The organism is Agrobacterium sp. ST15.16.024, from assembly GCF_027956545.1.
In the GTDB taxonomy this organism is placed as follows: Bacteria; Pseudomonadota; Alphaproteobacteria; order Rhizobiales; family Rhizobiaceae; genus Agrobacterium; species Agrobacterium cucumeris.
Genome location: NZ_JAQKGO010000001.1, coordinates 1025210 through 1742204, shown reverse-complemented (window position 1 = coordinate 1742204; position 716995 = coordinate 1025210). Strand labels below are relative to the sequence as shown.

Annotated in this window: 670 protein-coding genes, 14 tRNA genes, 3 pseudogenes, 4 riboswitches and 1 other annotated feature (1 of these 692 only partly in view); of the genes and pseudogenes, 340 read left to right on the top strand and 347 right to left on the bottom strand. The window is 59.0% G+C overall.

Going from position 1 to position 716995, the window contains the following annotated elements; genetic code table 11:
* Positions 1–271: 271 nt before the first annotated feature.
* Positions 272–616 carry a hypothetical protein gene (locus PL640_RS08515; RefSeq protein WP_271361416.1) on the bottom strand — a complete coding sequence of 115 codons (345 nt, stop codon included), beginning with the start codon at positions 614–616 and terminating at the stop codon, positions 272–274.
* Positions 617–898: 282 nt separating this feature from the next.
* Between PL640_RS08515 and PL640_RS08510 the strand changes: the two genes are divergently transcribed.
* On the top strand, positions 899–1498 hold the full coding sequence (locus PL640_RS08510; protein WP_271361415.1) for a recombinase family protein: 600 nt from the start codon (positions 899–901) through the stop codon (positions 1496–1498).
* Between the two features lie 48 nt (positions 1499–1546).
* Here the strand turns inward: PL640_RS08510 and PL640_RS08505 are convergent, their stop codons facing one another.
* The 4 genes from PL640_RS08505 to PL640_RS08490 form a co-directional block, all read right to left on the bottom strand.
* Entirely contained in the window at positions 1547–6142 is a 4596-nt protein-coding gene (locus tag PL640_RS08505) for a hypothetical protein (protein ID WP_271361414.1), read from the bottom strand.
* A gap of 296 nt (positions 6143–6438) precedes the next feature.
* Complete coding sequence (locus PL640_RS08500; RefSeq protein WP_271361413.1) at positions 6439–6591, bottom strand: hypothetical protein; 153 nt, start codon at positions 6589–6591, stop codon at positions 6439–6441.
* Positions 6591–6800, bottom strand: a complete 210-nt coding sequence (locus tag PL640_RS08495) for a hypothetical protein (protein ID WP_271361411.1) — start codon at positions 6798–6800, stop codon at positions 6591–6593. Before PL640_RS08495 ends, PL640_RS08500 begins: the two co-directional genes overlap by 1 nt.
* 707 nt (positions 6801–7507) lie before the next feature.
* Positions 7508–7654 carry a hypothetical protein gene (locus PL640_RS08490; RefSeq protein WP_271361410.1) on the bottom strand — a complete coding sequence of 49 codons (147 nt, stop codon included), beginning with the start codon at positions 7652–7654 and terminating at the stop codon, positions 7508–7510.
* Positions 7655–7828: 174 nt separating this feature from the next.
* On the opposite strand from PL640_RS08490, the gene PL640_RS08485 reads away from it, so the two are divergent.
* From PL640_RS08485 to PL640_RS08450, 8 genes are all read left to right on the top strand, one after another.
* Positions 7829–8704: a phage integrase N-terminal domain-containing protein gene (locus PL640_RS08485; protein WP_271361408.1), complete on the top strand. Its 876-nt coding sequence runs from the start codon at positions 7829–7831 to the stop codon at positions 8702–8704.
* A complete protein-coding gene (locus PL640_RS08480; protein WP_271361407.1) occupies positions 8701–9003 on the top strand; it encodes a hypothetical protein in 303 nt (100 codons plus the stop codon). The genes PL640_RS08485 and PL640_RS08480 overlap by 4 nt, the downstream gene beginning before the upstream one ends.
* Before the next feature lie 455 nt (positions 9004–9458).
* Complete coding sequence (locus PL640_RS08475; protein WP_271361406.1) at positions 9459–10103, top strand: hypothetical protein; 645 nt, start codon at positions 9459–9461, stop codon at positions 10101–10103.
* 39 nt (positions 10104–10142) lie between these two features.
* Positions 10143–11858, top strand: coding sequence for a type IV secretory system conjugative DNA transfer family protein (locus PL640_RS08470; protein ID WP_271361405.1), 1716 nt, complete (start codon positions 10143–10145; stop codon positions 11856–11858).
* Complete coding sequence (locus PL640_RS08465; protein ID WP_271361404.1) at positions 11833–12744, top strand: M48 family metalloprotease; 912 nt, start codon at positions 11833–11835, stop codon at positions 12742–12744. The genes PL640_RS08470 and PL640_RS08465 overlap by 26 nt, the downstream gene beginning before the upstream one ends.
* Positions 12745–12901: 157 nt before the next feature.
* Entirely contained in the window at positions 12902–13570 is a 669-nt protein-coding gene (locus tag PL640_RS08460; protein WP_271361403.1) for a hypothetical protein, read from the top strand.
* Between the two features lie 22 nt (positions 13571–13592).
* Positions 13593–13883 (top strand): hypothetical protein, encoded by a 291-nt coding sequence (locus PL640_RS08455; protein ID WP_271361402.1) that lies wholly within the window; start codon positions 13593–13595, stop codon positions 13881–13883.
* An 84-nt stretch (positions 13884–13967) separates the two neighbouring features.
* Positions 13968–14957 carry a restriction endonuclease gene (locus PL640_RS08450; protein ID WP_271361401.1) on the top strand — a complete coding sequence of 330 codons (990 nt, stop codon included), beginning with the start codon at positions 13968–13970 and terminating at the stop codon, positions 14955–14957.
* A gap of 32 nt (positions 14958–14989) precedes the next feature.
* Here the strand turns inward: PL640_RS08450 and mobQ are convergent, their stop codons facing one another.
* The 3 genes from mobQ to PL640_RS08435 form a co-directional block, all read right to left on the bottom strand.
* Complete coding sequence (mobQ, locus tag PL640_RS08445) at positions 14990–16048, bottom strand: MobQ family relaxase (protein ID WP_271361400.1); 1059 nt, start codon at positions 16046–16048, stop codon at positions 14990–14992.
* Positions 16049–16238: 190 nt separating this feature from the next.
* Positions 16239–17402 carry a tyrosine-type recombinase/integrase gene (locus PL640_RS08440; RefSeq protein WP_271361399.1) on the bottom strand — a complete coding sequence of 388 codons (1164 nt, stop codon included), beginning with the start codon at positions 17400–17402 and terminating at the stop codon, positions 16239–16241.
* Between the two features lie 86 nt (positions 17403–17488).
* Positions 17489–17564, bottom strand: a tRNA-Lys gene (locus tag PL640_RS08435).
* Positions 17565–17845: 281 nt separating this feature from the next.
* Here PL640_RS08435 and PL640_RS08430 point away from each other — a divergent pair.
* Together PL640_RS08430 and PL640_RS08425 are read left to right on the top strand one after the other, a co-directional pair.
* Positions 17846–18592, top strand: coding sequence for a cytochrome c biogenesis CcdA family protein (locus PL640_RS08430; protein ID WP_271361397.1), 747 nt, complete (start codon positions 17846–17848; stop codon positions 18590–18592).
* 129 nt (positions 18593–18721) lie between these two features.
* The gene (locus PL640_RS08425; protein ID WP_271361396.1) at positions 18722–19660 is read left to right on the top strand and encodes an AEC family transporter; all 939 of its coding nucleotides are present in this window, start codon (positions 18722–18724) and stop codon (positions 19658–19660) included.
* On the opposite strand, the gene PL640_RS08420 is transcribed toward PL640_RS08425, so the two are convergent.
* Entirely contained in the window at positions 19644–20852 is a 1209-nt protein-coding gene (locus PL640_RS08420) for a UbiH/UbiF family hydroxylase (RefSeq protein ID WP_271361395.1), read from the bottom strand. The genes PL640_RS08425 and PL640_RS08420 overlap by 17 nt on opposite strands.
* Positions 20853–21061: 209 nt before the next feature.
* On the opposite strand from PL640_RS08420, the gene pcsA reads away from it, so the two are divergent.
* The 12 genes from pcsA to PL640_RS08360 all read left to right on the top strand — a co-directional run bounded on the left by pcsA (position 21062) and on the right by PL640_RS08360 (position 32954).
* Positions 21062–21787 (top strand): phosphatidylcholine synthase, encoded by a 726-nt coding sequence (gene pcsA / locus PL640_RS08415; protein WP_174031711.1) that lies wholly within the window; start codon positions 21062–21064, stop codon positions 21785–21787.
* Between the two features lie 211 nt (positions 21788–21998).
* Complete coding sequence (locus PL640_RS08410; RefSeq protein ID WP_271361476.1) at positions 21999–23558, top strand: ABC transporter ATP-binding protein; 1560 nt, start codon at positions 21999–22001, stop codon at positions 23556–23558.
* Entirely contained in the window at positions 23548–24639 is a 1092-nt protein-coding gene (locus tag PL640_RS08405) for an ABC transporter permease (protein WP_110756991.1), read from the top strand. The genes PL640_RS08410 and PL640_RS08405 overlap by 11 nt, the downstream gene beginning before the upstream one ends.
* A complete protein-coding gene (locus PL640_RS08400) occupies positions 24639–25559 on the top strand; it encodes an ABC transporter permease (protein WP_052819852.1) in 921 nt (306 codons plus the stop codon). The genes PL640_RS08405 and PL640_RS08400 overlap by 1 nt, the downstream gene beginning before the upstream one ends.
* A gap of 38 nt (positions 25560–25597) precedes the next feature.
* Entirely contained in the window at positions 25598–26671 is a 1074-nt protein-coding gene (locus PL640_RS08395; RefSeq protein WP_142840078.1) for a BMP family ABC transporter substrate-binding protein, read from the top strand.
* A gap of 212 nt (positions 26672–26883) precedes the next feature.
* The gene (locus tag PL640_RS08390; RefSeq protein WP_142840659.1) at positions 26884–27618 is read left to right on the top strand and encodes a FadR/GntR family transcriptional regulator; all 735 of its coding nucleotides are present in this window, start codon (positions 26884–26886) and stop codon (positions 27616–27618) included.
* A 213-nt stretch (positions 27619–27831) separates the two neighbouring features.
* On the top strand, positions 27832–29193 hold the full coding sequence (gene glmU, locus PL640_RS08385) for a bifunctional UDP-N-acetylglucosamine diphosphorylase/glucosamine-1-phosphate N-acetyltransferase GlmU (protein WP_271361393.1): 1362 nt from the start codon (positions 27832–27834) through the stop codon (positions 29191–29193).
* Between the two features lie 102 nt (positions 29194–29295).
* Positions 29296–31122, top strand: a complete 1827-nt coding sequence (gene glmS, locus PL640_RS08380) for a glutamine--fructose-6-phosphate transaminase (isomerizing) (RefSeq protein ID WP_142840076.1) — start codon at positions 29296–29298, stop codon at positions 31120–31122.
* Positions 31119–31622 carry a GNAT family N-acetyltransferase gene (locus tag PL640_RS08375; protein WP_271361392.1) on the top strand — a complete coding sequence of 168 codons (504 nt, stop codon included), beginning with the start codon at positions 31119–31121 and terminating at the stop codon, positions 31620–31622. The genes glmS and PL640_RS08375 overlap by 4 nt, the downstream gene beginning before the upstream one ends.
* 13 nt (positions 31623–31635) lie before the next feature.
* Positions 31636–32304 carry a DUF502 domain-containing protein gene (locus PL640_RS08370; protein WP_142840074.1) on the top strand — a complete coding sequence of 223 codons (669 nt, stop codon included), beginning with the start codon at positions 31636–31638 and terminating at the stop codon, positions 32302–32304.
* 117 nt (positions 32305–32421) lie between these two features.
* Complete coding sequence (locus PL640_RS08365; protein WP_142840073.1) at positions 32422–32667, top strand: CopG family ribbon-helix-helix protein; 246 nt, start codon at positions 32422–32424, stop codon at positions 32665–32667.
* Positions 32664–32954, top strand: coding sequence for a type II toxin-antitoxin system RelE/ParE family toxin (locus PL640_RS08360; protein ID WP_142840072.1), 291 nt, complete (start codon positions 32664–32666; stop codon positions 32952–32954). The genes PL640_RS08365 and PL640_RS08360 overlap by 4 nt, the downstream gene beginning before the upstream one ends.
* Before the next feature lie 25 nt (positions 32955–32979).
* On the opposite strand, the gene PL640_RS08355 is transcribed toward PL640_RS08360, so the two are convergent.
* Positions 32980–33252, bottom strand: a complete 273-nt coding sequence (locus tag PL640_RS08355; RefSeq protein WP_271361391.1) for a hypothetical protein — start codon at positions 33250–33252, stop codon at positions 32980–32982.
* A gap of 14 nt (positions 33253–33266) precedes the next feature.
* Positions 33267–35372, bottom strand: coding sequence for an ATP-dependent DNA helicase RecG (gene recG / locus PL640_RS08350; RefSeq protein ID WP_271361389.1), 2106 nt, complete (start codon positions 35370–35372; stop codon positions 33267–33269).
* A gap of 189 nt (positions 35373–35561) precedes the next feature.
* Here recG and PL640_RS08345 point away from each other — a divergent pair, with 189 nt between their 5' ends.
* The 3 genes from PL640_RS08345 to PL640_RS08335 all read left to right on the top strand — a co-directional run bounded on the left by PL640_RS08345 (position 35562) and on the right by PL640_RS08335 (position 40175).
* A complete protein-coding gene (locus PL640_RS08345) occupies positions 35562–35873 on the top strand; it encodes an FAD assembly factor SdhE (protein WP_142840069.1) in 312 nt (103 codons plus the stop codon).
* A 3-nt stretch (positions 35874–35876) separates the two neighbouring features.
* Positions 35877–39374, top strand: a complete 3498-nt coding sequence (gene mfd / locus PL640_RS08340) for a transcription-repair coupling factor (RefSeq protein WP_271361387.1) — start codon at positions 35877–35879, stop codon at positions 39372–39374.
* Positions 39375–39836: 462 nt separating this feature from the next.
* Entirely contained in the window at positions 39837–40175 is a 339-nt protein-coding gene (locus PL640_RS08335) for a hypothetical protein (protein ID WP_142840067.1), read from the top strand.
* A 96-nt stretch (positions 40176–40271) separates the two neighbouring features.
* On the opposite strand, the gene PL640_RS08330 is transcribed toward PL640_RS08335, so the two are convergent.
* From PL640_RS08330 to PL640_RS08310, 5 genes and pseudogenes are all read right to left on the bottom strand, one after another.
* Positions 40272–41210: an AraC family transcriptional regulator gene (locus PL640_RS08330; protein ID WP_271361475.1), complete on the bottom strand. Its 939-nt coding sequence runs from the start codon at positions 41208–41210 to the stop codon at positions 40272–40274.
* Positions 41211–41295: 85 nt separating this feature from the next.
* The gene (locus tag PL640_RS08325) at positions 41296–42123 is read right to left on the bottom strand and encodes an oxidoreductase (protein ID WP_271361385.1); all 828 of its coding nucleotides are present in this window, start codon (positions 42121–42123) and stop codon (positions 41296–41298) included.
* A gap of 126 nt (positions 42124–42249) precedes the next feature.
* Positions 42250–43181 (bottom strand): annotated as a pseudogene (locus tag PL640_RS08320) (DMT family transporter).
* Between the two features lie 52 nt (positions 43182–43233).
* Positions 43234–43902, bottom strand: a complete 669-nt coding sequence (locus PL640_RS08315; protein ID WP_142840064.1) for a DsbA family oxidoreductase — start codon at positions 43900–43902, stop codon at positions 43234–43236.
* A gap of 27 nt (positions 43903–43929) precedes the next feature.
* Positions 43930–45777 (bottom strand): extracellular solute-binding protein, encoded by a 1848-nt coding sequence (locus PL640_RS08310; protein ID WP_271361384.1) that lies wholly within the window; start codon positions 45775–45777, stop codon positions 43930–43932.
* A gap of 327 nt (positions 45778–46104) precedes the next feature.
* Between PL640_RS08310 and PL640_RS08305 the strand changes: the two genes are divergently transcribed.
* Positions 46105–46761, top strand: a complete 657-nt coding sequence (locus PL640_RS08305) for an invasion associated locus B family protein (RefSeq protein WP_142840062.1) — start codon at positions 46105–46107, stop codon at positions 46759–46761.
* Positions 46762–46852: 91 nt separating this feature from the next.
* Here the strand turns inward: PL640_RS08305 and hspQ are convergent, their stop codons facing one another.
* From hspQ to PL640_RS08285, 4 genes are all read right to left on the bottom strand, one after another.
* The gene (gene hspQ, locus PL640_RS08300; RefSeq protein WP_046798283.1) at positions 46853–47182 is read right to left on the bottom strand and encodes a heat shock protein HspQ; all 330 of its coding nucleotides are present in this window, start codon (positions 47180–47182) and stop codon (positions 46853–46855) included.
* Between the two features lie 90 nt (positions 47183–47272).
* Positions 47273–48193, bottom strand: coding sequence for a DMT family transporter (locus PL640_RS08295; protein ID WP_052819741.1), 921 nt, complete (start codon positions 48191–48193; stop codon positions 47273–47275).
* A 95-nt stretch (positions 48194–48288) separates the two neighbouring features.
* Positions 48289–49698 carry a type I glutamate--ammonia ligase gene (gene glnA, locus PL640_RS08290; protein ID WP_080816817.1) on the bottom strand — a complete coding sequence of 470 codons (1410 nt, stop codon included), beginning with the start codon at positions 49696–49698 and terminating at the stop codon, positions 48289–48291.
* Positions 49699–49769: 71 nt separating this feature from the next.
* Positions 49770–50108 (bottom strand): P-II family nitrogen regulator, encoded by a 339-nt coding sequence (locus tag PL640_RS08285; protein WP_003508042.1) that lies wholly within the window; start codon positions 50106–50108, stop codon positions 49770–49772.
* Between the two features lie 89 nt (positions 50109–50197).
* Here PL640_RS08285 and PL640_RS08280 point away from each other — a divergent pair, with 89 nt between their 5' ends.
* Complete coding sequence (locus PL640_RS08280) at positions 50198–50470, top strand: hypothetical protein (RefSeq protein ID WP_269699739.1); 273 nt, start codon at positions 50198–50200, stop codon at positions 50468–50470.
* Positions 50467–51942, top strand: a complete 1476-nt coding sequence (locus PL640_RS08275; RefSeq protein WP_271361381.1) for an NAD(P)H-hydrate dehydratase — start codon at positions 50467–50469, stop codon at positions 51940–51942. Before PL640_RS08280 ends, PL640_RS08275 begins: the two co-directional genes overlap by 4 nt.
* A gap of 240 nt (positions 51943–52182) precedes the next feature.
* On the opposite strand, the gene PL640_RS08270 is transcribed toward PL640_RS08275, so the two are convergent.
* Positions 52183–53223, bottom strand: a complete 1041-nt coding sequence (locus tag PL640_RS08270) for a GlxA family transcriptional regulator (protein WP_142840059.1) — start codon at positions 53221–53223, stop codon at positions 52183–52185.
* Positions 53224–53494: 271 nt separating this feature from the next.
* Complete coding sequence (locus PL640_RS08265) at positions 53495–53713, bottom strand: hypothetical protein (RefSeq protein ID WP_269699737.1); 219 nt, start codon at positions 53711–53713, stop codon at positions 53495–53497.
* A gap of 240 nt (positions 53714–53953) precedes the next feature.
* Here PL640_RS08265 and PL640_RS08260 point away from each other — a divergent pair, with 240 nt between their 5' ends.
* Positions 53954–54892, top strand: coding sequence for a LysR family transcriptional regulator (locus PL640_RS08260; RefSeq protein WP_170979853.1), 939 nt, complete (start codon positions 53954–53956; stop codon positions 54890–54892).
* A gap of 50 nt (positions 54893–54942) precedes the next feature.
* Here the strand turns inward: PL640_RS08260 and PL640_RS08255 are convergent, their stop codons facing one another.
* Both PL640_RS08255 and PL640_RS08250 read right to left on the bottom strand, forming a co-directional pair.
* The gene (locus PL640_RS08255) at positions 54943–55863 is read right to left on the bottom strand and encodes a methylenetetrahydrofolate reductase (protein ID WP_271361380.1); all 921 of its coding nucleotides are present in this window, start codon (positions 55861–55863) and stop codon (positions 54943–54945) included.
* A gap of 88 nt (positions 55864–55951) precedes the next feature.
* Complete coding sequence (locus tag PL640_RS08250) at positions 55952–56728, bottom strand: formyl transferase (RefSeq protein ID WP_271361474.1); 777 nt, start codon at positions 56726–56728, stop codon at positions 55952–55954.
* A gap of 190 nt (positions 56729–56918) precedes the next feature.
* Between PL640_RS08250 and PL640_RS08245 the strand changes: the two genes are divergently transcribed.
* Together PL640_RS08245 and PL640_RS08240 are read left to right on the top strand one after the other, a co-directional pair.
* Positions 56919–57080, top strand: coding sequence for an entericidin A/B family lipoprotein (locus PL640_RS08245; protein WP_003495552.1), 162 nt, complete (start codon positions 56919–56921; stop codon positions 57078–57080).
* Between the two features lie 107 nt (positions 57081–57187).
* Positions 57188–57952, top strand: coding sequence for a phosphodiester glycosidase family protein (locus tag PL640_RS08240; RefSeq protein ID WP_271361379.1), 765 nt, complete (start codon positions 57188–57190; stop codon positions 57950–57952).
* Between the two features lie 324 nt (positions 57953–58276).
* Here PL640_RS08240 and PL640_RS08235 read toward each other — a convergent pair whose 3' ends face one another.
* Both PL640_RS08235 and PL640_RS08230 read right to left on the bottom strand, forming a co-directional pair.
* The gene (locus PL640_RS08235; RefSeq protein WP_271361377.1) at positions 58277–58627 is read right to left on the bottom strand and encodes a hypothetical protein; all 351 of its coding nucleotides are present in this window, start codon (positions 58625–58627) and stop codon (positions 58277–58279) included.
* A gap of 407 nt (positions 58628–59034) precedes the next feature.
* The gene (locus tag PL640_RS08230; RefSeq protein ID WP_271361477.1) at positions 59035–59340 is read right to left on the bottom strand and encodes a hypothetical protein; all 306 of its coding nucleotides are present in this window, start codon (positions 59338–59340) and stop codon (positions 59035–59037) included.
* On the opposite strand from PL640_RS08230, the gene PL640_RS08225 reads away from it, so the two are divergent.
* Positions 59339–60742 carry an L-serine ammonia-lyase gene (locus tag PL640_RS08225; protein ID WP_142840054.1) on the top strand — a complete coding sequence of 468 codons (1404 nt, stop codon included), beginning with the start codon at positions 59339–59341 and terminating at the stop codon, positions 60740–60742. The two genes, PL640_RS08230 and PL640_RS08225, sit on opposite strands and share 2 nt — an antisense overlap.
* A 65-nt stretch (positions 60743–60807) precedes the next feature.
* Entirely contained in the window at positions 60808–61245 is a 438-nt protein-coding gene (locus PL640_RS08220) for a DUF1489 family protein (protein ID WP_207134749.1), read from the top strand.
* Between the two features lie 89 nt (positions 61246–61334).
* On the opposite strand, the gene PL640_RS08215 is transcribed toward PL640_RS08220, so the two are convergent.
* From PL640_RS08215 to PL640_RS08200, 4 genes are all read right to left on the bottom strand, one after another.
* Positions 61335–61940, bottom strand: coding sequence for a transglutaminase-like cysteine peptidase (locus tag PL640_RS08215; protein WP_046798293.1), 606 nt, complete (start codon positions 61938–61940; stop codon positions 61335–61337).
* Between the two features lie 333 nt (positions 61941–62273).
* Positions 62274–62615: a hypothetical protein gene (locus PL640_RS08210; protein WP_142840052.1), complete on the bottom strand. Its 342-nt coding sequence runs from the start codon at positions 62613–62615 to the stop codon at positions 62274–62276.
* 100 nt (positions 62616–62715) lie between these two features.
* On the bottom strand, positions 62716–63333 hold the full coding sequence (locus tag PL640_RS08205) for a PilZ domain-containing protein (protein ID WP_271361376.1): 618 nt from the start codon (positions 63331–63333) through the stop codon (positions 62716–62718).
* A gap of 184 nt (positions 63334–63517) precedes the next feature.
* Positions 63518–64075 (bottom strand): PAS domain-containing protein, encoded by a 558-nt coding sequence (locus PL640_RS08200; RefSeq protein ID WP_271361375.1) that lies wholly within the window; start codon positions 64073–64075, stop codon positions 63518–63520.
* Positions 64076–64433: 358 nt separating this feature from the next.
* On the opposite strand from PL640_RS08200, the gene PL640_RS08195 reads away from it, so the two are divergent.
* The 3 genes from PL640_RS08195 (at position 64434) to PL640_RS08185 (ending at position 66406) form a co-directional block, all read left to right on the top strand.
* Positions 64434–65171 (top strand): rhomboid family intramembrane serine protease, encoded by a 738-nt coding sequence (locus PL640_RS08195; RefSeq protein ID WP_271361374.1) that lies wholly within the window; start codon positions 64434–64436, stop codon positions 65169–65171.
* A 200-nt stretch (positions 65172–65371) separates the two neighbouring features.
* Positions 65372–65806, top strand: coding sequence for a CBS domain-containing protein (locus PL640_RS08190; RefSeq protein ID WP_142840048.1), 435 nt, complete (start codon positions 65372–65374; stop codon positions 65804–65806).
* Positions 65807–65983: 177 nt separating this feature from the next.
* On the top strand, positions 65984–66406 hold the full coding sequence (locus tag PL640_RS08185; RefSeq protein WP_271361373.1) for a hypothetical protein: 423 nt from the start codon (positions 65984–65986) through the stop codon (positions 66404–66406).
* Between the two features lie 8 nt (positions 66407–66414).
* Here PL640_RS08185 and PL640_RS08180 read toward each other — a convergent pair whose 3' ends face one another.
* The 3 genes from PL640_RS08180 to folE all read right to left on the bottom strand — a co-directional run bounded on the left by PL640_RS08180 (position 66415) and on the right by folE (position 68652).
* Positions 66415–67350, bottom strand: a complete 936-nt coding sequence (locus PL640_RS08180; RefSeq protein ID WP_271361372.1) for a patatin-like phospholipase family protein — start codon at positions 67348–67350, stop codon at positions 66415–66417.
* Positions 67351–67444: 94 nt separating this feature from the next.
* The gene (gene hisI, locus PL640_RS08175; protein WP_271361371.1) at positions 67445–67897 is read right to left on the bottom strand and encodes a phosphoribosyl-AMP cyclohydrolase; all 453 of its coding nucleotides are present in this window, start codon (positions 67895–67897) and stop codon (positions 67445–67447) included.
* Positions 67898–68025: 128 nt separating this feature from the next.
* Positions 68026–68652, bottom strand: coding sequence for a GTP cyclohydrolase I FolE (folE, locus tag PL640_RS08170; RefSeq protein ID WP_142840045.1), 627 nt, complete (start codon positions 68650–68652; stop codon positions 68026–68028).
* Between the two features lie 281 nt (positions 68653–68933).
* Here folE and PL640_RS08165 point away from each other — a divergent pair, with 281 nt between their 5' ends.
* The 4 genes from PL640_RS08165 to thrS all read left to right on the top strand — a co-directional run bounded on the left by PL640_RS08165 (position 68934) and on the right by thrS (position 72394).
* Positions 68934–69380: an iron-sulfur cluster assembly scaffold protein gene (locus PL640_RS08165; RefSeq protein ID WP_142840044.1), complete on the top strand. Its 447-nt coding sequence runs from the start codon at positions 68934–68936 to the stop codon at positions 69378–69380.
* Between the two features lie 3 nt (positions 69381–69383).
* Complete coding sequence (gene yidD, locus PL640_RS08160) at positions 69384–69743, top strand: membrane protein insertion efficiency factor YidD (RefSeq protein WP_271361370.1); 360 nt, start codon at positions 69384–69386, stop codon at positions 69741–69743.
* Entirely contained in the window at positions 69740–70264 is a 525-nt protein-coding gene (locus tag PL640_RS08155; RefSeq protein ID WP_271361368.1) for a DUF1697 domain-containing protein, read from the top strand. The genes yidD and PL640_RS08155 overlap by 4 nt, the downstream gene beginning before the upstream one ends.
* 126 nt (positions 70265–70390) lie before the next feature.
* The gene (thrS, locus tag PL640_RS08150; RefSeq protein ID WP_271361367.1) at positions 70391–72394 is read left to right on the top strand and encodes a threonine--tRNA ligase; all 2004 of its coding nucleotides are present in this window, start codon (positions 70391–70393) and stop codon (positions 72392–72394) included.
* Between the two features lie 222 nt (positions 72395–72616).
* Here the strand turns inward: thrS and PL640_RS08145 are convergent, their stop codons facing one another.
* Entirely contained in the window at positions 72617–73609 is a 993-nt protein-coding gene (locus PL640_RS08145; protein WP_142840040.1) for a hypothetical protein, read from the bottom strand.
* A gap of 110 nt (positions 73610–73719) precedes the next feature.
* Between PL640_RS08145 and PL640_RS08140 the strand changes: the two genes are divergently transcribed.
* From PL640_RS08140 to PL640_RS08130, 3 genes are all read left to right on the top strand, one after another.
* Positions 73720–74301: a nitroreductase family protein gene (locus tag PL640_RS08140; RefSeq protein WP_271361366.1), complete on the top strand. Its 582-nt coding sequence runs from the start codon at positions 73720–73722 to the stop codon at positions 74299–74301.
* Entirely contained in the window at positions 74301–74912 is a 612-nt protein-coding gene (locus PL640_RS08135; RefSeq protein ID WP_142840038.1) for a flavin reductase family protein, read from the top strand. The genes PL640_RS08140 and PL640_RS08135 overlap by 1 nt, the downstream gene beginning before the upstream one ends.
* A gap of 112 nt (positions 74913–75024) precedes the next feature.
* Positions 75025–76179: a DUF2336 domain-containing protein gene (locus tag PL640_RS08130; RefSeq protein ID WP_271361364.1), complete on the top strand. Its 1155-nt coding sequence runs from the start codon at positions 75025–75027 to the stop codon at positions 76177–76179.
* Positions 76180–76316: 137 nt separating this feature from the next.
* On the opposite strand, the gene PL640_RS08125 is transcribed toward PL640_RS08130, so the two are convergent.
* Positions 76317–76742, bottom strand: a complete 426-nt coding sequence (locus PL640_RS08125; RefSeq protein ID WP_271361363.1) for a hypothetical protein — start codon at positions 76740–76742, stop codon at positions 76317–76319.
* A gap of 106 nt (positions 76743–76848) precedes the next feature.
* Between PL640_RS08125 and PL640_RS08120 the strand changes: the two genes are divergently transcribed.
* Positions 76849–77304 carry a GNAT family N-acetyltransferase gene (locus tag PL640_RS08120; protein ID WP_271361362.1) on the top strand — a complete coding sequence of 152 codons (456 nt, stop codon included), beginning with the start codon at positions 76849–76851 and terminating at the stop codon, positions 77302–77304.
* Between the two features lie 255 nt (positions 77305–77559).
* Here the strand turns inward: PL640_RS08120 and PL640_RS08115 are convergent, their stop codons facing one another.
* A complete protein-coding gene (locus tag PL640_RS08115) occupies positions 77560–78798 on the bottom strand; it encodes an AI-2E family transporter (protein ID WP_271361361.1) in 1239 nt (412 codons plus the stop codon).
* A gap of 231 nt (positions 78799–79029) precedes the next feature.
* Between PL640_RS08115 and PL640_RS08110 the strand changes: the two genes are divergently transcribed.
* Positions 79030–80763, top strand: coding sequence for an ABC transporter ATP-binding protein (locus PL640_RS08110; RefSeq protein ID WP_142840033.1), 1734 nt, complete (start codon positions 79030–79032; stop codon positions 80761–80763).
* 37 nt (positions 80764–80800) lie between these two features.
* Here PL640_RS08110 and PL640_RS08105 read toward each other — a convergent pair whose 3' ends face one another.
* Complete coding sequence (locus PL640_RS08105) at positions 80801–81028, bottom strand: hypothetical protein (RefSeq protein WP_142840032.1); 228 nt, start codon at positions 81026–81028, stop codon at positions 80801–80803.
* A 198-nt stretch (positions 81029–81226) separates the two neighbouring features.
* On the bottom strand, positions 81227–81742 hold the full coding sequence (locus PL640_RS08100) for a VOC family protein (protein ID WP_271361360.1): 516 nt from the start codon (positions 81740–81742) through the stop codon (positions 81227–81229).
* A gap of 172 nt (positions 81743–81914) precedes the next feature.
* Here PL640_RS08100 and PL640_RS08095 point away from each other — a divergent pair, with 172 nt between their 5' ends.
* Positions 81915–83240: an Nramp family divalent metal transporter gene (locus PL640_RS08095; protein WP_271361359.1), complete on the top strand. Its 1326-nt coding sequence runs from the start codon at positions 81915–81917 to the stop codon at positions 83238–83240.
* 49 nt (positions 83241–83289) lie between these two features.
* Here PL640_RS08095 and PL640_RS08090 read toward each other — a convergent pair whose 3' ends face one another.
* From PL640_RS08090 to PL640_RS08070, 5 genes are all read right to left on the bottom strand, one after another.
* A complete protein-coding gene (locus PL640_RS08090; RefSeq protein WP_271361358.1) occupies positions 83290–84633 on the bottom strand; it encodes an RNA-binding domain-containing protein in 1344 nt (447 codons plus the stop codon).
* Positions 84634–84837: 204 nt separating this feature from the next.
* A complete protein-coding gene (locus tag PL640_RS08085; RefSeq protein ID WP_271361356.1) occupies positions 84838–88656 on the bottom strand; it encodes a vitamin B12-dependent ribonucleotide reductase in 3819 nt (1272 codons plus the stop codon).
* An 840-nt stretch (positions 88657–89496) separates the two neighbouring features.
* Positions 89497–89994, bottom strand: coding sequence for a xanthine phosphoribosyltransferase (gene gpt, locus PL640_RS08080; RefSeq protein WP_046798460.1), 498 nt, complete (start codon positions 89992–89994; stop codon positions 89497–89499).
* A gap of 307 nt (positions 89995–90301) precedes the next feature.
* Complete coding sequence (locus tag PL640_RS08075) at positions 90302–91147, bottom strand: universal stress protein (RefSeq protein WP_142840027.1); 846 nt, start codon at positions 91145–91147, stop codon at positions 90302–90304.
* A gap of 206 nt (positions 91148–91353) precedes the next feature.
* Positions 91354–92145, bottom strand: coding sequence for a competence/damage-inducible protein A (locus PL640_RS08070; protein WP_271361472.1), 792 nt, complete (start codon positions 92143–92145; stop codon positions 91354–91356).
* A 277-nt stretch (positions 92146–92422) separates the two neighbouring features.
* On the opposite strand from PL640_RS08070, the gene wrbA reads away from it, so the two are divergent.
* On the top strand, positions 92423–93022 hold the full coding sequence (gene wrbA, locus PL640_RS08065) for an NAD(P)H:quinone oxidoreductase type IV (protein WP_142840026.1): 600 nt from the start codon (positions 92423–92425) through the stop codon (positions 93020–93022).
* Positions 93023–93537: 515 nt separating this feature from the next.
* Here wrbA and PL640_RS08060 read toward each other — a convergent pair.
* Positions 93538–93783, bottom strand: a complete 246-nt coding sequence (locus tag PL640_RS08060) for a DUF982 domain-containing protein (RefSeq protein WP_271361355.1) — start codon at positions 93781–93783, stop codon at positions 93538–93540.
* A gap of 83 nt (positions 93784–93866) precedes the next feature.
* Positions 93867–94172: a hypothetical protein gene (locus tag PL640_RS08055; protein ID WP_271361353.1), complete on the bottom strand. Its 306-nt coding sequence runs from the start codon at positions 94170–94172 to the stop codon at positions 93867–93869.
* A 719-nt stretch (positions 94173–94891) separates the two neighbouring features.
* Here PL640_RS08055 and PL640_RS08050 point away from each other — a divergent pair.
* From PL640_RS08050 to exoR, 9 genes are all read left to right on the top strand, one after another.
* Positions 94892–95044, top strand: coding sequence for a DUF3309 family protein (locus PL640_RS08050; protein ID WP_080824959.1), 153 nt, complete (start codon positions 94892–94894; stop codon positions 95042–95044).
* Between the two features lie 238 nt (positions 95045–95282).
* Positions 95283–95356 (top strand) — tRNA-Cys (locus PL640_RS08045).
* On the top strand, positions 95323–95988 hold the full coding sequence (locus PL640_RS08040; protein WP_271361351.1) for a hypothetical protein: 666 nt from the start codon (positions 95323–95325) through the stop codon (positions 95986–95988). The genes PL640_RS08045 and PL640_RS08040 overlap by 34 nt, the downstream gene beginning before the upstream one ends.
* Before the next feature lie 246 nt (positions 95989–96234).
* On the top strand, positions 96235–96906 hold the full coding sequence (locus PL640_RS08035; RefSeq protein WP_271361350.1) for a protein-L-isoaspartate O-methyltransferase family protein: 672 nt from the start codon (positions 96235–96237) through the stop codon (positions 96904–96906).
* 408 nt (positions 96907–97314) lie between these two features.
* Positions 97315–98274 (top strand): cell division protein PopZ, encoded by a 960-nt coding sequence (popZ, locus tag PL640_RS08030; RefSeq protein ID WP_271361349.1) that lies wholly within the window; start codon positions 97315–97317, stop codon positions 98272–98274.
* A gap of 222 nt (positions 98275–98496) precedes the next feature.
* The gene (locus PL640_RS08025; RefSeq protein ID WP_142840022.1) at positions 98497–101340 is read left to right on the top strand and encodes a valine--tRNA ligase; all 2844 of its coding nucleotides are present in this window, start codon (positions 98497–98499) and stop codon (positions 101338–101340) included.
* 454 nt (positions 101341–101794) lie between these two features.
* Positions 101795–103084 (top strand): OmpP1/FadL family transporter, encoded by a 1290-nt coding sequence (locus PL640_RS08020; protein WP_271361348.1) that lies wholly within the window; start codon positions 101795–101797, stop codon positions 103082–103084.
* A 259-nt stretch (positions 103085–103343) separates the two neighbouring features.
* On the top strand, positions 103344–103655 hold the full coding sequence (locus PL640_RS08015; protein WP_271361347.1) for a hypothetical protein: 312 nt from the start codon (positions 103344–103346) through the stop codon (positions 103653–103655).
* Positions 103649–104443, top strand: a complete 795-nt coding sequence (gene exoR / locus PL640_RS08010; protein WP_046798325.1) for an exopolysaccharide production regulator ExoR — start codon at positions 103649–103651, stop codon at positions 104441–104443. Before PL640_RS08015 ends, exoR begins: the two co-directional genes overlap by 7 nt.
* Before the next feature lie 44 nt (positions 104444–104487).
* Here the strand turns inward: exoR and xth are convergent, their stop codons facing one another.
* A complete protein-coding gene (gene xth, locus PL640_RS08005; protein WP_142840020.1) occupies positions 104488–105285 on the bottom strand; it encodes an exodeoxyribonuclease III in 798 nt (265 codons plus the stop codon).
* Positions 105286–105382: 97 nt separating this feature from the next.
* Positions 105383–105715 (bottom strand): iron-sulfur cluster insertion protein ErpA, encoded by a 333-nt coding sequence (erpA, locus tag PL640_RS08000; RefSeq protein WP_046798327.1) that lies wholly within the window; start codon positions 105713–105715, stop codon positions 105383–105385.
* Between the two features lie 226 nt (positions 105716–105941).
* Between erpA and PL640_RS07995 the strand changes: the two genes are divergently transcribed.
* The 13 genes from PL640_RS07995 (at position 105942) to PL640_RS07935 (ending at position 121822) form a co-directional block, all read left to right on the top strand.
* Positions 105942–107159 carry a deoxyguanosinetriphosphate triphosphohydrolase gene (locus tag PL640_RS07995; protein WP_271361346.1) on the top strand — a complete coding sequence of 406 codons (1218 nt, stop codon included), beginning with the start codon at positions 105942–105944 and terminating at the stop codon, positions 107157–107159.
* Between the two features lie 75 nt (positions 107160–107234).
* The gene (argS, locus tag PL640_RS07990) at positions 107235–108992 is read left to right on the top strand and encodes an arginine--tRNA ligase (RefSeq protein WP_142840018.1); all 1758 of its coding nucleotides are present in this window, start codon (positions 107235–107237) and stop codon (positions 108990–108992) included.
* A gap of 66 nt (positions 108993–109058) precedes the next feature.
* The gene (locus PL640_RS07985) at positions 109059–112097 is read left to right on the top strand and encodes an SPOR domain-containing protein (RefSeq protein ID WP_271361345.1); all 3039 of its coding nucleotides are present in this window, start codon (positions 109059–109061) and stop codon (positions 112095–112097) included.
* Between the two features lie 263 nt (positions 112098–112360).
* The gene (gene nagZ / locus PL640_RS07980) at positions 112361–113377 is read left to right on the top strand and encodes a beta-N-acetylhexosaminidase (RefSeq protein WP_271361344.1); all 1017 of its coding nucleotides are present in this window, start codon (positions 112361–112363) and stop codon (positions 113375–113377) included.
* Positions 113378–113435: 58 nt separating this feature from the next.
* Positions 113436–114284 (top strand): segregation and condensation protein A, encoded by an 849-nt coding sequence (locus PL640_RS07975; RefSeq protein WP_142840015.1) that lies wholly within the window; start codon positions 113436–113438, stop codon positions 114282–114284.
* 22 nt (positions 114285–114306) lie between these two features.
* Positions 114307–115011 carry an SMC-Scp complex subunit ScpB gene (scpB, locus tag PL640_RS07970; protein ID WP_405049201.1) on the top strand — a complete coding sequence of 235 codons (705 nt, stop codon included), beginning with the start codon at positions 114307–114309 and terminating at the stop codon, positions 115009–115011.
* A 130-nt stretch (positions 115012–115141) separates the two neighbouring features.
* Entirely contained in the window at positions 115142–115348 is a 207-nt protein-coding gene (locus PL640_RS07965) for a twin-arginine translocase TatA/TatE family subunit (RefSeq protein ID WP_046798332.1), read from the top strand.
* Between the two features lie 53 nt (positions 115349–115401).
* Positions 115402–116133: a Sec-independent protein translocase protein TatB gene (tatB, locus tag PL640_RS07960; protein WP_271361342.1), complete on the top strand. Its 732-nt coding sequence runs from the start codon at positions 115402–115404 to the stop codon at positions 116131–116133.
* A complete protein-coding gene (gene tatC, locus PL640_RS07955; RefSeq protein WP_271361341.1) occupies positions 116130–116933 on the top strand; it encodes a twin-arginine translocase subunit TatC in 804 nt (267 codons plus the stop codon). The genes tatB and tatC overlap by 4 nt, the downstream gene beginning before the upstream one ends.
* Before the next feature lie 96 nt (positions 116934–117029).
* A complete protein-coding gene (serS, locus tag PL640_RS07950; RefSeq protein WP_271361340.1) occupies positions 117030–118313 on the top strand; it encodes a serine--tRNA ligase in 1284 nt (427 codons plus the stop codon).
* A 174-nt stretch (positions 118314–118487) separates the two neighbouring features.
* On the top strand, positions 118488–119258 hold the full coding sequence (surE, locus tag PL640_RS07945; protein WP_065115839.1) for a 5'/3'-nucleotidase SurE: 771 nt from the start codon (positions 118488–118490) through the stop codon (positions 119256–119258).
* Positions 119255–119908 (top strand): protein-L-isoaspartate(D-aspartate) O-methyltransferase, encoded by a 654-nt coding sequence (locus tag PL640_RS07940; RefSeq protein ID WP_162936635.1) that lies wholly within the window; start codon positions 119255–119257, stop codon positions 119906–119908. The genes surE and PL640_RS07940 overlap by 4 nt, the downstream gene beginning before the upstream one ends.
* 345 nt (positions 119909–120253) lie before the next feature.
* The gene (locus tag PL640_RS07935) at positions 120254–121822 is read left to right on the top strand and encodes a peptidoglycan DD-metalloendopeptidase family protein (protein ID WP_271361339.1); all 1569 of its coding nucleotides are present in this window, start codon (positions 120254–120256) and stop codon (positions 121820–121822) included.
* A 278-nt stretch (positions 121823–122100) separates the two neighbouring features.
* On the opposite strand, the gene mobB is transcribed toward PL640_RS07935, so the two are convergent.
* The 5 genes from mobB to moaA all read right to left on the bottom strand — a co-directional run bounded on the left by mobB (position 122101) and on the right by moaA (position 126680).
* A complete protein-coding gene (mobB, locus tag PL640_RS07930; protein ID WP_271361338.1) occupies positions 122101–122616 on the bottom strand; it encodes a molybdopterin-guanine dinucleotide biosynthesis protein B in 516 nt (171 codons plus the stop codon).
* Positions 122617–122652: 36 nt separating this feature from the next.
* Positions 122653–123291: a molybdenum cofactor guanylyltransferase MobA gene (mobA, locus tag PL640_RS07925; protein ID WP_174031580.1), complete on the bottom strand. Its 639-nt coding sequence runs from the start codon at positions 123289–123291 to the stop codon at positions 122653–122655.
* On the bottom strand, positions 123288–124487 hold the full coding sequence (locus PL640_RS07920; RefSeq protein ID WP_142840007.1) for a multidrug effflux MFS transporter: 1200 nt from the start codon (positions 124485–124487) through the stop codon (positions 123288–123290). The genes mobA and PL640_RS07920 overlap by 4 nt, the downstream gene beginning before the upstream one ends.
* Before the next feature lies 1 nt (position 124488).
* Positions 124489–125457, bottom strand: coding sequence for a DMT family transporter (locus PL640_RS07915; RefSeq protein ID WP_065115833.1), 969 nt, complete (start codon positions 125455–125457; stop codon positions 124489–124491).
* A 173-nt stretch (positions 125458–125630) separates the two neighbouring features.
* Positions 125631–126680: a GTP 3',8-cyclase MoaA gene (gene moaA, locus PL640_RS07910; protein ID WP_271361337.1), complete on the bottom strand. Its 1050-nt coding sequence runs from the start codon at positions 126678–126680 to the stop codon at positions 125631–125633.
* 107 nt (positions 126681–126787) lie between these two features.
* On the opposite strand from moaA, the gene PL640_RS07905 reads away from it, so the two are divergent.
* The 3 genes from PL640_RS07905 to PL640_RS07895 all read left to right on the top strand — a co-directional run bounded on the left by PL640_RS07905 (position 126788) and on the right by PL640_RS07895 (position 129900).
* Positions 126788–127156 (top strand): DUF971 domain-containing protein, encoded by a 369-nt coding sequence (locus tag PL640_RS07905; RefSeq protein ID WP_269699695.1) that lies wholly within the window; start codon positions 126788–126790, stop codon positions 127154–127156.
* Between the two features lie 279 nt (positions 127157–127435).
* Positions 127436–129247, top strand: a complete 1812-nt coding sequence (locus tag PL640_RS07900) for a monovalent cation:proton antiporter-2 (CPA2) family protein (protein WP_271361336.1) — start codon at positions 127436–127438, stop codon at positions 129245–129247.
* Positions 129248–129291: 44 nt separating this feature from the next.
* Positions 129292–129900: a pyridoxamine 5'-phosphate oxidase family protein gene (locus PL640_RS07895; RefSeq protein ID WP_271361335.1), complete on the top strand. Its 609-nt coding sequence runs from the start codon at positions 129292–129294 to the stop codon at positions 129898–129900.
* A gap of 225 nt (positions 129901–130125) precedes the next feature.
* Here the strand turns inward: PL640_RS07895 and PL640_RS07890 are convergent, their stop codons facing one another.
* The 8 genes from PL640_RS07890 to PL640_RS07855 all read right to left on the bottom strand — a co-directional run bounded on the left by PL640_RS07890 (position 130126) and on the right by PL640_RS07855 (position 137808).
* Positions 130126–131196 (bottom strand): GGDEF domain-containing protein, encoded by a 1071-nt coding sequence (locus tag PL640_RS07890; RefSeq protein WP_271361334.1) that lies wholly within the window; start codon positions 131194–131196, stop codon positions 130126–130128.
* Between the two features lie 491 nt (positions 131197–131687).
* A complete protein-coding gene (locus PL640_RS07885; RefSeq protein WP_271361333.1) occupies positions 131688–132905 on the bottom strand; it encodes a molybdopterin molybdotransferase MoeA in 1218 nt (405 codons plus the stop codon).
* A complete protein-coding gene (gene moaC, locus PL640_RS07880) occupies positions 132906–133397 on the bottom strand; it encodes a cyclic pyranopterin monophosphate synthase MoaC (protein ID WP_271361332.1) in 492 nt (163 codons plus the stop codon).
* 7 nt (positions 133398–133404) lie between these two features.
* Positions 133405–134220 carry an indole-3-glycerol phosphate synthase TrpC gene (gene trpC / locus PL640_RS07875; protein ID WP_269699690.1) on the bottom strand — a complete coding sequence of 272 codons (816 nt, stop codon included), beginning with the start codon at positions 134218–134220 and terminating at the stop codon, positions 133405–133407.
* Positions 134221–134230: 10 nt separating this feature from the next.
* Positions 134231–135274: an anthranilate phosphoribosyltransferase gene (gene trpD / locus PL640_RS07870; protein ID WP_271361331.1), complete on the bottom strand. Its 1044-nt coding sequence runs from the start codon at positions 135272–135274 to the stop codon at positions 134231–134233.
* A gap of 16 nt (positions 135275–135290) precedes the next feature.
* Entirely contained in the window at positions 135291–137183 is a 1893-nt protein-coding gene (locus tag PL640_RS07865) for a peptidyl-prolyl cis-trans isomerase (RefSeq protein ID WP_271361330.1), read from the bottom strand.
* 270 nt (positions 137184–137453) lie between these two features.
* Positions 137454–137588 carry a hypothetical protein gene (locus tag PL640_RS07860; protein ID WP_256367998.1) on the bottom strand — a complete coding sequence of 45 codons (135 nt, stop codon included), beginning with the start codon at positions 137586–137588 and terminating at the stop codon, positions 137454–137456.
* Between the two features lie 40 nt (positions 137589–137628).
* The gene (locus PL640_RS07855) at positions 137629–137808 is read right to left on the bottom strand and encodes a hypothetical protein (RefSeq protein ID WP_046798466.1); all 180 of its coding nucleotides are present in this window, start codon (positions 137806–137808) and stop codon (positions 137629–137631) included.
* A gap of 437 nt (positions 137809–138245) precedes the next feature.
* Here PL640_RS07855 and coaD point away from each other — a divergent pair, with 437 nt between their 5' ends.
* The 6 genes from coaD (at position 138246) to PL640_RS07825 (ending at position 143530) form a co-directional block, all read left to right on the top strand.
* Positions 138246–138740 (top strand): pantetheine-phosphate adenylyltransferase, encoded by a 495-nt coding sequence (coaD, locus tag PL640_RS07850; RefSeq protein WP_142839995.1) that lies wholly within the window; start codon positions 138246–138248, stop codon positions 138738–138740.
* 29 nt (positions 138741–138769) lie between these two features.
* Complete coding sequence (locus tag PL640_RS07845) at positions 138770–139339, top strand: peptidylprolyl isomerase (RefSeq protein WP_142839994.1); 570 nt, start codon at positions 138770–138772, stop codon at positions 139337–139339.
* Positions 139340–139375: 36 nt separating this feature from the next.
* Positions 139376–139885, top strand: coding sequence for a peptidylprolyl isomerase (locus tag PL640_RS07840; protein WP_065115822.1), 510 nt, complete (start codon positions 139376–139378; stop codon positions 139883–139885).
* Positions 139886–140122: 237 nt separating this feature from the next.
* The gene (gene queA, locus PL640_RS07835) at positions 140123–141205 is read left to right on the top strand and encodes a tRNA preQ1(34) S-adenosylmethionine ribosyltransferase-isomerase QueA (RefSeq protein WP_271361329.1); all 1083 of its coding nucleotides are present in this window, start codon (positions 140123–140125) and stop codon (positions 141203–141205) included.
* Complete coding sequence (gene tgt, locus PL640_RS07830; RefSeq protein WP_271361328.1) at positions 141205–142335, top strand: tRNA guanosine(34) transglycosylase Tgt; 1131 nt, start codon at positions 141205–141207, stop codon at positions 142333–142335. The genes queA and tgt overlap by 1 nt, the downstream gene beginning before the upstream one ends.
* 37 nt (positions 142336–142372) lie before the next feature.
* Complete coding sequence (locus tag PL640_RS07825; RefSeq protein WP_271361327.1) at positions 142373–143530, top strand: aminodeoxychorismate synthase component I; 1158 nt, start codon at positions 142373–142375, stop codon at positions 143528–143530.
* Here PL640_RS07825 and PL640_RS07820 read toward each other — a convergent pair whose 3' ends face one another.
* The 5 genes from PL640_RS07820 to PL640_RS07800 form a co-directional block, all read right to left on the bottom strand.
* Entirely contained in the window at positions 143531–144808 is a 1278-nt protein-coding gene (locus PL640_RS07820; RefSeq protein ID WP_271361325.1) for a type III PLP-dependent enzyme, read from the bottom strand.
* A complete protein-coding gene (locus tag PL640_RS07815; RefSeq protein WP_271361324.1) occupies positions 144792–146324 on the bottom strand; it encodes an AMP-binding protein in 1533 nt (510 codons plus the stop codon). Before PL640_RS07815 ends, PL640_RS07820 begins: the two co-directional genes overlap by 17 nt.
* Positions 146321–146584: an acyl carrier protein gene (locus tag PL640_RS07810; protein WP_142839990.1), complete on the bottom strand. Its 264-nt coding sequence runs from the start codon at positions 146582–146584 to the stop codon at positions 146321–146323. Before PL640_RS07810 ends, PL640_RS07815 begins: the two co-directional genes overlap by 4 nt.
* Before the next feature lie 106 nt (positions 146585–146690).
* Positions 146691–147431: a hypothetical protein gene (locus tag PL640_RS07805; RefSeq protein ID WP_309578139.1), complete on the bottom strand. Its 741-nt coding sequence runs from the start codon at positions 147429–147431 to the stop codon at positions 146691–146693.
* A 286-nt stretch (positions 147432–147717) separates the two neighbouring features.
* Positions 147718–148845 carry an S-(hydroxymethyl)glutathione dehydrogenase/class III alcohol dehydrogenase gene (locus PL640_RS07800; RefSeq protein ID WP_271361322.1) on the bottom strand — a complete coding sequence of 376 codons (1128 nt, stop codon included), beginning with the start codon at positions 148843–148845 and terminating at the stop codon, positions 147718–147720.
* 634 nt (positions 148846–149479) lie between these two features.
* Between PL640_RS07800 and PL640_RS07795 the strand changes: the two genes are divergently transcribed.
* The 3 genes from PL640_RS07795 to PL640_RS07785 are packed head-to-tail and all read left to right on the top strand — an operon-like array spanning position 149480 to position 151741.
* On the top strand, positions 149480–150643 hold the full coding sequence (locus PL640_RS07795) for a pilus assembly protein (protein WP_271361321.1): 1164 nt from the start codon (positions 149480–149482) through the stop codon (positions 150641–150643).
* Positions 150624–151166: a TadE/TadG family type IV pilus assembly protein gene (locus PL640_RS07790; RefSeq protein WP_271361320.1), complete on the top strand. Its 543-nt coding sequence runs from the start codon at positions 150624–150626 to the stop codon at positions 151164–151166. The genes PL640_RS07795 and PL640_RS07790 overlap by 20 nt, the downstream gene beginning before the upstream one ends.
* The gene (locus PL640_RS07785; RefSeq protein ID WP_271361318.1) at positions 151163–151741 is read left to right on the top strand and encodes a TadE/TadG family type IV pilus assembly protein; all 579 of its coding nucleotides are present in this window, start codon (positions 151163–151165) and stop codon (positions 151739–151741) included. Before PL640_RS07790 ends, PL640_RS07785 begins: the two co-directional genes overlap by 4 nt.
* Before the next feature lie 43 nt (positions 151742–151784).
* On the opposite strand, the gene trmFO is transcribed toward PL640_RS07785, so the two are convergent.
* From trmFO to PL640_RS07770, 3 genes are all read right to left on the bottom strand, one after another.
* Positions 151785–153242 carry a methylenetetrahydrofolate--tRNA-(uracil(54)-C(5))-methyltransferase (FADH(2)-oxidizing) TrmFO gene (trmFO, locus tag PL640_RS07780; protein ID WP_271361316.1) on the bottom strand — a complete coding sequence of 486 codons (1458 nt, stop codon included), beginning with the start codon at positions 153240–153242 and terminating at the stop codon, positions 151785–151787.
* Between the two features lie 826 nt (positions 153243–154068).
* Positions 154069–154212: a DUF1127 domain-containing protein gene (locus PL640_RS07775; RefSeq protein WP_003495735.1), complete on the bottom strand. Its 144-nt coding sequence runs from the start codon at positions 154210–154212 to the stop codon at positions 154069–154071.
* A 484-nt stretch (positions 154213–154696) separates the two neighbouring features.
* Positions 154697–154843 (bottom strand): DUF1127 domain-containing protein, encoded by a 147-nt coding sequence (locus PL640_RS07770; RefSeq protein ID WP_013636249.1) that lies wholly within the window; start codon positions 154841–154843, stop codon positions 154697–154699.
* A 650-nt stretch (positions 154844–155493) separates the two neighbouring features.
* On the opposite strand from PL640_RS07770, the gene PL640_RS07765 reads away from it, so the two are divergent.
* Positions 155494–155576, top strand: a tRNA-Leu gene (locus tag PL640_RS07765).
* Positions 155577–155816: 240 nt separating this feature from the next.
* Positions 155817–157295, top strand: coding sequence for a trigger factor (tig, locus tag PL640_RS07760; RefSeq protein ID WP_271361313.1), 1479 nt, complete (start codon positions 155817–155819; stop codon positions 157293–157295).
* A 122-nt stretch (positions 157296–157417) separates the two neighbouring features.
* Here the strand turns inward: tig and PL640_RS07755 are convergent, their stop codons facing one another.
* Positions 157418–157891 (bottom strand): GNAT family N-acetyltransferase, encoded by a 474-nt coding sequence (locus PL640_RS07755; RefSeq protein WP_271361312.1) that lies wholly within the window; start codon positions 157889–157891, stop codon positions 157418–157420.
* Positions 157888–158289 (bottom strand): rhodanese-like domain-containing protein, encoded by a 402-nt coding sequence (locus PL640_RS07750; protein ID WP_142839898.1) that lies wholly within the window; start codon positions 158287–158289, stop codon positions 157888–157890. Before PL640_RS07750 ends, PL640_RS07755 begins: the two co-directional genes overlap by 4 nt.
* 86 nt (positions 158290–158375) lie before the next feature.
* Here PL640_RS07750 and ftrA point away from each other — a divergent pair, with 86 nt between their 5' ends.
* Positions 158376–159344: a transcriptional regulator FtrA gene (ftrA, locus tag PL640_RS07745; protein WP_271361311.1), complete on the top strand. Its 969-nt coding sequence runs from the start codon at positions 158376–158378 to the stop codon at positions 159342–159344.
* 328 nt (positions 159345–159672) lie between these two features.
* On the top strand, positions 159673–160290 hold the full coding sequence (locus tag PL640_RS07740; protein ID WP_309578172.1) for a hypothetical protein: 618 nt from the start codon (positions 159673–159675) through the stop codon (positions 160288–160290).
* 204 nt (positions 160291–160494) lie between these two features.
* Here PL640_RS07740 and PL640_RS07735 read toward each other — a convergent pair whose 3' ends face one another.
* The 4 genes from PL640_RS07735 to PL640_RS07720 form a co-directional block, all read right to left on the bottom strand.
* Positions 160495–161436 (bottom strand): IS110 family transposase, encoded by a 942-nt coding sequence (locus PL640_RS07735; RefSeq protein ID WP_271361308.1) that lies wholly within the window; start codon positions 161434–161436, stop codon positions 160495–160497.
* A 286-nt stretch (positions 161437–161722) separates the two neighbouring features.
* Positions 161723–163126, bottom strand: coding sequence for a Si-specific NAD(P)(+) transhydrogenase (sthA, locus tag PL640_RS07730; protein ID WP_142839859.1), 1404 nt, complete (start codon positions 163124–163126; stop codon positions 161723–161725).
* 758 nt (positions 163127–163884) lie between these two features.
* Positions 163885–164418: a DUF1003 domain-containing protein gene (locus PL640_RS07725; protein ID WP_269699672.1), complete on the bottom strand. Its 534-nt coding sequence runs from the start codon at positions 164416–164418 to the stop codon at positions 163885–163887.
* A gap of 115 nt (positions 164419–164533) precedes the next feature.
* Complete coding sequence (locus PL640_RS07720; protein ID WP_271361306.1) at positions 164534–166474, bottom strand: LTA synthase family protein; 1941 nt, start codon at positions 166472–166474, stop codon at positions 164534–164536.
* 221 nt (positions 166475–166695) lie between these two features.
* Here PL640_RS07720 and PL640_RS07715 point away from each other — a divergent pair, with 221 nt between their 5' ends.
* Complete coding sequence (locus tag PL640_RS07715; protein ID WP_271361304.1) at positions 166696–168375, top strand: NAD+ synthase; 1680 nt, start codon at positions 166696–166698, stop codon at positions 168373–168375.
* 280 nt (positions 168376–168655) lie between these two features.
* On the opposite strand, the gene PL640_RS07710 is transcribed toward PL640_RS07715, so the two are convergent.
* Positions 168656–169033, bottom strand: a complete 378-nt coding sequence (locus tag PL640_RS07710; protein WP_142839856.1) for a glyoxalase superfamily protein — start codon at positions 169031–169033, stop codon at positions 168656–168658.
* 192 nt (positions 169034–169225) lie between these two features.
* Here PL640_RS07710 and PL640_RS07705 point away from each other — a divergent pair, with 192 nt between their 5' ends.
* Both PL640_RS07705 and bluB read left to right on the top strand, forming a co-directional pair.
* On the top strand, positions 169226–170056 hold the full coding sequence (locus PL640_RS07705; protein WP_271361302.1) for a TolB family protein: 831 nt from the start codon (positions 169226–169228) through the stop codon (positions 170054–170056).
* Between the two features lie 73 nt (positions 170057–170129).
* Positions 170130–170312: riboswitch (cobalamin riboswitch) on the top strand.
* A gap of 97 nt (positions 170313–170409) precedes the next feature.
* The gene (bluB, locus tag PL640_RS07700; protein WP_271361301.1) at positions 170410–171126 is read left to right on the top strand and encodes a 5,6-dimethylbenzimidazole synthase; all 717 of its coding nucleotides are present in this window, start codon (positions 170410–170412) and stop codon (positions 171124–171126) included.
* A 210-nt stretch (positions 171127–171336) separates the two neighbouring features.
* Here bluB and PL640_RS07695 read toward each other — a convergent pair whose 3' ends face one another.
* Both PL640_RS07695 and PL640_RS07690 read right to left on the bottom strand, forming a co-directional pair.
* A complete protein-coding gene (locus PL640_RS07695) occupies positions 171337–172440 on the bottom strand; it encodes a DUF2865 domain-containing protein (RefSeq protein WP_271361300.1) in 1104 nt (367 codons plus the stop codon).
* Between the two features lie 138 nt (positions 172441–172578).
* Positions 172579–174894: an NADP-dependent malic enzyme gene (locus tag PL640_RS07690; RefSeq protein WP_142839854.1), complete on the bottom strand. Its 2316-nt coding sequence runs from the start codon at positions 174892–174894 to the stop codon at positions 172579–172581.
* 228 nt (positions 174895–175122) lie between these two features.
* On the opposite strand from PL640_RS07690, the gene PL640_RS07685 reads away from it, so the two are divergent.
* A complete protein-coding gene (locus tag PL640_RS07685) occupies positions 175123–175962 on the top strand; it encodes a UDP-2,3-diacylglucosamine diphosphatase (protein WP_046798379.1) in 840 nt (279 codons plus the stop codon).
* 520 nt (positions 175963–176482) lie between these two features.
* On the opposite strand, the gene dgcA is transcribed toward PL640_RS07685, so the two are convergent.
* Positions 176483–177466, bottom strand: coding sequence for an N-acetyl-D-Glu racemase DgcA (gene dgcA / locus PL640_RS07680; RefSeq protein WP_271361299.1), 984 nt, complete (start codon positions 177464–177466; stop codon positions 176483–176485).
* A 143-nt stretch (positions 177467–177609) separates the two neighbouring features.
* On the opposite strand from dgcA, the gene PL640_RS07675 reads away from it, so the two are divergent.
* The 5 genes from PL640_RS07675 to PL640_RS07655 all read left to right on the top strand — a co-directional run bounded on the left by PL640_RS07675 (position 177610) and on the right by PL640_RS07655 (position 182689).
* Complete coding sequence (locus tag PL640_RS07675) at positions 177610–178770, top strand: ABC transporter permease (protein WP_271361298.1); 1161 nt, start codon at positions 177610–177612, stop codon at positions 178768–178770.
* Positions 178771–178780: 10 nt separating this feature from the next.
* On the top strand, positions 178781–179617 hold the full coding sequence (locus PL640_RS07670; RefSeq protein WP_269699664.1) for an ABC transporter ATP-binding protein: 837 nt from the start codon (positions 178781–178783) through the stop codon (positions 179615–179617).
* Positions 179618–179624: 7 nt separating this feature from the next.
* On the top strand, positions 179625–180995 hold the full coding sequence (locus tag PL640_RS07665; protein WP_065115797.1) for an MlaD family protein: 1371 nt from the start codon (positions 179625–179627) through the stop codon (positions 180993–180995).
* Positions 180996–181010: 15 nt separating this feature from the next.
* Positions 181011–181616, top strand: a complete 606-nt coding sequence (locus PL640_RS07660) for an ABC-type transport auxiliary lipoprotein family protein (RefSeq protein WP_046798384.1) — start codon at positions 181011–181013, stop codon at positions 181614–181616.
* Between the two features lie 104 nt (positions 181617–181720).
* A complete protein-coding gene (locus PL640_RS07655) occupies positions 181721–182689 on the top strand; it encodes an alpha/beta hydrolase family protein (RefSeq protein WP_271361296.1) in 969 nt (322 codons plus the stop codon).
* A 30-nt stretch (positions 182690–182719) separates the two neighbouring features.
* Here the strand turns inward: PL640_RS07655 and PL640_RS07650 are convergent, their stop codons facing one another.
* Positions 182720–183154 carry a PACE efflux transporter gene (locus PL640_RS07650; RefSeq protein ID WP_271361295.1) on the bottom strand — a complete coding sequence of 145 codons (435 nt, stop codon included), beginning with the start codon at positions 183152–183154 and terminating at the stop codon, positions 182720–182722.
* 360 nt (positions 183155–183514) lie between these two features.
* Between PL640_RS07650 and PL640_RS07645 the strand changes: the two genes are divergently transcribed.
* Both PL640_RS07645 and PL640_RS07640 read left to right on the top strand, forming a co-directional pair.
* A complete protein-coding gene (locus tag PL640_RS07645; RefSeq protein ID WP_193559498.1) occupies positions 183515–183673 on the top strand; it encodes a hypothetical protein in 159 nt (52 codons plus the stop codon).
* A 151-nt stretch (positions 183674–183824) separates the two neighbouring features.
* Positions 183825–184076, top strand: coding sequence for a hypothetical protein (locus PL640_RS07640; protein ID WP_046798386.1), 252 nt, complete (start codon positions 183825–183827; stop codon positions 184074–184076).
* A gap of 190 nt (positions 184077–184266) precedes the next feature.
* Here PL640_RS07640 and PL640_RS07635 read toward each other — a convergent pair whose 3' ends face one another.
* From PL640_RS07635 to PL640_RS07620, 4 genes are all read right to left on the bottom strand, one after another.
* Positions 184267–184452 (bottom strand): hypothetical protein, encoded by a 186-nt coding sequence (locus PL640_RS07635; RefSeq protein ID WP_161991197.1) that lies wholly within the window; start codon positions 184450–184452, stop codon positions 184267–184269.
* Positions 184453–184743: 291 nt separating this feature from the next.
* Complete coding sequence (locus PL640_RS07630; protein WP_142839849.1) at positions 184744–184974, bottom strand: hypothetical protein; 231 nt, start codon at positions 184972–184974, stop codon at positions 184744–184746.
* Positions 184975–185175: 201 nt separating this feature from the next.
* Positions 185176–185427, bottom strand: a complete 252-nt coding sequence (locus PL640_RS07625; RefSeq protein WP_271361293.1) for a hypothetical protein — start codon at positions 185425–185427, stop codon at positions 185176–185178.
* A 124-nt stretch (positions 185428–185551) separates the two neighbouring features.
* Complete coding sequence (locus PL640_RS07620; RefSeq protein WP_046798390.1) at positions 185552–185884, bottom strand: hypothetical protein; 333 nt, start codon at positions 185882–185884, stop codon at positions 185552–185554.
* Between the two features lie 432 nt (positions 185885–186316).
* On the opposite strand from PL640_RS07620, the gene PL640_RS07615 reads away from it, so the two are divergent.
* On the top strand, positions 186317–186757 hold the full coding sequence (locus tag PL640_RS07615) for a hypothetical protein (RefSeq protein WP_271361292.1): 441 nt from the start codon (positions 186317–186319) through the stop codon (positions 186755–186757).
* 166 nt (positions 186758–186923) lie between these two features.
* Here the strand turns inward: PL640_RS07615 and PL640_RS07610 are convergent.
* Positions 186924–186999 (bottom strand) — tRNA-Lys (locus tag PL640_RS07610).
* A 155-nt stretch (positions 187000–187154) separates the two neighbouring features.
* On the bottom strand, positions 187155–187409 hold the full coding sequence (locus tag PL640_RS07605) for a GlsB/YeaQ/YmgE family stress response membrane protein (protein ID WP_003524764.1): 255 nt from the start codon (positions 187407–187409) through the stop codon (positions 187155–187157).
* Between the two features lie 147 nt (positions 187410–187556).
* On the opposite strand from PL640_RS07605, the gene PL640_RS07600 reads away from it, so the two are divergent.
* The 6 genes from PL640_RS07600 to PL640_RS07575 all read left to right on the top strand — a co-directional run bounded on the left by PL640_RS07600 (position 187557) and on the right by PL640_RS07575 (position 195872).
* Positions 187557–190205: a mechanosensitive ion channel family protein gene (locus PL640_RS07600; protein WP_271361291.1), complete on the top strand. Its 2649-nt coding sequence runs from the start codon at positions 187557–187559 to the stop codon at positions 190203–190205.
* 272 nt (positions 190206–190477) lie between these two features.
* Positions 190478–190636, top strand: coding sequence for a hypothetical protein (locus PL640_RS07595; RefSeq protein ID WP_271361290.1), 159 nt, complete (start codon positions 190478–190480; stop codon positions 190634–190636).
* Positions 190637–190674: 38 nt separating this feature from the next.
* Complete coding sequence (locus tag PL640_RS07590; RefSeq protein ID WP_271361289.1) at positions 190675–191787, top strand: hypothetical protein; 1113 nt, start codon at positions 190675–190677, stop codon at positions 191785–191787.
* Positions 191784–192098: a hypothetical protein gene (locus tag PL640_RS07585; protein ID WP_271361288.1), complete on the top strand. Its 315-nt coding sequence runs from the start codon at positions 191784–191786 to the stop codon at positions 192096–192098. Before PL640_RS07590 ends, PL640_RS07585 begins: the two co-directional genes overlap by 4 nt.
* Before the next feature lie 268 nt (positions 192099–192366).
* Entirely contained in the window at positions 192367–194880 is a 2514-nt protein-coding gene (locus PL640_RS07580) for a GcvT family protein (RefSeq protein ID WP_142839846.1), read from the top strand.
* Positions 194881–195038: 158 nt separating this feature from the next.
* Complete coding sequence (locus tag PL640_RS07575) at positions 195039–195872, top strand: response regulator (protein WP_271361287.1); 834 nt, start codon at positions 195039–195041, stop codon at positions 195870–195872.
* A gap of 16 nt (positions 195873–195888) precedes the next feature.
* Here PL640_RS07575 and PL640_RS07570 read toward each other — a convergent pair whose 3' ends face one another.
* Positions 195889–197445 (bottom strand): phospholipase D family protein, encoded by a 1557-nt coding sequence (locus tag PL640_RS07570; RefSeq protein ID WP_271361286.1) that lies wholly within the window; start codon positions 197443–197445, stop codon positions 195889–195891.
* A gap of 156 nt (positions 197446–197601) precedes the next feature.
* Here PL640_RS07570 and PL640_RS07565 point away from each other — a divergent pair, with 156 nt between their 5' ends.
* The 3 genes from PL640_RS07565 to PL640_RS07555 are packed head-to-tail and all read left to right on the top strand — an operon-like array spanning position 197602 to position 198919.
* Positions 197602–197916, top strand: a complete 315-nt coding sequence (locus tag PL640_RS07565; protein WP_052819817.1) for an ArsR/SmtB family transcription factor — start codon at positions 197602–197604, stop codon at positions 197914–197916.
* On the top strand, positions 197913–198269 hold the full coding sequence (locus PL640_RS07560) for an SRPBCC family protein (RefSeq protein ID WP_271361285.1): 357 nt from the start codon (positions 197913–197915) through the stop codon (positions 198267–198269). Before PL640_RS07565 ends, PL640_RS07560 begins: the two co-directional genes overlap by 4 nt.
* Before the next feature lie 41 nt (positions 198270–198310).
* Positions 198311–198919 (top strand): ATP-dependent Clp protease proteolytic subunit, encoded by a 609-nt coding sequence (locus PL640_RS07555; RefSeq protein WP_271361284.1) that lies wholly within the window; start codon positions 198311–198313, stop codon positions 198917–198919.
* Positions 198920–198928: 9 nt separating this feature from the next.
* Here PL640_RS07555 and PL640_RS07550 read toward each other — a convergent pair whose 3' ends face one another.
* Together PL640_RS07550 and parE are read right to left on the bottom strand one after the other, a co-directional pair.
* Positions 198929–199819, bottom strand: a complete 891-nt coding sequence (locus PL640_RS07550) for an NAD-dependent epimerase/dehydratase family protein (protein WP_271361283.1) — start codon at positions 199817–199819, stop codon at positions 198929–198931.
* 67 nt (positions 199820–199886) lie between these two features.
* Positions 199887–202007 (bottom strand): DNA topoisomerase IV subunit B, encoded by a 2121-nt coding sequence (parE, locus tag PL640_RS07545; RefSeq protein ID WP_269699646.1) that lies wholly within the window; start codon positions 202005–202007, stop codon positions 199887–199889.
* 208 nt (positions 202008–202215) lie between these two features.
* Between parE and PL640_RS07540 the strand changes: the two genes are divergently transcribed.
* The 4 genes from PL640_RS07540 (at position 202216) to PL640_RS07525 (ending at position 206440) form a co-directional block, all read left to right on the top strand.
* Positions 202216–203097 carry an alpha/beta fold hydrolase gene (locus tag PL640_RS07540; RefSeq protein WP_271361282.1) on the top strand — a complete coding sequence of 294 codons (882 nt, stop codon included), beginning with the start codon at positions 202216–202218 and terminating at the stop codon, positions 203095–203097.
* A gap of 216 nt (positions 203098–203313) precedes the next feature.
* On the top strand, positions 203314–204084 hold the full coding sequence (gene tpiA / locus PL640_RS07535; protein ID WP_052818385.1) for a triose-phosphate isomerase: 771 nt from the start codon (positions 203314–203316) through the stop codon (positions 204082–204084).
* A 115-nt stretch (positions 204085–204199) separates the two neighbouring features.
* On the top strand, positions 204200–204652 hold the full coding sequence (gene secG, locus PL640_RS07530; RefSeq protein WP_142839840.1) for a preprotein translocase subunit SecG: 453 nt from the start codon (positions 204200–204202) through the stop codon (positions 204650–204652).
* A gap of 159 nt (positions 204653–204811) precedes the next feature.
* Positions 204812–206440: a CTP synthase gene (locus PL640_RS07525; protein ID WP_161991195.1), complete on the top strand. Its 1629-nt coding sequence runs from the start codon at positions 204812–204814 to the stop codon at positions 206438–206440.
* A 176-nt stretch (positions 206441–206616) separates the two neighbouring features.
* On the opposite strand, the gene PL640_RS07520 is transcribed toward PL640_RS07525, so the two are convergent.
* Positions 206617–207549: an alpha/beta hydrolase gene (locus PL640_RS07520; RefSeq protein ID WP_271361471.1), complete on the bottom strand. Its 933-nt coding sequence runs from the start codon at positions 207547–207549 to the stop codon at positions 206617–206619.
* Positions 207550–207754: 205 nt separating this feature from the next.
* On the bottom strand, positions 207755–209146 hold the full coding sequence (gene fumC / locus PL640_RS07515; RefSeq protein WP_142839837.1) for a class II fumarate hydratase: 1392 nt from the start codon (positions 209144–209146) through the stop codon (positions 207755–207757).
* 500 nt (positions 209147–209646) lie between these two features.
* Here fumC and PL640_RS07510 point away from each other — a divergent pair, with 500 nt between their 5' ends.
* Positions 209647–211503 carry a L,D-transpeptidase family protein gene (locus PL640_RS07510; RefSeq protein ID WP_271361470.1) on the top strand — a complete coding sequence of 619 codons (1857 nt, stop codon included), beginning with the start codon at positions 209647–209649 and terminating at the stop codon, positions 211501–211503.
* A gap of 53 nt (positions 211504–211556) precedes the next feature.
* On the opposite strand, the gene PL640_RS07505 is transcribed toward PL640_RS07510, so the two are convergent.
* Both PL640_RS07505 and PL640_RS07500 read right to left on the bottom strand, forming a co-directional pair.
* A complete protein-coding gene (locus PL640_RS07505) occupies positions 211557–212132 on the bottom strand; it encodes a hypothetical protein (RefSeq protein ID WP_271361281.1) in 576 nt (191 codons plus the stop codon).
* 26 nt (positions 212133–212158) lie between these two features.
* A complete protein-coding gene (locus PL640_RS07500; RefSeq protein ID WP_271361280.1) occupies positions 212159–212860 on the bottom strand; it encodes an HAD family hydrolase in 702 nt (233 codons plus the stop codon).
* A gap of 190 nt (positions 212861–213050) precedes the next feature.
* On the opposite strand from PL640_RS07500, the gene rpiA reads away from it, so the two are divergent.
* The 4 genes from rpiA to PL640_RS07480 all read left to right on the top strand — a co-directional run bounded on the left by rpiA (position 213051) and on the right by PL640_RS07480 (position 217496).
* A complete protein-coding gene (gene rpiA, locus PL640_RS07495; RefSeq protein ID WP_003502924.1) occupies positions 213051–213746 on the top strand; it encodes a ribose-5-phosphate isomerase RpiA in 696 nt (231 codons plus the stop codon).
* Between the two features lie 16 nt (positions 213747–213762).
* The gene (locus PL640_RS07490) at positions 213763–214332 is read left to right on the top strand and encodes a DUF2059 domain-containing protein (protein ID WP_046800065.1); all 570 of its coding nucleotides are present in this window, start codon (positions 213763–213765) and stop codon (positions 214330–214332) included.
* Positions 214333–214479: 147 nt separating this feature from the next.
* Positions 214480–215868 (top strand): glutathione-disulfide reductase, encoded by a 1389-nt coding sequence (gor, locus tag PL640_RS07485; protein WP_271361279.1) that lies wholly within the window; start codon positions 214480–214482, stop codon positions 215866–215868.
* 251 nt (positions 215869–216119) lie between these two features.
* Positions 216120–217496 carry a class II 3-deoxy-7-phosphoheptulonate synthase gene (locus tag PL640_RS07480; RefSeq protein ID WP_142839833.1) on the top strand — a complete coding sequence of 459 codons (1377 nt, stop codon included), beginning with the start codon at positions 216120–216122 and terminating at the stop codon, positions 217494–217496.
* Between the two features lie 69 nt (positions 217497–217565).
* Here the strand turns inward: PL640_RS07480 and PL640_RS07475 are convergent, their stop codons facing one another.
* The 6 genes from PL640_RS07475 to PL640_RS07450 all read right to left on the bottom strand — a co-directional run bounded on the left by PL640_RS07475 (position 217566) and on the right by PL640_RS07450 (position 224204).
* Positions 217566–219305 (bottom strand): TadG family pilus assembly protein, encoded by a 1740-nt coding sequence (locus tag PL640_RS07475; protein ID WP_271361278.1) that lies wholly within the window; start codon positions 219303–219305, stop codon positions 217566–217568.
* Between the two features lies 1 nt (position 219306).
* Positions 219307–219729, bottom strand: coding sequence for a TadE/TadG family type IV pilus assembly protein (locus PL640_RS07470; protein ID WP_142839831.1), 423 nt, complete (start codon positions 219727–219729; stop codon positions 219307–219309).
* Positions 219730–219877: 148 nt separating this feature from the next.
* Positions 219878–220714 carry a RadC family protein gene (gene radC, locus PL640_RS07465; protein WP_271361277.1) on the bottom strand — a complete coding sequence of 279 codons (837 nt, stop codon included), beginning with the start codon at positions 220712–220714 and terminating at the stop codon, positions 219878–219880.
* Between the two features lie 13 nt (positions 220715–220727).
* A complete protein-coding gene (gene map, locus PL640_RS07460) occupies positions 220728–221561 on the bottom strand; it encodes a type I methionyl aminopeptidase (protein WP_046800109.1) in 834 nt (277 codons plus the stop codon).
* Positions 221562–221592: 31 nt separating this feature from the next.
* Entirely contained in the window at positions 221593–222312 is a 720-nt protein-coding gene (gene sfsA / locus PL640_RS07455) for a DNA/RNA nuclease SfsA (RefSeq protein ID WP_271361276.1), read from the bottom strand.
* A 32-nt stretch (positions 222313–222344) separates the two neighbouring features.
* Entirely contained in the window at positions 222345–224204 is a 1860-nt protein-coding gene (locus PL640_RS07450) for a PHA/PHB synthase family protein (RefSeq protein ID WP_271361275.1), read from the bottom strand.
* Between the two features lie 140 nt (positions 224205–224344).
* On the opposite strand from PL640_RS07450, the gene PL640_RS07445 reads away from it, so the two are divergent.
* Positions 224345–224770, top strand: coding sequence for a hypothetical protein (locus PL640_RS07445; protein ID WP_237681352.1), 426 nt, complete (start codon positions 224345–224347; stop codon positions 224768–224770).
* A 567-nt stretch (positions 224771–225337) separates the two neighbouring features.
* Here the strand turns inward: PL640_RS07445 and fnrN are convergent.
* Complete coding sequence (gene fnrN / locus PL640_RS07440; protein ID WP_269699636.1) at positions 225338–226063, bottom strand: transcriptional regulator FnrN; 726 nt, start codon at positions 226061–226063, stop codon at positions 225338–225340.
* 213 nt (positions 226064–226276) lie between these two features.
* Here fnrN and hemN point away from each other — a divergent pair, with 213 nt between their 5' ends.
* The 9 genes from hemN (at position 226277) to PL640_RS07395 (ending at position 234393) form a co-directional block, all read left to right on the top strand.
* Positions 226277–227626, top strand: coding sequence for an oxygen-independent coproporphyrinogen III oxidase (gene hemN, locus PL640_RS07435; protein WP_271361274.1), 1350 nt, complete (start codon positions 226277–226279; stop codon positions 227624–227626).
* Positions 227627–227740: 114 nt separating this feature from the next.
* Entirely contained in the window at positions 227741–228025 is a 285-nt protein-coding gene (locus PL640_RS07430) for an acyl carrier protein (RefSeq protein ID WP_003495848.1), read from the top strand.
* A gap of 91 nt (positions 228026–228116) precedes the next feature.
* Positions 228117–228596 carry a 3-hydroxyacyl-ACP dehydratase FabZ family protein gene (locus PL640_RS07425; RefSeq protein ID WP_271361273.1) on the top strand — a complete coding sequence of 160 codons (480 nt, stop codon included), beginning with the start codon at positions 228117–228119 and terminating at the stop codon, positions 228594–228596.
* 51 nt (positions 228597–228647) lie between these two features.
* Positions 228648–228809 carry a hypothetical protein gene (locus tag PL640_RS07420; RefSeq protein WP_193559497.1) on the top strand — a complete coding sequence of 54 codons (162 nt, stop codon included), beginning with the start codon at positions 228648–228650 and terminating at the stop codon, positions 228807–228809.
* The gene (locus PL640_RS07415; protein WP_271361272.1) at positions 228806–230002 is read left to right on the top strand and encodes a beta-ketoacyl-ACP synthase; all 1197 of its coding nucleotides are present in this window, start codon (positions 228806–228808) and stop codon (positions 230000–230002) included. Before PL640_RS07420 ends, PL640_RS07415 begins: the two co-directional genes overlap by 4 nt.
* A gap of 12 nt (positions 230003–230014) precedes the next feature.
* Positions 230015–231298: a beta-ketoacyl-ACP synthase gene (locus tag PL640_RS07410; protein ID WP_142839823.1), complete on the top strand. Its 1284-nt coding sequence runs from the start codon at positions 230015–230017 to the stop codon at positions 231296–231298.
* Positions 231299–231450: 152 nt separating this feature from the next.
* The gene (locus PL640_RS07405; protein ID WP_035242478.1) at positions 231451–232479 is read left to right on the top strand and encodes a zinc-binding dehydrogenase; all 1029 of its coding nucleotides are present in this window, start codon (positions 231451–231453) and stop codon (positions 232477–232479) included.
* A 5-nt stretch (positions 232480–232484) separates the two neighbouring features.
* Positions 232485–233414, top strand: a complete 930-nt coding sequence (locus PL640_RS07400) for a lipid A biosynthesis lauroyl acyltransferase (RefSeq protein ID WP_405049139.1) — start codon at positions 232485–232487, stop codon at positions 233412–233414.
* A gap of 280 nt (positions 233415–233694) precedes the next feature.
* Positions 233695–234393, top strand: a complete 699-nt coding sequence (locus PL640_RS07395; RefSeq protein WP_142839821.1) for a hypothetical protein — start codon at positions 233695–233697, stop codon at positions 234391–234393.
* A 56-nt stretch (positions 234394–234449) separates the two neighbouring features.
* Here the strand turns inward: PL640_RS07395 and PL640_RS07390 are convergent, their stop codons facing one another.
* Complete coding sequence (locus PL640_RS07390; protein WP_142839820.1) at positions 234450–235253, bottom strand: TSUP family transporter; 804 nt, start codon at positions 235251–235253, stop codon at positions 234450–234452.
* A 184-nt stretch (positions 235254–235437) separates the two neighbouring features.
* Between PL640_RS07390 and PL640_RS07385 the strand changes: the two genes are divergently transcribed.
* From PL640_RS07385 to recJ, 5 genes are all read left to right on the top strand, one after another.
* Positions 235438–236397 (top strand): nucleoside hydrolase, encoded by a 960-nt coding sequence (locus tag PL640_RS07385; protein WP_271361271.1) that lies wholly within the window; start codon positions 235438–235440, stop codon positions 236395–236397.
* Between the two features lie 301 nt (positions 236398–236698).
* Positions 236699–237919: an LL-diaminopimelate aminotransferase gene (locus PL640_RS07380; RefSeq protein WP_271361270.1), complete on the top strand. Its 1221-nt coding sequence runs from the start codon at positions 236699–236701 to the stop codon at positions 237917–237919.
* Positions 237920–237980: 61 nt separating this feature from the next.
* Entirely contained in the window at positions 237981–239291 is a 1311-nt protein-coding gene (locus PL640_RS07375; protein ID WP_269699630.1) for a homoserine dehydrogenase, read from the top strand.
* Between the two features lie 211 nt (positions 239292–239502).
* Positions 239503–239727, top strand: coding sequence for a hypothetical protein (locus PL640_RS07370; protein ID WP_046800083.1), 225 nt, complete (start codon positions 239503–239505; stop codon positions 239725–239727).
* A gap of 103 nt (positions 239728–239830) precedes the next feature.
* Entirely contained in the window at positions 239831–241639 is a 1809-nt protein-coding gene (gene recJ / locus PL640_RS07365) for a single-stranded-DNA-specific exonuclease RecJ (protein ID WP_271361468.1), read from the top strand.
* A 128-nt stretch (positions 241640–241767) separates the two neighbouring features.
* Here recJ and PL640_RS07360 read toward each other — a convergent pair.
* The 6 genes from PL640_RS07360 to PL640_RS07335 form a co-directional block, all read right to left on the bottom strand.
* A tRNA-Glu gene (locus tag PL640_RS07360) sits at positions 241768–241842 on the bottom strand.
* A gap of 449 nt (positions 241843–242291) precedes the next feature.
* A tRNA-Glu gene (locus PL640_RS07355) sits at positions 242292–242366 on the bottom strand.
* Between the two features lie 377 nt (positions 242367–242743).
* The gene (locus PL640_RS07350; RefSeq protein ID WP_046800084.1) at positions 242744–243517 is read right to left on the bottom strand and encodes an amino acid ABC transporter ATP-binding protein; all 774 of its coding nucleotides are present in this window, start codon (positions 243515–243517) and stop codon (positions 242744–242746) included.
* 12 nt (positions 243518–243529) lie between these two features.
* A complete protein-coding gene (locus PL640_RS07345; RefSeq protein ID WP_142839816.1) occupies positions 243530–244687 on the bottom strand; it encodes an amino acid ABC transporter permease in 1158 nt (385 codons plus the stop codon).
* A gap of 3 nt (positions 244688–244690) precedes the next feature.
* The gene (locus tag PL640_RS07340; protein WP_269699627.1) at positions 244691–245887 is read right to left on the bottom strand and encodes an amino acid ABC transporter permease; all 1197 of its coding nucleotides are present in this window, start codon (positions 245885–245887) and stop codon (positions 244691–244693) included.
* A gap of 108 nt (positions 245888–245995) precedes the next feature.
* Positions 245996–247018, bottom strand: coding sequence for an amino acid ABC transporter substrate-binding protein (locus PL640_RS07335; RefSeq protein ID WP_161991193.1), 1023 nt, complete (start codon positions 247016–247018; stop codon positions 245996–245998).
* A 375-nt stretch (positions 247019–247393) separates the two neighbouring features.
* On the opposite strand from PL640_RS07335, the gene PL640_RS07330 reads away from it, so the two are divergent.
* Positions 247394–248581, top strand: a complete 1188-nt coding sequence (locus tag PL640_RS07330) for a cystathionine beta-lyase (protein ID WP_271361269.1) — start codon at positions 247394–247396, stop codon at positions 248579–248581.
* Between the two features lie 28 nt (positions 248582–248609).
* Here the strand turns inward: PL640_RS07330 and PL640_RS07325 are convergent, their stop codons facing one another.
* Both PL640_RS07325 and PL640_RS07320 read right to left on the bottom strand, forming a co-directional pair.
* Positions 248610–249791, bottom strand: coding sequence for an FAD-dependent monooxygenase (locus PL640_RS07325; protein ID WP_271361268.1), 1182 nt, complete (start codon positions 249789–249791; stop codon positions 248610–248612).
* A gap of 28 nt (positions 249792–249819) precedes the next feature.
* Positions 249820–250065, bottom strand: coding sequence for a zinc-finger domain-containing protein (locus PL640_RS07320; RefSeq protein ID WP_046800090.1), 246 nt, complete (start codon positions 250063–250065; stop codon positions 249820–249822).
* Between the two features lie 169 nt (positions 250066–250234).
* On the opposite strand from PL640_RS07320, the gene PL640_RS07315 reads away from it, so the two are divergent.
* The 3 genes from PL640_RS07315 (at position 250235) to PL640_RS07300 (ending at position 252350) form a co-directional block, all read left to right on the top strand.
* Positions 250235–251011, top strand: coding sequence for an alpha/beta fold hydrolase (locus PL640_RS07315; RefSeq protein WP_271361267.1), 777 nt, complete (start codon positions 250235–250237; stop codon positions 251009–251011).
* 191 nt (positions 251012–251202) lie between these two features.
* Positions 251203–252027, top strand: a complete 825-nt coding sequence (gene cysE, locus PL640_RS07310; RefSeq protein ID WP_046800091.1) for a serine O-acetyltransferase — start codon at positions 251203–251205, stop codon at positions 252025–252027.
* A 119-nt stretch (positions 252028–252146) separates the two neighbouring features.
* Entirely contained in the window at positions 252147–252350 is a 204-nt protein-coding gene (locus tag PL640_RS07300; RefSeq protein ID WP_003502851.1) for a DUF3126 family protein, read from the top strand.
* Between the two features lie 69 nt (positions 252351–252419).
* Here the strand turns inward: PL640_RS07300 and PL640_RS07295 are convergent, their stop codons facing one another.
* Entirely contained in the window at positions 252420–253793 is a 1374-nt protein-coding gene (locus PL640_RS07295; protein ID WP_271361266.1) for a cytochrome P450, read from the bottom strand.
* Positions 253794–253904: 111 nt separating this feature from the next.
* On the opposite strand from PL640_RS07295, the gene PL640_RS07290 reads away from it, so the two are divergent.
* Positions 253905–254564 (top strand): TetR/AcrR family transcriptional regulator, encoded by a 660-nt coding sequence (locus PL640_RS07290; protein ID WP_271361265.1) that lies wholly within the window; start codon positions 253905–253907, stop codon positions 254562–254564.
* Between the two features lie 93 nt (positions 254565–254657).
* Here PL640_RS07290 and fdhA read toward each other — a convergent pair whose 3' ends face one another.
* Positions 254658–255848, bottom strand: coding sequence for a formaldehyde dehydrogenase, glutathione-independent (fdhA, locus tag PL640_RS07285; protein ID WP_046800115.1), 1191 nt, complete (start codon positions 255846–255848; stop codon positions 254658–254660).
* 341 nt (positions 255849–256189) lie between these two features.
* Positions 256190–257062 carry an ATP-binding protein gene (locus tag PL640_RS07280; RefSeq protein WP_271361264.1) on the bottom strand — a complete coding sequence of 291 codons (873 nt, stop codon included), beginning with the start codon at positions 257060–257062 and terminating at the stop codon, positions 256190–256192.
* Between the two features lie 207 nt (positions 257063–257269).
* Here PL640_RS07280 and yajC point away from each other — a divergent pair, with 207 nt between their 5' ends.
* The 5 genes from yajC (at position 257270) to PL640_RS07255 (ending at position 262112) form a co-directional block, all read left to right on the top strand.
* The gene (gene yajC, locus PL640_RS07275; RefSeq protein ID WP_003495911.1) at positions 257270–257617 is read left to right on the top strand and encodes a preprotein translocase subunit YajC; all 348 of its coding nucleotides are present in this window, start codon (positions 257270–257272) and stop codon (positions 257615–257617) included.
* Positions 257618–257699: 82 nt separating this feature from the next.
* Entirely contained in the window at positions 257700–260264 is a 2565-nt protein-coding gene (gene secDF, locus PL640_RS07270; RefSeq protein ID WP_269699621.1) for a protein translocase subunit SecDF, read from the top strand.
* Positions 260264–260656, top strand: a complete 393-nt coding sequence (locus PL640_RS07265) for an Mth938-like domain-containing protein (protein ID WP_269699620.1) — start codon at positions 260264–260266, stop codon at positions 260654–260656. Before secDF ends, PL640_RS07265 begins: the two co-directional genes overlap by 1 nt.
* Before the next feature lie 23 nt (positions 260657–260679).
* Positions 260680–261525 carry a phytoene/squalene synthase family protein gene (locus PL640_RS07260; RefSeq protein ID WP_269699619.1) on the top strand — a complete coding sequence of 282 codons (846 nt, stop codon included), beginning with the start codon at positions 260680–260682 and terminating at the stop codon, positions 261523–261525.
* Positions 261526–261653: 128 nt separating this feature from the next.
* The gene (locus PL640_RS07255; protein ID WP_046800099.1) at positions 261654–262112 is read left to right on the top strand and encodes a hypothetical protein; all 459 of its coding nucleotides are present in this window, start codon (positions 261654–261656) and stop codon (positions 262110–262112) included.
* 16 nt (positions 262113–262128) lie between these two features.
* Here the strand turns inward: PL640_RS07255 and PL640_RS07250 are convergent, their stop codons facing one another.
* From PL640_RS07250 to lipB, 3 genes are all read right to left on the bottom strand, one after another.
* Complete coding sequence (locus PL640_RS07250; RefSeq protein WP_269699618.1) at positions 262129–263064, bottom strand: DMT family transporter; 936 nt, start codon at positions 263062–263064, stop codon at positions 262129–262131.
* Positions 263065–263136: 72 nt separating this feature from the next.
* Positions 263137–264204: an NAD(P)-dependent alcohol dehydrogenase gene (locus PL640_RS07245; protein WP_271361263.1), complete on the bottom strand. Its 1068-nt coding sequence runs from the start codon at positions 264202–264204 to the stop codon at positions 263137–263139.
* Positions 264205–264270: 66 nt separating this feature from the next.
* Positions 264271–265002: a lipoyl(octanoyl) transferase LipB gene (gene lipB / locus PL640_RS07240; protein WP_271361262.1), complete on the bottom strand. Its 732-nt coding sequence runs from the start codon at positions 265000–265002 to the stop codon at positions 264271–264273.
* A 189-nt stretch (positions 265003–265191) separates the two neighbouring features.
* Between lipB and PL640_RS07235 the strand changes: the two genes are divergently transcribed.
* A tRNA-Leu gene (locus tag PL640_RS07235) sits at positions 265192–265276 on the top strand.
* Between the two features lie 198 nt (positions 265277–265474).
* Here PL640_RS07235 and PL640_RS07230 read toward each other — a convergent pair.
* Positions 265475–265636, bottom strand: a complete 162-nt coding sequence (locus tag PL640_RS07230) for a hypothetical protein (RefSeq protein WP_271361261.1) — start codon at positions 265634–265636, stop codon at positions 265475–265477.
* 198 nt (positions 265637–265834) lie between these two features.
* On the opposite strand from PL640_RS07230, the gene PL640_RS07225 reads away from it, so the two are divergent.
* On the top strand, positions 265835–266260 hold the full coding sequence (locus PL640_RS07225) for a PAS domain-containing protein (RefSeq protein ID WP_142839802.1): 426 nt from the start codon (positions 265835–265837) through the stop codon (positions 266258–266260).
* A gap of 66 nt (positions 266261–266326) precedes the next feature.
* Here PL640_RS07225 and PL640_RS07220 read toward each other — a convergent pair whose 3' ends face one another.
* Positions 266327–266494, bottom strand: a complete 168-nt coding sequence (locus PL640_RS07220) for a Thivi_2564 family membrane protein (protein WP_003495928.1) — start codon at positions 266492–266494, stop codon at positions 266327–266329.
* A gap of 123 nt (positions 266495–266617) precedes the next feature.
* On the opposite strand from PL640_RS07220, the gene PL640_RS07215 reads away from it, so the two are divergent.
* Positions 266618–267106 (top strand): OsmC family protein, encoded by a 489-nt coding sequence (locus tag PL640_RS07215; RefSeq protein ID WP_271361260.1) that lies wholly within the window; start codon positions 266618–266620, stop codon positions 267104–267106.
* Here the strand turns inward: PL640_RS07215 and PL640_RS07210 are convergent.
* The 3 genes from PL640_RS07210 to PL640_RS07200 are packed head-to-tail and all read right to left on the bottom strand — an operon-like array spanning position 267050 to position 270161.
* Positions 267050–267544: a peptide deformylase gene (locus tag PL640_RS07210; RefSeq protein WP_271361259.1), complete on the bottom strand. Its 495-nt coding sequence runs from the start codon at positions 267542–267544 to the stop codon at positions 267050–267052. The two genes, PL640_RS07215 and PL640_RS07210, sit on opposite strands and share 57 nt — an antisense overlap.
* Before the next feature lie 17 nt (positions 267545–267561).
* A complete protein-coding gene (locus tag PL640_RS07205) occupies positions 267562–267861 on the bottom strand; it encodes a hypothetical protein (RefSeq protein WP_271361258.1) in 300 nt (99 codons plus the stop codon).
* A complete protein-coding gene (locus PL640_RS07200) occupies positions 267861–270161 on the bottom strand; it encodes an FdhF/YdeP family oxidoreductase (RefSeq protein WP_271361257.1) in 2301 nt (766 codons plus the stop codon). The genes PL640_RS07205 and PL640_RS07200 overlap by 1 nt, the downstream gene beginning before the upstream one ends.
* A gap of 327 nt (positions 270162–270488) precedes the next feature.
* Between PL640_RS07200 and mgtE the strand changes: the two genes are divergently transcribed.
* On the top strand, positions 270489–271916 hold the full coding sequence (gene mgtE / locus PL640_RS07195) for a magnesium transporter (RefSeq protein WP_271361256.1): 1428 nt from the start codon (positions 270489–270491) through the stop codon (positions 271914–271916).
* A gap of 69 nt (positions 271917–271985) precedes the next feature.
* Positions 271986–272372, top strand: a complete 387-nt coding sequence (locus PL640_RS07190; RefSeq protein WP_046800119.1) for a MerR family transcriptional regulator — start codon at positions 271986–271988, stop codon at positions 272370–272372.
* A 300-nt stretch (positions 272373–272672) separates the two neighbouring features.
* Here the strand turns inward: PL640_RS07190 and PL640_RS07185 are convergent, their stop codons facing one another.
* Together PL640_RS07185 and PL640_RS07180 are read right to left on the bottom strand one after the other, a co-directional pair.
* Complete coding sequence (locus PL640_RS07185; RefSeq protein WP_271361255.1) at positions 272673–273638, bottom strand: heparan-alpha-glucosaminide N-acetyltransferase; 966 nt, start codon at positions 273636–273638, stop codon at positions 272673–272675.
* 60 nt (positions 273639–273698) lie between these two features.
* Positions 273699–274391: a DUF599 domain-containing protein gene (locus PL640_RS07180; RefSeq protein ID WP_271361467.1), complete on the bottom strand. Its 693-nt coding sequence runs from the start codon at positions 274389–274391 to the stop codon at positions 273699–273701.
* Between the two features lie 502 nt (positions 274392–274893).
* Between PL640_RS07180 and cobU the strand changes: the two genes are divergently transcribed.
* The 5 genes from cobU (at position 274894) to ccoP (ending at position 279051) form a co-directional block, all read left to right on the top strand.
* Entirely contained in the window at positions 274894–275415 is a 522-nt protein-coding gene (gene cobU / locus PL640_RS07175; RefSeq protein ID WP_271361254.1) for a bifunctional adenosylcobinamide kinase/adenosylcobinamide-phosphate guanylyltransferase, read from the top strand.
* Between the two features lie 239 nt (positions 275416–275654).
* Entirely contained in the window at positions 275655–277277 is a 1623-nt protein-coding gene (ccoN, locus tag PL640_RS07170) for a cytochrome-c oxidase, cbb3-type subunit I (protein ID WP_052818410.1), read from the top strand.
* A gap of 10 nt (positions 277278–277287) precedes the next feature.
* Entirely contained in the window at positions 277288–278019 is a 732-nt protein-coding gene (ccoO, locus tag PL640_RS07165) for a cytochrome-c oxidase, cbb3-type subunit II (RefSeq protein ID WP_137003548.1), read from the top strand.
* Positions 278020–278031: 12 nt separating this feature from the next.
* Positions 278032–278184, top strand: coding sequence for a CcoQ/FixQ family Cbb3-type cytochrome c oxidase assembly chaperone (locus PL640_RS07160; RefSeq protein WP_003502810.1), 153 nt, complete (start codon positions 278032–278034; stop codon positions 278182–278184).
* Positions 278185–278187: 3 nt separating this feature from the next.
* On the top strand, positions 278188–279051 hold the full coding sequence (ccoP, locus tag PL640_RS07155; protein ID WP_137003547.1) for a cytochrome-c oxidase, cbb3-type subunit III: 864 nt from the start codon (positions 278188–278190) through the stop codon (positions 279049–279051).
* 55 nt (positions 279052–279106) lie between these two features.
* Here ccoP and PL640_RS07150 read toward each other — a convergent pair whose 3' ends face one another.
* Genes PL640_RS07150 through PL640_RS07140 form a run of 3 tightly spaced genes read right to left on the bottom strand, consistent with a single transcriptional unit; the run spans position 279107 to position 280342 of the window.
* The gene (locus PL640_RS07150; RefSeq protein ID WP_271361253.1) at positions 279107–279553 is read right to left on the bottom strand and encodes a VOC family protein; all 447 of its coding nucleotides are present in this window, start codon (positions 279551–279553) and stop codon (positions 279107–279109) included.
* A gap of 16 nt (positions 279554–279569) precedes the next feature.
* Positions 279570–279926 (bottom strand): VOC family protein, encoded by a 357-nt coding sequence (locus PL640_RS07145; protein ID WP_271361252.1) that lies wholly within the window; start codon positions 279924–279926, stop codon positions 279570–279572.
* 11 nt (positions 279927–279937) lie between these two features.
* Positions 279938–280342, bottom strand: a complete 405-nt coding sequence (locus PL640_RS07140; protein WP_271361251.1) for an SRPBCC family protein — start codon at positions 280340–280342, stop codon at positions 279938–279940.
* A 119-nt stretch (positions 280343–280461) separates the two neighbouring features.
* Between PL640_RS07140 and ccoG the strand changes: the two genes are divergently transcribed.
* The 5 genes from ccoG to gndA all read left to right on the top strand — a co-directional run bounded on the left by ccoG (position 280462) and on the right by gndA (position 286579).
* Positions 280462–282045, top strand: coding sequence for a cytochrome c oxidase accessory protein CcoG (gene ccoG / locus PL640_RS07135; RefSeq protein ID WP_271361250.1), 1584 nt, complete (start codon positions 280462–280464; stop codon positions 282043–282045).
* Positions 282042–282542 (top strand): FixH family protein, encoded by a 501-nt coding sequence (locus PL640_RS07130; protein WP_271361249.1) that lies wholly within the window; start codon positions 282042–282044, stop codon positions 282540–282542. Before ccoG ends, PL640_RS07130 begins: the two co-directional genes overlap by 4 nt.
* Positions 282539–284830: a cation-translocating P-type ATPase gene (locus PL640_RS07125; RefSeq protein ID WP_271361248.1), complete on the top strand. Its 2292-nt coding sequence runs from the start codon at positions 282539–282541 to the stop codon at positions 284828–284830. Before PL640_RS07130 ends, PL640_RS07125 begins: the two co-directional genes overlap by 4 nt.
* Positions 284827–284985 (top strand): cbb3-type cytochrome oxidase assembly protein CcoS, encoded by a 159-nt coding sequence (ccoS, locus tag PL640_RS07120; RefSeq protein ID WP_035223387.1) that lies wholly within the window; start codon positions 284827–284829, stop codon positions 284983–284985. Before PL640_RS07125 ends, ccoS begins: the two co-directional genes overlap by 4 nt.
* 163 nt (positions 284986–285148) lie before the next feature.
* On the top strand, positions 285149–286579 hold the full coding sequence (gndA, locus tag PL640_RS07115) for an NADP-dependent phosphogluconate dehydrogenase (protein WP_271361247.1): 1431 nt from the start codon (positions 285149–285151) through the stop codon (positions 286577–286579).
* 66 nt (positions 286580–286645) lie between these two features.
* Here the strand turns inward: gndA and PL640_RS07110 are convergent, their stop codons facing one another.
* The 3 genes from PL640_RS07110 to PL640_RS07100 form a co-directional block, all read right to left on the bottom strand.
* Positions 286646–286972, bottom strand: coding sequence for an RcnB family protein (locus PL640_RS07110; RefSeq protein WP_003525025.1), 327 nt, complete (start codon positions 286970–286972; stop codon positions 286646–286648).
* A 190-nt stretch (positions 286973–287162) separates the two neighbouring features.
* Positions 287163–288194, bottom strand: a complete 1032-nt coding sequence (mgrA, locus tag PL640_RS07105; protein ID WP_127756005.1) for an L-glyceraldehyde 3-phosphate reductase — start codon at positions 288192–288194, stop codon at positions 287163–287165.
* 103 nt (positions 288195–288297) lie between these two features.
* Complete coding sequence (locus tag PL640_RS07100; protein WP_271361246.1) at positions 288298–290796, bottom strand: beta-mannosidase; 2499 nt, start codon at positions 290794–290796, stop codon at positions 288298–288300.
* 489 nt (positions 290797–291285) lie between these two features.
* On the opposite strand from PL640_RS07100, the gene PL640_RS07095 reads away from it, so the two are divergent.
* Positions 291286–292338, top strand: a complete 1053-nt coding sequence (locus tag PL640_RS07095) for a LacI family transcriptional regulator (RefSeq protein ID WP_271361245.1) — start codon at positions 291286–291288, stop codon at positions 292336–292338.
* 191 nt (positions 292339–292529) lie between these two features.
* On the opposite strand, the gene znuA is transcribed toward PL640_RS07095, so the two are convergent.
* Positions 292530–293513 carry a zinc ABC transporter substrate-binding protein ZnuA gene (gene znuA / locus PL640_RS07090; RefSeq protein WP_271361244.1) on the bottom strand — a complete coding sequence of 328 codons (984 nt, stop codon included), beginning with the start codon at positions 293511–293513 and terminating at the stop codon, positions 292530–292532.
* A gap of 104 nt (positions 293514–293617) precedes the next feature.
* On the opposite strand from znuA, the gene znuC reads away from it, so the two are divergent.
* Genes znuC through zur form a run of 3 tightly spaced genes read left to right on the top strand, consistent with a single transcriptional unit; the run spans position 293618 to position 295762 of the window.
* Positions 293618–294541, top strand: a complete 924-nt coding sequence (gene znuC / locus PL640_RS07085; protein ID WP_271361243.1) for a zinc ABC transporter ATP-binding protein ZnuC — start codon at positions 293618–293620, stop codon at positions 294539–294541.
* Positions 294534–295352, top strand: coding sequence for a zinc ABC transporter permease subunit ZnuB (znuB, locus tag PL640_RS07080; RefSeq protein ID WP_271361242.1), 819 nt, complete (start codon positions 294534–294536; stop codon positions 295350–295352). The genes znuC and znuB overlap by 8 nt, the downstream gene beginning before the upstream one ends.
* A complete protein-coding gene (gene zur, locus PL640_RS07075; RefSeq protein WP_065115613.1) occupies positions 295349–295762 on the top strand; it encodes a zinc uptake transcriptional repressor Zur in 414 nt (137 codons plus the stop codon). The genes znuB and zur overlap by 4 nt, the downstream gene beginning before the upstream one ends.
* A gap of 38 nt (positions 295763–295800) precedes the next feature.
* On the opposite strand, the gene PL640_RS07070 is transcribed toward zur, so the two are convergent.
* Positions 295801–296334 carry a gamma carbonic anhydrase family protein gene (locus PL640_RS07070; protein WP_142839780.1) on the bottom strand — a complete coding sequence of 178 codons (534 nt, stop codon included), beginning with the start codon at positions 296332–296334 and terminating at the stop codon, positions 295801–295803.
* A gap of 35 nt (positions 296335–296369) precedes the next feature.
* Positions 296370–297059 carry a fumarylacetoacetate hydrolase family protein gene (locus PL640_RS07065; RefSeq protein WP_271361241.1) on the bottom strand — a complete coding sequence of 230 codons (690 nt, stop codon included), beginning with the start codon at positions 297057–297059 and terminating at the stop codon, positions 296370–296372.
* Between the two features lie 138 nt (positions 297060–297197).
* Between PL640_RS07065 and dusA the strand changes: the two genes are divergently transcribed.
* On the top strand, positions 297198–298208 hold the full coding sequence (gene dusA / locus PL640_RS07060; protein WP_271361240.1) for a tRNA dihydrouridine(20/20a) synthase DusA: 1011 nt from the start codon (positions 297198–297200) through the stop codon (positions 298206–298208).
* A 164-nt stretch (positions 298209–298372) separates the two neighbouring features.
* Here the strand turns inward: dusA and PL640_RS07055 are convergent, their stop codons facing one another.
* The 3 genes from PL640_RS07055 to uvrA form a co-directional block, all read right to left on the bottom strand.
* The gene (locus tag PL640_RS07055) at positions 298373–298921 is read right to left on the bottom strand and encodes a GNAT family N-acetyltransferase (RefSeq protein WP_271361239.1); all 549 of its coding nucleotides are present in this window, start codon (positions 298919–298921) and stop codon (positions 298373–298375) included.
* Between the two features lie 184 nt (positions 298922–299105).
* Entirely contained in the window at positions 299106–299906 is an 801-nt protein-coding gene (locus PL640_RS07050) for a DUF72 domain-containing protein (protein ID WP_271361238.1), read from the bottom strand.
* A gap of 57 nt (positions 299907–299963) precedes the next feature.
* A complete protein-coding gene (gene uvrA, locus PL640_RS07045; RefSeq protein ID WP_271361237.1) occupies positions 299964–302885 on the bottom strand; it encodes an excinuclease ABC subunit UvrA in 2922 nt (973 codons plus the stop codon).
* 277 nt (positions 302886–303162) lie between these two features.
* On the opposite strand from uvrA, the gene PL640_RS07040 reads away from it, so the two are divergent.
* Together PL640_RS07040 and PL640_RS07035 are read left to right on the top strand one after the other, a co-directional pair.
* Positions 303163–303756 carry a single-stranded DNA-binding protein gene (locus PL640_RS07040; RefSeq protein WP_052760243.1) on the top strand — a complete coding sequence of 198 codons (594 nt, stop codon included), beginning with the start codon at positions 303163–303165 and terminating at the stop codon, positions 303754–303756.
* A 39-nt stretch (positions 303757–303795) separates the two neighbouring features.
* Complete coding sequence (locus PL640_RS07035; protein ID WP_269699592.1) at positions 303796–304065, top strand: hypothetical protein; 270 nt, start codon at positions 303796–303798, stop codon at positions 304063–304065.
* A 53-nt stretch (positions 304066–304118) separates the two neighbouring features.
* On the opposite strand, the gene PL640_RS07030 is transcribed toward PL640_RS07035, so the two are convergent.
* On the bottom strand, positions 304119–305267 hold the full coding sequence (locus PL640_RS07030; RefSeq protein WP_142839773.1) for a CBS domain-containing protein: 1149 nt from the start codon (positions 305265–305267) through the stop codon (positions 304119–304121).
* Positions 305268–305399: 132 nt separating this feature from the next.
* Positions 305400–306029 carry a MarC family protein gene (locus tag PL640_RS07025; protein ID WP_271361232.1) on the bottom strand — a complete coding sequence of 210 codons (630 nt, stop codon included), beginning with the start codon at positions 306027–306029 and terminating at the stop codon, positions 305400–305402.
* Positions 306030–306246: 217 nt separating this feature from the next.
* On the opposite strand from PL640_RS07025, the gene gyrA reads away from it, so the two are divergent.
* Complete coding sequence (gyrA, locus tag PL640_RS07020; RefSeq protein WP_271361231.1) at positions 306247–309039, top strand: DNA gyrase subunit A; 2793 nt, start codon at positions 306247–306249, stop codon at positions 309037–309039.
* A 96-nt stretch (positions 309040–309135) separates the two neighbouring features.
* Here gyrA and PL640_RS07015 read toward each other — a convergent pair whose 3' ends face one another.
* From PL640_RS07015 to PL640_RS07005, 3 genes are all read right to left on the bottom strand, one after another.
* Positions 309136–309396: a hypothetical protein gene (locus PL640_RS07015; RefSeq protein WP_046800148.1), complete on the bottom strand. Its 261-nt coding sequence runs from the start codon at positions 309394–309396 to the stop codon at positions 309136–309138.
* A gap of 82 nt (positions 309397–309478) precedes the next feature.
* A complete protein-coding gene (locus PL640_RS07010; RefSeq protein ID WP_271361229.1) occupies positions 309479–310960 on the bottom strand; it encodes a D-alanyl-D-alanine carboxypeptidase family protein in 1482 nt (493 codons plus the stop codon).
* 139 nt (positions 310961–311099) lie between these two features.
* Entirely contained in the window at positions 311100–311819 is a 720-nt protein-coding gene (locus PL640_RS07005) for a hypothetical protein (RefSeq protein WP_271361228.1), read from the bottom strand.
* Between the two features lie 137 nt (positions 311820–311956).
* Between PL640_RS07005 and PL640_RS07000 the strand changes: the two genes are divergently transcribed.
* From PL640_RS07000 to PL640_RS06985, 4 genes are all read left to right on the top strand, one after another.
* Positions 311957–312220 carry a hypothetical protein gene (locus PL640_RS07000; protein WP_046800151.1) on the top strand — a complete coding sequence of 88 codons (264 nt, stop codon included), beginning with the start codon at positions 311957–311959 and terminating at the stop codon, positions 312218–312220.
* Positions 312221–312234: 14 nt separating this feature from the next.
* Positions 312235–312462 carry a hypothetical protein gene (locus PL640_RS06995; RefSeq protein ID WP_271361227.1) on the top strand — a complete coding sequence of 76 codons (228 nt, stop codon included), beginning with the start codon at positions 312235–312237 and terminating at the stop codon, positions 312460–312462.
* 356 nt (positions 312463–312818) lie between these two features.
* Positions 312819–312971 (top strand): hypothetical protein, encoded by a 153-nt coding sequence (locus tag PL640_RS06990; protein ID WP_193559496.1) that lies wholly within the window; start codon positions 312819–312821, stop codon positions 312969–312971.
* A 90-nt stretch (positions 312972–313061) separates the two neighbouring features.
* A tRNA-Ser gene (locus PL640_RS06985) sits at positions 313062–313151 on the top strand.
* Positions 313152–313296: 145 nt separating this feature from the next.
* On the opposite strand, the gene PL640_RS06980 is transcribed toward PL640_RS06985, so the two are convergent.
* Positions 313297–313641 (bottom strand): hypothetical protein, encoded by a 345-nt coding sequence (locus PL640_RS06980; protein WP_271361226.1) that lies wholly within the window; start codon positions 313639–313641, stop codon positions 313297–313299.
* A gap of 319 nt (positions 313642–313960) precedes the next feature.
* Here PL640_RS06980 and PL640_RS06975 point away from each other — a divergent pair, with 319 nt between their 5' ends.
* The 20 genes from PL640_RS06975 to PL640_RS06880 all read left to right on the top strand — a co-directional run bounded on the left by PL640_RS06975 (position 313961) and on the right by PL640_RS06880 (position 348626).
* Positions 313961–315049 carry a septal ring lytic transglycosylase RlpA family protein gene (locus PL640_RS06975; RefSeq protein WP_271361225.1) on the top strand — a complete coding sequence of 363 codons (1089 nt, stop codon included), beginning with the start codon at positions 313961–313963 and terminating at the stop codon, positions 315047–315049.
* A 72-nt stretch (positions 315050–315121) separates the two neighbouring features.
* Positions 315122–316288 (top strand): D-alanyl-D-alanine carboxypeptidase family protein, encoded by a 1167-nt coding sequence (locus PL640_RS06970; protein ID WP_271361224.1) that lies wholly within the window; start codon positions 315122–315124, stop codon positions 316286–316288.
* A 136-nt stretch (positions 316289–316424) separates the two neighbouring features.
* Complete coding sequence (gene tmk / locus PL640_RS06965; RefSeq protein ID WP_271361223.1) at positions 316425–317099, top strand: dTMP kinase; 675 nt, start codon at positions 316425–316427, stop codon at positions 317097–317099.
* Positions 317092–318117 (top strand): DNA polymerase III subunit delta', encoded by a 1026-nt coding sequence (locus PL640_RS06960; protein WP_271361222.1) that lies wholly within the window; start codon positions 317092–317094, stop codon positions 318115–318117. The genes tmk and PL640_RS06960 overlap by 8 nt, the downstream gene beginning before the upstream one ends.
* A 111-nt stretch (positions 318118–318228) precedes the next feature.
* Positions 318229–319779, top strand: a complete 1551-nt coding sequence (metG, locus tag PL640_RS06955; RefSeq protein ID WP_271361220.1) for a methionine--tRNA ligase — start codon at positions 318229–318231, stop codon at positions 319777–319779.
* 11 nt (positions 319780–319790) lie between these two features.
* A complete protein-coding gene (locus tag PL640_RS06950) occupies positions 319791–320573 on the top strand; it encodes a TatD family hydrolase (protein WP_271361219.1) in 783 nt (260 codons plus the stop codon).
* Position 320574: 1 nt separating this feature from the next.
* Complete coding sequence (locus PL640_RS06945) at positions 320575–321399, top strand: MBL fold metallo-hydrolase (protein WP_271361218.1); 825 nt, start codon at positions 320575–320577, stop codon at positions 321397–321399.
* Positions 321400–321499: 100 nt separating this feature from the next.
* Positions 321500–323281, top strand: coding sequence for a chloride channel protein (locus tag PL640_RS06940; protein WP_271361216.1), 1782 nt, complete (start codon positions 321500–321502; stop codon positions 323279–323281).
* Positions 323282–323704: 423 nt separating this feature from the next.
* Positions 323705–325006, top strand: a complete 1302-nt coding sequence (locus PL640_RS06935) for an MFS transporter (protein ID WP_271361215.1) — start codon at positions 323705–323707, stop codon at positions 325004–325006.
* Positions 325007–325065: 59 nt separating this feature from the next.
* On the top strand, positions 325066–326313 hold the full coding sequence (locus tag PL640_RS06930; protein WP_271361214.1) for an efflux RND transporter periplasmic adaptor subunit: 1248 nt from the start codon (positions 325066–325068) through the stop codon (positions 326311–326313).
* Positions 326313–329432, top strand: coding sequence for an efflux RND transporter permease subunit (locus PL640_RS06925; protein ID WP_271361213.1), 3120 nt, complete (start codon positions 326313–326315; stop codon positions 329430–329432). Before PL640_RS06930 ends, PL640_RS06925 begins: the two co-directional genes overlap by 1 nt.
* Complete coding sequence (locus tag PL640_RS06920) at positions 329429–330196, top strand: 4'-phosphopantetheinyl transferase family protein (RefSeq protein WP_271361212.1); 768 nt, start codon at positions 329429–329431, stop codon at positions 330194–330196. The genes PL640_RS06925 and PL640_RS06920 overlap by 4 nt, the downstream gene beginning before the upstream one ends.
* 24 nt (positions 330197–330220) lie before the next feature.
* Positions 330221–331000 (top strand): amidohydrolase, encoded by a 780-nt coding sequence (locus PL640_RS06915; protein ID WP_271361211.1) that lies wholly within the window; start codon positions 330221–330223, stop codon positions 330998–331000.
* Positions 331001–331095: 95 nt separating this feature from the next.
* Positions 331096–331752 carry a TetR/AcrR family transcriptional regulator gene (locus PL640_RS06910; protein ID WP_142839751.1) on the top strand — a complete coding sequence of 219 codons (657 nt, stop codon included), beginning with the start codon at positions 331096–331098 and terminating at the stop codon, positions 331750–331752.
* A 412-nt stretch (positions 331753–332164) separates the two neighbouring features.
* Positions 332165–339268: a type I polyketide synthase gene (locus tag PL640_RS06905; RefSeq protein ID WP_271361210.1), complete on the top strand. Its 7104-nt coding sequence runs from the start codon at positions 332165–332167 to the stop codon at positions 339266–339268.
* 132 nt (positions 339269–339400) lie between these two features.
* The gene (locus PL640_RS06900; protein WP_271361208.1) at positions 339401–343564 is read left to right on the top strand and encodes a hotdog fold thioesterase; all 4164 of its coding nucleotides are present in this window, start codon (positions 339401–339403) and stop codon (positions 343562–343564) included.
* A complete protein-coding gene (locus PL640_RS06895; protein WP_271361207.1) occupies positions 343561–345258 on the top strand; it encodes a PfaD family polyunsaturated fatty acid/polyketide biosynthesis protein in 1698 nt (565 codons plus the stop codon). The genes PL640_RS06900 and PL640_RS06895 overlap by 4 nt, the downstream gene beginning before the upstream one ends.
* On the top strand, positions 345255–346619 hold the full coding sequence (locus PL640_RS06890) for an aspartate aminotransferase family protein (RefSeq protein WP_205125313.1): 1365 nt from the start codon (positions 345255–345257) through the stop codon (positions 346617–346619). Before PL640_RS06895 ends, PL640_RS06890 begins: the two co-directional genes overlap by 4 nt.
* A complete protein-coding gene (locus tag PL640_RS06885) occupies positions 346616–347383 on the top strand; it encodes an SDR family NAD(P)-dependent oxidoreductase (protein WP_271361205.1) in 768 nt (255 codons plus the stop codon). Before PL640_RS06890 ends, PL640_RS06885 begins: the two co-directional genes overlap by 4 nt.
* A 13-nt stretch (positions 347384–347396) precedes the next feature.
* Positions 347397–348626 (top strand): thioester reductase domain-containing protein, encoded by a 1230-nt coding sequence (locus PL640_RS06880; RefSeq protein WP_271361204.1) that lies wholly within the window; start codon positions 347397–347399, stop codon positions 348624–348626.
* Positions 348627–348664: 38 nt separating this feature from the next.
* Here PL640_RS06880 and PL640_RS06875 read toward each other — a convergent pair whose 3' ends face one another.
* On the bottom strand, positions 348665–348859 hold the full coding sequence (locus PL640_RS06875; protein WP_271361203.1) for a hypothetical protein: 195 nt from the start codon (positions 348857–348859) through the stop codon (positions 348665–348667).
* Between the two features lie 120 nt (positions 348860–348979).
* Here PL640_RS06875 and PL640_RS06870 point away from each other — a divergent pair, with 120 nt between their 5' ends.
* From PL640_RS06870 to PL640_RS06795, 16 genes are all read left to right on the top strand, one after another.
* Positions 348980–349867: a LysR family transcriptional regulator gene (locus PL640_RS06870; RefSeq protein ID WP_271361202.1), complete on the top strand. Its 888-nt coding sequence runs from the start codon at positions 348980–348982 to the stop codon at positions 349865–349867.
* A 208-nt stretch (positions 349868–350075) separates the two neighbouring features.
* A riboswitch (cobalamin riboswitch) is annotated at positions 350076–350269 on the top strand.
* Positions 350270–350359: 90 nt separating this feature from the next.
* Entirely contained in the window at positions 350360–351151 is a 792-nt protein-coding gene (locus PL640_RS06865) for a (2Fe-2S) ferredoxin domain-containing protein (RefSeq protein WP_271361201.1), read from the top strand.
* A 16-nt stretch (positions 351152–351167) separates the two neighbouring features.
* Entirely contained in the window at positions 351168–352664 is a 1497-nt protein-coding gene (locus PL640_RS06860) for an ABC transporter substrate-binding protein (RefSeq protein WP_271361200.1), read from the top strand.
* A 6-nt stretch (positions 352665–352670) separates the two neighbouring features.
* Entirely contained in the window at positions 352671–353585 is a 915-nt protein-coding gene (locus tag PL640_RS06855) for an ABC transporter permease (RefSeq protein ID WP_271361199.1), read from the top strand.
* A complete protein-coding gene (locus tag PL640_RS06850; protein WP_271361198.1) occupies positions 353585–354346 on the top strand; it encodes an ABC transporter permease in 762 nt (253 codons plus the stop codon). Before PL640_RS06855 ends, PL640_RS06850 begins: the two co-directional genes overlap by 1 nt.
* A 44-nt stretch (positions 354347–354390) precedes the next feature.
* Entirely contained in the window at positions 354391–355164 is a 774-nt protein-coding gene (locus PL640_RS06845; RefSeq protein WP_271361465.1) for a class I SAM-dependent methyltransferase, read from the top strand.
* Positions 355165–355256: 92 nt separating this feature from the next.
* On the top strand, positions 355257–355478 hold the full coding sequence (locus PL640_RS06840; protein WP_271361197.1) for a hypothetical protein: 222 nt from the start codon (positions 355257–355259) through the stop codon (positions 355476–355478).
* Positions 355479–355574: 96 nt separating this feature from the next.
* On the top strand, positions 355575–356327 hold the full coding sequence (locus PL640_RS06835; RefSeq protein WP_271361196.1) for a hypothetical protein: 753 nt from the start codon (positions 355575–355577) through the stop codon (positions 356325–356327).
* A gap of 204 nt (positions 356328–356531) precedes the next feature.
* The gene (locus tag PL640_RS06830) at positions 356532–358202 is read left to right on the top strand and encodes a hypothetical protein (protein ID WP_271361195.1); all 1671 of its coding nucleotides are present in this window, start codon (positions 356532–356534) and stop codon (positions 358200–358202) included.
* Between the two features lie 4 nt (positions 358203–358206).
* Complete coding sequence (locus PL640_RS06825) at positions 358207–358848, top strand: hypothetical protein (protein WP_271361194.1); 642 nt, start codon at positions 358207–358209, stop codon at positions 358846–358848.
* Between the two features lie 31 nt (positions 358849–358879).
* A complete protein-coding gene (locus PL640_RS06820) occupies positions 358880–359314 on the top strand; it encodes a M15 family metallopeptidase (RefSeq protein WP_271361193.1) in 435 nt (144 codons plus the stop codon).
* A 171-nt stretch (positions 359315–359485) separates the two neighbouring features.
* Complete coding sequence (locus tag PL640_RS06815) at positions 359486–360553, top strand: rolling circle replication-associated protein (RefSeq protein ID WP_271361192.1); 1068 nt, start codon at positions 359486–359488, stop codon at positions 360551–360553.
* 831 nt (positions 360554–361384) lie between these two features.
* Positions 361385–362134 carry a L,D-transpeptidase gene (locus PL640_RS06810; RefSeq protein WP_271361191.1) on the top strand — a complete coding sequence of 250 codons (750 nt, stop codon included), beginning with the start codon at positions 361385–361387 and terminating at the stop codon, positions 362132–362134.
* Positions 362135–362305: 171 nt separating this feature from the next.
* Positions 362306–362399: riboswitch (glycine riboswitch) on the top strand.
* Between the two features lie 449 nt (positions 362400–362848).
* Positions 362849–363700: a LysR family transcriptional regulator gene (locus tag PL640_RS06805; RefSeq protein ID WP_271361189.1), complete on the top strand. Its 852-nt coding sequence runs from the start codon at positions 362849–362851 to the stop codon at positions 363698–363700.
* Positions 363701–363857: 157 nt separating this feature from the next.
* Entirely contained in the window at positions 363858–365594 is a 1737-nt protein-coding gene (locus PL640_RS06800) for a peptidoglycan D,D-transpeptidase FtsI family protein (RefSeq protein WP_442867052.1), read from the top strand.
* 51 nt (positions 365595–365645) lie between these two features.
* Positions 365646–366284 (top strand): trimeric intracellular cation channel family protein, encoded by a 639-nt coding sequence (locus tag PL640_RS06795; protein ID WP_271361187.1) that lies wholly within the window; start codon positions 365646–365648, stop codon positions 366282–366284.
* Positions 366285–366293: 9 nt separating this feature from the next.
* On the opposite strand, the pseudogene PL640_RS06790 reads toward PL640_RS06795, so the two are convergent.
* Positions 366294–366383 (bottom strand): annotated as a pseudogene (locus PL640_RS06790) (3-oxoacyl-ACP reductase); the annotation flags it as partial.
* 86 nt (positions 366384–366469) lie between these two features.
* Here PL640_RS06790 and PL640_RS06785 point away from each other — a divergent pair.
* A complete protein-coding gene (locus PL640_RS06785) occupies positions 366470–366901 on the top strand; it encodes a GNAT family N-acetyltransferase (protein WP_405048897.1) in 432 nt (143 codons plus the stop codon).
* 5 nt (positions 366902–366906) lie between these two features.
* Here the strand turns inward: PL640_RS06785 and PL640_RS06780 are convergent, their stop codons facing one another.
* Positions 366907–367557, bottom strand: a complete 651-nt coding sequence (locus tag PL640_RS06780) for a glutathione S-transferase family protein (protein ID WP_271361183.1) — start codon at positions 367555–367557, stop codon at positions 366907–366909.
* 91 nt (positions 367558–367648) lie between these two features.
* Positions 367649–368863 carry an MFS transporter gene (locus PL640_RS06775; RefSeq protein ID WP_271361181.1) on the bottom strand — a complete coding sequence of 405 codons (1215 nt, stop codon included), beginning with the start codon at positions 368861–368863 and terminating at the stop codon, positions 367649–367651.
* A 476-nt stretch (positions 368864–369339) separates the two neighbouring features.
* Between PL640_RS06775 and PL640_RS06770 the strand changes: the two genes are divergently transcribed.
* Positions 369340–369996 (top strand): peroxiredoxin, encoded by a 657-nt coding sequence (locus tag PL640_RS06770; protein WP_271361180.1) that lies wholly within the window; start codon positions 369340–369342, stop codon positions 369994–369996.
* 77 nt (positions 369997–370073) lie between these two features.
* Here the strand turns inward: PL640_RS06770 and PL640_RS06765 are convergent, their stop codons facing one another.
* On the bottom strand, positions 370074–370526 hold the full coding sequence (locus tag PL640_RS06765; protein WP_271361179.1) for a DUF5680 domain-containing protein: 453 nt from the start codon (positions 370524–370526) through the stop codon (positions 370074–370076).
* Positions 370527–370691: 165 nt separating this feature from the next.
* On the opposite strand from PL640_RS06765, the gene PL640_RS06760 reads away from it, so the two are divergent.
* Genes PL640_RS06760 through PL640_RS06745 form a run of 4 tightly spaced genes read left to right on the top strand, consistent with a single transcriptional unit; the run spans position 370692 to position 373511 of the window.
* Positions 370692–371147 carry a YaiI/YqxD family protein gene (locus PL640_RS06760; protein ID WP_142839737.1) on the top strand — a complete coding sequence of 152 codons (456 nt, stop codon included), beginning with the start codon at positions 370692–370694 and terminating at the stop codon, positions 371145–371147.
* 25 nt (positions 371148–371172) lie between these two features.
* Complete coding sequence (locus tag PL640_RS06755; protein ID WP_142839736.1) at positions 371173–371850, top strand: DUF1345 domain-containing protein; 678 nt, start codon at positions 371173–371175, stop codon at positions 371848–371850.
* 31 nt (positions 371851–371881) lie between these two features.
* Positions 371882–372715, top strand: coding sequence for an S-formylglutathione hydrolase (fghA, locus tag PL640_RS06750; protein WP_271361178.1), 834 nt, complete (start codon positions 371882–371884; stop codon positions 372713–372715).
* Positions 372716–372752: 37 nt separating this feature from the next.
* Positions 372753–373511 (top strand): DUF3658 domain-containing protein, encoded by a 759-nt coding sequence (locus PL640_RS06745; RefSeq protein ID WP_271361177.1) that lies wholly within the window; start codon positions 372753–372755, stop codon positions 373509–373511.
* Between the two features lie 24 nt (positions 373512–373535).
* On the opposite strand, the gene PL640_RS06740 is transcribed toward PL640_RS06745, so the two are convergent.
* From PL640_RS06740 to crcB, 5 genes are all read right to left on the bottom strand, one after another.
* A complete protein-coding gene (locus PL640_RS06740; RefSeq protein ID WP_142839733.1) occupies positions 373536–374024 on the bottom strand; it encodes a hypothetical protein in 489 nt (162 codons plus the stop codon).
* 60 nt (positions 374025–374084) lie between these two features.
* A complete protein-coding gene (locus PL640_RS06735) occupies positions 374085–374879 on the bottom strand; it encodes an ATP12 family chaperone protein (RefSeq protein WP_269699554.1) in 795 nt (264 codons plus the stop codon).
* 32 nt (positions 374880–374911) lie between these two features.
* Positions 374912–375574 carry an HAD family hydrolase gene (locus PL640_RS06730; RefSeq protein ID WP_142839731.1) on the bottom strand — a complete coding sequence of 221 codons (663 nt, stop codon included), beginning with the start codon at positions 375572–375574 and terminating at the stop codon, positions 374912–374914.
* Between the two features lie 6 nt (positions 375575–375580).
* Positions 375581–376570, bottom strand: coding sequence for an RluA family pseudouridine synthase (locus PL640_RS06725; RefSeq protein ID WP_142839730.1), 990 nt, complete (start codon positions 376568–376570; stop codon positions 375581–375583).
* Between the two features lie 66 nt (positions 376571–376636).
* Positions 376637–377014 (bottom strand): fluoride efflux transporter CrcB, encoded by a 378-nt coding sequence (gene crcB / locus PL640_RS06720; protein ID WP_142839729.1) that lies wholly within the window; start codon positions 377012–377014, stop codon positions 376637–376639.
* 202 nt (positions 377015–377216) lie between these two features.
* Between crcB and PL640_RS06715 the strand changes: the two genes are divergently transcribed.
* Positions 377217–377537, top strand: a complete 321-nt coding sequence (locus PL640_RS06715) for a hypothetical protein (protein WP_271361176.1) — start codon at positions 377217–377219, stop codon at positions 377535–377537.
* Positions 377538–377761: 224 nt separating this feature from the next.
* Here the strand turns inward: PL640_RS06715 and PL640_RS06710 are convergent, their stop codons facing one another.
* Complete coding sequence (locus tag PL640_RS06710) at positions 377762–378742, bottom strand: copper chaperone PCu(A)C (RefSeq protein WP_271361174.1); 981 nt, start codon at positions 378740–378742, stop codon at positions 377762–377764.
* Positions 378743–378831: 89 nt separating this feature from the next.
* The gene (locus PL640_RS06705) at positions 378832–379221 is read right to left on the bottom strand and encodes a hypothetical protein (RefSeq protein WP_405049186.1); all 390 of its coding nucleotides are present in this window, start codon (positions 379219–379221) and stop codon (positions 378832–378834) included.
* A 165-nt stretch (positions 379222–379386) separates the two neighbouring features.
* Here PL640_RS06705 and PL640_RS06700 point away from each other — a divergent pair, with 165 nt between their 5' ends.
* From PL640_RS06700 to PL640_RS06675, 6 genes are all read left to right on the top strand, one after another.
* Positions 379387–379572, top strand: a complete 186-nt coding sequence (locus PL640_RS06700; RefSeq protein WP_142839725.1) for a DUF3008 family protein — start codon at positions 379387–379389, stop codon at positions 379570–379572.
* Between the two features lie 124 nt (positions 379573–379696).
* Positions 379697–379784: riboswitch (glycine riboswitch) on the top strand.
* A 152-nt stretch (positions 379785–379936) separates the two neighbouring features.
* Positions 379937–381076 (top strand): glycine cleavage system aminomethyltransferase GcvT, encoded by a 1140-nt coding sequence (gcvT, locus tag PL640_RS06695; protein ID WP_271361172.1) that lies wholly within the window; start codon positions 379937–379939, stop codon positions 381074–381076.
* A 27-nt stretch (positions 381077–381103) separates the two neighbouring features.
* Positions 381104–381466: a glycine cleavage system protein GcvH gene (gcvH, locus tag PL640_RS06690; protein ID WP_006315335.1), complete on the top strand. Its 363-nt coding sequence runs from the start codon at positions 381104–381106 to the stop codon at positions 381464–381466.
* A complete protein-coding gene (gene gcvP, locus PL640_RS06685; RefSeq protein WP_271361171.1) occupies positions 381466–384330 on the top strand; it encodes an aminomethyl-transferring glycine dehydrogenase in 2865 nt (954 codons plus the stop codon). The genes gcvH and gcvP overlap by 1 nt, the downstream gene beginning before the upstream one ends.
* A gap of 218 nt (positions 384331–384548) precedes the next feature.
* Positions 384549–385106 (top strand): fasciclin domain-containing protein, encoded by a 558-nt coding sequence (locus PL640_RS06680; protein ID WP_271361170.1) that lies wholly within the window; start codon positions 384549–384551, stop codon positions 385104–385106.
* A gap of 186 nt (positions 385107–385292) precedes the next feature.
* On the top strand, positions 385293–386096 hold the full coding sequence (locus PL640_RS06675; RefSeq protein WP_271361169.1) for an endonuclease/exonuclease/phosphatase family protein: 804 nt from the start codon (positions 385293–385295) through the stop codon (positions 386094–386096).
* Between the two features lie 29 nt (positions 386097–386125).
* On the opposite strand, the gene PL640_RS06670 is transcribed toward PL640_RS06675, so the two are convergent.
* Positions 386126–386629 carry a hypothetical protein gene (locus PL640_RS06670; RefSeq protein WP_142839721.1) on the bottom strand — a complete coding sequence of 168 codons (504 nt, stop codon included), beginning with the start codon at positions 386627–386629 and terminating at the stop codon, positions 386126–386128.
* A gap of 196 nt (positions 386630–386825) precedes the next feature.
* Between PL640_RS06670 and PL640_RS06665 the strand changes: the two genes are divergently transcribed.
* Complete coding sequence (locus PL640_RS06665; protein WP_271361168.1) at positions 386826–388103, top strand: MFS transporter; 1278 nt, start codon at positions 386826–386828, stop codon at positions 388101–388103.
* 65 nt (positions 388104–388168) lie between these two features.
* Here PL640_RS06665 and PL640_RS06660 read toward each other — a convergent pair whose 3' ends face one another.
* The 5 genes from PL640_RS06660 to cysG form a co-directional block, all read right to left on the bottom strand.
* Entirely contained in the window at positions 388169–388981 is an 813-nt protein-coding gene (locus tag PL640_RS06660; protein WP_142839719.1) for a ferredoxin--NADP reductase, read from the bottom strand.
* Positions 388982–389129: 148 nt separating this feature from the next.
* Positions 389130–389636 (bottom strand): DUF934 domain-containing protein, encoded by a 507-nt coding sequence (locus PL640_RS06655; protein WP_271361167.1) that lies wholly within the window; start codon positions 389634–389636, stop codon positions 389130–389132.
* A 10-nt stretch (positions 389637–389646) separates the two neighbouring features.
* The gene (locus PL640_RS06650) at positions 389647–391317 is read right to left on the bottom strand and encodes a nitrite/sulfite reductase (protein WP_271361166.1); all 1671 of its coding nucleotides are present in this window, start codon (positions 391315–391317) and stop codon (positions 389647–389649) included.
* An 8-nt stretch (positions 391318–391325) separates the two neighbouring features.
* Positions 391326–391640 carry a DUF2849 domain-containing protein gene (locus tag PL640_RS06645; protein ID WP_046800199.1) on the bottom strand — a complete coding sequence of 105 codons (315 nt, stop codon included), beginning with the start codon at positions 391638–391640 and terminating at the stop codon, positions 391326–391328.
* Entirely contained in the window at positions 391633–393096 is a 1464-nt protein-coding gene (gene cysG, locus PL640_RS06640) for a siroheme synthase CysG (RefSeq protein ID WP_271361164.1), read from the bottom strand. Before cysG ends, PL640_RS06645 begins: the two co-directional genes overlap by 8 nt.
* Positions 393097–393358: 262 nt before the next feature.
* On the opposite strand from cysG, the gene PL640_RS06635 reads away from it, so the two are divergent.
* On the top strand, positions 393359–393946 hold the full coding sequence (locus PL640_RS06635; RefSeq protein ID WP_271361163.1) for a deaminase: 588 nt from the start codon (positions 393359–393361) through the stop codon (positions 393944–393946).
* A gap of 69 nt (positions 393947–394015) precedes the next feature.
* A complete protein-coding gene (mazG, locus tag PL640_RS06630; RefSeq protein WP_271361162.1) occupies positions 394016–394861 on the top strand; it encodes a nucleoside triphosphate pyrophosphohydrolase in 846 nt (281 codons plus the stop codon).
* Between the two features lie 153 nt (positions 394862–395014).
* Here mazG and hflX read toward each other — a convergent pair whose 3' ends face one another.
* The 8 genes from hflX to dusB all read right to left on the bottom strand — a co-directional run bounded on the left by hflX (position 395015) and on the right by dusB (position 405771).
* Positions 395015–396436, bottom strand: a complete 1422-nt coding sequence (gene hflX / locus PL640_RS06625) for a GTPase HflX (RefSeq protein WP_193559495.1) — start codon at positions 396434–396436, stop codon at positions 395015–395017.
* A gap of 108 nt (positions 396437–396544) precedes the next feature.
* Positions 396545–396787, bottom strand: a complete 243-nt coding sequence (gene hfq / locus PL640_RS06620) for an RNA chaperone Hfq (protein WP_003496145.1) — start codon at positions 396785–396787, stop codon at positions 396545–396547.
* Positions 396788–396971: 184 nt separating this feature from the next.
* Positions 396972–398369: a Trk system potassium transporter TrkA gene (gene trkA / locus PL640_RS06615; RefSeq protein ID WP_269699830.1), complete on the bottom strand. Its 1398-nt coding sequence runs from the start codon at positions 398367–398369 to the stop codon at positions 396972–396974.
* Between the two features lie 26 nt (positions 398370–398395).
* On the bottom strand, positions 398396–399760 hold the full coding sequence (ntrX, locus tag PL640_RS06610; RefSeq protein WP_035217431.1) for a nitrogen assimilation response regulator NtrX: 1365 nt from the start codon (positions 399758–399760) through the stop codon (positions 398396–398398).
* Positions 399750–402011, bottom strand: coding sequence for a sensor histidine kinase NtrY-like (locus tag PL640_RS06605; RefSeq protein ID WP_271361161.1), 2262 nt, complete (start codon positions 402009–402011; stop codon positions 399750–399752). The genes ntrX and PL640_RS06605 overlap by 11 nt, the downstream gene beginning before the upstream one ends.
* 150 nt (positions 402012–402161) lie before the next feature.
* Entirely contained in the window at positions 402162–403613 is a 1452-nt protein-coding gene (ntrC, locus tag PL640_RS06600) for a nitrogen regulation protein NR(I) (RefSeq protein ID WP_046800205.1), read from the bottom strand.
* The gene (locus PL640_RS06595; RefSeq protein WP_046800206.1) at positions 403610–404758 is read right to left on the bottom strand and encodes a two-component system sensor histidine kinase NtrB; all 1149 of its coding nucleotides are present in this window, start codon (positions 404756–404758) and stop codon (positions 403610–403612) included. The genes ntrC and PL640_RS06595 overlap by 4 nt, the downstream gene beginning before the upstream one ends.
* Entirely contained in the window at positions 404755–405771 is a 1017-nt protein-coding gene (gene dusB, locus PL640_RS06590; RefSeq protein ID WP_271361160.1) for a tRNA dihydrouridine synthase DusB, read from the bottom strand. Before dusB ends, PL640_RS06595 begins: the two co-directional genes overlap by 4 nt.
* 275 nt (positions 405772–406046) lie before the next feature.
* Here dusB and PL640_RS06585 point away from each other — a divergent pair, with 275 nt between their 5' ends.
* Positions 406047–407234 (top strand): bifunctional 2-C-methyl-D-erythritol 4-phosphate cytidylyltransferase/2-C-methyl-D-erythritol 2,4-cyclodiphosphate synthase, encoded by a 1188-nt coding sequence (locus tag PL640_RS06585; protein ID WP_271361159.1) that lies wholly within the window; start codon positions 406047–406049, stop codon positions 407232–407234.
* Positions 407231–407740: a CinA family protein gene (locus tag PL640_RS06580; RefSeq protein WP_271361158.1), complete on the top strand. Its 510-nt coding sequence runs from the start codon at positions 407231–407233 to the stop codon at positions 407738–407740. Before PL640_RS06585 ends, PL640_RS06580 begins: the two co-directional genes overlap by 4 nt.
* Here the strand turns inward: PL640_RS06580 and PL640_RS06575 are convergent.
* Entirely contained in the window at positions 407722–408177 is a 456-nt protein-coding gene (locus PL640_RS06575; RefSeq protein WP_271361157.1) for a type II toxin-antitoxin system RatA family toxin, read from the bottom strand. The two genes, PL640_RS06580 and PL640_RS06575, sit on opposite strands and share 19 nt — an antisense overlap.
* Before the next feature lie 9 nt (positions 408178–408186).
* Positions 408187–408756, bottom strand: a complete 570-nt coding sequence (locus PL640_RS06570) for an AAA family ATPase (RefSeq protein WP_269699536.1) — start codon at positions 408754–408756, stop codon at positions 408187–408189.
* A 247-nt stretch (positions 408757–409003) separates the two neighbouring features.
* Between PL640_RS06570 and PL640_RS06565 the strand changes: the two genes are divergently transcribed.
* The 3 genes from PL640_RS06565 (at position 409004) to PL640_RS06555 (ending at position 411334) form a co-directional block, all read left to right on the top strand.
* The gene (locus PL640_RS06565) at positions 409004–409180 is read left to right on the top strand and encodes a hypothetical protein (RefSeq protein ID WP_003496171.1); all 177 of its coding nucleotides are present in this window, start codon (positions 409004–409006) and stop codon (positions 409178–409180) included.
* 128 nt (positions 409181–409308) lie between these two features.
* Positions 409309–410043, top strand: coding sequence for a helix-turn-helix transcriptional regulator (locus PL640_RS06560; RefSeq protein WP_271361156.1), 735 nt, complete (start codon positions 409309–409311; stop codon positions 410041–410043).
* A 358-nt stretch (positions 410044–410401) separates the two neighbouring features.
* Positions 410402–411334: a DMT family transporter gene (locus PL640_RS06555; protein WP_271361155.1), complete on the top strand. Its 933-nt coding sequence runs from the start codon at positions 410402–410404 to the stop codon at positions 411332–411334.
* A 170-nt stretch (positions 411335–411504) separates the two neighbouring features.
* Here the strand turns inward: PL640_RS06555 and lipA are convergent, their stop codons facing one another.
* The 12 genes from lipA to PL640_RS06495 form a co-directional block, all read right to left on the bottom strand.
* Positions 411505–412476, bottom strand: coding sequence for a lipoyl synthase (gene lipA, locus PL640_RS06550; RefSeq protein ID WP_142839703.1), 972 nt, complete (start codon positions 412474–412476; stop codon positions 411505–411507).
* 104 nt (positions 412477–412580) lie between these two features.
* Complete coding sequence (locus tag PL640_RS06545) at positions 412581–412829, bottom strand: GlsB/YeaQ/YmgE family stress response membrane protein (RefSeq protein ID WP_271361154.1); 249 nt, start codon at positions 412827–412829, stop codon at positions 412581–412583.
* Between the two features lie 96 nt (positions 412830–412925).
* The gene (lpdA, locus tag PL640_RS06540) at positions 412926–414371 is read right to left on the bottom strand and encodes a dihydrolipoyl dehydrogenase (RefSeq protein ID WP_271361153.1); all 1446 of its coding nucleotides are present in this window, start codon (positions 414369–414371) and stop codon (positions 412926–412928) included.
* Positions 414372–414431: 60 nt separating this feature from the next.
* Positions 414432–415076: an SGNH/GDSL hydrolase family protein gene (locus PL640_RS06535; RefSeq protein WP_052818476.1), complete on the bottom strand. Its 645-nt coding sequence runs from the start codon at positions 415074–415076 to the stop codon at positions 414432–414434.
* Between the two features lie 12 nt (positions 415077–415088).
* Positions 415089–416447 (bottom strand): pyruvate dehydrogenase complex dihydrolipoamide acetyltransferase, encoded by a 1359-nt coding sequence (locus PL640_RS06530; RefSeq protein WP_271361152.1) that lies wholly within the window; start codon positions 416445–416447, stop codon positions 415089–415091.
* A 2-nt stretch (positions 416448–416449) separates the two neighbouring features.
* Positions 416450–416737: a hypothetical protein gene (locus PL640_RS06525; RefSeq protein ID WP_271361151.1), complete on the bottom strand. Its 288-nt coding sequence runs from the start codon at positions 416735–416737 to the stop codon at positions 416450–416452.
* Positions 416738–416749: 12 nt separating this feature from the next.
* On the bottom strand, positions 416750–418171 hold the full coding sequence (locus PL640_RS06520; RefSeq protein WP_269710360.1) for a pyruvate dehydrogenase complex E1 component subunit beta: 1422 nt from the start codon (positions 418169–418171) through the stop codon (positions 416750–416752).
* Between the two features lie 17 nt (positions 418172–418188).
* Positions 418189–419232, bottom strand: coding sequence for a pyruvate dehydrogenase (acetyl-transferring) E1 component subunit alpha (gene pdhA, locus PL640_RS06515; protein ID WP_046800221.1), 1044 nt, complete (start codon positions 419230–419232; stop codon positions 418189–418191).
* Between the two features lie 153 nt (positions 419233–419385).
* Complete coding sequence (locus tag PL640_RS06510; protein ID WP_003512872.1) at positions 419386–419703, bottom strand: FtsB family cell division protein; 318 nt, start codon at positions 419701–419703, stop codon at positions 419386–419388.
* Between the two features lie 345 nt (positions 419704–420048).
* Positions 420049–421323, bottom strand: coding sequence for a phosphopyruvate hydratase (gene eno / locus PL640_RS06505; protein WP_003512870.1), 1275 nt, complete (start codon positions 421321–421323; stop codon positions 420049–420051).
* A 137-nt stretch (positions 421324–421460) separates the two neighbouring features.
* The gene (gene kdsA, locus PL640_RS06500) at positions 421461–422306 is read right to left on the bottom strand and encodes a 3-deoxy-8-phosphooctulonate synthase (RefSeq protein WP_142839698.1); all 846 of its coding nucleotides are present in this window, start codon (positions 422304–422306) and stop codon (positions 421461–421463) included.
* Positions 422306–423187, bottom strand: a complete 882-nt coding sequence (locus PL640_RS06495; protein WP_271361150.1) for a VOC family protein — start codon at positions 423185–423187, stop codon at positions 422306–422308. The genes kdsA and PL640_RS06495 overlap by 1 nt, the downstream gene beginning before the upstream one ends.
* A gap of 212 nt (positions 423188–423399) precedes the next feature.
* On the opposite strand from PL640_RS06495, the gene lexA reads away from it, so the two are divergent.
* Positions 423400–424122: a transcriptional repressor LexA gene (gene lexA / locus PL640_RS06490; protein ID WP_142839696.1), complete on the top strand. Its 723-nt coding sequence runs from the start codon at positions 423400–423402 to the stop codon at positions 424120–424122.
* A gap of 413 nt (positions 424123–424535) precedes the next feature.
* Complete coding sequence (locus tag PL640_RS06485; RefSeq protein ID WP_271361149.1) at positions 424536–425213, top strand: glutathione S-transferase family protein; 678 nt, start codon at positions 424536–424538, stop codon at positions 425211–425213.
* Between the two features lie 19 nt (positions 425214–425232).
* Here the strand turns inward: PL640_RS06485 and PL640_RS06480 are convergent, their stop codons facing one another.
* Positions 425233–427668: a ComEC/Rec2 family competence protein gene (locus PL640_RS06480; protein ID WP_271361148.1), complete on the bottom strand. Its 2436-nt coding sequence runs from the start codon at positions 427666–427668 to the stop codon at positions 425233–425235.
* A gap of 307 nt (positions 427669–427975) precedes the next feature.
* Between PL640_RS06480 and gltA the strand changes: the two genes are divergently transcribed.
* The gene (gene gltA, locus PL640_RS06475) at positions 427976–429265 is read left to right on the top strand and encodes a citrate synthase (protein WP_006312523.1); all 1290 of its coding nucleotides are present in this window, start codon (positions 427976–427978) and stop codon (positions 429263–429265) included.
* Between the two features lie 112 nt (positions 429266–429377).
* On the opposite strand, the gene lpxB is transcribed toward gltA, so the two are convergent.
* The 14 genes from lpxB to PL640_RS06405 form a co-directional block, all read right to left on the bottom strand.
* Positions 429378–430559, bottom strand: coding sequence for a lipid-A-disaccharide synthase (lpxB, locus tag PL640_RS06470; protein ID WP_271361147.1), 1182 nt, complete (start codon positions 430557–430559; stop codon positions 429378–429380).
* Between the two features lie 4 nt (positions 430560–430563).
* On the bottom strand, positions 430564–431436 hold the full coding sequence (locus PL640_RS06465; RefSeq protein ID WP_271361146.1) for an LpxI family protein: 873 nt from the start codon (positions 431434–431436) through the stop codon (positions 430564–430566).
* A gap of 3 nt (positions 431437–431439) precedes the next feature.
* The gene (gene lpxA / locus PL640_RS06460) at positions 431440–432255 is read right to left on the bottom strand and encodes an acyl-ACP--UDP-N-acetylglucosamine O-acyltransferase (RefSeq protein ID WP_271361145.1); all 816 of its coding nucleotides are present in this window, start codon (positions 432253–432255) and stop codon (positions 431440–431442) included.
* Complete coding sequence (fabZ, locus tag PL640_RS06455; RefSeq protein ID WP_004441570.1) at positions 432252–432719, bottom strand: 3-hydroxyacyl-ACP dehydratase FabZ; 468 nt, start codon at positions 432717–432719, stop codon at positions 432252–432254. Before fabZ ends, lpxA begins: the two co-directional genes overlap by 4 nt.
* Positions 432712–433779 (bottom strand): UDP-3-O-(3-hydroxymyristoyl)glucosamine N-acyltransferase, encoded by a 1068-nt coding sequence (gene lpxD, locus PL640_RS06450; RefSeq protein ID WP_271361144.1) that lies wholly within the window; start codon positions 433777–433779, stop codon positions 432712–432714. The genes fabZ and lpxD overlap by 8 nt, the downstream gene beginning before the upstream one ends.
* A gap of 49 nt (positions 433780–433828) precedes the next feature.
* Complete coding sequence (gene bamA / locus PL640_RS06445) at positions 433829–436153, bottom strand: outer membrane protein assembly factor BamA (RefSeq protein ID WP_271361143.1); 2325 nt, start codon at positions 436151–436153, stop codon at positions 433829–433831.
* A 199-nt stretch (positions 436154–436352) separates the two neighbouring features.
* Positions 436353–437474: an RIP metalloprotease RseP gene (gene rseP / locus PL640_RS06440; RefSeq protein WP_161991216.1), complete on the bottom strand. Its 1122-nt coding sequence runs from the start codon at positions 437472–437474 to the stop codon at positions 436353–436355.
* A 49-nt stretch (positions 437475–437523) separates the two neighbouring features.
* A complete protein-coding gene (locus PL640_RS06435; RefSeq protein WP_142839688.1) occupies positions 437524–438357 on the bottom strand; it encodes a phosphatidate cytidylyltransferase in 834 nt (277 codons plus the stop codon).
* Entirely contained in the window at positions 438357–439100 is a 744-nt protein-coding gene (locus PL640_RS06430) for an isoprenyl transferase (protein ID WP_269697892.1), read from the bottom strand. Before PL640_RS06430 ends, PL640_RS06435 begins: the two co-directional genes overlap by 1 nt.
* A gap of 64 nt (positions 439101–439164) precedes the next feature.
* Positions 439165–439722, bottom strand: coding sequence for a ribosome recycling factor (frr, locus tag PL640_RS06425; protein WP_046800234.1), 558 nt, complete (start codon positions 439720–439722; stop codon positions 439165–439167).
* Between the two features lie 66 nt (positions 439723–439788).
* On the bottom strand, positions 439789–440511 hold the full coding sequence (gene pyrH / locus PL640_RS06420; protein WP_003502561.1) for a UMP kinase: 723 nt from the start codon (positions 440509–440511) through the stop codon (positions 439789–439791).
* A 97-nt stretch (positions 440512–440608) separates the two neighbouring features.
* A complete protein-coding gene (gene tsf / locus PL640_RS06415) occupies positions 440609–441535 on the bottom strand; it encodes a translation elongation factor Ts (protein ID WP_142839686.1) in 927 nt (308 codons plus the stop codon).
* A gap of 363 nt (positions 441536–441898) precedes the next feature.
* Positions 441899–442666, bottom strand: a complete 768-nt coding sequence (gene rpsB, locus PL640_RS06410) for a 30S ribosomal protein S2 (protein ID WP_046800236.1) — start codon at positions 442664–442666, stop codon at positions 441899–441901.
* Between the two features lie 192 nt (positions 442667–442858).
* A complete protein-coding gene (locus tag PL640_RS06405) occupies positions 442859–443701 on the bottom strand; it encodes a cell envelope integrity EipB family protein (RefSeq protein WP_142839685.1) in 843 nt (280 codons plus the stop codon).
* Positions 443702–443817: 116 nt separating this feature from the next.
* Between PL640_RS06405 and PL640_RS06400 the strand changes: the two genes are divergently transcribed.
* Genes PL640_RS06400 through PL640_RS06385 form a run of 4 tightly spaced genes read left to right on the top strand, consistent with a single transcriptional unit; the run spans position 443818 to position 446669 of the window.
* The gene (locus tag PL640_RS06400; protein ID WP_271361141.1) at positions 443818–444288 is read left to right on the top strand and encodes a RidA family protein; all 471 of its coding nucleotides are present in this window, start codon (positions 443818–443820) and stop codon (positions 444286–444288) included.
* The gene (locus PL640_RS06395) at positions 444285–445025 is read left to right on the top strand and encodes a glycerophosphodiester phosphodiesterase (RefSeq protein ID WP_161991184.1); all 741 of its coding nucleotides are present in this window, start codon (positions 444285–444287) and stop codon (positions 445023–445025) included. Before PL640_RS06400 ends, PL640_RS06395 begins: the two co-directional genes overlap by 4 nt.
* Complete coding sequence (locus PL640_RS06390; protein ID WP_271361139.1) at positions 445022–446215, top strand: GNAT family N-acetyltransferase; 1194 nt, start codon at positions 445022–445024, stop codon at positions 446213–446215. Before PL640_RS06395 ends, PL640_RS06390 begins: the two co-directional genes overlap by 4 nt.
* Positions 446216–446237: 22 nt before the next feature.
* Positions 446238–446669, top strand: coding sequence for an HIT family protein (locus tag PL640_RS06385; protein ID WP_271361138.1), 432 nt, complete (start codon positions 446238–446240; stop codon positions 446667–446669).
* Between the two features lie 178 nt (positions 446670–446847).
* On the opposite strand, the gene PL640_RS06380 is transcribed toward PL640_RS06385, so the two are convergent.
* Positions 446848–447699 carry an urea carboxylase-associated family protein gene (locus PL640_RS06380; RefSeq protein ID WP_271361137.1) on the bottom strand — a complete coding sequence of 284 codons (852 nt, stop codon included), beginning with the start codon at positions 447697–447699 and terminating at the stop codon, positions 446848–446850.
* A 109-nt stretch (positions 447700–447808) separates the two neighbouring features.
* On the opposite strand from PL640_RS06380, the gene PL640_RS06375 reads away from it, so the two are divergent.
* Positions 447809–448699, top strand: a complete 891-nt coding sequence (locus tag PL640_RS06375) for a LysR family transcriptional regulator (RefSeq protein ID WP_271361136.1) — start codon at positions 447809–447811, stop codon at positions 448697–448699.
* Here PL640_RS06375 and PL640_RS06370 read toward each other — a convergent pair.
* The 6 genes from PL640_RS06370 to cckA all read right to left on the bottom strand — a co-directional run bounded on the left by PL640_RS06370 (position 448678) and on the right by cckA (position 456650).
* On the bottom strand, positions 448678–449628 hold the full coding sequence (locus PL640_RS06370; protein ID WP_271361463.1) for a phosphatase PAP2 family protein: 951 nt from the start codon (positions 449626–449628) through the stop codon (positions 448678–448680). The genes PL640_RS06375 and PL640_RS06370 overlap by 22 nt on opposite strands.
* Positions 449629–449698: 70 nt before the next feature.
* A complete protein-coding gene (locus tag PL640_RS06365; protein WP_271361135.1) occupies positions 449699–450043 on the bottom strand; it encodes an AzlD domain-containing protein in 345 nt (114 codons plus the stop codon).
* Entirely contained in the window at positions 450040–450798 is a 759-nt protein-coding gene (locus PL640_RS06360; RefSeq protein WP_142839680.1) for an AzlC family ABC transporter permease, read from the bottom strand. Before PL640_RS06360 ends, PL640_RS06365 begins: the two co-directional genes overlap by 4 nt.
* A 68-nt stretch (positions 450799–450866) precedes the next feature.
* The gene (gene clpA / locus PL640_RS06355) at positions 450867–453383 is read right to left on the bottom strand and encodes an ATP-dependent Clp protease ATP-binding subunit ClpA (RefSeq protein ID WP_142839679.1); all 2517 of its coding nucleotides are present in this window, start codon (positions 453381–453383) and stop codon (positions 450867–450869) included.
* A 10-nt stretch (positions 453384–453393) separates the two neighbouring features.
* Positions 453394–453747 (bottom strand): ATP-dependent Clp protease adapter ClpS, encoded by a 354-nt coding sequence (clpS, locus tag PL640_RS06350; RefSeq protein ID WP_142839678.1) that lies wholly within the window; start codon positions 453745–453747, stop codon positions 453394–453396.
* A 317-nt stretch (positions 453748–454064) separates the two neighbouring features.
* Entirely contained in the window at positions 454065–456650 is a 2586-nt protein-coding gene (gene cckA, locus PL640_RS06345; protein WP_271361134.1) for a cell cycle histidine kinase CckA, read from the bottom strand.
* A 332-nt stretch (positions 456651–456982) separates the two neighbouring features.
* On the opposite strand from cckA, the gene PL640_RS06340 reads away from it, so the two are divergent.
* The gene (locus PL640_RS06340) at positions 456983–458266 is read left to right on the top strand and encodes a flagellar biosynthetic protein FliO (RefSeq protein WP_271361133.1); all 1284 of its coding nucleotides are present in this window, start codon (positions 456983–456985) and stop codon (positions 458264–458266) included.
* Positions 458267–458379: 113 nt separating this feature from the next.
* Here the strand turns inward: PL640_RS06340 and dksA are convergent, their stop codons facing one another.
* Positions 458380–458799, bottom strand: coding sequence for an RNA polymerase-binding protein DksA (gene dksA / locus PL640_RS06335; protein ID WP_046800250.1), 420 nt, complete (start codon positions 458797–458799; stop codon positions 458380–458382).
* Positions 458800–459101: 302 nt separating this feature from the next.
* Here dksA and PL640_RS06330 point away from each other — a divergent pair, with 302 nt between their 5' ends.
* The 4 genes from PL640_RS06330 (at position 459102) to PL640_RS06315 (ending at position 462953) form a co-directional block, all read left to right on the top strand.
* A complete protein-coding gene (locus PL640_RS06330) occupies positions 459102–459578 on the top strand; it encodes a SixA phosphatase family protein (protein ID WP_237681348.1) in 477 nt (158 codons plus the stop codon).
* 130 nt (positions 459579–459708) lie between these two features.
* Positions 459709–461187, top strand: coding sequence for a YcjX family protein (locus PL640_RS06325; RefSeq protein WP_271361132.1), 1479 nt, complete (start codon positions 459709–459711; stop codon positions 461185–461187).
* Positions 461184–462263: a YcjF family protein gene (locus PL640_RS06320; RefSeq protein ID WP_271361131.1), complete on the top strand. Its 1080-nt coding sequence runs from the start codon at positions 461184–461186 to the stop codon at positions 462261–462263. Before PL640_RS06325 ends, PL640_RS06320 begins: the two co-directional genes overlap by 4 nt.
* A gap of 129 nt (positions 462264–462392) precedes the next feature.
* Positions 462393–462953: a hypothetical protein gene (locus tag PL640_RS06315; RefSeq protein WP_142839672.1), complete on the top strand. Its 561-nt coding sequence runs from the start codon at positions 462393–462395 to the stop codon at positions 462951–462953.
* A gap of 14 nt (positions 462954–462967) precedes the next feature.
* On the opposite strand, the gene folK is transcribed toward PL640_RS06315, so the two are convergent.
* The 3 genes from folK to folP all read right to left on the bottom strand — a co-directional run bounded on the left by folK (position 462968) and on the right by folP (position 464792).
* Complete coding sequence (folK, locus tag PL640_RS06310) at positions 462968–463483, bottom strand: 2-amino-4-hydroxy-6-hydroxymethyldihydropteridine diphosphokinase (protein ID WP_271361462.1); 516 nt, start codon at positions 463481–463483, stop codon at positions 462968–462970.
* A 4-nt stretch (positions 463484–463487) separates the two neighbouring features.
* Entirely contained in the window at positions 463488–463853 is a 366-nt protein-coding gene (folB, locus tag PL640_RS06305; protein ID WP_142839671.1) for a dihydroneopterin aldolase, read from the bottom strand.
* Positions 463854–463931: 78 nt separating this feature from the next.
* Positions 463932–464792 carry a dihydropteroate synthase gene (folP, locus tag PL640_RS06300; RefSeq protein WP_442867051.1) on the bottom strand — a complete coding sequence of 287 codons (861 nt, stop codon included), beginning with the start codon at positions 464790–464792 and terminating at the stop codon, positions 463932–463934.
* A gap of 104 nt (positions 464793–464896) precedes the next feature.
* On the opposite strand from folP, the gene PL640_RS06295 reads away from it, so the two are divergent.
* Positions 464897–465523: a DUF922 domain-containing Zn-dependent protease gene (locus PL640_RS06295; RefSeq protein WP_142839670.1), complete on the top strand. Its 627-nt coding sequence runs from the start codon at positions 464897–464899 to the stop codon at positions 465521–465523.
* A 309-nt stretch (positions 465524–465832) separates the two neighbouring features.
* On the opposite strand, the gene PL640_RS06290 is transcribed toward PL640_RS06295, so the two are convergent.
* Complete coding sequence (locus tag PL640_RS06290; RefSeq protein WP_142839669.1) at positions 465833–466153, bottom strand: 2Fe-2S iron-sulfur cluster-binding protein; 321 nt, start codon at positions 466151–466153, stop codon at positions 465833–465835.
* A gap of 130 nt (positions 466154–466283) precedes the next feature.
* Positions 466284–466652: an Hpt domain-containing protein gene (locus PL640_RS06285; RefSeq protein ID WP_142839668.1), complete on the bottom strand. Its 369-nt coding sequence runs from the start codon at positions 466650–466652 to the stop codon at positions 466284–466286.
* A 480-nt stretch (positions 466653–467132) separates the two neighbouring features.
* Here PL640_RS06285 and PL640_RS06280 point away from each other — a divergent pair, with 480 nt between their 5' ends.
* Positions 467133–473513, top strand: coding sequence for a hypothetical protein (locus PL640_RS06280; protein ID WP_271361130.1), 6381 nt, complete (start codon positions 467133–467135; stop codon positions 473511–473513).
* A gap of 110 nt (positions 473514–473623) precedes the next feature.
* Here PL640_RS06280 and PL640_RS06275 read toward each other — a convergent pair whose 3' ends face one another.
* Positions 473624–474541: a PhzF family phenazine biosynthesis protein gene (locus PL640_RS06275; protein ID WP_271361129.1), complete on the bottom strand. Its 918-nt coding sequence runs from the start codon at positions 474539–474541 to the stop codon at positions 473624–473626.
* Positions 474542–474849: 308 nt separating this feature from the next.
* Here PL640_RS06275 and PL640_RS06270 point away from each other — a divergent pair, with 308 nt between their 5' ends.
* Together PL640_RS06270 and PL640_RS06265 are read left to right on the top strand one after the other, a co-directional pair.
* On the top strand, positions 474850–475623 hold the full coding sequence (locus tag PL640_RS06270; RefSeq protein ID WP_142839663.1) for an NAD kinase: 774 nt from the start codon (positions 474850–474852) through the stop codon (positions 475621–475623).
* A 21-nt stretch (positions 475624–475644) separates the two neighbouring features.
* A complete protein-coding gene (locus tag PL640_RS06265; RefSeq protein ID WP_271361128.1) occupies positions 475645–476145 on the top strand; it encodes a hypothetical protein in 501 nt (166 codons plus the stop codon).
* On the opposite strand, the gene PL640_RS06260 is transcribed toward PL640_RS06265, so the two are convergent.
* The 4 genes from PL640_RS06260 to PL640_RS06245 form a co-directional block, all read right to left on the bottom strand.
* Positions 476137–476619, bottom strand: coding sequence for a cysteine hydrolase family protein (locus tag PL640_RS06260; protein ID WP_271361127.1), 483 nt, complete (start codon positions 476617–476619; stop codon positions 476137–476139). The genes PL640_RS06265 and PL640_RS06260 overlap by 9 nt on opposite strands.
* 71 nt (positions 476620–476690) lie before the next feature.
* Positions 476691–477822 (bottom strand): peptide chain release factor 2 gene (gene prfB / locus PL640_RS06255; protein WP_142839658.1). Its coding sequence is split into 2 segments (ribosomal slippage): positions 476691–477752 and positions 477754–477822, totalling 1131 coding nucleotides; the frame shifts between segments, so codons are not numbered across the junction.
* A 98-nt stretch (positions 477823–477920) separates the two neighbouring features.
* Positions 477921–480368 (bottom strand): penicillin-binding protein 1A, encoded by a 2448-nt coding sequence (locus PL640_RS06250; RefSeq protein ID WP_271361126.1) that lies wholly within the window; start codon positions 480366–480368, stop codon positions 477921–477923.
* 327 nt (positions 480369–480695) lie between these two features.
* Positions 480696–481967, bottom strand: a complete 1272-nt coding sequence (locus tag PL640_RS06245) for an N-acetylmuramoyl-L-alanine amidase (protein WP_271361125.1) — start codon at positions 481965–481967, stop codon at positions 480696–480698.
* Between the two features lie 645 nt (positions 481968–482612).
* Between PL640_RS06245 and PL640_RS06240 the strand changes: the two genes are divergently transcribed.
* Positions 482613–485540: an Rne/Rng family ribonuclease gene (locus PL640_RS06240; protein WP_271361124.1), complete on the top strand. Its 2928-nt coding sequence runs from the start codon at positions 482613–482615 to the stop codon at positions 485538–485540.
* Positions 485541–485784: 244 nt separating this feature from the next.
* Here the strand turns inward: PL640_RS06240 and PL640_RS06235 are convergent, their stop codons facing one another.
* The 3 genes from PL640_RS06235 to PL640_RS06225 form a co-directional block, all read right to left on the bottom strand.
* Positions 485785–486489 carry an SDR family oxidoreductase gene (locus PL640_RS06235; protein ID WP_271361123.1) on the bottom strand — a complete coding sequence of 235 codons (705 nt, stop codon included), beginning with the start codon at positions 486487–486489 and terminating at the stop codon, positions 485785–485787.
* 145 nt (positions 486490–486634) lie between these two features.
* Positions 486635–487000: an antibiotic biosynthesis monooxygenase family protein gene (locus PL640_RS06230; RefSeq protein ID WP_271361121.1), complete on the bottom strand. Its 366-nt coding sequence runs from the start codon at positions 486998–487000 to the stop codon at positions 486635–486637.
* Positions 486997–487323, bottom strand: coding sequence for an NIPSNAP family protein (locus PL640_RS06225; protein WP_271361120.1), 327 nt, complete (start codon positions 487321–487323; stop codon positions 486997–486999). Before PL640_RS06225 ends, PL640_RS06230 begins: the two co-directional genes overlap by 4 nt.
* 73 nt (positions 487324–487396) lie before the next feature.
* Between PL640_RS06225 and PL640_RS06220 the strand changes: the two genes are divergently transcribed.
* Positions 487397–488080, top strand: a complete 684-nt coding sequence (locus tag PL640_RS06220) for an ArsR/SmtB family transcription factor (protein WP_271361119.1) — start codon at positions 487397–487399, stop codon at positions 488078–488080.
* Between the two features lie 25 nt (positions 488081–488105).
* Here PL640_RS06220 and PL640_RS06215 read toward each other — a convergent pair whose 3' ends face one another.
* Positions 488106–489263, bottom strand: a complete 1158-nt coding sequence (locus PL640_RS06215; protein ID WP_269698825.1) for a pyridoxal phosphate-dependent aminotransferase — start codon at positions 489261–489263, stop codon at positions 488106–488108.
* A gap of 173 nt (positions 489264–489436) precedes the next feature.
* Between PL640_RS06215 and PL640_RS06210 the strand changes: the two genes are divergently transcribed.
* From PL640_RS06210 to PL640_RS06185, 6 genes are all read left to right on the top strand, one after another.
* Positions 489437–490204: a DsbA family protein gene (locus tag PL640_RS06210; RefSeq protein WP_271361118.1), complete on the top strand. Its 768-nt coding sequence runs from the start codon at positions 489437–489439 to the stop codon at positions 490202–490204.
* Between the two features lie 225 nt (positions 490205–490429).
* A complete protein-coding gene (aroQ, locus tag PL640_RS06205) occupies positions 490430–490867 on the top strand; it encodes a type II 3-dehydroquinate dehydratase (RefSeq protein ID WP_020012378.1) in 438 nt (145 codons plus the stop codon).
* Positions 490868–490892: 25 nt separating this feature from the next.
* On the top strand, positions 490893–491378 hold the full coding sequence (gene accB, locus PL640_RS06200; RefSeq protein ID WP_142839647.1) for an acetyl-CoA carboxylase biotin carboxyl carrier protein: 486 nt from the start codon (positions 490893–490895) through the stop codon (positions 491376–491378).
* A 12-nt stretch (positions 491379–491390) separates the two neighbouring features.
* The gene (gene accC, locus PL640_RS06195; RefSeq protein ID WP_080834223.1) at positions 491391–492737 is read left to right on the top strand and encodes an acetyl-CoA carboxylase biotin carboxylase subunit; all 1347 of its coding nucleotides are present in this window, start codon (positions 491391–491393) and stop codon (positions 492735–492737) included.
* 6 nt (positions 492738–492743) lie between these two features.
* Positions 492744–493388, top strand: a complete 645-nt coding sequence (aat, locus tag PL640_RS06190; RefSeq protein ID WP_271361116.1) for a leucyl/phenylalanyl-tRNA--protein transferase — start codon at positions 492744–492746, stop codon at positions 493386–493388.
* A gap of 79 nt (positions 493389–493467) precedes the next feature.
* Positions 493468–493911: a hypothetical protein gene (locus PL640_RS06185; RefSeq protein WP_271361114.1), complete on the top strand. Its 444-nt coding sequence runs from the start codon at positions 493468–493470 to the stop codon at positions 493909–493911.
* A gap of 18 nt (positions 493912–493929) precedes the next feature.
* Here the strand turns inward: PL640_RS06185 and PL640_RS06180 are convergent, their stop codons facing one another.
* From PL640_RS06180 to gatB, 5 genes are all read right to left on the bottom strand, one after another.
* A complete protein-coding gene (locus tag PL640_RS06180; protein ID WP_271361113.1) occupies positions 493930–494367 on the bottom strand; it encodes a DUF2155 domain-containing protein in 438 nt (145 codons plus the stop codon).
* 132 nt (positions 494368–494499) lie between these two features.
* Positions 494500–494898, bottom strand: coding sequence for an NADH:ubiquinone oxidoreductase subunit NDUFA12 (locus tag PL640_RS06175; protein WP_046800275.1), 399 nt, complete (start codon positions 494896–494898; stop codon positions 494500–494502).
* A 110-nt stretch (positions 494899–495008) separates the two neighbouring features.
* Positions 495009–495482 (bottom strand): GNAT family N-acetyltransferase, encoded by a 474-nt coding sequence (locus tag PL640_RS06170; RefSeq protein ID WP_271361111.1) that lies wholly within the window; start codon positions 495480–495482, stop codon positions 495009–495011.
* Positions 495479–495976, bottom strand: a complete 498-nt coding sequence (locus PL640_RS06165; RefSeq protein ID WP_142839643.1) for a GNAT family N-acetyltransferase — start codon at positions 495974–495976, stop codon at positions 495479–495481. Before PL640_RS06165 ends, PL640_RS06170 begins: the two co-directional genes overlap by 4 nt.
* Positions 495977–496257: 281 nt before the next feature.
* On the bottom strand, positions 496258–497763 hold the full coding sequence (gene gatB, locus PL640_RS06160) for an Asp-tRNA(Asn)/Glu-tRNA(Gln) amidotransferase subunit GatB (RefSeq protein ID WP_142839642.1): 1506 nt from the start codon (positions 497761–497763) through the stop codon (positions 496258–496260).
* 150 nt (positions 497764–497913) lie between these two features.
* On the opposite strand from gatB, the gene PL640_RS06155 reads away from it, so the two are divergent.
* The gene (locus PL640_RS06155; RefSeq protein ID WP_271361109.1) at positions 497914–498246 is read left to right on the top strand and encodes a DUF1294 domain-containing protein; all 333 of its coding nucleotides are present in this window, start codon (positions 497914–497916) and stop codon (positions 498244–498246) included.
* Here PL640_RS06155 and PL640_RS06150 read toward each other — a convergent pair.
* Complete coding sequence (locus PL640_RS06150; protein ID WP_271361108.1) at positions 498228–498737, bottom strand: GNAT family N-acetyltransferase; 510 nt, start codon at positions 498735–498737, stop codon at positions 498228–498230. The genes PL640_RS06155 and PL640_RS06150 overlap by 19 nt on opposite strands.
* Before the next feature lie 274 nt (positions 498738–499011).
* Here PL640_RS06150 and PL640_RS06145 point away from each other — a divergent pair, with 274 nt between their 5' ends.
* Complete coding sequence (locus tag PL640_RS06145) at positions 499012–499269, top strand: YjhX family toxin (RefSeq protein ID WP_142839639.1); 258 nt, start codon at positions 499012–499014, stop codon at positions 499267–499269.
* A gap of 73 nt (positions 499270–499342) precedes the next feature.
* On the opposite strand, the gene PL640_RS06140 is transcribed toward PL640_RS06145, so the two are convergent.
* The 4 genes from PL640_RS06140 to PL640_RS06125 all read right to left on the bottom strand — a co-directional run bounded on the left by PL640_RS06140 (position 499343) and on the right by PL640_RS06125 (position 502485).
* Positions 499343–499840: a GNAT family N-acetyltransferase gene (locus PL640_RS06140; RefSeq protein WP_271361106.1), complete on the bottom strand. Its 498-nt coding sequence runs from the start codon at positions 499838–499840 to the stop codon at positions 499343–499345.
* Complete coding sequence (gene gatA, locus PL640_RS06135; protein ID WP_271361105.1) at positions 499831–501312, bottom strand: Asp-tRNA(Asn)/Glu-tRNA(Gln) amidotransferase subunit GatA; 1482 nt, start codon at positions 501310–501312, stop codon at positions 499831–499833. Before gatA ends, PL640_RS06140 begins: the two co-directional genes overlap by 10 nt.
* A gap of 55 nt (positions 501313–501367) precedes the next feature.
* Positions 501368–501655 (bottom strand): Asp-tRNA(Asn)/Glu-tRNA(Gln) amidotransferase subunit GatC, encoded by a 288-nt coding sequence (gatC, locus tag PL640_RS06130; RefSeq protein ID WP_271361104.1) that lies wholly within the window; start codon positions 501653–501655, stop codon positions 501368–501370.
* Between the two features lie 125 nt (positions 501656–501780).
* On the bottom strand, positions 501781–502485 hold the full coding sequence (locus PL640_RS06125; protein WP_271361103.1) for a metal-dependent hydrolase: 705 nt from the start codon (positions 502483–502485) through the stop codon (positions 501781–501783).
* Positions 502486–502672: 187 nt separating this feature from the next.
* Between PL640_RS06125 and PL640_RS06120 the strand changes: the two genes are divergently transcribed.
* Together PL640_RS06120 and ruvX are read left to right on the top strand one after the other, a co-directional pair.
* A complete protein-coding gene (locus PL640_RS06120; protein ID WP_142839634.1) occupies positions 502673–502975 on the top strand; it encodes an alkylphosphonate utilization protein in 303 nt (100 codons plus the stop codon).
* Positions 502976–502989: 14 nt separating this feature from the next.
* Positions 502990–503469, top strand: coding sequence for a Holliday junction resolvase RuvX (gene ruvX, locus PL640_RS06115; RefSeq protein WP_142839633.1), 480 nt, complete (start codon positions 502990–502992; stop codon positions 503467–503469).
* Here the strand turns inward: ruvX and PL640_RS06110 are convergent.
* From PL640_RS06110 to PL640_RS06085, 6 genes are all read right to left on the bottom strand, one after another.
* Positions 503421–503738: a DUF6105 family protein gene (locus tag PL640_RS06110; RefSeq protein ID WP_271361102.1), complete on the bottom strand. Its 318-nt coding sequence runs from the start codon at positions 503736–503738 to the stop codon at positions 503421–503423. The genes ruvX and PL640_RS06110 overlap by 49 nt on opposite strands.
* Positions 503735–503896, bottom strand: coding sequence for a hypothetical protein (locus tag PL640_RS06105; RefSeq protein ID WP_156393988.1), 162 nt, complete (start codon positions 503894–503896; stop codon positions 503735–503737). Before PL640_RS06105 ends, PL640_RS06110 begins: the two co-directional genes overlap by 4 nt.
* A gap of 251 nt (positions 503897–504147) precedes the next feature.
* Positions 504148–504792, bottom strand: coding sequence for a TetR/AcrR family transcriptional regulator (locus PL640_RS06100; protein WP_142839631.1), 645 nt, complete (start codon positions 504790–504792; stop codon positions 504148–504150).
* A 154-nt stretch (positions 504793–504946) separates the two neighbouring features.
* A complete protein-coding gene (locus PL640_RS06095) occupies positions 504947–505558 on the bottom strand; it encodes a GNAT family N-acetyltransferase (protein ID WP_271361100.1) in 612 nt (203 codons plus the stop codon).
* Between the two features lie 136 nt (positions 505559–505694).
* On the bottom strand, positions 505695–507347 hold the full coding sequence (locus tag PL640_RS06090) for an acyl-CoA dehydrogenase family protein (RefSeq protein ID WP_271361099.1): 1653 nt from the start codon (positions 507345–507347) through the stop codon (positions 505695–505697).
* Between the two features lie 136 nt (positions 507348–507483).
* Entirely contained in the window at positions 507484–508062 is a 579-nt protein-coding gene (locus PL640_RS06085) for a LysE family translocator (RefSeq protein WP_269697993.1), read from the bottom strand.
* A 259-nt stretch (positions 508063–508321) separates the two neighbouring features.
* Between PL640_RS06085 and PL640_RS06080 the strand changes: the two genes are divergently transcribed.
* The 5 genes from PL640_RS06080 to dprA all read left to right on the top strand — a co-directional run bounded on the left by PL640_RS06080 (position 508322) and on the right by dprA (position 513062).
* Complete coding sequence (locus PL640_RS06080; protein ID WP_271361098.1) at positions 508322–508753, top strand: nuclear transport factor 2 family protein; 432 nt, start codon at positions 508322–508324, stop codon at positions 508751–508753.
* A 251-nt stretch (positions 508754–509004) separates the two neighbouring features.
* Complete coding sequence (locus tag PL640_RS06075) at positions 509005–509946, top strand: aspartate carbamoyltransferase catalytic subunit (RefSeq protein WP_003502441.1); 942 nt, start codon at positions 509005–509007, stop codon at positions 509944–509946.
* The gene (locus PL640_RS06070) at positions 509943–511235 is read left to right on the top strand and encodes a dihydroorotase (RefSeq protein ID WP_271361097.1); all 1293 of its coding nucleotides are present in this window, start codon (positions 509943–509945) and stop codon (positions 511233–511235) included. The genes PL640_RS06075 and PL640_RS06070 overlap by 4 nt, the downstream gene beginning before the upstream one ends.
* Positions 511236–511283: 48 nt before the next feature.
* A complete protein-coding gene (gene plsY, locus PL640_RS06065) occupies positions 511284–511901 on the top strand; it encodes a glycerol-3-phosphate 1-O-acyltransferase PlsY (protein ID WP_161991179.1) in 618 nt (205 codons plus the stop codon).
* Between the two features lie 21 nt (positions 511902–511922).
* On the top strand, positions 511923–513062 hold the full coding sequence (dprA, locus tag PL640_RS06060) for a DNA-processing protein DprA (protein WP_271361096.1): 1140 nt from the start codon (positions 511923–511925) through the stop codon (positions 513060–513062).
* Here dprA and PL640_RS06055 read toward each other — a convergent pair.
* Positions 513018–513248, bottom strand: a complete 231-nt coding sequence (locus PL640_RS06055) for a hypothetical protein (RefSeq protein ID WP_046800292.1) — start codon at positions 513246–513248, stop codon at positions 513018–513020. The genes dprA and PL640_RS06055 overlap by 45 nt on opposite strands.
* A gap of 258 nt (positions 513249–513506) precedes the next feature.
* Here PL640_RS06055 and topA point away from each other — a divergent pair, with 258 nt between their 5' ends.
* The 6 genes from topA to rpmG all read left to right on the top strand — a co-directional run bounded on the left by topA (position 513507) and on the right by rpmG (position 521158).
* On the top strand, positions 513507–516188 hold the full coding sequence (gene topA, locus PL640_RS06050) for a type I DNA topoisomerase (RefSeq protein ID WP_271361095.1): 2682 nt from the start codon (positions 513507–513509) through the stop codon (positions 516186–516188).
* Positions 516185–518539 (top strand): ribonuclease R, encoded by a 2355-nt coding sequence (rnr, locus tag PL640_RS06045; RefSeq protein ID WP_271361094.1) that lies wholly within the window; start codon positions 516185–516187, stop codon positions 518537–518539. Before topA ends, rnr begins: the two co-directional genes overlap by 4 nt.
* A gap of 45 nt (positions 518540–518584) precedes the next feature.
* On the top strand, positions 518585–519028 hold the full coding sequence (locus PL640_RS06040) for a DUF983 domain-containing protein (RefSeq protein WP_046800295.1): 444 nt from the start codon (positions 518585–518587) through the stop codon (positions 519026–519028).
* 62 nt (positions 519029–519090) lie between these two features.
* Positions 519091–519717 carry an NUDIX domain-containing protein gene (locus tag PL640_RS06035; protein WP_405049188.1) on the top strand — a complete coding sequence of 209 codons (627 nt, stop codon included), beginning with the start codon at positions 519091–519093 and terminating at the stop codon, positions 519715–519717.
* A 17-nt stretch (positions 519718–519734) separates the two neighbouring features.
* Positions 519735–520901 carry an MFS transporter gene (locus PL640_RS06030; protein ID WP_269698826.1) on the top strand — a complete coding sequence of 389 codons (1167 nt, stop codon included), beginning with the start codon at positions 519735–519737 and terminating at the stop codon, positions 520899–520901.
* Positions 520902–520990: 89 nt separating this feature from the next.
* Positions 520991–521158 carry a 50S ribosomal protein L33 gene (rpmG, locus tag PL640_RS06025; protein ID WP_003496403.1) on the top strand — a complete coding sequence of 56 codons (168 nt, stop codon included), beginning with the start codon at positions 520991–520993 and terminating at the stop codon, positions 521156–521158.
* Between the two features lie 831 nt (positions 521159–521989).
* On the opposite strand, the gene PL640_RS06020 is transcribed toward rpmG, so the two are convergent.
* Together PL640_RS06020 and PL640_RS06015 are read right to left on the bottom strand one after the other, a co-directional pair.
* Entirely contained in the window at positions 521990–523360 is a 1371-nt protein-coding gene (locus PL640_RS06020) for a PleD family two-component system response regulator (protein ID WP_271361092.1), read from the bottom strand.
* Positions 523361–523378: 18 nt separating this feature from the next.
* Entirely contained in the window at positions 523379–523750 is a 372-nt protein-coding gene (locus tag PL640_RS06015) for a response regulator (RefSeq protein WP_003496409.1), read from the bottom strand.
* A gap of 131 nt (positions 523751–523881) precedes the next feature.
* Here PL640_RS06015 and PL640_RS06010 point away from each other — a divergent pair, with 131 nt between their 5' ends.
* From PL640_RS06010 to PL640_RS06000, 3 genes are all read left to right on the top strand, one after another.
* Positions 523882–524190, top strand: a complete 309-nt coding sequence (locus PL640_RS06010) for a DUF3572 domain-containing protein (protein WP_271361091.1) — start codon at positions 523882–523884, stop codon at positions 524188–524190.
* Between the two features lie 69 nt (positions 524191–524259).
* Positions 524260–525543, top strand: a complete 1284-nt coding sequence (locus tag PL640_RS06005) for a DNA polymerase IV (protein WP_271361090.1) — start codon at positions 524260–524262, stop codon at positions 525541–525543.
* A gap of 171 nt (positions 525544–525714) precedes the next feature.
* On the top strand, positions 525715–526953 hold the full coding sequence (locus tag PL640_RS06000; protein WP_271361089.1) for a L,D-transpeptidase family protein: 1239 nt from the start codon (positions 525715–525717) through the stop codon (positions 526951–526953).
* Positions 526954–526975: 22 nt separating this feature from the next.
* Here PL640_RS06000 and dnaE read toward each other — a convergent pair whose 3' ends face one another.
* From dnaE to PL640_RS05870, 26 genes are all read right to left on the bottom strand, one after another.
* Positions 526976–530479 carry a DNA polymerase III subunit alpha gene (gene dnaE, locus PL640_RS05995; RefSeq protein ID WP_271361088.1) on the bottom strand — a complete coding sequence of 1168 codons (3504 nt, stop codon included), beginning with the start codon at positions 530477–530479 and terminating at the stop codon, positions 526976–526978.
* Positions 530480–530947: 468 nt separating this feature from the next.
* The gene (locus tag PL640_RS05990; RefSeq protein WP_046800302.1) at positions 530948–531631 is read right to left on the bottom strand and encodes an ABC transporter ATP-binding protein; all 684 of its coding nucleotides are present in this window, start codon (positions 531629–531631) and stop codon (positions 530948–530950) included.
* A 15-nt stretch (positions 531632–531646) separates the two neighbouring features.
* Positions 531647–532954, bottom strand: coding sequence for a lipoprotein-releasing ABC transporter permease subunit (locus PL640_RS05985; RefSeq protein WP_142839616.1), 1308 nt, complete (start codon positions 532952–532954; stop codon positions 531647–531649).
* Positions 532955–533081: 127 nt separating this feature from the next.
* Positions 533082–534404 (bottom strand): proline--tRNA ligase, encoded by a 1323-nt coding sequence (gene proS, locus PL640_RS05980; RefSeq protein WP_271361087.1) that lies wholly within the window; start codon positions 534402–534404, stop codon positions 533082–533084.
* A gap of 702 nt (positions 534405–535106) precedes the next feature.
* A complete protein-coding gene (locus tag PL640_RS05975; protein WP_271361086.1) occupies positions 535107–535412 on the bottom strand; it encodes a DUF1467 family protein in 306 nt (101 codons plus the stop codon).
* A 351-nt stretch (positions 535413–535763) separates the two neighbouring features.
* Complete coding sequence (locus tag PL640_RS05970) at positions 535764–537431, bottom strand: ribonuclease J (RefSeq protein ID WP_271361085.1); 1668 nt, start codon at positions 537429–537431, stop codon at positions 535764–535766.
* Positions 537432–537638: 207 nt separating this feature from the next.
* Complete coding sequence (locus PL640_RS05965; RefSeq protein ID WP_271361084.1) at positions 537639–538379, bottom strand: biotin--[acetyl-CoA-carboxylase] ligase; 741 nt, start codon at positions 538377–538379, stop codon at positions 537639–537641.
* 26 nt (positions 538380–538405) lie between these two features.
* On the bottom strand, positions 538406–539848 hold the full coding sequence (gene nuoN, locus PL640_RS05960; RefSeq protein ID WP_142839612.1) for an NADH-quinone oxidoreductase subunit NuoN: 1443 nt from the start codon (positions 539846–539848) through the stop codon (positions 538406–538408).
* A gap of 18 nt (positions 539849–539866) precedes the next feature.
* The gene (locus PL640_RS05955; protein WP_142839611.1) at positions 539867–541378 is read right to left on the bottom strand and encodes an NADH-quinone oxidoreductase subunit M; all 1512 of its coding nucleotides are present in this window, start codon (positions 541376–541378) and stop codon (positions 539867–539869) included.
* The gene (gene nuoL / locus PL640_RS05950; RefSeq protein ID WP_142839610.1) at positions 541378–543375 is read right to left on the bottom strand and encodes an NADH-quinone oxidoreductase subunit L; all 1998 of its coding nucleotides are present in this window, start codon (positions 543373–543375) and stop codon (positions 541378–541380) included. Before nuoL ends, PL640_RS05955 begins: the two co-directional genes overlap by 1 nt.
* 7 nt (positions 543376–543382) lie before the next feature.
* Positions 543383–543691 carry an NADH-quinone oxidoreductase subunit NuoK gene (gene nuoK / locus PL640_RS05945; RefSeq protein WP_003521516.1) on the bottom strand — a complete coding sequence of 103 codons (309 nt, stop codon included), beginning with the start codon at positions 543689–543691 and terminating at the stop codon, positions 543383–543385.
* A 27-nt stretch (positions 543692–543718) separates the two neighbouring features.
* On the bottom strand, positions 543719–544333 hold the full coding sequence (locus tag PL640_RS05940; RefSeq protein WP_052818538.1) for an NADH-quinone oxidoreductase subunit J: 615 nt from the start codon (positions 544331–544333) through the stop codon (positions 543719–543721).
* Positions 544334–544470: 137 nt separating this feature from the next.
* On the bottom strand, positions 544471–544962 hold the full coding sequence (gene nuoI / locus PL640_RS05935; RefSeq protein ID WP_142839609.1) for an NADH-quinone oxidoreductase subunit NuoI: 492 nt from the start codon (positions 544960–544962) through the stop codon (positions 544471–544473).
* Positions 544963–544998: 36 nt separating this feature from the next.
* Positions 544999–546045, bottom strand: coding sequence for an NADH-quinone oxidoreductase subunit NuoH (nuoH, locus tag PL640_RS05930; protein WP_006312706.1), 1047 nt, complete (start codon positions 546043–546045; stop codon positions 544999–545001).
* A 13-nt stretch (positions 546046–546058) separates the two neighbouring features.
* The gene (nuoG, locus tag PL640_RS05925) at positions 546059–548140 is read right to left on the bottom strand and encodes an NADH-quinone oxidoreductase subunit NuoG (protein ID WP_271361083.1); all 2082 of its coding nucleotides are present in this window, start codon (positions 548138–548140) and stop codon (positions 546059–546061) included.
* Between the two features lie 149 nt (positions 548141–548289).
* Positions 548290–549594, bottom strand: a complete 1305-nt coding sequence (gene nuoF / locus PL640_RS05920) for an NADH-quinone oxidoreductase subunit NuoF (RefSeq protein ID WP_080817174.1) — start codon at positions 549592–549594, stop codon at positions 548290–548292.
* Between the two features lie 10 nt (positions 549595–549604).
* Positions 549605–550711, bottom strand: coding sequence for an NADH-quinone oxidoreductase subunit E (locus PL640_RS05915; RefSeq protein WP_269710453.1), 1107 nt, complete (start codon positions 550709–550711; stop codon positions 549605–549607).
* Between the two features lie 16 nt (positions 550712–550727).
* Positions 550728–550988, bottom strand: a complete 261-nt coding sequence (locus PL640_RS05910) for a hypothetical protein (protein WP_020012327.1) — start codon at positions 550986–550988, stop codon at positions 550728–550730.
* Entirely contained in the window at positions 550988–552178 is a 1191-nt protein-coding gene (locus tag PL640_RS05905; protein WP_020012326.1) for an NADH-quinone oxidoreductase subunit D, read from the bottom strand. Before PL640_RS05905 ends, PL640_RS05910 begins: the two co-directional genes overlap by 1 nt.
* A gap of 1 nt (position 552179) precedes the next feature.
* A complete protein-coding gene (locus PL640_RS05900; protein WP_269698065.1) occupies positions 552180–552608 on the bottom strand; it encodes a GFA family protein in 429 nt (142 codons plus the stop codon).
* On the bottom strand, positions 552605–553207 hold the full coding sequence (locus PL640_RS05895; RefSeq protein WP_046800314.1) for an NADH-quinone oxidoreductase subunit C: 603 nt from the start codon (positions 553205–553207) through the stop codon (positions 552605–552607). Before PL640_RS05895 ends, PL640_RS05900 begins: the two co-directional genes overlap by 4 nt.
* A gap of 20 nt (positions 553208–553227) precedes the next feature.
* Positions 553228–553812: a NuoB/complex I 20 kDa subunit family protein gene (locus PL640_RS05890; protein WP_003496467.1), complete on the bottom strand. Its 585-nt coding sequence runs from the start codon at positions 553810–553812 to the stop codon at positions 553228–553230.
* Positions 553803–554168, bottom strand: coding sequence for an NADH-quinone oxidoreductase subunit A (locus tag PL640_RS05885; RefSeq protein ID WP_046800315.1), 366 nt, complete (start codon positions 554166–554168; stop codon positions 553803–553805). Before PL640_RS05885 ends, PL640_RS05890 begins: the two co-directional genes overlap by 10 nt.
* A gap of 436 nt (positions 554169–554604) precedes the next feature.
* Positions 554605–554681 (bottom strand) — tRNA-Asp (locus tag PL640_RS05880).
* 42 nt (positions 554682–554723) lie between these two features.
* Positions 554724–554800, bottom strand: a tRNA-Asp gene (locus tag PL640_RS05875).
* 88 nt (positions 554801–554888) lie between these two features.
* Positions 554889–555026 carry a hypothetical protein gene (locus tag PL640_RS05870; RefSeq protein ID WP_271361081.1) on the bottom strand — a complete coding sequence of 46 codons (138 nt, stop codon included), beginning with the start codon at positions 555024–555026 and terminating at the stop codon, positions 554889–554891.
* Positions 555027–555245: 219 nt separating this feature from the next.
* On the opposite strand from PL640_RS05870, the gene PL640_RS05865 reads away from it, so the two are divergent.
* Positions 555246–555321: transfer RNA gene (locus tag PL640_RS05865), tRNA-Val, on the top strand.
* Between the two features lie 323 nt (positions 555322–555644).
* Entirely contained in the window at positions 555645–555767 is a 123-nt protein-coding gene (locus tag PL640_RS05860; RefSeq protein WP_269698071.1) for a hypothetical protein, read from the top strand.
* 202 nt (positions 555768–555969) lie between these two features.
* Here the strand turns inward: PL640_RS05860 and PL640_RS05855 are convergent, their stop codons facing one another.
* The 6 genes from PL640_RS05855 to clpP all read right to left on the bottom strand — a co-directional run bounded on the left by PL640_RS05855 (position 555970) and on the right by clpP (position 564650).
* Positions 555970–558168: an esterase-like activity of phytase family protein gene (locus PL640_RS05855; RefSeq protein WP_271361080.1), complete on the bottom strand. Its 2199-nt coding sequence runs from the start codon at positions 558166–558168 to the stop codon at positions 555970–555972.
* A gap of 349 nt (positions 558169–558517) precedes the next feature.
* A complete protein-coding gene (gene hupB / locus PL640_RS05850; RefSeq protein WP_003496481.1) occupies positions 558518–558793 on the bottom strand; it encodes a DNA-binding protein HupB in 276 nt (91 codons plus the stop codon).
* 288 nt (positions 558794–559081) lie between these two features.
* On the bottom strand, positions 559082–561499 hold the full coding sequence (lon, locus tag PL640_RS05845; protein ID WP_142839604.1) for an endopeptidase La: 2418 nt from the start codon (positions 561497–561499) through the stop codon (positions 559082–559084).
* A gap of 382 nt (positions 561500–561881) precedes the next feature.
* Positions 561882–562250 (bottom strand): VOC family protein, encoded by a 369-nt coding sequence (locus PL640_RS05840; RefSeq protein WP_271361079.1) that lies wholly within the window; start codon positions 562248–562250, stop codon positions 561882–561884.
* A gap of 197 nt (positions 562251–562447) precedes the next feature.
* The gene (gene clpX, locus PL640_RS05835) at positions 562448–563725 is read right to left on the bottom strand and encodes an ATP-dependent Clp protease ATP-binding subunit ClpX (RefSeq protein ID WP_003521528.1); all 1278 of its coding nucleotides are present in this window, start codon (positions 563723–563725) and stop codon (positions 562448–562450) included.
* 292 nt (positions 563726–564017) lie between these two features.
* Complete coding sequence (clpP, locus tag PL640_RS05830; protein ID WP_046800320.1) at positions 564018–564650, bottom strand: ATP-dependent Clp endopeptidase proteolytic subunit ClpP; 633 nt, start codon at positions 564648–564650, stop codon at positions 564018–564020.
* A 454-nt stretch (positions 564651–565104) separates the two neighbouring features.
* On the opposite strand from clpP, the gene PL640_RS05825 reads away from it, so the two are divergent.
* Positions 565105–566352 (top strand): GGDEF domain-containing protein, encoded by a 1248-nt coding sequence (locus PL640_RS05825; RefSeq protein WP_271361077.1) that lies wholly within the window; start codon positions 565105–565107, stop codon positions 566350–566352.
* An 89-nt stretch (positions 566353–566441) separates the two neighbouring features.
* Positions 566442–567689, top strand: coding sequence for a cytochrome P450 (locus PL640_RS05820; protein ID WP_271361076.1), 1248 nt, complete (start codon positions 566442–566444; stop codon positions 567687–567689).
* Between the two features lie 35 nt (positions 567690–567724).
* Here the strand turns inward: PL640_RS05820 and PL640_RS05815 are convergent, their stop codons facing one another.
* The 3 genes from PL640_RS05815 to PL640_RS05805 all read right to left on the bottom strand — a co-directional run bounded on the left by PL640_RS05815 (position 567725) and on the right by PL640_RS05805 (position 569873).
* Positions 567725–568066: a cupin domain-containing protein gene (locus PL640_RS05815; RefSeq protein WP_271361075.1), complete on the bottom strand. Its 342-nt coding sequence runs from the start codon at positions 568064–568066 to the stop codon at positions 567725–567727.
* 14 nt (positions 568067–568080) lie between these two features.
* The gene (locus PL640_RS05810; RefSeq protein ID WP_271361074.1) at positions 568081–569364 is read right to left on the bottom strand and encodes an O-acetylhomoserine aminocarboxypropyltransferase; all 1284 of its coding nucleotides are present in this window, start codon (positions 569362–569364) and stop codon (positions 568081–568083) included.
* A gap of 74 nt (positions 569365–569438) precedes the next feature.
* Positions 569439–569873 carry a CoA-binding protein gene (locus tag PL640_RS05805; RefSeq protein ID WP_271361073.1) on the bottom strand — a complete coding sequence of 145 codons (435 nt, stop codon included), beginning with the start codon at positions 569871–569873 and terminating at the stop codon, positions 569439–569441.
* Positions 569874–570800: 927 nt separating this feature from the next.
* Between PL640_RS05805 and PL640_RS05800 the strand changes: the two genes are divergently transcribed.
* The 8 genes from PL640_RS05800 to PL640_RS05765 all read left to right on the top strand — a co-directional run bounded on the left by PL640_RS05800 (position 570801) and on the right by PL640_RS05765 (position 576442).
* Positions 570801–571637 carry an EamA family transporter gene (locus tag PL640_RS05800; RefSeq protein ID WP_271361072.1) on the top strand — a complete coding sequence of 279 codons (837 nt, stop codon included), beginning with the start codon at positions 570801–570803 and terminating at the stop codon, positions 571635–571637.
* Positions 571638–571891: 254 nt separating this feature from the next.
* On the top strand, positions 571892–572356 hold the full coding sequence (rplM, locus tag PL640_RS05795; protein ID WP_035242586.1) for a 50S ribosomal protein L13: 465 nt from the start codon (positions 571892–571894) through the stop codon (positions 572354–572356).
* 2 nt (positions 572357–572358) lie between these two features.
* Positions 572359–572826, top strand: coding sequence for a 30S ribosomal protein S9 (gene rpsI / locus PL640_RS05790; protein WP_271361071.1), 468 nt, complete (start codon positions 572359–572361; stop codon positions 572824–572826).
* A 117-nt stretch (positions 572827–572943) separates the two neighbouring features.
* On the top strand, positions 572944–573309 hold the full coding sequence (locus PL640_RS05785) for a type II toxin-antitoxin system RelE/ParE family toxin (RefSeq protein ID WP_271361070.1): 366 nt from the start codon (positions 572944–572946) through the stop codon (positions 573307–573309).
* Positions 573299–573631 carry an XRE family transcriptional regulator gene (locus PL640_RS05780; protein ID WP_271361069.1) on the top strand — a complete coding sequence of 111 codons (333 nt, stop codon included), beginning with the start codon at positions 573299–573301 and terminating at the stop codon, positions 573629–573631. Before PL640_RS05785 ends, PL640_RS05780 begins: the two co-directional genes overlap by 11 nt.
* On the top strand, positions 573631–574584 hold the full coding sequence (gene speB, locus PL640_RS05775; RefSeq protein ID WP_271361068.1) for an agmatinase: 954 nt from the start codon (positions 573631–573633) through the stop codon (positions 574582–574584). Before PL640_RS05780 ends, speB begins: the two co-directional genes overlap by 1 nt.
* 69 nt (positions 574585–574653) lie before the next feature.
* Positions 574654–575586, top strand: a complete 933-nt coding sequence (argC, locus tag PL640_RS05770) for an N-acetyl-gamma-glutamyl-phosphate reductase (protein WP_142839595.1) — start codon at positions 574654–574656, stop codon at positions 575584–575586.
* Positions 575587–575596: 10 nt separating this feature from the next.
* Entirely contained in the window at positions 575597–576442 is an 846-nt protein-coding gene (locus tag PL640_RS05765; protein ID WP_271361067.1) for an aminoglycoside phosphotransferase family protein, read from the top strand.
* 6 nt (positions 576443–576448) lie between these two features.
* Here PL640_RS05765 and PL640_RS05760 read toward each other — a convergent pair whose 3' ends face one another.
* Positions 576449–577567 (bottom strand): COX15/CtaA family protein, encoded by a 1119-nt coding sequence (locus PL640_RS05760; RefSeq protein ID WP_142839593.1) that lies wholly within the window; start codon positions 577565–577567, stop codon positions 576449–576451.
* A 228-nt stretch (positions 577568–577795) separates the two neighbouring features.
* Between PL640_RS05760 and PL640_RS05755 the strand changes: the two genes are divergently transcribed.
* Together PL640_RS05755 and uppA are read left to right on the top strand one after the other, a co-directional pair.
* A complete protein-coding gene (locus PL640_RS05755) occupies positions 577796–578008 on the top strand; it encodes a DUF2842 domain-containing protein (protein WP_142839953.1) in 213 nt (70 codons plus the stop codon).
* A 97-nt stretch (positions 578009–578105) separates the two neighbouring features.
* Entirely contained in the window at positions 578106–579338 is a 1233-nt protein-coding gene (gene uppA, locus PL640_RS05750) for a polysaccharide biosynthesis GNAT family N-acetyltransferase UppA (protein ID WP_271361065.1), read from the top strand.
* 16 nt (positions 579339–579354) lie between these two features.
* On the opposite strand, the gene uppB is transcribed toward uppA, so the two are convergent.
* Entirely contained in the window at positions 579355–581634 is a 2280-nt protein-coding gene (uppB, locus tag PL640_RS05745; protein WP_271361064.1) for a polysaccharide biosynthesis protein UppB, read from the bottom strand.
* Positions 581635–581844: 210 nt separating this feature from the next.
* On the opposite strand from uppB, the gene uppC reads away from it, so the two are divergent.
* From uppC to PL640_RS05715, 6 genes are all read left to right on the top strand, one after another.
* Positions 581845–582417 carry a polysaccharide export protein UppC gene (uppC, locus tag PL640_RS05740; RefSeq protein WP_046800338.1) on the top strand — a complete coding sequence of 191 codons (573 nt, stop codon included), beginning with the start codon at positions 581845–581847 and terminating at the stop codon, positions 582415–582417.
* 16 nt (positions 582418–582433) lie between these two features.
* Positions 582434–583576: a polysaccharide biosynthesis type 4 glycosyltransferase UppD gene (uppD, locus tag PL640_RS05735; protein WP_271361063.1), complete on the top strand. Its 1143-nt coding sequence runs from the start codon at positions 582434–582436 to the stop codon at positions 583574–583576.
* A 240-nt stretch (positions 583577–583816) separates the two neighbouring features.
* Positions 583817–585370 carry a polysaccharide biosynthesis glycosyltransferase UppE gene (uppE, locus tag PL640_RS05730; RefSeq protein WP_271361062.1) on the top strand — a complete coding sequence of 518 codons (1554 nt, stop codon included), beginning with the start codon at positions 583817–583819 and terminating at the stop codon, positions 585368–585370.
* Entirely contained in the window at positions 585367–586608 is a 1242-nt protein-coding gene (gene uppF / locus PL640_RS05725; RefSeq protein ID WP_142839588.1) for a polysaccharide biosynthesis O-antigen ligase family protein UppF, read from the top strand. The genes uppE and uppF overlap by 4 nt, the downstream gene beginning before the upstream one ends.
* Before the next feature lie 78 nt (positions 586609–586686).
* Entirely contained in the window at positions 586687–586836 is a 150-nt protein-coding gene (locus tag PL640_RS05720; protein ID WP_003496532.1) for a hypothetical protein, read from the top strand.
* 174 nt (positions 586837–587010) lie between these two features.
* Positions 587011–587655 (top strand): hypothetical protein, encoded by a 645-nt coding sequence (locus tag PL640_RS05715; protein ID WP_271361060.1) that lies wholly within the window; start codon positions 587011–587013, stop codon positions 587653–587655.
* Positions 587656–587725: 70 nt separating this feature from the next.
* Here the strand turns inward: PL640_RS05715 and PL640_RS05710 are convergent, their stop codons facing one another.
* Positions 587726–588262, bottom strand: coding sequence for a DUF1269 domain-containing protein (locus tag PL640_RS05710; RefSeq protein ID WP_142839586.1), 537 nt, complete (start codon positions 588260–588262; stop codon positions 587726–587728).
* Positions 588263–588490: 228 nt separating this feature from the next.
* On the opposite strand from PL640_RS05710, the gene PL640_RS05705 reads away from it, so the two are divergent.
* Both PL640_RS05705 and PL640_RS05700 read left to right on the top strand, forming a co-directional pair.
* A tRNA-Pro gene (locus PL640_RS05705) sits at positions 588491–588567 on the top strand.
* Between the two features lie 273 nt (positions 588568–588840).
* Positions 588841–589101, top strand: coding sequence for a hypothetical protein (locus PL640_RS05700; RefSeq protein ID WP_153513569.1), 261 nt, complete (start codon positions 588841–588843; stop codon positions 589099–589101).
* Between the two features lie 390 nt (positions 589102–589491).
* Here the strand turns inward: PL640_RS05700 and PL640_RS05695 are convergent, their stop codons facing one another.
* Entirely contained in the window at positions 589492–589632 is a 141-nt protein-coding gene (locus PL640_RS05695) for a hypothetical protein (RefSeq protein ID WP_137002497.1), read from the bottom strand.
* Between the two features lie 353 nt (positions 589633–589985).
* On the opposite strand from PL640_RS05695, the gene PL640_RS05690 reads away from it, so the two are divergent.
* Positions 589986–590189 (top strand): hypothetical protein, encoded by a 204-nt coding sequence (locus tag PL640_RS05690; RefSeq protein WP_142839585.1) that lies wholly within the window; start codon positions 589986–589988, stop codon positions 590187–590189.
* A gap of 323 nt (positions 590190–590512) precedes the next feature.
* Here the strand turns inward: PL640_RS05690 and PL640_RS05685 are convergent, their stop codons facing one another.
* Entirely contained in the window at positions 590513–591067 is a 555-nt protein-coding gene (locus PL640_RS05685; protein ID WP_271361058.1) for a dual specificity protein phosphatase family protein, read from the bottom strand.
* 138 nt (positions 591068–591205) lie between these two features.
* Positions 591206–591793: a YqaA family protein gene (locus PL640_RS05680; protein ID WP_142839583.1), complete on the bottom strand. Its 588-nt coding sequence runs from the start codon at positions 591791–591793 to the stop codon at positions 591206–591208.
* A 520-nt stretch (positions 591794–592313) separates the two neighbouring features.
* On the opposite strand from PL640_RS05680, the gene PL640_RS05675 reads away from it, so the two are divergent.
* Entirely contained in the window at positions 592314–592958 is a 645-nt protein-coding gene (locus PL640_RS05675) for an exopolysaccharide biosynthesis protein (RefSeq protein ID WP_046800349.1), read from the top strand.
* Between the two features lie 4 nt (positions 592959–592962).
* Here the strand turns inward: PL640_RS05675 and PL640_RS05670 are convergent, their stop codons facing one another.
* A complete protein-coding gene (locus PL640_RS05670; RefSeq protein WP_142839582.1) occupies positions 592963–593241 on the bottom strand; it encodes a hypothetical protein in 279 nt (92 codons plus the stop codon).
* Between the two features lie 176 nt (positions 593242–593417).
* Between PL640_RS05670 and PL640_RS05665 the strand changes: the two genes are divergently transcribed.
* Positions 593418–593492 (top strand) — tRNA-Asn (locus PL640_RS05665).
* A gap of 100 nt (positions 593493–593592) precedes the next feature.
* Here PL640_RS05665 and PL640_RS05660 read toward each other — a convergent pair.
* A complete protein-coding gene (locus PL640_RS05660) occupies positions 593593–594012 on the bottom strand; it encodes a DUF2934 domain-containing protein (protein WP_271361057.1) in 420 nt (139 codons plus the stop codon).
* Between the two features lie 171 nt (positions 594013–594183).
* Here PL640_RS05660 and PL640_RS05655 point away from each other — a divergent pair, with 171 nt between their 5' ends.
* Positions 594184–594423, top strand: coding sequence for a hypothetical protein (locus tag PL640_RS05655; protein ID WP_269698123.1), 240 nt, complete (start codon positions 594184–594186; stop codon positions 594421–594423).
* 63 nt (positions 594424–594486) lie between these two features.
* Here the strand turns inward: PL640_RS05655 and PL640_RS05650 are convergent, their stop codons facing one another.
* The 3 genes from PL640_RS05650 to PL640_RS05640 all read right to left on the bottom strand — a co-directional run bounded on the left by PL640_RS05650 (position 594487) and on the right by PL640_RS05640 (position 596018).
* Complete coding sequence (locus PL640_RS05650; protein WP_142839579.1) at positions 594487–594930, bottom strand: TIGR02594 family protein; 444 nt, start codon at positions 594928–594930, stop codon at positions 594487–594489.
* Positions 594931–595043: 113 nt separating this feature from the next.
* Positions 595044–595601, bottom strand: coding sequence for a methylated-DNA--[protein]-cysteine S-methyltransferase (locus PL640_RS05645; RefSeq protein ID WP_271361459.1), 558 nt, complete (start codon positions 595599–595601; stop codon positions 595044–595046).
* Positions 595602–595736: 135 nt separating this feature from the next.
* Positions 595737–596018, bottom strand: coding sequence for a DUF982 domain-containing protein (locus tag PL640_RS05640; protein ID WP_046798901.1), 282 nt, complete (start codon positions 596016–596018; stop codon positions 595737–595739).
* 188 nt (positions 596019–596206) lie between these two features.
* On the opposite strand from PL640_RS05640, the gene PL640_RS05635 reads away from it, so the two are divergent.
* The 4 genes from PL640_RS05635 (at position 596207) to sseA (ending at position 600994) form a co-directional block, all read left to right on the top strand.
* The gene (locus PL640_RS05635; protein ID WP_271361056.1) at positions 596207–597646 is read left to right on the top strand and encodes a cryptochrome/photolyase family protein; all 1440 of its coding nucleotides are present in this window, start codon (positions 596207–596209) and stop codon (positions 597644–597646) included.
* 122 nt (positions 597647–597768) lie between these two features.
* The gene (locus tag PL640_RS05630; RefSeq protein ID WP_269698126.1) at positions 597769–598806 is read left to right on the top strand and encodes a cysteine synthase A; all 1038 of its coding nucleotides are present in this window, start codon (positions 597769–597771) and stop codon (positions 598804–598806) included.
* Between the two features lie 12 nt (positions 598807–598818).
* Entirely contained in the window at positions 598819–599556 is a 738-nt protein-coding gene (locus PL640_RS05625) for an alanyl-tRNA editing protein (RefSeq protein WP_271361055.1), read from the top strand.
* 16 nt (positions 599557–599572) lie between these two features.
* The gene (gene sseA / locus PL640_RS05620) at positions 599573–600994 is read left to right on the top strand and encodes a 3-mercaptopyruvate sulfurtransferase (protein ID WP_271361054.1); all 1422 of its coding nucleotides are present in this window, start codon (positions 599573–599575) and stop codon (positions 600992–600994) included.
* 245 nt (positions 600995–601239) lie between these two features.
* On the opposite strand, the gene PL640_RS05615 is transcribed toward sseA, so the two are convergent.
* Entirely contained in the window at positions 601240–601884 is a 645-nt protein-coding gene (locus PL640_RS05615) for a dihydrofolate reductase family protein (protein WP_271361053.1), read from the bottom strand.
* A gap of 52 nt (positions 601885–601936) precedes the next feature.
* Entirely contained in the window at positions 601937–602815 is an 879-nt protein-coding gene (locus tag PL640_RS05610; RefSeq protein WP_271361052.1) for a DUF4344 domain-containing metallopeptidase, read from the bottom strand.
* Between the two features lie 163 nt (positions 602816–602978).
* On the opposite strand from PL640_RS05610, the gene PL640_RS05605 reads away from it, so the two are divergent.
* The 3 genes from PL640_RS05605 to PL640_RS05595 all read left to right on the top strand — a co-directional run bounded on the left by PL640_RS05605 (position 602979) and on the right by PL640_RS05595 (position 606086).
* Positions 602979–603446 (top strand): DUF1203 domain-containing protein, encoded by a 468-nt coding sequence (locus PL640_RS05605; RefSeq protein WP_271361051.1) that lies wholly within the window; start codon positions 602979–602981, stop codon positions 603444–603446.
* Positions 603447–603545: 99 nt separating this feature from the next.
* Complete coding sequence (locus PL640_RS05600; protein ID WP_046798894.1) at positions 603546–603881, top strand: PilZ domain-containing protein; 336 nt, start codon at positions 603546–603548, stop codon at positions 603879–603881.
* A gap of 216 nt (positions 603882–604097) precedes the next feature.
* Entirely contained in the window at positions 604098–606086 is a 1989-nt protein-coding gene (locus tag PL640_RS05595; protein ID WP_271361049.1) for a bifunctional 2',3'-cyclic-nucleotide 2'-phosphodiesterase/3'-nucleotidase, read from the top strand.
* 187 nt (positions 606087–606273) lie between these two features.
* On the opposite strand, the gene PL640_RS05590 is transcribed toward PL640_RS05595, so the two are convergent.
* Complete coding sequence (locus tag PL640_RS05590) at positions 606274–606816, bottom strand: DUF2087 domain-containing protein (RefSeq protein WP_271361048.1); 543 nt, start codon at positions 606814–606816, stop codon at positions 606274–606276.
* Between the two features lie 378 nt (positions 606817–607194).
* Positions 607195–608163 carry a LysR family transcriptional regulator gene (locus tag PL640_RS05585; RefSeq protein ID WP_271361047.1) on the bottom strand — a complete coding sequence of 323 codons (969 nt, stop codon included), beginning with the start codon at positions 608161–608163 and terminating at the stop codon, positions 607195–607197.
* Between the two features lie 151 nt (positions 608164–608314).
* Between PL640_RS05585 and PL640_RS05580 the strand changes: the two genes are divergently transcribed.
* Complete coding sequence (locus PL640_RS05580; protein ID WP_271361046.1) at positions 608315–608932, top strand: FMN-dependent NADH-azoreductase; 618 nt, start codon at positions 608315–608317, stop codon at positions 608930–608932.
* Between the two features lie 42 nt (positions 608933–608974).
* Here the strand turns inward: PL640_RS05580 and PL640_RS05575 are convergent, their stop codons facing one another.
* From PL640_RS05575 to ilvA, 3 genes are all read right to left on the bottom strand, one after another.
* Positions 608975–610240, bottom strand: coding sequence for a GGDEF domain-containing protein (locus tag PL640_RS05575; RefSeq protein WP_142839567.1), 1266 nt, complete (start codon positions 610238–610240; stop codon positions 608975–608977).
* A 117-nt stretch (positions 610241–610357) separates the two neighbouring features.
* Entirely contained in the window at positions 610358–610666 is a 309-nt protein-coding gene (locus PL640_RS05570; RefSeq protein WP_142839566.1) for an HlyU family transcriptional regulator, read from the bottom strand.
* A gap of 73 nt (positions 610667–610739) precedes the next feature.
* Entirely contained in the window at positions 610740–612014 is a 1275-nt protein-coding gene (ilvA, locus tag PL640_RS05565; protein WP_142839565.1) for a threonine ammonia-lyase, read from the bottom strand.
* 80 nt (positions 612015–612094) lie between these two features.
* Here ilvA and PL640_RS05560 point away from each other — a divergent pair, with 80 nt between their 5' ends.
* Positions 612095–613552 carry a TrkH family potassium uptake protein gene (locus tag PL640_RS05560; protein WP_271361045.1) on the top strand — a complete coding sequence of 486 codons (1458 nt, stop codon included), beginning with the start codon at positions 612095–612097 and terminating at the stop codon, positions 613550–613552.
* Positions 613553–613647: 95 nt separating this feature from the next.
* On the top strand, positions 613648–613905 hold the full coding sequence (locus PL640_RS05555; RefSeq protein ID WP_271361044.1) for a heavy-metal-associated domain-containing protein: 258 nt from the start codon (positions 613648–613650) through the stop codon (positions 613903–613905).
* Positions 613906–614035: 130 nt separating this feature from the next.
* Here the strand turns inward: PL640_RS05555 and PL640_RS05550 are convergent, their stop codons facing one another.
* From PL640_RS05550 to PL640_RS05460, 19 genes are all read right to left on the bottom strand, one after another.
* Positions 614036–614719: a hypothetical protein gene (locus PL640_RS05550; protein WP_271361043.1), complete on the bottom strand. Its 684-nt coding sequence runs from the start codon at positions 614717–614719 to the stop codon at positions 614036–614038.
* 142 nt (positions 614720–614861) lie between these two features.
* Positions 614862–616355 (bottom strand): ABC transporter substrate-binding protein, encoded by a 1494-nt coding sequence (locus tag PL640_RS05545; protein ID WP_271361042.1) that lies wholly within the window; start codon positions 616353–616355, stop codon positions 614862–614864.
* 238 nt (positions 616356–616593) lie between these two features.
* A complete protein-coding gene (locus PL640_RS05540; RefSeq protein WP_271361041.1) occupies positions 616594–617604 on the bottom strand; it encodes an ABC transporter ATP-binding protein in 1011 nt (336 codons plus the stop codon).
* Positions 617605–617615: 11 nt separating this feature from the next.
* Positions 617616–618680: an ABC transporter ATP-binding protein gene (locus PL640_RS05535; RefSeq protein ID WP_142839561.1), complete on the bottom strand. Its 1065-nt coding sequence runs from the start codon at positions 618678–618680 to the stop codon at positions 617616–617618.
* Positions 618681–618819: 139 nt separating this feature from the next.
* A complete protein-coding gene (locus PL640_RS05530; protein WP_271361039.1) occupies positions 618820–619758 on the bottom strand; it encodes an ABC transporter permease in 939 nt (312 codons plus the stop codon).
* Positions 619748–620692: an ABC transporter permease gene (locus PL640_RS05525; protein ID WP_142839559.1), complete on the bottom strand. Its 945-nt coding sequence runs from the start codon at positions 620690–620692 to the stop codon at positions 619748–619750. Before PL640_RS05525 ends, PL640_RS05530 begins: the two co-directional genes overlap by 11 nt.
* Before the next feature lie 69 nt (positions 620693–620761).
* A complete protein-coding gene (gene cueR, locus PL640_RS05520; RefSeq protein ID WP_142839558.1) occupies positions 620762–621250 on the bottom strand; it encodes a Cu(I)-responsive transcriptional regulator in 489 nt (162 codons plus the stop codon).
* An 11-nt stretch (positions 621251–621261) separates the two neighbouring features.
* Positions 621262–622284: a 2Fe-2S iron-sulfur cluster-binding protein gene (locus tag PL640_RS05515; protein ID WP_271361457.1), complete on the bottom strand. Its 1023-nt coding sequence runs from the start codon at positions 622282–622284 to the stop codon at positions 621262–621264.
* A gap of 13 nt (positions 622285–622297) precedes the next feature.
* Positions 622298–624802: a heavy metal translocating P-type ATPase gene (locus PL640_RS05510; protein WP_271361038.1), complete on the bottom strand. Its 2505-nt coding sequence runs from the start codon at positions 624800–624802 to the stop codon at positions 622298–622300.
* 349 nt (positions 624803–625151) lie between these two features.
* Complete coding sequence (locus tag PL640_RS05505) at positions 625152–625664, bottom strand: hypothetical protein (protein ID WP_271361037.1); 513 nt, start codon at positions 625662–625664, stop codon at positions 625152–625154.
* A gap of 5 nt (positions 625665–625669) precedes the next feature.
* Positions 625670–626296 (bottom strand): DUF5343 domain-containing protein, encoded by a 627-nt coding sequence (locus PL640_RS05500; protein WP_271361036.1) that lies wholly within the window; start codon positions 626294–626296, stop codon positions 625670–625672.
* A gap of 263 nt (positions 626297–626559) precedes the next feature.
* Positions 626560–626645 (bottom strand) — tRNA-Leu (locus tag PL640_RS05495).
* Positions 626646–626783: 138 nt separating this feature from the next.
* Entirely contained in the window at positions 626784–627512 is a 729-nt protein-coding gene (locus PL640_RS05490; protein WP_271361035.1) for a nuclease, read from the bottom strand.
* 187 nt (positions 627513–627699) lie between these two features.
* Positions 627700–628233: a MerR family transcriptional regulator gene (locus PL640_RS05485; protein ID WP_046798879.1), complete on the bottom strand. Its 534-nt coding sequence runs from the start codon at positions 628231–628233 to the stop codon at positions 627700–627702.
* Positions 628234–628499: 266 nt separating this feature from the next.
* On the bottom strand, positions 628500–628838 hold the full coding sequence (locus PL640_RS05480; RefSeq protein ID WP_003502236.1) for an integration host factor subunit alpha: 339 nt from the start codon (positions 628836–628838) through the stop codon (positions 628500–628502).
* A gap of 242 nt (positions 628839–629080) precedes the next feature.
* Positions 629081–630052 (bottom strand): beta-ketoacyl-ACP synthase III, encoded by a 972-nt coding sequence (locus PL640_RS05475; RefSeq protein ID WP_269698161.1) that lies wholly within the window; start codon positions 630050–630052, stop codon positions 629081–629083.
* Positions 630053–630056: 4 nt separating this feature from the next.
* A complete protein-coding gene (plsX, locus tag PL640_RS05470; protein WP_003496661.1) occupies positions 630057–631118 on the bottom strand; it encodes a phosphate acyltransferase PlsX in 1062 nt (353 codons plus the stop codon).
* A gap of 100 nt (positions 631119–631218) precedes the next feature.
* Positions 631219–631782: a YceD family protein gene (locus tag PL640_RS05465; protein ID WP_269698163.1), complete on the bottom strand. Its 564-nt coding sequence runs from the start codon at positions 631780–631782 to the stop codon at positions 631219–631221.
* An 8-nt stretch (positions 631783–631790) separates the two neighbouring features.
* Positions 631791–632330 (bottom strand): ubiquinol-cytochrome C chaperone family protein, encoded by a 540-nt coding sequence (locus PL640_RS05460; protein WP_271361034.1) that lies wholly within the window; start codon positions 632328–632330, stop codon positions 631791–631793.
* A gap of 270 nt (positions 632331–632600) precedes the next feature.
* On the opposite strand from PL640_RS05460, the gene PL640_RS05455 reads away from it, so the two are divergent.
* Positions 632601–633131 carry an outer membrane protein assembly factor BamE gene (locus PL640_RS05455; RefSeq protein WP_046798876.1) on the top strand — a complete coding sequence of 177 codons (531 nt, stop codon included), beginning with the start codon at positions 632601–632603 and terminating at the stop codon, positions 633129–633131.
* Positions 633132–633211: 80 nt separating this feature from the next.
* On the opposite strand, the gene PL640_RS05450 is transcribed toward PL640_RS05455, so the two are convergent.
* From PL640_RS05450 to PL640_RS05395, 12 genes are all read right to left on the bottom strand, one after another.
* The gene (locus PL640_RS05450) at positions 633212–635350 is read right to left on the bottom strand and encodes a sodium-translocating pyrophosphatase (RefSeq protein WP_142839552.1); all 2139 of its coding nucleotides are present in this window, start codon (positions 635348–635350) and stop codon (positions 633212–633214) included.
* Between the two features lie 220 nt (positions 635351–635570).
* A complete protein-coding gene (locus tag PL640_RS05445) occupies positions 635571–636794 on the bottom strand; it encodes an MFS transporter (RefSeq protein ID WP_271361033.1) in 1224 nt (407 codons plus the stop codon).
* Positions 636795–636815: 21 nt separating this feature from the next.
* On the bottom strand, positions 636816–637313 hold the full coding sequence (nusB, locus tag PL640_RS05440; protein WP_046798873.1) for a transcription antitermination factor NusB: 498 nt from the start codon (positions 637311–637313) through the stop codon (positions 636816–636818).
* A gap of 4 nt (positions 637314–637317) precedes the next feature.
* Positions 637318–637764: a 6,7-dimethyl-8-ribityllumazine synthase gene (locus tag PL640_RS05435; RefSeq protein ID WP_020809943.1), complete on the bottom strand. Its 447-nt coding sequence runs from the start codon at positions 637762–637764 to the stop codon at positions 637318–637320.
* A gap of 175 nt (positions 637765–637939) precedes the next feature.
* A complete protein-coding gene (locus tag PL640_RS05430) occupies positions 637940–638572 on the bottom strand; it encodes a LysE family translocator (RefSeq protein ID WP_065115375.1) in 633 nt (210 codons plus the stop codon).
* A gap of 295 nt (positions 638573–638867) precedes the next feature.
* Positions 638868–639479 carry a riboflavin synthase gene (locus PL640_RS05425; RefSeq protein ID WP_110759266.1) on the bottom strand — a complete coding sequence of 204 codons (612 nt, stop codon included), beginning with the start codon at positions 639477–639479 and terminating at the stop codon, positions 638868–638870.
* Complete coding sequence (gene ribD, locus PL640_RS05420; RefSeq protein ID WP_271361032.1) at positions 639479–640723, bottom strand: bifunctional diaminohydroxyphosphoribosylaminopyrimidine deaminase/5-amino-6-(5-phosphoribosylamino)uracil reductase RibD; 1245 nt, start codon at positions 640721–640723, stop codon at positions 639479–639481. The genes PL640_RS05425 and ribD overlap by 1 nt, the downstream gene beginning before the upstream one ends.
* 2 nt (positions 640724–640725) lie before the next feature.
* Positions 640726–641205, bottom strand: coding sequence for a transcriptional regulator NrdR (gene nrdR, locus PL640_RS05415; protein ID WP_006312828.1), 480 nt, complete (start codon positions 641203–641205; stop codon positions 640726–640728).
* Between the two features lie 12 nt (positions 641206–641217).
* Positions 641218–642507, bottom strand: coding sequence for a serine hydroxymethyltransferase (gene glyA, locus PL640_RS05410; protein ID WP_271361031.1), 1290 nt, complete (start codon positions 642505–642507; stop codon positions 641218–641220).
* 188 nt (positions 642508–642695) lie between these two features.
* The gene (locus PL640_RS05405) at positions 642696–644027 is read right to left on the bottom strand and encodes a L,D-transpeptidase family protein (protein ID WP_142839547.1); all 1332 of its coding nucleotides are present in this window, start codon (positions 644025–644027) and stop codon (positions 642696–642698) included.
* Between the two features lie 374 nt (positions 644028–644401).
* Positions 644402–644911, bottom strand: coding sequence for a transcriptional regulator LdtR (gene ldtR, locus PL640_RS05400; RefSeq protein WP_169539083.1), 510 nt, complete (start codon positions 644909–644911; stop codon positions 644402–644404).
* A 234-nt stretch (positions 644912–645145) separates the two neighbouring features.
* Positions 645146–645583: a DUF6163 family protein gene (locus PL640_RS05395; RefSeq protein ID WP_046798867.1), complete on the bottom strand. Its 438-nt coding sequence runs from the start codon at positions 645581–645583 to the stop codon at positions 645146–645148.
* Between the two features lie 184 nt (positions 645584–645767).
* Here PL640_RS05395 and hemB point away from each other — a divergent pair, with 184 nt between their 5' ends.
* From hemB to PL640_RS05380, 3 genes are all read left to right on the top strand, one after another.
* Complete coding sequence (gene hemB / locus PL640_RS05390) at positions 645768–646781, top strand: porphobilinogen synthase (RefSeq protein WP_046798866.1); 1014 nt, start codon at positions 645768–645770, stop codon at positions 646779–646781.
* Between the two features lie 98 nt (positions 646782–646879).
* Positions 646880–647338 carry an RDD family protein gene (locus tag PL640_RS05385; protein ID WP_046798865.1) on the top strand — a complete coding sequence of 153 codons (459 nt, stop codon included), beginning with the start codon at positions 646880–646882 and terminating at the stop codon, positions 647336–647338.
* 178 nt (positions 647339–647516) lie between these two features.
* The gene (locus tag PL640_RS05380; RefSeq protein WP_271361030.1) at positions 647517–648275 is read left to right on the top strand and encodes an arginyltransferase; all 759 of its coding nucleotides are present in this window, start codon (positions 647517–647519) and stop codon (positions 648273–648275) included.
* An 84-nt stretch (positions 648276–648359) separates the two neighbouring features.
* Here the strand turns inward: PL640_RS05380 and parC are convergent, their stop codons facing one another.
* Complete coding sequence (gene parC, locus PL640_RS05375; protein ID WP_142839542.1) at positions 648360–650612, bottom strand: DNA topoisomerase IV subunit A; 2253 nt, start codon at positions 650610–650612, stop codon at positions 648360–648362.
* A gap of 229 nt (positions 650613–650841) precedes the next feature.
* Here parC and PL640_RS05370 point away from each other — a divergent pair, with 229 nt between their 5' ends.
* On the top strand, positions 650842–652032 hold the full coding sequence (locus PL640_RS05370) for a hypothetical protein (protein WP_142839541.1): 1191 nt from the start codon (positions 650842–650844) through the stop codon (positions 652030–652032).
* A 40-nt stretch (positions 652033–652072) separates the two neighbouring features.
* Here the strand turns inward: PL640_RS05370 and PL640_RS05365 are convergent, their stop codons facing one another.
* From PL640_RS05365 to aspS, 4 genes are all read right to left on the bottom strand, one after another.
* Positions 652073–653554: a SulP family inorganic anion transporter gene (locus PL640_RS05365; protein ID WP_271361029.1), complete on the bottom strand. Its 1482-nt coding sequence runs from the start codon at positions 653552–653554 to the stop codon at positions 652073–652075.
* 74 nt (positions 653555–653628) lie between these two features.
* Positions 653629–653684 (bottom strand) — a sequence feature (sul1 is cis-regulatory element that is thought to sense ions involved in sulfur or methionine metabolism; They are found in Alphaproteobacteria).
* A gap of 78 nt (positions 653685–653762) precedes the next feature.
* A complete protein-coding gene (locus PL640_RS05360) occupies positions 653763–655868 on the bottom strand; it encodes a methyl-accepting chemotaxis protein (RefSeq protein ID WP_271361028.1) in 2106 nt (701 codons plus the stop codon).
* Positions 655869–656181: 313 nt separating this feature from the next.
* Entirely contained in the window at positions 656182–657627 is a 1446-nt protein-coding gene (gene creD, locus PL640_RS05355; RefSeq protein ID WP_271361027.1) for a cell envelope integrity protein CreD, read from the bottom strand.
* A 254-nt stretch (positions 657628–657881) separates the two neighbouring features.
* Positions 657882–659669 (bottom strand): aspartate--tRNA ligase, encoded by a 1788-nt coding sequence (aspS, locus tag PL640_RS05350; protein WP_271361026.1) that lies wholly within the window; start codon positions 659667–659669, stop codon positions 657882–657884.
* 180 nt (positions 659670–659849) lie between these two features.
* Here aspS and PL640_RS05345 point away from each other — a divergent pair, with 180 nt between their 5' ends.
* The 6 genes from PL640_RS05345 to PL640_RS05320 all read left to right on the top strand — a co-directional run bounded on the left by PL640_RS05345 (position 659850) and on the right by PL640_RS05320 (position 666301).
* Positions 659850–661121: an MFS transporter gene (locus PL640_RS05345; RefSeq protein ID WP_142839536.1), complete on the top strand. Its 1272-nt coding sequence runs from the start codon at positions 659850–659852 to the stop codon at positions 661119–661121.
* A gap of 82 nt (positions 661122–661203) precedes the next feature.
* Positions 661204–662364 carry a ribonuclease D gene (gene rnd / locus PL640_RS05340; protein WP_142839535.1) on the top strand — a complete coding sequence of 387 codons (1161 nt, stop codon included), beginning with the start codon at positions 661204–661206 and terminating at the stop codon, positions 662362–662364.
* Positions 662365–662441: 77 nt separating this feature from the next.
* On the top strand, positions 662442–663050 hold the full coding sequence (locus PL640_RS05335; protein WP_161991172.1) for a hypothetical protein: 609 nt from the start codon (positions 662442–662444) through the stop codon (positions 663048–663050).
* A 205-nt stretch (positions 663051–663255) separates the two neighbouring features.
* On the top strand, positions 663256–664284 hold the full coding sequence (locus PL640_RS05330; RefSeq protein WP_052820378.1) for an adenylate/guanylate cyclase domain-containing protein: 1029 nt from the start codon (positions 663256–663258) through the stop codon (positions 664282–664284).
* 152 nt (positions 664285–664436) lie between these two features.
* Entirely contained in the window at positions 664437–665795 is a 1359-nt protein-coding gene (locus PL640_RS05325) for an esterase-like activity of phytase family protein (protein WP_271361025.1), read from the top strand.
* 158 nt (positions 665796–665953) lie between these two features.
* On the top strand, positions 665954–666301 hold the full coding sequence (locus tag PL640_RS05320) for a YunG family protein (RefSeq protein WP_046798852.1): 348 nt from the start codon (positions 665954–665956) through the stop codon (positions 666299–666301).
* A gap of 127 nt (positions 666302–666428) precedes the next feature.
* Here the strand turns inward: PL640_RS05320 and PL640_RS05315 are convergent, their stop codons facing one another.
* The 5 genes from PL640_RS05315 to PL640_RS05295 form a co-directional block, all read right to left on the bottom strand.
* Entirely contained in the window at positions 666429–667352 is a 924-nt protein-coding gene (locus PL640_RS05315; protein ID WP_271361024.1) for a hypothetical protein, read from the bottom strand.
* Positions 667353–667575: 223 nt separating this feature from the next.
* Positions 667576–669099, bottom strand: a complete 1524-nt coding sequence (gene ppx / locus PL640_RS05310) for an exopolyphosphatase (RefSeq protein WP_046798850.1) — start codon at positions 669097–669099, stop codon at positions 667576–667578.
* The gene (locus PL640_RS05305; protein ID WP_161991213.1) at positions 669096–671342 is read right to left on the bottom strand and encodes an RNA degradosome polyphosphate kinase; all 2247 of its coding nucleotides are present in this window, start codon (positions 671340–671342) and stop codon (positions 669096–669098) included. The genes ppx and PL640_RS05305 overlap by 4 nt, the downstream gene beginning before the upstream one ends.
* Positions 671343–671398: 56 nt before the next feature.
* Entirely contained in the window at positions 671399–672127 is a 729-nt protein-coding gene (gene hdaA, locus PL640_RS05300; protein ID WP_271361023.1) for a DnaA regulatory inactivator HdaA, read from the bottom strand.
* A gap of 2 nt (positions 672128–672129) precedes the next feature.
* A complete protein-coding gene (locus PL640_RS05295) occupies positions 672130–673287 on the bottom strand; it encodes an AI-2E family transporter (protein WP_271361022.1) in 1158 nt (385 codons plus the stop codon).
* Between the two features lie 275 nt (positions 673288–673562).
* Here PL640_RS05295 and PL640_RS05290 point away from each other — a divergent pair, with 275 nt between their 5' ends.
* From PL640_RS05290 to PL640_RS05275, 4 genes and pseudogenes are all read left to right on the top strand, one after another.
* Entirely contained in the window at positions 673563–674357 is a 795-nt protein-coding gene (locus PL640_RS05290; protein ID WP_271361021.1) for a class I SAM-dependent DNA methyltransferase, read from the top strand.
* A 123-nt stretch (positions 674358–674480) separates the two neighbouring features.
* On the top strand, positions 674481–675554 hold the full coding sequence (gene purM, locus PL640_RS05285; protein ID WP_271361020.1) for a phosphoribosylformylglycinamidine cyclo-ligase: 1074 nt from the start codon (positions 674481–674483) through the stop codon (positions 675552–675554).
* Positions 675551–676225: a phosphoribosylglycinamide formyltransferase gene (gene purN, locus PL640_RS05280; protein ID WP_271361019.1), complete on the top strand. Its 675-nt coding sequence runs from the start codon at positions 675551–675553 to the stop codon at positions 676223–676225. Before purM ends, purN begins: the two co-directional genes overlap by 4 nt.
* A 131-nt stretch (positions 676226–676356) precedes the next feature.
* Positions 676357–677291, top strand: a pseudogene (locus tag PL640_RS05275) (omptin family outer membrane protease).
* Between the two features lie 80 nt (positions 677292–677371).
* Here the strand turns inward: PL640_RS05275 and PL640_RS05270 are convergent.
* From PL640_RS05270 to PL640_RS05255, 4 genes are all read right to left on the bottom strand, one after another.
* Complete coding sequence (locus PL640_RS05270) at positions 677372–678325, bottom strand: peptidoglycan-binding domain-containing protein (protein ID WP_271361018.1); 954 nt, start codon at positions 678323–678325, stop codon at positions 677372–677374.
* Between the two features lie 144 nt (positions 678326–678469).
* Entirely contained in the window at positions 678470–679081 is a 612-nt protein-coding gene (locus PL640_RS05265; RefSeq protein WP_142839523.1) for an NUDIX domain-containing protein, read from the bottom strand.
* A gap of 22 nt (positions 679082–679103) precedes the next feature.
* The gene (locus PL640_RS05260; protein ID WP_269698202.1) at positions 679104–679700 is read right to left on the bottom strand and encodes an NUDIX domain-containing protein; all 597 of its coding nucleotides are present in this window, start codon (positions 679698–679700) and stop codon (positions 679104–679106) included.
* An 11-nt stretch (positions 679701–679711) separates the two neighbouring features.
* Positions 679712–681916 (bottom strand): molybdopterin-containing oxidoreductase family protein, encoded by a 2205-nt coding sequence (locus PL640_RS05255; protein WP_271361017.1) that lies wholly within the window; start codon positions 681914–681916, stop codon positions 679712–679714.
* Between the two features lie 28 nt (positions 681917–681944).
* Here PL640_RS05255 and PL640_RS05250 point away from each other — a divergent pair, with 28 nt between their 5' ends.
* Positions 681945–682808, top strand: coding sequence for a 23S rRNA (adenine(2030)-N(6))-methyltransferase RlmJ (locus PL640_RS05250; protein ID WP_271361016.1), 864 nt, complete (start codon positions 681945–681947; stop codon positions 682806–682808).
* Positions 682809–682811: 3 nt separating this feature from the next.
* On the opposite strand, the gene PL640_RS05245 is transcribed toward PL640_RS05250, so the two are convergent.
* The gene (locus PL640_RS05245) at positions 682812–683759 is read right to left on the bottom strand and encodes a lysylphosphatidylglycerol synthase domain-containing protein (protein WP_142839520.1); all 948 of its coding nucleotides are present in this window, start codon (positions 683757–683759) and stop codon (positions 682812–682814) included.
* 261 nt (positions 683760–684020) lie between these two features.
* Here PL640_RS05245 and PL640_RS05240 point away from each other — a divergent pair, with 261 nt between their 5' ends.
* From PL640_RS05240 to PL640_RS05225, 4 genes are all read left to right on the top strand, one after another.
* Positions 684021–684206 (top strand): type II toxin-antitoxin system HicA family toxin, encoded by a 186-nt coding sequence (locus PL640_RS05240; protein WP_271361015.1) that lies wholly within the window; start codon positions 684021–684023, stop codon positions 684204–684206.
* A 48-nt stretch (positions 684207–684254) separates the two neighbouring features.
* A complete protein-coding gene (locus tag PL640_RS05235) occupies positions 684255–684644 on the top strand; it encodes a type II toxin-antitoxin system HicB family antitoxin (RefSeq protein ID WP_271361014.1) in 390 nt (129 codons plus the stop codon).
* A 125-nt stretch (positions 684645–684769) separates the two neighbouring features.
* Entirely contained in the window at positions 684770–685537 is a 768-nt protein-coding gene (locus PL640_RS05230; protein ID WP_271361013.1) for a ribonuclease T2 family protein, read from the top strand.
* A 22-nt stretch (positions 685538–685559) separates the two neighbouring features.
* A complete protein-coding gene (locus PL640_RS05225) occupies positions 685560–686156 on the top strand; it encodes a glutathione S-transferase (RefSeq protein ID WP_271361012.1) in 597 nt (198 codons plus the stop codon).
* Positions 686157–686271: 115 nt separating this feature from the next.
* On the opposite strand, the gene PL640_RS05220 is transcribed toward PL640_RS05225, so the two are convergent.
* On the bottom strand, positions 686272–686928 hold the full coding sequence (locus PL640_RS05220; RefSeq protein ID WP_142839515.1) for an outer membrane protein: 657 nt from the start codon (positions 686926–686928) through the stop codon (positions 686272–686274).
* Positions 686929–687278: 350 nt separating this feature from the next.
* Here PL640_RS05220 and PL640_RS05215 point away from each other — a divergent pair, with 350 nt between their 5' ends.
* The 5 genes from PL640_RS05215 to PL640_RS05195 all read left to right on the top strand — a co-directional run bounded on the left by PL640_RS05215 (position 687279) and on the right by PL640_RS05195 (position 691526).
* Positions 687279–688067 carry an SDR family oxidoreductase gene (locus PL640_RS05215; RefSeq protein WP_271361011.1) on the top strand — a complete coding sequence of 263 codons (789 nt, stop codon included), beginning with the start codon at positions 687279–687281 and terminating at the stop codon, positions 688065–688067.
* On the top strand, positions 688064–690109 hold the full coding sequence (gene uvrC / locus PL640_RS05210; protein ID WP_271361010.1) for an excinuclease ABC subunit UvrC: 2046 nt from the start codon (positions 688064–688066) through the stop codon (positions 690107–690109). The genes PL640_RS05215 and uvrC overlap by 4 nt, the downstream gene beginning before the upstream one ends.
* A gap of 103 nt (positions 690110–690212) precedes the next feature.
* A complete protein-coding gene (gene pgsA, locus PL640_RS05205) occupies positions 690213–690800 on the top strand; it encodes a CDP-diacylglycerol--glycerol-3-phosphate 3-phosphatidyltransferase (RefSeq protein WP_046798832.1) in 588 nt (195 codons plus the stop codon).
* Entirely contained in the window at positions 690800–691054 is a 255-nt protein-coding gene (gene moaD, locus PL640_RS05200) for a molybdopterin converting factor subunit 1 (protein ID WP_142839513.1), read from the top strand. Before pgsA ends, moaD begins: the two co-directional genes overlap by 1 nt.
* 4 nt (positions 691055–691058) lie before the next feature.
* Positions 691059–691526 (top strand): molybdenum cofactor biosynthesis protein MoaE, encoded by a 468-nt coding sequence (locus tag PL640_RS05195; RefSeq protein WP_142839512.1) that lies wholly within the window; start codon positions 691059–691061, stop codon positions 691524–691526.
* Positions 691527–691587: 61 nt separating this feature from the next.
* Here PL640_RS05195 and PL640_RS05190 read toward each other — a convergent pair whose 3' ends face one another.
* Positions 691588–692484 carry a branched-chain amino acid ABC transporter permease gene (locus tag PL640_RS05190; RefSeq protein WP_269698210.1) on the bottom strand — a complete coding sequence of 299 codons (897 nt, stop codon included), beginning with the start codon at positions 692482–692484 and terminating at the stop codon, positions 691588–691590.
* 61 nt (positions 692485–692545) lie between these two features.
* On the opposite strand from PL640_RS05190, the gene PL640_RS05185 reads away from it, so the two are divergent.
* Entirely contained in the window at positions 692546–693097 is a 552-nt protein-coding gene (locus PL640_RS05185; RefSeq protein WP_271361009.1) for a CGNR zinc finger domain-containing protein, read from the top strand.
* Positions 693094–693606 carry a hypothetical protein gene (locus PL640_RS05180; RefSeq protein WP_271361008.1) on the top strand — a complete coding sequence of 171 codons (513 nt, stop codon included), beginning with the start codon at positions 693094–693096 and terminating at the stop codon, positions 693604–693606. The genes PL640_RS05185 and PL640_RS05180 overlap by 4 nt, the downstream gene beginning before the upstream one ends.
* 255 nt (positions 693607–693861) lie before the next feature.
* Here PL640_RS05180 and ndk read toward each other — a convergent pair whose 3' ends face one another.
* Together ndk and PL640_RS05170 are read right to left on the bottom strand one after the other, a co-directional pair.
* Positions 693862–694284 (bottom strand): nucleoside-diphosphate kinase, encoded by a 423-nt coding sequence (ndk, locus tag PL640_RS05175; RefSeq protein WP_003502118.1) that lies wholly within the window; start codon positions 694282–694284, stop codon positions 693862–693864.
* 103 nt (positions 694285–694387) lie between these two features.
* Entirely contained in the window at positions 694388–695083 is a 696-nt protein-coding gene (locus PL640_RS05170) for a glutathione S-transferase family protein (protein WP_052820359.1), read from the bottom strand.
* 247 nt (positions 695084–695330) lie between these two features.
* Between PL640_RS05170 and PL640_RS05165 the strand changes: the two genes are divergently transcribed.
* Together PL640_RS05165 and PL640_RS05160 are read left to right on the top strand one after the other, a co-directional pair.
* Positions 695331–696377 carry a GGDEF domain-containing protein gene (locus tag PL640_RS05165; protein ID WP_271361007.1) on the top strand — a complete coding sequence of 349 codons (1047 nt, stop codon included), beginning with the start codon at positions 695331–695333 and terminating at the stop codon, positions 696375–696377.
* Between the two features lie 172 nt (positions 696378–696549).
* On the top strand, positions 696550–698433 hold the full coding sequence (locus tag PL640_RS05160) for an ABC-F family ATP-binding cassette domain-containing protein (RefSeq protein ID WP_142839507.1): 1884 nt from the start codon (positions 696550–696552) through the stop codon (positions 698431–698433).
* Positions 698434–698498: 65 nt separating this feature from the next.
* Here the strand turns inward: PL640_RS05160 and PL640_RS05155 are convergent, their stop codons facing one another.
* The 5 genes from PL640_RS05155 to PL640_RS05135 form a co-directional block, all read right to left on the bottom strand.
* The gene (locus PL640_RS05155; protein ID WP_142839506.1) at positions 698499–698981 is read right to left on the bottom strand and encodes a GlcG/HbpS family heme-binding protein; all 483 of its coding nucleotides are present in this window, start codon (positions 698979–698981) and stop codon (positions 698499–698501) included.
* An 89-nt stretch (positions 698982–699070) separates the two neighbouring features.
* Positions 699071–699679, bottom strand: coding sequence for a response regulator transcription factor (locus PL640_RS05150; protein WP_271361006.1), 609 nt, complete (start codon positions 699677–699679; stop codon positions 699071–699073).
* A complete protein-coding gene (locus PL640_RS05145) occupies positions 699676–701352 on the bottom strand; it encodes a sensor histidine kinase (protein WP_271361005.1) in 1677 nt (558 codons plus the stop codon). Before PL640_RS05145 ends, PL640_RS05150 begins: the two co-directional genes overlap by 4 nt.
* 163 nt (positions 701353–701515) lie before the next feature.
* Positions 701516–703456, bottom strand: coding sequence for an EAL domain-containing protein (locus tag PL640_RS05140; RefSeq protein WP_271361004.1), 1941 nt, complete (start codon positions 703454–703456; stop codon positions 701516–701518).
* Between the two features lie 54 nt (positions 703457–703510).
* The gene (locus tag PL640_RS05135; protein WP_271361003.1) at positions 703511–703780 is read right to left on the bottom strand and encodes a hypothetical protein; all 270 of its coding nucleotides are present in this window, start codon (positions 703778–703780) and stop codon (positions 703511–703513) included.
* Between the two features lie 404 nt (positions 703781–704184).
* Between PL640_RS05135 and PL640_RS05130 the strand changes: the two genes are divergently transcribed.
* On the top strand, positions 704185–705111 hold the full coding sequence (locus PL640_RS05130) for a Gfo/Idh/MocA family protein (protein ID WP_269698244.1): 927 nt from the start codon (positions 704185–704187) through the stop codon (positions 705109–705111).
* A gap of 24 nt (positions 705112–705135) precedes the next feature.
* On the opposite strand, the gene PL640_RS05125 is transcribed toward PL640_RS05130, so the two are convergent.
* The 3 genes from PL640_RS05125 to PL640_RS05115 all read right to left on the bottom strand — a co-directional run bounded on the left by PL640_RS05125 (position 705136) and on the right by PL640_RS05115 (position 708274).
* The gene (locus PL640_RS05125) at positions 705136–706164 is read right to left on the bottom strand and encodes a sensor domain-containing diguanylate cyclase (protein WP_271361001.1); all 1029 of its coding nucleotides are present in this window, start codon (positions 706162–706164) and stop codon (positions 705136–705138) included.
* A gap of 141 nt (positions 706165–706305) precedes the next feature.
* Positions 706306–706755: a DNA polymerase III subunit chi gene (locus tag PL640_RS05120; protein ID WP_271361000.1), complete on the bottom strand. Its 450-nt coding sequence runs from the start codon at positions 706753–706755 to the stop codon at positions 706306–706308.
* 25 nt (positions 706756–706780) lie between these two features.
* Entirely contained in the window at positions 706781–708274 is a 1494-nt protein-coding gene (locus PL640_RS05115; RefSeq protein ID WP_271361456.1) for a leucyl aminopeptidase, read from the bottom strand.
* Between the two features lie 331 nt (positions 708275–708605).
* Here PL640_RS05115 and lptF point away from each other — a divergent pair, with 331 nt between their 5' ends.
* The 6 genes from lptF (at position 708606) to rsmA (ending at position 716367) form a co-directional block, all read left to right on the top strand.
* Positions 708606–709775: an LPS export ABC transporter permease LptF gene (lptF, locus tag PL640_RS05110; protein WP_271360999.1), complete on the top strand. Its 1170-nt coding sequence runs from the start codon at positions 708606–708608 to the stop codon at positions 709773–709775.
* Positions 709772–710860 (top strand): LPS export ABC transporter permease LptG, encoded by a 1089-nt coding sequence (gene lptG, locus PL640_RS05105; RefSeq protein ID WP_271360998.1) that lies wholly within the window; start codon positions 709772–709774, stop codon positions 710858–710860. Before lptF ends, lptG begins: the two co-directional genes overlap by 4 nt.
* Positions 710860–713241, top strand: a complete 2382-nt coding sequence (locus PL640_RS05100) for an LPS-assembly protein LptD (protein ID WP_271360997.1) — start codon at positions 710860–710862, stop codon at positions 713239–713241. Before lptG ends, PL640_RS05100 begins: the two co-directional genes overlap by 1 nt.
* 299 nt (positions 713242–713540) lie before the next feature.
* Positions 713541–714488 (top strand): SurA N-terminal domain-containing protein, encoded by a 948-nt coding sequence (locus PL640_RS05095; RefSeq protein ID WP_269698249.1) that lies wholly within the window; start codon positions 713541–713543, stop codon positions 714486–714488.
* A gap of 26 nt (positions 714489–714514) precedes the next feature.
* Positions 714515–715537, top strand: a complete 1023-nt coding sequence (pdxA, locus tag PL640_RS05090; RefSeq protein WP_271360996.1) for a 4-hydroxythreonine-4-phosphate dehydrogenase PdxA — start codon at positions 714515–714517, stop codon at positions 715535–715537.
* Complete coding sequence (gene rsmA / locus PL640_RS05085; protein ID WP_271360994.1) at positions 715537–716367, top strand: 16S rRNA (adenine(1518)-N(6)/adenine(1519)-N(6))-dimethyltransferase RsmA; 831 nt, start codon at positions 715537–715539, stop codon at positions 716365–716367. The genes pdxA and rsmA overlap by 1 nt, the downstream gene beginning before the upstream one ends.
* A gap of 18 nt (positions 716368–716385) precedes the next feature.
* Here rsmA and PL640_RS05080 read toward each other — a convergent pair whose 3' ends face one another.
* On the bottom strand, positions 716386–716995 hold the 3' portion of the coding sequence (locus PL640_RS05080; protein WP_271360993.1) for a DUF2268 domain-containing putative Zn-dependent protease. Its footprint extends 53 nt past the window's final position; the window shows 610 of its 663 coding nt (coding positions 54–663); its start codon lies off the right edge, out of view; its stop codon occupies positions 716386–716388.

Below are 716995 nucleotides of genomic sequence, written 5' to 3'. Positions count from 1 at the left end.
TGCAACCCCGGCCAGCGCCGGGCAGGCCAAGCGCTGATCGCTTACAGGGGGGTGAATATTGGACGCCGATAAGGGGTCAACATTCCGAGCCGATTGACATCTTTCTTTTGTCAGCCACCTTTGTAAATAGGTGCTCGTCGTCAGCAAGGCGAAAATGAGCGGTGGCGACGGGACCGGCGCTTACGGGCGCAGCGACAGACAATGAAATGAAAGCGGCGGTAATCAGTCTTGCTGGCATATCAATCTCCTCAGTTCATGGCTTCATAAGGCGCTAAATCCGGGGATAGATACCTTCCAGCGGGCAATTAAGAAGGTAAATTCTGTTAGGACCATAGGGGAATTGGAAGCCACATGTGAAACCGGCTCCTGTGCTTCCATCCACCTTAAAAACTATTTTTTCGTCGCCTACGTTCTTCCACGTACCGGTCCGTGCACCGCTTTCCAGCGTGAGCATCCAATCGCCGCCCTTGTTTATTTCAAGGCGTTGAGTGCCGACCTTGTATTTACCCACTTCCTTTGAGCCATTCAGTATATCTCCGGAAAACACGTACGAACCCGCCAGCACGGCGATTACAGCAAGCGATGCAAATACCGCCTTCTTCCAACTTTTAGGCATCATAAGCTCCATGGACCGCAACAGAATGTGAGCTCTAGCGCTATTCAAAAATCACGACTTTTGACGCGCTCAGCCGTCCTGCATCCCAATAGATGCCGCTTGTAAATGAAGATGAGAATCACAATAGATTCAGTATTGCTAAAGTTTAGGTGGTGCCGCAAATTGTGAATATAGCCTACTTGCAAAAGTCGTAACTTTTGACGCGTAGTAAATATTCAGCATCCCTTAAGCAACTTTTTGAATGCCCGAGGTCTTCAAGGGATTTAGTCAGGAGACCTAGGTATGCCCCACAATCCCGTTACGCCGCGATTCGTCGGTTACGCCCGTGTCAGCACCGAAGCCCAAGGCCTCGGCTATCAGATCGACCGACTGACGAAGGCGGGCTGCACAGAGATTTTTTACGAAAAGCGCAGCGGCAAGAACTGCAGCGACCGTCCCGAACTTGCAAGACTTCTAGGCCGCCTTCAGCCGGGCGACGTGATGCTGGCCACCGCGATCGATCGGGTGGCACGTGACCCACTAGACCTCGTGAATATTCTCAAGACGGTGAAGGATGCGGGCGCAGGGCTGCGGTTACTGGATGAGCCGTTTATCGACACCACGTCGGAGATGGCGGACTTGATTGCGTTCTTGGTGGGGTGGGCGGCCCGATGGCAGCGGCGGCGGATACTCGAAAACACCGCACAGGGCAGGGAAGCGGCACGTCTACGCGGTGTTAAGTTTGGGCGGCCCCGAAAGCTCCATTTGTCAGAATGTAAGAACATTGCAAAACAACGAGCCGATGGAGAGACTTATTGCAAAATCGCTATGTATTATGGTGTGAGCCAGAGTACGATCCGTAGATGTAACCGGCATATCGGGCCGATTGAAATCGATGAATAATGGCCGTTTGCTGAACCTAGAACCAAGGAAAATGGGCAGGACTCATTTTCATGATTTCAAAAATAGGTCGATGGGTGGTGGTTTTTCGCCAAAAAGCGTGTCTTTACGATTCTTTTGATACTTCTGAATTCTTCGCTCTATTTCACGTTTTATTGTGAATAAAAAACTCGTGGATATTGCACTTTGTTTTTCGGTGGCCTCCGACCAGATGTCGAAGCGAGCATCTACGATCTTTATCAGCATTACTGATGCTTGCCAAAATTCATGCGCAGCGTTGGCCTCAAGCAATTTCCCATACCAATGTTTTGCCCAGCGATTTTTTTCATAAGCGGTTTTAGCCGCTAGATAAGCAGTTCCAACAAATCCATCGGCTTCTTGAAATTTTTCAATGACTTTCCAAGCACGAGAATTGGGCTCAGAAAAACCCGCCAGTGTGATAGCAAGGCAAATATCTGCGGGCTCACCTCGAAGGATCAACTCATCGATAACAGTTACCACAATATCGTATTTGCCGTAGATCGAGGCAGCCAAAACCTCGATGCAAATATCGGAATCGCGGCGGCGCGTAACGAGCCGTTTCTTACATATATTTGCTATCGAGATTGTATCAGCGTTTTCCCATAGCATCGATACTTCGGATGGAATCTTGGCTGTTCCACTAACTCTTCGAATAGTGGGAATTATATCTATCGTCCTCTCGAGTAATTCTGTTGCTCTTCCCTTGTTCAAAACAAGCATCGCTATAGCTAATTGCAGTGCGACGTGATGAAGATGACGTAGTTGCATATCACTGGCGTCATTTAAAACTTGGAGCCACCGCTCACCTGCTGTTGGATCCGCCGCAATCATCGCTTTGACCCCATCAATAGTGAGGTCTTCCAGCACTAATTTCGCATCAGCAGTGGTCAAACGCTCGGAGAACGCCCTAAATGCGTCCATAATCTTTTTTTGCCGCTCATCAAACCGAGCTGTTGACTCGCCTACGCGTCGCCATTGTTCTTCCTGGCTTTGTGGCGGAGTATCGCTCAGCGATACAAGCGAAGGTCCTAAGTTTGTGTAGTCTGGAACAGTGGTTACCATTTCCGGTAAATTCGACGTCTGCTCGTATTGTAGTGAAGCTTGAAGAGCAACATCGACACGAGCCGCTATAGCGCGTGCGGCTACGGGCCCAAGCTCTTGTGCAGCAAACCCGTAATGATTTAGATGTATTCGATCTAGTGCGTTTTCTATTTCTAAGAAACCGGCTTTGGCAGCTTGTAAGATTGCTGATGACCCATGCCATTGTTCAAATGTGTCGTTATCGAACGCTAACGCTCTGGTATCCCATTTGGCTGTAGCGCTCTTTAATAGCTCGACATCACCGGCGAAGGCCGCAATGGCAAGCGCCTGAGCGCGAACGATTGCAATTTGGGATCTGCAAAGATCTGCGATAATCTCTAGTACTCGCGGTGAAAGTGAAGGCTTTGAATACTGAATAGCCCCCAGAACCGCTGATAAATTATTAGATGCGTTGTTCAATAATGTTCGCTCAAGAACCTCCTCCACTTTTGATTCAGACGCTGGGCGAATGGCAGCGAAGATATCCAAGATCACGATATCTCCTTGAATATTTGCGATAGCGTCTAGTTGATCATCTGGGTCAAGGTGAGCAATACCTAGCATGATCGAATACTGTGCTGTCAGCCATTGGTCTTTCTCAGCACGATCATCATTTTTGTAGCAAGCGACGCTGGCTTGGCCCGCGTGAAGAAAGCGGAGAGCCTGCTCGCGGGTTAATGCGGCACTATGTTCTAATAGTTTTAGAACGCCTTCCCTCCGAGGGAGGCCATTTCGCGCTAACACATCTTCTGCAAATTTTTGGTGGGTGTGCACAGCCGTTTTCAGATGAAATCGACTAACTCCGCAGCGTGCTGAGTCAAAAAAATGGTCGCCTCGGTTGCTACCCATCGTGTTGGCCAGCGATGATGGGGCAATATCGCGGTATTCATCTGCCGTACTATCTACATTTTCTGGCTTAGTAGAAAGGGGATCACAGGGATCCACGGAACAGTATTTTTCCCGCAATGAGAAGCCTTCAAATCGTTCCTTATCTCGGGTAAGCCAACTCGCTAGCGTTTCAGCGTCCTTTGCGTCGTCAACGGAACCTGTGGCACGTAAAACTCCGACACGTGCCCACTTTCCGACATCTGAAGTCGTATCGTTTTTGAGGCGCTCTAAATCTACTAAGAGTGATTCTCTTGTTTCTCGCCAGTCCACGCGGTTAAAGCGAACTAGGTGGCGGAAATCTTTAATTGGAGCGTAGATTGCAGGACCTATTGAATCGGAGAAACTCCATCGTATGAAATACGGTGCAAACTCTTTGAGCTCCTTGCCCGCGAGAAGGGAAAATGCGGTCTTGTGGAGAGTGTCAAATGCCCAATCATCTGTTTTGAGAAGATTACCTTCTATGAACTGGTGTTCTTCGGGAGTGAGTTTTGTAACTGTTTCTTCAATTTTTTGCCGCCGTTCTTCACGTTCTTTAGAGACTTCTTCTATCGGGTCGCGGCCAATAGACTTGAACATCATACGTTCAGGGGCATCAGAATATAGTGAAAGCCAGCTTTTCACGTGATTAGCAATATTCAACCACACTTCAGGATCGTCGCGGTGTTTAAGTAGCGCGTAGAGAAGCCACTCAGCATTTTGGTAATGAATAGTTGAACAATGGACATTTTTTGTTGCGCTGAGAATGGTTGAGGCGTTCGTTTTCGCCAGCCTCGCGAACGCATCCGCATCTTCCGTTGGGAGATTTTGAAGGGATACTAAATGTTGAATGAGGGTGACTCGAACAGTTTCACTCGAATCCTCCTCAATGCATGCAATTTGGGTAGCTATCAGAACAACTTTAGCAACTTCATCAAGTGCGGCAATCGGTTCTAGAATAGTTTCGAGTTGCTCGCTCGGGCTACGATGGTTCCGATGTTCACGCTCCAACGAACTGATTAGGAAAAGCGCCAATCCGAGATTAAGTCCTTCAGACTTAATCTCATATTGCAAGCGAGCGCCTGGAACGGGGGCAAAAAATCGGGAAGTTGCAACAGATTGGAGCTCCTTACTAGTTGCTGAATCAAAAACGCGAAGATCATCAGCCTCCTGCCTGTTCCTGCGCGCAATGATTTCTTCACCAAGCTTTTTCAGGAGCTCGGCGAACTCGGTTCCAGACATTGGGGCAGCGCCCGTAGTTTCGGCTTTCCGCATATGTTCGAAGATGAGACGACCAACACTTAGCTCACTTATTTGTTCTATATGTTTGGCTTCAAGAAGGTCGACCGCGATACTAAACAATCGGGGATTACGAAGAGACTCTAGAACGTGTGCGCCGACTTTCTCAGGGTCAATGTTTCGGCTTTTGAGGAGGGCTTTTACCTCGGACACTGACCAAATATCTATTTTTACCGTCGTAATATTCGCAGTAAGCGAGGTTCGTAATTGATTCCAATGCGCAGTACGCGTGGTAACAACACAACAACCACCCAGAGACTGCACTTCGACGGCGGCTCTATTTAGCCACCGAGACCAATCGTTTTTAAGCGGTTGATTGAGGCCATCGATAAGCAGGGTTATACGGACGTGGGCGGGGTTCGGATTAGCTTTCCAGCCTTTTAACCGTCGCCGCCATCGGTTTAACAACCGTTCAGAGTGATGCTCCCCTGTTTGAGCAATGAGCTTGTGAATTAAAAAGGTATCAAAATCGTTCGTGGCTTGTGGACTCAGCAACTCATCTGCTGGACAGAGAACGAGCAAAGATGACGGATTGGCATCCAACCACGTATTGGCGCAGATCCATGACTTGCCAGCGCCTTCTTCTCCGATTACCGAATACAGTTCGCTTTTTGGCTTTCCAGTGAATGCGCTTAAGAGCTCAGACATCTGCTTTCTTGGTACCGCTGCCATCCCTGAACTATCAAGAGGTGCAAGGGGTTGGCCGAATTCTGCACGGGCTAAAGCTTTATTTGAAAAACTCTTCTCCATCCATGCGCGGTTTAGAGGATGCGCCTGTCCGAGGCCTGCGTCATCAAGTCGAAGAGCACCACGTAGGCTAGTGAGGCGTTCCGGCAAATCAGGGTGGATTTTAAAATAATCGATAGCTGCCAATGCGTCATTTGTGAGCTTCGAATTATTGGTCTTTTTCAACCCTTCCACAATGAATGATTTTGCTTCGTCATCTGCAGCAACTGTGGCCAAAAGCAAGGCGCCAAGATCGTTATTCGACCAATCAAGTGCAATGATCCCTATTCCGCTTCTAGCGGCAAAACTTCTTGCATCGGCTATCGTTTGCGCTGCAACTTCGCAAGTTGCCCCAAGAATCCACAAATCCACTTGGCCTTCGTCATCAATGGCGAGGTCTCCTAACTTTGCGAAAATCTCCTTTTTATCAGGGCTTGTTTCATAGCGTTTCCCCTCAAAGTAAGTCGCCCCACCGTCGAATGCAGAGTCGCCATCACGCCCACGCTGAGTACCTGACTTCGCGAGACGAAAAGTTTGGCCCGTTAGTCGCCCAAGTACGATAGACAAAAAACCTTCGAAGCCGTCAGGGCCTGAGTGGTAAAGGCTATGCAGAGCTTGGCGGAGATTTTCAGCGTGCTGCTTGTCGATAATGTTCATTTCTAAAGTAATATCTCAATTTTAGCGTGTGAACAAAAAAAGAGAGGCTATCCAAGTAGAATTCGACATGCTTTCCACTACTTTCTCAGCAGTCAGTATTTAGGGGAAGCGTGATTATATGCGTTTCCCACACCTCAACCGGTTGCTGGGTCGCAGAGAGCTTATTGGCGCGTAAAATAACCGCCCATACCTGACTTCTGCTCGACCAAATTTGTCAGCGGTTCACGCCGACTCCAACTAGTCGGCTGGGTGTCTTTTACACTGGTACGGTCCTTCTGATCAATATAATAGCGCATTTACAGCGGATCGTCGGTCAGCGCGAAGTCCACGCTCTCGGCGGGCAGTCCGGCCATGACGGAGATACAGTCGCCATGGATGACCGAGTTTTCAGGAACGGCCACCGTGTCAAAGACGAGATGGCCGTTTTGCGCGGTGTAGGCGGGGCGCATTATTTGCGCCCCTTGGCGGTGAGTTCCTCAGCGGACTTGACGCTGCGAACGACCACACGACCGTCGAGCGGGATCGCATTCAGTGTCATGTTGAACCCTTTGCCGTCGGCATGCTGCCATGCGGCTCCGATCTTGGTCCAGAAGGCGTTGGTGCCTTCGCCGTCCACCACGAAGACGTGATGGGTGGGGGTGGTGGTAGGTGTGCTCATGTCGGGTTCTCCCGTTGGTTTCTCCGGTCACGTCCTTCGCGATCCGGTCGGGGTGCCCCAAGGCCCTGATGAGAGAACCGCAAGGAGGCTCCGGCCGAGGTTCCCTCGGGATACGGCTGGATGCCTTGCGGTACGATCCGCAGAGCCTAACCACGACCTCTGCCGGTCGCGGGCGTGACCGTGCCAACGAGCACCGACGCACACGCCACGTCCAACATTATCAGCAACGAGATGACGCCGAAGGCTCCGCACTGGGCCTCCGTCGCCCGCGCTCCCGCGTGAGCGGAGCAGGGGCAGGATGTGCCACTTGAGAAGGGTCAACATATGGCCCCGAGAGCCCTGTCGTATCCGGCGTTCCGCCAGCCTGTGCTCGGGAGACCGCTTGCGGCGGCACACGGCTTGCGGGTTGGCGGAGACAGGGCAGGGTGCCATCGTCTGCTGACCTTTCTCGGGGCACGATCCCGCCGGGCGGAGCGAGAACGCGGGACAGGTCGGATGTGTAACATCCGACCGTGCGGGCGACGGCGGTCCGTCACTCCCTTATTTATTAGGGAGTGACGGACCGCCACCAAACCCAGAGCCGCAGCTACTTGCCCGCAAAGGATGCCACATGACACCGCAATGACAGCGCGCTTGGCGCTCCGCTTCGCTGATCATTTTCAGCGCAGGACGCTGGAAATTATGAACCGGCGGCGTTCATTATCCCGTCAGATCACGCCTAACGCTGATCCATCTTCCTCACCGTTTTCCCAGCCAAAGGAGGGCTTCCATGCCTGCTTCATATATTCGCGCGCCGCCGCAGCGGCATCCGTTCCCGACACCTGTTCCTCACCCGAACCCGTGCCGGTGCCCAACAGGGCACACCACACAGACCAGCCACCCGGCTGGTTCGGGAGGCTTTTACCACGAAAGGACCACTGACTGACGCATTCCGGCGCTCGCCGCGAATGACCTTCGCGGGGTGACCTGATCCAAGGACAGGCCATCAGCCATCAACACTCACCGACCTCACTAGGAAGGAGACTTTGATGGACAACCTGACCATGGATCTCGTGCGCCTGACGCAACGTAACAAAGACGGCTCGTTCGGCACGCAGACCAACCGCAAACGCGGCCTGACCGCAATGGCCAACGATCTCAGCGACCTCGGCTATAAATTGCCGTCCGCTGCTTCACTCAAACCCAAACATATTGAAGCACTGGTTGAAAAGTGGCTCGACACCGACACCACGGACGCCAGCATCCGCAACCGGCTGACCTGGCTGCGTTGGTGGGCAGAGAAGGCCAATAAGGCTAACGTGGTCAACCGTGACAACGCCGCCTATGGGGTGGCTGAACGGGGCGAAGTGACCCGCAACCGCGCCCAGACCCTCGACCCTGCCAAGTTCAAAGGCGTTGAATGCCCCTACATCCAAGCCTCGCTGCTGCTGCAAGCGGCCTTCGGCCTACGCCGCGAAGAAGCGATGAAATTCCAGCCGCAGGCCGCGATACGTGGTGACCATATCACGCTGCAAGCAAGCTGGACCAAAGGCGGCAGGGCACGCACGGTGCCGATCACGACCCTGGAGCAACGTCACGTCCTCCAACATGTCATGAAACTCGTGCCCGGTCGCGGCTCGCTGATCCCCGCGCAGCTCAGCTACGTTGAACACCTCAAGCGGTTCGAATACCAGACCCTTAAGGTCAACCTGCGTAATACGCACGGCTACCGTCATGCCTATGCCCAGAACCGCTACAAAGTCCTGACCGGCCAGGCCTGCCCGCTTAACGGCGGTAAGGACTGGGCGACGATGACGCAAAAAGAACGCGAGAGCGATCGCGCCGCACGACGACAGGTTTCCGCTGAGCTCGGGCATGGCCGCCTCAAGATCACCGATATCTATCTGGGGAGTGCCTTCCAGTGAAGCGGGCCGAAGGCAACTGTATGATGGCAGTCAGCTATCGTGCCAAGTATGCCAAAAAGCTATTCAATCCTGCCACAATCGCCACGGCTATCGACGCCGTGGCGTTCGAAGGCCATCGACAGTATCGGATTGTCCAGGAGCTTCCATTCGATCTATCTGGGACAGCCGCTGCCCGCGCGCTCGAAGCTTGGCTGGATCAAGAACAATTCACCTATACGTGGCGGCCGCGTTTTCTCGAACAGGATGCGTTCAGGCCGTCGATTGTGACGGAGCATCCCGAGTTGGTGATTTCTTGGTAAACTTTAGCGAGAAAATATAAACGCCCTCAATAAATGAGGGCGTTTCTCGTTTTGTTCACTTGAAAGATTCAATCCAAAGAAGATAGCCTTCTCTTAGAGTAAAACCCAAGCAGGTAATGAGGTATGTGACAATTAATATCGAACCAATTGGTGCTGCTGAGATGCTGTAAAACATTATGTTTCAGGGTCGCCACTACCCTGCCTCCAAAGGAAGGGTCATTGATTGACGCTTACAACTACACATAGGGATATACTTAGTTTCTTACGAAAAAAAACAGCCTTCGATTTGAAGGCTATCTCTTTGCTTTATTCGCGATAATCACACCATAGCTGATAGCCCTCGTAGGCCATAAAACCGAGGAATAATGTGAAGGCGACTAATATTGAAGTGATGTAAAAAGAGAACATGGTGTTTTCAGAGTCGTTCGCGACTCTGCCTCTGTTAGGAATGAGTCATGAACGCTGAATCTATTGATAATATAAGTAATAGACAGGAAATTATCAATCTATATTTTGGAATATCGAAAGATTGGTGGGAGGTTGCTTATTATATTGGGCAGGGGATCGCTGTAGTATCTCTTTTTATTGGTATAATTCTCACGGTTTCCAATTTAAGGCTGTCAAGAAGAGCATTGAATCATATCGAGCATACAAACGAGAAAAACAATCTGATTCAGGAGCGCTACGTTTTGCAGTCGCGTTTGACAGAGCTGTCGCATGAATGGAATTCAAAACCATTTGTCGAAGCTCGCAATCGTGCGGCCTTGATATTCGAGGTAGAGTTTTTAGGAAAATTTGAGCAAATTAGAACAAGTCTTTTTACGAAAGAACGCATAGAGGATTGGATATGCATATCAACTGTAGCTCATTTCTTTGTAAGGCTGAGCTATATTCAGGAAACCAATCAGATTTATTTCGAACATGCATGTGCTGAATTTAGTGAAGCGATTGGTTATTGGCGTAAGTTTTTAATTGCGGCATATGGGAATGATCCGGAAGAAGAGCGCCTCAGAGTTCAATTGATAAAACTAGATAGACTTTACAATGGCTCATCAACGAACGGCATCGAGCCAGACCGGTCCAGTGAAATGTCCATTTAGGGTTGTTATGCGTGCCTGATTTCGGCTGGGGGCAGTCACATGAGCAAATTCGATCCATTCGGCAATTGGTCACGGGATGCCTCATGGGCGTGGAAGCTAACCAAGTTCGGCTTCAATGCGAGCCGCAACCTCAAAGCCCGCTCGGCAAGGCAGCAGGTCGAAGAACTCTACGGTCCCGAAGTTGCCGACGCGGTGGAAGCCGCCATTCGTGACGGACGCAACCCACAACCCATCATCGAGCGGGCCAAACGTGACCTTGAAGCCCGTCAGGAGCGAGAGCGCCAGCTTGCCAACCCTCCGCCACTTTATGGTTCTGCCCGCTGGCCCACCTCGACAGACCTTAAACGCTACTTGCGCGCCAAAGATGCCTTTAACGATCCCCGCTCCCTCCTGCTCGGTAGTTTTAACGATGAAGGCCAGACCAAACCCGCCGGGTATGTCCACTGGGACGGAGACGGCCATCTGCTGACGATTGCGCCAACGCGTACCGGCAAAGGGCTGACGACTATCATTCCTAATCTTCTGCGCTATCAGGGCAGTTGTATTGTGATTGACCCGAAAGGCGAGCTATTTGAGACGACCTCGCAGTGGCGCAGTACGCTCGGCCCAGTCTACCGCATAGCACCGCTGGACGAAGGTTCCGGCAAGCCAATTCACCGCTTCGATCCCGTAAGCCGCGTACGGCGCGAAGCTGATGCGCGTGCCATTGCACAACAGATGTTTCCCCGCGATCCAAAATCAGCGTCCTTCTTTGCCGACGATGCGGTGGGATTCATGACGGCTGTCATCATGTACGTCCGCTATAAGGCTCCACCCCATCGTCGGACATTGGCCACGGTGTGCCAGATGGCCATGCTCAAGGGTGCCAGATTGCTCAGCGTTGCCCGACAGATGGAGGCCTTCCCGCCATCGGCGGATGCCGCCCGCGCCGTTCTTGAAAAAGACCCGCACCGCAGCCTCAAGGTTTTGCAGGAAACCCTCACAAGTAAGCTTTACGAATGGAAAGACGCAGATATCCAGCGCAGCGTCAGCGGCTGCGATTTCAGCTTTGAAAGCCTGAAAGACCAGACAGCCACGGTCTATATCGAAATGCCGTTCGATATGATGAAGACATTTTCAGGCTGGCTGCGCGTAGTCCTCAAGACCGCACTGGACGCCATGCTGGCAAATCGCAACATACCCGAAATTCCGGTGCTGTTCGTGCTGGACGAGTTTTTGAACATCGGCCCGTTTCCCGAATATCGCGATGCGATCCGAACCCACGCAGGTGCGGGCATCCGGCTTTGGTTTTTCTTTCAGGACATTCACTCCATAGAGGAACATTACCCCGGCAATAGCTGGCGACCGTTCCTCAACTGTGCGGTCAAGCAGTTCTTTGGCATCAACGACGACGACACGGCGCGAATGATCGGTGGCTATCTCGGTCACAAGACTCACGCCATCCGCAACGTCAGTTCCAGCGCGCATGTGTCGTCGCACGTTACCGGCTGGGACGGCGGTTCCTCGACCAATACCGGCTTCTCCATGACGGAAACCATCCAGTTTCTCGGCCGCCCGCTGCTCATGCCGGACGAGGTTCAGGAATTGCTCGGCGGCTGGCAGGGCGACGGCTGGCGTTACGGTATAACGGACATCGCGGGCACCCGCCCGTTCAAGACGCAGCTCGTCGTTCACGAGAAAAGCGAGAATTGCAGGCAAAGGGTCGGCATGATGGCAGGGGGACACAGCCATGACACAGGTGAAAGCACTTCATAACAGTACACTCCCGACCTGGCTGGGCCTCGTCGCCGGCAGCTGGGCCGGTCTGGCGTGGGGGAGTCTGATATCCGCGCCGGTGGGGATCGGCTTCGGCGTAGCTGCTGGCAGCGCCTTTGGCGGTTTTCTTGCCGTGCCGCTCTGGGGCACGGTCTGGGGGCTCGTTGGTCTGGGCCGTCAGCGTGAAAACGCCCTCCGGGACCACGGCATCACCCTCCTGAAAGAGGGCGATCCTCTCGCGCAACGCGTCCACGCACTTGCGGCAAGACTCGGACTGCGCACCCGGCCATGGGTCGGTGTCATGCCCCATAATAATGCGTACGCTATCGGCTCCAGCGCCGACAGCGCAATGGTGGTCATCGGCCAGCCGCTGCTCGATCACCTGACCGAGGCGGAGGTGGACGCCATTATCGGCCACGAGCTTGGCCATGTTGCGAATAACGACATGCGCCGCTTGGGGCTGACCCGCTCGTTTCAGAACTCTTTGGTATGGTATCTCGGGTTTTCAGATACCCTTCAACGCTGGGGCCGTTGGCTTCTGACATGGGTATCGGAACTGTTTGTCCTGCGTCTGTCCCGCAACCGCGAATACTGGGCCGATGCAGTCGGCGCGGCGCTTACCAGCAAGGACGACATGATTGCGGCGCTGGACAAGCTTCATAACGGTCCGGAGTTAAGTGATTTCGAGCGCAGCCACGCCCGCCTGATGTGCCGGGGGCTAGCCGCAGGTTCGCTGCTATCGACACATCCGACCCTAGAGGAGCGGCGAGGGGCTCTTCAGCGGGAAACGTATCTGCGTAGGATTCCCGTCCGGCAGCTCAGCCCCGAGACCCATGCGGCGACGGTTTTGCCGAAGGCGGAAGATATTGCGTACGCACGACGATAGAAAGTGATCTCAACCGACGTTCTTAGTAATCAAGCAACCCGATTAGCCAACGGAGACGGTTTTGCGAATTAAACATGTGTGCAGTTTCCTTTTTTCCTTCGCCACGGTTCTCTCATCACCAGCCTTCGCCTCTGACGCCGTCTACAGAATTGTTACGATGGTTTCCGACGAAGGCGGTTGTTCTTATTCAATTGAAGAGGAGGACTGGACCGCGTCCCTCGAAACTGTTCTGAGAGATTGGATCGGTGAATGGATTCACGGGGTAGATATAAAAGACACAGGTGATGTAATCATATCGAGTATCGATAAATTCAGAGTGGTTTTCGATAAAAAATACGAACTATATTCAGACGACGGTCACGGAAAGAAGGTTCTTTATAAAGTCGTTACCTTGAGCGGCATTGCTGTATCCGCGCCAGAATCTATTTTTGTTAAAGTAAACAAGAGCGATATTGGCGGGAACAACATAAATCAGCCAGTCAGACTGATAAAATGCAAATCGGCTGAGGACGACAGTCTGACTTCCGAAGAACGAATTCGAGTCCTTCAAGAGCACGAAAGTCAGCGACTAAGAGAACTGGAAAACCGTCTTGGCGACACGCTCGATGATGCGGCCGTTGGTGGGATCACGACAGTCCTCGGTAGAGCAACGCCGCTCGGTGGAGCAGCTGACGCTGCCATTGGTTCTGCGTTTGATAAGGCAACACAAGAGAGAAATAGCAATGTCAACAACCGCGCGGATACCTATCTTGAAGAGGCCAACAAGAGGTCAATATTGGCGACGGAAATGTGTAATACCTTTATTGGCGCTGATAGCTGTCGTTAGTTTTGCGACTGGCGCATATGCCATGGATGACGCAAGGCTCAAATGCCTGTCCTACACGGTCTGGGTCGCGCAAGTCGCTTACCGCGCAGATGTTGATCCGGTTGATGACATGATTGCAATGTGCGAATTAACCGATGATTCCTATGCCGAGGTATCGGAGTTCTACGAGGTAGTAACCGCGAAAGACCCCTGGATTTTCAAGCAGGTTTACGGCGAAAAAGCGTTTGAGACATTCAAGGAAGTTAGTGCTGAGGCCGTCAAACGCACACAACTTTACGAAGCCAAGACGCTTCGCGACATACCGATGAAGTAGTCATGAGAGGCATCAGCTGGTGGCAAAATACGGTCGCCTGCGCAAATTCGTTGGCGTCGTTATCGAAGGAATACCGAGGGAATAATGACCGACAAACCTGACGATCTGGAAAGACTGATCCACGATACTCTCGAAGAGCTTGGCTGGGAAGCTAACGCGAGAGAGGTAGCCGAGCGGGTACGGCGACTGGATATTGGCCTGCCTGTCGAGGATGAGTTTGCGGTATTGTGCTCGTGGTTGGGGAAATGTGATCTCATCCACAAGCTTGATCAGCACCAGATGCCAAGGGCGTCGCGACAGCACTATCAGGTTCCCGATATGATAGCGCATTTTGCCACGCAAAACGACGAGCGGCCTGTCTTGATCGAAGTGAAAAGCAAGGCGAGCCAGACGCTCTCATTTCGGCCTGACTACTTCGAAAAGCTACAAAATTACGCCAATATGATCGGTGCCCCCCTGCTTATCGCATGGAAGTTTCACTCCCTGTGGATATTGTTCGAAGCGCGGCACATGAAAAAGGCCAAAGCTAATTTCAATATTCGATTTGATGCGGCCATGAAGGAGAACCTGTTGAGTGTACTCGCAGGCGACATTGCTTACAGGATTGGTGCTGGTGCGGGAATACATCTCAAATTTAACAAGGAGAAACTCGTCGCGGTAGATGAAAGCGATGGCGAGAAGCAAGAAACCTGGAAAATGCGGGTATCTGAAGTCGTGTTTACCTCTCAAACCGGAGAAAGGCTCACGAAGGTATCCTCGGACGTCCAGTCGCTGTTCACGACGTGGGATCTGGACACACACGAAAGCCATCACGACGATCATGTTTGGGTGCGCAATACGGCTTCGGGAGACGGCATGCAGTTCGCACACGGTGCGCTGGTTCGATTGCTGGATTGGCAGAAACCTGAGGGTCAGAAGATGTCATGGCGTCGCGAAGCCCGCAAAGAAAAGCTTAATACAATTGAGAATTTCCGCGCCGTGGTGTTGAAGGCTCTCGATCTCAAGGTCGTTCAATATGTATTTGATATTCAACCGCATTCGTTACCTGATTTTCTTTCAGCGAAGCATCCGTAGGGCAATTTGCAGGAATTTCCTGTACTATGCTTCTAGCGATCACGTTCTGGTCTGAGAGATCTATCCGGTTCATCGTCGCGCGCCGTCTTAAAATCATCTCTCTCAAGCCAGTCGAGATGGTTTTCCGAATGCTCCAGAACCGCGTCTTCCTGGACTGGTAGAGGCGCACTCAACCAGTCCAGCATATCTTCCGGTGCTAGCCGGTAAGCGGCGGCGTCAAGGTCGCTCATCTCGCGGCTGTTTTGCCGCTCAATCTCCTGCCGTGCGGCAGCAGGATCGCCGTTCGGCTCTTGAAAGGCGGGAGGTTCCTCCCTATGGACTTCGTCCAGCATGCGCCGTTCGGCGGCATGTAGTTCACTCGGGGCGATGGGCGACCCATCCGGGTCGGGTACGGGGTAATCATCCTCAGGGTCACGCTGCATAGTCTGCTCCCTCTTGCGCTGGCGCTGCCTGCGCGAGCGCCGTTCCTCTTTGTCCGGTCCACGATGCTGGCCGGGTGTTCGGTCAAGTTTGCGTTTTGCATAGCTGCGGCTGTCGACGGCGGCGGCCACGCCCGCCGTCTTCAAGGCGGCGTTGGCAATACGCTCCCAGGTTAGTCGCGCCTCGCTGATAAACTGTCGCCCATCGGCACTGCGGATTTTCGGGCCAAACCCCTCTGGCGTGATGACGCGCGTGGTCAGCAGGATATGGACGTGCGGATTATGCTGGGTGCCATCGTCGTGGATGGCAAAGTCAGCCACAAAGCCCTGCGCCGTGTAGGCGTCGGCCATGGCGTGGGCAACGGTCAGCCACGCGGTGCGTGACAGTTCGCGGGGCAGGGCGAACTCGATCTCTTTGGCGAGCCGTGCGTCCTGACGCTTTTCGGCCAGCTCGACCGCATTCCACAGAGTGGTGCGGTCGGCCATCCAGTCCGGCGCACCGGCTGGCAGGCGAATGCCGCAGGCAATCACATCCCGTCGCCCGCCGAAATCTGACAGCTTTTCCTCGGCATCGTTCGGTAGAACCTCACCCGCACGATACGCGGCAGCAGCGACAACGGAGCGCCCGTCGCCCCGGCTGATGTTCTTGACGTTCAGGTGATAGATAGCCATTCACCTTGCTCCGGCACGGACGGGGTTCAGGGGTGTCCCCTGGCGCACCTGCCGGTTTTCTCCAGACGCCCGCGCGGCTGGTTAGAAAACCGTGCAGAGCATCGCCTCCGCTTCAATGCGTACACATTGGGCGATGCGTAGGTGCGCTGTTACGCATTGATACATGCCGACCACGAATGTTCAAGATGGGCTAGGCTTCAGCGGCCACGACCTTCTTCACCTTTTTCTTCACGTTGATGGCCTTGGCATCCAGCGTGTTCTTGAGATGCACGGCGTAGTGCTTCTCAATCATCTCTACGCTCGTCCGGCAGTTCTTGGCGATCTGATAGATGTCGGCACCTTCCAGCAGGCGCAGGCAGATATAGGTATGGCGCAGGCTGTAAGCCGAACGCTTGTTACCTTCACGGTCAGTCTTGAACCCGCAATCAGTCATGGCACGGTTGAACTGCTTCTTATGGTCCTGCGGGAACACCAGATCGGTCGGCTTTGGGTTATTTCGCTTCACCAGCCTATCAAACGGGTGCACAGCTCCCGTGGTGCTCTTGCAGTAGCCGAAGCCCCGTTTGCCGCGTACCTCGATCAAGAGGATGCGCTCGTCGCTCTCCTCGTCCTTCTCAATGGTCACGTCGCGGTACTCAAGCCGGTTGGCCTCGTCGGGCCGCAAGCCGGTGTTGGCCATGAAGAGGATGTAGTCATGGAACTGCTCGGCGGCGTAGTGCCAGTTAAGCCCAACAGCGGATTTGGCGCGCTCACGGGTGTAGGTGTAGAGCTGTTTGTATTCCTCGGGAGAGAACCATGCCCGGTGCGTGATCTTTCCCGACGCCTTGTAGGGCGCGGAGAAGTCCGGCAAGTGGCTGATCCAGCCATGGCGTAGGGCGGTCTTCATGACCTGTCGCAGGGTGACGGTCTCGTGGTGGAGGGTGCTACGTGTGGGCACCTTGCCGGTCTCGGAGTGCGGCTGGAGCCGCATGACGCGGAATTCCTGCACCTTGCCCGCTGTGACGGCACTAAGCGCCATCTTGCCGAAGTAGGGAAGGAGGTGGTTGTTGATTCGCGCCTCGTGGTCCTTCACGTAGCGCGGATTGCGCTCGCCGTTGGTGAGGGGGACATATTCCTGAAGGAACTGTTTGGCGGCGTCGGCAAAGGTGCGCTCGGTTTTCAACTGGCCGATACGGCTCTTACCGCGAAGCTCCAGATACCAGTCTTCAGCAAACTCTTTGGCGAGCGCCAAAACATCGGTTTTTGTGCTGACGCGCCACTCCTTGCCCTCAAGGTAGGTGGAGCATTGCCAGAGCGTGCTATTGGCCCGGCGGTAGACGCGGACCTTGTCGCCAAAGACGGTATGCGAGGCCATTTCACCCTCTCAAACTGTGCGAGACATGTGTGAGGGTGATTCTAGCTGAAATTAGGCTGGTTTCAATGCTAAGTGTTTGATTTTTATGGTGAGAGCGCAGGGATTCGAACCCTGGACCTACTGATTAAAAGTCAGTTGCTCTACCGGCTGAGCTACGCTCTCCCGTGTCGGGGCTGATTTGCCCTTCGGAAGTGCGCGGAACATATGTAGAGCGATCCGTTCGGTCAACCCAAAAAAAGCGCTTTCGACAATCAATCTGGTTTTTTTTGTCGCACCCCCAAAAAGGTGATTGGAGAGAGGGGGCGGCTGGGGATAAAACCGGCTTCAGGCGTGTCGGGCAAACGGGTGAAATCGTTTTGCAGCAATGACATGCGCGAAAATGAAGCGTGAAGTGCCGGCGAATCTTCAAAATCGCGGCGGCTTTGCGGGATGCGGAGTTCCTCTTGTCGATTGCCGATATTTCCCTGTTCACCGCGCTCCTGGCCGGCGCTCTTTCGTTTCTGTCACCCTGTGTGCTGCCGCTGGTGCCACCCTATCTCTGTTATATGGCCGGTGTTTCCGTCGAGCAGTTCAGGACGGAGGAGACGGCGCCGCGGCCGGAGATTCGCAGGGCCGTGATGTTTTCGGCTTTCTTCTTCACCCTCGGTTTTGCCACTGTTTTTGTGGCGCTCGGGGCAGGTGCCTCGACGATCGGCACCTTGCTGCGCCAGAACCTCGATATTCTCGCCAAGATCGGTGGTTTCATCATTATCCTCATGGGCCTGAATTTTCTCGGCGTCTTCCGCATCGGCCTGTTTTCGCGCGAGGCGCGGTTTCAGGGGGCGGGCAAACCGGCAACGCTTTCCGGTGCCTATATCATGGGCCTTGCCTTCGCCTTCGGCTGGACACCCTGCATCGGTCCGGTTCTGGGGGCCATTCTCGGGGTTGCCGCCTCGCGTGAGACGGTTGGCGACGGCGCGATGCTGCTTGCCGTCTATTCGCTTGGTCTTGCGGTGCCGTTCTGGATTGCAGCGGCGTTTTCCGGTTCCTTCATGCGTTTCCTCGTGCGCTTCCGCCGCCATCTCGGTCTCGTCGAAAAGGTGATGGGTGTGCTTCTGGTGCTTACCGGTATCGCTTTCATGTCCGGTTTTATCACCAATGTGGCGATCTGGTTCCAGGAGACCTTTCCGATCCTGATGAAAATCGGCTAAGCCTCTCGCGGACTTGGAGCATTTCCGTTTTTCCCCGAAACGCGAAAACGCTCTGCCTCTTTGTTTTACGCATTTTCCGGACGTAAAACCGCTACGCACTTTTACTGGAAATGCTGTTGAGGAACGACCGTGGCTGATATCGTTGGACTGCTGTTGCCGTTTTTCGGCCTGATCTTCATCGGTTACGGTGCGGCGCGCATCACCAGGCAGCCGGTCGAGGCGATGGGCTGGCTGAACACCTTCATCATCTATGCGGCCTTACCGGCGCTGTTTTTCAAGCTGGTGTCGAAAACGCCGGTGGAAGAGCTGGCGCGGATGGATTTCGTTGCCGCCAGCCTTGCCTGCACCTATGGCATTTTTCTGCTGGTGTTCCTGATCGGCCGGTTTGTCCGCAAGAACAGCCTCGCCGAAACCACGATCCAGAGTTTCGCGGCAAGTTACGGCAATATTGGTTACATGGGGCCAGGGCTTGCGCTTCTGGCGCTTGGCGAAAAGGCGGCGGTGCCGGTGGCGCTGATCGTCTGCCTTGAAAACGCCGCGCATTTCATCGTCGCACCGGCGATGATGGCGGTTGCGGGCGGCGACAAGCGCTCGGCTGGAAGGCTTGCGCTGGATGTGGCGCGCAAGGTCATCACTCACCCGTTCATCGTCTCGGTGATTGCCGGATTTCTCGCCGCTTCGCTGTCATGGCAGCCTCCGGAGGCGGTGCAGCGGCTGGTGGATTATCTGGCGCAATCGGCAGCTCCCTGCGCGCTGTTTGCCATGGGCGTGACGCTGGCGCTGCGGCCCATGAAGCGGGTGCCGGTGGAGATCAGCTATATCGTGCCGGCCAAGCTGATATTGCATCCGCTTGCCGCTTATCTCGTCCTGTCGTCGCTCGGGCGGTTCGAACCGGTGTGGATTTATTCCGCCGTGCTATTGGCGGCGCTGCCGACCGCGACGAATGTCTTCGTCATCGGCCAGCAATATCATGTCTGGCAGGAGCGGGCGTCGGCGACGATCCTGATTTCGACGGTGCTGTCGGTCTTCACGCTGACCGGCGTGGTGTATTTCATCCAGCCTTTTTGAAGCTGCCGAACAGCAGCGAGGGCAGGGCCTTCAGCCCACGGCCCGGCTCGATGCCTTCGCGCATGACCATGCTTCTGAGCGTGCCGATGCCGGAGAGCACATGCAGGCCCGCCGCGCGCACCATCTGCACCGGCAGGAAATCCGAAAGCAGCGAGCGGTTCAGGAGATCGACGCTCAGGGTGCGGCTATAAACATCCGCCCGCCGTTTGCGGTCGAAGCTGCTGCCGGCATCCGCCGCGATCGGCCGGTCGGAGACGGCGCCCAGCAGTTCCGTCAGCACGATGATGTCGCGCAGGCTGAGGTTCAGTCCCTGCGCGCCGATGGGCGGAAAACCATGCGCGGCCTCGCCGATCAGCGCCACGCGGCCCTTGCCGAAGCGGTGCGCCGTCATGGAAGACAGCGGCCATGCCTGCACACTATTTTCGACGGTAACCGCACCAAGCATGGATTGCATGCGTTCCTCGACCTTCAGGCTCAAGGCTTCCAGCGGCAGCGCCGTCAGTTCCTCGGCCTGCTGTGGCGTGACGACCCAGACGAGGCTGGAACGGTTGCCGGGCAGGGGAACCTGGGTGAAAGGCCCGGTGGGCGTGTGGAATTCCGTCGAGACATTGCCGTGCGGCCGACTATGGCCAAAGTTCAGGACGATGGCGGTCTGCGGGTATGACCAGGATTTGACACCGATACCGGCCGCGTCCCGCACCATCGATTTCCTGCCATCGGCGCCGATCAGAAAATCGGCCGATAGCGTTTCGCCATTCGCCAGCGCCACCGTTATGCGATCGTTACCGATGTCGATCGTTTCGGCGAAAGTGTCGAGACGGGTAATATTGTGTTCCTGTTCGACTGCTTCCGAGAGAACACCGAGCAGCGCCTCATTGGGAATATTCCAGCCGAAAGCATCAAGCCCGATTTCGGAGGAGCGGAACTGCACCGTCGGCGCGCGCAGCAGGCGGTCGGTGCCGTCGATGATCTGCATGGTGGAAAGACGTGCGGCGGCAGGCGCGATGCGTGACCACAGGCCGAGACGATCCATGAAACGGATCGACTGGTCCATCAGCGCCGTGGTGCGCTGGTCCTTCTTCTCGCTTGAAGGAGCAACGAGCGCCACGTGGCGGCCGGCCCGGGCGAGTGCTATCGCGGCGATCTGGCCCGCAAGTCCCGCACCGGTGATGGCGATATCGAAGTGTCTCATGGTCCTGATCCGTTGTTATTTCCAGAGCATCATAGAGGCTTTGCGCAGGTAAATCCACTTGGACGCCGGAACATCCGGGCGCAAACATTCGTTGGTTGCGCCACTATATTAGTCTTAGGATAAGCGGATTGAGCCGGTTGCAAAGCGTGGTGAATGGCCGCATACCGGAATGAACAGGGCGGATGAAAAGCGGGGCGCAGACGCTGACCATGAAAATTTTCAACTACAAGCGTGTTCCCTACGCGGAAATCCGCGCCTTTTCCGTGCATATGCTCACGGCGTCCGGTTCGTTCCTGGCTTTTCTCGGCGTCGTCGCCGCTGCCGAGCATCGTTTCGTCGATATGTTCTGGTGGCTGGGGCTTGCGCTTCTGGTCGACGGTATCGACGGACCCATCGCCCGCAAGGTACGGGTGAAGGAAGTTCTGCCCAACTGGTCCGGCGATACGCTCGACAATATCATCGACTACGTCACCTATGTGCTGTTGCCCGCCTTTGCGCTTTACCAGAGCGGCATGATCGGCGAGCCGCTGTCCTTTGTGGCCGCAGGCATGATCGTGGTCTCGAGTGCCATTTATTATGCCGATATGGGCATGAAGACGGATGAATATTTCTTCTCTGGCTTTCCGGTCGTGTGGAACATGGTGGTTTTCACGCTGTTCGTCATGGATGCGAGCGCAACCACGGCCATGACCGTCGTCACCGTTTCGGTTTTCCTGACATTCCTGCCGATCAACTTCCTGCATCCGGTACGGGTGAAGAGGTTGCGTCCGCTCAATCTGGCCGTCGTGTTCGTCTGGTGCGCGCTTGGCGGTTATGCGCTGCTGGCGCATTTCGAAACGCCGACATGGGCGGTGATCGCATTCGTTGTGAGCGGCATCTATCTTTATTGCATCGGTGGAATCTTGCAGTTCTTCCCCTCGCTCGGCGCGAAGTAAGAAAAATCTAAAGCCGTTTATTGCTTGTGCAAATTGCATTTAAGCAGTTTCTTTTTCTGTTGTGCGCAGCAGCAAAACGGTTATCAATAAATCATGGTCCCGTAGCATTGCATACGCATTGCCGCCGGATTGGGAACAATGACCACTGTTGTTGAAATGCTTCGAAGAAAGCGTGGACAGCCGGTGAAAGAGGGGATCAGTGACTGGAAATCTGGCGCCAGAGGCCACGCCTCTCCTGTCGGTTCGCAAGCTGACAAAGCTGTTCGGCAATTTCGCCGCCTGCAACGGTATCGATCTCGATATTGCGCCGGGCGAAATCCATGCGCTTCTGGGTGAAAACGGTGCCGGCAAGTCGACGCTGGTCAAGATGCTGTTCGGCGTCCTTGCGCCGACGGAAGGCGACATCATCTGGCAGGGCCAGCCGGTTTCCGTGGGCTCGCCCAGCGAGGCCCGCAAGCTCGGTATCGGCATGGTGTTCCAGCATTTCTCGCTGTTCGAGGCGCTGACGGTCGCTGAAAACATTGCCCTGTCGCTCGACCCGAAAATTTCGCTGAAGGAAATTGCCAAAGAGGCGGAAACGTTGTCGCGGGCCTATGGCCTGCCGCTTGATCCCAATGCGCATGTGGCCGATCTTTCGGTCGGTGAGCGCCAGCGCATCGAGATCGTCCGCGCTTTGTTGCAGAACCCGCGTCTGATCATTCTCGACGAGCCGACCTCGGTTTTAACGCCGCAGGAGGCCGACAAGCTGTTCGAGACGCTGGAGAAGCTGAAGGCCGAAGGGCGCTCGGTGCTTTATATCAGCCATCGCCTCGAAGAGGTGCAGCGCATCTGTGATCGCGCCACCGTCCTGCGCCACGGCAAGGTGACGGGGGCGTGTGATCCGCGCAAGGAAACGCCGGCATCGCTGGCGCGCATGATGGTTGGCAGCGATGTCGCAAGCGTTTCGCGGGCGACGGGCGAAGCGCTTGGCGCGCCGCAGATCGAGGTCATGGCGCTTTCGGTTGCGCCGCGCACGCCTTTTGCCGTGGCCTTGAAATCGATTTCAATGAATGTGCGCGCCGGTGAAGTGCTGGCGATTGCCGGTGTGGCCGGCAACGGGCAGGGCGAGCTGTTCGATGCACTTTCGGGCGAATATCCCGTTTATAATAATGACGCCATCCATCTGCGTGGCAAGCCGGTTGGCCGCATCGGCATCAATGGCCGGCGGCTGATGGGTGCCGGTTTCGTGCCGGAGGAGCGCCACGGTCACGCTGCGGTTCCCGGCATGAGCCTTTCCGACAATCTGTTGCTGGCGCGGGCGCGTTCCGACCGCAAGGCGTTTCTGACCGGCGGTTTCCTGCGTATCATCCGCGGCTCGGCCATCCGGGCGGCGGCACGGCGTATTTCGGAAACCATGGATGTGCGCAAGAGCGGTGCAGATCCGCTGGCGGGATCGCTTTCCGGCGGCAATCTCCAGAAGTTTATCGTTGGGCGCGAGCTTGACCGTCAGCCGGCGGTGCTTGTTGTCAATCAGCCGACCTGGGGGGTGGATGCGGGTGCCGCAAGCCGTATCCGCCAGGCGCTGGTCGATCTTGCCAAGGCTGGCTCGGCCGTCATCGTCATCAGCCAGGATCTCGATGAAATCTTCGAGGTCGCCACCAATATCGCGGTCATTTCCGATGGCAAGCTCTCCGATGCCCATCCGGTGGAAGAGATGACGCTTGAAAAGATCGGCCTTTTGATGGGCGGCATTCACACGTCACATTCGGGAGCCGCCCAGCATGCGCATTGAGCTTGAAAAACGCGCGGGGGTCTCGAAGCTTTTCACCCTGCTTTCGCCGCTTCTGGCGCTGGTGCTGACGCTGCTTGTCGGCGCTGTCATGTTCGCCATGCTCGGTAAAAATCCGGCCCATGCGCTTTACGCCTTTTTCGTCGAGCCGCTGCTGGAGGTCTGGTCGCTGCATGAGCTGGCGATCAAGGCTGCGCCGCTGATCCTGATCGGCGTCGGCCTGTCGATCTGTTATCGCTCCAATAACTGGAATATCGGCGCGGAGGGGCAATTCACCATCGGCGCGATTACCGGTTCCATCCTGCCGGTGCTTTATCCGGACTGGCACTCGCCGCTCATCCTGCCGCTGATGATGGTGATGGGCGCTGTCGGCGGCGCGCTTTATGCCGGTATTCCGGCGCTGTTGAAAACGAAGTTCAACACCAATGAAATCCTCGTCAGCCTGATGCTGGTCTATGTCGCGCAGCTTTTCCTCGACTGGCTGACGCGTGGCATCTGGCGCGATCCCGGCGGCTACAATTTCCCGCAGACCAAGCCCTTCAACGACAGCGCCGTGCTGCCGGAAATGCTGGCCTCGGGCCGGGCGCATTGGGGTTTCGTGTTCGCCATCGTCGCAGCCATCGCGCTGTGGTTCATGATGCGCTACATGCTCAAGGGCTTTGAAGTTACCGTACTTGGCCAATCGGCGCGGGCAGGGCGTTTTGCCGGTTTTTCCTCCAGCCGTATGGTGTGGTTTTCGCTGCTGTTATCGGGTGCACTGGCCGGGCTTGCGGGCATTTCGGAAGCTTCCGGTTCCATCGGCCATCTCCAGCCCAGCATATCGCCGGGTTATGGTTTCACCGCCATCATCGTCGCCTTTCTCGGCCGCCTCAATCCGCTTGGCATCATCCTTTCCGGGCTGGTGCTGGCGCTGACCTATCTCGGTGGCGAGGCGGCGCAGCTTTCGATTGGTGTCTCCGACAAGGTGACACGGGTATTTCAGGGGCTGATGCTGTTCTTCGTATTGTCCTGCGATACGTTGATCTTCTATCGCATCCGGGTGGTCTTTGCCGGCAAGACACATCGTAAAGAAGGAGCGGCATGATGGATATGCTTCAGGCCATTCTTCTCACCGTCATCACCGCTGCCACCCCGCTTGTCATCGCCGCTTCGGGCGAGCTTGTGGCGGAACGTTCAGGCGTGCTCAATCTCGGCGTTGAGGGCATGATGATCATGGGCGCGGTCTGTGCTTTCGCCGCCACGCATATGACGGGTTCACCCTATCTCGGCATTCTGGCCGGCATTGCCTCGGGCGCGGTGTTTTCGCTGCTCTTCGGCTTCCTGACGCTGACGCTTGTCACCAATCAGGTGGCAACGGGTCTTGCGCTTACCATTCTCGGCCTCGGCGTCTCCGGCATGCTGGGCGAGAGTTTCGTCGGCCTGCCTGGTATCAAGCTGCAGCCGATCGTCTTTCCTGTCTTGTCGGAGATTCCGTTTTTTGGTCCGCTGCTGTTCCGGCAGGACCTGATCTTCTACATGTCCATCGCGCTGGTGTTCGGCATCAGCTGGTTCCTGTTCAAAAGCCGCACGGGCCTGAAAATCCGTGCCATCGGTGACAATCACGCCTCGGCCCATGCGCTTGGCATCAACGTCATCCGCACGCGGTATCTGGCGGTCATGTTCGGCGGCGCCTGCGCCGGCCTTGCGGGCGCACAGCTGTCGCTGGTCTATACGCCGCAATGGGTGGAAAACATGTCGGCCGGGCGCGGCTGGATTGCGCTGGCGCTTGTCGTCTTCGCCTCCTGGCGTCCATGGCGCCTGCTGGCGGGCGGTTATCTGTTCGGCGCCGTCACCATCGGCCAGTTGCATGCGCAGGCCTTCGGCATCGGCGTGCCGTCGCAGCTGCTTTCGGCGATGCCTTATCTCGCAACTATTGTCGTGCTGGTCATCATCTCGCATAATCGCCGCACGACCTTGATCAACACACCGGCATCTTTGGGCAAATCCTTCGTGCCGGACAGGTGAAGAAGAATCCTCAAGTCTCCAAACCAACAGGGGTAAAAATGAAAAAACTGGTCATCGCACTTGCCGCGTCCGTCGCGGCGCTCGGCGGCGTCGTTTCCTCGGCGGAAGCCGCCGACGCCAAGAAGGTCTGCTTCATCTATGTCGGCAGCCGCACCGATGGCGGCTGGACACAGGCGCATGAAATCGGCCGCGAAGAGCTGCAAAAGCACTTCGGCGACAAGATCGAAACGCCGTTCCTTGAAAGCGTTCCGGAAGGCCCGGATGCCGAACGCGCCATCGAGCGTATGGCCCGTTCCGGCTGCGAACTGGTGTTCACCACCTCCTTCGGCTTCATGGATGCGACCGTGAAGGTTGCCCAGAAGTTCCCCAAGGTGAAGTTCGAGCACGCCACCGGCTTCAAGACCGCTGAAAACGTCGCAACCTATAATGCGCGCTTCTATGAAGGCCGTTACATTCAGGGCCAGATCGCCGCGAAGATGTCGAAGAAGGGTCTCGCCGGCTACATCGCGTCCTTCCCGATCCCGGAAGTGGTGATGGGCATTGACGCCTTCGTGCTCGGCGCACAGTCGGTCAACCCGGACTTCAAGCTCAAGGTCGTCTGGGCGAATACCTGGTTCGACCCCGGCAAGGAAGCCGATGCCGCCAAGGCGCTGATCGACCAGGGCGTTGATATCCTGACGCAGCACACCGACACGACGGCTCCGATGCAGGTTGCCGCCGAGCGTGGCATCAAGGCCTTCGGTCAGGCTTCCGACATGATCGCCGCCGGTCCGCAGACCCAGCTCACCGCCATCAAGGACACCTGGGGTGCTTATTACATCAAGCGCACGCAGGCTTTGCTTGACGGCACCTGGAAGTCTGAATCCATCTGGGATGGCCTGAAGGACGGTATCCTGACCATGGCGCCCTACACCAACATGCCTGACGACGTGAAGAAGATGGCTGAGGAAACCGAAGCCAAGATCAAGTCGGGCGAGCTGCATCCCTTCACCGGCCCGGTGAAGAAGCAGGACGGCTCGGAATGGCTGAAGGCTGGCGAAAAGGCTGAGGACAAGGTTCTGCTCGGCCTCAACTTCTACGTTGCCGGCGTGGACGACAAGCTGCCGCAATAATGCGGATTATCTATCGCTACTGAAGCAAGGCCGCACATGAGAAATGTGCGGCCTTGCTTATTTTCATGCGTTTTACTGCATGGATGCAGTTTACCTTTGCTTTTCATGCGACTTGATGTTTTTCACTATAATCTGACTTGAGATACACACGTCTGGCGCGATTTTTTTAAGGTCGCCAACCGAACGGAAGGACATGGCACTTGCAGCGCGGAATGCTCGATGCGGCGATTGGTTTTCGAAAGCTGCGGACAAATCATGCACAGGTCGTTCACAAGCTCGGTCTCGATATCGTCTCCGGTACTTTCAGGACGGGTGAGATATTGCCTGGGGATGCCGAGCTGATGGAGCGGCTGAAAGTATCTCGCACGGTGCTGCGCGAAGCAATGAAAACGCTGACCGCCAAGGGCATGATTTCCCCTAAGGCGCGCATCGGCACAAGGGTGACGGAGCGCGAAAGCTGGAACATGTTCGACAGCGAAGTGCTTCTCTGGCACTTCGAGGCAGGTGTCAGCGACGAGTTCCTGCTGCATCTCTATGATATCCGTCAGGCTTTCGAACCCTATGGCGCGGGGCTTGCCGCGCTCAGGGCAAAAGACGCCGATATCGCCAAGCTCGCTGCTTACGCCAACGAGATGGGCAATACGGCTTATTCCAAGGAAAAACGGGCGCTGGCGGATATGAATTTCCATGTGCTCATCACCGAAATGTCCGGCAATCCGTTCATGCGCACCGTCGGTTCGCTGATCAAGGCGGCGCTGGCGGGCATTTTCCGGATGAGCAATCCGGAAGCCGATCCCAACGAGATTTCCGACGTGTCCGCCTCTCACTTGAGGCTTGTCGAGGCGTTTCGTCTGCGTGATGAGGCCGCGGCGCGCCGCGAAATGGGCAGGCTGATTGAAAATGGTCGTCAGCAGGTCCTGCAATTCACCGCCCGTCACCCGCGCTGAATAAATCACTTCTTCCCGCCGCTGATCACGTTTGATGAAAATCGGTGCGGAAATTTTGGTGCGGATTTGCATGGTTTCTTAAGTGGGCCGCCGTTATAGCAATGCCGGAACGCAATTACCGATGCGCCTGTCTGTTCAACCGGCTGGCGTTAAGTCAAACACATGCCACTGTCCCGGCCGCCCTGCGGCCGGTAACGGGGTGTTGGAGGTCTTATGGAGCGCAGCTCTCTAGCCGTTATTCTCGCTGCGGGCGACAGCACGCGCATGAAGTCGTCGAAATCCAAGGTGCTGCACACGGTTGCCGGGCGGTCGATGATTGCGCATGTGGTGGAGGCTGTGGCTGGATCTGGTGTTGGTGCAGTGGCGCTGGTGGTCGGGCGCGATGCTGACAATGTTGCCGCGGCTGCCAACCTCAGGGGTCTTGAGGTCGAGGCTTTCGTGCAGACGGAGCGCAAAGGCACCGGCCATGCGGTTCTTGCCGCACGCGCAGCCATCGAGCGCGGTTTCGATGACCTGATCGTCGCTTATGGCGACGTACCGCTCATCACGTCGGCGACGCTTGATCGGGCGCGCGAGGCGATTGCCGCCGGTGCCGATGTGGCCGTAATCGGCTTCCACACTGAGCGTCCGACAGGTTATGGCCGATTGTTGGTTGAGAATGGCGAGCTTGTGGCGATCCGCGAGGAAAAGGATGCAACCGACGAAGAGCGCAAGGTAACCTGGTGCAATAGCGGCCTGATGGCGATCAACGGCCGTAATGCCCTTGATCTGCTCGACCGGATCGGCAACAGCAACGTTAAAGGCGAATATTACCTCACCGACATCGTTGAAATCGCCCGTTCGCTCGGCCGTCGCGCCGTGGCCATCGATGCGCCTGAAACCGAGCTGGTTGGCTGCAACAACCGTGCCGAACTGGCTTTTATCGAGAAGCTGTGGCAGGAGCGCCGCCGCCATGAGCTGATGGTGGACGGCGTTTCGATGATCGCGCCCGAGACGGTTTTCCTCTCCTTCGATACGAAGATCGGCCAGGATGCCCTGATCGAGCCGAATGTCGTGTTCGGTCCCGGCGTGACGATCGAGCCGGGTGCCGTCATCCATGCGTTCTCGCATCTGGAAGGCGCTCATGTTGCGGAAGGTGCGACCGTCGGTCCCTATGCGCGGTTGCGTCCAGGCGCCAACCTGCATGCCAATTCCAAGGTCGGCAATTTCTGTGAGGTCAAGAAGGCCGAAATCGGCGAGGGCGCCAAGGTCAACCATCTGACCTATATCGGAGATGCCTTCATTGGTGCCGGCAGCAATATTGGTGCGGGCACCATCACCTGCAATTACGACGGTTACAACAAGGCTGAAACGCGGATCGGCGCGAACAGTTTTGTCGGCTCAAACTCGTCGCTGGTTGCGCCCGTGACGATTGGAGAAGGCGCTTACATAGCATCCGGCAGCGTGATTACCGATGACGTTCCCGATGATGCGCTGGCTTTCGGGCGCGCGCGCCAGGAAGTGAAACCGGGCCGGGCAACCGTGGTGCGCGAGCGGGCGAAAGCGCTGAAAGAAGCCAAGAAAAAGGCCTCTTGAAAGACGTTACCGAGCGATACCGAAAGTGACCGGCGGGATAATTGCTGATTTCGGAGAAACGGTTAGTAGTTTCGGCGAAGAGATCGCCGTCTGGAGAAATATATGTGCGGAATTGTCGGAATAGTCGGAACCCAGCCTGTTGCTGAACGGCTTGTCGATGCGCTGAAGCGTCTCGAATATCGAGGTTACGATTCGGCTGGTGTCGCCACCATCGACAATGGCGCGATGGACCGCCGCCGGGCGGAAGGCAAGCTGTTCAACCTGGAAAAGCTGGTTTCGGAAAAGCCGCTGCCGGGCGTGGTGGGTATTGCCCACACCCGCTGGGCGACGCATGGCGTACCGAACGAGACTAACGCCCACCCGCATTTCGTTGAAGGCGTTGCCGTTGTCCATAACGGCATCATCGAAAACTTCTCCGAACTGCGTGAAGAACTGACCGCCGAGGGCGCGACCTTCACCACCCAGACGGACACCGAAGTGGTGGCACAGCTTCTGGCGAAATATACCCGCGAAGGGCTTGGCCATCGCGAAGCGATGCTGAAGATGCTGAACCGCGTTACCGGCGCCTATGCGCTGGTCGTCATGTTTCAGGATGATCCCGGCACGTTGCTTTCGGCGCGCTCCGGCCCGCCGCTTGCCGTCGGTTATGGCCGCGGTGAAATGTTCCTCGGTTCGGATGCCATCGCGCTGTCGCCCTTCACCAACGAGATCACCTATCTGGTGGATGGCGATTGCGCCATCGTGACCCGACAGGGTGCTGAGATCATCGATTTTTCCGGCAAGCCTGTGAAGCGCGAGCGGCAGATTTCTCAGGCGACGGCCTATGTGGTCGACAAGGGCAACCACCGCCACTTCATGGAAAAGGAAATCTACGAGCAGCCGGAAGTCATTTCCCATGCGCTCAGCCACTACGTGGATTTCGCCTCCAAGACGGTGAAGGATGCCGACAAGGCCATCGACTTTTCCAAGCTTTCCGGCCTTGCCATTTCCGCCTGCGGCACGGCTTATCTGTCGGGTCTGATCGGTAAATACTGGTTCGAGCGTTATGCGCGCCTGCCGGTGGAAATCGATGTCGCCTCGGAATTCCGTTACCGCGAGATCCCGCTCGTTCCCACGCAGGCGGCGCTGTTCATTTCGCAATCGGGCGAAACCGCCGATACGCTGGCGGCCCTGCGCTATTGCCAGCAGGAGGGGCTGAAGATCGGCGCCGTCGTCAACACGCGCGAATCGACCATGGCCCGGGAATCGGATGCGATCTTTCCGATCCTCGCCGGTCCGGAAATCGGCGTTGCTTCCACCAAGGCCTTCACCTGCCAGCTTGCCGTGCTCGCTTCGCTGGCCGTTGCCGCCGGCAAGGCGCGCGGCACGATCACGCCTCAGCAGGAAACCGAACTGGTTCGCCATCTGACCGAGATGCCTCGCATCATGAGCAAGGTTCTCAACAGCATCCAGCCGCAGATCGAGGCGCTGTCGCGTGATCTGTCGCGCTTCAAGGATGTGCTTTATCTCGGCCGCGGCACCAGCTTCCCGCTGGCGCTGGAAGGTGCGCTGAAGCTCAAGGAAATCTCCTATATCCACGCCGAAGGTTATGCCGCCGGCGAGTTGAAGCACGGGCCGATCGCGCTGATTGACGAGAACATGCCTGTTATCGTCATTGCGCCGCATGACCGCTTCTTCGAAAAGACCGTGTCGAATATGCAGGAAGTCGCCGCGCGCGGGGGCAGAATCATCTTCATCACCGACGAGAAGGGGGCTGCCGCCTCCAAGCTCGACACCATGGCGACGATCACCCTGCCGACTGTTGATGAACTCATCGCACCGATGGTCTTCTCGCTGCCGATCCAGCTGCTCGCCTACCACACCGCGGTCTTCATGGGCACGGATGTCGACCAGCCGCGCAATCTGGCGAAATCGGTGACCGTGGAATGATCATCCGGCCGGAACGGCAGGGTGATGAACGGGCAATTGCCCACGTTACGGAAGATGCCTTCCGTGACGTCGAGTACAGCGACAGGACCGAACATCTGATCGTTGCGCGGCTGCGCGCCGCCGGCGCTCTGGTGGTTTCGCTGGTGGCGGAAGACAGCGAAGGCATTATCGGCCATGTCGGTTTTTCACCGGTCACGCTGAGCAGCGGTGAGAGCGGCTGGTTCTGCCTTGCGCCGCTCTCCGTGGCACCGGAGAGGCAGGGGCAGGGCGTCGGTTCACGGCTGGTGCAAGAAGGGCTTGCTGCACTGGACCGGCTGAGTGCCTCGGGCTGCGTTGTTGCGGGTGATCCGGATTATTATGGACGCTTCGGTTTTCGCCACCTCGAAGGCTTGAGTGCGGCGGGGATTCCTGACGAATATTTCACAGTTCTTCGCTTGCATGGCGGAACTCCATCCGGCATTGTCGGTTTTCATCCGGGTTTCGATGGCGAAAACGCTTAATTCCGAACGGTAAATGACTGAAATTCCAGTAAAAATATCCTTCGCAGCCCGTCTGCGCAACAGCTTTCTCACGGGCGTTCTCATTCTCGCGCCCGTCACCATCACCATGTGGCTGGTGTGGAGCTTCCTGCAATGGGCGGATAGCTGGGTGAAACCCTATATCCCCGCCCGTTACGATCCCGAGCAATATTTCGATGTGGCGATCCCCGGCTTCGGGCTGCTGATCGCCGTCGTTGGTATCACCCTCATCGGTTTTCTCGGCAATAACCTCATCGGCAAGTGGATCGTCGGCGTTGGCGAATCCATTCTCAACCGCATGCCGCTGGTGCGGCCGATCTACAAGAGCATCAAGCAGCTGTTCGAATCCGTTCTGAAGGAGCATGCGAACTCCTTCAAGAAGGTCGGCCTGATCGAGTTTCCATCCCCCGGCACCTGGGCAATGGTCTTCGTTGCCTCCGAGGCCAAGGGCGAGCTTGCCCACCGGTTCAACGAGATGGGCCAGGAGATGGTCGCCGTCTTCCTGCCACCGACCCCTGTGCCGACGGCGGGCTTCCTGCTGTTCGTGCCGAAGGACAAGATCGTGATGCTGGACATGACGCCGGAAGATGCGGCGAAACTGCTGATATCAGGTGGTCTGGTGGCGCCGGATTTCACGCCGCCGAAGGCGATTGCGCCGGTTTGATGATATTCGCGCCTATCCGATCCCTTGCTCCATTGTCACTCAGGGGTGAAATGTCGCGCGGTTGACGAACCAATGTGGTTCACCAATAATCATAGTGAACCGAAAGAGGCTGCACCCATGACTGCGTTTACAGTACGCCTGCCGGACGAGGTTGCTGACAAGCTTGATCAGCTGGCAGAAAAGCTCGATCGCTCGCGGTCCTACATGGCGGCGCGGGCGATTGAGGACTATGTTGCCCGTGAGGAGTGGCAGCTAGCCGAGATTGAGGCCGGTTTGGCGGAAGCGGATCGCGGCGAGTTTGGCACACCCGAAGATCTCGCAAACATTGTCGGAAAATACGTCAAGTCCGCCCGGCCGTCATGAGCGACCGGAGAATTCGTTGGACTTTGCGGGCGCTGCGACGGCTCGATGAAATTGGTGCGCATATCGAAAAGGATAATCCAGCGGCTGCGGCCCGGGTAATTTCCCGCATTGTTTCTGCCGTAGATATGTTGATGGACCAGCCGGCAATGGGACGGGTCGGGCGGATCAGGGGAACACGGGAAGCCGTGCTATCCGACATTTCCTACATTATTGCCTATCGTGTCAGCGGTGATATCGAAATTCTGACGATCATCCACACATCGCAGCGATGGCCTTCGTCGCTCTGACTAAACAACGCTCCTAGAGTGCTGATCAATCCTCGTCATCCAGATCCTCCACCTCCGTGCCCGTCGTCGTGGCGTGAAACACCGGAACGAAAAGCCGCAAATAGACCAGCCGCACGCTCCAGCCTTCTTCCAGCGCCTGGCTCCAGGCTTTCTTGCGGCCGGGTTTCTTGAAGGCCTTGCCGATCGCCTTTTTTGGGCTTTTTGCAAAGGTCTCAGGCTGCAGGATATTTTGCGGCGAGCAGAGCGCGTAGCCCTTGCGGAAGGCGGGTGGTGGGCGGCGTGGGTCGATCATGTTCATTATGGTCAAAACTTTCAGCCGGCGTGCAGGAAGCGGATCGCTTCGTCGCGGCGGTGCAGATAGAGCAGGGTGCGCAGGCTTTCGCCGCGCGGACCTGTCAGTTCGGGGTCGCGCTCTATGACATAGGCCGCGTCCTTGCGGGCGATTTCCAGAAGGTCGGAATGGGCTTCGAGGCTGGCGATGCGGAAACCGGGCGTGCCGGACTGCCGGGTGCCGAGCAGTTCGCCTTCGCCGCGCAGCTTCAAGTCCTCTTCCGCGATCAGGAAGCCGTCCTCGCTATCGCGCAGGATGGAGAGCCGGGCGCGCCCGTTTTCACTGAGCGGCCCCTTGTAGAGCAGAATGCAGGTGGAGGCCTCGTCACCGCGCCCGACGCGGCCGCGCAGCTGGTGCAGCTGGGCGAGGCCGAAACGTTCGGCATGTTCGATGACCATGATCGTCGCGTCCGGCACGTCGACGCCGACTTCCACCACCGTCGTTGCCACCAGCAGCCGGGTTTCACCGCTCTTGAAGGCGAGCATGGCGGCGTCTTTTTCCGGGCCGCTCATGCGGCCATGGATAAGGCCGATATTGGCGCTGAGCATCTGCGACAAAACCGCGTGGCGTTCCTCCGCAGACATCAGGTCGGACTCTTCCGTTTCTTCCACCAGCGGGCAGATCCAGTAGGCCTTTTTGCCGTCCTTCAGCGCGGCACGCAGCCGCTCGACAATGTCGCCGATGCGTTCGGTGGGGATTGTCACGGTCTGGATGGGTTTGCGGCCGGCAGGCTTTTCGGTGAGCTTGGAAACATCCATGTCGCCAAAGGCGGCCAGAACCAGCGTGCGCGGAATGGGCGTGGCGGTCATGACCAGCATATGTGGCGTGATGCCCTTGGCGGTGAGACGCAGGCGCTGGTGCACGCCGAAACGATGCTGTTCGTCCACTACGGCCAGCACGAGGTTTTTGTAACTCACGCTATCCTGAAACAGCGCATGCGTGCCGATGACGATCTGCGCTTCGCCTGACGCCACGCGTTCTTCGATCTCGCGGCGCTCCTTGCCCTTGGTGCGTCCGGTGAGAACCTCGACGGTGATGCCCGCCGCATTGGCGAGTTTGGAGATAGTGGCGAAATGCTGGCGGGCGAGGATTTCGGTCGGGGCCATCAGCACCGCCTGTCCGCCGGCCTCCACTGCGGTCGCCATGGCCATCAGCGCCACCAATGTCTTGCCCGCGCCGACATCGCCCTGCAGCAGCCGCAACATGCGGTCTTCGCCGGCCATGTCGCTGAGGATATCCTTCACCGCAGCACTCTGGCTTGCGGTCAGCGAGAAGGGCAGCTGCGACAGGATTTTTGCGGCGATATCACCCTTGGCACGGATCGGCTGGCCAGCCACCTTGCGCAGCCGCTGGCGCACCAGTGCCAGTGACAGCTGTCCGGCAAGGAATTCGTCATAGGCCAGCCGCCTGCGCGCCGGAGCTTGCGGATCGATATCGGCGCTGTCGCGCGGGTCGTGCAATTCGCGGAAGCTTGAGGCGACATCGCCGAAGCCCTGCCTCGTCTTCAGTGTCTCGTCGATCCATTCGGGAAAGACCGGCAGCTTTGAAAGCCCGCCTTCGATTGCCTTGCGCAGCACCTTGGCAGACAGCCCGGCGGTCATGGGATAAACGGCTTCCACCAAAGGCAGGTTTTCCGCCTCTGATAGCTTCACCATGAAATCCGGATGCACCATCGAGGCGCGGCCGTTAAACCAGTCCACCTTGCCGCTGACGAGAACCTCTTCGTCCACTGGCAGGGCCTTGGACAGCCAGTCACCCTTGGCGCGGAAGAAGGTCAGCGCCAGTTCGCCGGTCTCGTCATGCATGAAGACGCGATAGGGCGCGTTGCGGTTTCCCGGTGGCGGCGGCTGATGGCGGTCAACGCGTCCCTGAATGGTGACAATGGCGCCGGGGGCCGCCAGCGCAATGCCGGGGCGATTGCGTCGGTCGATGACGTTGGATGGCGCGTGAAAAAGGAGATCGATGACGCGGGTGTCGTCGGCGCTTTCCCGGCTCAATAGCTTGGCCAGAAGATCGGCAAGCTTCGGCCCCACACCGGCAAGGGTGGAGACGGAGGCAAACAGCGGATCGAGAATGGCCGGGCGCATGGGTCAGCAAAATCGGGGAAGGGGACGCGTTATGCAAGACTTGGGGGCTGACAAAGGCGGGTTATCACCGGCAGATTTTCACTGCCGTGGCATTATTTCGATAAAAACCGGTTCCCAAGCGTTCGCCTCCTGTTCTATAGGAGGTCGCAGTCAACATCCTGTTGAATAGCCAACCGAAAGGTGAATGCGATGACTGGACTGGTGCGCACGAGTGCCGACCTTGATCCGAGACGCCGGCGGATACTTTACCGCTGCTGGCACCGGGGCATTCGCGAGATGGATCTGGTGCTCGGGCAATTCGCGGAAGACAATATTGCCGGGCTTTCCGATGATCAGCTCGACGAACTCGAGATCATCATGGCGGAAGAGGATAACGACCTCGTCCAGATGGTGACAGGCGCGCAGCCGGTGCCGGAAAAATTCCGCACACCGTTGTTTGAAAAGATCGCCTCCTACCGTCCCGATTTCGATCTCGTCACCGCCGAAACCCTGAAGGCCTGAAACATGATAGCCGGATTCGATGCAAAGCTGGTGATGTCGGCCGATACGCCGCTGACCATCGGAAATGTGCCTTCCGGCATGGAAGCCCTTTTGCTTGCCGACATGGCGCGGGCAGGCACATCGGTGGCTTACGTGATGTCGGATGGCCAGCGGGTCGCCGATCTCGAACAGATTCTCGGTTTCGTCGCACCTGATATTCCGGTCATGACGCTGCCGGCCTGGGACTGTTTGCCCTATGACCGCGTGTCACCGAGCGCCGACACTTCGGCGCGCCGGCTGGCGGCGCTCTCCGGCCTCATCGCCCACGCGAAAAAGCCGCATCCGGCCATCGTGCTCGTCACCGTCAACGCCATGCTGCAGAAGATGGCGCCGCGGGATATTATCGGCAGCCTCGGCTTCTCGGCGAAGCCCGGCAACCAGATACGCATGGAAGAGATTGCCGCGCGGCTGGAACGCAACGGTTTCGACCGGGTGGCGACGGTGCGTGAAGTGGGCGAATTTGCCGTGCGCGGCGGTATTCTCGATGTTTTCGTTCCCGGTACGGAAGAGCCGGTGCGGCTCGATTTCTTCGGCGATACGCTGGAGAGCATCCGCACCTTCGATCCGGCCAGCCAGCGCACCATTGCCCAGGCGCGTTCGCTCGACTTGAACCCGATGAGCGAAGTGACGCTGACGCCGGATACGATCGGCCGGTTCCGCAAGAACTACCTGTCGCTGTTTGGCGCTGCGACCCGTGACGATGCGCTTTATCAGGCCGTCTCCGAAGGCCGCCGATATGCCGGCATGGAGCATTGGCTGCCGCTGTTTTACGAGAAGCTGGAAACCGCTTTCGACTACCTCGAAGGTTTCCGCATCGTCACCGACCACACAGCAAGGGAAGCCGCGAAGGAACGCTCCAAGCTGGTGCTTGATTATTACGAGGCGCGCCGGGCTTCCGGTGAAACCAAGGGTTCGACGCAGGGCGCGCCCTACAAGCCGGTATCGCCGGGACAGCTTTATCTCGATGGCAAGAGCTTCGATGCCCTGCTCGCCGGCGTCAATGCGGTGCGGCTGACGCCCTTCAATGAACACGATAGCGAAGGCCACCCCGTCGCAACGCTCGATGCCCATGTCGGGCCGCGCTGGGCGCGTCCGCCAACCGAAGGCGAGAGCGAAGAACGGGTCAATGTTTTCGATCTGGCGGTAAAGCATATTGCGGATCGCCGCGCCAAGGGCTGGAAGGTGCTGATAACAGGCTGGTCGGAAGGTTCGCTCGACCGGTTGTTGCAGGTTTTGAACGAACACGGGCTTGAGAACATCAAGCCGGTGACATCGCTGAAAGAGGTGGAAAAGCTCGGCAAGGGTGAGGCGGCCGCAACGGTTCTGAGCCTCGAAGCCGGGTTTGAAACCGGAACGTTGGCGGTCATCGGCGAGCAGGATATTCTCGGCGACCGCATGGTGCGGCGCTCGAAACGCCGCAAGCGCGGCGCGGATTTCATTTCCGAAGTGGCGGGTCTGGACGAGGGGTCGCTGGTTGTTCACGCCGAACACGGCATCGGCCGTTTCGTCGGCTTGCAGACCATCGAGGCGGCGGGTGCGCCGCGTGCATGTCTCGAACTGCATTATGCCGACGACGCCAAGCTGTTCCTGCCGGTCGAAAACATCGATCTTCTTTCCCGTTACGGTTCCGATGCGGCGGAAGCGACGCTCGACAAGCTGGGCGGCGGCGCATGGCAGATGCGCAAGGCCAAGCTCAAGAAGCGCCTGCTCGACATGGCCGATGAGCTCATCCGCATCGCGGCCGCGCGTCTGGTGCGTCATGCGCCGGCCTTGATTGCGCCGGACGGGCTTTACGACGAATTTGCCGCCCGTTTCCCCTATGACGAGACCGAAGACCAGCTGAACGCCATCGAGGCGGTGCGCGAGGATCTCGGTGCTGGCCGGCCGATGGATCGCCTCATCTGCGGTGACGTTGGTTTCGGCAAGACCGAAGTGGCGCTGCGCGCCGCCTTCCTTGCCGCCATGAACGGCGTACAGGTGGCGGTGGTGGTGCCGACCACGCTGCTTTCCCGCCAGCATTTCCGCACGTTTTCCGAGCGGTTTCGTGGATTGCCGATCCGGGTGCAGCAGGCCTCGCGCCTCGTCGGGTCGAAGGAACTGACGCTGACGAAAAAGGAAGTGGCCGATGGCAAGACGGATATCGTCGTCGGCACCCATGCGCTGCTTGGCGCGGGCATCAGCTTCGCCAATCTTGGCCTGCTGATCATCGACGAAGAGCAGCATTTCGGCGTCAAGCACAAGGAACGGCTGAAGGAACTCAAAAGCGACGTGCATGTGCTGACGCTGTCAGCCACGCCCATTCCGCGCACGCTGCAACTGGCGATGACAGGTGTGCGTGAGCTGTCGCTCATCACCACGCCGCCTGTCGATCGCATGGCGGTACGCACCTTCATTTCGCCCTTCGATCCGCTGGTGATCCGCGAAACGCTGATGCGCGAACATTATCGTGGCGGCCAGAGCTTTTATGTCTGCCCGCGGCTTGCCGATCTCGCCGATATCCATGCTTTCCTGCAATCGGATGTGCCGGAGCTGAAAGTGGCCGTGGCGCATGGCCAGATGGCGGCGGGCGAACTCGAAGACATCATGAACGCCTTTTACGACGGCAAATATGATGTGCTGCTGTCGACCACCATCGTCGAATCCGGCCTCGACGTGCCGACCGCCAATACGCTGATCGTGCACCGCGCCGATATGTTCGGTCTCGCACAGCTTTACCAGCTGCGTGGCCGTGTTGGCCGCTCCAAGGTGCGCGCCTTCGCGCTGTTTACCCTGCCGGTCAACAAGGTGCTGACGACGATGGCGGAACGGCGGCTGAAGGTGCTGCAATCGCTCGATACGCTGGGGGCCGGTTTCCAGCTGGCGAGCCACGATCTCGATATTCGCGGTGCGGGCAATCTGCTCGGTGAGGAACAGTCCGGCCATATCAAGGAAGTCGGCTTCGAGCTTTACCAGCAGATGCTGGAAGAGGCCGTTGCCGAGGTGAAGGGCGACGAAGAGGTACGCGACAGCGGCTGGTCGCCGCAGATATCGGTCGGCACCTCCGTGATGATCCCGGAAGATTACGTTCCTGACCTGCATCTGCGCATGGGCCTTTACCGCCGTCTCGGCGAGCTTGCCGATATCAGCGAGATCGACGGTTTCGGCGCGGAGATGATCGACCGTTTCGGCCCGTTGCCGAAAGAGGTGCAGCATCTCCTCAAGATCGTCTACATCAAGTCGCTCTGCCGTGTTGCCAATGTCGAGAAGGTGGATGCCGGGCCGAAGGGCGTGGTGCTGCAATTCCGCCACAAGGAATTCCCGAACCCGGCGGCACTCGTGTCCTATATCGGCAAGCAGGGCTCCATGGCAAAGATCCGGCCCGACCACAGCCTGTTCCTGACCCGCGATCTGCCGACGCCGGAAAAGCGTCTGGCGGGCGCGGCGATGATCATGACGCAGCTGGCGGAGCTGGCGCGGTCGTAGATTTGAGCTTTCCGGGGCGGGCATTGGTCATACGGCGTGTGTCGCTTTACCCCCCTCTGCCCTGCCGGGCATCTCCCCCTCAAGGGGGGAGATCGATCTGCGGCTAGGTTTCGACCATCACAACGGTCGAGGATGAGGTGGCGCGAGAGCGTCTTGCCGATCTCCCCCCTTGAGGGGGAGATGCCCGGCAGGGCAGAGGGGGGTAAGTCCCAAGCATCTTCGGTCCGCCGTCAATCAACAAGCTCCCGAAAGCCAACACCTAAAGCACATCCAGACAAACCAACATCGAAACCTCCGACATCCATCTGCTTTATGAACCTCCCAGCCCCGGAGGCTCCGCAAACATTACCGGGATGTAATGAAACGGACATGCGCCGGTAGCTTCGGCGGGCGTAGTCTTGTTTTCATCTCCTGCATTACGCTCAATATGATGCGTGAGTGGGAAGACGAAGGAGCAAGACAATGTGGACCAGGATGAACAGGTTCGCCTCCGCAGGTCTGGTTGCTTTGACAATTGCGGGCACCACAATTGCCACCACCAACCAGGCGGAAGCACGCAACCACTTTGGACACGGGCATGGCGGCGGCGGCATTGCCGCAGGTATCGCCGGAGCGATTATCGGTGGCGCCATCGTCGCCGGGGCGCGGCATTCCTATGGCGGCCCGTATTATGGAGAGCCTTTTTACGGCCCGCCGGTTTATGGCCCGCCGGTGATCTATCAGCCGGCCTATCCGCGCTGCCACGTCGTCTGGCGACAGAATGGCTGGGGCGACATGTATCGGGCCAGGGTCTGCGACTAGGTCGTGAAATCCGACAGGCGCAATGACCCACGCGACGCGGAAAGCGAGAGGCAGCTTCCGGCCTTTGGCCGGTAGCCGACGACGCTCTGTTCAATGTCAGTGTCTCCCTCTCCACTGGGCTGGCGTCACACCTTCCCAGCTTCGAAACGCCCGATAGAACGAGCCGGTGTCCTGGAAACCCAGCAGGAAGGCTATCTCTTCAATTCCATTACGCTTGTCTGAAAGCAGGTCGCGGCCGAGTTCCTGCCGTGCCTGCTCAATGAGCGCTCGATAGTTCGATCCCTGTTCGGTAATACGACGCTGCAGGGTTCTTTCGCTCATGCCGAGTTCACGCGCCACCTCGGAAATCTCCGGCTTGCCGCTTGCGATGCGGCGTTTGATCAGAATCTTGACCTGCTCCGGCAACGAGGATTGCGCCTCGATCTCGCCAAGGGAGGCCGCAAGTGCGGGCTCCAGTATAGCCAGCAGTTCTGGATTATGCCCGGCAAAGGGAAGATCGAGATCGTCGCGTTTCAGCACCATGGCATTCTGCGGACAGCCGGTGCGGATGGGTGCATTGAAATAACTCCGATGGACGTCGGAAACAGGTGCACGGCGAATCATCTCCACTCGAACCGGGGTGACGTGTCTGCCGGTGCCCCGCCGCCCCAGTTCGAGAAGGGCGGCGAAAGTGACGTCGGCCGCAGCATCCGGCTCGGCCTCGTCGGTGTGCAACCATCTTACGGCGATCCGGGCCTCGCCGCCGCTTTCCGTTACCGAAAGCTCTTCAGGGGTGCAAAGTCGCTTGAAGCGGGCCAGCCGGCGCAGCCCGTCGCGATAGTCGCGGGCGAAGAAGGCTGACATGGTGGCGGGTGGATGCATCGCTGTGTCTGTCTCGACCGTCATCCGGAGGCCGATGGCCGAATCCTGCGACAGGGCCTCGACCGCCCGCCACAGGTCGAAATATTGCGCCGTGGTCAACCATGCATCCGGGGCGATGTGCAGCGTTGCGGGAAGCTTCGCCTGCCGCAGCAGGGCCGGAGCTGGCAGCCCCATCCGCTCCGCCGCCCGCCAGAAAGCCTGGGGCAGCCTGCACCTGTCGCTCAAATCCCTGCTCATGATCCGACCTCCGACCTTCTTTCTACATCTGGCTTCTGATCAGTCTGTCGAAGGCCCGGTCTCCGAACCATTTGCGCACGCCGATCATCAGCCGGGCGTATTTGCCGGCCGCATAACGTGTCTTCGGGCGGGCGGACCTGACCGCCTTGCTCACCACGTCGGCAATGACCTCGGGATCGGTGCCCATACCCTTACCGTAGCTTCGGTCCATGGAAGCCGCAACGCTCTGCGCCATCTTCGCATAAGGGCCGTTTGCCGAGCGTTCGAGGAGACCCTGCGCTGCGGCCGCACCGAAACCGGTCTCGATCAGGCCCGGTTCGATCACCACGACGCGGATGCCGAATGGCTCGGCTTCCAGCCGCAGACTGTCCGACCAGCCTTCCAGCGCGTGTTTGGTCGCGTGATACCAGGCACCCAGAACGGTGTAGATCTTGCCGCCCATCGAGGTGATGTTGACGATCGTGCCTTTGCCCCTTGCGCGCATGGCCGGCATAAGGAGCTGTGTCAGACGGGCGGTGCCAAAGACGTTGACCTCGAACTGGTAGCGCGCCTCGTCGAGCGGGATCTCCTCGACCGGGCCGTAGAGCCCGTAGCCTGCGTTGTTCACCAGCACGTCGACGCCACCGGATCGTGCGGTAATCGCGGCGACAGCGGCGACGATGTCCTCGTCGCTTGAGATGTCCATGCGCAGCGCAATCGCGCCAAGCTTTTCCAGGTCCGTCATCCTGTCGATGCTGCGCGCGGCGACATAGACGAGATAGCCATCGGCGACCAGGCGTTTGGCGATGCTTTTGCCCATGCCGGATGATGCGCCGGTAACGAGGGCGGTCGGTTGGGTTCGTATGTTCATGTCGGCACCTCTTGCTCTTGGAGAGTGCCAACATAAGTCGCGCATCGTGCCATCGCAGTGGCGGAACACGCCATATTTATGGTGCAAGCCGCCAGGTCTCGTCTTTCAAACCTATGAGGGGCAAACTTATGAGGGATTTTCCGGCGTGATGCCAACGGCAACGTTCTGGTCGGTGGCAGCGATCGAAGCGGGCAGCGGCACCTTTCTCTGCTTCTCGCGGATCAGCGTCAACAGGCCGGAGCCGACGATGAGGGCTATGCCGACGAGCATCCATCCGTCGATACGGTCGCCGAAAATCAGGTAACCGAACAGGATGGCCCAGAGCATCTGGCTATATTGCGTCGGGCCGATCATGGCAGCGGGCGCATATTGGGCGGCATACATGACCAGTACGTTGCCAAGCGCGCCGAGCAGGCCATATCCCGCCAGCAGCAGCCATTGCTCGCCGGCTGGCATGACAAAAGTCGGCACCATGGCGATGCCGCTTATGGTGAGACAGCCGAGCACACCGGCACCATAAAGCGAGACATTCTTTTCCGACGGTCCCATGGCGCGGAAGATGACGATGCTGAGTGCACCGCTGAAGCCGCCGATGATGGCGCCGAGATGGCCGATGCCGAGTTCGCGGAAGCCCGGCCGCAGGATGACCAGCACGCCGAGGAAACCGATGATGACGGCTGACCAGCGCTTGATGCCCACCTGTTCCTTCAGGAATACCACCGACATGATGGTGACGAAGGAAGGGAGCAGGAAGATCAACGCAAAGGCTTCCGCCATGGAAAGATGGGTGAAGGCGGTCACGCTGCCGACTGCGCCGGTGCCGGCGGCAAAAAGCGGATGATCCACAAGGGGCGGTTCGTCGTTCTGACGATATCCACCCAGCGGTCGTTGCGCTTGCGGATGAAGGGCAGGGCGGCAAAGCCGAACAGGGCGCCGAAGAAGGCCGATTCGATCGGCGAAATCTGGCCTTCTATGAGTTTAACGCTCGCATCGCTCCATGCGTAAGCAGCGAAGGCGGCAAAGGCAAGCAGAATGCCTTTCAGGGTCTGGTCGGACACGGGAAAACACCAACAGTTTATCGGTTAGGGTAAGCTGCCGGTGGTTCGACCGTCAGTTCATCGACTTATGCTCGTCCGCCTTGATTTTTGCAATATCCCGCAGTGCAGCAATCAGGACATCAGGCGTTTGCGCACCGCTGATGGCGTATTTCTGGTCGAGGATGAAAAACGGCACGCCGGCGACGCCCATTTGCTGCGCCGCATCAATTTCGGCGACAACCGTATCCTTGTCCGCATCGGATGCCAGAAGCCGCGCCACCACCTTGGCGTCCATGCCCGCCTTTTCGGCGATATCGGTCAGCACGGCGTGATCGCCGATGTTGCGGCCTTCCTCGAAATTCGCCTTGAACAGACCGGTGACGATCTTTTCCTGAACGTCGCGGCCTTCCGAATGGGCCCAGAGCGACAGGCGGTGCGCATCGAGCGTGTTCGGGCCGATCTTGATCGCATCGAAATCATAGTGGATGCCGACTTCCTTGCCGAGCTGCACCAGCGTGACATGCGCCTGCTCCAGACGCTCCTTGCCGAGCTTTTCCTCAAGGGCGGCCTTCTGGTCGACGCCCTCAGGCGGATAATCCGGATTGAGGCGATAAGGACGCCAGTTCACGTCGACGCTGATCTCGTCCTGCACCTCGGCAATGGCAAGATCGAGCCTTGCCTTGCCAAGATAACACCAGGGGCAGACCATATCCGATACGACGTCGATAACGATGCGTTCCATGGTTTCATCTTCCCTTGTCTGGACCGGTTATTGCGCCCGCGCATCCCACCAGGTCTGTTTCTGATTGCCTGATATCGGGGTGATATCCGGGCGGTCGATATATTTCCAGCGGGCGATCCATTGCGCACCGATGTAATAGAGCGGAATGACGTAGTGACCGGCAACCAGCAAACGGTCGTAGCCGCGCACGGCTGCCTGGAAATCTTCCGTCGAACGGGCCTGCAGCAGGGCCTCGATCATCCGGTCTATATCGGGACTGGCGACCCCCGCATAGTTGAAGCTGCCCTGCGCGTCGCGTGACAGCGAACTCCAGCGATTGAGCTGCTCCGCCCCGGGCGAAAGCGAGGAGGGCAGGGAGCGGATGATCATGTCATAATCGAAACTGTTCGAACGGGCCTGATATTGACCGTCATCGACCGAGCGGATGCCCATGGCGACGCCGATGAGGTTGAGCGAGCGTTGATAGGCAAGCGCGATGCGCTCCTGCGCCGGGTTCTGCGTCATGATCTCGAAGGCGAGCTGACGGCCATTGGCATCGGACATTTTTCCGTTCTTGATGCTGTATCCGGCCTCTTTCAGCTTATCGACGGCCAGTTTCAGCACCTTGCGGTCCGCACCGGTGCCATCGGTGGTGGGCATGGCGTAGGTTCCCGCCAAAAGCTCCGGCGGCATGGTTTTCGCCGCATCGCCCAGCAGTGCAAGCTCGCGCGCATCTGCGGCATTGCCGAAGGCGCCGAGCGGCGAATTCTGCCAGTAGCTCTGCGTGCGCTTGAAGGCGCCACCGAGGATATTGCGGTTCATCCATTCGAAATCGAGGACATAGGACAGGCCCTCGCGCACCTTTTCATCGGCAAAGACGGCGCGGCGGGTGTTGAACACCAGGCCGAACATGCCGGAAGGCAGCTGCGGCTGGAACACATCCTTGACGATATCGCCACGATGCACGGCCGGGAAATTGTAAGCCTGCCCCCAATGCGAGGTATCGGAGGTGCCGTTGATGGCGTCGCCTTCCGGGTAAATGTCGATATCGCCCTTCTTGAAGGCCTCGAACATGGTGGTGACCTGAAGGAAATAGGTGACGGTTATCTCGTCATAATTCTCAAAGCCAACCTTGCTCGGAATATCCTTGCCCCAATAGTCCGGGTTCCGCTCCCAGGTGATTCGTTCTCCCGGCCGCAGGGTCTTGATTCGGTATGGACCCGAGCCGACGACCGGCCCGAGACCCGCCTGTTCGAATTTTTCCGGATCGATCGCATGTTTCGGCAAAATGGGGGTTGAGGAGGCGAGAATAAGCGGCGTTTCGCGGTTTGCCTTCTCATTGAAGGTGAAACGCACGCCGTGATCGCCGACTTTTTCCAGCTTCGCCACGCCGTCCAGACGGCTGTTGAAGGGCGGGCGGCCTTTTTCCTTCAGGAGATTGAATGTGAAGATCACGTCGTCAGGCGTTACCGGCTCGCCATCCGACCATTTCGCCTTCGGATTGATGTTGAACTGGATGAAGCTGCGCTCCTCGTCCCACTCTGCCGTTTCAGCCAGCAGGCCGTAGAGACTGAAGGGTTCGTCGGTGGAGCGCTGCATCAGCGGTTCGTAGAGCAGGTTGCCGAATTCCGGGTCCCAGACGCCGCGCGCGGTGGTGCGCATTCCCTTGAGAACGAAGGGATTGAGGCTGTCGAAGGTGCCGACGACGCCATAGGAGATGCGGCCGCCTTTTTTGACGTCCGGATTGACGTAAGGGAAGTGCCGGAAATCAGCCGGCAGTGCCGGTGTGCCGTGCATGGAAATGCCGTGAAGCGGCTGCGCCTGGGCGCTCCCGGCGGGAAGCAGGGATGAGCCCAAAAGAAACAATGCGGGGATGAGGGCCGCAAGGTTGCGCATGTTATTATCCTGTCTCAACTGTCCGTCCGATTTGTCATGATGATCGGTTTATCGTCATGATTTGGCTTTTTCGTTATGATTCTGGCAAATATGTAGCACAGGCCCTTGGCGGGACCCATGCGAGGGTGGGAAATCTTGGCCCACCTCAAGAAAAAGTTAAAGAAGTGCTGGATATCGCCGCGATCGGCATGTAACAGGGTGGCCGGAAGAGACGGGTCACGCATTTGCCTCATTTAAACGACAGTTGAACGGGCAGAAGGATACCGCCATCGGCGAACAGGATCTTAGCGGTTCTGTTCTGGCAGACATTCAGGAGACGGAACTCTTATGATGCAAAAGGCAAACACATTCACCCGGACGGCTCTGTCCGCTCTGGTCCTTTCTCTCGGCGCAGTGTCCGCTCCGGCCATCTCGCAGGCACAGGATGCTGCTCCCGCCGCTCAGGGCGCCGGCGCTCCGCCGCTCGGCTGGTTCAAGACCTGCTCCAAGCAGGAAGACAACGATGTCTGCGTCGTGCAGAACGTGGTTCTTGCCCAGAACGGCCAGATGATCACCGCTGTCGGCCTCATCACCGTTGAAGGCAAGGTCAACCGCAAGCTGCTGCAGGTTTCCGTTCCGACCGCGCGTCTCGTTCCTCCGGGCGTGATGATGCAGATCGATGGCGGCAAGGGCCAGAAGCTCGATTACGCCGTTTGCCTTCCCGACAAGTGCACGGCTGAAGTGCCGCTGACGGATGCCATGATCGCTTCCCTGAAGAAGGGTAGCGAGGTGGTCTTCACCTCCATCAACTTCCGCCGCGCGCCGAACCCGATCAAGATCGCACTCTCCGGTTTCACCGGTGCTTACGACGGTGCTGCCATCACCCAGTCGCAGCTGGCCGAAAGCCAGCGCAGCCTGCAGGAAGGCATGCAGAAGAAGGCCGAAGAGGCTCGCAAGAAGCTGGAAGCCGCTCAGGACGCCGCCAAGACCGCGCCGAAGCCCTGATCGCTTCACCAGCGTCAAGAATGACAAAACCGGTCTGGCGACAGACCGGTTTTTTTTATGCCCTGGGAGGGGTGGGTATTTCAGGCTTGCGTCAATGCGCCGTCGACATCTTCGGACGCCATTCGCCGTTCGGCGCCTTGTCAAAGATGCGGCCGATATTGGGATTTCTAAGCGGCGTCTCGTTTTCGTCGTGGACGAGGTTCTGCTCGGAAACATAGGCGACATATTCCGTCTCCTCGTTTTCGGCCAGAAGATGATAGAAGGGCTGGTCGCGATCCGGCCTGATATCGGCGGGAATGGCGTTCCACCATTCTTCGGTATTGGCATATTCCGGGTCCACGTCGATGACCACGCCGCGGAACGGAAACACCTTGTGGCGGACGATCTCGCCAAGCGTGAATTTTGCGTCTCTTTGTTTCATGGCATGAACTTCCTTTCCCACTAATAGTTGGGGGCGGAATGCGAAATATCAAGGGCTAGGGGTATCCCGCCCGTATTGCCGTCCCGCCGCTCACGCCCTTCGCCCGATTGGCGCGGTGGCGATGACCACACCGCCGGTGACCAGCACGATGCCGATGGCGTGATAGGTCTCGAAGCTCTCCCCAAGGAAAAACGTTGCCATGATGATCGAGACCGGCGGCATCATATAAAGTGTGATGCCGGCCGTGGCCGGGCCGAAAACGCGCACCGTATGGGTGAAGCAATAAAAGGCGAGCAGCGAGGCGAAAAGAATGATGCCGCCGATCTTCGCCCAGGCCATCGGTGTCGCCGGCAGCATTCCGCCCTGCGCCAGTTCGAGAGCCGCCGGCGGCAGCAGCACCAGCGCGCCGGACAGCGCAATCAGGCCGAAAAGGCTGAAGGAGGCCATCTGCCGGGCTGCCGGATCGCGCAGCAGCAGCGAATAGATCGCAAAGGCGATGGCTGCCGTGAGGATCGCGAAATCACCGATGTTGAAATTCATGTGCCACAGAGCGGACATATCACCCTTGAGCACGATGGCCGCCACGCCGGCAAAGGCGATGATCATGCCTGCCACTTCGAGCTTTCTGATGCGCCGGCCCTGAAAGATGCGCTGGAACAGGATGATGAACAGCGACGATGTCGTGTAGATCAGCGTACCGTTGGCAGCCGTCGTCATGGTCAGGCCCCAATAGACCACGCCGCCGCAGATGCCCATGCCGAGAATGCCGAGAACGAGCCACAGCAGCGTTTTGTGGCGCAGGAACGCTAGGCAGTTGCGCCAGTCGGCAATCATGAAGGGCGCGATGATGAGGGTCGATCCGATCCAGCGGATGAAGGCGGCGATGAAGGGTGAGACCTCGCCGACGACGCCGCGACCGAAAATGACGTTGCTGGAGAAAAAGAACGGCACAGCCAGAAAGATGAGCCAGTCCGTAAGGCGGGTTTGCTGAGAGGCTGGCTTGTTCGACATCGTTCGCGATATGGCTGGGCTTCAAAAGAAAACGGCGGCCTCCGGAGAGGCCGCCAGACTGGAGTGGACACCTTGCAGAGCGTCCGGATTACGACTTAGGCCGAGTAGTACATGTCGAATTCGACCGGATGCGGGGTCATTTCGAAACGCATGACTTCCTGCATCTTCAGTTCGATGAACGAGTCGATCTGGTCGTCGTCGAATACGCCGCCGGCGGTCAGGAACTTGCGATCCTTGTCGAGGCTTTCCAGCGCTTCGCGCAGCGAACCGCAGACGGTCGGGATCTTCTTCAGTTCCTTGGCGGGAAGGTCGTAAAGGTCCTTGTCCATCGGCTTGCCGGGGTGGATCTTGTTCTTGATGCCGTCAAGGCCGGCCATCAGCATGGCCGCAAAACCGAGATAGGGGTTCTGGGTCGGATCCGGGAAGCGGACTTCGACGCGCTTTGCCTTCGGGTTGGAGCCGAAGGGGATACGGCAGGAGGCCGAACGGTTGCGGGCGGAATAGGCCAGCAGAACCGGCGCTTCATAACCCGGCACCAGACGCTTGTAGGAGTTGGTGGTGGGGTTGGTGAAGGCGTTGATGGCCTTGGCGTGCTTGATGATGCCGCCGATGTAGAAGAGGCAGTTTTCAGACAGGCCGGCATATTCGTCACCAGCGAAGGTCGGCTTGCCGCCCTTCCAGATCGACTGGTGCACGTGCATGCCCGAGCCGTTATCGCCGAAGATCGGCTTCGGCATGAAGGTTGCCGTCTTGCCATAGGCATTGGCGACCTGGTGCACGACGTACTTGTAGATCTGCATCTTGTCGGCGCTGGAGACCAGCGTATCGAACTTCACGCCCAGTTCGTGCTGCGCTGCAGCCACTTCGTGGTGGTGCTTTTCAACAACGACGCCCATTTCAGCCAGAACCGTCAGCATTTCTGAGCGCATGTCCTGCAGGCTGTCGATCGGCGGAACCGGGAAGTAGCCGCCCTTGACGCGCGGACGATGGCCGAGGTTGCCGGTTTCGTAATCCGTGTCGTCGTTGGACGGCAGTTCGGACGAATCCAGCTTGAAACCGGTATTGTAGGGGTCTGCCTTGTACTTCACGTCGTCGAAGACGAAGAATTCAGGCTCGGGGCCGACGAAAACGGTGTCGCCGATGCCGGATGCCTTGAGGTAAGCTTCGGCCTTCTTGGCTGTGCCGCGCGGGTCGCGGTTATAGGCTTCGCCCGAGACCGGGTCGAGAATGTCGCAAAGGACGACCAGGGTGGACTGGGCAAAGAACGGGTCGATGTGGGCGGTAGCCGGATCGGGCATCAGCACCATGTCGGACTCGTTGATGGCCTTCCAGCCGGCGATCGAGGAGCCGTCGAACATGACGCCATCGGCGAACATGTCTTCGTCCACGCACACCACATCCATGGTGACGTGCTGCAGCTTGCCCTTGGGGTCGGTAAAGCGCAGGTCCACGAACTTGATGTCGTTATCCTTGATCTGCTTCAAGATATCGTTTGCGGTCGTCATTTAAACGTTTTCCTTGAGTGTGATGATGACGAGGTGAAAACCCAAGCCTCCCCGGCCCGGGACCTTCTTGATTATATGGCGTCCACGCCTGTTTCACCGGTACGGATGCGGATGACTTCCTCGATATTGGAAACGAAAATCTTTCCGTCGCCGATACGTCCGGTCTGGGCCGCATTGCGGATCGCCTCAATGACGGCTTCCGCATTTTCGTCCGCCAATACGACTTCGACTTTCACTTTCGGCAGAAAGTCCACGACGTACTCCGCACCGCGGTAAAGTTCCGTGTGGCCCTTCTGACGACCAAAGCCTTTTGCTTCCGTGACCGTGATTCCCTGAAGTCCGACTTCCTGAAGGGCTTCCTTCACTTCATCGAGCTTGAAAGGCTTAATGATCGCTTCGATCTTTTTCATGAGAAAATATCTCTCCGCTTCTCCCGTTAAAGCAGGTAACTCCCGCTCTGCCACAAGAATGCACGTATTGTGCCAGATCGGAAGCGGGCTTGAAGAAAAAACTTCGCCCGCTCGGCTTTCCGGCACAAAATGCATTCGCTTTTGGCGGTTTTCCGGCGAATTTCTCTCGAAAATCCGAAAAATCCATCTGCATTTCTGTTGATTTGTATTATTTTAGCGATCTCTTATATTTTGAGTTTCAGTACGCGTGTTTTGCTGGTCTGTTTATATTTTATGCATTTGACTATTATTCGGTCAGCGCGATCTGCTTATTTTTGTATCGATTGCCTTTCCGGCGTTTTGAAGGGATGATCGGTCCATGACATCCCTTTCGCAGCTCTTCCTGATCGACCCGGTTGTGATGGCCCGCATCGATGCGGCGGCCGGGCAGTCCGGCATTCCACTATATGACCTGATGGAGCGGGCGGGGCAGGCGGTTGCCGCCTCGGCCCTGCGCCATTATCCACAGGCGCTGCGTTTCGTCGTGCTTTGTGGTGGCGGCAATAATGGCGGAGATGGTTATGTGGCGGCGCGGGTGCTTTTGCGGAGTGGCGCGGCCGTTGCGATTTATCATCTTGGCGATACGGCGGCGCTCAGGGGCGATGCGCGAATGGCATTCGAGCGGAGCGGGGTGACGCCACTGCCGCTTGGCGATTATGTGCCTGTTGGCGGCGACATGGTGATCGACGCGGTTTTCGGGGCTGGCCTGTCGCGTGATATTCCAGGCGAACTTGCCGATGTGATCGCGGCGGTGGCAAAGTCGGGCGTGCCTGTGCTTGCCGTTGATCTGCCCTCGGGCCTCTGCGGCCGGCGTGGCGTGCCTCTCGGTGCATCCTTCAGGGCAGATCGAACCGTGACTTTCATGGCGCGCAAGCCCGGTCATCTGCTGATGCCGGGGCGCGAGCTGTGCGGGGTGCTTGAGGTTTTCGATATCGGCATTCCCGCCCGCATCCTCGCTGCCCATGCGGGTTCAATTTCGGAAAACGATCCACTTGTCTGGCGGCATGCCTTGCCGCGCGCCGATATGGAAACGCATAAATTCCGCCGCGGGCATTTGACGGTCTTTGCTGGACCGGCGCATGCGACCGGGGCAAGCCGCATGGCGGCGCTTGCAGCGTTGAAGGCGGGGGCGGGGATCGTGACCGTCGCTGCCCCGCGTGCAGCGCTGGACGTGTTATCGATGACGCTGACGGCGGTTATGAACTCGCCTTTGGACGATGCCGATGATCTGCGGCTGTGGCTGGATGACCGGCGTCACGGTACTTTCGTTCTTGGCCCGGGTTTCGGCGATTTAGAAAAGGCGCGGCAGTTCGTGTCTCTGCTTGGAGACAGGGCGGTCGTGCTGGATGCCGATGTGATCACTGCTTTCAGGGATTGCCCGGAGACCCTGTTCGAGCAGGTTACATCCGGTACGGGCAAATTCGTGCTGACGCCGCATGAGGGCGAGTTTGCGCGGCTGTTTCCCGATCTCGCCGCAGATGCCGGATTGAGCAAGGTCGAGAAGGCGCAGGTTGCTTCGGCGCGCAGCGGTGCGGTGCTGGTCTATAAGGGCGCGGACACGGTGATCGCCGCACCCGACGGCCGGGCGCTGGTCAACACCAATGCGCCGGCGAGCCTTGCGACGGCGGGCTCCGGCGATGTGTTGGCCGGTATTATCGGCGCACTGCTGGCGCAGGGGACCCCCGCCTTTGAGGCCGCTGCCGCCGGTGTCTGGTTGCATGGCGAAGCGGGCCACCGGGCGGGAGACGGCTTGACGGCGGAGGACCTTGCCCATGCGGTCCGGCCGTTTGGGTGAATTTGTCTGATTGTGTTTGCTAGCCGCTGACAGATTCGGTGGTTTAGCAAAGTTCCATCATCCCCACTCCGTCACCCCGGACTTGATCCGGGGTCCAGCGCGATCAAGTCCTTGATCGCGAAAGACTCTTCTCACGGCGCAGACGCGCCGTGGCTGGATGCCGGATCAAGTCCGGCATGACGGAGGAGAGGTTTTTGCTCTGAAACAAGCTCCGTCGCGTTTGCGGCATTCAGCCCGCATTCAATGGGCGGCTTTGCCACCCTGGCTCGCCATTGCCATTCGCGAGGCACTGATCAGCAGCTTGCGTTCGGCGCGTTCCTGCTGCGGTGTGCGATTGTAGATTTCGCGATAACACTTGGAGAAATGCGAGGCCGAGACGAAACCGCAGGCGACGGCGACTTCGACCACCGGCATGGCCGATTGCACGAGTAGGTGACGGGCGCGGTCGAGACGGATTTCGAGGTAATAGCGGGCGGGCGAGCGGCCCATTTCCTGACGGAACAGGCGCTCCACCTGCCGGCGTGACAGATCCGCGGCATCGGCTATGTCAAGCAGCGACAGCGGCTCGGCGAGATTGCCTTCCATCAATTCGATAATCGACAGGACCTTGCTGTTCTGCACGCCGAGGCGGGCGCGCAGCGGCAGGCGCTGGCGGTCGTTGGGGCTGCGCACCCGGTCGGTCAATTGCTGTTCGCAAACGCGGTTGACGAGATTTTCGCCAAAATCCTGGCCGATCAGGCTCAGCATCATGTCCAGCGAGGCCGTGCCGCCGGCGCAGGTGTAGATGTTGCTGTCGACTTCGAAGAGATCGGCATAAACTTCCACCTGCGGAAAGGCTTCGGAAAAACCCGGCAGATTTTCCCAGTGGATCGCACAGCGCTTGCCGTTCAGCAGGCCTGCTTGTGCAAGGATATGGGCGGCGGTACAGAGGCTGCCGATGGCGATGCCGCGATTATAGGCTTCGCGCAGCCAGGCATTGACGGACTTGTTGATGTGCTGGTCCACATCGATGCCCGAACAGATGATGGCCATTTCTGCGCGGTTCTCGCCGCTCACATACCGCCGCTCATCGGCGAGACAGGTGTCGACCTCGAGACAGATGCCGCTTGAAGACATGACCTTCTGGCCATCGAGCGAAGCGATGCGCCATTCATAGGCCTGATAGCCCAACATTCGGTTGGCGATGCGAAGCGTTTCAACCGCTGCGGCGAACGGCAGCATGGTAAATTGCGGAATGAGAAAAAAGACGATTGAGCGTTTCTTCTGGGAGTTTTTGCTCATTTGCCCGTGCTCCGTTGCGAATACGCAATTCCTCCCTTGGAATCGGTCTTCTGGATGTCCTGTTTCCGACATCTTTAACGAAAAATACGCCGTGGAATCGGGCCTGTCAAAAAATCGCTTTTGAAATATGCAAAATTTGCGACAAGCCTTTTAAAAAGGCGTCGTGTCGCATGTAAAACAGGCAGGCTTTTTTACGCCGTTGCCGGAGCGTATTGGCACGGGAAGAGATGGCTCGCAAGTCTCAAAATGGCTGCGAGCCACCGGTCAGAGATCATTTGCGAATGGCACTTGTGCGATAATTGTCTGTGGTCGGCCATCCGATATCCTTCAATGTTTCAGGCGGCAATGCCTCAAGTGCACGCAACATCCGTGCACGACGCCATGATCTGTAGAGAGCAGAAACGTGGCCTGACAGGCGATGAAGCCAGCCACCGGAAGAGGGACGATGCGGAGAGCGGTTCGCCGCCGGGAGATAGTGTATCATGGTCATGTCCTTGATCCTTTCCTGAACCACGATTGATTTGCGCCGTCGATATGCGCCTGGATGTTTCATCAAACAAGAGAATGAATTTCATATCATTCATCAATTATCGGAATGACTGACGGATCGCCTGCCGGCTGCGCCTGGATCCCATAAGGGCAGTTCGGCGCTTCATCACAGCAGAACTTTTTTCCGCCCTGTCATTCGATATCCGGATGGTGCGCGCTTGTTGACATTCAATCAAACGAAATGATATCCATCTATAAATCAAAATATTTGAAGGTGCGTGCCATGACCGTGACTTTCCGCCAACCGCTGCCGTTGCTGGATAACGACATATTGAGAACCTTCGTCGCGATTGCGGAAACGGGAAATTTCTCCACCGCCGCGGAAGTGGTGTTCAGGACGCCCTCGGCCGTTTCCATGCAGATCAAGAAGCTTGAGGAACAGTTGAAGACGACATTGTTCCTGCGCGATGCCCGCTCGGTAACATTGACCGCGCATGGCGAGACGCTGCTGACCTATGCGCGCCGCATGATCGCGCTCTCCAATGAAGCCGTGTCGCGTTTCGTCATGCCCGAGCTCTCCGGTGTGGTGCGTCTCGGCGCGCCGGAGGATATCGGCGAGCGTGGCCTGCTGCCAGGCATTCTCAAGCGCTTTGCCGAGGCTTTCCCCGGCATCATGATCGACGTCACCATCGATTCCAGTTCCAATCTCTACAAGCGCATGGACGAGCAACGGCTTGATCTGGCCCTCGTCAACTGCGCCTCGCATCCGCTCAGGGATACGGGCGAGGTGCTTATGCGCGAACGCCTCGTCTGGGCGGGTGCGAAATGCGGCACGGCTTATCTGCGCGATCCGCTGCCGATTTCGATCTGGGAAGAAGGCTGCATCTGGCGTTCGGAGGCGATCAATTCGCTTGAGAGGCGCGGGCGCAATTTCCGGGTGGCTTATCTCAGCGGTCATACGATGGCGCAGCGCGCGGCGATTGCCGCCGATCTTGCCATCGCGCCTTTGCCGCGATCCTATGTGTTGAACGACATGGTCATTCTGGGCGACAAGGAAGGCCTGCCGGAACTTGGCTGTTTCGATATCCGCCTGATCATGGGCGACAAGGCGTCACGTCCGGTGCTTGCTGTGGCGGAGAGCATTCGCAGCGCCTTTGTCGAGGTTGCCAAGGCGGCGTGACATGGCCAGGCCTGCGCGGTCTCAAAGCCGGGCGCGCGGGCAGGCATGTTTCAGACCGCGACGGAATCCGGTGATGCCGAACGGTCTGCAACGCCCGTTTGCCAGCTTCCGCGATTGACCAGCCAGTCGGCCGAATTCTGCAGGCCACCAAACGGAAAGACGTGAATTTGCCGGATCGGCCCTTGCGGATTGGCCTGCCAGTGCCGCTCGATCGGTCCGACGACGCTTTCCGGCGAATGGCCCTTGGCCAGCGTCGTGAGCGAGAGCGCGTTTTTCTTCAGATAGGCGATGGAATTGCCGACACCGCAAAGTGCTGCATATTTCAACAGCGTCGTGATCTTCGCCGGGCCGGAAACGCCGATATGCACCGGCAGATCGATGCCTGATGCGGCAAGCCCTTCCGCCCAGGCGATGAAACGGGCTGCATCGAAACCGAACTGGGTGACGATGCGCATCGTCGCATCGCTTCTTTGCGCAAAATCACGCTTCAGCCGCAGCGCGGCAATTGCCGTCTCCTCGCTGAAATCCGGGCTGCCTTCGGGATGGCCGGCGATGGCGATCTGGCTTATTCCATAACGGTCGAAAATGCCGGTGGACAGCATATCCATGCTGGACGCGAAGGGGCCGGCCGGCCTGTCGACGCCGCCGCCGACAACCAGCACATCCGATACGCCGGCTTCGCCCGCCAGCCGCTTCACCTGCTCTTCAAACTCTGCGCGTGACGGGATGCGTCGCGCCGCAAGATGCGGCACGGGCTCATAACCGAGATCGCGCAGATGTCTTGCTGCATCGACAAGCTTCACCTGCGAGGCTGTGCCGGTGTCGGTCAGATAGACGCGCACGCCCTGCGGAAAGAGACCGGCAAGACTTGCCGGGCCAAGCACCTGTGCGGGTGAGGCTTCGATGGAGGCGGGGATGATGGAGGAGGCGGAAATGTCGGGCAATTTGTGCATGGTCCTTTTAATTATCATGCATCTTTTTTTCGGTGCCGTCTGTGCCTGATGCGGCAATACAGCCCTGCATCTGCGACGAAGCTTCGCAACACGGCGCAGCGCGGGATCACCAGACCCGTTTTGTCAGGCCGTTCCACAGCCAGGTCCAGATCGTCGGCGGAAAGCGCAGTACCGATTTTCCGGGGGAGGGCGGCTGTGGTGCGAGGCTGCCGGATAATGCGTCTTCGACGGCGTTGACGGCGATATCCACCGAGGCTGCGGTGAGAAGCAGCGGATAGGTGGCAATCGTATCTGAGGGCGAGGGTTTCAGCCGTTTTTCGTAAAGCGTGGCGCCGGTATCCACGCCCTTGTCAACCAGATGTACGGTTGCACCGAAGTTGCCGCGGTCTTTTTCCACCAGCGCCCAATACCCGCCCATCTGGCCGCGATAGGCGGGATTGATGCCGGCGTGGAAATTGATGACCGGGCATTGCAGGGCCTGCAGCGTCGCGGGCTTCAAAAGCCGGCAGGAAATGGTGAAAATCGCCGCCGGCTTCAGCAGATTGGCGGCCCTGTGGCATTCCTCGTCGTTCAGCGAGGCAAATTGCGTGACGGGAACGGTATCGCCAAGTTCGGCGGAGAGGCCGTGCTCGGCGATGATCTGATGGCTTCTTTTAACCGTGAAGCGTTTGCCGAGCCGGGAGGCGACCATCGTCGCCAGCTGGCCGGCGGCGACAAACCAGCCGAGCCGACGCGCCCGCCGCCTGAGAATAACCGATTTGCTTTCGGGTTGTTCGACAAAGACGTGAATATCCGGGAAACGGTCGGCCAGCGCGTTGATCATGATATTGGGGTTCACGCCGCCTGCCGTCATCACCAGAAGCCGATTGTTGATGTCAGTCATATCACCCACGGTATTTTCCTCAGCCATGATCCAGGTGTGGAGTTTCCCTCGTGAACTTCAACACCCTGTTAATTTTCATCGACGGGATTTTTTGAAATGCCGCTGGAACCGATTTTCGGGACTCACGTTATTGTGACGCATATCACATCGGCGCTTGCCTTGGACGGCAAGTCATAGGGGAGTTATTTCAATGATTACACGCATTCTTTCGACCGTTTTCGTGGCTCTGTTGACCGTCGTGACGCTCAGCTCTTGCGGCAACACCATTCGTGGCATGGGCCGGGATACGGCGAATGCCGTTGATGCGACGCAGGACGCCGGCCGCAATGTGGACCGCGCTGCCCGCCGCTAAAGGCACTCCCCTTAAATGTTGCGGCGTCACCCTGAAACAGGGGTGACGCCTTTTCTTTGACTGAATTTCCCTGCGAATGTTCCCCTGACGAGAATCACGGGGTGGGCATGAACAGATCGATGAAAAGACTGGCGAAGCTGCTGTTGCCATTGTTGCTGCCGTTTTCGGCGCAGGCTGGCGGGCAGGCGGATTTTTGCAAAAGCATGGACCATGCGGGCGGTCGCTACACTGTGTGCAGTTTCGATCCGGGAAAGAACACCATCCGGATCTATGATCGCGATCACGTTTCCGGGCAGGGATATCGCTCCTTCGCCGACCTGTCCTCCGCGCTCTGGCGGCAGCATATGTTCAGCATCTTCGCCATGAATGGCGGCATGTATCATTCCGACTATTCGCCGGTTGGTCTGTTTGTCGAAAATGGCGTGGAACGTTCGTCGATCAGCACCCGCGGCGGCTGGGGCAATTTTCACCTTCTGCCGAATGGCGTGTTTTATCTGAAAGACACGACGGCCGCCGTGCTGGAGACTGAGGCCTATCTGGCGGCAGACCCCAAGCCGGATTTCGCCACCCAGTCAGGGCCGATGCTGGTGATCGACGGCAAACTGCATCCGCGATTTCTGCCCGACAGCGACAGCCTGAAGCGACGCAACGGCGTCGGCGTCTCCCGCGATGGCATGGTGCATTTCGCCATTTCGGAAAATTCCGTGCGCTTCTACGATTTTGCCACACTGTTTCGGGATGTGCTGGATGCGCCGAACGCACTTTATCTCGACGGCACGATTTCGAGCGTCGACATTCCCGCAATGAAGCGACGCGACACGCTGTTTCCCATGGGGCCGATCATCGCCGTTGTTGACCGGGTGCCGGATTAGATGTTCGCTTTCAGGAGGTTGTCCATTGGCAGCGGACCCGAGGTGCGTGGGGCTCTACCCCCCTCTGTCCTGCCGGACATCTCCCCCTCAAGGGGGGAGATCGGCAAGCGGCATTACCACTGCTTCATTCGCCGAAGATGAGATAGGCGAGACCTTGCCGCAGATCGATCTCCCCCCTTGAGGGGGAGATGTCCGGCAGGACAGAGGGGGGTAAAGCCCTACGCACCTCCGGTCCGTTGCCAATGGAAAACCTCTCGAACGATCACAGCTAGAGCGGGTTTTCGCCCGAAATCCCGCTCCAATCATCATGCTCCAGCCGGAAGATCAGATCGGCGCTTTAGGGTAGGCCTTTTCAAGACCCGCCGATGCGGTCAGCCCTTTGCGGAAGGCCAGATAAGCGGGGTGCTGGCTGGTTTTGGCGGCTTCCGCGAGGCGAATCTGCAGGCGGGCAGGGGCGTTGGTACCGAGCCATTCACCGGCGGCTTCCAGTTTCAGGCTGTTGAGGAAGCGGGCATTGGCCTGCTGGTCGAGATATAGATTGAGGCCGGCCAGCAGGTTTTCATCCTGCAAGGCGTTTTCCATCAGCAACGACACCCATGCCTTGTCCTCGCTTGCAAGCGACGTCAGTTTCGAAGCGACCGTTTCGCGATCGGGAAAAGAGGATGCCTGCTGCATGGAGTGAGTCCCGTTGTCGTTATCCGTCGTCGTTAAAGCAGAGGTGTTGTGCTTTCAAGGCGCGGCGACCGCGGAATAAATTCGACTTTGCCGTGCCGGCGACCAAGGTTTTCAACAGGTGTTTGTACGAAAGCTTTAAATAACGGTTACACTTTAGCCTAAATTGAGGCGAAGGCCGAAATGCCGGTTTTGGAAGCCGCGCTCTAACACCTTGTTTTTTCATGCACCTATGCGCGGGGCGAATGGCAGCCCGGCGAAAAAGCCTTCATTTAGCCGCTTTTTGCATTTGCGTTCGTCGCCGGATTTTAATAAATGCTTCTTCCAACGGGCCGGGTCTTGAAGATCCCCCGGAGAGTGAATAGCTGGAGTAATCATGGAAGAAACCGCTCAGAAATCTTGCTGGGGCGTTACCTTGCGCGCACTTGCAGGCTTTGCCGCTTTTCTCGCATTGACGTACATTTTTGGCAGCCCATAAGCACTTCTCCTGAATTGACGGGTTTTGAAAACGGCGCGGTTTCCTCTGGAAACCGTGCTGTTTTCGTTTCAGCGACCTGCATGTCGCAGCCGCAAAAGCCGGTGACGCTCTTCGTTCTTGCCGAAGCGCCGGATTTCTCCGAAAATCCCGACAGATTTTGCATCCGACGCTGTGGTGGCGATCCGTCGCAGCTTTGGATATGATGATGGTGGAATCCATCAGTCAGGAAAAACTTCATGTTTCTTTCGGTCTTTGACGTCTTCAAGATCGGTATTGGTCCTTCAAGTTCCCACACGATGGGTCCAATGACGGCGGCCAACCGCTTTCTGGCACTGATCCTCAGCGATGAGTGGCCGCGCCCGGCCGGCGCCAGCGTTTCGCGGCTGAAGGTCAGCCTGCATGGTTCGCTTGCCTTTACCGGCATTGGCCACGGCACCGGGCGTGCCGTCATTCTCGGCCTGACCGGCGAGCGGCCGGACCTTGTTGATCCCGACGCCATGGATGCGATCATCGAGACGGTGGAAAAGGCCGGCACGGTCACGCCGCCTGGACACCCGACCTACGAATTCCGGGCTGCCGAGGATCTGGTGTTCGACAAGAAGAACCCGCTGCCCGGCCATGCCAATGGCATGACCTTTTCCGCCTTCGACAATCAGGGCAGGCTGCTGGTCAAGCGCATCTATTATTCGGTCGGTGGCGGTTTCGTCGTGACCGATACCGAGTTGGAGGCAATCAAGCAGCGCGGCAAGACCATCGATAATGGTCCGCGCGTGCCCTATCCGTTCGCCTCGGCAAAGGAAATGCTGGAAATGGCGACCCGTTCCGGCCGCACTATCGCCCAGATGAAACGGGCGAATGAGGAGACGGTGGTTTCCCGCGACGAGTTGAACGACAGGCTCGACCAGATCTGGGAAGCGATGGACGGCTGTATCGAGCGCGGGCTGAAAGTCGACGGCATCATGCCGGGCGGCCTGAAGGTGCGCCGTCGTGCCCGTTCCATTTACGAAAAGCTGAATGCGGAATGGCGCAGCAACCGGTTCAATCCCGTCATGGCAAATGACTGGCTGAGCGTCTATGCCATGGCCGTCAACGAAGAAAATGCCGCCGGTGGCCGGGTGGTCACCGCGCCGACCAATGGTGCGGCGGGCGTCGTGCCGGCCACTGTCCGATATTTCCGGCATTTCCATGAGGATGCAACGGTTGACGACGTGCGTGACTTCCTGCTGACGGCGGCGGCGATTGGCGGCATCATCAAGCACAATGCCTCGATTTCCGGCGCGGAAGTGGGCTGTCAGGGCGAAGTTGGATCGGCGGCGGCCATGGCGGCGGCAGGTCTGGCGGCCGTCATGGGCGGCTCGCCCGAACAAATCGAAAATGCCGCTGAAATTGCTCTCGAACATCATCTTGGCATGACCTGTGACCCGATTGCCGGGCTGGTGCAGGTGCCCTGCATCGAGCGCAATGCGCTGGGGGCCGTGAAAGCTGTAACGGCGGCGTCGCTGGCGCTGAAGGGTGACGGCCAGCATTTCGTGCCCCTCGACGCCTGCATCGAAACCATGCGTCAGACTGGCAACGACATGAGCGAGAAATACAAGGAAACCTCCACCGGCGGCCTTGCCGTCAACGTTGTGGAGTGCTGAGCGGGCAGGGCGGCCGGCATCGTCCAGATGCTTGACGCCTGCCGCAAAAAGGCATTGATAGGGATATGCCTTTACATCTCATCAAACTTTGCGTTGGCGCGGATTCACTCCAGGATTTGAGAGACTGGGTCGCGCAGCGCTCGCTGACCGCGATGGCCGCAGGTCTGGAACCGCACAGCGTGCACACCACCCGCATGATCCCCAAAAGGGCCGAGGAATTGCTGGAAGGCGGCTCGCTCTACTGGGTGATCAAGGGGCAGGTGCAGGCGCGGCAGAAGCTTCTCGATCTCCGTTCCTTCAAGGGCGATGACGGGATTACCCGCTGCGATCTCATTCTCGGCCCCGAAGTGATTGAGACCTCACCCGCGCCGAAGCGGCCGTTTCAGGGCTGGCGTTATCTCAAGGACGACGAAGCACCCCGCGATCTCGGTGGCGGTGGTTTCGGCGGTGAGGACATGCCATCCGATCTGAGACGCGAACTTGCCGAGCTTGGACTGCTCTGACACTTGTAGCTCTTTACGACAATGAAAAAGCCGGCCTCCCTGCGGAGCCGGCTTTTTCATTTGGGGAGACTTTAGTGGGGTGGCTGGTGTTAGCGGATGCCGCCAACCGCATTGGTGGCGCGGCCATCCTGAATTTTCACCCAGCGACCCGGATTGGCGGTGTCCTGACGCTTCAGGTAGGTATATTCGGTTTCCGACCAGTTCATGACCTTGTTGCGCATGTTGTCGAGTACGAAATCGCCGCGATCGGTACGAACGGTCAGAACGGCATGGCCTTCGCCATTCGGCTGCAGAACGACGGTGATAAGCAGGTTGGAAGCGGAGAAGCCCTTGTTCATCAGCATCTTGCGCTTCAGAAGCACGAAATCTTCGCAATCGCCAACCGTGGTGGGGTATGCCCAGCGCTCTTCAACGCCGTAGATTTCCATGTCGGTCATCGGCGTGATCGTGGTGTTGGCGGTGTAGTTGACGTCGAGCATCGCCTTCCAGCGCTCTTCGGTCAGCTTCATCGGGCCGGTATCAACCGAGGTCGCCTGGCACTCGCTCTGGTAGGTCTGGCAAAATTCATAGTGGCCGATCGGCGGATTGGCCTTGCCGATGACGCGCATGACGGCAGCCGGCGATGCGCTGGCCTGCTGGGCGAAGGCGCTGACGATGAATGCGATCAGGACGAAAACGATACGGTTGTTGTTCATTGCTTGTCTCCCCGTGTTGAGGAGACATTCGCAGGTATATTTTGATCCGGCGGAAATTTGCGAGAGGCAATTTGAGCTTAAATTTCAGCAAATTAGCCGTTGTTTTGAATTGTATTTGAGTCAAATTTTACGGGTATTCGAAGCAAATTTTACTACAATTTTATGGATCGCGGCCTTAGGTTTTTGGTAGCCATTTATGCCGCTGTATTGACAGCGATTTTCTGGGCGGGGCGATTTTCACAGCCGCGTGAAGTCTTCAGGAGAAGCCGGGCGGGGGAGCGGATTTCCCGTTTTGGGATGGATGTTTCAGGTTGGGACGCCATGGAAAAGCGGCTAAAAAAACTTCAAAAAAACTGCTTTTTTTGCGGAAAAATGTTTTGAGCGAGCGCTTTGCGTTTCGATCTGCGCCATTGCCGAGCCGGAATTGAAGAGTTTGGTGTGCCACCACCGCGCATCCAAAGGGATGGGAAGTGGGGGCTGGGACGGCATCCCGCGCTGAAGTGTTTCAATTTCGCGGCGTCGTCCTTGCATCGGAAGCCCGTCGAAGCGGGTTGACGCGACGGGGGGGACTTCTCCGAGATCAAGGGTTTGGCTGGCTGGATTCTGGCGTAAGGTCGGACGGCGGAAAAGAAAAGCCGCACAGATGCCCATCAACACCGGGCGCACAGCCGTCACACATTCAGCGTGACGGAAGTGGGCTTGCCAGGAATGTTGGGCATTCCTGACGTCATGGATTTTCGGCTGTTAATGGCTGCGCAGGTGTCGCGGCGGCGACTTAGAGAAATTCGATCAGCGCGTCGGGAGACTGGACGCGGTCGAATTCGACTGCGACGCCTTCCATGAAGTGGCGCACGATCTTGCCGCTCATGTTCTTGCCGAGCTGGACCCGGCTGCCAAGCGGCGGACGGTTTTCGACTTCGATAGCCGCACCGGACAGGGAAAGGTCGATCAGCCGGCAGGAGACGAGCACGCCATCTTCCAGAACCAGATGCGCCTTGGCATTGCGCGGCGTCAGTCGGTCGTGGCGGCGGTCTTCCGGCAGGCCGAGAAGCTGGCGCTTGGCGATCCATGCCAGCTGGGCGGCGAGCTTTTCCCGCTTGCGCTCCGGCGCATTGATGCTGATGACGAAGCCGGAGGCGGTGAGTGACGTTACCGAGCCTTCGATCCGGCCGATATGCTGGAGATAAGCGATGACGCGGTCACCATTGCGGGCCATGCCCGAGCAGGTGAACTGCGCTCTTTCGGCGGTCATCTCGGTTGCGGTGCAATCATATTCTTCATGGTCGGGCAACATGAGGCGGCCGAAAAAGGACACGGCGACGGCGTCGTCAAGCGGAACCTCTTCAACCGGACGCAGGATTTGGGCAGTGTTGACCGAACGAGATGAAAACATGGACAGCGCAATTGTAACGGATGATGATGACAAATCTCTACTCTGCGCGGGTTAACAGACTGTATTACTTGATATCTACAATTCTTACGATCGGCGATATCGTTACAGCTTTGACCTATTTTCAGCAAAGATTCCGGGTTGCAGGGCGCCATCCGTCCTCACATTGAAGGAGGAATGGGCCCCATCAACAGCTCCCCGCGAATGGTGTGAAAGCCGTATGCGTGTTTTCCGAATGTTGCGTCTGCGCGATATCCATCTGCAGCAGGCGGCTGCTCTTCATCCAAAGGCAATTGATGGGGGTGGCGAATTCGTGACGCGGATGTGCCGGAAGCAAGGCGCCGAGCAGCCGTGGGGCGGTACCTTCGTCCGGACGCAGCGGCAGCAGCAGCATTTCGAATGCCAGCGGTGCTGCGCCATGGTCATCCTCCGCCTCGACATCGAAGACGACGGGCAATTGATGTTGCAGGATACCGCGCGCGACGCGGCAGGGGAAAACGGCTTTTGCCGCCGGCCATAGTTCCGAAAACGGGCGGTCGCGCAGTTCCCGGCCAAACAGGTCACAGATGCGCGTGCCGGCGAGGCGGAAGAAAGGCGCTTCCTCTCCCTTTTCCGTCAGGATGAAGAGATCACCGAGATGATGTTTCAACTTTGCGGGATCGATGTCTTCGCGACGGGGTGCGGGCCTGTTGCCGCGCAACTCGTCCCAATAGTTATATATGTCCAGTCCGGCCATGCTTTTCATAGCGCCGTTCTCCATGTTCGCTTTTGGGACATCATGTCCATTCGAACGCCTGTATGGGGAGGTGTAGCGATTTTCGTGCCAGCCGGTTTTGTTAAGGTTAACAAAGAGTTGATATTGCGCTGCGACGAAGCCCGTGGCATCGGTGCGGCCATGTCGGGGGGCAAACTCCGGTCAGCACAATTGATGGCAGCGCCCGTGATTTTTCGGCGTAGCCACAGGCCGGACTGCCTTTGGCGGCGGCGCTTGAACCGACCCCGGTTTTGGCGTCAGCTGCGGGAAAGGCAGGACGGCTTTTTTTTCGTCCGGGCTTCCTATATTGCTCGGAAGATAGAAATTTCGACAAGACAGGGATGCGATCATGTCCTACGGGGACGGCGAACAGCCGCCGGTTTCGGAAACGCCGGAGCCGAAAGACGACACGAACAATCCCGTCTTCAACCTGCCGCCGCTTCTCGTCGGCATATTGGCGGCGCTCCTGGTTGCCTATGTGGTTCCTGCCTATCTCCTGTCGGAGGATGGCAACAGCTGGTTCATCTTCACCTTCGGCTTCATTCCACTGCGTTATGCCGTGCCTTTCTCCCAGCAGGGTCTGGAATGGCTCTGGACGCCGGTCAGTTATTCTTTCCTGCATGGCGGCATCGAACATATTCTGTTTAATGGATTGTGGCTGATGGCCTTTGGCGCACCGGTTCTGCGCCGGATCGGAACATTACGCTTCGTGCTGTTATGGTGCATTTCCGCCGCCGTTTCGGCCTTCGGCCATGCGGCGTTGAACTGGGGCGATGTCACGGTGCTGATTGGCGCGTCCGGTGTTGTTTCGGCACTGATGGGAGCCGCCTGCCGTTTCGTTTTTCCCGCCCGTGGTGGCTACAACGCCTCTTTCGGCCATCTGATGCCGCGGCAGGGCATTCTGGAGGCGCTTTCCAACCGCACCGTGCTGATCTTCACGCTCATGTGGCTGTTCGGCAATGTGCTTATCGCGGTCGGCATACCGCTGTTCGGCGATGTCGGTGGTGAAATCGCCTGGGACGCGCATGTTTTCGGCTTTCTGCTGGGCTTCCTGTTCTTCGGCCTGTTTGATCGCCCGCTGCGCTAAAGCGGGCCCGGCAGAGGCGCGCCACGGTTTGTGGCGGCGCATCGAAGCGATCACGCTCCTTGTCGGCCATGGCGCAAATTTGCTTGGGCGCGTCCCATCCGGGATTGCATTCACACGGGCCTCAGCGCACCATGCTTCATGATTTGCAACCGCCGAGGGAGACTGCGGCGTGCTGTGATCGCTGAAAAGAGGAGGAAGGCATGCCAACATTCGTAAAGGATCTTCTCGACCGCAAGGGCCGGGATGTCGTGACCGTGGGGCCGGAGGTCAGCATCGGCGAGGCAGCGGGAACGCTGCATGCGCACAAGATCGGTTCGGTCGTCGTGACGGATGCCGATGGTGTCGTTCTCGGCATTTTCACGGAACGTGATCTGGTGAAGGCCGTGGCGGGCCAGGGCGCTGCTTCCCTGCTGCAATCCGTCTCCGTGGCCATGACCAAAAACGTCATCCGCTGTCATCACAATTCTACCACCGACGAGCTGATGGAAATCATGACCGGCGGGCGTTTCCGCCATATTCCGGTCGAGGAAAACGGCCGCCTTGCCGGTATTATCTCCATCGGTGACGTGGTGAAGGCGCGGATCGGCGAGATCGAGGCCGAGGCGGAGCACATCAAGGCCTATATCGCCGGCTGAAGTTTTGCGCAGGGGGCAGGGCATTTCCGGTAAAAGTACGTATCGGTTTTATGTCGGGATAACGGCTAAAACGAAGAGATGGAGCACTCCGAACGATTCCGTTCAGACGGGGCGTGCCCTACGCCGGGTTGACAAAGTTCTGCTCCCAATGCGACTCGTGGCGTCAAGGGGAACACTGTGACGACACTTAGAATTTACGATCTCAAACAGCACGTCCTTGCTCTTGATCTGAGGGACTTGCTGCGGCTTTTGGCACCTGGCTCGTTCGAAGCAAATTGGGTTGTTTCGACCGTCAAGTCGTCCAAACCAGGGCACGAATGGTTTGAGGCCACAGGTGAAGGTGGCGAGCAGTTGGAAGAATTAGCGCGGCACAATGCCCAGCTTTTGGGCTCTGAATTAGCAGCCTTGGCAGAGAATACGCGGCAGGTTATCTGGGGTGAGTTTGTCGGTTCGGAACCAACGCAGTCGGACAAGACTTGGGTTACAATCCGAGCCGTCGACAGTACGTTTTACGAGATCGATACAGACGATGAAGCGGTGCTGAGTAAAATCAATTCAATTTACAAAGACGTACGAACCGGAGAGGCTCCGGGTACGTAGGACTTTCCTTAGCGCCGGAACGCCTGCTGCATGCGCTCCAGTTCGGGAATGCGCGCACGCGTTTCCTGATATCCCCTGTCGATGGCTTCGCTGGCGCGATGGAATTCCGACAGGCCGATATCGTTGATGCGCGGATGCAGCATGAGGTCGGGCGGATCGCCGGCGAGGCGCGAGCGTGAAATCCGGTCCTGAATGATGTTGAAGGCTTGTACCATAACGCCCGGCAGGCCGGGGCGTGGTGTGCTTTCCACGGCCGGAGCGGAACCTGAATGTGGTGAGGCTGCATGCTTGACCACGGCGGAACGGCCAAACAGATCGTAATTGAGATTGACGGCAACGACCAGCGCCTGCTCATAAGCCCGGCAAACCGAAACCGGCACGGGATTGACCAGCGCGCCATCGATCAAAGTGCGGCCATTGCATTGCACCGGTTCGAAAATTCCCGGCAGCGCATAGGATGAACGAAGCGCCGTGACGAGATCGCCCTGATGGATCCAGACCTCATGGCCGGTGCGCAGTTCCGTGGCGACGGCGATGAAGGGATGTTCGAGGTTTTCGACGCGCAGGCCTTCCAGATGTTCCTGCATGCGTTTGGTCAGCCGCATGCCGCCAAACAGGCCGCCGCCGCCGATCGTCAGGTCGAGCAGGCCGGCAATGCGGCGCATGGTCAGCGAACGGGCGAATTCTTCCAGCTCATCGAGCTTGCCGGCCAGATAACACCCGCCGACCAGAGCGCCGATCGAGGTGCCGGCAATCATGCCGATCTTCACGCCTGCCTCGTCCAGCGCCCGCAGGACGCCGATATGGGCCCAGCCGCGTGCGGCCCCGCCACCGAGCGCCAGCGCGATGCGGCGCGTATCAACGCGCTCGCTGACGATGGGCGGCTCCATGTCTTCGGGGTTTCCAGCCGCGAGCTGATTGCGACGATTTCCCCATCCCAACATGATCGCACTCCCTGCCAGTTCCGTGAGGCTCCGTCCTATCCCCGGAACCTGCTATATTGGTAGCAAATTGGTGCGGCCGATGGAAGCCGGCCGTTTAGGTGCCGGAATAGGTGGTCGCCGGATCGAAATGGCGGGTATCATCGGTGATTTTGGTCACGGCTTTGCCATCAGACATTTCCACGGTGCGATAAAAGCAGGAGCGGCGGCCGGTATGGCAGGTGGCATCATGGCCAGCGACGGAGACTTTCAGCCATACGGCGTCCTGATCACAATCGGTGCGGAATTCCTTCACCGTCTGCAGGTTGCCGGATGTTTCGCCCTTCTTCCAGATTTTGTCGCGAGAGCGGCTGTAATAGTGCGCGATGCCCGTTTCCAGCGTTAGCGACAGGGCTTCGGCATTCATATGGGCGACCATCAGCAATTCGCCGTCGCGAGCGTCAGTGACCACGACGGTGACGAGGCCGTGGGCATCGAATTTCGGCGAAAAAAGGCCTGCGTTTTCGAGCACTTCCTTATCCGCTGGCGCGGATGGAAAGGGAATGGACATGGTAACCCCGGAAACTGAACTGGCGGAACGATCAGAGCGGCGAAAGAACGTAAATCGATTCCGCCACTCCAGGTCTTATCTGATCACCGGATTTTCCGAAAACCGCGCTGTGCGATTCGGTCCGATGCCTAGCGGTTCCGCACCATGGTCATGAAGCGGACCTGCTCGGCCGGGTCGTTCTTGAACGAGCCGGTGAAGCTGGTGGTCAGCGTCGTCGACCCCTGCTTGTTTACGCCGCGCATGGACATGCACATATGTTCGGCATCGATCATGACGGCCACGCCGCGCGGTTTCAGCGTTTCCTCAATGGATCTGGCGATCTGCGCGGTCATGTTTTCCTGCGTCTGCAGGCGGCGGCCGAAGATTTCGACAACGCGGGCAATCTTCGACAGACCAAGCACGCGGCCAGCCGGAAGATAGGCGACATGCGCCTTGCCGACGATCGGCACCATATGGTGTTCGCAATGGGAGAAGAACGGGATGTCGCGCACCAGCACCACATCGTCATAACCGCCGACTTCTTCGAAGGTCGTGCCGAGCACGTCCTGAACATTCAGCTCATAACCGGCGAAGAGTTCGCGATAGGCCTTGGCGACACGCTTCGGTGTATCCAGAAGTCCTTCACGGGCAGGATTTTCTCCCGCCCAGCGCAGAAGAACGCGTACTGCTTCTTCAGCTTCCGCCTGGCTTGGGCGAGCCTCGGCCACGTCGGGTTTTGTGCCAGCGCCGGGGAAATTCTTCACGATCGCATCCATTTCGTCTCTCCCGATGCGGGTAAAGGCCGCACCTGAACTCGTTTTTCATCGCGAACTCATGTTCGCAGTTGCTGCTATCTGGTTGTTTTACAGCATTTTGGCAAGGCCGCTGCTGATAATTCGGTATCGAAGCCGTTAATTTCATCATGGCTTGATGTCCAGAAAGCTCGTTAGCATATAATGAGAATGAAGGGCAGGAAAGCTTCACTGCGACAAACGCTGTGTTTGAAAAATCTGACCTGTCCCGTTTTGGGCATTTTGAGCGCGCCGGACACCTGACGATGGATGACATCTACAATAACCGCATTCTGGACTTTGCCGGGAATATTCCGCTGATCGGTGTTCTTGAGGATGCCGATGCCAGCGCCGAAAAACACTCCCGGCTGTGCGGCTCGAAGCTCAAGGTCTATCTGAAGGTGAAAGACGGCATCGTGACCGGATTTTCGCACGAGGTTCGTGCCTGCGCGCTCGGTCAGGCGTCTTCTTCCATCATGGCGCATCATGTCATCGGCGCTTCCAGCGGTGAAATCCGCCAGGCGCGGGAAGATATGCTGGCCATGCTGAAACAGGGCGGCGAGGGGCCGACGGGCCGTTTTGAGGATATGCGGGTGCTTTCCCCCGTCCGGGACTTCAAAGCGCGCCACGCCTCCACCATGCTGACTTTCGAAGCGGTGGTCGATGCGCTCGACCAGATCGAAGGCCGGCCGGTTCTGAACGCTGCGGGTTAGACGATGTGCGGCGAACCGGGCTGCCGGCACCAGCAGACAGCGGTGAAAGCCGGACGATCCCGCAACTGGGCTGGCGCTTTCGCCAAAACACCGGGGCGGCTTTTCGGCGTCGGTTTTATCAGGCTGTATCAGCTCACACTTTCCGGTTTCATCGGCAATTCCTGCCGCCATATCCCCACCTGTTCCGAATATGGTTATGAGGCGATTGCCCGCCACGGGCTCTGGGCAGGCGGCTGGATGACGCTGTTTCGCGTGGCGCGCTGCGGCCCGGGCGGCACCAGCGGGCTGGACCCGGTGCCGGAAACGCTCGGTGAAAGGCGACGCTGGTGGGCACCCTGGCGTTACTGGAGCCTGCGCAGATGAGTGAGTATGTGGCGCTGCTGCATAGCATCGTTCTTGGTGCCGGCAAGCGGCTGGTGATGGCCGATCTGCGGGCGATGGCTGGGGAACTGGGATTTCAGGACTGCAGAACGCTGGTTGCCACCGGAAATCTGGTCTTTCGTGGTGAGGCAGCTCCCGTTTGCGAGATCGAGTACAGGCTTGAGCGCGCTTTTGAGGCGCGGTTCGGCAAACATGTCGATATACTCGTTCGCGCGGGTGGCGACTGGTTGAGGCTGGCGTCAGACAATCCGTTTCCGCATGGCAATTCTCCTGACGTCTGCATTCGGGTGATGCGGGAGCCGCTTGGCGAGGACGTTCTTGGATCACTCGAGAAATATCGTCAGCAGGAAAAGATCGCCGTGGTCGGCGGCGACCTTTGGATCGATTTTCAAGGCAAGCCGAGCGAGAGCCGGTTGCTGTCAGTCCTGACCACGAAAAGGCTTGGCATAGGCACGACCCGTAATGCCAATACCGTCAACGGGCTGGCGAAAATGCTCGGCTGAAATGCCCTTCGCCTTTGACTGCAATGGCAAAAGCCTTTATCAGCCTGCCTGTTCGCTTATCGCGGGCAAATCATTATTCCAACACCACCCGCATTCGTTGGCGGGACTGGACAGGAGCACTAGACGATGTCTGAAGCCATTTCCCTTACATTTCCCGATGGATCCGTGCGCAGCTACCCCGCCGGTACGACCGGCCGTGAGGTCGCCGAATCCATCTCCAAATCGCTTGCCAAGAAGGCTGTCGCCATTGCGCTTGATGGCACCGTGCGCGATTTGTCCGAGACCATCACCGATGGCAAAATCGAGATCGTCACGCGTGAAGACGGGCGTGCGCTGGAGCTCATCCGCCACGATGCCGCGCACGTGATGGCTGAGGCCGTGCAGGAGCTGTGGCCCGGCACGCAGGTGACGATCGGTCCGGTGATCGAAAACGGCTTTTATTACGACTTCGCCAAGAACGAACCTTTCACGCCGGAAGATCTGCCGAAGATTGAAAAGCGGATGAAGGAAATCATCCAGCGCAACAAGTCGTTTACCCGCGAAATCTGGTCGCGCGAAAAGGCCAAGGAAGTTTTTGCCGCCAAGGGCGAGAACTACAAGGTCGAGCTGGTCGATGCCATTCCCGAAGGTCAGGACCTGAAGATCTATTATCAGGGTGACTGGTTCGATCTTTGCCGTGGCCCGCATATGGCCTCCACGGGGCAGATCGGTACGGCCTTCAAGCTGATGAAGGTGGCCGGCGCCTATTGGCGCGGTGACAGCAACAATGCAATGCTGTCGCGCATCTATGGCACCGCCTGGGCGACGCAGGAAGAACTGGACAATTATCTCCACATTCTGGCCGAAGCTGAAAAGCGCGACCACCGCCGCCTCGGCCGCGAAATGGACCTGTTCCATTTCCAGGAAGAGGGTCCGGGCGTCGTGTTCTGGCACGGCAAGGGCTGGCGCATGTTCCAGACACTGACGGCTTATATGCGCCGCCGGCTCGCCAATACCTATCAGGAAGTCAACGCTCCACAGGTGCTGGACAAATCGCTGTGGGAAACGTCCGGTCACTGGGGCTGGTATCAGGAAAACATGTTCGCGGTGAAATCCGCCCATGCCTTTACCCATCCCGATGACGAGGAAGCCGATCAGCGCGTCTTCGCATTGAAGCCGATGAACTGCCCCGGTCACGTTCAGATCTTCAAGCATGGCTTGAAGTCTTACCGCGAAATGCCGGTTCGCCTTGCGGAATTCGGCAATGTCCATCGCTACGAGGCATCGGGCGCGCTGCATGGCCTGATGCGCGTGCGTGGCTTCACGCAGGACGATGCGCATGTCTTCTGCACGGAAGAGCAGATGGCGGCGGAATGCCTGCGCATCAACGACCTGATCCTCTCGGTCTATGAGGATTTCGGTTTCAGCGAGATTGTCGTCAAGCTGTCCACGCGCCCGGAAAAGCGCGTCGGTTCCGACGATCTGTGGGACCGCGCCGAAAGCGTGATGCTGGATGTTCTGAAGACCATCGAGGAGCAGTCCGAAGGCCGCATCAAGACCGGCATCCTGCCGGGCGAGGGCGCTTTCTACGGGCCGAAGTTCGAATATACGTTGAAGGACGCCATCGGCCGTGAATGGCAGTGCGGCACGACGCAGGTGGACTTCAACCTGCCGGAACGTTTCGGCGCGTTTTATATCGACCAGAACTCCGAAAAGACGCAGCCGGTGATGATCCATCGCGCCATCTGCGGTTCGATGGAGCGCTTCCTCGGTATCCTGATCGAGAACTTCGCCGGTCACATGCCGCTGTGGTTCGCACCGTTGCAGGTCGTTGTCGCCACCATCACCTCGGATGCGGACGATTACGGCCGCGAAGTGGCCGAAGCGCTGCGCGAGGCGGGCATGGTGGTCGAAACCGACTTCCGCAATGAGAAGATCAACTACAAGGTCCGCGAACATTCGGTGACCAAGGTTCCGGTCATCATCGTTTGCGGCCGCAAGGAAGCGGAAGAGCGCACCGTCAACATCCGCCGCCTCGGTTCGCAGAACCAGACGCCGATGTCGCTGGAAGACGCGATTACCAGCCTCGTGGACGAGGCAACGCCGCCGGATGTCAAGCGCAAGCTTGCGGCGAAGAAGCAGGTTGCCTGATGAAGATGACGGCCCCTTCGGGGGCCGTTTTCGTTTGTGGGTGATATAAAAGTGGTAGTGATATCAGTGGTAGGCGGAGCATCCACACTCCGTCACCCCGGACTTGATCCGGGGTCCATCGCGATCAAGTCCTTGATCGCAAAAGACTCTTCGCACGGCGCAGACGCGCCGTGGCTGGATGCCGGATCAAGTCCGGCATGACGGTTGAGATGTAGGTGACGCCTACTCAAAATCCCCGGTCATATCTTCCGGCGCCTGATCCTTCATCAGCACTTCCACATCGGAATCCCGACCGGACGTAACCTTGAAGTTGCGCTGGAAGACCTTGTCCTTGTTGCGGGCGATGGCGGTATATTCGCCTTCCGCCAGCACCATGGTCGAAAAAGCGCTCACACTTTCATTCACCACATCGCCGCCGCCGTTCAGCACCGACCAGGCCGTATCGGCGATCGCTTCGCCGCCTTCTTCGGAGACGAGCTTGAGGGTGATCTGCGCTGCCTGGTGCTGCAGGGTCGCTTCGGTGAGCTTGCCGGCTTCCACCTGGATATCGGCGCGCACCACTGCATTGACGTTGCCGTATTCGGAAACCACGTGATAGGTGCCGGCGTTGAGGCGAACGACGGTATTGGGCTTGATGTCGGCCATCACCAGGCCGCGCTCGCCATCCGGGCGGGCATCGGAGGAGTAGACCGAGAATTTCAGCTGGTTGCCGGAGATCTGCTTGTCGGACCCCGCAACTGCATTCAGCACGAAACCGCCGGCATCGAGAATCAGCACCTGCTTCTGGACGTTGCCTGATGTCGGAATATTGAGTTTCTTGGTGACGCCGGCGCGGCCGAAGGCGACGTTGACGAAATATTCGCCGGGCACCAGATGGAATTCCGCCGAGCCGCCCTCCGAGCTTGCCAGCATCGGCAATTTGCCATCGGCACCCGGAATGGGGCTGAAGACGCGCCAGGACAGACCTTCCTTCACGGCTTCGCCGCCGCTCGTCAGCTTGGCTTCCATGGCGATATCGCGGGCGGTGCTTTCCGGGGCGTTGGGTGCTGTCGGTGCGGTGAAAGCGTTGAGCTTCGGCATTTTCGGCGTGCCGCCGAGCTGCTTGAAGTCTTTAAAGGCGTCCTGCGAAAAAGCGGCTTGTGATAAAACGCCGAGCGCGGCGCACGCAATGGCCAGACGTGTCGCGAATTTCGCCGCGAATTTGATTGCCGACATTTTCGATACCGATTGACTTCTTGATTTTCCCGGATCACTTCAAAACCAATGCCATGGCTATTTCAAGGCCCATAATTTCGCGATGACAGCAGAATGGAAGATTTTTGATCATGACTAGCGATATCAAGCTCCTCGACTACCTCAAGGTTCGCCGCTCCACGCCCGCTTTGCAGCTTGCCGAGCCGGGGCCTTCCAAGGGGCAAATCGAGGAAATCCTGCGCCTTGCCGTGCGCGTGCCTGACCATGGCAAACTCGCCCCCTGGCGTTTCGTGGTTTATCGCGGTGAAGATCGTGTGCGTCTCGGTGAGACCGCGCTCAGGATCGCGCTTGAGAAAAACCCGGAGCTGGACTTGCAGCAGCAGGATGCCGAGCGCACCCGCTTTACCCGCGCGCCCGTCGTCATTGCCGTCATCAGCACCGCCAAGCCGCATTTCAAGATTCCGGAATGGGAACAGGTCATGTCGGCCGGCGCTGTCTGCCTCAATGTCATCTTTGCCGCCAATGCCAACGGTTTCGCCGCGAACTGGCTGACAGAATGGCTTGCCTTCGACACGGCTTTTCTGACTGAAATCGGGGTCAGCGCGGAAGAGAAGGTGGCGGGTTATATCCATATCGGCTCGACGACATTCCCGCCGGTGGAGCGGCCGCGTCCGGAGCTTGCCGATATCGTCACCTGGGTTGGGGACGTCTGATGTTCTACACCACCGACACCAACCGGCATGGCCTGCCGCATGACCCGTTCAAGGCCATCGTTGCGCCGCGGCCAATCGGCTGGATCGGCTCGAAGGGCAGGGAGGGCGTCCTGAACCTCTCGCCCTATTCCTTCTTCAACGCGATTTCGGACCGGCCGAAGCTTGTGATGTTTTCCTCCAGCGGCCGGAAGGACAGCCTGCGCAATGTCGAGGAGACCGGTGTTTTCACCGCCAACCTCGTCAGCCGACATTTGATCGACCGGATGAATGCATCTTCTGCAGCGGTTGCTTACGATGTGGATGAATTCGCCCTTGCCGGGTTGACTGCCGTTGATGGGCAGGTGGTGGATGCGCCCTTTGTGGGCGAGGCGCTGGCGGCGCTTGAATGCCGCGTGACCCAGATTCAGCAGCTGAACGATATCGACGGAAAGCCATCGGAGTCGTGGATGGTGATCGGTCAGGTCATGGCGATCCATATTGATGATGCGATCATTGTTGATGGCCGCATCGACATGGGGCTTGCGCGCCCCGTGGCGCGCATGGGTTATATGGACTACTGCGATGGCGGCAGCGATGTATTCCAGCTGCAGCGTCCCTCTACTGCGCCGTAAATATATTCTTTCGCCGGCAAGGGTTAAATTTTATGGTGAACCAAACGTAAACCATTTGCGCCTAGAGTTTTATACATGGTGGCGGCGATGATGCCGTCATCCATTGTTGCGAATGTGTTTCGAGGCTCAGGTGATCGTACAGGCATTTCTTCGCTGGTCTGAAAAGGCTGGATCGACCGAGCGGGCGAAAGCCGCCAATGCTCTTGGTCGTGCCTATCTGCATTCCGACATGGCGCGGGAAAACCGCGATGCTGCTTATATGGCGATGACCTATCTGCTCGACGACCCGTCGCCGCGTGTGCGGCTGGCGCTTGCCGAGGCGCTGGCGGATGCCGATGACGCGCCGCGCGCCATTCTCGTTTCACTTGCCGAAGACCAGCCGGAGATCGCCTGCACGGTGATTGCCCGTTCGCCGGTCCTCACCGAGGCCGATCTGGTCGACCTTGCCGGGCGCGGCGAGAGCCTGACGCGGGCCCTCATCGCCGCAAGGCCGGGCCTGCAACGCGGGGTCTGCGCGGCGCTTGCCGAAGTCGGCGATCTCCCGGAAACCATCATTCTTCTCGAGAATAACGACGCCCTCATCACGCCGTTCTCGCTGCGGCGCATTGCCGAGCGCCATGGCTGCGACGCCGATATTCGCGATCTCTTGCTTTGCCGTGAGGCGCTGCCCGCTGATGCGCGGCACCTGTTGATGGCGCGAGTCAGCGAAGCTCTGGCGGGCTCGGCGCTGGTTCATGCGCTCATCGCACGCAACCGCGCCGACAGTATCTTCCGCGAGGCGGAGGATTCCGCCACCATCCTCATTGCGGCAGCCGTTTCGTCGCCCGAATTGCCGGCGCTGGTGGAGCATCTGCGCCAGAGGCTGGAATTGACCCCGGCGCTGCTCATCCATGCCGTCTGCTCGGGCCGGCTGGAATTCTTCACGGCGGCTATCGTCAACCTCTCCGGTCTCGAAGACCGCAAGGTGCGCGCCATCCTGGCAACCGGGCGGCCGCATGCGTTGAAGGCCCTGTTCCAGTCGATCGGCCTTTTCGGTGACGCCGTCGATGTCTTCATCGAGGCGACGCTGATGTGGCGGCGCGCCGCCCGCTCGCAGCTTTCAGAGGCGGCCGCTTCCGTCTCTGCCGAGTTGCTGGCGCATTTCCGCAATGTCAACGGTTCCGAAACGTTGTTCGAACTGCTGCATGCCGTGCGCAAGCTGGCGATTGCCGAAGAACGGCAGAAGGCCCGGTATTATGCCGAGGCGCTGACGGTTGAGGCTGCGTAACGTCCGGTTTTCCGCGGGTGCATCCTCTCATCCTCATTCCTGTGACAAGCACAGGAATGAGGGCAGTGGGCGCTTTCCTCTCACAGGAAACCTCTGCATTGCAGCTGGAAAGAAAGCGGACGTGACATTTCCCGCAATCACTTATCGAACCGCTTTGCGATCCATGAATAGCTGTTTTCAACCATCCTCACCGGTGTTCCCAGGAAATGCTTTATGCCTTCGGTGGAGGGCAGGATACGGCCGACGCGGCTGATTGCCTGTTTGGTGAGGCTTTCCTCTTCCTTCGGCGTAACCGCTGCCGTTGCCTGCGGTGTCGTATCAGCCGGTGCCGTCGCTGCAGGGGGCTGCGTGCCGGCCGTCTGTGGCGTCTGTTCGCCCGGTGTCTGGCAAACGGCCACCACGACCGGGTATGAGGCGTTGGCGTAGCGCTCCAACTCCTTTTCCGAGACCGCGTCGCAAAGCTCGATGCTTGTCCAGCGCTGCTGCGAGGTGGCAAGGTAGTGGCAGTCGGTGGCGCTGTCGTCACAGCCAAGGAAGGTCATGAGAACGAGGGCTGTTTTCATGGGATGTGTTGCCTCTGTCGGGAATAATGCTCTAGAAACTCATCTATCGGGATTGCAGTGACATTACGACGAAATACGCATTTTTTGAGAGAAAGCAGGCATCGCATTGGCCACCGAAATCAAACTTGAAACACCCCGGCAGGAAGCGGTTCTGCGCCTTATTGATCTTTCCAATGCCTATATGGCCTCACTTTATCCCGCCGAGAGCAATCATCTGGTCGATATCGGCCTGCTGGAGAAGGACAACGCCTCGTTTTTTGTGGCGCGCCATGAGGGGCGTGTTGTCGGATGTGGTGCGCTGGTGGAGGCGGGCGATGGCACGGCGGAAGTGAAGCGCATGTTCGTTGATCCCGACGCGCGGGGATTGCGGATCGGCAAGCTGATCATGGATACGCTTGTTGCGCGTGGAGTCGAACTTGGCCTTACCGCCATCCGGCTCGAAACCGGCATCAGCCAGCCGGAAGCGATCGGTCTATACCGCAAGGCGGGGTTTGTGGAAATCGAGGCCTTTGCGCCCTACAGGCCGGATCCGCTCAGCATGTTCATGGAAAAAGCGCTTTAGGGCGAAGGCATGGATTTGCCGGATGGACTGGCGATGGTGACGTTTAAGACGTCGCCATAGCATCCGCCCACGTCACCCCCGATTAGATCCGTGGTCCAGTGCGATCAAGGACTTGATCGCGATAGACGCTTTTCACGGCGCATATGCGCCGTGACTGGATGCCGGATCAGGTCCGGCATGGCGGAGGAGATGTGAACGATCTTCGTCTGCCATCTGGCGTTTCAGGCAATCGCCCTTCGCCGCAGCGTTCTGCAATCAAAACGCCGCTTTTCGAAATGCCGTCGTTTCATCGCTTTCGTCTTCACGCGAGATGGCATCCGCGATCGGGTCGTCCTGTGTGGGCGGTGGGGGCGGGGTCTCGGTGCTTACGGCGGCGGAGATTTCCACTTCACGCACCCATTCGCGCCAGATTGCCACCAGCAGCGCCATCAGCACCGGGCCGATGAACAGGCCGAGGAAACCCATGGTCTTGACGCCGCCGACGAGGCCGAAAAAGGTCGGCAGGAAAGGCAGCTTGATCGGCCCGCCCACCAGCTTCGGGCGAATGGTCTTGTCGACGATGAAAAGTTCGACCGAACCCCAGACGAACAGCGCCAGACCGTAAGCCGGAGAGCCGCTGGCAACCAGATAGATCGACACCAGCGTAAATGAGAGCGGCGCGCCGCCCGGAATGAGGGCCATGACGCCTGTCAGTACGCCGAGCGTGACGGGCGAGGGCACGCCGGCGATCCAGTAGGCGATGCCGAGGATGATGCCTTCGCCGATGGCGATCAGCGTCATGCCCGTGACGGTGGAGCTGATCGTGGCGGGCACGACGCGGGAGATGCGCTCCCAGCGTGTCGGCAGGATGCGTTCACCGACGAGATCGACCTGGCGGGAGAAGCCGGCGCCATTGCGATAAACGAAGAACAGCGCGATCAGCATGAACAGCAGGGTAAGGACAAGGTGGAAGGCGCCGTTGCCGGCGGCAAGGATCGCCCTATAGATATTGCCGATATTGGCGCCGCTGACGAGCTGTATGACTTCACCGATGGCGCCCGGCGTGCCGATATATTTCACCCATTGTTCGCTGAGCCACGGGCCTATGCCGGGCAGCGCGGCGATCCAGTCTGGCACGGGAGCGCCCGCCTTGTTGACGTGCACCGCCCAGCCGAACCATTCGCGGATTTCGCTTGCCGTATAGGAGGCGGCGATAAAGATCGGCACCACGAGAAAGGTAAGGATGAGGACGATGGCGATGGATGCGCCGAGCGTGGTGTTGCCGCCCACCTGCCGCAGAAGCCGCGTATAGACCGGCCAGCTGGCAAAACCGATGACGAGGGCGGCGAGAACCGGAACCAGAAAGCCGTGGAAGAAATAGGTGCCCGCAAGGGCAACGAGAACGAGCAGCCAGCGCGCAGCCGAGATGGGCGGGATCAGGGCGATCCGCGTCGGACTGGCGGGACCAAGCCATCTCGGTTCGCCACTCTGCTTACGACTGTCATTGTTACTCACGGCAGGCTCTTTCTCGCATTCTCCCCCGAAGGGATGCATTCACTCTGTCACACCGATACATATAAGTGCAATATAACCCGATCACATTACCGTTGTGTGTTTATTGCCGAAGCTATTGAACGATTTTGGTAAAAATAGAACATCGGTCTTGGCGCGCGCATTGAAATATGACAATTGAACTCCCGTTTTCCGCGGCGCAAATTTTGCCGCACCCGCTCTCCAGGTCGTGCCATGCTTCGCCGTTTCTTCGCCTATTATCGTCCCTATCGCGGTCTCTTCATCCTCGATTTTTCCTGCGCGGTCCTGTCCGGCGTGCTCGAACTCGGTTTTCCCATGGCGGTGAAGGCCTTTGTTGACGTGCTTTTGCCGGGCGGGGAATGGGCGATCATTCTTGCAGCCTCCGTGGGCCTGCTGGTCATTTACGTGCTGAATACCGGGTTGATGGCGACAGTCACCTATTGGGGACATATGCTCGGCATCAATATCGAGACCGACATGCGGCGTCTGGCCTTCGATCACCTGCAAAAGCTCTCCTTCCGTTATTTTGACAACCAGAAGACCGGCCATCTGGTCGGGCGGCTGACCAAGGATCTGGAAGAGATCGGCGAGGTGGCCCATCACGGGCCTGAGGATCTGTTCATCGCCATCATGACCTTCATCGGCGCGTTCCTGCTGATGATGTCGGTCAATGTGCAGCTGGCGCTTATCACCGCCGCCGTCGTGCCCGTCACCGCCTGGGTGACCAGCCGTTACGGTGGCCGCATGACGCAGAATTTTCGCGCGCTTTACGGCCGGGTGGGGGATTTCAACGCTCGCATCGAGGAAAATGTCGGCGGCATGCGGGTGGTGCAGGCCTTTGCCAATGAGGACCACGAGCGCGCGCTGTTCGAGAAGGACAACCAGAAATACCGTCGCACCAAGCTCGACGCTTACAAGATCATGGCCGCCAGCACCTCGCTTAGCTATATGAGCATGCGCCTGACGCAGATGATCGTAATGATCTGCGGTGCCTGGTTCGTGCTGACGGGCAGCCTGACGGAAGGCGGTTTCGTTGGCTTCCTGCTGCTGGTCGGCGTGTTTTTCCGCCCGGTGGAAAAGATCAATTCGGTCATCGAGACCTATCCGAAGGGCATTGCCGGTTTCCGCCGCTTCACCGAACTTCTGGACACGGCGCCGGATATTGTCGATGCGCCCGACGCAATCGAGGCGCCAGCACTTTCCGGCAGCATCGAATATCGCCATGTCGGTTTCGCTTATGCCGAGGGCAAACAGGTGCTCGCCAATATCGACCTGAAGATCAGCGCCGGCGAGACGGTTGCCTTCGTCGGGCCTTCGGGGGCGGGAAAGACGACGCTTTGCTCGCTTCTGCCGCGCTTTTACGACGTCTCCAGCGGTGCGATCACCATTGACGGCATTGATATCCGCAAGATGAAGCTTGCCTCGCTGCGCAACCAGATCGGCATCGTCCAGCAGGATGTCTTCCTGTTCGGTGGCACGATCCGCGAGAATATCGAATATGGCCGGCTTGGCGCCTCTGACGAGGAGATCATGGATGCGGCGCGGCGTGCGCGGCTGGATGGCGTGATCGAGGCCATGCCGCTCGGGCTCGACACCGTCATCGGCGAACGCGGCGTCAAATTGTCCGGTGGCCAGAAACAGCGTCTCGCCATTGCCCGCATGTTCCTCAAGAACCCGCCGATCCTTATTCTGGACGAAGCGACCTCGGCGCTCGATACGGAAACGGAGCGGGCCATCCAGCAATCGCTGACGGAGCTTGCCAAGGGGCGCACGACACTCGTCATCGCCCACCGGCTGGCAACGATCCGTGATGCCTCGCGCATTGTGGTGGTGGACCAGACCGGCATCGCCGAAACCGGCGCCCATGCCGAACTTCTGGCTGCCAAGGGCCATTACAGCCGGCTGCATGAGGCGCAGTTCAGCGGACACCTTGCGGGCCTCAGCTGAGCTGATTGCGAGCGGCGCTTCCCTGCGCCGCCGACGCCTATCCGCCGTTTTCCGCTGCCTGCTCCTCGACGATGCCGGGATTGGGTTCCGGCTTGCCGGGATGGCTGGTGACGAGATAACCCATGGCGACCGCGGCGGCGACCACGAACAGCAGCACGATGCCGCTGATTGTCATCAGCCAGTCGCGCGGCCTTCTATGTGCCATGATATATCTGGGCCATCGCCTCGGATGGTTCACCAGGCTGAATTTGCTGCCGTCTCGCATGAACTTCCCCGGAATTGGATTGCTTCTCCGGAGATCAACGCAGGCGCGTGTGCCGCTGTTCCGTAACGGCAGGGGCAGGGGTGATGACAAGGCCGTGAGGGCCGTTACCTGAACGGCATACCTTCGTCATCGAGGGCCGGGCATCGAAGACGGAGTGATGCGCCGGCCATTCTTCAATTTACAACGGAGACTGCCGGGTCAGGCGGATTGCACCGCGATGCGGTTTCCTTCGCTATCGGAAATTTCCGCGACGAAGAGATTGTCATCGACCGGCGTTTTGGGAAACAGGATTTCGCTGCCCTGCTGCACGGCTCTCTCAAGCACATCGTCAATGTTTTTCACGCCGAGATAGATGATCGCCCCGTCTTTCGTCGGAACATAGGTCTCACCCTCGGCAAGCGCGCCGCTTGCGCCATCCTTGCCTTCCTCGAAGGGGAAATAGGCCATCCTGTTGTCGTGGATCGTGACGATTTCCGCAAAGCTCACATCAAAAACGGCGCTGTAGAAACGCATCGCCCTTTCAATATCAAGCACGGGAATTTCGACATGGGCAATCAGGTTCACGCGGTTGCTCCTTCTGGAATATCTCTGACCGGTATCGGCGATCTGTGTACACGCTACGACATCGATGCTGTCAATGGTCAGGTGCAATCCGGCCGCCTGGCCGCCTGACGGCCGGCCCCTCAAGGCGCGGCTGATGCTGTTGGCTTTCATGCCGCGGCTTCCCCTCGATACGAAGGCGTCCAGCTTGGCGATCCCGACGACGCAATACCCGGCAATCTTTCGCGACGGCGCAGGCGCCTAAAAGCCCGCTTGCCAGCCCATTCCGTTTATGCGAATGATTTGCAATTGCATAAACAGAATCTCCCAATTGAAAGTTCTTGGAATGGACAAGCCAGTCTTTGGATGGCGGCGGAATGGCGACGATCTGTCGTTGTCCGACGTACACGGTTCGATCAAGGTCAAGCCGAATGCCGGCACGTTTCGCCGGGCGATGGCCTTTTTCGGGCCGGGATATCTCGTTGCCGTCGGTTATATGGATCCCGGAAACTGGGCGACATCGCTCGCCGGCGGCTCCAAATTCGGCTATACGCTGCTCACCGTTGCACTGGTTTCCAACATCATGGCGATTGTCCTGCAATCGCTCTGCGCCCGTCTGGCGATTGCTTCCGGCCGCGATCTCGCCCAGGCCTGCCGTGATGCCTATCCGAAGCCCGTGGCGATGCTGCTGTGGGTGCTGGCCGAAATCGCCATTATCGCCACCGATATTGCCGAGGTTATCGGCACGGCGATTGGCCTCAACCTGATTTTCGGCATTCCGCTTGAACTCGGCGTTCTCATCACCGCGCTTGATGTGTTCCTGATCCTTTATCTGCAGAAGCTCGGTTTCCGCTGGGTGGAGGCGATGGTCATCACGCTGCTTGGCGTCATCGCCGTGTGTTTCGCCATTCAGGTGGCGCTTGCCGACCCTGACTGGGGGCAGGTGATCCTCGGTTTTGCGCCGACGACCGAGATCGTCACCAATCCGGACATGCTGTATCTGGCGCTCGGCATTCTTGGCGCCACCGTCATGCCGCATAATCTCTATCTGCATTCGGGCATCGTGCAGACCCGCGAAATCGGTGAAACAATTGCCGAAAAGCGCGAGGCGCTGAAATTCGCGACGCTCGATTCCACCATCGCGCTGATGTTCGCCCTCACCATCAACGCTTCGATCCTCATCCTTGCGGCAGCGACCTTTCACAAGACGGGGCAGACCAGTGTCGCCGAACTTGGCGAAGCGCATAATCTGCTCGCGCCGCTTTTGGGTCTTGCCATTGCGCCGACGCTGTTCGGCGTGGCGCTGTTATGCTGCGGCATCAATTCCACCGTCACGGCAACACTTGCCGGCCAGATCGTGATGGAAGGGTTTCTGAAGATGCAGCTCGCCCCCTGGCTGCGTCGCCTCATCACCCGCGGCATCGCCATCATCCCGGCCGCCGGCGTGACCATTTTTTACGGCGACAGCGGGACGGCGGAACTCCTGATCCTGACGCAGGTGGTGCTCAGCCTGCAACTCTCCTTCGCCGTCTTCCCGCTCGTGATGTTCACATCCGACAAGGCCAAGATGGGTGCACTGAAAGCGCCGCTCTGGCTCTCGGCTTTTGCGTGGCTGATTGCGGTGGTGATCGCGGCGCTGAATGTGAAGCTGCTGTTGGATTTTATGGGGTGAGGCGGGTCAGGCCGCGCTTTTACGGAGCGCGGCCGCCGTTGTCATGCATTCAGAAGCGGCTAGACCGCAACCGGCTGACTTCTTCGTCTACCATTGCTTTTGACAACTGTTTAAAACTGAAAAGTGCGTATAGGGGCCGAAGAAATTCATATAAGATTTCCGGCAAATTTTCCTGTATCGTAGACGGATCAAGCGTGACCGTTCTTTCAAAGTCGTTTTCGTTGGCCACTTGATCCGGACGAACGCTTCTGCTCCCCTCAACGTGCGTTAACTCTCGTCCTCGCAGACCATTCCACTTAACGGCAAAAATGAGCTGAGAAGATTCCTTATCTAATAGCGCTGCGAAGGCAGCTGCTTGTAGTAGGCACTCACCTATTCGCCATATAGGTAGCGTGATGTCGAACTTCAGCCCGGGCGTTAAGCGATCTGGATGAGAATCTTCATCGTAGCCTCGAACCAGCATAGCTTTGCCGTCGGGGGTTACTCTCCAAAAGTCCTGATGTGCTGGATCAGCGACATACTCCCGTCCGGTTTCATCCAAGTTGCATTCGATCGCTTGGTTACGAATGGTAGGTTTGATACCTTTTCGTGTTGGAACCCACCACGGTGACCATCCCGTATGCCGGATAGTCGCCTTATCGATTTTACTTAAAAGGTCTGGGTAATCGAGAGGTGCGAAGTCGCCTAGAACCCAATATGTGACGCAGTAATATCCAAGGGGCTCCGGTGCATTAACGCCTGCTTCCAACTGGGTATTTCGCCAAGCAACAAGGCCCTCGTTCCGCCAAGCCAATAGAGTTTCTAGGCTAGTTTCCTTTGAAACGTCAGAGGTAAGTGCGCCTCCGCCTAAAATACCTCGAATGGCGTTTAAAAGATCGTCCCTTCCAGCTTGGACACAACGATCAAGTAACTCGCGCCATTCGATGGCTGTCCCCGGTTCAGCGCTTTCAGGAGTTGGCCTCCTGATATACACCCTGCCAACTAGAAGACTTTTCTGATCAGGGCTTCCTTTTTTAGCTTGAATAGGAACGCGATGGTCTCCTGGAACCATGATCACCGGATGAAGGTACCCATCAGTTGTACGTCTCACATGCGAGACTTGGACCTGGAAACTAGGTTCTGCATAACTTGATACGATTCTTGCTATCGTGTCTTGGCCATACGCATTTAGCGATGAAGGCGCCGGTAAGGTTGTTTCGAAAGATCCGTCGGGACGCTCACTGAAACCAAGAAGAATATAACCTCCACCATGATTAGCCAGCGCTATCGCCGCTTTGGCTAAAATAGCCATTCCTGCCTTGCTGGTGAGATCAAGCCAGTTTTTAATTTCGACATTAAGTGTTTCGCGTGGAGCATCGACAAGCTGCTCAAGTTCCCTATTGATTGATGCCATTGAAACCTCCTCGAATGCATTTTCCACTATGAGGTGCTCAAGCATCAATTAATTAAAAATGAATAGCTAATTTCTCATAGCAAGATTGAAAAATGTCGCGATAGGTATATTTATAAAGTATATCTAATTTATGTCCTTATGTATATTGCTCTCCGCTAGCTGAAATATTAGCGGAGAGCATTAATTTCCTTAATTTTCGCTATCTTAGCTGCAACCGCTCGTAGCCCCACAAGTATCGCACTTCTCGCAAGTGCCGTTCCGCACCATCGTGAAGTTCTGGCATTCCGAGCACATGTTGCCCGTATAGCCCTGAGCGATCGAGCGCATGCGGCGTTCGTTTTCCACCTTCTTGGCTTCCGCCTTGGCCGATGCAGCGTCTGCGGCGGCCTTGTCGGAGAAGAGGGCGGTGGCGGTCTGCTGGGATTCCTGAACCACCTCGTCGATCACTTCTTCGGCGATCTCTTCGGCCAGTTCCTTGGCGCGCTCTTCATAGTCCCGCTTGAAGGAGACGATTTCGGAGGTTGCGATGGCGACCGTCGGTTCCAGCTTGCGGGCGGCGGAGCCGGCAAAGGAGGTGACGTTGGCGGAGCCACGGGCGGGGGTGGCCGTTGCCGAGCCCTTCGGCTCGGAAGACGAACGTTCGCCGCCATTGCTGGAAACCAGCGTCGGCTTGTAACCGCGGGTCCAGCCGGTGGAAACGAGGTTGGTCTTGCCTTCCTGGATGCCCTTGCCGAGTGCCGTGTTGGAGAAATCCGACGTATCGACATGGGCCAGATCGTGGCGGCCGAGATAGGAGACGGCGAGTTCGCGGAACACGTAGTCGAGGATCGACGTGGCGTTCTTGATGGCGTCGTTGCCCTGCACCATGCCGGCCGGTTCGAACTTGGTGAAGGTGAAGGCCTCCACATATTCTTCCAGCGGCACGCCATATTGCAGGCCGAGCGAAATGGCGATGGCGAAGTTGTTCATCATCGCACGGAAGGCGGCACCTTCCTTGTGCATGTCGATGAAGATTTCGCCGATGCGGCCGTCACCGAATTCGCCGGTGCGCAGATAGACCTTGTGACCGCCAACGGTTGCCTTCTGGGTGTAACCCTGACGGCGGTTCGGCAGCTTTTCACGCTCGCGCGAGACACGCTCGATGACGCGTTCGACGATCTTTTCGGTGATCGTCACGGCCTGCTGGGCGAGCGGCTGCTGGATCAGTTCTTCGACGAAATCTTCTTCGTCGTCATCTTCCACCAGCGAAGCGTTGAGCGGCTGGGAAAGCTTGGAACCATCGCGGTAAAGGGCGTTGGCCTTCAGCGCCAGCTTCCAGGAGAGCATGTAGGCTGCGCCGCAATCTTCCACCGTCGCATCATTCGGCATGTTGATCGTCTTGGAGATCGCACCTGATATGAAGGGCTGTGCGGCCGCCATCATGCGGATGTGCGATTCGACCGAGAGATAACGCTTGCCGATCTTGCCGCAGGGGTTGGCGCAATCGAAGACGGGCAGGTGTTCGGCCTTCAGGAACGGTGCGCCTTCCAGCGTCATCGCGCCGCAGACGTGCACGTTCGCTGCTTCGATGTCCTTCTTGCTGAAGCCGAGATGCTCGAGCAGGTTGAAGCTCATGTCAGAGAGCTGCTCGTCGGAAACCTTCAGCGTGCCCTTCAGGAAGTCGGCACCCAGCGTCCACTGGTTGAAGACGAACTTGATGTCGAAGGCGCTTTTCAGCGCGGCGTTGACGGCTTCGATCTTCTCATCGGTGAAGCCCTTGGCCTTCAGCGTCGAGGGGTTGATGGCCGGCGCCTGGTTGAGATTGCCATGGCCGACGGCATAGGCTTCGATCTCGGCGATCTGGCTTTCGGAATACCCAAGCGAACGCAGTGCATCCGGAACCGCGCGGTTGATGATCTTGAAATAACCGCCACCGGCAAGCTTCTTGAACTTCACCAGCGCGAAGTCAGGCTCGATGCCGGTCGTGTCGCAATCCATGACGAGGCCAATCGTGCCTGTCGGCGCGATGACGGTGGTCTGGGCGTTGCGGTAGCCGTGCTGTTCGCCAAGCGCCAGCGCCTTGTCCCAGGCGGCTGTTGCGTGGGCGATGAGGTCCTGATCCGTGCAATCGGCATGGATGAGTGCCACCGGGTTAACCGACAGGCCCTCATAACCATCCGACAGGCCATGGGCGGCGCGGCGGTGGTTGCGGATGACGCGCAACATGTTGTCGCGGTTCGGTGCAAAGCTCGGGAACGGGCCAAGCTCGCCGGCCATTTCAGCCGAGGTTGCATAGGAAACACCGGTCATGATGGCGGTCAGCGCACCTGCAATGGCGCGGCCCTCATCGCTGTCATAGGGAATGCCAGACGACATCAGGAGGCCGCCGATATTGGCGTAACCGAGGCCGAGCGTGCGGTATTCATAGGAGCGCTCGGCGATCTGGCGCGACGGGAACTGCGCCATCATCACGGAGACTTCGAGCACGACGGTCCACAGGCGCACGGCATGTTCGTAATCGGCGATATCGATGCGCTTCGTCTTGGCGTCCTTGAACTGAAGCAGGTTCAGCGAGGCAAGGTTGCAGGCCGTGTCGTCAAGGAACATATATTCCGAGCACGGGTTGGAAGCGCGGATCGGGCCTTCGGCCGGCGAGGTGTGCCAGTCGTTCATGGTGGTGTTGAAGTGCAGGCCCGGATCGGCGGACGCCCAGGCGGCATGGGAAATCTTTTCCCAGAGATCGCGGGCCTTCAGCGTCTTCATGACCTTGCCGTCCTTGCGGGCGGTGAGGTTCCAGTCGCCGTCATTTTCGACAGCGCGCAGGAAGTCATCCTTCAGCGAGACGGAGTTGTTGGAGTTCTGGCCCGAAACCGTGAGGTAGGCTTCCGAATCCCAATCCGTGTCGTAGGTCTTGAACTGGATGTCCTTGTAACCCTGTTCGGCGAACTGGATGACGCGCTTGACGTAGTTTTCCGGCACCATGTCCTTCTTGGCAGCGCGGATTTCGCGCTTCAGGGCAGGGTTCTTGGCCGGGTCGAAGCAGTCACCATTGTCGGCTTCGCAGTTGACGCAGGCCTTCATGATGGCCTTCAGGTGCTTGGCGACGATCTTGGAGCCGGTCACGAGGGCGGCAACCTTCTGCTCCTCGTTCACCTTCCAGTCGATATAGGCTTCGATGTCGGGGTGATCGGCATCAACGACGACCATCTTCGCTGCGCGACGGGTCGTCCCGCCGGACTTGATGGCGCCGGCTGCGCGGTCGCCGATCTTGAGGAAACTCATCAGGCCTGACGACTTGCCGCCGCCGGAAAGCTTTTCGCCTTCGCCACGCAGATAGGAGAAGTTGGAGCCGGTGCCGGAGCCGTATTTGAACAGGCGCGCTTCACGCACCCACAGGTCCATGATGCCGCCTTCATTAACCAGATCGTCTTCAACGGACTGGATGAAGCAGGCATGCGGCTGCGGATGTTCGTAAGCGGATTTGGACTTGGTCAGCTTGCCGGTGAAGGGGTCGACATAGAAATGGCCCTGGCCCGGACCATCAATGCCATAGGCCCAGTGCAGGCCGGTGTTGAACCATTGCGGGGAGTTAGGGGCAACGCGCTGGGTGGCGAGCATGTAGGCAAGCTCGTCGCGGAAGGCGAGCGCATCTTCTTCGGTGGAGAAATATTTGCCCTTCCAGCCCCAATAGGCCCAGGTGCCGGCCAGACGGTCGAAAACCTGGCGCGCATCGGTCTCGGAGCCGTAACGTTCGGCTTCGGGCACGTCCTTCAGGGCTTTCTCATCGGCAACCGAGCGCCACAGGAAGGAAGGAACGTCGTTCTCCTCGACCTTTTTCAGCACCTTCGGCACACCGGCCTTGCGGAAATATTTCTGCGCCAGAACGTCGGTCGCCACCTGGCTGAACTGCGCGGGAACGTCGATATCCGCCAGACGGAACACGATGGAACCGTCGGGGTTCTTGATTTCACTGACGGCCTTGCGGAAGTCGATCTCCGCATAAGGCGATTGGCCGGGCTTCGTGAAGCGACGTTCAATGCGCATGGTTTCCTGTCCTCGTCCATTGGGCGCCCGGCAAAGGGCGCAAAAATCCGGTCCAGCCGTGCGATGTCTTCGCGCAGCCGGTTGTTGCCGATCTGAAAGGGATGTTCATCCTTGGATGTGATCCCTGTATCTCGTGGCTTATTCGGCTGCAAGCATAGTGTGGAATACTAAATATAGTATCAACAGCTTCCTGCCGCCAGTCCCCGCGTCATGTTTTTGGCGGTTCCCGAAGGCGCGCAGAAACCCACCGGCAAACCGCCCCCTGATGGCCGGGACGCCGCGTCTGGATTAGCGAGCTGAGATTGAAAGGAACCGGCCTCGTTACTTTCCGGTCCGTTGCCGCCGCAACATAACTGTCACTTTCCTCTTGCGGCATAGATTCGTCAAGCCATAGATTGAAACGCATTTTTAACCACAAGATATTGTGTGAAGTGCCTGTGGAAAACGGGGAAAGCAAAAGCTTTCAAAAGAATCAGTCACTTGGCGGGGAAATCTCAAGCCTGTGCGGGGCTGGTTTCCGCAGCGGAAAGCCAAAAACCAGCATTTCCGGGGTGAGGCATAAAGGCGACACTGCGGTTTTTCCGTGTTTTTCCGCTGTCGGCAAAAAGGCCGTTTCACACAAAAAAGCCGCCCCGGGTGGGACGGCGAAAGAGTGGATATTGCTGGGGGAAGTCTTGCGCGGTTGGTGCATCCGCACTCCGTCACCCCGGACCAGATCCGGGGTCCAGCGCGATCAAGTCCTTGATCGCGAGAGACTCTTCTCACGGCGCAGACGCGCCGTGGCTGGATTCCGGCTCAAGGCCGGAATGACGGATGAGAAATGGGTTCCCCTGTGGGCAATCAGCCGCGCGATCCCTTGGCGATCGGCTCCTGATAGGTGAAGCCCATGTCCCAGGGAAAATAGATCCAGGTGTCCTGGCTGACTTCGGTGACGAAGGTGTCAATGGTCGGCACGCCCTTCGGCTTGGCGTAAACACAGGCAAAATGGGCTCTCGGCAGCATTTCGCGCACTTCCAGCGCTGTCTTGCCGGTATCGGTCAGATCGTCAAGCACGAGCACGCCTTCGCCGCCATCCGCCGCCAGTTTCGGGTCGACGCCCTTCAGCAGCACCGTATCGCCCTGATTGACATAGTCATGACGGGTGGCGATGCAGACCGTGTCGATCAGGCGGATGTTCAGCTCGCGGGAAATGATCGCCGCCGGCACAAGGCCACCGCGGGTGATACAGACGATTGCCCGGAACTCTTTATCGAGGCCGGCAAGACGCCAGGCAAGCGCACGGGCATCGCGGTGGAACTGGTCCCAGGAGACGGGAAAGGCTTTATCGGGAAGGGACATGTCGTCTACCATCTGGTCAAAATTGTCGATGGCTTTGGCTAATAGCCGCAAGACCGGCAAAAAGGCAAGCTTTCCGCGTGAGGCGTGTTGTTTGGACCGGGAGATTGCCGCCTGTTTCTTCTCCCCGCCGGGGGGAAGGTGGCCTGAAGGGTCGGAGGAGGGGGCAACGTAGCCGAATATCTCTACCCTTGCCCCCTCATCCCGCTGCCGCGGACTTCTCCCCGGCGGGGAGAAGAAATATGCGGCACTCGCTCGATCCATGCGGAATGCCGAGGGGGCGGCGGAACTGTTTGCGCCGCTTCCATATTTAGCGCGAGAGCAGCGTCATCGCCGTCATGGAATCGAGCAGGGTGCGCGTGACGCCGCCGAACAGCAGTTCCCACCAGCGGGAATGGCCATAGGCGCCCATGACCAGAAGGTCGATGCTGTTATCCGACAGACGGTTTTCGATGGCCGCCTGCGGTGAAACGCCGGCGATCTTTTCCTGCGAGGTCACTGTGACGTTGACACCGTGGCGGGCAAGCGTTGCGGCCAGTTCAGTGCCGGCGAGACCGGCGGACTGTGTTTCACTCTCTGCCTGGTCGACGGAGAAGATCTCGACGCTTTCGGCGGCTTTCAGGAAAGGCAGGGCGTCGAAGGTGGCGCGTGTGGCCTCCCGCGAGCCATTCCAGGCGATGAGGACGCGCTTGATCGGCTTGGCGACGGTCAGCACATGCGGCACCAGGAGAACGGGACGGCCACTTTCATAAAGGAAACCGTCAATATCCGAGCGGCTGTCTGACAGTGCCGAGGAGCTGCTCTGGCGGGCGACGATCAAATCGGCGCAACGGGCGCTGTCGATGGCGGATGCGGAGGCGTAACCGACCGATGTGACGAAGCTGCGCCATTCATGCGAGACGCCGTTGGCAGACAGCGTGCGTTCGAAAAGGGTTCCGACATCGGTGGTTTCCTTGTGCGCCACATCCTGCAAAGCCTGCACGGTGGCGGGATCGGGAATTTCCATCGGTGCGACGAGCGGAACGGCGGCCAGCGTTTCCATGTGCAGGCCGATCACATGTGAGGAAAACTGGTCGGCAAGGCTTACCACGAATTCGCCGAGCTTCTGCGTGTTCGAAACATTGTCGACCACTGCCAGTATCGTTTTGTAACCCATTTTTCTCTCCTCGGTGACATGTCGTTTTCAGATCGTTCTGGCTTTTTCTTCGAATCGCCGGAGCGATCTCAGTCTCTGTTTTACGTATTGTCCGGACGGAAAAGCTGTTCCGCTTTTCCTGGAAATGCTCAGGGGGGAGAGTGGCCGCCTTTACAGACCGCCACCTTGATTTTGGTCAAACCTTTTCGTTTCAGGCCTTTTCCTTCTCAGGCGGTTGCATCGCCCTTGCTGGCGGCCAGTTGCTTCTCCTGGCCGATGGTTTCGATCATGGCCGCAACCGCCTCGGTTGCCGCCTTCAGCACGCCGGCGTCGCGGGCGCGCACGACGATCTCCGTCGAAAAACGCTGTCCGTCATATTTCGGGTAGGAGCCGATGCTGGTTTCGGGATGAGCCTTCTGGATGGCCGTCAGCGGCGTGCCGATATCGCCTTCGCCATAGGGGGAGCGCACCGCCTGCGACATGACCTTTGCACCGGTGCGCAAGGTCGGCATGACATTGTCGAGCATGGCCTGGAACACCTGCGGTACGCCGGCCATGACATAAACATTGCCGATGACGAAGCCAGGGGCGACGGAAACCGGATTGGCGATGTGTGCGGCACCTCTTGGCATGCGCGCCATGCGCTTGCGCGCCTCGGTGAATTCCATCTCGCGGACGCGGTACATGTCGCCCAGCAGGCGCAGCGCCTCGGCATCGTGCTCGCAGGGCAGGCCGAATGCCACTGACACCGCATCCGCGGTTATATCGTCATGGGTCGGGCCGATGCCACCTGACGTAAAGACATAATCATAACGGCCGCGCAGCGCATTCAGCGCCTCGACGATCTGCTCCTCCTCGTCGGCGACGATGCGCACTTCCTTGAGGTCAATGCCGGACATGGTGAGGACATCTGCAAGATGGCCGATATTCTTGTCCTTGGTGCGGCCCGACAGCAATTCGTCGCCGATGGCGAGCATGGCGGCGGTGACAACGGAGGAGGTGGAGGAGGGATTGGACATGGTTGCACTCGTCATCTGTTTCCCCTGACGTTAGCCCTGCTCCCGATGAATGCAAAGCAGTTTTGAAAAAATGTCCTTTTGTAAATGGTTGACATTCCGGTTTTCCGTTCACTCATGGTGAACAGTGCGTATGCCAATCCCCGGCTGGCGGGAGGAGGGGCCGTGGGCTAGGTTTTCGTCACATACATTTGACGGGTCAACGCCGATGATCATCCAGTTTTTGAAAAAGCTTCTGGCCGGTACGCCGGAAAAAATTCCAGCAAAGGAAACAAAGAGAATGACGAAGGTTTTGGTACTTTATTACTCCGCTTACGGCCATATCGAGACGATGGCCTATGCGGTCGCCGAAGGCGTCAAGTCCACCGGCGCGGAAGCCGTGGTGAAGCGCGTTCCCGAACTGGTGCCGGAAGAGGTCGCCAAGGCCTCCCATTTCAAGATGGATCAGTCGGCCCCGGTGGCGACGGTGGAAGAACTGGCTGAATACGACGCCATCATCGTCGGCGCCGGCACGCGCTTCGGTACGGTCGCCTCGCAGATGCGCAATTTCTGGGATCAGACCGGCGGTCTGTGGTTCAACGGCAAGCTGGTCGGCAAGGTTGGCTCGGCCTTTACCTCTTCCGCGACCCAGCATGGCGGTCAGGAATCGACCATTCTCGGTTTCATTCCCACCTTCCTGCATCACGGCATGGCCGTTGTCGGTCTGCCCTATGCTTTCCAGGGCCAGATGGGCGTCGATGAAATCAAGGGCGGTTCGCCCTATGGTGCTTCCACCATCACCGATGGCGACGGCTCGCGCCAGCCTTCCGAAATCGAACTCGAAGGCGCACGCTTCCAGGGCGCGCATGTGGCAAAAATCGCTGCCAAGCTCTCTGCCTGATTTTTAAGGTTCTTTGAAAAAGAATGCGGCCCAAAAGGCCGCATTTTCTGTTCCGGCATTTTTAGTCGCCGGCATCCTCAGCAAAGGATTTTTTGAGGCGGGTCAGATCGGCAGGTTGACCATGAAAAGGCAGCTTGCGACCACGAAGCCGAGCATCGAGATTTCTAGAAAACCGTTCAATCCGTCACGCATTTCAATCCTCCTTGTGTCGGGCGAAAAGAGAACGGACAGAGCCTATTGCGGTTCCATAACAGAAGAATGAAATTTAGAGATTTTTAATGCCTTGCCATTCCGCGTGTGGCGAAGGCGATCTGGGCGCTTCAGCCCGTGACGACGAAGGCGACGACGAGATGGCCGATGAGGCCGATTGCGAGGCAGGAGAGAAGAAAGATGAACAGGGCTTTTTTCATGTTTCCGGAAGCTTCCATTGGTTTTTATCCATCGAACCTGTTGTCTTGAAAATTCAGCGCCGCAGGGCAAATCGCATCGTCCTGCGGCAGGCGAGCCAGTTCCCGTCAGGCCTTGAAATCGAGGCCCGCTTCGATGGCGGCGGCGAGGAAAGCCTTGCGCGCATCTTCCGGCTTTTTCCGCCCGGCATCAACGGCGGCGCAGACGAGCAGCGCCTTGTCCAGCGCATCGCCATCTTCGATCGGCCAATCTTCGATCAGCGCCCAGGAGGCTGCCTGCGTGGTTTCGATGCTCGTATATTCGCCCGGCGTTTCGAACGCGATCAGGACGGGTTTTTGCCAGCGCGTGTTCATCGCCTATCCGTATTGTTTGTCGTGCCCGGCTCTAACCGAAGCGGCCTGAATGCGCAATCCGTTTCGGCCCCGGTGCGGTGCGGTCAGTCGTCGCGTCCGAACAGCCAGTCGCGAATGATGCGCCGGTCGATGAGTTCCAGCGAGCGGTCGGGCGCGATGCGGTAGGTTTCCACCGCCCTTGTGCTGCCATCGATACGGAATTCGTGGCTGAAGGTACTGCCGATCGGCGATTTCGTCAGCTTGGTGCGCGGCTGGCCTCTATAGGTAATGCTGCCGGGGATCGGTGCGACATAGGGCGCCGGTCCAGTATAAGGGGGCGGTCCGACCGTGGTGCATCCCGCCAGCGCCAATGGGAGCGCTATAATGGCCGATGATAGGAGCGTTTTCATCCTGTCCTCCGAAGTGCCTCTGCGAAAACGATATGGAGGCGCAGCGGTTCCCGGCAGGCAAGAAGATCAAGGCTTATTCGTCCTGCCTATTTGCTTTTCGGATTCTGAATGTCGCGCGCGACCCAGCGGAAGAAAGCGTAGACGAGGAGGCCAAAGATGAAAAGCGGGATGAGGTTCGCAAAACCGGACATATGATTCTCGTTTCTCCCTCCCGGTCCGGGGTCTAGCCGGAGTGAAACCGGCAAGGCAAGAGAAGCGCCTGTCACCGCCAGTAAAATATCCGTGTGCCGCAAGGGGGAGATTTGTTGCTGCCCGGGGAGGGCGGGAGAGATCTGGCGCACTGCCAGTGATGCCAGATCTCTCTGTCTCCCGCCAGTTTCAGGGTACGGGGGACTTGTTATAGTATAACGAATAACCACCAATGGACATAGGCCGAAAAATTACCACGAATAAATCGCTGCCATCGCCGGTCATCGAAGCCCCTGACGTTTGGCCTCGAGACCCGCGCCATTTCAATGCCTGCGGGCGAAGACGTTTATCCGGCAAATTATTTCACCCAACGGAAGCAGACACGGGCTCATCGCAGATAGCGCTTTAACCCGTTGAAACGGCTACGATGCTTTTTGGGAAGCAGGCCGCAGCGCGGGGACTGAAGGGAACCTTTTTTATGCTGCGTCATTGAATCAGGCACAAGACATGCCAATAGCGGAGGGTTAAACATGCTCGGCACCATCCTCGTCATCCTGCTTATTCTGTTCCTGATCGGCGCGCTGCCCAGCTGGGGTTACCATAATTACGGTTATGGCCCGTCGGGCGGTCTCGGACTGGTTCTGGTTATCGTCCTGATCCTGGTTCTGATTGGGCGGATTTGACGACCACCCTTGAGACTGGGCCACCGCCCGCACTGCCGCAATTGCGGCGGATGCGGGCGTTGTTTCTTCTGGAATATGAGGAAGATACGAAAAACCACGCAATCTTAACCCCTTAGACCGTGGGCGACTGCATGGCGCCTATCGGGCCTGAAAAAACACCACATTCGGAACGAACCCTCTTGCGCCCAAAATGGATTCGTTCTAAATGCCCGCCATCGCTCGAATGAAGAGCGTGTGAGGCCTCGTGGCGGAGTGGTGACGCAGAGGACTGCAAATCCTTGTACCCCGGTTCAATTCCGGGCGAGGCCTCCAAAATTTATTTTCTCAACCTGATAATCAGAATCGTGTGTAATATTACACGCCTTTCTGTGCTTTATTCCCAGCTCATTCCAGATAAACGGTTGAGTGTTTGTATGGTTACTTTCAAACGACTCTGCGGTTTGCCTGCCTATGGTGAGATGGCAATCAGCTTCCCAAAACCTGGCAGTTTTCGGGAAGGCGTTGTTTTTGAATTCACAATGTCAGGCGGCAATAGCTGGGTCGGCAATTTCGATCCCGGGTATCGAACGTCATCTGTAGCAACCGGTGTTTACCCCGAGTTGGGAGCAGGAGCGGTTTTTGTTCTTGCAGATGGGCGCGCCTATAAAATCAATGCCGTAACCAAAGAATTGATTGAAGAAATCTCCAGATATGTTGTCTGGATAGGATACTTCGCCCCCTTGGAAATTATGGTTGTCTGTGACGATCTCGAGGTCGTAGCGTATACAAGAGCCGGGGTGTTTTGGCGGAGCGAACGCGTTTCTTGGGATGGAATCGAGTATGTTTCCATTAGAAACGATAGGTTGTTCGGCCAAGCCTATGACCCAATGGATGATCGATGGCTTCCGTTTGAGATTGATCTGGCAACAGGCCTCATCACAGGTGGCTCTTACTTGGCGAATTAAACGGCTGTTTTTCATCTGACGATGACATCTCAGGTAAAAACGTGTCGCACCGTTTGAAATGTCTCCGAATAGCATCCTTATTTCAGAGGCGTATCGCTTTTTCCCGCACATCCCACTCACCACGCTTGAAAGCGCGCGCCTTGGCAATTATGAGATTATCCAAAGGTGAGGGGAGGCCCGCGCCGTTTTGAGCTTTTGGAGCCGAGGCTTCCCGACCGGCATCCGTGAAATTGAGGCGATAAGGACATGATGGATTTCGAAACCGCGCGCGCCAATATGGTCGACAGCCAGCTGCGCACGACTGACGTGACTTCGCATTCGGTGCTGAAGGCGTTTTTGAGCGTGCCGCGCGAGGCTTTCGTGCCGGCGGGCGTGCGGCAGATTGCCTATGCGGATGAGGATATGCAGATCTGTCCGGCCCGTGACGGCCGCCCGGCGCGCTATGTCATGAAGGCTTCGCCGCTGGCGAAACTGCTGCAGCTTGCCGCCGTCTCCAAGGAAGATGTGGTGCTGGAAGTCGGCGGTGGTGCCGGTTACGCGGCAGCCATCCTTTCCCAACTGGCCGGTTCGGTGGTGTCGCTTGAATGTGACGAAGCGCTGGCGGCGCAGGCAACCGAGACGCTGGCATCGCTCGGATATGACAATGTCGCCGTCGTGACCGGCGATCTTGAAAAGGGTTATGCAAGCGAAGCGCCCTATGATCTGGTTTTCGTCAACGGTTCCGTCGAGGAAGTGCCGGCGGCGCTGACGGACCAGCTGCGCGACGGCGGACGTCTGGTCGTTGTTGTCGGATATGGCAATGCCGCAAAGGCCACCGTCTATCGCCGTGATGGCAACAGCACATCGGCTGCAAGCTCTTTCAACGCCTCCATCAAGCCTCTGCCCGGTTTTGCCAAGGCGGCAGAATTCGTTTTCTGATCCATCGACATATTCGTTGCCGTTTACGCCGGGGTGGACCTTCCGCCCCGGCGTTTGCTTTTGTATGGTCTGCATGCTTCCCCGGTTGTCCGCGGCGGTGCCTTGACAGCCTGTTCTCACAAAGCTGTGCATCACCGTGAAACTTGTCGAATCAGTGATTTAGTTCCTGACTATGCTGCCCTAGACTAAGGGTGATTCGGGGTGTGCGTATTTCTGCCCCGCATGACCCTGCGACAGGGACGGCAAAAACGCCCGGCGGTTTTGTCCGAACATGTTTCAGAACATCGGCGCGGCAGCCGGCTTCGGCTGTCACGGACGCGATGTAAGAATTGAACAGGTGCAAAGCGCCATGTCCGGTATCCGGAGGGATACGGCCTGCGCGCTCAAGAGTGGAAACCGGGGATTGATATGGCTCAGCCAAGCGTAGCGCGTGAACCGTCCATGGAAGAGATTCTGGCGTCGATACGCCGGATCATCGAGAGCAACGAGCCGGGACCTGCCGGTGCGTTTTCCGGACAGTTGCCGCCGGTCTATGACGATGAAGACGATGCCGCCGGTGAAGCGGCCTTCGTGACGGAGCCCGTCAGCCCGCCGGCCCGCGTTCCTCCCGCCGCAAACCAGGCCTATGGTGCGCGGCCCGCGCAGGATTATTCGTCGGCTTCCGAAAGGCCGATGCCGGAACAGCCGGAAATCTCCGCCGAGAAGACGATGTCGCTGGCCGACGTTGCAGCCCGTGTTCGCGCCGCCGCCGACCGTAACGCCGCGATGGGACCACAGGCATTTGCAGCGCAGGCGCAGCGTGTGGCAACGGAGCCCGCACCGGCCGCGCCCGCCCCATCGTCTTCAAGCGCAATACCGGCTGAACGTCCGGCGCCGCAGCGTCCGACGGATGTGCGGCCGCTGATGGCGGCAACCGCTGCTGCTGCCAGCGAACAGCCCGTGCCTTTCGCTACCGAGGATCGCGCCGCCGCCGCTGCCATCGAAAATGCGCCTTTTGCCGAGAACCCTTTTGAGCAGCTTGCGTTGCGTGGCGCGATCGAAACGCCGCTCCCCAAGGAGCATTTTGAAATCGAAGTGCACCAGCCGGCCGTCGAGATGCCGAAATTCGATCTGGCCGAGCCCGAGGTGGAAGCCGAGAGCGCTTTGTCGCTCAATCTCATTTCCGCTGCCGCCGGTGCCCAGATCGCCCGTTCCTTCAGCGAACTTGCTGATGTGTTCGATGGCGTAGAGCGCCGCTCGATCGAGGATCTGGCTGCCGAGATGCTGCGCCCGATGTTGCAAGACTGGCTGGAGGACAATCTGCCGACTTTGGTGGAGCGTCTCGTGCGCGAGGAAATCGAGCGCGTCGCACGCGGTTCGCGCCGTTAAGTTCTCTCTGGCCGCCTGTCTCAAATGCGCCAGGCCGTGACGAAACAGGGGCCGCTCCGCCATCGGGGCGGCTTTTTTGTTGAAGATGAAGGCGTTATCGGGGCATAGTCATATGCAGGGTCGCCCCATCGGCGGCTTAAGCAGGTCGGTTTCTGTTGACTCTCGACCATCCATCCTTATTTAAAAAAATCCACACAAGAACTCTAAAATTCAGGTCAGGAAATGCTCGAGAAGACCTACGATTCCGCAGCCGTCGAACCGAAGATCGCCAAAGCATGGGACGAGGCGAATGCTTTCCGTGCCGGCGCCAACGCCAAGCCGGGCGCGGAAACCTTCACCATCGTCATCCCGCCGCCGAATGTGACGGGCTCCCTGCATATGGGCCATGCGCTCAACAACACGCTGCAGGACATATTGGTCCGCTTCGAGCGTATGCGCGGCAAGGATGTGCTGTGGCAGCCGGGCATGGACCATGCCGGCATTGCCACCCAGATGGTTGTGGAGCGCAAGCTGATGGAACAGCAGCTTCCGGGCCGCCGCGACATGGGCCGTGAGGCCTTCGTGGAGAAGGTCTGGGAATGGAAGGCCGAATCCGGTGGCTTGATCTTCAACCAGCTGAAACGCCTCGGCGCATCCTGTGACTGGTCGCGTGAGCGCTTCACCATGGACGAGGGTCTCTCCGAGGCTGTCCTCGAAGTCTTCGTCACGCTCTACAAGCAGAACCTGATCTACAAGGACAAGCGTCTCGTCAACTGGGACCCCAAGCTGCAGACCGCGATTTCCGACATGGAAGTCGAGCAGATCGAGATGAAGGGCAATCTCTGGCACTTCCGTTATCCGCTGGAAAAGGGCGTGACCTACCAACATCCGGTCGCCTTCGACGAGGAGGGCAAGCCCACCGAGTTCGAAACCCGCGACTACATCGTCGTCGCCACGACCCGTCCCGAAACGATGCTCGGCGATACCGGTGTTGCGGTTAACCCGGAGGACGAGCGTTACAAGGGCATTGTCGGCAAGCATGTCATCCTGCCGATCGTCGGCCGCAAGATCCCGATCGTTGCCGACGACTATGCCGATCCGACGGCCGGCACCGGCGCAGTCAAAATCACGCCCGCGCATGATTTCAACGACTTCGAAGTCGGCAAGCGCTGTGGCCTGCGCGCCATCAATGTCATGAATATCGATGGCACCATCTCCATCAAGGAGAATGAGGATTTCCTCGAGGGCCTCAGCCATCCGGCCGCCCTGCATGGCGCATGGGATCGTCTGGAGGGACAGGACCGCTTCTTTGCGCGCAAGGTCATCGTTGAAATCTTCGAGGAAGCCGGTCTGCTCGACAAGATCGAGCCGCACAAGCACGTCGTGCCGCATGGCGACCGTGGCGGCGTGCCGATTGAGCCGCGTCTGACCGATCAATGGTGGGTGGACAACAAGACGCTGGCCCAGCCGGCGATTGCCTCGGTTCGCGAAGGCCGCACCAATTTCGTGCCGAAGAACTGGGAAAACACCTATTTCCAGTGGATGGAGAACATCCAGCCCTGGTGTATCTCGCGGCAATTGTGGTGGGGACACCAGATTCCCGCATGGTACGGCCCGGATGGGCAGGTCTTCGTCGAAAAGACCGAGGAAGAGGCGCTGCAGGCGGCCATACAGCATTACATCGCCCATGAAGGTCCGTGGAAGGCCTGGGTCGAGGAGAAGCTTGAGAATTTCAAGCCGGGCGAAATCCTGACACGTGACGAAGACGTGCTCGACACCTGGTTCTCGTCGGCGCTCTGGCCGTTTTCGACACTGGGCTGGCCGGAAGAGACACCGGAACTGGCGCGTTATTACCCGACCAATGTGCTCGTCACCGGCTTTGACATCATCCCGTTCTGGGTGGTGCGCATGATGCAGATGGGCCTGCATTTCATGAAGGACGATGCCGGCAACCCGGTTGAGCCGTTCAGCACGGTCTATATTCACGCGCTGGTTCGCGACAAGAACGGCCAGAAGATGTCGAAGTCCAAGGGCAACGTCATCGATCCCCTGGAACTGATCGACGAATATGGTGCGGATGCGCTGCGCTTCACGCTCGCCATCATGGCGGCGCAGGGCCGCGACGTTAAGCTCGATCCCGCGCGTATCGCCGGTTATCGCAACTTCGGCACCAAGTTGTGGAACGCCACGCGTTTTGCCGAGATGAACGGCGTGAAGCGCGATCCGCACTTCCTGCCCGAAACCGCCTCGCTGACGATCAACCGCTGGATCCTGACCGAGCTTGCCAATACAGCGCGTGATGTGACGGCTTCGCTTGAGAATTTCCGTTTCAACGATGCCTCCGGCATTCTCTATCGTTTCGTCTGGAACCAGTTCTGCGACTGGTATCTGGAACTGCTGAAGCCGGTCTTCGGCGGTGAAGACGAAAAGGCGAAGACGGAATCGCAGGCCTGTGCGGCCTATGTTCTGGATGAGATCTACAAGCTGCTGCATCCCTTCATGCCGTTCATGACGGAAGAGCTGTGGGCGCATACGGCCGGCGAGGGCGAGGAGCGCGATGATCTGCTCTGCCTCACCGACTGGCCGGTGCCGGAATTCCGCGACGACGCTTCGGCTGCGGAAATCAACTGGCTGATCGATCTCGTATCGGGCATCCGCTCGACACGCGCCGAGATGAATGTGCCGCCGGGTGCGACAGCGTCGCTGGTGGTCGTCGGCGCCAACACCTCCACCGAAGCGCGGCTTGATCGCCACGCCGCCGCCATCCGGCGCTTAGCGCGGGCCGATGAAATCCGCGGCGGTGATGTTGCGCCGAAGGGTTCGGCCCAGATCATCATCGGTGAAGCCACGGTCTGCCTGCCGCTCGGCAACCTTGTCGATCTCTCAGCTGAAAAGGCCCGTCTTGAAAAGGCGATCGGCAAGGTGGATGCGGAAATGGAACGTATCGACAAGAAGCTCTCGAACGAAAAATTCGTGGCCAATGCCGATCCGGAGGTTGTGGCCACTGAACGCGAACGCAAGGCGGAACTCGAGGTGCAGCTGACAAGCCTGAAGACCGCCATGCAGCGGGTGAACGAGGCGGGATAACCCGCCCTTGCCGTTCCAACAGCAAAACGCCCCGTTAATGCGGGGCGTTTTTTTGCCTTTTGTCAGGTTTCATTTCTTTTCATTGCTGCGTTGCAGCGGCGAATCATTTCCGGGAAACAGTGCGATTATTTCATCGCGAAATTCGTCCGGATCATCCGGAAAAGCGGAAAAAAACCAATAAAAACGGTCTGATAAGCGGGTTTCTTCGGGAAAATGCGACTGTGGTTATTTGGCGACATTTCCTGTTGGCTTTGGCAATTTGTTTCGTTTCGCGTCAGTTTTTCCGAACGGATTAGAAAAATAGCCTAAAATGATTATATAAGAGGGCAGACATAAAATTCTTACGTAAAAAAATCGCCGCATTTGTGCGACAGCCGGAAACTGCGGCAGATTGTCATTTGCCCTTTGGCGTTTCACTCTATCATCGATCACATTGCCTTGATTGGGGAGAGAGATGGCAAAAACTGCAATTTTTCGCGGCGCGGTATGTTTCGTAGCCAGCATCGCGGCGGTCACGCCTTCACTGGCCGGCGGCCTGGAGCGCGGCGGTTATAATATCGACCTGCTGTTCGATCCGTCCGATTATGTTCTCGATAGTTCGACAACTTTTGTCGCGCCGCAGCGCAAGGTCGAGAATGCACGGGACAATCCGCTGAAGAGCGGTCCCTTGCCTGCCTCGTGGTCTACCAGCGCGGACGACTCGGAGAACTTCTGGTCTACCCGTATCGGCGCCAAAGCAGCGATCGGCGATTTCGGCGACTGCATGTTCGATTATTCGCAGCCCTGGGGCGCGCATCTCAATCCCGGCATCTGGCAGGGATCGAGCTACAATATCGAAACCAAGGTCAAGTCGCACAATTATGCCACCACCTGCCGCGTGAAGTTCGATCTTGGCAAGGGTGACTTCTCGATCATCGGCGGTGGATTCTATCAGGAAATCAGCGGTTATAAATACCGTCAAGTGCTTGGACCGGCCGTTCTCGGCTTGAATCCCGCATGGTCCAGCTTCAGCGGTGTCGGCAAACTGGAGATGGAAGGTGATGGCTGGGGCTGGCGTGCTGGCGTGGCCTATGAAATTCCTGAAATCGCTTTCCGCACAAGCCTTGTTTACAACAGCTCTGTCGATCACGACCTGACTGGCTTTGCCGATGTGAGATCGATCCCGCAGACACCGCCGTCCATATCCCCAACGTTGGCGAAGTATGGCGGCAAGCTCGTGCCGGTCTATGGGTCTATTTCTATGCCCGACAGTATCGAGCTCAAATTCCAATCAGGCATTGCACCTGACTGGCTTGCCTTTGGTTCGGTAAAATGGACTGATTGGAGTCAGATTCAGGTCATTCCTTTCTGCGCTGCTGGCACATCGCCGTGTGTTCCGAGCGGGACAGACACGTTGAACACGCTTGACCTGTATTATCGCGATGGCTGGACTATCTCTGGCGGCGTTGGTCATAAGTTTAACGAGCAATGGAGCGGCGCTGTCAGCGTGACTTGGGATCGCGGGACGTCCACGATTATCGGCACGCAGACCGACACCTGGACTCTCGGCACGCAGATCGTTTATTCGCCTAACAAGAATATCGAATTCAAGATTGCCGGTGCTCTTGGCCTTTTGACCTCGGGAAGCTCCTCGATCAACGGCGGACCCTGCGGGGCAGGCTTCACGTGCGGCAACGAGGCTGGCTATGACTTCGGCAACGATCTCGTGGCTGCCATTTCGACGGGCGTGAAGGTCAAGTTCTGACGCCCCACTTCCATTGATGCTAAAATAAAGGTCCGGTTTACCAACCGGGCCTTTTTTCATGCCCGACTATGATTCCTTCTCGATAAAATCTTCCAGGCCGAAAGTTTTGTGACGATTTGGCAACACTTTTCTGCAAGCGTGGAGCCGCGTTGGAATGTGAGCATATCTGTCCATTTCCCGCCACAAACAGAGTGCTTGGCTTATGTTTATGGACGCGGGAATGAAAGAACATGCGGGCGTTTGATGTGGATCTCTGGAATTGCAGAAAGTGAAAACGGGTTTGGATTCAGGGTTTAAGCAAGTAATACGGGAATTTGGTCCGGCTTTCTTGTTTGGCGCTGACCGGCAGATGGTGAAACGCCGTTATATTGCCGGAAATTATGCCTATATCTGTTTCACTGAAAATTTGGAGCAATTACCGCAAGAGACCACCGGCGGTGCGCTGGGAAGTGCTGCCGGAAAGACGCAGTGTGTTCGAAAAATCGCGACCCGGCGGGGTTCGGCTTTGCAGTATTCCGCAAGTATTGGCTATATGCCGGGAAGAGTTATGAGAAGTTCGCCGAAATGCTGAAATGTGAAGCCAACGTTTTAAAGCCGCTCCTTATGGGCATGTTGCTTGCGTCGCTCGCAATGCCTGCCGCGGCTTTTGACATCAATGCGGGCGTGACCAAGGAATCCGGCCCCTTCGACCTGTTCAAGTTCGGCTTCAAGGCCTACAAGAACGGCAACAAGGGTGAAGCCGTCGAGGCCTATCGCTACGCGGCTGAAAAGGGCCATACTGGTTCGCGCTGGGCGCTTGCCAATATGTATGCCTTTGGCGATGGCGTCGCCAAGAACGACTTCGAAGCTTTCAAGATTTACAGCGAAATCGCCAGCCAGGGCGTCGAGCCGGGTTCCGAAGATACCGGCTTTTTCGTCAACGCGCTTCTTTCCCTTGCTGATTATTACCGGCACGGCATTCCCGGCAGCCCGGTGAAAATGGACCTTTCACAGGCCCGCCAGCTTTATTTCCAGGTGGCTTCCACCTTCGGTGTGGCTGAAGCGCAGTTCCGGCTGGCGGAAATGATCCTGGCCGGCGAGGGCGGCCGGGCGGATGTGCAGCAGGCCAAGAAGTGGCTCAACCAGGCGCGCAAGCACGGCCATGCCGGCGCCATGTCGATCTTCGGCAATCTGATCTTCCAGGAAGGCCAGACGGCGCAGGGGCTGGCTTTCATGACGGCGGCGCTGGACAAATGCACGGCGATAGACTGTACGTGGATCCAGAACCTGCAGGAGCAGGCTTTTTCGCTGGCTGGCGAAAATGATCGACGCGCGGCCATCGCGATGGCGCAGAACATGCAGATCGACGATTCCAATTGAGATGATGCCGGTCGAGGCGATTTCGCCCGTCTGACGCGAGCCGGTCAGCCGACCGGCTGGAAATCGAAATAACCGCAGACCGGAACGTGGTCGGACGGTTTTTCCCAAGCCCGCACATGTTTTTCGATGTTGACGGATTGCAGCCTGTCGGCCGCCTCCGCCGAGAGCATCAGGTGATCGATGCGGATGCCGTTATTTTTCGGCCATGCGCCGGCCTGATAATCCCAGAAGGAATATAGTCCTGCCTCATCGGTGGTTGCGCGGGCGGCATCGGTAAAGCCCAGATGTTCCAGCTTGCGGAATGCAACGCGTGTTTGCGGCAGGAACAAAGCATCGCCTTCCCACACGCGTGGGTCGTGGCAATCAAAGGGCTCGGGAATGACGTTGTAATCGCCCGCCAGAATGAGCGGTTCCTCAAGCGCAAGACGATCTTCGGCAAAGCGCCGCAGCCGTTCCATCCAGGCGAGCTTGTAGGGATATTTGACCGGATCGTCAGGCGGATTGCCATTTGGCAGGTAAAGCGAGCAGACGCGGATCGCGCCGCCATCGACAGAAAACACGCCTTCGATGAAACGCGCCTGTTCATCGGCGTCATCGCCCGGCAGGCCGCGATTGATCTCGTCCGGCTTCATCTTCGACAGCAGGGCGACGCCGTTGAAACCCTTCTGGCCGTGGGTCTCGACGTGATAACCGAGCGCTTCCAGCTCAAGGCGGGGAAAGCCCTCGTCAACCGACTTTATTTCCTGAAGGCAGACGATATCAGGCGATGAATCCTTCAGCCACTGGCAGAGGTTTTCGATACGCGCCTTGACGCCATTGATGTTCCAGGTGGCAATCTTCATCGGAGTTTCCCTTTTGTGGGGGTACTTTTACCCGATGCAAAGGCGATTGCCACCGTTTTTGGAACGCGGTGGTGAGGATGTGGTGGATAGAATGGTGTCAGATCGAGAAGCTCGTCCCACAGCCGCAGCTTGCGACCGCATTAGGGTTCTTGATCTGGAAGGACTGGCCAAGCAGATTATCGACGAAGTCGATTTCGGAGCCGGCCATGTAGATGACCGACATGCTGTCGATCAGCACCTTGGCGTCGCCGCGGGCAATCACGATGTCGTCATCGGCGGGGTCTTCCGCCAGATCGAACTTGTAGGAGAAGCCCGAGCAGCCGCCGCCTTCCACCGAAACGCGCAATGCGTGCTTGCCCGCATCGGCTGCGACGATCTGGGCGATTCGCTTTGCTGCGGCTTCCGAAAGGGTAATGTCGCTGTTTTCCATGTCGTTCCTCCTGCCGGGGTCAAGAACCGGAGAGCAAAAATCTCGTTGTCACTATTATAAACCGGTCAAATTAACGGTCTATAGCCTGTGTGAAGGCGGTCTGCGCGGCGATGATGCTTTGCGCCAACCTCTGCGATAGGTATGAAGGGTGAATGAAAAGGTCAATGGCCGAGGCGAAAAGGACGTCATAGCCTAGGTCATGGCGGCGAAGACAACAGGTGGATGCATGATCATAGACCAGCGCGCATTGGGTTTCGGAAGCGGCGAGAGGGCGGTTTTCGCCTCGGATCCATGGACCACGCGCGGGCGTCTTTTTCCCGAAGAAGGCAGCCTGACGCGTTCCGAATTCCAGCGTGACCGGGACCGCATCGTCCATACCACAGCCTTTCGCCGCCTGAAGCACAAGACGCAGGTGTTCATCAGCCCGGACGGAGACCATTACCGTACCCGTCTTACCCATACGATCGAGGTGGCGCAGATCGCCCGGGCGCTCGCTCGCGCGCTGAAACTCGACGAGGATCTGGCGGAAGGCGTGGCGCTGGTGCATGATTTCGGCCACACGCCCTTCGGTCATACCGGCGAGGATGCGCTGGATGCGGTGCTGTTGCCCTATGGCGGTTTCGACCACAATGCCCAGTCGCTGCGCATCGTCACCAAGCTGGAGCGCCGTTACGCCGAATATGATGGCATCAACCTGACATGGGAAACGCTCGAAGGGCTGGTGAAGCACAATGGCCCACTGGTGAATGCAAGCGGCGAGGGGGTCAAGGCGCCGGTTCCGCTGCCCATCCTCGAATATTGCGAGCTGCAGGATCTGGAGATTGGCAGCTATGCCAGCCTTGAGGCGCAGATGGCGGCGATTGCCGATGACATCGCCTATAATACCCATGATATAGATGACGGCCTGCGCGCCGGCTATCTCACTTTCGAGATGCTGGAGGAGGTGCCGTTCCTGAGCGACCTGATGGCCGAGGTACGTGGCAAATATCCAGTGCTCGACAAGGAGCGTTTTGCCAACGAGATCATGCGCCGGCAGATCACCCACATGGTGGAAGATGTGATCGGCGTGGCGCAGCAGAATCTTGCCCGCCTGAAACCGCAGAGTGCGGCGGATATCCGCGCCGCCGATTTTACCGTCGCGACATTTTCGCCCGAGATGGCCGAGACTGACCGGCAGATCAAGAAGCTGCTATTCGGCCATATCTACCGTCATCCGGAAATCATGCGCATCCGGGCTGGCGCTACGCAGATCGTCACCGACCTTTTCCACCGTTATATGGAAACGCCGGCGGAGATGCAGAGCCACTACTGGGTGGACAGCATTTCCGGCATGAGCGAGGCGGCGAAAGCCCGGCATGTGGGCGATTATCTGGCCGGCATGACCGACAGTTATGCACTGCGCGCTCACCAGCGGCTGTTTGACCACACCCCCGATTTGCGATAGGGCAGCGGGCGATCGCGAAGCCGACCCGGTTATGACGGCCGGACTAAACAGAAGCCCTTCGCGCAGGTTGGAACGATGAACATTTTTGCCGATTTCGATACCAGGATCAAAAACGCGCTCGAAACTCTCGATCTCGTCAAAGAGAACCGCGAAAAGGTCGATTTCAGTCGAATTACCGTCGAATCCCCGCGTGATCTGAGCCATGGCGACGTTGCAACCAATGCGGCGATGGTGCTGGCGAAGCCGCTCGGCACCAATCCGCGCGCGCTCGCCGAACTCATCGTGCCCGCCCTTCAGGCGGATGGCGATGTCGACAGCGTCAATGTTGCCGGTCCCGGCTTCATCAATCTCAAGGTCTCCGTCGGTTACTGGCAGCGTCTGCTGGCCGACATGATCGGCCAGGGCATCGATTTCGGCCGTTCGACGATGGGCGCCGGCCAGAAGATCAATGTCGAATATGTCTCCGCCAATCCTACCGGCCCGATGCATGTCGGTCATTGCCGTGGCGCCGTTGTCGGCGACACGCTGGCGAACCTGCTCGCATTTGCAGGTTATGGAGTTACCAAGGAGTATTACATCAACGATGCCGGCTCGCAGATCGATGTGCTGGCGCGTTCGGTCTTCCTGCGTTACCGCGAAGCTCTGGGTGAGGATATCGGCGCCATTCCATCGGGCTTCTACCCCGGCGATTACCTCGTTCCTGTCGGCCAGGCGCTGGCGGATGAATATGGCATCAAGCTGCGGGCCATGCCCGAGGAAAAGTGGATGCCGATCGTCAAGGACAAGGCAATCGCTGCGATGATGGCGATGATCCGCGAAGATCTGGAGACGCTGAACGTCAAGCACGACGTGTTCTTCTCGGAGCGCACGCTGCATGAGGGCAATGGCGGACCAATCCTCTCGGCCATCAACGATCTGACCTTCAAGGGTCACGTCTACAAGGGCACGCTGCCGCCGCCGAAGGGCGAATTGCCTGACGACTGGGAAGATCGCGAGCAGACGCTTTTCCGTTCCACCGAAGTGGGCGATGACATGGACCGTGCGCTGATGAAATCGGACGGCTCCTACACCTATTTCGCCGCCGACGTTGCCTATTTCAAGAACAAGTTCGATCGCGGTTTCTCCGAGATGATCTATGTGCTCGGCGCTGACCATGGCGGTTACGTGAAGCGTCTGGAAGCGGTTGCGCGCGCCGTCTCCGAGGGCAAGTCGAAGCTGACGGTGCTTCTGTGCCAGCTCGTCAAACTGTTCCGTGATGGCGAGCCGGTGAAGATGTCGAAACGCTCCGGCGACTTCGTCACGTTGCGCGATGTTGTCGACGAAGTGGGTCGCGATCCCGTGCGATTCATGATGCTCTATCGGAAGAATTCCGAGCCGCTGGACTTCGATTTTGCGAAAGTGACCGAACAATCGAAGGATAATCCGGTCTTTTACGTGCAATATGCGCATGCCCGCTCACAGTCGATCTTCCGGCAGGCGCAGGAAGCGTTTCCGGGGCTTGCTCCGTCTGCGGAAGAGATGGCGGCATCTGTTGCTTTGATCAGCGATATCAACGAGTTGCAGCTGGTTGCAAAGCTCGCCGAATATCCGCGCCTGATCGAATCCGCGGCCCTTTCGCATGAGCCGCACCGTCTTGCTTTTTACCTCTATGATCTCGCCAGTTCCTTCCATGGACACTGGAACAAGGGCAAAGACCAACCGGAATTACGTTTTATTAACGATAAAAACCGAGAATTGAGCATTGCCAGACTTGGGCTGGTGAATGCTGTCGCGAATGTTTTGAAGTCTGGCCTTACGCTTTTGGGAGCGGACGCACCTGACGAAATGCGATAACATATCACCATTATTTGCTCACAATACGCTGGCAAGAGCTGCAATGCGTAGATGGTGGAACACGTAATGGTCGAAAAAAATGTCGCGTATAACCGGGACGCCCGGTCCGAAGGGTTCGCTGACAACGATCCTCTGGCAGAACTGGCGCGTATCGTCGGCTTCGAAGATCGTCCTTCGCATGCGGGTTCCGAGGCTCAGCCATCGGTGACCCGTCGCGAACCCGAATTTAACCTCGAAGATGAGCTTCTGAGGGAATTCGAGATTTACGATGCGCCGCACGCTGATCCGGTCGTTCTTGATCCGGCGAACGATGTTCGTGCGGGCATCCACCCCAACGACTTTATGCAGCGTGTCGAATCGGTTTTCGCCCGCCGCGAGCCAGAGCTTGCACCTGCACCTGCACCCGAGGTGAGGGAAGAGCCGCTTCCCGAGGTCGATCAGGCCTATATCCATAATTACGTGGAAACATCCGCTCGGCAGGATATCCGTTCGGATTTTCGTGATGACGCCGGCGCTGTCGCTGAAGTTTTCGATGTGCATTCCCGCCAGCCACGCGCCGCCGAGCCGGTGGTTTACCAGCCGCCCGCCCAGCAGGTCGCATGGGAAGAGCCGCAGGCCGTTGAAACGGCCGAGCCGGAATGGCACGCCATGCCGGAGCTTCCGGCTGATGTTTCGAGCAATGTTGCTTTTGCCGGTCAGGCCTATGCGCCGGAACCGCAGGCTTTCGATCTTGCCGATGAGGTAGAGATCGCGGTTGCCGAAGAAGCGCCCGCGCCGGTTTCCGTGCGTCCGCCTTCGCATGGCGGTCGTTCTTCGCTCGAATTCTCCAGCCTGCGCCTGCCGCTTGCCAATTTTGGTGCGCGCCGCGATGTTTCCGCTGTCGATCCGAGAAGGGTCGAGCCGCGCTCCGAGCAGCCGCCTGTCGTGGCCCGGATGGAGCCGCAGATCGAGCCACAGATCGAGCCTACGCCGGCACCTGCCGTCATTCAGGCGGAAGAGACAGCACCTGTCTTTGCGCCTTCGGTTGCGGAAAGCTTCACGCCTGCTGAACAGCCTGTGACGCCTCCGGTTGCTCAGAGGCCGGTCGCGACCAATCTGTCGCCGATGGACGAGCTGATCTACGACGTTGCGAAATATTCCATTCCCGGTCGTGGCGAAGAACCCGTCGTACAGTCCGCGCCTGTCGTTCAGGCTGCAAAAATCGAGCCGCCGGTGGTTGCCGCAACGCCAGTTGCTGCGGTGCCTGAGCGGGTGACGCCGGTTGCCCCTGCCGTATCGCAGGCTCCTCTTCAGGAGCCGGATTTCACGGATTTTGCCGGTTTCAACGATGATGATTTCGAGCTGGCGCTCGATGATCTCGATCTTGATATCGACCTGTCGGAAATTGCCGAAGCGGAGGTTGCTCCTGCGCCCGCGCCGCAACCCGTTCGCCAGCAGCCGGTCGCTCCGGTGGTGGCGGCCGCGCCGCAGCCGGTGAGGGAACAGCCTGTTCCGCAACCGCGCGCCGCAACCGTTGCCGCCCCCATCGTGGCAGCAGCTGCACCCGTTCAGCCGCGCCCGGCCGTCGCTGCGCCGCAGCCGGCAGTGCCGCAGACGCTGGAAAGCCTGCCTTTCGATCCTTCGCAGATCGGTGAAACGGAAGAACACCCGGAAACCATTATCGAGATGGATGTTCCGGAACTGCCGGTCGGGGTTTTCGAACCCAAGCCCGCGCCGCGCCGTCACGAAGAAGATCTCGATATCGATACAGAGCTTGCGACGCTGTTTGCGCCTGCCGTTGCCGGCGGTCTCGACCGCCATAAACATGCGGAAAACCGCGCTGCGGCCCCGCAGGCGCGTGCCGCGCAGGCTCCCGATGACGCCGATGAATTCGAGCGGGCCCTGGAAGAGGACTTCCGCCGCTCCATGCAGGAGGCTGCGGCTTCCCGTGGTAATGCGTCGCGCGATGCCGAGAATACCTATGTCGATCATCAGGCGGCCTATCGTGAGGAAGATGAACGTGGCGGTCGCCGCTGGATCATGCCGGTGGCAGCTGCCATCGGTCTGGTGCTTGTCGGTGGTGGCGTTTACGCGCTGATATCAGGCGGTTCTTCCAGCACCGGCTCCAATGGCGCGCCGGTCATCATCTCCGCGGATAACGACCCGATGAAGGTCGTGCCGGAAAATCCGGGCGGCCGCGTCGTGCCCAATCAGGACAAGGCGGTTTATGACCGCGTTGCCGGTGGCAGCGCTGCCGATCCGAAGCAGCCGGCGCTGATTTCCAGCAACGAACAGCCGGTGGATGTGGTTCAGCGTACGCTGATCCCGGAACAATTGCCGCTGGAAGGCGAAAACGACGGAGATATGGAAGCGACCGGCACGCCGGTTGGCGAGACCGAAGATCCGCGCCTGCTTTCGCCGGAAGAAAAGGCCGCTCAGAACGAAGGTTCTGGCGCGACCGGTGTTTCGCCGCGCAAGGTCCGTACAATGATCGTCAAGCCTGACGGTACGTTGGTCGCCCAGGAAGTGGACGCACCGGCAGCCCAGCCGCCGAAGGCGGACAAGGTTGCCGAGCTTGCCGCACCGCAGACCGCCAAGCCGGGTGAGGGCGCTCCTGCCGTCATCGCTGCTTCGCGGGTTCCGGTGGCGCCCGAGCAGGCTGCAAAGCCGCAGGCCAACACGCCTGCTGCCGCTTCCACGCCGGCTGCGCAGTCTGCAGCACCGCTTCCTTCGGCGCGCCCGTCTGCCCAGCCCGCCAATGTGGTGGCAACCGTGACCAATCAGGGTAATGTCCGCCCGACGACGGCCGCTCCGGCCCAGCCGCCGGCCGCGCAGCAGCAGACGGCTGCCGCAACACCTGCTGCAACCAGCACGCCTTCTGCCGGTGGTTATTACATCCAGATCGCCTCGCTGCCGAGCCAGGCTGAGGCCCAGAAGTCCTACCAGAACATGTCGGCCAAGTTCGGCTCGGTCATCGGTGGACGCGGCGTCGACATCAAGGCGGCTGAAATTGCCGGCAAGGGCACCTTCTACCGCGTCCGCATCCCGGCTGGTGACAAGAATGAAGCCGTGGCGCTGTGCGAGAAGTTCCGCTCGGCCGGTGGCAGCTGCCTGGTGGCACGGTGAAGAGATGCGCCGGGGAACGCCCCGGCGCTGATTGTCTGATGTATCTAACGGACTGACGGAGCACCTGTTCTCCGTCATGCCGGACTTGATCCGGCATCCAGCCACGGCGCGTCTGCGCTGTGAAAGAGTCTCTCGCGATCAAGGACTTGATCGCGCTGGACCCCGGATCAAGTCCGGGGTGACGTTTGTTTATGTTGCCGTCTCCCTCAAGGGTTGAGAGTTTGGCAACGTTCTTCCCTCTTTATTCCTGCGAGCGTGACACCATGACCGATTGCAAAGCTATGATCCTCGGATGCAGTGGGCTTGCGCTGACCGCCGACGAGATCGCCCTTTACCGCGACCAGCAGCCGTGGGGCTTCATCCTGTTCGGCCGCAATATCGGCGAGCCGCAGCAGATCACCGATCTCGTCGCATCCATGCGCGATGCCGTCGGGCGGCCGGACGCGCCGGTGCTGATCGATCAGGAAGGCGGACGGGTTCAGCGTATCAAGCCGCCGATCCTGCAAGCCTATCCGAATGCCCGCATTCTTGGCGAAATCTACGAGCGTGACCGCGAGGAAGGCCTGCGCGCCGCCTGGCTGATGTCGCGCCTGCATGCCTTTGACCTGATGAAATTCGGTATCAATGTCGATTGCCTGCCGGTGCTCGATGTGCCGGTGGAAGGCGCCAGCAATGTCATTGGCAACCGCGCTTATGGCTATTCGCCGACCATGGTGGCGCAGATGGGCCAGGCGGCTGCCGATGGCCTGAAGGCCGGTGGCATGTTGCCCGTCATGAAACATATGCCGGGTCACGGTCGCGGCATGGTCGATTCGCACCATGAGCTGCCTGTTGTCGATGTGCCGCTTGATGAGCTGGACGCCCATGATTTCGTGCCGTTCCGCGCGCTTAACCGCGAATTGATGGCGATGAGCGCACATCTGGTGTTCAACGCCGTTGACCGCGAACGACCAGCGACCACCTCGGCAAAGGTGATCGAGGAGATCATTCGCGGCCGCATCGGCTTTGACGGGCTGCTGATGTCCGACGACAGTTCCATGAATGCGCTGAAGGGCACACTTGGCGAGCGGGCTGCGAATATTGTTGCGGGTGGTTGCGATATAGTCTTGCATTGCAACGGCGTGATGGGTGAAATGCTTGAGGTTGTGAAGGAAGTTCCCGTTCTTTCCGGCCGTTCGCTGGAGCGGGTGCGGGCCGTGGAGGCGGGTTTCCCCGCTGCTGACGCCTCCGACGAAGCCGAACTGAGAGCTGAATTCAACGCCATGTGGGCCGTTTCCTGACGATCGGGCGGCGGTCGCCCACTCGGGATCACAGGCCGGATGCCCGGCGGATGGAACAATGGCCGCAGACAAGTCTCGCAATTCAACGCCGATGGACAAGCTCTGGCAGGATGTGACGCCGGAGCGGTTGACGGGCGAGGCCGGGCTGGTCATCGATGTCGCGGGTTTCGAAGGCCCGCTCGATCTCCTCCTGCATCTTGCCCGCACGCAGAAGGTCGATCTGTCGCGCATTTCGGTGCTGGCGCTTGCCGAGCAATATCTGCAATTCGTGGAAAGCGCGCGCCGTGTGCGCATTGAGCTGGCCGCCGATTATCTTGTCATGGCGGCCTGGCTTGCCTTCCTGAAGTCCAAACTGCTGATCCCGCAGCAATCGAAGGATGACGGGCCTTCGGGTGAGGAAATGGCCGCGACGCTGGCCTTCCGGCTGAAACGCCTGGAAGCGATGCGCGAGGCGGCCGAAAGGCTCGTCAACCGCGCCCAGCTTGGCCGCGATGTTTTTGCCCGGGGTGCACCGGAGCATATTCCGCATATCAACCGTTCGGCTTACGAGGCGAACCTCTACGATCTCCTGAGCGCCTACGCCAATCTGCGGCAGAGGCAGGCCATCACCCAGGTCACCATCGAAAAGCGGCAGGTGTGGTCGCTGGTGGAGGCGCGGGAGCTTCTCAACAGTCTCCTCGGTGATGTCGGTGAATGGACGGTGCTCGATCAATATCTGCTGCAATATGTGCCGGATCCCGCCATGCGGGTGACGGCCATCGCCAGCGCCTTTGCCGCCTCGCTGGAGCTGGTGCGCGAGGGATCGCTGCAAATCCGGCAGGAGGGGGCTTTTCAGCCCATCTATATGCGCCGTGGCACAAGGGACGAGCGTGCAGCCCAAGCCGGGGAGACCGATAATGACAAATGATGATGATGAGACCGGCGAGGCGATGATCGTGACAGACGGGATGGCCCCCGAATCCACTGTTTTTTCCGAACGTCAGCTGAAGGAGGCCGAGCGGATCACCGAAGCGCTGGTTTTCGCCTCTGCCGAGCCGGTTTCCATCGGTTTCATCGCCGAGCGTCTGCCGCGCGGCATGGATGTCGTTGCCATCCTGCACCGGCTTAAGGCCGCCTATGGCGACCGTGGTGTCAATCTCGTGCAGGTGGGTGGGCAATGGGCGTTCCGCACGGCCGGCGACCTTTCCTTTGTCATCCGCACGGAGGAGAAGGAACCGAAGAAGCTGTCGCGCGCAGCGCTGGAGGTTTTGGCGATTATCGCGTATCATCAGCCGGTGACACGCGCCGAAATCGAGGAAATCCGCGGCGTGCAGACCTCGCGTGGTACGCTCGACGTGCTGATGGAGGCGGGATGGGTGCGTTTCCGCGGTCGCAGGCGCACGCCGGGCCGGCCTGTGACGATCGGCACGACGGTGGAGTTTCTCGATCATTTCGGCCTTGAGGAATTACGGGATCTGCCGGGCCTTGAGGAACTGAAGGGGGCGGGGCTGCTTTCGGGCCGCATTCCGTCCAATTTCGGCGTGCCTCTGCCGATGATGAGCGACGAGTTGCGCGAGGATGAAGACCCGATCACGCAGCTCGATCTGGAGGAACTGGGCCTGCTTGCGCCGGGTGGGGGCGATGGTGACGATTGATATCGTCATGAGCCTGCGTGATACACGCGAAAAGTTTATGGGCACGGCCCGTCCCAGCGACGATTTGTCGTTTGAAAAAGCCTTTCAAACGTCTTACATCGTCTGAAAGCGAAATTCAGGAGTTGCAGTTATGGGTTCTTTTAGTGTGTGGCATTGGCTCATCGTGCTGGTGATCGTTCTCGTCCTTTTCGGACGCGGCAAGATCCCCGAACTGATGGGTGATGTCGCGAAGGGCATCAAGAGCTTCAAGAAGGGCATGGCTGACGAAGACCAGACGCCGCCGCCGGCAGATGCCAATGCGAAGACTGTCGACCACAAGGCTGACGAGATCAAGTAAGCGGCTCGTGTCGTTTGGTTTGAGACCGGCGCTAGGGTCTCGGGAGCGTATTGATGTTTGATATCGGCTGGAGCGAGCTTCTGGTGATTGCGGTCGTGCTGATCGTGGTCGTCGGACCGAAAGACTTGCCGCCCATGATCCGCGCCTTCGGCAAGACGATGGCCGGCCTTCGCAAGATGGCCGGGGATTTCCGCACGCAGTTCGATGAGGCCCTGAAAGAGGCCGATATGGACGATGTGCGCCAGACGATTTCCGATGTCCGCAATCTCAACCCGACAAATTCGCTGCGCGATGCGATGAACCCGCTGCGCCAGCTCGGCAATGAGATCAAATCCGACCTGCAGAAGGCAACGGCTGCGCCCGATGGGCTGTCCTCCACTGCCGCACCCGCAACGAGCGAGCCGGTTGCCCCGCTCGTGAGCACGCCGGAGCCGGAAATGAAGCTGCCGGATACGCCGCCCGTCGTCGCGGCAGCAGCACCGGTTGCTGCCGCTGCGGCAGAAAAGCCAAAGCGCGCCCGTGCGAAATCGGTTGCGACCGTCGAAGCCGAAGCGGTTGCCGCCAAGCCGAAGCGCGCCGCGCGTACCAAAGTGGCCGCAACGCCGGACGCTGCCGCTTCCGCGACAACGGGCGAGCCCGCCGTTTCGAAGACACCCGTGAAGGCAGTTGTCAAAAAGACGGCCGTCAAGAAGACCGCGGCTGACACGACGACGGCCGTGGCTGACGCCAAACCGGCCAGAGCGGCAAAAACAAAGGCTGTGAAGCCGAAAAAGGATGAAGCATGAGCGGGGATACCGAAGATAAGCCACAGCCGCTTATCGAGCACCTCATGGAGTTGCGCACCCGGCTGATCTGGTCGCTCGGTGCATTCTTCATCGCCTTCATTGCCTGTTTTGCGGTTGCCAAGCACCTCTTCAACCTGCTTGTCATTCCCTATAAGTGGGCAGTGCTCTGGGCGGGTCTCGATGTGACGAAATCGTCGCTGATCTATACCGCGCCGCAGGAATTCTTCTTCACACAGATCAAGGTCGCGATGTTCGGCGCGATGGTCATCTCCTTTCCGGTGATCGCCTCGCAGCTCTATAAATTCGTCGCACCCGGTCTCTACAAGAACGAACGCGCCGCCTTCCTGCCGTTCCTCGTCGCCTCGCCTATCCTTTTCCTCATCGGTGCGGCGCTGGTCTATTTCTTCTTCACGCCGATGGTCATGTGGTTCTTCCTCGCCATGCAGCAATTGCCCGAGGATGGCGAGGTGGCGATTTCGCTGATGCCGAAGGTGTCGGAATATCTGAGCCTCATCATGACGCTGGTGCTGTCTTTCGGTCTGGTGTTCCAGCTGCCGGTCGTCACCACGCTTCTGGCGCGCGTCGGGCTTCTGACCAGCGACTGGCTGCGTGAAAAGCGCAAGTTCGCCATCGTCATGGCCTTCGTGGTCGCGGCCGTCCTGACGCCGCCCGATCCCATGTCCCAGATCGGTCTTGCGCTGCCTGCGATCATTCTCTACGAGATTTCCATCTACATGGCTCGACTCGTGGAGAGGAAACGTGCGGCGGAATCCAAAAGCACGGAGCTGGAAGAGACCTGAGCCTTTGCCAAGGTTTCCCCCGCTCACAAATCTCTTCGCGCCGGGCCTTTGCCCGGCGTTTTGCTGAGGGCAATGCAACAACGGTCTGGAACGACGATGCACGACATTAAATGGATACGCGAAAACCCCGAAGCCTTCGATGCGGCTCTTGCACGCCGTGGCGCTGAGCCTGCTGCCAGCGGCCTGATCGCCCTTGATGAAAAGCGCCGTTCCGTCATCCAGTCCCTGCAGGACATGCAGTCCCGCCGCAATGCCGCCTCCAAGGAAATCGGCGCCGCCATGGCGCAGAAGAACATGGAGCTTGCGGAAAAACTTAAAGCCGAAGTCGCCGACATCAAGGAAAACATGCCGCGCGCCGAGGAGGAGGACCGTCAGGTCACCGCCGAGCTGAACGACGCTTTGTCGCGCCTGCCGAACATGCCCTTCGACGATGTGCCCGACGGCAAGGACGAGCATGACAATGTGGTCACCCGCGTTGTGGGCCAGAAGCCCGGCTGGAACCATGCAGCCAAGGAACACTTCGAGATCGGCGAAGCGCTCGGCTACATGGATTTCGAGCGCGCCGCCAAGCTTTCGGGTTCGCGTTTTACCGTTCTGACCAGCCAGCTGGCGCGGCTGGAGCGGGCGCTCGGCCAGTTCATGATCGACCTGCACACGACGGAACACGGTTACACTGAAGTGTCTTCGCCGCTGATGGTGCGTGACGAGGCGATGTTCGGCACCGGGCAATTGCCGAAGTTTTCCGAAGACCTGTTCAAGACCACCGATGGCCGCTGGCTGATCCCGACGGCGGAGGTGACGCTGACCAACCTCGTGTCCGGGGAAATTCTCGAGCAGGAAAAACTGCCGCTGCGTTTCACTGCGCTCACACCGTCCTTCCGTTCGGAAGCGGGTTCGGCCGGCCGCGATACGCGTGGCATGCTGCGCCAGCACCAGTTCTGGAAATGCGAACTCGTCTCCATCACCGATGCGGAAAGCGCTGTTGCCGAGCATGAGCGCATGACAGCCTGCGCCGAAGAAGTGCTGAAGCGTCTCGGCCTGCATTTCCGCACCATGACGCTCTGCACCGGCGACATGGGTTTTGGCGCACGCAAGACCTACGATCTGGAAGTGTGGCTGCCGGGCCAGGACACCTATCGCGAAATTTCGTCCTGCTCGGTCTGCGGCGATTTCCAGGGCCGGCGCATGAATGCGCGTTATCGCGGCAAGGACGACAAGGCGACGAAGTTCGTTCATACGCTGAACGGTTCCGGCACGGCCGTCGGCCGCTGCCTGATCGCGGTTCTCGAAAATTATCTGAACGACGACGGTTCCGTCACAATTCCAGACGTGCTGCTGCCCTATATGGGCGGTCTGACGCGCATCGAGAAGGCGGCTTGAGAATTACACGACCGTCGTGCCGGATTTGATCCGGCATCCAGCCAGCCCAAATCCTTGGGCTGAAAAGAGTGCTTCCCGCCGCGCAGACGCGCGTCGGCTGGATGCCGGATCAGTTCCGGCATGACGGAGAAGAGGATGCTTCGTCCCCCTGCGACATGAAAGCGGAGAGAAAACATGCGGATTTTGCTGACGAATGATGACGGTATCCACGCCGAGGGTCTGGCCGTGCTGGAGCGTATCGCCCGCACGCTGTCCGACGATGTCTGGATCGTCGCGCCCGAGACCGACCAGAGTGGCCTTGCTCATTCGCTGACGCTTTCCGAACCGCTGCGCCTGCGAAAAGTTTCCGACAAACATTATGCGCTGCGCGGCACACCGACCGATTGCGTCATCATGGGCATTCGCGAAGTTCTGCCTGAGAAGCCCGACCTTGTGTTGTCAGGCGTTAATGCCGGCGCCAACATGGCCGATGACGTGACCTATTCCGGCACCATTGCCGGCGCCATCGAGGGCACGCTGCAGGGCGTGCGTTCCTTCGCGCTCAGCCAGGCCTTCAGCCATGCCGACGGCCGTGTCGTGCCCTGGGAAGTCGCCGAAACCTATGCGCCGGATCTTCTGCGCAAGCTGATGAATGTCGATCTGCCTGATGGCACGTTCCTCAATCTCAATTTCCCCAATTGCGCGCCCAAGGATGTGCAGGGCGTTTCCGTGACCGGGCAGGGCAAGCTCGATTTCGGCCTCACCGTTGAAGAACGACAGGACGGCCGCGGTTTCCCCTATTACTGGCTGCGCTTCGGCGAACGCCTTGGCACCTTCCGCGAAGGCACCGATATCCATGCCCTGAAGCACGGCAAGATTTCGGTCACGCCGCTTAAGCTTGACCTGACGGACTACACGGTGAAGGATCGGGTTGCGCAAGCACTTGGATTCGGAGTCGCCGATTGAAATCCGCAATGGTCGAAAAGGAAGGTTTTGCCGCTCTCGTTCTCCGCTTAAGGGGCGAGGGGATTTCCGACCTTGATCTTTTGACGGCGGTCGAGCAGACGCCCCGCTCCAAATTCGTGCCGCCGCAATTTGCGGCCGATGCCTATTCCAGCCGAACGATCCCGATCGACTGCGGCGCCTTCATGGAAGGCGCCGACATGGCGGTGAAGATCCTTGCCCGTCTGCAGCTGAAACCCGGCCAGCGCGTGCTGGAAATCGGCACCGGCAGCGGTTTCATGACGGCGATCATTGCCCGCCGGGTCGAACGGGTGTTTTCGCTGGAGCGTTATAAGACGCTGGTGCAGCAGGCGCAGAACTGTCTCGATGATCTTTCCATCCGCAATGTCGTCATCCGCCAGGCGGATGGCAGCAACGGGCTTGTGGGCGAGGGCACCTTCGACCGGATTGTTTCCACCGCCGCCTTCACCACCATGCCGCGCTTCTTTGCCGAGCAGATCGTTTCGGGTGGAATGATGATCGCGCCGATCATCATCGAGGGTGATCGTTGCGTGATGACCCGCTTCTCCAAGACTGGCAGCCGCTTCGAAAAGGAAGAGCTGTTTGAGGCGCCTTATCTGCCGCTCAGCACCCATATTGCCCGGCATTTGTGACGAAATGAAAATTTTGAAGGCAATTCATTTTTGTCTTCTAATGTTCTGAATTGTCGCAACTATTTGATTTTCAATATCATTATTGTCCCAACATGACGCATCCGGTTTTCGTCATGGTTATCGAAGTGTCAAAAAAGCGCCAAACGGCTTAACGTTTTAACGGCGTGGTAACACTAACGCGCTTTAATCATAAACATCGACGCATGGTTTTCCCCACCTCGGGAAATGGGCCTTGCAAGAAGTGAAATTTGTGCCGGATCGGTCTCGATGCGGCGGGTTGGCGTCAGTGTAGATCGAGTCATGCGTATGAGACATTCGTCTAAAATCGGAAAATCAGTCGCAAAAATGTTCGCAGCGGCATTGCTGGCAAGCGTCGCAACGGGCTGTAGCTCGGATGCAACGCGGTTCGGCGGCCTCTTTTCCAGTGGACCGGATCAGATGACCACGGCGTCAATTCCAGCCCGGCAGGGTGGCGGTGCTTATGCACAGGCCCCGGTTCCGCAGGGCGACATGAATGGCGGTTACGCCTCTGCCGCGCCGCAGGGCGGTTACGCCAACCAGAACATGGCGGGTAATTCCTATCCGCAGTCCGGTGGTTACGGCGGCGGCATTCAGCCTTCCACGGCCCGCTCGGCTTCGGCCTCGCCGGTGCAGCGCTCCGAACTGTCGGCGCCTTCGGTAGTGGCAAGTCGCGATCCGTCGACCCGCAACGAAGCCATGGCTCAGCCTTTCCCGTCGGCGCAGCGACAGGCCGCTCCGTCTCTGGCGGCACCCGCCCGCCAGGCCGCAGCACCCGTTACCGACAATCTGACGACTGCAACCGTCCGTTCCGACAAGAATGGCTGGCATACGGATGGTGCTTCTTCCGTGACGTTGCGTCCGGGCGAAAGCATCACCACCATTTCCAACCGCTACGGCGTTCCGGAAAAGGAACTGCTGCGCGTCAACGGCCTGAAGTCCGCGTCTTCGGCGCAGGCCGGCCAGTCGATCCTCATTCCGAAATTCGGCCAGGTGCGCAACGCCGCCAAGGATGCGGCCGGCAATATCGCGCTGAACCGCAATGGCGACCAGCCGACGCCGCTGCGCAGCCCCGAGGGCAATGTGGCCGTTCTGCCGTCGCAGGCCGCCGCTCGCGACAAGGTTTCCTCCGAGGCCGGCAAGCTGACACCTCCCGGTGGCAAGCCGTTGCCGCCGACCGGTGGCTACAAGGTTCAGCCGGGCGACAGCCTTGCGAAGATCGCCCGTGAAAACGGCGTCTCGGTTGCCGCGCTGAAGGCTGCCAACGGTCTTTCCAACGAAAGCATCCGTGTCGGCCAGACACTTTCCATGCCGGGTGCCGGCACTGACAACGTCAAGACAGCCTCCGTTCCCGCCAAGGAAGCGGCCAAGGCAGTCGAGACCGCATCCGCCAAGCCCGAGCCCTACAAGGCCCCTGCCGCTGCTGCCGCGACTATCCCGGCCGCGCCTGCCGCTACGGCAAGCGTCAGCGACATCGAAAAGAAGTCCGACATGGCGTCCCTTGCTCCGGAATCCACCGGCATCGGCAAATATCGCTGGCCGGTTCGCGGCGCGGTCATCAACAATTTCGGCGACAACGTCGAAGGCAGCCGCAATGACGGCATCAACATCTCGGTTCCCGAGGGTACGCCGATCAAGGCCGCTGAAAACGGTGTGGTCATCTATGCCGGCAACGGTCTGAAGCAGCTCGGCAACACGGTGCTGGTGCGCCATGACGATGGCAAGGTCACTGTTTACGGCAACGCCGCCAATCTCGACGTACAGCGCGGCCAGAAGGTCCAGCGTGGCCAGACCATCGCCACCTCGGGCATGACGGGCAGCGCCAAGCGTCCGCAGGTTCACTTCGAAGTTCGCAAGGATGCGACACCGGTGAACCCATCAGGTTTCCTTGAATAGGTATTGCGTCTCAAGGAATGATGAAGCCGGGTGAAGAGCCCGGCTTTTTCATTTTTGGGGGTTATGCGCAGGACAAGTACGTTTGGTGGTTACCGGCTCAGGCACTTCGTCCTCCGTCATGCCGGACCTGATCCGGCATCCAGCCGACGCGCGTCGGCGCGGCGAGAAGGACTCCTTTCAGCCCAAGGACTTGGGCTGGCTGGATACCGGCTCAGGGGCCGGTATGACGGAAGTGGGGATGCAGTCCGCTCGGAAATCGTCCCCGGTTCCAGGGGCAGTTACCCTCTCACCAACCCCACCGTCTTCTCGATGAAATCCGCAATCCTCGCGGTATCATCGAGATCGAAAACCGGCAGCGCCGTGTCCGTCACCTCATGATCAGCGGCAATTGCGATGATATGCGGATCGAGCGGCGCAAGCGGTTCGGTTTTCATCGCTTCCAGCCGGCGCGCCTCGATCTTCGGCACGGGCTCATATTTGTAACCTTCGATCAGCACGAGATCGCAGGGGGCGAGGCGGGAGAGGATGTGCTCGAAGGATGGTTCCGGTTCGCCGCGCAATTCATGCATGATGGCGAAACGGGTGCCGGAAACGATGGTGACCTCATGCGCGCCGGCCTGCCGGTGACGCCAGCTGTCGGCGCCGACCTTGTCGATATCGAAATCATGATGGGCGTGCTTGATGGTGGAGACGCGGTAGCCGCGCGCCGTCAGTTCGGTGACGACGCGCACCGCAAGGCCGGTCTTGCCCGAATTTTTCCAGCCGGCAATGCCAAAGACCTTTTGTGTCGTCATGGTTGCAGCTCCATCTCTTTGTTTCAACGCATTATCCTACTGGAAATGCTCCAGATAGCTACGCGCCAGCGCCAGCTCGTCCGGGGTGTTGATGTTGAAGAATGGATCGAGGCTGCCCTTTGCTGTTTCCACCGGCGGGAAGGCCACGCCGATGGTGACATGCCGGGCAAGATAAGCCCGGATACGGCGGTTGGCATCGTTCTTCAGCCACGCCTCGAGATCGTCGGCAAGCGCCACCGGCCACAGCGCGAAGACGGGGTGAAGCTGGCCACTGGAGGCAGCGATGACGATCGTATTATCCGATATGTGTTCGCACAGCCGGGCGACGAGATCGTCTGGAAAGAACGGGCTGTCGGCAGGTGCCGTCAGGAAATGGCTGCCGGTGGCCTCGCGATTGCGGAAATGCCGCATGCCGGCCAGAACACCTGCAAGCGGCCCGGCATGGCCGTTCAGCGTATCGGGCAACAGCGGCAGGCCGAAACTGTCCGCCCAGCCGCCCCTGTCATTGGTGGCGGCATTGATGGTGACATCCGAGACCTGTGGCGCGATGCGGCGCACGACGTGAGAAAGCAGCGGTGCATCGCCCAGCGTCACCATCGCCTTGTTGCTGCCCATGCGCCGCGACAGGCCGCCGGCGAGCACGAGACCGGGTATCTCAAGGGGAAGGGTGCTCATTGCCGCTGTTCCTGCAGCCTTACGACATAGGTGGTGAGAAGGGCGACAAGGCCGGTCGCCAGCATCACCATGAGGAGCGGCCAGGTTCCGTCCTCCTTCGACAGGACCGAGGAGGCGAGTACCGAAAGGGCGGCACCGCCGCCGATGGTCATCGCGCCGCCAAGACCGGAGGCCGAGCCGGCCAGATGCGGCTGAACGCTGACCATGCCGGCATTGGCGCTGGGAAGTGTCACGCCATTGCCGACGCCGATCAGGGCAAGCGGCACGAAGAACGCATAGGCGCTTTCCGCCCCGCCGGTGATCAGCACAATGGTGGTGACGATACCGGCAATGGCGATGACATTGCCCGAGAGCATCATGCGGGTGATGCCGATCTGGCTGGCATAACGGCCGGAGACGAAATTGCCGAGCATGTAACCGCTGGCCATGAAGAAGAATTGCAGGCCGAGCATGGCCGGGGCAAGCCCATAAAGCACGCTGCCGACGAAGGGCGCGCCACCGAGGAAGGAAAAGAACATGCCTGACGAGAAGGTCGAGGTCAGCGCATAACCCCAGAACAGCGGCGAGCGCAGAAGTTCGGGCCAGGCGTGGAACTGCTGTGAAAAACTCGCCGACTTATTGTGGTTGGTTTCGCCGAGATCGAACCAGGCGAGTACCAGAATGCCGACGCCGAGCAGGGCAAGGAGCGCAAAGCTCGACTGCCAGCCGGAAATGTCGTTGAGCAACCCGCCAACCGTTGGGCCAACCATCGGCACCACGGACATGCCCATGGTCACATAGCCGATCATCGAGGCGGCCTGTTCCATCGGCACCATGTCGCGCACGATGGCGCGGGCCAGCACGAAGCCGGAAACGACGGCCGCCTGTGCGACGCGCCCGATCATGAAGACGGTGATATTCGGCGCCAGCATGCAGACCAGCGTGGCGGCAATCATGATCGCGATGCTGGCAAGCATGACCGGCCGGCGGCCGAAGAGATCGGAAAGCGGGCCGATAAGCAGTTGCAGGCAGGCGGTGGCGGCGAGGTAGCCTGAAACGGCAAATTGCATTACCGCGTAATCGGTCTCGAAATAGAGCGCCATGGCCGCAAGCGAGGGCAGGAACACATTCATGCACAGCGCCGCGACGCCGGCGATGACGACCAGCGTGATGATGTGGGGCGGAGTGGTCCGGTCGAGAAAACGGCCGCTTTTCATCTCACTCTCCCGCCTCTTCCGTGACGGCAGTTTTCGTTACGGAAGCCGGCCGCACCGTGGTCGCGGCCGTTGGTGTCGCGGCTGCGCGCTTGGCCATCTGCGAACGCTTGCGCAGGCTTTCGCGGTAGAAGGTATAAAGGCCTGAACCGATGACGATCATGGCGCCGATGATGGTGAAACTGTCGATCTTTTCGTTGAAGAAGAACACACCGATCATGAAACCCCAGAGCAGGCCGGTATAACGGAACGGTGCGACGAAGGAGATTTCGCCTGATCTCATCGCGAGAATGATCGCCTGATAACCGACCAGCACCAGAATGGCCGAAGCGGCGAGATGCGAGACGATCGTGACGTTCATCGGCTGCCAGCCGCCGAAAGGCACGATCAGCAGGCCGCCCACCGCCATGTTGACGAAGGCGGTGATGACGGTGATGGCGAGCGAGGGCACATCGGCATACATTTTCCGGGTCAGGAGATCGCGTGCGGCGGTGACGGCCAGTGATGCGACGACCAGCAATGCACCGGGCGTGAAACCTTCCGGGCCGGGCCTGATGATGACGAGCACGCCGATGAAACCGACGATGATGGCCACCCAGCGCCGCCAGCCGACCGGTTCGCGCAGGAACAGCGCCGCACCCAGCGTCACCACCAGCGGCAGCGACTGCAATATGGCCGAAGCATTGGAAAATTCGATAAGGCCCAGCGCCGTCAGATAAAGCACGGCCGCAGTCACTTCGCAGAGACAGCGCAGGATGATGATGGGGCGCAGCAGGGTTTTCAACGGCCGGAGCGCGCCGAAATGCCGGGCGGCGATATAGATCAGCACCACGGTCATGATGCCGCGCACGAACATGATCTGGCCGGTGTTGATGTAGGGTGTGACGGATTTCGTCAGGGCGTCGTTGGCCGTGAAGCTTGCCATGGCGAGCGCCATGAAAAGCGCGCCGCGCGTATTGTCCGTCAATGCCATTCCATACGATCCCAGACCATGCGCAGTTTTACCCTGGTCGCCCTTTCAGACGGTTTCGGGCGGCCTCGCGGGCGCGACGGCGCATTCCTCCATGTAAAGAGACGTGACACGGCCAAGCCGGCAATTCAACCGTTTATATGGGTGGGTGGACGAGAAAGAGGTTCAGCCGTCAATCAGCCGCCCGTCACGCTCATATGGCGGGCGACGGCGGGGCGTTTATGGGTGCGGTCGATGATGAAATCATGCCCTTTCGGCTTGCGCAGAAGGGCTTCATCGATGGCGCTGGACAGATAGGCGTCGCTGTCGGAAGCGCGCAGCGCCGTGCGCAGGTCGGCGGCATCGTCCTGGCCCAGACACATGTAGAGCGTGCCGGTGCAGGTGAGGCGGACACGGTTGCAACTTTCGCAGAAATTATGGGTCATCGGCGTAATGAAACCGAGCCGGCCGCCGGTTTCCTTCACCGTTACGTAACGTGCGGGGCCGCCGGTCTGGTAATCGCTGTCGATGAGCGTGAAGTTCTGTTCCAGATCGGCGCGCAGCTGCGACAGCGGCAGGTAGCGGTCGGTACGGTCTTCCTCGATCTCGCCCATCGGCATGGTTTCGATGACCGTCAAGTCCATGCCGCGACCATGGGCGAAACGCATAATCTCGGCAATCTCGGTGTCGTTGAAATCCTTCAGCGCCACGGCGTTGAGCTTGACCTTGATGCCGGCTGCCTGTGCGGCATCCAGCCCTTCCATGACCCGGCCGATATCGCCCCAGCGGGTGATCTGGCGAAATTTATCGCGGTCGAGCGTGTCCAGCGAGACGTTGATGCGCTTGACGCCGCAATCGGCAAGTTCGGCGGCGAATTTGGCCAGCTGCGAGCCATTCGTGGTCAGCGTCAGTTCTTCCAGCGCGCCGGTGTGAATATGGCGGCCGAGGTTCCTCACCAGCGACATGATGTTCTTGCGCACCAGCGGCTCGCCGCCGGTGAGCCTGAGCTTGCGCACGCCGCGCGTTATGAAGACGGAACAGAGCCGGTCGAGCTCTTCCAGCGTCAGAAGGTCTTTCTTCGGCAGGAAGGTCATGTGCTCGGACATGCAATAGGTGCAGCGGAAATCGCAGCGGTCGGTGACTGAAACGCGCAGATAGGTGATGGCGCGGCCGAAGGGGTCAATCATCGGTGCGTTGTTTTCCGTCAGGAATTGCGCTTTTTCAAGCGATCCGGGGAAACTGTTCACATCTCCATCCTCGTTGCGCGATGCGCCTTTCAAATGATGTAGTGGCTTGCCTATCGTGAGGCAAGTCCGTAATTTTGACGCATATTATGAGCGTACGGAAGTGAAAAATGAGTGATGTCTGGCCGACCGAGCTGCTGGTGTCGAAAGACCGGCGGGAATTGACCGTTTCCTTTGACGATGGAAGCGTTTACCGGCTCCCCGCCGAGATGTTGCGGGTGCTTTCGCCCTCGGCGGAAGTACAGGGCCACGGTCCGGGACAAAAGGTCACGGTACCCGGCAAACGCAATGTCGCCATCCGTTCAATGATCGCCACCGGCAATTATGCGGTTCGCATCGTTTTCGACGACGGCCATGACAGCGGTATCTACACCTGGAAATATCTGAGGGAACTGGGCGAAACCGGCGACGCACTGTTTGACGATTATCAACGGCAGCTTGCTGAAAAGGGCTTGAGCAGGGAGCCGCTATCCCGGTAGAGAAAATGTGGAGGGAGATGCCCTCGCGATGATGATGACAAAGACTTGAGAAACCCGTGCGTTTGGCAAAATGGTGGCATCCGCACTTCGTCACCCCGGACTTGGATGCCGGGGTCCAGCGCGATCAAGTCTTTGATCGCAAAAGACTCGTTTTTCACGGCGCAGACGCGCCGTGGCTGGATGCCGGATCAAGTCCGGCGTGACGGAGGAAGGTTCTTACGCTTTGCCGGCAATCTGGCGAGGGGCACTCTCGTTTTATAAACTTCAGCGGGGTGGCGTGTGGCTGTCGAAGCGAACGGAAATGATCTGGCCCAGGTGGTCGTGTTGTTGGCGGCAGGCGTTGTCGCTGCGCCGATTTTCAAGCGCATCGGCCTTGGCTCGGTGCTGGGTTATCTGGCCGCCGGCCTGGTGATCGGGCCTTACGGGCTCGGCTTCTTTTCCGATCCGCAGGCCATCCTGCATATTGCCGAACTGGGCGTGGTGATGTTCCTGTTCATCATCGGCCTTGAAATGCAGCCGTCGCGACTGTGGTCGATGCGGCAGGATATTTTCGGGTTGGGGGCGCTGCAGGTGCTGGTCTGTATGGCCGGCCTGACGTTGATCGGTGTCGGTCTTGGCTTTCCGGTCATCATGTCCTTCGTCGCCGGCACGGGTTTCGTGTTGACCTCGACGGCGATCGTCATGCAGATGCTGCAGGAACGCAACAGCATGTCCAGCCTCAAGGGCCAGCGCATCATCGCCATCCTGCTGTTTGAGGATCTGGCCATCGTGCCGCTTCTGGCGCTTGTCGCCTTTCTCGGCTCGGGCGGCGAACATGTGACGCCCTCGGAGCGCTGGATTTCCGTGGGCATCGCGCTTGCCGCCGTCGGTGCGCTCATTCTTGCCGGGCGTTATCTTCTCAACCCGTTCTTCCGGCTGCTGGCGGCTTCCGGGGCGCGTGAGGTGATGACGGCGGCTGCCCTGCTGGTGGTGCTGGGGTCTGCGCTGCTGATGCAGGTCAGCGGGCTTTCCATGGCCATGGGCGCGTTTCTGGCTGGCGTGCTTTTGTCGGAATCGTCCTTCCGCCACCAGCTTGAAGCGGATATCGAGCCGTTTCGCGGCATTCTACTCGGCCTGTTTTTCCTTGGCGTCGGCATGGCGATTGATCTTGCCGTCATCGGATCCAACTGGCAGCTGGTGGTCGTCAGCGTCGCGGGCTACATGCTGCTCAAGGGTTTTCTCATCTATGGCGTGGCACGGGCGCTCGGCACCACCAGGCGTGAAAGCCTGGAACGGGCGGTGCTGATGGCGCAGGGCGGCGAATTCGCCTTCGTGCTTTATTCCGCCGCCGTCAGCGCTGGCATTCTCGACCGGGAAGCCAACGCCATCCTGACGGCGACCATCATCATTTCGATGGTGCTGACGCCGCTGATGGTCATTCTGCATGACCGGCTGGTGCCGGCGGCGGTTCCCAATACCGACGATCTCGATGTGCCCGAGAATGTCGAAGGCAGCATTCTGCTGATCGGCTTCGGGCGTTTCGGGCAGATCGTCAGCCAGCCGCTGCTGGCGCGGGGTTACACGCTGTCGCTCATCGACAAGGACGCCGAATTCGTGCGTGATGCGGCGGAGTTCGGTTTCAAGGTCTATTATGGCGACGGATCGCGGGCGGAAATCCTGCATGCGGCTGGCGCCAGCACGGCGCGCGCCGTTCTCATCTGTGTCGACGACAAGGACGCGGCGGTGCGGATCGCGGAGATCGTCAAGCACGAATTCCCGCTGGTTCCGGTTCTTGCCCGCGCCTATGACCGTGGCCATGCGATCGATCTTCTCAAGGCAGGCGTGGATTACCAGATCCGCGAGACGCTGGAATCGGCGCTGAATTTCAGCGAGGAAGTGCTGGGCGCCATGGGCGAGGAGCGCGAAGACGCTGCCCGTCTGGTGGAGGAATTCCGCGACCGTGACGAGGAACGTTTCGCCATGGAAGTCGTCGGCGGCATCTATGCCGGCCGTTCGCTGATCCGCGGCAATGCCCAGCCGGCCGACCTCGTCGCCGCACGCACCGCACGCGAGCGGGCGGAACGGGAAAAGGCGGAACTGGCGGAAGAGTAGGGCCCGCTTAGCAGTGAAGCAGATTTCGAGGGATTGAGGCGAATATGACGATCATTCGTACTGTTGAAGAACTGAAGGCCATCTATGACGGCACGAGCGAAGCCTCGGTCGCGAAGGTGACAGCGAAGCTGACGGCGGAATACCGGCTGATGATTGAGGCATCACCCTTTCTGGCGCTGGCGACGGTGGGGCCGGAGGGAATGGACTGTTCGCCGCGTGGTGACAGGGGCGGTGTGGTGCGGGTGGCGGATGAAAAGACCGTGCTGCTGCCGGACTGGCGCGGCAATAACCGCGTCGACTCGCTTTTGAACATCGTGCGCGATCCGCGGGTGGCGCTGATGTTCCTGATCCCCGGCTCGAATACGACGATGCGCATCAACGGCCGTGCGGTTGTTTCGGTTGATGCGGAACTGCTGCAAAGCTTCGAGATGGATGGCAAACATCCGCGCACCGTCATCGTGGTGACGATCGATGAGGTTTATTTCCAGTGTGCCCGGGCACTGATGCGCTCGGAACTGTGGAACCCGGAACACTTCGTCGAACCGGCGTCGCTACCCACGCCGGGCGTGCTGCTGAAAGCCGCGAAAGGGGAGTTCGATCAGGAAACCTATGACCGCGAATGGGCGGCGCGGGCGGCGGCCACGATGTGGTGAGGGGGTTGTCGCCAAGATTGCTCATAGCAATGTAACGACAGGCTGACGTCTTTCCTCTTCCCTCATTCCCGTGTCCGTCACAGCACACCATTCGATGCGCGTCTGCGCGGCGGAGGGAGTTTTACAGCTCAGGGACCTGGGCTGGCTACATTCCTGTGACAAGCACAGGAATGAGGGTAGGGGACGTTGGGTGGTTTTAGTGCACCCAAACTGGCGCAATGCGCGTCACGTCCGGTAGATCAGCCAGTTCTTGCCGGTATAGTTCTTCTGCATGCCGTCCTCGTAAAAGACGGAGCGGTTTCTGCCGGTTTCCTTGGCGTGGTAGAGCGCCGTATCGGCATGGCCATAAAGCTCGCCCGGATTGTTGGCCTGCGAAGCGGAGGCAAGACCGATGGAGATCGTCACCGTGCCATAATCGGCCCCGGATCTTGAATTGCGGAAAGGGGTGCTTTCCAGCGACAGGCGGATGCGCTCACACATCACCATGACTTCCTCCGGCGTATTGCCGTCGAGAATGATCGCGAATTCCTCACCGCCGCTTCTTGCCACGAAGCCATCCTTGCGGACATTGGCGCGGATGACCGAGGCGACGGTTGCCAAAATCTTGTCACCGACGGGATGGCCGAACGTATCGTTTATCCGCTTGAAATGGTCGATATCGAGCAGCACCAGCGATGTATATTGCAGGCCGATCGAGCTGTCATAGACGGAAGCCAGCCGGTCATCGAAAGCCCGGCGGTTGGAAAGGCGCGTCAGCGAGTCGGTATTGGCGATGCGCTTATATTCATCCAGTTCCAGACGGACCTGATGCATTTCTTCGGCATGGCGATTGACGTCGTTAAACGCCTTCTCGCCATCGATGATCTTCGTGCCCGTGGCTTCGGCCAGCAACAGGATCGCATTCTTCAGAATATTGGTGCTGGAGGCATTTTTGTCATCGATGCGCTGGCGCGTTTCGCCAAGTATCCTGTTGTAGTTCTCGATGGAGGATTGTTCCCGCCGCAATGTACCCAGCAACGCTTCCAGTTCGCGCCTGAGCTTTTCATGCGCGTCGTCGATTGCCCTGACCGGATTGCTTTCGCCGTAGCGCGTGGACAGTTCGTCCAGATCTTCCTGCGTGGCCCGGCTTCCCAGTGCCGCCAGATCCTTGGTCAGCGCCGGGTTCGAGCCGATATAGGCTTCGTAGAAAAGGCTGTAATTACGCGGGATCGGCGAAACACCCATGCTCCGCATGGCGTAGGCAATCTGCCCGGCAATGTCGGGTCCCGTTGTTTTGGGCGTGGATGCCGTGTTCATCAAGAAACTCCAGTGAGTCTGCTTATAGACTATGATTATTATTATGCGGGCTGTTTTGGAAAGCTTAATTTATAGAAAACTAATTTTTGTTCCCGGAAATTCCATTTTCGCTGATTTTTATCTTATTTAATTGATAATTATAAGTAATTTTCATTTTTAGAGATTTCCGGTGTTTTTTCCCTCTACTGTGCGCCTTGGTGACAGCATCGTATTTATTCTGTCAATCCCGATAACGCTTTTCGAGTGATTTATTTTGGCACAGCAATGCAGGGTACAACGAAGGGAAACGCCAGGTCAGTGCATTTTTTCAATTCGGCAAGACATGACCTATAGGCGGCAAACTTCGCCGATTATGTCTATACACAAGAATCTTACAGTTTTTATTTGGTCGTCTCAACGCCAAACGGCGCGGTTTGCGCCGGTATAGACATGATATTTGTCACGCTTTTGAAACGGTGCGCCGTTTCGATCCGGCGGTTCTCAGGACCACGTCAGGTCCTGAGCTTTATAACCGGGCATCCCGTGCCTGCCGATGCTTCCGGCGCATGCGGCGGACGGATGATCAGGACGTCGGAATGGGCAAGGATGTTCATCATCGATGAATCCTGTTTGGCATAGGCTTCCGCCACGCTTTCACCACTGTCGTCGGTGCGGAGACGGGCGCGAAGATAATCCTGCCGATGGTCATTGGCCTTCAGCGGCGTTGCGGTTCTGACTGTCGCTGTGCGTTGCAGAGGCGAGCGGCGGCCGATCCGGCGGATCAGCGGTTCGAGAAACAACAGGCTGCACACGAGGCTGGCGACCGGGTTTCCGGGCAGGCCGAGAACCTGCATGGCGCCGATCGCGCCGACCATCAGCGGCTTTCCGGGGCGCATGGCGATGCGCCAGAAATCCAGCTGCATGCCTTCCGCCTTCAATGCCGCCTGCACGAGATCGTGGTCGCCGACGGAGGCGCCGCCCAACGTTACCAGCACATCCACCTTGGCTGCGACAGCCTTGCCGATGGCGGCGCGGATCAGCGTATCGTCATCGGCGATGATGCCGAGGTCGAGAATATCGGCGCCCGCCTGACGGGCGAGGGCTGCGACGCCAAAAGTGTTGGAGGCGATGATCTGGGCCGGGTTCGGCGTGCTGCCTGGCGGCAGCAATTCGTCGCCGGTGGCGAGGATGGCGATGCGCGGCCTGCGATAGACAGCCAGCGTGGCGTGGTTCATCGCCGCCGCAAGTGTCAGGTCGGTGAAGCCGAGTTCACGTCCGGTTTGCAGAACGGTTTCGCCCTGCGCAAAATCCTGCCCGCGCGGGCGAATGTGTCTCCCGGCGGTGACTTCGAAGGTGGTGCGGATCTTGCCGCCTTCCAGCACCTCCGCATCTTCCTGAATGAGGATGGTATCGGCTCCCTCCGGCACCGGCGCGCCGGTGAAGATGCGCACTGCTTCGCCTTCACCCAGAGTGCCGGTAAAGGCATGGCCGGCAGCCGCCTGGCCGATGACGGTCAAGACTGAGCCGATCTCAGATGCATCGACGCTGCGCAGCGCGTAGCCATCCATGGCGGAGGCGTCAAAAGGCGGCTGGGTGAGGCGCGCCGCCAGATCGGCAGAAAGGACACGGCCATCACATTCGGCAAGCGGCAGGGTTTCACTGTCGGTTACCGGAACCGCCGCTTCCAGAAGGCGCCGTGTGGCATCATCTACGGGCAGCAGCGGTTTCATTCAGCTCTCCTGCCGGCGAAAATCACCGGATTTGCCACCACTTTTTTCAAGCAGGCGGATATTGACGATTTCCATCGCCTTGTCGGCGGCCTTGGCCATGTCATAGATCGTCAGGCAGGCGATGGAGACGGCGGTCAGCGCTTCCATTTCCACACCGGTCTTGCCCGACAGTTTCACCATGGCCTCGACGCGCAGGCCGGGCAGGGTGGTGTCTTCGGCAATGTCCACCGCGACCTTGGTCAGCATCAGCGGATGGCAGAGCGGGATGAGATTGGCCGTCTGCTTGGCGGCCATGATGCCGGCAAGGCGCGCGGTACCGATGACATCGCCCTTCTTGGCATTGCCGTCGCGGATGAGCGCCAGCGTTTCCGGTTTCATCTTCACGAAGCCTTCGGCGACGGCGACACGGATGGTTTCCGCCTTGTCGCCGACATCGACCATATGCGCCTCGCCGCTGGCATCGATATGGGTGAGCTTTGAGGCCTCGCTCATCGGGGATTTACTCCGCTGCCAGAATGCCGGATTGGCCCGTCAGCAGCGCTTTGGTGGCCGCCGTCACATCATCCTTGCGCATCAGGCTTTCGCCGACGAGGAAGGTGCTGATGCCGCTTTTTTCGAGGCGCTGGCAATCCTCGAAGGTGAAGATGCCGCTTTCGCCGACCAGCAGCTTTTCGGCCGGCACGAGGCCTGCGAGCTTCTCGCTGGTTTCGAGGCCGACTTCAAAGGTGCGCAGGTTGCGGTTGTTGATGCCGAGAAGCGGCGAGGCGAGCTTCAGGGCCCGTTCGGTTTCCTCTGCATCATGCACCTCGACCAGCACATCCATGCCGAGTGCGAAAGCCTCGTCTTCGAGGCGCTTGGCCTCGTCGTCAGAGAGCGATGCCATGATGAGGAGAATGCAGTCCGCGCCCCAGGCACGGGCCTCATGCACCTGATAGGTCTCGAACATGAAATCCTTGCGCAGAGCCGGCAGAGCGCAGGCATTGCGGGCGGCGGTCAGGAATTCCGGTGCGCCCTGAAAGCTCGGGCTGTCCGTCAGCACCGAAAGACAGGCGGCACCGCCCGCCTCATAGGCAGCAGCCAGCGCCGGCGGATCGAAATCCGGGCGGATGAGGCCTTTCGACGGGCTGGCCTTTTTGATCTCGGCGATCAGGCCGAACTTGCCTTCGGCCTGCTTTGCCCGGAGCGCCTTGTAGAAACCACGCGGCGCACTCTGGTCAGCGGCCATGGCCTTGAGATCGGCCAGCGAGGTCTTCGCCTTGGCAGCGGCGATTTCCTCGCGCTTGTAGATCTCGATCTTTTTCAGAATGTCGCTCATGGTCTCGCTTTCATTCCTGCTTGTGGTCGGCCTGCGCGGCATCGGCTTCATTGGAAACGGCGACCAGACGGTCGAGTGCCGCTGCCGCCGCACCGCTGTCGAGCGCTTCGCTGACGATCGTCATCGCCTGACCCAATGTTTCGGCCTTGCCGGCGATGACAAGGGCAGCCGCCGCGTTGCAGAGCGACACGTCACGATAGGCATTGCGCTTGCCCGACAGGACGTCGCGCAGGGCTGCCGCATTGGCAATACCGTCGCCGCCTTTCAGATCAGCCATCGCCGCAACGTCGACGCCGAAATCTTGCGGGGTCAGATCGAAAGTGCGGATCTTGCCATCTTCCAGTGCGGCCACATGGGTGACGCCGGTCGTGGTGACTTCATCCATGCCATCGCCATGGACGACCCAGATGCTTTCCGAACCGAGATCGCGCAGCACTTCGGCAAGCGGCACCAGCCAGCGCGGCGAAAAGACACCGAGCAATTGGCGCTTTGCACCCGCCGGGTTGGAGAGCGGGCCGAGCAGGTTGAAAATCGTCCTTGTGCCGAGTTCGACCCGGCTCGGGCCGACATGGCGCATGGCGGAGTGGTGCATCTGCGCGAACATGAAGCCAAGTCCCGCCTCTGCGATGCAGCGGGCGATGAGATCGGGACCGATATCGAGCTTGACGCCAAGAGCGGACAAGGCATCCGCCGTGCCGGATTTGGAGCTCAGAGCCCGGTTGCCATGCTTGGCGACCGGCAGGCCCGTGCCGGCAACGATGATCGAAGCCAGTGTCGAGATATTATAGGTGCCGATGCCATCACCGCCTGTTCCGACGATATCGATGGCATTGGCGGGGGCCGAGACCGGCAGCATGCGGGCGCGCATGGAGGAAACGGCGCCGACGATTTCGTCGACCGTTTCGCCGCGCACGCGCAGCGCCATCAGGAAACCGCCGATCTGCGACGGGGTGGCTTCGCCCGACATCAGAATGTCGAAGGCCGTCCGCGCATCCTCGCGGTTCAGGCTTTCTCCGTTCGCGACCCTGGCGATCAGCGGCTTCAGTTCGGCCATGGTTTCCGCCCCCCGGTCAGAAGCCGACCATCGCCTGATCGGCGAGGGCCTGATTGATGGTCACACCATAGTCGTTCTGCAGACGGTTGACCATCTGGTCCAGCATATCGTCGCCGGCTGCACGGGCAATCGCGGTAAACTGCTGGTCGTCATTGGCAAGCGCGTCGGCAGGGGCGTTGGTGTCAACCGAGGTAACCTTGAAGAGGATGCGGCTGGAACCATCGGCATCTGCCGCCGTGCCAACCACGCCTTCAGCACCGGAGAAAACGGCGGCAATCGTCTGGCGGCCGAAAATCGCATCCTCGCTGGTGCGGCGCAGGCCCGATTTCTGTTCGACGGCAAGGCTGAGCTCGCCGGCAACAGCCTCGAGCGTTTCACCCTTTTCAACACGGGCCTTCAGCTCGTCGGCCTTGGCGGCAAGTGCTGTGCGCTGCTGCTCGGACGTCCAGTCGGCCACGACATCGTCGCGGACTTCGGCAAGCGTGCGGTCACGGGCGGGGATGATCTGCTCGACATCGAACCAGATGTAACCTTCGCGGCCGAGATTGATCGGCAGGGCTTCGGTGCCAGGTTCGGTCTTGAAGACGTCCTGCGCCAGCTGCGGCGAGGGCAGGCCTTCGACCGTGTCACCCTTTTCATCGAGGCCGGCGGCATCGATGGCGGCAATGGTGACGGGCTTGAGGTTCAGCTGCTTTGCGGCATCGGCAAGCGACGAACCACCGGCGCGCAGATCCTCGTAACGGTCGTGCACATTGGTGACTTCTTCCGCCGCAGCGGCAGTGGCGAGATCCCTGCGGATATCTTCCCTGGCTTCATCCAGCGTGCGGGTGGTTTCCGGCTTGATGCCGGTGACGCGCAGAATGACCGGGCCGAAGGAACCTTCAACGACGGCAGATACGCCGCCATCCTTCTGGATGCCGAAGGCTGCGTCGGCAATCGACGGATCGGGGATGGTATCCTTGGTGAATTCGCCGAGCGTCACGTCGGAGGCGGTCTTGCCCTGATCTTTCACCACCTGATCATAGGTGGTGTTGCCGAGGCGGATCTGTTCGGCGGCAGCGGCAGCCATTTCCTTGTCCGTAAAGGTCAGCTGTTCAACCGTACGGCGGCCGGCGGTGCGGAAGCTGTCCTTGTGGCTGTTGTAATAGTCGGCGATCTGCGCCTCGGTCACCGAGGACTGATCGGCAATGTCTGACGGCTCCAGCTTCACATAGGTGAACTTGCGGAATTCCGGGGCGCGATATTTCGTCTTGTTGGTTTCAAACCACGGCGTGAGCACGTCGTCGCCCGGTGCCTTGACCGGCGGGATGACGGCGTTGGAAAGAATGACGTAATCGACGGCGCGCTGCTCGTTGCGGTACTGCTTCAGCGCATCCACCAGCACCTGCGGTGCGGTAAAGCCATCCGAGACGGCTTCGACAATCTGGCTTCTGACGGCAACCTTGCTGCGTTCCTTGATGTAGTCGTCCTCGCGGAAGCCGGAATTGCGCAGGCGTTCGCTGAACAGATTGCGGTCGAACTGGCCGTTGACCGACTTGAAGGCCGGGTCTTCGGCAATGAGCTTGGCAAGGCGATCTTCGGAAAGGCCGAGATTCATCTTGGATGCAAGCTCGTCAAGCGATGCCCCTGCCGCAAGCTGGCTGAAGACCTGCCGGTCGATGCCGAAGGCCTTGGCCTGTTCGGTCGTCAGCCTTGTGCCGAACTGGCGGCTGAGATCGGAAATCTGGCGCTGATAGGCGAGGCGGAATTCCTCCGGGCTGACCGTCTGGTCACCCACCGTCATGACGGCGTGGGAATTGGCGGTGACAAGCGATGCGGAGACGCCCCAGACGCCAAACGAAACAACAAGCAGGAGAAGCAGCAGCTTGGCTGCCAGGGTTCGAGAAGCATTTCTCAGGGAATCGAGCATCGTTATGCAAACCTCACAGGAACGTCATCGCGGTCGCCAGCCTTCCGGCCCGCAACGTATCGGCGTTCCTTAAATCAATCCAAACGGAAATTGAAGGGAATTTCCCTTGGAAAAACGGGGTTTTGAAAACGCTTATGTGATTGGAGCGGCGTTTTTCCGCCTTCATCTTCGCCGCATCGCCTTAATGAGGCGCAAAATAAAACCGCCCGGAGCGCCCAGGCGGTTGCGAAGAATCGTTTTTGAACCGGCGGTTAAGGCCGTTAGCCGCACTCAGAAAGCGCGGTCGCGCCGGATCGTCGCCTTGAATTCCTCGTCTTCACGCCGCATTTCGGCGATGACGGAGATCATCGATGTCACGAACATTACGCTGATCAGGGCCAGAAGCATCGTCAGAAATGTGAACATGATATCATCTCCGGTCGTTTCGAGGAAATTGTCCCCGTTATCAGTAATAATTCATATACTGGTAACGGGCGGTCAGCTGCGGATAGTCCGGTCCCTGGGCTTCAGGCTTCTGCTCATAAAGGCTAAACGTCGTTGCTACCATTGCGATAACCAGTACTGTCCAGGCGGTGCTGATGACGCTGATTTTCGCCGAAGTAGACTGTTTTTCTCTTACAAACATCTGTCCGTTCCTTTGGTTCTTTCTTAACGCGCCATGCCTCAACATGTTCCGCGTCAATCGTAAAAATCGATTAGCATCGCGCCTGTGAAACTTCCTTGAATGGCTCGTTCATCTGGCGTTCAGGAAACTGGCTAAGGGCGTCATTCGAGAAAAAGATACTCGGCAGCGAATGATGCGATGACCGAAAGGACGATCATGAAGGCCAGCATTTTCAATTCTCCGGATGCTTAACGAGTGAGGGGCGTTTCGGTTTCCCGATGTTGTGCATTTAAACAAAATAGCTCTGAAACCGCACTGAACGGCCCATTCATCGCGGGTTCACGGCACAGCTCCGGTTGTGCTGCGCGGTTATAATGTCTTGCGCCGCGTGGCTCTCCATGACAAAAGGCGGGCACATGATACCCAGCATCGAAGCGCGCCCACCATCTGAGAGCGATATGACGATTGCCTTTTATCCAGGATCATTCGATCCGATGACCAACGGACATCTGGATGTGCTTATCCAGGCGCTGAACGTGGCGTCGAAAGTCATCGTTGCCGTCGGCATTCATCCCGGAAAAGCGCCGCTGTTCAGCTTTGATGAGCGGGCGGCGCTGATAAAGCAGGCGCTTGCCGAACAGCTGCCCACCGAGGCGGCGCGCATGGAGGTCGTTTCCTTCGACAATCTGGTGGTGGATGCCGCCCGCCAGCACGGCGCGCGCCTTTTGCTGCGCGGCCTGCGCGATGGCACCGATCTCGATTATGAAATGCAGATGGCCGGCATGAACCGCCAGATGGCGCCTGATATCCAGACCGTGTTCCTGCCCGCTGGAACATCGTCGCGACCCATTACAGCCACATTGGTCCGGCAGATCGCTGCCATGGGCGGCAATGTCGATGCCTTCGTGCCGAAAGCCGTGCTTGAAGCCCTCAACGCCAAGCTGAAGCGCTGACTTCAGCCCCACATTCTGGAGCCAATCCGATGAAACTCGTTCGATTTGCCTTTGCCGGTGCCATGTTTGCAGGCGCGCTTGCCGCCAGCACCATTGCTTCCGCCGCCGAACTTCTCACCGTCCAGCTGAAGGATGGTCCCGTCGTCATCGAACTGATGCCGGAAGTCGCGCCCAAGCACGTGGCGCAGATCGAGGCGCTGGCCAAGAAGGGCGCTTATGACAATGTCGCCTTCCACCGCGTCATCGACGGTTTCATGGCGCAGACCGGCGACGTGCAGTATGGCAACATGGAAAAGAGCTTCAACGCCCAGCGCGCCGGCACCGGCGGTTCCGACCTGCCGGATATTCCGGCTGAGTTCTCCAAGACGCCGTTCACGCGCGGCGTGGTCGGCATGGCCCGCTCGCAGGATCCGAATTCCGCCAATTCGCAGTTCTTCATCATGTTTGCCGATGGCCCGTTCCTGAACGGCCAGTACACCGTGGTCGGCAAGGTCGTATCCGGCATGGAAGCCGTGGACAAGATCAAGCGCGGCGCCGGCAGCAACGGCGAAGTTTCCAACCCCGACCGGATGATCAAGGTCACCGTCGGCAAGAAGTAAGGTAGGGCAATAGAGCCCGAACAGAGGAGAATAATCATGGCCGAGATCAAGGATCCGGAAAACACCATCATCATGGAAACGACGACCGGCAAGGTCGTGATCCAGCTGCTTCCGGAAGTTGCTCCGGGCCACGTTGCCCGTATCAAGGAACTGGTATCGGAAGGCGCTTATGATGGCGTCGTGTTCCACCGCGTCATCGAAGACTTCATGGCCCAGACGGGCGACGTGAAGTTCGGCAAGAAGGGTTCGGAAAGCTTCAACCCGGCACGCGCCGGCATGGGCGGCTCTGAAAAGGAAGACCTGAAGGCTGAATTTTCCGCCATTCCGCATGTTCGCGGCACCTGCTCGATGGCCCGTTCGCAGAGCCCGAACTCCGCCAACTCGCAGTTCTTCATCTGCTTCACCGATTCGCCCTGGCTGAACAAGCAGTACACCGTCTGGGGCCAGGTCATCGAAGGCATGGAAGCCATCGACAAGGTCAAGCGCGGCGAGCCGGTGAAGGACCCCGATTCGATCGTTTCCATGAAGCTTGCTTCGGCAGCTTGAGGTTAAAGAGTTTCTCCCGCCTTGCTGAACTGCAGGGCGGGCGGATGTTTTGCTGATGGAGTGTTCCTCGCACTCGACGTCATCCTCGGGCTTGACCCGAGGATCCATTCCCGCCAGCGTCATGGGTCCTCGGGTCAAGCCCGAGGATGACGTGGAGGGGAGGAAGCCGCTTCACCAACAACGACCCGCCGGCAGTTTGCTGCGAGGCGGGGTTTGATATTTTCGAGAGCCCTTGCAATGCGTGTAGACCTGTTCGATTTCGATCTGCCCGAGGAGAATATCGCCCTTCGCCCGGCGAACCCGCGCGACACTGCGCGCCTGCTGGTGGTCGATCCGAATGAAAACCGCATGGAAGACCATCACGTCTTTAACCTGCCGTCTTTCTTGCGGCCCGGCGATGCGCTTGTCTTCAACGATACCCGCGTCATTCCCGCCCAGCTGGAAGGTGTCAGGCTGCGTGAAGGTGCGCCGGAGACGGCGGTTTCGGCCACGCTGCACATGCGTGCCGATCAATCCCGCTGGAAGGCTTTTGCCCGCCCCGGCAAGCGCATCAAGGAAGGCGACCGCATCCGGTTCGGTTATGAGCGCGACAATGCCTGCGGCCTTGCCCATCTGGAAGCCACCGTCGAGGAAAAGGGCGAGGATGGCGAAATCACGCTGCTGTTCGACGTGTCCGGCCCTGTTCTGGACGAGGCGATTGCCTCGGTCGGCCATATTCCTTTGCCGCCTTATATCGCCGCCAAACGGCCGGAGGACCAGCAGGACCAGACCGACTACCAGACCATTTATGCCCGTGAAAAAGGCGCCGTTGCCGCCCCCACCGCCGGGCTGCATTTCACCCCAGACCTGTTCGAAGCACTGGACAAGGCCGGTATCGAGCGGCACTTCGTGACGCTTCACGTTGGGGCAGGCACCTTCCTTCCGGTAAAGTCCGACGATACCGACGATCACAAGATGCATTTCGAGATCGGCCATGTTTCGCAGGAAACCGCTGACCGGCTGAATGCGGTGAAGGCGCGGGGCGGGCGCATTATCTGCGTCGGCACCACTTCGCTGCGGCTGATCGAAAGTGCGGCCGACGAGAATGGTGTTATCCACCCCTGGTCCGATGCCACCGGCATCTTCATCACGCCCGGTTACCGTTTCCGGGCCGTCGACATACTGATGACCAATTTCCACCTGCCGAAATCCACTCTGTTCATGCTGGTTTCGGCTTTCTGCGGTCTCGAAACGATGCGTGACGCTTACAGGCGCGCCATCGAAACCGGATACCGTTTCTATTCCTATGGCGATTCCAGCCTGTTGTTCCGGAAAAACTGATGCACGACAAATTCACCTTCACCCTGAAAGCCACGAGCGGCGGCGCGCGCCTCGGCGAAGTCGCCATGCCGCGCGGCGTCATCCGCACGCCCGCCTTCATGCCTGTCGGCACTGTTGGCACCGTCAAGGCCATGTATCTCGATCAGGTGCGCGAGCTGGGGGCCGATATCATTCTCGGCAATACCTATCACCTGATGCTGCGGCCCGGCCCGGAGCGTGTTGCGCGTCTTGGCGGTCTGCATGAGTTGATCCGCTGGCCGCATCCGATCCTCACCGACAGCGGCGGCTTCCAGGTCATGTCGCTTTCCGGCCTGCGCAAGCTCGACGAGAAGGGCGTGACCTTCAAGAGCCATGTGGACGGTTCGCTGCACCATATGTCGCCGGAACGCTCGATCGAAATCCAGGGCCTGCTCGATTCGGACATCCAGATGCAGCTCGATGAATGCATTGCGCTGCCGGCCGAGCGCAAGGAAATCGAGCGCGCCATGGAAATGTCGCTGCGCTGGGCGGAACGCTGCCGCGTCGCCTTCGGCGAGCAGCCCGGCAAGGCCATGTTCGGCATCGTGCAGGGCGGCGACCAGCCGGATTTGCGCATTCGTTCCGCCGAAGGGCTGAAGCAGCTTGATCTCAAGGGTTACGCCGTCGGCGGCCTTGCCGTCGGCGAACCGCAGGATGTGATGCTGGGCATGCTCGATATCACCCTGCCGGTGTTACCCACCGAAAAGCCGCGTTACCTGATGGGCGTCGGCACGCCTGACGATATCCTGAAATCGGTGGCGCGTGGTATCGACATGTTCGACTGCGTGATGCCGACCCGCTCCGGCCGTCACGGGCTTGCCTTTACCCGTCGTGGCCGCGTTAATATCCGCAACGCCCGCCATGCCGAAGACATGCGCCCGCTCGACGAGCAGTCCAACTGCCCGGCCTCGCGCGATTATTCCCGCGCCTATCTGCATCATCTTACCCGCTCCAACGAGGCGCTGGGCGGCATGCTGCTCTCCTGGCACAATCTTGCCTATTATCAGGAGCTGATGCAGGGTATCCGCAAGTCGATCGAGGAAGGCCGTTTCGCCGATTTTTATGCGGAAACCATAGAGATGTGGGCGCGGGGCGATATAGACCCGGTCTGATCCTTCCCGACCCCTTCTCCTGTTTCGGACGCTTTCCTTGGCACACGCGCCTTACGTTCTTTTCCGGGATGACACGACCGGCACGGTGACAGCCTTCACCGAGCCGGAAGAGATCATCGTCGCGGATGAACCGGAGGCGTTTTTTGTGGCGCTGAAGCGCATGGAACAGCTGCGCCGGGCCGGAAAATATCTTGCCGGCTATATGTCCTACGAGGCAGGTTTCCTGTTCGAACCAAAGCTTGCGCCTTTTGCCGCCGAGCCTCGTAATGTACCGTTTCTGACCTTTGGCGTCTTTTCCGGCCCACAGCCGGATGTGGGGCGGTTTGCGCGCCCCGACGCGCTGCCGGATGCGGATGCGTTTCTTTCCGATCCCGTGCCGGCATGGACGCTCCAAGAATACCAGCAGCGCTTTGCGCGACTGCACGACCATCTGCGTCGCGGCGACTGTTACCAGGGCAATCTGACCATGCCCGTCACCGCCCGCTGGAGCGGCGATCCGCTCACCGCCTTCTGGTCGCTGATCGAGCGGCAGCCGGTGAAATATGGCGCGCTGGTCGATCTCGGCGGCCCGGTCATCCTGTCGCGCTCGCCGGAACTGTTTTTTTCGGTCGATGGCGAAGGTTTCATCGAAACCCATCCGATGAAGGGAACGACACCGCGCGGGGCGGATGCGGAGGAGGACCGGGCAATCATCGCGGCGATGCTGGCGGACGAAAAGACGCTCGCCGAAAACCGCATGATCGTCGATCTGCTGCGCAACGATATTTCCCGTATTACCGAGGTCGGCAGCCTTCATGTGCCGCGGCTGTTTGATATCGAGACCTATCCCACGGTGCACCAGATGGTCAGCCATGTCAGGGCGAAGCTTCTGCCTGACGTGACGGTGGAAGACATCTTCGCCGCGCTGTTTCCCTGTGGTTCCGTCACTGGTGCACCAAAAATGTGGGCGATGAAAATCCTGCGGGAGCTGGAAGCCGGCCCTCGCAACGCCTATTGCGGCGCGATCGGCTTCATGTCTCCTCATGGTGATATGCGGTTCTCAGTGGCGATCCGCACACTCAGCCTGTTCGATGATGGCCGTGCCGTCTTTAATGTCGGTGGCGGCATCGTCTTCGATTCCGATGCGGAAGCCGAATATGACGAGTGTCTGCTGAAATCGAAATTCGCGGTGGGGGACAGGTTGTTGCGGCGGTGATCACCGCCCGATCACCTCAAATACACCATCCTCCACCAGCACTTCCTTCGCCGCCGCGTGGCTGAGAAAACCCGCAGGGCTGGCGCTGGCGCCATAGGCGCCCGATTGCAGGATGGCGAGTAAGTCGCCGGCCTTCAGTTTCGGTAGAGCCGCATTGCGGGCCAGTGTGTCGAGCGGTGTGCAGAGCGGACCGACGACGGTTGCGGTTTCGTCGTAATCTGCCTGCATCCTGGCGGGTGCGACGATGGGATAGTTGCGCTTGACGATCTGGCCAAGATTGCCTGAGGCCGCCAGATGGTGGTGCATGCCACCATCCGTCACCACGAAGGTGGTGCCGCGCGAGGTTTTCACCGAATTTACCTCCGCCACATAGATGCCGCCGGGGCCGGCGAGGAAGCGGCCGGGTTCGACGATGATATGGGCGTCGGTTATCAGCGGATGCGCTTTCACAAGCGCCTTGAGTTCGGGAATGGCGGCGCTGACCGTTGCAAGATCAAGCGGCATTTCCCCGGCGAAATAGGGGATGCCGAGGCCACCGCCGAGGTCGATGGTTTCAAGCGGTCTGCCCAGCATTTGCGCCATGCGTGCGGCAAGGGAAATGGCGTGTCGCCATTGGGAGACAAGCATGTCGGCGTCGAGAATCTGCGTGCCGCCATAGATGTGCACGCCGACGAGATCAATATGTCTGGCATCCCTGAAAAGCGGCAGGACGTTTTCCAGCTCTTCCTCGTCGAAACCAAAAGCGGTGGCCTTGCCGCCCATGCGCATGGCGCCGGCTTGAGCATCCGGCACGGGGTTGATGCGGATCGAGGCTTTGACCGGTTTACCGATCTCTTCGATGCGGGCGATTTCCTCGGCGCTTTCAATATGGATTTCGCCGATGCCGCCCTCGATCACCTCGCGCAATTCGGCCATGCCCTTACCGGGGCCGGCGAAGATGATGTTCGCAGCTGCGACGCCGGCCTTGATGGCGGCGCGATATTCGCCGACGGAAGCGATTTCCGCGCCGGCGCCCTGCTGCCGGAACAGCGCGATAATGGCGGGCAGGGGATTGGCCTTTACCGAATAATAGATATCGGCAAAGCCCGAGAGCGCCGTTTCAAGGTTCCGATAGGCGCGGCGCATGGCGCTGGCATCATAGAGGAAGCACGGCGTTCCGGTTTGGCCGACGATATCGCGCACCGCAAACCCGCCGATGACAAGATCATTGTCAGTGACCGCAAATTGCGCAGCCGCAAGGGCCGCGCCGTGGCTCTGGGTTTTATCCGTGGGCGACATTGTCCGTCCGTTCGCGCACCAGCGCGCGGTAATCCACCTTGCCATTGGTGGTGACCGGCAGCCGGTCGACCAGTTCGATGGCGCGCGGGATCATGAAGGGAGCGAGCATTTCGGCGGCTTTCTTAAGGGCTGCCGAAACGTCGATATTTTCATTGGCGGCGGTTGCCACCGCATGCACCCTTTCACCGGCAAAGGGGTCCGGCAGACCGATGACGGCGACCTGCTGGAACAGCCCTGTTGACATCAGGCTTTCCTCCACCTCGGTCGGGCTGATGCGATAGCCTGACGATTTGATCATCGCATCGTTGCGGGCAACGAAGCTGAAGAAACCGTCCTCATCTTCCACCGCCAGATCACCGGAATAACAGACGGTTTCGCCGCCCAGCGCCGCTGGAATGAAAGGGTGAGGGCGCAGCACTTTTGCCGTGTCTTCCGGCCGGTTCCAGTAGCCGAGCGATACTGTCGGGCCGCGGTGGACGAGAATGCCTGGCTCGCCCGGTTTTGCCCGCTGTCCCTTGTCGGTGACGATGAAGATCTCGCATTCCGGAATGGCCTTGCCGATGGAGGTCGGGCGGCTGTCGATTTCTTCCGGTGGCAGGAAGGTTGAGCGGAAGGCCTCGGTCAGACCATACATCAGGTAGATTTTCGTATCCGGCAGCTTTTCGCGCAGCGCTTTTACGGTTTCCTGCGGCACACGCCCGCCGGAATTGGTGATGTAGCGCAGATGCGGCAGTGGCGTCTTTGCCAGCGACGGGGCCGCTCTGGTCAGGATTGCCCAGACGGTCGGCACGCCGGCGAGACCCGTGACGGCATGGTCGCGCAGATCGCGGACGATCTCATCGCCCAGCCGGAAGGTGGAGATGATCGTGGTCGCGCCCTGTTCCACCGCCGTCAGCAGCTGGTTCAGGCCATAATCGAAGCTGAAGGGCAGGAGGGAAAGAATGCGGTCGCTTGCCGTAATTTCCAGATAGGTCCGCACGATGCGCGCGCCGGCCAGAAGATTGCGGTGCGAGAGCATGACGCCCTTGGGTGAGCCGGTTGAGCCGGATGTGTAAAGGATCGCCGCGAGATCCTCGCCGATCGCCGCCGAAGGGCGGGCAGGTGCGTTTGTGCTGCTCTCGATATCTTCCGCCAGCAATAGGCTCACATCCGGCAGGCCTTCCAGCGCCGCGCCGAGTTCTTCCTGCATTGCCCTGCTGCTGATGACGATTTTCGCGCCGCAATCCGTGATGATGTGGCGGATCTGCTGTGATTTCAGCAGCGCATTGACCGGCACAAAAACGCAGGATGCCATGCTGACGCCGAAGATCGACCAGCATTCCTCCATGCCGCGCGGCAGGAAAATGACGACGCGGTCACCGCGTTCTGCGCCGGCCTGCTGCAGGGCTGCCGCGCAGCGGTTCGCCGCTTGCGCGAATTCCCGATAGGTCAGGGCTATATCTTTATGGACAAGGGCCTGATCGTCGCTTGCCGCCTGGGCGGCGAGCAGGTGATGCAGCAGGAAATGGGGTGTCATTTCCTTCGTTCCCTGAGGACGAAGGCGATGAGATCGGCGGGTGTGCCGAGATTGTCAGGCGTGAAATGCTCGTCATCGAGAACGATGCCAAAAGTCTCGCCGAGGAAGATCATCAATTCCAGAAAACCGAGCGAATCGATCACGCCGCCTTCGAGAAGCAATGTATCGTCGGTAAAAGGTGCATAGGCGGGAAAACGGTTCGAGAGATAGGAGTAGATGGTATCAGCAACGTTGGTTTCGCTTTTCTTCGCGGCAAGCATGCTTGTTCTCCGATGTCCCGTTTGTTCCCCATAAAACCCGCCCGGAATGACGCTTTATCTATAAAGGTCGAGCACCTGTCAGGTCAGCTATGGTTCAGTAAAATACCTAGGGTGGCAATAACACCAACTCTGAGTATGTTTCGTTAATAAAATGTGGGTTCCATGCGCCTTTTACTTGTATCGGTGCGAATTTATGTGCGGCAAACCCGCCGGCATTGCGTTCACCATCAAGTCCCGACATGGTCAGGGCAAGCCTGCCGCGGCCAAGAAGATGACGGGCGATTGCGGAAATATGCCTTTGCGCGACCTTTCGGTCCTCGCAATAAATCAGCCGGGCGGAGGGCAGCTTCTTGGCCGTGGTTTTCAAGAATACCAGCGGATGGTGACGGCCATCCGCCTGCATTATGGCGACGATACAGCCGAGCCGCAGGTGATCTTCGAGCATCTCGCGCATTGCGGCCGGCAGGGTATCGGCCGACACGGCGGCAAGTGGGCTGAGCCGCGCGCCGGAAGGACGCAGAGCCTTGAGCGGCAGGGGATAAAAAAGCGTGCGATCCGTCACCGTCTGAAAACCCAGCCGCTCGTTCAGCTTGCAGGCTTCTGGAGACGGGGTGAGGTCGGTAAACAGTTCCTCCTCGGACGAGGAGGCCATTTGCAGCATGCGCGGTGCAAACCACCGGCATGAAGGCTCGACATACCAGCTGGACAGGTTGACGACGATCCTGCCGGTTTCGGGCAGGCGGCTTTTGATCGTCAACAGAACGCCCTCCGCGTTCTCACCCTTCATCAGCAATTGCCCGATCGGACCAAGTTCCCGACGCGCATGGTGGTCGCTGATAAGCGCCAGCCCGCGGGACCAGAAGACCTCGCTTTTTTCGGGGAAACCTTTCGCCAAAAGGGCAACGGCGGCGGCGCGGTTTCCGTTGTCAATCGGTACGATTTTCAGGGGTCGCTCTCCGCAATCTGGCGTTAACTGGCCGGGGAAAGAGATTTTTCAACTTCGCCGCGTAGTACTGGCTTACGACGATAGATTTACTGTCCCGTTAATCGCCTGGGCTGCAAGGCGGCGGAGCCGATCACGTTTGCATGAAAGGCAGGCGCGCCGAACGCGCCCACCTCCTGTCATTCGCCGATCAATAGACCACGACGCCGCGTATGCTCTCACCCTTGTGCATCAGCTCGAAGCCCCTGTTGATGTCTTCGAGCGGCATGGTGTGTGTGATCATCGGATCGATCTGGATTTTGCCTTCCATGTACCAGTCGACGATCTTCGGCACGTCGGTGCGGCCGCGCGCGCCGCCAAAGGCGGTGCCCATCCAGTTGCGGCCGGTGACCAGCTGGAACGGGCGGGTCGAGATTTCCTGGCCGGCGCCGGCAACGCCGATGATGACCGACTTGCCCCAGCCGCGATGCGAGGCTTCCAGCGCCTGGCGCATGACCTTCGTGTTGCCGGTGCAGTCGAAGGTGTAGTCAGCACCGCCGATCAGGTCGCCATTGCGCTTCGTCATGTTGACGAGATAGGGCACGATGTCGTCGCCGACATCCTTCGGATTGACGAAGTGGGTCATGCCGAACTTCTCGCCCCAGGCCTTGCGGTCATTGTTGATATCGACGCCGATGATCATGTCGGCGCCGGCAAGGCGCAGGCCCTGCAGCACGTTGAGGCCAATGCCGCCGAGGCCGAAGACGATGGCTGTGGAACCAATCTCGACCTTGGCGGTGTTGATGACCGCACCGATGCCGGTGGTGACGCCGCAGCCGATGTAGCAGACCTTATCGAAGGGCGCGTCGGGATTGATCTTGGCGAGCGCGATTTCCGGCAGGACGGTGTAGTTCGAGAAGGTCGAGCAGCCCATGTAGTGGTGGATCTTGTCCTTGCCGATCGAGAAGCGCGAGGTACCATCCGGCATGACGCCCTGACCCTGGGTGGCGCGGATGGAGGTACACAGATTGGTCTTGCGCGAGGTGCAGGAATAACACTCGCGGCATTCCGGCGTATAAAGCGGAATGACATGGTCACCCTTCTTGACCGAGGTGACGCCGGGGCCGACATCGACGACGATACCGGCACCCTCATGGCCGAGGATGGCCGGAAACAGACCTTCCGGATCGGCACCGGAAAGCGTGAAATCATCGGTGTGGCAGATGCCGGTCGCCTTGACCTCAACAAGCACTTCGCCGGCGCGCGGACCTTCCAGCTGAACGGTCATGACCTCAAGCGGTTTTCCTGCCTGAATGGCAACAGCGGCGCGTACGTCCATTTTCGATCTCCTGGCGTTGTCTCATGATTGGATAGGGCTGTTTTGCCCGAGCTTGCCGGCAGGGACAAGGGGCAAAAGCGACCTTCACGTCTCAGTTACGACCAAAAAAGTGAAGCTGTCTCCGCACCGGAGAAGGAGGGCGAGCCTCGGCAAGATTGTATCCGCAATCGAATATCGACCTGGCGTATTCAATTGAATATTTCGACTATAATAAATTATGAATATCTGATTTAAATATATGATTTTACATACTATTTTTGATGTTCGGGTGATCTTTAATTTACGAATCTGGTGTTTAATTCGCCATATAAAATGACGAATGAAATTGGGCTGCCATCGATCGGTGGTTCCGGAAAATACCTTTCTCTCGCGAATGCAGCTGGCCTTCGCCACTTGTGTCGCGCCGCCATGATCGCGGCGAGCATCAGCGGTTTTGCTGAGTTTGTATCCTGTGGCCCCAGGGCGTTTCGCCCGGCCGCAGTCTTTGTGTGTCCGGCTGGGGAGGAGCCGGGGCGATCCGTGGCGGTTGGATGAAAAGCGATTATTGCAGATGTTTCATATTGAAAAAATCTTGAGCGCGCCGGCGCGTCATTTCCGCCTGCTTCTTCAGGATCGGCGGGGAAATTTTGCGATCATGACGGCATTGCTGATGCCGATTTTTCTGTTCACATTCGGGCTGCTGTTCGAAGGCGGCCGGGCGCTGGCCTATTACAGCCAGTCAAAGCGGGTGATCGCGCAGGCCTGTGAGCGCTCGACGAAACCGACCCGGACAAATGTGCCTCTCGATGAAGTGCGCCGCAAAAACGTGCTGGATACCTTCGATGCGCTTATCACCTCCACCAAACAGGATGTGGTGAGCCGCGACGTAACGATCGACTGGCTGACCACCGATATCGACGCGAAATTTACCTACAAGACGGTGTTGGGCGGCCTGTTCAATGTCGAAAAGATGGACTACGCGCTGACTTACCGTTGCGACGGTATTCCTCCCTATCCGTATGACGGCGAGGTGATCGTCAACAACACATTCGACCGGCTGAACGGTAAAGACTGGATTCTCGAAAACGGTAAAGGCCCCAACGCGATGAATGGTTGCTGGGGCGTCCTGAGCTACGAGGAGCTTGGATGGGACGGCGGTACAGGTCCGGGCATCGAGCTTCAGGACTGGAGCAATGCGGCGTGCCGCAAAAAATTCGGCTGGCAGGGTTATGACGAGCCGAAGAAGGATGCTGGACCCGCTTGCGTCAGCGTTTCGCAGCAGGACGTCGCATCGACTGACGTGAAAGATCCGAAAAACAACAAACTGAAAGAATCCGAGAAGGACGCGTCGCAATCCGCGGCAACAAATCCATGTCCGCCCGAGTCGGAAGACTTGCAAAAACCTTCCATTCTGACTGCCGCGGATGGCGGGATACCGCCGACCAAATATGTGGTGGAACTGGACAGCCATTGGGAAGGGCAGAAGAGAAGAGACGCCAACAGTTCGATTTTCAAGATTGTGGAACTGCACCCCGGAAAATATGAGGTTTCGGTCTGGTATAATGGCCGCAACGACGCCTATGGCGGCACCAACGACATCGACATCTTCCTGCAGCTCCAGCGTCCGCAATTGGGCCCCGAAAAGAAGATCATCGAAATGGCGCAGAAGGGCAGGGTCTTCTGGGAGCGCCGCACGTATTCGATCACGGTCGATACCTATTCCGTCTACAAGCTGACGATTGCCGCAGGCGGCAAAAGCGACAGTCTTGGCGGCATCATCACGGCTTTTGAGGTGAAGTATGTCGATTCACCGAAATAAAGGGCTCTTTCGCCGTTGCTGGGGTCAGCTTCGCTCTTATGCGCTCGATATCCGGGCGGCCACCGCCGTCGAGTTCGGTCTGCTTCTGCCGGTCTATTTTCTGCTGGTCTTCGGCATTTTCGAAGTCGGTCTGGCGCTGCTGCTCACTCTCAATCTGGCAACGGCGGCCAATGCCGGCGCGGAAATGCTGCGCAAGGCGGCGGCAAGCCATACGGCGGTTACCGAAATCGATTTCAGGCGGGCCATCGCCTCCAATTTCCTGCTCGGCACGACGGAAAGCGACATGAAGATAACGCTCGTCCCGATCCCGGACGCGGATTTCACCGCCGTGCCGCTGACATTTCCCGTCGAGAACAGGTTTCAGGTGCCGGATAAAAACGCCGGGCAATATCTTCTGGCGCTTGGGTACAATTGGCCATTCATACTACCCACGACGCGTTTGCTGATCCCCAGCGGCGGCGGCAAGCAGCCGCAACTGCAGAATATCTCTCTGGCGATCACCGCCGTTCGGGTGACGGAATGATGAGGTTTCGGCTGAAATCCGTCCTCGCCGCCATGCTGCGATCGCGCTCCGGCGTTGCCACCGTGGAATTCTCGCTGCTATTGCCGATGCTGATCATTTTCCTGGCGGTGATGATCGAGACCGGTCGTGGCTGGCTGAGTTATGACCGTTTCGTCACGGTTGTCGACAATACAGCCCGCTGGTCCGCCCGTTTCCCGGAATTCGAGGAGCGGGTGAGGACAGGGGTGAAAACCTTTGTCATCGACGCCGGGCAGCCGCTCAATCCGGAAGAGCTCGATCTGACCTTGCGGAGCGCCAGGCTGGTCGGCGGTGTCGCAACGGTCGAATTCGCGCCTTACAACTTCTTCGGCTCCGCAGAAGCCGTCATCTGGGACAAGATGCTGAAGGCGGGGAATTTCAAGGAAGAAGAAGCCGTCATCGTGATTTCGGGGCGTTATAAATATAGCCCGTTATTCTCGTTCCTGCACCCTACGACCATCGAGTTCGAATATGTCGCGACGGTCAATCCGTATTTCTCGCGGCACTACAAATACCAGAAGGGCAAGTCGGACTGGTCCTTCTGGAATGTTCGCTGATGGTATTGGCCACGGAACGCTGCCTGGCCAATGCTTCGATCACTCAATGATCCTGCGCGGCACCGGCTGCGGGGGCGGTTTCCCCCATCCCCAGCCATTCCGCACAATCCTTCAGCGCCCGCGCTGCAACCAGCTGGCGCTTCATGATCGTCTTGTCCTTGCCGCGAAAACGTTTCACGCCCTCCGGTTTGACGATGGAGCCCGGCTCCAGTTCGGGGAACAGGCCGAAATTGATGTTCATCGGCTGGAAGGAACGCTTGCCCGGCTCATCATCTGAGGAAAGATGGCCGCCGGTGATGTGGTTGAGAAGCGAACCGAGCGCCGTGGTGGCCGGCGGCAGGCTCAGGGCCTCGCCCTTGCGTTCGGCGGCGGCGAAGCGGCCGGCGAGAAGGCCGACGGAGGCGCTTTCCACATAACCCTCACAGCCGGTGATCTGGCCGGCGAAGCGCAGGTCGGGGCGGGATTTCAGCTTCAGCGACGGATCGAGCAGGACAGGGGAATCGATATAGGTGTTGCGGTGCAGGCCGCCGAGGCGGGCGAATTCCGCATTTTCGAGGCCCGGAATCATGCGGAACACATCCGCCTGTACGCCGTATTTCAGTTTCGTCTGGAAACCGACCATGTTGTAGAGCGTGCCGAGCGCATTGTCCTGGCGCAGCTGCACCACGGCATAGGCCTTGACGGTGGGGTTGTGTGAATTGGTCAGCCCCATCGGTTTCATCGGACCATGGCGCAGCGTCTGGCGGCCACGTTCTGCCATGATCTCGATCGGCAGGCAGCCGTCGAAATAGGGCGTGCCTTCCCATTCCTTGAAACCGACTGTGTCACCGGCAATCAGCGCGTCGATGAAGGCGTTATATTGCTCTTCGTCCATCGGGCAATTGATGTAGTCCTTGCCCGTGCCGCCGGGGCCGACCTTGTCGTAACGCGACTGGTACCAGCAGATATCCATGTTGATGCTGTCGCGGTGGACAATCGGGGCGATGGCGTCGAAAAAGGCCAGCGCATCCTCACCCGTTTCGGCCTGGACCGCTGCCGCCAGATCCGGCGAGGTGAGCGGCCCGGTGGCGATGATGGTGCTGCCCCATTCCTTCGGCGGCAGGCCGGAAACCTCCTCGCGGACAATCGTCACCAGCGGGTGACGTTCCAGCATTTCGGTAACGGCAAGCGAAAACCCGTCGCGGTCGACGGCAAGCGCGCCGCCGGCCGGTACCTGGTGTTTGTCGGCGCAGGCCATGATCAGCGAACCGGCAAGCCGCATTTCGGCATGGATGACGCCGACCGCGTTGGCCGTCGCATCGTCCGAGCGGAAGGAGTTGGAACAGACCAGTTCCGCCAAGCTGTCGCCCTTGTGCGCGTCCGTGCCGCGCACGCCACGCATTTCATGCAGGATGACGGGCACGCCGCTCTGCGCGATCTGCCACGCGGCTTCCGAACCGGCCAGTCCGCCGCCCACGACGTGAATGGGAGAATGGGTCTTGTCTTGCATGCTGGCGTCCATCTGGCGTCCATGGGCCGCAGCGGGGCAAAGGCTCCCGTCCGGCGGCTGTCTCTTGAGTGATTGTTTCGCGCGGGTCCCAGAGGACGCGGCATTGTTGCGGGATGCACTAGCATGCATGGCCGGGGCAGCCAAATGTTTTTGGGATTGGGCGGGCGAGGAAGAGGCGCGGGGCATTGTGAAACGGCGCGTGCCGCCTGCTTCTTCTCCCCGAGGGGGAGAAGTCCGCGGCAGCGGGATGAGGGCGCGAGGATAGAGATATTCGGAGAGCTAGCCCCCTCATCCGACCCTTCGGGCCACCTTCTCCCCGGCGGGGAGAAGAAACAAGCGGCGATCTCGACCCCAATGTGTTTGGCGTAGCGCCCGTATCCGAGATGCGGACAAGCTCTATTTTTAAGGGTGGGGGATATGAGGATAATCAGGCTACCAAGTTCGCGACAGGGCTAAAAAGCCGGCAAGCATCTGGGGAGCGAGCGCTTGCCGCCTGCTTCTTCTCCCCGAGGGGGAGAAGTCCGCGGCAGCGGGATGAGGGGGCGAGGGTAGAGATATTCGGAGAGCTAGCCCCCTCATCCGACCCTTCGGGCCACCTTCTCCCCGGCGGGGAGAAGAAATAACCGGCGCCGCAGTGCGCGTCAGATTGCACTGCATGTTGCGGGAGGCGCTTCTGCAGGCGGCACGCAGGGAAGGGGCGAACCTCTGTTATGTTTGCAGCGATGCCAAGTGCCAGCCGACTGCCAGAATCAAAAACGGCGCCAGAGGCGCCGCTTTCTTTACCTGTCGCTCGATCGTCGCGCCCTGGAGGTCGGGCAGCGGGACGATCGTTTACGCCTTAGCGGAACGAACGGGCTGCTACGTTACGGATGTCGTAACGGGTCAGACCGATGTCGCTCAGAGCCTGGTTGGAGAGGCTGCCGAGTTCGTTGATCGTGCGGCGGTAGGAGATCCAGTTCTTTGCAATGCGGATAGGGTTCATGGTCGTTTCCTCAATCTATCTCTGTTTATTTCGTCTGCCGGCTCAGTGTTTCTCTGTGCTCTCGGCTGTTGAGGTTTATATATAGACATTAAGCCATGTTGTGCAGTGCAGAATTTAGGCTACTGCCATGCATTTGTGCACTATGTCGGCTAAATTTGCGGCTCTGAATATCATCTGAGCAAAATATAAGCGGAAATGCCTGTGTTTCGGGCGGTTTGGATGGGTCTGGCGACCTGTTGCGGCGATGAAGAGGCATTTTGGGGAGGTTTAGTAGAGCGGAAGTGGCCTTAGCCTTGCCCAAGCATTGTGCGGGCATAGGGAATGGGGGCGATTTTTTCATCCGCTGCTATTCGCATATGCAGGAGAGAGCCGCTTACGCCGTCAGAAGTGCCCAAAACGAAAAAAAAGGCCAGAGGCGGGAGCCTCAGGCCTTTTTGGGAGGGTCGTCTCGCATCCGCCGCGTTTGCGCGGCGGCGCGTCTCTGTTAGATGCCGACAGCGGTGCGGGCGACGCGGCGGATGTCCTGACGGCCAATGCCGAGGTCACTCAGTTCGCGGTCGGTCATGCGGCCAAGTTCGGTTACGGTCTGACGATACTTGCGCCAGTTGGTCAGCGAGCGGGTGATGTTCATGGTCATTTTCCTCTTCGTGCTGTTCAGTCCGCGCGGCCAGTCTTGGGAGGCTTTGGGTCCGGGGCTGAACTGATCTCTGTATGACCATGAATATAATCGGTTTAATCAAAACAAAAACAGACAAAGCAAGATGTCACCTATGCACCCAATGCACGACAAGCCGGTTAATGAGCCCGATTGCGGCGATTCATGCATGATTTGTGACCAATTTATGTGCTTTTGGTGACGCCAGATGGCCGGAAGATGTGCAGCCGTGCGGCAGGGCCGGCCATGCGTGAAGAGGCAGGTGCAGGGCAGGGGCGACGAATCTCATCGGCTGATGGTGACCCGGCTATGGGGGTTGGCGGCGATGCTATATATAATGTCAATGTAGCCGCATAAATGATGTGCGCATTTTCTGCCTGCATAAGTGTCGCTGCGGGGCAGGGGCGGCGGGCGGGCTGAGGCTCTGGACACAAGCGTTTTAGTCCGGGACCGGTGCTGCCTTCGTTGCTCCATCACACTCCCTTATTGCCGATGGCAAATGGCGAAAGAGGAATACTCATCCGCGCCCTTGGAGCGGAGCCAAGAAAAGTCCTGATGAAACCGGAGGCAAGGGGAACGGCGTGCTTGACCCTTTCTGAACATTGTGACATACCGCCGCCCAACGTGCGGGTATGGCGGAATTGGTAGACGCATTGGTTTTAGGTACCAACGCTTCGGCGTGGGAGTTCGAGTCTCTCTACCCGCACCACAAGCAAAGCATGGCTGTGCCACGCTTGCGCCAGAGTGCATCTTTATAAGATGCGGGGAGCTTCGGGGTTCATCATCCCCTTTGCACCTTTGTCTCCGGCGCGGGCGCAATGTTGCCCGGCAGGCGCTTGTGTAAAGAAATAAGGGAAGCCACGGCCGGGGAACGATGTTTCCGGCGCAGTGCTCGAAAGTAAACCAACGGCTGTCTGAGCACCGCCGCCATGATGTGAAGGTTAGGAAAATGCAGGTTATCGAAACGCTCGCTGAAGGGCTGAAGCGCGAACTCAAGGTCGTTATTCCGGCCGCCGACATGAAGGCCCGTCTGGACGAGCGCCTGGTTGACGCCAAGGACAAGGTTCGCATCAACGGCTTCCGTCCTGGCAAAGTGCCGATGGGCCACCTGAAGAAGATGTATGGCAAGTCCATCATGGCCGACCTCGTCAACGAGCTGGTTCGTGAAAAGCCGACCGAAATCCTTTCCAGCCGCGGCGAGAAGTCTGCTACCCAGCCGGCCATCTCCATGACCGAAGACGAGCAGGAAGCCGAAAAGATTCTGTCGGCTGAATCCGATTTCGAATTCACCGTTGCCTATGAAATCATTCCGGCCATCGAACTGAAGGCCAATGACGGTATCAAGGTTACCCGCGAAGTTGTTGAAGTCTCCGAAGACGAAATCAACGAGCAGATCCTGAAGATCGCTGAGAGCGCCCGCACCTTCGAGGCCAAGAAGGGCAAGGCTGCCGATGGCGACCGCGTCACCATGAACTATCTCGGCAAGGTTGACGGCGTTGCCTTCGACGGCGGCGCTGCTGAAGATGCTGAACTGGTTCTCGGTTCGGGCCGCTTCATCCCCGGCTTCGAAGACCAGCTGGTCGGCGTCAAGGCTGGCGATGAAAAGACCATCACCGTGACCTTCCCGGCTGACTACCCGGCTGCAAACCTTGCCGGCAAGGAAGCCAACTTCGACATCACCGTCAAGGAAGTTGCCGCTGCTGCTGCCGTTGAAATCAACGATGAACTGGCTGAAAAGCTCGGTCTCGAATCGGCTGAAAAGCTGAAGGAAATCGTCAAGGGTCAGATCGAAAGCCAGTACGGCAACATCACCCGCCAGAAGGTCAAGCGTCAGATCCTCGACCAGCTGGACGAAATGTACAAGTTCGACACGCCGGCTGGCCTGGTTGACGCCGAGTTCGACAACATCTGGCGCCAGATCAACACCGATCTCGCCCAGTCCGGCAAGACCTTCGCTGACGAAGACACGACCGAAGAAGAAGCCCGCGAAGAATATCGCAAGCTTGCTGAACGCCGCGTCCGTCTCGGCCTCGTTCTCTCCGAAATCGGCGAAAAGGCCGGCGTTGAAGTGACCGAAGAAGAAATGCAGCGCGCGCTGTTCCAGCAGCTGCAGCAGTTCCCCGGCCAGCAGAAGGAAATCCTCGATTTCTTCCGCAACACGCCCGGCGCTTCCGCTTCGCTGCGCGCTCCGATCTTCGAAGAAAAGGTCATCGACAAGCTGCTCTCCGAAATCTCGGTAACGGACAAGACCGTTTCCAAGGAAGAGCTGCTGGCTGACGACGCCGAAGAAGCAACGGAAACCAAGAAGAAGGCCCCGGCCAAGAAAAAGGCTGCTGCCAAGGCTGACGACGCCGCTGAAGGCGAAGAAGCCGCTCCGAAGAAGAAGGCTCCGGCCAAGAAGAAGGTCGCTGAAGGCGACGCCGAATAATCTTCTTCAGTGTAAGCTGATTGAACAAGGGGCCGTGGCGAAAGCTGCGGCCTTTTTTGTTTGGGCTGGGGAGGGTGTCGGGTTTTGGCCCGAAGCGGTCATCCAAAGTCCGCTGAATAGCATCATTTGGCGATCCGTGAACCGCCAGGCCACTGTTCAAATGTTATGATGAAGCGCGACTTGTTCTGGTAATCCGCTCCCTCTCGACGGTAAAAACGAACAGCTTGCTCGTTCCAGACAGGAGTCTGCCATTCCATTCGATCGACGCCTTCCTGCATTGCAAGGATTTTTGCTGCAGCAAACAGTCGCCTACCGATGCCTCCTCCGCGATTGAGTTCGGAGACGAACAGGCAATCCAGATGAGCATAACGTTGCGCTCGCCAGACTGACCAATCGAAAGTCAACGCTGCATAGCCGAGGAGCGTTTGCCCCTCGGCCGCAACAAGGAACCGAATGGCTTCATGCTGACACTGGAGTAAGCCGAGGTCGATCTCTGTCAGAGATGCGACGCTTTTCTCGAACGCTGCGTGCTCCTTGATCAATCGGTATAGAGCCGAAGTGTCGGACGGGGTGGGCGTCTGGATCGTGTAATTCACGCTTCAGGACCTTTGGCGAGTTCGAAGCCTTCATCAATCCAGCCAGTGATGCCGCCTGCCATGATTTTTACCGGGCGGCCGAGTTCGGCAAGGCGGAGTGCTCCACGCGCCGCTCCATTACAGTGAGGACCTGCGCAATAGGTCACGAAGAGAGTGTCGGCTGGCCAGCGGTCCATTTTGGCGCGGGTCATCTTGCCATGGGGCAGATGAACAGCTCCAGGTACATGCCCCTCGGCAAACATTGCTGGCCCGCGCACGTCCAGAAGGACGAAACCTTGCTCTTCTGCGAGTGCAGCATGAACGTCCCAGCAATCCGTCTCGAACGTGAATTCAGCGGCAAAATGTTCGCGAGCAATGTCGCTGGGGGCGGCGGGGATGGAAATGACGGCGTTAGACATTTTCGGCTCCTTGACGTGTGAGCCTCATTTTCACTCAAGGGTGTTTGTGCTTGCAATTGGCGTGTATGACATTATACGGGCATATCATGCCAAACTTAAATGGTCCCCTAGTTGTCGCTGTTCTCTATGATGGTCTCTGCACCTTCGAGTTCGGTATCGTCGCCGAGATATTTGGGCTTCCTCGGCCTGAGATGGGGGATACCTGGTACAGGTTTGCGAGCTGCGCAGTCGAAGAGGGACCGCTTCGCGCTCATGGCGGGTTCCTGTTGACACCTGATTGTGGGCCTGAGTTAATCGACAAGGCCGACATCGTCGTAGTGCCTGGATGGAGAGGCATAGACGAGGCGGTTCCGCAGAACCTCATCAATCTGCTCCGCAAGGCGCATGAGCGTGGAGCACGATTGGCATCGATCTGTTCTGGCGCGTTTGTGCTTGCAGCCACAGGCCTTCTCGATGGCGCGACCGCGACCACGCATTGGCGCTATGCCGACGCTCTCCGGTCCCGCCACGCGGCAGTTCTCGTGGACGAAGTGTCACTTTATCGCTCTCACGAGCGCATCTACACATCGGCCGGAAGCGCGGCAGGAATTGATCTCTTAATCGAGATCGTTCGTCAGGACTACGGCGCTGAGGCTGCAAACTCGGTTGCACGGCGGCTTGTGATGCCCGCCCATCGTAAGGGCGGACAGGCCCAATTTCTGGAGCGCCCCGTTCCGGCTGCGCACCAGTCAGCCGTCGCTCCACTCTTGGATAAGATGCGCGCTCACCTTTGTAGGCCATGGACATTAGAACAAATGGCATCCGAATGCGGAATGAGCTTGCGGACCTTCGTCCGCCGCTTTACCGAAGCAACGGGTGGGCCACCTGGTGAATGGCTTGTTGGTGAAAGGATTGAGGTGGCCAAATCTCTCCTAATCGCGCGACGTCACAGCATCGATGAGATCGCAGCAGCCGTAGGGATTGGATCGTCTGATACCTTCAGGCACCACTTCCGAAAACGAACGGGCGTAAGTCCAACGGCTTACCAGAATCAGTTCGGTGGGTTTGTGGTGTGACACCAGGTTCCAATGGTATGACCGCAATTGGCGAAATGAGGCCATGAGAGGTAGTGCTGATCCCATCTTCATCGCACTGCACATAATTTGCTGCATATGCGCTTGTTCATCTCCCGTTCATCTGGCACAATAGCCAACATGATTTCCCGGCTGCTTCGTGTTGCCATTCTGGGAAAGCGGGTCATCCTGATGGGTGGCCTTCGTCGCCGACAATCTCGTTGGACTCGACTTTTACCGTGCATGACCGGGTCTCCCGGCATGCCCTTAAATGGCTTGGGAACAAGATATGCTATCACGCACATCCATTTTCATCTTCGGTCTGCCGCTTATGGCGTTGGTGGGGGTTTCAACATCAGCTCTTGCCGATGAGGCCGGGCTGATCTGGAAGCCGGTCAAGAATTCCGACCGTTCTTATACGGCGCGCATCGGCGCGAAGCTGCCGGTCGATACGCCGATCCGGGCGGGGCTGGAAATGGGCATGAGTGCTTCAAAGACGGGGCAGGTGGTGGATACGCCGGTGCGGGTGTGGGGCAATGTCACGCTGCTTGCCGAACAGCTGCCCGGTGTTTCGCTTGCCCGCGATGTCGGTGTGCTGTTCAACGCGCTGACGGGATCGAGCAGCGTTTCCGTGACTTCGCAGCAGAAGCGTATCGTCACGCCGGAACTGGACATCGAGGCGAACCGCAATTTCACCGTGCGTTATGATGGCACGGCGCAGCAATGGAACGGCCTCGACGTCTCGCAGTCATTGCGGCTTTCCCGCTCCGAGACCGGCACCGCTTTTGTGCTGACGGGGGCCAGCCGCAACAGTTTCAATGAGTTCAGCAGCGGCGTGGCTGTGGAGCAGAAGATCGGCGATAATCTGACGGTGCGGGGGACGCTGGATCAGGGCTATGCGGATCATTTCCGGCCCGGCGTGAGTGCGCGGTACAGTATTCGCTGGTGAGTGCGGTTCCACCCATAGTGGGGTGGCTGAAAACTCGGCGTCATCCTCGGGCTTGACCCGAGGATCCATGGTGCGCCGGTTTGTGGATCCTCGGGTCAAGCCCGAGGATGACGACGGAGAAGTCTGCTATCTCTGCAGCGGGAAGAGGCTTTTCGACCCAAGGACTTGGGTTGGCTGGACCCCGGATCAAGCAACCGTGGACGCTCATGCGAATGCTGTGTCCGTTCTTGCGATGGCATTGAGGATGGTGAGGAGCTTTCGGATTGTTGCGACGATGGCAATCTTGAAGGGTTTTCCGTTGCTGCGCAGGCGCTTGTAAAAAGCGCCGAGCACTGGGTCTCTGATCTTGATGGCGCTGAGGGCTGCCATATAGGCGATGTCGCGCAGATGCTTGCGTCCTCCAGAGCATTTGCCCCTGCGGTTCGACATGCCGGACTGGCGCGCATGGGGAGCGACACCCAGGAGAGCGGCGATGACCTTTGACGAGACGGCGCCGAGTTCAGGTAGATCGGCAATGAGCGCCGTTGCCAGTACCGGGCCGACGCCAGTGACCTCGCACAGCCTGTCGTGACGCTTTCGCAGGCTGGGCGTCGCCTTGAGCAGATCGCGCATGGCGCGGTCGAGGGTGGCGATATTTGCGGCGATGACGCCCAGGCGCGTCTCCAGCATATCGCGCACCAGCGGCTCTTCGATGGTATCGAGCTGGCTTGTCAGGCCACTCTTTTCGGTGACCAGCCTGCGCCGATGGGTGGCGAGCGCGCTCAGGCGGTCGCGGGCGAGATCCGGCCCGCAATAAGGGACAAGACGATCGCTTGCCGTCGCCAGATAGCGGGCGATCATCGCAGCATCGATCCTGTCGGTCTTTGCCAGCTGCCCCATGGCTTTGGCAAAGTTGCGAACCCTTGCGGGCGGCAGGATATAAACCTTCAGGCCTGCCGCATGCAGGCTGTCGGCCAGCCTGCGCTCATAACCGCCAGACGCCTCCAGCCCGACGACGACCGGTCCGAGCGCCTGAATGCGCTGGACGAGAGCGGCGATCTGGACCGGCGAACTGCCTGTACTCCACTCTTTGCCCGCAGGATAGACGCAGACATCGAAACGGGCTTTGGAAACGTCGATGCCGACGACGGAAAGTTCCTGTATCATGGCCTTGCTCCCAGTCTTGTGGTGCGGGCGAAAGCCCGTTCAACCGTTCGGGGTCAAAGGGAGCAGGCAGGGCCTTGCTAGATCTCGGCTGTTTAAACCAGTCCGGAAATACGGCCTCCTGCCTGCATCGGCCGGGATGCGCATCCCGGCCGATGCATCAAGTAAACCACAAATCGTCCACACAAGTCCGGGGTGACGGAGTGGGGATGCTACGACCTTGCCACAAGCGCGCAATGCAACCTGCCATGCCTCTCGGCAGCTTCGCACCCCTTCGAAAATCCGTCGATCAATCCTTCTTGATCTCACCCATGCGGTTCCAAGCATCCAGCCCGGCAATCTTGTAGGCCTCAGCCAGTGTGGGGTAATTGAACGTATTCTCCACGAAATATTCCACCGTGCCTTTGAGGTTCAGCACCGCCTGGCCGATATGCACCAGTTCGGTTGCACCTTCGCCAACGATGTGGACGCCCAGCAGGCGGCGGGTTTTCAGCGAGAAGATCATCTTCAAGAGCCCGCTGTCGAGGCCCATGATATGGCCGCGGGAGGTCTCGCGGAAATGGGCGATGCCGCATTCATAGGGAATGCCGCGTTCAATGACTTCTTCTTCCGTCAGCCCGCAGGTGGAGATTTCCGGCACCGCATAGATGCCATAGGGGAAGAATTGCGGCGGTTCGCCGGCCGGTGCGCCGACGGCATGGCGGGCGGCGATGCGGCCCTGTTCCATTGACGTGGAGGCAAGGCTGGGGAAACCGATGATATCGCCGGCAGCGTAAATGTTCGGCACCGAGGTCTGGAAGGTTTCGGGATCGACCTTCAGGCGGCCACGGCTGTCGGCTTCCAGCCCGCAGGCCGAAAGGTTGAGCGTATCGGTGGCGCCGACACGGCCGGCGGCAAACAGCACCGTCTCGGTCTTGAGGACGCGGCCATTGCCGAGCGAAACGAGGCATTTGCCGCTCTCGTCGCGTTCCACCTTTTCCGCCTTCTGGCCGAAGATCAGCTTCATGTTGCGATCGCGCAGCTGATAGGTGAAGTCCTCGACGATTTCCTTGTCGATGAATTCCAGCATGGTCTCGCGTGGCTCCACCACCGTCACCTGCGTGTCGAGCGCGCTGAAGATCGTCGCATATTCGATGCCGATGACGCCGGCGCCAACCACGACCATGGAGCGCGGCAGTTCCTTGATTTCGAGAATCTCATCCGAATCGAGCACCGCCTGGCCGTCGAAGGGAATGTGCGGCGGCCGGTAGGGCCGGGTGCCGATGGTCAGCAGGATGGAGGTGCCGGTGACATTCATGATCTCGCCGTCGTTCTTCACCACTTTCATGGTGTTGGCGTCAACGAAGCTTGCCGTGCCGCGAATGTGCTGCACGCGGTTGCGGGCAAACTGGTGTTCCAGCACCTCGACTTCGTGATCCAGCGTAATGAGCAGGCGGCGGCGCAGATCGTCGGCGTCGATCTCCTGCTTGACGCGGTAGGAGCGGCCGTAAAAACCGCGCTCACGCCAGCCGGTAAGGTTGAGCGCGGTTTCGCGCAGGGTCTTGGAAGGAATGGTGCCGGTATGTACGGAAACGCCGCCGACGCGGCTGCCTTTCTCGATGACCAGAACCTTCTTTTCGAGCTTGGCGGCCTGAATGGCGGCCCGTCTTCCCGCCGGACCGCTGCCGACAACAATCAGATCGAACTGGTGCATGAAAAACCCCGGAACAGAATGCATTGCGATAACCGGATGTCGCATCCGGCACGGCGTCGTCGCGAAATGGTCGTGATGCCATTTTGACGATGGGGAGTGATTCCCCCGTCAGCCTTGCCCGCAAGAGTGCAATGCAACAAACGCCTGCGTCAATCTGTAGCGCAAGATTCTGACGGATTCGTAACTGGGGGTGAATTTTCGGGAGGTTGTTCGTTCATAGCGGTCGTAGGCGCGTGGCGTTTACCCCCCTCTGCCCTGCCGGGCATCTCCCCCACAAGGGGGGAGATCGGCAAGAGGTGCTACCACCACTTCATTTTCACACAACGAGATGGGCGAGACAGTGCCGCAGATCGATCTCCCCCCTTGTGGGGGAGATGCCCGGCAGGGTAGAGGGGGGTGAGCCCCACGCTCTTCGGTCCGCTGTGAATGGAAATGCCTTAAAACCCCAACACCTTCATCCCGCACGGCGTTGCCGGACGGGATAGCGGGAGCACTTCGGGCGATTGCCCGGCTGCGCTTTAGATTGAGGTTGGTGTGGGTCGGATGCGGTGCGCAGCCGGGCCATTCCAGAGCGCCGTATCTCGCAAAGGGCTGTGCACCGCACTTTGCGAAATGGTTCTGTCGTCACGAACGCGCCACCGTTCCCATCAGAACCGTCCCTTGGTTTTTACCACGTCTGGCTTCCACCCGACAGGACTGCATGCAGGATAACAGCACGCGGCAGGGCGGGGAAAAGCGGGGATGAATTTTTGCCGGTATCAGCCGTCCTTGCGGGTGACGTGGTGGTGGAGTGCGGCGAGGTCCTGTCTCAGCGCCGCAAGCTCGGCCAGCACCTTGACGTCGATCTTCTCATGCAGCGACAGCACTTCCAGCTCGGCCTTCAGGTTCACTTCGTAATCCTTGGCGGCTTCGAAACGATCGCGGGCGGCCTGGCGGTTCTGCGACATCATGATGATCGGCGCCTGAATGGCGGCCAGCATGGAAAGCAGCAGGTTGAGGAAGATGAACGGGTAGGGGTCGAAGGCGCCTGTTGTCAGTATTATGGTGTTGATGATCGCCCAGAAGATCAGGAAAAAACAGAAGCCGAGGATGAAACCCCAGGAACCGCCGATCTTGGCGATATTGTCGGCCAGCCTGTCGCCGAGACTGGCGCCGGCGGAAAATTCCGCATTGATGTCGCTCGAAACCAGCTTCTTCTGGTGCGACAGTTCCAGAATGCGGCGCTCCACCTCACCAATTTCGCGGGAGGAACGTTTGAAATGCGACGTGATGTAGTCGGAGATATCTGACACGGTGTGTCTCCGGTTTTGATGAGATGCCTGCGCTCCGTGCGAGATAAACCCGCATGGCGGCGGAATTCAAACGATTTCCTCCGCCATGCGGTTCAGGCGTCCCCGCCACACATCATCAGACGGCCGGCGCGCCCTCGTGCAGCCAGTTGAAACCGGGGAAGAAGCGCTCGCGGCCATATTGGGCACCGAACATCATGTCGAACTGCAGCAGGCGGTAATCGCGCACCACGTCGGGAACGGCGTTCGGGGCGATAGACCAGTCGGGCAGGGCCTTGCCATCGGTTGCCACCAGCATATGCCGGTCGATGACGGAAAAGGCCTGCTGCACCTCGCCGAGCGTGCCGGTGTAGAAGGGATCGGAGAAGCCGGCGGTCTTCAGCACGTGATAGGGCAGAAGCGCCGGGCTGATGGTGCCGATATTCTTGCGCACGCCCTTTTTCGAGGACCAGACAACGAGCGGCGTCTCATGTTCCTTCTTCATCACGTCAAGTGGTGCACGGCGGCTGGCCACCATGCCCGGCATATAACCGCTTTCCACGAAGGCCTGGCCAAGCGGCGGCAGGTGATCGCCAAAGAGGACGATGATGGTTTCGCGGTCGCGCTTCTTCGCCCAGCGCATCATTTTCAAAAGCGCATCATCCGCTTCCACGACGCCTTGCGAATAGGTGGAGAGCGCCTGCGAGGCCGATGCGGAGAGATCGCCTTCGACGCTGATGGTGTTTTCGGCGTAACGGGTCGCCTCGTAAGGCCCATGTCCCTGCAGGGTGACGGCGAAGAGGAAGAGCGGGTTCTGCGCCTTGTCGGCCGTCGCCATGATCTCGTCCATCAGCGCATCGTCAGAGGCGAAGTTGCCGCGTTTTTCCATGGCCGGCAAAGTCTCTTCGGAGCGGAATTCCTCGAAGCCGAAATTCTGATAGACCTGCTTGCGGTTCCAGAACCATTCCTGGAACGGGTGCATGGCGATGGCCGAATAACCTTCACCGCGGAAGAAGCTGGCGAGCGAGGGCACGGGGCGGCGGATATATTGCTGATAGGGAATGCTGCCATAGGGCAGGAAGGCGTTGGAAAAGCCGGTCAGCGCCTCGAATTCCACATTCGCCGTCATGCCGCCGAACTCGGGCGAAAACACGTTGCCGGACTGCTTGGCACGGATGGTCGGCATCGGATCGGCGGAGAGCTTCACATTTTCAAGCCTCGTCGGGTCCCACAGCGATTCGCTCATCAGCATGATGACGTCAGGATAATCGCCCTTGTTGGCGGCGAAGGCGGCAGGTTCCGCCGTCAGGTCGGCGATGCTGTTTTCGCCGTAACCCTGCGGCGCCGAAACATTGGCCATGGGAATATTGAAAGCGAAGGCCATCAGGAAGCCGTTGTGACGGTAATTTTCCTGCTGGTCCCACATCATCGGAATGATGTTGAGGCGATCGCGGACCCAGGAATAATGCGAATAGTCCATCAGCGAGGCGAGGCCGGCAAGAAGCGGCAGCGCCAGTGCAAGCCCCGCGGCGCGTTCACGCCAGCTCAATGACGGGGAATGCCGGCGCGCCAGCAGCCAGAGCGCGACGAGAGCGGCAATGGCGGCGCAGATGCCAAGGCCGACCAGCACTGCCGTCAGCGGTTGCGCCTTCAGCATTGTGGGCAAAAGCTCGAAAATCTGGCGGCCGAACAGCAGGTCGGATGGGTAAAGCGGATCGGAGAGATAGGTCTGTTTCTGCGCGGAAATAAGCCCGGTCAGCGCGCAGAGCGGCGCAACTGCGATGAGGGACAGATAACGCCGGCCAAGGATCGCATCCAGCGCGACCAAAAGAGTGAGCACGGCGGCAATGGTGGTCATGCCCGGGCGGGCGGAGGAGGTAAGGAAAGCACCGACATCATGGAGCGAACCGCGGGCGATCCATTCCAGCGCCACGACGAGCACGATGGAGGCGACCGTCAGATTGGCAAGCGTATAGGCCGCGGCCGAAAGCTTCGAAAGGCTCCTTGTCCATGCAGGCGAAAAGACGAAACCAGCCTTTTCGGAAGCCGTTGTTTTTGGCGCCGAATCTCTCAAACTCATACTCCGGTATTGCAGGCGTCCGCCCAATCCGGGGAGATGAATCAGGCGTCGCAAAAGTGTCATGTAACTGTCACATAAGCGCGATGAACGCGACATGAACTTTGCGGAGGATGGCTGGAGCGGTGATAACCTTAGCGTGAACGCAGCCGTGGCGCATCGCCCATGCGGTGGCATGCAATTGCCGCGTTGCGGAGCGGCCACGGGCGCGGTATTGAAATGGCATGAGCGACAGACACGATATCCAGAACCATCTCCGGATTGCCGTCGGGCAGTTCAATCCCACCGTTGGCGACGTGGCGGGCAATCTCGCCAGGGCGCGTGAGGCAAGGGCCGATGCGGCAACGCAGGGCGCCGATCTTCTGCTTCTGACCGAGCTGTTCATTTCAGGCTATCCGCCTGAGGATCTGGTGCTGAAGCCGGCTTTCCTGAAAGCCTGCCTGAAGGCGGTGGAAGAACTGGCGGCAGACACCGCCGATGGCGGACCGGGTGTCGTCATCGGTTTTCCACGCCAGGGCGAGACGGGCCGGCACAATTCGGTGGCGCTTTTGGATGGCGGCAAGATCATTGCGCTGCGCGACAAGATTGACCTGCCCAATTATGGCGAGTTCGACGAGAAGCGGGTTTTCGCCGAAGGATCGATTTCCGGCCCCTATAATTTCCGCGGTGTGCGGATCGGCATTCCGATCTGCGAGGAAATCTGGAACGACATGGGCGTGTGCGAGACGCTGGCCGAAAGCGGTGCGGAAATCCTGCTGGTGCCGAACGGTTCGCCCTATTATCGCGGCAAGCTGGACGTGCGCCATCAGGTAGCGCTCAGGCAGGTGATCGAGAGCGGCCTGCCGCTGGTTTTCGCCAACCAGCTGGGCGGGCAGGACGAGCTGGTGTTCGACGGTGCAAGCTTTGGCTTCAATGCCGACAAGACGCTTGCTTTCCAGATGAGCCAGTTCGAGGCCACACTTGCCGTTACCGACTGGAAACGCACGGCTGATGGCTGGCATTGCGAGAGCGGGCCATTTTCGAAAATACCAGAGGGTGAGGAGGCGGATTACCGCGCCTGCATGCTGGGCTTTCGCGACTACGTCAACAAGAACGGCTTCAAGAGCGTGGTTCTTGGCCTTTCCGGCGGCATCGATTCGGCTATCTGCGCCGCACTTGCCGTTGACGCGCTGGGCGAGGAGCGGGTGCGTTGCATCATGCTGCCTTACCGTTATACATCGGAAGAATCGCTGAAGGATGCCGCCGATTGCGCGAAAGCGCTGGGCTGCCGTTATGATATCGTGCCGATCGTCGAGCCGGTGGAAGGTTTCCTTTCAGCGCTTTCCGATCTCTTCGAGGGCACGGAAGAGGGCATTACCGAGGAAAACCTGCAGAGCCGCACGCGCGGCACCATTTTGATGGCCGTCTCGAACAAGTTCGGCTCGATGGTGGTGACGACGGGCAACAAGTCGGAAATGTCGGTGGGTTACGCCACGCTTTATGGCGACATGAATGGCGGTTTCAATCCCATCAAGGACCTCTACAAGATGCAGGTCTATGCCATTTCCAGCTGGCGCAACGCCCATGTGCCGCCGGGTGCGCTCGGCCCTTCCGGCGAGGTCATCCCCGCCAATATCATTTCCAAGGCGCCATCGGCCGAATTGCGCCCCAACCAGACCGACCAGGATTCGCTGCCGCCTTATCCGGTGCTGGACGATATTCTCGAATGCCTCGTCGAGAAGGAAATGTCGGTCGAGGAAATTCTGGCGCGCGGCCATGATGTGGTGACCGTGCACCGGGTGGAGCATCTGCTCTATCTCGCCGAATACAAGCGCCGGCAATCGGCACCGGGTGTGAAGATCACCAAGAAGAACTTTGGGCGTGACCGGCGTTATCCGATCACCAACCGGTTTCGGGATCGGTGATTAAGGCGGTTTCCGGAAGGGGGCCTTTAACGCCGGTCCTGTGCCATCGAGAGTAATTGTCTGTAAGGCGGCGCGGCAAGTTTCTTCTCCCCGCCGGGGAGAAGGTGGCCCGAAGGGTCGGATGAGGGGGCACCATTGCCGTATATCACGACCCTTGCCCCCTCATCCCGCTGCCGCGACCTTCTCCCCCTCGGGGAGAAGAAACAAGCGGCATGCGCTCGGTCCACGATGGGGGTTCATGAATGGCGCGGAGAAAACCCCGCGCCACTCTTCACTCACCTCAAATAACCTGCCCAACATCGATGCGATTGCCGTCAGGGTCTTCAAACACGAAGGCCCTGAGGCCATAATCCTTGTCCTGCAGGGCCTTGATGATGCGCAGCCCATGGCTTTTGCAAATCTCATGCAGCGTATCGACATCGCTGACCATCATATGCGCCACGTTGAAGGGCGCTGCCTTATGGGTGGGCTGCAATGTCAGGTGCAATTCGGCATTGCCCTGTTTGAGGATCATGAAGCCGACGGGAGTGCCGTTTTCGAAGGTTTTTGTGAAGCCCAGCACACCGACATAAAAGTCATGGGCCTTTTCGATATTTTTTACAGGAAGCATTGCGGCGATCCGCCCGAAGCGGATGCCGTGATCGGCGATGGTATTCATCGCGGAACCTCGGATCTGGGAGAAACGGGAAGGGTTACGGGCGGTGCCGGAACGCTGGCGTTTTTTCCGATTTGAATTTGCAGGACGGTGCCTGCGGCCATAGGATCATAATCACCATGGCGGCGAAAGCAAACGGAATGTCTGTGGCCGCCAATGATCAGAGCCAGACTATCGACAGCCCCGGGAGGCAGCATGCGCAGTTCCATCGAAATCTTCAACATCCGCACCCGGCAGATGCGGGTGGTGTGGCAGACGCCGGAGCTGTTTGAAGCGCCGAACTGGTCGCCTGATGGCAAATATCTGCTGTTGAACAGCGAGGGGTTGCTCTATCGCTTGTCCCCATCCGGTGATACCTCGCCGGAAAAGGTCGATACCGATTTTGCGACGCAATGCAACAACGACCACGGCATTTCGCCTGATGGTTCGCTGTATGCCATTTCCGACAAGGTGGAATTCGGCAAGAGCGCCATTTATCTTCTGCCATCGGCGGGCGGCGCGCCAAGGCTGATGACGAAGAACCTTCCTTCCTACTGGCATGGCTGGGCGCCGGACGGCAAGAGTTTCGCCTATTGCGGCATTCGCAATCAGGTCTTCGACATCTATTCCATGGATAGAGAGAGCGGCATCGAAACACGCCTGACCCATGGCGAGGGCCGCAATGACGGACCGGATTATTCGCCTGACGGTGCGTGGGTCTATTTCAATTCCAGCCGCACCGGGCTGATGCAGATCTGGCGTGTGCGGGTGGATGGCTCCGCTGTGGAGCGCATTACCGATAGTTCCTATGGTGACTGGTTTCCGCACCCGTCTCCCAAAGGGGACAAGGTGGTGTTCGTCTCCTATGACGCCGACGTTTTCGACCATCCGCGTGATCTCGATGTGCGGGTGCGGCTGATGGATATGGATGGCGGCAATGTCGAAACGCTGTTTGAGCTTTTCGGCGGGCAGGGCACGATGAACTCGCCCAACTGGTCGCCGGGCGGTGATGAATTTGCTTATGTGCGTTATTTCCCAGTGGCGTAATGCGATTTTGGGTTTCGTTGAGGTCACATTGCCGCACCGGCCTTGCGATACTTGCATTCGCAAGCCTTCTTGCTCATAGCTTCCTCAGTCAGGTGCCCGCCCTTGTGGCGGGAGAATCGGGAATCCGGTGAGAAACCGGAACGTGCCCAGCGCTGTGAGGCGGATGCCCTTTTCAAAAGGCCACTGAAATCATTCGGGAAGGCGAAGAGGGCGGATGAAGCCGAGTCAGAAGACCGGCCTGGCAGGATAGACCGAACCGCGCGGACGGCGGCAGGTTGCTGAAGAGGCGCGTCGTGCATGCGAAAACCGGCATGGTTTCGGCATCCGCGCGCCCGCATTGTTGGGGTTAAACGATGCCGACCGACCCGTCCGCTGGCAATCCATTGCAAACCGATCCATTTGACCATGCGCTTTCGACCGCCCAGCCGTTTTCCGGTGCGGAGCGCGAGGCGATCTACCGCGCCATCGAGACGCGCCGTGATGTGCGCGACCAGTTCCTGCCTGATCCGCTGCCGGATGAGCTTGTCGAGCGTCTCCTGAAGGCGGCGCATTCGGCTCCCTCTGTCGGTTTCATGCAGCCGTGGAATTTCACGCTCGTCACCGATGGGGCCGTGCGCCAGGCCGCCTTTGTGGCCTTCAGCCGCGCCAATGAAGAGGCGGCGGCGATGTTTACGGGCGAGCAGCAGGCGCTTTATCGCAGTCTCAAGCTCGAAGGCATCCGCAAGGCGCCGCTCAGCATCTGCGTGACCTGCGATCCTACACGCGGTGGCGAGGTGGTGCTGGGGCGCACCCACAATCCGCGCACGGATGTCTATTCCACCGTCTGCGCCATCCAGAACCTCTGGCTTGCCGCCCGCGCCGAAGGCATCGGCGTCGGCTGGGTCAGTATTTTCCACGACAGCGATATTCGCACCATTCTTGATATTCCCGAGCATATCGAAATCGTCGCCTGGCTGTGCCTCGGGCGCGTCGATACGCTTTACACCGAGCCGGAACTGGCGGTGAAAGGCTGGCGCCAGCGTGTGCCGCTGGAGGAGCTGGTGTTTCGCAACCGCTGGGGTGGGCGGTAAGGCACTGATAACGGTCTGCGGATGAAGTGAAGCGTTGCCGCTTTTTCTTCTCCCTGAGCGGGGAGAAGGTGGCGCGAAGGGTCGGATGAGGGGGCCAGCTCACCGAATATCGCTGACGTTGCCCCCTCATCCCGCTGCCGCGGACTTCTCCCCCTCGGGGAGAAGAAACGAGGGGCGCGCGCTCGCCCCATTACGCGGGCGGAAGAGATTTCATTGCTGCGGTTGAATGCCCTTCAGGGCCGGGTTCTTCAGGTCGATGCGGCCCGTCTGATCCGGCAGGAATTTCGGGCCGATGACGCGCACTTTTGCGTCGTTCGGATCATAGTCGCGTTCGGGAACCGGCTGCTCCGGTGGTTTTGCGGCCTGTTGCTGTTCGGCCGGTTCCTTCGGCTTGTCGCCCTGCGGTGACGGGATGGTGGTGATGCCGGAATAGGGCTTTTCGGCCTGTGGCCGGGCGGCCTCTTCCTGCTTCTGCATGTCCTCGTGATAGGCGGCCATGTTGCAGGCGCAGCCGGGCGCTTTCGTAGACGCGTTGCGATAGGCGAAGGCGGTGGGCAGGTCCCTGTAGGGTTTGCCGGTTTCGGCCGAGACCATATCGGAGGTTTCCTGATCCGTCATGGAGTGGAAATAAAGCTCGGTCTGCGTGCCCGGGCACATTTTCTGGCATTGCTCCGCCTGGGCGCGGAAATCGAGCGGCGAGGCATTGGAGGCGATCGGGAAAAACGAGCCGTCGCAGGTGCGTACGCAAAGGGTGCGCAGTCCGCCCTCGGCGGCGGCATTGGGGTAAGGCGACAGGCCCGTCCGTCCCGGCTCACGGTCGCCCTGGCGGAAAGCATCGGGATAACGGGTGACATCCGGGGCCTGCGGCGATTGCCTGTCCGTTTCCGGCATTGCGCTGCAGCCATTGGCGTCGAGTGCGGCGAGAATGCGCTGGCGCCTGATGCCGCCATCATCGCTGCGCTGAGCCGCCATCGCGTCATCACGGTCACGAATGATGGCGTCACGTTCGGCCTCGGCATCCACCAGCGCATCGCCGATCTCGGCGCAGAGGCCGGCATCGGGGTTGCCGTAGACAATGACGCTGCCGGATGAACAGCCATAGCTGCGCAGATCGTTCCTGATCTTGCGCACGACGATGTTCTGGCGGGCGAGCGCATTGGCGTAACGCCGCACCTCTGCCGTGTTGCCGATGACACGTGGTGGTTCGCGCAGTTGCGCATAAAGCGTATCGCAGACCTGATCCGCGAAGGCGGCGGCCGGGGCGAGGAAAACAAGGGGAAGCAGGAGGCCGATGATGCGGCTGCGCCGGGTCAATTGTGCGATCCGTTTAATGTCCCCAGCCGGTGGCAGGGGCGTTATACTTCACGAAATCCGTGTTTCAGGAAGATAACATAAGCTGTTGCCGCAATGCGGCAACAGCTTGTTCAAAATTGCGTTAATGCGCCCGCAGTATCACACCGAAGGGTGCGAAGCCTGGACCACGGCAAAGGCCGCCATGTTGACGACGCCGCGCGAGGTGACGCTGGGCGACAGGATGTGGGCGGGCAGGGCCGTACCGAGCAGGATCGGGCCGACATGCAGGCCTTCAGTCAGCGTGCGGGTGACGCCGAGCGTGATGTTGGCGGCGTCAAGGTTCGGGAAAACCAAAAGGTTCGCTTCGCCGGTCAGCACGCTGTTCGGCATGGCGCGCTTGCGCAGCGCCTCCGAAAGGGCTGAGCCACCCTGCATTTCGCCGTCCACTTCCAGCTCCGGGGCTGCCGCCTGCACGATCTTCAGCGCGCGGCGCATCTTGCGCGCACTTTCAGAATCGCGCGAACCGAAATTGGAGTGGCTGGCGAGCGCGATCTTCGGCGTGATGCCGAAACGGCGAATTTCCTTGGCCGCAAGAATGGCCATTTCCGCCACTTCCTCTGACGTCGGATCGTTATTCACGAACGTATCGGTGAGGAACAGCGCGCCCTGCTGGGTGATGAGCAGGCTGAGGCCGGCAAAGGAGCGCACATTCTCCTGCTTGCCGATGATCTGGTTCACGTCGCGCAGATGCCGGTCATAACGGCCTTCCAGACCGCAGATCAGCGCATCGGCTTCGCCGCGCTTGACCGACAGCGCGCCGATGACGGTGGAGTTGGTGCGCACGATGGTACGCGCCGCTTCCGGGTTGATGCCGGCGCGGCCGACCAGCGCGAAATAATCATCGACATAATCACGGTAGCGCGGATCGTCTTCCGGATTGACCACGGCGAAATCCGTATGCGGGCGGATGCGCAGGCCGAAGCGCTTCAGGCGCGTTTCGATAATCTGCGGGCGGCCGATGAGGATCGGGATACCGGTGCCTTCTTCCAGCAGAACCTGGGCGGCGCGCAGCACGCGTTCATCTTCGCCTTCGGCGAAGATGATGCGCTTCTTTTCGGCGGCCTTGGCGGCATTGAAGACCGGCTTCATGATGAAGCCGGAGCGCCAGACGAAACGGTTCAGCTGGTCGAAATAGGCTTCGAAATCGGTGATCGGCCGGGCTGCGACACCGCTTGCGGCGGCGGCGCGGGCAACGGCCGGCGCAATGCGCAGGATGAGGCGCGGATCGAAGGGCGAGGGGATGAGATAGGTCGGGCCGAAGACCGGGGTTTCGCCGCTATAGGCTCTGGCCGCCACTTCCGAGACCTCCTCGCGGGCAAGCTCGGCGATGGCCTGCACGGCGGCCATCTTCATTTCTTCGTTGATGGTCGTCGCACCGCAATCCAGCGCGCCGCGGAAGATATAGGGGAAGCAGAGTACGTTGTTGACCTGGTTCGGGAAATCCGAACGGCCGGTGCAGATCATCGCATCCGGGCGCGCCGCACGCGCCACTTCGGGCATGATTTCCGGATTGGGGTTGGCAAGCGCAAGAATAAGCGGGTTTTCCGCCATGCGCTCCAGGAGTTCCGGCTTCAGCACGCCGGCCGCCGAAAGGCCGAGGAAGACATCGGCGCCATCGATGGAGTCAGCCAGCACGCGTTTGTCGGTCTTCTGGGCGTAGACTTCCTTCCACTCGTCCATCAGCTCGTTGCGGCCGTCATAAACCAGACCTTCGATATCGTGGACCCAGATGTTTTCCTTTTTTGCGCCCATGGCGACCAGCAGGTTGAGGCAGGCGAGGGCTGCCGCACCGGCGCCGGAGGCGACGATCTTGACGCTGGAGAGTGACTTTCCGGCCAGTTCCAGCGCATTGGTGACGGCGGCGGCAACGATGATCGCGGTGCCATGCTGGTCATCGTGGAAGACGGGGATGTTCATCTTCTCGCGCAGCTGGCGTTCCACCTCGAAACATTCCGGCGCCTTGATGTCCTCAAGGTTGATGCCGCCGAAGGTGGGCTCCAGCGCGGCGATGGTCGACACCATGTCATTGATGCCGGGCGCGTCGATCTCGATGTCGAAGACATCGATGCCGGCGAATTTCTTGAAGAGGACGGCCTTGCCTTCCATGACAGGCTTGGAAGCAAGCGGGCCGATATTGCCAAGGCCGAGCACGGCGGTGCCGTTGGAGATGACGGCGACGAGATTGGCGCGCGCTGTATAATCCGCTGCCATTTCCGGATTTTCATGGATGGCGAGGCAGGGAGCGGCCACACCCGGCGAATAGGCGAGCGCCAGATCGCGCTGGTTGCCGAGCGGCTTGGTGGCCTGGATCTCCAGCTTGCCGGGGCGCGGATAGCGGTGGAAAAAGAGCGCCTGTTCCTCGATGTCGGCCTTTGCCGTGTTGGCGGGCGTGTTGTTCTTATCGTGAGAGGTCATTCTTCCACCGTCATATCTGGTTTCATTCCGGCCCCCTGAATACAACAAACTTCCCCATGGTACAGCCGTTATTTGACGCACATTCATGCAAATACGGGCATGGCTTATTCGCGTTTTCGTGAAGCCATCAGTCATATTCCATACAAAAACCGGCCTCTGTCATGTTGCTGAAACACGAGTCTGGTTCTGAGAGGTAAGAAAGCCGCAGGGACGCAACCGAACAGGGGGATGAAATCCGTGGCCGGTCAAATCGAAACCAGACAGTTCAGAACGCTTTTCATTTCGGATGTTCATCTTGGCTCCAAGGCGGCCAAGACGGATTTCCTGCTCGACTTCCTAAAGTATCACGAAGCCGAAACGATCATCATGGTCGGCGACATCGTCGACGGCTGGCGCCTGCGCCGCAGCTGGTACTGGCCGCAGGGCTGCAACGACGTGGTGCAGAAGCTGCTGCGCAAGGCCCGCAAGGGCACGCGCATCATCTATATTCCCGGCAACCACGATGAATTCCTGCGGGAATTCCCGGGCATGCATTTCGGCGGCATCGAAGTGGCCGAGCGCATGATCCACGAGGCGGCCGACGGCAAGAAATATCTGGTCATCCATGGCGACGAGTTCGACGTGGTGGTGCGCAATGCCCGCCTGCTCGCCTATCTCGGCGACTGGGCCTATGACGCGGCGATCGCCATCAACATCGCCATTGCCGCCGTGCGCCGCCGCATCGGCCTGCCTTACTGGTCGTTCTCGGCCTGGGCCAAGCTGCAGGTCAAACACGCCGTCAACTTCATCGGCGAATTCCAGCGCGTGGTGGCCGACGAGGCGCGACGCAACAATGTCGACGGCGTGATCTGTGGGCACATCCACCATGCTGTCATGGAAGACATGGACGGCATCCGCTACATCAACACCGGCGACTGGGTGGAAAGCTGCACGGCGATTGCCGAAAATGCCGATGGCAGCTTCGAGCTGATCACCTGGATGCAGACCAGCGACGCCACCGCCGGTCAGGCATCGGACGAGATGGAGCCGGTGGATATTCCGGGGTTGATTGGCAAGCACGCGGCCTGATTGGGCCTGCGAGCTAAAGGTATACCTAGCCTTCGGTGTTTCCTTGCGATCAATGCGCGCTCGTGTGGGACGAGTGGACGCCGCTGGTTTCTTCTCCCCGCCGGGGAGAAGGTCGCGGCAGCGGGATGAGGAGGCAACCTCTCCGAATTCCTGCAACGGTGCCCCCTCATCCGACCCTTCGGGCCACCTTCTCCCCGACGGGGAGAAGAAACCAGCGGCGGCCTCGCGCCTCATCAGGCTTTAATTTCAGGGCTTACCCCTGCAATTTCGGACGGGCTGGATAACTTGCGATCTTTCATATCGGAGCACCGACTCTCGCCTGTATAACGAGCGGTCGCCGCTTGTTTCTTCTCCCCGCCGGGGAGAAGGTCGCGGCAGCGGGATGAGGGGGCAAGCTCTCCGTATACCGCTAACGTTGCCCCCTCATCCGACCCTTCGGGCCACCTTCTCCCCGGCGGGGAGAAGAAACAAGCGGCGAGGTCGCGCCTTATCGTGTTTCTCTGCCTTCAATATCCACGACTTAACCCCACAATTCCGGCCGCGCCGGATAAACCAGCGAACCCTCATAAACCAGCCCCGGATCACGATCCTGCGCCAACAACAGCGGCCCGTCGAGATCGGCAAATGCCGTGCCCTGCGCCGCCAGTACGGCGGGCGCCATGCCGAGCGAGGTGCCGAGCATGCAGCCGACCATGATGGTGAAACCGAGCCGTTCGGCTTCCGCCTTCATGACAAGCGCTTCGGTGAGGCCGCCGGTCTTGTCGAGCTTGATGTTGATCGCATCGTAACGGTCGCGCAGGCCGGCGAGGTCCCTGGTGGAATGCACGCTTTCATCGGCGCAGATCAGCACCGGATGATCGATGCGGGAGAGGATGGCGTCCTTGCCGGCGGGCAGCGGCTGCTCGATCAGCGATATCTTCAGTTCCGCCGCAAGCCGCAGATAATATTCGATATTATAATCGTTCCAACCCTCATTGGCGTCGATGATGATGCGCGCTTCGGGTGCGGCGGCGCGCACGGCCCTTAGACGCGCTTCGTCATCCGCCGTGCCGGTCTTGATCTTCAGCAACGGACGGCCTGCATTCTCCGCCGTCTTCGCAGCCATGGTTTCGGGGTCGGCAAGCGAAATCGTATAGGCGGTGACGAGCGGCTTTGCCGCCTGTCCGAGAACCTGTTCTGCGGCGCTCCTGCCACCGATCTTCGCCTCGAGGTCCCACAGCGCGCAATCCACCGCATTGCGGGCGGCGCCGGGTTGCATCGCCTGCTGTAGTTCCTGCCGTGTCAGGCCGGCGGCGATCCGCTCTGCCATGGCCTCGATATCGGCAACAACACCCTCGATGCTTTCGCCATAACGTGGATAGGGTACACATTCACCTCTGCCGGTGAAGGAACCTTCGCGGATGATGCACGTTACGACATCCGCATGCGTGCGGGTGCCGCGTGAGATGGTGAAGCTGCCGGCGACGGGGAAGCGTTCTGTTGTGGCTTGCAGGTAACGGGGCATATTTTTTCACTTCCGATTGGGCGACAAAAGACACATGACGCCAAATTTATCACGAATTGTCAGCCGTCACTGTGGCTTGCCGGAGGCCAAAACGTTATGAAACCTTTAAGAATCTCGTGACGGCTGCACTCGCTCGGAGCATTATGCAAGAACAGGACACACGGCAACAGGCGAACCCGGCCGCAATCACCGAAGACGGTTCCGTCTCCGGCGGCGGTTTGCGTTATGTCATGAGCGGCTCCTGGCGCAACAGCAATCTCTCCGGAATTTTTGAAAGCCTCGACAGGATCGAAAAGAGCAAATCCGGCGGCTCCGTCGAGATCGATCTTTCCGCCGTCGAAGCCATCGACACGACGGGTGCGTGGATCATCCAGCGCCTGCGCAAGGATCTGGAGGCGAACGGCGCGACTGTCACGCTCACCGGCAACGACCGGATCGAGGACGTCATCGGTCAATTGCCCGATAAGGCGGAGATGCAGGGCGAGCCAGCCGCCAGGCCGGGGCTGGTGGAGCGCATCTTCGCGCCGATCGGTCAGGCCGTGGTTCAGAACGGCGCGGACTTTCTGGCGGGCATGTATATTCTCGGTTCCGCCGTGCGCGGCGCGCAGATGAAGCTCGGGCGAGGACGTGGCGTATCGCCGGCGGCGATCGTCAACCAGATCGACCATATGGGCGTGCGCGCCGTGCCGATCATCATGCTGATGTCGTTCCTGATCGGCGCGATCATCGCCCAGCAGGGCGCGTTCCAGCTGCGTTATTTCGGCGCCGAGGTCTTCGTCGTCGATCTGGTCGGTATTCTGCAATTGCGTGAAATCGGCGTTCTCTTGACCGCGATCATGATCGCCGGCCGTTCCGGCAGCGCGATCACGGCGGAAATCGGCTCGATGAAGATGCGCGAGGAAATCGACGCGCTGAAGGTGATCGGTCTCAATCCGGTCGGCGTGCTGGTGTTTCCGCGGCTGGTGGCGCTCACCATCGCGTTGCCGCTCTTGACCATTCTTGCCAACTTCGCAGCGCTTTTCGGTGCTGCCATCGTGGCATTGCTTTATTCCGGCATCACTTTCGAGGTCTTCCTGTCGCGCCTGCATGGCGCGGTCGAGGAATCGACCATTGCGGCGGGCATGATCAAGGCGCCGTTCATGGCGCTCATCATCGGCATCGTCGCGGCGGTGGAAGGCATGAAGGTGGGCGGTTCGGCGGAATCGCTCGGCCAGCACGTCACCTCGTCGGTGGTGAAGTCGATCTTCGTCGTCATTCTGGTCGATGGTCTTTTCGCCATCTTCTACGCAGCCATCGATTTTTAGGGAGGGCGCGTTGGAGCAGCAGGACCAGACACAGCAACAGATCAAGACCGGAAAAGACGGCCGCGAGGTGGTGCTTTCCGTCGAGGGCGTGACCGTTGGTTTCAACGGCCGGAACGTGCTCGAAAATCTTGATCTCGATGTCTATCGCGGCGAAATCCTCGGCTTCATCGGTCCCTCCGGCGCGGGCAAATCCGTGTTGATGCGGGCGATCTTGCGGCTCCTGCCGCGGCAGGCGGGCGCGATCCGCATTCTCGGCACCGATTACGATAAGGCGAGCGAAGACGACCGTATGATGCTTGACCAGCGGCTCGGTGTGCTGTTCCAGCAGGGCGCGCTGTTTTCCGGCCTGACGGTGAAGGAAAACATCCAGCTGCCGATGCGGGAATATCTCGACCTGCCGAAGAAGCTGATGGATGAGCTTGCTTATCTTAAGATCGAGATGGTCGGCCTGAAGCCAGATGCCGGCGACAAGTACCCGTCGGAACTGTCAGGCGGCATGATCAAGCGCGCGGCGCTTGCCCGGGCGCTGTCGCTTGATCCCGACCTCGTTTTCCTCGATGAACCGACATCCGGCCTCGATCCCATCGGGGCGGCGGAATTTGATATGCTGATCGCGCGCCTGCGTGATTCGCTCGGCCTGACCGTTTATATGGTGACGCACGACCTCGACAGCCTGTTCTCCGTCTGTGACCGCATTGCGGTTCTCGGCGACAAGCGGGTTCTGGTGGAAGGGACATTGCAGGACATGTTCGCCTGCGACGACCCGTGGGTGCAGTCCTATTTCCGCGGCAAACGGGCGCGCTCTGTCGTTCTTCCGGACGGCAAACATGAAAATCCGGTGGAGTAACAGAAGCATGGAAACCAAGGCGAACTACACCATAGTCGGAATTTTCACGCTGATCGTGATCGCCGCCGCATTCGGCTTCGTTTACTGGATGGCGGAATTCGGCCGTGGCGGCCCGACGGCGCAGCTTGTCGTGCGTATTCCCGGCTCCGCCAACGGCCTTTCTGTCGGCTCGCCGGTGCGCTTTAACGGCATTCCTGTCGGCACCGTGCGCGGGCTTGCCATCGACCGCGATGACCCCGCTTATTCCATCGCCTTTACCGAGGTGCAGGCCGATGCCCCGGTTTTCCCTTCGACCCGCGCCGTGCTGGAAATTCAGGGCCTGACGGGTGCTGCCTATATCGAGCTTTCCGGTGGCAACAAGGATGGTGAGCGCATTCTGCAGAAATCGGCCGAGACCGGCGTTCCCGCCGAACTGACGGCCGATCTTTCCAGCGTCACCAACCTGCTTGCCACCGCCGACAAGATCTTGAAACGCGCCGATGGCGCCATCGGCGAATTGCAGGGCTTCGTGCAGGATGCCCGTGGTCCGCTGACGCAGACGGTGCGTAACGCCGAGAAGTTCTCCGACGCGCTGGCGGCCAATTCCGATGGCATCAAGAATTTCATTGCAAGCCTCAGCTCGCTTTCCACCACCGTGCAGTCTGTCTCGGTGCGTCTCGACGGCACGCTGACCGCCATCGAGGATCTGGTGAAGGCGGTGGATGCCGGCAAGATCGATTCCATCCTGTCGAATGTCGACAAGGTGACGAAGGATGTAGCGTCGGCTTCCAGCGATATTCAGGGCATCATGGAGACGGTGCAGAGCACGGCGCGCAATTTCGAGGCGGCGAGCACGGAAGTGCAGACGGTCGTGAAGCGTGCGGATGAGCTTCTGGCCTCTGTCGATCCCGCCAAGGTCAGCACCGTGGTCGGCGATGTTTCCGCCGCGACCGCCGATGCGCGTGATGCCGTGGCGAACTTCAAGCGGATTGCCGATGATGTCGGTGCCCGCCGCGCCGATATCGATCAGGCGGTTTCCGACTTCACCGACATGGGCCGCAAGCTGAACCTTGCTTCCAGCCGCGTCGATGGCATTCTTGCCAAGGTGGACGGCATGCTGGGTACCGATGACGCCAATTCGCTGTTTGCCAAGGCGCGCGAGACGCTTACCTCGTTCAAGGCCGTGGCCGACAATCTCAATGCCCGCATCGGGCCGATCGCCGACAATCTGACCCGCTTCTCCAGCTCTGGCCTGAAAGATTTCCAGGCGCTGATCGGCAGCACGCGACAGACGGTCGACAATCTCAACAATGCCATCACCAATATTGACCGCGATCCGCAGCGGTTGATTTTCGGCGGTGAAACCGTGAAACAATATGACGGCAGAACAAGGCGCTAAGAGGGGTATGGGCCAATGACACGATCGATGACCGGCCATAAACGCCGTGCCCTTATTCTGGCTCCGCTGCTTGCCGCGCTGCTGGCCGGCTGTGCCGGCGCGCCGAAGAACGACACGTTCGATCTTTCCGTGTCTTCGGCGACGGTGACGCAGGGACCTTCGCTGAAAGGCCGGCAATTGCTGATTGCCGATCCGACCGCGCTCAAGGCGCTGGACAGCGAAAATATCGTGGTGCGGCTCTCCGGTTCGGAAGTGCAATATCTCGGCAATTCGCAATGGAGCGACCGCCTGCCGCGCATGGTGCAGTCGAAGCTCGTGGAAGCTTTCGAAGACACCGGCAAGCTCGGCGGCGTCGGCCGTCCGGGGCAGGGGCTGGCGATCGACTATCAGGTCGTGACCGATATTCGCGCCTTCGAGGTGGATACGGCGAGAAACATCGCCAATATCGAAATGTCGGTGAAGCTTCTGAACGACCGCAACGGCACGGTGAAGGCGCAGGAAGTGTTCCGCGCCAGCGCCCGTGTCAGTGGTTCCGGCAACGCCAATTTCGTCAAGGCGCTGGATCAGGCCTTTGCCGCTGCCACGCGCGAGATTGTCGCCTGGACGCTGAAGTCGCTTTAAGCCTTCGCGGTAGTCATCAGCGCCATAAGAAATTGCCTTATGTTTCGGGCAAGGCTGGTTGATGACCGGCCTTGCACTCAATGTTTCCGATCCGCGAGTTTCTGATGCGATTCCTGGTGGTGTGTTGCCTTCTTCTGATTTCAGTTCTTTCCGGGACGGGCGCTGCCACGGCCGCCGGCCTGCGGTTGATCGAGGTTCCATCCACCGATGGCAAAGCTCCCATCAGGGCGGCGGTCTGGTCGCCCTGCGCGGCAGCGCCGGTGGAAAGCCGTATCGGTCCCTTCGTATTGCCTGCGGTGCGCGATTGCCCGATCGTTGACGGGCAATATCCGCTTATCGTCATTTCCCATGGTTTCGCCGGCACATATTTCAGCCACCGCGATACGGCGGCGGCGCTGGCGGATGCCGGTTTCATCGTCGCGGCGCTTAATCATCCCGGCGATAATGCGATTGATATGAAGCGGGCAGGCGAGCTTTCCGCGCTGACCGACCGGCCGGCGGATATTATGCGCCTGCTTGATCATATGCTGACAAACTGGAAAGAGGCCGGCGTCATCGATGCAGGGCGGATCGGTGTCTTCGGATTTTCGCGCGGCGGTTATACGGCGCTGGTGCTTGCCGGTGGCGTGCCGGATTTTTTAAACAGCAGATTGCCATGCCCGGACGAGCAGGCGCCGATATGCGCGCAGATGCGGGACAAAAACGCTGTTGCGAAAGACCGGGTTCACGATAAGCGGGTAAGGGCCGCGGTTGTTGCAGACCCGCTCAATGCCTTTCCCGGTGCTGAAAATCTGAAAGATATCGGTATTCCTGTCCAGCTGTGGAGTTCGGAACAGGGCGGTGATGGCATTGTGCCGGAGGATATTGCAAGATTGCGCGATGAACTGCCGAAGAAACCGGACTACCGGATGGTGAATGGGGCAGGGCATTTTTCGTTCATCGCGCCTTGCCCAACAGAAATGTTAAAAGCTTTGCCGCAGGTTTGCAGCGATGCGCCCGGTTTTGACCGGGCAGAGTTTCATCGCGGTTTCAACGCCGATGTCGTGAGCTTTTTCAAGGAATCGCTACGCTGAAGTTTTGCTGTCTCTAGCCGTGGCCGTCGATCAGACGGCATCCTGCGATTGCCATTCCGGCAGCGGGAAAATCCGGTCGTAGCTCCAGTTGAAGACGAAAGCATAGACCACGTAAAACAGCGCAAACGAAACATCCATCACCAGCGCATGGGCAAGGCTGATGCCGAGATACCAGGCGATGAAGGGCATCAGCACAATCAGCAGGCCAAGTTCGAACAACAGGGCGTGTGCGACGCGGATGGCGGGCGTCTTAAGCGTCGTGCCCTTCATGCGCTGCATCGCATGGTCGAAGCCGAGATTATAGATGTAGTTCCAGATGGTGGCGAGTGTGGCGCTGACCAGACCGACAATGCCGATATCTTCCAACGGCATGCCGAAGACGAGTGCACCAAGCGGCACGACGAGCATAAGGCCGATGATTTCGAAGCTGAGCGCGTGGCGAATACGATCTTGCAGGGAGCGCAATTTATTCTCCGGTATGTGACCGGGCCGTCCCGCATGCTGTCGCCATGATGGCCGAGGTCGTCCTCGCGGTGAGGCATATAGAGGCTTTGGGAGACATTTTCAAGCGTTTGGGGATGGATGGGATTGGGAGTGTGCCACTGTTTCTTCTCCCCGTCGGGGAGAAGTCCGCGGTAGCGGGATGAGGGGGCGAGGGTAGAGATATCCAGAGAGCTTGCCCCTCATCCGACCCTTCGGGCCACCTTCTCCCCGGCGGGGAGAAGAAACGCGCGGTGACGTATTGCCCTTTCTCGTCCGCAACGAAACTGCGATTCGGAACAAGAACGGTGTTTTTTCGTTATCGCTCATGGAAGGAGGCGCGCCATGCAGCAGAATTCCTCTGATGGAAGAACGATCAAGGCCGCCAACACGGCAAAGGTTTCGACTTACACGCCCAGCCTGATTTCCCTCAAGGGAAGTTATGTGGCGATGATATTTCGCCGGCCGCTTTGCCAAAATCCGCTGGATGTGCGGAAGAAATGACGGTGATAAAATCAGCATATCGCTGCCACGCACATCGATGACGACGACTGCCGAAATGATCTGGTGCTTTAGATGTCTCTAAAGTGTGATTTTCAATCCGGTTCGTCTCCACCTAGACTGGAGAGCGCCACAAAAGCGAAGGGAGAATGACATGAAATCAGTTCTCATTATCGCCGCTGTCTTTGGCTTTTCCGCCAGTGCAGCGCTTGCGGAATGCGCGGGTCATGAAAAAATCAACGCTTCCGTTCCTGCCGTCGACCGTGAATTTAAAACCGCAAGCATCGTTCCGCCGACGGAACCGGTGGACAAGCCCGTTGTCATTCTGAAAAAGACCGACCGCCTTCCAGCGGCAACGGTTGCGACGACCGGTGAGCCCGAAGCCGCAATGCAACGTATGCAATAAGACAAGACGTTGACCTCTTCATTCTGAAAATCCCGTGCGTGAGGTAATCCGCACGGGATTTTGCTTTCGCGAGCAAGGCCGTGAGAGGAGAACTCCGTTGGGAGCACTGTGCCCGTCATCATTGCGTCAGGACTTCCATCGCCCCGCCCCGCATCTTGCTTCGAAGTAAAACCGATGTTCGCACGCATGCTCAGCTGTCGAGTTTCAATGACAGCTGCTTCGGCTCGTTCTTTTTCAGCACGTAAAGCGGCCGGGTAATGATGACTTCCGTTCGCCGCTGCAACTCGCGGCGCCGTTCCAGCGCGCGCTCGCGCATATCGCGGGAGCGGGCGACGACGGAGAGGGCATTTTCTATGGTTGCGTCTGCAGTGTTCATCGCTGACCTCCATAATGTTCACTTTATGTTCTCATTATTGGCGGTCTGTGTCAACACTATGGCGCGGTCTCCGACCGGCAATCGATGCGTGGGATTGGGCTGGCCCGGAATATGGTGGGGGCGGTCTTGCAGCGATGTTGGCATGCGAGGCAGGATTCGCCTGGGGGTGACGGCGTCCCGACGCGACCAAGGGTTCCGGCAGCGTCTGTGAGGACACTCCGGGCGCGCAGGATTGATTTTCAAGATGATGTCTGGACAAGCGGGCGCTGGTTCCGCCCGCTTCAGCGGAGATCAGGAGAGGGAACGTTGATCCAGCAATGCCGGGCCACCGGCAGACAACAGGTCGGTCAGATGTTCGCTGGCGAGTGCTACGATAGCAAGCGCAGCCTGCTGGCGGTTCCAGCCGGCGCTCTCCGCCTTTTCAATAAGGCCCTGGATGGATGGTTCCAGCGCGAACTGGCACTCGGCCTGATAGTCCATCGTGTCGATCGAAAGCGACGGGGAATTGATTGCGGCCCGCATCCTTTGGTCTCCCTGTTTTCCGTCATGCCCAGCAAACGCAAAACGCAAATCGGAACATGCACATTCAGAGGCCTGTGATATAGGGAATGCCCACCGGGCCCATATATCACTGGCAGCGAATCCCCCAGCAGGCGGAGTTAACGGTAAGTGCTTATCGCTGTCAACGAACGCGCGGTAGCGATGGCGGCGTAACGCGCTTTTTCAGAAACGTCCATTCCGGAACGGTTTTCGTCTCCAGACGAGCAAAGCCATGACATAAAGCGCAAAAAGTATGAACCATGCGACCGGAAGCACCATAAACAGCGCCGCATAAGCGCAATTTCCTTCAAAACAGGAACCCAGCAGCCCGGAATCGGCAAGCGCTGCCGATAATAAAAACGCACATATTCCACTCCCGACCGCGCCGAGGACGAACAGCAATATGTTGATGATCAATCTCATCGTGCCAATCATAGGGATGATTGAGACAGCTTTGGGGAAAAGAGCGGCGCGGCAGTGCCAATAATTGCCGTGCCGATTTTTTTTCGGAGCTTGGCCGCCGCAGGCCCTGCCTTTGCCGGGCAGGGCCGTTACTGGATTATTCGGTGATGGTATATTCGCCGAGCTCGCAGAGATTCTGCGTATCCTCCAGATCCTCCAGCGCATCGCCCTGGAATTCGAAGCGCATGTCATATTTGCAGACGCTGCGGCCATCGGCGATGGTGATTTCCATCTCTTCGCCGGGGCCAAGCGCCTTCTTGCCGAACACATCGTCTTCCCAGTCATCAACGCCCACCGGTGAGGTGTAAAAGGCGTTAAGAACGGAGCCCGTGCCGTTCTTCAGCGTGAACACCAGATCTTCCGCCTGCGCCGCACCTGCAACCGTCATCGCTGTGCCGAAAAACACTGCCAATACCCATTTCGATGTCATGATATCCCCCTTTTTTTCCTGTTCTGGCAGGCCATGCATACAGCCAAATCATTGGCTTGCAATGTAAACCGCAGCCATTGGTTAAGACGCGAAACCGCGTTTCCGGAGAATATTTTACAGCTGTCTGTATATTCAATAAGATAAGATTTATTGATTGACAGTCCGAATATTACTTTTGTTTTTGTAATTTATATATAAATATAACTTAATATACTTTGCTTTTGTTTTTGGTTTTTAAATTTATTTTTCCCGAAATATGTATTTTTATCTATTTAAGTATTGTTTTTATTGATGTGTTTGTGATTTTATTTATTTATGTTTACATCACGTCACATGGAGCTTTCAAGATATTTACGGAAAAACCAATTTTTTAAAATGGTTAGACCGGCGATCCAAAGCAGCCGGATTGCTTCCTGATAGAGGATATTGGATTTGATCAACCATACTTCTTTGGTGTTCCGTCGTTTCAGGCTGCCCGGTCTCGTGGTGTCGAGCATCTTGGCTGGAGGCATTCTGGCGCCGGCTTGGAGTCAGTCGCGGATCTGCAATGATCCGACGCCTGCCAGTAATCTCAACGAAATGTTCGATGCGATCTATGCCTGCTGGGTGCCACCGGAAGACACGGAGGGGCTGGTGGTGACGCTGCGGTTCATTTTGCACAAGGACGGGCAGATACGCGGCAAAGTGGTTGTCCTCGCCTCGCGACCTCAGGAGGAGAGCCCGAGACGGCAGGCGTTTATCGATTCCGCCATCAATGCGGTGAAGCAGGCAGCACCCGTTCGTTTCACGGAAGAATTCGGAAGCCGTATTGCCGGTCGGCCTTTGGAGCCGCGCTTCATCGGGACAAAAAGCGTATCTGAAACGAATTTGTAGACTTGCCGTGGAGCTGTTGCGTTAGTGGGCCTGCGCGGCTCGGCGTTATCCGTGACGGGTAACGTTTCTTTCGCGGGCATTGCTGGGAAAGGGCGATTGCAAAAGCTCAATCGCTCGGGCGATGCTTTAAGTAAGCATCGCAACATTCTGTCATTTAAAGAGAATTTGGTGGGTGATGTAGGGCTCGAACCTACGACCCGCTGATTAAGAGTCAGCTGCTCTACCAACTGAGCTAATCACCCGACCGGCACCGTGTGGCGGTGTGAGGGGGGCTATAAAGGGGAAGTTTGAGCTTGTCCAGCGCGGAAATGAAATTTCTTCGATTTTTGTGACGGAAAAATTTCAGTCGCGCTGGAAAAGGCTGGAAATCCGGGGTTTTACGGATTTTACTTTTTGCTCAGCCGCGTCTGAAGGCCCGCCCGATAAGGATGAGGATGCAGGCGCCGATGAAGCCGGCGATGAGATAACCGAGCCAGCCGGTCAAAACGATTCCAAACACGGACAATATGGCGTTGGCGACGATGGCGCCGACGATTCCAAGAAGGATGTTCATGAAAACACCCATATTGCTTTTCATGAATTGTTCGGCGAGCCACCCGGCGACACCACCGATGATGATAGCTGCGATCCAGCCAATACCAGCAGATTCCATGATTTCCTCCCATGTTTGCTGCACTATCAAAGGCGATGATTCTCGTGGTGAAAAGCAAGGTAAACTCCGGAAAACCTCGCTTCATGCGGGTGGTTTTCCCCGGCGCAGGCGTTAAAAAGCCTGGGACGGCGTGAAGAGACGAAAGGCATGGATGTGCGGTTGATGTTCGGCGGATTAGTGAATGGCAGACGGGTGTTCGGTGAACCGGCATCTGGTCGGGGGCGAAGCAGTGTCATGGCCATGATATTGGTCATGATGGTTTCGCTTTTCGGCGGTTTTCTGTTGCCCGCAATGCCGGCATCCGCGCAGGGGGAGACAACGCCGCCGGCGCCTGCCGTGATCCAGGCCACCACAGTCGAGCAGGCGCGGGCGGAACTGGAAAAATGGAAAGCCGATGTTGCAACCATCGCCGGGCAGGTGGAGGCGGGTGGTAGCGACGACGTACATCTGGTGGACATGAAAGGCCGTGCCGATGGTATTGCCGCCGATGCCGCGGCGGCCAACACCAAGCTGCGCACCCGGCTGGACCAGATCAAGACTCGTCTCGATGCGCTTGGCGAGCCGCCAGCCGATGGCCAGCCGCCGGAAGCGAGCATGGTGACGGAAGAGCGCGCCCGGCTGACGGCGGAGCGTGCCGAGGTGAATGCGATTGCCGGTGAGGTGGAAAGCACCGCCACCAGTGCCGCGCAGATTTCCAACAATATCACGGCGGTGCGCCGGGCGCTGTTTGCCGCCACCCTGTTCAAGCGCACGGAAGTTTCTGCCCAGACGCTGGGCGACGCGTCTTCGGCTTTCGTTACCGAGGTGACCAACCTCAACAACGCCTTCAGCAGCTGGGCGGGTTTCGTTTGGAGCTACAAGCGGTTGCCGATGTTCGGGGCCGTGATGCTGTCGATCATGGCAGGACTGCTGTTCCTCGTCGGCGGTTACCGGTTTTTCGGCAGCCGCATGGACCGGCGGGCCTTTACCGGTGAGCCATCTTATCTCAGAAGGCTCTCCGTGGCCTTCTGGTCGACCATGGTGCAATCGCTGTCGCTGTTCCTGTTTCTGGTCACCTCGGCGTTTTTTCTCGACAATTTCAACGTGCTGCGATCCGATATAGCGCCGATCCTGTTCGGGGCGATGGCCATCCTCGGCTTCGTTTATTTCGTATCGCGGCTGAGCTACGCGATCTTTGCGCCCACCCAGCCGGAATGGCGTCTGTTGAAAGTGTCCAATCGCGGCGCGCATACGCTGTCGTCCGCGGTGCTGCTGATGGCGCTCGTCAATGGTCTCGACTATCTGTTTGGAACGATCAGCGAGACGCTTTATTCACCCTTGATCGTCACCGTTGCCAAGAGCTTCGTCGCCTCGATCATCATCGGCATCATCCTGCTCACCGTATCGTTCCTGCGGCCGATGATCGGCGAGGGGCAGGATTATGAAACCGGCAACCAGCGGCTGCCGCGCTGGCTGGTCATCCTGCTGCGCGTCGGCGGCCTCATTCTCATTGGCGCGTGTCTGACGGGTTATGTCGGTCTTGCGCGCTTCCTTGCCACGCAGATTGTCGCCACCGGCGCCGTGCTGGCAACCATGTATATCGGCATTCTGTCCGGCAAGGCGATTTCGAGGCAGGGCGCCTTTGCCGAATCCCTTGCCGGGCGTTATCTCGCGCGGCGTTTCGGTCTCGGTCCGGTTGCGCTCGATCAGGCCGGCCTGGCCGCCGGGCTTGGCATCTATGCCGTGGCGCTTGCCTTCGGTGTGCCGCTCATCCTGTTTTCCTGGGGCTTCCAGCCGGGCGATATCGAAAGCTGGGCCTATCGTCTGCTGACGGGCATTACCGTCGGCAACGCCTCGATCTCGCTGATCGGCCTCTTCGGCGGCGTTCTGGTTTTCGCCATCGGCTACATCATCACGCGCTGGTTCCAGAAGTGGCTGGATAATAACGTCATGGCGCGGGGCCAGGTGGATGCCGGGGTGCGCAACTCGGTTAAAACCGGCATCGGTTATCTCGGCATAGCGGTTGCGGCGATCTTTGGCGTGTCTTCCGCCGGCCTCAACCTATCCAGCCTGGCGCTGGTCGCTTCCGCCCTTTCGGTCGGTATCGGTTTTGGCCTGCAGAACATCGTCTCCAACTTCGTGTCCGGCCTCATCCTTCTGGTCGAGCGTCCCTTCAAGGTGGGCGACTGGGTGGTGACGGGTACGACCGAGGGCACGGTCAAGCGGTTGTCCGTGCGCGCAACCGAAATCGAAACCTTTCGCGGCCAGTCGATCATCGTGCCGAATTCCGAGTTCATCAATTCCTCGGTCGGCAACTGGACACACCGCAACCGCATCATGCGTGCGGAAATTCCGGTTTCCGTGGCTTATGATTCCGATCCGCAGCGGGTCATGGATATTCTACTGGAACTGGTGCGCGCCCAGCCACCGGTGCTGCGCAACCCCGAGCCGCATGTGGAATTCCTGCGCTTTGGTGATTTTTCGCTGGATTTTGAATTGCGGTTCCACCTTGCCGATCTGTCGACCGGGCTTGGTGTGAAGAACGCGCTGCGGATCGCCATCCTCCAGCGCTTCCGCGAGGAGGGCATCGCCATCCCGTTCCCGCAGCGCAATCTGAACATCCATGTGGAAGGCGACGCCAACCCGCAAATGCTGGCGGCGCTGCTTTCGGAGGAGGGTGACAAGGCGGTGGTGGCGCATACGGGTGCGGCGGCGCCTGCCGCGGCAACTGTCGCCGAAAAGGATATGGCCAAGGCGGGTGACAAGACCGTCGTGGAGCCGAAGGCAACGCCAAAGGCGGCCGGCAAGGACAATTGACCTTAGGCTGCCGCCGCTGCGGCAACGCAACCGTTATGGGGCTTTGACGGGCGCGGGGAATTATCCTCGCGCCCGATTGCATTGGTGCGGATGAGGAGCCAAGCAGGGGAGAGATTTTCCGAGGAGGGAAGCCGCTTTTTGTCGGACGTCTTCATGAAAATATAATAAAAATTCCCTTCATGACTGTATTGTTGTTTAAACTATAAGTTGATATGTTGGCTTATATTTAGATCATTTCTTTCCTGTCGGGGCTCACATGACGAATCCAGTCAATGGAAATGGCCAGCCTGCCCAGCCTGCCCAGCCTGCCCAGCCTGCCCAGCCTGCCCAGCCTGCCCAGCCTGCCCAGCCTGCCCAGCCTGCCCAGCCTGCCCAGCCTGCCCAGCCTCCGGGCCAAGTTCCCGCAAAAACGTCCCTGCGGGAAAAATTAAGGAGTGCCTGGAGGTGGCTGACACCGCATGCAGCCAGATTGTCCTTGCTGGCGGCGGGTGTCGTTATCGGTTCTGCCGGTCTGTTTTTTTTGATGGGCGAAACCGATGTGACGGATGATTACCTGCCGAAACGCTGGAATGAATCCATCCGCAGATTGGGCATCGAGCCGGTCTATCCTCCGCAGGAGGATATCTATGTCGGAGACATCATCGCCGAGGTCGTGGATTCAGGCCACAAGTTCAAGTCTTTGCCCACGGATCTCGAAAGCGAATCCTTCATCGGCCGCTACGTCAAGATTACCCAGATACCGAATTTGCGGGGATATCTGGCGGTCAAGTCGGAGGCGCCTTATTTCGGCGACAGCACCTGGTCGGAGGATAAAAAGTCTCTCTTGATTGCTCAACCGCGTACCGAGGTTGCGGTTGATGGGACGACGTCCGGCCTGGTGGCGAAGGACGCGCTGTTTCCCGTCATCAAGATAGAACGCAAGGAAGGAATGGCAGGACTTTTACGCAATATCGCCTTCGGTGGTGCACGGGCGGATATCGAGGAAATCGAGCTTCAGAATGTGCAGACCTATGCGATCAATCCCTTCCACGCGCAAAATGCGCTGATGGGATTTTGCAATGATGGCGACACCAAGGTCTATTGCACCGACGACTACCTTCGCGAAAAACTTTCCTACATTCTCAGTCGCGATATTTTGAGAACCGCAGAGACGGAGGATTGTGGTTCGCGCTATATTTACGACATCCGCCTGCTGGTCGTGCGTCAGGCATTTCTGACACGCGGGGTGAAGGTCACCAACGGCCGGGCACGCGCCGCTTTCCTCGATGCGGGGGGGAACAAGAGCGACGTCCAGAAGACTGTCGATGGTGCGGCCGTTGCCGCGACCACAGGCCCGCAGGGCCAGCAGCCGGTGGCCGAAAACATGGCCGGCAATGACAACAGCATTCGCAGCACGAACAGTTCCGGCCTCTTTTCCGATAGCCAGTTTGCGAGACCGCTCGTCATCGGCTTCAATAGCGTTTCCATCGGTATGCGCAACAGCACGCCCGCATGGCTGGACGCAGCAGCAAAGGCTGCCGCCGGCAAGGACGTGAAAGACCGCGCCAAGATTTGTGCATCTTCGCAGGAGGTTGCGAAATGAGAAGGGCCATTTTTCTTTTCGGTATGTTTTTTCCGTTTCTGGCAGGTGCACAGGACGCCGTTCGCCCTTCTGTGGCCGCAGGTGGACTTGAGCAATTCACTGTCGATTGTATCTATCGCATTCCGCCCTGTGGCAGCGGTGGCTATCCGCCGCCGCCGCCATCGCCCGGTGGGGGCGGCGGAATACACAATCTGCCAGGCGGTCCTGTCCTCAAGGACTCGATCATCGTTCCCGGCAATGATGTTCTCAAGGGTTTGAAGCTGGATGGCCCGGATGTGCGGGGGCTGCAATTGCAGCTGCAGAACAGATAGCCGGTTGATCCGGTGCTTCAGGTCCAATCCGTTGTTGGCTGACAGCTGATCTGTCTCGGTTGGTATTTTCCGATATGTTCGCCGCCGTCGTCTTCAAAAGGCGACGGCGGTCTCAATCCTGTCCCCGGCGATGGCATTTTTGCGGCTGTCGCAGCACCCTATGGCCATGTCGCAATCAGGCGGCTGAACCGCAGCGGAGCGCTTCATATTCCCCTCATCGATTTGGCAGCACGACAGTCAATGCCGGCGCTTTTTAGGGGTTCTGTAAATGAAGACACATGCACGGGCGGTGGTGATCGGTGGCGGCGTGGTCGGCGTCTCGACGCTTTATCATCTTGCCAAAAAGGGCTGGAGCGACAGCGTGCTCATCGAGCGCAAGGAGCTGACCTCGGGCTCCACCTGGCATGCGGCCGGCCTTCTGCCGTTGTTCAACATGAGCTATTCGGTGGGCCAGATCCACAAATATTCCGTGAAGTTTTATGAGGAGCTGCAGGAAGAGACCGGCATGAATGTCGGCTTTTCCAAGGTCTCGAACATCCGTCTCGCCCGCACCAAGGATCGCTGGGACGAATATATGTATTATGCCGGCATTGCCGAAACGATCGGCGTGCGCGTCAACATGCTGACGCCGGAGCAGGTGAAGGAAATCTGGCCGCTCTGCGAGACCGACGGGCTGCTCGGCGCCATCCAGCATCCCGATGATGGTTATATCCAGCCGGCAGACCTCACGCAGGCGCTGGCCAAGGGTGCGCGTGACCGTGGAGCGACGATCTATCGCAATACCACCGTCACCGCCATCGAGCAGACGGAAGACGGTCACTGGAAGGTGACGACGGATAAGGGCGAGATCATCGCCGAACATATAGTGTCCTGCACCGGCTCGTTTGCCCGCAAGACCGGCGAGATGGTCGGTATCGATATTCCGGTCATTCCGGTCGAGCATCAATATATCGTCACCGAGCCGCATCCGGCCATTCAGGAACGCCGTCGTCAGGGCTTGCCGGAAATGGGCGTTCTGCGTGAATCGGACTCGGCCTGGTACATGCGCGAGGAGGCCGGCGGCCTGATCCTCGGTCCCTATGAAGTCGGCGCGCCGGTCTGTTATGTCGATGGTCCTTCCGACGACAGCGAATATGAACTGTTCCAGGAAGAACTCGACCGCCTGATGCCGCATATCGAAACGGCGATGGTGCGCGTTCCGGCCTTCGGCGAAGTCGGCATCAAGAAGGTTTATAATGGCGCGATCGCCTATACGCCCGACGGCAATCCGATCGTCGGTCCCGCACCGGGCCTCAAGAATTTCTGGCTGAATGAAGGCCATTCCTTCGGCATCACCGCTGCCGGCGGTGCCGGCTGGCAGCTGGCCGAATGGATCGTCGATGGCGAGCCGACACTTGATCTGATGGGCGTCGATCCGCGCCGTTTCGGGCCTCACGCAACGGAAGGTTACCTCATTGCCAAGAATGAGGAGGCCTATGCCAACGTCTTCACCATGCATTATCCCGATGAGGAGCGTTCCGCCGCCCGTCCCTTGAAGACGACGCCGGTTTACGACCGTCTGAAAAAGCTCGGCGGCGTGTTCGGCTCCGTCTACGGCTGGGAGCGCGCCAACTGGTATGCGCCGGAAGGTTATGCGCTCAAGGAAGAAGAGCTCGGCGTCGGCGCCGATGTAATCACCAGCCATAACCATGCGCCGCCGCTGGAAGATGGCCGCATTGTCGAGAAGTGGTCGTTCCGCCGCTCGAACTATTTCGAACATGTCGGCAACGAGGTGAAGAACGTCACCAACAATGTCGGCGTGCTTGATATGTCGGCCTTCGCCAAGATGGAGGTTTCCGGCCCCGGCGCGCGCGCCTGGCTGGACAGCATTCTGGCCAATATCGTGCCGAAGAAGCGCGGCCGCATCGCGCTGACGCATCTTCTGACGCCGAATGGCGGTGTGAAGGTGGAGTTCACCGTTTATGAATGGGCGCCTGGCCGGTTCTATATGGTTTCGGCAGGCGGTCTTGAGGCCCACGATCATGACGTGCTGCGCCGCCTTGCGCCGACCGACGGTTCCGTGGTGCTGCAGCCGATCACCCAGAAATACGGCGTGCTGGTGCTTGCCGGCCCGAAGTCTCGCGATCTGTTGAAGAAGCTCACCCGCACCAGCCTGGAGAACAAGGATTTCCCCTGGCTGACGGCAAAGCAGATTTCCGTCGGCGTGGCGACGGCGCATGCACTGCGCGTCAACTTCGTGGGCGAACTGGGCTGGGAGCTGCACCATCCGATCGAGATGCAGAATTATATCTTCGATCGGCTGATGGAGGCAGGCGCGGAATTCGGCATCAAGCCATTCGGCATCCGGGCCATGGTGTCCATGTCGCTCGAAAAGTCCTATCGCAACATGGGCCGCGAGCTTTCGGTGGAATATAACGCCTATGAATCCGGTCTCGACCGCTTCCTGCGCCCGGAAAAATCCTTCATCGGCCGCGATGCGCTGGTGGCCTACAAGGAAGCCGGTCTGAAATCGGTGTTTTCGACGCTGACGGTATCGGGCAATACGGATGTCGACGCGCGCGGCTCGGAAGCGATCTCCGATGAAAACGGCAATCTTGCCGGCCGTGTCACCAGCGGCGGCTTCGGCTGGCGTCTCGGCAAGTCGATTGCGCTCGCCATGCTCAAGCCGGAATATGCGGCGGTTGGCACCAAGCTGAAGATCCGCATTCTCGGCACGCTCTACGATGCCGAGGTGGTGGAAGAGAGCCCCTTCGATACGGAAAATGCGCTGCTGCGCGCCTGAGACCATCCCCTCCCGAAGCTGGAATGCGGCCCCTTGTGGGCCGTATTTCCGTTTAGGTAAGCATATGCTTGCATTCCTTTCCTGCAAAAGTGCTATTAATCATTCTGAAAAATGCACCTGATATGTTTTCCTCACATACGATGGGGGATCGGGGCAGAATGAATTTCCTGGGCATTACGGGCATGCAATATTCTGGCGTGCCTTTTACCAACAACCGCATTTTACTGGCGGAAGACAGCAATGTGTTCACCCAGATGGTGAGCATGCGGCTCAAGGAAATGCTGGGCGTTTCCGTGGAGGTATGCCGTTCTTTCGAAGAGTTGCAGGCCTGTTACGAACATTCTCCAGAACCGGTGACGCTGGCGATTTCCAACATCAACCTGCCGGGGGCGGAAAAGGGTGAGGCGCTGGAATATCTGATCGATCTTTCGATCCCGACCATCGTTTTTACCAGCACATTCCATGAGGCGACGCGCGAGACGCTGATCGCCAAGGATGTGGTCGATTACATCCTGAAGGACAATATTTTCGCCGTGGACATGCTGACGGAATCGGTCTGCCGGTTCCTCACCAACCACCGCCACCATGTGCTGATCGTCGATGACAGCCCGACGGCGCGGGCGCTGCTGTCGAGCCGCCTCAAGCGATATAACTTCCGCGTCAGCCTTGCCGACAGCGGTGCGAAGGCGCTGGAAATCCTCAAGGCCAATCCCGATATCGGCCTTGTGGTCACAGACTACAACATGCCAGACATTGATGGTTTCGAACTGACGCGGCGCGTCCGCACCGTGCGTGGCTCGCATGAGCTGCGCATCATCGGCGTGTCGTCCTCCACCAACAGGCTTTTGTCGGCGCGGTTCTTGAAGGCGGGCGGCAATGATTTCATGCTGCGGCCCTTCATCGACGAGGAATTTTATTGTCGCGTCAACCAGAACCTCGATACGCTGGTGCAGATACAGCTGGCCAAGGCCGGGGTGAGGCCGGCGGCCTGAGCGAGGCCTTCTTTCGTCAAAGCTGTGATTCAAGCGGCAGGAAACGCATGATGCCGGCGATGATCCGCCGGCTGATGGCCGCGTCCGGTTCGCGCCGGTAGGTCTTCGGCTGGCCCTGTTCTTCCGTCATCCAGACGATGCGTTTGCCGTTATCGACGTCGAGTTCGAAACTCATCGTGCGGCGGATTTCTTCGGTGAATATTTCGTCCATGCGGGCCACCAGCGGTGGCGAATTGAAAACAACGCCCATTTCCGTGTTGAGCGAGGCGGAGCGCGGGTCGAAATTGAGCGAGCCGATATAGCCGGTCTTGCCGTCGCGGGTGAAGGCCTTGGTGTGCAGGCTCGCCTGTCCCGAACCGCGCAGGGTGAAGCTGCCCTGGTCGGCCTGGGAGCGCAATTCATGCAGGCGCACCCCACCCAATAGAAGCGGCTTTCGATAGCGGGCATAACCGGCGTGGACGGCGGCGACATCGGTTGCGGCCAGGGAATTGGTGAGGATGGCGAGAGACACGCCGCGTTCTGCAAGATCGAGAAAAATCTCCACGCCCTGTTTGCCGGGAATGAAATAAGGGGAGGTGATGTGTAGGCTCTCGCCTGCGGCCTGCATCAGCGGTAGCAGGCTCTCCATGAGGAAATTATGGCCCTTGCGGCGTTTCCCGGCTGCTTTCTCCGGCGGATCGGCCAGCACATCTGCGGTATCTACCCAGTGCAGGCGATCCGACATCAGGAAATGATCGCGGCCGTACTGGCTCTCGACACGCTCGAGATAGGGTCTGGCGGCTTCACTTTGCGGCAAGGCATCCAGTTCGCGCCGCAATTTGGCAAGCTTGTTCGGTCTGCGTGCCAGCAGCGAGCGTACCGGCACGGAAACGGCGCTGTTCCAGTAATCGTCGAAGATTTCGGTGGCGTCGCCAACGATCCTGCCGAAACCGAGAATGTCGAAATCGTGGAAATTCGCCCGCTCGGCGGCATCGAAATAGGCATCACCGATATTGCGACCACCGACGATCACTGCCCTCCCGTCGGCAATCCATGCCTTGTTGTGCATACGCCGGTTGACGCTTCGAAAGCGCAGCACCAGTTCGAGGCTGCGATGCAGGATGTTTTCCCGTGCCCTTGTGGGATTGAACAGCCTGAGTTCGATATTGGGATGGCTGTCGATGGCGTGGAAGATGCGGTCGGACATGGAGACGCCGAGGTCGTCGAGAAGCAGGCGCACGCGCACGCCGCGATCGGCGGCGATGATGACTTCGCGCATCATCAGCCGTCCGGTCAGGTCGGCATTCCACATGTAATACATAAGGTCGAGGCTGCGCCCGGCGGCGCGTGTCGCCGCCACGCGCACGGCAAAGGCATCGAGGTTGGAATGCAGCAGGCAAAGCGCATTCTTCTCGTTCCAGCCGTTCCTGATCGACTGCCAGTGGCGGTCCAGCGCCGTTTCATCTTCGTCAACGGGAAGGGCGGTGGAGGGGCGTTTGGGAATGGCCTTTTCCCGCTGTTTACCGATGACGACAAACAGGCTCGGCCCAATGAGGATGAGAAGAATGATGATGAAGGCCGTAAATGCAGTCACTGGTTTTTATCGCTCCCGGCCCGAAGATATCAGGCGCGATGCAAACGCGCGAGGGGGTAAAGCGTTCACTGCCAGGGTAATGCGGGGACGAAAAATATGGTGCTCGTGAACGGGTGAGGCTTGTGAGTCACATAAGTACGTGCTTATGTGTTGGTCATGACTGAGAATGATATTTTCCGGGCGCTGGCTGACCCCACGCGCCGTGCCATTTTTGAAAAGCTGGCGGATGGCGCCATGAATGCTTCCGCGCTGCGCGAAGGCATCGACATCAGCCAGCCGGCCATGTCGCAGCATCTTTCGGTGCTGCGGGGGGCCGGGCTTGTGGTGGAACGGCGACAGGGCCGTTTCGTCAATTACGAGGTCGATCCGGACGGATTGACGCGCATTGCGGCGTGGCTTGGCAAATACCGCGCCTATTGGCCACAGCGTATCGAAGCTCTGAAGCTGCTGCTGAAGGATATGGATCAATGAACAGGCAAAAACCGGCATCTTCTGATGCCATCGAGCTTGAATATGATCTCGACGAACCACCGCAGAAGGTGTGGCGGGCGATCAGCATTCCGGCGTTTCGCGCCATATGGTTGCCGGCAGAGGCTCTGGCGGAACCGGAAGCAATCGACAGCAAGCCCGGCGAGGAGGTGCGCTACAGGCTGCGCGACGATAATCCGCCCTTTCTGGAAAGCACCGTCACCTTCACGATCGCATCGAATGACCGTGGCGGCACCAGCCTGCGGATCATTCATGATATGCCCGCCATCAAGCCCACACGGGTGGTAAAGGCGGCCGCCAACCACAACGGTTCGCCGATCAAGCTCGCCGCCTGACAGGCACGTTCCCCGACATTTTCAGACACAGGAGTTCGCCGATGCGCGAAGCGATGCAACTCGTCCCCATGGTAGTCGAACAATCCTCAAGGGGAGAACGGTCTTTCGACATCTATTCCCGCCTGTTGCGGGAAAGGATCATTTTCCTCAACGGAGAGGTCAACGATACAGTTTCCGCGCTGGTCTGCGCGCAATTGCTGTTTCTGGAGGCGGAGAACCCGAAGAAGCCGATCCATCTCTATATCAATTCGCCCGGCGGCGTGGTGACCAGTGGTCTGGCAATGTATGACACCATGCATTACATCCGCGCCCCGGTTCATACACTGTGCATGGGAACGGCCCGTTCCATGGGATCGTTTCTGCTGATGGCGGGTGAACCGGGTGAGCGCACGGCGCTTCCCAATGCCAGCATCCACATTCACCAGCCGCTGGGCGGCTTTCAAGGGCAGGCTTCGGACATGTTGATCCATGCCGAGGAGATGCGGCTGACCAAGCACCGCATGACGCGGCTTTATTCCGAACATTGCAAACACGGCTATGAAAAATTCGAAGCGGCCATGGACCGGGATTTTTTCATGACGGCGGAACAGGCTCTGGAGTGGGGATTGATCGACCGTATTCTCGGGGTTCGCGAGGATGCTGCGGCATAAGGCCGGCGCTTACTCGGATTTTCTGCTGATGCTGGCGCCTACAGGCAGGACTTCCAGGCTGCGCCGGGCAAGCCCGGCCAATACGTCCTCGAAGCCGAACCGGGATGTCCAGCCAAGCCCCTGTGCAGCGCGGGCGGGTGCATAGATCCGATCAATGGTCATCGGCAGCGCCCAACCCTCCCGCGCGAACGCGTCTGCAAGGGCCGGGGTCCGCTGCCGGAAAACGGAAGGCGCATCCCTGGCGAGGGCGTCGCAATCATCAGCGGAAAGCGGGGTGGCTGCCGATATGATATAGCGCTGGAAACTTTCTCCCGCGTTGCCGAGTGCCAGTGCATGAGCATCAGCGACATCCCGGATGTCGACGCCGCGATGCAGCCGATAGGCGGCCATTACGTCAGCGGGCTCCGGGAAACTTCTGGACATGCGCAGCACGCGCACGGCGAGACGCGGGCTGGCCATTTCTTTAAGCAGATGCTCGGCTTCGAGCTTCGTACGGTGATAGATGCTTTTTGGCTGGGGCGGGGTGTCTTCATCGATAAAGGTGCAGCACCCCGCTGAAACCGCGTGTCCGTAGAGCGCCGTGGTGCTGGTGAAGACCAGCCGCTCAATGCCTGCGGCCATTGCCGCTTCCGCGACCATGTGGGTGCCGTCGACATTGATACGCTGAAACTCGGAGTCTGGCACGCAGCCGACATGCGGGGCATGAAGGGCCGCGGTATGGATTACCGCATCAGCCCGCTCGAAAGCTCTCTGCAGAAGCACCCTGTCGGCGAAATCGCCGACGATATGGGTTGTGGAAAAGGGAGAGCGGTCTATGCCCGTGACATCGTGCCGGCCGGCCAGCGCATTGAAAATCGCGCGGCCGACCCGGCCGGAGCTGCCCGTCAGCACTATCCGCATGATGTTTCCTCCGCATCAACGCAAAAGGCAGCGCGGGGCGCTGCCTTTCAAGGGGCCGTCTGGATAATCAGATATCCAGATTATCCGCAAAGGCCGCCCGTTCCTGAATGAAGCGGAAGCGGGCATCGGCCTTGGTGCCCATCAGATTGTCGACGGCTTCGCGGGTGCCTTCGAAATCCACGTCGTCGATCTCGACGCGCAGCAGGGTGCGCTTTTCGGGATCCATGGTGGTTTCCTTCAGCTGCTGCGCCATCATTTCGCCAAGGCCTTTGAAGCGGCCGATTTCGACCTTCTTGCCCTTGAAGACGGTTTCCATCAGCTCGGCGCGGTGCGCGTCGTCGCGGGCATAGGCGCTCTTGGCACCCTGACGGATGACATAAAGCGGCGGCACGGCCAGATAGAGATGGTTGCCGCGAATGAGTTCCGGCATTTCCTGATAAAAGAAGGTGATAAGCAGCGAGGCGATATGGGCGCCGTCGACATCGGCATCGGTCATGATGATGATGCGCTCATACCGCAGATCCTCTTCGCGATATTTCGTGCGGGTGCCGCAACCGAGCGCCTGAATGAGATCGGCGATCTGCTGGTTGGCGGAGAGCTTTTCACGGCTGGCGCTGCCGACGTTGAGGATCTTACCGCGCAGCGGCAGGATGGCCTGGTTGGCGCGGTTGCGCGCCTGCTTGGCCGAGCCGCCAGCCGAGTCACCCTCGACGATAAAGAGTTCGGCATTTTCGGCCGTGTTCTGGGCGCAATCCGCCAGCTTGCCGGGCAGGCGCAGCTTGCGCACGGCGGTCTTGCGGTTGACTTCCTTTTCCTTGCGACGGCGCAGGCGCTCTTCAGCGCGCTCGATCACCCAGTCGAGCAGCTTGTCCGCTTCACCCGGATTGCCGGCGAGATAATGGTCGAAGGGATCGCGCAGCGCATTTTCAACGATGCGCTGGGCCTCGACGGTTGCCAGCTTGTCCTTGGTCTGGCCGACGAATTCCGGCTCGCGGATGAAGACGGAGAGCATGCCGGCCGCCGAAATCATCACGTCATCGGTGGTGATGTCCTTGGCGCGCTTGTTTTGCGTCAGTTCGGCATAATTCTTCAGGCCCTTGGTGAGCGCAATACGAAAACCGGCCTCATGCGTGCCGCCTTCGGGTGTCGGAATGGTGTTGCAATAGGAATGGATCTGCGTGTCGCCGCCATACCAGGTGACAGCCCATTCCAGCGCGCCGTGGCCGCCGGTCTTTTCGGTGCGGCCGGAGAAAATCTCGCGGGTGACGGTGAATTCCTTGCCGAGCGTGGCGGCGAGGTAGTCCTTGAGGCCGCCGGGGAAATGGAACACGGCTTTTTCGGGGATTTCACCACCGGCCGGCACCATGCCGGGATCACAGCTCCAGCGGATTTCAACGCCGCCGAAGAGATAGGCCTTGGACCGGGCCATGCGGAAGATGCGGGCCGGTTCGAACTTGGCATGATCACCGAAGATCTGCGGATCGGGATGGAAACGCACGCGGGTGCCGCGGCGGTTGTGCACGTCGCCCAGTTCCTCAAGTCCGCCAATCGGCGCGCCGCGCGAGAAGCGCTGGCGATAAAGCTTGCGGTTACGCGCCACTTCCACTTCGAGAAGATCGGAAAGCGCATTGACCACGGATACGCCGACGCCGTGCAGACCGCCCGATGTCTCATAGGCCTTGCCGTCGAACTTGCCGCCGGCATGCAGCTTGGTCATGATGACTTCGAGCGTGGATTTTCCGGGAACCTGCGGATGGTTTTCCACGGGAATGCCGCGGCCGTTATCAGTGACCGTCAGAAAACCTTCGGCGTCGAGATGAACCTCGATGAAATTGGCGTGGCCGGCGACGGCCTCGTCCATGGAGTTGTCGATGACTTCGGCAAACAGGTGGTGCAGCGCCTTTTCATCGGTGCCGCCAATATACATGCCGGGACGCATGCGCACCGGCTCCAGCCCTTCGAGCACGCGGATCGAGGAAGCGCCGTAGTCGTCACCGGAAGGAGACACGGGCGCGGGCGGGGCAGGCGGCGTGACGGCCGCAACGGCTGCGGGTTTCGGCTGCACGTTCACATTCGCGGCTGCGGTCGCCGGGGCCTTCACGGGTTTGCCCGCGTCCTCGTTCGTTTCCGTTTCGCTGTTTTGTGCCGCCGGAAGACCGGAGAAGAGATCGTTGCTGTCGTCCATCATGTCCAAGGTTCAAAAATAGTGTCGTCAGAATTTCGCCAGGCGAATCATTTTGTATATGAGGCGATTATAGCGCCAAACGTGTAAGCCATGTGGCCGAACGCGGCGCGCCATACGCCAAGACCCATGTCAGGGTTTCGCAACAGGAGGATTGCGCCGCCGCCTTTGTGATGGCAAGTCTCGCAGCCACGAATGAACGGTTAACCAAGTCATGTCCACAGCTCATTTCACGTTTTGTACTCTTTTCTGCCTGACTGTTGCGGTGATGCCGGGCGCTGCTTCCGCTGCCGATGGGCCGCTGCGACCCTTCAAGGACGAGCTGTTTTCCAGCCAGACGGTGCTTTCCACCGGAGATGGCGGCGCGTCGGAAGTCATCGATTATCAGGAGATGCGCGACATCAACGGCCGCGACGAGGTGCCGGAGCGGCGGGTGAAGCGGCAATATGTGGATATGACGCCGAAGAAGGCGCAGGCGCTGGAAACGGTGTCGGTTGAGGGCAGGGCGCTTGAGGTCGGCCGCGTCGGGCCGGCAAGCGGGCAGGCCTTCACGGTCATCTTCATCCATGGACGCGGCGGCGACCGGCGGCTCGGCATGAACGACTATACGTTCGGCGGCAATTTCAACCGGCTGAAAAACCTCGCTGTGGCCAATGGCGGAACCTATTATGTGCCGAGCGTGCGCTCCTTCGATGAAAACGGCGTTGCCGATGTTGCGGCGCTGATTGCCGATGCGGCCAAAAAGTCGGGCGGAAAGCCTGTCGTGCTCACCTGCGCCTCGATGGGCAGTTTCATCTGTTATGGCATCAGCCGCGACAAGGTCGCGGTCACCAATCTCAAGGGTATGGCGATCCTTGGCGGTGCGGTCGATCCCGATTTTCCGAAAAGCGCCTTTGCCAAAGCGAAGAAACCGGTCTGGTTCACCCATGGCAGTGCTGACAAGGTCTATTCCGCCGACAGCCAAGCGACGATCTTTCGTGCATTGCTGAAGGCCGGGGAGCCGGCGCGGTTTACGCGGTTCGAGACCGGCAGTCACGGAACGCCGGTGCGCATGACCGACTGGCGGGCGGTTTTGAACTGGATTTTAAGTCGCTGAGGCCGCTGTTTTGGGTCAGCGGTGGCGAATTTTCAGAAATTGGCCGTCGTTTTGAACCTTCGGACCGCTTTTTTGTACCATTTATCGCCGGGGCCGTTTAAAGGAATATCCCGGGATTTCCGGCAGTGTTTCTGTCGCGATTATGGGCCGTGAGACGGCTGAGGGAAGGGGTGCTGCCAAAGGCGGCAGCCTCGAGACAAAGGGAATGGGATACGCATGACGCCGAATGTTCGACCGCTTGTTGCCGGAAACTGGAAGATGAACGGCACGCGTGCCTCGCTCGATCAGATCAAGGCCATGGCAGAGGGCGTCAAGGGCGCGCTGTCCGAGAAGGTGGATGCGCTGATCTGCCCACCCTCGACGCTGCTTTATGTGGCAACGGCGCTGTGCGATGACAGCCCGCTGATGATCGGTGGACAGGATTGCCATCAGAATGCATCCGGCGCACATACCGGCGATATTTCTGCCGAAATGATTGCCGACTGCTTCGGCACCCATGTCATCGTCGGCCATTCCGAGCGCCGCACCGATCACGCCGAGACGGATCATTTGGTACGCGCCAAAGCCGTTGCTGCCCATCAGGCCGATCTCATCGCCATCGTCTGCATTGGCGAGACCGCCGATGAGCGCAAGGCTGGCCAGACGCTCGATATTCTCAAGCGCCAGCTAGCCGGCTCGCTGCCGGATGAAGCGACGGCTGAAAATACCGTCATCGCCTATGAGCCTGTCTGGGCGATCGGCACCGGTCTCACACCCACCACGCAGGACGTGCGCGAGGCCCATGCCTTCATGCGCGACGAGCTCGTCAAGCGCTTCGGCGAAGCCGGCAAGACCATGCGCATTCTCTATGGCGGTTCGGTGAAGCCCGCCAATGCGCTGGAACTGATGGGCGTTGAAAACGTCGATGGCGCGCTGATCGGCGGCGCCAGCTTGAAAGCCTCGGACTTCCTTTCCATCTATGCGGCATATGAGCAACTGACGGCCTGAGACCAGCTTTCCTGTCACAGGGGTTGGAAAGGGGCTTGGAATAAACCTTCGCCTCATGTAAAGAGCCGCGAAACCTTCTTTGTAGTGCTCCGCGCGGGGCATGGAATGGATTGTCATGCAGACCGTTTTGATTGTTATTCACCTCATGATCGTGCTGGCGCTTGTCGGCGTGGTCCTGATCCAGCGTTCCGAAGGCGGCGGCCTCGGTATCGGCGGCGGTTCGGGCTTCATGTCCGCGCGCGGAACGGCCAATGCGTTGACCCGCACGACGGGGATCCTCGCCGCGCTGTTCTTCCTGACGTCGCTCGGCCTTGGTCTTATGACCCGCTACGAATCGCGCCCGACCGACATCCTGAACCGTATTCCGGCCACACAGGGCCAGGGCAACGGCATTCTCGACACGCTCGGCCCGGCAACGACGCCCGCAACACCGGCTCCGGCTGGAAATGGCGTTCCGACCAATAGTGGCGCAGCCGCACCCGCACAGACGGCTCCGGCCGCTTCCGGCACGGCCGCTCCGGCACCGGCGCAGCCCGCCGATCCGAACGCAGTTCCGACCGGTCAATAAGCCCGGTTCTGATTTAACGCTCCGGCAGGCCAAAAGCCTGCCGGTTTTCTTTTGTTCGTATTCCGGCCAGTTGAATTACACATTCGTCAACAGCGAATTTGTAACAGCATGAAATTTGGGCTGGCGGAATCAGAGGTAAAAAGGTATCCGGTGAATCCCATGGCGCGATATGTATTCATCACAGGCGGCGTGGTCTCCTCTCTCGGTAAGGGCATCGCAGCTGCGGCACTCGGAGCTTTGCTGCAATCCCGTGGTTATCGGGTGCGGCTTCGCAAACTCGACCCCTATCTGAACGTTGATCCTGGCACCATGAGCCCGACACAGCACGGCGAAGTGTTCGTGACGGATGACGGTGCCGAGACGGACCTCGACCTTGGCCACTATGAACGCTTTACCGGGCGTTCGGCCACCAAGACCGACAACATCACCACCGGTCGAATCTACAAGAACATCATCGACAAGGAACGGCGCGGCGATTATCTCGGCGCAACGGTTCAGGTCATTCCGCATGTCACCAACGAGATCAAGGATTTCGTGATCGAAGGCAATGACGATTACGACTTCGTCATCTGCGAGATCGGCGGCACGGTGGGTGACATCGAGGCGATGCCGTTCATGGAAGCGATCCGTCAGCTCGGCAACGACCTGCCGCGCGGCACGGCGATCTATCTTCACCTGACACTGATGCCCTATATTCCGGCGGCTGGCGAATTGAAGACCAAGCCGACCCAGCATTCCGTCAAGGAACTGCAGGCGCTCGGCATTCATCCCGACATCCTGCTGGTGCGCGCCGACCGGGAAATTCCGGAAGCCGAACGCCGCAAGCTTTCGCTGTTCTGCAACGTGCGTCCTTCCGCCGTCATCCAGGCGCTGGATGTGGCGAATATCTATGACGTTCCAATTGCCTACCACAAGGAAGGCCTCGATTCGGAAGTGCTGGCCGCGTTCGGCATCGAGCCGGCGCCGAAGCCGCGCCTGGAACAGTGGGAAGAGGTTTGCAACCGTATCCGCACGCCGGAAGGCGAAGTGACGATTGCGATCGTCGGTAAATATACCGGCCTCAAGGATGCCTATAAGTCGCTGATCGAGGCGCTGCATCACGGTGGCTTCGCCAACCGCGTCAAGGTCAAGCTGGAATGGATCGAGTCGGAGGTCTTCGAAAAGGAAGATCCGACGCCCTATCTCGAAAAGGTCAACGGCATTCTGGTGCCCGGCGGCTTCGGCGAGCGCGGTTCGGAAGGCAAGATCATGGCGGCGCAGTTTGCGCGTGAGCGCAATGTGCCCTATTTCGGCATCTGCTTCGGCATGCAGATGGCAGTCGTGGAAGCGGCCCGGCATCTCGCCGGCATTGAAAATGCCTCCTCGACCGAATTTGGCCCGACGTCCGAGCCTGTTGTTGGCCTGATGACCGAATGGGTGAAGGGCAACGAGCTGGAGAAGCGTTCCTCCAAGGGCGATCTCGGTGGCACGATGCGTCTTGGCGCTTACAAGGCGGCGCTGAAGAAAGACACCAAGATCGCCGATATCTACGGCACCACGGATATTTCCGAGCGCCACCGTCACCGCTACGAGGTGAATGTGGACTACAAGGATCGGCTGGAAGAATGCGGCCTCGTCTTCTCGGGCATGTCTCCGGATGGTGTGCTGCCGGAAACGGTGGAATATCCTGATCATCCGTGGTTCATCGGCGTTCAGTATCACCCGGAACTGAAGAGCCGCCCGCTCGACCCGCATCCGCTTTTCGCCAGCTTCGTTGAAGCGGCGGTGGAGCAGAGCCGGCTGGTTTGATGGTTTGAAGAATATGAAAAGGGTCGCGACAGCGGCCCTTTTTTTCGTGCACGCACCCACCGCCAAAGTTTCGACGATGCGTCTTGCTCCGTCATCCTCGGGCTTGACCCGAGGATGACGGAGGAGAGGGTACAACTAGTCCGAAGATGCACGGTGCGGTGGATCGCCGGGCTGCCTCATGCCAGAAAGTTCTGTCTCCGCAACCACGCCTCGTACCAGCTTGGCCACTTTTCCGATGGGGTGCCGGCCTTGCCCATGCCAAAGCCGTGGCCGCCGGATGCGATTGGATGAAGTTCAACATCCACACCAGCCTTTTCACAGGCCTCTTGCATGATACGGCTGTTGGCGGGATTGGAAATCCGATCATCATCCGCCTGTGTTAGGAAGACCGGAGGGCAGTCTTTGCTCACGTGACTTTCCACCGACCATTGCCGCGTTGCTTCATCTGCCGGATGCCTGCCGACAAGCGATCTGCGGGTTGATGTGTGGTCATAGGGAGCTGCAAGCGTGATGACCGGATAGATCAGCGCTGCGACATCCGGCCGGGCTGATTGCCTGTCGATGTCATCGATGCCTTCGTAAGATGTAAAAGCTGAACGGGCAGCGGCGAGCCCCATCAAGTGCCCGCCAGCAGAAAAGCCGAGCGCGCCGATCCTGTGCGGATCGATCTGCCAGTCCGGGGCGCGTGCACGCACCAGACGAAATGCGCGCTGCGCATCCTGGAGCGGTGCGAGCGGCCCGGCGGCCCATGCTTCAATTGGCAGGCGGTAGCTGAGGACAAAAGCGTAAATGCCTCTGGCCGCGAGCCAGCGTGCAGCGGGATAGGATTCCTTGCCTTCCTCTATGCGTTTATATCCGCCACCACCGGCTATGATCATTGCGGACGCATTGGGCCTGTCAGGGGCAAATATCTCAAGGCTTGGTACGGCGATATTGGTGACTGCGCCTTTTTTGCTGATTTCCGCAGGGCCGTCAGGGCCGCCGCCACCGGGAGGCAGGCCGGGCCAGAGGGCAATGCGAGATCGATTGTTCTCAGCAAACAGGTTGGGAACTTTCATCGCTGTTGCGAGGAATGCACCCGCAAGAAGCAGGCTGCGGCGGCAGATCATGACATCATCCTCATCGCGCATTTGGATCAGGTATTCCCCAGAAGAGCAGTTTATGAGGCCGATATAAAAAGCCAACAGGACAATATGGAGGCAACCGGATATTCCGGTTCGCGCCAGCGATGTCACGGCCGGCCTGCGGCGTGTCAATCGAACAAACAAAAACGGGCCCGAAGGCCCGTTTCCATGTCCGTTGCATCTGACCGGCTTATTTCGGGCCGATCATGTTTTCCGGGCGTACGAACTGGTCGAATTCCTCGTTGGTGAGGTATCCACCACCAACGGTTTCTTCGCGCAGCGTCGTGCCGTTCTTGTGCGCGGTCTTGGCGATCTTGGCGCAGATGTCGTAACCAAGCTTGCCGTTCAGCGCCGTCACCAGCATCAGCGAGTTTTCGACGCCCTTCCTGATATTGTCTTCGCGGGCCTCGATGCCGACGACGCAGTTGTCGGTGAAGGAGACGGCGGCATCGCCCAGAAGCTGGACCGATTGCAGGAAGTTGTAGGCCATCATCGGGTTATAGACGTTGAGCTCGAAGTGGCCCTGCGAGCCGGCAAACGAGAGCGCCGCATTGTTGCCGAAGATGTGGGCGCAGACCTGGGTCAGTGCTTCCGACTGGGTGGGGTTGACCTTGCCCGGCATGATCGACGAGCCGGGCTCGTTTTCCGGCAGTGACAATTCACCGAGACCGGCGCGCGGGCCTGAACCGAGGAAGCGGATGTCGTTGGCGATCTTGAAGAGTGCAGCGGCAGCCGCATTGATCGCGCCATGCGAGAAGACCATGGAATCATGCGAGGCGAGCGCTTCGAACTTGTTCGGCGCGGTGACGAAGGAAAGGCCGGTGATCTTGGAAATCTCGTCGGCAACCTTTTCAGCAAAACCGATGGGAGCGTTGAGGCCCGTGCCGACGGCCGTGCCGCCCTGGGCGAGCTTGGAAAGCGCGGGCAGGGTGGTTTCAATGTTGGCGATGGCGGAGGCGACCTGCGCGGCATAGCCGGAGAATTCCTGGCCGAGCGTCAGCGGGGTCGCATCTTGCGTGTGGGTACGGCCGATCTTGATGATCTTCTCGAACTGCTTGACCTTGGCTTCCAGCGCCTTGTGCAGGTGCTTGAGGGCGGGCAGCAGGTGGTGAACGATCTCTTCCACGCAGGCGATGTGCATCGCCGTCGGGTAGGTGTCGTTCGAGGACTGGCTCATATTGACGTGGTCATTGGGGTGAACGGGCTTCTTGGTGCCCATTTCGCCGCCGAGCATTTCGATTGCACGGTTGGAAATCACCTCATTGGCATTCATGTTGGACTGGGTGCCGGAGCCGGTCTGCCAGACGACGAGCGGGAAATGCTCGGTCAGCTTGCCGTCGATGACTTCCTGTGCGGCGGCAATGATGGCGTCGCCGACCTTGGGGTCGAGACCGGCCAGCGCCATGTTGGCGCGGGCTGCAGCCTGCTTGACGATGCCCAGCGCACGAACGACAGAGGCGGGCTGCTTTTCCCAGCCGATCTTGAAGTTGCCGAGCGAGCGCTGCGCCTGCGCGCCCCAATAGCGATCGGCCTGAACTTCAATGGGTCCAAATGTATCGGTTTCCGTCCGTGTGGCTGTCATCAATCTTGCCTTTTTACTCGTGTTCCTCCGCCAAAACGGCGCCTTCGCCCGCCTTGCGCGGCCGATATATAGAATCATCGCGCCGGCAATGAAAGCGCTGCAATGCGGCAGAGGCAGATATTTCCCGCCGCGTTGGAGCGATTTCGACACGAGCGCAGGGCCGGGGTGAAAAACGAACCGGCGTGGCATTTTTACTACGTCGCGAAATGACGGGAAAACCGGGCTTTCGGTGGCATGTGGGTGGTGCTGGGAGCCACGGCAAAGTGAATGAAATAAATAGAAATTTAACCATTCTCGCCAATTCTGGAAATTACGTTTTTATGGCTTTGGCTGTATCATAAGGTTCATTTCGGCACGGTTGTGAACTTTGGGCGTTTCTTTTCAACGGGCCGTTGATCGGCTAGACAGGCATGAAACTGATGCCCGCCGTTTTCCTGGCGGTGCTGGGTGCTACGAGGATCAAATTGCAAGTCACATCTGGAAAAACATCGGCAGCGCTGGTGCTGGTTCTCGGTCTTTCCGTTTCCACCGCTCTTCCCGGCAGCGCCGGTGCGGTAACGCTGATGGACCTTCTGCGCGGCGGCCCGGGCAAGGTTGCGCGTGACCGTGGTGAGTTGCCGCCAGCCGGTATCGTCACCTCGCCGTCGGTTTCAGGACCGAGCGCCGATGCTTCCGATCCCGAGCCCCTGCCGCGCGTTTCCGGCCCGCGTTATTACGACTACAAGGCGGATACCGCCCGCGCCGTGAACACGGCCAATTTCAGTGACGATCTCGCCAATCTGAAGTTCAGCGCCACGCCTGAAATCGCCAAGGCACTGGAAGCCTATTACGGCGCCGGCGGCAAGACGCTGTGGGTTTCCGGCGGCGAGCTGACCGAGCGTGCCAACGCCGTCATCGCCTTCTTCGAGACGGTTGGCGAAAGCGGCCTTGATCCGGCCGATTACAGCATTTCCGCACCGGCAAAGGATGTGACCGCCAGCATCAGCAGCAATGCCACGGGCACGACGGCAACCGGTACACCGGTGGAAACGGCATCGGCATCGACCTCCGACGCCTATCAGCGCGCGCAGATGCGGTTCGAACTGGGGCTGTCTGCCAAGGTTCTGGCCTATGTGCAGGATACGACCCGCGGCCGTGTCGATCCGAACCGGCTCTCCGGTTACCATGATTTCAAGCGCAAGACGGTAAACCTCGCGCCGGTGCTGAAGCTTGCGGGCCTCAGCCCCGATGTCGCTGCCTATCTGCGCAGCCGCGAACCATCGAGTGCCGAATATCAGGCGCTGAAGGCTGATCTGGCCCGGCTGCGCGGTGAGGGCGATGCGGCTCATACCGTCCGCGTTCCCGCCGATCTGGTGCTGAAGCCCGGCAACAGCAGCGCCGACATGGCCAATGTGGTCAAGGCGATCGAACATCGCGCTTCGCCGGCCTTCAAGGCCGAACATGCGGCGATCATTTCGGGTTACCAGCAGACGCAGGACTATACGCCTGATCTCGTCGATCTGGTGAAGGCGTTCCAGAGCGAAAACGGCCTCAAGCCGGATGGCGTCATCGGTCGCGCCACCGTTCGCGCCATGGTTGGCGAAAGCAACGAGGCGAAGATCGCCAAGGTGCAGGTGGCCATGGAGCAGATCCGCTGGCTGCCGGCCGATCTCGGCCAGCGTTACGTCCTCATCAACCAGCCGGCTTTCATGGCCTATTACCACAATGATGGCGTGGAACAGTTCGGCATGAAGGTGGTCGTCGGCTCCAAGGCCAACCAGACCTATTTCTTCCAGGACGAAATCCAGACTGTCGAGTTCAATCCCTATTGGGGCGTGCCGCAGTCGATCATCGTCAACGAGATGCTGCCGAAGCTGCGCCGCGATCCGTCCTATCTCGACCGGTTGGGTTACGAAGTGCAGGTGGGTGGCCGTGCGGTCTCCTCCACCAGCGTCAACTGGTATGGCTCGACCAACGCCGTTTCCGTGCGCCAGCCGCCAAGCAGTGACAATGCATTGGGCGACCTGAAAATCCTGTTCCCCAATGCGCATGCCATCTACATGCATGACACACCGGCCAAGAGCTTCTTCAACCGCGACATGCGGGCGCTGAGCCATGGTTGTATCCGTCTGGTCGATCCGCGCCGCATGGCGGCTGCGGTTCTCGGCACCAGCGTCGATAAGGTGGGCGAGCAGATTGCTTCGGGCAAGAACCGCGCCGTGCAGGTGCCGGTGAAAATCCCGGTCTATGTCGCCTATTTCACCGCCTGGCCGGACAAGGACGGCAAGGTGCAGTTCTTCGACGACGTCTATGATCGTGACAGCTATGTGCAGAAGGCGTTTGCCGTGACGACAAAGGCGCGGGCCGCATCGATCTGATAAATCGCATTGAGAGAAAAGCGCCGGAAACGGCGCTTTTTTGTTTCGGCCGCTTATGGTTCCGGGGTTTGTGGCTTGAAGAGTTCGAACGCCAGTTCGTCATCGCTATCAAGCAGGCTGGCGAGCCTCAGCGCTTCTTCCAGCGGCGATTTGCGGACGAGCAGTTCATAAAAGAACAGATGCACGAACAGCGGTGTCGCGGCACCGTCTGGATAACCTGATGACGCCACATAGGCTTTTGCACCGCCCTCGATAAAGGCTTTGGCGAAAGCCCCGGAGCCCGTGCAGCAGGCCGTGCTGAAAACAACGGTGTCGCGCAGATCGACAGTTCCTAGGAACGCTTCGGCGGGCATGCTGCCGTCCAGCAATTTCATCCGGGTCACTTCAGGGTCGAATTCGCCGACCACAAGCCCGTTTTCATCGCCATGGCCGCTGATGATGAAATACGGCGGCGGGTTGTCGGGTTGTTTCAGGCACACCAGAATATCTTCAGGGGTGCCGGGAAGATGCAGCCGGACCGATGCGCCAAGGCTTTCCAGCACCGCTCTCAGAAGCAGGGCTTCGCCGGTATCGCCAATGGCGATGATGCTGACGGCGGTGCGGGGAAAGAAGAATTTGTGATCGACCATGGCGAAGCTGCGGATATCACGGCGGTTTACGCCGCCGCGTCGCGTCCGGTCAGCAACCGGCCCACCAGATCGGGCGTCAGTGCTGCAAAATCATCGATCACGACGTCAGGTTCCAGCTCGGCCATCGGCACATCCGTGTAACCGAAGGTCACGCCGATCGACGGTACGCCGGCGTTCTTTGCGGCGAGAATATCGTTGATGCTGTCGCCGACCATGATCGAGCGTCTGCTATCGCCGCCGGCCTTTTCGATGGTGCCGAGAATATGGCGGGCATCCGGTTTGCGGAAGGCGAAGGTGTCGCCGCAGGTGATGGCCGCGAAATATCGCGTCAGCCCCAGTTTTTCGAGCAGCGGCACAGCAAGGATTTCGGTCTTGTTGGTACAGACGGCAAGCGTGATGCCGGCTTCCGAGAGCGCATCCAGTGTGTTGACGATGCCGGGATAGGGGCGGCTTTCACCCGGCATTTCGGCGCGGTAATGGGTGATGAAACGCTCATAGAGCGGATCGATCTCGGCTTCCGGCAATTTCGTCTGGCGCAATGCGAAAGCCCGCTTGATCATCACCCGCGCGCCCTGGCCGACGAGGTGGGTCAGGTCGTCATAGGTGACGGGCGCAAGGCCAGCAACGGCGATGGTGTGGTTGAGGCTCGAGACCAGGTCGGCGGCGGTATCGACGAGCGTGCCGTCGAGATCGAAAATGGCAAGCGGAGAGAGCGGGCGGGATGTCACGGGAACGGGCCTCTTGGAGAATGCGGGTGTCGAGGTGTCGGTGCTTTCATTCGCGCCAAGCCTAGGCAAACGGGCCTGTCTTTGCAACCGCGTCACAACGTTCTGTTCGTTGGCTTGAAAAAGGCTTTCGTTTGGCTTTCGACCCGTGTAAACAGCACGGCGACGACAAAGCTACCGGAGTTTCAGGCACATGGATGCCCGCCAGATGAAGATCAAGGCCGCCGAGGCCGCATTGTCCCACGTGCAAGACGGGATGAGGCTTGGTATCGGCACGGGTTCGACGGCCGAGGAATTCGTCAGGCTTCTGGCCGAGAAGGTTGCTGCCGGCCTGAAAGTCGAGGGTGTTCCGACATCCGAGCGCACCGCGCGTCTCTGCGTCGAGCTTGGCGTGCCGCTGAAATCTCTCGATGAATTGCCGGAACTGGATCTGACCATCGACGGCGCTGACGAAGTCGATCATGCGCTGCGCCTCGTCAAGGGCGGCGGTGGTGCTCTTCTGCGCGAAAAGATCGTTGCGGCGGCATCTGCGCGCGTGATCGTCATTGCCGACCAGAGCAAGGTCGTCGAGACGCTGGGCGCCTTTCCGCTTCCCATCGAAATCAACCCGTTCGGCCAGGTGGCGACACGTATCGCCATTGAAAAGCTGGCGGCTCGATCCGGTCTTTCGGGCGCATTGACAATGCGTTCATCCGGCGACGGCGCCTTCATGACGGATGGCGGACACCTTATCCTCGACGCATCTTTTGGCCGTATTCCTGATGCAGAAGCGCTAGCACGCGAGCTGAACACGATTCCCGGTGTCGTCGAGCACGGACTTTTCATAAATTTGGCATCGCTTGCCATTATCGCGGGTCCTGAAGGCGCCCGCGTGATGCAGGCAGTATAACAGGAGCGAGATTTTCATGATCAAACTAGCGGGACTGGGCAAAGCTGCCGCTGCTTCGATCCTCATTTCCGGCGTTGTGTTCGGTACTGCCGTACGCGCTCAGGAAATTTCGGAAGCGCATGTTGCTGCCGCACGGCAGGCAATCGCCTCTCTTGGCGTTACCGACCGTTTTGACGACATTCTGCCTGGACTGGCCGAGCGTCTGAAGGCCGAACTCATTCAGGCCTCGCCGAACGTCGAAGACGCCATCACCGAGACCGTCGATGCCAAGGCTCTCGAGCTTGCGCCGCGCCGCGCCGATCTGGAACGCGAGGCTGCACTCACCTATGCGCGCGCCTTCAGCGTTGAAGAGCTGAACGCCATTTCCGCCTTCTACAGCAGCGAAGCGGGCAAGAAGCTTCTGAAGGATGGCCCTATCGCCACCCGCGAACTGATGAAGGCCGCCGATATCTGGGCTGCCGGCATCAACCGCGATCTCAACGCGTCCAGCATGTCTGAACTGCAGAAGGTTGCCGGCGCTGATCTGAAGCCGCTTCCGGCCGACCAGAACGCCACGGGCGGCGCTCCGGCTGCTCCCAAGCCCTGATTGAATGAACAGACAATTCAGAAATATTCAAAGCCCGGTCGCAAGACCGGGCTTTTCATTTGTGCGTCGCAGCACCTATATGTGCCGTGAAGACGCCACCATTCGCCTTGAGGGCTGATGGCGTGGTTTTGATCAGGGGTTTTGACTATGACAGCTTATGACTACGATCTTTTCGTCATCGGTGGCGGCTCGGGCGGCGTGCGCAGCGGCCGCGTGGCGGCCTCGCTCGGCAAGCGCGTGGGGATTGCTGAAGAATATCGTTATGGCGGCACCTGCGTCATCCGCGGCTGCGTGCCGAAGAAGCTGTTCGTCTACGCCTCGCAGTTCCCCGAACATTTCGAGGACGCCGAAGGTTTCGGCTGGAGCGTCGGTGAGCGCAGCTTCGACTGGAAGAAGCTGATCGCGGCGAAGGACAAGGAAATCACCCGTCTCGAGGGGCTGTATCGCAAGGGGCTGGAAAACGCCAAGGCCGATATTTTCGACAGCCGCGCCGAACTGGTCGATACCCATACCGTGAAGCTGACAAAAACCGGTGAGACCTTCACGGCAGAGCGTATCGTTATTGCCGTCGGCGGCACGCCGAACGAGCACAGGGCGTTGCCCGGCCACGAGCTGACGATCTCGTCCAACGAAGCATTTAATCTGGAAGAATTGCCGAAATCGATCCTGATCGCCGGCGGCGGTTACATCGCTGTTGAATTCGCCAATATCTTCCACGGTCTCGGTGTTGAAACGACGCTGATCTATCGCGGCAAGGAAATCCTCTCGCGTTTCGATCACGACATGCGCAAGGGCCTGCATGAGGCGATGGAGGCCAAGGGCATCCGCATCATTCTCGAAGATATCATCGAGGAAGTCAGCAAGGATGGTGCCGATGGTTTCGTGGCGCGCACCAAGCAGGGTAGCTCGCTGCATGTCGGCCTGGTCATGCTGGCACTCGGCCGTGATCCGAATACCAAGGGTCTGGGTCTGGAAAATGCCGGTGTGAAGCTGGATGCGCGCGGCGCGATCATCGTTGATGATTATTCGCGCACCAACGTGCCGAGCATTTTCGCGCTGGGCGACGTCACCGACCGGGTACAGCTGACGCCGGTGGCGATCCACGAGGCCATGTGCTTCATCGAGACCGAATACAAGAACAACCCGACCAAGCCGGATCACGAGCTGATTGCAACGGCGGTGTTCTCGCAGCCGGAAATCGGCACCGTCGGTCTTTCGGAAGAGGAAGCGGGCAAGAAATATCCTGAGCTGGAAGTCTATCGCGCTCAGTTCCGGCCGATGAAGGCAACGTTGTCCGGCCGCCAGGAAAAGACGACCATGAAGCTGATCGTCAATGCCGCCGACCGCAGGGTTGTTGGCGTGCATATTCTCGGCCACGAAGCGGGTGAGATGGCGCAGCTTCTCGGCATCACGCTGAAAGCCGGCTGCACCAAGGATGATTTCGACCGCACCATGGCGGTTCATCCGACGGCCGCTGAAGAGCTGGTGACGATGTATTCGCCGAGCTACCGCGTGGTGAATGGCGAGCGCGTGTAGCGCTGATGCAAGCGTGATATGATCGCTGTCCGAATTCGCCCGCCGCCCTTCGAAAACGGATGTTTTCTGGATGGCGGCGGGTCGGTTAAATCGTTTGAATTGACTTTTGTGCATCTGGAGTGCCCAAAAGGGGCAGATTGAGCCCGATAGCCCTGACATCGGCTATGCAAAGCCGATGCTTGGAGCTATAAGCCGCTCAATTTTTCGAGGCGGTCGCGCGACAGTCGCGCGGGCGAAAAAAGGGTAAGAACATGGCACAGAATTGGACACCCGGCAGTTGGCGGCAGAAACCGATCCAGCAGGTTCCCGAATATCCTGACGCAGCAGCGCTTGCTGCAACGGAAGCCACACTTGCGACCTATCCGCCGCTGGTTTTTGCCGGTGAGGCCCGCCGCCTGAAGAAACAGCTCGCCAATGTGGCTGAAGGCAACGCCTTCCTGCTGCAGGGCGGCGATTGCGCCGAAAGCTTCCTCGAGCATGGCGCGGACAATATCCGCGACTTCTTCCGCGCTTTCCTGCAGATGGCCGTTGTGCTCACCTATGGCGCGCAGCTGCCTGTCGTGAAGGTGGGGCGTATTGCCGGCCAGTTCGCCAAGCCGCGCTCTTCCAACGTGGAAGTGCTTGATGGCGTGACGCTGCCGTCCTACCGCGGTGACATCATCAACGGTATCGAATTCAACGAAGGTTCGCGCATACCGAGCCCGGAGCGCCAGCTCGACGCCTACCGCCAGTCGGCCGCGACGCTGAACCTGCTGCGCGCTTTCGCAATGGGTGGCTACGCCAACCTTGAAAACGTTCACCAGTGGATGCTCGGCTTCATCAAGGACAGCCCGCAGGCGGACCGTTACCGCAAGCTGGCCGACCGGATTTCCGAAACCATGGACTTCATGAAGGCGATCGGCATCAGCGCGGACAATAATCCGAGCCTGCGCGAAACCGACTTCTTCACCAGCCACGAGGCCCTGCTGCTTGGCTACGAAGAGGCGCTGACCCGCATCGATTCGACCTCCGGTGACTGGTACGCGACATCGGGCCACATGATCTGGATCGGCGACCGTACGCGTCAGCTCGACCATGCGCATGTGGAATATTTCCGCGGCATCAAGAACCCGATCGGCCTGAAATGCGGTCCGTCGCTGACGCCCGACAATCTGATCGAGCTGATCGATGCGCTGAACCCGGCAAACGAGGCCGGTCGCCTGACGCTGATTTGCCGTTTCGGCCATGACAAGGTGGCCGACAGCCTGCCGAAGCTCATTCGCGCCGTCGAGAAGGAAGGTCGTAAGGTCGTCTGGTCCTGCGATCCGATGCATGGCAACACGATCACGCTCAACCACTACAAGACGCGTCCGTTCGAGCGCATCCTGTCGGAAGTCGAAAGCTTCTTCCAGATCCACCGCGCCGAAGGCACGCATCCGGGCGGCATCCACATTGAGATGACCGGCAAGGACGTGACGGAATGCACGGGTGGCGCGCGCGCCGTGACGGCGGATTCGCTGTCGGACCGTTACCACACCCATTGCGATCCGCGCCTCAACGCCGATCAGGCACTGGAGCTGGCGTTCCTTCTCTCCGAGCGCATGAAGAGCGGCCGGGACGAGAAGCGTCTGGCTATTGCCAACGCCTGATATAAATAGCGATCAAATTAAAAGCCGCCGGGATATTTCCCGGCGGCTTTTTTGTGTCTATCTGCGGGGTTATTGCACCAGCGCCGGCTGCTGGCAGCGCACATCGGTGACGCGCACATCGGCTTCGCCGATCTTGACGCCGAGAACCAGAAGCACGTTGTAGAGCAGCTGATCGACCGGAGCGGTAACCACCGCAAGCGTGTTGGCAAGCGCTGCCTGAATGCCCGCCAGACCTCCCAGATCGAGGTTGAGGAAGAGCAGCCTGATATCCAGATTGAGGTTCTTCAGCAGCGAGCTGACAAGAGTGGTGACGGTGTCCTTGGTGGATACGCTCTTGATCTTGGCCTGGGTGATATCCGACTGCGTGAAGGTCAGCTTGGTCTTCGTCATGTTGGTGGCATTGATGAGGGCACTGCCATTGATGGCAAGCAGCGCTGAATCGACGATTGCCGCCTTGGTGACACGCGGGTCCTTGCCGAAATTGGCAAAAGCGGAGGTATCGACATTGCCGAGCGCGATTTCCGCAACGCCGGGAACGACCTCTACATCGACCGTTCCCTGTCCGCCGCCCGTGCAGCGAATATCGGCAAGCCGTGCTTCGGCATGGGCGACTTCCACATAAAGCGGGATATTGACCTTGAGGCCGGCAATGGCCTGAAGCCCGTCCACCACGACACTGACGGCCAGCCGGGTCTGTGCGGTGCGGACGATGGTGCCCTGACCACCAACGGCGAGCGACGGAGTTTCGACCGGCGGTTCACCGATGGCAAGCGTTGCCTTGACGGAGGCGAGACCGAGAACATTGGCGTTGAGATTGAGCGCCAGCTGGTTGCCGCCATTGCCGGCAACGGCTGCGGCATTGAGGAGATCGAAGACGCCGGCGGTGACCTTGAGGTTTTCACCACTACCGATCAGCTTGTCCGAGAACGGTCCGAGATTGAGGATTTCTTCCAGCTTGAGCTTGATGTTGCTCTTGTTGGCGGTTTTTTCCAGTGTCTTCAGAATGTTGGCGACAGCCGGCTGCAGGCCGGTGGTTTTGGTCAACGCATTGAGGAACTGACCGTAGGTGATTTCCGTCTTCAAAACATCCTTGTAGGTGCCGGCGGTGAGCTTAAGATCGATGGCAAGCGCCTCGACGACATGCAGCGCGTTGACATCGGCGGCAACCAGCCCCTGGTAATCCATGAGTTTGAGCGAAACCGTGGTGCCGAGCAGGCCGCCGAGCAGGCTGTTCAAGATGCCTTCATCGAGACTTGCCAGTCGTGAGCCCACCGAAAATGCCGCGATCTTCTGGGATGAGGCTGTTCCGACCGCAGAAATCTTGGGCGGGGTGGTGAAGGCAGCGGCGAAGAATATCTGGCCCTTTTCGACGATGTTCACTTTCACCGCATTGGTGGGCAGGGCGTTGTCAACGAACCGTGCGCCGACAGGAATGGTTGCATCCGGCTCATAATGGCCCTTGATGACCTCGGCGTAACCCTTGCTGCTTGCAAATTCGTTTGCGGGATCGAAGGGTTGAAGACCGTTTGGAGTGAGCAGGCCCTGCGGCGTCTTGACGCCGAGATCCATGCCGTTGAGGGCGAAATATTGCTGAACCGCCTTTTCCGGATCAGCGGCATTGGCGGCCGCCGATATGGCTGCGAGATCGGCGGTCTGCTGCAACTGCCGTTTCTGCAGGGTCAGATAACCGTAATCGACGCCAAGCGCCAGGACGCCGATGAAAAGCGGCGCGGTAAGCCCGGCCGAGATGGCGATGTTGCCGGCCCGATCCTTCAGGAAAGCGGGGAGCAGGGAAGGGATAGTCCGCATGTCATGCTCCTCCGATCCGGATGGTGGAAAAACGCCGGATGACCGGCTCTGGCATGGTGTAGCTGTAGAGGCTCCAGATCGGCAGATCGCGGGCGTCATATTCGACCTTGACCGTGAACTGGTTGGCATTGGCGGGATCTGTGGCGACATCGACGGTGAAACGGGCCTTGTCCATGAAAGCGTAACTGAGATCGCTTTTGGTGACGAAATCCCGGGCAAGCTGCTGGCGCTCGGTCGTATTGAGGCCGGCAACCGCCGTTCTCGCCGCATCTGCGGCGATCTGCTGCACCGAATAGGCCGCCATCAGGTAGATGCCGTAGGCGATCATGGTCAGAAGGACGAGAAAGAAGATCGGCGCGACGATGGCGAACTCGACAGCATTCGAGCCGGACCGATCGCGAAGGAAACGCACTGCATTACGCATAAAGCACCCCCGTTCCTCAAGGCACCAAGGTTCGATGCCTTGTTTTATTATTTTCGGAAATGCTAATTTATAGGTGTTAATTTTTTGTTGATGCCGCCCTTATGGGTTGCATGCGCGTTAAAGCCTTCGCGTCAGTACCAGTTGATTTTCAAATAAGCCGAAGCCCTTTGAAGCTGGCATGGCCATCCTTGCCGATGATGATGTGGTCGTGGACGGTGATGCCAAGCGGCTTGGCCGTATCGATGATGGTTTTGGTCATCTCGATATCCGCCCGCGAGGGGGTGGGGTCTCCACTCGGGTGATTGTGGATTAAAATCAAGGCTGTAGATGATAGTTCAAGGGCGCGGCGTACCACTTCACGCGGGTAGACCGGCGTGTGGTCCACGGTTCCCTGACCCTGTACCTCGTCGGCAATCAGGACATTGCGCTTGTCGAGGAACAGGATGCGAAACTGTTCGCGCGTTTCATGGGCCATGGCGGCATGACAATAATCAATGACCGATGACCAGGACCCGAGAACCTGCTTGTTGCGGATTTCGCTTTTCAGCATCCGCTGGGAAACGGACGCAACGAGTTTGAGATCGAGCGCCACGGCCTCGCCGACGCCCTTCACCTCCTGCAACAGTGGCAAAGGCGCGCCGAGAACACCGCCGAGCGTTCCGAAACGGGCAATCAGCGCCTTGGCGATCGGTTTGGTATCGCGCCTCGGGATCAGCCGGAACAGCAGGAGTTCCAGCAATTCATAGTCGGCAAGCGCGGCGTCGCCGCCATCGCGGTAACGTGCCCGCAACCGGTCCCGATGGCCGTGATAGTGCGCGGTCTCCGCTTCCTGTTCGGCAATGGCGACGGTGGGTTTTTTCGGAGCGCTTCGCGGTTCGGCAAAAAAGCCTCGCTCATCCACCGCATCGAATAGGTCGCCTTCGCCCGCCTCAAAGCCTGACGTAGGGGAAAGATCGGCGGGAGGCGGGGCAGGGCGTTTTGCCATAGGCGGTCTGGCCTTATGCGAGTGGCGGCAGGCCCGGGCGATCAAAGCCGCCCGGTGACAGCGTGAAGATTTCGCAGCCGGTGGCCGTGACGCCGACGGCATGTTCATATTGCGCGGAGAGAGAACGGTCACGCGTCACTGCGGTCCAGCCGTCCGAGAGCACCTTCACATGCGGCTTGCCGAGATTGATCATCGGCTCGATGGTGAAGATCATGCCCTCGCGGATTTCCGGCCCTTCCTCCGGCTGGCCGTAATGCAGGATGTTCGGCGTGTCGTGGAACAGGCGTCCGACGCCATGGCCGCAGAAATCACGCACCACCGAGCAGCGCTCGGCTTCCGCATAGGCCTGGATTGCCGCGCCGATTGCACCGGTGCGTGCACCGGGCTTGACCGCCGCGATGCCGCGCATCAGGCATTCATAGGTCACTTCCATCAGCCGCTCGGCGGCGCGCTTGATCTGGCCGACCGGATACATGCGGCTCGAATCGCCATGCCAGCCGTCAAGCACATAGGTCACGTCGATATTGACGATATCGCCGTCACGCAGTGGCTTTTCATCCGGAATGCCGTGGCAGACCACATGGTTGATCGAGGTGCAGACGGATTTCGTATAACCGCGATAATTCAGCGTCGCCGGCAGCGCGCCGTGGTCGGCACCGAATTCGAAGACGAAACGGTCGATGGCGTCAGTCGTCACGCCGGGCTTGACGATCGCCGCCAGTTCATCGAGGCAACGCGCCGTCAGCTGGCACGCCTTGCGCATCCCGTCAAAATCCTCAGGCGTATAAAGGCGGATGACGCCGGTATTCTTGAGGGGTGCGGAGGCTGCGTCGATATAGGTAACCATCTTGGTGCTTTCTGTCTCTTTACGTCCCTGTTCATAAAACAGCCGGACGCCATTCGTCCATCTTAACCGTTCCGCTGACCGAAATTTGTGTCGGGGAGACCGCGCATTTCACCGCATAGGCCTCGACACCACGCGCCATTGCCCGCTGAAACGCCAGCGCGTAGACGGGATCGAGATCATCGCAGATGCGCATCCGCTCGCAATCGTCGCGCTGGATGAGATAGAGCATCACCGAGCGGTAACCGGCTTCCGCTGCGTCACCCAACTCCTCCAGGTGCTTGGCACCGCGTTTGGTGGCGGTATCGGGGAATTCTGCCAGACCCTTTTCACGCATGAAATGCACGTTCTTCACCTCAACATAGGCGTTAGGCCGGCCGGGTTCGGACAACAGAAAATCGATGCGGGAATTGCGGCCGTATTTCTGTTCGCGCCGGATCGTCGAATAGCCGCCAAGTTCAGGGATACGGCCGTTCAGGATCGCCTCTTCCGCCAGCCGGTTCGACATGCCGGTATTGATGCCGACCACGGTGCCATCGGCCTCGACCATTTCAAACATGTACCGGTATTTGCGGGTGGGGCTGTCGTGTTCGGATAGCCAGATGCGCGAGCCCGGTGTCGTCAGTCCGCGCATGGAGCCGGTATTGGGGCAGGAACCGGTGATCGCCGTGCCGTCGTCCAGAACGGCATCGAAGAGGAAACGCTTGTAGCGGGAAATCAGCGTGGCGGGAACGAGTGGGGGCGTGAAGAGCATGTGGCCTAGAAGATGTGAGGTGATGGAACTGGTCAGGAAAGGACGTAGGTTCCCGGCGCATCGCCGAGCACGGGCCGCTTGCCGTCTTCCGGCTTGCGCGCCTTTACCTTTTCAGCGTTCTGGCTTTCGATCCAGTTCTGCCAGTGCACCCACCATGAGCCTTTGCGGGCGGTGGCGGCAGCCTGCCATGCATCAAAGTCTCCAGCCGGTGACGGCCCCGTCCAATATTGGTATTTTTCAAGCTGCGGCGGATTGACTACGCCGGCAATGTGGCCGGAAGCGCCGAGCACAAATTCCACCGGTCCGCCGAACAGCGCGGCACCCGTGAAAACCGATTTCGCCGGCGCGATATGGTCGTCTCGGGTGGCGAGATCATAAACGGGGATCTTGATATCGCCGAGATTGATCCGCTTGCCGGCGACCCGCATCAGTCCGCGGGCGAGATTGTTCTCGAGGTAACAATTGCGCAGATAGAAGGAATGGCTGGCGGCCGTTACCCGTGTCGAATCGGAATTCCAGTAGAGCAGATCGAAGGGCAGGGGCTCGGTGCCGCGCAGGTAATTATCGACCATGTAGGGCCAGATGAGATCGGAAGCGCGCAGCATGTTGAAGACGGTGGCCATGATCGAGCCATCGAGATAACCGACCGCCTGCATGTGCCTGTCGAGCGCGGCAAGCTGCCCCTCATCGATGAAGACCTTGAGATCGCCGGCATGGATGAAATCTGTCTGGGCGGCCAGCAGCGTGGCGCTGCGGATGCGCTCATCGCCCTGCTGCGCATGCAATGCCAGTGCGGAGGATAAAAGTGTGCCGCCGACGCAATAACCGATGGCGTTGATTTCCTTCTCACCGGTCCGTTCCTCGATGGTGTCGAGGGCGAAATCGATACCTTCGCAGATGTAGTCGTCCCAGCCCTTGTCGGCGAGGCTGGCATCCGGGTTGATCCAGGAAACCATGAAGACGCTGTGGCCCTGTTCGAGGCACCAGCCGACGAAGGATTTTTGCGGATTGAGATCGAGAATGTAGAACTTGTTGATCCATGGCGGCACGATCAGCAGCGGCCGTTTGAAGGCGTTTTGCGTTGTCGGCGCATAATGGATGATTTCGCACAGCGGACTTTTCGCCACCACCTTGCCTGAGGTCACCGCGATATTCTGGCCGATGACGAATTTGCTGTAATCCGTCTGGCGCAGTTTCAGGTGGCCATTGCCGGCCGCGACATCTTCCGCCAGTTGCGCCATGCCCTTGACAAGATTGGCGCCGCTGGAAGCCACCGTCTCGCGAAAGACCTGCGGATTGGTGAAGACGAAATTGGCGGGCGAAAGCGCCTCGGTTACCTGCCGCATGTAAAACAGCGCCTTGGTGCGGGTATGTTCGTCCAGTCCTTCGGCTTCTGTCACCATCCGGTCGGCAAAGCCCACGGTCGTCTGATAGGCTTTCAGGAGAAAATCAAAAAACGGATTGGCCTGCCAGTCGGCATCGGCAAAACGTCGGTTGCGACGTTCCGCTGAGCCGGTCTCATTGGGTTTTTCCGAAGCCGAATCGGCATCGCCGGAAAACTGCGCCACGGATTTTGCCCAGAGATCGTAATAGCTGGAGAGCAGATGGGTCTGGGCTTCCAGTGAACGCTTCGGTTCGGCCATCCAATATTCCGCGACATCGGACAGCGTCTTGACGAGCTCGGTCATGGGGTCGGCGCTGTTTTCGGGGATTTCACCGCGTTCGCGCGGCGCCAGCCATTCGGAGGCGGCCTTGCCGAGATTTTCAAGCGCGCGGGCAATGTTGACCGCGAAGGCTTCAGGGTCGCGGATCAGGTAGGCTTCGGCGGATCCGGCGTCGAAACCGGGCGTTTTGCCGCCCTTTTTCTTCTGCCCGCCGTCAACACCCGCCATGCGCTGTCCTCCGCCAAATTTGTGTTTGCACATTCTGCATGAAAACGAATACAAGTTCCACCAGCAAGGGGAGGCCGCAAAGGGCCGAACCGCAGTCGAATTCGATATCGGCAGATATCCTTTACAGGCGGAACATGACGATGGGCAAGCACATGGGCACATGGGGAACATATGCGGAAAATACTGCGAGAATCGCCGTGCTTTCCCTGTCCGGCGTCCTGGTTGTTACCGGGCTCGCCGCCTGCAAGGCTCCCGAACCGATCGTGGCACCGGCCCATATGCGCCGCCCGACAGCCGAAATCGTCGGTCCGCGCCCCGTCAGCGACAATGCGGTGAGCCAGAAGCGCGACACGGGCACCTATCCGACCTTCTCGGCGCCCATGACGGCGGCCGGCACCCAGATGGGCGACGATGAGGCCTCCACCATGGAATCCAGCCTCTCGCGCCTTGGCGCGGCACGCCGCAACGGCCAGATTTCGGAAGCCGAATACAAGCGCCGGGTCGCCGAACTGCGGGCGCTTGGCGAAAACCAGAAGCCGGTTGCGACGCCTGCTGCTTCGCAGTGAGATCATACCGCGCGTTATGCGCGATATAACGGACCCACCCCAACATCCTTTAGTGACGAAACACGCCCTGAAACCAAGCCGGCCCATACGAGGCTTGAGATGGAGCGAGCGCATGCCACGTGTTTCTTCTCCCCGAGGGGGAGAAGTCCGCGGCAGCGGGATGAGGGGGCGAACTCTCCGAAATCCGGCAACGTTTCCCCCTCATCCGGCCCTTCGGGCCACCTTCTCCCCGGCGGGGAGAAGAAACAAGCGGCGATGCCGAGCCTGGGATGGTGGCACTTACCGCTAACGGGTCAGGCCGTCGCGGCATCATAACCCCTTCTTTACCCTGCCTTTGAACCATCCGCTTACCGAAGATTTTAAGCGGATGGATGCGGTTTGGCGCTTATGATGCAGCCATAACAAACAGGCCGCTGAAACAGCGGCATACAGGGTGAAACATCATGAAATGCATCGCCGCTTTGCTGGTTCTTGCCGGGTTTGCGCTCGCCCCCGCTCAGGCGCGGGCGCCGCACATCAATATTGGAGCACCCGCGCTTCAGGGTCGATGAAAATTGCGGATGCCGGTCAGTCGTTGCCGGCAGCTTCGTTCAAGACGTCGAGATCGGGCACCGTGATATGGCGGTTGTTCTCGATGCGGATAATGCCTTCCTTGCGCAGCTTGGTCATTTGCCGGCTCACCGTTTCGATGGTGAGGCCGAGAAAATCGGCGATGTCGGCGCGTGAAAGCGGCAGGTCGAAGGCGGATTTGTCGTCGTTTTCCGGGTCGATATGGGTGGCGATCATATAAAGGAAGCTGGCAACCTTCTCCTGCGCCGATTTACGGCCAAGCGTCAGCATCCAGTCGCGCGCCTCATCCAGTTCCTTCAGGGACTGGTTATGCAGCTTGCGCTCCATATCAGGGACTTCCGAGACCATACGGTCGACGATGCGGCGCGGGAAAAGGCAGATTTCGACATCCGTTGCCGCCTCCGCCGTCATCTTGCTTTCCGCCATGAACGGCCGGCCGAGAAAATCCGGTGCGAATTGCAGGCCGACGATCTGCTGGCGGCCATCCGACATCATTTTCGAAAGCTTCACCACGCCGTTGAGGATGTTGCCATAGGAGGTGACAAGTTCCCCCTGGCCGAGCAGCTCATTGCCGGCCTCCAGCTTTTTGCGGCTGGAGTAACGGTTGAGATCGCAGAGCTGCTGTGGCGTCAGCGTGCTGCAAAGACCGCCGTGACGCGCCTCGCAGGAGCGACAGACAACGGGCTCTTCCGAATTGTGGATGGTCTTCTGCAGCGTGTCCATAAGCCTTTTCCAATGCTGGCTTTTTCGGGACGATTGCGACCTTGGGTATCAAATCCGGTCTCTTTAAAGGCTTGCGCCGCGTAGCCGTCGTCCCCGCGTCTACTTTAGGAAGAACTTATGGCGCAATTTGATTGAAGTCAAAGTTGCAAACTGTCGCAGCCGCTACTGAAAGGGAGGAAATCGACATTTTCTTGATAAAAGGCAAAACCGGTGATGAATACCGAACTTCTTCGCAAATATTCTGGCGCCGTACCCCGTTACACGAGCTATCCGACCGCGCCGCATTTCCACGAGAGAATCGATAATGCGACCTATCGGCAATGGCTGGGCCAGCTCAACCACAGGAACCGGATATCGCTTTACCTGCACATTCCCTATTGCGACCGGTTGTGCTGGTTCTGTGCCTGTCACACCAAGCACACGCTGAAATACGAGCCGATTGCCGTTTATCTGGAAGCACTTAAGCAAGAGATCGAAGCGGTCGGCGCGCTTGTTTCCCCCGATGCGGTGGTGAGTGCCGTGCATTTCGGCGGTGGTTCTCCCACCATGCTGAAACCGGAGGATATGGTCAGTTTGATGGACTGTCTGAGGCGTCATTTCACCTTCGGGCTTGCGCCGGAAATCAGCGTGGAAATGGACCCCAACGATCTGGATGACAGCCGTTACGACGCCCTTGCCGCCGTAGGCATGTCGCGGGCAAGCCTTGGCGTGCAGGACTTCGATGACAAAGTGCAAAAAACCATCAACCGTATCCAGTCTTTCGAACAGACAAAATCCGTCGTCGATGCGGTGCGGGCGAGGGGCGTTCACTCGGTCAATTGCGACATTCTCTACGGCCTGCCGTTCCAGACCTGCGAGACGCTGAAGAAGACAGTCGATCAGATCGTCTCGCTCGATCCGGACCGGGTGGCGCTTTTCGGTTATGCCCATGTTCCGTGGATGAAAAAACACCAGTCGCTGATCCCCGAACACGCACTTCCGGATATTGCCGAGCGGTATCGCCAGATGACGATGGCGGGCGAGATGCTGCAAAAGGCGGGTTACAAAGCGATCGGCATCGATCATTTCGCCAAGCCGGCCGATAGCTTATGCCAGGCGGCCGAAGCGGGTGCGCTGCGGCGGAATTTCCAGGGCTATACCACCGATACGGCCGATGCGCTGATCGGGCTTGGCGCTTCTTCCATCGGCAGGCTGCCGCAGGGTTATGTGCAGAACATGGTGGCGACCGGAGAATATCAGCGGATGACGGGCGATGGCGGCCTTGCCATTGTCAAGGGAATAGAACTGTCGGAAGAGGACCATCTGCGATCGCATGTCATCGAGCGGCTGATGTGCGATTTCGCGCTCGATTTTTCGGATCTCGACCGGCGCTTCGGCAAGGCCAGCCATTCCGTGCGGACGCAGGCGCAGCATTTTGCCGCCGGCAACAGCGATGGCGTGGTGCGTATGGATGCCGATATTTTTGCGCTCACGGAGCTCGGAAGGCCCTTCGTGCGTAATATCGCGGCAATCTTCGACACTTATCTCGGCAATGGACGCGGCCGCCATTCGGTTGCTGTTTAGGCAACAGTTTTGGGGCAAATTTCAAAGTTACGTCACGAAACCATTGGCTTTTTTGTGCGACTTGCCTATGTGGTGCGTCAGACAGGATAATTCATACGAACGACAATAAGGATTATGGGCGTGACAGCTACATTCGACAAGGTTGCCGACATCATCGCCGAAACCAGCGAAATCGACCGCGAAACCATTACGCCGGAAAGCCACACGATCGACGATCTGGGCATCGACAGCCTCGACTTTCTGGATATCGTTTTCGCTATCGACAAGGAATTCGGCATTAAGATTCCGCTCGAGCAGTGGACGCAGGAAGTCAACGAAGGCAAGGTTTCCACCGAAGAATACTTCGTGCTGAAGAACCTCTGCGCCAAGATCGACGAACTGCGCGCAGCCAAGGGCTGAGATGATGATGCCCGCTTCAGGCGGGCATTTCTCTTTCTGGACCCGGCCTTTCATTGGACGGGTCGCAACCGACCAGAGACGGGCCGGACGGATGTTGCTTGAATATTTTCAGATGATCGACAAGGTCGATGCCGTGGATATGGCGACGCGCACGTTGAAGGCGCAGTCCGTCGTTCCCGACAAGAGCCCGGTTTTCGAAGGCCACTTTCCCGGCATGCCGCTGGTTCCGGGTGTCCTCCTGATCGAGACCATGGCGCAGGCTTCCGGCATGCTGGTTCTGGCATTCAGCGATTTTGCCTCCATGCCGTTCCTGATGTCGGTCGATGGCGCCAAGATGCGCACCTTCGTTGAGCCGGGCGCGGTTCTCGATATCGAGGCCGTGCTGGAGCATGACGGTTCGGGCTTTGCGGTCACCAAGGCTAAGATTACCAGCGATGGCAAGAAGGTCTGCGATGCGCAGCTGAAACTGCGCACCATGCCGTTCAGTGAAATTCCGCTCGGTCCCATCGTCAAGAAGCGGGCCGAAGAAGTTGGCCTGATGGCGGCCATTGCCGCGGATGCGCAGAAATAAGCGCTTCCGCCCGTTTCGAAAGAGGGCGTTTTTCCCGTCGGCCCGGTTTCGATGCATGAAAATCGTGGGCTGGCGATGGCCGAACGGGCCTTCACCATTGCCAATCCGCACCGCGCGCTTTATTCCGCAACGCATGAAGTGGTTGTTCGCAACCGCTGTTGGATAGCCGTGACCGTTTCGGCGGGGCCGGCTGCAAAGGATGACAGACGATGAAATCTGACAATGATGTGGTGATAACAGGGGTCGGCATCGTGACCTGTCACGGCGTCGGCAGCCAGGCGCACGTGGCGCTTCTTTCTGGAGCAGCCGCGCCGGCGACGATTGTCGAGACCGAAAAATTCAAACCCTATCCGGTCCATCCCATGCCTGAGATCGACTGGTCCGCGCAGATCGCCAAGCGCGGTGACCAACGCCAGATGGAAAACTGGCAGCGGCTCGGCGTGTTCGCCGCTGGCCTCGCGCTCGATGATGCCGGGCTGAAGGAAAATGCCGAGGCCTGCGCCACCATGGACATGATCGTTGCGGCCGGTGGCGGCGAGCGCGACATCAATGTCGATACGCTGATTGTCGATGAAGCGCTGAAGCGCAACGACCGCGAAGTGCTGCTCAATGAGAAGTTGACCACGGAGCTGCGCCCGACGCTGTTTCTCGCCCAGCTTTCCAATCTGATGGCCGGCAACATCTCCATCGTGCACAAGGTCACCGGTTCGTCCCGCACGTTCATGGGCGAGGAAGCGGCAGGTATCTCCGCCGTCGAAACCGCCTTTCACCGCATTCGTTCCGGCGAATCGAGCCATGCGCTGGTTGGCGGCGCCTTTTCGGCTGAACGTCCCGACATGATCCTGCTGTTCGAGGCGATCGGCGCGCATGCGCAGGGTGGCTGGCAGCCGTTGTGGTCGCGTGGCGGCCAGGATGGCGGCGGCATGATTTCCGGTTCGCTCGGCGCATTCCTCGTGCTGGAATCACGCAAGCACGCCAGCGAGCGCGGCGCGCGCATCTATGCCCGCATTGACGCCATAGAGGGCGACCGCGGCAGCCGCGATGACGGCCGCATGGAGAAGCGCATGGAGCGGCTGCTTGCGCCTGCAAAGGACAGCGCTGCGACCGTCGTGTTTTCCGGCGCAAGCGGTTATGACGAGGTGACCCGGCGCGAGAAGGATGTTCTCGAAAAGGCGCTGCCAAAGGCCGTCATTCGCGGTTTTGGCGGTATCACCGGCCATGGACTTGAAGCGCAGTTTCCGCTCGGACTGGCTCTGGCGGCGCTGACGCTTGAAAGCGGCGCGAAGGTTCCTGCCTTCGACGCGGCTGCGGAAAAGCAGATGGGCGAGGCGGCTAGTGAAGCCGTCGTCACCACTGTCGGCCATGTGCGCGGCGAAGGTGTCGCCGTTCTGTCCCGCGACGTTTGAGGAGAATAGACCATGACTTCCAATTTCAAGGATCATCTCGGTCGCCCGATCGTCGCCGTGACCGGCATGGGTATCATCACCTCGCTGGGACAGGGGCTTGCCGATAACTGGGCGGCGCTGACATCTGGCAAGTCGGGCATCCACAAGATCACCCGTTTCCCGACTGAGGGGCTTTCCACCCGCATCAGCGGCACGGTGGATTTCATCGATATCCCGGTTCCGAACTCCGTCGAGCGCTCCTATGCCTTCGCCCGCGAAACCACCATCGAGGCTCTGGCGCAGGCCGGTATATCCGGTGATTTCGATGGGCCGCTGTTTCTCGCAGCACCGCCGATCGAGCCGGAATGGAGCGCCCGTTTCGAGCTTGCCGACCGTTCGCCGCCGGCCGCACAGCCGGGCGACGCCTATGAGCGGTTCATGACGGCGTTGCGCCAGCGTCCCGATCCGGCGTTCCAGGAAGCAGCGCTTTTCGGTGCGATTTCCGAGCGTCTTTCCGACCGCTTTGGCACACGCGGCCTGCCGGTCACGCTGTCTACTGCCTGTGCTTCGGGTGCGACTGCGATCCAGCTCGGCGTCGAAGCTATACGCCAGGGCCGCACCGAGCGGGCACTGACGGTTGCGACCGACGGTTCGGTCAGCGCCGAGGCACTGATCCGCTTCTCGCTTCTCTCCGCGCTTTCGACCCAGAATGATCCGCCGGAAAAGGCCTCCAAGCCGTTCAGCAAGGATCGTGACGGTTTCGTGATCGCTGAAGGTGCCGCAACGCTGGTGCTGGAATCGCTCGAAGCCGCGGTTGCACGTGGCGCCAAGGTCCTCGGCATCATCAAGGGTGCCGGTGAAAAAGCCGACAGCTTCCACCGCACGCGGTCTTCGCCCGATGGCGGCCCGGCGATTGCGACGATCCGTGCGGCACTGGCCGATGCGGGCGTGGCCGAAAGCGATATCGGCTATATCAACGCTCACGGCACCTCGACGCCTGAGAACGACAAGATGGAATATGGCTCGATGCTCGCCGTCTTCGGCGAAGGCCTGAAGAATATTCCGCTGTCTTCCAACAAGTCGATGATCGGCCATACCCTGACCGCAGCAGGGGCCGTAGAAGCAGTATTCTCGCTGCAGACGATGCTGACCGGCACGCTGCCGCCGACGATCAACTACAACAATCCCGATCCGACCATTTCGCTCGACGTGGTGCCGAATGTGAAGCGGGATGCCGAGGTGAGCGCGGTTCTGTCCAACTCCTTCGGATTTGGCGGACAGAATGCAAGCCTTGTCATGACGCGGGAACCGGCTTAACCGGTTCCGCCACAAACAGAAGCGTTTCCGGGCCTGAACAGAACTCTGGAAACGCTCTCGCTTCTTTGATTACGCATTCCGGCCGCAAAACCGTTACAGAGGTTTGCTGGAATAGCCCTTTAGATAAACGCCCTCGGGCGAAGGACTGAAATATGCGCGCTCTTCAACTCGTGGACGACCGGAAGCTCGAAAAAGTGGACCTGCCTGAACCGGATGCTCCGGGCCCGGGTGAGGTGACGCTGCGCGTCAAGGCCGTGGCGCTCAACCACATCGACGTGTGGGGCTGGCGCGGCATGGCTTTCGCCAAGCGCAAGATGCCGCTCACCATTGGTGCCGAGGCGTCCGGCGTGGTGGAAGCCATCGGCCCGGGCGTTTCGAATGTGCTGCCGGGTCAGCTCGTCGCGGTTTATGGCGCGCGCACCTGCGGGTTGTGCAAGCCCTGCCGCGAAGGCCGTGACAATCTGTGCGAACACGTTCAGGGCGTACACGGTTTCCATCTCGACGGTTTTGCGCAGGAAAAGATCAATATTCCCGCCCGCCAGCTCGTGCCGGCACCGCATGGCATTGACGCCGTCGCTGCGGCACTTGCGCCGGTGACCTTCGGCACGGTCGAGCACATGCTGTTCGACAATGCCAAGCTTGAGCCGGGCGAAACAATCCTTGTTCATGCCGGCGGTTCCGGCATCGGCACGGCGGCGATCCAGCTTGCCAAGAAGATGGGCTGCACCGTCATCACGACAGTCGGCTCCGATGACAAGATCGAGCGGGCAAAGGCGCTCGGCGCCGATCACGTCATCAATTATCGTACCGACCGTTTCGAAGGCGTCGTGCGCAAGCTGACGAAAAAGAAGGGTGTCGACGTGGTGTTCGAACATGTCGGCAAGGACACGTTCGTGGCCTCGATGTTCTCGCTGAAGCGCGGCGGCCGCCTCGTCACCTGCGGCTCCACCTCTGGCGTGTCCACCGACATCAACCTGATGATGCTGTTCCAGCAACAGCTGAAGCTGCTCGGCTCCTTCGGCTGCCGCATGGAAAACATGGCCAATGCCATGCAGAAGATGGCGCGCGGCATCGTTCATCCCGTCATCGACACGGAAGTGACCTTCGATGATATCGATCGGGCACTGGAGCGCATGGAAACGCGCCAGGTGTTCGGCAAGATCGTTCTGCGGATGGACTGACCAACGTGAAGCTGTTCCTGACGCGGATCGTCCTGAAACTGGACCACTTCCGGCAGTGGCTGATTGCGACATTCGCCTTCGGCCTTCTCAACCTGCTGAAGCTTTTCCCTGCCGATGCGGGCATTCGCGCCGCCGACCGGCTGGCGCGCTTCGTGGGGCCGAAAACCGGCCGCCACAAGCTGATGCTCTACAATCTGGCCCGTGCCTTTCCGGAAAAATCCGAGGAGGAGCGGCTGGCGATCGCCATGGACAGCTGGGCCAATATGGGCCGGCTTGCGGCGGAATATGTGTTTCTCGACCGGCTGTTCGATTTCGATCCGGAGAAGAACGAGCCCGGACGCATTCGGGTCGAAGGCATTCCGACATTCCTTGAGCTGCGCGACAATCCGCGACCCTTCATCGTCTTTACCGCCCATAGCGGTAATTTCGAGTTGCTGCCGGTGGCGAGTTCTGCCTTTGGTCTTGACGTGACGGTGCTGTTCCGTCCGCCCAACAATCCTTATGTCGCCGACAAGGTGTTCAATTTCCGCAAGGAGCGCATGGGCAATCTCGTGCCGTCGCATGCCGGCTCGTCCTTCGCGCTGGCGCGGCAGCTGGAAAGGGGCGGCGGTGTCGGCGTTCTTGTTGACCAGAAGTTCAGCAAGGGGCTGACGACCAGGTTCTTCGGTCTTGAGGTTCGCACCAATCCGCTGCTGGCCAAACTTGTGCGGCAGTTCAACTGCGATGTTTATCCCGCCCGCTGCGTGCGTCTGCCGGATAATCGTTACCGGCTGGAGATCGAACCGAAGGTCGAGATTCCACGCGATGAAAAAGGTAATGTCGACATTCAGGCGACGGCGCAGCTTTTGAACGACAAGGTGGAAAGCTGGGTGCGCGAATATCCCGGACAATGGTTGTGGTATCACGACCGCTGGGACGTAAAGCACCAGATCTGAGGTATTTGCCGCCGGGTTCGATTGCGCCTGATTTTTACAAAATCAGGCTGCGAATTTGTGCGTTTTGATATTTTTTCATATTAGTGGAACCTCATTTCTCGTTCATGGATTATCGAAATTGAAAAAATAGCGGCGGCTGTGATATTTTGAACAATAATCCCTGCGGCGTTTCTGTGTTTCGTTACGTCATTTTTAAGCGCGCAGACGTTATGATTGAGGGATATAGGGTCTATCCTTTTGGATTGGGAGCGGGGTGTTTGCCCGTTCAGGGAGAGTTGGGTTGAAAGATTTGATTGAGCTGTTCTGGCTGCGTTACACGGAACTGCAATCTGCCGTTGGTAAGAACGAGACCGACAAGATTGCGGTACTGGAGCGTGAACTGGAGCAGCTGCTCGACCGGGTCATCGGGCGTCAGACCGGCAGTTCCGAGGATATTCGCGAGCAGTTCCGTTTCGCCATCGATCTCCTCAACCATGAGGCGGAAGACCTCGGTTGCGTGCAGCGCAATTCCGAGCTTTTGCGAACGCTTGTCGATCGTTATGTCGGCATGCCGCTCAAGGCGAAAGTCATCGGCGACGAGGACCAGGACAGTCTGGAGTGGCATCACCGCCATCTGATCCTCGACGAGGATATGCTGAACGACCTCGACGAACCCGTGATGGTGGTTTCGCCCGGCTACCGCGTGTCCTTCGCGAACGGGCTGGATGCGTTTCCGCACAACAGGCCGGACGGGCTTATGGGGTGCCATATCGCCGAGCTCGTCGGGGTGCACCGTTTCCAGAACGACCTGCGGGAACGGCTCGACAATTGTTTCAAGGGCGGTACCTCGAAATATACCTATGCCGAAGATCACGACGGACAGACGATCGTGAAGTCGCTTGAAATGTCACCGTGCTACTCCTCCAGCTACAAGCTTGTCGGCGCCATGGTGGTCATCAGGGAAATCGCCGATCGCAGGCGCGGTCGCGCCACCGGGTGAACCAGCGGATAATTTTATCCGCGTTTCCGTGTTCAACGGAGCGTTTCGCCTGAGGCTTACGTCGGGAAGATGGTTTCCCAGATCGTGGCGATGGACCAGGCGGATGATGCATCGACAAGAAGCTTCGTTGCCATTGCCAGACACGAAAGCACCAGAAGCGGGCGGATGATCTTCGCGCCGTTTTTCATCGCGAAACGTGAGCCGATCTGCGCGCCGACGAATTGGCCGAGACCCATGGCGAGCCCGAGTTTCCACAGAACCGCGCCGCCAATGGCGAAGACGATGAAACCGCCGAAATTCGAGCCGAGGTTCAGAAGTTTGGTATGAGCGGTTGCCTTCAACATGCCGAAGCCGGCAAGCGCCACGAAGGCCAGCATGTAAAACGAACCCGCGCCGGGACCGAAAACCCCGTCATAAAAGCCCACCAGCGGCGCGACCGTAAGGCCGAAGACGAAGGGGGTGATGCGACGATGGCTGTCGATATCGCTGAGCTGCGGTTTAAAAGCGAAATAAAGCGCGATGGCGATCAGCAGGAACGGCATGATGGTGCGCAGCAGATCGGCCGGCACGAACGCGGCGGTAACGGCCCCCAGCATTCCGCCGGCCATGGCCATCAACCCCATCGGTAATTGCTCTTTCAGATTGACGTGGCCGCGTCTGGCGTAAGCGAGGGTGGCGGAGGCCGAACCGAACTGCGCCTGCAGCTTGTTGGTGCCAAGCGTGTCGAGCGGCGCAATACCCATGATCAGCATGGCCGGAATGGTGATGAGCCCACCGCCACCGGCAATGGAATCGATAAATCCGGCAAAGATGGCGACGCAGAAAAGAACGACGAAAACGTTGAGAGCGATGTCTTGCACTTGGGATGTCCGGGCAGGCGGAAGGGAGAGAGCCCCTTCTTTCACCGAAAACAACGCCGCGCAATATTTTTCTCTCCGATCTGCGACGGGCAGGGGGATTGCGGTGTTGCCGCTTATGGGTATGTTTCCGTGGCGCGTCGGCAATAGGGGCCGATGACGCTCAGGACATACGGATGAGGGCATTATGCATAAAGTGATTTTCGATACGGATCCCGGTGTAGATGACGCCATGGCGCTGCTGTTCCTGCATCGCCATCCCGATATCGATCTGATCGGCGTCACCACGGTTTTCGGTAATGCCCCCATCGATATTACCACACGCAATGCGCTGTTCCTGAAGCGGGAATGGCAGATGACAGCGCCGGTTGCGAAAGGTGCTGGCGTAACGTTCGATCCCGCCCGCAAGGAAGGCCACTGGCCGACCTTCATCCATGGAGAAAACGGTCTCGGCGATATCGACATTCCAGAGACCATTGATCTGCCGCTCGATCCGCGCCCGGCACATCGTTTCATCATCGAGACGGTCAAGGCCAATCCGGGTGAGGTGACGCTGATCGCCGTCGGCCGCATGACCAATCTGGCGCTTGCGCTGCGCGAGGAGCCGGATTTTGCGGCGCTGGTGAAGGACGTCATCGTCATGGGCGGCGCTTTCGACATGAACGGCAATGTGTCGCCGGCGGCCGAGGCCAATATTCACGGTGACCCGGAGGCGGCCGATCTCGTCTTCACGGCACCCTGGCGCGTTGTCGTCGTCGGTCTCGACGTAACGACGAAAACGGTAATGACCAGCGCCTTCATGGCTGAGATGGCAAAGGCCGGCGGAAAGCCGGTGCAGCTCTTGTCCGACCTGTCGCAATTCTACATCGATTTCTACAAAACCCGCACCGGCGACGGCATGGTGGTGCATGACAGCTGCGCCTGCGTCTATCTTGTCGCGCCAGAGCTGTTCGAAACCCGCAGCGGCCCGGTGCGCGTCGTCTGCGGTGGTCTTGCTGACGGCCAGACCATTCAGAAGCCTGACGGACGTGCCTTCCCGCCGGGGGACTGGGACGGGCATCCAAGCCAGCTTGTGTGCACGGATACCAAGCCGGAGCGCGTGCTTTCGGTCATCCACGCGGCAATTGTGATGGGTGAGCGCGGCTGAACGACAGGAATGGCCGTTCTTGAGCATGGCTTGCCTTGCATTTTCCAAGAATCTGGCGTTATGCAAGTTCCTTGATCCTATTGCGCGATCCGCCTTGCCAAAGGGGCCGAAAAGGCTGTGCCGAAGCACAGGCGGATGACCGCGGTGGCGTGTGAGCCGAGAAAAGCCTTGTAGGTTTTCCCGTGCTTTGCGCTACAATGAATAACGCCTGCCGGATCGGTTCGTGTCGGCGGCGTTTAAAAACAAAAAACGAACCTTCGTTATGGGCCGGCAGAACCGGTCCATTCCCATGAGGAAAGTGATGGAAGAGTTTCACAAGGTCCGGCGTCTGCCGCAATACGTCTTCGAACAGGTCAACCGTTTGAAAGCGAGCGCGCGAGCGGCCGGGGCCGATATCATCGATCTCGGCATGGGCAACCCCGACCTTCCGACCCCCAAGGCGATCGTCGACAAGCTTTGCGAAGTCGTTCAGGACCCGCGCACCCATCGTTATTCCTCGTCCAAGGGCATTCCCGGCCTTCGCCGCGCGCAGGCCGCCTATTATGCCCGCCGTTTCGGCGTGAAGCTGAACCCCGATACCCAGGTTGTCGCCACGCTCGGCTCCAAGGAAGGCTTCGCCAATATGGCGCAGGCCATCACCGCACCGGGTGACGTGATCCTGTGTCCGAACCCTACCTATCCGATCCATGCCTTCGGCTTCCTGATGGCGGGCGGCGTTATCCGCTCGATGAATGTCGAGCCGGATGAGAGCTTCTTCGGGCCACTGGAGCGTGCGGTGCGCCACTCCATTCCCAAGCCGCTGGCGCTGATCATCAACTACCCGTCGAACCCGACGGCACATGTGGCTTCGCTGGATTTCTACAAGGACGTCATCGCCTTTGCGAAGAAACACGAGATCATCGTGCTCTCCGACCTTGCCTATTCGGAAATCTATTTCGACGACAACAATCCGCCGCCTTCGGTTCTGGAAGTTCCCGGTGCAATCGATCTCGCGGTGGAATTCACTTCCATGTCGAAGACCTTCTCCATGCCCGGCTGGCGCATGGGCTTTGCCGTTGGCAACGAGCGGCTGATCGCGGCCCTGACCCGCGTGAAGTCCTATCTCGATTACGGCGCCTTCACGCCGATCCAGGTTGCGGCCACCCATGCCCTCAACGGCGACGGTTCCGACATCGCCGAAGTGCGCAGCGTTTATCGCCGCCGCCGCGATGTCATGGTCGACACCTTCGGCAAGGCCGGTTTCGAGGTTCCGCCGCCGGCGGCGACGATGTTCGCCTGGGCGAAAATCCCGGAAAAGTTCCGCCATCTCGGCAGCCTGGAATTCTCCAAGCTTCTGGTCGAGAAGGCTGATATCGCCGTTGCTCCCGGCATCGGCTTTGGCGAGATGGGCGATGATTACGTCCGTCTCGCGCTCGTGGAAAACGAGCATCGAATTCGTCAGGCAGCGCGCAATCTGAAGCGTTTCCTGTCGAGCGCAGACGAAACGATGCACAATGTCGTTTCGCTTAACGCCCACAGATAAGGGCAACCGAAGGCGGCCGGGCCTCGGCCGCCACCATCATCAGCAAATCAGGAACATACCCATGGCAGATTCATTGAGAATCGGCATAGCGGGGCTCGGCACTGTCGGCGCTTCGCTCGTGCGCATCCTCCAGCAGAGAAGCAACGAACTTGCGATTACCTGCGGACGTGCGATTGAGATTATTGCGGTGAGCGCGCGCGACCGTTCGCGCGACCGCGGCATCGATCTCAAGGGTATTACCTGGTTCGACACGCCGGAGCAGCTGGCGAGCGAAGCCGATATCGACGTGTTCGTCGAACTGGTCGGTGGCGCTTCCGGCCAGGCGGAAAATGCAGTGCGAGCCGCACTTGCACGTGGTCTCCATGTGGTGACAGCCAACAAGGCACTGCTGGCCAAGCATGGCGTGGAACTTGCGACGATTGCCGAAGACAAGGGCGCGCTTCTCAATTTCGAAGCGGCCGTGGCCGGCGGTATTCCCGTCATCAAGGCGCTGCGCGAGTCTCTCACCGGCAACCATGTGTCGCGCATCTACGGCATCATGAACGGCACCTGCAACTACATCCTCACCAAGATGGAGAAGGAAGGGCTGTCCTTCGAGGCCTGTCTGAAGGAAGCGCAGCGGCTCGGTTACGCCGAAGCCGATCCGGCTTTCGATATCGAGGGCAATGACACCGCTCACAAGCTCGCGATTTTGACGACGCTTGCCTTCGGCAACAAGATTTCGGCCGATGACATCTATCTCGAAGGCATCACCAATATTTCGAGCGAGGATATTCAGGCGGCCGCCGAACTCGGTTATCGCATCAAGCTTCTCGGCGTGGCGCAGGTGACCGAATCCGGTATCGAACAGCGCGTGCATCCAACCATGGTGCCGCTCGATTCCGTCATCGCGCAGGTCGATGGCGTCACCAATGCGGTGGCGATCGAATCCGATATTCTCGGTGAGCTGCTGATGGTCGGTCCGGGTGCCGGCGGCAACGCCACGGCGTCGGCCGTGCTGGGTGACATCGCCGATATTGCCAAGAGCCGCCCCGGCGCCCAGCAGGTGCCGGTTCTCGGCCGTCCGGCAAAATCGCTGGCCGATTATCGCCGCGCCAAGATGAAGAGCCATGAGGGCGGTTATTTCATCCGCCTGACGGTGAAGGATCAGGCCGGTGTCTTCGCCTCCATCGCCGGCCGTATGGCTGACAATAACATCTCGCTGGAATCCATCGTGCAGCGCCAGCGCGTGCATGTGGAAGGCGCGCCGCAGACAATCATCCTCGTGACCCATGCGACGATGGAAGATGCGATCCGCAAGGCCGTGAAGGCGATCAAGAACGAGAAATATCTGGTCAGCGAACCGCAGGTCATCCGCATCGAGCGGACCTGAGACAATCCACGATTTTTCTGAAATTGAGGACCGCGCCTCCACATGGAAGCGCGGTCTTTTTTGTCATGGGGAGACCTTGGTGTTGGTGTAAGAAACGCCCCCGAAACACCGGCTTTCAGCCGTCATAAAATTTTAGAAAACGGCTGCGGAACCGCTGGAATGCGACACGATTCGGCCCTATGGTTAATCCTGTTCACCAAGCGAGGGAGGCGTGGCCGTGACATCGATCATCCTGTTCAAGGACAATAAGCGTGCAGACGTTCCGGTCGCCCATCATCGGGCACGGCCTCACACTGCCAACGACAATATTCGCAGCATGGAATTCGATATGGCCGAACACGAGCGCAACTGGTGTTCGCTTGCCGTGTTCTCGCTGCTGCTGCTGGTCGGTGCGGTATCGATCGTCAGCCCGTTTTTCTCGATATTTGCAGTGTGAAAGCCGGAACAGGCGTTTTTGCTTGAAAAACGCGCCATCGCCATTTAGCCCGTTCTAAGCATTAAAGCGCCGATATACGCGCATGACAGGACGAATGGACAGGATGGTAATGATGGAGCCGGCCGACACCGTGGCCCGCGCATTTTTGAGCGTGGAGCGGTCGGCGACAGAGCAGCGCTGGGTATCACGGCTGGATCAGGCCGGACAGAACCGCGCGCTGGCCATGTCCCAGATCCATGCCATTCCCGAGCTGATTGCCCGCGTGCTGGCCGGGCGCGGAGTAGGCGTGGATGACGCGCTGGCTTTTCTCGATCCGACCATCCGTTCGCTGATGCCCGATCCGCATATGTTGACCGATTGCGAGAAGGCGGCCGGGCGGCTGGTGCGCGCCATCGAGACCGGCGAGAAGGTGGCGATCTTCGGCGACTATGATGTCGACGGGGCTGCCTCTTCCGCCTTGATGTACCGGTTTTTCGCGCATTTCGGGCTGACACCGGAGATCTATATTCCTGACCGTATTTTCGAAGGTTACGGGCCGAACCCGGCGGCGATGCAGCAGCTAGCCGCCAATGGCGCGACCCTGATCGTGACGGTCGATTGCGGTTCCACCAGCCATGAATCGCTGCAGGCGGCCAGGGATGCGGGAACCGATGTGGTCGTCATCGATCACCATCAGGTGGGTTCGGAACTGCCGCCGGCTGTCGCACTGGTCAATCCCAACCGGGAAGACGATCTGTCAGGGCAGGGGCATCTGTGTGCCGCCGGCGTGGTGTTTCTCGTGCTGGTCGCCACGCTGCGGCTGCTGAAGGACCGACGCAACCGGCAGGCCTTCACGCTCGATCTGCTGTCGCTGCTCGATATCGTCGCCCTTGCAACGGTATGCGATGTGGTACCGCTGAAGGGGCTGAACCGCGCCTATGTGGTGAAGGGGCTGATCGCCGCGCGCCATATGAACAATGCTGGCCTCACCGCCCTGTTCAAGAAGGCTGGATTGGGCGGACCTGTCACGCCCTATCATTTCGGTTTCCTGATCGGGCCGCGCATCAATGCCGGCGGCCGTATCGGCGATGCCGCTCTCGGCAGTCGTCTGCTGACCATAGAGGATCCTTCGCAGGCAGAAGTGATCGCGGAACGGCTGGATGAGCTGAACCGTGAGCGGCAGGCGATGGAAGCGGTGATGCTGGCAGAAGCCGAGGCGGAAGCGCTGTTTGAATATGGTGATGGGTCTGGCGCCGGTGTCATCGTTACTGCCCGGGAAAACTGGCATCCGGGTATTGTTGGCCTGCTTGCATCGCGGCTGAAGGATCGTTTCCGTCGTCCGGCCTTTGCCATCGCTTTCGATCCTTCCGGCAAGGGCACCGGTTCTGGCCGTTCGATCAATGGTTTCGATATGGGCCGCATGGTGCGCGCCGCCGTGGATGCGGGTTTGCTGGTCAAGGGTGGCGGTCACGCCATGGCAGCCGGGTTGACGGTGGAGCGTGCCAATCTCGGCAAGCTCAGGACGTTCTTTGAAGAAGCGGCCGTCAAGACGGTGAGCGAACTGGTGGAAAGCAGCGTGCTGAAGATCGACGGCGCCATAGGCGCGTCGGGCGCGACGTTGCAGCTTGTCGACCAGCTGGAGCAGGCCGGTCCTTATGGATCAGGTCACTCACAGCCGATCTTTGCCGTCCCGGCCCATCGCCTGCGCGATGTGCGTCTCGTCGGCACCGCCCATGTGAAGATCACGCTCGAGGCCATGGACGGCTCGCGGCTGGAGGGCATCGCATTCCGGGCCGCAGAAGCGCCTCTGGGGCAGATGCTGCTGAATGCGCGCGGCAGGTCCATCCATGTTGCAGGCACCGTGGGTGCCGATCTCTGGCAGGGCCAGAGGCGTGTGCAGCTGCGCGTTCTGGATGCGGCTTTCGCGCCCTGACGGGGTTGCCAATCTGTCTGAATTTTCGGGGAACAGCTGGTAGACGAGCCATAAACGGCAATCGTCACCACATTCACGTGCTACGTGAAGTTTCTTATGCAGAGTGCTGATTTTCAAGGAGAAGCAAGTGGCACGCCCTAGGGGAGTCGAACCCCTCTTTTCAGAATGAAAATCTGACGTCCTAACCGATAGACGAAGGGCGCGTGCGCTTGTGGTGTGGCGCCCTTATAGTCAGGCTCCCGTTGGTCCGCAAGCGGAAAAATTGATTTTTTTCGCTTCGGGACGAGATTTTTTGAGGAAATCCGAAGGGCTGTGGAAAACCATGCATGATCTGGCCAAAGCCTTGAAATATCGCCCCTATCACCTGGCGGGAGTATTGCCAGTTTGCCTCGTGAGAGGTCGGGCACGCCGTTTTAATCCCTTAGCTGGCATCTCTGCTGGGAGAATCGGAAAGGCGCTGTCATCGGATCAAGGGGGAAAGGCAAGCCGGTCGATCTGCCCGTTGGCGTTTCCCCCGGCTTGCCTTCCATCGGGGGGACAGCATTCTAACGTGCCGATCGGGAATCGGTTCCGACGCATCGGTTGCCCACGGCAAATTCGCGGGCATGAAGGATATCTGTGTATTTTTTTTTGAGGGTAACACGAAGGCAAGTGGCACGCCCTAGGGGAGTCGAACCCCTCTTTTCAGAATGAAAATCTGACGTCCTAACCGATAGACGAAGGGCGCGTGCGCTTGTGGTGTGGCGCCCTTATAGTCAGGCTCCCGAAGGTCTGCAAGCGGAAAAATGCATGATTTGACAAAAAAATGACATGGGGGGCCAGAAGGCTTGGAAAACAAGGATTCTTGTTTCGTAACAAATGGTTAAAGCGTCTGAGTATTGCTGCTTTCGAGGCCTTTCGCTCGGGAGGCAGGCCGCGAGATGACGACTCAGCGCGGTTGTTAGCTGGATTGGAACCCTACCGTGACGCAGTCATGAGGGAGAACATGTTTACCGTCAGCCTCGCCCTTGAGGCGAGGATGACGGTGTGTGTGGCGTATTGTCCCTGCAACAGAAAACGGGGCCGAAACGGCCCCGTTGAATGATGCGTTGATGGTAAAAGGTCTCAGTGCAAAATCTGGCTGAGGAACAGACGTGTACGTTCGTGCTGCGGATTGTCGAAGAATTCGGCGGGCGAATTCTGTTCGACGATCTGGCCCTGATCCATGAAGATGACGCGGTTGGCGACCTGGCGGGCGAAACCCATTTCGTGGGTCACGCACAGCATCGTCATGCCGTCTTCGGCAAGGCCGACCATGGTGTCGAGCACTTCTTTCACCATTTCCGGGTCGAGCGCCGAGGTCGGCTCGTCGAACAGCATGATCTTCGGCTTCATGCACAGCGAGCGGGCAATCGCCACGCGCTGCTGCTGGCCGCCGGAAAGCTGGCCCGGGTATTTGTGGGCCTGCTCGGGGATCTTGACGCGCTTCAGATAGTGCATCGCCACTTCTTCCGCTTCCTTCTTGGGCATCTTGCGAACCCAGATCGGCGCCAGCGTGCAGTTTTCGAGGATGGTCAGATGCGGGAAGAGGTTGAAGTGCTGGAACACCATGCCAACTTCACGACGGACTTCATCGATCTTCTTCAGGTCGTTGGTCAGTTCGATGCCATCCACCTGGATAGAGCCCGACTGGTGTTCTTCCAGCCGGTTGATGCAGCGGATCATGGTCGATTTTCCCGATCCCGAAGGACCGGCGATGACGATGCGCTCGCCCTTCATCACTTTCAGGTTGATGTCGCGCAGCACGTGGAAATCGCCATACCACTTGTTCATGCCGGTGATTTCGATTGCCACGTCCGTTGTCGAGACGGCCAGTTTTTTTGCTTGGTTTTCTGCCATTTTGAGCGTCCCTTATCGTTTATGCCCGGTGTCGAGGTGCCGTTCCATGAACAGCGAATAACGCGACATGCCGAAGCAGAATATCCAGAATACGAAGCCTGCGAAAATATATCCAGTCATGGCGGTGACGGGTGTAGCCCAGTTCGCATCCGATTGGTTGAGTGTGACAATGCCGAGCAGGTCGAACATGCCGATGATCGAGACCAGCGACGTGTCCTTGAACAGCCCGATGAAGGTGTTGACGATGCCCGGAATGACCAGCTTCAGCGCCTGCGGCAGCACGATCAGCCGCGTTTTCTGCCAGTAATTCAACCCGAGCGAATCCGCCCCTTCATATTGTCCCTTCGGAATGGCCTGCAGGCCGCCGCGGATCACCTCCGCCATATAGGCCGAGGAGAACAGCGAGACACCGACCAGTGCGCGCAGGAATTTGTCGAAGGTCCAGCCGTCAGGCAGGAACAGCGGCAGCATGATGCTGGCGAAGAACAGCACGGTGATCAGCGGAATGCCTCTGATGACTTCGATGAAGAGCACGCAGAGCATCTTGATGACCGGCATGTTCGACCGGCGGCCGAGCGCCAGAAGAATGCCGAAGGGCAGGGATACCGTTATTCCAAAGAATGACAGGATCAACGTGACCATCAGGCCGCCCCAGAGCTGCGTTTCCACCTTCGGCAGGCCGAAGACGCCGCCGATGAGCAGGAAAAACGCAATGAAGGGCAGGATGATGAACAGCACCAGAGCGTTGAGGCGCTTGAACGGCGCTTTCGGGATGAGCATCGGTATCAGCAGGATGGCGAACGTCACCATCACGAGGATAGGACGCCAGCGTTCATCAAGCGGATAACGGCCAAAGACAAATTGTCCGAGTTTGGCCGAAACGAACGCCCAGCATGCCCCGGACTGACCGTCCGGAAGCGCGCCGCCCTGCGAGGCGGTTAGGCAGGCGATACGATCGCTGCCGGTCCATACGGCATCGATGAACAGCCACTTCACCACCGGTGGCAGAATATAAGCCAGAAAGGCGATGGCGAGAACCGTGAGAATGGTGTCCTTCGGTGTGGCGAAAAGTTTGGTGCGCAGCCAGTGGCTGAAACCAACGGCACTGGAAGGGGCGGGTTTCGCCTCTTCGATGGTGTGTCGCACGAATGCGGGATTGCTTGATGTCATCGATTATCTCTCCACCAGCGCCATTTTCGCGTTGAACCAGTTCATGACCACGGCCGTGAGCAGGGACAGCGAGAGATAGATGACCAGCCAGATCGCGACGACTTCGACTGCCTGACCCGTCTGGTTGAGGATCGTGCCGCCGACGGAGACGATATCGGCAAAGCCGACCGCGACCGCAAGCGAGGAGTTTTTGGTCAGGTTGAGATACTGGCTCGTCAGCGGCGGGATGATGATGCGCATCGCCTGCGGCACGACGATCAGACGTGTCGTCGTGCTGGAGCGAAGCCCCAGTGCTTCCGCAGCTTCCGTCTGGCCCTTCGCCACGGCCTTGATGCCGCCGCGAACGATTTCGGCGATAAAGGAGGCTGTGTAGAAGGACAGCGCAAGAAACAGCGACATGAATTCAGGTGCGACGACTGCGCCGCCCGACAGGTTGAACCGCCCGGCAATCGGGAAGTCGAATGTCAGCGGTGAGCCGAGCGCCAGAAATGTCACGGCGGGAAGGCCGATGAGGAGAATGGTAAGGGTGATCCCGGTGCGAAACTGCTTGCCGGTCTGCTCCTGTCTGGCCTTCGCCCAGCGATAGACAAAAAAGCTGATGACGATGGCGACCAGGAAGGAAAGCGGTATCAACCACGTGCCGTCTCCCCAAAGCGGCTTCGGGAAAAAGAAGCCGCGATTGTTGAGGTAGCTTCCGAGCGGAAGCTCCAGCGAATCGCGCGCCTGCGGCAGGACGGAGATAACCCCCTTGTACCAGAAGAAGAGAACAAGCAGCGGCGGGAGGTTGCGGAAGATTTCCACATAGGCCTGCGCCAGCTTGGCGATGAGCCAGTTGTTGGACAGGCGCGCGATACCGACTAGAAATCCGATGATCGAGGCGGCGATGATGCCGAAAAATGCAACCTGAAGCGTGTTGAGAATACCAACGAGCAATGCCCGGCCATAGGTCGCGTCGCTGGTATAAGCGATCAGCGACTGGCCGATATCGAAACCGGCGCGTCCATTGAGGAAGCCGAAGCCGGATGAAATGTTTGACCGTTGAAGATTGGTGATCGTATTCGTCACGATGATCCAGACGAAGGCGGTCAGGATGACGACTGTCAGGACCTGATAGAAAATTCCGCGTATGCGTGGATCGTTGATAAGTGACGACGCGCTTTGTGCGCGCGATCGTTGCGAACTGACCGCGTTGCCTGCCATAGGCACCTTTCCCTTTTATATGCTCTTTGCGAGCTTATTTATATAATTTTAAATGGAGGCCGGGCGTTGCCCAGCCTCCTGTCATGATCTAGCCGATGATGGGGTCGATCAACGGACCGGCGGTGCGTATTGCAGGCCGCCCTTGGTCCACAGCGCGTTCTGGCCACGCTCGATCTTCAGCGGCGAGCCCGCACCGACGTTGCGGTCGAAGACTTCGCCGTAGTTACCCACCAGCTTGACGATGTTGTAGGCCCAGTCGTTGGTTACGCCGAGGTCGGTACCGATCTTGGTGCCTTCTTCGGTGCCGAGCAGACGCTTGATATCCGGATTGGCGCTGGACTTCTGCTCATCGACGTTCTTGGAGGTGATGCCCAGTTCTTCGGCATTGACCATGGCGTAGTGAACCCAGGTCACGATGTCGAACCACTGGTCGTCACCCTGGCGAACGGCCGGTCCAAGCGGCTCCTTGGAGATGACTTCCGGAAGAACGATGTTGTCGTCCGGGTTCTTCAGCTTCAGGCGGATGGCATAAAGGCCGGACTGGTCGGTGGTGTAGACGTCGCAACGGCCCGAATCATAGGCGGAGGTTGCGTCGGCTTCCTTTTCGAAGACGACCGGGTTGTACTGCAGATTGTTGGTCTTGAAATAGTCGGCGAGATTGAGCTCGGTGGTCGTGCCGGTCTGAACGCAGACGGCGGCGCCGGAAAGCTCAAGCGCGGACTTCACGTTGAGGCCCTTTTTGGCGATGAAGCCCTGGCCGTCATAATAGTTGACGGTACGGAAGTTGAAGCCGAGCGACGTGTCGCGGCTGATCGTCCAGGTGGTGTTACGGGTCAGAACGTCGACTTCGCCGGACTGGAGAGCCGGAAAGCGGTCCTTGCTCGAAAGAGCGACAAACTTCGCCTTGGAAGGGTCACCGAAAACCGCTGTGGCAATACCACGGCAATAGTCCACGTCGATGCCGGACCATTCGCCCTTGTCATCGGGATTGGAAAATCCCGGAATGCCGGCGCTTACGCCGCAGGTGACGAAACCTTTTCCCTTCACGTCCTGAAGCGTCGCAGCCGAAGCGACCGAGGCTCCTCCCAAAACTGCTGCGCCGATAGCGGCTGACAGAATTGCCTTTTTCATTTTTCCCAACCTTTGTTTGTTATCGTCAATAGCAAGGGGACCGGCATGTTTGTTTTACCCCAGCTCCCCCCTCGGCGAGATCTTTTCGATCCGCTTTTTCTATCACAATCGCAATTGGCAGCGGGGTCAAGACATGCCGGCGATAATTGTGCCTATAAAACGGAATTTTCGGAATTTTGGTCGGGAAGTGTGCAAAGGGTGAAAATATAAGCATATTTTTGCGGAAATTTGCACTTGCACGATTTTTGTATACTTCTTGTATGCTGTTTCACTATGGATCAATCGAGCCATCCCGCGTCGCCTTACGGGGCTTGACCTTGCCTCTGGCTCTCAGCATTGTCGCACGCGTCAATATTCTTCGAAAGCTGATCTGAAATGACCAAGACAAATGACCTGCTTTCCGCCGCAGGTGTGAATACGCGCCTGACCCATGGCGGCAACGATCCCGCAGACTGTTTCGGTTTCGTCAATCCGCCCATCGTGCGCGGCTCGACCGTGCTTTTTCCCGACGCGGAAACGCTTTCGACTGAAAACCAGAAATACACCTATGGCACCCATGGCACGCCGACGACGGACGCGCTGTGCAACCTCGTCAACGAGCTGGAAGGTTCTTTCGGAACTATCCTCGTGCCGTCGGGCCTTGCTGCGATCACCGTGCCATTCCTTGCCTATCTCGGTGCGGGCGATCATGCGCTTGTCGTCGATTCCGTCTATTTCCCCACACGCCGCTTCTGCAACACGATGCTGAAGAAACTGGGCGTGGAGATCGAATATTACGATCCGGCGATCGGGGCCGGGATCGAGGCGCTGATCCGGCCGAATACGAAACTCGTGCATCTGGAAGCGCCGGGTTCCAATACGTTCGAGATTCAGGATGTCCGGGTGATCACGGAGATCGCCCACAGGCATGACTGCGTAGTCACGATGGACAATACCTGGGCGACACCGCTTTATTTCAAGCCGCTTGATTTTGGCGTCGATATTTCCATTCACGCCGCCACCAAATATCCCTCGGGGCATTCCGATGTGCTGATGGGCTTCGTCTCGGCCAATGAAAAGCACTGGAAAGCGCTTTACCAGGCCAATACCAATCTCGGCATCTGCGTTACCTCCGATGACGCCTACCAGATCCTGCGCGGCATGCGCACCATGGGCATCAGGCTGGAACACCATCAGAAAAGCGCACTGGATATTGCCCAGTGGCTGGAAGGCCGTGACGATGTCGTGCGTGTTCTGCATCCGGCATTGCCGAGCTTTGCCGGCCATGAAATGTGGAAGCGCGATTTCAAGGGCGCGAGCGGCGTGTTCTCCTTTGTCTTGAAGGCGGAAGAGGGCAAATACAAACAGGCGGCGTCGGCCTTCCTCGATGCCTTGACCTTCTTCGGGCTTGGCTATTCCTGGGGCGGATACGAATCGCTTGCGGTTTCGGTGTCGCTCATCGACAGGACCATTGCGAAGGGGCCTTCGGAGGGACCGGTCATCCGCCTGCAGATCGGGCTCGAAGACATAGCCGATCTGAAAAAGGACCTCGAAGTCGGCTTCGCAGCCGCGGCTGGGGTCTAGTCAGGCTCCAGTGCCCAGACCCTACTGCTTAGCCCTTTGCGTGATAGCCATAGAGCCAGTCGAAATCGCCAAGGAAGGCCTCTGAGGGACGCGTGGAAAATACGAAGTCCCTGGCAATACGAACCGGGCCTTTTGCATGATAGGCAAAACGATTGAGAGAGGCCCGCTTGCGGGCCTTTTCTATGCGCGGCAGGCGCAGAGCCTCAAAGGCGGCAAGGGCTTGCGGCACGGGTAGGGAGGCTGCGCCTCCATTGCCTGCCATTGTTCCCGCGAGTTCAAATGCATCCTCTATTGCCATGGCCGCCCCCTGTGCCGCGAAAGGCATCATGGCGTGGGCCGCGTCGCCGATCAGTACCGTGTCGCGGCCATTATGCCAGCGTCCGGGGCCGGCCTGATAGAGCGGCCAGAAGGTGGGGTTCTCAGCCTTTTCCAGCAGCCGCAGCAGATCAGGGCTCCAGCCGCGAAACTGTTCGAGCAGCATGGTTTTCTGCCGTCCACTCGATTCGGCCCGCCATGTGGCGCCGGGATCGGCGCCAAGCGCGATTGCGACGATGTTGAAACCGCCGACTTCCTTCAGCGGATAGGCGACGATATGGCCGCCCGAGCCGAGATAGGCCGTGACGGCGCTTTTATTGATGGCCGGTGGAACGTCGTTTTCGCTGACGGTGAAGCGCCAGGCGATATTGCCGGAAAAGGTGGCTGTCGGCGCGGAAGGCACGGCAAAGCGGGCCGCCGACCAGACGCCGTCGGCACCAACGATCAGATCGTGATCGCGGAAGGTGGTTGCGGCGATGACATCGACTGTGGCGTTTTCGATGCGCTTGCCGAGATGCAGGCGGCAGAGCGGATTATCCTTGACCGCATTCAGAAGTGCGCTTTGCAACGTCGAACGATGCAGCACGCCATAGGGTGCGCCCCAGCGGGTGCGAGCCACCGCGCCCATTGGCAGCGACAATAGCGTGGCCAGTGACTTGCCGGAGGCGAGATCGACGCTGACCGGTTCGGTCCAGCGCGCCTCGATCTCGGGCAGCACACCGAGTTCGGCGAGAATGCGGGCGGCGTTGGGGGAGAGCTGCAGGCCGGCACCGACCTCCGTCAGCTCGCCTGCCTGTTCAATGATGTCACAGTCGATACCGTGCCGGGCAAAGGAAAGGGCAGCGGTGAGACCGGCGATGCCGGCACCGACAATGGCTACGGATTTTATGGGCATGATGCGGCCCGATCAGCAAAAGTGGAGGTCAGGCGGCCTTCACATGGAAGACGCAGCCCGGAGGATTGGTCTGCTCGGCCTTCAGCGACGGATTGTAGCGGAAAAGGGTGGAGCAGTAGGAACAGACCTTCTCGTTGTCGTCGCCCATATCGATGAAGATATGCGGGTGATCGTAAGGCACGGAAGCGCCGGTGCACATGAATTCCTTGACGCCGATCTCGATTACGCTGTGTCCGCCATCGTTCTGGAAGTGGGGAATGGAATGCCCGGCCATGTTCGTCTCCAAATGCAATATCGTTATCGAGCCGCAATCCATCGTCGCGCAGCGGCTCTTCGTTGCGGATATGTAGCCTCAAACGCATTGCATCTCCATAAAAATCGTCAGGAAACATGTTCAATCTTGTGCTTTCCTGCCATATGGTCCGGCAAAAAGGATGTCCTTGATGAATCTCAACGTGCCGCAATTTTCAGATTTTTCCCATGACGGCTTGCGCCTTGCTTATTTCGACGAGGGCGATCCGGCGGGTGATCCGGTTTTGCTGATCCACGGCTTTGCCTCCAGCGCCAATGTCAACTGGGTGCATCCCGGCTGGCTGAAGACGCTGGGCGATGCGGGTTACCGGGTGATTGCCATCGATAATCGCGGCCATGGCGCAAGCGACAAGCCGCACGATTCTGAAGCCTATTATCCGCCGGTGATGGCCGGGGACGCGGTGGCGCTGCTCAATCATCTCGGCATCTCGGAAGCGCATGTGATGGGTTACTCCATGGGGGCGCGGATTTCGGCCTTCCTCGCCATGGCCCATCCGGAGCGTGTGCGTTCGCTGGTCTTCGGTGGGCTCGGCATCGGCATGGTAGAAGGCGTGGGCGACTGGGATCCGATCGCCGAGGCGCTTCTTGCGCCCTCGCTCGATGTCGTCACCCATGAGCGCGGCCGCATGTTCCGGGCCTTTGCCGACCAGACGAAGAGCGACCGGCTGGCGCTTGCCGCCTGTATCGAAACGTCGCGGGTTCTCGTCACGCCTGAACAGGCGGCAAAGATCGAAGCGCCGACATTGATTGCGGTTGGAACGAATGATGATATTGCCGGATCGGGCGCGGAACTCGCCGCGATCATGCCGCATGCGCGGGCAATCGACATTCCCGGTCGCGACCATATGCTGGCCGTTGGCGACCGGGTGTTCAAGGCGGCGGTGCTGGAATTTTACCGCTCGCTTTGATCCGGAGCATTTCCGGGAAAGCGGAACCCTGTTTTTCGTGCGGCAACGCTCCAGGCAGCAAGAAACGGTTTTTCATGCTGCATGAAGAAAAACTGAAGCTTTGCCGTCTTTAAAGTCGTCATTCGAATCCCATTTCTTATGCACGTCTTTTTCTGTATAAAGAACGACCACTGCAAACGAGGAGACCGTTCATGGTCGCACGTACCGAGGCCCGTCAGCCCGAACAGCTGGCGATCGTCGATCCGATCTGGGGCAGCCTGCTGCATGAAGCGCGTAGCGCCGCAGCTCAGGACCCGCTGCTTTCAGCCTTTCTTTATTCGACGATCCTCAATCACCGGTCTCTCGAAGAATGTGTGATCTATCGTATCTGCGAACTCCTCGATCATCCCGACATGCAGGCCGTGCTTCTGCGCCAGACCTTCCAGGACATGCTGGATGACTGGCCGGAATGGGGCAGCGTGCTGCGCGTCGATATTCAGGCCGTTTACGACCGCGACCCGGCCTGCACGCGTTTCATGGAGCCGCTGCTTTATTTCAAGGGCTTCCACGCCATCCAGACCCATCGCCTCGCGCACTGGCTGCTTGCGAAGGGCCGCCGGGATTTTGCGTTTTACCTGCAAAGTCGCTCATCGAGCATCTTCCAGACGGATATCAACCCCGCCGCACGCATCGGCAAGGGCATCTTCCTCGACCATGCCACCGGACTGGTGGTTGGTGAGACCGCCGTTATCGGTGACAACGTTTCCATCCTGCATGGCGTGACGCTTGGCGGTACCGGCAAGGAGGGCGCAGATCGCCATCCGAAGATCGCCAATGGCGTGATGATCGGCGCGGGCGCCAAAATCCTCGGCAATATCGAGATCGGCAGCTGCTCGCGCATTGCCGCCGGTTCGGTGGTGTTGAAACCGGTTCCGCCAAAGACCACCGTGGCCGGCGTGCCGGCGCGCGTGGTAGGAGAAGCAGGGTGTTCGGAACCCTCGCGTCTGATGGACCAGGTTATCGGGGCCGATATCTGACAGGTCGTGAATATTGCGCTCGTCCGTGTGGAAGACACGGATGATGCGCCGCTTTCACTTTACTTTGGCCTTTGTCCCATGCCAAAAGCGGCCAACCCGAACCGCACAGGAGAATACTGGTGAAAGCCGACGAAATCAAAAAACTCGACGCCTATTTCAAGCGCACCTTCAACGAGAAGATGATTGTCAAGGCGCGTCCGCGCAAAGACGATTCCGCCGAAGTGTATCTTGGCGAAGAGTTTCTCGGCGTCGTCTACATCGATGACGAAGACGGCGACCGCTCGTACAACTTCTCCATGGCGATCCTCGACGTCGATCTGTGATCGTCACCTTCAGGTGACATATTCAGCAATAATAGTCGCCCGCGGTGATTACACCGCGGGCGATTTGTTTTAGCGCTGCATGATCTTCATCATCAGCCGGTCCTGCGGCCGCAATGTCACCCGCATCAGCGGCTCCGCCGCAGTCGTGGACCTGTTTTCGAGATGGAGGGTCTGCAGAAGAACGGCAAGGATCGCCACGGCCTCCATCATGGCAAAGGCATTGCCAATGCAGACGCGCGGGCCGGCGCCGAAGGGCATATAGGCATAACGGTGGCGGGCCTTGACCCTGTCGGGCTCGAAACGTGACGGGTCGAAGCGTTCGGGTTCATCCCACAATGCGGCGTGTCGGTGCACGGCATAGATCGGCACATAAAGAACCGTTCCGGCCGCAATATCATGCTCTCCGAGCCTGAAATCCTGCAGCGCCGTGCGCGTGATGACCGGGGCAGGCGGGTAAAGCCGCATCGCCTCCGAAAATACCTGTCTCGTATAGGTGAGATTGGCGACATGTTCGGCCGCGACAGGCTCGCCGCCGGTGACGGCCGCAATCTCCTCGACAACCTTTCTTTCCGTTTCCCTGTCCTGCGACAGAAGGTGGAAGGTCCAGGCTAGGCCGAGTGCCGTCGTTTCATGGCCGGCGGTGATGAAGGTCAGAAGATTGTCGATGATTTCCTCATCGCTCATCATGCGTCCGGTCTCCGGGTCTTTTGCTTCCAGCAGCATGGAGACAAGATCGGTTCGGTCGGTGGGGTTTTGCCGCCGGCCGGCGATCACCGTTGCAAGGCTGGCGCGCAGATAATCCACGGCGGCGCGGGATTTGCGCCGGCCGGGATGGGGAAGCCATTCCGGTGCGCCCAGCATGGCGAGCGCGAAGGTCCAGCCCGTCGGCTTCAGATAATCGGTGATGCTCTGTTCGACACGCGCGATGTCGATACCATATCCGCCGGACATCATGGTTTCGACGATGATGTCGAAGGTGGTGCGCATCATTTCATGGCCGATATCGATGTCGCCGATTGAAGGGGAGCGCCAGCGCGCTTGCGTGCGCCGCGCCGTCTCGATCATGGCCGGCAGCAATTCCAGCAGCTTTTCATGCCGGAAGGCGGCCGCGACGGATTGCCTTTGCCATTTCCAGTGGTCGCCATCGGCGGTCAGCAGACCCTGCCCAAGCGCGGGGCCGAGCACCCGGCGGACATCTTCACCCTTGCCAAGCAGATTGGCATGCTTGACCAGAGCTTCGTGGATCAGCACGGGATCGGCGAGATGAACGCGCATCGTGCCACCCAGCCGGGTGAAGACGGCGGGTTGGCTGAAAATATCCGGCGGCAAGGCTTTTAACGGGTTACGGACAAGCGAGATTGCAAGACGCGCCGTGGCCAGTTTTGACAGGGGCGCCGCGCCGGTCTTATCCATGGGCGGGGTGTGAAGGCCGGTTCCGATCATCGACAGCTCCTTATTCGCGTTTGAACAATGGGGTTTTGCTGTTAAGGTGCATACCTTATTTTAAGTATTTAAGGTGCATGCCTTAGGTTTCAATGGCAGGACAGGATTTTGATGAAGAGCAATGAGCCGGAGCGACCACGCAGAGCACGTACGCGCGACAGAATTCTGGACGCCGCCCTGGAACTGTTCAACGGACGCGGACCTGATCGCGTAACGACGGCGGAGATCGCCCTTGCGGTCGATATTAATGAGGGCAATCTTTATTATCACTTCCGCACCAAGGAAGCGCTGGTTCTCGCGCTGTTTGCGCGGTTCGAAGCCGATGCGATGATGCTGGTCACAACCGTTGACGGGGCAGACGAGGGGGCCGCGGCCACCTATGCCGGTTTTCTTCGGCAATGGTTCTCGCTGGTGTGGAATTACCGCTTTCTGTTTCGCGATCTGGTCGGCCTGATCGCACTGGCACCATCACTGGTGGAGCCGGTCAGAACCATAAGCGCCGCAATGCGACTGGCGGTTGGCGACATTGTCGGCCGCATGCAGAAGGCGGGTCTGGTGACTATTCCCGAGAGCGAGCGCGACGCGGTTTTGACCAATCTGTGGATCGTCTCGACCTATTGGGCGGCCTATCTCAATCTGCAGGAAGGCGTCAGCGAATTCGGGCAGCAGCAGCTGGATTGGGGGCTGCAGCAGGTCTCCAGCCTGTTCAGGCCTTATCTTTCCGCTGAGGCGGTGGCCGAGCTTGAAGCGCTTGCTGAGAGCGAAGCGTAATATCTCCGGCCGGAGACATGCCTGGCCATGCAAAAACGCCCGCGACGGGGTGTGTCGCGGGCGTTCTGTCATTCCTGCCTATTGATCGAGGCGTCAGGCCGCTTTCAACAGATCGCCGTGGGGGTCGAGGACGAACTTGGTTGCCGCGCCCTGATCGAAGCTTTCATAACCCTGCACGGCATCGTCGAGCGCGATGATCTTGGCATTGACGATGTCGGCGATGGGCAGGCGGTCATGCAGGATCGCCTGCATGAGCTGGCGGTTATATTTCAACACCGGCGTCTGGCCGGTGTGGAAGGATTGCGCCTTGGCCCAGCCGAGGCCGAAACGCAGCGACAGGGCGCCCTGTTTCGCGGCATTGTCAACCGCACCGGGATCCTCGGTGACGTAGAGGCCGGGGATGCCGATGGAGCCGGCGGCGCGGGTGATTTCCATCATCTGGTTGAGAACGATGGCCGGCTGTTCGCCGCCGGAATGGCCGCGTGCCTCGAAACCGACGGCGTCGATGGCGCTGTCGACCTCGTTGGTGCCGACGATCTCGGCAATCATGTCGCCCAGGCGGTCACCCTTGGAAAGATCGACGGGCTCGAAACCGACGCGGGCGGCGTGGGCGAGGCGATCCTTGTTGAAATCACCGACCATGACGACGGCCGCACCGAGAATGCGGGCGGAGGCGGCAGCGGCAAGACCGACCGGGCCGGCGCCCGCGACATAGACCGTGGAACCGACACCGACGCCCGCCTTGACCGCGCCGTGGAAGCCGGTCGGCAGGATATCTGACAGCATGGTGAGGTCGCGGATCTTCGACATCGCCTTGTCGCGATCGGGGAATTTCAGAAGGTTGAAATCGGCATAGGGGATGGTGACATAACGGGCCTGTCCACCGATCCAGCCGCCCATATCGACGTAACCGTAAGCGCCGCCGGCGCGTGACGGGTTCACCGTCAGGCAGACGCCGGTATCCTGCGACTTGCAGCAACGGCAACGGCCGCAGGCAACGTTGAACGGCACCGAGACGATGTCGCCGATTTCCAGCATTTCGACATCGACGCCTTTTTCGATGACTTCGCCGGTAATTTCATGGCCAAGGACGAGACCCGGCATGGCGGTGGTGCGGCCGCGCACCATATGCTGGTCTGAGCCGCAGATATTTGTGGAAATCACCTTGAGAATAACGCCGTGTTCGATACGGCGGCCATCCGGCGCCTCAAGCTTGGGGTCGTCGATGTCGCGGACCTCGACCTGTCCGGGCTTCAGGTAAACGACGCCTCTGTTCCTGCTCATATCCATCTCCTCCTCGGGTTGAACGCCAATGCCGGCCCGCTCCTCCGCGGACAGGATATCGTCGAAATACGCGCCTGAACCGATGTCCGGTTCGAGCGGAATTTTTCGGCGAAGGGATGGAAAGGGGAATGGTCATGTGTCCATAAAGGTCGCAGCCTGCCTCCCGATCACCGCCCGCCGCAGCCACCGGCATTTCGCCGGTGTTCCGACTGTTCCACCTTGAAATTCAAAGCGGAACCGGATGGCTGCAGCAAACCATGCGGGACGCGGCTTGTCGTTCGGAAATACGACACGCTTTGTGGCCGTAACGACACCGGCTTTCGCCAGCCGTCACTGTCGCGTTATCGGTCGATGGATTTCCTCAAGCGGCCGGCGGCGTCCTGAATATATTGCCAGGCAACGCGGCCAGAGCGGCCGCCGCGGGTGGTTGCCCATTCCAGCGCTTCGTGATGCAGGGTTTCGCGGTCCACACCCAGATCGAAGTGTTCGGCATAGCTGTCGATCATCGTCAGATAGTCTTCCTGGCCGCATTTATGGAAGCCGAGCCACAGGCCGAAGCGATCGGACAGGGAGACTTTTTCTTCGACTGCTTCCGACGGGTTGATGGCGGTCGATTGTTCGTTTTCCATCATGTGGCGTGGCAGCAGATGGCGGCGGTTGGAGGTCGCATAGAAAAGGACATTGTCCGGCCGCCCTTCGATACCACCATCGAGCGCCGCCTTCAGCGATTTGTAGGCCGTGTCGTCGTGATCGAAAGAGAGATCGTCGCAGAAGAGGATGACGCGCTGATCCGAGATTTTCAGTATGTCGAGCAACGCGGGCAGGGTGTGGATATCCTCACGGTGCACTTCCACCAGTTTCAGGGGGACGCCGCTTGCGGTGCGCACATCTTCGTGAACCGCCTTGACCAGCGAGGACTTGCCCATGCCGCGCGCGCCCCACAACAGCACGTTGTTGGCGGGAAAACCATCGGCGAAACGCAGGGTGTTTTCATGCAGGATGTCACGCACATGATCGACGCCGCGAATGAGTTTGAGTGCGATGCGGTTGGGGCGGGGGACGGGCTGCAAAAACGAATTGACTGGTGACCAGACGAAACAATCGGCTGCATTCCAGTCGTTTACGGCGGGGGCCGGGCCGGCCAGCCGCTCCACGGCAACATTCAGTCGGCGCAGTTCGGCAAGAAGCAGGGTGGCCGTTTCTTCTCGAATCATGGTGTTTCTTCCGCTTGTCTGGTGTTCAAAACTCTGTTTTGCGACCGGCCTAGCATGGTGTTTCCGGCCCATAAAGGTTAAGAGGTCCGGAATCGGTACGGCGTGGGCCTTGCATCTGTTGCAATCCCGGCGTTCCCCACTATATTCCGGCGGCTTGAAAGCTGGGGCGGCATACGAGGTCGTGCCGTAATCGTTGAGGAGTTTTATATGTTCATTAGTCAAGCTTTTGCCCAGGACGCAACGGGCGGCGCATCGGCCTTCGGTTCCGGCCTGGAAATGCTTTTCCTGTTTGCGCCCCTTATGGTCGTCTGGTACTTTTTCCTCATCCGCCCGCAGCGCGCGCAGATGAAGAAGCGCCAGGAAACACTGACCAGCATTCGCCGTGGCGATCAGGTCGTTCTTGGCGGCGGCATCGTTGGCAAGGTGACCAAGGTCATCGACGACAATGAACTCGAAGTCGAAATCGCCGAAGGCGTGAAAATCCGCGCTGCCCGCGCTTATATCGCCGAAGTGCGTGTGAAGGGTGAAGTGGTCAAGACGGAAGCCGCTTCCTGATCCTGCCGGATAACCGGACGCCCGATTGCGAATTTTGACGGGTTGCGCTGTCCGCGCAACCCCAACCCTGACCGAGATCGAAATGCTTCATTTTTCCCGTTGGAAAACAGTCTTCATCTGGCTGCTTGTGCTGGCAAGCGTCTTTATCGCCTCTCCTAACCTGTTTTCGGAAAAACAGCTGGAGAGCATGCCTGCCTGGTACAAGGACAACAAGGTAACGCTCGGTCTCGACCTTCAGGGCGGCTCGCACATCATGCTCAAGATCGAGCGTTCCGACATTGTCAAGGAACGGCTTGAGACGATTGTCGGCGATGTGCGCACCCAGCTTCGCGACGCCAACATCCGCTATTCCGGGCTTGCCGGCAACGGCCAGCAGATTCAGGTTCGCATCAGTGATCCCGCCCAGCTGGAAGCCGCCAAGACGGCGCTTCGCGATCTGACGCAGCCGGTTTCCGCCGGAACGCTGGTCGGCGGCTCCATCACCGAAGTGACGATGAGTGACGGCGGCGATAATCTGCTGCGGCTCAACCTAACCGATGAAGGCGTTGATTACCGCCTGTCATCGGCCGTATCGCAGTCGATTGAAGTCGTGCGCCGCCGCGTCGACGAAGTCGGCACCACCGAGCCGCTCATTCAGCGTCAGGGTTCCGACCGCATCATCGTGCAGGTGCCGGGCCTTCAGGATCCGCAGCGCCTGAAATCGCTTCTCAACCAGACGGCAAAGCTGTCCTTCCGCATGGTCGACACCACCATGCCGGTGCAGGAAGCGATGAATGGCCGTCCGCCCGCAACCTCCGAAGTTCTCTATTCGCAGGACGATCCGCCGGTTCCCTATCTGGTGGAGCGCCGTGCTCTCGTTTCCGGCGACAACCTCGTGGATTCGCAGGCGAGCTTCAACCAGCAGACCAACGAGCCGGTCGTCACCTTCCGCTTCGACAGCCGCGGCGCGCAGCGCTTTGCGCAGGCGACGCAGCAGAATGTCGGCAAGCCTTTCGCCATCGTGCTGGATAACCAGGTCATTTCCGCACCTGTCATCCGCGAGCCGATCATCGGCGGTTCGGGACAGATTTCCGGTAACTTCTCGGTGCAGGGTGCAAACGACCTCGCGGTTCTGCTGCGTGCCGGCGCACTTCCGGCCACGCTGACCGTCGTTGAAGAACGCACCGTCGGCCCGAGCCTTGGTAACGACTCCATCACCGCCGGCCTGACGGCAAGCGCCATTGGCGCCGTCGGCGTTCTCATCTTCATGTTCGTCTTCTACGGCTTCTTCGGCCTGCTGGCGAACATCGCCCTTGTCGTCAACGTCGTCATGCTGCTGGCGGTCCTCAGTGTGATCGGATCAACGCTGACATTGCCAGGTATCGCCGGTATCGTTCTGACGATCGGTATGGCGGTGGATTCCAACGTTCTGATCTATGAGCGAATACGCGAGGAGGTGAAAAGCGGCAAACCGCTGATCCAGTCATTGGATAACGGCTTTACCCGCGCCTTTGCGACCATTATCGACGCCAACCTGACGACGCTGATCGTGGCGAGCGTGCTGTTCTACATGGGCACCGGTCCGGTCAAGGGCTTTGCGGTGACGCTGGCTGTCGGTATCATCACCACCGTCTTCACCGCCTATACGCTGACGGCGTGGATGTTCGGCTACTGGGTTCGCCGCAGCCGTCCGAAACACCTGCCGAAGGGTGTCCGCACCGCCATGTTCGATGGCCGCGATATTCCCTTCATGCGTTATCGTCGCGTGGTGTTCATGATCACCGGCGCCATCATGCTCGCCTGCATCGGCGGTTTCGTTGGCAAGGGCCTGAACCTCGGCATCGACTTCCAGGGCGGTTCGGTCATCGAAGTGCGCGCCAAGCAGGGTGAGGCAGATCTCGCGGACATCCGCGATCGTCTGAACCAGCTGAACCTCGGTGAAATCCAGGCGCAGAACTTCGGCACGCCGCAGGATGTTCTCATCCGCATTCAGGCGCAGGAAGGCGGCGAGAATGCCGAACAGTCCGCCATCACGATGGTGCGTGGCGAGCTTGAGGACAAATACGATTTCCGCCGCGTCGAAGTCGTCGGTCCGGCCGTGTCGGGTGACCTTACATTCACCTCGACGATCGGCATCCTGCTCGCGATGACGGCGATCATGGTCTATATCTGGGTTCGCTTCGAATGGCAGTTCGCGCTCGGCGCGGTCATCTCGATGGTGCACGACGTGGTCTTCACCATAGGCCTCTTCGTCTTCCTTGGGCTTGAATTCAACCTGACGAGTATCGCGGCGATCCTGACGATCATCGGTTATTCGCTGAACGATACCGTCGTCATCTATGACCGTATCCGCGAAAACCTCCGGCGTTACAAAAAGATGCCGCTGTCGATGGTCATCGACGTGTCGCTGAACCAGACGCTGTCGCGTACGATCCTTACCGGTCTGACCGTGCTTCTGGCATTGCTCGCGCTTTACCTCTTCGGTGGCGAGGTTATTCGCTCCTTCACCTTCGCCATGCTGTTCGGTGTCGGTATCGGCGTGTTCTCCTCGCTCTATATTGCCGCGCCCGTGCTGATCGCCTTCAAGCTGCGTCCCGATAACAAGGATGCGGAAGACGAGAAGGATGAAAAGCCCGGCAACGCCATCGGCGGCAAGCCTGCCGTCTGATGGCCGGCGGGATAGAAATACGCCCGGCCCATTTTCCCGGCCGGGCGCCCATCGATGCCTATGGCAATGGCGGTTTCCGTTTTGCCGAGATGTCGCATCGCGGCTCGCTTCTGCTTCTGCCGTCCGGCATTCATGGCTGGGAGCCGGTCGATGCGAAAGAGTTGACCATCGGGCATTTCGAAAAGGTCCTGGCGGAAGCGCAGGACATCGAGGTGCTGTTGATCGGTACGGGTGACGGCATGCGTGTTCTGCCGAAGGAACTGCGCGCGGCCTTCAAGGAAGCGGGCATTTCGGTCGACCCGATGAGCACGGGTGCTGCCGTGCGCACCTATAATATCATGCTTTCGGAATCGCGCGCCGTCGCTGCGGCGCTGATTGCCGTCGAAGGCTGACAGGACGTTTCGCGCGGGGAACCATGGCACCCACAGAAAATCTCGACGTCTGCCTCGCGACGCTGCGCGACACCGATCGCGACCGCTATCTCGCCTGTCTTCTGTCGCCTGCCGATAAACGTAATTCTCTGGCGGCGCTTTACGCTTTTAATGCCGAGATCGCCCGTATCCGCGATTCCGTGCGCGAGGCGCTGCCTGGCGAAGTGCGCATGCAATGGTGGCGCGATCTGCTTGAGGGCAATGCGCATGGCGACAGTCTGTCCCATCCCGTTGCTGCGGCTCTCTTGACCGCTATCGAGCAATATCGTCTGCCGCGCCCGGTGCTGGCCAATATGATCGAGGCGCGCATTTTCGATCTCTATGACGATCTCTTCGAGGATCGAAACGCACTTGAAGGTTATGCCGGGGAGACCGCCTCGGCGCTGATCCAGCTGGCGAGCCTTGTGCTCTCGGCGGAAGACGCTCCGGCCAGCGCGGAGGCGGCCGGACATGCGGGCGTCGCGCAGGCCATGGCTGGCATTCTGCTGCTGATGCCGCTGCATCGCCGTCGCGGGCAGGTCTATATTCCCGCCGATATGCTCGCGGCCGCCGGGCTCGATCGCGAGACCTTTCTTGAAGGCGATGACCGACAACGCATCGGCATCGCCATAGAGCTATTTGCCGCCCATGCGCTCGATCATCTGGAAAAGGCAAGACGCGCGAAAATCCCAAGGTCCGTCTTTGCCGCCTATCTGCCCGTTGCCCTGTCCGGACCGGTCATCCTCGCTGCAAGAAAGGCCGGGGTGGGCGTGTTCGAGGGCGAGTTGCAACTGTCGCAGCTTCGCCGGCAATGGGCTCTTGCAAAGGCATCGTTCCTGAAGCGGTTCTGATTTTCCATCCGTGTCGGTCTTCGGACAAGCCACACTTCACACAAGCCTCGATCTCTATGAAGCTGAATCAGGTTCGCGTCGTTTCGATTCGCGAGTCGTGATGTTTCAGTGCTGAGGGAGCGTCCCCGATGAATATGGCGATCTGGATTATCGTCTTCGTGCTGCTGTCGGTCTTTGCCGTTTATGCCTGGCGCATGACGCGGGCAACGGATGAAGACAACAGCCATGATGTGGGGCAGGCGATCATGGATTTCGCCCGGGCTTTTCCCAATGAGGCAATCCGAAGCCTGCATATGACGGTGGATGGCGGTGCGGCCTTCGTGCGATTGCATGACAACAAGGCCGGCTTCATGCGCAATATGGGATCGCACTACGTCTGCGTGATGATCGACCCCGAGCGGATCAGGGTAGAGAGCCTGGAAAGCGGTGACGGCTTTGTCGTCACCTTCTTTGACATGCCGAAATATAGCGGCTCATATCGCTTCAAATCCGCCGGTGAAGCGGCGGAGGTTTCCCTCTGGCTGCTTGGCAGCCTCGTGGAGGCGCAGGATCATCACGACGAAGGACCGCTGCCCTCGGGCACTTGAACGCGGGCTTGGCGTCTCATTGCCCGTCAAGCGGCGGGGTGGCATGCGCCTGCTTGCTTTCCCGCCAGATGATGAACAGGCCGGATGCGACGATGATGAGAATGCCGAGCCATTTTGACGGCGTCGGGAAGTCCGAAAACAGCGCATAACCGAGAACCGTCGCCGAAATGATCTCGAAATACTGGAACGGCGCCAGAAGCGACAGCGGCGCAAGCCTGAAAGCCCTGACGATCAGCAGGTGCATGTAGCCGGATATCGATCCCAGCAGGATGAGCAGGACAAGCGCAAAGCCGGATTGTGGAAGCGACATCGTGAAATCCTTGTCGCCCAGCGCATCGCCGGCCAGAAGCACCACACCCATGAATATCGTGCCGGCAATGCCGGACATGGTCTGCATCACGAGCGGACTGTCGGCGTCACCAATGGCACGGTTCAGGAACAGATAAAGCGTATAGAGAAAGGCGCAGGCGACCGGCAGCAGTGAAGTCCAGCCGAAGATTTCGAAACTCGGCTGAATGACGATCAGCGCGCCGCCGAAACCGACGACGATCGCCGTCCAGCGCTTCCAGCCGACTTTGTCACCCAGGAAGAGGGCCGACATCATCGTCAGCATGAAGGGCTCAACGAAATAGATGGCAAAGACATCGGCAAGCGGCATGTATTTGACGGCGGCGAAGAACATCAGGCTGGCCGAGGCATGCAGCACGCCGCGCAGGCAGTTCATCCACGGCCGTTTGGCGCTGAACAGGGCTTTCGGCGAGACCAGGAGCAGCAGCGGCAGGGTGCACACCACCTGAAAGAAGAAGCGGTAAAAGGTCACCTGCGCCGGCGACATGCCGCCGCTGACCGCCATGTATTTGGCAATCGCATCCATGACCGGCAGCACGAACATGCAGCCCGCCATGATGGTCATGCCCTTGGCGACATCGCTGAAACCGGTCTGGCTGGTCATGGTTCGGGCTGCGCTTTCGACCGGAAGGTCCAATGAGGAAGGGGGCGCCCACAAGGCCGCCCCCTCTCAGGATCAGGCGGCTTTCTGGCGTGGCAGGCTCTTCATATCAATGACGAAACGATAACGCACATCGCTTTTTATCATGCGTTCATAAGCGTCATTGATCTGACCGATATCGATCATTTCGATTTCGGCGGCTATGCCTTTTTCGGCGCAGAAATCCAGCATTTCCTGTGTTTCCGGAATGCCGCCGATCATCGAACCGGCAAAGGTCTTGCGGCCGGGGATAAGGCTGAAGGCGTGAACGGAGAGCGGCTTTTCCGGCGCGCCGACCTGCACCAGGGCGCCATCGCGCTTCAGCAGCGCAAGATAAGAATCGATGTCGTGATCGGCCGCAACCGCGTCGATGATGAGATCGAGGCTGGAAACGGCTTTCTTCATCTGTTCGGCGTCGCGCGAAACGATAACCTCGTGGGCACCGAGCTTCTTTGCGTCTTCCGCCTTGCCGGGCGAGGTGGTGATCATCACCACCGTTGCGCCCATGGCGTTGGCTATCTTGACGGCCATGTGGCCAAGACCGCCGAGACCGACGACACCGACACGTTTGCCGGGGCCGGCATTCCAGTGTCGCAGCGGGGAATAGGTGGTTATGCCGGCGCAGAGCAGGGGTGCCGCGGCCGCCGGATCGAGCCCTTCGGGAATATTGAGCACATAGCGGTCATCCACCACCACATGGGCGGAATAACCACCCAGCGTATGCGCGCCGCCGCCCATGGCCTTGTCAGGCGAGTTATAGGTGCCGGTCATGCCGTTTTCGCAATATTGTTCGAGCCCCTCGGCGCAGCTTGCGCATTCACGACAGCTATCGACGATACAGCCGACGCCGACCCGGTCGCCTGCCTTGAACTTTGTGACGTCCGAACCCAGTCGGGCGACGCGGCCGATGATTTCATGGCCGGGAACGCAGGGGTAGAGAGACCCCGGCCATTCGCTGCGGGCCGTGTGGATATCCGAGTGGCAGACGCCACAGAATTCAATCTCGATTTCGACATCGCGGGGACCCGGATCGCGACGTTTGATTGTCGCGAACTTCATCGGCGAAGAACCGTCATCGCAGGCATAAGCGGACGTTGTGAACATGGTCGTTCCTCCTCTTGTGATGATCGATGCATCAAACACCGGCCTGCGACAAAGGTTGCGGTGGGATTAGCCGCCTGCGCCGGTTTCGGGCACTGCCGGGCCGAAAACCTCCTCGAAGGCCTCACGCAGCAGAACGTCAACATCGCCGATCATAACCGGCAATCCGAGATCGACAAGGCTGGTGACGCCATAGGCGCTGATGCCGCAGGGAACGATGCCGGAGAAATGCCCGAGGTCAGGGTCGACATTGATCGATAGCCCGTGGAAGCTCACCCATTTGCGCAGCCTGATGCCGAGGGCGGCAATCTTGTCCTCGGCCATGCCGCCGCCCGGCAGCAACGGTTTTTCAGGCCGCCTGACCCAGACGCCGACCCGATCTTCGCGCCGCTCGCCGCGAACATTCATCTTGTCCAGCGTGCGGATGATCACGTCTTCCAGCGCCGCCACATAGGCGCGGACATCCTGCCGGCGTCGTTTCAAGTCGAGCATGACGTAAACGACCCGCTGCCCCGGGCCGTGATAGGTATATTCGCCGCCGCGGCCGGTGGCGAAGACCGGAAAACGGTCTGGCTCGATGAGATCGGCGGCATCGGCGCTGGTGCCAGCGGTATAAAGCGGCGGATGCTCCAGAAGCCAGACAAGTTCGTCCGCCTCGCCGCTGGCGATGGCTGCAACTTCGCGCTCCATTTCCTCGATCGCCTGTCCGTAAGGGACGAGACCTTCCGAGATTCGCCAGCGAACGGGCGGCGAACCGGCGAGGGGGAACATATTTGTCTCGATATCCGTGCGTGTGAGCATGAAAAAGTCCTTTCCACAGCCTTCTCGCAAAATGGCGACAAGGCGGCAACCCCAGCATTTCCGGGCTTCCTGCATATAGGGTGGGTCGGGGCGATTTTTAATTTCAAAAAACTGTCACGACGCTCTTGTGCACCGAAAATCCTTTTGCTACATGCACCCCCGTCGGCGCAAGTTGACATCTACCACGATGCGGTCGTGGCGGAATTGGTAGACGCGCAGCGTTGAGGTCGCTGTGGGGCAACCCGTGGAAGTTCGAGTCTTCTCGACCGCACCAAAGAAACCCGCTTCGGCGGGTTTTTTCTTTTTTAGCCAATTGGTTAGCTTCACGTCCTGCGAAACAGCGAGGTCCGTCGGCGCGCGTTGCGGGCACCCTTAGCAGCATGAATGTTTTTCTTTCAGCCACCTCGTGCTATAATCTGGAGGCGGCAAAATATGGAATTTCCGCCGTCCGGATCGAATGAATGGGACGGTCTTAGCGTCGGTTTCGCTGTCCGTCACCGACACGGTAGGGGTCGCCATCCATGACCTGATCCATCCGCCACTCATTTCCACGATATGGGCTGTGCCACGTCTGGCAACCGGCAAGAACGACGGTCACCGTCAGCAATCCAAAAGTAAGAGCGGTCCGCAGCATATTCACCTCCTTCGAAATATCATCGAAAGGCTATTTAGGTGCAGGCAGTTGGCTTTGCGATGTCTATTCAGGATTTATCGTGGCTTTGAGACCGATATATGGATTCACTCATTATAAAATTTCGGTGGATATCGATGCACGCTGCAGTAGCCGGGCGGTTACCCCTACAAAAACGAGGGGTGGAATATTAGAGGTCTGGTGTTAGCTTTTGTCAGAAAAAAATGTCCGGGGGTTTTCGTGCTGGGAGACAAGACGGATTCGGACGATGCGCTCGGTTATTACATGTGGAGCATTTCCGATAACAGGCTGATCATGGATGCGGTGACTGCGGAATGCCACGGTTTTTCCGAACCGGCGGCGTCGCGCGGGGTGACGATCGAAGAAGTCCTTGAAAAAATTGATGTGGAAATGCGTGATCGGGTGGCCCAGGCCATTTTCGACAGCATAACCACTGGTGTGTTCTTCGATCAGCGTTACAAGGTCAATTTGCCAGATGGTTCAGTCCGCTGGATTTTGGCGAAGGGCAGGGCGATTTTTGATGCCGACAATACGCCGTTTCTGGGTATTGGCAGCGTTCGGGATATTACGCTCAAGAAACCCTATCAGTTCGAGCCTCGACAGTAGGTCGAGAGTCTCCAACAAAAAGAGGCGGCTTTCGCCGCCTTTTTCCGTTCGCGCTTCACCGGGACATCAGAAGACCGCGAGATATTTCAGCAGCGAAATAATGCCGATGATGATGACGATGATCTGCGCGATCTGTTTCGCGCCGCCGCCGACTGGCAGTCTTGCGATGAGCCACAATACGAGCACGATCACCAGGAAGGTGATCAGAATGCTGACGAGCGTAGATGTAACCATATGTCCCAGCTCCCTGTAAAATAAAGGTTTCAACGGTCGTTCACCGTTGTGTGAGTAAAAAGCGCCAGATAGATTTTTGTTCCATGCGTTCAGTTGCACGCGATTAAATTAGGATTTGTTTGAATGGCTGATAGTGCGAAGGTGAGGTCGAGACCGGTAGGCGCTGCCGCCAAACTCGGGCGGCTTGGTCGCCCGGTTATTTCGACGGTGACCGGCGGCGCGCTGGAGATCGTCACCGGTGTCTCGGAACCGGGGTTTAACCCGATCGATCTCCTCTACTCCTCACTCGCCGCCTGTCTGGCGCTCAGCGCCCGAATCGCGGCAAGCCAAATGGGATTGCTTGATCGTTTCGAGGGTGTCGTCGTTGAGGTCTCCGGTGAAAAATCCGCCGCGGAGCCCTATCGCATCATCCGTTTCGATATCAAGGTCGAGTTTGCCGGGGATTTCGACGACGCGACCCGCAACGCGCTCGCCCATGCGGCCGAGGATATCTGCACCGTCAGCAACACATTGAAGGGTGACGCTGAATTCGTGCTGTCGATTGCCGACCGACCATCACGGCTTGCGAGACTTTTCCCATTTTTTCACCAGCCGGTCGCGCTTCAGCTTTGAAAGGCGTTTAAGCCAGAAAATGCCATCCAGCTGGTCGATTTCATGCTGGATGCAGATGGCGTGAAATCCTTCGGCGGTCTGCCGGTGCTCCGCACCTGATATATCCTGAAACCGTACCTCGACCTTATCCGGCCGCTCCACCTCATCCGTGAAACCGGGCATGGAAACGCTGCCCTCCATATGGCGCATGGTCTGGGTGGACCGGGTTATGATTTCAGGATTGACGTAGGTCAGAACGGTACCCGGTGTCAGTTCCAGCACGAAAACGCGTTGTTTTATGCCGATATGGGCCGCGGTGATGCCGACACCGGGGGCGGCGCGCATGGTGTCGATCATATCCGTCACCAGATTTTGCAGATGATCATCAAAAGCGGTGACCGGCGCGCAGATTTCGGACAGGCAGGCATGAGGATAGGGCAGGATCGGCCTGATTGCCAAGGGATGCTCCGTTCGTTTCAAATCCGGGAGGAGGACGCGGCCAGTGCCTGTCCTTCCGCCGTTGCCTGCAAGAAGCTACGCTGCGTGCGGGCATCGCGTTTCGTGACCCGCACGAAGCGGGGTGACAGGGCAGCGATTTCGCGCAGAACGAGGGCATGCGCAAGCCCCAGCCGGTTGGCGATGCTGCGGCTATCGGTGGCAATATCGAGATGGATTGCCAGAAGGATTGCGGCACCCGTGGCCGTCAGTTCCTGCGATTGCCCTTCAATCTGTTCCACCGCCGCCATGAAGGCGGCAGCGGATTGTTCGTCATCCATCAGGAGGCGTCCGGTCGCAGGCGGATGGAGACCAGCACCGATTTCGATGTTGGTGTGAAGCTGCCCTCACCATAACTCGACAGCGGCACCAGCACGTTCAGTTCCGGATAATAACCGCCGACGCTGCCCTGCGGGATATTATAGGGCACCAGCCGGAAATTCTCGGCTATGCGCTCGACACCGTCGCCATATTCGCCGATGACATCCACACGCTGGCGGGAATGGGCGCCGAGCGTCTCCATGTCCTTCGGGTTCATGAAGATGACGTGGCGTTCGCCATAGACGCCGCGATAACGATCATCCATGCCGTAGATTGTGGTGTTGTACTGATCGTGGCTGCGGAATGTCTGCAGTACGAATAGGTCGTCGCGCGTCAGCGCCTGCTGGTGTTCGGTCTTTTCGGGCAGTGGGCCGCTATAGAAGGTCGCCTTTTTCGCCGGCGTGTTCCATTCCCGTTCAGACGCCGTGTTGCGCAGACGAAAACCGCGCGGCACGCGGACGCGTTCGTTGAAATTGTCGAAACCGGGAATGACCCGCTCGATCATGTCGCGAATGAGATCGTAGTCATCGGCGAGCGCCTTCCAGTTCACATGGACATTACCGAGGGTTGCCTGGGCAATGCCGGCGACGATGGCGACTTCGGAACGCAGTTCGTTCGAAGCGGGCGGGTTGATGCCGCCGGAACCATGCACCATGCTCATGGAATCTTCGACGGTGACGATCTGCGGACGGCCCAATGAATTCAGATCAATTTCCGTTCGCCCGAGACAGGGCAGGACGAAGGAGGTTTCGCCTGGCACCAGATGCGAATGGTTGAGCTTGGTGGCGATGTTGACCGTCAGCTTCTGCTTTTCGAACGCCTTGACGATCAGCGGGCTGTCGGGTGTCGCCCGCATGAAATTGCCGCCAAGCGCGATAAAGGTCTGAGCCTCGCCATCCAGCATGGCGGCCACGGCCTCGACCGTGTTGTGGCCGGGCTTGCGTGGCATGGGAATGCCGAGTTCTTTCTCCAGCGCATCGAGAAGGGCAGGTGGGGCTTTTTCATCGATGCCGACGGTACGGTCGCCCTGCACGTTGGAGTGGCCGCGCACCGGGCAGAGGCCGGCGCCGGGACGGCCGATATTGCCGCGCAGCAACATGAAATTGGTGATTTCGCGGACAATGATGACCGAGTGGCGGTGCTGGGTGACGCCCATGGCCCATGTGGCGATGACGGAACCGGCATTCATGTAGATGCGTGCCGCTTCCTCGATTTCCGCGCGGGTGAGGCCCGACTGGTCGAGAATGGTTTCCCAGCTTGTCGCGTCCACGGCAGCGCGGTAGGCCTCGAACTCCACCGCATGTTCGGCGATGAAATCGTAATCGATGATGGCGTCTTCACCCGCAGCCCTTGCGGCATCGTCGGCGGCGAAGACCGCCTTGCTCATGCCGCGCACGGCCGCCATGTCGCCGCCCTGTCGCGGCTGGTAATAGTTGGTAGCGATCCTGGTGTTGCTGCCGGTGATCATCTCGATCTTGTCCTGCGGATCGGCAAAACGCTCCAGACCTTTTTCGCGAATGGGATTGAAGACAGCAATCCTCGCGCCACGAAGGGCTGCCCGGCGCAGATCACCCAGCATGCGCGGGTGGTTGGTGCCGGGGTTCTGGCCGATGACGAAAATCGCATCGGCGTGCTCGAAATCCTCAAGCAGCACCGTGCCCTTGCCGACACCGATCGAGGCTTTCAGGCCAACGCCGCTTGCTTCGTGGCACATGTTGGAACAATCGGGGAAATTGTTGGTGCCGAAAAGCCGGACCATCAATTGATAAATGAAGGCGGCCTCGTTGGAGGCGCGGCCTGATGTATAAAATTCCGCCCGGTTCGGATTGTCGAGGCTGTTGAGAATCCGGCCGATTTCGGCAAAGGCGTCGTCCCAGGAGACAGGCAGATATTTGTCGGTCGCCCGGTCGTAACGCATCGGGTGGGTGAGGCGACCCTGTTTTTCCAGCTCGTAGTCGGACCAGCCGCGCAATTTGGAGACGGTGCGGGTGGCGAAGAAATCCGGCGGCACCCGGGCTTCCGTCGCTTCCCATGCCACCGCCTTGACGCCGTTTTCGCAGAATTCGAAGGAAGACCCGTGTTCGGGATCGCCCCATGCGCAACCGGGGCAATCGAAACCATCGGGCTGGTTCGCCTTCAACAGCGCACGCGCGCCGGAAAGCGGCGCACCGGATTCCATAAGCCGTTTGCCCACGCTTTTCAGCGCGCCCCAGCCGCCTGCGGCCGAAGAAGCCTTGCCGATGAAATCCGTCTTGCTCATTGCTGTATTTTTCCTGAAATCTGCGTGATCGGCCATGTGGCGAATGAGGCCGATCATATGTAAAGAAGCTTCTTCAGAATCGTCTTTAGGCGACATATGTCAATCTTTAACTTGCCGTTTTCTGCGGAACAGTCGGGCATTGCGGGGCGTTGTGCGAAGTGCGGCGCTCGTGGATTATTGTCGCGCGAAAGGGCGGTTCATGACATTTTCGTCGCAGTTGCGAGGCTTGTTGTTTTCCGCCTATCCGGTTGTTGACAATGCGCTTTTTAACGCCATTCTGCCTGCGCATTCGTGCACTGCGGCATTTTAAGAACAGGGGGACGCCAGATGACAGACCGTGACGACGATCTTGCCGCTCCCGAAGAGTTGAGGCCGACAGAAGCACCCTCCGACATCTATGCCGAGGACGGGTCCGTCCGTTCGGATTTTCTGGCGATGGTGGGGGCGGCGATCGCCGACCGCGACCTGCTTTTCCTGCGCAAGAATGTGGCGCGGCTGCATGAGTCCGAACTCGGTGACGTGCTGGAATCCATTCTGCCCGAACAGCGCCACGCACTCGTGCGGCTTCTCGGTTCCGATTTCGACATGACGGCGCTGACCGAGGTGGATGAAGGCATCCGCCTCGATATCGTCGACCAGATGTCGAACGAACAGATCGCCGCCGGTATCGGCGAGCTGGATTCGGACGACGCCGTCTATATTCTCGAAGATCTCGACGATGACGATCGCGAGGATATTCTTTCGCAGCTGCCGTTTACCGAGCGGGTGCGGCTGATGCGGGCGCTGGATTATCCGGAAAGCTCGGCCGGTCGCCGCATGCAGACGGAATTCGTCGCCGTGCCGCCGTTCTGGACCGTCGGCCAGACCATCGATTATCTGCGCGAGGAGGAGGAACTCCCGGAATCTTTCTCGCAGATATTCGTCATCGATCCCACCTTCAAGCTGGTCGGCGCGCTCGATCTCGACAAGGTGCTGCGCGCCAAGCGTCAGGTGAAGATCGAAACGATCATGCACGAGACCAACCATGCCATTCCGGCCGAAATGGACCAGGAAGAGGCGGCGCAGCTTTTCGAGCAATATGACCTTCTGTCCGCCGCCGTGGTCGACAATAACGGCCGGCTGGTCGGCGTACTGACCATCGATGATGTGGTCGACGTCATTCAGGAAGAGGCTGAAGAGGACTTGCTGCGCCTCGGCGGCGTGGGTGATGAAGAGCTGTCGGATAGTATCGTCAGCACCTCGCGCTCGCGTGTGCCGTGGCTTGCGGTCAACCTGCTCACCGCCTTTCTGTCCGCCTCGGTCATCAGCCTGTTCGATGCGACGATCCAGCAGATCATTGCACTGGCAATCCTGATGCCGGCGGTGGCCGGCATGGGCGGCAATGCGGGATCGCAGACCATGACGGTGTCGGTGCGGGCGCTGGCGACCAAAAGCCTCGATATTCACAACGCCGCCCGCATTATCCGGCGCGAAGCAGGGGTCGGTATCCTGAATGGCATGTTGTTCGGCTGCGCCATTGGCATCGTTGCCGGAATCTGGTTTCAGGATATCCATATTGGTGGCATCATCGCCACAGCCATGTGTCTCAACATGCTGGCGGCGGCGCTGGCCGGCATTCTCATTCCGCTGGTTCTGGACAAATTCGGGGCTGATCCTGCCGTTTCTTCCGCGGTGTTCGTGACTGCGGTCACCGATATCGTCGGCTTTTTTGCCTTTCTGGGCATCGCAACCTGGTGGTATGGTATTTCCGGGTAGGCGGATGGCAAAAATTGACTTTTACGTGAAGGTCAAATAATATTATCCGGTGATGAATCGGATAGGCCCTTGGACAAGTATTATAGCATAACCGAACTGACACGCGAATTCGGTGTTTCCACCCGCACCTTGCGTTTTTACGAGGATGAGGGCCTCATTCACCCTGAGCGCCGCGGTCGCACACGGCTTTTCAGGGCTGCCGACCGTCGTCTCATTCAGGAAATCCTGCGCGGCCGCCGCATTGGATTTACGATCGCCGAAATTCGCGAGATCATTCACGTCTACAAGGAGCCGCCGGGCGAATCGGGTCAGCTTGTGCTTTTGATGAAGAAGGTCGATGAAAAACGCGCCGATCTCAGGCAGAAGCGCAAGGACATCGAGGAGACGCTGGCGGAACTCGACAATGTCGAAGAGGCCTGTCTGACGCGGCTCGCCGAAATCGGCGTCGGGACTTGAGCATAGCTCGATAGCTCCCGCTTCATAAATGATGAAACATCGGCGCCTCTGATTTCACTTCTGAGACAGAAAATTGTGAGGTGATATCTGGAGCGGGCGATAGCCGCTTGTTTCTTCTCCCCGCCGGGAAGAAGTCCGCGGCAGCGGGATGAGGGGGGCAAGCTCTCCGAAATCCGGCAACGTTTCCCCCTCATCCGACCCTTCGGGCCACCTTCTCCCGGCGGGGAGAGGAAACGAGGGGCAATGTCGCCGCCCTTATCGAAAGTCCGGCAAAGCGGCGGCAATACCTGGTGGTTCCCCTTACTGCGCCTCAACCGTACACTGCTGTGCCAGTTCGCTGACCTTCGTCTGCTGATCGGCGCTGAGCTTGCCTTCCATCATGATGTCAAACAGGCTTTCCGTCTGCAGTTTTTCCAGCGTGCAGCCGCAGAAACGTTGGCACAGTTCCACCCCGTTCGCCTGTTCGACACAGCTTTTTTCGCAGCTGGATTTGTAAAGCTCCACCTGATCTACGGGAGGAGGCGGTGCCACGACCGACAGGACGTAAACGAGGCCGATCAGCACCGGCTGATGAATGAGGTAGAAGGCCAGGCTGTGCCGGCCGGCGCTGGCAACCAGATTGCGTGGTGAGCTGGGGTTGCGAAAGCGATCCAGCCAGCCGCGAGGGGTGACAAATTGCGAAACGCCAAGTCCGGCGAGGAATGGGGCGAGCCATGGCAGCAACGGTACATAATCGTTGGAGCGGGGCGGCATGGTGGAAAAGCCGATCCAGGCCAGCCATTTCGCATTAAAGAGATCGGATTGCAGATATTGCGGCAACGCGAAGGCGATCACCGCGAAAAGCAGCGTCACCAGCGCTGGTGCGCGCAGGAACAGCAGCCCGACGAGGCTTGCGGCGGCGATATTATGCAGGATGCCGAAGAAGATGAAACTGTCGGGAAAGGCGAAATAGGTGGCGGCGGTAATCAGCAGCGCCGAACCTGCCACCATGGCGAAACGCTTGCCGAAGGACGGCCAGTTCAGGCCTTTGCCATGGGCGAGAAACAGGCTGAAACCGGCCAGAAACAGGAATGAGGTGGCGATGCCGCGGGCATAGAGCTTCCACAGGCCCGTGGTTGCCGTGCCGGGTTCGAGATAACCGAAATATTCCAGGTTCCACGTGAAGTGGTAGGATGCCATGGCGAGAAGCGCCAGCCCACGCAGGGTATCAAGACCGCCAATGCGGCCCCTGCGGCTGGTTTCGGTGATGGCTGCGTTTTTATCCATGTTTTCCGCTTTTCACGAGACCGGTATTCATTCGGGCTTGGCCCTTGAAGTGCGGCTATTTCAAGGCCTGCTGTCTTCCATGATGGCGCGACGCGCCTCGGAAAAGAACTGCCGGCGCAAGAGCGCCACGATGATGATGACGGTGCTGGCGATGAAGACATAGGGGCTGATGAACCAGCCAAGATATCCGATGGACAGGAAGATCGTTCGCAGGCCGTCATTGAAATTCTTAGCAGCGATGATGTTCATCTTTATGACGTTTTCGGCGGCGCGCTCGGCCGCCTCGCGGTCGGAACTCGCATCATGGACCATCGGAATGGCGCCGAACAGGATCGTGCAATAGTTGAACAGACGGTAGGACCAGCCGAATTTGAAGAAGGAATAACCGAACAGACAGGTCAGCCCGATAACCTTCAGCTCGAAGGCCGTGCGTCCGGAATAATGCACGAACGGCATGTCGCGAAACACCGATTCGACCTGCTCGGTGGCGCCGAGCAGGGCAAAGCAGCCGCCGATGGCGAAGATGGAGGTGGAAGCGAAGAAGGCCGTGCCGTTCTGCAGGCCGGCCATGATCTGGGTGTCGATCATCTTCAGATCGCGTTTGAGCGAATTCATGATCCAGTCACGCCGGCGTTCGGCCATGGCCTGGTTGAGGCTGGCGCGCGAAAACAGCCGCGATCCCGTCGTGATATGGGTATAGGCAGCCCACAGCACGACGAAAATGATGATCGATATATAGTCCATGACGGTCATCACGGGCAGGTCACCTTGCTGTTTACGAATCTTCGAAAGCATATTGATTTGAAGGTCATGGCAAGGCAATGGCGGCCGCCCCGTCGCGAGAATATTCTGCGGCCGCGTTGCAGCTTCGTCATGGCGCGATTTCGCTAACCTTCCGGTAACCCTATGGCTTTATCAATCGCTTCGCGGACGCAAGGTCTGCCGGTTCCGGGTGAGGTTTTGCGTACCGGTTCCGTGTAAATTCCCGGCACTATTCCCGGCCGATTGACAGAACAGCCATTCGCACCTAGCCTTTCATGAGGACCGGTGTTTCCGGTATCCGGAGTTGCCAAGGCTGATATGTCCCGCATCCCGCAGGCAGGTTTTGTCTCTCCGGTCCGGTATCAGCGGCAGTCCGGCATGAACAACCGGGGGACGCCTTTTTCTACGAATCGTTCCCTTCATGGCCGCCTGTTTCTGGCTTGCGACATCGCAAAGACGCCGGTCCGTTTCATTTTCCTCATTCAGGTTTCCGATGACAGATAAAAACCGCTCCGTTTTCATTCTTGGAGGCGCGCGCTCCGGCAAGTCGCGTTTTGCGGAAGAGCTTGCGGTAAATGCCGGCGGAAGCCTGCATTATCTGGCCACCGGCAGGCCATGGGATGAGGAGATGCGTGACCGCATCGGCCATCATCAGGCGCGGCGTGGCGGCGAGTGGGCGACCCATGAAGCGCCGGTCGACATAGTCTCGGTGCTCGCGCGCCTCGACCGGCCGGAGAATGTCATCCTCATCGACTGCCTGACATTGTGGCTCACCAATCTGATGATGGAAAATGCCGATATCGAGGCCGCCTTCGACGTTCTGGCGGCGGCGGTGGCGCCGGCAAGAGCGAAACTGATTCTCGTCTCCAACGAGGTTGGTCTTGGCATCGTGCCTGAAAATCGCATGGCGCGTGAATTCCGCGATCATGCCGGCCGGCTGCACCAGCGTATCGCGGCCATTGCCGACGACGTCTTTTTCGTCGCCGCCGGGCTGCCCCTGAAGATGAAGGGCTGACGCGACACCTGCAAAAGCAGGATCGCCATCACCGCGCACTTTTGTTTTTACGCAAATTCCCTCCATAAAGCCGCGCCCTGTTTTATCGGGGCTGCGACAGCTTTGCTTTCTTGATCTGGATCAAGGTGGCGTTGCCCTGCCGGTGGCAATGCTCCAACCGACGCAAAGGCGCGTTTCCGCTCTCCCAGGCGCACAACCTGCCTTTCGTCGGTCGGCTTGCACGTTGGGGGAAACCAACAATGAATTACACGTTAGAAACCGCGATCGTGGCCCTTGGGGCCTTTCTCGCGTTGCTTGGGGCAGCTTTTGCCCATGACAGTCTTTTCGCCGCCCATATGTGGGTGCTGTTCTTTACACTGCTGGTCAGCACGGTGCTTCTGTTGCGCCGTGTCTCCTTCGCGCCTGTCGATCCGGCCGCGCTCGCCCGCCGCAAGTCGGAATATTTCGACGAGGTGGTGAAATACGGCGTCATCGCCACCGTGTTCTGGGGTGTCGTCGGTTTTCTGGTTGGGGTCGTGGTGGCGCTTCAGCTTGCCTTTCCCGATCTCAACATCGCACCCTATTTCAATTTCGGCCGCATGCGGCCGCTGCACACCTCGGCGGTGATCTTCGCTTTCGGCGGAAATGCGCTGATCGCCACGTCCTTTTACGTGGTGCAGAGAACCTGTCGGGCGCGCCTGTTCGGCGGCAATCTCGGCTGGTTCGTGTTCTGGGGTTATAACCTCTTCATCATCATGGCCGCCACCGGTTACCTGCTCGGCATCACCCAGGGTCGCGAATATGCGGAGCCGGAATGGTATGTCGATATCTGGCTGACCATCGTCTGGGTCGCCTATCTCGTTACCTTCCTCGGCACGATCTTCATGCGCAAGGAGCCACATATCTATGTGGCGAACTGGTTCTATCTCGGCTTCATCGTCACCATCGCCATGTTGCACATCGTCAATAATCTGGCGGTGCCCGTGTCGTTCCTGGGCGTCAAGAGCTATTCGGCGTTCTCGGGCGTGCAGGATGCGCTGACGCAATGGTGGTACGGTCATAATGCCGTGGGCTTCTTCCTGACGGCCGGCTTCCTCGGCATGATGTATTATTTCATTCCGAAGCAGGTGAACCGCCCGGTCTATTCCTACCGCCTGTCGATCATCCACTTCTGGGCGCTGATCTTCATGTATATCTGGGCCGGTCCGCATCACCTGCACTATACCGCGCTGCCCGACTGGGCGCAGACGCTCGGCATGGTGTTCTCGGTGATGCTGTGGATGCCTTCGTGGGGCGGCATGATCAACGGCCTGATGACGCTTTCGGGCGCATGGGACAAGATCCGCACCGATCCCGTCGTGCGCATGATGGTGATGGCGGTGGCCTTCTACGGCATGGCGACCTTCGAAGGTCCGATGATGTCGATCAAGGCCGTCAACTCGCTCAGCCACTATACCGACTGGACAATCGGCCACGTTCATTCCGGCGCGCTTGGCTGGAACGGCATGATCACCTTCGGCGCGATCTATTACCTGACGCCGAAACTCTGGGGCAGGGACCGTCTCTACAGCCTGCAACTGGTCAACTGGCACTTCTGGCTCGCCACGCTCGGCATCGTCGTTTACGCCGCCGTCATGTGGGTGGCCGGTATCCAGCAGGCTCTGATGTGGCGCGAATATGATAGCCAGGGCTTCCTCGTCTATTCCTTCGCGGAATCGGTCGCAGCCTTGTTCCCCTATTACGTTATGCGTGCCCTGGGTGGCCTGATGTTCCTCAGCGGCGCGCTGATCATGGCCTACAACGTCACGATGACCATCCTCGGTCATCAACGCGAGGAGGGCGCCCGCAAGGACGCGGCTCCTTCGCTGCAGCCTGCTGAATAAGGAGAGGCCGATGTCCATACTTGACAAACACGGCGTCATCGAACGCAACGCCACGCTGCTTCTGGTCGGCTCCCTGCTGGTCGTCTCCATCGGCGGTATCGTGGAAATCGCACCGCTCTTTTATCTCGAGAACACCATCGAGAAGGTGGAGGGCATGCGGCCCTACACGCCGCTGGAACTGGCCGGGCGCAACATCTACATCCGCGAGGGATGTTACGTCTGCCACAGCCAGATGATCCGGCCGTTCCGCGACGAGGTGGAGCGTTACGGGCATTACAGCCTGGCGGCGGAATCCATGTATGACCATCCGTTCCAGTGGGGCTCGAAGCGCACGGGGCCAGACCTCGCGCGTGTCGGCGATCGTTATTCGAACGAATGGCACGTGCAGCATCTGGCCGATCCGCGCTCCGTGGTGCCGGAATCGATCATGCCGTCATACGCCTTCCTCAAGACGACGCCGCTGAAGATCACCGACATCTCGATGGAGCTGAAGGCCAACCGCGCCGTCGGCGTTCCCTATAGCGATGAGATGATCGAGAAGTCCGCGGCTGATCTTGTCGCCCAGGCCGATCCGAATGCGGATTCGTCGGAACTTCTGGCGCGTTACCCGAAGGCGAAGGTCGGCGATTTCGACGGCGATCCGGCCAAGCTTACCGAAATGGATGCTCTGGTCGCCTATCTGCAGATGCTCGGCACGCTGGTCGATTTCTCGACCTATGACGATGCCGCCGGATACCGGTGAGGAGGCGAAACGATGGAAACCTATACGGCCATGCGCCACTTCGCCGACAGCTGGGGCCTGCTTGCCATGACCCTGTTCTTCGCCGGCGTCGTCGTTTTTACCCTTCGCCCCGGCTCCAAGAAGGCCGCGGACGATGCCGCCAGCATTCCGCTCAAGGAGGACTAGGATATGTCCGAAAAACACATTGATGACATCAGCGGCGTCGAAACCACCGGCCACGAATGGGACGGCATCCGCGAGCTGAACAATCCCATGCCGCGGTGGTGGGTGTGGACCTTTTATTTCACGATCCTGTGGGCCATCGGTTATACCATCGCCTATCCGGCTTACCCGCTGATATCAGGCGCAACAAAAGGGCTGCTCGGCTGGAGCAGCCGCGGCGAAATCGCCGCCGAAATTGCCGATGCGAAACAGGCGCAGAGCGTCTATGTCGACAGAATCGCCAATTCCTCGCTTGCCGAAATTCAGGCGGACCCGACCCTGATGCAGTTTGCCCTTTCCGGCGGTGCAGCCGCTTTCAAGGTCAATTGCATTCAGTGTCACGGTTCGGGCGCGGAAGGCGGGCAGGGTTATCCCAACCTCAATGACGATGACTGGATGTGGGGCGGCAGTGCCGACGATATCTACACGACGGTGAAGCACGGCATTCGTTTTGCCGATGATCCTGATACGCGCGCTTCGGAAATGCCGGCCTTCGGTGACATCCTCCAGTCGAACGAAATCCGCGAGGTCGCGGCCTATGTCGTCAGCCTTACCGGCACGCCTTCCAACCCGGCGCTGGTGGAACCCGGCAAGCAGCTCTTTGCCGACAATTGCGCCTCGTGCCACGGGGAAGACGCCAAGGGTAATCGCGAATTCGGCGCACCCAATCTGGCCGACGCGATCTGGCTGAAGTCGCATGGGGAGGAAGGCATCGTTTCGCAGATCCGTTCGCCCAAGCACGGCGTCATGCCCGCCTGGGGTGAGCGTCTCGGTGACACGACCGTCAAGCAGCTGGCGATCTTCGTGCATTCGCTTGGTGGGGGCGAATGAGGCAAGTAGAATGTAAGGAAGGGCGCCGGGGAGGCGCCCTTTTTTATTGTTCAGATCAGGCGCTTTCCGACCGTCCATCCGGATATTCGGCCGGTCCCTTCAGCTCGATCTTGTTGCCGAAGGGATCACGGAAATAGAACGAATGTCCCATCCCTCTCGCGCCGCCGTGAAAGGCTTCCTGTTCTATCATGACGTTAAATTTCGCCAGATGGGTGCGAAGCGCATCATGGTTCAGGGGACCGGTCGCTATGCAGATGTGATCGACATTACGACCTCCGGCGACGGGCGGAGCGGCCTTTGTGCCACCGGGGTGCGTGACATCCCACAGCACGATCAGGGCATTTCCGCACCAGACTTGTTCCATCCCAAGAGCAGGGTAAGAGTAACCATCCCTGCATCCCAGCACGTTCCGGTAAAAATCGAGCGCCCGCGTCATGTCGTCGACGATGAAGACGATATGATCGATACCGACCAACGAAAAAGGCGGTGTTGTCAAAGTCATGGCGAGCTCCTGCCGATCAGCTTTTCGACCAGACGGCCAGTTCGTATCCATCGGGATCGGTGAAATGGAAACGCCGGCCGCCGGGAAAGGCGAAGATCGCGACGCTGATCTGTCCGCCGGCGGCTTCGACACGCCGCTGGACATCCTCGATATCGGCGGCGTAGAGAATGACGAGCGGTCCGCCCCTGGCCGAAACCGGCGCGGTGGTGGTGAAGCCGCCCGTCAGGCGGCCGTCGGAAAACTCGCAGTATTGCGGGCCGTAGTCCTTGAAGGTCCAGCCGAATGCGCCGCCGTAAAATTCCTTGCTGCGTTCGATGTCGGCGACGTTGAATTCGACATAGTCGATGCGCCGGTCATTGGCATTTTCTGTCATCATTTACTCCATCAATCCGCTTCAAGCAGCGATTTCAGCGTTTCGAGATCGGCCGTGATCGCGCTCGCATCCTGCTCGAAATCCTCGTCCGTCATGCCGTCAAGCCGAAGCAGCGTGAAGCTCACTTCCGCGCCGCTGCCATTCGGCGTTACCCGAAGCGCGTTATAGACCTTCAGCCCGTCAGGCAATGTGACGACGTGATCTATGACGCCGAATTCGTTGGCCGGCGCGAAATTGACACGCACCTCGCCAAGCGGTCCGCCATCGGCGATCCAGTCGTTGCCATCCGGCTTCAGGCCGCCGCCCAGACCTGCCGCCCAGCGCGGCATGTTCTGCGGGTCGGAGGCGAAACCATAGACCTGTGCCCACGGCTTTTCGACTGACAGGTGAATGATTCTCGACTGCATGACAGGCATCTCGTCCTCCCTCTGCGGCGCGGTCCCTCCCTGCGCCACTTTGTCGTCACTTGATGTAAGTCAAGGATGTTTCCCCGCTGAGATGGGAGAAAGCAAGGAGATAAAAATGGACTCCTATCATGAACATCTATCGCGCCGGACAGGATCGCCCGCAGCAGCCCGTCGAAAGGCTGGAGGCGGAAGCCGTCAATTCCGCAAAAACGCGCAAACCGCTTTACGAAGCGCGCAAGAAGATTTTTCCGAAGCGCGCCGAAGGCAGGTTCCGGCGGTTCAAATGGCTGGTGATGCTGGTCACGCTCGGCATCTATTATCTGACGCCGTTCCTGCGCTGGGATCGCGGTCCCTATGCGCCCGATCAGGCGGTATTGATCGATATCGCCAACCGACGCTTTTATTTCTTCTTCATCGAAATCTGGCCGCAGGAGTTCTTTTTTGTTGCCGGCCTGCTGGTCATGGCGGGGCTGGGGCTGTTTCTCGTCACATCAGCCGTCGGGCGTGCATGGTGCGGTTACACCTGTCCGCAGACCGTCTGGGTCGACCTGTTTCTGGTGGTCGAACGGGCGATCGAGGGCGACAGGAACGCCCGCATGAAACTGGACGCGGCGCCCTTCACATTTGGCAAATTGCGCAAGCGGGTGCTGAAACATGCGATCTGGCTGGTGATCGGCGTTCTGACCGGCGGTGCCTGGATTTTCTATTTCGCCGATGCACCGACGCTGGCGATGCAGTTCATGACCGGGCAGGCGCCGATGATCGCCTACTCGACCGTCGCCACGCTGACCGCCACCACCTATGTCTTCGGCGGGCTGATGCGGGAACAGGTGTGCACATACATGTGTCCCTGGCCGCGCATCCAGGCGGCGATGCTGGATGAGAATTCGCTTGTCGTTACCTATAATGACTGGCGCGGCGAACCGCGCTCGCGGCACGCCAAGAAGGCTGCGGCAGCTGGGGAGAGCATCGGCGACTGCGTCGATTGCAATGCCTGTGTCGCGGTCTGTCCCATGGGCATCGACATCAGGGACGGGCAGCAGCTGGAATGCATCACCTGCGCGCTCTGCATCGATGCCTGTGACGGGGTGATGGACAAGATCGGCAAGCCGCGCGGGCTGATCGCCTATGCGACGCTGTCCGAATATCAATCCAACATGGCGCTGGCGACCGGCAATGGCGAATACGCCATCCGCCCCGCCAATGTGCGTGAGGAGGACGGCAGTTTCAGCAAGCGTGTCCGCCACTTCAACTGGCGCATCATCTTCCGGCCGCGCACGCTGCTTTATACCGCCATCTGGGCTGCCGTTGGCATCGGCATGCTGTTTGCGCTGGTGACGCGCGAGCGGCTGGCGCTCAATGTCCTGCATGACCGTAATCCGCAATATGTGCTGGAATCGAACGGGTCGATCCGTAACGGCTATACCGTGCGCATTCTCAACATGGTGCCGCAGCCGCGCGTAATGAGCCTGACGATAGAAGGCCTTCCCAATGCGGTGATGAAGATAAACGGCATGCCGGATACGGCTGCGCGCGCCTTCGAGGTGACGGTGGAGCCGGATGAGGCGACGACGCTGAAGGTCTTTGTCACCCTGCCGGGCAAGAATATCGCGCGGACGGCGGAAAACTTCGAATTCATCGTCAGCGATACGGCCGGCCACGAAACGGCCCGCTACGATGCGGTCTTCAATGCTCCGGGAGTGAAAAAATGACAGTCAACAATCGCCAGACATCCGGCTTCGTTTTCACCGGCTGGCACATGCTCGGCGTCATGGTGCTGTTCTTCGGCACCATCATCACCGTCAACATGATCATGGCCTGGAATGCGGTCCACAGCTGGAGCGGGCTCGTCGTGCCCAACACCTATGTTGCCAGCCAGCAGTTCAATGCCAAGGCGGAAGCCGCCAAGGCACGGGCTGCAACCGGCATCAAGGGCAGGCTCGTGGTGAATGAGAAGACCGTTCGTTACGAGGTTTTCCATCCGGAAAAAGGCCCGATCGATACGGACACGGTGACGGCGCATTTTCGCCGGCCTGTGGGTGAAAGCCAGAATTTCGACATGGAACTGACCCCGGCCACCACCGGCGTCTTTACCGGCGCACATGACATGCTACCGGGGCAATGGATCGTCGAGGTTACCGCTGTCAAGGACGGCCGGATCATCGTGCATGAGGGCACGCGGATTGCCGTTATCAGGGGACGTCAATGAGCTGCTGCGCACCGGGAACGGAAGGCTCGCTTCAACTCGGCGAGCCGGTCAATCCACCATCGTCGGAGGAATTGCTGCTGGCGAGCCGCGATCTGGGGCAGGGGCTGCGTCAGACCGATCTCAGCGTGCCGGATGTTTATTGCGGTGCCTGCATCACAACCATCGAGACTGCGCTTAACCGTTTGCCACAGGTGGAACGCGCGCGGGTGAACCTGTCGTCCAAACGTGTGGCGGCTGTCTGGAGGGAAGAGGTCAATGGCGTCAGGACCGATCCCGCCGAGATTGCCCGTGCAATTCTGTCGACGGGATACCGCACACATCTTTTCGCCAGCGGGCAGGATGCTTCCGACGCGTTACGCTCGCAGCTGATCAGGGCGGTGGCGCTGTGCGGTTTTGCCTCCGCCAATATCATGCTTCTGTCCGTCTCCGTCTGGTCGGGGGCGGATGCGGCGACGCGCGACATGTTCCACTGGATTTCGGCGATGATCGCCGCGCCGGCGCTGATCTATGGCGGGCGTTTCTTCTATCAATCTGCCTGGAACGCGCTGAAACACGGCCGCACCAATATGGATGTGCCGATCGCGCTTGCCATCACGCTCTCTTATGCCGTTTCGCTGTGGGAGACGATCCATCACGGTGAGCATGCCTGGTTCGATGCGACCGTGTCGCTGCTGTTCTTCCTGCTGATCGGCCGCACGCTCGACCATATCATGCGCGACAAGGCGCGCTCGGCCATTGCCGGATTGGCCCGGCTGTCACCACGCGGCGCGACCGTCATCGGTGAGGATGGAACGCGGGAATATCGCCAGCTTGCCGATGTCCAACCCGGAATGTCGATTGCGATTGCGGCAGGTGATCGTGTGGCGGTGGATGCCGTGGTCGTCTCCGGCAGCAGCGATCTCGACATGTCCATCGTCAATGGTGAAAGCGCGCCGCGCCGCGTTGCGGCAGGCGACAGCCTGCAGGCCGGCACGCTCAACCTCACCGGTTCGCTCACCGCCCGGGTGACCGCCTCGGCCAGGGATTCCTTCCTGTCGGAAGTGATCGGGTTGATGGAGGCGGCCGAAGGCGGGCGGGCGCGTTACCGCCGTATCGCCGACCGCGCCGCAAGCTATTATTCGCCCGTGGTGCATCTTCTCGCGCTGGTCACGTTTATCGGCTGGGGCATTTTTGGCGGGGACTGGAAACAGGCGATGCTGATTGCCATTGCGGTTCTCATCATTACCTGCCCCTGTGCGCTCGGCCTTGCCGTTCCCGTCGTGCAGGTGGTGGCCGCTGGACGGCTCTTCCGGCACGGCATCATGGTCAAGGAAGGCTCGGCCATGGAGCGGCTGGCCGAAATCGACACCGTGCTGTTCGACAAGACCGGCACCCTGACCGTTGGTAAACCGAGACTGGTCGAGACAGGGGATGTGAAGCCGGCCACCATGGCAATTGCGGCGGGACTTGCTGCCCATTCGCGTCATCCTCTCTCGAAAGCCCTACATGCCGCCTATAACGGTGCCTTGCCGGCCTATGAGTTGGTGCGGGAAATTCCAGGCTCGGGTGTCGAGGCCGAGACGGAAGCCGGCATCTACCGGCTCGGCAATCGCCGTTTCGCCTGCCCGGATGAGGCACGGACCGACAATGGCGATGCGCGGTCGGAAGTGGTGCTGTCGCTCGATGGCCATCAACTGGCGAGCTTCGGTTTCGAGGATAATCCGCGCGCGGGTGCGGTTGCGGCTTTGCGTAATCTCTCAGTGCGGTGCCTGATGCAGGAAATCGTTTCGGGTGACCGGGCCGCCGCCGTCAGCGCCATGGCGCAGCGGCTGGGGATCGGCAACTGGCGTGCGGACCTGTCGCCGAAGGACAAGGCGGCGCGCTGTGCCGAACTTGCCGGCGAGGGTCGCAGGGTGCTGATGGTGGGAGACGGTATCAACGATGCGCCGGCGCTTGCCGCCGCCCATGTTTCCATGGCGCCCGCCACCGCCGCCGATATTGGCCGTCAGGCCGCGGATTTCGTGTTCATGCAGGAGGATCTCGATGCCGTGCCTTTTGCGATCGAGACATCGCAGCGGGCCGGAAGGCTTATCCGGCAGAACTTCGCGCTTGCCATCGGCTATAATATCATCGCCGTGCCGATTGCGATTGCCGGTTATGCGACGCCGATGATCGCGGCCATTGCGATGTCGACATCTTCACTGATCGTCGTTGCCAATGCGTTGCGCCTTGCCGGTGCGGCGGAAACCATCCGTCCCCGGAACGACGTAAAAACAGGATTTGCGGGCGAGGGGGCGCAACTGGCATGAACATGCTGATCTATCTCATTCCCGTCGCACTGTTTCTGGGTGCGCTCGGGCTTTTCGCCTTCCTCTGGTCGGTTCGATCAGGGCAATATGACGATATGGACGGGGCTGCCTGGCGGGTAATCGATGATGGTGACGACCGGCCACGGCCCTCTTGAAGGGGAAGCAAAAGGTCAGTTTTGAACTGTTCTTGACCTGTCGCAAATATGCAAAGCTGACTTGCGTCATCAAAATTTAATCGTTTCAGTCCCGGCTAGCCTTGCCGTTTGTCCATTACAGTGCCACAACACGACCACCTAAAAGCAAGATGGAGGCACATCCGTGGAACAGGCAGAAATCGGTTTGATCGGTCTCGGCGTCATGGGCTCGAACCTGGCGTTGAACATCGCGGAAAAGGGCAACAAGATTGCCGTATTCAACCGAACCCCGGAAGTTACACGAAAATTCTACGCCGATGCGGGCGAACTGCAGGGCCAGATCATTCCCTGCGAAACCATCGAGGAATTCGTCGCTGCAATTCGTCCTCCGCGCCCGATCATCATCATGATCAAGGCCGGCGATCCGGTTGACCAGCAGATGGAAATCCTGAAGCCCCATCTCGCCAATGGCGACATCATGATCGACGCCGGCAATGCCAATTTCCGCGATACGATCCGCCGTTTCGACAATCTGAAGGATAGCGGCCTGACCTTTATCGGCATGGGCGTTTCCGGCGGTGAAGAAGGCGCGCGTCACGGACCGTCGATCATGGTCGGCGGCACCGAAGACAGCTGGAAGCGTGTCGAGAAGGTGCTGACCTCCATTTCCGCCAAATATAATGACGATCCGTGCGTGGCATGGCTCGGCAATGACGGCGCCGGCCACTTCGTCAAGACCATCCATAACGGCATCGAATATGCCGACATGCAGATGATCGCCGAAATCTACGGCATCCTGCGTGATGGCCTTGGCATGAGCGCCGTCGAAATCGCCGATGTCTTCGCCGAATGGAACAAGGGCCGCCTGAATTCCTACCTGATCGAAATCACCGAGAAGGTTCTGCGCGCCGCCGATCCGATCACCGGCAAGCCGATGGTCGATCTGATCCTCGACAAGGCCGGCCAGAAGGGCACCGGCAAGTGGTCGGTCATCGAGGCGCAGAACATGGGCGTCGCCGCAACCGCCATCGAAGCGGCCGTGGCTGCCCGTATTCTCTCCTCGCAGAAGGATGAGCGCGAAGCTGCCGAGAAGATCTTCGGCCTGCCGACCCTCGCGGCGGCACCGGCTGACAAAAAGGCCTTCATCGCCGATCTGGAAAGCGCGCTTCTGGCCGCCAAGGTCGGCGCTTATGCGCAGGGCTTCGCCATCATGTCGGCCGCTTCGAAGGAGTTCAACTGGAACCTGCCGATGCCGACGATCGCCCGCATCTGGCGCGCCGGCTGCATCATCCGCTCGGAATTCCTCGATGAGATCACCTCGGCCTTCACCAAGGATCCGCATGTGGCCAACCTCATCGTGACACCTGCCTTCGCCGCCATCGTCAAGGATACCGATGCGCCGCTGCGCCGCGTGGTTTCCTACGCCGTGCTCTCCGGCCTGCCGGTTTCGGCGCTGGCTTCGGCGCTCGGCTATTTCGATGCCTATCGCCGCGGTCGCGGCAGCGCCAACCTCATTCAGGCGCAGCGCGACTTCTTCGGCGCGCATGGTTTCGAACGCACCGACGGTGTCGACAAGCCGCACGGCCCATGGGGCAGCGGCGCCGAAATTTTCTGATCGGCTAAAACGATAAAAACAAAAGGCCCGTGCAAGCGGGCCTTTTTCATTTCATTGATGCTTGGATTAGCGGGCGGCGGCGAGACCGACGATGAGGCCGCTGACGGCGTTGATCAGCAGGAACTGGTTGTCGACGCGGACCCAGCGCTGGTCGCGGCGCGGTTCTGCAAGATGGTAACGGCGGTAGTCACGGCGGTCCACCATGTTGCGACGCTCACGGGCCGAGAGGCGCTGGCCGCGATCCCAGCGGTGCTTCTTGACGATGACTTTCTTGGTGGTGACCTGACGCTCGACGGTGACGCCGCGATGGCGATCGTCGTGGCGGCTCTGGGCCTGTGCCATCGGAGCTGCAAGAACGGTGGCTGCCAGAAGAATGGTGACGAACTTTTTCATGGAAGTTTCCTCTCGGGTTTCGATGAGGAGAACTTACGAATAAACGAATGAACGGAAACTGAATTTAAAATTACATTTATGTAATGGTTGTTAATGCTTAGGGGCGGGAGTTAATCTTTTGTTTTGAGTTTCCTGGCGCAAGTTTCGGAGCGTGCAGGCCGCCCGGCGTAACCGGGCGACCGTTCCTGTATCAGACCCGTTCGGCGGATTTTGCCCAGAGGTTGATATCCGCATCCCTGGCGTAACGATCGATTTCCGCCAGCTCCTCGGTGGAGAACTCGGCATTGTCGAGCGCCTTGACGCAATCCTCGACCTGTTCGACACGGCTTGCGCCGATCAGCGCCGAGGTGATGCGGCCGCCACGCAGAACCCAGGCAATCGCCATCTGGGCCAGCGTCTGGCCGCGGCGTTCGGCAATGCTGTTGAGGGAGCGGATGTTTTCAACATTGCGCTCGTTGAGGAAGGCCGGGTTCAGCGACTTGCTCTGCGATGCACGGCTGCCATCCGGCACGCCGCCGAGATATTTCGTCGTCAGCATGCCCTGCGCCAGCGGCGAAAAGACGATGGAGCCGATGCCCAGTTCTTCCAGCGTATCGACGAGACCGTCTTCCTCGATCCAGCGATTGATCATCGAGTAGCTCGGCTGATGGATGATGCAGGGCGTGCCGAGGTCCTTGAGGATGGCGGCGGCCTCACGGGTGCGCTTCGAGTTGTAGGACGAGATGCCGACGTAAAGCGCCTTGCCCGAGCGCACGATCTGGTCCAGCGCGCCGCAGGTTTCCTCAAGCGGCGTGTTGGGGTCGAAACGGTGGGAATAGAAAATATCGACGTAGTCCAGCCCCATGCGCTTCAGGCTCTGGTCGCAGGAAGAGATCAGATATTTGCGGCTGCCCCATTCACCATAGGGGCCGGGCCACATGTTGTAACCGGCCTTGGAAGAGATGATCATCTCGTCGCGATAGCCGGCGAAATCCGTCTTCAGGATTTCACCGAAGGCGGTTTCGGCGCTGCCGGGCGGCGGGCCGTAATTGTTGGCGAGATCGAAATGGGTGATGCCGAGATCGAAGGCACGGCGGCAAATTGCCTGTTTCGTCTGGTGCGGCGTATCGTTGCCGAAATTGTGCCAGAGCCCCAGCGAGATTGCCGGCAGTTTCAGGCCGGTCTTGCCGCAATGATTGTATTTCATGGACGCGTATCGGTTTTCGGCCGGTTGCCAAACCATGGGTCTTCCTCCACTTGCTGATGACTGGCTGCCGGAGAACCCGGCAACCCTTTGAACCGATGAAAACAGGCGCGGGCGCACCTGTCATTCCCGAGAGGGATGGTTATGCCTTTCTCTGCATTGTTTCAATGCCGGGATTGGGCGAGGATTGGCAGGAATGAAGATCGAAGATGCGGAAATGTGGCTGGGGGCCATCCGCCTTCGGGGTGAAGATGATGCGGCGCGTTTCACCGGCGGAAAGATCGAACAGATTGTCCGAATATCGCCCCGGCTGGTCCGCCTCCAGCATGACGAAGAGGGCGAGACCGGCGGCGGTGACATCGATTTCAGACTGGCCATTTTTCAGTGGGCCGACTGACAGATCCAACCCGGCGGGCTGAAGCTCCAACGCCTTGTAGGTGTCGCGCACGTGATGGCCTTCGCCGGTCATGCCGTTGGAGGCAATGAAGCTCCACGCAAGGATGGCGCCATCCGGCAGGCTGTCCATGTCGATTTCTGTCAGCGTCGCGGCCTTATCCGTCGCGCATGTGCCGTTGGCGGATTTCAGCGGCACGCGGTTGCCGTCCATGGTCAGCGCAACGATGTTCATGTCGATCTCGACATCTTCCGCCGTGTCGTTGACCATGGAAAAGCTCACCTGTCGCCCATCCCTGGAGGGAATGGCCGAGACCGTGACCGGCTGGAAGAACCGTCGGGCGGCATAATGCAGCGCCTTCCAGCCGCCGCCATAATCGAGGCTCGACCATGAGGCGACCGGCCATGTGTCGTTCAGCTGCCAATAAAGTGTGCCCATGCAATGGGGTTTCAGCGAGCGCCAGTAGTCGACCGCCGTGCGGATGGCCAGCGCCTGCTGGACCTGGCTCAGATAGACGAAGTTCTCGAAATCCCTGGGGAAGCGGAAATAACGGAACATGGTGCCGGCGATCCGCTCATTGCCGCCGACATTCTTCTGGTGCAGCTCGATGACCGGGGAGGCGATGTTCATGTCCCTGTCTTCGGCATAGGTGCGGATGACGGGCATGGATGTGTAGGACTGGAAACCGAATTCGGAGCAGAAACGCGGTTTGACCGACCGGTAATTGTCGAACGACTTATTCTCGTGCCAGACGGACCAGTAATGCATGTCGCCGGAGCCATCCGCATGCCAGGCATCGCCGTAATCGAGATAACCCGACGCGGGACTCGATGGCCACCAGAGCGCTTCGGGGGCGGCTTTTTTCAGGGCCCGTTCGATGTTGCGGTTCAGGCGATCATAGGCGACGAGATAGCGGTCGCGATTGTTGCGGGATTCATCGAACCAGGTCAGCGCGCCCACCAGCTCGTTATCGCCGCACCACAGCGCGATGGAGGCATGCGAGGACAGGCGTTTCACCTGGTAATCGACCTCGTGTTCGACATTGTCGAGAAAGTCCTCGCTGCAGGGATAGAGATTGCAGGCGAACATGAAATCCTGCCAGACCAGAAGGCCGAGACGATCGCAGAGATCGTAGAACCAGTCTTCCTCATAGAACCCGCCGCCCCAGACGCGGATCATGTTCATGTTGGCCTCGACCGCGGAGCAGAGGAGATCTTCGGTCTTTTCCCGGCTGGTCAGCGAATGGAGCGCATCTGCCGGAATCCAGTTGGCGCCGCGGCAGAAAATTTCCCGGCCGTTGATGCGGAAAGCGAAACGGCTGCCCGCTTCATCCTTGTCCGTCAGTAATTCGATGGTCCTGAAGCCGATCTGGCGGGTGACGGTCTCGTCGGGCAATTCCACCGTCAGCCTGTAGAGCGTCTGCTCACCACTGCCGGCCGGCCACCAGAGTTGCGGATTTTCCACGAAGAAGACGTGGCGCACCACCGTCTCGCCCGCGCCGACGCCGCAATCGAGCCGCAGTCTTTCATCGTTAAGGGAGAGGTAGACCGGCAGGCTTGCCGGGCCTTCGGCAAACAGCGTCACGGCTACATGCAACTCAACGCCGCCTTCGACATGATGCTGCGAGGTGACGACATGCTCGATGCGTGCCGTATCGAGGCGCTTCAGCAGGATTTTGCCGTAAAGCCCAAGCGGCGCAATGGCGATGTTCCAGTCCCAGCCGAAATGGCATTGCGGCTTGCGCAACATGTTGCCATTGGCGATCGGCGAATTGCCGGGGTGATAGGGAATATAAAAGGGCTGCCGCGCCTGACGTTCCGCACCGGCCACGATGTTGGAATGGAAATGGATGCGGATGGTGTTTTCACCCGGCCGCACTGCACGCGAAATATCGGGGCGGTAACGGCGGAAGCAATTGTCCGCGCTTAGGACCGGGACATCATTGACGAAGACGATGGCGACGGTGTCGAGATAATCAATATCGAGATACCAGCTGGCATCGGCCTCATCGAGGATGAATGTGCGCTCAATGATCCAGTCCCGCTGCGCCACCCATTGCACCGCGTTTTCATTGGCGCCGTGATAGGGGTCGGGAATGATGTCCGCATTTTTGAGCGCGGTGTGAATGTCGCCGGGGACGGAAAGCTCGGTGGCATGGTCTCCCTCCACCGAACTCAGGCGCCAGAGCCCGGCCAGATCGATGGTGGTTTCTGGCGTGGAAGAAGAGATCATGGTGGGACCCTGCATAATATGAATTCAACAAAGACGGCCCGGCATTGTGAAGCAGGCTTGTGTCAGAATCTGGGGGAACCGCATGTCGGCAAAGCGGCTTTTGCCGGTTCGCTCCACGTCACGATCTTCTCCCTTCGGCAACGTTACCGTAAAACAAACGTGCCGTCATGTCTTTGATCGCCGACTGGCGAGGCTAAATGCGTCTGTCATCAACGTCACGCGGTGAAGAGGTAGTCTTATTCTAATTCTTCGATAATTGATTTATATATACCAATAAGTTATGTTTGTTTTTTAATTTAAATAATTAATTTCTGTATGTTTTCGAGGCTTGGGTTTCATGGCTGCGGGAACAGTTTCATGGGAGGAAATATTTTTTGCACCTGCATCGTTATAGCTGAATTGAGGCGTGATGGGATGAGGCCGAGCGGTGTGAGGGGACGTTTGCCTTTGCAACAGCGCAAAAGCTATCTATGATTATCGTTCGGTAAAGCGTGGCGAAATGACATGAACGATACTGGTAAATCCGGCGGGGGCGAAGCACCCGCGACGACGGGCGAGCGCCCGACCTTGAAGACCATCGCCTATATGACAGGTCTTGGCATCACCACAGTCTCGCGTGCATTGAAGGATGCGCCCGACATCGGCGCCGAGACCAAGGAGCGCGTGCGGCTGATCGCCCGGCAGATCGGCTACCAGCCGAACCGGGCCGGCGTGCGGCTTCGCACCGGCAAGACCAATGTCATCGCACTGGTGCTGAGTGTCGACGAAGAGCTGATGGGTTTCACCAGCCAGATGGTGTTCGGCATCACCGAGATACTCTCCACCACGCAATATCACCTGGTCGTCACGCCACATATCCACGCCAAGGATTCCATGGTGCCGATCCGCTACATTCTCGAGACCGGTTCGGCGGATGGGGTGATTATTTCGAAGATCGAACCGAACGATCCGCGCGTCCGTTTCATGACCGAGCGCAACATGCCCTTCGTCACCCATGGGCGGTCCGATATGGGCATCGAACATGCCTTTCACGATTTCGACAATGAGGCCTATGCCTACGAGGCAGTCGAGCGTCTGGCGCAATGTGGGCGCAAAAGGATTGCCGTGATCATGCCGCCATCGCGATTTTCCTACCACGATCATGCGCGCAAGGGGTTCAATCGCGGGATCAGGGATTTCGGCCTTACCGAATTTCCCATCGATGTCGTCACCATCGAGACGCCGCTCGACAAAATCCGCGATTACGGCCAGAGGCTGATGCAATCGGATGATCGCCCCGATGGCATCGTCTCTATCAGCGGCAGCAGCACCATCGCGCTGCTGGCAGGCTTCGAAGCGGCGGGTGTGAAGATCGGCGAAGACATCGATATCGTCTCGAAACAGTCGGCCGAGTTCCTGAACTGGATCAAGCCGCAAATCCATACCGTCAACGAGGATATCAAGCTGGCGGGCAGGGAGCTTGCGAAAGCCCTTCTGGCACGTATCAACGGCGCTCCGCCGGAAACCCTGCAGAGCGTCAGCGAGCCGGTCTGGTCTTCCATGGCGCCGAAGCCGTAAAGAGCAGCGTCGGAATCGATGCTTTGCACCCGACTCTGTTGCGGGTTGCCACTTACTCGCCGTCATGCCGGCCTCGAGCCGGCATCCAGCCAGCCCAAGTCCTTGGGCTGAAAGGAGGCTTCCCGTCGCGCGGACGCGCGTCGGCTGGATTCCGGCTCAAGGCCGGAATGACGGAAAAGAAGCGTTATTGCTCACGGCTGGGCCAGGCAGTCCTTCAGCGAGCCGGCAATGCCGCGCATCAGCTTGAAATAGAGGTCGGGACCGGGCTCCAGCGTGGCCGCTTCCGGATCGAGCGTCGCGGACTTTGCCGCCGTGCCTTCAGTGATGACCGAGATCAGTTTCGGCTCGAATTGCGGTTCGGCGAAAACGCAGGTTGCGCCTAGCTGGCGAACCTTTTCCTGCATCTGCTTGACGCGGTCCGCACCGGGCAGGGTCTCGGGGCTGACGGTGATCGACCCCGCCGTCGTCACGCCATAACGGTGCTCGAAATATTGATAGGCGTCGTGAAAGACGATGAAAGGCTTGTCCTTGATAGGCTTGACCGTTTCAGCCAGTTCCGTGTCGAGTGCGTCGAGATCGTCGATCAGCTTTTTGGTGTTGGCCTGATAGGTTGCCGCATTGCCGGCATCGGCCGCAATCAGTGCGGTTTCTATCGTCTGCGCCATGGCCTTGGCATTGGCGGGATCAAGCCAGAGGTGAGTGTCATAGGCGCCGTGCCCATGGTCATGGTCGCCGTGGTCATGGCCATGATCGTGTGCCGCCTCGCCATCCGCATGGTCTTCATGACCTTCTTCGCCATGGTCATGCGCCTCGAAGGGGCCGCCTTCACGGAAAGGCAGCTTTTCCAGCCCCTTGGCGTCTTCCAGTTCCACCACCGTCGCCTTGCTGGCCAGTGCCTCCAGCGGCTTTTCCAGGAAAGCTTCCAGCCCGGGCCCAACCCAGAACACCACATCCGCCTTTTCCAGCTTGCGCGCATTGGAGGGCCGCAGGTTATAGGTATGTGGCGAGGCGGCACCCTCAACGATAAGCTGCGGCTCACCAACGCCGCGCATGATGGCTGCCACGAGCGAGTGGATGGGCTTGATCGAGACCACGACATCGGGCGCGGCTGTGGCGCCCGAAGCGGCGGCCGCTATTGCCACCGACGCCATGAGCGGGATCAGGATCGATTTCATGCAATGTACTCCACTTGAAGAAGTATAGTTATGTTATTACATTTATTGCGTAACTCTATAACGTATGCAATAGCGGTAGGCAACATCGCCGAACGGACAATCCCATGCTTCATTCCCCCCGTCAGGGTAACGATATACTGGTTTCCCTTGCCAATGCCGGCGTGCAGCGCAATGGCCGCTGGCTGGTACGCGGCGTGGAGTTTTCCGTCAGCAAGGGCGAGATCGTAACGCTGATCGGCCCGAACGGCTCCGGCAAATCCACAAGCGCGAAAATGGCGATCGGCGTGGTGAAACCAACCGAGGGTGAAGTCTCGCGCATTGCCGGCCTGCGCGTCGGTTATGTGCCGCAGAAGCTTTCGGTGGACTGGACCATGCCGCTTTCGGTACGGCGGCTGATGACGCTGACCGGGCCGCTGCCCGCCCGCGAGATCGATGCGGCTTTGAATGCGACAGGCATTGCACATCTGGCGAACGCCGAAGTTCAACACCTTTCCGGCGGCGAGTTCCAGCGTGCGCTCCTGGCTCGCGCCATCGCCCGCAAGCCCGATCTGCTGGTGCTCGACGAGCCCGTGCAGGGTGTGGATTTCTCCGGCGAGATCGCGCTCTATGATCTGATAAAAAATATCAGAAATTCAAGTAATTGCGGAATTTTGTTAATATCGCATGACTTGCATGTGGTGATGGCTGAAACCGATACCGTGATCTGCCTGAACGGCCATGTCTGCTGCCGGGGAACACCGCAGGCGGTAAGCCAGAGCCCGGAATATATGCGGCTGTTCGGCGGTTCTGCCGCAAAGGCGCTTGCCGTCTACAGCCACCATCACGACCACACCCATCTGCCCGATGGCCGGGTGCAGCACGCGGATGGTTCGGTGACGGATCATTGCCACCCTGAAGACGGCCACCATCACGCCCATGATCATGGCCACCATCATGATGACCATGGCGACGAATGCGGTTGCGGCCATGAACATGAACATGGGGACCATGCGCCCTCGAAACACGCGCAGGGAGAACGGCATGTTTGACGACTTCTTCGTTCGCGCCATGGTCGCCGGCATCGGCGTTGCCCTTACTGCCGGGCCTCTCGGCTGTTTCGTGGTCTGGCGGCGCATGGCCTATTTCGGGGATACGATGGCCCATTCGGCGCTGCTTGGCGTCGCGCTCTCGCTGCTGTTGCAGCTCAACCTCATCATCAGCGTCTTTCTGGTGGCGTCCGCCGTTTCGATCCTGCTGATTTTTCTGCAGCGGCGGCAGGCACTGTCGTCCGACGCATTGCTTGGCATCCTGTCCCATTCAGCTCTCGCCATTGGCCTTGTCATCGTCGCCTTCATGAGCTGGGTGCGTATCGATCTCGTGTCGTTCCTGTTCGGCGATATTCTCGCTGTCACCCGCAGCGATATCGCGCTGATCTGGGGCGGTGGGCTGGTGGTCGTCGTTTCCATGGTGTTCCTGTGGCGGTCGCTGCTCGCTTCCACCGTCAACACCGAACTGGCTGAAGCCGAGGGGCTGAACCCGGAGCGGGCGAAGCTCATTTTCACGCTGTTGATGGCGCTGGTGATTGCCATTGCGATGAAGGTGGTCGGCATCATGCTCATCACCTCGCTGCTGATCATACCGGCTGCCACCGCCAGACGTTTTTCCGCCACGCCGGAGGTGATGGCCGTGGTCGCGTCGCTGATCGGCGCCATTGCCGTTATCGGCGGCCTGTTCGGCTCGCTGACCTATGATACGCCGTCCGGCCCCTCCATCGTGGTTGCCGCGGTGATCCTGTTCGTTATAAGCCTGTTGCCGGCGCCGGGTTTTTCCCGCTCCGCGGATGAAGGAGGCAAATCATGAATGCTCAAACCCAGCAGAACCTCACCAAGAACCAGTCGCTGGTCATGAATGCCCTGTCAAACGCGCATCAGCCGCTCAGCGCCTATATGATCCTCGACAAGCTGCGGGATGACGGGTTCCGCGCGCCGCTGCAGGTGTACCGGGCGCTGGAAAAGCTGGTGGAATTCGGTCTCGTGCACCGGCTGGAAAGCCTCAACGCTTTCGTTGCCTGCACGCATACGCAGGCCGAATGCTGCTCGCACCACCATGGCACCGTGGCGTTCGCCATCTGCGAATCTTGCGGGCAGGTGACCGAGTTCCATGATCACGAAATAGACCACCGTCTTGAGCGCTGGGTGAAGGACAGCAAGTTCAAGGCGGAAAAGACCACCATCGAGATTCGCGGTCTCTGCGCAAACTGCGCGTCATAGGCTTTGTTTGCGGGGTGGGCATGGTTGCCCACCGTTGCTCATCCTTCGATAATCGCCAGATCTTTCGAAAAACGCTTCCAGTTCTCAATGTATTTTTCCGCGGAACGGCGCAGGCCGGCGACGGCTTCGTCATCCAGCGTTCGGATGGCCCGCGCCGGCGAGCCGACGATTAGCGAATTATCCGGAAATTCCTTGCCTTCCGTCACCAGCGCATTGGCGCCAACGAGGCAGTTGCGGCCGATCTTCGCGCCGTTCAGGATCGTTGCGCCCATGCCGATCAGCGAATTGTCGCCGATGCTGCAGCCATGCACGATGGCGTGGTGGCCGATTGTGCACATTTCGCCGATGGTTGCGGCAAAGCCGGGATCGCTGTGCACCATCGCGCCTTCCTGAATATTGGTGCCGCGCCCGACGCTGATCGGCTCGTTATCACCGCGCAACGTCGCGCCGAACCAGATGCCGACATCTTCGCCGAGCGTTACCGAACCGATGACATTGGCATCGGGGGCGACCCAGTAACGATCCGGGGCAGGGGTTTGCGGCACCCGGTCGGCGAGGCGGTAAAGCGGCATTCGGTTTCTCCCTCTGGAATATGCGCCGGCAGCGATCAGGCGACCGTGACCGACAGCGTACCGACACCATCGACGCCGCAGTCGATGCGGTCACCGCGCACGATCGGACCAACGCCGGCCGGCGTGCCGGTCATGATCACGTCACCGGCGGCAAGCGTGAAGAGCTTGGAAAGCTCGGCGATCACTTCCGGCACCTTCCAGATCATCTGTGCGAGATCGCCCGTCTGCTTGCGCTCGCCATTGACATCAAGCCAGATCGCGCCGGTCGCGGGATGGCCGATCTTGTCCGCGGGAACGATGGCGGAAACCGGGGCGGAATATTCAAACGCCTTGGCGCCTTCCCAGGAGCGGCCCATCTTCTTCAGCCCGTCCTGCAGGTCGCGGCGGGTCATGTCGATGCCGACGGCATAACCCCAGACATGGTTCAGGGCCTCGTCAGCTGGAATATCCGCGCCGCCGCTTTTCAGCACCACGACGCATTCAACCTCGTAATGCACGTTAGAGGACAGCGACGGATAGGGGAAATCATTGCCGGCGGGCAGAAGATTGTCCGGGTTCTTCTGGAAATAAAAGGGCGGTTCGCGCGAGGGATCGTGGCCCATCTCGATGGCGTGATCGGCATAATTGCGGCCAACGCAATAGACCCGTCGCACGGGGAACATGTCGCCTGTGCCTTGAACGGGCAGGAGAACGGGTTTCGGGGCGGGAATGACTGTGGCGGCCATGGGAACTTCCTGTCGTCTCTTTAAGGTGCAATTCTTGTCCCGCGATTCCGGGCTGATTTCCAGTTGAAAATGCTGCCGAGCGCAAAACTGGCTTTTTGCGGTCCTTTGCTGTAGAAGCCGGCGCAAAGAGGTTAATCCATGTACAGACAAGCGCTTGCCAGCGGCGAAAAAATCTTCGCCGTGGCCCCCATGATCGACTGGACCGACACGAGGTGCAGATTTCTGCACCGGCAATTGTCGAAGCGCGCGCTGCTGTTTACCGAAATGATTGTTGCCGATGCCATCATCCATGGCCAGCGCGACAGGCTGCTCGGTTATCATCCGCAGGAACATCCCGTCGCGCTGCAGCTTGGCGGATCGGACCCGGCCAAGCTTGCCGAGGCGGTTCGTATTGCCGGCGATTACGGCTATGACGAAATCAACCTCAATGTCGGCTGCCCTTCGGATCGGGTGCAATCCGGCACCTTTGGCGCCTGCCTGATGCGCGAGCCCGAAGTCGTGGCGCAGTGTGTTTCGGCGATGAAGGCGGTTGCGGCTGTGCCGGTGACTGTCAAATGCCGCATCGGGGTGGATGATCAGGAGCCGGAAACCGTGTTGCCGGATTTTCTGGCGCGTGTTGTCGCGGCCGGCGCGGATGCCGTGTGGATCCATGCGCGCAAGGCCTGGCTGCAGGGGCTCTCGCCGAAGGAAAACCGCGAGGTGCCGCCGCTCGATTATGATCTCGTCCATCGTATGAAGCGGGAAAATCCTGATGTCTTCGTCGGCATCAATGGTGGTATCGCCGATCTCGATCAGGCGTGTGACCATCTGCAACATATGGATGGCGTCATGCTCGGCCGCGCCGCCTATCACAACACCTCCATCCTCGCCGATGTCGATCACCGCATCTACGGTGACGAGGCCCGGCAAGCCGACTGGATGGGGTTGCGCGACGCGATGATGACCTATGCCGCCGATTATATCGCCGCGGGTGGGCGTCTCAACCACGTCACCCGCCATATGGTCGGTCTGTTTCAGGGCATGCCGGGCGCGCGCCGTTTCCGGCAAATTCTCTCCAGCGATGCCACCCGTCCGGGGGCAGGGACGGAGGTGATCGAGGCGGCTTTCGCAGCGATCGATTTCAACCCGACGAAGGAACTGGCGGGCTGAAGGCTGGAAACGGCATTCTTTCGATTTTATGCCGTCGGCGACCAGGGCGTTGCGAAGAGTTCCGTAGCCTCAATCGGGAGATATCCTGGAGCATTTCGAGTAGAACTGTGTAGTGGTCTTAGGTCCAGAACGTGCGGAAGAACAATGGGCTGGAGCAGGTCCGGCTATTCCGTTTGGACCGGACGGCTCCAGGGAGCGACCCAGACCAGCCCGCGCCATTCCCTGTCCCTATGACCGGGCATGGAGAAATCGCGCGTTGGTTCGCGGATCAGGCCAAGGCGCGACATGACGGCTTGGGAGCGAAAATTATCGGGGCTGGTATAGGCGATGATCCCAGCTATTCCCGCGTATCCGGTAGCATGGGTCAGCGCGGCTTTTGCGCTTTCGGTCGCATAACCTTTTCCCCAGGCCTGCCTTATGAAACGCCAGCCGATTTCGTGGTGCGGGCCGAGTGGATGATCTTCGGACAGGCGTGGCATGACGCCGGCATAACCGAGAAACAGGCCATCAGGATTTTCAACAGCCCAGCGGGCGATGCCCTGTTCGCGCTCTGCCCTGCGGTAGCGCTCGAATTTTTCCCTGCTCCGCGCCTCGTCCGCCGGGCCGCCCTGATCGGCCATCACCTCCGGATCGAATTGCATCGCGGCGAAGGCTTCAAAATGGTCGTCCCGCCAAAGGCGCAGGCGTAAACGTTCCGTCTCGATCATATTCATTCCGGCCAGCCCTCTGATAACGACAGCCTTTTGCCGGCGAAGCGCCTTGTGCCGTCATTGGCATTCTTGCCGGCGTGAGATGACGGGAGTGCGACGCGGGTTGTTTATTCTCCGGATACCGTTTTCCGACATGAGGATTTATCGGTGACGCCGCAACATCAGGTGTTCGGCGTCACCGCGTCACTCAGACAGCCTTTTGTAATTCCTGCGCACCGTTGGGCGCATTGACCTTGCCACCGGTGATGAAGAAGGCGAAAACGTCACGCGGCATTTTTTCCGCTTTCCGGTCGGGCGCGATCAGCGGCAGATCGTCGGGTACGCCGCCCGCCGCATAGGTCTTGACCCGTTCTGCCCAATGGCCGATCTCCGCCTTCGGGTAACAGGTTGCGATGTCGTCTTCGCCCTTTTGCAGGCGGCAATAGACGAAATCGGCCGTGACGTCAGGCAGCATCGGGTAATCGTGGTGATCGGCGCAGACGACGGCGACCTTGTGTCTGGCGAGAAGATCGATGAATTCCGGCACTTGGAATGTCGGGTTGCGCACCTCGACCACATGGCGAAGGCGGATACCATCCTGCTTTTCAGGCAGGAGCGCCAGAAAGGCGCCGAAATCATCCGCGTCGAATTTCTTCGTGGGGGCGAACTGCCAGAGGATGGGGCCGAGATGGGAGCCGAGTTCCGTCAACCCTTGAGTCAAAAATTTCGTCATGGATTCCCCGGCTTCGGCCAGAACCTTGCGGTTGGTGACGAAGCGGCTGGCCTTCAGGGAGAAGATGAAATCCTCAGGCACTTCGGATGCCCATTTGGCGAAGGTCTCGGGCTTCTGGCTGCTGTAATAGGTGCCATTCACCTCAATGGCCGTCAATTGCCGGCTGGCATGTTCGAGCTGGCGCTTCTTCGGCAGCTTTTCCGGATAAAACGTGCCTTCCCATGGCTCGAATGTCCAGCCGCCGATACCGGTGCGGATCGTGCCTGATGTCGACATATGCTGTTCCTCCTTCGGCCTTTGGCCCATTCGACCTTTGCTGTGAAAGACTGCGGATTACTCCGCAGCCTCGCGTTTGCCGGCCGGCCGGCGTTCCAGAAGTTCCTTCAGGAAATGACCGGTGTAGGAGCGCTCAACCTTGACGATGTCTTCCGGCGTGCCGGTCGCCACAATTTCGCCGCCGCCCGTGCCGCCTTCGGGGCCGATGTCGATGATCCAGTCGGCCGTCTTGATGACCTCGAGGTTGTGTTCGATCACCACGACGGAATTGCCCTGGTCCACCAGCGCCTGCAGCATTTCCAGCAGCTTGTTGACGTCGTGGAAGTGAAGGCCGGTCGTCGGCTCGTCAAGAATGTAAAGCGTGCGGCCCGTCGAGCGTTTTGACAGTTCCTTGGCGAGCTTGACGCGTTGCGCCTCGCCGCCGGATAGCGTGTTGGCCTGCTGGCCGACCTTGATGTAACCGAGGCCGACATCGAACAAAGCCTGCAGCTTGTCACGCACCGCCGGCACGGCGGCGAAGAATTCCACGCCTTCCTCCACCGTCATATCCAGCACGTCGGCAATGGATTTGCCCTTGAAAGTCACGTCCAGCGTCTCGCGATTGTAACGCTTTCCGTGGCAGACGTCGCAGGTGACATAGACGTCAGGCAGGAAGTGCATTTCGATCTTGATGACGCCATCGCCCTGGCAGGCCTCGCAGCGGCCGCCCTTGACGTTGAAGGAGAAACGGCCGGGCGCATAACCGCGCGCCTTCGCTTCCGGCAGGCCGGCGAACCAGTCACGGATCGGCGTAAAGGCGCCGGTATAGGTGGCCGGGTTGGAGCGCGGCGTGCGGCCAATCGGCGACTGGTCGATATCGATCACCTTGTCGATGAATTCGAAACCGTCGATGCGATCATGTTCGGCCGGAATTTCGCGGGCACCCATCACCCGGCGTGCCGCCGACTTGTAAAGTGTCTCGATCAGGAAGGTGGATTTGCCACCGCCCGAAACGCCGGTAACCGCGGTGAAAACGCCAAGCGGGACCGCCGCCGTGACATTCTGGAGATTATTGCCGCGTGCGCCATGGACCTTGATCTCGCGGCCCTTCTTGGGCTTGCGGCGCTCTGCCGGCACGGCGACCCCGAGTTCGCCGGAGAGATATTTGCCGGTTAGCGATTTCGGATTGGCCATCACGTCCTGCGGCGTGCCTTCGGCGATCACCTGACCGCCGTGAATGCCGGCGGCGGGGCCGATATCGACCACATAATCCGCCGTCAGGATGGCGTCCTCGTCATGTTCGACAACGATGACAGTATTGCCGATATCGCGCAGATGTTTCAGCGTCTCGAGCAGGCGGGCATTGTCACGCTGATGCAGGCCGATCGACGGCTCGTCCAGAACGTAGAGAACGCCCGTCAGGCCTGAGCCAATCTGCGAAGCGAGGCGAATGCGCTGGCTTTCGCCGCCGGACAGCGTGCCGGAGTTACGCGACAGGCTGAGATAATCCAGTCCGACATCATTGAGGAAGCGCAGGCGTTCGCGGATTTCCTTGAGAATGCGGACGGCGATCTCATTCTGCTTGGCGTTGAGACTTTCCGGCAGCACCTCGAACCAGTCGCGTGCCTTGCGGATCGACATCTGGGTGACTTCACCGATATGCAGCTTGTTGATCTTGACGGCGAGGGCTTCGGGTTTCAGGCGATAACCGGCGCAGGCCGGGCAGGGCGCTGCTGACATATAACGCTCGATTTCCTCGCGCGCCCAGGCGCTGTCGGTCTCTTTCCAGCGGCGCTCCAGATTGGGAACGATGCCTTCGAAATTTTTCACCGTCTTGTAGGCGCGGGCGCCGTCCTGATAGTTGAATTCTATCTTGTCATCGGTGCCCTGAAGAATGGCGTGCTGCGCTTCCTTCGAAAGCTCCGACCATTTGCTGGACAGTTTAAAACCGAAGGCCTTGCCGAGCGCTTCCAGCGTCTGGTTGTAATAGGGAGAAGACGACTTGGCCCATGGGGCAATGGCGCCGTCGCGCAGCGTACGGGCCGGTTCCGGAACGATCAGGTTTTCATCCACCTTCTGCTGCGAGCCGAGGCCATCGCAGCTGGGGCAGGCGCCGAAGGGATTGTTGAAGGAGAACAGCCGCGGCTCGATCTCGGGAATAGTGAAGCCGGAGACGGGGCAGGCAAATTTTTCCGAAAACAGCACCCGCTCATGGGTTTCGTTGAGCGATTTGTTGGCGGAGCCGCCGGCGGCGGTTTCTTCCGGCGGCAAAGGCCTGTCGGCGAATTCGGCGATAGCCAGCCCATCGGCGAGCTTGAGGCAGGTCTCGAGACTGTCGGCAAGGCGAGCGGCCATATCCGGGCGCACGACGGCGCGGTCGACCACCACGTCGATATCGTGTTTGTATTTCTTGTCGAGTGCTGGCACATCGGCGATTTCGTAGAACTGGCCATCCACCTTGACGCGCTGGAAGCCCTTCTTCATCAGCTCGGCAAGTTCTTTCTTATATTCGCCTTTGCGGCCACGCACGATCGGCGCAAGAATATAAAGACGCGTGCCTTCCTCAAAAGCGAGGATGCGGTCCACCATCTGGCTGATGGTCTGGCTCTCGATCGGCAGACCCGTGGCCGGCGAATAGGGCACGCCAACACGCGCAAACAGCAGGCGCATGTAGTCATAGATTTCCGTGACCGTGCCCACCGTGGAGCGCGGGTTCTTCGAGGTGGTCTTCTGCTCGATGGAAATGGCCGGAGACAGACCCTCGATACGGTCGACATCCGGTTTCTGCATCATTTCCAGGAACTGGCGCGCATAGGCCGAAAGGCTTTCGACATAACGGCGCTGACCCTCTGCATAGATCGTGTCGAAGGCAAGCGACGACTTGCCCGAGCCGGAAAGCCCGGTCATGACAATCAGCTTGTTGCGTGGCAGATCGAGGTCGATACCCTTGAGATTATGCTCACGGGCACCACGGATGGAAATCGTCTTCAGTTCACTCATGACAAGGCTCGTGGCAAGGCTCGGACAAAAATAACAGGCTTGATGGCGGCGTGTCCTTATGTAGTGACGCAGCCGGAGGTGTCGAGGTCTATTCCCCATCGGTCGGAGCTTTTCAGCCCACTTGACTCGAATTTCGCGATTAAATAGAACAAAAAAGGAACAAATAGCAAGTGCGAATATCCGCTGTTCGAAGCTCTGGATTATTCGTTGTGGATAGTTCCACGCCTGCGGTGCCCTTTGCGGGCCGTGATGGTTATTGTGTGCGGAATTTTTTGAAATGCAATTGCCGGTCATGATGGCCGGCGGACAGGATGACGAGATGGCTGGTAGCGTAAACAAGGTAATTCTGATCGGGAATGTCGGCGCAGATCCCGAAATCCGCCGGACGCAGGATGGCCGCCCCATCGCCAACCTGCGTATCGCCACCTCGGAAACCTGGCGGGACCGCAATAGCGGCGAGCGCAAGGAAAAGACGGAATGGCACACGGTCGTGGTTTTCAACGAAGGCCTGTGCAAGGTCGTCGAGCAATATGTCAAGAAGGGCGCCAAGCTCTATATTGAAGGCCAGCTGCAGACGCGCAAATGGCAGGACCAGACCGGTAACGACCGCTACTCCACCGAAATCGTGTTGCAGGGCTTCAACTCCACGCTGACCATGCTCGATGGTCGCGGTGAGGGTGGCGGCGGTGGCCGTAGCGGCGGTGGTGATTTTGGCGGAGGCGGAGATTACGGCAGCAGCGGTGGCGGCTCCAGCTCCGGTTATGGCGGCGGTTACGACCAGCAGTCGTCATCGCGCGGCGGCTCTTCACGCGGCGGCGGCCAGCCTTCCGGCGGCTTCTCCAACGATATGGACGACGATATTCCGTTCTGAGCCGACGACGAATGATGTTATGCGTGACAGGAGGCGGGCATGAGTGACGATACGGCACCGAAACAGCCGATCTCAAAACAACCGGCTTCCTGGCGCATCATTCTCGCTTTTTTCCTCGATTTCTGGACAGCGTTTTTCGCCGCCGGATTTCTCGTCGCAGCGGTCGCAGGCGGGCGCACGCCACATGGTTTCGCGCTGAGCGGCCTGCCTGCCTTTATCGCCTTAGTGCTGATCATCGCCTATTTCATCGTGCTCGGCCGGTTTTTCGGCGGCACGCTGTGGCAGCGGCTTTTGAAGGCTAAACGTTAGCCAAAAGGCTTTGCCGGTTTTTAGGGGAGCCGGTTATTTCGATGTCGCGGTGGTTACGCCGCGACTTTGTCGGCCAGCATCGCCACCATGACGTCGGATTGTGAGACAATCCCCACCATCTTGCCATTGGCATCGATCACCGGCAGGTAATGCAGCCCTTCTTCCGCAAAACGGATGATGGCTTCTTCGATCGAGGTTTCCGGTCGCACCGTTCTGACCGGCGATGTCATGATGTCCTTGACGGTATCGTTGGGGGCACTTGCACCGGAAAGAATGAGGCGCAGGCGCTGCAGGAAACCGATGGAGGGGCGGCCGTTTCTCCAGCTTGCCTTTTCCAGAAAATCCGTCTGGGTGACGATGCCGACGATTTCCGCCCTGTCATTGGTGACGGGCAGGGCCTTGAAATGGTGGCTGTGCATCAGCGCATGGGCATGGCGCAGGCTGTCGTCAGGGGCAACGCCGACCACATCGCGCGACATGACGCTGGCGCAATCGAGATGCAGCGCGCGGCGACGATAGGAGCGCAGCTCGGTCTTGCGCAGGATGGTCTCCAGTTCCTCGCGATCGATGTCGAGAACTTCGTCATATTCCTTCAGCACCTCATCGAGGTCGGTGGAGGAGAAGCCGATTTTCTGGATGGGGGTCGGATCCGTCGTGCCGTGGGCGGCCTTTCCGAGCTTCAGACCATGCGGATAGGCGCGGCCGGTGGCATTGTTATAGGCGAGCGCCAGCGCAAGAAGGATCAGTGAATTTCCGGCGACCGGCCACAGAAGGAAACCATATCCGAGGCTATGCACGGCGGGGCCGCCGAGAACCGCCGTCAGCGCTACAGCGCCGCTTGGTGGGTGCAGGCAGCGCAGCGCCATCATGGCGGCGATGGCGAGGCTGATGGCGAGCGCGCTGGCGAGGAATAGATCCGGAACCAGCAGCGCCACCGTGACACCCACGAAAGCCGATACCAGATTGCCACACATGATGGACCAAGGCTGCGCCAGCGGGCTCGAGGGCACCGCGAATAAAAGCACGGCCGAAGCGCCCATCGGCGCGATCATGGCGGGCAGGGTGGGGTCGAAGCTGAGTGCGAGACTGCCCAGAAATCCGGTCAGGAGAATGCCCACGAAGGCGCCGGTCGCGGAACGCAGCCTTTCCCTGATACTGACGGGTGCGGCATCCGGGATGAGGCGACGCAGCGTGGAGCGCATGAAGAGAACTTTCGAATCCGGAAAAGATGCGCGTCTTTTAACCGAAACGGTGGCCGGATTTAAAGGATGGATTTTTTACAGTTTCAGCGGAGTGCGGGATTTTGTTGCGAGATATCGCCACCATGCCGCGTTTCAGAAGGCAAAGGCCGATTTTATGCCGTCGACCACGAATTGCACCGAAAGGGCTGCAAGCAGCACGCCAAGCAGCCGGGTGAGGATCGCCCGGCCGGTATTGCCGAGAAAGCGGTCCATGCGTTCCGCAACGATCAGGGCCGCGTAGACAAGGGCCATGGCGAAAGCGAGGATCAGGATCAGTACGACCATGTCGATGGTGGTCTTCATCGTGCCGGCAAGAAGCACGGTGGCGGAAATGGCGCCCGGCCCGGCAATCAGCGGCAAGGCCAGCGGAAAGACCGCCAGATTGTGCAGATGGTCCTTGGTTATGGCGATTTCGGAGGTCTTTTCCTTACGCTCCTGACGCTTCTCGAAAATCATCTCGAAAGAAATCCAGAACAGCAGAAGGCCACCGGCGATGCGGAAGGCGCCAAGCGAAATGCCGAGCAGGTTGAGGATGGTAAGGCCGAACAGGGCGAAGACGGCGAGAATGCCGAAAGCGATCAGCGAGCCGCGCAGGGCAACCTGACTGCGCTGGCTGCGCGTCATCCCTGCAGTAAGCGCAAGGAATACGGGCGCAAGACCGGGCGGATCGAGCGTGACCAAAAGTGTGGTAAGCGCGTTGATGAGCGTTTCGCTACTGGCCATTCTTTCCCCGCTTATTGCCTTTTTGTGCGCGAGCCTACGCAAGTCGCGGCTGCTTTGAAAGGGAGCGGCGTTGCTTTTGCCGGGCTAAATCGCGAAAAGCGGCGTTCGTCTTGCAAATGACGCAAAAGACTGTTCAAAACTCGCCGGGAAATTGGCTTAACGTGGCTGTTTCCGCTATAAAAATCCATCCGATTCTTAACAGAGAATGTGATCCGTTTTGACTGACCAGAGCCCCCCCGGCGGCGGAAAACTTCCGCCAGGCATTGAACCGATTTCCATCATGGAGGAAATGCAGCGGTCCTATCTCGATTACGCCATGAGCGTCATCGTGTCCCGCGCGCTTCCCGATGTCCGTGATGGTCTGAAGCCGGTTCACCGCCGTATTCTATACGGCATGTCCGAACTCGGCATCGACTGGAACAAGAAATACGTCAAATGCGCCCGCGTCACCGGTGACGTGATGGGTAAATTCCACCCGCACGGCAATTCGGCGATCTATGATGCGCTGGCGCGTATGGCGCAGGACTGGTCGCTCCGCCTGCCGCTGATCGACGGCCAGGGCAATTTCGGCTCCATCGACGGCGATCCGCCGGCGGCCGAACGTTATACCGAATGCCGCCTGGAAAAGGCCGCGCATTCGCTGCTCGACGATCTCGACAAGGAAACCGTCGATTTCCGTGACAACTATGATGGCACGTTGCAGGAACCGGTGGTTATTCCGGCGAAGTTCCCGAACCTGCTGGTCAACGGGGCAGGTGGCATTGCGGTGGGCATGGCCACCAATATTCCGCCGCACAATCTGTCCGAGGTCATTGACGGCTGTATTGCGCTGATCGAGAACCCGGCGATCGAGCTGCCCGAACTGATGCAGATCATTCCCGGCCCGGATTTCCCGACCGGCGCTCTGATCATGGGCCGCTCCGGCATCCGCTCGGCTTACGAGACGGGTCGCGGGTCGGTCATCATGCGCGGCCGCGCCACCATCGAGCCGATGCGTGGCGACCGCGAGCAGATCATCATCACCGAAGTTCCCTACCAGGTGAACAAGGCCTCGATGATCGAGAAGATGGCCGAACTGGTCAAGGAAAAGCGCATCGAGGGCATTTCCGACCTGCGCGACGAATCCGACCGTCAGGGTTATCGCGTCGTCGTCGAGCTGAAGCGCGATGCCAATGCCGACGTCATCCTGAACCAGATTTATCGCTACACGCCGCTGCAGACCTCGTTTGGCTGCAACATGGTGGCGCTGAACGGCGGCAAGCCGGAACAGATGACGCTGCTCGACATGCTGCGCGCCTTCGTCGCATTCCGCGAGGATGTCGTCAGCCGCCGCACCAAGTACCTGCTGCGCAAGGCGCGCGACCGCGCGCATGTGTTGGTGGGTCTGGCGATTGCGGTTGCCAATATCGACGAGGTCATCCGCGTTATCCGTCACGCTCCCGATCCGGCTTCGGCCCGCGAGGAGTTGATGACGCGGCGCTGGCCGGCGCGGGATGTGGAAAGCCTGATCCTGCTCATCGACGATCCGCGCCATCGCATCAATGAAGACGGCACCTACAATCTGTCCGAAGAGCAGGCGCGTGCCATTCTCGAATTGCGTCTTGCCCGTCTGACGGCGCTGGGTCGTGATGAAATCGGCGACGAACTGAACAAGATCGGCGCGGAAATCAGCGAATATCTCGATATCCTGTCTTCACGCCTGCGCATCATGCAGATCGTCACCGAGGAACTCATCGCCATCCGTGACGAGTTCGGCACGCCGCGCCGGTCCGAGATCGTCGAGGGCGGTCCTGACATGGACGATGAAGACCTCATCGCCCGGGAAGACATGGTCGTCACGGTTTCGCATCTCGGCTATATCAAGCGCGTGCCGCTCACCACCTACCGGGCGCAGCGTCGTGGTGGCAAGGGTCGTTCCGGCATGGCGACGCGCGACGAGGATTTCGTCAACCGTCTCTTTGTTGCCAACACCCATACACCGGTGCTGTTCTTCTCCTCGCGCGGTATCGTCTACAAGGAAAAGGTCTGGCGCCTGCCGATCGGCACGCCGCAGTCCAAGGGCAAGGCCCTTATCAACATGCTGCCGCTGGAACCCGGCGAACGCATCACCACCATCATGCCGTTGCCCGAGGATGAAACCACCTGGGAAACGCTTGATGTGATGTTCTCGACGACGCGCGGTACGGTTCGCCGCAACAAGCTCGGCGATTTCGTCCAAGTCAACCGCAACGGCAAGATCGCCATGAAGCTCGACGAAGAGGGTGACGAAATCCTCTCGGTCGAAACCTGTACGGATCGGGATGACGTGCTTCTGACCACGGCGCTTGGCCAGTGCATTCGCTTCCCCGTGGACGATGTGCGCGTCTTTGCCGGTCGCAACTCGGTCGGCGTGCGCGGCATCAACATGGCAGATGGCGACCGCATCATCTCCATGACCATTGTCGGCCATGTGGACGCTGAACCGTGGGAACGTGCCGCTTATCTCAAGCGCTCGGCAGCCGAACGGCGCGCCGCAGGCGTCGATGAAGACGACATCGCGCTCGTTGGTGAAGAAGTGACGGAAGAGGGCGAACTCAGCGAAGAGCGTTATCAGGAGCTGAAGGCACGCGAAGAATTCGTGCTGACGGTATCCGTGAAGGGCTACGGCAAGCGCTCGTCCTCCTACGACTTCCGCACATCGGGCCGCGGCGGCAAGGGCATCCGCGCCACCGATACCTCGAAGACGGTGGAGATCGGCGAACTCGTCGCGGCTTTCCCCGTGGACGAAGGCGACCAGATCATGCTGGTTTCCGATGGCGGCCAGCTTATCCGCGTGCCGGTCAACGGCATCCGCATCGCCAGCCGCGCCACCAAGGGCGTGACGATCTTCTCTACCGCCAAGGATGAGAAGGTGGTTTCCGTGGAACGCATCAACGAGCCGGAAGGCGACGAAGAGGCGGAAAACGGCAATGGCGACGAGGCGGAAGACAATCTGCCGGATACGCCTGAGGCACCGGAGAGCGAGGCGTAAGCCGCCTCGTTTCCCTTTCGTCAATCAACGGAAAACCCCGCGGCGCTCAGGCACCGCGGGGTTTTTCTTTGGGTCTTATCTGGTTAGTTCGGTTTGTTAGCGAATGCGGATATGGATCGGCGCACGTCCGGAACGGCGGGCCACGTGAAGGTGGATGCTAGCTTCCGGCTGGTTGGCGCGCCAGGCGCGGGCGCCATGCGACAGGAGCAGGCTGACCAGATCGCGCGTCTTTGCCTTGGAACGGTTGAGACCGAGATCGGCGATCCGCATCGCCGCTTCATGAATGGGATGCAGAACCGACAGACTGCTTTGCCCGTTGCCAGACGCAATGTCCGAATAATTCTCGTTAACTGCCATCTTGGAAAGCCTCGCTACACATTACACAATTCGAGGAGACAGGCGATGTTGCGACAATGAACACCGCCCGCGGAAACGTCGGTTACTGGAGTGACGCCCAGCAGCTGACGCCTTTCTTTTTCAATGCATTGCATGCATTTACCGCGGCGTTCTGGCCATCAAAGCCGCCGAAACGGGCGCGGTAGATCTGGGAGCCGTCCTTGCTGAAGGCGACCGTGAAGGGCTTTGCGGAACGCAGGGCCGCACCACCTTTTTCCTGTGCGTTCTGCAACAGGCCGCGGGCGGAGTTTTCGTCCGGCGATGCGCCGATCTGGATTACCCAGCCACCCTGAGGTGCGGCAGACGTAGCCGACGCCGAAGGGGCGGGGGCGACGGAGGCGGTAACGATATTGTCCACCTTGGTCGAGTTGGTGATCATGCTGCGATCAGGAGCGACCGGCGCCCGAACAATCGGATCCTTGCCCTTCTGCCAGGTAGCGGCTTCCATGGCCTTGACGGCGGCATTGGAAGAGGAGCCTGCAAAGGCGGTGACCGGCGCTTCTTCATAACGGGCCTGCGGTACAGGGCCGGCATTTGGCAGGCCGGCATTGGTAGCCGCAACCGCAACGGAAGGAACGGCTGCCGCCACGGCGACGGGCTCTTCGACGGGTGCAGACCGCGTCTGGGCGATCAGGTTGCTGTTGCCGCCACGCGATGCCTGCGGCAGATAGGTTGCGACAAGCTTGCGCATGGTTGCGTCACGGGCGGCGCTGGAGCGACCGCCGAGAACGACGGCAACGATGGAACGACCATCGATCTGTGCCGAAGTGGCAAGATTGCTGCCGGCTGCACGGGTGTAACCGGTCTTGATGCCATCCACGCCCTTGACGGTTCCGACAAGACGATTGTGGTTGCCGATAACCTGCTTGCCAAAATTGAAGGTGCGGGTGGAGAAGTAACCGTAATATTGCGGATAATGCTGGCGAAGAGCGATGCCGAGGCGGGCCTGATCGCGTGCCGTCGTCATCTGCGCCGTGTTGGGCAGGCCGTTGGCATTGCGGTAGGTCGTGCGGGTCATGCCCAGCGCACGGGCCTTGGCGGTCATCATTCTGGCGAAACGGTCTTCCGAGCCGCCGAGATATTCACCGAGCGCCGTCGCCATGTCATTGGCGGAGCGGGTGACGAGAGCCAGAATGGCCTGTTCGACCGTAATAGCACCGCCAGCGCGCACGCCAAGCTTGGATGGCGGCTCCTTGGCGGCATTGGCCGAGACCGGCACCTTGGAATCAAGTGAGATGCGTCCGGAATTAAGCGCCTCGAACGTCAGATAAAGCGTCATCATCTTTGTCAGAGAGGCGGGATAACGCAAACCGTCCGGATCCTCGCCGTAGAGAACCTTGCCGGTCTTGGCGTCGATGACGATGCCCGCATATTTCGGTTCCGCCTGCGCGGTGCCCACGGATGTTGCGGTTATGAACGCCGCAGCAAGGGTCAACGCCAGAAACCTTACAAAAGACGTCGCACCCGCTCTGCGCGAATGTGCCCAAGATACACTTTTCAACACTGCTGAACTCTTCAATCGCATATTTCTGTTCCGCTCGGACACGCCCCGCCCGATAGCTCCGGGGAGAAACTTTATCGGGATGGCGTTACCAAGTGGTTTATGAAAGGTATCCACCCTCCATAAAATGCGACTTTTCGCACGCAATCTGTGCCATGCCGCTTCACGGATTTCCGTCTTTTGCGAGGCGCTGCTCGATATAATGTTTCACATCGGTGTCGAGCTTTTGCCATTGCGGCAGCAGGCCTGAGGAGAATCGGTAAAAAAGACTGAGATCCTGCCCGACGTGGATATCCCTCTGGCAGTCGCTGCCCGTGGCCTCCTGGGGTGTCTGCGGCAGAAGGCAGCGCACAACATAGTCGCTTTCGCCTTCGCGCCGTCCAGTCAGGATAACTTCCTTGCCGTAACCGGAATCGGCACGCAGGCGGTGCAGCAACAATCCGTGCTTCAGCTGTACGGGGTCTCCTTCCGTCAGCCGTGTATAGATCGGCGCGAAGCGGCCGGACATGTCCTGTGACATGGTGCTTTGCGACAGCTGAATATAAATCAGCCCCGTTGCCTCAGCCGGATCGTCGAATATTGCGCGATTCCCTTCCTCGTATCCCTTGAGACCGGGCCAGGTCAGATAAAGATCGACCCGCTCCTGTTCGCCGCCCTCACGACCGGAGGGCAGGCGCAGCGTGTTCTTCGCGAGCTTCAGCCGGTCGTTGCCGATCACTATCTGCACCTCGTCGGTCGCCGTCGTGTGGCCCGCCTTCAGTATGCGTTCGCCATATAATTTGACTCCAAAATTAAGAGCGATGACTGAAACGAGAAGGATTCCGGCGATGATGGCGGCACGGCGCATCAGCGACGATGAAAGCAGGGGTGTTCCGTTCTGCATGGGCGTCCAGATTCGTTCTTGTCGCGGGCGGGATTTCCGGGCCGAAAATTGGCTGACAAAGCTTTAACCTGCGGCGATCGCCATTGAAATGCTGTTTTGCCGCTGCTACCTGATAGGGCGCAAGCAAAGGACGGCATATGGCAGCGCGCGATAGATATTCCCGGAAACTCGAATGTTCCAAATGTGGTCATCAGGGTTTTGCCGAAGTGTCGGAATCAGACGAGAAGAGCCGCGCCGATGTCGATTTTCGCGTCGATGAAATGCCGCGGGGGTTTCGCACCGAACGCGCCTCGGGTGATCCGACCGATTTCATGATCCGTTGCGGCCAGTGCGGCAACATATTTCGTTTCCTGCAGAAAACCGCCTATGCGCCCGGAGGCGAACCGCGCGTGAAGGCCTGAACGGGAGGTGCCGGATGATCATGCCGCAACAACCGAACGGAGCGCCGCCAAGGCGCAAGCCAATCTGGCCGTGGATCGTGCTTCTGGTGCTGACGCTCTGCGCCATCTACTCCTATAATCGCGCCAACGAAATCCTTGCCGAATTGTCTGACACGTTGCCGCCAGCGGTGCTGAACCTGTTCGAGGATATTCTCCGGGGTGGCGGACGACACGGTGATGGCGGCCCCAGCATCGGGGTCTGAATAGACAAACCGACAACAGGGTTTGCCTGCAGGCCGGGTGCTCTCGCACACAGACGTTTTTTTGAGGCGCATAAAAGAAAAAAAGCCCCGCAAACGGGCGGGGCAGGTTGATCGCTCGGGGAAAGTTGGGCAATGCCCGGGAGCGATGTGACTATATAAGCGACAATATTGCTGACGCGATAGGCCACTTCCGTCCCAAACAGTACGCCGGCGCATAAAATTTGCTCAAGTGAGGAGGATTTGAGGAGATGAACTCGCTAAATCTGTCAGGCAACTTGACAGTAAGCCATCCTATTCTTTCGCTTGCCTCGAATTGCACATATTTGGTCCTAACATAAAGAGACATGAGCAGACGCATGGATAAATCCGGAATCTTCTTCGTGGCGCTTTTGCTGGTGCTTGTTGCAATCGTTCTCAGCCTGACGCTGTTTGATTCGGCCGAGCAAGGTCCAACGGTTCCCGCGGGCGAGGGGTCTCTGCTGCCGCCGGCTACAACGCCCGGCCAATGACCGGGTGAATGCGAGACAAGGGACCGCAACGGTGTGCGCCTGCCGGGATTGACGGCCCTTTTCAAACCGCTATAAAGCCTCACCACCGAAGGATGGGTGTCCGAGTGGTTTAAGGAACCGGTCTTGAAAACCGGCGTGCGTGAGAGCGTACCGTGGGTTCGAATCCCACCCCATCTGCCATTCAGCTCAAAAGTGACTCTTTAAAACGCGCAACGATTGCCGATCCTTGTCGCGTCGTCTCGCCGGTGCTGCTTTAATCTTATTCACAACGAAGAAACCCGCCTTTCGGCGGGCTCCAGATTTCACATTGAATCAGATTTCGTCATCAGATTTCGGGGCAACCCCGTTCGTTGGCGAAGGTGATGCGATCCGGGCCGCGGCGGGTGAAACCCTGAACAACGACGCGGCCGGGGGTGACGCGCACGACTTCAGGATCTCGAAGGCCAGCCTCACGGGCGGCGGCGCGGGCTTCGCGTTCGCTGCAGCCGCGCATGCGGGGCGGGCCACGGCGGTCAACGTCTCTGTCGCGATCTCGATCGCGGATGACGGGGCGGACGCCATCGGGACCGATCCTCAATTCCATGTCCTGTGCCCCGGCCGGGACCGGCGCGGCGATGGATACCAGGGCGATGCCAAGCGCCAGACCCGTAGCTTTTATTGACTTGATCATGGTTTCCTCCCTCAGCCGAAAACCGGCGGAAGCTTATTTGTTTGCGGGGAAGAAACGCGGTCGCACTGCCTTTGTTCCGTAATGACGGATGCCGGGTAAGGTGCGGATGAGCGTCAACGGCAGATTTCAGGCACCCAAAAAAGAGATAAATCATTAACCACGTTCATTACAATTTTATCGAATTTGCAGAAGTCGTTCGCATTTTCGCCACGTTATGCACAAGATTAAGCGACTGTTAGGTGCTTCGATGGCAGGGGCAATTAATCGAGGCAAGTGAGGGTGCGGTTCTCCGAGCCAATAGCAGCGTGGGGCAGACGATTTGAATTCTACGGTCAAGAAACTCGGCATCAGCACCAGATCGGGTGCGAAGTGGCTTGCAATTTCCGTGCTTTGCGCTGCGACAGCGTCGTGTTCCACCACGACCGAGACCAAGCCTAAGCCCAAGCGCAGCAAGGAATATTTCTCTGAATCGGAATATGGCGTCAAAGCCAGCCCGCGCGTTGCCGATGGCAAGAGCATTCCCAAGGGCGGCGGGCGAGAGCTGATCGGCAATGCCTATACCGTCAAGGGACGTCGTTATTTTCCGAAAGAAGAGCCGGGTTATAACAAGACCGGTCTTGCCTCCTGGTACGGTTCCGCCTTCCATGGCCGCCTGACGGCGAATGGCGAAGTGTACGATAAAGAACATCTTTCTGCCGCACATCCGACATTTCCGCTGCCCAGCTATGCGCGCATCACCAATACGGAAAATGGCGCTTCGGTTCTGGTGCGCGTCAACGATCGCGGACCTTTCCATGAAGGCCGCCTGATCGACGTTTCCAGCAAGACGGCCGATCTTCTCGACATGAAGGCGACAGGTACAGCGAATGTGCGCGTGCAATATGCCGGCCGCGCCCCGCTTGACGGTCACGACATGCCCTATCTGATGGCGTCTTATATTCCGAAGGGCTCGCGCTCGCCGGGTGTGGCGCCGGAAGGGCAGATCGCAACGGGTGTGATGGTGGCTTCGGCCTCTCCGAATTTCGTTCCGGCTCCTGCCTCCAATCCGAATTATAGCGGTTCGACGCAGACGGCGCTGGTCGGCTCCAAGAAGAATGCGGCCCTGCAGGCCATGCCGCTGGTCAATGGTCCGGCAGCGGTATTCGAGCAATTTGCGATCCTGCCGGAAATCGGTCCGTTCCTGGCCGAGCGTCCCGAAGGAAACTTCATGCGTGAGCCGGCAGCACCGGGCGGCAATTATCTGCGCGTGCCGACACCATCGTCCAAATATGCAGCGGCTTATTCGGAAGAATCTGCTACGGTTTCCCGGACCGCACGTGCCTTCGACAGCGTGCTGGTCGATCGTGGCGCGCTCAACGAGCAATCGATACTCGCCCATGTGAAGCGTCAGCAGGCGAAGTCTCGCTGACGGATTGAAGGGTAGGGCTGCATCCGTTTCGTTTCGGGCGGCCGGTTGCGGCAGGCAGGACTGGGCGGTTTCATGCGCAAGGCCATTTATCGCTCCTATTGTTCGGTCGTCGTCGCGGCCGGGCTGGCGTTTTTCAGTGCGGGTGCGGCGCAATCTCAGACCGCGCCTTTCATCGCCAAGGCCGAACAGGCCTATATGATCGATGCCGAAACCGGCACCGTGCTTCTCTCGCAAAATGAGGATCAGTCGTTTCCACCGGCTTCGCTTGCCAAGCTGATGACGGTGGAGGTGGTGCTGGATGCGCTTTCAAAGGCTCAGGTGACACCGGAGACCGCTTATCCCGTCTCTGAATATGCCTGGCGCACGGGCGGTGCGCCGTCACGAACCTCGACCATGTTCGCGGCGCTGAAATCTTCCGTCAGCATCAACGATCTCCTGACCGGCATCATCGTGCAGAACGCCAATGATGGCTGCATCATCATCGCCGAAGGCATGGCGGGGTCGGACCCGGCATTTGCCAAGCGCATGACCGCGCGGGCGGGCGAACTCGGCATGAACCGCAGCAGGTTTACCAATTCCACGGGGCTTCCTGATCCGGGCAACCAGACAACGGCCAGGGATATGGTGCGTCTTGCCCAGCATCTGCGCGATACCTATCCGGATCGTTATGGGCTTTTCACCAAGCCGGATTTCGAATGGAACCGGATATTCCAGCGCAACAAGAACACACTGCTTGGGAGCGGCATAGATGGGCTCGGGCTTGGCTTTGCGGAAGGCAGCGGCTTTGCGGCCGTGGTTTCGGCTGAGCGGGAGGGTCGGCGGGTCTATCTCGCGCTGTCAGGCATAACAGACGACAAGACGCGGCAGGAAGAAGCCCGCCGTGTGGTCGAGTGGGGCCTCACAGCTTTCGAAAAGCGCCATCTTTTCAGCAAGGATGAAGTGGTGGGGTCGGTCAGCGTCTATGGCGGTGATGCGTCCTATGTCGATCTCTCGCCGAAGGAAGATGTCAGCGTGCTGGTGCCGGTCAACAATCCGGAGCGAATTTCCGGACGGATTGTCTATCGCTGGCCATTGAGCGCGCCGCTGGACGTGGGCGCCAATGCGGGAACGCTCAAGGTTTTTTCCGGTGAGCGGTTGCTGCGCGAAGTGCCGCTTTATACCAAGGGTTCGGTCGGCAAGGGCTCGCTGACCCAGAATGCGGCAGGTGCGTTGAAAGAACTGCTGCTGTTCTGGCTCTGAAAATCCGCGCTTTGCGCCACTTTCCTCTATGCTTTTGTTCAGGCACCGGATTTTCTGAAAAGCGCTTCACACTTTTTGGTTCGATGCTGTAAACAGGCATTTCAATATTTCCGGGAATTCCTCGCAGGACGTGACATTGGCCGAAAAGACTGGATTGTTCATCAGCTTCGAAGGCGGCGAGGGCGCCGGCAAGTCCACGCAGATTCGCACACTCGCCGAGGCGCTTCGTGGTCGAGGCTTCGAGGTGGTCGTGACGCGTGAGCCGGGCGGCTCGCCGGGTGCGGAGGCCGCGCGGCATGTGATTTTGTCGGGTGCGGCGGAATCCTTCGGTGTGCGCATGGAAGCAATCCTGTTTGCGGCGGCGCGCAACGACCATGTCGAGGAGGTCATTCGCCCGGCGCTGGCGCGTGGCGAGATCGTGCTCTGCGACCGGTTCCTTGATTCTTCCCGTGTCTATCAGGGTACGACCGGCAATCTGGAGCCGGATTTCATCGAGACGCTGCAACGCATTGCCATCGATGGTGTGGTGCCGGAACTGACGCTGATCTTCGACATTGCCGCCGAAAAGGGGCTGGCCCGCGCCAGAAAACGGGCGGATGAGGGGGCTGCGCCCGACCGGTTCGAAAAAGAGGAAATCGAAACCCACGAGAAGCGGCGGGAAGCCTATCTTGATATAGCGCTTGCCGAGCCGCGTCGCTGCCGTATCGTCAATGCTGACCAGCCGGAGGATAAGGTGGCGGAGGATGTGAGGTCCTTTGTCGAGCCCTTGCTCGGACAACTGGGAACTGCGGCGGGCGCGGCGCATGAGTGAGGTTCAGGGCGTTCTCGACGGCGCGATTGCGCCACAGCAGAACACGAAGCTTTTCGGGCATGAGGAAGTCGAAGCGTTCCTCGCCCAATCCTATCGCTCCGGCAAGGGCCATCATGCCATTCTCATCGAGGGGCCGGAAGGGATCGGCAAGGCGACGCTCGCCTTCCGTTTCGCCAATCATGTCCTCAACCATCCCGATCCGTCTTCGGCGCCGGATGTTCTTGCCGATCCCGATCCGCAATCGCTTGTCAGCCGGCAGATCACGGCCGGGGCGTCGCACAACCTGTTGCATCTGACCCGTCCGGTGGATGAAAAGACCGGCCGCGTGAAATCCGCCATCACCGTGGATGAGGTGCGGCGGGCCGGGCATTTCTTCTCGCAAACCTCTGGCACCGGCAACTGGCGCATCGTCATCATCGATCCGGCCGATGATCTCAACCGCAATGCCGCGAATGCGATCCTGAAAATACTGGAGGAGCCGCCGAAGCGGGCGATGTTCCTCGTCCTGTCGCACGCGCCGGGCAAGTTGCTGCCGACCATCCGCTCGCGCTGCATGCCGCTTCGTCTGCTACCGCTTTCCGATGCGGATATGGTGCAATCACTCGATCATCTCGGTATCGGCTCCGCCGGCGAAAAGCGCGATGCCCTGATTGCTGCCTCGAAGGGCAGCGTGGCGCAGGCGCTCAAGCTGATGAATTACGGCGGTTCCGACATTATCGAGGCCTTTGCCGAGGTCATGTCTGCGGAAGGGCCGGGCGCCCGCAAGAAGATGCACAAGTTGGCCGAAGTTCTGGCGCAGAAGGATGGCGACATCGTTCTCGGCTTCTTCATGGAGCATGTGACGGAAGAGCTGATGGAGCGGGCCCGGGCGGCGGCAATGGCGGGTGACATCGCGGCGGCGGAAAGACATGCGCGGCTATCTTCGATGCTTGCGGAGCGCATCAGCGTGGCGCAGGCCTATAATCTCGACAAGAAGCAGATGGTGCTTTCCATTCTGGAAGATATCCGTTCGGTTTAGGTGCCGGGGTACGAATCATACCCAAAATGGGGAAGTTGCTGTTTCGCTGCTGCGAACAATGGTTTAAGAGCGGTCTATCCAAAAAACAGCCTGTAAAGTCGATAGACCGTCATGACAGACAAGACACCATTCTACATCACCACCGCGATCTCCTATCCCAACGGCAAGCCGCATATCGGCCATGCCTATGAGTTGATTGCGACGGACGCCATGGCACGTTTCCAGCGCCTGGATGGAATGGATGTTTTCTTCCTGACGGGCACCGACGAACACGGCCAGAAGATGCAGCAGACGGCGCGGGCGGAAGGCATTTCGCCGGAAGAGCTGGCGCAGCGCAATTCCGACCAGTTCCGCGCGATGGGCAAGCTGCTCAACGCCTCGAATGACGATTTCATCCGCACCACGGAAGAGCGTCACCACGAGACCTCGCGCAATATCTGGAACCTGATGGCCGATAGCGGTGACATCTACAAGGACAGCTATGCCGGCTGGTATTCCGTGCGTGACGAAGCCTATTACGGCGAAGACGAAACGGAAGTGCGCGCTGACGGCGTCCGCTATGGGCCGCAGGGCACACCGGTGGAATGGGTGGAAGAGGAAAGCTACTTCTTCAAGCTCTCCGAATACCAGGACAGGCTGCTGAAGCTCTACGAGGAAAACCCTGAATTCATCGGCCCGGCCGAGCGACGCAACGAGATCATCTCCTTCGTCAAATCCGGCCTGAAGGACCTGTCGATTTCTCGCACCACCTTCGACTGGGGCATCAAGGTTCCGAACGATCCCAAGCACGTCATGTATGTCTGGGTCGATGCGCTGACCAACTACATCACCGCCACGGGTTATATCGAAGACAGGAACGGCCCGCGTGCCAAATACTGGCCGGCCGATGTGCACATCATCGGCAAGGACATCATCCGCTTCCACGCGGTCTACTGGCCGGCCTTCCTGATGAGCGCCAAGCTGCCGCTTCCCAAGCGCGTCTATGCGCATGGCTTCCTGCTCAACAAGGGCGAGAAGATGTCGAAATCGCTCGGCAATGTCGTTGATCCCGCCAATCTGGTTGCTCACTTCGGCCTTGATCAAGTGCGGTATTTCTTCCTGCGTGAAGTTTCCTTCGGCCAGGACGGCAGCTACAGCGAAGAAGGCATCGCCACCCGCATCAATGCCGATCTTGCCAACGGCATCGGCAATCTCGCCAGCCGTTCGCTGTCGATGATCGTCAAGAATTGCGATGGCCAGATCCCGGCACCCGGCGCGTTCACCGACGAAGACAGGGCGATGCTCGCTTCGGCCGACGGCCTGCTGGCGGTGTGCCGTGAGGAAATGGGTAAGCAGCTCATCCACCGCGCACTCGCTGCCATCATCGCCGTCGTTTCGGAAACCGACCGTTATTTCGCATCGCAGGAGCCATGGGCTCTGAAGAAGACGGATCCGGAGCGCATGGGCACCGTACTTTACGTCACGGCGGAAGTGGTGCGCCAGATCGGTATCCTTCTGCAGCCCTTCATGCCGGAATCCTGCGACAAGCTGCTTGATCTCGTGGCAGCGGCCGCTGACAAACGCGATTTCGCAGCGCTTGGCGAGGCTGGTCGTCTGGTTCCAGGCACGCCGCTCGAAGCACCGAAGCCGGTCTTCCCGCGTTACGTTGCGCCGGAAGCGTGAAGGCGAGGCCGATGCTGATCGATACCCATTGCCATCTGGATTTTCCTGACTTCGATGCTGAGCGCGATGACATCATAGCCCGCGCCCATGCCTCGGGTGTGAGCCAGATGGTGACGATCTCGACCCGGGTGCGCCGTCTGCCCGAGCTGTTGAAGATCGCGGAAAAATACCCGTCGGTTTTCTGCTCGGTTGGTACACATCCCAACAGCGCAGCCGAGGAACTGGATATCTCGGCTGACGATCTGGTTCGGCTGGCTGAGAGCCACGACAAGATCGTGGCGATCGGTGAGGCGGGACTGGATTATTTCTACGATACGCAGAAGCCGGAAGACCAGAAGACCGGCCTCATTCGCCATATCGAGGCGGCAAGACGGACGAAGCTGCCGCTCGTCATTCACAGCCGCAGCGCCGATGACGACATGGCCGCTATTTTGCGCGCGGAAAGCGACAAGGGAGCATTCCCCTTCATCCTGCACTGCTTCTCCGCTGGTCCTGAGCTGGCGAAAACCGGTGTCGAACTGGGCGGGTATGTTTCCTTTTCGGGCATTCTCACATTCCCGAAATCACAGGATATCCGCGATATTGCCGCAACCGTCCCGCTTGACCGGCTGCTTGTCGAAACCGACGCGCCTTATCTTGCCCCCAAGCGCTGGCGGGGAAAACGCAACGAGCCTTCCTACGTGGTCAATACGGCGGAAGTTCTGGCCGAGGTGCATGGTGTTTCTTTCGAGCGCATGGCCGAAATCACTACCGAGAACGCCTTCCGCTGCTTTTCGAAGATGACAAGGGTGTAGCGTGTCAATCTACCGTCGTCGCTTCACGGTTCTCGGCTGCGCGTCTTCGCCCGGTGTGCCGCGCATCAACGGCGACTGGGGTGCCTGCGATCCCGAAAATCCGAAGAACCGGCGCACGCGCACGGCCTTCATGGTGGAGCAGATCGGCCCGGATGGCGGCAAGACAACTGTCGTCATCGATACTGGACCGGATTTTCGCGAACAGATGATTGCCGCCAAGGTGGAGGCCGTCGATGCGGTGCTTTACACCCACGCCCATGCCGATCATCTGCATGGCATCGACGATCTGCGCATCTATTTCGCCATCCAGCAAAATCGCATTCCGATCTATGCCGATCCCGTCACCATGGCGCGCATATGGGACGGTTTTGCCTATTGCCTGGAGACCCCGCCGGGCAGCAGTTATCCGCCAATCGTTGAGCCGCGGATCATCGCCGACATCAACGCGCCGGTGACTATTAACGGGGCAGGCGGGCCGATAGCTTTCAACGTGCATATGCAGCAGCATGGTGATGTACATTCGCTCGGCTTCCGCATAGGCGATGTCGCCTATTGCACTGACGTCAGCGATTTTCCGGCTGAGAGCGTGCCCAAGCTTGCCGGCCTTGATATTCTCGTCATCGACGCGCTGCAGCACCGCTACCACCCCAGCCATCTTTCGCTGGAACAGGCGCTTGGCTGGATCGAAAGATTCGCACCCAAACGGGCGATCTTGACCCATATGCATATTCCGCTCGATTATGAGACGGTAATGCGTGAAACGCCTGATCACGTCGAACCGGCTTACGACCAGATGCGTTTTGAAGTGGAGTTCGAAGCGCCCTGAGCAAGTCTCTCAAGACCGGTTGCCGGTTCTGGAGCAGAGACGTGCTTTGAAACACTAGTACAGGCGCGTCGCGCTTTGACGTTGCCTGAGAAGGAACAGCATGTCGACCCGGCCTTTCCGTGCACCCAGTATGGCGAGCTTTTTCGACAATCTGCGCGCCAGCCGGTTGCGGGCAATGTTCCGTCGCGGCGAACTGGGGCTGGTGGCTCTTGCCGCTCTCATCGGCATTGCAGCGGGCCTTCTGGTGGCGCTGATCGGCGCGTTGAGCACGGCGCTGCATGTGCTGGTCTTCGGTACCGAGCGGCTGAGCAGCAGCGACCTCTCAGGCCCCGTCGTGCTTGCCGGACCGATCGTCGGCGGCATCGTGCTTGGCCTGATTATCTTCATTCTTTCAAAGACCCGCAAGAAACCGATGGTCGATCCGATTGAGGCCAATGCCCTGCATGGCGGCCGCCTGTCGCTGACGGACAGCATCATCGTCTGCGTGCAGAACATCGTCTCCAACGGTTTCGGCGCGTCCGTCGGGCTTGAAGCCGGTTATACACAGATAGCCAGCGGCGTGGCCTCGAAGATCGGCATCAAGCTGAAACTGCGGCGAGGGGATATGCGCATCCTCGTCGGCTGTGGTGCGGCGGGTGCGATTGCGGCGGCCTTCAATGCGCCGCTGACGGGGGCGTTTTACGCCATCGAACTCATTATCGGCACCTACACCGTCGTGACGCTTGCGCCGCTCATCGTGTCGGCGCTGGTGGCCACCACCGTTATCGGGATTATCGGCGGTCATGGCCTGTCGATCGATATTGTCGATGCCAGCCGCGTGACGCCTGCGGATTACGTGCCCGCCATCTTTCTGGGAGTCGTGTGTGCTGCGATCGGCATCGTGCTGATGCAGACGGTTTCCTTCATTGAGGAGACGGCCCGCAAAAGCGCCATTCCCGGCTGGCTGCGTCCGGCGATTGGCGGCGTGGCGGTCGGCGCTCTTGCGCTGATTTCACCGCAGGTCCTGTCGAGCGGCCATGGCGCGCTGCATCTCAATATTGATGCCGAACTGACGATTTACGGGCTGGCTGGGCTCTTCCTGCTGAAAGCGGCGGCCAGCGCCATTTCCATCGGTTCCAATTTTCGCGGCGGCCTGTTTTTCGCCTCGCTGTTCATGGGTTCGCTTCTGGGTAAAGTTTTCGCGCTCTGCGCCCCCTATATCGGCTATGGCTCGACAGCGCCCATCGTTTATGCCGTGATCGGTATGAGCGCCTTTGCCGCCGCCATCATCGGTGGCCCTTTGACGATGACGTTCCTGGCGCTGGAACTGACGGGTGACTTCCAGATCACCGCTCTGGTGCTCGCCGCCGTCATCACAACGTCGCTGGTGGTGCGCACGACCTTCGGTTACTCCTTCGCCACGTGGCGTTTTCACCTGCGCGGTGAAAGTATCCGCAGCGCCCATGATATCGGCTGGATCCGCGACCTCACCGTTGGCAAAATGATGCGCGCCGATATCCGCAAGGCCAATGTCAGCATGGGGCTCCCGGCCTTCAAGGAGAAGTTCCCGCTCGGTTCGACACAACGGGTGATCATGACCCATGATGACGGGCGTTATGCCGGCATCGTCCTCGTACCGGAAATTTACGCCGATCCGATGGATCGTGATCCGAGCAAGATCAGCCTTGAGACCTATCTCCAATATAAGAACGACGTGCTGTTGCCGACCATGAATGCGCGTCAGGCCGCCGCCGCCTTTGATGCCACGGAAAGTGAAGCGCTGGTTGTCGTTAACGACAAGATAGAGAACCGACCGGTTGGTCTGCTTACCGAAAGCCATACGCTCAGGCGCTACAGCGAAGAGCTGGAACTGAGACGCCGGGAGGCGTCCGGAGAGCTGTGAATTTAGATTAGAAAATTCTTTTTATATATTGATATAATTCGCATTTCTTTACGAATACGGAAATTAGCACGGCTTGATATGTTCACGCGTGAAAACCATGCAAGCGCAAGTGTCGAACCTGTGACGCCCTGACCTTCAAGCCATCTCAACGTCCTGCATTCATGCACGGTCCAATGTCTGGAGCGCGCTAGCCCGCACGGCGTTCTCGCTGCCTTCCTGATTTTTCTCGTGCCAGCTTGACAAAAAAGACTTCTCCATAATAAATAGACTGACTACTTAATTAATGAAATGCCTGATGCTTGTGAGTGGGCGAGCGGGGTTGCTGACGTGACCTGTCGCGCGCCTTGGCGCAGCCGTGCGCCCAAGTCATTTGCCGCCGTCATCATCGCCCGCAGCACTGGTCGGTGAAATTTGGAGATCGTAATGCCTTCAGACAGCAGCCCTGCCGAGACGATGCGCCTTACGGCGGCATATGCTGATCTCGACGCCGGTTCCGGGGCAGGGCCTCGCGGACTTGGTCTTCCGCACAGCCGCATTCCGCTTTACGGCATCATCCTTGCCGGCGCCCTGTCGCTTTTCGGCAATGCGGTGGCCGGCGTCGTGCTGCCATGGATCGTGCTTTCCCTGACAGGCAATGCCGCATGGACCGGGATTGCGGCGGCGGCCGGCATGATGCCGCTGGTGATCGGCGCTTTTTTCGGCGGGCCGATCGTTGACCGTTTCGGTTCGCGTGTCGTTGCCGTTACCGCCGATCTTGCCAGCGCATTGAGCGTTGCAGCCATTCCGTTGCTGATGATGGCCGGACAGCTGGATATCGGCCTGCTGATCGGCCTGATCGTGATCGGCGCGCTTCTCGATGGGCCGGGCATGATCGCCCATGATGCAAGGGTGCCGGAACTCGCCCGTGTTGCACGCATGCCGATCGAGCGGGTGACGTCGATTGATGAATTGCTGGAAAACACTGCGCTGATCTTCGGCCCGCCGGTCGCCGGCATCGCAATCGCCGCTTTCGGCATTGAATATGCCCTGCTGATCACGGCCGGTTGCTCGCTGCTTGCCGCCGTCATCGGCGCGATCTGCCTGCCGCGTCATCGCCGCAGGATCACCGATCCGGACAAAGGCGGTGCGGCACTTGCGGGCCTGCGCTTCCTGCTGACCGAACCGCTGCTGCGTCTCATGCTTGTCGTCGCCATGGTGATGCTGGCGGTTTTCGGTGCGCTCAACGCCGTTGTTCTACCTGTGCTTTTCAAAGCAAGCGGGGCGGATGTTCTCGACCTCGGCCTGTTTCTCGCGGTTTCCGGGGCAGGGGCGGCCTTTTCGGCTGTCACCTTTGCCATATGGGGCCATGGCTGGAACGGACGCTTTGTGCTTCTGGCGGGCATATCCGGCGCCACGCTGGCGATCGGCCTGATAGCCTTCATTGAGACCGGTCCATATCTATTTTTCGCGGCTGCCTTGATCGGCCTGTCGACCGGGGCGCTTGGCCCGCTCGCCAATGCGATGTTCCTGAAACGCGCACCGGCCTCGATCCGGGGCAGCGTGCTTGGGACGACCGCGGCAATTGCCATGATGGCGACGCCGCTCGCCGTGCTGATCGCCGGTTTCGGCATGGAGGCTGTCGGTCCCGCATTGTTCCTGTGGGGGCTGACGGCAACCCTCTGTTTGCTGGTGCTCTGGGTTCTCCTCAGCCGGGCGACGCGGATGCTCGGCAAATCGCCGCCATGATCGGGGAGCCGTCGCAATCCTCCCATCTCCTTCAATTTCCCATCCGGACCGCTTCCATCATGACCGAACCGAACTCTATCGCTGAAAATTCCACCGGATATGCCGAGCCCACATCTGCCGAAAAACGCAGGCGGGGTTTCACCACCAGACTGTTCTGGTGGGGGGCGGCAGCTGCCGCTTTTTTGGGTGTCACTGTGTGGCTGATGCTGGCTGGCGAAGAAACACCGGCAGCGGCGCAGAATGCGCAGGCCGCCAAAGTGTTGCCGCATGTGTCCGTTGTTGCGGCAGCGTCCTATGACTTTAACGCGAGCCAGGATGTGGCCGGTCTTCTGGCCGCCCGCAATGATATTTCGATCGGAACGGCCGTGACCGGTCAACGCATTGTCGAGGTTTCTGTTGATGTCGGCGATACCGTCGCCGCCGGGCAGCTGCTGGCGCGGCTGGAGAGCAAGACGCTCGCCGCACAGGTCCAGCAGACGGAGGCCAATGTTGCCCGTTCGCGTGCTGCGCTTGCGGAAGCCGAGGCCGCCGAGATCGAGGCAAGCGAAAATCTGCGTCGCGCAGAAGGGCTTTCCGGCTCCAGCGTCAGCAAGGAGCAGCTTGGCCAGCGGCGCGCTGCGGCGGCCATGGCGGCGGCGAAAATCGAAGGCGCGCGGGCGGAACTTGCCGGCACGCAGGCGCAGCTTACCCAGAACCGTCTTGAACTGGAGCGTACCGAAATCCTGTCGCCCAAACCCGGCGTCATCACCCAGCGTTACGCCCGCATCGGCGCGATGCCCGATAGCACTGAACCGTTGTTTCGTCTGTTGCAGGATGGAGAGTTGGAGTTTCTGGCCGAAGCGCCGGAACGGGTGCTGCCGTCGCTGCAGGCCGGCCAGTCGGTGACGATCACTGTCAATGGTGTCAGCCGGCCCATTCAGGGCACCATCCGTGTCGTCGAACCGGCGGTCAACACCCAGAGCCGCCTCGGTATCGTGCGGATCGCCGTTCCTCCGTTCGCCGATCTGCGCGCTGGCGCATTTGCCCGTGGCAAGGTCGATCTTGGTGAGTACCGGTTCCGTGTCGCCGTGCCGGAGGCGGCCCTGCGGCTGCGCCGTGAAGGCACCGCACAGCTCGTCGTGGTCGATCACAATGACAGGGTGGCGCGACGCACCGTTCGCCTGGGGCAGGCGCAGAACGGCATCATCGAAATCCTTGAGGGGCTGGAGCCGGCCGAACGTGTCGTTGAAAGCGCCAGTGCTTTTCTGCGTGACGGCGACCAGATCGTCGGCGTGGATGAGATGGCGCAGAAAGGGGAGGGACGTTGATGACTAATATTTCGTCCTGGGCCATCCGCCGTCCGATCCCCACTCTCGTTCTCTTCCTACTGTTGACGATCGTCGGCATCCAGTCCTTTTTGAAGTTGCCGGTCAACGCCAATCCCCGCGTCGATTTTCCGATCGTCACGGTGTCCATCGCCCAGGCCGGTGCTGCCCCGGCCGAACTGGAAACACAGGTGACCCGGCGTGTCGAAGGCGCGATCTCAGGCCTCGCCGGCATCCGGCATATCCAGTCGACCATCGGTGATGGCCTGTCGACCACGACGGTGGAGTTCCAGCTCGGTATCGACACCGCCCGCGCCACCAATGATGTGCGCCAGGCGGTCTTGCAAATCCGCACCGAAATGCCTCGGGACATCGAGGAGCCGATCATTGCCAGTCTCGATGTCGAGGGTGGAGCGATCCTCTATTTCGCCGTTCGTGCACCGCAGATGTCGCCCGTCGATCTCTCATGGTTTGTCGACGAGACAATTGCGCGAGAACTCCTGACAACCAAGGGCGTGCAGCGCGTGCAAAGGCTTGGTGGCGTCAGCCGCGAAATCACGGTGCAGCTTGACCCCGACCAGCTCATTGCCTTCGGCATTACCGCCGAGGATATCAACAATCAGGTTCAGGCGTTCAACACCAATGTGCCCGGCGGCAGAAGCCGGCTCAATGAAAAGGAACAGTCGATCCGCGCCGTCGGCGGCGCGATTACCGCCGGCGAGCTTGCGGAACGGCCGATCAGCCTTCCCAACGGCCAATGGACGACGCTCGCCACGCTTGGCAAGGTAACGGACGGATCGGCCGAGCCGCGCGAGTTGTCGCGCCTTGATGGTGAACCGGTGGTCGGCTTTTCGGTGTTCCGGGCCAAGGGTTCGAGCGATACGGCCGTCGAGAATGGCGTGAACGCCACCATCGCCCGGCTGACCGACACTTATCCGGGCGTCGAAATCGATCGGGTGCTTTCGACGGTCGATTATACGAGGGCGAGCTACGAGGTCGCCATGGAAACCCTGATCGAGGGCGCGGTGCTGACGGTCGTGGTGGTGTTTTTCTTCCTGCGCGACTGGCGTGCGACGCTGATCGCCGCCGTTGCCATGCCGTTATCGATCCTGCCTACGTTTGCGGTGATGCTGTGGCTTGATTTCACCCTCAACAGCATCACCCTTCTGGCGCTGACGCTGGTGATCGGCATTCTCGTTGATGACGCCATCGTTGAGGTAGAAAATATCGACCGCCACCTGCATATGGGCAAGCGGCCGTTTCAGGCGTCGATCGATGCGGCGGACCAGATCGGTTTTGCGGTTCTGGCAATCACCGCCACCATTGTTGCAGTGTTTCTGCCGGTCAGCTTTATCGGTGGGGTGATCGGGCAATATTTCAAGCAGTTCGGGCTTACCGTTTCGGTCGCAGTCCTTGCCAGCATGCTGGTTGCGCGTCTCGTCACCCCGCTGATGGCCGCCTATCTTCTGGCGCCGAAGGCGGTGAAAGTGGAGGAGCATGGAGCGCCGAAATCACGCCTTGGCCGGGCTTATGTTGCGCTTCTCGAGCTTGCGCTGCGCCACCGGTTGAAAACCTGTGGCATTGGCGTTCTAGTGCTGGTGGGTTCCTTCCTTCTCGTTCCACTGCTGCCATCGGGTTTCCTGCCGAGCGACGACCGCAGCCTGTCGCGAATCCAGATCGAACTGCCGCCGGAATCGACGTTGCGCGATACGGATGATGCCGTGCAGTCGGTAACGGCGGCGCTCCGGCAAATGCCGGAGGTCAAAAGCATCTTCGCCTCTGTCGGCCGCACTGATGACGGGCCGGATGTTGCCCGCGCTTCGCTGCTGGTCAATCTGGTGCCTTCGTCCGAGCGGACGCTTTCCCAGCGCCAGTTCGAACTGGCTGCCGCAAACGTCATAGCCCGCACGCCGAATATTCGCTTTGCATTCCAGAACGAAAATGCGGCGCGCGATATTTCCATCATTCTCGTCGGCGATGCGCCGGAGAAGCTCGCGGCCGCGGCGTTTGCCGTCGAAACAGGAATGCGCGGCCTTGCCGGCATTGCCAATGTGCAGACCATCGAACCCCTGCCACGCGCCGAATTGCAGATAAGGCCACGTTTCGATGAAGCGGCCCGGCTTGGCATTTCCACGCAGTCCATCGCCGCCGTCATGCGCATTGCAACCACGGGCGATACCGACGCCAACTCCGCCAAGTTCAACATTGGCGACCGGCAGGTGCCGATCCGCGTGATGATCGACAGGGATGCGCAGAGCAATCTCGATACGCTCGGCATGCTCAGGGTGTCGGGGGCAAATGGCAGCGTGCCGCTGATGTCCATCGCCGATCTTTCGGTTTCGGAAGGGCCGGGACAACTCAACCGCTTTGACCGTCAGCGCCGCGTGACAATCAGTGCCGATCTTGCCGGCATTCCGCTGGGCGTGGCGCTGGAGCGCATTCACGCCTTGCCTGCCATGGCGTCGCTTCCAGCCGGGGTGCGGGAAGTGCAATATGGCGATGCGGAATATATTGGCGAGATGTTCCAGAGTTTTAGCGCGGCCATGCTGTTCGGCCTGCTGATGGTGCTCGCCGTACTGGTCGTTCTGTTCAAGGATTTTCTCCAGCCGATCACCATTCTCGTGGCGTTACCGCTCTCGGTGGGGGGAGCGATCGTCGGCCTCATGCTTTACGGCGGCGCCCTCGATCTGCCGGCCGTCATTGGCCTGTTGATGCTGATGGGCATCGTTACCAAGAACTCCATCCTGCTGGTGGAATTCGCCATCGAGAAGCGAAACAACGGCCTTGACCGCCATCGAGCGCTGGTTGAATCCGGGGTTGAACGTGCCCGGCCGATCATCATGACCACGCTTGCCATGGTTGCCGGCATGATGCCGGCGGCGCTGGGCGTGGGGGCGGATGCCGGTTTTCGCGCGCCGATGGCGATTGCCGTCATTGGCGGCCTCATCACCTCCACCCTGTTGAGCCTCGTTTTCGTGCCTGTCGTTTTCACCTATATGGACGATCTGCGCGGCTGGCTGGGCCGCAGGTTGCAGCGCCTCACTTCCGTCACGACTGCTGACCGGGCAGGCGCGGAACAGCTGATGACCGGCGGAGCCGAAACGTTGCGGGGGCAGGGATGATGCCCGGCCACCAGATTTCAGGCACCAACGCACCCGTCATGCGAGACGATATTGCCGCCGCCGTTTGCCGTTCGGAGGGTTTCCTGTCCGGCCCAGTTTTTCTCGATACCGGCTCGGAAAATGTCGTCGCGCTCGAAGCGCAATATCATCTGCCCTGCTATCGGCCAGCGCTGTTCGACAGGCTGGAGGTGGTGATGCCAACGCTGCTTGCCGAGGCTGTTCCCAAACGGCAGGCCGAGTTTCTCGCAGGGCGTTTTCTGGGGCAGGCGGCGCTGAAGCTTCTGGGCAGGCCTTCCGTTCCGATCGGCATCGGCAACAAGCGCGAGCCTGTGTGGCCGCCGGGCATATCCGGTTCCATCAGCCATTCCCACGGCATATGCGTCAGCATGGCGACGCTGGACGGTGAAGCGATGGTTGGCGTTGACATCGAGAAAATAGAACCTGGCGCGGTTACCGAGATCATCCTGAAACGCGCCCTCGACACGCTGGAGCGAGAGCTGATTGCCGACCGGGAACAATGCGACGGTCGGGTGCTGCCTTTTCTGGTGTTTTCCGCCAAGGAGACGCTGTTCAAAGCACTTTATCCGATCGTTGGACGTCACTTCGATTTTCATGCTGCACGTCTTTTCGAGAGGCCCGACCGTGACGAATTGCGGCTGGAGCTGACACGCCCGCTGCATCGGTCACTTCCGGCCGGCAGCCGTTTCCATATTCGTTTTTCAGTGACAGGCAGTTTCGTCCGCACCTGGCTGATTTGTCGTTAAAACCATGTTTTCAAGGAGATATTCATGAGTGACAGGGATCTTCGCATAACGCTGGTGCAGGCGGATCTGGCCTGGGAAAATGTCGGGCAGAACCTGCTGCAATTCGACCGTCATCTGGATGAGATCGGTGCGACGGACCTGATCGTTTTACCGGAAATGTTTACAACCGGCTTCAGCATGAATCCGCAGGCTGTCGCGGAACCCATGGACGGGCCAGCGGTGGAATGGATGCGGGAGACTGCCCGTCAGCACGATGCCGACATCGTCGGGAGTGTGGCGATTAGAGAGGATGGCCGTTATTTCAATCGGCTGCTCTGGGCCCGCCCGGACGGTGCGCTCATTCATTATGACAAACGGCATCTCTTCACCTATGCCGGGGAGCATGAGCACTATACGCCGGGGCAGGCGCAACAGGTGGTGCATTTAAAGGGCTGGAACATCGCGCCCTTCATCTGCTTCGATCTCAGATTTCCGGTCTGGTCGCGCAATCGCGGTCAATATGACGCGGCGCTTTATATTGCGAGCTGGCCCGCCCGACGGGCTGCGCATTGGAAAAGCCTGCTGCCGGCACGCGCCATTGAGAACCAGGCCTATGTCATAGGGGTGAACCGCGTCGGCATTGACGGCAACGACCTTGCTTATGACGGCGACAGCATGGTCATCGATCCCCTGGGAGACATATGTTTTCACGCCAATGTGAATGCTGTCGTGCACCAACAGCAGCTTTCGCGCCAGATGCTCGACGATACAAGGGCGAAATTGCCGTTCCTGCGTGAATGCGAGCAGTTTGAATTGACCGTTTAAGGTGTAATCGGCGCGCAGGTCCAGTCGTGGCGGGTTGACAGTCCGCCTCGATATAATTAATGGACTAAGCGCTCAGTTAATTTATGGGAGCAATCATGGCCCGCAAGCTCGATCCGGCAAAGCATGAAGCCAAGCGGCAGCAGATACTTGAAGCTGCCATAAGCTGCTTTGCACAAAACGGGTTTCACCAGACCACCACAGCGCAGATATGCGCGGCGGTCGGCATGAGCTCCGGCAATCTTTTCCATTATTTCGCCAGCAAGGAAGCGATCATCGAAACGATCGTTGCCGAAGAGCGGCGGGAAACCGCCGCCTATTTTGCCGAACTTGGCGCGGCGGACGATCAGTTCGGTGCGGTCCTGGGCTTTGTCGATGCATCGCTGGAACTTGCCACCGACCCCACCTATGCCCGGCTGGTGCTGGAGATCGCCTCAGAAGCGATCCGCAACCCGGCTATTCATGCGCTTGTCAGGGCAGCCGATCAGGAAATCCGTGCAGGGATCACCGATCTTTTGCGCAAGGGAATGGAGCGTGGCCAGATCGACGCCAATCTCGACGCCGAGCGTGCTGCGACATGGATCGCAGCGCTGATAGACGGCGTTTTCTCACGCCTGGCGGTCGATCCCGATTTCCGGCCACTCGAAGAAGCCGACATGATGCATCTGATTATCGGCCGCTTTCTGGCTGCAAGACAATCTGCCGGTGAAATGGCTGAGATCGGGCAAAATCCGACGCCGGCAACGGCTGGTTGATAGGCCTGCAGGGAATGCCCAGGGAAAATCGGTCCGCGGTTTTCTGTTCCTTTGCTTCCGGCAGTCGCTGACAGGCGGCTCCGGGTTCGCGGATATTTACGAGAAAATCCGAGATTTAAAGCGGGGCTTTTGACAGTCAGTTTTCATTAATTCAACTGAAGATGTCGGATTTATGAAAATTTCAACGCAAAGTATATTAATGCTTTTCAAATGAATGAATGTATGTTTTATACAGCCTCAGACGCACAAAGGCGAAATGAGCTGAGAAAACTCTCATATTAATATTCCGAACTCGGAGTATTAATAATATTTTTTGCATGCGATACGGCCTCCATTTCTGAATTACATCGTAATTTTTCTTGTCTCTGACGGGAGCGTTGCTTCTCGTCCCCAGGGAAGGACTATTCCTGTGATGCTGCAAAACCGTAATTCCGCACCGCCACCTCTCGATATCGCCATTGTCGGCATGGCCAGCCATTTTCCCGATGCGGCCGATCTCTATGATTTCTGGTCCAATATCGTGAACGGTCATGATGCGATCCGCGACATAGGCACGGTCGATCCTGTGGAATATTGGCGGCCGGAGGACTTCTACGATCCCGATCCGCGCGCCGCTGACAAGGTCTATGGCCGCAAGGCTGGCTTTGTGCCGCCGATCGATTTCGATCCCGCCGGTTTCAAGCTGCCGCCGCTGATGCTTCAATCAATCAGCACGGCGCAGCTTTTCGCGCTGCATGTTGCAAAACAGGCGATGGCGGATGCAGGGCTGCTCGGCGCAGGCGCTGAAAAGACCGACCGTGACCGCATCGGTGTCATTCTGGGCGGCTCCGGCAACGGCAATACGGCGTTCTCGCTCGCCGTGCGGCAGCAGGTTCCGTTCCTGCGCCAGATTCTTGTAAATAGCGGGCTGTCAGCCGAAGTGGCGGAAGAAACGATTGAACGCCTGCAGGGGCTGTCGCTGGAATGGAACGAGGATAGTTTTCCAGGCTTTCTCGGCAACGTGGCCTGTGGCCGTATCGCCAGTTACTTCGATCTCGGCGGCACGTCCTATATGGTGGATGCCGCCTGCGCGAGCAGTCTCGCCGCCATCAAGGCCGCCATTGGTGAACTGACGGATGGCAGCTGCGACGCTGTTCTGACCGGCGGCGTCAATCTCGAAAACTCGATTTTCTCGTTCCTGTGCTTCAGCAAGACGCCGGCTTTGTCGAAAAGCAACCGTTCGCGGCCATTCGACAAGCAGTCGGACGGCATGATGCTGGGTGATGGCGTCGGTTATCTGGTGCTGAAGCGGCTTGCGGATGCCGAGCGTGATGGCGACCGCATTTATGCGGTGATCCGCGCGCTTGGCGCCTCCAGCGACGGTCGTGCCAAAAGCATCTTTGCGCCGCGTTCCGAGGGGCAGGTGAAGGCTTTGAAGCGCGCCTATAGCCAGGCCGGGCTAACGCTTGCCGATATTCAGCTGATCGAAGCGCATGGCACCGGCACGGAATCCGGTGACGAGACCGAGATTAAAAGCCTTATCAGACTGTCTGAGGAACAGGGCATCGATGCGGGTCATGCCATTGCGATTGGCAGCATCAAATCGCAGATCGGGCATACGCGCTGCGCGGCAGGTGCGGTGGCAATGATGAAAGTGGCGCTTGGCCTCTATCACAAGGTCCTGCCGCCAACCATCAATGTGGAAGACCCCACCGATGTTCTCGCAAAACCCTTTTACGTCAACAGCCTCGCACGGCCATGGATGCGCCCGGCCAGCGGCGAGCTGCGGCGCGGCGCCCTGAGCGCCTTCGGTTTCGGCGGCACCAATTTTCACGTCATTCTCGAGGAATACGAACCGGAAACGCGGGAACAGACATACCGGCTGAACCGCGCCGCTGAGGTCTTCGTGTTTCATGCGGCAAACCCGGCTCTGCTGGAGGCGACCTGCCGTGATGCGCTTTCGCAGCTTTCCGGCGAGGGCAGGGCGGCGTTCTTCGACGCACATCTGGCCGATGGCGGCAGGCTTTCTCCACCTGCGGCATCCGCTCGCCTCGGTTTTGCGGCCGCGACGCCCGAACAGGCGCGCGCGTTGCTGACGGAAGCTCTGGCGCTGTTGCAATCCAGTCCCGATCAGGGCTTCGATCATCCGGCCGGAATTTACTACAAGCCGGAGGCCGCGCCAGTGGCAGGCCGTATCGTCGCGCTTTTCCCCGGGCAGGGCGCGCAATATGTCAATATGGGGTCCGGGGTCGCGGTCGATTACCCGGAGTTGCGCCATGCCGTGGAAGCCGCGGATGCCGTGGCTGTAGAGGCAGGCCTGCCAGCCCTTTCGGGTGTGATCTATCCGCCGCCGGCCTTTTCCGACGAAGAGACCATGCGGCAGGCCCGTGAACTTACCCGCACCGCCAATGCGCAGCCGGCTATCGGTGCGGTAAGCGCCGGTTATTTCCAATTGTTGAAACGGCTTGGTTTCACTCCGGATTTTGTTGCCGGACACAGCTATGGCGAGCTTACAGCCCTGTGGGCGGCAGGCGTGCTTTCGGACGCGGATTTTCACCGGGCCTCGCTTGCCCGTGGTCGGGCTGTCGAAACTCCGAGCGGGCTTGACGATCCCGGTGCGATGCTTGCGGCACAGATGCGCCGGGAGGAAGCGGCGGAATTGCTGGCGGCCGTGCCGGATATCGTAATCGCCAATGATAATGCGCCGGAGCAGCTGGTATTCGGCGGCGCCACCGAGGCGATTGCCCGCGCCCAGGCCTGGCTAACCGAACGGGGCCGCCGTTGCCAGACGCTTCCGGTTTCGACGGCCTTTCACACATCTTACGTCAGACATGCGGCGGATCCGTTCCGGGATGGAATTGCCGGAATTGAATTCTCGCATCCAAGCTGCGCGCTTTATTCAAGCGCGACGGCGGAGCCCTACGGCAGCGACCCCGCGCTTTATGGTGATGCGCTTGTCCAGCAACTGGTGCAGCCCGTGCGGTTCCGGGACATGATCGAGCGACTGCACGCCGATGGCGGTTATCTGTTCGTCGAGATCGGGCCGAAATGCATTCTCGGTAAACTGACCGGTGACATACTGAAGGGCAAACCGCATGCGGTGGTTTCGCTCAACCCGAGCGCCAATGGCGAGGAAGCATTGCAATTCCGCCGGGCACTGGCAAAACTGGTGGTGGAAGGTGTGGCTCTTGCCGAAGCCGACCCCTATGCCCGCCCGCGCCCGCCGGAGGATCGATCGGTGAAGCCGGCAACCAGTTTCAGGCTGCAGGGCGGCTTTTATCTGACCGACAAAAACCGCGCGCGGCGCGAACACGCGCTGCGGCATGATACGGCCGTGGTGGAAAAGTTCATCGCCGAGCGTGCTGCAGGCTCGCCTGAACCGGCCACTTCTCCGGTCGTTCAGGCTGTGCCTCAACCTGTTGCGCCGATTGCGAAAACTCTTCCTTCCTTTCCCCCTTTGTCCTCCTCCATTCAGCCCTCCCATGACACTGACAGGATCGAGATAGCGATGACCAGCCAATCCGAAAATATGTCGAAGCCGGACCAGATGGACAGGCAGATCGAAAGCCAGAATCTGCTCAGCCAGCTTCACCAGCAGTTTCAGACCAACCAGAGCGAATATATCAATATGCTGGGATCTCTGGTCAGCAAGCAGCATAACCTTCTGGAAAAATTCCAAGGTCATCCGCAGATGGAAAGCATGACCGCGAGCCTTGCGCGCAGCCTGCAATTGCTGGAGCGCAATCAGGAACTCTACCATCTCAATCACGAGCGCTATTTCGACAACCAGATGTCCCTGATCAGCGGCGAGGTGGTTCGTAGCCTGCCGCATTCCCCCGCCTATATTCCCAATATGCTGGACATGCCGAAACCGGCGCAGCCGGTTACGGTAACGCGGCAGGAGAGTTTCGCGCCGGCGCCATTGGCTGCCCCCAGGGCTGCCGATAGGGCGGTTTCTGCACCGATCGCCTCCATAGCTGCACCGAAACCGGTGATGCCGGTGATGGCTGCGCCGCAGATAACCGTGCCTCTGACGCCGGCACCCGCCGCACCGGCTCCTGCTCTCAGTGACGAGGACCAGGCGAGGATCGCCGTTCTCGAAGGTATCACCGAAGAGCGGCTGATCCGCGAGTTGACGGATATCGTCAGCGAGCGCACGGGTTATCCGGTCGATATGATTGGCGACCAGATGGACCTTGAGGCCGATCTCGGCATCGACTCCATCAAGCGGCTGGAGATTTTCGGCGCGATGTTCGACCGGCTGTCGAACGGCACCCGGCTTCTTGAAGATGCGGACAAGAACCGCAACGACGAGAATTTCGACATCGAAACCATGAGCAATATCCGCAAGATGACGCAATTCTTCCTGCGTACGGTCGATGAGTTGCTTGTGGCCGTGAAAGGCAGCTCAGCCGTTGCTGCTGCCCCAGCACCGGTTATCTCGGCCCCGGCACTCAGCGCCGAGGATCAGGCAAGAATTGCGGCGCTTGAAGGGATCACCGAGGAGCGGCTGATCCGCGAACTGACTGACATCGTCAGCGAGCGCACGGGCTATCCGGTCGACATGATCGGCGATCAGATGGATCTCGAGGCCGATCTCGGCATCGACTCCATCAAGCGGCTGGAGATTTTCGGGGCAATGTTCGATCGCCTGTCGAACGGCACCCGGCTTCTTGAAGATGCGGACAAGAACCGCAACGACGAGAATTTCGATATCGAAACCATGAGCAATATCCGCAAGATGACGCAATTCTTCCTGCGTACGGTCGATGAGTTGCTGGCCGATATCAAAGGGGCCACTCCAATGGCCGCGGCCGCCGCCAAAACCGCGGCGCCGACTGCACCCGCCAGCGCCCCGGCTTCAACCGGCGCCTCCGTTGTGACCCTGCAACGTCTCGGCGTGGTGACATCAACGAAACTGTCGGACAACGGCGATGAGGAGATATCACAGCCAAAAAAAGCTTCGGCTGAGCAGGATGCATCCGCGTTTCCTGCTCAGCCGCTCAATGCCGGCCCCTCCGTCTATCGTCAGCGGGTGGTTCGTCAGGACCTTGCCCGGCCCGACCGGACATCGCTGACCCTTGGTGCCGGACGGATCTGGCTGCTTGTTGATGATGGCAAGGGACTGAGTGAGGCGGTGGCTTCCCGCCTCCTTACCCTGGGCGAGAAGGTCGCACGCCTTCAGATATCCGCGCCGGCCAAACCGGCAAAGGGCAAGAGAACCGCAAAACAGTCATCGTCCGTACCGACGATGGAAGGTGTGCGGGATTACGGTCTCCAGGATCGCGGCAGGGTGGCTATAGAGGCCATGATCGCTGAAATCGAACAGGCGGAAGGCCCGATTGGCGGCTTCATCCATCTGCAGCCACCAACAGCTGCGACATCGATCGGCGAGGTGTTTACGGAAACGGGTTACGAGGCGGCGGAAATACTCTTCACGCTGGCTGGAGTGCTTCAGCCACGCCTGACGGGGACGGGAGCACGCAGTTCCTTCTTCATCGCCAGCCGATGCGACGGTGCTCTTGGAACATCGGGCAGGGGATTGTTCAACGCCATCGGCGCAAGTTTCGGCGGATTGTCTAAATCACTCGCCGTTGAGTGGGACGATGTTTTCTGCCGCTTTGTAGATATCGATCCGGCACTGCCTGACGAGGAAGCGGCCGGCATCCTGATCGAAGAGCTGGAAGACCCGCAAACCGCACTGGCGGAGGTGGGACGTGGTCCTGACGGGTCCCGCATGACCCTGACGAACCAGGCCGAACCGGTGATCGACCAGTCGGAAACCGTGCTCGATGCGGATAGCGTGCTTCTCGTCAGCGGCGGCGCGCGCGGCATTACCGCCGATTGCGTGATCGCTCTTGCGGAGCGCCATCCCGTTCGTTTCGCTCTCCTCGGACGAACCGATGTCGACGCGCCATTGCCCGACTGGGCAGAAGGCATCGAGGGAGATGAAGCGCTGAAGGCAGCCGCGATTGCGGCGATGCAGGCCGAAGGTGAACAGCCTACGCCGGTGAAGGTCGAAAAAATGCTGAATGGTGTACGCCATGCGGTGCAAATTCGGCAGACGCTGGCGAAGATCGAAGAGCTTGGCGGCAAGGCGGCCTATTTCGCCTGCGATATCGCCGATGCGAAGGATGTCGAACGCACCGTGACTGCGGTGGAGGAGACTTTCGGCAAGATAACCGGCATCATTCACGGTGCGGGCCTGCTTGCGGACAAGCGTATCGAGAAAAAGACGGCGGAGGATTTCCGCGCGGTCTTCCATACCAAGGTGCGGGGTCTGCAAAATCTGATGCAGGCAATGCAGCCGGATACCATCAGGCAGCTTATGCTCTTTTCATCCGTATCGGGCTTCTTCGGCAATGCCGGACAGACCGACTATGCGATGGCGAACGAGGTGCTGAACAAGTTCGCGCATATGTTCAAGGCGCATTATCCGGATGCCTTCGTGCGCAGCATAGGCTGGGGTCCCTGGGACAGCGGCATGGTCAATGACGTGCTCAAGAAGGCCTATGGTGAACGCGGGCTGGCGATCATTCCGGTGGAAACGGGGACACGGTTCTTCGCTGAAGAATTCGGTTCCGGTCATGGTCCACAAATTCTCGTCGGCGGCGACAGCTACAGGGTCGCAAAAACGGTCAAGACGAAGGTCGCACCGCGTGTCGTGGAGCGCAGGGTCGATCTCACTACTGCGCCCTTCCTGGCCGACCATGTGGTCGACGGACGTTACGTCCTGCCTGCCACGGCCGCGGCCAGCTGGCTGGTCAAGCTGGCGGAAGATATGCTGCCTGGCTACCGTTTTGAAACCCTGCTCGGTTTCAAGGTTCTGAAGGGTGTCACGCTGGAGGCGGAAGAATCCTGCTTGCTGGAAGCGCAGATAGAACCGGCGGCGGATGTGTCAGGCCCAATGGCCGGTGACAGGCATGCCCTGACGATCTCGGTCTATAGTCGGACGGGCTCCGAGCGTCAGAACCGCTATATGGGCACCGTGGTGTTAAGCCGCGAGCTGAGCCTTCGCCCACGTCTCGGGGCCTTTGATCTTGGTAAGGATGACGAGCCGCTGGGTTACCCGCTTTACGGCACGCCGCAGGAAGGTCCGCTTCTGTTCCATGGCCCGAGCTTCCGGGGGCTGCGGGAGGTGCTGAACGGTGGCGATCACGGCCTCACACTCGCTTGCGAGCTGACGCCGGTGGAAGAGGAAATGCAAGGACAGTTTCGCACCACCTCGTTTAATGCCTATCTCGGCGATGTCTTCATGCAGGCGCCGTGGTTGTGGCTGATCCTCGGCAGCGATTATGCCGGGCTTCCTTCCGCCATCGGCCGCGTCGACCAGTTTGCAGCGCTCGGTTTCGGCCAGCCGTTCTTCCTCTCCATGACGATAAAATCCCTGACGCAGGCGAGCCTTCTGGTGGATATCGCCGTGCATGACGAGACGGGACAACTTTATTTCCGGCTCTCGGATGTCCAGTTCACCGTTTCCCGGCAATTGCGAGAGCGGCTGGTCGGGCGCGAAGACAAGGTCGAGGCGGCAGAATAGCCGCCCCGATCAAGGTCCGGAAAAGCGAAGGCTTTCCATAAACTCGTAACGACAGGCAGTGAGAAGCGTTTCCGTGTTCCGGTTCAGGCCGGAGACGCTCTCCCTCTGCGCGCCATTTGAAGGATGATCGCGATGGGACAGATAGCAATTACGGGGCTCGGATGCGTCTTTCCGGGCGCGGATACCCCGGATCGTTACTGGCGCAATCTGGTCGAGGGCAAGGACAGCACGTCGCCGCTCTCCGTTGCCGAACTGGGTGTCGATCCAGCGCTTTATTATCATCCCGAGCCGGGTACGGCCGATCATATCTGCTACAACCGGAATGGCCACGTGCGTGACTTCCGTTTCGAGGCCGAAGGTTATCGCCTGCCGGCGGAGGACCTTGCAACACTCGACCCGCTATTTCACTGGACCATGCATGCGGCGCGTCAGGCGCTTGAAGACAGCGGCGCATCTCCACAGCGTTGCGGCCTGATCGCCGGCAATATCGGCATGCCGACTCATTCCGGCAAACGCCTGATGTCGGGCTTTTATCACCGAGTTCTCGAGCCCTATCTGCGGGAACTGCTGGACCGGCCGGATTTTTCTTTCCCCGCCTATTGGGATACCAGCGGCCTGTCCGGGCTCAATCTCATGACCGGTAGCCATAATGCCACGATCGCGGCGCTGGCGCTTGGTCTTTCAGGGCCGACTTACGCCATCGACGCGGCCTGCTCTTCGGCGCTTTACGCCATCCGCGTGGCCAGTTCCTATCTTCTCGACGGCAGCGCCGACATGATGCTGGCGGGCGCGGTCTGCCATGCGGACCATATCTATCTCGACCATGGTTTTAACGTTCTGCAGGCTTTTCCAACCGATGGCCGCTCGGTCCCCTTCGACCGGTCCTCGCAGGGGTTGAAGGCCGGGGAAGGCGCCGGCATCGTGGCGCTGAAACGTTACGAAGACGCGCTGCGCGACGGCGACCGGATTTACGGTGTCATCGAGGCGATCGGCGTTTCCAATGATGGCGGCGCCAAGCACATGCTGCTGCCTGATCCGCACGGGCAGATGCTGGCGCTGCAACGCGCCTATGCCAGCATTTCGCCTGATATCGATTATCTGGAATGCCATGCGACGGGCACCCCGGCGGGTGATCAGGTGGAGCTTTCGACCATTGAGCGCTTCTTTGGCGAAACGTCGATACCGCTTCTTGGCGCCAACAAGGCCAATAACGGCCACAGCCTCACCGCATCGGGCATGGCAAGCCTGCTGAAGGTGCTGCTGGCGATGCAGCACGACCTGATACCGGCGACGCTGCAAATAGAAAACCTTGTGACGACGCCCAAAGGGCTTGTGAAGCGCGATCATATCGTTCGCGAAAACAAACCCTGGGCGAGGGGTGAAAAACCGCGCCGTGCCGGCATCAATGCCTTCGGTTTCGGTGGCGTCAACGGCCACATGGTGCTGCGCGAGCATGTTGCGGGCGCGATGGTGCCGACGATTACAACCCCACCTACCACCACTCCGGCCGGAATTGATATTGTCGGCATAGCCATGGCCCTGCCGGGAACCGATAATGTCGAGACGTTTCGCGATACGATAACGACCGGACGTCAATGGTTTCAGCCATTGCCACGCACGCGCTGGCTGGGTCTCGAAAAGCGCGCCGATATTCTGGCGCTGGGTGGGATCGGAGAAGCGCCGGCCGGCGGCTATATCGAGAGTTTCGATTTCGATTGCCGCCATTTCAAGCTGCCGCCGAAGGTCATCGGTAATCACCTTCTGGCCCACGCCTTTCTGCTGCCGGTGGCCGAGCGGGCATTTCTGGATGCGGGTTATGCGCTGGACGGGCAGAGGCGTAACATCGCGGTCATCGTCGCACGGGATGTCGATCATAGCTGCCTGCGTTATCAGGCGCGCAACGAGATCGGCTGGCAATTGTGCGACAGCCTCGAGAGGTCGGGCATAAAACTTTCGGCAGAGCAGCTCGCCGGTCTGCAAGGAATCGTCAAGGAAAGTCTGTTTCCCGAACCCTTCGCCGAAGGCATTACCGGTGGGGTGGGCAACATCGCCGCAAGCCGTGTGGCCGCGCATCTGCGGCTGGACGGACCGGCCTTTGCCCTGTGTGCGCATGAAAGCTCGGCTTTCAAGGGGCTGCAACTGGCGCGCTACATGCTTTCCGAAAATATGGTCGATGCGGTCATTCTGGCCAGCAGCGCCTGTGATGGCGGGCTGGAAAACATGATCTATGCCAACCCAAATCGCAGCCAGCCCGTGGGGGAAGGCTGCGGCGTGATTATGCTCGAAAGAGCGGATGGCGGACCGGCCGGACGCGCCTATGCCCGCCTTCGCAGCCTTGAAATCCGCCATGACACAACGCCGGGCACCACCTTCCAGCCATCGGCGGATGCCGTGGCCAATGTGGCGGAGGCCTGCCTGCAAAAAACAGGCGTTGCGCCAGAAGAGATAAGTTATCTCGAACGCTACAGCATGGCGGATGATGCGGAAGCTCGCATCGAGGCGGAGGGGCTTGCCAGGGTCTATGGCGCCACCGTTGCTGCGGACAGTTCAAAGCGTCACTACGGTCATCTTGGTGCGGCTTCCGGCATGCTCAGCCTCATCCATACCGCGCTGGTCCTGCATTACGGCCTGTCACCGCAGCGCTCGACGGGGCCTCAACTGGCGGCAATCAGTGGTATGGGGGTCGATCGGGCCTATACGCATATATTGTTGGAAAGCCCGACAGTGGCGCGGCCTCAGGCGGTCAGCGCTCCCGCAGGTGTTTCGGCGACCGATCCTTTGCTCGTAAGGGTCTTTACCGGGCGAGAGCGGACCATGGCCGAGATCATTCTCGATCCCACCAATTTTGCCCTGTTTGAAAAATCTCCACCTGCAATGCGGCCACAGATGTCCCCGGCAGTGGTGACCGAAGCTTTCGATGGCCCGGTCTCCGGCTGCTTCCCACGCCTGCCGCTGACCTGGCAGCAGCGGCAGGCGATCCGGAATGCGCAGACGAACCTGCGCTTCATGCAGACCGAGCAGGCGTTCTATCGTCGTCTGAGCCATATGATGTCCGTTGAGACGGTTATTCCCGCGCGTGCCGCATTGTTCGATGAAGCGCAGTTGATCGAGCTGACGGATGGTGCGGTGAGCCGCGTGCTCGGGCCGGATTATGCGCTGGCCGATACCTATGCGGTGCGCACGCGCATGCCATCGCCGCCCTATATGTTCGCCTCGCGCATTACCAGCACGACGGCCAAGGCCGGTGCGCTGGAGCCCTGCCGCATCGAATGGGAACTCGATCTGCCCGCCGATGCCTGGTTCATGTGCGAGGACAAGGCTCCAGCTTTCGTGGCGCTGGAATCTTCACATGCGATGATCGTCGCCTTCACGCTTATCGGCTGCGATCAATTGTTCCGGGGTGAATTGCGCTATCGGGCGGTGGACAGCCGCACCTTCGTTTATGGCGAAATGCCGCGCGCCGGCGAATTGCTGCGCGGTCGGGTGGATATCAAATCCTTCCTCAAGGTCGGCCGTAATATTCTGGTTTCCTACGAATATTGGTGCCTTGCCGATGAGCGGCCCGTTTTCCGGCTGGAGGCTAATTCCGGCTTTTTCCTGCCGCGCGATCTGGAACGCTCGAAGGGTGTCGATCCAGCTCCCTTCCTGAAAAATGACGGTGCTGTGCGGCAACCCTTCACACCGCTGCTGAACTGCACGAAGGATCGTTTCAGCGAAGACGATATCGAGGCGTTGGGCCACGGCGATCCGGCAAGCTGCTTTGGTCTTGACTACAGAACTGAAACTGCCGCGCCAAAGCTGTGGACACCGATGGCCAGAATGCTCGACCGGGTGGTGGATGTCGACCCCAAAGGCGGCGCGTTCGGCCTCGGCGTGGTGGTCGGCGAGCGCGACATTGATCCTGATCACTGGGCTTTCAAGGCGCATTTCAAGAACGACCCCTGTGTGCCGGGAACATTGCTGGTGGAAGGTTGCGAACAGCTTCTGAAATTCTACCTGGCCTATCTCGGGCTTTATTCGATGCCTCACCTGAGCGGACATACGCTGACCGACCATCAATACAGCGCCAAGTTCCGGGGGGAGGTGAAACCACAGCGCGATACGCTGAGGTATCGCCTGACCTGCAAGTCGATCGACCTCGCTTATGGCGAGGACGGTGTGACGCTGGAGACCGCATCCTTCGTCTTCGTCGCCGAGATCATCCACAAAGGCAATGTCATCGGCATTTGCGACAATCTCGGCGCGGGTTTTGCCCGTCGCCGCACCGACCAATCATCATGGGTGGCCGCAGCATGAATGAAAATCCGCACATCAATTCCACACCGCTTTTCCGGACATGGAAAAAACAGGCGGGTATTGACCCCACTACCATCGAGGCAATGGGTGGGCTTCTCGCTGATCTCGATAAACGCCTCTATGTACTCGAATTTGGTGGCCAGCGGTCGCTCGAAACCTCCTGTACCGACGTGGAAAAATGCCTGGGAATTGTACCCGTGCTGACACCCAGCCAACTCGGCGATCCGGGTTTCCTGCGCGATTACGGCGTGCGCATGGCCTATTATGCCGGGGCGATGGCCAATGGCATTCACTCGGAAGACATGGTGATCGCACTTGGCAAGGAGCGGCTTCTGGGTTTTTTCGGTGCGGGTGGGCTTGGCAGGGAGCGTGTCGCCTCGGCGCTGGCGCGCATAAGCGCCGCCCTGCCGCATGGGCCTTGCGGCGTCAATCTGCTGCATAATCCCGGCGATGCCGAATGGGAAATGGATGTGGTGCGTCTGTGCATCCGCCATGGCGTGAAGGTGGTAGAGGCTTCTGCCTATATGAACCTTTCGCCGGCCATCGTTTACTGGCGTGCGGCCGGGCTTGTTCGTAACGGGCAGGGGGCTATCGAACCGCGCCATCGCATCATCGCGAAGGTTTCGCGCCGCGAAGTGGCGCAGCATTTCATCAATCCGGCCCCGGAAAAAATCCTTTCAAGGCTGGTCGAGGACGGTCTGATTTCCGCCGAACAGGCGGCGATGGCGGGCGAGGTGCCGATGGCTGACGACATCACCGTCGAGGCCAATTCCGGTGGCCATACCGATAATGGCGTGCTGAATTGCGCATTTCCTTCCGTTGCGGCGCTAAAAGACGAAATAGCCGATCTCAGGGGCGAGGCATTCCGCATCCGCATCGGCGCAGCTGGCGGCATCGGCAATCCGCAGGCGGTCTATGCAGCTTTCGCCATGGGCGCGGCCTATGTCTGCACGGGGTCGATCAATCAGGCCTGCATCGAGGCCGGCACGTCGCCGCAGGTGAAGACCCTGCTGGGGCGGGCGAAGATGGACGACATGGCGATGGCGCCATCCGCCGACATGTTCGAGATCGGCTCCAAGGTGCAGGTGCTGAAGGGCGGCACCATGTATGCCATGCGCGCCCAGAAGCTTTACAATCTCTACAAGCAATATGACGGTCTCGAAGACATTCCGGCAGCGGAAATCGCCAGCCTGGAAAGCGGATTCTTCCAACGCTCCTTGCCGCAGGTCTGGGAAGAGACCCGGCAGTTCTTTCAGGCGCGCGGCAACCCCAGAATTATCGAGGCGGCGGAAACGCATCCGAAAAAGCGCATGGTGCTGGTCTTCCAGTGGTATCTCGGCCAATCCTCCCGCTGGGCGATTGCCGGAGAGAAATCCCGCGCGGTCGACTACCAGATCTGGTGCGGCCCGGCCATGGGCGCGATCAATGAATGGTTGCGTGGCAGCCCTTACGAGCCGGTCGAGCACCGCTCCGTCGTCGTTATCGCCGATCTTCTGATGCGCAACGCGGCCTATCTTGCAAGGCTCGAAGCGCTGAAAAACGCTGGCCTACCGGTGCCAGACGCACTCTACCGCTACCGGCCCTGGACGGAAAATCCGTTCGATCCTTCAACGCCGCCGACACGGCATCCATCCCCGTCAATCGGAACCGCCCCGGCAGCATCGCCGGCCAAACTGGAGAACGCACAGCCATGATCACAGATACGGACAGCAAGCTGACGCTGAAGATTTCGCGCGATTTCTACAAACGGCTCTGGGAACTGATGCCGGGCGGCACCCACTATAATTTCGGCGACGCCGAGCGCGCCTTCGTGGTGCCCTTCAACAAGGGCCGCAATTCCCGCGTATGGGATCTCGACGGCAATGAACATCTGGATCTCTTCTGCAAATTCGGCGCACTTTTCGTCGGCCATCACAATGAGGCCTATAATGAAGCGCTGATCCGCTACATGGAGAAGGTCACCTCCGTCGATACCTGCGATCTGGAGATCGAGGTGGCGGAACTGATGATCAAGCACATTCCCTGCGCCGAGATGGTGCGGTTTTGCCTGAGCGGTACCGAGGCGGTGCAGAATGCGCTGCGGCTGGCGCGCGGCTTTACCGGCAAGAACCGCTTCATCCGCTTCCATGGCCATTATCACGGCAATGCCGACAACGTCATGGGCTTCCGCAAGAAGGACAATCTCGATTTCCCCGTACCGGAAAAATACCAGGGCGACATGCTCGATACGCTAGGCCGCGCCGAGGGCGTGCTGGAAAGCCAGAGCTTCATGCTGCCGTGGAACGACATCAACGCGCTGGAAGCCACCATCCGCCGCTACGGTAACGAGATCGCCGCCGTGCTGATGGAACCGATCTGCATCAATGGCGGCGGTATCTTCCCGGTCGAAGGTTATCTGGAGCGCACCAAGGAACTGTGCGAAGAGCATAATATCGTGCTGATCTTCGACGAGATCATCACCGGCGTGCGTCTGGGTCTCGGCGGCGCGCAGGATATTCTCGGCGTTACGCCGCATCTCGCCACCTTCGGCAAGGCGCTGGGCGGCGGATCGATGCCGATTTCCGCCATTGCCGGCCGACGCGACATCATGGATCTCTATACGCGCGGAAAAGTCATCCATGCCGGCACTTTCAACGGTTACCCGCTGGGTCTCGCCGCCATCAAGGCGACCTTCGATATCGTCGAAAAGGATCCGGGTTGCTATGACCGGATGCGTCGCTACACCGAACAGATTTCGGGCGTCTTCACCAAAGCGGCCAAGGCTGCCGGAATGCCGCTCGTCATTCAGGGCATGCCGACGGCGCTGGTCTACCATTCGCAGGAAGAGCCGGTGGATCGCTCCGAGGGCTATTCGCACAAGGTGAAATTCTGCGACATCATCATCCGCGAGGTGAGCAAGCGCCACGGCATCCAGTTCTCACCGCTGTCGCGCATCTATTCCAACCTCTTGATGAACCAGGACGACGTGCATTTCTTCGAGGAACGCATCTCCGATGCGCTCGTCAATGCCCGCAAGGTCATGGAAATCGCCTTCAAGGACGAGGAAGTCGCGTGAGCCAGCAAATTGCGGTCGTGACCGGTGCTTCAGGCGGCTTCGGCGCCGCCATTACCCTTGCGTTGCTCGATGTTGGTTATGCGGTAGCGGCTGTTGATATCGACGTTACCGCGCTGCAACGCCTTGAACAGGAGATCGGAAAACCCGGGCACCTTGGCGTTTTCGCCATGGATGTCACCGATCATGGCAGCGTCGAGCAGACATCGGGTGCCATTGCCGAGAAAATGGGATTGCCGGTGACCGTACTGGTCAACAATGCCGGCATTCTCGATCGCACCTATTGCGTCAACGACCGCAGCCAGACGCAGTCCCGCAAGGTCATCGACGTCAACCTTGCGGGTGCGTTCAACTGCACGGGTGTCTTTACGCGCTCGATGGTGCGCCAGCGTTACGGGCGGGTCATCAACATCGCCTCGATTGCCGGCATCTGGGGGGCAGGGGGTGGGGCGGCTTATGCCGCCTCCAAGGCCGGTCTCATCAAGGCTTCGGAATCCTGGGCGCAGGAACTCGGACAGTTCAACATCAGCGTCACGGCGATTGCGCCGGGCATCTGCAAGACCAACATGTCCAAACCCTTCGAACAGGAAGGCATCAACGACACGGTGGCCGATGAACGTCTGGTGCGCTCGATCGTCCCGGTCGGACGCTGGGGCACGCCTGATGATGTGGCGGAAGTGGTGACGTTTCTGGCCACCTGCAAAACCAATTACCTCAATGCCGCAGTGATCCCGATGGATGGCGGCATGCGGGTCGGAACGCTCTAAACGGAGATCGGCGATGACTTACGATAACGGCGTGGACAATATTCTGCTGACCGGCGCCACCGGCGTCATGGGCGGACGCCTGCTGCAGGAACTGCTCACCACAACAAAAGCCACGGTCTATTGCCTGGTGCGTGCCGCCGACATGGCGGAAGCGATGGGCAAGATCGAGAGCATCCTCTTCTGCTATGACGAGGAACGCAGCCTCAAGGGGGAGGCCGCCGCCCGCATCGTGCCTGTTCTCGGCGATGTTTCCAGATCGCATCTCGGCCTGCAAAGGCACGTATGGCGTGACCTTGCCGAAAGGATCGATCTTGCGCTGCATTGCGCGGCCAATGTCAATCTCATCGCATCCTACAGCAAGATTGCGCCGGTCAATGTCGGCGGTTCGGCCAATATGGTGGAGTTTTGCCTCGAGGGTAAGATCCCGTTGATGCATACATCGAGCTTCAGCGTCATCGGCGACAAGCTCTACGAGGATTTTACGCTCTATGAGGATGCGCTCGACGTCGGCCAGCGTTTTCCCGACATGGATTACGAACGCTCCAAGTTCGAGTCGGAAAAGCTGATGCACGCCGCCGGGCAAAAGGGTCTCGATTTCATCATCGTACGCCCGGGGAACATCTGGGGTGACAGCCGTACCGGTCGTTATCCGCTGACGCAGACCAAGGTGAAGGGTATCTATTACGAAGCGGTGCGCGCCATTGTGGAAACCGGCTTCACTTTCGCATCGGATGAAGATTTCGATATCACGCCGGTCGATTACGTGGCACGGGCGAGCCTGCATCTCGCCATGAACTGGCGCGCTCACAACCGCCGCACCTTCAATCTCGTCAATCCGAAACCGATCGACTGGAACACGCTGGTGGAACAGGTGCGCGATTGCGGCTATGTGGTGCGCGAATTGTCACGCGACAATTACTTCGATGCGCTCAATCAGGGCCGGATGCTGCGGGAAGGTAAAGCCTACAGCTCGGTCTTCACCGATCTTCTGTCAATGCTGGGCAATGCCGATTACGTGCGTGACAGCGCCAGATACGACACCAGCAAAGCCCGGCAGGCGCTCGCCGGAACCGGGATCAACTGCCACGAATGCGATGTGATGCTGATGATGCGTTATCTCGATTACGCCTTCGAAAAAGGTTTCCTGCCGCTGGCCGGAAGCGGCTTTCCGCTGGCGGAAATTTCGAGGACGGTTGCGCCGCGCGGTTTCATGGAGCGGCTTTACGACGCTAAGCTGGTTTAGATGCGAGTGCTTCCGTGCCGTATCGGGTGCCCGGCTCCCTAGTCGTGCAAAGCCGTGTCGCGCATGAGAGCGCTGTCCTTGTCCGAATGCGGTGATCCGTAGGCGACGGATGCGATAACTGTTGCGTCGATTGCCGGCCTGTTGTCGGGGAGCGTCCTTGCAGCGAACACAGCAAGGACGAGCAGCGCCAGTCTGAAGGCGATGGCGCGGAGGAGGGCTTCTGAGACGTCCATGAATTGTCGTTCCGGGTCAATAAACTACGGCGACAATGATCGTTGTCCGTGACTTCGCACAATGCGGAAGATACAAGGAAACCCTTCGGATTATCCGAAGGGTCCGGACCGGAGGGACAAATGCGCTTCGATTTGACCGACCTCCGCCTGTTTCTTCACGTGGTCGAGGCGGAAAGTATTACGCAGGGAGCAGACCGCACGGGCATGGCCTTGCCATCGGCGAGCGCGCGTATTCGCGGCATGGAAGAAATGAGCGGCGTATCGCTTCTCGATCGTGGCGCCCGCGGTGTCAAAGCGACGCCGGCGGGGGATGCTCTGGCCCATCATGCCCGTATCGTGCTCGGGCAGATGGAGCAGATGAGGGGTGATCTGCAGCTTTATGCGCGGGGTCTGCGGGGGCAGGTCCGGATATTTTCGGGGCGGGCGGCAATGGCGCATCTTCCCGGCGCCCTTCGCCGATATCTCGTGGATCACCCGACCATCGACATAGACCTTGAAGAGCGCCAGAGCCCCGATGTGGTTGCAGCCGTTGCCGCCGGGCAAGCGGATCTCGGCATTGCGGCGGACACGACCGATACGGGAACGCTGGAAACACGGCCTTTCGAGATCGACAGCCTTGTTCTGATCACACCTGCCAGCCATCCGCTCGCTGACCGGGATATGGTGACGTTCGCGGAGCTTCTCGACGAACCCTTTGTCGGCCTTCCGGCGGAAAGTGCGCTTCAGGGGCATCTGGCAACCCATGCGGCGCGCGAGGGCCGGCCGTTCAAACTGCGTATCCGTCTGGATAGTTTCGAAGATATCTGCGCCATGGTCAGCAGCGGTGTCGGGCTTGCCATCGTGCCAGAGGTTTATGCCTTGAGGTATCAGGCCGAATTGCCCTTCAGGACAGTCTCGATCTCCGATGTCTGGGCGCGCCGTCATCTGCTTATCTGCGCGCGAAGTTTTGCGGGACTTCCCGTGCATGCCCGAGCCGTGGTCGATTATCTAACGGCGTTGAAAGGCTAGGTCGCCTGTCTTTCGGCGATTTGCCCCACAGACATCAAACATTGTGGTTTCGCGTCCCGCCAGTCTCTCAGCTAACTCCTTAGAGGAGAGCCTTGACGGCCAGGTATTCGTCGTGCTTAACGTTACTTTATAACGTAACATAGCTATGAAGCTTTGTTGCGTGGAAATCAGACTACCCGTGCAGGCGGTTGACAGTGACCGGCGGCAGTGTAGGGTCGCTCCGTCATGGTTCTTTCGCCGCCCGGCGGAAGCTAAGAGGGAATCCGGTTAAATTCCGGAGCTGTCCCGCAACTGTAAGCGGTGAGCCGATCGCCCACGATGTCACTGGCAGCGATGCCGGGAAGACAGGTGAGATGGCCTCGACCCGCAAGCCAGGAGACCTGCCTGACATCATGTAATTCCGTGGTCGGGGGGTGCCATGGGAATGATGGCTGTCTCCGGTCTTCTGCCGGAGACCCGTCATTTTCGACGCCGCCTCGTGAATGAGGCAATGTGACAGATAGTACCCATCCCACCCATCGCGAGCCTTCCGTGCCGGACGCGGTGCTGCTTGTCGCCAAGTCGGCCTTTGCCGCCGCGCCTCATCAGGACATGCAGCGGCTGGCAATGCAGGCCGAAGGGCTTTGCAGCGCTCAGACCGTTCGCATCGCCTTCACGGAGCAGGGAACACCGTCACTCCATGAAGCGCTGTTTGAGCTGATCGATGCGGATGTCGGCCATATCCTGATCGTTCCGCTGATGCTGCCGCTCGAGCCCAGTTTTCACAACTGGATGACCAAGACATTGAAACGATGGCGGGCAGGCGACCTCCGGCCATGGCCGTCCCTTTCCATAACAGCAAGCCCCACAGCGAGCAGCCTGATGGCACGCCTGCTCGAAGATCTGGCCGCAACGGCGCAGGCGCTTGACCTTTCAGGGCCTGTTCGCCCGGCAGGTGAAGGATCGCTGGTCCCGGCGCAGAAGCGTCGTGTGCTCGTCTGCCAGGGGGCGCCATGCAACTCGGCAGGTGCGGATGTGATCTGGGGTCATCTGCGCAACCAGCAGGAACGGCAGAAGCTTCGGATTGCAGGTGACGGCACCATGACCGCCAAGTCAACCTGTCTTGGCCCCTGCAACCTTGCGCCTGTCCTGCAGGTCTTTCCCGAGGGCACTTATTATGGTGGCGTCACGGAAGAGGCGGTCGATCGCATCGTTGCCGAACATCTGCTGGGTGGCCGCGTCGTTGACGATTTCGCCTACCACCCGACCGGCCGCAAACAGCGGCTTCGTAATCTGTCCGAATAGCATGAGAGGAAATAGAATGTCGGCAAAGAGCTTTTCACGTCTGGCCGCGGCCGGGCTTGCGGCCTTGATCACGGGTGTGGGCGCCAGCGCTCTCGCCACCGAGCCATTGCGCGTTGGCGCCACCTACATCACGAGCGGTCTCGACCCGGCAAAGGGATCGAACGGCTGGGCGCTTGTCAGCCATGGCGTGGGTGAAAACCTCTTCACCGTCGATCGGGAAGGGCGGCTTGTGCCCGGTCTTGCCGAAAAAGCGGAACGCACCGGCGATCTCAGCTGGAAGGTGACGCTGAAACCAGGCCGCGCCTTCTCCGATGGTTCGCCTGTGACGGCGGCTGCGCTTGCCGCCGGTTTCGACCACACATTTGCGACCAACAAGGCGGCGCTGGCAACGGGTGGAAAGCTGGATTTCAAGGCTGCCGACGACCTGACGCTGATGATCACCACGGAGAAGCCGGTGGCTTTTCTTCAGGCACTTTTTGCCGAATGGCCGCTGATCGCCTACAAGCCTGCAACCGACGGTAAGGCGCTGTTCACCGGGCCGTATCAGATTGCGGATTTCAAGGCGGATACGTTACTGACGCTTACGCCGAACACCCATTTTGCCGATGCGGATGCCCGTTCCCCGGTTGATTTCCGCAGGTTCGGCGATGCGCAAAGCATGACACTGGCGCTGGAGGCGGGTGAACTGGACCTTGCTTTCGGATTGCCTTCGGAAGTCGTAAGCCGTCTGAAAACCAATCCGGATCTGACGATCAAGTCTTTCCCTGTCGGTTATCAATATCTCGCTTTCCTGAACACAACGAGGCCGGTTACCGCCGATATTAAAGTACGCCAGGCGCTCGATCTCGGCTTCGATCGCAGGGAACTGGCCGCCGCCATTAATGGTGGTGAACCCGCGACCGGTGCTTATGCCGCCTATTTCCCCTTTGCCGGAAAAGAGCAGCGACAGACCGATCTTGCGAAGGCCGAAGCGCTTCTCGACGAAGCCGGCTGGACGAAGAACGGGGCAGGGAAGCGTGAGAAGGACGGCACGCCGCTGCGCCTTCTCGCCATTACCTATCCGCAGCGCCCGGACCTCGTCACCATGCTGCCGGTGGTCAAGGCGCAGCTTGCCAGAATAGGCATCGAACTCGACACGAAGGTCGTTGAAAATATCCAGGACGTGGCTGCTGCCGGTGAATTCGACATCGCGCTCTGGGCGCAGCATACCGCACCGAACGGAGACCCGGCCTTCTTCCTCAATTCGATGCTGCGCAGCGGCGCCTCGCTCAATTATGCGAAATACGCCTCGCCCGAATTCGATGCCATTCTCGATCGTTTCGCGACGGCTGGCGATGCCGGCGAACGCGCCACGATCGCGCTTGATGCGCAGGCAAAGCTGTTTACCGACGTTCCCGCATCCTTCCTGGTTTCGCCGGTCTGGTATGTCGGCCTTTCGAAGCGGCTGCAGAACTACGAGCCCTGGGGTTCCGACTATTATGTCCTGCGCGGCGATATAGGCGAAGCGCGGTAAGGTCAGATGCAATTGCTCCGGTTCGGCATATATTCCGTGGTGGGAATGGTTGCGCTTTCATTCGCATCCTTCACGCTCATCGCATGGATGCCCGCCGATCCGGTGCAGATTGCCATTCGGGTGTGGAACCTGACGGCCACGAGTGAAACCGTTGCAGCGCTGCGGGAAGGGTGGGGCCTCGATCGCCCGCTCATCCTGCGCTATCTGCACTGGCTCGTGGATTTCGTCACCGGCGACTGGGGACGATCCTTCCGTACCGGCGAATCCGTCTTTGCGGAATTTATCGAGCGTCTGCCTCTCTCGCTCATGCTCGGTATTTCCGGCCTTCTCCTCGCCATTGCCGTCGCCGTACCGCTCGGTTTCAGCGCTGCGGCGCGGCCGGGCGGCATTGCTGATCGTGCCAGCCGGGCATTTTCGGTCTTTGTGCAGGCTGTTCCCGGCTTCTGGCTAGGGCTTGTCCTGCTCTGGGTTCTCGGCGTCCAGCTGCGCTGGATCCGTCCGTTCGGAACCGACATAACGGCAATCGTTCTGCCCGTCATCCTGATCGCCTGCCATTCGGCCGCCGTTTTCGCTCGCATCTACCGCCGCGACATGATCGAGACCACCCGACAGCCGTATTTTCGCACCGCTCTCGCCAAGGGGCTTTCACACCGGCAGGCGCTCTGGCGTCACGCGCACCGTGGCGCGTTTTATGCCCTGCTTTCGGCGGTGCGCTCGGAGGCGGGGTGGGTGATCGGTTCGACGGCGACCATGGAAATCCTCTTCAATCTTCCCGGCATCAGCCAGTTTCTGGTGCAAAGCATCGCGGTGCGCGACCAAATGGTGCTGCAGGCCCATGTAATGGTCATCGCGCTTTGGCTGCTCTTCATGAACCTGATCGTGCAGCTGTTTCAACGTCTTCTGGATCCGCGGCTCGCCTGATGCTCCGGTATATCGCACTTGCCGTTCTGGCCCTTTTCCTGCTTCTGAGCGCCATCTGGCAGCCATATGATCCTGACGCCGTGGATATCCTGGCCCGCCATTCCGGTGTGACGGCGCAGCACCTGCTGGGTACCGATCATCTCGGCCGCGATCTTCTTTCGCGCCTCATGGCGGGCGGATGGCGCACCGCGCTTGTGCTGTTATCGGTCGGCAACATCGCCTTTACCGGCGGCACCTTGCTCGGCGCCGGCGCTGCGGTGCTGGGTGGCTGGCAGGAGAGGGTGGTGTTGCGCTGTTGCGAATTCTTCATCACCGTTCCGACGCTCATCATCGCCCTGACGGCGGCGGCTATTTTTGGCCTGACGCCGATAACGGCCGGGCTGGCGCTTGGTCTTGCCGGCATCGGCCCGACGGCTCTGCTTGCCCATTCCCTCAGCCGGCGCGTGCTTGGACAACCCTTTGTCCACGCGGCACAGGCGTTGGGCGTTCCGCCCTTGCGGATGGTCCTGCGCCATCTTCTGCCGAATATCCTGCCGCTGATGATAACCCATACCGGAAATCAGGCGGGTTTTGCCGTCACCGCCTATGCCTCGCTGGCCTTTATCGGGCTTGGCGCGGACCCTTCCAAACCGGACTGGGGCTCGATGTTGTTCGAGTATCGCGTTTTCATCTTCGATCATCCAAGCCTGATGATCTGGCCCGGCATCGCAATCGCCATCACGGTTGCGACGCTCAATACCGTATTCGACACATCCGACTGATCATTTTGCCGGAGCTTGCAGTGCAACAAACAAAGGACGACACGATGGATGGCGGCAATTTCGATCTCAAGGAGGAAATCCGCGACTATTGGTCGAAAAGATCTGAGACCTTCGATCTTGCTTTCGGACATAAAATCTCAGCCGGTCCGGAAGCCGAGGCATGGCAGAAACCGATCCGGGAGCTGATCGGCGCGGAACCGAAACGGGTTCTTGAACTGGCCTGCGGCACCGGCGAGGTGACGCGGCTGATCCATGATCTCGGCCACGATGTTACGGCGCTCGATTTTTCAGAAGCGATGCTGGCCGTGGCACGCGCCAAACATGCCGGTAAACCGAGGTTGCGTTTCATCCTGGCGGATGCCGAAAACACCATGGAGCCCGACGCATCCTATGACGCGATCATCTGCAGGCATCTGGTCTGGACTTTGACGCAACCCGAACAGACGTTCCACGAATGGTTCAGGCTTCTCCGTCCGGGCGGCCGGCTTCTGTTTTTCGACGGCGATTGGGCGACGCCGAAACCGACCGGACGCATTGCGAGACTGCTTATTGCGCTCATCGATCGTGTCGTGGGCGAAGACAGTCATTATGACGGCGCTCTGGGCAGCCGCCACGCCGCCATCATGAAGGGACTTCCATTCGGTGAAGGGCTGCGGCCTCACATGTTGATGCCGTTGCTGACCGGCGCTGGCTTCGCGGAGATAAAACTTCATTCCCACGACCCAATCGCCAAAGCGCAGCGTAAAAAAGCCGACCTGCGCAACCGGCTGCGCACCTTCGTTTATCGACGCTTTATCCTGACCTGCCAACGTCCATGACGTTGTCGCGAAGGCGTTTTCTGGTCCGGACCGCCGTATCAACTACAATTTAGTTCCATAATCTATCTTATGCGATTTAAATGGGGAATTTCGTGAACATCGTGAAAGGCGTGTTCATGAAAGGTATCGTTTCTGTGCTCGTTAAGCCCCTCGGGGCTCGCCTCGGCGCTCTGGCCGCTGGCGCTGTGTCCGGCCTCTCGATCTCCGATCCGGTGATCGCTTCCCGCGTTGAAACGTGGGTGTTGGCCGGTGTCCTGTTGGCTGCTGACCTTGTCGGCAGCTATTTCAGGTCCAAATCACAGGAGGTTCGTTAATTCATCCAGATAGCAGCTGCCGGGCTTGGCCTTCTCGGCGGCTTGTTTGGGCGTAGCTCTGCAAAAAAACAGGCTCAACGCCAATACGAAAACGAAATGGCCGCGATGCGTCAGCAGCGCGAATGGGACATTGAGGACCGCGATGAAGCTCGCGAATATAGCCGTCAGGTTTATTCGCATCTTGTCGAGGATGCGGAAGCGGCGGGTTTCAACCCGCTTACTGCTCTCCGCAACGGTGGCGGCGCAAATTACAACGCTGCCGCCGGTTTCGCTCCCCTCTCCCGAAAAGCCCCTGTGAGGCAGGCCGTTGGCGGTTCTCCTGGCGGAGACGCCCTCACCGGCCTCGGGGATTTCCTGTCGAATTTTGATCCCTTTGCGGATCAGAAACGCGAACAGGAATACCGGCTTGTTGAAAGCCAGATTTCCGCTCTCAACGCGGGCGGGCTTTCCAACATCCCCCGTGGTGCCGGGTCCTATGCGACCGGTGGTCTTGAGCGGCGCTTGTCCGGTCAAGGCGGCGTTTTGGGTAAACCCGCCAAATGGGAAGCGGGCGATGTCTCCGTCACCAATCCGTTTCAGACGCGGGACGTTGACGCGAATTGGTCTGATGCGGCGACATGGGAACAGCGGTACGGCGAACCCGGTAGTTGGGTTGGCGGCGTTGTCGTCGGCGGTGCTGACACTTGGGATTACGCAAAGTCGAAAGTTAAGTCGGCGTGGAACGCTCCGGTTTCCTACAACTCGCCAATGCGCAAAGCGGCAAGATGGGTCGATGACACCTTCGGGTTTAAGTCGAGCAAGGCGGGGAGGTTGTCACGTTCTTCCACCGGTGGTGGCGGCGGTTGGTGACTACGTTAGGGCGTTAATCAGTCCTACGAATACAGTCATTCCGAGTATTGCAAGACCGGCGAGGATGCCGAGGGTTGCAAAAAAGTTCAATCCAAACCGAACGATGGGCCACATGGCAACTCCTAGAAAACGTTGTTCCGCCTGTATGCGGCGGGCCGCAAAGCTAAAGCAGTTTTTCAAAAGGTTCAAGAAAGGAACCCGTAAATGACAGGTCCAAATTCAATCGCTAATAACCGGACGCGGACGCAACCTCTTGTTGCTCCTCGTACCATGCGCCGCCAAGGCGCTCCGGTGCTTACCTCCCTGCCCGCTGGCAAGATGGTGCCTATCTCGGCTTACCCTCTCTTGCGTGAAGATGCGGTGCGCTCTGGTCGCCTCCGTTTCTCGTTCGAACAGATGGAAACGGCGGAGGTCCTGATGAACGCGACGAAAGTTCGCGTCATGGCGTACTTTGTTCCCATGCTGGCAATGGAGCGTTTCAATGGCTCCATGGATCAGCTCAACCTTTCTTATGAAGGTCGCCCGCCTCTCGATGGCGCGGCGGTGGTGCCGTATATTGAGCGGCAGGCCTTCGGTGCGCATGGCTCCAATCAGGTTTACAAGTATCTCGGTCTGCATGGTCAGCCGACGCAGCTTGTGAACACGGCCTATCTCGAGGCCTATAATCAAATCTGGAATTTCCGGGCAAAGAACCGCTCACCGGATTTGACACCTCGCGGGCGTTTGGATACTTCCCTCGCCCCGGCTTTCTGGGTGCATGAGCGGTTTAGCCACATGGTGCCTGACTTCGATCAGGCCGTTATCGACGGCGAAGTGCCGCTTAACATCGTTTCTGCGCAAATGCCGCTGAAAGTCGCGGCTGGCGGTCTGAACGTTCCCGTTCAGTCCTATGGTGAAAACCGCGTCAAGCTGCGTACTGACGGTGGTGGTGTCCACGATATGCGTATCGGCCAATCCGTCGACAGCATGCATGCTGTTGGCGCTGGTACTGGTCAGTATGTGGCCGATTTCGTTGGCTTGAAGGCAAATCTCGGCGGCGTGTTCGCTGAGTTGCAGGAGAACGGTATTACCGTGTCCCTGTCTAACATCGAGATGGCCCGTAAAACGCAGGCCTTCGCGAAACTGCGCCAGCAGTACAACCAGCATGAGGATTGGATTATCAATCTTCTCATGGACGCCATTTCCATCCCCGAACAGGCGTTCAAGCAGCCGATGCTGCTTGCTGACCGACAGACTGTGTTCGGCCAATCCAAGCGCTATGCGTCTGATGCCGGTAACCTGACGGAAAGCGTGGTCAACGGCATGACGGGTCTGGATATGTCAATCCAGCTTCCCCGTGTGAACACTGGTGGCGTCATCATGGTCGTGGCGGAAATTACGCCAGATCAGCTTTTTGAGCGGCAGGAAGACCCCTTCCTTTCTGCGGCGTCGGTTGACGATCTGCCGCAGTATCTCCGCGACACGCTCGACCCTGAAAAGGTCGATATCGTCAAAAACAGCCGTATCGATGCGTCTCACGCAAACCCCAGTGGGACGTTTGCCTATGAGCCGATGAACGGCAAATGGAACATCGACGCTCCGCGTGTCGGCGGCGAATTTTATCGCCCGACCGTCAATACCGGCTTCGATGAAAAGCGTCAGCGCATTTGGTCTGTCGAAACGCTCAATCCGACGCTTTCGACGGACTTCTATTTGTGCACCAACATGCACACCAAGCCGTTCGTCGTGACCAATCAAGACCCCTTCGAGGTCGTCCAGCAGGGCGATGTCTACATCGAAGGCAACACTGTGTTCGGCGGCCATCTGGTCGAGGCCACTGACGATTACGAAAAGGTTCTGGCGGTTGCTCCGCAGGGCCGAATTGAAAAGGAATAACAACATGGTTGTGAAGCTTAATTCTCTTTCGCGTTGGTCACCGCTGGACAACACGAATTCTATCAAGTTCAGCGGTACGGCTGATAGCGAACGGCTCGTTCGCATCCAGTTCAATCTCGAAAGCGTGACGACATTCTATGTCGGCAAAGATGAGGCTGATGCCGATTTGCTTTGCACAATCGGGCCGGGACAGGAGACTGTCGAGTTTTATGCTGCGGGCGACTTTTATGTCTTCGCAGAGAAAGACGCGGGCATCGTCCATTACCGGTCGGCTGTTTTTGAGCCGACATTCTCTGAGGTCGTTGACCCCATCATCTTCACGAAGATTGCAAATCGTCGTCATCGCAATCCCGAGTTGGAAGAGATGATGTATCGCATGCAGGAAAACATGGAGCGCCGTCTTGCACAGCAGGCGCATGAATTCGATGCCGCGCTTGAGCGCCGCCGACAGGAGGAAGAGAATGGAAGAGCCGCAGAAACCGTCAAGTCCAACGCTCCGGGAGCGTCTGCTGGCTCTGGTGGCTCAGCGGTACCCGAACAAAAGCCTGATGCCGAAAAACCCGGCGAAGCTCCCGAAAGCGGTGTTGGCGGCGAACAGCAGGGAGGTGCAGGTGGCGGACAAGCCGGAGGCAATCCGCCCGCCTGACGGCGACAAGTACGCTTCTGAGCTGCGTGGAATGATCGATAGATCATTCCTTGCCAGTGAGCGTCACAAGGGGCAGCACAATCGTGCTGACCGTGCGGGCGGACACCCTACCCTGCTTGAGTTTGAACGTGTGTTCATCAAGCGCATGGCGAAGTTGGGTGTTCCGATGTTTGCGCACTGCGTTTATCGCGGTGAGGTTGAACAGCAGTCGCTCTATGCCCGTGGGCTGAGCAAGGCGAGGCCGGGGCAAAGCGCCCATAACTACGGCCTTGCCGTCGATGTCGTGCATGGCACGAAGGCATGGGACCTCACGCGTAAGCAGTGGGAGCTTGTCGGCCATGTCGGCAAGGAAGTTGCGGCCTCCCTCGGCATTAAAGTCGAGTGGGGCGGTGATTGGTCGTTTTATGATCCCGCCCACTGGGAACTCGCCAACTGGCGAGACATTGGCCGCTCCCTGAAGAAATAAGCCTCTTTGGCATTTGAAAAGCGCAGCCGCCGTTAACTCGGCGGGCGCGTAGCCGTGCCTGCCTTCCTTGATCCCAAGATCACGGAAGGAAGGCAGGCGCGGCGGAACACCATCCCCTTGGTAATAGGTGCATTTAGTGACAGGACACGAAGCAGCATGTGTTTGAACCCCGTGAAAATCAGCGATGTCGGCGTCGTGGCCTGTCGCGAATGCTGGCAATGCCGGGAGACCAAAGTTGATGATTGGGTCGGACGGAACATTGCCGAAAGTAAGACAGCAAAGGCGGCGCATGTCGTAACCCTGACCTACGGGCAGGATCGCACAACGGGCGATATCGACCATATCAGAGCCGCTGTCCTGACTTACTCCGATGTGCAGAAATATCTCAAATACCTTCGGGTTGACGGGTTTCCCGTCCGGTATTTCGTCGTTGGCGAATATGGCTCCATGAAGGGCCGCGCCCACTGGCACATCATCTTGTACTGGCAGGGGCCTGTCCCCGATCACGTACTCAGAGAAAACTTCATGGAACGTCACTGGCCGCATGGCTGGTCCTATTGGGACAAGTGCTCGCCGGAGGCAATCCGGTACGCATGTAAGTATCTCCTTAAGGACCCTGCGGACGAAGAAAAGCAGGGTTGGGGGCCTATGCCCTCCAAAAAGCCGCCGCTCGGCCATGATTATTTCCGCCAATTGGCGGAACAATATCTTGAACAAGGCCTGTCTCCGCAGAGCCTGTTCTATCATTTTCCCGATGTGCGCCGTGTCCCTCGGACACTCCGCGCCAAAACTCACAAGCAGTTTAGGGAGGCCGCAAAGCCTGTTCAGTTTCACATGACAGGCAAAACGGCGGAAAACTTCATCCAGTATTTCCTCGATATCTGGGATGAAAAACATAATGACCATCCGCCTAAGTCGGATGTCATCTGGGCTTATCAACACGGAAAGCTCCTCGAATATCAGGCGTCTGTAGAGGAGCCTCGTTTCGAGCGTCAAGCTCGCGGGCCTGTGCCCGTCGCCCCTCCATTTGATGGGGCGAAAGTGCAGTTTTGCGACAAAGCAAACTGCTATTACACCGCCAGTGCCGGTCGTCGGCTCTGGTATTCCATCGATCAAGAGGGAGATGCCGGATGGCACGTAAACATAAAGCCCGAAAGTCACAACCCATACGAGACAGAACGCCTTTGGCGTCTCGCAGGATTTCAAACTCACGTCCCCAGAATAGCGGACCAGCTTTAGCGCTGACCGTAAGGCGTGTTGCTGACCCTCACCTGCCGGTGACGGTTAAGCAGAAATCCCCCAGGACGATCTATTCCGATGTTAAGGCGTTATCGTCCCTTGCCCCTCCCCTCTCCGTATCTGCGCCCGTCGCAGTTAAGGCAAAAAAAGTAACCACGGAAAAACACCGCCAGATATCTAGGCTCAAACTGGCGCTTACACCTGAGCCTGACGCAAGGAAGTCGTCTGAAAAGGCGCGCGAAAATACAGTGTGTAAAAAGCGACCAGATAGTAAAAAAGCCGCCCGTTCCAAGGGCGGCGGCGGTGGTCGAAAAACATTTGTTCCGTGGTGTTAATAAAGTCTTGGGAAGTTCATTATAATGGTTGACGAGTAGGGGCAAATCAGTTCATCAAGATTATGTAACGTGTGTTACTCAAGTGTATGAAAATACACTGTCACTAAACCACTGAAATTCCACATTCTATCTTATGCGATTATCACATATAACGCTCACATTGCAAATACGACGCTTGGGCCGGATAGAAATCCGGCCCCCTCCTTGTACGGCGCTGCTCAATGCAAGGTATGCAATCCCGCTAGCCGGACGGATTTTATGACCGATCCGGAAATCATCGCAAGACGGCAAAAGGTCGTGTTTGCAGGATAGACCCGAATACAAATAAAAGCCGGTTTTACCGGTAATGTCGCAGGGCCAATCTGCGCATTTGTGCAGTATCGAACGGGCAGATTTCATGGTTTCTGTCGCGCCGCAGACGTCCGGGCCTTTGGCGCTTCGCCGGTTGTCCGCCCCGATCCCGGCACAGCCCCTAGAATTCGACAGCAGAACAGCCTTGGAACAGAAAATCAATTCTCACTTGTCTCGCAGATCACTGCTCACCCTGGCCATCAGTTCATTTCTGGCTGCAGGTTGCGAGCAGGTTCCCAAGACGAAACTCGAAGTTACCGCGGCTACCCTGCCCGAACATAAAAATGAGACGACGACAGCCGCAAAAACATCGAAGGATAACGGGCCAAAGCCTGCGGGTACCGGTTTCGCTTACGACGAGATTTATGCTGCGCTGACGGATGGTGGATTTGACGTTCCAGCTGTCAATTACCGCGCCATCGACCCACAATATCTCCGACAGGAGGTTGAATACATCACCGCAGAGCCCGTCTATTCAATTGTCGTAGATACAAATGAGAGGTTCCTCTACTGGGTTCTCCCCCGTGGCCGAGCCATACGTTACGGCGTAGGGCTTGGAACTCAGGGCCGATCATGGAAAGGGCGCGCTGTCGTTCAATGGAAGCAGAAATGGCCAAGGTGGAAGGCGCCGGACGATATGATCGCCCGTAATCCTGAACTCAAGCCATACGGTGTTGAAGCAGGCGGAATGGCCCCCGGCCCCCGGAATCCTCTCGGTGCGCGCGCCATGTACATTTTCCAGAACGGCAAGGATACGCTCTATCGTATTCATGGATCACCGAGCTGGAGAACCATAGGTAAAAATTCATCCTCGGGTTGCGTCAGGATGTTGATGCAGGATGCGATCGATCTTTATGACCGAGTGAAGGGAAAAACGCCGCTTTTGGTCATCTGATAGCGTCAATCTGAGCGCGCAATGACTAAGAATAACCGCTGCGGGTCAAATTTACGCCATAAACGGCACCATATCTCGCATCGTTCAGTTTAGCGGATCTAGGGCCTTTCGGTCTTGGAAACGCCAGATCACAGCGCTCCAAACCTCGCGACAGAGGCATGGGGCAACACATATCGAGCAGCGGGAGAGACTGATATCTCCCGACATCGGCGCCGACGGAGCAACCACCCCGGAAACTCTCAGGCAAAAGGACCGCTGCAAGATCATACAAACTCTGAAAAGCGAGCTGATGCTCGCGCCGATGGTGTAAGTTCGCCGAAACAAGGTGAGCGAATCTCTCAGGCCAATGACAGAGGGGGTGCCAAAAGCCCAGGAAAAGGGCAAGGAGCACCTATGGCTGGAAGTCACCCTTCCCTACCGACAGTCGATTGCGTTGACGCAGTTTCTAGACCATTTTCAGTGACGATGGCGGCAATGGCATTTGCTGCATACGGCCTTGACAGGCGTGGCGCATTCCGGCGCGCCGTCGCTCGTGTCAGCCGGCTTCAGCTGAGGCATTTCACCCCGGTCCCCTTCAAAATTTGAACAGCTCCACGCGGTTTCACCGGGCAACGGCGCTCGACAGGTGTGGTGCAAGCACCTCGCGACCTGCCTTCTCGCGATGAGATCGATCTGGGCCTCTCATAAAACACTGCCTAATTCAGGAAATTTAAAATGGTCGATTGGGAAGATTTGCGATTTTTCTCCGCCTTTGCTCACCACGGCTCCATCACGGCAACCGCCAAGGCGCTACGCGTCGATCATACGACTGTCAGTCGACGCATCACATCGCTGGAAACCTCGCTTTCGGTGAAGCTCGTGGATCGCAGGCCACGATCATATGTACTGACCGATATGGGCCGCGACGTCGCGAACTTCGCCGAGGAAATGAGCAGGTCTGCATTTGCTCTGAGCCGTTGCGCCGGTTCTGGCCAGAACGGTATCGAAGGTGATGTCGTGGTATCGGCGCCGCCATCGTTGCTCTACAGCTTCATTGCACCGCAAATCTCTACGCTGCAATCTCAGCATCCTGACGTAAGGCTCCGTCTTGTCGGTACCATGGAGGCCATGTCCCTCTCCAAGGGAGAAGCGGATATTGCCATCAGCCTCAAGCGGCCGAGCGAAGCCACACTGGTTGCGCGCCGCCTTGGACAATTGTCCTATTTCCTCTATGCCGACCCTGCCTACCCAACGAGAAATGGCCCCCCTCTTTACATCAGTTACGACGATACCATGCGGGAGTCGGATCACTATCGATGGCTTGATGACAGGCTTTCGGCCGACGAGGTTTTCATGTGCAGCAACGATCTGCGCATACAGGCTGCTGCCGCCGCCGGCGGGTGTGGAGTGGCACTGCTGCCCTCCTACCTCGCCGCCGAACATGGTCTTGTGAGATTCGATCCGCTCGATCCAGGCGTCAGGATCGACGTGTGGCTGGTGATCCACGAAGACGTGCGCGACACGCCGCGCATACGTGTTGCCATGGACTTCATAAGTGAAAGCCTCAAGCCCTTGTGGCGTTCCTGATTATGCGCAGATCAAGCCTGCGCCATTGCCGGATTTTCCGGGGTTTGGCGCGGTGTAAAATGCCGCGTGCCAGGGTCTGTCCCGCACGCGTGCAGTGACCGGTTGGACCTGCCCGCATCCCCACCCTATCCCCGATGCGTGAGCGTGGAGTATTTTCATGTCTTTGATTGCTCGTTACAGGAAAGGTACCATTGGATACCTTGTTCTTCCTGCAAAAAAACGCAGCGTAAAGTCTTCCACTCGAAATCGTCAGCGGGTGGGCCTGCTCATCGTGGCATTCGCGATCGGTTATGCCGCGATCGCAGTCCGCCTTTTGCAATATGGCTATTTTTCCGAGAACGAAGCGACGGCGAGCATTCCGCGATCACCCAATATAATCGCCTCCCGCCCCGACATTCTGGACCGCAACGGCCAGCTTATCGCAACGGATATCAATCTCATCTCGCTTTATGCGGAGCCTCGTCGCGTTGTTGATGCAAATGAGGCCATCGAAAAGCTCGCCTCTGTTGTTCCCGATCTGGACTGGGCTGATCTGCATAGAAAACTAACGTCTGACTCCGGTTTTCAGTGGATCAGGAGACAGCTTACGCCCCGCCAGGAGGCTGAGATCATGCGCCTTGGCATTCCGGGCATCGGATTCAGACCGGAGAAGCGGCGTTTTTATCCAGGCGGCCCGGTGGCGTCCCACATTGTCGGGCATGTCAATATCGACAATCAGGGGCTGGCGGGCATTGAGCGCTATCTCGACAGGCAAGGTCTGGCAGACCTGCGTGGCGTCGGCCTTACAGATCCCACCCAGCTTGAACCGGTCCGGCTGTCCATCGATTTGCGTGTTCAGAGCATCGTGCATAACGTCGTTGGCGATGCCGTGAGGAACTATCAGGCGGAAGCCGCAGGTGCCGTCATAATCGATGTCGACACAGGCGAGGTTCTCGCGATGGCATCCGTCCCCGATTATGACCCGAATGAACCTTCGCGCCGCCTTGCCGACGGCACGATCGACAGGGACTACGAAAAGGGATGGTTCAACCGCATGAGCAATTCAGCGGTTGAAATGGGCTCGACCTTCAAGGCGTTTACCCTTGCCATGGGGATTGATGCGGGCGTCGTCACTCTGAACTCGGTCGTGGATGCCTCCCGTCCCCTGAAAATGGGTGGTTTCACCATCCGGGATTTCCACGGCCGAGGAAGGCCGCTGACAATCCGGGAAGTCTTTCGCTACTCATCAAATATCGGCACGGCAAAGGTCGCTGATCTCGTTGGCCTGGAAAATCACCAGCAGTTTCTCTTCAGACTGGGCCTGTTGTCAAAGATGCAGACGGAGTTGCCGGAAATAGCTTCGCCCACGGCGCCAAGGAACTGGAAAAAGATCAATTCCGCAACGATTTCCTTCGGTCACGGCCTGGCCACGACGCCGCTACAGACGGCTGCGGCTGCCGCGGCCCTTGTCAACGGCGGCATGTTCCGGCACCCGACTTTCATTGCCGACAGTGGGAGGCGTCACCAAATCACCGGCAGGCGTGTCCTGCAGGCCTCGACCAGCGCAAAGGTCCGCGAGCTGTTCTGGTACAACGGCACCCAAGGTTCGGGCCGAAACGCCCAGGTGGCCGGTTTTGATGTAGGCGGGAAAACCGGGACAGCGGAAAAGGTTATCAATGGCAAATACGCGAAGAACCTGAACTTCAATACATTCCTCGCGGCATTCCCCATGCACCGCCCCCGTTATTTGGTGCTGTCGATCATTGACGCCCCGCTTTCCGGTGAGCGCGGCGGGCGCCTGGCGGCCTTCAATGCCGCGCCGATGGTGCGCGATATCATCGAGCGCGCCGCACCGCTTCTCGGGGTTCGGCCGTCATTCGGGAACCCGCAGGCATCTCCTTTGATGAACTACTGAATAGACGATGAACCCACGTCATTCGCAGATACTGAGTTTTCAGGTTACTCGATGATCTTTCCCCCGACGAGCGACATTATCCATATCCTCTATTTAGTTGCGATTGTCGCAGAAGCCATGACAGCCGCCCTCGCCGCCGGCCGTCGCGAAATGGATTGGATCGGCGTATTTCTGCTTGGATGTATTACCGCCCTCGGCGGTGGAACCGTGCGCGATGTTTTTCTGAACCACTATCCGCTGTCGTGGGTCGAAAATCCCAGTTATCTCCTCGTGACGGGATTATCGGCTCTGGCGACGATCCCCATCGCCCGATATATGTATCACCTGCGCAAGATGTTCCTTTTTCTCGACGCGATAGGACTGGTCGTCTTCACCGTCATCGGCTGCCAGATTGCTTCAAGCCTCAACCTGCCGCTGATTGTCGTGGTGGCGGCTGGCGTGCTGACCGGATGTCTGGGCGGCGTACTTCGGGATATCCTGTGCAACGAAGTACCGCTCCTATTTCGTTCGGAACTCTATGCAACCGTCTCAGTCTTTACGGGCCTGATCTACTTGCTCGTGCCCCTTCTAGGTGTCTCCCACGCGGTATCCTCGCTCGTCGCAATGGCCCTCGGCTTGATGCTCCGGCTCCTTGCAATACGCTTTAACTGGTGTGTACCGACATTCGTTTACACGAAAGATCCTCATTGAGGAGCGAGTGCGCTCTTCCTTCAGGGGTGGACGCGCGCGATTGTTCATGATCGGCGTATCGGTCTCGCCCGGCAGGATGGTAGCCGCCCGGATACCCTGGATAAGTCCGGTTCAGAATCGACACATATGGATGTAGAACCACTCTCGGGCGCCAGGCGACACTGTCGTGGCGCGACGATGAGGAGATGTCGATGAACCACCCCGCCTATTCAGTCGTGGCAAGAAGCCCTTCCGTCGAGGAGTATCTGCATCTGCGCGCCATGGCAGGGCTCAGCCCGTTCTCGCGGGAGGCGGCAGAGAAAGGCTTGCGGGGCACCGTTTTTTCCGTGCTGGTTCTGCACGAGGATTCCGCCATCGGCATGGGCAGGATTATCGGTGACGGCGGCTGCTTTTTTCAGGTGGTGGACATCGCCGTCAAGCCCGAGCATCAGGGCCGCGGGCTGGGCAAGGCGATCATGAATACGCTGATGGAGCATGTGAAGAGCGAGTTTCCCGCATCAGCCTATGTCAGCCTGATCGCCGATGTGCCGGCTAATAAATTATATGAAAAATTCGGCTTCAAGGAGACCGCGCCCCGGTCGCTTGGAATGGCATATCGCGTCAATGTATCGGAGTGAGACGGTCAAGCATTCTGCGCCGCTTTGAAAACCGCCAGCTGATCGGCGAAAGCCCGCTTATAGGCGGGACGCGCTTCACCTCTGGCCACATAAGCTGAAAGGTTCGGATATTCGTCAAGAATGCCTGAACTTATGATCCTTTGCAGGACCGACACCATCAGCAGATCGCCGGCGCTGAACGCGCCATCGAGCCAGTCGGCGGCGCCCAGGCGGCGGGACAATTCACCGAGCCGCCTGCGAATGCGTTCATCCACCATTCGAAGGCGTTCATCATGCCAGCTTTTGTCCCTTTCGAGAAAGCCGGTGACAAAGTGCTCGACGATTGGCGGCTCCATGGTGCTGAGGGCCGCGAACATCCAGCTTATCGCCCGCGCCCGGGCTCCCGCTTCTTCTGGCAGCAAGCCGGCATGGCTCTCGGCTATATGAAAGATGATGGCGCCGGATTCGAACAGGACGAGGCCGCCTTCTTCATAGGTCGGAATCTGTCCGAAGGGCTGAAGCATGAGATGTTCCGGTTCCTTCATCGCCTTGAAGGAGAGAAGGCGCACATCATATGGCTGGCCCACTTCTTCCAGTGCCCAACGAACACGCATGTCACGGGCGAGACCCTTGCCGCCATCGGGTGAGCGTTCAAAGGCGGTAATCGTGATCGTCATCGGTATTCTCCATCACATCGGGTTTGGAGACGGCGTGGTGATGCCGCGCCAGAATAGGCGTTTCAAATAGTGAAAACAATCTTTTCGCGCCTTATCGGGCTAAGGCGCTTTCCCGGCGGGATATCCAGATCAACACCGGCAATGCCGCGCAAGACAGCGCTGCGCCCAGGATGAAGGTGCCGAACGATCCGTGGATATCCCACACCAATCCGGCGATGACATTGCCGAGGAGCACCGCCACACCCATCATCAGGTTAAAGACGCCGAAGGCGGTGCCCTTGAGATTTGACGGCGCCGTTTCTGCGATGAGGGTGGCGAGCAGACCCTGCGACAGGCCCATATGCAGGCCCCAGAGAAGGATGCCGATCAGGAACAGCGGAATGGAGTTGGCATAAGCGAGCACGAGATAGGAGGCTGCCAGCACCACCACGCTTGAAGCGAGAATGCCCGACCGGCCGATGCGGTCTGAAAGCCGGCCGGCTGGATAGGCCGTCAGGCCGTAAACGGCATGCATGATGACCATGGTGATGGGTATCCAGGCCGGCCTGAACCCCGCCTCCTCCGATTTCAGCAACAGGAATGCCTCGCTAAACCGCGCAAAGGTCAAAAGCGACGCCCCAAGGATCACCACCCAGACCGCAGGATTGAGCTTTGCAAAATCGGCGATCCGGAACGGCTTGTCCGATTTCGTTTTCGCCGGCGCATCCGGCTCTTTCACGCCGATCATGAGGATGAAAACGGCAAGGAATGCGGGAATGACCGCGATCCAGAAAATGGCGAGAACATTTTCGCTCAGTGCAAACATCAGCGCGATCGCCGCCAGCGGCCCGATGAAACCGCCGACCGTATCAAGCGACTTTCTGAGCCCGAATGCCGCTCCCCGGATTTCGGCGGGCGTCACATCGGCAATCAGCGCGTCACGCGGTGTTCCGCGAATGCCCTTGCCGATGCGATCCACCGCCTTGGCGACGACAATCCAGCCTAGCGAGGTGGCGAAGGGAAAAGCGAGTTTGGAGATCGCCCCAAGACCATATCCGATCACCGCAAGCATCTTCCGTCGCCGCGTCCAGTCCGCGATAATCCCGGAAAACAGCTTGGTTGTGGTCGCGATGGCAACCGACAGGCCCTCGATGAAACCGACCGTGACGGCAGAAGCGCCAAGGCCCGATACGAGATAATAGGGCAACAGCGTCTGTACCATCTCCGAGGAGATATCCATCAGCAGGCTGACGAAACCAAGGACCCAGACTGTGGGCGGTATGCGCGCCCGAACGGCCGCTGAAACCGGCGCAGAGGATGTTGTCATGAATGGCCCCCGATCCACTCAGGAATAATGGCGGCACCTGCGACATTCAACCGGTCTCGCCAATGATTTTCGCTCTCCTGCCGCCGCCTTAGGGGATGGAACGTCATCGGCATTCGGCTCTCCTGACCTATATCAGCGTGGAAAAACAACCGATGGCACCTCCCTGCCCGTTCTCCTAGTCGCGCGCCCCCCAGCGCTTTTGGCGGCGTGGCCAAAGGTCGCATAAGCTTGCCGCAAATTCAGCAGATTCTCCTGTCCGTATCACGCGTGTCAGAAATTGTCGGATTGGCCATAGCCGCCATGCAACGTCATCAAGCTTTTGCGGGAACTTCGCAAACTTCTGCTGCTTGGCAACATCACCGCGGCGCGATGAAAAGGCTGGCCATTTCGTGCAGACACACTAAGCTTCGGCGCCGGATACGGATTGCCGAAAATCATCAGAATTTCAGTTCAAATCATTAGGGAGAAACTATCAGATGAGCCTGCGTATCAACGACATAGCACCTGATTTCACCGCCGAGACCACCCATGGGCCGGTGAGCTTTCACGACTGGATCGGCGACGGCTGGGCGGTGCTGTTTTCGCATCCGAAGAATTTTACGCCGGTCTGCACCACGGAACTAGGCGCAATGGGCGGCCTGCAGCCGGAATTTGAAAAACGCGGCGTCAAGATCATCGGTATTTCGGTCGATCCGGTCGAAAGCCATGAGAAGTGGAAAAACGACATCCGCACTGCGACCGGTTTCAACGTCGATTATCCGCTGATCGGCGACAAGGATCTGAAGGTCGCCAAGCTCTATGACATGCTGCCCGCCGGTGCTGGCGACAGCTCCGAAGGCCGCACCCCGGCTGACAACGCCACCGTGCGTTCCGTTTTCGTCATCGGCCCCGACAAGAAGATCAAGCTGGTCCTCACCTACCCGATGACCACCGGCCGCAACTTCGAGGAAATTCTTCGCGCGATCGATTCCATCCAGCTGACGTCCAAGCACCAGGTGGCAACGCCCGCCAACTGGAAACAGGGCGAGGATGTCATTATTACCGCCGCCATCTCCAACGAAGATGCGATTGCCCGTTTCGGCTCCTACGACACGGTTCTTCCCTATCTTCGCAAGACGAAGCAGCCCGGCTGATTTGAAATCTCAATGGAGGCGATGAACCTTCATCGCCTCTTTTTCTCAGCCACTCGTAGCGGCGACCTTTGCCAATCCTAGGGCTTTATCGTTCCGCCATGATAGTCGAGCCGGTAAACCTCGATATCTTCACGATAAATCCTCTCCACCCCGGTAAAAGATCGGAACTCGCCTGCATTGGTGTCCACATAGATCAGCTCCTCCAGCTGATGGGTGAAGCCACCGAGAAACCGCCCTTCCTTATAAAGCCTTGAGAGGGAGTGCTGGATGACCCTGCCCGCCATCCCGGCGTCGATCATATCCGGCCTCAGGATACGGCCATAATAATTCATCGCCCATAGCGCGACACCCTGATGCCAGACCACCTCCTGCCCGATGAAATCGGTTCCGCCGAAGTAGCTGTCGATATAGTGCCAGTCGCCTTGCCGATAGGTGAGATCATGCGATCCCTTTCGGGTGGAAATCGCGGATTTATCGCCGCCGCCGACATAGGTGGCAGACTTGGCCTGAACGATGAATTCTTCCAGCATCCGACATCTCCAAATAATAGAACATAAAGAGAACATACGGAAGTCTCGGCGTTGTCGCAAACCCATTCCCGTGCCTTGTCAAGCCAGCATTTCGGCGACGACGGGCTTGGTAAGCGCTGCATTTGCCCGTAAAAGCGTCGCAAGAATTATCTGCGAAGAGTGCCCATGTCGAAAAACCCGCAAATCTATGTCGATGCCGATGCCTGCCCGGTGAAACCGGAGATCCTCAAGGTGGCCGAGCGGCATGGGTTGGAAGTGACCTTCGTCGCCAATTCCGGCCTGCGCCCCTCGCGGGATCCGATGGTGAAGAACGTCATCGTGTCGGCCGGTTTCGATGCGGCTGACGACTGGATTGCTGAACATGCCAGCGAAAACGATATAGTCATCACCGCCGATGTGCCGCTGGCCGGGCGCTGTGTTGCCAAGGGCGCGCTGGTGACGGGACCGACGGGCCGTGTTTTTGACCAGGCCAATATCGGCATGGCCACGGCAATGCGTGATCTTGGCGCGCATCTGCGCGAAACCGGTGAGAGCAAGGGATATAACGCAGCTTTTTCGCCGCGCGACCGCTCCGCCTTTCTGGAGACGCTTGACCGCTTCTGCCGCCGTGTCAAAAAATGATGCTGCAAACAGAAAGGTGCCGCTCATGACCACGGCCAAACCAAAAAGCTCCGCCACGACCGGCAGCAATGCCTTTCGCCGACATCAGCCTTTCGTCTTCGCTTTTTTCGCCGGGGCTCTTGGTCTTGGTCTGGCATTGGCCTTGGCGCCATCGCTTGCCATAGAAATCGCAGCCGTTCTGTTTTTCCTGACCTATCTGACGCTGGTTGCCTTTCGTCTGCCGGGATTGACGGCGCAGCATCTGAAGGCCCATGCCGATAGCGACGATCTGCCGGCAATCGCCATCATCGCCGTCACGCTGCTTGCGGTGGCGGTTGCCGTTGTCTCATTGTTTCAGGCGCTCAATCATACGGGCGAAACAGTGTGGACCCTGCTCATCGCCTTCGCCTCGGTGATTTTCGGCTGGTTGACGATCCACACCATGACGGCCCTGCACTATGCGCATTTATACTGGCGGCCGGCCATGGTGGATGGCAAGCGCCAGCATCGCGGCGGCATGGATTTTCCGGCGACGAAGGAACCCTGCGGTTACGACTTCCTCTATTTTGCCGTGGTGATCGGCATGACGGCGCAGACATCGGATGTGGGGGTGACAACGACCGCCATGCGCAAGGTCACGCTGCTTCACTCCATCGTTTCTTTCTTTTTCAACACGGTTCTGGTGGCGGCGGCGGTGAATGCCGCTGTCTCGCTTGCGGGCTGAACCGGAAAACTTTTCTCAAAGGAATGGCTTCATGAACATCATTTCGCAAAATACGGCTTTTGGCGGCATGCAGGGCGTATTTTCGCACACATCCGAAAGCCTGAAGTCCGAGATGACCTTTGCGGTCTATGTGCCGCCGAAAGCGGTCCATGAGCCCTGCCCGGTTGTCTGGTATCTCTCCGGCCTCACCTGCACCCATGCCAATGTCATGGAAAAAGGCGAATATCGCCGCATGGCTTCCGAACTGGGCCTGATCATCGTCTGCCCCGATACCAGCCCGCGTGGCAATGACGTGCCGGATGAGCTGACCAACTGGCAGATGGGCAAGGGTGCCGGCTTTTACCTCGATGCCACCGAGGCACCGTGGTCTGAGCACTACCATATGTACAGCTACGTGACGGAAGAGCTGCCTGCCCTCATCGGCCAGCATTTCCGCGCGGATATGAGCCGTCAGGGCATCTTCGGCCATTCGATGGGCGGCCATGGTGCGATGACCATTGCGCTCAAGAACCCCGAGCGGTTCAAGAGCTGCTCCGCCTTTGCACCGATCGTGGCGCCCTCCTCCGCAGACTGGTCCGAACCGGCGCTCGAAAAATATCTCGGTGCGGATCGGGCCGCGTGGCGTCAATATGACGCCTGCTCACTGGTTGAAGATGGCGCCCGCTTTCCCGAGTTCCTGATCGACCAGGGCAAGGCCGATAGCTTCCTTGAGAAAGGTCTGCGCCCCTGGCTGTTCGAAGAGGCGATCAAGGGCACGGATATCGGCCTGACATTGCGCATGCACGATCGCTATGACCATTCCTATTATTTCATCTCCACCTTCATGGACGACCACCTGAAGTGGCACGCCGAGCGGCTTGGGTGAAGGTTTAAAGCCAAACTTTGAAGGAACGGGAGGAAAAATGCTGCATGTCGTGCCAAGCTTGCCCGCCAAAGGTTCTCTTAAGAAGGCGCTCTCGGGAAACCGAGCCGGGGACAGAATTCTGCCGTTCCTAGACAATCTCAGTTGCGGGCCTATCGCTTCCCTTGCGTCAGCAGACAGGGTGAGCTGGTGGAACGAATATTTCGACTGGCCTCAGGCGGCGGATGAGTTCCAAGATTTCTGGGAGCAAGTCGATACCGCGGAGGATAAAATCGTTTTGTGGTTTAGCAAACATTCCGCTCAGGAATTTGCGTTTCGGCTTGCATGGGCCGCGCATATGGACGGGCGGCCCTACGATGTCATTGATGTGTCGAGCCAAGTTTTGCAGATTCCCATACAAAATAGAGCTGTTTCCGTGATGCCAGCCGAGTCTCTGGCGCAGCTGGCAGGAAGAGAACAAGCAGTATCCGCCGAGGAGGATGCGAAAAATCAGGAGGAGTGGTTTCGGCTACAGAAGGAAAATGCCTTCTTCCGCATTGTAACACGGGACGGTCTCGTATCCGTCGCGGCGGATCATTTTGATGATCTGTTACTGCAACAAGCGGAAACCAGATGGCGAAAGGTTGCTTATGTGCTGGGAAACGCGCTGGCGGCAAGTTCGGAACCATATCATCAGATTGGAGATCTAATGTTAGGGGTCCGACTGGAGAGTTTGATAGATCACGGCAAGCTAGAGGTCGACGGCGACCCGCTCGACATACACTCATGCCTTGTGAGACTCCCCCCAAGGACGCATTGAAGTGGGTGGAGAGTCGGGAAAACGTCAGGGAAAAAGCGCCGTCGCCAGTGTCGTCGGGCCGGAGCGGTTCAGCCGGAATTCGCGGATCACCCGTTCAGCGACACCATAGGCAAGTTCCTGCTCGATGGACTGATTGTCGAAGCTGACAACGGTGGCGGTGAATTTGGCCTCGGCGATCACCTCGCCGGTTGCCACGGCCGCAGCACGGACGATCACCTTGGCCGAGGCCCGCTCCCCAAACAGGAACGGCGCGCGCGTGACGGATGTGAGACGGATGGTCAGCACAACGCGTGGTCTGGTCTCGCCACGCGCCGTCGTCCTGATAGCACTCTGTACCTGAGCATGGATGGACTGCATCAGCGCCGGTGCGACATCCGGGCGTGCGGCGACGAATGCGCCGCGCACATCGTAAAGCAACCGGTCGGCATTGGTCGCTTCCGGCTCCAGCCTGAAAGACATGAGCGTGAAACACGCCAGCAAAACAATGCCAAGGCGTTTCAGCGTGGTGTTCATGATCAGCGGCTCCCCTAACGTGAGGTAACCGCATATTCGATCATCAGGGTTAGAAAACCGTTAAGAGGCGCTCTTCAGCGACTCCAGAACATGGAGTGCCGCGCGCATATCGATGAGCCTGACGGCGCGGCGTTCCAGCGCCTCCTCATCCTCACCCCATTGTTCGGCGGTCCAGTCCTCGTCGAGATGGGCGAGCGCCCAGGTCTCCTCAAGAGTCAGCTCGCCTTCCGCCAGTGCAAGGGCCAGAATGGCGGAGCCGGTCAATGACGTCATGGTGTGAAGAGCAGCAAGTGCGATCGGCGCATCGTATTTCCGCAGCGTCACCGCGAAGGCAGCTATGGCTTCGCGCGGCTGGTCACGGTGCATGACACCTTCGACGAGAATAAAGCGGGCGCCAAGCACATTGGCGGCCCAGTCGAGCACCGGATCCCAATGGTCAGTCTGACGTTGAACCAATGCCTCGGGATCGCCGGCGCGATAACACAGGAGATCGGAGGACGAGAAACGCAGGATGTCTTCGAAAACCGCCTGGGTGTCGCTGGCGATGCCATCGATGGCGGTGTTCACGTGCCGAGACACCGGCATGACCACCGGGTTCACCACTTCCTTCTGTGCATCCCATTCGTCGCGAAGCAGGCCTGCGAGCGCCTTCGTCGGCACGATCAGCGGCTTCTTGGCGGGTGTGCGCAGCGGCTTGCCATCAAGATGGATGGTGAAACCGCCCTCCTCCACATCAGCGACGGTCACGTCCTTGTAGAACCGCTTCGGCAAAGGCTTCTGCATCTGGATTTGCGCACGCAGGATCGGGTCGGGGTGGCTCAGGCCCTCCGAAAGGTCGTTCAGGAGATCACGCATGGCACGTCCTCATCAGTCAGGTAGAAGATTATTCAAATGTCGGCCGGAACATAGGCCGGGATTTCACGCGGGTGGCTGACGACGGCATCGGCGCCGGCCTTCCAGAGATCGTCGACCGAGGCATAACCCCAGGCAACACCGATGGCTTTTGCGCCAGCGGCCTTGGCCATCTGCATGTCATAGATCGCATCGCCGATGACGACAGTGTCGGCCGGAACCATGCCGGTTTCATGGCAGCATTCCATCACCATGGCCGGATGCGGCTTGGACGGGCAATCATCCGCCGTGCGCGAAACGATGAAGTGATCCGTAAAACCGTGGGTTTCGAGAATATGGGTCAGCCCGCGCCGACCCTTGCCGGTGACGGCGCCGATCAGCACGTCATCCCGTTTCGAAAGCGTGTCAATCAAAGGCGCGATGCCGTCGAAAAGCGGTTCGATCATGCCCGGGCGCTCCCGGATCGGGTGATAGATTTCACGATAACGCGCCGTCATCGCAAGCGCCTCGTCATCCACGTGCGTCTTGCCGAGCATGCGGGCTATGGCGATATCGAGCGTCAGGCCGATGATCGCCTTGGTCTGCGAGATATCCGGACGCGGCTTTCCGAAATCGGCAAACGTGTCGGCCATCACGGCATGGATAAGGCCGGCGCTGTCCACCAGCGTGCCGTCGCAATCGAAAAGAACCAGTTTCATCTGATATCAATCTTCCCTATCGCCATCGGCCACGTCGAGGCCGAGCAGGTTCCAAGTCTGCACCATATGCGGCGGCAAAGGCGCGCTGACCCGAAGCCGGCCGCCATTAGGGTGCGGTATGTCGATATGGCGCGCATGCAGGTGCAGGCGCTTCTGGATACCGCCCGGGAAATCCCAGTTCGGATCGTCGATGTAATATTTGGGGTCGCCGATGATCGGATGTCCCATATGCAGCGCATGAACGCGAAGCTGGTGGGTACGGCCGGTATAGGGTTCCATTTCCAGCCAGGCGAGGTTCTGCGCGGCGGTATCGATGACACGGTAATAGGAAATGGCGTGATCGGCCCCCTCCTCACCGTGTTTGGCGATGCGCATGCGGTCGCCATCCATCGTCTGTTCCTTGACTAGCCAGGTGGAAATCTTGTCCTGATGTTTGCGCGGCACACCCTTGACCAGCGCCCAGTAGGTTTTCTTGGTATCGCGCTCACGGAAGGCGGCCGTCAGTTTCTGCGCCGCACCTCTTGTGCGGGCAACCACCAGCACGCCTGACGTATCGCGGTCCAGACGGTGCACCAGACGCGGTTTTTCACCCTTCGGGCTCGTCCATGCTTCCAGAAGCCCGTCAATATGACGGTTGACGCCGGAACCGCCCTGCACGGCAATGCCGGCCGGCTTGTTGAAAACGAAAACCTTGTCGTCTTCATGCAGCAGCATGCGCGCCAGAAGTTCGGCGTCTTCCGAATGTTTGAGGTCCCTGGAGCCAATCGGGCCGGTTTTGACCTTCAGGTCGGAATCAACCGGCGGCACGCGCACCATCTGCCCCGGCTGCACCCGCGCATCCGTCTTCACCCGGCCGCCATCCACGCGCACCTGGCCGGAACGCAGCAGCTTCTGCAATTGGCCGAAACCAAGGCCCGGATAATGAATCTTGAACCAGCGATCCAGGCGCATACCGGCCTCGTCGGCCTCGACCTTGATATGCTCGATACCTGCCATGAAATTTCCAGTCTTTCTGTCTTGATCGCGCGCTCTGCTCGTCGGCGCGCCGTTTGGATCAAGCCTTTAGAACAAACTGCGGCCCAAGGCCAGCCCGGCAAAAACCGCAGCGATGGAAACCACAAGGCTTGCAAGGATGTAAACGGCCGAAAGGCCGAGCGCGCCGCGTTCGAAAAGTGTTACCGCATCAAGCGAGAAGGACGAAAATGTCGTGAAGCCGCCAAGCACGCCGGTAACGAGAAACAGGCGCATTTCCATCGAGGCATTCAATCGCCGCGCCACCAGCTCGACCAGAAGACCGATCAGGAACGATCCGACCACATTGACCGCCAGCGTTCCCCAGGGAAAATTCACCCCCGCCAGCCGAACGCTCCAGACGCCGACCAGATAACGAAAAACGGAACCGATTGCGCCGCCGACGGCGACAAGAGCGATATTCACCATGGGGATTATGTCTCCGGAGGAAATGGCCGGACCGGGCAGTCCGACGCAGTTTTAGACCATCGTAACTGCGGGCGAAAGTCCTCTGCCCGCCGCTTGCGTCCACTAAAATACGATTAAATTGCAGCCCCGTGATTTAGCCTTCCAACAAGACGCGGATGGTATTCTCCAATTTTCAAGGGTCGCGAAGATGGCCGGAGGTTGAATGACACAGGTTCTTTCCGTTTCTGCGAATACGGCAGCCTATGCGCTGGAAGCCGTCAAGCCGTCGCAGCGCGTGCCGCGCAAGAGCGAGGTCGAAGAGGCCATTCACGAACTGGCGCGCAAGGCCGAACATGGCGACGACTTTCAGCTGCGAGCCCTGATGACGGCCATCAAGCCGCCGGCGCTCACCCTCTATTTCCTCACCGCCGCCAGCCAGCGCCACGAACCGCAGGCGACGCTCGAACAGGCTGTGGAAGCCTATGAGGAAAACAACGCCAAAACTCGATCTGAAAATAACGATTTAAATCAGACTGATATCTGAATATTTTAATTTAATTTCTAAATAAAGTTACGCGATCGGCAGGCCTTCGGCATTCAGGCTGGCGTCAGGATGATTTTCTAAATATTTTCAACCCAATGCCGGAAAAATCACGGAGGCGATGGCCATCACGCCTTTTCCGCCACGGCGCTAGAAACGAGATACAATAATAAAAAAGCTTGCGGCTACCGGACCTGTCACGCGTTCCGGTAGCCGCTCTTTATTGATCAATTGTGCTGGTGGTCGCCACCGTTGCCCTTGGCCGCGCTGGCGGCGGATAGTACGATCTCAACCTTGCCGGCCTTTTCGAAGATCAACGTTACCGGCACTTTGTCGCCTTCGGCAAAGGGCTTCTTCACGTCGAAGAACATCATGTGCAGGCCGCCGGGTTTCAGTTCCACGGTCTGGCCGGCGGGAATGACGATGCCGTCATCCAGCTTGCGCATCTTCATCACGTCATTGACCATAGCCATCTCGTGGATTTCGGCACGACCGGAAGTGGAGGATTCGACGCCGATCAGCTTGTCGTCGCTGGTGCCGGCGTTCTTGATCGTCACGTAGCCGCCGCCCACTGGCTGGCCCGGCAGCATGGCCTTGGTCGCACCGCCGGAAACCTCAAGGCTGCCGGCCTTCACGACATCCATATCCATGGCGCCATGATCATGGCCGCCGGCAGCATGGGCCGCCTTTGCGGCAACGCGAATGGTTGGGGCGGGGCTTTTCAGCGAGTGCGGATCGACACCGGCTGCCGCCACCTCATCCCAGGAAACCTTACCCTTGTCGCCACAAAGCTGCGTTACCTTGAAGGGCAGATCCTGTCCGGCTTCAATGCCGGAGATTTTACCCTGTACGACGAAGGTGTCGTAAAATTCATCCGGCAGATTGCCACCCTTCCAGCGGATTTCGACCGGGCCGCTTTTGATTTCCTTGCCGTGGTTCTTGTAGGCCTTCTGGTAGTCACCCTTGATGACTTCCAGCTCCCAGCCGGCCTTGGGCTGCGGCTTGGCGGAAATGAAACCTTCCGGCAGCTTGATCTGCACTTCTGTCGTGGCAAGTCCGCCGTCGCAGCCGTGCGGCACCTGCAGCGCGGCGACAACGGTGCTTTCCTGTTCGGCCGAGCCGTCAACGAAAGTGGCGTGGGCGAAAGCCTGCGCGGTCGAAACCGAGGCGACGAACAATGTGCAGGTGATGATTTTGGTGGTCTTCATGTCTCTTGTCCCTTCGACTGCATCCCTTAAGGGCCCTGGCAGTCGCTCCGTGCCGCCAGCAGGCGGCGATGATTCCGTAAAACGAAAAATCAGGCGAACAGGGATGGAGGCCCACGCGCTGCGGGTTTCTCAATCGTCAGGACAGAGCGGAAGCTCCAATTTGCACTCAGGCGATTGTCGAGCCAGGAGAATTCGGTCTTCAGCCAGCCTTCGGTGTCAGGTATCGGCAGAAGAATGGATGAGGCCAGCAGGCAGGCCTCGCAAAACAGCATGGCATCGCCGGAATGGGCCGGATCGTCCTTGCTGTGGGAGATGTTGACGCCATCGCCGTGGCCAAGGCATATTTCCGCAAAGGTGCCGTCCGGCAGCCGGTAGCTCTCGTCCAGAGACACCGTCGGCGCTGCGGCCAGCACGGGCTTGTGGGCAAAACCGAGCGACAACATCAAGGCCGCGCAGAAAATGCGAAGCATTCTCTCCATCCCTGTCAGTCGTCGGTTTCGATTTGCATCCATGACCTCATGCGATATCCCGCTTTCCTGCCGATTTCAAAGGGGAATTTTGCCGCATGCTTGACGTCTCGCAAGGGAACAATCGTCGCAAGGCGGCATTTCCCTGCTGGAACAGTCGTTTCAGAGGAGGCAGACATGCCAGCCAAATCGAAAGCCCAGCAGAAAGCGGCGGGTGCAGCACTGGCCGCAAAACGCGGCGACATCAAGAAATCCAGTTTACAAGGTGCTTCAAAAAGCATGGAGAAGTCCATGACAGAAAAAGAACTTGAGGATTTCGCCTCGACGAAACGCAAGGGCTTGCCGGAGAAAAAATCCGACTAATATTGCCTGACATTCCGGCTGTTGAACGCATCTTGCGCTGCCGATGGCGCAGATGGAGCAAGAATCTGTTCAGATGCGTCATTTGGTCCTTGCCAACAGCGGGGCTTCGAAGATAATGAGCGTCGCATCATCGTTGGGAGAAGCCGCTTCACTGCGGTGCCGAAGGAGCAACCGCCCCGGAAACTCTCAGGCAAAAGGACCAGCGGTGACGACGGAACTCTGGAGAGAAGCCACCTTGATCTAAAGGACGGCTCGCCGAAGGGATAACAATCTCAGGCGACAAGGACAGAGGGGGCTCTTGAACCGGCGCGTCTGCGCCATGACCTGAGCCCGCGCGATATCTCGCGCTACCCTGGAGGCGTCCTTGGACGATACCGCCGAGCTTAAAACCACGCCGCTCCATTCCCTGCATGTTTCGCTCGGCGCCCGCATGGTGCCGTTTGCCGGTTACGACATGCCGGTGCAATATCCGGCCGGTGTGCTGAAGGAACATCTTCAGACGCGCACCTCCGCCGGTCTGTTCGACGTCTCCCATATGGGACAGGTGATTGTGAAGGCTAGGTCCGGCGACAATGCCGATGCCGCACGCGCGCTTGAGACGCTTGTGCCGGTCGATATTCTTGGCCTCAAGGAAGGCCGCCAGCGTTATGGCTTCTTCACCGACGACAGCGGCCACATCCTCGATGACCTGATGATCACCAATCGCGGCGACCATCTTTTCGTCGTCGTCAATGCGGCCTGCAAGGATGCGGATGTCGCCCATATGAAGGCGCATCTTTCCGACGCCTGCGATATCACCCTTCTTGACGATCGCGCGCTGATCGCGCTGCAGGGACCACGCGCCGAAGAGGTGCTGGCGGAACTATGGGCTGGCGTGTCCGAAATGAAATTCATGGACGTGCAGGAAGTGCCGCTGCATGACGTGCCCTGCATCGTTTCCCGTTCCGGCTATTCCGGTGAGGACGGTTTTGAAATCTCCGTACCCGCCGGCAAGGCGGAGGAAATCGCCAAAGCCCTGCTCGAACATCCCGATTGCGAAGCCATCGGGCTTGGCGCGCGCGACAGTCTGCGTCTCGAAGCCGGCCTTTGTCTTTATGGCAACGACATCGATACCACGACGTCACCCATCGAAGCCTCGCTTGAATGGGCAATCCAGAAGGCGCGCCGCACCGGTGGTGATCGCGAAGGCGGTTTTCCGGGGGCGGAGCGCATTCTCGGCGAACTCAAGGATGGCACCTCGCGCCGCCGCGTCGGTCTGAAGCCCGAGGGCAAGGCGCCGGTGCGTGGCCATTCGAAGCTTTTCGCGGATGCCGAAGGCAAGACGGAAATCGGCGAAGTGACCTCTGGCGGTTTTGGCCCTTCGGTCGAAGGCCCTGTCGCCATGGGGTATGTGCCCGTGTCCTACGCGGCTCCCGGCACGGCGATTTTTGCGGAAGTGCGCGGCAAATACCTGCCCGTTGCCGTCGCTGCCCTGCCCTTCATCAAGCCCACCTATAAACGATAATTCCATCCCATCTCCGGAGAGAACACGATGCTGAAATTTACCGCAGAACACGAATGGCTGAAGTTCGAAGGCGATATTGCCACCGTCGGCATTACCAGCCACGCCGCTGAACAGCTCGGCGATCTCGTCTTCGTCGAACTGCCGGAAGTGGGCGCAACCTTTGCCAAGGATGGCGATGCTGCAACCGTTGAATCCGTCAAGGCTGCCTCCGACGTCTATTGTCCGCTGGATGGCGAAGTGGTCGAAATCAACCAGGCGATCGTTGACGATCCCTCGCTGGTCAATTCCGATCCGCAGGGTGCCGGCTGGTTCTTCAAGCTGAAGCTTTCCAACGTGGCGGATGCCGATACGCTGCTTGACGAAGCAGCCTACAAGGAGCTGATCGCGTAATGACGACGCCCACCGAATTCCATTTCACCGACTATCAGCCCTATGATTTCGCCAACCGGCGTCACATCGGGCCATCGCCGTCGGAAATGGCAGAGATGCTGAAGGTCGTCGGCTATAAGAGCCTCGACGCGCTCATCGATGCCACCGTTCCCTCCTCCATCCGCCAGAAGGCGCCTCTCACCTGGGGTGCGGCGCTGACCGAACGCGAGGCGCTGGATCGTCTTCGCGAGACCGCGAACAAGAACCAGGTCCTGACCTCGCTGATCGGCCAGGGCTACTACGGCACCATCACGCCGCCGGTCATCCAGCGCAATATTCTGGAGAACCCGGCCTGGTACACGGCCTATACGCCCTACCAGCCGGAAATCAGCCAGGGCCGCCTTGAGGCGCTGCTGAACTACCAGACCATGGTCTGCGATCTCACCGGTCTTGATGTCGCCAATGCATCACTGCTCGATGAAGCGACTGCCGCTGCCGAAGCCATGGCCATGTGCCAGCGCGTCGCCAAGTCCAAGGCAACCGCCTTCTTCGTGGACGCCAATTGCCATCCGCAGACCATCGCGCTGATCGAGACCCGCGCGGCCCCGCTCGGCTGGAAGGTGATTATCGGCAACCCGTTCACCGATCTCGATCCGGTCGATGTGTTCGGCGCGATCTTCCAGTATCCCGGCACCCATGGCCATGTCAGCGATTTCTCCGGCCTGATTTCCCGTCTGCACCAGACAGGCGCGATTGCCGCCGTCGCCGCCGATCTTCTGGCGCTGACGCTTCTGAAATCTCCCGGCGAAATGGGCGCAGACATCGCCATCGGCACCTCGCAACGTTTCGGCGTTCCGGTCGGTTATGGTGGTCCGCACGCGGCTTACATGGCCGTTAAGGACGCGCATAAGCGCTCCATGCCCGGCCGTCTGGTCGGCGTTTCCGTCGATGCGCGCGGCAACCGCGCCTATCGCCTGTCGCTGCAGACCCGTGAACAGCACATCCGCCGCGAAAAGGCGACGTCGAACATCTGCACCGCGCAGGTGCTGCTTGCCGTCATGGCTTCGATGTACGGCGTCTTCCACGGCCCGCAGGGCATCAAGGCGATTGCCCAGCAGACCCACCAGAAGGCCGTGCTGATGGCCAAGGGTCTGGAGAAACTCGGCTATACTATCGAGCCGGAAACCTTCTTCGACACGATCACCGTCGAGGTCGGCCATATGCAGGGCGTCATCCTGCGCTCGGCCGTGGCGGAAGGCGTGAACCTGCGCAAGGTCGGCGCGACCAAAATCGGCATGAGCCTTGACGAGCGTACCCGCCCGGCAACGCTTGAGGCCGTCTGGCGTGCTTTTGGCGGCAATTTCTCGATCTCGGATTTCGAACCGGACTATCGTCTGCCGAAGGAACTGCTGCGCACCAGCCAGTACATGACGCATCCGATCTTCCACATGAACCGTGCCGAAAGCGAGATGACCCGTTACATCCGCCGTCTTTCGGACCGCGATCTGGCGCTTGACCGTTCGATGATCCCGCTCGGTTCCTGCACCATGAAACTGAACGCCACGGCGGAAATGCTGCCGATCACCTGGCCGGAATTTTCCGACATCCATCCCTTCGTGCCGGCCAATCAGGCGTTGGGTTACAAGGAGATGATCGATGATCTCTCGGAAAAGCTGTGCTCGGTCACCGGTTACGATGCCTTCTCCATGCAGCCGAATTCCGGTGCGCAGGGCGAGTATGCCGGGCTTTTGACCATCCGCAACTATCACCTTGCCAATGGCGGCACACATCGCGATGTCTGCCTCATCCCCACCTCGGCCCATGGCACAAACCCTGCCTCGGCACAGATGGTCGGCATGAAGGTAGTGCCGGTGAAGGTGCGGGATAACGGTGACATCGATATCGATGATTTCCGTGCAAAAGCAGAGCAGTATGCGGAAAACCTCTCGTGCTGCATGATCACCTATCCCTCCACTCACGGCGTGTTCGAGGAGACCGTTCGCGAGATCTGCGAGATCACCCACAAGCATGGTGGTCAGGTCTATCTCGACGGCGCCAATATGAACGCCATGGTCGGCCTTGCCCGTCCAGGCGATATCGGCTCCGACGTTTCGCACCTCAACCTGCACAAGACCTTCTGCATTCCGCATGGCGGCGGCGGTCCGGGCATGGGGCCGATCGGCGTCAAGGCGCATCTTGCTCCTTACTTGCCCGGCCATCCGGCGACGGACGGTCGTGAAGGCGCGGTGTCTGCAGCTCCTTTCGGTTCGCCGTCGATCCTGCCGATTTCCTGGAGCTACTGCCTGATGATGGGCGGCGAAGGGCTGACGCAGGCGACCAAGGTGGCGATCCTCAACGCCAACTACATCGCCGAACGACTGAAGGGCGCTTACGACGTGCTCTACAAGTCCGAGACCGGTCGCGTGGCGCATGAATGCATCATCGATACCCGCCCGCTCGCCGACAGCTGCGGCGTGACGGTGGACGATGTGGCGAAGCGCCTCGTCGATTGCGGTTTCCACGCGCCGACCATGAGCTGGCCGGTTGCCGGCACGCTGATGATCGAGCCGACGGAATCCGAGACCAAGGCGGAAATCGACCGTTTCTGCGATGCCATGCTGGCGATCCGCGAGGAAGCCCGCGACATCGAGGAAGGCCGTGCGGACAAGGTCAACAATCCGCTGAAGAACGCGCCGCACACGGTGGAAGACCTCGTCGGCGAATGGGACCGTCCCTATAGCCGCGAAAAGGGTTGCTTCCCGCCCGGCGCCTTCCGCATCGACAAATACTGGTCGCCGGTCAACCGCATCGACAATGTCTATGGTGACCGTAACCTCATCTGCACCTGCCCGCCGATGGAGGATTATGCCGAAGCGGCTGAGTAAACTTCGTTTCGTTCAAGACAAAAGCCCGGATTGCTCCGGGCTTTTTTTATGTCGGCACATAGATAATCATTCTTGAAATCAAATATTTATCATTTTTCCTGGCTCGCCTCGAAACTTCGAGGAAACGGCTTTCGTCTCTTTTATCGCTACGGATGACCGATAGCGGCCACCGGAAGAACTGCCTTTCGGGGTTTGGAAGTCACCAAGGAGGAATAACGATGTACAACGTTTCTGTTCGTGCCCTGACGCTGGCCGCAGCTCTTTCCATCGGCATGGTTTCCGCTTACGCGGCGAACCCCAAAGTTGGCGGCGCCGCAATGTTCGAGGACAAGAATATCGTTGAAAATGCGATGAACTCGAAAGACCACACAACGCTTGTCGCAGCGGTGAAGGCAGCCGGGCTTGTCGAAACACTGCAAGGAAAAGGTCCGTTCACTGTGTTTGCGCCGACCAACGAAGCTTTCGCTGCCCTCCCGAAGGGTGCGGTCGACGATCTTCTGAAGCCCGAGAACAAGGCGAAGCTGGTCAAGGTACTGACCTGCCACGTCGTTGCCGCCAATGCACTGTCACCGGCCATCGAAAAGATGATCAAGGACGACAAGGGTGAGCATGACGTGAAGACCGTGGGTGGCTGTGTGCTCAAGGCCAAGGAAAGCAAGGGCAAAATCACATTGACGGACGAGAATGGTACGGTTGCCCATGTAACCATCGCCGACGTCAAGCAATCCAATGGCGTCATTCATGTCATCGACAAGGTGTTGCTGCCGAAGATGTAGTCAGCGCTGCCTGACACAAGATGTCCGAATAAGGCATTCGGCTTGAACCTGCATCAAAGGCCCGGAAACATCCGGGCCTTCGTCATCAGGGCGCGACATCCCCACACCCCGAAATCGCGGGACGGATTGATCGCCAGCGGTTCCATGCTAAACGGGATCATGCAATTCCGCGGCGATGGAGTGTGAATGCGTCTGATCTGCCTGAACGGCTGGGGTGGAAAGCTCCATGACGAGCTTGTTCCCTATCTCTCCTTTTCCGATCCCGATATCCTGTGTCTGCAGGAAGTGGTCTATACGCCTGATGCCACGCAGGACTGGCTGTCCTATCGCGATCACGGCATCGACCTGCCGCAGAGGGCGAATTTCCTGCGGGATATCGCAGACGCCCTGCCCGATCACTTGGCGGTTTTCTGCCCGGCAGCGCAGGGTGATCTCTGGGACGGTGATATAAGATACCCGTCGCAATGGGGGCTGGCGACCTTCGTGCGTAAATCCATTCCCATTGTCGCGCAGGCGCAGGGTTTCGTTCACGGCACCTTTTCAGCCGATGGATATGGCGACCACCCGAGATCGCGGACCGCCCATGCCAGTCGTATTTTTGATTTCACAACCGGCCAGCCCGCCGTCATCGCCCACATGCACGGCCTGCGAGACCTAGAAGGCAAGCACGACAGCCCCACGCGTCTGGCCCAGGCGAAGCGGCTCGTGCAGCTGGTCAGAAATATCGCCGAGGCTGGTGACCGGATCATCGTCTGCGGCGATTTCAATGTTTTGCCCGACAGCGAGACTTTTGCCGTTCTGAGAGAACTTGACCTTACCGAGTTGGTCACGACGCGCGGCTTTACGGACACGCGGACTTCGCATTACATCAAGCAGAACCGTTATGCGGATTACATGCTGGTCAATCCGGCTGTGAAGATCGACCATTTCGACGTTGTGGCGCAGCCGGAGGTTTCGGATCATTGCCCGCTGCTGCTTGAATTCAGATAGACAAGCTGGCGCTACATCATCGCCGCTCGTCAGCGCACCAGCCGGATGTCGCTCGTCACCACCGTCTTGCCGGTTCTGCCGTCCTTATCGGTGGTGCGCAGCCGCAGTCCGTTGGCTCCAATCTTTTCGATGGTCATGGCGGCAACCCGGTCGCCGTTTATGTCGCGGTTCCAGCGGACCGTCAGGTTGATTGCGTTTCCTCGTCTTGTGCCGGAAAGGGCCGATGGTCGGCCAGACGGGCCAGTATAGGCCCCGCTGTAGCGTCCGCCCTTTTCTGAAAGATCAGCCGCGATAGCGCGCCTTACCACAAGAAGGCCGCGACACGTGCCAGACATGTTGAGCGACGATGCCCCCGCATTGGAATTCAGCGTACAACTTACATTGATCGGTGGAGTACCGATCCGCGTAATCACGGTCCCCTTACCCGCCCATGTACCTTTCAGCGATGAGAGGAATGCGCGTTCATCCGCATGTGCGGGCTGGCCGCCGAGCAATACAGCCGAAAATAGAAGTGCTAAAGCATGGGTTTTCATGGCGAGTAATCCGTTTTTCCACGGAGACTAACTCGACAGTACGGTCAAACGTTCCTTCAGCCTATTCTGCGGCGATCAAAAATGTCGAGAGTTTTATGTTTATCTCTCGCCGATGCAACCAAATGCAGACACAGCTGTTTCTCGCCAGCCTTGATCAATTTCCCATTACTCGCGCATGTTTTTCGGAGCGTATTTCATGACGACTATTGGCGTTTCGACTCCGCATGGCGGCGTTCCCTCCGGCGGTCTGCCGCGCAGCGGTGGCATCCCAGACCGCACGCTTTTTGCCCTTGCAGCGTTGAATTTTTTCCTCGCCGATGCCCGCGACGGTCTCGGTCCGTTTCTGGATGCATTTCTGGCGACAAAGGGCTGGTCTTCGCTCTCGCTGGGCATGATCGCCACGGTGGGTGGCCTTGTCGGTCTGCTTGCGACACCGCTCTGCGGTGCCCTTGTTGATGGCACAACATGGAAGAGGATGCTGATTGCCATCCCTGTCGTTCTCGTGACCATCGGCGCGCTGATCACGCTGATCTTTCCGGATGCCTGGATCGTCTGGACCGGGCAGATCATGACGGCGGTCGTCGGCGCCGTGATCGGCCCGGCACTTGCCGGCCTCACACTGGGTCTTGTCGGCGAGCGCCTGTTTTCCCATCAGATCTCGCGCAACGAATTCTGGAACCACGGCGGCAATTTCGCGTCGCTTTTTGCGACCTATGTGGTCGTCACCTTCTTCGGCATGAATGGGATTATTGGCCTGATGCTGCTGACTGCTGCAGGCGCTCTGGTCGCGACGGCGGCGATTGATCCTGACAGGATAGATCACAAGGCTGCGCGCGGTCTTGCCGAAGACAAGGGAGAGCCCGGGCCATCCGGAATAAGGGTTCTGCTGCACGAACGCGGGCTGATCTTTCTCGCCATCATTCTGCTCGTCTTCCATTTTGGCAACGCGCCCATGGGTCGATTGATCGCACAGGATTTCGCCATCGAACTGCAAACGCCCTTCCGTACCACAGCCATCATCACCGGCGTCGCGCAATTCGCGATGATTTTCGTCGCTGCGATGGCGCCGTGGCTGATACGCCGTTTCGGTCTTTCGACGGTGTTTATCATCGCGCTCGTCGCCCTGCCCATACGTGGCCTTCTCGCTTCGGCCTTTACGGATTTCTGGGTCGTTTTTCCGGTACAGTTTCTTGACGGCGTTGGCGCCGGCCTGCTCGGCATCGTCACACCTGTCGCAGTGGAAAGAATCTTGAAGGGGACCGGCCGGTTTAACGTCGGCCTTGCCAGCGTCATGATGATTCAAGGCATTGGCGCATCATTCAGCAATGTCGTTGCAGGCTGGCTGGTGACGAAGGGTGGTTATTCGCTGTCGCATCTCGTCGGCGGCGGCATCGCGGCGATCGCTATCGGACTTTTCGTTCTCTATCGCAATGAAATCGCGCCGAAACAGGCTGATGACAGCATTTCTCGATAGCTACACCGAAGGTGCAAATAAAAAGGAGGCCTTACGGCCTCCTGAAATCTCGTCGTCTTATGCGTTCAGCCGACGAAAGCGCGCTCGATCACAAATTCGGCGGGCTTGTTGTTGGCGCCTTCATTCAGGCCGGCCTTTTCAAGCAATTCCTTGGTGTCCTTCAGCATGGCCGAGGAACCGCAGATCATGCCGCGATCAATTTCCGGATCAAGCGCCGGAACGCCAAGATCGGCAAACAGCTTGCCGTTTTCGATCAGCGTGGTGATGCGGCCCTTGAAGGGGTAATCCTCGCGGGTCACCGTCGCATAATGCTTGAGCTTGTCGCCGACGATTTCGTTCAGGAATTCGTGGTTGCGGATTTCCTCAACCAGATCGAAGCCGTATTTCAGCTCTGCAACATCACGGCAGGTATGGGTGAGGATGACCTCTTCAAACTTCTCATAGGTCTCGGGGTCACGGATCAGGCTTGCAAAAGGCGCAATGCCGGTGCCGGTCGAGAACATGTAGAGCCGTTTACCGGGTGTCAGCGCATCCAGAACCAGCGTGCCTGTCGGCTTCTTGCGCATCAGAACCGTGTCACCGGGCTTGATCGCCTGAAGATGGGAGGTCAGCGGACCGTCGGGAACCTTGATCGAGAAGAATTCCAGTTCCTCATCCCAGGCGGGGCTGGCGATCGAATAAGCGCGGTAGATCGGCTTTTCTCCGACCATGAGGCCGATCATGGCGAACTCACCGGAGCGGAAACGGAAACCGGCCGGACGTGTCATGCGGAAACGGAACAGGTGATCCGTATAGTGCTCCACAGATAAAACCGTCTCGGCGTAAACACCATCAGGTATCTTGATCGCGAAATCTTCCGTCTTGGCTGGCGCGTTCATTTCAGGTTCCGTCCATTCTTATTCGATAAGCGACATTCTCCAACCGGGCAATTATACCATTTTTGCCGAGGTTTGAAGGCATGAGAATATCACAACTGCTATGTGCTCAGGAAATATGTATCAAAAAATCATATTTCCGCGCAACGCGTCACAGGGACGCACGCCGACGCCAGCTATAGGCCTCGCCGCCCGCCGCCGGCCGGGCCGTCGGCTGGTAATAAACCGGGATTTCCGGCAGGCGATTTTCGGACAGGCGGCGGATCGCCGTGCCGTTCGTCACTGCAAAACTGGTGAAGCCGGTGCGCAGCATCGGCGGCACCTGGTCGATCAGCACGTCGCCGACCGCCCTCACCTCGCCACTAAAACCGAGGCGGTTGCGCAGCAGCGAAGCGTGGCTGAAACCACGGCCATCGTTGAAGGCCGGAAAACTCACGGCCACGAGGTCGATACGGTCAAGATAGGGCTCAAGGCGGGTGACATCGTCAGCCGGCGCAATCAGCACGCCCAGGCCTACATCGTTGCTTTCCGCCGCACGGATGAGGAAATCGGCGAGCGGCAGCAGCGGCTTTTGCGCGGCTGTCGCTTTCACCTCTTCCGTTTCGATCACCCAGGGATCGTTTTCCACGAAGCCGTCGCGGTTCCAGATTTTCGTCATGACGCTCTCCTCAGGCGGCTTCGGCGGCGGAACCGTAGAGCGCATCCTTGAAAGGCTGCGGTCCGACACGGCGATAGGCATCGAGGAAGATTTCCTCTTTCGACAGGCGAAGCCGCAGATAGGTATCGACGATGGTTTCAATGGCGTCGGTTACCCTGTCCGGCTCGAAACCACGGCCGATGATCTCACCAATCGAGGTGTTTTCGTCACCCGATCCACCGAGCGTGATCTGGTAGAGCTCGGCTCCCTTTTTCTCCACGCCCAGCAGGCCGATATGGCCGACATGGTGATGGCCGCAGGCATTGATGCAGCCGGAAATCTTGATCTTCAGCTCACCGATTTCCGCCTGACGCTCCGGAGCACCGAAACGGGTGGAAATTTCCTGCGCCACCGGAATGGAGCGCGCATTGGCAAGCGCGCAGTAGTCCAGCCCGGGACAGGCAATGATATCGGTGATGAGCCCTGCATTGGCGGTCGCAAGGCCAGCACCCACCAGTGCACGATAGACCGGTTCCAGATCGGCCAGCGCCACATGCGGCAGGATGATGTTCTGCTCGTGGCTGATGCGGATTTCGTCGAAAGCGTATTCCTGGGCGATATCAGCGACAAGTTCCATCTGCTCGTCGGTCGCATCGCCCGGAATGCCGCCAATCGGTTTCAGCGAAATCGTCACCATGCCGTAATCGGGGTGCTTGTGCGGCTGGACGTTCTGGTCAACGAAACGGGCAAAACCCTCATCCGCCTTCTTCCAGCGCGCCAGGCTTTCCCAGCCTTCGGGGCGGTTCTTCAGTTCCGGCGGCGCGAAATAAGCGGAAATCGCCGCGATATCGGCATCCGGCAGCTTCAATTCGGTGTTTTTCAGCTCGGCGAACTCGACCTCGACCTGGCGGGCCAGTTCTTCCGCGCCGGTTTCATGCACGAGGATCTTGATGCGCGCCTTGTATTTATTGTCGCGGCGGCCGTGCAGGTTGTAAACGCGCATGATTGCCGTGGTGTAGGACAACAGGTCCTCTTCCGGCAGGAAATCGCGGATTTTCTTGGCGATCATCGGCGTGCGGCCCTGCCCGCCACCGACATAAACGGCAAAACCGATCTCGCCCTTGTCGTTCTTTTTCAGATGCAGGCCGATATCATGGACCTGAATGGCGGCGCGATCGCGCTCAGCACCCGTTACCGCGATCTTGAACTTGCGCGGCAGGAACGAGAATTCCGGATGCACGGAAGACCATTGGCGCAGAATTTCCGCATAGGGGCGCGGATCGGCGACCTCATCGGCGGCCGCGCCGGCGAAATGATCGGCGGTGACATTGCGAATGCAGTTGCCCGACGTCTGCAGCGCGTGCATTTCCACGCTTGCCAGTTCAGACAGGATATCCGGCGTATCGGAAAGCTTCGGCCAATTATACTGGATGTTCTGGCGGGTGGTGAAGTGGCCGTAACCCCGGTCGTATTTGCGGGCGATATGGGCCAGCATCCGCATCTGTTGCGAATTCAGCGTACCGTAGGGAATGGCGACGCGCAGCATATAGGCATGCAGCTGGAGATAAACGCCGTTCATCAGGCGCAGCGGCTTGAATGCGTCCTCGGCCAGCTCGCCGGACAGCCGGCGCTCGACCTGATCGCGAAACTGCGCCACGCGGCCTTCAACAAATGCGTGATCGAACTCGTCGTAACGGTACATATTCTTCCTCAGACTGCGATAAATGCTGCATCGGCCGGCTTGAAGCCGGTGGCATAGTGCACGGTGGGGCCGGCAGCGCGGATACGCTCGCGAAGCCGGGTCGGCCAGAGCTTGCCATTCTCCTCCACCACATCAACGATGGCCACATCGACCACCTTGTTGGCGGAAAAATCACGCTTGCCGATTTCCTCGAACGAAGCGACTGCCTCCGCATGGCGGGCAACGATGGCACCCTGCAGGTTCTCCGTCCAGTCACCATTGGCGTCGAGCCAGACGGCGATACCATCGCCCAGACGATTGGCGGTCAAAACCTTGTCAACCATTTACGTACTCCCGTTTGAAATCCGCCGGCTGCACTGACAGTGCAAGCGCCTCGGACCTGTCGAAATTGGCGCCCGCCACCGCATCACCGATGATGACCATGACCGGGCCGGTCAGTTCATCGCGATGTTCGAGGTCGGGCAGATCGTTCAATGTGCCATGCAGCAGGCGACGATCCGCGCGGCTGGCGTTTTCAATGACGGCGACGGTGGTTTCCACACCCAGGCCCGCTTCGATCAGCCGCGTCGCCACCGAGGCGGCAACGCTGCGGCCCATGTAAACGGCGATTGTTGCGCCGGAAACGGCAAGACGGGCCCAATCGGGCAGGACATCGCCGGTCAGATCGTGGCCGGTGGTGAAGATCAGCGACGAAGCCACGCCGCGCAGCGTCAGCGGCAATTCGAAATCCGCAGCGGCGGCGAAGGCGGAGGTGATGCCAGGCACGATCTCGTAACCGATACCGGCATTGCGCAGTGCCGCCATTTCCTCGCCTGCCCGGCCATAGACCAGCGGATCGCCGGATTTGAGGCGCACGACGCGTTTGCCATCCCGGCCAAGACGCACCAGCAGACGGTTGATCTCTTCCTGCGACTTACTGTGGCAGCCCTTGCGCTTGCCGACAGACAGCCTTTCGGCATCGCGGCGGCCCATATCGACAATCGCCTGCGGCACCAGCGCGTCGTAAACGATCACATCGGCTTCCATCAGCACGCGCTGTGCACGCAGCGTCAACAGATCTTCCGCACCGGGACCGGCGCCAACAAGCCAGACGCGACCTTCGCTGCGTTCCGGCGATTGCAGCAGGCGATCTGCGGCGTGACGGGCGGAAGAGGTGTCCCCGAGAGCGACAGCATCCGCAACCGCCCCCGAAAAGAACCGCCGCCAGAAATTGCGCCGCAACGCGCCCCTGGGCACATTCTCCTCGGCGGCATCACGATACTGCACCGCAAGACGTGCGAGTTTCCCCAGCGACGGCGACAGCATCTGGTCGATGCGGGCGCGGATCATCTGGGCAAGCACCGGCCCTGCCCCTTCCGTGCCAATGGCGATGGCGACGGGTGCGCGGGCGACAATCGCCGGGGTGAAGAAATCGCAAAATTCCGGCTGATCCACCGCATTTGCGGGGATTTTCTTCGCACGCGCGGCGGATACGATTTCGCGGTCGAGCGCCTCGTCTCCAGTGGCGGCAAAAACCAGCGTCGCGCCTTCGATCAGCTCAACGGCGAACGCCAAAGCCCGATGATCGATGCCATTTTCGCTGATATAGCGGGCAAAATCCGCCTCCGGCTGATCGGCATAAGCAACGATATGCGCATTGGTGTTGGCGAGGAGCCTTACCTTGGCGAAAGCCTCGTCGCCATTTCCGAAGACGGCGACCTGCCGCCCCTCAACCCGGAAGAAAGCGGGGAAGGTCGAAAGGCGATCGCCAGCTGCGGAAAAATCATGTTCGTTGTGCATTGGACATATATCCCGCATTGCGGCGCAAGATTGAAGAAACAGAAATTCAAGCCTTTCCAGCGCTTGGATTTTTATTTCTCGAACACCCCTGTTTTTGAGGAAAACAAACCGGCACCCCCGTTTTGCACCGGTCAGGGCGCCCTCAAACCCATGAGAATCCCTTGACAAACCGGGTCCTCGCGCCGAACAAGGGAGGATCATTTTCTGTCGTTTTCTCCACGCGAATACCGCTTTCTTTAAAGCGGCACGAAGGATCAGACCCTTGACCAGCCACAGCCTCGCTTCCCGCCTTCTCGACGTCATCGAGCATGATATCCTGCCCTTGACGGCCCGCGGTGTGAGCTTGGGCAACAAGGTTTTCGGTGCGGCGATCCTGCGCAAATCCGACCTGTCGCTGGTGGTTGCCGAAACGAACAACGAACTCGAAAATCCCCTCTGGCACGGCGAAGTGCATACACTGAAGCGGTTTTACGAGCTGGGTGAAAAGCCGAATACCAAGGATCTGATTTTCCTTTCCACCCATGAACCCTGCACCATGTGCATGTCGGCCATCACCTGGGCCGGATTCGACAATTTCTATTCCTTCTTCAGCCATGAGGATTCACGCGATGCTTTTGCAATCCCGCATGATCTGAAAATCCTGAAGGAGGTATTCGGGCTGGAGCCGGGCGGTTATCGCCGCAACAACGCGTTCTGGAATTCTTTCTTCATCGCCGATCTGGTCGAGGGCGAGGACGATCCGCTGAAAACCACCCTGAAGGCGCAGACGGCCCGTATCAAGGCAACTTACGATGATCTCTCCACCAGCTATCAATCATCGAAGAGCGACAATGATATTCCGCTGAACTAGGGCATTTTCGTTGAGGGTGCAGTGCGGATTTCCGTGCGGAAAATGCGTAAAAACAAAGGTTTGATACATATGGAAGCCTCGAAGGATATTTCCCGCCTGATCGAGATCATGGAGGCGCTCCGCCAGCCGGAAACCGGTTGCCCGTGGGATATCGTTCAGACCTTCGAGACGATCAAGCCTTACACCATCGAAGAGGCCTATGAAGTTGCCGATGCCATCGAGCGCAAGGATACGGACGATCTGTGCGACGAGCTGGGCGATCTTCTCCTGCAGGTGGTTTTCCATGCCCGCATCGCAGAGGAAATGGGCGAATTCGCTTTCGGTGACGTGGTGCACGCCGTCACTTCAAAGATGATCCGTCGCCACCCGCATGTTTTCGCCGTCTCCGGTGCCGACACACCGGAAACGGTCAAGCTGCAATGGGACCAGATCAAGGCTGAAGAAAAACGTGAGCGTGCGGAGCGCCGTGCGCGCCGGGGTATTACCGAGGATTTCAAGGCCGGCTTTCTGGGCGGCGTACAGCGCAGCCAGCCGGCGCTGACCGAGGCTTTGAAGCTTCAGGAACAGGCGGCGCGCGTTGGTTTCGACTGGTCGGACCCGGCGCCCATCCTCGACAAGATCGAAGAGGAAATCGCCGAGCTGCGCGAGGCGCTGGCGGAAGGCAGGCCGGAGAAGGTCTCGGACGAACTTGGCGACCTGATCTTCGCGCTGGTCAATATCAGCCGTCACGTCAAGACTGATCCGGAAAATGCGCTGCGCGGCACCAACACGAAATTCCGCAGACGTTTCAATCACATCGAAACATCGCTCAACGATAATGGCGAGACGCTTCAGGCGGCGAGCCTCGAGAGGATGGAAGACCTCTGGCAGGCGGCAAAACGCATCGAGCGGTCGCTTGATGTGGTTCCGTCCTGATTACGACGAACCTCGCCAAACACTCTACCGTCATCCTCGGGCCTGTCCCGAGGATCTGCCAACGTCTTGATTTCATTCGACGTGTTTAGATCCTTGAGACAAGCCCAAGGGTAACGTCGAATGTGAGGGAATGCCGGCTTTCTTACAGACCGTTCAGCGCTCCCAGTCCTCGCGCTCGCGAATGGTTGCTTTTCCAAGCTTCCGCTCCAGTTCCACAGCCTGCGCTTCCGACAGGCGCACATCCAGCGCGACCGATCCGTCCTCATGGTCTTCACGGTTATCGACGATGGAGTTGCTGTAGACCCAGGAAATCAGCGGCAATTGCTCGACAGACAAGACAACAGTCGTTTCCGTCAGTACACCGGACAGGCGCTTTGAAATCTCTTCCATCAGGGCATCGACGCCCTCACCCGTGATCGCCGAAACGGCACGGATATCAGAGCGGCCTTCGGCGCGCTGCATGATGGCGTCATGCGCTTCCGGCTCCAGACGATCGACCTTGTTCCAGACCTCGATAATGCGCTTTTCGGCTTCTTTCTCGTCGATGCCGAGATCGCTGAGAATGCGCAGCACATCCGCAGACTGGGCGGCATTGTCCGGATCGGACATATCACGCACATGCAGAACGAGATCGGCTTCAAGCACTTCTTCCAGCGTCGCACGGAAAGCCGCGACGAGATGGGTCGGCAGGTCGGAAATGAAACCGACGGTATCGGACAGGATAACCGTGCGGCCATGCGGCAGTTTCATGCGCCGCAATGTCGGGTCGAGCGTGGCGAACAGCATGTCCTCTGCCAGAACACCTGCCCCGGTGATGCGGTTGAACAGCGTGGATTTGCCGGCATTGGTATAACCGACCAGCGCAACGATCGGATGCGGCACCTTGCGGCGCTTGGCGCGGTGAAGCTGGCGGGTACGCACCACCTGCTCCAACTCCTTCTCAAGCTTGACGATGCGATCCTGCAGCAGGCGTCTGTCGGCCTCGATCTGGGTTTCACCCGGACCGCCCATGAAGCCCGCACCGCCGCGCTGGCGCTCAAGGTGGGTCCAGCTTCTGACGAGGCGACCCTTCTGGTAATTCAGATGCGCAAGGTCAACCTGCAGCGTGCCTTCCTTGGTGGAAGCGCGACGGCCGAAGATTTCGAGGATCAGGCCTGTCCGGTCGATGACCTTGGCATTCCATTGCTTTTCGAGATTGCGCTGCTGCACCGGGGTCAGCGGATGATCGACAATCACCAGGCCGGAATTGGTTTCATCCAGCAGATGACCGATTTCCTCGATCTTGCCGGTTCCGAACAGGGTGGCGGGGCGCGGCTGATTGACGGAAACGATGAGACCCTGTGTTACCTCGAGCTCGATGGCAAGCGCCAGACCCTTTGCTTCCTCAAGCTTGGCTTCGACTGAGCGGCCGGGAGCAACTGGTGCCGCCGCATCGCGATTTTCACGCTGTTGCTTGAGGACCGGCACGAGGACCACGGCGCGCATGTCGTCGCGGCGCTTCTCCTGCTCCGGAATGATCGATTCGTTCGAGGTGTCGCGCGTCGAAATGGGCTCAGCCTTATCCAGAAAGAACATTGCGGCCGACCGCATCCGCGCGGACGGCCATGGAGATTAACCTGACGAGACCGGAAATGTTCCGATCCGGGTCAGTCTATATCGAAGATACCGTCAGAGGGAGCCTGATCAGGCTGCGCCTTCTTCGCTTTCGAACATCTGCATCGGCTGGCCGGGCATGATGGTCGAGATCGCATGCTTGTAGACCAGCTGCGAATGACCGTCACGGCGCAGAAGCACGCAGAAATTGTCGAAGGAGGTGACAACGCCCGTCAGCTTGACGCCGTTGATCAGAAAAATCGTGAGCGAAATCTTTTGCTTACGAACGGTATTGAGGAAAAGATCCTGAAGATTTTGAGAACGTTCCGCCATGGCGCCGCTTCTTTCTTTATTGCCGGCAGGGACACCGGAAAATAATCAATCAATAATAAACCGGCCGAGTCTAGTCCCCCGCTTGGCCAGCCTGCAACTCTGGTATCAAATCATGTCCCATTCCGCAACGGCGAAAACGGCCTGACGAGTACGAGTATTGACCCGCTTTTTCGATTCGAAACAGTCAGAAATATTGTATCGAAACCCGGAAAAGCTGCTCCACGTCGCGCACCGCATCCGCCGAGGCAAACAGCACGACGCGGTCCTTCGCCTTGATCTTCGTGCTGCCATCCGGGCGGATCACCACACCGTCGCGATAGATCGCGCCGATGCGTACGCCGTCCGGCATGTCGATATCACGGAAGGACTGGCCCACCAGCGGCGAGGTTTCCAGCGCTTCAGCCTCAATCACCTCCGCCGACCCGCGCTGCACGGCATAGACCGAGCGGATGCGGCCTTTGCGCACATGCTGGAGAACGCGGGAGATGGTGACGGCGCGAGGGTTGATATAGGCATCGAGACCAAGCGAACCCGCCACATCGTGAAAGGACGAACTGTTCAGCAGCGCAAGATTGGACTTGCAACCCAGCTGCTTTGCCATCACGGCAGCCAGAATATTCGTCTGGTCGTTATTGGTCAGCGTTACGATCAGATCCGCATCCTGAATATCGGCCTGCATCAGAATTTTCTGATCAAGCGCCGAACCATGCATGACGATGGTGTTGCTGAGCTGCTCCGATGCGGCAACAGCCCTGTCGCGATCCGCCTCGACGATCTTCACCCGGGTTTTCGGCTGCATCTCCTCGATCTTGCGGGCAACGAAGTGGCCGATATTGCCGGCGCCGGCAATCACGATACGCTGCGCTTCCTGCTCCTCATGGCCAAACAGGCTTAAGGTACGGCGGGCGTGCTGGCGCTGACAGATGACATAGGCAAGGTCGCCGACCCTCAACTGTTCGGAGGAATGCGCCACCTTGAGGATGCCGTTACGGAAAACACCGACAACCGTGGCGATGAGGTCCGGAAAAAGGTTGGAAAGCTGGTGTAGCGGCGTATTGATGACCGGGCAGTCCTCCATACATTCAATCGCCAGCATGTATATCGTGTCATCCGCGAACCGTACGACGTCGGTGGCGCCTGGAAAGGCGATGCGGCGCAACACCATCTTGCCGACTTCCACTTCCGGGGAAATCGTCACGTCGATCGACATGTTCTCGCGGCTGAAGAGATCGGCATATTCCGGCTTCAGATAACTCTGGTCGCGGATGCGGGCGATCTTGGTCGGCACACTGAACAAGGCATGCGCCACCTCGCAGGCAACGATGTTGATCTCGTCATGCAGTGTGACGGCGATGATCATGTCCGCCTGGTCGGCGCCCGCTTTCGCCAGCATGTCCGGATGCGCGCCATGGCCGACATAACCACGCACATCGAGCGTCTCGGTGATGGCGGAGATGAGCGGCGCGGCGGTATCGATCACCGATACCTCGTTATCCTCGCGCGACAATTGTTCGGCTATGCCGTAACCCACCTGCCCTGCGCCGCAAATGATGACTCTCATGCTGTCTCTCTGACGGAATATCGGTTACGGCAATGCGCCTTCTGTCCTTATACGCCGAGAGATTTCAGTTTGCGATGCAGTGCCGATCTTTCCATGCCAACAAATTCTGCCGTGCGCGAAATATTGCCGCCGAAACGGTTGATCTGGGCTACCAGATAATCCCGTTCAAACATTTCACGGGCTTCACGCAGCGGCAGGGTCATGATGTGCTGGTCTCCCTGCGCCGAAATCTTCGGCAACATGTCGCCGATATCTGATGGCAGCATGTCGGCCGAGATCGGTGCTTCGCCGCCTTCGGGACGCGCGAGAATCATCAGTCGCTCGATATTGTTGCGCAGCTGGCGAATATTGCCCGGCCAGTCGTGCGTCTGCAGAACGGCCATGGCGTCGTCGCCGATCTTGCGCGGACGAATGCCGGCCTGCTCGGAAATCTGCCGCATGAACATGTCGACGAGGAACGGAATATCCTCGCGCCGTTCGGACAGAGCCGGCACCTTCACGGGCACGACGGCAAGGCGATGGTAGAGATCCTCGCGGAACTGACCTTCGGCGATCAGGCTTTCGAGATGATGGGCGGTCGAGGAAATGATGCGCACATCCACCTTCACCCGCTTGCCGCCGCCGACGCGCTCGAACTGCTGGTCAACCAGCACACGCAGGATCTTGTTCTGGGTTTCGCGCGGCATTTCACCGACTTCGTCGAGATAAAGAACACCGCGATGGGCCTCTTCCAGCGCGCCGACCTTGCGCGGCTGACCCGGCAGCCCTTCGGTGCCGAAGAGCGCGATTTCCATGCGATCGGGCGTGATCGTCGCGGCATTCAAAGCCACGAAAGGCCCGGTGGCGCGTGAGGACTTCTTGTGCACCATGCGCGCCACCAGTTCCTTGCCGGAACCGGAAGGGCCAAGGATCATGATGCGGCTGTTGGTGGGAGCAACCCGGTCGATGGTCTGGCGCAGCTGCGAAACCGCAAGGGAGGCACCGACGAGTTCAACCGCGTCACCCGTGCGCTTCTTGAGTTCCTGTACCTCGCGCTTCAGCTTGGAATTCTCCAGCGCCCGCTCGGCGATCAGGATAAGACGGTCGGCCTTGAACGGTTTTTCGATGAAATCGAAAGCACCGCGCTTGATGGCATTGACGGCGGTTTCGATATTGCCGTGACCGGAAATCATGACGACAGGAATTTCGGGATGGCGGCTCTTGATCTCGTCGAGCAGCGCCAGACCGTCGAGCTTAGAACCCTGCATCCAGATATCGAGAAAGATCAGGCGCGGCACGCGCTCCGAAATCGCGGCCAGCGCACTGTCGCTGTCGAAGGCCATGCGGGTTTCGTGGCCCTCGTCGGACAAAATGCCCGCCACGATTTCGCGAATATCCGCCTCGTCATCCACGACCAGAATATCAGACGCCATATGCTGCTTCCTTGTTATTTTCGCCGCCCACCGCCTCGATATAGGGCAGCAGCACTCTGATCATGGCGCCGTGGCCGTGATCGAACTCCGGCGGGGCATCGTGGAGTTCCAGATACCCGCCATGCTCTTCGATGATCTTCTTGACGATGGCGAGGCCGAGACCGGTGCCCTTGTCGCGCATCGTCATATAGGGTTCGAGAATGCGATGACGGTTCTCGACGGGAAGGCCGCGGCCATTGTCGATGATGTCAGCCACGAAACGGGAATTGACCTCGTCGAAAGAGGCGCGCACGAGGATTTTCCCCGGCCGCTTTTCGCCTTCCACGGCCTCGATGGCTTCCGTCGCATTCTTGATGAGATTGCCGAACGCCTGTCCCAGCATGCGGGCATCAAACATGCCCTCCAGCGCGACATCGCCCAGTTCGGTAGAGAATTTCGTGTCGGCGGCGCTGATTTCCCGCAGGAACGCCGCGTCCTTCAGGATCGAACGCAGGTCCGACTTCTCCTTCGTCGGCTTCGGCATGCGCGCGAAAGCCGAGAATTCGTCCACCATCCGGCCGATATCACCGACCTGCCGGACGATGGTGTCCGTACACTGGTCAAAAACGGCGCGGTCGCTTTCGTCGATCTGCTTGCCGAAACGGCGCTTGATGCGCTCGGCGGAAAGCTGGATCGGCGTCAGCGGGTTCTTGATTTCATGGGCGATCCGGCGCGCCACATCCGACCATGCGGTGGAGCGCTGGGCGATGACGAGATCGGTGATGTCGTCGAGAGTAATGACGTAGCTGTCGCGGCTGTCGCGGGCATCCTCGCGGGTCACCTGCACATTGAGCGTCCGCTCCTTGCCACGTCGCATGATGTTGATCTGCTTGCGGAAGTTGCCGCGCGACCAGGTGTTGGCCTCGGTCACCACCTGTTCGATCTCAGGCGCGATCTCCGATAATTGCGCGCCGATGAGCTGCTCGGAGGTCTGCGCCAGGAATTCTTCGCCCGACGGATTAACGATGGTGATCTTGCGGTTCTCGTCAACACCGATAACGGCGGCGGTAACGCCCGACAATACGGCCTCGATGAAGCGGCGGCGATCGTCAATATCGTCCTTGGCCTCGATGATCTGCTCCTGCTGGCTGCGCAGTTCCGAGACCATCTTGTTGAAGGTGCGCGACAGGCGCCCGACGTCGCCATCGACGGCGCGAACGGGCACAAGCACATGCATGTTGCCGGTGGCGACACTGTCTGCGGCACTGATGAGCAGGCGGATCGGTCGCACGATACGGTCGGCCACCGCAATAGCGGTCCAGATGGCGGCCAGAAGCACGATCAAGGCAAAACCGAGATAGAGGATGGCAAAGGCGATCTGCAACGGCGCACGGCCGGCCTCCATTGCCTTGTATTCGGCGCGGTTCTCCTCCATCAGCCGCATCGCGCCCATCACCTTGGGATCGACGGCGCGAACGGTGTAGAGGAAAGTGCCTTCGATGCCTTCAAGCTTGATGATGGCGCCGACAAGGTTGGTAATGCCGGGCGGGATCAGGGTCGGTTGACCGGCGGCGGCCTTTTCCAGCGCATCGTGCGGAATGGCGGGAAGCGGTTTTTCCGTCTTGATGTTGGCCTGGGCGACGGCGTCGCCATCCTCCTGCACCAGAAACGCGCCAAGCAGGCCGCGGCCCTTGGCCTGACGGGTCATCAGATCGACGAAGCCCGTGCGGTCGAGATAAAAAAGCGCGCGGTTGCGATCGAGGTCGGTGGCCATCGACAGGGTCTGCCCCTGAAGGTAGCCGGCATTTTCCATCATATAGGCCTGAGCGATATTGCTGGAGGAATCGACGATCGACTGGGTTCTAAGCGAAAACCAGCGGTCGAGACCGACATTCAGTGTCAGACTGGCGAAGATGGCGACAAGCACGGCCGGCGTGATTGCCACTATGGAGAAAAGCACGACGATGCGCACATGCAGACGGGCCGCCGCCCTGCCCTTTTTGCGCGCTTTCAGCAGGCGGTTGATTTCGCGGCCGATCAAAAAGATCAGGCCGATCACGAAGATCGAATTGATGACGACGGAGGCAATGACGACATTGGATGTCGGTGCAATCGGCGTGACGCCGAGAAGCACGAAGAGTGTGATGATGGCGCAAACGAGGGCGACGCCAGCGAGCACCAGCCCCGGCAGAGCGAAAGACATCCTGCGATCGGCAACCACCATGCCCGCTGCCTCATCGGCAACGGCGTGTTCAGCGGCGGGTTTCCGCATGCACTACTCCCAATCGCTGGCCAGCCAGCACCACATTCCTGAAGTCAGGCGAGAAACGCTTGAGACCAGCGAATCTCTCTCCCTCCTAGTGTTTTCCAAGCAACACAATGTGGCGAAAATGCAACGACAAGTGCGGCCTTGTCAACATTCTCAGGTCGGGCGGGAGCTGCGATAGACCGAAACGCCAAGCTCACGGATCTTTTTGCGCAGCGTATTGCGGTTGAGGCCGAGGAGATCGGCGGCCTTGATCTGGTTGCCACGCGTTGCCGTCAGGGCAGCGAGAATCAGCGGATATTCGAGTTCGCGCAGCACGCGATCGTAAAGGCCGGGCGGCGGCAGGCCGTCGCCGAAGCTCGCAAAATAATCCCGCATATTCTCCTCGACCGCCTGCGAAATGCTCAGCGTGCCGGTGCGGACCGCCATCTTGTCGAGCGGGCTGTCAGGAACATCCGACTGCAATTCCTGCTCGATGATCTCGCGAGTGATGACTTCCTGCGGATAAAGCGCCATCAGCCGGCGGATAAGGTTTTCCAGCTCGCGCACGTTGCCCGGCCAGGCATAGGCCTTCATGACCTCAAGGGCTTCGCTCTCAAAACGCTTGCCTTCCAGGCCTTCCTTCTCGCCTGTCTGGATGAAATGACGCACCAGATCGGGAATATCCTCGGCGCGGTCACGCAGCGGCGGCAGGCGCAGCGGCACGACATTCAGGCGATAATAAAGGTCTTCGCGGAAGAGGCCCTGATTGATCGATTGCTTCAGGTCCTTGTTGGTGGCGGCAACGATGCGGACATCGGTGCGGATCGGTGTGCGACCACCCACCGTGGTATATTCGCCCTGTTGCAACACACGCAGCAGGCGCGTCTGTGCGTCCATCGGCATATCGCCTATTTCATCGAGGAACAGCGTGCCGCCCTCGGCCTGTTCGAAACGGCCGGTGGAGCGGTTTTGCGCGCCGGTGAAGGCGCCCTTCTCATGGCCGAACAGTTCCGATTCGATGAGATCACGCGGGATCGCTGCCATGTTGATGGCGACGAAGGGACCATTGCGGCGCTTGCCGTAATCATGCAGCGCCCGCGCCACCAGTTCCTTACCGGTACCGGACTCACCCGTGATCATCAGCGTCAGGTCAGTCTGCATCAGGCGGGCGAGAACACGGTAGATTTCCTGCATCGCTGCCGAGCGGCCAACCAGCGGCATGCCGTCCTGCATGTCGTCATCCAGCTTGGCCGGCTTGCGCTTGGGCTCAGAAAGCGCGCGGCCGATGATGGCGATCAGCTCCGTCAGATCGAATGGCTTGGGCAGATAATCATAAGCGCCCTTTTCCGAGGCCTTGATGGCGGTCATGAAAGTGTTCTGGGCGCTCATGACCAGAACCGGCAGGTCCGGCCGGGCCTTCTTGATGCGCGGCAGAAGATCAAAGGCGTTTTCGTCCGGCATCACGACATCGGTCACGACAAGATCGCCCTCACCTGCCGAAACCCAGCGCCAGAGCGTTGCGGCATTGGAAGTGATGCGCACATCGTAACCGGCGCGGCTGAGCGCCTGGTTCAGAACCGTACGGATCGCGGCATCATCATCGGCGACGAGGATCGTAGCTGTCATGGGTCATTTCCTGTCGTGTTCGGCAAAGAGCTGTCGTCGAGCGCCATTTCCGGCGAGACGGGCAACAATACGCGGAAAGTCGTGCGGTGGTTCTGGCTGTCACATTCAACGATGCCGCCATGCGCGCCGATCAGCTTCGCAACAAGTGCCAGCCCAAGGCCCGAACCATTCGTCTTGGTGGTAATGAAAGGATCGAAAAGATGCGGCAAAAGATCGGCCGGGACGCCCGGACCATTATCATGCACGCAGAATTCGAGCGGCAGCGAGATGCGCTCACGGCTGCCGGCGACTGAAAGGCGCATGCCGGGACGGTAAGCGGTGGTCAGCAGTATCTCGCCATCCGGCTGGTTGCCCACGGCTTCCGCCGCATTCTTCACCAGATTGAGAAACACCTGCACAAGCTGGTCGCGATTGGCATAGACAGGCGGCAGCGAAGGGTCATAATTTTCGGAAATCTTGATGTTGCGGGCAAAGCCGGCCTTGGCGATGGCCTTCACATGATCGAGCACTGAATGGATGTTGACCGGCACGCGGTCCACCGGCCGCTCATCGGAAAATACCTCCATGCGATCGACCAGCGAGACGATGCGGTCGGTCTCGTCGCAGATCAGCCGCGTCAGCGCCCGGTCCTCGTCGGCAACCGATGTTTCCAGCAGCTGGGCGGCGCCACGAATACCGGAAAGCGGATTCTTGATCTCATGCGCCAGCATCGAGGCGAGCCCGGTGACGGAACGAGCCGCGGCGCGATGGGTCAATTGCCGATCGATCTTGTCGGCCATCGACCGTTCCTGAAAGACGACGACGACCGATCCGGGCTCGCTGACGACAGGCGCGACGTAAAGGTCGACCAACTTGTCCTGTCCGAGGCGCGGAGAACTCAGGTCAACGCGATATTCATTGACCGGCGCGCGGCGCTCCCGCACCTGATCGATCAGCGCCAGAAGCGGGCTGCCAAAGGGAATGAAAGTGGAGACGCGGTAGCGGGCAAGATGGGAGGCGCTCGCCCCGAAAAAGGCTTCGGCTTCCCAATTGGCGAATGCGATAAAACCTTCGGCATCCACCAGAATGACGGGGTTCTGCACCGCGTTCAGAACCGCCATGGCGAGCGGGTTTGCATCTGCCGGGCTGTGTTTGTCAGCGCTCATGCGGCCTTCCTTGCGGCTTCTTCGCCCGCATTTTCGCAAAGGGCGGAGCGCAGCAGATCTGCCACTTCCCCCGTGTCACGCGATGTCATGATTTTAGCCTTGTCGGGCGCGGTAAACTCAGGTGCAAAACGGTCGAGATACCAGCCCAGATGTTTGCGGGCATGCCGCAGGCCGGCTTCCCTTCCGTAAAATTCCAGCATCATCTCGTAATGCTCGACGGCGATATCAGCGATTTCGGCGCGTTGCGGCGCGGCGTGTCCCGCCAGCACGGCCGGCAACCATGGCTGCCCCTGCGCACCGCGACCGACCATGACGGCATCCGCACCGGAACGACGGAGAATTTCCCGCGCATCATCAGCGGTCTCGACATCGCCATTGGCGATCAGCGGCACGGAAATCACCTCGCGCACGGCGTGGATGGCGTCCCAGTCCGCAAGTCCCTCATAAAACTGCATGCGGGTACGACCGTGAATGGTGATGAGCTGAACCCCTGCGGCTTCGGCGCGGCGGGCAATCTCGGGCGCATTGATGGTGTTTTCGTCCCAGCCGAGCCGCATCTTCAGCGTGACGGGCACATCGACCGCGCCAACCGTCGCCTCGATCAGCGAGAGCGCATGGTCGGGATCGCGCATCAGCGCCGAACCGGAATAACCGCCCGTCACCTTCTTGGCCGGGCAACCCATGTTGATATCGATGATGCCGGCGCCGTTATCAGCGGCAATCCTGGCGGCTTCCGCCATGAAATGCGCCTCGCGCCCGGCAAGCTGCACCATATGCGGAACCATGCCGGCATTTTTCAGCCGCGCCCAGGATTCACCCCTGTTAGCCACGAGTTCGCGGCTGGCGACCATTTCCGTCACGACCAGACCCGCACCATAACGCCAGGCAAGCTGCCGGAACGGCAGATCCGTCACGCCAGACATGGGCGCCAGCACCGCACGATTACGGATCGTTACTGAGCCGATGCTGAACGGTTCTGACAATTCCGGAAGGGACAACTGATGATCTTTCATGCAGAAGGGTTATTTGCATTATTTTTAGACAGTGTTTGCGCAGTTGCCAAGCACTTTTAGAAGGTTGCACCTTTTATTTGCGGGGCGGCTGCCTGCCTGTTTTGCGGTCGGTGGCAATTTGTGCAGGTTGCGACGCGCAATGACAGACGATCCTGCGGCGTGCAGGATGAATGCGCGTCTTATCGGGCTGGCCATCCCGGTTTTGAAACGCTAGAGCAGGACTGTCAACCGCTAAGGGTTGCGCGCAAAGCATATGACCAATGCAGGAAAGTACTATGAAACTCGGCATCGTCATCGTCGCCGCCGGACGCGGTGAAAGGGCAGGCTCCCCCGAGGAGGGGCCAAAACAATATCGCCCGATCGGCGGCAAGGCCGTGATCGAGCATACATTGTCGACCTTTCTTGACTGGGACGGCACCTGCCCGATCGTGATCGTCAGCCATGTCGACGATGCCGCACTGCTGTCACCGATCCTGCAGCGGGTTGACGCCGGCGAGCGGATCATCACGGTGACCGGCGGCGCAACGCGCCAGCAATCGGTGCTGGCCGGGCTTGAGGTGCTTTCCTCGCACGATCTGAGCCATGTCATGATCCATGATGCGGTGCGGCCTTTCGTCGCCGCCGACATGCTGGAGCGTATCGTGACGCTGCACCGGGAAGGTGCTGTCGGCGTTCTGCCCGCCCTGCCCGTCACCGATACGCTGAAGCGCGGGTCAGATGATCGCGTCGTGGAAACGGTTTCCCGGCAGGGACTTTATGCGGCGCAGACGCCACAAAGCTTCGGCTTTGGAGATATTCTCGCCGCACACCGCGCCGCTGCCGCTTCCGGAAAGACCGATTTTACCGACGATGCGTCGATTGCCGAATGGGCGGGACTGCCGGTGACGCTGACCGAAGGTTCGGTCGACAATGTCAAACTCACTCTCAAGCGGGATATCACCATGGCCGATGAAAAGCTCTCTCACGCATTGCCCGACGTGCGCACCGGCAATGGCTACGACGTGCACCAGCTGGAGGCCGGCGATGGCGTGACGCTTTGCGGCGTGTTCATCGAACACGACCAGAGACTCAAAGGCCATTCGGATGCCGATGTGGCACTGCATGCGTTGACGGACGCACTGCTCGCCACCTGTGGCGCTGGCGATATCGGCGACCACTTCCCGCCATCCGATCCGCAATGGAAAGGTGCAGCCTCACGCATCTTCCTCGAACATGCGGCCAAGGTGGTGCGCGACAATGGCGGCACGATCATGAATGCCGATGTCTCACTGATCGCCGAAGCGCCGCGCATCGGCCCGCACCGCCAGGCCATGCGCGAAGCGCTCTCGGATATGCTCGGCATTGCGCTGGAGCGCTGCTCGGTGAAAGCGACAACCAATGAGACGATCGGCTTTGTCGGCCGCCGGGAAGGCATTGCGGCCATCGCCACCGCCACCGTCGTTTACAGGGGCAGACCACTATGAGCCTTTTTCCCGCTGACATAGAAGAACTGGCGCAGCGGATCATCGCCGATTTCACCGCGCGTGGCTTCATGGTCTCGACCGCCGAAAGCTGCACGGGCGGCCTGATCGCCGGTTCGCTGACCGAAATTGCCGGCTCTTCCGCCGTCGTTGATCGCGGTTTCGTCACCTATACGAACCAGGCCAAGATGGACATGCTGGGGGTTGGCACTGGCACGCTCGCCACATTCGGCGCGGTATCCCGGCAGACGGCGCTGCAGATGGCGCATGGCGCACTGTTCCGCTCGCGTGCGGATTTTGCCGTGGCCGTGACCGGCATTGCCGGCCCTGGAGGCGGTTCCCCCGACAAACCCGTTGGCCTGGTGCATCTGGCCGCCAAGGCACGCAGCGGCAAAATCCTGCATCATGAAATGCGTTACGGCGAGATCGGCCGCACCGAAATCCGGCTGGTAACCGTCAGAACCGCACTTGAGATGCTTGTCACCCTCACTCAGGCCGGTTCGGCGTAAATCTTGTCAGCGCGGGTCTCGAAGGCTTCGGCGAACATGCGGAAGGCCCGGTCGAACATCGACCCCATGACGGCGCCGAGCAACCGGCTCTTGAATTCATAATCGATGAAGAAATGAATGGCCGAGCCACCATCTTTCGATTCTTCGAAACGCCAGCGATTGTCGAGATATTTGAACGGCCCATCGATATATTTCACATCGATGGCGCGCTCGGCCGGGTTCAGCAGCACCTGCGTGGTGAAGGTCTCGCGAATGGCCTTGTAGCCCACCGTCATATCCGCCACCAGCAGCACCTTGCCATCCCGCTCCTTGCGCGAGCGAACGGTAAGCCCTTCGCAAAGGGGCAGAAACTCCGGATATTTCTCCACATCGGCGACAAGGTCGTACATGCGGTCGGGTGAGTGTTTGACGTGGCGATGCGTTTCGAACTGGGGCATAAGCGGCAGTTAATCGCCGATAACAAGAAGATCAAGAAGGCGGCGAAACTGTTTTCGGCTTTTCAGCTGGAATACCGGCACATCCTGACCATAAAGAGCGAAATTCTGCTCGAAAATCGGAGTATGGCGGCGCTCGAAGTTCCAGATATAACGCAGGAAATCGGCGTCTATCCTTTCCGGACATCCCTCCGCCATTTCCGGCCGTGCCTTGCCATAACCCTTGATCGCCCGGCTGACGGCGCCCCACAGGCAGAGCCAGCGCGGCATTCTCACCCAGAGCACGATGTGAGAGCGCGGCATGCGCATATCAAAAGACGACGGATTGCTGCCATCCATCAACCAGCGCTCCTCCATGACCATGGCGGCTATCCTCTGCCGCTGTTCTTCGCGCGGGCGCAGCTGCCAGCCGGGCAGCCAGAAAATTTCGCGATCCATGGAGATATAACGAAGCCCGAATTTGCGCGCGAGTTTCTGCGAGAGCGTCGACTTGCCGCCCCCGGAGCAACCAACGACCATGATGCGCTGCGCCCGAACGATGATTGCAGCCGCGTCTTCCACTGTCTCGAGATAGTTCGGCATTCCATACCCTCGTCATGACCGGAAAATTGCCTGACGCACGGACACCCGCATTCAAGCGATATTGTCGTCGCGCATGGCAGTTACGGAAAATTGACTATTGCAACCCCCTCACAGGGATTGCTATTTATTTGCCACTAATATTACACCCACTGGATGCAAACGCGCCGGGCGCTCCCGTTTTTCCCACGCGTATTCATCTTTGGGTTCAGACCCGATACATAACCGCTTTGAGCCACTGAGTGAGCCGATGGACGATTTTTCCAACATCATCAACCTTCTCGAATCCGCCAAGCAACTCGCATCGATGAACGGCATGCCCGTGCTTGCCTACCTTATCGACGTTGCAAAATGCGAGGCGAGAGAGAACAAGCCGGTTCTGCGCAAGCGCAAACGCGGCGAATCGACCGCCAAGGAAGACTGTTAATTGCCGTTTCGTATGGCCCACCGATAAAGCCGGCTGGCCCAACCTTCAAGACGATGTCATAATCAGACAATGAAACTGGCCGCTTTTTCGAGGCGGCCATTTCTTTGCACAATGGAAACGACAGCGTCATGACAGTCGCATCGGCAGATATCAGAACCTACCGGCAGGAAAGACCTAGGGAACGGCACGGTTTCGTGCAGATCGTTCTTCCAGTCTCCGGCTGCCTGCGGATCGATGTGGGCGGACGGCAGGACGAACTGTCGACCGGACGCGGCGTCTTCATCCACCGTGATGCACCGCATACACAGGAAGCGACGGCGATAAACCATTCGCTGGTGGTCGATATCGATGAAAGTGCCGTTTCCGAACAGACGCTGGAGAGATTCGCCCGCGTGCCGTTTCTCGATATTGCGCCCGATACACGGCAATTGATCGCCTATATGCGCGGCCTCATCAAAACCGATGGCCGGCGCGACGATATCGCCGGTCTCTGGGCGCCCCTGCTGGTGGACAGCCTTGCGCCTGAAAAAGCCGATATCCGCCTGCGCCTGCGCAAACTCAGTGCAGTTGTCGGGGCGGAGCCGTTCTTTCCCTGGACGATCGACATGCTGGCGGCCTGCGTGACGATCAGCGACAGCCGCCTGCACGCGCTGTTTCTAGAGGAGTTCGGTCTCCCACCTCACCGCTGGCTTGCCGGGTTGCGGATGGACAAGGTTTGCACGCTCCTCAGCCAATCCAGCCTGCCGATTGCCGAAATCGCGCTCAGGGCCGGTTTTTCCGACCAGACGGCGCTGACCCGCGCAATGCGCAATGCGGTGGGTGAAACGCCGGCCACCTATCGCCGGAACCGCGGCATTCACTAGATTTGAGCTTTCAGGCGGTCGTGCGGTCATAGTGGATCGAGGTGGGTGTGGTTTACCCCCCTCTGCCCTGCCGGGCATCTCCCCCACAAGGAGGGAGATCGGCAAGACGTACTCCCGCCGCCTCATTCTCGAACGTCAAGATGGGCGAGACGTTGCCACAGATCGATCTCCCCCCTTGAGGGGGAGATGCCCGACAGGGCAGAGGGGGGTAAACCACACCCACCCTCGATCCGCTATAAACAGATAACCCTCTGCCCCCCAATCAGAGCGGCGGACAAATCCTCAGGAGTTTTTGTCAAGACAGCCGCAAAGTGCTGTGGCACATCGCGGGCAAATGTGAATGCGGATGTGACATGACATGAACAACAAAACGGGCCTCGGTGTTTTTTACGGCGTGCTGGCGGGCGCGCTTTGGGGAGGCATTTTTCTCGCCCCGAAACTCGTGCCGGATTTTTCGGCCCTGCAATTATCGACGGCGCGTTATCTCACCTATGGGCTGATTTCCCTCATCATCATCGGGCCGCGCCTGAAACGGGTATCGGCGCATTTCGGCGCGCGGGAATGGTTTGCGCTCGGCTGGCTGAGCATGATCGGCAATATCGCCTATTACGTCTTCATATCAACGGCGGTGAAGCTGAGCGGCGTTGCCTTCACTTCGATCATCATCGGCTTCCTGCCCGTCGCCGTTACCATTATCGGCAGTCGTGACCATGGCGCGGTGTCGCTGAAGCGGCTGTGGCCATCGCTTGTCTTCGGCGCAATCGGCATTATCGGCATTTCCTGGCAGTCGCTGACGGAGAACGATGCGGGGCTGGATGTGTCCCGCGTCATCGGGCTTGCCTGTGCGCTCGGGGCACTGGCCTCATGGACGGCCTTTGCTGTCGGCAATGCCCGCTGGCTGTCGCGTCTTCACCATGTCAGCGCCGATGACTGGAACATGATGACCGGTGTCGTGACCGGCGGGCTTGCGCTGCTGCTCGCCATTCCGGCCTTTGGCTTTGGCGGAGAAAGCCACGATACGGGAGACTGGCTGCATTTCGCCGCCATCGCCGCTGGCCTCGGTTTCACCGCCTCCATTCTCGGCAATGCATTCTGGAACCGCATGAGCCGCATGCTGCCACTCACCCTGGTCGGACAGATGATCCTGTTCGAGACGCTGTTTGCGCTGCTTTACGGTTTTTTATGGGAAGGACGCGGGCCGACCATTGTCGAGATCGTGGCGATCTGTTCGGTGGTGCTGAGCGTGATCTTGTGCATGCGGGCGCATAGGCCGGAGAAGGTTGTGGTGTGAGCGAGGCAAGCTAAAACAGGCAGCCAAGTTTCCTGACGAGCCCACGCCACTCGACGTCGTCCTCGGGCCTGACCCGAGTATCCACCTTTTCGGTCGCCAATGGATCCTCGCCTCAAGGGCGAGGATGACTAGGAAGAGAGAGATTGCGCCCCTTTTGGGCCTACCGCTGCTTACTCCGCAGCTGCCAGCAGCTTCTTCTCGCGGGCAGCACGCAGGCGCTCGAAATCGTCGCCGGCATGATGCGACGACCGCGTCAGCGGGCTGGAGGAGACCATCAGGAAGCCCTTGGTATAGGCAACCGTTTCGTAGGACTTGAACTCTTCCGGCGTCACGAAGGCCTCGACCTTGTGGTGCTTGCGGGTCGGCTGCAGGTACTGGCCGATGGTCAGGAAGTCCACGTCGGCGCTGCGCAGATCGTCCATCAGCTGCAGCACTTCGTTACGCTCTTCACCGAGGCCAACCATGATGCCCGACTTGGTGAACATGGTGGGGTCCAGTTCCTTGACGCGCTGCAGGAGGCGCACGGAATGGAAGTAGCGCGCACCGGGACGGACCGTTAGATAATTGCCCGGAACGGTTTCCATATTGTGGTTGAAGACATCGGGCTTGGCGGCCACGACACGCTCCAGCGCACCGGGCTTCTTCAGGAAGTCGGGCGTGAGGATTTCGATGGTCGTGTTGGGAGACGCAGCACGGATCGCCCAGATGACCTTTTCGAAATGTTCAGCACCACCATCGGCGAGATCGTCGCGGTCCACCGAGGTGATGACGACGTGCGAAAGGCCCATCTGCTTGACGGCCTTGGCGACATTCTCGGGCTCGTCCATGTCAAGCGCGTTGGGCTTGCCGGTCGCGACGTTGCAGAAAGCGCAGGCGCGGGTGCAGATTTCACCCATGATCATGAAGGTCGCGTGTTTCTTGTCCCAGCATTCGCCGATATTCGGACAGCCGGCTTCCTCGCACACCGTTACCAGCTTGTGGCTGCGCACCAGTTCGCGCGTCTCGTGATAGCCCTTGGAGGTCGGCGCCTTGACGCGAATCCATTCCGGCTTGCGCATGACCTCGGTATCGGGCCGATGCGCCTTTTCCGGATGGCGGATCCGCTTTTCGTCGGACGACGTTCTGTCGAGAATAGTGACCATTTAAAACCTGCTTCCATCGCCTGTGGCGATCTAAACACCTGTTGGCCGGATGCTTTAGAACAATTCCAGAAAAAGCGTAAGCCCTTTCCGGTCACGAAGCATTTTCAGCGCCGTACCAGCTTTGCCAGGAACAACAAAAGGCTGGCACCGAGGAAAGACGTGACGAAATAACCGAGCCTGCTGTCCTGCACGAAGACATCAAGAGTGCGAAGGACGGCGACGGAGACAACCGAGCCGACAATGCCGAGAATGATGTTCATGAAGATGCCGAAGCGCATGTCCATGAGCTTGCCCGCAAGCCAGCCGGCGAGACCGCCGATGATGATTGCTGCAATCCAGCCTACACTTTCCATTCCCACGCTCCCTGAAGAACAGTTCCCTTGAGGAACCGGCGTTGAGACATATGGGACACCCGGCAAGGTTAGACAATGCCGGGCATCACGCGGCACTTATGCGTTCAGCACACGCCCATAGGCGTCGAGCACGCTTTCCTTCATCGATTCTGAAATGGTCGGATGCGGGAAGATCGTGTGCATCAAATCTTCCTCGGTCGTCTCGAGGTTCATGGCAACGACGAAGCCCTGAATGAGTTCGGTGACTTCCGCACCGACCATATGCGCACCAAGCAGCTCACCGGTCTTCTTGTCGAAGATGGTCTTGACCATGCCCTGGTCCTCGCCAAGCGCAACGGCCTTGCCGTTTGCCGCAAAGGAGAAGCGGCCGACGCGGACGTCGCGGCCCTGTTCCTTGGCCTTGGCTTCGGTGAGGCCGACCGAGGCTACCTGTGGGTTGCAATAGGTGCAGCCGGGAATCTTGAGCTTGTCCATCGGGTGAACATTCGGCAGACCGGCAATCTTTTCGACGCAGATGACGGCCTCATGTTCGGCCTTGTGGGCGAGCAGCGGCGGGCCGGCGACATCGCCGATGGCGTAGATGCCAGGCACGTTGGTCTTGCCGTAACCGTCAATGACGATGAAGCCGCGATCGGTCTTCACGCCAACGGCCTCAAGGCCGATGCCTTCGACATTCGCCACGACGCCAACGGCGGAAATCATCCGGTCGGCGGTGATCTTCTCGGAAGAACCGTCCTTCTTCTCCAGCGTCGCAGTGACAGAGTTTGCAGCCTTCTCGACCTTGGAAACCTTGGTTTCCAGATGAATCTTGATACCCTGCTTTTCCAGCTGCTTCTTGGCGAAGGCGGAGATTTCCGCATCTTCGACCGGCATGACCTGGCTCATGATTTCGACGACGGTGACGTCAACGCCCATGGTGCGGTAGAAGCTGGCGAATTCGATGCCGATGGCGCCCGAACCCATGACGAGCAGCGACTTCGGCAGCTCTTCCGGCTTCATCGCCTCGAAATAGGTCCAGATCAGCTTGCCATCCGGCTCGATGCCGGGCAGCGCGCGCGGACGGGCGCCGGTGGCGACGATGATGTGCTTGGCAGTGTAAGTGCCCTCACCCAGCGTGTTTTTCGGCACGGGACCCTGCGGCTGAACCACCGGCTTGGTGGACTTGCCAACGACGATTTCGCCCGGCTTGGTGATCTTGGCTTCACCCCAGATGATATCGACCTTGTTCTTCTTGAACAGGAAACCGACGCCATTGTTCATGCGAGCGGCAATGCCGCGCGAGCGGGCGACGATTGCCTTCACGTCCGGCTTGATCGAACCTTCCAGCGTCAGGCCATAATCCTTGGCGTGGGTGGCGGTGTGCATGACATCGGCGGTACGCAGCAGAGCCTTGGTGGGAATGCAGCCCCAGTTGGAGCAGATGCCGGCAAGATGCTCGCGCTCGACAACGGCGACCTTCATGCCGAGCTGGGCGGCGCGGATCGCGGCAATATAACCGCCCGGTCCCGAACCGATGATGATGACGTCATAAGATTGAGCCATTGGAAATCCTGCCTTGTCTTAATTCGGATGACGGCACGCCGTTCCGAAACGGAATTATTGTCAAAGTCCGAGCATCATACGGACGACGGGCTCCAGCCCACGCCCGATGGCCCGTGTGTTTTCAGCATCGAGATGAACGCCATCCACCGGCGTCGTGCGGGCAACAGACCCGGCATCGAAAAAGCCGCAATCGAGTTCGTCGGCCAAATCCCTGTAGACTGAAGCCAGCATCGCCGATTCATCGATAGCATCACGAAAGATCGCGCCCATGAACGGATTGGCCGTTTCGCATAATTGCGGCGGCGCGACGATCAGGACATCAGGCGCTTCCCAGTCCGGCACCTGCCAGACGTGGTTACGCGTGAGTTTCACCAGCCGCTCGACACCCTTCATGGCGACAATGGCCGAACCATGGATCGCCGGTTTCATGTCGTTGGTGCCAAGCATGATGATGACCAGATCCAGCGGCGCGTGGCTGTGCAGCAGCGTCGGCAGCAATCGGGCGCCATTGCGGTCACAATCGGCGGTGTGGTCGTCATAGGCGGTGGTGCGACCGCCCAGCCCTTCGTGGATCACATGCACGTCAGGCCCGAGCGCCTTTTGCAAGACGCTCGGCCAAAGATCGTCATGGCTGTGCCGGCCACCCGTTTCCGCATTTGATCCCCATGTGAGGGAATCGCCAAAGCAGAGGACCGACTTCACCATGTCACTCTCCGATCAAACCAGCATGCCCATCGGGTTTTCGATGTAGCGCTTGAAGGCGCCGATCAGCTCGGCTCCGAGCGCGCCATCGACGCAGCGGTGGTCGGTGGAAAGCGTGACCGTCATGACGTTGGCGATCTTGATCTCGCCGTTCTTCACGACTGCCCGCTGTTCGCCCGCGCCGACCGCCAGGATGGTGGCATGCGGCGGGTTGATGACGGCGGAGAAGCTCTTGACGCCCATCATGCCCATATTGGACACGGCGGTCGTGCCGCCCTGATACTCTTCAGGCTTCAGCTTGCGCTCTTTCGCACGCTTGCCGTAGTCCTTCATCTCGTTGGAGATGGTGGAGAGCGACTTTTCTTCCGCCTTGCGGATGATCGGCGTGATCAGGCCACCCGGAATGGAAACGGCAACGCCGACATCCGAATGCTTGTGCTTGACCATGGCGCTTTCCGTCCAGGAGACGTTGGCGTCAGGTACATCACGCAGCGAAAGAGCCAGCGCCTTGATGACCATGTCGTTGACCGACAGCTTGTAGGCGGGCTTGCCGTCCTTTTCGGGGGCAGCCGCGTTAAGCTGGGCGCGCAGCGCCAGAAGCGTATCCAGTTCGCAATCCACGGAGACGTAGAAGTGCGGAACCGTCTGCTTGGATTCGACCAGACGCTTGGCGATGACCTTGCGCATGCCGTCATGCGGCACAAGCTCGTAGGAGCCCTGTTCGAACAGCTTGAGAACCGCTTCGTCCGACTGACCCTTGGCAAGGGCCGGAGCGGGTGTGCCTGCGGATGCCGCGGCGACCGGAGCAGCCTTTGCACCGCCGGAAGCGGCAGCCTTTTCCACGTCGGTCTTGATGATGCGGCCATGCGGGCCGGAACCGGAGACGGCCGAAAGGTCGACACCGGCTTCCTTGGCAAGACGGCGGGCAAGCGGCGAAGCAAAGATGCGCTCACCGGACTTCGCGACCGGCGCCGGCGTGGACGATGCGGGTGCCTGATCGGCGGCCGGCTTTTCAGCCTTGGCAGGTGCAGCTTCTTCCTTCGGCGCTTCGGCCTTAACGGCTTCCTGCTTCGGTGCTTCGGCCTTGGCAGGAGCGGCATCGCCGCCCTTTGCCGCCTCGGCCACGTCCTCGCCTTCGGCGGCGAGGATGGCGATCAGGGCGTTGACCTTGACGGCTTCGGTGCCGGCCGGAACAACCAGCTTGGCAACGGTGCCTTCGTCTACGGCTTCCACTTCCATGGTCGCCTTGTCGGTCTCGATCTCGGCGATCACGTCACCGGGTGCGACCTTGTCGCCTTCCTTGACCAGCCACTTGGCCAGATTGCCCTCTTCCATGGTGGGAGAAAGGGCAGGCATGGTGATGTTGATAGGCATGACTAGGCCTCCCCCCAAACGAGATTAAAATCTTCCAGGTCTTCAGGATGTTCCATGAGCCAATCCACCTGTGACGGTGTAATCTCGATGTATCCGGCAACGTCGACGAGCCATTCGCCGACTGCACCGATAACGCCGATATCCTCACGCGGAACACCGGCGACAACATCACCATCACCGTCGTTGACGATGGCCCAGAAGATTACCCGCTCGAACAAAGGCGCGTCTTTGGTACCTAAAACACGGTACCAATTTTCGGTTGCCGGGAGGATTTGTTTTATGACACTCAAAATCATCTCCCCTTATTTGTAGCAGACGGTTTTGACGGCCTGAACAACTTCATCGACGTTGGGCAGAGCCAGCTTTTCGAGGTTTGCCGCGTAAGGCATCGGAACGTCCTTGCCGGCAATCGTCAGGATTGGCGCATCGAGATAATCGAAAGCGGCGCGCATGACCTGGTTGGCAATGAAGTCACCGACCGATGACTGCGGGAAGCCTTCTTCCACCGTGACCAGACGGCCAGTCTTCTTGACCGATTCGATGACGGTGGGCAGATCCATCGGGCGGATGGTGCGCAGGTCGATCAGTTCGACATCGATGCCGAGCTTTTCGAGTTCCGCAACCGCCTTGATCGCATAGGTCATGCCGATGCCGAAGGAAACGATGGTTGCATCCTTGCCCTTGCGGTGAATGCGCGCCTTGCCGATCGGCAGCACGAAATCATCGAGCTTCGGCACTTCGAAGCTCTGACCGTAGAGAATTTCATTTTCCAGGAAAATGACCGGGTTCGGATCGCGGATAGCTGCTTTCAGCAGGCCCTTGGCGTCGGCTGCCGTGTAAGGCATGACGACCTTGAGGCCCGGAATATGACTGTACCATGCGGCGTAACATTGCGAATGCTGCGCGCCAACGCGGGCAGCAGCACCGGACGGACCACGGAACACCATCGGAGCGCCCATCTGGCCACCCGACATATAAAGCGTCTTGGCCGCCGAGTTGACGATCTGGTCGATCGCCTGCATGGCGAAGTTGAAGGTCATGAATTCGACGATGGGTCGCAGGCCCGTCATCGCAGCGCCGACGCCGATACCGGCAAAACCATGCTCGGTGATCGGGGTGTCGATAACGCGGCGCTCGCCGAATTCCTGCAGCAACCCTTGCGTGATCTTGTAGGCGCCCTGATATTCGGCGACTTCTTCACCCATGACGAAAACTTTTTCGTCGGCGCGCATCTCTTCGGCCATGGCGTCGCGCAGTGCTTCACGCACCGTCGTCATCACCATTTCCGTACCTTCCGGGATATCCGGATCGGCTGCGACATCGATCTTCGGGGCTGCCGGAACCTTGGCGGCTTCCTTGGCAGCACTCGGCTCTTCAGCAGCTTCCCGGGTCTTGCCGCCGGCGGCATCAGAACCGGAATTTGCGGCTTCAGCCTTCGGCTCTTCCTTCTTGGCGGAAGAAGAGATGTCGTCGGCGCTTTCGCCTTCCTGAATGAGCACGGCAATCGGCGTATTGACCTTGACGCCTTCGGTGCCGGCATCGATCAGCAACTTGCCGATGACGCCTTCATCGACGGCTTCCACTTCCATGGTCGCCTTGTCGGTCTCGATTTCGGCAATCACGTCGCCTGATGTGACCTTGTCGCCTTCCTTTTTAAGCCATTTGGAAAGCGTGCCTTCCTCCATGGTCGGGGAAAGGGCGGGCATAAGAATTTCTACTGGCATGGGGTTCCCTTTCCCGATCAGAGCAGAATGTCGGTGTAAAGCTCGGACGCATCCGGCTCTGGGTCGTTCTGGGCAAAGTCGGCGCTGTCGGCAACGATATCACGGACATCCTTGTCGATGGCCTTGAGTTCGTCTTCGCTTGCCCAGCCCTGCTCCAGAAGCCGTGCCTTGACCTGCTCGATCGGGTCGTGTTCGGAGCGCATCTTCTGCACTTCGTCCTTGGAACGGTATTTCGCCGGGTCGGACATGGAGTGACCACGGTAACGGTAGGTCAGCATTTCAAGAATGATCGGACCCTTGCCGGAACGGCAATATTCCAATGCCTGGTCGGCGGCGGCCTTGACGGCGCGCACATCCATGCCATCCACCTGGATGCCGGGAATGCCGAAAGACTGGCCGCGCAGCGAATAATTCGACTGGGCGGTGGCGCGGGCGGTCGAGGTGCCCATCGCATAACGGTTGTTTTCAACGATATAGATGATCGGCAGTTTCCAGAGAGCAGCCATGTTGAAGCTCTCATAGACCTGACCCTGGTTGGCAGCGCCATCACCGAAATAGGTCACGGAAACATTGTCGTTGCCACGATAACGGTTGGCGAAGGCAAGACCGGTTCCAAGCGAAACCTGTGCGCCGACGATGCCGTGGCCGCCATAGAAATGTTTCTCCTTGGAGAACATGTGCATGGAGCCGCCCTTGCCCTTCGACAGGCCGCCCTTGCGGCCGGTCAGCTCGGCCATGACGCCACGGGCGCTCATGCCGAGAGCCAGCATGTGGCCATGGTCACGATAGGCGGTGATGACCTGATCACCTTCCTTCTGCGACATCTGCATGCCGACCACGACGGCCTCCTGGCCAATGTAGAGGTGACAGAAACCACCGATGAAGCCCATGCCATAGAGCTGGCCGGCCTTTTCCTCGAAACGGCGGATGAGCAGCATTTCACGATAGGCGTGAAGTTCGTCTTCCTTCGAGAAGTCCGGGCTGTTCTTGCCGGTGAATTCGGTTGCAGCCTTTGCCGTGGTCTTGCGGCCGGATACGGTCGCTGGTTTTCGCGGCGCCATTCATCCCTCCCTGAGTTGCCGTTTGAATGGATAGATTGGCGCGTACCATATGCAAGAAAATGCCATGCAGCAATGCTTTAAACGCATGGCACATATTCACGCTAAGATGCTGTGAATAAATCACAAATGTTAAATTAACCAGATTTCGGTTAATCAGAAATATGTGTTCATGATGACAATTTCGTCCGTGCGGGACATATTCAGCTGGTAACGGGAAATTTCATCGATCATGTCCCGCTCCAGCGAGCCGTCACTCAGCAATTCCACCTGCCGCTCCAGCGCTACACGCGCCTGCGTCAGCTTTGCAAGCTCCGCTGTTCTGGCAATACGCTGCCGCTCCAGCCGCTCCGTTGCCTGAAGGCCGAAGTCGCCATGGATGGAATGATAGCCGAAATAGGAAAGAAAAGCGATCGTGATGGCCGGAACGATCAAACGGCCGAATCGTCTCTTTTTATGATGTCTGGTCCACATGCCGCAGAGAAGCCTTAAAACGCATAACCTTTGAGTCTCGAGACTAAGCCGGATTGTTTAACTATCCGTTGACCTTAAATTGCGATCGGCAAATGGGCATGAAAAAAGCCCGCCGGAGGGCGGGCTAAGAACGGCAGCGATGTCAAAAGAACTCTCGTCATGCCGGACTTGATCCGGCATCCAGCCACAGCGCGTCTGCGCTGTGGGGAGAGTCTTTCGCGATCAAGGACTTGATCGCGCTAGACCCCGGATCAGGTCCGGGGTGACGGAATGCGGATGCTACCGCTCGCCTCTGAATGAGCCCGCCAAGGCGGCGGGCTGCATCACAAACCAATACTGCCGGAATTAACCGCGCAGGATCGAACGGCCGGCGTAGGCAGCCTGCGGACCCAGCATTTCTTCGATGCGGATCAGCTGGTTGTACTTTGCGAGCCGGTCGGAACGGGCAAGCGAGCCGGTCTTGATCTGACCGCAATTCGTCGCAACAGCGAGATCGGCGATGGTGGAGTCTTCCGTCTCGCCCGAACGGTGCGACATGACGGCGGTGTAACCAGCCTTGTGCGCGGTCTCAACTGCATCCAGGGTCTCAGAGAGCGAGCCGATCTGGTTGACCTTGACGAGGATGGAGTTTGCGACACCCATCTTGATACCATCGCGAAGGCGAGCGGAGTTGGTGACGAAGAGGTCGTCGCCGACCAGCTGGCACTTGTTGCCGATGAGATCGGTCAGAGCCTTCCAGCCATCCCAGTCGTCTTCCGCCATGCCGTCTTCGACGGAGATGATCGGATACTTGGCAACGAGTTCGGCCAGGTATTCGGCCTGCTCGATCGGCGAACGGGTCTTGCCTTCGCCTTCATAAACGTAGTTGCCGTTCTTGAAGAATTCGGTCGCGGCACAGTCAAGACCGATGAACATGTCGTCGCCCGGACGGTAGCCAGCCTTTTCGATCGACTTCATGATGAAATCGAGTGCTGCCGGCGCGCTTTCGAGACCCGGTGCAAAACCGCCCTCATCGCCGACATTGGTGTTGTGGCCCTGTGCGGACAGTTCTTTTTTGAGCGTATGGAACACTTCCGAGCCCATGCGCACGGCTTCACGGATGTTTTCCGCACCAACCGGCAGGATCATGAATTCCTGGAAATCGATCGGGTTGTCGGCATGCGCGCCGCCATTGATGATGTTCATCATCGGAACCGGCAGCAGATGCGCGTTCGGGCCACCAACATAACGGTAAAGCGGCAGGCCGGAGGCTTCGGCTGCAGCCTTGGCGACAGCAAGCGACACACCGAGGATGGCGTTGGCGCCGATGCGCGACTTGTTCGGCGTACCGTCAAGCGCGATCATCATCTGGTCGATCTGGATCTGGTTTTCAGCGTCGAAACCGCCGATCGCGTCGAAGATTTCCGTATTGACGGCTTCAACCGCCTTTTCCACGCCCTTGCCGAGATAACGCTTGCCGCCATCGCGCAGCTCAACCGCTTCATGCGCGCCGGTCGAGGCGCCGGAGGGAACGGCCGCACGGCCCATGGAGCCGTCTTCGAGGTAAACATCGACTTCAACAGTCGGGTTGCCGCGGCTGTCGAGAATTTCGCGCGCGATGATATCGGTAATGGCAGTCATGGTCTCTCCCTTGGGAATGGAACAGATATTTTCCGTCGCCTGTCTTAGACGATGACGAAGAAATTACAATGACGGCGGGCGGCAGAAACGGAGCGCCCGCCATTTAAAATCGATTGGCACAAACGAAACGCACGGCCTCAGGCTTTGGTGATCGCGTCAAAGGCCAGAAGCTTTTCCAGCAGTTTCGGCATGTCCTTCAGGTGCACCATGTTGGGACCGTCGGACGGTGCATTGTCCGGGTCCTCATGGGTCTCGATGAAGAGGCCGGCGACACCGACCGCCACCGCCGCACGCGAAAGCGTCTCGACGAATTCGCGCTGGCCGCCGGTGGAACCGCCCTGCCCGCCCGGCTGCTGCACCGAATGGGTAGCGTCGAAGACAACGGGCGCGCCAAGCGAAGCCATGATCGGCAGCGAGCGCATGTCGGAGACCAGCGTGTTGTAACCGAAGGAGGCGCCACGCTCGCACAGGAGCACATTCGGGTTGCCGCTTTCGTTAAGCTTGGCCAGCACGTTCTTCATGTCCCACGGCGCCAGAAACTGACCCTTCTTGACGTTGATGACGCGGCCGGTCCTGGCAGCGGCGACGAGAAGATCGGTCTGGCGGCTGAGGAAGGCAGGAATCTGCAACACATCCACCACTTCGGACACGATGGCGCATTGTTCCTCGGTATGAATGTCGGTCAGGACAGGAAAACCGTATTCCTTCTTCAAATCGGCGAAAACCTGCATCGCGCTGTCAAGGCCGATGCCGCGCTTGCCGGAAAGCGAGGTGCGGTTCGCCTTGTCGAAGGAAGATTTGTAAACAAGACCGATGCCCAGGCTGTCGCAAAGTTCCTTCAGCACGCCGGCAATCATGAAGGCATGTTCGCGGCTTTCCATCTGGCAGGGGCCGGCAATCAGCGAAAAACGCTCGGTATTGGAAAAGGAAACCTTGCTGGCGCCATCGCCGGCGGTGACTTTGAGATTGTTCGTAACGCTCATCATTTTTCCTCGAAGGCGAAGGCAACGCCCTGACCGGGTGCTGGGAGCACCACCAGCCGGCCGGCCGCTTCTGTGCTGGACACGCCATTAGCAGCAAGTGCCGCTTCTGTCACGGCAAGATCGCTAACGGAAAAGACGATGCCCGCGCCGCGCAATCCACCGCCGTCCTCTTCGGGAGCATTAAAGGCATGTCCGCCGAAGATCGGCTTTTGCGTCAGTCTTATGCGGGCATTGCCGGTTGCGAAAACCACATCACCATCCGGGGACATTTTGCCATCACAGCCGAAAACAGTTTCGATCAGCCGCGCCGCATTCGCATCACCACCGGAAAACAGGACTATCTCGCTGAGACCGGAAACGCCGTTGGCATGGCGCTCCAGCACTGAGCGGTCGCCCGGCAGGGCCTGCAGCCGCTGGCAACTGAACAGAAAGAAATCCTCCGCGGAACCGCCTGCTGCAAAAGCCAGCCGGAAGGCCGCCTCGCTCTGCGAACCATCCGGCATTTTGACCGGCCGCGAAAATTCAAAGCCATTGCCTGCCGAGAGGCCTGCGGCTGCGAATCGGTCGTGATCGCCACGAGCGTCCTGTGTCGCAGCGACCAGAGCGGAAAATCCCTCGCCTGCAACCTGTTTCCGGAAGGCCTGGTCCCGCCCGGTGAACACATCACCTCGATCAATGGAGGCATTATAGTTAGCCGGGTTATCAATTGCGAGAGGCTCCAGATATGTGCCGTCAGCGAAAAAAACGCAGGCATTCTGCGTGCCGAACGGGTGAAGAGCCGCAGGCGCTACCGTAAATCCCAGGTTTCCAAGGCGATTTGCCGCAACGTCGATGTTCTCGACAGGCAATACGAGATGGTCGATGTGGTATGGTTTCGTCATTTCCCTGCTTCCTGGTGTCGCATGCGGCATGGCCATGCCGGAACAGTCCGGACGGCAGAAAAGCACAATTTCGTGCTTTCAGGCAAATCATCAAAACAACAGATAGCAGCTTCACGAAATTTTAGGGGATTGCGGAACACATATGGAACATATAGTGTTCGTTCTGTATTTGTTTCGCGACCTCCACTACGATTCTCAAGGGTGTTTTCCTCATGCTCACGCGCAAACAGCAGGAATTGCTTCTCTTCATTCATGAACGAATGAAAGAGTCCGGCGTGCCGCCCTCCTTCGATGAAATGAAGGACGCACTCGATCTTGCTTCCAAATCCGGCATCCACCGGCTGATAACCGCCCTCGAAGAGCGCGGTTTTATTCGCCGGCTACCTAACAGGGCACGGGCGCTGGAAGTCATCAAGCTACCGGAGGCCTATGCGCCTGGTGCGAGGCCGCAGCGCGGCTTTTCGCCAAGCGTCATCGAAGGCAGCCTCGGCAAACCGAAGGCACCGGAACCCGCACCTGCGCCCAAGGCGCCCGCCAACGATCTCGGTGGTGCTGCCACGGTGCCGGTCATGGGCCGCATCGCCGCCGGCGTGCCGATTTCCGCCATCCAGAACAACACCCATGATGTTGCCGTACCGGTGGACATGCTGGGTTCGGGTGAACATTACGCGCTCGAAGTTAAGGGCGATTCGATGATCGAGGCGGGAATTTTCGACGGCGATACCGTCATCATCCGCAACAGCAATACCGCCAATCCGGGCGATATCGTCGTGGCACTGGTGGATGACGAGGAAGCGACGCTGAAGCGGTTCCGCCGCAAGGGCGCTTCCATCGCTCTGGAAGCGGCCAACCCCGCTTATGAAACCCGTATCTTCGGGCCTGACCGGGTAAAAATTCAGGGCAAGCTGGTCGGGCTTATACGCCGTTACCATTGATTTGACTTGGCCGTCATCCTCTCGAGACAGGTGTCGTCATGCGGCGGCGCCTGTCGAAGATGGCGGCAATTGGGTAAGTCGACTGACGATGTGAGTCTCGGGCACTCCCATTCTTGCCGCAGATGAATACATCTCGTCTGGTAAAAGCCAGTTCCAGTTTCATATGGATATCTTTGTCGCGCACTCCTCACCGGCCTGTTGTCACCACTGCGTCATACGCCGTGGACTTCTGATCGCGTGAAGTCGTTGGCGCTTGCGGGATGCGGTCGGCCTGACGCTGCCACCGAATGGTGACACTCGATACAAAGCCCCTGCCATTCATCAACGCGATTTATGAGTGCCATGGATTATTTTCGATATTCCATCATACCCCTGCAGGTATAGAAATGCGCGTCATATCCGGGAGATAAGCCATGTACGATCTTTACATCGCCAACAAGAACTACTCTTCATGGTCACTGCGGCCGTGGGTGTTGATGCGCACTCTCGGTATCGCCTTTGATGAAAAACTTGTTCCGTTTGGCGAAGGTGTCGCCTTTTCCAGCTTCTCGCCGACCGGCAAGGTGCCCTGCCTTGTCGATGATGGCGTGACGATATGGGAAACGCTGTCAATCGCCGAATATCTCGCAGAACGGCACCAGGGCGTCTGGGCAGGCGACAAGCAGGCGCGGGCATGGTCACGTTCGGCGGCAAGTGAAATGCATGCGGGCTTTTCCTCGCTGCGCAATCTTTACCCCATGTCGGTCGGCATTCGGGTCAAGCCTAAGGGGGGCGATGCCGGGCTTGCGGCAGACATAAAGCGCATCGATGCGTTGTGGAGCGAAGGTCTGACAAAATTCGGCGGTCCTTATCTTGCCGGTCAGAAATTCACGGCGGTCGATGCTTTCTTCTGCCCGGTCGCGTTCCGTTTCCAGACCTATGGTGCTGATCTTTCACCTGCGGCAAAAGCCTATTGCGACCGGCTGCTGGCCCTGCCCGCCATGCGTGAATGGTATGAAGCCGGTTTGAAGGAGATCTGGCGCGATGCGGCGCATGAACAGGAAATCGGCGGCACTGGTGAACTGACTGCCGATCTGCGCGTGAAGGTCTGAATATCCATGCTGGCGGCGTTCATTGCGATGTCGCCAGCAACTGCCTGACCGGTTCCGGCATCTCGTATTCGAAACGGTCGGTTTTCCAGTCGTAATAGCGGTGCTCGCTCCATGGCCTGTCCGCCCCGGCAATCGCCGCGCGCAGCCGTCCGACGACCGCAGGCTGATCGCTGTCGGCAAAATTTATTTCTACCGAACCAATGCGCCGCAATATATCGCGGTTGAGTAGAAGCGCACCTGAGCGGCATTGTGAAAACGAGGTCCTGCGGGAAACGACAACAATATCGGCGATGTCACAGGCTTTTCCGGCAAACCGGCCGTCTTCCAGAACGACGATCCACTCCCCGCTCCCGGAGCGCGCCACGCACCATATGCCTTTGCTGCAGGTGAAGACGCCGGGTTCCGCATCTTTCAGCGCTGCCGTCATCTGCCGTGTCACCGCCCTCATCTCCTCCGGCGTAAGTTTTGATTTTGTGGTCAAGCCTACACTGGTTATCGCGGCCTCCGCTTTGAGATTGACCGGTGGAACGGGCTGTTCCGGCAACAGGAGTGCTCTTTGCCACTGGCCGTATATGAAGCCCTGCGGTCGCATTTTTGTCGTATAGGCCTTGCCGTCTTCCAGCAGCGCCACCAGCTCCCCCTCCTCGTGAATGAGCAGATCCGGGACATCACGATAGGCCGTGGCCGCCGACAGGCCGAAGGCGGAAACAAGAAGCGGAATACCAAGCAATGCAAGCCGGCTGCGCAGCAAGGTGAGCAGCAGGAAACCGGCGGAGCCGAGACCAATGAACCACTCATGCGGCCGCCCCGTTGCTGCGCTGCCGCCCCAGGACGCCACTTCATTGGCGACTTCGATGACGAGCGCCATGCCATAACCCATGATCTTCAGGAACGGCCCATCAAGCCCGAACGGCATCAGCAGCATGGCCAGGAGGCCGAACGGCATGACGATCAGCGACATCAGCGGCATGGCAGCCAGATTGGCGAAAAGTCCATAGGTGGTGACACGATGGAAATGTTCTGCCGAATAGATCGCCGTCGAAACTCCGCCAATCAGCGACGTGGTGATGACCCCGCCAATGATGGTTCCTGCCATTTGCGCCGCCGTCATCCACACCGGTCTGCGTCCGATCAACAGTCGCTCGTGATCGCCGCGCCGGCGGCCCCACCAGGCATAGGTGGATACGAGCGCGATGGTCGCGGCAAACGACATCTGGAAACTCGGCCCCATGATTTCCGAAGGCGAAAAGACAAGGATGATGAGAGCCGAAATAGCGACATTCCGGAGGCTGAGCGACGGCTGATCGAAAAGAACGGCGATCAGCATCACCGACATCATCAGCCAGGCACGCTCGGCGGAGACGGCGAAACCGGAAATCAGGTAATAAGCGAGCGTCATCAAGAGTGCCGCGAAAGCCGAAATCTTCTTGACGGGCCAGCGCTGCGCAAAAGCGGGAAACAGGCTGAAGCTCAGCCTCAGCCCCACAAAAAAAATGCCTGCGGCAAGCGCCATGTTCAGTCCGGATATGGCAACGATATGGGCAAGGCCGGAAAGCCTCAATGCCTCCATTGTGTTGGCCGATATCGCCTGTCTCTCATCGGTGACGATGGACGCGGCGAAGGCTCCGGCGTCACCGCCAATGACATTGCGGATGCGCTCTGCAATGGCGCTGCGCAGGCCATAAAGCCGCATATCCGCCCATTCCAGCCAGCCCGTTTCAACTTTGATGTCGCCCCTTGGTGATATAAGTGCCTGCGGCGGCTTGTAGAAAAATCCGGTCGCACCAATGCCTTTGAAATAGGAAGCGAAGGCGAAATCGTTTAGACCCGGCAAAGCAGGGCCGGAAGGCGGCGACAGCCGGGCCTTGCCTTGAATGGTCGCGCCAAGTGCAACGGGGTCGCCTCCGCCACGGGACAGCAGCGAGATTCTCGCCGGCGGGCGCGACAATGCTGGCGCTTCGGTCGCAGCCAGCTGAACGACATATCGCCAGGAGCCGCGCGCATCCACTTCCCGGCGCACCACCGTGCCGGTGATGGTGGTTGTAACCGGGGTATCCAGTACCACGGTTCCCGCTCGCCGGGTTTCAACATCTGCCAGAAGCATGCCCAGCAGAAGAAAAGCGGCAGCGCTGCAGGTCGCCGCCGACAGGCCGTTATTATATCGGCTAAACAGCGCCAGACCGGCAGCAAGCAGGAACATGATGGCGAGAGCAGGCAAGGACGGCGTGACATCAAGGGAAAACCACAGGATCGCGCCGCAGCCGATAAAGACGGGAACGAAAAGGAAATCATGGCCGAATGCGCGTTCCTCAGCGACGCAGCCGACAACTTTTTCGGTGATGACAGCCTTGAGATTGCGCCTGACAACACGGGTGGGCAGATCATAAGCCACAAGATCGCCGGCGCGGTGAACGGGAAACAGGATTTCATGCGCGCCGGGCAAGTCGCCCTGCAACGTTTCGGCATATCCGAGATGCTTTTTTTCCCCTTGACCAAGCAATCTGCGCCGCGCCCCTGCCGTACCGGAAACAGGTTTGCAGGGCGGCGGGAAGGATTGCAATCCTTTCCTTTAACCGTGCGTTGACCGAGATTGAATTGCCATGGCCGATAATGCCGCAAGCAACGTAATTGCGTTTGCCGCAATGCACAATTTGACCTTCGAATAGCTTGGCATCGGCGCAAGGATCATATAGCTAATCGGTAGACGCTTAACCGCGAGGCGTGTCTCAACGCCTCCACCCGCATGTTCTCGGAGGATCAGTATGACGGAAAAAAGCGCTACAGTGACACTTGGCGAAAAGCAGGTGGAACTCCCGGTAAGGGAAGGCACGATTGGACCAAGCGTCGTCGATATCGCCACGCTCTACAAGCACACGGGCTCCTTCACTTACGACCCGGGTTTCACGTCGACGGCCTCCTGCGAATCCAAGATCACCTATATCGACGGTGACGAAGGCGTTCTCCTTCACCGCGGCTTCCCGATCGAGCAGCTTGCCGAACAGGGCGACTTCCTGGAAACCTGCTATCTGCTGCTTTACGGCGAACTGCCGACGGCTGCGCAGAAGAAAGACTTCGACACCCGCGTTACGCGCCACACCATGGTGCACGAGCAGATGAGCCGTTTCTTCACCGGCTATCGTCGCGATGCGCATCCGATGGCCGTCATGTGCGGCACGGTCGGTGCTCTCTCGGCCTTCTACCACGACTCGACCGACATTACCGATCCGCACCAGCGCATGGTCGCTTCGCTGCGCATGATCGCGAAAATGCCGACGATCGCCGCCATGGCCTATAAGTACCATATCGGCCAGCCCTTCGTTTATCCGAAGAACGATCTGGATTACGCTTCCAACTTCCTGCACATGTGCTTTGCCGTGCCGTGCGAGGATTACAAGGTCGATCCGGTTCTGGCCCGCGCCATGGACCGCATCTTCATCCTGCATGCCGACCACGAGCAGAACGCCTCCACCTCCACGGTGCGTCTTGCCGGTTCTTCGGGTGCGAACCCGTTCGCCTGTATTGCAGCGGGCATCGCCTGCCTCTGGGGTCCTGCACATGGCGGCGCCAACGAAGCGGCGCTCAACATGCTGAACGAAATCGGCTCTGTTGACCGTATTCCGGAATACATCGCCCGCGCCAAGGACAAGAACGATCCGTTCCGCCTGATGGGCTTTGGCCACCGCGTGTACAAGAACTACGACCCGCGCGCCAAGATCATGCAGAAGACGATGTATGAAGTGCTGGAAGCCACCGGCAATTCCGACGATCCGATCATGCAGGTTGCGCTGGAACTGGAAAAGATCGCCCTTTCCGACCCCTACTTCGTCGAAAAGAAGCTTTACCCGAATGTCGACTTCTATTCGGGCATCACACTGAAGGCGCTCGGCTTCCCCACGACAATGTTCACCGTTCTCTTCGCGCTCGCCCGCACCGTCGGCTGGATCGCACAGTGGAACGAAATGATCGAAGATCCGCAGCAGCGCATCGGCCGTCCGCGCCAGCTCTACACGGGCGCCGGCAAGCGCGATTACGTTCCGGTTTCCAAGCGCTAAACCGGCAATCAAAACATCAAAGGCCGGCGGATGAAAATCCGCCGGCCTTTTCTATTGGGTATTTCAGTAAGATAAACACGTTCAACCAGTGGCCAAGACGGCCAAGCCTGTGTCAGCCTTGCTGTCTGCGGCCGTTCAGCACATCGAGCAGAATGGCAGCGCCGGTTTCGCCCGGAGGCACATCGGTGTGCAGACGCTGCTGCACCAGCGCATACCCCTCAAGCATGGCCCGCCGCTCTGTGGTGTCAGATGCAAGCCGCTCTGCCCAGCGCAGCATGGATCCTGGCCGCACCACCTCGTTGAGATATTCAGGCACAACCGGGTAGTCGGCAATCAGGTTCGGAAGTGCGCCCGTCCAGGTTTTTACCCGCTTGCTCAGCATGGTGAAAATCCAGTCGGTCTTATAAACAGAAACGGTCGGCACGCCGGCAAGCGCCAGTTCGAGAATGACAGTACCGGAGGCGGCGATTGCCGCGTCGGCACGCGCAAACGCGTTCCATTTGAAGGCGGAATCGATGCCGATTTCGGGCCTTATATCTTCCGGCCATGTCGCCGCCAGCTCGCGGATACGGTTTTCCTGACGCGGCACGGTGGGCAGCACGAAACGGGTTGGGCCGTTGCGTTCCACAAAGGCCTTTGCGGCCTCTCGAAATGGCTCCATCAACCGCGTGGTTTCCGTGGAGCGCGACCCGGGCAGCAGAAGAATGGTTTTGGCTTCGCCCTTGGCCGGAAGGGGGCGTTCCGCCCGCTTTTGCCGCACCGCCAGCACATCGGGATCGACGCTGAGACGATGGCCGACAAAGGTGGTCGGCGGGCCGCTCAGACGCCGCATCGCCTCCGGCTCAAAGGGCAGCAAGGCAAGAACGTGATCGACATAGGACAACATCGCGGTGGCGCGATATTCCTTCCACGCCCAGACACTGGGGCAGACATAGTTGACGACCGGCAGATGCGGCAATTGCTTGCGGACTTTTTTCGCAACACGATGCGTGAAATCCGGGCTGTCAATGATCAGCAGAATATCCGGCTTTGCGGCGATGATCGCCTGCGCAGTCTGGTTGATGCGCGCAATGAGTTTCGGCAGCTTTTTCAGGACTTGCGTGAAGCCCATGATGGAAAGTTCGGAATAATCGAACAGCGAGGTCAGCCCCTGCGCCTCCAGCGCCTCGCCGCCGACGCCCATCAGCTCAACGGAGCCCGGATATCGGGCTTTGAGGGAGCGGATCAGATCTGCGCCCAGAAGATCGCCGGACACTTCCCCGGCAATAACCGCCACTTTTAATGTCGCCGTCATCCGATCATCTCTCCCCGATCATATCACCACCGAGTGACGTATCGATGCCGCAGACAAATATGCCCGCCTGATCGGCGGCTTTCAACATCTCGTCGCGATCCAGCACCAGCGCTCGTCCCGCTTCGACGGCGATGCCCGCCAGTCCGGCTTTCTGCGCATTTTCCACGGTTTCGATACCGATGGTCGGCAGGTCGGCGCGGATATCCTGCTGCGGCTTGCACAGCTTCACCAATACACCCCTGCGGCGGGGCGATATGCGGCCTTCGGCACGCAGTGCCGCAACACGTGCCAGCATGGCATCGGTGCCCTCAACGCCTTCCAGCGCAACAATGCGACCGCCGACCGAGACCGCCCCCTGCCCGACATCAAGTGTGCCGAGCGCAAGTGCCGCCTCGGCCGCCTTGCGAATATCTCGCAGATCTTCATCCGTGGGTTTCTGCGTGCCCAAAGTACCTGTCGTGGCAAGCAGGCCGGGCGCAATCTCGTGGGCGCCGATGACCTTTGCGCCGAGCGTGCCGATGACCTTGATCACCATCTGCAACACGGCATCATCACCGCCCGACAAAAGCGTGCGGACGATGGAGGGCAGTTTCAGCACGATGCCGACCGTCGGGCGGATCTCCCGCCATTCCGGCCGTCGCGCCACGGCGCCGGAAAGCACGACGCGGTCCACCCGGTTTTCACGCAGCAAACGGCCAAGCCCTGCCACGTCGCCCACGCTGATGACAGCATTATCGAAGCCGCTCCAGTCGAAGCTGGAATCATCGCGCAGGCGCACGATGAAAGGGTTTTCCCCCATCTCGCGGGCGGCGGCCGCCACATAAAGCGGCAGCTGGCCGCTGCCGGCCACGATGGCGAGACGCCCGCCGCCTGTCACGGCTCACTTGCCCCGATTGGGCGAAGAGATCGCGCGGTCGCTGCCCGCGCCGATGAAATCGATGACTTCGAGAGCCTGAGGGCAATCCAGATATTCATTGCGATCGATTGCCGCCGCGTTGCCACGGATCGTGCCTTCAGCCTCGAAAATCTGCTTGTAGACGCGCCGGACCTTGTGAATATCCGCCCGTTCAATACCGGCACGCGTCATGCCGACCACATTGAGGCCGCCAAGAATGCCGGGATTGCCGTTCAGCATGCCATAGGGAATGACATCGTAGTTAACCGCCGACAGCCCGCCGATAAAGGCTTGACGGCCAATGCGGGTGAACTGGTGCACGGCACAGCCGCCGCCCAGGATGGCGCGGTCTTCGATGGTCACATGGCCCGCCAGCATCACATTGTTCGACAGGATGATGTGATTGCCGAGGCGGCAATCATGCGCCACATGCGAATTGGCCAGGAACAGATTATCGTCACCGACAATGGTCTTGCCGCTGCCATCGGAACTGCCGGCGTTCATCGTCACGCCTTCGCGCATGATACAGCGTTCGCCGATCTCGAGCGTCGTTTCCGATCCATCATGGCGAACCGCCTGCGGGGTGCCGCCAATGACAGCCATGGGATGGATCACCGATCCACGGCCGATGACGGTTACGCCAGAAACGATGGCATGATTGTGCAATATGACATCATCATGCAGCGTGACCTTTGCGCCGACATAGCTGAGCGCGCCGATGACGACATTTTCACCGATAACCGCACCGTCTTCGACAATGGCGGTCGGGTGAATTTTGGCCGAGGCGGCGATCCTGCTCATTGCTGGTCCTCGGGGATCATCATCGCACCGACATCAGCCTCCGCAACCAGCGCGCCATCCACCTTCGCCTCGCAATGGAATTTGAACACGTTGCCGCGCTGACGCTGCTTGACGACGTGGATTTCCAGACGGTCGCCGGGGATAACAGGTTTGCGGAAACGCGCATTGTCGATTGTCATGAAGTAGACCAGGTGACCGCCCTCGCCCTGACTGCGAGCGCATATCGCACCTGCCGTCTGGGCCATGGCTTCGACGATCAGAACGCCTGGCATGATCGGCCGATCCGGAAAATGGCCGGTGAAATGCGGTTCGTTGACCGTGACGTTCTTAATGCCGGTCGCCGAGTTGTTACCATCGATATCGATGATCTTGTCGATCAGCAAGAACGGGTAACGATGCGGCAGAAGCTTCATGACTTCCAGAATGTCAGCCGCGCCGAGCGTCGTCTTCGTTTCTTCAGTCATTGTTTTTTTCTCCTGTTTTTTTATCACGCGCTTCAGCGCGTGCCAGAATTTCGGCCATGTCGCGCAGGAAATATTTCATCGGACGTGCAGGCGTTCCGCCATAACGGGCCCCGGCCGGAACATCGGCGACCACACCGCTCATGGCTGCGATCTGCACGCCGTCACCAATGGTGATATGGCCATTAACGCCAGCCGCGCCGCCGATCATCACGCCATCGCCAATGCGGGTGCTGCCCGCAATGCCGACCTTGCTGACGATGCCACAATGGCGGCCGATGCGCACGTTGTGACCAATCTGGACCTGATTGTCGATCTTTGTGCCTTCACCGATGACGGTGTCATCCATGGTGCCGCGATCGATCGTGGTATTGGCGCCGATCTCGACATTGTCCTGAATGATGACGCGGCCGATCTGCACGATTTTCAGCATGCCGCGGGGACCGGGAGCGTAACCGAACCCATCCTGACCGATGCGCGCGCCATTATGGATGATGACATTGTTGCCGATGAGGGCGACAAGAATGCTCGCACCACCGGAAATGGTGCAATCGCGCCCAACCTGCACATGCGGTCCGATGATGACACCCGGGCCAATTCGTGTGCCCGCACCAATATGAGCGCCGGCACCGATCACGGCGAGCGGCTCAACGATCACGCCCGCTTCCAGCTTCGCCGACGGATCGACATGGGCAGCCGGAGAAATCTCGGCTTCCATCGGCGCAATCGTCGCGGGCCGCATGGCGGAGGGATGCAGCAAGGCACCCACCTGCGCAAAAAGCGTATGCGGATTTTTCGATATCAGTGCGGGAATGTGAGACGGCACCATATTTGCCAGCGCAGCGTCGCAGATGACGGCACCAGCCTCGCAGCTTACCAGCTCATCGCGGTTCTTGCGGGAGAGAATATAGCAGAGCTGATCGGGTTTTGCCCGGTAGACCGGCGCGACGGACCTGATAATCCGCTCACCTGCCGCCTCATCAGACAGTTCCGCCCCAAAACGGTCTGCGATATCTTTCAATCGCAATCCATCGTGGGGCGGAAAAAAGGCGTTGTATTCCATAAGCCGGAAACTCCAGAACGTTCAAAGTTGCAGTTCTGGACTGCCGATATCAGAAAGTGTTGGACATGCCAAACCGGAAACGCTGTTCCTCGTCGTAGTCTTCCTTGGCGATCGGTACAGCATAGTCAACACGGATCGGACCGAAGGGCGATGCCCACATCACGCCGATACCAGCGGATGCGCGGATGGAGTTGCCATCCTTTACACCTGCACTGTTGGCGACCTTGTTGCCGTAAAGCGTACCGGCATCGACGAAACCAGCGAGACGCAGGCCGAAATCTTCCGGAACACCAGGCATCGGGGCAGTGACTTCAGCGGAAGCTGCGAAGTAGGTCGTGCCGCCGATGGAGTCGTTACCGATGCGCGGGCCAATACCGTCGTTCTTGAAGCCGCGAACCTGACGGCCGCCGAACTTGAACTGATCGAATACCAGCAGATTGTCGCCGGTGGGCACCACATGACCCGCCTGACCGGTGATCGAGCCGATGACATCGTACTCGTCCGACAGCGTGTAATAGAAGCGCGCCTTGGCGTAGATCTTGTAATATTCGGAATCGCCGCCGAGACCTGCAAATTCGTTCGTCAGGGCAGCCTGCCAGCCTTCGCGCGGCATGTTGCGGTCGTCGAGCGTATTGTAGTTCAGCGTGTTGGAGATGATGGACTGCGTCCAGTCACCGCCACGGATCAGAGCCTTATAGGGTTCGGCAAGGTTGCTGCCGGTTTCCCAATCGCCCTCGCCGTCATAGTTGAGCTGCTTGTAGGTATATTTGAACGTCGTCGAGAGATCTTCGGTGATCGGCGCGGTCACACGCAGCGCGAAGCCCTGTTCGTCGTAATCGTAATAGTCTTCGCTGCGGCTCTGGCTCTTGAACAGATCGAAACCTGCGGCCAGACGGTAGCCAAGGAAATACGGCTCGGTGAAGGACAGCGTGTAGCTGCGCGCATCGTCTTCGCCCGCACCGGCAGCGAGACGGATGTACTGGCCGCGGCCGAGGAAGTTCTTTTCTTCGATGGATGCTTCAAGCAGAACGCCGTCGTTCTGCGAATAACCAGCACCGATACCGAACGAACCCGTCGATTGATCCTCAACGTCGACAACGATGACAACGCGGTCAGGCGCGCTGCCGCCGGCGGTCGAGATGTTGACCTTCGAGAAATAACCGAGCGCTTCAAGACGACGCTTTGCCGCCGTGATGACCGTCTGGTTGAATGCATCGCCTTCGGAAATATCGAATTCGCGGCGGATGACATAGTCACGCGTACGGGTGTTGCCGCGGATTTCGATACGCTCGACATAGGCGCGTTCGCCCTGGTCGACGATATAGGTCACACCGATGGTGTTGCCGGACATATCGCGGTCACCGCGCGGCGTTACGCGGGCAAAGGGATAACCTTCGCCGGCAACGCGCTTGGAAATCGCTTCCATGCTCTGCTGAACTTCCTTGGCGCTGTAGCTGGCGCCCTGGCGGGTTTCAACGAGACCCTGCAGTTCAGAACCATCGACACCCGGAACAGTCGATTCGACAGTGACGTTGCCGAAGTCGTATTTCTTGCCTTCATCCACCGTGATGGAGATGGTGTATTCGTTCTTGGACTCATCCAGTACAGCGTCGGACGACACGACCCGGAAGTCGGCATAACCGCGGTTGTAATAGAACTGGCGCAGCGCCTCTTCGTCGGCGCGCAGCTTGTCCTCGTTATAGACGTCCTTACGTGTCAGGAACGACAGCATGTTGGACTTCTTGGTATTGATGACGGCGGCCAGACGACCGTCGCTATAGGAATTGTTGCCGACGAAATCGATGCGGCCGATCTTGGTGCGCTCACCTTCGTTGATGACGAAAGCGATGTTCACACGGCCCTGACCGACGGAAACGGTCTGCGTGGTGATTTCGACGTCGCTGCGGCCGATTGCGGCATAAGCTTCCTTGATGCGGGCGATATCCGCAGTCACGATCGCCTGATTGAACGGGCCGAGCGACTGGGTCTGCACGATGCCAACGAGCTTGTCGTCCTTGATCTTGCGGTTACCGTTGAAGACAACCTGGTTGACCAGCTGGTTCTCGTTGACGGTCACGACCAGCGTGCTGCCGGAAACGCGCATGGAGACATTCGAGAAGTAACCGGTGGCGTAAAGACGCTTCACCGATTCATCGATATCCGAATTGGAAAAGTTTTTACCCGGCGCAATGGTGATGTTGGAACGCACGGAGTCCGCACCGGACCTCTCGGCCCCGCGAACATCGATCTTGCTGATAACGGCTGCATTTGCAGCACCAGCAGAGGCAAGCACGCCAAGGCCCGCAACCGAAGAAACACCAGCAGACAGCGCAACCGCCGACACAGCGTTCAAAAATCTTGAACCAGCCTTCATTTCAAATCTTACCTTTTTACGTTGTCCCTCAGCGGGCGGAACCCGACTCCGGCCATGTGCGTCGTTTTACCTGCTTTTCCCCTACAAGCAAGTCAGAACGTTAAATTCTGTTTACTTCGTGATCCAGAGTGGCTCATTCGCCACTTCGGCATAAAAACAAGGTAAACAAGCCCCTAACAAAACCGTTAAAACACAATCCTCAGCCGATCAAGCTGCTGATATCATTCCATGTTGCAAAAACCATAAGTCCCAGAATCATTGCCATGCCGATACGGAAGGCAACTTCCTGCGCGCCGGCGCCAAGCGGCCTGCCGCGAATGGCCTCGATGGCATAAAACACTAGGTGTCCACCGTCCAGAACCGGGACAGGCATCAGGTTGAGAAGCCCGATCGACACTGAAAGCACGGCGGCGAGCTGGATGACGGCTGCAATGCCGAGTGTTGCCATCTGGCCGGATGCCTGCGCAACGCGGACCGGACCACCCAGCTGATCGGCATTCATGCGGCCGGTCACGAGATTGCCGATATAGTTGAAGGTGCCGGTGATGACGTGGCCCGTCTCGCGTACGCCCTCAAGCAGGGCCTCAGACGTCGAATATTCAATATGGCGGAAGTTGCCACTGGTCTGGTCGGTGACGATGCCGATGATGCCCATTTCCAGCTTGTTGCCGAACTGGTCCGTCGTCTCGGTGCGGGTCGGCACCATCGGCAGCTTCAGCTCCTCGCCTGCCCTTTCGACAGTCACGGTGATCGGCGTGCCCGGCCGGATGCCGACGTAACGACGGACATCCTCGAAAGTCATGACCTTTTCACCGTCGATCGCCACCAGACGGTCGCCAGGGCGTACGCCTGCCGCTGCGGCAGCGCTGTTTTCACGCACCTCGGCCACCACAGGATCGGCGATCATCCGGCCATAAACACCGAACAGAACCGCAAAGATGAGAATCGCCAGGATGAAGTTGGCGATGGGCCCCGCCGCAACCGTTGCCGCCCGTTTCCACAATTTTGCACCGGCAAGTGTCTGCGCCCTCTCCTCGAGCGACATATGCGACATGCCGGAACTGTCCGGCTTGCTCGCGGCATCTTCGTCGCCGAAGAACTTAACGTAGCCGCCGAGAGGGATCGCGGAAATCTTCCAGCGCGTGCCATGCCGGTCGGTGAAGCCGATCAGTTCCGGGCCGAAGCCGATGGAGAATGCGGTGGAGCGAATGCCGCTCCAGCGGCCGACGAGATAATGGCCCATTTCATGGACGAAAACGAGCAGGGAAAGCACCAGGATGAAGGGCACGATGTAGCCGGTCAGAAAACCGGTCGCCGCCATTACTGTGTTCATGACAATCTGCCCTTTATGTCGTGACCTTTCGCGCCGCTTAAAAGCCCGGCAGGAGACCGCCGCCCGATCCGGGCACGTCGCCGGTTGCCGCCGCATGCACGAAAGCAATGAGGAATACCGTAAAGCAGGCGAAAACAAGACCGTCAACACGGTCCATGAAGCCGCCATGGCCCGGGATGAGATGGCTGGAATCCTTGACCTGGAAACGCCGTTTCACGAAGGATTCGAAAAGATCGCCAATCTGGCTGAAGACGGAGAGGATAAGCGCGAGCCCAAGCACCAGCAGACTGATCCTGCCGTGATAGGCGAGCGATACCGCACCGCCGCCGATCAGCGCGGCCACGGCCCCACCAATCGCGCCGGACCAGGTCTTGCCGGGAGAAATCGCCGGCGCGAGCTTTGGCCCGCCAATGGCGCGCCCGACGAAATAAGCAAGAATATCCGTCGACCAGACAACGGCGAAAATGAACAGGATGGAGACGAAGCCGGTCAACTCGTCGCCACGAATGGCTGCCAGCGAAATGCCGCTGAGACCGGCATAGATGATGCCGCCCACCAGCCACCAGTTCCTGCCGCGCAGAACGGGGAAAAGTGCTGCCGTCAGCGTAAAACCTGACAGCAGCGGCAGATCAAGCGAAGGTTCGCCAAAAATCGTGTTGCCGGCGATGACGGCAACCGCAAACCAGCCCCAGGCATTGCCGGTGGAATTGGTTTCGGACAGCCGGGTAATCGTCGACCACTCATAATAGATGAGGATCGCCAGAAGACCGGCCACGATGCGAAACAGAATGCCGCCATACCAGGTGGCGGCCAATATGACCGCCGCCATGACGATTGCGGACACGATCCGCAGTCTGAGTTCACGGCTCATCAGGCGCCTGCCACGGCAACCGGCTCGGCGATGGCGCCGAAGCGGCGATTACGCGTTGCATATTGCTCGATTGCAGAAAAGAACAGCTGCCGGTCGAAGTCGGGCCAATATTCCGGAACGAACAGGAACTCGGAATAGGCCGCCTGCCAGAGCAGGAAATTCGACAGGCGTTCTTCGCCGCTGGTGCGGATGATGAGATCGGGATCCGGCATTCCGCACGTATCAAGTCTCGCCGAGATCATCTCCGGCGTGATCGATGCCGCATCCAGCCGGCCTTCGGCGACATCGCGGGCAATCGCCATGGTGGCGCGGGTAATCTCGTCACGGCTGCCGTAATTGAAGGCGATCACCAGCGTCAGCTTGGTGTTGTCAGCCGTCATCTGCTCGGCTTCTTCAAGAAGGCAGCGGATGTCGTTTTTCAGGCCCTGCCGGTCGCCGATGATGCGCACACGGACGTTTTCACGATGCAGTTCCGCAAGGTCGCGCCGGATGAAGGCCTTCAGAAGCCCCATAAGATCGCTCACCTCGGATTCCGGCCTGCGCCAGTTTTCCGAAGAGAAAGCGAACAGCGTGAGATAGCGGATGCCGCAGTCGCCAGCCGCACGCACGGTTTCGCGCACGGCCTCAACCCCGCGGCGATGCCCCATTACGCGCGGAAGACCGCGCTGTTTTGCCCAACGCCCATTTCCATCCATGATGATGGCGACGTGCTCGGGTATTGAGGAACGTGTCGTCGTCGGCATATCGATCCAGTAACAGGCAGTGCGAAATTAAAACGAATAAAATACAGGTCTATCACAAGGGATATTAGACCTGCATGATTTCCCTTTCCTTCTCGCCAAGCAAGCGTTCAATCTCGGAAATCGTGTCGTCGGTCATTTTCTGGACCTTTTCGGACTGTCCGCGGCTTTCGTCCTGACCGATGTCACCGTCCTTTTCGGCTTTTTTCAGGCCATCCATGCCGTCGCGGCGCACATGGCGAATCGCCACCTTGGCTTTTTCGGCATAGTCGTGAGCCACCTTGACGAGCGATTTGCGGCGCTCTTCGTTGAGTTCAGGCAGCGGAATTCGCAGGTTCTGGCCGTCGACGATCGGGTTCAGGCCGAGATTGGATTCGCGAATGGCGCGGTCGACGGCATTGACCATCGACTTGTCCCAGATGTTGACGCCAAGCATGCGCGGCTCGGGAACGGTGATGTTTGCCACCTGGTTGAGAGGCACACGCGAGCCATAGGCCTCGATGGTCACCGGGTCGAGAATGTTGGCCGAAGCACGACCGGTGCGCAGCGATGCTATATCGCTCTTGAACGCATTGATGGCGCCATCCATGCGGCGCTTGATATCGTTGAGGTCAATACCACTCATCTAGATACTCCATCTCTGTCGGCCATAATGGCCGGAATTCGCCCCGGGGGCGGCATGTTTTTTTGATTACTTGTCGTGCACGATGGTCTTGCGGCCGCCGCCGGTCAATATCTGTGCGAAACCGCCCTTCTCGTGGATCGAGAAGACAATGATCGGGATATGGTTTTCGCGGGCAAGTGCCACAGCCGCGATATCCATCACCGCAAGGCCCTTGCCGAGCACTTCGCTATGGGTCAGCTCGTCGAAACGGGTGGCCGTCGGGTCCTTCTTCGGATCGGCAGAATAAATGCCATCCACCTGCGTGCCCTTGAAGATCGCCTCCGCACCCATTTCGGCAGCGCGCAGCGCCGCGGCGGAATCGGTGGTGAAGAAGGGGTTGCCGGTACCGCCGGCGAAAATCACCACGCGCCCCTGCGCGAGATGATGGAGCGCCGCACGCTGCGAGAAGCTCTCGCAGATTTCAGGCATGGCGATTGCGGAGAGAACGACGGTGTCGATGCTGAGCTTGCGAAGCGAGGTTGCGAGCGCCAGTGCATTGATGACGGTTGCCAGCATGCCCATATGGTCGCCGGTGACGCGATCGCCACCCTTGGATGCCACGGCCACGCCGCGGAAAATATTGCCGCCGCCGACGACGACGCCGACTTCAACGCCCATCGCCCTTGCCTCGGCAATATCGGAGGCGATCCGGTCGGCCACCGCCACATCGATACCGAAACCCTGATCACCCATGAGGGCTTCACCGGAAGCCTTGAGAAGAACACGTTTGTAGATCGGCTTGGAAGACATCATGACTCCTCGGAAATGTAACCGAAACGCGGATACACGAAGGGCACCGCGTTGTCACGCGATGCCCTCCCGTTTTCCCAAGATTGGGTAAATATAATCAGCCCTTGGCGACTGCGGCGACTTCTGCTGCGAAATCGCTTTCTTCCTTCTCGACACCTTCGCCGAGCAGCAGGCGAACCATGCCGGTCACTTCGATGGAAGCGCCAGCTTCCTTTTCAGCTTCCTTGACGGCAGCGCCGACAGTGATGTCGGGGTTGATGACGAAAGCCTGCGACAGAAGGGCGACTTCTTCGAAGAACTTGCGCATGCGGCCATCAACCATCTTTTCGATGATGGCTTCCGGCTTGCCGGATTCGCGGGCCTGTTCGATGAAGACGTTGCGTTCGCGTTCAGCAACAGCGGCGTCAACTTCTTCAGCGCGGATGGCGAGCGGGTTGGTTGCAGCGATGTGCATGGCAACCTGACGGCCGATCGAGTTCAGGACAGCCTTGTCACCTTCCGACTTCAGGGCAACGAGAACGCCGAGCTTGCCGATGCCGTCGCCGGCAGCGTTGTGGACGTAGGTCGCGACAACGCCGTGCGGAACTTCAAGCGCTGCGGAACGGCGCAGCGTCATGTTTTCACCGATGGTGGCGATGGCGTCCTTGATGCTGTCGGAAACGTTCTTGCCGGTCGCCGGGTAGTTGGCGGCGGAAACAGCCTCAACGGTGCCGTCGGTGGTCAGGGCAACCTGGGCGATACCGCGGATGAGATCCTGGAACGCGTCGTTACGGGCAACGAAGTCGGTCTCGGAGTTGAGTTCGACAACAACAGCCTTGTGACCCATGGTGGCGACGCCGATCAGACCTTCGGCAGCCGTGCGGCCGGACTTCTTGTCGGCCTTTGCGATGCCCTTGGCGCGCAGCCAGTCGATCGCCGCTTCCATGTCGCCATTGGTTTCAGCAAGAGCCTTCTTGCAGTCCATCATGCCTGCGCCGGATTTCTCGCGCAGTTCCTTCACCATTGCGGCTGTGATTTCGGTCATTGTTTGCCTCTTATCGGTTCGATCGGTCAGCCGGCTGAATTTGCCGTGCCGAATTTCTGGGTGATGAGTGTACCCGGCCGCACACCCTTTGAAACCGGAGAGGATTTCAGGAAAGGGGTATGCGCATTCCCAAGTGCTGCGGCGTCTCCATACATCGAAATGATGGGTGCCGCCGAAGTGTGACAGCGTTATGAAGACTGCTTTCCGTTTCAACCACATCAGACGCCGGCGGTTTCCAAAAAAACCGGGGCGGAGCGATATGAAACGAACAAGGCCGTCAACCCATTGAAGGTCTTTGACGGCCTTGTCATATCCTGGTCGAGGAGACGGCGATCAAGAAATCGCCGCCAGACAGGGCCTAAATCAGGCGCCAGCCTCGTCTTCGAGAGCGGGCTCGATCGGAGCTTCTTCAGCAGCGCCGATGTCGCGGCCGGAAGCGCCCTGCTGACGTGCGATACCGTCGATGGCAGCGCGGGCGATCAGGTCGCAATAAAGCGAGATGGCGCGCGATGCGTCGTCGTTACCGGGGATCGGGTAGTCAATGTGATCCGGGTCGCAGTTGCTGTCGATGATCGCAACGACCGGAATGCCAAGACGCTTGGCTTCTTCGATCGCGATCTTTTCCTTGTTGGTGTCGATGATGAACATCAGGTCCGGAACGCCGCCCATATCGCGGATACCGCCGAGAGCCTTTTCAAGCTTTTCGCGCTCGCGCTCAAGGTTCAGGCGTTCCTTCTTGGAATAGCCGGAGCCTTCCGAGTTGAGGATTTCGTCAACCTTGCGCAGACGCTGGATCGAGTTCGAAATGGTCTTCCAGTTGGTCATCATGCCGCCGAGCCAGCGGGAGTTGACGTAATACTGGGCCGAACGCTTTGCGCTGTCGGCGATGATTTCCGACGCCTGGCGCTTGGTGCCAACGAACAGAACGCGGCCGCCACGGGCAACGGTGTCGGACACGACCTGAAGGGCGCGCGACAGCATCGGAACGGTCTGAGCCAGATCGATGATGTGGATGTTGTTACGGTCGCCGAAGATGTACGGCTTCATCTTCGGGTTCCAGCGGTGCGTCTGGTGGCCGAAGTGAACACCAGCTTCCAGAAGCTGGCGCATAGAAAAATCGGGCAATGCCATGCCTTGTTACTCCTTTTCCGGTTTAACCCCCGCGAAGCGAACAGCACCGATTTTCATCGATACCACCGGGCGGAACGGACCGGATTTCTCCCGGAACATCCCAAGCTTCGCGTGTGGAATGGTGAGCCGCATACAGTCGCCTGCATGAAAATGCAAGCATTTATGCGAAAAAATCGCTCAAATAGCCGCGTTTCAGCGGACTGGCTTGCTTTCGCAGGTTTCGGGCTTGAGAATATCAAGCTTCGCAAGCTTACCCGTCAGAACGAAATCGCCGTAATCCATCGTCAGATCGCGGGTGATTCCGTTTTCGTAAAGCTTGAATGACATGCGGTAGATCGGCAGGGCGTCGGTGCCGGTCTTGTCGTTGTAATAGGCGATCGTTACCGGCCAGAATGCCGCCTTGGCGAAATCACCCGCCTTGCCGGCGTCCGCGTCGCCATCCTTCGGGGTCTGTGACTTGCCGACCAGCGTCGAGGTGATCAGGCTCTCATCGCCATCATCGGAACCGTCGAAAATCCGCGATTCGAAGATGCGCTTTCCCTGCCTGGCATGTTCGATGACCTGAAACATATGCTGCGTCGGGAATTCGCTGGCGACAAGACTGACCTGGCGGGCATCAGGCCTGGTCAGATCGACCTTCACGCCGTCGGTGCCGTCGATTGCCGCCCCCTGCACTTCCTTGTCCAGCTTGTCGTCGGTGTAGGACTTGGTCTCGAAGGTGAATTTCTTCGCGGCCAGATCCTCGAAGGTGGTGGTCTGCTGGTCGGTCATGCGAACCGCATCGCCGGTGTTGATCTGCGTCACGAAGCGGAAATCCGTCTTGTAACCCTGACAGGCCGAGCCGGTGAATTCATAGACCATGCGGCCGGTCATGCCCTCGATGCCGGAGCGGTCGGACGCGTCCTTGAGTTCGAGATCATAGACTGCGCGGTGGGCGACGAGGTCCGGAACCGCCACCGGCAAGGCATTGGCGGCGTTTGACAGGCCGGTCATAAGCCCTGTTGCGGCAACGAAACCAAGCGTCCTGACAAACATGCAATATCTCCTGTTGGAAGAGCCGCTCATATTGTACAAGCAACCGCCCGGCTTTTGGATCAACATCTTCTGAATGCCGGATTCTTGAAGGATTTACAACAAAACCGGAGACGAAAATGTCTGATGTCATCGAAGGCCGCCTCAAGGAACTTGGCTTTACGCTTCCCGTAGCCGCAGCACCAGCCGCAAACTACGTTCCCTTCACCATCAGCGGCAATCTGCTTTATGTATCGGGTCAACTGCCGATGGAATCTGGCAAGATTGCGGTGACCGGCCTAGTTGGCCGCGATGTAGACGTGCTAGGCGCCCAGCGCGCCGCCGAATTATGCGCCGTCAACATTCTCGCACAGGTCAAGGCCGCGTTGAATGGCGACCTCTCGAAAATCCGCCGTGTCATCAAGCTGAATGGCTTTGTTGCCTCCGTTCCGGAATTCGTCGAACAGCACCTCGTCATCAACGGCGCCTCCAATCTTCTCGCCAATGTTCTCGGTGATGCCGGCAAGCATGCCCGCGCCGCCGTTGGCATGGCCTGCCTGCCCTTCAATGCCGCCGTCGAGATCGACGCCATCGTGGAAATCGACGCATGACACTGAAACTTTCCTGGCTGACGGCGCAGCCCGTCGCCCATCGCGGTTATCATGATCTCAACAAGGCGGTCTGGGAAAACACGCTATCGGCCTTTTCCCGCGCCATCGAGGCCGGGTTCGCCATCGAATGCGACGTGCAGCTGGCGGCCGACAGCGTGCCGGTGATCTTTCACGACGACGACATGGCGCGCCTGACCGGCATCAAGGGCGACGTGCGCGAACGCACCTCCGGCGAACTATCGATGCTTTCCATCGGCCAGACGAAGGATCGTGTTCCGACGCTGAAGCAGCTTCTGGCGCTCTGCGCCGGCAAGGTGCCGCTGGTGATCGAGCTGAAAGGCCGGCAGGGCGAAGGCGTCGATGACGGTTTTGCCGAGGCGGTTCTGGAGGACCTCGAGGGTTACAAGGGCCATGTGGCGCTGATGAGTTTCGACCATCATCTGCTGAAAGACCTGAAAGCTGCGGGTTCTCCCTGGCCGCTGGGTCTGACGGCCGAAGGCAACAAGCCGGAAGACTTCTTCAAACACGACGAAGCGATGCAGCTTGGGCTTGATTTCATCTCCTATCATTGGGGTCATCTGCCCAACAGCTTCATCGAGGCGCAAAGAAAACTCGGGCTTCCGGTAATTACCTGGACAGTCAGGGATGAAAATGCGCGCGAGACCACCTATAAATATGCGGACCAGATGACATTCGAAGGTTTCGACCCGAGAGAGAACCCCTCCGCCACGGCATGACAGAAGACTATTCCATTCGCGTTGCGCAATCCCTGGAGGATATCGATCCGGAAAGCTGGAAACGGCTTTCCGGAACTTCTCGCAACACGTCAGGAAAACCGTATAATCCTTTTATCTCCCACGCATTTTTATCATCGATGGAAGCGTCCGGATCGGCGACGGCCAAGACCGGCTGGCTTGGAAACCATCTGCTGCTCGAAAACGCGTCCGGTGATCTGGTCGGGGCAATACCGGCCTATCTGAAGAACCACAGCAAGGGCGAATATGTGTTCGACCATGGCTGGGCGGATGCCTTTGAGCGGGCCGGCGGCCATTATTATCCGAAACTGCAATGTTCGGTTCCCTTCACCCCGGCGACCGGGCCGCGGCTGCTCACTTCCGAAACAGTGGACGAAACGCGCTTCAAGCCGCTTCTGGCCTCCGGCCTTGCCCAGGTGACGGAAAAGATCGGCGTTTCGTCCGCACACGTGACGTTTCTGCCCGAAGACGACCTGTCAGCCCTTTTGCCCCGTGATTTCCTGCACAGGACAGACCAGCAATTCCATTTCATCAATAACGGCTATCGCGACCATGATGATTTTCTCGACGCCCTTTCCTCGCGCAAGCGCAAGGGGCTGAAAAAGGAACGTCGTGCAGCGCTGGAAAACGGCATCGAAATCGACTGGTTGACCGGAAGCGATCTGACCGAGGATATCTGGGACCAGTTCTTCGCCTTCTATCTGGATACCGGCGGCCGCAAATGGGGCCGGCCCTATCTGACGCGGGAGTTTTATTCGCTGATCGGCGAACGCATGGCCGACGATGTGCTGCTGGTGATGGCGAAACGCGATGGGCGTTACATTGCCGGTGCGATCAACTTCATAGGCTCGGATGCGCTTTATGGCCGCCACTGGGGTTGCATCGAGGACCATCCCTTTCTGCATTTCGAGGTCTGTTATCATCAGGCAATCGATTTCGCGCTGGCGAAGGGATTGAAGCGAGTGGAAGCCGGCGCCCAGGGCGAACACAAGCTGGCGCGCGGTTATGTGCCGGTCACCACCCATTCGGCACATTTCATCGTCCATCCGGGCCTGCGCCGCGCCATCGCCGACTATCTTCAGCGCGAGCGCGAAGAGGTAGAGCATATCGGCGACTATCTTGATGAACACACGCCCTTCCGCAAGGGCGAGAGACAGGAACCGGACGTTTAGTCCGCCATGAGGAGAGATCACGATGACGGCCAGCACCTATGACGACAACAATATCTTCGCAAAAATCCTGCGTGGCGAAATTCCAAGCCACAAGCTTTACGAGGACGAGCATACGCTGGCCTTCATGGATGTGATGCCGCAGGCCCCAGGCCACCTGCTGGTCGTTCCGAAAACCGGTTCGCGCAACCTGCTCGATGCCGACCCGGAAGTGCTGGCGAAAACCATTCCCGTGGTGCAGAAACTCGCCGTTGCGGCAAAGGAAGCCTTCGATGCCGATGGCGTCTTCATCGCCCAGTTCAACGAGCCGGCGGCTGGCCAGACCGTGTTCCACCTGCATTTTCACGTCATTCCGCGCAAGGAAGGCGAGCCGCTGAAGCCGCATTCCGGCACCATGGCCGATGGTGAGGTGCTGAAGGCCCATGCAGAGAAGATTAGAGCGGCGCTCGCTTCGTGACGGGTGCTGAAATACCTACGCGTTTGGCGGAACAGAGGCATCCGCATACCGTCACCCCGGACTTGATCCGGGGTCCAGTGCGATCAAGTCCTTGATCGCGGAAGAGTTCTTTCACGGCGCAGACGCGCCGTGGCTGGATGCCGGATCTGGTCCAGCATGACGACAGTGATGTTTACCATCACTCCACAGGGTGATAGGCATTTCTTTCCGGCCACGGCCAGCCCTCAAGCACCGCCATATCCGGCCGGAATATCTCCACCTTCAGCGGGTAACACGCAGCCGCGTCGCTGGAATGGGCCGAGCCGCAATCACCACCCGGGCAGGCGGAGAGCGCACCGATGAGGTCTATTTCCGCAAAGAGTTCCAGAAAGTCGCCCGGTCGCACGGGGCTCGCCTTCATGAAATATTGGTGTGTGTCGCGGGTAAAGCCCGTGCACATGAAGACGTTCAGTACATCATGCACATGCGGTTCCGCCTCCCTAAATGACAGGCCGCTCGCCGAAGCAAGGGCGTTCGTCAGGTTCGAATGGCAACAATGGTGGTAATCGCCACCACTCAGCAGCTTGTGGGTATAGGGATCGCAGCGGGTGCCGATCACATCATGCACACCGCCGCCATCCTCATCCCAGCCGTACCATGACAGCGTATCGTGGGTGATGGTCGCCATGGGCCGAAGAGACGGCAGGTTGCTCCACAGCCGGTTGCCGACGGAAACATGGGTAGCATGCAGGGCGCGGGTCTTGCCGCTGAAAAAACGCTCATTCAGGTCATGGGCGTTCCACAGATTCAAATCCCCGACCTGCGGACCTTCGATGCTGACGATGCGGAAAAAATGCCCCTTCGGCACATTGAAAGTACGACCGTCGCGCGGCGGCACGATCACTTCATCGATCTTTTCCATGCCCTCTTTTGCCTTTTCCAGACGCGAAAGGTCCGGCGTCTCAAGCGTACCATTCGGATAAACGACGACGGGACGGATAGCGCGGCGCGCGGCGGCATCGACGGGTTCGGCGGCAGGCACAGGGGTCATGAAATCCTCGAAGCGATGAAATGTCGATGTGAAATTGCGGCATGAACGCCCGGCTGACAAGGCAGGTTTTTCTTGCGCTCAGCCCAAGCGTAACTTACCCTCATCAATCATGAAACTGCCGCCGCTTGCCACTCTCCGCGCTTTCGAATCCGCCGCCAGAAAACAGAGCTTTTCTCTGGCCGCGCAGGAACTTGGCATGACGGCAACCGCCGTCAGTCAGCATGTGCGCAATCTGGAAGCCTGGCTTGGCGTGGCTCTGTTCGACCGGCATGCGAGAGGCGTGAGGCTTACTCCGGCAGGCCGGGAATTCGGTATCACGGTTTCAGGCGGTCTGCGGCAGATCGCCTCCGGGGCGGAACGTATCCGCCGGGGTCGTGATCGCATGACTGTGCACCTTGCCAGCCTGCCCTCGGTGGTGGCGCATTTTCTGACGCCCCGCCTGCCCCGCTTCCGGGCCTTGCATCCGGACATACAGGTGTCGATCAGTTATGCTGGAGCGGATCACACCGTGGAGGCCGATCTCAGCATCATACATGGTGCCGCCCCTGCACAGAAAGCCGTGGCGCTCTTCAGTGCCGAGACGCGCCCGACATGCGCGCCGGCTTACATTGCAAAATCCGGCCCTTTTGATGACGCATCGAGCCTATGTCAGGCGGAGTTACTCCATGACGACGGCGAGACGGCATGGCGGGACTGGCTGGCAACAGCTCACCTACCCCTGCCACACAGCGCCGGGCCAATCTTTGCGGATTTCAACCTGCTGGTGACCGCGCTGAAGGCCGGTCAGGGTATCGGTCTGTGCCCGACTGCGCTTCTGCGCGACGAGATCACCGAGGGGCAATTGACAGTGCTTTTTGACCGAGCGGCCGATACGGAAAAATACTATTGGCTGATAGAAGCCGAAGAGATGAGCGCATCGGCCCGGCTGCTATCCGACTGGCTTCTCACGGAAGCCCGCGAGAGCGAAACCCGTGGCAATTATTCCGCTGCGGCAAGTTGAGCCGGAGCGGTTATCGTCTCACGGGTCTGCTCCCTTGCCGACATCCAGTTGAGCAGGCGGGCCGAGGCGGCGCAGACGATGACAAAAGCGATGAGACCGCCGAAAACATCGGCAAGATGGTGTCCGCCCTGAACGAGAACAGCCAGTAGCATCACGAAATTCAATGGCAGGATCACCGACATCGCCAGCCAGTGACGCGGCACAAACCAGACGGACATAGCCGCCATGAAGATGTGGAATGACGGAAAGCCAATCAGCCCCAGCACATTTCTGGGTGTGAGGTAGCTTACGCCTTCCTGACCCAGTCGCATCAACTCACGCCCGTAAGCAGGGTCGACCGCCAATGGAATTGTCTGGGCAACCCACTGCGGCAACTCATGATAGGCTTTGGCACCATAGGTCGGGAAAAATATCCAGAAGGTGATGCTGGCCATCGCGCCAATCACGCCTGTGACGAGAAAATGGTGCAGCATCCTGTCCTTACCGGTGAAACCCAGCGTGATGATGATCAGCAGGAGTTGCGGTAAGGAGGTGGCGTAAACCATGAACAGCGTTTTGCCAATCCAGGGATATGTGGCTGCCCAAATAACGATATCCGGCCAGCTATAACCAAAAGCCGCATCCACGCGGAAAAGCGCCTGATCGATGACCGGAAAGGCGACCGGCAGAAACATGTAGTTGAAAACCGAGGCGACGAGCGAAAACAGGATAAATAACCCGCTCGAAATCAGGGCAGTGGCGATGCGAAGATCACGCCCGCTTTTGCGATAGAACTGACCCAGGACGAAAACGCCCGATCCCGCCAGCGCACACAAAAAATATCCGGCATAGTCGACGCTGACGCCTTTGACGGCGATCAATGTCGCATCGATGACGAATAATATGGCTATAACGCCAAGTACAAAACGTTCTGCCGCAAATAGTCGCATGGAATTGCCGCCCCGGTTCCAGTCAACGGCAAAGTAGGGCAATGGGCTTAATATTCGGATAAGGCGTGTATTAAAAATCGAGTACAAACAGCCCGCCGGCCAGAAGCACGATCGGGACAGCCACGCCGACGATGACACGCTGGCCGGCAAGCAGGAATGCGATGAAACCGAGGGCCGCCGCACCGATACGTAGCCATATGGGTGTGGCTTCCAGCGTTCCGGTTGGAAAGACGATCAGCTTGGCGGTAACGGCCATGACCAGCGAGGTAGCGACCGCCCTCACCCAATAAAGCGCCTCGGAATCTTCCTTCAGGCGGTTGCCGGCGAGAACGCCGAGCCAGCGCCACAGATCGGTCGCCAGCCAGCCGGCGATGGCGATGAACAGATAGGGCGCCCACCAGTTTTCGGTCATCATGGCTCACTCTCCGGCGACACGGGTTTGATCTTTCGGCGAAAGACGAAGCGGTCGATCATATAGGCAAGCGTGCCTCCGCCGATGCCGGCATAGAGAATATCGAATTCGGGGGCGATAACCGCAAAGGCCGGCCCGGCGATCACGCCGATGACAAAAGCCACCTTGACGACAGAATGGCGGGCTGACGCCCAGATCGATGCCACGAAATAGACCGGTGTCAGGAAAAACAGCACACCGGCAACCAGCGGCGGAAAGGCGGCGACGACGCCATAACACAGGCCGACGATGATGGCGTTGATGACGGTAAGCGTGATGCCGAAACCGGCAAACCAGGCGGCGCGTGCCTCACGCGGCACTTTCGACAGATTCTGCGTGGCGAAAACCCAGGCGGTGATGGCGACAAAATGCGAGAGAAACAGCAATATCCATGTCGGCGTCTTCGCACCGCGCATCTCCGGCACAATGGAGGCGACCATCGGCATCATTCGGACCGACGATAATGTGACCGCCAGAAAACAGGCGGCGAGATTGGCGCCGCCAACCATGGAGCCGATCAGGATCATCTTGGCCGGCAGAGCCCAGATCACCAGCGTCATGAACACCGCTTCGCCGCGTGGCACGCCGGATTCCAGCGCAAAGGCGCTGAAACCGACAAAGGAGGTCATGAGAATGAGCGAGGGCAGCGAGAATATGCCCCGCATTCCCCTGAAGAACCAGCCACGCAGGGGGATGGTATTGCTATCGGCCGTTTGCATTCATTATCCGCTACACATGAAAATGCCGGGCTTTCGCCCGGCATCGGTTTATCGGTCGCGTCACCGCATCATTTCTTCTTCGGCACCTTTGGCACCGTATTGGCCTTGCGGCGCGGTTTGTTCTCTTCGCCGGGCTTGTCCGCCTCAGCGACCAGAACATCCGCCTCCTCATTGACTGTCGCCGCCTTCGAGGCGGGTTTCGCCTTGGCCTTCGACGCCTTGCCTGGCGACTTGGCAGCCTTCAGCTCCGCTTCCGGCTTCGGCTTTACGGGTGCGGTTTCCGGCAGAACCTCGAGCATGAGGCCATCGGAACCGTCGTCCTTCTTGCCGACGGTGACGCTGACGACGCCACCCTTCTTGAGCTTGCCAAAGAGGATTTCATTGGCGAGCGGCTTCTTGATATGTTCCTGGATGACGCGCGACAGCGGGCGAGCACCCATCTTTTCGTCGTAACCCTTGTCCGCCAGCCACGAGATCGCATCTTCATGCAGATCGAAGGTGACATTGCGTTCGGACAGCTGGGTTTCCAGCTGCATGACGAACTTCTGCACGACCTTGTGGATGACGGCGGTCGGCAGCGGCGAGAACGGAATGATCGCATCCAGACGGTTACGGAATTCCGGCGTGAACAGGCGGTTGATCGCCTCCTCATCCTCACCCGTGCGGCGCGAAGAACCGAAACCGATGGCCGACTTGGCCATTTCGGACGCACCCGCATTGGTCGTCATGATGAGAATGACGTTGCGGAAGTCGATCTTCTTGCCGTTATGATCGGTCAGCGAGCCATGGTCCATCACCTGCAACAGAATGTTGTAGATGTCGGGATGCGCCTTTTCGATTTCGTCCAGCAGCACCACGGAATGCGGATGCTGATCGACGCCATCGGTCAGGAGACCGCCCTGATCGAAACCGACATAACCGGGAGGTGCGCCGAGCAGGCGCGACACGGTATGGCGCTCCATATATTCCGACATGTCGAAGCGCAGCATCTCGACGCCCAGCGAGGCGGCAAGCTGCTTGGCCACTTCCGTCTTGCCGACGCCGGTCGGGCCAGAGAAGACGTAGGAGCCGATCGGCTTGTTCGGTTCACGCAGGCCGGCACGGGCGAGCTTGATGGCCGTTGCCAGCGCCTCGATGGCGATGTCCTGACCATAAACGACCGAGCGCAGTTCCTTTTCGAGATTGGCGAGAACCATCTCGTCGTCCTTGGACACCGTCTTCGGAGGGATGCGGGCCATCGTTGCGATGGTGGCCTCGATCTCCTTTTCGGTGATCAGCTTGCGGCGCTTGGAAGCGGGCAGCAGCATCTGCGCGGCACCGGTTTCATCGATCACGTCGATCGCCTTGTCCGGCAGCTTGCGGTCGGAGATGTAGCGGGCCGACAGTTCAACGGCAGCCTTGATCGCCTCATTGGAATATCTGAGGTGATGATAATCCTCGAAATAGGGCTTCAGACCCTTCATGATCGCGATGGTGTCGTCAATCGACGGCTCGTTGACGTCGATCTTCTGGAAACGACGCACCAGTGCGCGGTCCTTTTCGAAGAACTGCCGATATTCCTTGTAGGTCGTCGAACCGATGCAGCGGATCGCGCCCGAAGACAGCGCCGGCTTCAACAGGTTCGATGCATCCATCGCGCCACCTGAAGTGGCGCCAGCGCCGATGACGGTGTGGATTTCGTCGATGAACAGCACCGCGCCCGGAAACTCTTCGAGTTCCTTGACGACCTGCTTCAGACGCTCCTCGAAATCACCGCGATAACGGGTGCCAGCAAGCAGCGTACCCATGTCGAGCGAGAAGATCGTGTCGTTGGCGAGCGCTTCCGGCACCTTGCCTTCAACGATGCGCTTGGCCAAGCCTTCGGCGATCGCCGTCTTGCCCACGCCGGGATCCCCCACATAAAGCGGGTTGTTCTTGGAACGGCGGCAGAGGATCTGGATGGTGCGGTTGACCTCTTCATGGCGGCCGATCAGCGGGTCGATCTTGCCGTTGCGCGCCTTGTCGTTGAGGTTGACGCAATAGGCCTTCAGCGCGTCCTGCTGCTTTTTGGCGGACGGGCCTTCTTCCTCGGGATTGCTGCGGCTTGCCTTGTTGTCGCTTTCCGGCTCATCGGCACCACGCGGCGCACGCGTCTGCGACGTGCCCGGACGCTTGCCAATGCCGTGGGAGATGTAATTGACCGCGTCGTAACGGGTCATTTCCTGCTCCTGCAGGAAATAGGCGGCATGGCTTTCGCGCTCGGCGAAAATCGCCACAAGCACGTTGGCGCCGGTCACTTCCTCGCGGCCGGACGATTGTACATGAATAACGGCCCGCTGGATGACCCGCTGGAAGCCGGATGTGGGTTTGGAATCCTCGTCGTAACCGGTCACGAGGTTGGTCAGTTCATTGTCGACATAATCGCTGACGGTCTTGCGCAGCGCATCGAGATCGACATTGCAGGCACCCATCACGGCGGCGGCATCCGCGTCGTCGATCAGCGCCAGAAGGAGATGTTCAAGCGTCGCATATTCGTGGTGACGCTCATTTGCAAAGGTCAGTGCCTGGTGCAGCGCCTTCTCGAGACTCGGGGAAAAAGTTGGCACGTTGCGATCCTCATTTCTTTTCCATGACGCACTGCAGCGGATGCTGGTGCTGTCGGGCGAAATCCATGACCTGGCTTACTTTCGTCTCTGCGACCTCATATGTAAACACCCCGCATTCTCCCACGCCGTGCTGGTGCACGTGCAGCATGATACGGGTTGCCGCTTCGCGATCCTTCTGGAAAAAACGCTCCAGAATATGGATGACGAACTCCATGGGAGTGTAGTCGTCATTCAGTAAAAGAACACGGTACAAATTCGGTCTTTTCGTCTTTGCCTTGACGCGGGTGATAACGGAGGTGCCGCGGTTGTTGCCGCCTTCTTCCCCGTCGCCCTCGCCCTGCATGTAGATCGGCCTAGCGATCATCTTTCATCATTCTCCACACTATTCTCGAACCGACAGCTCATCGCCAGCAGGGAGAACTTCGCCTCTTCATATCTAGGTCGTCGTGACGTGATTTTAAGCCCCTTGCGCAACGGCGCAATCACTATTGCGTTTGGGAAGGGGCAAACCTCGGGAAAAGTAGGGATGTGAAGGCTTCCTGAGGGTGGCGCAGACAAACCGGCGATGGCGGCGGGTTTTCGTCCCGTCGGAAAGGGCAACAATGACCGACAGTGGAAGCGAATCTCTGTCGCACCGCCCTGCCGTTACTCCCTCTTACCCGGCGTTGTCACCCAGCATCGTCACCCGGCATTGTCATCCAGCATTTCGCGCACGGCGATCGCCAGCTGCTTCAGGGAGAACGGCTTCGGCAGGAATCCGAATTTGGCATCTGCCGGCAGGTTTTTCGCAAAGGCGTCCTCCGCATAACCGGACACGAAGATGAACTTCAGGTCGGGATAGGACTTGCGCAGTTCCCGCAGCAACGAAGGGCCGTCCATTTCAGGCATCACCACATCGGAAACGACGATATCGACCTTGCCCTCCAGCTCCTCCATCACCTCCAGCGCCTCGGTGCCGGAGCCCGCCTCATGCACGGTGTAGCCACGGGTTTCCAGCATGCGTTTGCCGCCGCGTCGTACCGCCTCCTCGTCCTCCACCAGAAGCACGACAGCGGAGTTGCCGGTGAGGTCCAGCGGTTCTTCCTTCACTGGCTCAGGTGCCGCCACGGGAGTGAGCGCTGCTTCACCGGGCTGCTGGCCCGCAACGGCTTCCACCACATGGCGCGGCAGGTAGATGCGGAACGCAGTGCCCTTGCCCACTTCCGATTCGGGATAGATGTAACCGCCGGACTGCTTGACGATGCCGTAGACCATCGACAGGCCGAGACCGGTGCCCTTTCCGACTTCCTTGGTCGTGAAGAAGGGTTCGAAAATCTTGTCCATGATTTCAGGCGGAATGCCGGTGCCGTTATCGCCGACCTCGACCATGACCATGTCTTCCGCCGGAACTTCCGGACGGCCAAGCGCAGCCGCCTCCTTCGCATCCACATTACGGGTGCGGATGGTGATCTTGCCACCATCAGGCATGGCATCACGCGCATTGACGCAGAGATTGATCAGCACCTGCTCGAATTGCGACAGGTCGGTCTTTACCGGCCAGAGATCGCGGCCATAATCCACCTCGAGCTTGACATTGGTTCCGGAAATCAATCGGTCGACCAGCATGCGCAGATCGCCGATCACGTCGGTCAGGTTCAGCACCGCCGGGCGCATGGTCTGCTTGCGCGAGAAGGCCAGCAGCTGGCGCACCAGAACCGCCGCGCGGTTGGCATTGCGCTTGATCTCCATGAGGTCGGCAAAGCTCGGATCGGCGGGCCGCGCCTGCAGGAGCAAGTGATCGGACGACAGCAGAATGGCGGTGAGCACATTGTTGAAATCGTGGGCTATGCCGCCCGCCAGCGTGCCGACGGCGTTCATCTTCTGCGTCTGCGCCATCTGGGTTTCGAGCGCCTTCTGCTCCGTCACCTCGATGGCATAAACGATTGCCACCTCTTCCGGCGCCTCGTCGTCCTGATCGATGACGGCGTTTACGTAGAAACGGAAATGCCTGGTCTCGTCGCTCGGGTGGCGCGAATCGAACGGCGCGATATCGCCCTGACGATCCTTCGCCTCGGCGAGAGTCTGTTCCAGCCGCGGCTTCTCATTGTCGTGAAGGACGGTTTCGAGCGCCACGCCGCGGTCGATATCGTCACGTCCGACAACACCGGAAAACAGCTTGAGGAAGGGTGCGTTGATGCGCAGAATGCGGCCTTCGCCATCCAGCGAAGCGATCGCCATCGGCGTATTGTTGAAAAAGCGCGTGAAGCGCATGGCGGAGGAGGATTCCGTATCCTCCTGTCCCTTGGGGCGCATCAGAACGATCGTCCGGCTCTCGCCCGGTGCACCGTCCTTGGAACTGACCTGATGCACAAGGCGGGCCGGCATGCTCTGGCCGTTAACCCGGCGCATGTCGAGATCGAGGATTTCGGTGCGCTTGGCGCTGTCCTGCGGATGGACGGATTCGATCAGCGCCATGCCTTCGCCAGCGACGATGTCGGACACCGTCATCGAACCGGGCGAAAACTGCGCAAGATCGATGCCCAGCCATTCCGACAGGGTAGCGTTCAGATAAACGATCTCGCCCTTGCGTCCGGCGGAAAAGAAACCGGCCGGCGCGTGGTCGAGATAATCGATGGCATTCTGCAATTCGCGGAAAAACCGTTCCTGATCCTCACGCTCCGGCGTGATGTCGGCGATCTGGAACACGTGCAACCCCTCGCCACCCGCATCCTTCAGCACCCGGCCTTTAAGCCTGTACCAGTGCGGCCCGGCGCTCGCATCCTCGCCAAGCGGCTTCTGCAGCCGGAACTCCTCGTAACCGTCACGGCCTTCCCGCAGCACATTGATGAGCCGGTAAAGCGCCTCGGTCGATTCCCGGCTGCGCGACAAAAGCGTTTCAAGGCTCTGTATATCGCTCGCCCTGGTGGTGCCGCTCATGCGGCAATAGGTGGCGTTGGCATAAACCATATGCCCCTTGGCATCGGTGATCAGCGTGCCTTCAGGGTGGGCCGACAGGAAACGGCGGGCAAGCCCGTCCGACTGCGACTGCGGCATGACCTCGATGAAACCGATGATCGACGACACCAGAAAAAAGATGCCCATCATCGCCAGCACGCCGAGAATGCCGAGCACGATTTCGTTTTCCAAAGAGTTCTTGAAATAAACGAAGGCGGCGGCAGCGGCGATCAGTACCAGCGCCAGAAGCAGGATGCGCAAAACCGTGCCGGAACGGGCACGCCTGTCCACCAGCGGAAGGTCGTTGTCGCTTGTCTCGCGCACCCGTGTCATCTTGGCCTCGCAGTCGTGCAGGTCGTCATTCGGTCAGCCACGGTCCTCGACGGAATCGGGCGTTAAAATTTCTTGTAGCAACTCGCTTGAGCATCAAAAAGCTCCGCCGGGCCACAAAGGCTTAAAAACGCACAGGGAAAACGGCCTGAGAGGCGCAATGCACAGGCGTTTCCGTCGACGAGGGAACCGAAAGCCGCACCAACCGGTTTTGTGTTCCAGGGGGACGGTGGCGGATAAACCTTGTATCGCGTCCAAAAAAATCGTCTTTTCCTGCTTGACGTTCACACTATAAGAACCACGGCAATATTAATTGCTCGAAAAAATCTGAAGGGATGATCTCCATGATGGATGATTTTATCGGCACCTATGGAAACAATCTCATCGTCGCCGTCGTCGGTGTGGGTGTGGCGCTTCTCGTTCTGGCGATTGCTTTATGGCTTCTGCGCAGGCGCAGCGGTTCCTCTCCATTTATCCGTGGTGGGCGCAACCGGCAGCCGCGCCTGCAGGTTCTCGACGCGACGGCCGTTGATGCGCGCCGCCGTCTGGTGCTGGTTCGCCGCGACAATGTCGAGCACCTGGTGATGATTGGCGGGCCGACAGATATCGTCATCGAAAGCGGTATCGGCGCAATCCCGATCGTCAGGGACGTGCAGGAGCCGGAACTGAAGGCACTGCCGCGTCAGGAAAGCGAGCCAAAGAGAGCCGAGCCGTCCATTCCCCAGGAACGCCGCGCCGCCCTGCCGCAACAGCAGCCCGTCGCAGCACCAGCCGCAGCCACAGCGCCAGCCCCGGCTCCCGTCTCACAGGAACCGGTAAGGCAGCCGCAGCAACGGCCGGAGCCCACCGCACCTGCTCCTCGCCCGGCACAACCGGCCGCAACAACGTCACCATTGCCGCCGCGTCCATCGACACCACCCCAACCCGTATCACCGCCGCCGGTCGCAGTTCGCGAGCCCGCTCCGCCGGTGAGGCAGGCCGCGCCCGAGAGGGAGATCCCTCGCCCAACGCCGCAACCGTCAGCAGTGGTTGCGGCTGTTCCTGCAGCAACCATTGTGCCAGCCGTCGCCGCATCGCTCGACACGGCCGGCGAACGCAGCGAACCGCGTCGTGCGGAACCCTTCACGCCCGCTCCGGTACAAACACCGATACCGGTCGTTTCGCCGGCTCCCGCACAGGTGACGCAGGCAAAGGTGGAGGAAGAACGGCCAACGGTCATCGCTCCACCGGTTTTTGCCGCGCGCGAGCCGGTGCTCGATCAATCCAGCGCCGCAGATTTTCTCGACGCGGCGCGCGAGCGGGTTCTTCCCGGCCTCAAGTCCGAGCAGAATGCACCGCCGGCCCCTTTCCCGCCGAAACCGGAAACTCCCGCTTTTGCGTCCAATGACGCTGAGCCGAAATTTTCCGATGAGCTGGCCAGCGATTTCGAGAGCTTTCTCGAAGCCGAGATAGCCAAGAGCCGGGATGCGGACAATGAACCGTCCATTGCCGCCGCCCCGGAAAAGCAGCAGAAAAACGAACCCGTTTCGCCACCAGTTACCGGAGCGTCGCCAGATGGTGACGTGCAGAAAGAAATGGCGCGTATTTTCGGCGAGCTTTCCGTTACCCGCGACCGCTGAGGCGGCGCGCATGAAGCTTCAATGCAAAAGGGCACGGAATAATTCCGTGCCCTTTTTGTATGTCCGGTGCTTGAGATGGCCGGTTCGCCGCAGCGTCCGGCACAGCAGCCTTGTTATTCGTCGCGATAAACTTTTTCGCGACGCTCGTGACGTTCCTGCGCCTCGATGGAAAGTGTCGCTATCGGGCGGGCGTCAAGACGCTTGAGGCCGATAGGTTCACCCGTTTCCTCACAGAAACCGTAGGTGCCGTCTTCGATCCGCTGAAGAGCCGCATCGATTTTGGAAATCAGCTTGCGCTGACGGTCGCGGGCGCGAAGTTCGATCGCCCGGTCTGTTTCGGATGAAGCCCGGTCAGCGAGATCGGGGTGATTGGCGCTTTCTTCGGCGAGATGTCCGAGGGTCTCGCGCGCTTCTCTCAGGATGTCATTTTTCCAGGCGACCAGCTTCGCGCGGAAGTAGGCCCGCTGGCTGGCATTCATGAACTCGTCGTCTTCCGAGAGTACATATTTGCTAAGATCGATCTTCTCACTCAACGCGATTCTCCTCGAAGAACATCTCAATGCGGCGGTGTATACTCCAATGATATAGGCCGGTTCAAGTCTACAGATCAGTTTTCAGGCATTTTTAAAACTGACACAAAAATCATCTAAATGACTAATTTTTATCCTTTATTGGCGTCGAGGTGATCTGTTCTTCGATCACTTCAATGCGACTTGCCAACAGGAAAGAGGACTTGCGGTCCCTTGATCCTATCCTGTAGCATCCGGCTGTACCCCAGAGTTTCGAACGCCGGTTCCTGCCCTTGACAGATTCTCATCCGAAGCGAGTTTATCTTTTGCGCCACGCCAAAGCCGCCTGGGCGGCGCCGGGGGAACGCGATTTCGATCGTGGATTGAATGAAGCAGGTTTTGCCGAGGCGGAGATCGTTGCCGACCTTGCCGCCGACCGGCGTTACCGCCCCGACATGCTCCTATCCTCCACCGCCGCACGCTGCCGGCAGACCACGCAGGCCTGGCAGCGCGCCTTCAACGAAGGCATCGAAATCGCCTATGTCGATGAGATGTATAATGCGCGCAGCGAAACCTATCTCTCCCTCATCGCAGCGCAGACGGATGCTGGTTCGGTGATGCTGGTGGGCCATAACCCCACCATGGAAGCGACACTGGAAGCGATGATCGGCGAAGACCTGCTGCATGCCGCCCTGCCCTCCGGTTTCCCGACAGCAGGGCTTGCCGTACTCGATCACGACGGCAGTGCTGTAAACGGCGCGGATCGCTGGCGACTGGTCGATTTTCTCTCACCCGGCAAGTAGCCGCCCATTACGTCATGGCGCTATCGCCGACGGTATCACTCGTGAAAATCCACCGGGGCGCTTCTTTTTTGGGCAGCCGCGACTTCCTATATTGCAGCCGTGATCATGAACCACAGCCGGGAAACTGCCATTGCCGCCTTCTCTGACGTCCCTGACAGACAGTGCGCTTATCGCGCTCGATAATCTGGCCGACCGTGCGAGCAACCTCACCCATCCGACATTGCGGCTTGGTGTTACAGGCCTTTCGCGGGCGGGAAAGACAGTTTTCATTTCCTCCCTCGTCCACAATCTCCTGAATGGCGGCCGCCTGCCCTTATTCGAGGCCATGCGGTCAGGCCGCGTCTCGAATGTGCGCCTCGAGCCGCAGCCGGACGATGCCATTCCCCGCTTCCAGTACGAAGACCATATTCAGGCGCTGGTGCGCGACAGGCTGTGGCCGGATTCGACGCGGGCAATCTCGGAACTCAGGATCACGCTGGATTACCAGAGCGCCAGCGGCTGGGGCCGGTGGTTCTCGGCCGGCAAGCTATCCATCGATATCGTCGATTATCCCGGCGAATGGCTGCTCGACCTGCCGCTTCTGTCACAGGATTACAAACAGTTCAGTGACGCGACCGTCGCACTTGCCGGGAGCGGCATCCGCGCCGAACTGGCGCAGGAATGGCTGGCGATCGCCTCTCCGCTCGATATCAATGCACCTGCCGATGAGATGACGGCGCGGCGGCTGGCGGAAAGTTTCGCGGCCTATCTGAAAGCCTGCAAATCCGACGAGAGATCGCTCTCCACCCTGCCGCCCGGCCGTTTCCTGATGCCGGGCGATCTGGAAGGTTCTCCGGCGCTGACCTTTGCGCCCCTGCCGGGGCTGACCGACGAAAAAGCGCCAAAGGGCTCGTTGCGGGCGATGATGGAGCGGCGTTACGACGCCTATAAGTCGATCGTGGTCAAACCCTTCTTCCGCGAGCATTTCGCCCGTCTCGACCGTCAGATCGTGCTGATTGACACCCTGCAGGCCGTCAATCGCGGACCGGAGGCCGTTCAGGATCTGGAACGGGCGCTGGGCGATGTGCTTGCCTGTTTCCGCCCCGGCACCAATAGTCTGTTATCCTCGCTGATCGGCCGGCGCATCGACAAGGTGCTGATTGCCGCCACCAAGGCCGACCATCTGCATCACGAAAGCCATGACCGGCTGGAGCGGCTGACCCGTCGTCTGGTGGACCGCGCCATCACCACCATCGGCATGAACGGCGCCGGCATCGAGGTCATGGCGCTTGCTTCCGTGCGCGCCACCAGAGAGGCAAGCGTGCGTCAGGACGGGCACGAGCTTCCGGTTATCGTCGGTACGCCGATGGCTGGGGAAACCATCAATGGCGAGACCTTCGACGGCAATCGCAAAACGGCGATCTTTCCCGGCGACCTGCCCGAAGACCCGGAACCGTTGTTTCGCAGCATCGACGAGGATGGCAACAAGGCGACGCTGCCGGATGTCAATGTCGTGCGCTTCCGCCCGCCCAATGTGGACGAGCCGGGCAGCGGCGGCATCCGGCTTTCCGTTCCCCATATCAGGCTCGACCGCGCCATGCAGTTCCTGTTCGGAGACAAGCTCGCATGAAGGCTCCCACACCAAACGATCCGCAGGCCCGCCGCCCGGCAGCCTTCACGCTCGAGACAGAGGAGACGGCACGGCCGTCGCCGGCGCAGAAACGTGCCCCGCGCAGCTTCGATACCGAGATTTCATTGACGCCGGACGAGGACGATCCGTTTCTGGCGCCTGAAGAGATCGATGCGGCCGCATTGCCGGTGGCCTCGCCGAAGAAAAACCGCTTCTCTTTCGGCAAGCTCGCGCTCGGCGCGCTTGGCGTCCTGTTCTCGCTCGCCTTCGGGCTTTGGGCGGACCAGCTTATCCGTAACCTGTTCTCCCGCTCCGACTGGCTGGGTTACACGGCGAGTATCGCCCTTATCGTCGCGCTCTTCGCCGTTCTCGTCCTTGTCGGGCGGGAAGTCTTCGGCATCATGCGGCTCAACGCCGTGCAGTCTCTCAAGGCCGATGCCGAGACGGCGAGCCTCGACAAGAGCCCGAAACCTGCCCGCGCCGTCATCACCCGTCTCAATGCCGTTCTCTCCCACCGGGCCGAAACGGCCAAGGGTCGGGCGGCGCTGAAAGATACGGAAAACGATGTGATCGACGGCCCGCATCTCATCGAGCTTGCCGAGCGTGAATTGCTGGCGCCGCTCGACCGGCAGGCACGGGCGCTGATTCTCAATTCCTCCAAGCGTGTCTCCGTGGTCACCGCCGTCAGCCCGCGTGCCATCGTCGATCTCGCTTATGTGCTGTTCGAAGTGACGCGACTGGTTCGGGGCATGGCGGAGCTTTATGGCGGCCGCCCCGGTACGCTCGGCATGCTGCGGCTGCTGCGCGATGTCGTCGCCCATCTGGCCGTCACGGGTTCGATCGCGGTTGGAGATGGTCTCGCCCAGCAGGTCCTTGGACACGGGCTTGCCTCGAAGCTTTCCGCCCGCCTCGGCGAAGGCGTCATCAACGGCCTAATGACGGCGCGAATCGGTATCGCAGCAATGGACCTTTGCCGCCCGCTGCCGTTTCGTGCGGTGAAGCGGCCGGGGATCGGTGATTTCATGTCCGACCTGACACCCGATTTAAGCGGCGGAAAAAGCGGTGAAAAAGCCTGATCGGCCGGACAAGCGCGGTTCAAAAGGTTACGAACGAAACCGCAAATGCAGGTGAAATAAACCAAGCATTAACCATTCCGCCGGTAGATTGCCGCCTATAGAACAGGCTTCTTCGCCGGGGAAAGTATCATGTATTCGCGCTTCTTTTCGCTTGTGGGCGGACTTGCCGCCATATTGTCCGTCAGCGGCGGTTTCGGCCTGTCTGACGTCCATGCCGCATCGCGCGATCGCGACGACGTGTTCTTCCGCTCGGTGGCCGGCGTCTGGAAAGGTCCGGGCGAAATCGTCGCGGGCAAATACAAGGGCACCAAATTCACCTGTGATCTGACGGGCGAACCGCTTGATGACAAAAAGACCGGCATCAAGCTTGGCGGCACCTGCCGCGTCGGCGTCTTCAGCCAGCCCATGTCCGCCATCATCAGCCAGAAGGGCAGCAGCTACGAAGGCAAGTTCCTCGACGGCGCCGAAGGCAAGGGACTGGACATCACCTCCGGACAGGTCAACGGCGACAAGGTCGTCGTCGGCATCAACCGTTCCAAGCTCAATGGCGCCATGGTTGCTCGCGTCTCGAGTGACAACTCGATGAACATCACCATTTCCGTCAAGGTCGCCGACCAGATGATCCCCGTCATCGGCGTGACGCTGGCGCGCGATATCGACCAGCTCGCCGTCGGTTCGATCAAGCCCTAAGCGCGATAATCCTCTCAGTCATTACCGAGCGGGAGTGTCCACCACTCCCGCTTTTCGTTTGTGCGGACAATACCGCTTCTATCCGCCTGCTGAAGCCATTCCCGCACCGGCTTTCCCTTCACCTCGATATCCGGGGCAATCTCGGCGAGCGGCATCAGCACGAAAGCCCGCCCCGTCATGCGCGGATGCGGCACTTCGATGCTTTCCGTTACGATAGATTCATTGCCGTAGGTCAGCACATCGATATCGATGGTGCGCGGGCCCCAGCGTTCCGTGCGTACCCGCTTCATGCCCCTTTCAATGTCGAGGCATAATAGCAGCAGCGCGGGCGCCGTAAGCGAGGTTTCGACCAGCGCACAGCAATTGAAGAAATCCGCCTGATCTGTCTTGCCCCAGGGAGGCGTGCGATAAAGACCGGAGACGGCCAGCAGGCGGCAATTTTCATGCATATCCAGTTCGTGCAAGGCCTTGGCCATCGCGGCGGCGGGATCGCCGATATTGCCGCCAAGACCCAATGCGGCGACGGTCATCTTTTCAGGCACGGTGTTCAACGCTCACCTGCGCGTAGTCGAGAATGCCGGGAACGGGAGCGGACGGTTTACGCACCGTGATGCGCAACCAGACGATCTGCGGGTACCGGGCGCGCAGCGCCTTGGCGATGTCGTTCGCCAGCGCCTCGATGAGATAACGGCGCTGCCCGACGACTATTTTTTCGATGACGGCGAAGGCCACACCATAATCGACGGTATTTTCGATCTCGTCGGTTTCCAGCGCATCACCCGCCTCGACCTCCATCTCGGCATCGACGAAAAAGCGCTGGCCCAGCACCTCCTCCTGCTCGAGAAGGCCATGACGGGCGAAAAAGGAACAGTTTTTCAGGATGATGGTATAGCGGCTCATCGCATCGCCTCCATGGCAGGAATGTTTCGCCCGAAAACCGCGCCTTCATGGGGACACGGCGCTCCGGCACTCGTTGATCTACGCATCGGCCTTTGCCGACGATTTGGCAAGAACCGCATCGGCAATTGCCAGTGCATCGCGTGTGGCAATGACATTGTGCACGCGAAAAATCGAAGCACCCGAAAGGCGCAGGATCGCTGTCGTCGCAGCCGTTCCGATATCGCGTTCGGACGCAGCATCCCGGCCCGTCAGCGACCCGATGAAACGCTTGCGCGACGTGCCGGCGAGAACCGGCAGGCCGAAAGCGGCAAGCTCACCGAATCGCGCCATCAGCTCGACATTTTCGCGCTCGTCCTTGGCAAACCCGAAACCGGGATCGAGCACGACGGCATCTCGGGCAACACCCGCATCCTGCGCAATCTCCAGCGAGCGATTGAGGAATTCGAACTGGTCCTCTATGACATCGGCCCGTTTTTGCCTGTCGCGGCCGGTATGCATGATGCAGACGCCGGCGCACGCGGCGGCGATCACGCCGGCCATTTCCGCATCCTTCTGCAAGCCGAAGACATCATTGACGATATGCGCGCCCGCCTCGATCGAAAGCCTTGCCGTCGACGCACGATAGGTATCGACGGAAATCAGGACATCCGTCTCGTGGCGCAGCCTCTCGATGACCGGCAGGACCCGATCCTGCTCCTGCGCCTCTGTCACCTGCGCCGCACCCGGTCGGGTGGATTCGCCGCCGATATCGATGATATCAGCCCCCTGTTCCACACAGCTCAATGCATGGGAAAAAGCCGCATCGACGGCGAGAAAACGGCCGCCATCGGAAAATGAATCGGGCGTGGCGTTGACGATGGCCATAATACGGCCACGCCCATCAAGTTTCAGGGAGCGGCCATGGGCCGCTTGCCACACGTTGCTGCCGGCTGTTATCACGTAACACGCGCCTTTCGGGAATAACGGAATGTTATGCCAATTCTTATAGGTTCCGCTTCGCCTATGCAGCAAACGATTTTCAAGTTCAACCGGAAGGCCGGGTCATGACCAAATCATCACGTGCTCTTTGCGTCGCCCTTGCGGGCGCGCTGGCACTTTCTTCGGCCGGGCCGGCTTTTTCCGACACCATCGTCCGCAAGACCTATTCCTATTTTTCGATCACCGGCAAAACCGCCGCCGATCTCGACCAGCAGCTTTCCAAGCATGGCCCGCTGACGCGCAACACCGGCGCGCGCCATCCCGGTGCGACCGAGATTAAATTCGGCGGCGAACTCACCTATGTGGAAAAAAACGGCCAGTGTAGCGTTGGAACGGCCAAGGTTCTTTTGAACACCCGCATCCTTTTGCCGCGATGGAAAAACCGCCGCCGCACCACGGCGGAGCTGGCCTTCATCTGGGATACGCTGCTTGCCGATATCAAGCGCCATGAGGAACGGCACGCGGAAATCGCCCGTACCCATGCCCGTTCGCTCGAAAGACAGCTGGCGGCCCTTCATCCGCAGAAAAATTGCGAGACGCTGCAGGAAATGGTCGGCAAGATCACCCAGACGGTGATGGATGAGCATGACAGAGACCAGCTGCGTTTCGATGTGGTGGAATCGAAAAATTTTGATGCCCGCATGACCCGGCTTTTGAAAAACCGGCTCGAACAGGGGCAGAACAGGCGGTAAATCGCCCTCGCCGCATCTCCCATTAAAGGCGCAACGCAACGGAAACATGACGTTACGTCATGTCCGATCTCACCCGTGACTTCTCGTCATGGTGCCGCCGCCGAGACTCATTGTAGCTTGTTCATATGGTTTTTAACGGTTGTGGCCCGCAGCGGGTCCGGCGCTTGAAACCCTCTCCGGTTCTCCCGGTGCGCACTTGAGGGCTCGCAGGTGTTTCCTCCCTCGCCTGCATGCTGCGTACCCGCCTCGCCCCGCTCTCCTCTATCTGGTGAGCGGGGCTTTTTCTGCGGCCGACAAAGTGGAGAGCCTTCAGCCCTGGCGTTCGGGAACGTGAACGACGAGACCGTCAAGCTCGTCATTCATCTTGATCTGACAGGAGAGACGCGAGGTGGGGCGCACTTCGAAGGCGAAATCCAGCATGTCCTCTTCCATCGGCTCCGGCCCGCCGACACGCTCCGCCCAGGCGTCATCAACATAGACATGACAGGTCGCGCAGGCACAGGCGCCGCCACATTCCGCATCGATGCCCGGAATGGAGTTGCGCACGGCGTTCTCCATGACGGTGGAACCGTTGCTCACATCGAGTTCATGGGGCGTGCCGTCAAAGGCAACGATGGTCAGTTTTGTCATGCCGGAATCCAAAATGGTGATCTAAGAACTGTTCTAAACACATAGAAAGGCCGGTTCGCCTTGGCAACCCGCTTCAAGGGTGCACAGGCGGAACCGGCCTTGTAAAATGACAAATTTGATGAACTCCGCCTCAGCGGCAGAGCTTGAGGATGAAGTTTTCCGCCTCGACGATGGTTGCCGCGAGTTTTGCAATCGCGGCGCTGTCCTTGCCCTGGTCCTCTACCGCAGCTGCGGCGGCGGAAACCGCCGGGGCGCCGACGGCCTGTGCAGCGCCCTTCAGGCGGTGGGCGGTTGCCCGCACGGCCTTGTCGTCAGCATCGGCAATTTCATGCAATGCGGCGCGGGCGTTGCGGCTGAACAGTTGCAGGACTTCGATTTCCAGATCCTTGTCACCCATCGTCTGACGGGCAAGATGATCGAAATCGATCGGCTTTTTCGTAACGGCCGGCGCACCGCCGCAATTATCCGGAGCTTCGAAAGCAATACTGACCGCTGCCATGGCTGGAATTCCTTGTCTCGCCGTTTCCTGTTTCGTGTCACATCTGTGTCGTATTTACGCATCCAAACCGGTGCTATCGGCTTAAATTACGGCGTGACGCGGGCGAAAATCTTCTGCTATGGTTAATTTATGTTAAACTTATGCGAAACAAGGCGTTCAGAGCGAAACTCAGGTTTAAAAACTGTTAAAAAGCCGACACTTCGCCGCTGCCGTAAATCCGCATTAATTGTTTCGAACACCTAAATGTGTCACTACGGTACTGCCGTTAAGACGAGGCTTAAGTGCAAGCTTTGTTATTACGGCACAGTGATGTAATTTCGCCCGAAAGCTGGACCACCAGCAATTCGGGATTTGGTAAATGGCGGAATTGTTCCCTTTAACGGGATAATGTTCCGCCGGCATGATGGCGGCAGTCCGCTTGCAGGTTGCAAGTGGTCCAACGGCATGAAGCCGGGCGTATGTGTAACGAGGCGTAACCGCATGGCGAATAACAAGATCAGCGACTCTGTCGACGAGACTGCATTTCAGGCGTTGGAAGACGCCCTGCAGCTCGGTGCTTTCGAAGAAAAGCCGGAATCGCGGAAGACCGCAGCGCCAAAGCAGCCGGAGGCCAGATTGAAGGAAGCAAGCAGACAGACCCCTGCTCCCGAGGCCGCGCGCGCGCCTGCCGAACAGGCACCCAAATCCCCCAATCTGGAAGCGGCCAATGACGGCTCCAAGCGCAGCCCGGCGATGATCCTGAAATCGCTTGAAGGCGGCTCCATCGGCGGCGCACTCAGAAATGCGACGATCATGTCGGTGATCTGGGCGCTGGGTGGTCTCGGTGTGGCACACCTGCTTTACGGCAATGCGCTCTGGAACATCGCCTCGCTGGCCGACCTCACCGCAATTCCCGGCCTGATGGCGATCGTCGTCGGCATCCTCGTTCCCGTCATGCTGTTCTTCGCCTTCGCGATCATGATGGCGCGTGCCCGCGATCTGCGTAACGCCGCCCGCTCGATGGCCGAAGTCGCTCTTCGCCTTGCCGAGCCCGAAACCGTTGCCTCCGACCGCATCATGTCCGTGGGCCAGGCGGTTCGCCGCGAAGTTTCGGCCATGAATGACGGTATCGAGCGCACCATTGCACGTGCGACGGAACTGGAAACGCTGGTCCACTCTGAAGTCAACGCGCTTGAGCGCAGCTATGCCGACAATGAACTGCGCGTCCGCAGCCTTGTGCAGGAACTGACCGCCGAGCGCGACGCCATCGTCAACCATGCCGAGCGCATCCGCTCGTCCATCGTTGGCGCACAGGAACAAATCAAGGAAGAGCTTTCCATCGTTGGCGAAGAGCTTTCGATGCGGCTTGCCACGACAGGCGAAGCCTTCGCCTCGATGATCGATACGCGCTCCGCCGCCCTGCTTGAAAAATCGCGCGCTTCCACCGAAGCCATGGGCAGCCTGATCGCCGCCAAGACCGAAAACCTGCTTCAGGCATTGAATTCCTCAGGTTCGACCCTGTCGAACGAATTCGACATGCGCCTGCACAATCTTGCCTCGACGCTGGATGAGCGCGGCGAAGTGCTGCTTGAGCGGTTCGCAATCCATGCTTCGACGCTGGATAGCGGTGCCGAAAGCCTCAACAGCGCGCTTGAGGAGCGCACCCGCCAGCTCAACGAAACGCTGTCCACGCGCACGCTGGAACTCAACCGCAATATTGATCGCGGCCAGCAGATCATCGGCGGATCGCTGGATACCGTGCTCGACAAGCTTTCGACGACGCTTGAGGAAAAGGGTCTCTCCTTCCGCCAGAGCCTGCAGAGCACGGCTGATGATGCGATCATGGATCTCGATCTGCGTTCCGGCCTCTATGAAGAGCGGCTGCAGGCGACGGTTGGCCAGGTCAACTCGGCCTTTGACGAGCATGTGGCGGAATTTGCCAGCGCCTTCGACCAGCGCGCCGGCAGCCTCGACAGCAAGTTGATGGAAAGCCTCGCCCGCATCAACGAAACCGTTGCCGGCGGCTCCGAGGCCCTCGATACCATGCTGAACAGCGGTCTTGAGCGCATCGGCAATACCATGACCGATCAGTCTCTGGCGCTTGCAACCGCGCTGGGCACCGGCCAGGAAATGCTTGAAAGCGCGCTGGAAACCCGCACCCGCGAGTTCAGCGACGCGATTGGCCAGCGCACTGCCGAAATCACCAATGCCTTCGCCAATTCGCACGAGAAGATCGACAACGTGCTGGCGGAACGCAGCAATGCCCTGTTCGGCGCACTTTCGGCCAGCCAGGATCGTTTTGACGAAGCGCTTGCCAGCCGTTCGCTTGCCATTACCGGCTCCGTTTCCGGCACGGCCGAACGCCTCGCAGCGATGCTTGACGAACGTGCAGCCGCAATCAACAGCGTTGTCGCCGATGTCGAACGCCGTCTGTCGGAGACACTCGAAACCCGGGCCGCCGCCATCACCGGCGCCGTCTCCGGTATCGAGGACCGTATTTCCGACACGCTGGAAAGCCGCACGGCTGCCCTGCACGACGTCGTCTCCGGCGCGGAGAGCCGTATCGCCGAGACGCTTGACGGTCGCACGGCTGCTCTTTCCAGCACGATTTCCGGCGTCGAGGAACGCATCGCCGACACGATGGACAGCCGTACCCTGTCGCTCGACATGACCTTCGCCAATGTCGAGGAAAGGCTTTCCGAAACACTCGACAGCCGCACATCCGCCCTTGCCGGCATCGTCGCCAGCGCCGAAGAGAAGATCGCCGGTGCGCTCGACAGCCGCACGACCACCTTCGGCGACGTTGTTGCCGGTGCCGAGACCCGTATCGCCGAAACGCTTGACGGTCGTACCGCCGCGCTCAATGCCGTGGTTTCGGGTGCCGAAGAACGCATTGCCGATACGCTTGACAGCCGTACCATGGCGCTCGACATGGCATTTTCCGGGGCAGAAGAGAAAATCGCCGATGCGCTCGATACGCGCACCGCAGCTCTTGGCGAGCTGGTGGCAAGCGCCGAGACCCGTATTGCCGGCGCGCTCGACAGCCGCACGGATTCGTTGAAAAACGTCGTTTCCGGCGCGGAAGAGCGGATCACAGACGTACTCGACAGCCGAACCATGGCGCTCGACATGAGCTTCTCCGGCGTCGAGGAAAAGATTGCCGATATTCTCGACAGCCGCACCGCCGCCCTGCACGGCGCCGTTTCCGGCGTGGAGGACCGTATTGCCGGCGCGCTGGACAGCCGGACGGCTGCCCTTTCCGGTATCGTTTCCGGCGCGGAAGAACGCATCGCCGATGCACTCGACAGCCGGACCATGGCGCTCGACATGACGATTTCGGGTGTCGAAGAGCGGATTGCCGAGGCAATGGATGCGAGAACATCGTCGCTTTCGCTTGCGGCGGCCGGTGTCGGACAGCGCCTCGAAGCCACGGCGTTTACACTTGAAAACGCCCTTGCCAGCGGCCACGAGCGGCTGGAAACCATGCTCGGCTCACAGGCGGAACGCATTGCCGGTTCGCTGGAGCGCAATAGCGGCCTGATCGAGCAGAGCGTTTCTGGCGCGGCCAACCGCATCGAAACCGTTGTGGAAGATGGCAGCAGCCGTTTTGCACAGACGGTGGAAGAAGGGGTCTCCCGCCTCGAAAGCAATCTGTCGCAATCGCATGAGGATATCCGCACCGCGCTCGACCAGCGCCACGCGGATATGGCTGCGACGCTGAGCTCGGCCACTACCCAGATGGGTGACATGCTCTCCGAGCAGGCAATGATGATCGGCACCACTGTCGCTTCCAGCGCCAGCATGCTCGAACTGTCGCTCGAAACCCAGCAGGACACGCTGCAGAGGGCAATCGACGGAAGTGCTGCGACGCTCGAAGAACGTCTTCGCAACAGTGCCGGTGACATCGCCGTCAAGATCGGCGAAGCCGCCCGCGAAATCGGCGGCGCGACAGACGCCCTCTCCTCCCGCATCGAAACCTCGATCGGCAACGTCACCACCCGTCTCGACGAGACAGGTGCGCGTATCGAAACGTCGCTCGACACGTTGCAGGCCCGCGTTGGCGGTGATCTGGCCAATGTGAACACATCGATCGAAGATGCCGGCCGCCGCTTCGCAGAGGCGCTTGAGGACAAGACTGCGGTCTTTGCCCGCACCAGCGACGAAGCTGCCGAGCGCATCACCGGCATTCTGGACGAGCAGACGACACGTGTTACCGACACGTTCGAAAGCCGCACCACCCGTCTGGCCGACACCTTCGATACCGGCACAGCCCGTATCGACGAACGCCTCGGCACCATGGACCGGGCGCTGACGATCGGCCTCGAAAACGTCAACCGTACCATTGAAGGCAAGGCGAGCGATCTCGCGGTCAGCCTGCGCGGAGCGGTCGTCTCCGCCACCCAGAGCATCGGCGATGAAGCCGTTCGCTCGTCTGCCCTGCTCGCCAAGTCCGGTTCGGAATTTGCCGACCAGGTCCAGGCGCAGAACGAGGCCTTCACCAAGGCCATCGAGGAACGCTCCGGCGAGATCGTCAACCGCATTTCGGATGCTCAGACACGTCTTTCCGGCCAGGCCGCAGCCGTTGCCCAGACCTTCTCGGAAGCCGGCAACATCATCGTCAACAAGGTGGCCGAGGCTGAAGCCGTCGTCCGCTCTCAGGTCGGTGTCATTTCAGAGACGCTGACGGGTGTGGAATCGGCCCTCGACGCGCGCGGCGAATCCATCCGCTCGGCGCTGGATAACCGCACCCGCGAACTCAACTCGATGCTGGCCAACCGTTCTGCCGAACTGTCGCGCCTGATCGAGGAAAAAGCCAAGCCGGTGGTCGACGAATACGCCACCATTGGCCGTGAAGCCGCCGAAAAGATCGTTTCCGCTGCCCAGCAGAGCGCAGAACTTCTGTCGCAGAGCAACAGCGGCATGGTCGGCATGGTGGAACAGGCGATCAGCGATTACGCCAATGCCGGCACAGATGCGGCAAGCAAACTTGTCGCCGCCACCCGCCAGAGCACCGACATGCTGTCGCAGACCCACACCGCCATGGCGGATGCCGTCGAACAGGGTATCGACAAATATGCCCGCTCGGGCAGCGATGCCGCCAACAAGCTGGTCGCCGCCACCCGCCAGAGCACGGATATGCTGTCGCAGACCCATAACAGCATGGCCGAAATCGTCGAAAAGTCGGCTTCCAACTTCAACTCCGCCGTCGAGCGCGCCGCACAGGAATTCGGCACGGCCGATGAGGCCCTTAATGCCTCTGCGACCCGTTTCTCCGATAGCGCCTCGCAGGCCGCCGACATGGTCTCCAGCTCCAGCCGTCTGCTCGAAGGAAAGATCGACCGCCTGTCGAATATTTCCGGCCAGACGCTGGCACAGGTTGCCGGCATCGTCGGCCGCTTCGAGGAACATTCGAAGGTGCTGAGCCAGGCCTCCGAACTGCTCAATGCGGCGCAATCGAGCCTCGTCGGCACGCTGGAGGAGCGTCAGGACGCACTTCGCAGCCTGTCGGTCGGCCTCGTCAAACGCTCCGAGGAAATCGAAAGCGCCATGCGCAACGTCGTCGGCGTGGTGGAAACCACGCTCAACGAAGCCGAGGAGCGTTCGCAGAACGTCGCCGGCAATCTGCGCGACAACCTGCAGGCGTCCTTTACCGATATCGGCCGCTCGCTGGATGAGACCGAACAACGCGCCCGCTCGGCGGCACAGACCATGCGGGGCGCCCTGCTCTCCGCCGGCCAGGATGCCAGCCGCTCGATCGAAAGCACGCTGTCCGACGCCCAGAAATATTCCGACGAGCTGGTCAACCGCCTGCGCGGCGGTGTCGAATCCTCGCTCTCGGAAGTCGACAATCTCTTGGGCAGCGCCTCGGAAAAATCCAATGCCGCCGCCGCCAACCTCAAGGAGACGCTGCGTCAGGCCGTCGAAGAGGCCGTCAGCCGCTTTGCCGGTGCGACCGACGAGATCCGCCGCTCCAGCCACGATATCCGCCGCGAGCTGGATGCGACCCGTGCCGAACTGAAGCGTGGCGCATTCGACCTGCCGGAAGAAGCCAAGGAAAGTGCGGCCGCCATGCGTCGCGCCGTTTCCGAGCAGATCAAGGCCCTGCAGGATATTTCCCAGCTTGTTGGCCGTTCGGCCCACCAGATGGAAGTCTCCGAACCCGTCGCCCGCGCCATTGCCGCTACCCAGCCAGCCGCCGAGCGCCGTGTCGAGACGCGTCCGCAGCCGGCAGCAGCCGCTCCGGTGCCACAGCGCCCGGCGCAGGCGCAGCCTGCCCCCGCGCCGGCCGCACTGCGCGGTTCCCTGCCGCTTGAAAACCGCCAGGTCGAAAACCGGCAGACCGAAAACCGTCAGGCACCCGCCCCCGCTCAACCGGTTGCGGCAAACCCTGCCGGACGTCGTGAAGAAGGCGGCGGCTGGATCAGCGATCTGCTGCGCGGCGCCTCGCGTGACGGTCAGGAAACCTCTGCGGCTTCCGCCCCCCGCGCCAGCGCCGAACAGCAGCCGACCCGTGCGGCCGACACCCGTAACCCGCGGCACATGGTCGAATCGCTGAACTCGCTCTCGGTCGATATCGCCCGCGCCATTGACCACGATGCCTCGGTGGAGCTGTGGCGCCGTTACCAGCGCGGCGAGCGCGACGTCTTCACCCGTCGCCTCTACACGCTGAAGGGCCAGACGACGTTTGACGAGATCAAGCGCAAATACGAGCGGGAAGCCGAATTCCGCACCGCCGTGGATCGCTACATTACCGATTTCGAAAAGCTGCTGGCCGACGTGGCCCGCACGGACCGCGACCGGAGTGTTACCCAGTCCTACCTCACCTCCGATACCGGCAAGGTCTATACGATGCTTGCCCATGCGGCGGGCCGGTTCAACTGATCTGGCTGACGCAGACATAATAAAACCCCGGTCGAGAGACCGGGGTTTTTCTTTCGATTGCTGGCTGTTTCGTCGTTCTTAAACGACGTGAACTTACAGGCTCACCGACATCAAATCTCAAACGTACCTGATGCAACGCGCACCGCGTGACCGCCGATGCGGGCGCGGGCGATTTCACCGTCCTTGATGTCCATGCGCAGGTGGATGTGGGACGGCCGTTCCATTTCCACGCCCTGCTCGATGAGGAGCGGATAATGTCCGTCGGTCAGGCCATCGAAATGGTGAATGGCGCCGGAAAGGGCGGCAGCCGCCGAACCGGTGGCCGGATCTTCCGAAATGCCCATATCCGGAGAGAACATGCGGGCATGAAACTTCGCCGCGTGGTTTACGCCGCCGCGACAGTAGATATAGGCCGCCGTCAGCAGCCCTTCGACGAGCGGTGCGGTGCGCAGCCACAGATTGGCGTCGAAATCCATGTCACGCACGGCGGCGATATTGTGCAGGGGCACGAGCAGAAACGGCACACCGGCCGTCCAGATCGACGGCACGTGATTTTCAAAACCCAGATGGCCTTCGCTGACGCCCAGCGCATCGGCAAGTGCCGCATGATCGAGCGGCAGCTCGACACGGGATGATTTGCGCGGCAGGTCGAATTCGGCGAAGCTGACGGCGCCGGCGCGCATCTTTACCGCACAACGGACAGGGCCCACCTTCTCTTCCAGCACACAGACCATATCGACATCATCATCGCCATCCTTGCGATTGCGCTCGGCGATGGCGACAGCGGCACCAACGGTCGGGTGTCCCGCAAAAGGCAATTCGCCTGATGGCGTGAAGATACGCAGCGAAGCCGCATGTGCCGGGTTGCCCGAACGATTGACGAAGACCGTCTCGGAAAGGTTCATTTCCCTGGCGATTGCCTGCATCGTCGCCTGATCGAGGTCGTCGGCGTCATACATGACCGCCAGAGGGTTTCCCGCCATTCTGGTTTCGGTAAAGACATCATAGATATTGTAGTTCAGCACCAAATCCGTCTCCTGCCATTCATCCTACGGCCTGCTTTGCAGCAAACTGCATCAGGCCGCCCTGCATCGCAACCCTTGTCGGAGAGCGGAAATCAAGAAGCTGTGGAACGGTGCGGCGCAATGGCGCGGTGGGGGAACGTCTCGCTGCCGGAAAGGCCTTGTCGCCAACCGTCGTCTTCATGTACCAAGGATGCGTCTTGTGGCTTGTGATCGACCGTTTTGATCGACGTTTGAAGATTGCGAGCCGCTTCAACAGGTTACAACATCGTTTGCAAGCCTTCTCAGGTCTGCGCCGTTGTCGAGGGAAGCGGATGTCGCATTCTAACTGTTCACTGTCCTTCGTCGCCTCCGCAACCGAAGAGGCGCAGACGGCGATGGAGGCGCTGAAGGGCGTTTACGGCAACACGCCGTTTGAGGAGGCGGAAGTCATCGTCGCGCTCGGCGGTGACGGCTTCATGCTGCAAATCCTCAACGAAACGATGAATTCCGGCAAACGTGTCTACGGCATGAACCGGGGATCGGTCGGCTTCCTGATGAATGATTATCGGGTGGAGGGTCTGCTTGAGCGTATCGCGGTTGCAACCGGCAATGATTTTCATCCGCTGCGCATGACAACGACGGATTCGGATGGCGATGAGTTCACCGCCCTTGCCATGAACGAGGTCAGCCTGTTCCGCCAATCCCATCAGGCCGCCAAGCTTCGTGTGGAAGTGGATGGCAAGGTGCGGCTCGAGGAGCTGATCTGTGATGGCATGATGGTGGCGACGCCTGCAGGGTCCACCGCCTACAACTTTTCCGCCCATGGGCCGATCCTGCCGCTGGAATCACCGCTTCTGGCGCTCACCCCCGTCAGCGCTTTTCGTCCGCGGCGCTGGCGCGGCGCGCTTTTGCCGAATAAGGTGACGGTCGACATTCATGTTCTGGAACGGGATAAACGCCCGGTGAATGCGGTGGCTGACCATACGGAGGTGAAATCCGTTCGTCACGTTCGGATCGCACAATCGCAGGACAGGACCGCGAGGATTCTCTCGGATCCGGACCGTTCGTGGTCCGACCGGGTTCTTGCCGAACAGTTCAACAATTGACGCTAACCATTCATAACGGCCATGAAACTTAGACAATCGATCCTCGCTGCCCTCATTCTCGCCAACGCCGTGTTGCCCGCACGGGCGCAGACAGACCCGATCGATACGCTGCCTGTTTCCGCAATCTTCGTTGTCAGCAGCGGCATGTGGGAAGACCGAAACCTCGAGCCGCGGGAGGGCGCTGACGGCCAGTTGCGGCCACCGCCGGCATCGCCCACGCGTGGCTATTACAAGGTGATTGCAATCCGCCAGGGCGATGGAACGGCCAAGATTTACCTGCAGCGCATCGCCTTTACGGCGGAGGGACCAAATCTCCTCGAAAATGTCGAGCTGGAGGAGTTCAACCAGATGAAATCCTATGTGACGGATGTTCGTCCGGAAAGCTCGAACGGCGCATCGGATACGCCCGGCCTGTTCGTCACCGTCTATCTGAAAACAGACCCTATGGCCAAGGAAGCCGAAAGCTGGACGATCCTGATCGACGAGCTTGGCGAGATGAAGATAGAAAAAGCCTCAAACTGACGGCTGGATATCAAGCTCATGCGGCCCGGCCAGAACCGCGCCGAAATGGTGCTTCCATAATCTTGCGCCCAGTTCACCGCTACGGTCGAGGCTGGAGCCGACCGTCAGCCACGGCAACAGCGTTGGGTGCAATCCCGCATCGAACAGGGCAAAACCGGCTGCCAGTACGCAGGTGTCAGCCTGAATACCACAGACCAGCACCCTTTCGGGCTTGAGAGACCGTAGGTGGTCTATCGCCGCCTTTGGGGGCGCATAACCGTGCTTGATGAATATTCGGTCCGCGGCGACAAGCGACTCATCATCCCTGCCCGGCTTCCAGCCGAGCTGCCGCTCGAAAGGCGTGACGCTTTCATCATGCCGCTCGACGGTGGCAATGCTGGGCACCGTAGTTGCGAGTGCCGATATCTCCGCCACCAGCGCAGCCGGTGGATTAAAGCTCGGCTGAACGTCGACGATGTAGAGCACCTGTTTCACGCATATCCTCCAACGAAAAACCCCTCGCAGGACCTGCGAGGGGCAATTTCTCGATCGACGCATCTAGCGCCTTAGTCGATATCCGACACTTCCACGTCCGCACCACCGCTGATGCGATGCGCGAGAGCAGCTTCCATGAATTCGTTCAGATCACCGTCCAGCACGTTGCCGGGCGCGGTGCTTTCAACGCCCGTGCGCAGATCCTTGACCAGCTGATAAGGCTGCAGAACGTAGGAACGGATCTGGTGACCCCAGCCGATATCGGTCTTGGAAGCAGCCTGTGCGTTGGCCGCATCTTCCCGCTTTTGCAGTTCCACTTCATAGAGGCGGGCGCGCAGCATGTCCCACGCCTTGGCGCGGTTCTTGTGCTGCGACCGTTCCTGCTGGCAGGCAACCGCAATACCGGTCGGGATGTGCGTGATGCGCACGGCCGAATCCGTCGTGTTGACGTGCTGGCCGCCAGCACCGGACGAACGATAGGTATCGATACGGCAATCGCTTTCGTTGATGTCAATCTGGATCGAATCGTCGACGACCGGATAGACCCAGACGGAAGAGAACGATGTGTGGCGACGCGCATTGCTGTCATAGGGTGAAATACGAACGAGGCGGTGCACGCCCGATTCCGTCTTCAGCCAGCCAAAAGCATTGTGGCCCTTGACGAGGATGGTCGCGGACTTGATGCCGGCCTCTTCGCCATCGTGAACTTCCAGCACCTCGACCTTGAAGCCTTCGCGGTCCGCCCAGCGGGTATACATGCGCAACAGCATGTTCGCCCAATCCTGGCTTTCCGTGCCGCCGGCGCCGGAATGCACTTCGAGATAGGTGTCATTGCCGTCAGCTTCGCCTGACAGCATGGCTTCCACCTGACGGCGGTTCGCCTCGCTCTTCAGCGCCTTCAGCGAGTCTTCGGCGTCCTTGACGATCTCGTCGTCGCCTTCCATCTCGCCGAGTTCGATCAGCTCGATATTGTCCTTCAGCTGCTGCTCCAGCGCCTTGACGCCGCTGATGCTGTCATCCAGCTGCTGGCGCTCACGCATCAGCTTCTGGGCCTCGGAGGCATCGTTCCAGAGGGTCGGGTCCTCTGCCTTGTTATTCAACCAGTCCAGTCGTCTTATCGCCTGGTCCCAGTCAAAGATGCCTCCTCAGCAGGCTTATGGCCTGCTTGATTTCGTCGACTACGTTCACGATTTCATTGCGCATTTCGCTGGTTCTTCGCCTTCATTGAAACTTGTTGCTCAAATAAATGCGGGGGGCGCGGATGTAAAGACCCGCGCCCCCCGATGATCCCGGAACTGGTGTCAATAAAGACCGCCGCCACCGCCGGTGATGGCCTGCTGCGCCTGCGGCGAGGTCTTCAGAATATCTTCCTGAGACATGTAGTTTTCCGCGCCGATCACCGAGAAGCTGTCGGCCGGGCCGGTGCCTGGCTTGAAGGCTTCCATGATGGTGTCCGGCTCACCCTCAACCGCCGCCATGCCTGTCTTGCGGTTGACGGCGACGAAGTTCATGCCGGCAGGCACGATGAATTTGCTCGGCTCCAGATGTTTGGCCGCATCGGCGATGAATTCACCGAAGATCGGTGCCGACAGCGAACCGCCCGTGCCGCCGCGACCGAGCGGTGCGGGTGAATCGAAGCCGATATAAAGGCCAGCAACCATGTCCGGCGTATAACCGACGAACCAGGCGTCCTTTTCATCATTGGTGGTGCCCGTCTTGCCGGCAACCGGCAGATTGACCTTGATCTTGCCTGCTGCCGTGCCGCGCTGCACCACACCTTCCAGCATGGACGTCGTCTGGTAAGCGGTCATCGGGTCAAGAACCTGCTCGCGATTGTCGACGATGACAGGCTCATCCTGGTTCTGCCAGCTGGTGGCATTGCAGCCTTCGCAGGCACGCTCTTCATGACGGAAGATCGTCTTGCCGTAACGGTCCTGAATGCGGTCGATCAGCGTCGGCTTGATTTGCTTGCCGCCATTGGCAATGACCGAATAGGCCGAGACCATACGCATGACGGTGGTTTCACCCGAACCGAGCGACATGGCGAGAAGCGGCGGCATCTTGTCATAGATACCGAAACGTTCGGCATATTCCGCTACGAGATTCATGCCCATGTCCTGCGCCAGGCGCACGGTCATGAGGTTACGGGATTTTTCGATGCCGAGACGCAGGGTAGACGGACCGGCGGAGCCCCCGCCGTAATTCTGCGGCTTCCAGACCTGACCGCCGGAAACCACCTCGATCGGCGCGTCGAGAATGACCGATGCCGGGGTATAACCATTGTCGAGGGCCGCCGCGTAGATGAACGGCTTGAAGGAGGAGCCCGGCTGGCGCATGGCCTGCGTGGAGCGGTTGAATTCCGACTGCGCGTAGGAGAAACCGCCCACCATGGCCAGAACACGGCCGGTATGCGGATCCATCACCACCATGCCGCCCTGCACTTTCGGCGGTTGACGCAGGCGATATTCATTGCCGGAATTGGCAAGCGGCTGCGCATAAATCACATCGCCTGCCGCAACGACACCTACCGGCGACTTGGCAGTTGCCTTTTTGCCGGTCGCATCGCGATAGGCCCAGCGCATGTTTTCAGCGGAGATATGGCCGCGCGTGCGCTTGTCGCCATCTTCGGTTTCCGTGTCCGGCTGCACACCGATATCGACGCCATCGGCCGCAACGGCGAGGACCACGGCAACCTTCCATTCGGGAACGTCGCGCAGGCCCTTGACCTTGGCGAGCGCCGCCGTCCAGTCACCGGTCGTTTCGATCTTTTCGACGGGTCCGCGGAAACCGCGACGCTCGTCATATTGCACCAGACCATCCTGAAGCGCCTTGCGCGCCTCCGCCTGGATCTGCGGATCGAAAGAGGTGCGAACCGACAGACCGCCTTCGAGAAGCGCTTCCTCACCGTATTTCTCGACGATCTGGCGACGGACTTCCTCGGCGAAATAATCGGATGCGAAGATATGCGCGCCGCCGCGGCGCAGATTGACGCCAAGCGGTTGCTTTTTCGCATCCGTGGCATCTGCGACGGTGATGTAGCCGTTTTCGGCCATGCGGTCGATTACCCAGTCGCGGCGCTCGAGAGCCGCCTTTTCGCGACGGATCGGATGGTAGTTGGCCGGGCCCTTCGGCAGCGATGCAAGATAGGCGGTCTCGGCAATCGTCAGTTCCGTCACCGATTTATTGAAATAGGTAAGAGCCGCGCCGGCAATGCCGTAGGAATTCAGGCCGAAGAAAATCTCGTTGAGATAAAGCTCGAGAATCTTGTCTTTGGAATAGGTCTGCTCGATGCGGAAGGAGAGAATGGCTTCCTTGAGCTTGCGGTCGATGGTCTGGTCGTTGGTCAGCAGGAAGTTTTTCGCCACCTGCTGGGTGATGGTGGAAGCGCCGACCGGACGACGGCCCGAGCCGAAGTTCTGGATATTGACGAGAATGGCGCGGCCGAGACCGAAGATATCAACGCCCGGGTGATTGTAGAAATTCTTGTCTTCCGCCGAAAGGAAGGCCGCCTTCACCCGGTCGGGGATGGCCTGGATCGGCAGGAACAGGCGTTTTTCATGGGCGTATTCCGCCATCAACGCACCGTTGCCGGCGTGCACGCGGGTCGTTACCGGCGGCTCATAGGTGCTCAGAACTGCGTAATCCGGCAGGTCCTTCGTCACGCCGTGCAAATAAATCGCACCGACGACGGCGGCGCACAGGAAGAGCACGCTGGCCAAGCCGAAAAAATATCCAATCAGTCTGATCATACCAAGCTACCGATAATTCGAATCGTAACCATCAACGCCCGACGATTTACGGGCGTATCCTTGCATATCGCGTGCCGTTTTGCACACCATACCTTCGATGACAAGCCGGATACGGCAGCATTCGCTGATATGTTACCGGGTCAACCGCCGCATATCGCGTTTCTGTCGCTGTGCAGATCGCCACCGAATCCGCATCCGAGTAACGCGGGGAATGTGAGTAAAATAGGGCTTCGGGCAGTTAATAATCCGCAAGGCCCAAGAATTGAACAGCTTTTTGGCTGCAATCGGCACGGCGGCAACAGTGCTTTTACGACGCCGCCCGGTGTTTCAGCCGCCGTTTGCCATGGCCTTGGCGCGGTATCGCCCCACTGCCGTCGCCAGCCTGTCGGAGACCTTGTTGCGCCATTCGGCATCGAGGAGAAGCTTTTCATCTTCCGGATTGGAGAGGAAACCCAGTTCCAGCAGCACCGATGGCACATCATGGGCGCGCAGCACCATGAAACCGGCGTAACGATGCGGATTGTTGATGAGGCCGACCTGCCCTTCGAAGGAGGAGACGATGTTTTCCGCCAGCGTTACCGAAAAGGCCTGGGTTTCACGACGGGTGAAATCAAGCAGGATATCGGCGACTTCCGGCGGCTCGGTGGACACAGCCACACCGGCGATCTGATCGGACTTGTTTTCGCGCTCCGCCAGCTCCTGTGCCATGCGGTCAGATGCGCGGTCCGACAATGTATAGACGGTAGCGCCACGGATACCCTTTTGCTTCAGGGTGTCGGCGTGGACGGAAATGAACAGATTGGCATTGTTCTGCCGGGCGATCGTCACGCGCTCAGACAAGGCAAGAAACGTATCGGAATCACGGGTCAGGAACGCCTTAATGCCCGGTTCGCGGTTCAGCCGTTCAACGAGTTCCCTGGCAAAGGTCAATGTGATGACCTTCTCTTCCGTACCGGTCGCCCCGCCTGTCGCACCGGCATCGATGCCACCATGGCCGGCATCGACCGCGATAACGAACTCCGCCTGCCGCGCCGTCTTGTCGCCGGGTGTGATCGCCGCGGTGGTAACCGGTGCCGGCGTCTGCCATTGCTGGGTCTTCACCAGTTCGGCGAATTTGGCCTTGGTGGTGATTTCCGTATCCAGCACGAAACGGAAAGCTGCGCCATCCTCGCCCTTCTTCGTTTCGGCCACCGCCACCTGCACCGGTTTTTTAGCGGTCAGCACGATACGGGCGCTGTTCTGGCCCATGCTGCCAAAGCGGATATCCGAAAAAAGGCCTGTCGGTTTGAGGTCGGATACCGGAAAGGCAAAATTCACCGCCGGAAAATCAACGACGATGCGGGCAGGCGAATCGAGATAGTGAACATCGAATTCCGGCTCTTCGGCGAAATCGAGAACGATGCGGGTGCGCGCCTCGTCGCCGATGATGCGCGCCTGATTGGCGACAAGCGGTTCAAGCGCAAAGGCCTGCGGGACGCCACAGAGGACGGTGACGACCGAAAGGAAGACCGGAACGACGAAGGCACGCGCAAGCCGCGCGATTCGCACGCCAAGCGGCCCTGCCCCACCTGATATCTCTGCGCTGCGCGTGAAATTCATGGTCTTCAAGAAATTCCGTATTTCAGTCATTTTCGATAAATGGAGCGGAAAAGCACCGGGAACGGCACCGTTTCGACCACGCCGGACGTTTGTTTGCGCGTTTGCGCCCCACAATCGCAGGCCTTGGTGAACCAATTGTTAACCCGGAAATTCCACCAACAATATGGCATATTTAGCCACCCTATTGCTATTATGACAGAGAAAACATACAACAAGGATGAGGGTTAAAAGTGTTGACGGGATAGATGCCCGCCGGCTGCCAATCGAAAAAGACGCTGGCGCTGCAAAACGGGCAATCATCTGCCGTCGTTACATTTATCCTGAAACTGGATCAATTCCGGCCGTGGCCGGAGACCTACCCGGTGGCCCTACCACCGCTGCTCTGAGGAGAGCAAATTCATCGGACCCCAAGGGGTCTATATATTATTGTCGTTCCGCCTGGCCAATGATGTCGCAGCAGTTTTCACATGAACCGGATACCAGGAGCAGGCCATGTGCCTCGCCGTCGGTCCGGATGCTGCCAGTTTACAGACGCCCGGCAGGAGACTTCATTTCCGGCACATCCTTGCACTCATATGAAAGGCCCGTCCGTATGGCGGGCCTGTTCTCGTATAAAACAAGGCTGCGCCGAGGAGCACAGCTTACATGGCAGACAAAATGCTTATCGACGCCTCCCACGAAGAGGAGACACGCGTAGTCGTTGTCCGTGGGAACCGGATCGAAGAATTCGATTTCGAATCGGAGCACAAGAAACAGATCCGCGGCAATATCTACCTTGCCAAGGTGACGAGGGTTGAACCCTCGCTTCAGGCGGCCTTCGTCGATTACGGTGGAAATCGCCACGGCTTTCTCGCCTTTGCGGAAATCCATCCGGATTATTACCAGATCCCGCTTGCCGACCGTCAGGCTCTGCTGAGGGCCGAAGCCGAAGATCATCGCCGCAGCGACGACTTCGAATCGGCAGATGCGCCCGAGCCCGGTGCGCCGGCAATCGATCTTTCGCAGGTTGATCAGCCCGATGTCGGCATCGTCTCGGCAAGCGAAACCGTTGAAGTCGTGGTGACGGAAGAGGCTGCGCCAGCGACTGCAGCCAAGGAAGTCTCCGAAGAGACTGCGGTTGCAGCCGTCGAGACCGTTGCGGAAGAAGCACCGGCCGAGGAAGAAAAGCCGAAGAAGCGCGTTCGCCGCCCCCGCGCCAAGAAGAAGACGGAAGAAGAACTCGCAGCCGAAGCCGCTGAGGCCTCTTCCGACGAAGACGGCAGCACAGGCGGCGAGATGGCCGCAATGGTCGATACCGATACGATTTCCGAAGAAGTCGAAGGCCTTCGCCGCGGCAATGACGATGACGACGACGATGACGACGATCATCACGAAAAGGAAGTGATCGAATCCGTCGGCGCCGAAGACGCGATGGAGGAAGTTCCCGATCGCGTTGCCCGCAAACCGCGCAAGCAGTATCGCATTCAGGAAGTCATCAAGCGCCGCCAGATCCTTCTGGTGCAGGTGGCCAAGGAAGAACGTGGCAACAAGGGTGCTGCACTCACCACCTACCTGTCGCTTGCCGGCCGTTATTCCGTGCTGATGCCGAATACGGCGCGTGGCGGCGGCATTTCCCGCAAGATCACCCAGCCGACCGACCGCAAGCGCCTGAAGGAAATCGCGCGCGATCTGGAGGTTCCGCAGGGCATGGGCGTCATTCTGCGTACCGCAGGCGCCAACCGCACCCGCGTCGAAATCAAGCGCGACTTCGAATATCTGATGCGCCTGTGGGAAAACGTCCGCACGCTGACGCTGAATTCCACCGCCCCCTGCCTCGTTTACGAGGAAGGCTCGCTGATCAAGCGCTCGATCCGCGATCTCTATAACAAGGATATCGGCGAGATCATCGTTTCCGGCGAAGAAGGCTATCGTGAAGCGAAAGACTTCATGAAGATGCTGATGCCGAGCCATGCCAAGGTGGTTCAGCCTTACCGCGACATTCACCCGATCTTCTCGCGCTCCGGCATCGAAGCCCAGCTCGACCGGATGCTGCAGCCGCAGGTGACACTGAAATCCGGCGGTTACCTCATCATCAACCAGACGGAAGCGCTGGTTTCGATCGACGTCAACTCCGGCCGTTCGACCCGCGAGCATTCCATCGAGGAAACCGCGCTGACGACCAACCTCGAGGCGGCGGAAGAAGTGGCGCGCCAGCTGCGCCTGCGTGACCTTGCCGGTCTTGTCGTCATCGACTTCATCGACATGGAAGAAAAGCGCAACAACCGCGCTGTCGAAAAGAAGCTCAAGGATTGCCTGAAGAACGACCGCGCCCGCATCCAGGTCGGCCGCATCTCGCATTTCGGCCTTCTGGAAATGTCGCGCCAGCGCATCCGCGCTTCGGTGCTGGAATCGACCACGCAGGTCTGCCAGCATTGCGGCGGCACGGGCCATGTACGTTCGGAATCCTCCATCGCGCTGCATGTTCTGCGCGGCGTCGAGGAATATCTGCTGCGCAACACCACCCATAACATCACGGTGCGCTGCACGCCGGAAACGGCGCTTTACCTGCTCAACCACAAGCGTGGCACGATCGTCGATTATGAAGGCCGCTTCGGCGTGTCGATCATCATCGCCGCCGATTCCAGCGTCGGTGCGCAGCATTTTGCCATCGATCGCGGCGAAGCCGTCGAAAATCCGGTGAAGATCGAAAGCCTCATCCAGATGCTTCCGAACTTCGTTGACGAGGAAGACGATATCGTCATCGAGGCGGAAGAGGACGAGGAAGAGGAAGAAATCGTCAAGGCGCAGGCTGGCGAGCCGCGCCAGCAGCAGCAGGGCGAAAACGGTGAAGATGGCAAGCGCAAGCGCAAGCGTCGTCGTCGTCGTCGTGGCAAGGGCGGACAGAACGACCAGAACGGCGCTCTTGACGCACAGGCCGGCGATGACGCCGATGATGCTGAAGGTGACGACGACAGCGCCGAAGCCGATGACACCGATGGTGATGCCGACGAAAACGGCGTGAACGAAGCCGCAAACTCCGACGAAGACGGCAAGCGCAAGCGCCGTCGTCGCGGCAAGCGTGGCGGCCGCCGCAACCGTGACGAGGCTCTCGATGCTGCAGGCACGGAAGCCGGCGACGAAGGCGAGACGGAAGGCGAAGAGGTTTCCGCCGCAGCGCCCGTAACCGAAGAGCCCACCGCCGCCGACGTGGTGGAAGGCGTGGTTGCCGACGTTGTGGCTGACGAAGCGCAGAAGAAGCCGCGCCGCACCCGCAAGGCGAAAGCCAAGACCGAGGCTGAAGACGCACCGAAGGCTGAAACCGTTGAAACGGTCGAGCCGGTGGTCATCGAGCCGGCAGTCGTTGAAGCGACCGTCGTCGATGTCGCCATCGAAGAAATCGGTGAAGCTTCGGCCGATCTGGCGCCTGAAGCCGATGTACCCGCGACGGAAGAAAAGACCCGCGCGAACCGGGGCAGCAATGTCTCCAGTTCGGAACCGGTGGTGACCTCTTCCGGTTCGTCCGCGAACAATCCCGACGGCGATGAGCCGAAGCCGCGCAAGGGCGGCTGGTGGCAGCGCAAGGGCTTCTTTTGATAGAAGCGACTGAAACGAAAAGCCCGCAACCATGTTGCGGGCTTTTTGCTTTTGACGAACGCTGCTCTCGCGTCATCCCCGCCCTTGAGGCGAGGATCCATAACTGGCTGCAGCCATTGATCCTCGCCTCAATGGTGCCGAGGACGATGAATGCGGAGAGAAGCTGCGCATCTGCCCGCAATGCAGGCGCCATATAAGGGCATCTTTACCCCAGGCTGAGTCACCGCTTGTTATGCCTGAACCGTCAGACAGACCGCGTCAGCCCACCATCGACACGGATGTTCTGGCCGGTGATGTACCCTGCCCCTTCGGATGCGAGGAACGCTACCGTGGCGGCGATTTCCTCGCTTTTCCCGTAACGCTGCATCGGCACGCTCTCCCGGCGTTCTTCCGTACCCGGCAGGCTGTCGATCCAGCCGGGCAGGACGTTGTTCATGCGCACATTGTCGGCTGCATAGGTATCGGAAAAAATCTTGCTGTAGGAGGCAAGGCCGGCGCGGAAGACGGCCGATGTCGGGAACATGCTGCTCGGTTCGAAGGCCCAGGCGGTGGAGATGTTGATGATCGCGCCCGCCTTCTGCTTGACCATGACCGGGGCAATGATCCGTGTCGGGCGGATGACGTTCATGAGATAGACGTCGAGACCCGTGTGCCATTGCTCGTCGGTAATATCGAGGATGGAGGCGCGCGGGCCATGTCCGGCACTGTTGACCAGCACATCGATACGGCCGAATTTTTGCAGCGTCAGATCCGTGAGGCGCTGGAGATCGTCATTGGATTGATTGGAGCCGGTGATGCCGATGCCGCCCAGTTCCTGCGCCAGTGCTTCCCCCTTGCCCGAAGACGACAGGATCGCGAGCTTGTAGCCGTCCGCAGCCAGCCGTTTCGCCACGGCGGCACCCATGCCGCTACCACCCGCCGTTACAACAGCCACTTTTTCTGCCGACATCGTTTTCTCCATTTCCAATCCGGTGAACCGCCGCGTGGCGATCCTTCTCCATCCTTGAACCGCCTCATCTATAGCGGGTTTCGGAGACAAGTTCGAACCAGAAAGCCTTGGGCCGGCATGAAGAAAAACTGATGCTCGCGGCGTCTCAGCGCGGCAGTTCCCCATCTGCGGAATGAGCGTATCTGCTGTCCGGCGGAGCCTCCTCCCTCTCCCGCAGACCGTAGTCCCGCATCACGCACGCGATACGCAGGCGGTAATTGGCAAAGACGCCGGAGCGTCCCATGGCCTGCGCTGCGCGATGCGGCGCGGTGTTGCGCCATGCCTTCACCGCCTCCTCATCCCGGAAAAACGACAGAGAAAGCATCTTGTCGGGATTGCTGATGCTCTGAAACCGCTCGACGGATATGAAGCCGTCAATGGTTTCCAGTTCAGAGCGCAGGCTGGCAGCGATATCGAGATAATGCTGTTTTTTGCCCTCGGCCGGAAAGACCTCGAAGATGACGGCGATCATCGCTCACCTCCGGCATGGGGAGCGGAGGCAAGCCGCAGGAAAAGCCTGTCTTCCCGGCGGATGAATTGCTCGCGGCGGGCGAATTCATAATTCTCGCGCCCTGCCGGATCGGCGGCAAGCCGTGCCCTGTAGGCCTCGTAGGCTGCGAGGTTTTCGATATTATAGACACCGTAAGCGATCGTGCTCGATCCCTCCTTCGGTGCGTAATAACCGATGAGATCGGCCCCACAGCGCGGTATCGCCTCTCCCCAGTTGCGGGCATATCTGTCGAAGGCATCGACCTTGAAGGGGTCGATCTCATAGCGGATGAAACAGGTCAACATCGTCTTTCTCCTCGTCTTCTGCCTCTCCTGTTTAACCATTGCCTCGCATCAATGCTTCGGCTATCATCGAACTATGAAAGACGGACCCTTGATCGCCAATGTCGCCGCGCTGATCGGCGATCCTGCCCGCGCCAACATCTTGACGGCGCTTATGGATGGACGTGCGCTGACGGCAAGCGAGCTTGCCGAAGCCGCCGGCGTGACCCTGCAGACCGCCAGCGGACACCTGTCGAAGCTCTCCGATGCCCAGCTGCTGAAAGCGGAAAAACAGGGGCGTCATCGTTATTTCCGTCTTTCCGACGAGGATGTCGCGCAGGTTCTGGAAGCGTTGATGGGACTTGCCCAGCGTACCGGCGCGGTGCGCGTTCGCACAGGACCGAAGGACAAGGCGCTGCGCGAAGCGCGCATCTGTTATGATCATCTGGCCGGGGAAAGCGGCGTGGCGCTGCTTGCGGCCATCACCGCGAACGGGCTCGTGACGCAGGGTGACGATCCCGTACTGACGGATAGCGGGCGCGACTTTTTCTCCAGCTTCGGTATTGATCTTTCGCCGCTCGAAAAAGCCCGCCGCCCGGTCTGCCTGCATTGCCTGGACTGGAGCGAGCGCCGGCATCACCTTGGCGGCGGGCTTGGCGCATCGCTGCTCGATGCCATGCAGCAGCGCGACTGGCTGAGACGCGGAAATGGCCGCGTGCTGACCTTCACGACCAAGGGTGAAAAGGCGTTCAACAGCACCTTCGGCTGTACGCCCGCCTGATAACCTCTCGGCGGTCGATCGGTTCTTATTTCAGCCAACCGGCGATACGGCCCACGGCCTCGGCAATATCAGAGACCGAACCCGCATAGGAAATGCGCAGTGCGCGATGGCCTTCCTCGGGATCGAAATCCATGCCCGGCGTCGCCGCCACATCGATTTCCGCCAGCATGCGCCTGGCAAAATCCATGCTGTCATTGGAAAAGCGGCTGGTATCGACATAGGCGTAAAAAGCCCCGTCCATGGGCGATGCGAGCGGCAGGCCGATTTCCGGCAGGCGCGCCATCAGGAAATCGCGGTTGGTGCGATAGCTTTCCCTGTAGACATCCAGTTCCTCGGCCGCCGAAAAGGCTGCGGTTGCTGCAAGCTGCGACAGTTCCGGCGGTGAGATATAAAGGCTCTGGGCAAGGCACTCGACCGGGCGGACAAGATTTTCCGGCAGGACCATCCAGCCGATACGCCAGCCGGTCATGCAATAATATTTCGAGAAGGAATTGATGATCACCGCACTGTCGGTGATTTCAAGCGCGCTCGTTTCTTCACCGACAAAGGTAAGGCCGTGATAGATCTCGTCGGAGATGAAGGCCATGTCGCGGCTTTCGCAATAGTTCGCCAGCCGCTTCAGCGCCTCACGGCCGGTGACGGTGCCGGTCGGATTGGCCGGGCTTGCCAGAAGCACGCCTTTCAGCTTGCATCCGGCTTTGGCTTCCGCCCGCTCCAGACTGGCGGGCGTCAGCGTATAGCCGGTTTCGGCCGTAACCGGCACTTCGACCACATTCAGGCCAAGTGCCTTCAAAATATTGCGATAGGCCGGATAGCCGGGCCTTGCGATCGCGACATGATCACCGGCATCGAAGAGGCTGAGGAAGGCAAGATTGAAGGCGGCGGAAGACCCTGTCGTTACGGCAATGCGGGCCGGATCGATGGCAACCTGATGGCGCAGCCGGTAATGGCCGGCAATCGCTTCCCGCAACTCACGCAGGCCGAGCGCGTCGGTATAACCGATGCGCCCGTGCTTCAGCGCCTCCTGCGCCGCTTCCAGCGAGGCCTTCGGTGCTGGATGGGAGGGCTGCCCGACAGCCATGGAAATGACGGGGCGTCCCGCCTGCCTGCGCCGGTTCGCTTCCGCCAGGATATCCATGGCGTGAAAGGGTTCGACTGCGCTTCGCTTCGACATCGTAATCAAGGGCATGCTCTTTCCTGAACCGTATTTCGCAGACTTGCCGCAGAATCACAATCTTCACAATCATGCGACCATAATGCGGACAACTATTTTTGCCGTATGGCATTTGGCTTAAAGTAAGGTAATTGCCATCATGATATTCATGAAGCACTGACCGCACAGTAATGAGGACCGATATGGCGCATCTTCTCCGTTCAACCCTTCTCGCCAGCGTGACGGCCCTTTCGACGGTTTTCGCGTCTTTGCCCGCCCATGCCCTGGATGCCGAGCAGAAGAAGGAAATGGGCGAATTCATCAAGCAATATCTAATCGAAAACCCCGAGATCATGCTTGAGGTTCAGGACGCGCTGGAACGCAAGCAATATGCAGCCCGTAACGCCAAGGCGGCGGAGGCCGTTGCCGACAACAAGAAGACCATCTTCGAATCGAAATACGATCTGGCGCTCGGCAACCCGGATGGCGATGTGACGCTGGTCGAGTTCTTCGACTATAATTGCGGTTACTGCAAACGCGCCATGGGCGATATGGACGCGATTTTGAAGGGCGACAAGAAGGTGCGCGTCGTCCTCAAGGAATTTCCGATCCTCGGGCCGGAATCGGTCGCCGCCCATCGCGTTTCCAATGCCGTGAAGCTGCTCGCTCCGGCCAAATACTCGGAATTCCAGCGTACGCTGCTTGGTGGTCGCGGGCGGGCGAATGAGGACAGCGCCATGGAAGTCGCCACCTCGCTCGGCCTCAAGGAGGCAGACATCCGCAAGTCGATGGCGGAAAACCCCAATGACGCGCAGGTGCAGGAAACCTACAAGCTGGCCAACAGCCTCGGCATCACCGGTACACCGTCCTATATCGTCGGCGATGAGGCGGTTTTCGGTGCTGTCGGTGCGGATCCGCTGAAGGAAAAAATCGCCAATATGCGCAGCTGTGGAAAAGCCACCTGCTCGTGAATTTTGGAGCGGCGGGGATAAATCGGAACCGGTCCTGCCGCTCAAAATTTTTGTTCGAGCATCGGATTGTCCGAAAACTGCAAGACACTTTTCGGTCGGATGCTTAAAAAAGCCCCTGCATTCCCTGTGAGATGCCGGGCAAGCCGGCGCTTTCCGGCTTGCGGGGGCTTTTCCTTGGCGGCTGCGCAGTCTATAGCTGTCGCTGATTTTCTTATGGAAACTTGAATGAGCAATATCATCATCGTCATCAACGGCCCCAATCTCAACATGCTGGGAAAAAGGGAACCGGGTATCTATGGTGGCAAGACGCTGAAAGACATCGAAAATGATTGTCTTCAAGCTGGTGCCGATCTCGGTTTCGCAGTGGAATTCCGCCAGTCCAACCACGAAGGCGTGCTTGTGGACTGGTTGCATGAGGCGGGTGAGCGGGCGGCAGGCGTCGTCATCAATCCCGGCGCTTACAGCCACACCTCAATCGCGTTGCATGACGCCATTCGTGCGATTTCCACGCCTGTCGTGGAAGTGCATATTTCCAACATCCACGCCCGCGAAGAGTTCCGTCACAAATCGATGGTATCACCTGCAGCGAAGGGCATGGTCTGCGGTTTTGGACCATACGGATATATCATGGCGCTTCACGCGCTGAAAAACATCACGGCATAAAAAGAAACAAAGAATAGGGTTTGTCATGTCTGAAAAGAAACAGGGTATCGACAAGGAACTGATCCGCGAACTCGCGAATATCCTCAACGACACCGACCTTTCGGAAATTGAAGTGGAGCAGGACGACCTGCGCATCCGCGTTTCCCGCGCTGCGCCGCCCGCCCCGGTTTACGCGGCGCCCGCCCCCTACGCAGTGCCGGCAGCAGCGCCTGCTGCGGTACCGACAATCGTCGCGCCGGCAGCACCTGCGGCCGCCGCAGCACCGGCCCGCAACCCGGCCAACACCGTTTCCTCGCCGATGGTCGGCACGGTTTACCTGTCGCCTGCTCCGGGCGCTCGTCCCTTCATCGAAGTGGGCGCAACCGTCAAGGAAGGCCAGACCATCCTCATCGTTGAAGCCATGAAGACCATGAACCAGATCCCGGCACCCAAGTCCGGCAAGGTCGTGGAAATCGTCGTCAACGACGCACAGCCCGTGGAGTATGGCGAAGCCCTCGTGGTCATCGAATAAAGGCGGTTCAGCATGGTTTCGAAGATCCTCATAGCCAACCGTGGCGAGATCGCGCTGCGCGTCCTGCGCGCCGCAAAAGAGCTTGGCATTCCGACTGTCGCCGTGCACTCCACGGCCGACGCGGATGCGATGCATGTGCGCCTTGCCGACGAAAGCGTGTGCATCGGCCCGCCGCCCTCGCGTGACAGCTACCTCAACATCCATCAGATCGTTGCGGCCTGCGAAATCACCGGTGCGGACGCCGTTCACCCCGGTTACGGCTTCCTGTCGGAAAATGCCAAGTTCGCCGATATTCTCGACGCGCATGGCATCACCTTCATTGGGCCGACCGCCGAACATATCCGCATCATGGGCGACAAGATCACCGCCAAGCAGACGGCGCAGGAACTCGGCATTCCCGTCGTTCCCGGCTCCGACGGTGAAGTGAAGCCCGAAAATGCGATGGAAATCGCCCGGACGATCGGCTTCCCGGTTCTCATCAAGGCGACGGCAGGCGGTGGCGGCCGCGGCATGAAAGTGGCCAAGACCGAAGCCGATCTGGAAGAGGCAGTAGCGACTGCCCGTTCCGAAGCGGCAGCAGCCTTTGGCAACGACGCCGTCTACATGGAAAAATATCTCGGCAAGCCGCGGCATATCGAGGTGCAGGTTTTCGGCGATGGTGAAGGCAATGCCGTTCACCTTGGCGAGCGCGATTGCTCGTTGCAGCGCCGTCACCAGAAGGTGCTGGAAGAAGCCAATTCGCCGGCACTGACAGTCGAACAGCGCATGAAGATCGGCGAAATTTGCGCCGACGCCATGCGCAAACTGAAATATCGCGGCGCTGGCACCATCGAGTTCCTCTATGAAAACGGCGAGTTCTATTTCATCGAAATGAACACTCGTCTGCAGGTGGAGCATCCGGTAACGGAAGCCATCACCGGCATGGATCTCGTGCAGGAACAGATCAGGGTCGCTTCAGGCCAGGGCCTGTCGGTCACGCAGGCGGATATCGAATTCCATGGCCATGCCATCGAATGCCGTATCAATGCCGAAGACCCGCGCACCTTCGTTCCCTCCCCGGGCACGCTGACCTATTTCCACACGCCGGGCGGCCTTGGTGTACGCGTCGATTCGGGCGCCTATCAGGGCTACAAGATCCCGCCCTATTACGACAGCATGATCGGCAAGCTGATCGTTCACGGTCGCGACCGTGACGAGTGCATCCGCCGTCTGCGTCGGGCGCTCGACGAATTCGTCGTTGATGGCATCAAGACCACGCTGCCGCTTTTCCAGGATCTTCTCCAGAATGAGGATATTCTGAACGGCGATTACGATATTCACTGGCTGGAAAAATATCTGGCCGGTGACGCGTCTCACTAAGACGATATGGCTGGGCGGCGCAGCAGAAATAACGGCATAACGGTCGATATTCTGCTGCGCGCCTATTCCGCCGGCCTGTTTCCCATGGCCGATTCGGCTGATGATCCGGAGCTTTTCTGGGTCGAGCCGGAGATACGCGGCATCATCCCGCTCAATGATTTTCACGTTTCCAAAAGCCTCGCCAAGGCGATGCGCAAGAAGCCGTTCGACATACGCTTCAACACCGCCTTCGAAGCTGTCATGGCGGGATGTGCGGCGGAAGCGTCGGACAGGCCCAGCACCTGGATCAACGCCACCATTCGCAGGCTTTACACCGAACTGCACCAGATCGGCCATGCCCACAGCGTTGAGGCGTGGGAGGGCAAGGAACTTGTCGGCGGTCTTTATGGCGTCTCGCTGGGGGCCGCGTTCTTTGGCGAAAGCATGTTTTCCCGCCGCACCAACGCCTCGAAGATTTGCCTCGTGCATCTGGGGGAGCGGTTGCGGCAGCAGGGGTTTACCCTGCTCGACACACAATTCACGACGGAGCACCTGAAAACATTCGGTGCAATCGACATTCCAAAATCGGAATATGCGACGATACTGGAAGCAGCCGTCGACCGGCCGGATGTGCCCTTTGATAAATTGATCGCCGAAGAAAATCCGCGCTGAAAACAAGCTTGGATTTTTCTTGCAACCCGCAAAAACTTGACTTATCCGATCATGATATTTCATTTATTGGGGGATGATCATGCGCTGGATCGCGGGCTTCTTGTTAACGCTGGCACTGGTAACAACCACGACTGCCGCTGAACAGCGCCCCAACCCGCAAGCCGCCTGGCGACACGAGGTTTCACGCGCCCTGGAGGGCGCAACCGGCCGACCCGAATTCAAGGTCGTGCGGACGAAAAATCAGCAGGTGCTCCTTGTCAGTTTTCGCGTTGACCAGACGGGGAAAATGCAGGCCGTACAGGTCAAAAACATCAGGAACAGCACTTACCAAGCCCGAGTGGCTGTAAAGAAGGTATTTTCCGAGGTCCGATTCCCCTCGCCTCCCGCCAGCGATCGGCCCCACAAGTTCAGCGTTCCAATCGTGATCGGACCCGAACTGACGCGGGAAGAAATGATCGAACAACTCGAAAGCAGAAGCAAAGCCCTGGCCGCTATGGCCGATAAGCTGAAGCGCCAGCGGTAATTATCGATCAGACGGTGATTATTTGCTGGCCGTAGAAGGGGCAGGAACTTCCGAGTCCTGCTTGCAGCCCGTCAGCCACACGTCGTAGATCGGGTGCTCAACGGCGTTGAGGCCCGGGCTGTCGGCGAACATCCAGCCGGTGAAGATTCGCTTGATCTTGCGGTCGAGGGTGATTTCATCGACCTCGACAAAAGCGTCGATCTTCTGGGTTTCCGTCTGGTCGCGGGAATAACAGACCTTTGGCGTCACCTGAAGCGCGCCGAATTGCACCGTCTCGTCGATATAAACATCAAAGGATGTGATGCGGCCGGTGATCTTATCGATGCCGGAAAACACCGCAACGCGGTTTTCCAGACGGGCGGCGGAGACGGGTGAAATGAGGATGGCAGCAGAGACCGCAGCAAACAGCGACACTGTCAGCGCACGCAAAGAACGATCCCGCGTGAATTTCCTCATACGATATGTCTCCAAATATTTGCCTGTGTCGAACCGCCGACCGGATCAACGCCTAAGGGCGGAATGTGGCAAAAACCGGTGAGGCCGGATGTCAGCGCGGTGTTTTGCACAACACCGCGCATCACAAGATGCTTAGTTGCCGGGGGTCCAGGCGTCGTAGTCGCCGGTCACGCGCGGGCGCTCGCCGGCAACAGCCAGCGACCCTTGGGGACGATAGGCCTTGGAGGTGCCGGTGTGGTTCGGCTGGTGCGGCTTCTGCCAGTCACGTGCGACGTAGCTTTCCTGGCTCGGCGGCACATCAGTGCGGTAATGCATCCAGCCATGCCAGCCCGGCGGAATGGCCGAGGCTTCCGCATAACCATTATAGATCACCCAGCGGCGTGGCATGCCCCAGGAGGTGGTGCCGCCTTCGTAATAGGTATTGCCCAACTCATCCTGTCCGACTTTCTTGCCAAAACGCCAGGTATGAAACCGCGTTCCGATCGTCTGGCCATTCCACCAGGTGAAGATTTGCGTCAGGAGAGTCTTCATTATCCGTTCCTCGGGCTTGAATGCGCTGCAGCGATTTTAAATCGCACGGCACAAGACATGCTTATGCCGCCCCTCACGGCAATTGTCCAGCATTTCGAGATATATCGGCGCTATTTCAGCTTCATCCTGAAGCCTAGATGCCGCTTCTCGAAACCCAATCGCTCATAGAAGCGATGTGCGTCCAGCCGGGCCATGTTGGAGGTGAGCTGGGCGGCATTCATGCCCTGACGACGGGCTTCCTCAAGGCAATAACTGATCATCACCGCGCCGATACCCCGTCCGCGCATGTCAGACCGTGTCTGCACCGCCTCGATCACCATGGATTTGGCCCCTCGCCCCACGAGCTTGGTGAGGATGACCGTCTGGAAAGTGCCGACCACTTCGCCATCCAGTTCCGCCACATAAAGCGTTTCGCTGGGCGATGCGGCAATGGCGCGGAAGGCCGCGAGATAATCGGGCTGCGCCGATTCGTCGGTGGTGTCGCCGTGGCCGCCGATCTCGTCGGCGGCAAAAATGGCGGCGAGCGCCGGAAGATCGTCCTCGCGCCCCGTGCGGATTATCAGTTTCTGTAATGTCGCATTCATCGGGTCAGGCTCTTTTCCATAACGATGCCGGGTAAACCCTCGATGCCGGCCATGCGCTCGATTCGGTCCACCTCGACAAATCCGACGCCTTCATAAAAGGCGATTGCGACAGTATTTTTAGGCTCGACTTCAAGACGCATGATTTCCGCATCCGGAAAGCAGGTTTCCAGCTCGGCGAAGAGATCACGGCCGACGCCCTGCCGCTGAAGATCGGGCGCCACATAGAGCTGGTGCAACAGGGCCGTCTTCGCCATCTTGGTGGACATGGAGCCATAGGCCATGCCACCGATCCGCTTGCCGTCATCAGCAACGAGAAACTCGCCGCCCTTTTTCTCGACCCGGTCCTTCATGGCCTGCGGCGAATGCCATGCGGCAATCAGCTCGTTCACCTTGTCTGCGCCATAGATCGCGTCATAGGTGGCGTGCCATGTCGTCGCGAGCAGCGTCCGGACCGGCTCGATGTCACGCAGGCTGGCTGTGCGGATGAAAAACATGATCTGGCTCCGTCTTGAAACAGAAATGCCGGGCTTTGATCCCGGCAGAAGTGATGTCAGTGCTCTGTGCTCGACGTCATCCCGGCTTGTACCACTGTGTGGCCTAATCGGGAATAATCCGGGCTAAAACCATTACTTCCGTCATGCCGGACTCGATCCGGCATCCAGCCGCCGTGCGTCTGCGCGGCGAAAGGAGTCTTTTCAGCCCAAGGACTTGGGCTGACTGGATACCGGCTCAAGGCCGGTATGACGGAACCGTTGTCCCGTTAGGCAGCCGCCGCTTATTCGTCCTCGATACCGAGCTTGGCCTTCACCAGCGCCTGCACGGCCTGCGGGTTGGCCTTGCCGCCCGTCGCCTTCATGACTTGACCGACGAACCAGCCAGCAAGCGTCGGCTTTGCCTTGACCTTCTCGACCTGATCCGGATTGGCGGCAATGATATCATCCACGGCCTTTTCGATGGCGCCGGTGTCCGTCACCTGCTTCATACCGCGAGCCTCGACGATCTCAGCCGGATTGCCGCCCTCGTTCCAGACGATCTCGAACAGATCCTTGGCGATCTTGCCGGAAATGGTCTCAGCCTTGATGAGATCGATGATGCCGCCGAGCTGTTCCGGGGAAACCGGCGTCGTCTCGATATCCTTGCCTGATTTATTGAGCGCGCCGAGCAGATCATTGATGACCCAGTTGGCGGCAGCCTTCGGATCGCGGCCGGCGGCGACGGCTTCGTAATAATCGGCGATTGCCTTTTCCGAAACGAGGATCGAGGCGTCATAGACCGACAGGCCGAGATCGGCCACGAAACGGGCCTTCTTGTCGTCAGGCAGTTCCGGCAGATCGACCTTCAGCGCCTCGACGAAAGCATCGTCGAATTCGAGCGGCAGCAGGTCCGGATCGGGGAAATAACGATAGTCATGCGCGTCTTCCTTGGAGCGCATGGAACGCGTTTCGCCCTTGCCGGGATCGAACAAGCGGGTTTCCTGATCGATGGCACCGCCGTCCTCCAGAATGGCAATCTGGCGGCGCGCCTCATATTCGATGGCCTGACCAACGAAGCGGATGGAGTTGACGTTCTTGATTTCGCAGCGCGTGCCGAAACCTTCGCCCGGACGGCGCACGGAAACGTTGACGTCGGCACGCATCGAGCCTTCGTCCATGTTGCCGTCGCAGGTGCCGAGATAACGCACGATGGAGCGCAGCTTGGTGAGGTAACCCTTGGCCTCATCCGACGAGCGCATATCCGGCTTGGAGACGATTTCCATCAGCGCCACGCCCGAACGGTTCAGATCCACGAAGGACATGGTCGGGTGCTGGTCGTGCATGGACTTGCCGGCGTCCTGCTCCAGGTGCAGGCGCTCGATGCCAATCTCGATATCCTCGAAATTGCCCTGACGGTCGGGACCAAGCGAAATGGTGATGGTGCCCTCACCGACGATCGGGTCCTTGAACTGCGAAATCTGGTAGCCCTGCGGCAGGTCCGGATAGAAATAGTTCTTGCGGTCGAAGATCGAGCGGTTGTTGATCTTCGCCTTCAGCCCAAGACCGGTACGCACCGCCTGCTTGACGCATTCCTCGTTGATGACGGGAAGCATGCCGGGCATGGCGGCATCGACAAGCGACACGTTGGAATTCGGCGCATTGCCGAAGGTGGTGGAGGCGCCGGAAAACAGCTTGGAATTGGAGAGAACCTGCGCATGGACTTCCAGTCCGATCACGATTTCCCAATCGCCGGTGGCGCCGGGAATGAAGCGTTTCGGGTCGGGGGTGCGCACGTCTACAAGGGTCATCTGAAGCTCACGATATACGGGTTCTTTGGCTCTGGTGGGTAGAACATATGGCGCGCGGGCGCAAGACATCTTGCGCCCTGTCGCACGAAGCGCCGAATTTTCGGCGCTCTGCATACGTAATTTTTACGCGTCTGATTTTCAATTCAAATCATGACGATGATTGCCCTGTATTTCATGATCTTTGTCGCCTTCAATCTAGTCGTCTTTCTTGTCTATTGGTGGGACAAGGAAGCGGCGAGGAATGGTGGCTGGCGCATTCGCGAAAGCACATTGCTGGGGCTCGCCTTTGTGGGCGGCAGCGTGGGCGCAATTTCGGCTCAACGCCTGCTGCGGCACAAAACCCGCAAGGAACCCTTTCGCAGCATTCTGCTCTCCATCGTGATTTTACAGGCGGGCCTTGTTGTGTCAGTGGCAATCATGCCGGACTGGCCGGTGCGGCTTGTGAACAGCCTGATAAGGCTCAGTCAGAATTCCGTGCCATAAAGACCGCTCTCGATCTCGACAAGCTGCTTTTGCAGGCCGACCGACTGTACATCGCGATCGAGCTTCGGCGCGTAGGAGACTGAGAGCCAGCGGACGCTGTAGCCATGGTGGCGGAAAAATGCGACGGCCGGTTCGTTCTGGGCATGTGTTTCAAGCCGGATGGTTTCAAACCCCCTGTCCGCTATCAACCGTTCAATATCAGCCAGCAGGAGGCTGCCGACCTGCCGGCGCTGAAAATCCGGATCGATCCAGAAATCTGAAATCGTCTCGTCAAAATGTTCCCGCGCTGCCCATCCGGCAACCGTGCCGCCAAATTCCGCCACGCGAATGGCAAGCCATGATGACCGGGTGAAATTGGAAAAGGCGCTGGCCGCGTTGTCGTGAAGCGTCGCGGTGATGCCGAGTGCGGCGGTTGCCTGACGCCATGCCCTGAGGCCGATAGCCGCTAAGGCCTCCGCTTCCTGCTCATGCGCATTGCGAATGACGATCAAGCCGCGCCCTCCATGGCCATCACAAGTAAAACATCGGTGGCGCGATTCGGCCACATGGTTTTTCCAGACGCGCCCTGGACTTGACCACGCCTGCCTTGCCCGCTAACCAGAACGGGCAAGAACGGAGTTTTTATGTTCGCTCAATCGGAGTCCTGGTAAAGGCCCAGCCCGCAAGTTTCTTGCGCGCCGGGCCAGATGAAACCGAGCCGGATGCCCCAACGGCACCCGGGTTTGCTTTCACGCGTCTAGATGACGCCGACCGGACTTCCAAAAAATGGACATTTCCCGCGCCGAACAGCGCATTCTACATCTGCTCGCCCAGGGCGGCAGAATTGAACTCGTTCGAGACGATACCCGCAAAATCGAAAAAATCGCGCTCTATACGCGCGACGGCTGGATTTTCAGCGGTCTCAATCTCCTCACCTTCCGCAAGCTGAAACAGAAGAGAGCGATCGCCTCTTCCGGCGGCAAGCCTTACCGCATCACCACCCGCGGTCTGGAACTGGTACGGGGTGAGCTGGACAATCGATAACAATACGGGCGGCGGCTCACTTGCCGCCGCCCGTCACGACGCAAAGCGGCAAACGCGGCGCAATCCAACCGGATTATGGCGCGAGCTTGCGCTCCAGCTTCACCTTTTCAAGCTCGACTTTCATGATGTCCGACCATTCCATGCCACGCCATACGATATTGAAACCGCAACGCTCATAAAGACCGATGGCAGCACGGTTTCTGGCATGGGTATCGATCGTGGCAAGCGGCAGGCCCTGCGCGCGCATCCGGTCGAGAAAATGAAGGATAAGGGCCTTGCCGATCCCCTTGCCCTGCCAGTTCGGGTCCACCCAGAGATCGGAAATATGATGCGGCGCCGTATCGCACGCACCCCAGCCGACGACAATGCCGTCGATTTCGGCGACGACAACATCACCGGTCGGAGACTTGGCGAAATTTTCGAATTCTCCGCTCACCCGCTCGATGACGTCAGGATCGAGATAGCTGTCGTCGAAGGCTTCACCGGAACGCCAGGCCGCAAAACCGACAAAGCCGACCGCGTCGCGGTCGGCTTTGTTCATTTGTCTGAGCTTGAGGCTGCTCACCACCACTTGGCGGGGGTGAACTTGCCCGCTGCCTGCTCGATGGCGTGCGCCGTCTTGAACAGCGTTTCTTCCTCGAAAGGCTTGCCGATGAGCTGCAGGCCGAGCGGCAGGCCCTTGCCGTCAAGGCCGGCCGGCACCGAGAGGCCCGGAAGACCGGCCATGTTGACCGTGATGGTGAAGACGTCCTGCAGGTACATCTTCACCGGATCGGAGGCGAGTTCCTCGTCGCCGACAGCAAAGGCGGAAGATGGGGTGATCGGCGCCAGAATGGCGTCGACGCCCGCATGGAAGACGTTTTCGAAGTCGCGCTTGATAAGGGTGCGGACCTTCTGCGCCTTCAGATAATAGGCGTCGTAATAACCGGCCGAGAGCACATAGGTGCCGACCATGATACGGCGCTGTACTTCCTTGCCGAAACCGGCGGCGCGGCTTTTTTCGTACATGTCGGCAATGTCCTTGCCGTCAACGCGCAGGCCGTAGCGCACTCCGTCATAACGGGCAAGGTTGGACGAGGCTTCCGCCGGTGCGACGATGTAATAAGCGGGCAGCGCATATTTGGTGTGCGGCAGCGAAATATCGACCACTTCCGCGCCGGCATCGCGAAGCCATTCGACACCCTTGGCCCAGAGCTTTTCGATTTCCTCCGGCATGCCGTCAACGCGGTATTCCTTGGGGATACCGATTTTAAGGCCCTTCAGCGACTGACCGATGGCCTTTTCATAATCCGGCACCGGCAGATCGACAGAGGTGGTGTCTTTCGCATCCACGCTTGCCATGGTCTTCAACAGGATGGCGGCGTCGCGCACGTCACGGGCGATCGGGCCTGCCTGATCAAGCGAGGAAGCATAAGCGACGATGCCGAAGCGCGAGCAGCGGCCATAGGTGGGCTTGATGCCAACGGTGCCGGTGAAGGCCGCCGGCTGGCGGATGGAGCCGCCGGTGTCGGTTGCTGTAGCGCCGGCGCAGAGATGCGCGGCGACGGCTGCTGCCGAACCGCCCGAAGAGCCGCCAGGCACCAGCTTCTGGTCGGAACCATTGGCGCGCCAGGGATTGATGGCCGGGCCGTACCAGGAGCTTTCATTGGACGAGCCCATGGCGAATTCGTCCATGTTGAGCTTGCCGAGCATGACGGCGCCCTGATCCCAGAGGTTCTGGGTGACGGTGGATTCATATTTCGGCTTGAAGCCATCGAGAACATGCGAACACGCCTGCGTGTGCACGTCACGGGTGGCGAAAAGGTCTTTCACGCCAAGCGGAACGCCTTCCAGCTCGCCAGCCTTGTCGGCGGCGATGCGTTCGTCGGAGGCTTTCGCCATGTCGCGCGCCTTTTCAGGCGTCAGGGCGACATAGGCGTTCAGCGCGCCGTTCGCCGCATCGATGGCGGAGAGATAGGCGTCGGTCAGCTCGAGGGCGGAAAATTCTTTGCCCTTCAGCTTTTCGCGGGCTTCGGCAATGGTCAGGCTCGTCAGGTCGGTCATGGTCGGCAACGGCTTTCGAAAATCTCGGAAAAATCAGGCGGCAAACGGCGGTCGCTTATTCGACCACTTTTGGGACCATGAAGAAGTCCCGGTCGGCCGCAGGCGCATTGGCGACAATGTCTTCCGCCTTGTTGCCATCGGTCACCACGTCGGCGCGTTTTTTCATGTCCACCGGGGTGACTGACGTCATCGGCTCGACGCCGTCGACATTCACTTCCGAAAGCTGCTCCACGAAACCGAGTATGCCGTTCAGCTGGCCGAGCATATTCTGTGCTTCTTCTTCGCTGACAGCGATACGGGCAAGGCGCGCAACGCGCTTCACGGTGGCGAGATCGACGGACATGGTTCTACTCCGATGGGATATTTCCCATTCGCTATAATCACCATGTCCGCCATTCGCAACGGTAGAAAGCATGTCGCGCCAAACTGTATGGCGGTTTTACAGTCGCGACATGTGCCGGAAAAACGTCAGAAGGACAGCGTATCGCCGGCCTTCGGCGTGTGAACACGGGCGTCAGACCCTTCCATGCCGGCCACGAATTTCTCCGGTGTCTGGTCGATGATCGGGAAGGAACCGTAGTGGCAGGGAAGCACATGCTCGAACTTGAAGAAGCGCTGGCAGGCAAGCGCCGCCACCGCCCCGCCCATGGTAAAACGATCGCCGATCGGCACGAGGCCGATATCCGGCTGATGCAGCTCGTTGATGAGTTTCATGTCGGAGAAGATATCGGTGTCGCCCATGTGATAGACGGCCGGGCCATCCTCGAAATGCAGCATCAGGCCATTGGCATTGCCGAGCGAATGGGAGACGCCGTCTTCGGTGATCTGGGCCGAAGAATGCAGCGCATTGGTGAAGGTGACGGAAAAACCGTCGAAATGCACCGTGCCGCCGGTATTGCCCATATCAACCTTCGCGACACCCTTTACGGAAAGCCAGGCGGCAAGATCGGCGTTCGCCAGCACGGTGGCGCCGGTTTCGCGGGCGAGCTGAACGGTGTCGCCGACATGGTCGCCATGGCCGTGGGTCAGGAGAATGTGGGTAATGCCCTCGGCTGCCGATTTCCCATCCTGTCCGGCAAAACCGGGGTTGCCGGTGAAGAACGGATCGATGAGGATCTTCGCGCTACCGTTTTCGAGGCGGAAGGCGGAATGGCCGAGCCAGGTGATTTTCATGGGAACTTCTCCTTTGTATTGCCGGTGTAGTATGACATAGAGCATTTCCAGTAAAAGTGCGTAGCGGTTTTACGTCTGGAAAATGCGTAAAATCAAAGGTCTAGAGCGGGTCTCGCGTTTCCGTTGAAATTGATGTTTCTGGAAACAGCCTGAAGAACCGCACTACCGATATTTCAGAGAGGCGACAATGGCCGCAGATAATGACGATTACGTGTATGACGAGGCAACCGGCGAATGGCGGCCGGCTTCAGAGCTGGCAGCAGAGGCGGCGCGCGCCAATGAAGTGCGCGACGCGGCAGGCAATGTGCTCGAAGATGGCGATTCCGTAACCCTGATCAAGGATTTGAAGGTCAAGGGCACCAGCACTGTCATCAAGCAGGGCACCGTCATCAAGTCCATCCGGCTCACCGGAAATCCGGAAGAGATCGATTGCAAGCATGATGCGGTCAAGGGTCTGGTGCTGCGAACTGAATTCGTCCGTAAACGATAAGGGCAGCACACGACATGGCGACACTCACCATCGAGGAACTGGCGGAAACCCTTCAGCCCGCACAGGCGATTGCCGGTCTCGACCTCGGCACGAAGACCATCGGCCTTGCCATGTCGGACCTGTCGCGGCGTTTCGCGACGCCGCGCCCCGTCATCAAGCGGGTAAAATTCACGCAGGACGCCGAAGTGCTGCTGGCCTTCGCCGAAAAGGAGAAGGTGACCGCCTTCATCATCGGGTTGCCGATGAACATGGACGGTTCGGCCGGCCCCCGCGTGCAGGCAACACGCGCCTTCGTGCGCACCATGGGCGAAAAAACCGCCCTGCCCTTTATTTTCTGGGATGAGCGACTTTCAACGGTCGCAGCCGAACGTGCACTTCTGGAGATGGATGTCTCACGCGCCAAACGGGCCGAACGCATCGATTCGGCCGCCGCGAGCTTCATTCTTCAGGGCGCGCTGGACAGGCTTTCGGCACTCGCCCGCGCCGTCGACTGACGGCCCGTCCACCAGGCAACAATCTGCTTCCTCTTGCGGAATGCGAGGATCGCAAACACGATCAGGCTGTCCACCACAATGGCGCGTGCCACCAGCGGCGGCAGGCTTTCCGGTGGCAGGCCGAGAATATTGCCGTAAATCTGGAAAACCAGATCATGCGTCTGGCGTGTGAGCATATAGAAGCCGAAGCTCATGTCGTAATAGGAAAGCCAGTACCAGCTGCCCAGCAGCGCGACTGGACCGGCCCACAGGATCAGAAACCACTTCATGCCGCCTGCCCCCGCGCAAAAACCGTATCGGGAACGCCGGCAAGCACCGCCCAGCGCACCGCTGCCATCAGGCAGAGGTTCAGCGCCGGCGCGTCGATATCCAACGGCAGCATCACAAAAAACGTCATCATGACGCCCAAAGCTGTCCAGCGGCTCACTTGCGGCTCCCTTATGCGCAGTCATTGCGCATGGTTAACATTTCGTTAATTCACACTGGACCCGCAGCTATGACGACGCAAATGAAAGCTGCCATTATGGTTAACGGCGGGCGGGTGGCATGTGGAAAACTGTATCTGCGTGAACGGGCAGATGCGGCGGGTGGTTGCCGGCCTGGTGAAAACATCACTTGTTTTTCTTTAATACGGCGCTTGCACGGGGATTGCAGTCTCCCCCACCCCCGGCAGCGGGTTCAGCCGTAAACGCCCCGCACCAGCCTTTTGACGGCCGTGGTGATCTTCTCCCAGTCCCGCTCGGATTTTAGCGGTACACCGGCGAATTGCCCGCTGGTGGCAGCGGAAATGACGAGGTGCTGGATAGCGGCAAACAGCACGGCGTTAACAGCAGCGGTATCAACGCCCTTGGGAGCCGCCAGCGAACCACGCATGCGCTCCAGCCATTTGCCCAGCGACTTGGCGCGGGCTTCGGCAAGCTGACGGACCTGTGGCGATCCGTCCGACACTTCCCAGGCGATGATCTTGCAGACGAGCGGGTCGCTGCGCAGCGCATCCATGAAATAAAGCGCCAGCTTCTCCATGAGATCGCCGTAGGTCAGAAGGAACATACCGCCGGTGTCTTCGGGAATACGATCCTTTACCCAGGACCCCAGATCTTCGCCAATCGCCTCGATCAAACCGTCAAGGCCGCCGAAATAACGATAGATCAGCTGCTTGTCGCAACCGGCGCGGCGGGCAACCGCATTGATGCCAAAGCCCTGAAAGCCTTCCTCGGCAAGCAGCGACCGCGCGGCGTTGAAGATCGCCTTCTCAGTCGCAGCGCGATCCTTGATACGCTTTTCCGGTCCGTCGGCTGAAATCGCCTCTGCGCTCGCCAGCATGGTTGTCTTCCCGTGTTCTAAAGGCCTGACTACAGGAGTTAACAAAGCATGAAGGGATGGACAATGTGGTGGGGCGGATGGGAAGCAGGTTCCTGTGGATGAAGCGTTCTCCAGGTGAACAATCCCAAGCCCATGCGCCTTGGAATCCGCCGGCCTACTCCAACCCCATGCCGAACCACACACTTCCGGGCGTTTCGTGGCTTTCCAGACGTTTGAAGCCCCGGGTTTCCCAAAAACGCATGCCGGCATGGTTGCGTTCGCTGGCGCCGAGATGGATGCCATAGACGTTGTTCTGTCTTGCCATGTCCAGCCAGCGCGACAGAAGCCGGGTGCCGCCGCCCTTGCCCTGGGTGCGCGGCAGTAGGTTCATGTGGATATGGGCCGGAAACGGATCGGTAAGCCAGGTGGGCGTGCGGCGCGGATGGTGGATGAAATGCGCCCGGCGCTGGTCGGCGTCCCAAGTCTGCTGGTCACCGTCAGGATCGGGGTAAAGGGCACGCAGATGCGGCCACCATTCCTGCTCCAGCCGCTCTTCGTGCACGGCCGTATCCAGCGCACCGGCAATGTAACCGCAGACACCCCGCTCGTCCTCGGCCACAAAAACGGCATCGGGCCACAGATGCAGATAGGGCACGGAATAGATATGCCCGACCATGCAGCCATCGTTGTAAAGCGGTGTGGCATCCTGCCCGGCATCGCCGGTAGCAAGGCTTATGGCATAGAGCGCGTCTTCATCCTCGGCGCGGGCGGAACGGAAGGTCAGCATTGGCAGCCGCCTTCCCCTGCCGCGCATCGACACGCGGAAGCGTCACGACAGATCGGAACACACCTAACGCCATTGCTGTTTTTCAAATCCGAGACCCCTCCCGCCGGGACTGTAAACCTTCATCCGTCTACGTCGATCAGGACGCAGGCGGATAAAGAAGATCGATTATATAGTTCGGATCGAAGCGGGAATCGAGCATGCCGTAAGTGTGCCGCCAGCCACCCGCAAGACGGGTTTCGAGGAAGGCATCGGCGATCTTGCCGGCGCCCAGGCGGCAAAGCTCGGCGGCAGCGGCCGCAAGAGCGAACTGCTCCACCAGAAGACGGGCCGCTCCTTCGTCACGTTCGGCAAGGGCGATCGCGGCGCGCAGCACGTCGGTGGTCTTCTTGCCGGCAGGCCCGAGGTCGCGTTCCAGCGTCTGGAAGACGAGATCGAACAGGTCCTTGCCGCGCTGGAGAACCCGCAGCACATCCAGCGCCATGACGTTGCCGGATCCTTCCCAGATGGCGTTAACAGGCGCTTCGCGGTAGTGACGGGCAATCGGCCGCTCTTCCACGTAACCGTTGCCGCCAAGGCATTCCATGGCCTCGTAGATAAGCGCCGGCGCGATCTTGCAGCACCAGTATTTCACGATCGGCGTCATCACCCGCGCATAAGCGGCTTCTGCCGGGTTGTTGCGTGCCGCATCGAAGGCCGTCGCCAGCCGGAAGGAAAGTGCCGTTGCCGCAGCCACATCCAGCGCCATGTCGGCGAGAACACGGGTCATGATCGGCTGGCTGACCAGCATCTTGCCGAAGACCGAGCGTCCACGGGCGAAATGCACGGCTTCGGCAAGCGAAGCGCGCATCATGCCAGATGATGCCAGCGCGCAATCGAGCCGCGTCAGCGTCACCATGTCGAGGATGGTGCGAATGCCGCTGCCGGGATCGCCCAGCAGATAACCGAAGGCATCGGTGAACTCGACTTCGGCTGACGCATTGGAACGATTGCCGAGCTTGTCCTTGAGGCGCTGGAGATGCAGGCCGTTCTTCGAACCGTCTTCCAGATAACGCGGCACCAGGAAGCAGCCCATGCCGTCGCCCATCTGGGCCAGCATGACGAAACCGTCGCTCATCGGCGCGGAGAGGAACCACTTGTGGCCGGACAGGCGGTAGATGCCCTCGCCCACCCGCTCGGCCGTCGTGCGGTTGGCGCGCACATCCGTGCCGCCCTGCTTTTCCGTCATGCCCATGCCGATGGTGACGGCGGTTTTCTGCAGGGCCGGTTTCTGCGCAGAATCATATTTGCGCGACAGGATTTTCGGCATCCATTCCTTCTGCACCCGCGGCGAGGTCATGATGGCGGCGACGGAAGCGCTGGTCATGGTCAGCGGGCAGAGATGCCCCGCCTCGAGCTGAGACGTCAGGTAGAATTTCGTAGCGCGGGCTTTGTGTTCATTGCCGCGCGTATCGGGAGAGTTTTCCCAGACACTGGAATGCAGGCCTGATGACATGGAACGGCGCATCAGCGCGTGCCAGGCGGGGTGGAACTCCACCTGATCGAGACGTTCGCCACGCGGGCCGTGAGTATGAAGCTGCGGCACGCCCTGATTGGCCATGCGCGCCAGTTCCTGCGCCTCATGCGAGGTGACGTAGCGGCCGAGCTGATCGAACTCATCCCTCAGGTTACGTGACAGGCCAGAGGTGAGGTCGACGATCAGCGGATCGGAACGATAGGCATTGATGCCGGACCAGAGGCTTGGCTGGTTCAGTTCGGCGAGCGATTCTTCTGTCCGGGAATTCTGGGTCATCCGCTGCTTCTAGCTGTTTTATACTGGAATTGCATAGTGGGGTGATATTGCATAATTCCACCCACAGGAAGCGATTGAGACGATTAAACCCCCGCTTTCAGTATTTTTCGGGCGTATCCCGATTTAGGTATCCGACCTAGAGAATGCCAAACACGTTTCCGGCAAGACCCAGCGACAGCACCAGCAGGAAGCCGGAGGCGGTGCCGCGCACCAGCCGTGGCGAAGACTGACCCGCATGACGAATGAGAAGCGCGCCTGCCGATAACCACGCAAGGGCTGCAAACGCCACCAGCACCGAAAACAGCAGGATAAGCGGCCAGATTTCCGTGAGCGGCGCCTGCGGCAACAGAACGAGGCCGACGATAAGCCCTTTTGGGTTGAGGCAGGTGGTGACGAAGACCCGGCGCAAGGTGATCGCCTCGCCGATCGGCGCGGAGGATGGCAGGGCCCACAGCCGCACCGCCAGAAACGCGACCCAGATCGCGGCGCAGAGCTTGATCGCTTGCGCTAGGCCGGCATGGGTTTGCAAAAAGTCGGAAAACAATGCGGTAAGCGCAAGGATGACGAGCAGATAACCGGCAATTTCGCCCAGCATCAGCGGGAGCGATGCACGAATACCGCGCCCGGCACCGGAAAGGGCAAGAAGCGTATTGGTCGGGCCGGGCGTCAAAAGCAGGGCGAGAACGGCAAGGGCGAAAACAGAATAGGAATGCATTGCGATATGTCCGATCAACCGCGTCGCAGGCCGGGTTTGGCCGCGAATTCCATCCGAAACTGACCGATGCCACCGGGTTGCGCCTTGATGTAACGCAAGTGACGGAACATTCCCAGCCCCTGACCTTGCGGGACTTTGTTCTCCTAACGGCATGAGCGGCGGACGACCAATCTCATTCGCAGGTTCTTCGGCTTACGCGATTGCTGAAGGATGTTATCCTTGAGGCAGAGTGAAAACCGGGCTGCCAGGGGAGGAAACCATGGAAGCCAGCATCAGGAAATTCTTTGAGCGATACGAACGCTTTTTCAACCAGTCCCTTGGTGGCGACATGGATATGAAAGAGGCTGCGTCCCTCTATGCTTCCGATTTCATCGCCGCCTCACCGGCCGGTGTAATCACGGGAAAGAACGATGACCACCTGCAGCAGGTGATGGCGCAGGGCTACGAGCGCTATCGGGCGATGGGCACCAGGGAGATGCGCATACGCGATATCAGCCTTTCGCCCATCGATGACCATCATTGCACGGCCCACGTTGCCTGGACGGCGACCTATGCCCGCCAGGACCAAGCTGATGTCGCGATCGATTTTGATGTTCACTACTTCGTCCAGACGCTGAATGGCGAGCCGAAAGTTTTCGGCTGGGTCTCAGGTGACGAGCAGGCGCTCCTGAAGAAACACGGCATTCTCTGACACCGGCTCAGGACGGAACCACGGATTGCCCCAGTTCCCTCGTCTGTCGAGACTGGGGGAAACATTGCCGTGTTTTCATTTCAGGGGTTGCGGGCGCTTGCCCCGTGACCATGCAGTCTCTATAGAGCGCAGGACCGAATTCCGCGGCGCTCCTGAGGCGTGTTTACGGCGAATGGCAGCGCACGGATCAGCATTCGGGCGTTCCGGGCATTTTCACGGGAAAATGCGACGCCCGTCAGGAGGCAAACCGCATGGTCTTCTTCCCCCATCGCCATCTCCTCGGCATCAAGGGGCTTTCCCATCAGGATATCACCCTGCTTCTCGACAAGGCCGACGAGGCGGTGAAAATCAGCCGCCAGCGCGAGAAAAAGACCTCGACGCTTCGGGGCCTGACGCAGATCAACCTGTTCTTCGAAGCCTCGACGCGCACGCAATCCTCCTTCGAACTGGCCGGAAAGCGCCTCGGCGCAGACGTGATGAACATGTCGGTCGGCAATTCATCGGTGAAGAAGGGCGAAACGCTGATCGATACGGCGATGACGCTGAACGCCATGCGCCCGGACGTGCTTGTCGTGCGCCATTCTTCCGCAGGGGCGGCAGCGCTGCTGGCGCAAAAGGTCGCCTGCTCCGTGGTCAATGCCGGCGACGGCCAGCACGAGCACCCGACACAGGCGCTGCTCGATGCGCTGACCATCCGCCGCGCCAAGGGCGAACTATCAGGTATTACCGTGGCGATCTGCGGTGACGTGCTGCATTCGCGCGTTGCCCGCTCCAACATCATCCTGCTCAACCAGATGGGCGCGCGCGTTCGCGTCGTCGCACCCGCCACGCTTCTTCCCTCCGGCATTCGCGACATGAGCGTGGAAGTCTTCCACGACATGAAGGAAGGGCTGAAGAATGCCGATGTGGTGATGATGCTGCGCCTGCAGCGCGAGCGCATGTCCGGCTCCTTCGTGCCTTCGGTGCGCGAATATTTCCATTATTACGGTCTGGATGCCGAAAAGCTGAAGGCGGCAAAGGAAGATGCATTGGTCATGCATCCCGGCCCGATGAACCGCGGCGTGGAAATCGCCTCCGAAGTGGCCGACGGTCCGCAGAGTGTGATCGAAAGCCAGGTGGAAATGGGGGTTGCCGTGCGCATGGCTGTGATGGAAACCCTGCTTGTCTCGCAAAATCAGGGTGAGCGCGTATGATTGCCGTGACCGTTCTAAAAAACCTCCGCATCGTTGATCCCTCCCGCGATCTCGACGAGACCGGCAGCGTAATCATCGGTGCTGATGGTACCATTCTCGCAGCCGGCAAGGATGCACACAATCAAGGCGCGCCTGATGGTGCGACGGTGCGCGACTGCAAGGGGCTGCTGGCCGTTCCCGGTCTGGTGGATGCCCGTGTTTTCGTGGGTGAGCCGGGTGCTGAACACCGCGAAACCATTGAATCCGCATCGCGTGCAGCAGCGGCCGGCGGCGTCACCAGTATCATCATGATGCCTGACACCGATCCTGTGATCGACGACATCGCGCTGGTCGAATACGTGAAGAAGACGGCGCGTGACAAGGCGATCGTCAATGTGCATCCCGCAGCCGCTCTGACCAAAGGTCTGCGGGGCGAGGAAATGACCGAGTTCGGCATGCTGAAGGAAGCCGGCGCGGTGGCCTTCACCAATGGCCGCAAGGCGCTTTCCGACACGCTGGTGCTGCGTCGCGCCATGACCTATGCCCGCGAACTGGGTGCTGTCATCGCGCTGGAGACCCGCGACAAATATATCGGCGGCGGTGACATGAACGAGGGGCTTTTTGCCAGCTGGCTCGGGCTGTCAGGCGTTCCGAAGGAAGCCGAGATAATCCCGCTGGAGCGCGACCTGCGCATTGCCGGTCTTACCCAGGCGATCTACCACGCCGCCAAGATTTCCGTGCCGGAATCGGCAGAGGCGATCCGTGTCGCCCGGCAGCGGGGTGTGAAAGCCACCTGCGGCATCTCGATCAATCATCTGACGCTCAACGAGAACGATATCGGCGAATACCGCACCTTCTTCAAGCTTTCCCCACCGCTGCGCGCCGAAGACGACCGCAAGGCCATGGTGGAAGCGCTGAAGGACGGCACCATCGATATCATTGTCTCCTCACACGACCCGCAGGATGTCGACACCAAGCGCCTGCCGTTTTCGGATGCGGCAAGCGGCGCAGTGGGGCTGGAAACCATGCTGGCGGCGGCATTGCGCCTCCACCACAGCGGCGAGGTTCCGCTGATGCGGCTGATCGATGCGCTCTCCACCCGTCCGGCGAAAATCTTCGGTCTGGATGCGGGAACGCTTAAAGTCGGCGCGAAAGCCGATATCACCCTGATCGATCTCGACGAGCCGTGGCTTGTCACCCGCGAGCAGCTGGTGTCGAAATCCAAGAATACGCCGTTCGAAGATGCCCGTTTCAGCGGCCGCGCTGTCGCCACTTATGTGGCTGGCAAAGCCGTTCATTCCTTGGCATAAGATCACGGCAAGAGATCACGCGGCAGGCGCGACAGAGGGGACATCTGAATGAGTGCTTTGACTGACTGGCAGACGGCGCCTGCCCTTCTCGCGCTTGCAGCGCTGATCGGCTATCTGCTCGGTTCCATCCCCTTCGGTCTCATTCTCACCCGCATGGCGGGGCTGGGCGACGTGCGCAAGATCGGTTCGGGCAATATTGGCGCCACCAACGTGCTGCGCACCGGCAACAAGAAGCTTGCCGCAGCGACCCTGCTGCTCGATGCGTTGAAGGGCACGGCGGCGGTGCTGGTCGCCAATGCGCTCTGGGGTTACGAGGCCTCGCTGGTGGCCGGTTTCTTCGCTTTTCTCGGCCACCTGTTTCCGGTGTGGCTCGGCTTCAAGGGCGGCAAGGGTGTGGCCGTCTATATCGGCGTGCTTCTCGGTGCGGCACCGCTGATGATGCTGGCCTTCGCGCTGATCTGGCTCGCAACTGCCTTCATCACCCGCTACTCTTCGTTGTCGGCGCTTTTGGCCATGCTGATCATTCCTGTAGCGCTCTGGGTGCTTGGACCTGAAAAGACGGCAATGCTGGTAACGCTGCTGAGCGTGATTTCATGGTGGAAGCACCGCGAGAATATTGCGCGGCTCCTGGCCGGTACCGAAAGCAGGATCGGTCAAAAGGGCTGAACCCCATCTTGAGGATATGCCATGCCGCATGAGGAAACGATACGGCAGGGCATAGAGCTTTCCGCGCGACAGCGGGTTGCCTGGCTGCGGCTGATCCGAAGCGATAATATCGGCCCCGTTACCTTTCGCGAACTCATCAATCATTTCGGCAGTGCTGAAAAGGCGCTGGATGCCCTGCCCGAGCTTTCAAGGCGCGGCGGATCATCGCGCAGTCCGCGCATCGCCACGCCGGCGGAAGCGGAAGGTGAAATCGAGACTGCGGAGAAATTCGGGGCGCGTTTCGTCGGCATTGGTGAGCCTGATTATCCACCCGCTTTGCGGCACGTGGACGGCGCACCCCCGCTGATCGCCATGAAGGGCTCGGCAGCCGCCGCAACACGCCCCTGCATCGGCATCGTCGGCTCGCGCAATGCTTCCATCAACGGCGCGAAATTCGCCGCCATGCTGGCACGCGATTGCGGCAGGGCCGGTTATACGATCGCTTCGGGCCTCGCACGCGGTATCGATGCGGCAGCGCACCGGGCAGGCCTTGCGAGTGGTACGGTGGCGATGCTGGCGGGTGGTCTCGATCGTCCCTACCCGCAGGAAAATTTCGGGCTTTTGCAGGATATATATGATCAAGGCGGCGCGACGATCAGCGAGATGCCCTTTGGATGGGAACCGCGCGCCCGGGACTTTCCCCGCCGTAACCGCCTGATATCAGGCGTCTCGCTTGGCGTTGTCATCGTGGAGGCGGCAGAGCGTTCCGGTTCGCTGATTACGGCCCGGCTTGCCGGTGAAGCGGGGCGACTGGTTTTCGCCGTACCCGGCTCCCCGCTCGATCCGCGCTGCGAAGGCACCAACCGGCTGATCAAGGAAGGCGCGATGTTGACCACGGGCGCTGACGACATTCTCGAAGCGCTGCGACCACTCATGGAGCCGCAATTGCCCTATGACCGCAAGATCGAGGAACCGCGATCAGAGGAAGAAATGTCACCACCCGGAGATGATGAGCGCAGCATCATTGCCGCCGCACTCGGCCCCTCGCCTGTCGAAACAGACGACATCATACGCCACACGGGTTTTTCCGCCGCCACCGTTCATATGGTGCTTTTGGAACTCGATATCGCCGGCAGACTAAACCGGCATGCCGGGGGACGGGTTTCGCTCCTCGCGGATTGACAGCTTGCGCCGCCCGCTCTGGATATCGCCGACTTCGACATAGGCCATCTCAATCAGATAACACAGCATATCGGCGCCCTCGCGGTTCGCGACCTGCCGCAGCTCTGCCAGCATCTGGCGAATGTAAGCCAAGTTCTCTCTGGTCCCTTCGTTGTCGGCATTATTGTTTGTCGCGTTCGGGACCATATATTTATCCTGAGAATTTCGTCTGAAACGAAGAGCAATACGTAGATTCAAATGATGTTGGTCATCATAACCAATTTACCAAAGATTGCAATACAACAATAGATTATCCATAGGTTGCAATCGACCGGAAGCGATAAAATCGGGCTTGCCTCTTGACCCGCGGGCATTACCTGTCCATGTCGAATTATAAAGAAGTCTTGTTGCGGCCTTCCTCCGTGATCCGGCTATGTTAACGGACCAGTTCCAGAGAAAAACAATATGAATGTCGTTGTCGTAGAATCTCCTGCCAAAGCCAAGACAATCAACAAGTATCTTGGTTCGGGCTACAAGGTTCTTGCATCCTTTGGCCACGTCAGAGACCTTCCTGCCAAGGACGGATCGGTGCTGCCCGACCAGGATTTCGAAATGTCCTGGGAGGTCGACAGCGCATCCGCCAAGCGCATGAAGGATATTGCCGACGCGGTAAAAGCCTCCGACGGCCTTATTCTCGCAACCGACCCGGATCGCGAAGGTGAAGCCATTTCCTGGCACGTTCTCGATCTTTTGAAGAAGAAGCGCGTTCTCGGCGACAAGCCGGTGAAGCGCGTGGTCTTCAACGCCATCACCAAAAAGGCGGTGCTGGACGCCATGGCGAACCCGCGCGACATCGACGTGCCGCTGGTCGACGCCTATCTCGCCCGCCGCGCGCTCGACTATCTCGTCGGTTTCAACCTGTCGCCGGTGCTGTGGCGCAAGCTGCCAGGCGCGCGCTCGGCCGGCCGCGTTCAGTCGGTTGCGCTGCGTCTCGTCTGCGACCGCGAGTCCGAGATCGAACGCTTCGTCTCCGAGGAATACTGGAACATCAGCGCGCTTTTGAAGACACCGCGCGGTGACGAGTTCGAAGCCAAGCTGGTTTCGGCCGACGGCAAGCGGCTGCAAAGCCGCGGGATCAAGACCGGAGACGATGCTAACCGGCTGAAGACACTGCTGGAAGGCGCGACCTATGTCGTGGATACGGTTGAGGCCAAGCCAGTCAAGCGTAATCCCGGCCCGCCCTTCACCACCTCGACTTTGCAGCAGGCGGCGTCTTCGCGCATGGGCTTTGGCGCTTCGCGGACGATGCAGGTGGCGCAGAAGCTTTATGAGGGCATCGACATCGGTGGAGAAACCGTCGGTCTGATCACCTATATGCGTACCGATGGCGTGCAGATGGCACCGGAAGCCATCGATGCTGCCCGCCAGGCCATTGGCGAGCAGTTCGGCGACCGCTATGTGCCGGAAAAGGCGCGCTTCTACTCCACCAAGGCCAAGAACGCCCAGGAAGCGCACGAGGCGATCCGCCCGACCGATTTCAACCGCACGCCGGATCAGGTGAAGCGTTATCTCGATGCCGATCAGTTGCGTCTTTACGACCTGATCTGGAAGCGCGGTATCGCCAGCCAGATGGCGTCCGCCGAAATCGAGCGTACGACGGTCGAAATCCTCGCGGACAAGAACGGCGAGAAGGCCGGGCTTCGCGCCGTCGGCTCGGTGATCCGTTTTGACGGTTTCATCGCCGCCTATACCGACCAGAAGGAAGATGGCGAGCAGAGCGACGACGGTGACGACGAAGGCCGTCTGCCGCAGATCAATGCGCGCGAGAACCTCGCCAAGCAGAAGATCAATGCCAGCCAGCACTTCACCGAACCGCCGCCGCGCTATTCGGAAGCCTCGCTCATCAAGAAGATGGAAGAACTCGGCATCGGCCGCCCTTCCACCTATGCGGCAACGCTGAAGACGCTGAGCGACCGCGAATATATCATCGTCGACAAACGCAAGCTGATCCCGCATTCGCGCGGACGGCTGGTGACGGCTTTCCTTGAAAGCTTCTTCTCCAAATATGTCGAATACGACTTCACCGCTGCTCTCGAAGAAAAGCTCGACCGGATTTCCGCTGGTGAGTTGGACTGGAAGCAGGTGCTGCGTGATTTCTGGAAGGATTTCTTCGCGCAGATCGAAGATACCAAGGAATTGCGCGTCACCAACGTGCTGGATGCGCTGAACGAGGTTCTGGCGCCGCTGGTATTCCCCAAGCGTGAGGATGGTTCGGATCCGCGCATCTGTCAGGTTTGCGGCACCGGCAATCTCTCGCTGAAGCTCGGCAAATACGGTGCTTTCGTCGGTTGCTCCAACTATCCGGAATGCAACTACACCCGCCAGCTCACCTCTGACGGCTCGGAAGCCGAAGCTGCGGCCTCGAACGAGCCGAAGGCGCTCGGCGCCGATCCGATGACCGGTGAAGAGTTGACGCTGCGCTCCGGCCGCTTCGGACCCTATATCCAGCGTGGCGATGGCAAGGAAGCCAAGCGTTCTTCGCTGCCCAAGGGCTGGAAGCCTGAGGATATCGACCACGAGAAGGCGCTGGCGCTCATCAACCTGCCGCGCGATATCGGCAAACATCCGGAAACCGGCAAGATGATATCGGCCGGGCTTGGCCGCTATGGGCCGTTCCTTCTGCATGACGGTTCCTATGCGAACCTTGAAAGCATCGAGGACGTGTTCTCGATCGGTCTCAACCGCGCCGTCACTGTCATTGCCGAAAAGCAGAGCAAGGGACCGGGACGCGGCCGCAGCGGCACGCCGGCAGCGCTGAAGGAACTGGGCGACCACCCCGATGGCGGGCCGATCACCGTGCGTGACGGGCGTTATGGCGCTTACGTCAACTGGGGCAAGGTCAACGCCACCATTCCGAAGGGTCAGGACCCGGCTTCGGTGACGCTGGACGAGTCTCTGGTGCTGATTGCCGAGCGCATTGCCAAGACCGGCACCGGCGGCAAGCCCGCCAAGGCCAAGAAACCTGCCGCCAAGAAGGCCGATGGTGCCACTGCCAAACCAAAGGCGACGAAAGCCAAGGCAGCAACCAAGACCAAGGCGGCCGCCAAGCCGAAGGCAGCGGCCAAACCCAAGAAGGCAGCAGAGTGAGCAAGACGCCGCGTCAGAGACAGGGTTCCGCCAGCGACGGTTTCGGACGCACCGGGCGCGGCAAGCGGGTGAGCGAAGGTGAAGGCATCATCCATGGCGAGGTGCCTTCCCGCGAAGTGCTGCTGAAATTCATCGCCGACCATCCGCAGCAGGCTTCCAAGCGTGAAATCGCCAAGGCTTTCGGGCTGAAGGGTGAAAACCGTATTGTTCTGAAAGCGCTGCTGAAGGAACTGGAAGTCGATGGCATGGTGCACAAGAGCCGCAAGTCGCTGACGCGGCCGGGCGGTCTGCCGCCTGTCACGGTTCTCGACATCACCACCCGCGACAAGGACGGCGAATTGATCGGCCGGCCGGCGGAATGGCCGGAGGATATGGGCGCTGCACCCGCCGTGCTGATCCGCCAGTCCTCGCAGGACCGTGGCAAGAAAGCGCCGGCAGCCGGTCTCGGCGACCGCATTCTGGCAAAGATTTTCCCTTCCAAGGACAGTGTCGGCCCGGCCTACACGGCCCGCGTCGTCAAGCTGATCGACCGCCGCCAGAACGCGCTGCTCGGCGTGTTCAAGCAGACGGAAGGCGGCGGCGGACGGCTGATGCCGATCGACCGGCGCGGCGAAGAAATGGTCATCGATCCCGATGGCGTCGGCGATGCCAAGGACGGCGATCTGATCGAGGTAGAAACCTCGCGCAACAGCGGCCGTTACGGCCTGACGCGCGCAAAGGTTCTGTCCGTCGTTGGTTCCGTCGCATCGGAAAAGGCGATCTCGATGATCGCCATTTATGCGCATGGTATTCCGCATATCTTCCCGCCGAATGTGCTGGCGGAAGCGGATGCGGCCAAAGCCGCGACCATGTCACACCGCGAGGACTGGCGCGACCTGCCGCTCATCACCATCGATCCGGCCGACGCCAAGGATCATGACGACGCGGTTTATGCCGAACCGGACCCCTCGCCCGACAATCCCGATGGTGTCATCGTCACCGTCGCCATTGCCGATGTCTCCTGGTATGTGCGCCCCGGCGCGCCGCTTGACCGCGAGGCGCTGAAGCGCGGCAACTCGGTCTATTTCCCCGACCGGGTTGTGCCGATGCTGCCGGAGCGCATTTCCAATGATCTCTGCTCGCTGAAGGAAGGCGTCGACCGCCCCGCACTCGCGGTGCGGATGACCTTCTCCAGGGAAGGCCGCAAGGCGGGCCATACTTTCCATCGCATCATGATGAAGAGTGCGGCCAAACTCTCCTACCAGCAGGCGCAGGCGGCGATCGACGGCCGCCCGGACGACAAGACCGGGACGCTGCTGGAGCCGATCCTGAAGCCATTGTGGCATGCATACGAGGTGATGAAGCGTGGCCGCGACCGCCGCCAGCCGCTGGAACTCGACATGCCGGAGCGCAAGATCCAGCTGCGGCCAGACGGCACGGTGGACAAGGTCGTCATTCCCGAACGTCTCGATGCGCATAAGCTCATCGAAGAAATGATGATCCAGGCCAATGTCGCCGCCGCCGAGACGCTGGAAAAGAAAAAGCAGCCGCTGGTCTACCGCGTGCATGACGCGCCGACGCTCTCCAAGCAGGAGGTGCTGCGCGAATTCCTCGGCACGATCGGCATTTCCATGGCCAAGGGCGTGGCCATGCGCGCCAATTCCTTCAACGGCATTCTGGCGCGCGCCCTTGATACGCCGCACCAGATCATGGTCAATGAAATGGTGCTGCGTAGCCAGAGCCAGGCGATCTATAGCCCCGAGAATATCGGCCATTTCGGCCTCAACCTGATGAAATACGCGCATTTCACCTCGCCGATCCGCCGTTATGCCGATCTGATCGTGCATCGGGCGCTGGTGGGGTCGCTGGGGCTCGGCGAAGGCGGCATCACCCCGCAGGAAGAGGCGACGCTTGACGACATCGCCGCCGAAATCTCCACCTTCGAGCGCCGCGCCATGGCGGCCGAGCGCGACACCGTCAACCGGCTGATCGCGCATCATCTTTCCGAACGGGTGGGTGAAGAATTCGAGGGCCGCGTCGGCGGTGTCACCAAGGCGGGACTATTTGTCGCGCTTCCGCAGTTTGGCGCTGATGGCTTTGTTCCTATATCTACACTCGGAACCGACTATTTCTTCTATGATGAGGCGCATCAGGCTCTGACGGGGGAAAAGACCGGTCTCGGTTATCAGCTTGGCGACACGGTTCAGGTACGGCTTGCGGAAGCAGTGCCTCTGGCGGGCGCGCTGCGTTTCGAGATGCTGAGCCCCGGCCGCAAGATGCCGGTCGGCTCGCGGTCGTTCCACAAGGCAGGCCGGCGGACATCGCGTCCCGGTGCTAAGCCGGGAACAAGGCCGCCCAGAGGACGACGTTAACAACACCGCGACGGGCGGTTGAAAGAACGGAAGAAGGACTTAAGGATGAGTGCACATCAGGGCTCGGAAACAGTTACCTTCGGAGACAATAGCGCCGAGCGGCCGCTTGGCCGTTCGATCATGCGCGGCATGGCGAACCGCTGCCCCGCCTGTGGCGGCGGCCGCCTGTTTCGTGCCTTTCTGAAGCCGGTGGACAATTGTGCCGCCTGCGGCGCGGAAATGCACCACCACCGGTCGGATGACCTGCCGCCTTATATTTCCATCGTCATTATCGGCCATATCGCCGTCGGCGGTTTCATGATGACGGATATGGTGTTCTCCGTTCCCATGTGGGTGCATTTCGCCATCTGGGTGCCGATCACCATTCTGGCTGCGCTGTTGACGCTACAGCCAATCAAGGGCGGTGTCATCGGCCTGCAATGGGCTCTGCGCATGCATGGCTTTGACGGAAAACAGCCAACAGTGCAGATAGACGGCTCCTCCCACTGACGACAGGCGACAACGTGCGCGTGACCGAACCCCGCAAGAGCGCCGAGGTTGCGAGCCCGCCCCTGCGGCCGCGGGATGCCGCCTCCATCATCCTGTTCGACCGTTCCGGCCCGGCGACCCGCGTCTTAATGGGCCAGCGCAGCCATGCCCATATCTTCATGCCCGGCGCTTACGTATTTCCCGGCGGCAAACGTGATCCACGCGATCACGCGCTGCCCTTTTCCGGCGACCTGCACCCCGCAGTCCTCGACCGCCTCAGCGCCTCCGCCCCGCGGCGCATGAGCGTTGCCGGCGCAAGAGCGCTGGCGCTCGCCGCTGCGCGCGAGCTTGTCGAGGAAACCGGGGTGGATATGGGACTGAGTGCAGGTGGTCCGGACCTTTCCTGTTTCCGTTATGTGGCGCGCGCCATCACCCCGCCGGGCAATATCAGGCGCTATGACACGCGATTCTTTTGCTGTTATGCCGACGAATTGCGGCTGGATACCCGGCTAATCCGGGATTCGGACGAGTTGCACGATGTGCAATGGCTTGACATGAAAGACCTTTCCAGTCTGAACATGCCGAAAATCACACGCACGGTTCTCGAAGATGTCACAAAATTCATGATAGGTGATCCGTCATTGCCCTTTGAAAGCCCCGCGCGGCTCTATGTCACGCGCCACGGCCGATTCATTCGAGACTTTGTATAAAGGCCGTCATGTCACAAATGAAATGCGAAGAAGCGGACGCCATTCACTGGCCCTCTCTGATCGCCGCCATTTCCGCCATCAGTGCGGTCGGTGTCGCCATCGGCCTTGGCCTGCCGCTGCTATCGATCATCCTTGAGAAGCGGGGCATCTCCTCCACCATGATCGGGGTGAATTCGGCCATGGCCGGCGTCGCGGCGATGATGGCTGCCCCCGTGACATCCAAGATCGCCCATGATTTCGGCGTGGCGCGAACCATGCTGTTTGCGGTGGTTATTTCAGCGGTGAGCGCGCTCGGCTTTTATTTCGCAGACGCCTTCTGGATGTGGTTTCCGCTGCGAATCGTTTTCCATGGCGCCACCACCACGCTGTTCATCCTGTCCGAATACTGGATCAACATGACCGCGCCGCCGAAAAAACGCGGCATGGTTCTCGGCATCTACGCCACCGGCCTTGCGGTCGGCTTTGCAGTCGGCCCGCTGCTGTTTTCCGTGGTCGGCAGCGAGGGTATCCTGCCGTTTATCGTCGGAGCGGCGATCATCCTTCTGGCCGCAATCCCGATCTTCATGGCGCGCGGTGAAAGTCCTGAGCTGGACGAGCGGCCCAACCACCATTTCGCCCGTTATGTCTGGCTGGTGCCGATGGCATCGGCGGCGGCTTTCGTGTTCGGTTCGGTGCAGGCCGGTGGCCTGTCGCTCTTTCCCATCTATGCCACGCGTGAGGGCTTCAACGAATCGCAGGCCGCATTGCTGCTGACCGTGATGGGCATCGGCAACATGGTCTTCCAGATACCGATCGGCCTGTTATCGGACCGGATGAAGGATCGGCGCACCATGCTCGCGCTGATGGCCTTTGCGGGCGTTTGCGGCACGCTGGCGCTGCCTCTGCTGGTGGACAGCTGGATCCTCGTGGCGGCGCTGCTGCTGTTCTGGGGCGGCCTCGTCTCCGGCATGTATACCGTCGGCCTCACTCACCTCGGATCACGCCTGAAAGGCGCCGATCTGGTCTCCGCCAATGCCGCCTTTATCTTCTGTTACGCCATGGGCACGATTGCGGGACCGCAGGCCGTCGGCATTTCCATGGATGTCGCGGGCACCGATGGTTTCGCCTGGGCGCTTGCCGTATTTTTCGGGCTTTACGTGGTGCTTTATGGGTTCCGTTTTGTTTTCCGGGCAAAACAGACTTGACTTTTCAGGCGCGATACGTAGTTTCGCGCCAGATTTAGCCGAGGTGAGAAGCGCCTGCGGCTTCTCTTTTGTTTAAAGGCAGGACGACCATGGCGAAAGCTACAACAATCAAGATCAAGCTGCTGTCGACAGCCGACACCGGTACCTTCTACGTCACCACCAAGAACAGCCGTACGTTCACGGACAAGATGACGAAGACGAAGTACGACCCGGTTGTACGCAAGCACGTTGAATTCAAGGAAACCAAGATCAAGTAATTTCTTGATCGGGTTCTCCGGCAAAAGCGCGCCCAATGGGCGCGTTTTTTGTTTGTATCGATGGGTCTTTGTTCTCGCGGATGGCAAGGACATTTCCATGGGAAATGCGCGGCGGTTCCGCGTCGGGAATATCCGTAAGCAGGGATATGGAAGGCAGTCGAGAGGCTGTTCAAATCCGGCAAAGCTTCTTGCAGAGCGCCCCGGCGGCTCACCCCTCCTCCTCACACAAGAAACGTGGCCGTGAATGGCGTGGAGCCACTACACAGGCCCGCTGGGTAAACCTGTTTCTCAGTCAGACACGTTTTCGGGAGAAGGCGGTCGGCCAACGATGTGACTACGGCACGAGGAACCGATTCGAACATCGTCAGCCGACCGACCCCACGATTCAGGAGATGCGGCGGACCTGAGCATCATGGGGCATTCGAACTACGCAATACCAGCCCCTGACGAGCGAAACCGCAGCGGCATGAGCCGCCATCATTCCATCATCACAAGACGGAAAAACCGCCGGAAGAACTGTTATTCTCGATAATGAGTGTGCGCAGAAGTAAAATAAAAATCAACAAATTCTTAAGCCAGCGATACATAACCCGGAAAACATGGTTAAATATACAACGCTGGCACACTATAGTTTCCCGCGAGATTGAATTCAATATATTTTTCAACTTGAACTGTATTAAAGCGGCTGAATCTCGCCTATTCATTGCAATAAGATAAAATACAGGCAAGGTCAGAGGCTTGACCCTCTCAAGGTGGCTTTTCAGCTCCCCGAACGACGACAAACCCGAAAAGACGACATGGTTTTCCGCCTCAGACGCCTGCGGGCCGCTTTCAGGCGGCGGCAGCCACCACCCGGTTGCGCCCGGCGTGTTTCGCCTCATAGAGCGCCCTGTCGGCCTGTTTCAACAGCTCGTCCGGCATCCCGAAAGCGCCGCTGCTGGTGGCAATACCAAGCGAAGCGGTGATGCTCAGTTCACGATCGATGGAGCGGACGTAGAAGGGCTTGTCTTCGATGATCGCACGCAGGCGCTCGGCGACGCTGGCGGCAATCTCTATCGGCGTGTCAGGCATGACCACGACGAATTCTTCGCCGCCATAACGGCAGGCAAGATCAGCGCCGCGCACCGTGCTGCGGATGCGCGCTGCAAATTCCCGCAGGACTTCATCGCCCACATCATGGCCATAGGTGTCATTGACCAGTTTGAACCGGTCTATGTCGGTCATGCAGATGGAAATCGGGCGACCCCGCACGGCGGCGCGGTCAAAGAGTATCTTGAGATGATTGTCGAGATAACGGCGATTATTGAGGCCGGTCAGCGCGTCGACAATCGCAAGCTCCATCGTGTGCTGCATGTTGAGCCGAAGGTGCTCGTTGTAACGCTTGCGCCTGATCTGTGTCAGCGAGCGGGCCACAAGTTCGTTGGGATCGATCGGGCGCAGAATATAGTCATTGACCCCGAGATCAAGCGCACGCGCCACCATATCGTCCGCCCCCTGCTCCGCCACCAGAAGCAGCGGCAGGAAACGGGTGCGCTCCAGCGAGCGAAGCTGCGAACACAATCGCAGCGGATCGTAATCCTCGAAATTGGAATTGACGATGACAAGCTCAAAGGAACTGCTTGCCGCTTTCAGCAACGCCGCCTGCGGATCGGTGACGGCATCGACCTCGGCGACCGGCTTCAGGGCCCTGACAATACGTTCCTGCGAGCTGGCGCGGCCATCCGCGACCAGCACGCGGCCGGGCATCTGCATCAGGCCATCGGCGCGCAGCATCTCCTCTATGCCGATCTGCCTTGCGGTTTCAGCGCGCAGCCGCAATTCGTCGCTGACGGCCTTCAGGCGCACGAGGCTTTTGACACGGGCAATCAGCTGCAGGTCGTTGACCGGTTTGGTCAGAAAATCATCGGCGCCAGCCTTCAGGCCGCGCACCCGGTCGGAAGGCTGATCGAGCGCGGTCACCATGACGACGGGAATATGCGCCGTCTTTGGGTTGGCCTTCAGCCTCTCGCAAACCTCGAAACCATCCATGCCCGGCATCATGATGTCGAGCAGGATAATATCGACCTGCTCCTCGTCGCAGATCGCCAGCGCTTTAAAACCATCCTCGGCGGTCACGACATCGAAATATTCCGCCACGAGCCGCGCTTCGAGAAGCTTCACATTGGCAGGAATGTCGTCAACAACCAGAACTCTCGCCGTCATAACCGTTCCCCAGCCGCCTTAGGCGTCGCCCAGATAAGTCTTGATGATTTCGATGAATTTCGGGACGGAAATCGGCTTCGACACATAGGCCTCGCATCCGCCCTGACGAATCCGCTCCTCATCACCCTTCATGGCAAAGGCCGTCACGGCGATGACCGGGATGACGTGCAGTTCGTCGTCTTCCTTAAGCCACTTCGTCACCTCCAGCCCCGATACTTCCGGCAGCTGAATATCCATGAGAATGAGGTCCGGGCGATGCTTGCGGGCAAGGTCCAGCGCTTCCATGCCGTTGCGCGTCTGGATCGTCGTATAACCAGACGCCTCGATCAGGTCGCGAAAGAGCTTCATGTTCAGCTCGTTGTCTTCGACTATCATGACCTGCTTGGGCATGGTGGGCAGTCCCCGTTTCGCTTTGAAACCTTCACCCAGACATATAAGTTGCCAGAGAACCGATTCCATCGTCCATTTGTTGCGCAAGGCTAGAGGGATTTGGTTTCAAAATAGGTAACTTCGGGGAAGAAATGCTGCGCGATACGAAAAACAAAGGCAATGCCGGCAATGATCCGCAAGAAACGGCGGCCGCCATACTTGGCTGGCTGGCAAACGAACCGGACATGCTGGCGCGTTTCCTGGCGCTGAGCGGCCTGCAGGCCAATATGCTGCGCCAGGCCGTCAACGATCCCGGCTTTCTGGCCGGCCTCACCGATTTTCTGATGAGCCACGAACCGGACCTCATGGCGTTTTGCGCGGCAACCGATACCTCACCCGAAACGGTGGCCGCCGCCTGGCATCATTTTTCCGGTCCGGGGCTGGATTCCGGGGAGTATTGACGGGGCACCCCTTGAGCCATGGTCGCGGCCGGAGTAAGGTCGGCAACGTTCTGGTTTTGTTTTCGCCCCATGTCCACGTCGCACCGCTATGATCCCGGTTTCTGCCGCGACTGTCTGGCTGGCCAGCCAGCGGGTTTGAGGCGTTGCCGCGCCTGTGGCAGCCCGCGTCTCGTCTATCATGACGAGCTTTACGATCTGAGCATCGCCCATATCGATTGTGACGCCTTTTATGCGTCCGTTGAGAAGCGCGACAATCCGGAGCTGGCCGACAAGCCTGTCATCGTCGGCGGTGGCAAGCGGGGCGTGGTTTCGACGGCCTGCTATATTGCCCGCATTCAAGGCGTGCGTTCCGCCATGCCGATGTTCAAGGCGCTGGAGGCCTGTCCGGACGCGGTGGTCATCAAACCCGACATGGAAAAATACAGCCGTGTCGGACGCGAAATCCGCGCCATGATGCAGGAATTGACGCCACTGGTGCAGCCGCTTTCCGTCGACGAAGCCTTTCTTGATCTCGCTGGCACAGAGAGGCTGCATCATGACCCGCCGGCGCGCGTGCTGGCGAAATTTGCAAAGCGCGTGGAAAAGGAAGTCGGCGTAACCGTCTCGGCCGGACTTTCCTACTGCAAGTTTCTGGCCAAGGTTGCATCCGACCTCAACAAGCCGCGCGGTTTTTCGGTGATTGGCGAGGCGGAGGCGCTTGCCTTTCTGGCGACGCGGCCCGTAACCACGATCTGGGGCGTGGGCAAAGCCTTTGCTGCTACGCTGGAGGCGGACGGTATCCGCATGATCGCACAGCTGCAGGAGATGGAAGAAGGCGATCTGATGCGCCGTTACGGCGTGATGGGCCAGCGGCTTTTCCGGCTTTCACGCGGCATCGACGAGCGGCATGTGCACAATAACGACCCGGTCAAAAGCGTGTCTTCCGAAACCACCTTCTTCAACGACATTTCCCGCCATGAAGACCTCGTGCCGATCCTGCGCTCGCTTTCCGAAAAGGTCGCATGGCGGTTGAAGAAGAACGGCATTGCCGGCCAGACCGTGGTGCTGAAGATGAAGACGGCCGATTTTAAGATCCGTACCCGCAACCGCAAGCTTGATGACCCCACCCAGCTTGCCGACCGGATTTTCCGCACTGGTCTTTCGATGCTGGAAAAGGAAACCGACGGCACGAAATTCCGCCTGCTCGGCATCGGCGTCAGCGATCTGCGCGATGCGGGCCTTGCCGATCCTCCTGATCTCGTCGACAGGCAGGCCGGGCGGCGAGCGGCGGCGGAAGCGGCGATGGACAAGCTGCGCGACAAGTTCGGCAAGGGCAGCGTCGAAACCGGCTACACATTTGGTACGCGCAAATAGCGATTTGATCTAGGGCCCCGGGAACTGCGCATCGGCCGCGTTCCGCCGCTTCATGACAACGTATTTTAGATTTTACACAAATTAGTGATGTTGCGGCCGCACCGTCCTTAAGCTTCCTTAAACTTCGCATGGTTGAGTGGAGCAAGTTTTGTGCATGTGGTGTATTGCGTCATGTCCCTCCGCCTCCGTCTTCTGACCGGCATGCTGTCGGCCAGCATTCTCGCCTTCCCGGCGCTTGCCGCCGATAGCAGGTCGCTGCAGATCCTCGTTTCGAAAAGCGACCAGTCGCTTTCGCTTTACGAAAATGGCGAAATCATCGCCACCTCAAAAGTCTCCACCGGCAAGGCCGGGCATGAGACGCCGAGCGGCATATTTTCCATTCTGGAAAAACGGAAATACCACGAGTCGAATATCTATTCGGCCGCACCCATGCCCTTCATGCAGCGGCTGACATGGTCCGGCATTGCGCTGCACGAAGGCAAGGTGCCGAATTACGCGGCTTCACATGGCTGCGTGCGCCTGCCTTCGAAATTCGCCAAGTCACTTTTTGGAGACACCGCGACCGGGGTGCATGTCATCATCACCGACCGCCCGGTTTCCCTGCGTTTCGTGCAGCATCCGGCGTTGTTTGAACCGCGTGACGATAGTGATGACGGCAAGCTGCTTTTATCGGATGTTGAACTGCGCCCCGCAACCTTCGATGCGGCTTTGGGCACCGTCGAAGTTGCCGTCAATGAAAAGACGCAAGCGCTTAAGCCGGCATTGAAGGCCAAGGCCGCCTCGCCCCTGCGCATTCTCATCACCCGGCGTGGCGAGCGGGAAAGGGTGATGGATATTCAGGCCGTATTGACCCGTCTAGGCTTCGACGCCGGCGCAGCGGATGGGTATGCCGGAGAGATGACGGTGAGCGCCGTGAACGGTTTCAAGCGCTGGAAGGGGTTGAAGACCACCGGACCGCTTCTCACCGACGCCTTCGTAGCGGCGCTTTACGAATCCGCCGGCGAAAACCATCCACCGAATGGCCAGATCATGGTGCGGCAGGATTTCAAACCGCTATTTGAGGCGGCCATTGACATCAGGGATCCCGAAGTCGCGCTCGGAACGCATTTCTTCGAGGCCGTTTCCGTCGATCGCGCCGCCGGGACCGCCGAATGGAACGGCGTGACGCTCGAAAACCATCTGCCGAACGCAGCCCGCAAGCGGCTTGGCATTACCGTTGCCGAAGCACCCGGCGGTTTCGATCAATTGAGCGCCGTACTTGGCCGTCTCGACATACCGGCGGACATTCGCTCCCGCATTGAACAGGAGCTTTCAACCGGCAGCTCGATCACCGTTTCCGATATCAGTCACCAGCTGGAGACAGGAACCGGAACCGACTTCATTACCGTGACGAAGGAAGGGCCGGTTTGAGGACGCGTGAGCGTCTGAACCCTTAAACCAGTTCCACATCAACGACGCCGGGAGCGGCGCGAAGTGCTGCGGCGATCTCAGGTGAAATGCGGTATTTCTCTGTCAGTTCCACTTCGATCTCGCGGCTGCCCTCATCCTTGATGACGATGAAATAGACCGACCCGTCGCCCTTGGTATTGAGGTGGCGGGCGACGGTTTTCAACGGGCCGGAATCGCGCACATAAACGCGCAGCGCCTTCTGCATCTGCACCGACTTCTCCTCCAGCGACTGAGCCGTCTGGATGCGCAGACCGATGCCTTCCGGGCGTTCTTCCGCCTGCACGGTGATGACAAGCGATTTGCCGACCTCCAGCAGCTCCCGGAACTGAGCGAGCCCTTCGGAAAACAGCACCGCCTCATATTGCCCCGACGCATCCGAGAAGGTGACGATGCCCATCTTGTTGCCGGTACGGGTCTTGCGCTCCTGCTTGCCGGTGACGGTGCCGGCCAGACGCCCGGCGGTGGCACCCTGTTTCACGGCGGCGGAAAAATCGGCGATATTCTGCACACGCAACTTTTCCAGCACGGGGCGATAGGTGTCGAGCGGATGGGCGGTGAGGTAAAAACCGAGTACCTGATATTCACGCAACAGCTTTTCCGAGGCAAGCCAAGGCTGGAAGGCCGGCAGCACCAGCTTTTCCGGGCCGTTGCCACCACCGGAACCGAACATGTCCGACTGGCCGATGGTGCGGTTGTTCTGCGCCATCTGCGCATAACCGATGATACGGTCGAGCCCGCCAATCAGTTCGGCGCGATCGCGGCCGAAACAGTCGAATCCGCCTGCATTGATGAGGCTTTCCAGCACACGCCGGTTGATCTGTTTGGGATCGATACGAAGGCAGAAATCCTCAAGGCTCGTGAACGGCTTGTCGCCGCGCACTTCGACGATATGTTCGACCGCGCCCTCGCCGACCCCCTTGATGGCGGCCAGCGAATAATAGATGCGGTTTTCACCGGTCTCGAACTGGCGGAAAGACGTCTGCACCGAAGGTGCTACGACCTCGATGCCGAGGCGGCCGGCATCCTGCCGGAAATCGTTGAGCTTTTCCGTGTTCGCCATATCGAGCGTCATGGAGGCTGCCAGGAACTCCACCGGATAATGCGCCTTCATATAGGCGGTCTGGTAAGAAACGATGGCGTAAGCGGCGGCATGGCTCTTGTTGAAGCCGTAATTGGCGAACTTTGCCAGAAGGTCGAAGATGGTGTCGGCCTGCGGTTTCGACACGCCGTTCTTGATGGCGCCATCGACGAAACGCTCGCGCTGCTTGTCCATCTCCTCCTTGATCTTCTTGCCCATGGCGCGGCGCAGAAGATCGGCTTCGCCAAGCGAATAACCTGACAGGACCTGGGCGATCTGCATCACCTGTTCCTGATAGACGATAACGCCCTGCGTTTCCTTGAGCAGATGGTCGATGGTGGGGTGGATGGACTCCAGCTCCTCCTCGCCATGTTTGCGGGCATTATAGACCGGGATATTTTCCATCGGGCCCGGGCGATAAAGCGCCACCAGCGCGATGATATCCTCGATGCAGTCGGGGCGCATGCCGATCAGCGCCTTGCGCATGCCCGCACTTTCCACCTGGAACACGCCGATGGTCTCGCCACGCGACAACATCTCATAGGTTTTCGTGTCGTCCAGCGGAATGGCGGCAAGATCGACCTTGATGCCGCGCTTGGCGACAAAATCCACGGCGACCTTCAATACCGTCAGCGTCTTCAGGCCGAGGAAGTCGAACTTGACGAGACCGGCGCTTTCCACCCATTTCATGTTGAACTGGGTGACCGGCATGTCGGAGCGCGGATCGCGATACATCGGCACCAGCTTCGACAGCGGCCTGTCACCAATGACGATACCGGCGGCGTGGGTGGAAGCGTGGCGGTAAAGCCCTTCGATCTTCTGGGCGATATCCAGGAGGCGGGCGACGACGGGTTCCTTGTCCGCCTCTTCCTGCAGGCGTGGCTCTTCCTCGATGGCCTTTGACAAAGGCGTCGGGTTGGCCGGGTTATTGGGTACCAGCTTGCAGATCTTGTCCACCTGCCCATAGGGCATTTCCAGCACGCGGCCAACATCGCGCAATGCCGCACGCGCCTGCAGCGAACCGAAGGTGATGATCTGCGCCACCTGCTCGCGGCCATATTTGCGCTGCACATAGCGGATCACCTCTTCGCGGCGATCCTGGCAGAAGTCGATGTCGAAGTCCGGCATCGAGACACGTTCGGGATTGAGGAAGCGCTCGAACAGCAACGAGAAGCGCAACGGATCGACATCGGTGATGGTCAGCGCATAAGCCACAAGCGAGCCGGCGCCCGAACCACGGCCGGGACCGACAGGGATGTCCTGCTGCTTGGCCCATTTGATGAAGTCGGCAACGATCAGGAAGTAACCGGGAAACTTCATGCGCGAGATGACGCCGAGTTCGAAATCCAGTCTCTCGCGATAATCCTGTTCCGTATAGCCGGGCGACATGCCGAGCGCCGCAAGCCGCTGGTCGAGCCCCTCCACCGCCTGGCGGCGAAGCTCCTCTGTTTCGGCATGTTCGGCCGCTTCCGGATCTTCGCTGGCGCCGGTGAAACGTGGCAGGATGGGCCCGCGCTTTTTCAGCACATAGGAGCAGCGCAGCGCAATCTCGACGGTATTTTCCAGCGCCTCAGGAAGGTCGGCAAACAGCGCCGTCATTTCCTGCCGGCTTTTCAGATAATGATCGGGTGTCAGGCGGAAGCGGCTGTCATCGGAAACGATGGCATTATGCGCCACCGCCATCAGGGCGTCATGCGCCTCATAGTCTGCCTTGGAAGGGAAAAACGCCTCGTTGGTGGCAACCAGCGGAATATCATGTTCATAGGCAAGGCCGATCATGCGTCGCTCGTGGGAGCGGTCATAACCGGACTGGCGCTGCAATTCGATGTAGAGCCTGTCACCAAAGAGCGACTTCAGCGTCAGCAGCCGCTCTTTGGCCTGTGCGGCATGGCCCTCCTTCAACGCCATATCGACAGGACCGCCAGTGGCGCCCGTCAGTGCGATGAGCCCGGCATTGGAGGCCTCTTCCAGCCATGCGCGGGTAACATGCACGGAATGTCCGCCACTGCCCTCGCCTTCCAGATAGGCGCGGCTGATCAGGTCCACCAGCCGCTCGTAACCTTCGGCATTGGCGGCCAGAAGCACGATGGCGGGGAGTTTGGCGAGATGGCTGTTGTGATTGCGGCGATCCTCCGCCGCATCCTGCATGTCGATAGACACCTGGCAACCAATGATCGGCTGCAGACCTTCGTCACGCGCTTTTTCGGAGAACTCCAGCGCAACGAAAAGATTGTTGGTGTCGGTGATGGCAATTGCCGGCTGGCCATCTGCAACGGCCTTGGACATGATTTTCTTGAGGGGTAATGCCCCCTCAAGCAGGGAGTAAGCGGAATGAACCCGCAAATGGACGAAACCAGGCGTTTTCAGCGTTTCGTCAGAGTTTTCTCTACGCACAACCGTATCGCCCATATCGTCGTCCTGTCATTCTGAATCGAGGGGGCGATTTTCCGATTTCCGGCGCTTAAAGTCCACAGCCTTGCGGCCTCCATACAGGCTTCTGCGCCGGTGTTTCCTTCACAGGGCAGTGAGGATCACCGAAAAGCTGGCAACAAAGACAGCGATGGAAGCGAAAGCGGCAACGTCACGGATGAAATCAGTCATTGGTCTCTCCTTACTCGTTATGTTCCAACTTTGTTCTCATTTTGTTCGATTGTCAACAGGGTTTTACTGATATTCCCCTTGCTAACGCGGCAGAATCGGCTGCGGTTCCGTTCCCATGATCGGCAAGCCCCTGACTCCAAAGCGAAAAAACCCGGAGGTTAAAACACCTCCGGGTTCGGAAAAAATTCAATTGTGGAAGAAGGAGCCGGCCCATGGAGGAGCCGCAGCGAAGCGACTCAGCCGTCTCGACGATATCGCCGGCTCAGACCGTGATGATCAGAAATCGACGATCTTGCCGTCTGCAAGCGTGACGCGTCGGTCCATGCGGGCAGCGAGGTCGTGGTTATGGGTGGCGATCATCGCCGCAAGGCCGGACTGGCGCACTAAGGCCTCCAGCGCATCAAAAACATAATGCGCGGTTTCGGGATCGAGGTTACCGGTCGGCTCATCCGCAAGCAGCAGAAGCGGCGCATTGGCAACCGCGCGCGCAATTGCCACACGCTGCTGCTCGCCACCGGAAAGTTCGGCCGGGCGATGTTCGCCGCGATGGCCAACGCGCATGTAGTCCAGCAGGGCGCTGGCACGCTTGCGCGCTTCGGCCTGTGTGAGACCGGCGATAAGCTGCGGCATCATCACATTTTCTACCGCCGAAAACTCCGGCAGGAGGTGATGGAACTGATAGACGAAGCCAATGTCGCTGCGGCGGATCGCAGTGCGGGTTTCATCCGGCAGACCGTTGCATGGCGCGCCATTGATGAAAACCTCACCCGCGTCAGGGTGTTCCAGAAGCCCCGCCAGATGCAGCAGTGTGGATTTTCCGGTACCGGAGGGGGCGACGAGCGCCACCATCTCACCGCTCCTCAATTCAAGATCTGCCTTGCGCAGAATGGAAAGCGACGTCTCACCCTGACCATAGGTCCGTTCCACGCCGGTAAGCCGCAGCACTGTTTTTTTTGCCATATTGCGAAGCGGTCCTTATTCGTAACGCAGGGCCTGCACCGGATCGAGCTTGGAGGCCCGCCATGCTGGAAAGATCGTTGCCAGGAAAGAAAGCGTCAGCGCCATGATGACGACGGTGATGGTCTCGCTGATATCCATTTCGGCCGGCAGCTGGCTGAGGAAATAAAGCTGCGGGTCAAACAGCACCGTACCGGATATCCAGGAGAAGAACTGCCGGATGGATTCCACGTTGAGGCAGACGATGACGCCGAGCGCCACGCCGGCAAAGGTGCCGACCGTGCCAATGGCCGCTCCGGTCATGAAGAATATCCGCATGACCGCGCCGGAACTGGCACCCATGGTGCGCAGAATGGCGATATCGCTGCCCTTGTCCTTCACCAGCATGATGAGGCCGGAAATGATGTTCAGCGCCGCCACCAGAACGATGAGGGTCAGGATCATGAACATCACGTTTCTTTCCACCTGCAGGGCGGAAAAGAAGGTCTGGTTCCGCTGTCGCCAGTCGGTGATATAGATCTGCCGTTCGGCGGCCTGCTCCACCAGCGGCCGGATGCCGTCAACGTCATCGGGGCGGCTGACATAAAGCTCGATGGATTGCACGATGCCGTCGGCATTGAAATAAAGCTGGGCTTCAGACAGCGGCATGTAGATCATCGACGCGTCATATTCTGACATGCCGATCTCGAAGACGCCTGATATCTTGTAGGATTTGACGCGCGGATTGACGCCCATCGGCGTCACGTCGCCTTCCGGCGAAATGAGGGTGATATCATCACCCGCCGTTACGCCAAGCTGTGCGGCAAGCCGCGAGCCGACCAGAACGCCGTCGCCCGCCATGAAGCCGACGAGATCGCCGGTCTTGATGTTGCTGGCAACTTCCTTGATCTTGTCGATATCCTCCTGGCGCACGCCACGCACCAGCGCGCCGGAGCCTGCGCCGCCTCGGCCGGAGGCCAACGTCTGGCCTTCCACCAGCGGCAGGGCCATGGTGACGCCCGGCACGGCTGAAAACTTCTTCGCCAGCTCATCATAATTATTGAAGGGCTGGTCGATCGGCTGGACGATCATATGGCCGTTAATGCCGAGAATGCGCGAAATCAGCTCGGTACGGAAACCGTTCATGACAGCCATGACGATGATGAGCGTTGCAACGCCCAGCATGATGCCGACAAAAGAAAAACCGGCGATGACGGAAATGAACGCTTCCTTGCGCCGCGACCGCAGATAGCGCCAGGCCACCATGCGTTCAAAAGCGGAAAAAGGCCGGGCGGTCTTTTCCCGGGCGGAAGGAGCCGCACCCTTGTCAGCATCGGCTTTTGCCATGTCGTCTCCCTGATCTCAATCTGCAGGATCGGTCTTTTCCAAAGATCGGTCCCAATCGTAACGGCGCCTGCGCCATAAAACCGGAGCGGTCTTCGCATGAAGGCCGCTCCCATCTTTCCGTTCGTGCTTAGGCAAGCGCCTTGTTCATTGCCGCCTCGATTGTGACGGTTTCACGTTCACCGGTCTTGCGGTCCTTCACTTCGACTTCGCCATTCGCAACAGAACGCGGGCCGACGATGATCTGCATCGGCACACCGATCAGATCGGCGGTGGCAAACTTCTGGCCCGCGCGGTCGTCGGTATCGTCGTAAAGAACATCCTTGCCGGCGTTGGAGAGCTGATAATACAGCTTTTCGCAAGCCGCATCACAGGCCGCATCGCCAGCCTTCATGTTGATGACAACAACATCAAAAGGCGCGACCGAGGCCGGCCAGATGATTCCGTTCTCATCATGCGATGCTTCAATGATGGCGGGAACAAGGCGTGTCGGGCCAATGCCATAGGAACCCATGTGGACAGGGTGTTCCTTGCCGTCCTTGCCCTGCACTTTCGCGCCCATCGGCTCGGAATATTTGGTGCCGAAATAGAAGATGTGGCCAACTTCGATACCGCGTGCGGAAAGACGCTCACCATCCGGAATGGCATCATAGGCTGCTTCATCATGCATTTCGGAGGTGGCGGCATAATCGGCCGTCCACTCATCGAATACACCCTGAAGGGCTGCGACATCGTCAAAGTCGGTGTTTTCTGCCGGGATGGAACGGTCGAGGAAGCTCTTGTGGCAGAAGACCTCGGATTCACCGGTATCAGCCAGGATGATGAATTCATGGCTGTGATTGCCGCCGATCGGGCCGGTATCGGCGCGCATGGGAATGGCGCGCAGGCCAAGGCGCTCGAAGGTGCGCAGGTAAGCCACGAACATCTTGTTATAGGAGTGGATCGCGTCTTCCTTGGTCAGGTCGAAGGAATAGGCATCCTTCATCAGGAACTCACGCGAACGCATGGTGCCGAAACGCGGACGCACTTCATCGCGGAACTTCAGCTGGATATGGTAAAGGTTCAGCGGCAGGTTCTTGTAGGACTTCACATAGGAACGGAAGATGTCGGTGATCATCTCCTCATTGGTGGGGCCATACAGCATCTGGCGGTCCTGGCGGTCCTTGATGCGCAGCATCTCCTTGCCGTAATCGTCATAACGGCCGCTTTCCTGCCAGAGCTCGGCGGTTTGCAGCGTCGGCATCAGAAGCTCGATGGCGCCGGAACGGTCCTGCTCCTGGCGGATGATCCTGTTGACCTTGTCCAGCACGCGCTTGCCGAGCGGCAGCCAGGAATAAATGCCGGCCGATTGCTGCCGGATCATGCCCGCGCGCAACATCAGGCGGTGGGAGACGATCTCCGCTTCCTTGGGATTTTCCTTCAGGATGGGCATGAAATAACGGCTGAGACGCATGACGGCTTCCATTGATGTGGACGACGGCGCGCAAAGGCGCGGGAATCGCCCCGAATAAAGGGATATTGGCGCCGGATATAGCCGTTTCCCGCCAAGAAGAAAACCCGCCATGAAAAGAGCGTTGAAGGCGATTTCGTGGCATTTTCGAGATAGCTAATTCGCGTCAAAACGCTTTGACCGGAATATTATTCTTGATCCGGTGCGACAAATTGCACCATAGAGAATTTTTTGCCGACTGTAACAAATATGCAAAAAATGAGATGACAAGCATGGGTGATTGAGCTAGCTTTAGCTTACAAAAGAGGCAAGAAGTTTAAATTCTTGTCATTTTCGCGGTCAGTCTTGGGAGGATCAGATCTTAGGCGCGCTCGTCGCTGCCCCGGCAACGGTTACAGATCACGCGAAACCTGGAAAACAAGGCTGAAAGGCCTTGTTTTTTTTTGATTCAACACATGGTAACGCCCCGGCGGACTATTCCGGTAAAATTGTGACGGTGAATCAGCCGCCCAATATGCTTATGCTGTGTGCACGACAGAGATGACATCCATATGACAAGCCGCGGATACGCCTTGCAGCGATACGGATAGTGCTGCCCTATTCTCAGTCATCCCGGTTTTGAGGTAGACTGCATTCGCTACGTTGCAAACGTGACGGAGCCACTTTTTCCAGGTCACGAATGCAGTGGAATCAAGCTCCGATACTTCAGTCGTAAACCGGGACAATTCTCGGGAGATCATCAAGGCTGAAACCGAACCACCAGGATCCGCCGTACCACACACCACAGATCAGCGCCGATATCAGTGTTGTCCACAGAACGACGCGGCCGCCTCGGAAGCGGGATGGTGCGCTGGCAATGGTGCCAAGCGCCACATCGCCGTCTTCCGCCTGGGTGCGAAGTCCAATCGGCAACACAACAAAAAGCACCGTCCACCAGACGATGAAATAAACGGCGAAGACCGAAAGAAGCGGCATGTGATCCTCCTGCACAATGGGCTTCTTGTAACGCATTCATCCGTAAAGCGGAATCACTTCTCGGCAAGAAGCGCAAAAAGCCTTGGAAGCAGGAACAGAACCGTGCTGGCGACGTCGTCCAATGGGAAGAAAAGTCAGGCCAATTGTGCCGACGTCATCCTGGTGCCTGCCCCGAGGATCGGCCAACCTATTGATTTTATTCGGCGCCGTTAGATCCTCGGTACAGGGCCGAGGATGCCATTGAGTGAATGTCCACCCTTCACCACCGACTCCAAGGGGATTGCAGCCTGTCCGGAAATTCAAACCGGACAGCAATGGGACAAGCCCGGGGTGACGGAGTGCGGATGACACAGATCACCCGACACATCAGTCTTGCGCGGCTCCGGCTCAAACCTTGGTGACGAAAACCGTTACGATCGGCTTCTTGCCCCAGGTCTGGTTGGCAGCAGCGCGAACGGCGCGGCGCACCGCTTCACGCAGCAGTTCCAGATCCTTGCGACGGGCGCGGGGAATGCTTTCCACAGCACCGAGAACCGCGTCGTAAAGCGTGTCCTCCATGTCCTCGCCCTCGTCATCGAATTCCGGCAGGCCGAAGGGCACGACATCGGGATCGCCGAGGAAATCGTAACGGCTGTCCAGCACCACGTTGACGGAGACGTGACCGGCGAAGGACAGCTTGCGGCGATTGCTGATGCCCATCTCATCCATATCGCCGATGAGATTGCCGTCCTTGAAGACGCGGCCATGCGGTGCATCATCGATGACTTCCGCAGGACCGGGGGCCAGACGCAGAATATTGCCGTTGCGCACCTTCGGCACCTGCGAAATGCCGGCCTGCTCGGCCAGTTCCTTCTGCGCCACCAGATGCGCCGCCTCGCCATGGACGGGCACAACGATCTGCGGCTTCGTCCACTCATACATCTTCAGAAGCTCGTTGCGGCGCGGATGGCCGGAAACGTGGACCAGAGCCTCATTGTCGGTGATGATATGGACGCCCTGCTCGATCAGGCCGTTCTTGATATCGATGATGGCCTTTTCATTGCCGGGAATGGCGCGAGAGGAAAACACCACCGTATCACCGGACGCGAGCGCCACATTGCGCATCTCGTCACGCGAAAGCTTGGCAAGCGCGGCACGCGGTTCACCCTGCGAACCGGTCAGGATCAGCACCACCTTGTCGCGTGGAATATAGCCATATTCGTCTTCGGCCAGAAATGGCTGGATGCCTTCCATGATGCCGAGGTCCTGCGAGACGTTGACAACGCGCTTCAGCGACGAGCCAAGCAGCAGCACCTCACGGCCCGCCGCCTCTGCCGCCTGGGCAATCGAGCGGATACGCCCGACATTGGAGGAGAAGGTGGTAACGGCGACACGACCTTCGGCATTTTCAATGATCTGCCGCAGGCCTTCGGAAACCTCGTGTTCGGAAGGCGACACGCCATCGCGTACCGAGTTGGTGCTGTCGCACATCAGCGCCAGCACGCCCTCTTCGCCGATGGCGCGGAAACGGGCCTCATCCGTCAACGGCCCGAGCGACGGAGCCTCATCGATTTTCCAGTCGCCGGTATGGATGAGATTGCCGAGCGGCGTGCGGATGACCAGCGACATTGGCTCCGGGATGGAGTGATTGACGCCGACGGCCTCGATTTCGAACGGACCAACATTGATGCGGTCGCCCGCCTTGAAGGGAGTGATCGGAATTTCGGCGCGGCTGCCTTCATAGGCGCGCTTGGCTTCCAGCATGCCGGCGGTGAAACCCGAGGCATAGACCGGCACGTTGAGGCCCGGCCACAGATCGTTCAGCGCGCCGTAGTGATCCTCATGGGCGTGGGTGATGATGATGCCTTTAAGGTTTTTCTTCTGCTCGGCGATATAGGTGATGTCAGGCAACACCAGATCGGCACCCGGCAGATCGAGACCGGCAAAGGTCACGCCGCAATCCACCATGATCCATTCGCGCTTGCCTGCCGGACCGTATCCGTAAAGCGCCAGATTCATGCCGATTTCACCGACGCCGCCAAGCGGCAGGAAGACCAGTTCGTCCTGTTTAGCCATTGTTCTTTTTATCCATTCACGAGCGCGTGTGGACGACGGCACTTTGCCGCGCCCCGCGCATGTTTGCAGCATCGGACCTGTTGAACCATCTGATCGACCGGGCCGATGCGGAGCCGGTCTGCCATCCTGCTTTTTATGAGCCACAGGAAAACTCCAACCTGTGGGATCGGGTTCGGCGCGGCGTTTTATAAAGCCGCACCGTCCACCTCATCCAAAAAACACGTCGCCGGCAGCAATGGAGCGCCTTGCGCCCTCGTCCTCGTCCAGCAGCAGATAACCATTATCATCAATTCCGACGAAACGCCCGCCGATCGAACGATCCGGGAAATTGACGGTGATATGTTCGCCAATACCGCAGGCAGCCGCCCGCCAGCCAGCCATGACACCGGCAACGCCCCTGCCCTCATCCCAGTCGCGCAGCACATCCGCCGTTTCCCGAAAGAGATGCGCGAAAAGCTCATCGGCAGAGCAGGAAGCGCCGTGTTCGGACAGCATGGTGACGGGGTAAAGCGGATTATCAGGCTTATGGGCGATATTGATACCGATGCCGATGACGATTGCCCGCCGCCCATCCGGCAGAAGCTCCGCTTCCATCAAAATGCCGCAGGTCTTCTGACGGCCAATCAGCACGTCGTTCGGCCATTTGATCTCTAGCGGCGCACCGCCTGCCGGCAAAACCGCACGGATGGCGCGATAGACAGCCAGTGCAAAGGCAAGCGGCAAAGAGCCGATACGGTCCATCGGCGCAGGATCGATGAGCAAAAGCGAGGCGTAGAGATTACCGGGTTCGGAGACCCATGGCCGGCCGCGACGCCCGCGCCCGCCGGTCTGGCGGATGGCGGTAACCCACAGATTGCCGCCATCGCCCGCCCTTGCACGGGCGAAACATTCGATGTTGGTCGATGGCGTTTCCGCCATCGCCTCGTGCCGGAAGTCATCGATGGACATCCGGCCCGTATGCCGCGGCGTGTCGATCAAAAGAACGTCTTTGCTGCAACCGTGACGGCATTGCCAAGCGCACCGCCGAAGACGACGAAAGCGACAACGAACAGACCCGAAAGCGCATAAACCACCTTCAGTTCGCCCGCCGGACGCTCGAAGCTGCCCTTGGCTTCATCAAACCACATGACCTTGACGATGCGGATATAATAATAAGCGCCGACGACCGAGCCGATCACACCGATGACGGCCAGCGGATAGAGCTTGGCTTCGATGGCGGCAAGGAAGACGTAATATTTGCCGAAGAAGCCGGCGAGCGGCGGAATGCCGGCAAGCGAGAACATCAGGATCGTCAGAACTACCGCCATGAAGGGGTTGGTGGACGAAAGCCCGGCCAGATCCTCGACATTTTCGACATTGCCGATTTCCTTGCGGCGCATGGAGAGAATGCAGGCGAAGGTGCCGAGCGTCATGACCATGTAGATGGTCATGTAGAGAATGACGCCCGAAATGCCTGCCTGCGTGCCGGCGGCAAGACCGACCAGCGCATAACCCATGTGACCGATGGAGGAATAGGCCATCAGGCGCTTGATGTTCTTCTGGCCGATCGCGGCAAACGAGCCGAGCAGCATCGAAGCGATGGAGATGAAGACGACGATCTGCTGCCAGTCGGCAAAGACCGGCTGGAAAGCGTCAACGACGATGCGCACGAAGATCGCCATGGCGCCGATCTTGGGTGCCGCCGAAAGGAAGGCGGTGACCGGGGTCGGCGCGCCTTCATAAACATCAGGCGTCCACATGTGGAACGGCACGGCCGAAATCTTGAATGCAAGGCCGGCGAGAACAAAGACCAGACCGAAGACGAGGCCGAGCGAACGGGTTTCCGACGCCAGAACCTGGGCGATTTCACTAAAGCCGGTATTGCCGGTGAAACCATAGACCAGCGACATGCCGTAAAGCAGCATGCCGGAGGACAGCGCGCCGAGAACGAAGTACTTCAGGCCAGCTTCCGTTGAGCGCAGGCTTTCACGGTTGATGGCGCAGACGACGTAAAGTGCCAGCGACTGCAGTTCCAGCGCCATGTAGAGCGAGATCAGGTTGTTGGCCGAGATCATCAGCAGGATGCCCAGCGTCGCGAGAACCAGAAGCACCGGATATTCGAAGCGACCGATCGGCTCGAAGCGGCCCTGGCCGACAGCAAGGATCATGGCGGTGATGGAGCCGATCAGCGCCAGCACCTTCATGAAATTGCCGAAGGAATCGGCGATGTAGACGCCGCCGAAGGCAACGCCCGATGCCGGGGCGAAAATGATCCAGAGACCGACGACGAGCAGGAGGGCAACGGCGAGGCCGGTTACCGTCGTTGTCGACTTGTCGCCCGAGAAGACGCCAATCATGAGCAGCGCCAGCGCGCCGACCGCAAGGATCAGCTCGGGCGTCGCAATGTGCAGACTGGCAAAAAGGATTTCAGCGGTCATGTCCAACGGGTCCTGTCGTCAATTCATAGAGAGCGCAACATTTTGCGCCGCCTGCAATGCAGCCGAATAGTTGTTTACCAGAAGATCGACCGATGCGGCTGTCGCATCGAACACCGGTGCCGGATAGACACCGAAGAAGATCGTCAGCGCAACCAGCGGATAAAGGATGACCTTTTCGCGGGTTGACAGATCGAGCATCGACTTCAGGCTTTCCTTCTCGAGCGCACCGAAGATCACGCGGCGGTAAAGCCACAGCGCATAGGCTGCCGAGAGGATGACACCGGTTGCCGCAAACAGTGCGACCAGCGTGTTGGCACGGAAGACGCCGACCAGGGTCAGGAATTCACCAACGAAGCCGGAGGTGCCGGGCAGACCGACATTGGCCATGGTGAAGATCATGAAGGCGACGGCATATTTCGGCATGTTGTTGACGAGACCACCATAGGCGGAAATCTCGCGGGTATGCAGCCGGTCATAGACAACGCCGACGCAGAGGAAGAGCGCGCCAGACACGATACCGTGCGACAGCATCTGGAAGATCGCGCCCTGCACGCCCTGAACGTTGGCGGCAAAGATGCCCATGGTCACGTAACCCATGTGGGCGACGGAGGAATAGGCGATCAGCTTCTTGATGTCGTCCTGCATCATCGCCACCAGCGAGGTGTAGATGATGGCGAGAACCGACAGCGTGAAGACGAAGGGAGCGAAATAATCCGAAGCCAGCGGGAACATCGACAGCGAGAAGCGGATGAAACCGTAACCGCCGAGCTTCAGCATGACGCCGGCAAGAATGACGGAGCCAGCGGTCGGCGCCTGAACGTGGGCGTCGGGCAGCCAGGTGTGTACCGGCCACATGGGCATCTTCACCGAGAAGGCCGCAAAACAGGCAAGCCAGAGCCAGGTCTGCATGCCGGCCGGGAAGCCGTATTTCAGCAGTTCCGTCATGTCGGTCGTACCGGACTGCCAGTACATCGCCATGATGGCGAGCATGGTCAGAACCGAGCCAAGCAGCGTGTAGAGGAAGAACTTGTAGGACGCGTAGACGCGATCCTTGCCGCCCCAGACGCCGATGATGATGAACATCGGGATCAGCGTCGCTTCGAAGAAGACGTAGAAGAGAACCGTATCCAGCGCCACGAAGACGCCGATCATGACGACTTCCAGAAGCAGGAAGGCGATCATGTATTCCTTGACGCGCTTCTCGATCGATTCCCAGCTTGCCAGCACGCAGAAGGGCATGAGGAAGGTGGTGAGGATGACGAACAGCATGGAGATGCCGTCGACACCCAGATGATAGGCGGCGATGTTGCCGAACCAGGCGTGTTTTTCGACCATCTGGAAACCGGGATTCGAATTGTCGAAACCGATCCAGATGAACAGCGACACGAGGAAGGTGAAAACGGTCGTCAGCAGCGAGACATTGAGAATGTTGCGGCGACCATAAGGGCCGTTCTCATTTGTCAGCAGCAGGAGCACCACGCCGACCAGCGGCAGAAAGGTGACCGTTGAAAGAATAGGCCAATCGGTCATCAGAGGGCACTCCCGAGCATCATCCAGGTGACAAGCGCCGCGATGCCGATCAGCATCGCAAAGGCATAATGATAGAGGTAACCGGATTGCAGGCGGACCATGCGGTTGGTCACATCAACCACACGCGCTGCAATGCCGTTCGGTCCATAATGGTCGATGACGGCGACGTCGCCCTTCTTCCACAGGAAGCGGCCGAGCGCCTTTGCGGAACGAACGAAGAGGAAGTCATAGAGTTCGTCGAAGTACCACTTGTTCAAGAGGAACTGGTAGAGGCCGCGATGGGTCGCGGCCAGACGCTTCGGCGTCTCCGGCGACTTGATGTACATGTACCAGGCGGTCACGAAACCAAGGGCCATGGCGAAGAACGGGCTCCACTTCACCCACAGCGGCACGTGGTGGAACTCTTCGAGGATTTCATTTTCCGGAAGCGTGAACAGAGCGCCCTTCCAGAACTCGGCATATTCGTGGCCGAAGAAGTAACCTTCGAAGGCAACACCGGCAAAGATCGCGCCAACCGTGAGGATGAAAAGCGGGATCAGCATGACCATCGGCGATTCATGCACATGGTGCATGACGTCGGCGGAAGCGCGCGGCTTGCCGAAGAAGGTCATGAAAGCCAGACGCCAGGAATAGAAGCTGGTGAACAGCGCGGCGATGACCAGCAGCGTGAAGGCGAAACCGGACAGAACCGAATGGGACGCATAAGCGGATTCGATGATGACGTCCTTCGAGAAGAAGCCGGCAAAACCGATCATCGTGCCCGGAATACCAACGCCGGTCAGCGCCAGCGTGCCAACGGTCATGGTCCAGAAGGTGATGGGGATATGCTTGCGCAGGCCACCCATGTAACGCATGTCCTGCTCGCCATCGACGGCATGGATGACCGAGCCGGCGCACAAGAACAGCAGGGCCTTGAAGAAGGCGTGCGTGAAGAGGTGGAATACGGCAGCGCCATAAGCGCCGACGCCGAGCGCCACGAACATATAACCGAGCTGCGAGCAGGTCGAATAGGCAATCACGCGCTTGATGTCGTTCTGCACGAGGCCGACGGTTGCCGCGAAGAAGGCGGTGATCGCACCGATCAGCGTCACGACGGTCAGCGCATCCGGCGACAGCTCAAACAGCGGCGACATGCGGGCGACGAGGAAGACGCCGGCGGTGACCATGGTTGCGGCGTGAATGAGGGCAGACACCGGGGTCGGGCCTTCCATCGCGTCCGGCAGCCAGGTGTGCAGCAGGAACTGCGCCGATTTACCCATGGCGCCCATGAAGAGCAGCAGGCAGACGCCCGTTATAGCATTGGCCTTGTCCAGCTGCATGCCGAACAGGTTGATGACGGTTTCGCTGGAAGCAGCACCTTCGGCCGGCAGATAGGTGCTGGCGGCAGCAAAGACGGTTTCGAGATTGATCGAGCCGAACAGCACGAAGACGCCGGAAATGCCGAGGATGAAGCCGAAGTCACCGACGCGGTTGACGATGAAGGCCTTCATGGCGGCTGCAGAAGCCGAAGGTTTCTTGAACCAGAAGCCGATCAGCAGATAGGACGCCAGACCCACGCCTTCCCAGCCGAAGAACATCTGCAGCAGGTTGTCCGAGGTCACCAGCATCAGCATGGCGAAGGTGAAGAGCGACAGATAGGCAAAGAAGCGCGGACGATGCGGATCGTGGTGCATGTATCCGATCGAATAAAGGTGCACGAGCGTCGAGACCGTGTTGACCACGACGAACATGACGGCCGTAAGCGTATCGATGCGGAAAGCCCATTCGACGTCGATGCCGCCGGACTGGATCCAGCGCAAGACAGTAACCTTGATCACCTCGCCCGGCTCGCCATGGGCGAGTGCCACGGTGAAGAAGACGATCCACGACAGGATGGCGACCACGATCATCAGACCGGTGGTGACATATTCCGACGCCTTGGCGCCGATCGAGCGGCCGAACAGGCCGGCGATCAGGAAGCCGATCAGTGGAAGAAAGACGATAGCCTTGTAGATCATAGCCTTATCAGCCCTTCATCATATTGACGTCTTCGACGGCGATCGATCCGCGGTTGCGGTAGAAGACAACGAGTATTGCAAGACCGATGGCCGCTTCGGCAGCTGCGACGGTCAGAATGAACAAAGCGAAGACCTGGCCGACGATATCGTTCAGGAAGGCCGAGAAGGCCACCATGTTGATGTTGACCGCAAGCAGGATAAGCTCGATCGACATGAGGATGACGATGACGTTCTTCCGGTTGAGGAAGATGCCGAACACGCCGATCGTGAAGAGGATGGCGCTGACCGTCAGGTAGTGGGAAAGACCGATTTCCATATTCTGTTTCCTTGGATCCGTTCGCCTTCAGATGCCCTGGCCCGGCTTGACCTTGACCGTGGTGACGGCGGTCTTCGGGTCGCGGCCGACCTGCGTGGAGATATCCTGCCGCTTGATGTCGGTGCGATGACGCAGGGTCAGCACGATGGCGCCGATCATGGCCACCAGCAGAACGAGACCGGCGAGCTGGAAGAAGTAGACATAATTCGTATAGAGCACATCACCGAGCGCGGCGGTATTGGTGCGCTCTGCGGCCGGCGGGATCGGCATGGTGATCGATTTTGCCGCAACCGGGTTCAGAACACTGCCGCCGACCACGACGATCAGCTCGGCAGCCAGAATGACGCCGATCAGCGCACCGACAGGCGCATATTGCAGCACACCGGAGCGGAGCTCGGCAAAATCCACATCCAGCATCATGACAACGAAGAGGAAAAGCACCGCGACCGCGCCGACATAGACCACCAGCAGGATCATGGCGAGGAACTCGGCCCCCGTCAGCAGGAACAGCGCGGCTGCGTTGAAGAAGGTCAAAATCAGGAAGAGCACCGAATGAACAGGGTTCTTCGATGCGATGACCATGAACGCAGACGCCACGGCGACGAAAGCGAATATATAAAAGAATACAGCGTGCAGACCCATCTTGGTGCCTTCTTGTCCTCATCGGGAGAAGATGGCTTCAAGCCCCCTCACCCGTTTCGTCCCCGCCGGCGAAAACCGCGCAGGCATTTTACTTTTTCATCGCTTTCCGGGGTCTCCCCCGGAAAGACGGTTGCACCTTAACGGTAAGGTGCATCCAGTGCGAGGTTGCGCGCGATTTCACGCTCCCAGCGGTCGCCATTGTCGAGAAGCCTCTGCTTGTCGAAATAAAGCTCCTCGCGGGTTTCCGTCGCGAATTCGAAGTTCGGGCCTTCGACGATAGCATCCACCGGGCAGGCTTCCTGGCAGAAGCCGCAATAGATGCACTTCACCATGTCGATATCGTAACGCACCGTGCGGCGGGTGCCGTCATTGCGGCGCGGCCCGGCTTCGATGGTGATCGCCTGAGCGGGACAGATGGCTTCACATAGCTTGCAGGCGATGCAGCGTTCTTCACCGTTCGGATAACGGCGCAGTGCATGTTCACCACGGAAGCGCGGAGAGACCGGGCCCTTTTCGAAAGGATAGTTCACCGTCGCCTTCTGCTTGAAGAAGTGGCGCATCGTCAGCAGGATCGCGCCGACGAACTCCTTGAGGAACAGTGAATTGACGGCTTGGGAGAGGCTTGCCATCTCAGTCTCCAGATCTTTGAGCGAGGAGTTTGGACATCAACCGGCCCACCCCGTCAGCTTCAATACGAATGCAACGATCACGACCATCGCGAGCGACAGCGGCAGGAAAACCTTCCAGCCAAGGCGCATGAGTTGGTCATAACGGTAACGCGGAACGAAGGCCTTCGTGAGCGCGATCATGAAGAAGACCATGCAGCCCTTCAGCGCGAACCAGACAATGCCCGGCACCCAGTTCAGGAACCATACATCCACGATCGGCAGCCAGCCGCCAAGGAACAGGATCGTCGTCAGGCAGCAGATCAGAACGATCGCAGCATATTCGCCGAGCATGAACATCATGTAAGGCGTCGAGCCATATTCGACCATGTGACCGGCGACAAGCTCCGATTCCGCTTCCGGAAGATCGAAGGGCGGACGGTTGGTTTCGGCAAGGCCCGAAATGAAGAACACGATGAACATCGGGAACAGCGACAGCCAGTGCCAGTCGAGGAACGATGCCGGCAGGCCGATCATCGTGCCGAGGCCGGTGCGCTGGGCAAGAACGATATCCGTCAGGTTCAGCGAGCCGACGCAGAGCAGAACCGTGACGATGACGAGACCGATCGACACTTCATAGGACACCATCTGCGCGGCCGAACGCAGCGCGCCGAGGAACGGATACTTCGAGTTCGAAGCCCAGCCGCCCATGATGATGCCGTACACTTCAAGCGAAGAAATCGCGAAGATGTAGAGAATGCCGACATTGATATTGGCGACGACCCAGCCATCGGCGAAGGGAATGACCGCGTAGGTGGCGAGCGCCAGCGTCACGGCAACCAGCGGCGCCAGAAGGAAGACCGCCTTGTTGGCGCCGGCCGGAATGACCGGTTCCTTGAGGATGAACTTCAAAAGGTCGGCGAAGGACTGGAAGAGACCGAAGGGACCAACAACGTTCGGACCACGGCGCAGCTGCACGGCTGCCCAGACCTTGCGGTCGGCAAGCAGAAGGAAGGCGATGGCCACCAGAAGGCAAACGAGAAGCAGCAGGGACTGGCCGACCATGATCAGCGCGGGCCAGACGTAGCTCCAGAAAAACTGTTCCATAAATCCCCTACCCTTACTCTGCCGCAGCCTGGAAATTGTTGCGGGCCAATGCGGAACACTCGGCCATGACGGCGGATGCACGCGCAATCGGGTTCGTCAAATAAAAGTCTTTTACCGGCGAAGCAAACGCCGACTTGTTGAGCGAGCCGGTCTTGCCGGCCAAAGCCTCGATATCCTGGCCGTTGCCGGCGACGATCTCGTCGGTTTCCGCCAGATGCGGATGCGCGACATAGAGCTGACCGCGCAGCGCCGACAGCGAATCGAACGGCAGCTTCTTGCCGAGAACGTCGGACAGCGCACGCAGGATCGCCCAGTCTTCGCGGGCTTCGCCCGGTGCGAAACCGGCGCGGTTGCCCACCTGCACACGGCCTTCGGTGTTGACCCAGATACCGGATTTTTCGGTATAGGCCGCACCCGGAAGGATGACGTCGGCGTTCATCGCGCCCTGATCGCCATGGCTGCCGATATAAACGGTGAACTTGGCGCCCTTGTTGGACAGGTCGAGTTCATCGGCGCCGAGCAGGAAGAGAACATCCATGGAGGCGACCATGTCGGCGCTAGCAACACCGCCCTCGCCCGGCACGAAGCCGATATCGAGACCGCCAACGCGGGCAGCTGCAGTGTGCAGAACGGAGAAACCGTTCCACTCTTCGCTGACAGCACCGACCGAAACGGCGAGCTTGGCAGCAGCAGCGAGCACGGCGGCACCATCGGCGCGGGCAAGAGCGCCCTGACCGATGATGATCAGCGGGTTCTTGGCGGACTTCAGCTTCTCAACGAAGCTGTGCGAGCCATTGGCCAGATCGGAGAGCGTTTCAGCACCCGAGCCGAGATATTCATAATTGTAGCGCAGTTCACCAGCTTCGCCGATCACGCCGATCGGGAAACCGCCACGACGCCAGCGCTTGCGGATGCGGGCGTTGAGGACAGCCGCTTCGAAACGCGGGTTGGCGCCAACGATCAGCAGTGCGTCCGCCTGCTCGATGCCTTCAATGGTGGAATTGAAGATATAGCTGGCGCGACCCAAAGACGGATCAAGCGCTGCGCCATCCTGACGGCAATCGACATTGGCCGAACCGAGCGAGGCGAGAAGCGACTTCAGCGCGAACATTTCTTCAACGGAAGACAGATCGCCGGCGATCGCGCCGATCTTGTTGCCGGATGTTGCGGCAACAGCCTGCTTGATCGCACCGAAAGCTTCGCCCCAGGTGGCGGGCTGCAGACGGCCATCCTTGCGGACGTAAGGCCGGTCAAGGCGCTGCGTCTTCAAGCCGTCCCAGATGAAGCGGCTCTTGTCGGAAATCCACTCTTCGTTGATCGCCTCGTTGACGCGCGGCATGACGCGCATGACTTCGCGGCCACGGGTATCGACGCGGATGGCCGAACCGAGCGCGTCCATCACGTCGATGGTTTCGGTCTTGTTCAGTTCCCACGGACGGGCGGTGAAGGCGAAAGGCTTGGAGGTGAGCGCGCCGACCGGGCAGAGGTCAACAACGTTGCCCTGCAGCTCCGAGGTCATGGCCTGCTCGAGATAGGTGGTGATTTCGGCATCTTCGCCGCGGCCGATAAGGCCAAGTTCGGCGATACCAGCCACTTCCGTAGTGAAACGGACGCAGCGCGTGCAGTGGATGCAGCGGTTCATGACCGTCTTGACGAGCGGTCCGATATATTTGTCTTCAACCGCACGCTTGTTTTCCGCGTAACGCGAACCGGCGATACCGAAGGCCATGGCCTGGTCCTGCAGGTCGCATTCCCCGCCCTGGTCGCAGATCGGGCAATCCAGCGGATGGTTGATGAGCAGGAATTCCATCACGCCTTCGCGGGCCTTCTTGACCATCGGCGTATTGGTGAAAACCTCAGGCAATTCGCCGTTCGGGCCGCCGCGAACATCGCGCACGCCCATGGCGCAGGAGGCAGCCGGCTTGGGCGGTCCGCCCTTCACCTCGATGAGACACATGCGGCAGTTACCCGCGACCGACAAGCGCTCATGAAAACAAAAGCGCGGAACTTCGGCACCAGCCTCCTCGCACGCCTGCAACAGCGTGAAATGATCCGGAACCTCGATCTCTTTACCGTCAACCTTGAGCTTTGCCATGGTTCTACTTACGTCCTGTTGCCTGTTCGTCCCATGTCTCACACGGTCCGCAACAAATCCTTAATCGCGCCCGGCATCCGAAGGTTTGCCAGACGTTTCATGGTGCTGCGGGGCCGGAAATTTCCGGCTCCGCTCGAAGCCCTTGATGCTTATTCAGCGGCTTCCAGAACAGCGCCATCATCCATGGCCCTGTAGGTATATTGGTCGATGCGCTTTTCGATTTCCGGACGGAAATTGCGGATCAGCGCCTGTACCGGCCATGCGGCAGCGTCGCCGAGCGCACAGATGGTATGGCCTTCGATCTGCTTGGTCACTTCAAACAGCATGTCGATTTCGCGCTTCTGCGCGTTACCCTTGACCATGCGCTCCAGCACTCGCCACATCCAGCCGGTGCCTTCGCGGCACGGCGTGCACTGGCCGCAGCTTTCATGCTTGAAGAAGGCCGCGATGCGGGCAATCGCCTTGATGACGTCGGTGGACTTGTCCATGACGATCATGCCGCCGGTGCCGAAGGAAGACTTCACTTCGCGCATGCCGTCAAAGTCCATGATGGCGTCCTTCATGTCCTCACCGCGCACGATGGGGCAGGATGCGCCGCCGGGGATGACGCCGAGCAGATTGTCCCAGCCGCCGCGAATGCCACCGCAATGGTGTTCGATCAGCTCACGGAAGGACAGGCCCAGCGCATCTTCGAAGGTGCACGGACGCTCGACATGGCCTGACACCATGAACAGCTTGGTGCCGACATTGTTCGGACGGCCGATCCCCGAGAACCATGCAGCGCCACGGCGCAGAATGGTCGGCGCAACGGCGATCGATTCAACGTTGTTGACGGTCGTCGGGCAGCCGTAAAGACCCATATTGGCCGGGAACGGCGGCTTGAGGCGCGGCTGGCCCTTCTTGCCTTCAAGGCTTTCGAGCAGAGCCGTCTCTTCACCGCAGATATAGGCACCCGCGCCGTGATGGACGTAGATGTCGAAATCCCAGCCGTTCTTGTTGTTCTTGCCGAGCAGGCCGGCATCGTAGCACTCGTCGATGGCCGCCTGAAGCGCTTCACGCTCGCGCATATATTCGCCGCGCACGTAGATATAGGCGGTATGCGCGCCCATGGCGAAACCGGCGATCACGCAGCCTTCGATCAGCGTATGCGGATCGTTGCGCAGGATTTCGCGGTCCTTGCAGGTGCCGGGTTCGGATTCGTCGGCGTTAACGACGAGATAATGCGGACGGCCGTCATTTTCCTTCGGCATGAAGGACCATTTGAGACCCGTCGGGAAGCCAGCGCCACCGCGACCGCGAAGGCCGGAAGCCTTCATCTCGTTGATGATCCAGTCACGGCCCTTTTCGATGATCTGCTTGGTGCCATCCCAATGGCCGCGCGCTCTCACGCCCTTCAGGGACTTGTCCTTGAGGCCGTAGAGATTGGTAAAGATGCGATCCTGATCTTTTAACATGCTTCACCTCTTACCGCGGCTTCTTGCCGAAGACCCTGATATACTCGGCTTCGCCACCCTTGGCGAGCGCCTCGGCCTGCTTGATCCACTCGTCGCGTTCGATGCGGCCCTTGAAATTCAGATAACCGTCGACCCAGTCGCATTCGGCCTTTTTCCAGCCGGCGACCTGCGCAAAGGTGAAGATGCCGAGCTCGTGCAGCGTGCCTTCGATCTTCGGACCAACGCCGGAAATGAGCTTCAGGTCGTCAGGCGTCGCCGGGCGTTCGATGCCGGCCGGACGATCCTTGGAATCGAGCGACGGCTTTGCCGCCGCAGCCGTTCCGGAAGCTTCCTTTTCGACGGTCTTTACATTGGCTTCCGCAGCCTTCGGCTCATTGGCCGGCGTCTTCAGCTTCGGATCGGTTTCCGGCGCGTCCGTCTTCGGCTTGGCGGCATTGGACGGCGGAACCGGTGCGGCATCCGCAGGCACTTCGGCCGGCTTGTCGAGATTGGAACGGTCAGGCTTGATCTCTTCCGTCAGCGTCGTCAATCCACCGACTGGAACCGACTCGTGACGGTCGATCTGCGGGCCGGTCTTGACCGTGTCGCCCTTGCCCGCCTCGAACGTGTCGATGATTTCTTCCAGGCGCTCGGGCGTCAGGTCCTCATAGGCATCCTTGAAGATGATGACCATCGGCGCGTTGACGCAGGCGCCCTGACATTCCACCTCTTCCCAGGAGAGCGTGCCGCTCTCATTGGTGTGCAGCGGATCGTGATGGATCTTCTTGCGGCAGACATCCATCAGCGCTTCGGAACCGCGCAGCATGCAGGGCGTGGTGCCACAGACCTGAACGTGGGCGCGCGTGCCGACCGGCTTCAGCTGGAACTGGGTATAGAAGGTCGCCACTTCCATGACGCGGATATAGGCCATATCCAGCATGTCGGCGATCTTTTCGATGGCGGCGCGGGTAACCCAGCCGTCCTGCTCCTGCGCACGCATGAGCAGCGGGATAACAGCCGATTGCTGCCGTCCCTCGGGATATTTCTTGATCGTCTTTTCCGCCCACGCGGTATTATCCGCGTTGAAGGCAAACGCCACGGGCTGGAACTGATCTTCGGCTAGTCGACGAACGGACATACTTCCTCACGCCTTTTCAGTTTAACGTCTCACAACGCGATCTCGCCACCGTGACGAATTCGCAGGCGTAAGCCGCCTTGTCTTTTTGCATGAACACAATGAACTTGCTGCCATTGGGAACCGAGGCCTTGATCTCGTATCCCGACGACAGAAGCTGCTTGATGGTTGAACCGCCGCCGCTTGACAGCGACACGCCGCCCTCATCCGTCGCCGTCTGGGCGAGAACGGGGGCAGACATCGCAGCAAGAAGAGCCAATATGGCCAGCGGCAGACGCATCAGCGGTCGACCTCCCCGAACACGATGTCGAGGGAGCCGAGCACGGCTGTAACGTCGGCAAGCTGATGGCCCTTGCACAGGAAATCCATCGCCTGCAGATGCGCATAACCCGGGGCGCGGATCTTGCAGCGGTAAGGCTTGTTGGATCCATCGGCGACCACATAGACGCCGAACTCGCCCTTCGGCGCTTCGACGGCGGCGTAAACTTCGCCGGCGGGAACGTGGTAACCTTCGGTGTAAAGCTTGAAGTGGTGGATCAAAGCTTCCATCGACCGCTTCATCTCGCCGCGCTTGGGCGGTACTACCTTGCCGTCAAGCGAGGAGACAGGGCCGATGCGATGCTTGCCGGAGAGAAGATCAACGCACTGCTTCATGATCTTTACCGATTCGCGCATTTCCTGCATGCGGATCAGGTAGCGATCATAGCAATCACCGTTCTTGCCGACGGGGATGTCGAATTCCAGATCGGAATAGCACTCGTAAGGCTGCGAACGACGCAAATCCCAGGCAGCGCCCGAGCCACGCACCATCACGCCCGTGAAACCCCAGGCAAAGGCGTCTTCAAGCGAGACGACGCCGATATCGACGTTACGCTGCTTGTAGATGCGGTTGTCGGTCAACAGGCCTTCGATATTGTCGAGAACGGTGAGGAACGGATCGCACCACTTGCCGATGTCGTCGACCAGCTCCGGCGGCAGGTCCTGATGCACGCCGCCCGGACGAACGTAAGCCGAGTGCATGCGGGCGCCACAGGCGCGCTCATAGAACACCATCAGCTTTTCGCGCTCTTCGAAACCCCAGACCGGCGGCGTCATCGCGCCAACGTCCATGGCCTGCGTCGTGACGTTCATGATGTGCGACAGGATGCGGCCGATTTCCGAATAAAGCACGCGGATCAGCTGGCCGCGCATGGGGATTTCAAGGCCGAGCAGCTTTTCGACGGCGAGCGCGAAAGCGTGTTCCTGGTTCATCGGCGCGACGTAGTCGAGACGGTCGAAATAGGGAACTGCCTGCAGATAGGTCTTGGTCTCGATCAGCTTTTCGGTGCCGCGATGCAGAAGACCGATATGCGGATCGACACGCTCGACGATTTCGCCGTCCAGTTCCAGAACCAGACGCAGCACGCCGTGCGCGGACGGGTGTTCCGGACCGAAGTTGATCGTGAAATTGCGGACGTTATGCTCAGTCATTCTAGTGCTCCGCCGAGGTGATCATGGCGATGAATTCGGGGCCGGTCATGTTCTGCGTGGTTTCTGCGAAAGAATAGCTCGAAGGCTTTTCATCCGTGAAAATCTGCGACGCGAACGTGAAACTGGAAGGGTTGTCGAAAGCCTGCAGCGACACGGCCAGATGTTGGCCATCCTTGGAACGCCACATCAAGGTGCTGCCGCAATTCGTGCAGAAGCAACGCTCGCCCCATTCCGAGGAGGAAAAGACGCCAAGCTGTTCTTCGTTTTCAAAGGAAACGCCGGTGCATTCGACAGCCATGAACGCACCGCCGGACCAGCGGCGGCACATGGAGCAATGGCAAACGCCGAATTCGCGGGCGCCAATGCCGGCATTAAAGCCAACGGCGCCGCAAAGACATTGTCCATGCTCTGTCGCGGGGGCTTGGCTCATTGCTTGGCCTTTTCGTCACCCGGGAGAACATATTCGGTTCCTTCCCAAGGGGAAAGGAAGTCGAAGTTACGGAATTCCTGCTTCAGTTCGACCGGTTCATAAAGAACCCGCTTCAGAACGTCATCGTAACGCACTTCCACAAAGCCGGTAACCGGAAAATCCTTGCGCAGCGGATGGCCTTCAAAACCGTAATCCGTGAGGATGCGGCGCAGGTCCTTATGGCCCTCGAAAGGAATGCCATACATATCCCAGGCTTCGCGCTCGAACCATTCCGCGCCCATGTAGACGGAGGTCGATGAAGGAACGCCCTCGTCTTCCGCCACCTGCAGCTTGATGCGCACGCGCAGATTCTGGCGCGGCGACAGAAGATGGTAGACGACATCGAAACGCTTTTCGCGCTGCGGCCAGTCAACGCCGCAAATATCGATGATGTTGACGAAACCGCACTGCACGTCGTCGCGCAGGAAGGTCAAAAGCGCAATCACGCTTTCAGTTGTCGTGTTCAGCGTCAGCTCGCCATAGGCGATATCGGCAGATACCACGAGAGAACCGCGCGCTTCCTTAACGTAAGCAGCAAGATCGTTGAGAGCTTCGCTCATTATCTATCCGTCCTTTGCCCTTAGCGCTCGATCGTACCGGTACGCCGGATCTTCTTCTGCAGCAGAAGAACGCCGTAAAGCAGCGCTTCCGCCGTGGGGGGACAGCCCGGAACGTAAATATCCACCGGCACGACACGGTCGCAACCGCGCACCACGGCGTAGGAATAGTGGTAATAACCGCCGCCATTGGCGCAGGAGCCCATGGAAATGACGTAACGCGGCTCAGGCATCTGGTCATAGACCTTGCGCAGCGCCGGCGCCATCTTGTTGGTCAGTGTGCCGGCAACGATCATCACGTCAGACTGGCGCGGCGAAGCGCGCGGGGCGACACCGAAGCGCTCCATGTCATAACGCGGACCGGAAGCCTGCATCAGGCCTTCAACGGCGCAGCAGGCGAGACCGAACTGCATCCACATCAGGGAGCCGGTACGCGCCCAGGTGATCAGCTCGTCGGTCGAGGTAACGAGGAAGCCCTTGTCAGCCAGCTCGTCATTGATTTCCGTGAAGTAGGCATCGTTGCTGCCAACCGGCTTGCCGGTCGAGGGATCGATGATCCCCTTCGGCTGCGGCGCAACGAGCGTGCTGTTGTTCTGGCTCATGCCCATTCCAGCGCTCCCTTCTTCCACTCATAGATAAAGCCAATGGTGAGGACGCCAAGAAACACCATCATCGACCAGAAACCGAACCAGCCCATGTCACCGAAGGACACCGCCCACGGGAACAGGAAGGCCACTTCCAGATCGAAGATGATGAAGAGGATCGACACCAGGTAAAAGCGGATATCAAACTTCATGCGGGCGTCGTCGAAGGCATTGAAACCGCACTCGAAAGCGGAAAGCTTTTCCGGGTCCGGCGCCTTGTAAGCGACAGCAAACGGCGCAATGAGAAGCGCCAGGCCAATGACAAGAGCGATACCGATGAATATTGCGATCGGAATGTAGGAACTGAGGAGTTCAGTCATGGTCTCTTCCTTGCCCGGCCGGGTGCCGGACCTGCCTTTGCGACTGATAAGTCTCAAGGCGCACAAATATGTTGCAACGCCAAAGTGGTTAGCGCAGCCGCGCCCTCTCTGCAAGAGTTTAGGCACCATTTCAAGACACCTGCCGCATTGATTGGCAACAATATTGCCCGAATTGACGCAAATTTGGGCCACAATTCCGACCTAAGCCCCTCAAATACAATAATAATCGATTGAAGGACGCAACCGCAAAAAAGTCACACGAATTTTATGTCAAAAAGGCACCGAAGTGACGATTTTCAGAAATCGAAACTTGAGTGAAAAAAGCAGGAAAAATCGTGCTTGCGCGGGGCGGAATCAGGGGGTGAAAACGCCCATGCAAAGGCGCCTGGCTGGCGCTTCGGATGGCTTTTTCTGGGAGTCATTTCAGGAAGAGAAATGGCGCGAGTGACGGGGCTCGAACCCGCGACCTCCGGCGTGACAGGCCGGCACTCTAACCGACTGAGCTACACCCGCGCATCGCAGATATTCATCTGCGTTTATTTCCGAGGAACAGGATGGCGCGAGTGACGGGGCTCGAACCCGCGACCTCCGGCGTGACAGGCCGGCACTCTAACCAACTGAGCTACACCCGCATCTCCTGACGGACAGGACCTTGTCCCGCCGTACGAACCAGCCTCGGCTGTTCGTTGAGCGGCTAACTACGGCGTTCGTGCGGGGGTGTCAAGCAGGTTTCACGACAAAAGAATAAGCTTCTGCATTTTGATCGGGAAAAACTGAGAGGCCTATGACGGGCGCTGGCGCAAATGCCCTGTTCTGCAGGCTTTTCCCAACGAAAACAAAAAACTTGTCCACAGCCATGGGCGTCTCAGGCAAGATTTTCGCCTGTATCTGAAGGTCACTGCGGATTCGTTTTTACCGGAAAGCCCGCAGTTCCCGGCTTTTCGACGCCAACCTTCGATGAAGGGAAAAGCTGTCGGCAAAAAAAACAAAAAAACTTCACAAAAGCCCTTGCGGTTTTTTTCCGATCCGAATACATCACGGCCACCGACGCGGCGGACATGATCCGAGACACGCGAAGGGCGATTAGCTCAGTTGGTAGAGCGCCTCGTTTACACCGAGGATGTCGGGAGTTCGAGTCTCTCATCGCCCACCATTTCCAAGCCTATCAAATTTTTGAGCTTGAAGCCGAATGTCAATCGGATGCGATTTCTATTTTCCGTAAATTCTTCGCAGAGGGAATCGCCCCCTGCCCCACTCATCAATGGATGTCGGGGCTGCGTTTCAGTCGGATGGAATCGTCTTGCGATTTTTCCCATGCCAAATCGGTACTGCTGTTTCAGATTCCGACAGCTTCTCCCAGTCCCTGTATCACCCCGCAACATACCGAAAAATAAGCAGATTCAGACTTTTTAAACAGATTTCGGGCATTGTTTTCGAGCCGTTTCATGATGAACGGTAGAAATAATGGATGAAACCATGATCGACGCGTTTGTAACACTCGCGCTTATTGCGCTGCCTGTTTATATTTTCTTCCGTTGGGTCCAGCAGGACTCGGAAAAAAGCGATACTCCGAAAAGCAAGAACTCCATGGGGCGGTGATCCTTTATCATCGGTCCGCAGCTTTTCCCCCCAATAGCCCCCGACAAGTCTCTCTCTGAGCCATCCCCGACGCGACAATGCCAGTCTTGACGGCCTGCGCTGCGACACGCCGTGCAAACTGCGCCACCGCACCGGGGCCTTCAGCGACAAAAAAAGCCGGGCTGTGCCCGGCTTTTCTCATGTGCGAAGCCGATCGGTACGATCAGTTGATCGCCTTCATATCAACCTTGAAGAACAGCGTCTCACCGGAAGAATCGTCCACGCCGTCATTGTCGGTCACGGCATAGGCCGTTCCGGCCTTGTCGAAGGTGAAGCCTTCCAGCTTGTCGACGACGTAACCATTGGTCTGCGCCTTCAGGTCAGGCAGAAAGTCATGCGCTTCCTGCTTGGCCACCAGCGGCAGCTCGCCACCGATCTTGCCCGGCTTCAGATCTGCGATCGCCACGCGGTAGAGCTTCTTGATCTTGGCCTTGTCGCCGATCTGGTTGTCACGCTCGACGATATAGACATATTCGCCCTGAGCAGTGATTTCAGAAAGACCGATCCAGCCTGCCTCGGTCTTGTCGAGCGGGTAACGCACGGCGCCCCATTCCTTGGACTTAGGATTATAGGAGACGAGCTTGACGAAGCCCTTCTCGTCCGTACCCCATTCGCGCTGCACAGCCATCCACAGCGTCGCGTCGTCGCCCTTGCCGATCATGGTCACGCCTTCGAAACCGAAGCGGGTGTCGCCGGCAAGCAGTTCCTTCGGCAGGGCGATCTCAGCCTTGATTTCACCCTTGGCATTGACGTTGTAGAGCGCGTGCGGGACGAGCTTGGCGCTGTCGCCTTCCGAGGCCAGCCAGAAGCCGCCCTTGCCGTCCAGCGTGATACCTTCGATATCGAGTTTCTGGGCAGCGATACCGTCACGCTTGATGCGCAGCACGCTGGTGATGGTTGCGGGCTTCTTCGTTGCGTCGATGGTGTAGATCGACGGCTGGTTGCCATAAACCGAGTCGGAAACGGCATAAAGAATGCCGGGCTTCTCGGCATCGCCGACCAGGCCCGAAAGAGCGCCCCAGCCGATCGGTGCACCGTCGACAGTGGCGGAAACCAGCTGCGGATAGGCTGCTTCGCCTTCAGCGCGCTCATAGATCATGACGTGCGAGCGAACGCCGCCGTCTTCGACCAGATCCACCTCGTTCGCCGTAACAAGAAGATTACGCGACGGGATGGCGACTGCGCCTTCCGGTGAAACGCCCGACGGCAGGAGCTGCGTCAGTTCCGGCTCCTTGCCGGTGTCCTTGTAGACAGCGACGACGGAGGCGCGCTCGGCAAGCACGAAGAAATATTTCTGATCGCCGAATGTTGCCGCTTCCAGACCTTCCGGCTCGATGCCCTTGGCCTTGGAGCGCTTTTCCGGATAGTGGCCAATAGCCGCAACCGCATGCTCGAGCGAAGCGCCAGCTTCATAGAGAAGCTTGCCGGTCTTGTCGAAGATGGTGAAGCCGCGCGATCCGCCCTGCCAGTCACCTTCATTGGCGATGACGATACGGTCATTGTCCAGCCACTTCACGGCATCCGGCTCGCGCTTGCGGCCTTCCTGCTTGTCGGTGAACTTCAGCTGGCCGTCCGACTTCGTGTCGATGCCTTCGAGGTCAACCGTGCCGGCGGAGAAATGCGTCTTCACCGTGCCGGTCTTGCCGTCGATGATAACGATATGGTTGTTTTCCTGCAGCGTGAGCGCGATTTCGCCATTGGCGTTGATCGAAACAAATTCCGGCTCCGGATCTTCCGGGGCGATTTCGGCCAGACCGGTGAGCTCGATCTTCTTCAGCGTCGCACAATCGGCAACGCCGTTCTTCAGGCCAACCGTCACCAGATAACCGGCGGGCATCTGCGGCAGGGCGCCTTCGTTCACCTCTTCGTCGCGCTCGTTCTCGATTGCGATGGCGGCAAAGGTCTTGTCCGGAGAGACGGCAACCGAATCGGGCTGGCCGCCGAGATCACAGCTTGCCTCGATCTTCTTGGTAGCGATATCGACCGTTACCAGCTTGCCTGACGGCTTGACGAAGCTTTCAGAGGTGTTGACGCCGGCGAGAACCTTGAGGCCAGCAACGGCGACCGAAGTCGGCTCGCCCTCAAGCAGCAGCGCACCGCCGGCCTTCGGGGCCTTGGCATCGGTGATGTCGATGAAGCCGATGCCACCAAGCGGGCTGTCCGAATAGATCAGCGTCTTGCCATCTTCGCTGGCGGTGACGATTTCAGCCGACGTGACGGACTTGGCGTCCTTGTCTGCGGGCAGGTTTTTCGCCACCGGGAAAGATGCGATGCGGTTGAAAACCGGCTCGGCAGCGGCCGGGAAAGCTGCGGATGTCAGCAGCGCAGCAGTCAAGGCGATATGAGAAAATCGGAACGCCATTATAATCCCCCTTGGGTCCAGAAATACCCCATGGCTTCTGCGTCAAAGACATGACAGTGGGATGACATTTCCTGTCGGGAGAATCAAAAAGCCCGGCCATGAAGGCCGGGCTTTCGTGTTTATGCGCATCGTGTATCGAAACGCCGTGTGTCCGGATGGGAAGCTACACAGCCACGCATCGACACTTTCAATCCACACCATACTGGCTGAGAGACTGGCCTGTCCGAAAGAGACTTCCGAAAGGCTGCCCTCTTATGCCTGGTGGTGGTGTGAGCGCGTCAAAACATGCTTCCTCGTGAACCTGAAAAACCGTATGCCCGCCGCCGGGCATCACGGCCTTCCGGAAACCTTACGAGTTAACAGCGTCCTTCAGGCCCTTGCCTGCGGAAAACTTCGGTACGTTGCGAGCCGGGATATCGACTTCAGCACCCGTGGAAGGGTTACGACCCTTGGAGGCTTCACGGCGGCTAACGGAGAAGCTGCCGAAGCCAGCGAGGCGGATGTCGCCACCGCTCTTCAGTTCGTTCTGTACGGTTTCGAATACGGCATCAACAGCGGAAGCAGCATCTGCCTTCGTGAGACCAGCCTTTTCGGCAACAGCAGAGACGAGCTCGTTCTTGTTCATGTTTCCACCCCTTTCAATGGTTTGAAACGACTAAAATTAAGCCGGCGCAGAATACATTCGCATCCGCGCGCAGCAACTCAAAAGCGCTGGAATCGCCTGAAAAACAAGGGGTCTACGGGTTTTTTCACAAAAAAGGCCGACATTTCTGCCGGCCTTCCCCATATTCGTGCCAATTTGGCATCACTTGCGCGGGCCGAAGCACCGTAGCTGTCTTCCGATACCTAACACATTGATTCTATGCATCGCGCTTTGCGAAAACCGATTCCGGCCTCAGCGCCAATGCATGTATCAATGCGCGATCGTCTGACCACCGTCGTCGACGCCTTCAACCGTCGCGATCACAGGCGTCTCGATGCTGCCGTCCCACTCGATGGGCTCCGGCTTGCGAAGCAGCGCATGTTCGATGACCTCGCCCATGCGCGAAACCGGGATGATTTCCATCTCGTTCTTCACATTGTCCGGAATCTCCGCCAGATCCTTGGCGTTTTCTTCCGGGATCAGCACCTTCTTGATGCCGCCGCGCAATGCCGCAAGCAGCTTTTCCTTCAGGCCGCCGATCGGCAGCACGCGACCACGCAGCGTGATCTCGCCCGTCATCGCCACATCCTTCGAAACCGGAATACCGGTCATGATGGAGACGATGGCGGTGGCCATGGCAACACCGGCGGACGGTCCATCCTTCGGGGTCGCACCTTCGGGAACGTGAACGTGGATGTCGCTCTTGTCGAAGCGCGGCGGCTCGATGCCGAAGTCCACGGCGCGCGAACGGACATAAGATGCCGCCGCCGAAATGGATTCCTTCATCACTTCCTTGAGGTTGCCGGTAACCGTCATGCGGCCCTTGCCCGGCATCATCACGCCTTCGATGGTGAGCAGCTCACCGCCGACTTCCGTCCAGGCAAGACCGGTGACGACACCGACCTGATCCTCACGCTCGGCCTCGCCGTGGCGGAACCGCGGAACGCCCAGATAATCCGGAACGTTGGCAGCGGTAACCTCGACGGACTTGACCTTGCCCTTGATGATCTCGGTGACAGCCTTACGCGCCAGCTTCATCAGCTCGCGTTCGAAGCTGCGCACGCCCGCCTCACGGGTGTACTGCTGGATGACGATCATCAGAGCGTCATCGGTAACCGAGAACTCTTCCGGACGCAGGGCATGTTCCTTTATCGCCTTCGGCAACAGGTGACGCTTGGCGATTTCGCGCTTCTCGTCTTCCGTATAACCGGCAATGCGGATCACTTCCATACGGTCCATCAGCGGGCCTGGAATGTTCAGCGTGTTGGCCGTGGTCACGAACATCACGTCGGACAGGTCATATTCCACTTCAAGGTAGTGATCCATGAAGGTGGAGTTCTGTTCCGGATCGAGAACCTCCAGCAGTGCGGATGACGGGTCGCCACGGAAATCCATGCCCATCTTGTCGATTTCGTCGAGCAGGAACAGCGGGTTCGCCTTCTTGGCCTTCTTCATCGACTGGACGATCTTGCCCGGCATGGAGCCGATATAGGTGCGGCGGTGACCGCGGATTTCCGCCTCGTCACGCACGCCGCCAAGCGCCATGCGCACATATTCGCGGCCGGTTGCCTTGGCGATCGACTTGGCGAGCGAGGTCTTGCCGACGCCGGGAGGACCAACGAGGCACAGGATGGGTCCGCGAATCTTGGTAGCACGCGCCTGTACGGCCAGATATTCGACGATGCGTTCCTTGACCTTGTCCAGACCGAAATGATCCTGATCGAGGATCGTCTCGGCGCTGTTGAGGTCGGTCTTGACCTTCGACTTCTTGCCCCAGGGCAGGCTCAACAGCCAGTCCAGATAGTTGCGCACGACGGTCGCTTCCGCGGACATCGGGCTCATCTGGCGAAGCTTCTTCATTTCCGCCTCGGCCTTTTCCTTGGCCTCCTTGGAAAGCTTGGTCTTGGCGATGCGCTCTTCCAGCTCGGCCATCTCGTCACGGCCATCTTCGCCGTCGCCAAGTTCCTTCTGGATCGCCTTCATCTGTTCGTTCAGATAATATTCGCGCTGGGTCTTTTCCATCTGGCGCTTGACGCGCGAGCGGATGCGCTTCTCGACCTGAAGAACAGAAATCTCGCCTTCCATGAAGCCGAGCGCCTTTTCAAGCCGCTGCTTCACGCTGACGGTTTCCAGCATTTCCTGCTTTTCGGTGATCTTGATCGACAGGTGCGAAGCGACCGTATCGGCAAGCTTCGAATAATCGTCGATCTGACCGGCAGCGCCGACAACCTCGGGCGAAATCTTCTTGTTGAGTTTCACATAGCTCTCGAATTCCGAAACAACGGAACGCGACAGCGCCTCGATCTCGACCGGGTCTTCCGCGGGCTCCTGCAACGGCGTCGCGGAGGCTTCGTAAAAATCCTCACGGCCGGTGTATTCGTCGATCTGGGCGCGGCCCTTGCCTTCCACCAGCACCTTCACGGTACCGTCCGGCAGCTTCAGAAGCTGGAGAACGTTGGCGACGGTGCCGACCTTGTGGATGGCATCCGGCGTCGGATCGTCATCGCTGGCATTGATCTGGGTGACGAGCATGATCTGCTTGTCCGAACCCATGACCTCTTCGAGCGCACGAATGGATTTTTCCCGCCCGACGAACAGGGGAACGATCATATGCGGGAAAACGACAATGTCGCGCAGGGGAAGTACCGGATAGGTACCGCCAGATGCCGCAGACGTGATGTTCGTCATATCATTTCCTTTCCATGGTCCCTTTCGGGACACTTTGCCGAACGTCTTGGGGGCGTCCGGCATATTCATTTCTCGAGACTGAAAGTGGAGTTTCGAAACACCGATTTCAAGTCGCCGGAAGAGACGGCCCCGCGCACCGGCAGAACCGTGAAATTCAACAAAACCCAGCGCCGGCTATTACTCCCGACATTTCCGGTTATCCCAAGGGATCAGGAACCGGGTCGCCGACGGCAATTCACATTTCCGTCACATCGCGCTGCAAATCAGTTGTAAGACTTTATCAGCAAAGCGCAATCCGCTCCAAACGCAAAATGGCAGACGAAGCTTTCCTCCACCTGATTGTCGGGATGCAAGGCAGGGATGCCTCAAGCGGCGAAGAGCGTTACGACATATCCTCGGCCATCGGTCCGCGAACGCCGATACAGTTGCCCCAGGGGTCACGGAACTGGCACATCCAGAGTTCCTGATCGATTTTCATCGGGCCGCGATAAAGAACAGCGCCCGCGTCCCGCAGATGCGCGAGTGACCGGCCGAAATCATCCGTCCACCAATAGACGACAGACCCTGCCGCCCCGCTTGAAACCTTCTCATCAGCGGGAACGATTTCCAGCTGAATATCGCCGATCCGCAGGTACTCGAAGCCGGAGGGAAGGCTGACCGATGCAACCGCCTCCGGAAACGCTTTCCCGTACCAAAGCAATCCTTCGGCGGGATCGGACACGTGAATGAGGATTGCGGTTACAGGATTCATCAGGATACCCGATATTTCAGGGGCACATCCGCTTCTCCATGAAAAGCGAAGACGCGTCGCCTCCAAGTTTCTACTTATTATTCAGGTACAAGGCGCTTACGCCATCCCCGCAAATGCTTCGAATGCCGGGCAGGGATCGCACAAAGAAAAGCCCCCCGCAGCCGTTGCTGCGAGGGGCTTTATTCTTCTGGAACCGATCAGGCCGAAACGTTGGTCTTTTCTTCCTGGCGATCCGCGTAGATGTAGAGCGGACGGGCGACACCGCTGACGACGTCGTTGGAGATCACCACTTCGCGAACGCCTTCCAGCGTCGGCAGTTCGAACATGGTATCCAGCAGGATCTTTTCCATGATCGAACGCAGGCCGCGGGCACCGGTCTTGCGGGTGATCGCCTTGCGGGCAATCTCGCGCAGGGCGTCCTCGTGGAAGGTCAGCTCCACATCTTCCATCTCGAACAGGCGCTGATACTGCTTGACGAGCGCGTTCTTCGGCTCAGACAGGATCTGGATCAGCGCATCTTCATCAAGGTCTTCCAGCGTTGCCAGAACGGGCAGACGGCCGATGAATTCCGGGATGAGACCGAACTTCACCAGATCTTCCGGCTCCAGCTCGCGCAGCACCTCGCCCACACGGCGATCGTCTTCCGCCTTGACGGTCGCACCGAAGCCGATCGAGGTCTTTTCACCACGGGCCGAGATGATCTTGTCGAGGCCGGCAAACGCGCCGCCGCAGATGAACAGGATGTTGGTCGTATCCACCTGCAGGAATTCCTGCTGCGGATGCTTGCGGCCGCCCTGCGGCGGAACGGAAGCGACCGTGCCTTCCATGATCTTCAGAAGCGCCTGCTGGACGCCCTCGCCCGACACGTCGCGGGTGATGGACGGGTTGTCCGACTTGCGGGAAATCTTGTCGACTTCGTCGATATAGACGATGCCGCGCTGGGCGCGCTCGACATTGTAATCCGCAGCCTGCAACAGCTTCAGGATGATGTTTTCCACGTCCTCGCCGACATAACCGGCTTCGGTCAGCGTCGTTGCGTCCGCCATGGTGAAGGGAACGTCGATGATGCGAGCGAGCGTCTGGGCAAGATAGGTCTTGCCGCAACCCGTCGGACCGACGAGCATGATGTTCGACTTCGCCAGCTCGACATCGCCGTTCTTGGAGGCGTGCGCGAGGCGCTTGTAATGGTTGTGAACGGCCACCGACAGGATTTTCTTCGCCTGCTTCTGACCGATGACATATTCGTCGAGAATCTTGATGATGTCCTGCGGGGTGGGAACACCCTCGCGAGACTTCACCATAGACGTCTTGTTCTCCTCGCGGATGATGTCCATGCACAATTCGACGCATTCATCGCAGATGAATACTGTCGGCCCGGCAATGAGTTTCCGGACTTCGTGCTGGCTCTTGCCGCAGAATGAACAATAGAGTGTATTTTTAGAGTCGCCGCCGTTGCTGCCGCTGACTTTGCTCATATCTCTTTCCTTCCAGCACGCCGCAGGTCCGCCAAACGGATCGCGGTCAACTTACCGCCCGCAGATACGGCTCGCCTTGGGGTGCATTGCCGTATCCGCCTCGTTTCCCGGGGTACTAGCCGTGTCAGATACAGGAGCTGACAACCGGCTGCAACGAATTCCCCATCAAACCAAAGGCCACGTCATAAAAATTCAACACAGCCTTAATATATACTAATATCGCTTTCTGTTGCGGTTGAAAGCCCCGAAATTACTTTTGCGGGATCAAACAAACGTCAAAAAGCGGCGCGCCTCAATTCGCGGCGGCGCCTTCCATTTCCTGGCGCGAGGTGAGGATCTTGTCGATCACACCCCAATTCTGCGCTTCGTCCGCATCCATGAAGTGGTCGCGATCAAGGGTTTTTTCAACCTCTTCGAGCGTGCGGCCGGTGTGCTTCACGTAGACTTCATTGAGACGACGCTTCATCTTGATGATGTCACGGGCGTGACGCTCGATATCCGATGCCTGTCCCTGGAAACCGCCGGAAGGCTGGTGCACCATGATGCGGGCGTTCGGGGTTGCAAAGCGCATTCCCTTCTCACCGGCGGCCAGAAGCAGCGAACCCATCGATGCGGCCTGGCCAACGCAGAGCGTCGAGACCGCAGGGCGGATGAACTGCATCGTATCGTAGATCGCCATGCCGGCGGTTACGACGCCACCTGGCGAATTGATGTAAAGCGCGATTTCCTTCTTCGGGTTTTCAGCCTCGAGGAAAAGCAGCTGCGCGCAGACGAGCGAAGCCATCTGGTCTTCCACCGGACCGGTGAGGAAAATGATGCGTTCCTTGAGAAGACGGGAAAATATGTCATAGGAGCGTTCGCCGCGATTGGTCTGCTCTACGACCATCGGCACCAGAGCCATGGCGGTATCAACTGGATTTTTCATGTCCGTCCTTTGTCAACTCTGCCCTTCGCGGAAAGCCGCTCCGGAATCACTTCTAACCTTCATTCTCCCTACATAGAGTGTCCCTGCCCCGTACTTCAAGACACGAAGCCGCATATCCTTAACGGCTCAACAGCGATTACAGGCGTTTGAAGCCTCTGACGGCAACGGCTTGAAACCATCGGGCGCGTCTGGAACCGGGTGCCCTTGCCGGCATTATTTTCCATCGAAGTGAGCCGCAAATGCAAAAACCCGTGGCCATGCACAGATATAACTTCTCACCGGCAAGAACTCGTTAGGGATTTACTGCTGATACTGCGCGGCGAATTTCCGGTTTCCGTCAGGAAGCGGGCGCCCCATTCGGGCGAAATGGCATCTCAACAATTCCGGCGGGCATTGCGCACATCGTGCCGCAAATCCCGCTTTCACGGCATGATAGCGCAGATAGGATTTTGCAATGCTGGATGCAAAAACGGGCATGCTGCTTTGGGCGTCGGAGACGTTCACCCTTGCCGTCCTTTTGGGAACCCTGTGGCTGCACCGCCCTGCCCGCCAGCACAATCTCTATTTCGCCGCCGGTTTCCTTTCGACCGGCATCGGCGCCATTCTTGTCGCCATGCGCGGCGACATTCCCAACTATCTGTCGATTGACGTCGGCAATACGCTGGCGCTTTCAGCTTTCGGTTTCTGGCTGGCCGGCCTCCTCTCCTTCGAACAGCGCAAGCTTGCCGGCTGGATCGCCATTCCCGCGCTTTTGTGGGTGGCCGGCATGCTCATCCCGCCGGTGCGGGACAGCATGGTTTCGCGTATCCTGCTTTACCATGCCTGTGCCGCCGTCGCTTATTTCATGCTGGCCGGCGTCGTTGTGGCAAACAGGAGCCAAGCATCGCTCAGCCGCAAGGTTCTTGCCGCTATTTTCATTTTGCAGGCCTTTTTCGGCGCCATCATCGCATCGGTCATCATTCCCGGTGACATCACGTCCCCCAGTGCCGTCGCGCTGACGTCGCCGCTCGCCTTTTCAGGCATTCTCGGCTTCACCGTCATCATCATGATCAGCGCCAAGATCATCATGGAAGATTCGGAAGCCCGCCTGCACCGGCTGGCGATGACCGACCACCTCACCGGCGTCCTCAACCGGCGCGGTCTTCTCGAGGAGTTCGAGCGCATCAAGAAGCGGTCGCCGGCTTCCAGCCGTTATGTGGCGCTGGTGCTGTTCGACATCGACCATTTCAAGAAAATCAACGACAAATATGGCCACCAGTCCGGCGATGCGGTGCTCGTGCACTTTTGCAACATGGCGCAACGCGTCATTGGCGATCGCGGCCTGTTCGTCAGAATGGGCGGCGAAGAATTCGCGCTGGTCGCCGAAGTCGAAAGCCCGTCCAGCACGGTGACGCTGGCGGAAGCCATCCGCAGCAATCTGCGTCTTTCCAAGATCAGTTCACGCGGCGAAGGTATTGAAGTCACCACTAGCGTCGGCATATCCGAAGCCATGATCAAGGATGCCGACCTGAGCGTGATGATGACGGAAGCCGACCGTGCGCTCTATGCAGCGAAAAAAGCCGGCCGCAACAGGACCGTCATCCACGTCAATTCGGCCAATGTCGTCGTCCCCTCCCCGGACCGGGACGAAAATCCGATGGACAACAATGCCGACCGACAGGTTGCGGCGCTGAACCGCATATCGGCCATCGCCAGCCGGTGACATGATGCCAATGCGATGACAGGCGGAAAAACAGGCAGCGGTTTTTCCCCACTCTTTCCAAAGCACACGACGCGGACTAAACCTTGAGCATGACAGCGACATTTCCCTTCCTCACCATCGACCCCACCACGCGCCGCGTTTCACTTGATGCCCGCGACCCGGCCTTCTATAATGATCCGAACCCGGTCTATGCGGCGCTTCACGCGCAATGTCCCACCTTTTACTGGGAAGAGCAGCGGCAGTGGTTCTTCACCGAATATGACCATGTCAGCGCGCTTTTACGTGACCGTCGTTTCGGCAGACAGATCCTGCATGTGGCCAGCCGTGAGGAAATCGGTCTCGCCGAACCACTCGAACATGTGAAGCACTTCGATGCCGCCGAGCAACATTCGTTGCTGGAACTGGAGCCGCCGGAACATACGCGGCTGCGCACGCTCATCAACCGCGCCTTCGTTTCGCGGCATGTCGACAAGATGAAGCCGGAAATCGAGGAACTCGCCAACCGCCTGATTGACGCCTTCGAAGCCGATGGCAAGACGGAACTGCTCTCAACCTATGCCGATATCATTCCGGTGACGATGATTGCCCGCATGATCGGCATTCCCGAAGAAATGGGGCCGCAGCTTCTGAAATGGTCACATGCCTATGTCGGCATGTACATGTTCAAACGCACTGCCGAGGACGAGCTTCTTGCCGACAAGGCAGCCAGGGAGTTTTCGGATTACGTGCGCAGCGTGATCGCGGAACGGCGGGCGGAACCGCAAGACGATCTCTTGAGCCATATGATCCACACGGAGCATAAGGGCCAGTACCTGACCGATGACGAGCTGATTTCCACCACCATCGTGCTGCTGAACGCCGGACACGAGGCGACCGTGCACCAGATCGGCAATTCCGTGCGCATCATTCTGGAAAGCGGCATCTCGCCTGACACCCTGTTCAGCGACGAGACGACCACGGAACGCACGATTGAAGAGACGCTGCGTATCTGCGCGCCAGTCCATATTTTCCAGCGCTGGGTGCTGGAACCGGTCGAGATCGACGGTGTGACGTTCAAACGCGGCGACAAGGTCAGCCTCATTCTGGCCGCGGCCAATCTCGACCCAGCAAAATTCTCCAACCCTCTGGCCTTCAAGCCGGACCGGAACGAGGGCGCCAACGTCTCATTCGGCGCCGGCATCCATTTCTGCATCGGTGCGCCGCTGGCAAGGCTTGAGCTTAATCTTGCCCTGCCGCTGCTGTTCAGACGCCTGCCGGGTCTCAGGATTGCCCAGCCGCCGAAGGTCAAGGACGTCTATCATTTCCATGGTCTGGAGCGGCTTGATCTGGCGTGGTGAGATGTGGCTGAGGTCTCCGCAGAGATCATCCGGCCTCAAAGCCGGATGACGTAATCCTTCCTTGTCGTTTCAACGACCTCCCAGGTGCCCGTGAAGCCGGGCTGCAGGACGAGCCGGTCGCCCCGCTTCAGGTGGCGCGGCGCGCCGCCATCTTCCGTCAGGATGGAGTGGCCGTCGAGAATGTTGAAATATTCCCATTCATCATAGACCACCCGCCATTTGCCCGGCGTGGATTGCCAGATGCCGGCATAGATGCCGCCTGGCGCTTCCTCCAGATTCCACGTGGTGAATCTGGGATCGCCGGAAATCAACCGTTCCGGCGCAGGCGCGCCATGCTCCGCTTCGACCGAAACATCAAATGTCAGCAAGTTCGTCATGGCGGGCCGCCCTCTCAGATTTTCGCAAGCGATTGTTCAAGATCGGCGATGATGTCCTTGACGTCCTCGATACCGATGGAAAGACGCACCACATCCGGTCCGGCGCCGGCCGCCGTCTGCTGTTCCGGTGTCAGCTGCGCATGGGTGGTGGAGGCCGGATGGATGACGAGCGAGCGCGTATCGCCGATATTGGCGAGATGGGAGAAAAGCTGCAGCCCTTCCACCAGCGCCTTGCCAGCGGCATAACCGCCCTTGACGCCGAAGGTGAAGACGGAGCCTGCCCCCTTTGGCGAATACTGCTGCTGGATGGCATAGTTATCGCTGTCCTCCAGCCCGGCATAATGCACCCAGCCAACTTTCGGATGCGCCTTCAGCCATTTGGCGACGGCGAGCGCATTGTCGGAATGGCGTTGAACGCGCAGCGGCAGGGTTTCGATGCCGGTGAGGATGAGGAAGGCGTTGAAGGGCGAGATGGCCGGGCCGAGATCGCGCAGGCCAAGGACACGGCAGGCGATTGCGAAGGCGAAATTACCGAAGGTCTGGTGCAACACGACGCCCGAATATTCCGGCCGGGGTTGCGACAGCGCCGGATATCTGTCCGTCACCGACCAGTCGAAGGTGCCGCCATCGACGATGATGCCGCCCATGGAATTGCCGTGGCCACCGAGAAATTTCGTCAGTGAATGCAGCACGATATCCGCGCCGTGTTCCAGCGGTCGCAGCAGATAGGGGCTCGCCATGGTGTTGTCGACGATCAGCGGCAGGCCGTGGCGGTGGGCGACATCGGCAATTGCAGCGATGTCCACGAAGGTGCCACCGGGATTGGCGAGGCTTTCGATGAAGATGGCGCGGGTTCGGTCATCGATCTGCGCCTCGAAACTGGCCGGATCGGTCGCATCGGCCCAGCGTACCTGCCAGTCGAAACCCTTGAAGGCGTGGCCGAACTGGTTGATGGAGCCGCCATAAAGCTGGCGGGCGGCAACGAAATTGTCGCCGTGCTGCAAAAGCGTGTGGAAGACCAGCAATTGCGCGGCGTGGCCGGATGCGACCGCGAGCGCCGCCGTGCCACCTTCAAGCGCTGCGACACGCTCCTCCAGAACCGCCTGGGTGGGGTTCATGATGCGGGTATAGATATTGCCGAATTCCTTCAGCCCGAACAGCGCGGCGGCATGATCGGCATCACGGAAAGCGTAAGCGGTCGTCTGATAAATGGGCGTCGCGCGTGCGCCGGTGGTTGGATCTGGCTGTGCGCCCGCGTGGACGGCCAGTGTTGAAAAACCGGGATTGCTGCTCGACATGATATTTCCTCCACATACAATTTTGGAGGGATCATAATGCCTTGCGGCGAAATGATAAGTCCGATCTGTACCAACTATCGCACAATATTGAGACGCGGATACTCAATTGCGGGGCAACGGTCCATCACCACGTTCATGCCATAGGCTTCGGCCTTGGCGGCGGCATTGTCATCGCGCACGGATAACTGGCCCCAGATCACTTTCGGGCGCTGCGGCAGCAATATCGCCTCCTCGACGATCGCTGAGAGATATTCGGGCGCCCTGAAGACATCAACCATGTCCACGGGTTCAGGAATATCGGAAAGCCGGGCATAAACTTTCTGCCCCAGTATCTCCTTGCCCGCCTGGCCGGGATTGACCGGAAACACCCGGTAACCCTTCGACAATAAAAAACGCATGACGCCATGGCTCGGCCGGTCCGGATTGGGTGAGGCGCCAAGCAGGGCGATGGTCCTGACATCGGTCAGGATTTTTCGGAGATAGTCCGGTTCATAAGTATCATGCTGCATGTCAACTTGTTCCTTTGGCGCATCTCGCAGTTTGAGCGATGCTGGCAGGCACCCTTCTGAGAAATCAGCGCGAGTATCGCGTTTCCTGCATAAATCCGCAGCTACATTTGCACGCCACCGGCGCTTGCTTTTGTTCTCTGCTTTTAATGCCATTTAGGACACGTCATCGCATTCTTGAACCCCTGCCCGGTCTAAAACCCGTGAAATCGGCCCTTTCTTGGCTCGATATGAGGCAATTTCATTCACGCAAAATGATTTCACGAAACCACCCAGCATAAGCTGGTATTGAGTATTTTCATCCAGTTTCCAAAATAACCCATATGCGGGGGAACACTGGCTCAAACAACATTAGCGTGCATTTTATGCGCCATTCGTCTCCTGTTTGTTTTCATTCCGTTCACCGATGAATTAGACTTGACTAATTTTCAGAAAGTTATTCTGTAAATCAATCTATCTGCAAAACTACAACGTTTCAGCTTGTGATTTTACATGGATATGAAATTCATTTTCAGAACAATGAAAGAAACTGGCATTGGGATTGATGCCCTTATCCGCGCTGCCAGAAATGCGAATTAAACGCCAATATCAGCTTAAATAGCCCTGATTTTTAGAAAAACAGGCAAGCGCCAGCGTGATCCGAGCCTTGCATCCGGAGCCAGCATGCCAGTTCCTCGGATGAAATCATGGGCAAAGCGGCATTGCCCCCGAAGCAGGAGATATCGTGACATGCACAAATCTGAAATTTGACGCATGTCATAATCGGCGAAAGGATCGAATATTCGCACGGACGATCAGACGAAACCCGCACTCGTTTTTAAATGATCACAAAGCGCCCATGGCACCTCACGGCCTCCATCGAAATTGGATTTCGGTCGCCAATCCCCATGCTATAGGTTTGGCAAAGTAGCCCGCGAGCGAGTCTCTATTGTGACAATCGACATTCTTCTTCTGGTTCTTCTGGGTGCAATCCTGCATGCCGGATGGAATGCACTGGTCAAATCGGGATCCGACAAGTCACTTGACGCCTCGCTGATTGCCGCCGGGGCTGCGGCCTGCTCCTTGCCGTTCCTGCCCTTTCTGCCTTTTCCGGCGCCGGTGGCCATTCCTTTTCTGATCGCCTCGGCGTTTCTGCAATTTGCCTATTTTCGCCTTGTTGCTGCCGCCTATACGATCGGCGATATCGGCCTCGTTTATCCCGTCATGCGCGGTGTGGCGCCCCTGATCGTCGCGGCGACGAGCAGCCTTTTCCTGAGCGAGGTCCTGAGTCCGCTGGCGCTTGCCGGCATAGCCATCATTTCCGGCGGCATCCTGACGCTCGCCTTCGAGGCGCGGCGCGGCGGCGGGAAAGCGATCATCCTTGCGCTCATCAATGCCTTCGTCATCGCCTCCTACACCTTCGTCGACGGCGTCGGCGCAAGGCTTTCGGGCAACGCCATCTCCTATACGCTGTGGATGTCGCTGCTGCCGCCCGTGCTGCTTTTCGGTTTCGCCTTTTACCAACGCGGCGTGAGCGCTGTTGCAGCGCATGTGCGGCGCAACTGGTGGCGCGGCCTGATCGGCGGCGGCGGCTCCATCTTCTCTTACGGACTGGCGCTCTATGCCATGACCAAGGCCCCCGTCGCGGTCGTCGCCGCACTTCGGGAAACCTCCATCCTGTTTGCGCTTGTCATCTCCGTCGTGATCCTGAAAGAACGCGCCAGCATCTGGCGTTATCTCGCCGGCGGCATCATAGCAGCAGGCGTTCTGGTCATGAGACTGGGCTAAAACAGGCCGATTTTATGGGGTAAAATATTACCACACCAATAAACTATTGTTTTTGCTTGGTTATTTTTAAGGCCTTCAAAAAACGTCATATTGACGCATTCCCCGGCGCACCGTATAAGCGCGCCAGATCGGATTCCAGCCGGAATAGGGTCATTTGCGGTTAGCCTCAGGGCAACCAAACCAAGCAACAAGAAACGCCCGTATGCTCTTATTCAATCAAGAGGATGACGGGTCCACATTAGAAAGTGAAATTCATGTCTACTTTCGTTCAGAAGCCTGCTGAGGTGGAGAAGAAGTGGGTCATCATCGACGCCGAAGGCCTCGTTGTTGGTCGCCTCGCCACCATCGTTGCAACCCGCCTGCGCGGCAAGCACAAGGCCACCTACACCCCCCACGTCGATGATGGCGACAATGTCATCGTTATCAACGCGGAAAAGATTGCCTTCACCGGCAACAAGTACTCCGACAAGAAGTACTACTGGCACACCGGTCACCCGGGTGGCATCAAGGAGCGCACCGCTCGCCAGATCATCGAAGGCCGCTTCCCGGAGCGCGTCGTTGAAAAGGCCATCGAGCGCATGATCCCGCGCGGCCCGCTCGGCCGTCGCCAGATGAAGAACCTGCGCGTTTACGCCGGCTCGAACCATCCGCACGAAGCACAGCAGCCCACCGTTCTCGACGTGGCCGCGCTTAACAAGAAGAACGTAAGGAGCGCCTGATAATGGCCGATCTTTCCTCTCTGAAAGACCTCGCCCCGGCATCGGAAGCTTCGGCTCCCGTGCACGTCCGCAAGGTTGATACCCTCGGCCGCTCCTACGCGACCGGCAAGCGCAAGAACGCCGTAGCCCGCGTATGGGTGAAGGCCGGTTCTGGCAAGATCATCATCAACGGCCGCGATTTCTCCGCGTATTTCGCACGTCCGGTTCTGCAGATGATCCTCCAGCAGCCGCTGGTCGCCGCTGCCCGCGCAGGTCAGTTCGACATCATCGCCACCGTTGCCGGTGGTGGTCTGTCCGGTCAGGCCGGTGCCGTTCGTCACGGTCTGTCCAAGGCCCTCACCTACTTCGAACCGGGCCTGCGCTCCGTTCTGAAGAAGGGTGGCTTCCTGACCCGCGACAGCCGCGTCGTCGAGCGTAAGAAGTACGGTAAGGCCAAGGCCCGCCGTTCGTTCCAGTTCTCCAAGCGCTAATCGCTTCTACGAACGGTTCGTTCAGAACTTCGAAAGGCGGGACTTCGGTTCCGCCTTTTTTTATTTTGGTGACCGGCCGCATCTTGAATTATTCCCTCAAGGGAATAATATTGCCGTATGAGCTATGTTGTCGAGTATACAGATGAATTCGGAGCATGGTGGGAAACGCTTGGGGAAAGCGAGCACATCAGCATCGACGCTTATGTTCGGAAACTGGAGGAGCGCGGTCCTCGCCTGCCGTTTCCTTATTCGAGCGGCATTCATGGATCACGGCATGCGCATATGCGGGAATTACGTATCCAGAGCGGAGGAAAACCGCTGCGGATATTTTACGCCTTCGATCCGCGCCGAATGGCAATCCTGCTGATCGGTGGCGACAAGACGGGTGACAAACGGTTCTATGATCGCATGATACCGATTGCCGATACACTTTATGACGAGCATCTGACGGAGCTTGAAAAGGAGAAGCACCATGAGCGGTAGGCACAGTTTCGCACAGTTGCGCGACCGAATGTCGGATGATGCACGTATGAAGTCAAAAGCCGAAGCCCATCGTCTGGAAGAGGAAATGGATCTTGCGGATGTTCGCAGGGCACTGAAGCTTTCACAGGACGAAATAGCGCAGGCGTTGGATATTGGCCAAAGCTCGGTCGCCAAGCTGGAAAAACGGGCCGATATGTATGTCGGAACGCTGCGCCGGTTTATCGAGGCGATGGGCGGCGAACTGGAAATCGTCGCCCGCTTTGACGGCCGCGCGATCAAAATTCGCAACTTTGCCGATCTTGCTGAAAAGGCGGAAAAATAATGGCTGGCAAAACCATCGACCATGCCTTTACCGCAACCACGCTGACATCGGCCGCCACCGACCCGACCCATGCGGGCGTGCTCTCCTTCATGCGGCGCAAATATACCAAGACCCTCAAGGGCGTCTCGACGGCGATCTGGGGTATCCCCTTCGATGCGGCGACGTCCAACCGGCCGGGTGCACGCTTCGGGCCGCAGGCCATCCGCCGGGCCTCGGCGATTTTCGATAACGATCCGCAATATCCCTTCGCGCGCGATCCCTTCGCCCATATGCCGACCGTCGATTATGGCGACTGCCTGCTTGACTACGGCAACCACTGGAAGACGCCTGATACGATCGAGAAGGAAGCTCGCAGCATCATCTCCAAGACGGATTATCTGCTGACGCTCGGCGGCGACCACTTCATTACCTGGCCGCTTTTGAAGGCGCATGTGGCCAAGCATGGGCCGTTGGCGCTGGTGCAGTTCGATGCGCATCAGGACACATGGTTCGACGATGGCAAACGCATCGACCACGGCTCCTTCGTGGCCCGCGCCGTGCGTGACGGCCTGATCGATGCGGACCGCTCGATCCAGATCGGCATTCGTACCCATGCCCCTGACGATTTCGGCATCCGCATTCTCCACGGCTACGAGGTGGAGGAGATGCGGGCGAGCGACATCGCCTCGCTGATCGTCAAGCATACGGGCGGCATGCCGGCCTATCTGACCTTTGACATCGATTGCCTTGACCCGGCCTTCGCGCCCGGAACCGGCACGCCTGTGGCCGGCGGACCGACCAGCGCCAAGATTCTCTCGGTTCTGCGCGGCCTTGGCCAGCTTGATATTCGCGGGTCCGATGTGGTGGAGGTGGCACCCGCTTACGATCATGCGGATATTACCGCCATTGCCGGAGCCACCGTTGCAATGTATATGCTTGGCCTGCGTGCCGAACGGCTGGCCAAGGCCGGCTGACACAAAAACGGCACCTACCAAACTGATTCCGAATACCCTTACAACCCTTTGAAAAGTCAGGACAAGGACATGACAGCGAAGATCTTCATCGATGGCGAACACGGCACCACGGGTCTGCAGATCCGCACGCGCCTTGCTGGTCGCCGCGATATTGACCTGCTGTCCATTCCCGAAGCCGAGCGCCGCAACGCCGCAATGCGCGAGGATATGCTCAACAACGCCGACATTTCCATCCTCTGCCTGCCGGATGATGCTTCCCGGGAAGCGGTCTCGATGGTGGCCGGCAACAACAATGTCCGCATCATCGATACCTCGACCGCTTACCGCGTCCACAAGGACTGGGCTTACGGCTTTGCCGAGATGGATAGCGAGCAGGGCGAGAAGGTTCGTTCCGCCCGCTTCGTCGCCAATCCGGGCTGCTATCCGACAGGCGCTATCGGCCTCATCCGCCCCCTGCGCGCTGCCGGCATCCTGCCCGATGGTTATCCGGTCAGCGTCAATGCGGTTTCCGGTTATACCGGCGGCGGCAAGCAGATGATTGCGCAGATGGAAGATCAGAGCCGCGACGACGCGATCAGCGCCAATAATTTCCTCTATGGCCTGACGCTTTCCCACAAGCACGTGCCGGAAATGACCATTCACGGCCAGCTTGACCGTGCGCCGCTGTTTGCGCCTTCCGTCGGTCGCTTCCCGCAGGGCATGATCGTGCAGGTGCCGCTGTTTGCCGCTGACCTCAAGGAAGGCACGAGCATCGAGACGGTGCATGCCGCGCTCACCGCCCATTATGCGGGCCAGGACATCGTCAGTGTGGTGCCACTTGCCGAAAGCAAGGGGCTTTCCCGCATCGATGCCGAGGAACTGGCGGGCAAGGACACGATGAAGCTCTTCGTCTTCGGCACGCCGGGCGGCGAACATATCAACCTCGTGGCGCTGCTCGACAATCTCGGCAAGGGCGCATCCGGCGCGGCTGTGCAGAACATGGAACTGATGCTGTCGGCATGAGGTTTTTTGCATGAGTCGAACCATCCCCTCTTTTCCGGCCTCGTGGAATATCGAGGCCGCAAAACAGATTGCCGATACGCCGGCCGGGGTGGTCTACGCGGTGACGCGTGGTGACGGCTCCCCAGCCGTCGCCAAAGTCCTGAAAAAGAAAGTGCTTGAGGACAGCCTTCGCGGTGCGGATTTCATCGCGTGGCGCGCGGGTGTCGGATGCGTGGAGCTGCTTGAGCGTTCCGATGATATTCTGCTGATGGAACATGCCGGCGCGGAAACCCTGCGCGATGTACTGTTCCGCGACGGCGACGACGATGCGGCCACGGAAATCGCCGCCGATGTTCTGCTGCAATACCATCAGCCATCGCAGCAGACACCGCCCTCAAGCCTGCTGACGTTGCCTCTCTATTTCGAAAGCCTGTTCCGCAAGGCCGAGCAGGATCGCACCAGCGGCGTGGAGAGCATCTATATCGACGCCGCCGCGATGGCGCAGGAGCTGATTGACCGGCAACGGGATGTGAAGCCGCTGCATGGCGATCTGCATCACGAAAACATCATGCGCAGCGGGCGCGGCTGGATCATCATCGACCCGGCGGGCCTGATTGGCGATGCGGCGCTTGATGTCGCCAACATGTTCTCCAATCCACTCGACCGCTTCGATCTGACGCGCAGCGAGGCACGTATCGCCTCCATGGCGGTGATTTTTTCCAGGGCGCTGCAGCGGGATGAACGGGTGTTGCTGCAATATGCCTTTGCTTATGGCTGCCTTTCGGCCGCATGGCACGAAGAGGACAGCAATGCGGAAGAGCGCGACAACGAACTCGCTGTCGCAGCTACTGTCAAAACGGTGCTGAAGCAGTTCTGAACGCGCTCAGTCCCGGACTTCGACGGCGACAGGCGCCGGATATTCGCCAATGAAACCGCGCCAGTGGGCGACCGCAAATCCAAGCACGATCAATGCCATGCCCTGATGGGCGAGCGCCACGTGGATATCCACATGCATGAGAAGCGTGGTGATGCCGAGCGCCGCCTGAATGGAAACGAGCACGAAGAACAGCACGGCCCGGCGGGCGTGTGGCGTATTCGGCAGGGCACGGGCAATGGACACCATGTGCCACAGCGTGGCGGCGAAAAGCGTGTAGGCGCCAAGACGATGGATGAACTGCACCGTCTTCGGGTTTTCGAAGAGGTTGATCCACCAGGGCTGCTGCAGGAAGAGATCGCCCGGCACCAGTGAGCCGTCCATCAGCGGCCAGGTATTGTAGGAAAGGCCGGCATTCAGCCCCGCCACCAGCGCGCCGAGATAGATCTGGAACAGACAGAGGACCGTCAACAGGCCGGCAAAGCCCCTGCCCGTCTTTTCGTCAGCCGCCTCAGGCGAATGATGCGACAGGCCGCGCAATATCCACATACAGCCGGCGAAGATGAGGCAGGCGATGGTCAGATGTGTGGCGAGGCGATATTGCGAAACATCCGTGCGATTGACGAGACCGGAAGAGACCATCCACCAGCCGATGAAGCCCTGAAAACCGCCAAGTGCCAGAAGACCGACCAGCGGCAGGCGCAAACGCTTTTCAACACGGCCGGTCAACCAGAAAAAGGCGAGCGGCAGGGCGAAGATGAGACCGATGGCGCGGGCAAGCAGGCGATGCGCCCATTCCCACCAGAAAATCGTCTTGAACTCATCAAGCGACATGCCCCTGTTGATTTCCTGATATTGGGGAATGCGCTTGTAGAGCTGGAATTCCTCTTCCCATTCGGCAACCGAAAGCGGCGGGATAGCGCCGTGGATGGGCTTCCATTCGGTGATCGACAGGCCGGATTCGGTAAGCCGCGTGGCGCCGCCGACCAACACGAGACAGAAGAGCGTGAAGAGAACGACGCGCAGCCAGATGCGCAGCAGGCGGCGGTTCTTTTCCTGCTTCTGCAGGGCAGCCTCCACCACCATTTCCGCGGAACCGTTTGCCATCGTCATGCTGCTCGAACGCATCTTTTCAGGTCTCCCTCATACAGTCATGTTGATTAGCCCCAACCGGCACCACAAAACAAGGCCTCAGGGTTTGCGGCATCCGGTCGCGGCGGTATAGTCGCGCTTACATATCAGATCGTCCTGCCTCTTCTTCGAATCGCCAAGACGATCTAATTTTTTTGTTTTACGCGTGTCTTTTTCCCAAACCGATGACACTTTGGGAGACATGCGCTCATGATGGAAGATTTCATGCCCCCTCGCCTCAGATCGCTTATCGGCACCATCGTCATCATCTGCCTCGTCGTCATCTACGCCGTGGCGGCGACTGCCATCGCATCGGCGACGCTGGCGCAATCGCCCTGGTGGGTGCATCTGGTCTATTTCGTGCTGAGCGGGCTTTTGTGGATATTGCCGGCCATGCTCATCATCAAATGGATGGCTGGCCCCAAAAAGCAGGGATAAGCGCCAACCGTTGCGCAACACCCTGAGGTCGCAATTTTATAAACTGATTGTTTGCCGCTCAGCGATATAGTCCCACCGAAACAACCGGAGAGAGTGGATGGCGGCTGAGGGGCCGGTCACAGTCAGCGAGGGCAAAGCGTCGAGCGCCATGCAAGGCGAGCGGCGGGGTGCCGACCGTCTGGTGATCGATCTTGTCGACGATATTTCCACCATCCGCGCCGACTGGGAGCGGATGGAGAGCGACCCGCTCAACTCCCTGCATCAGGGGTTCGGCTGGTGCTCCATCTGGGCACAGACCCAGAAAAGCCCATTGCTCATCATTCGCGGCAGACAAAGCGCAAAGACGGTCTTCCTGCTGCCGCTTGAAATCGTGCAGGAGAGCGGCATCCGCAAGGCACGTTTTCCGGGCGGCCGTTTCAACAATATCAATACCGGGCTTTTCGATCCGTCCTTTGCCGAACAGGCGGAACATAAGACGGCGGCGGCGATTGCCCGCGAGGCGCGAAAACTGCTGCATGGCCGGGCGGATATTCTGGCCTTGCAGAACATACCGCTCAGCTGGCGCGGCAGGACCAATCCGCTTTCCTATCTGGCCTCCGTCGAAAACCAGAACCCGGCCTTTCAACTGCCGCTGCTGGAGAGTTTTGAAAGCACCCTGCGACAGGTCAATGCCAAGAGACGGCGGAAGAAATTCCGTATCCAGAGCCGAAGAGCCGAGGAAATGGGCGGTTACAGCCATGTGATTGCCCGTTCACCACAGGAAAAATGCGAGTTATTGCAAGCCTTCTTCCGGCAAAAGGCCACCCGCTTCGCCTCTCAGGGCATACCGGATGTTTTTCGAGGCCAATCGGTGAAGGATTTTTTCTACGATCTGGCCAACTTCCCGGAAACGGGCACGGACAGTCTTCTGGAGCTGCACGCCATTCGACTGCATGGCGAAAACGAGGGCGTCATTGCCGCCATATCCGGGCTTTCGCGCAAGCAGGACCACATCATCTGCCAGTTCGGCTCGATCGATGAGGCGGTTTCGGAACTCAGCCCCGGCGAGTTGCTGTTCTGGCTGATGATCGAACGGGCCTGCAGAGAGAAAGCCGCACTCTTCGATTTCGGCGTCGGCGACCAGCTTTACAAACGCAGCTGGTGCCCGCTTTCCACCGCCCAGCACGATATATTCCTGCCGGTGACATTGAAGGGGCGCGCAGCGGCCTCGGCCTATGTCGCCATCGCCAGAACGAAAAGCCTGATCAAGTCCAATCCGGCGCTCTATGCGCTGATCCAGCGTTTTCGCGCCGGACGGCCAAGAACGGACGCCATGTCTGTTGCTGACTGAGAGGGTTTTCCGTCCGTCAGGCGGCGCTCAGATGACCCGGCTTGCGCATACCCGTCATCGGCAATGCCTGCTCGTAACCCTGGGCCACCAGTTCACCGAGCGTCTTTTCCAGCATCTCGCCATCCTTGCCGGGCACCGAAACGATGATTTCCGCCGGCAGATTGCGCAGCATTTTTTCAAGGCTCGAAATCTGCACCGCGCCGCACTCAACCAGAACCGTATCATAGGCGTCAGACAGAGCGCTTAGAATCATCGTCAGCCGATCGATGGCCCGCATGGCCTCACGCGGCTGCGCATTGCCGCGCGGCACGATATGCGCATCGGACAGCCGGTCACCGTGAATGGTTTCACCAAAGGCAGCAGCGCCCGCCAGAAGATCCATGACACCCGGCAGCCCGGCCTCGGGCACCATAAGACGCGTGGGACAGGCCGAAGCCGTCATATCCACGAGAACGACCGAGCGGCCCATTTCAGACAGGGCACGCGCCAGCATGACGGTGGTGGTCGAACCGCTATCTCCGGCTGGAGACACGACGGCGGCGACGGGTTTGGCAAGACGGGTGGCCAGAAAGCCCGCAACGGCATCGATCGAGAAATCGTCGGAGGTTTCGATCTCCTCCTTCGTCGCCTCTTCTTTCAAAGGTGCGCCCTCTTCCACCGGCAAAACCGAAGCAGCAGCAGCAGCGGTGGCGGCAACGACCGGTAACGGCCGCACCTCTTCGACAATGGGTTGCTGCTGGTAGGCGGCAGCGGGCATGGCCTGGGCAGCCGGCGGCGAGGACTCATGATGGGTGGCAACCGGTTGCTCCGGCAAATCCGTGGTCTCGTTCCTGTCGGCGGGTTTACGCGTCGGCGCGGGCGGATCGGAGAGCGGCGGAACCTGATGTCTGCCCACAGGCTTCAAGGCGCGCCCGGTGAAGAGTTCCACCAGCATGACGACGATGCAGGAGAGCAGGAAGGTCGCCAGCGTGACGACGATGGTGATGGCTCCGGTTTTCGGGAAATAGGGCTCACGCGGCTCCACCGCGCCTGAGATCACGCGCGCATCAGCGGGCGTGGAATCCACCGAACCGGCGCGCGAGGTCGCCTCGCGGTAACGGGCAAGATAGGTTTCCAGAAGCTGGCGTTGGGCCGAAGCCTCGCGTTCCAGATCGTTCAGGCCAACCTGCTGCTCCCCGGCGCGCACGCTTTCGGATTTCAGCACATTCAATTGCTGCACCAGTTGCCGTTCGCGCAGGCGGGAAACATTGGCTTCGTTTTCGAGGCTTGCCAGCACCTTGCGGGTTTCTTCCTGAATCTGCCGCTGTATGCCTTCCAACTGGTTGCGCAGCGCCCTGATACGTGGATGGCCTTCCAGCAACGAGGAGGTCAGATCGGAAATCTGGCTGCGGATACCCGTTTCGTTTTCCTTCAACCGCTGGATCGTCGGAGAACCGACGACATCCGGGAAGGTATCGAGAGGGCGGCCGCTTGAAAGCGCATTGCGCACGCCTTCCGCCCGCGCTTCCGCATTCGCACGCTCTCCACGAATACGACCGAGTTCAGTCGAGATATCGCTGAGCTGGCGGGTGGCAAGCGTTTCGCCCTGCCCGGCCGACAGGAGATCGGATGAGGCGCGATAATCCGCGACCTTCCTGTCCGCCTCACGCACCTTTTCGCGCAGATTGGCGATTTCCGGCTCCAGCCAGCGCGCCGCTTCCGTGCTCGTGTCGAGTTTCGCACCACTTTGCAGGGCGATATAGGCCTTCATCATCTCGTTGGGGATGGCGGCGGCGAGCTTCGGATCTTCAGAAGAAAACTCAACGGTGATGACGCGTGAGCTTTCGACCTGATAGACCTGCAATTTCTCGCGGAAGGCCTTCAGCACCCGCTCTTCGGGTTGCACCTGCAGCGGATCTTTCTTGAGACCTACGGCAACCAGCAGGCCCGACACCAGCGAAGGACGCGCCTCCGGATCGAACTCCTCCAGCTCATAGAGCTTCATGTTTTTCGCGACCTGCTTGATGAGGTCGACCGATTGCAGGATCTGCACCTGGCTGGAGACGGTCAATTCATCAAGCACCGGCTCGGCCGGCGCATTGGATTGCTGCGAAGCACCGAAAGAGGCCGCGCGGGATTCGATGAGGACACGCGCTTCACCCTTATAGGCGGGCGCCATCATGCTGGCGATCACGAAGGCGGCGCCACCGGCCAGAAGCGTGACGGCCGCGATCCGGCCCTTACGCCGCCATATGGCTGCAACAAGCTGTGCCAGATCGATATCCACATCCCTGTCGTCCATGCGATCGCCGTTCATGTGGGCTCCGTAACCGAGACAAACCTCGGGCGCTCAAATATAGATGGCCAATTTTCGCGAATTGTAAGTCTTGGCGGTAACACAACAGTTAATCCCGGCGAATCCGACAAAATAAATCGGATATTGCGACACTCCGGACTGACCGTTTACCGCGCATTAACCCTAACAGAACGATAAGAATGCTCATAGATCGACTCGGAGCCAGATGAGATGCCGCTCGCCGGATCACGACATGTCACCGCACTGACGCTCGCCGTTCTGACGGCCCTTTCCGGTTGCGCGGCATATCAACCCGCGCCGCGCTCATTCAATGAGGCGGCCCTGCAACCCTATCATGTCGATAGCGGCGACAGGCTGCGCATCAACGTCTTCGAGCAGGTGGGGCTGACCAATACCTATACGGTCGATCAGGCCGGTTATGTCGCCTTCCCGCTTGTCGGTCAGGTTCCTGCACGCGGCAAGACGCTGCCGCAACTCGAAGCCGCCATTGCCGCGAAATTGCGCCAGGGTTATCTGCGCGATCCGGACGTGACGATCGAGATCGACCGTTATCGCCCCGTCTTCATCATGGGTGAAGTTGGTCGTCCCGGCCAATATTCCTATGTGCCCGGCATGACGGTGCAGAACGCCATCGCCATCGCCGGCGGCTTCACCCCGCGCGCCAATCAGGCCGATGTCGATCTTACCCGCAAGATCAACGCCGAAGTAATGACCGGCCGGATCGGCATCACCGCACCCATTCTTGCGGGCGATACGGTCTATGTACGTGAACGCTTCTTCTGAAAACGGAGTGGCACACGTGTCGGATGACGGCCCTCCCCTGCGCATCATTCACTGCTTCCGCTCCCCCGTCGGCGGTGTCTTCCGCCATGTGCGCGACCTGATCGAAGAACATGTCAAACAGGGCCACAAGGTCGGCATCGTCTGCGACAGTTCGACCGGTGGCGCACATGAGGAACGGCTTTTCGCCCAGATCACCCCGATGCTGGAGCTGGGGCTTACCCGCCTGCCCATCAGGCGCTCCATCGGCCCGGGTGACCTGCCGGCACTCTGGAGATCCTACAAGCAGATAAAAAGTTTGCGGCCGGACATCTTGCACGGGCACAGCGCCAAGGGTGGCGCTCTTGCCCGGCTTATCGGCTCATTGTTGCGGGCGAACAGGTATCGCGTAGCCCGCCTCTACTCGCCGCATGGCGGCAGCCTGCATTATGACCGCAAGAGCCTGAAGGGGCAGCTGTTCCTGCGGCTCGAACGGTTTCAGGAACACTTCACCGACGCGCTCTGTTTTGTCTGTAATTTCGAACAGCGAACCTATGAAACCAAGGTTGGCAAGCCGCGCACCCGGACGGCGATGATCTATAACGGCGTGCAGGAAAGCGAGTTCGAAACCGTGCCGGCCCGCGAAGATGCCGCCCGTTTCCTCTATATCGGCATGTTGCGCGACCTCAAGGGGCCTGACGTCTTCATCAAGGCCTTCGCCAGGATGGAGCGCAGCGTCGGCCACCCCATGTCCGGCGTTATCGTCGGTGACGGGCCGGACAGGGACAAATATGCTGATATGATCGACAAATCTGGGCTTTCCCAGCGGATTGCCATGCATGCCGCCATGCCCGCCAGACAGGCCTTCGAGCTGGCGGAGACCGTGGTGGTGCCCTCGCGCGCCGAAGCCATGCCCTATATCGTGCTTGAGGCGCTGGCGGCGGGCAAGACGGTCATCGCCTCACATGTCGGTGGCATTCCCGAGGTTCTGGGAGAAGACAGCGAGGCGCTGGTTCCGGCAGGAGACGCCGAGGCGCTGGCGAAGATCATGGTCAGGGACGCTGAAGACGGCGATTGGTCAAAGCGGGTGATGCCCCCACCAAACAGCTTTAAGGCGAAGTTTTCAACGCCTGTCATGGCCGATGACATGATGAAGCTCTATCGCGACCTGCTTTCACGCTAAAGCACACCTGACGTCTAAAGACATTTTAAAAACACGATTTTTAATTGTATATTCCGCCATCCTGTAGAAAAGCATCATAAACGTTTCTTAGCATGTTTCGGCTAGTTTCCTGCTCGTAGAGCGCGTGTGTCCGTTCGGACGCTACGCAAGGACGCTTTACCACTTTGAAGTTGCGCATCGTTCCCATCGAAAATCGATTTCGATTTTCGGGCCGATCCGCTAGAGGGTGCGGACCAAGTAATGACCAAGGCTGACAAGGACAGACTGCAATTCGATCTGGCGTCGTTGCGCAAGCAAATCTCCGAGCGCGAAGCCGGTGAGCCTTCGCCGTCCGAGACCGTCGTTCTCAATCCGCTTGCGCGGCAGATTGCCAACCAGCTGCGTGCCGGCAACCATTCACCCAATATGGTGATCGGCCAATTGCGGCTGCTGGAATTCACGATGCTCGTGGTCATCGCCGCCATCGTCAACGGCATCGCCGCCGATCGGGGTCTCGAAACCTTTCTGGCGGTTTTCAGCGCCGGCGTGCTGGGTGCGGCACTCTGCGTGTTCCTGCTGCAGGCGGGCGACTGTTATCAGTTACCGACGCTGCGCACGCCGCTGAAAATGTTTGCCCGCATTCAAGGCGCCGTCTGTCTGTCTTTCGTGGGCGCCGCCTGTTTCCTACTCGTGGTTTTTCCCAATGCGCTGCATTCCTGGCCGGCATTCGGCATATGGTATGCGATTGGCGCGGTAGCCATTTTCACCGGACGGCTGATCCTTGGCTTTGCCATTCGCCACTGGGGCCGCAATGGCGTCATGGAACGCCGCGCCGTCATCGTCGGTGGTGGCGATGCTGCCAGAGACCTCATCCGTTCGCTCGAGCAGCAGTCGGACAATGATATCCGCATCTGCGGGATTTTCGACGACCGGAAAAGCGAGCGCTCTCCCGATGTCGTCGCCGGTTATCCCAAGCTCGGCACCTTTGCCGAACTGGTGGAATTTGCCCGCCTGACAAAGCTCGACATGCTGATCATCGCCCTGCCGCTGAGCGCAGAGGCCCGCATTCTTCAGCTTTTGCGCAAACTCTGGGTGCTGCCGGTCGATATTCGCATCGCCGCACATGCCAATAAATTGCGGTTCCGTCCGCGCGCCTATTCGCATGTGGGCAATGTGCCGATGCTCGATGTGTTCGACAAGCCGATCCGCGACTGGGATTCGGTGGCGAAACGGATATTCGACATCACCTTCAGCCTCCTCGGCATCGCCCTTTTCTGGCCGGTGATGCTGGGAGCCGGGATTGCCGTCAAGGCCACGTCCAAAGGCCCCATCCTCTTCAAGCAGAAGCGTCACGGCTTCAACAATGAGACGATCAATGTCTGGAAGTTCCGTTCCATGTATACGGAACTCAGCGATCCCACCGCCAAGAAGGCTGTCACCAAGAACGACCCGCGCGTCACACCGGTCGGCCGTTTCCTGCGCAAATCGTCGATGGACGAGCTGCCGCAGCTCTTCAACGTTCTCTATGGCGATCTCTCGCTGGTCGGCCCGCGCCCGCACGCAGTCCATGCCCAGACGGGTGATCTGAAATATACCGAAGTGGTGGAGCATTATTTCGCGCGCCACAAGGTCAAGCCTGGCGTGACCGGTTGGGCGCAGATCAATGGCTGGCGTGGTGAAATCGACCATGGCGACAAGATCAAGTTCCGCACCGAATATGATCTTTATTACATCGAGAACTGGTCGCTTTTCCTCGATCTCAAGATCCTGTTCCTGACGCCGATACGGCTGCTCAAATCGGAAAACGCCTATTGACCCACGTCGGTTACCAGCACGCACCGGGTTTTGATGCGCCTCTGGCCGCCATGCGGCTCGTCGGTTCGTTCTTCATTGCCTTCGGCGTGTTCCTCTCCGGCTTCGTCATCTCCGAACCTGCGCCCTACGAACTGATGATGGTCGGGCAAGTGGCTATCTGGTTCCTGCTGGGCCTGCGCCTTTCCCGCACCGTCGTGCTGCTGCTGTGCCTGCTGCTTGCCTTTAATGTTGGCGGTTATCTTTCGCTCACCACCATGGCGGACCTGGACGAGGGGCCGCTTTACCTCGCCGTCTCGACCTTTCTGGCGCTGACCTCGGTTTTTTACGCGGCAATCATCGAGGATAAATATCAGCGGCTGCTGCTGATTTTTCGCGCCTGGCTCGCCGCGGCGCTGATCACCTCGCTGCTCGGTATCATCGGATATTTTCATGCCCTTCCCGGCTTCGAGGTCTTCACGCTTTATGATCGCGCCAAGGGTGCGTTTCAGGACCCGAACGTCTTTGGTCCCTTCCTGGTGACACCATCGCTTTACCTGATCTATGGCCTGCTCACCGGCAAGGCGATGCATGCGCCCTGGCGTATCCTCGGCCTGCTGATCCTGTCGCTTGGCGTGTTCCTGTCGTTTTCGCGTGCGGCATGGGGCCTGTTTCTGTTCGCCGCCCTCCTGCTCGTCTTCGTCATGCTGCTGAAGGAGCGCACTGCCGCGTTTCGGCTGAAAATTCTCGTGCTGTTTCTCGTTGCGGTCGCGCTCATGGTCGCAGCCGTCATCATCGCGCTGCAATTCAAACAGGTCTCCGACCTGTTCTTCAGCCGCGCCTCTGCGGTGCAATCCTATGATGGTGGGCATCTGGGGCGCTTTGCCCGTCACTATCTTGGTTTCCTGCTGGCGATGGAACATCCACTTGGCATCGGGCCGATGGTGTTCGACAATATCTTTCCCGCCGCCGAACATAATATCTGGCTGAAAAGCCTGACAACGCATGGCTGGTTCGGTTTCGTGATCTATCTGACGCTGATCTGCTGGACGATCGCTGCCGGTTTCCGGCATCTGCTGCGGCCGCGGCCGTGGCAGCCGTTCCTGATCATTTCCTGGGTGACCTTTGTCGGCCACGTCATGATCGGCGCCGTCATCGATACCGATCACTGGCGGCATTTCTTCCTGCTGCTCGGCATATTGTGGGGCTGTATGGCGCTGGAAAAACGCGAAAACCTGCGCCGCCGCACTAGCCACGCCTAAAATACCTGCCCTTACGGAACCCTGCGCGATTTCATGCGTTTAGCCCGCGATTATGATCGTCAAACGGGGAGACATCTTATGACGCAGACCAATAATCTCTATCTCATCATTGGCGCACTCCTGGTGGTCCTTGTTGGCCTTGGGGCCTATGTCTGGCACGAGGAAAGCAAGCCGAAGGGCATCGAGATGAATATCGGCCCGAACGGCGTTTCCGTTCAGGAAAATTAAGGCGCAAGCGTCGCGCAAACTTCCTTCATTAGACCGGGTGCACCCCAAGCCCAAGCGGCGTGGGACGCACCCGGTCTTCTTATGAGAGGAGACGAAAGGCGGGATCAACAATCCGCGCCAAGCCGGTTCGGTACGAATGATGCGTATCGGGCTGATCATGGAAAAGTTATCGAAATGGTCTCCTCCGTCGACCTGTCCACCCGCCTCACCGCCACCAGATTAGCCCTCAAGGCCATCAAGGAGCAGGATGACAACTCCACCGCGACCTCATCTTCCTCGTCGCGGGCAGCGCTGCTTGGCGCCTATGGCGTCGATACGTCTTCTTCTTCCACAAATTCGAGGCTGACACAGCTTCTGGCGCAATATGCGCAGACCTCCGGCGAGGAGACGCAGACAGAGACTACACCTCAGGCTTCATCCGGCGATATTACGCAGGCCGGTTTCATGAAGGATCTGAAGGCGATGCTGGAGGATTTGTCCAAGGACCCGGACAAGGCCTCGCAGGCAAAGGCGATGCTGGAAGCACTGGCCGCCGGCACGCTCACCGTATCCGATCCATCCGAAGGCGCGCAGATCAAGGCGTGGGACGTGAAGGCCGATTCGAAAACCACCTCGAAACCGGCAACCGAGATCGCCACGACGGGCTGGAGCGATTTTCTGAAGGATCACCTCAAACGCGACGGCTCAGCCTATAGCAAGAGCGCCAGCGGCGCTTATGTTGACAGGATCTCCGGCGACAACGCGTTTTTCGGCAGCGTCGGCAGCCGCTATTATTATCTCACCTGGCCGCAGGCCAAACCCGGCACGCTGACCGTCTAAGCGGCCGCTTCCGAACCCATCTGGACAAAACGCTGCAGCATGGATCATGCCGCAGCGTTGTTCCTGCCATTCAAGCGACGGGCGCAGCCGCTTGCGCGGTTTCACCCGACAGAGCTTTTTGCAATTGCGCTTCCTGCTCCGGAGACAGCGAGGTCTTGATGACCCGGCCGCGCAGCCCTTCCAGTTCCGCCAGAACCTTTTCCGGCTGTACCTTGCGGATCAGCACGAACAGTGCCGAAGAGCCATTCGGGATGGTTTCGCCAAGGGATTTGATGAAATCGTCATCGATACCGAAATCGGTCAGCGAACCCGCCAGCGCGCCCGTGCCGGCACCAATTGCGCCGCCAATTGCAAAGCCCGCCAGCGGATTGAGGAACAGCAGGCCGACAAGGCCGCCCCAGAGGCCGCCGGACAGAAAACCGGAACTTGCACCAAGCGCCGTCAGATTGACGCTCTGCTTCAGATGCACCTTGCCGTTTTCATCACGAACAACGACCACGGCGTCTTCCAGATCGACCAGATATTCCTTTTTCAGGCCGGCGAGCTTCAGAAGAACGCGGTCGGCCTCTTCCGTTCCATCAAAACCAACAACGACGAGTTCGGACATATTTATCTCCCTGAGTTTCAATTCCGCTGCAATTGAACGCTGAAGTTCACGGCAGGTTCCAGCCATGATGGAAAGAGGATGTGTCATGCGTTTGACGGAAGCAACCGGCAGAGAGCGAAACGACAGTCTGTCCCCTGCCCGCCATCCACACCCTTTGTTCCTTTTTTTGAGAAAAGGCGATTTTCCGCTTGCGCCCTAACAGGCTTATATATAAACGGCTTTCAGGTTCGGAGCGTAGCGCAGCCCGGTAGCGCACTTGACTGGGGGTCAAGGGGTCGTGGGTTCGAATCCCGCCGCTCCGACCATAAAAATCAGATAGATAGCCAGTTCCCCCAGAGCTGGCTATATTTGTTTTAGCGACATTGCAGCCTTCGGGTCCACTCTCGCAACTGCGCTTTAGGCTTTGCGTGGTGTTTGGTTCTTTCCCGTCCTGACGGCGCGCATTTGATTTGCTGGAGGCTGATTGATTGAGCGCTAGACCAAATTTGTTCTTGCCGCCATCGCCGTCCCCCTGACGGTTATCGTGTTCAAGTACGCCCCCAGCACCCTGACGAAGCCTGAGCCTGAAGGACATTGACGTGACGAAGAAATCAAAAATCGAACACTCCGAATTTTCAGGCGAATTCGAAGATGACGGCATCACGGTCCTCGTCGATATTTACCGATCGGCCGGCACGCAGCAGGATTGGAAGCTTGAGGTCATAAGCGAAAATGACCTTGTCACCACCTGGGACGAACCGTTCGCCACCGATAAAGATGCATGGGAAGAATTCCTTGCCACGTGCGAAAAGGACGGCATTCGTAGCTTTCTTGAAGACGAGGATCCCGCAGTCCATTAGGGTCTGCCCCCACGAACCACGTCGCAGGATAATTGTGGGGCCACCAGCCGTATTCACCACCCTGCGGAGGACAAGGGCTTTCGGCGTTAGCGTCGGTCGCAGCTATTGCTTCGCCATGGAGTGGTGATTGCCCCTCGAAACTTATCAAACGCAAAGATAGCCCATTGTGGTGACTACGGGGATTCAGTCGCGGCACTAGCGTTTATAAGTCAACGCATAGCGATGACAGCGAGCGGCTGACGTGATCAGAATGATTTTCGAGCGGCAGTTGCTGGAACAGGTGTTTGAGATGAAGGTGCGTGTGGCCTTGCCCTGTTGCGCGCATTGCTGCCGCATCACTCGATATTGGCCGGGTTAATCTGAGGCGTCACGAGTGTGCCCGGCGGGCGTTTACGATCCGCTGGTTTCTTTTTCCTTCTTCGCCTGATCGTGATGCCATTTGATGGCGAAGTACATGCCTGTACCCAATACGATAATCTTGAACGGGAAGAAGACTATAGGGAACAAATCCACCCAATTCCAATCCGTCATTTTGAATATTTCCAGTCTATTCTTGACATAATCTCCCGCGACTAGAGCTACGTCAAAACTGCTGTTTCAGCAACTTCATTCATGCACGCAAGCACGGTCTTTTTGACGCAGCCCAGCCCCGTTTGTTTCATCCGGGGCGCTTGCGTCATGCCTCAGCCATCCACTGCCGTATGGCGCTCACCAGCCGCCATTCGTTCAGTCCGGTAGCCAGGAATGCCTAGTAATCAACAGGTTGGCGATTTGCCCTTTGTTCATGCCACTCGCCTTTCGTCAAAGAGAATGATTGCGCGCATTGCTTTGTTGACTCTTCGCTAAAATTAGAACATTTAGTGAACAAAAGAGAGGTCACCGAGATGTCCGATGCTGCAAAAACCACCCCTGTACGGCCTGACGACATAGCCGGATACGTCATCCAGTGTCACGATGGCGATGCGAGAGCGGCCGTCGAAACGCTGCTTGGTGAAATCGAGCATTTGCAGGAACAGCTTTCCCTTGCGGTTGCCATCATGGGCAAAGGATATACGCGCGGCTGGACGCCGGATATGGCAGGCGATTGAGCCTGCTGTTGCTGGATGCGGTTTATCGGATGATGAGACCGTAACTTTGACGGACCATGCCTTTGATGTGGATGGAGCTCGCACCTGCCAGAATCGCCCTCCCGCAAGATATTTTCGACAAGATAGTGCGTTGCGGGTCGGGTCGATTACGGACCGGATCCTGATCCGCCTTGTCATCGCTCCGCCCCTGTTATGGCCTTGGCAATTGAGCAAGCCCGCACCGAGAATTGCGTGCAGCCTGATCGCATCGGCAATCAAAACGGAAGACAAATCCCTGTGCCGGGAACGATCCATGATTTACGCAGGATCAGCTTGAAGCGCCCTCAGAACTCGTTTGAGGCGATGGCGAAGTCGTCGGTGATGGGCATGTGCTCTACATTCTCCCAGGTTCTGTCCATGGCATAGGTTGCCGAGAGATAGGGAATGCCGATGTGACCGTAACGCACCGAAAGCTGGCTTTCCGCCTCTTTCTCGCCGAGACGCGCGACGCGACTGAGGTAAAGAGCGGTTGCGAGGCCTGTCCGGTCAGCGCCGGCCTTGCAATGGATGAGGATCGGTTTCGGCGCATCGCGCATGATCGCGACGAGCTGGTTGACCTGATCCATGTTGAGTTCCCGGCTGGCCGACATGCCGAAATCGATGTGCTTCAACCCAAGCTCGCGCGCTGTTTCGACCTCGTCCCGGTACCAGGCCTGGGATTCATTCGGTCCGCGCAAGTTGATGACCGTCTTGATGCCGTGATCCCTGGTGTAGCGGACAAGCTCTTCATTGCTTGGCTGGTTGGAGCGGTAAAGCTGACCGGCCACCACCTCGTGAAAGTTGCCGAGGAGCTGGATGGCGTAAAGATATCCGCCTGCCGCAAGCACAACAAAGCCCATGCCCCCAAAGGAGCACTTCCAAAATCTTCGCATAATAAAACGGTTCCCTTACTCGACAAGAGAACCGATACAGACGGATTCTGACAGCAAGCTGAAAGTTATGCGACAGTATTGTAAGAGTAAAAAAATTGCGTTCGATCAACGCACGAAAACGTAAACCGCATAGACCGCGATGAGCGCCGCGGCGGCTGCGGCCGTGATGACGCCGAGGCGTTTTTCGATGAAATGGCGCACTGAATCACCATATCTCTGCAGCAATCCGGCAAGAATGAAAAAGCGGGCGCCACGTGTGACGACGGCCGAAAGAATGAAGAGGCCGAGGCTGATATTGGCCGCGCCTGAAAGGATCGTCACCACCTTGATCGGCGGCAGGTGCGCCAGCCCCGATGTCACCAGCAAGAGAACGATGGTTTCGTAGTCCACCGAGTTCTTCAGCTGTTCGAAACTGTCGAGCTTGCCGTAAAATTCGAGGATGGGCCGCGCGATGCTCTCGAAAGCATAATGGCCGAGGAACCAGCCGGCGATGCCGCCGAGGACCGAGGCGACCGTCGCCACAAACGCGTAAAACATCGCCTTTTTCGGCTTGGCCAACACCATGGGCAGGAAAAGCACATCCGCGGGCACGACGAAGACGGAGCTTTCCACAAAAGCGACGATCGCCAGCCACCATACGGCGGTTTTGCGCGCCGCAAGCGCCATCGTCCAGGCATAGATGTTTTTCAGCATTTCATGTCCCCGGGGAAGAGTGTGGAGCGAAGTCAAGGCGGGAGTGCCGAGGCATCTCAGCGGTGATTGAGGCGATTTACGGCGGCGCGCAGCGAACGGAGAAAAGCCAGCGCCGCAGCAGGATTAGACACAACGCAAGAGAATGGCAAATGTTGGAAGATTTATTTTTGCATCGCGAAAAATGGGAAATGCCAGCAATTCCAGTCCACACCGGCATGCGGTTGCTGCGCTGCGAAATTTCACCCTGCGGTAGATGAACTCGCCTTTTTGCTGTAGAATAAAAGACGTAAGAAGTGGAGGAAGTTATCATGGACTATGTAAACTTCATTACGTCGATCAATCCGGTGATACTCGCCATCCTGCTGGTGGTTCTTCTCGCCGGCGCCTATAGCCACTGGGTTTCGCACTAATAAAGCGAAAGATACGACGAACCATGACGATGCCGATTTCTATCGGCGATAGGCATGTGGCCGGATGAATGTTATCAAACCCGGAGTTAAAACAACTTCCGGGAAGCGGCATGACGAACGAATTCGCATTCACTGATACGTCTGAAAAGCTCAGCACCACGCTGGAGAAGCTTATAGGCAAGTTGCAGGGCCAGACGATCACGTTGCGCGAACTGATGGAAGCAATCGGCGAACAGGGCCTGTTGCTTATCTGCGCAATTGCGTCCCTGCCCTTTCTCATTCCGGTCTCCATTCCCGGCGTCAGCACGGTGTTCGGCGCGGCGATCATCCTCGTCAGCCTCGCAATCACGCTGAACCGCCTGCCATGGCTGCCGGCGAAGATTCTCGACCGGCAGATGGAAACGGCAAAGCTGGTACCGGCGCTTCAAAAAGGTGTCGCCATCGTTTCCAAGCTGGATGGATTTATTCGCCCGCGTGTACCGGCGCTCACCACAGGCATTGTCGCCAACAGAATAAACGGCCTGGCGCTGATGACGGCAGGCGTGTTGCTGATGATGCCGCTCGGCTTCATTCCCTTTTCCAACACCCTGCCCGGTGTCGCCATCCTGCTTTTATCTGCGGGCATGATTCAAAGAGACGGCGTCACCGTGCTCGGCGGTTATCTGTTTCTCGGCCTGACGGCGATTTATTTCGCAGCGCTTGCCTATGCCGCCTTCTGGGCCGGACAGGGCATCAGCAGCTCGATCGGTGGATAAACGCCTACTGACCCCTGTTGCGACGGGCCTCGCGGCCGTTCTGCCGCGATGCCCACCAGACCGCGAGCCTTCGCCGCCTGCGGCGCACCGCCGGCAGATCGTGCGAAAGTACGACAAGACCGAGCGGAATCATCCAGAAACCGAGAACGGGCAAAAACCCCAACGTTCCGCCAACCACCAGAGCGGAGCCGGTGGCGATCCTGCCAACCCGCGAACGCGGCATGGCAAGGCTCCATTTTCCGACATGGAGGCGACCCGTCTTGTGGTTCATTCCGAATTTCATTCCATCCTGCCCTTCAGCGTCTGGCCTGTGGATAATTTTTTGAACGTCGATAAGCCCGGAAAATCGGGACTTCAGAGGGATAAAACAAGAGGAATGCGTTTTTTTTGAAAAAACCGCTTGGCAAATCGGAAAAGCATTTGTATTACCCCGCTCACACCGCGCCAAGCAGCGCACGTTCCCTGGTAGCTCAGCGGTAGAGCATTCGACTGTTAATCGACAGGTCGCCGGTTCGAATCCGGCCCGGGGAGCCATTTCTCTCAAAAACGTGTTTTGAAGAGCGAAGTGCAGCTGCATTCGCCCGATCCGGTTCGTGGCATTTTTCGCCCACCTGACTGGCGGGCCTTCCAGTAATCAGCTCTTCTTGACGGCGCGCTTCGTTGCCTTTGCGGCGTTGGTGAGCGCTGGCGGATCGCTGGCCGGGAAACTTTCCTCAAGGCTTTCCGTGAGATCGTCGACTTTGGCCTTGCCCGTCGACTTCTGCTCCTTCTCAAGCGATTTTACCGCCGGGGATTTGGCCTTTGCTGCCGGAGCCTTCTTCGCTGGCGTTTTCTTCGCAGGCGCCTTGTCCGTCGATGTCTTGTCTGCAGAGATCTTGGCAGCTGCGGATTTTTTCACGCCGTTCTTGGCCGTCGTCTTTGCGGCTCCGGCACCGGCGGAGACTTCCCGTTCCGCCTCGATCCAGTGGCGCTCATGATGCCCGTCAGGTCTGCCTTCCTTCTCCCATATTGCGCGCGCTTTTTCACGGATTGCGGCTTCGCGATCATGGCTCATAACAGGCCTCCCTCTTTGCGTTGCACCGGTTTTGATTGTGCCACTGAAAAAACAGAAAAAGCCAGACTTTGTTCCTCGCAGACCGATTGTGAATGAGCATTTCTTCGAAAAAGGGAACCGTCATGGATGCGGGATCGTTTGCCCCGCGGAAACCCGCAGGAGAATTACTCAATGAGCACCCCGAAAAAGCCTAAGAACGAACCGCTCGATATTCGCGACGAGGATGTGGCGCGTTTCGAAACCGACAGCGAGCTCAAATCGAAAGACGGTGAGATTTATCCGGATGAGACAATGAGCCTGCGCGCCCGTCGGCAGGCAGCCCGCCAGCATGAGGACGCCTTTATCGTTGCCACCGACCTTGAGGATGATGACCAGCGCGACGCCGCACCCGGCACCAGGGAGCAGCCATAGGCCCCTTGAAATGGATAAGGCGGGTCATGGCCCGCCTTTATAAGAATATATGCTGTATGGTCTTCAACGGCGAACGGAAACGATGGCCTTGCGGTTGAAATTCGATACCTGCACCCGGCCAGACTGGTTACCGCCGAGGATCTGGGCGGTCTTGCCGCTCATGCTCTTCAGAATTCCGGCGTGATAACCGCGACCGTTGCGGATGACGACGATATCGCCGGGCTTGGCCTGGCCGACGGGAACGGCGTAACCGAAAGAGGTCCAGGACTTCGCAAATCCGTAGGATTTCGGCGACTGCCGGCCGGCCTTGCTGGCGACGGCATGCAGGAAGAGGCCACACCAGGGGGTGCTGCGGGGATTTGCCCCGAGAATATTCTTCAGGCTCTTATTGTTCTTGGACTCATGCAGCCCGGTGTATTTTTCTGCCTGGTTCAGCATGCCGGCAGAGGCCGGCGCCGCGACTGTAAAAGCCAAGGCAGCGGATAGAATTAACGCGGATACTCTCAAACGTCTCGCCCTTATGTTGGAGGGCGTCCGTGTATTGTGACAATTTAGCGACAATTTGACGAGAAATGGGCAGAAATCAGACGCCTATTCATGCGGCCTGATCTGTCATTGCTTTAAAACAGGCTGCCCTGCGCCTCATCGGCACGGCTGCGGCCGGCGTTTTCGAGATCCAGCATGCGCAATTTGGTGGTGGTTCCGCCCGGCGCGGAGAAGCCGCCCAGCCGGCCGCCAGCCGCCAGAACGCGGTGGCAGGGAATGATGAGCGGCACCGGATTTTTCGCCATCGCCTGCCCGACATCGCGGGCCTTTTCCATGCCGAGGCCAAGATCCTTCACGATGCCGCCATAGGTCGTCGTGCGGCCCCAGCCGATCTGGCGTGCAACATCGTAGACATCGAGAAAAAACCGCTCCTGCCCGGAGAGATCCAGTTCGACGGGGGTAAAATCGATCGCCTCACCAGCGAAATAGCGGGTGATCATCGCGATCACTTCACGCGTGCGTGTATCGGGAACCGCAATCGTGGACGACGGAACACGTTTAAGGAGAAGCTTTTCGGTTTCCCCTGCATCAGCAGCGGGCAATTGCAGACGGGCGATGCCGCGCCCCGCCCATGCAAGGCCGCAATGGCCAAGCGCGGTTGGAAAAACAATATAGCCGTAGTGGTTGGTCATCGCATTCATTCATCCGCTTCGGGCGCACACGATGCCATATCCTGCGTCCGAAACAACCCGTTTCCTGATCTTGAAAAAAAACAAGGCCACCCGGTTCGGCGGGTGGCCTTTTCCATGCCAGTCCTGAAAAACAGCTCAGGATGCGATTTTATTCTGCGTCTCCGCCCTGTCCTCCATCAGGCATTGCGCCTGCCGGCTGGCCGCAACGAAGGCCGTGCGGGCAATTTCACCCGCCACATCACCCATCAGCGAGGCGCGGCACAGACGAAGCGCCTGCTCATGCGCCTTGTCGCCGCGTTCTGGCCATTCGTGCTGCAGAAAATCGAAGGCTTCGTAAACGCCGTTGAAAATTCGGGGCGCACCGTTTTCAAGGGAAATGGTAACGGGCTTTTCCCACTTAACGTCTTTCAGCAACATTGATTGCACTTCCATGCTCTATTAACCCGCGACAAACGCCGGCTCCTCCAGTTGGTTCCCTTCACCTGCTGTTTCAAGAGCGAAAAAATAACCCTCGAGAAACCATGTGCCCCATCTTTCCATTCTAGTCGATTTGCGGAACAAAGCGTTTCAACACTCGTTCAAGCGGAAGTGAACCGGGTTCTTTCATGCCGACAACAGCCTCCCCCGTCATCGTCTGGTTCCGCAGGGATCTGCGCCTTTCGGACAATCTTGCCCTCCTCGCAGCTGTGGACCACGGCGGCCCCATCATCCCCGCCTATGTCAGGGAAAAGTCCTCTGGCCCGCTGGGCGGTGCGCAGGAGTGGTGGCTTCACCATTCGCTTGCCGCGCTTTCCGCCGCGCTGGAAAAAACCGGCAGCAGCCTTCTGCTTTTAAGCGGTGATGCCGAAAAGATGCTGCGGAAGCTGATATCGGAAACCGGCGCAGACTCGGTATTCTGGAACCGCCGGTATGATCCGGCCGGCATGGCCACGGACAGGGCGTTGAAACAGAAGCTTCGCGACGATGGTCTGACGGTTCGCAGCTTTTCCGGCCATCTTCTGCACGAACCCTCCCGGTTGAAGACGAAATCCGGCGGCCCCTACCGGGTCTATACGCCCTTCTGGCGGGCACTGGAGGGTGGCGAGGAGCCGCATGCCCCGGCGGAGGCGCCAGAGAGCCTGAAGGCACCGAAGACATGGCCGACATCGGAAAAGCTTGATGGCTGGAAGCTGCTGCCCGTCAGGCCTGATTGGGCGAAGCACTTCAGCGATATCTGGGCGCCCGGCGAAGACGGCGCGCAGGAGAAACTCGACGACTTCATCGATGGCGCCCTGAAAGGCTATGAAGAAGGCCGCGATTTTCCGGCAAAGGACGCGACCTCGATGCTCTCGCCGCATCTGGCCTTGGGGGAAATATCGCCCGCCACCGTCTGGCACGCGACGAAGGGGCTTTCCCGCCACCTCGCCTCAAACGATATCAGCCGTTTTCGCAAGGAAATCGCCTGGCGGGAATTCTGCTATCACCTGCTGTTTCATTTCCCTGAACTGGACGAGAAAAACTGGAACGACAGTTTCGACGCCTTCGGCTGGCGGGACGATGAGAAATCCTTCAAGGCCTGGACGCGCGGCATGACGGGTTATCCCATCGTCGATGCCGGCATGCGACAATTGTGGCAGCACGGCACCATGCACAACCGGGTGCGTATGATCGTGGCCTCCTTCCTCATCAAACATCTGCTGATCGACTGGCGGAAAGGCGAGAAATGGTTTCGCGATACGCTTGTCGATGCCGATCCGGCCTCCAACGCCGCCAACTGGCAATGGGTGGCAGGTTCCGGGGCGGATGCCTCGCCATTCTTCCGCATCTTCAACCCCATCCTGCAGGGCGAAAAATTTGACGGTGATGGCGATTATGTGCGCCACTTCGTGCCGGAGCTGGAAAAGCTCGAGCGGAAATACATCCACAAGCCGTTCGAAGCGCCGAAAGACGTCTTGAAAAAAGCGGGTATCACGCTTGGTGAAACCTATCCGCTGCCAATCGTCGACCATGCAAAGGCGCGGGAAAGAGCACTTGCGGCCTATGCTGCGGTGAAGAACAACGCATAAAACTGGGTATCGGCAAAATTTTGCGTGGCGAAGCCAAAGCCGGGAAGATAATTTCTTGCCTAAAGGCGGTTGTAACGGGACATAACGGCACCTAATTTCCGCTCAGACAAGAAGGCTCAATCATGACCATTCATCCCTCTGCGCTCAGTGCTATCGGCAACACGCCACTCATCCGTCTGAAAGCCGCTTCTGAAGCGACGGGCTGCGAAATCCTCGGCAAGGCGGAATTCCTCAATCCCGGCCAGTCGGTGAAGGATCGCGCCGCGCTCTACATCATTCGCGACGCCGAGCGGCGCGGGCAGCTGCGTCCGGGCGGCACTATCGTCGAAGGCACGGCGGGCAATACAGGCATCGGCCTGTCGCTGGTCGCCAATGCACTCGGCTATAAGACGGTCATCGTCATTCCCGAGACGCAGAGCCAGGAAAAAAAGGACGCGCTGAAGCTTCTCGGCGCCAAGCTGGTCGAAGTTCCGGCCGCCCCCTATTCCAATCCGAACAATTACGTGAAGGTTTCCGGCCGGCTGGCAAAACAGCTTGCCGCAACCGATGAAAACGGCGCGATCTGGGCCAACCAGTTCGACAATATCGCCAACCGTCAGGCCCATATCGAAACCACCGCCCCGGAAATCTGGGACCAGACGGATGGCAAGGTCGATGGTTTCATATGCTCGGTCGGTTCAGGCGGAACGCTGGCGGGCGTGGCCGATGGCCTGCGCGATTTCAACCCTGATATCAAGATCGGCCTTGCCGACCCTGAAGGTGCGGCTCTTTACGAATTCTACAAGCACGGAGTCCTGAAGTCCGAAGGTTCCTCCATCACCGAGGGCATTGGGCAGGGCCGCATCACCGCCAATCTGGAAGGTTTTACGCCGGACTTTTCCTATCGGGTCTCGGATGCGGAAGCGCTGCCGGTGCTGTTCGATCTCGTTACGAAGGAAGGGCTTTGCCTCGGCGGTTCTTCCGGCATCAACATTGCCGGCGCAATCCGCCTTGCCCGCGAGCTTGGTCCGGGGCATACAATCGTGACGATACTATGCGACTACGGCAATCGTTATCAGTCGAAGCTGTTCAATCCGGATTTCCTGCGCTCCAAGGGGCTGCCGATTCCGCAATGGCTGGCGACTAAAAGCGAGATTGCGGTTCCGTACGAAACCGTTTGAGGACATGCCGAAATGCCTGTGAATGCCCTGTTCCGTGACGATTTTTATCTCTCGACCGTAGAAGCAATCGTCACGGCGGTGCATGAGGATGGTGGCATAGAATTCGACCAGACCTGCTTTTATGCCACCTCCGGCGGCCAGCCGGGCGATAGCGGGTTTCTCGAGCGGGCGGATGGTTCGCGCATCGACCTCGGCGTCACCAAGAACGGTGCCGACAAGAGCGTCATCATCCATGTGCCGCTCGAAGGCCAGCCTTCTCCCGACGTTGGCGAGAAGCTGACCCTGCATGTGGACTGGCCACGCCGCTACAAGCTGATGCGCATGCATACGGCCTGCCATCTGCTCTCCGTCGTCTGCCAGTGGCCAATCACCGGCGCTGCCGTCGGCGAGGAAGAATCGCGTGTTGATTTCGACATGTCGGAAACCATCGACAAGGATGAGGTCACGGCCAAGCTGATGGAGTTGGTGAAAGCCAACCATCCCGTCTTCCTGCAATGGATTACCGACGAGGAGTTGGCTGCCAATCCGGGCATCGTCAAATCCAAGAATGTGCGCCCGCCGATGGGCCTTGGCCGTGTCAGCCTCGTCTGCATCGGCGAAAATTCCAGCATCGACAGCCAGCCCTGCGGCGGCACCCATGTTTCCGAAACGCAGGAAGTGGGCGATATTCACATTGCCAAGATAGAAAAGAAGGGCAAGGAGAACAGGCGGTTCCGCATTCGTTTCGGCGTGCCTGAAGCTGTTGCCTGAGATCGGGAGAGACATCGTGAGCACGGATAAGAGCCGTTTCGTCGTTTCGGCGGACTGGGTGGAAAAACAGCTTGGCACAGCCCGGTTTCGTCTCGTTGATGCCTCGTGGTATCTGCCGGCGCACAAGCGCAATGGCGCGGAGGAATTCGCGGCCGGCCATCTGCCCGGCGCAGTGTTCTTCGATCAGGACAAGATCGCCGATCACACCACCGGTCTGCCGCACTCGCTGCCCTCGCCGGAATTCTTTGCGCAGGAGGCCGGTGAGCTTGGTCTCAGCGAGAATGATACGATCGTGGTCTATGACGGCCCCGGTTTCTTTTCCGCACCGCGCGTCTGGTGGATGCTGCGGGTGATGGGCGTGCGCAAGGCCTATGTGCTGGATGGCGGCCTTGATGGCTGGAAGCGCGAAGGCCGGCCACTTGAAACCGGTACGCCGGACATCGAGCCTGCGACCTTTACGCCTGACTTCAACGAGAAACGCGTGACATCGCTGTCGACCATGCGCGGCATTGTCGATAGCGGCGAAAAGCAGATTGCCGATGCCCGCGGCGCGGGGCGCTTCACCGGTGATGAAGCCGAACCACGTGCCGGCATGCGGTCCGGTCATATGCCCGGCGCGCGCAGCCTGCCGGCGACAGCCTTTTCGGAGAACGGTCACTTCAAGGACCTGACCGCGATCCGCAAGATGGTGACTGATGCGGGCATCGATCTTGGCAAGCCGGTGGTGACGAGCTGCGGCTCGGGCGTTCCCGCCGCCGTCATCACGCTGGCGCTGGAATCGCTCGGCCATCAGGATAATTCGCTCTATGACGGTTCCTGGTCGGAAGGGGGCGGGCTGGAAGACCCGCCTGTCGCCCCCGGACCCGCCGAGCCTGTTCCCGTTGTATCGCATGGGCCTTTGAAGGCGCATGTAACGCAGCTGGAAATGACGTCGCCACCGAAGGTCAGTCTGCCGATCCCCGTCAACATCCAGACGGCACTGATGCGGGTCACCGATATTCCCCTGCACTTCTATCGCTATCTTTACTGGCGGGTGGGTAAACGCTGGCATTGGCAGAAGCGCATGCGCATGAGCGATGCGGAGCTGTCAGCCGTCCTCAAGGACCCGAAGAACAGCGTTACGGTTCTTTATATGAACGGTGCGCCTGCCGGTTTCTTCGAGTTGCACAAGGCGAGCGACGAGGTGACCGAGCTTTCCTATTTCGGCCTGCTCGAAGAGGCGATTGGCGCTGGCGTCGGCAAGTGGTTCCTGTTGCAGGCGCTTTACGCGGCCTGGCAGGATAATCCGAAACGGGTGACTGTCACGACCAATACGCTCGATCATCCGCGTGCGCTGCAACTTTACCAGATGATGGGCTTCTCGCCCGTCGGCACCTATGAGGCCTGGGTGGAGCCGCTGTCCGATACCGAGCTTCTGGAAATTTCGCTGCGTAATTGAGTAGCGCCATTGAGAGCAACGCGTGCCATTCGCCGATAGGGAGTGTCTGGTTCCCACTGCCTCATTCCTGTGCTCGTCACAGGAATCCAGTCAGCCCAAGTCCTTGGGCTGAAAAGGACTCTCTCGCCGCGCAGACGCGCGTCGGCTAGATTCCTGTGACAAGCACAGGAATGAGGGAGTGAGGGAAATGTCAGCGCAGGAACCGCTGCGCAATGTTGGTGGGGATACCTTTAACGGCGCAGCATTCATGCCCGGTCGATAATCAGATGGGTAGCACCCTCGCCCGCCACCGTTCCTGTGCAGCGATAACCGAGTGCGGGTAAATCCAGCCCTTTGAAAAGCTGTTCGCCCTTGCCGAGAAACACCGGCGCCAGCGCCAGATGCAATTCATCGATCATGCCTTTGGCCATATATTGCCGGATGGTGGAAACGCCGCCGCCGATGCGGACATCCTTGCCATTCGCTGCGACGAGCGCGCCATCGAGGGCCGCCTCGATACCGTTGGTAACAAAATGGAACACCGTGCCGCCCTTCATGGTAAGGGACGGGCGCGGATGGTGCGTCAGCACGAAAACCGGAACGTGATAAGGCGGTTCCTCGCCCCACCAGCCTTTCCAGCTTTCATCCGGCCATGCGCCGCGGATGGGGCCAAACATGTTGCGGCCTAAAATCCATGCGCCGATATTTTCGAAGCTCTTTTCGGAAAAATCCTCATCCGTACCGGTCGCGCCGCCTTCCTTGCCGAACATGCGGTGAAAGGTGCGGGTCTTGAAGGCCCATTGATGCAGCTCTTCGCCGTTCACGCCCAGTGGGCTCTGCAGGCTCTGGTCCGGCCCCGCGCCATATCCATCAAGCGAAATGGAGAAATTGCGAACGACAACCTTGGGCATGGCACTTTCCTCCCGTTCAGGAGGCCAGATCGCCGGCGTCAGGCAATCGACCTCAGATTTCCCGTTCCAGATTGACCGCCGTTGGAATTTGCCCGCCGGCGGCGCCCTTGTCTTCCGTGACGGTGTTGAGAAGATGATCGGCAATCAGCTCCGCCTGGAATTTACCAAGCTCATAACAATAGGTGATCTCGCGCTTTTCAGCCGACCAGTAAACATCAGGACGGCCGCAGGTCCTGGCCGTGAGCTTGACGTCACCCTTCAGATCGTAAGCGCCGAAACTGCGGCTGATGAGATCGAGAACCTTCGATTCCCTGATCATGATGGCATAGGGTTCAAGCTCGGGATCGCGTGGCGGCATGTAGCTGACGGTGAATTTGGACGGCGTCTGGCTGCGATGCGGGCTCAGAAAATTCTCCCAGGCCGAAGCGACACGCGGATAGGCGGCAGCGCATTTGTCGAATTCGGCATTGTCCAGGCCCATCATGGCGGCCAGATCGCCATAACCATCCTTGTCGCGGCCGACCATCAGGCAGGCCATGTTGCGGTCACGGCTTTTGTCGGGGATGAGCGCGGAAAAGACTGGTGCTTCGTGCTCTGGCAAGGTTTCCGCCTCGCGTCCCAGATACCAGCTGTCTGTGGCGTTAACGAGCGCGGTATCGAGCCATTCCTCGTTGGCCTGAAGAATGAGCGTGCCCGCCAGCTGGTCCGCCGGGGCCTGCGCACTGCCGGTCTCCACCGTTCCGAAATCCGAAATCAGCATGCGCGCGCCCTCGTGATAAAGCGCGAAGATGGCGTTGCCGATGACGAAGTTGACCGCCTGCTGCAGCTGGTCGTCGGACAGGCCATCGAGACCGGCGGCAGTCTGTGCCTGGGCCGGGGCCGTCAACGAAACGAAAGCCAGCGGAATGGCGGCCAGAAAACGACGCAACATAAAATCAGACCTTCCGGGAACGAGGAGCGTCACTGATTCCCGATGCAAACGAGTCACGCAATGGGCTGGTTGCATCACCTGGCAAGAATCGGGTGGATAGCACTCTGTTTGGAGATCATAGCTGCAAAGAAGCAACGCCGATCCAAACCGGAAAGAACCCGCCATGACCGATCTCGTCTTTATTGCAATGCCGGCTAAAGAAGCCGAAGCCTTCCGGGCAGGCGCTGCCGACGCCTATGGCAATCCGCCCGAACGGAGCGTTTCTCCCGGAGGCATGCCCTGCCGCCACTGTCTTTCCCAGATTGGTGAAGGCGAAGGCATGCTGATCCTCGCCTACAGGCCGTTTCCGTCGCTGCAGCCCTATGCGGAGACGGGACCTGTGTTTCTGCATGCCGAAGCCTGCGAGCGCTATCCGCAAACGGAGACCGTTCCGCCGATGCTCAACAGCCCGGATTACATCGTGCGCGGATATGGCGCCGACAACCGCATCGTTTACGGTACAGGCGCTGTAACAGCGACGAACGAGATCACGTCTCGCGCACGACATCTTCTGGAGCGCACAGACGTTGCTTATGTGCATGTCCGTTCCGCCCGCAACAATTGTTATCAGTGCCGTATCGCCAAAGCATAATTATAGCATTGTCTAGAATTTTAACCGAACAACTAAACCGGTCTCAAACTTTTGCAGCCTATGGTGCTCCTGTCGGAAACAATTGATTTGAGCAGCAAAATGGCAAACAACCTCAATATGGCGACCCGCACCGCGCCGCGCAGCAAGACCAGGATTTTTGCGACCGTGCACTACTTCAGCCAGTCGACCAGAGCCCGTGTCCTTGATCTTTCGGCCACGGGCATGGCGCTGGAGCTGGACGGACCTTTCGCTGCCGCCAAGGGCAGCCGGGTCAAGGTGCAGAGCGAGGATCTGGGCTTCATCGAAGGCGTTGTGCAATGGCAGCACCAGAACCGCCTTGGCCTGCAGCTGAAGCTTTCCACCAACACGCTGGCGCAGCTCTCATCCTATTTCCGCTTCTTCCATGAAGAAGTGAAACCGACGCTCGCCCGCTGAGTTGCTTTTCCCCAAAGCCGGAATGGGCTGCCCGGACGAGGCGCCTTTCCCGATGTGGAAGTGTGCGCATCACGCTCCAATGACAAAAAATTTATCAAACGGTTGAAAACAGGCCTATCTGTCACCGGCTTGTCATTTTGGTGATGGACTCCTCGGCGATTGCTTCTACCCTGTCCGCTTCTCAAGACAGAGCAAGCTTCATCCGAAGGAGTTCCCATGTCGCCGCTTCTCGCTCTCCACCCCATTACCCGCCGTTCGCTGCTCGGCGGCATTGCGGCCTCTTCGGCGCTGGTGCTGCTGCACCCCTTCGCCGCCCGTGCGGCCGCCAATCAGGCGCATCTGCGCATCATGGAAACGACTGATATCCACGTTCACGTCTTTCCCTATGATTATTACGCCGACAAGCCGAACGACACGATGGGTCTGGCGCGCACTGCCTCGATCATCGGCGCCATCCGCGCCGAAGCCGGAAACTCGATGCTGGTGGATAATGGCGACTTCCTGCAGGGCAACCCGCTCGGCGATTACATCGCCTATGAGCGCGGCATGAAGGCTGGCGACAAGCACCCCGTGATCAATGCCATGAACGTGCTGGGGTATGATTGCGGCACGCTCGGCAACCACGAGTTCAATTACGGTCTCGACTATATGTCGAACACGCTGGCCGGCGCCGGCTTTCCCTTCGTCTGCGCCAACCTCACCAAGGGTCAACTGGCGTCTGATCCCAAGCAGGACGATCTGTTCTTCAAGCCCTATATCATTCTTGAAAAACAGATCCGCGACGGCGGCGGTGTCATCAGCCCGGTCAAGGTCGGCATCATCGGTTTCGTGCCGCCACAGATCATGATGTGGGATTCCAAGAACCTTGAAGGCAAGGCGCAGACGCGCGACATCGTCGAGGCCGCCAAGGCCTGGGTTCCCGCCATGAAGGAAGAAGGCGCCGATATCGTCATCGCCCTTTCCCATTCCGGCATCGATGGCAAGGGCCAGAGTGACCGCATGGAGAACGCCTCGCTTTATCTGGCGGGCGTCGAAGGCATTGACGCCATCTTCACCGGCCACCAGCATCTCGTTTTCCCCGGTCCGAAGACCTGGGACGGCATTGAGGGCGTGGACGCGGCAAAGGGCACGCTCCTCGGCAAACCGGCGGTGATGGCCGGTTTCTGGGGCTCGCATATGGGCCTCATCGACCTGCTGCTCGAAAAGGACGGCAAGAGCTGGAAGATCGTCGACTTCACCTCCGAAGCACGGCCGATCTACCACCGCGATGAAAACCGCAAGATCGTTGCCGACTTCACGGACAAGCCGGAAGTCATCGCCGCCGCCAAGGCTGATCACGAAGCAGCCCTCGCCTATGTCCGCCGCCCGGTCGGCAAGACCTCCGCGCCGCTTTATTCCTATTTCGCGCTGGTGGCAGACGACCCTTCCGTGCAGATCGTCTCCAACGCCCAGACCTGGTACATCAAGGACATGCTGAAAGAAGGGGAATATAAGGACCTGCCCGTGCTTTCGGCAGCAGCGCCCTTCAAGTCCGGCGGTCGTGGCGGCGCGGATTATTATACCGATGTCCCCGCCGGTGACATCGCCATCAAGAATGTCGCGGACCTCTATCTCTACCCCAATACGGTGCAGGCGGTGCTGATCAATGGTGCGCAGGTGAAGAACTGGCTGGAAATGTCGGCCGGCATGTTCAACACGGTCGAGGCTGGCGCCAAGGATGCTCCGCTGCTGAACGCCGATTTCCCGTCCTATAATTTCGACGTTATCGACGGTGTCACCTATCAGATCGACATTTCCAAGCCGGCGAAGTTCGACAAGGACGGCAAGGCGGTCAATCCTGACAGCAACCGCATCGTCAACCTTCAGTTCAATGGCAAACCCATCGATCCCGAGCAGAAATTCGTGGTGGCCACCAATAATTACCGTGCCGGCGGCGGCGGCAAGTTCCCTGACATCGCTGCCGACAAGGTGATCTTCGTGGCGCCCGACACCAACCGCGACGTGATCGTCCGCTATATCGTCGATCAGGGCACCATCAATCCGTCCGCGGATGCCAACTGGTCCTTCGCGCCGGTGGCCAATACCTCGGCAATCTTCGAGACGGGTCCGAAAGGCCGCCATTACGCCACCGAGATCAAGGGCGCAAAGATCGAAGATGCCGGCGACGGCGCGGAAGGCTTCGCAAAGTTCCGTCTGGTTCTTTGAGGGCTTCGGCCCTCCCGGCGAAACATCGCCGGGAGGGCCGACTTATTCACGACGTCTCCATCAGCTCAACGTCATCCTCGGGCTCGACCCGAGTATCCATCGGCTCCCGTGGGTGTGGATCCTCGGGTCGAGCCCGAGGATGACGTCGAGTGTGATGAAGGCTTGTCGCCCCATTGCTGACTATTTCTCAATTACGCCCACCCACAGCGCGCAACAGCAGCGGCAGCTCCATCGGCGGCTTCTGCTCGATGCGTTGATAGTCGCTACCATCGCGGTTGCGGCGGATGAGCTTCAGGCCGACCATGTCGCGACGCAACATCGCGGCATCGCCAAACAGATGCAGATCATTCAGGAAGCTGCTGAATTCCCGTTCGGAAAAACTGCGCCCGGCGGGAATTTTCGCCCATAGGTACCAGAGGCACAGTTCCTGCTGGGAGCGACGGGCAGGCCATTGCATCAGCCTGCCGGCGACATCGAAAATCCGCGCAGTCTTCAGCACCCTGCCCTCATTGGCAGCCGGCATTATCTGCGGCGGCGAAGTGCAGCTTTCGGCGGATGATGTGCGTGCAGCGCGCAGATGCTGGAAATTGCGGAACCCGGCGGCCCGGCTGAGAAGATTGAGCATCTCCACATGGCTTGGCTGGCGCTCCAGCCTGCCGATTTGTTCGCGAACGGATTTGGCAAAGGTCGAGAGGTCGGCGATATCAATGGAAAGGATCGAACGTGGCATGACTTATCCTCGCGTGCCATTCCGAAGAGGTGTCGCTGATCGCCGGCTTCCGACAAGGCACGGGATAAGTGCTGTCAATTATTCGAGATGCAGGTTTAGCTTCCCTTGCGGGACGGCGATGCCTCGGTGAACTGCTGACCGTGGTTTACGTATAGGCAGACCGTTCGTTGCCGTCAATTGGCCCTATCGTGGTGTAACGCGAGGTTGCCGCCCGTTTCTTCTCCCCGTGGGGGAGAAGGTGGCCCGAAGGGACGGATGAGGGGGCAACGCCAGCGATAGACCGCACCCTTTCCCCTCATGACCCCGCTGCCGCGACCTTCTCCCCGGCGGGGAAAAGAAGCTCGCGGCACCCGCTCGCTCCACATGCAATAGCCAATATCACTCTGCGGCGACAGCAATATTCCTCTGCTTGTTCGCTTCCAGCATCCCACTGAAATCCTTGTGGTTCGGGCAGGCCGACAGGCGCTGCTGGAACGCCTCGGCGAGCCACTGACCTGCAGGACCTGCGGGTGAATCCACCCGCCGCAGCGCAAAGAGTGGATATTCGCCCTGTTCATAGGCTTCGAGTTCAAGAGCCTTCAGGCTGCCATTGGTCAGGTCGTTGCGGACGATTGATGCGGGCAGGCCGCCCCAGCCCAGACCGCCCTTGATCAGCTGGTATTTCGTGGCGATATCGCTCACCCGCCATGTCTTGTAGGAGAGCACATTAAAATCGCGTCCTTTCGTGAGGCCGGAGGCATCGGTGACGACGAGCTGGACCTCCTCACGCACATCCGAAAGGGTCAGCGGTCGCTCGATCTGCGCCAGCGGATGATCCGCAGCGACGACCGGCAGCATGAAGGAATGGCCGACTTTTTCGACGACGAGTTCATCATCCTGGCGCATCAGCGCCCCGCCGATGCCGATGCCCGCCTTGCGGGAGAGCACCATCTCCATCACCATACCCAGTTCACCGACATTGAGGCTGAGGGTGACGGTGGGGAACTGCTGGCGAAAATCCCGCAGCACCGCGACGACAGCCTCTGCCGGCACCATGGTGCTGATGGCAACGGACAGCTCCGCCTCAAGCCCCTGCTTCAGCCCCTTGGCACGGGCGCGCATTTCCTGCAGGCCGGCGACAATGCGCCTTGCATCCTCCAGCATGGCACGGCCCTCATCCGTCAGCTTCGGCTGGCGCACGCCGCTGCGCTCGAACAGGGTGACTTCCAGCTGGGCCTCGAGATTGGCGATGGTGTAGCTGACCACCGACTGGGCGCGATTAAGCGCGCGCGACGCGGCGGAGAAACTGCCGGTTTCGGCAACGGTCAAAAATACCTGCAACTGGTCGAGTGTGGGGTTCGCGTCCATGTCCCATCCATTTCATCGATAGATTACTTCCACATTATCACAGTTTTCTTGATGGCCGTAATTTTTCATATAGGGGCCACGAAAGCGCCCGTAGCTGTTTCACGCCCTCCCAAGGCACCCCGTCAAACCCATTGCATGCAAGGAAAAGACCATGTCCAACATTCTGCTCATCACCTCCAGCCCGCGTGGCGACGAATCGGTTTCGAACAAGTTTTCCGGTGAACTCGCGAACAAGCTGAAGGCCAAGTCGGCGGCGAATACCCTTGTCCACCGCGATCTCGCCGCCGATCCCATTCCGCACCTCGACACCGTCAAGACGGCTGCAATCCGCAAGCCGGCCGACCAGCGTACCGCTGAAGAAGCGGTTGCGGCTGACTATTCCGACAAGCTGGTTGCCGAGCTTATGGCTGCCGACACCGTCGTCATCGGCACCGGCCTCATCAACTTCAACATCTATTCCGGCCTGAAGTCGTGGATCGATAATGTCGCCCGCGCCGGCCAGACCTTCCGCTACACCGAAACCGGTCCGGAAGGCCTCGCCAAGGGCAAGAAGGTCTATATCGTGCTTGCTGCTGCCGGCGTTTATTCCGAAGGCCCGGCCGTATCGATGAACCATGCCGTTCCTTACCTGAAGACCGTTCTCGGTTTCATGGGCATGACCGATGTGGAAGTGATCTATGTCGAAGGTCTGGCATTCGGCCCGGAAGCCGTCGAGAAGGCCATTGCCGCCGCCGGCGCCAAGGTTGCCGAACTGGCACAGGCCGCCTGAGGCATCGAGAATGGCAGGCTGATGCCGGCAGGACTGCCGGTCTCAGCCGACCCACATTCCAAAACGGCCGTGGACCTGGTCCCGGCCGTTATTTTTTGCCGCATATAGCCGCGCATCGGCTTCCGATAAAAGTGCGCGGAAAAGCTGCCCGTCCTCAAAGGCCGTGGCGACGCCAATGCTGACCGTCAGCGGCGAACCGTCAGGACGGCGCAGATCCGCCAGGATCGCCACCCGCAGCCCCGCGGAAAAGGCAAGCGCCGCCTCATGCGCCATTGCCGGCAGGAGTGCCACGAATTCCTCGCCACCGAAGCGGTATAGATGTCCATGCGGCTGCACGCTGCGTTTCAGCACGGCGGCGAAGTCCCGCAATATCTCGTCGCCCTGCAGGTGGCCGAAGGTATCGTTGACGGTCTTGAAATGATCGATATCGACGATCAGCACGCTGACCGGCCGCTGTTTCTCCAGGCACTCCACGACGACCGACGGCGCATCGAGTTCCATGCGGGCCCGATCCGACACGCCAGTCAGCATGTCGCGCCCCGAACGGGACAGAAGCTCCTCATAGCGTTCCCTGAAAGTGAGGTCGTTGAAGACATCGGCAACGCTGCGGCGTGTCAGGAAACGCCCCTTGGTCGATGTCAGACCGAGATAGAGGGCGAACAAGACCGAATAGATGCCAACCGCGGCCATCTTCGCCTTCCAGCCATCGTAGAAGACATTGACCGGCGCATCGAACAAATATCGCAATGCCCCGTAAAAAGCCGCCTGATCGAAGCTTAAGATGACGACGCCGCAGATGGCGAAGCGCAGCACGATGTGGCGCTGCAAATACCGCCCCAGCTTTTCGTAAAGCAGGATGATGGCGATGGCATCGACATAAAGAATGCTGGTGCCCCAGACCATCAGCACGCCCATCTCATCAAGAAAGCCGGTATCGACCGACTGCCCGGGGACGATCGCCACCGTCTGATGAAACCGGATGATCTGCGCCATGATGACGGTCAATATATTGCCGAGCAGCAGGCCGTAGATCGGCTGGCGCACAACCGCCGCATCCTCACGCATATAAAGCATGAGGATCATCATCAATTTGCCGGCAAAAAGGATGGAGGAACCCGGCGAGGCCACGCCGAAAGGCAGGCCGACATAAAAGACGGCGGCCAGATAGGTTTCCATGAAATGCATGACACCCAGCGCGGTGAGAAAAACACCGATGCCGAGAATATGCCGGTAATGAAGGAATGCCGTCATTACCGAAAAATAGACGATGGCCTCCGTAAGGAAGAGGGCCAGATTTGCCCATTGCATCGGCACACGCCCTATCGATCCACATCACGCCGGTCTATCGGCGCAACTCCATGCCCTTCAAGGACGATAGGCCTAAGCAACCAACGGAATCTTAATTTAGAGAGTAAGAAAACGTCATCATTTTCCTGGGAAAAGCGATGAACCGTTCTGGTCGATGATCAGCTTAGCCTTGCGGATCGTGAACTCCACCGCATCATCCATGCTGCTGAAGACATCGGCACGCACGAATTCATGCACAAGCACTTCCTCGCCAGCCTTTTTCTCGATGCGGCCAGCCAAGCGGAACTGGCCGCCTTCCTTCAATGGAGTCGCATAGATCAGATAGTCGCCATGCGCATGCGGCTCCACCTGCGCCGTCTTCTGCGGTGCGTCGGACGACTGGCCGGAGCCGAAGGCCGAAAGGATTTTGGAAAAAAACGATGCCATGGTTTTCACTCCCTGATCTATCTCGCGTTTGAAGGGCGGATATGCTCCGCCCTTCCCTGTCGTTCGTCCCCGATCAGATGATCAGGTTCGACAGGATTTCGTTTTCGGTAATATCCTCATAGCCAAGGCCTGCAGCCTCGAAACGTTCCAGAAGACCTGCGAAGTTCTCCTGCGCATTGGTCTCGATACCGATCAGGATCGAGCCGAAATTGCGGGCCGATTTCTTCAGATATTCGAAGCGGGCGATATCGTCATCCGGGCCGAGCAGGTTGAGGAAATCACGCAGGGCGCCGGGGCGCTGCGGCAGGCGCAGGATGAAATATTTCTTGACGCCGGTGTAACGCATGGCGCGTTCCTTGACATCCGGCAAGCGCTCGAAATCGAAATTGCCGCCGGAGACGACGGCGATGACCGTCTTGCCTTCCAGCCTCTCGCGGCCAAGCTTTTCGAGTGCGGAGATCGCCAGTGCGCCGGCGGGCTCCAGCACCACACCCTCAAGGTTCAGCATTTCAATGATCGTCACGCAGATGGCATTTTCCGGGATAAGCATGACCTGCTCGGCCGGAAAATCCTTCAACGCCTTGAAATTCAGATCGCCGATGCGGGCGACGGCCGCACCATCGACAAAATTATCGACCTTGTTCAGCGTCACCGGTTCGCCGCGTTCAAGGCTCTTTTTCAGGCTCGGCGCGCCTTCCGGCTCGCAGAACACGAAGTTCTCCTTACTGACGGTGCCGGCGAGGAAACCCGTGAGGCCGGCCGAAAGCCCGCCGCCGCCAACCGGCATGACGACGATATCCGGCTTCGTGCCTTCCGGAAGCTGATCCATGATCTCGGCGGCGACCGTCGCCTGACCCTCGATGATATCCTCATGGTCAAACGGCGGCACCATGTAACCGTCATTGTCCTGCACATGCTGACGCGCGGCTGCATAACACTGGTCGAATATATCGCCCACCAGCCGGATCTTGATGAATTCTCCGCCGAAGATGCGGGTCTTTTCGATCTTCTGCTGCGGTGTCGTCACCGGCATGAAAACCACGCCATGGACGCCGAAATGGCGGCAGGCGAAAGCAAAGCCCTGGGCGTGGTTGCCGGCGGACGCACAGACGAAAACCTTATCCTTGCCGGCCTTGGCCACCGCCTTGCGGAGAAAGTTGAATGCGCCTCTAATCTTGTAGGAACGGACCGGGGACAGATCTTCACGCTTCAGCCAAATCGACGCGCCATACCGACGGCTGAGATGTTCATTCAACTGCAACGGCGTTTCCGGGAATATTTCCCGCACTTCCCGCCGCGCTGCTTCCACAAGCTGCTTGTCCACGATAGTCAATCCATTGAAATTCATAATGGCACCCGCTATGCCATAGGAAGGCGTCGGAGACAAAGACTCATTTCAGCGCGGCCACGAACTCTGGGTTTCATCTCTTGAACAGCAACCTTCTGCGCTCCGTCATCTATGTGGCGTCCATCTTCGGGCTCTACCTTGCAACGGCCATGTTCCTGCCGGCGCTTACCGATCTTTATTACGGCAATGACGACTGGATGGTGTTTGCGCTTTCCGGCTTCATGTGCGGCGGCTTTGCGCTGGCCTGCGCGCTGGCGACCCGCGGACCGATCGCCTCTTTCAACAAACGTTTCGGCTTCCTGCTCGTCAACCTTCTCTGGCTGGTGTTTTCGCTGGTGGGGGCCGTGCCGCTCTATCTTTCCAAGCTCGACCTGACGCTCGGTCAGGCGATATTCGAATCCGTCTCCGCCATCACCACCACCGGATCGACCGCGATTTCCGGCCTCGACAATGCGCCGCAGGGCATTCTTCTCTGGCGGTCACTGCTCTGCTGGCTCGGCGGTATCGGTATCGTCGCGCTCGGCCTGTTCATCCTGCCGCTGCTGCGCGTCGGTGGCATGACCTTCTTCCGCATGGAATCCTCCGACACCGGTAACGACAGGCCCTTTGCGCGGCTGGCAAGCTTCACCAAGGCTTTCGTGGCGATCTATATCGTCATGACGATTGCCTGCACGGTTGCCTTCGACTTTGCCGGCATGTCGCATTTCGATGCGCTGAACCATGCCATGTCGACCGTCGCGACCGGTGGTTTTTCCACCCATGACGCTTCCTTCGCCTATTTCGACAATACCGCGCTGCTGTGGATCGCCACCATCTTCCTGATCTTCGGCAGCCTGCCCTTTTCTGTCATGATCCTGCTTGCCGTGCGTCGCCGGCTGGAGACGCTGCGCGATCCACAGATCGCCGTCTTCCTCGGTTATCTCTGTGCGATTTCTATTGCGGTCGGCGTTTATCACCACCTTAGAAACGGCGTGCCGCTGGATGAAGCGCTCAGCCATTCCTTCTTCAACATGACCTCGATCCTGTCGACCGGCGGCTTTGCCAGCGACGATTATACGCTCTGGGGTCCCTTCGTTGTCGTTGTCGCCTTTTTCGCCACCTTCATGGGCGGCTGTTCCGGCTCGACGGCGGGCGGTATCAAGGCCTATCGTTTTCTCATCATCTTCAATGTGGCGCGGGCCGGGCTGAAGAAGCTGATCTACCCGAACGCCGTCTATTCGGTGCGATACGGCCAGCAGGTGGTCGATCCGGAAACAATCCGCACCATCTTCCTGTTCATCAGCTGCTTCATCGCCCTGTGGATCGCCGGCAGCCTTGCCATGAGCCTGATGGGTTATGATTTCCTCACCGCCACTTCGGGTGTTGCAACAGCGCTTGCCAATGTCGGCCCCGGCATTGGCCCGATCATCGGGCCTGTCGGCAATTTCTCCACGATCAGCGACCCGGCGCTTTATCTACTCTCAGTGATGATGCTGCTCGGACGTCTGGAAATCCTCACCGTTCTGGTGCTGCTGATGCCGATTTTCTGGAAGAGCTGAGATCGCTGCATCAGCGCAAATAAAGCGCTTGACCTTCCCACGTTGGAATAGTCCAGGCTCTCCCTGTTAGAATTCCAAACCATGGAGAACAGCCTATGTGCAATGGCCATCAGCACCACCAAGAAACCACCACTGCTGCCCCTGTCGGCACAGATCTTTCCTTTCACGTTGAAGACATGACCTGTGGTCACTGCGCCGGTGTGATCAAGGGCGCGATCGAAAAGACCGTTCCCGGTGCTGCCGTGCATGCCGATCCTGCAAGCCGCACCGTTGTGGTCGGTGGCGTCTCCGATGTCGCGCGTATTGCCGAAATCATCACCGCTGCGGGCTATACGCCGGAAGCACGCGCCTGAACCGAAGAGACACCGGCGGCGCTTTATCGCAGCTGCCGCCGGATTTTTCCACTTCGTACTGAATGTGTGACGGGTTTTGGGGGGCCATAAAACGCCGCCTATTGCGGCCCCCGACTTGCAAACGTAGTAGCTACCTATTTGCCCCCAACATTGGGGAAGCAAAATCTCCTATGGGCGAACAATCAACAAGAACGGTAGCGGTCTTGTCTTTCGAAATTTTCTGCAAGGTTATAGTGCACTTAACCAGCGAGCTTTCATAGTCGATGACATCGGCCACGATCTGACGGTTATTTTTGCCCGCTACATTCAGATACACGGATGAGGCAAACCAATCAGTGAGGCCGACTGAAACGTTGCCCACGAAAGGTATCGAGCCACCCTCGGATATTACATGTGTTTCCCCCTTGGGCGTAAGTTCTATTATCGTTTGGTTTAGGAGTGCAAGATCGCGAATCTGGTTGGAAAGCTCCTTTTGGGTAGCCTCAGATCGGCGTTGGTACTCCGCCACCTCCGTTTTGGCTGAATCCAGTTCCACCTTCATGTCCTGATATGAAGACGTTTTGACCAACATTTCTTTGAAAGCGGCTGATGTTTCTATGAGCTGAGCTGTTGCAGCACGTGTTTCGGCTGTAGCTGCAGGAAGATCTAGCTTGCTTAGGCTTTTGTAGACTTCAAGGTCTTTCTCTCCGAAATACTGACCAAGCAAGAACGTCGCAGTCAGCAGGCTGATCGATATAGAGAGACCGAGTGTCAAAAGAACCTCGAACCTTTTGTACCAAGGCTCTTCAGGTAAAATCTCTGCTGCGTCAGTCACAAAGGCCTCCTCGGACGAAAACTCGAGAGATGAATAGCAGGAATTCCAGCGAAATCATCCGAGGTGAGAAGACTTTCCAGCCTTCTCATAAAAAAACCCGGCTCCTGCGAGCCGAGTCCATCTTTATTAACACCACACCGGCTTACTTCGTCGCCAGATCCCTCGTCATGACGAAGTAGTTGAGCGGATGCGGCTTGTAATTTTCGAGCTTGGCGGAATAGGCGTCGAAGACCGTCTCATGGATAAGGAAGACGGAGACGGCTTCGTCGTAAATCTTCTGCGCCGCTTCGCTGTAAATCTCATAACGCTTGGCGGGTTCGGCCGTCGCGTAGGCGGATTTGATCAGCTTGTCGGTCGCCTCATTGCAATAATGCGAGATGTTATAGCTGCCGCCGCAGGTATAATCGGCATTCAGGAAACCGGCGGGTTCGGCAACATCCGTGGCATAACCACGCGACAGCAGCGCCATATCGAACTTGCCGGCCAGAAGGTCGGGTTCGATAGCGCTGTAATCGGCAACGCGAACATCAACCTTGATGCCGAGTTCCTGCAACTGCGCCTGAATGATCGCCGCGACATCCTTCAGTTCCGTCTTTGCCGTATATGCAAGCAGCGTCACCTTCAGGCTGCCGGGTGCAATGCCCGCTTCCTTCAGCAGATCCTTGGCTTTTTCCACGTCATAGGCAGGCTTGCCCTCTTTTGCAGCCCATGGCTCACCCGCGGCAAAGGGCATGGCGGCACCTTTCACCGCACCTTCATAGATGCTGTCGGCGATGCCACCGGTATCGATGGCGGCCTGGATTGCCTGCCGCACCTTGAGATTGTCGAAAGGCGGCCTGGAATTGTTCAGCAACAGCTCCGTGATGCGGGGCGACGGGATGGGCGCGACCTTGACGCCGTCGGTCGATTCGATGGTCTTGACGGTCCATGGCGGGACAAGGCGCGAAATCTGTGCTTCCCCGGTTCTTGCCTGGGTGGCGCGGGTGTCGGCATCGGGCACGAAATTCACGCGGCCACCCGCAAGTTTCGGCATGCCGCCCCAATAATCATGATTAGCGGTCAGCATCATATGCTGGCTCGGATCGACCTCCGTGATCTTGAAAGGTCCGGTACAGGTTCCCACTGGATCGACCTTGCCGTCCTTATAGGCTGATGGCGCAAGAATGGAGGTTGCGGGGCTCGCCATCTGCGCCGGAAGCAACACCGATGGCTCGATCGTCGTTATCTTCACGGTATCATCGCCGGCCGCTTCGACGGCAGCAATCAGCTTGGGTGAAAAGGCACGGGCCGGAACCGGGGCCTGCAAAAGATTGGTAAGCGCATTAACCGCGGCCTTGGCATCGAGCGTTTCGCCGTTCTGGAACTTGACGCCCTTGCGCAGTTTGAATTCCCATACCTTGGGGCCGGTCTGCGCCCAGGATTCAGCCAGACTCGGCTCCAGCTTCATGTCGTAGCCGACACGTATCAGGCTTTCGAAACAACCTGCACGGGAGCCGAGATAGGCATCGTCGGATGCCATCTGCCAGCCGGTCTTCACCCCGAAATTATCGTCATAGGTAATCGTGCCGGCCTTAGCCGCATCGGCTCCAAACGCAGTCACGATGGCGCAAGTCGCCAAAAGTGCGTGCTTCATCATAGAATATTCCCCTTTTATTTTTGATGATAACGCTCACAATTCACTTATTTTCATAAAATTCCCGATTAAATTTTCTCAAGTCAGAAGACAAAAGAATATCCAGTGGATACTCGACGAATATCCATCTGAATATCATTTATTTTACTGCTCTATACTCGGAATTTAATTCCGATATTAAACCTCAGACACACGATTCATCTGTTTTTACCAAAGCACAAAACCGCAACTGCTTCATGCTTCAACCCCATTCACGCCAATGGTGGCAACGGGCGAAATGCGCGCCCGCAACTCCCTCCAGAACCGGCTCTTTTTCACCGCAAATCGGCGTCGCATATTTGCAGCGGGTGTGAAATTTGCAGCCGCCTGGAGGATTGAGCGGGCTCGGCAAATCGCCGTCCAGCAGCATTTCCGGCGCATAAAGGCCGGTTTCATCCAGCATCGATGAGGCGATGAGCGCCTTGGTGTAGGGATGTTTCGGCGCACGAAAAAGCTCTTCCCGGTCGGCGATTTCAACGATCCGGCCGAGATACATCACCGCGATGCGATCGCAGAGATAACGCACCACGCGCAGGTCGTGGGAAATCATCAGAACCGTCAAACCATGGCGGCGTTTCATGTCCATCAGCAGGTTGAGTATCTGCGTGCGCATGGAAGCATCGAGCGCCGAAGTCGGTTCGTCGCAGACAAGGAAGCTCGGATTGAGCAGAAGTGCGCGCCCGATGACGACGCGCTGCAACTGACCGCCGGAACACTGGCTCGGATAACGATCGAAAAACGATGCATCGAGACCGACTTCTTCCAGCATCCTGAACACACGCGCCGTGCGTTCTTCACGGGTGCCGATGCCGTGCTGGGCGAGCGGCGCTTCCATGCTTTGCCCGATGCGCATGCGCGGATCGAGCGCGGAATATGGGTCCTGAAACACCAGCTGCACGACCCGGCGCATGCGCCGCAGCGTCTCGCCCTGCATGTGCAGAATGTCGCGTTCGCCGATGCTGACCTCGCCTTTGGTCGCGTGGGTCATCCGGGTGATCAGCCCGGCGACGGTGCTTTTACCGCATCCGGATTCGCCGACAAGGCCGAGCACTTCCCCTTCGCCGATGGTCAGGGACACATCGTCGACCGATTTCACCACCCGGTGACCGAGGCCGGATATCGGATAATATTTGCAGAGGTTCTTCGCGACCACATAGGGGCGAGTGTCGCTATCGACCGATGGCGGGGTCTGTTTTACAGCTGTCAATTGCATCATACCCTCCCTCAGCAGACCGCGTGGCTGGTATGGTCGCCGGCATGATCCTCACCGACTGCCCAGCACCGCGCCTTGCGCCCTTCCGGCAATGCATTCAGATCCGGTTCCGACGCCATGCACCGGCTGCCCATGCCTTCCGACTTGGCAAGCGCGCAACGCGGATGAAACCGGCAGCCGCAGGACATGTCATGGGCCTGCGAGCTTGATCCGGGGATCGTCAGCAACTGTCCCTCGCTGTCGGTGGTCAGAAGCGAGCAGCTGATCAGCGCTTTTGTATAGGGATGTTGCGGCGCCTTGAGGATCGCCTGTGTAGGCCCCTCCTCGACGATGCGGCCGGCATACATCACCGCAATCCTGTCTGCGAAAGCGGCAACCACCGACAGATCATGGGTGATCAACAGGGTGGCGAGCCGACGCTTGCGGCGTTCGTCATCAAGCAGGCGCAATATCTGTGCCTGGACGGTGACATCAAGAGCCGTCGTCGGCTCATCGGCGATCAGCAGTTGCGGATTGCCCGAGAGTGCCGCGGCAATCATGACACGTTGCGCCATGCCGCCGGAAAGCTCATGCGCGAAACATTGCGCCCGCGCCGATGGGTCTGGAATGCCGACATCCGACAGGAGGCCGACGACCCGGTTGAGCGCAGCACTCCGGCTCATCTTGCGATGGACCCACAGCGGCTCGGCAACCTGCGTCTTCACCCGGCTGGTCGGATCAAGCATGGCCTGTGGCTGCTGGAACAGCATGCCGATATCGGCGCCACGCAGCGCATCGAGTTCGGACGATGAAAGCGCGAGGATATCGCGCCCGGCAAAGGAAATGCGGCCGGAATTGATTTCCGCACCCTGCGGCAAAAGCCGCATCAGCGACAGGGCCGTCATGCTCTTGCCGGAACCGGATTCGCCGACGAGCGCGACCACTTCACCGGCATTGACGGAAAGCGTGAGGCCAGAAATGACAAATTTTCGGCCATTTTGCGCCGGCACCGAAACGTGCAGGTCCTCTATTTCCAGAAGCGGTGCGCATTCGGGAGACAGGGCCGTAATGGCATGCGTTTGTCCTTCGATATTCATAAGAGTTCCCCTTATTTTTATTGAATCGGAGGCATTTGCGTATTTTCATGCGGCTTCAGACGATATTACTCTCCTTCCAGTTCCTTTGCCTCAGCTATGTTTGACGATGATCAAGCCGGCCATTACCTGCCGACAGGCGTCAATGACCATTCTGTTTTTTGGTCTCCAGGTTCAGCCCGTGGCCGATCCACGTCACACTCAGCGCCGACAGGAAAATCGCCAGACCGGGTGCGATGACGAGAATGGGCATGCGCTCCGCATAGGCCTGTGCATCGGCGAGCATCAGCGCCCAGTCGGCGGCCGGCGGCTGCACGCCGAGACCCAGAAACGACAGGCCGCCCACCGTGATCAGCTTGTGGCCAAAACGCAGGAACGCCACGGCCGCAATCGGCCAGATCGTATTCGGAATGATATGCCGGAAGATGATGAAGCGCCGCGTGCAGCCAAGCACTTCCGCCGCGCGGATATATTCGCGGGAATTGATCGACAGCGTCAGCCCGCGCGCCAGACGCGCAAAGGGTGTCCAGCCGACAATCGTCAGCGACGCGATCAGGGTTCCATATCCCGGCCCGAAGATGGCGACGAGGAAGATGGCAATCACCACGTCCGGAATGGCGATGAGCAGATCGACCACGCGCATCAGGACTTCGTCGAGGATACCGCGGCTGCGGCCGCTGATGATGCCGACAAAGGTGCCGATGGCGACCGAGAGAATGACGGTGATGGCGGCAATCGTGACCGTGAAACGGCCGCCGATCAGCAACCGGCTGAGCACGTCGCGACCGAGATGGTCGGTTCCCAGCCAGTAGGTGGCGCCTGGCGCATTCAGCCGCAGGCGAAGATTCTGCTGTGCGGGATTATAGGGCGATATCCATGGCGCGATGACCAGCAACAGGATGATGACGAGAAAGATCGCCGAACCCGCATAGAAGGTCCAATGCCGCCGGCTGATGAAGTTCGTGAACCGGCTGAAGGCCGACGGGCGCTTGGGGGTGGCGGTCATTGGCGTGTTGGTCATGGGCGTATTGCTCAGGGGCAAGGCGGCTACCGGCGCGCTCGGGAACTGGCTAATGGTCATTGTGACCTCGCATTGCTGGATTGATCAGGACATAAAAGCCGTCGGCCAGGGTATTGATCAGGATGGACAGGGCGACGATGCAGATGAAACCACCCTGCAGCATCGGGATGTCGCGATTGACCACGGCGTCATAAAGAAGCCGACCCATGCCTGGAATGGCGAAGATGACTTCCACGACCACTGAGCCGCCGAGCAGGCCCGCGAGCCACAATGCAAAGAAGGTGACGACGGGCAGCGAGCCGTTGCGGACACCGTGCCGCAGGACCGTGCTATGCATGCCGAGACCCCGGCTGCGGGCGGCGGTGATGTAGGGCGCGCGCAGAACCTCGGCCATTGCTGCCCGTGTCACCTGCGTGAAGTAAGCGAGCGGGCGCAGCGTCAGGGTCAAGGCGGGAAGCACCAGCGATCGCCAGCTGTCCCAACCCGCCGACGGCAACCAGCCGAGATAGAGCGCAAAGACCAGCGCCGACATGGGCGCGAACCAATATTCCGGCGTCGCAACGAAGGTCTGGATCATCAGTGTCGCGAAATTGTCGAGCCGTCCACCAGGGCGCATCGCCGCCAGCGTGCCGAGCGGCAAAGCAACGGCGACCGCGATTGCAAGCGCCGTCAGCGCCAGCGTTACCGAAACGCCGAGGGAGCGCAGAAGCTCACCGGCCACGGGCTGGCTGCTGGTGAAGGAAAAGCCCAGATCGCCGCGCAGCGCGTTTGAGAGCCATGCGAAATATTGCACATAGAGCGGCCGGTCGAGCCCGAGGCTTACTCTCAGCGCCTCGACCGCATGCGGATCTAGCGCGGTATCGCGCATGCGGGAAAACAGGATGGTGCGGGCCGGATCGCCACCCGCCATATAGGGCAAAAGAAACGCGATGACGGAAACGATCGTCAGCATCAGGCACAGAATAAGGAAGCGTTGCAATATCTGTATCCACATGGCCCGGTTTCCTTCACCACAATTGGCATTTGCTGCAATCGACGATCAATTCCCGATGGGAACGGCTGTTTATTTCATGAGACGCGACAATTCCGTCGCCACGCCGGAGGTGCCCTTCAGCATTCCGGAGCGCTTGGGTACAACCGCCACCGGAACAAAATCAGGATCTTCCGATTGCGCCAGATCCTGAATGATCGGGCAATCCGGCTCGCCATTGTCGGGGCAATAGGTTGCGAGATTTCGAAGCGTGTCGGCCATGTCGCGGAGCGAATGCATCTTCGCTTCCAGATCCACGACATGCTCCATGACGATGCGTTTTACATCGCAGGACGCACCACCGGGATCGCGCCACAGCGTCATCAACTGCCTGATCTTTTCGATCGAGAAACCAAGGTCGCGTCCACGCCTGATGAAACGCAGCGTCTCCAGATCATTGGCCGTATAGACCCGATATCCGGAATCCGTGCGGTTTGCCGATTTGATCAGACCGATCATCTCGTAATGACGGATCATCTTCGCAGAAACACCTGAGGCGGTGGCGGCTGTGCCGATATTCATGGATCCTGCTCCTATCTGTCCGGGGTGAAAAACACGTCTGCATGAATGTCGGCGGTGCGCATGCCCCGCGCCACCAGTTGCTGCACGGTTGCCTCGATCATCGCCGGCGGGCCCGCGAGATAGGCTTTCCAGCCGTCAAGGTCGTCAAAATCATCCGCCACCGCGTTGCCGACATAACCGCACCGCATCTGCGCATGTGGCTCATTGGAGAGAACCGGAACGAAACTCAGATTGCCGTGGCGCGCGGTAAGCGCTTCGAAATACTCGACCATATAAAGATCGCGCAGGGCGCGGGCGCCGAAATAGACATGGACAGGGCGATCCCGGCCCGTCATTTCCCCCGTTGCGAGAGCAGCCTCGACAACCGCCTTGACCGGTGCCAGACCCGAGCCGCCGGCAATGCCAAGGATTGGCCCACAATGTTTTTCCCGCAGGAATGACGAGCCGAAAGGCCCCACCAAAGTGACAGGATCGCCCGCCTTGGCCTGCGCGAATATATGGCCGCTTGTCAGGCCGCCCGGCACATGCCGGATGTGGAATTCGATCAACTCTTCGTCGATCCGGCTGGCGATGGAATAGTCGCGCGGCGAACAGTCCGGGTAAAGCAGGCGCACATATTGACCGGGTTTGAAGGTAAACTGCGCGCGATCGCCGAGCCTGATGCGGATGAGCTTGATATCATGTGTCGCATCCACGGCTTCCGCCACCACGCCCTCAAAGCGGCCGGTCGGAATATCGGCAAATTCGTCCTCACCGTTGAGCCAGCCGATCGTCACGTCGCTTAGCGGCACGGCGCGGCAGGCGAGCGTCAGGCCTTCCGCCTTTTCCTCTTCGGTCAATGAAAATGGCGTGTGCTTGAGAAGATCGATCTCGCCCGAAACGAGGTGCGATTTGCAGGCCCCGCAGCGGCCCATGCGACAGCCGTGCGGATAGGTGATGCCTGCCGCAAGCGCGGCCTGAAGCACGGTCTCGCCTTGCGCCGCCATGATGCTGCGTCCGATCTGCGGCAGATAGATTGTGTTGCCAGGCGTCATCATATCCGCCCTCCTATTCGGCCGCTGCGAGCTGCATGCCAGCCGCTTTGTCCACCAGCGGCGCACGGAAGCTTTTCAGGCGCAGCGCATTTGTCAGGACAAATACGCTGGAAAGCGCCATGGCTCCGGCGGCAAGGACAGGCGAGAGCAGAACGCCGTTGACAGGATACAATATTCCGGCCGCGACGGGAACGAGTGCAGCGTTGTAGGCGAAGGCCCAGAACAGGTTCTGGCCGATATTGCGGATGGTCGCCTTGGAGAGCGCGATGGCATTGGCAACGCCGCGAAGATCGCCCGACATCAGCACCACATCGGCGCTTTCAATCGCGACATCCGTGCCCGTGCCGATGGCAAGGCCGACATCGGCCGCAGCAAGCGCCGGCGCATCGTTGATACCATCGCCAACAAAGGCGACGCGTCGCCCGCCAGCGGCCAGTCTCTTCACGGCCTCGACCTTGCCGTCCGGCAGCACTTCCGCCACCACCTCATCGATGCCAAGACGGCGAGCGATGGCTTCGGCAGTGCGGCGGTTGTCGCCGGTAATCATCGTGACCTTGAGACCCAGCGCATGCAGCGCCGCGATTGCTTCCGGCGTCGTCGGCTTTACCGGATCGGCAACAGCAATGATCACGGCCAACCTGCCATCGACGGCGGCATAAAGCGGCGACTGCCCTTCCCTGCCCAACCGTTCAGCATCGCCGGCGAACATGGAAACATCGTAACCGAGCTTCGTCATGAAGCGATCCGCACCCGCTTCGACCTTGCGGCCATCGACTATCGCCGCCACGCCGAAACCGGGGGTGGCCTCGAAGCCCTCCGCATCGGCAAGCGTCAGGCCGCCATGTTTCGCAGCCTCAACGATTGCCTCGGCGATCGGATGTTCGGAACGGTTTTCGAGTGAAGCAACGAGGCGCAGCACTTCATCCGCGTCGAACCCCTCAGTCGTGGTGAAATGCACCAGTTTCGGCTTGCCGAGTGTCAGCGTACCGGTCTTGTCGACGGCGATAACATCGGCATCACGCAGAGTCTGCAGCGCATCGCCGCGCCTGAACAGCACCCCCATCTCGGCAGCGCGGCCGGTGCCGACCATGATAGAGGTGGGCGTTGCAAGGCCCATGGCGCAGGGACAGGCGATGATGAGGACTGCAACAGCGTTGACAAGCGCGAAGGTCAAAGCCGGGTCCGGCCCTAACACGAACCAGACGATGAAGGTGGCGAGTGCAGCCAGCATCACCGCCGGCACGAACCAGTTGGTCACCTTGTCCACCAGCGCCTGAATGGGCAGCTTGTCGGCCTGCGCTTCCTCGACCATGCGGATGATCTGGGCGATCAGCGTATCTGCACCCACCTTGGTGGCGCGGAAGGTGAAGGAGCCATTACGGTTGACCGTGCCGCCGACGACCTCGGAACCCGCCGCTTTGGTCACCGGGATCGGTTCACCCGTTATCATCGATTCATCGACATAAGAGGAGCCATCGATTACCAGGCCATCGACGGGCACCTTTTCGCCCGGACGAACAACGATCACGTCACCGGTCTGTACGTCCTGCAACGGCACATCGACGGTTTCGCCATTGCGCAGGACGCGGGCCGACTTGGCCTGCAGGCCAACCAGCCGCTTTATCGCCTCGCTGGTGCGACCCTTGGCGCGCGCCTCGAGAAAACGGCCGAGCAGGATGAGCGTGACGATAACGGCCGCCGCTTCATAATAGACATTGGCCGTGCCACGCGGCAGGATTTCCGGCAGGAAAGTCGCGACCACCGAAAATCCCCAGGCGGCGGCAGTGCCCAGCACGACAAGCGAATTCATGTCGGGTGCAAGCCGCAGAAGTGCGGGTATGCCCTTTTTGAAGAAGCGCAGACCGGGTCCGAAAAGAACAAGCGTCGTCAGCGCAAATTGCAGATACCAGCTTTCCCGCATGCCGACCGTTTCCATCACGAAATCATGGATGGCGGGAACCAGATGCGAACCCATCTCCAGCACGAAGACCGGCAGTGTCAGGGCAACGGCGACGGCGAGGCTGATTTTCAGACCGCGCAATTCGGCTTTGCGCCGGTCCGGCTCATCACCCTTGGCTTTGTCCGTGGCGATTTCGCTTGCCTTGTAGCCAGCCTGGCTGATTGCTTCGGCCAGTCTGGCGGCAGAGACGGTATTGCCGGCAACACGGACGGTGGCACGTTCCGTGGCCAGATTGACGCTTGCACCGGAGACACCGGCGACAGTCTTCAGCGCCTTCTCCACGCGTCCGACGCAGGAGGCACAGGTCATGCCCTCAATATCGAGTTCGATGGTTTTTTCGTCGACGCCATAACCCGCATTCCGCACGGCTGCGATAACAGCCATCACATCGGGCGGGCCGGAAAAGGCAATATCGGCGCGCTCGGTAGCGAGATTGACCGAGGCCTTGAGAACCCCCGGCACCCTGGCAATCGCCTTCTCGACACGACCGACGCAGGAGGCGCATGTCATGCCATCGATCGCAATCTGATGGCTTGCCCGGATCTCTGTTTGTGACATGCGTATGATCCCTCTTTTCTTTATATCGAAAAAGATAGGGCTTCCCATCGTGGCAAGGTCAATAGGTTCTTTTTGATGATTTTCAAGAAGAGATGACGCGCACGTGAACGGGCGTTTTTACGCCGGCTCAGGACTTGAGGTAGTGGGATAAATCAAAGGGAAGTTGGTGCGGACGGCGCGCATTTTTACGCCTTCCCAAAGGAACCCAAAGGCACCCAGCCGTACACAAAGATAACAAAATCAGCCCGGTTTCCGGCTAAGATTTTACATACCGTGCCACGACGGTGCCGGGGCGCGTAACCTCAGCAACGAAGATGGAACAGGCCTTAAACTAACTGGCCTGCTGTCCTCATTTCTTTAAGCCTGAGAGAAAGACTAGCTCCTGAACCACTGTACGAATTTCTGGAAGCAGGGGCTCAATATCTCTCCGCTGCGCGATGTATCGCCTGCTATGTGCAGACTTGTCTCCAAGGTCTTTCAACTTGGGAAGCGCTTGCTTGGCGTTGCGGGTGAGATTCCATTTCGTCTCAGCCAGAGTCTTCGTTACCAGATCTCGGAGAAAAAAGAAGTCCCCCTCCGAATTCTTGATCTTGCTATCAATCTGGTAGTGTTCGAAAGCCTCGATTATCAGTGTCTCTACAAGTCGCCGAAGCATCACCGCTGAGGCGTCATACCAGCCGTTTTCGTAAGCACCGTTGGCTTGGTTTGCAATGTTCTCAATGTATTGACGAGTTCCGCGCACCAGCGAGATAAACACGACCGGTTGCGTTTTTGAATGTAATCCTTCCTCCGGAGGCAGTAAATGGTCGGCTAAATCAGCGCTAATCGCTTTAGCTGTCGCGACCAAGTTATGAAGCGACATGACTATTAGTCTTTCTTACCATAGAGATGTTTTGACATACTTTCAAAAATCTTATCGATTTGTTGGGGAGTTGACTCCGCAGAAATGTGGATTTGTATGTCTATGTGAAGAGCCGGTCCGCCGTTTGAGGTCGGGCGTTGCGGAGATGTGGGCGCATGGTCGGCCGGGGGAGCATGAAGTGGGCCAGCGTGCAGGTTCGTATCTGATCCGTTTTGTAAATTGTCAAATTCGGCTTCAGCAACCAACGCCTTGAAGGTGTTTACCGTTTTCTGGATAACCTGCTGGCCCGCCGACGAGCTAGTTGAAAATACGTGGCCAAGGTCAACGTTTGGGCGAGCGTGTGCATCAGGGTAGACAGCGTAGAGTTCCGCATAGCTTTTCTTAATAGCGTCGCCTAGAACGGCTTTATAATTAGCTCCTCGGTACTCTTTCCATAAGGGTTGGGGGACCGCTTGACTATCGATAAAGCCAACGAATTTGAGAACACCTACCAAAGATGCGTCGTTACTCGATGTAAACCCTACAGTCTTGAGCCATACCCCATTGGCTTTAATCGGGACTCCCGTCGACCTAATCTTCGCTAATAGCCCAGAAACTTTACCGGTCACTTGTGTGTAAGGAAAATCTGCCATTTGCCCCCCGAATATGCGTTATTGATTAGTGTCGCTGCACTTTACCGAGTCGCAAGCTTAGCGGGTGCTGTTTCAATTTCAACTCTACTGTGTGTAAGGAGAGCCTTGGTCTACCGCCCACAATATCCGGCGGCATGCCTGTGGATGCTGGGCCTTAGCCCTAACCAGCCCAAACGCGCCCAAGCGATTCGTGTGCGGGATCGTGTATGAAATCTCGGCCAAATAAGCAAAAAGCCCGCATTTGCGGGCTTTTTTATTTAGTTTGGTGCGGACGGCGGGACTTGAACCCGCAAGACCAATGGTCGGCAGATTTTAAGTCTGCTGCGTCTACCGATTTCGCCACGTCCGCATTGCCGCGCCGCCTGCCAATCTGGCTCCGGCGCTGCAACTTGCTTCGTCATTATTCGGTGCAGGATTAAATAGTTCCGATCCCGAATGCCGACAGCGCCTCATCTACACAGGCAGAACGGTTGCGGTCAACGGGGCCTCAGCCACACCAGGACTGATTTTTTGCAGATGCCGGATGTGCCAGTCCTTCGCGTACGAGCTGATCGGCAAAGGAGACACCCGAACGCGAAAGCCGTTTGCGTTCCATGGCTTGCCCGCTGGCACCTGCGGAAGAGGCAACATCGAAGGTACCGGCATTCAGCATGTCGCGAAGCCTGACCTTGGCGACGAAACCGCGCTGGCGTTCTTCCATGCAGCGCGCCCGGTCGATCTGCGGAACCTCGATGCCGGCAAGCTGCATTTTCACGCCCTTCATCCAGAAGGTGTTGCCATCAGCCACGCAATTCTTAAGCCCGGAGCGGCCACAAAAGGCAAAGGCACCGCTCTTTTCACCGATCGAGATTTTTTCGACCGTGGGACGGGTTTCCGGCAGGATGGCAGCGATCTGGCTCTGCGACGACGTGGATGGCATGGCGATGGAGCGTGGCGGCACCGGCCCGTTGCCGGGCGAAACCGGTGCTACGGGCCGAATGCTCGCCACTTTTTCCGGCGCGGCCGCCTCGCGTTTTGCTGCAGTTGCAAGTTTTGGAGAATTCGCTGTCGCGGATGTCGCCTTCGCAACATGGCGTTGCGGCAGAAGACTGTCGCGATATTCGTAAGCCTGAATGCCACCGGCGACGACGCCCAGCATCAGCACCCAGGGCCAGACGCTGCCACCAGCCGATTTCTTCGCCGTGCGGCGTCGCCCTGTCGATTTTCGATTGCTCACGATCGGACTCCTTCTTTACGGAGCCGCATTATCGGCCAAAGGAGTTTCCGAAAGGTTGGCATTTTAGAGGGTTTGCGCTTTCCTCGAATCACGAAAACGCTCTAACTCTTTGTTTTGGCGTATTTCCGGACGGAAAACCGGGATCCACTTTTCCTGGAAATGATCGAACAGACCTGTGGATAAACGATCAGCGAACCTGATCGAGAAGCCGCTTGCATTCGAGCAGATCGAACAGGGCTTCCTGAAGCAGCGCCTGATCATCCTTGCCGATGCCCGACTTGCCAACCGATATTTCCGCATCGCTGTTGCCGCCGCCGAAGCCGAAGAAACGACCGCTTGGCTTGGCCTTCGGACGGCCGACGACCTCGTCACCATCGGTATCGATGACGCGTGGTTCGGCGACTTCCTTTTCACCACTCGCCGCCATGATGGCTTCCATGGTTGCGAGATCACCCGAGGCAATGGCCGCCACGAAACGGTTGCCATTGGCTTTCAAAAGCTTCTGCACGCCCTTGATGGTGTAGCCGTGGTCATAAAGAAGGTGACGAATGCCTTTGAGGAGATCGATATCGTCAGGGCGGTAATAACGGCGGCCCCCGCCCCGTTTCATCGGCTTGATCTGCGGAAAGCGTGTTTCCCAGAAACGCAACACGTGCTGCGGCAGGTTCAGCTCATCCGCCACTTCACTGATGGTCCGAAACGCGTCGGGGCTTTTGTCCAAATTTCCACTCCCATCCGGACCTGGAGCGCCATGCATCCAGCCGGTGCTGAACAGAACGCCTATCACCCGCCGAACATTCTACCGTCGCGAAAACCGTATCCGATCTTCACGCCGATGCCCGTTACGGCAAGATACCAATTACTAAAATTGATTATGATGCGAGTCGACTGGATTTCAACGGCTTGCACGTTGAAATTCAAGCATGTTCACAAGAAGAATGGGGAAAAGGGCTTGCCATATGGCAAAAATGCCGTGCCGCAGCCGGCTTACGCCCCGGCCTTTTGACCCTTTTGCTTGGCCTTGCGGGCCGTGTGCGCCTTGAGAATACGCTGCTTCAGCACATTCGACGCCTTGAAGGTCATCACCCGGCGCGGCGAAATCGGAACTTCCTCACCCGTTTTCGGGTTGCGGCCGATACGCTCGTTCTTTTCCCGGATCTGGAAGGTCGCGAAGGACGAAAGCTTGACGACCTCACCACGGGTGATTGCGTTGCAAATCTCGTCGATGATCGTCTCGACCAGTTCTGCGGATTCGGTGCGGGACAGCCCGACTTTACGAAACACAGATTCTGCAAGATCTGCGCGTGTCACTGTCTTCCCGGCCATTTTTCCCCACAAACCGTGTCTGAATTTTTCTCTAGGAGCCGCCGAGATTATTTCCCTTGTGGCGACCGGTCAAGGGATTGTTCCAGATTCATTTGAGGCTTTCGGCAATCAGTGCAAGGGCTTAGGGCGCTTGGTGCAGATTTGCCGCAACGACAGGGTGCTCAGGCGCAACGGATCAGGCCTCGACTGCGAAAAACACAACCGATTTCGCGTCAACGCCTGCCCGCGCAATGAATTTACCGTTACCAGCGCAGCAGCACCGCACCCCAGGTGAAACCGCCGCCCATGGCCTCCAGCATGACCAGATCGCCCTTCTTGATGCGACCGTCGCTTGCCGCAACGGCCAGCGCCAGCGGAATGGATGCTGCCGAGGTATTACCGTGCTTGTCGACGGTGATGACAACCTTTTCCGGATCGATGTTGAGCTTCTTCGCCGATCCGTCGATGATGCGCTTGTTAGCCTGGTGCGGCACCAGCCAGTCGAGATCATCCGCCGTCGTGCCCGTCGCTTCGAAAGCCTGCTCGATGACGTCGGTGATCATGCCGACGGCATGCTTGAATACTTCGCGGCCTTCCATACGCAGATGGCCGACGGTGCCTGTCGTGGACGGTCCGCCATCGACATAAAGCTTTTCCTTGTGCGAACCGTCGGACCGCAGCTGCGCGGTCAGGATGCCGCGATCGTCAGAGGTCCCCTCGCCTTCGCCAGCTTCCAGAACAAGAGCGCCGGCACCATCGCCGAACAGAACGCAGGTGGTGCGGTCTTTCCAGTCGAGAATGCGCGAGAATGTTTCAGAGCCGATGACCAGAACGCGCTTGGCCATGCCACCGCGAATATAAAGATCGGCGGTCGAGACGGCATAGACGAAACCGGAACAGACGGCCTGCATGTCGAAGGCGAAACCATGGGTCATGCCGAGACGATTCTGGATGTTCACTGCCGTTGCCGGAAAGGTGTTGTCCGGAGTGGAGGTCGCCAGAATGATGAGGTCGATATCATCAGGGGTCAGGCCGGCATTGTCGAGCGCAGCACGGGCCGCAGCTTCACCGAGCGAAGCGGTCGTTTCGCCTTCGCCGGCGATATAGCGCTGCCGGATGCCGGTGCGCTGCACGATCCATTCGTCGGATGTCTCGACGACACCTTCGATTTCGCTGTTGGTCATCACACGCTTCGGAAGCGCTGCCCCGAAACCACGGACTATAGAGCGGATCATTCCCTTATTCCTCGTCAGCCACGAGAGCTTCGGGCGCCGGGGGCGGAAGCCGTCTTGCGTGGTAAATTTTCAGATCATTTTCAATCTTGGCCGTCAGGCCGTTATGAACCATGTCGTAGCCGACATCCACGGCGGAGGCAAAACCGATGGCATCAGTGCCGCCATGGCTCTTGATGACAATGCCGTTCAGGCCGAGAAACACGCCACCATTGACCTTGCGCGGGTCCATCTTTTCCCTGAGCACGTCAAAGGCGCTTTTCGCCAGGACATAACCGATCTTGGCAAAGAAGCTTCGGGAAATCGCCTCACGCAGCAGCGTGGTAATCTGGCGTGCCGTGCCTTCGGCGGCTTTGAGCGCGATATTGCCGGTGAAACCTTCGGTCACCACCACATCCACCGTGCCCTTGCCGATATCGTCACCCTCAACGAAACCGCGATAGTCGATGGTGCCGAGATCAGCCTCGCGGATCAGCCGTCCGGCCTCACGCACCTCTTCCTGACCCTTGACCTCCTCGACGCCGACATTCAGCAGGCCGACGGTCGGGCGGTCGATATCGAACAGCGCACGCGCCATGGCACCACCCATCAGGGCGAAATCCAGCAATTGCTGGGAATCGGCACCGATCGTTGCGCCGACATCGAGAACGATGCTCTCACCCTTCAAAGTCGGCCAGATGCCGGCGATGGCCGGACGTTCCACCCGCGCCATGGTGCGCAAACAGAATTTGGCCATGGCCATCAGCGCGCCGGTATTGCCGGCGGAGACGACGACATCCGCCTCGCCAAGCTTCACGGCCTCGATGGCGCGCCACATGCTGGAGACGTAGCGGCCGCGACGAAGCGCCTGGCTCGGCTTTTCGTCCATGCTGACCGAGACTTCACAATCGTGAAAGACCGACTTTTCCCGAAGCGCGGGATATTGTGCCAGAATGGGGTCGCATTTGCTCTTCTGCCCGTAGAGCAGAAAAGTTACATCGTTGTGCCGTTCAAGCGCCTTGGCGGCACCGGGTATGGCAACATCTGGGCCGAAATCGCCACCCATGACGTCAATTGCAATTCTGATCACTCGTCCCTTATCCTTTTTGCCGCCACTCAAGCGGATTTTGCGCGAAAATACCTTTTCCGGCTTTTGTTACAATAAAATTATTTCAGCCCAACCGGGCCATTCAGTCTTTTTTCCAATCTTTTAACGCGGCGAAAGGCGACGGGCGCTTTTCTTCTTCCGGCTCCTTGTCTGCGGTTTCTGGAAATTCCGCATCCGGCTTGCGCGGATAGGGGTCGATCGCCAGGGCAGCGAATTCGGCAACCGCAGCGCCGACATCGATGCTGTCGCCGGTGAACTGGTCGGGAATGTCAGGACCATCGGGGTCGAGTACGATCTCGCCTTCCTCATTGGTGACCATCCGCGCCAGCTTCGATCCCTCCGGCACAAAAATATGCTCAACAGGCTCGTCGATCTTGCTCGTGACCGGCTCCAGCGTCACGACGCAGGACTGAGTCACGGCCGCATGCACCTCGCCCTTGATCTTCACGCCGTCCTTCTTCCAACGGGTAACCTGCAATTCCGCCTTCAGATACTCGACAGAAACCACATTCCAGAATTTCGCCAGCGCCTTCAGCTCCTCGGCGTTGGCTTCCAGACCAATCCTGACGGGATTGGCGGAAATATGGCCTACCTTTACGGGATAGGAAAAAGGCAGGTCGTCATTTGCGGCGTGTCGCGTGTTCATGGTGAACCTCATCGTCCAGGCAAGGGCAGCGTCAGGCTTCCGGTTGCTATTGTTTCTTCTGAGACGGCGGAAAGGGCCGAAGAGGCTTCCATCATCCAGCCCGCCAGCCCGTCCAGCGCCGGCGCCGTCTCGTCTGCCTGCGGATATATATTGCGCCGAAGCGCTGCGGCAAGGGCAACGGGGTCGGATGCATCCAGCGCCGCCGCATAGGATTCGAGCCGCCCGTAAAACATGCCGGCGAATTTCTTCATGCGTTTCGGCACGCCCTGGTCACCGATACCGAGTTCACGGATGGAATGATCGATATCCTGAAAAAAGGCGTCGACGATCTCCTGCGCGATCTCCTGACCGCTGACCCCGGAGGACTTGGTGCGACGGAAATAGAGAATCATGATGACCGACAGCATCTCGAAACGGCCCATCACGGTATCGGGAACGCCGAGATCGAGATAAAAACCGGGCGTGCGGGCGGCCGCCGTCAAGGTCTCATATTGCCGGTCGACTATGGCGCGATTGTTGTTTTTCTGTCTGAACAGCCCGAATATCATCGTTTTTTTCCGAACGTGACCGGTGAATTCACTTACCGCCCCTCGCACTTGTTGCATGATCGTCAAAGCTGGTTTACCGAAGCATCCACGAATTGCAATGCTGTCGCGGTCACGTTCGTCTTTGCGCTGAAACAGTCGAAGAGAACCGGAGGAGTTCCAAAAGACCGGGAAAGCATTGAATTTGGGGGGTGATCGGGATTTTCCGTCCCCGGATTGACACAATCATGTGCACAGACACTGTGCACCACGCAATGCCGGAAGGTGCCATTCATGATCGCAGTCGGGGAAAAGCAGTTGAGCAAGCAGAAATCCGCAAGTCACGGCAAAATTCTGAGCAAGACGGCCATCGCAATCGTGCTCGCATCCGGCCTGCTTTCCGCCTGCACCAGCACCACCGACGTGTTCCACAACGGCTACGTCATGGACGAGCAGTCGCTCCAGCTGATCCCGGAAGGCTCCAGCCGCGAACAGGTTCTGTTGACCATGGGCACGCCCTCCACCACGGCGACCTTCGGCAACGAGGTGTTCTATTACATCTCGCAGAAGCGCGTGCGCCGCGCCGCCTTCATGAAGCCGACGCTGGTCGAGCAGAACATTCTCGCTATCTATTTCAACAAGGATGGCGTGATCGAGCGCAAGGCCAATTACGCGCTGCAGGACGGCAAGGTCTTCGACACGATTTCGCGCACCACGCCGACCGGCGGCAAGGATCTCACCTTCCTGCAGCAGCTGCTCTCCGGCGGCACCTCGGGCGCCAACATCGCCAAGAGCATTCTCGGCCAGGGCAACAACACGCCCTGACCGGCAGGCAAAAGCATTCGCAAAATCAAAGGCCCGAGGATTGCTCCTCGGGCCTTTTTCGTTTGTCAGGCATCAAGCTTTCAGTGGGCAAGAATTGCCAGCAGCAGCAGCGCCACGATATTGGTGATCTTGATGGCCGGATTGACGGCGGGGCCGGCGGTGTCCTTATAGGGGTCGCCGACGGTATCACCCGTCACCGACGCCTTGTGGGCGTCCGAGCCCTTGACGTGGCGCACGCCGTCCTTGTCGATGAAACCATCCTCGAAGCTCTTCTTGGCGTTGTCCCATGCGCCGCCGCCCGATGTCATGGAAATCGCCACGAACAGGCCGTTGATGATGACGCCGAGCAGCGATGCCCCGAGTGCGGCAAAGGCTGACGCCTTGGAGCCCGAGATCAGCAGCACGCCAAAATAAACGACGAGAGGGGCAAGAACCGGCAGAAGCGACGGGATGATCATTTCCCGGATCGCCGCTTTCGTCAGCAGATCGACCGCCCTGCCGTAGTCAGGCTTTTCCGTGCCCGCCATGATCCCGGGTTTTTCGCGGAACTGACGGCGCACTTCCTCGACGATGGCACCTGCCGCCTTGCCCACCGCCGTCATGGCGATGCCGCCGAAGAGGTAGGGGATAAGGCCGCCGAACAGCAGGCCGGCAACGACGTAGGGGTTGGCGAGGCTGAAGGAAATCTCGCCCATGTCCTTGAAGTAGGGATAGGTATCGCCATTGGCGGCGAAATAGGACAGGTCGTTGGCATAGGCGGCAAACAGCACCAGCGCGCCGAGGCCGGCAGAGCCGATGGCATAACCCTTGGTCACCGCCTTGGTGGTGTTGCCGACGGCATCCAGCGCGTCGGTCGCCTTGCGCACGTCCGGATCAAGGCCGGCCATTTCGGCAATGCCGCCGGCATTGTCCGTGACCGGGCCAAAGGCGTCGAGCGCCACGATCATGCCGGCAAGACCAAGCATGGCGGTGACCGCGATGCCGGTGCCGAACAGGCCGCCGAGCTGGTAGGTGCCGATGATGCCACCGACGATGACGATGGCCGGCAGCGCCGTCGATTCCAGGGAGACGGCAAGCCCCTGGATGACATTGGTGCCGTGGCCGGTAACCGATGCCTGGGCGATGGAGTTGACCGGGCGCTTATTGGTGCCGGTATAATATTCGGTGATGACGACGATCAGCGCCGTGACAACCAGACCGACCAGCCCGCAGAGGAAGAGGTTGGTGCCGGTAATTTCCATTCCGGCGACCGTGCCTATCGTTCCCCAGCCAACCGTTGCATAGGTTGCGACCGCAAGACCGGCGACCGAGAAGATGCCGGTGGCAATAAGCCCCTTATAGAGGGCGCCCATGATGGAATTGTTGGTGCCAAGCTTGACGAAGAAGGTACCGGCAATCGAAGTCAGGATGCAGGCGCCGCAGATCGCCAGCGGATAGACCATGGCGCTTTCCAGGATCGGCGTTCCGGCAAAGAAGATCGCGGCGAGAACCATCGTCGCAACAACGGAGACGGCATAGGTCTCGAACAGGTCGGCCGCCATGCCGGCGCAATCGCCGACGTTATCGCCGACATTGTCGGCAATGGTTGCCGGATTGCGCGGGTCATCCTCCGGAATGCCGGCCTCGACCTTGCCGACAAGGTCACCGCCGACATCGGCGCCCTTGGTGAAGATGCCGCCGCCGAGACGGGCGAAGATCGAAATCAGCGATGCGCCGAAGCCGAGCGACACCAGCGCGTCGATGACCGCACGCGATCCGGGCGGATGGCCAAGGACCGAGGTCAGGATGTAATAATAGATGGAAACGCCAAGCAGCGCGAGGCCGGCAACCAGCATGCCTGTAATGGCGCCCGACTTGAAGGCGATATCAAGGCCGGCGCCAAGGCTGTGGGATGCGGCCTGCGCGGTGCGCAGATTGGCGCGCACGGAAACATGCATGCCGACGAAACCGGCAACGCCGGACAGCACCGCGCCGATAACGAAACCAATGGCCGCGATGGCCGACAGCAGATACCAGGCAAGAACGGCGACGATCAATCCGACGATGGCGATGGTGAGATATTGACGGGTGAGATAAGCCTGCGCACCTTCACGGATAAAACCTGCTATTTCACGCATACGCTCGTTGCCCTGATCGGCATCGAGAACGCTCTTGGTCGTCCACACCGCGTACACCACGGACAGGACCCCACATAAAATCACTAACGGTATTACGGTCATGCGCACTTACCTCCCAAAAGGCCGGGTCTCACTCCCTCCCCGGCGCGGCGAACCATGTGCAAGGACATGGGCGTTCACACGCGCACCAAGTCCTGTCGGGGTCGTTTATTCCCCTCCCAAGGAAAAACGACCTGCGCGGCAAGATTGCGTTGGCGAAAGGTGCGGCGTCAAGCCCACAAATTTGCCTGAAACATGAAAGGGGTAGAGAAGGAGCGCGACCTTAGGCGGCGGTTTTGCGCTGCCTCAGCAGCAGGGAGAGGACGAGCAGCAGGCAAAGGCCCGCAACCGGCCAGATGACGAGGTTCATCACCGACCAGCCCCATGCCGTAAACACCTTGCCGGAAGAGAAGGACGAGAGCGCTACCGTACCGAACAGCACGATATCGTGGAAACCCTGCACCTTGTCCGCCTCATGCGGGCGATAGCTTGACGTGATGATGGCGGTTGCGCCGATAAAACCGAAATTCCAGCCAAGCCCGAGCAGAATGAGCGCGGCCCAGAAGTTCCACAATTCGATGCCCATATGGGCGATGACGGCACAGGCCATCAGCACGATGAGGCCGAATGCCACGATTTTTTCCGCACCGAATCGGGAAATCAGCATGCCGGTGAAGAAGCTCGGCGCGAACATGGCCAGAACGTGCCACTGGATGCCGAGCGTGGCGAGTTCTGTGGGGAAACCGCAGCCGACGACCATGGCGAGCGGCGCACCGGTCATCATGAAGGTCATCAGCGCATAAGAACCGATACCGCAAATCATGCCGGTGATGAAACGCTGGGTGCGGACGATTTCCGACAGCGGACGCGCGGCCTCCGTATGGGTAGATGCTGCCTTCGGGTCGGGCAATTTGAGAAAAGCCAGAATGGCGATCGAGACAAGGCCGAGCGGCACCAGTGCGATGAACGCGCCGGCAAAAGTGACCGGTGCGAGCATATCCTTGCCGAGGATAGCCAGTTGCGGCCCGACGATGGCCGAAATGATGCCGCCTGCCAGAATCCAGGAAATAGCCTTCGGCTTGTAAAAGGATGGCGATGCATCGGCTGCGGCGAAACGGATTTTTTGCGTGAAGCCGCCTGAGATACCGATCAGCAGCAGACCGACGGCAAACAGCCAGAAATCCGTGCGGAAGAGAGCCACCGCAGCGATGCCACCGCCGATCGAGCACATCAGCGCGCCGACCATGAAACCGGCCTTGCGGCCGAGGAAACGGGATGCCGCCGCAACGCAGATGGCACCGAGCGCCACGCCGATATTGAAGCCGGTGAGCGGCGCGGTTGCCAGCGACTTGTCGGCACCGAGCAGCTGATAACCGGCAAGCGCACCGACTGAAAAACTTAAGGGCGCGGCCGACCCCATGATCGCCTGCGCCATGGTGAGGAGGAAGACGTTGCGCTTGGCCTCGCCCAGTTGAACTTCAAGTCCGGGGACGGAAACGGCGCTCATGTCTTCCTCACATAATGTATTTTAGCGTTTTGCCTCGCCGCGCACCTGCTTGGCGATGCGGTCAAGCACCGCATTCACCAGCTTCGGCTCGTCGTGTTCGAAGAAAGCGCGGGCGATTTCAACATATTCCGTGACGATGACGGCGACCGGTACGTCATTACGCTCAAGGATCTCGAAGGTGCCGGCGCGAAGAATGGCGCGCACGGTGGCATCGAGACGCGACAGCGGCCAGTCTTCCAGAAGGGCGGAACGCACCAGTGGGTCGATCTTCGTCTGGTCACGGACGACGCCGGAGACGATGGAGCGGAACCACGACGGATCGGCCTTCAGATAGGTATCGCCATCGACTTCCTGACCGAGACGGTGCGCCTCATATTCGGCCACCACTTCCATCACGCCGGTGCCGCCGACATCCATCTGGTACAGCGCCTGCACGGCCGCAAGGCGGGCCGCGCCGCGCTGGTTGGCCGGCTTTACCGAAGGCTGGCGCGGTTCGCCGCCATTATCAACATTCGACATGCGCTCAGCCACCCAGTTTCTTCTTCAACTCGATCATGGTCAGCGCCGCACGGGCGGCAAAACCGCCCTTGTCCTTGTCGGAACGACGCACGCGCGCCCAGGCCTGCTCGTCATTTTCAACGGTGAGGATGCCGTTGCCGATCGGCAGCGATTCGCTGACGGCAAGATCCATCAGGGCGCGGGAGGATTCGTTGGAGACGATATCGAAGTGGTAGGTCTCGCCGCGAATGACCATGCCGAGTGCGACGAAGCCGTCATATTCCGTGCCGTCATTGTCGGCGCCATCAAGCGCCATGGCGATGGCGGCGGGAATTTCCAGCGCGCCGGGAACGGTGATGACGTCATAGGTGGCGCCGGCCTCATCAAGCGCGAACTTCGCGCCTTCGAGAAGGGCATCCGCCATATCGTCGTAAAAACGTGCTTCCACGATAAGAAGATGAGGTTTGGACATGTGAGGGTTCCTGGGGATTTTCCCGAAAAGCTTTACGCCGGATCATACCGGCTTTTGCGGCGGTCAAACCACGGCTGGCCGTTCTTGGCAAGTATTTTCATGCATCGCCCACGCAGCATGGCCCGTTTGCGGGGTATCCCGCAAGGCTTGATGTCTATGCGGCGCGGCTGAAAAATCAGCTTTTCTGGAAAGCCAGATGCACGCCAAGCCCCATCAGCACCGTTCCGGCGGCGCGCCGGGCCAGAGCCTGCACGGCGCTCGACCGCTTCAGACGCCCGACCATGGCGCCCGCCAGAAGCACGCCGACGAGATCAGCGGAGGAGAAAATGAAATTGACGGCGATGCCGAGGATCAGGAATTGCAACCAGACCGGAAAAGCGGCCGCCGGATCGACGAATTGCGGCAGGAAGGCCAAGAAGAACAGCGCCGTCTTCGGATTGAGGACATCAACGATGATACTGTCGATGAAGGCCCGACGCGCCGATTTCGGCTCGATGGTCAGATTGACCGCCTCGCCTTCCAGCTTGCTGCGCAGCATCGAGAAACCCAGCCAGATAAGATAAAGCGCGCCGCACAGCTTCACCGCGAGGTAAAGCCATGGCACCGCCTGAAACAGCACGGAGAGACCGGCCGCAGCGGCGAAGATATGAAAATAGCAGCCGACATGGATGCCGAGTACCGCCATCAGCCCGGCAAACCGACCCCGCGCCATGGTCTGTGCCGCCGCGTAAAGCATGGCCGGACCGGGAATATAGGCGAACAGGGCGGTGGTTATGAAAAAGGCTGTCAGCAGTTCAAAAGACGGCATGATGTATGTTCCCTACCCTGTTTGGCGCGCAGTCGATCTCAAACGGCTGAATGACGTCTTTACAATCTTTCCGGTTCGACCGGAAGTGTGGCGGCGACCAACACCGATCACGATCAAACTCGCTGCTCCTCCTCCGTCATGCCGGACTTGATCCGGCATCCAGCCGACGCGCGTCTGTGCGGCGAAAGGAGTCTTCTCAGCCCAAGGACTTGGGCTGGCTGGATTCCGGCTCAAGGCCGGAATGACGGGAGAAGGAAGAGTCCGCGAACATAATAAAGCGCCGAGCCTCGCCAGCTTACGCCGATGGAAATTCCGCAAGCCGTGCGGCATAGCGCGCCATCGTATCGACTTCGAAATTGACGAAATCGCCGGGCTGGCGCTCGCCCCACGTCGTCACAGTGAGCGTGTGGCGGATGAGCAGCACGTCGAAATCGGTGCCTTCGACGGCATTGACGGTCAGCGAAGTGCCGTCGAGCGCCACGGAACCCTTGGGCGCCACGAATTTCGCCAGATGGTCCGGTGCGCGCAGGCGGATACGTACCGCTTCGCCTTCCGGCTCCACGGCCAGGATTTCCGCCTTGCCATCGACATGGCCGGAGACGATGTGACCGCCAAGCTCGTCGCCGATCTTCAGCGCCCGCTCCAGATTGACATGGGTGCCCTGTTTCCAGCCGGCAATCGTCGTCAGGCGCAGCGCCTCTTCCCAGGCCTCGACCTCATACCAGCGCTCGTTGCTGCCGTCTTCCGGCAGCCTCGTCACCGTCAGGCAAATACCGCCATGGGAGATAGATGCGCCCATATCGATGGTCTTGGGATCGTAATTCGTCGCCACCCGCAGACGAATGCCTTCAGCCAGGGCTTCCAGCTCGGAAACGGTTCCAACGTCGGTGACAATTCCGGTAAACATCAAATCGGCCTTTCATAATCGAAGCAGCGATCCGGCCCATAGGCGGTTTCACTGACCAAAGCATAATCGCCCGTGATATCGGCACGGCGGAGCGGCGTTTCAATGCCGCCCTCACCGATCACGACAGGGCTTTCGAACAGAATGATACGGTCCACCAGCCCGGCTTCAAGGAATGATTTTGCGGCAAAGGCACCGCCTTCGACCAGAAGTTCCGACATGCCGCTATCGGCAAGGACGTGGAGGAGGTTTTCGAGGGTTGTGGCTTCGAGGATCTGGACGCCGGCGTTGGTGAGGAGTTGGCGCTTTGACTCGCGGTTACCCCCCTCTGCCCTGCCGGGCATCTCCCCCTCAAGGGGGGAGATCGGCAAGGGGCTAGCCGCTCGCGTAAATTTTTTCCCGGTTTCCCATTCGCCTTCGTTGGAAAGCGGGCTAGACGGCGCTCCGTCGATCTCTCCCCTTGTGGGGGAGATACCTGGCAGGGCAGAGGGGAGTAAAGCCGCAACCACCACCGGCACCTCCCGCGCACTCCGCACCAGCTTCGACGTCAACGGCAATTCAAACTGCCGGTCCAGCACGATGCGCACCGGCGAGCGCTGCTCCATGCCGGTGATCCGCACCGTCAGCTCCGGATCATCCGCAATCGCTGTCCTGATGCCGACGAGAATACAATCGCAACGCGCCCGCAGCTCATGCACGGCATGGCGGGCCTCGGGACCGGTGATCGCCACCTGCCCCTCGCCTTTCCTGCCGATCATGCCATCGGCGGAAACGGCAAGCTTCAGAATCACATGCGGGCGTTTTTTCATCTGGCGTGTGAGGTAACCGGCAAGCGCCCTCTTACCCTCATCACGCAGCAGGCCGGTTTCCACGACAATGCCGGCATCGCGCAAAATCGTATAACCACGGCCGGAAACACGCTCATCCGGATCATCCACTGCCACCACGACACGGGCGACGCCGTATTCCACCAGGGCATTGGCGCATGGCGGGGTTTTGCCCCAGTGCGAGCATGGTTCGAGCGTCACATAGGCGGTAGCACCACGGGCCGCCTCGCCGGCGATTTCCAGCGCCTGACGTTCGGCATGCGGGCGACCGCCAATGGCAGTCACCGCTTCGGCGATGATTTTCCCGTCCTTGACGAGAACACAGCCCACGGAGGGGTTGGTCAGCGTCTGGCCCTGGTGGCGAAGCGAAACCTCGATGGCGCGGGCCATGAACCTTTCGTCATCGGCACGGCTCGTCACGGCTAGACTCCGGCGTCCGTGTCGCGGGCGATCTTGGCGTTGATTTCGGCAATCACGTTTTCAAAATCCTCGGCATGGCTGAAATCGCGATAGACCGAGGCATAACGCACGAAGGCCACGTCATCGAGGCTTTTCAGCGCTTCGAGAACCTGCAGGCCGATTTCTTCCGAGGGAATTTCCGTCTCGCCGGAGCTTTCGAGACGACGGGCAATGCCTGACACGGCCCGCTCGATCCGGTCGCGATCAACCGGGCGCTTGCGCAGCGCGATCTCGAAGGATCGCACCAGCTTTTCCCGGTCGAAGGGCAGCTTGCGGCCGCTTTTCTTGATGACCATCAGCTCACGTAGTTGCACGCGCTCATAGGTCGTAAAGCGGCCGCCGCAATCGGGGCAGATGCGCCGCCGGCGGATGGAGGTGTTGTCCTCCGCCGGACGCGAGTCCTTGACCTGTGTGTCTTCGGAACCGCAAAATGGGCAGCGCATCGTCTTTTTTCCTTACATGTACGGGTACATCGGGAAACGGTCGGTCAGGCCGACGACCTTTTCACGTACCGCAGCTTCGACGGAGGCGTTGCCCTCGTCCGAATTGGCAACCTTCAAGCCGTCGAGAACCTCGACGATCAGCTTGCCGATTTCGCGGAATTCCGCTTCCTTGAAACCGCGCGTCGTGCCGGCCGGCGTGCCAAGACGGACACCGGAGGTGACGAAGGGCTTTTCCGGATCGAAAGGAATGCCGTTCTTGTTGCAGGTGATGTAGGCGCGGCCGAGCGCTGCTTCCGCACGCTTGCCGGTGGCGTTCTTCTTGCGAAGGTCGACCAGCATCAGATGGTTGTCCGTGCCGCCGGAAACGACATCCAGACCGCCTTCGATCAGGGTTTCGGCCAGTGCCTTGGCGTTCTTGACGACCTGTGCGGCATAGTCCTTGAACTCGGGCTTCAGCGCTTCGCCGAAGGCGACGGCCTTGGCGGCGATGACGTGCATCAGCGGGCCGCCCTGCAGGCCGGGGAAGACGGCCGAGTTGAACTTCTTGGCCAGATCCTCTTCATTGGTGAGGATCATGCCGCCACGCGGGCCGCGCAGCGACTTGTGCGTCGTCGTCGTTGCAACATGGCAATGCGGGAACGGCGACGGATGCTGGCCACCGGCAACGAGGCCGGCGATGTGGGCCATGTCGACCATCAGGTAAGCGCCGACTTCATCGGCGATCTCGCGGAAACGCTTCCAGTCCCAGACGCGGGAATAGGCGGTGCCGCCGGCGAGGATCAGCTTCGGCCGGGTTTCCTTGGCCTTGCGCTCCACTTCGTCCATGTCGAGCAGGTTGTCGCCTTCGCGCACGCCGTAGGACACGACGTTGAACCATTTGCCGGACATGTTGACCGGCGAACCGTGGGTCAGGTGACCTCCCGAGTTCAGGTCGAGACCCATGAAGGTATCACCCGGCTGCAGCAGCGCGAGGAACACGGCCTGGTTCATCTGCGAACCGGAATTCGGCTGGACGTTGGCGAAGTTGACGCCGAACAGCTTCTTGGCGCGCTCGATGGCAAGCTCTTCAGCGATGTCGACGAACTGGCAGCCGCCGTAATAACGCTTGCCCGGGTAACCTTCGGCATATTTGTTGGTCATGATCGAACCCTGCGCTTCAAGCACGGCGCGGGAAACGATGTTTTCCGAGGCGATCAGTTCGATCTCGTGGCGCTGGCGACCCAGTTCCTTCTCGATCGAGCCGAAAATATCCGGATCAACTTCGGCAAGCGGACGGGAGAAGAAAGCATCTGTGTTCGACATGGTGAAGGCTCCTGAAACAGTAATGCGATGGCGTCTTAGCGTTCCGCCCGGACAAGAGCAATACGAGGTGCGAGATTTGCCCGTCAAAACGCGACGTTGCGACAAAAAACGGCAGCTGTTCTCAGAAAATCATCAAGAAAAAAGCCGCACCCGAAGATGCGGCCTGTTTTCATCGATAAAAGCGCCGATCAGTTGCGCGGCAGAAGGTCGTCATCAACAGCGCCGGCCGGCTGCTCCATGCCGCTCGTGGTGTTGAGCGCCAGTTCGGCGTTGCCATCCTTTTCATAGATGTCATCGCGGAACTGCACCACGCCGTCCTTCGCCGACCATGCGGTGATGTAGACGAAATAAACCGGCACTTCCTGCGCCAGCTTGATCGGCGTGTTGACGCGGGTGGCGATGACGCGTTCCATTTCCTGACGCGACCAGCCGGGCGTGTCGCGCAGCAGCCAGCTTGTGAGGTCGCGCACATTCTGCACGCGCACGCAGCCGGAGGATTCGAAACGCATCAGCTTGTTGAACAAGCCCTGCTGCGGCGTGTCGTGCATATATTCGTTGTTCGGATTGTGGAAGTTGATCTTCGTCGAAGACATGGCGTTGATCTTGCCGGGGTCCTGACGGAACATCAGGTTCGGGGCCTTCGGCGCGAACCAGTCGACCGCAGTCGGCGGCACTTCCTGTCCCTTGCCATCGATGAGGCGGATATTGTTCCGCTCCAGATAGGTCGGGTCCTTCTGCATCAGCGGCACGATATCCTTCTCGATGATCGAGCGCGGCGCGGTCCAGTAAGGGTTGAGGATGACCTCGTAAATCTTGGAATTGATGACATGCGTCGGGCGGCTGGCGCGGCCGACGACGGCCGTGTTGCGCAGGACGACGCGTTCATTCTCCACCGCTTCGATGGCAGCGGCCGGAATATTGACCATCAGGTGACGCGGACCGAGATCGCCCGACATGGACTGAATGCGCACGAGGTTGGTCTGCAATTGCGCCAGACGAATCTGGGCCGAAACATTGAGCGCCTTGGTGGTATATTCACCGCTGACACCATCGGCCGGAAGACCATGGCGGGCCTGGAAGCGTTTCAGCGCACCATCGACGTAACTATCGAAGGCGCTCGAAATGCCGGCTTCGCGCGGCAGGTCGCCGGACACCATCAGTCGCTGGCGAAGCGCCTGTACGGAGGGGTCGGAGACGCCGATCTGAAGGCGCTGCTGGCTGACGGGCACATCCGGCCAGCCGCCATTCTGGACGATCTGCTGATATTGCATGATCGCCTGCTGCATGTAGACCGGTGCTTCCCGACCGAGAACCGGATTGTTGGAAACGACGCCGACGGCGGAACGCGACGTATTGGCGTCGAACTGGTCATCCCAGTTGCCGCGGCGTGACGAACCCATGAGGTCGTTCAGCGCATTTTGCGCCAAGGCCGGCGCGGCAAGTGCTGCAACACCAACGGAAACGGCTGAGCGCAGAAGCGCGCGGCGCGATACGGAATCGGAAACGGATTTCTTTGTCATTCTACCTACCAGCCACTCTCTTCGGCATTCTCAACAATGCCTAAATCAATATGATTAACAAACACGTACAACGTGCCTGCCGGCCGGTAATGCTCGAGGCCCAGGGTCTGGGCGCTACAGTCTGGCGGAACAGTCGGGACTTGCCGCGACAGCAGGAGAAACAGCCGGCTCCCTCACCCTTGCCGGTCCCATATCAATATGGCCAATTCGTGTCACGAGCCTTTTCTCACAAAGCTGTGTTGCCTGAAAACAAAGGCGAAGGCTCGGATAAGGCAACGGGCTTGACATGAAAAACAAGCGCCGGCGTTGCGCGGAATCCGCAAGCCGGAGGCAAAGCGATGCCCCCGGCTTAAACAGTGAAACCGTCGCGGATATTAGAGACGATAAGCGATCGAGTCGTTCCAGAAGCGATCGAGGCGCTGCAGCAGCTTGTTCATTTCAGAGAACTCGCCGGTGCCGATGCCGCCGACCTTTTCGATCGAGCCGACGTGGCGTTCATAAAGGCGGGCAACCGTTTCGGCGATGGCCTGGCCTTCTTCGGTCAGGCTGATGCGGACCGAGCGGCGGTCGACACGCGAACGCTGGTGGTTGATGAGACCGAGGTCGACCAGCTTCTTGACGTTGTAGGAAACGTTCGAGCCGAGGTAATAACCGCGGGAGCGAAGTTCACCGGCCGTCAATTCGGAATTGCCGATGTTGAACAGCAGGAGAGCCTGTACGGCGTTGACGTCATCACGACCCTGACGATCGAACTCGTCCTTGATGACATCGAGGAGGCGGCGGTGGAGACGTTCCACCAGATGCAGCGACTCCATGTAGAGCGAACGGATGGTATCTTCGTGTGCGTCGGCAACAACGGCCTGCGGCTTAACTTTGCTATTGATCATGACTGCCTCACTGTTTTGTTTGGCGGTGTGTTTGTTTGTCTCCCGCCTTGAGTGAGAACCTAATCAATGCGCATAAAATTCTACTTAAAAGCTACGATTAACAAATGGTTACCTGCATTTTCCCTGGAGGACCCAACTTGTGGCGAAGCGGGAATGGCCAGAGGTCATGCATTATAAATCAATGACTTAGGGATAAAAAACGGCCTGAAAACAGGCCGCATTGCTTTATTCTTATGGTAAATCAATTCTTGCGCGTTCTTCATTCTGGCGGTGATCCAGCCAGAAAGCGACCAGAAATAGTATATAAATGGTTGCCACGAGACCGTGCATGACGGGTACCAGCGTGTTGGCGCCGAAGATATGTGGCCATACCTTATACATGGCGATCTGCGCGCCTGCCCCCATGACCCACATGACAGCGCCCCAAGAGGCGCCAAGCCAGAGGCCGAGTGCCGCAACCGGGAAAATAACCGCCAGTGCACTGCCCGCTACCCGCCAGGGCAGGTTCAGCATATCGAACCGCCCCTGCCCGCCCAGCGAGTACCCCGTGAGCATTGCCCAATATTGCAGGCCGAACCAGAAACAGGAGACCGCGACCAGCCTCATGAAGACCAGAAAGAGGATTTCCGTAAGCGGACGCTTCGGCAGAGGTTGAGAATCAGGTTCCATGGCCGGAAGATACGGTCTCGACGGGCGGGCGACCAGCCCATATTGAATCCGGTGGTCTACCTTGTCAAAGCATCGCTTCCCGGCAAGGCAGGCAAGAGGGAAAGCCAGGGCGACATTGTCGCATTCGCACGGCGCATGCTTCATGTTATGCAGCTTGCGAAATTTGACCGAAGGACATTCTGACATGCAGGACAAAACGCATCTGGTCGACGAGATCACCGGCCATCGCCGCATGCGGCGCAATCGCAAGGCGGATTGGACGCGCCGTCTGGTGCAGGAGAACCGCCTGACCGTCGACGATCTCATCTGGCCGGTCTTCATCGTACCCGGCAGCAATATCCTCGATCCCATTCCGGCGATGCCCGGCGTCAACCGCATGAGTATCGACAAGCTCGTCGAAGCGGCGAAGGAAGCCGCCGACCTCGGCATTCCGGCAATCGCCACCTTCCCGAATATCGAGATGGATCTGCGTGACGAGACCGGCTCTAATGCGCTCGAGGCCAACAATCTCATCAATCAGGCGACGATCGCGGTCAAAAAAGCCGTTCCAAATATCGGCATGATCACCGATGTCGCGCTCGACCCCTTCACCAGCCACGGGCATGACGGCATTTTGCGCGGCGACGAGATCGTCAATGACGAGACGGTCGATCAGGTCGTCAGGGCGGCGATCCTGCAGGCCGAGGCCGGTTCGGACATTATTTCTCCGTCGGAAATGATGGATGGCCGCATCGGCGCCATTCGTCGCGGCCTTGATGCCGCCGGGCACCAGAATGTCGGCATCATGGCTTACGCAACGAAATTCGCCTCCGGCTATTATGGCCCCTATCGCGAGGCCATCTCCACGGCCGGCCTGCTGAAGGGCGACAAGAATAGCTATTACATCAGCCCTGCCAACGGCATGGAAGCGATCCGTGATGCGGCGCTCGATGTGGAGGAAGGCGCGGATATGCTGATGGTCAAACCCGGCCTGCCCTATCTCGACATCTGCTGGCGGCTGAAGGAGAATTTTGGGCTGCCGACTTTCGCCTATCAGGTGTCCGGCGAATATACCCAGATCAAGGCGGCGGCCATGAATGGCTGGATCGACGGCGAACGGGTGATGATGGAAACGCTTCTCTGTTTCAAGCGTGCAGGCTGCGATGGCATCTTGAGCTATTTTGCCATCGAGGCTGCACGCAAACTCGCAAAGGGCTGACGGCCATCTCTTATTGTATTCGGTCGTTTTCTTCCCATATTGTCTGCTGACACGGCATATATGCCGCGCTGTCAGACCTTCTCAGGAGAAAACGACCGATGAGCCTCGACCAGAACCCCACCTATGCCGCACCGGACGACTGGCGCGCCTATAGCGGCGTCCTGAGCCGGCGCGTCTTCGCGTTCCTGATCGATTACGCGATCGTTCTGCTGCTTTGCATTCCGGCCGCCGTGATCGTCTTCTTTCTTGGCGTGATCACGCTGGGCCTCGGCTTCTTCCTCTACCCGGCGCTGTTCGTCATCGTCGCGGTGCTTTATTTCGGCGTATCACTCGGCGGTCCCTCGCAGGCCACACCCGGCATGCGGGCGATGGGCATCGCCATGGCGCGCATGGATGGACGGCGAATCGATTTTCTGCTGGCGACCGTGCACATCGTGCTGTTCTGGGTCATCAATTCGGTTCTGACGCCGCTGATACTGCTCGCAGGCCTGTTTACCGAGCGCTCGCGCCTCGTTCACGACTTCCTGCTCGGCACCGTCATGGTCAGAACACGCTGATATCGAGGAAAGCCACGAAAACGTGGCTTTTAAAGGCGGTAAATACCTCATCCCGCAGTTGACGTTTTCCGTCATTTTGCCATTCTGTGACATTATGCATGTCGCTTGAAGCGCCGCCGCCAACCCCGTGAAATCGCGGCGCGCTTTCATAACAGACGCAGGAGGCGATCACGGTTCGATGAACACGCAGGCGACGCCCTCCCCCCAATTCTATCTTACGGCGCCGGCCACCTGCCCCTATCTGCCGAACCAGATGGAGCGGAAGGTCTTTACGCACCTGGTTGGCCCGCGCGCCTCGGAAATGAACGACCTTCTGACCCAGGGCGGCTTCAGGCGTTCGCAAAACATCGCCTATCGCCCGGCCTGCGAAAACTGCCGCGCCTGCGTTTCCGTGCGTATCCTGACCGAGCAGTTCCAGCCGACGAAATCGATGCGGCGCGTGTTATCCATCAACAAGGATGTCGTCGCCACCGTTCACGCCGCCGAACCTTCCACCGAGCAGTTCTCCCTGTTCCGCCGTTATCTCGACCACCGCCATCAGTCTGGCGGAATGTCCGATATGTCGGCGCTGGACTATGCGATCATGGTCGAAGACACGCATGTGAACACCCGCATCATCGAATACCGCGTGCGCGAACCGGGCTCCGGCATTGATTCCAGCAAACGCGGCGAGTTGCTGGCCGTGGCGCTCAGCGACGTGATGAGCGACGGCCTGTCGATGGTCTATTCCTTCTTTAATCCCGATCTCGAAAAGCGCTCGCTCGGCACCTTCATGATCATCGACCACATCACCCGCACCCGCGCGCTTGGCCTGCCGCATGTCTATCTCGGCTATTGGGTCGATGGTTCGGAAAAGATGGGCTACAAGACCCGCTATCACCCGCAGGAACATCTGACGCCGCGCGGGTGGGAGGTTTATCACCCTGACGAAGAATAACGGGGTCGCCACGTCCTATTCAATTCGGATAGCAAAAACACACGAAAGACGTCCCGAATAAACTTCCGGGACGCCACTTCAATATTACCCGCCAAATTTCCCGCTACGTGGAAAACCCTTCGGCACGGTGCGGCCAACGGTGGCACGGTCGGCCAGCCATTCGCGCAGTTCTTCACCCACCTTGTTGAAGAGACGCCCGGCCGTGTCGGACCAGGACAAGCCTTCGGCAAGCGCGAAACATTTAACGTCGACAACGCCGCCATCCTTGTAGCGTTGCAGGCGCACGCCCTTGCCGCGTGACATTTCCGGCACTTGCGACAGCGGGAAGGCCAAAAGCTTGCGGTTTTCGCCGACGACAGCGACATGGTCGCCCGTCACCGGCACCGCCAGCTTGGCTTCGTCAGGCATGGAGACATTCATGATCTGCTTGCCCTTGCGGGTATTTGCAACCATTTCGCTTTCCGCCACGATGAAACCGTTGCCAGCGGTGGAGACGAGCAACAGCTTGCGTGAGGGATCATGGACGAAGGCGGTCAGGATGTCCTGATCGTTCTCCATGTCGACCATGATGCGGATCGGCTCGCCATGGCCGCGCCCACCCGGCAGCTTGTCGGCGCCGAGCGTATAGGCCTTGCCGCCGGTGGTCAAAAGCAGCAGCTTGTCGGTGGTCTGCGCCGGGAAGGCAAGCTTCGGGCCGTCGCCTTCCTTGAAGGTCAGGGTCGACGTATCGGACATGTGGCCCTTCAACGCCCTGATCCAGCCCTTCTGCGAAATGACGATGGTGACCGGTTCCTTTTCGATCATCGCCTGCTGGATGGCCTCGATATCGGCATCCGGCGCATCCGCGAACTGCGTGCGGCGACGGCCGATCTCGGTTGCCTTGGCATATTTCTTTTTGACCTCGCCGATTTCCCAGGCGACAGTTTGCCACTGCTTGTCGTCGGAGGCGAGCAGACCTTCGATTTCGGCCTTCTCACTGCTGAGTTCATCGAACTCCTTGCGGATTTCGAATTCCTCGAGCTTGCGCAGATTGCGCAGCCGCATGTTGAGAATGGCTTCGGCCTGGTTGTCGGTGAGTGACCACTTGGCCATCATCACCTGTTTCGGCTCGTCCTCCTCGCGGATGATGCGGATTACCTCATCCAGATTGAGATAGGCGACCAGCAGGCCACCCAGAATCTCGAGCCTGCGATCGATGGCGGCCAGACGGTGGCGGGAGCGGCGGACCAGCACGTCCTTGCGGTGCGCCAGCCATTCGCTCAGCACTTCGTTCAGCGCCATGACCTTCGGCACCTTGCCAAGCGACAGCACGTTCATATTGAGCGGCAGGCGACTTTCGAGGTCGGACAGGCGGAACAGCGATTCCATCAGGAGCGTCGCATCGACGGTGCGGTTCTTCGGCACCAGCACGATGCGCACGTCTTCGGCGGATTCGTCGCGAACATCTTCCAGCAGCGGAAGCTTGCGGGCGAGCAGAAGTTCGGCGATCTTTTCGATCAGCCGCGATTTCTGCACCTGGAAGGGAATTTCGGTGATGACGATCTGATAACCGCCGCGACCGAGATCCTCCGTTTCCCATTTGGCGCGCACGCGGAAACCGCCGCGGCCGGTCTTGTAGGCATCGAGAATATTCTCGCGGCTTTCGATGATCACGCCACCCGTGGGTAGATCGGGCCCGGGAATGAACTCCACCAGCTTTTCGACCGTCGCATCGGGATGCTTGATGAGATACAGCGCCGCATCGCAGAGTTCGTGGGCATTGTGCGGCGGGATCGATGTCGCCATGCCCACGGCAATGCCAGAGGCACCATTGGCCAGAAGATTCGGGAAAGCACCCGGCAGGACCACCGGTTCCTCGTCTTCTTCATTATAGGTGGCGCGGAAATCCACCGCATCCTCGCCGATGCCTTCCAGCAGCAGCGCCGCCACATCGGTCATGCGCGCTTCGGTGTAACGATAGGCGGCAGCGCCGTCGCCATCGATGTTGCCGAAATTGCCCTGCCCGTCGACGATCGGATAACGCTGCGAGAAATCCTGCGCGAGACGCACCAGCGCATCATAGACCGACTGGTCGCCATGCGGGTGGAACTTACCGATGACGTCACCGACGATACGGGCGCATTTCTTGAAGGCCGAGTTGGGACGAATGCCCATTTCGCTCATGGCGTGAATGATGCGGCGGTGAACCGGCTTCAGGCCGTCACGCACATCCGGCAGCGCACGATGCATGATCGTGGACAAGGCGTAAGCGAGGTAGCGCTCTTCAAGCGCCGCCTTCAAATCGACCGGATGAATGTTATCGTCTCCGCCAGACGGAGGTACAAGATTTTTTCCCATGGTGCTTGACTAGCGGAAATGCCGATTCCCGGCAAGAAATTCAGGGGTCTGCCCTGTGGATGAAAACACCTCTTTCGTGAGGTTTTTTGTTAACCGCGATCTAAATGCCGCAATGCCGCCGTCATGGGAATCGATCTAAATTCTGTAGACCTTTGAATAATCGTGAATATAAGTATCACCATTAGCATTCTGACAGGGTGCACATCCGTACGTTGAGGGAAGAAACATCATGAGATTGAAATCCACCCGGCAGGTTCTTTTCGCGAGTGCCGCGCTTCTTACGCTTTCGGCACCGGCTTTTGCGCTGGACGGCGGGGATGTGCTGAAGAAGATCAATGCAGCCTATGCCGCCCAGGGCGGTGAGATCGCCGCCGGCTCGGTTGCCGTCAACGGCTCGACGGTGACGCTGAACAGCGTGACCTTCAACGCAGCCGCCGATCCCGCCAAGAAAATCCCGGTCGGCAACATCACGCTTGAAGGCGTCGAGGAAAACAACGGCGGTTACACGATCAAGAACGCCCGTTTCGACAATATCGACTACAAGCAGGAAAACGTGGAGATCAAGGCAAGCGACATCTACATGTCGGGCCTCGTCATTCCCGCTGATGCGACCACGGGCACCGTGGATGCGCTGATGTTCTATGACGAAGCACATAGCGGCCCGGTTTCGGTTTCCATCGACGGCAAGCCGGCTTTCTCACTTGAGGAAAGCACCGCGACGATGTCGGTCAGCGATGACAAGGCCTCGATCGGTTTCGAACTTGATGCATCCGGCTTCAAGGCCGATCTCAGCGAAGTCACCGACCCGGCCACGAAGGACGCGATCGAGAAGCTCGAACTCAAGGCCCTTTCCGGCGACATGACCATGAGCGGCAGCTGGGAAGTTGCCTCCGGCACCGTTGATGTCGAGGAATATGCCATCAACCTCGACAATGTCGGCCGCCTCAACATGTCGTTCGGCTTCTCCGGCTACACGCTTGCCTTCATCAAGTCGATGCAGGAGACGGTGAAGGCGCAGGCCGCCAATCCGAACAAGGAACAGGCAGACCAGGCAGCCAGCCTTGCCATGCTCGGCCTGATGCAGCAGCTTTCCTTCGTCAATGCCGAGATCAGCTTCGAAGATGCCAGCATCACCAAGCGCGCCATCGATTACACGGCAAGCCAGCAGGGCATGACGAGCGACCAGCTCGCCCAGACCATCAAGGGCATGGCCCCGATCATGATGGCCTCGCTCAACGTACCGGAATTGCAGAACATGGTGTCGACGGCGATCAACACCTATATCGACAATCCGAAGAACTTCTCGATCACCGCAGAGCCGGAAAAGCCGGTTCCGTTCCCGATGATCATGGGCGCTGCGATGGGCGCACCGAACACCCTGCCGAAAATGCTCGGCGTGACGGTGACGGCAAACGAATAAACAAAAAAGCCCCGGTTCTGCCGGGGCTTTTTATTTGTACTCAATGCAGCGGGGCTGCCGCCGCACCCTGCTTGTCGTGCAGGGCGAAACGGTCGATCATGTGGGCGCTCGCCTCATTGACGCCGATCACTTCGACCCGCCTGCCGACCTTACGGAATTTCAGGACCACCTTGTCCAGCGCGCCGACTGCGGAGATATCCCACAGATGCGCCTCCGAGACATCAATCGTCACCGCCTCCACCTCGTCGGCGAAATCGAAGGCGGCGATGAAGCTTTCCGTCGAAGCGAAGAAAATCTCGCCATCGACGCGGTAGATCCGCTCGCGACCATCGTCTGAAAGCTCCGGTCGGACATGGAAGAGCTTGGAAACCTTGCCCGCGAAAAACACGCCGGAAAGAAGCACGCCCGCCAGCACACCCTTTGCAAGGTCATGGGTGGCGAGCACCGTGCCGACGGTTACCAACATAACGATGCTTGACGATGGCGGGTTGCGGCGCAGATCAAGGATCGAACGCCACGAAAAGGTGCCGATGGACACCATGATCATGACAGCCACCAGAGCCGCCATGGGAATGATGCGCACGAGATCATCCAGCACCAGAATGAGGAACAGCAGGAACGCACCCGCGACGAAAGTGGACAAGCGACCACGACCGCCGGAGCTGACATTGATGACGGACTGGCCAATCATGGCGCAGCCGCCCATGCCGCCGATGAGGGCAGATGCGATATTGCTCGTCCCCTGCCCGATGCATTCCTGGCTCTTGTTGCTGCCTGTATCCGTCATGTCGTCGACGATCTGGGCCGTCAGCAGCGATTCCAGCAGGCCAACGGCGGCGAGCGCCACGGAATAGGGAAAGATGATCTGCAACGTTTCGAAGGTCAGCGGCACCTGCGGCAATGCAAAGATCGGCAGTGTCGACGGCAACTCACCGAGATCGCCGACCGTGCGGATGTCCATGCCGGAGAACACCGCCACGCAGGTCAGGGCAACGATGGCGACCAGCGGTGATGGGATGATCTTCGTGACCAGCGGAAAGAGATAGATGATCGCAAGACCGGCCGCGATCATGACATAGGTTTCAACCGGCACGCCGATCAGTTCGGGCAATTGCGCCATGAAGATCAGGATCGCCAGTGCATTGACGAAACCGGTCATGACAGAGCGTGACACGAAACGCATCACCCGGCCGAGTTTCGCAAAACCCGCCGCGATCTGCAGCACGCCCATGAGAATGGTGGCGGCAAAGAGATATTGCAGCCCGTGCTCCTTGACGAGCGTGACCATCAGCACGGCTGTGGCTGCGGTTGCCGCCGAAATCATGCCCGGCCGGCCGCCGGTGAAGGCCGAAACGCAGGCGATGGCGAAGGAGGCGAACAGCCCCACTTTGGGATCGACACCGGCAATGACGGAAAAGCCGATGGCTTCGGGAATAAGGGCGAGCGCCACGACGATGCCGGAAAGAAGATCGCCGCGAATATTGGAAAACCACTCACGTATGTAAGTCTGAAATCTGTTCATCTGATTTTTTCGCAAAGAATGACGCACCGGCCGGAGCCATGTCCGGTAGATTGAAAAGGAATGTCGGTGCTTTGCGTTGTCTGGCGGATCGGCGGCCAGAAGAGCCACCCGGGATTTCACCGGGTCCGTGGTGAGTACCCCACCTATAAACAGCAAAAAAGCGGGCGGCAAGTTGCGCGCCCGCTTTTCGATGCAGCAAAATGAGGTATCAGGCCGCTTCGCGCAAGCCATGCTCCTCCACATCCATATCGCTCAGCCGGAACTGACAGACCAGATCCTTGAGGCGGCCCGTCTCGCTCGCCAGCATGGCGCTGGCGGCATTGTTTTCCTCGACCATGGCGGCATTCTGCTGCGTGCCCTGATCCAGATTGTTGACGGCGGTATTGATCTCGGAAAGCCCGAGCGACTGCTCCTTTGTCGCAACGGCGATGGCTTCGATATGGCCGTTGATTGTCTTGACCGAGCCGCCGATGCGCGAAAGGGCTGCGCCGGTTTCCCGCACGAAACGCGCACCATCCTTCACCTCGGTGCTGGAGTTGCGGATCAGCACCTTGATCTCGGCCGCGGCTTTTGCAGAGCGCTGCGCCAGTTCGCGCACCTCCTGGGCGACGACGGCGAAACCGCGTCCCGCCTGGCCCGCACGGGCTGCCTCGACGCCGGCATTGAGCGCAAGAAGGTTGGTCTGGAAGGCGATCTCATCGATGACGCTGATAATGCTGCCGATCTTGCCGGATGACTGTTCGATCTTTTCCATGGCCATGATCGTATCGACGACGAGGTCGGCCGTGCGGCTGGCATCCTCATCGGCAGAATGGGCGACCGTGCGGGCTTCCACAGCACGCTCCGCCGAGATGCGGATATTCGCGGTCAGCTCATCGAGAGCGGCGGCAGTTTCTTCCAGCGAGGCGGCCTGCTGCTCGGTGCGGCGGGCAAGATCGGCAGCGCTCTGGCTGATTTCCTGGCTGCCGCCGTCGATTGCCACGCTCGACTGCACGACGCCGGACATGGCGGCATCCAGCTGGCGGATGGTGCGGTTGAGATCGTGGCGCAGCGTCTCGAAATCCGGAGCGAAAGGCTCGTTCAACTCGAAGGAGAGATCACCGGCGGCAAGACGGTGCAGCGCTGCCGCAAGACCGCTCGTCGCCTGCATCAGCCGCGCCTGTGCCTCCGCCTCCGCCTCGCGCTGGAAACGGGCCTTTTGGTCTTCCGCCTGTTGCCGGGCCGCAAAAGTCTGGTTCTCCAGTTCGATCTTGGCGATGGCGGCCTGACGGAAAATTTCCAACGCCTGCGCCATGGCGCCGAATTCATCCTTACGGCGCAGGCCGGGAACGTCGAATTCGGTTTCACCTTCGGCAAGGCGACGCATCGCACCAGTGATCAAGGTCGCGGGGCGGGTTATCGAACGGCCAATGAGATAGACCCCGGCAAAAAGGATCACGACGGTCAGGGCAATGAGGGCGACGACGATCGAAACCGTGGTTTCCGCCGCATTTTTGTTCTGCAGCGCGCTTGCCTGCCGCTCCTGCCGATAGGCCGAGGAAATATCGGCGACGAGCGGCAGCAATGCGGTATAGGCCGTGGCAACCGTCTCGCGTGCCGCCTGCTCCTCCAGCACCGCCTGCGCATAAAAGCGGAAGGAGGCGGTGTAGATTTCCAGCGCGTCCATGATGCGCTGGCGCTCGACGCCCGGCCGGTACTCCAGCTTCACCAGCGCCTTGAAGGTTTCCACCTCGGCGGCGTGTTTTGTCGCATAGGTTTCGTCGCGCCGCAGGATGAAATCCTTCTCGTGCCTGCGCATCATCAACATGCTGGCCCGGATTTCGGCATTGGCAACGGTGTCGATGTGTTTTTCAATGGAATGCACACCATTGCGCATCGCGCCTTCAAGACCTTCCGCGGGGGTGAGACCCAGCTCCTGATTTTTGGAAACCAGCGCTTTCATGCGTTCTCCATAGGCAGCAACACCCTGCGCCAGCGCATCAAGTTTCACGCGGGCCTGCGGCGTGGCGCTGCCTTCGAGAGAATTGACGGACTGCCCAACCTTGCCCATCGTCTGGTCGAACTGCGCAACGGAATTCATGTCCCTGGAAAGCAGGAAGTCCCTCTGGTGAAGACGGCTTTCATGCAGAGCGTCCACAAGCGTCGTCAACACCCCGTCCCTCTGGATCAACGTGTCTTCGGCGATGCGATAACGCTCCTCCATCTGCCGTTGCCACAACAGCATGCCCGAGATGACGGCGATACCGCACAGCGCAGCCAGCGCCAGCATGGACACGCGATGCGCTATTTTGAACGTCGAGACCAGCGAAAACATTCAACCCTCATTTGTGAAATTTCATGGGGGCGATGAATGATCGACAAGACTTAAGAAGTTCTCTACCGGATTTGTCAGTTTGATTAAGTTTTTATGACAATCCACAGGTTAAGCGGAATAGACAGGAGATCCCGGCAAGCAAAAAGCCTGCACGATAAAGATACTTGTCGGGAAAACAGAGTAGACAGGAGGCGGAAAGCGCTGCTTTCCCGCCTCAGTATTGCCTCCCTGCTTTTCTCATCTGACTCCAAGCCGGATAAGGAAAAACAGGGAGTTACGTCGATTGAGATCAATCCCGTGGGAGCAGGCTAGACTATGCCACCTCGTTTGCGGAGTTGCGCATCTGCGAAGCGCCTGCCCCCGACCAATCGACCCGGCGGGTGGCGTACATGGTTGCGGCTATAGCAATGAAGGAGATCACAGCACCTGCCAGCAACGCATATTCGTCTTCGTTCAAAACCAGATACATGACGCCGTAGGCGACCGCCAATACGGTAAACAACGCCACACCATTCCTGCGACTATTGGTTGCACTACCGAGATAAAACGCGATCAGCGCCGCCGTCGCTGTTGATGCCGTGATATAGGCAACCGTGAAGCCCGTATGCTCGGAGAGCGCCAGCAGCAACACGTAGAAAATAATCAGCGCCAACCCCGTCAGCACATATTGTATCCAGTGCACGACAGTGCCGCCCTTGAGTTCAACGATGAAGACGGCAAGGAAGACCAGTGAGATGAAACCGATCGAATATTTCAGCGTTCGGGCGATGATCTGGTAAAATTTCACGGGTTCGACGAGGTTGATCGTCATCAGGCTGCCCGACAGTGGCAGACGCGTGCCCTCGACCACCCGGTCTATGCCTCTCGCAAGATAAGGAATGGTCCAGTTCGCCTTGAAATCCGTAGCGGTGACGGTCTTCTGCTCGGGTAGGAACAGGCCTTCGAAGCCGGGATGTGGCCAATCGGCGTTTGCCGCAAAGCTCGTCGTCTGGCCGGCCGGCGCCACGGCGAAACTGCCTGAACCATTCAGGGAAAAGGCGATATCGAAGGCGAAGCCGGTTTCGATGAGGTTTCTCTCAATCGGCCTGTGCACACCGGCATCGGACCGGATCGATACCTCTGGACCGGCGCGGTTGGTCATCACCGAAATATCCCGCATGCCGGGATCAAAGGGCAGAACCGGGCCGCCATCGATTTTGACGCCGGCGCTGGAGCGGATGCCGGTCATATCCTGTATGCTGAGGACGAGAATGGCGTTTTCGAGTCGTGGCGTGCCGGAAAAGCGCGCGAGGTCCTGCAGGATGCCGGAACCGAAGCGGCCTCTCAGCGCGATGTTGCTGTTATAGACCGGCAGGCTGTAGATCGACAGCTGCTTTTCCTCGGTCTTCAGATCGGCCGCGACATCAAGCGTTTCCGGCATGACCAGCACCCATTCCGTCGTGCGGTCGACGATGCTCTGGCCATTCACCTCGCGGCGGCGGTCCACGTCGAAAGGCACGGCAAGATAGGGACCGTTCACCACCTGATCACCGCCCCAGCCATTGGCAATTCGCCCCGACACATCTTCCGCCCGCGAGGCGCGCTCTTCCGTCAACCCCCAGACAAGCAGGAGCGGCACGAGCAGAACCATGGATATGAAGCCGATCATCAGGAACTTGGCGCCCGGCGAGCGCAGGCTGACGGCGAAATTGCCGCGCGGCGGGGCTGGAGGTGCATATCCACCCGCCGGCGCGATATCTTTTTCCGTTTCATGTACCATTCTGAAATCCTTATAAATATGATCGCGCCGAAACCGAAAGCGAAGTTCGGCCGGCGCTGTCCCAAGTTTAAAACCCCAAATAGTCTTGCGTCCCCCAGGTGAACGCGGAGCCTATACTGGAAGTGGATTTCGGCTGATTGTGCGCGGAATTCGGTTTAACTCGCGGTAAAATTGTGACTTTGCCGCGTTCGTTGCAAAAACAAAAAGGGCCGGCGTTGCCGCCAGCCCTTTGTTTGAACCTGAATAAATCCAGATCAGTCCTTTTTGGACGGAATAACGCGCAGCGCCAGTTCGCGAAGCTGCGTCGGCGTTGCCGGCGACGGGGCGTTCATCAAGAGATCCTGCGCCTGCTGGTTCATCGGGAACAGCGTGATTTCGCGCAGGTTCTTGGCGCCGACCAGCAGCATGACCACACGGTCGATGCCGAATGCGCAACCGCCATGCGGAGGCGCGCCGTACTGGAAGGCCCGGTAGAGACCGCCGAAGCGCTCTTCCACGTCCGTCTGGCTGAGGCCCACCTTTTCGAAGGCCTTGACCATCAGCTCGGGCGACTGGTTACGGATCGAGCCGGAGGCGATTTCGAAGCCGTTGCAGACCGCGTCATACTGGAACGCCTTGATGGAGAGCGGATCCTGCCCTTCCAGCGCTTCCATACCACCCTGCGGCATGGAGAACGGGTTGTGAGCAAAGTCGATCTTCTTTTCTTCGTCGTTGTATTCGAAGAAGGGGAAATCGACGATCCAGCACATTTCGAAACGGTCGCGATCGATCAGGTTCAGCTCGTCGGCGGCGCGGGTGCGCGCCTCGCCGGCGAACTTGTAGAACTTGGCGGGATCGCCGGCGACGAAGAAGCAGGCATCACCCGCTTCCAGGCCGAGCTGCTGGCGTAGCGCCTCGGTGCGTTCCTCGCCGATGTTCTTGGCAAGCGGACCGGAACCGCCGACCTTGCCGTCCTCTTCCTTCCAGAAGATGTAGCCGAGGCCCGGCTGGCCCTGAGACTGCGCCCATGCGTTCATGCGGTCGCAGAAAGCGCGCGAGCCGCCGGTCTTGGCCGGGATTGCCCAGACCTGAACCTTGGGGTTGGAAGCGATCATGTTGGCGAAGACCTTGAAGCCCGAACCATCGAAATGTTCGGTCACGGCTTCCATGACGATCGGGTTGCGCAGGTCCGGCTTGTCGGAGCCGTATTTGCGGATCGATTCGTCATAGGGAATGCGCGGCCATTGTTTCGTCACCGGCTTGCCGTCGGCAAACTGTTCGAACACGGCCGTCATCATCGGTTCCATCGTGGTCCAGACATCTTCCTGGGTCACGAAGCTCATTTCGACATCGAGCTGGTAGAATTCACCCGGCAGACGGTCGGCACGCGGGTCTTCATCGCGGAAGCACGGAGCGATCTGGAAGTAGCGGTCGAAACCGGCCACCATCAGAAGCTGCTTGTACTGCTGCGGCGCCTGCGGCAACGCGAAGAACTGGCCTTCGTGGATGCGCGAGGGAACGAGGAAGTCGCGTGCACCTTCCGGCGAGGATGCGGTGAGGATCGGCGTCGTGTATTCGGCAAAGCCCAGTTCACCCATGCCCTTGCGCATGGAAGAGATGATCTGCGTGCGCTTGACGATGTTCCTGTGCAGTGTCTCGCGGCGCAGGTCGAGGAAGCGGTACTTGAGGCGAACGTCCTCGGGATATTCCGGCTCGCCGAAGACGGGCAGCGGCAATTCCTTGGCAACACCCAGAACCTCGATTTCCTGCGCGTAAAGCTCGATCTCGCCGGTCGCCATGCCCTTGTTGATGGTGTCCTCTGAACGCGCCTTGACCAGACCGTCGATGCGGATCACCCATTCGCCGCGCACCGTCTCGGCAACCTTGAAGGCCGGGCTATCGGGATCGGCCACCACCTGGGTGATTCCGTAATGGTCGCGAAGGTCGATGAAGAGAACGCCGCCATGATCTCGCACGCGGTGAACCCAACCGGAAAGGCGAACGGTTTCGCCGACGTCGGACTTGCGAAGAGCGGCACAGGTGTGGCTGCGGTAACGATGCATTTTTATATCCTGGAACGTGTCGTGGGCCAGATCAGCCGCACTGTCGAATTTGGCCGGAAAAACGCATGACCAGCCTGATTTGTCAAGGCAAAGCGCAAGATTGTCGCCTCCTGACTGTCCTTTCCCCCGCCTTGGCTTTAGATAGTGCTTATTCAGCCCGCCAAACCGAGTCGGCCCGCAATGAGCCAGATCAGACCCCTTATCCCGCTTCTCGTCACCGCCGGCATCCTGATCGGCGGCAATGGCCTGCAGGGAACCTATATCGCGCTGCGCGGCCTGTCCGAAGGGTTTTCGGCCAGCACCATCGGCCTCATCAGCGCCGCCTATAGTCTCGGTTTCGCGCTCGGCTGCATTTCGGTGACACGCCTGCTGCGCAAGATCGGCCATATCCGCACTTTTGCCACCATGGCGGCCGTGGCGTCGGCCGCGTCGATTGCCATGCCGCTCATCCTGCATCCGCTGTTCTGGCTGGCGATGCGCTTCATCATCGGCATTGCGGTTGCCTGTCTTTTCGCGGCCATCGAAAGCTGGATCAATGCGCAGGTGACAAATTCCAACCGGGCGCGGACACTCTCCATCTATCGTTTCGTCGATCTCGGCTCCGTCACGCTGGCGCAATACATCATACCCGTCGCCGGCATCGATGGCCCGGTGGTGTTTTCGCTGATCGCCATGGCGCTTTCGCTGTCGCTGGTGCCGATCTCGCTTGCCGACAAATCCAACCCCGCCCCGCCGAAACAGATACCTTTCAATCTTTTCGCCGTCTGGCGCATTTCACCACTTGCAGTGGTCGGCTGCGTCGCCGTCGGTCTCAGCATGGCGGCTTTTCGCAACATAGGCCCGATCTACGCCGAACAGATCGGCCTTTCGGTAACGGCGATCGCCACCTTCATGAGCGCCGGCATCATCGGCGGCGTTGTGCTCCAATATCCGCTCGGTGTCTATTCCGATCGTTATGACCGACGCATCATCATTCTCGCCACCACCGCGGGCTCGGTGATCGTCGGCCTGTTTCTAGCCTTCTTCGCGGGCACCGACGAGTGGAGCAACATCATCGGCGTCTTCGTGTTCGGCGCATTCGCCCTGCCGCTTTATTCGCTCAGTTCCGCCCACGGCAACGACCATGCCAAGGAAGGCGAACATGCGATGGTTTCGGCCGGGCTCTTGTTCTTCTGGTCGGTGGGTGCGACTGTCGGCCCCCTGCTCGCTTCCGTTCTCATCGACCAGTTCGGCCCGAAGGCACTGTTCAGCTACACCGCCGCGATCCAGATCGTTTTCATCGCCTACACCATATATCGGCTGCGGGTGCGCGAGGGTGTTCCCGTGGAGGAGAGGAACTGGCGGTTCCGTTCGCTTTTGCGCACGTCAGCCTATTTTCAGAAGCTCGCAGCCCCCATGCCGCCCAAAAAGGACGGGACGGAGCCCAATCCGCCCGAGAAAAACGATCCTTGAGCCTTCAAAGGCGGGCTTTGTATTGACATGCGCCCGGCAAAGGGAAAGTAAGACGGATAATTTTCACGAGTGGCCATTTGCAATGATTGAAACGACTGCCGCCCTCGCCGAAGCCTGCACGGAACTGGCGAAATCGGAATTCATCACCATCGACACCGAGTTCCTGCGGGAAACGACCTTCTGGCCGGAGCTTTGTCTCGTGCAGATGGCAAGCCCGACGCTTGAAGTGCTGGTCGATCCGCTCGCCAAGGGTCTCGATCTCACGCCGCTTTTCGAGCTGATGGCCAATCCTGCTGTCGTGAAGGTTTTCCATGCCGCACGGCAGGATATCGAAATCATCTACCATCTCGGTGGGCTCATTCCGCACCCGATCTTCGACACCCAGGTCGCCGCCATGGTCTGCGGTTTCGGCGATTCGATCTCCTACGACCAGCTGGTGCAGAAGATCAAGAATGTGCAGATCGACAAATCCTCGCGCTTCACCGACTGGAGCCGCCGCCCGCTGACCGAAAAACAGCTGGATTACGCGTTGGCCGACGTGACCCATCTGCGCGACGTCTATCTCTCGCTGAAGTCGCAGCTGGAGCGCGAAGGCCGCTCGCTGTGGCTGACCGAAGAGATGGACATTCTGGAATCGCGTGACACCTATGACATGCATCCCGACGATGCGTGGCTGCGGCTGAAATCGCGCCTGCGCAAGCCGACCGAGCTCGCCATCCTCAAATTCGTCGCCGCCTGGCGCGAGCGTGAGGCGCGCTCGCGCAACGTGCCACGTTCGCGCGTCCTGAAGGATGATGCGATCTTCGAAATCGCCCAGCAGCAGCCAAAGGATGCCGAGGCGCTGTCGCGCCTGCGTACGATCCCGAAGGGCTGGGAACGCTCCACTTCGGGCACCGCCATCATCGAAACCGTAAATGCTGCGCTGGCATTGCCAAAAGAGGAAATGCCCAAGGCGCCGCGCCACAGCCACGCGCCGGAAGGTTCCGGTGCTGCCGTGGAACTCTTGAAGGTTCTGCTGAAGCTGACGGCCGACAAGCACGGCGTTGCCGCCAAGGTCATCGCCAACAGCGACGATCTGGACAAGATCGCCGCTGAAGGTGAAAACGCGACCGTGGGGGCACTGACCGGCTGGCGGCGCGAACTCTTCGGCGATGTGGCGCTGAAACTCATCAACGGCGAAGTGGCGCTGCGTTTTGCCGGCAAGAAGGTCGAGGCGGTTGAGGTTGCGGTGAGCGGCGAGTAACCCCTCGCTTTTAACCCCAATTTTGCCCGTATCGCGGTCCATCCCTGTGCACATCGTTGCGCTTTGAGGGTCTTGTGATGAAACCTGCCCGCATCCTGCTGCTGGCCGCCCTTGTGGCGGCCGCAGGCATTCTCCCCGCCCCTTTTTCCGCGCGCGCCGATGACGGCAAGGTCGATCTTCAGGGCGAATGGACGACCGACTGCCTGAAGATCGGCAAGAACGACCGGCATGGCATCGTCACACGCATCACGATACGCGGTGATCGCATGCACGCCGTCTCGCAGATCTATGCCCGCAATGGCTGCCAGCAACCCACGGTGCAGGTACGTTATGAAGGCACGCTTGATGGTGGCCTGAGAGACCATGACAGCATGCTCTTTGCCCATACCGTCACCGCGATTACCATGACACCGAATGACGCCGACGTCGTTGCCCACTACAACGGCGACCCGAAGGGCACCGGCTGCGGCCTGAACGGCTGGAAGGAGAATGTTCCCTTTGATGTCGATGGCCGGACCTGTGCAGCCATCACCTTTGCCCACAAGGGAGAAACCCTGTTCGACCGGGCATGGATCGACGGCAAGCGGCTGCGTTTTGCCGCCTTTCCGGTCAAATGGTCGAACCGTTCGCCGGATGACCGGCCGCAATCCCCGCTTGAAACTGTCTATTACAGAACATCATATTAGACGTAATGCCACCTGTGCGCCCGTTTTGCGGCAACAGGGCAACAACCTTTCCAATCCTTCATGTGACCTTACCGAAAGGTCACTTTTTGCAGCGCATTTTCCACATTAATGTCGCATATGACCGCAACAGAAGCTTCGCCGACGGGAGCGGCCAGTTCTTCCTTCCCGAGGCCAAGCCTTCCCTGCCCGAGACCCAAGAACCGACATGAGAAAATTGCTGCCCATTCTGGATTACGTGGTGCTCTTCGTTGCCGTGGCCGGCGCCGGGGTGGCCTACGCATTTCTGGAATATGGCGGCGGCGCATTGATCGGCGCGACCTATGCACTGTTTGCCTGCGCACCCATTCTCGCTTTTGAGCGCGGTTACATCATGCCCGGCCTGTCGCGGCGGGTCAGCGCATTGCCGACACCGGTCTATATCGCCGTCGGCCTGATCATCTATGCCGTTCTCGTTTTCTGCGGCTTCGGGCTTGGCGGCACCATCCTGTGGCTGAGCGGGATATTTCCCGGCACCTGGAAACGGGCAGTGCATGCCGAAGTGCAGACGCTCGTCTTCACCCTCATCGTCTGCGGCATCATCGTTTTCATCATGCGGGTGCGCGAGCTTCTCGGCCGCGACATCTTCATCGATCTCATTCTCGGGCGCTATCGCCGACCGGTCAGCGAAGACCGCGTCTTCATCTTCATCGATCTTGTCGGCTCCACCTCATTTGCCGAAACCAATGGCGACCTGAAGGCCCAGGAGTTTCTCGGCGAAATCTTCGCGAGCTATGCCGCACCGGTCCGGAAACATGGCGGCGTCATCGATGACTATATTGGCGACGCCGCCATCATCACCTGGCCCTATCACATGGCAATCAGGCGGGCGGCCTGCGTGCGCTGTGTCTTCGATATTCTGGCGACCATCGAGGAAAAACGCGACATGTGGATTTCCCGATTCGGCGAAGTGCCGCGCCTGCGCTTCGCCATCCATGGCGGGCCGGTCATAACAGCGGAAATCGGCGTCGATCACCACAAGATCACCTATTTCGGCGATACGGTGAACACGACCTCGCGCCTCGAATCACTGAGCAAGATGCTCGGCCACCCGGTGCTGATTTCCGCAGACCTTGCCCATCAGCTGGTTCTTCCAAAGGGTGTGCGCAGCGAATATCTCGGTGAACATGCGGTCAAGGGCCGTGGCCAGACACTGGGTGTATGCACGCTCAGCCAGTATCAGGCCCCTGCCGCATAAGGGCAATTGGCTGGAAGAAGCCGTGCTGTCCCGTTTGGAGACGGCAGCCGTCATCAAAATTCATCAAAGCTTCAAACGACAATCACCTGCCTGTCATGGAGCGCCCCTATCGCCTCAATCCTGTCTTCAACAGGTATCGAGGGGTCTTATCCATGAAGCACATTCTTTTCGCGTCCTGCGCAGTTCTCGCGCTTGCCACCACATCTTATGCGGCCGAGAAGGAGTTTCCGGCAAAGCTGGTCTCCCACGCCATTCTGCCGGCCAACACCATCATCCCTGCACCATCAGATGCGCCGGAGCACCTCAAGACCTCCGCCAAGTTCACGACGGCCGACCGCAAGCGCGCCGAGGGCCTCGGCACCGTGCCCGGCAAAGACGGCGTTCGCCTGACCGGTCTTTCCATGCCGTTCAACGGCCAGCCGATGCAGGGCTTTTCCGGTATCAAGGCCATGGCCGACGGCAGCTTCTGGAGCCTTTCCGACAACGGCTTCGGTTCCAAGCTGAATTCCAGCGACGCCATGCTCATGCTTCACCATCTGAAGTTCGACTGGGACGCCGGCAAGGTCAACGCGCTTGAAACCGTGTTTCTCTCCGACCCTGACATGAAAGCGCCCTTCCCGCTCGTTCTCGAAGGATCGAGCAAGCGTTACCTGACGGGCGCCGATTTCGACGTCGAATCCATTCAGCCTGTAGCCGATGGTTTCTGGGTGGGCGAAGAGTTCGGTCCTTACGTCCTGAAATTCACCCGTGACGGCAAGCTGACCGACGTCATTGCCACCAAGGCTGGTGACATCGACGTGAAGTCGCCGGATCATCCGACTCTGGCCCTGCCCGGCAACCCGACGCAGAAAATGCCTGCCTTCAACCTGAAACGCTCCGGCGGTTATGAAGGCATGGCGCTCTCCAAGGACGGTTCGAAGCTCTACGGTCTGCTGGAAGGCCCGCTCTACACCGCCGATGGCCAGGTGGAGAAAACCGAAGACGGTTCGACCGGCCTTCGGATCATCGAACTCGACACCGCCAAGAAGGAATGGACCGGCCGCACCTGGCTCTATCCGCTGGCAGAGGGCGGCGAAGCCATCGGCGACTTCAACATGCTTGATGACAGCACGGCGCTGGTCATCGAACGTGACAATGGCGCCGGCACCGCCGACAAGGCGTGCGCCGATCCGAAGAAGCCGGAAGCAAACTGCTTTGCCGTGCCTTCCAAGGTCAAGCGCATCTACAAGATCGAGTTCAATGACGCCAATGTCGGCAAGGCCGCCCGCAAGATCGGCTATATCGATCTTCTGAAGATCTCCGATCCTGACAACAAGAAACGTCAGGGCGGCGGCAACGGCTATTACGACATGCCTTTTGTCACCATCGAGAATGTCGACCGCGTCGACGCCACGCATATCATCGTCGGCAACGACAACAACCTGCCCTTCTCGGCAGGTCGTGCGCTGGACAAGGCTGACGATAACGAATTCGTCCTCTTGGAAGTCAAGGACCTGCTCGACGCCAAGTAAGTAAAACGGTGCCGGAACTGGTTCCGGCACCACCCGCGCGACTGCGCATATTCAACAGGGCGGAGCGTCCTTGCAGCCTCCAGAAGAGGCGCGGCGCTCCGCTTTTTTCCAGTCATGCCTGACCCGGAGCCCGGCTCCGAAACGGGAAAGACCTCTTCATGCAGGATCATGCCGAACGACTTTATTATGCGCTGAGGAAAAGCTGGTCGGGCGAGACCAGCAGCCTGTGGTCGCGGGAAAACCCCGCCCGTGGACAGGGCAGCGTCACCGCTCTGGTGGTTCAGGATATTTTCGGCGGTGAGATCGCCAAAACCGCCGTCAGCGGCGCCGACCATTTCTACAATATCGTTGATGACATTCGCTGGGATTTCACCTTCGCCCAGTTTGATATTCCCGTCGGTTATCAGGACAGGCCCGCCACCCGCACCGAAGCGATGGCAAAGATCACACCCCTGCAATATGCCTATCTCAGCGCCTGCATCAGGAAGGCGCTGGGGCACGGTTGATCTCATCTAAAACGAAGGCAAGCCAGTTTCCCCAGCCCCGAAACAGGTTCGGAGCCGCGCGCGCGCAACGATGAAATCAAGCGATGTGCAAAACCAGCGTCGTCGCTGATTTTCCTGAAATAGGGTACTATTTCAGGCAGTCATCCAGACGTTGCTGGCCGCCCCAATCGGCGAATGCCTTCTTTGAGGCGACAATCAGGGCGTTTTCGTTGCTCGCATCGTATTTGACCGCCGGTATTTTGTTTCCGAAAAACACCCACAGGACATCTGCAGTCTCCACCTGACCGGCGAATCTGTTGTTACGCGTGACATTGTCGGTGATTGGCAGACCGGCAAGTGATCGCGCAAGGGCGGGTGTTCCCTCTCCAACTCTCGGGCCGGCATCCCCAACCACGAAAGGCACCGCAATTTTTTTATCCTTGCGGATGGCAACTCCGAAGGAGCCCATGACAATGCCATTGGAAGCAAGAATGGTGCTTTCTGGAATGACGCCGGCGGGAATTCTCAGAGGGTTGACGTAACGACGCTGAACGGCTTCATCCCTGATGCTTTGATCGGCAAATTTTGTTGGCGAGACAAAGAAACCGCTACCGTCCGATTGCTCCACAGGAACGACTCCGCGCACAAGCTCGCCCTTCATGGAAACCTCGTCTTTGCCGAGTATGCCATACCAGCGTACCACGCCCACGGATTTATCTTTCCAGCCTGCCTTACCAATCCGCGCGACGTCGCTCATAAACCTCTCGGTGCAGGTCGCATTGTCGGTCGAACCATGGTATTTTTCGCCACCAGGCAGATATACTTGGCCTGCATTGCACAGATGAATAAGAGCACCTGCCGTTGCATTTTTTGGATGATACGCTTTTCCGTATCCATCAATATTGATGTTTACCTTCGAATAACCGACAACTCCATTATCATTGAGTATCTTTGCGGAACTCAGTCCCTTTATGTCGCGCGTAGTTTTCCCTTCACATTTCGATTGGGCGACAGCGTAACTCGATGCAAAAACAGCGACAGTAAACACTACCATAGCAGACAATATTTTCATGAAAGACTTCCCCCGAAGAAACGATCAAATAAACTTTCGTGGCTTATCTTAATCCTTCTTCCATGGGTTGCAATAAAAAAATCAACCACTGGTTATGTGATCTGCGATCCAGGTGCAGCAATGCAAAAAGCCGCCGATCTTATTGATCGACGGCAGCCATTCAGAAAAATCGTTGTTATGAAATTATGCCGGCCGATGTCGCAAGCCGGCGACTTTAGACGGCTTACTCGAACACAAACGCCAGCCGCTTGCCCGTCAGCTTCGCCAGCTGCTGCAAACGCCCGTCCAGACGCTCGCCGGCAAAATCGCAATAATCGTGTGGCACCACGAATTCCAGATCGAGATCGGGATTGGTGGATTTGCGGAATTTCAGATGGTCGACAACGCCCGGCATCGAGGCCGAGAACAGGTAAACGACGCGTAGCAGGCCGCCGAGCAACTTGCCGAGCTCCAGCAGCCGGTCACCTGCCATGGCCGCCAGCGGCTCGGTGGTGCCGTTGTCGTTCAGTCCCTCGAAGCGATAATAATTGGCGAGCGCTATATAGGCTCGGCCGGGATGGGTAATTGCGACGAAGGAGGAGTGGGCGATGATATTGAGCGCCTGCAGGCCGCGATAGTCAGGATGGGCGCGCCAGCTGATATCGGCGAGAAGGCAGGCCGCCTGGCGGTAACGGCTTTCTTCTTCCGTCTCGTCGATGCCGAAGACAGGAAAGGTGCGGCCGCTCCAATCCGCCAGTTCACGCGCATGTTCGGGCGAACGGGCACGCAGAATGGCAAGTTCGTCGGCCGTGACCAGCAGCGGGTCCAGATCCCGCTCCGTTTCCGTCAGCAGCGAATAGAGATAACCTTCGCGCACGCCCTGCGCGGAAAAGGCGATCTTTGCCGGCTTCATCACCTTCAGAACCTCGCGCATGGCGATGGCGCCGAAGGGCAGAAGCGAACGGCGATTCTTGGAAACCGCCTGCCAGGCGGGATCCTTGCTGTCTCTGGAGAGAATGACCTCCTCCAGAAAATTCAGCATTTCCTCCAGCGGCAATTCATATCCCTGCATCATATGCAGCGGGTAACCGGTGATTTCCATGTGCAGCTTGGCGATGTTTCGCCATGTGCCGCCCACGGCATAAAAAGTGCGCCCCTCACCCGCCGTCAGCAGCTTTGCAAAGGATTTGACGTGTTTTCTGGCAATGGTCGCTGCTTTTTCGAGCGAACCATCCGATTGCTCGGAAAGCCTCAGGCCACCGAGCGGCAGGGTAATGCCCTCGCCGCAGCTTTTGCCCTTGATGTCGATGAGTTCGAGCGAACCGCCGCCCAGGTCGCCGGCAATGCCATCCGGATCATGGAAACCGCTGATCACTCCATAAGCGGAATAAAGCGCTTCCTTTTCGCCTGACAGCACCTCGACCTCGCAACCGAGAATGGCTTCTGCCTCGCGGATGAAATCCGGACCGTTTTCCGCTTCACGCGCCGCCGCCGTCGCCAGCACGTAAAGTTCCTGTGCCTGCGCCTGTTCGGAAAGCGCATGGAAACGCCTGAGCGCCATCAACGCCCGGCTGACGCCTTCCTCATGCATGCGGCCCGTCAGCGCCAGTCCTTTGCCAAGACCACAAAGGACCTTTTCGTTGAACAGCACCGCGGGCGCGCGGGAGAGACCTTCATATACGACAAGACGAACGGAGTTCGAACCAATATCTATGACGGAAACGGGGGCAAGGCCGGTCAGCCGCCCCTGTGCTTCTGATCGAGTCATTCAGCCTGTTTCTTGCGGGAAGAAATCAACCCGGCAATCAATTTGGGCGCACTGGATTTCAAGGCTTCACCACGTCCGGAAAGGCTGGGATTGGTCATGAAATAGTGCTGCGCGTTGAACGGTTCTTCGCCTTTACGCACCTCGATGCGCCTCGACGTTCCGTCCGCAAGTATCTCGTAGCTCTGCTGGTTGTCAATGAGATTGCCCAGCATAATCTGTGAAAGAACCTGCTCGTGCACGGTGGGATTGGTGAGCGGCACCAGCGTTTCCACACGGCGATCAAGGTTGCGCGGCATCATGTCGGCCGAGCCGATATAGACCAGCGCCTTGTCGGACGGCAGCCCGAAACCGTTGCCGAAGCAGAAAATCCGGCTGTGTTCGAGGAAGCGGCCGACGATGGATTTGACGCGGATATTGTCGGAAAGACCGGCCACCTGCGGGCGCAGGCAGCAGATGCCGCGGATCACCAGATCAATCTCCACACCCGCCGCACTGGCGCGGTAAAGCGAATCGATAATCTCAGGATCGACCAGCGAATTCATCTTCATCCAGATCGCCGCCGGCGCACCACGCTTGGCGTGCTCGATCTCTTCATTGATGTGCTTCACGATGCGCGAACGCAGCGTATAGGGCGAAATCGCCAGCTTCATGCCCTCTTCCGGCTCACCATAACCGGTGATGAAGTTGAAGATATTCGCCATGTCGTGGGCGATCTTCGGGTTGCAGGTGAAGAAGGACAGGTCGGTGTAAATCTTGGCCGTGATCGGGTGATAGTTGCCCGTGCCGAGATGGCAATAGGTTCTGAGCTTTCCGTCCTCGCGGCGCACCACCATCGACATCTTGGCGTGGGTTTTCAGTTCGATGAAGCCGAACACCACCTGCACACCGGCACGCTCCAGATCGCGCGCCCAGCGGATGTTGGCTTCTTCGTCAAAGCGGGCCTTCAATTCCACCAGAGCGGTGACGGATTTGCCGGCTTCGGCCGCATCAATCAGCGCACGGACAATCGGGCTGTCATTGGAAGTACGGTAAAGCGTCTGCTTGATGGCGAGAACTTCGGGATCGCGCGCTGCCTGCAGCAGGAACTGCACGACCACGTCGAAGCTTTCATAGGGGTGGTGAACCACCATGTCCTTTTCGCGGATGGCGGCGAGGCAATCGCCGGCATGTTCGCGCACGCGCTCGGGGAAACGGGCGTTGTAAGGCTCGAACTTCAGGTCGTCGCGCGGCGCACGCACGATTTCCGAAATGGTGTTGAGTGCCAGAAGACCCGGCAGAACCGCGACGCGATTGTCCGGCACGCCAAGCTCATGCACCACGAACTGGCGCAGCGACTGCGGCATTTCGCTGTCGGTCTCGATGCGGATAACGGAGCCGCGGCGGCGGCGCTTCAGCGCGCTTTCGAAGAAACGGACCAGATCTTCCGCCTCTTCCTCCACCTCGATATCGCTGTCGCGAATGATGCGGAAGGTGCCGAAGCCGCGGACCGTATAACCGGGATAAAGCCTGTGGATGAACAGGCCGACCACATCTTCAAGCGTGATGTAACGAATGGCGTTCTTGTCATCCGGCAGGCGCACGAAGCGGTCGAGTGCGGGTGGCAGGCGCAGGAGCGCGGTCATCGGCTCGCGGCCGTTGACGCTGTCGAGCTGCAGGCCCATCGAGAAGCCAAGGTTGGGAATGAAGGGGAACGGGTGCGCGGGGTCGATGGACAGCGGCGTCAGCACCGGGAAGATACGCTCTTCGAATTCGGTGCCAAGCCAGGTGCGGTCGGCATCGGACAGTGCGGCAGGCCGCACGACGAAGATTTCTTCCTTGGCGAGATATTGCTGCAGCACGGCGAGCGAGGCCTGCTGTTCCATCTGCAGATTGTCGATTTCCTTCAGAATGTCTTCCAGCTGCTCGGCTGGCGTCTTGCCATCCGGCGTCCGCACGGTGATCTTCTGGCGAACCTGGCCTTCGAGGCCGGCGACGCGGACCATGAAGAATTCATCGAGGTTGGCGGCAGAGATGGAGAGGAAACGCAGCCGCTCCAGAAGCGGATGATCCGTATTCAGCGTTTCTTCAAGAACGCGACGGTTGAACTGGAGCCAGGAGAATTCACGGTTGACGAAACGGGCGGGGCTATCCCAGAGGCTCTCGCCCTCGGTCACCGGCTGAACCTTGTCGAAGTTGTCCTGCGCTACTGCGTCCATGCCCTGTTCCATCCCCTGACCAATTTCCGTCCCGTGATCCTGTTGCATCGCGTGATCGTCCTTCTTGCCCGTATAACAGTTTGACGACGGAACTGTGACAGTCGTCAATCGATGTCCAGCTCGCTGCCCGCCGCGGCGCTGTCCATCGCATTGAGGACTTCCGCTGCCAGCGGGCGGGTTATTCTCGTTCCGCGCGCAAGCGCCAGCCTGTCGATGCGGTGCACAATCGTCTGGGCCGTATCGAGCGAGCGCTCCATTCTATTGACGATGTAACCTATGAGTTTGTCATCCATGTAAAGCTGCCGGTCGGCGAAGAGTTTTACCAGCACCTGCGCCAGCAGCCCCTCATCTGGCTCACCCGTCTCCACCACCGTCACGGCCTTCAGGCGCGAGCGCAGGTCCGGCAGCGTTACCGGCCATGCGGCCGGCCATTGCCGGCTTGTCATCAAAAGCGTCGTGCCGTGCTGGCGCACGCTGTTGATGACATGGAAGAGTTCGGTGTCGTCAAAACCGCGGCGGTCGGCATCCTCGAAAAGAACGGGTCCGTTCTCGGCCGCACGCGCGGCATCACCGCCGGCCTGCGGGTGGATATCCCGGGCGCCGGCAATGTTTTTCCAGATATTGGCGAGATGCGATTTTCCCGAGCCGGGTGGCCCGGCCAGCACGACGACCGGCGCGCGCCAGTTCGGCCATTCATCGACAAGGCTGACGGCGGCCGCAAGTGACGCGGACACGAGGAGATCGTCCCGGCCGGAGGCGGCCTGGTGTGAGAATGCGAGCGGCAGCTGCTCGGCCTTCGACCGGGCGTTATCGGTTTTGATTGGGTCAGTCATCGTCAGCCCTGACCATCCACCTTGGCGGAGGACGTTTCATTTTCTTCCAGGCCAGGATTGGCGTCCCAGGGAAGGTTGGCAGCGTGTCCGTGGTAGAGATCGCTTTCAAGATACCGCGACAATGCGAAGCGGACAAGCACGCCGACGGCGGCAGCCGCCGGAACCGCGACCAGAAGACCGACGAAACCGAACAATGCGCCGAAGGCGAACAATGCGAACATCAGCCATACCGGATGCAGACCGACGCTTTTGCCCACGAGCTTCGGCTGCAGGATATTGCCTTCGATGAACTGGCCGGAAAAGAACACGGCAAGTGTGAGAAACACATAGATGTAATCCGGCCAGAACTGCACGATGGCGACACCGACGGCAAGGATGAGGCCGACCATGGAGCCGATATAGGGAATGAAGCTGATGAGGCCTGAGAAAAGACCGATCAGCAGGCCGAAATTCAAGCCCACCAGCGACAGGCCAACGGCATAATAAACACCGAGAATGATGCAGAGCGACCCCTGCCCGCGCACGAAACCGGCAATCGTCTTGTCCATGTCGCGGGCGATCTGGCGGACGGTATGCACGTAGTCGCGCGGTATCCAGCTGTCGACCTTGTCGATCATCCGGTCCCAGTCGAGCAGCAGGTAAAAGGCGACAACGGGGGTGACGACCAGCAGCGACACCACATCGACCAGCGATTTGCCGGAGTTCCAGATCTGCGTCAGCAGCGTGCCGATGAAACCGGCGCCTTCGGTGAGGAGCTTGGAGAAATTCTCCTTCACGGCATCGATCTGGTTGCTGACCCAGTCCGGCAGCAGGTTGGTATCGGCACCGGCAATCAACTGCTGCAGGGACGAGATATATTGCGGGATACGGGTGATGAATTCCGAGGCCTGGGCGGCGATGAGCGGAATGATGATGATGAGCGACAGCGCAAAGATCAGCACGAAGGAGACGAGAATGACGACCGTCGCCATCAGCCGGTTGAGACCGCGACGCTCCAGCCAGTCGGCAACCGGGTCAAGAAAATAGGCAAGCGCCATGCCGGCCACGAAGGGCAGCAGAATGGAGCTGAAGACCATCAGGAAAAGGACAAAGACGGCAAGCACGCCGATCCAGAAAAATACCTGCCGGCGCAGGCTCATGCCGCTTACATGGGGTTGCATTCATTCATCCTCTTGTCGCCGTGCCGTCACCGCCCAAGATGGAGATAGGATGCCCATATGCTTATGGTCAAGACCGCCGCGGCTGCGCACGGGCCGCCGGAGCACCCAGGCCTGGTTATCTTTTTCCAATGCAAACTCGTCCAGTCGGCAAAATCCCGCCTTTCCGGGGCTTTGGGTCGCAACGGCAGGTTGACCGACCGCCAATATTAGACAAATATCAAATAATAGTCGGGCGAGCCCGCAGCGCTCTGTGATGTCCGGCGACCGGAGGCACGATGCAAGGCACCAGTGAAAATGGCATCGCGGAACATAACGCCGGTCTTTTCGATCACCCCGACATTGCCGAGTGGTACGACAACCAGCAGCTTTACCCGGCCGAACGCATTATTCTAGACCAGTTTCGCCATGCCTATGCCGGCAAACGACTGCTTGATCTCGGGGTCGGCACTGGCCGGACGACGAAGCCGCTTCTGCCGCTGGTGGGTGACTATATCGGCATCGACCGTTCGCAACCCATGCTGGCGCTGGCGCGGCGCAATTTTCCGGCAGCCACCTTTCTCGACATGGATGTGCGGGCGATCGGGCAATTCGGTGCGGAGCGTTTCGACTGCGTGCTCGGGGCGCTCGCGATTTTAAGCGCCTTCGGCCATGAGGATCGGCTCGCCATCATCCATGCCATCAGCAGCATTCTGGCGCCCGGCGGTTATTTCATCTTCTCATTTCATAACCGGCAATGGAAACGGGCCGGCGGCATGCCGTTGCACCGGCGATCCTGGCACCCGCGGGAAGTGGTGAATTCGCTGCATCCGCAAAGCTGGATCAACTATCTGCGCCTGCAGGCCGCCACCCGGCAGACACCTGAATACGCCATTCTGGTGGATCAGGCGCATCGCTGGAGCGGCCTGTTTTATTTCATCGACCTTGCCGCCCAGAGCCGCCAGCTGGAAGCGGCGGGTTTCGAAATCGTCGCCCGTTTCGGCGAGAACGGCCGGCCGATCGAGGAAAACTCCGATACGTCCAATGACGGGTTGCTTAATCTCGTCTGTCGTGTCGCTTCGCCGGCATCATGAGTGTCTCACACCGCAAGCCCTGCCAAAGCCGTTAAAAACCGGAGCTTTTGCCACTCAAACCCTTGCATCAGGCCCCGTCCCGTGCGAATGGCGACGCCAAAGGAACCAGCGGAGACGAGAGCCATGAGCCAGTCGGGCAAGAACGGTCTTACCTATAGTGACGCAGGTGTGGATATCGACGCCGGCAATCTGATGGTCGAAAAGATCAAACCGGCGGTGCGCTCGACACGGCGTCCCGGCGCAGATGGCGAAATTGGCGGCTTCGGCGGCCTTTTCGATCTGAAGGCAGCTGGTTTTACCGATCCGGTTCTGGTGGCCGCCAATGACGGCGTCGGCACCAAGCTGAAGATCGCCATCGACGCGGATTATCACGATACGGTCGGCATCGACCTCGTTGCCATGTGCGTCAACGATCTCGTCGTTCAGGGCGCCGAGCCGCTGTTCTTTCTCGATTATTTCGCCACCGGCAAGCTCGACCCGGATCAAGGTGCGGCCATCGTTTCCGGCATCGCTGCCGGTTGCCGCGAATCCGGCTGTGCGCTGATCGGCGGCGAAACCGCCGAGATGCCCGGCATGTATTCCGACGGTGACTATGATCTCGCAGGCTTTGCCGTGGGTGCGGCCGAACGCGGCCAGCTTCTGCCGGCCGGCGACATTGCCGAAGGTGACGTCATTCTCGGCCTGTCTTCCTCCGGCGTTCACTCCAACGGCTTTTCGCTGGTGCGCAAGATCGTTTCGGTTTCCGGTCTAGGCTGGGACGCTCCTGCCCCCTTTACCGAGGGCAAGAAGCTTGGTGAAGCACTGCTGACACCGACACGCATTTATGTGAAGCCGCTCCTGAAGGCGATCCGCGAGACCGGCGCGCTGAAGGCGCTGGCGCACATTACCGGCGGTGGTTTCCCCGAGAATATTCCGCGCGTTCTGCCCAAACATCTCGCCGCCGAGATCGATCTCGATGCGATCAAGGTTCCGGCGGTCTTCTCGTGGCTGGCAAAGACCGGCGGCGTCGAGGCCAAGGAAATGCTGCGCACCTTCAATTGCGGCGTCGGCATGATCGTGGTGGTTTCGGCTGAAAATGCCGCCAAGGTTACCGATGCGCTGACGGCGGAAGGCGAAACAGTGTTCCCGCTCGGCCGCATGGTCGCCCGGCAAGAGGGCGCACACGGCACGATCTACAAGGGTACTCTCGGCCTATGATGCGCGCCGCCCTGTCGTCCGGTCGCACACGTGTCGTCGTTTTCATCTCCGGCAGCGGCTCCAACATGGTGTCGCTGGCGAAAGCCTGCCAGGCGGCAGATTTTCCGGCTGAAATCGTTTGCGTCATCTCCGACAAGGCTTCTGCGGGCGGGTTGAAAAAAGCCCAGCATCTCGGCATTCCGACGCTCGTCTTCGAGCGGAAGACCTATGCCAGCAAGGTCGAGCATGAAGGCGCGATTCTGGCCGCACTTGGCGAAATCGCACCCGACATCATCTGCCTTGCCGGTTACATGCGGCTGATATCAGGCGATTTCATCGCGCCCTATGAAGGCCGCATCATCAATATCCACCCGTCGCTGCTGCCGCTTTTCCCGGGTCTCAACACCCATCAGCGCGCCATCGACAGCGGCATGAAGATTTCCGGCTGCACCGTGCATTTCGTGACCGAAGGCATGGATGAAGGTCCGACCATTGCTCAGGGCGCTGTTCCGGTCTTTTCCAACGATACGGCCGAGAAACTCGCGGCGCGGCTTCTGAGCGTCGAGCACCAGCTTTACCCACTCGCCCTGAAGCGACTTGCAGAAGGCAAAGTGCGGATGGAAGGCGGCAAGGCCGTCTTCACGGACAACGAAAGTAAATCCGAGTATTCTAGTCTGATTTCCACTTTCTGATAAAGAAATCACTAAAGTACAACAATACTTAAAGTGGTATTTCCGGAAAAATAAACCGATCATTTACCATAATCATCTCTAATGCCTGCAACGGCCCGTATTTCGGGCCCTCCGGTCAGTCAGGAGCGATTATGCCATTTTCGAGATATTCCCTGCCGCTTACGGCAGTTTTGCTGATGGGCACCAGCCTGCCGCTCGCCGCGGAACAAAGCGGCATTACCGCCTCGCTGGATGCCGGCGTTCTCAATCTCCGGGCAACGGAAACCGTTCATATTGGCGGCAGCAAGCTGAGCGAACTCGAATGGGAAACCAAAAACGCATGGCGTTGCGCGGCTCTCTCGGGCTTGAGCTCGCACCCGGCTGGCGCGTGAAAGCCGAAGGCCGCGTCGGTTTTGAAGGCGACGGCTACATGACCGACTATGACTGGATAGCGCCTTTTTCCAGAGACAGCTCCAAAAACAACTGGAGCCATCGCTCCCAACACGATGATACGCGACTTGATCACTATTTTTCGGGAAGCTTCGAGCTTAACCGCATGCTGCTGGATGATCCCCAGCAATATCTCAGCGCCGGCGTCGGTTTTCGTTATACGGATGTGCAATGGTCGGCCTATGGCGGCAGCGCCGTCTACAGCCTTTTCTCTCGAAGAGATCTGAACATCAGGTTCAAGGACGGTGAAAAGGGCATTACCTATCGCCAGCAAATCCCCGCCTTCTACGGCAACCTGACCGGCGGCCAGAGATTCGGCAACTGGTCGCTCAATGCCGGCCTGGAGGGCGGCGCGATGGTTTTTGCCAAAGCGACGGATGATCACTGGATGCGCGATATGCGCTTTACCGACAAATTCGATGTTGCCGGCATGTTCGGGGTGAAGGCGGGTGTTGCCTATGACCTGACCCAGAATGCCTCGATCTACATAGATGGCGCCTATGAATATACCAGCCTGGGGCGCGGGGACACGCATTATAGCGGCGCGGGTGCCGGAAACCTGACTTCGGAAAAGAATGCCGGCGGCGGCGACCTGCAGTCGATTTTCGTGGGCGCCGGTATCAAGGGCCGGTTCTGACACCCAATAAGGGCTGCCCAGAAAACCGCGCCTCGTTAAAGGCGCGGCTTTGATTTATGGGCACATTGCCCAATCAGTATCTAAAACCAGTCCTGCTGCCAGATATAATCACGGTAGGCCCATGGCGGCGTGTTGGCCAAGGTTGCCTTGGAATATATCTTCAACAATTCGGCACCGAAGGTTGAAGCGCCGGGAACAAGGCCGACCTCCCATTGAAAATGCCACCATTCCGCGCCGAGATAATCGCCACCCTTCTCGAAGGCTGCGCGTGCGCGGATCGGTTTGAAACCGTTCTTGGCAAAAAGGGCCGTCAAGTCGAGGAAATGGCCCGTGACGGAAACTCCCTTGACGCGGTTCTTGTTGGTCACGACATCGGGGATCGTCTGCTGCGGCGGCAAAGCTCCTTTTTCAGCCCTATCCTGCCAGCAACGGGCATAAACATTGTAGCGTCTCTCGCCGATCCGCTGGGCGACATAGGCGTCGGTCGCCGGATCCTGCATGCCGCTCCAGATGAAAAGATCGAGCGCCCGGCCTGAGTAGTGAAAAGATGTGGCGCTGCGGTTTTTGCTGACCGTGGCGTTTAAATCGCGGACGCCGCCGGAAGAGGTCATCAATCCACCCTGGCGACGAACCTCCTTGTAGACCTGCTTATAGGCGGACATGACGTCGCTGCGCAGCCTGACACGCGGATAGCCTTTTTCCTTTCCCGTTCCGAAAAGGTCCGCCTCACCTATCTCGATGCTGTAGCTCGCATCGCCTGCCAGTGATAGCGGCGAGACCAATTCCCGCTGCCGTGTTTCATATGCCTGCTGCAAGGCAGCGAGCGTTACAGGCCCTATGCGACCATCTTCATAAAGTTGATTGTCCGCCTGAAATGACAGTACGGCTTCTTCCGTATCCGCACCGAAGACGCCGTCCGTCTCGAGGCTTTCATAATCGGCCGAGGCCGATTTTCGCCCCTCGAAATGCAGAAAATTCAAAATTTCCTGGATCGCCTGCACGGCACTGCCGCGCGAACCCTTTTCCAAAATCATAGCCAGCCCCCCAGCCGCTTGTGAACCTAGACACACCAAGCTTACCGGGGTTGATTAATTAATCAACAACAATTTTTAATTGAATTTAAAGTAATTTAGAGTATAGTTCGAAAGACATTCCCTGTTTTCGCACAGCCTTTAATATTAAAGGCTGTGACGGTTGAGCATTGCCCATTGCAGCAGGATAATCGTCTTGGAATCGGTGATTTCGCCGGATGCGATCATCGCAAAGGCTTCGTCGAGACCATAGGTCAAAACTTCCAGATCCTCGCCTTCGCTCGCCAAACCACCGCCGTTACCGGCCTGCACGTCGAGATCGATATGCGCGACGAAGAGGCTGACCTTTTCCGTCAAGGTTCCGGGGCTGGCATACATGTCGAAGAGATAATCGACCTTCTCGACCGCGTAACCGGATTCTTCCATCGCCTCGCGGCGAATGGCGTCGGCCGCATTGTCGTCATCGAGAAGGCCGGCTGGCACTTCGATCATGAAGCTTGGATCGCCGTTTACGAAAGCGGCGGGACGGAACTGCCGCACCATCACCACGCTGTCGCGCTTCTTATCGTAAAGCAGAATGGCCGCGGCGCTGCCGTGGTCGTGCACTTCGCGCACGATGCGGATCGTTTTGCCATCCGGCATGCGCTGGTCGAAAATAAGCTTCTGCATATGCACGAAGCCCTTCCAGACCGTCTCTTTTTCCACCAGCCGTATTCTGTCCGCCTCGCCGGCAGCAGTCATTTTCAATGAACGGTCCATAGTCACTCCGCAGGCAATTCCGTCACAGGGTGAGGGACGATTTGTTCAGGGCCGCCCATTGCAGCAGCATGATCGTTTTTCCATCGCAGATATCGCCAGTTTCTATCATCTTCATGGCATCCGCCAGTGAAAACTCCAGAACCTCGATGTCCTCGTCCTCATGTGCGGCACCGCCGCCCTCCTCCACCCGATCCGATGAATCGATGATGGCGGCAAAAAAGTGCAGAATTTCGGTCACGGAACCGGGCGACATGAAGGATTTGAACAGAAACCGCACGTCTTTCACGACGTATCCGGTTTCTTCCATCACTTCGCGGCGAATGGCCTCGGCCGGGTCGTCACCATCCAGCAGGCCGGCGGGCGCTTCCAGAAGCCAGCCGTGATAGCCGTTCACGTAAGTGGGCACGCGAAACTGCCGCACCAGCACTACCGTCTCGCGGCGCGGATCGTAAAGCAGGATGGTCGCGCCATTGCCGCGATCATAGGCCTCACGCCGGATGACTTTCGTTTCACCTTTCGAATTGGTGTAATCATAGGTGATGTTGCGGAGATGATACCAGTTCTTCGAGAGCGTCTCGTCTTTCAGAATTTCAATCTTCACATTGTCGAACTTGCTCATTCCATGTCCCGTCAGTCTTTGCGCAGCCAAACCTTGTTGTCATGGAAAGCCGCGCCACCATAGGGGGCAACGGCATCGGCGCCGGTGAGAACATTGATGCCCTCGCCATCCAGATGCGCCTTGTTGGGCCACAGCCCTTCGGCAATCAGCACGCCTGACCTGGCGCCCTCAACAATCTTCGCATGGAGGCGTACTTGGCCGCGTGCGTTGCCAATGCGGACGATGTCGCCATCGGCGATACTGTGACCGGCGGCATCCTCGGCGCAGATCATCAATTCCGGGCGGCCTTCCTTCTGCACGGAGGTCTTGGTTTCCGCAAAGGTGGAGTTCAGGAAGTTGCGGGCCGGCGATGTCGCCAGCCGAAAGGGATGATCCCCGTCGGCGGTCTCGATGACATCCACCTGATCCGGGAATTTCGGAAACTCGGATACCGGCCCCATGACGCCGATATTTTTCGGCGGTTTGTTTGGAGACGGCCCCGTTGCCCAGTCCGGGCTGAACCGGAACTTTCCGTCGCCATAACCAAAGCCCTCGAGATAATGCGCCACCTCGAAAGACGGCTGCGCATCGATCCACTTCTCCTCCGCCAGCGTGTCGAAATCACCCCAGCCGCTGACTTTCAGCATACGGTCGACATGCTCGCGGGCCGAAAGGCCGAAACCGGGCATATGATCGACGCCGAGGCGTTTCGCCAGTTCCTCGATAACGAAGAGGTTGGTGCGCACCGTTTCCGGCGGCTCGACAAGTTTGGGCCCAAGCAGAATATGGTTCTGGCCGCCGGCGCGGTAGATATCGTCATGTTCGAGGAACATGGTGGCCGGCAGCACGATATCGGCCACATCAGCCGTCTCGGTCATGAATTGCTCGTGCACGGCAACGAAAAGATCGTCGCGCAGGAAACCCTGCTTCACCAGCCGTTGTTCGGGCGCGACATTGACGGGATTGGTGTTCTGGATGAGCAGCGCCGTCACCGGGCCGCCGTGGCGCAGCGCATTGGCATCGCCCGTCAGCACGGGGCCGATCTGCGACTGGTCGAGCTGGCGCACATCGGGGTCGGCATAGGCCGTGCCCATCAGTTCCGCCTTGTTGAGCCGGAAAATATCGCCGTTATTGTGGAACGCCCCACCGCCCTCATATTGCCAGGAGCCGAGCACGGTGGCGATCGACAGGGCGGCGTGCATGGCGACCGCGCCATTGCGCTGGCGGGCAAAACCGTAACCCAGCCGGAAAAACGTCTTTTTCGTCGTGCCGACAAGCCTTGCGAGATCCTCGATCTCGTCGACGGAAAGGCCTGTAATCTCCGACGCCCATTGCGGCGTCTTCGTCTTCAGATGCGCTTCCAGCCCGGCCGGATCGTCGGCAAAGCGCGCCATATAATCGCGGTCGGCATAACCATCGCGAAAGGCGATGTGCATGATGGCGCAGGCGAGCGCTGCATCCGTGCCGGGGCGAACGACGATGCGCATATCGGCCTGTTTCATCGTCGGATTATCGTAGATATCAACGACGACGATCTTTGCGCCGCGTTCCTTGCGGGCCTTGACCGCATGGGTCATGACATTGACCTGCGTGGCGACCGCATTGGTGCCCCAGATGACGACGACATCGGCCTTGCCAATCTCGCGCGGATCGGGGCCACGCAGCGCACCCGTGCCCATCACGTAACCCGTCCAGGCCATGTTGGTGCAGATCGAGCCGAAGAAGCCGGAATATTTCTTGGCGTGGCGCAGCCGCTCGATGGAATCGCGCTGCACCTGCCCCATGGTTCCGGCGTAGAAATACGGCCAGATGGCCTCGGCGCCATGCCGGGCCTCCGCCTTGACGAAAGCATCCGCCACCTCGTCCAGCGCCGCTTCCCAGGAAATCTCCTGCCAGTCACCCGCCCCTTTTTCGCCCTTGCGGCGCTTCGGGGTCAGCAAACGGCCGGGATGATAGATGCGTTCGGAATACCGCGCCACCTTGGCGCAGATGACGCCGGCGGTGTATGTATTGCTATTGGCGCCGCGCACGCGGCCGATACGGCCTTCCGCGTTGATATCGACCTCCAGCGCGCAGGCGCTCGGACAGTCATGCGGACAGACGGTGTGGCCGATACGGAGTTCGGCCTTGGTGGCGGCTTTTTCAGCGGAGATCGGGGTCGCAACGTTCATGGCTTTTGTATATTGCATCAATGTTGCGGCCAAAAGGCCGAAGTGACGTCCATCAAGAATATTCATCCTGGCCATCTGCAAGCGAGACACATCCATGAACTACCGCCACATCTATCACGCCGGCAATTTCGCGGATGTTCTCAAACACGCGGTTCTTGCCCGCCTGGTGCGCTACCTGCAGAACAAGGACAAGGCGTTTCGGGTGCTGGATACCCATGCCGGCATCGGGCTTTATGACCTTACCTCGGAAGAGGCGCAGAAGACCGGCGAATGGCAGACCGGCATCGGCAAGCTGGTGGAGGCCGACCTGCCCGCCCCCATCGCCGAACTGCTCGAACCCTATCTCACCGCGGTGAAGGAGCTCAATCCGGAAGGCGGCATTCAATTTTATCCCGGCTCGCCGAAACTCGCACGCATGCTGTTTCGTCCGCAGGATCGGCTTTCGGCCATGGAACTGCATCCGGACGATAGCCGGGCTTTATCCCGTCTCTTCGAGGGCGATTATCAGGTGCGTGTGACCGAGCTGGACGGCTGGCTGTCGCTCGGCGCGCATCTACCGCCCAAGGAAAAACGTGGCCTTATCCTCGTCGATCCGCCTTTCGAGCTTGAAAACGAATATCAGCGACTGGCCGATGGCCTGAACAAGGCCTATCGGCGTTTCTCCACGGGCACCTATTGCCTGTGGTATCCGCTCAAAAAAGGCGCGCCGATCAAGGATTTTCACGAGCGGCTGCAATCCTTCGACATTCCGAAAATGCTGTGCGCCGAGCTTTCCGTAAAAAGCGACCGGCTGGAAGGCCTGAGCGGCTCCGGCCTTATCATCGTCAACCCGCCTTATACGCTGAAGGACGAGCTGCACACGCTCCTGCCCTTCCTGAAAACGGTGATGGCGCAGGACCGCTACGCCTCGCACCGCGCCTTCTGGCTGCGCGGCGAGGAAAAGTCGGAGGAGGACTGAGGATTACCTCAGCCCTTCCCGCTTCTGCGCCTCTGCAAGCTGTGACCGCTCGAAGAACAGGATCACGAACAGGGCCATGATGAACGGAATTATGAGGTAGAACAGCCGGAAAACCAGCAGCGCCGCGATCACGTCCGCCGGGTTCATATCCGGCAGACCGGTGACGAAGACCAGTTCCAGCACGCCAAGCCCGCCCGGCGCATGGGAAATCAGCGCGGCCGAGAAAGAAATCAGGAAGATCCCGAGGATGATCATGAAACCGGGATTTCCGGCCTCCGGCAGCGCAAAATAGATGATGCCCGCCGCACCGATCAGCTCGATCGGCCCGATGACCAGCTGTTGCGCCACCAGTTTCGGTGCCGGATAAGGCAGGAAAAACGAGCGGATTTTCAGCGGTTTCAGCTTCAGCAGACTGCCAAGCACGTAAAGGCCGACGATAACAAGCAGCAGGATGCCTGTTGTTGTGGAGGCCTCGACGGGAAGGATGCCGGTGAAGCGTTCGGTGATGTCAGGCTCGTAAAGCAGCACCATGCCGATGAGCATGATGGTTCCGATGATGAAGGTGAAGGAGCAAAGACCAACGAGAACGCCGACCTCGGCAGCGCTCAGACCCTTGGACGTATAGGCCCGGTAGCGCACCACGGCGCCGGAAAACACGGAAGCGCCGACATTGTGGGAAAGCGCATAGGTGGTAAACGAGGTGAGCGTGATGAAGAACCAGTTCACCTTGCGGCCGAGATGCTGGAGCGCAATGCGGTCGTAGCCGGCAAGCGCGGCATAGGCCAGCAGTGTGGCCATGCCGGAGCACACCCAGTCCCGCACACGGATGGCCATGAAGCTTTCCCAGAGATCATCAAGCGAAAGACCGCGCAGCTCATGATAAAGCAGCCAGGCTGAAAACCCGATCGTCGCCAGACCAACGACAGGCCAGATATATTTCTTAAATCTCATGCGGTCATGCCGCCTATTTCCTCCAGCTTCACCCCAGCCTCCTTCCGTCTTTCGCGGAAGATTCGCCGGAGTCTATTCGTTATGCGGCGAAGCTTTCAACCTTTTCACAAAAAATTGCCTGTCACCTTTTGTTGCCGTGTCACACTCCTACCCCACGTGGTCCTCACGCAGCATTCACAAGGCTGTAATCGTGCAAATATATGCACAGCAGAAATTGACCTTTCCTGTTGCGAGTGCAAATATATGCACAGCGGAGATTTAATGGAAACAAATGCTGCTAAAGTCATCAAGCGGCTGAAAGAAGAAGGTTGGGCGTTCGACCGGCATGGAGCTGCCCACGACATCTATCGCCACCCCGAAAAGGGATTTGTACAGGTGCCGAGGCACCGTCAACTCAGTCCCGGCGTGGCGGGTTCCATTGCGAAGAAGGCCGGGTGGAACGCTTAACGTTCCCGTCGCGAAAAACCAATGTTCAACGACCTATGGAACTGCGAAATGACTGTCAGGTATCCCGCACTTATAGATGGAGAGAAAGGCGCTTATGGCGTGGTCTTTCCGGATATGGACGGCGTGGTCGCCATGGGTGAAACCATAGACGAAGCGATTATCAACGCCGAAGAAGCCCTGCGCGATTACGCGCTTGAAATGGACCGAGACAACGCGCCTCTGGCGGAACCCAGCGCGCTCGAAGAGGTATCCGTGCCTGGGGGAAGCATGTTGACGAGTGTGCCACTCATTCGTCTTGCGGGAAAACCCGTGCGTGCCAACATGATGCTTGACGCCGACGTTCTCGATTTCATTGATAAGGAGTCCACCAGACGCAAGATGACGCGCACCAGCTACGTCAACTGGATGACGCGACGTATTGCGCAGATGGGCGGCTGAGGGATTGTGGGAAGTATTGGCAGCTCACACGAAACAACATTTGCCCCGTTCACAAGTTGATGTAAGACCGCTTTGTCGTCTTCAGGCGATGTGAGGTCATCCACTTTCCGGAGAGCGTGCACGGAATGAATCGTTATGCCGGTTTCATCGCTTTCGGTATTCTGTCGCTTGCCGCGCTGTGGTTTGCGCAGGAACAAACCGTTCCCACCAGCTCCAATCCGAACCGCCAGACACAATCGCAATCACAGCCCGCTGGAAATCCAGACGCACCTCGACGCGATGCATCCCAACAGCATGCAGGCAACAACCCCGCCCCTCGCGGCACGGGTTTTGATTTTTACGTGCTATCATTATCCTGGTCGCCGGCATTCTGCGCCAGTTCGGAAGGTTCCGGCAATCGCCAGCAATGTGGCAGCGACAGGCGTTACGGTTTCGTCGTGCATGGGCTCTGGCCGCAAAACGAAAACGGCTATCCCGAATTCTGCAAAAGCGGCGAACCGGACCGTGTGCCGGACGCGCTCGGCCGCAGCATGTTCGATATCATGCCCTCCATGGGTCTGATCGGCCACCAGTGGCGCAAACACGGCTCCTGTTCCGGCCTGTCGCAGAAAGATTATTTTTCAGTGACGCGGACCGCATTTGAAGCCGTGACGCTGCCGGGCAAGATCGCCTCGGGCGCGCAAGCCGCCACCCTTTCCGCCGACGCCATCGAAACCGCCTTCACCGACGCCAATCCCGGCCTGTCGAAACGCGGCATCTCGATCAGCTGTGATGGAAAGCGCCTGGAAGAAGTGCGCATCTGCCTCAACAGGGACATGACATTTCGCGACTGCCCCGAGCTTGACCGCAAAGGCTGCCGCGCCGGCTCCACCGAAATCATCCCGATACGCTAATTCAACCCCATAGGACCCAACCATGGAACTGCTCTATTCGCCCGCCTCCCCCTATTCCGCCAAGGTGCGCATGGCCGCCCGCCATCTCGGCATGGAGATTACCGATGTGCGCGTCGACGCCAGCGCCGAGCCCGCAACGCTGATGGAGAATAATCCGCTCGGCAAGATCCCCGTCCTGCTGCTGGATGACGGCGGCTCGGTTTATGACAGCGTGGCGATCATGCATTATCTCAACCGTCTTTCGGGCGGCAAGCTTTACCCGAAAAAGGACGGCAAGCGCACGGAAGCGGAAATTCTGGAAGCGCTTTGCGACGGCATCATGGATTGTCTCCTGGCCATCGTTTACGAGCGCCGTTTTCGCCCGGAGGACAAGATCCATCAGCCGTGGATCGACAAGCAGTGGAAAAAAGTGGTCCGGGGCCTCGACCATCTGAACGCCAACCTGCCCAAGACCGGCAAGAAGCTGCATGGCGGCCATTTCGCGCTGGCAGCGATGATCGGTTATCTCGACCTGCGTTTTGCCGGTGAATGGGCCGAAGGCCGCGATGCGCTGGCACAATGGCCGGAGATTTTCGGCAAGCGTTTCGAAGCCTATGCGGAAATGAAGGCAGCCGCCTGAGGCGAAGCGGAACAGTGCCCGGCCAGGTCGCCGGGCGCTCTCGACAGTCTACAAAAACAAAAACAAAAAAGCCGGGGTTTGCGCCCCGGCTTTTCCTTGACCGATCCGTGAAGGATCAGAACTTGACGCCGATACCCGCCTTGACGGAGTGATCGTCGAAACCGCGCGAGAATGCGCCGGAGTCGAGACCGTAGTCCTTCTTCTGGTAGTCGCTGTAGCGATATTCCAGACGAGCGGTGATGTTGTCGGTCACCATGGCTTCAACACCGGCACCAACGGTGTAACCGAGGGCGGTGGCGCTGTCCTTGGAGGTCGCGTCACGAACCTTGTTGTCGGAGACAGCAAGACCGGCCGTACCATAGAGCAGGAACGGGTTCATGTCGTAACCAACGCGGCCACGCAGCGAGCCGTTGACGCCCTGCTTGCCTTCGATGGCGCGACCGGCAACCGTACCGGCAGAGCCCTTCTCGTCGCCCAGGTTCACGTCTGCTTCCGCACCGTAAACGATCTGGCCGCTCTGCATGTTGTAACCACCGTACAGGCCGCCACCGAAGCCCTTGGCGTCACGGCCGTCATTGCTGGAGCTGAAACGGCCCCAGTCATAGTTGACCGTACCACCGAGGTAAGCGCCAGACCAATCCTTGACCGGTGCGGGCTGGTCGTAGGACACCGGTGCCTGGGGCACTTCGTTTACGGCGTCAGCGGCGTGAGCAGCCGAAAAGCCGGCAGCTGCCATGGTCGAAGCCATAAGGGTTGCTACGAAAATACGCATGCTATTCTCCTTTCAGGACCGCTCTGCACTCAAAACATTGTTTTCAGACGCGGTGTAAAAATCGTCGGGTTAATCGCCCCTCTGGAAACTGAACTTGATGGGAGAATGCGGAGATCAAAGAGCCAAAATGTGAATTGTTTGGGGCAGACACGTGACTAGAATTAGACGTTGCCTAATTGCCACAAGGGTTTTATTAACCCTAACAGAAGCCTAATCAGCAATAGATCGGCTTTAAACTTAGTTATATTTAAATTAAATCAAAATTGCATTGCGAATAAAAAATCGCCCAATTCTTTTAGGGCTGACGGACAGCTTGCGATTTGCATTTATATCCAGCACATAGGGCATGTATGAGCAAATGCAGGTCCGCCGTGAAAGAAGATATACAAAAGACAGTCTTGATAACCGGAGCCGCCCGAAGGCTTGGACGGGCAATCGCCACCGATATGGCCGCCCATGGCTTTGCGATTGCCGTCCATGCCAATGAATCGATGGCGCAGGCGGAGGAATTCGCTAACGAAATAAGGCAAAACGGTGGCAAGGCCGTTGCCGTTCAGGCGGATTTGACACAATCTGCGCCAACCATGGCGCTTGTCGAACAGGCAGCTTCCGCCCTCGGCCCCATCGGCGTGGTCGTCAATAATGCCTCGGTTTTTCTGGAGGACAGTGCGGACAAACCCGATCCGGCGATCTTCGATGCACATTTTTCCGTGCATGTGCGGGCACCGTCCCTCATCGCCGCTGCTTTTGTCGGGCAATTGCCGAAGGACAAATCCGGTCTGATCGTCAATATCATCGATCAGCGCGTGCTGGCGCTCACACCCCGTTTCTATTCCTATACGCTTTCGAAATCCGCCCTCTGGACTGCGACACGAACGATGGCGCAGAGCTTTGCGCCGCGTGTGCGGGTGAACGCCATCGGGCCGGGTCCCTCCTTCAAAAGCGAAAGACAGGCGCCCGAGGACTTTCAGGCGCAGATCGACGGCCTTATATTAAAGCGTGGTCCTGCCCCGGATGAGTTCGGGCGGACGATTCGCTTTCTTTACGATACGCCGTCGGTCACCGGACAAATGATCGCGCTCGACGGCGGCCAGCACCTTGGCTGGGAAACCCCTGACGTGGCGGAGATACCTGAATGAACGGAAAGAAGCTGCCTGATGGCGGTATTCTCTTCGATGAAACCGACGATGAAGACGACGATGCAAGCCTTGCCGCGACAGAAGTGGCGGAGGCTCCGCGCGACGCCGTGGGCATGGACTGGAATGCGGGCTGGAAGAATGAATCCGGCCTGAAGGGCATGGACCTCATCGGCGAGTTCGTCAAACACCTGCCCAACTCGCCGGGCGTCTATCGCATGTTCAACGAGGCGGGTGACGTTCTTTACGTCGGCAAGGCGCGCTCGCTGAAGAAGCGTGTGGGCAACTATGCCCAGGGCCGCGTGCATTCCAATCGCATCGCCCAGATGGTGCGTTTCACCACCCACATGGAATTCGTCACCACCCGCACGGAGACAGAGGCGCTTCTCCTGGAAGCCAATCTCATCAAGCGCTTGCGGCCGCGCTTTAACGTGCTTCTGCGTGACGACAAATCGTTTCCCTATATTCTCATCACCGCCGACAATCGCGCCCCGGCGATTTTTAAGCACCGGGGTGCACGGGCACGCAAGGGCGATTATTTCGGACCCTTTGCGTCGGCCGGCGCAGTGGGGCGCACGATCAATTCGCTGCAACGCGCCTTTTTGATCCGCACCTGCACCGACAGTGTTTTCGAGACCCGCACGCGTCCCTGTCTTCTGTACCAGATCAAGCGCTGTTCCGGCCCCTGTACGCACGAGATCAGCGATCAGGGGTATGCGGAACTCGTCAAGGAAGCCAAGGATTTCCTGTCCGGCAAAAGCCAGAGCGTCAAGACCGCCATTGCGCGGCAGATGAACGAGGCGGCCGAGGATCTCGATTTCGAGCGCGCCGCCGTCTATCGCGACCGGCTGGCGGCGCTTTCGCATGTCCAGAGCCATCAGGGCATCAATCCGGCCGGCATTGAGGAAGCGGATGTTTTCGCCATTCATCATGAAGGCGGCATTTCCTGCATTCAGGTGTTCTTTTTCCGCACCGGCCAGAACTGGGGCAACCGCGCCTATTTCCCGAAGGCGGACCCTTCCCTGCCCGGCTCGGAAATCCTCAACGCATTCCTTGCGCAGTTTTACGACGACAAGCCGGTGCCAAAGCAGATCCTGCTGTCCGAAACCGTCGAGGAACAGGAGTTGCTGGCCGCAGCACTCGGCGAAAAAGCCGGCCACAAGGTCACGATCAGCGTGCCGCAGCGCGGCGAGAAGAAGGACATTACCGACCATGTTCTTGCCAATGCCCGCGAGGCGCATGGCCGCAAGCTGGCGGAAACCTCTTCGCAGGCACGGCTTCTGAAAGGTTTTGCAGAAACCTTCAGCCTGCCCTATGTGCCGCGCCGCATCGAGATCTACGATAACTCGCACATCATGGGCACCAATGCCGTGGGCGGCATGGTGGTGGCGGGGCCGGAAGGTTTCGTGAAGAACCAGTATCGCAAGTTCAACATCAAATCGACCGACATCACCCCGGGTGACGACTTCGGCATGATGCGCGAGGTGATGACCCGCCGTTTCTCACGCCTGCTGAAGGAAGAGGGCAAGCCGGACCGCGAGCGGACACCCACACCGGAGGAAGCGGCCGACATGCCTTTCCCCAGCTGGCCGGACGTGATCCTGATCGATGGCGGTCAGGGGCAGATGACGGCGGTGCGTGCCATCCTCGATGAACTCGACATTCGTGACTGTGTGACCGCCATCGGCGTCGCCAAGGGTGTGGACCGCGATGCCGGACGCGAACGCTTTTTCGCCGATGGACGCAGCGATTTCTCCCTGCCGCCGCGCGATCCCGTGCTTTATTTCGTACAGCGCATGCGCGACGAGGCGCACCGATTCGCCATCGGTTCTCATCGGGCGCGGCGCAAGAAGGAAATGGTGCGCAATCCGCTCGATGAAATCTCGGGGATCGGCCCCGGCCGCAAGCGCTCCCTGCTGCAGCATTTCGGCACGGCGAAGGCGGTTTCCCGCGCCGGTCTCAACGACCTGATGAACGTGACAGGCATTTCCGAAGCGGTGGCGCGGCAAATCTACAATCACTTCCACGAGAGCGGCGGCGATTGATACCGAACCGTCGTGGCGAACTGCTAAAAAAACATAATCACATGTTGACCCTATGCGTCAGGGGCGGCATCAAGACAGCTGATCTTTGACTGACAGGTTTCCCATGGCTTCGCGCGCATACAGCATCCCCAATCTTCTGACCTATGGCCGCATTCTGGCGGTTCCTGTCATCGTTTTGTGCTTCTTCATCGAGGGCAAGCTGGAAAGCTCGGATTTCGCGCGCTGGACGGCGCTCTGGCTGTTCATCATTGCTTCGCTAACCGATTTCCTCGACGGTTATCTGGCCCGCATCTGGAACCAGACGTCCAATATCGGCCGGATGCTGGACCCGATCGCCGACAAGCTGCTGGTCGCCTCCGTGCTGCTGCTGATGGCTGCGGACGGCACCATCGCCGGCTGGTCGCTCTGGGCCGCCATCACCATTCTCTGCCGTGAAATTCTGGTCTCCGGCCTGCGCGAATATCTGGCGGCGCTGAAGGTCAGCGTTCCCGTTACCCGCATCGCCAAGTGGAAGACGACGATCCAGATGGTCGCCATTGCCTTCCTGCTGGCAGGTCCGGCGGGTGACAAGGTCCTGCCCTATACGACAGAGATGGGCATTACGCTTCTCTGGCTTGCGGCTGCGCTCACCATGTATACCGGTTATGATTACTTCAAGGCCGGCCTCAAGCACATCGTGGACGAAGACTGATGACACGCATCGTTTATTTCGCCTGGGTGCGTGAGAAGATCGGTACCGATGAGGAAGAGCTGGATATCCCCTCCTCCGTCACCACGGCCGGTGAACTGATCGCCTGGCTCATAACCCGTGGCGAAAATTACGAGGCGGCCTTCGAATTTCCAGATGTGATCCGCGTTGCGGTCAATCAGGAACATGTCGAACATGACGAAAGCATCGTCGGTGCGCGCGAGATCGGTCTCTTTCCGCCGATGACCGGGGGATGAGCGGATGCAGAAAGCCGTGCAGCCGACGATCCGTGTGCAAAGTGAGGATTTCGATGCCGCGGACGAAACCAGGCGGCTGACGCAACGCGACAAAAGCATCGGCGCGGTCGTCGCCTTCACCGGGCTTTGCCGCGACGACGGCGGAACACTGGCAGCGCTGGAGCTTGAACATTATCCAGGCATGGCCGAAGCCGAAATTACCCGCATCGCCGAACTCGCCATCGAACGCTTCAACCTTCTCGGCCTCACCGCCATCCACCGCCACGGCAAGATCGCTGCCGGCGAGAATATCGTTCTCGTCATTGCCGCTTCCAGCCATCGGCAGGCGGCCTTCGACGGCGCAAATTTCGTGATGGACTATCTGAAGACCTCCGCCCCGTTCTGGAAAAAGGAACATGGCAAGGACGGAGCGGTGCGAGACTGGGTATCAGCCAAGACGACCGACGATTCGGCGAAGGACAAGTGGCGGTAACCGATCACCTTTTCCCGCATTTCCGGGCGGAGAACCGCAGTCCGCTTTTCCCGAAAATGCCTCAAGGCGCCTCCGCCCTGCTGCGCATGACAATCAACCAGCCGACCAGAAGCGCCAGCACCGCCGCATCACGCCAGACAACCGGGCCATAACCGGCCCACAGGGTTTCCGCAAATCCGACGGCAGCCGCCCCCAAACCGCAGATAAGCGGGCTGGCATAACCGCCCGCTGCCGAAATCAGCACGATCTTGAGGCCGAAGACGAGGCCGGCGCCAAAATCCATGGTTCCGTAATAAAAAGTGGCCAGCACACCGGCAATGGCGGCGACAAATCCTGCAGCGCAATAGGATAGCAGGAATACCCGGCCCGCATTTACGCCGCAGAACGATGCCGCAAGCGGATCATCCGATACGGCCTTCCATCGTCTGCCGAAAGCGGAACGGCCGAGATAAACGGATCCTGAGAGGACGAGCAGTCCAAACGCCGCCGTGTTCAGCATCTGCATCGGCGTCAGGGTCACGGCAAAGCCACCATCGCTCCAGAAGCGCACCGGTTGCGACAGAAGTGGCGGCAGCCATAATTGCCTTGTGCCGGCGGCGAGCCTTGCACTTTCGGTAAGCGCAATCAGCACGCCGATGGAGGCGACCGTCACCGCATTGGGAGAGGCTTTCGCCAGCGGCCGCATCACCGCCCTGCCGACGAAACCCGCAGCCCACAACCCGCCGAACAGGCCTGCCCCGGCCCCAAGCGCCAGTGTGGCCGGCAGAACCAGCCATAACCGGTTCCAGCCGAAATCGGCAAATAACAGGCAGGTCTGGCCGGCGAAGGCGAATATGGCACCATAGGTGACATCGGCACGTTTGGTGACCGAAAAGGCGATGGCATAACCGAAGGCCAGAACCGCATAGAGGGCTGCGACCGGCACGGCATTCAGCAATTGTTGCAGGAAATAAGCCATGCGCGTCCTCCCACTATTATTATAACTGTTAAAATACGTTTTGACAGTTATAATATGCGGCATGACCTTTCGCTGGACAGCTCATCGTTTCGCAGGCGGCGCATTGGCGCTTGATGTCGCCAATAGTGTGATCCTGCGCTCGGACGCCGCAAAATCGGTTGACCGTTTTGCAGTGCCCGAACAGATCGCCACTTTTGCCGAGGCATCGACACGGCTTGGCGCGGAGCGCGACAGGTTTCCCGCGCTCAACGCACCCGAAGCGAAGCAACGGCCAATCCTTCTCAATCTTCGAGAGGCGATCGACGATTGTTTTCGCTCGTCGATCTTGGGCGCCGGCGGTGATGACGCCAGGCTGGCGGACCTTCTTTTCGCCTGCGGCACCGCCTTGCGCACCTTTCCGGCGGCCGAAAGCCTCGGCAACGCCACGGCCCATTCCGCCCTGTCGCTGCTTGCGCGGGAGACACGGGAACGGCTGCGGATCTGCGGCAATTGCGGCTGGCTCTTCATCGATCGCAGCAAGAATAGAAGCCGAATCTGGTGCGACATGGCGGTGTGCGGCAACCGGCAAAAAGCCAGCCGGCACTACCACCGGACAAAGGAGGCGCAGGCATGAACAGGATTGCCCTTCCGTTGCTTGCGGTTATGGCCGCGCTCGGTCTCTCCAGCTGTCAGCGCGACGAACCGCGCGAGGTCGCGAAGATTTCAGGCCGCATGTTCGTCTTCAATTACCGCGTGGCGATCGCCACCTATCTGGTGACCCTGCAGCGCGTCGCGCCCATCGCCGACGGCAGCACGGTGGAGGGCTCATTCGAAAATCCCCGTGGTGGTCCTGACCTGACGACGAGCGACAGGATTTTTCCAGCCGACGAAAAGATCGCCGTTCAGAGCCCGCCGGTCGAGTGCGTCAAGCAGGATCGGCCCTATAAAGTCACCATCCGCATCAAGGGGCCGGAGGGCGATATTCTGCAGACGATAGAGACCACGATCCACTCCGACACGGACCAATCGCTTCTTCCCGCCAAACCGCTGGTGGTCGGGCCGCTCTACACGCCCAATCCGGAGGTGTTCAAACCTGACGGTACGACGGATATGCGGCCGGCCCAGGGGTGTCCGGCGTCGTGATTTGCTTACCTCGTTCCTGTGCTTGTCACAGGAATCTAGCCAGACCAAGTCGTTGGGCTGAAAGACTCCTCTCGCCGCGCAGACGCGCGTCGGCTGGATTCCTGTGACAAGCACAGGAATGAGGGTCGCGGGGAGTTTCGGCATGTAAGCTCCCTACCAACAAAAAACGGAGCCTTTCGGCTCCGTTTCCTCGAGTCTTTTCAACGGCTTCGTGCATTCGCCTGAGAGGGCGATTCAAGCCGTTGATATTTTGAATCAGCCGACGATTTCGGTTTCGGCGAACCAGTAGGCGATTTCCTGTGCGGCGGTTTCCGGAGCGTCGGAACCGTGAACGGAGTTTTCGCCGATGGAAAGCGCGAAGGACTTGCGGATGGTGCCTTCAGCGGCCTGGGCCGGGTTGGTGGCGCCCATGATTTCGCGGTTCTTGAGGATGGCGTTTTCGCCTTCCAGAACCTGAACGATGGTCGGGCCGGAGGTCATGCCTTCAACGAGTTCGCCGAAGAAAGGACGTTCTTTGTGAACGGCGTAGAAGCCTTCAGCTTCGCGCTTGCTCATCCAGACGCGCTTGGAGGCGACGATGCGCAGGCCGTTATCTTCAAATACCTTGGTGATCGCGCCCGTCAGGTTACGCTTGGTTGCGTCCGGCTTGATCATCGAAAATGTGCGTTCAATCGCCATGTGTCCGTTTCCTTTTCCTATATAGAAAGTGGGCGGTCTTTACCCGCCCAAAGGCCCGAAAACAAGGGGGATCGACCATATTGCGGTAACGGCGCGAGACATTTCACGCCGCTGTCACACTGCGGCCTCTTGCATCATAGAGATCAAGGCAGCCTTCGAACCAGTCCCGCACCGGGTCATTATCGGAAAACAGATCGGCGCCGGTGGTGATCCTTGCCCATTGCAGCGCACCGAACACGATGTAATCGGCAAAAAGCGGCGACGTGCCGCCGATAAAGGGCTGGAAGCTCAACATGCGACGGATCGGCGCCAGCAATGCCGGAAAGGCCGCGATTTCCGCTTCGCGGTTCGCCGCTACATCCTCAAGCGGGCGGCCGAGCGCTTTCGTCCTGCTGTCACGGAAATAACGGCGATCCGGCTCATCCAGCATATTGTGGATATCCAGCAGGGCGATACGGGTGATGGCCGGGTGAAGCACCGTCTGGGACCAGCTTTCAACGAAGCGGGCCATTGCCTTGCCGCCCTCCCCGTCAAACAGCGACGGCCGCTCCGGATAGGCGTCATCCAGATAAAGCGCAATTTCGAAACTGTCGCTCACCAGCTGCTCTCCGTCACGCAGGATCGGCACCGTTCTCGAAAAACCGTCCTCAACCGTCGGTATGACCGTGAAGGGCAAGGGGCGCTCCTCGAAATCCAGCCCCTTATGCGCCAGCGAAAGCACGGTTTTCCAGCAATGGGGAGAAAACGGCCGGGAAATGTCGCTTCCACACAGCGAGTACAAGGTTCTGGAGTTCGTCATGGGCAGCACCTTCTTTGGCTATATCGATACAACGATATAAGAACGGCAATGGCCTGAAATCAAATCAGCATTAATCATGTTATCGATCAAAAGCCGTCCCCGCCCCGCCAAACGTGAATTCCAGCATCAAGACGACAAAAACATCCCAGGAGTTTAGTCTATTTTAAACCGTGGCGTGTAGGAATAGTCGCATTCGGATACTGAATATTTCGATGAATCCATAAATACTATCTTTTTGGGGCTGACGGTGACGACATCTGCTGGCGATAAAAAACGCGAACAGTCAAAAAACGGTCTTGTCGTTACCAAGATCACGCAATTCATCGCCAAGATGAATATTGCGCCGCTGCCGCGCAATTACGAATTGATCTATGAAATATTGTCGGGGCACAACCCGGCCATGGGGCGCGATATATTGGCGCTTGGCAACGCGCCGCAGCAGCATGAAATCGATATTATCGGCCAGAGACATAATCTGCCCGGCTTTTCGAAGATCGAGGCCGAGGCAATGGCCAACGAGGCCTTCGAAACGCTGAAGCAGATCTCAGCGCGGCTGGAAGCCGGCGTGCAGCGGGCCGAGACATTCATCGCCAGCCTTGCCGAGGAAAATCATCCGGAGCCGCCGGCAACCGAGCGGCTCGCCCGCTTGATGGGCGACATTCACGAGGAACAGACGAGCCTGAGGCACTTCATCGCCATGGGGCTGATGAAAATCCGCGAAGTTGAAAAACGCCGGGCCGAACTGCAGGCAAGTTCCCTGCGGGACGCATTGACGGCGCTTCCCAACCGCGCGGCTTTCCTCGAAAAACTCGCAGACCTTTTCGCCGGCGATCAGGCCGCGTCCGCCACCTCGCTGATGCTGCTCAACATTGACCGTTTCCGCGAAATCAATGGCAAATATGGCGCCAGCGCCGGCAACAAGGCGCTTCGGCGGTTTGCGGCACTTTTCCGCAAGACCATCAAGAAGGACGATTTCGTTGCCCGCGTCGGCGGTAATGAATTTGCCTTTCTGTTTGCCAACGTCTCACAAAATACCGCAGAAGCGATTGCCGAAAGGCTGCGGCAAAGTGTGGAGGCGCTGCGCTTCGTGACCAGTGAAGGCGAAGGCGAACATCTGACCGTTTCGATCGGCGTTGCGGCGGTGGATGGCACCGCCACGCCCGCCGAATTTTTCAGCCATGCCGAACTTGCCCTGCTTTCGGCACGCTGCAGCACGCGCAACTGCGTTGTTGGCTATTCCCGGGACCTGGCCCAGCACAGCCGCAGCAGCTATCTGGCGCAGCTCGGCTGTTAAAGCACTTCCAGTGAAAATGCATCGCGGTCTTGCGCCCGAAAAACGCGCAAAACCAAAGTTTGCGCGCACGCGCGACAATTCCGCCTAAACCGACTCGCTTCAAACGCCATATATGATCCGATGTGGCGCAGGCGCTCTTGCCTTGGCCACGCAGTTCGGCCAAAACGGCGCCATGATTACGATTACCGACCTTTCCGCCCGTATCGCCGGGCGCCTGCTTCTCGACCATGCCAGCGTGGCGCTTCCCGCCGGCGTGAAGGTGGGTCTCGTTGGCCGCAACGGCGCCGGCAAATCCACCCTGTTCAAGGTGATTACCGGCGATTTTTCCGCCGAAAGCGGTTCGGTCAGCATTCCCAAACAGGCGCGCATCGGCCAGGTGGCACAGGAAGCGCCGGGAACGGAAGAATCGCTGATATCAATCGTGCTTTCCGCCGACAAGGAACGCAGCGCCCTTGTGGCCGAAGCGGAAACCGCGACCGATCCGCACCGGATCGCCGAAATCCAGATGCGGCTCGTCGATATCGATGCGCATTCGGCCGAGGCCCGCGCGTCCAGCATTCTTGCCGGTCTCGGTTTTAACCACGAGGCACAGCTTCGCCCCGCCTCCTCCTTCTCCGGCGGCTGGCGCATGCGCGTGGCGCTCGCCTCCGTGCTGTTTGCCGAGCCGGACCTTTTGCTGCTCGACGAGCCGACCAACTATCTCGACCTCGAAGGCACGCTGTGGCTGGAGGAATATATTCGCCGCTATCCGCATACCGTCATCATCATCAGCCACGATCGCGACCTTCTGAACAATGCCGTCAATTCCATCGTGCATCTGGACCAGAAGAAGTTGACCTTCTATCGCGGCGGTTACGACCAGTTCGAGCGCCAGAAGGCCGAGGCCGACGAATTGCAGATGAAGGCCAAGGTCAAGAGCGACGCTGCGCGCAAACATCTGCAAAGCTTCATCGACCGCTTCCGTGCCAAGGCCACCAAGGCCCGGCAGGCGCAAAGCCGCATCAAGGCGCTGGAGCGCATGGGCACGGTTGCCGCTGTTATCGAGGACCATGTTCAGCCGATCACATTTCCCGAGCCGGAAAAACAGCCCGCCTCGCCCATCGTCGCCATCAATGGCGGTGCCGTGGGTTACGAACCGGGCAAATCGATCCTGAAGCAGCTTAATCTGCGCATCGACAATGACGATCGCATTGCGTTGCTCGGCTCCAACGGCAATGGCAAATCCACCTTCGCGAAATTCATTTCCGGCCGGCTTGCCCCGCAGGCGGGCGATCTTCGCACCGCCCCCGGCCTGAAGATCGGTTTCTTCGCGCAACACCAGCTGGATGATCTGGTGCCGGATGAAACGCCGGTCGAACATGTGCGCAAGCTGATGCCGCTGGCGCCTGAAGCACAGGTGCGCTCACGCGTCGCACAGATGGGCCTTGCGACGGAGAAGATGGCGACGGCGGCCAAGGATCTGTCCGGTGGTGAGAAAGCGCGTCTGCTGATGGGGCTTGCCGCATTCCACGCGCCGAACCTGTTGATCCTCGACGAACCGACGAACCATCTCGATATCGATAGCCGCCGCGCGCTGATCGAGGCGCTGAATGATTATAACGGCGCGGTCATCCTCATCTCGCACGATCGTCACCTCATCGAAGCGACGGTGGACCGGCTGTGGCTCGTCGCCGATGGCACGGTCAAAACCTTCGAAGGCGACATGGAGGAATATCGCGACATCGTCGTTTCCTCCGGCAAGAAAAAGGAAGACAAGACCGAGGCCGCGTCCGATCAGGCGTCGAAGGCAGATCAACGCAAGGCGAATGCGGAAAAGCGCGCCCAGCTTGCGCCGCTCAAGAAAAAGATCAACGAAATCGAATCCCTGACGGCGAAGCTTGAGAAAATGATTCAGGCGCTCGACAAGGAACTGGCGGACCCCGCCCTTTACGAAAAGGCGCCCGCCAAGGCCGCACAGAAGGTCAAGGAACGTGGCGAGGCAGCTGCCAAACTTTCCGACGCCGAAGAGCAATGGCTGATGCTTTCCGGCGAATATGAGGAAGCAATGGCGGGGTGATGCGCGCCAGCGCGGGCCCAATTCCGACGGCTTTTTCAGAAGCCGCCGGATTTATCTGATGCTGCTTACTTGGCGCCGATGGCGTTGAGGCCTTCACGGGCGCATTCCACATCAATGGCGCCAGAGGGCGCACCGCCGACGCCGATACCGCCGACGAGAGCCTCACCAATCTTGATCGGCAGACCGCCGGCCTGGATGACCATGCGTTCGTCCATATTGCGCAGACCATCATTGGCAGGCTTGGAGGCGATGAAATCCGCGATTTCGCCGCTATCACGACCGAGCGATGCGGCGGCGAAAGCCTTGCCGGTTGCGCTGGAGACCGTATGCGGGCCGGAATTATCCGCCTTCAAGACCGTCTTGGTGGCACCGTCGCGGGTGACGATGGCAACGGTGACGGCGCTACCTTTTGCGACACAAGCCTGAAGCGCTGCCTTGGCCGCCTTTTCAGCCATTTCGAGCGGCAGGTAAGGAGCGGTCGGCAGCGTCTGGGCCAATGCAGCCGAAGGGGCGATCAGAACGGACGCGATGAGAAGATTGCGGATCATGAAAAGGTCCTCTTGCTTGATGAGGACTTCAACCTAGGCAAATAAAACACGGCTGCGAATCCGTAAGCCTTGCCGGATGGTCAGTAGTTCTACCGATCTTCGCCGGCCTCCAGCCACAGCCTTGTCATTTCCGCCTGTGAGGTGGTGCCGAGCTTGAGGCCGATGGCGGCGCGATGACTGTCGACCGTGCGTGGTGACAGGCCAAGCCCATCGGCGATCTGGCGGGTGGTGAAACCGAGTGCGATGCGCTCGAGTATCTCACGCTCACGCGCGGTCAGAAGCGACAGCAGCGCCACCGTTTCCGCCTGCAATGCCCGTGCATCCAGCGTGCGGGCAAGCGTCTGGTGCGCCTTCTGGATCGCGTCGATGAGATCCTGCTCATCCACGGGCTTCGACAGGAAATCCACGGCACCGTTACGGAAGGCGCGGCGGCAGGCCTCGATATTTCCATGGCCGGAAATGATGATGACCGGCCAGTCGATACCTTCCTCCACCAGCTTTTCCTGAAGCTTGAGGCCGGTAATGGCGGGCATGCGGATGTCGAAGATCAGGCAGCCCGGCTCGAGACCCGGCAAATGGCTGAGGAAAGCCGTTGGATCGGCAAATCCCTTCGCCTTGATGCCGACCGTGGACAGAAGCAATATCAGCGCCTTGCGCACGGCGTCGTCGTCATCAACGAGATAGACGGGCAACGTCATGGCTTCGTTACCTCCGTGGTGACCGGCAGGACAACGCGGAACAAGGCGCCATTATCCTGCTCGATAAAGAGGATTTCGCCGCCGGCGCGCTCCACCAGCCGCTGGCTGAGCGCGAGACCTAGTCCCATGCCGTTGTTTTTGGTGGTTGCGAAGGGGGTAAAAAGCCGGTCGCGCAATTGCGGCTCCACGCCGGGGCCGTTATCGGCGACTTCGAACAGGGCAAGATCACCCTCGCGGGTGAGCGTTGCGGTGATTACGCCCTTGCCCTCGTCGGCACCGGCCAGCGCATCAAGGGCATTACGCAGCAGATTGAACATCACCTGCTCCATTTCCACCGGATCGACCCGAACCAGAAGTGGCACCTCTGGCTGGCGGATATCGATGACGACCTGCTGGCGCGCCGCCTCGCCGGTCAGAAGTGCATCGACATTGCGCAGCGCAACGCGCAGATCATGGGCCGTGGCCGGATGGCGGTGCGGCAGCGACCAGTTGCGGAAACGGTCAAGCATGTTGGCGGCGCATCGCGCCTGCTCGATCATATCGTCCAGCGCGCCGGAAAGCGTTGCGACATCCTGACGGGCAAGAAGCCGCCGCCCGGCCTGCGCCTGCGCCAGGATTGCCGTCAGGGGCTGGGTCAGTTCATGGGCAAGGCCGCTCGCCATTTCTCCAAGCGCATTGACGCGCGAGGCGTGGGTCAGCCTCGCCTCCATGCCGCTTAGCTCTGCCCGTCTTTCGGCGGCGCGTATACGTGTTCTCTGCCTTGCCATCACGATGCCGAACACAAAAATGACGCTGGCACCGGCCAGCGCCGCCAGCAGGGCGCCGCCCGGCAGAAGTTCCCGCCAGGTGATGGGAAGCGCCACCTCCAGAAGCAAAGGCTGGCTGTCACTGCTCAGCTGCCGGGCATATTGCGGCTCCACGGGCAGTTGCGGCGGGCCGTATAACAGGGTGCCATCCGGCATCTTCAGACGGATCACTGCCCGTTGCGCCGACCAGAAGGGGGAATCGGATGCCAGCAGCCGTGCCGCATCGACAGCCAGCACCAGCGCCTGCCGTGCCGTCTCGCTATTGGGGCTGCGCTTGACGATGAGATAGTGGCCGGGCCTCAGCGCACTTGCCAGCAATGCGGGCTTGCCCGTAAACACCGATGACGCGTTGCGGATATCCGCCGCCAGTTCATTTTCCAGCGGTCGGGTGCCGGCTGCGGGACCCCCCTCCGTCAACGAGACCAGCTGGACTTCATCGATGCGCGGGTAAAATTGCAGAATGGGTGCGGCGATGGCAAGCAGCAGGCCGTGATCCGATCCCTGCTCCGCCTGCGCCACCGCAGACAGCGCCGTCACATGGGCATCATGCTGATCCGCCCGGCGCGTAGCCTCGGCCTGCAAGGCGTCGCTCTGCCGCTCCAGCTCGCCCAGCAGGCTACCATATTGATAGGCCGCCAGGGCGGACACGACCGCCACCATCAACAATGCCCAGACCGCAAACACCCGGAAAAACGACAATACGGGCGCAGGACGCAGATCGCCCAACGATGGCCTATGGCCGGATACGGCATCGGCGATGGTGCGCAGCGATTGCGTGACGCTACCCGCCCTTGCCGCGCTTTCCCCTGACGGCGATTGCCCGGATATTCCGGCTCGTCTGTTCCCTGCGTCGTTTTTTTCAAGCATTGGTTCGCTCGCCTGACCGGAAAACACGGTCGGAACTCTGGTTCTTCAAAGCACCTCCTCAGCATAGACCGGGCAAAGATTCAATCCGGAAGACGCCAGCTTCGATGCCAACGCAGCCAGAACGCGGCGACAGAGCGGTGTGACATGGCTCGCCGCAAACGCTCTAGGCGCATTCCCTGCGGGGCTGCAGGCGATCGAGCGGCACAGCGGGCGAATAGAGATAACCCTGACCGAAACGGATGCCCATCTGCATGAGAAGCCGGCTCTGCTCCTCCGTTTCTATGCCTTCCGTCACCAGCTTGGCGCCGTAACGCTCGGCGCTTTCGAATGCGAGCGCGATGGCGTCCTTGAAGCGTGACTGATCGAGCCGGGACGTCATCCAGTGGTCGATCTTGACCTCTTCGAAGGGGAACCTCGCAAGCAGGGTAAGCGCGGCATAACCTGTGCCGAAATCATCAAGCGACAGCCGCACGCCTGCTTCGCTCAGCCTGTCGAAATTCTGCTGCACGACATCGATGGCCGGTACACGGCTCATCTCCGTCACCTCGATCGACAGCCGATGCGCCGGAACCCCCATTTCACTCAGGAACGCCACGACCCGGTCTCCGAAACGTGGGGTCGAGAATGACGAGGCGGAAATATTCACAGACAAATGAAAATCCGGCTCGAGGCTCCGCAGATTGCTGAGGTCGCGGACGACCGCCTCGATCGTCGACCACTCGAATTCCACCAGCAGCCGGTGGCGCTCGGCAATTTCCAGCACATAATAGGGCGAAAGCGCCTGCCCGCGCGCATCTGTTGCCCGCAGAAGCGCCTCCGCACCGATCATGCGGCGATTGTGCATTTCAAATTTCGGCTGGTAGCATATTGGCGGCCTGCCGGATTTGACCCAATGGACCAGCATCTGCCGAACACCCTCGTCGCGGCTGGCTTTTTCGGCAAAGGAGAAGGGGAAAATCTGCACCGGATTTTCGCTTCTCCTCAGCGCCAGGCTGAGATGCCTGAGAAATGATGCCACGTTCTGCCGGGAAAGCATGTCCAGGTTGGCCGCGCCGATCTTCAGATGCGGGGCGGGCCCCGCCTCCGCGGAGCGGCAAAATGCGCTCAGCCCGTCATGCAGATGCATCATGAGCCGTGCGCTTTCCGACTTTTCCAGCGAGACGCCTTCGATGACCACCGCAAGTGTCGTATCGCCGAACATGAAGCTGCGCGGCGCATTGGAGTGCGACAGCAGGCTGCTATCACCATCACATACTTCCCGCGCCAGTCGCGGCCAGAAAAGATCGGCCCAGTCCTCGCCTTCACAGGCGGCGACATCGGCAATATTGACGATTTCTATGAGAAGGAGCGCGTGTGGCACGGGCGGCTCCCGCCGTGCCATCGTTTCGATATGGTCTTTGAGGGCGCGACGGTTAGGCAGGCCGGTCAGGGAATCCGTCCGCGCGACGATATCACGCTTCCTCACCTCCTCCCGCGCCCGCGCCTCGCTGCGCAGAACAAGCAACAGGCAGGTGATCATCGGCAGACCAACAACGACCGCCCCCAGGGTGCGACGCCCTATCGCGCTTAAAAACACCGACTGATCGACAAGACCCAGACCGAACGACACGGAGATGGCAAACAGCGCCGCAACAAACCGCACACCAAAAACGGCGAGAATATCGCGCAGCCCCAGTTCGGTCAGACGCCGGCGGCGCATCCAGCCATACATCAATATCCCGAAAGCCGAGATGACGACCATGTCCTGAAAAGCGGCAAGAAACAGCACGGGGCCGCCGATCACGTAGCGCCCGGCAGCAACGAGAAGCAACGCTATTCCGCCACCCTGCCATGACCCAAGAAGCCCCGCCAGAAACAGCAGATCCGAGCGGATATAGGGTTTGGAAGGCAGCTGGATAAACTCGGAAACCAGAAGCGTCAGCAGAAATCCGGCCACGCCGAAAATGATACCGTAATAAATCTTATAACGCGGGTCATCGAGGGCGATCTTGCGGCGCATGAGGATCAACACGGATACCATGCCGATCACCGCAGCTGCCTGGAGCAGCAGGAATGGAAGCTCGGCGGCAGCGGCCGCTGCCTGAACGGCGATCAATTCCATCATCTGCGAATCCCCGGTTATTATTTGTTTCGCCGCCGGAGTTCCGGCGTCCGCCTTTCACAATTCCCGTATCTGCGAGGTACGGACTATAACACAGAGCCCGCTGCCACGGCCGGCCCATATCGCTGCCGCAGTTCGCATCCCGGTAAAATTCTCCGGAGCGACAATCGCTCCCGCCTGTGGGGCGACCAGCACCGCATAATGCCGCGCCGGGAAATAAAGGAACAGGAGCGGTGCGACAACAAACAACCGGACGGCAACATCCAGCCAGATAATCTCCGGCACCCAGTTCGTATTGACAAACAGGTACCGATTATAGACAACCATGCCGAAATTAATCCACACGTATTGAACCGATGGTTGCTTTCATTGATTTTACGAATGAACCCGGAAGACCGGTCATCTTCAAATAAAAATACCATCCAATTACTCTTTGATACACCCTTAAGAAAAAAATAAAGTTCCAAATTTCAGCAATTATTCAAAACAAATACAAAACTACCATTAAAAAATATTGAAAAGCCGATTTTATGATTTAAACTTAAAACATCACCTTTAATTCAAAATATTACTTTATTCCGAAACGACATATTCAGCGTTTTATTTTCCGGTACTGTTCATTAAAAAAGCCATTCCCGGCCGGGACGATCACCTTGCCCCTTCGGCCATTTCTGCTAGAAACTTATAAAGTCACACTTTATTTCATGAAGCACGCACACGGGTACCTCTCCATGTCAGCCACCAAGCTTGCCATCGTCGGCGTCGGTAAAATCGTTCGCGACCAGCATCTTCCAGCCATCGCGGGCAATCCGGATTTCGAATTGATCGCCACGGCGAGCCGGCATGGCACCGTGGATGGCGTTGCCTCCTATGGCACCATCGAGGCAATGCTGGAAGCGGTTCCGCAGATCGAGGCCGTGTCCCTGTGCATGCCGCCGCAGTTTCGTTACGAGGCAGCCTATGCGGCTCTGAATGCCGGCAAGCATGTTTTCCTTGAAAAGCCGCCGGGTGCTACGCTTTCTGAAGTGCAGGATCTTGTCCGCCTTGCGGATTCGAAGGGACTTTCGCTGTTTGCAAGCTGGCATTCGCGTTACGCGCCGGCGGTGGAAGCGGCCAAGGCATTTCTGGCTTCCACAAAAATCGACAGCGTGCATGTGATCTGGAAGGAGGATGTGCGCCACTGGCATCCGAACCAGGCATGGATCTGGCAGGCGGGTGGCCTTGGTGTCTTCGACCCCGGCATCAACGCACTTTCGATCATCACCCATATCCTGCCCCGCGCGCTGTTCCTGACCAAGGCGACGCTGGAATTCCCGGAAAACCGCGATGCGCCGATCGCTGCGGACCTGCATTTTTCCGACGTGACGAAAATGCCTATGCGGGCCGAGTTCGACTGGCGCCAGACCGGCAAGCAGAGCTGGGATATCATCGCCGAAACGGCCGGCGGACGGATGGTGCTTTCGGAAGGCGGTGCCAAACTCTCGATCAACGGCGAAGAGAAGCTCTCCCAGCCTGAGCGGGAATATCCCGCCCTTTACGAGCGTTTCGCGGAGATCATCAAGGCCGGCCGCTCCGATGTGGATCTGGCGCCCTTGACCCATGTGGCCGACGCCTTCCTGCTCGGCCGCCACAAATTCGTGGATTCCTTCTACGACTGACAAAAAGGCCGTTTTCAGAACTTCTCAGAGGGCGCGGCTGACAAAACGGTCGCGCCCTGATTTTTTGGCTTGATACAAAGCCTCATCGACGCTGCTCAACAGCGCCGCGCGATCCGCCCCCGCCTGCGGGGCAATCGCACCGCCGATGCTGAGGCGCGCCGTGACCTCATGACCATCGACATCGAAAGGTTCACGAAAGGCGGACAGAAGCCGGTCGGCCAATCCGTTCATCAACACCGACGAGTTGGGATGCGGTATGAAGATTGCAAATTCATCGCCGCCCATGCGGACCACGATATCTTCACTGCGGATAGCATCGCGAATACGTCCGGCAGCGGCAGTCAGCACACAGTCGCCCGCCGGGTGGCCGAATGTATCATTGATCGTCTTGAAGCCATCCAGATCGAGATAGAGAACACCAAAGGTTTCATTTGCCTGAAGTGCCGCACCCAGCTGGCCATCAACGATCGCCTCCAGCGCCTTGCGGTTATAAAACCCGGTCAGCGGATCGGTCATTGCCGCGTCGCGCAGTTCGCGCTCGGCGAGACTCATGGTGAAATTGGCTTTCTGGAGACGCAACAGCGCCGCCGCCAGCAGCGCGAAATGCCTGAGATTGTCGATTTCGGCGCGGGAAAATTTTCTCGGCACCGTATCGACGAGGCAAAAGGCTCCCACAACGAGGCCCGCCTCCAGTTCGATCGGCGCACCGGCATAAGAACGCAGTTCGGGGCCGCCTTTCACATAGGACATGAAACGAAAATCCGGGTGTTCCGTCAGATCGGAAATGGCCACGACATCCCGTCTGGTAATGACACGGTTGCAGATGGACAGATCGCGCGGGCATTCCGACAGCTGCATTCCCACCTGTTCGGCGATATGCAGCCAATCCTCATCGACGATATGAACGGCGGCGCGCGGCACGCCGAACACGCCCTGCCCCAGCTGAGAAAGCACCTTCAGTTCCGGTATTTCCGCATTCTTGAAGGACATGATGGACCTCACCGCGACCAGACGCTCCGTTTCCCCTTCCGGTCGTGATATCGCCTGTCCCATGATGATGTCCTTCTGCTATTTCATATGAAGCCTCGTCCGGCCGGCACATAATGCAAAAACCGATATGCGGCGCCACATGCGAATTGTTGTCGGTCTGTTTGTGGGCTTCCGCAGGCGGCCGGTCTCGACACCTGCCGGCAACTACGCCTTTTTCTGCCAGCGCCCCTCTGGCGACTGTTGCCAATAGGTCAGTGCATGACCTTCAGTCTTCAGCCTTTTCCAGTGATTTCGCGCCATTTCGAGCTGGTAGGCATCATATCCGTCGAACATGAAGACGATGCGCTCATAGGCCTCTACCGCCGGCGGTTCGGCGCCATCCACCAGAAAGCGGACATTTGCGCCGTTGCCGTTGACTTCCGAGGCTGTGAGCAGAATCGGCTGGCTTTGCGGTGCCGGAGACGCATCCGTGGCGTGCGGCAGAAAACTGTCGTCACGAAAGGTCCACAGATGCGCGTCGAGGAAATCGCGGCGCTCCTCGTCCACCGTCTGGATCGCGACTTTCCAGCCGCGTTCCAGCGATTTTTCGAGCAAAGGCGGCAGCGCGTCCTCGAGCTTCGATTCCGTCAGATGGTAGAACAGAATTTCGGTCATCCGCAGACTTCGAACTCCGCTCGCATCAATCTTCGTAATGGGCGCGAACGAGTTCGTTCAAAAGCCTCACGCCATAACCCGATCCCCAGGACTGGTTGATTTCGGTCATGGGCGATCCCATCGCCGTGCCGGCAATATCGAGATGCGCCCACGGCGTTTCACCCACAAAGCGCTTGAGGAACTGCGCGGCGGTGACGGAGCCCGCCAGACGGCCCGAGCTGTTCTTCATGTCGGCAAATTTGGAATCGATGATCTTGTCGTAATCCTTGCCGAGCGGCATGCGCCACAGCTTTTCCGCCGTCGCGTCACCAGCCTGGGCGAGGCGCGTCGCAAGCTCGTCGTCATTGCAGAAAAGGCCGGCCTGAAGATTGCCGAGCGCAACCGTGATCGCACCCGTGAGGGTGGCGAGGTTGATCATGAATTTCGGGCTGAAACGCTCCTTGGTGTACCAGAGCGCATCCGCCAGAACCAGGCGACCTTCGGCATCGGTATTAATGATCTCGATGGTCTGGCCGGACATGGAAGTGACGATGTCGCCCGGACGCTGGGCATTGCCATCGGGCATGTTTTCCACGAGACCGATAACGCCGATGACATTTGCCTTCGCCTTGCGGGCTGCAAGCACATGCATCAGGCCGGTGACGGCTGCGGCGCCACCCATGTCGCCCTTCATGTCTTCCATGTTGAGGCCGGGCTTCAGCGAAATGCCGCCAGTATCAAAAACGACGCCCTTGCCGACGAAAGCAATGGGTTCATCCTTCTTGGAACCACCGTTCCACTGCATGACGGCAAGCCGCGGCGGACGGGCCGAGCCCTGCGCCACGCCGAGAAGCGCGTTCATGCCAAGCTTCTTCAAGTCCTTTTCGCCGAGAATCTCGACATCGACACCCAGCTTGCGCAACTCTTCCGCCTTTTCGGCGAATTCGACGGGGCCTAAGACGTTCGGCGGCAGGTTGACGAGGTCGCGCGCGAGCAGAACGCCGCCCGCAACAGCCTCGGAGACGGCAAAAGCCTTTTCCGCTTCCTGATGAACGGCCGTGACGATGACGACCTCGACTTTCTTCGGTGTCTTTTCGTCGTCGGATTTTTTCTTGGTCTTGTAGGCATCGAAGCTATAGGCGCGTAGCAGAAGACCCAGTGCGAAATCCGCAGCGGCCTGCGCGCTGATTTCGACGCCCGGAGCGTCGAGATAGATGGCAACCTTGTCTGCCTTGCGGAAATTGGCGGCGGCTGTGCCGCCGGCGCGCAGCCAGTCATGCGCAACAAGTTTCGCCGGCTTGCCGAGGCCGATGACGAGCAATCGGTCGGCGCTCGAGCCCTGCGGCGCGATCACATCGAGCGTCGTCATGGATTTGGCAGCAAATCCCGCAATCTTCGCCGCCCTCTCGATCACGCCACCCGGATCGGCCTCGGAAGCACCGGCGGCGGCCTGCGCCTCACCGGAGGCCTGCAGCACAACGGCCAGCGAGTTTTCAAGCGAAGCGGAATTGGCGAAAGAAATATCGAATTTGGCGGACATGTTTTCCTGCTCTTCATGGTCAAATTGCATGATGCGCACGATCATGGCCTTTTCAGCCCCCGGCGCAACACTACATTTTTTATGGCCTGATTTGTTTAAAGGCCGACATTCCTTAAAGGTCCACATTCGTTAAAGGAATGACATTTTTGCGGCTGGGCCGATTACGTCATGAAACCGACAGCTTGTTCCACAAAAAGACACAGGCGATGGAAAAATCGTCGTGCAAAACATATTTGTGAGCACGCCGGAATAGCCAATTGCAAACGATGCGATTAGATAGGCGGAAATCCGGCGGGCAATCGCACGGGAAAACAATGTCGAACAGGGCCGTATGAAGCTTCTTGAGAACTATATCCTGCGGCGGACAACGCAGATGTTTCTGGTCGCGCTGTTGCCGGTGCTGGCCATCATCTGGACCATCCAGGTTCTCCAGAGAATCAATCTCGTCACCGACACCGGTCAGTCGATGGGCTCCTTCATGGCGCTCGCGACCCTGATCCTGCCGACGCTGATCCCCGTTGTTTTGCCTTTTGCCCTCGTCATCGGCATCACCCAGACATTCACGGCGATGAACAATGATTCCGAGCTTGCCATCATCGATGCGGCCGGATCGCCGCGCTCAGTGATGTTTCGCCCGGTTCTCATTCTGGCCGCCGTTCTGAGCGCCCTTTCCTTCACCATCACCAATTTCATCGAGCCGCCGGCGCGTAACTCCGCCCGGCAGATGGTGGCTGCGGCCTATGCCGACCTCCTGTCCTCGGTGATCGAGGAAAAGACCTTCCGTACCATTCAGGACGGTCTCTATGTGCAGATCGCCCAAAGGCAGGGCCGGATTCTCAAGGGCCTTTTCGTCGCCGACCGGCGCGATCCGAATTTCGATCTCATCTATTATGCCAAGGAAGGCATGATCGATGAGAGCGGCACGTCACTGACCATGCGCGACGGCGAAGTGCAGCAGAAGACGCCTGATGGCAAGGTGTCGATCGTCAAGTTCCTGTCCTACGCCTTCGACCTTTCGACCATGTCGGAAAAGCAGGATTCCGAACCCTCGCTGTCTCCGGGCGATGCCAGCCTCGGTTTCCTTCTGTCGCCTGACGAGAACAATGCGAGCTACAAACGGTCGCCGGAAAACTTCCGCAGCGAACTGCACAAGCGCCTGTCGGACTGGATGTTCGCCTTTGCCTTCGCACTGATCTCGCTGGTCATCGCCGCCGATGCCCGTTCGCATCGCGAGGCGCGCATGCATCCCATGGTCGCCGCGCTGGTAACGGCCTTCATGCTGCGCTGGCTCGGTTTTTACGTCACCAACCAGGTCAAGCAGAGCGCGGCTTTCATTCCGCTGGTCTATGCCGTGCCGGGTCTCAGCGGCGGTGCGGCCGCCTTCATCCTGCTAACCGGTCGCAAACCGAAGATGCCGAAGATTATCGCGGATGCGGCGGGCCGGATGCGCCGTCTGTTCTCCAGCCGGCTGGCACGCAATTCGGGGAGCGGCAACGCATGATTTTCAACACCCTCGCCCGATATTTCCTGAAACGATATCTGATGACGGCCGTCTGGTTCGTGCTTGGCGTATCGTCGATCATCTATCTCGCGGATTTCAGCGAGACGGCACGGCGCATGTCCAGCGTGCCGGGCTATTCGGTTCCGGGTGCACTTGGCCTGACAGCACTTCGCCTGCCGCTGATTCTGCAGCAAACCGTTCCCTTCATCGCCCTTTTCGTGGGCATGACGACGCTGATCTCGCTCAATCGACGTTACGAACTGGTTGTCACGCGCGCAGCAGGTGTTTCCGCCTGGCAATTCATCCTTCCCTTCGTCCTCGGATCCGTCCTTCTCGGCATTCTGTCCGTTGTCGTTTTGAACCCCATCGCCGCATGGGGCCAGAATCGGTCGCTGGCTATGGAAGCGGGATGGCGCAACGAAGCCAATGGCGGCCGCCAGCAGCAGATCATTCCATGGATGCGTCAGGCAAGCGGCGGCCAGGACACGATCATCGGCGCCAAGAGCTTCGAGGACAACGGAACGATGCTGCTCGATGTGGTTCTGATCCACCTCGACAAGGACGGAAACATCGTCTCGCGGCAGGATGCCAAGTCGGCAAAGTTGGAAGATGGTTACTGGCTTCTTAACGGTGTGACGGAAACGCGCGCCGGGCATGTGCCAGTTCGGCAAGAGAGCACGCAGATCAGTACCAATCTGAGACGCGAATTCGTGCAGGAACGCATGACACAGACGGAAACCGTTGCTTTCTTTGACCTTTCTCACAAGATCGAAGTTGCAAAGTCTTTTGGACTGTCTTCAAAAGCGCTTGAGACGCAGTATCATTTCCTGCTATCGACGCCCCTGCTTCTGGTTGCGATGACCTTGATCGCCGCGACCGTTTCATTAAAGTTCAGCCGCTTCGCCCAATCGCGTTCCGTGATTCTGGGTGGAATCGTTTCCGGCTTCGTGCTTTATGTAGTAACCGTGCTCGTAAGGGCATTCGGGAGTGGTGGTGTTGTCCCTCCCACCGTCGCGGTCTGGGTTCCAGTCGTCGTGGCGTTGGCTTTGGGGGCAACCATTCTGCTTCATCAGGAGGACGGCTAGTGGCGGTATATGACCGCGGGAATATCAGGCGGCTTTGGACGGCCCTTCTGACGGGTGCCGCTGTGTGCGCGTATTTGGCATCAAGCCCGGTCGCTTTTGGCCAGGGCGGGTTGCCTGCGTCTGCAAGCCAAGACGATTCGAAACTCCTGCTTACAGCAAATGAACTGACCTATAATCGCGACTCCCAGCGCGTCATCGCGAAGGGCGTGGTTCGCATGAAATATTCGGGCTACCGCATGGTGGCCCAGCAAGTGGAATATAATCAGCAGACCGGCCGTGTGATCGCGCATGGCAATATCGAGCTGATCGAGCCCGGCGGCAACAAGATCTATGCCGACGAAATGGACGTTACCGACGATTTTGGCCAGGGATTCGTCAACGCGCTGCGCGTCGAGACCCCTGATAATACCCGCATCGCGGGTGAAAGCGCCGAGCGTCTCGAAGGCGACCTGATGGTCCTCAACAACGGCGTCTACACCGCCTGTCTGCCCTGCGCCGCAAAACCTGAAAAGGCGCCGCTCTGGCAGGTCAAGGCCGAGCGCGTCATCCAGGACGGCAAGACCCATACGATCCGGCTAGAAAAAGCCCGCCTGCAGCTTTTTGGCCATTCGATCGCCTATGTGCCGTTCCTGACGGTTCCGGACAATACGGTGAAGCGGAAGTCCGGCTTTCTGTTCCCGCAGATGAGCATTACCGACAATCTCGGTTTTGGCATTGGCGTTCCCTATTTCCAGGTCCTGTCCGATACATCTGATGTGACGGTTACGCCGACCTATTACACGACGCAGGGTCTGCTGTTGCAGGCGGAGCTGCGCCAGCGTTTCGAAACCGGCATGCATACGGTCACGATCGCCGGCATCAGCCAGCTGAAATCCGAAACCTTCACGGCCGGAACCAGCGACGCGCTCAACGACAATCGCGGCATGATCGCCAGCAAGGGCGATTTCAACATCAATCCGCGCTGGGCATTCGGCTGGGATGCCATGGTGCAGACCGACAACAACTTTTCACGCACCTACGGGCTGAAGGGTTATAAGAACGACGTCCAGACCAACCAGATCTACCTCAGCGGCGCGAGTGAACGGAACAGCTTCGACGCCCGCGGTTATTATTTCAACGTTCAGAATACGGACGATACCGAATCTCAGGAACGTAAGCAGGCGATCGTTCATCCGGTTGTCGATTACCGTTATTTCGTTCCGGATCCGATCTATGGTGGCGAGCTTTCGCTGACCACCAACCTGACCAGCATCACCCGCCTGAAGCAGGACGCATATGCTCTTGGTGGCTATTCGCGCTTTAACGGACTTGAGGGTGACTATACGCGCCTTTCCACCGAAGCCGAGTGGAAGCGCACCTTCACCATGGATAGCGGCCTGCAGATCACACCGATCCTCGCCGCGCGTGGCGATGCGCTGTGGACGGACATGTCGCCGGCAAGCTTCACCTCTGGCGGCACGTCTTATGCCTATGAAGGCATGATGCATGATGACGCGGCGTTCCGCGGCATGGTCACCGGCGGTCTTGAGGTGCGTTATCCCTGGCTCTTCACGGCGCTTAACAGCAGCCACGTGATCGAACCGATCGCACAGATCTTCGTACGTCCGAATGAGCAATATTCCGGCCGTCTTCCCAATGAAGATGCGCAGGCTTTCGTGTTCGATGCGACCAATCTGTTCGAGCGTGACAAATTCTCCGGTTTCGACCGGATCGAAGGCGGCACGCGCGCCAATCTTGGCTTCCGCTACAATGGCACGTTCGACAACGGTTACGGCGTTCGCGCCGTTGTCGGCCAGTCTTTCCATCTGGCGGGCGAAAACTCCTTCGCTTCTTATGATCTGGCGAATGTCGGTGCTGATTCCGGCCTCGAATCCGACCGTTCGGATTACGTCGCCATGGCCGCCTTCGATGCACCGATCGGCCTTTCGCTGTCATCGAGCCTGCGTCTCGACAAGGACAACTTCGACGTCAACCGGTCGGAGACAGGCCTCAGCTATTCTGACCGCCGCATCACCGGCAAGGTCAGCTATACCCAGGTCAAGGCGCAGCCAAAATATGGCTATAACGAAGACCGCGACATCGTTCAGGCTTCCGGCATGCTGCGCATGGATGACAACTGGTCGCTCTTCGGCTCGATCAATTACGATCTGAATGGAAAATTTGCCTCCGAGCGCCGCATCGGCATTGCCTACCAGGACGAATGCACGATCTTGACGGTCAGCTATTCCAACGAGGGCAACATCAATTCCACTCGGCAGGCCGCCAATGACTGGTCGATCAACGCCCGTCTGGCGTTCCGCACGCTCGGCGATATCAGTGTCGGCTCCGCAAATGAAGACTGGGCCGATATGGATATCGGCTGGAAGCCGAATAATTACTGAGTTTAAAGGCGGGTCACGCAGCATCGTGACCCGCCTTTTTGCCATTCAGCCAGTAAAAGTCACGGTTTTGCCGCAACAACACGCCAGTGTCGGCCGGGTATAAACCTCTATCGGGTTTTCTTTCAACAAACCGACACATTGCCGTCCTGCGGATCGCGATGATATATACGTGGCGAAATCGCGGCGCGGACGCGCAAATGCAGGTCTGACAGGCCGGGGAATGCGAAATTTCCACCGTCAGGCAGAACAGACTGGCGGGACAGGGAGACAGGCCCCTGCCCGACGAAAGGGAGAAGGACATGATGAATTTCGGAAAGACGGCTTTGCGTGGCGCTGCTTTCGCCTTTGCGATATTTGCCGTTCCCATGGCCGCCGTGCCCTATACCGGCCAGGCTTTCGCCGATGCCACGGTCAAGATCGTCGTCAACAAGACACCGATCACCAACGACGATATCGCCAAGCGCGTCGCCTTCCTGAAGCTGCAGCGCCAGTCCGGCAATCTCAATGAAAAGGCGCGCGAGCAGCTGGTCGATGAGGCACTGAAACGCGAGGAAATCGGCCGGGTGAAAATGTCGGTCAGCACCGATGAGGTCGATGCCGCTTTTGCGCGTTTTGCCGGCAACAACAAGATGAAACCGGATCAATTGTCGAAGGTGCTGGCACAGGCGGGCGTCGGCGCTGACCATTTCAAAGCCTTCATCGCCGTGCAGATGAGCTGGCCTCGCCTTGTCAACGCCCGTTATGGCGCACGCGGCAAGATGTCGAACCAGGACCTCGTTACCCGCCTGCAGGAACGTGGCAACAAGCCGGTTACGACCGAATATTTCCTGCAGCAGGTCATCTTCGTCATCCCGGAGTCCAAGCGCAATTCCATTACCGGCAAGCGTAAGTCCGAGGCTGAAGCCTCGCGCAAGCGTTATCCCGGCTGCGACCAGGCCATGACCTTTGCAGCAACCATGCGCGACGTGGCGATCAAGGATCTTGGCCGCATTCTCGCGCCTGAGCTGCCGGAAGACTGGAAGGCGCTGGTTGAAAAGACCAAGGAAGGCGGCACCACCGGAACGCGCGTGACCGAAAAGGGTGTCGAATATCTGGCCATCTGCAAGCAGCGTCAGGTTTCCGACGACTATGCGGCGGAGATGGTGTTCAAGTCCGAAGACCTGATGAAGGCCAAGGACGGCGAAAACCCGAACGAAAAGAAGTATATGGATGAGCTGCGCAAGAAGGCGCAGATCGTCAACACCTGATACTGATACGAAAGCCGGGTCTTTCCGTGACACATGCATCCCTGCCGCTTGCCCTGACACAGGGAGATCCAGCCGGTATCGGCCCCGATATCGCCATTGCCGCCTGGGCCAGGCGTCAAGAGAACGGTCTGCCGCCGTTTATCTTTATCGGTGATCCCGACGTGGTGGCCAGCCGTGCGGCACTGATCGGCATTCCGATCAATATCGAGACCTGCGATGTGGCGGATGCCGTAAGCGTTTTCGATCGCGCTTTCCCAATCCTGCCGCTTCCGGTCGGGTTCGAGGTTCAGGCGGGCCAGCCACACGTGGGAGCGGCGCATGCGACGATCAAGGCGATAGAAACCGCCGTTTCCCTGACTATTGAGGGCAAGGCTGCAGCCGTCGTCACCAATCCGATTGCAAAATCCGTGCTTTACGAAGCGGGTTTCGGATTCCCGGGTCATACGGAATTTCTAGCCGATCTCGCTTTGCGCCTTAAGGGTGAGCAGGTGATGCCGGTGATGATGATTGCCGGTCCCAAAGTCCGCGTCGTTCCGGTCACGATCCACATCCCCGTCAAAGACGTGCCGGCGGCGTTGACCGAAGAGCTGATCGTCGAGACATGCCGTATCATCGATGCCGATCTGCGGCAGAAATTCGGAATAGAAGCTCCGCGTCTGGCGGTTGCCGGGCTTAACCCGCATGCGGGCGAGGACGGCGCGCTTGGCACCGAGGACCGCGACGTGGTTCATCCGGCGACCATGCGGCTACGCAAAGACGGGATCGATGCTTTCGGCCCCCTGCCCGCCGATACCATGTTCCATGACGCAGCCCGCAAGCGCTATGATGTCGCCGTGTGCATGTATCACGATCAGGCACTCATTCCGGCCAAGGCGCTCGGCTTTGACGATTCGGTCAATGTCACGCTCGGCCTGCCCTTCATCCGTACCTCGCCGGACCACGGCACCGCCTTTGGCATTGCCGGTCAGGGTATCGCCAATGAGGCAAGCCTTGTGGCGGCGCTGAAGATGGCGGCGGAAATTTCCTCCCGCAGCCGGGCCGTCGCATAATGGCGGCCATAGACGGACTGCCGCCGCTGCGCGATGTCATCCAGCGCCATGGGCTCGATGCGAAGAAATCCCTTGGGCAGAACTTCCTGTTCGATCTCAACCTCACCCAGAAGATCGCCCGGACAGCGGGGCCGCTTGAAGGCGTGACGGTGATTGAGGTCGGCCCGGGACCTGGCGGCCTCACCCGCGCCATTCTTTCGCTCGGTGCCAAAAAGGTCATCGCCGTCGAACGCGACAGCCGCTGCCTGCCGGCGCTGGCGGAAATCGAAGCGCATTATCCCGGGCGTCTCGAGGTGATTGAGGGCGATGCCCTCAAGACCGATTTCGAGGCGATGATACCCGCCGGTGAACCGGTGCGTATCATCGCCAACCTGCCTTACAATGTCGGCACACAATTGCTGGTCAACTGGCTTCTGCCAAAAGCGTGGCCGCCTTTCTGGCTCTCCATGACGCTGATGTTCCAAAAGGAAGTCGGCCAGCGCATCGTGGCTGAAGAAGGCGACAATCACTACGGCCGCCTTGGCGTTCTCGCCGGCTGGCGCACGGTATCGGAAATGGCCTTCGACGTGCCGCCGCAGGCCTTCAGCCCGCCACCGAAGGTGACGTCCACCGTCGTGCACCTGCTGCCCAAGGATAAACCGCTGCCTTGCGATGTCGCCAAGCTTGAAAAAGTGACCGAGGCCGCCTTCGGCCAGCGGCGCAAGATGTTGCGCCAGAGCGTGAAGAGCCTTGGCGGCGAAACGTTGCTGGAAAGAGCGGGGATCGATCCCACACGGCGAGCGGAGACGCTGTCGGTGGAGGAGTTCGTCACTTTGGCGAACGCGCTGTAGACGCTGCTAAGAAGCGGTCTATCGCTGGATCAAGCCATCTTTGATGGCCGCGTCAATCACCTCTTCCGCATCGACGTTTATCCAGCTGGACCGATCGATAGGCGGGACGGTGCGAAGCCATGATTCGACCATCTGATAGCCAAGCGAATATCCAAACCAGTTGGGAAGCTCTCCCCGTCCAAAGAACCATTCTGGGTGGGAATACTCGTAGGAGGCGAGGGTCTCTGCCCGAACGTCGCTGCTGCGGAGTGCGTCACGGCGCAGTGCCCTTTCCCACGGCTCAGGTTCAGTCGCAAGGAGATGTCGAACGAATTGGCCGGCTAGGCCCTCCGTTACCAGCGCTTCACCGAGCGTTTCACCATAGCCAGGTCCTCTCATTCGCAGGCAGTGGTGGATTTCATGCAGAGCTGTGCGGGCAACTTCGGCGCGCAGTCGGGCCGGCTTGTGCTCCGCTTCAGGGTCGAGACTTATCTCGAATAGTGCCGGACCGTAGCTGAAGCCGGATACTGCTAGCTCACCGCCGGAAAGAGCTCCATTTTTCCGAATAAGAATATCGAGATGAGGTATCTCGCCCCAATCGACCAATGCGCGATAAACGTGTGACAAACCGTCGGTTATGTTACCGCGC

Bases quoted from the DNA above. Each gene is read 5' to 3' on its own strand.
- PL640_RS05385 (WP_046798865.1), top strand. From the start codon at position 646,880: ATGAGCCTCGACCAGAACCCCACCTATGCCGCACCGGACGACTGGCGC.
- purM (WP_271361020.1), top strand. From the start codon at position 674,481: ATGAGCCAGTCGGGCAAGAACGGTCTTACCTATAGTGACGCAGGTGTG.
- secDF (WP_269699621.1), top strand. From the start codon at position 257,700: ATGCTTCATTTTTCCCGTTGGAAAACAGTCTTCATCTGGCTGCTTGTG.
- PL640_RS05170 (WP_052820359.1), bottom strand. From the start codon at position 695,083: ATGACGAACTCCAGAACCTTGTACTCGCTGTGTGGAAGCGACATTTCC.
- PL640_RS06670 (WP_142839721.1), bottom strand. From the start codon at position 386,629: ATGAAAACCCATGCTTTAGCACTTCTATTTTCGGCTGTATTGCTCGGC.
- PL640_RS06745 (WP_271361177.1), top strand. From the start codon at position 372,753: ATGCTGCATGTCGTGCCAAGCTTGCCCGCCAAAGGTTCTCTTAAGAAG.
- PL640_RS07770 (WP_013636249.1), bottom strand. From the start codon at position 154,843: ATGAACATCACCCGCTCGCTGACCAACTGGCGCAAGTATCGTCAGACC.
- PL640_RS05430 (WP_065115375.1), bottom strand. From the start codon at position 638,572: ATGCCGTCTTTTGAACTGCTGACAGCCTTTTTCATAACCACCGCCCTG.
- PL640_RS07350 (WP_046800084.1), bottom strand. From the start codon at position 243,517: ATGGCAGAAAACCAAGCAAAAAAACTGGCCGTCTCGACAACGGACGTG.
- PL640_RS06880 (WP_271361204.1), top strand. From the start codon at position 347,397: ATGACTTACGATAACGGCGTGGACAATATTCTGCTGACCGGCGCCACC.
- folB (WP_142839671.1), bottom strand. From the start codon at position 463,853: ATGAGCCGCTATACCATCATCCTGAAAAACTGTTCCTTTTTCGCCCGT.
- PL640_RS06375 (WP_271361136.1), top strand. From the start codon at position 447,809: ATGAAACTGCCGCCGCTTGCCACTCTCCGCGCTTTCGAATCCGCCGCC.
- PL640_RS05970 (WP_271361085.1), bottom strand. From the start codon at position 537,431: ATGGCTAAACAGGACGAACTGGTCTTCCTGCCGCTTGGCGGCGTCGGT.
- PL640_RS07250 (WP_269699618.1), bottom strand. From the start codon at position 263,064: ATGACCAGCCAGACCGGTTTCAGCGATGTCGCCAAGGGCATGACCATC.
- nuoL (WP_142839610.1), bottom strand. From the start codon at position 543,375: ATGATCTACAAGGCTATCGTCTTTCTTCCACTGATCGGCTTCCTGATC.
- PL640_RS08235 (WP_271361377.1), bottom strand. From the start codon at position 58,627: ATGCAGCAGGCATCCTCTTTTCCCGATCGCGAAACGGTCGCTTCGAAA.
- hupB (WP_003496481.1), bottom strand. From the start codon at position 558,793: ATGAACAAGAACGAGCTCGTCTCTGCTGTTGCCGAAAAGGCTGGTCTC.
- PL640_RS06950 (WP_271361219.1), top strand. From the start codon at position 319,791: ATGCTGATCGATACCCATTGCCATCTGGATTTTCCTGACTTCGATGCT.
- PL640_RS06755 (WP_142839736.1), top strand. From the start codon at position 371,173: ATGACCACGGCCAAACCAAAAAGCTCCGCCACGACCGGCAGCAATGCC.
- PL640_RS06405 (WP_142839685.1), bottom strand. From the start codon at position 443,701: ATGTTTGTCAGGACGCTTGGTTTCGTTGCCGCAACAGGGCTTATGACC.
- PL640_RS07320 (WP_046800090.1), bottom strand. From the start codon at position 250,065: ATGGCCGGGCATTCCATTCCCCACTTCCAGAACGATGGCGGACACAGC.
- PL640_RS07255 (WP_046800099.1), top strand. From the start codon at position 261,654: ATGAATATGGCGATCTGGATTATCGTCTTCGTGCTGCTGTCGGTCTTT.
- PL640_RS07885 (WP_271361333.1), bottom strand. From the start codon at position 132,905: ATGAAACCGCTGCTGCCCGTAGATGATGCCACACGGCGCCTTCTGGAA.
- PL640_RS08060 (WP_271361355.1), bottom strand. From the start codon at position 93,783: ATGAACACGCGCTGGCAAAAACCCGTCCTGATCGCGTTCGAAACGCCG.
- glyA (WP_271361031.1), bottom strand. From the start codon at position 642,507: ATGTCGAACACAGATGCTTTCTTCTCCCGTCCGCTTGCCGAAGTTGAT.
- PL640_RS08245 (WP_003495552.1), top strand. From the start codon at position 56,919: ATGATTACACGCATTCTTTCGACCGTTTTCGTGGCTCTGTTGACCGTC.
- PL640_RS07215 (WP_271361260.1), top strand. From the start codon at position 266,618: ATGGCTGATAGTGCGAAGGTGAGGTCGAGACCGGTAGGCGCTGCCGCC.
- PL640_RS07150 (WP_271361253.1), bottom strand. From the start codon at position 279,553: ATGACTTTGACAACACCGCCTTTTTCGTTGGTCGGTATCGATCATATC.
- PL640_RS06280 (WP_271361130.1), top strand. From the start codon at position 467,133: ATGGCGAATAACAAGATCAGCGACTCTGTCGACGAGACTGCATTTCAG.
- PL640_RS05910 (WP_020012327.1), bottom strand. From the start codon at position 550,988: ATGCGTCTGCCGCTGGCCATATTGGCTCTTCTTGCTGCGATGTCTGCC.
- hfq (WP_003496145.1), bottom strand. From the start codon at position 396,787: ATGGCGGAACGTTCTCAAAATCTTCAGGATCTTTTCCTCAATACCGTT.
- PL640_RS05545 (WP_271361042.1), bottom strand. From the start codon at position 616,355: ATGATGAAGCACGCACTTTTGGCGACTTGCGCCATCGTGACTGCGTTT.
- folK (WP_271361462.1), bottom strand. From the start codon at position 463,483: ATGACCGTCGCCGCATTGGGTCTTGGCGGCAATATCGGCGATCCCGCC.
- aat (WP_271361116.1), top strand. From the start codon at position 492,744: ATGGCTGGGCGGCGCAGCAGAAATAACGGCATAACGGTCGATATTCTG.
- mazG (WP_271361162.1), top strand. From the start codon at position 394,016: ATGGAAGCCTCGAAGGATATTTCCCGCCTGATCGAGATCATGGAGGCG.
- PL640_RS07690 (WP_142839854.1), bottom strand. From the start codon at position 174,894: ATGACCTCTCACGATAAGAACAACACGCCCGCCAACACGGCAAAGGCC.
- PL640_RS06030 (WP_269698826.1), top strand. From the start codon at position 519,735: ATGAAATGCGAAGAAGCGGACGCCATTCACTGGCCCTCTCTGATCGCC.
- PL640_RS06165 (WP_142839643.1), bottom strand. From the start codon at position 495,976: ATGTTTTTCATCCGCACAGCCAGCCTGCGTGACATCGAGCCGGTCCGG.
- hdaA (WP_271361023.1), bottom strand. From the start codon at position 672,127: ATGACTGACCCAATCAAAACCGATAACGCCCGGTCGAAGGCCGAGCAG.
- PL640_RS06100 (WP_142839631.1), bottom strand. From the start codon at position 504,792: ATGCTGGCGAGCGCAGAGGCGATTTCAGCCGACGGACCGGAAAAGCGT.
- PL640_RS05660 (WP_271361057.1), bottom strand. From the start codon at position 594,012: ATGAGCCATGATCGCGAAGCCGCAATCCGTGAAAAAGCGCGCGCAATA.
- PL640_RS05295 (WP_271361022.1), bottom strand. From the start codon at position 673,287: ATGCAACCCCATGTAAGCGGCATGAGCCTGCGCCGGCAGGTATTTTTC.
- PL640_RS08265 (WP_269699737.1), bottom strand. From the start codon at position 53,713: ATGACCATGATACACTATCTCCCGGCGGCGAACCGCTCTCCGCATCGT.
- PL640_RS05380 (WP_271361030.1), top strand. From the start codon at position 647,517: ATGAACACGCAGGCGACGCCCTCCCCCCAATTCTATCTTACGGCGCCG.
- PL640_RS07330 (WP_271361269.1), top strand. From the start codon at position 247,394: ATGACCAAGACAAATGACCTGCTTTCCGCCGCAGGTGTGAATACGCGC.
- PL640_RS07340 (WP_269699627.1), bottom strand. From the start codon at position 245,887: ATGGCAGGCAACGCGGTCAGTTCGCAACGATCGCGCGCACAAAGCGCG.
- PL640_RS06680 (WP_271361170.1), top strand. From the start codon at position 384,549: ATGTACAACGTTTCTGTTCGTGCCCTGACGCTGGCCGCAGCTCTTTCC.
- PL640_RS05225 (WP_271361012.1), top strand. From the start codon at position 685,560: ATGGAACTGCTCTATTCGCCCGCCTCCCCCTATTCCGCCAAGGTGCGC.
- znuB (WP_271361242.1), top strand. From the start codon at position 294,534: ATGTTTGACGACTTCTTCGTTCGCGCCATGGTCGCCGGCATCGGCGTT.
- PL640_RS05270 (WP_271361018.1), bottom strand. From the start codon at position 678,325: ATGATTTTGGAAAAGGGTTCGCGCGGCAGTGCCGTGCAGGCGATCCAG.
- PL640_RS06595 (WP_046800206.1), bottom strand. From the start codon at position 404,758: ATGAGCGCTGACAAACACAGCCCGGCAGATGCAAACCCGCTCGCCATG.
- PL640_RS08295 (WP_052819741.1), bottom strand. From the start codon at position 48,193: ATGTCGAACAAGCCAGCCTCTCAGCAAACCCGCCTTACGGACTGGCTC.
- PL640_RS07750 (WP_142839898.1), bottom strand. From the start codon at position 158,289: ATGTCTAACGCCGTCATTTCCATCCCCGCCGCCCCCAGCGACATTGCT.
- PL640_RS05965 (WP_271361084.1), bottom strand. From the start codon at position 538,379: ATGTCCATCGATGACTTCCGGCACGAGGCGATGGCGGAAACGCCATCG.
- PL640_RS05185 (WP_271361009.1), top strand. From the start codon at position 692,546: ATGACCTTTCGCTGGACAGCTCATCGTTTCGCAGGCGGCGCATTGGCG.
- PL640_RS07580 (WP_142839846.1), top strand. From the start codon at position 192,367: ATGAAGACACATGCACGGGCGGTGGTGATCGGTGGCGGCGTGGTCGGC.
- PL640_RS06660 (WP_142839719.1), bottom strand. From the start codon at position 388,981: ATGAACGCGCCAGCCAAGACGGAAGATTTCGCGATCAAGATACCTGAT.
- erpA (WP_046798327.1), bottom strand. From the start codon at position 105,715: ATGGAAAACAGCGACATTACCCTTTCGGAAGCCGCAGCAAAGCGAATC.
- PL640_RS07985 (WP_271361345.1), top strand. From the start codon at position 109,059: ATGGTCGAAAAAAATGTCGCGTATAACCGGGACGCCCGGTCCGAAGGG.
- PL640_RS08505 (WP_271361414.1), bottom strand. From the start codon at position 6,142: ATGAACATTATCGACAAGCAGCACGCTGAAAATCTCCGCCAAGCTCTG.
- creD (WP_271361027.1), bottom strand. From the start codon at position 657,627: ATGGTACATGAAACGGAAAAAGATATCGCGCCGGCGGGTGGATATGCA.
- zur (WP_065115613.1), top strand. From the start codon at position 295,349: ATGAATGCTCAAACCCAGCAGAACCTCACCAAGAACCAGTCGCTGGTC.
- PL640_RS06095 (WP_271361100.1), bottom strand. From the start codon at position 505,558: ATGCTGACCTTCCGTTCCGCCCGCGCCGAGGATGAAGACGCGCTCTAT.
- rseP (WP_161991216.1), bottom strand. From the start codon at position 437,474: ATGGCGGCGACCGGTTTTCTGACCGGCTACATCGTGCCCTTCATCCTG.
- cueR (WP_142839558.1), bottom strand. From the start codon at position 621,250: ATGAATATCGGCACAGCCGCCACCGCCTCAGGTGTTTCTGCGAAGATG.
- PL640_RS07380 (WP_271361270.1), top strand. From the start codon at position 236,699: ATGGAAGAGTTTCACAAGGTCCGGCGTCTGCCGCAATACGTCTTCGAA.
- PL640_RS06605 (WP_271361161.1), bottom strand. From the start codon at position 402,011: ATGCGGAAACCCGCCGCTGAACACGCCGTTGCCGATGAGGCAGCGGGC.
- hemB (WP_046798866.1), top strand. From the start codon at position 645,768: ATGCAGGACAAAACGCATCTGGTCGACGAGATCACCGGCCATCGCCGC.
- PL640_RS07490 (WP_046800065.1), top strand. From the start codon at position 213,763: ATGATCAAACTAGCGGGACTGGGCAAAGCTGCCGCTGCTTCGATCCTC.
- PL640_RS07715 (WP_271361304.1), top strand. From the start codon at position 166,696: ATGAGCGACAGACACGATATCCAGAACCATCTCCGGATTGCCGTCGGG.
- scpB (WP_405049201.1), top strand. From the start codon at position 114,307: ATGATCGTGACAGACGGGATGGCCCCCGAATCCACTGTTTTTTCCGAA.
- lptF (WP_271360999.1), top strand. From the start codon at position 708,606: ATGAAGCTTCTTGAGAACTATATCCTGCGGCGGACAACGCAGATGTTT.
- PL640_RS05610 (WP_271361052.1), bottom strand. From the start codon at position 602,815: ATGTTGCGTCGTTTTCTGGCCGCCATTCCGCTGGCTTTCGTTTCGTTG.
- lipB (WP_271361262.1), bottom strand. From the start codon at position 265,002: ATGCTCACACGCACGGATATCGAGACAAATATGTTCCCCCTCGCCGGT.
- PL640_RS06290 (WP_142839669.1), bottom strand. From the start codon at position 466,153: ATGACAAAACTGACCATCGTTGCCTTTGACGGCACGCCCCATGAACTC.
- uppB (WP_271361064.1), bottom strand. From the start codon at position 581,634: ATGAACGGCGATCGCATGGACGACAGGGATGTGGATATCGATCTGGCA.
- PL640_RS06395 (WP_161991184.1), top strand. From the start codon at position 444,285: ATGACACTGAAACTTTCCTGGCTGACGGCGCAGCCCGTCGCCCATCGC.
- PL640_RS07815 (WP_271361324.1), bottom strand. From the start codon at position 146,324: ATGACACCCCATTTCCTGCTGCATCACCTGCTCGCCGCCCAGGCGGCA.
- recG (WP_271361389.1), bottom strand. From the start codon at position 35,372: ATGCGCCCGGCCATTCTCGATCCGCTGTTTGCCTCCGTCTCCACCCTT.
- PL640_RS06770 (WP_271361180.1), top strand. From the start codon at position 369,340: ATGAGCCTGCGTATCAACGACATAGCACCTGATTTCACCGCCGAGACC.
- PL640_RS05215 (WP_271361011.1), top strand. From the start codon at position 687,279: ATGAGCAAATGCAGGTCCGCCGTGAAAGAAGATATACAAAAGACAGTC.
- PL640_RS07335 (WP_161991193.1), bottom strand. From the start codon at position 247,018: ATGAAAAAGGCAATTCTGTCAGCCGCTATCGGCGCAGCAGTTTTGGGA.
- xth (WP_142840020.1), bottom strand. From the start codon at position 105,285: ATGAAGATTGCCACCTGGAACATCAATGGCGTCAAGGCGCGTATCGAA.
- PL640_RS05365 (WP_271361029.1), bottom strand. From the start codon at position 653,554: ATGAACAGATTTCAGACTTACATACGTGAGTGGTTTTCCAATATTCGC.
- clpP (WP_046800320.1), bottom strand. From the start codon at position 564,650: ATGAAAAATCCAGTTGATACCGCCATGGCTCTGGTGCCGATGGTCGTA.
- dprA (WP_271361096.1), top strand. From the start codon at position 511,923: ATGCCGCATGAGGAAACGATACGGCAGGGCATAGAGCTTTCCGCGCGA.
- PL640_RS08095 (WP_271361359.1), top strand. From the start codon at position 81,915: ATGGACAAGCCAGTCTTTGGATGGCGGCGGAATGGCGACGATCTGTCG.
- PL640_RS06010 (WP_271361091.1), top strand. From the start codon at position 523,882: ATGCTGCGCGATACGAAAAACAAAGGCAATGCCGGCAATGATCCGCAA.
- PL640_RS05580 (WP_271361046.1), top strand. From the start codon at position 608,315: ATGTCCAACATTCTGCTCATCACCTCCAGCCCGCGTGGCGACGAATCG.
- PL640_RS06510 (WP_003512872.1), bottom strand. From the start codon at position 419,703: ATGTGGACCAGACATCATAAAAAGAGACGATTCGGCCGTTTGATCGTT.
- radC (WP_271361277.1), bottom strand. From the start codon at position 220,714: ATGGCAAAACGCCCTGCCCCGCCTCCCGCCGATCTTTCCCCTACGTCA.
- PL640_RS08395 (WP_142840078.1), top strand. From the start codon at position 25,598: ATGAAAAAACTGGTCATCGCACTTGCCGCGTCCGTCGCGGCGCTCGGC.
- PL640_RS05330 (WP_052820378.1), top strand. From the start codon at position 663,256: ATGAGAAAATTGCTGCCCATTCTGGATTACGTGGTGCTCTTCGTTGCC.
- PL640_RS06090 (WP_271361099.1), bottom strand. From the start codon at position 507,347: ATGACCCAGAATTCCCGGACAGAAGAATCGCTCGCCGAACTGAACCAG.
- PL640_RS06875 (WP_271361203.1), bottom strand. From the start codon at position 348,859: ATGGACGTCTCAGAAGCCCTCCTCCGCGCCATCGCCTTCAGACTGGCG.
- PL640_RS06535 (WP_052818476.1), bottom strand. From the start codon at position 415,076: ATGGTGAAGTCGGTCCTCTGCTTTGGCGATTCCCTCACATGGGGATCA.
- tsf (WP_142839686.1), bottom strand. From the start codon at position 441,535: ATGACCGAAATCACAGCCGCAATGGTGAAGGAACTGCGCGAGAAATCC.
- PL640_RS07705 (WP_271361302.1), top strand. From the start codon at position 169,226: ATGCGCAGTTCCATCGAAATCTTCAACATCCGCACCCGGCAGATGCGG.
- PL640_RS06850 (WP_271361198.1), top strand. From the start codon at position 353,585: ATGCTCCGGTATATCGCACTTGCCGTTCTGGCCCTTTTCCTGCTTCTG.
- rnd (WP_142839535.1), top strand. From the start codon at position 661,204: ATGATTGAAACGACTGCCGCCCTCGCCGAAGCCTGCACGGAACTGGCG.
- PL640_RS05115 (WP_271361456.1), bottom strand. From the start codon at position 708,274: ATGTCCGCCAAATTCGATATTTCTTTCGCCAATTCCGCTTCGCTTGAA.
- PL640_RS05130 (WP_269698244.1), top strand. From the start codon at position 704,185: ATGTCAGCCACCAAGCTTGCCATCGTCGGCGTCGGTAAAATCGTTCGC.
- PL640_RS07645 (WP_193559498.1), top strand. From the start codon at position 183,515: ATGCAGCAGAATTCCTCTGATGGAAGAACGATCAAGGCCGCCAACACG.
- PL640_RS08035 (WP_271361350.1), top strand. From the start codon at position 96,235: ATGATGGATTTCGAAACCGCGCGCGCCAATATGGTCGACAGCCAGCTG.
- nuoG (WP_271361083.1), bottom strand. From the start codon at position 548,140: ATGGCAAAGCTCAAGGTTGACGGTAAAGAGATCGAGGTTCCGGATCAT.
- PL640_RS08330 (WP_271361475.1), bottom strand. From the start codon at position 41,210: ATGGGGCTGCCAGCTCCGGCCCTGCTGCGGCAGGCGAAGCTTCCCGCA.
- PL640_RS08465 (WP_271361404.1), top strand. From the start codon at position 11,833: ATGACACAGGTGAAAGCACTTCATAACAGTACACTCCCGACCTGGCTG.
- PL640_RS07245 (WP_271361263.1), bottom strand. From the start codon at position 264,204: ATGTTCACAACGTCCGCTTATGCCTGCGATGACGGTTCTTCGCCGATG.
- ntrC (WP_046800205.1), bottom strand. From the start codon at position 403,613: ATGACAGCTACGATCCTCGTCGCCGATGATGATGCCGCGATCCGTACG.
- PL640_RS06900 (WP_271361208.1), top strand. From the start codon at position 339,401: ATGGGACAGATAGCAATTACGGGGCTCGGATGCGTCTTTCCGGGCGCG.
- PL640_RS08405 (WP_110756991.1), top strand. From the start codon at position 23,548: ATGCGCATTGAGCTTGAAAAACGCGCGGGGGTCTCGAAGCTTTTCACC.
- PL640_RS08155 (WP_271361368.1), top strand. From the start codon at position 69,740: ATGAGTGAGTATGTGGCGCTGCTGCATAGCATCGTTCTTGGTGCCGGC.
- PL640_RS05465 (WP_269698163.1), bottom strand. From the start codon at position 631,782: ATGAACACGCGACACGCCGCAAATGACGACCTGCCTTTTTCCTATCCC.
- PL640_RS06555 (WP_271361155.1), top strand. From the start codon at position 410,402: ATGAACAACAAAACGGGCCTCGGTGTTTTTTACGGCGTGCTGGCGGGC.
- PL640_RS05670 (WP_142839582.1), bottom strand. From the start codon at position 593,241: ATGAAATTCGGAATGAACCACAAGACGGGTCGCCTCCATGTCGGAAAA.
- hemN (WP_271361274.1), top strand. From the start codon at position 226,277: ATGAATACCGAACTTCTTCGCAAATATTCTGGCGCCGTACCCCGTTAC.
- PL640_RS05195 (WP_142839512.1), top strand. From the start codon at position 691,059: ATGCAGAAAGCCGTGCAGCCGACGATCCGTGTGCAAAGTGAGGATTTC.
- PL640_RS06390 (WP_271361139.1), top strand. From the start codon at position 445,022: ATGACAGAAGACTATTCCATTCGCGTTGCGCAATCCCTGGAGGATATC.
- glnA (WP_080816817.1), bottom strand. From the start codon at position 49,698: ATGACGACCGCAAACGATATCTTGAAGCAGATCAAGGATAACGACATC.
- PL640_RS05325 (WP_271361025.1), top strand. From the start codon at position 664,437: ATGAAGCACATTCTTTTCGCGTCCTGCGCAGTTCTCGCGCTTGCCACC.
- proS (WP_271361087.1), bottom strand. From the start codon at position 534,404: ATGCGTCTCAGCCGTTATTTCATGCCCATCCTGAAGGAAAATCCCAAG.
- parE (WP_269699646.1), bottom strand. From the start codon at position 202,007: ATGATGGACGACAGCAACGATCTCTTCTCCGGTCTTCCGGCGGCACAA.
- PL640_RS05785 (WP_271361070.1), top strand. From the start codon at position 572,944: ATGAGCTATGTTGTCGAGTATACAGATGAATTCGGAGCATGGTGGGAA.
- PL640_RS06110 (WP_271361102.1), bottom strand. From the start codon at position 503,738: ATGAAGTGGTTTCTGATCCTGTGGGCCGGTCCAGTCGCGCTGCTGGGC.
- PL640_RS07375 (WP_269699630.1), top strand. From the start codon at position 237,981: ATGGCAGATTCATTGAGAATCGGCATAGCGGGGCTCGGCACTGTCGGC.
- PL640_RS08360 (WP_142840072.1), top strand. From the start codon at position 32,664: ATGAGCGACCGGAGAATTCGTTGGACTTTGCGGGCGCTGCGACGGCTC.
- cckA (WP_271361134.1), bottom strand. From the start codon at position 456,650: ATGACACGGGTGCGCGAGACAAGCGACAACGACCTTCCGCTGGTGGAC.
- bamA (WP_271361143.1), bottom strand. From the start codon at position 436,153: ATGAAGGCTGGTTCAAGATTTTTGAACGCTGTGTCGGCGGTTGCGCTG.
- PL640_RS08365 (WP_142840073.1), top strand. From the start codon at position 32,422: ATGACTGCGTTTACAGTACGCCTGCCGGACGAGGTTGCTGACAAGCTT.
- PL640_RS07185 (WP_271361255.1), bottom strand. From the start codon at position 273,638: ATGGATAAAAACGCAGCCATCACCGAAACCAGCCGCAGGGGCCGCATT.
- PL640_RS05940 (WP_052818538.1), bottom strand. From the start codon at position 544,333: ATGGGTCTGCACGCTGTATTCTTTTATATATTCGCTTTCGTCGCCGTG.
- PL640_RS07410 (WP_142839823.1), top strand. From the start codon at position 230,015: ATGACTTCCAATTTCAAGGATCATCTCGGTCGCCCGATCGTCGCCGTG.
- folE (WP_142840045.1), bottom strand. From the start codon at position 68,652: ATGGATGCGATCGTGAAGAATTTCCCCGGCGCTGGCACAAAACCCGAC.
- PL640_RS08485 (WP_271361408.1), top strand. From the start codon at position 7,829: ATGGACAACCTGACCATGGATCTCGTGCGCCTGACGCAACGTAACAAA.
- PL640_RS08255 (WP_271361380.1), bottom strand. From the start codon at position 55,863: ATGATAATTAAAAGGACCATGCACAAATTGCCCGACATTTCCGCCTCC.
- PL640_RS05360 (WP_271361028.1), bottom strand. From the start codon at position 655,868: ATGTTTTCGCTGGTCTCGACGTTCAAAATAGCGCATCGCGTGTCCATG.
- PL640_RS08460 (WP_271361403.1), top strand. From the start codon at position 12,902: ATGGTTTCCGACGAAGGCGGTTGTTCTTATTCAATTGAAGAGGAGGAC.
- PL640_RS08090 (WP_271361358.1), bottom strand. From the start codon at position 84,633: ATGGCATCAATCAATAGGGAACTTGAGCAGCTTGTCGATGCTCCACGC.
- PL640_RS06075 (WP_003502441.1), top strand. From the start codon at position 509,005: ATGGTCTTCTTCCCCCATCGCCATCTCCTCGGCATCAAGGGGCTTTCC.
- PL640_RS06385 (WP_271361138.1), top strand. From the start codon at position 446,238: ATGACGGCCAGCACCTATGACGACAACAATATCTTCGCAAAAATCCTG.
- PL640_RS05710 (WP_142839586.1), bottom strand. From the start codon at position 588,262: ATGTCCGAACTCGTCGTTGTTGGTTTTGATGGAACGGAAGAGGCCGAC.
- lipA (WP_142839703.1), bottom strand. From the start codon at position 412,476: ATGGTCACTATTCTCGACAGAACGTCGTCCGACGAAAAGCGGATCCGC.
- PL640_RS07855 (WP_046798466.1), bottom strand. From the start codon at position 137,808: ATGTTTGTAAGAGAAAAACAGTCTACTTCGGCGAAAATCAGCGTCATC.
- PL640_RS08070 (WP_271361472.1), bottom strand. From the start codon at position 92,145: ATGTCCAATCCCTCCTCCACCTCCTCCGTTGTCACCGCCGCCATGCTC.
- PL640_RS06380 (WP_271361137.1), bottom strand. From the start codon at position 447,699: ATGACCCCTGTGCCTGCCGCCGAACCCGTCGATGCCGCCGCGCGCCGC.
- PL640_RS08325 (WP_271361385.1), bottom strand. From the start codon at position 42,123: ATGAACATACGAACCCAACCGACCGCCCTCGTTACCGGCGCATCATCC.
- PL640_RS07555 (WP_271361284.1), top strand. From the start codon at position 198,311: ATGCGCGAAGCGATGCAACTCGTCCCCATGGTAGTCGAACAATCCTCA.
- PL640_RS06370 (WP_271361463.1), bottom strand. From the start codon at position 449,628: ATGCGACTATTTGCGGCAGAACGTTTTGTACTTGGCGTTATAGCCATA.
- kdsA (WP_142839698.1), bottom strand. From the start codon at position 422,306: ATGAGCGTTACGAACAATCTCAAAGTCACCGCCGGCGATGGCGCCAGC.
- PL640_RS05915 (WP_269710453.1), bottom strand. From the start codon at position 550,711: ATGTCCGTTCGTCGACTAGCCGAAGATCAGTTCCAGCCCGTGGCGTTT.
- PL640_RS06990 (WP_193559496.1), top strand. From the start codon at position 312,819: ATGGATAAATCCGGAATCTTCTTCGTGGCGCTTTTGCTGGTGCTTGTT.
- PL640_RS07110 (WP_003525025.1), bottom strand. From the start codon at position 286,972: ATGAAAAAGTTCGTCACCATTCTTCTGGCAGCCACCGTTCTTGCAGCT.
- PL640_RS06085 (WP_269697993.1), bottom strand. From the start codon at position 508,062: ATGCATTCCTATTCTGTTTTCGCCCTTGCCGTTCTCGCCCTGCTTTTG.
- tgt (WP_271361328.1), top strand. From the start codon at position 141,205: ATGCACGACAAATTCACCTTCACCCTGAAAGCCACGAGCGGCGGCGCG.
- PL640_RS06185 (WP_271361114.1), top strand. From the start codon at position 493,468: ATGCGCTGGATCGCGGGCTTCTTGTTAACGCTGGCACTGGTAACAACC.
- PL640_RS06830 (WP_271361195.1), top strand. From the start codon at position 356,532: ATGACAGGTCCAAATTCAATCGCTAATAACCGGACGCGGACGCAACCT.
- PL640_RS06005 (WP_271361090.1), top strand. From the start codon at position 524,260: ATGTCCACGTCGCACCGCTATGATCCCGGTTTCTGCCGCGACTGTCTG.
- PL640_RS07710 (WP_142839856.1), bottom strand. From the start codon at position 169,033: ATGAATACCATCGCCGATCACGGCATCCGCTTCGGGCGGATCGCCGCA.
- PL640_RS06080 (WP_271361098.1), top strand. From the start codon at position 508,322: ATGGAAGCCAGCATCAGGAAATTCTTTGAGCGATACGAACGCTTTTTC.
- PL640_RS05570 (WP_142839566.1), bottom strand. From the start codon at position 610,666: ATGGCATCGTTTTTTTCCAAAATCCTTTCGGCCTTCGGCTCCGGCCAG.
- PL640_RS07550 (WP_271361283.1), bottom strand. From the start codon at position 199,819: ATGCGGATAGTGCTGACGGGCAGCTCCGGCCGGGTCGGCCGCGCGATT.
- PL640_RS07295 (WP_271361266.1), bottom strand. From the start codon at position 253,793: ATGATCGGAACCGGCCTTCACACCCCGCCCATGGATAAGACCGGCGCG.
- PL640_RS07795 (WP_271361321.1), top strand. From the start codon at position 149,480: ATGACGGCATTGCTGATGCCGATTTTTCTGTTCACATTCGGGCTGCTG.
- PL640_RS08440 (WP_271361399.1), bottom strand. From the start codon at position 17,402: ATGGCCTCGCATACCGTCTTTGGCGACAAGGTCCGCGTCTACCGCCGG.
- PL640_RS05615 (WP_271361053.1), bottom strand. From the start codon at position 601,884: ATGCCCAAGGTTGTCGTTCGCAATTTCTCCATTTCGCTTGATGGATAT.
- PL640_RS05370 (WP_142839541.1), top strand. From the start codon at position 650,842: ATGAGATTGAAATCCACCCGGCAGGTTCTTTTCGCGAGTGCCGCGCTT.
- fnrN (WP_269699636.1), bottom strand. From the start codon at position 226,063: ATGGACACGCTGCAGAAGACCATCCACAATTCGGAAGAGCCCGTTGTC.
- cysG (WP_271361164.1), bottom strand. From the start codon at position 393,096: ATGCACAACGAACATGATTTTTCCGCAGCTGGCGATCGCCTTTCGACC.
- PL640_RS06220 (WP_271361119.1), top strand. From the start codon at position 487,397: ATGAAAGACGGACCCTTGATCGCCAATGTCGCCGCGCTGATCGGCGAT.
- PL640_RS07315 (WP_271361267.1), top strand. From the start codon at position 250,235: ATGAATCTCAACGTGCCGCAATTTTCAGATTTTTCCCATGACGGCTTG.
- PL640_RS06570 (WP_269699536.1), bottom strand. From the start codon at position 408,756: ATGCCGAACTATCTCGAGACAGTGGAAGACGCGGCTGCAATCATCGTT.
- fghA (WP_271361178.1), top strand. From the start codon at position 371,882: ATGAACATCATTTCGCAAAATACGGCTTTTGGCGGCATGCAGGGCGTA.
- PL640_RS06125 (WP_271361103.1), bottom strand. From the start codon at position 502,485: ATGAAAATCACCTGGCTCGGCCATTCCGCCTTCCGCCTCGAAAACGGT.
- PL640_RS06940 (WP_271361216.1), top strand. From the start codon at position 321,500: ATGTCGACCCGGCCTTTCCGTGCACCCAGTATGGCGAGCTTTTTCGAC.
- nuoF (WP_080817174.1), bottom strand. From the start codon at position 549,594: ATGTTAAAAGATCAGGATCGCATCTTTACCAATCTCTACGGCCTCAAG.
- ntrX (WP_035217431.1), bottom strand. From the start codon at position 399,760: ATGGCGTCTGATATTCTGGTCGTGGATGACGAGGCGGATATTCGCGAA.
- PL640_RS05810 (WP_271361074.1), bottom strand. From the start codon at position 569,364: ATGTCGAGCAGCAATCCCGGTTTTTCAACACTGGCCGTCCACGCGGGC.
- lpxD (WP_271361144.1), bottom strand. From the start codon at position 433,779: ATGGAATACAACGCCTTTTTTCCGCCCCACGATGGATTGCGATTGAAA.
- PL640_RS05475 (WP_269698161.1), bottom strand. From the start codon at position 630,052: ATGATCCGCTCTATAGTCCGTGGTTTCGGGGCAGCGCTTCCGAAGCGT.
- PL640_RS05120 (WP_271361000.1), bottom strand. From the start codon at position 706,755: ATGACCGAAATTCTGTTCTACCATCTGACGGAATCGAAGCTCGAGGAC.
- PL640_RS08285 (WP_003508042.1), bottom strand. From the start codon at position 50,108: ATGAAAAAGATCGAAGCGATCATTAAGCCTTTCAAGCTCGATGAAGTG.
- lpdA (WP_271361153.1), bottom strand. From the start codon at position 414,371: ATGGCTCAATCTTATGACGTCATCATCATCGGTTCGGGACCGGGCGGT.
- PL640_RS07540 (WP_271361282.1), top strand. From the start codon at position 202,216: ATGTCCACAGCTCATTTCACGTTTTGTACTCTTTTCTGCCTGACTGTT.
- argS (WP_142840018.1), top strand. From the start codon at position 107,235: ATGAACATTTTTGCCGATTTCGATACCAGGATCAAAAACGCGCTCGAA.
- PL640_RS05840 (WP_271361079.1), bottom strand. From the start codon at position 562,250: ATGAATCCTGTAACCGCAATCCTCATTCACGTGTCCGATCCCGCCGAA.
- PL640_RS07130 (WP_271361249.1), top strand. From the start codon at position 282,042: ATGACAGTCAACAATCGCCAGACATCCGGCTTCGTTTTCACCGGCTGG.
- PL640_RS07965 (WP_046798332.1), top strand. From the start codon at position 115,142: ATGGGTTCTTTTAGTGTGTGGCATTGGCTCATCGTGCTGGTGATCGTT.
- PL640_RS06890 (WP_205125313.1), top strand. From the start codon at position 345,255: ATGATCACAGATACGGACAGCAAGCTGACGCTGAAGATTTCGCGCGAT.
- PL640_RS07000 (WP_046800151.1), top strand. From the start codon at position 311,957: ATGGCAGCGCGCGATAGATATTCCCGGAAACTCGAATGTTCCAAATGT.
- PL640_RS08250 (WP_271361474.1), bottom strand. From the start codon at position 56,728: ATGACTGACATCAACAATCGGCTTCTGGTGATGACGGCAGGCGGCGTG.
- PL640_RS05685 (WP_271361058.1), bottom strand. From the start codon at position 591,067: ATGGGCTTTGTTGTGCTTGCGGCAGGCGGATATCTTTACGCCATCCAG.
- PL640_RS08500 (WP_271361413.1), bottom strand. From the start codon at position 6,591: ATGCGCCCCGCCTACACCGCGCAAAACGGCCATCTCGTCTTTGACACG.
- PL640_RS08025 (WP_142840022.1), top strand. From the start codon at position 98,497: ATGCTCGAGAAGACCTACGATTCCGCAGCCGTCGAACCGAAGATCGCC.
- hflX (WP_193559495.1), bottom strand. From the start codon at position 396,436: ATGTTCTTTCTGGATAAGGCTGAGCCCATTTCGACGCGCGACACCTCG.
- PL640_RS07595 (WP_271361290.1), top strand. From the start codon at position 190,478: ATGGAAATGGCCAGCCTGCCCAGCCTGCCCAGCCTGCCCAGCCTGCCC.
- PL640_RS08375 (WP_271361392.1), top strand. From the start codon at position 31,119: ATGATCATCCGGCCGGAACGGCAGGGTGATGAACGGGCAATTGCCCAC.
- PL640_RS08270 (WP_142840059.1), bottom strand. From the start codon at position 53,223: ATGAGCAAAAACTCCCAGAAGAAACGCTCAATCGTCTTTTTTCTCATT.
- PL640_RS06015 (WP_003496409.1), bottom strand. From the start codon at position 523,750: ATGCCCAAGCAGGTCATGATAGTCGAAGACAACGAGCTGAACATGAAG.
- PL640_RS06650 (WP_271361166.1), bottom strand. From the start codon at position 391,317: ATGTACCGTTACGACGAGTTCGATCACGCATTTGTTGAAGGCCGCGTG.
- PL640_RS06175 (WP_046800275.1), bottom strand. From the start codon at position 494,898: ATGAAGACTCTCCTGACGCAAATCTTCACCTGGTGGAATGGCCAGACG.
- PL640_RS05715 (WP_271361060.1), top strand. From the start codon at position 587,011: ATGGTCTCCTCCGTCGACCTGTCCACCCGCCTCACCGCCACCAGATTA.
- queA (WP_271361329.1), top strand. From the start codon at position 140,123: ATGCGTGTAGACCTGTTCGATTTCGATCTGCCCGAGGAGAATATCGCC.
- eno (WP_003512870.1), bottom strand. From the start codon at position 421,323: ATGACTGCCATTACCGATATCATCGCGCGCGAAATTCTCGACAGCCGC.
- PL640_RS07630 (WP_142839849.1), bottom strand. From the start codon at position 184,974: ATGCGGGCCGCAATCAATTCCCCGTCGCTTTCGATCGACACGATGGAC.
- tig (WP_271361313.1), top strand. From the start codon at position 155,817: ATGCAGGTTATCGAAACGCTCGCTGAAGGGCTGAAGCGCGAACTCAAG.
- PL640_RS08105 (WP_142840032.1), bottom strand. From the start codon at position 81,028: ATGCGAGACGGCAGCAAATTCAGCCTGGTGAACCATCCGAGGCGATGG.
- PL640_RS07890 (WP_271361334.1), bottom strand. From the start codon at position 131,196: ATGAACACGGCATCCACGCCCAAAACAACGGGACCCGACATTGCCGGG.
- PL640_RS06565 (WP_003496171.1), top strand. From the start codon at position 409,004: ATGGACGATTTTTCCAACATCATCAACCTTCTCGAATCCGCCAAGCAA.
- PL640_RS06855 (WP_271361199.1), top strand. From the start codon at position 352,671: ATGCAATTGCTCCGGTTCGGCATATATTCCGTGGTGGGAATGGTTGCG.
- PL640_RS07505 (WP_271361281.1), bottom strand. From the start codon at position 212,132: ATGGTCGATCACAAATTCTTCTTTCCCCGCACCGCCGTCAGCATCATC.
- PL640_RS05680 (WP_142839583.1), bottom strand. From the start codon at position 591,793: ATGCTGAAAAACATCTATGCCTGGACGATGGCGCTTGCGGCGCGCAAA.
- aroQ (WP_020012378.1), top strand. From the start codon at position 490,430: ATGAGCAATATCATCATCGTCATCAACGGCCCCAATCTCAACATGCTG.
- topA (WP_271361095.1), top strand. From the start codon at position 513,507: ATGAATGTCGTTGTCGTAGAATCTCCTGCCAAAGCCAAGACAATCAAC.
- PL640_RS06715 (WP_271361176.1), top strand. From the start codon at position 377,217: ATGACACAGGTTCTTTCCGTTTCTGCGAATACGGCAGCCTATGCGCTG.
- PL640_RS07475 (WP_271361278.1), bottom strand. From the start codon at position 219,305: ATGCGGACTATCCCTTCCCTGCTCCCCGCTTTCCTGAAGGATCGGGCC.
- PL640_RS07600 (WP_271361291.1), top strand. From the start codon at position 187,557: ATGGATGTGCGGTTGATGTTCGGCGGATTAGTGAATGGCAGACGGGTG.
- PL640_RS08050 (WP_080824959.1), top strand. From the start codon at position 94,892: ATGCTCGGCACCATCCTCGTCATCCTGCTTATTCTGTTCCTGATCGGC.
- PL640_RS05720 (WP_003496532.1), top strand. From the start codon at position 586,687: ATGACGCAGACCAATAATCTCTATCTCATCATTGGCGCACTCCTGGTG.
- PL640_RS05765 (WP_271361067.1), top strand. From the start codon at position 575,597: ATGAGTCGAACCATCCCCTCTTTTCCGGCCTCGTGGAATATCGAGGCC.
- PL640_RS05870 (WP_271361081.1), bottom strand. From the start codon at position 555,026: ATGGCTGTGGACAAGTTTTTTGTTTTCGTTGGGAAAAGCCTGCAGAAC.
- PL640_RS07735 (WP_271361308.1), bottom strand. From the start codon at position 161,436: ATGATACAGGAACTTTCCGTCGTCGGCATCGACGTTTCCAAAGCCCGT.
- mfd (WP_271361387.1), top strand. From the start codon at position 35,877: ATGATAGCCGGATTCGATGCAAAGCTGGTGATGTCGGCCGATACGCCG.
- PL640_RS05600 (WP_046798894.1), top strand. From the start codon at position 603,546: ATGGCAAACAACCTCAATATGGCGACCCGCACCGCGCCGCGCAGCAAG.
- PL640_RS08400 (WP_052819852.1), top strand. From the start codon at position 24,639: ATGGATATGCTTCAGGCCATTCTTCTCACCGTCATCACCGCTGCCACC.
- PL640_RS05395 (WP_046798867.1), bottom strand. From the start codon at position 645,583: ATGGAACCTGATTCTCAACCTCTGCCGAAGCGTCCGCTTACGGAAATC.
- popZ (WP_271361349.1), top strand. From the start codon at position 97,315: ATGGCTCAGCCAAGCGTAGCGCGTGAACCGTCCATGGAAGAGATTCTG.
- PL640_RS07605 (WP_003524764.1), bottom strand. From the start codon at position 187,409: ATGGAATCTGCTGGTATTGGCTGGATCGCAGCTATCATCATCGGTGGT.
- PL640_RS05335 (WP_161991172.1), top strand. From the start codon at position 662,442: ATGAAACCTGCCCGCATCCTGCTGCTGGCCGCCCTTGTGGCGGCCGCA.
- PL640_RS06765 (WP_271361179.1), bottom strand. From the start codon at position 370,526: ATGCTGGAAGAATTCATCGTTCAGGCCAAGTCTGCCACCTATGTCGGC.
- PL640_RS06645 (WP_046800199.1), bottom strand. From the start codon at position 391,640: ATGGTTGACAAGGTTTTGACCGCCAATCGTCTGGGCGATGGTATCGCC.
- ndk (WP_003502118.1), bottom strand. From the start codon at position 694,284: ATGGCGATTGAACGCACATTTTCGATGATCAAGCCGGACGCAACCAAG.
- ftrA (WP_271361311.1), top strand. From the start codon at position 158,376: ATGCCAAACTTAAATGGTCCCCTAGTTGTCGCTGTTCTCTATGATGGT.
- rplM (WP_035242586.1), top strand. From the start codon at position 571,892: ATGTCTACTTTCGTTCAGAAGCCTGCTGAGGTGGAGAAGAAGTGGGTC.
- PL640_RS07655 (WP_271361296.1), top strand. From the start codon at position 181,721: ATGCGATTCCTGGTGGTGTGTTGCCTTCTTCTGATTTCAGTTCTTTCC.
- dgcA (WP_271361299.1), bottom strand. From the start codon at position 177,466: ATGCCCCGTTACCTGCAAGCCACAACAGAACGCTTCCCCGTCGCCGGC.
- PL640_RS08230 (WP_271361477.1), bottom strand. From the start codon at position 59,340: ATGAAGTTTTTCCTGACTGATGGATTCCACCATCATCATATCCAAAGC.
- PL640_RS05445 (WP_271361033.1), bottom strand. From the start codon at position 636,794: ATGAGCGCCGTTTCCGTCCCCGGACTTGAAGTTCAACTGGGCGAGGCC.
- PL640_RS07290 (WP_271361265.1), top strand. From the start codon at position 253,905: ATGAAGAGCAATGAGCCGGAGCGACCACGCAGAGCACGTACGCGCGAC.
- ccoN (WP_052818410.1), top strand. From the start codon at position 275,655: ATGAATTACACGTTAGAAACCGCGATCGTGGCCCTTGGGGCCTTTCTC.
- PL640_RS08075 (WP_142840027.1), bottom strand. From the start codon at position 91,147: ATGGGTTACAAAACGATACTGGCAGTGGTCGACAATGTTTCGAACACG.
- PL640_RS05595 (WP_271361049.1), top strand. From the start codon at position 604,098: ATGTCGCCGCTTCTCGCTCTCCACCCCATTACCCGCCGTTCGCTGCTC.
- PL640_RS07915 (WP_065115833.1), bottom strand. From the start codon at position 125,457: ATGGCATTGACGGACAATACGCGCGGCGCGCTTTTCATGGCGCTCGCC.
- PL640_RS07860 (WP_256367998.1), bottom strand. From the start codon at position 137,588: ATGTTCACATTTCTGACGATGCTTCTGGCCCTGATCAGCGTAATGTTC.
- PL640_RS05905 (WP_020012326.1), bottom strand. From the start codon at position 552,178: ATGACTGAGCATAACGTCCGCAATTTCACGATCAACTTCGGTCCGGAA.
- PL640_RS05190 (WP_269698210.1), bottom strand. From the start codon at position 692,484: ATGGCTTATTTCCTGCAACAATTGCTGAATGCCGTGCCGGTCGCAGCC.
- PL640_RS05805 (WP_271361073.1), bottom strand. From the start codon at position 569,873: ATGCAGCATGATACTTATGAACCGGACTATCTCCGAAAAATCCTGACC.
- lon (WP_142839604.1), bottom strand. From the start codon at position 561,499: ATGACGAACATCACGTCTGCGGCATCTGGCGGTACCTATCCGGTACTT.
- tatC (WP_271361341.1), top strand. From the start codon at position 116,130: ATGAGCGGGGATACCGAAGATAAGCCACAGCCGCTTATCGAGCACCTC.
- PL640_RS06210 (WP_271361118.1), top strand. From the start codon at position 489,437: ATGGCGCATCTTCTCCGTTCAACCCTTCTCGCCAGCGTGACGGCCCTT.
- lptG (WP_271360998.1), top strand. From the start codon at position 709,772: ATGATTTTCAACACCCTCGCCCGATATTTCCTGAAACGATATCTGATG.
- pcsA (WP_174031711.1), top strand. From the start codon at position 21,062: ATGAAAATTTTCAACTACAAGCGTGTTCCCTACGCGGAAATCCGCGCC.
- PL640_RS06580 (WP_271361158.1), top strand. From the start codon at position 407,231: ATGAGCCTTTTTCCCGCTGACATAGAAGAACTGGCGCAGCGGATCATC.
- mgrA (WP_127756005.1), bottom strand. From the start codon at position 288,194: ATGGTTTGGCAACCGGCCGAAAACCGATACGCGTCCATGAAATACAAT.
- PL640_RS05590 (WP_271361048.1), bottom strand. From the start codon at position 606,816: ATGCCACGTTCGATCCTTTCCATTGATATCGCCGACCTCTCGACCTTT.
- PL640_RS07635 (WP_161991197.1), bottom strand. From the start codon at position 184,452: ATGAACACTGCAGACGCAACCATAGAAAATGCCCTCTCCGTCGTCGCC.
- PL640_RS05255 (WP_271361017.1), bottom strand. From the start codon at position 681,916: ATGAATATTCTTGATGGACGTCACTTCGGCCTTTTGGCCGCAACATTG.
- PL640_RS07055 (WP_271361239.1), bottom strand. From the start codon at position 298,921: ATGAATATGATCGAGACGGAACGTTTACGCCTGCGCCTTTGGCGGGAC.
- nuoN (WP_142839612.1), bottom strand. From the start codon at position 539,848: ATGACCGCTGAAATCCTTTTTGCCAGTCTGCACATTGCGACGCCCGAG.
- moaD (WP_142839513.1), top strand. From the start codon at position 690,800: ATGACACGCATCGTTTATTTCGCCTGGGTGCGTGAGAAGATCGGTACC.
- PL640_RS05885 (WP_046800315.1), bottom strand. From the start codon at position 554,168: ATGACTGAACTCCTCAGTTCCTACATTCCGATCGCAATATTCATCGGT.
- PL640_RS05125 (WP_271361001.1), bottom strand. From the start codon at position 706,164: ATGGGACAGGCGATATCACGACCGGAAGGGGAAACGGAGCGTCTGGTC.
- plsY (WP_161991179.1), top strand. From the start codon at position 511,284: ATGAGTGCTTTGACTGACTGGCAGACGGCGCCTGCCCTTCTCGCGCTT.
- hspQ (WP_046798283.1), bottom strand. From the start codon at position 47,182: ATGAAACAAAGAGACGCAAAATTCACGCTTGGCGAGATCGTCCGCCAC.
- PL640_RS05820 (WP_271361076.1), top strand. From the start codon at position 566,442: ATGACAGCGACATTTCCCTTCCTCACCATCGACCCCACCACGCGCCGC.
- map (WP_046800109.1), bottom strand. From the start codon at position 221,561: ATGGTTACCTATATCGACGCAGCCTCCGCACCCCTCAAGAATACCGGC.
- PL640_RS06740 (WP_142839733.1), bottom strand. From the start codon at position 374,024: ATGAACACCACGCTGAAACGCCTTGGCATTGTTTTGCTGGCGTGTTTC.
- mgtE (WP_271361256.1), top strand. From the start codon at position 270,489: ATGACAGACCGTGACGACGATCTTGCCGCTCCCGAAGAGTTGAGGCCG.
- PL640_RS07220 (WP_003495928.1), bottom strand. From the start codon at position 266,494: ATGGTTACATCTACGCTCGTCAGCATTCTGATCACCTTCCTGGTGATC.
- PL640_RS05320 (WP_046798852.1), top strand. From the start codon at position 665,954: ATGCAGGATCATGCCGAACGACTTTATTATGCGCTGAGGAAAAGCTGG.
- PL640_RS06705 (WP_405049186.1), bottom strand. From the start codon at position 379,221: ATGGAGAGAATGCTTCGCATTTTCTGCGCGGCCTTGATGTTGTCGCTC.
- PL640_RS07995 (WP_271361346.1), top strand. From the start codon at position 105,942: ATGATCATAGACCAGCGCGCATTGGGTTTCGGAAGCGGCGAGAGGGCG.
- PL640_RS08390 (WP_142840659.1), top strand. From the start codon at position 26,884: ATGCTCGATGCGGCGATTGGTTTTCGAAAGCTGCGGACAAATCATGCA.
- PL640_RS08140 (WP_271361366.1), top strand. From the start codon at position 73,720: ATGACTAGCGATATCAAGCTCCTCGACTACCTCAAGGTTCGCCGCTCC.
- PL640_RS06000 (WP_271361089.1), top strand. From the start codon at position 525,715: ATGTCCCTCCGCCTCCGTCTTCTGACCGGCATGCTGTCGGCCAGCATT.
- dnaE (WP_271361088.1), bottom strand. From the start codon at position 530,479: ATGGGCGATACGGTTGTGCGTAGAGAAAACTCTGACGAAACGCTGAAA.
- trpC (WP_269699690.1), bottom strand. From the start codon at position 134,220: ATGAGCGACATTCTGAAAAAGATCGAGATCTACAAGCGCGAGGAAATC.
- trpD (WP_271361331.1), bottom strand. From the start codon at position 135,274: ATGGCCGAACTGAAGCCGCTGATCGCCAGGGTCGCGAACGGAGAAAGC.
- nusB (WP_046798873.1), bottom strand. From the start codon at position 637,313: ATGTCGAATGTTGATAATGGCGGCGAACCGCGCCAGCCTTCGGTAAAG.
- PL640_RS06675 (WP_271361169.1), top strand. From the start codon at position 385,293: ATGCGTCTGATCTGCCTGAACGGCTGGGGTGGAAAGCTCCATGACGAG.
- serS (WP_271361340.1), top strand. From the start codon at position 117,030: ATGCACGACATTAAATGGATACGCGAAAACCCCGAAGCCTTCGATGCG.
- PL640_RS07660 (WP_046798384.1), top strand. From the start codon at position 181,011: ATGACACGATCGATGACCGGCCATAAACGCCGTGCCCTTATTCTGGCT.
- PL640_RS08355 (WP_271361391.1), bottom strand. From the start codon at position 33,252: ATGAACATGATCGACCCACGCCGCCCACCACCCGCCTTCCGCAAGGGC.
- PL640_RS08515 (WP_271361416.1), bottom strand. From the start codon at position 616: ATGCCTAAAAGTTGGAAGAAGGCGGTATTTGCATCGCTTGCTGTAATC.
- PL640_RS06820 (WP_271361193.1), top strand. From the start codon at position 358,880: ATGATCGATAGATCATTCCTTGCCAGTGAGCGTCACAAGGGGCAGCAC.
- dusB (WP_271361160.1), bottom strand. From the start codon at position 405,771: ATGAAAGATCATCAGTTGTCCCTTCCGGAATTGTCAGAACCGTTCAGC.
- PL640_RS07010 (WP_271361229.1), bottom strand. From the start codon at position 310,960: ATGCGATTGAAGAGTTCAGCAGTGTTGAAAAGTGTATCTTGGGCACAT.
- PL640_RS07260 (WP_269699619.1), top strand. From the start codon at position 260,680: ATGGCACCCACAGAAAATCTCGACGTCTGCCTCGCGACGCTGCGCGAC.
- PL640_RS07775 (WP_003495735.1), bottom strand. From the start codon at position 154,212: ATGAACCCTATCCGCATTGCAAAGAACTGGATCTCCTACCGCCGCACG.
- PL640_RS07180 (WP_271361467.1), bottom strand. From the start codon at position 274,391: ATGACCGTCATGGACTATATATCGATCATCATTTTCGTCGTGCTGTGG.
- PL640_RS07200 (WP_271361257.1), bottom strand. From the start codon at position 270,161: ATGAGCAAGACGGATTTCATCGGCAAGGCTTCTTCGGCCGCAGGCGGC.
- ppx (WP_046798850.1), bottom strand. From the start codon at position 669,099: ATGACTCGATCAGAAGCACAGGGGCGGCTGACCGGCCTTGCCCCCGTT.
- PL640_RS07345 (WP_142839816.1), bottom strand. From the start codon at position 244,687: ATGACATCAAGCAATCCCGCATTCGTGCGACACACCATCGAAGAGGCG.
- PL640_RS06575 (WP_271361157.1), bottom strand. From the start codon at position 408,177: ATGCCCCAGTTCGAAACGCATCGCCACGTCAAACACTCACCCGACCGC.
- gor (WP_271361279.1), top strand. From the start codon at position 214,480: ATGACAGCTTATGACTACGATCTTTTCGTCATCGGTGGCGGCTCGGGC.
- PL640_RS06365 (WP_271361135.1), bottom strand. From the start codon at position 450,043: ATGATGACCGAAAACTGGTGGGCGCCCTATCTGTTCATCGCCATCGCC.
- parC (WP_142839542.1), bottom strand. From the start codon at position 650,612: ATGGGAAAAAATCTTGTACCTCCGTCTGGCGGAGACGATAACATTCAT.
- PL640_RS06725 (WP_142839730.1), bottom strand. From the start codon at position 376,570: ATGGCAGGTATCGAGCATATCAAGGTCGAGGCCGACGAGGCCGGTATG.
- PL640_RS05505 (WP_271361037.1), bottom strand. From the start codon at position 625,664: ATGTCGCTTCATAACTTGGTCGCGACAGCTAAAGCGATTAGCGCTGAT.
- PL640_RS05675 (WP_046800349.1), top strand. From the start codon at position 592,314: ATGACGAACGAATTCGCATTCACTGATACGTCTGAAAAGCTCAGCACC.
- PL640_RS05540 (WP_271361041.1), bottom strand. From the start codon at position 617,604: ATGCAATTGACAGCTGTAAAACAGACCCCGCCATCGGTCGATAGCGAC.
- PL640_RS07920 (WP_142840007.1), bottom strand. From the start codon at position 124,487: ATGAAAAGCGGCCGTTTTCTCGACCGGACCACTCCGCCCCACATCATC.
- PL640_RS08145 (WP_142840040.1), bottom strand. From the start codon at position 73,609: ATGTCGGCAATCAAATTCGCGGCGAAATTCGCGACACGTCTGGCCATT.
- PL640_RS07620 (WP_046798390.1), bottom strand. From the start codon at position 185,884: ATGACATCGAAATGGGTATTGGCAGTGTTTTTCGGCACAGCGATGACG.
- sthA (WP_142839859.1), bottom strand. From the start codon at position 163,126: ATGCACCAGTTCGATCTGATTGTTGTCGGCAGCGGTCCGGCGGGAAGA.
- PL640_RS05625 (WP_271361055.1), top strand. From the start codon at position 598,819: ATGCCTGTGAATGCCCTGTTCCGTGACGATTTTTATCTCTCGACCGTA.
- PL640_RS08055 (WP_271361353.1), bottom strand. From the start codon at position 94,172: ATGAAAACGCTCCTATCATCGGCCATTATAGCGCTCCCATTGGCGCTG.
- PL640_RS05635 (WP_271361056.1), top strand. From the start codon at position 596,207: ATGCCGACAACAGCCTCCCCCGTCATCGTCTGGTTCCGCAGGGATCTG.
- gatB (WP_142839642.1), bottom strand. From the start codon at position 497,763: ATGACCCTTGTAGACGTGCGCACCCCCGACCCGAAACGCTTCATTCCC.
- ruvX (WP_142839633.1), top strand. From the start codon at position 502,990: ATGGCGACACTCACCATCGAGGAACTGGCGGAAACCCTTCAGCCCGCA.
- PL640_RS06825 (WP_271361194.1), top strand. From the start codon at position 358,207: ATGGTTGTGAAGCTTAATTCTCTTTCGCGTTGGTCACCGCTGGACAAC.
- clpX (WP_003521528.1), bottom strand. From the start codon at position 563,725: ATGAGCAAAGTCAGCGGCAGCAACGGCGGCGACTCTAAAAATACACTC.
- PL640_RS06795 (WP_271361187.1), top strand. From the start codon at position 365,646: ATGATCTTTCCCCCGACGAGCGACATTATCCATATCCTCTATTTAGTT.
- ccoG (WP_271361250.1), top strand. From the start codon at position 280,462: ATGAACATCTATCGCGCCGGACAGGATCGCCCGCAGCAGCCCGTCGAA.
- PL640_RS07865 (WP_271361330.1), bottom strand. From the start codon at position 137,183: ATGCTCGATTCCCTGAGAAATGCTTCTCGAACCCTGGCAGCCAAGCTG.
- PL640_RS05515 (WP_271361457.1), bottom strand. From the start codon at position 622,284: ATGACGCCTGGCAACACAATCTATCTGCCGCAGATCGGACGCAGCATC.
- PL640_RS05780 (WP_271361069.1), top strand. From the start codon at position 573,299: ATGAGCGGTAGGCACAGTTTCGCACAGTTGCGCGACCGAATGTCGGAT.
- PL640_RS06915 (WP_271361211.1), top strand. From the start codon at position 330,221: ATGAGTGACAGGGATCTTCGCATAACGCTGGTGCAGGCGGATCTGGCC.
- PL640_RS06760 (WP_142839737.1), top strand. From the start codon at position 370,692: ATGTCGAAAAACCCGCAAATCTATGTCGATGCCGATGCCTGCCCGGTG.
- PL640_RS07025 (WP_271361232.1), bottom strand. From the start codon at position 306,029: ATGGCCAGTAGCGAAACGCTCATCAACGCGCTTACCACACTTTTGGTC.
- PL640_RS05260 (WP_269698202.1), bottom strand. From the start codon at position 679,700: ATGAGCAAGTTCGACAATGTGAAGATTGAAATTCTGAAAGACGAGACG.
- PL640_RS05900 (WP_269698065.1), bottom strand. From the start codon at position 552,608: ATGAGCCAAGCCCCCGCGACAGAGCATGGACAATGTCTTTGCGGCGCC.
- fdhA (WP_046800115.1), bottom strand. From the start codon at position 255,848: ATGAGCAGGAACAGAGGCGTCGTTTACCTGAAGCCCGGACAGGTCGAG.
- PL640_RS06545 (WP_271361154.1), bottom strand. From the start codon at position 412,829: ATGGAAAGTGTAGGCTGGATTGCAGCAATCATCATCGGCGGTCTCGCC.
- znuC (WP_271361243.1), top strand. From the start codon at position 293,618: ATGCTTCATTCCCCCCGTCAGGGTAACGATATACTGGTTTCCCTTGCC.
- PL640_RS08510 (WP_271361415.1), top strand. From the start codon at position 899: ATGCCCCACAATCCCGTTACGCCGCGATTCGTCGGTTACGCCCGTGTC.
- yajC (WP_003495911.1), top strand. From the start codon at position 257,270: ATGTTCATTAGTCAAGCTTTTGCCCAGGACGCAACGGGCGGCGCATCG.
- speB (WP_271361068.1), top strand. From the start codon at position 573,631: ATGGCTGGCAAAACCATCGACCATGCCTTTACCGCAACCACGCTGACA.
- PL640_RS07840 (WP_065115822.1), top strand. From the start codon at position 139,376: ATGGCCGAGATCAAGGATCCGGAAAACACCATCATCATGGAAACGACG.
- PL640_RS07895 (WP_271361335.1), top strand. From the start codon at position 129,292: ATGACGATCATTCGTACTGTTGAAGAACTGAAGGCCATCTATGACGGC.
- uppA (WP_271361065.1), top strand. From the start codon at position 578,106: ATGGCGGCTGAGGGGCCGGTCACAGTCAGCGAGGGCAAAGCGTCGAGC.
- PL640_RS05230 (WP_271361013.1), top strand. From the start codon at position 684,770: ATGAATCGTTATGCCGGTTTCATCGCTTTCGGTATTCTGTCGCTTGCC.
- mobQ (WP_271361400.1), bottom strand. From the start codon at position 16,048: ATGGCTATCTATCACCTGAACGTCAAGAACATCAGCCGGGGCGACGGG.
- PL640_RS08335 (WP_142840067.1), top strand. From the start codon at position 39,837: ATGTGGACCAGGATGAACAGGTTCGCCTCCGCAGGTCTGGTTGCTTTG.
- PL640_RS06360 (WP_142839680.1), bottom strand. From the start codon at position 450,798: ATGCAAACGGCCGATAGCAATACCATCCCCCTGCGTGGCTGGTTCTTC.
- PL640_RS07525 (WP_161991195.1), top strand. From the start codon at position 204,812: ATGGCGCGATATGTATTCATCACAGGCGGCGTGGTCTCCTCTCTCGGT.
- PL640_RS08180 (WP_271361372.1), bottom strand. From the start codon at position 67,350: ATGTTGGGATGGGGAAATCGTCGCAATCAGCTCGCGGCTGGAAACCCC.
- PL640_RS06845 (WP_271361465.1), top strand. From the start codon at position 354,391: ATGGATGGCGGCAATTTCGATCTCAAGGAGGAAATCCGCGACTATTGG.
- PL640_RS08470 (WP_271361405.1), top strand. From the start codon at position 10,143: ATGAGCAAATTCGATCCATTCGGCAATTGGTCACGGGATGCCTCATGG.
- PL640_RS07030 (WP_142839773.1), bottom strand. From the start codon at position 305,267: ATGCGCTCCACGCTGCGTCGCCTCATCCCGGATGCCGCACCCGTCAGT.
- PL640_RS07160 (WP_003502810.1), top strand. From the start codon at position 278,032: ATGGAAACCTATACGGCCATGCGCCACTTCGCCGACAGCTGGGGCCTG.
- PL640_RS07100 (WP_271361246.1), bottom strand. From the start codon at position 290,796: ATGCAGGGTCCCACCATGATCTCTTCTTCCACGCCAGAAACCACCATC.
- pyrH (WP_003502561.1), bottom strand. From the start codon at position 440,511: ATGTCTTCCAAGCCGATCTACAAACGTGTTCTTCTCAAGGCTTCCGGT.
- PL640_RS05890 (WP_003496467.1), bottom strand. From the start codon at position 553,812: ATGGGCATGAGCCAGAACAACAGCACGCTCGTTGCGCCGCAGCCGAAG.
- PL640_RS08205 (WP_271361376.1), bottom strand. From the start codon at position 63,333: ATGTTTTCATCTCGTTCGGTCAACACTGCCCAAATCCTGCGTCCGGTT.
- sfsA (WP_271361276.1), bottom strand. From the start codon at position 222,312: ATGCTCTTCACGCCCCCACTCGTTCCCGCCACGCTGATTTCCCGCTAC.
- accC (WP_080834223.1), top strand. From the start codon at position 491,391: ATGGTTTCGAAGATCCTCATAGCCAACCGTGGCGAGATCGCGCTGCGC.
- mobB (WP_271361338.1), bottom strand. From the start codon at position 122,616: ATGACGACACAAAAGGTCTTTGGCATTGCCGGCTGGAAAAATTCGGGC.
- PL640_RS06340 (WP_271361133.1), top strand. From the start codon at position 456,983: ATGATCTCCATGATGGATGATTTTATCGGCACCTATGGAAACAATCTC.
- PL640_RS05155 (WP_142839506.1), bottom strand. From the start codon at position 698,981: ATGATCCGCAATCTTCTCATCGCGTCCGTTCTGATCGCCCCTTCGGCT.
- rpmG (WP_003496403.1), top strand. From the start codon at position 520,991: ATGGCGAAAGCTACAACAATCAAGATCAAGCTGCTGTCGACAGCCGAC.
- lpxB (WP_271361147.1), bottom strand. From the start codon at position 430,559: ATGACGGCGACATTAAAAGTGGCGGTTATTGCCGGGGAAGTGTCCGGC.
- nrdR (WP_006312828.1), bottom strand. From the start codon at position 641,205: ATGCGCTGCCCATTTTGCGGTTCCGAAGACACACAGGTCAAGGACTCG.
- surE (WP_065115839.1), top strand. From the start codon at position 118,488: ATGCGGATTTTGCTGACGAATGATGACGGTATCCACGCCGAGGGTCTG.
- recJ (WP_271361468.1), top strand. From the start codon at position 239,831: ATGGTAATGATGGAGCCGGCCGACACCGTGGCCCGCGCATTTTTGAGC.
- PL640_RS07685 (WP_046798379.1), top strand. From the start codon at position 175,123: ATGAAATCCGTGGCCGGTCAAATCGAAACCAGACAGTTCAGAACGCTT.
- PL640_RS07810 (WP_142839990.1), bottom strand. From the start codon at position 146,584: ATGCTTGCCGCGAAGAAAAGCGAAACCAACGTTGCTGATACCATCTAC.
- PL640_RS06805 (WP_271361189.1), top strand. From the start codon at position 362,849: ATGGTCGATTGGGAAGATTTGCGATTTTTCTCCGCCTTTGCTCACCAC.
- PL640_RS05895 (WP_046800314.1), bottom strand. From the start codon at position 553,207: ATGAGCGAAGCTCTCAACGATCTTGCTGCTTACGTTAAGGAAGCGCGC.
- PL640_RS05095 (WP_269698249.1), top strand. From the start codon at position 713,541: ATGATGAATTTCGGAAAGACGGCTTTGCGTGGCGCTGCTTTCGCCTTT.
- PL640_RS06285 (WP_142839668.1), bottom strand. From the start codon at position 466,652: ATGGCAGCGGTCAGTATTGCTTTCGAAGCTCCGGATAATTGCGGCGGT.
- PL640_RS05955 (WP_142839611.1), bottom strand. From the start codon at position 541,378: ATGACCGATTGGCCTATTCTTTCAACGGTCACCTTTCTGCCGCTGGTC.
- PL640_RS05645 (WP_271361459.1), bottom strand. From the start codon at position 595,601: ATGACCAACCACTACGGCTATATTGTTTTTCCAACCGCGCTTGGCCAT.
- PL640_RS07575 (WP_271361287.1), top strand. From the start codon at position 195,039: ATGAATTTCCTGGGCATTACGGGCATGCAATATTCTGGCGTGCCTTTT.
- trmFO (WP_271361316.1), bottom strand. From the start codon at position 153,242: ATGGACGCCAGCATGCAAGACAAGACCCATTCTCCCATTCACGTCGTG.
- PL640_RS07785 (WP_271361318.1), top strand. From the start codon at position 151,163: ATGATGAGGTTTCGGCTGAAATCCGTCCTCGCCGCCATGCTGCGATCG.
- PL640_RS07125 (WP_271361248.1), top strand. From the start codon at position 282,539: ATGAGCTGCTGCGCACCGGGAACGGAAGGCTCGCTTCAACTCGGCGAG.
- uppE (WP_271361062.1), top strand. From the start codon at position 583,817: ATGACCAAGGCTGACAAGGACAGACTGCAATTCGATCTGGCGTCGTTG.
- PL640_RS05435 (WP_020809943.1), bottom strand. From the start codon at position 637,764: ATGTCCAAACCTCATCTTCTTATCGTGGAAGCACGTTTTTACGACGAT.
- PL640_RS06870 (WP_271361202.1), top strand. From the start codon at position 348,980: ATGCGCTTCGATTTGACCGACCTCCGCCTGTTTCTTCACGTGGTCGAG.
- PL640_RS07420 (WP_193559497.1), top strand. From the start codon at position 228,648: ATGCATGAAAATCGTGGGCTGGCGATGGCCGAACGGGCCTTCACCATT.
- rpsI (WP_271361071.1), top strand. From the start codon at position 572,359: ATGGCCGATCTTTCCTCTCTGAAAGACCTCGCCCCGGCATCGGAAGCT.
- PL640_RS05975 (WP_271361086.1), bottom strand. From the start codon at position 535,412: ATGCGTTACAAGAAGCCCATTGTGCAGGAGGATCACATGCCGCTTCTT.
- hisI (WP_271361371.1), bottom strand. From the start codon at position 67,897: ATGTCCATTCCCTTTCCATCCGCGCCAGCGGATAAGGAAGTGCTCGAA.
- PL640_RS06400 (WP_271361141.1), top strand. From the start codon at position 443,818: ATGTCTGATGTCATCGAAGGCCGCCTCAAGGAACTTGGCTTTACGCTT.
- PL640_RS05480 (WP_003502236.1), bottom strand. From the start codon at position 628,838: ATGGCCGGGAAGACAGTGACACGCGCAGATCTTGCAGAATCTGTGTTT.
- PL640_RS05695 (WP_137002497.1), bottom strand. From the start codon at position 589,632: ATGACGGATTGGAATTGGGTGGATTTGTTCCCTATAGTCTTCTTCCCG.
- PL640_RS08475 (WP_271361406.1), top strand. From the start codon at position 9,459: ATGAACGCTGAATCTATTGATAATATAAGTAATAGACAGGAAATTATC.
- gatC (WP_271361104.1), bottom strand. From the start codon at position 501,655: ATGTCCGTCGATCTCGCCACCGTGAAGCGCGTTGCGCGCCTTGCCCGT.
- fabZ (WP_004441570.1), bottom strand. From the start codon at position 432,719: ATGACTGAAGAAACGAAGACGACGCTCGGCGCGGCTGACATTCTGGAA.
- PL640_RS05825 (WP_271361077.1), top strand. From the start codon at position 565,105: ATGCTGGATGCAAAAACGGGCATGCTGCTTTGGGCGTCGGAGACGTTC.
- cobU (WP_271361254.1), top strand. From the start codon at position 274,894: ATGACAGATAAAAACCGCTCCGTTTTCATTCTTGGAGGCGCGCGCTCC.
- PL640_RS06520 (WP_269710360.1), bottom strand. From the start codon at position 418,171: ATGCCAGTAGAAATTCTTATGCCCGCCCTTTCCCCGACCATGGAGGAA.
- PL640_RS06560 (WP_271361156.1), top strand. From the start codon at position 409,309: ATGACAGTCGCATCGGCAGATATCAGAACCTACCGGCAGGAAAGACCT.
- PL640_RS07230 (WP_271361261.1), bottom strand. From the start codon at position 265,636: ATGCTGCGGACCGCTCTTACTTTTGGATTGCTGACGGTGACCGTCGTT.
- uvrC (WP_271361010.1), top strand. From the start codon at position 688,064: ATGAACGGAAAGAAGCTGCCTGATGGCGGTATTCTCTTCGATGAAACC.
- PL640_RS06040 (WP_046800295.1), top strand. From the start codon at position 518,585: ATGAGTGCACATCAGGGCTCGGAAACAGTTACCTTCGGAGACAATAGC.
- PL640_RS05150 (WP_271361006.1), bottom strand. From the start codon at position 699,679: ATGACGTTGCCCGTCTATCTCGTTGATGACGACGACGCCGTGCGCAAG.
- PL640_RS08110 (WP_142840033.1), top strand. From the start codon at position 79,030: ATGCTTCGCCGTTTCTTCGCCTATTATCGTCCCTATCGCGGTCTCTTC.
- PL640_RS07205 (WP_271361258.1), bottom strand. From the start codon at position 267,861: ATGGATGACGAACAATCCGCTGCCGCCTTCATGGCGGCGGTGGAACAG.
- nagZ (WP_271361344.1), top strand. From the start codon at position 112,361: ATGACCGATTGCAAAGCTATGATCCTCGGATGCAGTGGGCTTGCGCTG.
- accB (WP_142839647.1), top strand. From the start codon at position 490,893: ATGTCTGAAAAGAAACAGGGTATCGACAAGGAACTGATCCGCGAACTC.
- PL640_RS06245 (WP_271361125.1), bottom strand. From the start codon at position 481,967: ATGAATTTCACGCGCAGCGCAGAGATATCAGGTGGGGCAGGGCCGCTT.
- mobA (WP_174031580.1), bottom strand. From the start codon at position 123,291: ATGAGCACCCTTCCCCTTGAGATACCCGGTCTCGTGCTCGCCGGCGGC.
- PL640_RS06020 (WP_271361092.1), bottom strand. From the start codon at position 523,360: ATGACGGCGAGAGTTCTGGTTGTTGACGACATTCCTGCCAATGTGAAG.
- PL640_RS06270 (WP_142839663.1), top strand. From the start codon at position 474,850: ATGTCGCATTCTAACTGTTCACTGTCCTTCGTCGCCTCCGCAACCGAA.
- PL640_RS06070 (WP_271361097.1), top strand. From the start codon at position 509,943: ATGATTGCCGTGACCGTTCTAAAAAACCTCCGCATCGTTGATCCCTCC.
- PL640_RS06495 (WP_271361150.1), bottom strand. From the start codon at position 423,187: ATGACGAAACCATACCACATCGACCATCTCGTATTGCCTGTCGAGAAC.
- PL640_RS08370 (WP_142840074.1), top strand. From the start codon at position 31,636: ATGACTGAAATTCCAGTAAAAATATCCTTCGCAGCCCGTCTGCGCAAC.
- ilvA (WP_142839565.1), bottom strand. From the start codon at position 612,014: ATGAATTTCAATGGATTGACTATCGTGGACAAGCAGCTTGTGGAAGCA.
- PL640_RS07450 (WP_271361275.1), bottom strand. From the start codon at position 224,204: ATGGCGGGTGTTGACGGCGGGCAGAAGAAAAAGGGCGGCAAAACGCCC.
- thrS (WP_271361367.1), top strand. From the start codon at position 70,391: ATGTCTGAAGCCATTTCCCTTACATTTCCCGATGGATCCGTGCGCAGC.
- PL640_RS06320 (WP_271361131.1), top strand. From the start codon at position 461,184: ATGAAGGCTCCCACACCAAACGATCCGCAGGCCCGCCGCCCGGCAGCC.
- PL640_RS06775 (WP_271361181.1), bottom strand. From the start codon at position 368,863: ATGACAACATCCTCTGCGCCGGTTTCAGCGGCCGTTCGGGCGCGCATA.
- PL640_RS06835 (WP_271361196.1), top strand. From the start codon at position 355,575: ATGGCCGCGATGCGTCAGCAGCGCGAATGGGACATTGAGGACCGCGAT.
- PL640_RS06735 (WP_269699554.1), bottom strand. From the start codon at position 374,879: ATGCGTGATCTCCTGAACGACCTTTCGGAGGGCCTGAGCCACCCCGAC.
- PL640_RS05245 (WP_142839520.1), bottom strand. From the start codon at position 683,759: ATGAGATTTAAGAAATATATCTGGCCTGTCGTTGGTCTGGCGACGATC.
- PL640_RS07035 (WP_269699592.1), top strand. From the start codon at position 303,796: ATGAGTGACGATACGGCACCGAAACAGCCGATCTCAAAACAACCGGCT.
- PL640_RS05405 (WP_142839547.1), bottom strand. From the start codon at position 644,027: ATGACAAAGAAATCCGTTTCCGATTCCGTATCGCGCCGCGCGCTTCTG.
- PL640_RS05755 (WP_142839953.1), top strand. From the start codon at position 577,796: ATGCCCCCTCGCCTCAGATCGCTTATCGGCACCATCGTCATCATCTGC.
- PL640_RS08125 (WP_271361363.1), bottom strand. From the start codon at position 76,742: ATGAAAACAGCCCTCGTTCTCATGACCTTCCTTGGCTGTGACGACAGC.
- frr (WP_046800234.1), bottom strand. From the start codon at position 439,722: ATGAGTGGTATTGACCTCAACGATATCAAGCGCCGCATGGATGGCGCC.
- PL640_RS06655 (WP_271361167.1), bottom strand. From the start codon at position 389,636: ATGACGAAAATCTGGAACCGCGACGGCTTCGTGGAAAACGATCCCTGG.
- fumC (WP_142839837.1), bottom strand. From the start codon at position 209,146: ATGACAGCCACACGGACGGAAACCGATACATTTGGACCCATTGAAGTT.
- ccoP (WP_137003547.1), top strand. From the start codon at position 278,188: ATGTCCGAAAAACACATTGATGACATCAGCGGCGTCGAAACCACCGGC.
- PL640_RS06700 (WP_142839725.1), top strand. From the start codon at position 379,387: ATGCCAGCCAAATCGAAAGCCCAGCAGAAAGCGGCGGGTGCAGCACTG.
- PL640_RS07975 (WP_142840015.1), top strand. From the start codon at position 113,436: ATGGCCGCAGACAAGTCTCGCAATTCAACGCCGATGGACAAGCTCTGG.
- PL640_RS07720 (WP_271361306.1), bottom strand. From the start codon at position 166,474: ATGAGTTTGAGAGATTCGGCGCCAAAAACAACGGCTTCCGAAAAGGCT.
- PL640_RS07560 (WP_271361285.1), top strand. From the start codon at position 197,913: ATGAACAGGCAAAAACCGGCATCTTCTGATGCCATCGAGCTTGAATAT.
- PL640_RS08455 (WP_271361402.1), top strand. From the start codon at position 13,593: ATGGATGACGCAAGGCTCAAATGCCTGTCCTACACGGTCTGGGTCGCG.
- argC (WP_142839595.1), top strand. From the start codon at position 574,654: ATGACAGCGAAGATCTTCATCGATGGCGAACACGGCACCACGGGTCTG.
- PL640_RS07415 (WP_271361272.1), top strand. From the start codon at position 228,806: ATGAAATCTGACAATGATGTGGTGATAACAGGGGTCGGCATCGTGACC.
- PL640_RS05575 (WP_142839567.1), bottom strand. From the start codon at position 610,240: ATGCAATGGGCAAATCTGGCCCTCTTCCTTACGGAGGCCATCGTCTAT.
- PL640_RS06430 (WP_269697892.1), bottom strand. From the start codon at position 439,100: ATGCCGACGACGACACGTTCCTCAATACCCGAGCACGTCGCCATCATC.
- PL640_RS07425 (WP_271361273.1), top strand. From the start codon at position 228,117: ATGTTGCTTGAATATTTTCAGATGATCGACAAGGTCGATGCCGTGGAT.
- PL640_RS05605 (WP_271361051.1), top strand. From the start codon at position 602,979: ATGACCGATCTCGTCTTTATTGCAATGCCGGCTAAAGAAGCCGAAGCC.
- PL640_RS06895 (WP_271361207.1), top strand. From the start codon at position 343,561: ATGAATGAAAATCCGCACATCAATTCCACACCGCTTTTCCGGACATGG.
- PL640_RS06800 (WP_442867052.1), top strand. From the start codon at position 363,858: ATGTCTTTGATTGCTCGTTACAGGAAAGGTACCATTGGATACCTTGTT.
- PL640_RS06785 (WP_405048897.1), top strand. From the start codon at position 366,470: ATGTCGATGAACCACCCCGCCTATTCAGTCGTGGCAAGAAGCCCTTCC.
- ccoS (WP_035223387.1), top strand. From the start codon at position 284,827: ATGAACATGCTGATCTATCTCATTCCCGTCGCACTGTTTCTGGGTGCG.
- PL640_RS07005 (WP_271361228.1), bottom strand. From the start codon at position 311,819: ATGCAGAACGGAACACCCCTGCTTTCATCGTCGCTGATGCGCCGTGCC.
- znuA (WP_271361244.1), bottom strand. From the start codon at position 293,513: ATGAAATCGATCCTGATCCCGCTCATGGCGTCGGTGGCAATAGCGGCC.
- PL640_RS07040 (WP_052760243.1), top strand. From the start codon at position 303,163: ATGCAATTGCCGGTCATGATGGCCGGCGGACAGGATGACGAGATGGCT.
- PL640_RS06935 (WP_271361215.1), top strand. From the start codon at position 323,705: ATGCCTTCAGACAGCAGCCCTGCCGAGACGATGCGCCTTACGGCGGCA.
- PL640_RS08085 (WP_271361356.1), bottom strand. From the start codon at position 88,656: ATGCGCATTGAACGTCGCTTCACGAAGCCCGGCCAATCGCCTTATGCG.
- PL640_RS08135 (WP_142840038.1), top strand. From the start codon at position 74,301: ATGTTCTACACCACCGACACCAACCGGCATGGCCTGCCGCATGACCCG.
- PL640_RS06910 (WP_142839751.1), top strand. From the start codon at position 331,096: ATGGCCCGCAAGCTCGATCCGGCAAAGCATGAAGCCAAGCGGCAGCAG.
- PL640_RS05345 (WP_142839536.1), top strand. From the start codon at position 659,850: ATGAGCCAGATCAGACCCCTTATCCCGCTTCTCGTCACCGCCGGCATC.
- PL640_RS07325 (WP_271361268.1), bottom strand. From the start codon at position 249,791: ATGCCCATAAAATCCGTAGCCATTGTCGGTGCCGGCATCGCCGGTCTC.
- PL640_RS06730 (WP_142839731.1), bottom strand. From the start codon at position 375,574: ATGAAACTGGTTCTTTTCGATTGCGACGGCACGCTGGTGGACAGCGCC.
- PL640_RS08315 (WP_142840064.1), bottom strand. From the start codon at position 43,902: ATGGAACGCATCGTTATCGACGTCGTATCGGATATGGTCTGCCCCTGG.
- PL640_RS07905 (WP_269699695.1), top strand. From the start codon at position 126,788: ATGAGTGATGTCTGGCCGACCGAGCTGCTGGTGTCGAAAGACCGGCGG.
- PL640_RS06530 (WP_271361152.1), bottom strand. From the start codon at position 416,447: ATGCCTATCAACATCACCATGCCTGCCCTTTCTCCCACCATGGAAGAG.
- PL640_RS07675 (WP_271361298.1), top strand. From the start codon at position 177,610: ATGCAAGAACAGGACACACGGCAACAGGCGAACCCGGCCGCAATCACC.
- PL640_RS07790 (WP_271361320.1), top strand. From the start codon at position 150,624: ATGTCGATTCACCGAAATAAAGGGCTCTTTCGCCGTTGCTGGGGTCAG.
- PL640_RS05585 (WP_271361047.1), bottom strand. From the start codon at position 608,163: ATGGACGCGAACCCCACACTCGACCAGTTGCAGGTATTTTTGACCGTT.
- PL640_RS06980 (WP_271361226.1), bottom strand. From the start codon at position 313,641: ATGATCAAGTCAATAAAAGCTACGGGTCTGGCGCTTGGCATCGCCCTG.
- moaC (WP_271361332.1), bottom strand. From the start codon at position 133,397: ATGAGCGAGGCCTCAAAGCTCACCCATATCGATGCCAGCGGCGAGGCG.
- rpiA (WP_003502924.1), top strand. From the start codon at position 213,051: ATGGATGCCCGCCAGATGAAGATCAAGGCCGCCGAGGCCGCATTGTCC.
- PL640_RS08195 (WP_271361374.1), top strand. From the start codon at position 64,434: ATGTCCTACGGGGACGGCGAACAGCCGCCGGTTTCGGAAACGCCGGAG.
- rpsB (WP_046800236.1), bottom strand. From the start codon at position 442,666: ATGGCATTGCCCGATTTTTCTATGCGCCAGCTTCTGGAAGCTGGTGTT.
- coaD (WP_142839995.1), top strand. From the start codon at position 138,246: ATGACGATTGCCTTTTATCCAGGATCATTCGATCCGATGACCAACGGA.
- PL640_RS06925 (WP_271361213.1), top strand. From the start codon at position 326,313: ATGACTAATATTTCGTCCTGGGCCATCCGCCGTCCGATCCCCACTCTC.
- PL640_RS06905 (WP_271361210.1), top strand. From the start codon at position 332,165: ATGCTGCAAAACCGTAATTCCGCACCGCCACCTCTCGATATCGCCATT.
- glmS (WP_142840076.1), top strand. From the start codon at position 29,296: ATGTGCGGAATTGTCGGAATAGTCGGAACCCAGCCTGTTGCTGAACGG.
- PL640_RS07140 (WP_271361251.1), bottom strand. From the start codon at position 280,342: ATGCCTGTCATGCAGTCGAGAATCATTCACCTGTCAGTCGAAAAGCCG.
- lpxA (WP_271361145.1), bottom strand. From the start codon at position 432,255: ATGAGCAGGATCGCCGCCTCGGCCAAAATTCACCCGACCGCCATTGTC.
- metG (WP_271361220.1), top strand. From the start codon at position 318,229: ATGACAGACAAGACACCATTCTACATCACCACCGCGATCTCCTATCCC.
- lexA (WP_142839696.1), top strand. From the start codon at position 423,400: ATGCTCACGCGCAAACAGCAGGAATTGCTTCTCTTCATTCATGAACGA.
- ccoO (WP_137003548.1), top strand. From the start codon at position 277,288: ATGTCCATACTTGACAAACACGGCGTCATCGAACGCAACGCCACGCTG.
- PL640_RS05690 (WP_142839585.1), top strand. From the start codon at position 589,986: ATGTCCGATGCTGCAAAAACCACCCCTGTACGGCCTGACGACATAGCC.
- PL640_RS06930 (WP_271361214.1), top strand. From the start codon at position 325,066: ATGACCGAACCGAACTCTATCGCTGAAAATTCCACCGGATATGCCGAG.
- PL640_RS05985 (WP_142839616.1), bottom strand. From the start codon at position 532,954: ATGGCAAAAGCCGATGCTGACAAGGGTGCGGCTCCTTCCGCCCGGGAA.
- gltA (WP_006312523.1), top strand. From the start codon at position 427,976: ATGACGGAAAAAAGCGCTACAGTGACACTTGGCGAAAAGCAGGTGGAA.
- PL640_RS08240 (WP_271361379.1), top strand. From the start codon at position 57,188: ATGAACAGATCGATGAAAAGACTGGCGAAGCTGCTGTTGCCATTGTTG.
- PL640_RS05265 (WP_142839523.1), bottom strand. From the start codon at position 679,081: ATGGACCGTTCATTGAAAATGACTGCTGCCGGCGAGGCGGACAGAATA.
- secG (WP_142839840.1), top strand. From the start codon at position 204,200: ATGCAGACCGTTTTGATTGTTATTCACCTCATGATCGTGCTGGCGCTT.
- PL640_RS05135 (WP_271361003.1), bottom strand. From the start codon at position 703,780: ATGGTTGTCTATAATCGGTACCTGTTTGTCAATACGAACTGGGTGCCG.
- PL640_RS05555 (WP_271361044.1), top strand. From the start codon at position 613,648: ATGTGCAATGGCCATCAGCACCACCAAGAAACCACCACTGCTGCCCCT.
- PL640_RS05530 (WP_271361039.1), bottom strand. From the start codon at position 619,758: ATGACCATTAGCCAGTTCCCGAGCGCGCCGGTAGCCGCCTTGCCCCTG.
- PL640_RS05220 (WP_142839515.1), bottom strand. From the start codon at position 686,928: ATGCGTATTTTCGTAGCAACCCTTATGGCTTCGACCATGGCAGCTGCC.
- rsmA (WP_271360994.1), top strand. From the start codon at position 715,537: ATGGCGGCCATAGACGGACTGCCGCCGCTGCGCGATGTCATCCAGCGC.
- PL640_RS06155 (WP_271361109.1), top strand. From the start codon at position 497,914: ATGACGATGATTGCCCTGTATTTCATGATCTTTGTCGCCTTCAATCTA.
- PL640_RS06170 (WP_271361111.1), bottom strand. From the start codon at position 495,482: ATGAATGCGACATTACAGAAACTGATAATCCGCACGGGGCGCGAGGAC.
- PL640_RS05290 (WP_271361021.1), top strand. From the start codon at position 673,563: ATGCAAGGCACCAGTGAAAATGGCATCGCGGAACATAACGCCGGTCTT.
- PL640_RS05145 (WP_271361005.1), bottom strand. From the start codon at position 701,352: ATGCTTGAAAAAAACGACGCAGGGAACAGACGAGCCGGAATATCCGGG.
- PL640_RS05630 (WP_269698126.1), top strand. From the start codon at position 597,769: ATGACCATTCATCCCTCTGCGCTCAGTGCTATCGGCAACACGCCACTC.
- PL640_RS05855 (WP_271361080.1), bottom strand. From the start codon at position 558,168: ATGGCGTTCCGATTTTCTCATATCGCCTTGACTGCTGCGCTGCTGACA.
- PL640_RS06860 (WP_271361200.1), top strand. From the start codon at position 351,168: ATGTCGGCAAAGAGCTTTTCACGTCTGGCCGCGGCCGGGCTTGCGGCC.
- PL640_RS06485 (WP_271361149.1), top strand. From the start codon at position 424,536: ATGTACGATCTTTACATCGCCAACAAGAACTACTCTTCATGGTCACTG.
- PL640_RS07145 (WP_271361252.1), bottom strand. From the start codon at position 279,926: ATGACAGAAAATGCCAATGACCGGCGCATCGACTATGTCGAATTCAAC.
- PL640_RS07265 (WP_269699620.1), top strand. From the start codon at position 260,264: ATGGCCGGCGGGATAGAAATACGCCCGGCCCATTTTCCCGGCCGGGCG.
- PL640_RS06995 (WP_271361227.1), top strand. From the start codon at position 312,235: ATGATCATGCCGCAACAACCGAACGGAGCGCCGCCAAGGCGCAAGCCA.
- PL640_RS07385 (WP_271361271.1), top strand. From the start codon at position 235,438: ATGCATAAAGTGATTTTCGATACGGATCCCGGTGTAGATGACGCCATG.
- gatA (WP_271361105.1), bottom strand. From the start codon at position 501,312: ATGACCGACCTGACGAGCCTGACCATTGCCGAAGCCCGCGAAAAGCTG.
- PL640_RS06235 (WP_271361123.1), bottom strand. From the start codon at position 486,489: ATGTCGGCAGAAAAAGTGGCTGTTGTAACGGCGGGTGGTAGCGGCATG.
- PL640_RS07405 (WP_035242478.1), top strand. From the start codon at position 231,451: ATGCGCGCTCTTCAACTCGTGGACGACCGGAAGCTCGAAAAAGTGGAC.
- aspS (WP_271361026.1), bottom strand. From the start codon at position 659,669: ATGCATCGTTACCGCAGCCACACCTGTGCCGCTCTTCGCAAGTCCGAC.
- PL640_RS06780 (WP_271361183.1), bottom strand. From the start codon at position 367,557: ATGACGATCACGATTACCGCCTTTGAACGCTCACCCGATGGCGGCAAG.
- pgsA (WP_046798832.1), top strand. From the start codon at position 690,213: ATGGCTTCGCGCGCATACAGCATCCCCAATCTTCTGACCTATGGCCGC.
- PL640_RS06055 (WP_046800292.1), bottom strand. From the start codon at position 513,248: ATGGTCCCGAACGCGACAAACAATAATGCCGACAACGAAGGGACCAGA.
- PL640_RS06665 (WP_271361168.1), top strand. From the start codon at position 386,826: ATGACGACTATTGGCGTTTCGACTCCGCATGGCGGCGTTCCCTCCGGC.
- PL640_RS05815 (WP_271361075.1), bottom strand. From the start codon at position 568,066: ATGACGAACTTGCTGACATTTGATGTTTCGGTCGAAGCGGAGCATGGC.
- PL640_RS05860 (WP_269698071.1), top strand. From the start codon at position 555,645: ATGATCGACGCGTTTGTAACACTCGCGCTTATTGCGCTGCCTGTTTAT.
- PL640_RS08190 (WP_142840048.1), top strand. From the start codon at position 65,372: ATGCCAACATTCGTAAAGGATCTTCTCGACCGCAAGGGCCGGGATGTC.
- PL640_RS08220 (WP_207134749.1), top strand. From the start codon at position 60,808: ATGCCTTTACATCTCATCAAACTTTGCGTTGGCGCGGATTCACTCCAG.
- nuoH (WP_006312706.1), bottom strand. From the start codon at position 546,045: ATGGAACAGTTTTTCTGGAGCTACGTCTGGCCCGCGCTGATCATGGTC.
- PL640_RS07095 (WP_271361245.1), top strand. From the start codon at position 291,286: ATGAACGATACTGGTAAATCCGGCGGGGGCGAAGCACCCGCGACGACG.
- PL640_RS08495 (WP_271361411.1), bottom strand. From the start codon at position 6,800: ATGAGCACACCTACCACCACCCCCACCCATCACGTCTTCGTGGTGGAC.
- tpiA (WP_052818385.1), top strand. From the start codon at position 203,314: ATGACGCCGAATGTTCGACCGCTTGTTGCCGGAAACTGGAAGATGAAC.
- wrbA (WP_142840026.1), top strand. From the start codon at position 92,423: ATGACGAAGGTTTTGGTACTTTATTACTCCGCTTACGGCCATATCGAG.
- PL640_RS05235 (WP_271361014.1), top strand. From the start codon at position 684,255: ATGACTGTCAGGTATCCCGCACTTATAGATGGAGAGAAAGGCGCTTAT.
- PL640_RS06435 (WP_142839688.1), bottom strand. From the start codon at position 438,357: ATGAGCCGTGAACTCAGACTGCGGATCGTGTCCGCAATCGTCATGGCG.
- PL640_RS07070 (WP_142839780.1), bottom strand. From the start codon at position 296,334: ATGCCGCTTTACCGCCTCGCCGACCGGGTGCCGCAAACCCCTGCCCCG.
- PL640_RS06240 (WP_271361124.1), top strand. From the start codon at position 482,613: ATGGCAGACAAAATGCTTATCGACGCCTCCCACGAAGAGGAGACACGC.
- PL640_RS07470 (WP_142839831.1), bottom strand. From the start codon at position 219,729: ATGCGTAATGCAGTGCGTTTCCTTCGCGATCGGTCCGGCTCGAATGCT.
- PL640_RS06970 (WP_271361224.1), top strand. From the start codon at position 315,122: ATGCGCAAGGCCATTTATCGCTCCTATTGTTCGGTCGTCGTCGCGGCC.
- PL640_RS07565 (WP_052819817.1), top strand. From the start codon at position 197,602: ATGACTGAGAATGATATTTTCCGGGCGCTGGCTGACCCCACGCGCCGT.
- PL640_RS07065 (WP_271361241.1), bottom strand. From the start codon at position 297,059: ATGGCCGCCACAGTCATTCCCGCCCCGAAACCCGTTCTCCTGCCCGTT.
- PL640_RS05510 (WP_271361038.1), bottom strand. From the start codon at position 624,802: ATGTCACAAACAGAGATCCGGGCAAGCCATCAGATTGCGATCGATGGC.
- PL640_RS05500 (WP_271361036.1), bottom strand. From the start codon at position 626,296: ATGGCAGATTTTCCTTACACACAAGTGACCGGTAAAGTTTCTGGGCTA.
- PL640_RS08420 (WP_271361395.1), bottom strand. From the start codon at position 20,852: ATGAGACACTTCGATATCGCCATCACCGGTGCGGGACTTGCGGGCCAG.
- PL640_RS07520 (WP_271361471.1), bottom strand. From the start codon at position 207,549: ATGATCTGCCGCCGCAGCCTGCTTCTTGCGGGTGCATTCCTCGCAACA.
- bluB (WP_271361301.1), top strand. From the start codon at position 170,410: ATGCCGACCGACCCGTCCGCTGGCAATCCATTGCAAACCGATCCATTT.
- PL640_RS05425 (WP_110759266.1), bottom strand. From the start codon at position 639,479: ATGTTTACCGGAATTGTCACCGACGTTGGAACCGTTTCCGAGCTGGAA.
- PL640_RS08130 (WP_271361364.1), top strand. From the start codon at position 75,025: ATGTGTTTCGAGGCTCAGGTGATCGTACAGGCATTTCTTCGCTGGTCT.
- PL640_RS05460 (WP_271361034.1), bottom strand. From the start codon at position 632,330: ATGATATTCGGGCTGTTCAGACAGAAAAACAACAATCGCGCCATAGTC.
- yidD (WP_271361370.1), top strand. From the start codon at position 69,384: ATGTGCGGCGAACCGGGCTGCCGGCACCAGCAGACAGCGGTGAAAGCC.
- PL640_RS05160 (WP_142839507.1), top strand. From the start codon at position 696,550: ATGATTACGATTACCGACCTTTCCGCCCGTATCGCCGGGCGCCTGCTT.
- PL640_RS05455 (WP_046798876.1), top strand. From the start codon at position 632,601: ATGATCGCAGTCGGGGAAAAGCAGTTGAGCAAGCAGAAATCCGCAAGT.
- gcvH (WP_006315335.1), top strand. From the start codon at position 381,104: ATGCTGAAATTTACCGCAGAACACGAATGGCTGAAGTTCGAAGGCGAT.
- PL640_RS06920 (WP_271361212.1), top strand. From the start codon at position 329,429: ATGATGCCCGGCCACCAGATTTCAGGCACCAACGCACCCGTCATGCGA.
- PL640_RS07845 (WP_142839994.1), top strand. From the start codon at position 138,770: ATGAAACTCGTTCGATTTGCCTTTGCCGGTGCCATGTTTGCAGGCGCG.
- PL640_RS06295 (WP_142839670.1), top strand. From the start codon at position 464,897: ATGACCAAATCATCACGTGCTCTTTGCGTCGCCCTTGCGGGCGCGCTG.
- nuoK (WP_003521516.1), bottom strand. From the start codon at position 543,691: ATGGAAATCGGTCTTTCCCACTACCTGACGGTCAGCGCCATCCTCTTC.
- uppC (WP_046800338.1), top strand. From the start codon at position 581,845: ATGCCGCTCGCCGGATCACGACATGTCACCGCACTGACGCTCGCCGTT.
- PL640_RS06180 (WP_271361113.1), bottom strand. From the start codon at position 494,367: ATGAGGAAATTCACGCGGGATCGTTCTTTGCGTGCGCTGACAGTGTCG.
- PL640_RS07935 (WP_271361339.1), top strand. From the start codon at position 120,254: ATGTTCGCAGCGGCATTGCTGGCAAGCGTCGCAACGGGCTGTAGCTCG.
- PL640_RS08200 (WP_271361375.1), bottom strand. From the start codon at position 64,075: ATGAAAAGCATGGCCGGACTGGACATATATAACTATTGGGACGAGTTG.
- gcvP (WP_271361171.1), top strand. From the start codon at position 381,466: ATGACGACGCCCACCGAATTCCATTTCACCGACTATCAGCCCTATGAT.
- PL640_RS07625 (WP_271361293.1), bottom strand. From the start codon at position 185,427: ATGATTGGCACGATGAGATTGATCATCAACATATTGCTGTTCGTCCTC.
- crcB (WP_142839729.1), bottom strand. From the start codon at position 377,014: ATGGTGAATATCGCTCTTGTCGCCGTCGGCGGCGCAATCGGTTCCGTT.
- PL640_RS07800 (WP_271361322.1), bottom strand. From the start codon at position 148,845: ATGGACGTACGCGCCGCTGTTGCCATTCAGGCAGGAAAACCGCTTGAG.
- clpS (WP_142839678.1), bottom strand. From the start codon at position 453,747: ATGATCGCTAGGCCGATCTACATGCAGGGCGAGGGCGACGGGGAAGAA.
- PL640_RS07445 (WP_237681352.1), top strand. From the start codon at position 224,345: ATGGGCAAGCACATGGGCACATGGGGAACATATGCGGAAAATACTGCG.
- PL640_RS06315 (WP_142839672.1), top strand. From the start codon at position 462,393: ATGTATTCGCGCTTCTTTTCGCTTGTGGGCGGACTTGCCGCCATATTG.
- PL640_RS08275 (WP_271361381.1), top strand. From the start codon at position 50,467: ATGACATCCCTTTCGCAGCTCTTCCTGATCGACCCGGTTGTGATGGCC.
- PL640_RS06145 (WP_142839639.1), top strand. From the start codon at position 499,012: ATGGACATTTCCCGCGCCGAACAGCGCATTCTACATCTGCTCGCCCAG.
- PL640_RS08225 (WP_142840054.1), top strand. From the start codon at position 59,339: ATGTTTCTTTCGGTCTTTGACGTCTTCAAGATCGGTATTGGTCCTTCA.
- PL640_RS08305 (WP_142840062.1), top strand. From the start codon at position 46,105: ATGATGCAAAAGGCAAACACATTCACCCGGACGGCTCTGTCCGCTCTG.
- PL640_RS06250 (WP_271361126.1), bottom strand. From the start codon at position 480,368: ATGATCAGACTGATTGGATATTTTTTCGGCTTGGCCAGCGTGCTCTTC.
- pdhA (WP_046800221.1), bottom strand. From the start codon at position 419,232: ATGGCGCCGCGAAAACCAGCGACCGTATCCGGCCGCAAGACCACGGCA.
- PL640_RS06585 (WP_271361159.1), top strand. From the start codon at position 406,047: ATGAAACTCGGCATCGTCATCGTCGCCGCCGGACGCGGTGAAAGGGCA.
- PL640_RS08450 (WP_271361401.1), top strand. From the start codon at position 13,968: ATGACCGACAAACCTGACGATCTGGAAAGACTGATCCACGATACTCTC.
- PL640_RS05180 (WP_271361008.1), top strand. From the start codon at position 693,094: ATGAACAGGATTGCCCTTCCGTTGCTTGCGGTTATGGCCGCGCTCGGT.
- nuoI (WP_142839609.1), bottom strand. From the start codon at position 544,962: ATGGCAAGCCTCTCCCAAGCCGTCAATTCACTGTTCCTCAAGGAGTTC.
- PL640_RS08020 (WP_271361348.1), top strand. From the start codon at position 101,795: ATGGCAAAAACTGCAATTTTTCGCGGCGCGGTATGTTTCGTAGCCAGC.
- PL640_RS08345 (WP_142840069.1), top strand. From the start codon at position 35,562: ATGACTGGACTGGTGCGCACGAGTGCCGACCTTGATCCGAGACGCCGG.
- PL640_RS05250 (WP_271361016.1), top strand. From the start codon at position 681,945: ATGAACTACCGCCACATCTATCACGCCGGCAATTTCGCGGATGTTCTC.
- PL640_RS05525 (WP_142839559.1), bottom strand. From the start codon at position 620,692: ATGTGGATACAGATATTGCAACGCTTCCTTATTCTGTGCCTGATGCTG.
- PL640_RS08100 (WP_271361360.1), bottom strand. From the start codon at position 81,742: ATGAAAGCCAACAGCATCAGCCGCGCCTTGAGGGGCCGGCCGTCAGGC.
- dusA (WP_271361240.1), top strand. From the start codon at position 297,198: ATGTACAGACAAGCGCTTGCCAGCGGCGAAAAAATCTTCGCCGTGGCC.
- PL640_RS06230 (WP_271361121.1), bottom strand. From the start codon at position 487,000: ATGATCGCCGTCATCTTCGAGGTCTTTCCGGCCGAGGGCAAAAAACAG.
- exoR (WP_046798325.1), top strand. From the start codon at position 103,649: ATGCTGAAATGTGAAGCCAACGTTTTAAAGCCGCTCCTTATGGGCATG.
- PL640_RS05760 (WP_142839593.1), bottom strand. From the start codon at position 577,567: ATGCGTTCGAGCAGCATGACGATGGCAAACGGTTCCGCGGAAATGGTG.
- PL640_RS07585 (WP_271361288.1), top strand. From the start codon at position 191,784: ATGAGAAGGGCCATTTTTCTTTTCGGTATGTTTTTTCCGTTTCTGGCA.
- PL640_RS05535 (WP_142839561.1), bottom strand. From the start codon at position 618,680: ATGAATATCGAAGGACAAACGCATGCCATTACGGCCCTGTCTCCCGAA.
- PL640_RS07665 (WP_065115797.1), top strand. From the start codon at position 179,625: ATGGAAACCAAGGCGAACTACACCATAGTCGGAATTTTCACGCTGATC.
- PL640_RS05305 (WP_161991213.1), bottom strand. From the start codon at position 671,342: ATGCAACAGGATCACGGGACGGAAATTGGTCAGGGGATGGAACAGGGC.
- uvrA (WP_271361237.1), bottom strand. From the start codon at position 302,885: ATGAGTGAACTGAAGACGATTTCCATCCGTGGTGCCCGTGAGCATAAT.
- PL640_RS05240 (WP_271361015.1), top strand. From the start codon at position 684,021: ATGGAAACAAATGCTGCTAAAGTCATCAAGCGGCTGAAAGAAGAAGGT.
- PL640_RS07015 (WP_046800148.1), bottom strand. From the start codon at position 309,396: ATGGCAGTTAACGAGAATTATTCGGACATTGCGTCTGGCAACGGGCAA.
- PL640_RS06710 (WP_271361174.1), bottom strand. From the start codon at position 378,742: ATGAAGACCACCAAAATCATCACCTGCACATTGTTCGTCGCCTCGGTT.
- glmU (WP_271361393.1), top strand. From the start codon at position 27,832: ATGGAGCGCAGCTCTCTAGCCGTTATTCTCGCTGCGGGCGACAGCACG.
- cysE (WP_046800091.1), top strand. From the start codon at position 251,203: ATGGTCGCACGTACCGAGGCCCGTCAGCCCGAACAGCTGGCGATCGTC.
- PL640_RS07430 (WP_003495848.1), top strand. From the start codon at position 227,741: ATGGGCGTGACAGCTACATTCGACAAGGTTGCCGACATCATCGCCGAA.
- PL640_RS08165 (WP_142840044.1), top strand. From the start codon at position 68,934: ATGGATGACATCTACAATAACCGCATTCTGGACTTTGCCGGGAATATT.
- PL640_RS08260 (WP_170979853.1), top strand. From the start codon at position 53,954: ATGATATCCATCTATAAATCAAAATATTTGAAGGTGCGTGCCATGACC.
- PL640_RS07480 (WP_142839833.1), top strand. From the start codon at position 216,120: ATGGCACAGAATTGGACACCCGGCAGTTGGCGGCAGAAACCGATCCAG.
- PL640_RS06225 (WP_271361120.1), bottom strand. From the start codon at position 487,323: ATGTTGACCTGTTTCATCCGCTATGAGATCGACCCCTTCAAGGTCGAT.
- PL640_RS07280 (WP_271361264.1), bottom strand. From the start codon at position 257,062: ATGATTCGAGAAGAAACGGCCACCCTGCTTCTTGCCGAACTGCGCCGA.
- PL640_RS05450 (WP_142839552.1), bottom strand. From the start codon at position 635,350: ATGACCGTAATACCGTTAGTGATTTTATGTGGGGTCCTGTCCGTGGTG.
- PL640_RS06120 (WP_142839634.1), top strand. From the start codon at position 502,673: ATGGCCGCAGATAATGACGATTACGTGTATGACGAGGCAACCGGCGAA.
- tatB (WP_271361342.1), top strand. From the start codon at position 115,402: ATGTTTGATATCGGCTGGAGCGAGCTTCTGGTGATTGCGGTCGTGCTG.
- PL640_RS07740 (WP_309578172.1), top strand. From the start codon at position 159,673: ATGGCGTTGGTGGGGGTTTCAACATCAGCTCTTGCCGATGAGGCCGGG.
- PL640_RS05315 (WP_271361024.1), bottom strand. From the start codon at position 667,352: ATGAAAATATTGTCTGCTATGGTAGTGTTTACTGTCGCTGTTTTTGCA.
- PL640_RS07050 (WP_271361238.1), bottom strand. From the start codon at position 299,906: ATGTCGACATCAGGCACGATCCGCACCGGTATCGGCGGCTGGACATTC.
- gpt (WP_046798460.1), bottom strand. From the start codon at position 89,994: ATGTCCCTTCCCGATAAAGCCTTTCCCGTCTCCTGGGACCAGTTCCAC.
- PL640_RS05990 (WP_046800302.1), bottom strand. From the start codon at position 531,631: ATGGCAAAAAAAACAGTGCTGCGGCTTACCGGCGTGGAACGGACCTAT.
- PL640_RS05655 (WP_269698123.1), top strand. From the start codon at position 594,184: ATGAGCACCCCGAAAAAGCCTAAGAACGAACCGCTCGATATTCGCGAC.
- PL640_RS06265 (WP_271361128.1), top strand. From the start codon at position 475,645: ATGAAACTTAGACAATCGATCCTCGCTGCCCTCATTCTCGCCAACGCC.
- PL640_RS08215 (WP_046798293.1), bottom strand. From the start codon at position 61,940: ATGAACAACAACCGTATCGTTTTCGTCCTGATCGCATTCATCGTCAGC.
- PL640_RS07640 (WP_046798386.1), top strand. From the start codon at position 183,825: ATGAAATCAGTTCTCATTATCGCCGCTGTCTTTGGCTTTTCCGCCAGT.
- PL640_RS05140 (WP_271361004.1), bottom strand. From the start codon at position 703,456: ATGATGGAATTGATCGCCGTTCAGGCAGCGGCCGCTGCCGCCGAGCTT.
- purN (WP_271361019.1), top strand. From the start codon at position 675,551: ATGATGCGCGCCGCCCTGTCGTCCGGTCGCACACGTGTCGTCGTTTTC.
- PL640_RS06960 (WP_271361222.1), top strand. From the start codon at position 317,092: ATGAGTGAGGTTCAGGGCGTTCTCGACGGCGCGATTGCGCCACAGCAG.
- PL640_RS08310 (WP_271361384.1), bottom strand. From the start codon at position 45,777: ATGCGCAACCTTGCGGCCCTCATCCCCGCATTGTTTCTTTTGGGCTCA.
- PL640_RS05640 (WP_046798901.1), bottom strand. From the start codon at position 596,018: ATGTTGCTGAAAGACGTTAAGTGGGAAAAGCCCGTTACCATTTCCCTT.
- PL640_RS07820 (WP_271361325.1), bottom strand. From the start codon at position 144,808: ATGTCGCCCACGGATAAAACCCAGAGCCACGGCGCGGCCCTTGCGGCT.